The organism is Pleomorphomonas sp. PLEO (assembly GCF_041320595.1).
Lineage (GTDB): Bacteria > Pseudomonadota > Alphaproteobacteria > Rhizobiales > Pleomorphomonadaceae > Pleomorphomonas.
Genome location: NZ_CP166625.1, coordinates 1 through 720,000, shown reverse-complemented (window position 1 = coordinate 720,000; position 720,000 = coordinate 1). Strand labels below are relative to the sequence as shown.

At 62.9% G+C, this 720,000-nt stretch carries 604 protein-coding genes, 4 tRNA genes, 1 other RNA gene, 11 pseudogenes and 2 riboswitches (1 of these 622 only partly in view); of the genes and pseudogenes, 294 read left to right on the top strand and 326 right to left on the bottom strand.

Annotated features, from left to right (window positions below; genetic code table 11):
* Both AB6N07_RS03100 and AB6N07_RS03095 read right to left on the bottom strand, forming a co-directional pair.
* Positions 1-1,133, bottom strand: the 5' portion of a protein-coding gene (locus AB6N07_RS03100; RefSeq protein WP_370676357.1) for a CCA tRNA nucleotidyltransferase. It extends 55 nt beyond the left edge of the window; the window shows 1,133 of its 1,188 coding nt (coding positions 1-1,133); its start codon is at positions 1,131-1,133; its stop codon lies off the left edge, out of view.
* Entirely contained in the window at positions 1,130-1,762 is a 633-nt protein-coding gene (locus AB6N07_RS03095) for a CoA pyrophosphatase (RefSeq protein WP_370676356.1), read from the bottom strand. The genes AB6N07_RS03100 and AB6N07_RS03095 overlap by 4 nt, the downstream gene beginning before the upstream one ends.
* 273 nt (positions 1,763-2,035) lie before the next feature.
* On the opposite strand from AB6N07_RS03095, the gene AB6N07_RS03090 reads away from it, so the two are divergent.
* The 4 genes from AB6N07_RS03090 to AB6N07_RS03075 are packed head-to-tail and all read left to right on the top strand — an operon-like array spanning position 2,036 to position 8,776.
* Entirely contained in the window at positions 2,036-3,022 is a 987-nt protein-coding gene (locus AB6N07_RS03090) for an AAA family ATPase (protein ID WP_370676355.1), read from the top strand.
* 3 nt (positions 3,023-3,025) lie between these two features.
* Complete coding sequence (locus AB6N07_RS03085) at positions 3,026-3,913, top strand: DUF58 domain-containing protein (protein ID WP_370676354.1); 888 nt, start codon at positions 3,026-3,028, stop codon at positions 3,911-3,913.
* On the top strand, positions 3,910-6,687 hold the full coding sequence (locus AB6N07_RS03080; RefSeq protein ID WP_370676353.1) for a DUF4159 domain-containing protein: 2,778 nt from the start codon (positions 3,910-3,912) through the stop codon (positions 6,685-6,687). Before AB6N07_RS03085 ends, AB6N07_RS03080 begins: the two co-directional genes overlap by 4 nt.
* A gap of 7 nt (positions 6,688-6,694) precedes the next feature.
* On the top strand, positions 6,695-8,776 hold the full coding sequence (locus tag AB6N07_RS03075; protein ID WP_370676352.1) for a hypothetical protein: 2,082 nt from the start codon (positions 6,695-6,697) through the stop codon (positions 8,774-8,776).
* Between the two features lie 7 nt (positions 8,777-8,783).
* Here the strand turns inward: AB6N07_RS03075 and AB6N07_RS03070 are convergent, their stop codons facing one another.
* From AB6N07_RS03070 to AB6N07_RS03045, 6 genes are all read right to left on the bottom strand, one after another.
* Positions 8,784-9,368, bottom strand: coding sequence for a GNAT family N-acetyltransferase (locus AB6N07_RS03070; protein ID WP_370676351.1), 585 nt, complete (start codon positions 9,366-9,368; stop codon positions 8,784-8,786).
* A gap of 165 nt (positions 9,369-9,533) precedes the next feature.
* Positions 9,534-11,228: a thiol reductant ABC exporter subunit CydC gene (gene cydC, locus AB6N07_RS03065; RefSeq protein ID WP_370676350.1), complete on the bottom strand. Its 1,695-nt coding sequence runs from the start codon at positions 11,226-11,228 to the stop codon at positions 9,534-9,536.
* Positions 11,225-13,009, bottom strand: coding sequence for a thiol reductant ABC exporter subunit CydD (gene cydD, locus AB6N07_RS03060; protein WP_370676349.1), 1,785 nt, complete (start codon positions 13,007-13,009; stop codon positions 11,225-11,227). The genes cydC and cydD overlap by 4 nt, the downstream gene beginning before the upstream one ends.
* Positions 13,010-13,154: 145 nt before the next feature.
* Positions 13,155-13,265, bottom strand: coding sequence for a cytochrome bd-I oxidase subunit CydX (cydX, locus tag AB6N07_RS03055; RefSeq protein ID WP_026791399.1), 111 nt, complete (start codon positions 13,263-13,265; stop codon positions 13,155-13,157).
* A gap of 16 nt (positions 13,266-13,281) precedes the next feature.
* Positions 13,282-14,433: a cytochrome d ubiquinol oxidase subunit II gene (cydB, locus tag AB6N07_RS03050; protein WP_370676348.1), complete on the bottom strand. Its 1,152-nt coding sequence runs from the start codon at positions 14,431-14,433 to the stop codon at positions 13,282-13,284.
* Positions 14,434-14,443: 10 nt separating this feature from the next.
* Entirely contained in the window at positions 14,444-16,027 is a 1,584-nt protein-coding gene (locus tag AB6N07_RS03045; RefSeq protein WP_370676347.1) for a cytochrome ubiquinol oxidase subunit I, read from the bottom strand.
* 324 nt (positions 16,028-16,351) lie between these two features.
* Between AB6N07_RS03045 and AB6N07_RS03040 the strand changes: the two genes are divergently transcribed.
* Entirely contained in the window at positions 16,352-16,768 is a 417-nt protein-coding gene (locus tag AB6N07_RS03040; RefSeq protein ID WP_370676346.1) for an Rrf2 family transcriptional regulator, read from the top strand.
* A gap of 46 nt (positions 16,769-16,814) precedes the next feature.
* Here the strand turns inward: AB6N07_RS03040 and AB6N07_RS03035 are convergent, their stop codons facing one another.
* The 6 genes from AB6N07_RS03035 to urtA all read right to left on the bottom strand — a co-directional run bounded on the left by AB6N07_RS03035 (position 16,815) and on the right by urtA (position 23,238).
* The gene (locus tag AB6N07_RS03035; protein ID WP_370676345.1) at positions 16,815-17,309 is read right to left on the bottom strand and encodes an Rrf2 family transcriptional regulator; all 495 of its coding nucleotides are present in this window, start codon (positions 17,307-17,309) and stop codon (positions 16,815-16,817) included.
* A gap of 117 nt (positions 17,310-17,426) precedes the next feature.
* The gene (gene urtE, locus AB6N07_RS03030) at positions 17,427-18,122 is read right to left on the bottom strand and encodes an urea ABC transporter ATP-binding subunit UrtE (protein ID WP_370676344.1); all 696 of its coding nucleotides are present in this window, start codon (positions 18,120-18,122) and stop codon (positions 17,427-17,429) included.
* A 13-nt stretch (positions 18,123-18,135) separates the two neighbouring features.
* Positions 18,136-18,888, bottom strand: coding sequence for an urea ABC transporter ATP-binding protein UrtD (gene urtD, locus AB6N07_RS03025; RefSeq protein ID WP_370676343.1), 753 nt, complete (start codon positions 18,886-18,888; stop codon positions 18,136-18,138).
* On the bottom strand, positions 18,885-20,030 hold the full coding sequence (gene urtC / locus AB6N07_RS03020; RefSeq protein WP_370676342.1) for an urea ABC transporter permease subunit UrtC: 1,146 nt from the start codon (positions 20,028-20,030) through the stop codon (positions 18,885-18,887). Before urtC ends, urtD begins: the two co-directional genes overlap by 4 nt.
* On the bottom strand, positions 20,027-21,643 hold the full coding sequence (gene urtB, locus AB6N07_RS03015; RefSeq protein ID WP_370676341.1) for an urea ABC transporter permease subunit UrtB: 1,617 nt from the start codon (positions 21,641-21,643) through the stop codon (positions 20,027-20,029). The genes urtC and urtB overlap by 4 nt, the downstream gene beginning before the upstream one ends.
* A 302-nt stretch (positions 21,644-21,945) precedes the next feature.
* On the bottom strand, positions 21,946-23,238 hold the full coding sequence (gene urtA, locus AB6N07_RS03010) for an urea ABC transporter substrate-binding protein (protein WP_370676340.1): 1,293 nt from the start codon (positions 23,236-23,238) through the stop codon (positions 21,946-21,948).
* A 270-nt stretch (positions 23,239-23,508) separates the two neighbouring features.
* Here urtA and AB6N07_RS03005 point away from each other — a divergent pair, with 270 nt between their 5' ends.
* From AB6N07_RS03005 to AB6N07_RS02995, 3 genes are all read left to right on the top strand, one after another.
* Positions 23,509-26,868 carry an ATP-binding protein gene (locus AB6N07_RS03005; protein ID WP_370676339.1) on the top strand — a complete coding sequence of 1,120 codons (3,360 nt, stop codon included), beginning with the start codon at positions 23,509-23,511 and terminating at the stop codon, positions 26,866-26,868.
* Positions 26,865-27,731, top strand: a complete 867-nt coding sequence (locus AB6N07_RS03000; RefSeq protein ID WP_370676338.1) for a response regulator — start codon at positions 26,865-26,867, stop codon at positions 27,729-27,731. The genes AB6N07_RS03005 and AB6N07_RS03000 overlap by 4 nt, the downstream gene beginning before the upstream one ends.
* Positions 27,732-27,937: 206 nt before the next feature.
* Positions 27,938-29,284 (top strand): O-antigen ligase family protein, encoded by a 1,347-nt coding sequence (locus tag AB6N07_RS02995; protein ID WP_370676337.1) that lies wholly within the window; start codon positions 27,938-27,940, stop codon positions 29,282-29,284.
* 48 nt (positions 29,285-29,332) lie between these two features.
* Here AB6N07_RS02995 and AB6N07_RS02990 read toward each other — a convergent pair whose 3' ends face one another.
* The 5 genes from AB6N07_RS02990 to AB6N07_RS02970 form a co-directional block, all read right to left on the bottom strand.
* Positions 29,333-30,364, bottom strand: coding sequence for an aldo/keto reductase (locus AB6N07_RS02990; protein WP_370676336.1), 1,032 nt, complete (start codon positions 30,362-30,364; stop codon positions 29,333-29,335).
* Between the two features lie 243 nt (positions 30,365-30,607).
* A complete protein-coding gene (locus AB6N07_RS02985) occupies positions 30,608-33,742 on the bottom strand; it encodes an efflux RND transporter permease subunit (protein ID WP_370676335.1) in 3,135 nt (1,044 codons plus the stop codon).
* Positions 33,743-33,870: 128 nt separating this feature from the next.
* On the bottom strand, positions 33,871-35,148 hold the full coding sequence (locus AB6N07_RS02980; protein WP_370676334.1) for an efflux RND transporter periplasmic adaptor subunit: 1,278 nt from the start codon (positions 35,146-35,148) through the stop codon (positions 33,871-33,873).
* Positions 35,145-36,632, bottom strand: a complete 1,488-nt coding sequence (locus AB6N07_RS02975) for an efflux transporter outer membrane subunit (RefSeq protein WP_370676333.1) — start codon at positions 36,630-36,632, stop codon at positions 35,145-35,147. The genes AB6N07_RS02980 and AB6N07_RS02975 overlap by 4 nt, the downstream gene beginning before the upstream one ends.
* A gap of 300 nt (positions 36,633-36,932) precedes the next feature.
* On the bottom strand, positions 36,933-37,541 hold the full coding sequence (locus AB6N07_RS02970; RefSeq protein WP_370676332.1) for a TetR/AcrR family transcriptional regulator: 609 nt from the start codon (positions 37,539-37,541) through the stop codon (positions 36,933-36,935).
* A gap of 200 nt (positions 37,542-37,741) precedes the next feature.
* Here AB6N07_RS02970 and AB6N07_RS02965 point away from each other — a divergent pair, with 200 nt between their 5' ends.
* Together AB6N07_RS02965 and AB6N07_RS02960 are read left to right on the top strand one after the other, a co-directional pair.
* A complete protein-coding gene (locus tag AB6N07_RS02965; protein ID WP_370676331.1) occupies positions 37,742-39,082 on the top strand; it encodes a UDP-glucose/GDP-mannose dehydrogenase family protein in 1,341 nt (446 codons plus the stop codon).
* Positions 39,082-40,089, top strand: coding sequence for an NAD-dependent epimerase (locus tag AB6N07_RS02960; protein ID WP_370676330.1), 1,008 nt, complete (start codon positions 39,082-39,084; stop codon positions 40,087-40,089). Before AB6N07_RS02965 ends, AB6N07_RS02960 begins: the two co-directional genes overlap by 1 nt.
* A 94-nt stretch (positions 40,090-40,183) precedes the next feature.
* Here AB6N07_RS02960 and AB6N07_RS02955 read toward each other — a convergent pair whose 3' ends face one another.
* The 4 genes from AB6N07_RS02955 to menC all read right to left on the bottom strand — a co-directional run bounded on the left by AB6N07_RS02955 (position 40,184) and on the right by menC (position 45,018).
* On the bottom strand, positions 40,184-41,614 hold the full coding sequence (locus tag AB6N07_RS02955) for a mannose-1-phosphate guanylyltransferase/mannose-6-phosphate isomerase (protein ID WP_370676329.1): 1,431 nt from the start codon (positions 41,612-41,614) through the stop codon (positions 40,184-40,186).
* A gap of 8 nt (positions 41,615-41,622) precedes the next feature.
* Entirely contained in the window at positions 41,623-43,029 is a 1,407-nt protein-coding gene (locus AB6N07_RS02950; RefSeq protein WP_370676328.1) for a phosphomannomutase, read from the bottom strand.
* A gap of 133 nt (positions 43,030-43,162) precedes the next feature.
* Positions 43,163-43,903, bottom strand: coding sequence for a GNAT family N-acetyltransferase (locus tag AB6N07_RS02945; protein WP_370676327.1), 741 nt, complete (start codon positions 43,901-43,903; stop codon positions 43,163-43,165).
* Positions 43,900-45,018: an o-succinylbenzoate synthase gene (gene menC, locus AB6N07_RS02940; protein WP_370676326.1), complete on the bottom strand. Its 1,119-nt coding sequence runs from the start codon at positions 45,016-45,018 to the stop codon at positions 43,900-43,902. Before menC ends, AB6N07_RS02945 begins: the two co-directional genes overlap by 4 nt.
* A gap of 115 nt (positions 45,019-45,133) precedes the next feature.
* On the opposite strand from menC, the gene AB6N07_RS02935 reads away from it, so the two are divergent.
* On the top strand, positions 45,134-46,093 hold the full coding sequence (locus tag AB6N07_RS02935; protein ID WP_370676325.1) for a MurR/RpiR family transcriptional regulator: 960 nt from the start codon (positions 45,134-45,136) through the stop codon (positions 46,091-46,093).
* Positions 46,094-46,215: 122 nt separating this feature from the next.
* Here AB6N07_RS02935 and AB6N07_RS02930 read toward each other — a convergent pair whose 3' ends face one another.
* Entirely contained in the window at positions 46,216-46,359 is a 144-nt protein-coding gene (locus tag AB6N07_RS02930; RefSeq protein WP_370676324.1) for a hypothetical protein, read from the bottom strand.
* Between the two features lie 735 nt (positions 46,360-47,094).
* On the opposite strand from AB6N07_RS02930, the gene AB6N07_RS02925 reads away from it, so the two are divergent.
* From AB6N07_RS02925 to AB6N07_RS02905, 5 genes are all read left to right on the top strand, one after another.
* Entirely contained in the window at positions 47,095-47,883 is a 789-nt protein-coding gene (locus AB6N07_RS02925) for a potassium channel family protein (protein WP_370678183.1), read from the top strand.
* 153 nt (positions 47,884-48,036) lie between these two features.
* The gene (locus AB6N07_RS02920) at positions 48,037-49,575 is read left to right on the top strand and encodes a YjjI family glycine radical enzyme (RefSeq protein WP_370676323.1); all 1,539 of its coding nucleotides are present in this window, start codon (positions 48,037-48,039) and stop codon (positions 49,573-49,575) included.
* The gene (locus AB6N07_RS02915; protein WP_370676322.1) at positions 49,568-50,437 is read left to right on the top strand and encodes a YjjW family glycine radical enzyme activase; all 870 of its coding nucleotides are present in this window, start codon (positions 49,568-49,570) and stop codon (positions 50,435-50,437) included. The genes AB6N07_RS02920 and AB6N07_RS02915 overlap by 8 nt, the downstream gene beginning before the upstream one ends.
* 146 nt (positions 50,438-50,583) lie before the next feature.
* On the top strand, positions 50,584-52,101 hold the full coding sequence (locus tag AB6N07_RS02910; RefSeq protein ID WP_370676321.1) for a class I adenylate-forming enzyme family protein: 1,518 nt from the start codon (positions 50,584-50,586) through the stop codon (positions 52,099-52,101).
* A gap of 8 nt (positions 52,102-52,109) precedes the next feature.
* A complete protein-coding gene (locus tag AB6N07_RS02905; RefSeq protein ID WP_370678182.1) occupies positions 52,110-52,919 on the top strand; it encodes a creatininase family protein in 810 nt (269 codons plus the stop codon).
* A gap of 4 nt (positions 52,920-52,923) precedes the next feature.
* Here AB6N07_RS02905 and AB6N07_RS02900 read toward each other — a convergent pair whose 3' ends face one another.
* The 4 genes from AB6N07_RS02900 to AB6N07_RS02885 all read right to left on the bottom strand — a co-directional run bounded on the left by AB6N07_RS02900 (position 52,924) and on the right by AB6N07_RS02885 (position 56,842).
* Positions 52,924-53,709 carry an ABC transporter permease gene (locus AB6N07_RS02900; protein WP_370676320.1) on the bottom strand — a complete coding sequence of 262 codons (786 nt, stop codon included), beginning with the start codon at positions 53,707-53,709 and terminating at the stop codon, positions 52,924-52,926.
* On the bottom strand, positions 53,709-54,569 hold the full coding sequence (locus AB6N07_RS02895) for an ABC transporter permease (protein ID WP_370676319.1): 861 nt from the start codon (positions 54,567-54,569) through the stop codon (positions 53,709-53,711). Before AB6N07_RS02895 ends, AB6N07_RS02900 begins: the two co-directional genes overlap by 1 nt.
* On the bottom strand, positions 54,566-55,642 hold the full coding sequence (locus AB6N07_RS02890; RefSeq protein WP_370676318.1) for an ABC transporter ATP-binding protein: 1,077 nt from the start codon (positions 55,640-55,642) through the stop codon (positions 54,566-54,568). The genes AB6N07_RS02895 and AB6N07_RS02890 overlap by 4 nt, the downstream gene beginning before the upstream one ends.
* 117 nt (positions 55,643-55,759) lie before the next feature.
* Positions 55,760-56,842: a PotD/PotF family extracellular solute-binding protein gene (locus AB6N07_RS02885; protein ID WP_370676317.1), complete on the bottom strand. Its 1,083-nt coding sequence runs from the start codon at positions 56,840-56,842 to the stop codon at positions 55,760-55,762.
* 193 nt (positions 56,843-57,035) lie between these two features.
* On the opposite strand from AB6N07_RS02885, the gene AB6N07_RS02880 reads away from it, so the two are divergent.
* Positions 57,036-57,524 (top strand): nucleoside deaminase, encoded by a 489-nt coding sequence (locus AB6N07_RS02880; RefSeq protein ID WP_370676316.1) that lies wholly within the window; start codon positions 57,036-57,038, stop codon positions 57,522-57,524.
* Between the two features lie 172 nt (positions 57,525-57,696).
* Here AB6N07_RS02880 and AB6N07_RS02875 read toward each other — a convergent pair whose 3' ends face one another.
* The gene (locus AB6N07_RS02875; RefSeq protein WP_370676315.1) at positions 57,697-58,668 is read right to left on the bottom strand and encodes a LysR family transcriptional regulator; all 972 of its coding nucleotides are present in this window, start codon (positions 58,666-58,668) and stop codon (positions 57,697-57,699) included.
* A 643-nt stretch (positions 58,669-59,311) separates the two neighbouring features.
* Between AB6N07_RS02875 and AB6N07_RS02870 the strand changes: the two genes are divergently transcribed.
* Positions 59,312-60,928, top strand: coding sequence for a putative bifunctional diguanylate cyclase/phosphodiesterase (locus AB6N07_RS02870; RefSeq protein ID WP_370676314.1), 1,617 nt, complete (start codon positions 59,312-59,314; stop codon positions 60,926-60,928).
* 135 nt (positions 60,929-61,063) lie between these two features.
* Here AB6N07_RS02870 and AB6N07_RS02865 read toward each other — a convergent pair.
* Positions 61,064-61,153, bottom strand: a tRNA-Ser gene (locus AB6N07_RS02865).
* A 306-nt stretch (positions 61,154-61,459) separates the two neighbouring features.
* Here AB6N07_RS02865 and rplU point away from each other — a divergent pair.
* From rplU to AB6N07_RS02790, 15 genes are all read left to right on the top strand, one after another.
* Complete coding sequence (gene rplU / locus AB6N07_RS02860; RefSeq protein ID WP_245586652.1) at positions 61,460-61,780, top strand: 50S ribosomal protein L21; 321 nt, start codon at positions 61,460-61,462, stop codon at positions 61,778-61,780.
* Between the two features lie 113 nt (positions 61,781-61,893).
* Complete coding sequence (gene rpmA, locus AB6N07_RS02855) at positions 61,894-62,169, top strand: 50S ribosomal protein L27 (RefSeq protein ID WP_370676313.1); 276 nt, start codon at positions 61,894-61,896, stop codon at positions 62,167-62,169.
* Between the two features lie 129 nt (positions 62,170-62,298).
* Complete coding sequence (locus AB6N07_RS02850; protein ID WP_370676312.1) at positions 62,299-62,997, top strand: GNAT family N-acetyltransferase; 699 nt, start codon at positions 62,299-62,301, stop codon at positions 62,995-62,997.
* Positions 62,998-63,151: 154 nt separating this feature from the next.
* Entirely contained in the window at positions 63,152-63,754 is a 603-nt protein-coding gene (locus AB6N07_RS02845) for a GNAT family N-acetyltransferase (protein WP_370676311.1), read from the top strand.
* Positions 63,755-63,921: 167 nt separating this feature from the next.
* Positions 63,922-65,010 carry a GTPase ObgE gene (obgE, locus tag AB6N07_RS02840; protein WP_370676310.1) on the top strand — a complete coding sequence of 363 codons (1,089 nt, stop codon included), beginning with the start codon at positions 63,922-63,924 and terminating at the stop codon, positions 65,008-65,010.
* Entirely contained in the window at positions 64,997-66,145 is a 1,149-nt protein-coding gene (proB, locus tag AB6N07_RS02835; protein ID WP_370678181.1) for a glutamate 5-kinase, read from the top strand. The genes obgE and proB overlap by 14 nt, the downstream gene beginning before the upstream one ends.
* Positions 66,146-66,147: 2 nt before the next feature.
* A complete protein-coding gene (locus tag AB6N07_RS02830) occupies positions 66,148-67,425 on the top strand; it encodes a glutamate-5-semialdehyde dehydrogenase (protein ID WP_370676309.1) in 1,278 nt (425 codons plus the stop codon).
* A complete protein-coding gene (locus AB6N07_RS02825) occupies positions 67,422-68,036 on the top strand; it encodes a nicotinate-nucleotide adenylyltransferase (protein WP_370676308.1) in 615 nt (204 codons plus the stop codon). Before AB6N07_RS02830 ends, AB6N07_RS02825 begins: the two co-directional genes overlap by 4 nt.
* A 100-nt stretch (positions 68,037-68,136) precedes the next feature.
* Positions 68,137-68,556 carry a ribosome silencing factor gene (gene rsfS, locus AB6N07_RS02820; protein WP_370676307.1) on the top strand — a complete coding sequence of 140 codons (420 nt, stop codon included), beginning with the start codon at positions 68,137-68,139 and terminating at the stop codon, positions 68,554-68,556.
* 171 nt (positions 68,557-68,727) lie between these two features.
* Positions 68,728-69,210: a 23S rRNA (pseudouridine(1915)-N(3))-methyltransferase RlmH gene (gene rlmH, locus AB6N07_RS02815; protein ID WP_370676306.1), complete on the top strand. Its 483-nt coding sequence runs from the start codon at positions 68,728-68,730 to the stop codon at positions 69,208-69,210.
* 105 nt (positions 69,211-69,315) lie between these two features.
* Complete coding sequence (locus AB6N07_RS02810; RefSeq protein ID WP_370676305.1) at positions 69,316-70,671, top strand: murein hydrolase activator EnvC; 1,356 nt, start codon at positions 69,316-69,318, stop codon at positions 70,669-70,671.
* The gene (locus AB6N07_RS02805) at positions 70,668-71,999 is read left to right on the top strand and encodes a S41 family peptidase (RefSeq protein ID WP_370676304.1); all 1,332 of its coding nucleotides are present in this window, start codon (positions 70,668-70,670) and stop codon (positions 71,997-71,999) included. The genes AB6N07_RS02810 and AB6N07_RS02805 overlap by 4 nt, the downstream gene beginning before the upstream one ends.
* Before the next feature lie 141 nt (positions 72,000-72,140).
* Positions 72,141-73,262 carry a divergent polysaccharide deacetylase family protein gene (locus AB6N07_RS02800; protein WP_370676303.1) on the top strand — a complete coding sequence of 374 codons (1,122 nt, stop codon included), beginning with the start codon at positions 72,141-72,143 and terminating at the stop codon, positions 73,260-73,262.
* An 8-nt stretch (positions 73,263-73,270) separates the two neighbouring features.
* A complete protein-coding gene (locus AB6N07_RS02795) occupies positions 73,271-73,777 on the top strand; it encodes an RNA pyrophosphohydrolase (protein WP_370676302.1) in 507 nt (168 codons plus the stop codon).
* Positions 73,774-74,346 (top strand): RNA pyrophosphohydrolase, encoded by a 573-nt coding sequence (locus AB6N07_RS02790; protein WP_370676301.1) that lies wholly within the window; start codon positions 73,774-73,776, stop codon positions 74,344-74,346. The genes AB6N07_RS02795 and AB6N07_RS02790 overlap by 4 nt, the downstream gene beginning before the upstream one ends.
* A gap of 4 nt (positions 74,347-74,350) precedes the next feature.
* On the opposite strand, the gene holA is transcribed toward AB6N07_RS02790, so the two are convergent.
* The 10 genes from holA to AB6N07_RS02740 form a co-directional block, all read right to left on the bottom strand.
* A complete protein-coding gene (holA, locus tag AB6N07_RS02785; protein ID WP_370676300.1) occupies positions 74,351-75,397 on the bottom strand; it encodes a DNA polymerase III subunit delta in 1,047 nt (348 codons plus the stop codon).
* A 4-nt stretch (positions 75,398-75,401) separates the two neighbouring features.
* On the bottom strand, positions 75,402-75,935 hold the full coding sequence (gene lptE / locus AB6N07_RS02780) for an LPS assembly lipoprotein LptE (RefSeq protein ID WP_370676299.1): 534 nt from the start codon (positions 75,933-75,935) through the stop codon (positions 75,402-75,404).
* The gene (leuS, locus tag AB6N07_RS02775; protein WP_370676298.1) at positions 75,922-78,540 is read right to left on the bottom strand and encodes a leucine--tRNA ligase; all 2,619 of its coding nucleotides are present in this window, start codon (positions 78,538-78,540) and stop codon (positions 75,922-75,924) included. Before leuS ends, lptE begins: the two co-directional genes overlap by 14 nt.
* 182 nt (positions 78,541-78,722) lie before the next feature.
* Complete coding sequence (locus AB6N07_RS02770) at positions 78,723-79,565, bottom strand: NAD(P)H-binding protein (protein WP_370676297.1); 843 nt, start codon at positions 79,563-79,565, stop codon at positions 78,723-78,725.
* A 58-nt stretch (positions 79,566-79,623) separates the two neighbouring features.
* Positions 79,624-80,133, bottom strand: coding sequence for a DUF523 domain-containing protein (locus AB6N07_RS02765; RefSeq protein WP_370676296.1), 510 nt, complete (start codon positions 80,131-80,133; stop codon positions 79,624-79,626).
* Between the two features lie 78 nt (positions 80,134-80,211).
* Positions 80,212-83,046 carry a DNA translocase FtsK gene (locus tag AB6N07_RS02760; RefSeq protein WP_370676295.1) on the bottom strand — a complete coding sequence of 945 codons (2,835 nt, stop codon included), beginning with the start codon at positions 83,044-83,046 and terminating at the stop codon, positions 80,212-80,214.
* Between the two features lie 8 nt (positions 83,047-83,054).
* On the bottom strand, positions 83,055-84,251 hold the full coding sequence (locus AB6N07_RS02755; protein WP_370676294.1) for an aminotransferase class I/II-fold pyridoxal phosphate-dependent enzyme: 1,197 nt from the start codon (positions 84,249-84,251) through the stop codon (positions 83,055-83,057).
* Positions 84,252-84,378: 127 nt separating this feature from the next.
* Positions 84,379-84,717, bottom strand: coding sequence for a P-II family nitrogen regulator (locus AB6N07_RS02750; protein WP_370676293.1), 339 nt, complete (start codon positions 84,715-84,717; stop codon positions 84,379-84,381).
* Positions 84,718-84,964: 247 nt separating this feature from the next.
* Entirely contained in the window at positions 84,965-86,311 is a 1,347-nt protein-coding gene (locus AB6N07_RS02745; RefSeq protein WP_370676292.1) for an ammonium transporter, read from the bottom strand.
* Between the two features lie 104 nt (positions 86,312-86,415).
* Positions 86,416-86,754: a P-II family nitrogen regulator gene (locus tag AB6N07_RS02740; protein WP_026791442.1), complete on the bottom strand. Its 339-nt coding sequence runs from the start codon at positions 86,752-86,754 to the stop codon at positions 86,416-86,418.
* Between the two features lie 407 nt (positions 86,755-87,161).
* Here AB6N07_RS02740 and AB6N07_RS02735 point away from each other — a divergent pair, with 407 nt between their 5' ends.
* Positions 87,162-88,391: an FAD-dependent monooxygenase gene (locus AB6N07_RS02735; protein ID WP_370676291.1), complete on the top strand. Its 1,230-nt coding sequence runs from the start codon at positions 87,162-87,164 to the stop codon at positions 88,389-88,391.
* 11 nt (positions 88,392-88,402) lie between these two features.
* Here the strand turns inward: AB6N07_RS02735 and AB6N07_RS02730 are convergent, their stop codons facing one another.
* Positions 88,403-88,954 (bottom strand): L,D-transpeptidase, encoded by a 552-nt coding sequence (locus AB6N07_RS02730; protein WP_370676290.1) that lies wholly within the window; start codon positions 88,952-88,954, stop codon positions 88,403-88,405.
* 175 nt (positions 88,955-89,129) lie between these two features.
* Between AB6N07_RS02730 and AB6N07_RS02725 the strand changes: the two genes are divergently transcribed.
* Positions 89,130-89,813 carry a response regulator transcription factor gene (locus AB6N07_RS02725; RefSeq protein WP_134183427.1) on the top strand — a complete coding sequence of 228 codons (684 nt, stop codon included), beginning with the start codon at positions 89,130-89,132 and terminating at the stop codon, positions 89,811-89,813.
* Between the two features lie 165 nt (positions 89,814-89,978).
* Positions 89,979-90,440 carry a Crp/Fnr family transcriptional regulator gene (locus tag AB6N07_RS02720; protein WP_370676289.1) on the top strand — a complete coding sequence of 154 codons (462 nt, stop codon included), beginning with the start codon at positions 89,979-89,981 and terminating at the stop codon, positions 90,438-90,440.
* Here AB6N07_RS02720 and AB6N07_RS02715 read toward each other — a convergent pair whose 3' ends face one another.
* From AB6N07_RS02715 to ffh, 7 genes and pseudogenes are all read right to left on the bottom strand, one after another.
* Entirely contained in the window at positions 90,441-91,253 is an 813-nt protein-coding gene (locus tag AB6N07_RS02715) for an exodeoxyribonuclease III (RefSeq protein WP_370676288.1), read from the bottom strand. It lies immediately after the preceding gene.
* An 89-nt stretch (positions 91,254-91,342) separates the two neighbouring features.
* Positions 91,343-91,741 (bottom strand): annotated as a pseudogene (rplS, locus tag AB6N07_RS02710) (50S ribosomal protein L19); the annotation flags it as partial.
* Positions 91,742-91,910: 169 nt separating this feature from the next.
* Entirely contained in the window at positions 91,911-92,621 is a 711-nt protein-coding gene (gene trmD / locus AB6N07_RS02705) for a tRNA (guanosine(37)-N1)-methyltransferase TrmD (RefSeq protein WP_370676287.1), read from the bottom strand.
* Entirely contained in the window at positions 92,618-93,163 is a 546-nt protein-coding gene (gene rimM, locus AB6N07_RS02700; protein WP_370676286.1) for a ribosome maturation factor RimM, read from the bottom strand. Before rimM ends, trmD begins: the two co-directional genes overlap by 4 nt.
* Before the next feature lie 76 nt (positions 93,164-93,239).
* The gene (gene rpsP / locus AB6N07_RS02695; RefSeq protein ID WP_370676285.1) at positions 93,240-93,599 is read right to left on the bottom strand and encodes a 30S ribosomal protein S16; all 360 of its coding nucleotides are present in this window, start codon (positions 93,597-93,599) and stop codon (positions 93,240-93,242) included.
* 57 nt (positions 93,600-93,656) lie between these two features.
* Entirely contained in the window at positions 93,657-93,950 is a 294-nt protein-coding gene (locus AB6N07_RS02690; protein WP_026791451.1) for a chorismate mutase, read from the bottom strand.
* The gene (gene ffh / locus AB6N07_RS02685; RefSeq protein WP_370676284.1) at positions 93,947-95,521 is read right to left on the bottom strand and encodes a signal recognition particle protein; all 1,575 of its coding nucleotides are present in this window, start codon (positions 95,519-95,521) and stop codon (positions 93,947-93,949) included. The genes AB6N07_RS02690 and ffh overlap by 4 nt, the downstream gene beginning before the upstream one ends.
* Positions 95,522-95,831: 310 nt before the next feature.
* Between ffh and dapF the strand changes: the two genes are divergently transcribed.
* From dapF to AB6N07_RS02650, 7 genes are all read left to right on the top strand, one after another.
* Entirely contained in the window at positions 95,832-96,683 is an 852-nt protein-coding gene (dapF, locus tag AB6N07_RS02680; protein ID WP_370676283.1) for a diaminopimelate epimerase, read from the top strand.
* 27 nt (positions 96,684-96,710) lie between these two features.
* Positions 96,711-97,553 carry a class I SAM-dependent methyltransferase gene (locus tag AB6N07_RS02675; RefSeq protein WP_370676282.1) on the top strand — a complete coding sequence of 281 codons (843 nt, stop codon included), beginning with the start codon at positions 96,711-96,713 and terminating at the stop codon, positions 97,551-97,553.
* An 87-nt stretch (positions 97,554-97,640) separates the two neighbouring features.
* Positions 97,641-98,897 carry a tRNA (N(6)-L-threonylcarbamoyladenosine(37)-C(2))-methylthiotransferase MtaB gene (mtaB, locus tag AB6N07_RS02670; protein ID WP_370676281.1) on the top strand — a complete coding sequence of 419 codons (1,257 nt, stop codon included), beginning with the start codon at positions 97,641-97,643 and terminating at the stop codon, positions 98,895-98,897.
* A 17-nt stretch (positions 98,898-98,914) separates the two neighbouring features.
* Positions 98,915-99,952 carry a signal recognition particle-docking protein FtsY gene (ftsY, locus tag AB6N07_RS02665; protein ID WP_370676280.1) on the top strand — a complete coding sequence of 346 codons (1,038 nt, stop codon included), beginning with the start codon at positions 98,915-98,917 and terminating at the stop codon, positions 99,950-99,952.
* Between the two features lie 129 nt (positions 99,953-100,081).
* On the top strand, positions 100,082-100,810 hold the full coding sequence (locus AB6N07_RS02660; protein ID WP_370676279.1) for a heme ABC transporter permease: 729 nt from the start codon (positions 100,082-100,084) through the stop codon (positions 100,808-100,810).
* Positions 100,807-101,019: a heme exporter protein CcmD gene (gene ccmD / locus AB6N07_RS02655; RefSeq protein ID WP_370676278.1), complete on the top strand. Its 213-nt coding sequence runs from the start codon at positions 100,807-100,809 to the stop codon at positions 101,017-101,019. Before AB6N07_RS02660 ends, ccmD begins: the two co-directional genes overlap by 4 nt.
* Positions 101,016-101,597: a DsbE family thiol:disulfide interchange protein gene (locus AB6N07_RS02650; RefSeq protein ID WP_370676277.1), complete on the top strand. Its 582-nt coding sequence runs from the start codon at positions 101,016-101,018 to the stop codon at positions 101,595-101,597. The genes ccmD and AB6N07_RS02650 overlap by 4 nt, the downstream gene beginning before the upstream one ends.
* Here AB6N07_RS02650 and AB6N07_RS02645 read toward each other — a convergent pair.
* Positions 101,582-102,256 (bottom strand): YggS family pyridoxal phosphate-dependent enzyme, encoded by a 675-nt coding sequence (locus AB6N07_RS02645; RefSeq protein ID WP_370676276.1) that lies wholly within the window; start codon positions 102,254-102,256, stop codon positions 101,582-101,584. The genes AB6N07_RS02650 and AB6N07_RS02645 overlap by 16 nt on opposite strands.
* Before the next feature lie 230 nt (positions 102,257-102,486).
* Here AB6N07_RS02645 and AB6N07_RS02640 point away from each other — a divergent pair, with 230 nt between their 5' ends.
* The 4 genes from AB6N07_RS02640 to AB6N07_RS02625 all read left to right on the top strand — a co-directional run bounded on the left by AB6N07_RS02640 (position 102,487) and on the right by AB6N07_RS02625 (position 105,425).
* On the top strand, positions 102,487-103,158 hold the full coding sequence (locus tag AB6N07_RS02640) for an outer membrane lipoprotein carrier protein LolA (RefSeq protein WP_370676275.1): 672 nt from the start codon (positions 102,487-102,489) through the stop codon (positions 103,156-103,158).
* Between the two features lie 23 nt (positions 103,159-103,181).
* Entirely contained in the window at positions 103,182-103,778 is a 597-nt protein-coding gene (locus AB6N07_RS02635) for a septation protein A (RefSeq protein WP_370676274.1), read from the top strand.
* Positions 103,775-104,170 carry a VOC family protein gene (locus tag AB6N07_RS02630; RefSeq protein WP_370676273.1) on the top strand — a complete coding sequence of 132 codons (396 nt, stop codon included), beginning with the start codon at positions 103,775-103,777 and terminating at the stop codon, positions 104,168-104,170. Before AB6N07_RS02635 ends, AB6N07_RS02630 begins: the two co-directional genes overlap by 4 nt.
* 106 nt (positions 104,171-104,276) lie before the next feature.
* On the top strand, positions 104,277-105,425 hold the full coding sequence (locus AB6N07_RS02625; RefSeq protein WP_370676272.1) for a MalY/PatB family protein: 1,149 nt from the start codon (positions 104,277-104,279) through the stop codon (positions 105,423-105,425).
* A 179-nt stretch (positions 105,426-105,604) separates the two neighbouring features.
* Here the strand turns inward: AB6N07_RS02625 and AB6N07_RS02620 are convergent, their stop codons facing one another.
* The 8 genes from AB6N07_RS02620 to hemE all read right to left on the bottom strand — a co-directional run bounded on the left by AB6N07_RS02620 (position 105,605) and on the right by hemE (position 114,999).
* Entirely contained in the window at positions 105,605-106,489 is an 885-nt protein-coding gene (locus tag AB6N07_RS02620) for a ParB/RepB/Spo0J family partition protein (RefSeq protein WP_370676271.1), read from the bottom strand.
* A 106-nt stretch (positions 106,490-106,595) separates the two neighbouring features.
* Positions 106,596-107,423, bottom strand: a complete 828-nt coding sequence (locus tag AB6N07_RS02615; protein ID WP_370676270.1) for a ParA family protein — start codon at positions 107,421-107,423, stop codon at positions 106,596-106,598.
* Complete coding sequence (gene rsmG, locus AB6N07_RS02610) at positions 107,420-108,127, bottom strand: 16S rRNA (guanine(527)-N(7))-methyltransferase RsmG (protein WP_370676269.1); 708 nt, start codon at positions 108,125-108,127, stop codon at positions 107,420-107,422. The genes AB6N07_RS02615 and rsmG overlap by 4 nt, the downstream gene beginning before the upstream one ends.
* On the bottom strand, positions 108,127-110,010 hold the full coding sequence (gene mnmG, locus AB6N07_RS02605) for a tRNA uridine-5-carboxymethylaminomethyl(34) synthesis enzyme MnmG (RefSeq protein ID WP_370676268.1): 1,884 nt from the start codon (positions 110,008-110,010) through the stop codon (positions 108,127-108,129). The genes rsmG and mnmG overlap by 1 nt, the downstream gene beginning before the upstream one ends.
* Before the next feature lie 389 nt (positions 110,011-110,399).
* Positions 110,400-111,644 carry a tRNA uridine-5-carboxymethylaminomethyl(34) synthesis GTPase MnmE gene (gene mnmE, locus AB6N07_RS02600; RefSeq protein WP_370678180.1) on the bottom strand — a complete coding sequence of 415 codons (1,245 nt, stop codon included), beginning with the start codon at positions 111,642-111,644 and terminating at the stop codon, positions 110,400-110,402.
* 242 nt (positions 111,645-111,886) lie between these two features.
* Positions 111,887-113,152, bottom strand: a complete 1,266-nt coding sequence (gene rho / locus AB6N07_RS02595; RefSeq protein ID WP_026791468.1) for a transcription termination factor Rho — start codon at positions 113,150-113,152, stop codon at positions 111,887-111,889.
* Between the two features lie 252 nt (positions 113,153-113,404).
* Positions 113,405-113,839: a protoporphyrinogen oxidase HemJ gene (gene hemJ, locus AB6N07_RS02590; RefSeq protein WP_370676267.1), complete on the bottom strand. Its 435-nt coding sequence runs from the start codon at positions 113,837-113,839 to the stop codon at positions 113,405-113,407.
* Positions 113,839-114,999: a uroporphyrinogen decarboxylase gene (gene hemE, locus AB6N07_RS02585; protein ID WP_370676266.1), complete on the bottom strand. Its 1,161-nt coding sequence runs from the start codon at positions 114,997-114,999 to the stop codon at positions 113,839-113,841. The genes hemJ and hemE overlap by 1 nt, the downstream gene beginning before the upstream one ends.
* A gap of 421 nt (positions 115,000-115,420) precedes the next feature.
* On the opposite strand from hemE, the gene AB6N07_RS02580 reads away from it, so the two are divergent.
* The 6 genes from AB6N07_RS02580 (at position 115,421) to AB6N07_RS02555 (ending at position 119,742) form a co-directional block, all read left to right on the top strand.
* On the top strand, positions 115,421-116,278 hold the full coding sequence (locus AB6N07_RS02580) for a pyruvate, water dikinase regulatory protein (protein WP_370676265.1): 858 nt from the start codon (positions 115,421-115,423) through the stop codon (positions 116,276-116,278).
* A gap of 3 nt (positions 116,279-116,281) precedes the next feature.
* Positions 116,282-116,869 carry a Maf family protein gene (locus AB6N07_RS02575; RefSeq protein ID WP_370676264.1) on the top strand — a complete coding sequence of 196 codons (588 nt, stop codon included), beginning with the start codon at positions 116,282-116,284 and terminating at the stop codon, positions 116,867-116,869.
* The gene (locus tag AB6N07_RS02570; RefSeq protein ID WP_370676263.1) at positions 116,866-117,684 is read left to right on the top strand and encodes a shikimate dehydrogenase; all 819 of its coding nucleotides are present in this window, start codon (positions 116,866-116,868) and stop codon (positions 117,682-117,684) included. The genes AB6N07_RS02575 and AB6N07_RS02570 overlap by 4 nt, the downstream gene beginning before the upstream one ends.
* The gene (gene coaE / locus AB6N07_RS02565) at positions 117,681-118,262 is read left to right on the top strand and encodes a dephospho-CoA kinase (protein ID WP_370676262.1); all 582 of its coding nucleotides are present in this window, start codon (positions 117,681-117,683) and stop codon (positions 118,260-118,262) included. Before AB6N07_RS02570 ends, coaE begins: the two co-directional genes overlap by 4 nt.
* A gap of 68 nt (positions 118,263-118,330) precedes the next feature.
* Positions 118,331-119,050 (top strand): DNA polymerase III subunit epsilon, encoded by a 720-nt coding sequence (gene dnaQ, locus AB6N07_RS02560; protein ID WP_370676261.1) that lies wholly within the window; start codon positions 118,331-118,333, stop codon positions 119,048-119,050.
* 125 nt (positions 119,051-119,175) lie between these two features.
* Positions 119,176-119,742, top strand: a complete 567-nt coding sequence (locus AB6N07_RS02555) for an NUDIX hydrolase (RefSeq protein WP_370678179.1) — start codon at positions 119,176-119,178, stop codon at positions 119,740-119,742.
* Here AB6N07_RS02555 and cysK read toward each other — a convergent pair.
* The 10 genes from cysK to AB6N07_RS02505 form a co-directional block, all read right to left on the bottom strand.
* Entirely contained in the window at positions 119,706-120,671 is a 966-nt protein-coding gene (gene cysK, locus AB6N07_RS02550; RefSeq protein WP_370676260.1) for a cysteine synthase A, read from the bottom strand. The genes AB6N07_RS02555 and cysK overlap by 37 nt on opposite strands.
* A gap of 150 nt (positions 120,672-120,821) precedes the next feature.
* Positions 120,822-121,268, bottom strand: coding sequence for a dUTP diphosphatase (dut, locus tag AB6N07_RS02545; protein ID WP_370676259.1), 447 nt, complete (start codon positions 121,266-121,268; stop codon positions 120,822-120,824).
* Positions 121,269-121,314: 46 nt separating this feature from the next.
* On the bottom strand, positions 121,315-122,520 hold the full coding sequence (gene coaBC / locus AB6N07_RS02540) for a bifunctional phosphopantothenoylcysteine decarboxylase/phosphopantothenate--cysteine ligase CoaBC (protein ID WP_370676258.1): 1,206 nt from the start codon (positions 122,518-122,520) through the stop codon (positions 121,315-121,317).
* Between the two features lie 183 nt (positions 122,521-122,703).
* Positions 122,704-123,399 (bottom strand): phosphate regulon transcriptional regulator PhoB, encoded by a 696-nt coding sequence (gene phoB, locus AB6N07_RS02535; protein WP_370676257.1) that lies wholly within the window; start codon positions 123,397-123,399, stop codon positions 122,704-122,706.
* Between the two features lie 22 nt (positions 123,400-123,421).
* Complete coding sequence (phoU, locus tag AB6N07_RS02530) at positions 123,422-124,129, bottom strand: phosphate signaling complex protein PhoU (RefSeq protein WP_370676256.1); 708 nt, start codon at positions 124,127-124,129, stop codon at positions 123,422-123,424.
* Between the two features lie 22 nt (positions 124,130-124,151).
* Positions 124,152-124,970 (bottom strand): phosphate ABC transporter ATP-binding protein PstB, encoded by an 819-nt coding sequence (gene pstB / locus AB6N07_RS02525; RefSeq protein WP_370676255.1) that lies wholly within the window; start codon positions 124,968-124,970, stop codon positions 124,152-124,154.
* A gap of 21 nt (positions 124,971-124,991) precedes the next feature.
* On the bottom strand, positions 124,992-126,329 hold the full coding sequence (pstA, locus tag AB6N07_RS02520; RefSeq protein WP_370676254.1) for a phosphate ABC transporter permease PstA: 1,338 nt from the start codon (positions 126,327-126,329) through the stop codon (positions 124,992-124,994).
* On the bottom strand, positions 126,326-127,783 hold the full coding sequence (gene pstC / locus AB6N07_RS02515; protein WP_370676253.1) for a phosphate ABC transporter permease subunit PstC: 1,458 nt from the start codon (positions 127,781-127,783) through the stop codon (positions 126,326-126,328). The genes pstA and pstC overlap by 4 nt, the downstream gene beginning before the upstream one ends.
* An 89-nt stretch (positions 127,784-127,872) precedes the next feature.
* Positions 127,873-128,904 carry a substrate-binding domain-containing protein gene (locus AB6N07_RS02510; RefSeq protein ID WP_370676252.1) on the bottom strand — a complete coding sequence of 344 codons (1,032 nt, stop codon included), beginning with the start codon at positions 128,902-128,904 and terminating at the stop codon, positions 127,873-127,875.
* Between the two features lie 163 nt (positions 128,905-129,067).
* On the bottom strand, positions 129,068-130,450 hold the full coding sequence (locus AB6N07_RS02505; protein WP_370676251.1) for an ATP-binding protein: 1,383 nt from the start codon (positions 130,448-130,450) through the stop codon (positions 129,068-129,070).
* Between the two features lie 126 nt (positions 130,451-130,576).
* Between AB6N07_RS02505 and ppk2 the strand changes: the two genes are divergently transcribed.
* Positions 130,577-131,563: a polyphosphate kinase 2 gene (gene ppk2 / locus AB6N07_RS02500; protein WP_370676250.1), complete on the top strand. Its 987-nt coding sequence runs from the start codon at positions 130,577-130,579 to the stop codon at positions 131,561-131,563.
* Between the two features lie 85 nt (positions 131,564-131,648).
* On the opposite strand, the gene AB6N07_RS02495 is transcribed toward ppk2, so the two are convergent.
* From AB6N07_RS02495 to AB6N07_RS02475, 5 genes are all read right to left on the bottom strand, one after another.
* A complete protein-coding gene (locus AB6N07_RS02495) occupies positions 131,649-133,022 on the bottom strand; it encodes a glutamine synthetase family protein (RefSeq protein WP_370676249.1) in 1,374 nt (457 codons plus the stop codon).
* 142 nt (positions 133,023-133,164) lie between these two features.
* Positions 133,165-133,518, bottom strand: a complete 354-nt coding sequence (locus AB6N07_RS02490; RefSeq protein ID WP_370676247.1) for a helix-turn-helix domain-containing protein — start codon at positions 133,516-133,518, stop codon at positions 133,165-133,167.
* A gap of 2 nt (positions 133,519-133,520) precedes the next feature.
* Positions 133,521-134,081, bottom strand: coding sequence for a Smr/MutS family protein (locus tag AB6N07_RS02485; protein ID WP_370676246.1), 561 nt, complete (start codon positions 134,079-134,081; stop codon positions 133,521-133,523).
* 3 nt (positions 134,082-134,084) lie between these two features.
* The gene (locus tag AB6N07_RS02480; protein ID WP_370676245.1) at positions 134,085-135,200 is read right to left on the bottom strand and encodes a murein transglycosylase A; all 1,116 of its coding nucleotides are present in this window, start codon (positions 135,198-135,200) and stop codon (positions 134,085-134,087) included.
* Positions 135,187-135,888 (bottom strand): Tim44/TimA family putative adaptor protein, encoded by a 702-nt coding sequence (locus tag AB6N07_RS02475; protein WP_370676244.1) that lies wholly within the window; start codon positions 135,886-135,888, stop codon positions 135,187-135,189. The genes AB6N07_RS02480 and AB6N07_RS02475 overlap by 14 nt, the downstream gene beginning before the upstream one ends.
* Before the next feature lie 244 nt (positions 135,889-136,132).
* Between AB6N07_RS02475 and AB6N07_RS02470 the strand changes: the two genes are divergently transcribed.
* Together AB6N07_RS02470 and secB are read left to right on the top strand one after the other, a co-directional pair.
* Complete coding sequence (locus tag AB6N07_RS02470) at positions 136,133-136,639, top strand: FxsA family protein (protein ID WP_370676243.1); 507 nt, start codon at positions 136,133-136,135, stop codon at positions 136,637-136,639.
* 132 nt (positions 136,640-136,771) lie between these two features.
* Positions 136,772-137,260 (top strand): protein-export chaperone SecB, encoded by a 489-nt coding sequence (secB, locus tag AB6N07_RS02465; protein ID WP_370676242.1) that lies wholly within the window; start codon positions 136,772-136,774, stop codon positions 137,258-137,260.
* A gap of 91 nt (positions 137,261-137,351) precedes the next feature.
* Here secB and AB6N07_RS02460 read toward each other — a convergent pair whose 3' ends face one another.
* Complete coding sequence (locus AB6N07_RS02460; protein ID WP_370676241.1) at positions 137,352-138,122, bottom strand: carbon-nitrogen hydrolase family protein; 771 nt, start codon at positions 138,120-138,122, stop codon at positions 137,352-137,354.
* Between the two features lie 197 nt (positions 138,123-138,319).
* On the opposite strand from AB6N07_RS02460, the gene AB6N07_RS02455 reads away from it, so the two are divergent.
* A complete protein-coding gene (locus AB6N07_RS02455) occupies positions 138,320-139,648 on the top strand; it encodes an NAD(P)/FAD-dependent oxidoreductase (RefSeq protein WP_370676240.1) in 1,329 nt (442 codons plus the stop codon).
* A 98-nt stretch (positions 139,649-139,746) separates the two neighbouring features.
* Here the strand turns inward: AB6N07_RS02455 and hemW are convergent, their stop codons facing one another.
* Genes hemW through rph form a run of 3 tightly spaced genes read right to left on the bottom strand, consistent with a single transcriptional unit; the run spans position 139,747 to position 142,353 of the window.
* Positions 139,747-140,949, bottom strand: a complete 1,203-nt coding sequence (gene hemW, locus AB6N07_RS02450) for a radical SAM family heme chaperone HemW (RefSeq protein WP_370676239.1) — start codon at positions 140,947-140,949, stop codon at positions 139,747-139,749.
* A 4-nt stretch (positions 140,950-140,953) separates the two neighbouring features.
* Positions 140,954-141,619, bottom strand: coding sequence for a non-canonical purine NTP pyrophosphatase (locus tag AB6N07_RS02445; protein ID WP_370676238.1), 666 nt, complete (start codon positions 141,617-141,619; stop codon positions 140,954-140,956).
* An 11-nt stretch (positions 141,620-141,630) separates the two neighbouring features.
* Positions 141,631-142,353 carry a ribonuclease PH gene (rph, locus tag AB6N07_RS02440; protein ID WP_370676237.1) on the bottom strand — a complete coding sequence of 241 codons (723 nt, stop codon included), beginning with the start codon at positions 142,351-142,353 and terminating at the stop codon, positions 141,631-141,633.
* A gap of 262 nt (positions 142,354-142,615) precedes the next feature.
* On the opposite strand from rph, the gene AB6N07_RS02435 reads away from it, so the two are divergent.
* Positions 142,616-143,641, top strand: coding sequence for a class I SAM-dependent methyltransferase (locus AB6N07_RS02435; RefSeq protein WP_370676236.1), 1,026 nt, complete (start codon positions 142,616-142,618; stop codon positions 143,639-143,641).
* Between the two features lie 3 nt (positions 143,642-143,644).
* Positions 143,645-144,472, top strand: coding sequence for a TrmH family RNA methyltransferase (locus AB6N07_RS02430; protein ID WP_370676235.1), 828 nt, complete (start codon positions 143,645-143,647; stop codon positions 144,470-144,472).
* On the opposite strand, the gene AB6N07_RS02425 is transcribed toward AB6N07_RS02430, so the two are convergent.
* The 3 genes from AB6N07_RS02425 to AB6N07_RS02415 all read right to left on the bottom strand — a co-directional run bounded on the left by AB6N07_RS02425 (position 144,469) and on the right by AB6N07_RS02415 (position 146,999).
* Entirely contained in the window at positions 144,469-144,987 is a 519-nt protein-coding gene (locus tag AB6N07_RS02425) for a GNAT family N-acetyltransferase (RefSeq protein WP_370676234.1), read from the bottom strand. The two genes, AB6N07_RS02430 and AB6N07_RS02425, sit on opposite strands and share 4 nt — an antisense overlap.
* 1 nt (position 144,988) lies before the next feature.
* The gene (locus AB6N07_RS02420) at positions 144,989-145,555 is read right to left on the bottom strand and encodes a helix-turn-helix domain-containing protein (protein WP_370676233.1); all 567 of its coding nucleotides are present in this window, start codon (positions 145,553-145,555) and stop codon (positions 144,989-144,991) included.
* Positions 145,556-145,643: 88 nt separating this feature from the next.
* Positions 145,644-146,999, bottom strand: coding sequence for an MFS transporter (locus AB6N07_RS02415; protein WP_370676232.1), 1,356 nt, complete (start codon positions 146,997-146,999; stop codon positions 145,644-145,646).
* A 425-nt stretch (positions 147,000-147,424) separates the two neighbouring features.
* On the opposite strand from AB6N07_RS02415, the gene AB6N07_RS02410 reads away from it, so the two are divergent.
* Together AB6N07_RS02410 and AB6N07_RS02405 are read left to right on the top strand one after the other, a co-directional pair.
* Positions 147,425-148,960 carry a YifB family Mg chelatase-like AAA ATPase gene (locus AB6N07_RS02410; protein WP_370676231.1) on the top strand — a complete coding sequence of 512 codons (1,536 nt, stop codon included), beginning with the start codon at positions 147,425-147,427 and terminating at the stop codon, positions 148,958-148,960.
* 216 nt (positions 148,961-149,176) lie between these two features.
* On the top strand, positions 149,177-151,642 hold the full coding sequence (locus AB6N07_RS02405) for an ATP-binding protein (RefSeq protein ID WP_370676230.1): 2,466 nt from the start codon (positions 149,177-149,179) through the stop codon (positions 151,640-151,642).
* Between the two features lie 194 nt (positions 151,643-151,836).
* Here AB6N07_RS02405 and AB6N07_RS02400 read toward each other — a convergent pair whose 3' ends face one another.
* The 3 genes from AB6N07_RS02400 to AB6N07_RS02390 all read right to left on the bottom strand — a co-directional run bounded on the left by AB6N07_RS02400 (position 151,837) and on the right by AB6N07_RS02390 (position 155,531).
* The gene (locus AB6N07_RS02400) at positions 151,837-152,805 is read right to left on the bottom strand and encodes an ABC transporter permease (RefSeq protein ID WP_370676229.1); all 969 of its coding nucleotides are present in this window, start codon (positions 152,803-152,805) and stop codon (positions 151,837-151,839) included.
* 27 nt (positions 152,806-152,832) lie between these two features.
* A complete protein-coding gene (locus tag AB6N07_RS02395) occupies positions 152,833-154,338 on the bottom strand; it encodes a sugar ABC transporter ATP-binding protein (protein WP_370678178.1) in 1,506 nt (501 codons plus the stop codon).
* A gap of 206 nt (positions 154,339-154,544) precedes the next feature.
* Positions 154,545-155,531, bottom strand: coding sequence for an ABC transporter substrate-binding protein (locus tag AB6N07_RS02390; protein WP_370676228.1), 987 nt, complete (start codon positions 155,529-155,531; stop codon positions 154,545-154,547).
* Positions 155,532-156,330: 799 nt separating this feature from the next.
* Between AB6N07_RS02390 and AB6N07_RS02385 the strand changes: the two genes are divergently transcribed.
* Positions 156,331-157,242 (top strand): GntR family transcriptional regulator, encoded by a 912-nt coding sequence (locus AB6N07_RS02385; RefSeq protein WP_370676227.1) that lies wholly within the window; start codon positions 156,331-156,333, stop codon positions 157,240-157,242.
* On the opposite strand, the gene AB6N07_RS02380 is transcribed toward AB6N07_RS02385, so the two are convergent.
* The gene (locus tag AB6N07_RS02380) at positions 157,236-158,078 is read right to left on the bottom strand and encodes a fumarylacetoacetate hydrolase family protein (protein ID WP_370676226.1); all 843 of its coding nucleotides are present in this window, start codon (positions 158,076-158,078) and stop codon (positions 157,236-157,238) included. The two genes, AB6N07_RS02385 and AB6N07_RS02380, sit on opposite strands and share 7 nt — an antisense overlap.
* A gap of 92 nt (positions 158,079-158,170) precedes the next feature.
* Between AB6N07_RS02380 and AB6N07_RS02375 the strand changes: the two genes are divergently transcribed.
* Positions 158,171-159,121: an amidohydrolase gene (locus AB6N07_RS02375; RefSeq protein WP_370676225.1), complete on the top strand. Its 951-nt coding sequence runs from the start codon at positions 158,171-158,173 to the stop codon at positions 159,119-159,121.
* 47 nt (positions 159,122-159,168) lie between these two features.
* Complete coding sequence (locus AB6N07_RS02370) at positions 159,169-159,531, top strand: cupin domain-containing protein (RefSeq protein WP_370676224.1); 363 nt, start codon at positions 159,169-159,171, stop codon at positions 159,529-159,531.
* Between the two features lie 136 nt (positions 159,532-159,667).
* Here the strand turns inward: AB6N07_RS02370 and AB6N07_RS02365 are convergent, their stop codons facing one another.
* Positions 159,668-160,453, bottom strand: coding sequence for a cold-shock protein (locus AB6N07_RS02365; protein ID WP_370676223.1), 786 nt, complete (start codon positions 160,451-160,453; stop codon positions 159,668-159,670).
* Positions 160,454-160,988: 535 nt separating this feature from the next.
* On the opposite strand from AB6N07_RS02365, the gene AB6N07_RS02360 reads away from it, so the two are divergent.
* Positions 160,989-161,387, top strand: a complete 399-nt coding sequence (locus tag AB6N07_RS02360) for a DUF2852 domain-containing protein (RefSeq protein ID WP_370678177.1) — start codon at positions 160,989-160,991, stop codon at positions 161,385-161,387.
* Between the two features lie 95 nt (positions 161,388-161,482).
* Positions 161,483-162,232, top strand: coding sequence for a M48 family metallopeptidase (locus AB6N07_RS02355; RefSeq protein ID WP_370676222.1), 750 nt, complete (start codon positions 161,483-161,485; stop codon positions 162,230-162,232).
* A gap of 15 nt (positions 162,233-162,247) precedes the next feature.
* Here the strand turns inward: AB6N07_RS02355 and AB6N07_RS02350 are convergent, their stop codons facing one another.
* On the bottom strand, positions 162,248-164,476 hold the full coding sequence (locus AB6N07_RS02350; protein ID WP_370676221.1) for a transglycosylase domain-containing protein: 2,229 nt from the start codon (positions 164,474-164,476) through the stop codon (positions 162,248-162,250).
* A 132-nt stretch (positions 164,477-164,608) separates the two neighbouring features.
* A riboswitch (cobalamin riboswitch) is annotated at positions 164,609-164,812 on the top strand.
* An 89-nt stretch (positions 164,813-164,901) separates the two neighbouring features.
* On the opposite strand from AB6N07_RS02350, the gene AB6N07_RS02345 reads away from it, so the two are divergent.
* The 7 genes from AB6N07_RS02345 to cobJ are packed head-to-tail and all read left to right on the top strand — an operon-like array spanning position 164,902 to position 173,035.
* Entirely contained in the window at positions 164,902-165,267 is a 366-nt protein-coding gene (locus tag AB6N07_RS02345; RefSeq protein ID WP_370676220.1) for a DUF1636 family protein, read from the top strand.
* Positions 165,264-166,292, top strand: coding sequence for a cobalamin biosynthesis protein CobW (gene cobW, locus AB6N07_RS02340; protein ID WP_370676219.1), 1,029 nt, complete (start codon positions 165,264-165,266; stop codon positions 166,290-166,292). The genes AB6N07_RS02345 and cobW overlap by 4 nt, the downstream gene beginning before the upstream one ends.
* A gap of 21 nt (positions 166,293-166,313) precedes the next feature.
* Positions 166,314-169,640 (top strand): cobaltochelatase subunit CobN, encoded by a 3,327-nt coding sequence (cobN, locus tag AB6N07_RS02335; protein WP_370676218.1) that lies wholly within the window; start codon positions 166,314-166,316, stop codon positions 169,638-169,640.
* Positions 169,637-170,857 (top strand): precorrin-3B synthase, encoded by a 1,221-nt coding sequence (gene cobG, locus AB6N07_RS02330; RefSeq protein ID WP_370676217.1) that lies wholly within the window; start codon positions 169,637-169,639, stop codon positions 170,855-170,857. Before cobN ends, cobG begins: the two co-directional genes overlap by 4 nt.
* Complete coding sequence (locus AB6N07_RS02325) at positions 170,854-171,480, top strand: precorrin-8X methylmutase (protein WP_370676216.1); 627 nt, start codon at positions 170,854-170,856, stop codon at positions 171,478-171,480. Before cobG ends, AB6N07_RS02325 begins: the two co-directional genes overlap by 4 nt.
* Positions 171,477-172,217: a precorrin-2 C(20)-methyltransferase gene (locus tag AB6N07_RS02320; protein ID WP_370676215.1), complete on the top strand. Its 741-nt coding sequence runs from the start codon at positions 171,477-171,479 to the stop codon at positions 172,215-172,217. The genes AB6N07_RS02325 and AB6N07_RS02320 overlap by 4 nt, the downstream gene beginning before the upstream one ends.
* A complete protein-coding gene (gene cobJ / locus AB6N07_RS02315) occupies positions 172,214-173,035 on the top strand; it encodes a precorrin-3B C(17)-methyltransferase (RefSeq protein ID WP_370676214.1) in 822 nt (273 codons plus the stop codon). Before AB6N07_RS02320 ends, cobJ begins: the two co-directional genes overlap by 4 nt.
* Here the strand turns inward: cobJ and AB6N07_RS02310 are convergent.
* The gene (locus tag AB6N07_RS02310; protein WP_370676213.1) at positions 172,947-173,735 is read right to left on the bottom strand and encodes a cobalt-precorrin-6A reductase; all 789 of its coding nucleotides are present in this window, start codon (positions 173,733-173,735) and stop codon (positions 172,947-172,949) included. The genes cobJ and AB6N07_RS02310 overlap by 89 nt on opposite strands.
* Between AB6N07_RS02310 and cbiE the strand changes: the two genes are divergently transcribed.
* The 3 genes from cbiE to cobM are packed head-to-tail and all read left to right on the top strand — an operon-like array spanning position 173,734 to position 176,113.
* On the top strand, positions 173,734-174,954 hold the full coding sequence (gene cbiE, locus AB6N07_RS02305) for a precorrin-6y C5,15-methyltransferase (decarboxylating) subunit CbiE (RefSeq protein WP_370676212.1): 1,221 nt from the start codon (positions 173,734-173,736) through the stop codon (positions 174,952-174,954). The two genes, AB6N07_RS02310 and cbiE, sit on opposite strands and share 2 nt — an antisense overlap.
* Complete coding sequence (locus AB6N07_RS02300) at positions 174,951-175,334, top strand: cobalamin biosynthesis protein (RefSeq protein WP_370676211.1); 384 nt, start codon at positions 174,951-174,953, stop codon at positions 175,332-175,334. The genes cbiE and AB6N07_RS02300 overlap by 4 nt, the downstream gene beginning before the upstream one ends.
* Positions 175,331-176,113, top strand: coding sequence for a precorrin-4 C(11)-methyltransferase (cobM, locus tag AB6N07_RS02295; protein WP_370676210.1), 783 nt, complete (start codon positions 175,331-175,333; stop codon positions 176,111-176,113). The genes AB6N07_RS02300 and cobM overlap by 4 nt, the downstream gene beginning before the upstream one ends.
* On the opposite strand, the pseudogene AB6N07_RS02290 reads toward cobM, so the two are convergent.
* A pseudogene (locus AB6N07_RS02290) lies at positions 176,110-177,215 on the bottom strand (cobalt-precorrin-5B (C(1))-methyltransferase). The gene cobM and the pseudogene AB6N07_RS02290 overlap by 4 nt on opposite strands.
* Before the next feature lie 82 nt (positions 177,216-177,297).
* On the opposite strand from AB6N07_RS02290, the gene AB6N07_RS02285 reads away from it, so the two are divergent.
* Complete coding sequence (locus AB6N07_RS02285; protein WP_370676209.1) at positions 177,298-178,608, top strand: cobyrinate a,c-diamide synthase; 1,311 nt, start codon at positions 177,298-177,300, stop codon at positions 178,606-178,608.
* A 3-nt stretch (positions 178,609-178,611) separates the two neighbouring features.
* On the opposite strand, the gene AB6N07_RS02280 is transcribed toward AB6N07_RS02285, so the two are convergent.
* Together AB6N07_RS02280 and msrA are read right to left on the bottom strand one after the other, a co-directional pair.
* Positions 178,612-179,190: an NADPH-dependent FMN reductase gene (locus tag AB6N07_RS02280; RefSeq protein WP_370676208.1), complete on the bottom strand. Its 579-nt coding sequence runs from the start codon at positions 179,188-179,190 to the stop codon at positions 178,612-178,614.
* Positions 179,187-179,855 carry a peptide-methionine (S)-S-oxide reductase MsrA gene (gene msrA, locus AB6N07_RS02275; RefSeq protein WP_370676207.1) on the bottom strand — a complete coding sequence of 223 codons (669 nt, stop codon included), beginning with the start codon at positions 179,853-179,855 and terminating at the stop codon, positions 179,187-179,189. Before msrA ends, AB6N07_RS02280 begins: the two co-directional genes overlap by 4 nt.
* Positions 179,856-179,997: 142 nt before the next feature.
* On the opposite strand from msrA, the gene AB6N07_RS02270 reads away from it, so the two are divergent.
* A complete protein-coding gene (locus AB6N07_RS02270; protein ID WP_370676206.1) occupies positions 179,998-180,696 on the top strand; it encodes a Crp/Fnr family transcriptional regulator in 699 nt (232 codons plus the stop codon).
* 6 nt (positions 180,697-180,702) lie between these two features.
* Here the strand turns inward: AB6N07_RS02270 and ubiB are convergent, their stop codons facing one another.
* Together ubiB and ubiE are read right to left on the bottom strand one after the other, a co-directional pair.
* A complete protein-coding gene (gene ubiB / locus AB6N07_RS02265) occupies positions 180,703-182,235 on the bottom strand; it encodes a 2-polyprenylphenol 6-hydroxylase (RefSeq protein ID WP_370676205.1) in 1,533 nt (510 codons plus the stop codon).
* Positions 182,236-182,257: 22 nt separating this feature from the next.
* Positions 182,258-183,013 (bottom strand): bifunctional demethylmenaquinone methyltransferase/2-methoxy-6-polyprenyl-1,4-benzoquinol methylase UbiE, encoded by a 756-nt coding sequence (gene ubiE / locus AB6N07_RS02260; protein WP_370676204.1) that lies wholly within the window; start codon positions 183,011-183,013, stop codon positions 182,258-182,260.
* Between the two features lie 128 nt (positions 183,014-183,141).
* Here ubiE and mutM point away from each other — a divergent pair, with 128 nt between their 5' ends.
* The 7 genes from mutM (at position 183,142) to gyrB (ending at position 192,600) form a co-directional block, all read left to right on the top strand.
* Entirely contained in the window at positions 183,142-184,017 is an 876-nt protein-coding gene (gene mutM, locus AB6N07_RS02255) for a bifunctional DNA-formamidopyrimidine glycosylase/DNA-(apurinic or apyrimidinic site) lyase (protein ID WP_370676203.1), read from the top strand.
* Positions 184,018-184,182: 165 nt separating this feature from the next.
* Complete coding sequence (gene rpsT, locus AB6N07_RS02250) at positions 184,183-184,449, top strand: 30S ribosomal protein S20 (RefSeq protein ID WP_370676202.1); 267 nt, start codon at positions 184,183-184,185, stop codon at positions 184,447-184,449.
* A gap of 614 nt (positions 184,450-185,063) precedes the next feature.
* Positions 185,064-185,519 carry a rhodanese-like domain-containing protein gene (locus AB6N07_RS02245; RefSeq protein WP_370676201.1) on the top strand — a complete coding sequence of 152 codons (456 nt, stop codon included), beginning with the start codon at positions 185,064-185,066 and terminating at the stop codon, positions 185,517-185,519.
* 376 nt (positions 185,520-185,895) lie between these two features.
* Positions 185,896-187,359: a chromosomal replication initiator protein DnaA gene (dnaA, locus tag AB6N07_RS02240; RefSeq protein WP_370676200.1), complete on the top strand. Its 1,464-nt coding sequence runs from the start codon at positions 185,896-185,898 to the stop codon at positions 187,357-187,359.
* A 328-nt stretch (positions 187,360-187,687) separates the two neighbouring features.
* Positions 187,688-188,806, top strand: coding sequence for a DNA polymerase III subunit beta (gene dnaN, locus AB6N07_RS02235; RefSeq protein ID WP_370676199.1), 1,119 nt, complete (start codon positions 187,688-187,690; stop codon positions 188,804-188,806).
* Positions 188,807-188,825: 19 nt separating this feature from the next.
* Positions 188,826-189,977 carry a DNA replication/repair protein RecF gene (gene recF / locus AB6N07_RS02230; protein ID WP_370676198.1) on the top strand — a complete coding sequence of 384 codons (1,152 nt, stop codon included), beginning with the start codon at positions 188,826-188,828 and terminating at the stop codon, positions 189,975-189,977.
* Positions 189,978-190,170: 193 nt separating this feature from the next.
* On the top strand, positions 190,171-192,600 hold the full coding sequence (gyrB, locus tag AB6N07_RS02225; protein WP_370676197.1) for a DNA topoisomerase (ATP-hydrolyzing) subunit B: 2,430 nt from the start codon (positions 190,171-190,173) through the stop codon (positions 192,598-192,600).
* Positions 192,601-192,758: 158 nt separating this feature from the next.
* Here the strand turns inward: gyrB and AB6N07_RS02220 are convergent, their stop codons facing one another.
* Positions 192,759-193,553, bottom strand: a complete 795-nt coding sequence (locus tag AB6N07_RS02220; protein ID WP_370676196.1) for an IclR family transcriptional regulator — start codon at positions 193,551-193,553, stop codon at positions 192,759-192,761.
* Positions 193,554-193,893: 340 nt separating this feature from the next.
* On the opposite strand from AB6N07_RS02220, the gene AB6N07_RS02215 reads away from it, so the two are divergent.
* The 9 genes and pseudogenes from AB6N07_RS02215 (at position 193,894) to AB6N07_RS02175 (ending at position 203,404) form a co-directional block, all read left to right on the top strand.
* Complete coding sequence (locus AB6N07_RS02215) at positions 193,894-194,379, top strand: YhcH/YjgK/YiaL family protein (RefSeq protein WP_370676195.1); 486 nt, start codon at positions 193,894-193,896, stop codon at positions 194,377-194,379.
* Between the two features lie 35 nt (positions 194,380-194,414).
* Entirely contained in the window at positions 194,415-195,416 is a 1,002-nt protein-coding gene (gene yiaK, locus AB6N07_RS02210; protein WP_370676194.1) for a 3-dehydro-L-gulonate 2-dehydrogenase, read from the top strand.
* 54 nt (positions 195,417-195,470) lie between these two features.
* On the top strand, positions 195,471-197,012 hold the full coding sequence (locus AB6N07_RS02205; protein WP_370676193.1) for a sugar ABC transporter ATP-binding protein: 1,542 nt from the start codon (positions 195,471-195,473) through the stop codon (positions 197,010-197,012).
* Positions 197,013-197,081: 69 nt separating this feature from the next.
* Positions 197,082-198,133, top strand: a pseudogene (locus AB6N07_RS02200) (ABC transporter permease).
* 117 nt (positions 198,134-198,250) lie between these two features.
* Positions 198,251-199,357: a substrate-binding domain-containing protein gene (locus AB6N07_RS02195; protein ID WP_370676192.1), complete on the top strand. Its 1,107-nt coding sequence runs from the start codon at positions 198,251-198,253 to the stop codon at positions 199,355-199,357.
* An 82-nt stretch (positions 199,358-199,439) separates the two neighbouring features.
* Positions 199,440-200,369: an SMP-30/gluconolactonase/LRE family protein gene (locus AB6N07_RS02190; protein WP_370676191.1), complete on the top strand. Its 930-nt coding sequence runs from the start codon at positions 199,440-199,442 to the stop codon at positions 200,367-200,369.
* Positions 200,370-200,371: 2 nt separating this feature from the next.
* A complete protein-coding gene (locus AB6N07_RS02185) occupies positions 200,372-201,889 on the top strand; it encodes an FGGY-family carbohydrate kinase (protein ID WP_370676190.1) in 1,518 nt (505 codons plus the stop codon).
* Complete coding sequence (gene ulaD, locus AB6N07_RS02180; RefSeq protein WP_370676189.1) at positions 201,886-202,539, top strand: 3-keto-L-gulonate-6-phosphate decarboxylase UlaD; 654 nt, start codon at positions 201,886-201,888, stop codon at positions 202,537-202,539. The genes AB6N07_RS02185 and ulaD overlap by 4 nt, the downstream gene beginning before the upstream one ends.
* A 4-nt stretch (positions 202,540-202,543) precedes the next feature.
* On the top strand, positions 202,544-203,404 hold the full coding sequence (locus AB6N07_RS02175) for an L-ribulose-5-phosphate 3-epimerase (protein WP_370676188.1): 861 nt from the start codon (positions 202,544-202,546) through the stop codon (positions 203,402-203,404).
* An 88-nt stretch (positions 203,405-203,492) separates the two neighbouring features.
* On the opposite strand, the gene AB6N07_RS02170 is transcribed toward AB6N07_RS02175, so the two are convergent.
* Complete coding sequence (locus AB6N07_RS02170) at positions 203,493-204,110, bottom strand: TetR/AcrR family transcriptional regulator (RefSeq protein WP_370676187.1); 618 nt, start codon at positions 204,108-204,110, stop codon at positions 203,493-203,495.
* Positions 204,111-204,171: 61 nt separating this feature from the next.
* Between AB6N07_RS02170 and AB6N07_RS02165 the strand changes: the two genes are divergently transcribed.
* Complete coding sequence (locus tag AB6N07_RS02165; protein ID WP_370676186.1) at positions 204,172-204,633, top strand: nuclear transport factor 2 family protein; 462 nt, start codon at positions 204,172-204,174, stop codon at positions 204,631-204,633.
* Entirely contained in the window at positions 204,524-205,462 is a 939-nt protein-coding gene (locus tag AB6N07_RS02160; RefSeq protein WP_370676185.1) for an ergot alkaloid biosynthesis protein, read from the top strand. Before AB6N07_RS02165 ends, AB6N07_RS02160 begins: the two co-directional genes overlap by 110 nt.
* A 57-nt stretch (positions 205,463-205,519) precedes the next feature.
* On the opposite strand, the gene AB6N07_RS02155 is transcribed toward AB6N07_RS02160, so the two are convergent.
* Both AB6N07_RS02155 and AB6N07_RS02150 read right to left on the bottom strand, forming a co-directional pair.
* Complete coding sequence (locus AB6N07_RS02155) at positions 205,520-206,320, bottom strand: DUF429 domain-containing protein (protein WP_370676184.1); 801 nt, start codon at positions 206,318-206,320, stop codon at positions 205,520-205,522.
* Positions 206,301-206,633 carry a hypothetical protein gene (locus tag AB6N07_RS02150; RefSeq protein ID WP_370676183.1) on the bottom strand — a complete coding sequence of 111 codons (333 nt, stop codon included), beginning with the start codon at positions 206,631-206,633 and terminating at the stop codon, positions 206,301-206,303. The genes AB6N07_RS02155 and AB6N07_RS02150 overlap by 20 nt, the downstream gene beginning before the upstream one ends.
* A 153-nt stretch (positions 206,634-206,786) precedes the next feature.
* Between AB6N07_RS02150 and AB6N07_RS02145 the strand changes: the two genes are divergently transcribed.
* The 9 genes from AB6N07_RS02145 to lpdA all read left to right on the top strand — a co-directional run bounded on the left by AB6N07_RS02145 (position 206,787) and on the right by lpdA (position 218,569).
* A complete protein-coding gene (locus AB6N07_RS02145) occupies positions 206,787-207,356 on the top strand; it encodes an AprI/Inh family metalloprotease inhibitor (protein ID WP_370676182.1) in 570 nt (189 codons plus the stop codon).
* 8 nt (positions 207,357-207,364) lie between these two features.
* Complete coding sequence (gene zapE / locus AB6N07_RS02140) at positions 207,365-208,513, top strand: cell division protein ZapE (RefSeq protein WP_370676181.1); 1,149 nt, start codon at positions 207,365-207,367, stop codon at positions 208,511-208,513.
* A gap of 169 nt (positions 208,514-208,682) precedes the next feature.
* Positions 208,683-209,645 carry a malate dehydrogenase gene (mdh, locus tag AB6N07_RS02135; protein ID WP_370676180.1) on the top strand — a complete coding sequence of 321 codons (963 nt, stop codon included), beginning with the start codon at positions 208,683-208,685 and terminating at the stop codon, positions 209,643-209,645.
* A 119-nt stretch (positions 209,646-209,764) separates the two neighbouring features.
* A complete protein-coding gene (gene sucC, locus AB6N07_RS02130) occupies positions 209,765-210,961 on the top strand; it encodes an ADP-forming succinate--CoA ligase subunit beta (RefSeq protein ID WP_370676179.1) in 1,197 nt (398 codons plus the stop codon).
* Positions 210,962-210,965: 4 nt separating this feature from the next.
* Positions 210,966-211,880: a succinate--CoA ligase subunit alpha gene (gene sucD, locus AB6N07_RS02125; protein ID WP_370676178.1), complete on the top strand. Its 915-nt coding sequence runs from the start codon at positions 210,966-210,968 to the stop codon at positions 211,878-211,880.
* A gap of 234 nt (positions 211,881-212,114) precedes the next feature.
* A complete protein-coding gene (locus AB6N07_RS02120) occupies positions 212,115-215,084 on the top strand; it encodes a 2-oxoglutarate dehydrogenase E1 component (RefSeq protein ID WP_370678176.1) in 2,970 nt (989 codons plus the stop codon).
* 61 nt (positions 215,085-215,145) lie between these two features.
* Positions 215,146-216,375, top strand: a complete 1,230-nt coding sequence (gene odhB / locus AB6N07_RS02115) for a 2-oxoglutarate dehydrogenase complex dihydrolipoyllysine-residue succinyltransferase (RefSeq protein ID WP_370676177.1) — start codon at positions 215,146-215,148, stop codon at positions 216,373-216,375.
* A gap of 117 nt (positions 216,376-216,492) precedes the next feature.
* On the top strand, positions 216,493-217,128 hold the full coding sequence (locus AB6N07_RS02110; protein WP_370676176.1) for a LysE family translocator: 636 nt from the start codon (positions 216,493-216,495) through the stop codon (positions 217,126-217,128).
* Between the two features lie 52 nt (positions 217,129-217,180).
* On the top strand, positions 217,181-218,569 hold the full coding sequence (gene lpdA, locus AB6N07_RS02105; RefSeq protein WP_370676175.1) for a dihydrolipoyl dehydrogenase: 1,389 nt from the start codon (positions 217,181-217,183) through the stop codon (positions 218,567-218,569).
* 4 nt (positions 218,570-218,573) lie between these two features.
* On the opposite strand, the gene AB6N07_RS02100 is transcribed toward lpdA, so the two are convergent.
* The 5 genes from AB6N07_RS02100 to AB6N07_RS02080 all read right to left on the bottom strand — a co-directional run bounded on the left by AB6N07_RS02100 (position 218,574) and on the right by AB6N07_RS02080 (position 224,391).
* Positions 218,574-219,494 (bottom strand): DMT family transporter, encoded by a 921-nt coding sequence (locus AB6N07_RS02100; protein WP_370676174.1) that lies wholly within the window; start codon positions 219,492-219,494, stop codon positions 218,574-218,576.
* 99 nt (positions 219,495-219,593) lie between these two features.
* On the bottom strand, positions 219,594-220,538 hold the full coding sequence (locus AB6N07_RS02095) for a tyrosine recombinase XerC (RefSeq protein ID WP_370676173.1): 945 nt from the start codon (positions 220,536-220,538) through the stop codon (positions 219,594-219,596).
* Positions 220,539-221,070: 532 nt separating this feature from the next.
* Positions 221,071-222,558 (bottom strand): hypothetical protein, encoded by a 1,488-nt coding sequence (locus AB6N07_RS02090; protein WP_370676172.1) that lies wholly within the window; start codon positions 222,556-222,558, stop codon positions 221,071-221,073.
* On the bottom strand, positions 222,527-223,663 hold the full coding sequence (locus AB6N07_RS02085) for a LacI family DNA-binding transcriptional regulator (protein WP_370676171.1): 1,137 nt from the start codon (positions 223,661-223,663) through the stop codon (positions 222,527-222,529). Before AB6N07_RS02085 ends, AB6N07_RS02090 begins: the two co-directional genes overlap by 32 nt.
* A 224-nt stretch (positions 223,664-223,887) precedes the next feature.
* Positions 223,888-224,391 carry an L-2-amino-thiazoline-4-carboxylic acid hydrolase gene (locus AB6N07_RS02080; RefSeq protein WP_370676170.1) on the bottom strand — a complete coding sequence of 168 codons (504 nt, stop codon included), beginning with the start codon at positions 224,389-224,391 and terminating at the stop codon, positions 223,888-223,890.
* Positions 224,392-224,678: 287 nt separating this feature from the next.
* Here AB6N07_RS02080 and accD point away from each other — a divergent pair, with 287 nt between their 5' ends.
* On the top strand, positions 224,679-225,554 hold the full coding sequence (gene accD / locus AB6N07_RS02075) for an acetyl-CoA carboxylase, carboxyltransferase subunit beta (protein ID WP_370676169.1): 876 nt from the start codon (positions 224,679-224,681) through the stop codon (positions 225,552-225,554).
* A 90-nt stretch (positions 225,555-225,644) separates the two neighbouring features.
* Positions 225,645-226,967, top strand: a complete 1,323-nt coding sequence (locus AB6N07_RS02070; RefSeq protein WP_370676168.1) for a folylpolyglutamate synthase/dihydrofolate synthase family protein — start codon at positions 225,645-225,647, stop codon at positions 226,965-226,967.
* A gap of 11 nt (positions 226,968-226,978) precedes the next feature.
* On the opposite strand, the gene AB6N07_RS02065 is transcribed toward AB6N07_RS02070, so the two are convergent.
* Complete coding sequence (locus tag AB6N07_RS02065) at positions 226,979-227,647, bottom strand: sulfate transporter family protein (protein WP_370676167.1); 669 nt, start codon at positions 227,645-227,647, stop codon at positions 226,979-226,981.
* A gap of 116 nt (positions 227,648-227,763) precedes the next feature.
* Between AB6N07_RS02065 and AB6N07_RS02060 the strand changes: the two genes are divergently transcribed.
* Entirely contained in the window at positions 227,764-228,768 is a 1,005-nt protein-coding gene (locus AB6N07_RS02060; protein ID WP_370676166.1) for an adenosine kinase, read from the top strand.
* A gap of 53 nt (positions 228,769-228,821) precedes the next feature.
* Here AB6N07_RS02060 and AB6N07_RS02055 read toward each other — a convergent pair whose 3' ends face one another.
* Entirely contained in the window at positions 228,822-229,808 is a 987-nt protein-coding gene (locus AB6N07_RS02055) for a 2-hydroxyacid dehydrogenase (protein ID WP_370676165.1), read from the bottom strand.
* A gap of 198 nt (positions 229,809-230,006) precedes the next feature.
* On the opposite strand from AB6N07_RS02055, the gene AB6N07_RS02050 reads away from it, so the two are divergent.
* On the top strand, positions 230,007-230,543 hold the full coding sequence (locus AB6N07_RS02050) for an SH3 domain-containing protein (RefSeq protein ID WP_370676164.1): 537 nt from the start codon (positions 230,007-230,009) through the stop codon (positions 230,541-230,543).
* Between the two features lie 4 nt (positions 230,544-230,547).
* On the opposite strand, the gene gshB is transcribed toward AB6N07_RS02050, so the two are convergent.
* From gshB to AB6N07_RS02025, 5 genes are all read right to left on the bottom strand, one after another.
* Positions 230,548-231,486: a glutathione synthase gene (gene gshB / locus AB6N07_RS02045; protein ID WP_370676163.1), complete on the bottom strand. Its 939-nt coding sequence runs from the start codon at positions 231,484-231,486 to the stop codon at positions 230,548-230,550.
* Positions 231,487-231,561: 75 nt separating this feature from the next.
* The gene (locus AB6N07_RS02040; RefSeq protein WP_370676162.1) at positions 231,562-231,918 is read right to left on the bottom strand and encodes a YraN family protein; all 357 of its coding nucleotides are present in this window, start codon (positions 231,916-231,918) and stop codon (positions 231,562-231,564) included.
* Complete coding sequence (locus tag AB6N07_RS02035) at positions 231,918-232,544, bottom strand: LysE family translocator (protein ID WP_370676161.1); 627 nt, start codon at positions 232,542-232,544, stop codon at positions 231,918-231,920. Before AB6N07_RS02035 ends, AB6N07_RS02040 begins: the two co-directional genes overlap by 1 nt.
* Before the next feature lie 18 nt (positions 232,545-232,562).
* Positions 232,563-233,504: a 16S rRNA (cytidine(1402)-2'-O)-methyltransferase gene (gene rsmI, locus AB6N07_RS02030; protein WP_370676160.1), complete on the bottom strand. Its 942-nt coding sequence runs from the start codon at positions 233,502-233,504 to the stop codon at positions 232,563-232,565.
* Between the two features lie 5 nt (positions 233,505-233,509).
* Positions 233,510-233,806 carry a Dabb family protein gene (locus AB6N07_RS02025; RefSeq protein ID WP_370676159.1) on the bottom strand — a complete coding sequence of 99 codons (297 nt, stop codon included), beginning with the start codon at positions 233,804-233,806 and terminating at the stop codon, positions 233,510-233,512.
* A gap of 184 nt (positions 233,807-233,990) precedes the next feature.
* Here AB6N07_RS02025 and AB6N07_RS02020 point away from each other — a divergent pair, with 184 nt between their 5' ends.
* The 4 genes from AB6N07_RS02020 to trpA all read left to right on the top strand — a co-directional run bounded on the left by AB6N07_RS02020 (position 233,991) and on the right by trpA (position 238,027).
* The gene (locus AB6N07_RS02020) at positions 233,991-235,247 is read left to right on the top strand and encodes a penicillin-binding protein activator (protein WP_370676158.1); all 1,257 of its coding nucleotides are present in this window, start codon (positions 233,991-233,993) and stop codon (positions 235,245-235,247) included.
* 70 nt (positions 235,248-235,317) lie between these two features.
* Positions 235,318-235,974, top strand: coding sequence for a phosphoribosylanthranilate isomerase (locus AB6N07_RS02015; protein WP_370678175.1), 657 nt, complete (start codon positions 235,318-235,320; stop codon positions 235,972-235,974).
* Positions 235,971-237,194 carry a tryptophan synthase subunit beta gene (gene trpB / locus AB6N07_RS02010; protein ID WP_370676157.1) on the top strand — a complete coding sequence of 408 codons (1,224 nt, stop codon included), beginning with the start codon at positions 235,971-235,973 and terminating at the stop codon, positions 237,192-237,194. Before AB6N07_RS02015 ends, trpB begins: the two co-directional genes overlap by 4 nt.
* Complete coding sequence (trpA, locus tag AB6N07_RS02005) at positions 237,191-238,027, top strand: tryptophan synthase subunit alpha (protein WP_370676156.1); 837 nt, start codon at positions 237,191-237,193, stop codon at positions 238,025-238,027. The genes trpB and trpA overlap by 4 nt, the downstream gene beginning before the upstream one ends.
* Before the next feature lie 216 nt (positions 238,028-238,243).
* Here the strand turns inward: trpA and AB6N07_RS02000 are convergent, their stop codons facing one another.
* The gene (locus AB6N07_RS02000) at positions 238,244-239,281 is read right to left on the bottom strand and encodes a LacI family DNA-binding transcriptional regulator (RefSeq protein WP_370676155.1); all 1,038 of its coding nucleotides are present in this window, start codon (positions 239,279-239,281) and stop codon (positions 238,244-238,246) included.
* A gap of 310 nt (positions 239,282-239,591) precedes the next feature.
* On the opposite strand from AB6N07_RS02000, the gene AB6N07_RS01995 reads away from it, so the two are divergent.
* The 5 genes from AB6N07_RS01995 to AB6N07_RS01975 all read left to right on the top strand — a co-directional run bounded on the left by AB6N07_RS01995 (position 239,592) and on the right by AB6N07_RS01975 (position 245,836).
* The gene (locus AB6N07_RS01995) at positions 239,592-240,881 is read left to right on the top strand and encodes an ABC transporter substrate-binding protein (protein WP_370676154.1); all 1,290 of its coding nucleotides are present in this window, start codon (positions 239,592-239,594) and stop codon (positions 240,879-240,881) included.
* Positions 240,882-240,966: 85 nt separating this feature from the next.
* The gene (locus tag AB6N07_RS01990; protein ID WP_370676153.1) at positions 240,967-241,848 is read left to right on the top strand and encodes a carbohydrate ABC transporter permease; all 882 of its coding nucleotides are present in this window, start codon (positions 240,967-240,969) and stop codon (positions 241,846-241,848) included.
* A gap of 10 nt (positions 241,849-241,858) precedes the next feature.
* On the top strand, positions 241,859-242,698 hold the full coding sequence (locus AB6N07_RS01985; RefSeq protein ID WP_370676152.1) for a carbohydrate ABC transporter permease: 840 nt from the start codon (positions 241,859-241,861) through the stop codon (positions 242,696-242,698).
* 26 nt (positions 242,699-242,724) lie between these two features.
* Entirely contained in the window at positions 242,725-243,819 is a 1,095-nt protein-coding gene (locus AB6N07_RS01980; protein WP_370678174.1) for an ABC transporter ATP-binding protein, read from the top strand.
* Between the two features lie 76 nt (positions 243,820-243,895).
* The gene (locus tag AB6N07_RS01975) at positions 243,896-245,836 is read left to right on the top strand and encodes a heparinase II/III family protein (protein WP_370676151.1); all 1,941 of its coding nucleotides are present in this window, start codon (positions 243,896-243,898) and stop codon (positions 245,834-245,836) included.
* 315 nt (positions 245,837-246,151) lie between these two features.
* On the opposite strand, the gene AB6N07_RS01970 is transcribed toward AB6N07_RS01975, so the two are convergent.
* A tRNA-Ala gene (locus tag AB6N07_RS01970) sits at positions 246,152-246,227 on the bottom strand.
* 278 nt (positions 246,228-246,505) lie between these two features.
* Complete coding sequence (locus AB6N07_RS01965; protein ID WP_370676150.1) at positions 246,506-246,886, bottom strand: TIGR02300 family protein; 381 nt, start codon at positions 246,884-246,886, stop codon at positions 246,506-246,508.
* 342 nt (positions 246,887-247,228) lie between these two features.
* Here AB6N07_RS01965 and aroA point away from each other — a divergent pair, with 342 nt between their 5' ends.
* The 7 genes from aroA to AB6N07_RS01930 all read left to right on the top strand — a co-directional run bounded on the left by aroA (position 247,229) and on the right by AB6N07_RS01930 (position 253,784).
* Entirely contained in the window at positions 247,229-248,581 is a 1,353-nt protein-coding gene (gene aroA, locus AB6N07_RS01960) for a 3-phosphoshikimate 1-carboxyvinyltransferase (protein WP_370676149.1), read from the top strand.
* A gap of 1 nt (position 248,582) precedes the next feature.
* Positions 248,583-249,239, top strand: coding sequence for a (d)CMP kinase (gene cmk / locus AB6N07_RS01955; protein WP_370676148.1), 657 nt, complete (start codon positions 248,583-248,585; stop codon positions 249,237-249,239).
* A gap of 256 nt (positions 249,240-249,495) precedes the next feature.
* Complete coding sequence (rpsA, locus tag AB6N07_RS01950; RefSeq protein ID WP_370676147.1) at positions 249,496-251,190, top strand: 30S ribosomal protein S1; 1,695 nt, start codon at positions 249,496-249,498, stop codon at positions 251,188-251,190.
* A 409-nt stretch (positions 251,191-251,599) separates the two neighbouring features.
* A complete protein-coding gene (sppA, locus tag AB6N07_RS01945) occupies positions 251,600-252,538 on the top strand; it encodes a signal peptide peptidase SppA (RefSeq protein WP_370676146.1) in 939 nt (312 codons plus the stop codon).
* Positions 252,539-252,595: 57 nt separating this feature from the next.
* Entirely contained in the window at positions 252,596-252,886 is a 291-nt protein-coding gene (ihfB, locus tag AB6N07_RS01940; RefSeq protein WP_100081969.1) for an integration host factor subunit beta, read from the top strand.
* A gap of 26 nt (positions 252,887-252,912) precedes the next feature.
* Positions 252,913-253,251, top strand: a complete 339-nt coding sequence (locus tag AB6N07_RS01935) for a LapA family protein (protein ID WP_370676145.1) — start codon at positions 252,913-252,915, stop codon at positions 253,249-253,251.
* A gap of 50 nt (positions 253,252-253,301) precedes the next feature.
* Positions 253,302-253,784, top strand: a complete 483-nt coding sequence (locus AB6N07_RS01930; protein WP_370676144.1) for an NUDIX hydrolase — start codon at positions 253,302-253,304, stop codon at positions 253,782-253,784.
* A 21-nt stretch (positions 253,785-253,805) separates the two neighbouring features.
* Here the strand turns inward: AB6N07_RS01930 and AB6N07_RS01925 are convergent, their stop codons facing one another.
* Genes AB6N07_RS01925 through AB6N07_RS01915 form a run of 3 tightly spaced genes read right to left on the bottom strand, consistent with a single transcriptional unit; the run spans position 253,806 to position 256,977 of the window.
* The gene (locus AB6N07_RS01925; RefSeq protein WP_370676143.1) at positions 253,806-254,807 is read right to left on the bottom strand and encodes an Hsp33 family molecular chaperone; all 1,002 of its coding nucleotides are present in this window, start codon (positions 254,805-254,807) and stop codon (positions 253,806-253,808) included.
* Positions 254,807-255,736 (bottom strand): ornithine carbamoyltransferase, encoded by a 930-nt coding sequence (argF, locus tag AB6N07_RS01920; RefSeq protein WP_370676142.1) that lies wholly within the window; start codon positions 255,734-255,736, stop codon positions 254,807-254,809. Before argF ends, AB6N07_RS01925 begins: the two co-directional genes overlap by 1 nt.
* Before the next feature lie 14 nt (positions 255,737-255,750).
* On the bottom strand, positions 255,751-256,977 hold the full coding sequence (locus tag AB6N07_RS01915; RefSeq protein WP_370676141.1) for an aspartate aminotransferase family protein: 1,227 nt from the start codon (positions 256,975-256,977) through the stop codon (positions 255,751-255,753).
* Positions 256,978-257,453: 476 nt separating this feature from the next.
* On the opposite strand from AB6N07_RS01915, the gene AB6N07_RS01910 reads away from it, so the two are divergent.
* Positions 257,454-258,002, top strand: a complete 549-nt coding sequence (locus AB6N07_RS01910) for a GcrA family cell cycle regulator (RefSeq protein ID WP_370676140.1) — start codon at positions 257,454-257,456, stop codon at positions 258,000-258,002.
* A gap of 8 nt (positions 258,003-258,010) precedes the next feature.
* Complete coding sequence (locus tag AB6N07_RS01905) at positions 258,011-258,463, top strand: DUF1284 domain-containing protein (protein ID WP_370676139.1); 453 nt, start codon at positions 258,011-258,013, stop codon at positions 258,461-258,463.
* A 3-nt stretch (positions 258,464-258,466) separates the two neighbouring features.
* On the opposite strand, the gene AB6N07_RS01900 is transcribed toward AB6N07_RS01905, so the two are convergent.
* The 4 genes from AB6N07_RS01900 to AB6N07_RS01885 are packed head-to-tail and all read right to left on the bottom strand — an operon-like array spanning position 258,467 to position 264,248.
* Positions 258,467-260,101 carry an ABC transporter ATP-binding protein gene (locus tag AB6N07_RS01900; RefSeq protein WP_370676138.1) on the bottom strand — a complete coding sequence of 545 codons (1,635 nt, stop codon included), beginning with the start codon at positions 260,099-260,101 and terminating at the stop codon, positions 258,467-258,469.
* Positions 260,102-260,109: 8 nt separating this feature from the next.
* Entirely contained in the window at positions 260,110-261,240 is a 1,131-nt protein-coding gene (locus AB6N07_RS01895; protein ID WP_370676137.1) for an ABC transporter permease, read from the bottom strand.
* Positions 261,237-262,343, bottom strand: coding sequence for a microcin C ABC transporter permease YejB (locus AB6N07_RS01890; protein WP_370676136.1), 1,107 nt, complete (start codon positions 262,341-262,343; stop codon positions 261,237-261,239). Before AB6N07_RS01890 ends, AB6N07_RS01895 begins: the two co-directional genes overlap by 4 nt.
* A gap of 27 nt (positions 262,344-262,370) precedes the next feature.
* Positions 262,371-264,248: an extracellular solute-binding protein gene (locus AB6N07_RS01885; protein WP_370676135.1), complete on the bottom strand. Its 1,878-nt coding sequence runs from the start codon at positions 264,246-264,248 to the stop codon at positions 262,371-262,373.
* Between the two features lie 158 nt (positions 264,249-264,406).
* On the opposite strand from AB6N07_RS01885, the gene ffs reads away from it, so the two are divergent.
* The 5 genes from ffs (at position 264,407) to rnk (ending at position 268,108) form a co-directional block, all read left to right on the top strand.
* Positions 264,407-264,503: signal recognition particle sRNA small type (gene ffs / locus AB6N07_RS01880), an RNA gene on the top strand.
* A 24-nt stretch (positions 264,504-264,527) separates the two neighbouring features.
* Entirely contained in the window at positions 264,528-266,321 is a 1,794-nt protein-coding gene (locus AB6N07_RS01875) for a DNA polymerase III subunit gamma/tau (RefSeq protein ID WP_370676134.1), read from the top strand.
* A gap of 100 nt (positions 266,322-266,421) precedes the next feature.
* Positions 266,422-266,748, top strand: a complete 327-nt coding sequence (locus AB6N07_RS01870) for a YbaB/EbfC family nucleoid-associated protein (RefSeq protein WP_370676133.1) — start codon at positions 266,422-266,424, stop codon at positions 266,746-266,748.
* 72 nt (positions 266,749-266,820) lie between these two features.
* Positions 266,821-267,426 carry a recombination mediator RecR gene (recR, locus tag AB6N07_RS01865; protein WP_370676132.1) on the top strand — a complete coding sequence of 202 codons (606 nt, stop codon included), beginning with the start codon at positions 266,821-266,823 and terminating at the stop codon, positions 267,424-267,426.
* Positions 267,427-267,694: 268 nt separating this feature from the next.
* Entirely contained in the window at positions 267,695-268,108 is a 414-nt protein-coding gene (gene rnk / locus AB6N07_RS01860) for a nucleoside diphosphate kinase regulator (RefSeq protein WP_370676131.1), read from the top strand.
* Between the two features lie 5 nt (positions 268,109-268,113).
* Here the strand turns inward: rnk and AB6N07_RS01855 are convergent, their stop codons facing one another.
* Positions 268,114-269,178 carry a two-component system response regulator gene (locus AB6N07_RS01855; protein WP_370676130.1) on the bottom strand — a complete coding sequence of 355 codons (1,065 nt, stop codon included), beginning with the start codon at positions 269,176-269,178 and terminating at the stop codon, positions 268,114-268,116.
* Between the two features lie 275 nt (positions 269,179-269,453).
* Between AB6N07_RS01855 and galE the strand changes: the two genes are divergently transcribed.
* Both galE and kdsA read left to right on the top strand, forming a co-directional pair.
* On the top strand, positions 269,454-270,446 hold the full coding sequence (gene galE / locus AB6N07_RS01850) for a UDP-glucose 4-epimerase GalE (protein ID WP_370676129.1): 993 nt from the start codon (positions 269,454-269,456) through the stop codon (positions 270,444-270,446).
* A 60-nt stretch (positions 270,447-270,506) separates the two neighbouring features.
* Complete coding sequence (gene kdsA / locus AB6N07_RS01845) at positions 270,507-271,367, top strand: 3-deoxy-8-phosphooctulonate synthase (RefSeq protein ID WP_370676128.1); 861 nt, start codon at positions 270,507-270,509, stop codon at positions 271,365-271,367.
* Here kdsA and AB6N07_RS01840 read toward each other — a convergent pair.
* The 3 genes from AB6N07_RS01840 to AB6N07_RS01830 all read right to left on the bottom strand — a co-directional run bounded on the left by AB6N07_RS01840 (position 271,361) and on the right by AB6N07_RS01830 (position 277,919).
* Positions 271,361-273,856 carry an ATP-binding protein gene (locus AB6N07_RS01840; RefSeq protein WP_370676127.1) on the bottom strand — a complete coding sequence of 832 codons (2,496 nt, stop codon included), beginning with the start codon at positions 273,854-273,856 and terminating at the stop codon, positions 271,361-271,363. The genes kdsA and AB6N07_RS01840 overlap by 7 nt on opposite strands.
* A gap of 94 nt (positions 273,857-273,950) precedes the next feature.
* The gene (locus AB6N07_RS01835) at positions 273,951-275,000 is read right to left on the bottom strand and encodes an HD domain-containing phosphohydrolase (RefSeq protein ID WP_370676126.1); all 1,050 of its coding nucleotides are present in this window, start codon (positions 274,998-275,000) and stop codon (positions 273,951-273,953) included.
* Between the two features lie 441 nt (positions 275,001-275,441).
* A complete protein-coding gene (locus tag AB6N07_RS01830; protein ID WP_370676125.1) occupies positions 275,442-277,919 on the bottom strand; it encodes a beta-glucosidase in 2,478 nt (825 codons plus the stop codon).
* 176 nt (positions 277,920-278,095) lie between these two features.
* Here AB6N07_RS01830 and xylB point away from each other — a divergent pair, with 176 nt between their 5' ends.
* Positions 278,096-279,574, top strand: coding sequence for a xylulokinase (xylB, locus tag AB6N07_RS01825; protein WP_370676124.1), 1,479 nt, complete (start codon positions 278,096-278,098; stop codon positions 279,572-279,574).
* 5 nt (positions 279,575-279,579) lie between these two features.
* On the opposite strand, the gene rbsK (AB6N07_RS01820) is transcribed toward xylB, so the two are convergent.
* Together rbsK (AB6N07_RS01820) and AB6N07_RS01815 are read right to left on the bottom strand one after the other, a co-directional pair.
* Positions 279,580-280,512 (bottom strand): ribokinase, encoded by a 933-nt coding sequence (gene rbsK / locus AB6N07_RS01820; RefSeq protein ID WP_370676123.1) that lies wholly within the window; start codon positions 280,510-280,512, stop codon positions 279,580-279,582.
* A gap of 132 nt (positions 280,513-280,644) precedes the next feature.
* Positions 280,645-281,097 (bottom strand): RbsD/FucU family protein, encoded by a 453-nt coding sequence (locus AB6N07_RS01815; RefSeq protein WP_370676122.1) that lies wholly within the window; start codon positions 281,095-281,097, stop codon positions 280,645-280,647.
* A 285-nt stretch (positions 281,098-281,382) separates the two neighbouring features.
* On the opposite strand from AB6N07_RS01815, the gene AB6N07_RS01810 reads away from it, so the two are divergent.
* From AB6N07_RS01810 to AB6N07_RS01790, 5 genes are all read left to right on the top strand, one after another.
* On the top strand, positions 281,383-283,032 hold the full coding sequence (locus tag AB6N07_RS01810; protein WP_370676121.1) for a hypothetical protein: 1,650 nt from the start codon (positions 281,383-281,385) through the stop codon (positions 283,030-283,032).
* 73 nt (positions 283,033-283,105) lie between these two features.
* Positions 283,106-283,849, top strand: coding sequence for an RluA family pseudouridine synthase (locus tag AB6N07_RS01805; protein WP_370676120.1), 744 nt, complete (start codon positions 283,106-283,108; stop codon positions 283,847-283,849).
* 66 nt (positions 283,850-283,915) lie between these two features.
* Positions 283,916-285,370, top strand: coding sequence for an NAD-dependent succinate-semialdehyde dehydrogenase (locus AB6N07_RS01800; protein WP_370676119.1), 1,455 nt, complete (start codon positions 283,916-283,918; stop codon positions 285,368-285,370).
* A 312-nt stretch (positions 285,371-285,682) separates the two neighbouring features.
* Positions 285,683-286,552: a BadF/BadG/BcrA/BcrD ATPase family protein gene (locus AB6N07_RS01795; protein ID WP_370676118.1), complete on the top strand. Its 870-nt coding sequence runs from the start codon at positions 285,683-285,685 to the stop codon at positions 286,550-286,552.
* On the top strand, positions 286,549-287,334 hold the full coding sequence (locus tag AB6N07_RS01790; protein ID WP_370676117.1) for a GntR family transcriptional regulator: 786 nt from the start codon (positions 286,549-286,551) through the stop codon (positions 287,332-287,334). The genes AB6N07_RS01795 and AB6N07_RS01790 overlap by 4 nt, the downstream gene beginning before the upstream one ends.
* 38 nt (positions 287,335-287,372) lie before the next feature.
* Here the strand turns inward: AB6N07_RS01790 and irrA are convergent, their stop codons facing one another.
* Positions 287,373-287,783, bottom strand: coding sequence for an iron response transcriptional regulator IrrA (gene irrA, locus AB6N07_RS01785; RefSeq protein WP_370678173.1), 411 nt, complete (start codon positions 287,781-287,783; stop codon positions 287,373-287,375).
* Between the two features lie 324 nt (positions 287,784-288,107).
* On the opposite strand from irrA, the gene fabA reads away from it, so the two are divergent.
* The 3 genes from fabA to fabI are packed head-to-tail and all read left to right on the top strand — an operon-like array spanning position 288,108 to position 290,763.
* On the top strand, positions 288,108-288,617 hold the full coding sequence (gene fabA, locus AB6N07_RS01780; RefSeq protein WP_370676116.1) for a 3-hydroxyacyl-[acyl-carrier-protein] dehydratase FabA: 510 nt from the start codon (positions 288,108-288,110) through the stop codon (positions 288,615-288,617).
* A gap of 34 nt (positions 288,618-288,651) precedes the next feature.
* Positions 288,652-289,878, top strand: coding sequence for a beta-ketoacyl-ACP synthase I (gene fabB, locus AB6N07_RS01775; RefSeq protein WP_370676115.1), 1,227 nt, complete (start codon positions 288,652-288,654; stop codon positions 289,876-289,878).
* Positions 289,879-289,932: 54 nt separating this feature from the next.
* A complete protein-coding gene (gene fabI, locus AB6N07_RS01770) occupies positions 289,933-290,763 on the top strand; it encodes an enoyl-ACP reductase FabI (protein WP_370676114.1) in 831 nt (276 codons plus the stop codon).
* A 75-nt stretch (positions 290,764-290,838) separates the two neighbouring features.
* Here fabI and AB6N07_RS01765 read toward each other — a convergent pair whose 3' ends face one another.
* A complete protein-coding gene (locus AB6N07_RS01765; protein WP_370676113.1) occupies positions 290,839-291,837 on the bottom strand; it encodes a heparan-alpha-glucosaminide N-acetyltransferase in 999 nt (332 codons plus the stop codon).
* A 72-nt stretch (positions 291,838-291,909) separates the two neighbouring features.
* Here AB6N07_RS01765 and AB6N07_RS01760 point away from each other — a divergent pair, with 72 nt between their 5' ends.
* Complete coding sequence (locus tag AB6N07_RS01760) at positions 291,910-292,956, top strand: hypothetical protein (RefSeq protein ID WP_370676112.1); 1,047 nt, start codon at positions 291,910-291,912, stop codon at positions 292,954-292,956.
* 6 nt (positions 292,957-292,962) lie between these two features.
* Here AB6N07_RS01760 and AB6N07_RS01755 read toward each other — a convergent pair whose 3' ends face one another.
* The 13 genes from AB6N07_RS01755 to AB6N07_RS01695 form a co-directional block, all read right to left on the bottom strand.
* Complete coding sequence (locus AB6N07_RS01755; protein WP_370676111.1) at positions 292,963-293,238, bottom strand: DUF1150 family protein; 276 nt, start codon at positions 293,236-293,238, stop codon at positions 292,963-292,965.
* Between the two features lie 120 nt (positions 293,239-293,358).
* On the bottom strand, positions 293,359-293,787 hold the full coding sequence (locus AB6N07_RS01750; protein ID WP_370676110.1) for an Hsp20 family protein: 429 nt from the start codon (positions 293,785-293,787) through the stop codon (positions 293,359-293,361).
* Positions 293,788-293,851: 64 nt separating this feature from the next.
* Entirely contained in the window at positions 293,852-295,279 is a 1,428-nt protein-coding gene (locus tag AB6N07_RS01745) for a polyhydroxyalkanoate depolymerase (RefSeq protein ID WP_370676109.1), read from the bottom strand.
* Positions 295,280-295,466: 187 nt separating this feature from the next.
* Positions 295,467-295,967 (bottom strand): MmcB family DNA repair protein, encoded by a 501-nt coding sequence (locus AB6N07_RS01740; protein WP_370676108.1) that lies wholly within the window; start codon positions 295,965-295,967, stop codon positions 295,467-295,469.
* Positions 295,968-296,117: 150 nt separating this feature from the next.
* A complete protein-coding gene (ptsN, locus tag AB6N07_RS01735) occupies positions 296,118-296,582 on the bottom strand; it encodes a PTS IIA-like nitrogen regulatory protein PtsN (protein ID WP_370676107.1) in 465 nt (154 codons plus the stop codon).
* 93 nt (positions 296,583-296,675) lie between these two features.
* Complete coding sequence (gene hpf / locus AB6N07_RS01730) at positions 296,676-297,281, bottom strand: ribosome hibernation-promoting factor, HPF/YfiA family (protein ID WP_370676106.1); 606 nt, start codon at positions 297,279-297,281, stop codon at positions 296,676-296,678.
* 345 nt (positions 297,282-297,626) lie between these two features.
* The gene (rpoN, locus tag AB6N07_RS01725; RefSeq protein ID WP_370676105.1) at positions 297,627-299,144 is read right to left on the bottom strand and encodes an RNA polymerase factor sigma-54; all 1,518 of its coding nucleotides are present in this window, start codon (positions 299,142-299,144) and stop codon (positions 297,627-297,629) included.
* A gap of 104 nt (positions 299,145-299,248) precedes the next feature.
* Positions 299,249-300,025 carry an LPS export ABC transporter ATP-binding protein gene (lptB, locus tag AB6N07_RS01720; RefSeq protein ID WP_370676104.1) on the bottom strand — a complete coding sequence of 259 codons (777 nt, stop codon included), beginning with the start codon at positions 300,023-300,025 and terminating at the stop codon, positions 299,249-299,251.
* 28 nt (positions 300,026-300,053) lie between these two features.
* The gene (gene lptA, locus AB6N07_RS01715) at positions 300,054-300,620 is read right to left on the bottom strand and encodes a lipopolysaccharide transport periplasmic protein LptA (RefSeq protein ID WP_370676103.1); all 567 of its coding nucleotides are present in this window, start codon (positions 300,618-300,620) and stop codon (positions 300,054-300,056) included.
* Positions 300,621-300,698: 78 nt separating this feature from the next.
* On the bottom strand, positions 300,699-301,445 hold the full coding sequence (lptC, locus tag AB6N07_RS01710) for an LPS export ABC transporter periplasmic protein LptC (RefSeq protein ID WP_370676102.1): 747 nt from the start codon (positions 301,443-301,445) through the stop codon (positions 300,699-300,701).
* A gap of 266 nt (positions 301,446-301,711) precedes the next feature.
* Positions 301,712-302,326 (bottom strand): ribonuclease D, encoded by a 615-nt coding sequence (locus tag AB6N07_RS01705; protein WP_370676101.1) that lies wholly within the window; start codon positions 302,324-302,326, stop codon positions 301,712-301,714.
* Positions 302,327-302,505: 179 nt separating this feature from the next.
* The gene (locus tag AB6N07_RS01700; RefSeq protein ID WP_370676100.1) at positions 302,506-303,693 is read right to left on the bottom strand and encodes an FprA family A-type flavoprotein; all 1,188 of its coding nucleotides are present in this window, start codon (positions 303,691-303,693) and stop codon (positions 302,506-302,508) included.
* A gap of 240 nt (positions 303,694-303,933) precedes the next feature.
* Positions 303,934-304,018: transfer RNA gene (locus AB6N07_RS01695), tRNA-Leu, on the bottom strand.
* A gap of 232 nt (positions 304,019-304,250) precedes the next feature.
* Here AB6N07_RS01695 and AB6N07_RS01690 point away from each other — a divergent pair.
* On the top strand, positions 304,251-305,231 hold the full coding sequence (locus AB6N07_RS01690) for a complex I NDUFA9 subunit family protein (protein ID WP_370676099.1): 981 nt from the start codon (positions 304,251-304,253) through the stop codon (positions 305,229-305,231).
* A gap of 10 nt (positions 305,232-305,241) precedes the next feature.
* Here the strand turns inward: AB6N07_RS01690 and AB6N07_RS01685 are convergent, their stop codons facing one another.
* A complete protein-coding gene (locus tag AB6N07_RS01685; RefSeq protein ID WP_370676098.1) occupies positions 305,242-306,051 on the bottom strand; it encodes an undecaprenyl-diphosphate phosphatase in 810 nt (269 codons plus the stop codon).
* A gap of 205 nt (positions 306,052-306,256) precedes the next feature.
* Here AB6N07_RS01685 and AB6N07_RS01680 point away from each other — a divergent pair, with 205 nt between their 5' ends.
* On the top strand, positions 306,257-306,949 hold the full coding sequence (locus AB6N07_RS01680) for a glutathione S-transferase family protein (protein WP_370676097.1): 693 nt from the start codon (positions 306,257-306,259) through the stop codon (positions 306,947-306,949).
* Between the two features lie 24 nt (positions 306,950-306,973).
* Positions 306,974-308,017 carry a tRNA epoxyqueuosine(34) reductase QueG gene (gene queG / locus AB6N07_RS01675; RefSeq protein WP_370676096.1) on the top strand — a complete coding sequence of 348 codons (1,044 nt, stop codon included), beginning with the start codon at positions 306,974-306,976 and terminating at the stop codon, positions 308,015-308,017.
* On the opposite strand, the gene AB6N07_RS01670 is transcribed toward queG, so the two are convergent.
* Positions 307,995-309,419 (bottom strand): MFS transporter, encoded by a 1,425-nt coding sequence (locus AB6N07_RS01670; RefSeq protein ID WP_370676095.1) that lies wholly within the window; start codon positions 309,417-309,419, stop codon positions 307,995-307,997. The two genes, queG and AB6N07_RS01670, sit on opposite strands and share 23 nt — an antisense overlap.
* 277 nt (positions 309,420-309,696) lie before the next feature.
* On the opposite strand from AB6N07_RS01670, the gene hisB reads away from it, so the two are divergent.
* From hisB to AB6N07_RS01640, 6 genes are all read left to right on the top strand, one after another.
* Positions 309,697-310,290 carry an imidazoleglycerol-phosphate dehydratase HisB gene (gene hisB, locus AB6N07_RS01665; RefSeq protein ID WP_370676094.1) on the top strand — a complete coding sequence of 198 codons (594 nt, stop codon included), beginning with the start codon at positions 309,697-309,699 and terminating at the stop codon, positions 310,288-310,290.
* An 11-nt stretch (positions 310,291-310,301) separates the two neighbouring features.
* Positions 310,302-310,775 carry a DUF2628 domain-containing protein gene (locus tag AB6N07_RS01660; RefSeq protein WP_370676093.1) on the top strand — a complete coding sequence of 158 codons (474 nt, stop codon included), beginning with the start codon at positions 310,302-310,304 and terminating at the stop codon, positions 310,773-310,775.
* Positions 310,772-311,419 (top strand): imidazole glycerol phosphate synthase subunit HisH, encoded by a 648-nt coding sequence (gene hisH, locus AB6N07_RS01655; protein ID WP_370676092.1) that lies wholly within the window; start codon positions 310,772-310,774, stop codon positions 311,417-311,419. The genes AB6N07_RS01660 and hisH overlap by 4 nt, the downstream gene beginning before the upstream one ends.
* On the top strand, positions 311,416-312,150 hold the full coding sequence (gene hisA, locus AB6N07_RS01650; RefSeq protein WP_370676091.1) for a 1-(5-phosphoribosyl)-5-[(5-phosphoribosylamino)methylideneamino]imidazole-4-carboxamide isomerase: 735 nt from the start codon (positions 311,416-311,418) through the stop codon (positions 312,148-312,150). Before hisH ends, hisA begins: the two co-directional genes overlap by 4 nt.
* 130 nt (positions 312,151-312,280) lie before the next feature.
* On the top strand, positions 312,281-312,583 hold the full coding sequence (locus AB6N07_RS01645) for a hypothetical protein (protein WP_370676090.1): 303 nt from the start codon (positions 312,281-312,283) through the stop codon (positions 312,581-312,583).
* A 301-nt stretch (positions 312,584-312,884) separates the two neighbouring features.
* Positions 312,885-313,658, top strand: coding sequence for a ferredoxin--NADP reductase (locus AB6N07_RS01640; RefSeq protein WP_370678172.1), 774 nt, complete (start codon positions 312,885-312,887; stop codon positions 313,656-313,658).
* Between the two features lie 199 nt (positions 313,659-313,857).
* On the opposite strand, the gene AB6N07_RS01635 is transcribed toward AB6N07_RS01640, so the two are convergent.
* On the bottom strand, positions 313,858-318,486 hold the full coding sequence (locus AB6N07_RS01635) for a 2-oxoacid:acceptor oxidoreductase family protein (RefSeq protein ID WP_370676089.1): 4,629 nt from the start codon (positions 318,484-318,486) through the stop codon (positions 313,858-313,860).
* 821 nt (positions 318,487-319,307) lie between these two features.
* Between AB6N07_RS01635 and AB6N07_RS01630 the strand changes: the two genes are divergently transcribed.
* From AB6N07_RS01630 to AB6N07_RS01620, 3 genes are read left to right on the top strand one after another with little or no spacing between them, the layout of a single operon-like run.
* Entirely contained in the window at positions 319,308-319,541 is a 234-nt protein-coding gene (locus AB6N07_RS01630) for a ferrous iron transport protein A (RefSeq protein ID WP_370676088.1), read from the top strand.
* A complete protein-coding gene (gene feoB, locus AB6N07_RS01625) occupies positions 319,541-321,889 on the top strand; it encodes a Fe(2+) transporter permease subunit FeoB (RefSeq protein ID WP_370676087.1) in 2,349 nt (782 codons plus the stop codon). The genes AB6N07_RS01630 and feoB overlap by 1 nt, the downstream gene beginning before the upstream one ends.
* A gap of 5 nt (positions 321,890-321,894) precedes the next feature.
* Entirely contained in the window at positions 321,895-322,140 is a 246-nt protein-coding gene (locus AB6N07_RS01620) for a FeoC-like transcriptional regulator (RefSeq protein WP_370676086.1), read from the top strand.
* A 73-nt stretch (positions 322,141-322,213) separates the two neighbouring features.
* Here the strand turns inward: AB6N07_RS01620 and trxA are convergent, their stop codons facing one another.
* From trxA to ahcY, 7 genes are all read right to left on the bottom strand, one after another.
* Entirely contained in the window at positions 322,214-322,534 is a 321-nt protein-coding gene (gene trxA / locus AB6N07_RS01615; protein ID WP_370676085.1) for a thioredoxin TrxA, read from the bottom strand.
* A gap of 192 nt (positions 322,535-322,726) precedes the next feature.
* On the bottom strand, positions 322,727-326,224 hold the full coding sequence (addA, locus tag AB6N07_RS01610; protein ID WP_370676084.1) for a double-strand break repair helicase AddA: 3,498 nt from the start codon (positions 326,222-326,224) through the stop codon (positions 322,727-322,729).
* Positions 326,221-329,289, bottom strand: coding sequence for a double-strand break repair protein AddB (addB, locus tag AB6N07_RS01605; protein WP_370676083.1), 3,069 nt, complete (start codon positions 329,287-329,289; stop codon positions 326,221-326,223). Before addB ends, addA begins: the two co-directional genes overlap by 4 nt.
* Before the next feature lie 3 nt (positions 329,290-329,292).
* The gene (locus AB6N07_RS01600; RefSeq protein ID WP_370676082.1) at positions 329,293-330,036 is read right to left on the bottom strand and encodes a nucleotidyltransferase family protein; all 744 of its coding nucleotides are present in this window, start codon (positions 330,034-330,036) and stop codon (positions 329,293-329,295) included.
* A 37-nt stretch (positions 330,037-330,073) separates the two neighbouring features.
* Positions 330,074-331,585 (bottom strand): tRNA (adenosine(37)-N6)-threonylcarbamoyltransferase complex ATPase subunit type 1 TsaE, encoded by a 1,512-nt coding sequence (tsaE, locus tag AB6N07_RS01595; RefSeq protein WP_370676081.1) that lies wholly within the window; start codon positions 331,583-331,585, stop codon positions 330,074-330,076.
* Between the two features lie 11 nt (positions 331,586-331,596).
* Positions 331,597-334,089 (bottom strand): PAS-domain containing protein, encoded by a 2,493-nt coding sequence (locus AB6N07_RS01590; RefSeq protein ID WP_370676080.1) that lies wholly within the window; start codon positions 334,087-334,089, stop codon positions 331,597-331,599.
* 495 nt (positions 334,090-334,584) lie between these two features.
* Positions 334,585-335,982 (bottom strand): adenosylhomocysteinase, encoded by a 1,398-nt coding sequence (gene ahcY, locus AB6N07_RS01585; RefSeq protein WP_370676079.1) that lies wholly within the window; start codon positions 335,980-335,982, stop codon positions 334,585-334,587.
* A 341-nt stretch (positions 335,983-336,323) separates the two neighbouring features.
* Between ahcY and AB6N07_RS01580 the strand changes: the two genes are divergently transcribed.
* Positions 336,324-337,361, top strand: coding sequence for an NAD(P)-dependent alcohol dehydrogenase (locus AB6N07_RS01580; protein ID WP_370678171.1), 1,038 nt, complete (start codon positions 336,324-336,326; stop codon positions 337,359-337,361).
* Between the two features lie 139 nt (positions 337,362-337,500).
* Complete coding sequence (locus tag AB6N07_RS01575) at positions 337,501-338,403, top strand: helix-turn-helix domain-containing protein (RefSeq protein WP_370676078.1); 903 nt, start codon at positions 337,501-337,503, stop codon at positions 338,401-338,403.
* 13 nt (positions 338,404-338,416) lie between these two features.
* On the opposite strand, the gene AB6N07_RS01570 is transcribed toward AB6N07_RS01575, so the two are convergent.
* The 8 genes from AB6N07_RS01570 to AB6N07_RS01535 all read right to left on the bottom strand — a co-directional run bounded on the left by AB6N07_RS01570 (position 338,417) and on the right by AB6N07_RS01535 (position 347,608).
* Positions 338,417-339,457 (bottom strand): ABC transporter ATP-binding protein, encoded by a 1,041-nt coding sequence (locus AB6N07_RS01570; RefSeq protein WP_370676077.1) that lies wholly within the window; start codon positions 339,455-339,457, stop codon positions 338,417-338,419.
* Positions 339,458-339,479: 22 nt separating this feature from the next.
* Entirely contained in the window at positions 339,480-341,174 is a 1,695-nt protein-coding gene (locus AB6N07_RS01565; RefSeq protein ID WP_370676076.1) for a glycoside hydrolase family 32 protein, read from the bottom strand.
* 2 nt (positions 341,175-341,176) lie between these two features.
* Positions 341,177-342,055 (bottom strand): carbohydrate ABC transporter permease, encoded by an 879-nt coding sequence (locus tag AB6N07_RS01560; protein ID WP_370676075.1) that lies wholly within the window; start codon positions 342,053-342,055, stop codon positions 341,177-341,179.
* On the bottom strand, positions 342,048-342,983 hold the full coding sequence (locus AB6N07_RS01555) for a carbohydrate ABC transporter permease (protein ID WP_370676074.1): 936 nt from the start codon (positions 342,981-342,983) through the stop codon (positions 342,048-342,050). Before AB6N07_RS01555 ends, AB6N07_RS01560 begins: the two co-directional genes overlap by 8 nt.
* A 159-nt stretch (positions 342,984-343,142) precedes the next feature.
* Positions 343,143-344,432, bottom strand: coding sequence for a sugar ABC transporter substrate-binding protein (locus AB6N07_RS01550; RefSeq protein WP_370676073.1), 1,290 nt, complete (start codon positions 344,430-344,432; stop codon positions 343,143-343,145).
* Positions 344,433-344,469: 37 nt separating this feature from the next.
* Positions 344,470-345,468 carry a LacI family DNA-binding transcriptional regulator gene (locus AB6N07_RS01545; RefSeq protein ID WP_370676072.1) on the bottom strand — a complete coding sequence of 333 codons (999 nt, stop codon included), beginning with the start codon at positions 345,466-345,468 and terminating at the stop codon, positions 344,470-344,472.
* Between the two features lie 167 nt (positions 345,469-345,635).
* The gene (locus AB6N07_RS01540; RefSeq protein WP_370676071.1) at positions 345,636-346,580 is read right to left on the bottom strand and encodes an ROK family protein; all 945 of its coding nucleotides are present in this window, start codon (positions 346,578-346,580) and stop codon (positions 345,636-345,638) included.
* 29 nt (positions 346,581-346,609) lie between these two features.
* On the bottom strand, positions 346,610-347,608 hold the full coding sequence (locus AB6N07_RS01535; RefSeq protein WP_370676070.1) for an ABC transporter ATP-binding protein: 999 nt from the start codon (positions 347,606-347,608) through the stop codon (positions 346,610-346,612).
* A gap of 120 nt (positions 347,609-347,728) precedes the next feature.
* Here AB6N07_RS01535 and AB6N07_RS01530 point away from each other — a divergent pair, with 120 nt between their 5' ends.
* The 5 genes from AB6N07_RS01530 (at position 347,729) to AB6N07_RS01510 (ending at position 355,284) form a co-directional block, all read left to right on the top strand.
* Positions 347,729-349,024 carry an extracellular solute-binding protein gene (locus AB6N07_RS01530; protein ID WP_370676069.1) on the top strand — a complete coding sequence of 432 codons (1,296 nt, stop codon included), beginning with the start codon at positions 347,729-347,731 and terminating at the stop codon, positions 349,022-349,024.
* Between the two features lie 232 nt (positions 349,025-349,256).
* A complete protein-coding gene (locus tag AB6N07_RS01525; RefSeq protein ID WP_370678170.1) occupies positions 349,257-350,099 on the top strand; it encodes a carbohydrate ABC transporter permease in 843 nt (280 codons plus the stop codon).
* On the top strand, positions 350,096-350,938 hold the full coding sequence (locus AB6N07_RS01520) for a carbohydrate ABC transporter permease (RefSeq protein WP_370676068.1): 843 nt from the start codon (positions 350,096-350,098) through the stop codon (positions 350,936-350,938). The genes AB6N07_RS01525 and AB6N07_RS01520 overlap by 4 nt, the downstream gene beginning before the upstream one ends.
* A gap of 45 nt (positions 350,939-350,983) precedes the next feature.
* The gene (locus AB6N07_RS01515; RefSeq protein ID WP_370676067.1) at positions 350,984-354,004 is read left to right on the top strand and encodes an alpha-mannosidase; all 3,021 of its coding nucleotides are present in this window, start codon (positions 350,984-350,986) and stop codon (positions 354,002-354,004) included.
* 59 nt (positions 354,005-354,063) lie between these two features.
* Positions 354,064-355,284: an ROK family protein gene (locus tag AB6N07_RS01510; RefSeq protein WP_370676066.1), complete on the top strand. Its 1,221-nt coding sequence runs from the start codon at positions 354,064-354,066 to the stop codon at positions 355,282-355,284.
* Here AB6N07_RS01510 and AB6N07_RS01505 read toward each other — a convergent pair.
* The 9 genes from AB6N07_RS01505 to katG all read right to left on the bottom strand — a co-directional run bounded on the left by AB6N07_RS01505 (position 355,254) and on the right by katG (position 366,134).
* Entirely contained in the window at positions 355,254-356,372 is a 1,119-nt protein-coding gene (locus AB6N07_RS01505) for a MarR family transcriptional regulator (protein ID WP_370676065.1), read from the bottom strand. The genes AB6N07_RS01510 and AB6N07_RS01505 overlap by 31 nt on opposite strands.
* A gap of 299 nt (positions 356,373-356,671) precedes the next feature.
* A complete protein-coding gene (rpiB, locus tag AB6N07_RS01500) occupies positions 356,672-357,136 on the bottom strand; it encodes a ribose 5-phosphate isomerase B (RefSeq protein ID WP_370676064.1) in 465 nt (154 codons plus the stop codon).
* Complete coding sequence (alsK, locus tag AB6N07_RS01495) at positions 357,133-358,026, bottom strand: allose kinase (RefSeq protein WP_370676063.1); 894 nt, start codon at positions 358,024-358,026, stop codon at positions 357,133-357,135. Before alsK ends, rpiB begins: the two co-directional genes overlap by 4 nt.
* The gene (gene alsE, locus AB6N07_RS01490; protein WP_370676062.1) at positions 358,023-358,706 is read right to left on the bottom strand and encodes a D-allulose 6-phosphate 3-epimerase; all 684 of its coding nucleotides are present in this window, start codon (positions 358,704-358,706) and stop codon (positions 358,023-358,025) included. Before alsE ends, alsK begins: the two co-directional genes overlap by 4 nt.
* Positions 358,707-358,836: 130 nt before the next feature.
* The gene (gene alsC, locus AB6N07_RS01485; RefSeq protein ID WP_370676061.1) at positions 358,837-359,787 is read right to left on the bottom strand and encodes a D-allose ABC transporter permease; all 951 of its coding nucleotides are present in this window, start codon (positions 359,785-359,787) and stop codon (positions 358,837-358,839) included.
* The gene (locus AB6N07_RS01480) at positions 359,784-361,358 is read right to left on the bottom strand and encodes a sugar ABC transporter ATP-binding protein (protein WP_370676060.1); all 1,575 of its coding nucleotides are present in this window, start codon (positions 361,356-361,358) and stop codon (positions 359,784-359,786) included. Before AB6N07_RS01480 ends, alsC begins: the two co-directional genes overlap by 4 nt.
* A 234-nt stretch (positions 361,359-361,592) precedes the next feature.
* Complete coding sequence (gene alsB, locus AB6N07_RS01475) at positions 361,593-362,531, bottom strand: D-allose transporter substrate-binding protein (RefSeq protein WP_370676059.1); 939 nt, start codon at positions 362,529-362,531, stop codon at positions 361,593-361,595.
* A complete protein-coding gene (locus tag AB6N07_RS01470; protein WP_370676058.1) occupies positions 362,528-363,853 on the bottom strand; it encodes an SIS domain-containing protein in 1,326 nt (441 codons plus the stop codon). Before AB6N07_RS01470 ends, alsB begins: the two co-directional genes overlap by 4 nt.
* Positions 363,854-363,926: 73 nt before the next feature.
* Positions 363,927-366,134 carry a catalase/peroxidase HPI gene (katG, locus tag AB6N07_RS01465; RefSeq protein ID WP_370676057.1) on the bottom strand — a complete coding sequence of 736 codons (2,208 nt, stop codon included), beginning with the start codon at positions 366,132-366,134 and terminating at the stop codon, positions 363,927-363,929.
* 177 nt (positions 366,135-366,311) lie between these two features.
* Here katG and AB6N07_RS01460 point away from each other — a divergent pair, with 177 nt between their 5' ends.
* Positions 366,312-367,778 (top strand): phospholipase D-like domain-containing protein, encoded by a 1,467-nt coding sequence (locus AB6N07_RS01460; RefSeq protein WP_370676056.1) that lies wholly within the window; start codon positions 366,312-366,314, stop codon positions 367,776-367,778.
* Between the two features lie 52 nt (positions 367,779-367,830).
* On the opposite strand, the gene AB6N07_RS01455 is transcribed toward AB6N07_RS01460, so the two are convergent.
* Together AB6N07_RS01455 and AB6N07_RS01450 are read right to left on the bottom strand one after the other, a co-directional pair.
* Complete coding sequence (locus AB6N07_RS01455) at positions 367,831-369,351, bottom strand: amino acid ABC transporter permease/ATP-binding protein (RefSeq protein WP_370676055.1); 1,521 nt, start codon at positions 369,349-369,351, stop codon at positions 367,831-367,833.
* Between the two features lie 157 nt (positions 369,352-369,508).
* Positions 369,509-370,288: an ABC transporter substrate-binding protein gene (locus tag AB6N07_RS01450; protein WP_370678169.1), complete on the bottom strand. Its 780-nt coding sequence runs from the start codon at positions 370,286-370,288 to the stop codon at positions 369,509-369,511.
* A 408-nt stretch (positions 370,289-370,696) separates the two neighbouring features.
* Between AB6N07_RS01450 and AB6N07_RS01445 the strand changes: the two genes are divergently transcribed.
* Positions 370,697-371,785 (top strand): LacI family DNA-binding transcriptional regulator, encoded by a 1,089-nt coding sequence (locus tag AB6N07_RS01445; protein ID WP_370676054.1) that lies wholly within the window; start codon positions 370,697-370,699, stop codon positions 371,783-371,785.
* Between the two features lie 59 nt (positions 371,786-371,844).
* On the opposite strand, the gene AB6N07_RS01440 is transcribed toward AB6N07_RS01445, so the two are convergent.
* Both AB6N07_RS01440 and AB6N07_RS01435 read right to left on the bottom strand, forming a co-directional pair.
* Positions 371,845-372,690 carry a PfkB family carbohydrate kinase gene (locus tag AB6N07_RS01440; RefSeq protein ID WP_370676053.1) on the bottom strand — a complete coding sequence of 282 codons (846 nt, stop codon included), beginning with the start codon at positions 372,688-372,690 and terminating at the stop codon, positions 371,845-371,847.
* 83 nt (positions 372,691-372,773) lie between these two features.
* Complete coding sequence (locus AB6N07_RS01435) at positions 372,774-373,751, bottom strand: SIS domain-containing protein (protein WP_370676052.1); 978 nt, start codon at positions 373,749-373,751, stop codon at positions 372,774-372,776.
* Between the two features lie 228 nt (positions 373,752-373,979).
* Here AB6N07_RS01435 and AB6N07_RS01430 point away from each other — a divergent pair, with 228 nt between their 5' ends.
* Positions 373,980-374,717, top strand: a complete 738-nt coding sequence (locus AB6N07_RS01430) for a GntR family transcriptional regulator (RefSeq protein ID WP_370676051.1) — start codon at positions 373,980-373,982, stop codon at positions 374,715-374,717.
* 54 nt (positions 374,718-374,771) lie between these two features.
* Here AB6N07_RS01430 and AB6N07_RS01425 read toward each other — a convergent pair whose 3' ends face one another.
* The 3 genes from AB6N07_RS01425 to AB6N07_RS01415 are packed head-to-tail and all read right to left on the bottom strand — an operon-like array spanning position 374,772 to position 379,915.
* On the bottom strand, positions 374,772-377,855 hold the full coding sequence (locus tag AB6N07_RS01425; protein ID WP_370676050.1) for an alpha-mannosidase: 3,084 nt from the start codon (positions 377,853-377,855) through the stop codon (positions 374,772-374,774).
* Between the two features lie 48 nt (positions 377,856-377,903).
* Positions 377,904-378,893 (bottom strand): LacI family DNA-binding transcriptional regulator, encoded by a 990-nt coding sequence (locus tag AB6N07_RS01420; protein WP_370676049.1) that lies wholly within the window; start codon positions 378,891-378,893, stop codon positions 377,904-377,906.
* On the bottom strand, positions 378,890-379,915 hold the full coding sequence (locus AB6N07_RS01415) for a Gfo/Idh/MocA family protein (RefSeq protein ID WP_370676048.1): 1,026 nt from the start codon (positions 379,913-379,915) through the stop codon (positions 378,890-378,892). The genes AB6N07_RS01420 and AB6N07_RS01415 overlap by 4 nt, the downstream gene beginning before the upstream one ends.
* 203 nt (positions 379,916-380,118) lie before the next feature.
* On the opposite strand from AB6N07_RS01415, the gene AB6N07_RS01410 reads away from it, so the two are divergent.
* The 19 genes and pseudogenes from AB6N07_RS01410 to AB6N07_RS01320 all read left to right on the top strand — a co-directional run.
* Positions 380,119-381,411 (top strand): ABC transporter substrate-binding protein, encoded by a 1,293-nt coding sequence (locus AB6N07_RS01410; protein ID WP_370676047.1) that lies wholly within the window; start codon positions 380,119-380,121, stop codon positions 381,409-381,411.
* An 81-nt stretch (positions 381,412-381,492) separates the two neighbouring features.
* Positions 381,493-382,380, top strand: a complete 888-nt coding sequence (locus AB6N07_RS01405; protein ID WP_370676046.1) for a carbohydrate ABC transporter permease — start codon at positions 381,493-381,495, stop codon at positions 382,378-382,380.
* 1 nt (position 382,381) lies between these two features.
* Complete coding sequence (locus tag AB6N07_RS01400; protein WP_370676045.1) at positions 382,382-383,293, top strand: carbohydrate ABC transporter permease; 912 nt, start codon at positions 382,382-382,384, stop codon at positions 383,291-383,293.
* A gap of 22 nt (positions 383,294-383,315) precedes the next feature.
* On the top strand, positions 383,316-384,395 hold the full coding sequence (locus tag AB6N07_RS01395) for an ABC transporter ATP-binding protein (protein ID WP_370676044.1): 1,080 nt from the start codon (positions 383,316-383,318) through the stop codon (positions 384,393-384,395).
* 14 nt (positions 384,396-384,409) lie between these two features.
* A complete protein-coding gene (locus AB6N07_RS01390; protein WP_370676043.1) occupies positions 384,410-385,156 on the top strand; it encodes a ThuA domain-containing protein in 747 nt (248 codons plus the stop codon).
* A gap of 773 nt (positions 385,157-385,929) precedes the next feature.
* Positions 385,930-386,493, top strand: coding sequence for a transcription termination/antitermination protein NusG (locus AB6N07_RS01385; protein WP_370676042.1), 564 nt, complete (start codon positions 385,930-385,932; stop codon positions 386,491-386,493).
* Positions 386,494-386,802: 309 nt separating this feature from the next.
* Positions 386,803-387,870 carry a GDP-mannose 4,6-dehydratase gene (gene gmd, locus AB6N07_RS01380; RefSeq protein WP_370676041.1) on the top strand — a complete coding sequence of 356 codons (1,068 nt, stop codon included), beginning with the start codon at positions 386,803-386,805 and terminating at the stop codon, positions 387,868-387,870.
* Between the two features lies 1 nt (position 387,871).
* Positions 387,872-388,819, top strand: coding sequence for a GDP-L-fucose synthase family protein (locus AB6N07_RS01375; RefSeq protein ID WP_370676040.1), 948 nt, complete (start codon positions 387,872-387,874; stop codon positions 388,817-388,819).
* 160 nt (positions 388,820-388,979) lie between these two features.
* Positions 388,980-390,320, top strand: coding sequence for a UDP-glucose/GDP-mannose dehydrogenase family protein (locus AB6N07_RS01370; RefSeq protein WP_370676039.1), 1,341 nt, complete (start codon positions 388,980-388,982; stop codon positions 390,318-390,320).
* A complete protein-coding gene (locus AB6N07_RS01365; RefSeq protein WP_370676038.1) occupies positions 390,320-391,330 on the top strand; it encodes an NAD-dependent epimerase in 1,011 nt (336 codons plus the stop codon). The genes AB6N07_RS01370 and AB6N07_RS01365 overlap by 1 nt, the downstream gene beginning before the upstream one ends.
* Positions 391,331-391,414: 84 nt before the next feature.
* Positions 391,415-392,530 (top strand): glycosyltransferase, encoded by a 1,116-nt coding sequence (locus tag AB6N07_RS01360; protein ID WP_370676037.1) that lies wholly within the window; start codon positions 391,415-391,417, stop codon positions 392,528-392,530.
* Positions 392,531-392,740: 210 nt separating this feature from the next.
* Positions 392,741-393,910: a glycosyltransferase family 4 protein gene (locus AB6N07_RS01355; protein ID WP_370676036.1), complete on the top strand. Its 1,170-nt coding sequence runs from the start codon at positions 392,741-392,743 to the stop codon at positions 393,908-393,910.
* 189 nt (positions 393,911-394,099) lie between these two features.
* Positions 394,100-395,335, top strand: a complete 1,236-nt coding sequence (locus tag AB6N07_RS01350; RefSeq protein WP_370676035.1) for a lipopolysaccharide biosynthesis protein — start codon at positions 394,100-394,102, stop codon at positions 395,333-395,335.
* Positions 395,336-395,484: 149 nt separating this feature from the next.
* Positions 395,485-396,251 (top strand): IS5 family transposase gene (locus AB6N07_RS01345; RefSeq protein ID WP_370676031.1). Its coding sequence is split into 2 segments (ribosomal slippage): positions 395,485-395,800 and positions 395,800-396,251, totalling 768 coding nucleotides; the frame shifts between segments, so codons are not numbered across the junction.
* A 179-nt stretch (positions 396,252-396,430) separates the two neighbouring features.
* Entirely contained in the window at positions 396,431-396,967 is a 537-nt protein-coding gene (locus AB6N07_RS01340) for a serine O-acetyltransferase (protein ID WP_370676034.1), read from the top strand.
* Positions 396,968-397,337: 370 nt separating this feature from the next.
* Positions 397,338-398,762: an O-antigen polysaccharide polymerase Wzy gene (gene wzy, locus AB6N07_RS01335; protein WP_370676033.1), complete on the top strand. Its 1,425-nt coding sequence runs from the start codon at positions 397,338-397,340 to the stop codon at positions 398,760-398,762.
* 407 nt (positions 398,763-399,169) lie between these two features.
* Positions 399,170-400,426 carry a glycosyltransferase gene (locus AB6N07_RS01330; protein WP_370676032.1) on the top strand — a complete coding sequence of 419 codons (1,257 nt, stop codon included), beginning with the start codon at positions 399,170-399,172 and terminating at the stop codon, positions 400,424-400,426.
* Between the two features lie 198 nt (positions 400,427-400,624).
* Positions 400,625-401,146, top strand: a pseudogene (locus AB6N07_RS01325) (serine O-acetyltransferase); the annotation flags it as partial.
* Between the two features lie 86 nt (positions 401,147-401,232).
* A pseudogene (locus AB6N07_RS01320) lies at positions 401,233-401,475 on the top strand (IS630 family transposase); the annotation flags it as partial.
* A gap of 60 nt (positions 401,476-401,535) precedes the next feature.
* Here the strand turns inward: AB6N07_RS01320 and AB6N07_RS01315 are convergent.
* Positions 401,536-402,302 (bottom strand): IS5 family transposase gene (locus AB6N07_RS01315; RefSeq protein ID WP_370676031.1). Its coding sequence is split into 2 segments (ribosomal slippage): positions 401,536-401,987 and positions 401,987-402,302, totalling 768 coding nucleotides; the frame shifts between segments, so codons are not numbered across the junction.
* Positions 402,303-403,021: 719 nt separating this feature from the next.
* Here AB6N07_RS01315 and AB6N07_RS01310 point away from each other — a divergent pair.
* A pseudogene (locus tag AB6N07_RS01310) lies at positions 403,022-403,207 on the top strand (IS630 family transposase); the annotation flags it as partial.
* A 1-nt stretch (position 403,208) separates the two neighbouring features.
* On the opposite strand, the gene AB6N07_RS01305 reads toward AB6N07_RS01310, so the two are convergent.
* A complete protein-coding gene (locus AB6N07_RS01305; RefSeq protein WP_370676030.1) occupies positions 403,209-403,922 on the bottom strand; it encodes an SGNH/GDSL hydrolase family protein in 714 nt (237 codons plus the stop codon).
* A 344-nt stretch (positions 403,923-404,266) separates the two neighbouring features.
* Between AB6N07_RS01305 and AB6N07_RS01300 the strand changes: the two are divergent.
* Positions 404,267-404,537, top strand: a pseudogene (locus AB6N07_RS01300) (IS3 family transposase); the annotation flags it as partial.
* A 38-nt stretch (positions 404,538-404,575) separates the two neighbouring features.
* Here the strand turns inward: AB6N07_RS01300 and AB6N07_RS01295 are convergent.
* Genes AB6N07_RS01295 through tnpB form a run of 3 tightly spaced genes read right to left on the bottom strand, consistent with a single transcriptional unit; the run spans position 404,576 to position 407,233 of the window.
* Complete coding sequence (locus AB6N07_RS01295; protein WP_370674001.1) at positions 404,576-405,190, bottom strand: plasmid pRiA4b ORF-3 family protein; 615 nt, start codon at positions 405,188-405,190, stop codon at positions 404,576-404,578.
* Positions 405,187-406,839, bottom strand: a complete 1,653-nt coding sequence (locus AB6N07_RS01290) for an IS66 family transposase (protein WP_370676029.1) — start codon at positions 406,837-406,839, stop codon at positions 405,187-405,189. The genes AB6N07_RS01295 and AB6N07_RS01290 overlap by 4 nt, the downstream gene beginning before the upstream one ends.
* A 55-nt stretch (positions 406,840-406,894) precedes the next feature.
* Positions 406,895-407,233 (bottom strand): IS66 family insertion sequence element accessory protein TnpB, encoded by a 339-nt coding sequence (gene tnpB, locus AB6N07_RS01285; RefSeq protein WP_370678168.1) that lies wholly within the window; start codon positions 407,231-407,233, stop codon positions 406,895-406,897.
* Positions 407,234-407,725: 492 nt separating this feature from the next.
* On the opposite strand from tnpB, the pseudogene AB6N07_RS01280 reads away from it, so the two are divergent.
* Positions 407,726-407,958, top strand: a pseudogene (locus AB6N07_RS01280) (hypothetical protein); the annotation flags it as partial.
* A gap of 19 nt (positions 407,959-407,977) precedes the next feature.
* On the opposite strand, the pseudogene AB6N07_RS01275 reads toward AB6N07_RS01280, so the two are convergent.
* From AB6N07_RS01275 to AB6N07_RS01260, 4 genes and pseudogenes are all read right to left on the bottom strand, one after another.
* Positions 407,978-409,163: pseudogene (locus AB6N07_RS01275) on the bottom strand (IS3 family transposase).
* Between the two features lie 61 nt (positions 409,164-409,224).
* Positions 409,225-409,374, bottom strand: coding sequence for a transposase (locus AB6N07_RS01270; protein WP_370676028.1), 150 nt, complete (start codon positions 409,372-409,374; stop codon positions 409,225-409,227).
* A 221-nt stretch (positions 409,375-409,595) separates the two neighbouring features.
* Positions 409,596-412,478 (bottom strand): hypothetical protein, encoded by a 2,883-nt coding sequence (locus AB6N07_RS01265; protein ID WP_370676027.1) that lies wholly within the window; start codon positions 412,476-412,478, stop codon positions 409,596-409,598.
* Between the two features lie 512 nt (positions 412,479-412,990).
* Positions 412,991-413,971, bottom strand: a complete 981-nt coding sequence (locus AB6N07_RS01260; protein ID WP_370676026.1) for a tyrosine-type recombinase/integrase — start codon at positions 413,969-413,971, stop codon at positions 412,991-412,993.
* 494 nt (positions 413,972-414,465) lie between these two features.
* On the opposite strand from AB6N07_RS01260, the gene AB6N07_RS01255 reads away from it, so the two are divergent.
* Positions 414,466-415,283, top strand: a protein-coding gene (locus AB6N07_RS01255) for an IS5 family transposase (protein ID WP_370676025.1) whose coding sequence is annotated in 2 segments (ribosomal slippage) — positions 414,466-414,781 and positions 414,781-415,283 — 819 coding nt in all. Because the reading frame shifts where the segments join, the coding sequence is not laid out codon by codon here.
* Between the two features lie 555 nt (positions 415,284-415,838).
* Complete coding sequence (locus AB6N07_RS01250) at positions 415,839-416,981, top strand: transporter substrate-binding domain-containing protein (RefSeq protein ID WP_370676024.1); 1,143 nt, start codon at positions 415,839-415,841, stop codon at positions 416,979-416,981.
* Positions 416,982-417,017: 36 nt separating this feature from the next.
* Here the strand turns inward: AB6N07_RS01250 and AB6N07_RS01245 are convergent, their stop codons facing one another.
* Complete coding sequence (locus tag AB6N07_RS01245; protein WP_370676023.1) at positions 417,018-417,977, bottom strand: IS110 family transposase; 960 nt, start codon at positions 417,975-417,977, stop codon at positions 417,018-417,020.
* Between the two features lie 227 nt (positions 417,978-418,204).
* Between AB6N07_RS01245 and AB6N07_RS01240 the strand changes: the two genes are divergently transcribed.
* From AB6N07_RS01240 to AB6N07_RS01215, 6 genes are all read left to right on the top strand, one after another.
* Positions 418,205-418,774, top strand: coding sequence for an ANTAR domain-containing response regulator (locus tag AB6N07_RS01240; protein WP_370678167.1), 570 nt, complete (start codon positions 418,205-418,207; stop codon positions 418,772-418,774).
* On the top strand, positions 418,774-419,622 hold the full coding sequence (locus AB6N07_RS01235) for an ABC transporter permease (RefSeq protein WP_370676022.1): 849 nt from the start codon (positions 418,774-418,776) through the stop codon (positions 419,620-419,622). The genes AB6N07_RS01240 and AB6N07_RS01235 overlap by 1 nt, the downstream gene beginning before the upstream one ends.
* 1 nt (position 419,623) lies before the next feature.
* Positions 419,624-420,544: an ABC transporter permease gene (locus AB6N07_RS01230; RefSeq protein WP_370676021.1), complete on the top strand. Its 921-nt coding sequence runs from the start codon at positions 419,624-419,626 to the stop codon at positions 420,542-420,544.
* 101 nt (positions 420,545-420,645) lie between these two features.
* Positions 420,646-422,262, top strand: a complete 1,617-nt coding sequence (locus AB6N07_RS01225) for an ABC transporter substrate-binding protein (RefSeq protein ID WP_370676020.1) — start codon at positions 420,646-420,648, stop codon at positions 422,260-422,262.
* 82 nt (positions 422,263-422,344) lie between these two features.
* Complete coding sequence (locus AB6N07_RS01220; protein WP_370676019.1) at positions 422,345-423,289, top strand: acetamidase/formamidase family protein; 945 nt, start codon at positions 422,345-422,347, stop codon at positions 423,287-423,289.
* Complete coding sequence (locus AB6N07_RS01215; protein ID WP_370676018.1) at positions 423,286-424,992, top strand: ABC transporter ATP-binding protein; 1,707 nt, start codon at positions 423,286-423,288, stop codon at positions 424,990-424,992. Before AB6N07_RS01220 ends, AB6N07_RS01215 begins: the two co-directional genes overlap by 4 nt.
* 67 nt (positions 424,993-425,059) lie before the next feature.
* Here the strand turns inward: AB6N07_RS01215 and AB6N07_RS01210 are convergent, their stop codons facing one another.
* From AB6N07_RS01210 to AB6N07_RS01190, 5 genes are read right to left on the bottom strand one after another with little or no spacing between them, the layout of a single operon-like run.
* On the bottom strand, positions 425,060-425,992 hold the full coding sequence (locus AB6N07_RS01210; RefSeq protein ID WP_370676017.1) for an ABC transporter permease: 933 nt from the start codon (positions 425,990-425,992) through the stop codon (positions 425,060-425,062).
* Positions 425,985-427,052: an ABC transporter permease gene (locus AB6N07_RS01205; RefSeq protein ID WP_370676016.1), complete on the bottom strand. Its 1,068-nt coding sequence runs from the start codon at positions 427,050-427,052 to the stop codon at positions 425,985-425,987. The genes AB6N07_RS01210 and AB6N07_RS01205 overlap by 8 nt, the downstream gene beginning before the upstream one ends.
* Entirely contained in the window at positions 427,049-428,557 is a 1,509-nt protein-coding gene (locus AB6N07_RS01200; RefSeq protein ID WP_370676015.1) for an ABC transporter ATP-binding protein, read from the bottom strand. Before AB6N07_RS01200 ends, AB6N07_RS01205 begins: the two co-directional genes overlap by 4 nt.
* A 54-nt stretch (positions 428,558-428,611) precedes the next feature.
* Positions 428,612-429,625 carry a BMP family protein gene (locus AB6N07_RS01195; RefSeq protein WP_370676014.1) on the bottom strand — a complete coding sequence of 338 codons (1,014 nt, stop codon included), beginning with the start codon at positions 429,623-429,625 and terminating at the stop codon, positions 428,612-428,614.
* Positions 429,626-429,684: 59 nt separating this feature from the next.
* Positions 429,685-431,445, bottom strand: a complete 1,761-nt coding sequence (locus tag AB6N07_RS01190; RefSeq protein ID WP_370676013.1) for an adenine deaminase C-terminal domain-containing protein — start codon at positions 431,443-431,445, stop codon at positions 429,685-429,687.
* Positions 431,446-431,650: 205 nt separating this feature from the next.
* On the opposite strand from AB6N07_RS01190, the gene AB6N07_RS01185 reads away from it, so the two are divergent.
* The gene (locus AB6N07_RS01185) at positions 431,651-432,445 is read left to right on the top strand and encodes a helix-turn-helix domain-containing protein (RefSeq protein ID WP_370676012.1); all 795 of its coding nucleotides are present in this window, start codon (positions 431,651-431,653) and stop codon (positions 432,443-432,445) included.
* 315 nt (positions 432,446-432,760) lie between these two features.
* Positions 432,761-434,674, top strand: coding sequence for a putative bifunctional diguanylate cyclase/phosphodiesterase (locus tag AB6N07_RS01180; RefSeq protein WP_370676011.1), 1,914 nt, complete (start codon positions 432,761-432,763; stop codon positions 434,672-434,674).
* A gap of 73 nt (positions 434,675-434,747) precedes the next feature.
* On the opposite strand, the gene AB6N07_RS01175 is transcribed toward AB6N07_RS01180, so the two are convergent.
* The 8 genes from AB6N07_RS01175 to aspA form a co-directional block, all read right to left on the bottom strand.
* Positions 434,748-435,725: an ABC transporter permease gene (locus AB6N07_RS01175; protein WP_370678166.1), complete on the bottom strand. Its 978-nt coding sequence runs from the start codon at positions 435,723-435,725 to the stop codon at positions 434,748-434,750.
* A gap of 28 nt (positions 435,726-435,753) precedes the next feature.
* On the bottom strand, positions 435,754-437,322 hold the full coding sequence (locus AB6N07_RS01170) for a sugar ABC transporter ATP-binding protein (protein WP_370676010.1): 1,569 nt from the start codon (positions 437,320-437,322) through the stop codon (positions 435,754-435,756).
* 96 nt (positions 437,323-437,418) lie between these two features.
* Positions 437,419-438,399: a sugar ABC transporter substrate-binding protein gene (locus AB6N07_RS01165; RefSeq protein WP_370676009.1), complete on the bottom strand. Its 981-nt coding sequence runs from the start codon at positions 438,397-438,399 to the stop codon at positions 437,419-437,421.
* Positions 438,400-438,592: 193 nt separating this feature from the next.
* Positions 438,593-439,594 carry a LacI family DNA-binding transcriptional regulator gene (locus tag AB6N07_RS01160; RefSeq protein ID WP_370676008.1) on the bottom strand — a complete coding sequence of 334 codons (1,002 nt, stop codon included), beginning with the start codon at positions 439,592-439,594 and terminating at the stop codon, positions 438,593-438,595.
* Between the two features lie 84 nt (positions 439,595-439,678).
* Entirely contained in the window at positions 439,679-441,010 is a 1,332-nt protein-coding gene (locus AB6N07_RS01155) for a sigma-54-dependent transcriptional regulator (protein ID WP_370676007.1), read from the bottom strand.
* Entirely contained in the window at positions 441,003-442,817 is a 1,815-nt protein-coding gene (locus AB6N07_RS01150) for an ATP-binding protein (RefSeq protein ID WP_370676006.1), read from the bottom strand. Before AB6N07_RS01150 ends, AB6N07_RS01155 begins: the two co-directional genes overlap by 8 nt.
* Before the next feature lie 177 nt (positions 442,818-442,994).
* Positions 442,995-444,302, bottom strand: a complete 1,308-nt coding sequence (locus tag AB6N07_RS01145; RefSeq protein ID WP_370676005.1) for a dicarboxylate/amino acid:cation symporter — start codon at positions 444,300-444,302, stop codon at positions 442,995-442,997.
* A gap of 29 nt (positions 444,303-444,331) precedes the next feature.
* Complete coding sequence (gene aspA / locus AB6N07_RS01140) at positions 444,332-445,765, bottom strand: aspartate ammonia-lyase (protein WP_370676004.1); 1,434 nt, start codon at positions 445,763-445,765, stop codon at positions 444,332-444,334.
* A 465-nt stretch (positions 445,766-446,230) separates the two neighbouring features.
* Between aspA and AB6N07_RS01135 the strand changes: the two genes are divergently transcribed.
* Together AB6N07_RS01135 and AB6N07_RS01130 are read left to right on the top strand one after the other, a co-directional pair.
* Entirely contained in the window at positions 446,231-447,847 is a 1,617-nt protein-coding gene (locus tag AB6N07_RS01135; RefSeq protein ID WP_370676003.1) for a fumarate hydratase, read from the top strand.
* 456 nt (positions 447,848-448,303) lie between these two features.
* Positions 448,304-449,395 carry a type II asparaginase gene (locus AB6N07_RS01130; protein ID WP_370676002.1) on the top strand — a complete coding sequence of 364 codons (1,092 nt, stop codon included), beginning with the start codon at positions 448,304-448,306 and terminating at the stop codon, positions 449,393-449,395.
* 132 nt (positions 449,396-449,527) lie between these two features.
* Here AB6N07_RS01130 and AB6N07_RS01125 read toward each other — a convergent pair whose 3' ends face one another.
* From AB6N07_RS01125 to AB6N07_RS01065, 13 genes are all read right to left on the bottom strand, one after another.
* Positions 449,528-451,516: a methyl-accepting chemotaxis protein gene (locus tag AB6N07_RS01125; protein WP_370676001.1), complete on the bottom strand. Its 1,989-nt coding sequence runs from the start codon at positions 451,514-451,516 to the stop codon at positions 449,528-449,530.
* A 688-nt stretch (positions 451,517-452,204) separates the two neighbouring features.
* A tRNA-Ser gene (locus AB6N07_RS01120) sits at positions 452,205-452,294 on the bottom strand.
* A gap of 222 nt (positions 452,295-452,516) precedes the next feature.
* Positions 452,517-453,005: a hypothetical protein gene (locus AB6N07_RS01115; RefSeq protein WP_370676000.1), complete on the bottom strand. Its 489-nt coding sequence runs from the start codon at positions 453,003-453,005 to the stop codon at positions 452,517-452,519.
* 432 nt (positions 453,006-453,437) lie between these two features.
* A complete protein-coding gene (locus AB6N07_RS01110) occupies positions 453,438-453,593 on the bottom strand; it encodes a hypothetical protein (RefSeq protein ID WP_370675999.1) in 156 nt (51 codons plus the stop codon).
* Positions 453,594-453,771: 178 nt separating this feature from the next.
* Positions 453,772-454,551 carry a succinate dehydrogenase iron-sulfur subunit gene (locus tag AB6N07_RS01105; protein WP_370675998.1) on the bottom strand — a complete coding sequence of 260 codons (780 nt, stop codon included), beginning with the start codon at positions 454,549-454,551 and terminating at the stop codon, positions 453,772-453,774.
* A gap of 27 nt (positions 454,552-454,578) precedes the next feature.
* The gene (locus AB6N07_RS01100) at positions 454,579-455,004 is read right to left on the bottom strand and encodes a DUF3052 family protein (protein ID WP_370675997.1); all 426 of its coding nucleotides are present in this window, start codon (positions 455,002-455,004) and stop codon (positions 454,579-454,581) included.
* Positions 455,005-455,020: 16 nt separating this feature from the next.
* On the bottom strand, positions 455,021-456,862 hold the full coding sequence (gene sdhA, locus AB6N07_RS01095) for a succinate dehydrogenase flavoprotein subunit (RefSeq protein ID WP_370675996.1): 1,842 nt from the start codon (positions 456,860-456,862) through the stop codon (positions 455,021-455,023).
* A gap of 2 nt (positions 456,863-456,864) precedes the next feature.
* The gene (gene sdhD, locus AB6N07_RS01090) at positions 456,865-457,257 is read right to left on the bottom strand and encodes a succinate dehydrogenase, hydrophobic membrane anchor protein (RefSeq protein WP_370675995.1); all 393 of its coding nucleotides are present in this window, start codon (positions 457,255-457,257) and stop codon (positions 456,865-456,867) included.
* 8 nt (positions 457,258-457,265) lie between these two features.
* Positions 457,266-457,664, bottom strand: coding sequence for a succinate dehydrogenase, cytochrome b556 subunit (gene sdhC / locus AB6N07_RS01085; protein ID WP_370675994.1), 399 nt, complete (start codon positions 457,662-457,664; stop codon positions 457,266-457,268).
* Positions 457,665-457,884: 220 nt separating this feature from the next.
* Positions 457,885-458,691, bottom strand: a complete 807-nt coding sequence (locus tag AB6N07_RS01080; RefSeq protein ID WP_370675993.1) for an alpha/beta hydrolase — start codon at positions 458,689-458,691, stop codon at positions 457,885-457,887.
* On the bottom strand, positions 458,688-459,956 hold the full coding sequence (locus AB6N07_RS01075; protein ID WP_370675992.1) for a glucoamylase family protein: 1,269 nt from the start codon (positions 459,954-459,956) through the stop codon (positions 458,688-458,690). The genes AB6N07_RS01080 and AB6N07_RS01075 overlap by 4 nt, the downstream gene beginning before the upstream one ends.
* Positions 459,953-462,238 carry a beta-glucosidase BglX gene (bglX, locus tag AB6N07_RS01070; RefSeq protein ID WP_370675991.1) on the bottom strand — a complete coding sequence of 762 codons (2,286 nt, stop codon included), beginning with the start codon at positions 462,236-462,238 and terminating at the stop codon, positions 459,953-459,955. The genes AB6N07_RS01075 and bglX overlap by 4 nt, the downstream gene beginning before the upstream one ends.
* Positions 462,239-462,277: 39 nt before the next feature.
* A complete protein-coding gene (locus tag AB6N07_RS01065; RefSeq protein WP_370675990.1) occupies positions 462,278-464,152 on the bottom strand; it encodes an ABC transporter ATP-binding protein/permease in 1,875 nt (624 codons plus the stop codon).
* A gap of 240 nt (positions 464,153-464,392) precedes the next feature.
* Here AB6N07_RS01065 and AB6N07_RS01060 point away from each other — a divergent pair, with 240 nt between their 5' ends.
* On the top strand, positions 464,393-464,599 hold the full coding sequence (locus tag AB6N07_RS01060; RefSeq protein WP_370675989.1) for a DUF1737 domain-containing protein: 207 nt from the start codon (positions 464,393-464,395) through the stop codon (positions 464,597-464,599).
* Between the two features lies 1 nt (position 464,600).
* Positions 464,601-465,059, top strand: a complete 459-nt coding sequence (locus AB6N07_RS01055) for a YbaK/EbsC family protein (protein ID WP_370675988.1) — start codon at positions 464,601-464,603, stop codon at positions 465,057-465,059.
* Positions 465,060-465,169: 110 nt separating this feature from the next.
* Here AB6N07_RS01055 and AB6N07_RS01050 read toward each other — a convergent pair whose 3' ends face one another.
* Positions 465,170-467,305, bottom strand: coding sequence for a TonB-dependent siderophore receptor (locus AB6N07_RS01050; protein WP_370675987.1), 2,136 nt, complete (start codon positions 467,303-467,305; stop codon positions 465,170-465,172).
* A gap of 89 nt (positions 467,306-467,394) precedes the next feature.
* Complete coding sequence (locus AB6N07_RS01045) at positions 467,395-468,378, bottom strand: helix-turn-helix domain-containing protein (protein WP_370675986.1); 984 nt, start codon at positions 468,376-468,378, stop codon at positions 467,395-467,397.
* Between the two features lie 339 nt (positions 468,379-468,717).
* On the opposite strand from AB6N07_RS01045, the gene AB6N07_RS01040 reads away from it, so the two are divergent.
* From AB6N07_RS01040 to AB6N07_RS01000, 9 genes are all read left to right on the top strand, one after another.
* The gene (locus tag AB6N07_RS01040; RefSeq protein ID WP_370675985.1) at positions 468,718-469,146 is read left to right on the top strand and encodes a pseudoazurin; all 429 of its coding nucleotides are present in this window, start codon (positions 468,718-468,720) and stop codon (positions 469,144-469,146) included.
* 1 nt (position 469,147) lies between these two features.
* Positions 469,148-470,326, top strand: coding sequence for an NnrS family protein (locus AB6N07_RS01035; protein ID WP_370675984.1), 1,179 nt, complete (start codon positions 469,148-469,150; stop codon positions 470,324-470,326).
* A 97-nt stretch (positions 470,327-470,423) separates the two neighbouring features.
* Positions 470,424-472,670 (top strand): 4Fe-4S binding protein, encoded by a 2,247-nt coding sequence (locus AB6N07_RS01030; RefSeq protein WP_370675983.1) that lies wholly within the window; start codon positions 470,424-470,426, stop codon positions 472,668-472,670.
* Between the two features lie 22 nt (positions 472,671-472,692).
* Positions 472,693-474,606, top strand: coding sequence for a TAT-dependent nitrous-oxide reductase (gene nosZ, locus AB6N07_RS01025; protein ID WP_370675982.1), 1,914 nt, complete (start codon positions 472,693-472,695; stop codon positions 474,604-474,606).
* A gap of 9 nt (positions 474,607-474,615) precedes the next feature.
* Positions 474,616-475,938: a nitrous oxide reductase family maturation protein NosD gene (locus AB6N07_RS01020; protein ID WP_370675981.1), complete on the top strand. Its 1,323-nt coding sequence runs from the start codon at positions 474,616-474,618 to the stop codon at positions 475,936-475,938.
* 1 nt (position 475,939) lies between these two features.
* Positions 475,940-476,851 (top strand): ABC transporter ATP-binding protein, encoded by a 912-nt coding sequence (locus AB6N07_RS01015; protein WP_370675980.1) that lies wholly within the window; start codon positions 475,940-475,942, stop codon positions 476,849-476,851.
* Positions 476,848-477,684, top strand: a complete 837-nt coding sequence (locus AB6N07_RS01010; protein ID WP_370675979.1) for an ABC transporter permease — start codon at positions 476,848-476,850, stop codon at positions 477,682-477,684. Before AB6N07_RS01015 ends, AB6N07_RS01010 begins: the two co-directional genes overlap by 4 nt.
* Positions 477,681-478,223, top strand: coding sequence for a nitrous oxide reductase accessory protein NosL (locus tag AB6N07_RS01005; RefSeq protein WP_370675978.1), 543 nt, complete (start codon positions 477,681-477,683; stop codon positions 478,221-478,223). The genes AB6N07_RS01010 and AB6N07_RS01005 overlap by 4 nt, the downstream gene beginning before the upstream one ends.
* A gap of 8 nt (positions 478,224-478,231) precedes the next feature.
* Positions 478,232-479,194, top strand: a complete 963-nt coding sequence (locus AB6N07_RS01000) for an FAD:protein FMN transferase (protein ID WP_370675977.1) — start codon at positions 478,232-478,234, stop codon at positions 479,192-479,194.
* 14 nt (positions 479,195-479,208) lie between these two features.
* On the opposite strand, the gene AB6N07_RS00995 is transcribed toward AB6N07_RS01000, so the two are convergent.
* A complete protein-coding gene (locus AB6N07_RS00995) occupies positions 479,209-479,919 on the bottom strand; it encodes a class II aldolase/adducin family protein (RefSeq protein ID WP_370675976.1) in 711 nt (236 codons plus the stop codon).
* A 148-nt stretch (positions 479,920-480,067) separates the two neighbouring features.
* Here AB6N07_RS00995 and AB6N07_RS00990 point away from each other — a divergent pair, with 148 nt between their 5' ends.
* Positions 480,068-481,090, top strand: coding sequence for a sugar-binding transcriptional regulator (locus tag AB6N07_RS00990; RefSeq protein ID WP_370675975.1), 1,023 nt, complete (start codon positions 480,068-480,070; stop codon positions 481,088-481,090).
* Positions 481,091-481,218: 128 nt separating this feature from the next.
* Here the strand turns inward: AB6N07_RS00990 and mtnA are convergent, their stop codons facing one another.
* Positions 481,219-482,319: an S-methyl-5-thioribose-1-phosphate isomerase gene (gene mtnA, locus AB6N07_RS00985; RefSeq protein ID WP_370675974.1), complete on the bottom strand. Its 1,101-nt coding sequence runs from the start codon at positions 482,317-482,319 to the stop codon at positions 481,219-481,221.
* 103 nt (positions 482,320-482,422) lie between these two features.
* Positions 482,423-483,712, bottom strand: a complete 1,290-nt coding sequence (gene mtnK / locus AB6N07_RS00980; RefSeq protein WP_370675973.1) for an S-methyl-5-thioribose kinase — start codon at positions 483,710-483,712, stop codon at positions 482,423-482,425.
* A gap of 206 nt (positions 483,713-483,918) precedes the next feature.
* On the opposite strand from mtnK, the gene AB6N07_RS00975 reads away from it, so the two are divergent.
* From AB6N07_RS00975 to AB6N07_RS00965, 3 genes are all read left to right on the top strand, one after another.
* Positions 483,919-485,436 (top strand): sugar ABC transporter ATP-binding protein, encoded by a 1,518-nt coding sequence (locus AB6N07_RS00975; RefSeq protein WP_370675972.1) that lies wholly within the window; start codon positions 483,919-483,921, stop codon positions 485,434-485,436.
* A gap of 27 nt (positions 485,437-485,463) precedes the next feature.
* Entirely contained in the window at positions 485,464-486,528 is a 1,065-nt protein-coding gene (locus AB6N07_RS00970) for an ABC transporter permease (RefSeq protein ID WP_370675971.1), read from the top strand.
* A gap of 89 nt (positions 486,529-486,617) precedes the next feature.
* Positions 486,618-487,679, top strand: coding sequence for a substrate-binding domain-containing protein (locus AB6N07_RS00965; RefSeq protein WP_370675970.1), 1,062 nt, complete (start codon positions 486,618-486,620; stop codon positions 487,677-487,679).
* 120 nt (positions 487,680-487,799) lie between these two features.
* On the opposite strand, the gene AB6N07_RS00960 is transcribed toward AB6N07_RS00965, so the two are convergent.
* Complete coding sequence (locus tag AB6N07_RS00960) at positions 487,800-488,063, bottom strand: DUF3861 family protein (RefSeq protein ID WP_370675969.1); 264 nt, start codon at positions 488,061-488,063, stop codon at positions 487,800-487,802.
* A gap of 298 nt (positions 488,064-488,361) precedes the next feature.
* Here AB6N07_RS00960 and AB6N07_RS00955 point away from each other — a divergent pair, with 298 nt between their 5' ends.
* Positions 488,362-488,634 (top strand): metal/formaldehyde-sensitive transcriptional repressor, encoded by a 273-nt coding sequence (locus AB6N07_RS00955; protein WP_370675968.1) that lies wholly within the window; start codon positions 488,362-488,364, stop codon positions 488,632-488,634.
* A 9-nt stretch (positions 488,635-488,643) separates the two neighbouring features.
* Positions 488,644-489,585, top strand: a complete 942-nt coding sequence (dmeF, locus tag AB6N07_RS00950) for a CDF family Co(II)/Ni(II) efflux transporter DmeF (protein ID WP_370675967.1) — start codon at positions 488,644-488,646, stop codon at positions 489,583-489,585.
* Here the strand turns inward: dmeF and AB6N07_RS00945 are convergent.
* The 15 genes from AB6N07_RS00945 to AB6N07_RS00875 form a co-directional block, all read right to left on the bottom strand.
* Positions 489,567-491,276, bottom strand: a complete 1,710-nt coding sequence (locus AB6N07_RS00945; protein WP_370675966.1) for an ABC transporter ATP-binding protein — start codon at positions 491,274-491,276, stop codon at positions 489,567-489,569. The genes dmeF and AB6N07_RS00945 overlap by 19 nt on opposite strands.
* A 112-nt stretch (positions 491,277-491,388) precedes the next feature.
* The gene (locus AB6N07_RS00940; RefSeq protein WP_370675965.1) at positions 491,389-492,240 is read right to left on the bottom strand and encodes an aldo/keto reductase; all 852 of its coding nucleotides are present in this window, start codon (positions 492,238-492,240) and stop codon (positions 491,389-491,391) included.
* Positions 492,241-492,309: 69 nt separating this feature from the next.
* Entirely contained in the window at positions 492,310-493,239 is a 930-nt protein-coding gene (locus AB6N07_RS00935) for an aldo/keto reductase family oxidoreductase (protein WP_370675964.1), read from the bottom strand.
* A gap of 193 nt (positions 493,240-493,432) precedes the next feature.
* Positions 493,433-497,359, bottom strand: a complete 3,927-nt coding sequence (locus AB6N07_RS00930) for a translocation/assembly module TamB domain-containing protein (RefSeq protein WP_370675963.1) — start codon at positions 497,357-497,359, stop codon at positions 493,433-493,435.
* Positions 497,360-497,371: 12 nt separating this feature from the next.
* Positions 497,372-499,300, bottom strand: coding sequence for an autotransporter assembly complex family protein (locus AB6N07_RS00925; RefSeq protein ID WP_370675962.1), 1,929 nt, complete (start codon positions 499,298-499,300; stop codon positions 497,372-497,374).
* Between the two features lie 201 nt (positions 499,301-499,501).
* Positions 499,502-500,569 carry an ABC transporter ATP-binding protein gene (locus AB6N07_RS00920; protein ID WP_370675961.1) on the bottom strand — a complete coding sequence of 356 codons (1,068 nt, stop codon included), beginning with the start codon at positions 500,567-500,569 and terminating at the stop codon, positions 499,502-499,504.
* Positions 500,570-500,574: 5 nt separating this feature from the next.
* The gene (locus AB6N07_RS00915; RefSeq protein ID WP_370675960.1) at positions 500,575-502,542 is read right to left on the bottom strand and encodes a glycoside hydrolase family 127 protein; all 1,968 of its coding nucleotides are present in this window, start codon (positions 502,540-502,542) and stop codon (positions 500,575-500,577) included.
* Positions 502,543-502,568: 26 nt separating this feature from the next.
* On the bottom strand, positions 502,569-503,432 hold the full coding sequence (locus AB6N07_RS00910) for a carbohydrate ABC transporter permease (RefSeq protein ID WP_370675959.1): 864 nt from the start codon (positions 503,430-503,432) through the stop codon (positions 502,569-502,571).
* A complete protein-coding gene (locus AB6N07_RS00905) occupies positions 503,429-504,349 on the bottom strand; it encodes a carbohydrate ABC transporter permease (protein ID WP_370675958.1) in 921 nt (306 codons plus the stop codon). The genes AB6N07_RS00910 and AB6N07_RS00905 overlap by 4 nt, the downstream gene beginning before the upstream one ends.
* Positions 504,350-504,515: 166 nt before the next feature.
* Positions 504,516-505,757: a sugar ABC transporter substrate-binding protein gene (locus AB6N07_RS00900; protein ID WP_370675957.1), complete on the bottom strand. Its 1,242-nt coding sequence runs from the start codon at positions 505,755-505,757 to the stop codon at positions 504,516-504,518.
* Positions 505,758-505,804: 47 nt separating this feature from the next.
* A complete protein-coding gene (locus tag AB6N07_RS00895; protein ID WP_370675956.1) occupies positions 505,805-506,842 on the bottom strand; it encodes a LacI family DNA-binding transcriptional regulator in 1,038 nt (345 codons plus the stop codon).
* Positions 506,843-507,160: 318 nt separating this feature from the next.
* Entirely contained in the window at positions 507,161-508,627 is a 1,467-nt protein-coding gene (locus AB6N07_RS00890; RefSeq protein ID WP_370675955.1) for an FGGY family carbohydrate kinase, read from the bottom strand.
* Positions 508,627-509,583, bottom strand: coding sequence for a transketolase family protein (locus tag AB6N07_RS00885; RefSeq protein WP_370675954.1), 957 nt, complete (start codon positions 509,581-509,583; stop codon positions 508,627-508,629). Before AB6N07_RS00885 ends, AB6N07_RS00890 begins: the two co-directional genes overlap by 1 nt.
* Positions 509,583-510,431, bottom strand: coding sequence for a transketolase (locus AB6N07_RS00880; RefSeq protein ID WP_370675953.1), 849 nt, complete (start codon positions 510,429-510,431; stop codon positions 509,583-509,585). The genes AB6N07_RS00885 and AB6N07_RS00880 overlap by 1 nt, the downstream gene beginning before the upstream one ends.
* A 31-nt stretch (positions 510,432-510,462) precedes the next feature.
* A complete protein-coding gene (locus AB6N07_RS00875) occupies positions 510,463-511,929 on the bottom strand; it encodes an L-fucose/L-arabinose isomerase family protein (RefSeq protein ID WP_370675952.1) in 1,467 nt (488 codons plus the stop codon).
* A gap of 343 nt (positions 511,930-512,272) precedes the next feature.
* Here AB6N07_RS00875 and AB6N07_RS00870 point away from each other — a divergent pair, with 343 nt between their 5' ends.
* The 5 genes from AB6N07_RS00870 to AB6N07_RS00850 all read left to right on the top strand — a co-directional run bounded on the left by AB6N07_RS00870 (position 512,273) and on the right by AB6N07_RS00850 (position 517,837).
* A complete protein-coding gene (locus AB6N07_RS00870) occupies positions 512,273-513,016 on the top strand; it encodes a DeoR/GlpR family DNA-binding transcription regulator (RefSeq protein ID WP_370675951.1) in 744 nt (247 codons plus the stop codon).
* A gap of 418 nt (positions 513,017-513,434) precedes the next feature.
* A complete protein-coding gene (locus AB6N07_RS00865; protein WP_370675950.1) occupies positions 513,435-514,160 on the top strand; it encodes a DUF2291 family protein in 726 nt (241 codons plus the stop codon).
* A complete protein-coding gene (locus AB6N07_RS00860; RefSeq protein ID WP_370675949.1) occupies positions 514,157-515,722 on the top strand; it encodes a sugar ABC transporter ATP-binding protein in 1,566 nt (521 codons plus the stop codon). The genes AB6N07_RS00865 and AB6N07_RS00860 overlap by 4 nt, the downstream gene beginning before the upstream one ends.
* A gap of 2 nt (positions 515,723-515,724) precedes the next feature.
* Entirely contained in the window at positions 515,725-516,777 is a 1,053-nt protein-coding gene (locus AB6N07_RS00855) for an ABC transporter permease (RefSeq protein WP_370675948.1), read from the top strand.
* A 112-nt stretch (positions 516,778-516,889) separates the two neighbouring features.
* The gene (locus tag AB6N07_RS00850) at positions 516,890-517,837 is read left to right on the top strand and encodes a D-ribose ABC transporter substrate-binding protein (protein WP_370675947.1); all 948 of its coding nucleotides are present in this window, start codon (positions 516,890-516,892) and stop codon (positions 517,835-517,837) included.
* 119 nt (positions 517,838-517,956) lie between these two features.
* Here the strand turns inward: AB6N07_RS00850 and AB6N07_RS00845 are convergent, their stop codons facing one another.
* From AB6N07_RS00845 to AB6N07_RS00815, 7 genes are all read right to left on the bottom strand, one after another.
* A complete protein-coding gene (locus AB6N07_RS00845; protein WP_370675946.1) occupies positions 517,957-518,766 on the bottom strand; it encodes an ABC transporter ATP-binding protein in 810 nt (269 codons plus the stop codon).
* A complete protein-coding gene (locus tag AB6N07_RS00840; RefSeq protein WP_370675945.1) occupies positions 518,763-519,791 on the bottom strand; it encodes an ABC transporter ATP-binding protein in 1,029 nt (342 codons plus the stop codon). Before AB6N07_RS00840 ends, AB6N07_RS00845 begins: the two co-directional genes overlap by 4 nt.
* Before the next feature lie 4 nt (positions 519,792-519,795).
* The gene (locus AB6N07_RS00835; protein ID WP_370675944.1) at positions 519,796-520,653 is read right to left on the bottom strand and encodes an ABC transporter permease; all 858 of its coding nucleotides are present in this window, start codon (positions 520,651-520,653) and stop codon (positions 519,796-519,798) included.
* A gap of 4 nt (positions 520,654-520,657) precedes the next feature.
* Positions 520,658-521,662 carry an ABC transporter permease gene (locus AB6N07_RS00830; RefSeq protein WP_370675943.1) on the bottom strand — a complete coding sequence of 335 codons (1,005 nt, stop codon included), beginning with the start codon at positions 521,660-521,662 and terminating at the stop codon, positions 520,658-520,660.
* A 131-nt stretch (positions 521,663-521,793) separates the two neighbouring features.
* Positions 521,794-523,686, bottom strand: coding sequence for an ABC transporter substrate-binding protein (locus AB6N07_RS00825; RefSeq protein WP_370675942.1), 1,893 nt, complete (start codon positions 523,684-523,686; stop codon positions 521,794-521,796).
* Positions 523,687-523,861: 175 nt separating this feature from the next.
* Positions 523,862-525,370: an alpha-N-arabinofuranosidase gene (locus AB6N07_RS00820; RefSeq protein WP_370675941.1), complete on the bottom strand. Its 1,509-nt coding sequence runs from the start codon at positions 525,368-525,370 to the stop codon at positions 523,862-523,864.
* Between the two features lie 267 nt (positions 525,371-525,637).
* Positions 525,638-526,573: an ArsR/SmtB family transcription factor gene (locus tag AB6N07_RS00815; RefSeq protein ID WP_370675940.1), complete on the bottom strand. Its 936-nt coding sequence runs from the start codon at positions 526,571-526,573 to the stop codon at positions 525,638-525,640.
* A 248-nt stretch (positions 526,574-526,821) separates the two neighbouring features.
* Between AB6N07_RS00815 and AB6N07_RS00810 the strand changes: the two genes are divergently transcribed.
* From AB6N07_RS00810 to AB6N07_RS00770, 9 genes are all read left to right on the top strand, one after another.
* Positions 526,822-527,640, top strand: a complete 819-nt coding sequence (locus tag AB6N07_RS00810) for a pyridoxal phosphatase (protein ID WP_370675939.1) — start codon at positions 526,822-526,824, stop codon at positions 527,638-527,640.
* Between the two features lie 271 nt (positions 527,641-527,911).
* Complete coding sequence (locus AB6N07_RS00805) at positions 527,912-529,546, top strand: ABC transporter substrate-binding protein (protein WP_370678165.1); 1,635 nt, start codon at positions 527,912-527,914, stop codon at positions 529,544-529,546.
* An 87-nt stretch (positions 529,547-529,633) separates the two neighbouring features.
* Entirely contained in the window at positions 529,634-531,277 is a 1,644-nt protein-coding gene (locus AB6N07_RS00800; protein WP_370675938.1) for an ABC transporter substrate-binding protein, read from the top strand.
* Between the two features lie 6 nt (positions 531,278-531,283).
* On the top strand, positions 531,284-532,342 hold the full coding sequence (locus tag AB6N07_RS00795) for an ABC transporter permease (protein WP_370675937.1): 1,059 nt from the start codon (positions 531,284-531,286) through the stop codon (positions 532,340-532,342).
* Positions 532,342-533,274 carry an ABC transporter permease gene (locus AB6N07_RS00790; RefSeq protein WP_370675936.1) on the top strand — a complete coding sequence of 311 codons (933 nt, stop codon included), beginning with the start codon at positions 532,342-532,344 and terminating at the stop codon, positions 533,272-533,274. The genes AB6N07_RS00795 and AB6N07_RS00790 overlap by 1 nt, the downstream gene beginning before the upstream one ends.
* Positions 533,271-534,104 (top strand): ABC transporter ATP-binding protein, encoded by an 834-nt coding sequence (locus tag AB6N07_RS00785; RefSeq protein ID WP_370675935.1) that lies wholly within the window; start codon positions 533,271-533,273, stop codon positions 534,102-534,104. The genes AB6N07_RS00790 and AB6N07_RS00785 overlap by 4 nt, the downstream gene beginning before the upstream one ends.
* A complete protein-coding gene (locus AB6N07_RS00780; RefSeq protein WP_370675934.1) occupies positions 534,092-534,856 on the top strand; it encodes an ABC transporter ATP-binding protein in 765 nt (254 codons plus the stop codon). The genes AB6N07_RS00785 and AB6N07_RS00780 overlap by 13 nt, the downstream gene beginning before the upstream one ends.
* A gap of 74 nt (positions 534,857-534,930) precedes the next feature.
* A complete protein-coding gene (locus AB6N07_RS00775) occupies positions 534,931-535,608 on the top strand; it encodes a DUF2161 domain-containing phosphodiesterase (RefSeq protein WP_370675933.1) in 678 nt (225 codons plus the stop codon).
* 108 nt (positions 535,609-535,716) lie between these two features.
* Positions 535,717-536,724 (top strand): MBL fold metallo-hydrolase, encoded by a 1,008-nt coding sequence (locus tag AB6N07_RS00770; RefSeq protein WP_370675932.1) that lies wholly within the window; start codon positions 535,717-535,719, stop codon positions 536,722-536,724.
* On the opposite strand, the gene AB6N07_RS00765 is transcribed toward AB6N07_RS00770, so the two are convergent.
* Both AB6N07_RS00765 and AB6N07_RS00760 read right to left on the bottom strand, forming a co-directional pair.
* On the bottom strand, positions 536,725-537,906 hold the full coding sequence (locus tag AB6N07_RS00765; protein ID WP_370675931.1) for an aminotransferase: 1,182 nt from the start codon (positions 537,904-537,906) through the stop codon (positions 536,725-536,727). It lies immediately after the preceding gene.
* 25 nt (positions 537,907-537,931) lie between these two features.
* Positions 537,932-538,885, bottom strand: coding sequence for a LysR substrate-binding domain-containing protein (locus AB6N07_RS00760; RefSeq protein WP_370678164.1), 954 nt, complete (start codon positions 538,883-538,885; stop codon positions 537,932-537,934).
* A 224-nt stretch (positions 538,886-539,109) separates the two neighbouring features.
* Here AB6N07_RS00760 and speB point away from each other — a divergent pair, with 224 nt between their 5' ends.
* The 5 genes from speB (at position 539,110) to AB6N07_RS00735 (ending at position 544,066) form a co-directional block, all read left to right on the top strand.
* Positions 539,110-540,162 (top strand): agmatinase, encoded by a 1,053-nt coding sequence (gene speB / locus AB6N07_RS00755; RefSeq protein ID WP_370675930.1) that lies wholly within the window; start codon positions 539,110-539,112, stop codon positions 540,160-540,162.
* Between the two features lie 69 nt (positions 540,163-540,231).
* Positions 540,232-541,320, top strand: a complete 1,089-nt coding sequence (locus AB6N07_RS00750) for a PotD/PotF family extracellular solute-binding protein (RefSeq protein WP_370675929.1) — start codon at positions 540,232-540,234, stop codon at positions 541,318-541,320.
* Positions 541,321-541,387: 67 nt separating this feature from the next.
* Positions 541,388-542,419: an ABC transporter ATP-binding protein gene (locus tag AB6N07_RS00745; protein ID WP_370675928.1), complete on the top strand. Its 1,032-nt coding sequence runs from the start codon at positions 541,388-541,390 to the stop codon at positions 542,417-542,419.
* Positions 542,416-543,267 carry an ABC transporter permease gene (locus tag AB6N07_RS00740; protein WP_370675927.1) on the top strand — a complete coding sequence of 284 codons (852 nt, stop codon included), beginning with the start codon at positions 542,416-542,418 and terminating at the stop codon, positions 543,265-543,267. The genes AB6N07_RS00745 and AB6N07_RS00740 overlap by 4 nt, the downstream gene beginning before the upstream one ends.
* Position 543,268: 1 nt before the next feature.
* Positions 543,269-544,066 (top strand): ABC transporter permease, encoded by a 798-nt coding sequence (locus tag AB6N07_RS00735; RefSeq protein ID WP_370675926.1) that lies wholly within the window; start codon positions 543,269-543,271, stop codon positions 544,064-544,066.
* Positions 544,067-544,078: 12 nt separating this feature from the next.
* Here AB6N07_RS00735 and AB6N07_RS00730 read toward each other — a convergent pair whose 3' ends face one another.
* The 6 genes from AB6N07_RS00730 to AB6N07_RS00705 all read right to left on the bottom strand — a co-directional run bounded on the left by AB6N07_RS00730 (position 544,079) and on the right by AB6N07_RS00705 (position 551,115).
* A complete protein-coding gene (locus AB6N07_RS00730; RefSeq protein WP_370675925.1) occupies positions 544,079-545,464 on the bottom strand; it encodes an FAD-binding oxidoreductase in 1,386 nt (461 codons plus the stop codon).
* Positions 545,465-545,539: 75 nt separating this feature from the next.
* On the bottom strand, positions 545,540-546,418 hold the full coding sequence (locus AB6N07_RS00725) for an ABC transporter ATP-binding protein (protein ID WP_370675924.1): 879 nt from the start codon (positions 546,416-546,418) through the stop codon (positions 545,540-545,542).
* The gene (locus AB6N07_RS00720; protein WP_370675923.1) at positions 546,405-547,367 is read right to left on the bottom strand and encodes an ABC transporter ATP-binding protein; all 963 of its coding nucleotides are present in this window, start codon (positions 547,365-547,367) and stop codon (positions 546,405-546,407) included. Before AB6N07_RS00720 ends, AB6N07_RS00725 begins: the two co-directional genes overlap by 14 nt.
* A gap of 1 nt (position 547,368) precedes the next feature.
* Positions 547,369-548,259 (bottom strand): ABC transporter permease, encoded by an 891-nt coding sequence (locus tag AB6N07_RS00715; protein ID WP_370675922.1) that lies wholly within the window; start codon positions 548,257-548,259, stop codon positions 547,369-547,371.
* On the bottom strand, positions 548,256-549,248 hold the full coding sequence (locus AB6N07_RS00710) for an ABC transporter permease (protein ID WP_370675921.1): 993 nt from the start codon (positions 549,246-549,248) through the stop codon (positions 548,256-548,258). The genes AB6N07_RS00715 and AB6N07_RS00710 overlap by 4 nt, the downstream gene beginning before the upstream one ends.
* Before the next feature lie 148 nt (positions 549,249-549,396).
* Positions 549,397-551,115, bottom strand: coding sequence for an ABC transporter substrate-binding protein (locus tag AB6N07_RS00705; protein ID WP_370675920.1), 1,719 nt, complete (start codon positions 551,113-551,115; stop codon positions 549,397-549,399).
* Between the two features lie 446 nt (positions 551,116-551,561).
* Between AB6N07_RS00705 and AB6N07_RS00700 the strand changes: the two genes are divergently transcribed.
* Complete coding sequence (locus AB6N07_RS00700; RefSeq protein ID WP_370678163.1) at positions 551,562-552,638, top strand: LacI family transcriptional regulator; 1,077 nt, start codon at positions 551,562-551,564, stop codon at positions 552,636-552,638.
* A 105-nt stretch (positions 552,639-552,743) separates the two neighbouring features.
* Here the strand turns inward: AB6N07_RS00700 and AB6N07_RS00695 are convergent, their stop codons facing one another.
* Entirely contained in the window at positions 552,744-552,905 is a 162-nt protein-coding gene (locus tag AB6N07_RS00695) for a DUF3563 domain-containing protein (protein WP_370675919.1), read from the bottom strand.
* An 809-nt stretch (positions 552,906-553,714) separates the two neighbouring features.
* On the opposite strand from AB6N07_RS00695, the gene AB6N07_RS00690 reads away from it, so the two are divergent.
* Entirely contained in the window at positions 553,715-555,658 is a 1,944-nt protein-coding gene (locus AB6N07_RS00690) for an autotransporter domain-containing protein (protein ID WP_370675918.1), read from the top strand.
* A 191-nt stretch (positions 555,659-555,849) separates the two neighbouring features.
* On the opposite strand, the gene AB6N07_RS00685 is transcribed toward AB6N07_RS00690, so the two are convergent.
* The 3 genes from AB6N07_RS00685 to AB6N07_RS00675 form a co-directional block, all read right to left on the bottom strand.
* Complete coding sequence (locus AB6N07_RS00685) at positions 555,850-556,611, bottom strand: FadR/GntR family transcriptional regulator (protein WP_370675917.1); 762 nt, start codon at positions 556,609-556,611, stop codon at positions 555,850-555,852.
* Positions 556,612-556,765: 154 nt separating this feature from the next.
* Complete coding sequence (locus AB6N07_RS00680) at positions 556,766-557,542, bottom strand: SDR family NAD(P)-dependent oxidoreductase (RefSeq protein ID WP_370675916.1); 777 nt, start codon at positions 557,540-557,542, stop codon at positions 556,766-556,768.
* Positions 557,543-557,669: 127 nt separating this feature from the next.
* Complete coding sequence (locus AB6N07_RS00675) at positions 557,670-558,683, bottom strand: zinc-binding alcohol dehydrogenase family protein (RefSeq protein ID WP_370675915.1); 1,014 nt, start codon at positions 558,681-558,683, stop codon at positions 557,670-557,672.
* A gap of 100 nt (positions 558,684-558,783) precedes the next feature.
* Between AB6N07_RS00675 and AB6N07_RS00670 the strand changes: the two genes are divergently transcribed.
* Positions 558,784-559,230: a winged helix-turn-helix transcriptional regulator gene (locus AB6N07_RS00670; protein ID WP_370675914.1), complete on the top strand. Its 447-nt coding sequence runs from the start codon at positions 558,784-558,786 to the stop codon at positions 559,228-559,230.
* Between the two features lie 18 nt (positions 559,231-559,248).
* Here the strand turns inward: AB6N07_RS00670 and AB6N07_RS00665 are convergent, their stop codons facing one another.
* A complete protein-coding gene (locus tag AB6N07_RS00665; protein ID WP_370675913.1) occupies positions 559,249-560,544 on the bottom strand; it encodes a solute carrier family 23 protein in 1,296 nt (431 codons plus the stop codon).
* 283 nt (positions 560,545-560,827) lie between these two features.
* Positions 560,828-561,033, top strand: a riboswitch (cobalamin riboswitch).
* 29 nt (positions 561,034-561,062) lie between these two features.
* On the opposite strand from AB6N07_RS00665, the gene AB6N07_RS00660 reads away from it, so the two are divergent.
* The 5 genes from AB6N07_RS00660 to AB6N07_RS00640 all read left to right on the top strand — a co-directional run bounded on the left by AB6N07_RS00660 (position 561,063) and on the right by AB6N07_RS00640 (position 566,373).
* Positions 561,063-561,740, top strand: coding sequence for an energy-coupling factor ABC transporter permease (locus AB6N07_RS00660; RefSeq protein ID WP_370675912.1), 678 nt, complete (start codon positions 561,063-561,065; stop codon positions 561,738-561,740).
* 394 nt (positions 561,741-562,134) lie between these two features.
* Positions 562,135-563,364, top strand: coding sequence for a sugar ABC transporter substrate-binding protein (locus tag AB6N07_RS00655; protein WP_370675911.1), 1,230 nt, complete (start codon positions 562,135-562,137; stop codon positions 563,362-563,364).
* A 218-nt stretch (positions 563,365-563,582) separates the two neighbouring features.
* A complete protein-coding gene (locus tag AB6N07_RS00650) occupies positions 563,583-564,485 on the top strand; it encodes a carbohydrate ABC transporter permease (protein WP_370675910.1) in 903 nt (300 codons plus the stop codon).
* On the top strand, positions 564,482-565,309 hold the full coding sequence (locus AB6N07_RS00645) for a carbohydrate ABC transporter permease (RefSeq protein ID WP_370675909.1): 828 nt from the start codon (positions 564,482-564,484) through the stop codon (positions 565,307-565,309). Before AB6N07_RS00650 ends, AB6N07_RS00645 begins: the two co-directional genes overlap by 4 nt.
* Complete coding sequence (locus AB6N07_RS00640) at positions 565,306-566,373, top strand: ABC transporter ATP-binding protein (protein ID WP_370675908.1); 1,068 nt, start codon at positions 565,306-565,308, stop codon at positions 566,371-566,373. Before AB6N07_RS00645 ends, AB6N07_RS00640 begins: the two co-directional genes overlap by 4 nt.
* 101 nt (positions 566,374-566,474) lie before the next feature.
* Here the strand turns inward: AB6N07_RS00640 and yicI are convergent, their stop codons facing one another.
* On the bottom strand, positions 566,475-568,793 hold the full coding sequence (gene yicI, locus AB6N07_RS00635) for an alpha-xylosidase (RefSeq protein WP_370675907.1): 2,319 nt from the start codon (positions 568,791-568,793) through the stop codon (positions 566,475-566,477).
* 317 nt (positions 568,794-569,110) lie between these two features.
* On the opposite strand from yicI, the gene AB6N07_RS00630 reads away from it, so the two are divergent.
* From AB6N07_RS00630 to AB6N07_RS00600, 7 genes are all read left to right on the top strand, one after another.
* The gene (locus tag AB6N07_RS00630; RefSeq protein ID WP_370675906.1) at positions 569,111-570,142 is read left to right on the top strand and encodes a LacI family DNA-binding transcriptional regulator; all 1,032 of its coding nucleotides are present in this window, start codon (positions 569,111-569,113) and stop codon (positions 570,140-570,142) included.
* Between the two features lie 97 nt (positions 570,143-570,239).
* Entirely contained in the window at positions 570,240-572,645 is a 2,406-nt protein-coding gene (locus AB6N07_RS00625) for a hypothetical protein (RefSeq protein WP_370675905.1), read from the top strand.
* 156 nt (positions 572,646-572,801) lie between these two features.
* Positions 572,802-573,782 carry a BMP family protein gene (locus tag AB6N07_RS00620; RefSeq protein ID WP_370675904.1) on the top strand — a complete coding sequence of 327 codons (981 nt, stop codon included), beginning with the start codon at positions 572,802-572,804 and terminating at the stop codon, positions 573,780-573,782.
* Between the two features lie 8 nt (positions 573,783-573,790).
* A complete protein-coding gene (locus AB6N07_RS00615) occupies positions 573,791-575,206 on the top strand; it encodes an amidase (protein ID WP_370675903.1) in 1,416 nt (471 codons plus the stop codon).
* Positions 575,203-576,720: an ABC transporter ATP-binding protein gene (locus tag AB6N07_RS00610; RefSeq protein ID WP_370675902.1), complete on the top strand. Its 1,518-nt coding sequence runs from the start codon at positions 575,203-575,205 to the stop codon at positions 576,718-576,720. Before AB6N07_RS00615 ends, AB6N07_RS00610 begins: the two co-directional genes overlap by 4 nt.
* On the top strand, positions 576,720-577,769 hold the full coding sequence (locus tag AB6N07_RS00605) for an ABC transporter permease (protein WP_370675901.1): 1,050 nt from the start codon (positions 576,720-576,722) through the stop codon (positions 577,767-577,769). Before AB6N07_RS00610 ends, AB6N07_RS00605 begins: the two co-directional genes overlap by 1 nt.
* Complete coding sequence (locus AB6N07_RS00600) at positions 577,766-578,707, top strand: ABC transporter permease (protein ID WP_370675900.1); 942 nt, start codon at positions 577,766-577,768, stop codon at positions 578,705-578,707. The genes AB6N07_RS00605 and AB6N07_RS00600 overlap by 4 nt, the downstream gene beginning before the upstream one ends.
* A 9-nt stretch (positions 578,708-578,716) precedes the next feature.
* On the opposite strand, the gene AB6N07_RS00595 is transcribed toward AB6N07_RS00600, so the two are convergent.
* The 5 genes from AB6N07_RS00595 to truB all read right to left on the bottom strand — a co-directional run bounded on the left by AB6N07_RS00595 (position 578,717) and on the right by truB (position 583,696).
* Positions 578,717-579,040, bottom strand: a complete 324-nt coding sequence (locus AB6N07_RS00595; protein WP_370675899.1) for a hypothetical protein — start codon at positions 579,038-579,040, stop codon at positions 578,717-578,719.
* A gap of 295 nt (positions 579,041-579,335) precedes the next feature.
* Entirely contained in the window at positions 579,336-579,611 is a 276-nt protein-coding gene (locus tag AB6N07_RS00590) for a hypothetical protein (RefSeq protein WP_370675898.1), read from the bottom strand.
* A 250-nt stretch (positions 579,612-579,861) separates the two neighbouring features.
* Positions 579,862-581,994 (bottom strand): polyribonucleotide nucleotidyltransferase, encoded by a 2,133-nt coding sequence (gene pnp / locus AB6N07_RS00585; RefSeq protein WP_370675897.1) that lies wholly within the window; start codon positions 581,992-581,994, stop codon positions 579,862-579,864.
* A gap of 284 nt (positions 581,995-582,278) precedes the next feature.
* On the bottom strand, positions 582,279-582,548 hold the full coding sequence (rpsO, locus tag AB6N07_RS00580) for a 30S ribosomal protein S15 (protein ID WP_370675896.1): 270 nt from the start codon (positions 582,546-582,548) through the stop codon (positions 582,279-582,281).
* Positions 582,549-582,784: 236 nt separating this feature from the next.
* Positions 582,785-583,696, bottom strand: coding sequence for a tRNA pseudouridine(55) synthase TruB (gene truB, locus AB6N07_RS00575; RefSeq protein ID WP_370675895.1), 912 nt, complete (start codon positions 583,694-583,696; stop codon positions 582,785-582,787).
* Positions 583,697-583,881: 185 nt separating this feature from the next.
* Between truB and AB6N07_RS00570 the strand changes: the two genes are divergently transcribed.
* Positions 583,882-584,718, top strand: a complete 837-nt coding sequence (locus tag AB6N07_RS00570; RefSeq protein ID WP_370675894.1) for an EamA family transporter — start codon at positions 583,882-583,884, stop codon at positions 584,716-584,718.
* Between the two features lie 2 nt (positions 584,719-584,720).
* Here AB6N07_RS00570 and AB6N07_RS00565 read toward each other — a convergent pair whose 3' ends face one another.
* The 15 genes from AB6N07_RS00565 to miaB all read right to left on the bottom strand — a co-directional run bounded on the left by AB6N07_RS00565 (position 584,721) and on the right by miaB (position 600,906).
* Complete coding sequence (locus AB6N07_RS00565) at positions 584,721-584,942, bottom strand: glutathione S-transferase N-terminal domain-containing protein (RefSeq protein WP_370675893.1); 222 nt, start codon at positions 584,940-584,942, stop codon at positions 584,721-584,723.
* A 94-nt stretch (positions 584,943-585,036) separates the two neighbouring features.
* Positions 585,037-585,474, bottom strand: a complete 438-nt coding sequence (gene rbfA / locus AB6N07_RS00560) for a 30S ribosome-binding factor RbfA (protein WP_370675892.1) — start codon at positions 585,472-585,474, stop codon at positions 585,037-585,039.
* A gap of 126 nt (positions 585,475-585,600) precedes the next feature.
* Entirely contained in the window at positions 585,601-586,149 is a 549-nt protein-coding gene (locus AB6N07_RS00555; protein WP_370675891.1) for a hypothetical protein, read from the bottom strand.
* 53 nt (positions 586,150-586,202) lie between these two features.
* Positions 586,203-588,875, bottom strand: a complete 2,673-nt coding sequence (gene infB / locus AB6N07_RS00550) for a translation initiation factor IF-2 (RefSeq protein ID WP_370675890.1) — start codon at positions 588,873-588,875, stop codon at positions 586,203-586,205.
* Between the two features lie 73 nt (positions 588,876-588,948).
* Complete coding sequence (locus AB6N07_RS00545) at positions 588,949-589,647, bottom strand: RNA-binding protein (protein WP_370675889.1); 699 nt, start codon at positions 589,645-589,647, stop codon at positions 588,949-588,951.
* 48 nt (positions 589,648-589,695) lie between these two features.
* Positions 589,696-591,303 (bottom strand): transcription termination factor NusA, encoded by a 1,608-nt coding sequence (gene nusA, locus AB6N07_RS00540; protein ID WP_370675888.1) that lies wholly within the window; start codon positions 591,301-591,303, stop codon positions 589,696-589,698.
* 122 nt (positions 591,304-591,425) lie between these two features.
* Positions 591,426-591,986 (bottom strand): ribosome maturation factor RimP, encoded by a 561-nt coding sequence (gene rimP / locus AB6N07_RS00535; RefSeq protein ID WP_370675887.1) that lies wholly within the window; start codon positions 591,984-591,986, stop codon positions 591,426-591,428.
* Positions 591,987-592,191: 205 nt separating this feature from the next.
* A complete protein-coding gene (locus tag AB6N07_RS00530) occupies positions 592,192-592,923 on the bottom strand; it encodes a tRNA (guanosine(46)-N(7))-methyltransferase TrmB (RefSeq protein WP_370675886.1) in 732 nt (243 codons plus the stop codon).
* A gap of 133 nt (positions 592,924-593,056) precedes the next feature.
* The gene (gene metK / locus AB6N07_RS00525; RefSeq protein WP_370675885.1) at positions 593,057-594,232 is read right to left on the bottom strand and encodes a methionine adenosyltransferase; all 1,176 of its coding nucleotides are present in this window, start codon (positions 594,230-594,232) and stop codon (positions 593,057-593,059) included.
* A 313-nt stretch (positions 594,233-594,545) separates the two neighbouring features.
* Complete coding sequence (locus AB6N07_RS00520) at positions 594,546-594,959, bottom strand: helix-turn-helix domain-containing protein (protein WP_370675884.1); 414 nt, start codon at positions 594,957-594,959, stop codon at positions 594,546-594,548.
* A 148-nt stretch (positions 594,960-595,107) separates the two neighbouring features.
* Positions 595,108-596,682 carry an apolipoprotein N-acyltransferase gene (gene lnt / locus AB6N07_RS00515; protein WP_370675883.1) on the bottom strand — a complete coding sequence of 525 codons (1,575 nt, stop codon included), beginning with the start codon at positions 596,680-596,682 and terminating at the stop codon, positions 595,108-595,110.
* A gap of 135 nt (positions 596,683-596,817) precedes the next feature.
* Positions 596,818-597,756, bottom strand: a complete 939-nt coding sequence (locus tag AB6N07_RS00510; RefSeq protein ID WP_370675882.1) for a hemolysin family protein — start codon at positions 597,754-597,756, stop codon at positions 596,818-596,820.
* A 159-nt stretch (positions 597,757-597,915) separates the two neighbouring features.
* Entirely contained in the window at positions 597,916-598,416 is a 501-nt protein-coding gene (gene ybeY, locus AB6N07_RS00505; RefSeq protein ID WP_370675881.1) for an rRNA maturation RNase YbeY, read from the bottom strand.
* Entirely contained in the window at positions 598,413-599,429 is a 1,017-nt protein-coding gene (locus AB6N07_RS00500) for a PhoH family protein (RefSeq protein WP_370675880.1), read from the bottom strand. Before AB6N07_RS00500 ends, ybeY begins: the two co-directional genes overlap by 4 nt.
* A gap of 61 nt (positions 599,430-599,490) precedes the next feature.
* On the bottom strand, positions 599,491-600,906 hold the full coding sequence (gene miaB, locus AB6N07_RS00495; protein ID WP_370675879.1) for a tRNA (N6-isopentenyl adenosine(37)-C2)-methylthiotransferase MiaB: 1,416 nt from the start codon (positions 600,904-600,906) through the stop codon (positions 599,491-599,493).
* 246 nt (positions 600,907-601,152) lie between these two features.
* Between miaB and AB6N07_RS00490 the strand changes: the two genes are divergently transcribed.
* Complete coding sequence (locus tag AB6N07_RS00490; protein ID WP_370675878.1) at positions 601,153-601,686, top strand: gamma carbonic anhydrase family protein; 534 nt, start codon at positions 601,153-601,155, stop codon at positions 601,684-601,686.
* Between the two features lie 7 nt (positions 601,687-601,693).
* Here the strand turns inward: AB6N07_RS00490 and AB6N07_RS00485 are convergent, their stop codons facing one another.
* The 8 genes from AB6N07_RS00485 to AB6N07_RS00450 are packed head-to-tail and all read right to left on the bottom strand — an operon-like array spanning position 601,694 to position 610,596.
* Positions 601,694-602,767 (bottom strand): chemotaxis response regulator protein-glutamate methylesterase, encoded by a 1,074-nt coding sequence (locus AB6N07_RS00485; RefSeq protein ID WP_370675877.1) that lies wholly within the window; start codon positions 602,765-602,767, stop codon positions 601,694-601,696.
* A 9-nt stretch (positions 602,768-602,776) separates the two neighbouring features.
* Entirely contained in the window at positions 602,777-603,421 is a 645-nt protein-coding gene (locus tag AB6N07_RS00480) for a chemoreceptor glutamine deamidase CheD (protein ID WP_370675876.1), read from the bottom strand.
* Positions 603,422-603,423: 2 nt separating this feature from the next.
* Positions 603,424-604,329, bottom strand: a complete 906-nt coding sequence (locus tag AB6N07_RS00475; protein ID WP_370675875.1) for a protein-glutamate O-methyltransferase CheR — start codon at positions 604,327-604,329, stop codon at positions 603,424-603,426.
* A 5-nt stretch (positions 604,330-604,334) separates the two neighbouring features.
* Positions 604,335-607,301 (bottom strand): methyl-accepting chemotaxis protein, encoded by a 2,967-nt coding sequence (locus AB6N07_RS00470; protein ID WP_370675874.1) that lies wholly within the window; start codon positions 607,299-607,301, stop codon positions 604,335-604,337.
* A 24-nt stretch (positions 607,302-607,325) separates the two neighbouring features.
* Positions 607,326-607,826, bottom strand: a complete 501-nt coding sequence (locus AB6N07_RS00465; protein ID WP_370675873.1) for a chemotaxis protein CheW — start codon at positions 607,824-607,826, stop codon at positions 607,326-607,328.
* Between the two features lie 18 nt (positions 607,827-607,844).
* Complete coding sequence (locus tag AB6N07_RS00460) at positions 607,845-609,911, bottom strand: chemotaxis protein CheA (protein ID WP_370675872.1); 2,067 nt, start codon at positions 609,909-609,911, stop codon at positions 607,845-607,847.
* An 18-nt stretch (positions 609,912-609,929) separates the two neighbouring features.
* A complete protein-coding gene (locus AB6N07_RS00455) occupies positions 609,930-610,298 on the bottom strand; it encodes a response regulator (RefSeq protein WP_370675871.1) in 369 nt (122 codons plus the stop codon).
* Positions 610,273-610,596, bottom strand: a complete 324-nt coding sequence (locus AB6N07_RS00450; protein ID WP_370675870.1) for an STAS domain-containing protein — start codon at positions 610,594-610,596, stop codon at positions 610,273-610,275. The genes AB6N07_RS00455 and AB6N07_RS00450 overlap by 26 nt, the downstream gene beginning before the upstream one ends.
* Before the next feature lie 595 nt (positions 610,597-611,191).
* On the opposite strand from AB6N07_RS00450, the gene cbiB reads away from it, so the two are divergent.
* Positions 611,192-612,184, top strand: coding sequence for an adenosylcobinamide-phosphate synthase CbiB (gene cbiB, locus AB6N07_RS00445; protein ID WP_370675869.1), 993 nt, complete (start codon positions 611,192-611,194; stop codon positions 612,182-612,184).
* Here the strand turns inward: cbiB and AB6N07_RS00440 are convergent.
* From AB6N07_RS00440 to polA, 3 genes are all read right to left on the bottom strand, one after another.
* Positions 612,165-613,634 (bottom strand): cobyric acid synthase, encoded by a 1,470-nt coding sequence (locus tag AB6N07_RS00440; RefSeq protein WP_370675868.1) that lies wholly within the window; start codon positions 613,632-613,634, stop codon positions 612,165-612,167. The genes cbiB and AB6N07_RS00440 overlap by 20 nt on opposite strands.
* Complete coding sequence (gene cobO, locus AB6N07_RS00435) at positions 613,634-614,239, bottom strand: cob(I)yrinic acid a,c-diamide adenosyltransferase (RefSeq protein WP_370675867.1); 606 nt, start codon at positions 614,237-614,239, stop codon at positions 613,634-613,636. The genes AB6N07_RS00440 and cobO overlap by 1 nt, the downstream gene beginning before the upstream one ends.
* A gap of 192 nt (positions 614,240-614,431) precedes the next feature.
* A complete protein-coding gene (polA, locus tag AB6N07_RS00430; RefSeq protein ID WP_370675866.1) occupies positions 614,432-617,446 on the bottom strand; it encodes a DNA polymerase I in 3,015 nt (1,004 codons plus the stop codon).
* Between the two features lie 257 nt (positions 617,447-617,703).
* Here polA and AB6N07_RS00425 point away from each other — a divergent pair, with 257 nt between their 5' ends.
* Entirely contained in the window at positions 617,704-618,750 is a 1,047-nt protein-coding gene (locus AB6N07_RS00425; protein ID WP_370675865.1) for a MaoC family dehydratase, read from the top strand.
* On the opposite strand, the gene AB6N07_RS00420 is transcribed toward AB6N07_RS00425, so the two are convergent.
* The 4 genes from AB6N07_RS00420 to tsaB are packed head-to-tail and all read right to left on the bottom strand — an operon-like array spanning position 618,747 to position 621,212.
* The gene (locus AB6N07_RS00420; protein ID WP_370675864.1) at positions 618,747-619,544 is read right to left on the bottom strand and encodes a lysophospholipid acyltransferase family protein; all 798 of its coding nucleotides are present in this window, start codon (positions 619,542-619,544) and stop codon (positions 618,747-618,749) included. The genes AB6N07_RS00425 and AB6N07_RS00420 overlap by 4 nt on opposite strands.
* Positions 619,541-619,987 carry a Fur family transcriptional regulator gene (locus tag AB6N07_RS00415; RefSeq protein WP_370675863.1) on the bottom strand — a complete coding sequence of 149 codons (447 nt, stop codon included), beginning with the start codon at positions 619,985-619,987 and terminating at the stop codon, positions 619,541-619,543. The genes AB6N07_RS00420 and AB6N07_RS00415 overlap by 4 nt, the downstream gene beginning before the upstream one ends.
* Before the next feature lie 47 nt (positions 619,988-620,034).
* Positions 620,035-620,529, bottom strand: coding sequence for a ribosomal protein S18-alanine N-acetyltransferase (gene rimI / locus AB6N07_RS00410; RefSeq protein WP_370675862.1), 495 nt, complete (start codon positions 620,527-620,529; stop codon positions 620,035-620,037).
* Positions 620,526-621,212, bottom strand: a complete 687-nt coding sequence (gene tsaB, locus AB6N07_RS00405) for a tRNA (adenosine(37)-N6)-threonylcarbamoyltransferase complex dimerization subunit type 1 TsaB (protein WP_370675861.1) — start codon at positions 621,210-621,212, stop codon at positions 620,526-620,528. Before tsaB ends, rimI begins: the two co-directional genes overlap by 4 nt.
* Positions 621,213-621,360: 148 nt before the next feature.
* Here tsaB and hrcA point away from each other — a divergent pair, with 148 nt between their 5' ends.
* Complete coding sequence (gene hrcA / locus AB6N07_RS00400) at positions 621,361-622,425, top strand: heat-inducible transcriptional repressor HrcA (protein WP_370678327.1); 1,065 nt, start codon at positions 621,361-621,363, stop codon at positions 622,423-622,425.
* A gap of 106 nt (positions 622,426-622,531) precedes the next feature.
* A complete protein-coding gene (gene grpE / locus AB6N07_RS00395) occupies positions 622,532-623,152 on the top strand; it encodes a nucleotide exchange factor GrpE (RefSeq protein WP_370675860.1) in 621 nt (206 codons plus the stop codon).
* 269 nt (positions 623,153-623,421) lie between these two features.
* Here grpE and lepA read toward each other — a convergent pair whose 3' ends face one another.
* Positions 623,422-625,227, bottom strand: coding sequence for a translation elongation factor 4 (lepA, locus tag AB6N07_RS00390; RefSeq protein ID WP_370675859.1), 1,806 nt, complete (start codon positions 625,225-625,227; stop codon positions 623,422-623,424).
* Positions 625,228-625,465: 238 nt separating this feature from the next.
* Between lepA and AB6N07_RS00385 the strand changes: the two genes are divergently transcribed.
* Positions 625,466-625,996, top strand: coding sequence for a MarR family transcriptional regulator (locus AB6N07_RS00385; RefSeq protein WP_370675858.1), 531 nt, complete (start codon positions 625,466-625,468; stop codon positions 625,994-625,996).
* A gap of 9 nt (positions 625,997-626,005) precedes the next feature.
* On the opposite strand, the gene AB6N07_RS00380 is transcribed toward AB6N07_RS00385, so the two are convergent.
* From AB6N07_RS00380 to AB6N07_RS00360, 5 genes and pseudogenes are all read right to left on the bottom strand, one after another.
* Positions 626,006-626,623 (bottom strand): class I SAM-dependent methyltransferase, encoded by a 618-nt coding sequence (locus AB6N07_RS00380; protein WP_370675857.1) that lies wholly within the window; start codon positions 626,621-626,623, stop codon positions 626,006-626,008.
* Between the two features lie 76 nt (positions 626,624-626,699).
* Positions 626,700-627,829, bottom strand: a pseudogene (dnaJ, locus tag AB6N07_RS00375) (molecular chaperone DnaJ).
* Positions 627,830-627,937: 108 nt separating this feature from the next.
* Positions 627,938-629,839 (bottom strand): molecular chaperone DnaK, encoded by a 1,902-nt coding sequence (gene dnaK, locus AB6N07_RS00370; protein WP_370675856.1) that lies wholly within the window; start codon positions 629,837-629,839, stop codon positions 627,938-627,940.
* Positions 629,840-630,055: 216 nt separating this feature from the next.
* Positions 630,056-631,744: a hypothetical protein gene (locus tag AB6N07_RS00365; protein WP_370675855.1), complete on the bottom strand. Its 1,689-nt coding sequence runs from the start codon at positions 631,742-631,744 to the stop codon at positions 630,056-630,058.
* Positions 631,737-632,810, bottom strand: a complete 1,074-nt coding sequence (locus AB6N07_RS00360; RefSeq protein WP_370675854.1) for a glycosyltransferase family 2 protein — start codon at positions 632,808-632,810, stop codon at positions 631,737-631,739. Before AB6N07_RS00360 ends, AB6N07_RS00365 begins: the two co-directional genes overlap by 8 nt.
* A gap of 211 nt (positions 632,811-633,021) precedes the next feature.
* Here AB6N07_RS00360 and AB6N07_RS00355 point away from each other — a divergent pair, with 211 nt between their 5' ends.
* Positions 633,022-633,897 (top strand): GNAT family N-acetyltransferase, encoded by an 876-nt coding sequence (locus tag AB6N07_RS00355; protein WP_370675853.1) that lies wholly within the window; start codon positions 633,022-633,024, stop codon positions 633,895-633,897.
* Here the strand turns inward: AB6N07_RS00355 and AB6N07_RS00350 are convergent.
* Both AB6N07_RS00350 and AB6N07_RS00345 read right to left on the bottom strand, forming a co-directional pair.
* The gene (locus AB6N07_RS00350; RefSeq protein ID WP_370678326.1) at positions 633,885-634,250 is read right to left on the bottom strand and encodes a GtrA family protein; all 366 of its coding nucleotides are present in this window, start codon (positions 634,248-634,250) and stop codon (positions 633,885-633,887) included. The genes AB6N07_RS00355 and AB6N07_RS00350 overlap by 13 nt on opposite strands.
* Positions 634,251-634,288: 38 nt before the next feature.
* On the bottom strand, positions 634,289-635,353 hold the full coding sequence (locus AB6N07_RS00345; protein ID WP_370675852.1) for a glycosyltransferase: 1,065 nt from the start codon (positions 635,351-635,353) through the stop codon (positions 634,289-634,291).
* A 229-nt stretch (positions 635,354-635,582) separates the two neighbouring features.
* Here AB6N07_RS00345 and AB6N07_RS00340 point away from each other — a divergent pair, with 229 nt between their 5' ends.
* A complete protein-coding gene (locus AB6N07_RS00340; RefSeq protein WP_370675851.1) occupies positions 635,583-637,379 on the top strand; it encodes a hypothetical protein in 1,797 nt (598 codons plus the stop codon).
* A gap of 93 nt (positions 637,380-637,472) precedes the next feature.
* On the top strand, positions 637,473-638,327 hold the full coding sequence (gene mepA / locus AB6N07_RS00335; RefSeq protein WP_370675850.1) for a penicillin-insensitive murein endopeptidase: 855 nt from the start codon (positions 637,473-637,475) through the stop codon (positions 638,325-638,327).
* A gap of 105 nt (positions 638,328-638,432) precedes the next feature.
* On the opposite strand, the gene AB6N07_RS00330 is transcribed toward mepA, so the two are convergent.
* Together AB6N07_RS00330 and AB6N07_RS00325 are read right to left on the bottom strand one after the other, a co-directional pair.
* Complete coding sequence (locus AB6N07_RS00330; RefSeq protein ID WP_370675849.1) at positions 638,433-639,365, bottom strand: sugar phosphate isomerase/epimerase family protein; 933 nt, start codon at positions 639,363-639,365, stop codon at positions 638,433-638,435.
* A gap of 93 nt (positions 639,366-639,458) precedes the next feature.
* Entirely contained in the window at positions 639,459-640,541 is a 1,083-nt protein-coding gene (locus AB6N07_RS00325; RefSeq protein ID WP_370675848.1) for a LacI family DNA-binding transcriptional regulator, read from the bottom strand.
* Between the two features lie 235 nt (positions 640,542-640,776).
* Between AB6N07_RS00325 and AB6N07_RS00320 the strand changes: the two genes are divergently transcribed.
* From AB6N07_RS00320 to rbsK (AB6N07_RS00300), 5 genes are all read left to right on the top strand, one after another.
* Complete coding sequence (locus AB6N07_RS00320) at positions 640,777-641,766, top strand: substrate-binding domain-containing protein (protein WP_370675847.1); 990 nt, start codon at positions 640,777-640,779, stop codon at positions 641,764-641,766.
* 128 nt (positions 641,767-641,894) lie between these two features.
* Positions 641,895-643,397 (top strand): sugar ABC transporter ATP-binding protein, encoded by a 1,503-nt coding sequence (locus AB6N07_RS00315; protein ID WP_370675846.1) that lies wholly within the window; start codon positions 641,895-641,897, stop codon positions 643,395-643,397.
* Positions 643,390-644,385, top strand: coding sequence for an ABC transporter permease (locus tag AB6N07_RS00310; RefSeq protein ID WP_370675845.1), 996 nt, complete (start codon positions 643,390-643,392; stop codon positions 644,383-644,385). Before AB6N07_RS00315 ends, AB6N07_RS00310 begins: the two co-directional genes overlap by 8 nt.
* Positions 644,386-644,387: 2 nt before the next feature.
* The gene (locus tag AB6N07_RS00305) at positions 644,388-645,386 is read left to right on the top strand and encodes an ABC transporter permease (RefSeq protein ID WP_370675844.1); all 999 of its coding nucleotides are present in this window, start codon (positions 644,388-644,390) and stop codon (positions 645,384-645,386) included.
* Positions 645,387-645,405: 19 nt separating this feature from the next.
* Positions 645,406-646,326, top strand: coding sequence for a ribokinase (rbsK, locus tag AB6N07_RS00300; protein WP_370675843.1), 921 nt, complete (start codon positions 645,406-645,408; stop codon positions 646,324-646,326).
* A gap of 66 nt (positions 646,327-646,392) precedes the next feature.
* On the opposite strand, the gene pheT is transcribed toward rbsK (AB6N07_RS00300), so the two are convergent.
* The 5 genes from pheT to infC all read right to left on the bottom strand — a co-directional run bounded on the left by pheT (position 646,393) and on the right by infC (position 651,577).
* Entirely contained in the window at positions 646,393-648,807 is a 2,415-nt protein-coding gene (pheT, locus tag AB6N07_RS00295; protein ID WP_370675842.1) for a phenylalanine--tRNA ligase subunit beta, read from the bottom strand.
* 81 nt (positions 648,808-648,888) lie between these two features.
* Complete coding sequence (pheS, locus tag AB6N07_RS00290) at positions 648,889-649,971, bottom strand: phenylalanine--tRNA ligase subunit alpha (protein ID WP_370675841.1); 1,083 nt, start codon at positions 649,969-649,971, stop codon at positions 648,889-648,891.
* A gap of 152 nt (positions 649,972-650,123) precedes the next feature.
* Positions 650,124-650,486, bottom strand: coding sequence for a 50S ribosomal protein L20 (rplT, locus tag AB6N07_RS00285; protein WP_026789927.1), 363 nt, complete (start codon positions 650,484-650,486; stop codon positions 650,124-650,126).
* A 43-nt stretch (positions 650,487-650,529) separates the two neighbouring features.
* A complete protein-coding gene (rpmI, locus tag AB6N07_RS00280) occupies positions 650,530-650,730 on the bottom strand; it encodes a 50S ribosomal protein L35 (RefSeq protein WP_026789928.1) in 201 nt (66 codons plus the stop codon).
* A gap of 310 nt (positions 650,731-651,040) precedes the next feature.
* Positions 651,041-651,577: a translation initiation factor IF-3 gene (gene infC / locus AB6N07_RS00275; protein WP_370678325.1), complete on the bottom strand. Its 537-nt coding sequence runs from the start codon at positions 651,575-651,577 to the stop codon at positions 651,041-651,043.
* 323 nt (positions 651,578-651,900) lie between these two features.
* On the opposite strand from infC, the gene AB6N07_RS00270 reads away from it, so the two are divergent.
* From AB6N07_RS00270 to AB6N07_RS00260, 3 genes are all read left to right on the top strand, one after another.
* Complete coding sequence (locus tag AB6N07_RS00270; protein WP_370675840.1) at positions 651,901-652,656, top strand: alpha/beta hydrolase; 756 nt, start codon at positions 651,901-651,903, stop codon at positions 652,654-652,656.
* A gap of 140 nt (positions 652,657-652,796) precedes the next feature.
* Entirely contained in the window at positions 652,797-653,609 is an 813-nt protein-coding gene (gene dapB, locus AB6N07_RS00265; protein WP_370675839.1) for a 4-hydroxy-tetrahydrodipicolinate reductase, read from the top strand.
* A 108-nt stretch (positions 653,610-653,717) separates the two neighbouring features.
* Positions 653,718-654,338 (top strand): 2,3-bisphosphoglycerate-dependent phosphoglycerate mutase, encoded by a 621-nt coding sequence (locus tag AB6N07_RS00260; protein ID WP_370675838.1) that lies wholly within the window; start codon positions 653,718-653,720, stop codon positions 654,336-654,338.
* Between the two features lie 83 nt (positions 654,339-654,421).
* Here the strand turns inward: AB6N07_RS00260 and AB6N07_RS00255 are convergent, their stop codons facing one another.
* Positions 654,422-655,312 (bottom strand): methylated-DNA--[protein]-cysteine S-methyltransferase, encoded by an 891-nt coding sequence (locus AB6N07_RS00255; RefSeq protein WP_370678324.1) that lies wholly within the window; start codon positions 655,310-655,312, stop codon positions 654,422-654,424.
* Between the two features lie 312 nt (positions 655,313-655,624).
* Between AB6N07_RS00255 and nth the strand changes: the two genes are divergently transcribed.
* Positions 655,625-656,284, top strand: coding sequence for an endonuclease III (gene nth, locus AB6N07_RS00250; RefSeq protein ID WP_370678323.1), 660 nt, complete (start codon positions 655,625-655,627; stop codon positions 656,282-656,284).
* A 60-nt stretch (positions 656,285-656,344) separates the two neighbouring features.
* Here the strand turns inward: nth and AB6N07_RS00245 are convergent, their stop codons facing one another.
* The 8 genes and pseudogenes from AB6N07_RS00245 to AB6N07_RS00210 form a co-directional block, all read right to left on the bottom strand.
* Positions 656,345-656,938 (bottom strand): malonic semialdehyde reductase, encoded by a 594-nt coding sequence (locus AB6N07_RS00245; RefSeq protein ID WP_370675837.1) that lies wholly within the window; start codon positions 656,936-656,938, stop codon positions 656,345-656,347.
* Positions 656,939-657,175: 237 nt separating this feature from the next.
* Positions 657,176-657,730, bottom strand: a complete 555-nt coding sequence (locus AB6N07_RS00240; protein WP_370675836.1) for a NifU family protein — start codon at positions 657,728-657,730, stop codon at positions 657,176-657,178.
* A gap of 119 nt (positions 657,731-657,849) precedes the next feature.
* Positions 657,850-658,346: pseudogene (locus AB6N07_RS00235) on the bottom strand (universal stress protein).
* 70 nt (positions 658,347-658,416) lie between these two features.
* Positions 658,417-659,469 (bottom strand): tryptophan--tRNA ligase, encoded by a 1,053-nt coding sequence (trpS, locus tag AB6N07_RS00230; protein ID WP_370675835.1) that lies wholly within the window; start codon positions 659,467-659,469, stop codon positions 658,417-658,419.
* A gap of 100 nt (positions 659,470-659,569) precedes the next feature.
* Positions 659,570-661,135, bottom strand: a complete 1,566-nt coding sequence (gene murJ / locus AB6N07_RS00225) for a murein biosynthesis integral membrane protein MurJ (protein ID WP_370675834.1) — start codon at positions 661,133-661,135, stop codon at positions 659,570-659,572.
* 15 nt (positions 661,136-661,150) lie between these two features.
* Positions 661,151-663,922 carry a [protein-PII] uridylyltransferase gene (locus AB6N07_RS00220; protein ID WP_370675833.1) on the bottom strand — a complete coding sequence of 924 codons (2,772 nt, stop codon included), beginning with the start codon at positions 663,920-663,922 and terminating at the stop codon, positions 661,151-661,153.
* Between the two features lie 93 nt (positions 663,923-664,015).
* Positions 664,016-666,745: a DNA mismatch repair protein MutS gene (gene mutS / locus AB6N07_RS00215; protein ID WP_370675832.1), complete on the bottom strand. Its 2,730-nt coding sequence runs from the start codon at positions 666,743-666,745 to the stop codon at positions 664,016-664,018.
* A 73-nt stretch (positions 666,746-666,818) separates the two neighbouring features.
* Positions 666,819-667,637 carry an LOG family protein gene (locus AB6N07_RS00210; protein ID WP_370675831.1) on the bottom strand — a complete coding sequence of 273 codons (819 nt, stop codon included), beginning with the start codon at positions 667,635-667,637 and terminating at the stop codon, positions 666,819-666,821.
* A 197-nt stretch (positions 667,638-667,834) separates the two neighbouring features.
* On the opposite strand from AB6N07_RS00210, the gene AB6N07_RS00205 reads away from it, so the two are divergent.
* From AB6N07_RS00205 to AB6N07_RS00180, 6 genes are all read left to right on the top strand, one after another.
* Positions 667,835-671,704 (top strand): tetratricopeptide repeat protein, encoded by a 3,870-nt coding sequence (locus AB6N07_RS00205; protein WP_370675830.1) that lies wholly within the window; start codon positions 667,835-667,837, stop codon positions 671,702-671,704.
* Positions 671,701-673,152: a tetratricopeptide repeat protein gene (locus AB6N07_RS00200; RefSeq protein ID WP_370675829.1), complete on the top strand. Its 1,452-nt coding sequence runs from the start codon at positions 671,701-671,703 to the stop codon at positions 673,150-673,152. The genes AB6N07_RS00205 and AB6N07_RS00200 overlap by 4 nt, the downstream gene beginning before the upstream one ends.
* Before the next feature lie 246 nt (positions 673,153-673,398).
* Positions 673,399-674,418, top strand: coding sequence for a sulfate ABC transporter substrate-binding protein (locus AB6N07_RS00195; protein ID WP_370675828.1), 1,020 nt, complete (start codon positions 673,399-673,401; stop codon positions 674,416-674,418).
* Between the two features lie 161 nt (positions 674,419-674,579).
* Positions 674,580-675,422, top strand: a complete 843-nt coding sequence (cysT, locus tag AB6N07_RS00190) for a sulfate ABC transporter permease subunit CysT (protein ID WP_370675827.1) — start codon at positions 674,580-674,582, stop codon at positions 675,420-675,422.
* The gene (cysW, locus tag AB6N07_RS00185; RefSeq protein WP_370675826.1) at positions 675,415-676,335 is read left to right on the top strand and encodes a sulfate ABC transporter permease subunit CysW; all 921 of its coding nucleotides are present in this window, start codon (positions 675,415-675,417) and stop codon (positions 676,333-676,335) included. Before cysT ends, cysW begins: the two co-directional genes overlap by 8 nt.
* A gap of 11 nt (positions 676,336-676,346) precedes the next feature.
* The gene (locus tag AB6N07_RS00180) at positions 676,347-677,396 is read left to right on the top strand and encodes a sulfate/molybdate ABC transporter ATP-binding protein (RefSeq protein WP_370675825.1); all 1,050 of its coding nucleotides are present in this window, start codon (positions 676,347-676,349) and stop codon (positions 677,394-677,396) included.
* A 31-nt stretch (positions 677,397-677,427) separates the two neighbouring features.
* Here the strand turns inward: AB6N07_RS00180 and hrpB are convergent, their stop codons facing one another.
* The 3 genes from hrpB to AB6N07_RS00165 form a co-directional block, all read right to left on the bottom strand.
* Positions 677,428-679,902: an ATP-dependent helicase HrpB gene (hrpB, locus tag AB6N07_RS00175; protein WP_370675824.1), complete on the bottom strand. Its 2,475-nt coding sequence runs from the start codon at positions 679,900-679,902 to the stop codon at positions 677,428-677,430.
* The gene (locus AB6N07_RS00170) at positions 679,899-681,095 is read right to left on the bottom strand and encodes a lytic murein transglycosylase (RefSeq protein ID WP_370675823.1); all 1,197 of its coding nucleotides are present in this window, start codon (positions 681,093-681,095) and stop codon (positions 679,899-679,901) included. Before AB6N07_RS00170 ends, hrpB begins: the two co-directional genes overlap by 4 nt.
* A gap of 74 nt (positions 681,096-681,169) precedes the next feature.
* Complete coding sequence (locus tag AB6N07_RS00165; protein WP_370675822.1) at positions 681,170-682,075, bottom strand: DMT family transporter; 906 nt, start codon at positions 682,073-682,075, stop codon at positions 681,170-681,172.
* 165 nt (positions 682,076-682,240) lie between these two features.
* On the opposite strand from AB6N07_RS00165, the gene AB6N07_RS00160 reads away from it, so the two are divergent.
* Positions 682,241-683,302: a glycosyltransferase gene (locus AB6N07_RS00160; RefSeq protein ID WP_370675821.1), complete on the top strand. Its 1,062-nt coding sequence runs from the start codon at positions 682,241-682,243 to the stop codon at positions 683,300-683,302.
* Here AB6N07_RS00160 and AB6N07_RS00155 read toward each other — a convergent pair.
* From AB6N07_RS00155 to AB6N07_RS00145, 3 genes are all read right to left on the bottom strand, one after another.
* Positions 683,260-684,504 (bottom strand): glycosyltransferase, encoded by a 1,245-nt coding sequence (locus AB6N07_RS00155; protein ID WP_370675820.1) that lies wholly within the window; start codon positions 684,502-684,504, stop codon positions 683,260-683,262. The two genes, AB6N07_RS00160 and AB6N07_RS00155, sit on opposite strands and share 43 nt — an antisense overlap.
* Before the next feature lie 7 nt (positions 684,505-684,511).
* Entirely contained in the window at positions 684,512-685,378 is an 867-nt protein-coding gene (locus AB6N07_RS00150) for a WecB/TagA/CpsF family glycosyltransferase (RefSeq protein ID WP_370675819.1), read from the bottom strand.
* A 497-nt stretch (positions 685,379-685,875) separates the two neighbouring features.
* Entirely contained in the window at positions 685,876-688,116 is a 2,241-nt protein-coding gene (locus tag AB6N07_RS00145) for a GumC family protein (RefSeq protein WP_370675818.1), read from the bottom strand.
* 176 nt (positions 688,117-688,292) lie between these two features.
* Here AB6N07_RS00145 and AB6N07_RS00140 point away from each other — a divergent pair, with 176 nt between their 5' ends.
* The 5 genes from AB6N07_RS00140 to AB6N07_RS00120 all read left to right on the top strand — a co-directional run bounded on the left by AB6N07_RS00140 (position 688,293) and on the right by AB6N07_RS00120 (position 694,050).
* A complete protein-coding gene (locus AB6N07_RS00140; RefSeq protein WP_370675817.1) occupies positions 688,293-689,633 on the top strand; it encodes a VpsF family polysaccharide biosynthesis protein in 1,341 nt (446 codons plus the stop codon).
* Positions 689,627-691,075, top strand: coding sequence for a lipopolysaccharide biosynthesis protein (locus AB6N07_RS00135; protein WP_370675816.1), 1,449 nt, complete (start codon positions 689,627-689,629; stop codon positions 691,073-691,075). Before AB6N07_RS00140 ends, AB6N07_RS00135 begins: the two co-directional genes overlap by 7 nt.
* Positions 691,072-691,551 carry a heme-degrading domain-containing protein gene (locus tag AB6N07_RS00130; RefSeq protein WP_370675815.1) on the top strand — a complete coding sequence of 160 codons (480 nt, stop codon included), beginning with the start codon at positions 691,072-691,074 and terminating at the stop codon, positions 691,549-691,551. Before AB6N07_RS00135 ends, AB6N07_RS00130 begins: the two co-directional genes overlap by 4 nt.
* 253 nt (positions 691,552-691,804) lie before the next feature.
* Positions 691,805-692,722: a LysR family transcriptional regulator gene (locus AB6N07_RS00125; RefSeq protein ID WP_370675814.1), complete on the top strand. Its 918-nt coding sequence runs from the start codon at positions 691,805-691,807 to the stop codon at positions 692,720-692,722.
* A gap of 35 nt (positions 692,723-692,757) precedes the next feature.
* Positions 692,758-694,050 (top strand): amidohydrolase family protein, encoded by a 1,293-nt coding sequence (locus AB6N07_RS00120; RefSeq protein ID WP_370675813.1) that lies wholly within the window; start codon positions 692,758-692,760, stop codon positions 694,048-694,050.
* Between the two features lie 23 nt (positions 694,051-694,073).
* Here the strand turns inward: AB6N07_RS00120 and AB6N07_RS00115 are convergent, their stop codons facing one another.
* On the bottom strand, positions 694,074-694,523 hold the full coding sequence (locus tag AB6N07_RS00115; RefSeq protein ID WP_370675812.1) for a cupin domain-containing protein: 450 nt from the start codon (positions 694,521-694,523) through the stop codon (positions 694,074-694,076).
* A gap of 70 nt (positions 694,524-694,593) precedes the next feature.
* Positions 694,594-695,379 carry a tetratricopeptide repeat protein gene (locus tag AB6N07_RS00110; RefSeq protein ID WP_370675811.1) on the bottom strand — a complete coding sequence of 262 codons (786 nt, stop codon included), beginning with the start codon at positions 695,377-695,379 and terminating at the stop codon, positions 694,594-694,596.
* 167 nt (positions 695,380-695,546) lie between these two features.
* On the opposite strand from AB6N07_RS00110, the gene AB6N07_RS00105 reads away from it, so the two are divergent.
* The 3 genes from AB6N07_RS00105 to pta all read left to right on the top strand — a co-directional run bounded on the left by AB6N07_RS00105 (position 695,547) and on the right by pta (position 700,618).
* Entirely contained in the window at positions 695,547-696,923 is a 1,377-nt protein-coding gene (locus AB6N07_RS00105) for a M17 family metallopeptidase (RefSeq protein ID WP_370675810.1), read from the top strand.
* A 340-nt stretch (positions 696,924-697,263) separates the two neighbouring features.
* Positions 697,264-698,481, top strand: coding sequence for an acetate/propionate family kinase (locus AB6N07_RS00100; protein ID WP_370678322.1), 1,218 nt, complete (start codon positions 697,264-697,266; stop codon positions 698,479-698,481).
* Positions 698,482-698,500: 19 nt separating this feature from the next.
* On the top strand, positions 698,501-700,618 hold the full coding sequence (gene pta / locus AB6N07_RS00095; RefSeq protein WP_370675809.1) for a phosphate acetyltransferase: 2,118 nt from the start codon (positions 698,501-698,503) through the stop codon (positions 700,616-700,618).
* Positions 700,619-700,834: 216 nt separating this feature from the next.
* Here pta and AB6N07_RS00090 read toward each other — a convergent pair whose 3' ends face one another.
* The 5 genes from AB6N07_RS00090 to AB6N07_RS00070 form a co-directional block, all read right to left on the bottom strand.
* A complete protein-coding gene (locus AB6N07_RS00090; RefSeq protein WP_370675808.1) occupies positions 700,835-701,887 on the bottom strand; it encodes a Gfo/Idh/MocA family protein in 1,053 nt (350 codons plus the stop codon).
* A 76-nt stretch (positions 701,888-701,963) separates the two neighbouring features.
* Positions 701,964-702,749 carry a ThuA domain-containing protein gene (locus AB6N07_RS00085; protein WP_370675807.1) on the bottom strand — a complete coding sequence of 262 codons (786 nt, stop codon included), beginning with the start codon at positions 702,747-702,749 and terminating at the stop codon, positions 701,964-701,966.
* 455 nt (positions 702,750-703,204) lie between these two features.
* On the bottom strand, positions 703,205-705,061 hold the full coding sequence (ilvD, locus tag AB6N07_RS00080) for a dihydroxy-acid dehydratase (RefSeq protein ID WP_370675806.1): 1,857 nt from the start codon (positions 705,059-705,061) through the stop codon (positions 703,205-703,207).
* Between the two features lie 252 nt (positions 705,062-705,313).
* Positions 705,314-706,675 carry a protoglobin domain-containing protein gene (locus tag AB6N07_RS00075; protein WP_370675805.1) on the bottom strand — a complete coding sequence of 454 codons (1,362 nt, stop codon included), beginning with the start codon at positions 706,673-706,675 and terminating at the stop codon, positions 705,314-705,316.
* A gap of 207 nt (positions 706,676-706,882) precedes the next feature.
* On the bottom strand, positions 706,883-707,257 hold the full coding sequence (locus AB6N07_RS00070) for a cupin domain-containing protein (protein ID WP_370675804.1): 375 nt from the start codon (positions 707,255-707,257) through the stop codon (positions 706,883-706,885).
* 107 nt (positions 707,258-707,364) lie between these two features.
* Between AB6N07_RS00070 and AB6N07_RS00065 the strand changes: the two genes are divergently transcribed.
* The 4 genes from AB6N07_RS00065 (at position 707,365) to AB6N07_RS00050 (ending at position 712,267) form a co-directional block, all read left to right on the top strand.
* Positions 707,365-708,678 carry an amidohydrolase family protein gene (locus AB6N07_RS00065; protein WP_370675803.1) on the top strand — a complete coding sequence of 438 codons (1,314 nt, stop codon included), beginning with the start codon at positions 707,365-707,367 and terminating at the stop codon, positions 708,676-708,678.
* Between the two features lie 287 nt (positions 708,679-708,965).
* A complete protein-coding gene (locus AB6N07_RS00060; protein ID WP_370675802.1) occupies positions 708,966-709,247 on the top strand; it encodes a DUF2934 domain-containing protein in 282 nt (93 codons plus the stop codon).
* Positions 709,248-709,356: 109 nt separating this feature from the next.
* Positions 709,357-711,651 (top strand): Tex family protein, encoded by a 2,295-nt coding sequence (locus AB6N07_RS00055; RefSeq protein ID WP_370675801.1) that lies wholly within the window; start codon positions 709,357-709,359, stop codon positions 711,649-711,651.
* Positions 711,652-711,769: 118 nt separating this feature from the next.
* A complete protein-coding gene (locus tag AB6N07_RS00050) occupies positions 711,770-712,267 on the top strand; it encodes a cytochrome b (RefSeq protein WP_370675800.1) in 498 nt (165 codons plus the stop codon).
* 80 nt (positions 712,268-712,347) lie between these two features.
* On the opposite strand, the gene AB6N07_RS00045 is transcribed toward AB6N07_RS00050, so the two are convergent.
* Both AB6N07_RS00045 and mog read right to left on the bottom strand, forming a co-directional pair.
* A complete protein-coding gene (locus tag AB6N07_RS00045) occupies positions 712,348-712,557 on the bottom strand; it encodes a cold-shock protein (RefSeq protein ID WP_370675799.1) in 210 nt (69 codons plus the stop codon).
* Between the two features lie 200 nt (positions 712,558-712,757).
* A complete protein-coding gene (mog, locus tag AB6N07_RS00040; RefSeq protein WP_370675798.1) occupies positions 712,758-713,279 on the bottom strand; it encodes a molybdopterin adenylyltransferase in 522 nt (173 codons plus the stop codon).
* A 150-nt stretch (positions 713,280-713,429) separates the two neighbouring features.
* On the opposite strand from mog, the gene AB6N07_RS00035 reads away from it, so the two are divergent.
* From AB6N07_RS00035 to AB6N07_RS00025, 3 genes are all read left to right on the top strand, one after another.
* Positions 713,430-714,917 carry a helicase HerA domain-containing protein gene (locus AB6N07_RS00035; protein WP_370675797.1) on the top strand — a complete coding sequence of 496 codons (1,488 nt, stop codon included), beginning with the start codon at positions 713,430-713,432 and terminating at the stop codon, positions 714,915-714,917.
* Positions 714,918-715,041: 124 nt separating this feature from the next.
* The gene (locus tag AB6N07_RS00030) at positions 715,042-715,794 is read left to right on the top strand and encodes a DUF4432 family protein (RefSeq protein ID WP_370675796.1); all 753 of its coding nucleotides are present in this window, start codon (positions 715,042-715,044) and stop codon (positions 715,792-715,794) included.
* Between the two features lie 29 nt (positions 715,795-715,823).
* Positions 715,824-716,159, top strand: coding sequence for a hypothetical protein (locus tag AB6N07_RS00025; RefSeq protein WP_370675795.1), 336 nt, complete (start codon positions 715,824-715,826; stop codon positions 716,157-716,159).
* 16 nt (positions 716,160-716,175) lie between these two features.
* Here AB6N07_RS00025 and AB6N07_RS00020 read toward each other — a convergent pair whose 3' ends face one another.
* Positions 716,176-716,577 (bottom strand): flagellar basal body rod protein FlgC, encoded by a 402-nt coding sequence (locus AB6N07_RS00020; protein WP_370675794.1) that lies wholly within the window; start codon positions 716,575-716,577, stop codon positions 716,176-716,178.
* Positions 716,578-717,010: 433 nt separating this feature from the next.
* On the opposite strand from AB6N07_RS00020, the gene AB6N07_RS00015 reads away from it, so the two are divergent.
* On the top strand, positions 717,011-717,283 hold the full coding sequence (locus AB6N07_RS00015; protein ID WP_370675793.1) for a hypothetical protein: 273 nt from the start codon (positions 717,011-717,013) through the stop codon (positions 717,281-717,283).
* Between the two features lie 159 nt (positions 717,284-717,442).
* On the opposite strand, the gene AB6N07_RS00010 is transcribed toward AB6N07_RS00015, so the two are convergent.
* Positions 717,443-718,801, bottom strand: a complete 1,359-nt coding sequence (locus tag AB6N07_RS00010; protein WP_370675792.1) for a GH1 family beta-glucosidase — start codon at positions 718,799-718,801, stop codon at positions 717,443-717,445.
* A 129-nt stretch (positions 718,802-718,930) separates the two neighbouring features.
* Between AB6N07_RS00010 and AB6N07_RS00005 the strand changes: the two genes are divergently transcribed.
* Entirely contained in the window at positions 718,931-719,947 is a 1,017-nt protein-coding gene (locus tag AB6N07_RS00005; RefSeq protein ID WP_370675791.1) for an AI-2E family transporter, read from the top strand.
* The last annotated feature ends 53 nt before the right edge of the window (positions 719,948-720,000 follow it).

Genomic DNA, 720,000 nt, shown 5'->3' with positions numbered 1-720,000 from the left:
CGGCGCCGTAATTCGGCACCGAGCGCCGGTCCCGGGACATAGCCTTCGGCGATCAAACCGGCCGCGGTTACCGGCGATTTGGGGAGCTGAAGGTCGCGCGCAAGTAAAAGAAGATCAATGTCGAGATCATGCCCTGCCCGCGCCACCGCAAGGAGCAAGGCGGCGGACGCCACTTCGTTGCCGGCCCGAAACACGGCAAGGCGGACGGCCGCCTCGTCCATCCGGGTGGCGAGCGTGTCGGCCCACAGGACGATCGCCCCGATCCGCTTGTCCTCCCGGCGTGACAGGCGCAACGCCTCGGCAAGCGCCTGCCGATCAACGGCAAGCGCGGCAAGTCGTGTTTCAAGATCGATTGGCAGACCATGTCGAATCGACAGATCGATCAGGACAGACAAACGCGCCACGGCACCGCCGCCCGGAAGAATACGAGCCAGGATCCCCGTCTCGTCCATCAACGCGAGTGCGGGCACCACCCCATCCGCCGTCACCAGCTTGCGCATCTCCGCGCCGATCCGTTCGCGCGACAGCCGGTCGATTCCCTCTTGTAGAGCAACCGCCGCCGCAAGCCCCGCCGGATCGAGCGTGTCGCGGCCATAGCGGGCCTGGAAGCGAAAAAAGCGCAGGATGCGGAGATAGTCCTCTTTGATTCGTTCGGCGGGGTCGCCGATGAAGCGGACATGGCCGGCAAGCGCGTCGGCAATGCCGTCGACCGGATCGAATAATGCGCCATCGGCATCGGCGTAGACGGCGTTCATGGTGAAGTCGCGCCGCCGGGCATCCCCGACCCAGTCGCGGGTGAAAGCAACAACGGCATGCCGGCCGTCGGTCTCGACGTCGGCCCGGAGCGTCGTCACTTCAAACGGCCGTCCGGAGGAAACGACCGTCACCGTGCCATGGGCGATCCCGGTCGGCACCGCTTTGAGGCCGGCGGCCGCCACTCGGGCGGCAACCACTTCGGGTGGCGCCGTCGTCGCGATATCGACGTCATCGACGGGGACACCGATCAGCGTGTTGCGCACCGCGCCGCCGACCACACGCGCCCGATCGCCGTCCTGCTCGATCGCCATGATCACCCGCTGGAAAGCCGGATCGGCGAGAAAAGGCGCGCCTGTGATCGAGGCGGGCAGGATCATCGAAACACTTCCTCATAAAAGCGGCGCAGAATATTGCCAGTGACGCCCCAGATGCGGTGCCGGCCATATTGCAGTGAGAAATAGTGGCGGCGGCCGCTCGCGTGCTCGGAGAATTCCTCGCGATGATTGCCGGGATCGAGCACGAAATCGAGCGGCACCGAGAACACCTCGGCCACCTCACCGGGGTTGGCAACCAGAGCCGGCGCGCCGTCGACAAGACCGATCACCGGGAAGACCCGAAAGCCGGACGGCGTCGGATAGGGCGCGAGCAGGCCCACCGGTTGAACCGCCGAGGGATGCAGACCGACCTCCTCTTCCGCCTCGCGCAAGGCCGCCTCGACCGGCGAAGCATCCTCCGGTTCGATCTTGCCGCCGGGAAGCGCCACCTCGCCGGAATGGACGCGAAGGCCCTCGGTGCGTCGGATCATGATAAGATCGAGGCCGCTGGCATCCTGCCGCCCAACAAGGCCGATCAGCACGGCCGCGTCACGCAGTGGTTCGGTGGATGCCGCGAGGCTGGCTGCCACTCGCCCCTCTCCGGAATCGCGCAAGGCGCCGGCGGTCGACAGTGGCCGCATCCGGCCGGCTCTGGCGATGATTTCGGTCGGTCCCACTTCCTCAGCGATCACGCCCGCCTCCCGACCAACCGCGCCTGCCTTGATTTTGCTTGCCTCATGGGTTGAAACCAGATCCAGCATCCATCGCCGAAAGGTGATGCGCCGCGCGACGGGAGATGTCAAACTTGCCCGATGGGCGCAAGCGCACCGGCGGTTGAAGCGGAAACAAGAAGCCGCGAAAGCGGGTTCAGGCGCCAAGCGGCGCCACGCGAAGCGAAAGCCAAGGGCCGGAGGCCCGCTGGCGATTGAGGAAGAAAAGAGGAGCAATCCGCGATGGACGCAGACATGAAGATGGCTACAGACGCCGTCGCCGAAGCGGACGCCGCCTTCGCGCGGCTCTCGGCCGTGCGCGCCGCCATCGCCCGCGTCATCTTTGGGCAGGAGGCGGCCGTCGAAGCGGCACTGGTGACCCTGCTCTCCGGCGGTCACGGCTTGATTGTCGGCGTGCCGGGCCTTGCCAAGACCAAACTGGTCGAGACACTCGCCATCGTGCTCGGCCTCAGCGAGCGGCGCATTCAGTTTACGCCCGATCTGATGCCCTCCGATATTCTCGGCTCGGAGGTGCTCGATCAGGCGGCCGACGGCAGTCGTTCCTTCCGGTTCATCCGCGGCCCGGTGTTCGCTCAGCTGGTCATGGCCGACGAGATCAACCGCGCCTCTCCACGCACCCAGTCGGCACTCCTGCAGGCCATGCAGGAACACCATGTCACGGTCGCCGGCGTCCGCTACGATCTTCCGGCCCCCTTCCACGTTCTCGCGACGCAGAACCCGCTTGAGCAAGAGGGCACCTACCCGTTGCCTGAAGCCCAGCTCGACCGTTTTCTGCTCGAGATCGACCTCGACTATCCCGACCGCGACACCGAGCGCCGTATCCTGATCGAGACCACCGGGCGTGACGAGGCGACGGCGGAGCGACTGCTTGCCGACGGCGAGCTTCAGAACTTGCAGACGCTGGTCCGCCGGATGCCGGTCGGCGATCGTATCGTCGAGGCAATCCTCGATCTCGTGCGCGGCGCCCGTCCTGGCGCCGATCTCGCTCCGGATGCCGCCCGCGATATCGCCTGGGGGCCGGGTCCGCGTGCCGCCCAGTCGCTGATGCTGGCCGTGCGCGCCCGCGCGCTATTGACCGGCCGCTACGCACCGTCGCTGGATGATGTGGCCACCCTTGCGGTGCCCGTGCTGAAACACCGCATGGCGCTGACCTTCGAAGCGCGTGCCCGTCGCCGCGCCGTTGCCGAGGTGATCGGTCTCATCCTGCAAAAGGTCATCTGAGCCATGACCGGGCACGACGCCCTGACGCCGGAAGGCGTCGCCGCCGCGCGTGGCTTGGCCGCCGCCTTGCCCGACCTTCTCGTCGAGGCGCGGCGGGTCGCCGGCACGGTGGCCGCTGGCTGGCATGGCCGCCGCCGGGCCGGTCCCGGCGAGGATTTCTGGCAGTTTCGTCCTTTTCTCTCCGGCGAATCGATGCGCGGCATCGACTGGCGGCGGTCGGCGCGCGACGAGACACTGTATGTACGCGAGCGGGAGCGCGAGAACGCGCATACCGTATGGCTATGGGTCGATCTCTCGGCATCGATGGATTTCCGCTCCGAACTCGCCCTGACGAGCAAGCAGAATCTGGCCCTCACCTTCGCCCTGGCCTTGGCCGAACTGCTGTCGCGCGCTGGCGAACGGGTCGGTCTCGTTGGTGATGCCGAGCCGACCGCCCGGCGCGACGGCGCCGAAGTCATCGCCATGAAGCTCGCCCGGCTCGGCGCCGTTGATGCGAGCCAGGCGCCGATGGCCATGCGTCGCCGCGACGACGCGGTGTTCATCTCCGATTTCCTCGGACCACAGGTGGACCGCGATTCGCTCTTTGCCGAGCTCGCCACGCTCGAAAGCCGCGTCCACCTCCTGGAGATTGCCGACCCGGTCGAGGAGACCTTCCCCTTCGCGGGCCGCGTCGATTTCATCGATCCCGAAAACGGTGCCCGCCTCACGGCCGGTCGGGCCGAGGCCTGGCGCGAGACCTATCTCGCCAGCCGGAGCGGCCACCGAGAGCATCTCGTTTCCTCCTGTCGAGCAGGTTGGAGCCATACGCTCGCCCGTACCGACCGGCCGGCGACCGAAACGCTGATTGCCCTCTGCGGCCAGCTCTCGGCGCCGGAAGGGGGGGAAGCATGAGCGGTCTTTCCTTCGTCGCGCCGCTGGCTCTCATCGGCCTTTTGGCACTGCCGGCTATCTGGTGGCTCCTGAAAGCAACGCCGCCACGTCCGGTGACGCGCCTTTTTCCGCCGCTCGCCCTGATCGTCCGCCCCAAGCGGGACGAAGAGACGCCGATCCGCACACCTTGGTGGCTGATCGCCTTGCGGCTTCTGATCGCCGGCCTGATCGTTCTGGCGGTGGCCGGGCCGATTCTTCAGCCGTCCGAGCGGATCGTCCAGGGGGAAGGACCGCTGTGGCTCGTCGTCGATAACGGCGCCAGCGCCGCCCCCGACTGGCCGGAGCGCCGCGCCACCGCCGCCGCCATTCTGACGGAGGCCGGCGACACTGGACGGCCGGTGCTGCTGGTCGCCACCGCCGACGGGCCGGACGGCATTGGCGCGCAAACGACGGCCGCCGAGGCGGTCCGGCGTCTCAATGCCCTCAGCCCACGCGCTACCCTACCCGATCGGGTTCCGCTTCTGCCCGCCCTGGCGCGCCTGGCTGCGGAGACACCACCGGGCGAGATCATCGCCCTGCCGGAGCCCGGCGACAACGGCACGGCCCATGATTTCCTCTCCGGCCTCGCTCGGCTTTCCCCGACGGCGCCTGTGACGCTCGCCGTCTCGGGCCGACCGGCGCCCGTGGCGATTGATGGTGTCGAGCAGGACGGCGCCGCCGTTACCATCCATCTGCGACGACCGGTGGCCGGCACACAGGCAGAGGGCAGTCTCCGCCTCCTCGACCGCAAGGGAAGGCTCCTCGACGAACGTCCCTTCACCTTGGCGGCCGGCGACGCCCAAGCCGACGTTCGTTTCGAGCTGCCGCTCGAGATCCGCAATGACATCGCCCGCGCCGAAGTGACGAACGGTAACTCGGCACTCGGCGTTCACCTGCTCGATGACCGCTGGCGCCGTCGGTCGGTCGCCATCGTCACAGCGACCAGCAGTGACGCGGCGCGGCCGCTGATTGCGCCCGAATATTTCCTGGAAAAAGCGCTCGCTCCCTTTGCCGAGGTGACGGTCACCGGCCAGGGTGCGCTCTCGGACGCATTCAAGGCGGCGATCGAAGCGCGGCCGGCAGCTATTCTTGTTGCCGATGCCGGCCGCTTCAGCGCCGGCGAAGCGGCGCTCGCCCGTGCCTTCATGGAGAAAGGCGGCGTGCTCGTCCGATTTGCCGGGCCTCGACTTGCCGCCTCGGACGAGACCCAAGTGCCGACCCCGCTCCGGCGTGGCGACCGTGCCCTCGGAGGCTCGCTCTCATGGAGCAAGCCGCAAGCACTTGGCAGTTTCTCGGAAAACAGCCCCTACGCCGGTCTTGCTGTTCCCGGTGATGTGACGGTCAACCGACAGGTGTTGGCTGAACCCGGCGTCGACCTTGCCGACCGGACATGGGCCAGCCTGTCCGACGGCACGCCACTGGTCACCGCTGCCCGCACTGGCGCCGGTTGGCTGGTGCTGTTTCACGTCACAGCCGACACCCGCTGGTCCAACCTTCCCATCTCCGGAGCCTTCGTTGAGATGCTGCGCCGAACCGTCGCTCTCGGCTCCGCCGCCGGGAACGCGCGCGATGTCGGCGGCAACGCGATGTTGCCCCCGCTCTCGCTTCTCGACGGCTATGGTCGCCCGATGGCACCATCGGCTGGCGTTACTGGCATCCGTGAGGCGGATATCGCGACAATCAGGCCCTCACGCTCCACGCCCCCGGGTCTTTATGGCAGCGATGATGGTTTCCGCGCGCTCAATCCGCTGAGGCCGGACATGGCCTACCTGCCGTCCGACCTTTCCAATCTGCCGGGCAGCATCCATCGCACCGGTCTCGTCACCGAGGCGGCGACCGACCTGTCGCCCTTCGGCTTTGGCCTCGCCTTCCTGCTGCTCATCGCCGATGGCCTTGCCGTCACAGCGCTGGCTGGCGGGTTCAGACGGCGCCGGTCCGCCACGGCCGCCATGGTGATTGGCATTGGCCTCGCCCTCTTGTTGATGCCGCCCGTCGCCCGCGCCGCCGACGACGCGCGCCTTCTGGAAGCGCTGTCCGCCACACGACTCGCCTATGTCGAAACCGGCATCGCCGACATAGACGAAACCAGCCGCGCCGGCCTGTCGACACTTTCCCGCTTCATCGCCAATCACTCGTCGCTGGAGCCGGGCGAACCGATGGCCGTCGATCCGGAGCATGACGAACTTTCGGTGTTCCCGTTGATCTACTGGCCCATCGACGCGGCAGCACAGATGCCATCGGCCGCCGCCATGACCCACGTCGAGGCGTTCATGAAGGATGGTGGCACCGTCCTGTTCGACAGCCGCGACGACGCCGACTTCTCCGCCGCCTCGCCCAACACGGCACGCCTGCGCGACATGCTGGCGACGATCGATGTACCGCCGCTCGAGCCGGTGCCGTCTGACCACGTGCTCACCAAATCCTTCTATCTGCTCGGCGCCTTCGTCGGCCGAACCGAAGGATCGCCATTATGGGTTGAGGCGCCCGACAATGAGGGCAGCGAGGACACCGGAGAGGGGCGGCCAGTACGGGCCGCCGATGGCGTTTCTCCGCTTCTGATCACCGGCAACGATCTTGCCGGCGCCTGGGCGGCCGACGAGGGCGGCGCCTTCCTGCATCCACTGGTGCCCGGCTCGCCGCGCCAGCGCGAATTCGCCTTCCGGGCCGGTCTCAACATCGTCATGTACGTCCTGACCGGTAGCTACAAGGCCGATCAAGTGCACGTGCCCGCCCTCCTCGAACGGTTGGGGCAATGAGGCCATCATGATCTGGTCGATCGCCTTCGCACCGCTCCTGCCTGTCCCCGTCCTTTTGGGCGGCGGCATCTTGGCGCTCGCCCTTCTCGCCTTGATGGCCTTTCGTCGCCGGCGCGGTGTGCTCCTCAGGGCTCTCGCCCTGGCTCTCCTGCTTCTCGGCGCGGCGAGGCCGGAACTCGTCGCCGAGGATCGCAAGGCGCTGCCATCAGTGGTGGCGCTGGTCGCCGACCGCAGCGCCTCGCAATCGTTGGCCGGCAGGCCGGCCGACACCGATGCCGCCTATGCGGCGCTCAAGGATCGCCTCTCCCGTCTTTCCGGTGTGGAACTGCGCGAGGTGCCGGCCGCCGCGACCGACAACGCCGACGGCACGCGCCTTTTCGCCGACGTCGCCCGCGCCCTCTCCGACGTACCGGCCGACCGAATCGGCGGCGCCGTCATCGTCAGCGACGGCCGGATCCACGATGCGCCGAAAGATGTCGCAGGCCTCGGCTTTTCGGCGCCGGTACACGTACTCGTCACCGGCGACCCGAATGAATATGACCGCCGTATCGAGCTGACCTCCAGCCCGAAGTTCGCGCTTGTCCGCTCGACGCAGCGCCTCAGCTTCCGCCTCGTCGATGACGGCCGATCGCCGGATGGCGCGGCGGTGCCTGTGGTCATCCGCCGCGACGGCGAGCTCGTGGCGACTGTGACCATGGCGCCGGGCGAGGAGCGCTCCGTCGATATCGCTATCCCGCACGCCGGTAACAACATTGTCGAGGTCGAGGCGCCACCGCTTCCAGGCGAGCTCTCGCCACTCAACAACACCGAGGTCGCCGTCATCGACGGCGTGCGACAGGCGCTTCGCGTCCTGCTGGTTTCCGGAGAACCACACGCTGGCGAGCGTACCTGGCGCAATCTTCTGAAATCCGACGCCTCGGTCGATCTCGTCCATTTCACCATCTTACGGCCACCCGAAAAGCAGGATGGCACGCCGATCGACGAACTGTCGCTGATCGCCTTCCCAACACGAGAGCTGTTCGACGAGAAGATCAACGACTTCGACCTGATCATTTTCGACCGCTACGAAAAACGCGGCGTGCTGCCGCTTCTCTACTTCGACAACATTGCTCGTTACGTCGCCGACGGCGGCGCGTTGTTGATGGCCGCCGGCCCCGATCCGCTCAACGCCGACAGTGTCTACGACAGCCCGCTGGCGCCCCTTCTGCCGGCCATTCCCGATGGCAATGTCATCGAAGCACCGTTCCGGCCAACCGTGACGGCCCTTGGCGCCCGCCATCCGGTGACGGCCAATCTGCCCGGTGGCAACGTCGATCCGCCTCAATGGTCGCGCTGGTTCCGCCTCGTCGAAACCCGAGAAAATCGCGGCGACGCGCTGATGTCCGGACCAGACGGCAAGCCGCTGCTGGTGTTGTCTCGCGAGGGCAAGGGCCGCGTCGCCATGCTGCTCAGCGATCAGGTGTGGCTGTGGGCACGCGGCTTCGAAGGCGGCGGCCCGCATGCCGAACTGTTGCGCAACGTCGCCCACTGGCTGATGGGAGAGCCGGAACTCGAGGAGGAGGCACTCCGTCTTTCCGGCGAAAGCGGTCACCTCACCGTCGAGCGACGCACCCTCAAGGAAACAGCGGCGCCGGTAACCGTGACCTTCCCCGACAGCTCCGAGCACCGAATCGCCAACCTCGCGCCTCTCGGACCCGGTCGCTTCGGTACGACGCTCGCCGCGCCGCTGCCTGGCCTCTACAAGGCGAGCGATGGCACGCTCACCGCCCTCGCCCATATCGGCCCGGCCAATCCGCGCGAATTCCGAGCCCTCGTCTCGACCACCGAACCGGTCAAGCCGATCGCCGAGGCAACCGGCGGTACGGCAATGCGTCTCAGGGCGGAAGCGGGTGGATCGCTCGTCATTCCCACGGTGGCGATGCGCCGATCGGCGGCCGGCGCCTACTCAGGCGACGGCTGGATCGGCTTCAAGGCATCGGAGGCCTACGAGGTGGCAGGGGTCGAGACGGTCCCGGTCTACCTCGGACTTCTCGCCGCCGCGGCGCTGCTGCTGGCCGTCGGCGGTCTTTGGTGGCGGGAAAGCCGGTAATGCGAGTTTAGGTGGCCGGACCGGTCGCTCTCACCGGGCCGGCGACGGCTTCGGACGCACCCGGCGTCAATTCTGCCCACAACAGCCGAGCCGGATCGACCGGCCCCGGCATTTGCAGCCGGCTAGGCGGCACGACGCGGAAACCAAACGGCCAATAATAGGGAAGATCGCCGACCAGTACGATCAACCGGTGGTGCCGCTGACGCGCCGCTTCCATGGAGAGGCGCATCAATGCCTTGCCGACACCAAGGCTCTTGAGCGCCGGCAACACGGCGAGCGGGCCGAGCAGCAGTGCCGGCGTTTCGCCCGCCGCGATGGCGGTGAGTCGCACCGAGCCAATGATATTCCCCCGATAGACGGCGACGAGGCTGGTCGGGCCATTGGGCGCGTGGCCTTCACGCAAACGAAAGGCGGTGCGGCTGTAGCGGCCAGGGCCGAAGGTCACGTCGTGAATAACGTCGATGGCGGCGGCGTCACCAGCCATTTCCGGCCGGAAGACGACGTCCTCGAGCACAAAGGTGTCGATGGAACGGGCGAGTGAGAGATCGATGGCGGTCATGTCGAACCATGGAAAAGCGGGGTGCGGCGCCATCAAATCCGCGGACCCCAGGGGATCGGCTGATCAGGCGCGGGAAGACGCGAAAGCGCGCTTAAAAGCGCGTGCGTCGCGTCGTCGTCGCTGATCGTGGCCGAGGAGCATCCAACTCTCCGAAATGGTTCGCCGCCCCTTAGCATGACGACGGCGGCGGCACAAGCGCTAGACCCTTCGTGACGCGTCAGAGGGCGGACGATTCTCTATAATCTGGCCGCTGTCGAGCTCTACCACGCGATCCATACGGTGAAGCGCGGCACGGGCATGGGTAATCAGGATCACCGTCCGGCCGGCCATCCGATCGAGCACCCGATCGAGCACGGTGGCCTCGGTTTCCGGGTCGAGCCCTTCGCCCGGTTCATCAAGGATGAGGATGTCCGGGTCGAGCAGCAACAGGCGAGCGATGGCGACGCGACGTGCCTCCCCACCTGACAGCGTGGTGCCAGCGACGCCGACCGGCGTTGCAAGCCCTTGCGGCAACCGGGCGACGAAATCAGCGAGACTGGCCGCCTCGATAGCGGCGGCGAGTTCGTCGGCGGTCGCCGACGGACGGCCGAGGCGGAGATTTTCCTCAAGCGTCAAAGTGAAGAGATGCGGCTTCTGCGGCACCATCCCGACTGTCCGGCGGACATCGGCAAGCGCGAGATCGGTGAGTGCGACACCGCCGAGCCGTATTTCTCCGGCATTGGGGTCGCGCAGCCTGACAAGCAGAGCAGCGATCGACGATTTGCCGGCCCCGCTCTCGCCAACCAGCGCCACACGGCTACCGAAGGGAATATCGAGGCTGATGTCGCCAAGGGCCGGCCGGAGACCGCCGGGATAACGAAGCGTCACGCCATCGAGGCGAAGATCACGCCCCTCGGGCTGCGGTCTGGGATTCGCCGGCTCGGTGACTGGCGGCTGGCGATCGAGGATGGCAAACAGCCGCCGCGCCGAAGCGAGCGTCGAGGCAACGCCGAGAAAAGCCGCCGGCAGCCCCATGAAAACCTCGGCCGCCGACAGTGAAAGAAGCGCCGCCATGGCAAGGTCCGGGCCGGCCATTCGGCCGGCGGCAACCAGCGGCACGCCGACGGCAAGCGCCACGATCAAAGCCAAATCGCCGGAGAGCCGCCCAAGCGCTTGCCCGAACGCTGCCCGACGGGCGAGTTGGCGCTCGGTTTGGACGAGCGAGGACATCACCCCGACAAGCCGGTCGCGATGACCGGCAAAAGCGCCGGTGAGGATGAGCGGCATGAGGCCGGAGAGATCGTCGATGACCAACCGGCGAAGATCGGCCGAACGCGCTGTCAGCGCACGGCTGGGACCTGCCGCCGCCGCCGCGGCAAGCGCGGGCGCCAGAAGACCAAAGCCGATCAGAACCGCGAGTACACAGGCCGACAACAGCCCATCATGAAGAAAGAGCACCAAACCGACGGCGGCGAGCGTCAGCAGGGCAACGGCCAGTGGCGACAGAAGCCGCAGGAAGGTCAGCTCCAGTCGATCGATGTCGGCCTTGAGCCGAGCGAGCAAATCACCTGAGCGGAGGTCGTCGAGGGCGGCCGGAGCGAGCGGCACCATCCTGGCGAACAGATGGGCGCGCGTGTCGGCGAGAAGACGCAACGTTGCCTCGTGACCGACCACGCGATCGACATAGCGACCGCCGGTGCGCAGGATGGCCAGTCCCCGGATGACCGCCGCCGGCGTGAAGTAGTTCATGGTAACGCCGGCAAGGCCAGCCGCCGCCATGGCAGTGATGAACCAGCCGGACACCGCCATCAGCCCCACGTTGGCGAGCGTCGCCACCAGCGACACCAGCATCGACAGCGCGATCCAGCCGACATGCCGCCGGTAAAGACCGAGGAGACGGAGCAAATCTTTCACGCCGCGCCCTCGCCTTCCAACGTCGCCAACATCGAGGCAAACGCACCGCCGCGCGCCTTCAGCTCGGCCGGTGCCCCTTCCTCAACCAACCGGCCGCCGGCGAAAACCAGGACACGGTCGGCAGCTTCCACCGTGCGCAGACGGTGGGCGATGGTGAGGCGTGTACGGCCAATGGAAAGCGCGGCGATCGCTTCCCCGACAGCCGCCTCGGTGACGGCATCGAGATGGGCCGTGGGCTCGTCCATCAGCACGAGCGGCGCAGGAACCAGGAGAGCGCGGGCCAGCATCAGCCTCTGCGCCTCGCCACCTGAAAGGCCGGCACCACCTTCGCCGAGACGGCTTTCCACCCCGCCGGGAAGACGAGCAATGAAATCGTCAGCGCGGGCGGCCTTGAGTGCCGCCGCGACGTCGCCCGGCCTGTTCATGGCGACATTCTCGGCGATCGTGGCATCGAACAGGAAGGCGCGCTGGGGCAGAAAGGCGATGTGTCGCCTAACATCGTCGAGGTCAAGGGATTCGAGCGGCCGACCGTCGATCAGGATGGTGCCTGTTGAAGGCTCTAGAAATCCGGCGATCAGCGACAAGAGGGTCGACTTGCCGGCGCCGCTCTCGCCAACGATCGCAATCTGCTCTCCGGCGCGGACCTCAAAGCTGACGCCATCAAGGGCGAGGCGACCGTCGCCGTAGTCGGCCGAGACATTGTCGAAGCGGACCGATACCGCCGCTCCGGCAGAAAAGGATTCGCCGCCAGTTCGCCGGTGAGTTGGCCGGGCCAGAAAATCCGCGAGCCGCTCGGCAGCGGCCACCGCCTCCATGCGGGCGTGCCGCTCGGTACCGAGCGTCCGGAGCGGCGCATAGAACAATGGTGCGAGCAGCAGCACGGTGAGGCCATCGACGAAAGCGATCTCCCCCCAGAGCAGGCGGAACCCCACCAGAACCGCCGTCACGGCGATGGAAACGGTGGCGAAGAATTCCAGAACCAGCGCCGACAAGAAGGCGAGGCGCAACACTTTCATGGTCTCGCGCCGGTAGTCGTCGGCGGTCCGGGCCACCAATGCCACCTCGCGCTTGGCCGCGCCAAGCAGCACCAGATCGGCAAGGCCAGCGACGGCGTCGAGGAGATGGCCGCCAAGCCGCGCCATCGAGACCCATTGCCGCTGGTTGGCACGCTCGGCCGAGCGCCCAGCCAGCACCATGAACATCGGCAAAAGCGGCAGCGTCACCGCGAACACAATGGCCGAGCGCCAATCGACCGGCAGCACGGCAAGCAGGATGGCGACGGGCAGCACGGCGACGGTGGCGGTGGCCGGCAGCCATTGCCGCCAGTAGGGCTCGATGCCGGCTACGGCGTCGGTCAGGGTGGTAGCAAGATCGCCGGTCGCGGTGCCGGAAAGCCGTACCGGCCCGAGCGTCGCGACCTGATCGAGAAGGCGGGCGAACAAGCTCCGCCGCGCCCGCGCCGCCGCCTCGAAACCGAACTGAGAACCGGCGTAACCGATCATCGCCTTAAGAAAGGCAATGCCGAGAAGCTGCATGAGCCAAGGCAGGATGACGGCGAAGTCGGCGCCGCGAAAGACCACGGCATCGATAATGCGAGCAGTGACAAAGGCGGCGGCCACTCCCAGCAGCCCCTCGGCCACGGCGGCGGCAAGAAGCAGCGCCGTCTCCTTTCGCACATCAGCCGAAAGATCGTCGAGAAGGGTCTCGGGTTTATGCATGCGGAAATGGGCCGGTGATGAGGGGTGGCAAGCCGGATTGCCATGCGCCAACGGGAACCGCAAGGGCGGTCGCCTTCACTTGGACGCGATTAGAAAATGAGGCGGCCGGCACGGTGGGTGGGACGACCGTGCCAGCCACTCTGAGAGGCCGGCGGAAGACGGGGACCGGCCTTGAAAAGCGCGGCGGTCACCCGCCGCGCTGGATTGGTCATTTGGAGGCGTCGATATCGAGGCCGTCCTGGAATTCGAACCACATGACGTTGATCACACCAATCGCAGCCGCGGCTGTGACGCCAAGGATCCAGGCAAAATACCACATTGTCGGTTCTCCTCTGTCAGTAAGCCGAATGCGAGCGAGCGTCGATGTCTTCCGCCGTAACGCGACCCCACATCCGCCAGTAACACCAGACGGTATAGGCGAGCACGATCGGCAAGAAGATGATGACTGCCCAGAACATGACGTTGAGCGTCAGGTGACTGGACGTGGCGTCCCACATGGTCAGGCTGGAGTTGGGGTCGAGGCTCGATGGCATCACGAAGGGGAACATCGACAAACCGGCGGTACCGATGATACCGGCGATGCCGAGCGCCGACGTCACGAAGGCGATCCCGGGACGGCTGGCCTTCGCGAGAAGAGCAGTCAACAGCGGCCCGATGAGACCGATCGCCGGTGCCAGGATGGTGATCGGCATCTTCGCATAGATGTCGAACCAAGCCCCCGGCGCTACCACGACCTGCTTGCCAAGCGGGTTGGGCAGGGCATCGAGCGGTGGCTGCGACACGATGCGATAGCCGTCGATGCCGAGCCAGACCCAAACACCGGCCACGGCAAACAGCAGGGCGATCACCGGTGCCAGCCGAACGACCAATGCTTGCGACCGCGCCGCCACGACACCGGAGGCACGAAGCTGAAGCCAGACGGCCCCGTGCACGACCAGCATGCCGAGCGAAATGACACCCGCTAGAAGCGCGAAGGGGTTGAGCAGCGGCAGGAGGGCGAAGATGAACGAGCCCTGGTAGTGGGCGCGCAGGATCTCGTCGAGGTGGAAGGGTACGCCCTGCAAAAGGTTACCGAAAGCGACGCCGAAGATCAGCGCCGGGATGGCTCCGCCGGCAAACAAGGCCCAATCCCAGGTCGAACGCCACTTCGGATTGTCGAGCTTCGAGCGGTAGTCGAAGCCGACCGGCCGGAAGAACAGCGCAAACAGCACCAGGAGCATGGCCATGTAGAAGCCGGAGAAGGCAGCGGCATAGACCATCGGCCAAGCGGCGAACAGGGCGCCGCCAGCGGTGATCAGCCACACCTGATTGCCGTCCCAGTGCGGGCCGACGGTGTTGATGGCAATGCGCCGCTCGGCATCGGTCTTGGCGATAAAGGGCAGGAGCGAACCGACGCCCATGTCCATACCGTCAGTGATGGCGAAGCCTATCAGCAGCGCGCCGACGAGGATCCACCAGATAAACTTCAGCGTTTCATAGTCGAACATGGCGGTCTCCTCATTCTGCCGCCGAGACGCGGATCGATGTTGGGGTCTGCGTCTCGAAATGATAGCGGCCGGTACCGAGCGAACTCGGGCCGAGGCGGGCGAACTTGAACATCAGATAGGCCTCGACGATCAGCAGGCCGGTGTAGAGCACCAGGAAACCGGTCAGCGAGAAGATCAGGTCGGTCGTGGTGAGGCTGGACGTACCGAGGAAGGTCGGAAGCACCTCACCAATCGCCCAAGGCTGACGACCGAATTCGGCGACGAACCAGCCGAGTTCGCAGGCAAGCCATGGCAGCGGGATGGCAAACAGCGCCGCCCTGAGCAACCAGCGATTCTTCTCATGGCTGCGCCGCGCACTGACATAGAACGCCGAGCCGAAGATGATCAGCATGACGAAGCCGAAGCCGACCATGAAGCGGAAGGCCCAGAACAGCGGCCATACCTTGGGGATCGTGCTGTCGGCGGCGGCCTGAATCTGCTGTTCGGTGGCGGTGGCCGGGTCTTCGACGAACTGCTTGAGCAGAAGCCCGAAGCCGATGTCCTTGGAGTGGGCATCGAAGACGGTGCGCGTTTCCGGCGTGGTGTCGCCAGCGCGGATCTTCATCATCGCCGCGTAGCCCTCCTGACCGGAACGGATACGCGCAAGGTGCTCTTCGCGCAGGTCGTTAAGGCCATGCACAGGCTTGTCCAGCGACCGAGTGGCGATGAGGCCGAGAGCATAGGGGATCTCGATCGCCCCGCGGGTGACCTTCTCTTCCTGAGAGGGGAAACCGATCAGGTTGAAAGGAGCCGGAGCGGGCTGGGTTTCCCACTCGCCCTCAATGGCAGCGAGCTTGACCCTCTGCACATCGCCGAGTTCATAGCCGCTCTCATCACCGAGCACGATCACAGAAAGGCAAGCAGCGAGGCCGAAACCGGCGGCGACGGCGAACGAGCGCTTGGCGAAAGCAACGTCACGGCCCTTGAGGAGGTACCAAGAGGAAATGCCGAGCACGAACATCGACGCAGTGGTGTAGCCGGCGGCGACGGTGTGGACGAACTTCACTTGGGCGACTGGATTGAACAGCACCTCTGAAAAGGACTGCATCTCCATGCGCATCGTCTCGGGCGAAAACATGGAGCCGACCGGGTTCTGCATCCAGCCGTTGGCGACCAGAATCCAAAGAGCTGACAAGTTTGAGCCGAGCGCCGTCAGGAAGGTGACGCCCAGATGCTGGCGCCGGCTGAGCTTTTCCCAACCGAGGAAGAACAGACCGACGAACGTCGATTCGAGGAAGAAGGCCATCAGACCTTCAATGGCCAGCGGCGCTCCGAAAATATCGCCGACGTAATGCGAGTAATAAGACCAGTTGGTTCCGAACTGGAACTCCATGGTCAGGCCGGTCGTGACGCCGAGGGCGAAGTTGATACCAAACAACTTGCCCCAGAATTTCGTCATGTCCCGGTAGATTTCCTTGCCGGTCATCACATAGACGGTTTCCATGATGACAAGCAGCCAGGCGAGCCCCAGCGTCAGCGGCACGAAAATGAAGTGGTACATTGCCGTGGCGGCGAATTGCCAGCGCGACAACTCCACGAATGTCTGATCGAACATGATGGCCGACATCCTCTCAGCGAAGGCGGCCCGCGAACACCTGTCGCGTTCGAACCGCCACGTTCTTCCTCAAGCGCTCGCCGCGTCGCCGGCAGGCCGGCGGGAGGCAGAACTCATCGATTCGGAGGGCGGGCAGACAGAGTCAACCGTGCGCTTCCGGCGGCAACCACCGATAGCGACGGCATGAACGACCATCATCTTTGCAACCCCCGTGTCCGGCTTTGACACCGGCTGACCGCCGGCAGCTCCCCGCCCGGCAATCGACATGGACAGAACTATCGATATAAAGCTATACAGTCAATATACCTTTGGAGGAAGGTCGCCATGAAAATCAATGCTGTGACCCACGGCGCCCTTCGTATTTTGATGATATGCGTCGATGGCGAGGCGATAACATTGCCTGAAATGGCCAGCCGGCTCGGCATGCCCGAGGCACGCGTCATCCGATCCTGCAACGCGCTCGCTCGCGCCGGCCTGCTGGTTGGCCGTCGCGGGCGCGGCGGCGGCTATCGTCTCGGCCGGCCCGCCGCCAAAATTTCGGTGTTATCGGTCATCGACCTGTTCGAGCCCGAGGATGACATGCGCATCTGTGGGCGCGCCGATACGCGAGCCTGCGATAGCTGTCCGTTAGCCGGAGTTTGTGCCGATGCCTACCGGGCGATGCGGGATGAACTGGCGGCAATCTCCGTTGCCGACATCCTCATCGACCATGACCACGCGCAGGCGCTGAAATCCGCCTAGCAGCCAAGGCAAGCTTGCTGGCGAGTATACGCTCCGAAACAACCCTTCAGGCGCGGACAGCGAACGGCTCGGCCACACAACCAACCGCGGAAATAGGTCGGGCCTGATCGACCCCGTCGAGCAGCGCTCGGAACTCCGCCTCGTTGCCGGCAACATCGGCGAGCGTCAGCCGGTCAAGCACGTCGAGGAACGCGTCGGTAGCCCGCCGCAACACCTGACTCATCCGGCAGCGATCGGTCAGCGGACATGTGTTGGTTTCCGGATCGAGACATTCCACGATCGACAGACCATCCTCGGTCCGGCGAACGACTTCGCCGATCGACACCGATGCAGCCGATCGCTTGAGGCGGAAGCCACCTCGATTGCCGCGCACGGTTTCAAGATAGCCCCAGGTACCGAGCTGATGGACACACTTGACGAGGTGTGATTGTGGCAGATCGAAAGCCTCGGCCACCTCGCGGATGGTGGTCAGGCGCGGCGAACGGGCGGCGGCGGCCAGGAGCACACGCAGCGAATAGTTGGAATAGCTGGTCAGTCGCATACCGCCTCCCCGGCTTCCGCTTGCGTCGGGATATCCTGGGAGGAAATCGCACGCCTAAGGCAGTTTTTCAAGACCACCCACCCGAACGGACAGGATTGCTGCCACCGCGCCGGTCGTTCAGACGGCTATTTTGCCGCGGACGGCCTCTTCGTCCATGCTGTCACGACTGCCTGCCATCACCACCTCGCCGCGCTCCATGACGACAAAATCGTCGGCGAGGTCTTTGGCGAAGTCGAAATACTGTTCCACCAGAACAATGGCCATGTCGCCCTGCCGGCGCAGAAACGTGATGGCGTGGCCGATGTCCTTGATAATTGACGGCTGGATTCCCTCGGTCGGCTCATCAAGGACGAGGAGGCGCGGCCGCGTTACCAGCGCTCGGCCAATGGCGAGCTGCTGCTGCTGGCCACCGGAAAGATCGCCGCCACGCCGGCGCAGCATGTCCTTCAGGACCGGAAAGAGGTCGTAGACCATATCCGGCACATAGCGGTCGACACGCTTCAGCGTGGCAAAGCCGGTCTGGAGGTTCTCTTCGACTGTCAGCAAGGGAAAGATTTCACGCCCCTGCGGAACGATGGCGACACCGCGCCGTACCCGCTCGTAGGGTGAAAGGCCGACGAGATCATCGCCATCGAGGCGGATCGCCCCGTGTGAGATCGACTGCAGCCCGGCAATGGCCCGCATCAGGGAGGTCTTGCCGACGCCGTTGCGGCCGAGCACCGCGGTGACGCGCCCCGCGGTGGCGGACAACGACACTTTTCGCAGCGCCTGGGCAGCACCGTAGTGGAGATCGACGGCTTCAACGTTCAGCATAGTCTCCGTTCCTTCACCGCCCGAGGTAGACCTCGATCACCTTTGGGTTGGCCGACACGGCATCGAGCGAGCCCTCGGCCAGCACCGAGCCCTCGTGCAGAACCGTTACCTTGACGCCAAGCGCCCTAACAAAGGTCATGTCGTGTTCGACCACCACCACCGACTGCGTCTTGGCAATCTCCTTGAGAAGGATCGCCGTTTCCGCCGTCTCGGCGTCGGTCATGCCGGCAGCCGGCTCGTCGACCAGAAGAAGCCGAGGTTCCTGCGCGAGCAGCATGCCGATTTCCAGCCACTGTTTCTGGCCGTGCGACAGCCTAGCGGCGAGAAGATCGCGCTTGTCGGCGAGACGGATGGTGGCGAGCAGCGCGTCGATGCGCTCCTGCTCGGCGACCGAACGCCGGTGGAACAACGCTGCAAAGGCGCCTCGCCGACCCTTCAACGCCAATGCGATGTTGTCCTCGACGCTGTGACTTTCGAACACCGTCGGCTTTTGGAATTTACGACCGATGCCGAGGTTGGCAATGGCCGCCTCGTCAAGTCGCGTGAGGTCCACGGAACCATCGAACAGCACGTCGCCCGCATCGGGCCGCGTCTTGCCGGTGATGATATCCATCATCGTGGTCTTGCCGGCACCGTTGGGGCCGATGATAGCCCGCATTTCACCCGGCTCCAGCACCAGAGACAACCGATTGATCGCTCTGAAACCATCGAAGGATACCGAGACGTCGTCGAGATAGAGCAGCGAGCCCTCCGCCTTATCGGTCATGCTGCTTCTCCCGCCTGCCGTCCGGAACCATCCACTTCCTTGGCCGGCTTCTCCCGTCGAGTAACCAGCTTGTCCCACAGGCCGACGATGCCGCGCGGCAGGAACAGCGTCACCACCACGAACAGAGCGCCGAGCGCGTAGAGCCAAACCTCGGGCAGAACACCGGTGAACCAAGTCTTGCCGAAATTGACGGCCACGGCGCCGATCAGCGGACCGACCAGCGTACCCCGGCCGCCGACCGCCACCCAGATCACCGCTTCGATGGATGCGGCGGGATCGAATTCGGACGGATTGATGATGCCGACCTGCGGCACGTAGAGCGCGCCGGCGATGCCCGCCATCACGGCGGACAGCGTCCAGACGAACAGCTTGTAGTGCTCGACACGGTAACCGATGAATCGAGTACGGCTCTCGGCATCGCGAATGGCGACCAGCACCTTGCCGAGCTTGGAACGGACAACCGCCGATGCGACGATGAAGCCGAGCGCCAACATCAGTGCCGAAGCGGCGAACAGTACCGCGCGGGTGCCGGGCGCCTGGATCGGGAAGCCCAGGATGTCCTTGAAATCGGTAAGGCCATTATTGCCACCGAAGCCCATGTCGTTGCGGAAGAAGGCGAGCAGCAGCGCATAGGTGAGCGCCTGGGTGATGATGGACAGATAGACACCGGTGACCCGGCTCCGGAACGACAGCCAGCCGAACAGCAAGGCGATGATGCCCGGCACCAGGATCACCATCAGACAGGCGTACCAGGCCATGTCGAAGCCCTGCCAGAACCAGGGCAGCTCCTTCCAGTTGAGGAACACCATGAAATCGGGCAGCACCGGATCGGCATAGACGCCGCGTGTGCCGATCTGCCGCATCAGATACATGCCCATGGCATAGCCGCCGAGCGCGAAGAAGGCCCCGTGACCAAGCGATAGGATGCCGCAATAGCCCCAGACGAGATCGACGGACAGCGCCAGCAAGGCGTAGGTAAGATACTTGCCGCAAAGGGTGAGCTGGTAGGTCGACACGTGGAAGACATTTGCCTCCGGCACCAGAAGGTTGCCCGCCGGCACCAGCAAAGCGAGCGCCACGAGCAGGCCGACCACGATGCGTCCGCGCCGATCGAGGCTGTCGATGAGAAATGTGGTGATCATGCTTCCACCGCCCGACCCTTCAGAGCGAACAGGCCGCGCGGCCGTTTCTGGATGAACAGGATGATCGCGACCAACAGGATGATCTTGCCGAGAACGGCCCCGGCATAAGGCTCCAGCATCTTGTTGGCGACACCGAGCGTCAACGCGCCGACCAGCGTACCCCAGAGATTACCGACACCGCCGAACACCACCACCATGAAGCTGTCGATGATGTAGCCGCGCCCGAGGTTGGGCGACACATTGTCGATCTGGCTGAGCGCCACGCCGGCAAGACCGGCGATACCCGAGCCGAGGCCAAAGGTCAGCGCATCGACCAGTGGGGTTCGAATGCCGACAGCGGCGGCCATCTGCCGGTTCTGCGTCACCGCGCGCATCTCAAGACCAAGCCGGGTGCGTTTGAGAACGGCGATCAGCGCCAGAAATACGGCGATCGCAAACAGGATGATCCAGAGGCGTGTCCAAGTGATCTGGATGTCGCCCATGGAGAACGAGCCGGACATCCACGAGGGATTGCCGACCTCGCGATTATTGGCCCCATAAAGCGAGCGCACCGCCTGCTGCAGGATGAGGGATACGCCCCAAGTGGCAAGCAGCGTTTCGAGCGGCCGGCCATAAAGCCAGCGAATGACCAGCCGTTCGATCAGAATGCCGGCGAGAGCGGCCGTTAAAAAGGCAACCGGCAGGGCGATGAACAGCGAATAATCGAACAGATCAGGCCAAGAAGTCCGAATCACCTCCTGCACCGTGAAGGTGGCGTAGGCCCCCAGCATCACCATCTCGCCATGCGCCATGTTGATGACGCCCATCACCCCGAAGGTGATGGCAAGTCCGATGGCGGCGAGCAGCAGCACCGAGCCGAGCGACAGGCCGTACCAGAGGTTCTGGCCGACATCCCAAAGCATAAGCCGGCTTTGGATGACCGCCGCCGCCTTGCGCGCGGCATCGCCAACGGCGCCTTCGGTGGCCGTGTAGCCGGACAGGAAGCCGAGAGCATCGCGGCTGCCGAGATCGGCAATGGCGGCGATGGCAGTTACCTTGTCGGCCTCCGGCGCGTCGGATGCGAGCAGCGCCGTGGCGCGCGCCGCCACCATCGCGGCGCGGACATCGGCGACGGTCTCGGCGGCGATTGCCTGCTCCAACACGGGAAGGGCGGCAACGTCGGCCGATTTCATCACCGCCTCGGCGGCGGCGCGACGTACAGCCGGGTCGGGGTTCATCAGTGTCAATGCGCCCACCGCCGAAGCGATGGCGCGACGGATGCGATTGTTGACCTTCACCTTCTCGACGGTCGCCTTGGGCGCCAGCCCGGCATCGGCGCCGGTCGCCGGATCTGTGAGGCGAAAGTCGGTACCGGCTTTGTCGGCAAAGAACACCCGGCCATCGGCCTTGCGCACCGTCAATTCGCCGTTGCCGAGCCGATCGAGAATAGCCGGCACACGATCGTCGCCGGTGGCGGCAAGATTGGCGATGGCCTTCTCCAGATCGTCGAAGCTACCGGCACCGAGAGCCGTAACGCGGGACGAAAGGTCGGCGTCGGCGATGCGGCTGGCAAGTGCCGGCTGAAAACTGACGATCAGCGCGAATAGAATGGTGAAGAGGCGCAAGAAGCTCATGGCATGTCCGTTCCGGTCAGGGACCGCTGGAGCATTCGCTTGACGATCAGGTGAGTGCGATCTGATCAGCGGGTGTTCCAGTGGTTCGACTCCGACATTTGCGTCCGCCCAAATACTACGCCCGGAGCACATGTCGGAGCCTAGAGAACCACCAGTAATCTATTGTTTTCAATTGATTTTCTAAGCTTATATTTAATGCAAAGCCCATATATACGTGATTCAAATGCCGATTTACTCGGCTAGGCCTATCAATGCCCGTCCGGGGCCAGGGGTAGTCCCGGACGGAGGGTGCGCGGCGCGGGTCAGGAACCGCCGCCGCACTTGCCCGTGACGACGTTGAAGTTGCCGCAGGACATTGGCTTGCGCCAATCGGAGATCAGGTCCTTGGATCCTTCGAGGTAGTCCGACCATTCGTCGCCAACCACCGGTGCCGTCGTCGAGACGATATCGAACTGGCCATTGTCCTGGATCTCGCCGATCAGCACCGGCTTGGTGATGTGATGGTTCGGCATGATGGTGGCATAGCCGCCCGAGAGATTCGGCACGGTGGTGCCGACCAGTGTATCGATCACCGTATCGGTGTTTGTCGTGCCAGCCGCCTCAACCGCCTTCACCCAAGCATTGAAGCCGATATAGGTGGCTTCCATCGGATCGTTGGTGGTGCGCTTGTCGTTCTTGATGAACTTGTGCCAACCGTCGATGAAGGCGGTATTGGCTTCGCTGTCGACCGACTCGAAGTAGTTCCATGCAGCAAGATGGCCGACCAGCGGCTTGGTATCGATGCCGGCCAGTTCCTCTTCGCCCACCGAGAAGGCGACAACCGGAATATCCTCGGCCTTGATGCCCTGGTTGGCGAGCTCCTTGTAGAAGGGAACGTTGGCATCGCCATTGATGGTCGAGACGACGGCAGTCTTCTTGCCCGCCGAACCGAACTTCTTGATGTCAGCGACGATCGACTGCCAGTCGGAATGACCGAACGGCGTGTAGTTGATCATGATGTCGTCGGCGGACACACCCTTAGCCTTAAGGTAGGCCTCAAGGATCTTGTTGGTGGTCCGCGGGTAGACATAGTCGGTACCGGCAAGCACCCAGCGTTGCACGCCTTCTTGCTTCATCAGGTAGTCGACGGCGGGAATGGCCTGCTGGTTGGGGGCAGCGCCGGTGTAGAAGACGTTGCGCTCCGATTCCTCGCCCTCATACTGGACGGGATAGAACAGGATCGAGTTGAGCTCCTTGAACACCGGCAACACCGATTTGCGGCTGACCGACGTCCAGCAGCCGAACACTACCGATACCTTGTCCTGCGAGATCAGCTCCCGCGCCTTTTCGGCAAAGAGGGGCCAATTCGAAGCAGGGTCGACCACCACCGGTTCGAGTTTCTTGCCGAGCACGCCGCCTTTCTTGTTTTGCTCGTCGATCAGATAGAGAACAGTGTCTTTGAGGGTCGTCTCGGAAATGGCCATGGTACCCGACAGCGAGTGCAGCACGCCGACCTTAATGGTGTCGTCGGCGGCATAACCGGCCATCGTAGAGGCGAGAAGCGCGCCGAGAACGGCAGCAAGCGTCGTGCGACGCCGATCGAAGATCTGCGACATCTTTGGTTCCCCGTTTTTATCTGGAGGCCGAGGCCCCTTGCCCCGTCTGGTCCTCACTCCGACTTTCGACCAAGCCGGCCGGACGCCCTATACGTCGATTAACGTAAGCTTCCCTCCAAACCGGCATGAACCCTGCACATTGCCAGTGGTGGAGGCGGCCAATCCGTCGAGCCCGGCAGACGGGCTGTATGACCACGGTTCCGCCGATCGCACTGACGAAAAAAAAGGCAGCCTGCCGCATACGGGGGCGTCAAAAGAGGAACACGGCGCATGGCGGCGCGGCAGCGCATCATTCCTATCCGGCGCCAGTACAACCGCTGGGTCGCCGACGAAACGCTGGAAGACTACGCGCTGCGCTTCACAGCCAAGTCGGCGCGGCGCTGGTCGCAGGAGCGTGTCGCTCAAACGGCCATCGGCGCAATTTCCTTCCTGGCGCTGGAAGCGATCGGCGGCGCCATCACGCTGTCCTACGGTACGATAAACGCCGTCGCCGCCATCCTTGCAGCCAGTCTCACCATGCTCGTTGTGGGCTGGCCGATTGCCCGCACCGCTGCCCGCCATGGCGTCGACATCGATCTGCTGACCCGTGGCGCCGGCTTTGGGTACATCGGCTCGACGGTGACCTCCCTCATCTACGCAAGCTTCACCTTCATCCTGTTCGCCATCGAGGCGTCGATCATGTCGACCGCCCTGGAGATGGCCCTCGGCTTGCCGCTTTGGGTCGGCTACATCGTCTCGACGCTTCTGGTCATCCCGCTGGTCACCCATGGCATTGCTTGGATCAGCCGCTTCCAGATCCTGACGCAACCGATCTGGATCGTGCTCAATATCCTTCCCTTCATCTTCATTGCCTTCTCCGATGGCGCCAGTTTTTCCGACTGGGCGGCGTTTGCGGGGCGGGATGGAGTGACGGGCAGCGGCTTCCAGCTCGTCGCCTTTGGCGCGGCCAGCGCGGTGATCCTGGCACTCACCGCCCAGATTGGCGAACAGGTCGACTTCCTCCGTTTCCTCCCGGCACGGCTACCGGGCTCGGGTCGGCGGCGGCGTGTGGCTGTATTCCTCGCCGGTGCAGGATGGGTGGTGCTCGGCGTGCCCAAGATGATCGCCGGTTCCTTCCTCGCCGTGCTCGCGCTGTCGAGCGGCGTACCCATCGAGCACGCCGCCGAACCGGCGCGGATGTACGCCGTCGCCTTTGGCTACGTGTTGCCGGAAGGAATTTGGCTCTACCTGCTGACGGCCATCTTCGTCGTGGTGTCCCAGCTCAAGATCAACGTGATGAACGCCTATGCCGGCTCGCTCGCTTGGTCGAACTTTTTCTCGCGCCTCACTCACAGCCATCCCGGCCGCGTCGTCTGGCTGGTGTTCAACGTTTGCATCGCCCTGCTCCTGATGGAGATCGGCATCTACCAAGCGTTGGAACAAACGCTGGCGGTGTTCGCCATCGTCGCAGTCGCCTGGCTCTCCACCATTTCGGCCGACCTCCTGATCAACAAGCCCCTCGGTCTCAGCCCACCGGGCATCGAGTTTAAACGGGCGCACCTTTGGGACATCAATCCGGTCGGCGTCGGTGCAATGGCCGCGGCGGCTCTGATCGGTCTTCTTGCCCATGTTGGTCTCGCCGGCCCGGTCGCTGAAGCCTTTGCGCCCTTCGTGGCACTCATCGTCGCTTTCCTCACCGCGCCGCTGATTGCCTGGCGCACTGGAGGCCGCTTCTATTTGGCTCGCAAGCCCCGCCGAAGCTACGCACTGGCGCCGACGCTGACTTGCTCTATCTGCGAGCATGATTTCGAAGCGGAGGACATGTCCTATTGCCCGGCGTACCAAGCGCCGATCTGTTCGCTTTGCTGCTCGCTCGATGCCCGCTGCCACGACCGATGCAAGCCAAAGGCGCGGCTTGGGGCTCAGGTCCAGGCCCTATTCGGGCGCCTGTTGCCGCCGCCGCTCATCGCCGTCGGTGACACGCGGCTTGGCCGCTACCTTATGGAGCTTGGCTTCTGGGCTAGCCTGTCGGGCCTCATCATGTGGTTCGTCTACCGCCAGGTTGCCGTCGATCATCCGGGTGAAGCCGCGCTGATTGGAAGAACGCTCGCCGTGGTGTTCTTCGTGTTCTCGGTGGTGATCGGCATCGTCGTCTGGTTCTTCGTGTTGGCTCGTGATTCGCGCGCCGTCGCCGAGGAGGAAAGCGCCCGCCAGACCCAGGCGCTGTTCCAGGAAATCGCCGCTCACAAACGAACCGATGCCGAATTGCAAAAAGCCAAGGAAAAGGCCGAAGCGGCGAGCGACGCCAAGAGCCGCTACGTCATCGGCCTCAGTCACGAACTGCGCACCCCGCTCAATGCGGTGCTCGGCTATGCTCAGATTCTAGAGCGCGACCCGGCCATTGCCGATAAGCGGCGCAACGCCGTCGGCGTAATTCGCCGCTCGGCGGAGCATCTGTCCGGCCTGATCGACGGCCTTCTGGATATTTCCCGCATCGAGGCCGGCCGTTTCCGCATCCGGCTGGCCGATGTCCGCATCCACGACCTCCTCGATCAGGTCGAGGGCATGTTCGCCCTGCAAGCGGAGGCAAGCGGACTTGCCTTCCACGCCAGCCGCGCCACCGACCTTCCCGCCGTGGTCCGCACTGACGAGAAGCGCCTGCGCCAGGTTCTCGTCAATCTCCTCTCCAACGCCATCAAATTCACGCCGGAAGGCACCGTGACGCTCACCGTCGACTACCGAAATCAGGTGGCGCGCTTCACCGTCGCAGACACCGGCATCGGCATTCCCGAGGACGATCAGGGCCGCGTGTTCGAGCCCTTCGAGCGTGGTCGGCACGCGGCCTCCACAAACGTGCCTGGCCTTGGGCTCGGCCTCACCATCACCCGCCTGCTGGTCGAGACCATGGGCGGCGATATCGCCATCAACTCGACGCCGGGCACTGGCACAAGTTTCTGCGTCCGCCTGATGCTTGGAGCCGTAGTCGGCGCCGCCGTCATTGACGGGGCCCGGCCAGTGACCGGCTACATAGGCCCCCGCCGCATCATTCTAGTGGTCGATGACAACGCCGAGCATCGCGACATGATGACGGAGATGCTCGCTCCTCTGGGCTTCACGGTGTTGACGGCAGCCGGTGGCGAGGACTGCCTTGCGCTCATGGAAACGGCCCAGCCGGATATCCTCTTCGTCGACATCCGCATGCCCGGCATGACTGGCTGGCAACTCGTCAGCCGGTTAAGAGCGAGCGGTGTCAGGACACCGATCGTCATGCTGTCGGCCAACATCGGCGATGGCGCCATGCCGGCGAGCGACCTCGGTCACGATGACCTGCTGGCCAAACCCTTTTCGCTCGCCGACCTGCTCGATCGGCTCGGCCGCCATCTCGGTGTGACCTTCCTGGAAACGGGAACCGATGAGCCGATAACGACCAGCCCTCGACCAGTGGGACGACCAACCGCGTTTTCCGCGGCCGATATCGCAGAGCTGAAGTCGCTCGCGGCCATCGGCTACGTACGCGGACTTGAAGGCAAGCTCGCCGCGCTCACCGAATCGGATGCCGATCCGGCCGCCATCGCGGTGCTCAGCACCCATCTTGCCACCTTCGATCTCACTCGTTTCACCGCCACCCTCGAGGATATGACCTCGCCATGACCCAGAGCCGCGACACCGTCCTCGTCGTCGACGACAGTCCCGAGACGCTTGGCTTCCTCACCGAGGCCATGGAGGCCGAGGGGGTCACGGTGCTGGTCGCCACATCCGGCCGCCAGGCACTCGCCATCGCCCTTCGCGTGACCCCGGATGTTGTCCTGATGGATGCCGTGATGCCGGAAATGGACGGCTTCGATGCCTGTCGGTCGCTGAAGGCCATGCCGGCGCTCGCCCACGTGCCAGTTATTTTCATGACCGGATTGAGCGAAACCGAACATATCGTCCGTGGCCTTGCCTCCGGCGGCGTGGACTATCTTACCAAGCCGATCGACCTTGATGAACTCAAGGCGCGCATCCGCGTTCACCTCGCCAATGCCCGCGCCAATCTCTCGGCACAAACCGCGCTCGACGCGGCGGGACGGCACTTGGTAGCGCTCGACCCCGACGGCCGTATCGTCTGGGCGACACCCCAGGCGAGCCGTCTCATCGACGATCTAGGCATCGCCGGCGCAATCGAGGCGGCTGCCGCGAGTGGCGATGGACCGTTGGAGGTGGCGGTAGCGAACGCTTCGCCATTCCTCCTTGCCCCGGTGGGCACCGCTGGTCCGGGCGAGCGCCTTTACCGACTCGGGCGCAGCGAGGCGGGCGAAAGCGATCTTCTGAAATCCCGCTTCGGAATCACCACGCGCGAAGCGGAGGTTCTTCTGTGGATCGGCCGCGGCAAGACCAACAAGGACATCGGTGAGATCCTTGGCTTGTCGCCGCGCACCGTCAACAAACACCTCGAGCAGATCTACGCCAAGCTCGGCGTCGAAAACCGTGCCTCAGCGGCGCTGAGGGCAGCCGATGCTCTGAACGGTGGATGAAGCGCACCAGCGGCAAGCGGAACCGGCAGCGGGAACCAACGGCTTGTCTAACCTATTGTTTTGGCGGAAATGCTTCCCGTCGAAAAGCCAGCAACTTTCGAGATACATCCACTAGCTCGCCGCCAACGAAATCGCTAAAGTGCAGCCGTCATTGAGGAGGAACGCCAAGCGTGGCCAATCGTCAGCATAGGGCGCACCGGAGCAGCATGTCCCGCCGGTCGAAGGGCCACGACTATCTCGGATGGGCATTGGTAGCAACCGCGGTTCTGGCGCCGCTGCCCCTGGGCGGCATTCGGGCCTTCTTTTTCATGCTCTATGCGGTCGTCGTCGCCGTGATGGGCGTGTTTTACGCAGTCGGCCTCTATCGCGGCCATGTCCGACCACGCCTGCCGTTGTCTGCGTTCGCCATACCGGTCGTCCTGTTCGGTCTTGTGATCGTCTGGTTGCTTATAACGCTTCTGCCAATCGGCATCGGCGCAGCACCCGAGTGGGCGGCGCTGTCGCCGTTGGCGGATGTCACGGGACGAGTTTCCATAGGTCCGGGCGCGACCTTCGACATGCTGGTGCGTTACCTGACCTACGCATTGTTCTTCGTGCTGGCAGTGCAGGTGTCCGTCGAGAAACAGCGGGCGAAGACACTGTTTCGTCTGATTTACTGGGGTATCGCGGCTCACGCGCTGCTTGCTCTCGCCTCGTTGACTTATTTCGGTGACGTCCTGCTGTTCCTGCCTAAGGACGCCTATTTCGGCGACGCCACCGGCGTGTTCGTCAACCGCAACAGCTTCGCTACCTTTGCCGCTTTCGGCGCCATCATGGGTGTAGCTCTTGTCTTCGGAGATGACGAAGACGACGTCGCCCGCTCGCGACTGAGCCGCCTGCTGGTCCGGCTAGGCTTCAATGTGGCGCCGCTCGCTCTGATTGGCCTCGCGCTCGCCTTTTCGCACTCGCGCATGGGCATGTTCGTGGCCGCGCTGGGCACCGGCGTTGTGGCACTGATTGCCGTATTCCGATCCACCGGCGCGCGCCGTATCCTTGCCGGCGTGCTCATTGTCGTTGGCCTTGTCGCGGGTGCTGTACTCGCCAACACCGGTGGCGTCCTGTTCGAGCGCATGGCGACGGTCGACCGCGATGCCGATATCCGGCTCGCCGTCTACGAACAGACCCTTGACCTCATCGCGTCCCGACCATTGATCGGTTATGGCGGTGGCACCTATGAAGATGCCTTCCGAGCGGTCAAGGCCGATCCCATCAGCCCCGATGTGACCTTCGACGCCGCCCATGATCTCTATCTGGAGCTTGCCACCGAACTCGGCATCCCCGCAGCAATCGCCGTCGTGCTGTCGGTGTTGCTATTGGCTGGAACCACGGCCGTTGCCGCCATACGCCGCGAAAACTGGATGATTCCAGCCGCTTCGGCTGCTGCCGTGCTTGCCGGAGGCGTCCATTCGCTGGTCGACTTCAGCCTGCAAATTCCAGCCATCGTGCTGATGATGCTGCTGATCCTTGCCCTCGGCTTCGCCCAGAGCCGACCGATCCAGCTTTCGGGAGAGTGATCGCTTGAAAGATTGGCCGGGCTCGACGTCCGGCCATCTTTTCTAGTCCTATCGGCCGCCAGCAAGCTTGCGATGGCGTTGAGCGATTCCCTGTACGCCATAGGGATAATCAGGCGGCATCGGCGAACTAACGGCCGAAAGTCGGTCCATTTCGTCGTCAGCGAGCCTGAAATCCGCGGCACCAAGGTTGTCGGCAAGTTGCCCCGGGGTGCGGGCACCGAGGATAACCGAGGTAACGGCTGGCCGGGCGGCCAACCAGGCGAGAGCCACCTGTGCCATCGTTACACCGCGCGTTTTGGCTATCTCCTCGACAGCCTCGATGATTGCCCATGTGCGTGCCTCGGCGTTGCGAGGACCATAGGCTTCCATGCCGCGATTGGGGTTTTCGCCGAGCCGCGTGGTGCCCGCCGGCAGCTCATCGCGCTTGTACTTGCCTGAAAGCCAGCCGCCACCGAGCGGCGACCATGGCAACAGTCCCATTCCTGCATCGAGACAAGCGTCGACGATCTCCAGCTCAATATCGCGCACCAACAGGCTATACTGCGGCTGCAATGTCACTGGCCGACTGTAATTCCTCGCCTTGGCAATCTCCGAAGCCTTCGCAATATGCCAGCCGACGTAATTCGAAAACCCGTAATAGGCGATCTTACCGGCACTGACCGCGTCGTCCAGAAAGCGCAGCGTCTCTTCGATCGGCGTCAGGGCGTCCCAGGCGTGCATCTGGTAAAGATCGACGCGTTCAACACCGAGCCGCCGTAGCGAGGCGTCGAGAGCGTCGCCGAGATGGCGGCGAGAAAGACCAAGATCATTTGGCCCAGATCCCATCGGGAATCGTCCCTTGGTGGCGACGACCGCCTGTCTCGCCTCGGTCGGCCTCGCCTTAAGCCAGCGGCCAACGATCTCCTCCGACGCCCCAGCCGAGTAGACATCGGCTGTATCGACGAAATTGCCGCCCGCGGCGAAAAAAACATCCAGCAGACGAAACGACGTTGCTTCATCGGACTCCGCGCCGAAAGTCATGGTGCCGAGGCAATGGACCGAGACGATGGTGCCGCTCGGTCCGAGCTTGCGATATTGCATGGGGTTCCTCCGCCTTGTTTGGCTAGCCGGACGGCTGGGCTTTCATGGGAAAGCGATCCGGCCACCGCTATTTATCACACAAATTCGCGTGGCCGGAGCATGTCCTTCTCGCTGATGTGCATCGATCTGATCGGACCCTCTGAAAAAGAGCGCTTTTGGGCGCCCCAAGGCTGGGAGTCCTTCCGTGCCCCTCATATGGAAAAGCCCCGGAAAACCGGGGCTTCTCGTTCGTCTTGGTCTGTCTCAGATCTCGGCCGCGGCTTCGTCTTCCGGCGGCCGGCTGCTCCAACCGAGCCGCTCGCTCGCCCGCATGACGACGTAGAACAGGAGCGGCACGAAGAACAGGCCAACGGTGGTGGAAGCGATCATGCCGCCCATCACGCCGATACCAATGGCGTTCTGCGCCGCCGAGCCGGCACCCGTCGCTATGGCAAGCGGAGTGACGCCGAGAATGAAAGCGAGAGACGTCATGATGATCGGGCGGAGACGAATGCGAGCGGCGTGCAACGCTGCTTCGATCAACCCCTCGCCTTGCCGCTGCAGGTCGCGAGCGAACTCGACGATCAGGATCGCATTCTTGGCGGCGAGACCAATGGTCGTGAGCAGGCCGACCTTGAGATAGACGTCGTTGGATTGCCCAAACAGCTTGGCGGCGAGCAGCGTACCGAGCACCGAGATCGGCACCGACAGCATAACCGCGAACGGGATGGTCCAGCTCTCGTAAAGGGCGGCAAGGCACAGGAACACCACCAGGAAAGCCACCGCATACAGCATGTTGGCCTGCGCGCCAGACAGCCTCTCCTGATAAGAAAGACCAATCCAGCCTGTGGTATATCCACCGCTCTGTTTAGAGGCCAAGGCCTCCATTTCGTTCATCGCTTGGCCGGACGACGCACCGAAACCTGCGTTGCCCTGGATATTGATTGCCGACACGCCATTGAAGCGCGACAGTTTGGGCGGGCCGAAAGACCAATTGGTCTCCACGAAGGAAGAAAACGGCACCATCTCGCCCGATCCGTTGCGGGCATACCAACGATTGAAGTCGTCGGGCGTCATACGGAACGGCGCATCAGATTGCAGGTAGACGGGCTTGATCTCACCGCGATCGATGAAGTCGTTGACGTAGGAGCCGGCCCAGGCAGTTGTTATGATCGAGTTGATGTCGGCCAATTCGATCCCGAGAGCCGTCGCCTTCTCCTGATTGATGTTGACGTGCAGTTGCATCTGATTGGGCTGAGCGTTTTCGCGCACCGCCATCAGCAGGGGATTCTGGTTCGCCTGCATCAGGACCTGATCACGGGCCGCTTCCAGAGCGGCGCGACCATTACCGGCGGTGTCCTGCAGATACATGTCGAATCCGCCGGTGATGCCCATGCCGGGAATAGCCGGCGGCAACAGCGTGAAGATCATGGCATCCTTGATCTTCGAGGTCGCCATCATCGCACGGCCAACGACGGCCTGCGCCGATAGCCTTGGGTCGGTTCGCCCCTTGAAATCCTTAAGGCGCACAAAGGCAAAACCAGCATTCTGGCCGGAACCGGCAAAAGAGAAGCCGGTCACCGCCATGACGCTCTCCACCGCCTCCGTCTCATTCTTCAGAAAATAGTCGGCATACTCGTCGACCACCTGCTTGGTGCGTTCCGTCGTCGCCCCAGAGGGCAGCTGGATCATGGCGAGCAACACGCCTTGGTCCTCAGTCGGGATGAACGAGCTCGGCAGCTTGTCGAACATGAAAACAGCGCCGCCAACCAGCGCCAGGAACACCACCAACATGCGCACGGGACGACCGATAATGCCGCGCACCGTCCGCTGAAAAACCGACGAGGAATCGTCGAAGCGGCGATTGAACCAGCCAAAGAAGCCCCGATGCCCGCCATGACTCGGCTTCAACATAGTCGCGCAGAGCGCAGGTGTCAGGACGAGGGCCACGATAACCGACAGCAGCATGGCCGACACGATCGTGACCGAGAACTGTCGATAGATAATACCTGTGGCACCGCCCATGAACGCCATGGGTACAAACACCGCCGACAGAACCAGTGCGATGCCGATCAGCGCGCTGGTGATCTCGCGCATCGACTTCTGGGTCGCCGCCTTCGGATGCAGCTTCTCCTCGGTCATGATGCGTTCGACGTTTTCTACAACGACGATGGCGTCATCGACCAGCAGACCGATGGCCAGCACCATAGCAAACATGGTGAGTGTATTGATGGAATATCCCATCACCGCGAGAACGCCGAAGGTCCCGAGCAGCACGACCGGTACGGCAATAACCGGGATCAGCGTCGCCCTGAAATTCTGAAGGAACAGATACATCACCAGAAAAACAAGGACGACAGCTTCGATCAGCGTCTCGACCACCTTTTCGATCGAGAGCGTTACGAAGGGCGTCGTATCGTAAGCGTATACATATTCTACGTTTTGCGGCAGCGACGGCTTCAGTCGGTCGAGCGTGTTGCGAACATTCTGAGCGGTTTGAAGTGCGTTGGCGCCCGAGGAGAGATTGACGCCAAAACCCGCGGCCGGTTTACCGTTGTAATAGGCTTGCGTGGAGTAGCTTTCGGAGCCGATTTCAACTCTCGCCACATCACCGAGCCGGACGATCGAACCGTCCCGCTGCGTTTTCAGGATAATATTGCGGAATTGTTCGGGTGTCTGCAACTGGCTCTGGGCGGTTATGGTCGCGTTGAGCTGCACACCCTCGACCGCCGGCCGTCCACCGATCTGGCCGGCAGAAACCTGCGCGTTCTGCGCCTTAACCGCATTTGCCACGTCACTGGGAGTGAGCGTGAACTTGTTGAGTTGATCCGGATCGAGCCAAATGCGCATAGCATAGCTCGAACCGAACAGTTGCAGGTTGCCGACGCCTTGGACGCGGAGCAGTTGGTCTTTGAGACGTGTCGAAACGATATCGGCGAGATCCGTGCCGTTGAGCGTCCCATCGCTCGACACCAGTGCCACTGCCATGAGGAAAGAGTTCGTCGACTTGCTAACAGTGATGCCTTGATCGATCACCGCTTGGGGCAAAGTTGATTCGATGAGTTGCAGTTTGTTCTGCGCCTGCATCTGAGCGATGTCGCCGTTGCCCTTGTTGGAGAAGGTCAGTGTGATCGACGACGAACCATCGGAGGTCGACGACGACTCCATGTAGTCGAGATTGTCGAGCCCGTTCATGTTCTGCTCAATGACCTTGGTCACGGCATTTTCGACGGTTTCGGCACTGGCCCCGGGATAGGTAGCTGAGATGCGCACGGTGGGCGGCGCGATCTCGGGGTATTGCGAGATCGATAGTGTCGAGATGGCAAGAAGTCCCGCCAGCATAATGGTGATCGCGATCACCCAAGCGAAAACGGGACGATTGATGAAAAATTGAGCCATGCCTTGCCTCGACGAGGTCGGTCCGCCGGTTGGGGCGAATCCGGAAGCGAAAATCGGTCAGCGCACCGATGTGCGCCACGCGGTCGGGCCGAAGGCGGCGTGAGCCGCCGGCCGGCCTGTTGATTGGTTCAGGGCGCCTTAGCCGGCGCGGCAGCGGGAGCTGCCTGCTGCTTGACGAGACCGTCGGCGCCAAGCTCCACCTCGGCAGACTTCACTTCCATGCCAGGGCGGATCTTCTGCACACCCTCGATGATCAGCCGATCGCCGTCGGACACGCCCTTTTCGACCACCCAGCTGAAGCCGTGGGCGCGATCAGCGGCCAGCATACGCGCCTCAACCTTGTTATCGGGTGTGAGAAAATAGGCCGTCGCTTGGCCGGTCACGCTACGGCTCACAGCACGCTGCGGCAGCAGGAAAATATTCTCCTCGGTGCCAATCTCAACGGCGGCACGCATATACATGCCGGGTAAAAGACGAAGCTTCGGATTGGCGAAGCTTGACCGAAGGGTAACTGTGTCGGTGGTTTCGTCGACATTGGCTTCGGTCGAGATGATGCGGCCGACTTCCTCGTAGGTCGAGTTGTCGTCGAGCTTGATAGTTACTTTCGGACCTTCCTTGCCCGCGCTGACACCGTCGCCCTCGATCGCCTGTCGCATGCGATTCATGCTGGTGCTCGACGCGCTGAGGTCGACATAAATCGGGTCGATCTGACGAATGGTGGCGAGAGCCGTTGCCTGCCCTGCCGTGACCAGCGCGCCCTCGGTCACCGAGGAACGACCGATCAAACCAGAAATCGGCGCCTTCACCTCAGTGTAGCCAAGGTTGATTTCCGCCGTGCGGACGGATGAGGCCGCGGAAGCGACAGCAGCCTTGGCCTGCAGGAGTGCCGAGCGTGCCTCATCGATGTCCTGCTTGGAAACACCATTGACGTTGGCGAGCTCTTGGTAGCGATCGAACTTCGCCTGCGCACTCGGTACGCTCGCCTCAGCCCGCTCGAGATCGGCTTTGGTTGCGTCGAGCGTCGCCTGATAGGACCGAGCATCGATCCGATAAAGGACGTCGCCGGCATTGACCCGCGAACCTTCCTCGAACACTCGCTTTTCGATGATGCCGCCGACCTGCGGCCGAATCTCGGCCACTGCCGAAGCCGCCGTGCGTCCCGCGACTTCCTCAACGATCGGGGCCGAAGCGGGATGAACGACGATAAAGCCGACTTCCGGCGCCGGCATCTGCATGCCGCCGGGCGCCCCACCGCCGGGCGCGCCAGCCGGCGCCCCGCCACTCTTGGCACCCAGCATGTCGCCGGCCTTGTGCAACACCGCACCCACCTGTTCACAGCCGGAGACCAGCGGCAACGCAACGGCGAGCAACAATGCGCCGCCAGCCAGCTTCTTGAGATTCGTCACTTCTTCTCTCCGGATACGGACGGCATGGTTTTTTGGGGATCGGTATTGGCAAGAGCGGCTAGGTTATCCGGCCGGTTCCACCAGCCACCACCGAGAGCTTGGAACAGCGCCACCGCGTCCAGATAACGCGAAGCTTCGGCGGAAGCGCGGGAGAGCCTTGCTGACTGGTAGGTGGATTGTGCCGTTAGCACGTCGGTATAAGAAACCGTACCTGCCTTGAACAGTGTTTGGGACAGATCGAGGCTTTCCTTCGCTGCCTTTTCCGCAGCAAGATACCCGGCAAGCGCCTGACGGTCGTGCTGCAGCGCACGCAACGCGTTGGCGACATCCTTAAAGGCGGCGAGGACGGTTGAACGATAGTTGGCTAACGACGCCTCATAGGCCGCGTCGGCAGCGCGCTTGCTATGGAGCAGCGCACCACCCTTAAAGATCGGTTGGGTAAGACCGGCGGCGATGCTCCACCCGGTGGCACTGGAAGCGAACAAATCGCCAAGATCGGCCGCCGATGTCGGCAGAGAGGCAGAGAGGGTCACCTGCGGCAGCATATCGGAGATTGCGACACCGATCTCCGCCGAGGCTCGATGAAGCTGCGCTTCCGCCGAGCGGATGTCGGGACGCTGTTCGACGAGCGCCGACGGGACGCTGAGGGGGAGTGCATGCGGCAAAACGAGGCCGGAAATGCGGAATTTACGGGAAGCGTATTGATTTGGAAAATCGCCAACCAGCGCGGCAATAGTGTTCTGTTGCTGCGACAAAGCTTTTTGCAATGCCGGCAGAGACGCCTGCGCCTGGGCGAGCGCCGCCTGCTGCTGCAGAACGTTGGCGCGTGCCGCCGTACCAACGCTGACCTGGTTGTTGAGAACGCCAAGCAACTCCTGATAAGAGGCAATCACCTCCTGCGAGGCGGCAATCTGTTCGCGATAGGACGCTTCCTGAATGACGGCCTGGGCCAGACTGGAGGTAACTGTCAGATAGGTTGCCTCCGCCGTGAAAGCCTGTGCCTCGGCCGAGGCCTTTGAGGCCTCCACGGACCTGCGAGTACCGCCGAAAATATCAAGCGGATAGGATAGCGACGGCGTAACGCTATAGAGCGTGTAAAGGCCGACGTTGGTGCTGCCGGTCGAATCGGCGCGCGTCGCACTGCTCGAGAGCGACAGGCTCGGAAAAAGGCTGCCACCCGTCGCAAGAGCCGTCTCGTTGGCCTGCTTCAATGTCGCCCGTGCTGCATCGAGATCCGGATTTTTCTCGATCGCCTGCTTCATCAGCGCGTCGAGATCCTTGTTGCGGAACAGCTCCCACCAACGAGCCGGAACATCGGCGCCATACGCGATGTTCGTGCCTGTCGCCCGACCGGCGGTAGCATCACCGGAGCCGAGATAGCCCGCTCCAGGATCCAGAGCTGGCTTTTCAAAGTCCGGACCGACCGCGCAACCGGCGAGCATCGTCACCGACAGGAGAAGAGAAACAAGCCGAGCCGGCGTCATAAATGCCCCCACCCCAAAGAACCAAACACCCGACGGGATACTCCCCTGTACGGTCAAAGCACAATCAAAAGACGACCACATGACCGGCTACCCGGCTCATCGTGTCGAAAAGGCCACCCCATTGAAGCTGGCAACCAAAATTCTTGATCGTACGCAAAGTCAAAGAAGACGTTTGGCCTATCTCAAAGTCAATCTGCGAACGAGAGCCGGGCGACAAAGTGAACAAACAAACGGCCCAAACTTGTGTGCCGATTCGAGGAAACCGACAAAAAAGTACCATATTTTGCAAATGATCACTTTTCAAGCGCGCAGGCTGAGGCCCCGGATCACGAAATCGACGAGGTGATCACACTTCTTTGTCATCTCCTCCACTGTGAACAGACTGAGGCCGCGAAACACGGCAGCTGGATCAAGGATGGTAACCAGGCAGTCGCAAACGGCAGCAGCGGTAACTTCAACGTCGCAGGGTGCAAATTCCCCATCGGCGACTCCATCATCGATCAGCTTCTCGAGCCGTCGCAGCAGCCGATGGAAGAAAGCAAGAGCGCTCGGTGGGGGGGTGGAATCGAGACCAATCAGGATTGCCATGCGCACCGGCATCTTGTCGCGAGCGAGGTGTATTTCCAGAATAAGATGCGCCATAGCCCGCAAACGAAGGGACGCCGAAGGGATGTCCGCTGTCGTTTCGATAGCCGCGTCGATCTCCATCACCCAACGTAACGCCACAGCATCGATCAGGCCGGCCTTATTGCCAAAATTCTTGAAGATATTGGCAGGCGACATACCGAGTGCTTTAGCAATCGACCCGATGGTCATATTCGCATAGCCCAATGCCTGCAGCTGCAGCTCCGCCTCATCGATAATTTCCGCGCGCGTATCGGCGCTCTTGTGCCAGGATCTTCTTGCCATGACCGGTTTTCTACCGCGAACCGTTCACCTCAGCCATTGGCGTTTAGCTGGAGTCAGCTTTTCCGCCGGATGGGCGTGTCCGTGACGCCGCTGGCGACGAAATCCGCCGGCAAATCTCAAGCCCCTTGCTGGATTGGAATTTGAGCCAGCGTCAAAACCGAGCTAAAGGCTTCAGCAACGCCGATTGAGGGGAGCTTGCCATGAAGATCGTGATGATAGGATCTGGCTACGTTGGTCTTGTTTCGGGGACATGCTTTGCCGATTTCGGCCATGACGTTGTGTGCATGGACAAGGCGGTGGAGAAGATCGAGGCGCTGGAGCGCGGTGAGATCCCCATCTATGAGCCCGGTCTCGAGGCGCTGGTAGCCGCCAACGTTAAGGCGGGCCGTATCACCTTCACGACCGACCTCGCCGGTCCGGTGGCCGAGGCCGACGTGGTGTTCATCGCCGTCGGCACGCCGTCGCGGCGCGGCGATGGCCACGCCGATCTGTCCTACGTCTATGCCGCTGCCCGCGAGATCGCCGCGGCGGTGAAGGGCTTCACCGTGGTGGTCACCAAGTCGACGGTGCCGGTCGGCACCGGTGACGAGGTCGAGCGCATCATCCGCGAGACCAACCCGGCCGCCGACGTCGCCGTCGTCTCCAATCCCGAGTTCCTGCGCGAAGGCGCGGCGATCGATGACTTCAAGCGGCCCGACCGCATCGTCATCGGCTATGAGGACGAACGGGCCCGCGAGGTGATGACCGAGGTCTACCGGCCGCTCTATCTCAACCAGGCGCCGCTGCTGTTCACCAAGCGCCGCACCTCCGAGCTGATCAAGTATGCCGGTAACGCCTTCCTGGCCATGAAGATCACCTTCATCAACGAGATCGCCGATCTCTGCGAGAAGGTGGGCGCTGACGTGCAGCAGGTGGCGCGCGGCATCGGCCTCGACGGCCGCATCGGGGCGAAGTTCCTGCATGCCGGCCCTGGCTACGGTGGCTCCTGCTTCCCCAAGGATACGCTGGCGCTGGTCAAGACCGCTCAAGACTATGACAGCCCCGTGCGCCTGATCGAGACCACCGTCGCCGTCAACGACATCCGCAAGCGGGCGATGGCGAGGAAAGTCATTCAGGCGGTGGGCGGCGACGCCCGTGGCAAGACGGTGGCCGTGCTCGGCCTCACCTTCAAGCCGATGACCGACGACATGCGCGACAGTCCGGCGATCTCCATCATCCAAGCGCTGCAGGACGCCGGCGCCACGGTGCGCGGCTTCGATCCCGAGGGCATGGACAACGCCAAGAAGCTGATCGACAACATCGCCTATGTCGGCAGCGCCTATGAGGCGGCCAAGGATGCCGACGCGGTCTGCATCGTCACCGAGTGGAACGAGTTCCGGGCGCTGGACTTCCCCCGCCTCAAGGCCGTGATGAAGGCGCCGGTGCTGGTTGACCTCAGGAACATCTATCGTCCTGAAGAGATCGAGAAGCACGGCTTCAGCTATACCAGCGTCGGGCGCGGCTCACCGATCGCCGGTTCCGTAGCCCAGGCGGCCGAGTGATGCGCTTCCTGATCACCGGCACCGCCGGCTTCATCGGCTTCCATCTCGCCCGGCGTCTTCTCGACGCCGGCCACTTCGTGGTCGGCTTCGACGGCATGACGCCCTATTATGACGTCCGGCTCAAGGAGGCGCGGCACGCCCTCCTCGAACGGTCGAACGGCTTTCGGGCGGTGATCGGTCAACTGGAAGACGCTGAAGCGCTCAAGCAGGCGGCTGAGCTGGCCGAGCCCGAGGTGATCGTCCACCTCGCCGCCCAGGCCGGCGTTCGCTACAGCCTCGAGAACCCACGCGCCTATGTCGACGCCAACCTCGTCGGCAGTTGGAACGTGCTGGAGCTGGCCAAGGCGTGCGAAGTGAAGCACCTGATGCTCGCCTCGACGTCGTCGGTCTATGGTGCCAATGACAAGGTGCCGTTCGCCGAGGCCGACAAGACCGATGAGCCGCTGACGCTCTACGCCGCCACCAAGAAGGCGATGGAGGCGATGGGCCACTCCTACGCCCACCTGTGGAAGATCCCGACCACCGCTTTCCGCTTCTTCACCGTCTACGGTCCCTGGGGCCGGCCGGACATGGCGCTGTTCAAGTTCGTCGACGCCATCGAGAAGGGCGAGGCGATCGACGTCTACGGCGAAGGCAACATGCGGCGCGACTTCACCTATGTCGAAGACTTGGTGGAGGCGATCGTCCGGTTGGTGCCCGTCGCCCCGAGCGAAGACAACCGCGTCACCGCCGAGGGCGTGATCGACACACTGTCGAAACAGGCACCGTTCCGCATCGTCAACATCGGCGGTGGCCAGCCGGTCGGCCTCTTGGACTTCATCACAGCCATCGAACAGGCGCTCGGCAAGCCCGCCGCCCGCAACCTCTTGCCCATGCAGAAAGGCGACGTGCCGCAGACCTACGCCGCACCCGATCTTCTCAAGGCGCTCACCGGCTACGTGCCGGACACCGATGTGCCACACGGCGTCCAGAACTTCGTCGAATGGTACAGGACCTGGAAGGGCTGAAAGACAAACGGGCAAGCGACCCCAAAAGGCTCGCTTGCCCGCAATTTGAAAAGCATCCGCTCGACCGACCGATAGCGAGCTGAACAGTCTGCCCTCAGTTTCGCTGGTAGATATCCTCGATGCGCTCGATATCGTCGTCGCCGAGATAGGCACCCGACTGCACCTCGATCAGCTCCAGCGGGATTTTGCCCCGGTTGGAGAGGCGATGACGGGCGCCAAGCGGCACATAGGCCGACTGGTTGATGGTGAGAAGACGCGGCGCTTCACCCTCGATCTCGATGGTCGCCGTACCGTTCACCACCACCCAATGCTCGGCCCTATGTTGGTGACGCTGCAACGACAGCACCCCACCCGGATCGACCACGATATGCTTGACGGCAAAATGCGATCCGCCAACCAGCGCCTCAATGTAGCCCCAGGGACGGAAGTCGCGCCGATGCAGCGTCGCCTCGCCACGCCCGCGCTCCTTCAGAGTATCGACCAGCCCCTTGACGGCTTGCGCCTGTTCGCGTGGCACGACCATCACCGCATCCGGCGTCGCCACCACGACAAGCCCCTCGGCGCCGACAACCGTCGTCAGGATGCCCTGGCTGTGAACCAAGCAATCGTGTGAGGCGAGGATCACGCCGTCGCCGTGGATGGCGTTACCCTCCTCGTCGCGCTCGCTCACCTGCCAGATGGCATCCCAGGCACCGACGTCCGACCAGCGGAAGCGCCCCTTCACCACGGCGATCTCCGCCGTCTTCTCGATCACCGCGTAGTCGATCGATGTCTTGCGCGCTGCCAAAAAGGCGTCCGGATCAAGCCGGACGAAGCCAATGTCCTCGGACGCCTTGTCGACGGCTTCGGAAGCGGCGGCGACAATGTCGGGTGCAAACTTGCCGAACTCAGCCAGCATCTGGCTGGCCTTGAACAGGAAATTGCCCGAATTCCATAGATATCCCTGCCGGAGATACTCGAGCGCAGTTGCAGCGTCCGGCTTCTCGACGAAAGCGTCAACGAGGCAGAGATCGTCGTTGCCATTCAGCGCGGCACCGGGGCGGATGTAGCCGTAAGCGGTCTTCGGCTCGGTCGGGACCAGGCCGAACACCACGATCTTGCCGGCCTCGGCTGCTGTGAGACCAAGCCGGACGGCGTCGCGAAACACCTCGTCGTCGAGCACCACATGATCGGCGGCCAGCGCCAGCACCGCGCTGCCTGGGCGCGTCTTTTCGACAAAAGCCGCGGCGGCGGCAACGGCGGCGGCACTATCGCGGCGCGACGGCTCCAGCACAACGGTTACCTTGACACCAACATCGGCCGCTTGGCGGCGGGCGAAGAAGCGGAAGGTATCGGAGGTGATCACCACGGGGTCGTCGAACAGCGTGGGGTCAGCCACGCGCCGCAACGTTTCCTGGTAGGTCGAAAGCTCGCCCGTCAGCGGCTGGAACTGCTTGGGGAAGGAATCGCGCGAAGCCGGCCATAGACGGGTGCCGGAGCCGCCCGCCAAAATGACCGGAACGATCTTGGGAGATGCTTGGGACATAGGTTCTCTCAGGCGGCGAAATGGCGGTTGAGGGCGGCCAGCATGTCGGCGAGCAACGCGTCGGTCGCGGCTGCGCTGTCCGTCTCGACATAGCAGCGGAGCTCCGGCGCGTTACCGGACTGCCGGAAGTGGACGATCTCACCGTTCGACAATACCAGGCGAAGCCCGTCGGTGTGGTCGACGGCCACCGGCGCTGCGAGACGCGGATCGAGTGCAACGCGCGCCTCACGCGAGCCGTCGATGGCAAGCAGCAGCTTTGCCCCATCGGCGGGGGCGATCTTCTTGAGACGATCGGCCTTCATGACACGCGGCGGCAAGTCTGCGACCAACGCTGACAAAGGCCTCTTCGCCTCGGCGGCGGCAACAAGGGCGGCGACCATCGGCAAGATGGCATCGCGAGTAGGCAGACGCGCGAGCGAGCCACCGGAAAGCGCGATGTCACTTTCGGTCAGGAACCCACCGTTGGCCTCGAAGCCAACGACGGGTGCCGTTTTGGCAGCCGCCATACCGGCAACGACGTAAGGGGAACCGATGCGGGTACGGACGACAGTCTCGAACCAGCCGGTCATCTCGATAGCCGATGTCGAAGAGATCGGCGTCACCACGGTCTTGGCACCGAGCCGACGAGCCGTAAGGATGCCGAGCACATCGCCATTTACCTGGCGACCGGCCTCGTCAATCACCAGGGGACGGTCGCCGTCGCCGTCGGTTGAGACCACGGAATCCAGCCGGTGAGCGGCAATCTCGCCCTTGGCGCGGGAAAGATCTTCCGGATCAAGTGCTTCGGTATCCACTGCGATGAAGCGGTCAGAACGGCGGAACGGAAACACCTCGGCGCCCAGGCCCTCGAGAATGCGGCCCGTGAGATCACGGCCCACAGCCGAATGCAGGTCGAGCCCGACCCGTAGCCCCTTAAGTGGCCGACCAGCGAAGGCGTCGGTATAGCGGGCGACATAGGCTTCGGCGATGGCCGGATCAACAGGTGGCAGGTTACCGCCGCCAGCGGAAAGAGTCTCGGCAATCAGAGCTTCGGCGCGGTCGCGCACAGGCGCCTCATCTTCCTTCAGGAATTCGCCATCGGGGCGATAGAATTTGATGCCGTTATAGTCTTCGGGAATGTGGCTACCGGTCACCATGACGGCCGGCGACTGACGGGCCAACGCATATACAGCCAGCGCCGGGGTCGGCACGTTGCCGGCATAAACAGGCGTCCAACCGGCAGCGGAAATGGCGGCCGCGGCATAGCCGGCAATCTCTGGACTGGACGCCCTGAGATCGGCACCAAGGTAGACAGTCCGCGACGAAACGCCGGAACAAATTACTTCCAGAAAGGCTCGTACATAAGCGGCCGTGGTAGGGCCTGTGAAATCAATAGCCGGGCCACGAAGACCCGACGTTCCAAAGCTGACGGACATGATATCTCACAGTCAAGAAGGACGATGATCGGAAGAAGTTGGCGGAATCTATCGAAGGAACGAAAAACCCTTTTATAGAGCGTGTAATCTGACGAACTAACGGGTGCAATCTCGCTGCGCGGCGGCCGCGGAGCTATTCGATTGGTAAACGTTGCAGAAGATAGGCCGGTTCCCTGGCATCGACACCGGCGATGACGAACCCGGCAGCAAGAGAGGCCTCGATCTCCTCACGGACCCTAAGGCGCTCAGCGCTCGCCGCAGCCGGATCGGCTCTAAGCAATCCGGCGAAATCTGAAGGTAGGGCGATCCGGCGGGCAGTTGCGACCTGGCTGGCCGTCAGCGCGGCCTCCCCTGCCCGGCATCGGGCGTAGCGATCGCCGTCCAGTCTCCAATCGACGAGCAAGCGGTCGGATGCGGTACCTGCGTTGATGCCGCCCATTTTCCCGTAATAGTCGCGGTGATAGGTGCTTGATGTCGCGCCAAGACGACCGATGTTGAGGGCGGCGTTGGGAAGGCGCAGCGGATCGTAGGTCCAACGCACGTGCCGTATGCCTCGCTGGAGGCACCAGTCGGCCTGATAGAGCTTCAACTTCAGGCCGAGCCCCAAGCCACGCGCTTCGGCGCGCACGGCGAGACGATGCGAATGCTGCACGCCGGGCGTTGCCGTTGGGAAGGCGAAGACGTAGCCGATCAGGCGGTCCTTAACAAAGGCGCCGGCGGCTAGTCCCCCCTCGGCCTGAATGACCATCATCAGATCGCCAGGATCGGTCTTGTCGTCCGGACCCCACACGTCGCGTTGAAGATCCTCGGCGGCGTGGAACTCGACCATGCCCGAAAGATCGCGGATAACAGGCTGAGTATCTATGGAGCTCATGCGGAAAAGCCCCGAACCGACCGGGTGACGTTGTCGAGCGCATCGCGATCAAGGTGAACACCGATGCCCGGCCCCTCCGGTACAGGCATGCGACCGTCAACGGTCTCCAATTTCTCGACGATGATGTCGCGGTGGAAATAACGGCTCGCCGACGAAGTATCGCCGGGCTTACGGAAGTTGGGAAGCGTCGACAGATGGATGTTGTGAGCGCGGCCGATGCCCGATTCCAGCATGCCGCCGCACCAGACGGGAACGTCGAAGGCGGCGGCGATGTCGTGGATGCGGATCGCCTCGGCAAGCCCACCGACACGGCCGACCTTGATGTTAATCACGCGCGTTGCATCGGCCTGGAGCGCCCGCCGGGCGTGACCAGCACTGCGGATGCTTTCGTCGAGGCAAATGGGCGTCTTGAGCCGGCTCTGCAGCACCGCATGGTCGGCGATGTCGTCGTGGGCCAGCGGTTGCTCGACATATTCAAGGTGGAAATTATCGAGCTGGCCGAGCACCGCCCAATCGGACAGGCGGTAGGCACTGTTGGCGTCGACCGACAGCTTGATGTTGGGGAAGGCCCGGCGCACCGCTTCCAACAGTTCGACGTCATGGCCCGGCATGATCTTAAGCTTGATGCGCTTGTAGCCCTGCGCCACATGGCTCTCCACCAGCGACAGCGTACCGTCGATCGGACCGATACCGAGCGATACGCCGACGTCAACCGCCTCGCCCGAACCACCGATCAACGTCTTGAGTGGCAGGTCGAGCCATTTGGCCCACAGATCCCAAAACGCCATCTCGACGGTGGCGAGCGCCATCCGGTTGCCGCGCCATGGAGAGAGTAACCTTTCGACAGCGGCCGGGTTATCGAACGATTGCCCCATCATCGACGGCAGAATGGTCTCGCCGATCAGATCCATGGCACCGGCGATCGTCTCCTCGAGAAAGTCGGGTAGCGGATCCATCACCCCCTCGGCGTAGCCTTCCAAACCGCCGGCAGAAAGCGTCACCAGCGGAAAGACACGTTCGGTCATGGTGCCGGTGGAGATGGTGAAGGGGTTGACCAAGGGCAGCCGGACGAGCCTCAACTCGGCACGCTCGATTGGCGGAAGGGAACGGGTCATCGGCGGAACCTCCGGGAAAAGCCCGGGAACGGTAGGCTGCTGCAAGTTTCTTTGCAAGATTGACAGCCGGCAATTTCCCTGTCAGCGTTCCCGCGAATTCAGGTGGGAGCTTAGGGTGAAGGAACGGCGTGGCACAAAGGAAACGGCGGGATCAGGCGCCGACCTTAGGCGCCGCATCGAGGAAAGCCTTGCCGCCGCCACACGGACGGAAGCAGCCATCGCAGGCTTCTTTTTGAGCGATCTTTCCAGCCTGCCCTTCGAAACCGCCGGCTCGGTTGCCCGCCGGATTGGCGTGTCCGAAGCCTCTGTCGGCCGCTATTGTCGCGCTATCGGCTTCCGCCATTTCAAGGATCTTAAAACATCGCTCAGGAGTGACCTCGGCGATCGCGCCTTTCTGATTGGCGACCGATTGCGCGATTTCGCCGAACGCAACCGGACTGGAGACAGCCGAGCCCTCGAAAAGGAAATCGCGGCCATTGTGGCCAACCATGAGCTGGCCGCGAAACCTGCCTTCCGCGCCGTGGCGGCGCGGCTCGCCCGCGCCGATAAGGTCTTCGTTGCCGGCTTTCAGACCGAGCGCGGCCACGCCCAGTATCTCGCCCACGGTCTTTCCTACCTCCGGCCGAACGTGCATCTGATGGACGCCGCCGACGGAACCTTTGCCGAACTTTTGCTCGGTACGCCTTCGGAGACGGCTCTGGTGATCATCGACGGTCGCCGTTATTCGCGCCTCGCCCGCCATCTCGGCATTGCCGCCCGCAACGCGGGTACGCACGTGACGCTGATCACCGATCCCTATTGCACCTGGGGCAGCGAAGCAGCCGACGAGGTGTTCGCCGTCAGCACCGATTTCGATCAGTTTTGGGATGCAACGTCGGCGATGGCAAGCCTGATCGGCCTGATCGTCAACGCGGTATTTGCCGAGCTGGGACCGGAGGTGGAGGCGCGCCTCAATGCGGTATCGGCGCTTTACGGCGACTTTATCGGTCACACCGTCGTGGGCGGGCGAGACCGTCCGGCACAACGGCCGGCCGCTAATCGTCCTCGCCGCAAGACCGAAGCTGCAGGCAAATAAGACGGCTTGTCGCCCCGTGCGGAGCGGACCAACTCTGCTGTTGCGTTTTTTAAAAGCAAAACGCCCGACATCCTTGCGGATCGGGCGCTCGACCTGAACAACTCGGCTAGCAGCCACCTATGTCAGAGACCGGAGATCCGGCTGCCGCCAGCGCGGACATACTGACGCTCACGGAATTCCGAACCGAAGCCGCGCACATAGCTGGTGCCCCGCTCGACGGCGCGGGATTCGCGGAACGTCCTGTTGAGGGGAGCCTGGGCGAACATCTCGGTTTCCTTTCCATGTGCCGAACGACCTTGTTCGACGCCGCTGATATAGGCTTTCGATCACATATACGAAAGTCGTATTCGCTGAAGGCCGACCAAAGAAAATCTAAAAGCAGCGTTAGGTTCTCCTTTACCTTTATCGAGGGCCACCGCTCGATCAGGCCTTGAGTGTAAAGCGAATGGGGTCAAAGCCCTCGACGATTGCGACCGCCATCTCGCCCGACACAATGGCGTGGCCGCCGCCGAAGGCTCCGGTGGTCACCACCTCCCCCGCCCGAAGCGGAAGCGAGCGCGTTGGCAAGCCAACTCAGGGGATGGGCGGGGTCGCCTGAGGCGGTGTCCGCCTTTGTGGTCCGCGACGACACGTCCGCGAACCTCAAGTCGCACAGCCATGTTCGCATGCACGCGAGCGCGCCGGTTACAAGTTTCAGGAGCGCGCCTGAAAAGCGCAGAGAATAACGCCTGCCGTCGACGGCTGTTTAGAAGGTGTGCCGATAGACGCGGAACCCATCGCTTAGCCGATGGTTGCTGGTTGGATTGCCGGGAAACTGCCACATTCGGAGGCGGAGCGGACCGGCCTCCGTCTACTGCCATCCTCCCCATCCAAGGCGGTCATTCGTAAGGATATGATCCATTGTGACGACCAAGCCACCCGTCACGTCAGACACTCCAGGGGCGCGGACGTCGGACGGCCCTAGTGTCGAGACGCTTCTCGAATTCCAGCACCGGCACGCGGTGGCGCCGGAACAGGTGCCTCACCGGGCACATTGGCGGCGACGCCTGCGCCAGCTCTATGTTGGAACGGATCCCAAGGCGGTGCGCTTTCAGTGGGCGTTTGCCACAGTCGACCTGATCATCATCGCCTTCTTCATCTTGAGCCCGGTCCTGCAGGAGTGGCGGGCCTTCCTGTGGTTCGACTATGCCGTGGCTTGCCTGCTCGCCAGCGACCTGGCGGCAAGGGCTGTGGCTGCCATCAGCCTTCGGCGGTGGTTGCGACGACCATCCGTCTGGGTGGATTTCATCGTGCTGGCAACGCTGCTGGCCCCCCTCTGGGTTGCCAACCTCGGTTTCCTGCGTATCCTTCGCCTTTGGACCTTGTCACAGAAAGACGTCTTCTGGCGCTCGCTGCGTCGGCGAGGCTACTGGGAGTGGGAAGACGTTGGGCGGGCGGCGATCAATCTCATCACCTGTCTCTTCGTCATAACGGGCTTCGTCTACACCGCCTTCGCACGGCCCGGTTCGGGCATGGAGGGCTGGATAGACGCGCTTTATTTCACCGTCGCCACCGTTACCACCACCGGCTTCGGCGACATTACCCTTCCCGGAACGATCGGCAAGCTGACGTCCATCGTCACCATGATCGTTGGCATCTCTTTGTTCGTGCGTTTGGCGCAGGCGCTATTTCGCCCTTACAAGGTCGCGTTCCGCTGTCCGAAATGCGCGCTCATGCGGCACGAACCGGACGCCGTCCATTGCAAGGCCTGCGGTCACCTCCTGGCAATTCCCGACGAGGGGAACGGGTGAGTCGCGAAAATGGCACATCGGAGCCGCTGATCGGTAACCCTCCGTCTGGACAAGACGCTCTTTATCTCGCTTGATGCCGCCAAACCATGGCTGCGCCGCCGTCAGCGGCGTATCATGGAACACGACGCACGTGCCCGACAACGAGGAACCGCCATGACCGAAACGCTGAGCCAGCTGCGCAGGATCGCGCAGAACCCAACCCTGAGCTTCAAGCAGAAGGCACATGCGCTGGCGATCGAAGCCGAGAATATGCTGCCCTACGTGCTGCTCGACACCGAGACGCGCGCCGCGCTTGATGCCCGCATCATCTGCGACATGTACGAGGGACACGCGCCCTACAAGCCGCGCTACGTGCTGCCCGACTACGAGGTGGTACTACGGAACGGCTCCGAACATCTGGAGCTGCCGAAGCCGGAAACGCTTGACGAAGCAATCAGCACATTGCAGATCGCCTACCATCACGTACCCTCCGTAACCGGCATGCCGGTGTTTATCGGCCATCTTGACGCGCTGCTCCTGCCCTTCTGCGACGGCGTTTCCGACGACGACCTCTATCGCAAGATCAAGCTGTTCTGGCGCTACATCGACCGTGTGCTGCCGGACGCCTTCCTGCACGCCAACATCGGCCCCACCGACAACCGCGTCGCCCGCGCCATTCTCCGTGTCGACGCCGAGCTGAAGCAGGTAGCGCCCAACCTCACCTTTCTCTACGACCCCGAAGTCAGCGGCGAAGCCATGCTGCGGCTTTGCACCGACAACATCATCGCCTGCTCCAAGCCCCACATCGCCAACCACCCGATCCACCGCGAAGTGTTCGACGAGCCGGGCTACGCCATCGTCAGCTGCTACAACGCCCTGCCTCTCAGGGGCGGCGCCGCGTCGCTTGCCCGGATCAATCTCAAGAAGGTGGCCGAGGCAAGCGCCAGCGAGGCCGAATTTCTCGATGTCCAGCTGCCGCGCTACGTCAATCTCAACGCCCGCCTGATGCGCGCCCGCATCGACTATCTGTTCCGCCAGTCGGGCTTCTTCGACGGCAACTTCCTCGTCGAGGAAGGCTGGATCGACAAGGACCGCTTCACGGCGATGTTCGGCATCTTCGCCATGGCCGAGGCGGTCAATCAGTTGCAGGATATCGCCGGACGGCCTGGCCGCTACGGCCATGATGCCGCGGCCAACGCCCTTGGCCACCGCATTTCGGCCCGTCTCGCCGAGCTTGTCGCCCGCGAACCGATGGAGCACGTCTGGCGCGGGGTTGCCATGCTGCACGCCCAGGCCGGCCTCTCCAGCGACGCCGGCACCACCCCCGGCGTGCGCATTCCCTATGGCAGCGAGCCCGACCCGGTCAGCCACGTGCAGGCGCTCTTGCCGCACCACCAGCACTATCTTTCAGGCGTATCGGAGATCCTGACCCTCGACGAAACGGTGCGAGCCAACCCCGAAGCGGTGTTCCAGCTTGCCAAGGGTGCCCTGCAACTCGGCTTCCGTGAGTTCACCGCCAATGTCGCCGGCAACGATCTGGTGCGCGTCACCGGCTTCATGATTCGCCTCTCCGACGTCAAGCTTTACAACGCGGCGAAAGGATCGCGCGTCAATACGACAGCGCTTGGGGCTGAGGCGGCTGAAACGGTGCATATTCTCGCCCGTAAGCCTCGGGTTGTCGGGCTGGAGCTGATGGCAGGTTCGGGTGTCTAACGGCGTCGCCGCCGTCAGCAAATTCCTGACCTGGTCGGTAGTCGACGGGCCGGGAAATCGCTTCGTCCTGTTCCTGCAGGGCTGCAACTATCGTTGCATCACCTGTCACAACCCGCACACCATCGGCGTCTGCTGCGACTGCGGCGCCTGCGTTGCCGTTTGCCCGTCGGGCGCGCTGAACCGAACCGGTCGCAAGGTTGCCCACGACCCCGCTGTCTGCATTGCCTGCGATAGCTGCCTTGCGGCTTGCCCGACACGCGCCAACCCGATGGTAAAGCGCATGACGGTGGAGGACGTACTTGGCCTTCTCCGCCGCAATGCCCCCTTCCTCAACGGCCTCACCGTGTCAGGCGGTGAGGCGACGTTGCAGCTCGACTTCCTGATCGACCTGTTCACGGCCGTCAAGGCGGCGCCGGACCTCGCCCATCTGACGCTGTTCATCGACAGCAACGGCCATCTGCCGGCCGAAGGCTGGCAAAAGGTACTGCCGCTGACCGATGGCGTCATGCTCGACATCAAGGCTTTCGACACCGAGCGCCACCGCCGCCTCACCGGCACCGACAACGATCTGTCGCTCGCCTCGGCCAGACTGCTGGCCGACGCCGGCAAGCTCTACGAATTGCGCTTCCTGCTGATTCCCGGCGAGACCGACCATCCTGAGGAAATCGCAGCCCTCGCCACTCTGGCATGCGCACTCGGTTCGCAGACGCGCCTCCGCCTCAACGCCTTCCAACACCACGGGGTGCGCGGACCAGCCGCCAGTTGGCTGCCCATGCCGCGCGCTGGCGTCGAAGCTGCGGCCGCCACTCTAAGGGCCAACGGCGTTGCCGAGGTAGCGGTGCCGTCGGTCTGGTTACCCTGAAGCGGCGCGACAAACGTAAGGTTCGATCTGCGGGCGTCAATTGGCGACTTTCAATGAAGTCTATGTCGGGCATTGAATTTCCTTCGCCCGCCGGCGTGCCCATGTTCGGTGCATATGACGCCGCTCGCCAAGGAAGCCGCCACCCCATGCTGATGCACCACCTGCTCTATCGCGCCGCCGAGCGCGTCCCGGACGCTCCTGCCCTCAACTGGGTGGATCGCAACCTGGCGCTCACCGCCGAACAAGCGGTAGGCGGCATGGAGAGAATGGCCGGTGCCTTGGCTCACCTCGGCATCTCGCCCGGTGACCGGGTGCTGATCTTCGCCCATAACGGCATGGATTATCTCCTGGCCATGCTCGGGATTTGGCGACTCGGCGCCATCTCGGCCTTGGTGAACGTGAAATACGCCGACGATCTCGCCTATTACGTCGGCGATCACCGTCCCAAGGCGATCATCTATACCCACGACATGGAAGGACCGGTGAAGGCTGCCGCCGCGGCGATAGGTTGCGTCTCTCATCTCATCTGCATGGACGGTCCACAGGACGGCGCCCACGCGCTGCCGGAACTGATGGCGGCCAACTTTGCCCCACCGACCGACCCTGAAGACGCCACGGCGATCGCCCATCTTTCCTACACTTCTGGCACAACGGGCAAACCCAAAGGCGCCTGCCTCGCCCACGAGCCGACCGTTACTGCCGCCCGCTGCATTGGCGAACGACTGCGCATCCGCGCCGCCGACCGCTCCTTCGGCCCGACGGCCCTGTCGAGCTCCTATCAGCTGGTGGCCAACCTGCTGCCACCGATGGCGGCCGGTGCCATCGTCAATGTCATGGGAAAGTGGACGCAGGCGACCGGCTGGGACGCGCTCGAACGGACCGGAGCCACCGTGTTCGTCGGCAATCCGGTTGTGCTGACCGAACTTCTCGAGGAATCGCAGACGCGTGGCCGACTGCCATCACCGCTGCGCTTTGGGCTTTCAGGCGGAGGGCCGGTACCTCCTACCTTGCGAAAGGCCTTCCGCGACGTGTTGAAGCTGCCGTTGGTCGAAAGTTTTGGCCAAAGTGAAATCGGCGGTTTCTTCGCCCTCGGCTTTCCCGAACTCGAACGGGATGACGGCAAACTGGTTCGCGTCGGGCCGGGCACGCCGGACAAGGAGGTGGCGATCCTGACCACCTCCGGCACCCGAGCTCCCATTGGAACCGTGGGTGAGATCTGCCTGAGGGGTGGCTTCATGGCCGGCTACTGGGGCCGGCCAGAGAAAACAGCTGAAGCAACGCGGGGCGGCTGGCTGCATTCCGGCGATCTCGGCAGCATCGATGCCGATGGCTATGTGACCATGCGCGGCCGCGTTGCCGAACTCGTCACGGTAGATGGCGTAGATTGGTTCCCTCGGGACGTCGAGGAGGCGCTCGCGGCTCAACCGGGCGTACTGCTGGCCGCGCTGGTCGGCGTGCCCAATCCCGCTGGTGGGAGTACCCCAATCGCCTACATAACAGAGCGCCACGGGGAAACGGTCGATCTTGCCGCGCTCAAGGCGACCATCGCAGCGCTCGTACCCTACGACTTGACGCCGCTGATCATCCGCAAGGCGACGAGCCTTCCCATGACGCCAACCGGCAAAATCGCCAAGGCGACACTCGCCGCCGAAGCCGCAGCGTGAGCGACGACATGACATCCTTTTCCTGGTGGAATCTCTCGACCGCCGACTTCGCAGGCCGCGATCTTTCAAAGACGGTCGCGGTGCTGCCCGTCGGCGCGGTCGAGCAACACGGCCCCCACTTGCCGGTCAGTGTCGACGCGGCAATCAATGCCGGCGTATTGGCCGATGCGCTCGCCAAACTCGCCGCCGATACCGACGTTCTGGTGCTGCCTCCATTGCCCTACGGCAAGTCCGATGAGCACATCGCTTTTCCCGGAACGATTGCCGTTACGGGCGAAACGCTGGCACGCATCTGGTTTGAAATCGCCGAAAGCGTTCATCGCGCCGGCGTCCGCAAGCTGGTGTTCTTCAATGCTCATGGTGGTCAGATCGCCCTGATCGACATCGTTTGCCGCGATATCCGGGTGAAGCTCGGCATGCTGGCGGTTGCCTGCTCGTGGTTCCGCATCACGACAGTCGACGACATCATTCCAGCCGCCGAATCGGCGCATGGCATTCACGGCGGAGATCTCGAGACCAGCGTCATGCTGCATCTGCACGGCGATCTCGTTGCCATGGACAAAGCCGAGGATTTCGTTCCGCTGACGGTGGAGATCGAGGCTTCCGGCAGCCTGCTGACCGCAGAGGGCGCCGTCGGCTTCGGCTGGCAGGCGCAGGATCTTCACCCCAAGGGCGTTGCCGGCAATGCCAAGGTCGCCACTGCCGAAAAGGGACGGATCATCGTCGATCGCGCCGGGTCGGCTTTCGTTTCACTGTTGGGGGACGTTGCTGCCTTTGACCTTGATCGGCTGACCCCCAAAACGGCCTTCTCCGGCTGAGCGATCAAGCGCTTGCAGCGAGCCTGCGTAACCGGCGGCGGCGATACGCCTCGCTCAGGCCAACCAGCAGCGCCGTCAGGACGAGCACCACCACCTGCATGGCGTTGAGATCGGGCCTGAGTTCGCGCCGGAATTCCGAGGCGACCATCAGCGATAGCGGCTGGGTTCGGCCGGCGAGGAACATGGCGATGGTCAGATCGGCCAGCGACAGGATCACGCCAACCGAATAGGCACCCGACAGCGCCGGCCTGATTTGCGGCAACAGCACCCGCAGGAAGGCTTGCCAGGGCGTGGCGCCCAGATCGCGCGCCGCCTCTATGAGACGGGGATCCAGACGCACCATCACCGCCGAGATCAGCGCCGTAGCGAAGGGCAGCGCGACCAGCGACTGCGCCAGGATCAACGCTGTGGCCCCACGCTCGAAACCGACGCGGCTCATGATCATGGCCTGGGCGATCGACAGAACGCTCTTCGGCACCAGGAAGGGGATCAGCAGCAGGACGGCGAAAAGGCCGCGCCAGCGAAATCCCGGCGCCGTCAGGGCGAGCGAGGCCATCAGGCCGAACAGCATGGCGAGAATACCGACCGGCTGCGAAATCAGAAACGAGGTGACGAACCCCTTGAGGAAATTCTCGTTCTGCGCCAGCTCGCGATACCATTCGAAGGTGAAGCCGGACAGCGGAAAGGCCATCAATGCGGAATCGTTGAAGGAAAACACCGCGAGCACGACGAGCGGCAGATAGAGAAATCCGGCCGCGACGATCAGTACGGAAAGGCTGGCTCGTCCCATCATACCCTCCCCATCACGGCCCGCGCGCCCTTGAAGCGCAACAGCAATCCCGCCATGGCCGAGGCGACGAGGAACAGGGTTGCGAGCAGCGCCAGAGCCAATGCCGAAGCAAGTGGCCAATCGAACGCAGTACCGAACAGATTGTCGACCAGCGCCATGGCGGTGGACCCCGACGTCCCGCCAAGAAGGCTCGGCGTCAGCATCTCGCCGGCCGCCAAGGCAAAGACGGTGAGGCTGCCGGCAGCCAAACCCGGCGTGGTCAGCGGGAAAATGACGCGGAAGAAGGCGTCGATCGGCCGGGCACCGAGATCGCGCGCGGCCTCGATCAGCCGACGATCCACCATTTCGGCCGACACCCAGATGGCAAGCACCATATACGGCAGATTGTTGTAGGTGAGGACAAGACCGATGGTGAAGGGCGAAAACAGCAGGAATTTCAACGGCTGGTCGATCACTCCCAATCCCTGGAGCAGCGTGTTGACCAGCCCCTCGCCACCCAGAACGATCCGCCAGGCATAGATGCGAACGATCTCGCCGGTATAAAGCGGCGTTAGCAGCATAATGATGGCGAGCCCTTTCCCCGACGCGGCAAGCCGCGTCAGCGCCAGCGCCACCGGATAGCCGAGAAGGGCCGTGAACACGGTGGTTGAAAGCCCGGACAGAACGGCTTTGCCGATCAGGAACCAATCGGTCGAGGAAAAGGCAAGTTCCCCCCAGGCCCTGAACGAGAAGGCTGGAACCAGGTCGAAATCTTCCACCTCATAGAAACTGAAGGCAACGAGGACGGCGAGTGGTGCAAGACAACCCGCGACGATCGCCGCCGCGACCGGCAGCGCAAGATGGCGCTGGCGGAAAATCATGCGACGATCCTCGTGATGAAGCTGCGGTCTGCATCAAGCCAGAGAGCAACCGGCGTGCCAACGGAATAGGGTATTTCGGCAGCAAAGCGCAGAGATATCCCGGCGACTTCGGCCTGCATCATGCTCCGCTCGCCCTGGAAGACGCAGTTACTGACGTCGCCAGTAAAGGTCGCCTCCCCTTCCCCGCGCGTTGACAACAACTCGGGACGGATGACCAGCATGGCTAGGTCGCCGGCAGCGAGCCCCTCGGCAGCCGGCGCGGTAATCGCGCCAAGCGCGGTTTCAATCGTCGCCACCTCCCCACGGCGCTCGAGGACTCGCCCTTCGACCAGGGTCGAGTTGCCAATGAAATCGGCCACGAAGCTGTCGGCTGGGCGACTATAGATTGTCTGTGGGTCGGCTTTCTGAGCGATGCGCCCCTTGTTCATCACCACCACGATGTCGGATAGCGCGAAGGCTTCTTCCTGGTCATGCGTCACATAGACGAAAGCGATGCCGAGACGCCGTTGCAGGGCCTTCAGCTCGATCTGGAGATGACCACGCATCTTGCGGTCGAGGGCCGACAGAGGTTCATCAAGCAGCAAAAGGCGCGGCTCGGCGATGATCGATCGCGCCACCGCGACGCGTTGCTGCTGCCCACCGGAAAGCTGATGCGGATAACGCTCGCCAAAATCGGCCATATGGACGGCATCAAGCGCTCGCCGCACGCGCGCGGCAATATCGGCAACCCCACCCCGAAGCTTCAACGAGAAAGCGACGTTGTCATTGACGGTGAGATGAGGAAAGAGGGCATAGGATTGGAAGACCGTGTTAACGGGCCTCCGCTCGGGTGGCACGTCGGCAAGCGGCGTGTTGTCGAGACGCATTTCACCGGCATCCGGCGCCTCGAAACCGGCAATCATTCGGAGAACCGTCGTCTTGCCGCACCCCGACGGACCGAGCAATGTCAGGAATGCCCGTTCGGGTACGTCGAGGTCAATGCCGTCCACCGCGGTCGAGCGACCAAATGTCTTGACGATACCTCGCATGGCGAGAAGCAGCGGCGAGGCCGCCGGCTCCGTCCGCTTGTCCATTCCGCTTTCCACCAATGTAAATGCCTCGGTCATCGAGTTCGGGCGGTCTCCCCCAACCTCGCTCGACAAGCAAATCCCGCACCGTTCGGTTTCCGATCGAGCGGTGCGGACAGCGGATCAGGCAGCCTTGACCTCGTTCCAGACCTTCAGCCACTCCGAATAATTGTCCGGCGCCACCGGCCACATGAAGTTCTGCATGACCGAGAGGTCATCGACGAAGATTGCTTCCTGCTTTTCGTGGCTCAGCTTGTCGCGGATGATCGACGACGTGGTGGCGTAGTTGCCGATCTCGGCAATGGTGGAGGCGTAATCGGCGCCGAGCAGATAATCGGCGAACTTGTAGGCAATCTCCAGCTTCTCGTCCGGCAGGTTGGCCGGGATGCCGAAGCAGTCGCACCAGCCCATGATGCCGGCCTTCGGCTTGGCCATCGCCACCTTCATCTTGTCCTTCAGCGCGTCGTAGGGGACGCGCCAGGAGAAGGCAGCCGTCACTTCGCCGGTGGCGAATAGATTGGTGAGGTCGCCGATGGTTTGCCAGTAGGTCCGAAGCAATGGCTTCTGCGCGATCAGCGCCTTCTTGACCTCGGCGAGGTCGTCCGACGTCAGCAGGAAGGCGCGCTCACGCGGAATACCGATGTGCAAGGCGGCGATGGCGATCGATTCGAGGGCGTAGTCGCGCATGGCGAGCTGGCCCTTGAACTTGGGATCGAACAGCGTCGAGTAAGTTGGCTCTTCGGTGTGAATGTCCGACCGGTAGACGATCGGATTGAGGCCCCAGAGATAGGGAATGGCATAGGTGGCGCCATCTTCGCCCTTCACCTTGTCGGTCGCTTTGAACACGTCGTACATGTGCGCAAGGTTGGGAACCTTGGAAAGATCGAGCGGCTTCAGCACCTTGGCCTTGATGTAGCGCCAAGCGCCGTTCAGCGAGGGATTGACGATATCCCAGTCGGACGCCGAGCCGGTCTTGAGGGCGGCGAACTGCGCATCCTCGCTCGACAGGAAGGATAGCTTCACCTTGGTGCCCGTCGCCTTCTCGAAGGCTGCGACATATTCGGGATGGCCGTTGGAATCCCACGTTGCCCAGACGATCTCAGACACGGCGGCGGAAGCCCGACCCATCGGGCCAAGAAGCGAAAGCCCTGCGCCGGCCGCGAGCCCCCCTAGCATCTGGCGGCGGTTAAGTGTGAAGCGCTGCATGTGAAAACCCCTCTCGCTTGCGGAAAGACAGTCCTGTTCCCTTTATTTTGAGGAAGTTTGCATTGCCCCGCCGAGCAACGTCCATATGGCGGTCACAATAGACACTATAGGCACATGCCAAGATGGAGCGCCTTTGCCGGCGCGAAATCTCAGCTAAGATGACCGGTGATGCTATCGCTTGCTCCGGACCGCCATGCCGCTTCCCAACCTTGATCATGCTGCCTATCTCCGCCGGGCCTTTGCCGTCGCGGCGGAGGCGGTCGCCAACGGCAGCCATCCGTTTGGAGCCATCCTGGTTGGCAGCGACGGCGCCGTGCTGATGGAACAGGGCAATGCCTACCTTCCGGACCACGACATGACGGGTCACGCCGAACGGGTATTGGCAACGCGCGCCTCGCAACGCTTCCGTCCGGCCGAGCTTGTGGGCGCCACGCTCTACTCCTCGGCTGAGCCTTGCGCCATGTGCGCTGGGGCTGCCTATTGGGCAGGCATTGGCCGCATCGTCTACGGGCTTTCCGAAAATACGCTCGGACAGATTACCGGTAATCATCCCGAAAATCCGACACTCGACCTACCGTGCCGGACAGTGCTGGAAAGCGGCCAACGGACCGTCGAAGTGATCGGTCCGCTGCTCGAAGATGAGGCAGCCCAACTTCATCGGTCGTTCTGGGACAAGCGCTGAACTAGTAGTTCGACTCCGACATTTGCATCCGCTTGATATCGGCCTCGGAGCAAATGTCGGAGTCATAAGAACCACTAGCAAGTTATTGTTTCTAGTGGAGCTTTTGAATTTTACATTTGACCGCGAGCTTTATGTCAGGCGGGACTCAAATGTCAAATTCGCTCCACTAGCTTCACTCGGCTGCGACGCGCAGCATTTGCGATCCCGCGTCGGCCGAGCCCTTCAGATCGGCGACCGCGGCCTTAACCAAATGGCGGAACCAGATATGGGCTGGTGAGTGGTGCTTGCAGTCGTGCCAGAGCAGATAGAAATCCATGCAGCCGAACTCGACGGGAGCATCGATGACGGCGAAATTTCCCGTCTCGGCCATCTGCTCGGCAAAGGGTGCCCCCGTGGTGAAGATCAGGTCGGACCCGGCCAGCATATGCGGGACGATGGCATATTCCGGTACCGAAGCGGCGATATGCCTGTTGAGACCAAGTTCCATCAGCCGACCGTCGATCGGGCTATATTGCTTCATAACATCGGCCGACGGCGACAGATGCCGTTCGGCGAGATACCGATCCATGCTGAGAGGACCAATGGTGCCAGCGAGCCGATGATTGCCGGCGACGACACACCTGATCGGCGTTGAAAGCAGCGGTGCCAGGCGCAACTGCTCGGGTGGTCGCGGCCAGTTGCCGACGACGAGATCGAGCGAACCATCGGCGAGATGGGCCATCAGTTCGTCGTGTCCCGGAAGCGTCGCAACGTCGATGGACGCTTTCGGCGCCTCTTCGGCAAGCCGGGCGAAGATGCGAGGCAAGAAGGCCGAATCCAGGCAATTAGCGGCCGCGATACGGAAACGCCGCTTGGTATGCTCGGGATCGAAACTGGGTGGCGGCGCCAAAAGAGCATCTATGTCGACAAGCAGTCGCTGCAATGTCGCTCTGAGTTCAAGGCCACGCTCGGTGGGGACAAGCACACCGCCTGACCGCACCAAAATCGGATCGCCGATCAATTCGCGCAGTCGCTTCAGCGCCAAACTGACAGTCGGTTGCGTCTGGCCGAGTATTTCGGCGGTGCGCGACACGCTGCATTCGGTAACCAGCAGAAGCAGTGTCCGCATCAGGCGGACATCGAAGGCACCGTTGACGGGCTCCATGGAACAGCTCAATCCTTGAGAAGAGCAAAGCAGCTATGGCCATTGGAAAGCACCAAGCGTGCCAAGTTGATTCCATAGATACGTTATCTCGCAAAAGCGGCCTGAAGAGAGAACGGAACCAAGCGCGCAGGGTTTAACAACACTGAGTTGCGTTGGCGATCCGCGGAAAATGACGATCCGCAACCTCTAGCGACAGCACATAATCAGGTTTCGATCACATCGAGAGTGAAAAATATTCACTCTGTCGAAAGTATTATCAGAAAAGATCCCATGGCATTCGCCTTGGGGTCGGCTGGCCATGCGGGACACGGATACAACCTGTGACGCTGAAATCTATGCCAGTCAGGCACGCTCCTCTATCGAGGGCACACCGAACACCATAGGCGCGAATACAACGCTGACAGTTGCGCTGGTCGGCGTATTGCTGCCCGAAACAACGTCGCCCTGGGTTTTTGTCTGGCTAGCCGTATCGCTTTCGGTATCGGCGGCCCGGATATTTCACTACCGGCATATTCGGGCCGTGGGCATCGAGACGTACTCGCCCAGAAAAGCATTGCGTGATCTGAGGATCCTTTGCCTGATCGCAGGCTGCCTTTGGGGAGTCGCTCCACTTGCCGAAATCGGAAATGTCAGCGCGTCTACTTTGGCTTTCACGGCCTTCATTGTCGTCGGCACGACATCGACGGCGCTGACACAAAACTTTTCATATGCACCAGCCAATCTGATGTTCATGCTGCCGGCGTTGCCGCCGACGGCTGTTGCTCTGTTTGCGACTGAAAAATGGGCGGCCGGCATCATCGGCGCCGACATCTTGCTGCTGATCTGGTTGTTTGCCCGGCAAGCGTTCAGCAACGCCCGGGCATTCTGCGACAACGAGCGCCTTCGCCTGTCGGCCCTTTCGATGGCAAGTTCGCTTGCCGGTGCCAACCGGGAAATAACCGCGGCCAATGCGCGTCTCCACCAGTTGGCGACCCATGACGTTCTCACAGGGCTGCACAATCGTGCCGCTTTCAACGACGAACTCGAGCGACGCATTCGCGATTTGACAGGCGGCGAGGACGAGATGGCGCTGGCGATCGTCGACCTCGATAATTTCAAGGTCATCAACGACACCCAGGGACATGCCGCCGGGGATCAGGCCTTGCGCAACATCGCAGTCCGTTTCGGCACGTTGTGCCGGCCGGAGCAGTTCCTTGCCCGACTCGGCGGCGACGAGTTCGCGGTCATCGTTCCCGGACCGGATGCGCTTGGTGTTGCGACCGCTCTAGCCAACAGCTTGATCGCCCAGGTCGGAGAACCATTTGAAGTCGGGGGGCATCCCGTCGTCGGCGCTTCGGTTGGACTCGCGCTTTTTCCAAGGCATGCCCGCTCGCCGAACGAGCTGTTCGCCTCGGCCGATATCGCGCTCTACGACGCCAAGCGCCGAGGAAAGAACCGGGCGGCCCTTTTCGACAACGCGCTCAAGCAGGCGCTCGAACGGCAACAACGCATCGAAAGTGACATCGCCAACGCGATCGCGGACGAACAGCTCGGCGTCGTCTTCCAGCCTCAGGTCGACCTTCAAACCGGGCGGACGCTCGGCCATGAAGCCCTTGTTCGTTGGTCCCATCCAGAGCTTGGCAATGTGGCGCCACCGGAAATCGTCGCAGCGGCCCAAAACACCTACGTCGACGATCGCCTTACGGCTTACGTGCTCGGGCGGGCCTGCGATTTCGTTGACGGTCTGTCGGCTAAAGGCGACGGTACCACCGTTGTTGCGGTCAATGTTTCGCCCGTCGAATTCCGCCGCACCTCACCGGCCCGGACAATCATCGAAGCCCTTACGCTTCGCGGGATAGATCCCCGAAGGATCGAGATCGAAATAACCGAGGAAGCCATTCTGGACTTTGATCTCGCGGAGGCCGATCTTTCGCGCCTTGCCGATATCGGCGTGCGAATTGCACTCGATGATTTCGGAGCCGGGTATTTCTCGCTGGCGTCGGTGTCGGCGCTGCCCTTGCATCGGCTTAAGATCGACCGCTCTTTCATCACCGGCATCGATGGCAGCCCGCGCCATCAATTGGTGGTCGAAAATATCCTTGCCCTGGCGCGCAAACTGGGCGTCTGCGCTGTTGCCGAGGGAATAGAAACAGAAGCGGAGGCGCGCACGTTGCGCCACCTCGGATGCATGGAAGGCCAGGGCTATCTGTTCTGTCGCCCTCTGGACGCGGCCGCGGCTCTTGATCGGCTGGCCCCTCCAGACGCAATCGCGCCCGGTTGACAGGTCCCGCGACCAAAAAGATGCGAGCGGACCTGGATAAAAACTATTCCCAGATTCTTTTTGCTCAATGCCGTTTCCGGCGGTCGGGCCCCAGCATGCTCGGACCGAACACGAAGAACAATCCATTTGGGAAAATGGCGGAGAGGGAGGGATTTGAACCCCCGATACCCTTGCGAGTATGCCGCATTTCGAGTGCGGTGCAATCGACCACTCTGCCACCTCTCCGCGGTGCTTTTTTAGGATGTGATCCCGGTCGAAAGCGGCGCGGACCATAACCGCGACCAAAGCCTCTGGCAAGAGGGGCAAAACCGATGGAGCCGGTTTTTTGAAACGTACTGGGACATGAATGCCGCCTGCCTGCCGGCAACCGCCAGAAACGCTCCCTTCGGCGTTGACCGGTGAAGGCTTTCCGTGTAGGGAAAACGCGGCTGAATGGGCGCCCGGTCAATTGTCCGGGTGTTTTCGTTTTGTCAAACAGTCGCGCGCCCGAAAGGTGCGGCGCGGCCAAAAACCATCTGAAGAAGGACTGGCATGACCATGTTCGCAGTAATCAAGACCGGCGGCAAGCAGTACAAGGTTGCCGTTGACGACGTGTTCGACATTGAGAAGATCGAGCTTGAGGACGGCGCCGCCGTCACCTTCGAGGAAGTGCTGGCCGTCGGGTCCGACGCGGGCGTTACCCTCGGTGCTCCCACCGTTGCCGGTGCCACCGTCGTCGCCGAAGTTGTCGAGCAGACCCGCGGCCCCAAGGTGATCTCCTTCAAGAAGCGTCGCCGCCAGAATTCCAAGCGCAAGCGCGGTCATCGGCAGCTTCTGACCACGGTGAAGATCACCGCGATCAACGCCGCCTGACGAAATTCCTTTTCCGGCACGCTGCTGCCGGAACCTGACCAGATAACCGTCCATCAAGGTGTAGAGCGCCGAACCGCTCCGCCGGAGGACGATACGACAGACAGGAGACTGAAATGGCTCATAAAAAAGCAGGCGGCTCGTCCCGCAACGGTCGTGATACGGCCGGCCGACGCCTTGGCGTAAAGAAGTTCGGCGGCGAAGCCGTCATTCCCGGCAATATCATTATCCGCCAGCGCGGTACCCAATGGCACCCAGGCGCCAACGTCGGCCTCGGCGTTGATCATACGATCTTCGCCCTTACCGAAGGCAACGTGTCCTTCGCTACCAAGAGCAACGGCCGAGTCTACGTCTCGGTCGTCCCGACGACGACGGCGGCAGCAGCCGAGTAAGCCGGATGGAGCTCACGCGGCCCGCCGGTGTCCCACGGACCCAGGCGGATCGCGATCCAAGCGCGCGATGTGACAGGGGAAGTGGGACACCACTTCCCCTGATTTCATTTGGAGCGCTAGGAGAGCCCCATGTCCGAACTAAGCGAGATCGAGGAACCTGACAGTCCCTGCGGCTGGCCGTTGATGGCGGCGGTGAGGCCGGCCATCGAGACGCGACGGCTGATTCTTAGGCCGCCGGTCGATGACGACGCCGAAGCCATCGCCCGGCTCGCCAATTCAGCCACCGTCGCCCGCAACCTCGTGGGCATGCCCCATCCCTACCGCATCGAGCACGCACGCGTTTGGCTTGCCGAGTCGATCGACCCGCGCGGTCAGCGTCACCTGATCTGCCGTAAGGGCTTCGACGCGGCGCCGACCCCGATCGGGGTTCTTACGCTCGATATGCGTGGGCGGGTCGGGCCTGGCTGGATCGGCTGCTGGCTCGGGGAGCACCATTGGGGACAAGGCTTCGCAACTGAGGCCTGCCACGCCGCGATTGATTATGCCTTTCTTCACCAGAGGCATGACAGATTACTGTTTGCCTGCCGGGTGACAAACTCGACCGGGCGACGGGTGATCGAGAAGTGCGGGTTCCAGATGGTGGCGCAGGAGCTGGCCTCGGTGGTTGGCAGCGGCGCGGCGGTGGCCATCGACCGCTTTCGCATAGATCGCAGCACCTGGGAGAGTATCAGAGCCTGGGAGCCCTTGCGCGTCCACGACCATGAAGCTGAAAGAGCGGAATGGGAAGAGCGGCGCGCAGAGCTTCAGGCTCCGGTGGAGCGAATTTGAACTTGAATCCGGACAGCCTTGGTGTTGCCATTCAAATGTCAAATCCTTCCGCCGGAAACAGTGAGTACTAGTGGTTTTGTTTCTATGTCTGTTCAGGCGGTTCTTTTCGCCGATATGGATGGTAGAGCCAGGCCACTAGAGAGGTGAGTACGGAATGAAGTTACTTTCCGGTGCCTTCGGCTCATGGCAACCGCGCACGGTCCTCTCCCCGCGCATAGAGACCGGTCGTCTCGTTCTTCGGCCGCTTGAGCAAGACGATGCCGAAGCGCTGGCGGTCTATCTCGGTGATATCGAGGTAGCGCGCTGGCTGGTGCGCGTGCCGCACCCGTTCACAGTTGAAGATGCGAGCGATTTCATCGGCCAGTGCTGTATGACCGCCAGCCTCGGCACGGCAACGACGTTGGGTCTTGTGGTGCGCGGCGACGATCGCGCCATCGTACGCGGTATTGTGGCACTGCATAGTCTGGACACTCGACCGGAAGTCGGCTTCTGGCTCGGCCGTCCCTTCTGGGGTCATGGACTGATGAGTGAAGCGGTCGACGCCACGCTCACCTGGGCCTATGCCAACCTCGATATCGACGCCATCATCGCTGGCGCTTTTCACGGCAACATCGCCTCGCTCACCATTCAGGCACGCCAAGGCTTCGAGGTCATCGGCATGAGCCGACGGCCGTCGTTGATCGAAGAACGGCTACTCGACCACGTCGATACGCGCCTGACGCGAGCACGCCACGCCGCCCGACCATGGCGACCGTGACCCTCAGCTCCGCGAAATCCTAAAAATCCGTTCATTTTCGCCGCGCGATGCTCTAAAGGGCAAGCTGTGGCCCGCGTCAGAACGGTAGGCGGCACGGCCGTCATCCGAAATCTCAGGCTACCAGCAGCGCAAAGCGCCGCCTCGGTCGCCATTCCAGGAAAGCCCCGATGAAATTCCTCGATCAAGCCAAGGTCTTTGTCCGATCCGGTGACGGCGGTGCCGGTGCCGTGTCGTTCAGGCGGGAAAAGTTCATCGAATTCGGCGGACCGGACGGCGGCGACGGTGGCCGCGGCGGCGACGTCTGGGCCGAGTGCGTCGGCGGTCTCAACACGCTGATCGACTACCGCTATCAACAGCATTTCAAGGCGAAGACCGGCGGGCATGGCATGGGGCGTGACCGTCACGGCGCCAAGGGTGGCGACATCGTCTTGAAGGTGCCGGTGGGCACCCAGATCATCGAGGACGACGGCGAAACCCTTCTCGCCGACATGGTGGAGATCGGCCAGCGCGTGCTGATCGCCAAAGGCGGCAATGGCGGCTTCGGCAACGCCTATTTCAAGACGTCGACCAACCAGGCGCCGCGACGGGCCAATCCGGGTCTGCCCGGAGAGGAAAAGTGGCTGTGGCTGCGCTTGAAGCTGATCGCCGACGCTGGCCTCGTCGGTCTGCCCAACGCCGGCAAGTCGACCTTCCTTGCCCGCACCACTGCTGCCAAACCGAAAATCGCCGACTATCCTTTCACCACGCTGCACCCCGGCCTCGGCGTTGTCCGCATCGATGCCCGCGAGTTCGTTTTGGCCGACATTCCCGGCCTGATCGAGGGGGCGCATGAAGGCGTCGGCCTTGGCGACCGCTTCCTTGGTCATGTCGAGCGCTGCGGCGTTTTGCTGCATCTCGTCGATGCCAGCCAGGAAGACGTGGTCGGTGCTTGGCGCACGGTTCGGGCGGAGCTTGGCGCTTACGACGAAGCGCTCGGCGAGAAACCCGAGGTCATCGCCTTGTCCAAGTGCGAGCTGGTGCCGGAGGACGAACTCTCCGCCAAGGCGAAGAAGCTGAAGCGAGCCGCCAAGGCGACGCCCATTCTCCTGTCCGCCATCACAGGCACAGGCGTCGAGGCGGTGCTGCGCGCCATGGCAACAGCGGTCGAAGCCGGCCGCGCCGACAATGAGGAATCGCGACCGGCCACCGCCACGCGCATTTGGCAGCCCCTTTCCCGCGATAGCGATGACGACAGAGACGATGATGACGACTATTGAGGCTTTCACCGGACCGCTCTCCGGTTACCGCAGCGTCGTCATCAAGATCGGCTCGGCACTGCTCGTCGAGGGCCGCTCCGGCACGCTGAAGCGCGGCTGGATGGAGAGCGTCGCCGCCGATGTCGCCCGTCTCAGGGCCGGTGGCGCCAGCGTGCTTCTGGTTTCTTCAGGCGCCATCGCTATGGGTCGCGGCGTCTTGAAGTTGCCGAAGGGCAAGCTGAAACTCGAGGACAGCCAGGCCGCCGCCGCTGTCGGACAGATTGCGCTGGCGAAAGCCTGGGCCGAAGTGCTCGGCGATTACGGCATTACCGCCGGCCAGATTCTGTTGACCCTGGGCGATACCGAGGAGCGACGCCGCTATCTCAACGGCCGTGCCACCCTCGGCAAGCTCTTGAAGCTCGGCGCCGTGCCGGTCATCAATGAAAACGACACGGTAGCCACCACCGAGATCCGCTATGGCGACAATGATCGGCTAGCCGCCCGTGTCGCCGCCATGATGGGCGCTGATCTCTTGGTGCTTTTGTCCGACATCGATGGTCTCTATACGGCGCCGCCTCAGGTCGACCCCAACGCTTCTCTGATCCCTGTGATCGACCGCATCACACCGGAGATCGAAGCCATGGCCGGCGGCGCGGCTTCCGAATTGTCGCGCGGTGGAATGAAGACCAAGATCGACGCCGGCAAGATCGCCACAGTCGCCGGCACGGCTATGATCATTGCCTCCGGCAAAGTGGCGGCGCCGCTCTCCCGTGTCGACGCCGGTGGGCCACACTCGCTATTCCGAGCCGAAGCCAACCCGGTCACCGCCCGCAAGGCCTGGATCGTCGGTCACATCGACGCGCCCGGCGTTCTGACGATCGACGCCGGCGCCGTCCGGGCGCTGAAACAGGGGCGCAGCCTGCTGCCACCCGGCGTGACCCGGGTCGATGGAGATTTCCATCGCGGCGACACGGTGATCGTTGTCGATGAAGCCGGTGTCGAGCTGGCCCGTGGCCTCGTCGCTTATGATGCCGTCGATGCACGGCGCATTCGCGGCCAGAACTCGACGGTAATCGAAGATATCCTCGGCGCACCCGGCCGCAGCGAAATGATCCATCGCGACGACCTCGTGCTAAAGGGCGACCTCGGAGACTGACCATGACTGCATTGACCGACGTTTCCGTTCACGACCTGATGGCCGATATTGGCCGGCGCGCGCGCGTCGCCGCCCGTCGCCTTGCCCGCGCCTCAACACAAGAAAAGGCGGCGGCGCTGACCGCTATGGCCATAGAGGTTCGTGCCCGCGAAGCCGACATCCTCAAGGCCAACGCCATCGATGTCGCGGCCATGAAGGAAAATGGCGTTGCCGCCTCCTTCCTTGATCGCGGCACGCTGGATCCCGCTCGCGTCGAGGCCATCGCCAAGGCGCTGGAGGAAATCGCTGCCCTGCCCGATCCGGTCGGCCGTGTGCTCGCCGCCTGGACGCGGCCGAACGGCCTCGCCATTGAGCGCGTTGCAACGCCGCTCGGCGTCATCGGGATCATTTTCGAAAGCCGGCCCAACGTCACCGCCGACGCCGGCGCCCTCTGCCTGATGGCCGGCAACGCCGCCATCCTGCGCTGCGGCTCCGATTCGCTTCGCTCGTCGCAGGCGATCCTTGTCGCGCTCGTCGCCGGTCTCCGGACGGCCGGCCTGCCCGAGGATGCCATCCAGTTGGTGCCGATCAAGGACCGCGCCGCCGTGGGCGAGATGCTGACCGGCCTCAGCGGGTCGATCGACGTCATCGTTCCGCGTGGCGGCAAGAGCCTGGTCGCCCGCGTCCAGGCCGAAGCGCGGGTGCCGGTGTTCGCCCATCTCGAGGGCATCTGCCATATCTATGTCGATCGGGCCGCCGACCTCGACATGGCCGTCACCGTGACCGTCAACGCCAAGCTTCGGCGCGTCGGCGTCTGCGGCTCGGCCGAGACTCTGCTCGTCGACCGCGCTGTGGCTGATACGCACCTCCTGCCAATTCTCAAGGCGCTTCACGAGCGCGGCTGCGAAATCCGGGCAACTGAGGAAATTCGCGCCCGCTTCCCGGCAGCCGTGCCGGTAACCGAAGCCGATTGGTCGACGGAATATCTGGCGCCGATCATTTCGGTGGCACTGGTCGACGGCATCGACGCCGCCATCGAGCACATCGAAACCTACGGCTCGCATCACACCGACAGCATCATCACGGCTGACGAAACGGCGGCCGCCCGCTTCTTTGCCCGTGTCGACTCAGCCATCGTGCTGCACAACGCTTCGACGCAGTTCGCCGACGGTGGCGAATTCGGTATGGGCGCCGAGATTGGCATTGCCACCGGAAAGATGCACGCCCGTGGCCCGGTCGGCGTCGAGCAGTTGACCTCGTTCAAGTACCGCGTGCGCGGCAGCGGCCAGACGCGACCGTGACGACACCCCGCCTCCCCGTCACATTCCCGGGCATGCGCATTGGCCTGTATGGTGGTTCCTTCAATCCGCCACACCGAGGCCATGCCCACGTGGCGCGGCTGGCACTTCAAAGACTTGGGCTCGATCGCATCTGGTGGCTGGTCAGCCCTGGCAACCCCTTGAAGTCGATGGACGGCCTACCGGATGTCGGCCAACGGCTGGCAGCCGTGCGGCGGGTCGCCAACCACCCGCGCGCGGTCGTCACCGACCTCGAGGCGCGACTCGGAACGCGCTATACAGTCGACCTCATCCGGCGGCTGAAAGCGCTCAGACCAGATGTTCGTTTCGTGCTGGTCATCGGTGCCGACAACTGGGCGACGTTCCACCGCTGGGGCGGCTGGCGCGAGATCGCCCAAACGGTGCCGATCGCGGTCATCGACCGCCCCGGAGCCACCTTCGCGGCGCTGGCCTCACCGGCCGCCCGTACTTTTGCCGGCGCGCGCGTCGCCGAGTGTGACGGCCTCTTGCTGCCAAGCCTTGCCCCCCCCGCCTGGATATTCATCGCCGGCGTCAAGGTGCCGCTGTCATCGACCGCCCTGCGCCAAACCAGCTTAGCCATTGGTCCAGCCTGATCTTGAAAACGTCACCGTCAAGGTTCATCCTTTCAATCATCGGCGGTTGTCGGCATGGGGCCGGCTGTCGCGGACCATTTCACGAGGTGCACCCCTGAGCATGCCTTTCACCGAGGGCGCCTTCAGCGCCAACTCCTTTGCCGACGTCGCTGCGTTCTCCGGCGATGCCACTCCTCTTCCGCGATCCCTGCTCGATACGATTCTCGCCAGCCTTGACGACGCCAAGGCCGAGGCCGTCGTTGATATCGACGTTGCCGCCAAGACGCCGATCGCCGATCACATGGTGATCTGCACGGGTCGCTCCACTCGCCATGTCGGCGCCATCGCCGACCATTTGGCCAAGGACCTGAAGGATGCCGGCTTCGGCGCCGTCGCCATCGAGGGTCAGCCGGCCTGCGACTGGGTATTGATTGACGCGGACTCGGTCATCGTCCACGTCTTCCGCCCGGAAGTGCGCGAGTTCTATCATCTTGAGAAGATTTGGGCGCCCGACCCGGAGCCCGCTACCGGCCGCCGTTGAGGTATCCACCCAGAAAAGTGGATACCCGAGCTGGAACGATCCGCTTGGAAAGCTGTAGACTTTTCGAAGGCGCGGATAGTCCGGAAATGGCTCGGAAGCTTCTCATGACCCCGACGCGCGGGGCCGCTGGCCCCGCCGGTACGGCGCGTGCGCCCGACTAAGAAGAGACTTATGCGCATCGCCATTCACGCTGTTGGAAAACTGAAGGCCGGCCCTGAGCGCGAGCTTGCCGACCGCTATCTCGATCGTGCTGACAAAGCCGGTCGAGCCATCGGCTTTTCTTCTGTCACCGCCCGAGAAATCGTCGAGAGCCGCGCACGCGAGGCCTTGCAGCGCAAAGAGGAGGAAGCACGCGAGCTTCTCGCCGATTTGCCGCCGGGAGCCTTGCTCATCGCCCTCGACGAGCGAGGCGATTCGCCGACCTCGGAGCGATTCGCCGAAATGCTGGGCGAGGCACGCGACCGCGGCACACCGAACACCATTCTGCTGATCGGCGGACCGGATGGCCACGGACAGGAGCTCCTGTCGCGCGCTGGCCACCGCATTTCATTTGGCCGGCTGACTTGGCCGCATCAAATCGTCCGCATTCTCGCCGCAGAGCAGATCTATCGTGCCGTAACCATCCTGAGCGGCCATCCCTATCATCGGCCCTGATCCGTCCCGCATCTCGTCATCATCGCCCTTTGGTTGACGAAGCGTTAATGGAAAGACCGATAGGTTCGGCCGCTCGACCGCACCGTACCGGACAGCTCATCGTCCATGCCGCCCGAAACGCGACGTCCCGGAGTCCGCCGCCTCACCATCGCTGCGATAATCGCGGCGATGCCTTGCTATGTCGCCGCGCAGGAGGGCTTGCCACCCGAGGCGACTGCCTTTGCCCCGGCGACGAGCGCTGTTCGGCCAGCCTCCGTATCCGACAGCGCCGTCGACGCCGACCACATCGCGGCCGAACGCGCGCTAAAAGATCAGGAACTGGCCAAGCTTCGCAGCTCCATGGAGCTTTCGGCGGAAAAGCAGGCGGAGATAGCAGCCGAAATTGCCGGCCTCTCGCGTGATCAGCAGGCGCTCAGCGATCAGCTCGTCACCTCGGCTGCCCGTGTTCAGGCGTTGGAGCAATCAATCACCGATAGCGAGGAACGCCTCGCTCGCGGCGCCGACAACGAATCGCGCATCCGCGCCTCGTTATCGGCCCGACGCGACGTATTGATCGCCGTGCTCTCCACCGCGCAGCGCATAGGCCGCCAGCCACCTCCAGCGCTTGTCGTCAGCCCAGAAGACGCCCTTAAAGCCGTGCGCTCGGCGGTCATCGTCGGTGCCGTACTCCCAGAGATCCGTCTTGAGGCGGAAGCGCTGCAATCCGATCTCGATGCCCTGGTGGCAGAAAGAACGCGCGCCGCCGCCGAACGTGACCGCCTCAGGGCTGATGCCGCCGCCATTGCCGAGGAACGGCAGCGCTTGGCATTACTCATCGACAAGAAAAAAACGGAAAGCGAAGCACGCTCTGTCGACTTGGCGACCGAGAAGGCGAGAGCTGAGGAATTGGCGAAAAACGCCCGCAGCCTGGAAGAGCTGATCTCCGGCATGAAGAAGGCGCTGCCAGCAGCCCACACCGAATCGCCACCTTCCACGGCATCGGCGCCGAGCGTTGGTGGCCGCCTCGGGCCGGCCATCGCCTTCGCAGACGCCAAGGGACGAGTGATCCTGCCCGTACGCGGCGTCAACCTGCAGTCCTTTGGCGACGACAATGGCCTTGGTGGTGCCTCGCAGGGCCAATCGATCGCCACCCGGGCCGGTGCCCGCGTGGTGTCGCCGGCCGACGGCCGCGTCGTTTATGCCGGACCGTTTCGCTCTTACGGACAGCTCTTGATACTTGATGCAGGCGACGACTATCATATCGTGCTTGCCGGCATGGAACGGATCGACGTCCAGCTGGACCAATTTGTTTTGACGGGCGAGCCCGTCGGTGTCATGGGAAACCAGAGGCTGGCCAGCGCCGCCGCTTTGGATGCCAGCGTCACGCAGCCCGTGCTTTACGTCGAATTTCGCAAAGGTGGAACTTCGGTCGATCCCTCCCCCTGGTGGGTCGCATCGCAGGATCGGAAGGTCAGCGGATGATCAGAAAACTGTCGCTACTCGCAGCGGGCGCCGTACTTGGCGCCGGCGTTACTACCCTGACCCTCGAGCACCGTCTGCCCGGCTTCGGGTCGGCCGTAGCTGCCGGCGTCGATACCTATCGCCAGCTAAACCTGTTTGGCGACGTGTTCGAGCGTATCCGCTCCGACTATGTCGAGGAACCTGACGAACCGGCCCTGATTGAGGCCGCGATCAACGGCATGCTGACGTCGCTCGACCCACATTCGAGCTACATGAATGCCAAGAGCTATCAGGACATGCAGGTTCAGACCAAGGGCGAGTTCGGCGGACTCGGCATCGAGGTCACCATGGAAGATGGCGTCGTCAAGGTGGTGACGCCGATCGACGATACGCCCGCCACCAAGGCAGGTATCCGTGCCGGTGATTTGATCACCGCCATCGATGGCACTGACGTGAAGGGCCTTACCCTCAACGACGCCGTCGACAAGATGCGTGGGCCGATCAACTCGTCGATCACCCTCACCGTGGTGCGCGGCACCGACAAGCCTTTCGACGTCAAGATCGTTCGCGACGTCATCAAGATGCAGTCGGTACGCTACGAGGTGAAGGACGATGTCGGCTATGTCCGCATCTCCCAGTTCACGGCCCAGACCTTCGACGGCCTCAAGACCGCCATCGACAAGATTGACGCCGCCATCCCCGCCGACAAGCTCAAGGGTTATGTGCTCGATCTGCGCAACGACCCAGGTGGCCTGCTCGATCAGGCGATCGCCGTCTCCGACGCCTTCCTCGACAAGGGTGAGATCGTCTCCACGCGCGGCCGCCACGATGGCGATACGCGCCGCTATGCCGCCAAGGCTGGCGAGCTGGTCGGTGACAAGCCGCTGATCGTGCTGATCAACGGCGGCTCCGCTTCGGCATCGGAAATCGTCGCCGGCGCGCTTCAGGACCATCGCCGGGCGACAATCCTCGGCACGCGGTCCTTCGGCAAGGGGTCGGTCCAGACTATTATCCCGCTGGGCTCGAATGGCGCTATCCGCCTGACCACGGCGCGCTACTACACGCCGTCGGGCAACTCGATCCAGGCCAAGGGTATCCACCCTGACATTGAGGTGCTGCAGGATCTGCCGGAGGATCTCAAGGATCAAGTGACCGAGACCAAGGGCGAGGCGTCGCTGAAGGGACATCTCAAGAGCGAGACCGAGGGCACCGAGGCGTCCGGCAGTCAAGCCTACGTGCCGCCCGACCCCAAGAACGACAAGCAGCTCAATCTGGCGCTCGACCTGCTGCGCGGGTTGCAGGCCAACGCCGCCTTCCCGCCTAAGGGCGACGACCCCGTCGCCAACTGAGCGGGCAAATAGCCGAAAGATGCCGGGCCGGAGTTCATCTCCGGCCCGTTACGTTTCAGTGGCATACCGCAACGCCACGGATTGAACTAAGCTCGCGAGGACCGAATCAGGGCGGTCGCCAGTAGCCGGATGCCACGTGCCATGAACGACCTGACCAATCCCCTCGGCTTCGGCGGTACCGGAGGCCGAAGGTTTCGTGTGCCGGTCGGCGCCATCGCCGCGGTCATCACGGCGTGCCTCTTTGCCGGGCTCACCGTCTGGCTGATGGTCGTCAACGACCCGCTTGGTGGCGAGCCCTATGCGCGGACCAAAATCGAAACCTCCGACACCGCGTATGCTCGCGCCGACATCGCCACGGTAGGTGTGAAGTCAGGCACCGGCGAGCTGTTGCCGCCGCCGTCCGAGAGCAAGCCCGAGGCCGGAGCGGCCGTCGAGAGCCCCTCCGCTACACAAACGCATATGGCCCTACCCGTCGAGGCCGATGCCGCTCTCACCGAGACATCACCTTTCGGTCCGCTGCCGCGCGTCGCCGCCGACGGTCGCAAGCCTGTCGACGCCTATGCCCGCCCCGTACCCAGCGTCGTCGGCGCCTCTCCGAAAATTGCAATCGTCGTCGGTGATCTTGGCCTCAGCCAAACCGGAACGCAGGATGCCCTCGCCAAGCTGCCGCCCGAGGTTACGCTGGGCTTCGCTCCCTATGGCGCCAGCCTCGACCGCTGGACCGCCAAGGCACGGCAGGACGGCCACGAACTCCTGCTGCAAGTACCGCTGGAGCCTTTCGATTATCCTGATAACGACCCCGGCGAAAATACGCTGCTCGTCAGCAAGGATGCGCGTCAGAACATCGAGAACCTGCATCGGGTAATGGGGCGTCTCACGACCTATGTCGGCGTGGTCAATTACATGGGTGCCCGCTTCACGTCCGAAGCCGACGCCCTCGACCCGGTGATGCAGGAGATCGCGCTACGCGGGCTGCTCTATCTTGATGACGGCAGCTCGCCGCGCAGCGTTGCCGAACAGTCGGCCGGCAAATTCAAGACCACCTTTGCCCGAGCCGACCTGGTCATCGACGCCGTGCCGACGCCGAACGAGATCACCAGCCGTCTCGCACAGCTCGAGCAGATCGCTCGCACACGCGGCCTCGCCGTCGGTGTCGCCAGCGCCCGGCCAGCGACGCTGAAGGCGCTTGTCAGCTGGACAAGCGGTCTCGATGGGCGCGGCATTACGCTGGTACCGATCACTGCCGTTCCCCACCAGAATTGAGACAATTCATGACCTCCCGAGCCGACCTTCCCTACCGCCCCTGTGCCGGAGCCGTATTGATCAACCGCGCAGGCCTGGTCTTCGTGGGCCATCGCGCCGACCTTGAAGGTGCGTCCGACTCAGCCCCCTGGCAAATGCCTCAGGGTGGCATAGACGACGGCGAAACGCCGCTCGACGCCGCCCGCCGGGAACTTTGGGAAGAGACCTCGGTAAACTCGGTCGAGCTCTTGGGTGAGGCGCCGGAGTGGTATCGCTACGACGTTCCCGATGAACTGGCCACGGGGCGCTTTCAACGAAAGTGGCGAGGCCAGACACAGAAGTGGTTCGCCTTCCGCTTTCTCGGCGATGACGGCGAAATTGACATCGACAGACCGGGAGGCGGCGCGCATCCGGCTGAGTTCTCTCGCTGGGGCTGGAAGCCGCTGTCCGAGGTGCCAGGCCTCGTCGTTGCCTTCAAGCGGCCGATCTACGAGAAGGTTGCCGCAGCCTTCGCCGGTCTGGCGGTGCCTTCATGAGCGCCCGTATCCCCGCCGCCCTAACCCCGCCGGACCCGTCCGAGCGCGATCCGCTTTCGCCGGACCTTCCCTATCGACCGAATGTCGGCATTTGCTTATTCAATGCCGAAGGGCTGGTGTTCGCCGGCAGAGCCTACTCCAATCCCTTCGGCTGGCCGGATCCGGAGATTTTCACCGAAGGCGCCGATTGGTCGCTGCCGCAGGGCGGAATAGACCCCGGCGAGGATATCATCGCGGCGGCACGCCGTGAACTTTGGGAAGAGACCGGCGTCAAGAACGCAGACCTTATAGCCGTGACCGACGAATGGTGGAGCTACGACTTCCCCGTTCGCGGCGCCAAAATTCACAAGCTCCACCCCTTCCGTGGCCAGCGTCAGCGTTGGGCGGCCTTCCGCTTTACCGGCAAAGACGACGAGATCACGGTCATGGCGGCCCACACCGACGAGCCGCCGGAATTTCTCGAGTGGCGCTGGCGACCACTCGACGAGTTGCCGGCCGTGGCCCCACTGCACCGGCGGCGGCAATACATGCGCGTCGTGGACGTTTTCGGAGATGTCGGTCCGGCTTGAGGCTTTATCGGCGCCGCCGGCCGGCGGCTTGATCGGCGGCGCGCGCCAGCGTCAACAGTGTCTCGCCGACAATATCGGCGGCAAGCGACGCATTGAGACGAGCGTCGCGCGCCGCTTCGCCCAGAACGATAACCGCCCTGGCGAGCCGAGCCGGCGGCCACAGGCCAAGCGCGGCCTCCACCTTGCCCTTGCGCTTGAAGAACACCGGCGGCCGGGCGCCATTGACCGCATCGGCCGGGGCCACGCCGGAATCGACGGCGGCGCGTAATTCGTCGAGCAGCATGAAATGGCGAAGCGCCGCGCCGACGATCTGGCCGGCATCGATACCCTCGGCCCGCGCCTTGGCCAACCCTTCGACCAGCACCGTCAGAGCGCCACCAGCCGCGGCGTCAATCACCTCGTCAATGGCGAAGGTTGAGCTGTCGCCGATCAAGGCCTCGACATCGGAAAGAGTAATAGTGCCGGTTCCATGAGCGTGCAGGCAGAGCTTCTGAATCTCGCCACGCGTCATCAACCGATCGCCGCCTAGAAGCGAGACCAGAAGCGCCCGAGCCTCCGACGCGATGGAAAGGCCGGCCGCTCTTGCCTCTTCATCGATCAGCGCCCCGATCGACCGTTCGTCATCGGCAAAACAGGGGATCGCATACGCCCGGCTTTCCTGCTCGAACAGAACCCTGAGTGGGCTGGATTTCTTGAGATCGCCCGCCTCGACGACGATCGCAGTATCAGGCGGGGGCTGCTTGAACAGCGCCCGGAAGCGGCTGGCGAGATCCGCGCGTCCTCCACCGTCACGCAAAAGGATTGCCCGTCGGCTCGAGAACATCGACACCGCATAGGCCTCGTCGGCGAGCCGCGTCGGGTTGGCCGTCAGTTCGGAGGCTTCGATGCGAACCAAGGCGAAGGGATCGCTGGGGTCCGAAAAGGCAGCGGCGATGGTTCTGGCGCGCTCGGAAACAAGCCCGGTATCCGGCCCATAGACCAGATAGAACACAACATCCTGCGGCGGCCGCGCAACGAGGCGATCGGCCTCCTGAGCGCGCGCCGCCACCATTGCCTCAGCCCTTGCCGATCAGCGCCGACGACAAACGCAAGCGAATGTCGGCCGCCGCTGCCCGCGCCGCTCGCTCCTCGGCATCCTGCTGTGCTCGAACGTTGGCATAACGCTGCGATGTGACGTCGAAGGGAGAGGTGGTGTAGATATTGTCCGATGTAACCACCCGGCCAGTAGCGATCTCGGTCAGCGTGTAAGTCGTCGTAAGCGACACCAGTTTGGCCACCGCGATATCTTCGCTGGCACGAATGGCGAGCTCCGAGACGCCTGTCGTCAGGACGAGATGCAGGCGATACTTGGGTGCCACCAGCGCGCTGCCGCCACGCAGCTGGAAGATTAGCTCATTCATCAGAGCCTGCGGCACGCGATCGGTCTGCGTGTCGATGGCAATCGAAGCGAGTTCCGTCACCATTGCCGGTTTACCACCCGCCGCGGGCGAGCCGATCGGCGCGTAAACGGGGCGCACCTGACAGGCAGCGAGAAGAGCGCCGGCCGCTAATACTAGGGCGCCGCGGCGAAGGAGATCAGACGACCACATTGACGATCCTCTGGGCGACGACGATGACCTTCTTCGGGCTCTTGCCGTCGAGCGCCTTTATCACGGCTTCGAGCTTCAACACCTCGGCTTCCACCTCGGCGGGCGTGGCAGTGCGTGCCACGGTAATGTCGGCGCGCTTCTTGCCGTTGACCTGCACCGGCAGCGTCACCTCGTCCTCGACCAGCAGAGCTTGGTCGACGGTCGGCCAATCGGCAAGCGCCACCAATCCGTCGTGGCCGAGCGCTGCCCAGCTTTCCTCGGCAAGATGCGGTGTCATCGGTGCCATCATGCGGACGAGCAGACCGGTTGCCTCGACCAAAGCGGTCGCGGCGGCGCCATCGGTGGCCAGCAGCGCCTTATCATTGGTAAGCGCTCCGGCCAACGTGTTGACCAACTCGTAGATCTTGGCCAACGCAACGTTGAAGCGCAGACCCTCGACATTCTCCTCAACGGCGGCCAGAGCTTTGTGCGCCGCCTTGCGCAGAGACAGCGCCAACCTGTCGCCGCCTTCGGCCCGCTCGGCGATCGGGACCAGTTCGGAGGCCTCGGATACGATGCGCCAGACGCGCTGCAGGAAGCGGGCGGTGCCCTGAGCCCCAGCCTCGGTCCACTCGACATCGCGCTCCGGCGGGCTGTCGGACAACATGAACCAGCGGGCGGTATCGGCACCGAAGCTGTCGATGATATCGGTGGGGTCGACAGTATTCTTCTTCGACTTCGACATCTTCTCGATCGGGCCGATCTTGACCGGCGCACCCGAGCCGATCAGTCGCGCCTTGCGGGCGCTAGCCTCCTCGACGATTTCGATATCAGCCGGCGACAGCCATTCGCCGCTTTCCGACTGATAGGTCTCATGCACCACCATTCCCTGGGTAAACAGGCCACGGAAGGGCTCGTCGAACCCGACGTGACCGCACTTCTTCATCGCGCGGGTGAAGAAGCGCGAATAAAGCAGATGCAGAATGGCGTGTTCGATGCCGCCAATATACTGGTCGACCGGCAGCCAGGAATTGACCACTTCCGGCACGGTCGGCGTCTGAGCGCGCGGCTCGGTGAACCGGCTGTAATACCAGGACGAGTCAACGAAGGTGTCCATGGTATCGGTCTCGCGCCGAGCCGGCTTGCCGCACTCGGGACAGACGCATTTGGTAAAGGTCGGATGCCGGTCGAGTGGATTGCCGGGACGGTCGAACTCGACATCCTCCGGCAAGCGAACCGGCAGATCCTTGGCCGGCACAGGCACCACACCGCAGTCCTCGCAGTGGATGACCGGGATGGGGCAGCCCCAATAGCGCTGGCGCGAAATACCCCAGTCACGCAAGCGATAGTTCACCTGCCGCTTGGCCGAAGGCGCACCATGCAGCGTCGTCGCTTCGAGTTTACTCGCCACCAGGTTCTTGGCCGCTTCCACGTCCATGCCATCAAGGAAGTCGGAGTTGAACAGTTTGCCATCGTCGGTATAGGCGACGTCGCCCACCGCGAAAGCGGCGGGGTCGGCACCTTCGGGCAGAACAACGGGCGTAACGGTCAAGCCGTATTTGCGAGCGAAATCAAGGTCGCGCTGATCGTGGGCCGGACAGCCGAAGATGGCGCCGGTGCCGTAATCCATCAGCACGAAATTGGCGATGTACACCGGGTAGCTCTGACCGTTGAAGGGGTGCTTCACGGACAGGCCGGTTGCAAGGCCCTTTTTCTCGGCCGTCTCGAGCGCCGCCGCCGAGGTGCCGATACGCAGGCACTCCTCACAGAAAGCGGCAACCGCCGGATCCTTGTCGGCAAACGCTTTCGCCACCGGATGATCGGCGGAAAGAGCCAGGAAGCTCATGCCGAACAGCGTGTCGGGACGCGTGGTGAACACCTCGATGGTCGACTCGTCGGCGACCGCCGGACCGTCGATCTCGAACCGAACCCTCAAGCCTTCCGACCGGCCAATCCAGTTCTTCTGCATGGTCCGGACTTTTTCCGGCCAGCGGTCGAGCGAGTCGAGAGCCGACAGCAGCTCATCGGAATAGTCGGAGATCTTCAGGAACCACTGCGTCAGCTCACGCTGTTCGACCAAAGCGCCGGAACGCCAGCCACGCCCGTCGATCACCTGCTCGTTGGCGAGCACAGTCATGTCGACAGGGTCCCAGTTGACCTTGGACTTCTTACGGTCGACGAGGTCGGCCTTCATGAAGTCGAGGAACAGCTTTTGCTGCTGCGTATAGTAATCCTCGTCGCAGGTCGCGAACTCGCGACTCCAGTCGAGCGACAGGCCCATGCTTTTCAACTGGCCACGCATGGTGGCGATGTTCTCGTACGTCCATGTCTTGGGATGAATATGGCCCTTCATCGCCGCATTTTCGGCAGGCATGCCAAAGGCGTCCCAACCCATGGGATGCAGGACGTTGAAACCCTTGGCCCGTTTGTAGCGAGCGACCACGTCACCCATGGTGTAGTTGCGCACGTGCCCCATGTGGATGCGGCCGGACGGATAGGGGAACATCTCGAGCACGTAATACTTGGGACGCGAATCGTCGTTCTTCGCCTCGAACACCCTGGCCTCGGTCCAGGCCTTCTGCCAGCGCGTTTCCGCTTCGCGCGCATTGTATCGCTCGGTCGCCATCGTCTCGTCTTCTGTTCAGATCCACGCCTGTCGCGGGTCAACGGTGCCAAGAGCACGCGACCGCGCGAAAAACTTACGGCATGACCATCATCAGAAACGGTCCCTAGGGTCAATGCTTTGGAATGCCGAGGCCGGCGTTTTCCGTCAGACCGCGACAGGATCGATGAAATCCCACAACAAGATCAGACACCAACGAAGTCGGTCGCGTGATCCTTGACGAAGGTTTCAAAGAAGCGAGGCGGACGGCCGGTCATCTTCTCGATGGCAGGGCTAACGATCGATGCCTTACCGTCGCGGATCGTATCGAACTCGGCGACCCGCTCGGCAATTTGCTGTTCGGGAATCTCCTCCGCCACTAGGCGCGCTTCGTAATCAGCGATGGAGATCGGCCGGAAGGTGACACGCCGGCCCGTAACGTGGCTCATGACTTCCGCCGCGCGCGACAACGGAAGAGCCGCGGGACCGGTGAGGACCAGCGTCTGACCATCGAAGTCTGAACTGGTCAGCGCAGCGGCAGCGGCGGCGGCCACGTCACGACCATCGACAAAGCTGATCAGCCCCTCGTCGGTCGGCAGCGCCAGTTCGCCCTTGCTGACATCGTCCTTCCAGACAGTCCGGAAGTTGTCGGCGAACCAGTTGGCCCGAAGGATGACGAAAGGAAGACCGGAGTTTTCCAGAACCAATTCGAGACGGCGATAGGGATTGTCCTCGGAAACATCGGCGGCGATGGTGGACAGCAGAACCGCCTTGATTTTACGGTCGACCACGTGCCGCATCACCGGCATCAACGCGGCGATAACGTCGAGCGGTGCCGACGGCATCAGAACAAAGACGCGGTCGACCCCCTCGAATAGCGGAGCGATGCTGGACGGATCACGAAAATCGAACCGCAGGACCTCAGCTTCCGGGTGCGTTTGCCCGTCCAGGGAGGCCGCCTTGACGATTTCGCCTTTTGCCACCAATTCGGACACGACCAACTGGCCGATGGTGCCGGTGGCGCCGAGAACGAGGATGCTGTCTGCCATGGGGGTCTCCGTCAGGAAGTCCGATCCGGCCGTACGGCCGGCGGAAGAGACAACGCCCTCACCCCGCGTCGGGTTCCCTCAACAAGCCGACGTCGACGATCTTGGCAAGACGATCGATGTCGTGATCGGCGAAAACGCCGATGCCGTGTGCCGCGAGAAGCGCGGCGGTGACACCGGCTCCCTCCAGTCGCCGGCCTGAGAAGCTGCCGTCATAGATACTGAGACTGCCACAGGACGGGCTGCGGTCGATGAGGAGCGCATAAACGCAGCCACTGCGACGGGCGTACTCGAGCGCCGCCTCAGCACCGGCAACGAAGGCGGCCGTAACATCCTCTCCCGTGACAGTTACGACGCGAGCCCGTCCCGCCAGCACATCCGCGCCGGAGCCGCCGACGATTTCCGCCGCCGGCCGGGGCACCGAAAGATCACCCATCAGCTCGGGGCAAACCGGCACCAGCCGCCCTTCGGCCTGCCAACGCTCGAGGCGCGGATCGTCGAGCCGTTTGCCGGCGCCGTCATAACGGACTGGCCGGCCGAGCAGGCAGGCGGAGATCAGAATGCGGTCCATCGGCACCACCGAACACATGAAAAAGGGCGTCTTCCCGCGCAAGGAAGACGCCCTTTGTCTCGTTCCGGATGGTCGCCGTCAATCTTCCTCGGCGCGCATCAGGATCTCGCGCTTGCCCGCATGGTTGGGGGGACCGACCAACCCTTCCTTTTCCATCCGCTCGATGAGCGAGGCGGCACGGTTGTAGCCAATGCCGAGCCGGCGCTGGATGTAGCTCGTGGTGGCGCGCTTGTCGCGCAACACCAGCGCCACCGCCTGATCGTAGAGATCGGCGTTTTCATCGACCGGAGCAACGTCACCGCCGCCGCTGTCTTCCTCGTCATCGGCCGTGATGGCCTCGAGGTAATCGGGCGTTCCTTGCGTCTTGAGATGAGCGACGATCGCCTCCACCTCGCCGTCGGAGACGAACGGGCCATGGACACGCTGAATGCGTCCGCCGCCCTGCATGTACAGCATGTCGCCCTGGCCAAGCAGCTGTTCGGCGCCCTGCTCGCCAAGGATGGTGCGACTGTCGATCTTCGACGTCACTTGGAAGGAGATGCGCGTCGGGAAGTTAGCCTTGATGGTGCCGGTGATGACGTCCACCGAGGGGCGCTGCGTCGCCATGATCACGTGAATGCCGGCAGCGCGGGCCATCTGGGCGAGCCGTTGCACCGCCCCTTCGATTTCCTTGCCGGCCACCATCATCAAGTCTGCCATCTCGTCGATGATCACGACGATGAACGGCAGCGGCTTGAGCTCCATTTCCTCGGTTTCGAAGATGGGCTCGCCCGTCTCCTTGTCGAAGCCAGTCTGGACGGTGCGATTGATGCTCTCGCCACGCTCGATCGCCTGCGCCACCCGGGCATTGAAGCCCTCGATGTTGCGCACGCCCACCTTGGACATCTTCTTGTAGCGGTCCTCCATCTCCCGGACCGTCCATTTCAGCGCGACGATTGCCTTGCGTGGATCGGTGACCACCGGCGTCAGCAGGTGCGGAATGCCGTCGTAAACGGAGAGTTCCAGCATTTTCGGGTCGATCATGATCAGCCGACATTCCTCTGGCGTCATCCGATAGAGAAGGCTGAGGATCATGGTGTTGATCGACACCGACTTGCCCGAACCGGTCGTGCCGGCCACCAGCATGTGCGGGGTGCGGGCAAGATCGATGATCACCGGCTCGCCGCCGATGGTCTTGCCGAGGCCGAGCGCCAGTCGCCCCTTGAATTTTTCGAAGTCCTGGCTGGCAATCAACTCGCGCAGGTAGACCATCTCGCGCCGCTGGTTGGGTAGCTCGATGCCGATGGCATTCTTGCCCGGAATGACCGCGACGCGAGCCGCGATGGCACTCATCGATCGGGCGATGTCGTCGGCGAGGCCGATGACGCGGGAGGACTTGATGCCCGGCGCCGGCTCCAGTTCATAGAGCGTCACCACCGGACCGGGACGAACGTTGAAGATCTCGCCCTTGATGCCGAAATCCTCAAGCACGCCCTCAAGCAGCCCGGCATTCTGTTCGAGGCTGTCGGGCGTATACTGGACACCGTTGCCCACCTTGGGCTCAGCAAGCAGTTCGATGGCCGGAAACTCGAAACCGCGTTCGTCGAGCAGGGAGAGTTGCGCGCCCCCCTTGGCTCGCTTGCCGGGCTGCATCGGCGGCGCCGGCGCCTTGACGCGCGCTGCCGCCTTCTCAGGCTGCGCGGCGGCCTTGCCGATTCGCGAGGCGGGACCGCGCAACGGTGTCGGACGCGGTTCAAAGGTGCGCGGTGCCGGCGCCACGGCGACCGGCTGCGGCGGCGCGATCATCTCGGTCTCGTCATAGTCGGACAAACGGTCGCCCATGGTGAAGGGCGGCGTATCATCCTCCTCGTCGTCGTCTTCCAGAACCGGCTCCGGGGCGACCGCGCGCGGCCGCTCCACCGGCGCGAAAGACGGTTCCACCCGGCCGCCCCGGCGTTCGGCCACCGGCGGCTGATAGTCGTCCTCATCCTCGTCGTCGACGGCGGGCGGTGCGGCGGGACGCGGGCGCGCGGCAAGCGTCGGCTCGGCGCGACGGGCAACCGGCGGCTCATAGTCATCCTCGTCGTCATATTCCTCGCCCGGGTAGGCGAAGGCCCGACGACGGAACAGGCGGCGGGACAGGCCGGCGCGGAGCGTCAGCCACCAGTGGCCAGCCACACCAATCAGAGCACCCAGGCGGCTTTCGCTGGATTCTTCGTCCTCGTCATCCTCGTCGTCTTCAACAATCGCGGCCTTGGCGCCGATGCGATGCCCTGGCACACCTGAGGCGTAAATCATGGCGGCGAGCGCCAAGGGGCCAGTCACGATCAAAATGATGAGGCGCAGCGTATCGGTAAGCACACCATTGTTGAAAGCTGCCGGCAGTTGAAGGACGAGGTCGCCGATGGCGCCTCCAAGGCCGGTCGGCAGCGGCCAGCCCGTGGTTGGCGGCAGCGCCCCCATGAAGGCGGCCCCGATGAGGGTGCCGATGAGCCAGCCAATGAGCCTGTTGCGAGCCACATGCGGGATGCGACCTATGGTGAGCTGCCAGCCCCAGATCACCACTGGCGCCAGGAACAGCGCGGCGTTGAGACCGATGAGCTGCATGATCAGATCGGCGGTCACCGCGCCAACCGACCCCATGACATTGCGGGTTGGTCCGTCGGCGATGTGGCTCCAGCTCGGATCGTCCACCGACCAGGTGGCAAGAGCCGCCGACAGTGCTGCGACGCCAGCGATCAGCAACAGGCCGGAGGCGCCGGCGATATTACGCAGCATCGCTTGCCGCAGGCGATCCTCACGACTTGGTGCGGCACGCCGCATCCGCTGGTCGAGGTCTTTGAGATTGGCAGCTCGGCGAGCATTGACCGGGCGCGGCTCATAGGGTCCATCGAGCCGGCCACCGGCCTCGCGAAGGCGGGGACTAGTCCTCATCTCTGCTCTCATGACAGAACCTCCGAGAGACGGCTCAAGGCCTCGCGACTCGTCTCGAGGCTTTCGACCATGGCGATGCGAATGAAATTTTGACCCGGATTGACGCCGTCGGCGTCGGTCGCCGACAGATAACCGCCGGGGACCACCTTGACGCCCATCTCCTTCCAGAGCCGGGCCGTCACGTTCTCCCCGCCGCCCCAGTGGCCGACATCGAGCCACAGGAAGAAGCCGCCAGGCGGTACGAGATCGGGGAATCGGTCACTTAAGATCTCCTCAGCGACAGCGTATTTCAGGTCGTAAAGGCGGCGGTTTTCAGCGACATGCGCTTCATCGGCCAGCGCAGCGACAGCCACTGCCTGGATCGGCATCGGCACCTGTGGCGCCGTCACGTTGCGCAGGGCCGCCCAGGCCTTCAGGAAGGCAGGATCACCGATGGCGAAGCCGCAACGAGCACCTGCCAGATTCGAGCGCTTGGAAAGCGAGTTGAAGGCGACGACGCCGGTGAGATTACCGCCGGCACCAAGCGCCGCGGAGAGCACGCCGGCGGGCGCTTGGCCACGCCAGATCTCTGAGTAGCATTCGTCCGAGAATAGAAGAAAGCCGTAGTGGCGAGCCAACCGGACGAGCCCCTCGAGCCTGCCCAGATCGGCCACCGCCCCCTGCGGATTGGCGGGGCTGGCATGAAAAGCGGCAACGGTACGAGCCAGGAGATCGACCGGCAGTCTTTCAAACCGTGGCAGAAAGCCATCCTCGCGACTGGCGGCAACCAGCACCGGCTCAGCGCCGGCCGCTTCGGCAGCGGCGGCGTAGACGGCATAAAAGGGATTGGGCAGCAGGATAGCCGGGCGTGCGCCCTTGGTGGTTCCGGCAAGGCGCACGGCGGTGAGCGTCGCGTGGAATAACCCTTCGCGCGACCCATTGAGCGGCAGCACACCGTCATCGCGGTCGATCGTGCCGTCGGGAAGTTCGAATCGCCTCTCCGCCCACCCCGCGACGGCGGCTCGGAAGGCTGGCGTGCCCTTGATCGGTGGATAGCGGACGAAATCGGCCAGCGCGGCGGAGAGGACCGGGCCAACGAAACCAGGCACCGGGTGGCGAGGCTCGCCCACCGACACATCAATCGGCAGGCGACCTGGCTCGACGCCGGCAATCAGCCGGCCGAGACGCTGGAAAGGAGAAAGAGGGAGCGACACGCAGGACGACATGAACACCAGAGCTCAGGCAACGGGTGATTCGGCCCGCTGCCCAGAAGGCAGCCAGACCTTTTCATTCTGCCGGCCACTCTAGGCACCCATGGTTAAACGCGCTTTAACCTTGCCGCCGTCTTCGCCCTCAGAGTGCCTCCTCGTCCTGTTCACCGGTGCGAATGCGCAGGGCGTGCTCGATGGCATAGACGAAAATCTTGCCGTCGCCGATCTGGCCGGTTTTGGCCGCGGCTGCGATGGTTTCAACCACTTTTTCCGCCTCTACGGCGGGTACCGCCACTTCGATCTTCAGCTTGGGCAGGAAGCTGACGGCATATTCGGCACCGCGATAGATTTCGGTATGGCCTTTCTGGCGACCGTAACCCTTGACCTCGGTAACCGTCAGGCCGTGAACGCCGAGCGAGGTCAGTGCGTCTCGAACCTCGTCGAGCTTGAAGGGCTTGATGATGGCCGTCACGATCTTCATGGGGCACCTCTTTTCCGGTCTGTCTCAAGATTACACGCGGCGGCATGTCGCCTCCGGTCGATACGACGACCATAGCGTGATGAGCGCATGCGCCAAGAGGGAAATAGGGCGAAAGCCATTCTACCTGCGAACTTCCGTGGCGATTGCGTCCAAAGGATTATTCCCGCCGCCGGACGAACAAAATGCCGACGGGCGGACTCCGTTTGGAATCCGCCCGTCGCATATCGCTAGAAAACCTGGATCAGGCTCAGTTGTAGGCGCGCTCGCCATGGGTCGTGACGTCGAGGCCTTCGCGCTCGGCCGTCTCGGTAACCCTGAGACCGATGATTGCCTTGACGATGGTGAGAGCGATCACCGACACGATGCCAGACACCAGAATGCAGACGATAACCGCCACGATCTGCGCCGTAACCTGGGTACCAAAACCAGGATAGCTGGCATAGATGCCGCCGAGCGACGGGTTGGCGAATACGCCCGTCAGGATGGCACCAACGATACCGCCAACGCCGTGCACGCCGAACACGTCCAGGGCGTCGTCGTAACCGAACTTGGACTTGACCCAAGTCGCCGACCAGAAGCAGATTGCGCCGGCGGCGAGACCGATGATCACGGCACCGAACGGGCCAGCAGTACCGCAGGCCGGTGTGATGGCGACGAGACCGGCGACGACACCCGAGGCGCCACCGAGCAGCGAGGCATGACCACGGGTCAGCCATTCGGCGAACGGCCAGGCGATGGCGGCGGCGGCGGTCGCGACAATGGTGTTGACGAGCGCATAACCGGCGACACCGTCGGCGGCGAGTTCAGAGCCGGCGTTGAAGCCGAACCAGCCGACCCACAGCAGCATGGCACCGATATAGGTCAGAACCAGATTGTGCGGAGCGAAGTTGTCGCGGCCGAGACCGATGCGCTTGCCGCCCATGATGGCAATGACGAGACCAGCGATACCGGCGTTGATATGCACCACGGTGCCACCGGCGAAGTCGAGGGCGCCCCAGACGCTGCCAAGATAGGAGCCTGCGCCACCCCAGACCATGTGGGCCATCGGCAGATAGGCGAAGGTGAACCACAGGATCAGGAAGAAGATCACCGCCGAGAACTTAACGCGCTCGGCCGAGGCGCCGATGATCAGCGCCGGCGTGATGCAGGCGAAGGTCATCTGGAAGGCCACGAAGACGATTTCCGGAATGGTGCCGGACAACGAAGCGGGCGTGATGCCGGCCAGCATGACCTTGTCGAGCGTGCCGACGAACGGCGACAGGGCGGTCGCTGTGCCCGGCATGGTGAAGGCAACGGAGTAACCGTAGGTGATCCACAGAATGGCCATTACGGCAAAGCCGATAAGGCACTGCATGAGGATCGACAGCACGTTCTTGGAGCGCACGAGACCGCCGTAGAACAGCGCCAGAGCCGGCACCGTCATCATGACGACCAGCACGGTGGAAACCAGCATCCAGGCGGTATTGCCGGGATCGGCGGTGGGCACCGGCGCAGCGGCAACAGCGGCCGGCGTGGCGGCATCCTGAGCGAAAGCCGCGACGGCCGAAAGCGCCAGTATCGGCGCAGCCGCGAGAAGTGGCTTGAGATATTTCATCGAAATCCTCTTGGATCGGTTATCGACTGTCCGCCCGGCCTTTGCCCTTCGAGGCAAAAACACAAGCGGCGTGCGTCGGAAGCCCGGTCGGGCCTCCCAGATGGTCAGAGCGCTTCGCCGTCGGTTTCGCCGGTACGGATGCGAACGGCGTGTTCGATGGAGGTGACAAAGATCTTGCCGTCGCCGATCTGGCCGGTCTTGGCGGCCGACGAAATGGCCTCGACGACCTTGTCGACCTGATCGGTGGCAACCGCCACCTCGACCTTCAGCTTGGGCAGAAAGCTGACGGCATATTCGGCACCGCGATAGATTTCGGTATGGCCCTTCTGGCGGCCATAACCCTTGACTTCCGTCACCGTGAGCCCGTGCACGCCGAGCGCATTGAGCGCATCGCGCACCTCGTCGAGCTTGAAGGGCTTGATAATGGCCATGACGATTTTCATGGGGTTCCTTCCATCGATTGGTCCCCCGGACCGAACGCGCACCCCCGCGATGCGCCCCGTCGCGGAACTCGATGCCGACAATAGAATCAATCTTTGTGCCAAGCCGACCGCTGATGCAGCAGATTCTGCTTTCTCTTAACCAAACGCCTTGTTTTCGCCGGTTTTGGTGGCGGTCGAGCGATGTCATATGACCAATTCCCCAGCAAAAATCGGAATGTGCCCATCTTGAAATCAGGAATTCAGTCCAGACATGCCTATTTACTGGGCAGTAATTGCCCGTATGGCGCGCCCTTGACGGCCTGCGCCCTTTAGCCACGCTTATAAACTCGCCAGCCGGTCCTTGCCGGTATCCGCAATCCCACTATGCTGTCTCCGTCGTCCGTGGCCACAAGGGAAGGGAAGACAAGATGACCGATACAGTCGACAAAGTGGACGTGCTGGTCGCAGGCGGAGGCTATGTCGGCCTTTCCGCAGCGCTGGCTATCGCTGCTTCGGTGCCCGGCGCTCGCGTGGCGCTCGTCGATCCCCGGCCCTGGCGCGATGCATCGGGTGACCTACGCGCCTTTGCGGTAGCAGCGGCCGGTCGCCGCATGCTGATGGCTCTCGGCATCTGGGACAAGCTCGTCGAAGAGGCCGAGCCGGTCCGTGAGATGATCGTCACCGACTCTGGTCTCGATGATCTGATCCGGCCGGTCTTTCTTACTTTCGACCGACAGGAAGATGGCGATCCCCTCGCCCATATGCTGCCGAACGGCCCACTGGTCACCGCTCTCGGCGCCGCCGCCGAGGCAGCCGGCGTCCGCTTCCTGACACCGGACAGCGTTTTGGCTACCGAGCCGGTACCTGGCGGGCGCCGAGTGACCCTTACCTCTGGCAAAACGTTTCTCGCCTCCTTGGTGGTGGCCGCCGACGGAGCTCACTCGCGCCTACGCGCGGAAGCCGGAATCGGAACGAATTCCTGGAGCTATGGTCAATCGGGGATCGTCGCCACCATTGAGCATGATCGACCGCACGAGGGGCGCGCCGAAGAACATTTCCTGCCGGCCGGACCGTTCGCGATACTGCCTCTCAAGGGTGGTCACCGTTCATCGTTGGTCTGGAGCGAACGAACCGACATTGCAGAGCGCCTCGTTTCCGGTGCGCCCTTTCTGTTTGACGCCGAGCTTATCCGTCGCATTGGCCACCGACTCGGCGAACTACGGGTCATTGGCAGACGACAGGCTTTCCCGCTCGGCCTGACGCTGGCCCGTCGTTTTACGGCCGATCGCCTGGCATTGATCGGTGACGCGGCGCACGCCATCCATCCGATCGCCGGCCAAGGCCTAAACCTCGGCTTCAAGGACGCGGCCGCACTGGCGGAGGTGGTCGCTCTTGCCCTGCGAGCCGGCCGCGACCCCGGGACCACCGACGTGCTGGACGAGTATCAACGCTGGCGCGGTTTTGACACGTTGCGCATGGCGGCAATGACCGACGGACTGAACCGGCTTTTTTCCAACGACTTGATGCCGTTAAGGCTGGTCCGAGACTTCGGCCTCGGCCTCGTCGACCGGATGCCGCCGGTCAAGCGACTCTTTGCCAATGCCGCTGCTGGCGCGCCAGGACCATCGCCCCGCCTTGTCGCCGGCGAGCCGATTTGACGGGCGTGCGGTCAGCCGAAGACGATATAAGTCCGCGTGGACAGCCGCGGCAGGAGCTTCAGCATGTCGACGCGGCTTAATGCCAGACAACCGGCCGTCGGTCGAAAGTCAGGCCGCGCGAGATGAAAGAAGATGGCGCTACCACCACTCCGGATGCGCGGCCTGAGGTTGAAGTCGAGTATCAGCACCACGTCATAGACATGATCGCTCCGCCACATCGCCTCGTGGCTCCTCGGATAGGGACAGCGGACCAGGCGATTGTAGTTGCGGTCGGCGGGGTCGTCGCACCATCCGTCGTCTGGCCGGAGTGGAACAAGCGGCAGGCCGGCGCTCGGCCGCGTCCTGAAGCGATCCGGCCGATAAAAGCCACCGACGATGCGAAACCGGCCACGTGGGCTTGCACCATCGCCCTCCCGTTTCAGGGCCGTCAGCCCCGACCGGCCGATAGCCGCCTTCATCTCGACACCACCGCCGACAAGCTGTCCGCGCGTAGCGTGCGGCGACCTCACGCGAACGTGAAGGCGCGTGATTGCCGGACCCTTCGGTTTCAACTTGCCGTGCATATTTTGCACCTTGCTTGACAGACGGTCGCGAAGGACCGACAGACGGTATAATTTTGTGAAGTATCCGGCCCGCCGTGATAATCTGGCAGAGATCGGATGAATCGCCAAGCTGGCACAGTGCACCTCGAAGGCGAGGGGCGGGCTTCCGATGGCGATTATCTTTGACGGGGATAACATGACCGCTCGAAAAATTCTGATCGTCGACGACGACCCCGACCTCCGCGAGGCGCTGCTCGAACAGCTGTCGCTGTTCGACGAATTCGAGCCGATCGAGGCGGAAACCGCCACCAAAGGCATGCAGCTTGCGCGCACCGCTCACGTCGACCTCGTGCTGATGGACGTCGGGCTGCCTGACATGGACGGCCGCGAAGCCGTGAAGATCCTGAGGAAAGGTGGCTTCGCCGCGCCGGTGATCATGCTGACCGGCCACGACACCGACAGCGATCAGATCCTTGGTCTTGAGGCCGGCGCCAACGACTATGTTGCCAAGCCTTTCAAGTTCGCCGTTCTCCTGGCCCGCGTGCGCGCCCAACTGCGCCAGCACGAGCAGTCGGAAGAGGCGGTGTTCACCATCGGTCCCTATACCTTCCGTCCGTCGGCCAAGCTTTTGGTCGACGCCAAAGGCGGCAAGGTGCGTCTCACCGAAAAAGAGACCTCAATCTTGAAGTTTCTCTATCGCGCCGGCGACAAGGTGATCACCCGCGACGTGCTGCTGCACGAAGTCTGGGGTTATAACGCCGGAATCACCACCCATACGCTCGAGACGCATATCTATCGGCTGCGCCAGAAGATCGAGAAGGATCCGGCAAACGCTCAGCTGCTCATAACCGAAGGCGGCGGCTACAAGCTGGTGCCGTAAACAGAGCCGTTCGGGGTGGAAAACCCGGCCTGCGTCCGTGGGCCGGGGATTGGGCGGTTAACCTTCGGCGAGCGGCATGCTAGGGAATCTGCGTCATGCGTCGCGTGGGCGGCGCGTGAGGTATAGGTTCAGCCGCCCATTTGACCCGCCCGCGCCAGGCCATCCATGAGTCTTGAGACCGATATCAAACTGCTCGGCACGGTGTCCATGCTCTCCGATTTCACGGAGGACAAACTGCGCCTGCTCGCCTTCTCGGCCGAGAGTCGCGAGTTCCGGGATGGGCAACGCCTTTATTCGGCAGGCGATCGCGCCGACTGTGCGCACGTGGTGTCCTCGGGAGACGTGGCGCTGTTTCCGCCTGGAGAGGCGGAGTTGGCCGCGGAAGTCGTGGGCCGAGGCGCCCTTCTTGGTGGCTTATCCTTGATCGTCGATGGCGAACGAACGATGACGGCCGTGGCACGCGGCCGCGTCGAGACCATTTTGATTCGCCGACCGCTGTTCCGCCGTATGCTGGACGAGTTTCCGGAGATCGCCGCCGGCTTGCACCGGCGCCTATCGGCAAACGTTCGCGACACGACCTCGCGGTTGATGACGGTGCGCGACCGCCTCGACCGTCTCGGGAACTAATCAGACCGCGATACTGACCATCACTGGTGCATGGTCGGACGGACGATCCCAATCGCGCGCGTCCTTCAGAATTTGGAAATCGCTCACACGCTCGGCCATGTCAGGGTGGACCCAGATGTGATCGAGACGCCGCCCCTTGTCGGCCGCGCGCCAATCCTTGGCGCGATAGCTCCACCAGGAATAGAGCTTCTCCTCGAGAGGCACGAACCGCCGGGCGATATCGACATAGCCGACCGCGGCCCGGACCGCTTCCAGCTTCTCGCATTCGATCGGCGTGTGGCTGACGATCTTGAGAAGGGCCTTGTGCGACCAGACGTCATGCTCATAGGGAGCAACGTTGAGATCGCCCACCACCACATCGGGCAGCCCGTCCGCCCCCGTCGGCAGGAAGTCCTTCATCTCATCCAGGAAGCGCAGCTTGTGAACGAACTTCGGGTTGATAGTGATGTCCGGCTCATCGCCGCCGGCCGGCACGTAGAAATTATGGACCCGAAAGGCTGAGTTACCCTCGCCTATCACCGCCGAAATATGGCGCGGATCGCCGACCTTTTCGCAGAACTCGCGGACGCGGACATCGCCGAGCGGCAGGCGCGACACGATGCCGACGCCATGGTAACCGCCACGCCCTCCGTTCAGGGCAATGTGCTCGTAGCCGAGCTTGCGGAAGTCAGCCGCCGGGAACTGCCCATCCTGGCACTTGGTCTCCTGCAGGAAGAGCACATCGGGCGCCGCCTCGTTGAGCAAACGCTCGACGATAAGCCGACGCATGCGGACGGAATTGATATTCCAGGTGGCGATCTTGACCTGTCGCATGGGCTTTCGGGATCTCCGGACGTGAAAAGGCCCGCGAGCGGAAGCACGCGGGCCCGGATCGATCAGTCAGCCTTGGGCTGAACTCATTTGGCGGCCTTGGCAGCGTCGTTGAGCTTGCGGGCGCGGGAGTTGGTCGCCTCGAAGATACGAGCCGCCTTGCCGCGCAGATCGCGCAGATAGTAGAGCTTGGCCCGGCGGACCCTACCGCGGCGCACCACATCGAGCGAATCAATCATCGGCGAGTAGAGCGGGAAGACGCGCTCGACGCCCTCGCCGTAGGAAATCTTGCGGACGGTGAAGCTCTCGTTGAGACCGCCACCCTTGCGGGCGATGCAGACGCCCTCGTAGGCCTGCACGCGGGTGCGGGTGCCTTCGGTGACCTTCACGTTGACGCGAACGGTGTCGCCTGGGGAGAACTCGGGCAGCTCGCGCTGGGCCTTTACGACGGCCATCTGCTCGGCCTCGAGCTCCTGGATGATCTTGCTCATCTTTGGATTCCTTCTTTTTCCTGAGCCGACCAGAGCGCCCGAAACATCGTTACATCGAACGAAGGGGCGATACGTCAATCAACTATATGGGCGGGGTTCCTACACGAGCTGGATTGGTTTGTCGACCACTCGCGCCCAGATTCTTTGCCAAAAAGCCTCATCAAAGCGCTCATTTCCGGCCTTCGCGCGGCCCATGCGCAGCCCAGAGGTCGGGTCGGCGCTCGCGTGTCACCCTTTGGGCGTCGGCGCGGCGCCAGGCATCCACTTTCGCATGGTCGCCAGAGAGCAGCACCTGCGGGATCGCCTCGTCCTCAAAGACCGGCGGACGGGTGTATTGGGCGTGTTCGAGGAGTCCTTCCTCGAAGCTTTCTGTGAAGCCGGAGAGCTCGTTCCCCATCACGCCGGGCAGCAGCCGCACCACGGCATCAAGAAGCACGATGGCCGCTACCTCTCCGCCCGATAGAACATAGTCGCCAATAGACACCTCTTCGAGCTGACGGCGGCCAATGACCCGCTCGTCGACCCCCTCGAAGCGGCCGCAGACAATAACCACGCCGGGACCGGCGGCCAGTTCTCGCACACGCGCCTGTTTGAGCGGTGCCCCGCGCGGTGTCATCAGCAGGCGTGGGCGAAGATCGTCCAGCGGGGACACCGCATCGACGGCGCGGGCGAGCACATCGGCACGCATCACCATGCCGGGGCCGCCGCCAGCTGGGGTGTCATCGACATTGCGGTGGCGGCCTTCGGCGAAGTCACGGATCTGCGTCGCCGTCAGCGACCATCCCCCTTCGACAAGCGCCCTGCCGGCAAGGCTGACGCCCAGCGGTCCGGGAAACATCTCGGGATAAAGCGTCAGCACATCGGCCGCGAAGCCGGTCACGGCGTCCCCTCCCCGTCCGGTTCGCGAGCGTCTTCAAGAAGACCCTCCGGAGGCTCGATGATGGCCTTCCCGGCGACAAAATCGAGGGTGGGCACGACGGCGCGAGTGAACGGCACATAGACGGAGGCGCCATCCGGGCGGCGTACATCGAGGAGATCGTCAGCCCCGAAGTTGGCCACCGCCACCACGGTGCCAACCGGCTCGCCGGCCGTCGTCTCGACAGCAAGACCCACGAGGTCGGCGTGATAAAACTCGTCTTCCTCCGGCGGCGGCAGCGCCGAACGATCGATATAAAGCTTGGTGCGAGTGAGCTTTTCGGCAGCGGTGCGGTCGGCCACGCCCTCGAAAGCCACGACCAGCATGTCATCCTTCAAATGCCTCAGCGACTTCACGCGGAAGACGCCGCCCCGACTGTCATTCAGAGGACCGTAATCGGCGATGCCCAACGGATCGGCGGTATACGCCTTGACGCGAACCTCGCCGCGCACGCCATGCGCGGCACCGATCTCGGCAATCAGGATGGACTTTTGCGGCTCGGCCACTGTGGGGGTCTCCGGCAACGAAAAGGACCGCCCCGCTGGGCGGGACGGTCCCTTATAGGATGATGTCAGGCCGAGATCACTCGGTCGGAGCTTCGGCGGCGGCGGCCTTTTCGGCGCGCTCGGTGGCGCGTTCCTTGGCCCGCTCGCCCGGCTCGGCCTTGTTCGGGTTATTGCGGGCGGGACGGTTGGCGAGACCGGCCTTGTCGAGGAAGCGCAGCACGCGATCGGTCGGCTGAGCGCCCTGGTCGAGCCAGTACTTGGCACGGTCGGTGTCGAGCACGACGCGGTTCTCGACGTCGTCGGCCAGCATCGGATCGAAGGTGCCGATCTTTTCGATGAAGCGGCCGTCGCGCGGCGAACGGGCGTCGGCGATGACGATCGAGTAGTGCGGACGCTTCTTGGCGCCACCACGGGCGAGACGGATCTTGAGGGACATCGGGTTACTCCAGCTTGTTCTTGAGGTTGACTGTCTTGGTTTAGGGAGAGGCACCGCCTATCGGCGAAGAGCCTCGTGGTGCCTGATCACTTCCGTGATGATGAAGTTCAGGAATTTCTCAGCAAAATCAGGATCGAGCCGAGCATCGGCGGCAAGCGCCCTTAGTCGTTCGATCTGAACTTTTTCTCGCGAGGGATCGGCCGGCGGCAGGCTGTGCTCGGCTTTGAGCCGACCTACCTTCTGCGTGCACTTGAAGCGCTCCGCAAGAAGGTGAACCAGCGCCGCGTCGATGTTGTCGATCGAGCCGCGCAGTTCCAGGAGCTCGGCCATCACCGGATCGAGCGTCGTCATTTCTTTGGCCCCTTCGGCAGGCCGGGAAGACCCGGCAACCCCGGCAGGCGACCGCCGGGCAGACCTGGCAGACCTGGCAGACCAGAGAGGCCCGGCGGCAGCGCCCCTGGCAACCCCGGCGGGAGACCACCCTTGCCGCCGAGCGCACCGCCCATTCCCATGTCGCGAGCCATCTTCTCGAGCTGGGCCGGATCCATCTTGGACGGGTCGGGCATACCGCCGCCGCCCATCATGGCACCGAGCTTGCCAAGGCCACCGAACAGGCCGCCCTTCTGCTTGCCCATAGCCTTCATCATGTCGGCCATCTGCCGGTGCATCTTCAGCACCTTATTGACGTCGGACACGTCAGTGCCGGAACCGGCGGCGATCCGCTTGCGGCGCTTGGCATCGATGACGGCAGGCTTGGCGCGCTCTTTCTTGTTCATCGACTGGATGACGGCGAGCTGGCGCTTCAGGAGGTGATCGTCGAAACCGGCCGCGGCGAGCTGGTTCTTCATCTTGCCCATGCCAGGCATCAGGCCGAGGATACCGCTCATGCCACCGAGCTTCTGCATCTGCCCGAGCTGATCGGCGAGATCGTTCATATCGAACTCGCCCTTGCCCATCTTGGCGGCCATCCGGGCCGCCTTCTCGGCGTCGATGTTGGCAGCGGCCTTCTCGACCAGCGCCACGATGTCGCCCATGCCGAGAATGCGGTCGGCCACCCGCTGCGGGTGGAAATCCTCGAGGGCATCGGCCTTTTCGCCGACGCCCATCAACTTGATCGGTTTGCCGGTGACGGCGCGCATGGAGAGCGCCGCGCCACCGCGACCATCGCCGTCGACGCGCGTCAGCACGATGCCGGTAATGCCAATCTGTCCGTCGAAGGCCCGCGCCGTGTTGACGGCGTCCTGACCGGTCAACGCGTCGGCAACCAGCAGCACTTCGTGCGGCTGGGCGATGCGCTTGACGTCGGCCGCCTCGTTCATCAGCGCGTCGTCAACAGTGACGCGACCAGCGGTGTCGAGCAGCACCACGTCATAGCCGCCGAGCCGGGCGGCCATCATCGCCCGCGCCGCGATCTCCTGCGCCGATTGCCCGCCGACGATCGGCAGCGTGTCGATACCGTTCTGCTCGCCGAGAATCTTCAACTGTTCCATGGCAGCCGGACGCCGGGTGTCCAGGGACGCCATCAGCACCTTCTTGCGCTGACGCTCAGTGAGACGCCGCGCAATCTTGGCCGTCGTCGTCGTCTTGCCCGAGCCCTGCAAACCAACCATCAGGATGGCCACCGGAGCCGGTGCCTCGAGGTCGATCGGTTGGGCATCCGAGCCGAGCATCTCCACGAGCTGGTCGTGGACGATCTTGACTACCATCTGGCCAGGCGTGACCGACTTGACCACGTCGACGCCAACGGCGCGGTTCTTCACCTTGTCAGTAAAGGACTTGACGACGTCGAGCGCCACATCGGCCTCAAGGAGGGCCCGCCGCACCTCACGCATGGCTTCCGCGACGTCGGCCTCCGACAGCGCACCGCGACGGGTGAGCTTGTCGAAAATGCCGGCAAGGCGATCGGAAAGGCTTTCAAACATCGGCGGTCCTCGTCGAACGGTCTCTCGAACCGCTCATATGGCCTCGACCCCCACGAAACCCAAGCACCGCTTGCATCCGCGGGCGCAACGCGCTGGCGGATGTTGACCTCCGGGATCGTGCCCCGGTCGGCGGCTCGGCTGTCGCAACAGGACGAGAATGGAGGGCCATTAGCGGCAAGGCGGCGCCAAGTCAAGGAAAACCAGGTTTTGGCAGCGACATCCGCCGTATTCGTGGCTTCGCGTGCATCACCAGCCGCTTCCGCTGTCGCCGCCAATCGTCTAAGAATGGCAGAGAAATGAGAGAGCGGCGATGAGTATTCCCTACGTCAAGATGAACGGCATCGGCAACGAGATCGTCGTGCTCGATCTGCGCGGCCGCCCGGAGAGCGTGACGGCCGACGCCGCCCGCGCCATCGGCGCACAGGAACCCTTCGACCAGTTGATGGTGCTCTATGCCCCGCGCCGGCCGGACACGCTTGCTTTCATGCGCATCTTCAACATCGACGGTTCGGAGAGCTTTGCCTGTGGCAACGGCACCCGCTGCGTCGGCACGCGTCTCTTCGAGGCCGGCGCGCCCTCGCCCGTCTTTGTTGAGTCGCGCGCCGGCATCCTGTGCATCGCCCAGGCTGAGGGCGGCCTCGTCACCGTCGATATGGGCGAGCCACGCTTTGCCTGGAACGACATCCCGCTCGCCGAACCCTTCGCCGACACCCGCGCCATCGAACTGCAGATCGGACCGATCGACGCACCTATCCTGCATTCGCCCTCGGTCGCCAACATAGGCAATCCCCACGCCATTTTCTGGGTCGACGACGTCGAAGCCTACGATCTGGCCGCCATTGGCCCCATGCTGGAAAATCACCCGATATTTCCCGAACGCGCCAACATCTCGCTCGCCCACGTCACGGCGTCCGACGCGCTGACGCTGAAGGTGTGGGAGCGCGGCGCCGGCTTGACACGCGCCTGCGGCTCCGCCGCCTGCGCCGCCGCTGTGTCGGCCGCCCGCACCCGGCGCACCGGACGCACGGTGCGCGTGACGCTTCCCGGCGGCGACCTTGTCATCGACTGGACGGCCGAGAACCGCATTCTGATGACCGGCGCCACCGAGTTCGAACATGGTGGCCTACTGTCGGACGATATCTTCGCACCAGCTGCCGCCTGACGCGGTTCAGTTTATGGAGGCGGTTACATGGAACACCGCACTGCCAGCAACACAGCCCTGGTCGTCGCTGCCCTGCGGGCCGCGCATCAGACACAAGATGATGGCCGGGTATTCCGCGACCCGTTCGCCGAGGATATGCTTGGACCTGAGGGCGCCCCGCTGATGATGGGTCTTCCTATCGTGCCCGGCTATCGGACAATGCGCTTCCTCATGGCTGCCCGCAGCCGGTATGCCGACGACGCGCTGGCAGAGGCGGTAACGCGCGGCTGTCGCCAAGTGGTGATACTGGGCGCCGGCCTCGATACCCTCGGCCTTCGCAATCCCTACCGCGCGGCCGGCCTCCGGATCTTCGAAGTCGATCATCCGGCAACCCAGGCCGACAAGCATCGTCGGCTGTTGCGCTTCGGGCCCAGGCTGCCGGCCGGCCTTTCGCTGGTGCCGACGATATTCGGCGAGGATGACGTTGCCTCAACCCTTGCCGCGGCTGGCTGGCGCGCTGATGAGCCGACCTTCTTCCAAATGCTCGGCGTTGTCATTTATCTTCCGGCGGAAACGCGACAGGCGCTTTTCGGCTTCATTGCCGGCCTCCCCGCTTCAGAAGTCGTCTTTGACTATTCGACGCCTCCGGAAGACCAGGCCCCGAAGGGGCGCGCCGTCACAGAGGCGTTGATGGCCAAAGCGGCCAGTACCGGCGAACCCTGGCTTGGCCTCGCCACGCCAAACATACTCGTCAACGAACTCACTGCTCTTGGTCTTTCAGATGTCGAGGATCTCGATCTTCAGGAGCTTCGTGAACGCTATCTGGGTGAACCCCCAACCGGCGATGGTGATTTCGGCCTGCATGTCCTGCGTGCCCGGCGGCCGTCCTGAGTCAGTTTGCGATGCGGTTTCCGCTCTGGCAATTTCCGCGCCTTTCCGCCATATAGCCGGTCTGAACACAAGCATCGGAACGAAAGCATGGCGATCGAGGTGATCACCTTCGGCTGCCGCCTCAACACGGCGGAATCGGAAGTGATGCGGCAGAAGGCGGCCGAAGCGGGCCTTTCGGAGGCCGTGCTGGTCAACACCTGCGCCGTAACCGGCGAGGCGGTGCGGCAGGCAAAGCAGGCGATCCGCCGCGCCCGACGCGCCAACCCCGACGCTCGCATCGTCGTCACCGGTTGCGCCGCCCAGACCTCGCCCGAGCTGTTCGCCGGCATGGCAGAGGTCGATCTGGTGGTCGGCAATGCCGACAAGCTCACCGAAGCAGCTTATCAGGCGATCCCCGATTTCGGCGTATCCGCCGAGGAAAAGACCCGCGTCAACGACATCATGAGCGTGCGCGAAACGGCGCTGCATCTCGTCGATGGCTTCGAGGGCCGCACCCGTGCCTTTGTCCAGGTGCAGAACGGCTGCGACCACCGTTGCACCTTCTGTATTATTCCCTTCGGCCGCGGTAATTCGCGCTCGGTGCCGATGGGCGATGTGGTTGCCCAGGTGCGCCGGCTCGTCGAGAACGGCTATGCCGAGGTGGTGCTGACGGGCGTCGACCTTACCTCATATGGCGATGACCTGCCCGGCAACCCTCGCCTCGGTCGCCTCACCCGTTCCATCCTCAAGGAAGTGCCGGAACTGTCTCGCCTCCGCATCTCCTCCATCGACTCAATTGAGGCCGATCCGGACCTGATGGCGGCGATCGCCGAGGAGGAGCGGCTGATGCCACATATGCATCTATCGCTCCAGCATGGCGACGACCTGATCCTGAAGCGGATGAAGCGCCGCCATCTCCGGGCCGATGCCATCCGCTTCTGCGATGAAGCCCGGCGACTTCGTCCCGACATGGTGTTCGGCGCCGACATCATCGCCGGCTTCCCGACTGAAACCGAGGCGATGTTCCAGAACTCACTTGCCATCGTCGATGATTGCGGCCTCACGCATCTGCACGTCTTCCCCTATTCACCGCGCCCCGGCACGCCCGCCGCGCGAATGACACAAGTTGAGCGAGCCGAAATAAAGATACGCGCCTCTAGGTTGCGAGAGAAGGGTGATGCCGCTTTTCGTGCCCACCTCGACGGCGAGGCCGGTCACCATCACGCGGTGCTCGTCGAGAAAAACGGACTCGGCCGCACTGAACAGTTTACGCTCACCGAGATCGACCGGGGCGCGCCCGGCGAAATCGTGCCGGCCATCGTCACCGGCCGCACCGACCGTGCCCTCATTTCCAAGGCTGCCTGAGGCGAAGGACCAACGACATGTCGGACGACAAGAAGCCGGGTCTCATCGGCCGCTGGTTCGGTGGCGGGCGGGAAACGCCCGATCCACGTGAATCACTGAATGAGCCTGTTGTTGCCGCACCGGCCGTTGCTGATCGACCGTCCTGGTTTCATCGACTTACGAGTGGCATGTCGCGCTCCTCGCAGGCGCTCAGCGGCGGCATCGTCTCGATTTTCACCAAGCGCAAGCTCGATGCCGACACGCTTGAAGAACTGGAAGACGTGCTGATTCAGGCCGACCTCGGCGTCGCCGTTGCGTCGGCCATCGCCGAGCGGCTATCGGCCGAGCGCTATGGCAAAGACATCACCGACGAGGAAGTGAAAACGATCCTTGCCGCCGAGGTGGAGAAGGTGCTCGCCCCGGTCGCCGTGCCCTTCACGCTGAAGACGGATAAGGCGCCCCATGTAGTGCTCGTGGTCGGCGTCAATGGTTCCGGCAAAACCACCACGATCGGCAAGCTCGCCTCGAAGTTCGTTGCCGAGGACAAAAAAGTCATGATGGCCGCCGGTGACACCTTTCGCGCCGCCGCCATCGATCAGCTGAAAGTATGGGCCGAACGGGCGAATGTGCCGATCGTTGCCCGCGAAGTCGGCGCTGATTCGGCCGGTCTCGCCTTCGACGCACTGACTCGGGCGAAAGCCGAAGGCATCGACATCCTGATGATCGACACCGCCGGTCGCTTGCAGAACAAGGCGGAGCTGATGGCCGAACTTGAGAAGGTCGTCCGCGTTCTCCGCAAGATCGATCCCACGGCACCACACGACGTATTGCTGGTCCTCGATGCCACCACCGGCCAGAATGCCGTTTCCCAAGTGGAAGCCTTCGGTCGCACCGCCGGCGTCACCGGCTTGGTCATGACCAAGCTCGACGGTACGGCGCGCGGCGGTATTCTCGTTGCCATCGCCGAGAAATTCGGCCTGCCAGTGCACTTCATCGGAGTTGGCGAGGGCATCGACGATCTCGAGCCCTTCGCCGCCCGCGATTTCGCCCGCGCCATTGCCGGGCTCGGTGACTGACCGTATCCCTGAACCGACGTTTGTTCCTCGGACAGCCCCGGATTGCCGGCCGCCCACGAAATCGCTATGTGTGCAGCCTGGAATACGTCGAAGCCGCGACTGGCGCCTATCGCCCACCCCGAGGCAAGCATGTCCCTCGCCGACCTGGCCAATCCTACCCGTTTTCTGGCGTTTGCCGGCCGCCTGATTCCCTGGCTGGCCGGACTGACTGTTGTTCTGTTCGTCGGAGGCCTTGCGCTGGTAGCTCGCTCACCAGCCGACTACCTCCAGGGTGAAACGGTCAGGATCATGTACATTCACGTGCCGGCCGCCTGGCTCTCCATGCTGACCTATTCGATCATGGCCGTCTCGGCGCTCGGCACACTGGTCTGGCGGCACCCGCTCTCCGACGTCGCCGCTCGCGCCGCCGCGCCGATCGGCGCCACGTTTACGGCCCTCGCGCTGGTCACCGGTTCGCTGTGGGGCCGGCCGATGTGGGGCACCTATTGGGAGTGGGACGCGCGCCTGACCTCCGTGCTGGTGCTGTTCATCATGTATCTCGGTCTCATCGCCCTCTGGCGCACGATTGAGGATCCAACCCGAGGCGCCCGCGCCGCTGCGATCCTGATCCTCGTCGGCTCGGTCAACCTGCCGATCATCAAGTTCTCTGTCGACTGGTGGAACACGCTGCACCAACCCGCTTCGGTGTTCCGCATCGGCGGCCCGACCATCGATGCCACCATGCTGGTGCCACTCGCGGCCATGGCGCTGGCCTTTACGTGTCTTCTCGTCACCCTGCATCTGGCCGCCATGCGCAACGAGATCCTGCGTCGGCGCATCCGTGCCCTCGGCCTGACAGCCGCCGGAGCTATCAGATGATCGCTCTCCTCGGTCCCTACGCCGGTTTCATTCTCCTGAGCTATGGGGCGGCGGCGCTCGCCGCTTTGGGCCTGACGGTTTGGATCATCCTCGATCACTGGCGGCTCAAAAGCACGCTCGCCGCGCTCGAGGCGCGTGGCCTGACCCGACGCTCGGCGCGCGCCGCCGCCCGCCTGGCACCCGAGACGCCCCTGGAGACGCAGGCGTGAGCAAGCCATCACGCCGCATCGGATTTCTCGCGCTCGTCCCGCTCGCCTTGTTTCTGGCGCTTGCCGTCTTGTTCTATTCAAGGCTTGGCGCTGGCGATCCGTCGGAAGTCCCATCAGCGCTGATCGGCAAGCCAGTACCCGATTTCCGCCTTGAAGGCGTTGCCGGTCTGACGCGGAATGGTGTGCCGGTTTCCGGTCTCTCAAACGACGATCTCGCCAAAGGCGTTTTCGTCGTCAATGTCTTCGCCAGTTGGTGCGCGCCCTGCCGAGCTGAACATCCGCTCCTGACCGACCTTACAAAAGACCAGCGGATCCGCCTTTACGGCCTCAACTACAAGGATGCCGACGATCAGGCACTGCGTTTCCTCAACGGTCTGGGCAATCCCTACACTGCCATCGGCGCCGACCGAAACGGCCGCGTCGGTATCGACTGGGGTGTCTACGGCGTACCGGAAACCTTCGTGGTGGCGAATGGCCGCATCGCCGCCAAGCTGGTCGGGCCGCTCACGCGGGAGCGGATTTCGACCGAATTGATGCCGGCGATCGAAAAGGCGCTCGCCACTCAGGCAGCGCCGTAATCTCGATAGCCGAAGATGGCGCTACCGACGCGTACATGCGTCGCGCCTTGGCCGATCGCCGTTTCGTAATCCGACGACATGCCCATCGAGCGGAAAGCAACACCGGCGCGCCGCGCCAGTTCGTCCAGCAGCGCGAAATGCGGTGCCGGCGGATCGCCGACCGGCGGAATGCACATCAGCCCGGCAATGGTGAGGCCGTGCACCTCGCGGCAACGTTTCACGAAATCTACCGTTTCACGCGGTGCGACGCCGGCCTTCTGCGGCTCCTCCCCGGTATTGACCTGAACGAGCAGCTTGGGAAAACGGCTTTGCGCCTGCATTTCCTTGGCAAGCGCGGCGGCGATCTTCTCGCGATCGACACTGTGGATGACATCGAATAGGGCAACCGCCTCGTGTGCCTTGTTCGACTGCAGCGGTCCGATCAGATGCAGCTCTATGGCTGGAAAGTCCGCCTTCACGGCTGGAAACTTGGTTGCCGCCTCTTGAACCCGATTTTCGCCGAAAACCAGCTGCCCGGCGGCGATAGCCATACGGACATCCGCCTCTGGAAAGGTTTTGGAGACGGCAATCAGCGTCACTGACCCGGCCGGCCGGTCGGCTTCCGCCTCGGCGCCTTCGATCGCTGCCCGCACCCGTCCAAGTGCTTCGGAAATGGTCATGTTCTCCTCCATTCTCCGCCGAGATCGCCAAGGCCGGTAGCAAGGGTCAGTCAGGCAACGGTCTCCATCGCGCCGACCTGTCGTGCCTGTCTTTGGCGTCACCGGCCGTATTGTCAAGATGATGGAAGAAGCTCCACCTTGTTTCGCCATCATCTGGTCTTTAAGTGAAGAGAATCGTTTGCCGAAACGTCCCGCACCGGCGCGGGAGGCGACAAAGGAGAGGGTCCGCGATGTTTCAAACCTTGAGGATGGGGCGCCGCGCGTTCCTGAATGGCGTAGGCGCCGCTGGCCTGACACTGGCGCTCACGGCAGCGGCGATCCCCGTTTCGGTAACGGGTGCACTTGCCAAACCCAACCTCGCCAACCTCTCGCCCGAACAGCTTACCACCGTGCAGGCGGTCAACCGCTATTTCAACGCGATCACAAGCTTCGAAGGCAAGTTCCTGCAGACGGCGCCCGATGGCAGCGAAACCACCGGCTATTTCGTCATCGACCGCCCGGGTAAGATGCGCTTCCGCTACTATCCACCGGCGCAACTCGACATCACGGTCGATGGCCGGACGGTAGCGGTCGACGACAAGGCCATGCAGTCGCAGACGCTTTACCTTCTGTCGGAGACGCCGTTGCGTTTCCTGCTCGACAAGAACATCGATCTTCTTGAAGAAGCGGTCGTGCAATCAGTCAGCGCCGATTCCGATTTCATCGTTATCCGCCTTCAGGACCCTGGTACCTTTGTCACCAACCATCTGACGCTTTATTTCGACGCCAAGACCACCGAGTTGAAGCAGTGGACCGTGACGGACGATCAGGGGCTCGACACCACTGTCGCAATCTACGAGACCAAGATCGGTACGCCAACGAATCCCGAGTGGTTCCAGATCAACTATTCCAAGTACAAGTGATGGCTGCTCGCCAGGAGTGATCGATGACTGATGTGCCCGCTGCTGCCCGCAAAACCGAGAACCCCTGGCTCAAACTCGGGCTGGAACTTGGACCGCTTCTCGTCTTCTTTTTTGCCAACGGCCGCTTCGGTATCTTTGCCGCCACCGGCGCCTTCATGGCAGCGATGGCAGTAGCGCTGGTCGCATCCTGGATGATCAATCGGCGCCTCGCCATCATGCCGCTGGTCACGGGCATCGTCGTCGCCATCTTCGGCACGCTGACCTTGGTGCTGCATGACGACACCTTCATCAAGATGAAGCCGACCATCGTCAACTGCCTGTTCGGCGGTGCGCTGCTGGGCGGCCTCCTCTTTGGAAAGACGCTGCTCGGTTACGTTTTCGACGGTGCCTTCCATCTTGACGATGCTGGCTGGCGCAAGCTGACGATCCGCTGGGGTCTGTTCTTTTTCCTGCTTGCGATCCTCAACGAGCTGGTCTGGCGCACCCAGACGACAGAATTCTGGGTCGCTTTCAAGGTCTGGGGCATCATGCCGCTAACTTTGGTGTTCTCGATCGCCCAGCTGCCGCTTCTGTCGCGCCATGCCATCGAGCAGCCGGCCCCTCCCAAGGAGGCCGCATGAATCGGACCATTGCCAGTTTGGCGCTACTGGTCGCCGATTATGATGAGGCGATCTCTTTTTACGTCGGTAAGCTGGGCTTCTTGCTGCTCGAGGACACACCGCTCGGCGATGACAAGCGCTGGGTGCGGGTCGGTCCGGCCAAGGGCGGCACCGCGCTGTTGCTCGCCCGTGCCGATGGACCGCAACAGGCGGCGCACATCGGCGACCAGACAGGTGGCCGCGTCTTCCTGTTCCTTGAAACCGACGATTTCGCCCGCGACCACGCTCTGTTCCTAAGCCTAGGCGTTCGCTTCCTGGAAGAGCCACGCTTTGAAGCCTATGGCGCCGTCGCCGTCTTTGAGGATCTTTACGGCAATCGTTGGGATCTCATCGAACCCAAGCGAGCCGGCTGACCGACTGCCTTAGCATCGTCTCTTGCGGAGCCTGAAGGGCTGGATCAGCTCCCGCCTTTGGGTCTAGTGTTGTCCGATCCGCTTCTACGAAAAGGACATTTCCTCCATGGCTGCCCACGACTTCGATACCGTCCTCGACCGACGGCAGGTACCCACCTCGAAATGGGACCGTTATCCGGAGGGTGTGCTGCCAATGTGGGTGGCCGATATGGACTTCCCGGTTGCCGAACCCATAGCCGCTGCGTTGCGCGATCGGCTCGCTCATCCGATATTTGGCTACGGTGGCCCTGGCCCCGCGACGCTCCGCGACGTGATCGCCGCCGACATGCAAGACCTCTACGGTTGGTCCATATCGCCGGCCGACGTTGTGTTCCTGCCCGGTGTAGTGCCCGGCTTCAACCAGGCCCTGAAGGCGTTCACACAGACAGGTGACCGGTTGGTGGTAGAGACGCCCGTCTATCCGCCAATTCTCGCCGCTGCTAGCAACTGGGGGCTCACCCGCGTCGACGTGCCGGTTCTGCCAGTCTCTGAAGGCTCGGCGATCGATATCGGCCAGCTAACCACCGCGCTGACCGAGGCAAAAGCGTTCCTGCTGTGCAATCCGCACAATCCAACCGGCAAAGTGCGGACGCGAACCGAGCTTGAGGCCATCGCCGAAGCCTGCCTCACATCCGGCGCCGTGATCATTTCGGATGAGATTCATTGCGACATCGTCTACGGCGGCAAGAAACACGTGCCGATCGCCGCGCTGTCGCAGGAGATCGCCCACCGCACCATCACGTTGATGGCTGCCAGCAAGACCTACAACATCGCTGGTCTCAAGACGGCCTACGCCATTATTCCAGATGCCGAGCTGCGTCGTCGATTTACCGCTGCCAGCCTAGGCATGAGCGAAGGCGCCAATGTTCTCGGCCTCGTTGCCACGGAAGCCGCGCTCCGGCACGGCCGGCCGTGGAAAGACGCCCTTCTCTCCTATCTCGAGGCCAATCGAGACCATCTGATCGGTCGTCTCGGGAGGGAAATCTCTGAAATCCGCATCAACGCTCCTGAGGCGACGTATCTCGCCTGGCTCGATTGCTCGGCCCTTGAGCTTGGCGACGCTTACCGCTTCTTCCTCGACAAGGCCAAGGTTGCCTTCAATCCCGGCCCGAGCTTCGGCGGCGATGACCAGCATGTTCGCCTTAACTTCGGTTGCCCACGCGCCTTGCTCGACGAAGGCATCGATCGCATGGTCAGGGCATTATCGCAGCGCTGACGATCTGTTTCATAAGGCGCGCGTCGTCGTTCGTTTCAAATCCGCTATCCAAATGATCTTCAAAGAGAATTCGTAATCTATGAAAATCGGATACGGATCCGAAATGACAACGCCCCGGCGGGTGACCGTCGGGGCGTTTCGTTAGCGAATCTTTCGGGTACGAATCGAATTCGTAAGTCTCAGGCTTCAAGCCGGCGGACAATATCGTCGAGCTGATCGAGACTGCCGTAACGCAGCCGCACTTCGCCGGAGCCGTCAGGCTTGTGACGGATCTCCACGGAAAATCCCAATACGTCCGACAATCGCTTCTCGAGCGCGCGGGTATCGGCATCCTTATCGGGTTTTGCCGTCTTTGCCCGGCCATGTGGCTCGGAAATGGTAGCCTGCGCCAGCGTCTCGGCCGAACGCACCGTCAAGCCTTCCTCGACGATGCGCTTGGCCAGCGCCGCCGGGTCGGGCGCGGCGATTAGCGCGCGGGCGTGGCCAGCAGTCATCGCACCATCGTTGAGATACTGCTTCACCGATTCCGGCAGCTTGAGGAGACGCAGCGTGTTGGCGACATGGCTGCGACTCTTGCCGATCACCGCGGCAAGGTCATTCTGCGTATATTCGAATTCCTGGATCAGCTGATCGTAGCCCATCGCCTCTTCCAGCGGATTGAGATCCTGCCGCTGAACGTTTTCAATGATGGCGATCTCCATCGCCTCGCGGTCAGTAACATCCTGGATAACGACGGGGATCTCGTGCAGGCCGGCCTTCTGCGCCGCCCGCCAGCGCCGCTCGCCGGCGATCAGTTCGAAACCGTTGCCGCCACCCGGCGCCGGTCGCACCACCACCGGCTGGATCATGCCATGCTGATGGATCGAGCCAGCCAGTTCGTCGAGTTCCGCCTCCTTGAACAGCCGGCGCGGGTTTTTGGGATTGGCCCGGATGAGATCAATCGCCACCTTGCGAAGACCACGTACCCGCTCCACCACTTCGAACTCCGAGCTGGCGTCGCCAATCAGCGCCGCAAGCCCCCGGCCGAGCCGTCGACGTCCGCTCTCGTCGCTGACGCTGCTCATGACTTCCCCTTCGCTTTCATCGACCTCTGAAATCCAGCTGGAAACAGGGTCTTGTAGTCTGATGCCCCGCACCCTGCGGTAGATTTAATTTCGGATCAGAAACGCTTCAGGCGGCGACGGCGCGGAAACGCCGCTCACGCTGGATGATCTCGGAGGCCAGCTTCAGATAGGCCTGACTGCCGCTGCACTTGAGATCGTAAAGCAGCGCCGGCTTCCCATAAGAGGGCGCTTCGGAAACCCGAACGTTGCGTGGAATGATCGTCTCGTAAACGGCATCCCCCATGTTGGTGCGAACGTCCTGCACTACCTGGGCACTCAGGTTGTTGCGACCATCGTACATGGTGAGCACGATTCCGTGGATGCCAAGCTCGGGATTGAGGCTGCGCTTAACCTGCTCGACGGTGGACAAAAGCTGCGAAAGCCCCTCCAGCGCGAAAAACTCGCACTGCAATGGCACCAGGATGGAATGCGATGCCGACAGGGCGTTGATGGTGAGAAGATTGAGCGACGGCGGACAGTCGATCAACACATAGGTGAAGTGCTTTTCTCCACCGGCCTCCACCGCCTCGACATGCCGGGCGATCGCCTTTCTGAGGCGGTAAGCACGGTCCCCGGAACTGGCGATCTCCAGCTCGACACCAAGATTGTCCAGCGTTGATGGCGCCACGGTGAGGCGCGGGACCGCCGTCGGCACCAATGCTTCCCGAAGCTCCGCTTCGCCGATCAGCACATCGTAGGTCGACACCTTGCGCGACTTACGATCGATGCCGAGGCCGGTTGACGCATTGCCCTGCGGGTCGAGGTCGATGATCAACACTTCCTCGCCGATGGCGGCGAGCGCCGTACCAAGGTTGATGGCCGTCGTGGTTTTGCCGACTCCACCTTTTTGGTTGGCCAACGATAACACGCGGGGACTCAAGGGAAGGCGGTTCATCGGCGGGCATCCTGCTTTGGAAGGCCGGCGGTTAACAGCCGGCGGACGTGATCGACGAGGACTATGCGACTGTCGGGCTCGATCCGGCTCTGCTGTTCTACCAGATCGAAACTCCACGCGAGAGCGGCTTGCCGGCGCTCCGCGTCAAAATCCTGGCCCTTGTGGAAAACGCCGGTCGCTCCAGTCGTCAACCAGGGCTCGGCATAGGCCAGAAGTTTGTCGAGCGAGGCGAGCGCGCGCGCCGAAACGGCATCGAATCGATTGTCCGGATCCGCTAATCGTTCCGGTATCGACTCGATGCGATCGGAAACGACCCTGGCCGGCAATTTCAACTCTCTGGCCACCGCCTGCAAAAAGGCTGCCTTGCGCCCATTGGACTCTACCAAGGTTACTGAGCCACCCTCGATGTCGGCAAGCAGAATGGCTGTTACGAGGCCTGGGAAACCTGCGCCAGATCCGAGATCGAGCCATCGTTTCGCTGCCGGAAGCGCGGCAAAAGCCTGCGCACCATCGGCAACGTGCCGGCGCCAAATATCAGGCAGCGTCGACGGCGCTACCAGGTTCTTGACCGGCTGCCATTTCCGGACGAGTTCGACATAGGCCGTAAAGCGCGCTTCCATCGCAGCATCAAGCGGCAAGATGGCACGCACAGCGTCGAGGCCGTCGCTATCGCCTGCCATGGTCTTGTTTGCCTTGCCGACCATCAGGCCACCGCCCCTTTCGGCTGCGCTGCGAGCTTGCGTAAATGGGCGAGAAGCAGCGTCAGGCTGGCCGGCGTCACACCATCGATACGACCAGCCTGCCCGAGTGTCGCTGGGCGCACCGCTTCGAGCCTCTGTCGCACTTCGTTGGAGAGACCCGTCACGGCTCCGTATTCGAGATCGACCGGCAACGCGCGCGCCTCATCGCGCCGGAAAGCGGCAATATCGGCATCCTGACGATTGAGGTAGACCGCATAAAGCGCCTCGGTTTCCAGCGCCCCGGTCGTGACCCCATCAAAACGCCCCAGATCTGGCCAAATGGCGGCAAGACGGGCAAGGGACATATCCGGATAGGACAAGAGTTCGTAGGCGGTCCGCCGAACGCCATCCTGATTGAGCGCAAGACCGTGGCCTTCCGCCTCGCGGGGACTGAGAGAAAGCGAACGAGCCAATTGCCGGGCAGCTTCAAGCGCCACAACCTTTGCCGAGAAGGCTTCAGCGCGCGTCGATCCGACGACGCCAAGGGCGAGCCCTCGATTGGTCAAGCGCTGGTCGGCATTATCGGCTCTGAGGGAAAGCCGATACTCGGCACGTGAGGTGAACATGCGATAGGGCTCGCTCACGCCTTTGGTGACGAGGTCGTCGATCATCACGCCAAGATAGGCCTCGGCCCGGTCGAAGGTGACGCCTTCGGCCCCACTAGCCCGCCGCGCGGCATTAAGGCCGGCAACCAAACCCTGCGCCGCCGCCTCTTCATAACCGGTGGTGCCGTTGATTTGGCCAGCCAGGAACAAGCCAGTCAACTTCTTGGCTTCAAGGGTCGGCTGCAGCTCGCGAGGATCGATATGGTCGTATTCGATGGCATAGCCATACTGAACGATACGCGCATGCTCTAGACCGGGAATGGAGGCGATAATGGCGTCTTGCACATCCTCCGGCAGGGAAGTCGAAATACCGTTCGGGTAGACGAGGTCGCTGTCCAGCCCCTCCGGCTCCAGGAAAATCTGGTGGCCATCGCGATCGCCGAAGCGAACGATCTTGTCCTCGATCGACGGACAATAGCGAGGACCGCGACTACCGATCTGCCCGGAATACATCGGCGAGCGATGGACGTTGTCGCGGATGACTCGGTGGGTAGCCTCACCTGTCCGGGTGATGTGACAGGCCACCTGTGGCTGAGTGATGGCGGCGGTCAACGTCGAGAAAGGCTCAGGATCGTCGTCGCCCGGCTGGGATTCAAGGGCCGTATAATCAATGGAATGGCGGTCAAGACGAGGCGGCGTGCCGGTTTTGAGGCGCCCTAGCCGCAAACCAAGCCGCGACAGCGTCCGAGACAAGCCCAAGGCCGGCTTTTCTCCAATACGGCCGGCGGGTGTTGTTTTGGGTCCGAGATGAATAAGTCCCGACAGAAAAGTCCCGGTGGTCAACACGACGGCGCCACAGGTCAGCCGACGCCCGTCAGCCATAACAACGGCTCCGACGCGACCGTTTGAAACCACGATATCGTCGGCTTCGCCTTCGACAACCGTCAAATTGGCCGCCGATGCGATCTCTGCCTGCATCGCGGCCTTGTAGAGCTTACGATCGGCTTGGGCACGAGGGCCGCGCACGGCCGGGCCCTTGCGCCGGTTGAGCAAGCGAAACTGTATACCCGCTGCATCGGCGACTCGGCCCATCAACCCGTCGAGAGCATCGACCTCACGGACCAAGTGCCCCTTACCCAGACCGCCGATCGCCGGATTGCAGGACATGGCGCCGACCGTTGAAAAGTCATGCGTAACCAGTGCTGTCTTGGCACCGCTGCGCGACGCGGCATGCGCCGCCTCGGCGCCCGCGTGGCCACCACCGATAACAATGACGTCGAAGCGTTCCAGATCGCTCACCATCGCTCCTGATGTTGCAAGTTAGCAAACTTTGCAAAAAACGGCCGAGGTGCCCATTATTGCCGGGCCATCCACACCTGATCCCCACGTCACAGACGCCAGCCCTTAAAGCTTGGGGATGCCTTAATAGGTCAGAATTGCCCCAAAGGTCAAAGCCGAAAGCGCTGATTTCTGCGCTTTTCAAGCTAGCTCTTGGAGGAAAGAGCCGGTTTTCCGGAATCGGTTCGGTAGCGAATCCGAATAGTTTTCCACAAGCTGTGGAGTGTTTCACGTGAAACACCGTTAATATTTTGGAAGCTTGCCAGAAATGCGCCCCACTTCCCAGGTGCGGGCGAGCGATACGACGGCGTGGTCCGCGGCAACTTCGGATAATCGTTTCGGATTGGAATCGATTATTTGCCGATGCAGAACGTCGAGAATATCGAGCCAAGTACCTCTTCAACGTCAATGCGGCCGGTCAGTCGACCGAGCGCCTCGCCAGTTTGACGCAGTCGATCGGCCACGATCTCAGCTGGAAGTCCCGAAACTTCTATATCCCTGAGTGCGCTGACTGCTTGTTCCAAACACTGTCGTTGGCGTGCCCGGCTCACCAGCGGCGCCTCACCTCCGAGACGCCCAGCCGCTTCCTGAGACAATCGATGAAGGAGTCGATCAACTGAAGCTCGGTCGTGAATGGAGATCGTCAGCCCTTCGCGATTAGAAGAATTGAGATCGGCCTTGGTCTGCACACTCAGAACCTTCCCTCCCAGCGTCGTGATGTCCTGAGGAGGATCGCCGCCGTTCTCGTCAAGCCAGAGGATCAGGTCAGCGGACTGTGCCCGCGCCCTGCCCCGTCGCATACCCTCAACCTCGATCACATCGCCACCGTCCCGCAGGCCTGCCGTATCCACCAACGTAACAGCGTAGCCACCGAGATCGAGATGGACCTCCAGGAGATCGCGGGTCGTGCCGGGAATGTCGGTAACAATGGCGACTTCACGCTCGGACAGCGCATTGACCAGACTGGACTTGCCGGCATTGGGTGGACCAAGCACCACCACTTCAAAGCCATCGCGGATACGCTCGCCACGTTGGCCAGCCGATAGTTCACGCTCCATCTCCGCCCGCAAGGCACCAATCCCAGTGCCGACGGCGCTGGAAATATCTTCCGGCACATCCTCCTCGTCGGAAAAATCGAGGTCCGCCTCGACGTAGGCCCGCAAATCGATCAGGCGCCGCCGCCAGTCCTCGGCCCTTGTCCGGAAGGCGCCACCAGCGAGACGCACGGCTTGACGCCGTTGGGCTTCTGTATCGGCAACGATGAGGTCCGCGAGGCCTTCCGCTTCCGTGAGATCGAGCCGACCATTGTCGAAGGCACGACGGGTAAACTCACCAGCCTCGGCGAGCCTCGTTCCCGGAAGACTTCCAAGAAAGGCGACAAAAGCCGCAACGACCGCCCTGCCACCATGCAAATGGAACTCGGCAATGTCCTCACCGGTAAAACTGCCTGGAGCCGGAAAGAACAACACCACCCCACGATCGATGACCTCACCCCCGACGCCACGGAAGGTTTTCAAGGTCGCGTGGCGAGGTGCTGGCAACTGGCCAACGGTTGTTTCGAGTACGAATCGGACGTCAGGTCCGGAGACTCGGACCATCGCGACGCCACTTGGCAGAGCCCCGGACGACAAGGCGAAGATCGTATCGGACACGACTCAATCCTTTGGTTTGATCATTCGTTCAAGATGCCGAGCCGGGCGAGTTCCCTTGGCCAATATGAGAATGGCCGAGCCGCACAAATGGCAAAGGGCCCGATGGGCCCTTTGTATGTCGCGCAGGAACTGGAACGGCGACGAATCGATATCCGCCGATGATTCACGTGAAACACACGAGCCGGATGTCAAGTGTTCATGGAATCGAAGAAGTCGCCGTTGGTCCGCGTCTGCCGGAGCTTGTCCAGCAGGAACTCGGTCGCGTCCGTTGTCCCCATCGGATTGAGAATACGACGGAGAACAAAGGTCTTCTTGAGCTTGTCGGGGACCACCAGCAGGTCTTCCTTGCGGGTACCGGAACGCTGGATATCGATGGCCGGGAACACGCGTTTGTCCGAGATCTTGCGATCCAGGATGATTTCCGAGTTACCAGTGCCCTTGAACTCTTCGAAGATAACCTCGTCCATACGGCTGCCCGTATCGATCAACGCGGTGGCAATGATGGTCAAGGACCCGCCCTGTTCGATATTTCGAGCCGCGCCGAAGAAGCGCTTCGGCCGCTGCAGCGCGTTGGCATCGACACCACCTGTCAGCACCTTGCCGGAAGACGGCACCACCGTGTTGTAAGCGCGACCGAGGCGGGTGATCGAATCAAGTAAAATGACCACGTCGCGGCCATGCTCGACCAGACGCTTGGCCTTTTCGATGACCATTTCCGCTACTTGAACGTGGCGTGTCGCCGGTTCGTCAAAAGTCGAGGAAACCACCTCGCCCCGTACCGAACGCTGCATGTCGGTCACTTCTTCCGGGCGCTCGTCAATCAGAAGAACGATCAGGTAGCATTCCGGGTGGTTGGTGGTGATCGAGTGGGCGATGTTCTGCAACAGAACGGTCTTGCCGGTACGCGGCGGCGCGACGATCAGCGCGCGCTGGCCCTTGCCGAGCGGTGCCACGATATCGATGACACGGGCCGAGAAATCCTTCGACGGGACGCCTTCGACTTCCATGCGGAAGCGCTCATCCGGATAGAGCGGCGTCAGGTTGTCGAAGTGCACCTTGTGGCGCGCCTTCTCGGGGTCTTCGAAATTGACGGTGTTGACCTTGAGCAGCGCGAAATAGCGCTCGCCCTCCTTGGGGCTACGAATCTGCCCTTCGACGGTATCACCGGTCCTGAGCGAGAAGCGGCGAATTTGCGCCGGCGAAATGTAGATGTCGTCAGGACCCGGCAGATAGTTGGCGTCAGGCGAACGCAGGAAGCCAAAGCCGTCCTGGAGCACTTCGACAACGCCCTCGCCGATGATATCGACTTCTTGCTCGGCGAGCTGCTTCAAAATGGCAAACAGCAATTCCTGCTTGCGCATGGTCGAGGCATTTTCCACCTCGACCTCTTCCGCAACGGCCAGAAGTTCGGTGGGGGTCTTCTTCTTGAGATCCTGGAGTTTCATCTCCGACATGGACAAGGCATCTCTTGGCTGGAAAAAGGAATCGAAGTCGAAAACAAAAAATTCCCCTGCTTGGGGATACGCATCGACGATCTTTTCCGAAGGACGCGGGCTGGCAGCAACGGTGGGGAACCGCCGCGGGGGGAAACTCTCCAGACCTTCTCGGCCTGGATACGCCTGTCCGCGAAGTGAGGGACGATTTCGCTATACCCTGTTCCGTCCGGCGCGGCAAGACTCAGGGACTACGAGGTCTCGTACTGGCTTTTAGAACGGCTTCAGTACGACCAGCACAAGAATGGCGAAGAGGATCAGCGTCGGCAGCTCGTTCATCATGCGGAAGAAGCGCGCGGCATGCTGATTCGCATCCCGTTCGAAGGCCTTGCGCCAAGCATCGAGCTGATAATGATAGACGGTCAGGCCGAGCACGAAGAGGAGTTTCAACCACAGCCAGGACGCCGTGGAAAACCATGCTCCCTTTACTCCAAGCCAAAGACCAAAAACCCAAGTGGCATACATCGCCGGCCGCATGATGCCCTTCAGCAATCGGCGTTCCATCACCTTGAAGGTTTCGGACTGAACTGAGCCGGTCTCAGCATCGGCGTGATACACAAAAAGACGCGGCAAATAGAAGATACCGGCCATCCAGGCGATCACCGAAAACAGGTGGCCGATCTTGATCCAGTCATAGCCGAGACCCATTATCGTCCCCCAACACCACGCACTCGTGCCAGCATGCGCGCGACATTGTCGATCGAGCCGTCCGGCGTGATGCCATGGCCGAGGTTGAAGATCAGCCTACCCTCACCCAACCGGGCAAGGATTCGATCAACAGCGGCATCCAGCATATCCCCACCCGTGACGAGATGCAGCGGGTCGAGGTTGCCTTGAACGGCGACGAGCGGCTGCACATCGTCACGAACAAAATCAAGCGAAGCCTGCCAATCGACGCCAACGGCATCGACCCCGGTCTCCCGCACATAAATCGGAAGATGGCCGCCCGCCCCTTTTGGAAAGCCGATCACCCGCGCGCCAGGTATCTCAGCGCGCAAGCCTTCGACGATGCGGCGCGTGGGCTCGATCACAAAACGCTGGAAACCAGCATCATCCAGCACGCCGGCCCAGGTATCGAAAATCTGCACCGCATCGGCGCCTGCCCTCAGCTGAGCGGCGAGGTAGGTGATCGAAGCGTCCACAAGGATATCGACCAGCCGATCGATACCGATCGGGTCGCTCAGCGCCGCCCGCCGTGCCGGCATCTGGTCGGGGGTGCCACGTCCCGCGATCATGTAGGTGATCAGCGTCCAGGGCGCACCGCAGAAGCCAAGGAAGGCCGTCTCGTCGGGAAGCTCCGCACGGATGGATGACACCGCCTCGATGACTGGCTCAAGCCGCGTGAGCAGACGATCCGGTTCCAGAACAAGGTGAGCCAGATCGACCCGCTCAAGCCTCGGGCCTTCGCCTTCGACGAACCAAACCTTCTGACCAAGGGCGTGTGGAACGACCAAAATGTCGGAAAACAAAATTGCCGCATCGAAGCCGAAGCGACGGATCGGTTGCAGGGTCACCTCGGTAGCCAGAGCAGGTGCATAGCAGAGATCGAGGAAGGATCCAGCTCTGGCTCTCGTCGCCCGATATTCGGGAAGGTAGCGTCCGGCTTGACGCATCATCCAAACCGGCGGTGGCCACATCCGCTCGCCATCGAGGACTCTGAGAAGGCGACGCTCACTCGCTGCCCTATCGGTCTTTTCAGTGATCGCTCCGATGGCCGTTTCCAAGGTAAGAATCCTATTTAAAGATACTTTCTTTTTCTTATTGGCGAGGGATAGCAGGGATTGTTGTTCCTCCACAATCGGAACCATGCGAAGCGTCTCTGCTCGACAGCGGTAGCGTCATTTGAACCGGTGGCCTGTGGCTTTTGTGGAAAACTGTAGCGGATGGCGGAATGCCGCAATTCTTAACGAATGGTTAATGGGGATGACCGCCGAACAGTTAATGAACCATTAAGCATCAGCGCCGCTTTTGCACAGCACCCACAGACACCGTCAAGACAGTGCCCATTGGCCTGTCCTGTTGACGGTTTGGCGGCTTACCCACAGGGGTCGATCCGGCACCCAAGGAAAGGCTGTTTTTGTCCACGCTCATCCCCACGATGGGTGTCCCTCTGTGGACAGCGGACCAGCCAGCGTAGCCAAACCATTGATCGTAATTGGCAAAAAAGAACTCGCCAAGCACTGCGCCATCTGAGATGCTGCGTCGCCGTTCTTTCGGAGCACGCCGGCTATGAAGCGGGGCCAGACCTATTTCCATATCCATCTCGTCTCCGATTCCACCGGCGAGACGCTGCTTGCCGTTGGCCGGGCGGCCACCGCTCAATATGAATCGATGGTGGCGATCGAGCACATCTATCCGCTGGTTCGGTCAGTGCGGCACATCGAACGCGTCATTGCCGATATCGAGGCGGCGCCTGGCATCGTTCTTTACACCCTGGTGCAACAGGACCTTGCGATACGACTCGAGGAGGCCTGTCAGGCCGCCGCCATTCCCTGCATCGACGTGTTGCGGCCGGTGTTTGACGTGTTCCGTTCCTTCTTCAAGGTACAGGCCATCGGTAAGGCCGGTGCGCAGCACGCGATGGATGCCGACTATTTCAAGCGCATCGACGCGCTGAATTTCACGTTGGCCCACGACGACGGCGCCCTGCCCGATGACATAGAGGAGACCGACGTCATCCTGATCGGCATCAGTCGCACCTCGAAGACGCCAACGTCGATTTATCTCGCCAATCGTGGCATCCGCACGGCCAACGTGCCGCTGGTGCCCGGCATTCCCATTACCGATAAGGTGATCTCTGCTCGGCGGCCGCTCGTTGTTTGCTTGATCGCCACGGCCGAGCGCATCATGCATGTTCGTCAGAACCGACTTTTGGCTCTGGCCGACCAGAATCAGAATTCAACCTATGTGGACAAGGCGTCGATCGCTCAGGAGATTCTCTACTCCAAGCGCCTCTGCACCGAGCATGGCTGGCCGATGATCGACGTTACCCGCCGGTCGATCGAGGAAACCGCCGCCGCCATTCTCGCCCTCTGGGATCAACATCGCTATGGCAAAATGCTCGATCCCTTTTCAGACGCCGGGTGACCGATGAGCCTTGTCCTTGCCTCGGCCAGCGCCGCCCGCGCCGCCCTCCTAACCGGTGCCGGTCTTATCTTCAAAAGAGTGCCGGCCGATGTCGACGAGCGTCTCATCGAGGAAGATCTCGTTGGGCTTTCCGCGGCCGACGTAGCGCAGGCACTCGCCGATGTGAAGGCGGTGGAGGTATCGCTACGTCGACCGGGTGACCTGGTTATCGGAGCCGATCAGACGCTGTCGCTTGGCGAGGAGCGTTTTCACAAGCCAAGGGATCGCGAGGAAGCCGGCCGACAGCTTTCCCGTCTCTCCGGTCGCACCCACGAACTTCATTCCGCCTTGTCGCTCGCCCGGAACGGCGAGGTTCTTCATCGTGCCGTCGATGATGCGAAGTTGACGATGCGGCCGTTGTCGACGCGCTTCATAAGTCATTATCTCGCGGTTGTCGGTGAGGCGATATTGGGCTCGGTCGGCGCCTATCAGCTCGAAGGCTACGGCGTTCAACTGTTCGAGGAAATCGAAGGCAATCATTTCACAATTCTTGGCCTGCCGCTGTTGCCGCTGCTCGAGTTTCTGCGTGAGGAAAGGATAATCGAACAATGATCCGCGCTGCCGTCATTGGCTGGCCGGTGAGCCAGTCGCGCTCGCCGCTGATCCACAGTCACTGGCTTGAGCACTTCGGCATCGATGGCGATTATCGACGCCTCGCGATCGAACCCGACCGAATCGACAGCTTTTTTGCCCGCTTTGCCGACAGTGGCCTCGCCGGTTGCAACGTGACCATTCCCTATAAGGAAATTGCTGCCCGCGCGGCAGGTCATCGGCAGCCGATCGTCGAACGTATCGGTGCTGCCAATACGCTCTGGATGGAAAATGGCGAGCTCTGTGCCGACAACACCGATGGTGTCGGCTTTGTCGCCAATCTCGACGAACGCGCTCCCGGCTGGGCCAAGATACCCGGCGAGGCATTGGTGCTCGGTGCCGGTGGCGCCGCCGCCGCCGTGGTGGATGCCCTTGTCGAACGCGGCTTCATGGTACGTATCGTCAACCGTACACTGTCGCGGGCCGAGGCACTGGCCGAGCGTTATCCTGGGCGGGCGTCGGCGGACGTCCTTTCGGCTGCGAATCGATACGCGGTAACAGCCGGTTTTATCGTCAATACCACCTCACTCGGCATGAAGGGTGATGGGGCCATAGATCTCGACATGAGCGTTGTGCCGAGCGATGCGGTGATCACCGATATTGTCTACGTGCCGCTCGTCACGCCATTTCTCCAAGCCGCCACTGATCGTGGTCTTCGTATCGCCGACGGCCTCGGCATGCTGCTGCATCAGGCGGTGCCTGGATTTGCTCGCTGGTTCGAACGCCGGCCGGCGGTGACCCCCGAACTCCGCGCGTTGATCGAGGCAGACCTTTGATCGTCATCGGCCTCACCGGTTCGATTGGCATGGGCAAGACCACCACCGCCGATCTGTTCCGGCAAGCGGGTCTGCCGGTATTTGACGCCGACGCCGCCGTTCATGCTCTTTATGATGGACCGCTGGCCAAAGAAATCGAATCGGTGTTCCCCGGAACCACGATCGATGGGCGAGTTGATCGCGCCAAACTTGCCGAACGACTTTCGGCAGAAGCCGATGCTTTCCGTCGATTGGAAGCCATTGTCCATCCGGCAGTACGCCGGGTGGAAGCCGATTTCCTTGATCGAGCCCGAGCCGATGGCGTGCCGGCGGTGGTACTCGACATCCCCTTGCTCTTCGAAACTGGCCGTCATCACGACGTTGATAAAGTTGTCGTAGTCTCGGCGCCGGCGGAGGTGCAGCGCGCCCGGGTACTGGCGCGCCCTGGAATGACGGCGGAAAAATTTGAGGCGCTTCTCGCTCGCCAGATGCCCGACACCGAGAAGAAGGCGCGAGCCGATTTCGTGGTACCGTCTGGCGACGGCTTCGGCGCGGCCAGGGATGCCGTCGCGATATTTCTTCGCCAACTGCTTGCCTGAGCAATTGGCGGGGGACAAGCAGGCCGGATTTCCTTGAAATCCTCGCCTTCGACGGGCAGGATTCGACTATGCGCGAAATCGTCTTCGATACCGAAACCACTGGACTGGATCCCAAGACCGGCGACCGCCTCGTCGAGATTGGCTGCGTCGAGGTGGTCAACCGCTTCCCGACCGGACGCAACTTTCACGTCTACATCAATCCGGGCCGATCGGTGCCCAAGGAAGCCTTCGACGTTCACGGTCTGTCAGACGAGTTTCTGGCCGACAAGCCACGTTTCGACGATGTGGCGGACGCCTTCCTTGCCTTTGTTGACGACGCCCAACTGGTTGCCCACAACGCCAGCTTCGATATGGGCTTCATCAATTTCGAGCTGAAGGCGTCGGGTCGCTCGACCTATGGCACCGACCGCGTCGTCGATACGCTGATGATGGCCCGCCGCAAGCACCCCGGCGCGCCGGCCAGTCTTGATGCGCTTTGTAATCGCTACGGTATTGATCGATCCCGGCGTGTCAAACATGGCGCTCTGCTGGACGCCGAACTTCTGGCCGAGGTTTACCTCGAGCTCACCGGTGGGCGACAGGCCGGCCTCGATCTCAGCGTTTCTGCGCAAACGACGTCGTCCGGACAAACCGGCGGTCGCGTTGCCCTGCGACCGCGTCCTATTGCGTTGCCCTCCCATATCACTGCGGCCGAGACGGAAGCGCACATCGCGTTTATCGCCACAATCGGTGAAAAAGCTCTTTGGAATATCTATTTGAATGATGGTGAGCAGGCAGAAACGGCCTGATCGCTGCCAGCAGGATATGCGGGATTCTCCCAGCCGGTCTGGCTAGGGTGTTATTAGCCGGCAAATTATGTCATAGAGCGCAACCGCGCTCTTTCCTGTCCGTTCCGGCAGTGGGGGTGCGCTTGGTGATCAAGTCTCCAAAGGGGTTGGTTGTGGCAAAGGCGACGCTCGAAAAGTTCCGGCAAGTCGCCGCCCTGCCCTACCGCCTGACGGCGCACGGTTATGAGGTGGTGATGATCACCACCAGAGACAGTGGTCGCTGGATATTGCCCAAGGGTTGGCCGATCAAAGGCCTCAAGCGGCATGAAGCCGCGGAAACCGAGGCCATGGAAGAAGCCGGTCTGATCGGTAGTGCCGAGCTCAAGCCCTTTGGCCGCTTCACCTACATCAAGCAGTTTCCCAAGCGTCAGGAAAAAGTGTTGGTTGATGTTTTTCCGCTGGCCGTCGAGAAGCAGCTTGATGACTGGCAGGAAAAGGGTCAGCGCGAGGTGCGTTTCTTCAACCCGGTGGACGCGGCGGCTTTGGTTTCGGATGCTGGCGTCGGCGACCTGATCCTTGCTTTTTTCGTTGACCTTGCCAAAAGAAAAGCGGCCGGCACCCTGAAGGTACCCGCCGCCGATAATGCGCCCGTAATGTCCGGCGAGCCGGATGGGGGTCAGGCTAGCCCCTCGAAGAGCGCGGTCGACAAGTAGCGCTCGGCAAACGACGGCACGATCACCACAATGGTCTTGCCGGCGTTTTCCGGTCGCTGTCCAAGCTTGACCGCCGCCGCTAAGGCAGCGCCCGAGGAAATGCCGACCGGCACGCCTTCCAATCTCGCCACTTGGCGAGCGGTGGCGAGCGCTTCTTCCGAGGGCACGGGCAGGATTTCGTCATAGACCTTGGTGTCGAGAACCAAAGGCACAAAACCGGCACCGATGCCCTGGATCTTGTGCGGCCCCGGATTACCGCCCGACAACACTGGACTCTCGCTCGGTTCGACGGCAACCACTTTTACGTCGGGCTTGCGTTCCTTCAGAAGGCGGCCAACACCGGTAATCGTGCCACCGGTGCCGATGCCGGCAACGAAGATGTCGACCTTACCCTCGGTATCGTTCCAGATCTCCTCAGCGGTGCTGATGCGGTGAACTTCCGGGTTGGCCGGGTTTTCGAACTGCTGGGGGATAACGGCACCGGGAATGCTGGCGGCCAGCTCTCCTGCCTTGGCAATGGCGCCCTTCATACCCTTGGCCGCTTCGGTCAGCTCAAGTTCCGCACCGAGCAACTTCAGCATCTTGCGCCGTTCGATGGACATCGATTCCGGCATGACCAGGATAAGCCGGTAACCCTTGGCCGCCGCGACGAAAGCGAGTGCGATACCGGTGTTGCCCGAGGTCGGCTCGATCAGGGTGGATTCGCCAGGCTTGATCTTTCCCTGAGCCTCGAGCGCCTCGATCATCGCCACACCGATGCGGTCCTTGACCGACGCAATCGGGTTGAAGAACTCCAGCTTGCCGAGAATGGTCGCTTTGACACCATTTTCCTTGGCGAGCTTGTCGAAGCGCACAAGCGGAGTGTCGCCGATGGTATCGGTGATGGAGGCGTAGATCTTGCCGCGACCGCGGCGGGAAAGATCGCTCATGAGAAGTCCTCGTTGCTGCGAACCCTATGGAATTGGCACCATTCTATCGACGGCGGCAGAAGGCCACCAGTCAACCGAGGTCGTAACGAACGAGTGGATTGGAAAATGATACCTAATAACGGCTAATTGGTAGGAATAATTACTCTCTCTTCACGAGCGTCCCGTCGATCCAAAGCCGCCGGTTCCGCGGACCGTGGCGTCGAGCGCTTCCGTTTCGGCAAAGCGGACGCGGCTCACCGGCGCGATCACCATCTGCGCGATACGTTCGCCCCGGACAATGGTGAAAGGTGTGTCTGAGAGATTGATCAGGATTACCTTCACCTCGCCACGGTAGTCGGCATCAACAGTACCGGGCGAATTGAGAACGGTGACGCCGTGCTTGGCGGCCAGGCCTGAACGCGGTCGCACCTGCGCCTCGTAGCCTGAGGGTAGCGCCATGGCGAGACCTGTTGGCACCAAAGCCCGGCCGAGCGGTGACAACGTCAGCGGCTGTTCGACGGCGGCGACCAGATCGACGCCGGCGGCGTCCTCGCTCTGATAGGCCGGCAGCGGCAGGTCCTGGGCGTGCGGCAGGCGCATAAGGGCGACATCGACCATTGGAAAACCTCGAAACTACGGTTCGTTGCGGATGCGAATCGAAAACTCAGCCGAGTTGCTCGGCGATCAGCGCGATCAGCCGTTCAGCGACCTCATCTTTGGAAAGTGTTGGCCAGGTACTGACGCCGGCCGCCGACAGGATGTGTACGTTGTTGCGGTCGCCGCCAAATACGCCGCTGTCCGGGGATACGTCGTTGGCAACGATATAGTCGGCTCCCTTGGCAGCAAGCTTGCGGGCAGCATTTGCCTCGACATCAGTCGTTTCGGCGGCGAATCCAACTACCAATTTCGGCCTTTGTCTGTCGTGGCCCAGCATTGCCAGAATGTCTGGGTTTTCAACGAAAGACAGCGGCGGCGGATCACCTGCCGCCTTCTTGATCTTTTCAGCTGCGACTTCCGACGGCCGCCAATCGGAAACGGCGGCGGCCATCACAGCCACGTCGGCCGGCAGAGCGGCGAACACCGCGTCGAGCATTTCACGCGCCGTTTCGACACGGACGATACTGACGCCCAGCGGGTCGGGGATGGAGACGGGACCGGATATGAGCGTTACTCGGGCGCCGGCTCGCGCGGCGGCGGCGGCAATGGCATGCCCCTGCTTGCCCGAGGAACGGTTGGTGATGAAGCGCACCGGGTCAATCGGCTCGATGGTCGGGCCGGATGTGACGAGCACATGCCTGCCGGCGAGCAGCTTTGCCCGCTCGCCTTCGGCAAAAAAGGCCTCCACGCTGGCGACGATCTCCATCGGCTCGGACAGACGGCCAACCCCGGCTTCGCCACGCTCGGCCATTCGCCCTTCGGCCGGGCCGATGAAACGAACACCGTCGGCGGCAAGCTGCGCCGCATTCCGTTGGGTTGCCGGATGCGCCCACATGCGTTGGTTCATGGCCGGGCAGATGATGATCGGCGCAGCGGCGGCAAGCAGGCTTGCCGTGGCAAGCTCGTCGGCAATGCCGTTCGCCATGCGGGCGATGAGATTGGCGGTAGCTGGCGCCACCAGGACCAGGTCGGTGTCGCGAGACAGCACGATGTGGCCGATATCCTGCTCTTCGGTGGGGTCGAACAGGTCGCTGAACACCTTCTGGCCGGAGAGTGCGCCCACCGTCATCGGCGTCACGAATTCCTTGCCCGAGCGCGTCAGGATCACCCGGACCTCGGCGCCGCGTTCTTTGAGGCGCCGAATGACTTCAAGCACCTTGTAGGCGGCGATACCGCCACCAATGACGATCAGAATGCGCTTGCCCGCCAGCATGTCAGGCCCTCTCCTGCATAATCGGAGGGGAACCTAGACCATCAGGACGCGGAAGGTAAGCGACAAGAAGCCGCCTGAGCAGGCTTCGAAAGCCAACCGCCAAAGCCCTCAACACCATTTGAGGCAAAGACGCCTTGAAGCCGATCTGGCGAGCGGAGGGCAGACCGCCCGCTCGCCAAACCTTCAACTGGTCGCGAATTTCTCGTCGAAGGAATAGCCGGAACCGCGCACCGTGCGGATAGGGTCACGGACGCGACCGCGGTTGATCGACTTTCTGAGGCGGCCGACATGGACATCGACGGTTCGCTCATCGACGTAAACGTCATGACCCCAAACACCGTTGAGAAGCTGCTCACGCGAAAACACCCGGCCCGGCGACTGCATCAGGAATTCCAGCAGGCGGAATTCCGTCGGTCCGAGATGAATTTCGCGCGCCGAGCGACGAACACGCCGAGTCTCCCGATCCAGCTCGATGTCACCGGCCATCAGAAGGTTCGATACCGTCTCCGGTTTGGCGCGCCTCAGCATCGCCTTGACGCGGGCAATCAACTCCGGAACCGAGAAGGGCTTTACGACATAATCGTCGGCGCCGGTGGCAAGGCCGCGCACCCGTTCCGATTCCTCGCCACGCGCCGTCAGCATGATCACCGGCAGCCGCTCGGTCTCTGGTCGTGCCCTGAGGCGACGGCAAAGCTCGATACCCGAAAGGCCCGGCAGCATCCAGTCGAGCAGCAACAGATCAGGAGTGATCTCCTTGAGGCGAATGTCGGCCTCGTCGCCGCGAAACGCCTGCTCGACCTCGAAGCCCTCGGCCTCAAGGTTGTAGCGCAGCATCAACGACACCGCCTCTTCGTCCTCGACGATCATCACCTTGGCCATGGTCGTTTTCAGCTCCCGCAGCTCAGGATCCGGCGATGGTACTGGCGATCGAGGTGTCGGCTTTCGGCCGCTCATCCTCGTAAGACCGGCCCGTCACCACATAGTGCACCGATTCGGCAATGTTCGTTGCGTGGTCGCCGATACGCTCGATGTTCTTGGCACAGAACAAGAGGTGGATGCAGAACGTGAGGTTTCGCGGATCCTCCATCATATAGGTGAGGAGTTCGCGGAACAGTGAAGTGTAGAGCGCGTCGATCTCGTTGTCGCGTTGACGGACGGCGTTGGCCGCCTGGTCATCCTGGCTGGCATAGGCGTCCAGCACCTTTTTGAGCTGCTGCAGCGCGATCTCGCAAAGATGCTCGACACCGGTGATCAGCTGCTTGTGCGGGAAGACGCCGTTGATGGCGACGACGCGCTTGGCAATGTTCTTGGCAAGATCGCCGACGCGTTCGATATCGTTGGCGATGCGCATGGCGCCGACGATTTCTCGGAGGTCGCTGGCCATCGGCTGACGACGGGCAATCACCAGGATCGACTTGTCCTCAATCTCGCGCTGAAGCCGGTCGAGTTCCTTGTCGTTGGCGATCACGCGTTGCGCGAGGCCAATGTCGAGGCGCGTCAGCGATTCGACAGCGTCACCAACCGCGCGCTCTGCGAGGCCGCCGATCTCGGTGACCATGCGTGCGATTGCCTTGAGGTCGTCGTCGTAGGCGGAAACCGTATGTTCCATGGAAATCTCCTGCCGTTTCCGGTCAGCCGAAGCGGCCCGTAATGTAGTCTTGCGTCCGCTGCTCGAGCGGGTTGGTGAAGACGTGGTCGGTGGGGCCTTCTTCAATCAGATGCCCGAGATGGAAAAAGGCGGTGCGTTGCGACACGCGCGCGGCCTGCTGCATCGAGTGCGTCACGATGACGATCGTGAAGTTGGCGCGAAGTTCGTCGATCAGCTCCTCCACCTTGGCGGTGGCGATCGGGTCGAGTGCCGAACAGGGCTCGTCCATCAAGATGACTTCCGGCGATACGGCGATGGCGCGCGCAATGCAAAGCCGCTGCTGCTGACCGCCGGACAGGCCGGTTCCAGGCTCGTTGAGGCGATCTTTCACTTCGTTGAAAAGCGACGCCTTCTGAAGCGAGGTGACGACGATTTCCTCAAGATCGGCCTTGGAGCGGGCGAGACCGTGGATGCGCGGCCCGTAGGCAACATTGTCGAAGATCGATTTCGGGAACGGATTCGGCTTCTGGAACACCATGCCAACACGTGCTCTGAGCTCGACCACGTCGAGGTCTGGATCATAGATATTGCGATCGTCGAGGGTAATGGTGCCCTCGACGCGGGCCCCGGCGATGGTGTCGTTCATGCGGTTGATGCAACGCAGGAAGGTGGACTTGCCACAGCCCGAGGGCCCGATGAAAGCGGTGACTGCCTTCTCGGCGATATCGATGGAAACCCCGTGCAGGGCTTCCTTCTGACCATAGGTTACCCTGACGGTCGCCGCGTGGATCTTGATCGGCCGGCTGGCTGGATCTGGGGTGCGAACGGTCTCGAAAGGCGTCGCGGTCTGAACTGCGGACATGGCGAAACTCCGAGGATACGGTTACCAGCGGCGCTCGAAGGCGCGGCGGAGAATGATGGCTATGCTGTTCATGGCGAGCAGGAAGGCGAGCAATATGATGATCGCCGCCGAGGTGCGTTCGCTGAAGGCGCGCTCGGGCTCTGTCGCCCACATGTAAATCTGGGTAGGTAGCGCCGTCGCCGGGTCGAAGGGCGTGCCCGGATATTCGACGATGAAAGCCTTCATGCCGATCATCAGCAAGGGTGCGGTTTCGCCCAGCGCGTGAGCCAGGCCAATGATCGTGCCTGTCAGCACGCCCGGCATGGCGAGGGGCAACACGTGATGGAAGACGGTCTGCATCTTCGAGGCACCGACTCCCAGGCCGGCCTCGCGGATCGACGGTGGCACAGCCTTCAGCGCGGCGCGCGTGGTGATGATGATGGTCGGCAGCGTGGTCAGCGTCAGCACCAAACCACCGACAAGGCTCGCCGAGCGTGGCAGGTGTGCGAAGTTGATGAACACCGCGAGGCCAAGCAGACCGTAAACGATTGACGGCACGGCGGCCAAGTTATTGATGTTGACCTCGATCACGTCGGTCCAGCGGTTCTTGGGTGCGAATTCCTCAAGATAGATCGAGCCGGCAACGCCGAGCGGCAACGACAGTACAAGAACAACCAGCATCATGTAGAGCGAACCGACGAGTGCTACGCCGACACCGGCCGTTTCCGGGCGTGTCGAAGCGCCGTTGGTGAAGAGGCCGGTATTGAAGGCGAGACGCAGTGCCCCTTCGCTCTTCAGTTTGTCGATGAGGACGATGTGCTTGTCCTTGATGAGGCGCTGGCTTTCAGGAACATCGGCGCGAATTGTGCCCTTTATGAAGGCGTCCACGTCGCCGGTGGCATAGAACTCAACGGTTCTCTTTGTCCCGATCAATGAGGGATCGTTGGCGATCATCGACCTCAGCATCGGCCCCGAGCCCTTGGAGAGAAGGTCGAGAGCGTCGTAAAGGCCATCCTCGTCGCTGGGGTCGATTTCCAGCGTCTTTTGAAGAGCAGCGGCGATCAGATCGTCGAAGCGGAAGGAATTGCCCGACATGACGGCGGCGGGCGAACGATCCCCGTCCGGCGCGATGATGCTTGGTTCGAAGTCGACCATCATCGTGATGCGCGTCTGCTGGAAAGCCGTATAGCCCTTACCAACGATCGAGCCGAACAGCACAAGCAGGAAGCAGATGGCGATGGAGACGGCTGCGACACCGTAGGCCCGGAAGCGCCGTTCGGCAGCATAGCGGCGACGGAGACCGAGATCGGTCTTGGTGACAGTCCGGACGTCCGGACCGCCGAGCCGCGAAGCGGGAAGGCGGGAGGCGGCTTCGGTCATTCGTACTGCTCCCGGTATTTGCGAACGATGGTCAACGCCAGAACGTTGAGGCCAAGCGTGATGATGAACAGCGTAATGCCCAGTGCGAAGGCGACCAGCGTCTGCGGACTGGTGAATTCGAGGTCGCCGGTCAGTTGGTTGACGATCTTCACTGTAATGGTGGTCATCTCTGCGAACGGATTGAGCGTCGCGTTGGCGGCAACACCGGCGGCCAGCACGACGATCATCGTCTCGCCGATGGCGCGCGACATCGCGAGCAACACGGCGCCGACGACGCCCGGCAACGCCGCCGGCATGATCACCTGTCGCATTGTCTCCGAACGAGTTGCCCCGAGCGCCAACGAACCGTCACGGAGCGAGCGGGGCACGGCGGTGATGATGTCGTCGGAAAGCGAGGAGACGTAGGGAATGATCATGATGCCCATCACCAGACCGGCAGTGATCACGTTGTTGCCGGAGGTCCCGAGGCCGAGCGGCACGGCGACAAAGTCGCGGATGAGTGGGCCGACGGTGGTCAGAGCGAAGAAGCCGTAAACGATGGTCGGGATGCCGGCCAGAATTTCAATCAGCGGCTTGGCCACCGAGCGCACCTTCGAGGTCGCGTATTCTGCCATGTAGATGGCCGAGAAGAGACCGATCGGTACGGCGACCAGCATGGCGAAGAAAGAAATGTAGATCGTGCCCCAGAAGAGCGGCAGGAAACCGAACTGGCCGCTCTCCGTCGAACCGGCGGCCGCGAAGCGCGGGTCCCACACGGTGCCGAAGTAGAAATTGATCGGCGACACCATCGAGAAGAATTGGAGGGCCTGGAATAGCAGGCTGAGAACAATGCCGATGGTGGTGAGGACGGCGACGGAGGATGCGGCAATCAGCAGCGCAAGAATGGTATTCTCGACGAGATTGCGTGCCCTTAGCCGAGGCTTGACCCGCACAAAGGCGAAGATCAGTCCGAAGGCGAGAGCAGCGACGACCGCTATATCGACGGCGGTATCGAGACCATCCGAAACAAGATTCAACGCGCTGGCGGCTATCAGTTGATAGGGCCTCACGTCCTCACCAAGCGGCAACCCGTGACCGGCGAACACCGAACGCGCCGTCACGACGCCGATTCGGATGTTCTCGAGTTCCTCGGGAGTTGCGATCTTCAGGCCGGCGGCTACCTGTTGCACGCCGGAAACCTCGAGCGACAGCTGGGTAGGGTTGTCCAGCACTTGCTGAGGCAGGTTGGCGCGTACCGTATGTTCGACAAGAAGCGGCCTGGCAATGGACAGCGCGACCAGGATGAGAAGAGCCGGCAATGCCGTCCAGATCAGCACATAAGCGCCGTAGTAGCCGGGTCGGGCGGCAAGCGTGCTGCGCCCCTTTCCCGACAGGACGACCGACTTCCAGTGCCCTAGAACAAAGCCGAAGAACGAAAGACCCGCGATCAGTGCGAGTAGCCAGAGCGGACCCATGCGGCCTCCCGATGTTTCGTCCGCCCATCGGGGCGGCCCAAGAAGGAAGGGCCTCCGGTAAGAGGCCCTTCCTGTTTGTGATCAGTCGATCAGAGAGTCTTGCCGGACTGGAAGTCGGCAAGCGCCTTCTGACGCTCGCTCTTCGGCGCCGGCACGAGGCCCTTGGCGACGGTCGGCGAACGCGGGCCGATCATCTGGTCGGCCAGGAAGAATTCGACGTAGTCCTTGAGGCCCGGAACGACGCCGAGATGGGCCTTCTTCACATAGAAGAACAGCGGACGCGACACCGGGTAATCGCCCTTGGCGATGGTGTCGACCGTCGGAGCAATGCCGGAGACCGTGGCGACCTTCAGCTTGTCCTTGTTGTTCTGGTAGAAGTCGAGGCCGAACACGCCGATACCGGTCTTGTTCGAGTCGATGCGGGCGAGCGTTTCGTTGTACTCGCCGTCGATATCGACCGCCTTGCCGTCCTTGCGCACCTTGACGCAGGCCTTCTCGGCGTCGGCCTTGGCGAGACCGGAAGCGACGAAGGCGTCATAAGCCTTGCTGTCCTTGCAGCCGGCGAGCAGCAGCTTCTGCTCGAATACTTCGCGCGTGCCGTGCTTTTCGCCGGGGATGTAGGCGGCGATGTCCCAGTCCGGGAAGCCGGCCTTGACGTCCGACCACTTGGCATTGGGATTGTCGACGAGCTGGCCATCCTTCAGTACCTTGGCACCGATGGCATTGAACCAGTCAGCCGGCACGAAGGTGAAATCGGGGCCCTTGATGTCGGACGCGAAGACGATGCCGTCGTAGCCGATGCGGATTTCCTGCACCTCGGTCACGCCGGCCGCCTTGCAGGCGTCGAGTTCTTCGGCCTTGATCGGCCGGGAAGCATTGGCGATGTCAATGGTGTCATCGCCCACGCCCTTGCAGAATTCCTTGAGGCCGGCGCCAGTGCCACCGCCTTCGACGATCGGCGCCTTGAAGTTCGAGTTGGCTTCACCGAAAGCCTCGGCGACGATGGTCGCATAGGGCAGAACGGTGGAAGAGCCGGCGATGTGGATCTGCTCGGCGGCGAAGGCGGTGCCGGTGGCGGAGAGGCCGAGCACGATGGCGCTGGCGGCGGTGGAGAATTTCACGGGAGCACTCCTAACGGTTTAGGATCTTGACGGTCGGAGTCTTTAAAGCCGTTGGCTGTCTCGTACCCGTCACGCCGCGGACCCTAACGGTCTGGCACTACTCTTCTATGACGGATTAGCTACACTATTGTGACAATGTAAATATCTGAAAATAAAACGAAAATCAGCCTTCAAAATGTTCAGGTACGAACATTTCCGCTTCTTTCGTCATCTCGGCGTCCGATAGCTGGAGTCGACGGGGCAGCCAGACGTTGACGGTCGTGCCCGAGCCGACCTCCGAGCGGATGACAAGGCGCCCCTGGTGGCGGTTGACGATATGCTTGACGATGGCAAGGCCAAGGCCCGTCCCGCGCTGCTCGCGGCTTCGCGCCGCGTCCACTCGGTAAAAGCGCTCGGTAAGGCGCGGCAGATGTTCCGCCGCAATGCCAGGACCGTCGTCGGTCACGCTGATGCGAAAGCCGGGCCGGCCGTCGTCCCCCTCCTCCTCTGCGAGCCCCAGCGCAATGCAGCCAGCATTACGACCGTACTTCACGGCATTCTCGACCAGATTGGCAAAGACCTGCGTCAGTTCGTCGCGGTCGCCGGCGATCGAGGCATGGGGGAGACTCTCCGCTACGACGATTGTCGCCTGCCGGGCTGTGGCCACGGGTGCCAACATGTCGACGACTGCCGGTAGCACCTCGGCGAGGTCGACATCGCCGGTCGGACGAACGTGCGCTTTCATCTCCAGACGCGACAGGGACATCAAGTCGTCGATCAATCGCCCCATGCGTCGGGCCTGTTCCAGCATGATGGCCAGGAAGCGCTCACGGTTGGCTTCGTCGCGCCGAGCCGGGCCGAGAAGGGTCTCGATAAAGCCGGTCAGCGAAGCGAGCGGTGTCCTGAGTTCGTGGCTGGCGTTGGCGATGAAATCGCTGCGCATGCGGTCAAGCCGAACAGCTTCGCTCTCGTCTCTGAACCGCAGCAGTACAAAATCCGGCCGCCGCCGGGGCTCGGGGCGCGGCAGGCGTAGAGGCGAGCAGCGCGCCACGAAGTGCCGCTCATTGGAACCGCGCTCGGCGAACCGCACTGGCGGCAGGCTTTCGCCGTTTCCTGCGCGCTGGACCGCATCGAGGATTTCCGGCACGCGCAATCGAAAAGCCAGCGGATCGCCCATGCGGGCAGGGCCGAATTCGGCGGCGGCGGCGGCATTCTGGTAGCGCAGAGTGCCTTCGGCGTCAGTGAGAAAGGCCGGCTCTTCCATGCCGTCGAGCAACAGCTTCATGCCGGTGTCCGGCCAGCGCCTGGGTGGGAGCCGGTCGGTCGCCCTCGGAGCCATCACCTTTCCGCCGGCCGGCAGGGCAAGAAGTACGGCGGCGACGATGGCGAGGAAACCCAACAGCGCCACGGCTGGCGAAAGGTCGGCGGCAAACAGCATGACTACCCAGAAGACGGCCGCCGCGATGAGCACTGTCCGAGGACGTCCCTCGGCGATTACCTCGCCAAAGCGGCCCCGTTCCTCCCGCACCGCGTCGTTACTCTCCGGCCTGTCCGGCATAGGGCTCATGGTATTCATCTGTCCTTAAGCGAAAACGCGGATTCTGTCATATTGATAAACGTCTTTTGTGACGCTTGTAGCGCGGTTCGCCGTGCCCGCGGGGCTGGCAGGCACGCGGATTCTGGGGGAAAGCCGATGGGAAAGAAAGATAAATCGACGAACGATATGACGCGCCGTTTCGTATCGAACGTCGAGCGGATCGCCGCCCGCGAAGGCGCCGCCGTGCTGGCGACACAGGCACCCGACGCGCCACCGATCACGCTCGGCAAGCTCACCTTCGATCTCGATAACCCATATCTCCCTGAAGAGATCGAGATGGAGGCCCTCGGCTCCGGTGGCTATCCTTACAAGGAGAGCCTCAAGGACAAGGCTTATCTCGAAGAGCTGCGCGTGCTGCAGATCGAACTGGTGAAGTTGCAGAAATGGGCCAACGACACCGGTCAGCGCATCGTCCTGCTGCTGGAGGGCCGCGATGCCGCAGGCAAGGGCGGCACCATCGCCACCTTCCTGGAATACATGAACCCGCGATCCGCCCGCCATGTAGCGTTGACCAAGCCCTCCGACGTTGAGCGGGGCCAGTGGTATTTCCAGCGCTACGCCAAGGAACTGCCAACCCGCGGCGAGATCGTGTTCTTTGACCGTTCCTGGTACAACCGCGCGGTTGTCGAGCCAGTGATGGGCTTCTGCACGGCCGAGGAGTCGCAACTCTTCCTCGAGGAAGTGCCGCATTTCGAGCGCATGCTGATCCACGACGGCATCGTGCTGATCAAGATATGGCTCGACATCGGGCGCGAGATGCAACTCAAGCGGTTCCACGACCGCCGCCACGATCCGTTGCGCATCTGGAAGCTATCGCCGGTTGATCTCAAGGCGCTCGCCATGTGGGATGAATATACCGCCGCGCGCGATCGCATGCTGAAGGCCAGTCATTCCGATCTCAGCCCGTGGATTGTCGTTCGTTCCAACGATAAGAAGCGGGCTCGCCTCAACGCCATCCGCTATCTGCTTTCGAAGATCGATTATGACCGCAAGAATCTGGCCGCCATTGGCGAGATCGACGACAAGATCCTTGGCAAGGGACCGAAGTTCCTGAAGACCAAGGACGACAAGAACAAGGCCTGAAGGCCCCCGGCTTTCCGAAAGCGGTCCTCGAATTCAGCTCACGAATTTCTCGCGCCATCGCGGTGGCCGAGAAATTCGTGACGCCTCAGGCCAGCCTCAGATACCAATGAATGTCGCGGTCGCTCACTTCGGCAAAGAAGCGGTCGCACTCCGCCTCCTTGATGGTGAGGTAAATGTCGGTAAAGCGTGCGCCGAGCCGCCGCTTCAGGAAATCCGAAGCGCGCGCCTTCCTGAGGGCGTCCGGCCAGAATCGCGGCAGCGATGGCGCCACTTGGGCATATCCATTGCCGACGATCGGTTCGGAAGGCTCTCGCTTGTTCTCGATGCCCTCGATCATACCGGCGATGACCGTGGCCAACGCGAGGTAGGGGTTGGCGTCCGCCCCGGCGACGCGCTGCTCGAGATGGCGCGTTTGTGGTGGACCGCCGGTGACGCGGATCGGCACCGAGCGATTGTCGATCGACCAGGCTGGGCCGAGTGGCGCGTAGGAATTGGGCTTGAAACGCCTGAAGCTGTTGGCGTTGGGGGCAAAAATCGCCATGCTCTCGGCCATGGTGGCTTCGAGGCCGGCGATCGCATGCCGGAGAAGCGTGTTGCCTTCGGGCTCACTCCCCGCGAAGAGGTTATTGCCCGCTTCATCGCAGAGACTGACGTGGAAGTGGGCGCCGGAGCCGGCAAACTCGGCGTAGGGCTTGGCCATGAAGGTGGCGGCGAAGCCATAACGTTCGGCGACACCCTTGACGAGCCGCTTCCAAACAATGGCGTCGTCGGCGGCGCGAAGCGCGTCGTCGCGATGTTCCAGTACGATTTCGAATTGGCCGGGCGAATATTCCGAGATCAACGTGCGGGCCGGCAAGCCGGCGGCTTCGGCGGCGGCATAGACCGCCTCCAGGAAATCGGAAAAGTCAGAAAGGTCCTGGACGAGATAGGCTTGGAGGTCCGTTTGGCGGAAGCCGTTGGGCGCCGCCGGTGGTGTCAGCCTCCCCTCGGCGGCGGCCCGGCCGTCCAAGAGGTAGAATTCCAGTTCGACGGCGGCGACTGGCCGGAAGCCGAGGGCTAGAGCCTCATCAACCACGCGAGCGAGCGCGTGGCGCGGATCGCTGGCCGAGCCGGTTCCGTCGCTCTCGAAAGACGTGATGAGGAACTGGGCGGTCGGCGTTTGCCGCCAGGACGAGCGTACGAGGGTGCCTGCGACTGGCCGACACATGCGGTCGGCGTCGCCTATCTCCCAGAGAAGGCCGGTTTCCTCGACGTCGGCCCCCTTGATGTCGAGCGACAGTACCGAGCAAGGCAGTGGCCGCCCCGTGCGGTAGGCGCCGAGCAGTTCGGAGCGGCGCAGCAGCTTTCCTCGCTGCACGCCCGAGCAATCGGTCAGGAAGCATTCGAACTGGCTGACATCCGGATTGGCGGCGAGGAAGGCCTCGGCCTCCGCGACATCGGCGATCTTGACGGCGGACATGGTGATGGTCCCGGCATGTCGGCGCCCGGCACGAACCGTAGGCGACAGAATGGAAAATCCCTTTTGTCATGGCATTTCCCGCCAGCCGTTGTCCAGCGCGGCGGCGCCTCAGATCCGGCTGGCGATATGATCCTGCGTCGGTTCAGCGCTTGCCGATGAGATCGATCAGCCGGTCAAGTGCCCCCTCGTCGAGGCTGCCGATGCGTTCTGCGAGGCGGTTGGCAAGTTCGGTCGCCTTTGGTGACAGGCCCTCGGTGTCGATGACGATGCGCGGGTGCGACAGGTCGGCTAGCCGTTCCAGCTCCTCAGCCTCATCCCAGATGATGTTGAGGTGACCGATGATCCGCTGCAGAAGGTCCCAGGTCGGTCGGCCGCGCCGGCCGTGTTCGAGCGCCGACAGATAGGCCGGCGATACGCCGATCGCCGCCGCCATCGACTTCAAGGTCATGCCGCGCGCCTCGCGGATTTCGCGCAAGCGGGCGCCAAACGGGGTCATGGCTATTTCCTCTTGCGAATACGCACGTATAGGGCGCCATCGCCGCCGTGGACCGGGCCGGCATCCTCGTAGCCGAGCACGACGCGTCGAAATTCCGGCAGGCTCAGCCAGAGTGGCACGACGCGCCTCAGCACGCCACGCTCATGATCGTGCAGGCTCTGGAAATCGCCTCCTGGGCGACCTTTACCGGTGATCACCAACACCACTTTCCAACCCACGGCTTGCGCATGGGAGAGAAAACCCGAAAGACGAGCATGCGCTTCGTCCTGACGGTAGCCGTGCAGATCCAGCCGCCCATCGATGGCCGTCCGGCCGCGATTGACAGCCTGGCGCTCCCGCTTGCCTAGGGGATGCAGCTTTGGCAGGGCCGGCTTGGTGGTGGGAGCAACTGAAGTCGCCGGTGGCAGGTGAACCAGAGGCCGCTGCGGCTCGGGCTCGGCGGCGGCAATCGCCGCCGGTGGCGCAACGATCTTTTCCGGGCGGAGCGGCGTCACGGTCTTCCTCACCGCCCGCCAGAGTTCTTCCTCCTCTGGGGCGAGTGGCCGGCTTTTGCGGCGGGACATCGGTCAGTCCTCCCGCGGCACGAGCAGGGTGAAACGGGCCGGGTCGCGGACCCGCGCCGCCAGCGCGAAGGCCTCGTCACCCGAACCGAAGAAGATATCGCCACGCGCCGGTCCAATGATTGCGGAGCCGGTGTCCTGGGCCACCATCAGGTGGCGAAACGGCCCGGCCGCAAGGTCGGCCTCGACGAACACCGGCGCGTGGAAGGTGATGAGCGAGCGATCGACGGCCAAGGACCGGCTCGGCGTCAGCGGCACGCCAGCAGCGGCTATCGGGCCAAGTGCAGGATCGGCGACAGGTGCTTGGCGAAAGAAAATGTAAGAGCGGTTGCGAGCAAGCGCCGCCCGCCGTTCCTGCGGCGCGAGACCATCGAGCCAGGCGCGCAGCACATCCGCGGTGGCTTCGGCGGGGCTGGCCACGACTCCGCGTTCGAGCATCAGGCGCGCTACGGAAAAATAGGGGTGCCCGCTTTTGGCCGCGAAGGTGACGCGCATGAGCTGGCCGTCCGGCAGTCGGAGCCTCGCCGCACCCTGCACGTGGATGAAAAAAGCTTCGACGGCGCTTTTCACGAAAGCGATCGGTCGCGCACGCCCATCGAGCGCACCGGCCATGATCGCTCCCCGCTCAGGGCAGGCGGCGAGGCGGCCATGTTCGTCTTCCATGGCCCAGGTCAGCGTCGGATCGAGATTGCGTCGGTCGTCATCGCTCCCGATTTCGCGCAGGCCTTCGGGAGGCGCAAGCAGGGGGACCGGGAAAGCAAGCGAGGCGCGAAGCCGCGCTTCCACCTCTGGCTCGAAGAAACCGGTGACGAAACCTTCTCCGGAGACGGGCGCGATGCGGAACGGTTTGAAATGCGCTTCGAAGAAGGCACGGGCGGCAACGGAATCCACCCGCTCGCCGAGCGCGATGGCCAACTGCCCCTTTTGGGCCAGCGCCGTACCATCCGGCCCAAGGGTCTTGGCGGTCGGAACTTTGTCGATAAGTCGGGCTGCCGAACGCCGGAAGGCTGCGAAGGCGGCAGCATGGTCGTCTTCGGCCCATCCGGGGAGGTCAGTGAAGGCGACCGCCAAGAGGTTGGCGGCAGGAAGCGCGTCGGCCAAGATGCTGTCAGCCCCCGGCATCCGTGGCGACCAGCTTCCAATTTGGATCCGATGACCTGATCTCGCGGGCGAACGTCCAGACGTCGGTCACCTCGGCCACTTTCTGCGGGTCGCCCTCGACGACCGAACCGTCGCGGCCGCGGGTCACCGAGATGAGTTGCGAGGAAAAGCGCACCGTCACCTGCGCTACTCCTTCCTCGATCCCCGCGTCGGCAACGTCCGCCTTGTCGATGCCGACAAAGGTGAAGTCTATTTTTTCGCCGCGTCCCTCGCGTTCGGTGATCACGCCGGAAAATCCGTCGAACACTTCGCGCGACAGCAGCGGCTTAAGCGCCGCCCGATCACCGGCGGCAAAAGCCGAAACGATCATCTCGTAGGCGGCACTGGCGCCGGCCATGAACCCATCAAGATCGAAGTTTCGGTCAGCCGAAGCGATCGCCCTGAGACCAGTGTTAGTGGCTCCGGCGGGGATTGCCTCATCGATGCGGGCGAATATCGCTTCGCGCGGATCGGGACGACCTTCGCGCGGCAGCGTCACCACATTATCGCCTGCCGGCGGTGGCTCGATGTCCGCCTTGCGGCCGGCGAACGGATCGAAAGGTGGCTTCTCGTTACCGGTGCGCGTACCCAGCACGCTCCTGAGGCGCCAGAAAATGACAACGGCAATCACGAGGAAGATGAGGCTGGTGAGATCGAGGAAGGCGTTCATCCGAGCATCGTTTCCCTCAGTTGGCGCCGGGAGGGCGCAGCATCGCGTTTCTGTCGTCTGCCTATGTAGGCGACGGCAGCGGCGAGGGAAAGACGGACATGCGGTGAATCTTGAGCGATTTCGAAGACAAGGCCGTCGCTTGCCTCCCGCTATCGCTCCGACCATATGGTACGGCAGTGACCCTTGCGCCCCGCTGACCGGGCGGCGCATCATGTCAAAACACGCCAAATGAACCGGAACCGCCATGCGTCTTTCGCCTTACCTGCCGCTTCTTCTCATCGCCTGGCCGATCGCCGAGATCGCCACGCTCGTTTGGGTGGGCGGTCACCTCGGCGTCATCAATACCGTCGGGTTGGTGCTACTCGCCGCATTCGGTGGCTTGGCGCTGTTCCGCTATGTCGGCTTCGGCCTGCTACGCCGGGTGCAAGTGGAGCTTTCCGGGGGACGGATGCCGACAGGTGCGCTGCTCGAGGGCTTTGTGGTGCTCGTCGCTGGCGTCTTGCTGATTCTGCCGGGCTTCTTGTCCGATGTTCTAGCCTTCCTGTTGCTATTCTCCCCGATACGGCGGTTGATCATCGCGTCGATCGCAGCACGCCTTACGGTGTCGACTATGTCTTCGAGCCGCCAGTCACCGGATGACGGTGTCGTCGACCTTGATGAGGATCAGTGGGAAAGGCGCGGCGGTGGCAGTTCGCCATGGTCGGATCGCCCTTCATTCCCTCCATCCGACCGTGACGGCGATCGGCCTTGATCTCATTCGTCAAGCCTGATAGCGCTCGGACCTGCGGAAAAATCGAGAAACGGCCTTCTGCTGCCGGTTCCACCAAAACACAGGGTCACCCTTGCGGGCGTGGTCGCCCCGGCTGGCCGGAGGAGTTCGAGAATGAGTTCGGTTCAGCCCGAAAACGGCGCAGCTGAAGCCCAGCCGTCGATGAGCGTCGTTGCCCAGTATGTCAAGGATCTGTCCTTCGAGAACCCGAAGGCGCCCGATAGCTTGCGGGCTCGCGAAGCGGCGCCGCAGATTTCCATCGGCGTCAACGTCAACTCTCGCCAGCGCAGCCAGAGCGAATACGAGATCGATCTTCATCTCGAAGCCAAGGCGGCGATCGGTGAGGAAGTGTTCTTCAATGTCGAGCTGACCTACGGCGGTCTCGTCACCGTGCAGAACGTGCCGGCCCAGCATCTGCACCCCTTCGTCAACATCGAGGGCCCGCGCCTTCTCTTCCCCTTCGCGCGCCAGATCATCGCCGATGCCGTCATTCGCGGTGGCTTCCCGCCGCTGCTGATCGATCCGATCGATTTCGTCGCACTCTACCAGCAGTATCTCTCCCGCCTGCAGCAGATGCAGCAGCAGCAGGGAGCTGCCAACTGAGGCACACGCCTCGAACCGACACGAACGGCGCGCCTCCGGAAGGGGGCGCGCCGTTTGTCTTTTCGCAGGATTGCTGCGCTATGGCCGCGGTTCAGGTCCTGAGATCGGCAAGATAGGTGTTCTCGGCACGGGAGCGGGCGTAGGCTTCCGGTTCTATCCGGGCAAAAAGCAGAGCCTCGTCCCGGGCGCTCGGCGCGGCAAGGATGGTGCCGTCGGGGGCTGCGATACGGGAAAGGCCCGCATAGGCAAAGTCACCATCACGGCCACAGTTGTCGACATAGGCGACGAAGATCTGGTTTTCAAAGGCGCGCACGGCGATCATGTGGGCGGCGATGAAATCGGCCGACCCGCTCATCGGCAAGGCCGTCGGCACCAGTATCGCGTCGACGCCGGCGCGGGCGAGACGGCGAACGTTCTCGGGGAATTCCACGTCATAGCAAATCAATAGACCCAGGCTCAGCCCATCCTGGCGAACGATGATCGTCGAGGGCGCCGCCGCGCGAAACCAGTGCCTCTCATAAGGGCCATAGAGATGGCTCTTGCGGTAGACCGCCCGGTTATCGCCTGAAACCCACAGCGCGCTGTTGTAGAGCGCGTCACCGTCGCGCTCGGCAAAGCCGGCGACGATGCCTAGGGAATGTCGGCGGGCGATCGCAGCGACGTTGGCAGCAAGCGGGCCGTCGGCCGGCTCCGCCAGAAGCGGCAGATCGGGGCCGGCGCCATAACCGACGAGGCCGAGCTCCGGCGTTACCAGGAGGCGGGCGCCGCTGGCCGCCGCTTCGGCTGCTGCCCGCTCCAACAGATCGAGATTGGCGGCGACGTCTGACGGGCGGGATTGCATCTGCAAGGCGGCAAGCAGCATCGGCGGCTCCACGGGAAGAGGCGAGATCGAAAGGCATACAGGCCAGGAAAGCACCACTCAGGCGGTTGGCGCTAGTGCTACAAATGCCCGTTTTATAGGCTTGCTTGGGAGCCTGCCGGACTGGATCGGCCGAGGTTTTGGCTTAAAAAGGGAGCAACGCTGCCGGTGATACCGGTATCTTTTGAGGAGCTTGAGTGATGGGTCCGCAGGTCGATCCCGTTTCGTCCGATATGGTCGTGCCGAAGGAAGCCGATGTCGTCATTGTCGGCGGTGGCATCATTGGCACCAGTTCGGCGCTTTATCTGGCCGAGCGGGGCCTCAAGGTGGTGCTGCTCGAAAAGGGCCATGTCGGCGGCGAGCAGTCGAGCCGCAACTGGGGCTGGGTTCGCCAAGCCGATCGTGATCCGCGCGAATTCGACCTTATCAGGGAAGCGCTGCGGCTCTGGCGGGAAATGGGCGCCCACGGCGTTGGCGAGACCGGCTTCCGCGAGACCGGCATTTTCTTTGCCGCCCGCAAGGCACGTGATGTCGATGGCTACCGCGCCTGGGTCAAAGCGGCCGCCGATCGTGGCATTGGCGCCGAGGTGATCGAGGGTGAAGCCGTTCGAGCCATCATGAAGGACGACCTCTCGCCGCCGCCGGCCGGCCTGTGGTGCCCGAGCGACGGCTGCGCCGAGCCCCAGAAAGCCGCGCCGGCGATCGCCCTCGCCGCTCGTGCCAAGGGTGCCGTTATCCTGACCGATTGTGCGGTACGTGGCCTTGAAACAGCCTGCGGTGAGATCGTGTCGGTGGTCACCGAGCGCGGCAGCATCAAGACGAAGCGCGTCGTGCTCGCCGCCGGTGCTTGGTCGCGCCGTTTCCTGAAGGATCTTGGCGTCACGCTGCCACAGCTCAAGATGCGGTCGACGGTATCGCGTACCGGTCCGGTGATGGGTGGTCCCGACGCCGGCATCTGGGATGATGTCATTGGCATTCGCAAGCGCGCCGACGGTGGCCTGACGATTGCGAACGGCGTTGCCAACGTCGCCGATCTTACGCCCGACCATGTCCGCTTCACTTTGGATTTCCTGCCGGCGCTCATGGCTGACTGGAAACATGTGTCGCTGTCTTTCGGCTCGCGTTTTTTCCGCGAGATCGATGACTGGCCGACAAGGCCGCTCGACAAGATGTCGCCCTACGAGAAGACCCGCGTTCTCGATCCGAAACCCGATCTTCGTTTCCTGCGGCGGACCATGACCGAGCTGAAGCGCCGCTTTCCGTCCTTCCAGGATGTCCGTATCGTCCAGGCCTGGGCCGGTTTCATCGACGTGACGCCTGACGTGGTGCCGGTGATTTCCGAAGTGGACGGACTTTCCGGTCTCGTTGTCGCCACGGGCTTTTCAGGTCATGGTTTCGGCATTGGGCCGGGCGCGGGCTGGCTGGTCGGCGACCTCGTCACGGGAACGACGCCCTTCGTCGACCCGACGCATTTCCGCCTGTCACGTTTTTCCGACGGCTCGAAGCCGCAACCGGCGTCGCGGCTTTAGAGCAGTTTCAGCGAAAGTGGGAACCGAAATTGCGCCTGAACAGTGAGATAGTGCATTTCTGGTGAACCTGTTTTCACCAGAAATGCTTCTAACAAGCCTCAGGCGGCGAGATCGGCCACGACGGCGTCCAGCACGAAGGCGCCGGCCGGTGTGGTGCGGATGCGGCCGTCGGGCAGCACCTCCACCATGCCGTGGGTGACAAGGTCAGAAATCCGTTCTGGATCGAAGCCGCGGCCAGCAAGCCGTCGGTAGCGGGCAACGTCGATGCCCTCGACGAGACGGAGGCCCATCAGCAGCATTTCGTCGCCGGCCGTCTCACCGAAGATTTCCTCGGTTTCGATCACGCCATTGCCCGTCTCTGCGACACGCTTCATCCAGGCTTCCGGATTGCGCTCGGCAATCGTGGCAAGGCGACCACGGTCGTCGCCATTGACGATGCGGCCGTGGGCGCCGGGGCCGAGGCCGAGATATTCGCCATAACGCCAGTAGAGAAGGTTGTGTCGGCTCTCGCCGCCCGGCGTGGCGTGATTGGAGATCTCGTAGGCTGGCAGACCGGCCGCGCCCGCGATCGTTTGAGTCAGCTCGTAGAGGTCGGCGGCGGCGTCGGCGTCCGGCACCACCAACTTGCCGGCGGCATAGAGCTTCTCGAAGGCGGTGTCCGGCTCGATGGTGAGCTGGTAGAGCGAAAGATGGTCAGCGGCAAAGCCTATGGCGCGCCGAAGTTCGGCCTCCCAGGCTTCGAGGGTCTGGTCGGGACGGGCATAGATGAGATCGAAGGAAAGGCGCGGGAAGATCTCACGCGCCAACTCAAGCGCGCGGAGCGCCTCGTCGACATTATGCAACCGGCCGAGGAATTTGAGGTCGGCATCGTTCAGCGCTTGCACGCCGAGCGACAGGCGGTTGACGCCGGCGGCCCGATAGCCGCGGAAACGCTCGGCTTCCACTGATGAAGGATTGGCCTCCAAAGTGATCTCGGCATCGGCCGACACTTGCCAATGATGACCGACCAGATCGAGGAGACGGCCAACACTCTCTGGCTTCATCAGCGATGGCGTGCCGCCACCGAGGAAGACAGAGGTCACCGTGCGGCCGGGAGTCAGGCGCGCATGGGCGGCGATCTCTCGCTCCATGGCATCGAGATAGCCGGCCTCGTCGATGCCTTTCGGCCGGACGTGACTGTTGAAGTCGCAATAGGGACACTTGCGAGCGCAGAACGGCCAATGGATGTAGACGCCGAAACCGATGTCCGGCGTGCCCTCAGCCGTGGCTTCCACCTCCGAAAGAAGATCCCGCTCGCTCATCGGTTCACCCACGCGGTCCGAAGCCGACGGGGAAAGCGCCCTCGACAAGCAGCTTCAACGACCGCGACCGGTGCGACAGCGGACCTGGCGCTTCCCAGATCGAGCCATGCTTTTCCGCCTCGGTCATCTCGCCAAAGGTCTTGCTCTCGCCCTCCGGCATGAAGACGGGGTCGTAGCCGTGGCCGAAATCGGCCGAACGCGGCGGCCAGACCAGCGTGCCGTCACGCGTGCCGAGATATTCCTGCGTATGTCCATCCGGCCAGGCAAGGCAGAGGAGCGACAAGAAGGTTGCCCGCCGCTTATCCGGTGTCGCCGCGCCGGCCTTGTAGAGTTCTTCCTCCACGAGGCGCATGGCCATCGACCAATCGCGGTTCGGCCCCGCCCAGTCGGCGGTATGAACGCCCGGGCGGCCGTCAAGGGCTTCGACGCAAAGGCCCGAATCGTCGGCAAGCGCCACCTCACCGGCGGCGCGAGCGGCTGCCAGAGCCTTGATGCGGGCGTTGTCGACGAAGGTTTCGCCGTCCTCGACCGGCACTGGCAGGCCGAGGTCGCCGGCTGAGACGAGCTCGATGGAAAGACCGCCCAACAGGAAATAAAACTCCCGGAGCTTGCCGTTGTTGTGCGTTGCGACAATCAGGCGCTTGCCGTCGATGCGGCGCTGTTCGGTCATGTCCAACCCTTTCAGGATGCGATGGCCGCTTTCTGCAGCTCGATCAGCTTGGCGATGCCGCCCTTGGCGAGCGTGAGCAGCTGTTGCAGCTCGGCTTCGGAGAAGGGCGCGCCCTCGGCGGTGCCCTGGATTTCGACGAGACCGCCGGAGCCGGTGATCACGAAGTTGGCGTCGGTTTCGGCCGAGGAATCCTCGATATAGTCGAGGTCGAGCACCGGCAAGCCGTCGGAAATGCCACAGGAGACGGCGGCGACATGGTCGCGCAATACCTTGGCCTGAGCAGGAACCAGGTTACGCCGGCGCATCCACTCGATGGCGTCATAGAGCGCTACGAAGGCGCCGGTGATCGAAGCGGTGCGGGTGCCGCCATCAGCCTGGATGACGTCGCAATCGATGACGATCTGGCGCTCGCCGAGGGCGATCAGGTCGACGACGGCACGCAACGAACGGCCGATCAACCGCTGGATTTCCTGCGTGCGGCCCGATTGCTTGCCGGCAGCCGCCTCGCGCTTCATGCGCTCGCCTGTGGCGCGCGGCAGCATGCCGTATTCGGCGGTCACCCAACCCTTGCCACCACCCCTCAGCCACGGCGGCACCTTTTCGTCGACCGAGGCGGTGACGAGCACATGGGTATCACCGAACTTCACGAGGCAGGAACCTTCGGCATGGCGTGACACGCCGCGCTCAAGGCTGACGGTACGCAACTCGTCGGGGGCACGGCGGGACGGGCGCATGGTTTCTCCAACATATCGGGTGCGGAGCAATAGGCTTCGCAAGGTCGCGCCCTTGTAGCCCTGTCGGGGAAGTCCCGTAAAGGGCGCGATCGACAAACAGGCGGGAAAGCGGCGCTTCATTCCGGCTGGAGGCCGTGTATAAGGGGCCGAACACCGTTTTCTACCTGGACGATCCACCTTGCCCAAGCCGCCCTCCCCTGTCACACCCGCTTCTCGCCCCGGTGGCCGCCCTTTCTCCCGCAAGCCGGAGAGATCCGCGGATATGGCGAAAGAAACGGTGCGCCCAGAGATACGCAGCCACGAACCTCGCGGCCCGGCCCGCCCGTCTGCCGCCGCCGCCCTCAAACGGCCGATGCCGGCCGTGCTTGGGCCGCGCTTGGCAACCGAAGAGGTCGGATCGCTGCTCATCACCGAGGGGTGGGACGACTATCGCCTTCTCGACATGGGCGAGGGTGAAAAGCTCGAGCGCTATGGCGCGCTGACTGTCATACGACCGGAGCCTCAGGCCATGGGACCGCGACGTCTCGCGCCATCGGTCTGGGCGGCGGCCGGGGCCGCCTTTACGGGCGATATCGAGGAAGATGGCCCAGGCCGTTGGCGGACCGAGCCCGGCATTGGCACGGCCTGGGAAATGCGGGTCATGGATCTCCCGGTCGTCTGCCAACTGACAGCCTTCCGCCACGTCGGCATCTTTGCCGAACAAATTGCGCACTGGACGTGGATGGCTGAGCGCCTCAAAGCGCATCGCGGGCCTGAGAAGCCGAAGCTCCTTAATCTTTTCGGTTACACGGGTATCGCCTCGTTGATTGCCGCCGAGGCTGGCGCTGAGGTAACCCATGTCGATGCTTCCAAGAAGTCGGTGGCCTGGGGGCGGGAAAACCAAGCGCTTGCCGGCCTTGATGCCGCGCCGATCCGCTGGATCGTCGACGATGCCGTCAAGTTCGCCGAACGCGAGGTGCGGCGGGGCAAGCGCTACGACGGTATCCTGCTGGATCCGCCGCGCTTCGGTCGTGGCCCGGACGGCGAGGTCTGGTCGCTCGAAGCCGACCTGCCCTATCTTCTCGATCTGACGCGCCAGATCCTGGCGCCGGGGCCGGCCTTCGCGGTGCTGACGGCCTATGCCATCCGCGCTTCCTTCTTGTCCATCCACGAGATCACAGCCGACCTCCTCGGCCATAGGCCTGGCGTCCTGTCATCCGGCGAGCTCGTCGTTCGCGAGACCGGCGATCCGACGCGACCGGGCCGGCTGCTCGCCACCTCGATGTTTTCACGTTTTCTCGGAGCCTGAGCCATGGCCGACAGGGAAGGGGCGCCCGGCGCCGTCCGGCAGATCACTTCGCTCACCAATCCGCTCGTCAAGGACATCCGGGCGCTCGCCATGAAAAAGGTGCGCGAGGAAACGGGGCGCTTCCTCGGCGAGGGACTGAAGCTGGTCACCGACGCGCTGGAGGAAAATTGGCCGATCGCCGCCATTGCCTACGCGCCGGCCGTGCGCGATCAGCCGCACGTCGCCAAGGCCGCCGCCGCGGTACGAGCACGGGGCGGCGATGTGCTGGAAATGGGCGAAGCGGTGCTCGCCAAGATCACACATCGCGACAATCCGCAGATGGTGGTGGGCGTCTTTGGCCAGCGGCTGAAACCACTCGCCGACGTCAAGGTGGGTGAGGGCGAGGTTTGGGTGGCCTTGGAACAAGTGCGCGACCCCGGCAATCTCGGCACCATCATTCGTACGGTGGATTCGGTTGGCGCCAAGGGCGTCGTCCTGATCGGCGACACCTGTGATCCCTTCTCCTTCGAGACGGTACGCGCCACCATGGGATCCCTATTCCACGTGCCTCTGGTGAAGGCCCATCGCGACGCCTTTATCTCCTGGGCGAGAACGACGGGCGTCCGTCTCGTCGGCACCCATCTCAAGGCGACCCACGACTATCGCCAAGTCGAGAGCCACGCACCGACGATGCTGGTGATGGGCAACGAGCAGGCCGGCATGACCGAGGAAATGACGGCGGCCTGCGACGTCCGCGTCAAGATCCCGATGGCCGGTCAGGCTGACAGCCTCAATCTGGCGGTGGCGACCGGCGTCATGCTCTATGAGTTGAGGCGCGGCCAGCTGAGCTAAGCCAGTTCCTTGTAATAGTAGAGCGTGCCGGTGTAGCCGCCGTGTGGCTTCAGCGCGTAATTTGGGACCTCACCGGCAAGGCGGAAGCCGCGGCGCTCGTAAAGCGGACCGGCACCGCCATCGCTTGCCGTGTCGAGTACGATCAACGTTCGTCCCTTGGCGCGGGCAACCTGTTCGGCTGCGCCGATCAGCGCGGTGGCAATGCCACGGCCACGGTGGCTCGGGCGCGTCATCATCTTGGCGAACTCTGCCCGATGCGGCTGATTGGGAGGGCAGTCGAGGAGCAGCGTCAGTGTACCCACAAGTGCGTCACCGTCGAAGGCGCCGAGCACAACGCGCCGGCCCTCGTCGGCAGTGGCTAGTGAGCCCCGCCAAAAAATGCGGGCGTCTTCCACGGAAAGCGGGTGCATGAAGCTGACCGAGCCGCCGCCGGCCACGATGTCGACGATCAGCGCGGCAAGCGCATCGACGGTGGGCGAGTTAAGGCCGAGCGGATGGATGGTGATGTCCGGCATGTCAGCTCCTCGTAAGCGCCACCACGTAGCGGGCCGGCGCCTCACTCTCGTTTGAAATGGTAACGTCGGCTGGCGGTCCGAAGCCGAGGCAGTCACCGGCTGCCAGCACATGTCGACCGTCGGAGTCGATGACCACGAGTTCACCCTCGGTCAGCCAGACCACTTGCCGGATGAAGGCGTAGGAGGCAGCCGGCAGCAGGGCACTTTTCCCGGGCGGCATGGTGACCTCGACGATCTCAAGCGGATGGTCGGGACGGAGGAAGACCTGCCGCCTGAGATAACCGGTGTCCGGATCGCGCCAGACGGCTTGGTCGGCGACGGGGACCAGCCGGTCGGCGCCGGCTTCGGCCCGCACCAGCAGGCTTGCCAGCGTCAGGTCGAAGGCGGCCGCGAGGCGGACCAATATGCCCGCCGTCGGCGAGGCGTCGCCACGCTCGATCTTGGAGATGGTTGCCTTGCCGACGCCGGAACGTACCGCAAGGTCAGCTAGCGACCAGCCGCGCCCCTCGCGTTCGAGGCGGATGCGAGCAGCAAGCCGTGCACTGGTTTCGTCTTCAAAAGTGCTCATTCGTCTCTTATAAGAGACGTAAAACATGAATAGCAACAAAAAAGCGGCCGCCTAAGGCGACCGCTTCTCACATTGTTTAAGATGCCGTTCAGGCGTCGATGTCGACGTCGCTGGTCTCTTTTCCAAGAGCAAGCGCCGTGAAGGTAAGTCCGGCCATGACCGTCAGGTAGACGCCGACCCAGAATGGGCTGCCGGCGCCATAGGTCCAGAGCGCCACGGCGATGAACGGTGCCACGGCGGCGCCGAGGATCGACGAGACGTTGTAGGAGATACCCGATCCAGTGTAGCGGACGTTGGCTGGGAACAGCTCGGGCAGCAGGGCTCCCATCGGGCCGAAGGTCATGCCCATCAGCGTGAATCCGATGATCAGGAAAGCCATCACGCCGAAGCCGCCGAACGACAGGATCGGCACCCAGAGAAGGCCGAACAGCATGATGGCCGCGGTAACCCACAGCAGCGTCCGCCGGCGGCCCCAGCGATCGGCCCAGGGGCCGGACGCCATGGTGAAAATGCCGAAGAACACCACACCGACGATCATCATCATCACGAAGGTACGGTAGTCGTAGCCGAGGCCCGGCACCGGGGCCGTGGTGGCGGCGCGACCATAGCTCAGCGAGAACGTGGTCATCAGGTAGAACAGCACGTAGGTCGCCAGCATGTAGAACGTGCCGAGGATCAGCGCCCGCCAGTGGTGGCGTACGGCGTCGGCCATCGGTAGCTTGCGCACCTTGCCGGCCTTGACCGTATTCTCGAAGGCGGCGCTTTCAACCAGGCTGAAGCGCACCCAAAGGCCAACGATGACCATGACCGACGAGAACAGGAAGGGGATGCGCCAGCCCCAATCGAGGAAGGCCAGCGACGGTCGCGTCGGATCGTCGGACGGCAGCGCTGCCGAGATGATCAGGAACAAGCCATTGGCGATGATGAAACCGATTGGCGCCCCGAGCTGCGGGAACGTGCCGTAGAAGGCGCGCTTTCCCTTTGGCGCATTCTCGGTGGCCACCAGCGCCGCGCCACTCCACTCGCCGCCAATGGCAAAGCCCTGCGTGAGGCGCATCAGGACCAGCAGAAGAGGCGCAAACCAGCCGACGGAAGCATAGGTCGGCAAGCAGCCGATCAGGAAGGTCGCAATGCCCATGGTCAAAAGGGCGGCCACCAGCGTTACCTTGCGACCGCGCTTGTCGCCAAGGTGCCCGAAGAACACCGCCCCGAGCGGCCGGGCAACCATGGCGGCGCCGAAGATGGCGAAGGAGGAGAGCAGCGCCGTCGTGTCGTTGCCGGCGGGAAAGAACAGGTGCGGAAACACCAGCACCGCGGCCGTGGCATAGACGTAAAAATCGTAGAATTCGACTGTGGTGCCGACGAGACTGGCGAGAATGACGCGCGCGCGCGAATTGCCGGCGCGGACGGCGCCGGGCGGGCCGGCAAGAGTGGTACTGGACATGGCTTTCCGTTCGTCAGAGGCATCCATCCGAAAGGTTGCGACCCTTCGGCGAAAGCGGATGCGAAACAAGGGCGCGGAGCAAAAGCCCTTTCGGGCAGGTTGGTTTGTGCTCCGGTTCTTTGCAGCGTCCGGCATGGCCGATAGGCCAAAGGGACGCCATCGAAAGCGTTGCTATTAGACGAACGTCGTAGTCATGTTAAGCGACAGCGAACGTTTTCCGAAATTTTGTTGCGCATGGCTGCCATGTTCGGACCGAACCGTTCGTCGCAGCTTCGAATCTTGAAAGAAAGCAAATAACAGCTGCCAAATGGCGCTCCCGCGGCCGGTGGAATTAGGCGGAACAGACGGCCTCTGTTTGTTCCCTCCTCGTTCTTGACAGGCGACCGACGCTCCGCTTAGGTTGTAGCGGCTGAGGGGAACGAACAATGGTCGCGCATGTCAGGACCGTTTGCTTTCAAGGTGTCGAGGCGACGCCCGTCGACGTCCAGGTCCACATGGGACCGGGCAGGGTCTTGTTCAATATTGTCGGTCTCGGCGACAAGGCGGTTACTGAAAGCCGTGAGCGGGTTCGCGCCGCGCTGGCTGCCTCCGGCCTTGCCCTGCCGGCCAAACGCATCACTGTCAATCTGGCGCCTGCCGATCTACCCAAGGAGGGCAGCCATTACGACTTGCCCATAGCGCTTGCCTTGATGGCAGCCATGGGAGCGCTGCCTACCGACGCGCTTGCCGAATATGTTGTGCTCGGCGAGCTTTCTCTCGATGGTACCATCGCGCCGGTGGCAGGCGTATTGCCGGCGGCAATCGCCGCCAACTCTGAAGGGCTGGGGCTGATGTGCCCGCGCGCCTCGGGCGCGGAAGCCGCCTGGGCCGACGCCGAAATGCCGATCCTGGCACCCATTAGCCTGATCGCCATCGTCAACCATTTCAAGGGCACGCAAGTGCTGTCACGGCCTGAACCGAAGATAGCCGACGCCATCGTGTCGCTGCCGGATCTCGCCGACGTTAAGGGCCAGGAGAGTGCTCGCCGAGCGCTCGAGGTAACGGCGGCTGGTGGCCATAACCTCTTGATGATAGGTCCTCCCGGCTCCGGCAAATCGATGCTGGCGAGCCGCCTGCCCTCTATCCTGCCGGCGCTGACCCCGCAGGAACTGCTCGAAATCTCGATGATCGCTTCGGTGGCCGGCACCCTCGCCGATGGCCGGCTTTCTGATCGGCGGCCGTTCCGGGCGCCACACCATTCGGCATCAATGGCCGCACTGGTGGGCGGTGGCGTACGGGCAAAGCCCGGCGAGATCTCTCTGGCCCATCGCGGTGTGCTGTTCCTGGACGAGCTGCCGGAATTCAACCCGGCGGTGCTCGACAGCCTGCGCCAGCCGCTTGAAACCGGCGACATTGTGATCGCCCGCGCCAACAACCGCGTCACCTATCCGGCCCGATTCCAGCTTATCGCCGCGATGAACCCCTGCCGCTGCGGCCTCGCCGGCACGCCGGGCCACACCTGCCGACGCGGTCCGGCGTGCGCCTCCGAATATCAGGAGCGCATCTCCGGGCCATTGCTCGACCGCTTCGACCTCACCATCGAAGTGCCGGCCGTATCGGCGTCGGATCTGATCGGCGCGCGGCGAAGCGGTGAGCCGTCTTCGGCGGTCGCAGCCCGCGTCGCAACGGCACGAGCCATCCAGTCCGAGCGCTACGCCGCGCTTGGCCTCGACACCTCGGTTACCAACGCGACGGCGCCAGCGGCGGTGATCGATGGTGTCTCCGAGCCCGACAGCGCCGGCTTGGCGTTGCTGAGGCAGGCAGCCGAACGGTTGTCGTTGTCCGCGCGCGGCTATCACCGTGTGCTGAAGGTGGCCCGCACGCTCGCCGATCTCGACGGTTCGGAGGGGGTTGGTCGTCTGCATATCGGCGAGGCTCTCGCCTACCGCACCGGTCCCGATCGGCGGGCGCGGGCAGCGTGATGGACACATGACAACGAGGCCGGAACGATTGAGCATCCGAGCGTAGGCACAGGCCCGGCTTTATAGCTTGTGGCGGAAATTTCGGAATTTCACCGGACCATCAACTGATTGGCAACCTTGCCGGCCTAGCCTGCGCATGCCCTGTCGAGCGCGGCGGGGCTGGCGCATTCCTCGCTGGGAGCGTCGCTATGACCGCGCCGCACCTTCGGGACGGATATGACCGGCCAACAGCACACTCCGCCCGACGACGCTTCGTCGCCACGCCTGTCTGCCGAGCGGTTGCGGCAGCCGCACCCAGGCTGGCGTCGTGCCCTGTTCCTGACCACAGCTGGGCTTGCACTCACCGCTGCCACCATCACTGTTGTCGCCTCGCTCCTCGCCTCGCCGCCGCTTCTTGCCGGCATTCTCGCGCTTGCCCTTGGCGGCGTGCTGTTCGAGGCCGGCCGCCGTTCCGCCCGCCGTGATTTGGGCCGTCTCTACGATGCCGCTGTCGGCTCGGGTGACGAGGGCGATGGCCTTGGCGATATCGTCATCCGCCGCGACACTGCTGGCCGGATAGTGTCGACCAGCACGGCCACAACCGCGCAGCTCGGCCAACCACCGGGCGCCTTCATCGGCCTCGATTTTTCGACTTTCGCCACCGACCTCGCTGCTGGTGAGCTGTTTGCCGCGTCCGATGTCGTGGCAAACAATGCTCGAACGCCGCGAGCCGACCCCTGGCAGCAGTTGCGCCGCCGCTTGACGACGCTCGCCGCCCTGTCCGGCCAAGGTCTCGTCAAGCAGGGTCCCAGCCACTTATCGGGCGATATCCGTATCGACACGGTCGATGGTCCCCGATGGTTTTCCTTTTCGGAAGCGCCGATCGTCGAGGATGGCAGGGTGACGGGTACCCGCACGCTTGGCCGCGACATCACCGAGCGCAAAGCGATCGAGGCAGCGCTCGAAAAGACGCGCGATGAGGCCGAGGCGGCGAGCGCCGCCAAGAGCCGCTTTCTCGCCGTGGTCAGCCACGAGATCCGTACGCCGCTCAATGGCATTCTCGGCATGACGGCGCTGATGCAGAAAACGACGCTGTCGGCTGAACAGCGCACGTATGCTCGGGCCATCGAAACCTCCGGCGAAGCCCTCCTCACGTTGATTGAAGATCTTCTCGATTTCTCCAAGATCGAAGCCGGGCGGTTGACCCTGCAGACCGAGCCGACCTCGCTGGCGGCCGTTGTCGAGGACCTCGTCGAACTCATGGCGCCGCGTGCCGAGATGAAGGGCATCGAACTTGCCGCCTATATCGATCCGCGGCTTGATCGTCTCGTCCATGCCGATCCAACGCGCGTTCGACAGGTCCTTTTCAATCTCGCCGGCAATGGCATCAAGTTCACCGCGGAGGGTGGCGTCGCCATCGAACTGCAAATGGCGGACGAGGGCGAGGGCAGCATTGGGGTGGCCTTCCTGGTGCGCGACACCGGCATCGGCATTGCCGAGGCTGACCAGCAGCGCATCTTCGGCGAGTTCGAGCAGGCTGATCCCGGTCCGGCCCGCGCCCACGGCGGCACCGGTCTCGGCCTCGCCATTGCTCGCGAGCTGACACGGCTGATGGGGGGCGACATCCGTCTGGTATCGGCCCCCGGCGAAGGGGCGAGCTTCAGCTTCGCCCTGCGCTTCCCGCTGGCCGAGGCGGGAGCGCCGGCCAAGTCTACAATGTCACCACCCATTGCATCCGCCGAAGTGGCAACCGATGCGGAGGATCAGTCTCCGAACGATGCCGTAGGGGCTCGCGCGGCCTTCGCACTTCTCGCGGCGAGTTTTGCGACCAAGGATAGCGCGACGATCCCGGCCCCCACGGCGGCTCCGCCAACCGATCGTCGGTTCGCTGGTCGCCGTATCCTGGTGGTGTCGCATGCCCTTATCGAAGGACCATTCCTGATCCGTCGACTTTTCGATGCCGGTGCCGACGTGACGTTGGCCACCCAGAAGGATATCGAACAGGAAGTGGTCGGCTCCTGGCAACCGGATGCCGTTCTCATCGATGCGGCCGCCGGTGATCCGCTCGCCGTCATCGAACGCATCCGCGCTTTTTCGACGACGCCGGTCGGCGTGTTGATCACCGCGTCCGAGCGGCCGATGCTGCCCGAGCTGCAAGCCGCCGGCTACGGCGCCTATCTGGTCAAACCAGTCAGGGCGCGTTCGCTCTCCGCCGTCATAGAGACGCTGCTCGGTCATGGCCAGTTCGCGGCCGCGGCGGAGCCGATTCAGGACGAACAGGTGGCACCAGCCCATCGGCTGTCGGTCCTGCTTTGCGACGACAACGAGATCAATCTTTTGCTCGGTCGGGCCTTGGTCGAGCGGGCTGGCCATTCCGTCACGCTCGGGGCCGACGGCCAAAAAGCACTGACGGCCACGGCAACCATGCTATCTTCCGGCGGCAGCTTTGACGTGGTGCTGATGGACCTGCACATGCCCGAGATGGACGGCATCGAGGCGGCGCGGCGCATGCGGGCGATGATCGCCGATCGCGGCGGCCGCCAACCGGTGATCGCCGCGTTGACCGCCGATGCGTTGCCGGAAACGCGGGCCCGTTGCGAAGAAGGCCTGTTCGACGCCTGGCTTTCAAAGCCGCTGAGGCCGGCCGACCTCGAGACACTGCTCGAGGCGAGCGCCAGCGGCAATATCGCCCACGCCTCCTGAAAAGAGATCGGGTGACTCGAAAGAAAAAGGAGACGGAACCGTCAGGCTCTGTCTCCTTAAAGCGCTGTTCGATCTGATTGGATCAGATCGGCGCTCCAGTTTCTTGTTTTGGAAGCATCATCTTGCCGATCCTCGTTTCACTCCGGTCCGATGATGCTTGCTATTTCAGGCAACTGTCCGTTTGCGCGCAGGCCTCAACCGCGACGGCGGCGCAACTGATCAGAGTAGACGATCAGGATGATCAGCAGACCGGTGATGATGCGCTGCCAGAACGAATTGACGTTCAGGAGGTTGGCGCCGTTGTTGATGGTGGCGAGAATGAAAGCGCCGATCAGCGGGCCATGCACCGAACCGACGGCGCCGAACAGCGACGTGCCACCGATCACCGACGAAGCGATGGCCTGCAGCTCCCAGCCATCGGCCTGCATGGCATTGCCGACGCCAATACGGGCAGCGAGCAGCAGGCCGACAAAGGCGGCGCAGGTCGAAGACAATGTGTAGGCCAGGTAGACGGTCAGCTTGACGTTAACGCCGGAAAGGCGCGACGCCTCCATGTTGGAGCCGACGGCGAAGATGTAGCGGCCATAGCGGCTGTGGTGGAGGAAAATGTAGGCTGGTATGCCAACCAGGAGAACCATCCAGAACAGGTTCGGCAGCCCGACGAAGTCGTTGCGTGAGAACTCCGTGAAGGTATCGTTGACGATGTTGATGGTGGCGCCGTTGGTAACCAGCAGGCCAATGCCACGCAACGAGGTGAGGGTCGCCAACGTGATGATGAAGGGCGGCAGTCCCATCTGCACGATGCCAAAACCATGGAACATGCCGATGGCAACACCGACGGCCAGCGTGATGATCACCGTCGTCATGATGGAGAAGTCGTGGGTCAGCAGCCAAGCGGCGATGACGGTACAAAAACCCACCACGGCGCCGACGGAGAGGTCGATACCGGTCGTGATGATCACGAAAGTTTCGCCGACGGCCAGAATGGCTATCATCGAACCCTGACGCATCAGGTTCATGATGTTGGCTTCCGTCATGAAGCTCTTGGTCGTCAGGCTGAGGACGATGCACATGCCGAGCAGCAGCCCGATCAGTGTCAGGCCGAACAGCCAGTTGGCGCTGCTTTTGCGGACGACCGCCGCCGTCTTGGTATCCGTGGACATGAATTTCTCCCTGTGAACGCTCCCCGTTCACACACCGATCGCTTCGGACAGAATTTCTTCGTGGCTCGCCGAATGGTAGGCGTGCCGGGCGACGTCTTCACCGCGTCGGAAGACATGCAGCTCGTCGGCGAGCTCGTAGACTTCCGGCAGATAGGACGAGATCAGAATGATTCCGGCTCCTTCGGCGAGCAGGCGGGCAAGCAGACGGTAGATCTCCGCTTTGGTGCCGACATCGACGCCGACGGTTGGTTCGTCGAAAATGAACAGCCGAGCGCCATGATTGAGCCACTTGCCGATGACGATCTTCTGCTGATTGCCACCCGACAGTGACGATACCAATGCCCCGCGGCCGGAAGTCTTGACCTGGAGATCGGCGATCTGCCGGTCGGCCCTTTGGCGATCTGCTGAGAACGGCACCAGACCGGCCATTGTGATGTGGGAAAAGATCGGCAGATTGAGATTGAAGCCGACGGGCAAGTTGATGCAGAGCCCTTGATCGCGACGGCTTTCCGGGGCGAGCGCTATGCCGAGATCCATCGCCTGGCGTTCGGAGCGGATGTCCACTTCCTTGCCCTGCCAGAGGACGCTGCCACCGGTCTTGCGATGGCGACCGAACAACGACATCACGAATTCCGAACGGCCAGCGCCGATCAGCCCATACAGGCCGACGATTTGCCCGGCACGGACACTGAGCGACACATCATGGAAGCCTGGACCGCTGAGGTTTTTGGCCTCTATCAGCAGATCGCCAGCCGGAAAGAACTCCTTATGATAGATCTGCTCCAGCGAACGGTTGATCATCAATGAGATCAGCTCGGTTTCGTTGGTCTCGGAGGTGATGCGGGTGCCCACCAGCGTGCCGTCGCGCAGGATGGATACGCGATCCGATAGTTCGAACACTTCCTCCAGGCGATGACTGATGTAGACGATGGTAACGCCACGCTCCTTGAGGCGACCGATCAGCGCAAAGAGCTGGGCCGCTTCGGTGCGGGTGAGGTAGGCGGTTGGTTCGTCGAAGATCAAAAAGCGGGTGCCGCGGATGGCGGCGCGGGCAGTGGCAATCAGTTGCTGCTGGCCAATGGTAAGATCGCCGAGCAGCACATGCGCCGGTAGATCGAAACCGAGGTCGTCGAGGATAGCCTGCGCCCTTCGGGTCATCTCGCTCTTGCGCAGGAGGCCAAAGCCGACGTCCTCGTCTCCGAGGAACATGTTGGCTGCGACCGTCAAGTGGCGGCAAAGCACCACCTCCTGGTGGACGGCATTGATGCCAAACTCGATGGCTTCATGCGGCGTGGCGAGTCCAACAGGCTGGCCTTCCCAGAACACCTCGCCTGAGGTGCGCGTTATGACGCCGGTCAGGAGTTTGATGAGTGTTGATTTGCCGGCACCATTTTCACCGACGATGGCGTGAACTTCACCTCGGGCAAAGCTGAGATCGGCGGGTTTCAGCGCGTGGGTGGCGCCATAGCGCTTCTCAAGGCCGCGCAGTTCGAGAATGGGAATGCTGGCGGCGGTGATGGCGGCTTCTGCCATCTGCCCGTGGAGATTGGTTTCGATCATGATCGACCCGCCTCAGTTGGAAATGCAAGGCATGCGCCGCCAAGGTTCCCGGACTAACCGGCAACACTGGCGCGGGCCACGGCCTGGCTCGCATGAGAAGATGCCGAGTTTAAAATCCGGCTCAATATCTCCGAACGCCCGGAGATCCCTAGCGGGACGTCCGGGCGCTGGAGCCTTGCTCACTTCACTTTCGGATACAGCAGCTCCTGGGCGCGCGGCTCATTCATGTTGGCCGTGGTCACCAGGTTGGCGCCAGTGTCGACGAAGGCTTCGACCTTCTCCTTCTTGACGGCGGAAAGCGCCGTCTTGATGCCGTCGTAGCCCATACGATACGGGTCCTGTACGACGAGCGCATCGATCACGCCGTCCTTCAGGAAGCCGACCAGCTTGTCGTCGTTGTCGAAGCCGATCAACCCGACTTTATCGCCCAGCTTGTTCTCGGCGATGGCCTGACCAGCGCCCTGGGCGGCGATCAGGTTGGAGGCAAACACGCCCTTGAGGTCAGGATTGGCGGTCAAGAGGTCGGTCATGATGTTGAGGGCGGTGGTCGCCTGACCGTCGCCAACCTTGTCGGCCACCAGCTTGAGGCCGGGATACTTGGCAGCCAACTCTTCCTTGAAGCCCTTCGCGCGCTGCTCGAGCGAGCCGGCGCCCGGCAGGTTGGTAATGAGGGCCACGTCACCTTCCACCTTGCCACCATTGGCGGCGCCGATGGCGGCGGCGAGACCGTCAGCGGCAATACGGCCGCCCTGGACGTTGTCGGTGGTCAGGAAGGAGGTGAAGGCCTTGGAATCGGCGGCCGAGTCGATACCGATGATAGGCACCGACTTGGCGGCTTCATCGATCGGCTTGCCAAGCGCCTTGAATTCCGTCGGCGCTACGACGAGAGCATTGGCTCCGGAGGAGACGGCATTCTCGATAATCGAAATCTGGCCGTTGATGTCGGCTTCGGACTGGGCACCGAGTTCTGGCACGTTCACGCCGAGATCCGCGCCAGCCTTGCGGGCGCCGGCCAGCACGATCTGCCAGTAGAAAGACGTGGTGTCCTTGACGATAATCGGAATCGTATAGGTTTCGGCTTGCGCAGCAACCGGGGCGATAGCCGACAGCGCGACGGCGCCGGCCAGTGCGACAAGCGTACGACGTGTAATGCCAATAGCTTTCATGGTGCGATCCTCCCGAGATCAAGGTCGCTTCCGACAAAGCCCGATCCAAGCTCCTCAGCTATCGGACTTTATCGATAAAAAACAGCGACAGACGACAATTATCCGAAACTCCCCACCGGTGCAAGGCCTGCGGACTGGGGGGACACCGACCCTTTGGTCGACACCGACCGCATTCGCTAGGATCACCGATAAACCAGCTGGACGACCGCTTCTTACCTCATTTCATGTAAAAATGAAACGAACTTGTTTCGATGTCCAGACCATCTTCGGTATTTTCCAATTATCAGAATATATCATATCGTTTCAATACAAACCAAATCGTTATAAATCAACGTCTTAAATGGACACATCGACTTTTGGCCAATATGTCGCGTGAAATATTTATTCTCTGATTATTTTAATAAGATATAGTAATTCCAGAAACGAGGTTTGCCCGCCAGTTTCCTAAATCTAACGTACGCCCACCCGAAGCTTCAGCCGCCCCAAAGGGTTATTTGACTAGATTCAGAGCCATGCAATCGATTGTGGCCCTGGCCTTTGGTCGTTCCGCAGATCGGTTGCAAAAGACCAATTTCGCTTCGTGTTCTTTGTCGATAAAGTGCAACACAATTCTCCGCAGCCGTCCAGGCAGCGGCTACTTGGTGCTCGGTCTGGAGCGCGGGTCCTTAAGTGTTATGGCCCGAAAGTTGCGGACTTTTCTGTCGAGCGGCGAGGTGAATGCAAATGTCGGGGCGGACGGCGCGTCCGACCGGGCTTCGCTCTTCCCGAATCGGTGGGGGCGGCCGGAGATGAGGTGAACATGCCGAAGCAGAATACTGTCTTCAAGGATGCTTATAACAGGTGCTTGCGGCTACTGGTGGTGGGTGAGAGCTTACCCTCCGAGCCAGAACTCTGCATTCTACTCGGTGTATCCCGGACGACGGTACGCTCCATTCTTTCGCAAATGGTCGAGGCGGGCCTGATCGAATGGAACAAGCGCTCGAAGGCGGTGCAGCGGTCGCCGGCCAAGACCGACTTTTTCCCCGAACATGAGACCAACTCACTGGCGGAAGTGATCGAGCGCACGTTCATGAAGCGCATCCTGATGGGAGACGCTCAACCGGGCATGCAGATCAATGAATTGGAACTCGCCCGCGAAATCGGTGTCGGCACCACCTCCGTACGCGAATTTCTGATCCGTTTCAGTCGCTTCGGCCTCATCGAGAAGCGGCCGAACAGTCACTGGATACTGAAGGGATTTACCCGACAGTTCGCCGAGGAACTGATTGACGTCCGCGAAATGTTCGAGCTGAAATCAGCCGCTGCCTTCGTTAACCTGCCGGTCGAGGATCCCGCCTGGATCGAACTTGAAGCCCTGCGCCGCGCCCATGTCGAGGTGCTCGCTGATATCGACAGCCGCTATCTCGAATTTTCAGAACTTGATGACCGTCTGCACCGGTTGATCCAGCAGGCCTCGAGCAATCGCTTCATCGTCGACTTCTACGATATCATCGCCATCGTCTTCCACTACCACTACCAGTGGAACAAGGCGAATGCCCGCGAACGCAACGGCAAGGCGATCCTTGAGCATCTCGACTATATCGAGGCCCTCAAGACGCGCCGACCGGAAGCCGTCGAGGCCGCCTGCCGGATCCATCTCTCATCGGCGCGCCTGTCGCTGATGCAGTCGCTGTCGCCGGCCGCTCTAGCGGCACCCGACATCGCTCAATAGGCGGCTATCGTCTGGCGCTGCTCGCCAAGTCCTTCGACGGACAGACGCATCACGTCGCCCGCCTTGAGGAATTCCGGCGGCTTGCGACCCATGCCGACGCCCGGCGGGGTGCCGGTGGTGATGACGTCACCCGGATCGAGACGGACGAAGCGCGACACGTAAGACACCAGCGTCCGAACGCCGAACACCATGGTGGCCGTGTTGCCGCGCTGGCGCGGCGCGCCGTTGAGGTCGAGCTCCATGGCGAGCGCCTGTACGTCGGCGATCTCGTCCGGCGTGACCAGCCACGGACCAAGCGGTCCGAAAGTCGGGGCACTCTTGCCCTTGAGCCACTGGCCTGTCCCCTCCATCTGGAAGGCGCGCTCGGAGACGTCGTTGCATAGCACGAAGCCGGCAATGTGATCGAAGGCGTTGGTCTCCTCGACCTGCCAGGCGGTCTCACCGATGACGATCGCGAGTTCAACTTCCCAGTCGAGCTTGGTGGCGCCCGGCGGGATCAGAACGTTGTCATTGGGGCCGACGATGCAATTAGGCGCCTTGCTGAAAAGGAGCGGCTCGCGCGGCACGGTGCCGCCCGTTTCGGCGGCGTGGTCGGCATAGTTCATGCCAACGGCAATGAAGTTGCGTGTGCCGGCCACAGGCGCGCCAAGACGCGTACCTTCCGGCACCAGTGGCAGGCTCTCCGGGCTGATGGCGGAAATTGAGGCTAGCGAGGCCTTCGACAGCGCCGCGCCGGCAAGGTCGGCAACGTGGGCTGAGAGATCGCGGTGGCGACCGGAGGCATCGACGAGGCCTGGCTTTTCGGCGCCGACGGCGCCATGGCGGATCAGTTTCATGTGAGGGGCGTCCCGGAGAAATCGGCAGTCTCCGCTTCTACCGCAGGACGACAGCGCCGGGAAGGCGGCAAACGACCGCTCGCCGTGGCATCTTGTGGTCTCTTGCAACCTTAGTCGGGCTCCTGACCCCGCCTTTTTCCTTTACTGTTCCGCGGGAACCACCCTGTGTCCGCCCGAGGCTTATAATGAGCGTTCCGACGCGTCTGATCGATACGCATTTGCATCTTATCTATCGAGAGAGGCTGACCTATGCGTGGCTTGGCAGCGAGCCGATGCTCTCCGCGCATGATTGGACCTACGAACGCTATGCCGCCGAGGCCCATCCGCTCGGCGTCACCGACTGCCTTCACATGGAGGTCGACGTTGCCGAGGACGACATCGATCGCGAAACCGAGTTCATTCGCGGCCTTGCTGGGAATCCTGCCCGTAATATTCGTGCCGCCATCGTGAACGCCAGGCCGGAGAATGCCGATTTCGCCGCTCAAGTCGATCGTGCCCGCGCGGATTCGTTCATTCGAGGCTTTCGGCGTATTCTGCACGTGATGCCGGATGACCTCTCGCGGGCGCCGACATTCCGTGAAAACGTCAAGCGTCTCGCCAACACCGGCCTCACGTTCGACATCTGTGTGCGCGCCGACCAGCTCGGCATCGCCGCCGAACTTGTCGATGCCTGTCCCGGCGTCGCCTTCGTGCTCGATCATTGCGGTGGCGGCTCAGCGTCAAGGCCGGATCTATTTGCAGCCTGGAAAATGGCACTCTTCGAGTTCGCCCGTCGCCCTGGCGTCGTCGCAAAGATTTCTGGCGTCATCGGCACGGTTGGTGAAGGCTGGACTTTGGATGATCTCAGGCCGGTGGTTGAAACCACCATTGAAGCCTTCGGTTGGGATCGCGTGGTGTGGGGAAGCGATTGGCCTTGGTCAGCGCAGCGCGCTTCTCTTAGGGATTGGATCGAAACCACGCATCGCCTTGTTGAGGGCGCAAGTGAGATCGAGCGAGAGAAACTGTTCCACCGCAATGCCACACGTATCTACGGGATCGGCTGAAAAGCTTACGATCTGTGGTAATTGCCGACAAAAAGGGGAGGTTCGCCATGGATGACGATGCACTGTTCCTCGGCTTCGATCTCACCTCCGTCGAGCCGGAGGATGGCGGCCCCGATCCCGATCGGATCATCAAAGGCAATCCGAGGAGTCGGACGTGGCTTGTCGAGGAACGCGACGCTGAAAAACTGTATGCCGGCGTCTGGGAATCGACACCGGGCGCTTGGCGCGTCGTCTATGACGAGTGGGAGTTCTGCTCCATCCTCTCGGGGATCTCCATCGTACACGAGACCGGTAAGGAAACGCCGCGCGTGCTGAGAACCGGCGACAGCTTCATCCTGCGACCTGGATTCTCCGGCATCTGGGAAGTGGTGGAGACGACCCGAAAGCTATTCGTCGTGCGCATGCCGTAAGAGCGGCTTCATCCGCCAAAGCTGCCGACGAATGCAGTTTAGTCTCGTCCAGAGGTGTGACGGTCACCCCAAAAAACTTTCGGGCGGCGACAATCTGTCGCCGCCCGAAAACTTTGATTGCTGTTATGCGGGTCGATCAGTCGAGCAGGCTGATCTCGACCGCCTCACGCCCCTTCGGGGTTTCGACGATCTTCATGGCGACGCGCTGACCATCGGTCAACGGTCCCATGCCGGCCGACTGCAAGACGGAGATATGGACGAACACGTCCTTGCCACCGTCTTCGCCGGCCACGAAGCCGAACCCCTTCTCGGGATTGAACCACTTGACGGTACCGTCAAGCGGAATTGCCGAGGAGGTATCAACCGACCGACGCAGCGGACGCGGAGCGCCGAAGCCGCCGCGATCACCGCCACCGCCGAAGCCGCCACGGTCACCGCCGCCGAAGCCACCCGGACGCGGGCCGCCACGATCGCCGCCGAAACCGCCACGGTCGCCGCCGCCGAAGCCGCCACGGTCACCGAAGCCACCCGGACGCGGGCCGCGCGGCGCCTGCGGCGTCGCGGTCGTTTCATCGACCTCGAGCACCTTGACGACCTGCTTACCCTTGGCGCCCTGGGCCACTTGGACCTTCAGCGTGGCGCCCGGTGGTACGCTGTCGCGACCAAGCGCCTGCAGTTGGCCGATGTGCAAGAAGGCATCGCCCGAACCGTCAGTGAGGGCCGTGAAGCCAAAGCCCTTCTCCGGGTTGAACCAGGATACCGTCGCCTCGACCACTGGGCCGGTCGGCGGAGCGCTATCGTACGGCGAAGGACCGCCGAAACTGCGCGCCGGTCGCTCGGGACGAATGTCGAACGACGGCATTATGTCGTCATCAAATCCGCCACGCCGCCGCGGCGGGCGGAAATCCTTACCCTTACCCATTCTGTCTTCTCGTCTCCGCCAAAACATAGCTCCAGACCGATGCCCGCGGAGAGCTGCATCGAGCCAGTTTGTTTCAAGAGAGCTATTCCACCGCCGAATTCGTCTTTGTACCCGGCACATCGCACCATTGCTTTGGCAATGACACGCCAGACCGCCCGCCTTCAGAACCGCTCCACCCCTAGTCTTATCACAGATGTTAGCGTTTCTGCTGCTTGAAAATCGCGCCGAGGATGGTCCACGGGTCACTTTTTGCGTTTTTTTACGTGCTTGACGCACCTTGTGCGCCGACCAAAGGCGATGACGACAGCGAATCGCCGATGTCAGTTCGAGCGATGGACGGGAGATGGCGGATCAACTCGCCGCCGACCAGCCGAATCGTCTTCCGCTCGGCGCGTTTCTGTCCGCAAGATCAGAACAGCTCCATCAAAAACAGCGCCGGGTTCAATTCCAAAAAAGTCCTCATCTGCTCTTGAAGGCGGCTTTGACCGGGGCCACTTCGGTATCGTTGTTCGGAATGCTCCGAAAGGGAAGAAAAATGAGAAGCTGCGTGATGAGACCCGGCTTTCATCCGCTATCCATCGCGGCAATGATTGTCGGTTTCGTGATCTTCTGGCCGATCGGCCTGGCAGTACTTGCCTATATACTTTGGGGGGATCGCATGCGTGCTCGCTGGAACGATCTTCGCCCTGATCTTGAGCGCGCTGCCCGTCGGGCCGGCTTTCAGCGGGGCGGATTCAATACCTATCGCGCTGCCTCGACTGGCAACAGCGCTTTCGATTCCTACCGCGACGCTGAACTGAAGCGTCTCGAAGAAGAGCGCGCATCCCTTGATCGGATGCGCGACGAGTTCGACGAGTTCCTTGCCAACCTGCGCCGCGCCAAGGATCAGGAAGAGTTCGATCGCTTCAAGGCAAGCCGCAACCCAACGGCCTGATCCGGGTCCCTCCACGACCGGTAAGCCGAAAGCCCTCGCACCGATCCCAGGTGCGGGGGCTTTGTCGTGAGAGACGGCACCGCTACACTCCCGTGATGCCGATTCGTCTGCCTTTCCTCCAAAAGCCTGAAAACAAGCGTTCGGCCCCCGCGAGCTTTCCGATCCTCGCTGGCGAGAGCCTGGTCGAAGTAACGGTGCGGCGGAATGCCCGGGCGCGCCGCTATACGCTGAGGCTCGATCGCCGGGGCGATGGCGCGATCGTCACCATCCCCAAGCGTGGATCGCTCACGGAAGCCAAGGCCTTTGTGACCCGCCATGCCGATTGGATCGCCGCGCGACTCGCAGCCCGGCCCGATATGCCGGAAGTGCCGGTCGCCGTTCCAATTCGGGGCGTCGTCCACCGCGTCGTCTCCACAGGCTCGCCGCGTGGCCGCGTCTGCCTCGTCGCCCTTGATGATGGCCCAGCGATCGAGGTGCCCGGTGAGACGCCGCATGTCCGTCGCCGCCTCACCGATCACCTCAGGAAAGAGGCGAGAGCCGACCTTGCCGCCGCCGTGGCGCGCCATGCCGAGACGCTTGGCGTCCACCCCCAGGCGATCCGCCTCAAGGACACCACCTCGCGCTGGGGATCGGCATCGGCACGCGACGTACTCGCCTTCTCCTGGCGGCTCGTCATGGCGCCGCCTTTCGTTCTGGATTATGTCGCCGCCCATGAAGTTGCTCATCTCAAGGAGATGAACCACTCCGATCGCTTCTGGACGATCTGCGAAAGGCTTTGCCCGGCGACGGACGCGGCCAAGACTTGGCTGAACAAGAATGGCGCTGGTTTGCACCGACTGCCGTGACGACCTGTGGCCCGCTCAGTTACCGAACAGGCGCTGCAACAACCCTTTTTCCTCGGGACTGGGCTGGGAGACCGGCACGTTCAGCGGTGGTGCGGGTTGGGCGCTCGGCGTCTGCGGCCCTTGCACCGGCAAGCCATCCGTCGTCGCAAATGTGACGCCCACGTTGGTAGGCGGCGGTACCAGCTCGACGCCCGGCAGCGGCCGGACGGGCAATTCGCGGACCGCCTCCGTCATGAAGCGATTCCAGAGCAGCGCGGTCAACGCGCCGCCGGTTGCTTTCTTCGTCGGCGTATTGTCGTCGTTGCCCAGCCAGACCCCCGCCGTGAGGCCATTGGTGTAGCCGATGAACCAAGCGTCGCGGAAATCCTGGCTGGTGCCGGTCTTGCCGGCCACCGGACGATCGGACAGGAGCGCCTTCTGTCCGGTGCCATCGGTGATAACGGCCGACAGCATGCGGTTCATGGTGCCGACGGCGACATCGGAGATCACCCGGCCGGGGCCGTCGCCCTGGCGATGGAACAGGACCTTGCCTTCCTTGGTACGGATATCCTCGACGAGATAGGGGATGATGCCCCAGCCGCCGTTGGCAAAGGGCACGTAGGCGGCGGTGATCTCAAGTGGCGTCACCTCGCCCGTACCGAGGGCGATCGACGGATTGTCGTGAAGTTGACTGACGATGCCGACGCGGCGAGCGGTCTGCACGACGTTATCCGGTCCAAGTGTGGCGGTGAGACGGGCGGCCACCGTATTGAGCGAGCGGGCTAGCGCCGTCGTCAGCGTCACCGGACCGAGATACTCATTTTCATAGTTTTTCGGCGACCAGCCATTGATGGAGACCGGTTCGTCGACAACGATGGAATCGGGCGAATAGCCGTGCTCGATGGCGGTAAGATAGACGAAGGGCTTGAAAGCCGAACCTGGCTGGCGCCGCGCCTCGATGGCCCGATCGAACTGGCTTGCCGCATAATCCTTGCCGCCGACCAGCGCCTTGACGGCACCGTCATTGTCGACGGCAACCAGAGCGCCCTGGCTCGCCTTGTATTTGACGCCCTCCTTGTCGAGCGTCGTGCGGACGGCACTTTCCGCCGCCGCCTGCATGCGGGCATCAATGGTGGTGGTCACCACGATGTCGCTTCGATAGCGCGCGACGTAGCCCGGCAAAAGATCCATCACCCAATCGGCGACATAGTTGGCGGCCGAACCACTCTTGGCCGGGGAGGATGGTGCGCCTACAGCCGTCGCCCGCGCCGCGTCGTCACGACTGACATAGCCTTCGTCGACCATGGCGGCGAGCACGACCTTGGCGCGTGTCGCGGCCAGCTCCGGCGAATTGGTCGGCGCGTAGCGCGACGGTGCCTTGAGGAGGCCGGCGATGGTGGCGGCTTCGGCCAAGTTGAGATCGCGGGCCGACTTGCCGAAGTAGCGCTGCGCCGCCGCGTCGACACCGTAGGCGCCGGCGCCGAGATAGACGCGATTGAGATACATCTCCAGGATTTGCTGCTTGGAGAACCGCCACTCCAGCCATAGGGCGAGCACTGCTTCTTGCAGCTTGCGTTCCAACGTGCGGTCGGGCTGCAGGAAAAGGTTCTTGGCAAGCTGTTGGGTCAGTGTCGAGCCACCCTGCACGACCGAATGCGCGAAGAGGTTGGTGACCAAAGCGCGGGAAAGGCCGATCGGGTCGACACCAAAGTGATGGTAAAAGCGTCGATCCTCGATGGCCACCACCGCTTCGGGCAGGAACGGCGACATTTCGGACAGCTTCATTTCCTCGCCGCCGGTGTCGCCACGATTGGCGATGATCGTGCCCGAGGCATCGACGATTTCCACGTTAGGCGGTCGGGGCGGCACCTTCCAATCGTCGATCTGCGGCATGGTTGCGACGGTGTAGCCGATGACGCCGGCAACCCCGATCAGCCCCCAGATGCAAAGAACGACACCCCAGTAGATGAGACGGCCGAAAAGTCCCATACCGGACCGCCGGCTCCGCTTTGCCTTGCGCTGGGAGGACTTGCGACGACGCGGCTGCTGTTCGGACATCTCCGCCTCCTCGCTGTCGTAGTTCTCGCCATCAAAGCTGGGTTCGATCCGCTCGGATCTCGATGATCGGCCGCTGCGGGAATTGGGCAGGCTTTTGGGCGGCGTGAAGCGATCACCCTCGCGGGCGGAAAAATCGTCCTCGCGGGACGGTGCCTCGAACGTCGGCTCGGCCCGCTCGCGTCGGATGTTCCGTCTGTCGCTCCGCATCGTTCGCCGCAACTCCTTCCATCAGGGCTACATAGCCCGTGGAGCATCCGATTTACCCTAAATGAGGCGGTTTAAGGGGGCGTAAAGGATGGCAGCTCCGCCGCTCGGTTGACTTTGCCTCGCAACAAGCCCCAAATGGCCGGGCGTGACGGTCCCTCCTCCCGGAGGAGGGCGAAAGAGGGAATGCGGAATCGGAAAACTCCGAAAGCCGCAGCTGCCCCCGCAACTGTGAGCGGCGAGCCGGATGCTTAGCGTGCCACTGGTCGAAAGACTGGGAAGGCCGTATCCGGCAACGAACCGCGAGCCAGGAGACCTGCCGCCGCGCATGGATGTCGAGACCGCCGGTGGGGCGGGAAAGGACCTATCATGACGCGTGCCTCGGCGGTTTTCGACCGCCGTCTATTGACGTTTCCGGAGTGCCGGCCATGACGGCATACCCGGTCACCCTACACGTCTGTCTCAGCTGCCGCGCGGCAGGAGATGACGACGCCTGCCGAGCTGGCGCCCGTCTTCATGCCGCTCTTGCCAGCCGTCTCGAGGGACAAAGCGATATTCTGCTTTCCGGCGTCGATTGCCTGTCGGTCTGCAAACGGCCGGTCACCGTCGCGTTGGCAGCGCCGGACAGGTGGACCTATGTCGCCGCCGACGCGGCCGATCCCGACGAAGTGATCGCCGCCGCCGAGCGTTACGCTGCGAGCGACGATGGCCGCGTGCCCTGGCGTGAGCGACCGCCTCTTTTGAAATCGGGCCTCGTTGCCCGCATCCCGCCGCAGCCGGAGACCCGCCGATGAACGTCCAGTCGAAAATCCCCGTCACCATCGTCACCGGCTTTCTCGGTTCGGGCAAGACGACGCTGATCCGCCACGTCATCGAGCGCGCCGGTGGCCGTCGTCTTGCGCTCATCGTCAACGAGTTCGGCGATGTCGGCGTCGACGGTGACATCCTCAAATCCTGCGGCGCCACCGACTGTCCGGAGGATGCGATCGTCGAACTCGCCAACGGCTGTCTCTGCTGCACCGTTGCCGACGACTTCCTGCCGGCCATCGAGGCGCTGACCCGTGGGCCGCGCCGGCCCGATCACATCATCGTCGAGACCTCCGGCCTTGCGCTGCCGAAGCCGCTGATCAAGGCCTTTGACTGGCCGGATGTGCGCGCTCGCCTCACGGTCGACGGCGTCATTGCCGTGGTGGATGCCGCCGCCGTGGCGGCCGGCCGGTTCGCCGACGATCCCGAGGCCGTGCTCGCCCAACGGCAGGATGACCCATCGGTCGATCACGACAATCCACTTGAAGAGGTCTACGAGGATCAGCTTCTCGCTGCCGACCTCGTGGTGCTCAACAAGACCGACCTGCTCTCGTCCGAGGAATTGGCTCGCGTCATACAGGACATCGCAGCTTCGCTGCCGAAGGCGGTGCGTGTCGTGCCGACTTCCGAAGGCGAGATTGCGCCGGAAATCCTGCTCGGCCTGGCTTCCGCCGCCGAGGACGATCTGGCCAACCGGCCAAGCCATCACGACGGTCTCGGCGACCATGATCACGATGACTTCTCGACCTTTGCCGTCGAGGTCGGCGCAGTCAGCGATCCGGAAAGCCTGATGGCCCGGCTGAAGGCAGTGGCCGAGGCGCATGACGTCCTGCGCATCAAGGGCTTCGTCGAAATTGCAGGCAAGCCGATGCGTCTCTTGGTGCAAGGCGTCGGCGGCCGCTTCCGCCATGCCTTCGACAAGCCCTGGCCGTCCGGGCCGCGCCGCAGCGCGTTGGTGGTGATTGGCGAAAGGGGCATCGACGAGACGGCCATCCGCGCCGCCCTCGCCTGACCCAAACGGAAAGGGCGCGCCTTGCACATTCTGGCCGAACAGATTCGCTCCCTCGACGATAGCGTCGCGGCGGTCGATCTTGGCCAGACGCCGGCCGAGATCGTCGTGCTGTCGTTTTCCGACAGCGACCTCGGCATCGTCGCCGCTGTGCACGGCAGGCTCGGTCCCGACGCGCCGAGCCTTCGGCTGGCTTCGCTCGCCGCCTTGCGCCACCCCTATTCCGTCGATCTCTATCTTGAAAAGGTGGCATCGAAGGCCCGCTTCGTGCTGGTGCGTTTGCTCGGCGGCGCCGACTATTGGCGCTACGGTGTTGACGAACTCTCCATGCTGGCGCGATCGAAGGGCATAGAGCTTGCGCTGATTCCGGGAGACGACCGGCCAGATCCCCGGCTTGCCCAGGCGTCGACGTTGCCGGCGGAAAATCTTGATCTCCTGGAGCGCTGGTTCAGCTTCGGCGGTCCCGACAATGTCGCCGCCGCGCTCGCCTTCATTGCTGCTCGTTTGGGACGCAACACGGCATGGGCCGAACCGGCACCGCAGCCGGCCTTTGGCCTCTTTCCTAGGCTTGGTGACATTGGCAACCGACGGGTGCTTGTCGTTGGCTATCGGGCGCTGGTCAATGCCGGCGATGCCGCGCCGATCGAGGCGGCGACGCAAGCGCTGGCAGCAGCCGGGTTCACGGTGCAGCCTGTCTGGGTCACCTCGCTCAAGGATCCGGACGTTGCCGGTCCACTCCGCGAGGCCATCGCCACCTTCAAGCCGGACGCCATCGTCAATTGCACCGCCTTCTCCGCGCGCCGCACCGATGGCACGACCCTTCTCGACGCTGCCGACGTGCCCGTGATCCAGGCTCCGCTTTCCACCTTGTCGCGCGAGGCATGGACGGCTTCCTCACGCGGTTTGTCGGCCACCGATCTTGCCATCAGCGTCGTCTTGCCGGAGGTCGACGGTCGCCTGGACGGTCCAGTCATCAGCTTCAAGGCGCCAAGCGACCGTGCCGAGGCGCTCGAATACACACCGATCCGCCACCGACCGGATTCGGGCGGCATCGCTCGCCTGGTTCGGCTCGTCGATGGCTGGACACGATTGAGGCGAACGCCGCGTGCTGATCGCCGCATCGGTCTCATTCTTTCGAACTATTCCGGCAAGGGCGGTCGCACAGCCTATGCCGTCGGACTTGACGGGCCGGCTTCGCTCATCGCCGTCGCCGACGATCTCCGCGCTGCCGGCTACGATGTCGGAGTGCTGCCAGACGAGAAGGCGTTGATCACGGCGCTGGAAGGCAGGCAGGCGACGATCGATATCCCGCTCGCTGATTACCACCACTGGCTTTCTGAGCTACCGGAGGCGCTGCGTGCATCGATGCGGGCCACCTGGGGCACGCCGGAGGCCGATCCATCGGTCGGCGGGGGTGCTTTCCGCTTGGCGGCGATCGTTGCCGGCAATCTCGTCATTGCCGTACAGCCCGATCGTGGTCGACCCGATCGTCGCGCGGCCGACCATCACGATCCCAACTTGCCACCGCGCCACGCCTACGCCGCCTTCTACCTCTGGCTCAGGTACGGCTTCGACGCCCACGCCATGATCCATCTCGGCACCCACGGCACGCTCGAATGGCTGCCGGGCAAGGCGGCGGGTTTGTCCGCCGACTGTGCGCCGACGGTACTGACAGACGGCCTGCCGGTCGTTTACCCCTTTATTGTCAACAATCCCGGCGAGGCAGCACAGGCCAAGCGCCGCATCGCCGCCATAACCCTCGGCCACCTGACGCCGCCCTTGACCCGCGCCGGCGCGTACGGCGACATCGCCGAAATCGAGATGCTGGTCGATGAATTTGCCAATGCCCAGGCGCTCGATCCACGGCGGGCCAAGCATCTTGCCGCCGTGCTGATCGACAAGGCCGAAACAGCCGGTATCGCCGAAGCGGCCGGCCTGTCCATCGATCTCGACCCGGCCGACAAGCTGGCGCGGCTCGATGCCTGGATTTGCGACGTCAAGGACATGCGCATCACCGACGGCTTGCACGTATTCGGCCGGGCGCCGGATGAGGCCCGCGTCGCCACTCATCTGGAGGCTCTCGGTGGTGATCTTTCGGCGACCGACGCTTTCCTCGCCTCGGCCGGTGCCGAGCGGGAAGGTCTGCTGACCGCGCTTGATGGCCGGCGCGTGGCGCCCGGTCCATCGGGTGCGCCCGGACCAAGACGACTCGACGTGCTGCCCACCGGGCGCAACCTCTATGCTATCGACCCGCGCGGCGTGCCGACGCGTACCGCCATGGAAATCGGCGCCCGCACCGCCGAGGAGGTGGTTGCCCGTTACGCAGAAGACCATGGCGACTGGCCGAAATCCATCGTGCTTGACGTCTGGGCCTCGGCCTCAATGCGCACCGGCGGCGACGACATCGCCCAAGCACTGGCTCTGCTGGGCGTGCGGCCAACCTGGGATGCTTCCTCTGGCCGCGTCTCCGGGTTTACGGTGCTCGCTCCCGCCCGGCTCGGCCGGCCGCGTGTCGATGTGACGCTGCGCGTCTCCGGTCTTTTCCGCGACGTTTTCCCCGGACAGATCGCGCTGTTCGACCAAGCGGTAAAGGCGGTGGCGGCGCTGGACGAGGACGCGGAGACCAATCCGCTTGTGGCCAGTGGCGACGCAGCGCCGGCGCGCATCTACGGTGCAGCCCCAGGCGCATTCGGCAGCGGCCTTGGCGAGATGACGCCGGACGATCTTGGCGCCGATCGGACCGTGCTCGCCGATGCCTATCTCGCCGCCTCGGGCCACGCTTACACAGGCGATGGCGACGCCGCTGACGCCACAGGTTTCGCGGCGCGCGTCGCCGCCGCCGATGCTTTCGTCCACGTGCAGGATCTCGATGGTCAGGACGTTCTTTCCAACGACGCCTTTCCTGCTCACGAGGGCGGCTTCGCGGCGGCGGCGCAGGCGCTTGGCGGTCGGGCGGCGCTCTATCATGTCGACGCCACCGGCGATGCGCCGAAGGTCCGCGCGCTCAGCGAGGAAATCGGTCGCGTCATCCATGGCCGCGCTGCCAATCCGCGCTGGATCGCCGGCCAGATGCGTCATGGCCATCGCGGCGCCGCCGAGATCTGCGAAGCGGTCGCCAATCTCTGCGCCTTCGCGGCATTGTCAGATGCCGTCGACGGGCGGCATTTCGACCGGCTGTTCGACGCCACCTTCGGCGACGACCACGTGCGGGATTTTCTGCTCGATGCCAACCCGGCGGCGGCTCGTGACACGCTTCTTCGACTTCGAAAGGTGATCGATCGCGGCGCCTGGGTTGTTCGGCGCAATTCGGTGGCCGCCCGCCTTGCCGACACGGAGGCGCGCCTCGGATGAACGCTCCCCTCGTTCGTGGTTGGTGCCCCGGTGCGCGTCGTCCCATGCGGAGCGGCGATGGCCTGATCCTGCGCCTGCGTGTTACGGGGGGGCGTCTTGCATCCGAAACGGCGCGTGCGATTGCCGATGTTGCTTCCCGCTATGGGAATGGCGAGCTCGACCTCGGTCGACGCGGCGGTTTGCAGCTTCGCGGCATTCGCGATAGCGATTTCGCCGCCGTGGAGACTGAACTCGCCGCCCTCGGTCTTCTTGACGAAGACGTCGGCGCCGAGGCCGTCCGCAACGTTGCTGCTTCCCCTCTGTCTGATCTCGACGAGACGGCCGAGGGTGATGCCTTCGCGCTGGCCAAAGAGCTAGAGGCGGCGATCGTCGCTGACAATTTCCTTCGCGCGCTGCCCGGCAAGTTCGGATTTTCGGTTGATGATGGGGGGCGTTTCGGCCTCACTGAGGTGCCGGCCGATGTGCGCTTGCGGTTTGTGCGCGACGGCGTGGCAGTCTCGCTCGACGGCGATGGTCGGGCGATAAGGGTTCAACCTGAGGAGGCGGTGGCGGTTGCCCTCCGCCTCGCAGGTGCATTTCTCGATCTTGTATCGCGTATCGATCCGCCGCCGCGCCGTATGGCGGCACTGGTTGCCCAGACTGGCGCCGAAGCCATTTTCGCCGCCGCCGGGCTTGTCCCGGAAAGCCTTGCGCCGGTCCGCGGTTCTGGCTCGGCTCAGATGATCGGCGCTTTTTCAACTCATGTCGGCGTTGGCTTGACCTTTGGTCGGCTGATCGCCGATCAACTTCTTATCCTCGCCGACATCGCCTCCTCCGACCTCCGACTGACGCCTTTCCGCGCCGTCCTGTTGCCAGGCGTACCGGCAGATGCTCTGCCGCGTCTTGCTGAAGCCGGCTTCGTCACCCGGCCTAGTGATCCGCTCCTTGCGGTGACCGCCTGCCCCGGTGCGCCTGCTTGCGGCTCGGCGAGCGTCGAGACGCGAGAGCTCGCTCGCCGCCTCGCGATGCTGAAGCCGCACGCCCAAGGCACGTGGCTGCATGTCTCCGGTTGCGAAAAGAGTTGCGCGAGTTCAGCGCCCCACGCCGTAACATTGGTCGGCCGTGACGGCGGCCTCGACCTCGTGCTAGACGGCAGGCCAACCGACCCAGCCCGTCTCACCGGCTTTTCGCCTGAGGCAGCTGAGGCACTTCTTCGTTCCGGGATGATTGAGATATGACCCACGACTACATTCGCGACGGCGCGGAAATCTACCGTCGCTCCTTCGCTATCATCCGCGCCGAGGCCGACCTTGCCCGCTTCCCGCCCGAAGAGGAAAAGGTCGCCGTGCGCGTCATCCATGCCGCCGGCATGGTGGAAGTGGCCGCCGATCTCGCCTTCGGCCCCGGCGCTGTGGCAGCTGCGAAGGCGGCGCTTGAGGCCGGCGCGCCGGTGATCTGCGATTCCCGCATGGTGGCCAATGGCATCACCCGCGCTCGCCTGCCGGCCAGCAATGACGTGATCTGCACTCTCGATGATCCGAGCGTCCCGACGCTGGCGCTCACCATCGGCAACACGCGTACGGCGGCGGCCATGATGCTGTGGGGCGATCGCCTGAAGGGCGCCGTTGTCGTCATTGGCAACGCCCCGACCGCCCTCTTCCACCTTTTTGAGATGCTCGACGCCGGTGCTCCCCGTCCGGCGGTGGTGATCGGCATGCCAGTCGGTTTCGTTGGCGCGGCCGAGTCCAAAGAAGCGCTGATGGCCTGGGGACAGGTGCCCTATATCGTGGTGCGTGGGCGCAAGGGTGGCTCGGCCATGGCCGCTGCCACCGTCAACGCGCTGTCGAGCGATCGCGAATGACGACAATGGTTTCTCCCGGCACGCTCCATGGCGTTGGGGTCGGCCCCGGCGATCCTGAGTTTGTCACTGTCCGGGCGGCGCGGCTGATCGGATCGGCACCGGTCCTCGCCTACTTCGCCAAGAAGGGTCGGCGCGGCCACGCCCGCACCATCGTCGAGCCTTACGTGCGGCCGGGGACCGAGGAACTGCCGCTTAACTACCCGCTCACCACCGAGATGAGCTTTTCCGATCCTCTCTATGTGCGGGAAGTCGGTGGCTTTTATGCCGAGGCGGCCGAGGCGCTGGCAACACATCTGGCCGCTGGTCGCGATGTGGTTTTGATCGCCGAGGGCGACCCGCTATTTTATGGTTCCTTCATGCACCTCTATGTGCGCCTCAGGGACCGTTTTCCCGTGCGGATCACCCCCGGTGTCACCGGCTTCTCCGGCTGCGCCTCGGCGGCGGGGCTGCCGATGACATGGGGCGACGATGTGCTCGCAGTGCTGCCGGGCACGCTTGATGAAGACGATCTTGCCGCCCGCCTCGCAGGCGCCGACGCGGCGGTGATCATGAAGCTCGGTTCCAACTTCCCGAAGGTCAGGCGAGCGATCACCCGAGCCGGCCTTGCTCAGCGCGCCATCTACATTGAGCGCGGCTCGATGGACGGCGAAGTGGTCCTACCGCTCGTTGATAAAGCGGACGACGCCTCGCCCTATTTCTCCCTGATCCTGATTGGCGGCGAGGGGCGGCGACCATGAGCCAAACGGGCGAGATCCTGGTGGTCGGCCTCGGCCCGGGCCCTGAGCACTGGCGAACGCCGGAAGTGAGCGCCGCGCTCGAACGGGCAACCGATCTCGTCGGCTACGAGCCCTATCTCGCCCGCTGCCCGGAACGTTCGGGCCAGACGCGGCATGGCAGCGACAATCGTGTCGAACTTGAACGGGCCCGCTTTGCCATCGATCTTGCCCGCGCCGGCCGCATCGTCGCCGTGGTCTCGGGCGGCGACCCGGGCGTCTTCGCCATGGCGGCGGCTGTTGTCGAGGCGGTGGAGGTTGACGAAGCCGCCCGCCACCTGTCCGTCACGGTCATGCCTGGTGTTTCCGCCATGCAGGCGGCGGCGGCTCGGCTGGGCGCACCGCTCGGCCACGATTTCTGTGCGATTTCGCTGTCCGACAACCTGAAGCCTTGGTCTCTTGTCGAAAGGCGATTGCGCGCCGCTGCCGACGGCGATTTCGTCATCGCCCTCTACAATCCCGCCTCGAAAGCGCGACCGACCCGCATTTTCGAGGCCTTCGATCTCCTGAAAAATCTGAAGACCGGTTCGACGCCGGTCGCTTTTGCCCGCGCCGTCGGCCGGCCGGACGAACGAATCGTCGTGACGACGCTTGCCGAGGCCGACCCTTCCATTGTCGACATGGCGACGCTGGTCATCATCGGCTCGTCGGAAAGCCGGCTGATCGACCGGCCAGGCGGACGACCTTGGATTCTCAGCCCGCGTCAGGCGCGGGGGGGGCGGTATGAGCAAGTCGCGCCCCGATGTCGGCCATCACATCGTCAAGCTCGTGATAGGTGGTGACGGTGACCGGCTCGGGCGGCGCCACCATGATCACCGGAAGGCCCAGTCGGCGGGCCGCCGCGACTTTGCCGTAGGTGGCGTCGCCGCCGGCGTTCTTGGTGACCATGATTTCTACCCGCTCGGCCTGCATCAGCCGGGCTTGCGATTCCTCGTCGAACGGTCCCCGTTCGAGCAGAAGCCGATAGTCCGGCAAGTTCAATTCATGCGGCGGGTCGATGGATCGGACGACATAGTGGTGCTGCGGCGCCGCTTCGAAGGCGGACAGGCCCAGCCGGCCGACGGTGAGGAAGACGCATTTCGGCTCGGGGCCAAGCGCCGCGCAGGCGGTGTCGAGATCGGGTACCTCGAGCCAGTTGTCGCCCGGCACCGGCTTCCACGGCTCGCGCGTGTAGCGGACGAGCGGCACACCAGTCATCTCGCTGGCCGCCACCGCGTTGGCCGAAATGCGGGCTGCGAAGGGATGAGTGGCGTCGATCAGCAGGTCGATCCGCTGGTCGCGAAGAAAGGCTGCAAGCCCCTCGATCCCGCCGAAGCCACCGACACGGGTGTTGAGCGCCTGGGCGGCTGGCTCATGCGTACGGCCGGCCAGCGACAGCAGCGCCCAGATATCCTGGCGTTTTTGCAGCCGTTCGGAGAGGCGCGAGGCCTCGGTGGTTCCACCCAGGACGAGAATGCGCATCGGTATCGCGGAGTCCCCCATGGCTGAAACCTCCCTTTCACCCTGGCTGACGATCGTCGGCCTCGGAGAGGACGGTCTCGACGGCCTCTCTCCTGCGGCAGTTTCGGCAATCGCACAAGCGGGTTTCATCGTAGGTGGCCGTCGCCATCTTGATCTCATCGAGGCCGATCCGGCGATCTCGCTTGTCTGGCCGTCGCCGCTCCGGGACGCTTTTCCGGCCATTCTCGCCCGGCGTGGCAGCCCGGTGGCGGTACTCGCCTCGGGTGATCCCTTCTTTTACGGCGTCGGCTCGCTCCTCGCCGAGATCGTCGATCCCAGGGAAATGACCGTGCTGCCGGCGCCCTCCGCTTTTGCGCTGGCAGCCGCCCGGCTCGGCTGGCCGGGACAGGACGTCGTTCGCGTCAGCCTGCACGGCAGGGCGCTCGAGCGTGTCCTGCCACATGTCCAGCCGGGTGCCCGCCTGCTCGCTCTGTCCTGGGATGATACGACGCCAGCAAGGCTCGCGGCGCTTTTGACGGCGCGGGGGCTTGGTAAGAGCCGCCTCACCGTGCTCGAAGCAATGGGTGGCCTCAGGGAGCGCCGCCGCTCGGCCAGCGCAGACACGTTCAATCTCGAAAACATCGATCCACTCAATCTCATCGCGGTCGAGGTAGAGGGCAAATCGGACGCCCGCGTCATTCCCTTCACGCCCGGTCTCCCCGATGATTGGTTCGAGCATGACGGCCAAATCTCCAAGCGCGAGGTCAGGGCGCTCACCGTCGCCGCGCTCAAGCCGACACGCGGCGAAACCCTATGGGACATCGGCGCTGGCTCGGGTTCGGTTGCCATTGAGTGGATGCTCTGCGATCCCTCGTTACGTGCCTTTGCCGTCGAGGAAAACACGACACGCGCCGCCCGTATCGGACGCAACGCGCTGGCGTTTGGCGTGCCCGATCTTAAGGTGGTCGAAACCAAAGCGCCGGCCGGCCTCGGCGGTCTTCCCGATCCGCAGGCTATTTTCATCGGCGGTGGTTCGGGCGATATCGGCGTCGTCGATGCCTGTCTCGGGCGGCTCAAATCTGGCGGCCGCCTGGTGATCAACGCCGTGACGGTGGAAACGACGGCCGAGGTCTTCGCGCTGCAAGCTCGGCTCGGAGGCGAACTCACCCAGATCGCAATATCGCGACTCGACAGCATCGGGGCTTTCCACGCACTACGGCCGGCGCTGCCGGTGGTTCAGTGGATCTGGGTGAAGCCGTGAGCGGCCGGCTGGCTATCGGCATCGGTTGTCGCAAGGGCACATCGGCCGAGGCGATCCTTCGGCTGGTCGTCGGGGTGGCGACGCCCGACCTTCCACACGCCGTCGGTCTTTTCACCATCGAGGACAAGCGTGGCGAGGCAGGGCTGAATGAAGCGGCCGAAAGCCTCTGCTTGCCGCTTGTCTTTCTTTCCCGCGGCGCACTCGCTGCTATGGCCGATCGCATCGCCACGCCGTCGCCGGCCGCGCTCGCCCGGTTTGGTGTCCCATCGGTGGCGGAAGCCGCCGCGCTCGCTGCTTTCGCCGGCCGCGCGCGTTTGATCGTTACGCGCCGCGCCGAGGAGGGCGTCAGCGTCGCCGTGGCCGAGGAGATTTTAGAATGACCGTGCATTTCATCGGCGCCGGCCCTGGTGCGCCCGACCTGCTGACATTGCGCGGCCGCGATTTAATTGCCGCCTGCCCCGTCTGCCTTTATGCGGGCTCCCTGATTCCGCTGGCCATTCTCGACCATTGCCCAGGGAACGCACGCATCGTCGACACGGCGCCGCTGTCGCTCGAAGAGATCGAGGCGGAATATCTCAGGGCAGAGCGGGAAGGCCAGGACGTTGCGCGGCTTCACTCGGGTGATCTTTCGGTGTGGAGCGCCCTCGGCGAGCAGATTCGTTTGCTGGAAAAGCACGGTATCCGCTACACGGTGACGCCCGGCGTGCCGGCCTTCGCAGCGGCGGCGGCGGCGCTCGGCCGCGAACTGACGCTGCCGGAAGTCGCTCAGTCGCTGGTGCTGACGCGCACGTCCGGCCGCGCCTCCGCCATGCCGGAAAAGGAAAAGCTCTCGGCATTTGCCGCCACCGGCGCCACGCTCGCGCTCCACCTGTCTATCCACGTCATTGAGCGCATCGTCGAGGAACTCATTCCTCACTATGGCGCCGATTGTCCGGTCGCCGTCGCCTACCGGGTAAGCTGGCCGGATGAACGCATCGTCAAGGGAACGCTGTCGACCATTCTCGGCGAGCTCCAGAACGCGCCGATGGAACGGACCGCGTTGATTCTGGTGGGGCGAGTGCTCGGCGCTGAGGACTTCCGGGCGAGCGCTCTTTATTCGGTCGACTACCAGCGCCGGTTCCGGGGCCGCGATTCCCGAGCCGGGGAGGGCGAGGTCTAGACTTTTCGGAAGCCCGTGCCGGCGAGCGGCCCGCCGTTCCGGTCGAACAGCACGACTTCCAGCTCCGTGCCGCTGCCGGCAATGACCGCGGCAGCCGTCGCAAAGCCGCGCTCGGCCACCGCTTCGGCAATCGGCACTCCGGCGGCATGACAAAGCGTCAGCGCTTCGAGGGCGGTGTTGGCAGTGGTGACCGCCTGAACGAGATCGGGGGGGCGCCGAGGTCGGTGGCGATGGCCGAAAGCGCCGCAAGGTCGACCGATCCGCGCTTGGAATGAAGGTCGAGAAGACCTTGGCCGAGCTTTACTCCCTTGGCAAAGCCGAGCGCCAACGTCACACGCGCCACCGGCGCCTTCCTGAGGTATTTCAGCGTTCCGCCGACGAAGTCGCCCATGTCGATCAACTGGACGTCGTCGAGATCATAGAGAGCCTTTGCCGCCTGCTCGGAGGTGTTGCCGGTCGACGCGGCAACATGGGTAAAGCCCGAGGCACGGGCCACGTCGATGCCGCGCTGGATGGAAGCGATCCAGGCGGCGCAGGAAAAGGGAATCACGATACCTGTGGTGCCGAGAATGGAGAGACCGCCGACGATGCCGAGCCGCCCGTTGAGCGTCCTCTCGGCCAGCTTCTCGCCGTTTTCGACCGAGATCTCTACTTCGACGTCCGAGGGGCCGCCAACGGCGGCGCGCGCCTCGTCGAGCGTCCGCGCGATCATGGTACGGGGCACCGGATTGATCGCCGGCTCGCCGACGGCGAGCGGCAGGCCGGGGCGGGTGACGGTGCCGACTCCGGGACCGGCGCGGAATACGAGACCCGCGCCCGAAGCCGCCAGCCGGACCGTCGCGACAATGAGGGCGCCATGGGTGACGTCGGGATCGTCGCCGGCATCCTTGACCACGCCGGCTCGTGTCCAGCCATCCCCGACGGCGGTGGTCGCCAACGCGAAAGCCGGCGTCTGGCCGCCCGGCAAAGTCACGGCGACCGGGTCGGGAAAGTGACCACTGACGAGGCCTTCGAAAGCGGCGCGTGTCGCGGCTGTGGCGCAGCTGCCGGTGGTCCAGCCGCGTCTCAGGTGCGGCGTTTCGCCGTCCGCTTGCTTGTCCATGTCCGCCATCGAAACGACCGATCCTTTCGGGCGACAAGGTCGACGCTGTCTGCTATCGGGTCAAGGGGAAAGGTGAGGCGCGATGAAGGGCTTTCTGATCGCATCGGTGCGCTCCGGCGCCGGCAAGACGACGCTGTCGCTGGGGTTGATGGCAGCGCTTGCCCGGCGTGGCCGGAAGGTCGCCCCGGTCAAATGCGGGCCGGATTACATCGATCCGGCTTTTCACGCCGCCGCCGCCGGTCGACCAAGCGTCAACCTCGACAGTTGGGCGATGACAACCGAGCAGGTGGCCGGCCTTGCCTCTCGCCAGATCGAGGGCGCCGATCTGCTGGTGGCCGAAGGGCTGATGGGCCTTTTCGACGGCGTCGGTCATGTGGCTGGCCATACGGGATCGTCGGCCGACATTGCCGCCACTCTCGGCCTCAAGGTGCTGCTGGTGCTAGACGTGACGGGGCAGTCGACATCGGCCGCCGCCGTGGCGCTCGGCGCCAAGCTTCTTGATCCCAGATTGACGATCCTTGGTGTCGTGCTCAACCGCGTCGGCTCAGAGCGCCATCGCCGGCTTTGTACCGAGGCCATCGAGGCGCTTGGTCTCCCCGTAATCGGCGCGCTGCCGCGCGAGACGACGATCGAGCTCCCCGAACGGCATCTCGGCCTTGTCCAGGCCGAGGAGACAAGCGATCTCCGTCAACGCCTCGACGGTCTCGCCGATTTCGTTGAGCGGCACATCGATATTGATCGCCTGATTGATCTTTGCAGCGACGTTGCGCTCTCGACGAGGACCACCGACGCGCCGCTGCCGCCGCCAGGCCAGCGCATTGCGCTCGCCCGCGACGCCGCTTTCAGCTTCGTCTATCCGCATCATCTCACCGCCTGGCGGGCGGCCGGTGCCGAGATCCTGCCGTTTTCACCACTGGCGAACGAGGCGCCCGACCGCACGGCCGACGTCTGCTGGCTGCCGGGTGGCTATCCCGAACTCCAGGCCGGCGCTCTCTCGGCGGCGGACGGTTTCCTTGCCGGGCTGAGGGCGTTCGCGGCGGACAGGCCGGTGCATGGCGAATGCGGTGGCTACATGGTGCTGGGGATGGGGCTCGTCGACGCGGCCGGAACTCGTCATGCGATGGCCGGCTTGCTCGGCCTCGAAACGAGCTATGAAAAGCGACGGCTACATCTTGGCTACCGCCGGGCGAAACTGCTCTCCGACGGACCGCTGGGGCCGGCTGGCGCCGTGCTCACCGGTCATGAGTTCCACTATGCCTCGATCGTGACGATCGGTAACGACGCTCCGCTTGCCGAAGTTGCCGACGCCCACGGTAGCGCGCCGACACCGGACGGGTCGCGGCGTGGTTCTGTGAGCGGCAGCTTCTTTCATGTGATCGCGCGGGTGGATTGAGATTTAAGTAAACCGCCCCGCCTCTGCGATCAGGGAGGCAACGACTCGCTCAAGCTGTCCCGCCGCTTTCTCGTTGGTAAGGTTGCCTCGCTCATCGAAGGCTTTGTCGGCATAGGGCACCGCCACTTGCTGGGTGAGCACCCGGGCACCAAGGGAATTTTCGAGGATCTGCCGGAGGTGCATCAGCGAGCGGATGCCGGCAAAATGACCGGGCGAGGCCGCTCCGAGGGCAAAGACGCGGTCCGTCCATAAACCGCGGTAGCGATCGTCCCGGATGCGACTCAGCCAGTCGATGGTGTTTTTGAGAAGCGGCGTCACCGACTGATTGTATTCCGGTGACGCAATGAACACGCCATCCGAGGCGAGCATGAGTTCTGCGAGCTTCAGAGCCGGCTCCGGCACGCCGCGCGTCCCCTCAAGATCGCCATCGTAGAGGGGCAGCGGATAGTCGGCGAGCGATAAAAGCCGCACGTCGGCGTCGCGCAATGCCAGTTCCCGCGCCGTGAACGCCGCGAGGCGGCCGTTGTAGCTGCCGCCGCGCGTCGAACCGGATAGCACCAGCAAGTCTGGCCGCCCCCTCAAGATAGCGCTCCGGCGCCGGGCATTGGACAGCTGACGCCGGTACCGCCGAGCCCGCAGTAGCCGCCCGGGTTCTTGGCAAGATACTGTTGGTGATACTCCTCGGCGAAATAATAAGGCCCGGCCGGTTCGATCGTCGTGGTGATCGCTGCCGGTCGTCCGGCTTTGGCGAGGGCCTGAGTGTAGGTTTCCTGAACTGCCTCGGCCACGGCGCGCTGCGCCTCGTCATGCACGAAGATCACCGAGCGGTATTGAGTGCCAACGTCATTGCCCTGGCGCATACCCTGTGTCGGATCGTGGCTCTCGAAGAACAGGCGAACGAGATCGGCGTAGGAGACAGCGTTCGGATCGAACACCACCTCCACGGCTTCGGCATGACCAGTGCGGCCCGAGCAGACCTCCTCGTAGGTCGGGTTTTCGCTGACGCCACCGGCATAGCCGACCGACGTCAGGTAGACGCCCGGCAGGCGCCAGAACAGACGCTCGGCGCCCCAGAAGCACCCAAGGGCGAAGGTGGCGACGGCATATCCCTCGGGCACCGGACCCTTCAGCGGCCGGCCGTTTACGAAATGGGTTTCAGCGGTGGCAATCGGCCGGGCACGGCCCGACAGCGCCGTCTCAGGCGTCGGCAGGACGGCTGGCTTCCGGAACGTCTCGAAAAAGGCCATGGCTCTTCCTTGTCTCCCCGTAGCGGTTCGTCCCCGGAACCGGGTTCCCAAGATGGGACCGTTGCAATCGCTTTGCAAGACGGGCTGGCTGGCACTCGATGGCGGCTTTGCTATAACGGACGGCAAGAGGAGATATTCACCGATGGCGTCCCGCAAGCTCGACCGATCATTGATCCGTGGCTTCGACCTGTTCCGTGACATGACGGAAGAGAACCTCGACGCCGTGCTGGCCACCGTGCAGGTGCGCACCGTCGAGCCCGGCGAACCGGTGTTCAGCCAGGGAGCGCCGGCCGACGAGTTCTTCCTGTTGCTGCATGGCCACCTCAAGGTGCTCCAGATTACGCCGGCGGGCGAGCAGGTCGTGGTTCGGCACGTGTTGCCTGGCGAAGTGTTCGGCATCGCCAAGGCCATCCGTCGCACCGATTATCCTGCGACCGCCGAGGCGGTCACCGAGAGCATCGTCCTGGTTTGGATGTCCTCGCAATGGCAGGATTTCGTGGTGCTCAATCCGGTGCTCGCCTTCAACGCTCTCGAGGCGGTGGGCGAGCGGCTGCAGGAGGCCCACACCCGCATCCGCGAGCTATCGACCGAAGAGGTTGAGCGCCGGGTCGCTCATGCGCTGCAACGCCTTGTTCAGCGAGCCGGTCGGAAGGAGCCGGACGGGAGTATCCTCATCGACTTCCCGCTGACCCGTCAGGACGTCGCCGAAATGACGGGCACGACGCTGCACACGGTGAGCCGACTGCTGAGTGCGTGGGAGGGGCAGGGCGTCGTCCGAAGCGCCCGCCGCCGTATCGCCGTCACCGATGAGAATCGGCTCGCCGCGCTCGCCCGCGGTTAGCTCGTCTCAGATCCAACCGAGGCTCGAAGCGGCAATCACCGCGAGCGACAGCGCCCCGAGCCAGAGCGGCAGGGCGAGCGAGCGCCACCAATGCCGGCTGTTGTCGGTCGCTTCGGTCCGGGCGGCGAGTGTCTCGATGGCGTCGAAAAGGCGCGGCAGGCGCGGAGCGAGGGCAAGAAGATCACCGGCCGCCGACACCGCTGTCTCGATCCGGCCGAGCGGACCGAGATTGCGCGCAATCCAGGCGCTCACCACCGGCTCGGACACCTTCCACATGTCGAGCTCCGGATCGAGGCTGCGGGCAACACCCTCGACCACCACCATCGTCTTTTGCAGTAGGATCAGCTCAGGCCGCGTCTGCATGGCAAACAGTTCGGTGGTCTCGAACAGCTGGTTGAGCAGCCGCGACATGGCGATCTCCGACGCCGGTACGCCGTGCAGCGGTTCGCCGACCGCCCGAAGCGCCTGCGCGAAAGTTTCCAGTTCCTGCTCGGCCGGTACGTAGCCGGCCTCGAAATGCACTTCGGCAACGCGTCGATAATTGCGGGTGATGAAGCCGTGCAGGATTTCGGCAAGGAAGCGACGCTCGCGCGGACCTAGGCGGCCGACAATGCCGAAATCGACGGCGACGATCCGTCCGGCCGAGTCCACGAACAGGTTGCCCTGGTGCATGTCGGCATGAAAGAAGCCGTCGCGCAGGGCGTGCCTCAGGAAGGATTGCATGAGCGTGGCGGCGAGCTTGCGGAGATCGTGGCCGGCAGCACGGATGGCGGCGACATCCGACAGCTTGATGCCGTCGATCCACTCCATGGTGAGCACCGAACGGCTTGTGCGTCGCCAGTCAACGGTCGGCACGCGGAAATCCTCGTCACCAGCCGTGTTCTGTTCCATTTCCGATAACGCGGCGGCTTCGAGGCGCAAGTCCATTTCCAGCGTCAGCGAGCGGGCGAGCGTGTCGACGACGGCGACCGGCCGGAGGCGGCGAACGCGCGGCGCCACCGCTTCGATCAGTCGGGCGGCAAGGTAAAAGCCGGCGAGGTCGGAAGCGATGCGTCGGTCGATGCCAGGCCGGAGGACCTTGACCGCCACATCGCGGCTAACACCATCCCGACCGGTCACCGCTGCCTTGTGAACCTGGGCGATCGAGGCCGCGGCGATCGGCGCGCCGAGTTCGGGGAATAGACGGTCCGCCTCGGGGCCGAAGCTCTCGCCAATGACCGTCCGGGCGCCCGAAAGCCCAAAGTCCGGCATGGCGTCCTGTAGCTGGGCGAGGTCGCTGGCAAGTGCTGCGCCGACCACGTCCGGCCGCGTGGCGAGGAACTGACCGAGCTTGACGTAGGAAGGACCGAGACGGGAAAAAGCGATGGAGAGTCGCTCGGCCCGGCTGGCAATGCCACGCCGACGGATCGTTCTGGCAAGGAGCAATGCCGAGGATACGGCGAAGGGACGCGGCTCGGGTAGAGGCAGCGCGTTGATCACCCCCTCGCGAGCGAGCACCCAAGCGGCGCGGACGAGGCGGGCGAGGTCGACGGGGAGCATCAGGCAGTTTCCTCGCTGGACGTCAAATCTTGACGCCGACGTGGAGCGCCACGACGCCGAGCGTCATGTTGGTGTAGCCGACGCGGGAGAAGCCGGCCGCCTCGATCATCGCCTTGAAGCGTTCCTGGTCGGGGAAGCGGCGGATCGATTCGACGAGATAGCGGTAGCTTTCCTCGTCCTTGGCGACCACTCGACCGATCTTCGGCACCAGATGAAAGGAATAAAGATCATAGGCCTTGTCAGCGACCGGCGCATCGACACGCGAGAATTCCAGGCAGAGAAAGCGACCGCCGGGCTTCAGTACGCGGAAGGCCTCGGAAAGCGCCTTGTCGATTTTCGGCACATTGCGGATGCCGAAGGCAATCGTATAGGCGTCGAAAGTGGCATCCGCCCAAGGTAGTTCTTCGGCATTGGCTTCCACGAATTCCAGCTTGTCGAAGCCGCGCTTCCGGGCGCGTTCGTGCCCAACCTCAAGCATCGAGGAATTGATGTCGGCGACGGTAATATCGGCGGTACGGTTCGAGCGCTCGGCAATGCGGAAGGCAATGTCGCCGGTGCCACCCGCCATGTCGAGTACTTTGAACGGCCGCCGCCCGGAGCGCGGCGGGGCAAGGCGGGAGACCATGGCGTCCTTCCAGAGCCGGTGCAGACCACCCGACATCAGGTCGTTCATCAGGTCGTAGCGACCGGCCACCGAATGGAAGACGCTATCGACCAGACCCTGCTTTTCGCTCGCGTTGACCTCACGAAAGCCGAAGGAAGTGCTGTTGTCCGTCATCGTCCGTCCCGTCCTGCCGTGAACCTTGCGCCATCGGCGCTCGGGCGAGCATAGCCGAAGAGAACGGCGGGCGCTATGTTGCGCAAGCGACGAACGAAACCGGCTCGCCCCAAGGAGACCAACCGCCAATGCCTGAACTGCCGGAAGTGGAAACGGTACGCCGCGGTCTTCAGCCGGTGCTGGAGGGCGCAACGATTCTGAGCGTCACGCTGGCACGCTTGGCCCTTCGCTATCCCTTCCCGGAGCGCTTTGCCAACCGGCTCGCCGGCCGGCGGATCCTTGGTCTCAACCGCCGGTCGAAATATCTTCTCTGGGACATCGAGGGGGACGACGTGCTGCTCGCCCATCTCGGCATGTCCGGCTCCTTCAGGATCGAAACCCCCGAAGCGGCGTCCGCCACCGGTTCCGTGCCCGGCGCCTTCGCGCTCGCTCGCTCGCGCGACACGCGTCACGACCATGTCCGCTTCGAACTTCAGGGCGGAACGGCGATTATCTATAATGATCCCAGGCGCTTTGGCTTCATGGACCTCTTGCCGCGCGCCGAGATGGAACGGCACCCGCGCCTTGTTGGTCTGGGCATCGAGCCGACATCCAACCTGTTCTCCGCCGGCACCCTCGCCGCGCTGGCCGGCCGGCGAACGCCGCTGAAAGCAGCGCTCCTCGATCAGGGGATTGTCACGGGACTCGGCAATATCTACGTCTGCGAAGCGCTTTGGCGGGCAGAGCTCGATCCACGCCGGCCCGCGTCCGCGCTCGCCGATCCGGCGCTCGCCGAGACGCTCGCTCTGGCGATCCGCACCGTTATCGCCGAGGCGATCGAGGCCGGCGGCTCGACGTTGCGCGACCATATGCAAGCCGACGGTACTCTGGGTTATTTCCAGCATCGCTTCGCCGTTTATGATCGCGAGGGCGAGCCCTGTCGGCGTCCGGGCTGCGGCGGAACGGTGACGCGGATCAGACAGGCGGGGCGCTCGACTTTCTTTTGTCCGTCCTGTCAGCGCTGATGGCGTTGACGGCGGCCGTTCCAGCGTCTATAAGCCCGCCCCAAGGACGGTGGCCGATGGTCGTCGGCCGCCTGAAAGTTTTATGTCGTCCGTGTGGCCGGGTCCGGCAGCCGCGGCGGCTCAACAACAAGTCCCGGTATCGCCGGGAGAGAGAAAGGCTTTAGTATGGCCAATACGTCGTCGGCCAAGAAGGCGACCCGCAAGATCGCGGCCCGCACCGAAGTGAACAAGACTCGTCGCAGCCGTATGCGGTCCTTCGTTCGCAAGTTCGATGAAGCTGTCGCTTCTGGCGACAAGACCGCCGCTACCGAAGCCTTCAAGGCTGTCGAGCCGGAGATCATGCGCGCGGCGATCAAGGGTATCGTTCACAAGAACACGGCTTCGCGCAAAGTGTCGCGCTTGGCTGCTCGCCTGAAGTCCATCGACGCCTGATACCTAACGCCTGACGGCGTCGGTAACAGTTCTTATTCGTGAAAACGAGTCTATTAGGGCCTGGCTTTTAGCTAGGCCCTTTTGCTTTTCCGGCTCGCGCCGGCTGGTCTATCGGCCCTGATCATCGTGGACTCGGGTGTCAAAAATATTGTTTTGAAAACAAACGCTTAGTCATACGTCGTTTCCAGACGGCGAGGAATCCGCGGCGACGGAAACAAAAATGCGGCTAATGAATAGTAGGCTGGCCGGCTTACGACCAAATAGGGTTTGGCCGTATCAGAAGGCGCAAATCTTTGAATCCCCTAGGGTTCGCCGGTCACCTTTTGGGAAGCGTCCTCTCCGGTAAAAACCGGGTTAACGACATAGGAAGATTCGGCTCTTGCTCCCCCCTTGGGGCCTGTGTATGGTCAGCCCAGTTGAAGCGAGCGAGCCAAGCAATCGCTTGTGAAAGTAAACTAAAGCAGGGGGCTAGCCGTCGGTAATTCTTTAGGTGCGATGGCCGAGGCAGGTAGCCAACTCAATCCAGGAAAGGCAAATCGAGAATATATGCGCTTTTTGCGCATGGTTTTGTTTTGTCTTTTCTGTTTGATGAATTTTGGGGTGGTGGGGCAATCTTGGGTGCGGGATCATTCAACGAAGATCCGGGCTATGCTGGCGACGTCGGCGTGCGCGAGACTTGGGAGGCGCTTGCCGCTGATCCCTCGGCCGTGCTGATCGATGTTCGGACGGTGGCTGAATGGAACTTTGTCGGTCTTCCTGACCTTGGGAGCATTGGCAAGCGAGTGCTGCTCGTCGAGTGGCAGCGCTTTCCAGATATGGCCGTCAACCCGGCCTTCGCCGACGAGCTGGGAGAGGCCCTTGCCGATCTTGGCGTTGGTGCGGACGCCCCGCTTTATTTCATTTGCCGGTCGGGAGCGCGCAGTCGATCTGCGGCGACCCTGGCAACGGCCGGCGGATTTACGCGGGCTTTTAATGTGGCAGGCGGTTTCGAGGGAGCGCTCGGTCCGGATCGGCACAGGGGTTGTGTCGATGGCTGGAAGGCGAGCGGTTTGCCCTGGATCCAGAGTTGAACCGATGCGTTGGGCAGACCGGCCATGTGGCCGGCAAGGTGCGCGCAGATCGGGAGACCTGTCACACTGACCACAATCTGAGTTCCGGAGGTTGACCCTCCGGCCAATGACGGGCTCCGGTCCGTCATGAGTATTGATGTCGGCTTTTCGGCCGGCATTATTTAATGGGCGCCTCCCCTGAGGTCAGGCGCTTTGTCCCCGCAACCCGGGGGCTACTGGCATCACGGGGCTTCGAGAAGTCGTCGCCCCATGGTTGGCAAGTACGAGATGGTTAGCCCGGACACGGCGTTCGGATGACCGGTGGAGAGTGCTCCCGGCGGAAGCGCTCTGCGAATGGAAGACTGGTGAGTAGACTTTTTTGGATGGAGGCCGAGATATGTTGGAAGCGGAAGCCTGCGGCGTCGCCGGAGCGGCAGTTGATCATGCCGATGCGTGGGCGCGCGTTCGTGGCCGCCTCAAAGCCGATCTCGGCGAAGAGGTATTCTCCTGCTGGTTTGCCGGCATGAATGTCGAGCAAATCGAGGGGGGCACCGTTTGGCTCTCGGTGCCGAGTCGCTTCCTGAAAACCTGGATTTCCACCCACTATCGCGACAAGCTCGCCGGGCTCTGGCAGGCCGAGGGGCCCGCTTACCGCAAGGTTGAGGTGTCTGTCCGTTCGGCCATGCGGGCCAAGATTGAGTCGCCTGCCCGTTTTGCCGCACCGGAAGCTTCTCGCCCGGCGGGCGCACCAGCGTTGCGCGTCGCCGCTCCGATCCGTCCTGCCGCCGATTCCGCTTCCGCTCGGCTGTTCGATGATATTTCGTCGCCGCTCGACCCGCGCTACATCTTTGACAATTTTGTCGAAGGCGCCTCGAACCGTTTGGCGCTGGCAGCCGCTCGCCAGGTTGCCGACGGTCCGGCCTCCGGGGTCAAGTTCAATCCGCTCTACATCCACTCCTCGGTCGGCCAGGGCAAGACGCATCTTCTGCAAGCGCTCACCCATCACCTCAAGGCCGAGCATCCGGAAATGCGCGTGCTCTATCTGACGGCCGAGCATTTCATGTATCGCTTCGTGCAGTCGCTGCAGACCCAGTCGGCACTCGCCTTCAAGGAAGCGCTGCGAACCATCGATCTCCTGGTGATCGACGACATGCAGTTTCTGCACGGCAAGCAGATCCAGCAGGAATTCTGCCACACGGTGAATACCCTGATCGATGGCGCACGCCAGGTCATCGTTGCTGCCGACCGACCTCCTGTCGAACTCGAAACCATGGATGAACGCGTCCGTTCACGCCTCTCCGGTGGCCTTCTGATCGAGATCGGCGCTCCCGACGCTGCGTTGCGTCGGTCGATTGTCGAGCGTCGTATCGCCATCACCGCCCAGCATATGCCGGGCTTCTCCGTTCCCGACGACGTCATCGATTTCATCGTTCGCAACGTCACCACGTCGGGGCGCGACCTTGAGGGGGCGGTGACGCGCCTTGCCGGACACAACCAGCTGACCGGCCTGACGCTGTCGCTCGCCATGGCCGAGACGACGCTGAAGGACCTCATCCGCGTCACCGACACGCGCCGCATCAAGATCGAGGATATTCAGCGCGTCGTTTCCAAGCACTACAACGTCTCCAAGCAGGACCTCCTGTCGTCGCGCCGGACCCGGTCGATCGTTTGGCCGCGCCAAATCGCCATGTATCTGGCGAAATCGTTGACGCTGCGCTCGCTTCCTGAGATCGGCCGGCGCTTCGGTGGCCGCGATCACACCACCGTCCTGCACGCGGTGCGCAAGGTCGAAGAGCTGGTCAGTTCCGACGAAGCGCTGACGCAGGAGATCGAAGTCTTGAAGCGCATGCTCGAGGCCTGATTCAAAACCGGAAACGAAAAACGCCGACGAAAACCACGTTGGCTGCTAGCCTGCCGGCTTGCGGAAATTGGCAGTTGCCGTAATGTGCTCTTCCCCGTGGTCACCTTCAGGCGACGACGGGGAAATCGGTCCAGAGCGAACGCTAGGCCTGATTGCAACATCGGGTCGACAGGTGAGCGCTTCGGATTGTTTACGGGAGCATCCGGTTTTCGATGAGGCAGATTCTGCCTGATTGGCGGCTGCTCAACGCCAGATTTTCCGGTGGCCGCGCCGGTCGCGCTCAGTGCGGCCGACCAGGGCGTGGCAGCCACGACAGACGGGTTTTTCCATGCGCGTTACGCTGGAGCGGTCGCACCTCCTTGCCTCCCTCACCCACGTCCACCGCGTTGTCGAGCGTCGGAACACCATTCCGATTCTCTCCAACGTGCTGCTTCGGACCGACGACGGTCAGCTCAAGCTGAAGGCAACCGACCTCGATCTCGAGGCGCAGGAAACGGTCCCGGCCGTTGTCGAGCGCCCCGGTGCGACCACGGTGCCGGCGCACATGTTCTATGACATCGTGCGCAAGCTGCCCGAGGGGTCGCAGGTCTCGCTTGAGGGATCGGCTGATGGCGCCACTCTTACCATCTCTTCCGGCCGTTCGCGCTTTTCCCTGCAGATGCTGCCGGAGAGCGACTTTCCCGACATCACCGTCGGCGAACTCAGCCACGCCTTCTCGCTGGAAGCTGGCGATCTCAAGCGGCTGATCGACCGGACGCAATTTGCCATTTCCAATGAAGAGATACGTTATTATTTGAACGGCATCTTCCTGCACACCGTCGACGGTCCCGACGGTCCGCTGTTCCGCGCTGTCGCCACCGACGGCCATCGGCTTGCCCGCGCCGACATCACCGCGCCGAAGGGTTCCGAAGGCATGCCGGGCATCATCGTGCCTCGCAAGACGGTGGGTGAGATTCAGCGCCTCATCGAAGACCCAAAGGCCGAGCTCAAGGTTGAATTGTCGGATGCCAAGATTCGCCTCACGGTCGGTAACGTGGTGCTGACATCCAAGCTGATCGACGGCACCTTCCCCGACTATGGCCGAGTGATTCCCCAGGGCAACGACAAGGAACTTCGGGTCGACAAGGCCGAGTTCGCCGAGGCTGTCGATCGCGTTTCCACCATCTCGTCCGAGCGTGGTCGCGCAGTGAAGTTGACGCTCGCCGAGGGGCGCTTGGTGCTCACCGTGGTCAATCCGGATTCGGGCACCGCCACCGAGGAGGTGATGGTCGACTACACCGACTCACCGCTCGAGATCGGCTTTAATGCCCGCTATCTCCTCGATATTGCCGGCCAGCTCACGTCGGAGACGGCGCTGTTCCATCTCGCCGACGCCGGTTCGCCGACGCTGATCCAGGATGCCGGCGACGTTGCGACGCTTTATGTGCTGATGCCGATGCGGGTGTGACCGCCGCCGCTGGAACGCCATGACAGAATCCCGTCCCGAGGCGAAGGTGCGCGTCAGCCACCTTCGCCTCAGCGATTTTCGCAACCATGCCGACCTCGCGCTCGATTTCACGGGCCGATCGGTAGTGCTCACCGGCCAGAATGGCGTTGGCAAGACCAACGTGCTCGAGGCGTTGTCCTTGCTCGCCCCCGGCCGTGGCTTCCGCCGGGCGACGCTCGCGGAGATGGTCCGGCTCGATGGCTCCGGTGGCTTTTCCGTACTGGCCGACATCGAGGGTGCCTACGGGGCCGTACGGATCGGCACCGGTGCGGTTCCCGGCGAGCCCGGTCGGCGGCTCCTGGTTGATGGCGAGCCGCAGAAGGGCAGCGAGCGGCTTTCCGATCATTTGCGCCTCATCTGGCTCGTCCCGGCCATGGATGGCTTGTTCGTCGGTCCGGCCAGCGATCGCAGGCGCTTCCTCGACCGCTTGGTGCTGGCGGTCGATCCCTCGCACGGCCGGCGCGTTTCGGGCTACGAGCAGGCGGTTGCCGCTCGCAATCGCCTTTTGGAGGCGCGCGAGGCCGACGTAGCTTGGCTCGATGCGATCGAAACGGAAATTGCCGCCACCGGTGTCGCCGTCGCCGCCGCCCGCCGCGAGACCGTGCACTGCCTCGCCCGGCTGATCGAGATGCGTCCCGATGGCGACCGTGCTTTCCCGCGCGCGACGGTCCAGCTGACCGGTGACGTCGACACGGCACTCGACGGCGCGGCCGCGGCCGATGTCGAGGACTGGCTGAGGACCGATCTCCGGGCTGGTCGCTCGCGCGATCGGGCGGCCGGTCGGACGCTCGTCGGTCCTCATCGCTCCGACCTGTCGGTTCGCCATGCCGAAAAGGACATGCCAGCCTCGGCCTCCTCGACCGGCGAGCAGAAGGCACTGCTCACTGGTCTGGTGCTGGCCCAGGCGGCGCTGGTGACCGAGCTGACCGGCAGCCCGCCCGTTCTGCTGCTCGACGAGGTGGCCGCACACCTCGACGCTCGGCGGCGAAGGGCGCTGGTCGACCTCATTGCCGCGCTCGGCGTCCAGGCCTTCATGACCGGCACCGACGCCGCTCCCTTCGAGGACTTTTTGGGCGAGGCGGAAATCATCGCGATTCCGGATATTCCTGCGCCGGATTCCGGGGAATTCTGAGGTTGATTCGCCGCATTTCCACCCGATTGCGGGGCCATGGTGCGGCCACTGCTGTTCTACTGGAATAAATCCCCAGTAAGGCCATTGAAAAATAACGACTTTCGGCCCTCTGCCGAGGGTGGTTGAAGCAGTTCCCGCCAGCCTTTATGAGAAATATGGCGGGATGTTCCCGAGACGAGAAACGAAGGCCTCCATGACCGACACCACAGCCTACGACCCCGACGAATATGGCGCCGAATCCATCAAGGTGCTGAAGGGGCTCGACGCGGTGCGCAAGCGCCCCGGCATGTACATCGGCGACACCGACGACGGTTCGGGCCTGCACCATATGGTCTACGAGGTGGTGGACAACGCCATCGACGAGGCGCTGGCCGGCCACGCCGATAAGGTGACGGTGCGCCTCAATGCCGACGGCTCCTGCACGGTACGCGACAACGGCCGCGGCATCCCCACCGATATCCACAAGGAAGAGGGTGTGTCGGCGGCCGAGGTCATCATGACGCAGCTGCACGCCGGCGGAAAGTTCGATCAGAATTCCTACAAGGTGTCAGGTGGTCTGCACGGCGTCGGTGTGTCGGTGGTCAATGCGCTGTCGGTTTGGCTGAAGCTCAAGGTCTGGCGGCATGACCTGTTGCACGAGATGAGCTTCTCGGATGGCGTGCCCGATGCTCCGCTCGCCGTGACTGGAACCTCCGTTGGCGAGAAGGGCACCGAAGTGACCTTCATGCCAAGCCACGAAACGTTCAAGGGCATCACCGATTTCGATTTTGCGACGCTGGAACGGCGCCTGCGCGAACTGGCCTTCCTCAATTCCGGCGTTCGCATCTTCCTCGAGGATAATCGAGGGGTCGAGCCGCGCATCGAGGAGCTGCATTACGAGGGCGGACTTGAAGCTTTCGTGCGCTATCTTGACCGCTCGAAGAAGCCGGCGCTGTCAAAGCCGATCATGGTGTCGACCGAGAAGGACGGCATCACCGTCGAAGTCGCGCTTTGGTGGAATGATAGTTACCACGAAAACGTGCTCTGCTTCACCAACAACATCCCTCAGCGCGACGGTGGTACCCATCTTGCCGGTTTCCGCGGCGCGCTGACCCGCCAAGTGATCAGTTACGCCGAAAGCACCGGTATCTCCAAGCGCGAGAAGGTCACGATGACCGGCGACGACTGCCGCGAGGGTCTGACCTGCGTCCTGTCGGTGAAAGTGCCTGATCCGAAATTCTCCAGCCAGACCAAGGACAAGCTGGTGTCGTCGGAAGTGCGGCCGGTTGTCGAGGGGGCTCTCAATGAGGCCTTCTCCACCTGGTTCGAGGAGCATCCGGCCGAGGCGCGCACCGTGATTGGCAAGGTCGTCGAGGCCGCCGCCGCTCGTGAAGCGGCTCGCAAGGCGCGTGAGCTGACCCGCCGCAAGGGCGCGCTCGACATGGCGTCGCTTCCCGGCAAGCTCGCCGAATGCCAGGATCGCGACCCTGTCAACACCGAACTGTTCCTCGTCGAGGGCGATTCGGCAGGTGGCTCGGCCAAGCAGGGCCGCAACCGCGAGTTCCAAGCGGTGTTGCCTCTCAGGGGCAAGATCCTCAACGTGGAGCGGGCGCGCTTCGACAAGATGCTGTCGTCGGCCGAGATCGGCACGCTGATCACCGCCCTTGGCACCTCGATCGGTACGGACGAGTTTGACGCTAACAAACTTCGCTACCACAAGATCATCATCATGACCGACGCCGACGTCGACGGCGCCCACATTCGGACTCTGCTGCTCACGTTCTTCTTCCGGCAGATGCCGGCGCTTCTGGAGCGTGGCCATATCTACATCGCCCAGCCGCCTCTCTACAAAGTGACGCGCGGCAAGTCCGAGCAATACCTGAAGGACGAGCGGGCGCTCGAAGACTTCCTGGTAACCCAAGGCCTTGACGAGGCGGTATTTAAGCTCGCCGATGGCGAGGCGCGGGCAGGGCAGGATCTTCGGGCCATCGTCGACAGGGCGCGCGCCGTGCGCAATCTCATTGACGGATTGCATCATCGCTACAGCCATGACGTCGTCGAACAGGCCGCGATCGCCGGTGCCCTCGACGCTCGTCTTCTCGAAAATCACGAGGCAGCGCAGAATGCCGCCGACAGAGTGGCCGCCCGGCTCGATGTGATCGCCGACGAGTTCGAGAAGGGCTGGACCGGCGAAGCGATGCCGGATGGCGGCTTGGCCTTTCATCGCGTTGTGCGCGGCGTCACCGAGACGAGCATCATCGACACGGCGCTGCTGTCGTCAGCCGACGCGCGCAAACTCTCCGGTCATCGCGAGCATCTGTCCGCGGTCTATGGCGCGGCGGCGGCGCTCCGGCGTCGCGACAGCGAGGTCGTGGTCCATGGTCCGCGTACGCTGCTTGACGCCGTCTACGCCGCGGGGCGCAAGGGCATTGCCATGCAGCGTTACAAGGGCCTCGGCGAAATGAATGCCGAACAGCTCTGGGAGACGACTCTCGACCCCAACGCCCGCTCGTTGCTGCGGGTTCAGGTGAACGAGGCGGTCGAGGCCGACGACATCTTCGATCGCCTGATGGGCGACGAGGTTGAGCCGCGCCGTGAGTTCATCCAGGCCAACGCGCTGTCGGTCGCCAACCTCGACGTCTGACATCTCGCCCGGTCCGTTGGCGCGGGCCGGGCAGCCCGTCTTTGGCTAGACATTGAAGTTCGTTTTCAGCGGGCCAGATCGGGACGGCTCTGAATGGCATGGCGGCAAGCAAAGTCGCGGCTGATGCCATCGACCCAGTCCTTTCAAAGCCTTAGCGCTCAAATCGTCGCGCCAAGTTCGCTGGAGATGCGCCGTGAAGCCTGCCTTACGTGGTCGACGAGGTTGTCGACGCCGATTTGGGCGAGGCGCGCCGTCGATAGCGAGATCGACACCGCGTAGGGCACGTGGCCCTGTATGTCGAACACCGGGGCCGCCACGCAGGAGACGCCGAGTTCATTTTCCTCGCGATCGAGCGAGTAGCCGTCGGCGCGGATGGCGGCGAATTCGGCTAGCATGTCGGCGTGGTCGACAATTGTATTGGCCGTCAGCTTGATGATGCTGCTCTGGTGTCCCTGCCAATAGGTCTCAAAGTTGGCGAGTTTGTCGTGGGCGAGAAAGATCTTGCCCATGGCCGAGCAGAACAATGGCAAATGCTGTCCGATATAAGCGCGGGTGCGGATCATTCCCACCGTCGGCTCCAGCTTGTAGATCATGATGGCGTGGTCATCCTCGCGTGTCGAGAAGTTGACCGTCTCGCCGACATCTAGGTTGAGTGCCTCGAGATGCGGCGCTGCCACATGGATGATGTTGAGCGACGACAGCGTCTTCTGGCCGATGGCAACGAACTTGGTCGTCAGTCGGTAGCTGCCGGGCGAGGGCGCCCGCGTCACGTAATTGACGCTTTCAAGCCCCTGAAGCAGTCGATGTGTCGTGCTCTTGGTGAGCCCGGCCAGCTCTGAAAGCTTGGCGAGCGGGCAGCCATTCGGAAAATTGCTGAGAATCTCGATGATTTGCAGTCCGCGCAGCAAACTTTGACTGCCGGCCGGCGGCTCCTGGTCCGGCACATTGTCCATCTCGAAATCCTCCTCTGTTTAGTTTTTGAGCGCCACCATCGGGTTGCGCTGCTCAACCTTACCACCGCGCCGATGGATTAGTCCCGCTCGGTGGTGGCGTCAAATGCCCATCGCTCGTCAGAAGCCTCGGGCGTGATTCCAAAGCATATTACACGGGCGACTGTACTCACCTGAGATAAAAATATGAGTGAGAACAGGGAACTAAGTTGGGTTGAGCCACTCCGAAAGGCCTCTTTCCGCTTTGAGGAAACTACTGCATTGACAAGTTCGAGGAGCGAATATACCAACATGCAGAACGACGTTTTGAAATACAGAACGTTCGGCGCGACGGGAGGACGGCGTGCTCAAGGGTTCGATAGATGACACTGCCTGGCGGGAGGGGCTGCCACAGGTCCTGCGGGAGATGCTCGCCCGGCTTGCTGATCCAGCGCTGCGCCACGCCGCCGCAGGCCGCCACGACATCGACGGCGAAGCCTTCTTTGTGATCAACGACTATGAAACGCAGCCAGCCGCGGACCTCCGCGCTGAAAGTCATCGCCGCTATTGCGACGTACAGGTGATGCTTGCGGGTGCCGAGCAGGTTGGCTGCGCCAAGCTGGCAAGCGATCCGGGTGCCGCTTACGACACAACGCGCGACGTCGCCTATTACGCCCAAGGTCTGGCGCTTGATTGGCACGCCTTCAGCACCGGCACCGTGTTCGTCTTTACTCCAGATGACATCCACCTGCCCGGCGTGGCGCTTGGCCAGCCCACCAGCATCCGAAAGGTGGTCGGCAAGCTGCCCTGGGCCAAACTCGCCGGCGATTGGCCGTCGTCTGCCACCTGAACATTCGACAAAAAGCATTTCCGGGAAGGAACGCCATGCCACATCTCACCCATCAGGACCTTCAGGCCGAATTCCGGCGCGTCCTTCTCAAATGCGGCCTGACGCCGGCAAAAGCTGACGCCTGCGCCAAGCTGTTCGCCGATACGACCGAGACCGGTGTCTACTCGCATGGCGTCAATCGCTTTCCCCGTTTCGTCCAGCAGATCCGCGCCGGCCATGTCCATGTCGATGCCGAGCCGAAGAAGCTTCTCTCGCTTGGCGCCATCGAACAGTGGGACGCCTGCCGGGCGATCGGCAATCTGACGGCCACCGCCATGATGGACCGGGCCATCGCGCTCGCCGCCGAACACGGCATCGGTCTTGTTGCCCTTCGCAATGCCAATCACTGGATGCGCGGCGGATCCTACGGTTATCAGGCGGCTGAACAGGGCTATGTCGGCATCTGCTGGACGAACTCCATTGCCGTCATGCCGCCTTGGGGTTCCAAGGAATGCCGCATTGGCACCAATCCGTTGATCATTGCTGTGCCCGGCAATCCCGTGACCATGGTCGACATGTCCATGTCGATGTTTTCTTACGGCATGCTCGAGGTGAACAGGCTCGCCGGCCGGCAACTGCCAGTCGATGGTGGCTTCGACGATGACGGCAAACTGACCCGTGACCCGGCTGTCGTCGAGAAGAACCGCCGTATTCTGCCGATGGGCTATTGGAAGGGCTCGGGTCTTTCCATCGTTCTCGACATGATCGCCACGCTTCTATCCGGCGGCCTGTCGGTCGCCGAGGTCAGCGAGGAGATGGACGACGAGTACAACGTCTCGCAGATATTCGTTGCCATCGAGGTGGATCGGCTGATCGACAAGGGCACGCGTGATGAGAAGCTGCGTCGTATCTGTGATTATGTGCTGACCGCTGAACGCTCCGATCCCTCTCAGGCTATCCGTCTGCCGGGCCATGAGTTCCCGCAGATGAAGGCTCAGAACAAGGAAAAGGGCATTCCGGTCGACGAGCGGGTTTGGGAGAAAATCCTCGCCCTTTGAGCTTAGAGCTGCCGCTTACGATAAATGCGAAGCGCCTCGGGGAGGAGGACGCTCATGACATCACCCACCACTACGCCCGATGCGCCGCTGCTTTCGATGGTCGACATCGTCAAGACCTTCGGCCGCGTCGCCGCCGTCGATCACGTCAGCATTGATGTTAGGCCCGGCAAGATTCTGGCTCTGCTTGGCGAGAACGGGGCCGGCAAGTCAACGCTCATCAAGATCCTCGCAGGGGTCTACAAGCGCGATTCCGGTTCGATCCTGTTTCGTGGCGAGGAAATCGTTTCGGCAAGTGCCGTCGGGCGGCGTGGACGCCAGCCGATTGCCTTCATTCACCAGGATCTCGGTCTTGTCGAGTGGATGACCGTGGCGGAAAACATGGCCTTCACCATGGGTTTCCCCCGCCGCCTCGGTCTCGTGGACTGGGCGGAAGTGCGTCGGCGGGCGGTCGCGGCGCTCGAGGCCGTCGGCACCGATATCGATCCCGACGCTCGGGTGTTCGAGTTGTCGCGCACCGAAAAATCGTTGCTGGCCATAGCGCGTGCCGTTGCCGTCGATGCCGAGGTGCTGGTGCTTGACGAACCGACGGCCTCGCTGCCGGCCGACGACGTCAAACATCTTTTCGATGTGCTGGAACGCCTGCGCCAACGGCGAGTCGGCATGATCTACGTCACCCATCGCCTGGACGAGGTTGTCGAGATCGCCGACGAGGTTTGCGTCATGCGCGATGGCCGCTGGGTGGCGGGTGGAGCGACTAGCCAATATGAGCTCCGGGACTTGGTGCGCTTGATCGTCGGCGAAGAAAAGCGCGGCGACAAGCGTCGGCCGTTGCCCATCAATGCTCCGGCCATGCTGGAAGTCGATGGCTTGATGGTGGGTGACACCGGCCCGGTTTCCTTCACGCTGCGACGCGGCGAGATGGTTGCGCTGGTTGGTCTGCGCGGCGCCGGGCAGGAGGAGATCGGTCGTTGCCTGTTCGGCAAGCGAAGCGCCGCCGCCGGAAGTATTCAAATGGAAGGGCGGGTCATCGCGCCGCGCTCACCTACCGAGGCAATCGCCGCTGGTATCTCGCTGGTCGCTGGCGACCGCATCAACGAGAGCGTGGTGATGACCATGTCGGTTCGGGAAAACTTGTTCCTGAACCCCTGCAATCTCGGGCTTCGGTCGATCTCGCCCTATGGCGCTGAGACGGAAGCCAAGCACGCCTGGGCCGAGGTCGAGCGCTTCGACGTACGTCCGCGACTCATCGATATCGATGTCAGCGCGCTGTCGGGTGGTAACCAGCAGAAGGTGGTCATGGCCCGCTGGATGAAACTGGGCACGCCAGTTCTCATTCTGGAGGATCCCACGGCCGGCGTGGATGTCGGAGCCCGCGCCGAGATCTACGACTTGCTCAACGCGGCGCTCGCCAAGGGTATCGCCGTTCTGGTGATCTCCATGGACTTCGAGGAGATCGCCCACATCTGCAACCGCGCCTTGGTGTTCAACCGCGGCAAGGTGGTCGACGAACTGATCAACGAAGACGTGACCTTCGCCAACTTGCTGCAGCGGGCCTGTGGTGGCGAGGAGATCGCGGCTTCGGCTGCCGTTGCCTGACGAGATTTCGCCGAGCGCCCCAGTTGGCGCGTCCGTACTAGCGAGACAATTTTTCTGGGAGAACTAGAGGTGGCCAGCTCATCCGTAAAGTCCACCGCGCTGGAGGAGCGCGTAAGCCTGAGCCGGGATGGCTTCGTGCCGGTACTGACCCAGGCCGGCACCCGCTACGGGCTGCTGATCCTGTGCGTCCTGCTCATCATCCTCTTCTCGGTGGCGACTCCGTCATTTGCTTCCCTCCTGACCGTGCAGGCGATCTTCGCTTCCAAGTCCAAGGTGGCACTCCTGGCGCTCGCGGCGACCATTCCGATGATCGTCGGCAAGATCGACCTCAACGTGGGCTTCGGCATTGTGCTTTGGCACATTCTGGCCATCAGTCTGCAGGTCACCTACGGCTTCAGCTGGCCTATGGCCGTGCTGATCGTTCTGCTGCTGTCGGTGGTCTACGGTCTCATCAACGGCATTCTGGTGGCCGTCGCCGATATCGACGCATTCGTCGCCACGCTCGGTACCGGCACCACGCTTTATGCCATCGCTCTTTGGCACTCCGGTGGACGCCAGATCGTTGGCGACCTTCCTGATAGCTTCTTGATGCTTCACCACACCGAAATCTTCGGGATCCCGATCGGCGGCTTCTACGTGCTGGCGCTTGCCGTGGTGCTCTGGCTGGTCACCGAGCACACCCCCTCGGCCGATGCATGTACGCCGTCGGTGGCAATCCCAACGCGGCCAGCCTCAACGGCATTCCCGTCACTCGGTATGTCATCGGCGCCTTCATCGCGTCCTCGGTAATCACCGGCTTCTCCGGTGTGCTGGTGGCCGCCGAACAGGGCGTCGGCCAGGCGAGCGTCGGCATGGACTACATGCTGCCCGCCCTTGTGGGTGCTTTCCTCGGGTCGACCACCATCCGCCCAGGTCGCGTCAATGTCTGGGGCACGGTGATCGGCGTCTCTATCCTGGCGATCGGCATTGCCGGCATTCAGCAGTTCGGTGGCGCCTTCTGGGTGGAGCCGCTGTTCAACGGCACGACCCTTCTCCTGTCGATTACCCTGGCCGGCTACGCCCAGCGGCGGCGCCTGCTCAACCAGAAAGCCGTGCAGCGCGGCTCGGCAAAAAAGACATGACCGCCGACTGTTAACCGGCGAAGCCACAACCACTGTGACCAATGACAAGAAAGCCGCCGTGTCTCCGGGAGGATTGGAATCGGGGACATGGTTGGAAAAAGTGAAGGAGAAAACGCTATGACAAGGATTGGCTTACTGCTTTCAACCACGCTCGCCGCCGCCGTGATCGCCACGCTGCCCGCTCGCGCCGATGCCTTCCTCGACGAGGCGAAGGCGCTGGTCGCCAAGGCTACCGCTCCGGCTTCCTCTTGGGACGGCCCGACCGCCGGTCCCGCCATCGCCAAGGGCAAGTCGATCATCTACATCGCCTCCGACATGAAGAACGGCGGCGTGCTCGGTGTCGAAGAGGGCGTGGCGGAAGCCGCCAAGGTAGCCGGCTGGCAGCTTGACGTTCTTGATGGAGCCGGGTCGGTGAAGGATCAGCTCGCCGCCCTCAATCAGGCCATCGCCAAGAAGCCGGACGGTATCGTCATCGGTGGCTGGAACCCCAACGTCGCCAAGATGGCCCTAAAGAAGGCCGTCCAGGAGAAGATCGTTCTGGTCGGTTGGCACGCGGTCCCCAAGCCCGGTCCGGTCCCCGAGTACAACGTCTTCTACAACGTCACCTCCGACAGTGACGATGTCGCCAAGACGGCGGCCATGTACGCCGTCGCCAAGTCTGAAGGCACCGCCAAGGCCCTCATCTTCACCGACTCGCTTTATCAGATCGCCCTCGACAAGGCGAACGCCATGAAGGCGGTGATCGAGAAGTGCGCCGGCTGTAAGGTTGTCGAGTTCATCGACACGCCACTGGCCGACACGTCGAACCGTATGCCGCAGATGACATTCTCGCTGATCCAGAAGTATGGCGAAGATTACCAGTATTCGCTGGCCATCAACGATCTCTACTTCGACTTCATGGCCTCCTCGTTGCAGACGGCCGGCAAGAATGGCCTTGGCGCCCCCTTCAACATCTCGGCGGGCGATGGCTCGGAAAGCGCCTACCAGCGCATCCGCTCCGGCAATCACCAGACGGCCACCGTTCCTGAACCCCTGAAACTGCACGGCTGGCAGATCGTCGACGAGTTCAATCGCGCCTTCGCTGGCGAGAAGCCGTCGGGCTATGTCACGCCGGTCCACCTCGTCACCAAGGACAACATCGCCTTCGACGGCGGCGACAAGAACGTCTACGACCCGCAGAACGGCTATCAGGACCACTACAAGGCCATCTGGGGCGCCAAGTAACCTCATCGCTTCAACCGCACGTCATCCAGCGCGGAGAGCTTAGGCTCCCCGCGAAGGGACCCTTGCGTCCGGGAAGATCAATATGTCGGCCTTTCTCTCCTCCACCGGCGATACCCCCGCCGGCCTCACCCGACACGATAGCGTCCTGACATGCCTCGCCTCGCCCGCAGTCTGGGCCGAGGGGCCGGTCTGGTTGCCGGCCGAGGACGCGGTCATCTTCTCGGACGTCAAGGGCAACCGCATGTTTCGCTGGTCGCGCGACGGCAGCGTCACGCTCTACCGCGATCCGTCCAACTTCGCCAATGGCAACGCTCTCGATCGTCAGGGGCGTCTTGTCTCCTGCGAGCACGGCCGCCGCGGCATCTCTCGCACCGAGCCGGATGGTCGCGTTCATATGCTGGTCGACCGGTTCGATGGCCGCCGCTTCAATTCGCCCAACGACCTGACCGTCAAGTCGGATGGCAGCATCTGGTTCACCGATCCGCCCTACGGCATCACCGGCGACGCCGAAGGCTTCAAGTCGGAAAGTCAGGTCATCGGCTGTTGGGTCTATCGTTTCGATCCGGCCACCGGCGACATCGACGTCGTCGCCACCGATGTACAGCGGCCGAACGGCATCGCCTTCTCTCCCGATGAGAGCCGGCTCTATCTCGCCGACATGTCGGTGGTCGACTTCCCCACCAAGGGGCATCGCCATCTCGTTGCCTACGACGTTGTCGAGGGCTGTCGTCTTAAAGACCCGCGCGTCCTTGCCGTCATCGAGCCCGGCATACCGGATGGTTTCACGGTCGATGCGGCCGGCAACATTTACTGCAGTTTCGAGCAGGGGATCATGGTCCTCGCGCCCGATGGCAGCCGCCTCGGCACCATCCCGGTCCCCGAGCGCGTGTCGAATTGTACGTTCGGCGGTCCGAACCAGGACGAACTGTTCATCACCGCAGCGACGTCGCTCTACCATATCCGCCTCGCGACGCGCGGCGTGCAATACGACCACCTTCTGGGAGTGCGCTGAGCATGCCGATCTGGCTGGGCATCGATTGCGGCGGTACTTTCCTGAAGGCCGGTCTTTACGACGAAACGGGCCGGCTGCTTGGTCTTGCTCGGAGCGGTCTGCCGGTGCTCTCCGACGAGCCGGGCTGGGCCGAGCGTGACATGGAGGCGCTCTGGCAAGCCACATGCCGAGTGATCGCCGACGTGCTCGCTCGAAGCGGCGTCGCGTCGGCGACCATCAGCGGCATCGGTATTTCGGCTCAAGGCAAGGGTCTGTTCCTGCTGGATCGCGAGCAACGGCCGCTCGGTCGGGCCATGCTGTCCTCGGATCAGCGAGCACTCGACAAGGTACGCGCATGGCAGCGCGAAGGGCTACCCGAGAAGCTCTATCCGCGCACGTTGCAGACGCTCTGGACCGGTCATCCGGTGTCGCTTCTGCGCTGGCTGAAGGACGAGCGGCCGGCTGTCTACGAGCGCATCGGCAGCATCATGATGGCGCACGACTATTTGCGCTTTCGGCTGACCGGCACGCTGGGCGCCGAGATCACCAATATTTCCGAGAGCAATCTCTACGATATGCGCGCCGGTCGTTACGACGCGGCGCTCGCTGGTCTTTGCGGCATCGACGAGATCATGGAGGCGCTCCCCTCTCCGGTCGGTTCGGCCGAGATCGTGGGCGGGGTCACCATCCAGGCGGCGGCAGACACGGGCCTTGCCGTCGGCACGCCGGTGGTCGGCGGCTTGTTCGACGTCGTTGCCACCAGCCTTGCCGCCGGTATCGGTGACGAGCGGCGGCTCAACGCCGTACTCGGCACTTGGTCGGTGGCAACCGGCGTTACCGATCATGTGGCAGACGGTCTTTCCATTCCGTTCGTCTATGGCCACCACGCCGAGGCCGGGCTTTATATTGTTCATGACGCCAGCCCCACCTCGGCGGCAAATCTCGAATGGCTGGCGGCCCAGTTCGCCGACCGCGACTATGCCGCTATGGACAAGGCGGTGGCGGCGCTTCCCCCCGCCGCGAGCGACGTAATATTCCTGCCTTTCCTTTATGGCTCAAACGCCGGCCTCGGCATGAAGGCTGGCTTTTACGGGTTGCAGGCCCTGCACGGACGCGCCCACCTGCTTCAGGCGGTCTACGAAGGCGTCGTATTCAGCTTCCTGCAGCATCTTGACCGGTTGCGGCAGCGCTTTCCCGACGCAGAAACGTTGCGGGTGACCGGCGGTCCGGCCCGTTCCGAGGTGTGGATGCAGATGCTGGCCGACACGGCCGGCCTGCCGCTTGAATTGCCGGCCGTCGAGGAGACCGGATGTCTTGGCGCTGCCATGGCGGCGGCGGTCGGCACCGGCACCTATCGCGATTTCCGCGCCGCCATGGCCGCCTTCGAGCCGCCGATCACCCGGGTCGAGCCGGTCCCTTCCCGTTTTGCCCCTTACGCCCGAAAGCGCACTGCCTACCGCGAGTTGATCGCAGCCCTCGCCGGCTACGAGGAACGCCTCGCGACGCTCCGCTCCGCGCCATCCCAAGGAACCGCCCCATGACCCGTCCTGCCCTGCAAGTTGCCCTTGATTTCATCGAACTCGACCCCGCGCTCGCCGCTGCAGAGCAGCTGGCCGGCAGCGTCGACATCCTCGAAGCGGGCACGCTCCTTTGCCTTGCCTGTGGCATGGATTCAGTGCGAGCGTTGCGCCGCAATCACCCCGATCACCTGTTGGTGGCTGACTTCAAGGCGGCTGATGCCGGCGAGACGCTCGCTGAGCTGGCTTTCGACGCCGGCGCCAACTGGATGACCGTCGTTTGCGCCGCGCCGTTGCCGACCATGGAGCGGGCACTCGCCGTGGCCGAGGCGCGTGGTGGCGATGTTCAGATCGAGCTGTTCGGTAACTGGACGTTCAAGGATGCCCGTGACTGGCGCCGGCTGGGCATTCGTCAGGCGATCTTCCATCGTGGGCGCGACGCTCAGGCAGCGGGCCAGACTTGGAGCCAGGACGATCTCGACCGTCTGAAGGCGCTCTCCGACATCGGCCTTGAAATGTCGGTGACGGGCGGCATAGCCGCCGCCGACCTGCCGCTCTTCCGCAATATCGCCGCCAAGGTGTTCATTGCCGGGCGCGCTCTTTACGGGGCGACCGATCCTGTCGCCGCCGCCGCCGGCTTCCAACAGGCCATCTCCGATATCTGGGGAGCTTGAGGCCATGCGTCGCCATCCGCTGGGAATCTACGAAAAGGCATTGCCGCCAGGGCTTTCCTGGCCGGAACGGCTGGCACTCGCCAAGGCTTGCGGCTTCGATTTCGTCGAGATGTCCGTCGACGAGAGCGACGCCCGACTTGCTCGCCTGGACTGGAGCGCCGAAGAGCGACTGGCTTTGGTGCGCGCGACGGTCGAGACCGGCATTTCCGTGCCGTCGATGTGCCTGTCCGGTCATCGCCGTTTTCCTTTCGGTAGCCATGATCCAGTCGTTGTCGAGCGCGCGAAAGAGATCATGGAGAAGGCGATCCGCCTTGCCCGCGACTGCGGCATCCGCACGATCCAACTCGCCGGCTACGACGTTTATTACGAAGAGCAGGACGCGGGCACGCTCGCCCGCTTCGAGGCCGGCCTGCAATGGGCGGTGGAAAGGGCGGCGGCGGCGCAGGTGATGCTCGCCGTCGAGATCATGGACACGCCGTTCATCAACTCGATCAGCAAATGGAAGGACTGGGAGGCGCGCATCCGCTCCCCCTGGTTCACTGTTTATCCGGATGTCGGCAATCTCAGCGCCTGGCGCAATGACGTAGCCTCCGAGCTTGAGCTCGGAATCGACCGTATCGCCGCCATTCACCTGAAGGATACGCGGCCGGTGACGGCCGATCATCCCGGCTCGTTCCGAGACGTCCCCTTCGGCGAAGGCTGCGTCGACTTCAGCGGGGTATTCGGCTGGCTCAAGACCTTCGGCTACCGCGGTGCCTTCCTAGTGGAGATGTGGACAGAAAAAGCCGAAGAACCGGTGGCCGAGCTCATTGCCGCCCGACGCTTCATCGAGGCACGCATGCGGGATGCTGGGTTCGCGGCCTGAGGCGTTTCGGGGCGGAAGACACTTGCGCCACGCGGCGCTCACCTCGTTGATGCGGCATTTCTGTGTAGTCGGGTTCGTGGCGCTTTTCTCAAGTTTTGCGGAACGCCTTGACGACGAGTGCGGTCAGCATTCGGAGGTAGGCTTGGTCGACTCTTGCATTGGTTACGATCACGCGCCAGTAAATCATGCTGCCCACCAGGTCGCTGAATAGCTCCGGATCTGCGTCCTGATCGACCTCGCCACGCTCTTTTGCACGGTTGAAGATGTCTGCGGCGCGGCGCCTCCGCTCCGTCTGCAAGCGGCCCCTCACGGCGTGCGCAAGTTCAACATTCCTCAACATCTCCGCGTGAAGGTCCGGCAATATTCGCCGCACAAGCGGGTGCCTTAGCAACCGGCGTAAACTCCGTAGCAGCGTAAGCGTATCCGCCTCGAAAGACCCTGCGTCAACGTAAGCCGTCGCTGGGATTCCCACTGCTTCCAACCGTTCAGTGGCAAGGGCGAGTTTAGAGGGCCAACGGCGGTAGAGCGCGGCCTTGCCCACACCCGCTCTCGCCGCGACCGCCTCCAGACTGAGGGCCCCATATCCGGATCGGGCCCATTCTTCGAAGAAGGCGCGGGTCAGCGCGCGGGTGACCTCTTCCTGCATTACGGCGGCGCCACTGGGCTTCTTTTTTATCGCCTCATGGTCGGAACGCTTGCGTTCCATCGTAGGAACTCCCATTTATCAGAACGGAACGATATCGTTCCATCCAAATGAGGAGTCGTCAATGACCTTGTCCCCTGATGTGCTACCCACCTTTTCCGCCATGTTGCGATCGGCCATTGGCGACCTGCTGGAGCCTTCGGCTGGAAGCTTTTTGGAAATGTTCGCCGAGGACGGCGTGATGGAGTTTCCCTATGCGCCACCAGGTAGCGTGAAAGTTCTACATGGCCGGTCCGCCCTTGCCGATCATCTCAAGAGATTTCCAGAGATCCTGAGCATCGATGGATTTTCCGTTCCGCAGGTCTGGCGTACGGACACTCCGGGGACGGTCATCCTCGAGATGGAGTGTAAAGGGCGTGGTATTAGGACGGGCGAACCTTACGACCAGACCTACATTTCCGTCGTCACCACGAAAGATGGCCGAATCCAGCGATATAAGGACTACTGGAATCCGCTCGTCGTTCTACGTGCCATCGGTGGCTCTGACGCTCTCAAGCAGGTCATGGGAGAGTCCAATCATGCCTAACCCTGCTATCCTGGTCACAGGGGCAACCGGCAAGACGGGGCGTCGTGTCGTGGAATGTCTTGTCCGCATGAAACTGCCGGCAAGGGCAGGTTCGCGCAATCCCGCTCCTGATGGTGTCCACTTCGACTGGAGCCAGTCGGAAACTTGGTCGGCCGCCCTCGACGGTGTCCGAGCGGTTTATCTAGTCGCCCCCTCCGGGGTCACCGATGTCCTTGGCGCAATGAAGCCATTTATCGACCAAGCTGTCGAGGTTGGTGTCGATCGCTTCGTGCTATTGAGCGCATCGAGTTTGCCGGAAGGCGGGCCAATGATGGGTGCGGTTCACGCTTACCTGCGGCAGGCGGCGCCACATTGGACGGTGCTCCGGCCCAGTTGGTTCATGCAGAATTTTTCCGAGCTGCAGCACCAGTCGACAATAAAGGACGAGCGGCGCATTTATTCGGCGACTGCGGATGGGCGTGTCGGATTCATTGAGGTCGGGGACATTGCCTCGGTAGCCGCGCATGCGCTCGCCGATCCAGCGTTCCCCGACGCGGAGTACATTCTCACCGGCCCCGAGACCATGTCTTACAGCGAGGTAGCCGCCGTCATCGGAAAGGTCATCGGAGCCGATGTGCGTTACATTCGCCTGTTGGAGGCGGAGGTTGCCGATCGCTTCCGCTCTATTGGGATTCCCGATGAATATGCCAAACTCTTGGCAGCGATGGATTCAACCATCGCCGACGGCGCGGAGAATCGTGTGACGACCAAGGTCGCGGACATCACAGGACAGCCGCCTCGATCGTTTGAGGCGTTTGCGGCATCCGCTGCCGCGGCGTGGTACCCATAGAGCCGATATCGAGCGATGGTCGGCGCTTTTTGGCCATTCACCTTGTCGAGTTGTGACTCAACTCCGTGCATGCCGTGAGGTCAGTGGCACCCAAACGGCAGATGTCGCGTCGCCATAAGGCCGCGCTTGGCCATCGAGTGCCATGGCGCCGGCATGCGCGGCAACCACCGCATCGAGGCGGTCTTCGAAAGCTTTGAGAGTGCGGCCCCGAGCATCGGCTGGAGGTAAGGCAAGGAAGTCTGAACTGCCGGCAAGCGCACCGTCGAGAGCCACGATGATGGTCGCCCATACCTCGAAAAGTCTGAGACGCCGCTCGGCGAGCGGCAGTCCGCGCCAATACTTGCCGGTGTTGCCAGCCTTGTAGGGCAGGCGATAGGTCGCTCCCAGAAGCTCGATCAGTGCCGGGTGTGGATAGATTTCGATGCGGCAAGGCGGCTGGATAGCGAGGGTTGCGAGCGGATAGCCCGCGGCTAAAAGGCCGGCCTCAAGTGCCTGGCCGACGGCGCCGGGACGGCTGATCGTTGGCGAATGGGTACCAGCGCCTCGGCCCGAATAGGCACGATTGATGGCGTTGTCGGCGGCCCGGCGCGCGAGAATGGGCGCATCCATCATCGGCATGTCCACGGCGACGAGGTCGGGTGCCCGACTGGCGAGGCGGGTAGCGGCAGCGACCAGCGCTGCCGGACCTGATCCCATGCCGTCGCCTGCAAGACCTATGAATTCTTTGAAGGAGGCGGCAACGGCGACCACGCGCCAGACGCCATTGGTTTTGCTCACCACCGCCACGCCGCTCGGATTGGCTGCCGTCCATGCGGCGTCGATACCGAGCACAACCTTCTCAGGTGATGAAGCCGGCATGGTGTCTCACCGGGCGCGGCGAACGACGGGCTCCCGCAAGCATCAGAAAGATGCCTAAAATACTCGCGACGGCGAGGGTCGGCCAAGCGAGCACGGCCAAGCCCCACTCGGTCCAGGCCGCTTCGCCGATCAGCGGCTTCAACACGGCCTCGATGCGATCTACGAAATCGGGGGCAATGAGGGTCAGGCTTCCCGACAGCGGCGTCATCACCACCGTGTCGGCGGCAATCGAAGAGATGCCATCGGAAATCAACGCCACCATGCCGATGGCGAACAGCACCAGCCCCAACACACGCGCAACAAAGGACAGCATAGGACGCGCTCCCCCGACCGATACAAAGCCATCTTGCGGCCTTCGCGTGTTCCGTGCAACGTCAACGATGAGCATTTGTCATGATTTTTTCAGGCTTCGGTTTCACTCCGGGACCGAGGCAGCTATCATCTCAAGCAACGCTTGGAGAGAATCATGCCGGGAGCCACGGCGCCCTCTCTTCGCCTTCTGGGAGCCTACCTGATGCGCATCATCGCCACCGCCTCCGTTATGTCCGTCCTCGCGCTTGCTGCCTGCAGCAGCTACGCGCCGCCGCCACCGCGCATCGCTCCGTTGGCGCCTCAGCCGGTCAACCCCGTGGCAAGCCAGGCGTTGCCGGCTCCGGTGGCCCCTGTCATGTCGCAGCCGACGACCGATATGGCCATGGGCCAGCCGACGGGTCCAGGAGTTGCGCCGGTTAATCCGGCCGTCGCGGCGGATGTCCGCAAGGCCGACCTGATCGGTGGTTGGACGCTCGCTTCGGCCGGCGAGACGTGCCAGCTGTCGATGAATCTTACCACCTGGAGTGGCGGCTATCGCGCATCGACGCGGGGCTGTGTTTCCGACGAGATGAAGGCGATTGGCGCCTGGGACGTCGCTGGCAAGGAAATTCTGCTGAAGGATGCCTCCGGCGCCGTGGTTGCCCGCCTGTATGCCGCGGCTCCCAACCGCTATTCCGGCCAGACCGACGTCAGCAAGCGCGGCGTGCAGTTCTTCCGCGGCTGATAATCGGCATGAACGCCGAGGCCCCGGCCGGCGAGATTGCGCTCTGGTTCGACGGCGAGGTCGCCGGCGGCCGGCTGACGGTCGATGCTGCCCAGCGGCAGGCGGCCATGGCCTTGGATCGGCTGCTCAAAAGGCTTGCTTCTCCGCCTCCACGGCGTCGTCTTCTCGGCCTCATTCCGGTGGGGCCGACCCCGGCGACGCGTGGTCTTTATCTCTGGGGCGGCGTCGGGCGCGGCAAGACACTGCTGATGGACCGGTTCCATGCGGTGGCGCCGGTCGACAAGAAGCGTCGGCAGCATTTTCATGCGTTCATGGCCGACATGCACGAGGCCATTGCTTCGGCGCGCCGGGCAATGGCGGCCGGCGACCCGCGCGATCCCGTTGAAATAGTGGCGCGGACGCTCGCCGATGAGGTAAGCCTTCTTTGCTTCGATGAGTTTTCGGTGACCGACATCGCCGACGCCATGCTGCTCGGCCGCCTGTTTGGGCGCCTGTTCGACCTCGGCCTGACGCTTGTCGCCACCTCGAACGTCAACCCGGATCGTCTTTATTGGAATGGGCTCAACAGGGCGAGCTTCCTGCCTTTCGTTGGCCTCCTGAAGGAACGTTGCGAGATCCTTCATCTCAAGGATGGCGCCGACCATCGGCTTGAGGGGCTTTCGGCGGCCGACGTTTATCTTTCCCCACTTGGTCCGGCCACTGAAGCGGCCGCCGAGCGGCTGTGGGCCGCCCTTTCCACTGGTGGCGAGGATGTTTGCGATCTCCGCGTCAAGGGGCGGCTCGTCCATGTATCGCGCGCGGCCGGCCGGCGCGCCCGGTTCACCTTCGACGAACTCTGCGGCCAGCCGCTTGGTGCAGCCGACTACCGGGCGATCGCCCGCCATTTCGACCTGCTGATGGTGACGGGCGTGCCACGTCTCGTCGATGGCGAGCGGAATCGGGCCAAGCGTTTTATCACCTTGGTCGACGTGCTCTACGACAGCGGCCGAGGATTGGTTCTGACAGCGGATGGCGAGCCGGCCGATCTCTATAGCGCCCCGGAGGGCAACGAGGCCTTCGAGTTCGCCCGGACAGCGTCACGACTTATCGAGATGCGTACGGAGGCCTGGTTGCACCGGGTTGCTCATTGTCCCGACCAGCAACAATCGACTGCATGACGTGCGCGTCAATCACCATATGAAGAAGTAACTCTGTAAAGCGGTCCCATCTTCGTGAAAAGTTGACTTTCCCCGATAGTCTCCCTTGCACGCGACTTGCGATCATTGTAATTCCATGCCGATCGATTTCGATCTAACTAACCTTTACGTAAACGGAAGGTAATAATCAATGGCGCGGAAAAAGATCGCACTCGTTGGCGCTGGCCAGATCGGCGGCACCCTGGCTCTGCTGGCCGGACAGAAGGAACTCGGCGACGTCGTCCTGTTCGACATCATGGATGGCGTGCCTCAGGGCAAGGCTCTGGATCTCGCGGAAACCGCCCCGGTCGAAGGCTTCAATGCCAAGCTTTCCGGCACCAACAGCTATGAGGCGCTCGAAGGCGCCGACGTGGTGATCGTTACCGCCGGCGTGCCGCGCAAGCCCGGCATGAGCCGCGACGACCTCCTCGGCATCAACCTCAAGGTCATGGAGCAGGTCGGCGCTGGCATTGCCAAGTACGCCCCCAAGGCTTTCGTGATCTGCATCACCAATCCGCTCGACGCCATGGTCTGGGCGCTGCAGAAGTTCTCGGGTCTGCCGGCCCATATGGTCGTCGGCATGGCCGGCGTGCTGGATTCGGCTCGTTTCCGCTATTTCCTGTCGGATGAGTTCGGCGTTTCGGTCGAAGACGTCCATGCCATGACCCTCGGTGGCCACGGCGACGACATGGTTCCGCTCATCCGCTATTCGACGGTCGGCGGCGTGCCGCTGCCCGAGCTGGTGAAGATGGGCTGGACCACCCAGGAGAAGCTCGATGCGATCGTCGAGCGTACCCGCAAGGGCGGTGGTGAGATCGTTGCTCTGTTGAAGACCGGTTCGGCCTTCTATGCTCCGGCCGCGTCCGCCATCTCCATGGCGGAGTCCTATCTCAAGGACAAGAAGCGCATTCTGCCGGTAGCTTCCTACCTCAAGGGCGAATACGGCGTCAGCGACACTTACGTCGGCGTGCCCGCCATGATTGGCGCCGGTGGCGTCGAGAAGATCGTCGACCTGGAGCTGTCGGCTGAAGAGAAGGCCGGCTTCGAGAAGTCGGTTGCCTCGGTCAAGGGTCTGATCGAAGCCTGTAAGACCATCGCTCCGGCGCTGGCCTGATCATCTGAAAATATGGCCGGGCCGCCAAACGGCGACCCGGCCTTTTCGTCTCTGGCGAATCCATCCGCATTTTCACTCAGTCCGCCTCTCTTCCCCACTCCCAAGCCAAGGACTTCCGGATGAACATCCACGAATACCAGGCAAAGGCCCTGCTCAAGGGGTTCGGCGCGCCTGTCGCCGCTGGTGTGCCCGTCTTTTCCGCCGACGAGGCCGAGGCGGCTGCAAGGTCTCTCCCCGGACCGCTCTGGGTCGTGAAAAGTCAGATCCATGCTGGTGGTCGTGGCAAGGGTCGGTTCAAGGAAGCCTCCGCTGGCGACAAGGGTGGCGTTCGCCTTGCCCGTTCCGTGGATGAGGTTGTGGAATTCGCGCGCCAGATGCTGGGTGCGACTCTGGTCACCAAACAGACCGGCCCGGCCGGCAAGCAGGTGAACCGCCTCTATATCGAGGACGGCGCCGATATCGCCCGCGAGCTTTACTGTTCGCTGCTGGTCGATCGCGCGGTCGGTCGTGTCGCCTTCGTCGTCTCCACCGAAGGCGGTATGGACATTGAGACGGTCGCCCACGATACGCCGGAGAAGATCATCACTGTCGCCATCGATCCCGAGGCCGGTGTTGTTGCCTCCGATGTCGCGGCCATCGTTTCCGCGCTGAAGTTGGATGGCGCCGCGGCCAAGGACGCCGAAACCTTGTTCCCGCTGCTTTATCGGGCCTTCGTCGACAAGGACATCAGCCTCCTCGAGATCAATCCGTTGATCGTCTTGAAGGACGGCCATCTGCGCGTTCTCGACGCCAAGGTGTCCTTCGATGGCAACGCGCTCTTCCGCCACTCGGATGTCGAGGCGCTACGCGACCTCACCGAGGAGGATGAGAAGGAAATCGAGGCGCACAAGCACGACCTCGCCTACGTTGCGCTCGCCGGCAATATCGGCTGCATGGTCAACGGCGCCGGCCTTGCCATGGCCACCATGGACATCATCAAGCTCTATGGCGCCGAACCGGCCAATTTTCTCGATGTTGGCGGTGGCGCGTCCCGTGAGAAGGTGACCGCGGCCTTCAAGATCATCACCGCCGACCCCGCCGTGAAGGGCATTCTGATCAACATCTTCGGCGGCATCATGAAGTGTGATGTCATCGCCGAGGGCGTCATCGCCGCCGTGCGCGAGGTTGGCCTCAAGGTCCCCTTGGTCGTTCGTCTCGAGGGCACCAACGTTGCCCTCGGCAAGAAGATCATCGCCGACAGCGGCCTCGATGTTATCGCCGCTGACGATCTAGACGATGCCGCCCGTAAGATTGTCGCCGCCGTGAAGGGAGCCTGACGCGATGTCCATTCTCGTCAATAAGGACACCAAGGTCATCGTCCAGGGTCTGACCGGCAAGACCGGTACGTTCCACACCGAGCAGGCCCTCGGCTACTACGGCACGCAGATGGTCGCCGGCGTCACCCCTGGCAAGGGCGGGTCCACCTGGGAGGGTACGCTGCCCGACGGCCGCAAGGCGGTTCTGCCGGTGTTCGACACCGTCGCCGAAGCGCGCGAGAAGACCGGCGCCAACGCCTCCGTCGTTTACGTGCCGCCCAAGGCCGCCGGCGCTTCGATCATCGAGGCGATCGACGCCGAGATGCCGCTGATCGTCACCATCACCGAGGGCATTCCCGTGCTCGACATGGTGAAGGTGAAGGCCCGGCTCGACCGTTCGGGATCGCGTCTGCTCGGCCCCAACTGTCCCGGCGTGCTGACGCCCGGCGAATGCAAGATCGGCATCATGCCCGGCTCCATCTTCCGCAGGGGTTCGGTCGGTATCGTATCGCGTTCGGGAACTCTGACCTACGAAGCGGTGTTCCAGACGACCAACGAAGGCCTCGGCCAGACTACCGCCGTCGGAATCGGCGGTGATCCTGTGAAGGGTACCGAGTTCATCGATGTGCTGGAACTGTTCCTGGCCGACCCCGAGACGAAGTCGATCGTCATGATCGGCGAGATCGGCGGCTCGGCCGAGGAAGCTGCCGCGCAGTTCCTCAAGGACGAGGCCAAGCGCGGCCGCATGAAGCCGATGGTCGGCTTCATTGCCGGTCGTACGGCGCCGCCGGGCCGCACCATGGGTCACGCCGGTGCGGTGATCTCCGGTGGCAAGGGAGGGGCCGAAGACAAGATCGACGCCATGCAGGCGGCCGGTATCGTCGTATCGCCGTCGCCGGCTCAGCTCGGTCGGACCCTTAGCGAGCGGTTGAAGGGCTAAGGCAGTCGCCTTTCCATCTGTGGCCATGACTTGAAGCCGCGAACGCGACTTCCGGCCCCAGCAAAGCCCGTGAGAGAAGCGCCAAAGCCAGGGCCGGCGATCCGCCGGTACCTGAGACAAACAACAGAGGCCAAGCATTCGCCGGAATGCGGTTGCTTGGTCATCGATATCCACGGCGAAGCGATCCTGCTGTCGCCGGAACGCGAGGACGGAGCGGACGGCTCCGAAACGCACATGGCACGGCAGAACGACAACGACGCTTTCGCCGGAACCTCGTTCCTCTACGGTGGCAACGCCACCTATATCGAGGCGCTTGAGGCCCGCTACCTCGCCGACCCCGCCTCGGTCGATCCCGAATGGCGGGAGTTTTTCGACGCTTTGTCCGAGCCGGCGGTGGCGCGCGGAGCGCGGAGCGCAAGCTGGACCCGTTCGGACTGGCCGCCTAAGGTCAACGGCGAGCTGGTCTCCGCTCTCGATGGCAACTGGCCGGAGGCCAGCAAGATCCTCGAGAAGAAGATCGAGGCAAAGGCCCAGCCAGCCGGCATCAGTGCTCAGGAACTCAGGCAGGCGACGCTCGATTCGGTGCGCGCCATCATGATGATCCGCGCCTACCGCATGCGCGGCCATCTCCACGCCGACCTCGATCCGATCGGCGTTGCCAAGAAGCTCGACCACGAGGAACTGCACCCGACGAGCTACGGCTTCACCGAGGCCGATATGGACCGGCCAATCTTCATCGACCACGTGCTTGGCCTCGAATACGCCACCGTGCGGCAGATGATCGATATTCTTAAGCGGACCTACTGCGGCACCATCGGTTACGAGTTCATGCATATCTCCTCGCCCGAGGAGAAGGCGTGGGTCCAGGAGCGCATCGAAGGGCCGGACAAGCAGATCGAATTCACCGATAACGGCAAGAAGGCCATTCTCAACAAGCTGGTGGAGGCCGAGGGCTTCGAGAAGTTCCTCGACGTCAAGTATACCGGCACCAAGCGGTTCGGTCTCGATGGTGGCGAGAGTCTCATTCCGGCGCTCGAACAGATCATCAAGCGGGGCGGCAATCTCGGCGTCAAGGAAATCGTTCTTGGCATGCCCCACCGTGGCCGCCTCAACGTGCTGACGCAGGTGATGGCCAAGCCGCACCGGGCGCTGTTCCACGAATTCAAGGGGGGCTCCTACGCCCCTGACGACGTCGAGGGCTCCGGCGACGTCAAGTACCACCTTGGTGCCTCCTCGGATCGCGAGTTCGACGGCAACAAGGTGCACCTCAGCCTGACGCCCAACCCGTCGCACCTTGAGATCGTCAACCCGGTTGTGCTCGGCAAAGTACGCGCCAAGCAGGATGTATCGGCCACCGTTTGGGAAGGCGACATCATTCCGCTGCGCGAGCGCGTCAAGGTGCTGCCGCTGCTCCTGCACGGCGACGCTGCCTTCGCCGGCCAGGGCGTCATCGCCGAGTGCTTCGGCCTCAGCCAGTTGCGCGGTCACCGTGTGGGCGGTTCGATCCACTTCATCGTCAACAACCAGATCGGTTTTACCACCAACCCCCACTTCTCGCGTTCGTCGCCCTATCCCTCCGACGTTGCCAAGATGGTCGAGGCGCCGATCCTGCACGTCAACGGCGACGATCCCGAGGCGGTGGTCTATGCCGCCAAGGTGGCCATCGACTATCGGCAGAAATTCCAGAAGCCCGTCGTGGTCGACATGATCTGCTATCGCCGGTACGGCCACAACGAGGGCGACGAACCGGGCTTTACCCAGCCGCTCATGTATTCGAAGATTCGCGGCCATGCGACGACGCTGCAGATCTACGCCAAGAAGTTGATCGACGAGGGGGTGATCACCCAAGACGAAGTGATCGGCATGCAGGCTGCCTTCCGACAGAAGCTCGATCAGGAATACGAGGCGGGCCAAGCCTACAAGCCGAACAAAGCCGATTGGCTCGACGGTGCCTGGGCCGGCCTCAAGGTCGCCGACAGCTTCGACGAACAACGGCGCGGCCAATCAGGCGTCAACATCGAGACGCTCAAGGAGATCGGCCTCAAGATCAACACGGTGCCGGCGACCTTCAACGTCCATCGGACCATCCAGCGCTTCCTCGATGCCCGCAAGAAGGCGATCGATACAGGCGAGGGCATCGACTGGGCGTTGGGCGAATCGCTGGCCTTTGGCTCGCTTGCTCTCGGTGGCCACAAGATCCGCCTTTCGGGTCAGGACTGCGAGCGCGGCACCTTCAGCCAGCGTCATAGCGTGCTCTATGACCAGGAGACGGAAGCGCGCTACATCCCGCTTGCCAACCTGTCACCGGAGCAGGCGCCTTTCGAGGTCGTCAATTCCATGCTCTCGGAAGAGGCGGTTCTCGGTTTTGAGTATGGCTATTCGCTAGCCCGCCCCAACGCACTCATCCTCTGGGAGGCGCAGTTCGGCGACTTCGCCAATGGCGCCCAGGTCGTGTTCGACCAGTTCATCTCCGGTGGCGAACGCAAGTGGCTGAGGATGTCGGGTCTCGTCTGCCTGCTGCCGCACGGCTACGAAGGGCAGGGGCCCGAGCATTCGTCTGCTCGCCTTGAGCGCTGGCTGCAGCTCTGCGCCGAGGACAACATGCAGGTCGCCAACTGCACGACGCCGGCCAACTATTTCCACATTCTCCGGCGCCAGCTGACACGCGATTTCCGCAAGCCGCTGATCCTGATGACGCCGAAGTCGCTGCTGCGCCACAAGCGGGCAGTGTCCAAGCTCGCCGACATGGGGGCCGAAACCTCGTTCCACCGGTTGCTTTGGGATCACGCCGAATCGGATCCGGAGACGGTAACGGTGCGCCTCAAGCCCGACGCGGAAATCCGACGCGTCGTGATGTGTACCGGCAAGGTCTACTACGACCTTCTCGAGGAGCGCGAGAAGCGCGGCATCGATGACGTTTATCTCTTGCGCGTCGAGCAGCTCTATCCCTTCCCAGCCAAGGCACTGGTCAACGAGCTTTCGCGCTTCCCCAACGCCGAGCACGTTTGGTGTCAGGAAGAGCCCAAGAACATGGGTGCCTGGACCTTCGCCGACCCTTATCTCGAATGGGTCCTGAAACAGATCGGCGCCAAGATTCCGCGTGCCCGCTATGCCGGCCGGGCGCCGTCGGCAGCTACCGCCACTGGCCTGATGTCCAAACATCTCGCCCAGCTCGCCGCCTTCCTCGACGAGGCGCTCGGCTAACCGGCTTTCGAGGCGGCCATCCGGCCGCCTCCATCCCCTTCGCATCTGGAGAGAAGCTCAAATGGGCAACGAGATCCGCGTCCCGACGCTCGGCGAATCGGTGACAGAGGCGACCATCGGCCGCTGGTTCAAGAAAATTGGCGATGCCGTTAAGGCCGACGAGCCTCTGGTCGAGCTTGAGACCGACAAGGTGACCATCGAGGTGCCGGCGTCGGCCGACGGCACGCTTTCCGAAATTTTGGTCGAAGCTGGCGAGACCGTCGGCGTCGGTGCCCTGCTGGGTTCGCTTGGCGCCGCGTCCGAGGCCGCCCAGCCGTCGAAGGCGGCCGAACCGGTCAAGCCGGCAAAGGCAGCGGAATCCGCTGCTCCTGCCAAGGCGGCCGAGCCGGTCAAGGCAGTCGCACCGGTGCCGCCGTCACCGGCCGCCGCCCGCGTCATGGCCGAAACCGGTACGAGCGTGGAGAGCGGTTCCGGTAAACGCGGCCAGGTGTTGAAGGAAGACGTGCTGGCGGCCGCTGCTGCCATTCGCACCGCCGCTCCAGCGCCCGCCGCTCCGTCGGCGCCCCGCGCTCCGGTTGGCGCCGCTGACGCCAGCCGCGAAGAGCGGGTCCGGATGAGCAAGCTGCGCCAGACCATCGCCCGTCGCCTCAAGGAAGCGCAGAACGCCGCTGCCATGCTCACCACCTTCAATGAGGTGGACATGACCGGCGTGATGGCGCTGCGGTCATCCTACAAGGACCTTTTCGAGAAGAAGCACGGCGTCAAGCTCGGCTTCATGGGCTTCTTTGTGAAGGCCGTGGTGCAGGCGCTGAAGGAAATCCCGGCGGTCAACGCCGAGATCGACGGCGAGGATCTTGTCTACAAGAACTACTACCACGTCGGTGTCGCCGTCGGCACGGACAAGGGCCTCGTCGTACCGGTGGTGCGTGACGCTGACCAGCTTTCCATCGCCGGCATCGAGAAGAAGATCGGCGAATATGGCAAGCGCGCCCGCGATGGCCTCCTGCGCATCGAAGAGATGCAGGGTGGCACCTTCACCATCTCCAACGGTGGCGTCTATGGCTCGCTGATGTCGACCCCGATCCTCAACGCGCCGCAGTCGGGTATTCTCGGCATGCACAAGATCCAGGAGCGGCCGATGGTCGTCGGCGGCAAGATTGAGATCCGGCCGATGATGTATCTGGCGCTGTCCTACGATCACCGCGTCATCGACGGCAAGGAGGCGGTAACCTTCCTCGTCCGGGTCAAGGAGAATCTCGAGGAGCCGCAGCGGCTCGTTCTCGATCTCTAGCTCCCGCAGCGGGGTACACTTGACCGACCCTCCCTCCCAGGCGGAGGGAGGCGGTCTGTCAGCCACCACTATCGTGGCCTTCCGAAGAGTGCGTTCGCGGTCATCGAAAGGAAGCCGATGTCTCCTTATCTCGGGGAACTTGCCAGCCTCATGGCGGTCTTCTCCTTTGCCATCGTGGCGCCCGGAGCAGACACTGCCATGGTGATGCGGCAAAGCCTCATGCACGGGAGGCGAGCCGGCATTCTGACCGCCTTCGGTGTCGGTACGTCTCTGTTGTTTCACCTGACCTATACGATCCTGGGGTTGGGGCTGATCGTTTCGCAGTCCCTGCTGCTGTTCTCCGTGGTCAAGTGGGCAGGCGCCGCCTATCTGACCTACATGGGGGTGATGGCACTCAGGGCACCGGCCCCGACATTGCCCGAGGCCGGCACCAACGAGGTGATCGCGCCGATGAGCGACGCCCGTGCCTTTGGGCTGGGCTTCGTGACCAATGCCCTCAATCCCAAGCCGATATTGTTTTTCCTGTCCCTGTTCTCGGCGCTGGTCAGCCACGAAACACCGGCGTTGGTGAAGGGGGCCTATGGGCTGGTGATGGCCACCTGCCTGATTCTCTGGTTCTCTGCCGTTTCCTGTTTCTTGACCATGCCCAAGGTGAGGAGCGCCTTTGCGCGCGCCGGCCTTTGGATCAACCGCGTGACCGGTGCCGTCTTTATCGCTTTTGGCGTCCGTCTGGCCCTGTCGCGGGCCGAGTGATTGATGGCGCGTAACTGAATACAGGCCGCCGCAGCCTCAAAGGAGTGCTTCCATGTCCTTCGATCTCGTTGTCATCGGTACCGGTCCCGGCGGCTATGTGGCAGCCATTCGCGCCGCCCAACTCGGCATGAACGTCGCCGTGGTTGAGAAACGGGCGAGCCACGGCGGCACCTGCCTCAACGTTGGCTGCATTCCCTCCAAGGCGCTCTTGTACGCCTCCGAGATGTTTCATGAGGCCGGCCACGTGTTCGCCAAGCTCGGTGTGAAGGTCGGGGCACCCGAACTCGATCTTCCGGCGATGATGGGCCACAAGGACGCCACCGTGCGGGGCAATGTCCAGGGCATCGATTTCCTGTTCAAGAAGAATAAGATCACCGTCCATCGCGGCACCGGCCGCATCGTCGCGACCGGCAAGGTGGAGGTTACCGCCGAAGGCGGCGAGACGACGGTCATCGAGACGAGGAGCATTCTGATTGCCACCGGCTCTGATGTGGCAGGCCTGCCCGGCATCACCGTCGATGAGAAGACCGTGGTATCCTCGACCGGTGCGCTGTCGCTCGAAAAGGTACCCGAGCATCTGGTGGTGATCGGTGCCGGCGTCATTGGCCTGGAGCTCGGCTCGGTGTGGCAGCGTCTGGGGGCTCGCGTCACGGTCATCGAATATCTCGACCGCATCCTTCCGGGGATCGATGGTGAGGTTGCCAAGGCTTTTCAGAGGCTGCTTGAGCGTCAGGGCTTCGCTTTCAAACTCGGGCGTAAGGTGACCGGTGTCGACGGCGGCACGGTGAGCTTTGAGCCAGCAGCCGGCGGCGAGACCGAAACGGTTACCGCCGACGTGGTGCTGGTCGCAGTTGGCCGCAAACCCTTTACCGAAGGTCTTGGTCTCACTGAGATCGGCGTGAAGCTGGACGCAAAGGGGCGCGTCGAGATCGATGGCCATTACGCCACGAACGTGCCGGGCATCTACGCTATCGGCGACGTGATTGCCGGGCCGATGCTTGCCCATAAGGCTGAGGACGAAGGCATCGCGGTCGCCGAGCTCTTGGCCGGCAAGGCGGGGCACGTCAATTACGATGTCATTCCGGCGGTGGTCTACACCTCTCCGGAAGTCGCCGCCATCGGCCGGACTGAGGAAGACCTGAAGGCCGCCGGGGTACCCTACAAGGTCGGCAAGTTCAGCTTCCTTGCCAATGGCCGCGCCAAGTCGATTCTGAAGACCGATGGCTTCGTCAAGATACTGGCACATGCCGATACCGATCGGGTTCTCGGTGTCCATATCATTGGGCCGGGCGCTGGCGAGGCGATCGCCGAGGCGGCGGTGCTGATGGAGTTCTCCGGTTCGGCCGAAGATCTCGCTCGGACCTGCCACGCCCATCCGACATTGTCGGAAGCGATGAAAGAAGCGGCGCTGGCCGTCGACAAGCGGGCGATCCACGCCTGAAGGATCAGCGACGGCGCCGGTCGACCACCGTGAACAGACCGACGCCGCCAACCACCAGCGCCGTACCGAGGAGGTCGACGCTGCGCAACGGTTCGCCGAGGATCAGTACGGCGAGAAACAGCGTCACCACTGGCGATAGCGTGCCAATTGTGGAGTTGGCGGCGGCCGAAATGCGCGACAGCGCCGCGCTCATCAGGAAGCTCGGCAGCACCGTCGCGCCGATGGCCAGCGTCACCGCGAGCGCAAAGGCTCGCCCGGACACCAAGAGCGCCGACAGCGGGTGGGTCGCCAGAAACATCAAAAGCACCACCGCCGCCGCGCCAGTCATCGCGACGGAGGTGAAAAGCGGCGCCCCCAGGATGGCGATGCTGCCGCCAGCGAGCAGTTGGTAGAGCGCAAAGGAGACGGCAGCGGCCAGCACCCAGAGGGTGCCGACGACGATATCGCCACCGCTTGTCTCAAAATCGGCAAGAAAAACGACGGCGAGACCAAGATAGGCGATGCCGAAGGCTGTGATCGGCTTCCAGCGCAACGGCACGCGGAACAAGACCGCGCCGAGCAGCAATACGAACAGCGGATACGTGAAAAGAATCAGGCGTTCGAATTGCGGTGTCAGGGTTTCGAGGCCCTTGAAGTCCGCATAGGACGAGAACCAATAGCCGATCATCCCGATCAGCAGCGCCTTGATATAGGCAGGCATTGGAACCGCTATTTGGCGCTTTCGGGTATAGGCGATGAAGCCGACGGCGACGTAGATGGGCACGGAAAGGCCCATCCGGAGAGCGAGCAGCGTCACCGTATCCACGCCCTCGGCGAAGGCGAGCTTGATAAGGATACCTTTGGCGGCAAAGAGCACGGCGCCTAGGGCAGCAAATCCATAGCCGATCCAGAGCGGACTGGCTGAGGGAGCGGAAGAGGTTTTCAAGAGGCAGCGGCCCGGAGGGCTCCCGGCAGATTGGTGAGGCGGCAAGCCTTAAGCCATTCGGCAGAGCGAGGAAAGCCAGCTGACGAAACGATCACGGTCTCAGGCGCGCGGATGCGCCCCCTTCCAGGCGGCCACCAGCCGTTCAGCATCGACAGATGTATAAACCTGGGTCGTCGACAGATTGGCATGGCCAAGGAGCTCCTGAATGGTGCGGAGGTCGCCGCCGGAGCCCAGAAGATGTGTAGCGAAGGAATGTCGAAGCGCGTGCGGCGTCGCCGTCTCGGGGAGACCAAGTGCGCCACGTAGCCGCTGAAGGGCAAGCTGGATGATGCGGGGCGACAGCGGTCCGCCCTTTACACCACGGAACAGGGGCTCGTCCGGCGCAAGGCGGAAAGGCGCCAGCCGAACATAGGCGGCGACTGCGCGCCCGACCGCCGGCAACACTGGCACAAGACGCGTCTTGCCGCCCTTGCCGGTAACACGCAGGGCTCCGCCTGCCTCGGATGGCGCCTCGGCGGCAGTCAGCGCCAGAGCCTCGGAAATGCGCAGACCGGCGCCATAGAGCAGAGCCAGCACCGCGCTGTCTCGGGCAGCGACCCAGGGCTCCTCAGCGAGAGTGCCGGCGTCGGCTACGACCGATAGGGCATCGGCGATGCCAAGCGGCCTTGGCAGGCGGCGTGGTGCCTTCGGCGCCCCGACGGCGGCGACAGCGGCGCTGGTCGTCTCCCCTCGCTTTTCAAGGAAGCGAATCAGCGAGCGGATGCCTGAGAGGCTGCGAGCAAGGCTTGGCGCCGCGAGGCCATCGCGTCGCCTGCGAGCGAGAAAGGCGCGATAGTCGGCTGGCGAAAGCCGGCTGAGGTCGGCAATGGTTGGTGGCGCGCCGAGGTGGCCGGTCAGAAAGCGGACGAAGTCATCCACGTCACGGCCGTACGCCTCGTCGGTCCGTGGACTGAGACGTCGAAGGTCGGCCAGTCCGCGCCGCCACTCAGTGACGGCGGCGGCGAGGTCGGGCGCCATGATGATGAGAGGAGCGGCTTCTGTCATCGGTCCATGCTTTCGGCTCGAACTGTCGGCCGAAAAGCTGAATGGCCGATGAACGCCGACCTCAGGGTCGGTTCAAGGGACTGAGTGTAGAAAGGTCCTCATGATAGCCCGACGGCGGAAAAATCGGCGGGTTCGCGCTCCAAGGAGGGCCGCGTCATGCTTCACAGGCGTCTTCTCACTACCCTTGCCGCCTCTCTCGCGGTGGCACTGATCGCCGCAGCCGGCCTGGCCGGTAGCGCATCGAACGCGGCAGCCGACGGCTTCTACTTTGGCTATAACGACGGTCCGCGCATGCCGCCTCCGCCCCCGCGCTGGGGTTGGGGCCCGCCGCCCCCGCCCCCCGGACCGGCCTGGGGCGCGCCTGCATGGGGACCTCCGGGACGTGGCTGGGGACCACCCCCGCCGATGTGCCGGCCGCGTTGGGTCGATAGACCGATTGTCGATCCCTGGGGTCGTGTCGTCCGCTATCAGCGCGTGCAGGTCATGGATTGCGGTCCACGCCACCACCGCTGGTGATGGCTGGCGGCTGATTTTACGGCGTGACGATGGCCGCATCGCCGTCGGATATGACGTCGATTACCTCGAACCCGCCACCCCGATTATAGGTGTGAAGACCTGAGAGGGGTGGCGCTGGCCGCAGCGCCATCAGCTTCGTTTCGGCATAGCCGCCGGCGTCGAGCCGGTCGACGCGGGCAAAGCCGAGGCCGGCACCATAGCCGCCGACGCTATCCTGGAAGGGACGAACGACGCTGGTTCCCAATGAGAACATCCGGCCGGCCGGTCTTGCCGAGGAGACGTCCACTTTGGCCGGCCCGGAGAACAGGGGGGCCCACTGCCCGGTCAGGTGCTCGGCAGCAAATATGGCCAGGCCGTCCCAGCTTGAGCCCCAGTGCGGACGCACAGTGCCAAAAAGATAACAGCGGCCATCTGCTCGGAAAAGCGTGGCATCGCCGAGATCGATGTCGTCGATCAGTACCGCCGCCCTTTCCCAATGGTCAGGGAAATTGACGGCGCGCCACAGTTCGACCTTGCGGCGGCCGGAACTCTCCGGAATCATGTAAAGAGCCCCGTCTTCTTCGAAGACGAAAGGATAGGACAGATGGCAGTCCGTCTCGATCACCGGCCGAGGCGTACCTACAGGGCCATTGGCTCCAAGCTCGACCGCCGAGATGAGGCCCTTTTCGGTGGCAAAGGGAAATTCTTCTACGAAAAGAACGGTTCGGCCGCCGTAGCGCACCACGAAAGGGTCGGCGTAAAAGCGTCCTCCATCGTCGCTTAGCCGTCGCCAACGGCGACCGGCAATTGCCGGTAGCGCGCCGTCGCCCGTTTCATCGGTTCTCCAAGCCACCGCCCAGTTGGGTGGCGTGCGCACGAGACGCTCAAGGCGGGCGGCAAGAGAGCGCGCGAAGGCAGCCGCGGCGAAGAGTGCCGGCTGACCACGTCGGTGCGGCGATGGCTCGGCTTCGACGCGCGGCAACGTCAGGCTACCGAGCGTGGCGCCAGCTGCCAGCCGACCGGCGGCCAACGTCAACATCTCGATGGCTCGACCGGCGGCGATCGTCATGCCTGAGCCGAGCTGCCGCCGGTCCTCGACAGCGACGTGCCAACGGCCGGCCAGGCGTTGTTCACCATTCACGACGGCGATCAGATCAATGAACGGTTCCTCACCGGCCATGATGGCGTTCGCGGCGCCGGCGGCAACGCCGAATCCACCCACGGTAATCAGCAGTCGGTCGCCGGTGGTCTCCGCCGAGGCCGCCAGATCTATGACGATATCAGCATCCGCGGTGCCGATTGGCAGGTTGAGTGCGGAGAGCGACAACCGGTCAAGCGGTCCACTGCGCGGTCGCCGGAAGGCGAGGGCCTCGAAGGCAAGGCAAAGATCGAGAAGGCCAGCCGGCGGGGGGCCGGCCACCATGGCAATCGCGCCACTGGCACCCGAGGCAGTCAGAACGTCGGCGATAGCCTTAGCTTGCCAGCGCCGGAAATCAGTGGAATCGATCAGAAACGAGACGCGCATGCGGCCCTCCCCCGCCGATGCTGCCACGACGATATCTTCTGCCGCGCGTCCGCGCCGCGCCGCCACCCCGATCTGACAGAAGCTGGCCAGGCGGCGGCCCGACGGTGGCGCCGGTGATCAATTCGGCGCCAAACTCCACCAGGATGCAGGACCGCACCGGCTTTGGAATCATCAGCCGCGATTCCATAATCGCCAGGGCCGACTTGGCGAGGTGTTCATAGCCGACATTGATCGTTGCCAGATCGGTGGGCCGCATCTCCCGGATGCCGTCGCAGCCGATCACCGACACGTCGTCCGGTACCTTGAGGCCGGCTGCCAATAGCGCCTTTAACGCGCCCTCGGCCAACGGGTCGGAGAGGCAGAAAATAGCCGTCGCACCATCGAGGCCAATAGATTCACGGAGTCGCGACGCAACCGCCGCCTCGCCTGCCTCAACTCCATCTTCACCTGCGATAATTGCCTCCGCCGCGGTGAGGCCCAGAATATCGATCGTTTCGACGAATCCGGCGCGCCGGATTGTCAGATGGTCGCGGCCGGCCGTGCCCAGCACCAGCATGCGGTTATGTCCCGCCGCGACGAGATGCCGCACCGCCATGCTGGCAGCAAAAGCATTGGCTGGCACCACGGCGTCGGCTCGGCGCAATTGTTCCTCACCATTCATAATGACCAGCGACAGACCGGTCTTGACGAGTTCGCTGAGGTCGAGCCTACCACTGCTGCTCATCACGACGACACCACTGGCCTTTTCGGCTCTGGCGATCTTTTCAATGTCATGAACGTCGATGCCATTACCGTCGGAAACGGATGTGGCGATCTTCAGCGACCGGCGCTCGCATTCCTTCTCAAAGCCTTGGTAAAGAGCTCGGTTGCGGAAGGCAGCATCCCCCGACATCATGAACCCACTGTCGAAGGCCACCACCACGCGCTCCATGGTCGCGATGGTCGCCTTGGCCCGCCGTTGGTCGAGATAGCCAAGCTCGCGGGCGACGGCCAGCACGCGGTCGCGCACCTCGCGGCTGATCGAGGCGGTTCCATTGAGGACATGCGACACGGTGCTGACGGCAACGCCCGCTTCCCTGGCGATATCGCGAACCCCGACTTTCATCGAACTCTTTCCGCGCCGCCCGTGTGACATCGGTCGGGCGATCCAAAGCCAAAAAACAATGCCGGCAAAGGCCGGCAAGGGCCTTTGTGACCAGACATTTTTGTAACTTTCGTTTCTGACAGCTCTTTCATCAACCGATTTGGCCGGCAGATGCAAGACCAGCAGCGGCGGATGGTGGCAATTTCACCAAACGGTCGTTTTCGAGGTAAACGCCTTGATGCAAATCACTCCGATTCACCTTTTCCAGTGACGGGGGCCGGTCCCCCCGCCTTTTCGAGGCGATAGCGGAAGTCGCAGCGATGGCCGCCCTCCATGATCGTCTCGGTGCGATCAAGACGCATGGCCGGATTGTAACCCTCGCAGAAGGCGGCATCGCGATTGCACGAGAGCAGCGCGCCGATCTCGGCCAGCCCCATTTCCTTGTAGGTTTCGGCATAGCGGCAGCGGGTGACATCGTAGGAGAACCGGTCAGGTCCGACCTCTCTCACCTCGATCGTCAGAGCATCTTCCGCCGTCCAGGCGGGCAGGATGGCCTCGAAGTCGGTGAAATCCGGCATGTGGCCAAGCTCAGCGCGGCATTTTTCGCCGTGGGCGATCGCCGCCTTTCGGATGGCGGCATCGATGGCCTCGCGCGCCGGGCCTGTGCCGAAGCGGGTCGTGAGTTCGCGAAAGAGGTGACCGACGATCTCCGCCTCAATGCGGCGACGTTCGATGATGGGCATCGTCATGGCGTGTCTCCTATGCGGTCCAAGGCTAACCCGATCGACGATCATCGAAAAGCGATGTCTTGCCAGTCAGAAAGGGAAACGGAAAGCAGAAGCCGCGGCGAGGAAGCCAAAGCCGAGGACCTGTTAGCGATCATGGCGGAAAACTGGAAGGGCTTTGGTCCTCGGGAAGGCTGTGCTATGAGAGCCCGACGAAGGACCGGCGGTGCCCTCAAGCTTGGCTGCGGCCGGTTCCGCGCCGGAAACGGCATGGCCGACCGGCGTTCCGCGAGCAAAGGTCGAAACTCCCCGTGAACTGGATCAACAACGTCGTCCGCCCGAAAATCCGCTCCCTCTGGTCCGCCAAGCGCGACGTGCCCGAGAATCTTTGGGTAAAGTGCCCGGAGACCGGCGAGATGGTTTTCCATCGCGACCTCGAAGCCAATCAGTGGGTGATCCCCAACTCCGGCTATCACATGCGCATGCCGCCGAAGGAACGCTTCGTGCAGCTGTTCGATGGCGGCGAGTACGAGGCGATTCCGACGCCGAGCGTGACGCAGGATCCTCTCAAGTTCCGCGATGAGAAGCGCTACGTCGATCGCTTGCGCGATTCGCGCGCCAAGACCGGTAACGATGATGCCATATTGGTCGGAGCTGGTCGGGTCGAGGGTAACGCCGTGGTTGCCGCCGTGCAGGATTTCGACTTCATGGGCGGCTCGCTCGGGACCGCGGCCGGTGAGGCGATCATCCGTGGTGTCGAGGAGGCCGTGGCCCGTTCGGCTGCCTTCGTCATGTTCACCGCTTCCGGCGGCGCCCGCATGCAGGAGGGTATCCTGTCGCTAATGCAGATGCCGCGCACCACGGTGGCCGTCGAGATGCTGCGGGAGGCGGGCCTGCCCTATATCGTCGTGCTCACCAATCCGACGCTTGGCGGTGTCACGGCCTCCTATGCCATGTTGGGCGACGTTCACATCGCCGAGCCGGGCGCGCTGATCGGTTTTGCCGGCCCGCGCGTCATCGAGCAGACCATTCGTGAGAAGCTGCCGGAGGGCTTCCAGCGCGCCGAATATCTTCACGAGCATGGCATGGTCGACCTTGTGGTACACCGCCATCAGATGCGCGCCACTATCGGCCGCTTCGTCCGCCTGCTCACCCATTCCAAGGGTACGGCGCTCATTTCGGCCTGACGGGCGACGACGTCGATATCACGATCCCCCGCGCCGCCATTACGGCGGCGCGTTCCATTTGGGCGCCTTGCCCGCAGCCGGACGTCTGCCATGGAAACGCCGCTCGACATCATCGACCGCCTTGGCGCGCGTTGGCCGAAGGGCTTTGATCTTTCGCTCGGCCGTATCCGCCGCCTGCTCGACGCGCTCGGCAACCCCGAACGCCGTCTGCCGCCCGTCTTCCACGTCGCCGGCACCAACGGTAAGGGATCGACTGTGGCCTTTCTTCGGGCGATCCTGGAAGCCGACGGGCTACGGGTGCACGCCGACACATCGCCGCATCTCGTTCGCTACAACGAGCGTTTCCGCCTCGCCGATAGTTCCGGCGCCTCGAGCTTCGTCGGTGACGATGCCCTGGCTGATGCGCTTTCCCGCACAGAGAAAGCCAACGGCGACGAGGCAATTACTTTGTTCGAGTTGCTCACCGCAGCTGGTTTTCTTCTGTTCGCCGAGCGGCCGGCCGACGCTTTGTTGCTGGAGGTTGGCCTTGGTGGCCGGTTCGATTCCACCAACGTCGTCGATCATCCGGCAGTCTCGATCATCACCTCGATTTCGCTGGATCATCAGGCCCATCTCGGAGACACAGTCGAGAAGATCGCCTTCGAGAAGGCCGGCATCATCAAAGCCGGCGCGCCGGTGGTGTTGTCGCCCAATCCGGACGGTGTCGTCGCCGTGATCGAACGTGTGGCCTCGGAAGTTCGCGCCGGTTCGATGATGATCGGCGGTCAGGAGTGGACGGCCTTCGAAGAGCACGGTCGCCTGGTGTTCCAGGATGTCGACGGTCTGCTCGATTTGCCGCGGCCGCGCCTTCCCGGCCGTCACCAGATCGCCAACGCCGGTGCGGCCATTGCCGCTGTGCGGGCGGCCGGCTTTCGAGTGGGGCATGATGCCTTCGAGCGCGGCATGGAACGCGTGGAGTGGCCGGCGCGACTGCAACGACTGACCACCGGCGCCATTGTCGACGCCGCCCCGGAAGGCTCGGAGATCTGGCTCGACGGTGGACACAATCCCGGCGCCGGCGAGGTGATCGCTTCGGCAATGGCAGATCTCGAGGAGCGCGTTGCCCGGCCGCTGGTGCTCGTTGCCGGCATGCTCGTGACCAAGGATCCGGCTGGCTTCTTCGAGGCTTTCGCCGGCCTTGCTCGCCGCGTTTATACGGTGCCTATCCGTGGATCGGACTCGGCGCGCGACCCCCAGGCGCTTGCCGCCGAGGCGCGCGGGGCTGGCGTTACAGCCATGGCGACCAGCGGGGTTACCGCCGCCCTTTCCCATCTCCGCGAAACGTGGTCGGGACCAGCCCCGCGCATCCTGATCTGCGGCTCGCTTTATCTCGCCGGTGAAGTGCTGGCCGACAACGGCACACCGCCAACCTGATGACGGGATGATCAAACCCGTTCCTGTCGCTCGGCAAGCTTCACGATGTGCACCATGAGCGCCGTGGCGTAGAGGGGCGTCAGGATATTAACGATGGGTATGGCAAGCAGCAGCGCTATTGAAAGGCCGCCCAGCATAACCTTGCCGGAATGGACGCCTCGGAGCGCGCGCGCTGCCTCCGGCGAGCGAAAGCGCATCGCGACCTGTTCGAAATATTCTCTTCCCAGCAGATAGGCATTAACGACCAGGAAGACGGGTACGTTGAGGCCTGGCAGGAAGAGCAGCGGCAGCATCGCGATGTTGACCAGCACCACCAAGGCGGTAAACCGTAACGCCAAGATGAGGCTGGTCATCAGCGGCTGCGATACGCCCGGCCGGTCGGCAGGATAGCGCGTCCGTTCTACGACTTCCGCCACCTCGTCGGCGTAAAGACCGGCGAACAGTGCCGCCACCGGAGCGACCAGAAACCCGAGGCCGACGAACAGAACAAGGCCAACCAGCCAATCGACTGCTGTCCGCCAGTCTTCCGGCAGTGCTGTTGCAAAGTGTTCGGCCGCCGCGAAGGTACCGATCCAGACCACGGCGAGCAATGCGAGCGTTAAGCCAATGGACTTCAAAAGCACGGCCCGGAAGGGCGGTGTAGGTATGTCGCGCAGGGCGAACAAGACGGCATTCAACATTCTGCGAATTTCTCCTTCAAATGCCGTATTGGCGCGGCTTGTCGGTCAGTTGGGAATGGTCTACGCCAAATGGAAGAGCTGTCCGCGTCGACGCAGGACCAAGGAGACTTTTTCAGATGAGCCTCGACTTCGATGTGCTGACTATCGGCAATGCCATCGTCGACATTCTCTCTCCCGCTGAAGAAGACATGTTGGTGAGGCTTGGTGTCACCAAAAGCATGATGCGGTTGATCGACGCTGAGGAGGCCGAGCGTATCTACGACATGATGGGCCCTGCGGTCGAGGCGTCCGGCGGCTCGGCGGCCAACACGGCGGCCGGCGTTGCCTCCTTCGGTGGGCGCGCCGCCTATATCGGCAAGGTGGCGACCGACGCCTTCGGCGAAGTTTTCACCCACGATATCCGCTCGCAGGGCGTGCATTTCGAGACGCGGCCGCTTTTTGACGGCGCCCCCACTGCTCGCTGCATGATTTTGATCACGCCCGACAGTGAGCGGACCATGAACACCTATCTCGGCGCGTGTCATCATCTCACCGTCGATGACATCGAAGAAAAGATAGTGGCCGCTGCCCGCTATACCTATCTCGAGGGCTTCCTGTGGGATCCGCCGGAAGCCAAGAAGGCCTTCCGCAAGGCGGCGGCCATTGCGCATGCTCATGGCCGTCTTGCCTCCATCAGCTTGTCGGACAGCTTCTGTGTCGATCGTTTTCGCGCCGAATTCCTCGAGCTGATGCGTTCTGGCACCGTGGATCTCGTCTTCGCCAATAAGGAAGAGGCCAAGGCGCTTTACGAAACGCATGACCTTGATACCGCGGTCGCCTGCCTCCGGCGCGACTGCAAGGCAGCGGCGGTGACGCTGGGTGCCGACGGCGCGCTGGCCTTCGACGGCGATGAGTTGGTGTCGGCGCCTGCGTCGCAGGTGGATGAGTTGGTGGATATGACCGGTGCCGGCGATCAATTCGCCGCCGGCTTCCTCTACGCGCGTTCCCGCAACCTGCCACTCGTCGAAGCGACCCGGTTGGGTTGCCTTGCTGGTAGCGAGTGCGTCGGCCATATCGGTCCACGCCCGGCCGTCAGTCTTGCCCAGCTTGCTCGCGACAATGGTCTGAAATTGCCGGTCTGAATTCAATGAAGTTGAAGCCGCGTCAGCGGCTTCCGGTACCTGAGGCAAAAGTCTCACAACATCGACGGCAACACGCGGTCGGGCAGGTGATGCTCGTCCATGAAGGCGCGGATGTTGACGATCACCTTTTCCCCCATCTCGATGCGGCTCTCGATGGTAGCCGAACCCATGTGGGGCAGCAGCAGCGCACGACCGCATTTGACGAGCTTCGGACTGATCGCCGGCTCCTGCTCGTAGACGTCGAGGCCGGCGCCAGCCAGCTCGCCAGCGATCAGCATGCGCGTCAGGGCCGCCTCGTCGACGATCTCGCCACGAGCGGTGTTGATGAGATAGGCATCCGAGCGCATCAGCTTCAGTCGACGCGCCGACAGAAGATGGTAGGTCGCCGGCGTGTGCGGGCAATGGACGGTCACGATGTCCATGCGATTCAGCATTTGGTCGAGGCTTTCGCACCAGGTGGCTGCGAGCTTGTCCTCGATCTCCGGCGGCAGGCGATGGCGGTTGTGGTAGAAGACCGACAGGCCGAAGGCTTCGGCGCGGCGAGCGACGGCCTGACCGATGCGCCCCATGCCGACGATACCGAGCTTCTTGCCCCGCAGACGGTTACCGAGCATGCCGGTGGGCGACCAGCCCTGCCATTCGCCAGCCTGAAGCGCTCGCATGCCATCGGCCATGTGACGCGGCACGGCGAGGATCAGCGCCATGGTCATGTCGGCGGTGTCCTCGGTGAGCACGCCGGGTGTGTTGGTCACGGCAATGCCGCGCTCTGTCGCCTTGATCACGTCGATGTTGTCGACGCCATTGCCGAAATTGGCAATCAGCTTCAAGCCCTGGCCGGCCTGCCCGATGACGCCGCTATCGACGCGATCGGTAACGGTCGGCACCAGCACGTCGGCGATTCGGCTCGCCTCGACCAGTTCGGCCTGGGTCATCGGTCGATCGGTCGGATTGAGGCGGACGTTGAACAGCTCGCCCATGCGCGCCTCGACGACGTCGGGCAGCTTGCGCGTCACCACCACCAAAGGCTTTTTGCCGACCATATTGGTTTTCGTCCTTCCTCAAGGCTGCCGACGGGCAACAGCCTGTCGCGGCAAGTGTCGGCCAGCCGCTTCCGGGCGTCAATCCGGCGGAGGTCCGATCCGCGATCATTCCTTGCGCGGCGGCGTTGACGCAACGTTAACTTCGACCGGCAACCATTGTAGCGAGTGCCGCTTTTGTCAGCGGCGGGTGTTTTAGGCATGGAAGGTGGGGCAACGATGGGGGCGGCGAGGCTAAAGGCGGCGATCATTCTGGCCGCGGGGCTGCTGCTTGCGAGTCCCTCGCTGGCTCAAAACATGACCGTCGGCAGCTCTGGCCTGCCAGTGCCGCGTTTCGTCAGCCTGAAATCGGACTCCGTCAACGTCCGCCAGGGACCATCACGAGACCAGGCGGTGGTATGGCGCTATGTGCGCGCCGGCATGCCAGTGGAGATCACCCAGGAATTCGAGAACTGGCGGCGCATTCGTGATTTCGAAGGTGGCGAGGGTTGGGTGTTCCATTCGCTCCTGTCGGGCACGCGCACGGCCATCGTTGCACCCTGGGCCGCCGACAAGACGCTGATCGACCTGCATGCCAGTCCCGACGATGCAAGCCGGGTGACCGCGCACGTCGAGCCGAAGGTGCAGGCGCCGGTCGAGAAATGCGACGGCACCTGGTGTCGGCTCGACGGCAAAGGCTTTTCCGGCTGGATCGCCCAGGGGTCTCTCTGGGGCGTCTATCCGGATGAGAAGTTCTGATTCCCTAAAAATGTGATTCGATGGCGTCCCACACCAGAGCCGCCACATCGGGGCCGCCCAGCCGTCGAATCGCTCGTATGCCTGTCGGCGACGTCACGTTGATCTCGGTCAGCTTGTCACCGATGACATCGATGCCGACGAAGATCAGTCCGCGATCGCTGAGTTCCGCCCCGATCGCTTCGCAGATCTCGAGGTCGCGCTTGCTCACCTCGGTGGTGGCCGCCGCTCCACCCCGCACCATGTTGGAGCGAAGGTCGCCCTCGGCAGGCACGCGGTTGACCAGACCAGCGAACTTGCCGTCGACGAGGATGATGCGCTTGTCGCCAGCGCGGACGGCCGGCAGGTAGCGTTGGGCGATGAACGGATCGCGCGACTGCGTCAGGAATAGCTCGAGGAAGGCACTGAAATTGTCGTCGTCGGGCTTCACGTGGTAGACGCCCTGGCCGCCGGCGCCGTAGAGCGGCTTCAGCACGATATCGCCGAACTCGGCGCGGAAGGCCCTGATCTCGTCCGGATCACGCGTGATGATCGTCTCCGGCATCAGCTCGGGATAGTTCATCACCAATAGCTTTTCAGGCGCGTCGCGCACCTCTGCCGGGTCGTTGACCACCAGCGTCGAGGGATGGATGCGCTCTAGCAGGTAGGTCGTGGAAAGGTAGGCCATATCGAAGGGCGGATCCTGGCGGAGCAGCACCACATCGAGCGTCGACAGGTCGGTCTTTTCCGGCGAACCCAGCGTGAAGTGATTGCCAGGCTCGTCACGCACCACCACCGGCTCGATCGGCGCTGTGACCTGACCCGAACGCAGCGTCAGCTTGTCGGGCGTGTAGTGGAAGAGACTATGCCCCCGCTTCTGCGCCTCCAGCATCAGCGCGAAGGTGGAATCGCCAGCGAGGCGGATCGAGGCGATATGGTCCATCTGGACGGCGACGGAAAGGCTCATGGCAACAACTCGTCTTCGGGAAGGGACGCTGCCGTTTATGGGCGGCTTCCGGCTGCCGCGCAACGGGAAAGCACTTCACGAAAAAGCGTTTTCGATATGGTGCGGCCAGCGGTGGGGGCGCACCACGACGAGGTCGAAGCGCAGCGTGAAATTGATGAACTGTGGATGCCGAGACAGATAAAGATCGGCCGCCGCCTCGATGCGGCGATAGCCTTCGGCGGCGATCGCCTCAAGACCAGCCTCGAGAGATGGGCGCGCCTTCACTTCGACGAAGGCCAGGACGTCTCCCCGTCGCGCGACGATGTCGATCTCGCCGATCGGTGTCCGGTAGCGCGTCGCCAGCACGCGGTAGCCTTTGAGGCGCAACATCCAGGCAGCCATGCCTTCCGCCACCAGGCCACGGGCGTGTCCGGCCCGGCGATCGGCGTTCATCAGCTCCTCTCGAGCGCAAGACGCGCGCCGAGGCCGATGAGAAGCGATCCAGCCGCCCGCCGCAGCCATGGACCGAGCGATGGCGAGGCGCGAAGGCTGGACAGAATGCCGCTGGCACCGACGACGGCGACGACATCGGCGACCGAGAACATCACATTGGTGATCGCTCCCAAAACGAGGAACTGCAGCCACAGCGGCGTACCGGCGTCGGCGCTGACGAACTGCGGCAGGAAGGCGAGGAAGAAAATCGCGGTCTTGGGATTGAGCAACTCAACGAAGATGCTCTGGATGAAAGCGTATCGGGGCTCGCGCAAGTTGGTGTCCCCTTCAGATTCGGCGGCGCGACCGACTACGAGGCGCCATCCCATGAGGACGAGATAAGCGGCGCCGACCAGCTTCACCATCGTGTAGAGGAGGGGAACCGCGTGAAACAGCACCGACAAGCCCATTGTCGCCGCCAGTACGTGGGCATAGCCACCGACGTGCACACCGAGGGCAGCCATCAGGCCTGCTCTCCGACCACCGGCCAGCGTCCGTGCGGCGGCATAAAGCATCGCCGGTCCGGGAACGAAGGCAAACAACGCCGTCGACACGAAAAAGGTGATTAAGAGATCGATCGGTGGCATCGAAAATCTCCGGTTGGATCAGGTATCCGAGTCGGCATCGTCCGAATCGCCACCGGCGTCGATGACTGCCTTCAGCTTCAAAGCCAAAGCGTAAACGTCCCTACGAGGCCGGCCGGTGGCCTTCGCCACCTCGGCGGCGGCCTGGCCGGCGCCCTTGGTTTCGAGCGCGGCGGAAAGCAGCGCCTCGATATCCGCTTCACCTGCCTCCTCGCCCAGCGGCGCACCGACCACCAGCACGATCTCGCCGCGTGGTGGATCGGACTCGGCGCTGGCCGCAAGCTCCGACAGCGTACCGCGCCGCACCTCTTCGAAGCGCTTGGTCAGTTCACGGCAGAGCGCCGCCGGCCGGTCGCCGCCCAGCACCTCGGCCATATCGGTAAGCGTCTCGGCCGCCCGATGTGGCGATTCGTAGACGACGAGCGTCGCCGGCACGGAGCGAAATTCACCGAGCCGATTGCGGCGGGCACCCGCCTTGTGCGGCAGGAAGCCTAGGAACAGGAACGTGTCTGTTGGCAGACCGGCGGCCACCAGGGCTGACAGGATGGCCGAGGCGCCAGGGATTGGGATCACCCGGATACCCTCGGCAATCGCCTCCTCAACCAGCTTGTAGCCGGGGTCGGAGATCAACGGGGTTCCGGCGTCGGAGACCAGCGCGAGACGCATTCCGCCGCGGAGCATGGCGAGAAGGCGCGGACGCTCGCGAACGGCGTTATGCTCGTGATAAATGGCGAGCGGCTTGCGAATGCCGTAGCGGTCGAGGAGAACGGCGGTGACGCGGCTATCCTCGCAAACGATCAGGTCGGCGCCGCCCAGCACGTCGAGTGCCCGCAGCGACATGTCCGAAAGATTGCCGATCGGTGTCGCCACCGGATAAAGGCCTGGCTCGATCGGTTTGCCGGCGAAGACGGTGCCGTCAATTGCGTAGCCCGTTGTGCTGGCCTTGTCGCCCGCCTCAGTCATGATGATTACCGTTTCTCTTTCGCCACGAAATCGGCGGCGATGCGCAGGTCGCGGATCGGCCGCACCGCGGCAATCGACGCCTCGTAGCTCGGATGCGCCTTGAAGGCGTCGAGCGCGTCGGCGTCGGTGAATTCGCCGTAGACCACAAAATCGACTTCGTTGCCGAGGCTGTCGAGCTTCAGGTTCTCGCCGACCTCGAGAAGGAGGGCGTGTGGATTGGCTTCGAGCAGGCGGAGACCGCCCAGCACGCGCTCCCGATCGGCGGCCGAACGGACGGAAAAGTAGACGATGTGTCTGATCATGGAATTTCCTTGCCGGCGCCCCAAAGTCATATTTTCTAGCTCCCAAAACCACACTTCGGCGGGAAAATCGAGCCACCCTGGCCGATTCCTGGCCTCTCCACCGGTAAATGGTACGTAAGGAGTTGCATCTATGGCCGTTTGTCATTGAAATGGCGCGGATGCTTTTGCGGCGGAAGGTAAGACGATGACCCGTGACGATGGCTGGGTTGCGAATGACGCGGCCGATATGGCCGTGTCCCCGGAGACGAGTGACCAATGCGTGGGAACGACGGTCGGTCTGAGCCGGCGTTTCGCGCTGCTTCTGTTGGGGGGCGCGGCGCTCGCTGCCTGCTCGCCGACGAGCCGGCCGAGTGGTGGCGATACGCTTCTGCCGCCTCCGACCGGACCGGCCGTGTCGGGTGAAGTGCTCGGTAGCGGCACGGTGCGCGTGGCGCTGCTCCTGCCTAAGACGGCACCTGGCAATGGTGCCGCGCTGGCGGTCGCCATGCAGAATGCCGCCACGCTTGGCCTCAATGACTTTTCCGGCAATGACCTCACCATATTGGTAAAGGACACCGGCGGCACCGCGGAGGGAGCCGCGGAGGCGGCACGCCAGGCAATCTCCGAGGGCGCCGAGCTGATCATCGGCCCGATCTTCGCCGCTGAGGTGGGAGGCGTCGGCCCTGTGGCGCGCGCGGCCAACGTGCCGGTGATGGCCTTTTCTTCCGATCCGTCCGTGGCAGCGGCCGGCGTGTATATCCTCGGCCTTCTGGTCGATGGTCAGGTGCGCCGCGTCGTTGCCGAGGCGGCCAAGTCTGGTCGCAAATCGATCGCTGCCATCATGTCGCAGAGCGCTTTCGGCAACCTCGCCGAGGCGGCGTTGCGCCAGGAGGCTGGTCGCTATGGTATGCGCGTCGTCGCCGTCCAACGATTTCCCGCTGGCGGAGAGGCGCAGGCGGCCGCGGCGATCGTCGCCATTGCCTCCCAGATCGACTGCATTCTGCTGCCCGAAGGTGCTGGCGTGGCGCCAACCATCGCCCGGTCGCTGCGGACGGCCGGCGTCGATCTCGCCCGCATCAAGTTGCTGGGAACCGGCGTCTGGAACGATCCCACCGTCTACAATGACCCGTCGCTCACCGGCGGCTGGTTTCCCTCGCCGGAGGTGTCCGGCTTCTCGGCTTTCGCCAGCCACTACCGTTCGACCTATGGCAACGAGCCGCCATTTACGGCCTCGCTCGCCTATGACGCGGTGGTACTGGCCGCCAGCCTCGTCAAGACCGCCGGTACCCAGCGCTTCCAGCTCTCGGTCATCACCAATCCCGAGGGGTTCCTATCGTCGATCAACGGTCTGTTCCGCTTCAACGCCGTTGGCACCAACGACCGTGGCCTCGCCGTCTACGAAGTGACGGGTTCGACACCGTCGCTGGTTTCCGCCGCTCCGCGCGCCTTCACGGGTGCCTGACGGCAAGTCCTCCTTTCCGACAGGGGCAAGCGGCGGCTTCGGCCGCCGTCCTCGTTAGGTTGTTGGCATGATGTCCCCATTCCTTATCAAGATCTGCGGTCTCTCCACGCCGGAAAGTCTGGAATGGGCGCTATCCGCTGGCGCCGATCTGGTCGGCTTCGTCCATTTTGAGAAGAGCCCGCGTCATCTCTCGGTGGAGTCCGCCGCCGCGCTGGCCCGTCGGGTTGATGGTCGAGCGAAGACTGTCGTGCTGACGGTCAACGCCGACGATGACCTCCTTGGTCATCTCGTTGCGACGATTGCACCGGACTTCGTTCAGCTGCATGGCCGCGAAAGCCCGGAGCGGGTTGCCGAGGTGCGCAAGCGCTTCGGCCGACCGGTGATCAAAGCTCTTGGCATCGGTGCCGCCGAAGACGTCGCTGCTGCCCTTGCGTATGCCGATGTCGCCGATCTCCTCCTCTACGACGCCAAGCCGCCGAAGGACGCGAGCCGGCCCGGCGGGCTGGGGGTGACTTTCGACTGGTCGCTGTTGGAGGGAGCGCCGACGCCCTTCTTGCTTTCCGGCGGGCTTGACCCTACCAACGTTGGCGATGCGGTAGGCCGAGTGCGGCCCCCGGGGGTCGACGTATCTTCGGGTGTCGAGAGCGCACCGGGCCAAAAAGACGAAGCCCGCATCCGTGCCTTTGTGGCGGCGGCGCGCGCAGCGAGTGAAGAGGGACAACGATGAGCGAGGCGACGACGCCGAATTCCTTCCGCACCGGTCCGGACGAGCGCGGCCATTTCGGCATTTTCGGCGGCCGCTACGTCGCCGAGACGTTGATGCCGCTGATCCTGGAGCTCGACCAGGCCTATGAGGCAGCCAAGGCCGATCCGGCCTTTCATGCCGAACTTGAGGGGCTGAACGCTACCTATACCGGCCGACCCAGCCCGCTTTATTTCGCCGAACGGCTTTCCGCCCACCTCGGCGGCGCCAAGATCTATCTGAAGCGCGAAGAGCTCAACCACACGGGCAGTCACAAGATCAATAACTGCCTCGGTCAGATCCTGCTTGCCCGCCGCATGGGCAAGACCCGGATCATCGCCGAGACCGGCGCTGGCCAGCATGGCGTCGCGTCGGCCACAGTTTGCGCCCGCTTCGGCTACCCGTGCGAGGTCTACATGGGGGCTACCGACGTCGAGCGGCAGAAGCCCAACGTCTTCCGCATGGAGCTTCTGGGCGCGCAGGTGCATCCGGTCACCGCCGGCAACGGCACGCTGAAAGACGCCATGAACGAAGCGTTGCGCGACTGGGTGACCAACGTCGAGACGACCTACTACATGATCGGCACCGCCGCCGGCCCGCATCCCTATCCGACGATGGTGCGTGATTTTCAGTCGGTCATCGGCAACGAGACCCGCGAGCAAATCCTCGCCGTTGAAGGCCGCCTGCCCGACCTCATCATCGCGGCTGTGGGTGGCGGTTCCAACGCCATCGGCATCTTCCATCCCTTCCTCGACGATCCGGACGTCCGCATCGTCGGCGTTGAGGCGGGTGGTCACGGCATGAACGTCTACAACGGCCATGCCGCTTCGTTGAATGGTGGCAAGCCCGGCGTGCTGCACGGCAACCGCACCTATCTCCTGCAAGACGACGACGGCCAGATCCTCGAGGGACACTCGATATCGGCCGGCCTTGATTATCCCGGCATCGGCCCTGAGCATTCCTGGCTGAACGACACGGGACGCGTCACCTACGTGCCCGCCACCGACCAGGAGGCGCTCGACGCCTTCCAGACGCTGACCAAGGTCGAGGGCATCATCCCGGCTCTGGAAAGTGCCCACGCCGTTGCCGAGGCGATCAAGCGCGCGCCGAAGATGGGCAAGGACGAGATTATCGTCGTCAACCTTTCCGGCCGAGGCGACAAGGACGTCTTTACCGTCGGCAAGATCCTGGGAGTCGACCTGTGAGTTCCCTTCCCGTTACCCGTATCGACGTCCGCCTCGCAAAGCTCAGGGACGAGGGCCGGGCGGCGCTGGTCACCTTCGTTACCGCCGGCGACCCCGATCCCGAGACTTCGCTGTCCATCTTGAAGGCGCTGCCCGGTGCCGGCGCCGACATCATCGAGTTCGGCATGCCCTTCTCCGACCCGATGGCTGAGGGGCCGCCGATCCAGGCGGCCGACATACGAGCGCTCGCCGCCGGCCAGACCATGGTGAAGACGCTCGAGCAGGTGCGTGCTTTTCGGCAGGGTGACGGCGAAACGCCCGTCGTGCTGATGGGGTACTACAATCCCATTTACATTTACGGCGTCGAACGCTTCGTCTCCGACGCCAAGGCGGCCGGCGTCGATGGTCTGATCGTCGTCGACCTGCCGCCGGAAGAGGACGAGGAACTGTGCCTGCCGGCGATCAAGGCCGGTATCAGTTTCATCCGCCTGGCGACGCCGACGTCGGATGACAGGCGCCTGCCGGTGTTGATGAGGAATTCCTCGGGCTTTGTCTATTACGTCTCGGTGCTTGGCGTCACCGGCGTCAAATCGGCCGCGGCCGGCGATGTCGCCACGGCGGTTGCCCGTATCAAGGCGCATACGCCGCTGCCGGTGATGGTCGGCTTCGGCGTCAAGACGGGTGAGCAGGCGGCGGCCATTGCCGCTCACGCCGATGGCGTGGTGGTCGGCTCCGCATTGGTCAACGCGGTGCGCGATTCGCTCAAGGACGGCAAGGCGACGACCGCCACGGTCAGCGCCATCACCGATCTCGTTGCCGATCTGGCGGCCGGCGTGCGGCGCGGGCGGGCGTAGTCATCGGCGGGCATGGCCCCGCAATGGCGGCATAGGGGACGGGCGGCTGTCCGTCGTCTCTTGGTTTGAAGCTGGGAAGGGCGAGCGACAGCCCATCGAGATACCGTTGGCGCTAGTCGACAGGGGATAGGGTGTCATCTGGCGAGACCAGAGTCGGCCGGCCCAATGTCGCCGGAAGGATACTGTTCTCCCCTCCCGACCCCTCGAATGAGCAGATCAGGAAGGTTGCGACGGATCACGGTGAGACGGCGTCCTGACGTCCGCCATGCCTCTTGCCGAATCGCGAACGACCAGAAGGGGTTCCAGCTTGAGGTCGCTAGCGGGAGGATGTCCTTCGATCATCGACATGATCTGTTTCAGGACGACCTCGCCGGTCGCTTCGCTGCAGACGTCGACAGTCGTCAACGACGGCCAGACATAGCGGCTGGTTGGAATGTTGTCGATGCCGGCAAAGGCTACGTCTTCAGGAATGCGGAATCCCAGCGCCCGTGCTTCGGCCATCAATCCGATGGCGACAAGATCGTTGCAGCCGATGACCGCCTGAGGCCGATCCGCCCTGAGTAGGATCCGTGCGGCCACTCGTTCGCCTGCTTCGCTCGTCGGCTCCTCGGCATCAAACTCCATGAGTTGGACACCGGCTGCGTCAAAGACGCGATGCAAGCCAAGCAGGCGCTCCGCGTTCCAGGCGGCGCGCGGGTAGCCCACATAGCCAACGCGGGTGAAGCCCTGCTGGACGATGTAGCCGGCGAGCAGCGATGCAACTTCAATGCTGTCCATGCCGACCGTCACGACGTCGCTGCGCTCCGGCTGTCCGAGAAAGGCTACCGGCTTGTCGAGCTCGGCCAACCAGTCGACCACGTCTTTGGGAATGCGCGAGCTGACGATCAGCCCGTCGGTGCGCAGCACCAACGCTTCGAGCCGCTGGCGCGCCCAGGCAATGCTCTCCTCCATGTCGACCACAAGGAGATTGTAACCATTGGCTAGCGCCACGCGGTTGGCCCCCTTCACGACGTTGGCGTAGTGGGGGTTCGAAATGTCCATGACCGCCAAACCGATGGCGGCGGTCCGACCGGTGACCATGCTGCGCGCCGCCGGATTCTGGCTATAGCCAAGCGCTTCGATGGCCAGACGCAGTTTTTCCTCGACGGGCCGGGTAAAGGACTGCTGGCCGTTGACGTATTTCGAAACGGTAGCAATCGACACGCCCGCCGCTGCTGCAACATCCCGGATCGTGGCTTTCTTTCGCAGTGTCATTTGAAGGTAAACGGTTTCTCTCTAGCCACATCTTTTTACACTGCACGGCTCTTCCGCGCAACAGTCGATACATGCCATTCCACGCCTTCCCGATTGAATAGGCGGAAACAGATCGAGAAAGCGGCGGTTTGGTCAACTCCGACGCTGACACACGGCAGGGAAACCACGTTCAAAATCGAGTTAAACGTTTACTTGAAATCCCAAAAAGGCCGACATATAGTCCTCCCGCCCATCCAGGAGGCCCATCGACATGGCGTAGCGGTAATTGCCATGCGACGCGGAGCGGGATGGCGGAATTTGGAGGAGACCAATGAAGACGATCTATCGGGTTGCATCCGCGGCCCTGATGAGTGCGACCTTCGCCTCGGCGGCCCATTCTGCTGAAGCGCTCAAGGTCTGGATGCGCTACGGCGACAACGAGAAGCTCGTGCTGGAGGAGATCACCAAGGACTTCACCAGCAAAACGGGCATTCCCGTTGATCTGTTTCTGGCCAACACCGATTTCGAGACTCGCCTTGCGCGCGCCGCCGTCGGCGGGACGTTGCCCGATTTGATCGTCAATGATGCGACCATGATGGGCCAGCTGCTCGACATGGGCATCGCCAAGGAGATTGATCGCGCCGCTCTCAAGGGTGGCGACGAACTCTACGATGTGGCCTGGCAGAGCGTGCAGGCGCCGGATGGCAAATATTACGGCGTTCCGACGTCGGCGCAGGCGTTCGCCGTCTATATCCGCAAGGATTGGCGTGAGAAACTCGGCTATGACGTTCCCAAGACCTGGGAAGATCTGTTCAAGCTCGCCAAGGCCTTCACCGAGGATGATCCGGACGGTGACGGCAAGGCGGACACTTACGGCTATGTCATGCCGCTGTCGGGGACGCGTGGCTACGCGACCTGGTTCCTGTCCGATCTGATCTGGCAGGCGGGCGGCGATTTCATGAAAAAGCAAGGCGAAGGCTACGTCTCGTCACTTGGCACGCCCGAAGTTGCCAAGGCTGTATCGTTTGCCCGCGACTTCGTTTGCAAGGGCTATGCCCAGCCGTCGGCCATCACGGCCACAACGGGCGACGCCACGCCGGTGTTCGCGTCCGGTCAGGCCGGTATCTATCGTTCCGGTCCCTATCATCTGGCACCCTTTAGCAAGGAGCCCGGCCGCGACGTGATCGAAGTCGTCCCTCCGCCGGCTGGCCCGGCCGGACAGGTCGAGCTGGCCGAAGGCGAAGCCGCCTTCATCATGGCCTCCACCACGCAGGAAGATGCCGCCAAGGCGTTCATCGAGTATCTGATCTCCCAGGAAGGCCAGAAGACCGGCATGGCGGTCGGTATTCAGTCCAGCCCGATCGTTCGTCTTTCGATCAACAAGAATGTCGATGTTACCAAGGTCCAGCCGGATGCCGCCTGGGGCACCTTCTCCCAGCTCTATGCCTCCAGTGGACGCTATTTCCCGCGCGTTCCCAACTGGAAGCCGATCCGCCAGATGACCGCCGACGGATTCAACACGATCCTGTCGGACTGCGCCTCTGACATTCCATCCGGGCTGTCCGCCATTGATGTGGCGGTCAACGAGGAGCTTGGAAAGCAGGGCGTACTCGCCAAGTAACATCCGGCCAGCGCATTGGCCGCTTCTGCTGGCATTGTCCCGCCGGACGATGCCAGCAGATTTCGAACGGCATGAGGATGATGACATGACCCTTGATTCGAAGCGCTGGAGATGGACCGTTCCATGGCTGTTTCTAGCGCCCGCGCTGCTGTTCTTCACTTGGTTCAAGTTCGTCCCGATCATCCGCGGCCTCTACATGAGCTTCTTCAAGGTGAAGTTCACGGGGGCGGACCAATGGGTGGGATTGGCCAATTTCCAACACGCGGTATCCGACACCGCCCTGCACGCCGCCACCATGCACACGTTGATCTATGTGGTGTCGACGACGATCATCGGCGGACTGCTGGCTTTTGCCGTGGCTCTGATGCTGCAGAGCCAGGCGCTGCATGTCCGAATCATCCGAACGGCGATCTTCTTTCCTGCCGTCACCTCGGTCGCCATCCTCGCCGAGATTTGGCGCATTCTCTTCTATCCGGCGTCCACCGGCGTCGTGAACAGCATTCTGGGCCTGTTCGGCGCCGGCCCGGAAGGCTTCATGTCCGATCCCAACCAGGCCCTGTTCGTGGTGGTCCTGCTCCAGGTCTGGAAAAATGTGCCCTACAACATGGTGATTTTCATCGCCGGGCTCGCTGGCATCAATCGTGAGCTCTACGACGCGGCCGACGTCGACGGCGCCAGTGCCATGCGCAAGCTCTGGCACGTGACCGTGCCTGGCCTCGTGCCGGCCTTCTCCGTCGTCATCATGCTATCGCTCATCCGGGGCTTTCGGGTGTTCACCGAGGTGTACACGACCACTGGCGGCGGCCCCGCCGGTGCCACCGAGACGATCATGACCAACATCTTCAAGACCGGTTTCGAACGGCTCGACTATGGCTATGCCGCTGCCGTTTCGTTCCTGCTCTTCGCCTTCACGGTGTTCCTGACGATCGCGCACCTGTTCATCAAGAACCGCTTTGTCCGCACCTAGGGAGGGGCCGATGAAAACCACCTTCGTGCAGAAGCTTGCCCGTGGCGTTATCTACGCCCTTCTGGTCATCGTCTTCTGCGGTCCGTTCTGGGGCATTCTCGCCACCGCCTTCAACAAGGCCACGGTGCAGCCCGGCGAACTCGTGCTATGGCCGAGCCAAGCAACGCTGGAACACTTCATCTACGCCTGGGTGAAGGTAAAGGCCTGGCTCTATCTGTTCAACTCTTTGGTCGTGGTCATCATCGGGACTGTTTTGCAGACACTGGTGAGTGCGCTAGCCGCCTACGCGCTTGCGCGCAAGAAATTTCGCGGCGCGGTCCTCGTCAATCTCGCCATTCTCTCGACGATGATGTTGCCCGACGAGGTGATCTCGATCCCGCTTTACCTTATTTTGCATGCGAAGATCCCGATTATCGGTGTTTCCATTTACAACACCTACGCGGCGATGATCCTGCCGATCGTCGGCTGGGCCTTCTCGGTATTCCTCCTGACCGAATTCATGCGCGAGGTACCGCGTGATCTGGAGGATGCGGCTCGGGTGGACGGTGCCAATGAACTGCAGATCTTCTGGCGGGTGATCCTGCCATTAGTGAAGCCGGCGCTGGGCACGACGACGATCTTCAGCTTCCTGATGATCTGGGACCAGTATCTCCTACCGCTGATCGCCGTCGACAACAGGGATCTCTACACGATTCCGGTCGTATTACGCTCACTACGCGTCGACGAAATCATGCAGCAGAATATTTTCATCGCTGTGACCGTGATCGCAACGGTGCCCTGCATTGTCGTTTACCTTCTGCTTCAGAAGCAATTCAATCGCGGCCTCATGTCCGGTGCCGTCAAAGGCTGAAACGCAAGAAGATTCGGGTGAAAACCATGGGTTCGGTAAGCCTTAAGAATGTCGGCAAGTCCTTCGGTGCGGTGCAGGTCATTCATGACGTGTCGCTGGAGATCGAAGAAGGGGAGTTCTGCGTCCTGATCGGTCCCAGCGGATCGGGAAAATCCACCTTGCTCAGGATCATCGCCGGTCTGGAGGAGGTGACGGCTGGAAGCGTCCACATCGGTGGCAACAACGTCACCGACCTTCCCCCCAAGCTTCGCGATATCGCGATGGTGTTCCAGACCTACGCGCTCTATCCGCAAATGACGGTGCGCGAAAACATGGGCTTTGCCCTGAAGCTTGCCGGGATGCCGAAGGCCGAGATCGCCGCCAAGGTCGGCGCGACGGCGCGGATGCTTGAGCTAGAGCCGCTGCTTGATCGCCTGCCGAAGGCGCTATCCGGTGGCCAGCGCCAGCGCGTATCGATGGGGCGGGCGATCGTGCGCAATCCGGCCGTCTTTCTGTTCGACGAGCCGCTGTCCAACCTCGACGCAAAATTGCGTGTGCAGGTGCGCGGTGAGATCGCCGACCTGCATCGACGGCTGCAAACGACCTCTGTCTATGTAACTCACGATCAGGTTGAAGCCATGACGCTCGGCCAGAAGATCGTCGTTCTAAGAGACGGCCGCGTTGAACAGGCTGGTCCGCCGCTCCAGCTCTACGACGATCCGGTCAATACCTTCGTTGCCAGCTTCCTCGGCACACCTTCGATCAACCTGCTCGAAGCCAACGTCGTGGCTGGCGACGGCCAAGCGAACGCGCGTCTCAAGGACGGAACCATTGTGCCCCTCGGTAGCGGCCACAGCCTCACCGACGGGCAAGCGATCCTCTACGGCATCCGTCCCGAGCACGTCCGTTTTGGGGCTGAAGCCCAGGCGGGCGGCATCAACGCGACCATCCACGCGGTGGAGAACACCGGGTCGGACATGGTGATCCTGAGCGACGCCGCTGGTTTCAGGGTCACGGCGGCCTTCAAGGAGCAGCTGAAGCTCAAGCCGGGCCAGCCGATCACGATCATTCCCGACCGGCAGAAGGTGCGCGTGTTCGATGCCGCGTCCGGGCAGCGAATTCGGCGGGCCGAAGACGCCTGAAGCGCCATAGGGGCAAAATCCTTGACCGCCGCTGGCCTGAGGTCAGCGGCGCCCGCTTCCACATGGAAAAACGCACATGTTTGAGAACGCCAAGGTCGAACAGCTTTGGAGCGGCCTGACTGACAGGGACGATTGGAAGCCCTTTGCCGGAATCGAAGATCGCGCCCGCTGGGACGAAGTGGCGCACGATCCGCGCCTCGCCCTGTCGGTCAAAGCCATTCTAGCTTATGCCGACGAACTGCTGGAGGCGGAAGTCGACCCGCTCACCGGTGCCATGTACATGGAATTCATGAGGAGCGGCGATCGGATCGTCTATGAGGAAAACTATTTCCGCCGTCGCTTCGAATTGTCGCATCTGGTCATCGCCGAATGCCTGACGGCGAATGGCACCTATCTCGACCAGATCATCAATTATATCTGGGCCATTCTGGGTGAAGTCAGTTGGTGCATTCCGGCCCATAATTTCGCCGGCCAGCACGAGATGGTGATGTTCAAGGAGGGCAATCCGTGGAAGGCGGACGATCCTCTGCCGGTTCCGGGCGACGATTATCTCGACTTGTTCAGTTGCGAGACGGCGGGGATCCTGGCCGAAGCCTGCTACCTTCTTCGCGCCGTACTGTTGGAACGGGTGCCGTCGCTCTATCACCGCGTCCACTCGGAAATTGAGCGGCGCACGCTCGCCGTTCTCGAGGGGCCCAAGCTGTTCGGCTGGTATCTCGGCCGCAATAACTGGACGGCTTGGTGCGCTCACAATCTGCTTCTGGCTGCCTGTTACGTGGTTGAGGATAAGGCGCGGCTCACCTCGATCGCCAGCAAGCTGATGGTCGGGATGCAGCGCTTCTATGACACGATCGAGGATAGCGGCAGCTGCATCGAAGGGCCGAGCTACTGGGTGGTGAGTGCCGGTCGGCTCGCCGCCTTTATCGACCTCGTGGAAACGCGCTTCCATATCGACCTCGGTTTTGAGAAAAGCCAGAAATTCCGCAACTTCGGCGCACATATCGTGCCGCTCAACGTCGGCGGTAATCGCTTCATCAATTTTGCCGATGGTGGATCGAAGATCGATCTCGATCACGGCCTACTGAGCCGTTATGCCAGCAAGATCCAGTCGGGCCCGCTCGCCAGCCTGATCTGGGAGGACGTCGACCGCGTCGCCCGGCGCAAGCTGTCCCGCTCGGTACGGACGCGCGGCCACAACGAGTATGCCCGGCATTTTCTCGTTCACCTGACGCGGCTTTTGTTCTGGACGCCGGAAATGACGGCACCGTCCCCTTGGACCTGCGCGAAAAGCGTGTGGCTTGCCGACATGCAGGTGATGATCGCCCGCGACCGTAGCGAGCCTGGCCAAGGGGTGGTTCTGAGCGCGATCGCCGGCAGCAACGACCCCCACGTCAACCATCACTCCCACAATGATGTCGGCCAGTTCAGCGTCTATTTGGACGGTGAACCAGTTATCATAGACCTGGGGCAAGGCGCCTATTCCAAGGCGACTTTCACCGAAACGCGTTACGACATGTGGCACATCAGTTCGAAGGGCCACAACGTGCCGCGGATCAACGGGCTGTTGCAGTACGCCGGCCCGGGCGCGCAGGCCCGTGACGTCCGATGTGTCCATGACGACCAAAGCAGCTGCTTAAGCCTCGACGCGAGTCCGGCCTACTTTTCCACGCCAGGGACGAACCGCATGTTGCGGGATATCGTCTTTCATCATGCAACGGGCGAAATCGAGGTTCGCGATGAGGTGGCGCTGGATACCCCTCTCACGCGCTTCGAACTGCCGCTGCATGTATCCGACTGCGTTATCTCGATCGATGAGGGCGGGGCTTGCCGCGTCCAGGCGAAAGACAGGGCGCTGATCATAAAGCCCTCCAACCTCGTCATAGCCGAAGTCGAGCCAATCGAAATCACCGACCCGCGTCATCTGGACACCTGGGGGCCGCGGATTTTCCGGATTCGGTTTGTTGCCCAAGACCTGACGGCGGCGCGCTTCTCGCTGTCGATTCGGCCGGAAGGCTGATTTTGCTTCCGAAATTTGGACTTTCTGTCGGGATGAGGCTGCCGCCGCTGCAGGCCGATCAGCGCGGCATCAAGGCTGATCGATGATGGCGTAGCCGCCCTTTGACCGACGTGGTTCGGGAAGGGCCCTGTGATAGGAAAGAAAGCGTCAGGGGACGCCTCTGACGCTCATCCGCATGAACCTGTCAGGGGCGCTCTTACCGGGGCGGGAAAGGAGGAGTGACCTCGGCCCGTCAGGCACCAAGTGCGCATACTCGAACCACACGCAGACCATCTCATTGATTTGCTGAAGGATATTCCCTTGTCTCAAGGGAATTGGTGGAGCTAAGCGGGATCGAACCGCTGACCTCCTGCATGCCATGCAGGCGCTCTCCCAGCTGAGCTATAGCCCCATCAGACGTCGTTTCCGGTTTCGGAAGAAGCCTTCCAGCTTTCGCTTTCGGGCAGTGCCAGTGTGGGTTCCGGCTCGACGAGGCGGGATATACTCAGCATTCCCTCGCCGATCAAGAGGTTTTTCGGACTATGTCGATTTTTCAGTCATCTTTTTGAAAAAATGGCGGATTTCCAAGATTTTTGAAGGGCTTGTCCTGACCGGTGTCGCTTTGCCTCAAAAAGAAAGGCCGGCTGGGACGCCAGCCGGCCGTAATTGTTCCGGGACGGGGTAGGGCGCTTAGTGCTCTTCCTCGTCGCCAACGTCGCCGATGATGTCGGACATGTCGCCGCCATCCTCGTCCTCTTCTTCAAGGAAAACGTCGTCTTCCGGCGTTTCGTCCTCGATCTCGGGATCCTCGATGTCGGGCACGTCATCGCCGTCGGCGTCCTCGGCATCCTCGAGGCTGACGAACTCCGGAGTGAGCGCACCCACCTCGGTGACCTCCTCCTCGGTGTCCTCTTCGTCCTCAACGGCGGTCGCTGGACGCGCGCGCGCCGCCAGTCCGGCGTCGAATTGGGCGCCGCATTTCGGGCAAAGAATCGGGGAACGGTTGAGATCGTAATACTTCGCGCCACAGCTGGGGCAAAGACGCTTCAGCCCAAGTTCAGATTTCGCCACGGTCGGCCTCGCGTTTATTAAGGAAATCGGGCAGGCTCATATAGGCAAACTGGGGGGCATGTCAAAGGTGAATTGGTGGCGGCGGCAAGTAATCCGGGCGGATCGCCCGTATCTGCCGCCATGCCGGGCGAGTGACGCGGCTGCCGGGCTGTGCTAGAGCGGCCACAATGCCCGTGGCGGCTCGCCGGGGCGAGAGGTGCCGTACCGGAAGGCATTGACAAATGCACGCCGGTATTTCGTTGGTGAATTTCTCATGCCGTTGAGGTGAATGAGAAATCCATGATTAGCTCAACGAGCGGATGCGTCAGCATCTTCGCGAGTTCGTATCAGGTGTCACGTTCTATGGATTCCCACGCGACCGCCCGTCCGCTGACTGCCTTGAAATCCGGCCCGCTTCAGGGACGCGTCCGCGTTCCCGGCGACAAGTCGATCTCGCACCGCGCATTGATGCTCGGCGCGCTCGCCGTTGGCGAGACCGTCATCACCGGTCTCCTAGAGGCCGAGGATGTGATGAATACGGCGACGGCCATGCGGGCCTTTGGTGCCACGGTGATCCGTGGCGACGACGGTGCCTGGCGGGTGCGCGGTCTCGGCGTCGGCGGCCTGCTGGAGCCGGCCGGTATCGTCGACTTCGGTAACGCCGGTACCGGCGTGCGCCTCACAATGGGCCTTGCCGCCGCCCAGCCGATCGCGGTGACCTTCACCGGCGACGCGTCTCTCATCAAGCGGCCGATGGGCCGGGTACTGGAACCGCTATCGGAGATGGGCGTCGAGGTGATCGCTCGCTCCGGCGGTCGCCTGCCGCTCACCATGCGCGGGCCGCGCCTGCCGCTGCCAATTATCTATCGGTTGCCGGTGCCCTCGGCGCAGGTCAAGTCGGCGGTGCTGCTGGCCGGTCTCGGCACGCCGGGCGTTACCACGGTGATCGAACCGGTGTTTACCCGCGATCATACCGAGCGCATGCTGAAAGGCTTCGGCGCCGATATCGAGATTTCCGGCGAGCCGGGCGGTGGCCGCCGTATCGCTCTCGCCGGCCGGCCTGAGCTGAAGCCGCAGGCGATCGACGTGCCGTCCGACCCGTCATCGGCCGCCTTCCCGATCGTAGCGGCAACGCTGGTAGAAGGCTCCGACATCACCGTCGAGGGCGTGCTGATGAATCCGGCCCGCATAGGCCTCATCGATACGCTTCTGGAAATGGGTGCCGACATCGAGGTGATAGCTGAACGGACCACCGGCGGCGAACGCCTCGCCGATCTCCGGGTGCGCCACGCCGAACTCAAGGGCGTTACGGTGCCGGCCGAGCGGGCGCCATCGATGATCGACGAGTATCCCATCCTCGCGGTCGCCGCGGCTGCGGCCAGTGGCGAGACGCGCATGCCCGGCATCGGTGAGATGCGCGTCAAGGAATCCGACCGTCTCGCCGCCGTTGCCGCCGGCCTCAGGGCCAATGGCGTTACCTGCTCCGAAGGCCCCGACTGGCTCTCGGTGCGCGGCGGCAGGATTACCGGTGGCGGCAGGGTCATCACTCATCTCGACCACCGCATCGCCATGAGCTTTTTGGTGCTTGGCATGGTGGCCGGCAATCCGGTTAGCGTCGATGATGCATCGATGATCGCCACCTCCTTTCCGACCTTTGAAGCGCTGATGACCCGCCTGGGTGCCTCCTTCGAGGTCGCAGGGGAGGTCGCCGTTTGAGATGTCTGAAGTTTCGTTGAAAAGGCCGCTTCTTATCGCCATCGACGGCCCGGCGGCAGCCGGCAAGGGTACTCTGGCCCAGAGCCTTGCTGGTCGGCTCGACCTGCCCTATCTCGATACCGGGCTTCTCTATCGGTCCATCGGCAAGCTGATGCGGATTGCCGGGCTGGATCTCGACGATGCCCAGGCGGCGACCATCATTGCCGAGAAACTGACGCCGGACGACCTTCAGCGCACCGACCTCCGGGGGCGTGAGGCTGGGGAACTCGCCTCACGCGTAGCCGTCCATCCGGGCGTCCGCGCCGCTCTCATCGCTTTCCAGCGCGATTTCGCCCATGGGCCGCGCGGTGCCGTGCTCGACGGCCGCGACATTGGCACTGTCATCTGCCCCGACGCCGACGTGAAGCTCTACGTCACCGCGAGCGCCGAGGTGCGTGCCCGCCGTCGTACCGACGAACTCCTAGCCAAGGGTAGGTTGGTCGATTACGAGGCGATTCTCGCCGAAGTGAAGGCCCGCGACGCTCGTGACAGCGGTCGCGCCGAGGCGCCTCTCCGTCCGGCGGCCGACGCGATCGTCATTGATACATCGGTGCTGGGCCCGGCCGAGGTGCTGGCGATGGCGATGTCCGTTGTCGAGAATTGGCAAAAGATGCATTGAGGTTTGTCGAAGGTAACAAAAACGCGCGAAATTCCGCCTTTTTGTGCCTTGATGCCGGCCGCAACCTCCGCTATAGAAACCCGACTTTCGGGTGGAGCCATCGGCCCCGCCCGTGAAGTCGTTCATCCTCGTCCGTCCGGTCGAAGTCGCGTCGGCACCCGCCTTTGGCGTGGGTCAGGTGGTTCACCGGGTCGGAGGGACGGGGCAACTCTTACCCGCCGACGCCGCCGGCCTTGCCGGCACCCCAGGAGTTTCAATGTCTCAACTCAATCCCACCCGCGAGGACTTCGCCGCTCTGCTCGCCGAGAGCCTCACCGCTTCGGACGTGGCCGAGGGTACTGTCGTCAAGGGCACCATTGTCGCCATCGAGAAGGACCTTGCCGTCATCGACGTCGGCCTGAAGGTCGAGGGGCGCGTGCCGCTCAAGGAATTTGGCGCCCGGGCTCGCGACGGCGAGCTGAAGGTTGGCGATACGGTGGAAGTCTACCTGGAGCGCGTCGAGAATGCGCTCGGTGAAGCTGTTCTGTCGCGCGACAAGGCTCGCCGCGAAGAGAGCTGGGTCCGTCTCGAGGTCGCCTTCGAGAAGAACGAGAAGGTGGTCGGCCAGATCTCCAACCAGGTCAAGGGTGGCTTCACCGTCGATCTCGACGGCGCCATGGCCTTCCTGCCCCGCTCGCAGGTCGACATCCGCCCGGTGCGCGATGTTGCCCCGCTGATGCATACGCCGCAGCCCTTCCAGATTCTGAAGATGGACAAGCGTCGCGGCAACATCGTCGTGTCGCGCCGCGTCGTCCTCGAAGAGACCCGCGCCGAGCAGCGTTCGGAGCTGGTGTCGAGCCTCGAGGAAGGCCAGATCGTCGACGGCGTCGTCAAGAACATCACCGATTACGGTGCGTTCGTTGACCTCGGCGGCATCGACGGCCTGCTGCACGTCACCGATATCGCCTGGCGCCGTATCAATCACCCGTCCGAGGTGCTGTCGATCGGCCAGCAGGTCAAGGTGCAGATCGTCCGCGTCAATCAGGAGACGCACCGTATCAGCCTTGGCATGAAGCAGCTCGAGAACGATCCTTGGGATGCCATCGAGGCCAAGTACCCGGTCAACGCCAAGTTCACCGGCCGCGTCACCAACATCACGGACTACGGCGCCTTCGTGGAGCTGGAGCCGGGCATCGAAGGCCTGATCCACGTTTCCGAGATGAGCTGGACCAAGAAGAACGTCCATCCCGGCAAGATCGTCTCGACCAGCCAGGAAGTGGAAGTCATGGTTCTTGAGGTGGATTCGGTCAAGCGCCGCATCTCCCTCGGCCTCAAGCAGACGCTGCAGAACCCCTGGGAAGCCTTCGTCGAGAAGTATCCCATCGGTTCGGTGGTCGAAGGCGAAGTCAAGAACAAGACCGAGTTCGGTCTGTTCATCGGCCTCGACGGCGATGTGGACGGCATGGTCCATCTCTCCGATCTCGACTGGAACCGTCCGGGCGAGCAGGTCATCGAGGAATTCGGCAAGGGTGACGTCGTCAAGGCGGTTGTCCTCGATGTCGACGTCGAGAAGGAGCGCATCAGCCTCGGCATGAAGCAGCTCGGCGGTGATCCGATGGAGTCGGCTGGCGAGATCCGCCGCAACTCCGTGGTCACCTGCGAGGTGGTCGAGGTCAAGGAAGCCGGACTTGAAGTGCGGATCGTCGACACCGACATCACCGCCTTCATTCGCCGTGGCGACCTGGCGCGCGACCGCAACGACCAGCGCGCCGAGCGCTTCGCCGTCGGCGAGAAGTTCGATGCTCGCGTCACCCAGTTCGACAAGAAGACCCGCAAGGTCGGCCTGTCGATCAAGGCCCTGGAGATCTTCGAGGAGAAGGAAGCCGTCGCTCAGTTCGGCTCTTCCGACTCGGGTGCCTCGCTCGGCGACATCCTCGGCGCCGCCCTCAAGGCCCGCCAGGACGGCGAGTGAGAGCTGACGCAAAACGTCGTTTTCCGACAATGAGAAAGGCCCGCCCCGCGCGGGCCTTTTTTCTTTCTACGAATTCTTACCATTGCTCCCAAGGTATCCTTGACGCGGACAAGCATTGGGACAATATTAGTAGCTGTCCACTCGATCCGAGTCCGGACGTTAAGACGGGCCTCAACCTTCGAGGCTTGCCGACCTCAAACGATGCTTGGCATCGCAAGGTCAGAACGAGGGCGTCGCTGAACACGACGCCCTTTTCCATTTTTTAACTTTACTTGAAGCCAATTAGACTTCATGCCACCTTTCGATGGCCCCGTCTGGGCTGCCGAAGCCGGCCGTGGGTTTGTCTTGCCGGCTGGCCGTCGTGCTGCTACCTCAGGTCCATAGGAACCGGCAAGCGGGGAAGCGCCTCATGACCCTTGAAGCGGATGCCATTGTCGAGCGGCGGCAGTTGAGGCGCCGGCTCTATTTCTGGCGGGGCATTACCCTTTTGCTCGCCGTTGGGCTCGTGGTCGCCGGTGGGCTTTATGTCGGTGGCGACATGTCCAGCAAGAGTGGCCCCCACATTGCTCGCGTCACGGTTTCCGGCATGATTCTTTCCGACGCCGGGCAGCGGAAGATGCTGAAGGACCTTGCATCCTCCGATGCCGTCAAGGCGGTGATCGTCGCAATCGATAGCCCCGGCGGCACCACCGTCGGGGGTGAGGAACTCTACGACGGCCTGCGCAGCCTTGCCGAGAAGAAGCCGGTGGTGGCCACTATGGGGACGCTCGCCACCTCGGCCGGCTACATGACGGCGATCGCCACAGACCGGATTTTCGCCGAGCGGACATCCATCACCGGTTCGATCGGCGTGTTGTTCCAATATGGCAGTGTCGGCGCGCTGATGCAGAAGATCGGCATCGAGGTGAAGACGGTGAAATCGGCGCCGCTCAAGGCCGAGCCTTCACCCTTCACCTATCCCGAGCAGCCTGGAGCCGCCGCCATGATCCAGCGCCTTGTCGATGACACCTATGCCTGGTTCGTCGATATCGTCGCCGAACGACGTGGTCTGGCTCGAACCGATGCCCTGAGGCTCGCCGATGGCTCCATCTACTCCGGTCGGCAGGCGCTCGACCTCAAGCTCGTTGACGAGATCGGTGGAGAGGACGCGGCGGTCGCTTGGCTGGCAAGCGCCAAGGGCATCGATAAGGATCTCAAGGTCGTCGATTGGGCGCCTGAGCGGCCCTATGCCGGCTTCGGGATTGCCGATCGCGCCATGGCGACGGTCAGCCACTTGATCGGCATCGATCTTTTGGCATGGAACAGCGAAGGTCGGCTTGACGGGCTCGTGTCAGTTTGGCACCCTTAAGGTTCGAACCTTCAATGGCTTTTTTCGTTCGCTCAGCCGGCAGGGAGCTATTCGCCCATGATCAAGTCTGAACTGGTTGCGCGTATCGCGGCGCAGAATCCGCACCTCTACCAGCGCGACATCGAGAACATCGTCAATACGATCCTCGGTACCGTGGTCGACGCCATGAAGAGCGGCGACCGCGTGGAACTCCGTGGTTTTGGCGCTTTCTCGGTGAAAAGCCGGCCGGCTCGTACCGGGCGCAATCCGCGTACCGGCGAGAAGGTACCGGTTTCCGAAAAGTTCGTGCCCTTCTTCAAGACGGGCAAGGAAATGCGTGAGCGCCTCAACGACGGCAAGGTGAGCTGACGTTCTGTCGGCAGGAGTGACGCCGCGTGAAGACTTTTCTCCGGATCGTCGTTCTCGGCCCGCTGGCCATCGTGGTCGTGGCGCTCGCGGTCGTCAACAACCAGACCGTGACCCTGGTGCTCGACCCATTCAACCCGGCAGCGCCGTTCTTCTCGCTGGCGGTGCCGCTCTACGTCGTATTCTTCGCCACGTTGGCGGTCGGCGTGCTGATCGGTGGCGTCGGCTCATGGTTCGGCCAGGGGCACGTCCGCCGCGCCGCCCGACAGAGCCGGCGCGAGGCGACCCGTCTCAAGGCCGAGATGGAGCGCCAACGCGTTGGCGACCGGTCTGATACGCTCAGTATCGGCGGTCCGAACGCCGCCTGACCTGACAGGTGGCCTAGGCCTTGGCTCGGTGGGCCAGAGGAATAAGCTTCGTGATCACTTGCAGGTTTGAAAACGGCCACGGGGCAGCGTTGCGCCATGTTGTGACGGACAATATCGTCCTGCGTGGCGGCGAGGTGTTGCTGGTCAGGCGCAGCCGGCATTTGCTCGAAGGCGGCAAGTGGGCACTGGTTGGAGGCTTCGTCGAGCGCGATGAGACTCTACCGCAAGCCGCTGCGCGCGAGATTGTCGAAGAGACCGGCTATCAGGTTACTGACCTCACTTTGCTGCGGGTCATCGACCGTCCGGACCGACCAGGCGAAGATCGCCAAAACATCAGCTTTGTTCACTTCTGCGCCGCCGGCGAAAAGGTTGGCGCAGCTGACGATGAAAGCGAAGAGCAGCGCTGGTTCTCGCTTGACGATCTGCCGCCAGCTCTCGAGATCGCCTTCGATCATTTCGAGAGTCTGGAAATTTTCATCGCCTATCGCCGCAAGCCGTTTAGCCTGCCACTTTATGGAAGCCGGCGGCGCTGAAGCCCGGCAAGCGGTGCCGCTTCACGCCTCGTCCGTCTCGAATTCCCGCGGGTCGAAATCGTAGTGGGTCGAGCAGAACTCGCACGTCACGCCGATGCGGCCGTTCTCCACCATGTCGATGCGTTCGGCCGGCGAAAAGGAGGCGATCATCGCGCTGACGGCATCGCGAGAGCAGCGGCAGCGCTCGACGAGCGGCTGGGGCTCGAACACACGAGCGCCGCGCTCATGGAATAGCCGATAGAGAAGTGTTTCAGCGCTGACCGCGGGATCGATCAGTTCAGCGTCTTCCACAGTACCGGCGAGGCTCTGCGCCTCCACCCAGGCATCATCCTCTTCCACGGTCGCCGACGCTCCTTCGGGGGCATCGCCGGGGTGCAAATCGCGTTGACCGACGCGCTCGGAGGACTCGGGCAGGAATTGCAGGAAAAGGCCACCGGCTCGCCAGGCGCGATGCGGCTCGCGGCCGGGATCGCGCGTCAATACCTCGGCAACGGCGAGGCGGACACGCGTCGGAATCTGCTCGGACTGTAGGAAATAGCCATGCGCCGCCTCTTCCAACGAGCGACCGTCGAGCTCGACGATGCCCTGATAGCGGCTCATGTGGGCGCCCTGGTCGACGGTCATGGCAAGATGGCCCTGGCCGAGGAGATCCTCGGGCCGGTCGCGCCCGGCAGTGACGGCGGCCGCCACGGCGTCGGCATCGAAGCGGGCACAGGCGCGCAGGGCATCAGGTGAGTCGAAGTCCACCACCAACATGCTCACCGGGCCGTCCGACTGCGTCTGCAGAATGAACCGGCCCTCGAACTTCATCGAGGTGCCGATCAGTGCCGTCAGTGCCACCGCCTCGGCAAGAAGCCGCGACACGGCGGGCGGATAGTCATGACGGCTGAGGATGGTGTCGATCGCCGGTCCGAGCCGCACGACGCGGCCGCGCAGGTCGAGGGCCTCGACGGCGAACGGCAGCACGGCGTCGTCGCCGGCAGGTGCGCCAGCGGGTGTGGAGGGGCGATCGACAGTGCTCATCAGTCCTCCATGGCGCCAAAGCACCAGGCCAGGATGCCTTTGTGGGCGTGCAGGCGGTTTTCCGCCTCGTCGAAGACGATCGAGCGCGGCCCGTCCATCACCGATGAGGTGACCTCATCACCGCGATGGGCCGGCAGGCAGTGCATGAACACGGCGTCCTTGTCGGCGGCGGCCATCAGACGGTCGTTCACCTGATACGGCGTCAGCAGGTTATGCCGCCGCCGCTCGCCTTCCTCATCGCCCATCGACACCCAAGTATCGGTGAAGATGGCATCGGCGCCATCGACGGCCTCGAAGGGATCGTTGGTCACCTCGATGCGCCCGCCGTTGGCGCGCGCCCAGTCGATCGGTCCCTGCGCCGGAGCGAGTTCCTTGGGCGTAGCGATGCGCATGGTGTAGCCAAAGCGGGCGGCTGCGTGCACCAGCGAGTTCAGCACGTTGTTGCCGTCGCCGGTCCAGGCAAGGGTTTTGCCCTTAACCGAGCCGCGATGCTCCTCGTAGGTCATGATGTCGGCCATCACCTGCGTCGGGTGGCTGACCTTGGTAAGGCCGTTGATCACCGGCACGCTGGCGTATTCGGCCAGCTCATGCAGCGCGTTGACGTCGAGGATGCGGATCATCATGGCGTCGACGTAGCGCGACATCACGCGGGCCGTGTCGGCGATGGTCTCGCCGCGGCCGATCTGCATCTCCGCGCCGGTCAGCATGACGGTTTCGCCGCCGAGCTGCCGCATACCGACGTCGAAGGAGACGCGTGTGCGGGTCGAAGGACGCTCGAAGATCATCGCCAGTACCTTGCCGGCGAGCGGGCCGACGCCGGGGCGGCAGCCATTTACTTTCGACTTGAGGTCACGGGCGCGGGTGAGAATGGCGCGGAGATCGTCTCCGGAGAGATCGGTGAGGTCGAGAAAATGCTTGAGGTCGGTCATATCTGTCGTCTCGTTCAGGCCGACTTGGCGGCGGCCGCTGCTGGAGCGGCGGAAGATGCGGAAAGGGCGGTGGCAGCGGTATCGATGCGCTTGACCGCTTCGAGGATTTCCTCATCGCTGACGATCAGCGGCGGCAGAAGGCGGACGACGCCGTCGCCGGCAGCGATGGTCAGCAGGTGCTGATCGCGGAAAGCGGCATTCATTTCCGCTACCGGACGTTTGCACTTGAGGCCGATGAGTAAACCCTCGCCGCGAATCTCCTCGAAGAGGTCGGGATGGCGATCGACGATGCCGGCTAGCGACTGCTTGAAGCGCAGGCTGGCGGCGCGCACTCGCTCCAGGAAGCCATCGGCCAGCACGACGTCAAGAACGGCGTTGCCGACCGCCATGGCCAGCGGATTGCCGCCGTAGGTGGTGCCATGCACGCCGGCCTTCATCGCCGCCGCCGCTGCCTCGGTGGCAAGGCAGGCGCCGAGCGGGAAGCCGCCGCCGATGCCCTTAGCCACCGCCATCACGTCCGGCGTCACGCCGGACCATTCGTAAGCGAAAAAGCGGCCACTGCGACCATAGCCGCACTGAACCTCGTCGAAGATCAGCAGCAGGCCGTGGTCGTCGCAGATCTGACGCAGCGCCCGAAGGGTCTCGGGCGGAATGACGCGCACGCCGCCCTCGCCCTGGATCGGCTCGACCAGAATGCCGGCGGTCTCCGCCGTCACCGCCGCCTTGACGGCCGCGATATCGTTGAAGGGTACCTGGTCGAAGCCGTCGACCTTCGGCCCGAAGCCCTCAAGATACTTCTCTTGCCCACCTGCGGCGATGGTCGCCAGCGTCCGGCCATGGAAGGCACCTTCCATGGTGATGATGCGGAAGCGCTCGGGCTGGCCGTTTGCCCAATGGTAGCGGCGCACCGTCTTGAAGGCGCATTCCAGCGCCTCAGCACCCGAATTGGTGAAGAAGCAGCGGTCAGCGAATGTATTGGCAACGAGACGTTCGGCCAGCCGCTCCTGATCGGGGATGCGGAAGGCATTGGAGACGTGCCAAACCTTTTCGGCCTGTGCCTTCAGCGTCGAGACGAGGTGCGGGTGGGCGTGCCCGAGGGCATTGACGGCAATGCCGGAACCGAAATCGAGCCAGCGCTCTCCTCGGCTGTCAATGAGCCAGGCCCCTTCGCCTCGTTCGAAGGCCACGTCCGCGCGCGAGAACGTCGCATAGAGCGGAGAAGTGGAACCAGGGGCGGTCATGACAGTTTCCTTTTCAGTGATACGGGTTTCCTGCGGGTACCGGTGCCGCTGCCGCGAGGCCGGCGGAATGAAAAAAGCAGGCCGCGCCCCCGGCTTCTCGGGCGGCGCGGCCTCTCGCAACGCGGCTCTATACCATGAGAAAAGCCGGAACTGTCAAGGTTTTTGAACTCTTACCGCCGGAAATTGCGGCATTTAGACAAGCACTTCCCGCCTTTGCGAATCAGTTCGGACAGTGGTGGTTGAACCGATGCGGTTGCGCCACGATATTTGTTGAAAAGTCGTAAAGGGTTGCAAGGCGTGACTCAGTGGTCATTGCGCCAGTGAGAGCGCCCATTGTAGCCTAGAAGTCGTCGCCACGAGATATCGTGGTGAGATGCTCCAGCGATACAATCGCATGTGTTTTGCGTTGCCGGACCTACATATGGACCGGGCGGGTCTTAAGGGATTCCCCGGAGCGGCGAAGAGAGGGTGACAAGATGTCCTGGACCGACGAACGCGTCGAGCGCCTAAAGACGCTCTGGTCTGACGGGTTGAGCGCCAGCCAGATTGCGGCCGAGCTCGGCGCCGTGACCCGCAACGCGGTGATCGGCAAAGTGCACCGGCTTGGATTGTCGGGCCGATCGAAGCCGCAGGTGCAGCCGGTTCGGCCGACGGTCGCCGCGCCGCCACGCGTCAAGACGGCCAGCCGTCCGGTAGCGCAGACCCAGTCGACCAATCGCCCGGCCGCGCCGGCCCGGCCGATCAGCATCGGCGCCACGGCCCTTAAGGCCGACGCCCAGGCTGAAGCATCGCTGGCGGTCGCTCCTGTTACCGAGATCGAGCCGCCAGTATTCGAGAAGGTGACCATCCTGTCGCTGACGGAGAGCACCTGCAAATGGCCGGTCGGCGATCCCGGCAAGCCGGATTTCTTCTTCTGCGGCCGCAAGTCGGATGTCGGCATCCCCTACTGCGCCTTCCATGCCCGTATTGCCTATCAGCCGTCGGCGGAACGTCGTCGCGAGCGCGATCGCAAGGCGGTCGGCTGATCTAGGTCGTGGCAGATACTGAAATAGTGAGGCTGAGGGGGCACCACCTCCTTTGCCTGCTTACCTACAAGGGCATCGGCTACTCGCCGGAGTTCGTCTCCGGCATGACGGTGATTGCCGACAGACTTGTCGCGGGCGCAACGGCCGAAATCGTCGAGGGTCCTGACGACATCTGCGCGCCTCTTTGCCGCCTCGAAGAAAACCCCCATTGCCACGAGCTGACGGTGCCGGAACGCGACCGGCGGGCACTTTCCCTTGTCGCTGGCGTACTCGGCCGGTCCCTTGGGGACGGCGATCGTCTCGTTCTCGACGAAAAGATCCGCGTTCGTTTGCGCAATGCCTATCGGAACGGTGCTTTTGAAGCTGCCTGCGCGCTCTGCGAGTGGCAGCCGCTCTGTCGTGACATTGCCGCCGGCGGCTATGCGAGCACGCTGTTCCGCTCAACGGATGAACCGACGTAAGCGTCAGCTGGCGACGCCGCCGATGCTCTCCAGGCGGAAGGCCGCGGCCATCAGCGCCCGCGTATAGGGCTCCTTCGGCGCCGCGAATATCTCGACGGCCGGCCCCGCTTCCACCACTTTGCCCGCCCTCATAACGATCACTTCGTTGGCGAGTGCCTTCACCACCTTGAGGTCGTGGGAAATGAACATGTAGGCAAGGCCGTGCCGGGCCTGCAGGTCACGCAATAGATCCACCACTTGCGCCTGCACGCTCATGTCGAGAGCCGAGGTCGGTTCATCGAGCATGACGAATTTCGGCTTCAGCACCATGGCGCGGGCAATGGCCATGCGCTGGCGCTGGCCGCCTGAGAATTCGTGCGGATAGCGGTGGCGCGTCTCCGGATCAAGTCCCACCTCGCCAAGCGCTTCGACGACACGGGTGTCGCGAGCGTCGGCGCCGAGGCCGGGTTCGTGCACGGAGAGGCCTTCACCGACGATGTCGGCCACCGTCATGCGCGGGGAAAGCGAGCCGTAGGGATCCTGGAATACGGCCTGCACGTCGCGCCTCAGCGGTCGCATGGCGCTGGAGTCCAACCCATCGATACGACGGTCGAGCACGACGATCGGTCCCTCCGAGGAAATGAGGCGCAAAAGCGCAAGGCCGAGCGTCGTCTTGCCCGAGCCGCTCTCGCCGACCACGCCCAGCGTCTGGCCGGCTCGAAGCTGCAGACTGACGCCGTCGACGGCCTTGATATGGCCGATCGTGCGCCGAAAGAAACCCGCTTTGATTGGGAACCAGATACGGAGATCCTCGGCCGAGACGACGACCGGCGCGTCGAGCGCGGCCACCGGTGGCTCGCCTTTTGGTGCCGCCGCCATCAGGTGGCGGGTGTAGGCATGTTGGGGCGCTGAGAATACCTTGGCGGTCGGGCCGGACTCCACCACCTCACCCTTCGTCATGACCACCACGTCGTCGGCGAAGCGCTCGACGATGCCGAGGTCATGGGTGATGAACAGGATGGCCATGCCATACCGCGCCTGCAGCGCCTTCAAGAGCGTCAGGATTTGCGCCTGCACCGTGACGTCGAGGGCGGTGGTCGGCTCGTCGGCGATCAACAGGTCGGGCGCATTGGCGAGCGCCATGGCGATCATCACCCGCTGCCGCTGACCACCGGAAAGCTGGTGCGGATAGGCCGAAAGTCGGCTTTCGGGATCGGGAATGCCGACCTCGGTTAGAAGCTCGATCACCTTTCGGCGGACAGCCGCCTCGCCGCTGGCGCCGTGCAGCTTCAGGATCTCGCCAATCTGCCGCTCGATCGAATGCAGCGGATTGAGCGAGGTCATCGGCTCCTGAAATACCATGGTGATCTCGGCGCCACGGATCTTCCTGAGCTCCCCTTCGTCGGCTTTCAGAAGGTCGCGTCCCTTGAACAGGATCTCGCCGGATGGATGCCGGGCCGCCGGATAGGGCAGCAAACGGACGACCGATAGCGCCGTCACCGACTTGCCCGAGCCGCTTTCGCCGACGACAGCCAGCGTGCGACCTTTCTGAAGATCGAACGAAACGCCGGAGGCCGCGAGTGTTTCGCCCCCCTCATTGCGGAAGGCGACGGAGAGATTGCGGACGGAGAGAAGCGCGCCGCCGGTGGTGTCTGTCATGGCGGGCCTCACTGGAATGTCTTGCGCGGGTCGAAGGCATCACGCACCGCCTCGCCGATGAAAATCAGCAAGCTCAGCATGACGGCCACCACCATGAAGCCGGTGATCCCCAGCCAAGGTGCAAAGACGTTGGTCTTGCCTTGTCTGAGCAGCTCACCCAGCGACGGGTAGCCGGCCGGCAGGCCGAAGCCGAGATAGTCGAGCGAGGTTAGCGTAGTGATCGAGCCGTTGAGGATGAAGGGCAGGAAGGTCAACGTCGCCACCATGGCGTTGGGCAAGAGGTGCCGCCGCATGATGGTGAGATTGCCGACGCCGAGCGCCCGCGCCGCCCGCACGAATTCGAAGTTGCGCGCCCTCAGAAATTCGGCGCGCACGACCCCGACGAGGTGCGTCCAGGAGAAGGCGAGCAGGATGAGGAGCAAAACCAGGAAGGAGGGTGCGATCACCGACGAGACGATAATGAGGAGATAGAGCGTGGGAACGGCATTCCAGATCTCGATGAAGCGCTGCATCAGGAGATCGGTCAGGCCGCCGTAATAGCCCTGCACAGCACCGATGGCGACGCCGATGATCGACGAGATGACAGCAAGCGTCAGGCCGAACAGCACGGAGATCCGAAAGCCGTAAAGCGCCCGGGCGACGACATCGCGGCCTTGGTCGTCGGTTCCGAGCCAGTTCATGTTGCCGAACAAGCAGTCTTTGTCATTCACGCCTTCGGCGTAAGCGGCGCATCTCTGGGCGGGTGTCAGCAGGAAGGCGGGGGGTGAGGGGGCCGGCGTCGGCGCCTCGGTGTTGGGCGTATCGAAGGAATAACGGATGGGCGGCCAGATCATCCAACCGTTGTTCTCGATCTCGTCGCGATTGTAGGGATCGCGGTAATTGGTGATGGCCAGGAAGCCGCCGAATTTGTCTTCCGGATAATCGACCAGAACGGGGAACAGGATCTCGCCCTTGTAGGAGACGACAAGCGGTCGGTCGTTGGCGATGACGTTGGAGAGAAGCGTCGCCACAAACAGCACGAGGAAGATCCAGAACGACCACCAGCCACGCCGGTTGGCCTTGAAGTTCTGCCATCGACGGCGGTTGACGGGCGACAGCCAGGGGCGCTTCGCGGCGGGAAGGGCTGCCATGGTCGTCATACCTCCCGGCTCTCGAAATCGATGCGCGGATCGATCCACATGTAGGTGAGGTCGGACAGAATATTGATGACGAGGCCCATCAGCGAGAAGACGTAAAGGGTGGCAAACACCACCGCGTAGTCGCGATTGATTACCGATTCAAAGGACAAAAGCCCGAGGCCATCGAGCGAGAAGATTGTCTCGATCAGCAACGATCCGGCGAAGAAGGAGGCGATGAAGGCGCCGGGGAAGCCGGCAATGACGATCAGCATGGCGTTACGGAACACGTGTCCGTACAGGACTTTGTGCTCGGAAAGTCCCTTCATGCGGGCGGTCAGCACATACTGCTTGCGGATCTCGTCGAGGAAAGAATTCTTGACCAGCAGGGTCGTGGTGGCAAAAGCGTGCGTCGCCATGGCAAGAAGCGGCAGTGCCATGTGCCAGAAATAATCGGCGATGCGCTCGGGCCAGCCCATGGCCGCCCAGCCGTCGGAGGTCAGGCCCCGCAGCGGGAAGATCGACCAGAAGGAACCGCCGGCAAACAGCACGATCAGCAGGATGCCGAACAGGAAGCTCGGCACCGCGTAGCCGACGGCGATGACGAACGAGGTCCAGACATCGAAGCGGGAGCCGTCGCGCACCGCCTTGGCAATGCCGAGCGGTATGGAAATGCCGTAGGCGAGCAGCGTCATCCACAGGCCCAGCGAGATGGAGACGGGCAGTTTTTCCTTGATCAGGTCGATGACCGAAATCGAGCGGAAATAGCTCTGCCCGAAGTCGAAGCGGGCATAATTCCACAGCATCAGGCCGAAGCGTTCGAGCGGTGGCTTGTCGAAGCCGAATTCCTTCTCAAGCTTCTTGATGAATTCTGGGTCGAGCCCCTGCGCGCCACGATATTTGGACGTGACGGCCTCGCCGCCCATCTGATCGGGCGCCTGTCTGCCCACGTCGGCGCCGGCGCCGGTAAAGCGATCGGTGGCACCGATGTCGGTTCCCTGCAGCTTGGCAAGCACCTTCTCCACCGGGCCGCCGGGCGCGAACTGCACCACCGCGAAATTGATGGCCATGATGCCGATCAGCGTCGGGATCATCAGGAGGAGGCGGCGAAGGATGTAACCTGCCATGAACCAGAAACCCTCGTCTTGATGCGATCAGCGGGAAAGGCCGGACGCCGCCGCGCCGGCTGCGTCGTACCACCAGACATCGGGGAAGCCGACGGAATATTTCGGCAACGCCTCCGGGTGGCCGAAGCGGTTCCAGTAGGCGTAGAAGCTGTCCTTGGAATAGAACAGCGGAATGAGATAGTTGCCGGCCAGCAGCGCCCGATCGAGCGCGTGCGTCGCGGTGATCAGTGTCGTTCGATCGCCGGCGTAGACGACCTTGTCAATCAGCGCATCAATGGCGGCATCCCTGATGCCTGCCGTATTACGCGAGCCGGGCCGGTCAGCCGCTTTCGATCCCCAGAACTCACGCTGCTCGTTACCCGGCGACAGGGTCTCGCCCCAAACATCGACGGTCATGTCGAAATCAAAGCTCCGCACGCGGTTCTGGTATTGCGCGTCATCAACGAGGCGATAATCGAGATCGATGCCGATGCGGGCGAGCGATTTGGCGTAGGGGGCGATATAGCGCTCGTCGAGCTGGCTGAAGGTAAGGTATTCGATGCGGAAGGGTTCGCCCTTGGCGTTCCGCATCTTGCCGTTCTGGATGGTCCACCCCGCTTCGGCAAACAGGGTGACTGCCTGGTGGAGATTTTCGCGCACCGCCTCGGAGGTGCCGCCAACCGGATTTGCATAGGGCGCGGTGAACACGGCGGAAGGCAGTTTGTCTCGTAGCGACTCCAGAAGAACTAGTTCCTCAGGACCGGGCTGGCCCTTGGCCGCCAGTTCGGTGCCGAAGAAATAGCTGTCGATGCGGTCATAGAGATCAAAGAACACCGTCCGCTTCAGCGTCTCGTAGTCGAAGGCGAGATTGAGCGCCCGCCGGACACGCGCGTCCTGGTATTTCGGCAGGCGAAGGTTGGGCACCAGCGCCTGCATCACGCCGGAGGCGTTGCGCGGAAAGGTCATTGTCACCACCTTGCCTTCCGTCCTGGCAGGGAAGTCGTAGCCGGTCGCCCACATCTTCGCCGAACGTTCAGCTCGGAAGTCGTATTTGTCGGCCTTGAAGGCTTCCATCATCACGGTGGGGTCGAGATAATACTCGTAGCTCAACCGATCGAAGTTGTTGGTGCCAATGGACACCGGCAGCTTGGCGCCCCAGTAGTCCGGATCGCGGGTGAGGGTGACGCGTCGGCCGGGATCGACGGCTGTCACCTTGTAAGGGCCAGAACCGAGCGGTGGCTCCAGCGTCGTCTCGCGGATGTTGCGCGGCTTTCCGGAGGCGTCCGTGCCCTGCCACCAGTGTTTTGGCAGCACGTAGAGCTGGCCGAGAATGCTCGGCAGCTCGCGGTTGCCCGGAGCGTCGAAGGTAAAGCGAACAACACGATCGCCAGCCGGCTCCGCCTTGGTGACATGAATGTAATAACTGCTGAAAAGCGGATAGATTTCCTTCAGCGTATCAAAGGACCAGACGACATCGTCGACCGTTACCGGCTGGCCGTCCTGCCAGTGGGCAGTTGGGTTGAGCCGGAATTCAGCCCAGGTGAAATCCTTTGGATAACGCACCGCCTCGGCCAACTGAGGGTAGGCGGCGGAGATGTTGATTTCGTCAAGCGAGGGGGTGAACAGCGTTTCATAGGCGGGCGCCACGGCGGCGGTCGGTGTTCCCTTGGTGCCAAGGAACACATTGGTGCTGTCGAAGCCGCCCTCGACGCCGAAGCGAGCCTCGCCCCCTTTGGGGGCATCCGGGTTGACGTAGTCGAAATGGGCAAACCCGGCTGGATAGCGCGGCTCGCCATTGAGCGCAGTTGCTGTTCGCCACTCCGGCTCCTCGGCCTTCGCCGGCACACCGGCCAGAAGCGGCAGGAGAGCGGCAAGGGCGGCGATGAAGAGCCGGCTCGGAAGGCTCTGGACGATAGGTCGAATCATCGGACGTCCCCGCACATTGGTTTTCCTTCTGAAATTTCCATTATTGTGGCGCGAAGGCAATGGTTTCACGTCAATACGGCTTCCTAAGGCATCTCGGAGGGCGCGGCACGAAAAACCGCCTCTTGCATTTTGCCGGCAACATCGCGATATGTGGCGCGGGAGGTTGGCAGTGGACGAACCACTCGCCAACCGGGTCAGGTCCGGAAGGAAGCAGCCCCAACGAGCCTCGGCTCGGGTCACTCGTCGGCCTCCCACCCTCCATTTTCCTGGGTTGCGAGAATGCCGGACACTCTGACGCCTGCCGATCAGACGGCCGCCTCGCCTTATCGGGTTCTTGCCCGCAAGTATCGTCCGCAGAGTTTCGCCGACCTGATCGGCCATGGCGCCATGGTGCGCACGCTCGAGAACGCGTTCGATACCGGTCGCATCGCGCAAGGGTGGATGCTGACCGGCGTGCGCGGCGTCGGCAAGACCACCACCGCCCGTATCCTTGCCCGTGCCCTCAACTACGAGATTCCCGGCGAGATCGAACGCCCCACCGTCCACATGGATCGCGAGGGCACTCACTGCCGTGCCATCATGGAAGGGCGGCACGTCGATGTCATCGAGATGGACGCCGCCTCGCATACCGGCGTCGATGATGTGCGCGATATCATCGAAGCGGCTCGCTACAAGCCGGTGTCGGCCCGCTACAAGGTCTACATCATCGACGAAGTGCACATGCTGTCGACGCAGGCCTTCAACGCGCTCCTGAAGACGTTGGAAGAGCCACCCGAGCATGTGAAGTTCGTTTTTGCCACCACTGAAATCCGCAAGGTGCCGATCACGGTGCTGTCGCGCTGCCAGCGCTTCGATCTGCGCCGTGTGCCGACGGGTGAGCTCGCCGCCCACCTCGACCGCATCATCGCTTCCGAGAAGGTCACCGCCGATCCGGAGGCGGTGGCGTTGATCGCGCGCGCCGCCGAAGGCTCGGTGCGCGATAGCCTCACCATTCTCGATCAAGCGATCGCCCATGGCGGTGGTCATGTCTCGGCCGACGCGGTGCGTAGCATGCTCGGTCTTGCCGATCGGGTCCGCGTCGTCGACCTGTTCGAAGCCGTGATGAAGGGCGACGTTGCCAACGCACTCGCCATCCTGGCCGATCAATATGACACCGGTGCCGATCCGGCGGCTGTGTTGTCCGACCTCGCTGCCTTCGTGCATCTGGTGACGCGGCTCAAGCATTTGCCGGACGGGGCGACCGACCTGTCGCTCACCGAGGCGGAGCGGACGCGTGGCCGCGATTTTGCAGAGAAACTTTCCGTACGCATCCTCTCCCGTGCCTGGCAGCTGCTGCTCAAGGGCATTCAGGAAGTGCAGACCGCGCCGCGCCCGCTGCCGGCGGCCGAAATGGTGCTGGTGCGCCTCGCTTATGCCGCCGACCTGCCGACGCCCGACGAGGCGTTGAGGATGTTGAAGGACGGTACATTTCCGGGCCTGACTCCGCCGGCTGCCGGTGGCCCGGGTGGTGGTGACGGCCCGCGCGCCCGTGCCGCAAACGGCTTTACCGGGATCGCCGCTCGCCGTGCCGAGCCGGAGGCCGCCGCCGGTCCGCGCCTCGACAGTTTCGAGGCCGTGGTGGCGCTGGCCGAGAGCAATCGAGACATCGGCCTCAAATTCGCGCTTGAGCGGCATGTCCGGCTCGTCCGCTTCGAAGATGGCCGCATTGAATTCTCGCCCGTCGAGGGGGCCAACCCCGGTCTTGCCGGCGAGATGGGCCGCAAACTGTCCGGATGGACCGGCCGCCGCTGGATCGTTGCCATCTCACGGGAAGAAGGTCGCCCGACGATTGCCGAGACGCGCGAGGTGCGCCGGCGCGAAGCTGTGGATGACGCGCTCGCCGATCCGGTCGTCGCCACCATCTTCCGCCTGTTCCCCGGTGCCGAGATTGTCGACGTCAAGTTCGACGACGAGCCGGAGAAATTGCCGGCGGGACCGACCAGCGATGACGCCACATTCGAGGATACCGGCGATTGGACCGGGGGTTTTATCGATGAGATGCCCGATCCCGGTCTTGGCGACTTCGACGATTGAGATCGCTTGAGGTGGCCGAGCGGCTTCCGGCGCCAAGCGGTGCCGTGTGGAGCGAAGGCCCGTCGGCAACTGCGGTCAAAAATAAAAAAGGAGAACAACCATGTTTGGCGACATCGGCAAGATGATGAAGGAAGCGCAGGCGCTTCAGGGTCGCATGGCCGAGGCCCAGGAAGAGATTGCCAAGATCGAAGCGACCGGCACCTCCGGCGGTGGTCTTGTCTCGGTGACCCTCACCGGCAAGGGCGAGATGAAGGGGCTCCGGATCGATCCCTCGCTCCTCAAGCCGGATGAGGCGGAGATCGTTGAGGATCTGATCGTCGCTGCCTTCGCGGACGCCCGAGTCCACGTTGATGGACTTGTTGCCGAGCGTATGCAGGCGGTAACCGGAAACTTGCCGCTGCCGCCGGGCTTCAAGCTGCCCTTCTGAAGGGGTAGGGTTGCGCAATCGTGTAAGGAAGGTCGTTGATCTTTCAAGGCCACGCTTGGAGCGGAGATCACTTTGGCCCGTCGTGTGACAGGACCGGAAATCGAGCGGCTGATCCAGCTTTTGGCCCGCCTGCCCGGCCTTGGGCCGCGCTCGGCTCGTCGGGCGGCGTTGCAACTCGTCAAACGGCGCGACCAACTGCTCGCCCCGCTCACCGATGCCATGCGAACCGTCCATGACCGTGTGCGTGTTTGTTCTGTATGTGGCAACGTCGACACCGCCGATCCCTGTGCCGTTTGCACCGACCCGACGCGCGACGGTTCGGTGATCGTCGTGGTAGAAGATGTAGCCGACCTCTGGGCATTGGAACGGGCCGCTGCCGTCAATGCTCGCTATCACGTGCTCGGCGGTGTGCTGTCGCCGCTCTCCGGCATCGGACCTGACGATCTCGACATTTCCGGCCTTGTCGAGCGGGCATCCGACCCGGTGGTCAAGGAAGTGATCCTCGCCGTCAACGCTACCGTCGACGGCCAGACCACCGCCCATTACGTCACGGATCGCCTCGAGGGGCTCAGCGTCAAGGTGACTCGCCTGGCCCATGGCGTTCCGGTGGGTGGCGAACTCGATTATCTCGACGAAGGCACGCTCACCGCCGCAATCCGATCGCGAACGCCGTTCTGAGCCGTTAACCGCTTGCCGGCTTGACTTTGGCTGAGCAAATACCGATCTTTCCGGATATGGAACCGCGGACCAACCATCTCCGAATGTTTTGCAGGATCTATCCTCTCACGGGATACTGATCTCACGGTTCCGCCTTGTCGCGCGCAGGCCGTGAGGCCGTGAAGCGGTTTTTTCCGAATCCGTCAGCGTTGCGCGACAACTCTTCCAGCTTTTTCTGAGATCTACTCCGCCCGAGGGCGGGGCCTCCCCTTTTTCAAGGACAATGAATATGACCACTGCTTCGCGCCGCCGGCGCCTGCCGACTATCACGCTCGCCCGTTCCGACCATGAGCGCCTCGCCAATCTCGCCGACGCTCTTGCCGAGCGCGATTCTCTGACCTCTGACCAACTGGCGGCCGAACTCGAGCGCGCACGCGTTGTTGCCGACGATCGTCTTGCCCCGGGAACGGTCCGCATGGGCGCCGTCGTGCGCTTCAGCTTGGATGACGCCGAGCCACGGACCGTTCGCCTCGTCTACCCGGGGGAAGCCGACATCGAAAAGGGCTGCATTTCCGTGCTAACGCCGGTTGGCGCTGCGCTGATCGGTCTCACGGCCGGCCAAAGCATAGATTGGACCGGCAGCGACAATCGACAACGCCACCTCCATGTTCTGGAGGTGACGGCCGTTTCTGTCGATGCCTGACGAGATTAGCCGAGTCGAAGGGAAAGGCGCAGCGGCACGTCGAGGATATGTCCGTCCTTGGCCGAAAAGGCGACAGTGCCGCCGCAGGCCCTTGCCAGACCTTCGATCACCAGGCGCCGCTCGGCCGCGGCTGCCCGCGCCTCTGCGTCGCCAGCGACTGTCTCTCCACCCAAGGGGTGAACCCTTGCGATGAGCCGACCGGCCGCCGCTCTGAGCGACACGGTGGCAACGCCGCCGCTGGCCGCCGCATCGCCGGCTTCTGCGAGGAATCCCTCGACGAGATCGGCATAAAGCGTCGGGCTGGTCTCAATGGGCAGCGGCAACGATGGGGCAAGAAAATGTATGGCCCCCCCCGCTTCCGCCCTGAGATCCTGCTTCTTTAGAGCGTCGATGAAGAAGGGAATGGCGTCGAAGCGCTGGACGCCAGCGCCAAATCGACTGGCGGCCTCAAGATCGGCGATCGAGCGGGCAAGCGCTATGCGCCTGGCCGCCTGATCGGCGGGCTGCTCGCCTCCGCGCTCTGGACGGAGCGCAAGGCCAACGGCATAGAGGTCGGACATCAGGGCCCTGAGCATCGACGCCGCATCGCGGCGTGGTGCAGGACGACGCGGCAATAGCGTCGAAAACACCCGATCGAGCGTCGCTACCGCAAGGTCGCTCTTGGTCAGCAGCCCATCGGCTCCAGCCCTGCGGCCGATCAGTTCGATATCGTCGTTATCGAGCGCGGACGTCAGGATAACCGGCACGTCGGCAACCGCCTTGATCTCATCGATCAGCGCCATGGTGGTTTGACCGGCCATCCAGAATTCACACAGCACAATGTCGCAGCGTTGCCGAGACAGCGCGGACAAAACCGCCTCGCGCGTACCTGCCGCGACGAAGGTGGCCGAAAAGCTCGGCAGCGCGGCCACAAGTTGGCCGATCAGAAATATATCCTCCGGCGTGTCGCCGACGTGGAGAACGGTAATCGTTCGCCGCGCCACAGCCGCGTCGGTTGCGCCGACGACACGAAGACGCCGTGTTGACGTGTCCTCGATGGCTGGAATGAACGGCCCCGACAGTTGAGCCATGAACGATCCTCTTCCCTCTCCGGCCCCGGCTATCGAATCGCATCTTCACCGCGGACATTGAAAAATATGCAGGAAACTGCGAAAAAAGTAGTTAATGACTCGTTAATTTCCCCTACGGACTGAAAATGTGCACATGAATTTCGCTTGCCGCGGTCGATGACGGACAATTGGGCCCCACGGCATCGTCCTACTGGAAAAGCGCCGCCAAACGGGCGATAGAGAAGTCTCGCCTCTGGCGCCTCGTTAGGCGCAGACGGGATCCGAGGAGTTTTTTTATGTCCATTCTGGTGACTGGTGGCGCCGGCTATATTGGCAGCCATATGGTGCATGCCCTCGTCGACCGCGGTGAAAGTGTTGTCGTGCTCGACAACCTCTCGACTGGCTATGACGCCGTCATTCCGGGCGCGGCGACGCTGGTCGTCGGCGACATCGGTGATGGAGACTTGGTTGACAAGCTGATCGCCGATCATGGCATCACCGCCATCGCCCATTTCGCCGGCTCGATCGTGGTGCCGGATTCGGTGACCGATCCGCTCTCCTATTATGAGAACAACACGGTGAAGTCGCGCTCGCTGATGGCGGCGGCGGTGCGCGGCAAGGTCAAGGCCTTCCTGTTCTCCTCGACGGCTGCCGTCTACGGCGAACCGGGTGTCGACCTCATCGACGAGACGGTGCCGCTTGGCCCGGTGTCGCCCTACGGTTCGTCCAAGTGGATGACCGAGATCATGCTGCGCGACAGCGCCTACGCCTACGGCTTCCGTTATGCGGCGCTACGCTATTTCAACGTCGCCGGCGCCGATCCGAAAGGTCGCACGGGCCAGTCGAGCAAGCGGGCCACTCATCTCATCAAGATCGCCGCCCAGGCCGCCCTCGGCCAGCGCGACGGCATGGACGTGTTCGGCACCGACTATCCGACCCCGGACGGCACCTGCCTCAGGGACTATATCCATGTCTCCGATCTCATCGAAGCGCACGTGCTGGCGCTAAAGCACCTGATGGCCGGTGGTGACACGTTCGTCGCCAATGCCGGCTATGGCCACGGCTTCTCGGTGCTTGAGGTCATCGACGCGGTGAAGCGCGTCTCCGGCGTCAATTTCCCGGTTCGCATGGCGCCTCGCCGTGCCGGCGATCCGCCGTCGCTGGTCGCCGATTCGAGCCGGCTGCGCTCCATCACCGGCTGGCAGCCGAAGCTCGATGACCTCGACACCATCGTCGGCCATGCCCTGGCCTGGGAGAAGTCGCTGGCCGTTCGTAACGCCCAGCGCTGAAAACATCTTGCGCCCGGTCGGATATGGCCGGGCGCCCTCCTTCTGAAAAGGTCTCCGCTCATGGCCGTTGCCACGCCGCAGAAAGCCGTTACCGTCGGCTCCGTTACCTTCGACAACACCGCCCCTTTCGTGCTGATCGCGGGGCCCTGCCAGATCGAGAGCCGGGAACACGCGCTGAAGATTGCGACCTTTCTGGCCGAAACCGCCAAGGCGGCCGGTGTGCCTTTTGTCTTCAAGGCGTCTTATGACAAGGCCAATCGCACGTCGCTGAAGGGCACGCGCGGCGTCGGCATCGAAGCCGGCCTTTCAATTCTTGCCGAGGTTCGCGATCGCCTGGGGTGCCCCGTGCTCACCGATGTCCACGACATCGAACAGACGCGCCGGGCGGGCGAGGTTGTCGATGTCCTGCAAATTCCGGCATTCCTCTGCCGCCAGACCGACCTGCTGATTGCCGCTGGCGAGACCGGCAAGGCCGTCAACGTCAAGAAGGGGCAGTTTTTAGCTCCGTGGGACATGCAGAACGTTGCCGATAAAGTGGCATCGACCGGTAACGAGCGTATTCTCCTGACCGACCGGGGCAGTTGCTTTGGTTACGGTGCGTTGATCAACGATTTCCGTGGGCTGCCGACCATGGCCGAAACGGGCTATCCGGTGGTGTTGGATGCCACCCATTCTGTGCAGGAACCCGGCGGGCGTGGCACATCGTCCGGCGGAAAGCGCGTTTTCGCGCCGGTACTGGCTCGGGCCGCCATAGCGGTCGGCTGCGCGGCCGTGTTCATCGAGGCCCATGATGATCCCGACAATTCCAATTCGTCGGATGGGCCGAACATGCTGCCGCTGCCGTGGATCGCGCCGCTCCTCTCCGACCTGAAGGCACTCGATGCCATCGCCAAGAGCCGGACGCTTACCGAGGCCTACTGAGCCGCCGCTGTCGGGCGAACTTGAGATGATGTCGTTGCGAATTCCGACTTGAGACCGGCGACGACGCTGCCGGCGCTGGCGATGGTCATCATCAGCTTGCCGAGGGCGCTGACGTCCGGGTCGGGCAGCCCTGCCATCAGCGCTCCCGCCTGCTGCGACAGATCGTCGAAGCCGACGTTGGCCGACGCCCCCTTCAGGGTGTGGAGGCTACGCTTTGCGAGTTCGGCGTCGCCACGTTCGAGCGCCGCCGACAGGTCGGCGAGGAGGCCCGCCACGTCGGTGGCGAAGGAGTCGAGCAGGAAGGCCGTGTCTTCCGGCCCGAGTTCGCGCAGGAGAGCGTCGACCCGGCGGCGGTTGACCGATTCGCCGCGCGCCGCGTCAACGGCGGGAGCGGACCGCGTCGCCGGCATCTTGCCTTCCGGCAGCGCGGCGAGAACCGACAGGAGATCCTCCCGTTCCACAGGCTTGGGCAGGAAGGCGTTCATGCCGGCTTTGCGACAAGCCTCGCGATCGGCGGCAAACGCGTTGGCGGTCATGGCGACAATCGGTACGTTACGACCGCGCCCACTCGATCGACGGATGGCGCGCGTTGCCTCGAGACCGTCCATCACCGGCATCTGCATGTCCATGAAGACGATGTCGAAGTCGCGGGCGTTGACCATGGCCAGCGCTTCGGCCCCATTCTCGGCCAAGCTCGCCTCAATGCCAAGGCGGGAGAGCAGGCGGAGAGCCACCTGTTGGTTGATGCGATTGTCTTCGACCACCAGCACCTTCAGCCCCTTCGGCACACACGCCTCTTCTCCTGATGTCAGGCGCTTATCCTCGATCTCAAGAGTCCCGGCGATGGAGGCGGCAACGATGGAGGGGGTCAGCGTATTGGCCGGACGGGCGACTTTTCCGGCGGTGCGTGGCGCCGTCTGCGAGAAGGCAATGTCGACCCGCGCGCGTTGATGGTCGGGGGGCAGAGACGTGACTGTCGCGGTGATGTCGGCCTCGTCCCTGGTTTCGGCAATTCCGGCGCCGAAATAGGCAAAGGTGGCGGTAATCGCAGCGGTCTCGGCGGTCGTGCGACCTGTTACTGAAACGCGGGCGCCATTGAGCGGAGCGGGATCGAGATCGGCGGTGGCGGCTCGATCGAGCGGCAATTCAAAGAAAAAGGTCGAGCCACGTCCTTCGCGGCTTTTTACGCCGATTGTGCCCCCAAGTCCCTCGACGATGCGCCGGCTGATGGCGAGTCCCAGGCCGGTACCACCAAAACGACGGGTGATCGAGGCATCGACCTGCGAAAATTCCTTGAACAGCCGTTTCTGCCCGTCCTCGGAAATACCGGTACCGGTGTCTTCCACCTCGAAGCGCAGAACGGCTCGGTCGCCGCCCTCGATCTCACGAATGCGCACGGCAATCAGGCCGCTCTCAGTGAATTTGACGGCGTTGGAAAGGAAGTTGATCAGCACCTGACGAACGCGCGTTGGATCGCCTGAGTAACGGGCGCTCATGGCGATTTCCGGTGCCAGCACGGCGACGAGCCCCTTCTCGCGCACCGAGGCCTCCACCATGGAGATCGCCGCCTCGGCGGTCGCCACTGGATCGAACACCACGCGATCGACGTCGAAGGAGCCGGCCTCGAGTTTGGAAAAATCGAGGATGTCGTTGACGAGCGCAATCAGGCTGCGGCCGCAAGTCTCGATGTTGGTGGCAAATCCGCGCTGCTCGGCATCCAGCGACGTATCCTTGAGCAGATGGGCCATGCCGAGCACGCCATTGATCGGTGTCCGGATCTCATGACTCATGGTCGCAAGGAAAGCCGATTTCGCCTGGTTGGCCGATTCCGCTGCCGCCACTGCCTCTTTGAGTTCCACGGCCATGGCTTCGAGGCGCACGCGCGAACTCCAGATCTCTCGGATCTGTCGGATCAGGCTGACAATGAAGATTCCCATCGATAGCGTCAGAGCGCCAACCAGCACGGCGAGTACGCGATAGAGCTTTTCGCGGAGCATTCGCGCGTCGGAGCGGGCGGCCATCTCCGTCACCTCGGCGAGATTGGCGAGACGGGAGGTGATCACAGGGAGTTCGCTGAGGCGGCTTTCGAGGGCGGCGAGGGCTTGCCCGTCATTTGTCGGTGCGCCCGAGACACGATCGACGACCTGCCGCGTTTCGGCAATGGTCCGCATGATCGTCCCCAGGTCGGGACTGCTCGGTGCTGTTGCCGCGAGGTCGCGCGCCGCGGCGTCGAATAGAACGAAGCGGGCGGCAACGGTCTGCCCGGCGGCTTCCGAGGGGACCCTTTGCGCCGTCTCGACCGACCGCAACAGTTTCTCCGCCGCTCTGTCGAGTCGATAGGTCGCCGTCAGTGCGCGCGTCTCATCAATATCCGCGGTATCCGCCTGCTGGCGGATCAGGATCGTGAAAACCGCGATGGCGGAGACAAGGAACAGAAAGCCGACAACGACATAGAGCAGCGTGCCCCTGAGTGGGCGGTCTTGGCCCATGGTCTTCCCAGCGCGCATTCCTGCGCCAAGTCCGGTAGAAAGGGGAGTGGTGGTGGTCACGGGGCGGGTCCAGGCAAGAGGCGGCAAACGGGCGTCAGGCGGCAAAGCCGAACGATGTTCCGGCCTGTTCCTTGATCTTCAGGATGCGGAAGTAGCGTAGCGAGAACGCCCTTGCGACCTCCGGATCGAATTGCTGGCCGGCATTATCGGCAATGTAGCGAGCAGCCTCTTCGGCGGGCCAAGCGGCCTTGTATGGCCGTTCCGACGTCAGCGCATCGAACACGTCGGCGACTGAGACAATCCGACCTGCGAGCGGGATCGCCGCTTCTTTGAGGCCGCGCGGATAGCCCGTGCCGTTCCAGAATTCGTGGTGGGTCTCGGCGATTTCGGCGGCAAGGCGGATAACACGCGACCTCGACCCTTCGAGAATTTCCCCTCCGATTAACGTATGCGCCTGCATCCGGCGGCGTTCATCCGCCGTGTACGGCCCGGTTTTGTAAAGGAGATCGTCGGAAAGACCGAGCTTGCCGATGTCGTGCATCAGCGATGCGATATAGAGATCTTGGCAGTACGGCTCACCCTGCCCGAGTTCTTCGGCGAGTTCGCGGGCGGTGCGGGCAACGCGGACCAAGTGGCTTCCGATCGAGGGGTCGCGGCGTTCGACGGCGCGCGCCAGGCGCAAAATGATCTCCTCTTCAAGGCCCAGCCGGTCATGGGTGGCCTTCTGCACCTCGGTTTGCAGCCAGTCGGCGCGATCCCGGAGCTTGTTCTGCATTTCGCGCAGCATGGCGAGGTTGCGGAGACGCGCCTTTGCCTCGGCCATGTCGACTGGCTTGGTGAGGAAGTCGGTGGCACCTGCCTCGAGCGCGGCATAGCAGATCTCCCGCTGGTCGACGGTGGTGACCATGACGATCGGCACGTCGACGTAATCGGGAAGGCTGCGCACTTCACGGATGAGGGTCAGCCCATCCATCCCCGGCATCATGTAGTCGACGATGATCAGATCGAAGCGGCTCCGGCGGGCCTCTTCGAGCGCCTGCAACGGATCTCGAAACGACTGCACGTCGGCGATACCGGAGCTCTGCGCCAGCTTGCCGAGCATGAACAGATTACTGGGATTGTCGTCGACCAGGAGGAGCTTCATGACAGTTTCCATTGGGAATGTTTCCATGAAAACTTACGCGGGAAACATGAAGCTTCAGAAAATGAGCATGAGAAACACGACGTGAACTGTCTCTCGATCTATTTGAACGAAAATATATAGAAAAAATTATCCAAGACATCTGTCCGGAGCTGAAATTTAGGCAAATTGCGGAGGGTAAGCTTGATAGCACCTAACGAGCATCGTCAAAAATGACAAGGGGCTGCGAGTCTCGTTCACGACTTGTCAAGACTCGGCGTCGACGCGGCGATTGTCGCTGGCGCGCCGTCGGTGACCCCGGCATAACATCTCCATCGAGCCGACGGAAACCCAGCTCACTTTCCGAAAGCACGCCTCTCGGTTGCTGCGACTGAAAAGTCGCAGACTTACCCACCCGGACATGGCTAGGCCACGTCCGGGTTTTCTTTTGCTTGCGCCGAAGCCTCAGTGGCTGAAGCGGGCGCGTGCCGCCTCTACAACCTCGCGCGTGAGATCGATGTCGATACCGCCGCGTAACACCGCCGACGAGGCCGCGGTGATCACCCGATAACGTCCCTTCTCTCCGATAAAGGCATTCCTCTCCGCATCGAAATAGGAGAAGGCGCGGGCTGAAAGCACCATCGTTGCCTCAGCGGTTTCACCGGGTGCCAGATGCAGCTTGGCAAAGCCTCTCAGTTCTTTGGTCGGCCGTTCGACGCGCGAGGCGGGCGGCGCGATGTAGAGCTGGACGACCTCCGAGCCGGGCCGTGTGCCGCTGTTGGTTACTTTGACACGGATGGTGACGAGGCCCTCGCCATCGAAGGTCGGCCTGTCCACCATTGGTGTGCCCCAGTCGAAGGTGGTGTAGCTGAGGCCGTGGCCGAACGGGAACAACGGTTCGATGCCGGCTTTCTCATAATGTCGATAGCCAACGAACACGCCTTCGCGATAGGCGATGTGGCCGTCACTGCCGGGATAGGTCAGCGGATCGTCGGTTTCGACCGGCGTGTCCGCGAGGCGCCGGGGAAAAGTTTGGGCGAGGCGCCCCCCTGGCTCGGCGGCGCCGGTCAGCACGTCAGCGATGGCGTTGCCGGCTTCCTGTCCCGGATACCAGGCTTCGACCACCGCGCGGACCTTGTCGAGCCAGGGCATGGCCACCGGGCCGCCGGTCTGCAGCACGACGATGGTATTTGCATTGGCCGCCGCGACGGCGGCAATCAGCTCGTCCTGACGGCCAGGCAGTGCGATGCCGGGCAGGTCATTACCCTCGGTGTCCCACTCGCCTGAACGGCCGGCATAGACGATGGCAAGCTCGGATGAACGGGCGAGTTCGACGGCCTCCGCGAAGGCCTTGTCGTCGAGCGGTACGGTGACCCCGACGCGGATGGCCTTCAGATTGAGGGCTATGGCCTGCACGAAGCGATACTCTACGACGACCTCGACCGTGTGTCCGGCCTCGAGCGCGAGTCGCCCGCGTGCTTCGCGATTGCCGCATTCGAAATAGTTGTCCCCCGGCACCCAGTCTTCCCGGAGGTCGACCACCGTCCGACCGTCGACGATAAGGCGGCTCGGCCCGATGCTGACGAGGCCGAACACATGCTCTGCCGTCTCGGAGGGCGTGAAGCGGGTGGTGGCCCTGAGCGAGAAGTCGGCATCGGCGACGCCAGGGGCTACGGTGTTGAACCACATTATCTCGCCAAGCGGATGGCGCTGATGTTCGACGACGGGACCGGTGAAATCGGGCCGGCCATAGACATCCACCTCGAACGGCCCGGCAATCAGCGGCATCAGCCGGTTGGCGGCGACGCCGGGGGCGGTCCGAAGCTGATTTTCTGAAGTGAGAGCGCGGAGACCATCGGCTGGAGAGACAGCGTAGTGCGGATTGAGCTGGGCGCTGCCGCCCCCCATGATCTGCGCCGTTTCGGCATTGGGGCCGATGGCAGCAATGGTCCGCCCCGTCAGGTCGAGCGGCAGAATTCCATCGTTCTTGAGCAGTACGATGGCATCAGCGCCGGCTCGGCGGATGAGCGCCCGATGCGCCGGCTTGTCGATCGCCTGTTCCGGCGGGATATTGTCTGCCTTAAAGCCGCCGACACGCTCGATCAGGGTCAAAATGCGCCGAGCGGCATCGCGCACCTGTTCTGCCTTTACTTCGCCAGATTGGACCGCCGCGACCAGCTTGTCGCCGCGATCGCGCGTTGGACCTGGCATTTCGAGATCGAGACCAGCTTCAACGGTCGGTACCGTCGAATGCGAGCCGAACCAGTCGGACATGACGATGCCCGAAAAGCCCCACTCGTCCTTGAGAAGATCGGTAAGGAGCGTCTTGTGTTCGGAGGTGAATGTGCCGTTCAGGCGGTTATAGGAACTCATCACCGCGTAGGTGCCGGCCGTCTTTACCGCCGCCTCGAACGGCGGCAAGTAGATTTCGCGTAACGCCCGGTCGCCGATATCCGAGCTCATGGTGGTGCGCTGGATTTCCGACTCGTTGCCGACGAAATGCTTGACGGTAGCGCCCACCCCACCCTTCTGCAGACCGGTCACATAGGCTGTGGCGAGGGTCGCGGTGACGTGAGGATCTTCCGAGTAACACTCGAAATTGCGGCCATTGACGGTGGAACGCTGAATATTGACAGTGGGAGCGAGCAGGATTGAGGCGCCCTTGGAGCGCGCTTCTTCGGCGAGTGCTCCGCCAATTTCCTCGACCAGATCCGGGTTCCAGCTGGCGCCCAGGGCGATGCCGACCGGGAAGCTCGCCGCCTTGACGCCACCAATCAGCGAACCGCCGCCGCGCGCCCCGTTCGGCCCGTCCGATACCTTGATCGCCGGGATGCCGAGCCGCGGTATCGGCACTGTTGTCCAGAAATCGGCACCGGCGAGCAACGAGACCTGTTCCTCCAGCGTCATTGCATCGAGAATCGCCTCGATCTCCATTTTTGCCATCTAAATCTCCCACCACGTGAAACGATACAATCGGCCTTTTCATAGCATGACTCCAATGGCGTCGCGAGCGATGCGGCCGCTGATTGTGGTCGCCTCGACCAAGGGCGAAGGCATCGAGACTGGCGAGGTTCTGCATGACGGGCTAGATCTGACGTCATAGGGATGGGGAGGGGATTGTGGCGGAAGACGCGTATTTCCTGGGAGTCGACATCGGTACGTCGGCGGTAAAGGCCTTGGTGGTCGACGGTCACGAACGGCCGATAGCCGGCGCCGAGGTGGCGCTCGCCACCGACAGGCCGGCACCGGGTTGGTCGGAACAGCATCCCGACCTCTGGTGGCAAGCCGTGCGGCAAGCGCTTGCCCAGATGGCCGCCGACACGCCGGGGGTGCTCGGGCAGGTTACCGCTATCGGCCTCTCCGGCCAGATGCATGGCGCGGTGCTGATCGGCGGGGACGACCGGCCTCTCCGCCCGGCCATCCTGTGGAATGACGGCCGGGCAGCGGCGGAAGCAATGGCTCTCAATGCTGCGCTGCCTGGCCTCGGCCAGATCGCCGGGGTACCGGCCATGGCCGGCTTTCTCGCCCCGAAGATAGCATGGCTTCGCACCCACGAGCCGGACACGCTCGCTGTGACCAAGCGAGTACTCCTGCCCAAGGATTGGGTACGCTTTCTGATGACCGGCGAGTTTGCCACAGATATGTGCGACGCCGCCGGCAGCCTTTTGCTGGACGAAGCGCGGCGACAATGGTCACCAGCCCTCATCGAGGCCGTAGGGCTCCAGCTGGAGCAGTTGCCACGTCTCCTGGAAGGGCCAAATATTTCGGGTCGCATCACGGCGGCCGCCGCCGCCATCACCGGCCTTCGTGAGGGCATTCCGGTCGTCGCCGGCGCCGGCGATGCGGCAGCGGCCGGCATCGGTATCGGCGCTGTGGACGATGGCGACGCCTTTATCTCTCTCGGCACGTCAAGCCAGCTGTTCCTGACCACCGCGGACTATCGGCCTAATCCGGTGGCCATGGTGCATGCCTTCGCTCATGCGCTGCCGGGCCGCTGGTTCCAGATGGCAGCTATGCTGAATGGCGCCTCCGTCATGGCCTGGACAGCCGGCGTTACCGGCGCGCCCGACCTTGGCGCGGCGCTCGACGCCACGGCGGCGCGCGGGCGCACCATCTCGCCGGTGACCTTCCTGCCTTATCTTCAAGGAGAGCGGACGCCGCACGACGATCCGGCGGCGCGCGGCGTGTTCTTTGGCATGGATGGAGGCACCGACGGCCTCGACCTCCTGCAGGCAGCCGTCGAAGGGATGGCTTTCACGCTGGTCGACGCGGTAGCGGCGCTCGAAACCGCGGGTCCTGTACCGGCAACGCTTGCCGCCGTCGGTGGCGGCAGTCGTGGCCGTTTTGTGATGGAGGTGGTTGCGAGCGCCCTTGGTCGGCCGATCCGGCGTTACGCTGGCGGCGAGCGCGGTCCGGCTTTCGGCGTTGCTCGTCTCGCGCGGTTGGCCGTTACAGGTGAAACTGTGGCCGATGTCTGCGTCAAGCCGGAATTGCGGGACGTCATTCTGCCCGACGCCGGCAGGCAGGCGGCGCTCGCTGCCCGCCTGCCGCTGTATCGTGATCTCTATCGCGCTCTGAAACCGATGTTTCGGCGATAAGACTCTCAGGTCCGAAGGAAAGCTTCGATCTCGGCTGCTGTCGGCATCGAGGCGGCGGCACCCCGGCGCGTCACCGAAATGCCGGCCGTCGCCGAGCCGTAGCGCGCTGCCTCGACCGGATCGAGCCCCTTGGAAAGCGCCGCCGAAAACCCGCCGAGGAAGGCATCGCCGGCGCCTGTGGTGTCGATCACCTCGCCGGCTGCCCGCGCCGGCAGGTGCACCGACTGCGTGGCGTTGTGCAGCAGCACGCCGTTGCCGCCGAGCGTGATCAGCGCGTTCTTTGCTCCTTTGGCTAGAAGCGCGTCGCCGGCCTTGCGGGCGTCGTCCACCGTGCCCGGCGCAATGCCGGTCAGCATGGCAGCTTCCGTCTCGTTGGGGGCGATGTAGTCGGAGAGCCGATAGACCTCATCGGGAAAGGCTGTGGCCGGCGCCGGGTTGAAAACGGTGATCGTGCCGGCGGCGCGGGCGATCTGAAGGCCACGCAGGGCGGCGTCGACTGGTTGCTCGAGCTGGGTCACGAATACCTTTGATGCGGCGATCGTTTCCTTTTCCATGTCGAGATCAGCCGGCGACAGGGTGCCGGAAGCACCGGCATAGACGATGATGGCATTCTGGCCGTTGGCGTCGTTGACAAAGATGAATGCCGAGCCGGTCGGATGGCTGTCGATCCGCTGTACGCGGGCGGTGGCGCCGGCCTCGGCCCAAGTCTTGAGGCCAATATCGCCGAAGGCGTCCTTGCCGATCTTGGTGATGAAGCGAACGTCCCCGCCGGCACGCGCCGCCGCGACGGCCTGGTTGGAGCCCTTTCCGCCCGGGCCCATGACGAAACCGGAGCCGGCCAGTGTTTCGCCAATGGCCGGCAGGCGGGGGGCCAGGAAGGTGACATCGACGGCGAAGATGCCGAGGATGGCGACGCCGGATTTCTGAGTATCGGTCATAGTGTTTGTCTCTTGTCGACTGGCGAGGATGCTGACGCCTCCGCGTCGAGACACTCAGGCATTTCCCGCTTGCATCGGAAAAGCGGGAAATGCGTGAAAGGAGCGCCGCGGTTCATTTTCAGCGCCCGGATATCAGGCCTTTGGCGGGATCACACCCTTGGTGAGCAGGAAGCAGCCATAAAGGCGGCCCTCACCGGTCTGCAGCACCGCGAAGGACTTCTTGGCCGCCTCATAGAAGGCGAAACGCTCGATGCCGCCCAGCTTGAAGGTCGGGCCTTCGGCGTCGAAGACTTCCTTCTGAAATTCGTGCTGCACGTCGGTCCACTTTTCCGGCTCGCCGACAACTTCCATACGGAAGGCGGCGGTGGGGATGAAGGTATCGAGCGGCAGTACCGAGAGTACGGCTCGTGCCGCGCGCGGGGCCGACACGCCATCGAGGCGCAGCGGCTGACCGTAAACGGTCTCTTGGGCGACCGAGTGGATGGGGAAATTACTGTCGACGATGGCGATGGTGTCGCCGTGGCCCATGGAGGCCAGCACGTAGAGTAGATCGGGATTGAGTAGCGGGTCGATGGCCTTGAGCATGATTCCTCCTGACGCAGCCATCTGAGAAGCCACCGCTTTTCAGATTGAGCGGATGCGTGACAACAAATTGTTGGCGGTCCTCTTTTGCTGCGGGACACGCCGTTCCGGACTCGTTGATGGGCGCCATTGGCACCTTGTCATCCATAGGCCGTTGGGGACGTTTTGTCAGGTCCGCAAGGGTACCGTCCGACAGAAAACTTCAATTGGCTATTGGTTTCTTTCGCGAATTAACCGCTCGGAAGACAATTCAGGCAATAGTCCAACGGCCTCTTCGCATTGGTTCCCATGGATTTGTTGTTCCGATCGGTCTTCTCCTTCTTCCGCTCGTTTACGGTGCCGGTTGTAATCGGTCTCGCGGCCGGTGGCGTGTTGCTCATCGTTTTGTCCTTCCTCGCGACTACCGACTGGCTGCGACTGTCGGCGACCCGGCGTCTCGCGGGCGAAGCCGCCGCGGCAGCGGCATTGGCTGTGACAAAGAGTCCCGAGACCGCGGATATTGCCGCTTTCGCCGCCGCGCGTGCGGTGACAGGAGGTGGCGAGGTTGCCGTCATGGCCGAGCGAGGCAGTGCGCGCCCGGGCCCCTCCGGCCTCGTTTTCACTGTGGGCCCGGGTGAAGTCACCCGCGTTACGATCTCGATGACCACTCGCAGTCTGCTCGGGACACCGATCGGCTTGGGACAGCGATCCGTGACGACCTCGGCGATGGCGGTGCGGACCGGCGTTGCCGCGCTTACTGAACGAACAACGGCGGTGCCTGATTTACCGGCTGTGCCGGCTGCTATCGAAACGCAGCTGTTTGGATCCGCCGGCGCCCTCGCGCCCGGTGAGCGTTCCATGCTTGGTCAGAGCACATTTCGCGTCGCCGACCTCGTGGCTGAGCTCGCCCGTACTCTTTCCGCTCGTGACGGCAGCACCGAAACAGGGGTCTCCGCCGTTGCTGGCGCTTCATTCAAGACGAGCGAACTCCTGTTGGCGCTCGGCTCGCTTTATCGAGACAATGCCAGAAGCTCGACCGAGGCCGCGGGCATGCTGGCGATCATCAACCGGCTTGCCAGGAGTGTCGGCGCGGGCGAGGAAATGGCAGTGCCATTCATCAGTGTGATTAGCCTAGCTGGATCTGAGGCAGATCTGACGCTCGCCGCTCCCATCCGGCCGCTGGAGTTTGTCCAGTCTGTGATGCGCGCGCGTTTGGCCTTGGGCGCCACCACCATCGAATTGAAATCACCTGTTACAGGCATTGATGCTGTCGCGCTGACGCTGAAGTCCGATAGTGCCGCGGCGGCGGTTTTGATTGGCGGCGAGGACGGTGTTGTCGGCATTCCCCCCATTCGTATCAACGCCCGTTTCATCATCAGCGGTCTCGCCATTCCCGGGGCCGACGCGATCGAGCTACCGCTCGAGGTGACACTCAGTTCCGGTGACGCACGCATCCGGCGTATCTCCTGCAGTTCGGCAGATCCCGAGATTACCGTTATCGGCCGCCCGGTACGCGCTAGTGTGGTGTTTGCCGCCAATGAAGCGACATCACCGTCCCATGCCTCGGATTATGTGCGTCTGGTCGCCGTCGATGGACTGACGGCGTGGGCCAAGGGGCGATCATCTTTTGCCGACGATCCGCCGGTCGAACTGGTGTTCCGGCCCGGTACTGGCGATACCGTCGCCAGCCTGCGATCGCCGATTGATTTCAGCAATCGGCTGGAGCGACTGGCCGCCGAGACGCAAGTGCTCGTGTCGCTCGAAGGCGCGGCACGGGGCGTTATGTCGGAAGGTGGGGTCCGCGACGAAATATCCCGACTGATTGTCGGCAGCGTCAAGCCCGTCGACGCGGTACTGTCTAGCGTCTTTGCCACTTTTGGCATTGTCCCGGGTAAGATGGACGTGGTTGCCGCCGGTGCGTCCTGCAACAGGGCAACGCTGCTCGGCGAGGCGAAATGACTTCGCTTCGGGCTTGCTTCGGGCTATGAGAAGCCCGGTACGGCCCAGTGTTGCCGTGATACCGGGACTTGTCATGACCGACGATGAGTTGATTGCCCGCATTCTTTATCGTGATGGCTCCCTCCTCATCATCGACAAGCCGGCGGGCATTCCAGTGCATGCAGGCTTTGGCGGCGGCGAGACGCTTGATCAGCATTTTCCGGCGCTGCAGTTCGGCCTGCCCAATCCACCGCAGCTCGGTCATCGGCTGGACAAGGACACCTCAGGCTGCCTGGCGCTCGGCCGCCACCGGCGCGCGATCCGGGAACTCGGCGAGATTTTCGCGGGCCAGAAGGCGCAGAAAACCTACCTTGCCGTGGTGCTCGGCGCCTTGCCTGACGACGAGGGGCGCATCGACGCGCCGCTTGCCAAGGTTACCCACGAGAAGCGCTCTTGGTGGATGAAGGTCGATCCTGCCGGTCAACCTTCCGTCACCGATTATCGGGTCGTCGCGCGGGGAGATCGCCTGACGGTGGTCGATCTGATGCCTCGCACCGGCCGCACGCATCAGCTGCGCGTTCATATGGCATATCTCGGCTATCCCATTATCGGCGACGGTGTTTATGGCGGCGACCCCGCGCGCGCGGTCGACCGAAACCTGCATCTCCATGCCCGTGAGCTGGAGCTTCCTTTCTACCGGAAGAAACCGTCTATCCTGGCACGAGCGCCTGTGCCGCCCCATATGTTACGCCTGCTCGGTCGTCTCGGTGCCGTTGACGACGACGGCGCCCTTGTTCATGTCTCGCCCGTCGCGACGACCGACGGCGTCGCTTCCTGAAGCCGTTCCCACAAGTTGGGCGACGCCAGAGCCTTCATACGAGACCCAGCACGAAAGGCCGCTGCCATGACGCTACAGCTCAAGGATCCCTCGCTTCTGGTGGAAGCTTGCCTGATCGACGGCGAATTTGTCGGTATGCCCGCTCTCGACGTGACAGATCCCTCTACGGGCGCCGTCGTTGGGCGTGTCCCGCTGACAGAAGCGGATGGCACGACACGGGCCGTCGAGGCGGCCGAGCGCGCTTTGCCAGCCTGGAAGCGGCTTCTTGCCAAAGAGCGATCGCGTCTTCTGCGCCGCTGGTACGAACTGATGATCGAGAACCGCGATGATCTCGCGCTCATCATGACTGCCGAGCAGGGCAAGCCGCTTGCCGAGGCTTTGGGCGAGATCGACTATGCCGCCGGTTACGTCGAGTTCTACGCCGAGGAAGCCAAGCGTATCGCGGGCGAAACGCTGCCTTCGCCGAGGAACGGTGCCCGCGTGCTGGTGACCCGTGAGGCAGCCGGCGTCGTTGCCGCCATTACGCCATGGAATTTCCCGGCCGCGATGATCACCCGCAAGGTGGCGCCGGCGCTTGCCGCCGGCTGCACGGCGGTGGTCAAGCCCGCATCTGAGACGCCGCTCACCGCCCTGGCGCTTGCCCGTCTTGCGGTGCGCGCGGGGCTGCCGAAGGGCGTTCTCAATGTCGTCACCGGCAAGTCGTCGGTGGTGGGCGACGTCTTGACGAGCCACCCGGCTGTGCGTGTCGTCTCCTTTACCGGCTCGACCGAAGTCGGCAAGAAGCTGATTGTCCAGTGCGCGGGCACGGTGAAGAAGATCTACACCGAACTCGGCGGCAATGCCCCCTTCATCGTCTTCGACGACGCCGACCTCGACGCTGCCGTCGAGGGGGTGATGATCTCGAAGTTCCGCAACATGGGCCAGACCTGCGTTTGCGCCAATCGCATCTACGCCCAGTCCGGCATCCACGATGCCTTTGTGCAAAAGCTTACCGCTGCGGTCAACGCGCTGAAACTCGGTGACGGGCGGACACCGGGCGTGACGCAGGGGCCGCTTGTCAATGCGAAGGCCGTGGAGAAAGTCGAGGCGCACGTCGCCGATGCGCTCGCCAAGGGGGCGAAGGTTGTGACCGGCGGTGTCCGGTCGCCGCTTGGCGGCAGTTTCTTCGAGCCGACGGTAATGACCGGCGTGACGGCTACCATGACGGTCGCGCGCGAGGAGACCTTCGGTCCGCTCGCCCCAGTTTTCCGTTTCGAGACTGAGGAGGAAGCGATCCGGCTCGCCAACGATACGGAGTTCGGTCTCGCGTCTTATTTCTACGCCCGGGACGTCGGCCGCATCTTCCGCGTTGCCGAAGGGCTCCAGGCCGGCATGGTCGGTATCAATTCCGGCGCCATCTCTTCCGAACTGGTGCCGTTCGGTGGCGTCAAGGAAAGTGGCAATGGTCGCGAGGGATCGCACCATGGCATCGACGAATATGTTGAGAAAAAATATCTACTAATCGCCGGCCTCGACCGCTAACCTGCCGGACATGAGAGGGTTTAGCGGGACGACGCAATCCTAGCCGGACTCTCGCAACAGAGCCCAGCCATGACTCCGGACTCCTATCCGGACTCCGTTTTGGACTCTCATTCGGACTCATGGCCTGGACTCAGAGCCCGGCTTGGACCGACCAAAACATCTGGTAATCAGCCGGAAATACCGGTCTATTCGGGCAGCCCGCCGAGATAGTCGTTGATACCGCCGTGATGCCAGTTGCCAGGGGGCCGGCGACGAGCTTTGCTCATTTGCGAGGCGAGCGAACGCCTTGGGGTGAGGCGGTAGCTGAACATCATGGGGCGTTTTTTTCTCGGCATGGACGGTGGCGGAAGCAGTGCTCGTGCCCGTCTTGCCGACTATTCCGGCCATTGGCTCGGCGAGGGCGTTGGCGGCCCGGCAAACGCTGGCAATGATCTGGAGGGAGCCGCGGCAGCGCTCGAGGCGGCGACGAACATGGCGCTATCCGTCGCCGGCCTTTCCCGTCATGACCGAGCCGACATCGTGGCGGTCATCGGCGCCGCTGGCGCGGGGGACCCTAAAGTGGCCGCTAAGCTTGCCGCCGCGCCTTTCGGTTTCCGCGATCTCCGCGTCGTCACCGACGCCGAGATCGCTCTCGAGGGCGCTCTGGCCGGTGGCGACGGCGGCATCCTGATCATCGGGACTGGCAGCCAAGGTTACGGGCGCGTGGGCGAGCGGCGCTTTCGGGTCGGTGGCTGGGGACCGTCTCTTTCCGATGGCGGTTCGGGCGCGGTGATCGGCCGGCGCGCGGCGCGCCGGGCGCTCGAAGCGCATGAGGGGCTAGCAGCCTCCTCCCCGATGACGGCTGCCATTTTTGAGCGATTGGGCGGGTCGGCGGCAACGCTGTCAGCCTTCGGCAAGACGGCACGACCGGCCGACTGGGCGGCACTGGCGCCAGTCGTATTCAGCCATGCCGAGGCCGACGATCCGGTGGCCAAGGCGATTGTGATGGCTGGGACGGCGGAGATCGAAGCATTGATCGGCCGTCTCGTCACTGAGGGAATAGGACGTGTGGCCCTGATGGGCGGCTTAGCGGCCAGTTACCGGCCGCGCCTAGGGCACCGCTTCGCCGGCCTTCTTGCCGATCCCGTTGGCGATGCCCTTGATGGCGCGCTCAGCCTAGCAAGGAAGGACGTTGCCCCATGATGGAGCCCTTTACCCGCGTGGTTGGCCAAGATTGGCGCGGACGGGGCGGGGACGCGCCGCTCTGTCGTCGCCTCGAAGTCGCACTGCGGGCCGCCATCGCTGATGGACGACTTTCAACCGGTGCGCCATTACCCTCCGAACGAGCGATCGCCGCCGGTCTTTCCATTTCACGCATCACGGTGCGGCAGGCGCTGGCACCGCTCGTCGCCGATGGCCTGGTGGCCACACGGCCGGGAGGCGGCTCTAGTGTGGCCGACACCAAATCTGCCCAGACAAGTGATGATCGGCCATCCGAAGCGGTCAGCCGCCGACGGACCCTGTTGCGTTCGCACGCCGATGAACTGGCCGAAAAGGGCGAACCGGTGGAGACTCGCCTCGTCGACCGGTTGACCGGACCGCCGTCGGCTCCGGAAGCGATGACGCTTGGCCTCGGCCCTGGCGAGCGGGTGCTGAGGCTCTATCGCCTTCATTGCGTAGCGGACCGCCCGCGCATCCTGGAGCTGACGACGCTGCCGGCCGCAACGATTGATGCCGAAGCGGCCACTGTGTCACCAGCCGAGGCGCTCGCCGGCGTGGGACTGGCGGCAGCGCGCGCGGTGGAGCGTTTTCGTGCGGTGGCACTCGGCGCGGTCGAGGCGGGGCTCATGGAGTTGCCGGAAGGAACCCCTGCGATGCGTGTGGAGCGGGTGAGCTACACCGCGGGTGGCCGCGCGGTAGAGATCAGCCGCGCCTTCTGCCGCGGCGACGGCTACGAGGTAGTGGCAGCGCTGTCGGCCGAATAGGCCCCGGATAAAGCCGAGGCTCTGTCTGGCAATTGACGTCAGCGCTTGGTGCGCAGCCGAACGACCACGTCGACGCGGACGATCTCCATACCGGCGGGCGCCGGCGGCAGGTCGCCAATTTCCACGTGCGGACCAGGAATATCGAACACCCGATTCTCGTCCTCGACGTAGAAATGATGGTGGTCGTCGGTATTGGTGTCAAAATAGGTACGCGTGCCCTCGACGGCCACTTCACGCAGAAGACCGGCTTCGGTGAACTGATTGAGCGTGTTGTAGACCGTGGCGAGCGACACCGGCACCTTGGCGGTCAGTGCCTCGGCGTGCAAATCCTCGGCGGAGACATGGCGATGGCCATGCGAGAACAGGATCTCGGCAAGTGCGACGCGCTGGCGGGTGGGCCTGAGGCCCGAATCCCGGAGGCGAGTCCGCACCGGAGTCTTGCCAATCATGGGCGCGCCGGGCGTCGGCTGAGCGCCGGTACGGCGTACCGTGTCCGTCGCGGCGATCGACGGGCTGAAAGGAAGCGGGCGGTCCATGATCTTGTTATCCTGGGTGGTCGGCGACAGCCGGACGGCTTTTTCGATTGCGACATATTAGCAAAGTGGGTGCAGACTGCAAGAACGCGCCAAAAAGGCCAGTGTCGCGTTTGCGGCAAGGCTTTCGAGGACGCTTTGCCTGTGTTAGAGATCGACCGATCACGTGAACACCGTCCTGACGGACGGCGATTGGCGCTGCTTGTAGCGCGCCCGAAGGGACAAGGTACGGACAACAGCATGAGTCTTCGCAAGAACAGCTACGAGTATGAGGATCTCCTTTCCTGCGGACGTGGGGAGTTGTTCGGGCCGGGCAATGCCCAGTTGCCCTTGCCGCCGATGCTGATGTTCGATCGCATCGCCGAGATTGCCGAGGTGGGCGGCGAGTTTGGCAAGGGCCTCATCCGTGCCACGTTGGCTGTCCGGCCTGACCTCTGGTTCTTTCCCTGTCATTTCAAGGGCGACCCGGTGATGCCCGGCTGCCTCGGCCTTGATGCTCTTTGGCAGATGCTCGGCTTCTTCCTTGGCTGGTCGGGTTCGCCCGGCAAGGGGCGGGCGCTTTCGGTCGGCGAAGTAAAGTTCTCCGGCATGGTGACCCCCGCCGTCAAGCTGGTCGAATACGGCGTCGACCTCAAGCGTGTGTTGCGCGGCAAGCTGGTGCTCGGCATTGGCGACGGCTGGCTAAAGGCCGACGGCGAGACCATTTACAAGGCGACGGATCTCCGCGTCGGCCTGTTCAAGGCTGCCTGAGCGCCGCCCGCACCAAAAACAAGGAAAGACAGCCATGAGACGTGTCGTCGTCACCGGCATGGGCATCGTGTCCTCAATCGGCAACAATACGCAGGAGGTGCTGGCGTCCTTGCATGATGCTCGTTCGGGCATCACTTCCGCCCCCAGCTTTGCCGAGCACGGCTTCCGCTGCCAGGTCTATGGCGTGCCGACTCTCGACCCCGCGACGGTGGTCGACCGGCGGGCGATGCGCTTCCACGGCGGCGGTACCGCTTGGAACCACGTGGCCATGGATCAGGCTATTCTCGACGCAGGTCTCGAGGCTGGAGACATTTCCAGCGAGCGTACCGGCATCATCATGGGTTCAGGCGGCGCCTCGACGCGTACCATTGTCGAATCGGCTCTGAAGACCATCGAGAGCGGTTCCTCCAAGAAAGTAGGCCCCTTCGCCGTTCCCAAAGCGATGAGTTCCACGGCTTCGGCCACGCTCGCCACTTGGTTCAAGATCAAGGGGGTCAACTATTCGATCTCTTCAGCTTGCGCTACGTCGAACCATTGCATCGGCAACGCCTACGAGATGATCCAGTACGGCAAGCAGGACATGATGTTTGCCGGTGGCTGCGAAGAGCTCGACTGGACGCTTTCTGTGTTGTTCGACGCCATGGGGGCTATGGCCTCCAAGTATAACGACACGCCGGCCACGGCTTCACGCGCCTATGACCGGAATCGCGATGGCTTCGTCATCGCCGGTGGCGCCGGTGTGCTCGTTCTCGAGGAACTGGAGCATGCCAAGGCGCGCGGCGCCAAGATCTATGGCGAGATCGTCGGCTACGGTGCTACCTCCGACGGCTACGATATGGTTGCGCCGTCGGGCGAGGGGGCGGTGCGCTGCATGCGTCAGGCGCTCTCCACCGTGAAAGAGAAGATCGACTACATCAACCCGCACGCCACCTCGACGCCGGCCGGCGACGCGCCGGAGATCGAAGCGATCCGCACGGTGTTCGGGGGCGCCGACAACTGCCCGCCGATTTCCGCCACCAAGTCGCTGACCGGCCATTCTCTCGGCGCTACCGGCGTGCAGGAGGCGATCTATTCGTTGCTGATGATGAACAACCGTTTCATCGTCAAGAGCGCGCATATCCAGGAAATCGATCCGGCTTTCGCCGACATGCCGATTGTCCGCGACCGTATCGACGACGCCAAGATCGACACCGTGCTCTCCAACAGCTTTGGCTTCGGCGGCACCAACGCTACGCTGGTGTTCCAGCGCTATGCCGCCTGATCCATCCGCCCGGCGCTCCGACCGGGCGGTTTCTTCTTCACGGGACGTCATATTATGAATGGACTCATGGCCGGCAAGCGCGGCCTCATTATGGGCGTCGCCAACGACCATTCCATTGCCTGGGGTATCGCCAAGGCACTTTCCGCCGCCGGTGCCGAACTGGCCTTCACCTATCAGGGCGATGCCTTCGGTCGGCGTGTCAGGCCGCTGGCCGAAGAGGTCGGGGCGAAGTTGCTCCTGCCTTGCGACGTCGAGGATGAGGCGTCGGTCGACGCGGTGTTCGATGCCCTGAAGGCCGAGTGGGGACGGCTTGATTTCGTGGTGCACGCCATCGGCTTTTCCGACAAGAACGAGCTCAAGGGACGCTACGCGGACACCACGCGCGCCAATTTCTCGCGGACGATGGTCATCTCGGTGTTTTCCTTCACCGAAGTGGCGCGCAAGGCCGCCGCGCTGATGACCGAAGGCGGCGCTCTACTGACCCTGACTTACGGCGGTTCGACGCGCGTCATGCCCAACTACAACGTCATGGGCGTTGCCAAGGCGGCGCTTGAGAGTTCGGTGCGCTATCTTGCCGCTGATTTTGGCGCTGACGGCATCCGCGTCAATGCCATCTCGGCCGGTCCGGTCCGGACGCTGGCTGGCTCCGGCGTGACCGACGCTCGCCTGATGTTCAATTTCCAAAAGAAGAACGCGCCGCTGAGGCGTACCGTTTCGATCGACGAGGTCGGCCGTTCGGCCCTCTACCTGCTGTCTGATCTGTCGTCGGGCGTCACTGGCGAAGTCCACTTCGTCGATTCCGGCTATTCGATTATGTCGATGCCGCGGATCGAGGAGCTGAAGGAACAGGATCGCCGCGAATCCGCCGAAGAGCCGGCCGGTTGACCCGAAGCGCCAGCGAGAGTGATTGAAGCCGGCGGGCGTTGTCTGCCGGTTTTTTCGTTATCCCAGACAGCGCCGTCAGTCGTCGCTCTCGGGGGCCTCCGGGTCGGAAATATCGCCGGACGGAAGTGCCTGGCAGGCTTGGACGGCGGTCGCAAGCAGGGGCTCGAAGGTTGTGTCGGCATCGCGGTTCGCCCAGATGCCGGTCTCGTCCACCGATGTGGCAACGCAGCCGCAGAAGCGCTCCGACATCTCAGGCGTAGCGCCATGGCGCTGATATTCGGCCCGACAATCGGCGACGAAGCTCGACCGCTGCACCGCCGGATCGACGGGAATCAGCGCGGCGAGGCCGGCTGCAAAGCCATAGAGCAATGGCTGATGCAAGAGATAGAAGGCCAGGGAATGGCGACCGATCCAGGCGAGCCAATGCGAGCCGCGCGGTAGCTGCCTTGTCTGCCGCTCGGTGAGGCGCGCCAGCGGGCCACCGATGGCGAGGCCGATGACGTAGGGTGCGATCCACGGAAACAAGGGCACTAGGTCGTTCGAGACCGGAGGTGTCTCGGCGAGGCCGAGGAAGCCCCAGCCGATACCATCGAAAGCAGATGATCGCCACACGTGCGGCAACACGAGCGCTATCGCCGCAAACAGGATCAGCACTGCGCCGGGCAGCCGGACGAGTAAAGGCGCTAGAAGACTAGCCAGCAGCATCATGTGCAGGATGCCGAAAAAGATCCAGGCATTGGGGAAGACAAAATAGGTGCCGATCGACACAGCAGCAGCGGCGAGGGCGAGGCGGACAAGGCGAGTACCGTAGCGGAACAGGTCGAAGCCACCTCGCTCGGCAAGGCGAAAGGAAAGGCCGGACAGCAGCAGGAAGCTAGCGGCGATCGCCACCGCATAGCCGCGCCACAGTGGATCGACGGCGACGCCCCAGCTCACCAGTCGGACGTTGGCGAGGTCCCAGGAAAAATGATAGGAGGCCATAGCCAGGAGCAGAATGCCGCGCAGCAGGTCAATCAGCGGCAGGCGCCGCGGACGGGCTCCGGCGCACTCTCTCTGGGGTAACGAATCAGCCATGTCCCGTCTCTCCACCATCGCCAAAGGGTGTGCGGCAGCGGCACGGCCATGGCAACCGGCGGTTTTCCGAAAATGATAGCTTCCCTCTCCGAAGGTGAGGCAGATGGCCTCGTGCACCGTTTCCGATTGGGAAGCGACACGCTGGTTGTCGTCTTCAGCCAAGTGCGAGTTCCGGCTGGAAAGTTTGGCCTCGAACGCCTGTTCGCTGGCACGACGCACAGCCTGCTTCTTTTCAACGAACCGGCAAACAATTGGTATAGAGGTCGCGAGGCCGCCATAGATGGGGTGATCGGCGCAGCGGCTGTGGCGGCAAAAGCGAGCCGCCTCGTTTTCTATGGCAGTTCGATGGGTGCTTTCGGCGCCGCCGCAGCGGCAGCTCGACATCCGGAGGCTGAGCTTTACGCCTTTGCGCCCGACTTTCGGATCGGCGAGCCGGGTAGTCAGTCGGCAGCGGCCAGCCTCGTTGCCCGACCGGACGAAGCCGGCCTCGATGGCTTGCTCGGTTCGCCACGCTACGGCGCCGCGCGGATCGTCATTCCACTTTACGATGCTTATGACGCCGGCGTTGGCGCCCGTCTTGCCGATCGGCGATTGCCGGATGGGCTGACGCTGGTGCCACTCCGCTCGAGCCACGAGGTGCATGACCACCTCTACAGCCTCAACATCATCCGCAAGGTCACCGCGACGTTCCGCCGCGACATCGCCGTGGAAGCGGCGACACGCGGACTGCTGGTGCAATCGGTCGACTGGCCAGCCTACGCACGGTTTTCCGAAGCCCGCGCCGCTTTCGATGACGGCGCCAACCTTGATCTCAAGGCTTTGCTCGGACTGATGCCGGACGTCAATCCCGGCCTTGTGGTGCTCGCGGCGGAGGTGGCAGAGCGGATGGGGGACATCGACCGAGCAGCGACGCTGCTCGCTGAGCTCGACGCGGCGATTGCTTGCGACGTCGTCCTGTCTGGTCTTGCCAAGCGGTATCTGAAGGACATTCCGCGCCGGCGTATCCGACTGCTCAAGGACGCGGGGGAAGTCGCCGCGTCACATCGTGTCGCGGTCGAGGCCGCCGCGCGCTTTCCGACAGACGAGGGTTTTGCCGCCCTCGCCGCGGGGCCGGATTAGGTTCGATCAGTGGACCATCATCGGCGTCAGGTCGGCCTCGGCGGCATTGGCGATTGCTGCCTCACGGCTGTCCGTCAGCATGATTGGCTGCCCGTCAGCCGAATGCAGAGCCCACAACTTCATGCCCGGTCTGAGGTCGAGATATCCAGGATGGGCTGCCAGCACGTCATCGGACGAGACGCGACGCAGATAAGCCACCCTGCCACCACCGAGCTGCCTGAAGGCGGCTTCGGGCATGATCTTGTCATCGTCGGCGGAAGTGTTCTTGGTGAAAGCACCCATCGCATTACTCCTTTCCCCCCGCGCCGGCCGAGCCGAACAGGGAGAAGACGCCGCCCGCCTGCGATGGCGGTCGGGCATGAAACACACTCTAGTAGGAAAAGATGACCGGCGCGTTTATCGTCAGTCCTCGGCATTGATCTCGATCCGCCGGATCACTCGCTCCAGCGGTGGGCGCACCAAGTCGATTGATAGCAAGCCATTCCGGAGATCGGCGCCAAGGATTTCAATACCCTCGGCTAACACGAACGTGCGCTGGAATTGCCGTGCCGCGATGCCGCGGTGAAGATAGAGGCGAGACTTGTCGTCTGCCTGGCGGCCGCGGATCACCAACTGGTTCTCCTCAACGGAAACCTCGAGCTGTTCGCGCGTGAAACCGGCGACGGCCAGCGTGATGCGAAGCACGTCTCCCTCTGGGGCATCACGTTCGATACGCTCGATGTTATACGGAGGGTAGCCGTCGTTCGCGGCCTTAGACACACGGTCGAGCGCCCGCTCGATCTCGTCAAAGCCCAAAAGGAACGGGCTCGAGAAGCCTGCCAATCTCGTCATCTTTCAAAGTCCTCGCAAGGAAGCGACCTTGACCAGGCCCCTGAGGCACCCGGTGATCAGCGTTCTATATGGCCTTACCATCTCTGCGGTTCAAGACCGCCCCAGTCCCGGCCAGATGGCGGCGTGCCTGGTGGCTGACTTGGGCGACAATCGGCTGCGTTGCGATCCCCAGTCGCCGATCTAGCTGGACGGCGGCGGCTTCGTCGAGCCTTGCGAGTTGGCGCACGAAATAGAAGCCCTCGCGATTGAGCCGGGCGGCGAATGCCGGAGTCAGGCCGGAAAGTGTCAGAAGATCCTCGGCCAGCGCCGTGCAAGATGGCTCCTCCTGGCTAGTGTGGCTGGCAATGAAGTCGGCGACGCGCGGAAACACCGAGGCGCGCCAGCGGGCGCCGCTGAATAGGGCGAAACGGCCGACGTCCTCCTCTGTATGTCGGCAACCTTCGCTCGGTGTAGAGGTCATCATGTGGGCGGCATGGGTCTGCCCGCCGCCGCCGAAGGCATCCATTCCCGCCTCCACCGTCATCAGCGGTATGCCTGCTAGCGGTGGTGTTGCGTGCGGATGACCGGTTTGGCTGGCAGCTGCCGTAAAGGGACGGTTGATCAGCACCGTCTCGATCCATTGCAGCATGAACTCCGCCGGCACATCCATCACCGCCAGGAATTCATCGAAGAAGCCTCGGCGGCCATCAGCATCGTCGCCATCGCCGGTGATAAGGCTGAGAAACAGTTCTTTTGGGTCGGTGAGTGACCGATCGAAGCCATACGTCGGAAACCCGGTGAGGGTAAAGAACCCAGGAAAAACTTCACGATATGCACCTTCGAAAGGCGGAGGCACTGGCGCGATCATCGCCTGCAGGAACCAGTCGACCCCGCGCGCGGTGGCGCCGGCGGCAAGCCCGGCGTTGTCGGCGCGGCAGTCGATCGGGCCTCCGATGAGTGTCAGCGTGGCAGGCGGACGGCCGCGCCCAGCGAGCAGAGCGGCCGCGGCGACACCGATGATACCCGCCTCGGTCACGGCGACCAGATGCACCCTCCCGCCGATCTCGATGACCATGTCGGCGATCGCTTCTATCGCTTCGTCGAGCCCGAAAGCGCCAGCCGACAGCGGCACCTGCCGGGCGTCGGCCCAGCCGGCGACGTATACGGCGTGGCCGGGCATGAAGGTTGCGATCGTGTCGCGCACGAGTGTTGGGCAGTGTCCGGCATATGGCGGCAGCACCAGGACGGAAGGACTGTCGACGTCGGGATTGATTGACGCGCGATCGAAGGCGGTCAACGTCCAGAACGGTGTGGCACGCACTACGCGTTCGAAGACCGGACCACGGACGCCCGATACGAAAGTGGTACCGAGATTGAACGTCGGATGACAATAACGGCGCGCAACGCGGGCATAGAGGTCGGCAGAAAAACCCGACGCCGCCGGTGGCCGATGAGCGGGCAGCAGTGGGGCTCTGGCCGATTGGGATCCGGAATAACTATGATAATACGGCACGCCGTCCTCCAAGCGGTCAGTATCGCTCCCCGCCGGCCTCCTCCGCCGCCTGATTGTTGGTCATGGAAAGGATAGCGTGCGCCTGTGTGGCGGCAAGCGGCGACACCCCCGCTCTTAGTCGCGGCTGAGCCGTTTAAGAGGTCTTTTCGGCATAGACTTCCGTCTGTCCGCCTTTCGAACAAGGCGCTCAGAAGGCGCCCATGTCCGGTAACTGCGGGTCGATCAGCTGTTGAATCCGTCTTGCTGCCACGTGGGCGAAGCGCAGTGTCATCGCCCGCCGGGTCGCCGCGGCAAGCCGATGATCAGGCGCTTCCCTGAGAATGGCGCCGCCGTAGCCATCGGCAACGATCAGGCCGGCGTCTTCTGGGAAGATCTCAGCTGGCACGCCGGCATGCGTGGCGAAGAATAAACGGTCGCAATGGAGCCGATAGTCGGGCCACTTGCGGTCGGCGCGGAAATCTTCGACCGACGATTTAATCTCGACGATGAAGATGTCTCCGTTCGTACCGAGCGCGGCCACGTCTGCCCGCCGGCCTGATGCGAGGGGCAGCTCGTAAAGAATGGAGAAGCCGTGCCCTGCCAGCAGGCGGCCGACACCGCGCTGCACGAGGCGTGCGTTTTCCGATTGACGGCCGTCGTTGACGAAGTTTTCAATCGGGGAAGAAAAGGCGGCGGTCGGAACGGGCATTGTCTGTCTCCGCCCGTATTGTTCATGATTTGTTTCTAAAAATCAACAACCGCATAATACCGCATGCCGCCACTCAAAGCTGCCTTGGCGAAAACGACCGAAGGTAGCCGATGAATCGGAGCGAAGAAGAGTTGACGCTGTGGAACGCCTTCAGGCGGCGTCGGAGCGAGCGTTCTCGGTGAGCAGCGCGTACATCGCCGTCGCATCGTCGGCCGCTCTGAGTTTGGCCGCCGTCTCGTCATCCCGCAGGACACGGGCAATGCGGGCAAGTGCTTTGAGGTGATCGGCGCCGGCGCTTTCCGGTGCGAGCAACAGGAACATCACGTCGACAGACTCGCCATCCAGCGAATCGAAATCGATCGGCCGGTCGAGCAGGGCGAAGACTCCCACCAACCGATCAAGGCCGGCAAGCTTGCCGTGCGGGATCGCCACACCGTGGCCCACGCCGGTCGAACCGAGCTTCTCACGCTGCATCAGCGTTTCGAAGATGTCACGCTCATCACGTCCGGTGAGAGCCGCGGCCTTGGCGGCCATCTCCTGAAGGGCCTGCTTCTTGTTGGCGGACTTGAGCCGCGGCAGGATTGCGTCGATCACCAGGAGGTCGCTGAGATCCATGGTCTTGTTCCAGGTTTGTCAGAGGGCCGGGTAACCCCGACCCTCGCCTTCATATAGGTCTAGATGACGAAAGGACAGATGGGATGAGCCCCGTCAGCCGGCGATTTCGTTGAGCGAGGGGTCTATCCAGCCGATATTTCCGTCATTGCGCCGGTAGACGACGTTTACACCGCCATTACCGGCGTTGCGGAACATCACCAGCGGCGCACCGGTGAAGTCGAGCTCACTGACGGCGGTGCCGACGCTCATGGTGCGTATTTTCTGGGTGGTTTCCGCCACCACGGTCGGAGCGAAGTCGTCGCCGAGTTCCTCGTCCTCGAAGGCAGCGAACACCGTTGACTGGGCGTCGATGTCATCCCAGGACCTGCCGCCCGGCGTCTGATCGCCGGCCGCCGATTCGCCACCCTTGAAGTTCTTTAGCTTGCGCTTGTGGCGCCGCATCCGTTTGCCGATTCGCTCTACTGCCTTCTCGGCCGCCGGATAGACCTCGAAATCCTCGCCCCGCGATTGCAGCGTCGTGCCGGAGGCAAGCTGGATCGAGCAGTCGATGATATAGGCCTTGCCCTCCTTCTGAACCACCACATGGCCGGTGAAGGCCTCGTCGTAATATTTGCCGAGTTCCTCTGTGGTGCGGGTGGTGATGTGTTCGCGAAGTGCCTGGCCGATGTCGACGTTCTTTCCGGTAATACGAAGCGGCATCAGAGTCCTCGTTTCTCGCGCTTTTTGAACAGGCTGGGTACTGGCAGAAAACTCTGCTCGGTACCCGCGTCTCCGGCTACCCGCCTAGGCGGGTACTGGCCGGCGCCGGCGAACGGGGGCGCGGCATTCCGTCTCGCCGGTGGATGGAGTTGTCGCTTCACCCTTTTGCCCTGCCGTTGTCGGCTGGGCAGGCGTCGATCGGGTCGTGAAGCGGAAAGCTGAAGAACCTCCCCTGAGCTGGCGCTGCCGGGCGACGCACCCGCCTACTTGAGATGTGGCGTCGACCGGAGACGATATCAATCCGCCTTCCGGATGAGCCCCGATTTAGGAAAGGTTACAGTGATTTCACGCCCCGGCAAGCTGCTTGAGGCGCCGACGCTGCACCGAGGAGGGAATGCGTAGCGCTTCCCGGTACTTGGCCACCGTACGACGGGCGATGTCCATGCCGTCGTCGCGCAACATTTTGACGAGTGTGTCGTCCGAAAGCACGTCGTCGGCGGTTTCCGCGTCGATCAACTGCCGGATACGATGGCGCACCGATTCCGCTGAATGAGCGTCGCCGCCCTCGGACGAGGCGATCGATGAGGTGAAGAAATACTTGAGTTCGAAAATACCGCGTGTCGTGGCCATGTATTTGTTCGACGTGACGCGCGACACGGTTGACTCGTGCATACCGATGGCATCGGCGATCATGCGAAGATTCAGAGGCCTGAGATGCGCGACGCCATTGGTCAGGAAGCCATCTTGCTGGCGAACGATCTCCGTCGCCACTTTCATGATGGTTTTGGCGCGCTGGTCGAGGCTCTTGGTCAACCAGTTGGCCGACTGGAAGCATTCACCCAGATAGGTCTTTTCCTCTTCGCGAGCCGTCTTCGACACTTCCGCATAATAGGTCTGATTGACCAAAACCTTCGGCAGAGTGTCGGTATTGAGTTCAACCGTCCAACCGCCATCGGCGGCCGGCTGGACCATGACATCCGGCACGACCGTATGGACTTGTGTCGAGCCAAAGGCGTGACCCGGTTTAGGATCAAGGGCCAGGATTTCCTTGATCATGTCGCCGAGATCTTCATCGTCGACGCCACAGAGACGCCTGAGAGAGGGTAGGTCACGCCGGGCAAGAAGGTCTAGGTGCTCGATCAGCTTCTGCATCGCCGGGTCGAGTCGGTCCTTCTCGGCAAGCTGCAACGCCAAGCATTCTGCAAGATTGCGGGCACAAATCCCGGTTGGTTCGAAAGTCTGGAGCACGCCGAGCACTTTCTCGACGTCGGAAAGCGAGGCGCCCAGCCGCTCAGCGGTGGCTACGAGGTCGGCCCGGAGATAGCCCGCCTCGTCCACCTGATCGATGAGGTCGTGGCCGATGAGACGCAAGGCTGGATCGGTGATGGTGACGGCCAGTTGCTCGGCGAGATGGTCGGTAAGACTGATCTCACCGGCGACGAAGCTCTCGAGGCTGTAGTCTTCGCCTGTGCCGCCGCGGCCGACCGACGACCAGTCGCCGCCAGCAAGCGCGCCGACGTCCAGCGCCGGCCGTTCCGGCTGACCGGTATCGTCCGGATAGACATTGCCGATGTCTGTATCGAGCGCGTTGGACACCTGCTCGGAACTCGGTGCGCCCTCGGTCTCGAACCAGTCCGACGTATCGGCCCGTTCCGGTATGTCGGCATCGACCGGTTCAGCGATCGGCGCGTCACCCTCGCCGTCGTCGGCGCGCTCGAGCAGCGGATTACGTTCGAGCTCCTGCTCCACATAGGTGATGAGATCCATGTTGGAGAGCTGAAGCAGCTTGATGGCTTGCATCAGCTGCGGCGTCATCACCAGCGACTGGCTGTGCCTGAGTTCGAGCCGCGCCGACAGCGCCATCGAGCAACCCCCGTCCATCCCGCGCCGAAGCGGAAGCCATGAAAGTCATTGAGGCGGCCGAAGGTGGTCCGCTTCTTGCTTCATAACCTAGGCGGGGGGCGGCATCAAAGGGTAAATTGCTCGCCGAGGTAAACGCGCCGTGCATCGGCGTCGGAGATGATGTCGTCGGGAGTACCCTCAACCAGCAACATGCCGGAATGCAGGATGTAAGCGCGGTCGATGAGGCCAAGCGTCTCACGCACGTTATGGTCGGTAATCAACACGCCGATGCCGCGCGCGGTGAGATGGCGCACCAGTGCCTGAATGTCGCCGACCGCAATCGGATCGACGCCGGCGAAGGGCTCGTCGAGCAACATGAAGATCGGTCGGCTGGCCAGCGCTCGTGCGATTTCGGCACGGCGCCGCTCGCCGCCGGAAAGAGCGATCGCCGGCTGGTGGCGCAAGTGAGCAAGATGGAATTCGTCGAGCAGCGCGTCGAGTTCGGCCTCGCGTATATCACGGTTCGGCTCGACCAGTTCCAACACGGCGCGGATGTTGTTCTCGACTGTGAGGCCGCGAAAAATGGAAGCTTCCTGTGGCAGATAGCCGATACCGAGCCGAGCACGGCGAAACATCGGATATCCGGTAATGTCGTGGCCATCGAGGAAAATGCTGCCACCATTGGCCGGGATCAACCCGGTGATCATGTAGAACAGCGTCGTCTTGCCGGCACCGTTTGGGCCTAGGAGGCCGACTGCCTCGCCACGCCGCACTTGCATCGACACGCCACGCACCACCGGCCGCTGGCCGAAGGTCTTGACGAGATTGAAGACGGCGAGGTCGGATGTGTCGGCAGCCTGGGGCGGCGGCAGGCTCTCGGTCTGGGCGAAGTGCTTCAGCAAGGCTATCCAATCCGGCGAATAAGAGGGGTCAGCGCTTGGTGTCGAGCGACTTCGGCGCGATCAGCATCTGTACCCGGCCGCTGCCGCCGAGCATTTTGGCCTGGCTGGTGTTGATGTCGATCAGAAGCTTCGGGCCGCGAATGACATTGTCGCCTTGGGTGAGCACGACGTTGTCGGTGAGCAGGATCGTGTTGGCAGCGGTATCGAAGGTGCCATTGTCGCCGCTTGCCGTCTGGTTGGGCGAAGTGACGAGCACATTGCCCTTTGCTTCTAGGCGGCTGACCTGTTGCGGCCCTTCGCCAGCCGGTGACCCCTGGTAGAATACCGTGAGGCGATCGGTCTTCAGCACGGTCGTCCCCTGCCGGACGATGACGTGGCCGGTGAACACCGCCGTCTTGTCCTGATCGTGCACTTCAAGCTGTTCCGACTCGAACTGGATCGGTTGGTCGGAGGACATGCCTAGCCCTTGATACGTCGTTGCCGGCAGCTTGGCCGTTTGTTCCGCGGCAAATGCTGGGGCGAAAGCAAGCGTGGTGAGCAGGCCGGCTACGGCGGCCCGGCGGAGGAGGCTGGAGCGGGGCATGCGGACCGTCATCTTCAGTTGCCTTCTGCCTCGTCGAGGCGGCTAGAACTGTTTGGCTCGGGCCGGTGCGCTCCGAGCCATCCGGTATACTTAAGGGGTTGAAACTGGCGTTTTTTCTTTTTGATCAGCCGGTTTGGGCTGACCGGGCGTTGTTTTGCTGGCGCCGCTCTGACGAGCGGTCGGATCGACGGTCATGTGGACGCCGCCGGAGAAGGTCACGGTTCCCGCCTTCTTCTCCACACCCATCTTCTCGGCGTTGATCTTACCGAGGTTGGAGGAAAACGCGACGGGGCTGTCCGAGGTTAGAGAACCGGTGTTGAGGTCGATCGCGGCGCGGCTCAGTGTGCCGCCAGAGCCATCGGAATTGGCCAGCCGGATGTTTTCCTTGAGCACCAGCGTCTGAGCCGCGGAATCATAGATGCCACTGTCGGCCAGGAGCTTGCCCCGGCTGCCATCGGTCTGGATCACGCTCGCTTCGATGTCTTTGAGGCGGATTATCCGAGTGTCTTTAAGATCCTGCACGGCGCTTTTCGCATTCACCGTGTAGGTCCGCCCTTTGCCATCGCTGCCTGACAGATGGGGCGCGTCCATAGCGAGCCCATCGGTGGTTATCTTCAGATCGCCAATGCTGAGGCTGATGGAGATGCGGGTGATAACCGTTGCCCCAACCACCAACGCAAAAAGTAGCGCGCCGAGAGCTGGCAGCCAAAAGCGTAGACGACGAACCCGCCGACTCTCTCGCGCCGCCGTTGCAAACAGCCGCACACGCACGGCGGATCCGTCAAACGGTTCCATGCCGCCGCTACCGAAAGCACGGTTTGCCGCGATGCCAGTCATCTTTCGTACCCGTTTGCAGACGGAACCTCCGTCTTCAACTCAGTGAAGCCTATCGGTGCTGCTTCGCGCGCAGCCAGTTTCCTGTTTTACTAGGCAGACTCTAGGCGCAAAAGATAAACTAACGCTTGCCGCGCCGCGAGTGGGCTGCGATCACATTAAGGCAATCGCTGGAAGGCATTTGTTCCGCTCTCTTTTACTCCAAACGCTGGCGATCTCTCTGCCCGCGCCGTGCCCTTGGCACAGAAAGCCACCTCCGCGGCTTGAAATCAGCTATGCGCGAAGATGTCCTCTTCGCCCCAGCCGGCAAGATCAAGATCGGCGCGTGTCGGCAGGAAGCGGAAACAGGCCTCGGCCATATCCAGACGACCTTCGCGCTCGAGCATGGCCAGAAGCCGCTGACGGAGAGCGTGGAGATTGAGCACGTCGGAGGCGGCATATTCGAGCTGCGCATGGCTGAGCGTCGTGGCACCCCAGTCCGATGACTGCTGCGCCTTGGAGATGTCGATGCCCAGGAGTTCCTTGGTGACGTCTTTCAGGCCATGCCGGTCGGTATAGGTGCGGGTGAGCCGCGAGGCGATCTTGGTGCAGAACAGGGGCGTGACGGTTATGCCGAAAGTCCGCTTCAAGACGGCGATATCGAAGCGAGCAAAGTGGAAAACCTTGATGCGCCGGGGGTCGGTGAGCAGCCGGACAAGATTGGGCGCGGCCGTCTGGCCCTTGGCGATCTGCACGACGTCCGCCGAGCCGTCGCCCGGCGACAGCTGCACGACGCAGAGCCGGTCTCGATGCGGGTTGAGGCCGAGAGTCTCGGTGTCGATGGCGATGACGTCGCCGTAAGCATCGAGGTCGGGAAGATCGCCGGTATGGAGGCGGATGGTCATGGCGAAACTCTGCAAGCTGGCACGTCCGTCCGAAAAGGTGTTCGACCTTCCGAAGGAACGGATACGCGCAAAAAAGACCGGCGGCGCGGCCGCCGGTCCAGGAAACATCCGCCGTATATGCGAACGGCAGGCGACACAGTGCAAGGAAATTATGTCGTGGCCGCCTAACGTTCGCGCGATCAGGCCGCAGCCGCTTCAGCGATGCTGAGCCCCGCGATGTCGTCGGCGAGTCGGGCGATTTCTTCGAGTGTTTCTTCGCGCGGCAAGCCTTTGGTCATGACGGGCGCCAAAACCTCCGCCTTGAGACGAGGCAGCAGGGCAATCACCTGATCAGGCAAGTTGCCCTCCCAGCCGAAGGAGCCCATCACCGCCACCTTGCGCGTCTTGGGAGCCAGTGCATTGATCAGAATGGCCGCCGCGGCAAGACTGGGATGCGGACCGGATAGCACGGTCGGGGACGCGAAGACGATGGTGGAGGCGTCGATCACGCTCATGGCAAGCGCGCCACTGTCGAGGTCGACGACGCTGATCGGCTGCGCGGCGACGCCACGCTCCGTGAGACGGTCGACCAACAGGGCCACCATCTTTGCCGTGCTCTCGTACATAGACACATAAGGAATGACCACCAGCGGCTTGACCTTGTCGCATGTCCAGCCGCGATAGAGATCGAAGATGAAAGCCGGGCGGTCATGCACCGGGCCATGGCTGGGTGCCACAAACAACGGACCAAGCGCCTCGACCTTTTGGAGCGCCTCGGCCGAGAAGCCGCGGTAGGGCATCATGATCTCGGCGTAATAGCGCTTGGCGGATATGGCGACTTGGGCCTCGTCATGGGCGAACAGCTCGGTGGTGGCGAGGTGGGCGCCGAGGAAGTCGCAGGTGAAAGCGATTCGATCTTCGACAGCGAAGGTCACCATGGTGTCCGGCCAATGCACCCAAGGCGTCAGATGGAACGAGAGCGTCTTGCCGCCGAGATCGAGGCTGTCGCCGTCCCGCACGGTGACGAAGGCGTCGCGATCGACTGGAAGCGTGTCGAGGATGAAGCGCTTGCACTTGGCATTCGTTACGACTTTCGCCTCGGGGAAGAGGTCGAGGAGCGCCGGAATCGAGCCGGTGTGGTCCTGCTCGGCGTGGTTGGCGACGATATAATCCAGTCGGTCGACGCCTGTTGCCTTCAATGCGGCGATCAGTTCCTCGGCCTTGGGCGGATAAACGGTATCGATCAGCGCAGTCTTGTCCCGGCCACGGACGAGGTAGGAATTGTAAGTCGTTCCCTCAGGCAGCGGCACCAGCTCGTCGAACAGCTTGCGATCCCAATCGATGGCACGAAGCGAATGGATGTCGTCGGTAATGCGCTGGGCAATCATTGAATACTGTCCTCGGGTAAGGCCTTCGTCGCGGCTCCAAACCGCGCCGACGCTTGTCGATCTACCCGTAAGGGACTAGTCAAATTCACGATTTTCGACAAGTCTGGAACGGTTCTAAAACGATACGCTGCAAGGCTGTCCCGCGATGGGCGCAGACATGAAAAAACCTGCCGGATGGCAGGTTGCTCATTGGATCCAGAAATAAGAAACCAGACGTTCGCCAATCTCAGAGATCGACGATGGTGCCCAGGAAAGGACTCGAACCTTCACGCCTCGCGGCACACGGACCTGAACCGTGCGCGTCTACCAATTCCGCCACCTGGGCACAGGGGTCGTCGGCTGGCGGCTGAATACGGGGTCGACGCCGTGTTGTCAACCGCCATTTCGATCCTCATCGACAAATTGCGCCGGTTACGGAATGCTACGCTGTCCGGTCTGTACAGGGCGCAGCATCCTGCCGTAATAACTTGGTTTTACTGGCTCGGCCCGCTGCGCCGCGGCCGGCACCCCGGAGGTCCGGGATCGTCCGTTGCAACAATACGCAGGAAGGGATCGTCATGCCCCTCGTTCGAGAAGAACCGCCGGTCGTTACCGTCTTCGGCGCCTCCGGCTTCATCGGCCGTCACGTGGTGCGGGCGCTGGCCGCGCGCGGTTGGCGCATTCGCGCGGCCTGTCGGCGGCCGGACCTCGCCGCGCATCTGCAGCCACTGGGCGGTGTCGGCCAGATCATGCCGATGCAGGCTAATCTGCGCTACCGCGCCTCGGTGGACCGGGCGGTCAGCGGCTCCGACGCCGTCGTCAACCTCGTTGGCATCCTTTCCGCTTCCGGCCGCCAAACCTACGCCGCCGTGCAGGCCTTCGGCGCCCGCGCCGTCGCCGAGGCGTCGGCCGCCGCCGGTATCACCCGTCTCGTCCATGTTTCGGCCATCGGCGCCGATGCTGCCTCCCGTTCGGTCTATGCACGGACCAAGGCGGCCGGCGAAGCAGCGGTGCTCGATGTCGTGAAGGACGCGGTGGTGTTGAGGCCGTCGGTAGTCTTCGGACCCGAGGACCATTTCATCAATATGTTCGGCGGGCTTTCCGCGCGGAGCCCGGTGATGCCGCTGATCGGTGGCGGCTTGACGCGCCTGCAGCCTGTATTCGTCGGTGACGTGGCCGAGGCAGTTGCGCGCGCTGTCGAAGGACATGTAGCGGGGGGGCGCATTTATGAATTGGGCGGACCCGAGGTGCTCACCTTCCGCGCCATTATCGAACGTTTGCTCGCCGAAACCGGTCGCCAGCCGCATCTGCTGACGATTCCCTTCGGTCTCGCGACGCTGGCTGCCCGTCTTTCGGCCTGGCTGCCCGGCGCACCTTTGACGCCGGACCAGGTCGAGCTCCTGAAGGTGGGAAGCGTGGTGTCGGCCGCCGCCATCGGCGAGGGCCGCACACTCGAAGCCTTAGGCATCGCACCGACATCGCTCGGTGCCGTATTGCCTGAATATGCCGTTCGTTTCCGCCCGCACGGTCAATACGACCGAGATGGTCTTCCGGCCTGAAGCCAGCGGGTCAGTTGACCCAGCCGGTCAGGATCAGAGCGAACAGCAGCCCACCGAACAACACGCGGTAGACGGCAAAGGCGGTGAAGCGGTTGGTCTGGATGTAACCCAGCAGCCACTTCACCGAGACGAAGGCGGTGATCGCCGAGGCGATAAAGGCAATGGCGAGAGCGAGCCAATTCTCACCGGCCGTCGCGGCGCCGTCCTTCAGCGTGGCGATGATCTCGAAAGCGCTCGCCGCGTACATGGTGGGAATGCCGACCAGGAAAGCGAACTCGGTGGCCGCTGCCCGGTTGCCGGTGCCGAGCAGCATGGCTGCGAAGATGGTCGCAGCCGAGCGCGACGTGCCGGGAAAAACGCCGGCCACCACCTGCGCGATGCCGACCACCACGGCGGTTGTCCAGCTGATGTGGCGGCTTTCCGGCCGTTTGGCGGCATAATGCTCGGCGAGTATCATCCAGAAGCCACCAATCACCAGCGCCCAGGCGATCGGCACCACGGTTTCCGGCAGCTTGAAGCCGAGTTTCTTGGCAATAAGACCCAGCACGGACGTGACGAGAAAAGCGACGATCAGTTTGCCGAGATAAAGCCTCGTTTCTGGGTCACGCCAGCCGGTCAGAAACCCGAGGAGCCGCTGCCAGTAGATCACCGTTACCGCCAATATGGCACCGGCCTGGATGACGATGTTGAACATATCGGAACGCGCGCCGAGCCATTGTTCGGCGATAATGAGATGGCCGGTGCTGGAAATCGGCAGGAACTCGGTGATACCTTCAATGATACCGAGGAGAAGCGCTTGAATGAGGCCCGTCAGATCCATGTCGCGAAGCTTTCGGTCAAAAATGGGTGGAGCGAATGGTTGAGTTGATAACCAGTTGTTCATACATGGCGTCGGTTCTATAGGCCAGCCTCGCGGCTCCGCTGCCGGTCCGAATCGGAAAGGCGCGGGGCGACGCTGGATAACCCTGGCGCTCCATTACCACCCTCTGTCTTGACGTCGGCACCGCCGACGACCTGGGTTCACGATGCTCAAGCTTTATCATCATCCATTTTCTACCACCTCGCGCTTTGTGCGGCTGATGCTGGCCGAACACGACGCCAAGGTGGAACTCGTCGTCGAGAAGACGTGGGAACGGCGGCCGGAATTTCTTGAGCTCAATCCCGCCGGCGGCGTGCCTGTTCTGGTCGAGAACGACGGCCCCCCGATCATCGGTCCTGGCCCGATCATGGAATATGTCGACGAAACGCGGGGCTATGCCCTTGGTGACCGTCGCCTGATGCCCAACCATCCAGAGGCGCGCGCCGAAATGCGCCGCCTGGTCGACTGGTTTCTGCACAAGACGCACGAAGAAGCGGTGCAGTATTTCCAGCACGAAAAGATCATGAAGCTGGAGCTGCCACGGGAGTTGGGTGGTGGTTCGCCCGACAATCAGGTGCTGAGGGTTGCCCGCGTCAACATCAAGCATCACCTTCACTACATCGGCTGGCTGTCCGGTTCGCGCAACTGGCTGTCCGGCGAGCAGCTCACCTTTGCCGACCTCGCCGCCGCCGCCGAATTTTCGGTGGTGGACTACGTCGGCGACGTTCCCTGGGACGAGGATCTCAATGCCAAGTATTGGTATGCCCGGATCAAGTCGCGCCCAACCTTCCGGACGTTGCTGGCCGATCGCCTGGCTGGCTTGCCGGCCGCGCCGATCTACACCAATCTCGATTTCTGAGTCTGCTTGCCAGGGAGCGCTCTCGTGAACTGGCGAGCCCGCGCTCGCGATCTCGGGTTCTCGGCGATCGGTGTTGCGCCGGTCGATCGGCTCGGAGACGCCGCGCGCCGATTGCGCTCGTTTGTTGACCTCGGTCGCCATGGCTCGATGGCTTGGATGGAAGAGACCATCGAACGGCGGTCTGACCCGCGCGTCCTATGGCCGGAGGCACGATCAGCCGTCGTGCTTGCAATGAATTATGGCCCGGATGGCGATCCGTTGGACAATCTTGCAAGGCCCAGCGTTGGCAACATTTCCGTCTATGCCCGCCATCGCGACTATCATGACGTCCTGAAGGGGCGCCTCAAGGAAGTGGCGGGCCTCATCGCCCGCGATACAAGCGCCGACGTCAAGGTCTTCGTTGATACCGCGCCCTTGATGGAAAAGCCGCTTGCCGCGCTGGCGGGGATGGGCTGGCAGGGCAAGCACACCAACCTCGTCTCGCGCGACTTTGGCTCCTGGCTGTTTCTCGGGGTGATCCTGTCGGCCGCCGATCTGCCGCCGAACGAGCCGTCCGCGGACCATTGCGGCGCCTGCCGCCGCTGCCTTGACGCCTGTCCGACGGGTGCTCTGCCTGCGCCCTATCAGATCGACGCGCGGCGCTGCGTCTCCTATCTCACCATCGAGCACGCTGGCCCCATTCCGGAGGAGTTGAGACCGCTGATTGGGAATCGCATCTATGGCTGCGATGATTGCCTGGCCGTCTGTCCCTGGAACAAGTTTGCGAGCGAAGCTGCCGAGATGAAGCTGAGACCGCGCCCGGAGCTGACGGCGCCGTCGCTCGCCGCTCTCGCGGCACTGGATGACGCGGCCTTCCGTGCATTGTTCGCCGGATCGCCGGTAAAGCGCATCGGCCGGAATCGCTTCGTCCGCAATGTCGCGATCGCCATCGGCAACTCCGGCGACCCGGCGCTGATTCCGGCGTTGGCGCCACTTGTCGAAGATCTCGATCCGATTGTCGCTGAGGCTGCAAGATGGGCGCAGGATCGCCTTCTCCCGCTGGACGCTAGCGATCGCCGGCTCCGCTGACCTCTCGGCCGAAAGCGTCGGGTACTCGAAGCGCTGTGAGGGTGCCGACCAGCGCCAGCGCCGCCATGATCCAGAACGTGCCCTGAAGTTCGCGGAGGCCTATTTCCTCACTACCCATGGCGGCTTGCAGGGCCGATAGGCTGAACGCGGCAACCGCGACACCGGCGGCTTGCGTCGCCTGTTGCATCATGGCGATCAGGTTGGAGGCATTGCCGCGCTCGGCACCGGGTACGTCGGCGAAAGCCAATGCCGTCAGCGTGGTCAGTTGCACCGAGCGAACGCTGCCGGCAAACAGCAGGATCAGCACCACCAAGAAAGGCTGGTCAAGCGAGCCGACCAGGGCGCAGGCCACCATCGACAGAGCCACCAGTACGCCGTCGCCGATGAGCAATCGGCGGAAGCCGAACCGCCGCATCAGCGGCGTGGTAATGAACTTGATGCCGAGATTGCCGACGAAATAAACCAGCACCCATAGTCCGGCCGATGCCGGCGATAGTCCGAAGCCAAGCTGGAACCACAAGGGAAGCAGGAACGGTGCCGCCGAGAACAGTACGCGATAAAGACCACCGGGATGAAAGGCATAGCTGAGGCTGGGCCGCGACAGCGCGGCAAGCGACAGCAGCGGTTCCGGATGGCGCCTCAGATGGCGGATGGCAGCGATACCGAGGAGAGCGCCGACGCCGATCATCGTCAGCGCTATGGTCCGCTCGCTTCCAGTCTCTGCCGAGCGCTGGAAGCCGGACAGCAGCGCCGTCAGGCTAGTAGCGCACAGAAGGAAGCCGACGACATCGAGCCGCCGGGGGCTCGTCTCGCGCTCGTTCGGTACCAGACGGAGAATTGCCAGCATCCCGCAGACGCCAAGGGGTAGATTGAGCCAGAAGTTCCAACGCCAGCTCAGATGCTCGGTGATGAAGCCGCCGAGCACCGGCCCCACGATCGGCGCCATCAGGGCTGGCCAGACCATCAGTGCCGTGGCGCGCACGAAGTCCGCCCTGGCGGCTCGACGCATCACCACCGCCGTGCCGACTGGCAGCAACAGGGCGCCGCCGACCCCTTGCACCACCCGTGCGAAGATCAGTTCCGGCAATGTTTGACAGAGCGCGCACCACACTGATGACAGCGTGAAGGCCACCAGCGCCGCCACCAGTACGTCGCGCGCTCCAAACCGGTCCGACAGCCAGTTGGCGAGGGGCGAAGCGGCGGCTGCCGCCAGCACGTAAGCGGTAACCGCCAGCGATAAATCGATCGTCGTTACGCCAAAGGCGTGCGCCATCGTCGGGAGTGACGTGTTGATGATGGCGCTATCGAGGATCTGCATGAAGCCGATCGCCGCCATGGTAAGCGCGATCGCCGGCGAATAACGGGTGAGAGCTACAGCGGGAAGGACAGGCGTATCAGTCATCGGAAAGGGCAAACGAAAAGGCGGACGATGAAGCCAACCGCCACCGGACGTCCGCTGTCCAGGCGGTTGCCGCGCGTAGCGGCATCGGCACTTCTCATGCGGCATCGAGTGCTAAAAGGACAGGCCGGATCCGGCATGTCCTATTCACTGTTCGGTGAAATGCAACCTGGGCTCTTGTTAGGAGGGCACGGTCCCCCAAGGGCGGCATTTCCCGTTTTCATTTCTTCCTGCCCCTGATAGAAGCCCATTATTCCCGCCGCAGGAGTGACAGCGAGCCATGCGCACGGCCAGCCTCAGCCGCTCGACCCGCGAAACCGAGATCTCCGTCCGCCTCGACCTTGACGGTCGCGGCGAGGCTGACATCTCGACCGGTGTCGGCTTCTTCGACCACATGCTGACGCAGATCGCCCGCCATGGTCTGATCGATCTTGAAATCAAGGCGAAGGGCGACCTTCACATCGATGATCACCACACCGTCGAGGATGTCGGCATCGCACTCGGCCAATGTTTTCGCAAGGCACTGGGCGACAAGGCGGGCATCAGCCGCTATGCCGATGTGACGGTGCCGCTCGACGAAGCATTGTCCCGCGTGGTTGTCGATATCTCCGGCCGACCGTATCTGGTCTTCCGCACTGTCTTCCACGCGCCGAAAATCGGCAGCTTCGACACACAGCTCGTCGAGGAATGGTTTCGCGCCTTCGCCATGCAGGCTGGCCTGACGTTGCACGTCGAGACCTTCTACGGATCGAACGATCACCATATTGCTGAAAGCTGCTTCAAGGCACTGGCCCGCGCTCTGCGCCTCGCCGTTGCCGTCGATCCGGCTCAGGGCGGTCGTGTACCGTCCACCAAGGGTGTGCTCGAAGCCTGACGGAGGCATTGATGGCCATCTACAGTGTTCACCTGCCGCGCAACGCCGCGCCGGACGTCGCAGCCGACCGCTCCATCTTCGTGCGCGATGGCTTTGCCTTCTGGGCTCTGCTGCTTGGACCTCTGTGGTTCCTCAGATATCGCGAATGGCTCGGCCTTGTTGGCTGGCTGGTGCTCGCCACGCTGATTACCGTTTCCGAACGCTGGCTCGGGCCGGTGACCAGCGGTGGTTTCGAGCTGATCCTGGCGCTTGCCACCGGCGTCGCCGCCAATGACATCCGCCGTCTGACACTGGCGTTGCGCGGGTTCCGGGAAAGCGTCGTTGTCGAAGGGCCGAACCGTGAGGCGGCCGAACGACGCTTCTTCGATACTTGGCTTGCCCAGCCTCGTCCGACTTCGCCGCCGGTACCGCCCGTTCTTCATCCTGCGAGGAGTGTCCCACCGGGCGTCCTCGGCCTCTTCCCCGAAAGCGGAGCGCGGCCATGAGTGTTGCCATTATCGATTATGGGTCAGGCAATTTGCGGTCGGCTGCCAAGGCTTTCGAGCGGGCTGCCCGTGACGCCAATGACGCGACGATTGTGGTCACGGCCGATCCTCATGCCGTTCGCACCGCCGACCGCGTCGTGTTGCCGGGTGTCGGGGCCTTTGCCGATTGCAAGGCAGGTCTCGCCGCCGTTCCAGGCATGATCGAAGCGTTGACCGAGACGATCATCGAAAAAGGGCGGCCGTTCCTTGGCATTTGCGTCGGCATGCAGCTGATGGCGCGACGCGGCCTCGAGAAGACGGTGACCGAGGGTCTCGGCTGGATCGATGGCGACGTTGAACCTATTAGACCGGCCGATCCGGCGCTCAAGGTGCCGCACATGGGCTGGAACACCATCGATCTCATTCGGCCCCATGCTCTGCTGGAGGGGCTGCCGACCGGCGAGAAAGGCCTCCATGCCTATTTCGTTCACAGCTACCACATGACGTTGCGCGAAGCCGACGCCCTGGTTGCCGTTGCCGACTACGGCGGTCCGGTTACCGCCATGGTTGGTCGCGACAACATCGTCGGTACTCAGTTTCATCCCGAAAAGAGCCAGACGCTCGGCCTCGGCCTTATTGCCAACTTCCTGAGGTGGCGCCCGTGATCCTTTACCCCGCCATCGATCTCAAGGACGGCGCCTGCGTTCGGCTGAAGCTTGGCGATATGAACGCCGCCACCGTCTACAACGCCGATCCGGCCGCCCAAGCTCGTGCCTTCCGCGATATCGGCTTTCCGTGGCTGCATGTCGTCGATCTCAACGGCGCCTTTGCCGGTCGTTCGGTCAATGGTGAGGCCGTCGATGCCATTCTCGCGGCCGTGGCATCCGGCATGCGCGTCCAGCTTGGTGGCGGCATTCGTGATATGGCGGCCATCGAGACATGGCTGAGCAAGGGCATTTCCCGCGTCATTCTTGGAACGGTGGCCTTGCGCGATCCGGAGCTGGTGAAGACCGCCGCGAAAGCCTTTCCAGGCCGCGTTGTGGTCGGCATCGACGCCCGAGGTGGCAAGGTGGCTGTGGAAGGGTGGGCGGAAAGTGCTGAGCTCACCGCTGTTGAACTGGCCGGCCGCTTCGAGGATGCCGGGGTGGCCGCCATCGTCTACACCGACATCGATCGCGATGGCGTGCTGAAAGGGCTCAACCTTCCCGCGACGCTGGCACTCGCCCGTGCCGTGTCGATTCCTGTGATCGCCTCAGGCGGTCTCGCCTCGATGGCGGACATCGAGGCGCTCTGTCAGCCGGAGGCCGCGGTCCTCAACGGTGCCATCACCGGCCGAGCGCTTTATGACGGTCGCCTCGACCCGCGCGCTGCTCTTGCACGCCTGGCCGAAGTTTAGTCTGCCGTGACATCATAGCTTCGTGACAACAGCTCGCGGCAAATTCAATCAAAATTGAGCTATTGTTGTAAGCTGGTCCTAAGCGCGAGCTGCCATAATCCGGGTATTGGGCTTTGTCCGGAGTATGGCCATGCTGTTCATTATCGCGATGTCGGGTTTGGTAGGGTTTGTCGCCGGTGTGAGAGTGCGCCTGGTCCCACTTATCTTCCTGGCAGCGGTCGTGGCCTGTGGCGCAGCAGTGGGTGCCACCACGCTGGCGTTGCCCGGATGGCAGATCGCTCTTTCGATCGTGCTTGCCGTAACCGCATTCGAGCTTGCCGCTTTCGCCGCCTTGTCGGTACGGGTCGGCCTGTCGCGTTCCGTCACCGAGCCGCAAAAGGCGAGCGCCAAGTCGGCTCGGCCGGCTCGGGCCGGTGCAACAGCCGCCCACTGAGTGGCGTGCGAGCTAAGTTGGAAGGGGGTAACGCCCCGTTGCCAGTCTTCAGTCGCCTGGGACGCAATCCTGCCATGCAGTCCGGTCGGCAGCTTTCGGCGGTTTTTTCCTTGGAATGACTGGAATTTGCAACTCGTTTGCTTCATCTAGAAAGGCAGAGGGTGTTATCACCTGCACGCGGTGAGGCCTATCGATGCGGACTCGTGTCGGTTGGCTGCATATGCACTGGCAGAGGAAGCCGATTTTGAACGCCTATACCTCCACCGTTGCGACCGGCGCCGAAGGCGCGCAGGCCTTCCCAATTCCCGACAACGTCTATGCCGAAACGGTGACAGAGGTTCGCCATTACACTGAGCGGCTGTTCCGGTTCCGCACGACGCGCCCGGCCAGTTTCCGCTTCCGTTCCGGCGAGTTCGTGATGATCGGCCTGCCAAATGCCGAACGCCCGGTATTTCGGGCCTATTCGGTTGCCAGCCCCGCCTGGGACGATGAGCTTGAGTTTTTCTCCATCAAGGTGCCGGGCGGTCCGCTCACCGAATATCTGCAGAAGATCAAGGTTGGCGACACCATCCTGATGCGCAAGAAGCCGACGGGAACGCTGGTGATCGATGCGCTGTTGCCCGGCAAACGGCTCTATCTTCTGTCGACCGGCACCGGTCTTGCTCCCTTCGCCAGCCTCATCCGTGATCCCGAGGTCTACGAGAAGTTTGATGAGGTCATCCTCGTCCAGACTTGCCGCGAGGTTGCCGAGCTCGCCTATGCGCGTGAGCTCCAGGACGAGGTGGTCAATCACGAATTCCTTGGCGAACTCGCCGCGGGCAAGCTCCGCCTCTATGATGCGGCGACGCGCGAGCCGTATCCGCGCGAAGGTCGCATTACCGATCTCATCGATTCCGGCAAGCTATTCTCCGACCTCGGCGTCACCCCCTTCGATCCGTCAACCGACCGCGCGATGATTTGCGGCTCGATGGCGATGATCAAGGACACCAAGGACCGGCTGGAGCATTTCGGCCTTGTCGAAGGGGCCAACAACGCTCCCAACACCTTCGTCGTCGAGCGTGCCTTCGTCGGTTGAGTGTTGGCTTCGAGCAATAAGCGTAACAAAAAGGGGCGTCCCTCGCGGGCGCCCTTTTCATTTGTCATGTTGAGGGCTTAGGCGGACTTCAGCGTGGCGATGAAGCCGGCGACATTCTGCTTCAACCACAGACCATCCCAGAAATAAAAAAGGGCCGCCGGTTGCCCGGCGGCCCGATTAGCTTGGATCCAGAGGCCGATTACTCGGCAGCGCTGGTGGCCGAGCCCTTCAGCGTCTCGATCTCAGCGAGAGCTTCGTCGTAGCGGCTCTGCAGGGTATCGAGTTCGGCCTGATGGGCTTCGTCGAGCTTGGCAGCGTCGATACCGGCGAGGTTTTGCAGCGTGCGCCAGAAGCGGCGGCGCCCTTCGACCAGGAGAACGATCTGGGCCGGCACCGGGAAGCGGATCAGCTTGCCCTTCTTGACTTCCCAGATGAACGGGATCTTGCCGACCCGCTCTTCGTCGCTGAGGTCGATGTAGTCCTCGATCGACACGGCGTTGTTGACGTCATCGGCAAGCGGCTTGCCGGTGAACTGCTTCTTGAAGCGGCCTTCCTGGTGAGCGAAGTGAGCCGGGGTAAGCGGCACTTCCTTCGTCTGCTCGTTGCCGTCGGCGTCCTTGTAGGTGAGGACGAGGGTCGTCCAATCCTGCTCGACGTCGGGGTTACCATCCACCGAGAAGCGTTCCTTCAGCACCGACCCACCGTCCGGATTATGGACGTAGACCGGGCTGACGCGGCTCTCTACGGCGAGGCGCGCATGCTCGCTCGACACGTCGTCACCAATGCCCTGCTCGCCCTGACAGGGCGTATAGACGTCGATGACGGCTGGCGAGGTCGTCCGCGAAAGGGCGGAGAGGACGTTTTTCAGGAAGTGCCCCTGGATGGAAGTGGCGGTCTGCACCACCATCACCGACGGGTGGAAGGCAGCGATCAGGCCGAGTTCCTTGCGGTTGTCGGTCTTGCCGGCATGCGCCGCGCCATAGCGGGCAAGGTCGGAGTCCTGACCGATCAGCGAGGAGGTCGAGGCCTGGCCGCCGGTGTTGGAGTAAACACCGGTGTTAACCACGACCACCTTGATCGGCGTCTTGGTCGACAGGAGCCGCGACAGCGCGCCGAAGCCAATGTCGTAGGTGGCGCCGTCACCACCGATGGAGAACACGGTCGGCAGACGGCCGAGCTCGGTCTCGGAGAACTGCTCCCAACCGAAGGTGCGGAACATCTTGTCGTGCACCGCCGGGTCATACTTGTCGTCGAGTTCCAGCTCGGCGATACGCATGGCCTTGAAGTTCACCAGCACGTCCGCTGCGATGCCTTCGTAAATGCCCTTGGCGAGCGCGGGGGCATCCTGGAACAGGCTGTTCACCCACGGATCACGGTAGGGGTTGAAGGGGAAGGTCGACGAGTAGACGCTCGAGCAACCGGTCGAGTTGGCAACCACCGCGGCGGCCGGGCCTTCGCCCGTCGGACCGCTCTCCAGCAGGAAGAGGTGGTGATTGATCGTCTCGAGCGACGACTTGATGCGCGTGGTGCGCGCCTCGTCGGTCACTGTGGCGAGCTTGGCTTCAAGCTTGCCGATCAGCGCGTCCACTTCGGCGATGTGCTCCTTACGAGCACGGCCCTGGAGAGCATTGTTCGCCGCCATGATCAGGCGGAGAGCGGTGACCTCGCCACAGCCACGGCAACCGCCGTGACCACCGGTCATGGCATAGTAATTGTCGCGGTCGAGGATGAGGCGCTTGGCGTTGGCGCCAGTGAGCTGCTCAGTGAAGCGAGACGGCGTGTTTGCCGTCTTGGTCAGGAACTCGAAGCGAGCCTGAAGCGTCTCGAGCAACGCGTCGTCCTGCTCGGTCTGAACCAGGGCGTCGGAGCCGCAGACGGTGGTGCACTCGAGACAGCCCGAGCACTTCCATGGGTCGAGGCCGACGGAGTAGAGGGCACCGGAACCCGGCACCTTCTTCTCGGCCTGATCGAAGAACAGGCGGGTACGCGCCACCGGGAAGTTGGCGAGGAGCGTCGTCATCTTGCCGAAGTCGAGGGCAAGCGACGCGTCGCCAGCCGCAACGCCCGGTGCTACCTGGGCGAAGATCTCATGGAAGGCGCGGGCCTTCGGCTGAGCCTTGTAGACTTCGCGGATGGCAGTGGCGATCGCCGGCACCTTGCCGGTGATCTCGGCGCGGCGGGCTTCCGAGACATCGATCTGGCGAGCGGCGGTGGCGACGAGATCGTCGATCTCGTGCACCGTCGATGGCATGGCGGCGTCGGGGCAGACCAGCGTGCATTCAAGGCAGGCCGTGCACTTTTCGGCGTCGAATATCGGCACCTGCCGGCGGAACAGGCCCTTGTCCTTCATGGCGGCGGAGCCGGCCGGCATGAACATGCCGGTGCCCGGCAGGACCGGCGATTCGCCGATGGTGCCGTCTTTGAACGGACCAGCCAGCACGTCCTCGTAATACTCGTTGTCGAAGATGCCGGACGGCGAGCTGGTGTCGAGGCCGCAGATCGAAGCCGAGATAGACACCGAGCGGGCCTGGGTCACCGGGGCGTTGGCCTCGGCAGCCTTGAAGGCTTCGTCGTTATAGGAGATCGCGTGGGTCGCTTCGGCACCCTCGGCAATCACTGCCATGTTGCCGGCAACGACGGCGTCACCCTTGGCGCCGAACTTCTTGGCGATCTGCTGACGCACCTTTTCCAGGATGGCGGCGCGATCGGCACCGGCCGTGATGCGCTTCTCGTGGCCGCAGAGCGCGCCGATGAAGGCGATGCCCATCATGCGGGTGGCCAGTTCCGGCGACGGGGCGTGCTTGGTGGCGACGGCGAAAGCGTCGATCACCAGGAACTTGATCTCCTTGTCGCGGATTGTCTTGCGAGCCGAAGCCGGCAAGTCGAGCCAGGCGTTGATCGGCGACATCGAGGTCTGCAGGATGAAGGTGCCGCCCTTGATGAGGCCGCGCAGCGGGTTGGAATGCGCGAAGACCTTGTGGTCCGGCGAGATGACGATCTCGACGTCCTCGATCTCGGCATTGGTGATCTTCACCGGCTCCGGCGACAACGTGATGTAATAGTTGGTCGGTGCGCCGGACTTTTCAGAGCCGTACTTGGGGGCGGCCTTGGAATAGAGACCGAGGGCGCCGGCCAGGATGTCGGTCAGGAGCTTGCCTGTAGCGATGGTGCCGTAGCCGCCCACTGAGTGGAAGCGGACGCGGAAAGCATCTTCCGGCAGCAGGCGCGGGTTCTCGCCGGTCTCGAGCGCCATGAACTCGGTCTGCGGATAGGCAGCCTTGAGCTTGGCCTGGACTTCGCTCATGCGGGCATTCGGGTTCTTCGAGAAGAACTGCGAGCCGAGGTAGACGAACGGGTTGTTCCGGGTCGCTTCCATGTTGTCGAACGCAGCGACGAGATGGCGCGACTGCAGGTCATGACCACCGAGGCCGAAAATAGCCGTGGTGACCTTGGGCAGCTTGTCGATGGCAGGGATGCCCTCGTGACGGCCGCCGTCGGCGTTCTCGCGGGCCTTGAACAGCGCCTGCGTGACGAAGCTGGTGAGCGCCGTGTCGTCCGAGCGCTCGAGCACCGTGACGGCTTTCTTGCCGGCGATGGCGGCGATCAGTTCGGCGGCCGGGAAGGGCTGCAGCAGCTTGATGGCGATCGAGCCGACCTTGCGGCCCGTGGAGCGCAGGTAGTCGACCACAGCTTCGACGTCGTCGGTAACCGAGCCCAGGCCGATCATGACGTAGTCGGCATCCTCGGTCTTGTAGCACTGCACCGGCGAATAGTGACGGCCGGTCAGTTCGCCGTACTCGTCCATCGCCTGCTTGACGAACTTCGGCACGTCCACGACGAAGTGGGTGCGATGGTCGGCAGCGCCGGACTGGAAGTCGGGCTGGTTCTGCACGCCACCGGTCAGGCCGGGATTGTGAATGTCGACCAGCGCCGGGACGAGCTGACGGGTGCCCTTCTCCCAGGCGTTCAACCACTGGCGCTTGAACTGACCCTTGAGTTCGGCCGGAACCCACTTGGCGGCGGCGTCGATCAGCTTGCCTTCGTTGTCGGCTTCGATCGCGTCTTCGTTGGCGTCAACGTAGGCCTTGAGCGCGGTCGCGTCGGCGGCGGTGAAGGTGTCCTTCTTGCGCACCAGCCACTGGCGCAGCTGATAGGAGCGGCCCTTGGCGCCGAACAGGATTTCCTGGGCAACGGTCGGGCACTTGATGCGGCCAGTGGGATCGCCGAGGAATTCCTTCAGCAGAGCCGGCTCCGGAATCTTGGCTTCCGACAGCATGTGCGAGGTAGCGAAGCCGTCCATGGCGTTGGCGACCGGCACGAGCGACAGCGCGGACACCTTGTAGGAGATGGCGGCGAGGTCGGCTGCTTCCTGCGGGTTGGCGCCGAACAGGATGGTGTAGCCGGTCGGCAGCAGCGAGTAGACGTCGTCATGGCCGGCCATGACGTTGAGCGAATGCTTGGACACCACGCGGGCGGCAACCTGCAGCACGAAGCCGCCTGCCTTCTTGCCGACGGTCACATAGTGCGACTCGAGACCGTAGAGGATGCCCTGCGAGGACGAGGCGTTGGAGATGAACTTGCCACCGGTCAGCGCCGCGCCGAGGGCGCCCGACTGGGCCGAATGCTCACCTTCCGGCTCGTAGAAGAAGGGGTGGCGGCCCCAGACGTTGCAACCACCGCCAGCGCGGAAGCTCTCATAGATTTCGGAAATTTCGGTCGAGGGCGTGATCGGGTAACCGATGACGCCGCCGCATACGTGACCCATAACATGGGCAACGGCGCCGTTACCGTTGATGACCGTGGAAAGACCTGGATATTTCGCGCTCATTTGCTGCATCCGTCCTGCTGCATCTGGTGTTCCTGCCCGCCCCGTCCGATCAGTCACTGGCGGAGGTTTGGACAATGATATGCCGATGTTCAGCTGCCGATGGAGTTTTGACCTTGATTTCAGTCAAAACTATACGAAACTTACTTGGGCTTCGGTGTTGTTACCGATGGACCCTTCTGCCGTTATAGAAGCACGGCGGAAGTTTGTCGTAAGTACTCAACCGGGGACTACGTGGAACTGCGAAGGTTTTACTGCTATGCGTTTTTTGCAGGGCACCGTCCCCAAAGCATCGCTGTTCTCTTCGGCTGCCATTTCGTGCAACCCGCTGCTCCTAATGTGAGAATTCCGACCAACCGGTATCGCGGGCGGCTTCTGTCGGTCGATCTGGTCTGGCGTCCGGCAATTTTTGTTGCCATACACCAGACAGTATTCATCGACAGATTAATCGGTTTATCTATGCGGTATTGTTCAGCCGGGATGCGTTCCTCGGCCTGGAAAATAAAAGTCCACCTCGCTGGGAAAGTTTAATCCGGTCGGTTTGCGTTTTCCAGTGAGGATTCGACATCGTTCCGCCTTCCGATGGCGGCGTCGGATAGTCTCCCCGCCTATCGAGAACGGTTTGTACTGCTGCTTTTTTAATGGCTTACCCGCAGAATTCCCGCCGGCTATCCAGCGTTTTCATTGGCGTTTATTAAGCCTAAGGTCGAATACGAATTGAGAGGCATCTGCAGTCGGGCCTATACAGTTGAGACTGAGTTGCAGTTTCGATGCAGCCGGTCCGGCCGCCTGGCTGGGCGTGTCGCTTGCTGGAGTGCGCGAGAATGAGTCTTTCGATCGAGACGATGAAGCCGGGCGACAGCGCCCGCGTCATCGGCCTGGTGGCCGGCGATCGGGGCTACCGCCAGCGTCTTCTTGCCATGGGGCTCACCCCAGGGGCGGTGTTTCAAGTGCGGCGCAAGGCACCGCTTGGCGATCCGATCGAGATCTCCATTCGCAACTTCACACTGACCCTACGCAAATCCGAAGCGGCCATTCTCGAGCTGGAGGCCGTGTAATGGCCGCTGAGCAGCCTCTCGTCGTCGCCGTTGTCGGCAATCCCAACTGTGGCAAATCCACCCTGTTCAACGCGTTGACCGGTGCGACGCAAAGGGTCGGCAACTGGCCGGGCGTCACCGTCGAAAAGCGTGTTGGCCGCTTCGTGCATGCCGGTCGGACAGTTGATCTCGTCGATCTGCCCGGCGTGTACCTGATCGGCAGCGCCGACGCCGGCTCGCAAGATGAGCGTGTCGCCCGCGATTTTACCTTGTCCGGCGAGGCCGACCTCGTCCTCAACATCGTCGATGCCTCCAACCTCGAGCGCAACCTCTACCTCACCACCCAGCTCATCGAGCTCGGCGTGCCGATGCTGATCGTCCTCAACATGATGGACATGGCAAAGGTGGCCGGCACCGAGATTGATGTGACGGCGCTGTCTGAGCGCCTCGGTTGCCCGGTGGTGTCGACGGTAGCCAGTCGTGCTTCCGGCCGTGAGGCGGTCAAAGCGGCGATCCTCGAAGCTGCCGCTCTGAAGCGGGCGCCTGTTGCCCGTCCCGTGCAGCACCCAGCAGTTGCCGCCGCCGTGGCCAAGCTGGCTCCCCACCTTGCCGACGCCGCCCGTGCCGCCAAGGCCGATCCAAACTGGCTTGCCCTGAAGCTGATCGAGGGCGATACGATGGCCGAGAGCCTCGCCGGTCCAGGGCTCGTGGCCGACGTTATTTCTGCCCGCCGGGCAATCGAGGAAGCTGCCGGTGAAGAAGCCGACATCGTCATCGCCGATGGCCGCTACATCTTCGTCGGCGAGCTGATGGCCGGCATCTGCCACCAGACCAAACGGTTGTCCGCGCCGCTGTCGCAGATAATCGACCGCGTCGTGCTCAACCGAGTGCTGGGCGTGCCGATCTTTCTGTTCGCCATGTACCTGATGTTCCTGTTCACCATCTCGGTGGGCGGGGCTTTCATCGATTTCTTCGATCAAGCTTTCGGCGCCGTCTTCGTCGATGGTCTCGGACAGGTGCTCTCCGCCGTCGGCACACCGCCGATCATCGAAGCGGCGGTGGTTGGCTTCGGCTCGGGCATCCAGACGGTGTCGACCTTCGTGCCGATCATCGCCTGCCTGTTTCTGTTCCTGTCCTTCCTCGAGGACTCCGGCTATATGGCCCGCGCCGCCTTCGTTATGGATCGTGCCATGCGGGCGATCGGCCTACCGGGCAAGTCCTTCGTGCCTCTGATCGTCGGCTTCGGCTGCAACGTTCCGGCCATCATGGCGACGCGCACCCTCGAAAGCCGCCGCGACCGCATCATGACCTCGCTGATGGCGCCGTTCATGTCCTGCGGTGCCCGCTTGCCGGTGTTTGCCCTGTTCGCGGCCGCCTTTTTCCCGGTGAGTGGCCAGAACATCATCTTCGGCCTTTATATTATCGGTCTCGCCTTCGCCGTGCTGACCGGTCTTGTCCTGAAGTCGACGCTTCTCGATGGCGAGCCGACGCGCTTCGTCATGGAGCTGCCGCCCTACCACATTCCGACCATCCGTTCGGTTGTCGTCCAAGCCTGGCAGCGCCTCCGCGAGTTCATTCTGCGCGCCGGCCAGGTGATCGTGCCGATCGTCATGGCGCTGTCCTTCCTGTCGGCCATCGGCACCGACGGCAGCATCGGCCGCGATAATACCCGCGACAGCGTGCTGGCGGTGGTGAGCCAGGAATTGGTGCCGGTGTTCGAGCCGATGGGCGTCACCCACGACAACTGGCCGGCCGCCGTCGGCCTGTTCACCGGTATCTTTGCCAAGGAGGCGGTGATCGGCACGCTCAATGCCCTCTACGAGCAGGTGAGCCAGGACACGACGGCGCCAGCCGTCGGAACGGCCAGCCCTGTCGAGGAGGAAGTCGGCCTCGGCAGCAAGCTGCTTGGGGCGCTCGCCACGATCCCGAAGAACCTCAGCGCTATCGGCGGCAGCCTCGCTGATCCCTTGGGGCTCAATGTCGGCTATGTCGACGACAGCACCGCCGCCGCCCAGGAGCTGGAAGTCGATGGTTCGGTGTTCGGCGCTATGCAGTCGCATTTCGGCGGGGTCGCCGCGGCGTTCTCCTACATGCTGCTGATCCTGCTCTACACGCCCTGCGTCGCCGCTCTGGGCGCCATGCGCCATGAGATTGGTGGTAAGTGGACGGCGTTCGCAGCCGTGTGGACGACTGTCATTGGCTATCTCGCCGCCGTCTCGTTCTATCAGGCAGCGACCTTTGCGGCCCATCCGGCCAGCTCCACTCGCTGGCTGGTGACAGCCGCTGTTATTTTCGCAGGCGGTATCGCCGCCATGTGGATGGCCGGCCGGGCGCGGGGGCGTTCGCTCGCCGCGCAGCCGGCGGAGTAATGCCCATGATGACGCCGTCAACCGTTCGCGATTATCTGAGGGAACGCGGCAGAGCTCCTCTGACCGATGTTGCGCTGCACTTCGATGCCGGCGAGGATGCCGTCCGCGCCGCTCTCGGTCTCTGGATTGCCAAGGGTAAGGTGCGTGCCTTAGCGGCCGGCGCCGGCTGCTCGAAGGCCGGCACATGCGGCTGCGCGTGCAAGGTCGAGGAGATCTTCGAGTGGGTCGGAGAAAGACAGTTGGCGAGCTGAAGAGTGCCTTCCATACAAAAAACCCCGGTTCCGCAACGCGAAGCCGGGGTTTTCTTTTCTGAAGGCAAATCTGTCAGATAGCGGCCTTGATCCAGGCTGCGAGGTCGCTCTTCGGGGCAGCGCCCACCTTCATGGCGGCGGGTTCGCCATCCTTGAAGATGATCAGCGTCGGAATCGAACGAACGCCGTATTTCATGGCCGTATTGCCGTTCTCGTCGACATTGAGCTTGGCGATGGTGATCTTGCCATTCAGCTCGCCGGCGATCTCGTCAAGCGCCGGGGCGATCATGCGGCAGGGGCCGCACCATTCGGCCCAGAAGTCGACGAGGACGGGGGTCGACGAGGCAAGCACGTCGGTGGGAAACGACTGGTCGGTGACTTTCATGGTCGACATGGCGGACCTCTCGAGATGAGCAACGCGGCACCGACTCATGGCCGGGCCGCGCCTGTTGCCCGAAAGCTAAGGAGCGGACCCTTCAGCGTCAAGCATGGCTGAAGCATGGGCACAGCGTGCCATCGATCCTCGCCGATAGGCGGTTATTGATAAAACAATAGGTTAGATCAAAAGCTCCAACGGATTTTTGCTTTAGGATCGATTGTCGATTTCGCTTTCGTGATCGGCCGAAATGGCGCCGGCATCCACGGCCTCAAGGTAGGCGGCGAGCGCCATATCCAGAGCCGCCGGACTTACCTCGTCAAACCTCGCCGTCGCCGTCCACAGGATCGCCGCGTGCACTGGCCGGTCCGGCCAGAGCCGACCGAGCACCGCCCGGTAGAGGGCGAGCTGCAGAACGTATCTCCGCGGCACCACATGCGATGGGCGCGCCGCCGTCTTGTAATCGACGATCGTCACCAATTCTGGTTCGACCAACAGCCGGTCGACGCTGCCGGTGACGGCAATGAGCCGACCGGTGGGCGTTACGACGCTGCCAGCAATCGCGGCTTCGGCACGGGCGGCGGGGGAGAACAGAAGCGCCTGGTCCGGCCGGGCCATGAGGGCGACGATGTCGTCGGAGAGGGCTAACCTGTCGCCCTCCGGAAGATTGGGAAGAAGGCGAGCCAGGTAGTTATTTGCTGCCAGAGCGCGGGTTGCCGGTTCCAAGTCCGGCAATAGTTCGAAGAGGCGGTGCAGCACGGTGCCCTGGGTCGCCGCTTCCTGGTCGAACGCGGTTGCCGGCGCACCGGGTTTATCGAACGTCGCAGCCCGCGATGGTGTCACGCTGGCAGGCCCTGAGCCTGTGCCGGCCACCTTGCGAGTCAGCCAGTCGGGCAACGGCTCCGCCTCGCCCGCGGGGAGGCGGCCTGGCAGCGCCGGCGCCGGCGGATCTTCGTTCTTTGCGGTCCAGCGCCAGGCGACGACGGTGCCGTCGGCATCCTTCACCGTCTCGGCATCGGTGCCGAGCGCCGCCTCGACGAGACCATGCCAGCGGCGGTCAGCCCCCTCATCGGCGCCCTTGAGGCCGGCGACGATCAGCCGATCGCGGGCACGCGTCAGCCCGACATAGAGCAGGCGCCGGTATTCCTCTTCCTGCGCGGCGATAAAGGCCGCCGCCGCGGTCTCGACGGGTGCCGGGCGGAAGGCGCCGCCCTGCCGCCAGACGATCGGAGGATGCGGACCGTCGCCGACCGCCAGCAGATCGGGCAGGTTCTTCTCGCTGGCTGGCTTGTCGCCGGGGTCGATCAGGAACACGATCGGCGCCTCAAGGCCCTTCGAGCCATGGACCGTCATCACCCGGACTTCGTCCCGCTCGGCGTCGAGCTCGCGCCGGATCAGTTCGCCGCCCTTGGCGAGCCGGTCGATAAAGCCGTTGAGTCCAGCCGTCTCTTCGCCCTCATAGGTGAGTGCCAGCGTCAAAAGTTCGTCGATCACTTCGTCGGCTTCGCGGCCGAAGCGGGCGCGATAGGCGGCCCGCCCACCGTCCGGTCCAATGAGGTGCGACAGGAAGGCAAAGGGCTCGCCTCGATCGGCGCGGCTCATCCACAGCGCGACGGTGGCGCGCAGAGTCTCGGCATCGCCGTCACCCTCGGCTGCCCGGTGCTTGACGGCATCCCAAAGGCGGCCCGGCCGGCCATGGGCGAGACGGAACAGTGCCTCTTCCGAGAGACCGACGAGAGGAGACTTGGCGACGGTGGCGAGCGCAAGGTCATCCTCGGGCAACAGCGCGACGCGGGCGGCGGACAGCAGATCCTGAGTAACGATATGGCCCACCACGTCGAGTCTGTCGGCGCCGGCCACGGCCACGCCGCGTTGCTTCAGGGCGCGGTTGACCGCCTCAACGAAAGCGCCGCGCTTGCGAACGAGCACCAGCACGTTGCCGGGCCGGATCGGCGCTCCGGTGGCGGCGATGCGCGCACCCGAGCGCAACCATCCGGCGACCTCGTCGGCAAGGCGGCCTGCAAGCCGAACGGCCGGACTGGCGATGGCGGTGGCGTCGACCGGATCCTCCCAGTTGCCAGGCGGCGGTGCTGGCAGTTTTTCGACCGCCGGCCATAGCTCGACATGACCAGGTTCGCGGCCGCGTACCGTCTCGTGCACGGTGGGGCCGGCGTCGGTGGAAAGGCCGGCATGGGCCGCCGGGTTCCGGAATACGGCATCGACGGCGCCGACAACCGCCGCCGTCGAGCGGAAGGACAGGGTAAGGCGGAGATCGTGAACCGGCAGGCCGGCCCCGGCGAGGCGTCGTCCCAGCGTCTGACGGGTCAGGCCGAACAGGTGCGGTGCCGCCCCCTGGAACGAATAGATCGACTGCTTCTCGTCGCCCACCGCGAAGACGGTCCGCCGACGCCCGGCTCGTGCCCCTTCGCCGGCTGAGAACTCGCCGGTCAGCGCCTCGACGATCTGCCATTGACGCGGCGAGGTGTCCTGCGCCTCGTCGACCAGCACATGATCGAGGCCCTCGTCGAGTTTGTATTGTACCCACTCGGCGGCGTCCGAACGCGACAGAAGCGCGGCGGCTCGTTCGATCAGGTCATCGAAGTCGAGGAGGCCGCGCCTGGCTTTCCTTGCCTCGATCAGGCCGATCAGCCGATCGGCGAGGCGAAGAAGAGCAGCGCTCCGCGTCCCCCAGAGTGTCGCCGACAACGCGCGCTCGAGGGTGAGAAGCCGCTGAGCCTCCCGCTCGAAGCGTTCATTCGCTTCCGGCAGCGCGTCGATGACATCCTTGGTGAAGGGGCGCTTGCGCGGTTCGCCCTTGCCTGTCAGGAACAGGCCACGCCACAGTGGCCGGCGCATCTCGGCGCTGGAGGCGGCGAGCGCCGCGCGGAAGCCGTCGGCGAGCACCGGCATCGACTTGGATTTCGAGGTATCGAGCTTATCGATAAGCCGACTCAGGAACGGGCCTGAAAAATCGGGTGAGGCAGCGATTTCCTCAAGAAGGCTTTCCCGGCTTGTTCCAACCGGCGCGCCGAGCGCTTGGGGCAGGGCAGCGAGCGCCAGATCGATCGATGGACTGCCGGCGAAAAAAGCGGCGAGATCGTCGCGGGCAGCGACAACGGCGCGAAGCGCCCGGTCGAGGGCTTCATCACCGGCAATCGCCACCAGATCCGAAAGCGCTTGTCCCTCCGGACTGTCGGGGTGGGCCGCGCAGGCGGATAGAAGTTCGGCCCGCGCCTCGGCATAGAGATCTGCGGCGCGGGTATCGTCGAGCACCCGGAAGCGGCCATCGAGACCGGCCTCAAGTGGAAAGCGCTGCAAGAGCGCCTCGGCAAAGGCATGGATCGTCTGGATCTTCAGGCCGCCCGGTGTCTCGATGGCGCGCGCGAACAGCCGTCGGGCCGGCGCCAGACGGTCGGACGGCACCGGTTTTCCTTCGAGGTCGGAGAGAACGCGGGCCAGTCCCTCATCGGTCAGTCCAGCCCAGCGGCCGAGTTCGTCGAAGATGCGACCCGACATTTCGGCCGCCGCCGCTTTGGTGAAGGTAAGGCAGAGGATGCGACCGGGATCGACGCCGTCGAGCAGCAGGCGGATCACCCGCCGCGTCAATACCCATGTCTTGCCCGAGCCGGCATTGGCCGAAACGAAGGCGGAAGCCCTGGGATCGGTGGCGAGGAGCTGGGTCTGGCGGGTGGCGGCTGGAATCTTCATTCCTCACCTCCATCGTCCTCGATGCTCCACTCGCTCACCCGTGCAAGGTGATCGTAGTCGCCGTGGTCGATCTTACGGAAAGGCCGCGCGCGCGAAAGGTAGCCGCGATTTGGATCGGCGTAGGCCCGCACCAAGCCGCGCAGGCGGGCTTCCGCCTCGGCGATCGTCTGCTCCAGCGTCACCGGATCGCTGCCGCGCGGCTCGTGGCCGGTATAGCTCTCGATCTCGTCGCGGCCTTCCAGGCCGCGCAGCACCACATGCACCAGCTCGGCCGCCTCCCGCGGCCCCGACAGGCGCGAAAAACCACCGTGACGGGCGATCACCGCCTCGAGCGGTAACTGTGGCGTCAGCTGGGCGGCGATCTGCGCCGCCGTCGGTGCCCGCCCCGTCTTGAAGTCGATGACCGTGACGCGGCCGTCTTTTTCGACGTCGATGCGGTCGGCGCGGCCGGTCAGTGTGAAGCGATCCGTCAACTCGAGGCTGCCTTCGATTTCCGTATGCCGGGCAAGCGGCGCGCGTTTGGCCTCGAACTCGAGCACGATGAAACGGGCGAGCGCCTGAAAGCGCGGCCACCAGAGCGCGTGCACTTCCGGATGGGCGGCGAGTGCCTCGGAAAAGCGCCCCCGGCCGAATTCGGTCAACGCAACGACGGCCGTCTCGTCCCAAGGTCCGGTCCAGGTCGCCGCGAAATTGGCAAGGACGTCATGAACGAGTGTGCCCCGCGTGCCGAAGTCGGGTGTCTCGCCGAAGCTGTCGAGTGGCCTCAGCCTCAGAACGCGCTTGGCGTAGATGGCGTAGGGATCGCGGATCAGCGTTTCGATATCGGTGACCGGCAGCATGCGTGGCCGCGCCGACAGCGGTGGCGCCGGATTGGGGCGGGCGACGCGCGGCAAGGCCGGTCGGTCGTCGAGCCGGCGCGCCCAGTCGAGGAAGCGGCCGCCGCGCGCCTCCATCGCTTCCGTTCGGGTCGGGCCGATTAGGCTTGTCAGGCGCTGCAGAAAGCGGGTCGGCACGGTCGGCGCGCCGCCGCGGCGCGCCGCGCGGATCAGCACCGTATCAGGAGCGCAGAGGGCGGCGGAAAAGTCATGCGCGGAAAGGCCGATGCGCACCTCGGGCGGGCTGAGGCCAAGGCCGGCACGCATCGGTCGCGATAGCCAGGCGCCGGTGTCGGTAACCGGCGGAAAGACGGTCTCATCAAGGCCGACCAGTACCAGGCGATCGGTTGGCAGAAGGCGCGCTTCGATCGGGCCGGTGGCCATGACACGGGCTTGGCGGCTTGGCGTCAACACCAGCACGTTGCCGATCAGCGCCCTCAGCACCGGGGCGAAATCGCCGCCAGTGAGGGAAAAACCGGCATCGGGCGCAGCGGTGTGGTCGTCAAGAATCGATAAAAGCTGCCGCTCCGCCTGGGTCGGCTCGTCCTCGTCCTCCTGGGAGCGGCGGGTGACGTGGCTCAGAGTCTCGCGCAACGCGCCGAGAAAATCGGCAAGCGTCGGTGTCGGCAAGGCCGCCGCTACGACGAGCGGCGCCATGGCCTCGCCGAAGGCATTCGCCAGAGCCTCCGCGTCCGAAAGGATGGCGTCCGCACCGTCGTCCCTCGTCTCGGTCTGCCTTTTCAGAGCACGCAAGGCGTCCGAGATCGCGGCGACGCCGCCGGCAAGGCGTGGCCCGCGCAGGACCTTGCGGGAAATCAACCGGCCGGCTGGCCGGACACGCGCCGGACTCCAGCCAAAACGCGTCTCGGGATGTCCGAGGATGGCCGCTACTTTTACCGGAGGAAAATCCTCAGTCGCCGCTTCGACGAGGAGCAGAGCGAGCTGACCGTAGGGTGTTTGCGGCAGCGGCTGGCCGGCGGTATCTTCCACCTCGATGCCGAAACGATCGAGTTCGGCGACGACGCGGCGAATGATGGTTCGGTCGGGCGTGACGAGGATCGCCCTCGCCTCGGAGTTTTCCAGGCACTCTCGGAGGGCGATGGCGGCGGCGAGCGCCTCCTCAGCCTCGCTGGCGGCGACGGTGAGGGAAACGCCGGCAAGCGCCGCCTCCGTAGCGGCGGTATCGGCATCAAGGACGGCGGCATGTTGGGGCCATTGATCGGTGACGGCGGCCGGCACCAGCGCCCGTCGGACGATGTCGGCACGAGTGGCCAGTGCCGGCTTTGGCGCCCCCAGCTCTTCGATCTCTTCCCGTTCGACGCCAAGCCGCTCCACAAGGCGGTTCATGGTGTGCTCGGGGTGCGCGCAATCGAAAACACTCGCGGCGATCGTATCGCCCGGCGCGGTTATGTCGAGGCCCGGCAGCACCACGGCGCCCTCGGGCAGGGCTAACACGGCCGCCATCAGATCGGCGGTACTTGGAACCGAGCCCGTCGAGCCGGCGATGATGACCGGTCCTGGCGGCGGACGGGTCTGCCAGCGGGCAATGGTGGCCTCGACCATCGCCCGGTGGAAGGCCCCGGCGCCGATCTGACCGCGCTCGGCAATGGCGGCCGGAAGCGCCTCGGTGGCGATCCTGAGGAAATTGAGCGACAGCTGCCACCAGGCGGCATAGTCGTCGGGCACCAGGGCGTCGAGTTTCTTCCAGTCGACGCTTTCGAGTTCGGCCTGGTCAAGGAGAGCCAGCAGGTCGGCGGAAAGATTGAGTGCTTCGGCCGGCGAGCCCGGTACGGCCACCGGTTGGCCGGAGGGTGTCAGCAGCCGGTCGCTCGTCACGCGTTCGCGCCAGCGGCTGACGAGGCGTGCCAGCATCAGCCGCCGCTCAGCGGCGGCGATTACCGGCGGCAGATCGAGCGCTTCCGGTGCCAGCAAGTCGTCTTGGGCTTCCAAAACGTCGGATATGGCGAGGATGCGCGGCAGCATCGCCGCCCCGCCGCCGAAAGCGTCACGAAAGGCCCGTCTTAGGGACGCGCCAGCTCGACGGGTCGGCAGGTAGATGCTGACGTCCGCAAGGTCGAGCGGCTGATCGCGATAGCCGCTGCCGGCGATCAGGCGACCGTCGAGCAAGGCTTCGGCCAGCGTGGCAAGGAAGGGCGCTCCGGGATGGATGGTAAAGACGCGCCCGGTCATTGCCTACTCCGCCGATAACCGGATGGTCCGCTCCGCCTGTCCGATCGCTTCGGGCGTACCAACATGCAGCCAGGTGCCCTCGAGCCGAACACCGTGTAGGCGGCCCTTGCCGATCAGTTCATCGAAGATGCGGTTGAGGGAAAAAGGCGCAAGCGGGCGGTCGGCAAAGATGTCCGGCTTGAAGATGGCGACGCCGGCATAGACGAAGGGAGCGACGGTGCGTTCACGCCGCCGGATCAGGCGGCCGTCGCCGGCCATTTCGAAGTCGCCGACGCCCGAATAGCCAACCGAGCCGACCGTGGGGGCAAGCAGCAGCAGGCCATCCATGCGTTCGCCATCCCAGGTCCGGGCCAGCGACGGCAGGTTGGCAGAGACACCCTCGATCCAGATGGAATCGGAGTTGAGGTGATAGAACGGATCGCTGCCGAGATGCGGCAGCGCCTTGACGACGCCGCCTCCGGTATCGAGCAACTTGTCGCGTTCGTCGGAAACGATGACCGAAAGATCGCGCCGCTTGCTGACATGCACCTCGACGAGATCGGCGAGGTAGTGAACGTTGACGATCGCCGTCTCGACACTGGCCTCGGCCAGGCGGTCGAACACCCGGTCGATCAGACTGCGACCAAGCACTTCCACCAGCGGCTTCGGCGTGGTTGCCGTGATCGGGCGCATACGCTTGCCGCGACCGGCGGCCAGCACCATGGCCCGGCGAGGGCGAAAGGCGGAGAGAAAAGCAGCATCAGTCATCTTGGAACGATCGGGATCTCGGCGGTCGGAAAAGGGTTCACGGCCGGGAGGCCGGCGGCGCGAGCCGTTCATACCAGAGCTTGACCCCGGCGAAAACCTTGTCGTCCAGCGCTTTTTCGAAGTTGCGACGAATGCGCGGCAAGAAGCGGAGATGATGAGTGCGGCCGGTGAGCTTGGCATAGCGCACGAAGCGGCCGAGAATCTTGGCGTTGCGCTGGGCACCGATGACGACGACCGCTTCACGGAAGCTCGCCTCGTCGAACGGTCCGGCCACCTTGCGCCGATGAAGGCAATAAGCGTCGAGCATCGCCACGGCGAGATCATCGGCAATATCGACACGCGCGTCAGTGATGAGCGAGGCGAGGTCGTAGGCGGCGGGGCCGAGAAGGGCATCCTGATAGTCGATGAGACCGATCGGGTCGCCGCTCTCCTGCCAGAGGATGTTGGGCGAGTGATAGTCCTTCAGCACCCAGGCTGAGCGGTCGTCATCGAAGCGGGCGAGCAAGCCATCCCACAGAGCCAGCCATTCGGCCGCCTCGGTCTCACTGAGCGGCCGACCAATAATGTCTGGTGCATACCAGCTCGCGAACAGTTCCACCTCGGTCAGCAGCGCTCGCCGGTCGTAGGCGGGCAACGGGAAGGTGCGACCATCGTCGGCAGTCGCCACCTCGGGCCAGGCGATGGCTGCCATGTCGGCGAGCCGGCGGGCGGCGGCAAGATAGCGTTCGGAATCCGCGATGCCGCCCGGCGCAATGCTTCCGGCACCGAGATCCTCGATCAGCATCAGCCGGCGTGGTTCGTCGATGGCGATGAGGCGAGGCGTTCGGAAGCCGCGCTGGCGGAGCGTGTCGCCGATGGCGAGAAACGCATCGAGACGATCGGTGGCATGCACCAGCGCCTCGTAGGAGAGGCCGTCGGCGTGAACCGGCAGCGTGCCGAACGATGGCCAGTGCATCAGAATGACGCTGCCGCTCGCGCCTGTCGCCCGTTCGAAACGACGGGTCGAGGCGTCACCCTGAACATGGGCACGGGTCGCATCGGCAAGGCCGGCCCGCTTCAGAACGTCGCGGGCCGCAAAGGTTTCATCGAGCCGCTCGGCCCAGCCGTCTCCGCGGGCCTCCAGCAAGAAGCGGCGACCGTTGAGGCCGTCGCCTTCGCAGATGACGAGGTCAAGCCGCTCGGCCGGCAGCTCGTTGCCCGCCCGATCGGGCCACTCGATCAACGAGAGGCCTTCGCCGACGGCCTCGGCGAAGCCGATCTCGATCAGTTCGTCCGGGTCGGCGAGGCGATAGAGATCAAAATGATGGACGGGAAAGCGAGCTGTTTCGTAGCTTTGCAGCAGCGTGAAGGTGGGGCTCGGCACTTCGAGATCCGGATTGCCGGCAAGGCGCCGGACGACGGCTCGCGCAAAAGCGCTCTTGCCCATGCCGAGATCGCCGTGAAGGGCGATGACGTCACCCGCCCGAGCGATGGCGGCGATGTCGTCGGCGAGACGGAACGTGCCGGCTTCGTCGGCAACGCTGACCGTGCGGCGGAAGGGGAGGCTCATCGCGGTGCCGCTCACTCGGCCGCTTGAGCGATGCTAGGGTTTATCGGCAGCCTGCAGACGACCCGCGTACCGACGCCGATCTCGGAGGTGATTTCGACGCTGCCCTTGTGCAGCTCGACGAAGCTCTTGACGATGGAAAGGCCGAGACCTGGGCCACGTCGGCGGGCGCCGTTGGTGCGGCTTTCGAAGCGCTCGAAGACCGCCTGGAGATATTCGTCGGGGATGCCGCGCCCGTGATCCTCAACGGTAAACGAGATTTCCTCGTCCGTTCGCCGACAGGAAAGCGACACGATGCTCCCGTCGTCCGAGAAGGCGATCGCGTTGGACAGGAGATTGAACAGCACCTGACGAATGCGCTTCTCGTCGGCGACGAAGGAGCCGATATCGCTGGGCACATCGAGCTTCAGGTTGATGTGCGCCTCGGCGATGCGATCGCGAAGGCCAGTGGTCGCCGCCCCTACTGTCGATGGAATATCCACTTCGCCGAGGTCGAGTTCCATGATGCCGGCATCGACGGTGGCGAGATCGAGAATATCGTTGATGATGGCGAGCAGCGCCGTCGACGAATCCATGATGTAGCCGGTGTATTCCCGCTGCTTGATATTGAGCGGGCCGGCGTTGTCGTCGGCGAGCAGTTGCGCAAAGCCGAGGATGTTGGTCAGTGGCGAGCGCAGCTCGTAGGAAACATGCTGGATGAAGGCGTTCTTCAGCTGATCGGCTTCTTCGAGCGCCTCGTTTTTCTCCGTGAGCGCTCGTTCGACATTCACCGAGTCGGTGACGTTGACGAAGGTAATCAGGGTCGCGCCGTCCGGCAGCGGCACGGTGGTGAAGTCGATGACGCCCCCATCGCGGCGGTCGAGCCGGCCGGTAAGCCGGTTGCGGCTGTCGGCGAGACCGGCGACGGCAAGGCGGACCTGATCCCAGGCATCTCTGTTGCCATGGGCGGCCATGCAATGGCTAACGACCTCGTTGATATGCGGCCGGCTGGCCAGCGTATCTTCGGACAGTTTCCACAGGCTGCCGAAAGCCGGGTTGAAGAGGCGGAGCCGGCCGTCGGAGCCAAACACCGCGACGCCTTCGGAGAGATGGTCGAGCGTCTCACCCTGCACGCGTGTCAACGCATTGTAGCGGCTCTTGAGTTCGATCTGCTCGGTGACGTTCTCGTAGACGTAGGTGACGCCCCCCTGAGGATGTGGGTTGGCGATGACGCGTAGCGTCTGTCCGGTGGGCAGGTGCCACCAGCTTTCACGGGCCTCCATCGCCTGATAGGCGGCAAGCTGCTCCTGTTTCCAGCTGCGGAAGTCGGCCTGCTCGGGCAGCTTGCGGGAAACGCGCAGCTGATCGAGGATGCCGGCGTCGTCCGGACTGGTCTCGAGGAAAGCGGTATCGAGGTCGAACAGGGCGCGATAGGCGGCGTTGTAAAACTTGAGCCGCTTGTCGGCGCCGAAAATGGCGACGGCGGTGGCAAGCTGGTCGAGTGTGCGGGCGTGGCTTTCGATGGTGCGGCGCAATTCCACCTGGGCCTGCTCGAGTTCAGAAACGTCGGTGGCAATGCCGGCGCTGCCGGAGGCCGTCTCGACATCGATAACATCGAAAACCCGACGGGCGCCGCCCACCACCAGCGACAGGCGTCCTTCGAACACAGGCGCCTGCTGCCGGCTGTCGGCAATCGCCTTGCGAGCGGCGGTATCGAGAAACTCGACGCCGACGGCGACAGCCTGTGTGGCACTTGCCACCTCTACGGCGCGCGCATAGGCCGCATTGACCCACACGAGCCGGCCGGTCTTGTCGCGCGTCCAGGCTGGCATTGGCGCTTTGTCGATCAGCACCTCGAAGGTCTCAACCAGGGTGCGTTGCCGTTCGAAGCGCTCGGCGAGTTCGGCATACTGCTGCCGCTCTCGCGTCAGGTTGCGGAAGCGGATGAAGCATCGCGAGCCGTTGACCCGGCCAGCCGCCTCGATGTGGACGCCGCTGGTGGTGGTCAGGACGTCGAGGAAAGCCTCGCCCTCGGCGCGCAAGGCGCGGGTGCGGGCCTCCAGAAGCTGGGCCGATGCCGGCTCCAGCCATTGGCCGAAGGCAAGGAATCCGACCTGGCTGCGCGGTACGCCCGAAGCTTCCGGCAGCGATCCCATCACCTTCGGCGCTTCGTCACGAGAGCCCCAGATGACGGTACGCTGATCATCGGCATTGAGAGCGGCTTCGGTGCGATCGGCGGCAAGCTTCAGGTCGGCATTTTCGCGCAGCAAGCGTTCGCGGTCATCCTCGGCCATGCGGCGCGCCCGGATCAGAGCGGCGGCCGACACGACGGCGATGCAGATGGCCGATATGAAGGCGGACAGCGCGGCGACCTGAAGCGGCTCGAAATAGACCGAACCGTCAGAGCCGAACTTGATGGCCTGGGCAAACGCCGGGCTGACACCGACCGGTGACAGGATGGTCGAGAGCAGGGCGATCTTCCCGACGTGCCCAGCAAACGGCAATCGTGTCCGGTTCAACCCCGGCATGTATTTGTCCCCTTTCGGCCGCATTCAGAAATGGCGACCGCTTCCTTGAGGAGAGGTTCGCCCCGGACCGACGCGTGCCCCACCGCCGTTCCGAATCACCCCAAAATACTGCCTTTCAGGGGGTGCAAAAAGAGTCGAGGCAGCCTCCTTCGGCTCATCTGAGATAAGCGTGCCCCGTCAGTCGTCATGTTCACGGAACGTTCAGTGATCCGGAGTGACCGAGGTATCCTGTGGGCGGAGTCGATAACTATCGGCAGGGGGTGGCCAGAGGGTTGACCGGACTCGTCTTATGCGGTTCGGCCGCCTTCCCTTTCCCGCTCCCTCGCACAGAGCAGCAATGTTCCCCGGAAAAATCCGCATATGTGGAACACCTGTGGATAAGGCTTTGCCGGCAAGAAAAAACCGCCCGCGCTCAGCTTGGAGCGTGGGCGGTTCCGAAAACGCCGTGGGCGACTTCCGACGCAAAGCACGGCGGAAGCCGAAGACCGAAACGGGTCAGTAGCGATACATCGCCGACTTGAACGGGCCGTTCGACTTAACGCCGATATAGTCGGCCTGCTCAGGCGTCAGCTTGGAGAGCTTGGCGCCGAGCTTGGCAAGATGCAGCTGGGCCACCTTCTCGTCGAGATGCTTGGGCAGCACGTGCACCTTCTTCTCGTACTTGTCGCCGCGAGTCCAAAGTTCGATCTGGGCCAGCGTCTGGTTGGAGAAGGAGGCGCTCATCACGAAGCTCGGGTGCCCCGTTGCGTTGCCGAGGTTGACGAGCCGGCCTTCGGAGAGGAGGACGATCTTCTTGCCGTCGGGGAACTCGACGAGGTCGACCTGTGGCTTGACGTTCTTCCACTTGAAGTTCCGGAGCCCGGCGACGTCGATCTCATTGTCGAAATGGCCGATGTTGCAGACGATGGCCATGTTCTTGAGTTTGCGCAGATCGTCGACGGTGACGACGTGAAGGTTGCCAGTGCACGTGACGATGATGTCTGCGCGATGGATGTCGTCCTCCAGCGTGACCACCTCAAAGCCGTCCATAGCGGCTTGCAGGGCGCAGATCGGATCGACTTCGGTGACCAGAACGCGGGCGCCAGCGCCGTGCAGCGACTGGGCCGAACCCTTGCCGACGTCGCCGTAACCGCAGACGATGGCCACCTTGCCGGCCATCATCACGTCGGTGCCGCGACGGATGGCGTCGACCAGGCTTTCACGGCAGCCGTACTTGTTGTCGAACTTCGACTTGGTGACGCTGTCGTTGACGTTGAAGGCCGGCCACGGGAGTTCGCCGCGCGTTTCCATCTGGTAGAGGCGCATCACGCCCGTCGTCGTCTCCTCGGAGACACCGCGGATGTTGGCCTTGGCGCGCGAATAGAAGGTCGCGTCCTTGGCAAGGCGCGCCTTGATGGTGGCGTAGAGCTCTTCCTCTTCCTCGGACTTGGGATCGGCGAGCACCGAAGGATCCTTCTCGGCCGTGGCGCCGAGCGTCACCAAGAGCGTCGCGTCGCCACCATCGTCGAGGATCATGTTGGCCGTCTCACCGTTGCCCCAGTCGAGGATGCGATCGGTATAGGTCCAGTAGTCCTTGAGGGTCTCGCCCTTCACCGCGAATACAGGAATGCCGGCGGCGGCAATGGCGGCGGCGGCGTGATCCTGCGTCGAGAAGATGTTGCAGGAGGCCCAACGCACGTCGGCGCCGAGTGCCTTCAGCGTCTCGATCAGCACCGCGGTCTGGATGGTCATGTGCAGCGAGCCGGCGATGCGGGCGCCCTTGAGCGGCTGGGCAGCGGCATATTCGGCGCGCACCGACATCAGGCCGGGCATCTCGATCTCGGCCATGTCGAGTTCGGTGCGGCCCCAGTCGGCGAGCGAGATGTCCTTGACGATGTATTCCTTGGCGACCATTTGCGGATCTCCGGGTGCGGGGGATGAGGGTACGCTGGTTTTGAAAGCCAACAGAGGACGGCAAACGGCCGCCGGTGAGCGCCTTATAGGAGAAGTCGGCTTTCGGTGCAATCACGACATAAAGAGATCCTTATATCATGATGAAGGCAATATGCTTGCCGAAAGACGGGTGAGAATGGCTGCCGACAGTGTGGCCGTATAGACCGATGTAAAATTATGCATAAACATTGGCCTCCTGTGCTTTGTCCCGGACGGTGGGAGCAGGCATGCTTTCGGGCACTACCGGATGGGAGATCCGGTCGACCCGCGCCAAGCCGGCGTGGAGGAGGAAAAGCATGAAAATCAAAGCAGTCGTTCTGGAAAGCGTCAACAACATCGCGCTTCGCGATATCGAGGTTCCCGGCACTTTGAAGCCGGCGGCCGATGAGGTTCGGGTCGCCATCAAGGCGGTCGGCATCTGCGGCAGCGATGTCCACTATTACAAGCACGGCCGCATCGGCGATTTCATCGTCAATGAACCAATGGTGCTCGGCCACGAGGCGTCGGGCGTGGTGACGGCGATCGGTGCCAAGGTGGTCCACCTCAAGGTCGGCGATCGCGTCTGCATGGAGCCCGGCATTCCCGATTTCGGTTCGCGCCAGACGCTGGAAGGCCACTATAACCTCGATCCGGCCGTGCGCTTCTGGGCGACGCCGCCGATCCACGGCTGCCTGACGCCAGAGGTGGTGCATCCGGCGGCGCTGACCTACAAGCTGCCCGACAGCGTATCGTTTGCCGAAGGCGCTATGGTCGAGCCGCTGGCGATCGGCGTCTACGCCGCCGCCAAGGGCGCTATCCGCCCCGGTGACATCGCCGTGGTAGCCGGTGCCGGCACCATCGGCATGATGGTCGCCTTCGCAGCATTGGCCTCCGGCTGCTCGGAAGTGATCGTCAGCGACGTCGCCAAGGCCAAGCTCGACATCATCGCCAATGTGCCCGGCGTCATCGCCGTCGATCTGACGAAGCAGAAGCTCGCCGACGTCGTGGCGGCGCGGACGGCCGGCAAGGGCGTCGACCTGTTCTTCGAGGCGAGCGGCAGCCCCAAGGCATTCGACGACATGCTGGACGTGGTCACCCAGGGTGGCCGTGTGGTTCTGGTCGGCATGCCGCAGGATCGGGTCCCGCTCGACGTTGTGGCGCTGGAAGTCAAAGAGATCAGCCTCACCGGCATCTTCCGCTACGCCAATGTCTGGGATCGCACGCTGGCGCTCCTGGGCTCGGGCAAGATCGATCTGAAGCCGCTGATCTCGGCAAGCTACCCGTTCGACAAGTCGATCGAGGCTTTCGAACGAGCCTCCCAGCAGAACCCCTCGGACGTCAAGGTTCAAATCACGTTCTGAGGACAGGACCATGCTGGAAGCCGCTCTGAGCGGCTTCCAGCGCCTGAGGCCTGGGAAAACCAATCTCGGTGTTTCCGGCCAGGTCTGGTAAGGTTGGCTGGCTACGAGCGGTCCCGCTATCCACCAAAGGGAGGCGAAGGTGGGTCAGACAAAGCCCGTTTTGGAAGTGATCGAGGCGCCGCTCGAGCGCACGTTCCGCGTCTACTCGCACGACTACCCCTTCGCTTATTCGGGCTGGCATCACCACCCGGAATACGAGTTGCATTTGATCCGTCGAAGTTCAGGTCAGTTCTATGTCGGCACCTATGCCGGCGAGTTCGGCCCCGGCAATCTCGTCATGACCGGCCCCAACCTGCCCCATATGTGGGTGTCGGACGGTATCGACCGCGATGGGGATGGCCGCATTCGAGACCGTGATCTGGTGCTTCAAATGGGCGCCGGCTTCGCCGAGCGCTGCATGGCCGAGTTTTCCGACTGCGCCAACCTTTCCTCTTTGTTGGACGCGACGCGGGCGGGCATCGAATTTTCCCCCTCCGCCGCGGCCGAGGCCGCCAGCCTTATGGAAGGCCTGCTCGGCGCCGATGGATTCGAGCGGATAGCCCTGTTCTTCAAGCTGATGCGCGTATTGGAGCAGGATGCCGAGCGCCGGTCGCTATCACTGAAGGGTATGGAACACCAATGCGCCCAGCCGCGCCGACTGGAGCGGATGCTCGCCTATATCGCTGCCAATTTCAACCGGCCTGGCCTTACCTGTGGCGAGGTGGCGGCAACCGAAGGGATGGGCTTGCCGGCCTTTTCGCGCCTCTTCGAGCGGCACCTGCGCTGCTCCTGTGCCGAGTATATCAACCACCTCAGGATCTATAAGGCTTGCCAGCTGCTTACGGAGACCGAGGATATGGTGACCTCAATTGCCATGGACGTTGGCTATGAGACGCTATCGACCTTCAACCGCAATTTCCTGCGTTTGATTGGTCGCACGCCTTCCGCCTTCCGGGCCGAGCGACGAGCGGGCGGACGCGGCAAGACGCGCGCCGCCGCTTGAAACACATCGGAGACTAGAGCCGCCGGCCGTCCTCACCGAACAGATGGACGGCTGAGAGGGTCGGCTTGAGGCCAATGTTGTCGCCGGGGTTGAGTTCGACCCGCTCGCGCAATACGGCGACCAGCGTCTGCCCGCCGCAACGGGCGAGTACCTGCGTTTCGGCGCCGGTGGGTTCGACCACCACCACCTCGGCGCGGAAGCCGGCTTCGTCGAGCGTCAGATGTTCGGGGCGGACGCCATAGGTGACAGCGCCGGCAACGGCCTCGGTGGGCAGAGGCAGCACAACGCCGCCTTCGGTGACGAAGCCGCCGTTTCCTGGCTTGCCCTTGATGAGGTTCATGGCCGGCGAGCCGATGAAGGTGGCGACGAACAGGTTGACAGGTCGGTCATAGAGTTCGAGCGGCCGGCCGATCTGTTCGACCACGCCGCTTTTCATCACCACGATGCGGTCGGCCATGGTCATCGCCTCGATCTGGTCGTGGGTGACATAGACGGTGGTGGTGCCCAGGCGCTGATGCAGATCCTTGATCTCGGCGCGCATCTGCACGCGCAGCTTGGCGTCGAGATTGGAAAGCGGCTCGTCGAACAGGAACACCTGTGGACTGCGCACGATCGCCCGGCCCATGGCGACGCGCTGGCGCTGGCCGCCCGACAGCTGCTTGGGCAGTCGGTCGAGATAGGGTTCAAGCGCCAGGACGGCCGCCGCTTCCTTGACGCGGGCGTCGATGGCGGCGCGGCTTTCGCCTTTCAGCTTCAGGGCAAAGCCCATGTTCTGCGCCACGGTCATATGCGGATAGAGCGCATAGTTCTGGAACACCATGGCGATGTCCCGCTCCTTCGGTGGCACGTCGTTGACGAGACGGTCGCCGATGCGGATGTCGCCGTCCGAGATTTCCTCAAGGCCGGCGATCATCCTGAGCAGCGTCGATTTGCCGCAGCCCGACGGACCAACCAGCGTCACGAACTCGCCGTCGGCGATGTCGATATCGATGCCGTGGATGACCTGGTGACCGCCATAGAACTTGGCGACGTTGTCGATGGAAACGCTTGCCATGGTGTTCCTCCCTTGATCGAGTTCAGAGGCCGAGCCGCCAGACGCGCGCGGAGGCGATGCGTCCTTGCGGGGCTTCGAGGCGGATGGCGGTAATCGGGGCGGGGTCGGCGAGCCGTTTGGTGCCGGCGTAACGGCCGTCGTCGGCGAATACTTCGATCGATCCCCGGTCGAGGAAGACGCGGATGGAACGTACCTGCGCGCTGGCGGCGAGATAGTGCGGCAAAGCCGACGGGCCATTGCCGGTTTCATGGATAATCGCGAGACCGTCCGAACCGGCGGTGATGGCAAGCTTCAGCGTCGGATGCGACAGCGTGAGTTCAAACGGAGCTCCTGTCTCATCGAACTCGATAATGATTTCAGCCGCACCGTTATCAAGTCTGACCGTTTCGCCGCTGGCGAGGCGATGGTCGTCGACGAGCGCTTGCCGGAGCGTGGTGGCCGCCTCGATCGGCGGCGTCAGCAGCGCGCCGTCCCTCAGGAGCAACCGGCGCGGCAGCGTCATCGCTGTCGGCCAGTCGACGGTCTTGACGATGTCCGTCCAGTTGGCGAGCCAGGCGATGCCGACCGGACCACTCTGATCCACAAAAGCCTGGAAGCCGTAGGCATCGGTGCCGAAATCGAGTTCCTGCCGAAATTCCGGCGTGAACGTCCGGCCATCGAAGCGGCCGACGATGCCGAAGGTAAGGTTGCGCCGCCGTGTCGCCGGTTCCCGGCTGAGCAGCAAACCGACAATCAGCAGCCAGCGGGTATTGGGATCTTCCGCCGGACCGTCAAGCGGCAGCATGGCAGGGCATTCGCCGACGGTACGGCCATACTCACGCTCGCGGTGGACAAGACCGACGAAGCGCCAACCGGATACCCCGGTCGGGTCGTCCGTCTCGTTGAGCATGACAACGCCGCCCTCGGCATCGCGACCACCGAGCAGCATCTTCAGGCGCCCGTCTGGCCCACGGAAGACGTAGGGGTCGCGGTTGTCCTCACCGAGGCCGAACCCTTCGGGCCTGCCCGCGAGCACCACCTTCGGGGCGTCGACCGTGAAGCCGTCAGTGCTTTTCGCCGTGCATTGCACTTCCATCTCCGGCTCACGACCTTCGATATGGTCGGTGAAGAAGGCACGAAAGCCAGCTTCCCCCCGTATGGAAATCGCTGAGCCGGAGAAGATGCCGCCGGCACCATTTGCCGCGAACACCGCATCCCCCGGTTCGAGCAAGACGGGCAGGTGACGCCAGCGCAGGAGGTCGTCGGAGACGGCGTGACCCCAGTGCATGGCGTGCCAGCGAAGACTGTGCGGATAGTGCTGGTAGCAGAGGTGAGCACGGCCATCGAAGCGGCCGAAGCCATTGGGGTCGTTCATCCAGCCGAACGGCGGCCGAAAATGGTACCCGGTCAGCTCAGGCGGTGTCGGCGCAGGCCCGGCGTGCAGCACACGGATGCCGGTGTCGAGCACGGTGGCTGGGTCATAAGCGTAGACAGCTGACAGGGTCGTGACAGCGGGGTCATAGCTAAGGTGATCAACCGGTGCCGCAGCAACAAGACAGTGCCGGTCGAATGAATCGGTGCGCCGGGTGGTCAGCTCACCAGCGCCAGGCAGTGCGACGACGGCCGGCTCTGGGCCGTTGGCCATCAGGAACAGCTCGATGGTCTCGCCGGTGGCCACCGGGGCAAAGGATATCGTTTTCCGGCCCGACTGACCGGCCGAAGATAAGGCTTGGGACATGGTCAACCTTTCACCGCCGAGCCGACAAAGGAGCTGATGAACCAGCGTTGGAAGGCGAGATAGAAAATCAGGATCGGGATCATCATCAGCACCGAGGCGGCCATGGCCCGGTCCCAGAAGATGCTGTCCTGACCGAAGAAAGTGGCGATCGCCACCGAGATCGGCCGGGCATAGTCGGTCTGGGTGATCAGGATCGGCCAGAGATATTGGTTCCAGGCCTCGATACCCATCAGGATGGAGACGGTGGCGAGCGCCGGCAGGCTGAGTGGCATGAAGATCGACCACCAGGTGCGGAAGATCGATGCGCCGTCGATGGAAGCGGCCTCGTAGAGCTCTTTCGGCAACTGCGCAAAGAACTGGTAGAACAGGAAGGTGTAAAGGGGGCTCGCCACGAAGGGCAGGATCTGGGCGGTGAAGGTATCGGAGAGTCCGGCACGCGACACGATGATCAGGAGCGGCATGATGATGCTCTCCTGCGGGATCACATAGAGCGCGATGATCAGCGACAGGATCAGCGCCCGCCCCGGCAGGCTGCCCCAGGCGAGGATGAAACCGGCCATCGAGTTGATGATCAGGCCGAAACTGACCGTCGAGAACAGGATCAACAGCGAATTGCCGAGATAGCGGCCGAAGGCCAGTTCGCCGGCGAAGTTGCCGACCTCGCGGAAGTTATTGAGGGTGGGATTGTCCACCCAGAAGGCCCGGAACGAGCCCATGTCCGCGAGGATCTGAAAGCGATCGTCCTTCAGCGAGGCGATGAACAGCATGAACAGCGGCGAGATGATTACCAGCGCGATGACGAACACCGAGATCGACTGGACGACGCGGTAGCCATTCAGCGAGGTCGTCGGCTTGCGGGGGGAAAGGGCGAGATCAGACATCGAAGCGCCTCATGAGCCTGCGCTGGATGAGCGCGATGACCAGGACGATCAGGAAAAGGATCACCGACACCGCGGAGGCATAGCCAAGCTTCTGCTCCTCAAAGCCGGCGCGCACCATGTAGTGGACGACGGTCTCGGTCGACGATTTCGGCCCACCCTGTGTCAGGATCGCCACCTGCGTGTAGAGCTTGAAGGCCTGGATGGTGGTGATGACCAGCACGAAGACATGAGTTGGTCTGAGGCCAGGCATGGTGACATGCCAGAAGCGGCCCCAAGGACCAGCGCCGTCGATGCGGGCCGCGTCGTAAAGCTCGTCGGCAATGCCCTGCATGCCGGCGAGGTAGATAATCATCTGGAAGCCGTAGGCCTGCCAGGCCGACAGCAACACGATCGAGAACATCGCCCAGTTCGGATCGCCCAGCCAGTCGATCGGCTGGATGTATCCGCCCGATAGCGACACCACGATCTGGTTGAGGGGGCCGGTCGGATACTGGAACAGCGTGCCCCAGATGACGCAGACCACTACCATCGATGTGATGGCCGGCAGGAAGAACATGCCGCGGAAGACGTTCCGGAACGGTATTTTCTGGTTCAGGATCAATGCCGTGACAAAGGCTAGCCCGCACTGCGCTGGCAGGATCCAGATTGTGAAGCGCGTCACATTCCAGAGCGATGTCCAGAACAGGTCATCGCTGAGGATGCGCATGAAATTGTTGAGGCCGACGAAGCGCACCGGCGTCGGCCGGGGCACCAAAGGCTGGTTGGTCATCGCCGTCCAGAACGATAGGAGAAAGGGCGTGATCAGGAAGGCGGTCATCAGCAGGACCGCCGGTGCCAGCATGCCGATTTCCTGCAGGAAACGTGACCAGCCGATACGGGCAATGACGGAACGACGTCGCCGCTTGGGAACGGTTGTGAGTGCGGACATGGGCCCCTCGCCGGGCAATGGAGGGCGGAAGGGGCGCGCACCCGAAGGGAGGGCGGGCGCGCGCCGACAGGCCGTGCCGGCAAACGCGGGGGAGCGTTGTCAGCATTCCGGCCGGAGGCTTCTCATTTCCGGGGAAACGGGAAACCTAACGGGAAGACATCAGTTGCCGCCGAACGGCGGATAGCCGTCGTTGTCGGCAATGTCCTCGTCGATCTTCTGAGCGGCGGCCGTCAGTGTCTTCTTGGTGTCCTCGCCGTTGAAGATCTGGTCGACGGCCTGCATGAAGGCGGAGGTGATGGTCGGGTAAGCCGGATGCGGCGGGCGTGGCACGGCAACCTTCGACGCCTGCTCGAAGGCGACGGCCATAGGCCCGCCCTCGGCATAAAGCGGCGACTGAGCGGCAAAGCTCTTCAGGCCCGGGTAGGCGCTCTGGCTCACCGCGAAATCTCGGTACTCCTTGTCCTTCAGCAGGAAGCTCAGGAACTTGCCGGCGATATCGGGGTGCTCGGACTGGCTGGTGATTGCCCAGATCCAGGTGCCGTCGGGGCTGACGCTCTTGTCGCCGAACTTCGGCAGCGGCATCACCACGACGTCGTCCTTCATCTTGGCGGCGGCCTCGGCGTAGAACCAGTGGCCGCCCCAGGCAAGCGCAGCCGGCTCTCCCTCCGCGTAAAACTGGTTGGTGCCCGACGACATCGGCACGACCCAGCCGTTCTTCACCCACGTCTGCATCATGGTGAGGGCGTCGACGCATGCTTGGCTGTCCAGCGTGCCCTCGGCCTTCCAGGTCTTGCGGTCGATCAGGTCGCAGCCGAAGGAATTGAGGATCGGCTGGTAGGCATAGGTCACCCATTCGGTCTTGATGCCGTAGCCGCGGAAGGTATCGATCGGCCACTTGACGCCGTCCACCTTGGCCAGTTTGCCGAGATAGTCCTCGAACTCGGCGCGCGTCCAGGCATCATCCACCGACTTCGGAATGCGGGCACCGATCTTCTCAAGGTACTTCTTGTTGCCGTAGAGCACCACCGAGCTGTCGGTCAGGCCGATGGCATAGAGCTCCTTGTCGATCGGGTAGGTACCTTGCGCGATGTTGGACGCCGTCATGTCGTCCAAAAGATCCTGATCGACATAGCTCTTGAGCGGCTTGAGGTAGCCCGACCAGACGTAGTTGGCGAGGAAGGGCGCATCGAGCTCCATGATATCAGGCAGTTGCTTGGACATCACCGCCGACGAGAATTTCTCGTTATAGGCGTCGTGCGGCGCATAGATCAGCTCGATGTCGACATCCGGATTGGCTGCCTCGAAGCGTTCGGCGACCTTGCCATAGAGCGCCACCCAACCTGGATCGCCCTGATGCATCATGCGCACGACGGTCTTGGCGTCGGCGGCGGAGGCGACCACCACCAGCGCGGTAGTGGCGACAAGAGCCCTAAGTAAACGATTACCCATTTTGAAAATCTCCTCCACTCGTTGGTTCCTCACCAGCTCAGACGGAAGCTCGCTCCACGAGCTGGAATGGGAGCAGTTTCAGCCCCCTCTCCGGCGGTTCAGCCGCCTGAAGTATCTCCGCCGCCATTCGGCCCATTGCCCGGTGAGGCAGGGCCATGGTGGTGAGCGGCGGGTCGAGTCGCGTGGCAATATCGATCTGGTTGTCGAAGCCCGCCACTGCGACGTCGTCTGGAATGCCGGCGCCAACCTTGCGGAGCGCCGCATAGACCTCCATGGCAACGCGATCGTTGCCACAGAGGATGGCATCCGGCCGGTTGGGACCGGCCATCAGATCGGTAACGTGTTGGACCACAAGGCTGCGAGCCCGGTCGGCATAGAGGGCGCGTTTTACCGCCGGCAGCACGGCAACCGGTTCAAGCCCAGCCTCGTCGAGCGCGGTACGAAAGCCGCGTTCGCGCAACTCGCCGGCCAGAAGACCCGGCAGGTTGATGAAGGCAATCCTGCGCCGGCCGGCGTCGATCAAATGGCTGGCGATGGTGTGTCCGGCCGTCTCCTCGTCGGGCACCAGTGACGTCACCCGCCCGGCGGAATCGCGGCAGTTGATCATCACCCCGATGCGGTCGATGAGTTCCGCAGGAAGGGTAACTTCCTTGTGGTACATCGCCGCGTAACCGATGGCGCGCGGCCGAAAGCGACTGACGTCGTCGTAGACCTTGGCGATATCGCGGTCGCCGCCGATGGTGGTGAAGAACACCGAGAGGTCGGCCTTGCGGGCGGAATTGTCGAGGCCGCGGATGATTTCGGTGGCAAATGGCGAGGTGAGCAATTCGTCGCCGATGATGGCGATCAGCGGCATCCAACCTTGCCGCATGCTGCGGGCGGCGAAATTGGTAACATAGCCGAGCTCTTCTGCGATCTTGCGGATCCGGTCGCGGGTCTCGTCGGCCATGCGCGCCGAGCCGCCATGCAGCGCACCGGAGACGGTCTTGACCGACACCTTGGCGATGCTGGCGATATCGTGCAGCGAAACGGTCACGAGCAGTTCCCCTCCCAGGGCCGGACGCTTTCCGAAAGACGGCTTCCTCGACCGCTTTAGCTTGCGTCCGTGAGTTATCGATTACCCAGTGCCATTGCTGCGAATTCTTGTCAAGACATTAATGCTGTGTCTTGGAAGGTGTGCGCGTCGCACGATTTCAGCGTCGCTCACTCTTTCCAGAGGAAGGCAGCGCCCCGGACGCCGGAGCTGTCACCGTGTTTGGCCTTGCGGATCGGCGTCGCCACGGAGTCGGAGAACACCAGCCGACCATCGCCCGATCCGGCCGCTTCGCCGTCCCAAAGATTGGTCCGCGTCGACAGGTGCTTCGGCACATCGTCATAGAGTTCATCGACATTGCTCATGCCACCGCCCAGCACGAAGACGTCGGGGTCGACGAGGTCGATGATCAGCGCCAGCGACCGGGCGAGGCGATCGACGTAGCGGCCGTAGACCGCCGAGGCCACCGGATCGCCGGATCGCTTGAGGTCGATCACCTCCGACGCCTTGCGGGAAACGCCGGTCGTCGTCCGGTAGTCGAGCTCGAAGCCAGTGCCCGAGCAGAACATCTCCAGGCAGCCATGCCGGCCACACCAGCACTTGGGGCCGGGATACTCACCCTCTTTCGGCCAGGGCAGCGAATAATGGCCGATCTCGCCGGCGAGGCCCTGGAAGCCGGCGTGGCTCTTGCCCTTGAGCGCGATACCGCCGCCATGGCCGGTGCCGAGGATGATGCCGACCACCACGTCGAGACCGGCGCCGGCGCCATCGACCGCCTCGGAAACGGCGAGGCAGTTGCCGTCGTTGGCGAGCCGGACCGGCCGACCGAGGGCAGCCTCAAGGTCGCGGCCGAGCGGCTTGCCGTTCAGCCAGAAGGCGTTGGAGTTGCGGATGAGGCCGGTCAGCGGGTTGGGGCTGCCGGGCAGGCCAATGCCGACACTGCCGCTCTCGCCGGTCGCCGTCTCGACATGGTCCACCAGTTCCAGGACCGCCCGGATCGAGGCGTCATAGTCCTCGCGCGGCGTCGGTATGCGATGGCAGCAGAGTTCGACGCCTAGGGCATCGAGCCCCACCACTTCCATCTTCGTGCCGCCCCAGTCGATCCCGATATACATCCTGCCGTCTCCTCGTCGGTCCGGTGAGTTCAGAGGGCTTTGCCGTCGGCGCCGAAGCGATGCAAGTGTCCCTGGGCCGGCGTCAATACGACGTCGTCGCCCGCTGCGACCGGCATGTCGCCGACGGTACGGGCGGTGAGACGGCCGGTCTCCGCGACCTCGACATGGACGAAAGTATCACTGCCGAGATGCTCGGCGGAGATCACCCGACCGTGCCAGCCGTCGCCGTCGCGGCTGACGGCAAGATGCTCCGGACGGACGCCGATGGTGTCGGCGCCAACCTTTCGGGCGAGATCGCCGGTGATGAGATTCATCTGTGGCGAGCCGATGAAGCCGGCGACGAACAGGTTGGCCGGCGAGCGGTAGAGGTCCAGTGGTGCGCCGACCTGCTCAAGGCGGCCGGCGTTGAGCACGGCGATCTTGTCGGCCATGGTCATGGCCTCGGTCTGGTCGTGCGTCACGTAAATGGTCGTCGTGCCAAGCCGTTGCTGCAGCTCGCGGATCTCGGCGCGCATCTGCACCCGCAGCTTGGCGTCGAGGTTGGAGAGCGGCTCGTCGAACAGGAAAACCTTGGGATCGCGAACGATGGCCCGCCCCATGGCGACGCGCTGGCGTTGGCCGCCGGATAGTGCCACCGGCTTGCGGGCAAGCTGGCGTGTGAGATCGAGAATGGCGGCTGCCTTGCCGACGCGATCTTCGATCTCGACTTTGGAGCGCCCGGACAGCTTCAGGGCAAAGCCCATGTTGGCGGCCACATTCATATGCGGATAGAGCGCATAATTCTGGAACACCATAGCGATGTCCCGATCCTTCGGGGCGAGGTCGTTGACGATCCTGCCGTCGATGTAGATATCGCCACCATTAATGGTCTCAAGGCCGGCGATAGACCGCAACAGCGTCGATTTGCCGCAGCCGGAAGGGCCGACAAGGGCGACGAACTCACCGTCGGCGATGTCGATGGAAATGCCGTGCAGCACGTCGAGCGCGCCATAGGCCTTGCGCAGATTCTTGATTTCGACGGTGGCCATACGAACCTCCCAGACACCGGCTTGACAACAAAACAAAGTGATTTAATCTAATTGGCGTTGGTTTGGGAAGCCGAATTTTTTGCAACAAACGGCTTCCGCTTATCCTGGGAGGAGAAAGCGATGAAGAAATCCCTGCTGGCGGCGCTTGCCGCCGCGACGGCGCTCGGCTGTCTGCCTGTCGCCGCTGAGAGCCTGATCACCAGCGATCGCGTCGGCCCGTCAGACGCGCCGAAGAAGATGGTGTTCCGGATGACCGGCGACGGTCCGTCCAGCACCGACCCGACTTGGGCGGCTGGCTATACCAAGCTTTATACCGATTTCATCAACAACCATCCTGGCTGGCAGCTTGAGCTGCAGATGATGACCGGCGACATCAGCCAGGAACAGGCTCGCATGCTGGAGCAGGCCAAGGCTGGCCATGCCCCTGACTGCGCCGCCATCGACAGCTTCGTGCTGCCGCTGTTCAAGCAGGCCGGCGTGCTGAAGTCGCTGTCGCCCTATTTCAAGAAGGAAGAGATCGACCAGCTCTTCCCATTCGTTCGTGACGGTATTACCGCCAAGGACGGCCAGATCTATGCATGGTGGTGGTCGACCGATTTGCGTGTGCTCTATCGCAACAAGGAGATCGTCCCGACCGCACCGGAAACCTGGGCTGACGCCAAGGAAGCCGCGCTCGCGTCGGTGAAGGCCGGCATGGAAGGCATGCTGTTCAACGGCAGTCGCTACGAGGGCACGGCCTTCGACTGGTTGGGCAATTTCTGGGGTCAGGGCGGCAAGCTGGTTGACGACGCCGGCAAGCCGATCTTCGCCGACGCTGCCAATCGCGACAAGTTCATCAAGGCCGTCAACTACTACCGCGATCTCGTCGAATCCGGCGCTGCCCCCAAGCGCGTCGCCACCATCGGCAACTACGACGACTTCAATGCCGCCGCCGCCGCCGGCACCACGGCGATGTTCGTCGGTGGCAACTGGCAGTATCGCCAGCTGCAGAACTCGATGGAGCCTGAAGAGTTCGCCAAGTGGACCTTCTCGATGCTGCCCGGCATCACCGCCGATCAGCGGTCGACCGGCACCGGCGGTTGGACGGTTGCCGCCTTCTCCGCGGAGCCGGAAAAGGTCGAGATGTGCGCCGCGCTCGCCCGCGAGGTCTACATGGGCCCGGCCAACGCCCTGCAGGAGCAGTTGCCCACCCGCGCTGACCTCTACGACAAGTATGACGTCTTCAAGAGCGAGGCCAACCAGACCTTCGCCAAGGCGCTGAAAGTCGGTCAGGCTCGCCCGGGCGTGCTGGTCTATCCGGAGATCTCCAACCAGATCCAGATCATGATGGGCAAGGTGCTGACCGGCGCCGCGACCACTGATGCCGCTGTCGACGAGGCCTTCAAGGCCACGCTGGACGCCTACGGCCGGCTCTGAAATCTATCCGCCCGTCGTTCCTCCCGACGGGCGGCTTCCGGCAGGATCTTGGCTCCGATAAACCATGCGGAGTCGTCCCGCCGCGGGCGGCCGCCCGATGTGGCGGCCGCTTTCGCTTCGCTGAACCACTGATACCGAGGTGCCCATGTCTGCACGCGCCGTGACGTCGAAACTGCCCTTTTTCGGGGCGGCAGGCCGGCACAACCGCGTTCCGTCCCCCTATCCCTGGCTGATGCCGGTGATCCTGGTGATGGGGCTGTTCTATCTCTATCCGGTGGTTGACGTTTTCCGTTACGCCTTTACCGACCTGACGCTGTTGGGTGGCGAGGGCCATTACACGCTCTCGACCTTCGCCAATGTTCTGACGCGGCCCGAGCTGCTGCAGATCCTCTGGGTGACTTTCATCTTCACCGCCGGTTCGGTGATCGGCCAACAGGTAATCGGCCTTGCCATGGCACTGGTCGTGGTCCGCTCCGAGAAGCGGCACCTGTTCGGTACCACCATTTTGCGGACCACGGCGCTGATCGCCTGGGTGGTGCCGGGCATTGCCGGCGGCATCATCTGGAAGATGCTGTTCAACGAGGCGCCCTTTGGTGGCCTCAACTCGCTGCTGCGCCTCACGGGCATGGCGCCGGTTCAATGGCTGTCGGATCCCGACGTCGTCATGTGGTCGGTGGTGCTGTCCAACATCTGGCGCGGTACGGCCTTTTCGATGGTCGTGATGTACGCGGCTCTGAAGGCGATCGACCCCTCGCTTTACGAGGCGGCCGAGGTCGATGGCGCCAGTGCGCGACAGAAGCTGTTCTTCGTGACGTTGCCGCAGCTCCGCCCGGCGATCCTGGTCAATATGATCCTCGTCACCATCCAGACGCTCAACACCTTCGATGCCATCATCTCGCTGACCGGCGGCGGTCCCGGTCGGGCCACCGAGGTGTTGTCGCTCTACACCTTCAACGTGGTGTTCAGGAACTATGACCTCGCGGCCGGCAGCGTGCTGTCGATCCTGATGCTGGCCATCAGCCTGGGGCTGGCACTCATCTACGCGGCCTTCCTGCCGAAGGAAGAAAAGGCATGAAACTCAGCACCCGCGATCGTCTCGGCGACATCCTCAGCTACGCCTTCATGGCGCTGATGTTCGTCTTCTTCTCATGGCCGTTGATCTGGCTTCTGTCCATGGCGCTGCGCACCCGCAAGGAGGTGTTCCTTGGCGTTGCCCGGCTGATCCCCAAATACCCGACGCTCGACAATTTCGTGGCGGTGCTGACCTCCAGCCAGTTCCCGGTCTACCTGATCAATGCGTTGAAGCTGTCCTGCCTGTCCGCCGTCGGCTGCCTGATCATCGCCGCGCCGGCCTCCTATGCTTTCTCCCGCTTCGAGTTCAAGGGCAAGGGTGCTTGGATGCTCGGCATTCTCGCCTTTCAAATGATATCGCCGCTAGTCATCATGGTGCCGCTCTATCGTTACATGAGCCGGCTTGGCCTGATCGACAGCCACTTCGGCACCGTCATGGTCTACATCGCCCTCGGCGTGCCCATGGTTACCTGGCTGCTGAAGGGATTCATGGACGGCATCCCCAAGAGCCTCGACGAGGCGGCGCTGATCGATGGCTGCAACCGGCTTTCGGTGTTCATCCGCATCATCCTGCCGCTGTCGACGCCGGGCGTCGCCTCGGCCTTCATCATCACCGTGATCGCCGGCTGGTCGCAATTCCTGGTGCCCTTCCTTCTGATCACCAAGGATTCGCTGGTTCCCATTGGCGTCGGCATTTTCCAATACGCCGGCACGCAGAACGACAGTTCGATCCAGATCCTCGCCGCCGCCTGCCTGATCTCGGTGGTGCCGGCCATCGTCGCCTTCCTTGCCCTGCAGCGGCTCATCCTGAGCGCCATGACGGCCGGCGCCGTCAAGGGTTAGGCGCACTAGATTCGCCCCGTTCCCAATTTGAATCGGATGTTTCCCATGTCCCTGACTCTTGCCCAACGTCTCGATCGCCTCAAGGTACGTGTCGCCGAGTTGGAATTCTGGAAGGTACGCGAGACGGCGCCGCTTTCCGCCATCGCCTTCGAGGGCACGACCATTGAAATTGGTGCTCCCTGGCCGCGTAAGGACGGTGTCGTCCGCTTCGCGCTCGAAGGACATGTTCCTGCTGGCTGGCCGCTTGCCGAGACTTCCCTCAGCCTCGATCTCGGCGGTGAAAGCCTGATCGCCATTGCCTGCGATGGCGGTGAGCCGGTTTCCTACGGTCTCGATCCCTACCACCAGAGCTTCCCCCTCACTGGCCGCGCCTTCACGGTCACGACCGAAACCGTCGCCCGTCTGCCGTTCGGCGAACCGGTGCGGCGGCCGCACGTCAACCGTGCCGAGCTCCGGCTGTCCGAGCCGTCCGTCGAGGCGCTGTGGCTGCTGGTCACCCAGGTCATCGAGGCGGTGAGTGTGCTCGAGGGCCACGATGTGGTGCCGCATCTAATCGCCGCTGCCGAAGACACGTTGCGCGGTCTCGACTGGCCATCCTCAACGGCTGACTATGTTGCCCGTACCGCCGTGAGCGAGAGCCAGCAGAAGATCTGGCAGTTGCCAGAACTGACCGAGGCGCCCGCCGCCCTCAACCAGGCCGAACGGGCAACGATCGAAGCGGCCTATGATGCACTGATCGCCCGCCTGGAAGCCTTGCAGCAGCGCTTCCCGCCGGAAGGCGAGATTGGCCTGACCGGCCACGCCCACATCGATCTTGCCTGGCTGTGGCCCTATGGCGAGACGCGCCGCAAAACACGCCGCACCTTCTCGACGGTCGTGTCGCTGATGGAAGATTCGAAGGATTTCCGCTTCAACCAGTCGACGGCTCATTATTACGCCCAGGTGGCCGAGGACGACCCGGCGCTGTTCGAGAAGATCGCCGCGCGGGTCCGGTCCGGCGAATGGGAAACGCTCGGCGGCAGCTGGGTGGAACCCGACACCAACATGCCCACCGGCGAGAGTCTGACGCGCCAATATCTCTATGGCCAGCGCTTCTTCCAGAAGACCTTCGGCATCCGTCATGACATCTGTTGGCAACCGGATTGCTTCGGCTTTACCGGTGCCCTGCCACAGCTCTTGAAGCAGGCGGGTATTCGCAGCTTTTTCACCATCAAAGTCAATTGGTCGGAGACCAACCACATCCCGTCCGACCTGTTCTGGTGGGAAGGTCTCGACGGCAGCCGCGTGCTGGCTCATACCTTCGACAATCCCATGCAGGGCTATAACGGCTTCGTCCGTCCGGATTGCCATGTGCCGACTTGGCGGAATTTCCGCGAGAAGGCGCTTCATCCGGAAACGCTGCTCTGCGTTGGCTACGGCGATGGCGGTGGCGGACCGACGCCGGAAATGGTGACGCGCGAGAAGCAGCTACGCGTCTTCCCGACGCTACCCAAGGCTCGATGGACGCGCGTCAAGGATTTCTTCGAGCGCGCCCATCAGTCGGCAAAGGACAAGAAGCTGTCAGTCTGGCAGGGCGAGATCTATCTCGAGCTGCATCGCGGCACGCTGACCAGCCAGAGCGTCGTCAAGCGCCTGCACCGCAAGGCCGAGCGCGCGCTGATTACCGCCGAGACGGCCGCCTCGCTGGCCCATCTCCTCGGCGCGCCGAAACCCGAAAGCCTGGAACCTGCCTGGCGGACCGTGCTGAAGAACGAGTTCCACGACATCCTGCCGGGTTCGTCGATCCATGAGGTTTACGAGGACGCCGCTGAGGAACTGGGGGGCGTGATCGATACCGGCTTCAAGGCGCAGGCGGCCGCGCTCGATGCCATCGCCGGGGTATTGCCTAAGGCAGCCGGTGAGCGTCTGCTCGTCGTTAATCCATCGCTCGATGTTCGGCCAATCCATCTGACGCTGGCAAATGGCGCCGTCATCTCTTTGGCGGAGACGCTACCGCCGCTCGCAGCGGCCGTCATCGACACCGGCGATTTGAAGCCGGCCGGCACGCTGTCGGTCAGCCGGACGCATCTCGAAAACGATGTGCTGCGCGTGACGCTTGCCGCCGACGGCTCCATCGCCTCGATCCTGCATAAGCCGACCGGCCGCGAAGCGCTCGACGGCTACGGCAACCGGCTGATGGCCTACCCGGTCGACAAGCCGCGCAACTGGGACGCCTGGGACATCGAGGGCGACTATGCGGAGCGCGGCGAGGAGATCACCGGTCTCGAAAGCCTGGAGGTGGTCGAAGAAGGGGTGCACCGCGTCGCCATCAAGCTGGTTCGCCGCTTCCGCTCGTCGACCATTACGCAAGTGCTGAGCCTTGCCGCCGGTGCCCGCCGTCTCGACATCAACACCACGCTCGACTGGCATGACCGCCGCGTCTTCTTGAGGACGCTCACCGCCGTAAACGCCCGAACCCGCAACGCCACGGCCGAATGCGCGTACGGCGTGGTCACCCGCCCGACCCACACCAACACCTCCTGGGACGCGGCGATGTTCGAGGCGGCAGCTCATCGCTTCCTCGATCTGTCCGAGCCGGACTTCGGCGTCGCTCTGCTCAATGACGCCAAGTACGGGCATAGCGTCCACGAGAACGTCCTGGGTCTCAGCCTGCTACGCTCGCCGGTCTATCCCGACCCGTTGGCCGACGAAGGAGAGCAGACCTTCACCTATGCCCTGGTGCCGCACGCCGGTCCCTGGCACGACGGTGGCGTCCGCGAGGAAGCCGACGATCTCAACCAGCCGCTGCTCGTTCGGTCGGTGAGCGGACTTGCGGCCGGCGTCTTCCAGCCAGTCGTCGCCGAGGGCATTCCGGCGGCGCTGTCGGTCCTCAAGCCAGCCGAGGAGGGCGATGGCCTGATCCTGCGCGTTTGGGAACCAGCCGGCCGGCGCGGCGATTTCGGACTGTCGCTGAAGGATGGCTGGACCATCGACCAGCCCGTCACCATTCTCGAGGAACCGATGGATGTGCCGGCACGCGGTCTGACGCCCTTCGAGGTGAAAAGCTGGCGGCTTTGCAAGGCGTGAGGCCCCGAGCTAATCTCTTGCCATCCGCCGGTCTTCCGGCGGATGGGGAGGGAGCGCCCGTGAGTTTTCTCGGATCGAACGCCGAACAGGCTGCCGCGAAGAATCGCCAGCTGGTATTGGCGACCATTCATCGCGGTGCGCCGATCTCGCGCACCGAGCTTGCCGAGCGCTGCGGCCTGACCAAGCAGGCCATCGCCCGGATCGTCGATCGTCTGGTCGATGAAGGCTTGGTGATGGAAGCGCGCCGCCGGCATGGTCTCCGGGGGCAGCCGGCCATCGAGCTGGAGATTGACCCAGAAGGCATGTTCTCGGTCGGTGCCAATATCGACCGCGACCATCTCACGGTGGTGGTGGTCGATGCCACCGGCACGGTGCGCGGCCGCGTCCATCACGAGAAGAGCTTTTTCCTGCCCGATGAATTCATCGCGTTGTTTTCCGACGCACTGTCGACGTTCCGTCGCCGCAAGCTGGTGGACGAGGGGCGCCTTGCCGGCGTCGGCCTCGCCGTTCCCGATTGGCTCGGCGAGATTGATGTCATTGGCCGACCGGACGCCTATGCCGCTTGGACCGACTTCGATCTGCGTGGTGCCGTCGAGGCGATAACCCCGCATCCCGTCTTTATCGACAACGACGCCAACGCCGCCGCGCTCGGCGAGATCGACTACGGCCTCGGCACGGAAATCGGCAGCTTCTTTTATATCCTCGCCAACGCTTGTGTCGGCGGCGCCCTCGTCATCGACGGCGTCCGCCACAAGGGGGCGGGCGGTATCAATGGCGAGATCGGCTGCCTGCCGGTGCGGGAATTCGATACGAACGGCGCCGGGCGCATTCGGCAACTCGGCGAGCTTTTCTCTATGTTCCTGCTCTACGACCATCTGCGCGCCCACGGCATCGTCGTTCGTACGCCGGCCGAACTCGCCGCTCTGGATGGACGTGGCCGGGCGCTGGTGTCTGATTGGGTTGCCCGAGCCGCCGGCTGGCTGGCCGAGGCAGTGTCGCATATTGCCTTGATCGCTGATCCAGAGGCGGTGCTGGTTGGTGGCCGTATGCCGGTGCGCCTTATCGACGAATTGATTGCTCAGGCGCAGAAGGAATTTTTGCGCGCGGGCCTGCCATCAGTGACGTTGCACCGCGCCGTCTGTTCTGAGGACGCGGCCGCTCTCGGCGCGGCGGCCATGCCGCTAGCTCACCGACTGGGCCTTCCATCGGCCGATGCGGGGCAGTTGAAGCGCGTACCTCTTCGAAGCGATCACACCCGCGCCGCCGCTCCCTCGGTTTGAACCGGCGTTTCCCGCAGTGGTCTGGGATCCGGCAGCAGGAATTCGACGATCGGCAGGAGCGCTGCGCCGAGGGCGACACCGCCAGCCGGCAATTGTGAGCGGCAGAGCGGCGGCATCCACGAGGTAGTTGTCGGCCGACCGCCGATCGCTACCGGCGCCGCCAGAATCTCGGCAACCACTGCGTCGATGGCTACATCCGGCAGGTCACCGCCGATGACGATGAGACCAGGCACCACCACGCCGGAAATTGCCACCACGGCGTCGAGCAAGTGATCGGCTGCCTCGCGCGCCCATTCGACGATGGCCGCCTCGTGGTTGGCGCTGGCAGCAATTGCCGCGTCGAGCCGGTCAGGCGACAGGCCTTCGGCCAGCGGTGCGCGATCCTGTCCGGTGCGCATGGCCCCAATGCCACCGGCAAATCCATGCATGCCGTGAAAAGGCCGGCCGCCAATCGATAGCCCCGCCCGCACGCCCGAGCGCGTAACCAGGATGCTGACGAAGCCGCCATCCCGGTCTCCGGCCCCAATCAGCCGCTCGGCTGTGGCCGCGGTGGCATTATCGGCGTTGGCCAGCACGGTGAGCGGCGCGAAAGCCTCTCGCACCGCCTCGACGCTGACCCCGTCATCGGGTGACAGGGCGACGCCGACGCCCAAAACTTCCGCTTCGGTAGGCTTCAGGTCGAGCAGTGCCTTGCCGACAGCGATCAATTCATCCGGAAGCACGTCCCGCCGCTCGGCAATCACATTTCCGGCCACATCGATCAGCACGGCCGCCGCCGCCCGACGCGCTAGCCTCAGGCCGAGCGCCATGCCCCCCTGTGGCCTGATCATGAACTCGGTAACCGGATAGCGGCTTGCACCGGCTTGCCTCCGCGAGGTGACGAGGCCACGTCCCTCAAGGCGCCTGAGGATGCCGGTGATCGCCGGCTCGGTGAGTCCGAGCCGTTGCGACAAGTCGCGCCGCGTGAGAGCTCCGAACACACGCAGAAGCTCCAGCACAATGCGGGAGTTGTGATCTGCAATGTCGCCGTGGTTGATGCCCGGACCGTCCTTGGGGGACGACGGTGTTCTCCGAAGGCGCGTCGTCATCGGCCTGGGATTTCCCACCATCGCCTTGTCCTCGGTCCTCGCTTTCCACCGGTTCGAAACACCGCTTTCCGGATGGAACCCTAGCGATACAACGATGCCGGCCGAAAGCTCAAGAAGTCAGACGCTTTTCCAGAGCGTTTCGATGGCAGCACCTTCATGGCAATCGATCCAGTTCCTTGCCGAGACACAGTTACGAGCGCAAACCGCAATTCACTATTGCTGGATTTGCCATAGAAAAAGCCGTGCGTCCTGATGGGCGCACGGCTTGGCTTGCTGCGGACAATCAAATGGGATTGCTATCAGTCGGCGCCTTCGCGCGTTTCGATTTCGCCGATCATCTCGACACGACGCGCATGACGGCCGCCCTCGAATTCGGCGGTGAAAAACTCATCGACGATCATCAGCGCCAGATCCTGTCCAACCACCCGGGCGCCGAAGGCCAGCATGTTGGCATTGTTGTGCTGGCGTGACAGGCGGGCCGTGTAGGGCTCCGAGCAGACGACGCAGCGGATGCCCTTGAGCTTATTGGCGGCGAGCGAGATACCAAAGCCGGTACCGCAGATGACGACGCCGAAATCGGCATCGCCGGCTTGAACGATGCGGGCAGCCTTCTCGCCCCACTTGGGGTAGTCGGTCCGCTCGGCCGTAACAGGACCAACGTCTTCCACGCTGTGGCCTTGCGCCGCGAGATGGGCGGCCACGGTTTTGCGCAGATCGATGCCGACATGGTCGGACGAGATGACGATCTTGAGTTTACCGGTCATTGGACGGTTCCGAATTTGCCGGCGACATAAAGGCAGGCGCCGCGCGCGCCGCTATCGCCAAGATTGGAGGCAAGCCGCACCTCGAGCACATCGCGCGGGAAGGGCGCGCGGGTATGGGCGAGAAGCCGCGTTTTCAGGGTATCGAAGGGAAAACCGGGCATTTCCAGCACGCCGCCGCCCAGGAAGACCAGCTCGGGATCGATGATGTTGACGGCGGTGGCGACGCTCATCGCCGCCGTCTCGACAAAGCTGCGGATATCCGGATGATCGCCATGGCAGGCGAAGATCTGGGCAATTGGCGTATCCGGCGCGTTCCGCTCCTGCCAGCCCTTCAGCCAGCGGCCGCAGCACACCGTTTCAAGGCAACCGACCTTGCCACAGCCACAAATGCCGGTCGCACCGGGCACCGGGATATGGCCGAGTTCAGCCGCCGAGCCGTGGGCGCCGGTATAGAAGCCGTTGATCCACACCGCATTGCCGACGCCGGTGCCGATGTAGACGCCGAGGGCGACTTTGGGTGTCCGCCCGCTGGCCTTCATGTCGTGGAAAAACTGGAAATTGACGTCCCGCTCGGCCGTCACCGGCACCCCAAAGGCACCTTCCAGAAGCGACACCACGTCGAGGCCGTCGAGACCATCGACGTTGGGGGCCGACAGGACGACACGGCGGTCGGCGTCCAGCGTTGCCGGCAAACCGATACCCAACGCCTGCGGCTTGAGGCCGGCACGACTGACGACCTCTTGATAGCGCGGAATGACACCGGCAAGCTTTGGCCCGGCTGCCATCAGGTCGGCGGTCACATATTTCTCCGACAGCACGAACGCACCGTCCGCCATCACGGCGAAACGGGTATGCGTGCCGCCGAGGTCAATGCCGGCAAACACGCTCATGCCGCCGCTCCGAGTGCCGCCTCGATATCGGCTGTCATGATCTTCCAGGCCTCGGCGATGTCTTCGTGGTTATGGAAGAGGCCCGAGGTGCCGACGATGAACACGTCGGCGCCGGCGGCGGCAAGGCGTGCATAGGTGCGCTTGTTGCACGAGCCATCGATCTCGATCAGGAAGTTGAGGCCGCGCTCGTCGCGCAGACGCTTGGCTTCGGCGATCTTGTCCAACATTTCCTCGATGAACGGCTGGCCGGCATAGCCGGGATCGACCGTCATGATGGTGATCTTGTCGATCAGGTGAATGTAGTGGCGCAGGGTATCGAGCGGGGTCGACGGGTTGAGCACGATGCCGGGCTTGCAGCCGAGTTCACGAATCTTGGCGATGATGCGGAAAGCGATGGCATTGATGGTCTCGGCCTGTGGCGAGATGTAGCCGGCGCCCGCCTTGGCCATGATCGGCACCCACATCCACGGATCCGTGGTCATCAGGTGGCAATCCATCGGCAGCTTGGAGACCTTGGCGACGTTCTCCATGAAGAAGGGTGACAGCGTGAGGTTCGGCACGTAGTGGCCGTCCATGATGTCGATGTGCAGGAAGTCGGCATGGCTGTCGAGGAAGGTGAGCTGCTCCTTGAAGCGCAGGAGGTCCATGCACATCAGGGAGGGGGAGATCTTGATCTTCATCGGGTCGTCCTGGTCTGGGCCGGTGCGGTCCGGCAAGCCCCCCACCGTGGGAGGAGCGGCGGGGGTGGGCCGCCCCGCCGGGGAGGGCGGCGGGACGGGGCTCTTCATATGTTATCCATCAAGCGCTGCGTCAGCGCATGCGGCCGATCAGGCGATCGAGCGCCACGGCCGAGATGATCAGTCCGCCCATTACCACGAGCTGGTAGAAGGTGGGAACGCGCAGGATGTTGAGGCCGTTGTTGATGGTGCCGATGATCAGCCCGCCGATCACCACCGAGGGGATGCGTCCCTTGCCGCCGAAGAAGCTGGTGCCGCCGATGATCACCGCCGCGATGGCATAGGTCTCGAAGCCGGTACCGGCCGCCGGCTCGGCGGCGCCGAGACGGGCGATGGAGAGCACGCCGGCAAGGCCCGCGCAGAGGCCGGAGATCATGAAGACGATCAGCGTGTGCAGCTTGACGTCGATGCCCGAATAGAAGGCCGACTCCTTGTTGCCGCCGACGGCATAGATGTTGCGGCCGAGGCGCGTCTTGGCGGTGAAGAACCAGAGCACGACGGCGAACGACAGCGCGAAGATCACCGGCACCGGCACGAAGCCGACAAAACCGGTCACCGTGTTGACGAAGTCGTAGGAGAAGCCGAACACCGGGCTCGCCCCCGATATGATCATCGTGACGCCGCGGAAGATGGCATTGGTGCCGAGCGTGATGATGAAGGGGTGCAGGCCAGTAAAGTTGACCAGCAGACCGTTGATCGCGCCGAGCACCAGGCCGCCGCCCACGCCACCGAGCAGCACGGCGAGCGTCGGATCGAAGCCGGCCACCATCAACTGGGCGGTGATCATGCCGGTGAGCGCCAGCACGGCGCCGACCGACAGGTCGATGCCGGCAATCAAAATCGGGAAGAACTCGCCGAGCGCGATCAGGATGGTGATCGAACTCTGCAGGAAGATCTGCACGATGTTCTCGGGACGGGTGAAATAGGTAGGCGACAGGGCGCTGAACAGCACCACGATCACGAGCAGGATGCAGAGCGTCCCGTAGATGTCCCAGAGTTTGCCAAGTTTCACGCGCTGGCTCATTTGCCGTCCCTCATTGCGACGCTCAGAATGGACTCCTCGGTTGCCGTGGCACCGTCGAGGACGTCCATGATGCGGCCGTTGCGGAACACGGCGACGCGGTCGCAGACGGCCAGGATTTCGGGGAGTTCGGACGACACCATGATCACAGCCTTGCCGGCGTTGGCGAGCGTCCGGATGATTTCGTGGATCTGCGACTTGGCGCCGACATCGATGCCACGCGTCGGTTCGTCGAAGATGATGACCGAGGGAGTGATCGACATCCACTTGCCGACCAGCACCTTCTGCTGATTGCCCCCAGAGAGTTCGAGAATGCTCTGGTCGATGCCGGCGCAGCGGATGGAAAGCTGGCGTCGCTGCTCTTCGGCGACGGTGCGCTCGGCCTTACGGTCGACGAGCCCCCAGATGCCACGCAGCGGTGCGTCCTTCACCGACTTGGTGACGGCGATGTTGCCTTCGATGGTGAAATTGGGTGTGAAACCGGTCTGGCGGCGGTTCTCGGTGAGATAGGCCATGCCAGACTTCACCGCCTCGACGGGGCTTTTCGGCGTGATGTCGGCACCGTTGAGGATGATCTTGCCGGCAGCGCGCGGTTCGGCGCCGAACAGGCAGTTCATCAGGTCGGTCCGGCCGGAGCCGACGAGGCCAGCAAAGCCCAACACTTCGCCATGGTGCACTTCAAAGCTGACGTCGCGAACGCGCTTGCGGTCGGCACTGGTCACGTTCTCGACCTTCAGCACCGGCATCGACGTGCGGTCGATCGTCCCCTCCGCCAGGAAACGCTGCTTGACCACGCGCCCGACCATCATCCTCACGAGGTCATCGTTGGTGAAGTCGGCGATGCGGCCGTGGCCGGTGGAGACACCGTCCTTCAGCACCGAGAAGGTGTCGCCGATTTCACGCACTTCATCGAGCTTGTGGGAAATGAACAGGATGGCCGTGCCCTCGGCCTTGAGCTGGCGGACGAGGGCGAACAGCCGCTCGGTTTCCACCGAAGTCAGCGAAGACGTCGGCTCGTCCATGACGAGCACACGGACGTTCTTCATCAGCGACTTGGCGATCTCGATGATCTGACGGTGGGCGATCGGCATTTCGCCGACCGGCTTGTGAAGATCCAAGCCGCCAAGGCCGAGCCGTCCGATGATCGACCTTGCTTCCGCTTCCATCAGCTTCCAGTCGACGATCGGCACGCCGAGGCGACGCTTCACCGGCAGGCGGCCGACGAACAGATTCTCGAGCGCCGACAGCTCGTTGATGACGGAGAGTTCCTGATAGATGATCGAAATGCCGGCATCGCTCGCTTGGCGCGGCGTCACCAGCGAATGCGACACGCCGTCAATCGCGATCTCTCCGCCGGTCGGTTCGTGGATGCCGGTCAGGATTTTCATCAGCGTCGATTTGCCGGCGCCATTCTCGCCAAGCAGGACATGGACTTCGCCGGCGTGGATGTCGAGGTTGACGCCCTTGAGGACAGCGACGTTGTTGAAGTGCTTTTCGATGCCGACCATGCGGACGATCGGGGCGGCCGCTTCGGTGCCGGCTGAACCGGCGGTGTTCGGAGCCAGGTTTGACATGTCGATCTCGCTTAGGTCGTCCGATCGGTTGGCTGTCCAGAGCATCCGCCCGAACGCTTGCAAGCTTTTCGGAATCAGACGGGTGCGTGAAAGCAGGGGATGAAGCAAAAGCCCGTTTCAGATTGATCGGCTCTTGCTCAAGAAATCGTCCGGCGCGCCGGGGGAGTGACACGCCGGACGGAGGAGAAGGGAGGCGGCCGCATGCGCAACGGCTGCCTCACCTCAGCTAAGCCATCACTTGGTGACGAGGACCGAATCCACCGCGATCTGCTTGGGCTCGGCGCCGACAGCGGTCAGCTTGCCGGCCTTGACGGCTTCAACCAGCAGCTCGAGGCTGGTGGCGCCGATCTTGGCCGGGTCCTGGGCGACGGTGGCGGTCAGGCGGCCGGCGGCCACCATCTCGCGGGCTTCCGGAGCGCCGTCGGTGCCGACCACCAGCACCTTGCCGGCCTTGCCGGCATTCTGCACCGCCTGCATGACGCCGAGCGCCATGGTGTCGTTGGCGCAGTAGAAGGCCTTGAGGTCGGGCGACGACTGCAGGATATTCGTGGCGACGTCGAGCGCCTTCAGGCGATCCCAGTCAGCCGGCTGGCTGGCGACGAGCTTGACGTTCGAGGTCGCGTCGAAGGCGGCCTTGGCGCCATCATGACGGGCGAGACCCGAAGCGTTACCTGCTTTGCCCTCGACGATGGCGACTTCACCGCCCTCGGCGCCGAGCTTCTCGATGATGAACTTGGCACCCTTTTCGCCGACCTTGACGTTGTCGGTGGTGACGAAGGCTTCGACGTTGGCGCCGGCGGCCTCAAGGGCCTTCATGTCGACCTTCTCGTCGATGTTGATGATCGGCTTACCCTTCTTGTAGGCGGCGGCGGCCGGGTTGACGAGGTTGACCGGCGACAGCGGCGCGAACGCAAAGCCCTTGTAGTCGCGGTTCAGCATGTCTTCGAACAGCTGCAACTGGGCCTGGAAGTCCTCCTCCGACGGCGAGGCGACGATGTCGACTTCGACGCCCAGTTCCTTGGCCTTGGCCTCAATGCCATCCTTCATCTGCACCCAGAATGGGTTGGACAGCGTCTTGAGGACGACGGCGTAGTCGGCGGCCATGGCGCTGGCGGAAAAGCCCAGCATGCCGGCGGCGGCGACGGTAGCGATGAGCAAGCCTCTGATTTTCATAACTCCACCCTTTTCCTTGCGGTTTCCTTCGCCGGCTGGACGCCGTCCGGCGAGTTTTTGTCTGCGCGGGGCGTGCCGCGTCTTTCGGTCCGGCCGCGGTCGTTCGTCGAATAGACGGCGACCGAGGTCAGCACCTTGTTCAGGTTCCGCTCGGCGGTTTCATAGTCCTCGCGCGCCAGGCAGATGAACATCGTGTCGAGGATGGCGAGCTGGGCGATACGGGCGGCGGCATTCTGCCCCATCAAGGGAGATTCCTTGGCCGGTGCGCACAGCACGACGTCCGAGTTGCGGGCCAGCGTCGAAGCGATCGAGTTGGTGATGGTGATCACCTTGGCGCCGGCGGCGCGGGCAACCTCCGCGCCGAGAATCACATCCTTGGATTCGCCCGAATGCGACACCACCAGCGCCGCGTCGCCTTCTTCCAGAAGGCTCGCCGACATAGCGATCAGATGGGCGTCGGAAAAGACGCTTGAACGTATGCCAATCCTCAGGAACTTGTGGGAGGCATCGGCGCAAACGGTAGCCGAGCCACCTACGCCGTAGAGATCGCGATGACGCGCCTTGATGAAGACGCGCGCTGCCTCCGCAATGGCGTCGATATCGAGGATACTCTCAACCTCTTCCAGCGCCGAGCGCTCGGCGGCGAAAACCTTGCGAACGATCTGAGAGACCGAATCCTCGCGTGACAGCTCTTCGTCGATCTCCACGCGAAGGTTGGCGTAATAGGCCATGAGGTCGGCGCGCAGCTCCTTGAAGCCGCCGTATCCCAGCCGGCGCGACACCTTGACAACCATGGCTTCCGAAATGCCCAGCGCGGCGGAAACTTCACCGATCTTTGGGTTATTCGTCAAATTTCCGCGTTCCAACAACCAGAGGGCAACATTCTGCTCCCCTTGGGATAGCGCAGGTAGCAACATACGAATATGTGCCGCAGCTGCCGTATGGTCACGAGTTCCAGCATCTTTGTGGTGGCCAGGGCGCTCTCTGCTAGTCATACTGTCGCAACCTCGCCCGCTCGCCGTCACCGTGCGTGATGGCGAAACTTTACGAAAGTGATGTTGAGATGTAAAGTGTAAACCAGCAGCTCCCTTTTGATTAAGTATTTTTACCAAGGGTGATTGATGCGCGGCAAAGCTTCGGTGCTGGCCAGTTTTTGGCCGCATCCGCGGAGGATCGGTTCCTCGATCGTTGGTGAGTGATCGTCCCGCCAGATGATGTCTGGCCTGCCTTCTGGCGATGGCTCGGGCCTGTTCAGGCGTGCGCACTGCCTCTTGCCGTTCGCCTGCGCCCAGTTGCCAGGTAACGGCTCCTGCACGCGTCATCGCAGTCGGGCCGCTGAAGGCAAATCATGGCAGCCGACCCCGGGGCGTTTCACCTCGGGGCCGGCTTTCGTCCTTAACGGAGATCGAAGCGATCGGCGTTCATCACCTTGGTCCAGGCCTTGGCGAAATCGCGCGCGAACTTCTCCCCGGCGTCGTCCTGGGCGTAAGTCTCGGCCAGCGCCCTGAGCTGGGAATTGGCACCGAATACGAGATCGACGCGGGTCGCGGTCCACTTTGTTGCGCCGGTCGCCCGATCACGCCCTTCGAACAGCGTCTCCTCTCCCTCGGAGACCGGCCGCCATTCGGTGCCCATGTCCACGAGATGGATGAAGAAGTCGTTGCTGAGTACGCCAGGCCGCTCGGTGAATACGCCGTGCTGCGTCCCGCCCCAGTTGGTACCGAGCATGCGCAAGCCGCCGACCAGGACGGTCATCTCCGGCGCCGTCAAGGTCAGGAGCTGCGCTCGATCGACCATCAGTTCTTCGATGGCTACCGGACGTCCGGCCTTGGCATAATTGCGGAAAGCATCGGCGCTCGGTTCCATCACGACGAAGGAGGGAACGTCCGTCTGTTCCTGGGTCGCGTCGGTACGGCCAGGCGAGAAGGGTACGTCGACAGTGTAGCCGCCTTTCTTCGCCGCTTCCTCCACGGCCGCGGTGCCGGCGAGAACGATCAGGTCGGCCAGCGATATCGGCCGAGGTGCCGAAGCGTTGAAGGCCAGCCGAATGCCTTCCAGCACCGACAACGCGCGGGCGAGCCGTGCCGGCTCGTTCACTTCCCAGTCCTTCTGTGGCGCGAGACGAATGCGGGCGCCATTGGCGCCACCGCGCTTGTCGGACCCCCGGAATGTGGAAGCGGACGCCCAAGCGGTCGAGACAAGTTCGGAGATGGTGAGGCCCGAGGCGAGTACTTTCGTCTTCAGCGCGGCAACATCGCCGGCGTCGACCAGCTCATGATCGACAGGTGGTACCGGATCCTGCCAGACAAGGTTCTCGGCCGGCACTTCCTGTCCGAGATAACGCACCTTCGGCCCCATGTCGCGATGGGTCAGCTTGAACCAGGCACGCGCGAAGGCGTCGGCGAAGGCGGCCGGATCGTCGCGGAACCGTTGGGCGATCGGCCCATAGATCGGATCGAAGCGCAGCGACAGGTCGGCGGTGGTCATCATCGGCCGATGCTTGAGGGAGGGGTCATGGGCGTCGGGGATCAAGTCCTCCTCGGCGACGTCCCTAGCCAGCCACTGGTGGGCACCGGCCGGGCTTTTCACGAGTTCCCATTCGTAGCCGAACAACGTGTTCAGATAGCCCATGTCCCACTTCGTGGGGTTCTTCTTCCAGGCGCCCTCGATCCCGCTGCCGGTGGTGTGCACGCCCTTGCCGGAGCCGAACGTGTTCTTCCAGCCAAGTCCCATCGCCTCGAGCGGCGCCGCCTCTGGCTCCGGGCCGACCAGCGTCGGATCGCCGGCGCCATGGCACTTGCCGAAAGTATGGCCGCCCGCGACGAGCGCCACCGTCTCCTCGTCGTTCATGGCCATGCGGGCAAAGGTCTCGCGCACGTCGCGGCCTGAGGCGACAGGATCGGGATTGCCGTTTGGCCCCTCGGGATTGACGTAGATGAGACCCATCTGCACGGCCGCCAAAGGGTTCTCGAGGTCGCGGTCGCCACTGTAGCGCTTGTCGCCCAGCCACTCGGTTTCGGCGCCCCAGTAGACGTCCTCCTCAGGCTCCCAGATGTCGGCACGGCCGCCACCAAAGCCGAAGGTCTTGAAGCCCATCGATTCGAGAGCGCAGTTGCCGGTTAGAATGATCAGGTCGGCCCAGGACAGGCTGTTGCCGTACTTGCGTTTGATCGGCCACAGCAGCCGGCGCGCCTTGTCGAGGTTGACATTGTCCGGCCAGCTGTTGAGCGGAGCAAACCGCTGGTTGCCGGAGCCGCCGCCGCCTCGGCCGTCCATGAGCCGATAGGTGCCGGCGCTATGCCAAGCCATGCGGATGAACAGCGGCCCGTAATGGCCCCAGTCAGCCGGCCACCAATCCTGGCTGTCGGTCATCAGCGCATAAAGGTCGGCTTTGACCGCCTTGAGATCCAACTTTTTGAATGCATTCGCGTAATCGAAGTCCGGCCCCATTGGGTCCGAAAGGCTTGAATGCTGATGGAGAATGCGAAGATTGAGCTGATTCGGCCACCAGTCCCGATTGGACCGACCAGCGGAAATCGCGTTAGGACTGACCCCATGCATGACCGGGCATTTGCCGGTGCCGTTTTGATCAACCTTGTCCATGCCGTCCTCCGTCTTTGTGAGCCGCTTCGGCGCCCCCGTGGATCGCTCGTCGTTGGGGGCCTTCGCAACCGGTCCGATCATAGGCGGCCCGTCTCCATTCACCAATCCGCTTTGAGGCGCAACGGACAGCGGAATTCCGCCTTTTATGGCTGCCACTTGTTCGGTTGCGACGACGACATGCCGGCACTGGATAAGCGCCGCCATTTCGGCCATAGAGAGAGGATCGGACCGGCGGAGGGCGTGTGGTTGGTTTGGACCGAACATCTGGCGCTCATCTACCTGCTTGTCGAATGGTCGATCAGGCTCGTCATGCTGGTGGTCGTCCCTCTGCGACGCCCGCCGGAGGCGGCCCGCAGTTGGCTGCTTCTGGTGTTTTTTCTGCCGGTACCGGCACTCGTGCTCTATCGGCTGATTGGCCGATCGCGCTTTCCCGCCTGGCGGCAACAGCGGTTCGCAGAGGCGGCCACTCTTCGCCGCGGCGTGGCAACGTCCCTGCCGCGGCCCGAGCGGCAGGCGCCAGGCATTGCCGAGCTTGCCGAACGGTTGGGTGAGTTTCCTGTGACCGGCGCCTCCGGCCTCTCTCTGATGTCGGATTACGAGGTGTCGATCGACAGTCTCGCGTCGGACATCGACGAGGCTGAGACCAGCGTCTACCTCCTGACCTATATCTTCGCAGACGATACCACCGGCCAGAAGGTGGCGGCCGCGCTGGGTCGAGCCGCTCGTCGCGGCGTTGATGTCCGCGTGCTGATCGACGCCGTCGGTTCGCGCCCATGGGTGCGAGGAACGCTTGCCCTGCTCGCTGCTGAAAGCGTGCCGTGCAAATTGGCCCTGCCTGTGCGCTGGTGGACGACGGTGCGACGAGCCCGTGCCGATCTGCGCAATCATCGCAAGATCGCCGTCATTGACGGCCGCCTCGCCTACGTCGGCTCGCAGAACATCGTCGACCGAAATTTTCGTCGCCGTGTCGTCAATGATGAGTTGGTCGCCCGTGTCGAGGGGCCGGTCGCGGCCGCGGTGGCTGCCGTCTTCGCCAGCGACTGGTATCTTGAGACACGCGAAGCGCTTTCCCTGGCGCCGATGCCCGCGGCCGCCGTTGCCCCGGTCCAGGTGATGCCTAGCGGCCCGGACTACGGCGTACCGGGCTTCGAGCGTCTTCTCGTTGCCCTTATCCACGCCGCCAAGACGCAGGTGACTCTGGTCAGCCCCTATCTCATTCCCGACGAGGCACTGCTTGCCGCCCTTCAGACGGCGGCCTATCGGGGCGTCACCATCGACCTCATCGTTTCCCGGGTGGTTGATCAGAGATTGGTACGCCTCGCCCAGCGCTCCTTCTACGATGAGTTGATGTCGATGGGCGTGCGTATCCACCGCTATCGCAGCCATCTCCTGCATGCCAAGCATGTGTCCGTCGATGGCAGGGTGGGCGTCATCGGCTCGGGCAATGCCGACCTCAGATCCTTCATGCTCAATGCCGAGATCAGCTTGCTGCTTTATGAGCCGGCGCAAGTCGCGGAATTGGTCGCCCAGCAGGCCAAGTGCATGGCCTTGAGCGACCGTCTCGATCTCCAGCATTGGCGGCGCCGGCCCATGGCGATGAGGCTTGCCGAAAATCTCGCGCGGCTGGTGGGGCCGCTACTCTAACCGTTCGACGGATCTCGAACCCCACCGCTTTCGCAATCTCACCCAGATGGTCCTACAGCACTTCGTTGAGGAAGCGCTTGAGACGTGGGCTGTTCGGTCGATCGAAAATGTCGTCGGGCGTGCCGGACTCGACGATGCGTCCCTCGTCCATGAAGACGACCTGATCGGCGACCTTGCGGGCAAAGCCCATCTCATGGGTCACCACCACCATGGTCATACCACGGCGGCCGAGGTCGGACATCAGGTTGAGGACACCCTTGACCAGCTCCGGGTCGAGGGCGCTGGTCACCTCGTCGAACAGGATAACCTCCGGTGCCATGGCCAGTGCTCTTGCAATGGCAACGCGTTGCTGCTGGCCGCCTGAAAGGCTGCTGGGCCGGTGATCCATGCGGCTCGCCAGCCCGACGTCGAAGAGACGCGCCTCGGCGATGCGCCGGGCTTCGGCCAGTGGCATCTTCTTCACCTTGGTGAGCGCCAGCACGACGTTCTCGAGAGCGGTGTGGTCGGGGAACAGATTGAACTGCTGGAACACCATGCCGACGCGCCGACGCAACGTCTCTGGCTTCATGGTCAGGATCGACGTTCCATCGATCTTGACGTCGCCGGTTTTCAATTCCACCAATCGGTTGAGACAGCGCAGGAGCGTCGACTTGCCGGAACCCGACGGACCGATGACGCAGGTCACGGTGCCGGCCTTCACATCGAGATCGATGTCTTTCAGGACCTCAAGGTCGCCATAGGCCATGCCGAGGCCACGCACCGTGAGGCTTCCGCCCTTGAAGGTTGGGAGCTTCTCGGCAGCTTTGGCCGTCCCGATGCTACCCTGCAGTTCGCCGACCTCCTCAAGACCTGAGACCAGCGCCGTCGGTCGCCGGCCGGTTCGGAGCCGGTTATCGACGTAGTTGACGAGATGGGTGAGAGGTACGGTGATGACGAGGTAGAAGATGCCGGCAAGCAACAGCGGCGACAGGTTGCCCGTCACCACCGCCTGATCCTGGCCAACACGGAAGATCTCGCGCTCGGAGGCGAGCAGGCCGAGGAAATAGACGAGGCTCGAGTCTTTGACGTTGCCTATGAACTGGTTGACCATCGCCGGCAGCACGCGGCGGATGCCCTGGGGAATGACGATGAGGCGCATCCCCTGTCCGTAGCTCATGGATAGCGCGCGACAGGCTTCCATCTGACCGCGCTCGACACTCTGAATGCCGGAGCGGAAGATCTCGCCGATATAGGCTCCGGCGATGAGGCTAAGAGCCATGATGCCGAGCGGATAAGGGGATGGCCCGAAAATCTCACGGCCGATGCGGGCAAAACCCTGGCCGATGATCAGAATGGTCAGGATGGCCGGCAGACCGCGGAAAACGTCTGTGTAGAGGCGGGCCGGTAGCCGTGCCCAGGCCGATCGGGAAATGCCGCTCACCGCGAGAACGATACCGACCAGCACGCCGAGGATCGTCGAGGCAAAGGCTAGAATGAGCGTATTCTTAAGGCCGATGAACAGCATGTTCGGCAACACGGCCGCCATCGCATCGAAGTCCAGAAAGCTGCGACGAACGTTCTCGAACCATTCCATTGGGAAAGACTTTCCAAGTCGGCTGAGCGCTACAAAAAGAAACCGGGCACGCGATGGAGCGTCCCGGTCAAGGGGACCGTCCGGCAGGAGTGCCCAGACGGCTTTCTCGGGGACCGGTCGCCGCGCCCGGAGCGATGCCCAGGCGCGGATGGCCGTCTTACTTCTTGGACGGCAGATACTGGTCGGGCATCGGCGAGCCCGGGAACCACTTTTGATAGAGCTTCTGCCACGTACCGTCTTCCATCGCGGCGTGCAGGTTTTCATTGAGCGCCTTGCGGAAGGCGTCATTGCCCTTGCGGACGACGAAGCCAGCCGGCGCGTCGAAGGAGGGAATATTCACGGCGAGCTTCAGCGCCGGATAGGTCTCGCCATACTGCTTGGCAGCCTCGTAGTCGAGGAAGTGAGCGTCCACCGTGCCGTTATTGAGGCCGGAAACCGCCGAGTTGTTGTCGGGGAACTTGACGATATCCGAGCTGGCGAAGTTCTTCTCGGCATAGATCTCCTGCAGCGTGCCCTGTACGACACCGAGACGCTTGCCCTTGAGACCTTCGGGGGTGGTGATCGATGCGTCGGGTGTCAGCACCGTCAGATAGCCGGCGAGATAGCCGTCCGAGAAATCAACGTTCTTCTTGCGGGCTTCGGTGGTGCCGATGGCGGCGACGGCCACGTCGAAGCGGCCGTTGGCCACCGACGGCATCAGGGCTGAGAAGTCCTGGCCGGTGAAGGTGACGTGATCCTTGTCGAAGCCCATGCGCGAGACGACGTTGAGGAAGAACTCGATATCGAAGCCGCTGAACTGGCCGTTGGCGTCGACGAAAGCGTAGGGCTTGGAGTCCCCCATGGTGCCGACACTGATGGTCGCGGGGTCAATCAGATCATAGGGATTATTGCTGGCGGCCACCGCGGCCGAAGCGCCGGTGCCGGCAAGAACGGCCATCAGACCGATGGTGCGGATGTGACGGCCCAACCCTTTAAGTGCCCTGCTGATCATGTGCTGTTCTCCTTGTTTTTAGTCTTCTGTCATCTGCTTTTGCCGCGCCCTTTGTTGGTGGCGGCAACCATTGTTCCGAACGGACATCCCACTGGGCCCCTGTCCGGATTTCTTCGAATGGCGAAGTAAAAAGAACTCACCTTCGCGCAAACAAGCTTCCATTCGCGCCGTATCCCTGCGACGCGGTGATAGAACCTATGATTGTCCATCATCGGCGAGCGATGTTGGTTGTGCCATGTGCAGCACGCTTATTATCAACATTGATGCCGGTTCAGATGTAGTGTGAGACCGGTCTCAATTCGGAGGTTATTGCGACATTGACGTGACGTCAATCGCTATGTAGTGCTACAGCCTATGGATAGGAAAACTTCTCCCTTTCGCCCGGTGACGGTGGCCGACGTGGCGCGGCGCGCCGAGGTCTCCAAGGCGACCGCCGCCCGCGTGCTCGGCGGTTATGGCCCGGTCAGCGAAGAGGTGAAGTTGCGCGTCCAGGCAGCCGCCAAGGCGCTCGATTACCGGCCCAACGAACTGGCGCGCTCGATGAGCACCGGCAAGTCCGGCACCATCGGTATCGTGGTCGGCGACATCGAGAATGCCTTTTTCGGCATTGCGGTGCGGAGCATTTCCGACACTGCCCATCGGCATGGCTTCAATGTCATTCTGGCCAATTCGGGCGAAGAAGTGGAGGCGGAGAGGGCGGCGCTCAAGGTGCTGGTTGGCAAGCGGGTCGATGGCCTGATTGTCACGCCGGCCGACAACCGCAACGTGGCTCATCTCCGGGATATCGTCCGATCGCGGCGCCCGCTGGTCCTGTTCGATCGGCCGATCGAAGGCCTTGCTGCCGATGTGGTGGCCAGCGACGATCGCGACGCGGCTTTCGCTGCCACGATGCGCCTTATCGAGGCCGGTCACCGACGTCTTACCTACGTCACGGCGCTCAATGCCGAGCCACCGGTCTTCACCGGCCCGGAGCAGCTCTACACATCCTCGGTCAAGGCGCGCATCGACGGCTTTCTCGCCGCTTGTCGCACCGCCGGCATCGAGGAGCCCGAGTGCGGCGTTTGTCTGGCCGGAGGCGCCGTTGGCGGTCAGCAGCGAGCATCGGTCGAACGCTTGCTGCTTGCCAGCGCGCCGCCGACCGCCATCCTGGCCTCGGACAGTCTGGTCGCCTTCGAGATCTTCAAGGTAATGCAGGCGCGGGGCCTGCGCATTCCCGACGAGCTGTCGCTGGTGTCCTTCTACGACGCGGAATGGACGTCTGTGACGACGCCGCCGATCAGCGTCATCGACCAGCCGGTCTATGACATGGGCACCCAGGCCGCCGAACTCTTGATCGCCCGCATTAACGGTGACTCGCCACCCGCCCGCCAGTGCATCCTGCCCACGCGCTTCATCGAGCGGGGCTCGATCGGCGCGCCACGCCGCATGATGGCCACCACCTGACCGCTGCCGGTTCGCTGCCGGGTGTGTTGGGTGGGGCGTCCTGGCGGGCACGGTGGGCCTCAGTCGCTGGCGGGGTGGGGGTAACCGAAAGCACCGAAATAGGCGCAGGTGGCAGCGGCGCATTCGGCCGCGAAATCGAGGGCGGCTTCGATCGGCCGGCCGGTCAGCACACCGGTGAGATAGCCGGCAAGGAAGGAGTCGCCCGCGCCAAGCGTATCCACCACTTCCACCGGCTTGATGCCCTGGCGGTAGCGCCGGCCGTTGGCCAGCCAGAAGGCGCCATCGCTGCCGCGTGTTACGCCGACCGTCGTGACTCCGAAACCGGAGATATAGCCGATGAGGTCGTCGATGTCGGTGTCGGAAAGGCCCGATCCGGACACGAACGCACCTGTGATATGCGGTGCGACCGACGCGATGTAGTCAGCGTCGCGGTGGGTCGAGAAATCGAAAGTCAGTGTTTGGGCATGCGCTCGGATCTTCGGTAGTTCGGGTTCGATATAGCTGAACACCGACGTGTGGACGTTGCCGAAGCTCTCGATGGCCTCGATATCCTCGGCATCCATCCGCAGGGCAAGCGCCCGCTGGATGCCACCCTTGTTGGAGCCCAGGAAGACGCGGTCGCCTTTTTCGTCGAGCGACACGACGGCCTTGCCGTTCGGGCCGAACGCCTGCCGGAGCCGGTCGATCCAGATACCCTCGCGCGTCAGGCTGTCGCGAACATGGGCACCCTCGGCGTCGTTGCCGATCAGACCGATGTAGCCGGCGCGGGCAAGGCCATCGCGCTTGGCCAGCACAGGCACATTGACGGCGTTGCCACCGGGAAAGAACTCGCCGCGGTCCTTATAGAAGTCCACCACATTGTCGCCGATGCCGAGCAGGGCCGACGAGGACACCGAAGCAACCATCACTCATCCTTTCGGCCGTCGCTGCACGGCCAACGCCACACGGAAGGTGGGTAGGGCGGCGTTCCGCCCCACCCTTCAAGCAATCAATATTCCATGCGCCACATGTAGCGGCGAACGGTCAACGGATGGCCGCGGCTATCGGCAAGCGCCACGGCATAGGCGCGCAGCAGCGCCGTGAACAGCATTGGTGTCAGATACTCGGCCGCATCGCCAGCCTGCGCCTCGAGGCCGAATTCGGCGGCATCGAGCACGAGAAGGCGCTTGGAGTATTTTTCGGTGAAGGCAAGGGCTCGCTCGTCCATCTTGCGGGCGTTGCCAAGGCCTTTCAGGATGATGAAGGGCACGTCGAAGTCGGCGACCTCGAAGGGACCATGAAAATACTCGCCGGCATGGATGGCCGCCGAATGCACCCACTGCATCTCCTGCAGGATGCAGATAGCGAAGGAATAGGCCGACCCCCAGTTGGCGCCCGAACCCATGGTGTAGATCACCGGCTCGCGCTTGTAGCTTTCGGCCCAGGCGGCGATCGATGACTTATGGTGAGCAATGACGCTCTCGATGGTCTTCGACATGCCAGCCAGCGCCTTCTCGACCTTGGCAAGCTTGCCGTTACCCTCGCGGGCGGCAAGGATGCCGAAGACGAGGCGCATCAGCATGGGCGCTGCGTGATCCTCGGAAACGGCCAGCGGATTGTACTGGTAGAGAATGACCGCCTCTGACGCCTGGTCGAGGGGCGAGTTCTCGACGTTTGTGAACGAGATGGTCAGTGCACCGGCTTCGCGAGAATACTTGGCGGCGGCCACCGTCTCCGGCGTGTTGCCTGAGTGCGAGCACAGGATGACGATCGAGTTCTTGCCAAGGCGCTTCGGCGCCCGCGCCAGGAACTCGGCGGCGGTATAGGAGAAACCGGCGATTTTCTCGGCCTCGCGTTCGACCGCGTAATGGCCGGACATGAGCAGCGCGTTGGAGCCGCCGCAGGCTACGAAGAAGATGTCCGTCACCGCTGCGCGCGCGGCCGCTGCCTTCACCGCCGACTCGACGTTCTTCACCACTTCCGTCATGATTGATTCCTTGATAACGTCCTATGACGTCATATACGCTAGTATGGCTGGTCTCGGTCTGTCAACGCCATTCTCGAGGCAAAGCTAAACAGGCCCCGACCTGCGCCAACGGCCTATGCAAAGCCGGTTGCACCGACGGCTGCAACGGTGACTTGGCGGACGTTCTGTGGCACGGTCACTATCAAATTCGAATGGCGCTTCCATCCGGAACCGAGGAGAAAAGTCGTCTTGTCCCAGTCCACCGACAGCCTCACGAGACAGGACGCTTCGCCGCTGTATCTCCAGCTCAAGAACAGCCTGACCGAGGCGATTCGGAGCGGACGCTACGCACCCGGCGAACCGGTGCCGACCGAAACGCAGCTCTGTGAGCAATATGCGGTAAGCCGCATCACCGTGCGGCGGGCGATCAGCGAGCTGCAAGAGGAGGGGCTATTGGAGAAGCGGCATGGCAAGGGCACCTTCGTGTCCTTCCGCCGCATGGAAACCAGCCTCGTCGATCTTGCCGGCTTCTCGGAGACCTATTCTCTGCAAGGCTACAAGGTGAGCAAGGTACTGCTGGGGGTCGCCGAAGGCACGGCTGACGGCGCCCTTGCCCAGAAGCTCGCCATTGCCAAAGGTGCGCCGATCCTGACCATCAGACGGCTGATCATGGCCGCCGATGCGCCAATGACCATTGAAATCTCTGACTTTCCGCTGTCCCTGTTCCCCGATCTCGCGGCCGAGATCGCCGGTGCTAGCTCGATTTATCAATTGCTGAAGACCCGATATGGCCGCGAAGTTCGTCATGCGCGCCGGGTGATCAACGTGCGGCTCGCCGGCCCCGACGAACGCGACCGGCTCAACTGCCGCAGCGGTGAGCCACTGTTCGAAGTCGAAAAGACGGTGTTCGACCAGTCGGGTACGCCGCTGCAACGCTCACTGCTCTTGACGCCCAGCAACCGGGTCAACTTCGTCATTCAAGTCTAGACGCCGGCACTGCCATGAAGTTTCACCGCGCCGGCGTACATGCATCGTCTGGGATCAGAAGCGATAGCTAGCGAGGCCAAAGGGGCGGCCGAGGGCGGCTTCTTCCTCCTGTGCGCGTTCGAGGGCGTCCACCGGCGTCGCGATCTTTCCCTCAGGCAAGGCGAGAGAGAAAGGCCCGCGTCGTCCAGCCGCCTCCGACAGGCGAACCACATAGCCATCGCCGTTTTCGGCCGGCTTCAGGGCGTGCAGGCGCACCTGCTGCCCGGTAATGCCGATCGGTGCGATGTCGTAGTCGGCCTCGCCGCTTGCGTTGACGAAGGTCGGTGGCGTGGCGAGTTGATCGGCCTCGGCCTGCACCGCTTCGCTCCACCAGCGACCATCGTATGGCAAAAGGGCATAGACGAAGTGGTGTTGTCCCTCGTCGGCCAGCATGTCGGGATACATCGGCCCGCGAATGAGGCTCAGCGTCAGCCGGTTGCCTTTGGCCGAGAAGCCGTATTTGTCGGCCGATAGCAGCGCCGCGCCCCAGTCGGTCTCCGACAGCGAGGCAAAGCGGTGGCCACAGGCTTCGAACTGGGCGCGCTGCCAGGTGGTGTTATTGTGGGTTGGACGGCGAGTGACGCCGATGGCCTGATCGAACACTGCTTCCTCGGCCAGTACGGTCACCGGGAACAAGGCGCGCAAGTAGGTGCGGCGGTCGTGCCAGTCGAGATCGGTGACGATCTCAAGACGTGGGCTGTTGGCCCACAGGCGCAGCTTCTGGCGGATGGTGCTGGCCGAATGGCGGCGGACGATCTCGACTTCGGCGAGATGCGGCCCTTCCGCCGTCACGTGGCGGCTCTCGACCGACAGCCATTCCTCCTCGCCGAGTTCGAAGCCGGCCTCGATATCCCAAGCGTCATACTGTCGTGGCAAGTCGTTGCGGTAGAGCATCAGCCGGTTGCCAGGGCCATCGAGCAATTCGCGGCCACAGCGCTTGTCGAAGAGGCTGGCAAGGCGACCGAATTCGTCGAGCGTTGCCCGGACGAAGTCATTCTCCAGGACGGTGCCGTCGGTCGCGACGGTTCGGGTGCTTGCCGACCCGACGAACGCCAGCGACAGCGGCGCGACAGGGCGGTCGATAGTCGCGACATAGCCACCGTCGATCCGCTGCGGCTTGAGCGCAGCCGGCAGTGGATCGCGGCTTTCGAGCTGGAGCGCTGTCTTCGCCGATCCCGAGATGTTGGCGACGAGCACACCCTTATGCGGGCCTGTCCGCCGGGCAGCGATGGCGGCGAGGCGTTGTCCGCTGAGGGAAGAAGCGTGGTCGACGACACCAGAAAGCTCCTTCTCGGTCTGCTCATAGACCTCGCGCACCGAAGAGCCTGGCAGGATGTCGTGGAACTGATTGCGCAAAAGCAGTGTCCAGTCGGCGGCAAGATCGGACATCTCGGACGATCCGCCGTCGAGCGCATCGAGCACCGACAGCGCCTCGGCAGCGACGAGGCCTGCTTCGGCACGCCGGTTGAGCTGCTTGACGCGTGCCTGCGTCGTCAGCGTGGCCCGATGATACTCGAGGTAGAGTTCACCCTGCCAGACTGGCAGCGCGGCGTTTTCCAGGTTTTTAGCCAGATTGAGCACATGTGGTTCAAGCGCGCCGTGACTGACGGAGGGAATGGCTGGCATGGCATTGAGGAACGGCAAGGATTCGATCTGGTCGGGATCGGGGCCGCCGCCGCCGTCGCCCCAGCCGTAGGAGGCGATCACCGTATCGGAAAGATCCTTGCCACCGTGGTTGCGCCAGACCTCCAAGAGGGCAGGCGGCGAGATGGTCATGTTGTAACCTTCGTGCTCCGACGCATCGAAGGTATGCACGAACACCTGCGATCCGTCGTTGCCCTGCCAGCGGAACAGGTTGTCGGTCAGGCGATTGGTCTCGTTCCACGTCACCTTGATGGTCACCAGCGCCTCAATGCCAGCGTGCCGCATGATCTGCGGCATAGCGCCGGTGAAGCCAAAGGTATCCGGCAACCAGGCCACTTGGCTGATGCGCCCGAAATGCTTCAGGAAATAGCTTTGCCCCAGCACGAACTGGCGCAGAAAAGCCTCGGCCGAGGGCATGTTAGTGTCGCATTCGATCAGCATGCCGCCGATCGGCTCCCAGCGTCCTTCGGCGACCCAGCGACGAATCTCCTCGAACAGCGCAGGGTCTTCCTCTTCGACATGGGCGTAGAAGATCGACGACGACTGCAGAAAACGGAAGTCCGGATGACGCTTCATCAGCGAATTGACGCTCGAGAAGGTGCGGACGATCTTGCGCACCGTTTCCGGCTGCGGCCACAGCCAGGCATAGTCGATGTGGGCATGGCCACTGACCAGAACATTGCCCTGCTTGGGATAGGCGGCGCGCAACTCGGCAATGAGGTCGTCGAAACGACGACTCGCTTCCACCACCGAAGCGATGGCATCCTCCGGCAGGGATGCCGGCTGCGCCGACGGCTCGAAACTGCGCTCCCAGATGTCACGCGCCCAGGCTCGGTCGGCGAGCCGTGGCCCGATCTCGCTGGTCACCGTTGGCAGGCGCAAGCCGGAGACGACGATCGATGCCGCCTCGAACAGCGACCGCGCCAGCTCCTTGTCGGCGACCGCATCGGCTGTCTCTTTGAGCGTCGCCAGTTGCCGCCGCAAATGGCGAACTTCCGGGTAATACTCGTAGATCTCGGCCATGCTGAGCCGTGGCTCGCGGTTGGGGATGCCGAACAGCGTGCGGGCAGCCGCCTCGACCACGATGCGGAAGGGAACGCCGCGTGGCGCTTCGAAGCGGCGATGGCGCGGATTGGCCGAGAAGCTGTCGATGAGCGCTCCGTCAGTCCCGATAAGGCGCACCAGCGATTCGCCACCAAAATCAAAGCGCAGCTCCACGCCCGACCCTTCAGGCAGCGTCACCGGCTCGTCGAGCTCGAAGCTGTGGATGCCGTGACGGTCGCCCCAGCCTTCGCCGAGATCGATCTGTCGCCGCGCTCCATCGGGACCGGTTTCCACAAAAGGCCCCAAATGCCGCCGGACCCGCAGTTCGAAAGCCTCCAGCTCATCCACCCAGGTTTCAACGTGGCGGGAGAGCTGCTCCAGGGTTCTCTGGCGGTCGCGATAGGGGCGCATATCTGAATTCCAGTCGGTATGGCAGGGGATTAGGTCGGCCCGGGTGCGTCAGGCGGTGGCGCCCCATCGGGTCGAGCACGTCAGGGTAATGGTGTCGGGCTTGTCGTCGCCGGCCTCATGCCGTTCGATGAGCTCGACGACGGCGTTAATGAAGGCGACGTGGTCGAGGCTGAGTGTGGTGAGGTCGTTGCAGTCCCAACTGGCCATGGCGATGCCATCCTGGCCGACGATGGCGACGTCCTCGGGTGCCGATTTGCCCAGCACCCGCTTGACCGCGTCGCGAGCCCCGATCGCCATCACGTCGTTGCCGCAAATGATCGCGTCGGCCTTGGAACGATGAACCAGCGGCACGGCTTCCTTGAAGCCGCTATCATAGGAATAGGTGCCGGTGGCTTCGGCCACGAAGGCGAGACCGCGCCTGGCGAGCGCGTCGGCGAACCACTTGCGCCGGAGCTTGTCGATCCAGCTCGAACTGGTGCCGGAGAGATAAGTAAAGCGGCTCTTGCCATTGGCGACCAGCCTGTCGACGATTTCGTCGGCCGCCGCCGAACCATCGATACGGATGGTCGACACGTCCTCGTTCTCGAGCGGCTCGAAGGAAACGATGATCGGCTTGGTGGTCGGGAAGATGTCAACGGCATCGCGCAACGACACCATGTCGGAGAAGATCACGACATGATCGACCTGATAGGTCGCGGCAAGACGCATTAGTTGCAGCCGGTCGCTATGATCGCCGCAGCACAGGATGATTGGAAGCAGTTGCCGTGCTTGCAGCGCGTGGACGAGCAACTGCTGTTCTTCCGCCTCGCAAGGGTTGCCGATGGCGTTGACGACAACGGCGACAAGGCGTGATCTCTGGTTGTTGAGCGAGCGAGCGATGGCATTCGGCTGATAGCCGTATTTGCGCGCCGCCGCCAAAATCCGGCTGCGCGTCTCTTCGCCGATGCGGGCATCCGGCGAAAAGGCCCGCGAAATGGTTGCCGACGAAACACCGACCAGTTCGGCAAGCTCTTTCGAGGTAATGCGCTTCCTGCTCATCGACCTATCCGCCCCTCGGCTTTACCGATATGCGCCGGGGCGCCGTTCGCTGCCGCCGATGCCTTGATGGCATCCCAAAGCCGGGCAAACCTCAACCCCATCTCCACCGAGGCGGTGTTCTCCATGGTACCGGCCCGGATGGCAAGAAAGCTTTTGAGCGGATTGTCGAGGATTTCAGCCGTCTCGCGGGGCTGAGCTACCCCGTCCAGGATAAGTTCGCGCCAACCGCCCCAGGCATCGATGCGGACGATCGCCTTGGTGAAGAACAGCGAGATGAACGAAGCGCAGCCTTTCGGTCCTTCACCGGCTGCTGTGAGCGTCGCCAGCGCACCGTTGGCGAGACGGGCGGAAACGGCGGTGACGATGTCGACCGGAGCGCCACGGTTGTCCATATAGGCGCCGACGCTGGCAAAATCGGAATTGGCCAGCAGGCAGACGGTGTTCATCAGGTGGGCGCCGGTGTCGAACATGAAACCGCCACCGGAAATCTCCGGCTTCTGTTTCCAGTGACCGGCATAATTGGTGGCCCAGCTTTCCCAGATCATGCCGGAGATGGCGACGAGATCGCCGAACTCGCCACCCAGCGATCGCTGGCGCGTGTCGAGCACCAGAGGAGACAGTCCGCCCTGGAAGGCGGTGACGATGGTGCCCTTGCCGCGTTTTTGCGCGGCGGTCAGCGCTTCGGCCTCGGCCACCGTCGTCACCATCGGCTTTTCAAGGAACATGTCGATGCCGCGCTCGGCAACGGCGATGGCCTGTTCGGCGTGGAAGGCGTGGGGTGTCGAAACGTAGACGATATCGAGCTTGTCGCCGCAGGTAGCGAGCATGTCGCGATAGTCGACAAAGCATTGCGGGCGCGATGCGCCAGCCTTCGTGCAAATGTCGGCAAGTCTATTGAGCGAGGTCTGCGACGTGTCGCTGAGCGCCACGAATTCCACTTCCGGCATCGCCACCCAGCTCGCTGCGTATTCGGCGGCCTTCAAGCCGGCACCGATAACTCCCAGCCTCAACCGCGCGACCATTTGTGTAACTCCTATCCTCCATTGTGCAAACGTGTACACAGTCGCGTTTTTCCTGACAAGCCATTTTTAAACTGTATTTTTCAGAGTGTTGCGCGGCATATGAGACGAAAGGATAGGGTGACTTGCCGAGGTTGCGAAAACGTGTACACTTCTCACGGCCGGCGCTGGAGGGCGCCAGGCATCCATTATGGGAGGGTTGTCCGTTGAAGAAGACGGTGTTTGGTGGCCTATGCGCCATCCTGCTTGGCTGCGCGTCCACGTTCGCGCAGGCTGAGACGCTTCGTCTGGCCAATCACGGCCAGGCCGGTATCGACGCGATGAAGTCGACGGTCGAGCGCATCGAGAAGAAGCTCGGGGTCAAGGTCGAGGTGGTCGAATACCCCGCCCCCGACAAGGATTATCTTTCCAAGCTCCTGACCGAGCTCGGCGCCGGCAATGGCCCCGATCTGTTCTCCATGCCATCAACAGCCGCCGTGGCCGATATGGTGGAGGCCGGCTATCTCGCGCCTGTAACCACCGAGATCAATGCCTGGGACGGCTACAAGAACTTCTACGATGTGGCCAAGAAGCTGGCGGTCAGCCCGGACGGCGAAACCTACGTCATGCCCTACATGCTGGGTATCCAGGAGATCTATTATCGCAAGGATGTGCTGGAAAAGGCCGGTATTTCCACCGAGCAGCCGAAGACCTGGGATGACCTGATCGCCCGCGCCGAGGAGATCAAGGCCAAGACCGGCGCCTACGGCCTTCTTTTCCCTGCCGGCATCAGCTGGGGTTCGGGCGCGTTCGACGAAGGCTTTCAGCACCTGATCGTTGGCTCCAAGACGCCGCAGATCGTCACAGACGACGGCAAGCTCGATCTCAACGGCGAGGGCGTCAAGGATGTCTTCAACGTCTACAAGACATTGATCGACAAGGATCTGATGCCGGTGCAGCCGCTGCTCGGGCCGGAGCCCTGGGTTATTCCCAAGTACGAACTGTTCCCGGCCGGCAAGCTCGTCGCCACGACTTGCGGCTCCTGGTGCTACATTTTCGACTGGGGCCGCGAGAGCAAGACCCCCATCCCGGATGTGACCAAGGTGGTCGGTACCTGGACTGTCCCCGGACAAACCAGCGGTCAGTTCGTGCTCGCCAACCTTGCTGCGCCCTGGGCGGTCAACGCCAAGTCGGCCAATGTCGAGCTCGCCAAGAAGGCGCTTCTCGAGATCGGCTCTGTTGAAACGCAGGTGTCCTACGCTGCCCGCATCGGCAACATTCCGGCCAGCAAGGATGCCGCAAGCAATCCCGAGTTCCAGAAACTCACCGAGCTGGTCCCGATTCACGCCGCCGCTGGAAACGGCACGTTCCTGAAGCAGGCCGCCGGTTTTGGCACCGTCGCCGAAGGTGTTGCCCGCGCCACTGACGCTCTGCTGCGCAAGGAAGTTGATGCCGCCGGTGCCCAGAAGATCCTCGTCGACTACGTCAAGGAAACGCTCGGCGAAGAGGCGGTGAAGTAATCCCGGGTTAGCGCCGATGAATAGGGGGACGTGGGGCTTGCCTTACGTCCCCTCGGTCTTCGATCCATTGATGTGAGCCCCATGGCCAAAACGCTCCAGGAACGGCGCGCCGAACGGCAGCTGATGATCGTGCTCCTGCCGTCGCTGCTGCTGCTTCTCGCCTTCGTCATCTACCCGGCCATCTATTCGGTCTATCTGTCGTTTACCAACGAGGCGTTGACCGGCGCTGCTGCACGCGCGCCCCGCTTCGTCGGCTGGCGCAACTACACACGCCTCTTCAACGACACCAAGTTCTGGAACGCCCTGTTCGTCACCTTCGTCTTCGTGCTCGGGTCGGCGATCATCGGCCAGTTTGTGCTCGGCCTTGTCTCGGCGATAGCGCTCCGCCGTCGCCTCGTCTTCCGCACCCTGTTCTCGTCGATCATCCTGCTGCCCAACGCGGCGCCGGAGGTTGTGGCTGGCTTCATGTGGATTTCGATGCTGGCCGGCGGCGATCACGCCACGCTGAGCCGCATCGTTTCCTTCTTCGGCCTGCCGACCGCCGACTGGCTGCAGGTGTTTCCTCTGGCGATGATCATCGTCGTCAACACTTGGCGAGGCATCGCCACGGCGATGATTTTGCTGACCGCCGGCCTAAGCACCATTCCCCAGGAAATCTACGAGGCGGCTCGGATGGACGGAGCCACGCCGGCACAAATGTTCCGCCGCATCACCTTGCCGCTGATGATGCCGACCATTCTTCTCTACATGCTGATCTCGACCGTCTCGACCATAGCCGTGTTCGGTCTCGTCTATGCACTGACCCGCGGCGGTCCCGGTGGCGCCACCGAGCTGATCAGCATCTACATCTACAACCAGTCGTTCACGGCCTACCAGCTCGGCTATGGCGCGGCGGTGGCGGTGATCGCCCTGCTGGTGTCGCTGGTGCTCGGGATTGCCTACGTTCGCGCCGCCAAGGTGGAGATCTGACATGTCCGTGGTCCCTCCCGGCGAATCCGCCAACCGCCTGCGTGGCGACCTGATGGCCTATGCGAGCCTGTCTCTGATCTCGATCTTCTGCGCCGTTCCATTCTTCTGGTTGCTGCTCGCTTCCTTCGACGGCAACGCCCAGCTGTTTCTGCGGTGGCCCGAGACCTGGACCTTTGCCAACTACATGCGCGTCTTCGCCAAGGAGGATGGTGCCAAGTGGCTGTTCAACTCGTTGTTTGTCGTGGGATCCGCCACCTTCCTGGTGATGGTGCTGTCCGGCCTCGGTGGCTATGCCCTGTCGCGGACCCGAGCGTGGTGGAAGCTGCCCTTTCTCTACGCCATCCTGCTCATCCGCGTGCTGCCATCGACCGCGCTGATTGTGCCGCTCTACAAGTTCCTGTTGACGCTGAACAACGTCGAAGGCGCCCTCCTCAGGCCGATCTTCGGCAGCGCAACGCGCGACATCATGCGCTGGACCGGCTTCATCGACGGTTATCTCGGCCTGATCCTGGTGCTGGCCACCATGCAGCTGCCGCTATCGCTGTGGATCATGAAGACTTTCTTCGACGGCCTGCCGCGCGATTATGAGGAAGCCGCCCTGATGGACGGCGCCACCATGATCCAGCGCATCCGTCGCGTGCTGGTGCCGTTGGCTTTGCCTGGCCTCGCCGCGTCCGGCCTGTTTGCCTTCATGTCGGCTTGGGGCGACTTCCTCCTGCCGCTGATCCTGCTGTCGTCGCCGGAATTGCAGACGCTGCCGCTCGGCCTTTTCCGCGCCTTCCTGCGCATCAACGAGATCGACTACGGCCTGCTGACCGCCCTCGCCTTCATTTACCTGGTTCCTGCCGTCGTCGCCTTCGGCTTCGCGCGCCGCTTCCTCGTCCAGACCTTCTCGGGCGGCGTGAAGGGGTGAGATAAAACAAGAGTTCGAGCCAATGATTCACCTCAATAACGTCCGCAAGTTCTACGGCGCGCTGGAAGTCATCAAGGGCGTCGACGTCACCGTCGAAGATGGCGAGTTCGCCGTCTTCGTGGGGCCATCGGGCTGCGGCAAGTCGACCTTGCTCAGAATGATCGCCGGCCTCGAAGGCATCGACAGTGGCGATCTCGTGCTCAACGGCACGCGCATCAACGATGTGCCGCCGGACAAGCGCGGCATCGCCATGGTTTTCCAGTCCTACGCACTCTATCCGCATATGACGGTGGCCGAGAACATCGGTTTCTCGCTCAGCCTCAAGAAGGTGGCGCCGGCCGATATCCGCCGTCAGGTCGAAGAGGTGGCAGAGATACTGCAGTTGCGCGAGTTGCTCGACCGCCGACCTGGGGCTCTGTCCGGCGGCCAGCGCCAGCGGGTCGCCATAGGCCGCGCCATCATCAAGAAGCCGGCGCTGATCCTGTTCGACGAGCCGCTGTCCAATCTCGATAGCGCGTTGCGTGTGCAGATGCGCGCCGAATTGCAGCGGCTTCATCGCGAACTCTCAGCCACCGTCGTCTACGTGACGCACGACCAAGTCGAGGCCATGACCATGGCCGACAAGATAGTCGTGCTCAACCAGGGTACCGTCGCTCAGGTCGGTCCGCCGATGGACCTCTATCACCGGCCTGACAACGAGTTCGTCGCCACCTTCATAGGCTCGCCGAAGATGAACATCCTGCCGGTTGCGGTAACGCGAGAGAGCGCCGACCGCGCCCATATCGCCGGCCCGCTCGGCCTGACCTTCACGCTTGCCGATACTTCGCTTGCCGAAGGTGCCGCTCGGCTGGGCGTACGGCCCGAACATATCAAGGTCGTCGATATCCAAGCCGCCCACTTTGTTGCCGAGGTGGCGATCGTCGAGCGACTGGGTGTCGAGACCTATCTCACCGTCGGTTCGATCGAGCAGCCAATCGTCGTCCGCGTCGAGGGCGACGTCACCTTTCGCCCGGGCGACCGGGTGCCGTTCGCCGCAGAGACCGCTGCCTGTCACATCTTCAGCCCAGATGGGCGGATTCTCCGTTCCGCCAAGGCTGTCTGACGCACGAGGAATACATGCCCATCAAGGTAACCATTTGGAACGAGGGCCGCCACGAGCAGCTCCACAAAGCGGTGAGCGACATCTATCCCGACCGCATCGATGGCGCGATCGCCAAGGGCATCGCGCACGCCGACTTCGAGATCCGTCGTGGTACGCTCGATGATCCCAATGAGGGGCTGCCGCAGAGCCTGCTGGACGACACCGATGTGCTGCTCTGGTGGGGGCATATGGCCCATGACGATGTCAGCGACGGCCTGATCGATCGTGTCCAGCAGCGCGTACTCAGGGGCATGGGCCTCGTCGTGCTGCATTCGGGCCATCACTCCAAACTGTTCAAGCGGCTAATGGGGACCAACTGCAATCTGTCCTGGCGCGAAATGCCGGACGGTGATCTCGAGCGCGTCTGGGTGGTCAATCCATCGCATCCGATCGCCGAGGGCCTGCCGCCCTATTTCGAAGTGGCGGCCTCGGAAATGTATGGCGAGCCTTTTGATATCCCGCAGCCCGACGAGATCGTCTTCATGTCCTGGTATTCAGGCGGTGAGGTGTTCCGTTCCGGTTGCACCTTCCAGCGCGGGCGTGGCCGTATTTTCTACTTCAGCCCCGGCCACGAGACGTTCCCGATCTATCATGATCCGATGGTGCACAAGGTGATCTCCAACGGTATTCGCTGGGTGAAGCAGGCCCACACCGACGGCCGCATCCTCGAAAACTGGCACCGAGCCGAACCGCTGCATCGCCGTCCGGCAGTGAAGGGCTGAGCATAAACATCTGGCCAGCCGGCTCTGGCGGAAGCCAGAGTCTCGGGGCTTTGCGGGACTTCCACAAACGGCCAAGCCCCGCTAGACCGGCTGTCCATCAAAACGGGCTTTGCGCTTGGTGTTGGGACTGGCAGTAAAAGAGTACGGCCGCCGCTGCCCATAAAAGCGGCAGAAACGGCAGCGTCGCAGGAGCCGCGAACGCCTCCTCAGTGTCGCTATTTGCGACAGCATCGAGATGCAGTCGCAATGGCTGCCGTAGAGCGGAGCCTCCGGCGCGCCTGTCTTTGGTGCTCAATTGCCAAGCTGTTTCGTTCTTTCTCCGTCCATCCTTCGACTGGCGCTAACGCCAGGGACGGCGTCCCTGGCGATGCAGATTTACCATTGGATGGATTTGAAACTCTCTTCCCGCAAGGCGGTGGTTGACAGCCTCACTCAATCGAAAGTACCGTTGACTAATGGATTTTGCGGATGGTTAGGGGTGTTCGCTCCATCCAGATTACGAGTTGAGTTTTGATTTTTCTAAGCTTCAAGGCTGTTGGATTTGTAATTAGGTTGTTGTTTTAAAAGGGGTGCCGCGATTTCTCGTCGCGTTGAGTGGGGTGCTTGCCGAACGTCACGCTTTCGTCGCCGGGGCCGATTAGGCTGGTTATGTTGTGTGGGTGTATAAACTGGCAGGATAATTGCAGCTCAACGATGAGATGTGCTGTGGCTCTCGGGGTGTGTTGACGGACTGATTTCGAGACGGGGCTGTGTTGGGCGTAAGAAGGGGCCTTATGGAAAGTTTGTTTTCCCAAAAGGCTGCTGGGGTGTCTGAGGTCATATTCGAGGGGCCTCAAGATGGTGAGCGCTGGTTCGCTGCCATGACACAGCCGCAGCGTGAAGGTGTCGCGGTCGATAACCTCCGCCGTCAGGGCTTTTTTACGTTTTCTCCGCTTGAAAAGGTGGTGCGTCGTCACGCTCGCAAGACGATAGCTACGACGGCACCCGTTTTTCGCGGCTATGTTTTTGTGCGCCTAGATCCGGCGCAGGCGCGTTGGCGGTCGATCAACGGAACGCGGGGGGTGCGATCGCTGGTGACTAACGGCGATGCTCCCGTCGCGATCAAGCGCGGTATCGTTGAGACGTTGGTAGCGTCGACCGGTGCCGACGGAATTCTTGAGTTCGTCGATCCACTGCAGCCCGGCATGACGGTGCGCCTCAGAGCGGGGCCGTTTGCCGAGCAGCTCGGCGTGATCGAGCGGCTTGATGGGCGTAATCGTCTGGTTCTATTGATGAGCTTGATGGGTAGTCAGGTGCGGGCGGGCGTTTCCCGCGATATGATTCTCCAGGTGGCGTGATCGCCGCTTGGGTGTGAGGTATGGGTGCGTTGATAGCCTCCGGTTGAGGCGTGAGGGCGGTCTTTGGCTGTTCATTCGCGACGGTGGTGCCGTTTGGTCTGTGGTGAGTGATTTCACCCGGAGTGCGGTAGCTTTTGTCTAGCGGGGAGTTTGGTCCCGTCTAGTGACTGACGTGCTTGAGATGTGGCTTTATCGAACTTGATGTAAGTTGACTGTCAGTGCTTATCGAGGACGGATCTCGATCGTTGCCAGTCCGGCCATAGCTGAGCCCCATGTTGCTCGCTTCGGCTGTTTTTATAGGTGGTTTTGGTGTCTTCAGGAAAAACGGCTCTCGTTACGGGTATCACCGGTCAGGATGGCGCCTATCTCGCTCAGCTTTTGTTGGACAAGGGCTACACCGTCCACGGTGTCAAGCGGCGGTCATCATCCTTCAATACCGGTCGCATCGAAAGCATCTACCAGGACCCGCATGTCGAAAATGCCCGTTTTCACCTGCACTATGGTGACATGACGGATTCGACCAACCTGATCCGCATCGTCCAGGAAACTAAGCCGGACGAAATTTATAATCTTGCCGCGCAGTCGCACGTTCAAGTGTCCTTCGAGACGCCTGAATACACCGCCCAGGCCGACGGTATCGGGACCCTTAGGCTTCTAGAGGCGATCCGCATCCTCGGGATGGAAAAGAAGACGCGCTTCTATCAGGCATCAACCTCCGAGCTTTATGGTCTGGTGCAAGAAGTTCCGCAGCGAGAGACGACGCCCTTCTATCCGCGTTCGCCTTACGCCGCTGCCAAGCTTTATGCCTACTGGATTGTGGTGAACTACCGCGAAGCCTACGGTCTTCATGCTTCGAACGGCATCCTGTTCAATCACGAAAGTCCGTTGAGAGGCGAGACCTTCGTTACGCGCAAGATCAGCCGCGCCGCCGCCGCCATCCGGCTCGGCAAACAGGAGAAGCTCTATCTCGGCAACCTGAGTGCCAAGCGCGACTGGGGGCACGCCCGGGAATATGTGCGCGGCATGTGGTTGATGCTGCAGCAAGATCAGCCGGACGATTACGTGCTTGCCACCGGGGAGACCACCGAAGTCCGTCAGTTCGTCACCTGGGCCTTCGAGGATGTCGGCATTCACCTTGAGTGGCAGGGCGAAGGGATCGAGGAAAAGGGCATCGACAGCCTCACGGGTAAGGTGATCGTCGAGGTCGATCCGCGTTACTTCCGCCCCACCGAGGTCGAGCTCCTGATTGGCGACCCGACCAAGGCGCAAACCAAACTCGGCTGGAAACATGAGACGAGCGTGCGCGAACTCTGCCGCGAGATGGTCAACGAAGATCTCAAGGTGATGCAGACCGCGACCGTGATGAAGGAGGCCTGAGATGGCTTCCTACGATCTCAAGGGCAAGAAGGTCTGGGTGGCCGGACACCGTGGCATGGTCGGCTCAGCCATCGCCCGCCGGCTAGCCTCCGAGGGCTGCGAAATCCTGACCGCCGATCGTAGCGAGCTTGACCTCAAGGATCAGGCAGCGGTCCGCACCTGGGTCAGCCAGCAAAAGCCCGATGCAGTGTTCGTGGCCGCCGCCAAAGTGGGCGGCATCCTCGCCAACGACACCTATCCGGCGGATTTCCTCTACGACAACCTGATCATCGAGGCCAACGTTATCGAGGCATCCTTCCGAGCCGGCGTCGAGAAACTCTGCTTCCTAGGGTCGTCCTGCATCTATCCGAAGTTCGCGGCCCAGCCGATCGTCGAAAGCGCGCTGCTCACTGGCGAACTGGAGCCGACCAACGAGTGGTACGCGATCGCCAAGATCGCAGGCATCAAGCTCTGCCAGGCCTACCGCAAGCAGCACGGTGCCGACTTCATCTCGGCCATGCCAACCAACCTCTACGGCCCCGGCGACAACTTCGATCTCAATTCCAGCCACGTGATGCCGGCGTTGATCCGCAAGGCGCACGAGGCGAAGCTTCGGGGCGATAAGGAAATCACCGTCTGGGGCACAGGCAAGCCGCTCCGCGAGTTTCTGCATGTCGACGACTGCGCCGACGCTTGCGTGCACCTAATGAAGGTCTATTCGGACTTCGAACACGTCAACGTCGGCTCGGGTGAGGATATCTCCATCCTCGACCTCACCAAGCTTGTCTGTAAGGTTGTCGGCTTCAAGGGCAAGATTGTCCACGACCTCACCAAGCCCGACGGCACGCCGCGCAAGCTGATGGGCGCCGACAAGATCCGGTCACTTGGATGGAAGCCAATCATCCGCCTCGAGGATGGCATCGCCTCAGCATACAAGGCCTTTGTAGTTGCGAATAGTGTCGCTTTTTGAGCCCAGTCGCCAAGGGTGAGAAGTTATCACTTCTCGGCTGGCCAAGTTGATTGCTCTCTATTAGCTCTCCGGACAGTAATGGACCGCTGCATGCTATTGTCGAGTGTTGAAGTAGATTTGAAGAACCTTTGAAAACCACCTTAATTTTGGAGCACCGATTTTGAAGATCGTGATGATAGGATCTGGCTACGTTGGCCTTGTTTCGGGGACATGTTTCGCCGATTTCGGCCATGACGTTGTGTGCATGGACAAGGCGGTGGAGAAGATCGAGGCGCTGGAGCGCGGCGAGATCCCCATCTACGAGCCCGGGCTCGACGCACTGGTCGCCGCCAACGTGAAGTCAGGCCGCCTGACCTTTTCGACCGACCTCGCCGGTCCGGTGTCCGAAGCCGACGTGGTGTTCATCGCCGTCGGCACGCCGTCGCGGCGCGGTGACGGCCATGCCGATCTGTCTTATGTCTACGCGGCCGCCCGCGAGATCGCCGCGGCGGTGAAGGGCTTCACCGTGGTGGTCACCAAGTCGACGGTGCCGGTCGGCACCGGTGACGAGGTCGAGCGCATCATCCGCGAGACCAACCCGGCCGCCGACGTCGCCGTCGTCTCCAATCCCGAGTTCCTGCGCGAAGGCGCGGCGATCGATGACTTCAAGCGGCCCGACCGCATCGTCATCGGCTATGAGGACGAACGGGCCCGCGAGGTGATGACCGAGGTCTACCGGCCGCTCTATCTCAACCAGGCGCCGCTGCTGTTCACCAAGCGCCGCACCTCCGAGCTGATCAAGTACGCCGGCAACGCCTTCCTGGCGATGAAGATCACCTTCATCAACGAGATCGCCGATCTCTGCGAGAAGGTGGGTGCCGACGTACAGCAGGTGGCGCGCGGCATCGGTCTCGACGGCCGCATCGGGGCGAAGTTCCTGCATGCCGGCCCCGGTTACGGCGGCTCGTGCTTCCCCAAGGATACGCTGGCTCTGGTCAAGACCGCTCAGGACTATGACAGCCCGGTGCGCCTGATCGAGACCACCGTTGCCGTCAACGACATCCGCAAGCGGGCGATGGCGAGGAAAGTCATTCAGGCGGTGGGCGGCGACGCCCGTGGCAAGACGGTGGCCGTGCTCGGCCTCACCTTCAAGCCGATGACCGACGACATGCGCGACAGTCCGGCGATTTCCATCATCCAGGCGCTGCAGGACGCCGGCGCCACGGTGCGCGGCTTCGATCCCGAGGGCATGGACAACGCCAGGAAGCTGATCGACAACATCGATTATGTCGGCAGTGCCTACGAGGCGGCCAAGGACGCCGACGCGGTCTGCATCGTCACCGAGTGGAACGAGTTCCGGGCGCTGGACTTCCCCCGCCTCAAGGCCGTGATGAAGGCGCCGGTGCTGGTTGACCTCAGGAACATCTACCGGCCCGAGGAAGTGGAGAAGCACGGCTTCAGCTATACCAGCGTCGGGCGCGGCTCGCCGATCGCCGGTTCCGTAGCCCAGGCGGCCGAGTGATGCGCTTCCTGATCACCGGCACCGCCGGCTTCATCGGCTTCCATCTCGCCCGGCGTCTTCTCGACGCCGGCCACTTCGTGGTCGGCTTCGACGGCATGACGCCCTATTATGACGTCCGCCTCAAGGAGGCGCGGCACGCTCTCCTCGAGCGATCGAACGGCTTTCGGGCGGTGATCGGTCAACTGGAAGACGCTGAAGCGCTCAAGCAGGCGGCTGAGCTGGCCGAGCCCGAGGTGATCATCCACCTCGCCGCCCAGGCCGGCGTCCGCTACAGCCTCGAGAACCCACGCGCCTATGTCGACGCCAACCTCGTCGGCAGTTGGAACGTGCTGGAGCTGGCCAAGGCGTGCGAAGTGAAGCACCTGATGCTGGCCTCGACGTCGTCGGTCTATGGTGCCAATGACAAGGTTCCCTTCGCAGAAGCCGACAAGACCGATGAGCCGCTGACGCTTTACGCCGCCACCAAGAAGGCGATGGAGGCGATGGGCCACTCCTACGCCCACCTATGGAAGATCCCGACCACCGCCTTCCGCTTCTTCACCGTCTACGGTCCCTGGGGCCGGCCGGACATGGCGCTGTTCAAGTTCGTTGACGCCATCGAAAAGGGCGAGGCGATCGACGTCTACGGCGAAGGCAACATGCGGCGCGACTTCACTTACGTGGAGGATCTCGTCGAGGCGATCGTCCGGCTCGTTCCGGTCGCACCGAGCGAGGACAACCGCGTCACCGCCGAGGGCGTGATCGATACACTGTCCAAACAGGCGCCGTTCCGCATCGTCAACATCGGCGGTGGCCAGCCGGTCGGCCTCTTGGACTTCATCACAGCCATCGAACAGGCGCTCGGCAAGCCTGCCACCCGCAACCTGCTGCCCATGCAAAAGGGCGACGTGCCCCAGACCTTCGCCGCACCCGATCTCCTCAAAGCCCTCACCGGATATGTTCCGGATACCGACGTGCCACACGGCGTCAAAAACTTCGTCGAATGGTACAGGACCTGGAATAATGCGTGAGGAAAGAAGCGGCCATTCGTGGCCAGAGGTATTTAATTCCGAAAATATGAACAGTAAAATTAAATAATTTGTCTTGAGCTAAAAATGAAAAATTCGGCGAAAGCAATGAGAGAATTAAAAGTACTCCATTTTGCTGAGACCCTTCAGGGAGGTGTGGCGTCATTCCTCAATGAAATATTCGAGTATCAGGTCCAGAGCTGCGGCGAGGTCACAATCATCTGCCCCAGGAACCAGGTGGATCTGATAAAGGTCGAGGGAGTCAGGGTTATCCCCGTTGACTACAACTCTCGAAGCCTAGGCAGCGTCGCAAGATTGTTCCTCGACTACAGTCGCATCAAGAAGACGGTGCCTCATAATGTTCTCCACCTGCACAGCACGTTTGCCGGCCTCGTCGGTAGAGTCGGGAGAAGCGGCAAGGCTGTTGCATGTGTATACTGCGCGCATGGTTGGTCTTTCTCGATGAGTATCTCGAAATACAAGAAGAAGGTATACGAGCTGATCGAGTCCGTTCTCGCGATGAGAAGCGATGTTGTCGTCAATATCTCCAACCATGAACAGAGTATCGCCATTGAGGCCGGCATAAGCGAGACAAAGTGCCGGATGATATACAATGGTGTCAAAGACAAGGACTGGATGCCGCTGCCTGAGGCTACCCGACCGAAAAAGCTGCTGTTTGTCGGACGCTACGACAAGCAGAAGGGGCTGGACATCCTGATCGAAGCGATGAAGGAGCTCGAAAAACGGGGATATGAGTTGGATATCGTCGGTGGCCATGTGGTTGATGGAGGAGGGTCGGCTGAGCTCCTAGACTATATCAAGGACTGGGGTTGGCAGGATTCGGCTTTTGTTGCGAAGGCGATGGCGAGCGCTGATGTGGTGGTGATGCCGTCCCGTTGGGAAGGGTTTGGCCTGGTTGCGATCGAAGCCATGCGCGCAGGGCGTCCCGTGCTGGCCTCAGGCGTTGGCGGGTTGTCCGAGATCGTCGTTGATGGCGTGACCGGGATTCTTTTCGAGCCTAACAGCCCCACAGCGATTGTCGCGGCGTTCGACAGGCTGTCTCGCGTCGATGTGCGAGACATGGGGATCAAGGCGAGGCTTCGCTTCGAAGAGCAGTTCACTTCGTTGAAAATGAACGAGAGAACTTGCGACATGTATGTTGAGGCGCGTGAGCGTAAGCGTAGCTCGGGCCGGACCGCATGAAGACGTCCTTTGGTGCGCGCGCCGGAATACCCCTTGGTTCACCGCAAGATGAAAAGTCCCTAGCGGCTAACTGATCCGGTACCCAAGTGCCTTAGACTAAGCAAGGATCAAAGGCATATGCGTGCAGAATTATAAAGGGGGCTTCAGCCCTAAATTGATCAAGTAATCTGGGAAAGCAGACGCATATTACAATTGAAAAGGCTTCGTATAATGAAGAGGGTGCATGTTATTCTGGATGGGTACTTTGGGCGTTTGGATGGACAACCGGCGTCAAACCATCTCAGCTATGAAAATTTCTGGTCGCGCTACGCCGAGATGTTCGATGAAGTCGTTGTCGTCACCCGAGTAGGCGACTGGGAGGCGAGAAACGGCTACAAGCTCGCCGGACCGAACGTGAGGGTACTGGAACTCCCCAACATCAGAAAGCTGTCGCAGATGGTGGTTTATCTGCCCCAGCTGCTAGGAATATTCTTCAGATTTCCGCGGAAATCGTCCTATATACTCCGCATCCCTGGGTTCATCGCGACCATTGCTTGGATGATCCTTCGTCTCCGTGGAATCCCCTTTGGTATCGAGGTCGTGGCCGACCCACTTGACAACCTGCAGAAGGGCGCGGGCACGCTGCCGCTTAGGTCCGTTTTGAAGGTCTTCCAGGTCTGGGCAACCAAGTCGCAGTGCCTGTCAGCCGCTGTCAGCTCCTATGTGACGGAGTCCGCGCTTCAAAGGCGTTATCCGCCCGGGAAAGGCAAGCCGACCTACCACTACACGTCCTTGAACCTGGAAAATGTCGACTTTGTTGATTCGCCCAAAATCTTCGACAAGAGGCCCGGCGAGCCTACGAAGCTCGTGACGGTGGGAATGATGCACCAGAACATCAAGGGGCAGGACGTTCTTCTGAAGTCGATCAGCCGGCTGACCGAGAAGGGCGTCAAACTAAAGCTGGTGATGGTTGGAGACGGTGACAACCGTCAAGAGTTCGAGAATCAGGCGCGCTCACTAAACCTGACGGGCGTCGTCGAGTTCGCCGGCCTCCTGCCGAAGGGAAAGGCAATTCACCAGGCGTTGGATGACGCGGATCTGTTTGTGTTGCCCTCGCGTCAGGAAGGTCTGCCGCGCGCGCTTCTTGAGGCAATGGCCCGAGGTCTGCCGAGCATTGCCTCCGATGTTGGCGGCGTCGGCGAGTTGTTGCCGCTGTCTGAGATGGTGACCTCCGGCGATGAACATGATCTGGCTGAAAAGATCGAGAAGCTGGTCGCTGATCCGGAGAGAATGAACAGGCTGTCGATTACCAATCTTGAAATTGCCCGCGACTATCACAAGGACAAAGTCAGTGCTCGCCGACGGCAGATGTATGCTGATCTGATCGCCGCCGGTGAATGACCCTTCCGTTGCCCATATAGGCCGCTTGCCCAGGCAAAAGGGCGCGCTCTCCTTCCCGCCGGAGCCGGAAGCAGGTTGCTCGGCACCGATATTCCTTCCGAACGACAAGAGAGTCAAAAGCGAACCGACTTGTAACTAAACGGGGCAAGCAGCGAGCACAGCCGGCGCGAATGGTGAAAGAAGTTTGGAATGAGTGATAGTCAGGTAAAAAAGGGCGGGCTGAAGCGAAATGCAATCTGGATGGTATTTGGCAACTCGATTTACGCCGCCTGCCAGTGGGTGGTTCTAATCAGCATAGCAAGGCTCAAGGGGCCTGAGGCAGTCGGCGACTTCACGCTTGCTCTGGCTGTGACCGCGCCGATCATCATGTTCTTCAACTGTGGCATCAGAACCATCATCGCCACGGACCACACCTCGACATTCGACGTGAAGACGCTTTTGTACATCAAGCTTGCTTTGTCGATATTTTCATTTGCAGTGTGCATCGGCGCGTCATTCATTTTCAGGGCTGAAGTTCGCGATATCATTTGGATCGTGGCTGCCTCCAAGGTCATCGAATCGTTTTCCGATTTTTGCTATGGTTACGCACAAAAATCCGGAGAACTAAACAGTATATCGTTATCTTTGTTCGTGAGGGGCGTGATAAGTACGCTCACAATTGTCATCTTTCTCTTTTTAGATTTAACAATGCAAATAACTCTGCTCGCATATACGGTGACGTGGTTTGCTGTTTTGGTGTTTTACGACGTGCGAAATGTAGAGCATTTTGACGTGAACGGAGTGGTGCGATCAGAAAAGGTCATGAGGTTTTTGAGGTCAGGAATACCGTTGGGTATTACAACGCTGTTTAGCTTGCTTGGGCCGAACATACCAAGATATGTTTTAGAAAAATACTATGGACCACTTGATCTAGGTCTATACTCTAGCATGGCATACTTTGTTGCTCTTGGAAATATTTTCATCATGTCTATAGGGCAGGCATTAATTCCTATCCTATCAAGGCAGCATGCAGCCAAAAGACATAGAGAGTTTTTTACACTTACGCTGTCCATTTTGGCTGTTGTTATTGTTGCCGGCGGCATTTGCACTCTGATCGCATACGCCTATGGTGGACAGTTGATCAGGCTTCTATATGGAGAGCGTTTCGCGGGCAAGGCGGACGTGTTTCCGGTCATTGTTGTTGCTGCGATCATCGGGTATGTAGGTAATGTGCTTGGCGTTGCGGTGACGTCGGCCAAGATATTCGCTGGGCAGGCGCCGGCCTTTGGCTTGGCCGCCTTGATAGGTCTGGTTGCTGCCTTGGTCTATGTTCCTCAGTATGGAGTACTGGGTGCTGCTTACTCACTGGTTGTAGCCTCGGCTATGTCGGTGCTGGCGCCGTTAGTGCTACTGTTTATCTATCGAAGAAATTTCCGCGGTCGCTGAATAAAACATAAGCCCAGAGCTTTAGCGGCTCTTAGGTTATCGAATTGGTGTGTCGGTGCCTTGATCCATCATGCTAGGCCGTAAACTCATAAATTCGCTTGGCGTTTGTGGGGTCGCATGATTCAAGGCTTCCGAAAGGGGAAGCCTTGATGACGCGTCGCCGGTACGAACTCACCGACCATGAATGGTCGATCCTGTCGCCGTTATTGCCCAACAAGCCGCGTGGCGTTCCTCGCGTCGATGATCGTCGTGTGATGAACGGCATCCTTTGGCGCTTCCGGACAGGATCGCCTTGGGCGGAAGTCCCCGAGCGCTACGGCCCGCCGACCACTTGCTACAATCGCTTCGTTCGCTGGCGGAAGGCCGGCGTCTGGGATCGGCTTCTTGAAGCGGTTTCCTCCGCCTACGACGGCGACATCGTCATGATCGACTCGACCTGTGTCCGCGTTCACCAGCACGCCGCCACGGGAAAAAGGGGGATGGATACGATGGCGGCATGGGCGGAGCAGACAAAGGTTCCGGCGATCTGCAAGATCGCTGGAATGGCTGCGTAGGGCGTTCCCGCGGTGGACTTACGAGCAAAATCCACGCGCTCGTCGACGCTGAAGGTCGCCCCGTCACCCTCCGTCTGACGGGCGGACAGGTTGCCGACTGCACCGAAGCCGACGCCCTCACCGATGACCTCGGCGAAGGCGACATCCTACTGGCCGACAAGGGGTATGACAGCAATGCCATTCGGGCCAAAGCGGCTGAACGGAAGGCCTGGGCCAACATTCCGCCGAAGACCAATCGCAAGGGCACCTTCTCGTTCTCGCGTTGGGTCTACCGGCAGCGAAACCTCGTGGAGCGGTTCTTCAATCGGATCAAACAGTTCCGGGGCATCGCAACGCGCTACGACAAGCGGCCAGAAAACTAGCTCGCCGCTGTTAAACTCGTCGCAGCGAAGATCTGGTGCCAGAGCTTATGAGTCTACGCCCTAGGCGTGTGTGCCGGGTTAGGTGGGTGTGTATTTCTTGAGGCGGCGACGAACTTTCCTGTGGGCGTCGCAGCGAGAGATGGCAAAGGTAAAAGCGTATTCACGTGAGAGCTGTGACAATGTTTGGTAGCATGGATGAAGACTGGCTTGCTGACAAAGCGAGAGTGCCCGGAAGGTGGGCTTTCTTCCGCGAGCAGTCGTTGTGGGCAATTTGGGTTTACAGATTCGGGCAACGAGTCCGCAAGAGACGTAGCGGAGTTGTTAAAAGAATAAAATATATTATCTACAAGATACTTTCGACGATGGTGGAGACTTCGACCGGCATTAGGCTTCCGATTGAGTGCAAGATCGGTAAAGGCTTGCGGATTTGGCATTTTGGCGGAATATTCGTTAATATAAATGCTGTATTGGGTGAAAACTGCACTCTGAGACAAGGCGTTACTATCGGAAATCGATATAACGACCAAGTCGCGCCGGTTATAGGTGATAACGTGGAGATCGGGGCATACGCGCAAGTGCTTGGCGGCATAACGATCGGAGACAACTGCAAGATTGGTGCGTTAACCGTCGTGCTTGACAGTATGCCGGAGGGATCCACGGCTATCGGGCAGCGTGCAAGGATAATAGTGAAAAAGGCCGAAGAGCAGATAGCTTGATCCTGAGGGGCGCGGCAATGTGTTTCTCCCCGACGTGGTTGTAATGCGTTGGAGCTGGCTTGAGAGCATGATCCGAGCCACTCTCGCTGACCGCCCGAGGCGGTCTCAAGATGACGGTGGGGTGTTGGTCGGGTTGGATTGGGGTCTGTTAGCTGACCATCGCCTGCGTCTCTGGGTCGGTGCCGGATTACCCCAAACGGGTCTCTGTGCTTATGTCCACATACAATAGAGTTCGCTAGTATCGAGACGCGACTTGGATGTTACTGTTGGTGCGGCGTTGTCGGTGGCTGTCTGACGTCAAGCCGAAAAAATGAAGATTGCAGGTCAAGCGGATGCGGAGTGCATTTGCTTTTAAGATAGTAGTGGGGATATGCGGATTTTCTATATAGTGTCAATGGCACTGTGTGTAATATACGGGGTGTATGTGGTGAACCTCGGCGATATCTCATCGCCAGAGACGACATATTACCTGTCGCTTCTGTGCATATTTGTGCAGCTGGCGTCGTTTATGGTTTGGGGGGCTCATACAAAAAGCTATTTTGATATTTTGACCCTGTTTCTGCTGTCACAGGCGTTGTTTTTGGCCGGGCACCAGATGCTTTATGTATTTGGTGGCATCGAGGCGGTGGGGGGTATGGTCAACGGTTTGGTAAACCTTGATGTCGCCAACATGGCCATCTTTATGATCCTGATTTCTTTGGTGACATTCGGTCTAGGTATGGTTCTGGCGATGCACTCGGCCAGTGGGAAGGCGGATCCAGCAAACGTCGATTTCGGACGTGTGGAGAGAGAGGCAAAAGCTCTTGTTCACGTTGGCTATATTTTGCTGGCCATATCGATTGTGCCGTTTATCAACAGCCTCTCCTGGTATTCCAGCGTGGTTGGTGATGGAGGTTACGCCGCCATATATGAACCCGGAAACATCCAGTCAACGACGGTTCGTATTTCCTTCATTCTGATGGAACTGATTGTTCCCGCGGCGATTTTCCTGATCGCTAGTGGCCGAAGGAAGCCCGCATATGTAGGTGCGCTCATAACGTTAATGTATGCAGGCCTCAACTTCTATGTGGGGACGCGAGGGCACGCGATTATGCCGATTTTGGCGGTTGCCTGGACCTGGCATCGAAGAGTATCTCCAATCCCGAAAGTGTGGGCGGCTACCTCAGGTCTGATCGTCTTGTTCGTCGTGTTCCCGATTATCGCCGCGACGCGAGAGTCAAACTCAGCCGACAGATACTCAGTAGAATCTTTGCTTACGGCGTTTAACAGTATTAATAACCCCGCGATCCAGATACTTGACGAAATGGGGAGGTCGGGAATCCGGATCGTCTCCTGGGTCTATCAAATCGTGCCCGAGGCGCGACCGTTTGATTTAGGCAAGAGTTACGCCATTGCACTGTCTATTCTGGTGCCGCATCTCGGTGGCGGTGAAAATCTGGCGGACGCGAGCAAACTCTCGCTATGGATCACCACGATGATCAGGCCGGAGTGGGCTGTTACTGGAGGAGGCTTCGGCTTTTCCTACGTTGGAGAAGCCTACTTGAATTTCTCGTGGGTCGGCGTCGTCATTGTCAGTGCTATCCTGGGATATGCGTTGGCCCGGGGCGCGATCAAGGTAAAAAACAATCATTTTCCGATCGCCTTTGCCTATTGGGCCTGTATATGTGCAATTATAACCTTCTACCCGCGTTCAGAGCTGCAGCAGATTATCAGAAATATTGTGTGGTATGGCGTGGGCCCGCTCGTAATGGTAAAAATGTACTATCGGTTCGTGTTGAAAACGAAAAAGACATGATGGTCGGAACGCTCCGGCCTGCGGATGGACAACGGCGGTATGAGGCATGACAATCCCGCCTGCCGGGCACAGCCTGACAAATGCTTGACATAGGGCTGCGGGCCGAGGCCGAGAGTTTTGAGAGAACAAGTATCACCTCGGTGCCGATGCGGCGTTTCGCGCCTTGCCGAGAAGACCAAGGCCAGGCCGAGTTGCCTTCGCGATCCGAATTAGCGTTTCTCAGCGCGAGTGCTGCTCGGCAGGTCCCAGTGACGGGGCGGCACCGGCGGCTCTCCGCAGCCAAGGCGCTCTCGCCGATGGTGCGCGGATGCGCGGCCCTGAACCTTAAATTGTCAGAGGTCGGTGCGCGCGGGCGGGTGACACGAAGCAAGCTGGCCACTTGAAGTGGTCCGAACCGACAGTCGATCTTGCCGGAAGAATACCGCCGTCTCGGTGGCATAGGCTTCGCTAAAAATTCTGGTCGGGTCGAACTTAATATTTTAAGTAAACAGGTTTTCAAATTTCGAGATTCACACCAATTGCAACGGGTAGCTCTTATGGCTGGTGGGAAAGTACTGCATGTCGTCGCATCCATGGGCTACGGCGGAATCCAGACATGGTTGATCGACCTGATCAAGATTGCGAATAAGAGAGGCGTCCAAATGGACATTCTTACTTATGATGCAGTCGAACAGCCGCTCGCGAAGGTAGCCAGAGATTGCGGCTCCAACGTGTATTATGTCAGATCGCACAGGAGTATATTTAGCCTTCTGTCCGCTCTGGCCAGGGTGAATCGCGCGGGCGGTGGCTATAAATCTATTCACGCCCATAACTCCTTCCAGAATGGCCTAGTTATGCTGATCGGCCTATTTCTCCGCGTGCCTGTCAGAATCAGCCACAGTCACAACGCGCCTGTCATGAAAGAAGAGAGCCTGCCGAGAGCAGCCTACAACGCCACCATGAGGTGCATTTTACCAGTTTTCAGCACCCACCTCTTCGCGGTCAGCAACGTTGCTGGCGAGGTGGTGTATGGAAAGCACTGGAAAAAAAGCAAGAAGAGTTCGCTTGCTTATTGTGGAAGAGATTTTGAGGCTTACAAATACATTCCAGAGCGCGCGGCAAGCATGCGCGAGTTTCTCGGGCTGGCTCCATCCGCGCAGATCGTTGGTCACGTCGGAAGATTTCATCCGCAGAAGAATCACGCCTTTCTGATCGACGTATTTGAGCGAGTGTCGATGACCGTTCCCGAGGCCTACCTTGTCCTGGTTGGCGGAGGCGACGACCAGCGGCAAAGAGAGCTCGAGGATTATGTGGTGCACAAGGGGCTGTCGGATCGGGTGAAGTTCCTTGGGGCGCGGTCTGACGCCAATATTCTGCTGCAGACTTTCGACCTGTTCATTTTGCCTTCGCTTTATGAAGGGCTGCCTTTGGTTGTTCTCGAGGCGCTCTCTTCGGGGAGAAAGTGCCTACTGTCGAACAGCATAACGCACGAAGTGGATGCCATCCCCGAGCTGGTCACACGGCTGGAGCTGAGCGACGGCATTGAAGCCTGGGCTGGGGAGATAGTGCGTCTGATCGAGAGTGATTACCCCGTGACACCTGCCGAGGCCTATGACCGGATTACCGAGAGCGGATTTTCAATTGAGAAATCATTTGAAACGCTAAACAAAACTTACTCGAAGTAAGTAATTTTTCAATCTTAATATCAAAAAAGATGGTAATAAATTCACGTATACATAAAATACAATACAAATACGTAAATATTATTGCAGAAATAGAATTACAGAAAATATCTGTGTTTGAGTCGCATTGAAAATGGTTGTTTCGAGTTATTGTGCGTTATTAAAATATATTGTTTCTCTCAACAAGAGGGTCCAGAGAAGATGAATGGGTCTTTCCGAAGTGACGTATGTTCTGATATTGGGAGATATTCTGTTAAGCGGCGTTATATATTGTTATTTGTTGGGATATTTATCTATCCAGGTTTCCTTGCTGCGCTCTTCTACAGGATATCAAGTGGGGCGTTAAAATATGGGATTCTAGGAAAAATGGTATCGAAATTATTCTGGCGGGCGAATGTTCTACTAAATTCGTGTGATATATCTCCCCACGCGGTAATCGGCCCAGGTCTCTATATGCCGCACCCTGCAGGGATTGTCATTGGGGCAGCTAGGGTTGGGAGAGGGGCGACTATACTTCAAAATGCAACAATCGGTAAAAAATATACATCTCAGGCTAACGAAATTGGCAATTTTGCCGTCTTGGGTGATGGGGTTATTGTATCTTCGGGTGCCGTTATTCTCGGGCCTGTGCAAATCGGAAGTGGAGCTATCGTAGGCGCCAATGCAGTCGTGCTATCAGCGGTTCCACCGGGGCATGTTGCAGTAGGTGTCCCCGCCAAAATTCTACCGGCGCCCCCGGCAATGGGCGCAGACTGAGGGAGATGAATGACGCTGCACGCCGGTATCGATCGGTAGAAATTGAGACGCGGACGTTCCACTTCACGCCGACCTCCAGCTCATGGCTGAACGCTGTCGAAGGCTTCTTTGCCATCCTGACGCGCCGTCGGTTGCAAAACGGCGTCTTCAGATCGGTTGTCGATCTCCAGACCGCGATCAACCGGTTCATCGACGAACACAACCAAGCACCCAAGCCATTCGTCTGGCGAGCCTACCCACAGGCAATCATCGCAGCCAGAAACCGAGGGTTCCAAGCGTTGGAGTCAATCCACTAGGGCGTAGACTCATAAGCTCTGGCACCAGATCTTCGCTGCGACGAGCTTAACAGCGGCGAGCTAGTTTTCTGGCCGCTTGTCGTAGCGCGTTGCGATGCCCCGGAACTGTTTGATCCGATTGAAGAACCGCTCTACGAGGTTCCGCTGCCGGTAGACCCAACGCGAGAACGAGAAGGTGCCCTTGCGATTGGTCTTCGGCGGAATGTTGGCCCAGGCCTTCCGCTCAGCCGCTTTGGCCCGAATGGCATTGCTGTCATACCCCTTGTCGGCCAGTAGGATGTCGCCTTCGCCGAGGTCATCGGTGAGGGCGTCGGCTTCGGTGCAGTCGGCAACCTGTCCGCCCGTCAGACGGAGGGTGACGGGGCGACCTTCAGCGTCGACGAGCGCGTGGATTTTGCTCGTAAGTCCACCGCGGGAACGCCCTACGCAGCCATTCCAGCGATCTTGCAGATCGCCGGAACCTTTGTCTGCTCCGCCCATGCCGCCATCGTATCCATCCCCCTTTTTCCCGTGGCGGCGTGCTGGTGAACGCGGACACAGGTCGAGTCGATCATGACGATGTCGCCGTCGTAGGCGGAGGAAACCGCTTCAAGAAGCCGATCCCAGACGCCGGCCTTCCGCCAGCGAACGAAGCGATTGTAGCAAGTGGTCGGCGGGCCGTAGCGCTCGGGGACTTCCGCCCAAGGCGATCCTGTCCGGAAGCGCCAAAGGATGCCGTTCATCACACGACGATCATCGACGCGAGGAACGCCACGCGGCTTGTTGGGCAATAACGGCGACAGGATCGACCATTCATGGTCGGTGAGTTCGTACCGGCGACGCGTCATCAAGGCTTCCCCTTTCGGAAGCCTTGAATCATGCGATCCAACAAACGCCAAGCGAATTTATGAGTTTACGGCCTAGTCGTTCACTGGCGTCTTCGCCAGTCGTGATCTTCGCAAGGCCGAGGTATTCAGCGGGATCTCGGCTCGATTATCGTTTCGACCGTTCGTGGTTAACGGCAAAACCCTTGCGCGGACGCGGCGCCCGCGTGGGCTTGTCGGAACTTGCCTTGATCTCCTCGAACACCAAGTTCTGTTGCCCGCCTGCGTCTCTGGCCCAAGCTTCTCGGGCTGTTTGCCGTAGCGGGCTCGCTCTAGAGACTTCAGGAGCGCGACGTCAGCCGAGCGAGCCCGCCTTGACAGCTATGTTCAGGGTTTTGAGCGCGGTGATTTCTACTTCGAGACTATCAACCTGGGCCACCTCTTCTGCCATTGCCAGGGCGAACGCCTTGAGCGCTTCAAGATCATCGAGAGGGGGGCGACGGATCGCTTATTACCGAAATCACACTATAGGGCAGACAAAAATACACGTCTTTCCAATGGATTGAGCGGCATCTTTGGCCTCTTGGGTCGTCGGACATCGAGTCGATGAACGCGCCCCCAGTTGAGGCCATCATCTGCTAAGCGCTCTATGGGGCCCGTCTGGCTATTTGCCGTGGCCAGAAAAACGCGGACGTATCCAGGCGCTTGGCGTAGAGATACGCGCGGCTGCCGTACCACCACGCGATCTTGATCCGGCCCGTCAGGTCTTTATCAACGAGGCTGGGCTTTGGACGAAGATGTCGCGCCTTCACATATGGTCTCTGCGCGGTGAGCGCAGCCGGGCGACACCCCATGGTTATTGGAGGACCGGCACCTTGCGGCTGAGCGGCATGACCGCACCGCTGGTTCTCGATTGCGCCGAATCAGGACTCACCACCCGCGCGACGTGATTTCGCTCTGAACAAGCGCGCCAACCTTGGCGTATCCCCGATCATTCAGATGGATATTGTCTCTATAGTCATCGCACGCTAGCACAGTGCGAACGTCGAGCACCGCATTTGGGAAGGCCGAGCGTAGATCATTATTGATCTGGTCTATGTCCTGACCAATTTTTCCTTTTTGTTCGCTCATACGCAGGCCCTTAAGTACGCCTAAAACTAGAACCTTTTTAGATTCAAATTTTTGGCTGATCTGCTTCACATCTTCAACAATCTTTTCGCGTTGCGAAACATTGTTTCTTCCTACCCAAATCACCCCAATATCATAAGCGCCAACGGTTTCTTTTGAGAACACATCTGCAATGGCGGTCGACGTCTTGCCGCCAGCGGCGTATACAACAAATTTCCTCGGTTTATCTAGCGCTTCAATGGCGCGCTTGGGATAAGATGTTTCCTTTGAGGTTGCACCATCGCCTTGCGTTAGGCTGTCCCCAACGAAAATAATACCCGGTTCGTTTCCAACGCCTTGCATTGTGAAAAAGTTGAAATCCGTTGAGGTCCTTGACTGGCCGTTAGATGCCACCATCGGATCGGTCGAAGGCTTCTTAACCGCGAGCGGTTCAGGGAATTGTGGACAGATCTCCTGCGCAAATACATGTCCGCTGGTGAATGAAAAAAACGCCAATGCGACAAAGGTGCGCTTCAATGTATCTCTCCATTTTCGGCCAGTTATCGCCATGAATTGTTCATCGTCGCCATTATTTCATATATTGCTCGCCAACTCAACTCTAGGCCGACATTAGCCTGAATCCAGATGCTTCGGGCAGTCGCGGCTCTTACGTTGCCGTCAATCATTCGCTACTTGATATAGTCAACAAAGGGTTGGTCAACGTCGACATTATAAACGTTGCGCGTGCATTCGGCTACATCGGTGTGGACTCTTGCTGCCAAATTACGATCCGCTGCTTTGAATCGCTCTCCGACTTTGGTCCAGCGATAGCTGGAATTTCAGGGAGTTGGGGCTCAGGTCGTCGAGGATGCCGATGAGCCATTCCACAGCGGATCAAGGAGATCTGCGAAACCCGTGTCCGCTACCTCTACCGGCGTGTTCACGTGCTTTTGCGGCGTGACGGCTGGGCGTTCAATCCCAAGCAGGTCTGTGATTTTTACAAGGAGTTGGGGCAGCGGTTGGGCAATCCTCGGTACCGAAGCGGCAGGTCAAGGTAAAACTGCGCGAGGACCGTTTCCACCGACGCGTGGCAACCGGCCCCGGGCGATGGACTTTGTCCACGACCAACTGGAGGTGTGGCGCAAAATCCGTAACCCTCCGCCGAAGGCCGCAGAGGCGATTGTTCGCGCTTATTTCGGGGCTCTTCGCCTTGGTGTCCATCGTTTGGCGAGTTTTTCGAGGGACGCTTCAATGGCTGGGATGTCCACGGCGGCTGGGTCGTAGGTTTCGATGCCCCACCATTCGCGGATTTCCTGATGGCGCTCGTGGTTAGGATCGGCAAGTGCTTGTCGCGCTTCCATGAATCCCCATGGACCGCCACTGTCCTCGGGCGGGCAGGCTCCTGAGGCTTCGATCAGGCAAGGATAGGAGACGCCATCGATCGCCGGCATGATCTTCTCGATCTTGATCGAGTGCTCCCAGCCATCGCCGAAGTCGTAGAGATATTTGAACGACTTGGCGCCGGTATCCTCAACGATGTCGATGAGCCTCGCCTTGCGGGCATCCATTGGACCGTCGCCCCAGCCGTCGTCGGGAAGGCCGAAGCCGACACCTTTGAAGACCAGTTCGTAGAGATGGCTGTTGGACCAGCCGATGGCGGCCTGCAGCGCCTCGTGCAGCCGATCGAGGCGAATGTTGAGCGGCACATCCAGCCGCCGCATGACTTGAGGCTCGACGTCGTCGAGCACAACCTTCAATCTTGCAACGGAAGTGGCCGTGCCTGTCGATCTCGGTGAGCGCGTCATGCTGCCAGGGGCTCCTCGGTGGAGGCTTTCCAATTCCACGGCAGAAGCTCGCCGATATGGCCCTGCGGCAGTTCGGCAATCCGGGCAAGGACATCGGCGAGCCAAGCTTGTGGATCGATGTCGTTCATCTTGGCGGTCACGATGAGACTGGTCATCATGGCAGCACGGGTCCCGCCTCGGTCGGAACCTGCGAACAGCCACGACTTCCTGCCAAGGGCGAGGCCACGCAACGCGCGTTCGGCGGCGTTATTGCTGAGGCAAACCCGGCCATCGGAGAGAAAGCGCGTGAAGGCAGGCCAGCGCTTGAGCACGTAGTCGATGGCTTTGGCAACTTCGCTGCCGCGCGAGAGCTTGGCGCGCTCCGCCGCCATGTAGTCATGGAGATCGTCGACAAGCGGTCGGCTCAGTTGCTGGCGAGCTGACAGTCGTTCCTCGGCTGGCTTGCCATTGATATCCCGCTCGATGGCAAATAGGGCATCGATCCGCCTGATGACTTCGAGAGCGATCGGCGAGACAACCGGCGCCACCCGGCCTTTGGACTGGACCTTCCGGCGCGCCGCCGCCTCGATGTCGGCCATCAGGAAGAACGGACGTCGTGCATGAACCCAGCAGGCCGCCTCCAGCAACGGGCCTGGTTTACGGTCTGGAGCATAGAGCCCGGCATACCCACCATAGGCATCCGCCTGGAATAGGCCGCTATAGCCTGCAAGATGCGCCTCCGGATGCTCCCCGGCACGATCCCGCGAGTAATAGAACACGGCTGCCGGCGGTTCGGGACCGCCGAAGGGGCGATCATCCCGCACGTAGGTCCACATCCGCCCGGTGATCGTCTTGCCCTTGGCCAGAACAGGCACCGTGGTGTCATCGCCATGCAGTCGCTCGGCAGTGAACACATGGGATTCCAACCGCTCGAACAAGGGCTTCAGAACGAAGGCCGCCGCTCCGACATGATCGGCCAACGTCGACAGGCTGAGAGCGACACCCTCGCGGGCGTAACGCTCGCTCTGCCGGTTGAGCGGCTGATGCTGACCGAACTTCTCGAACAGGATCATCGCCAGCAGGTTCGGCCCGACATGCCCGCGCGGGATGACATGAAACGGCGCCGGCGCCTGACTGATGGCTTCGCAGTCGCGGCAGGTGAACTTCTCGCGGACCGTCTCGACCACTTTCCACTGACGGGGGATGACCTCCAGCGTCTGGGTGATGTCTTCGCCCAGCTTGCGCAGCCGATTGCTACCACAACAGGAACAGTTCGTCGGACCGGGCACGATGACACGCTCGCGCGGCAAATGGGCAGGGAACGGCCGGTGCGAGGGCCGCTGGCGTGCAAAGGACGACACCGTCGTCGTGCGCCTGGCACTCGCTTCGGCTGCCAGTTCGTCTTCCGTCGCCGCAGCCTCAAGATCAGCCAGTTGCAGTTCCAACTGATCGAGAAGGCGGACAGTCCGCTCCGAATGGGGGCCGTACTTGTCGTGCTTAAGCTTCTCGATGGTCAGTTTGAGATGGGCGATCAGGGCCTGATCTTCGCTCCGCCGGGCTCGTTCGGCGGCGAGTTCCGCAGCCGCATGCTCGGCTTCAGCCCGTGCAATACGGAGCGCCGCCTTCAGCGCGTCGATGTCATCCCCGGGCGTGGCCAAGTCGTCTTCCATGGCCAGATTGAATCACAAAAACAGTGCGTTGACCAATAATTTTAGCCCCATCCGCTTACCCGGCCCGGCTGGGCCGCCACACCTTCTGCGGGTTCCGCCAGTCGATGCCTTCGAGAAGATAGCCGAGTTGGCCAACGCTGATCGTCACCACGCCATCGGCGACGGACGGCCACAGAAACCGCCCTTGTTCCAGACGCTTCATGAACAGGCAGGCCCCTTGGCCATCATGCCAGAGCACCTTCAGACGATCGCCCCGACGTCCACGGAACACGAATACGTGGCCGCTAAACGGATCGAGGCGCAGGATCTCCTGAACCTGGAGCGACAGCCCGGCAAACCCTTTGCGCATATCCGTATGGCCCGTCGCCAGCCACACCTTCACGCCGGCCGGCATCGGGATCACAACCGGCACCCCATCAGGCCGGCCACGACCTGTACCAGGAAGTCCGCGTTCGAACTGGACGTCAGCCTGATGACCAGCCTGTCCCCGACCGCAATCTCCACCCGTTCACCCAATCCGCTGCCGGAACCCATCTGACAATCGGCCGGCTCTTCGGACGGCACACCATCCGGAGCCGGAAGGGCCAAACTGTCTGAGGCAAGCGAAACAGCCACGAACTCTGCAGCGTCTCTTGCGCTCGCAAGCCGATCCCGCCAGCAGTAGATTTGCTGGGCTTGGATGCCGTGTTGCTTTGCTACCCCAAGCACGTTGCCCGTCGACATAGCCTACGCGACAACGGCCCGCTTCTCGTCCCACGTCCCACGTCCCACGTCCCACGTCCAGCGTCGGCGCCGGGTGAAAACCTCATCTCCAACCACAACAGCCTCTCCAGCATTAATGCCGGCGCTACTGCCGGATCAAAACAGCCGGAGATTCTTCGCAACAATCCAAACTCACAAGGCGGCCTTCTCCGGAGGGGTACGAGCGCTGAGCGACGATTTTGCGATCACGTGCTTTGCAGGCTTCGACATCAGAAGGGCTTTCTGCTCGTCAGGCGGCCGCGCGGTTCGGGTTCGGCGTATCGACTGCGATCCGCTAGATCGGCCGGGCGGAAGCTGGGCGAGTGGTCAGCAAGAGCGCAGGGCTGGCGTCGTGGCTCTCGTCTCGACCCACATGAGGTGACGTTGCCCCCAAGTTTTATCCAGTTCTGAGTTCGTTTCCGGCGTTGGCTTTGTCCTGACGGACGGTGGTGTCGGGCGTCGGCGCGGAGCTGTCATTTGGCGGAGCGCCAGAGCCCGACGGGATGGGAAGGTAGCCGCAAACTCGGACGGCGTACACCAGTCGATCTGGGAATGCGGGCGAGACGTGTTGTAATCGGCCCTCCAATTCGCCAGCGCAGCTTTTGCGTGGGCCAGCGAGGAGAACAGTGTCTCGTTTAGCAACTCGTCGCGAAGGCGGCCGTTGAAGCTCTCGGTGAAGCGGTTCTGCATCGGCTTGCCCGGCGCAATGTAGTGCCATTCGACGCCAGCGCCTTCTGCCCATGTGAGGATGGCGTTGCTGGTGAACTCGGTGCCGTTGTCGGAGACGATCATCTTCGGCTTGCCGCGTTCGGCGATCAGCCGATCGAGCTCGCGAGCCACACGGACACCCGACAGTGAGGTGTCCGCCAACAGCCTCAGGCATTCCCGCGTGCAGTCGTCGACAACCGTGAGGATGCGGAATCGCCGTCCATCGGTGAACTGGTCCGAGACAAAATCGAGACTCCAGCGTTCGTTGGGGGCGAGCGGCAACAGCATCGGTGCCCGTGTGCCGATCGCCCGCTTCCGGCCACCACGCCGCCGCACCTTCAGCTTCCCCTCCCGATAAAGGCGGAACAACTTCTTGTAGTTGACCTCATAGCCCTCCCGGCGCAGCAACACGTGCAGGCGTCGGTAGCCGAAGGGACGCCGCTCGTGGGCAAGCGCGATCATACGCTCCCGGAGGTCCCGGTCGTCGGGTCGGGTAGAGAGGTATCTCACCGTCATGCGGCTACAGCCGATGGCTTTACACGCCCGCCGTTCGCTCATCCCGTGGTGCTCCACCAGGTGAGCGACAGCCTTCCGCTCGGCAGCGGGCGCTACCATTTCTTTTCCAGAAGATCTTTCAGTGCGACATTGTCGAGCATGGCCTCGGCCAGCATTCGCTTCAGCTTGGCGTTCTCGTCCTCAAGTGCCTTCAACCGCTTGGCCTCGCTGACATCCATGCCGCCGTACTTGGCTTTCCATTTGTAAATGCTGGCGTCGCTGACGCCGTGCCTGTGGCAGAGCTGTGCCGCAAGCACGCCGCTCTCGTGCTCCTTCAGGATGCCGATGATCTGCTCTTCGGTGAAACGACTGCGTCTCATGTCCTGGTCCTCTCAATGGGCCAGAACGAACTTCAAACTGGATTAGGCGCAAGGGGCAATGTCACCAGGCATAAATCTGAGGTGCCAGGATATCGTGGCGCCGGGCGATCTCGGCGACCATCCCCTCGCCGGACGCCACTTCCGAAAGGATCGCCAGCTTCTCCTCGCTCGACCAGGAGCGGCGGCGCTCCCGCCCCGTCAAAATCTCCACCCGCGTCATCTCTCACCCAAGTTACAGAATTAATTACCTATTTAATTCCGTAACTAAGCCGAGAAATCCGAAATCACAAAGGCTCCCCCACCGGACGGTTACATGAGGCCTTCGTTTTGGAGATGATCGAAGCGCTGCACCATCGATAAGTATAGCAGAAGATTATCGCGCGGACCAAGCCATGGCGTGTCTCATTCATGCTGTGTTAGATTGTTGCGACTTCACATACCTGTGGCTCGAATTGAAAGGACGCGAACGGCCCCATTGCTTAAGGGCCCCAGTCGGCAGCGATCACCCGCCGGACCCTGGTCGCAAAGAGCAGCCAAGGATTTAATAGTCGCCGACGTAAGAAGGCCGTTGAGGGGGCCGTTATATAGCCCGCCTGATTTCATCTTAGCCTGAAGCACGTAGACGAAGGCGTTTTCATTAGTCCAACGCATGCCATTAAGGAGTCCAGACTGCATTGATACTGGTGCATCCCACACCAGCTTCGCTAGTTTGATGTAGTCCTTCGGTCCCGTGGCGGTCGCCGCCTCGATTAGCAGCTTTTCCTGCAATAGGCTGTTCGGATCATAGAGAGCCGAGTAACGGTCTAGCAAGTGAGCCGCAGTAGTGGGAGATTTCCGAATCAGGTCGCCGCGACCGGTCCTATAAATAGCGACAAGGGTCCGAGCTGCTTGGCGGTTTCCACTCTCCGCCGCATCCGTCAGGATTTTAATGCCCTTCTTGGGCGCTTTGGCAAGTCCGCCTTGGCCGTAGATATAAACGTTAGCAAGAGCTGGCGCGGCTCCATCGACCTTGAGCGCTAGCGCCTTATCGAGTGCTGCGAGACCCAGCTTGGCGTTCGACAAGGAACCGAACCGCTTGTTGATATGCCCATCTGCCAGTGCCAAAAGGCTCTGTGCGTGGCCGGCATCGGCGTTCTGCTGCAGCAGGCTAATGGCTTGCTTGGAATTGCTGGGAATGCCCCTGCCGCCATCGCGGTAGATCATGGCAAGCTGATACCGCGCCGCGGTATTTCCCTGGTCGGTGGCTTGCCGATAGAGCTGCACGGCTCGTTCTGGATCTGTCTTGACGTACTCGCCATTGTAGAGAACGTCGGCAAGCTTAAGGATCGAGCCGGTATCTCCCTGCGAAATACCTTCCTCCAGGAGAGCCACGGCCTTGTCGGCATCACGCGGTTGGCCGATACCTTGAAAGGCCGCATCGGCGAGGCTCACAAAGGATGCCTTTGATCCTGCGTCGGCGGCCTTCTGGAACAACTCGGCTGCCTTGGCACCATCGGCGGCCACCACGGTACCGTCGCGATAAAGTTCGCCCAGGCGAACATAGGCCGCTGCGTTGCCGGCGTCCGCCGACTTCTGCAGGAGCTCGACTGCCTTCGTTCCGTCTACGGGAATTGCACCGCCACGGGTGTAGAGATCGCCGAGCTGATAGAGCGCACCGGCGTTGCCGCTGTCGGCAACCTCTTGAACGAGGGCAAGTCCCTTCTCGGCATCGGCGGGAATGCCTTGTCCCTTGGCCATCATAAGGCCAAGACTGAGCTTTCCTGAGGAAATACCCGCATCAGCCGCCTTCTGGAACAATTCGGCAGCTTTGGCACTGTCGGCGGCCACCACGGTACCGTCGCGATAAAGTTCGCCCAGGCGAACATAGGCAGAGGCATTGCCGGCGTCTGCCGACTTCTGCAGGAGCTCGACTGCCTTCGTTCCGTCTACGGGAATTGCACCGCCACGGGTATAGAGATCGCCGAGCTGATAGAGCGCACCTGCGTTGCCGCTGTCGGCAACCTCTTGAACGAGGGCCAGCCCCTTCTCGATGTCGGCGGGAATGCCTTGTCCCTTGGCCATCATAAGGCCAAGACTGAGCTTTCCTGAGGAAATACTCGCATCAGCCGCCTTCTGGAACAATTCGGCAGCTTTGGCACTGTCGGCGGCCACCACGGTACCGTCGCGATAAAGTTCGCCCAGGCGAACATAGGCAGAGGCATTGCCGGCGTCTGCCGACTTCTGCAGGAGCTCGACTGCCTTCGTTCCGTCTACGGGAATTGCACCGCCACGGGTGTAGAGATCGCCGAGCTGATAAAGCGCACCGGCGTTGCCGCTGTCGGCAACCTCTTGAACGAGGGCCAGTCCCTTCTCGATGTCGGCGGGAATGCCTTGTCCCTTGGCTAGCATAAGGCCAAGACTGAGCTTTCCTGAGGAAATACCCGCATCAGCCGCCTTCTGGAACAATTCGGCAGCTTTGGCACTGTCGGCGGCCACCACGGTACCGTCGCGATAAAGTTCGCCCAGGCGAACATAGGCCGCTGCGTTGCCGGCGTCCGCCGACTTCTGCAGGAGCTCGACTGCCTTAGCTCCATCCACGGGAACTGAACCGCCACGGGTATAGAGATCGCCGAGCTGATAAAGCGCACCTGCGTTGCCGCTGTCGGCAACCTCTTGAACGAGGGCCAGCCCCTTCTCGATGTCGGCGGGAATGCCTTGTCCCTTGGCTAGCATAAGGCCAAGACTGAGCTTTCCTGAGGAAATGCCCGCATCAGCCGCCTTCTGGAACAATTCGGCAGCTTTGGCACTGTCGGCGGCCACCACGGTACCGTCGCGATAAAGTTCGCCCAGGCGAACATAGGCCGCTGCGTTGCCGGCGTCCGCCGACTTCTGCAGGAGCTCGACTGCCTTCGTTCCGTCTACGGGAATTGCACCGCCACGGGTGTAGAGATCGCCGAGCTGATAGAGCGCACCGGCGTTGCCGCTGTCGGCAACCTCTTGAACGAGGGCAAGTCCCTTCTCGGCATCGGCGGGAATGCCTTGTCCCTTGGCCATCATAAGGCCAAGACTGAGCTTTCCTGAGGAAATACCCGCATCAGCCGCCTTCTGGAACAATTCGGCAGCTTTGGCACTGTCGGCGGCCACCACGGTACCGTCGCGATAAAGTTCGCCCAGGCGAACATAGGCAGAGGCATTGCCGGCGTCTGCCGACTTCTGCAGGAGCTCGACTGCCTTCGTTCCGTCTACGGGAATTGCACCGCCACGGGTATAGAGATCGCCGAGCTGATAGAGCGCGCTAGCGTTGCCGCTGTCTGCGGCTTGCTGAAGCTGTTCCATTGCAGCCTTTGCATCTGGCGACGCAGGGGACGACTTGATTGTGTCGGTCAGCGCCTTGATATCAATTTGGGATATCCCAGCGGTGCTCTGTTGCGCAAACCCGTTTGCAGCGAAAACTAGGGCTGATGACGCAAGGAGAATTCCAAGGGTGCGCATGACGCCTCCAATTTTGAATTACATATGCAATTCGGCCGAAACGGCCGCAAATTAAAATCTCCCAGTAAGGTAAAGCCCTGATCGTAGATTGGCAACCCGCGAAAGGTCGCGCCCGTCCCGAAGCTTGAAGCTGAACAGTTAGGAGAGCCAAAGCTATCAATGATATATGCCAAGGCAAAGAATTGAAATAGCTAGGAAATGTCACCTCTTCACCAGCGCACGCATCGACGATAGCTTTTGCGGCAGGCTGACTCCTTCAGGAATTCACCGCTTCTTGATGGCTACTTCACTGCAATACGTTCGAGCTTTCACGCAGGTGTTTGTGTCGAGCAAGCTCGAACGGCAACGCCTCTCGGTCACTGTCGCCAACTAGCGAGCTTCGCCAGTTCCACGCTCTGTACATATCGTGCGACCACGTTAATCGACTTCCAGCCACCGCTTCGCATGATCGGCAGGATATCTGCACCGTTCGCCACCATGTCCTGCGCGGCGCCAACACGCATCGAATGCCCGGAGAGGCGACTGACGATTTCGGCCGGAAGGCCTGCGGCGACCGCCCTCTGCTTCAAAATGCGGCCGATCGAATGTGGGTGAAGGGCGTCCAGCCCAGCCCATCCGGGATTCACGCGTCGAAACAGCCACCCCTCTGAAATGTTCGCCGCTTCAAGCCATGTTTTGAGCGCCTCGGCAGCAGCTGCCGATACGAAGCCGTCACGTCCGTCGCCGAATGGGTCGTTCTTGGCTCGCCGGATCAACGCCAGCATGCTCCCGTCATCAAGCGGGGTCAGGTCTTCGACCCGCAAGGCGGCGAGTTCCGATCGGCGACACATGGTGTCATAGCCGACCATGATGAGCGCTCGGTCGCGAAGACCGGCGAGGTCATCGCCAGAGGCAGCGACGAGCTGGTCTCTGAGCTCCTTGGTAAGGCCGAGTGCTTGGCGAGGGCGGCGCTTCTTGCTCCGGAGCGCTCGGCGCATAGCAATCAACACTTCCTCGTCGTCAGCGGGATTCTGTAGGTGGAACAAACGATGAACTTTGCGTATGCCAGCCAAGCGGCGGCGTAATGTGTTGGCTGCAAGCTCGGGCGCTTGGGCCGCGATGAAAGCGGCAAGCGTGCTAGGTGAAGCTGGCAATGAGCAAAGGTTGTTGGCAATGCACCAACTGTCGAAGATCGTGAAATCAGCGCGATAGCTTCGAAGTGTGTGTTCAGAGTATGCTCCTTCGAGGCGGTCTATGGCTTCGCGCCAAGTGAGCGCATTCGAGGTGGCGACTCGGTTAGTGGCAGATAAATGATCCATTTGGTTTCTATAGTGGTACCAAATGTACCAATGAGTCAAGTTCAATGATCACCGGGGCTCAAATCAGAGCGGCCCGCGCAGCGCTTAGGATGTCTTCTGCTGAGCTGGCTCGTGTGGCCGGCGTGGGACAGCAGACCATCAAGCGTTTTGAGCTCGTCGATGGCATCCCGCCAAGTCGATCCGCGACGCTCGCGGCGGTCCGAGCTGCGCTTGAAGATGCGGGGGTAGAGTTTGTTGGCTCCGCGGAAGACAGGCCAGGTATTCGCATGCGGGAGGCTGCCGATAGGTCATAACTGCGCCGATGCGACCCGTTGGCCTGTGTATGTACGGTGAGTAGGCGGCTGGAGGGTGCTGATCTCCCTCAGGTGCAATTGGCAAAGACTTTCAGCCGCCCAGTCCAAGCATGTACACCTAGGGCGCTTTGCGCGATACTGCCATTGGAAGCGCGATGACAGTCTTAGGCCGTAAACTCATAAATTCGCTTGGCGTTTGTTGGATCGCATGATTCAAGGCTTCCGAAAGGGGAAGCCTTGATGACGCGTCGCCGGTACGAACTCACCGACCATGAATGGTCGATCCTGTCGCCGTTATTGCCCAACAAGCCGCGTGGCGTTCCTCGCGTCGATGATCGTCGTGTGATGAACGGCATCCTTTGGCGCTTCCGGACAGGATCGCCTTGGGCGGAAGTCCCCGAGCGCTACGGCCCGCCGACCACTTGCTACAATCGCTTCGTTCGCTGGCGGAAGGCCGGCGTCTGGGATCGGCTTCTTGAAGCGGTTTCCTCCGCCTACGACGGCGACATCGTCATGATCGACTCGACCTGTGTCCGCGTTCACCAGCACGCCGCCACGGGAAAAAGGGGGATGGATACGATGGCGGCATGGGCGGAGCAGACAAAGGTTCCGGCGATCTGCAAGATCGCTGGAATGGCTGCGTAGGGCGTTCCCGCGGTGGACTTACGAGCAAAATCCACGCGCTCGTCGACGCTGAAGGTCGCCCCGTCACCCTCCGTCTGACGGGCGGACAGGTTGCCGACTGCACCGAAGCCGACGCCCTCACCGATGACCTCGGCGAAGGCGACATCCTACTGGCCGACAAGGGGTATGACAGCAATGCCATTCGGGCCAAAGCGGCTGAACGGAAGGCCTGGGCCAACATTCCGCCGAAGACCAATCGCAAGGGCACCTTCTCGTTCTCGCGTTGGGTCTACCGGCAGCGAAACCTCGTGGAGCGGTTCTTCAATCGGATCAAACAGTTCCGGGGCATCGCAACGCGTTACGACAAGCGGCCAGAAAACTACCTCGCTGCCGTAAAGCTTGTCGCAGCGAAGATCTGGTGCCAGAGCTTATGAGTCTACGCCCTAGCGAAAGGTGCGGCGGGAGGGCGCTGATCTCCCTCAGTGGCGATGGCACAGACTTCTACCGCCGCGCGGACAAAATGTCCCCTGGCTGCGTATTCTGCAACTGCTTTCAATAGCCGGAATGTTTGGGGCAAATTTTCCCTATCGATTTAGGTAGCGGCTGTGCCAAGCGATCTTCATCGCTCTATCCCGCCAAATCCCGGACAATCCCGCTTAATCCCGCTTAATCCCGGCAAACGACATGTGATCTCACACGTTCGCTAACTGCGTTTATCGAACGAGTGGGCCTGTGTGGCTGGCGAAAAAAGCGGCGATGATTCCTCCCTTGGCGCCCTCCTGCCTCACCTCCCGCCTTGACAGGCGCGAAAAAGCTCAGATAACATTCATGCCTAATAAGTGAGCCGCAGGATAATATCCCTTGGCTCGCTAACATGGCTCTTCCAGAGCGACGGGCAGCATGGCCCCATGACCTTCCGGTGATCGCGCGATCGATCCGGACTGCGTCGTGGGGCTTTTTGCATTTCGCCCGCAGTGTTGAGGTTTGCGATGGCCGACACCGTCAAGGTCGGGATTCTGTTTTCCTGTACCGGTCCCTACGCCGCCATAGGGCGCGACTGTCGTGACGGGGCGGCTCTTGCCTTTGATGAAGTCGCCCAAAAGTCCGGCGACGCGATATCCTTCGAGCCTGTCTATGCCGATCCGGAGGGAGAACCGCGCGCCTATCTGGAACAGGCGCGTGCCATGCTGCGCGATGCGGGCTGCCGGCATATCATCGGCACCATCACTTCGCTCGCCCGCAAGGAAGTCATCCCGCTTATCGAAAAGCATGACGGTCTGCTCTGGTACATCTGCCCTTACGAGGGCTTCGAGGCCAACGAGAACGTCATCTACACCGGCACCTGTCCCAACCAGCACTTGATGCCGCTGTTCGAGCATCTGCTGCCGCGCCAGGGGCGGCGGGTCTATCTTCTCGGCGCCAACTACGTTTGGGGCTGGGAAATGAACCGCATCGCCCGCGACCTTCTGCGCGAGGCTGGCGGCGAGGTGGTGGGCGAGCGCTATCTGCCCATCGAGGAAACCGACGTCGACCGGCTGATCGCCGACATCCGGAGCCGTCGACCCGACTTCATCCTCAACAATCTGATCGGCCCTTCAAGCCACGCCTTCCTGCGTGCCTACAAGGCGCTCGGCGATGCCGATCCCGCTTTTCGGCCGGAGGTGCGGCCGGTGGTCAGCTGCGATCTCACCGAGGCGGAGATCGGTGAGATCGGCCTTGGTCTCTCCACCGGTCACCTGTCGGTGGCAAGCTACTTCGGCACGCTGGCAACGCCAGAGAACGAGCGCTTCCGCGCCCGCGCCGCCGCCGCGTTCGGACCAGCCCGCCGGCTCTCTTCCTTCGTCGAGGGCGCCTATGTTGCCGTCCACATGCTGATGGACGCGGTCCGCTCTGCCGGCTCCGACGAGCCGGCGGCGGTGCGCTCGGCGATCCATGCCAGCCTGTTCGAAACACCGCACGGCTCGATGCGCATCGATCCGCGCACCAATCATGCCGCGTTGCCGTTCCACCTTGGCCGTATCCGCGACGACGGCGACTTCGACATCATCGCCAGCCGCCCCGCCATCGCTGCCGATCCCTACATGACGGCCTCACGCGATGGCGGCCGTTCCAGCCTGAGGGTGGTGTCATGACGGCGATCCCCGACCTCGTCGGCCGCCGGGCCGTCATCAACTCTGTTGGGCATTGAGGTCTCTCAGTCTTGCATTGAGGATGACGATGATCTTGCGCATGAGGGCTCCGATGGCGACGATTGGCTTCTTTCCGTTTTGAACAAGGCGTTGATAGACCTCACGTAATGGTCCCTTTGCGTGGCTTGCGGCCAGGGCTGCCATGAAGAGGAGACGACGCACCTCAGAGCGTCCACCGCGCATCGTCCTGTGTCCCTTGAACAGACCGCTGTCATTGGCGTGTGGGGCCACGCCGGCCAGCGAGGCCGCCTGCCTTCGCTGCAGGCTGCCCAGCTCTGGCATGTGGGCGAGAAGAGCGATCGCGGTCAGCGACCCGACACCGGGCAAGCTCTGCATTTCCCGGAAGGCAGCCTTGAGCTGCGGGGTTCTGTCGATCAGCGCCTTCGTCTCCGCCTCAATGGCTTTGATCTGGCGGACGATGGCCCGCAGGATGGCGTCACAGGACGCCTTGATCACCTTGCTGGCCGGCGCTCTTGCCCGGTTCTGCTCGGCCACCTTGAGGGCAACCAGGTCCTCGCGCCGGGCAACCAGATCGGTCAAGATCTTCTGGTCGGCCTCTTTCGGCAGGAAGAGGGAAAGCCGATCCCAGCGATCCTGCCCGTAGCGGGCCAGCGCTTCGGCATCGAGAGCGTCCGTCTTGGCCAGGGTGCCGAAGGAGCGGATAAAAGCCTTTACCTTCAAGGCATCCACCCGGTGGCAGGCAATGCCTGCGGCCATCAGTTCGGCCACAAGGACATGCTCATGGCCACCGGTCGGCTCGCAGACCGCAAGGTCTATCCGCTCAAGACTCTTCAGAAAGCGGCGGATGGCGGCGGCGGTATTGTCGATGACGCAAGGCTTCGGACAGGCAGACGAGGAAAGGGCTTGGAAGACCGTCAGCGTGTCCTGGGAGACATCGAAGCCCAGAACGATCTCGGGAGCCTTCTGCAAAAAGGTCATGATGTGCTATCCTTCCCAAGTTAGGCCACCATGAGCTTCGGATTGTTCTCGGGCGTGGGTCTGATCGGCAAGGGTCAGCCCCCAGAGACCCCATCAACTCTCCAAGCGAATGATGGAAGATGGCAGGGAGCCTTGATGACAACGGGTGAAAACCCGATCCTCCGCACGGTCGCCTGCCACCGGCCTCTCCGGGGTCGTCAAACCAACCGGCCGGAGAGGCCGCCTTCATCTTAAGACAACGCAGACGAACAATCCTCCACCGTCCCGACGAGAACACGCAGCGTCTCGTCCGTCAGCTCGGGCTGCTTGGTCTCGACGCTCATGTGCAGTGGGCTTCGCTAGACCTTGAGGAGACGCCGGCCGAGTTCGTGCTGGTCGATGCCGATCAGGGCTGGTCGGGGCTGCTACCTTGGTCGGGCGAGCCGGCACCAGTCCCGCTGGTGGCGCTGCTGCAGTCAGAAGCGCCAGGGCGCGTGGCCTGGGCGATCTCGGAAGGCGCGCTCGCTATCCTGCCCAAACCGGTGGTGCCGGCGGCGGTTTACCCGGCACTGGTGCTTGCCGTCACCGCCCATACTCGCGCTACCGAGGTGGCTGTCCGCATCGAACGCCTCGAAGAGCGGCTTCGCATGCGGCCTCTGGTGCATGCCGCCGTTCGGGCCATCGAGATGGCCGTGCGCTGTGACGAGGAGGCTGCCTACGCCGTCCTGCGCCGGGCGGCCATGAAGCGCCGCATCACCATCGAACAGACCGCAGCCGAGATGCTGGCCGGCGTCATTCCCCTGTCGGAGGCCGGCTGATGCGCATCGCCCGCGAATTCCTGCGCCGTCCCACAGCCGTCTTCGGCGTTGTTGTGGTGCTGCTGGTCGTGATCGGCGCTTTGGTGGCGCCTCTGATCGCGCCTTATGCGCCTGATGACCAGTTGTTCGACGGCCTCACGCTCGAAGGCGCGCCGATCGGCCCCAATGCCGCCTTCCTGCTGGGCACCGACACGCTGGGCCGCGATCTTCTGACCCGACTCCTGTTCGGCGCCCGCACGTCGCTGATCATCGGCGTTGTCGCCAACGGCACCGCCGTCGTCATTGGCCTTGGCGTCGGCATGCTGGCCGGCTACCTACGCGGCCCCATGGGCAATGCGCTGATGCGCTTCACCGATCTGATGATGGCTTTCCCGGCGTTGTTGCTCGCCATCGTGCTGGCGGCGCTGTTCCACCCCAGCCTTTGGATCGTCGCCATGGTGATTGCAATGGTCAACTGGGTGCAGGTGGCGCGCATCGTCTACACGGAGACCCGTGGCCTCGTGGAGCGTGACTTCATCCTGGCCGAACGCTCGCTGGGGGCGGGGCACGGTCGCATCATCTTCCGCCATATCCTGCCGCACTTGATGCCGACGGCCATCGTCTGGGGCACGCTCGGCATCGCCACCACGGTGTTGCTCGAGGCGACACTCTCCTTCCTCGGCGTCGGCGTGCAGCCACCGGAGCCCTCCTGGGGCAACATCATCTTCGAAAGCCAGAGCTTCTTCACTTCGGCACCCTGGCTGGTGGTGTTTCCCGGCATCGCCATCCTGCTGACGGCTCTCTCCTTCAACCTGGTCGGCGACGCGTTGCGTGACATCCTCGACCCCACCCAGCGCGGAAGGATGTGAGATGATCGAGCTGATCCTGCGCCGGCTCGGCGGCGCGTTGATGATCCTGTTTGGCGTCGCGGCCATCACCTTCGTGCTGCTCTACGCGCTGCCGGCCGACCCGGCGGTACAGCTCGCCGGCCGCTCCGCCACCGCCCAGACCGTCGCCAACATCCGTCATCAGCTCGGCCTCGACCAGCCGCTGCTTCTGCAATTCGTCCGTTATCTCGGCAACCTCGTCCAGGGCGACTTCGGCCGTTCCTACACCCAGAAAACCGAGGTGATGGCGCTGATCCTCGCCCGCCTGCCGGCGACGCTGATCCTAATGGTGGCCGGCATCGTGATCGAGGTGGCGATCGGCTTGACGCTCGGTACCATCGCCGCGCTCAGTCGGGGTGGTTTCGTCGACCGGCTGGTAATGACGGTCTCCTTTATCGGGGTGTCGGCACCGCAGTTCGTCGTGGCGCTGCTGCTGCTCTACGTTTTCGCGGCGACGCTGCAATGGTTCCCGATGTCCGGTTTCGGAACGATTCGCCATGTCGTGCTGCCGGCGCTGACGCTCGGTGTCTTGGGGGCTGGCTGGTACGCACGTATGGTGCGCTCGGCCATGATCGACGTACTCAATCAGGACTACGTCCGCACGGCCCGCGCCAAGGGTGTCTCGGAGCGCTCTGTCGTGCTGCGCCACGCCGTGCCCAACGCTCTCCTGCCGATCGTCGCCATGATTGGCATCGACATCGGTCAGTTCATGGGTGGCGTGGTGGTGGTGGAGGCCGTCTACGGTTGGCCGGGCATCGGTCAACTCGCCTGGCAGGCCATCCAGCAGGTCGACATCCCCATCATCATGGGCGTCACGCTGATCTCCTCGCTCGCCATCGTGATCGGCAATTTGGTCGCCGATCTCGTGGCACCGCTGATCGATCCCAGAATTCGGGCCCGTTAGGGCCTGGGAAAAAGTATTCGGGCCCGTTGATAGCCCCGATGACGCCAGGCCACGGCCCGGCCAACGATAACAAGAACCGCTCCAACAAAAAGGGGAACCGCATGACCCATTGGCTGCAAAGAACCGCGCTGGCCAGCCTGATTACGCTGATGCCGCTCGCCGCGCTGGCCGAGGAGACGCCCGTCAAGGGCGCCACCATCACCGTCACCTACAAAGACGATATCGCCACCCTCGACCCGGCCATCGGCTACGACTGGCAGAATTGGTCGATGATCAAGAGCCTGTTTTCCCGCCTGATGGAGTACACCCCCGGCACCGCCGATCTGGTGCCGTCGCTGGCCGAGAGCTTCACCGTTTCGCCCGATGGTCTCACCTATACGTTCAAGCTGCGGCAAGGCGTGAAGTTCTCCAACGGCCGGGAGGTGGTGGCCTCCGACGTCAAGTACTCGATCTCGCGCGCCGTCAATCCGAAGACGCAAGGGCCAGGCGCAGGCTTCTTTGGCGCCATCGCCGGCTTCGACGATGTCTCCGGTGGCAAAGCAGAAGAACTCTCCGGCATTGAGACGCCGGACGAGCACACGGTGGTCTTCAAGCTCAGCCGCCCCGACGCTACCTTCCTGCACGTGCTTGCCATCAACTTCTCCTCGATCGTGCCGAAGGAGGTCGTTGAAGCGGAAGGCCAGGATTTCGGCAAGAAGCCGGTCGGCTCCGGTGCCTTCGTCCTGAAAGACTGGGTGATCGGCCAGAAGCTGGTGTTCGAGAAGAACCCGAATTTCTACGTCAAGGATACGCCGAAGATCGACGGCTTCACTGTTGAGGTCGGCCAGGAGCCGCTGGTGGCGCTGCTGCGCTTGCAGCAAGGCGAAGTGGATATCGCCGGTGATGGCATTCCGCCGGCCAAGTTCCTTGAGATCAAGAATGGTCCGGACGCCGCCGACATCATCGTCGATGGCGAGCAACTGCAGACCGGCTATGTCGCGCTCAACACCCGCGTCAAGCCGCTCGACAACGTCAAGGTGCGCCAGGCCCTCAACATGGGCGTCAACAAGGAGCGCATCACCCGCATCGTCAACGGCCGCGCCACGCCGGCCAACCAGCCGCTGCCGCCGCTGATGCCGGGCTATGACAAAAACTTCAAGGGCTATGCCTACGATATTGAGAAGGCCAAGGCGCTGCTTGCCGAAGCCGGCTTCCCCAACGGCTTCGAGACGGCGCTCTACGCCTCGTCGACCGATCCCAACCCGCGTATCGCCCAGGCGCTGCAGCAGGACTTTGCCGCCATCGGCGTCAAGGCGGAGATCAAGGCGCTGGCCAACGCCAACGTCATCGCTGCCGGTGGTACCGAGGGCGAGGCGCCAATGATCTGGTCTGGTGGCATGGCCTGGATCGCCGATTTCCCCGATCCCTCCAACTTCTACGGCCCCATTCTCGGCTGCGCCGGGGCGGTGCAGGGCGGCTGGAACTGGTCCTGGTACTGCAACAAGGACCTCGATGCTCGCGCCATCGCGGCGGATTCAATGTCCGATCCCGCCAAGAAGGACGAGCGCGCCAAGCTCTGGGGCTCGGTGTTCACCGACCTGATGGCCGACGCGCCGTGGATCCCGGTGTTCAACGAGCGCCGCGTGGTCGCCAAGTCGAAGCGCATGGGCGGGCCGGGCAACTTCTACATCGACCCGACGCGCGTCATCAACTACGACGCCATCTATGTGAAGCAATAACAAGGACTTGACCGTAAGTCCGCGCCAAGGCGGGGGAGGAGAGATTCTCCCCCGCCGATCGGCCCCAGGGAGATGAACCGCCATGTGCCTTGCCTGCGACTACACCATCCATCGCCGCGACCACCATTATGGCTGGAGCCGGGACTTCACGCCGGCCGTCTTGGCAAAATCCGGCTCGACCATCCACTTCGAATGCCTCGATAGCTCCGGCGGCCAGCTTGGTATCGGTTCGACGGCGGCCGATGTGGTCAACCTCGATTTCGCCAAGGTCAACCCGGTGACCGGTCCGGTCTATGTGGAAGGCGCCGAACCCGGCGATGTGCTGAAAGTCGAGATCCGCGAATTCATTCCGTCGGGTATCGGCTGGACGGCGGTGATTCCCGGCTTCGGCCTGCTCGCCGATCAGTTCACCGATCCGGCGCTGCATATCTGGACATACGATCCCGGCACGCTTGCGCCTTCGCTGTTCGGTCCGGGCGGTAGCGTGCCGCTGAAGCCATTTGCCGGCACCATCGGCGTCGCGCCGGCCGAGCCGGGCGTCCACTCGGTCGTCCCGCCGCGTCGGGTCGGTGGCAACCTCGACATCCGCGACCTCTCGGCCGGTGTGACGCTCTACCTGCCGGTCGAGGTGGAAGGTGCCTTGTTCTCGGTCGGTGATACTCACGCCGCCCAGGGCGACGGCGAAGTCTGCGGCACCGCCATCGAAAGCGCCATGAACGTAACGCTGACGCTGGACGTGCTGAAGGGGCGCAAGCTCGAAAGCCCGCGCTTCACCACCCCCGGTCCGGTCACGCGCCATCTCGACGCCGCCGGCTATGAGGTGACCACCGGTGTCGGCCCCGATCTCATGACAGCGGCGCGCGAGTCGCTCAGCCGGATGATCGACCTCCTCGCTGCCGAACACGGCTACACACCGGCCGATGCCTATATGCTCTGCTCGGTCGCAGGCGATCTCCGAATCTCCGAGATCGTCGACATGCCCAACGTCGTGGTGAGCTTCTATTTCCCGAGGATCGTGCTGTCGTGACCGATGCGAGCGGAGATTTCAGGGAGGCGGATGCACCGGTTCTCAGCGTCGACGGGCTCACCGTCGATGCATTGACCGAACGCGGTGCGAAGCGAGTGCTCGACGCCATCAGCTTCGACCTCGGTCTCGGGGAGACGCTCTGCCTTGCCGGAGAAAGCGGATCAGGCAAATCGGTGACGTCACTGTCGATCATGCGCCTTCTGCCGCGCGCCTCGCTGCGCATCGTCTCCGGTTCGATCCGGCTTGGCGATCGCGACCTCACCGGTCTCGGCGAGCGAGCGATGCGGGAAGTGCGCGGCCGCGACATTGCCATGATCTTCCAGGAGCCGATGACGTCGCTCAACCCGGTGATGACTATCGGCAAGCAACTGTTGGAGCCCATTCTGATCCATCAGGGCGGCGATGAAGCCTCGGCGCGGGCGCAAGCGCTCCGCATGCTGCAGGCGGTGCAGATCACCGAGCCCGCCCGCCGTCTCAGCCAATATCCGCATGAATTGTCCGGCGGCATGCGTCAGCGCGTCATGATCGCCATGGCTCTCTCTTGCCAGCCGAAAGTGCTGATCGCCGACGAGCCGACCACCGCCCTCGATGTCACTGTGCAGGCCCAGATCCTGAAGCTGATGCGTGAGTTGAAGGGTGAATTCGGCACGTCGATCATCCTGATCACCCATGACATGGGTGTCGTCGCCGAGATGGCCGACCGCGTGGCGATCATGAAGGACGGCCGTCTCGTCGAGATAGGGCCGACGGTCGATGTGTTCGAGCGGCCAACGCAGACGTACACGCGAGAGCTGATCGCCGCCGTGCCGCGCATCGGCGCCCGCGCCGGTACTGACGGGCCGCCCGCCGTCACGGCAGCGGCGAAAGCCGCGCCACCAGCCGAAAAATCGCTGGAGCCGGTCCTCGCGGTTCAGAATCTCAAAGTCACTTATGGTGCCCGCGCTGGTCTGTTCGGCCGCAAGGTCGGGCAGACGGCGGTTAACGGCGTGTCGTTCGAGCTGAGAGCCGGCCGTACCCTCGGCCTCGTCGGGGAGAGCGGTTCGGGCAAATCGACCACCGGCAAGGCAGTGCTCGGCCTTATTCCCTATGAGGGCTATGTCGCCATCGGTGGCGAGGAACTGATGGATTTTTCCGTCAAGGCCATGCGGCCGGTGAGGCGCCTTGCCCAGATGATCTTCCAGGATCCCTATGCCTCCCTCGACAGCCGCATGACGGTGGGCGCCGCCATTGCCGAACCGATGGCGATCCACGGCATCGGCGACCGGTCGGATCGCACCGACCGCGTGGCGGAGCTGCTACGCCGCGTCGGCATGACGCCGGATGTGGCGAGCCGCTACCCGCATGAGTTCTCCGGCGGCCAGCGACAGCGCATCTGCATCGCCCGCGCCCTGTCGCTGAAGCCTAAACTGATCGTCGCCGACGAAAGCGTCGCCGCGCTCGACGTATCTGTCCGGGCCAAAGTGCTCGATCTGATGCTGGAGTTGCAGGAGACCGAAGGGCTCGCCTATCTGTTCATCTCGCACGACATGGCGGTCATCGAGCGTATGTCGCATGACGTGGCGGTGATGAACGCGGGCAGGATCGTCGAGCACGGATCGCGGCGTGCCGTCTTCGAAAATCCCGAGCAGGACTATACCCGGCGCCTGATCGCCGCCGTGCCGATCCCCGATCCGTCTCAGCGACGCCTTGCCATGGCGTGTTGATAGAGATCGCCGGCAAGGTTAGCCCAAGCTCCTCACAAAGGGACTTCGGCCTTGCGACCCCGGTTGTTTAGCGTCTCAGGAAGGGAATGCCGAGCCGTGCCGGCTGGCCGGAGCGCGTGCGCAACACTGCGAGTAGCAGGATCGAGGCAGCGTAGGGAAGCATCAGGAAGAACTGATAGGGGATGGCGACGCCCACCCCCTGCGCGTGGATGGCGAGGCTGTCGAGCACGGCGAAGACGATGACAGCGATCATTGTTCGGAGCGGTCGCCAATTGCCGGCGATCACCGCGACGATGGCGAGCCAGCCGCGCCCGCCCGAGATGTCGGGTCGGAATTCGGTGGCGAAGGCCAGCATCATGAAGCCGCCGCCAAGCGCCGTCAGCGCCGATCCGACCAGCAACGCGCCATATTGTCGCTTTGCCACCGAGATGCCTTTGGCTTCCAGAAACTCCGGGTTCTCGCCGGCGGCGCGACACTCAAGTCCCGGCCGAGTCCGGGACAGGAAGATCGACACCAGCGGCACCAGGAGGAAGGCGGCATAGGTCAGAAGATGCTGGTTGAACAGGATTGGGCCGATGCCGGGGATTTCGGAGAGGAAGGGTATGGGCCAGCGGTCGATCGTGCCGTAGCCGGCCGGCTTGCCACCGGCGGTGTAGCTGCGGAACAGGAACAGCGTCAGCCCGCTTGCCAGCAAGTTGAAGCCGAGGCCTGTGACGAAATGGTCGACTTTCAGGCTCACGGTGAGGAGCCCTATGACCAGTCCTGCCGCTACGCCGGCCAGCATCGCGGCCCCCGCTGCCGCAACCGGTGAGCCCGTCTCGCACATGGCGACATAAGCGGCCAGGCAACCGCAGAGCATGGTGCCTTCGACGCCCATGTTCCAGATGCCGGCCCGTTCGGTGAGGAGTTCGCCGAGCGCCGCCAGCAGGATGATGGTGGCCGCGCCGACAGACGCGCTCAGGATCGACAAGAGGATGGCCGGGGTGAGAAGCTCAGCCATGGCGACCTTCCTTGCGACCGAAGCGAAGCCGGTATCTCGTGAGTACGGTTGCTCCCAGCACGAACAGCAACAGAATGCCCTGCATGGCCGGCACAAGTGCCGACGGGACGTCGGTCAGCACGCTCATGTAAAGCGCCCCGTTGGCCATGGCGCCAAAGGCGAGGGCAGCAACGAGTGTTCCCCAAGGGTTGAGCGCACCGATCATGCCGACGATGATGCCGGTATAGCCGAGGCCGTTCAGTACTTCGGCTCGCAGGCGAAAGTTGATCCCGAACACCTCCGAAACACCGGCCATGGCCGACAGAGCGCCTGAGATTGCCATGGCCATGATGATGGTCGTTGCGACCCGAACGCCCTTGTAACGCATGGCGATCGGATTGAAGCCGAGCCCGCGCAATTCGAAGCCGAGTGGCGTGCGCGCGATAACGAACGCCACCGCTGCCGTTGCCAGCAGCGCCAGCGGAGCGCCGAGGTGCAGGCCATAGAGTTCCGGCAGGTGAAAGTTGTCGGCGATCAGTGGCGTCTGGTGGTAGGCGGTCGAACCGGCTTCGATCCATGGCCCGCCCGCCAGGAGATAGGACAGGAGATAGACGACGATGTAGTTCAGCATCATCGTCGAGATGATTTCGTTGACCTCGAAACGCGTCTTGAGCACGGCGCAAGCGGCGGCGACGGCCGCGCCGCCGACGATGGCCGCGATCACGACGGCCGGCACGGCGACAATCGCCGGTGCACCTTGAAGTTGCATTGACATCCAGTAGCCGGCCATGGCGCCGGCAAAGACCTGCCCCTCCTGGCCGATATTCCAGATGCCGGCCCGGAAGGCGACGACGGTGGCCAGGCCGGTGAACACCAACGGAATGGCCGCCACCAGGCTTTGGCCGACTGCCTCGGCATCGCCGAACGCCCCCTGCCAGAGCGCGCCCAGGCCTTCGGCAACGTCGGCACCGGCGATCATGATCAGCAATACCGACGCGATAAGGCCGGCCACGATGGCCAGGACATAGGCTACGCTCTGCGCGACCCAGCCGGCGCTCTCGCGGCGTTCGAAGGCGATCATGCCGCCTCCCGCTTTTGGCCGGCCATCATCAGGCCGATCTCTTCGATGCTGGTAGCATGGGCATCGACGATGCCCATCAGACGGCCCTGGAACATCACACCGATACGGTCACAGAGGTTGAGAAGATCTTCGAGCTCGGACGAGGCGAGGATCACGGCGCAGCGGGCGGCCCGCTTTTCGACGAGACGAGCGTGGATATATTCGATCACGCCGACGTCGAGCCCACGAGTCGGCTGGTTGGCCAGAAGCACTCGGCTCGCTGCCGCCAGTTCGCGGGCGAGCACGACGCGTTGGGCATTGCCGCCAGACAGCGCTCGGGCGCGCGTTTCGGCGGAAGGCGCGGCGATCTGATAATCGGCAATCGCTGCCGTGGCGGCGGCCCGGATGGCGCCACGATTGAGGAAGTGTCCGCTGGCAAAAACATCCCGATGGCTGCCGAGCGCGATGTTTTCAGCGATCGAGAAGTCGCCCACCAGTCCCTCGCTCAGGCGATCCTCTGGAATATGGCCGACGCCGAGTTTCTGGATGCCGTGAACATCGAGATCGGCCAAAAGCTCGCCGTCGATCAGAATGCGACCGGACGAAAGTGGCAGGACACCGGCGATAGCCTCCATCAACGGCTTCTGGCCATTGCCGGCAACCCCGGCAAGACCGAAGATTTCGCCCTCGGCGACGGAAAAGCTGACCTCGTCGAGGATCGGCGTGCCGCCAGAACGGCGGATGGTGACGCGTTCGACATCAAGACAGGGGCGCCCCGGACGGGAGCTGTCGCGGCGTTTGCGCTCCACTTCCCTGCCGATCATCAGCCGCGTCAGTTCCTGCGGCGTGGTGCCCGACGTGGCTCGCTCGCCGACGACCCGACCCTGCCGAAGCACAATGACGCGGTCGGACTGCATCACTTCGTTGAGCGAATGCGAGATGAGGATGACGGCGACCCCAGCTGCCTTCAGCTCGTCGATGATGCGGAACAGCTTGCGCGATTCCCTGAGGTCGAGCGTCGCGGTTGGCTCGTCAAGAATGAGCACGACGGCTTCGTGGTAGAGCGCCTTCAGCAGCTCGACCCACTGGCACTCGCCCACCGTGAGATCGCCGACCCGTGCATTCGGCTGAACGGAAATATCATAGCGCCGGCAAAGAGCTTGTAGCTTCTTCTCAGCTGTTCGGTAGTTCACGAAAAGGCCGCGCTCGTGGCCAAGGACGATGTTTTCCAGAACCGTGAAATCGTCGACCAGCACGAAATGCTGGTGCACCAGCGCGATGCCGGCGCCGATGGCATCGGCGGCCGTTGAAAAGCGAACCGGCTTGCCGTTGAGCACGATTTCGCCGCCGTCGGGCGCATGGAGGCCGGCGAGACAGGCCGACAGCGTCGACTTTCCGGCCCCGTTTTCACCGAACAGACAGACGAGTTCGCCGGCTGCGACGTCGAAGCTGACCGCGTCGTTGGCGCGGACCGGGCCGAAAGCCTTGGTAAGGCCGCGAACCGAGAGCACGGGCTGGCGTTGCATCGTCATGTCCTGATGGATGGGTGCCCGGCGCTGGCTCGCCGGGCACTTCCCGCGTCAGTCCGAAGTGGGAACCGCGAGGTCGACGGGGATAACCAGCTCCTTGGAGTTGATCTTGGCCTCGAGCCCCTTCACTTCAGTTTTCACTTCGGCCGGGATCTTGTCATCATAGGCGTGGTAGCCGGAAAGGCTGCTGCCGCCTTCGGCCTGCGAGAACCAGCGCTCCTTGACGTTGCCCTCATAGGGCTTGCCGTTGGCGGCATGATCGTACCAGGCGTCGATCACCCATTTGAGGTCGGGTTCCCAGGAGATCAGCGAGGAGGCGACCACCGAGGCCGGCGCCCGTTCGCCCTGGTCGACATAGTTGCCGAAGCACTTGATGTTGGCCTTCTCGCAGGTCTCGAAACTGCCAGCGAGCTGGAAGATCAGGTCGGCACCGGCCGAGATCTGCGCGTTGGTGAACTGCTCAGCCTTGGCCGGATCGTACCAGCTCTCGATGAAGGCCACCTTCCGCTTGACGTCGGGATTGACCGACTTGGCGCCGGCGAAGAAGGAGTTGATCTGATCGTTGACGTCCTCGGAGGGAAACTGCCCGACCACGCCGACGGTATCCGACTTGGTCAGCCGGCCGGCCAGCACACCGAGCAGGTACGACGGTTCGTGCACCCGCTTGTAGTCATAATAGACGTTGCCACCGAGTCCCTCGTTGCCCGAGCCGACCACCACGAACAGCACGTCCGGATATTTGTCCTTCAGCGCCTTCACCTGATCGGAATAGGAGCTATGCGCCCAGATCACCTGGTACTTGCCCGACTTGGCGAGCAGTTCCATGGCGTCCTTGGCCTTCTCGCCCTCGACGCCGTCAACGTGTTTGGTCGTAATCTTGAGGCCGTGCGGGGCCTCCTTGGTAACAGTATCGATGTCGCGCAGCAGCGTGGCGTCCCAGTCGGCTTCGGGGCCGGTGGCGAGGATCATGCCGATGCCGAGCTTGGTCGGCGCTCCGGCCTGCGCGGCTCCGCTGATAAGACTCAGTGAGGCGAGGGCAGCCGCCCCCAGGAAGGCGAGTTTCATGGTTCCGTTCCCCTTTTTTGCCGTCCCGGACTTGGTACCGGCACCCACGGCGGTTCCGCTCAGATGTTTTCAAGTATCGGGTCGAACACCTTGAGGCCGACGCAATCAATGGCGCCGATATCGGTAATCGCATATTCGGGAATGGCGGTGATCGACAGCACGAACATGTTCATGAACGGCCATTCGAGCGTGCAGCCGGCAGCGCGGGCCGCCGCGTCAAGCGCGTCTTCCTTCACCGCCATCTCCTCGGGATCGATGTCCGAGACGATGCCGCCGATCGGCAGCTCCAGGCCCACCGTCACCTTGCCATCCTCGACAAAGGCCTGACCGCCGCCCTTCTCGATGATCCAGTTGATGGCCACCGCCATGTCGGCGGCGTTGGTGCCGATGCAGACGATGTTGTTGTCATCGGGCGCCGTCGAGGTCGCCATGGCGCCGCGCTTGAGGCCGAACCCCGATACGAAGGCAACCGGCCTGTTGGTGGTCTTGCCGTAGCGCTCGACCACCGTGACGTAGAGAACATCTTGGGCGACATCCGGCGCGACGATCCCGCCGCTGACCTTCAGCACCGCGTCGCGCCGGTTGCGCACGAAGGGCACGTCGAGCGACATGTTCATGGCCAGCACCTTGACGGCACCGGCGTCGGACCGAACCTCGAGATCGGCGGCCGACACCGGCTTGGCCTTGATGGTATCGGTCAGGAAAGCCGGGCGAAGCGGTGGGACGAGCGTCTTCACCATCTTGCCGCCGCGCGCCACCAGCTCGCCCTTGGCGATCACCTCTTTGACATGGAAGCTTTCGGGGCTGTCGACGATGAGAATGTCGGCTTGGCGCCCCGGCGCGATCAGGCCGACCTTATGGTCGATGCGATAGGCGACGGCCGAATTGATGGTTGCCATCTGGATCGCTTCGATCGGCGGCACGCCTTCGGCGATCGCCATGCGAACCATATTGTCGACGTGGCCGCGCTTCAGAACGTCGGTGGCCACCACATCGTCGGTGCAGAAGCTGACGCGATGGGACGCTTTGGGCGCCAGCTTGGTCGCGACCTGAATGTTCTCCTTGAGGAAATGGCTGATCGAGCTCTCGCGAATGACCACGAACATGCCGTTGCGCAGCTTCTCCAGCGTTTCCTCGACGGTGTAGCTTTCGTGATCGAGCCGAATGCCGGCGCTGGCATAAGCAGCCAGCTTGTGGCCGCGGCACATCGGCGCGCAGCCGAAGACCGGCAGCTTGTTCTTCTGCGCGATTTCCAGGGCTTCGAGGACGTCGGCGTCCTCTTCCTGGATGAATTCGCGCACCGTTTCCCAAACACCAACGCACTCCGGCCACTCTTGAGCGACGCGGTGGTCGGCCGGGCTGAAATAATGGCCGACGGTGGAGCGTGGCATGGTGTAGGGCGTCTTGCAGGGGGCACCCCAGTGAATGGTCAGCGGGCTGGCGTTGGCCTCATCGAGAAAATGCCGCGATCCTTCAAGGCCGGCAACCACCAGAATCTGGTCGAGGCCCGAGACGATCGAGGTTGTGCCCAAGGGAACCACCAGCTTGGCAAAGCTGGTGACCGATAGCTTGGAACACTCGACGTGGAGATGGCCGTCGATAAGACCGGGGGCAAGATAGCGTCCGCTGGCATCGTGGATGACTGTATTGGGCCCAATACAATGGCTGACATCACCGATTGCGACGATATGCCCGTCCTTAATGGCGACGTCGGCCGGATAGATCTCGGCCGAGGCAACGTTGATAAGCTTGCCGTTGGCAATCACCAAGTCCGACTTAACGCTGCCATGCCCGGCACGGATCAGTTGCTTGAGGCTCACGCTGCCCTCCCGATTTTCTTGCAGAATGCCGCAAGAGAGGCACGCGGCTCAAGGCAGCAAACTTGTCTTCAAAGTGAATACTTGTCCCAAATGAACCATGCTGATTGAGTGGGCAGGCGTAGGGGACGGAAATTGCCTAATTTTTGGCTGATTTTGGCTTTTCTGGATTGCTTCAGCATGGCCTAGCCTAACAAAGGTATCTGGAATGAAATTATTCCCTGATGAACTCAGGTTTGTTTTCGGCCAGAGCCGCTATATGGATCGGGAGCGATTTGGCCCGCTACACGGCAGCCAGATCGAGATGGTCCACCTTCGCACGGGACAAGTCGAGGTCATTGCCGATGGCGTATCCCACGACATCGTTGCGCCGGCCATCTTTTTCGTCGCCGTTGGGCGACAGCTCGAATACCGCTATGGGGGCGATGATATCTGCGACGTGTTCTGGTGTCAGTGCCTAGGACCGTCGATTGGTGAGGCGCTGGTCCAGCGCCTGAGCGTCCACAATGGCGTGATAGCGGTGTCAGAGGCGGCTTCGACGCTGTTTCGGCTCGGTGCCGAGCTGCCACTCCGCGTCAGCGACGGCATGCTTGATTTTGTCGCAAGTCTCGCTGAGACATTGGCGCAGGAGATTGTTGGTCGCCGCGCGGCCGGTGATCGTGCGCCGAAAGGCGAGAGTCGTGTCACCGTGATCGGCCGCTATCTCGAAGACAATCTCGAGCAGGCTCTCGGCATGCGCGAACTCAGCGAAGCCTTTGCCTTGACGCCACAGCACATCAACCGGCTGTTTCGCGCCGCCTATGGCGTCAATGCGCTCGACTATTTGTGGAATCTCCGGGTGCGGCGCGGCGCCTTCATGCTGAGGCACACCGGCATGCCGATCAGCCAGGTCGCCTATCGCAACGGCTTCAAGACGCCGAACCATTTCTCCAGGTTGATCCTGCGACAATACGGCCTGTCCCCCCGCAAGCTGCGCATGCGCGACTGGCTCGGAGAGGGCTGAGGTTGTTTTGAAGTTTGGCTCTGCGGCGACACGGCTTTGATGGTGCGTCTGAAATGTGCCCTCGCATGCGAGCCGGATCCGCTTTCGCGCCGCTCACCAGCCTGTTGGCAATGAGACGGGCTTTCGCGAGCAGAGGCGCCGACGATCGATGGACCATTCGTCGATCAAGAGATCCGACAATAGGACCATTGCGCTACTTGAGAGATGGGCGATGTTTCATCAGCATACGGACCAGCCGTTGAAAGCCTTAAGCGGATGCACGCGATATAAATAGGTACGACCATAGAGTCGCGCAGGCGTGGTGCTTTCTGATCAATGCGCTCGGGAGCGAGGTCTATGAAGTGTCCTCCAATATTGCCGACGGAAGTGGAGAGACTGAAGGCGCTATCAGAATACGGGCTGGCCGATGAACAGCCGCTACCCAGTCTGGACTCCGTGGTTCGGATTGCGGCGCGCATGTTCGGCATGCCTGTCTCTGCCGTGAACATGATCGGCAGCGATCATGTGTTCTTCGCTGCGAGTACCGGTATTGGCGAAGTCGACATGAGCCGTGACGCGTCGTTTTGTGCGCACGCCATCGCTCAGGACGATGTGATGGTCATTCCGGATGCAGCCGTCGACGAGCGGTTCCACGATAACCCGCTGGTAACAGGCTCGGCCGGGCTCCGGTTCTATGCCGGCGTTCCGCTTCTCTCTCCCAATGGCTTGGCGCTCGGCGCCCTCTGCGTGATCGATAGCAAGCCACACGCGGATTTCTCTCCGGAGGATCAGAGCCGCCTTCGCGAGCTGGCAAATATGGCTTCCGACAGGCTTGAGTTGCGTCGCATCGAGGTATCTGCCGAACATGCCGTCCGGTTGGGTACGCCTGGGTACGCCGCGGCCTATCAAGGCGATGCCAAGGAGCTTTACAAGCTAGCCAACTTCGACATTCTCACCGGCCTTGCCAATCGCGGCAGGTTCTTCCGGCAGGTGGAGGAGGCCCTGACGTGGCCCCTCGACGTCGCAGTCGTGATGATCGATCTCGATGGCTTCAAGGATGTCAACGATACCTTGGGCCACGCGGTTGGCGACCACATTCTCCAGGAAGTCGCTCAGCGGCTTGAGACCTATGTCGGAGATACGGGAACAGCGGCCAGGATCGGTGGAGACGAGTTTGCCTTGTTGCTGAATGAGGTCACCGACCCGCAGCGGGCGTTGGAATTTTCCAACGAGGTGAATGACGCCATCGCCAAGCCGATCATCATTGATGGGCAGGAGATTCGCATCGCGGCAAGTTGCGGTGTCGCGCTGGCCCCTCTTCACACGAACAATCCTGTGGAGCTGCTTGGTAACGCCGATCTTGCCCTGTTCAGAGCGAAGACGAACCGGCGCGGCAGGTCGCTTGTTTTCGAACCATCACTTCGCATGGAGGCCGCGGCGCGGCGCCTCTACGGCATGGAAATCCACAGGGCAGTCAAGGAAGGCGAATTCCTGTTGGTTTATCAGCCGCAAATTCGCTTGAGCGACGGGGCGCTTACCGGCGCGGAAGCCTTGATCCGCTGGCGGCATCCAATACGCGGGCTTCTGGCACCCGCCGCCTTTTTGCCGGCGCTTGAGCGCGGTCCCCTGGCTGCGACCGTCGGGTCATGGGTTCTCGACGAAGCCTGCGCTCAGGCGGCTCTTTGGCGGCGCAATGGCATGAAAGCCTTCCGCATGGGGGTCAACCTGTTCGGCGCGCAGTTCCGAAGTAGTGATTTTGCCAAGGAAGTCATCGACACCCTTGAAAAGCATGGGTTGCCTCCCGGTTCCCTTGAGCTCGAAATCACCGAAAACATCGTACTGGATCACGATGATGTCGTGCTGGAAAAGCTGCGAGACCTCAGGGCCTATGGCGTCGGAATTGCGTTTGACGATTTCGGAACCGGTTATGCGTCGCTCAGCTTGCTGAAGCGCTATCCGCTTACGCGCATCAAGATCGACCGTTCCTTTGTCGATGGCATGCTCACCTCCAAGAAAGACGCCTCGGTGGTTCGGGCTATTTTGGATATGGCGAGAGCCTTTGATCTGGAGACGATCGCCGAGGGCATCGAAAGGGAGCCGGAGCGCGACAGTCTTTTGCGCCAAGGGTGCAACGAAGGTCAGGGTTACCTTTTAGGAAAGCCGATGTTGTCGTCCTACTTTGCCGAGGCCTTCAATATCGTTCCGCCTCCCTTGGTGGGGTCCATGAGACAGGCGATTATGACTGGCTGAGCCAATGACGACGTCGCGAGTTGACGGCCAGGGCGTAAACCTGCTCCCATTTCAGACGGGAGCAGGCCACCAGTCAGCGCGCTTCAAGATTACGAAGCAGGCGGTTGCGGTAGGTGTCGAGCACCACGGCGAGCACGATCACCGTGCCGATGACGATCGGTTTGACGTTGTCCTCGGCACCGAGCAGTTGCAGGCCTGTCGCCAGCACTTGAAGAATGCAGGCGCCAACCATCGTGCCGATGATCGAGCCTTTGCCGCCCGATAGCGATGTGCCGCCGATGATCACCGCCGCGATGGCGTTGAGTTCATAGCCGATGCCGGCAATCGGGCTGCCGACGTTGAGGCGCAGCAGGAACACCATGGCGGCAATGCCGGCGGTCAGCCCGCTGATCGTGAATACGGCGATCTTGAAGACGCGCGGATTGTGGCCAGAGAGGCGCACTGCCTCCTCGTTGGTGCCGATGGCAAAGATGAAGCGGCCGAATACGGTGAAGCGCAGGATGAACCAGCCGATCAGGATGACGACGATCGCAATCAGGAAAATCGAGGGCAGGACGCCGAAATAGATCTGGTTGCCGAAGTCGACGAAGGGCTGCGGCAGGCCGGTGATGGTGGAGTTATCGGACACCACGCGGGCGAGGCCGCTCGCCACGTTGAGCATGCCGAGCGTCACGATGAACGACGGCAATTTCCATTTCTCGCAGACCCAGCCGTTGATGGCGCCGCAGGCCGCGCCTGTGGCCATGCAGGCAAGGAGTGCCAACGGGATCGACGCCCAGGGCGACAGGTCCTCGCGAACCATGATGGTGGCGCCCACCACCGTGCACAGCGCCAATACCGAGCCGACCGACAGGTCGATGCCGCCGGTCAGGATGACGAAGGTCATGCCGGCTGCCAGCACGGTGTTGATGGCAATTTGCACGAAGATCTTCAGGAAGTTCTCAGGCGTCGCGAAATAGGGCGCGGTCGCCGAGAAAAACACAACAATGATCACCAGCGCTATGGCAACGCCCGCCTCGCGCATCGAGATGCGCAGGAAGTTGTCCCACATGGTAGCCGTCTTGCGCTCGCCGGCGCTTTCAGTTCCCTCGGGCACGTCCATACTCCTCATAGGCAAGCGAGAGAATGCGGTTCTGGTCGAACTCGGCGCGCGGCACCTCGCCGGCGATGCGCCCATTGGAGAAGACCAGGATGCGATGGCAGATGGACATCAGCTCCGGCAGATCAGAGGACACCACGAGGATGCCCTTGCCGTCGGCGGCGAGACGCCCCATCAATTCGTAGATTTCGGCCTTGGCGCCCACGTCGATACCGCGCGTCGGCTCGTCGCAGATCAGCGCGCTTGAGCCACGATAGAGCCATTTGGCAATCACCACCTTCTGCTGGTTGCCGCCCGAGAAAGTGCCGACCTTGTGGAAGATGGTCGGTGTCTTGACGCGTAAGCTCGCAACCAGCTTTTCGGAGGCAACGTTCTCGGCGGCGCGGTCGAGCAGCCCCCGGCGCGACAAGCGCTTCAGATCGGTAATGGTAATGTTCTCGGCGCAGCTCATATCGAGCAGCAGGCCCTGCTGCTTGCGATCCTCGGTCATCAGGCAGATGCCGGCGGCGACGGCGTCCTTTGGCGAGGCGATGGTGACGGGGCGGCCTCCGACGCGAATGGTGCCGGCTGCCTTGGGGTCGGCACCGAAGATGGCGCGCACCGCCTCGGTCCGGCCGCTGCCGACCAGGCCGGCAATGCCGACGATTTCGCCCTTGCGCACTGAAAAGCTGATCGGCGGGCTCGTCTCGGTCAAACGAAGGTTGTCGACGGCAAGCGCTTCGCCCGAGGGCTGGATGTCCTCGCGGAACACGCCTTGATCCTCAACGGTACGGCCAACCATCAGACGCACGATGTCGGGGATACCGAGGCCTTGAAGCGGACGTGTCGTCACGTGCTGGCCGTCACGCAGCACGGTGACACGGTCGCCTACCTCGTAAATCTCTTGCAGACGGTGCGAAATGTAGAGCGTGGTGACCTTGCGTTTCTTGAGGCGATGCAGGATCTCGAACAGGCGGTCGACCTCCTTGGAGGTCAGTGTCGCCGTCGGCTCGTCCAGCACCAGCAACTTGCTTTCGTGGGCGAGCGCCTTGGCGATCTCCACCAGTTGCATCTGCGCGACGCCAAGCCGGCTCACCACCGTCGAAGGCGAAATGTCGAGGCCAACTTCTGCCAGAAGTTCGGCGGCACGCCGGTTCATTTCGCGGAAATTGACCAGACCGCGCCGGCTCGGCAGTTGCTCGAACAGCAGGTTTTCGGCCACAGTCAAGTTGGAGAGGAGATTGAGTTCCTGGTGAACGACGCGGATGCCTTTGGAAAACGCTTCGAGCGGCGAGGCCGGACGATAGGGCGCGCCGTTGAACCAGATACTTCCTTCATCAGGCGGGAAGAGACCGCCGAGCAGATTAATGAGCGTCGATTTGCCGGCGCCGTTTTCGCCGAGCAGCACGTGGCCCTCGCCGCGCTCTATCTCAAACGTGACGTTGCGCAAGGCGACCACGCCCGGAAAGCGCTTACCGACGCCCTGAAGCCTCAGGATCGGTCCGGCCTCATCGGTCTGATCGCGCTGCGCAATTGCGACCGGCGCCGTTTCCTTGAAGTCTGTGGTCATGGGAGAAGGTACCCTGAATGCTGTGGCGCGGCAGGGGCAGAGGATCCGGCACAGGTTACCCCGTGCCGGATCTGAGGATGAAGCAACGTCGACCGATCAGAGATCGGCGGCGGTGATCAGCTTGATGTCGGTCTTCACCCAGCCGGTGAACGTCTCGCCGGCCATTTCGCGCAGACCATAGTCGACGCCCATAGCGGCCATCTTGGCGCCATACTGCTCGACAGTGGCCAGCATCTTGCCGCCCTTGATCAGCGGTTGCACGGCCGGGATGTTGTCGAAGCCGACCACCAGGATCTTTCCGGCGAGACCGGCGGCGTCCAGCGCCTTGACGACGCCAAGCGCCATGGAGTCGTTAGCGGCCATCACGCCCTGGATGTCCTGATGCTGGGTGAGGAAGTTGGTCATCAGCGTGTTGGCCTCCTCGGTTTCCCAATGGGCTGTCTTGCTGTCGAGCAGGTTGAGCTTGCCCTCGCCGATCGAATCCATGAAGCCAGCCTTGCGCTGCTGGGCGTTGTCAGCTTCCGGGTTGCCCTCGAGGATGACCACCTTGCCGCCAGCACCCAGCGCTTTGGCCAGCGCATCGCCGGCGAGCTTGGCGCCGCCGCGATTGTCCGGACCGAAGAAGGCCAGATCGATGCCCGCGCTTTTCTTTGCACCGGCGTCGAGTTCCACGTCGATGTTGATGACCTTGACGCCGGCTTTCAGTGCCTTGGCGAGCGGGGTGACCATGGCCTTGGAATCGGCCGGAGCAACGACGATGATGTCATACTTCTGCGTGACGAAATTCTCGACCGCGTCGACCTGGGCGGCGAAATCACGCTCGTCCTTCATGCCAACGGCTTTGAAGTCGAACTTGTCTTTGTTTTCCGCCGCGTATTTTTCGGCGCCGGCCTGCATCTGCTTGAAGAACTCGTTGGCAAGCGACTTCATGACCAGGCCGACCTTGGGCTTCTTACCCGCGGCCAGCACAGGAAGGCCACCCGAAACCAGGACCAGCGAACCGGCGGCGCCAGCCAACAGCAATTGGCGACGGCTTACGCCAGATAGAGTCCGCCCGTCCGAAGAAAATGAAGTCATTTTACCCTCCCAAGCGAACGTTTTCGTTGAGCCGGACCCAATGTACCGGCCCGATGAAACGTTTCCAAATGACGCTATCAGTATAGCATAGCGGCATCAAGGCGAGAGACAGCAATACGACCAAAGGACGAGGTGGGGCGAGATAAGCAAGTATTATCAGTGGCTTGTCAGGCCCGCTGGCACGGTTCGCCGCCTAGAGCAGCGGCGCGCAAGTTTCGCGCAGTACCATCGCACAAGGAAAGATGTGACTGGCGGCGCCATCGAGTTGTTTCCCACCGATCAACAGGTCGGTGGCGCAGTTGGCGATCAAGGCAAGAGGTTGGGCGGCCGTTGTCAGGCGTGGCGCCACCAGGTCCGAGATCAGGATGCCATCGAAGCCAACGACCGAAAGCTGGTCCGGTATGGCGAGGCGCCGGTCGAAGGCGGCGCGCAACACGCCGATAGCCTGCTGGTCCGAGCAGGCGAATACCGCCGTCGGCTTCAGGCCTTCCTCGGCGAGTAGCGTTTCTGCCGCTTGACGCCCGCCTTCGTAATCGAAGGGCGCGGAGATGACGCAAGAGGTGGGGTCAAGTCCGATTTCGGTGAAGCGGGCGGCCATGACGTCCATGAAGCCGGCGAGACGCTCGCGGGCGACAAAGGAATTCTCTGGTCCCGATATGCAGGCGATGCGCCGGTGACCGAGCGACACCAGATATTTCGCCGCCATCCTCGCTCCGGCCCTGTGGTCGGCGCCGACAAAGGGGTGACCGGCAATCCTGCGGTCGACAATAACGAGGCGCACGCCATCGGGATTGGCGATCGTCTCGGCGCGATTGCTTGGCACCACGACCACGCCTTCGACCTTGCGGCGTGCAAGGTTGGCGATCAGCTCTGCCTCGCTATCGGCCTGCTCGTCGGAACTGGCGAACAATACGCTATAACCGCTCTCCTTGGCCCTCAGTTCGATGCGCTGCATGAGCTCGGCAAAGAAAGGGTTGCGCAGGTCGGGGATGATCACGCCGAGCGTGCGGTTGGTGCCTCGCCTCAGGCTTTGCGCGGCGGCGTCCGGCTGGAAGCCCAGTTCGGCGATAACTTGCAGGACGATGCGCTTCTTGGCTTCGGTGACCGATGGATGGCCGTTGACGACCCGCGAAACCGTTCCAACGGACACGCCGGCTTTGCTGGCAACATCACGGATTGTCGTGCGCGGCTTCACGTTGGGCTCGGGGGTTCAATTGCGCCGCTTATGCATAGCCCGGTCACCGGTGATTTCAATGATGTTTTTCGCAAGAGGACCGCGTCAGCGCACCGAGAGTTTGTATTTCTTGATACGGTCGTGCAGCGTGGTCTTGGCCATTTTCAGATCCTCGGCGGCGCGGGACAGGGACATGCCGTTGCGGCGGAGCGCTTCGGAAATCAGCCGCCGCTCGAACACCTCCAGCGTTTCCGTCAGCGACCTGCGGTTTTCGCCGTCCGGATCGTCGAGTGGGAAGCCTTCGACGTCGCCGAGCACCCAGCGATCAGCGGCGTTCTTCAGTTCGCGCACATTGCCTGGCCATTGGTAGGCCATCAGCGCCTGCAGCTTCTCGCTGTCGACGCGAGGGACTGGCCGTCCGTAGCGTGCCGCTGCCTGATGGGCGAAATGCTCGAAGAGCAGGCCGATATCGTCGCGCCGTTCGCGCAATGGCGGCAGGCGTAGGGTTGCAACATTGAGGCGGTAGTAGAGGTCGGGGCGGAAGCGCCCCTGGTCGGAAAGCTCGCGCAGGTCCGCCTTGGCGGCGGCAATCACCCGACAGTTGATCTCTATGATCTGATTGGAGCCCAGTCGTTCGATTGTCCGCTCCTGAAGCACGCGCAGCAGCTTGATCTGCATGGCCATCGGCATGCTCTCGATCTCGTCGAGAAACAGCGTACCGCCATTGGCGTGCTCGATCTTGCCGATGCGCTTCTTGGCGGCACCGGTAAAGGCACCGACCTCGTGGCCGAAGATCTCGCTATCGATCAGGTTCTCCGGCATCCCGCCGCAGTTGAGCGCTACGAAGTTGCCGTTCCGGCGCGGACTGGAATCGTGCAGGCATTGGGCAACAAGTTCCTTGCCCGTTCCAGTTTCGCCGGTGATCAGCACGTCGGCGGAGGCCTGGCCGAGATCAATGATGCGTCGCCGCACCATCTGGATCTGCGGAGACTTGCCGATGATTCGGGTCTCCAGGTTCTGACCATTCTTGAGCTGGTTGCGCAGTTCCCGGACTTCGTGCACCAGACGCCGTTTCTCAAGCGCGCGGCGCGTGACCTCAACGAGATGGATCGAAGAGAACGGCTTCTCGATGAAGTCCTGCGCTCCTTCTTTCATGGCCTGCACGGCAAGCGAGATGTCACCATGCCCGGTCATCAGTACAACCGGAAGGTCGGCATCGAAGGCGCGGATGCGCGCCATCAACGCCATGCCGTCCATGCCGGGCAGGCGAATATCGGAAATCACCACCGCCGGCGCGTTGTCGGCGATGTAGCGCCAGGCATTCTCGGCGCTATCGACGGCATCGGCGACAATCCCCTCCAGCACCAGCGCCTGCTGGCAACCGCGCCTGACATTGGGGTCGTCCTCGACGATCAAGACCTTGAACGTGTCAGGCATCGATGATCTCCGAAGCGGCCGCATACGGCAGGTCGAGCACAAAAAGCGCGCCGCCATGGTCGAGGTTGACGGCCGACAGCGAGCCACCGAAGTCTCTGGCAATACCGGCGGAGATGGCAAGCCCCAGCCCGAGGCCTCCCCCCGAATCCTTGGTCGTGAAGAAGGGTTCGAACAGCCGGGTGCGCACGCTCTCGCTAAATCCTGGTCCGTTGTCGCGCACTTCGATGCGTACCCGATCGCCGTCGCGGCGGGCCGAAAGACTAAGGCGCGGCGCCTCGACCCCATCGACCGCATCGATGGCGTTGGCGAGGACGTTGACCAGGATCTGCTCGAGCCGATTGGGATCGGCGAGGACGGCAAGATCGCCGGAATCGATGTCGATCTCTGGTCGGATGGAGCGCTGTGACAGGCGGCGGTCAAGGAAGAACAGGGCGTTCTCCAGTGAGGGCCGGACCTCGACGGGGCGCGGCGCGCCGGTCGATTTGCGCGCGAACGACTTGAGCTGACTGGTCAGCGTGCCCATGTGGGTCACGAGTTCGGAGATCAGCGTGAGATTGCTCTCCGCCTCTTCAAGAAGACCGCGCTGCATGAATTTCACGGTATTGTCGGACAGCGTGTGCAAAGCGGCGAGCGGCTGGTTGAGCTCGTGGGCAAGGCCCGCCGACATTTGGCCGATGACCGCGAGTTTCCCGGCATGCACCAGTTCGTCCTGCGCCTCCTTTAGCGTACGCGTACGCTCCTCGACCTTGCGCTCCAATTCGTCATGGGCTCGCTGCAAAGCCTCGCGGGCGCGCAACCTTTCCCATAGGCGGACGCGTCGCAGATAGAGGGCGATCACGGCGATGCACAGGATGACGCCGGCGGCCGCGGCGAGCGCGGCATTCAGCCATGCCATGGTGCGCAGGTCGCCGAACGGCGAGAGCACGGTCAGGCGCCAGTCGGTACCTCGGAGCGGCTCCGACTGCGACAGGAACAGGCCGGAGACAGGGAAGGTCTGCGAAGCTTCGATATCAGGTCGGACGAGCTGAACGATCTCGGCCTTGTCAAACTCGACAGCGCCCTGCGACCGCAGGCCGAGCGGCGGCAACGGACGAGCGTTGTAATGCAGGGACTGCGCAAGTTCCCCGCGTCGCTCTTGGGTGAGTGGCACCAGCGTCGTAAACTTCCAGGAGGGGACCGAGGCGAGAATGACGACGCCGTTCTCGTCGGTGACCAGCACCGGCGCTTCGACGGTCGACCAGGACTGCTCGAGCTGCTCGAGACTCACCTTGACGACCGCCACCCCCACCGAGTGGTCGTCGACGAATATCGGCGAGGATAGATAATAACCCGGTTCGCCACGCGTCGTGCCGATGCCGAAGAAGCGCCCCGTCCGCTTGACCATGGCATCATGGAAATACGGCCGGTAGGACAGATCCTCGCCGATGAAGCTGTCCGGTTGGTCCCAATTGCTGGTAGCGATGACGTGTCCGCGCGAATCGAGCACATAGATGGATAGCGAGCCGGCGCGCTTGTTGAGTTCGGCGAGATAGCGGTTGATCCGCTGCGTCAGTTCTTCGCCGCCGTTGACGAGCAGGTCGACGACATCGCGCTCAAGGCCGAGCGTTGCCGGGAAGAAGGCATATTTGTCGATCTCCCGCTCCAGGCTGGTCTCGTAGAGGTCGAGGCGCTGACGCCCGCGTTCCACAAGATGGTCAATGCTCGTGCCCTCGCTGACCTTGAAGCCGACAAAGCTCAGTGCCAGCGCCAGTGCGAGGATGGCGGGCAGCACGAGGGCGAGCGATCGCTGCGCGTGGCGTTGGGTCATGGGCCGCAAGGCCTCCGGCCGGCTCCGTCTGAGCGACGATCTCTGCTTGGCACCCGCCAGCCCGCTTGTCCAGATGCGCCGACGAAGGACCCGCATCGCCTAAAGCGATCCGGCTCGGCGCCGGCGCTTGTCGGCGGAATGCGCCGCCCGCCTTGCGACAGGCGGCGCATCGGTGCGTCAGGCGGCTTCCGGGGCGGTATCCGCCTCGATTTCCACACCGCTGTCCTGCTCGTCGTAGGCATTCTCCCACTTGGCGATGACGGCCGTGGCGATCGAATTGCCGAGCACGTTGGTGGCGGTGCGGCCCATGTCGAGGAACACGTCGATGCCCATGATCAAGAGCACGCCGGCTTCCGGCAGATTGAACATCGGCATCACCGCGGCAACGACGACGAGCGCCGAACGCGGTACGCCGGCGATGCCCTTCGACGACACCATGAGCACCAGAAGCATGGTGATCTGGGTGCCGAGATCCATCGGGATGTTATAGGCCTGCGCCACGAACAGGGCGGCGAAGGTGGTGTAGATCATCGAGCCGTCGAGGTTGAACGAATAGCCGAGCGGTAGCACGAAGCCGATGACGCGCTCGGAAATGCCAAGCCGCCGCAGCGCTTCCATGACGCGCGGATAGGCAGCCTCGCTGGACGCGGTCGAGAACCCGAGGATCATCGGGTCGCGAACGGCGCTGAGCAGCGGGAACACCTTGTTCTTCAGCACCATGTAGGCAAGGCCGATCAGCACCGCCCAAAGGACCAACAGCGCGAAGTAGAAGCCGCCCATGACCTTGCCATAGACCATCAGCACGCCGAGGCCCTGTGTGGTGACGACATTGGCGATGGCCGCGAACACGCCGATCGGGGCAAACAGCATGACGTAGCCGGTTACCTTGAGCATCACCGGCACGGCGCCTTCGATGGTGGTGGCCAGCGTGTCGGCCGCCTTGATGTGGCGAACGTTGCCGAGCGCCAGGCCGAAGAACACCGAGAACACGACGATCTGCAGGATCTCGTTACCCGCCATCGCCTCGAAGATGTTGCGCGGGAAGACGTGGGTCAGGAAGTCCTTGAGGTTCAACGACGACGTCTTGAGGTCGACGGCGGCGTTGACGTCGGGTAGCGGAATGCTGAGGCTACCGCCCGGCTGAAGAACGTTGGCAAGGATGAGGCCGATGGTGAGCGATAGCAGCGAAGCCATCAGGAACCAGCCGATGGCCCGTCCGCCAATACGGCCGACGGTCTTTGCGTCGCCCATGTTGACGAGACCGGACACCAGCGTCGAGAAGATCAGCGGTGCGATGATCATCTTGATGAGGCGCAGGAAGATATCGGTCATCATCGCAAAATAGCTGGCGACCGACTTGGCTTCGTCCGGGGTTGCCGCTGTCTTGTTGCAAATGTAGCCGGCGAGAATGCCGAGGAGCATGGCGACGAGAATGTAAGTCGACTGGCGCGACTTCTTCTGCGGTGTCGTATTGATTGCGTGCATTTGTTTGTACCTTGGGTTCCCGACTTTGTTTATTTTGCAAAGGCTTCAGACTTGGCCTTGAAGAGACGAGGATGGGTCAGAACATCGGGACGGAGCACGTCGGCGAGTTCCTCCTCGCTCATCAGCCCGCGTTCCAGCACCAATTCGGCGACGCCGCGTCCCGTGCGGTGGGCTTCCACCGCGACTTCCGTGGCGTTGGCGTAGCCGATGAACGGGTTGAGAGCGGTGGCGATGCCGATCGAGTCGCGAACGATGGCTTCAAGGCGGTCACGGTTGGCCGTGATGCCATCGACGCATTTGTCGGCGAGGATGGTGCAACCCTGCCTCAAGTGCGTGATCGACTTGAAGAGGCTGTGGGCGATGATCGGCTCGAAGGCGTTGAGCTGCAGCTGGCCGGCTTCGGCGGCAAGCGACACGGTCATGTCGTTGCCGATCACCTCGAAGGCGATCTGGTTGACCACTTCCGGAATCACCGGGTTGACCTTGCCCGGCATGATCGACGAGCCAGCCTGACGGGCCGGCAGGTTGATCTCGCCGAAGCCGGCGCGCGGGCCGGACGACAAGAGACGCAGGTCGTTGCACACCTTTGATAGCTTGACGGCGACGCGCTTCAGCACCCCCGACAGCTGCACGAACGAACCGCAATCCTGCGTCGCCTCGATGAGGTTGGGCGCGGTCACCACGGGAATGCCTGAGACCTCGGCGAGGTGGCGACAGACCAGCGCCGCGTAACCGGGATGGGCGTTGATGCCGGTGCCGATGGCGGTGGCACCGAGGTTGATCTCGCGGATCAACTGAGCAGCCTCCTTGAGCCGATCCTCATCCTCTTCGAGCATCACCGCATAAGTGGCGAACTCCTGGCCGAGCGTCATCGGCACGGCGTCCTGGAGCTGGGTGCGGCCCATCTTCAGAACGTCGCGGAATTCGTCGGCCTTGCGTTGGAACGCCGCCCGAAGATAGGCCATGGCATCGACCAGCCGATAGATTCCGGCGTAGGTCGCCACCTTCAGCGCCGTCGGATAGACGTCATTGGTGGACTGGCTCATGTTGACATGTTCGTTGGGGTGCAGGCGCTTGTACTCGCCGCGCTTGGCTCCCATGATTTCGAGCGCCCGGTTGGCGATCACCTCATTGGCGTTCATGTTGGTCGACGTGCCGGCGCCTCCCTGGATCACGTCAACCACGAACTGTTCGTTGAGCCGGCCATCCCGGATTTCGCGGCAGGCGGCGACGATCGCGTCGGCGATCGGCGGCGGCAGCAGCCCGAGTTCGGCGTTGGCGCGCGCAGCCGCCTGCTTGATCATGGCCAGCGCTTTGACCAGGTCTGGATAATGCGAAATCGGCGTGCCGGTGACGGGGAAGTTTTCGACGGCGCGCAGGGTATGAACCCCGTAGTAGACGCTGTCGGGAACCTCCAGGTCACCCAGCAGATCGTGTTCGATCCTTATTTTATCAGTGGGCATCACTCTCTCCCAGTTTTCAGCCCCCTTAGCCCAGGAGGGCGGAGCTATATCGGCAAGAGGCGTGCCATGCGTGGTGAAAGGGTTGCCTAGATAAGCGTTTGATTTAAAACGATAATTTGTGACGATATTGGAGAGTTGTTCGGAAATCCGAACGATGTGGCCGTATTGTGGCCTTGGGGTTGGTTAGGCAGCGCAGTTACTTGCGACCTGTTCCTATGTGCATATAGATAGATCATTGTAATCAATGACTATTTTATCGACAGGCTGTCGTTCGTTCGGAAATCCGAACGGAGAGATTGGCGCGTTCGACGTCGCGAACGGCGGCAAAAACGTGGCCAGCTTCGATCATCCCATTGGACGAGGCGCTCGGTATTGGCCCCGCTGCGACGTCGCGCTAGAGAGGCCGCCACCTACTTCCCGGCGGTGATATTGCGCCAGCCGATTCCTCAGGTGGAGGATGATCCAATGTCCGATGACAACAGCGGCCTGTTCCCCCTCGCCGAAGACAATGCGCCTTATCGGAGACTGACCGGCGATCTGGTGAGCAGGGCTTCGTTCGAGGGCGAAGCCATCCTGAAGGTCGAGCCTGAGGCACTGCGGCTTCTTGCCGCGACCGCGTTTGACGATATCAACCATCTGCTGCGGCCGGCCCATCTTGCTCAGCTCGCCGGGATCCTCGACGATCCCGAGGCGACCGACAACGATCGCTTCGTCGCCTATGATCTCTTGAAGAACGCCTGCATCTCGGCCGGCGGCGTGCTGCCCATGTGCCAGGATACCGGTACGGCCATCATCTCGGCCAAGAAGGGGCGCCGCGTCTGGACACCCGGCGGCGATCACGCGGCGCTTGGTCAGGGTGTGCGCGATGCCTACGCCACCAAGAACCTGCGCTACTCGCAGCTCGCACCGCTGACCCTGTTCGACGAGGTCAACACGGGTGACAACCTGCCGGCCCAGATCGACATCTACGCCGAGGGGGAGGATGCCTATAAATTCCTATTCGTCGCCAAGGGCGGCGGCTCGGCCAACAAGACCTTCCTTTTCCAGGGCACGCCATCGCTGCTGACCCACGATCGCATGCTGGCGTTCATCAAGGAAAAGATCCTGACGCTCGGGACCGCCGCCTGCCCGCCGTATCATTTGGCTATCGTGATTGGTGGGACATCGGCCGAGATGAACCTCAAGACCGTGAAGCTCGCCTCCACCAAGGCGCTCGACGGACTGCCGACCTCCGGCTCGCCAGCCGGCCACGCCTTCCGCGACCTTGCCTTCGAGGCTGAGGTATTCAAGGCGACGCAGGCGATCGGGGTCGGTGCCCAGTTCGGCGGCAAATATTTCTGTCACGACGTGCGCGTCATTCGCCTGCCGCGCCATGGTGCCTCGTTGCCGATCGGTATCGGCGTTTCCTGCTCGGCCGACCGGCAGGCGCTCGGCAAGATCACCCGTGACGGCGTGTTCCTTGAGGAACTTGAGCGCAACCCGGCTCGCTTCCTGCCCGACATCGACGCACGCAGCCTCGGCGGACCGGTAGTGGAGATCGACCTTAACCAGCCGATGGCCGAGATTCTCAAGGCGCTGTCCCGCCATCCGATCCGCACCCGCCTCAGCCTCAGTGGCCCGATGATCGTTGCAAGGGATCTCGCTCACGCCAGACTGCGCGAACGATTGGAGCGGGGCGAGCCGCTGCCCGACTATTTCAAGAACCATCCGATCTATTATGCCGGTCCGGCCAAGACGCCGCGGAACTATGCCTCCGGTTCGTTCGGGCCCACCACTGCCGGTCGCATGGATTCCTACGTCGATCAGTTCCAGAGTTTTGGCGGTTCGATGGTCATGCTGGCCAAGGGGAACCGTTCGCGTGCGGTGCGCGATGCCTGCGCCCGGCATGGCGGCTTTTACCTCGGTTCGATCGGCGGGCCGGCCGCGCGACTCGCCCTTGACTGCATCAAGAAGGTGGAACTCCTAGAGTTTCCAGAGCTCGGCATGGAGGCAGTCTGGAAGATCGACGTTGTCGATTTCCCGGCCTTCATCGTTATCGACGACAAGGGCAACGATTTCTTCGCCGAACTCAACCTCGGCTGAGCAGTCGCTCGCGGCGCATCCACGCAGGCGCGGGCCATTCGGAAAGCCGAACGCTGTCGGCTTCCAAGCCAATGTCGGCGCTAAACGGCTGTTCCAGTCCCCTAAAACACACCTCATCGACGCCTTTCAGGCGGCGCCCGTCACTGCGCCCGATGGAAATGCGCGTCATTCCGCCGCGATGCATGCCCGGACGGCATAAGCGCCTCGAATTCTCCGCGGGTAGATATCCTGTCGCATCCGGCTTCTCGAACACCCAAAAGCGGTTGTTCGGAGATCCGAACGCCATACAAGTCTCGGTCGTTCAGAAAGAAGCATTATTTCAGGGACTTAGATTGCCTGTGGCACATGATCCGCGCTGGCATATGGCTTGCTCAATCCATTTTGCGTCGGGCTGCCAAGGAGGACGGACCGACGCCGAGAGATCTCGGAATTGATAAAGCATAAGCGGAGGAACGCATGACCAAGATTGAGTTCATGACGAGGTTTGCCGTCGCGCCGGTATTTGCGCTGTCGCTGGCCTGGTCTGGCTATGCCACGGAGGCCGCCGAACCCGGTCACTTGCCGAACATAACGATTCTCGCCACCGGCGGCACCATTGCCGGCACCGGCGCCACCAGCACCACCACGGTCGGCTACACCGCCGCCAAGGTCGGGGTCGAGGCGTTGATCGACGCCGTCCCGGAAATCAAGAAGGTTGCCAACGTCAGGGGAGAGCAGATTTTCCAGATCGCCAGCGAAAGCATGACCAACGACCATTGGCTTAAGCTGGCAAAACGCGTCAACGCTCTGCTGGCCCAGCCGGATATTGACGGCATCGTCATCACGCACGGCACCGATACGCTCGAAGAAACCGCCTATTTTCTCGACCTGACGGTGAAGTCCGAAAAGCCGGTGGTGATGGTTGGCGCCATGCGTCCATCGACGGCAATTTCGGCCGATGGCCCTGTTAACATCTATAATGCCGTCGTGCTGGCCGGCTCCAAGGACGCCGAGGGCAAGGGTGTCATGATCGCCATGAACGACGAGATCAGCGCTGCCCGTGACGTCACCAAGACCAACACATCGCTGACCAGCACGTTCCGCACGCCGGAGCTCGGCGTCATCGGCTACATGCAGAACAACACCCCGCATTTCTATCGGGAGTCCTTGCGCAAGCACACCACCGAGGCCGAGTTCGACGTCGGCAACCTCGAGCAGCTGCCAGCGGTGGACATCGTCTATGGCTATGCCAACGTCAACCCGATCGCCCTCAACGCCTTTGTCGGCGCCGGCGACAAGGGTGTCGTCTACGCGGCTGTCGGCGACGGAAGCTTGGGCGCCAGCATCAAGCCCGACCTCATCGAAGCGCGCAAGAAGGGTGTCGTCGTGGTCCGCTCCTCGCGCGTCGGCAATGGCATTGTGGCGCGTAATGGCGAGGCCAATGACGACGAGCTTGATTTCGTGGTGTCCGACACGCTCAACCCGCAGAAGGCCCGCATCCTTCTCATGCTGGCGCTGACCAAGACCACCGATACCAAGGCGATCCAGACCATGTACTACGAATACTGATCGAGAGGCGCCATTCGGCTATCGAGCGCGCGGATATCGGCGCGAGATGCCTGGACGGGCGTGGAACGGCTTTTTAGGAAAGACAAGGGATCGACCACAGGCCGATCCCTTGTTGTTTCACCGCATGCCCTGTCAGGCGGCCGCCAACTGTTCGGCGAAGGCTTTGACTTCGTGGTTCAGCTCTTCAGCGCGGTGGGCGAGATCATGCGCGAGATTGGTCAGCCGGCCGGCCGACGTGCCCGTCAGATCGACCGCCGCCGCGACCTCGCCGATATTCTCGGTGACGGCACCGGCGCCTGTGGCTGCGCGTTGGCAGTTGACGGCGATCTCGCGCGTGGCAGCCCCCTGCTCCTCGACAGCGGCGGAGATGGTCTGGGTGATTTCGCCCAGCGAACGGACGGTGCCGACGATGCGGGCGATCGCCTCGACAGAGGTCGAGGTCTGCGTCTGGATCTCGACGATCTTCTGCGAGATGTCGGACGTGGCCTTGGCGGTCTGGGAGGCGAGCTGCTTCACTTCCGAAGCCACCACGGCAAAGCCACGACCGGCCTCGCCGGCCCGTGCCGCCTCGATGGTCGCATTGAGTGCCAAGAGATTGGTCTGCTCGGCGATCGCTGAAATCAGGCTGACGACGTCGCCGATCTTCTCTGCGGCCGACGACAGCTCACCGATGCTCTGTTCGGACAGGGTTGCGTCATCCACGGCAGTCGCCGCCACGTCGGCCGATTTGCGAACCTGACCGGCGATCTCGCCGATCGACGCCGCCAGTTCCTCCGTAGCCGAAGCGACGGTGTTGACGTTGACCGAGGCTTCCTCGGCGGCGGTGTTGACCACGTCGGTGCGGTCGGCCGAATGTCGGGCATTGGCCGACAGGCCGTCGGCGGCGGTGTTCACTTCGCCCGACGAGGCGGTGAAAGCGCTGGCCAGCGCCGTCATCCGGTCCGTGAAGGATGCGACCAGCTGCATGCGACGACCAGCGGCGCGGACCGCCTCGGCGCCTTGATCTTCTCGGTCGAGCCGCATGCGTTCGGCTTCGGCGAGGCCATCGCGGAAAACCGCGAAGCTCTTCGCCATGGTACCGATCTCGTTCCCGAGGTTGGCATAGGGGATGTCGACGTCGAGCCGGCCGGTCTCGATATCGCCAAGCACGCCGGTAAGGCGTGTGAGCTGCCGGGAGATGGAGCGTGTGACGATATAGGCGAGCACGCCAGCGATCGTCAGGATCACGGCGATGATGGCAAGGTTGCTGTAGATGGCCCAACTGAGGCTGCCGAGACGATTGCCGAGCAGGGCGTCCACCTCGTCGGCCGTCTGATGCCAGAGCGCCAGAGTCTCGGTGCGCAAGGCGCTCTTGGCGTCGGTGACACCGGCGTTGAGATCCTGAGGGAACTTACCAGTCGCCAGTACCTTCACGGACGGCCTGAGCTTATCGGCGAACCCAGTGGCCGTCTTGGTGAGATTCGCCACCTTGGCCTTGAGGTCGGCGGCATTGCCGTCGGTGACATTGGCCAAGCCGATTTCGAAGTCATAGGTGAGGGCAGCGGCACTTCGGTCGATGTCGTGCAGGGCGCCGACGATGTCGACGCGCTGCTGCGGCGTGATGAAGCCCTTGGTGCGGTCGGCGAGATCGAAGAGATCGCCTAGATTGCTCGATGCCATCAACAGCGTCGGCATCTGCGACGTCGCTGCATCGATCAGATAATAGCTGGCTGCCTTTGGATCGAGCGTCAGTTCGGACGCGTTCCGCACCACGTTGAGCAGGTCCAGGCCCTTGACCTTGGCTTCGTTGCCACGACCAACTTCGGCGGCTGAGATGAAATCCTTCGAGAGCTTGTCTGTGCCGTGCAGCCCGTCATAGGCGGCCGTCCTCTCGGCGTAGACTTTGCGGTTATCGGCCACCGGCTGCGACATGGCGGCCCCTGGCGCCCGCTCTTCGACGAGCAGGGCTTCCCACAGGGCGAAGCCAAGCCGGTAATGCTCCATGCCCTTCATCTCGGAGGTCGTCTGCCGTGTCTGTTCCTGCGACTGTTGAAAGAAAATCGTTCCGAAAGTGAGGACCGGAATGATCATGACGCCACAGATCAGGGCAATACGGGAAATGATGCGTAGACGATCGAACATGAGGCCTCCAGCCATGGCTTCCGGGGCGCGGACTCCTCCGCCCATCACCAGCGCAAGAACGATACGACAGCACAACCGGCGCTGCCGAACCGTCCGTTATGGCAAGTAGTCAAGCTGAACTATAATCCCTGTCGTTTAGTTAAGCGTGCTTCAGCGCTCTTTTTGTTTTTTACGATTTCGTTCAATACATTTTTTTGACAGAAAAGAATGTCTATTGGCGGAAATGCCGTCCGCAATTATCCAGATTTACTACAGGCGCCGCAGAGTGATGGTTCGTCGGGCGCTGATGCTCCCGCATCGGGAAGCAACGGTCAGCTGCCCATGCTAACCGAGAGCTTTGACAGGCAGTTCGGCTTTATAGCGTGATGCCCGGAGGTCTGCTCAGGCCCTGCCGACGCTCTGGATGATCACATCCAGGAATGCCCTGAGCCTGAGCAGGCGGCGCTGATCCCGATGATAGCCGAACCAAGTCTCTCGGCTTGACGGGCATGTCGGCGGATCGAGCCGTTTCAGACCATTTAGGCTGTTGCCGAGTGCTCGCGGCAACACCATGGCGGTGGCGGAAGAAGAAATCGGAGGAGGGGTTGAATTCAGCCGCGCAGTCGGCCCGTCGGAGTATCCGACGAATCACAAACCATGCATGTCCATTGCCTGGGGTGGCGTCGTTGCTAGGGCGGTTTGCGGTTTATGGCGGAGAAGGAGGGATTCGAACCCTCGATAGGGTTGCCCCTATACACGCGTTCCAGGCGTGCGCCTTAAACCACTCGGCCACCTCTCCACACGGCCGGCGCCCCGGCTCGTGGCCGCGCAATATAGCGATGTTCGTTGGGAGCGCAAGAGGGTGATACGGCTCAGAGAAAAAGTCTGTCAAATAACATCCGGATCGCGTGCCAACTTTTTGTTTTTATGACGTTACTCGCGCCAGAAAAATCTCAACAACGCCGCCGACAATGGTTGTCGGCGGGTGTGGCACAGCACGGATGTCCGTACAGCCGCGCTTTTAGGCCCAAAGTTTGGAAGCCGGCGGATGCTCGCCATCAATGGCCTGACGCACACTGTCGATACGCCGCATCAACTCTCCGGAGATGCGAGTCTCCAGCGCGTTGAGGACGATCTCGGTGACGGCGCGGCGGTCTGCCTTGCGCTCGACCAGCGCCGGATCTCGCAACGGCCAGCGCAGCGTCGCATATTCGGCTAGACGGGCGCAGTCGGGCTCGGTCCAGGTGACGGTGGCGAGGTCAACGACGATGTGCGGCCTCAGCCCCCCCGGTAAGGCGAATATGGTCCAGGACTTCGGCTCCAGACCATCGGTGGCAATGACGCGCTGGCTGAGTGCCTGCGCGGCTTCCGGCAGCAGGGCGGAGGCTGGTCGGTTGCCTGCGCTGAAGGCGCGGATGCGCGTGTCGCCGCGTTGGTTGAGCAACGCCTCGGCCATTAAGCTGGTCGCGCTGTTGGTTTCGCAAAGAAACAGCACATCGACGGTCTGCATCGTGAACAAGCCCCTGACGCTCGGAGGTGTCGCCAAAACCATTGTCCTGCCTCTCTTCGTCATGCTCTGGCGCCGCCGCTCATTCGAGTGGTGGTGCCGCGAGCACTCCTCTGCGCCTCGCCGATGGAGTCTCCATGACGTTTCCTAGACAGGCTGATGACGCGCCTCTCGGAAAACGCAAATGCATAAAGCGCGCCATCAAGCCCCACTTTTCGGATAAGCCACCTAGACAAAAGTCTAAGCTATTAATCTTTAAAGCGGAATCGACACAACACTAACCAACGGATGGCGAGGTATAGTCTCTGGAGGGTATCTTCAAGCCCGCCGAAGGGCGAAGCGAGTCTATTGCTTCGCCAGATTAGGCGGCGCCATCGACCGCCTGCTGCTGCTACCGTTGATGGCTTTCTGGGCATCGTGCAGCCACAAATGCGATCAGGAGACCGGCGCTTCCGAAGCGGCGACCATAGTTCCGACCGTGGTGGTCGCGGCTGCGCTTTCCACAACGGCGTGCTCGGCAAGGGCAGCGAGAGCCTCGGCGAAAACGGCGGCGAACACGAGGCTGACGAGTAATTTCTGGACGAACATCATCTTAGCTTCCAGGGGCACCGGACAACCCGGCAATGATGGCATTAGACCCTGGGAAGCGGCCGGCATTGCGGAGGAAAGGCGACGGAAGCGGGTCGCGGACAAGGTGTTGTCGCGGCAACGACAAAAGGCGGCACCGTGCAAGCCGGGCCGCCTTTGGGTTGAAAAGATGAAGAAAAGGTCAGATTTGCCGCTCGACCAGCATCTTTTTGATCTCGGCGATGGCCTTCGCCGGATTGAGACCTTTCGGGCAGGTCTGGGTGCAGTTCATGATGGTGTGGCAGCGATAAAGGCGGAACGGATCCTCGAGATTGTCGAGCCGTTCGCCGGTTGCCTCGTCGCGGCTGTCGATCAGCCAGCGATAGGCCTGCAACAGGATGGCGGGGCCGAGATAGCGGTCGCCGTTCCACCAATAGCTCGGGCAGGAGGTGGAACAGCAAGCGCAGAGGATGCACTCGTAGAGGCCATCGAGCTTCTGCCGGTCGTCGTGGCCTTGCAGCCATTCGGTCTCCGGCGTCGGCGACGACGTGTGCAGCCACGGCTCGATCGATTTGTGCTGTGCATAGAAATGGGTGAGGTCGGGTACGAGGTCCTTCACCACGTTCATGTGCGGCAGCGGGTAGACCTTGATGGGACCGGAGATCTCGTCCATGCCCTTGGTGCAGGCAAGGGTGTTCATGCCGTCGATATTCATGGCGCAGGAGCCGCAGATGCCTTCGCGGCAGGAGCGGCGCAGCGCTAGCGTCGGATCGACCTTGTTCTTGATCCACAAGAGCGCGTCGAGCACCATCGGCCCGCAGTCGTCGAGATCGACGAAGAAGGTGTCGAGCCTCGGGTTGCGTCCGTCCTCCGGGTCCCAGCGATAGATGCGGAACTCGCGAACATGCGTCGCACCTTCCGGCTTCGGCCAGACCTTGCCAGCCTTGATCTTCGAGTTCTTCGGCAGCGTGAGCTGAACCATGTCGCCTCTTCCTTCGCCGCAGTCGCTTCAGCGCAGCTCGCGCCGAACCATCAGTTTCAATCCCGACCAGACCTCATCGATAGCACAGACCTTGACGTCGACAAGGCCGATCGGCAGTGCCAGTTCGCGCACGACGTCCTCGGTAACGTCGGTCACCACCTTCGATGCCTTCTTCGGCCATGACACCCAGATCATGCCGTCCGGCGTGATCGAGTTCATGAGGTCCTGCAGCCCGTCTTCGAGCGATGACCGCCGCGCCGTGAACAGGTGGATCACGTCCAGCGGCCGCGCCGGGCCGAATCCGTCGACGCCCGACTCCAGCGCCACCTCCGCAAACCCCGCCGCCGACGTCAGCCACCCGAGGTCCGAGGGCAGCCCGATGAAGGCGACGCGCTGGCCGTCCCTCAGTCCCAGTTTCCGCGATAGCGGCGTTCCGGAATAGCCTGCCGGCATCGCCACCTCCCGTTTCTCAGTACACCCGCGCCTTCGGCTTGATGTATTCGATCTCGGAGGTCATCGTGTAGGCATGCACCGGCCGGTAATCGAGGCCGACGGTCCGCGCGCTGGTATCGATCGAGGCCAGCGTGTGCTTCATCCATTCGCCGTCGTCGCGGTTGGGATAGTCCTCGCGGGCATGCGCCCCACGGCTTTCCTTGCGGTTGAACGCGCCTTCCATGGTGACGACGGCCTGCACGATTAGGTTCTCGTATTCGAGAGCCTCGGTGAGGTCGGTGTTCCAGATCAGTGAGCGGTCGGTGGTCTTGAGATTGTCACCGGCTGCCCAGCAGCTGTGGATCAGCTTGACGCCCTCTTCCAGCACCTCGCCGGTGCGGAACACAGCGCAGTTCGACTGCATCGTCTTCTGCATGGACAGCCTGAGCTCGGCAGTCGGTGTCGAGCCGGAAGCATGGCGCACGCGGTCTAGCCGCTCGAGGGAGTTGAGGCCGGCATCCTTCGGCAGGTCGGCAATGCGGCCGCCCTTGTCGATGGTCTCGGCACAGCGGTGGCCGACGGCGCGGCCGAACACCACGAGGTCGATCAGCGAATTGGAGCCGAGGCGATTGGCGCCATGCACCGACACGCAGGCCGCCTCGCCGACGGCCATCAGGCCTGGCACGGTCCGGTCGGGATCGCCATCGATCTTGGCCAGCACCTCGCCATGATAATTGGTTGGTATGCCGCCCATGTTGTAGTGGACGGTCGGCAGAACCGGGATCGGCTCGCGCGTCACATCAACCCCGGCGAAAATCTTGGCGCTCTCCGAGATGCCCGGCAGGCGCTCGGCCAGGATCGCCGGGTCGAGATGGTCAAGATGCAGGTAGATGTGGTCCTTGAGCCTGCCGACGCCGCGTCCCTCGCGGATTTCCATGGTCATGGAGCGGGAGACGACGTCGCGACTGGCAAGATCCTTGGCCGACGGCGCATAGCGCTCCATGAAGCGCTCGCCCTCGGAGTTGGTGAGATAGCCGCCTTCGCCACGCGAGCCCTCGGTGATCAGGCAGCCGGCACCATAGATGCCGGTCGGGTGGAACTGCACGAATTCCATGTCCTGCAGCGCCAAGCCGGCGCGGAGCACCATGGCGTTGCCGTCGCCGGTGCAGGTGTGGGCCGAGGTGCAGGAGAAATAGGCGCGGCCATAGCCGCCGGTCGCCAGTACCGTCTTGTGGGCGCGGAAACGGTGGATCGTGCCGGTTTCCATGTCGAGGGCGACCACGCCGCGACAGGCGCCGTTCTCCATGATCAGATCGATGGCAAAATATTCGATGAAGAACTCGGCCGAATGCCGTAGCGCCTGACCGTACATGGTGTGCAGCATGGCATGGCCGGTACGATCGGCGGCGGCGCAGGTGCGCTGGGCGATGCCCTCGCCGAAGTTGGTGGTCATGCCGCCGAACGGACGCTGGTAGATCTTGCCTTCCTCGGTGCGGGAGAAGGGCACGCCCCAGTGCTCCAGCTCGTAGACGGCGGCCGGCGCGTTGCGCACCAGATATTCAATGGCGTCCTGATCACCCAGCCAGTCGGACCCCTTGACGGTGTCGTACATGTGCCAGCGCCAGTCGTCCGGCCCCATGTTGCCGAGCGAGGCGGCAACGCCACCCTGGGCCGCCACGGTATGCGAGCGGGTGGGGAACACCTTGGTGATGCAGGCGGTCGTCAGGCCGGCTTCCGAGGCGCCAACGACGGCCCTGAGGCCGGCACCGCCAGCGCCCACCACCACAACGTCGAAGGTGTGGTCGATGAACTGATAGGCATGGCCGCCGACATTGAAGGCGGTCTGTTTACCGCCGGTGGTCTCTGAGGCAACGGCCATGGTCAGGCTCCGAAGGTAATCTTGATGAGCGCCACGGCCGATGCGATGCCGACCAGCGCCGAGAAGAAGGAATTGGCCATCAGCGCCAGCATCCGGAGCAGCGGCTGATTGACGTAGTCCTCAATGATGACCTGCATGCCGATCTTCATGTGCCAGACGCTGACACCCAGGAAGGCGAGCATCAGCACGGCGACGAAGGGATTGCCGAGCGTGGCGATCACCGCTCCATAGTCGTCGCCCTGCAGCTTGATCAGCAGCACGACGTAGACCAGCGACAGAAGCAGCGCGGCGACGCCGGTCACCCGCTGTTGCCAAAAATGTCCGGTGCCGGATTTGCCGGAACCGAAGCCGCGGGCGTGCTTCAGCGATGTCTGGAAGCGAAAGGACTTGCTCATGGCGGACCTCAGGCAAAGACGAAGGCGGCAATGGCGACGACACCCGTCAGCACCACGCCGGCCACCAGATTGAACAGGGCCATGCGATCGGCGGTCTTCTTGTCGAAGCCGTAGCCGAGGTCCCAGATGAAATGGCGGACGCCACCGATGGCGTGATGGATCAGAGACCAGACGAGACCGAGGAGGATCAAGCGACCGATCCAGCTCTGGTAGACGCCGTCGACACGGGCGAACCATTCCGGGCCGCTCGCCGCCGCTATCAGCCAGACGGCAACGAACACCGTTCCGACGTAGAGGAAGCCGCCGGTCATGCGGTGAACGATCGACATCGCCATGGTCAGGATGAAGCGGAAGACCTGGAGATGCGGCGAGAGCGGGCGGGAAGCCGCCAGGCGGGCGTCGGCCATCGAATGATGTTCCCTCATGAGGTGGGAGACGAACGCTCCCTTGGCGCGATCTGTTGACGTTGACGTTAACGTCAACATGCAGCAAAAGCCTGAGTCGTAAGTACCTTCTCGGAGGTGGGTCGTCAAAGACAAAACACTCAATGGGTGATGCGAAACGATAAAGTGTAGGGGAAAATACGACTATATGCTTAGCATGTGAGGCGGTTGATCTGAAGCTTCGTCAAGCCTCAGAAGGGATTACGCGTGCAATGCAGGGGGGGCGAGCGGCCGCATCGAGCCGGTCGATGGCGTCGAGGAGTTCGACCTGATAATCGCCCCCCTCAAGGCAATGCGAGGCCTCCGGCAACAGCCAATACAACGGTGGCGACGGTAGCCGCGTCACCAATTCGGCGACATTTTCGGGCGGCGCCACGATGTCCTTGCCGCCGGCGAATACAGCCACCGGCATCGTCAACCGATCGCTCACCGCGAAGATGTCATGGCGAGGCCATTCGTCGAGGGCGCGCGGCACGTCACGCTGGAGATTGGCAATGCCGTCCGGATGGTATTTTGCGCGCGCTTCGATTTGGCGGACGCCAGAAGTGAAGGGAGAAACCAGCAGTAGGTGAGCGATCTGGCCGGCATAGTCGCTGGCGGCGAGCCGGGCAACGGCATAAGCGCCCATGGAATGGCCACAGAGGGCAAGGTGGGCACCGCTCCAGCCCAGGGAGGCAGCATTGGCAATGGCCCACTCGACGGTACGGCGCACATCCCGCACATGATTTTCCAAAAGGAAATCCGCTTCGTTGCCGGCGCTGTCATTCCAAGCCGAGGCGCAGCAATCAGGGGATACGACGACATAATCTCGAGCGCGATAGGCGTCGATCAGCTTTTGCATGTGCGGGGCCCGCGCCGCGCCGTTGCGCCCGTGAGCGGTGATCGCAAGGCGAGGAGAGGGCGCGTTGGTCCGCCACAGCTCGACGCTCATGCGGGCGTCGTCGGCGTCCGGATCGGCCGACACGCCGAGCGGCACGATTTCGGGTATCATGCGACGGCGGCCTTGGTGAGATGCGGACTCGACAAGCCGAGCTTTGTCAGACCATCCAAAACGTCTTGGGCCGACATGAACAGCGTCCAGAGGAGCGACGACCGGTGGTTCTCGATCATCACGACGATCGGTCCCTGGTCGATGGCAAGATGGCTTGATGCCACCCAGTTCCGTCCCGGCGAAAAGGCGTCGGCAAATCCGCGCGGCCCGAACAGCCGCCCGTCCAAAGTCGTCAGGAAGCCACGAAGCGCCTCCATTGCCTCCTTGGGCACGTAAGGCATCGAAGCGAGGGCCGCCGTCGGGGTGATGACGCCGGTGTCATTGGTCGGTGAGTGGGCATTGTAACCGTCGAAGGTGTCCGATGCCGTCAATCCCCAACAGTCCGCGCCGTAGCCATCGAAGTTGCCGCGATTGGTGAGGCAGTGGGCGCGGTTGACCAGCGCATGTGCCGTATTCTGGGCAAAATAGTCGGCATAGGAGTCGGACAGGCCGCGCGGATCGAGCCCCATGAAGGAATAGTGGGCAAAGAACAGCGGTCCGCCGTAGTCGGGCCCAAGTGGCAGCGTCACGCCGCCGTAGTTGCGACCGTTCAGGAAATCACGACCCTTGGCCCATGACTGATGGTAGGTCGAGACCGGCACTGCATGCGTTGGCGAGGCGGCGGCTAGCACATGGGTGATCAGGCATTCGTTCCAGCCAGTGATGGCATGGTTCATGGCAAAGCCGTGGGTTGGGCTCCAGTGCCACAACAGGGCGCCGTCGGCCCTGAGATGATGGCTCCACTCGACTTCGCGCCACAGCCGATCGATGCGGGCGGCGAGGTCCGGCCGTGTCGGGATGAGCCACTGGCGTACGGTCAGCAGGCCGGCCATCAGGAAGGAGGTCTCGACGAGATCGCCGCCATCGTCCTTTTCGCCAAACGGAATGACCTTGCCGGTCTCTCCGTTCATGAAATGCGGGAAGACGCCGTGGAAGTGATCCGCCGTTTCCAGAAAATTGGTAATTTTGACGATGCGCTCGACGACCTCGTCGCGGGGAAGAAAGCCGCGCTCGACGCCGGCAATCAACGCCATCACGCCGAAGCCTGTGCCGCCGGTGGTCACCGTGTTGTCGGGGGAGTAGCCGAAGGCGTCGTTATCTCGTTCGCGCGCCATGCCGCTCACTGGATGGCCGTAGTCCCAGAAATAGCTCAGCGTCGCCTGCTGTACGAGGTCCATCAGCGCGTCGTCACTCATCGCCGCGACGGCGGCGGGCGAGAAAGTCATGACCGTTTCCCTTCAGACTGAGGGTCGTTCCAGATTACGCGCACCGCCTGGGTATCGCGGGAGTTTGGACCAACATGGATATCGAAGGCGCCGCTCTCCGAGAGACGGCGTGTGTCGGTGATCGTCTCCGCCACCGAGAAATCCAGATCGGTGGCGGTGACGATGAAGCTGACCGTCTCGGTGGCGCGGGCACCAAGCGCCACTTTTCGGAAGCCCTTGAGCTCCTTCACCGGCCGGCTGACGCTCGCCACGGGGTCGCCGATATAGAGCTGCGCGGTCTCGTTCGTGGGGCGATCGCCGAGGTTGGTGACAGTGAGCGTCACTTCGAGCCGATCGTCGCCGGTCAGTTTTGTCTTGTCAGCGCGTGGCGGGCCGTAGGCCACCTTGCCATAGCCGAGACCGAAGCCGAACGGATAGAGACCGTTGTTCTGCGTCACGTCGTCGGGCAGGTCGACGTAGCCGGAGGTAAATTTCTGGAAGCGGCCGGGCGTCGGCCGGCCGGTTGGCCGGTGGGCGTAGGTCACCGGCACCTGGCCGACACTATAGGGGAACGTCGCCGGCAGGCGACCGGATGGCTCGGCCTTGCCGAACAACACATCTGCGAGACCATGGCCGATCTCGGTGCCGCCGAACCAGGCGATCAGCAACGCATCGGCGAGCAGCGATTCCTCGGCAAGCGCCAGCGGGCGGCCGGTCATGATAACGACGATGAGCGGCTTGCCCGTCGCCTTCAGGGCGCGAAGCAGCTTCTTCTGGGATTCGGGGATGGAAAGGTCGGTACGCGATGAGGATTCGCCGGAATACTCGCGCGCTTCGCCCACCACGGCCACCGTGATGTCGGCAGCGGTAGCGACAGCGACTGCCTCGGCAATCATCGCCTCTGGCGACCGCACGTCGATGACGACGGAGAGATCCTTCCAGTCGTGGACATTGAGGCGTGTGGCAAGCCATGGCTCGTCGACGATATTGGCGCCCTTGGCGGTGATGATGCCCAATGCGTTGCCCGCCGCTTCACGCAGCCCATCGGCGATGGGAACGACGGTGGATGGCGAGCCGGCTACCGCCCAGGTGCCGTTCATGTTGACGCGGTCCTCCACGAAGGGACCGATGAGAGCTATGGTTCCGATCTTGCCGCTGTCGGGCGCCGGCAAGGGCAGAAGGCCACCGTCATTTTTGAGGACAACCGTCGCGGCCGCCACTGCCTGCCGGGCAAGCTGCCGATTGGCGGCGGTCAGGATGGGCTGCGCTGCGCGGCCCCAGTCGAGCCGATGGTAGGGATCGTCGAACAGGCCAAGCTTCAGCTTGGCTTCCAGTACGCGGCGGCAGGCGGCCGTTATCTCGGCCTCGCCGACAAGGCCGGCTTTGACACTCTCCTCGAGCGTTTCGAGATAGGTCTCCGACACCATGTCCAGGTCGACGCCGGCCGTCAGACCGAGGCGGGCGGCCTCGGCTCGGTCGGACGCGACACCATGGGAGATGAGTTCGAGGATGCCAGTGTAGTCGGCAACGACAAGACCGTCATAGCCGAGCTTTTCTCGGAACAACTCGGTGATGACGGCGCGATTGGCGTGCATCGGCACACCATTCAGCGTGTTGAAGGACGCCATGATTGAGCCGGCGCCAGCCCGAATGCCGGCGACGAAGGGCGGCAACACCACGTCGTGCAGCGTGGCGGGCGACAGATCGACCGCGTCATAGTCGCGGCCGCCCATGCCGCCACCATAGCCGCAGAAGTGCTTGAGGCAGGCCATCACCGCGTCGGGGTTGGAAAGATCTCCGCCCTGATAGCCCTCGACCATCGCCTCGGCAAAGCGGCTGGCGAGGAGTGGATCCTCACCGGGGCTCTCGGCGATCCGCCCCCAGCGGGGATCGCGGCAGACGTCGACCATGGGCGAGTAGACCTGGTCGATGCCAATCGATGCCGCCTCCTGGGCGGCAACGCGGGCGGTGGCGCGGACGAGGTCCATATCCCAACTGGCGGCGAGCGCTAGCGGCAGCGGGAAGATAGTCTTCTGGCCGTGGATGACGTCCTCGGCGAACATCAACGGGATCTTCAGGCGCGTTTCCTGGGCGAGGTCCTGGAAGACGCGCACCGCCTCAGCTGATTTCACACCGAAGATACCGCCGATGCGGCCCGTCCTGATCTTCTCGGCAACGTCGGTATTGACGACGGTGCCAGTCAGCGTCTCGCCGCCAGGGGTGACGAGATTGAGCTGGCCGATCTTCTCCGAAAGGGTCATCCGGCCGAGTAGCCCGTCGATGAAATCCTTGTCCTTCTTCATGTCCGGATGTCCGCGTTTGGTTCCCCCGCTTCTTCGGGGTCAGGGAAGATGGCGCATCACCGACAGCATGGAGCGGAGGCCGCCGCGCATGTCGCGGGGTGGTGGTGGTGCCGGTATGACCACCGGTTCGAGGCCGGCGCGTCCGTTTTCGATGTTGAGGATGGAATGATAAAACGGACGGCCGAGGCTGTCGGCAGGTGGTGTCTGCTCGTGCATCACCGAAAGCACGGTTGCCTTCGGGCAATACTGGCGGATGAGGCGATGGAACTCGGTGCGCGCCTCGGGGTCGAGCGCAGCGGTCGCTTCGTCGAGGAACAGCACGTCCGGTGTATGCAGCAGGATGCGGGCAAGCACCACCTTCTGTTTCTGGCCGCCGGACAGCACGTCGTCCCAGCGCCGGCCGCGATAATAGGGATTGCCCATCGACGGAATGAAGTCGCTGAGGCCGACCGCGCTCATGATGGCTGCCACCTCGAGGTCGCGGTGCTCATGCTCATCCTCGGGCATGGCGATCAGTTGCTTGAGACTGGCCTGCGGCAGGCGGGTATCCTGGCAGGCATAGAGCGCCTTCATCCCCTCGGGCATAGTCACCCGGCCGCGCCCATAAGGCCAAAGGCCATTCAGCGCCTTGATGAGGCAGGACTTTCCTGAGCCAGACGGGCCGCGCACGAACACCCATTGCCCCGGCTTGATCGACAGACGGGCGACACGCAGGAAGGGTTGCGCTTCCTTGCCGGCAAACATCAGTTCGAGGCCTTGGACGGAGAGGCCTCGCTCCGGCGGCTGCTGATCGTAGCGGAACTCCGAGACGCCGCTCTCGCGATAGAAGGCTTGCGCGTCCTGCACCCGTTCGATGGCGTCGGCAAGCTCGACCACCCGATTGACGTTGGCGCGAAGGTTGGCGATGTCCGGCATCACCTGGATGACCCAGGAGCAGTCGCTGATCAGCTCACTGACCAGCTCCGAACCGGTAATGTAGGTGCGGAAGGTCATGCCGCCCTGCATATAGGCGGGCATGTTCGGCAAATAGGCCACGACCTTCTGGGTGATGTAGGTATAGGCGCCGTTGAATGCGAGGAAGATGGCCGAAATCTTGTTCTGAACGCCCCAGGTACGATCAATCGATTGATATTGCCGGCGATGGATGGACGCCTGCACGTTCTCGCCCTGGGCGGCGGCGATCGGCAGCACGCGGCGCACCAGCATCGACAGCTCGGCGCGGTAGCTGCCCTCGTAGCGCAGCATGGCCATGTTGAGCGTCTCGATGGCGCGACCGATCCTGAGGGCGATCGCCGTCGATATCGGCACATAGGTGACGGCGAGGGCGAACACCAAAACGGCGCTGGCATAAGATCCCAGGAAATCAAGGCCGTGAATGGCGACCGAGGTCGAGAGCAGCATTTCACCGACGAAATAGACCGACGTCACCACCGAGATGAGACCCATGGCCATGCCGAGCGCATTGCCGGTCATCGCTTTGATCGACTCCTGGATGCGCTGGTCGATATTGTCGGGGATGTTCGATCCCTCGTCGGCGGAGCCCATCACCAGAAGATGATAATAGGGCCGACGGTCGGACAGCAGCGCCGCATTGAAACGACCGTCGAGCCACTGGCGCCATCTGCGGTGCAGCGTGCTCGAGAAATAGTGCCGGAAACCGAGAAACACCGCGAATTTCAGAAGGGCGAGCCCAACCAGAACGCTGGCCGCCGTCAGTACGTCGGTGATGGCCGAGACACCGAGGTCGTGAAAGGATGCGATGGTGGCGATGAAAGTGCCGGAAGCCTGCGCCAGCCAGACGCCGCTTTTGCTGGCCGCCGCCGACAGAAGCGCCACCGCGATCGTCAGCGCCCAGGCCTCGCGCCACCTGTCCGAGACCCAATAGGCCTTGAGCAGCCCCCAGAAGCTACGCATGGAGGAAACAGGGGTAGCCAGCGCATTCACTCCCGCGTCGGCCGCCGAGGCGGACCGGACAATCCGATAATCAAAGCCTGCCCCTCAAACTTTAACGCTCCTTTAAGCCTGTCGGCCAGCGCGATCACCAAAAGGAATGAGCGGCATAGCGTACTCCGGCGGCGGCGCCTTGCCTTGACAAGCTTATGACGGGCGGACCTATTTCCTGCAATCCAACCCGTTCCGTGAGGATAATATCTGATGAAGCTCTACCGTTTCTTGACCGGTCCCGACGACGCGGCCTTCTGCCATCGCGTCACCCAGGCACTCAACAAGGGTTGGCAGCTCGCCGGCTCGCCGGCGCTCACCTTCGATCCCGTACAGGGACGTGTGATTTGTGGCCAGCCGGTGGTCAAGGAAGTCGAGGGTGTCGACTACACGCCGGATATCAAGCTGGGCGAGTGGTGAGATGAGCCTCGAAAGCGTCAAGGCCTTCTTCGCCGAGAAGGCGCCCGATATCGCAGTGATCGAGACGGAAGCGTCATCGGCCACCGTTGCCGACGCCGCTGCCGCCCATGGTGTCGATCCGGCGGAAATCGCCAAGACCATCTGCCTCAGGGTCGGCGAGCAGGCCATGCTGCTGGTGGCCGGTGGTACCAGCCGGCTCGACAACCGCAAGGCCCGGGAAGCTTTCGGTGGCAAGGCGCGCATGCTCGGTCTCGATGAGGTAGTCGAGCTGACGGGCCATCCGATTGGTGGTGTCTGTCCCTTCGGCTTGAAATCGCCGTTGCCGATCTACTGCGATCTGTCGCTGCGCCGCTTTCCCGAAGTTCTGCCGGCGGCTGGCGCCACCAACGCGGCGGTGCGCATCGGCACCGAGCGCTTGGCCGAACTCGTCGGCGCCACCTGGGTCGACGTCTGTCAATAGGCGGCGCCCCTTGTCCGGCCGGGGTAAGTCAGGTCCCGTTACGCGCGCCGTCAGCGATCTCGGCAGGCCGAGATTCGCGGATGGCTATTGGAGGTCTTTCGGATATCCGATCACCAGCTGAAGTGGCCGGTCAGCTTGACCACCCGTCCTTCGCCATAGCCACAGGAATAGGCGGTCTGGCAGGACGCGACATACTCGGTGTCGAAGATATTGTTGGCGTTGAGATCGACGCCCCAGTTGCCGCGGTTGTAGCCGATCCTGGCATCGGCCAGCAGCACGTCGGGCACTTTCAGCGTATTCTCATTGTCGGCCCACGATGAGCCGACGTAACGCAGGCCACCGCCCACCGTGAAGCCCTCGAACGCGCCGGTGGAGAAGGCATAGTCCAGCCAGACCGATGCCATCGTCTCAGGGATGACGTAGGGCGTATTGCCGATGAGCGCGGCGTCGGCATCCTCGGTGATGTCGACGTCCATGACGGCGGCCGAGGCGGTGAGCTTCCAGTTTTCGGTCAGGTTGACCTTGGCCTCCAGCTCGACACCCTTCGAGTTGACTTCGCCGATTTGCGACTGGGCGTACCAAGGGCCGGTCAGCACATTCTGCTTGGTCAGGTCGAAGAGGGAGAGGGTGAAGAGACCGTCGACCCAATCGGGCCTGTACTTGAGGCCGGCCTCGTATTGGTAGCCGGTCTCCGGCAGGAACACGCCGCTGCCGTTGGCGCCGAGCACTGGGTTGAAGAAAGTGGAAAGGCTGGCATAGGGCGTCAGGCCGTTGTCGAATTCGTAGGCAAGGCCGGCACGACCGCTCCATTCTCCTTCGTCTCCCGAATAGGCGGGGGTCCCGACGGCATCGGTCCAGACATGGTCATAGCGGCCATTCAGCGTGGCAAGCCAGCCGCCGCCAAAGGCGATCTGGTCCTGAGCGTAGAAGCCCAACTGATGCTGGCGTAGCGTCTGGTCGATGTAAGCGACCGGCGTGGACTGGGCCGATCCGTAGATCGGATTGGTTGCCGAGATGTCGGTGCCGCTGGATGACGCTTGCATCTGGTCGAGGTCATACAGGCGGTAGTCGATGCCGAGGAGCAACTTGTGCTCGAGCGGGCCGGTGTCCACCGTGCCTTCGACGCGATTATCCGTGTTGATGGCGAAGGTCTTGCTGTGGTGGGCAAAGTTGATGCGGGCGAGCGTGTCGGTGCCGGCCGCCGGAGAGGCGGAATAGCCGCTGTAACCGTAAGGATAGAGCATGGACTCCTCGACGTCGCTGTAGGCGACCCGCATCGCCTGCGTCGCCTTCCAGCCGTCACCGAAATTGTGCTTCAGCTCGTAGCCAAGCGCTCCCTGCTCACGGTCATAATCATCAACGTCGGGCTCGGTGAAGTTGGCGTCCCGGTCGATCGTGCCGAACGGTGCCGCCACCACCGTGCCGACATAGGGCAGAAAGGCGTTGCCGTTGTGCACGCCGTCAAGGTGGGTGTAGTTGGCAAGGACCGTCAGTTGCGTCGTATCGCTGAGGTCGACCTTGAGCGATGGCGACACCGTGCCACGGAAATTTTCCTCGAAATCGGTATAGCCGTTGCCACCGGCGATACGACCGCTGACGCGGGCCGCGACCGTATCGTTGAGCTTGTCGCCGATATCGAAGCCGAGCGAGGCATAACCATTATTGTCGATGCTGGTCTCGATCTTGCGGATGCGCTCGCCGGTCGGCTGCTTGGAGACCATGTTGACCAGGCCGCCGGGATTGCTGCCACCGTAGAGAACGGAGGAGGCTCCGCGCAGCGTCTCGATGCGTTCCAGGTCGTGGCTGTCGACCAGGAAACCACCGAAGGCGTAGCTGTAGTTCTGCAGCCCGTCGAGGTAGATGCCGCTTTGAGTTGCCTGGAAGCCACGGATGTACAGCCAGTCTGTATCACTGTCCGCTCCGAACGGCTGGGTGAAGACGCCAGGGGTGTAGCGCAGTGCCTCGTCGACCTTGTCGGCAGCGCGGGCATCGATCTCCTCGCGCCCCATGACCGACACCGACTGCGGGATTTTTTCGATCGGCAGGTCGGTCTTGGCTCCGGCCGTGGTGGCCTTGGCAACATAGCCTTTCACCGGTGCGGTGCCGGCTCCACCTTCGCCTTGGACGACGATCTCATCCAGTTCGACCGTCGTTGTCGTCGATTGGCCATGGGCCGCGCCGACAAGCGGCAAGGTGGCGAGCGTCAGCGCCAAGGCGCGGGTAAAGGCGTTGCGGTCGGACGGCATCGATCGGTTCTCCGGTGACGTCGACCGCGGCGCGTGCATAGCCGGTCCGGCATAAGGCGCCACGGTCGTTCCTGAGCCGACTCGATAGGTCAAGTCGTGATCTGCCGATTGAACGAAGCCGGGGTGCTTGGAATGAAAGCGGGATGAAGTTCGGTTCTTTCCACCGAGGTCGCCTGCGCGAGGGAATGCTGGATGCGTTGCTCGCGCCGCCAGAGAGCCGGTGTCTGGCCGGTCAGCCGGCGGAACACGCGCGTGAAATGCGCTTGGTCGGAAAAGCCGGTGTCGATGGCAATCGCCGACAGGCTGGCCTCTTCCCGCACCAATATGTCCTTCGCCGCTTCGACGCGGCAATAGAGCAGGAATTGATGCGGCGTCTTGCCGACCGCCATCCGGAACGCGACCCCAAAATGATCCGGCGACAGTCCCACCAGCGCCGCCAGCTCGGCCAGCGATACGTTGCGAGCGACGTTGGCTCGCATATGGTCGATCACGCGGTTCATCTGCCAGCGCGACAGGCCGGTGTCAGGCTGCGGCCCGGCGACCTGACGCAGGTCGAGGAGATCGGCCAGCATCGCCAGCACGAGGCTTTCCCCGTAGAGATCGTCGCGCCGGCTCTCGGCGCAGTCGCTGGCAATCAGCGAAGCGAGAGCGGAAAGGCTTGGCGCCGAAAAGCCGATCCGGGGGGAAAGGAACTGGCAGGGGTGAATGCGACCTCCGGACTGCGCGGCCAGCGCCCCGATGTCGAAATGCAGATCGAGGTGTCTGAGTTCGTCGAGCCGGTCGATGAAACCCTCGATCGGGTAGCCGGCCGGCACGAAGCAGAAACGCCGCTCATCGTCGAGCCGGTGTTGCCTTCCTACGGCGTCTCGAATGTCGATGCCGCCGTCGCCAATCTCGCCGAGCAGCACGAACAGGCGTGGTGCTTGCGATACATAGGTGCCTGAGGCTCCGGCCTCGCATCTGACGTCCCAGAGGTCGGCGACGCAGCCGCTCCAGGCGCGCCATCGCAGATCGTTGCGTATGGTAATGCCGGAAATGCTGCTGACCATCTGTGGCCGAAAGTCGGTCGCCATCGCCTCTTTCCCATCCGATTATCGCCTATCAATCGGAGGCTAAAAAAGTTGAATAAATAAATCAAGTTTATAAGCTTGATTACCTATGTATGCGAATGTTTCTGGCATTGAGAGGCGTTTGCAATAGACAGGACCCCGCAAGGTTGTCTTTGAGGCAGATCAATCGGTGCACTGCACTCGGTGGCTTAAGATTGCATCGTCGAGCAAGCGACACCGACTACCCCCAGACATGCCCTGTCCGGAAATCGGAAACTCGGAACAGAAGTTTGCGTTTTCGCAACGTCCGAGACGCGGCGCTCTTTATATTGAACCTCAGAATCCACATAACGAGGCTGAAACATGAAAACGATCCTCCTCGCCGCTGCTGCCCTCGCGGTTGCCATCCTTCCCGCCACTGCCGCCGATTATCAGGTCAAGATGCTCAACAAGGGCGCCAAGGGCATGATGGTCTTCGAGCCGGATCTCGTGAAGGTCCAGCCGGGCGATACCGTCACCTTCGTTGCGACCGACCCCGGTCATGACGCCATGAGCGTGCCCGGCATGTTGCCGGATGGTGTCCAGCCCTTCGAAGGCAAGATCGGCAAAGACCTCACGGTGACCTTCACCCAACCGGGTGTCTATGGCGTCAAGTGCAAGCCGCACTACGTCATGGGAATGGTGGCTGCCGTGGTGGTCGGCGACCCTGCCGTCAACCTCGAGGCAGCCAAGGCGGCGAAGAATCCCGGCAAGGCCGGCAAGGTGTTCGCCGAACTTCTTGGCGGCCTCTGATATGGCAGATACCGCGCGGTGGGGGCGCCTGTTTTCAGGCGCCTTCCGGCCGTTCTTCCTGCTGGCCGCGTTATGGATGGCAGGCTCGATACTCGTCTGGGTGCCCCTCTACATGGGACACGCCGCGCTGCCTACCGCCTTTGCTCCGCGCGATTGGCATATTCACGCCATGCTGTTCGGCGGCATACCGGCGATCATCGCCGGCTTCACGCTGACCGCCGTATCCAGTTGGACCGGCCGACCCACCATGACCGGCCGGCCGCTGGCGCTTCTGGTCCTGATCTGGGTCGCCGGCCGGATTGCCGTTTCCGTCTCGGCACTGATCGGGCCCTTCGCGGCAGCCCTCATTGATCTTGCTTTCCCCCTCGCGCTCGCAGCGGTGCTCGGCCGTGAAGTGATCCTGGCCGGCAACTGGCGCAATCTGCGCGTCGTCGGTCTCGTCCTCCTTCTGGCCCTCGCCGATGCCGGGTTCCACGCCGAGGCGATGGGACGCGGCCTTGCCGACCTGTCCGTCAGAGCGGCGCTGTCGGCGGTGCTGATGCTCATTCTGCTGATGGGAGGGCGTATCATACCCGCCTTTACCCGTAACTGGCTGAAGATGCGTGGCGAAAGCCGACTACCGGCACCCTTCGATCGTTTCGATGCCTCAGCAATGGTCGTCTCTGGACTCGCCTTCGTTGCATGGACCGTGGCGCCCGCCTGGGTCGGCACGGTTGTCCTTCTTGGGCTCGCCGGCTTGGCAACGGCCGCTCGCCTCACGCGCTGGCGCGGCCTGGCTACCCGAAGCGAACCACTCCTTCTCGTCCTGCATGTTGCCATCGCAACGATCGCTATCGGCTTCATCGTCGAAGCGCTGTCCATCCTTTGGCCAGAAATCGTCGACCCGACGGCGGCGCTGCATCTCTGGACGGCCGGCAGCGTCGGACTCACCGTGCTCGGCGTCATGACGCGGGTGAGCCGTGGCCACACCGGCCGGCCGCTCGCCGCCGGACGGCTCGAGATTGCCATCTACGCCTTGGTGTCGGCCGGGGCTCTTCTGCGCATGGCGGCACCCTACTCAGGCGACGCCTATTTCCACGTCCTCGCCTGCGCCGGCGTTCTGTGGGCGGCGGCCTTCCTCACCTTCGCCGTGGGCTATGCCGGCATCCTTACCGGACCGCGCGCCAACGGACGGGACTGACCTAAGTCAAGCCGAGTTTGTGCCAACGCAACGTCCGCCTCTGCATCTCGTGAAAACATGAAAACATAATTCATGTTGAACGGATCCGGAGGGGCGGATGAAACCGGCAGGAAAAACGGCAAACGGCCTTATCAGGGTGATGGCAGCATTTTGCCTGGCAATCGCCTTGGTTCTCGCCGCGACGCCGTCCAAGGCGGCCAGCCTCACCGATTTTCTCGGCAAAGTCGCTCCTTCGGATCTGGTGCCTGGAGCCGACGCCTACGGCGCCATTCGCTCCGATATGCCCGCTGCGCCGGCCCTCAAGGCGGGCACTCGCGTCGGTTGGGTGTTCCTCAACACTGATTTCGTGCCGACGACCGGCTATTCCGGCAAGCCGATCAACGTTGTGATTGGTGTTGACGACAAGGCGGTGATCACCGGTGCTCGCCTCGTCAAGCACTCCGAACCCATCGTGCTGGTCGGTATTCCCGAAGCTAAGATCAGGGCGGTGATCGAGAAATACACCGGACTCGATCTCAAGCGGGAAGCAGCCGGCTCCGCCCACGATCTCGACATCGTTTCCGGCGCCACCGTCACCATCATGGTGATCGACGATTCGATCCGCCGGTCCGGCATCAAGGCCGCGCGCGCCCTGGGGCTTGAAGGCTTTTCCGCCGGATCCGGTCCGGTCGCCGACCTGAAGGTGGTGGATCGCAGCAAGGATGCGGTGGCGGACTGGACGAAACTCACCGGCGATGGTTCGGTACGGCGGTTCAGCCTGTCGGTGGCTGAGATCAACGCCGCTTTTGGCAAGCTAGCCGACCCGCGTGCCGCCGACCATCGCGAGGCGGGCGCCGACACCGATCCCTACATCGACATTTACGTCGGCTTGGTCAGCCAGCCGTCGATCGGCCGCACTCTGCTTGGCGACGCCGCCTATGCCAATCTGAAGAGCCGGCTCGGCGAGGGCGACGAGGCAATCTTCGTGGCCAGCACTGGCCGCTGGTCCTTCAAAGGCTCGGGCTACGTGCGCGGCGGCATTTTCGATCGCATCACCTTGCTGCAGGGCGAGAGCACGATTCGTTTCCGCGACAAGGATCACTTGCGCGTTGTCCGAATGGCGCCTGCTGATGCGCCGACCTTCAGCGAGATGGACCTCTTCGTCATCCCCAAGGCATCGGTTTTCGACGCGGCCGCGCCTTGGCGACTACAGCTGCTGGTGTCTCGAGCCGTCGGCGCCATCGACAAACTGTTCCTGACCTACGACGTCGATTATACGCTGCCGCCGCCCTATCTCGCCGCTGCTCCACGGTCGGCGCTCGCTGTGGTTGCGCCCACATCGATGCCAGCCCAGGATGCCTCTGCCGACGACGCGGCCCCGGCTCGTGACCGCCTGTGGCTTCGCATTTGGCAGTCCAAACGCACCGAGGTCGCCATTCTCGTCACCGCGCTGGCGGTGTTGTCCGGCATCTTCTTCTTCCAGACCTTTGCGACGAAGAACGAGCGGGTGTTCCGGATCATCCGTCTTTCTTACTTGGCCTTCACGCTGGTGTTCATCGGCTGGTACGCCAACGCGCAGCTTTCGGTGGTGAACCTGCTCGCCGTGCTGTCGGCTCTGGTCAGCGATTTCCGTTGGGAAACCTTCCTGATGGATCCGTTAATCTTCATCCTATGGTTTTCGGTGGCGGTGGCGCTGCTGTTCTGGGCGCGCGGTGCCTACTGCGGCTGGCTGTGTCCGTTCGGCGCGCTGCAGGAGTGGTCGAACCAGATCGCCCGCTGGCTTCGCGTGCCACAGATCCGCCTGCCTTGGGGACTGCACGAACGCCTCTGGCCGATCAAGTACATGATCTTCCTGGGGCTCCTCGGCATGTCCTTCTACTCGCTCGACATGGCCGAACATTACGCGGAGATCGAGCCGTTCAAGACGGCGATCATCCTGAAATTCGATCGTCCTTGGCCTTACATACTGATCGCGCTCGCCGCGCTGACGCCGGGCCTGTTCATCGAGCGCTTCTACTGCCGCTATGTCTGTCCGCTCGGTGGTGGCCTTGCCATCCCCGCCCGGCTGCACATGTTCCGCTGGCTGAAGCGCTACCGCGAATGCGGCAATCCCTGCCAGACCTGCGCCCACGAATGTCCGGTGCAGGCGATCCACCCGTCGGGTGAGATCAATCCCAACGAATGCGTCTCCTGCCTGCATTGCCAGGTGCTCTACCAGAGCACGGCTCGCTGTCCGGTCGTGATCAGCAAGCTGCGCAAGCGGGAGCGTTTCGAACGCCAGAACGGTCTCGTCCAGACGGGGGCAGCGGCATCCGCGGGCATGAATGCCTTGCGGAGCGACGTGGATGGTTCAGCGCAAGCCTGAAAAAACAACCGAGGAGAGCAATATGACTGATGAGACCCACAATCTGTCCCGCCGGTCGCTTTTAGGCGGCACGGCCAAGACCGCGATGTTTGCCGGCGTTGCCGCAACCGCCGTTGGCGGCTTGATGGCCACCAGCGCCAGCAAGGCAGCCGAACCGGCCAACAAGGCCGAAGTGAAGCCAGGCGAACTTGACGAATACTATGGCTTCTGGTCATCGGGCCAGAGCGGCGAGATGCGCATTCTCGGCGTGCCGTCGATGCGCGAGCTGATGCGCGTGCCGGTGTTCAACCGCTGCTCGGCCACCGGCTGGGGCATGACCAACGAAAGCCTGAAGGTCCTGACCGAAGGCCTGATGCCGACGACCAAGGAATTCCTCGCCAAGCGCGGCATGAAGACCTACCAGAACGGCGACCTGCACCACCCGCACATGTCGTTCACCGAGGGCACCTACGACGGCCGCTATCTGTTCATGAATGACAAGGCCAACACGCGTATCGCCCGTGTTCGCTGCGACGTCATGAAGTGCGACAAGATCATCGAGATTCCCAACGCCTCCGACATCCACGGCATGCGCCCGCAGAAGTATCCGCGCACCGGCTACATCTTCGCCAATGGCGAGCACGAGGCGCCGCTGGTCAACGATGGCAAGATCCTCGACGATCCCAAGCAGTATGTGAACATCTTCACCGCCGTCGATGGCGACAAGATGGAAGTGTCCTGGCAGGTCATCGTCTCGGGCAACCTCGACAACACCAACACCGACTACAAGGGCAATTACGCCTTCTCCACCTCCTATAACTCGGAGATGGGCGTCAATCTCGCCGAGATGACCGCCAACGAGGTCGATCATGTCGTCATCTTCGACATCAAGGCGATCGAGGCGGGCGTTGCCGCCGGCGATTATCAGGAGCTGAACGGCGTCAAGGTGCTGGACGGCCGCAAGGGCAAGAACTCCAAGTACACCCGCTACGTGCCGATTCCCAACAGCCCGCATGGCGTCAACGCCTCGCCGGACGGCAAGTACATCATGATCAACGGCAAGCTGTCGCCGACGGTATCGATCATCGACGTCGACAAGGTGGCGCCGCTGTTCACAGACAACGCCGATCCGCGCTCTTGCGTCGTCGGCGAACCGGAACTCGGCCTCGGGCCGCTCCACACCGCCTTCGATAACCGTGGCAATGCCTATACGACGCTGTTCCTCGACAGCCAGATCGTCAAGTGGGATATCGACAAGGCGATCCGCGCCTATAAGGGCGAAAAGGTCGATCCGATCGTTCAGAAGATCGACGTCGCTTATCAACCCGGCCACAACTCGACCTCCATGGGCGAAACCAAGGAAGCCGACGGCAAGTGGCTGATATCGATGAACAAGTTCTCCAAGGACCGTTTTCTCAACGTCGGTCCGCTCAAGCCGGAGAACGAGCAGCTGATCGATATCTCCGGCGACGAAATGAAGCTGGTGCACGACAGCCCGACCTTCGCCGAGCCGCATGACAGCATTGTGGTGCGGGCCGACATCGTCAACCCGCTGTCGGTGTGGAAGCGCGACGACCCGTTCTTCGCCGATGCGGTCAAGCAGGCCAAGGCCGACGGCGTCGACATCGAGGGTGACAGCACAGTCATCCGCGACGGCAACAAGGTGCGCGTCTACATGACGTCGGTGGCGCCGGCCTTCGGCCTCGAAAGCTTCGAGGTCAACCAGGGCGACGAGGTCACCGTCTATGTCACCAACCTCGACGACGTCGATGACCTGACCCACGGCTTCACCATCTCCAACTACGGCGTTGCGATGGAAGTGGCGCCGCAGGCAACGGCGTCGGTGACCTTCACCGCCGATCGTCCGGGCGTGCATTGGTACTACTGCCAGTGGTTCTGCCACGCCCTCCACATGGAGATGCGCGGCCGCATGCTGGTGAAGCCCAAGTCCGCCTGAGGATATGACATGACGAGCGCGCTCCGTCTTCTTGTTGCTGTCTTTCTCAGCTGCTCCGGCACCGCCGGCGCGGCCGAGATCGCTGTGGGCAATGGACCGGATGCGCTCCGCAAGGCTATCGAAGCCGCCGCGCCGGGGGATGTCCTCCGGCTCGGCGAAACCCGCTATGATGGTTCGATCGTCATCGATAAGCCTCTGACGCTGGTCGGGGGCCGCGACAGCCAGATTATTGGCAGTGGCGAGGGTACCGTCATCTCGGTTCAGGCCGACGATGTGACGGTCAAGGATCTCTACATTACCGGTTCCGGCCGTCGGCTCGACAAGCTCGACAGCGGCGTTGCGCTCGCTAAGGGCACGCGCCGCGCCCGCGTCGAGGGCAACCGCATCGTCATGAATTTGATCGGCGTCGACGTCCAGGGGGCGATTGATGCCACGGTCAGCGGCAACACCATCGTTGGCCGTACCGATCTTCACCGGGCTGAAATGGGCTCCGGTATCTATGTCTGGAACGCGCCGGGCCTGGTTGTCGAACACAATGACATCCGCAGGGGCCGGGACGGCATCTTCGTCACGACATCGATGCACGCGCGCTACCGCTTCAACCGGATGCGGGAGCTGCGTTTCGCCTTTCACTCGATGTATGCCAACGACATTGTACTGGAGCACAACGTATCGCGCGGCAACACGCTCGGCTTCGCCTTCATGTTCTCCCGCAACGTGACCGCCACCGACAACCTTTCGGAGGGGGATGCCACGCATGGCCTGTTCCTCAATTCGGTCAACGACTCGCGCCTCATCCATAACGAAGTGCGCGACGGCGGTGAGAAATGCCTGTTCGTCTACGGCGCGACGCGCAATCGGTTCGAGGGCAACCGTCTCGAGGGGTGTGGCATCGGCGTCCATCTGACGGGTGGCGCGGCCGAGAACGTCTTCACCGGCAATGCCGTCATCGGCAACCGCACGCAGGTGAAATACGTCGGCACCCGCTGGCTCGAATGGAGCGGCGTTCCGGAAGCGGCCGAGAACACTAAAGTCCCGCTTGGCAATTTCTGGTCCGACCACGTCGCCTTCGACATCGATGGCGACGGCATGGCCGACAGTCCCTACCGGCCCAATGACACGGTGGACTTGCTGACCTGGAGCCAACCGATGACCCGGCTTCTGTTGGGTGCGCCGGCGGTACAGCTTATCCGCTGGGCGCAGTCGCGCTTCCCAGGCCTTTTGCCTGGGGGCGTCGTCGATAGTCACCCGCTGATGTCGCCCGAGGGTACCGGCCCGCGCCCGCTGGACACCCCTGCGACGGTCGGCTTCATTCCCGCCGAGGAGAACTGACATGACGGACGCCATCCTCACGGTCGAGGACCTCACGATCCGCTTCGGCGCTGTGACGGCGCTCGACGGGGTTAGCCTTTCCGTCGCACCCGGCGAACGGGTGGCGCTGCTCGGTCACAACGGCGCCGGCAAGTCGACCCTGTTCAAGACGGTCCTCGGTTTTCTCCAGCCGGCTGGCGGCCGGGTCTCCATCGTTGATGCCGCTCCTGGTTCCAACGCCGCGCGCCGCGCCGTCAGCTACCTACCGGAGCAGGTGGTATTTCCGAAAGCCCTGACCGGAGCCGAAGTGCTCATCTATTTTGCCCGCCTCAAGGGCGTAGCGCCGAAGGCGGCGCTGCCGCTCCTGGAAACCGTTGGCATCGCTGATGCCGCCAATCGGACTGTCGGCACCTATTCCAAGGGCATGCGCCAGCGCCTCGGTCTTGCCCAGGCGCTGATCGGAACGCCACGCTTGCTGCTGCTCGACGAGCCGACGTCGGGTCTCGATCCGGTCTCCCGGCGAGAATTCTATTCTGTCCTCGAGGCTTCCGCTCGGGCCGGTACGGCCGTCCTCCTCTCCTCGCATTCCCTGTCGGAAATCGAGAATCGCATCGACCGCATCGCCATTTTGGCCAAGGGGCAACTGCGCGCCGAGGGGGCGCTCGCCGATCTGTCGCGCCGGGCCGGCCTGCCGATCCGCATTCACGTCGAAGCGGCGGAAGGTCGGGTCGATGCCTTGCATGCTCATCTCGGCGGCGAGCGCGTCAACGGTCGGTCCGTCGTTCTCACCTGTCGCGCTGAGGATAAGGTGGGTGCGCTCGCCAGCCTCGCCGCGCTCGGCTCCGACGTCACCGACATCAACATCGCTCTGCCGGACCTCGATGACGTCTACCGCCACTATTCCGTGGCAAGCGTGGAAGGAGTCGCCCAATGAACGGCATGGACCGCATGGCGGCGGTGGCCGCAACCGAGTTCCGTCTCGCCTTCCGCAACCGCTGGGTCCTGCTGTCGACGTTGGCCTTCACGCTGTTCGCGCTGGCGCTCGCCTTCCTCGGTTCTGGCCCGAGCGGTGCGCTCAAAGCCGACGCGCTGACGCTGACGGCGGCGAGCCTGTCGACGCTGACCGTCTACCTCGTGCCGCTGATGGCGTTGCTTGTCTCCTACGACAGCATCGCCGGCGAAATCGAGCGCGGAACGCTGGCACTGGTGCTGGCAACGCCGCTGAAGCGCGGCGAACTGGTCCTGGCGAAGTTCCTTGGTCATCTTGCCGTACTGGCGATGGCCATTGCCATTGGTTACGGCATCGCCGGCGCGGTGATCGCCGGCGTTCATGGCGCTGATGATGCCGGCCTGATCGCCTGGGGCCGGCTCGTCGTCACCGCGATTCTGCTGGGTGCCGTCTTCATCGCCTTGGGCATGGCATTGTCCAGCTTGCCGCGCCAGACCGGTACCGCCGCGGCGCTCGCCATCGGCGCCTGGCTGGTATTGGTGGTGCTCTACGACCTCGCCCTGCTCGGCGCCGTGATTGTCGACCAAGGTGGCGCGTTCACCAAGACGGTGTTTCCAGCGCTCGTCCTCGCCAATCCTGGTGACGCCTTCCGCCTCTACAATCTGGCGCTGATCGAAGCGAATGCACCGATCGCTGGCCTCGATGGCCTCGCCCGGACCCTTCCTTTCCCGGTTTCCAGTGCGCTCGTCGTGCTCGTCCTGTGGCTTGTCGCAGGCCTTGCCATCGCCTGGGCCCTCACCCGGAGAATCCGCCCATGATGATCAACCGTCTCCTCTCCGCCCTGGTGATCTCCGCTGCCCTGGCCTTGCCGCTTGCCGCGTGCAAGGAAGAAGCGGCCATCAAGCCGGCTGCCGTCACCATGACCGACGAGGCGCTTGGCTATTACTGTCAGATGTACCTTGCCGACCACGGAGGCCCCAAGGCGCAGATCCATGAAAAGGGGCAGGAGCATCCCCTATGGTTCTCGCAGGTGAGCGACGCCGTCACCTATCTGCGTGGTGGCGAGAAGCGCGGTGATGTCACCGCTGTCTACGTTTCCGACATGGAAAAGGCGCCGAGCTGGGCCGAGCCCGGCCGCGACAACTGGATCGACGCCGACGCGGCTCTGTTCGTGATCGGCAGCCGTCAGGCCGGCGCGATGGGCATGCCCGAGGCAATCCCCTTCGGCAGCCGTAAGGCCGCCGACGACTTCGTCGCTCGTGAAGGCGGCGCGATCGTCAGCCTCGCCGACATCCCTGACAAATATCTCGGTCCGGCCAGTGCCGACCCATCAAGTCATTCCGACATGCAGATGTGAGGCCCGCCATGCCAGATCTTCTCGTTCGGCCGATTGCTCGGCGCCGCTTCATCCGCATTGGCGCGGCGCTCGCCGCCATGGCCTTCGTCCCCGCCACTCTTGCAGCGGCGCCCGTTCGCCGCTGGTTCGGCAATGCGCTCGGCGCCCATGCCTCGATCGAACTCGTCGGCGCCGATGCCACGCTTGCGACCGCGACCTTCGCCGCGGTGGAGCAAGAGATCGCTCGCCTTGAGTCCCTGTTCAGCCTCTATCGTACCGACAGCGCGCTATCCCGCCTGAACGCCAACGGCCGCCTCGACGCACCGGAGGCCGACATCCTGCGCCTTTTGGCGTTGGTACGCAGCGTACACGCTGAAACGGGCGGCCTGTTCGATCCCACGGTGCAGCCGGTATTTGCCGCCTACGCCGCTCATTTCGCGGGCGGACGGACCGATGCGCTGCCCGCTGCCGAACTCGGAGACAGTCTGGTACGCGTTGGTTTCGATCAGGTCATGTTCGACGAAGAGGTCGTGCGTTTTTCCAAACCGGGCATGGCGATGACGTTGAACGGGATTGCTCAGGGCTACATCACCGACCGCGTCGCCGATCTTTTGCGGGCACGCGGTTTCGATAACGTGTTGCTCGACATCGGCGAGATCCAGGCCCTCGGCGGCGGTCGCGACGGCGGCGGCTGGAAGGTCGGTCTTGCCGCCGGCCCGAATGGCGACGCATTGGCAACGACACTGCGTCTCAAGGACCGAGCGGTTGCCACCTCGATGATGGACGGCACTCTTCTCAACGCTGCCGGCCGTATTGGCCACATACTGCACCCTCGGAAGGGCGCCGTTGCCTCCGCTTTCTCGGCCGTCAGCATCGTGGCGGGGCAAGCCGCGCTTGCGGATGCCCTGTCGACGGCGGCCGTCTTGATGACGCCGGACGAACTGTCCAGACTCAACTCCGCCGGCGTCGAGGTGCACGCGACGCCGGTCTGACGCTGTCGTCAACCTCAGGCGGCTGGCGCTGCCAAACCACCGCAGCGGAGATCGGAATCGGCCGCGTCCTGTCGGCCGTAAACCTTGAACATGGCGAAGACGTTCTGCATCTCGGCATTGTCGAGGATCACCGGCGCGCCGATGGCAAGCGCCCGCCAATATTGGGCGGCAATGGTCTCGACCTCGACCAGCAGGGAATAGGCTTTCTTGAGATTGGCGCCGAGCACGATCAGCCCGTGGTTGGCGAGCAGGCAGGCAAGACGGCCTTCCAGAGCTTTCAGCGCGTGGTCCGAGAGCGCTTGCGAGCCGAAGGTGGCATACTCGGCGCAGCGGATGTTTTCACCGCCCGCGGCGGCCACCATGTAATGAACGGCCGGAATGTCGCGGCGCAGGCAGGAAATCACCGTCGAGAACATCGAGTGGGTATGGATCACCGTGTCGATGTCCGGCCGATGAAGCAGGATATCGCGGTGGAAACGCCACTCGCTCGTCGGCCGGCAGGGACCATAATAGGTGCCGTCGAAGGTCATCTCGACGATCTGGTCCTCGGTCATGCCGGCGTAAGGAATACCCGTGGGCGTTACCAGGAATCGTCCCTCTCCGATGCGCACGCTGACATTGCCCGACGTGCCCTGGTTGACGCCCGAGGCATTCATTTCGCGGCAGGTGGCGATGATCTCGGTCCGGAGGGCGAGATGGGAGAGGGCGGAAAGGCTGGCAGGCATTCTGATGTCCTCGATGAGGGGTCGGGTAGGGCGTGTTCGACACGCCAGACGAGCAATGGCACTTGGCGCGAATGGGTGCTTATGTTAACTCAGATTGTCAATTGTCGATCCGGGATGACAGGACTCGGGCGACGGGGTTGGGAAGATCATGGCGCCACGCTCAAGGACGAAGGACAAGGCTGACCGATCGACGGCCGCCGATGGGGACAACCGGGCGCCACTGCCGCGGCCAGGGGAATACCTCGCCGATCCGCTCCTTTGGGCGTCCTGGCTTTACCATCACGACGAAATGACGCAGAGCCAGATCGCCGACCTGATGGGCGTGTCGCGAGCGACGGTGGTGAACTACCTTCAGCAGGCGCGTGACCTGCATTACATCAAGGTGGTTGTGCGACCGGAGCTTCTGAACTCGATCGACCTTGCCCAGCAGATCAAGCACGCCTTCGGCCTTACCGAATGCATGGTCATTCCCTTTGACGGCGGCATGCGGCCTCCGAGCGAGCGTATCGGCCGGGCCGGCGCCCAGTATCTCGATCAGATCCTGATGAACGGCGACGTTCTGGGCGTTGCCTGGGGCCGCACGGTGCTGTCGCTGGCCGAGAACTTGCCGGAAAAGGCCATGCCGGACAGTTGCGTCGTGCAGGTGATCGGCAGCCAGCGCTCCGCCTATGACGGCTTCACGGCCGAGGAATGCGTCGCCTTCATCGCCCGTCGGCTGCATGCCCGTTCGATCAACCTGCACGCGCCGGCTGCCCTGTCCAACGCGGCACTGCGCGACGCGCTGATGCGCGAACCGACCATTCAGGAACAGTTCGCCCGCATTCGCTCCTGCAACAAGCTGCTGTTCGGCGTCTGCACGGTCAAGGCCAACAGCCTGGTGTTCGCCTCCGGCCTGATTTCCGTCGACGAGAGCAAATATTACATCTCCAACGGTGCCGTCGGCGTCATCGCCGGTCGCTTCTACGACATCGAAGGCAACTGGCTGCGCGGCACCATGGACGACCGCATGATCGGCATCACCCTCGACGACGTGCGAAGCGTGCCGACTCGCATCGCCGCGGCTGGCGGAACGGACAAGACGGACGCCATTCTTGGCGCCCTGCGCGGTGGCTACGTCACCGCGTTGATCACCGACGAACCGACCGCTCGCAATATTCTCGGGCGACTCTAGGTCGCCAACCCACGGAGCGGGCGGCTTTCGGCTCTGAGCGAATGCGAAAGAAGGAAGCGCCGGTTGGGGGGAACCGGCGCGTGCCCCTGCGCCGGCTCGGGCGACCGATGCTGGGCAGGGGCAGTTTGTCATTTGGCCTTCTGCTCCGGATAGAGCTTGAGGAGACCGTCGCGGCTGGCAGCGGCGACGCCGCGCTCGGTGATCAGGCCGGTGACAAGGCGGGCTGGCGTCACATCGAAGCCGTAGTTGAGCGCCGAGCTGCCCTTGGGAAGAATATCCACCGTCTCCAGGCGACCGTCGGCTGTGCGGCCAGTGATGTGGCTGAGTTCGCGGGCGTCGCGCTCCTCGATCGGGATCTCGCGGACGCCGTCTTCCAGCGTCCAGTCGATGGTGGTGAACGGTAGGCCGACGTAGAAGGGCACGCCGTTGTCGTGGGCGGCCAGAGCCTTCAGGTAGGTGCCGATCTTGTTGCAGACGTCGCCGGTAGCCGTGGTGCGGTCGGTGCCGACGATCGCCATGTCGACGAGACCATGCTGCATCAGATGGCCACCCTGGTTATCGGCGATCACCGTGTGATCGACGCCATGCTGACCGAGCTCGAAGGCCGTGAGGCTGGCGCCCTGATTGCGCGGCCGCGTCTCATCGACCCAGACATGGATGGGAATGCCCGCTTCGAAGGCCATGTAGATGGGAGCCAGCGCCGTGCCCCAGTCGATGCAGGCGAGCCAGCCAGCGTTGCAGTGGGTGAGGACGTTGAAGCGCGACGGCTTGCCCTTCTTCTCCCAAAGGTCGCGGATAATGGCAAAGCCATGCCGGCCGATCGCCTTGCAGGTCTCGACGTCTTCGTCGCAGATCTCGGCGGCGCGACGGTAGGCAAGGCCCATGCGCTCGGACGGAGCGACCTTGATGAGGCGGCCCTTGAGGTCGTCGAGGCCCCAACGGAGGTTGACCGCGGTGGGACGGGTGGCGAGCAGGGCGGTATAGGCGCGCTCGAGGTTTTCATCCGAGGAATCCTCGCGCATGGCGAGCGCTAGGCCATAAGCGCCGGTGGCGCCGATCAGCGGCGCGCCGCGCACCACCATGTCACGGATGGCTGTCGCCGCTTCCTGCCAGGAGCGAAGCGTCCGGGTCTTGACCTCGAAGGGCAGCTTGGTCTGGTCGATGATTTCGACCCCCCAGCTGTCGTCCGAAACCCAGATCGTCCGCATGGATTTGCCGTAGATTTTCATGAAAGGCCTCCGGTCGCCGTCGCGCCAAAGGCGCAACGGTCGGTCCATTTATGGCGGGCGGTCTGGCCGCCCTCGGGGTCAGTCGAATGCGGCCGGATGGCCGTCAGCGGGTGGTGTCGGCGGCAACCACGGCAGCGGCCACAGCCTCTATGCTGGCAAAGCGCGTGCGATTGACCACAAGGTCGCGACCGAGCCGTAGGGCTCGCCGCTCGCCCTTGGAGCGCACGTCCTTGTCGGCGATGCTCTCGAAATCGGCGACATGGGCGAGACCGAGGATGCGGCGGATCATCTTGCAGCCGGCAAATCCAAGCATGTCCTCGAACAGCGAGCGCATATAGCGGGCCTGCTCCTCAGCCAGCGCCGCCCGGCTCGCCGCGTCGGTAAACAGCTCGGCGGTAAAGGCGTCGCCCTTGCCCTCGGTCGACCATAGTTCGACGAAGCGCGCCGAGAACAGCGTCCAAACGTCGACGATCTGCTTCTTGATCCAGGCACGGTAGGCGTCGCGTCCGCCCTTCTCGTCCTCGTGGCCGATCTGGCTGAGGTAGGCGAGGATCAGGTTGCCGATCAGCGCGCCGACGTCAAACCCCATCGGTCCGAAGAAGGCGAACTCCGGATCGATGACGCGGACGTCGGTGCTAGTGGCCATGATCGAGCCGGAATGCAGGTCGCCGTGCACCAGCGCCTCGGCGTGGCTGAGGAACTTGAGCTTCATCGCCTGGGCCGCCGCCTTGAGCGGTCCGTCGGCGCGGAATTCAAGGGCGATGTCGTCGAGCTGAGGCGAGGTCCAGTGATTGAGTTTGGCCGCCCTGTAGGGATCGGTGAACACCAGATCCTCGGTAATCCGGCAAAGTTCGGTGTTGGCGCAGAAGACCGCCATCTGCTTCTTCTTCTCGGCGGCCGGCAGGTAGAGATCGGAGGTCTTGAACAGCGACTGCGCCATGAATTCCGACAGCGTCGCCGCGAAGCGGAGGAACTCAACGCCGTCGATCAAGCCCTTGCGCATGATGATGTGCGGGGTGAGGAACTCCATGATCACCAGCGCCTGCATGGCGTCGAACAGCACGACCTTCGGCACCAGCCCTGGCGCGGCGGCGCCCTCGGTCATCAGCGCCTGGCTTTCGAAGAAGGAGCGGTCGAGCGGCAATGGCCAGGAGTCGCCGACGAGGCGCACATAGGGAAGAGCCTGCTTGACGATCAACGCTCCCTTCGGGCCACGCACGATGAACACCAGGTTGAGATTGCCGTCGCCAACTTCGGTGACTTTCCAATCCTTCGTTTCACCGCCAAGAATCGCGGCGACTTCCGAAAAGCCGGCGAGATAGGGCGCCAGCGTGCTCTCGGTCAGCGGCCGATAGTCGGCGCCGCCGGTGCGGGCGCTCCGAACGTCTGTCATGGGGTCTTCTCCATCCCTCGCTTATTCCGCCTCCACCACGACGATGCGTCGCTCCTCGATGCTGGCAGAGGTCGCTGGAAGCGGAAGTTGTTCCGGTTTTTGTCATTTGTCAAGATCGATTGACAATTGATGTTTGGGTGACTAGGTTGGCCGCCATCGGGTCGGAGGAGACCCTCTGCCAAACATCCGTGGAGGCGGTTTTCGGCATGACAGAACCAGGGAGGGAGGTGATCCGCATCCGTGGGCTGAACAAGCGTTTCGGCAGCACGCATGCGGTCATCGATGTCGATCTCGACATTCGACGTGGCGAGGTGCTGGCGCTGATGGGCGCCAATGGCGCCGGCAAGTCGACGCTGATCAAGATTCTCTGCGGTGTGCATCCCGCTGATTCCGGAACGATGGAAATCGATGGCGAGACGGTGACTTTCCGCTCGCCGCTTGAGGCCTGCGCCGCCGGCATCCACACCGTTCACCAGATCATCAACGACGGCGTCGTGCAACAGCTCACCGTTGCCGAGAATCTGGCGCTCGATGAGATCTGCCGGCCCGAGGGGCCGATGCTTCTGAGCCGGGCGGTCATCACGGCCCGAGCGCGCGAGATCCAGGCGATCCTTGGCCTCGATCTGCCGCTCGGCAAGGCGATGAGCGAACTTGGTCAGGCCGAGCGACAGCTCGTCGCCATCGCCCGCGCTCTGTCGCACGATCCCAAGGTACTGATTCTCGACGAGCCAACCTCCTCTTTGTCGGAAGCGGAAGCAGCTCGGCTGTTCGCGCTGATCGAGGACCTGAGGGCACGTGGCGTCGCCATCATCTACATCAGCCATCGCATGTCCGACATCCGTCGCCTCGCCGACCGGGCGGTCGTCATGCGCGACGGCCGCACCCGCGCCGAATTTGTCCGTCCGCTCGATTTCGATGGCATCGTCCACGCCATGGTCGGTCATCGCCTCCGCGAAGGTGCCTACAGCGCCGTCGCTGGCGGCCGAACGGTGGTCGAGATTCGCGATTTTGCCCTCACGCCAACCTCTGCGCCATTCGACCTCGATCTTCGGGAAGGCGAGGTGGTGGTGCTGACCGGTCTGATCGGTGCAGGCAAGACCGAGTTCGCCGAGTGCCTGTTCGGCACGGCCACCGCTCACACCGGTTCGGTGACGATCGATGGCAAGCCGCTTCGCGCCACTTCGCCACAGGAGGCGATCGCTGGCGGCGTGTTCATGGCGCACGAGGACCGTGGCAATTCGTCGCTGGTCTCCGAGTTTTCCGTTCTGCACAACATGACACTGCCTTTCCTGAGGCATTTTTCCAAGCTCGCTCTGGTCGTGCCGGACCAGGAACGGCGAGCGGCCACCGGACAGGTCGCCAACCTCGCCATCAAATGCGCGTCCATCGACGTACCGATCGGTTCACTGTCGGGTGGCAACCAGCAAAAGGTCGTGCTTGGACGTTGGCTGATCCAGCCCTGTCGTCTGCTTATCCTCGATGAGCCGTTCCAAGGCGTCGATATCGGCGCCCGCCAGGATATCGGCCGACGGCTGCGTGAAACGGCTGCTGGCCGGGCAACGCTGGTCATCTGCGCCGATCTTGAGGAGGCGACCGAAATCGCCGACCGAATCATCGTCATGCGCGATTTCTCGGTGGTCGGTGGCCATTCGGTCGACGGGCTGTCGCTTGACGCTCTGGTCGCCGAGATCAGCGGCGCCGGTACCCACGCAACTTTCGCCTGACGCTTGAAAAGACAAAAGGCTTCCATCATGAGCACCCCATCCCCGAATCCGGCTCCCACTCCGGCCGCGCCGACGGCCGCCGCGCAAGCTGGCGCGTCAAAGTCCGTCTTCTCGTTCAAGGACTTCGTCATCAAGTTCGGCCTTCTGATCATTCTGGCCATCATGGTCATCGTCTTCTGGCGTCTTGAGCCGGCCTTCGCCAACGCCCGCAATATGTTCTCCATCCTGCAGGCCGTGTCGGTGACGGCGCTTCTGGCGCTTGGGGTTACCGTCACGCTCGCCATCGCCGGCTTTGACCTATCCATCGGTTCGACGGCGGCCATGTCGCTGATGGCGTCGAGCTACGTGATGGTGATCCTCAACCAGGGCACCTTCCTCGCGGTCGTCGTCTGCCTGCTGCTCGGGGCCTTCATCGGCTTCCTCAACGGCGTTTTGATCGTCAAGGGCCGCATTCCCGATCTTCTGGCGACGCTCGGCATGATGTTCTTGCTGCTCGGCTTGCAGCTCATCCCGACCGGTGGCCGCTCGATCGCCAAGGGTATGACGCTGTCGGACGGCTCGGCGGCGACCGGCACCTTCACTGACGCCTTCCTGGCGCTCGGCCGCTACCGGCTGTTCGACCTGATCCCGCTGCCGGTGATCATCATGCTGGTGGCCGCCATCATCCTCTGGGTGTTCATGGAGCGCTCGCGTTATGGCCGCGTGCTCTACGCCATCGGCGGCAATGAGAAGGCCACCCGTCTCGCCGGCGCACCGGTCGAGCGTTACAAGATCGCCGCCTACATGATCTCCGGCCTGTTCGCCTCGATCGGCGGCATCCTGCTCGCCGCCCGCGTCGGCCGTGGCGATGTCACCTCCGGATCGTCGCTGCTGCTCGATTCGGTGGCCGCCGCGCTGATCGGCTACGCGGTGCTTGGCGCCAAGAAGCCCAACGTATTCGGTACGGCCATCGGTGCGCTGTTCGTCGGTACGCTGCTCAACGGCCTCACCATGCTCAACGCCCCTTATTACGCGCAGGACTTCGTCAAGGGCCTCGTCCTTGTGTTCGCCCTGCTGTTCACCTTCGGCTTCGCCTCCTCGCAGCGTCGCTGAGCCGGCTCCGGCCCCACTTGGAAAACGCGGCGCGCGGAGGAGGCGCGCCCGGGAAAGATCAACGGAAACGTCATTTGAGGAGTGAGAAAATGACAACGATCGACAGACGGACATTTCTTGCCGGCCTTGCCACCGCATCGGTTGCCAGTGCCCTGCCGCTGCGCGCCGCCTTCGCCGAAGGCATTGCCGGCGCCCCCGGCATCGTCGGTGAGCGCAAGATCAAGATCGCGCTGGTACGCTATCTCTCCACCGGCGACTTCTTCCAGTTCTATCTGGCCGGTGTGACGCGCCAGGCCGAGGCGCTCGGGTTTGACCTGCACGTGCTCGATTCCCGCCAGGACGCGGCGCTGCAGGCGGAAATGCTGCAGCAGGCGATGAACCTCGGCGTCGACGGCATCATCCTGCAGCACGGCCTGACCGAGACGCTGAAGGATCCGGCCGCCCAGGCCGTGCAGGAAGGCTTCAAGGTCGTCGCCTTCGACGTCAACTGCGAGAACGAGGCGATTCCGCAGATCGAGCAGAACGATCGCGAGCTTGCTCGCCTCGCCCTTGAACAGGCGATCGCTGACAACGGCGAAAGCTTTACGGCCGGTTACGTCTACGTGCCGGGCATCGCGCCGCTCGACCGTCGCGACGAGACCTGGCAGGCCTTCAAGAAGAAGTATCCCGGCATCAAGGAAGTGGCGCATTGGGGCACCATGAACAACCCCATCGCCAACTCGGTGGCCGATCAGACGGCGGCGGTGCTGCGCGCCAACCCCGACATCTCCGTCATCTTCGCCCCCTATGACGAATTCGCCAAGGGTGCCAAGACCGCCGTCGACGAGGCCGGCCTCAACGAGAAAATCAAGATCTACTCGGCCGACATCTCGACCCCGGATATCTCGGCCATGGTCGAAGATAAGAGCGCTTGGGCAGCCTCGGCGGCCACATCGTCCGCAGTGGTCGGCGAAGTCTGCGTGCGCACGCTGGCCCTGCAGCTCGCTGGTGTCGAAACCGGTAAGCAGGTGGTGGTGCCGCCGACGCTGATCACCCAGAAGATGCTCCTTGAGAAGGGCATCAAGAACATGGACGACCTCGCGGCCAAGCTGCCGCAGTTCTCCAAGGCCGACGTGTCGATGGCGCCCTGGATCGCCGAGCCGAAGCGCTGATCGACCCTCGGATATAAAAGCGACAGACCGCTCCTCCGCCGACAACCGACCCGGAACCGGGTCGGTCCATACAAGAAGAAAGCCGGCATCCCCGCAGGGTGCCGGCTTTTTCATTGGGCCCTAGGTCCTCTGTCCCTTGATCGATTTCATCAGCTCGCCGAAATGCGGCCGGAAATCCTTGAGAAGCGGATCGTCCTTGCGGGCAAGCAGCGCCTCCCCGAACATCTTGAGGCCGACAAAGAACAGAAGGTCTTCATCGCCGGTTTTGCCTAGGCGGTTGGCCAGGCCAATCAGGTCGTCATGGCTACCGAACTCGAAGGTCAGCGGCTGGCCTGGGGTCTCGGAAATGGCGTCGACTGTGATGCGGAAGCGATGCTTGGCCAATATGGTCTCCTCGGAGAGCGGCTATGGATCAGCTACCTATAATAGGAGACGCGCCGCTCTCTTAATCACGAACACGGCAGCATCGGATACCGTCGGGCCTTCCGCCTCTCGAGAATCAGGCACTGGACACGGCGCATCTTGGCTGTGCTGGTTCGCGGTCATAGATTTCCAAGGTTTTGCCTTGAACCGCATTGGTGGACTGTTTTCATTGGACCGTGAAGGCGGACCAATTACGATGGCCGACTAAACGGTCCTTGCCACAGACACTCTTTCATATAGGATAGGGGGGTATCCTATCATGCACACCACCACAAACAAAAAACCCTTGCTCGCACGCGTCCGGCGCATCGCCGGGCAGATGGCCGCCATCGAGAAAGCCCTTGAGGACGAGACGGACTGTGCGGTCGTCCTGCATCAGGTGGCCGGCGTCCGTGGTGCCGTGCTCGGCTTGATGGACGAACTGATCGAGGGGCACCTGCGCGAGCACGTGGCCCGTCCTGGCATTGACGACGCCGCACGGTCGGCGGCGGCCGACGAGTTGATGGCCGCTATTCGTCGGTACGGAAAGTGAGGATTGGCAATGCAGCAGTCAGGCGCCGACGACCTGGTCCATGACCATGTTTTCCTCGGGCACGACCATGATCGCAATACGCGTCGCGTATTGTGGGTCGTCGTCCTGACGCTGGGCATGATGGTCGGCGAGATCGTGGCCGGCTTGCTGTTCAACTCGATGGCCTTGCTCGCGGACGGCTTCCACATGGCCACCCATGCCGGCGCGCTGACGGTGGCAGCAAGCGCCTATCTTCTGGCTCGGCGCTATGCCGGCGAGCGACGGTTCACTTTCGGAACTGGCAAGATAGGCGACCTCGCCGGCTTTGCGTCGGCGCTGGTGCTTGGCCTGGTTGCGCTGGGCATCGCAGTTGAGTCCCTTCTGCGGTTCTTCAACCCGCAGCCGGTGGCCTTTGATCAGGCAACGGCGATCGCCGTGCTCGGCCTCGTGGTCAACCTCGTGAGCGCGGCGCTTCTTGGTCCTGATCACCACCACGACCATCATCATCACGATCACGGCGACCACCACCACGAAGCGGCCGACCATCGCCATGACAACAATCTGCGCTCCGCCTACGTCCATGTGCTGGCCGATGCGCTGACCTCGGTTTTGGCGATTGCCGCGCTGCTTGGTGGTCGCTTCCTCGGCTGGACCTGGCTCGACCCCGCGATGGGACTCGTCGGCGCCGCCGTCATTGCCGTCTGGTCATGGTCGCTGATGCGCGCCGCGTCGGCGGTACTGCTCGACATGACCGACCCCCATGTAGAGGCCGAGATCCGTGAACTGGTCGAAGAGGATGCGGATACCCGCGTCGTCGACCTTCATCTGTGGCGTATCGGTCCGGCCGGTCATGCCGCCATCGTCTCGGTCGTTGGCGACGACGCCGATGATGTCCGCCGCCGCCTTCGGTCCGTGCATGAGATCGTCCACCTGACGGTGGAGGCGAGGGCTGCTCAGCCGCCGGCCGCGTAAAGCCGAGCGTAGCCGCCGCCCCGTTTGAGAAGGTCGTCGTGGCTGCCTTGTTCGGCGATGCCATCGGTGTCGACCACGACAATGCGGTCGGCGTTGCGGATGGTGCTGAGCCGGTGGGCAATGACCAGCGACGTTCTTCCCTTGGCGAGCTCGGCGAGCGAGGTCTGGATTTCGCGTTCGGTTGCCGTATCCAGCGCCGAGGTCGCCTCGTCGAGGATCAGGATCGGCGGATCCTTGAGGAACATGCGGGCGATGGCGATGCGCTGCTTCTGTCCGCCGGAAAGCTTGACGCCGCGCTCACCGACGATGGTGTCGAGCCCGTCTGGCAGTTCCGACAGGAAGTCGCCCAGCTGAGCCCGCGCGGCGGCGGCGGCGATGTCCGCCTCCGAAGCGTCGAGCTTGCCATAGGCGATGTTCTCTCTGATGGTGCCGCCGAACAGGAACACGTCCTGCTGGACGATGCCGATCTGCCGCCTCAGTGAGGCGACGGTCATGTCGCGAATATCCATGCCATCGATGGAGATGGCGCCTTCCGTCACCTCATAGAAGCGCGGCAGCAGCGAGCAGAGGGTCGTCTTGCCGACGCCGGATGGGCCGACGAAGGCAATCGTTTCGCCAGCCGCGATATCGAGGTTGATGCCCGAAAACAGCGATCGGTCACCACCATAGCTGAAGCCGACGCCCGAAAAGCGCACATGGCCCCGGAAGGGCGGCGCGGCAACGGCGCCCGGCCGGTCGGCGATATCCGGCTCGGTGGAAAGGAAACCGAGATAACGGCGGAAGCCCGCGATGCCCTTCGGATAGGTCTCGATGACCGCGTTGATCTTTTCGACCGGACGGAAGAACACGCCGACCAGCAACAGGAAACCGACGAAGCCGCCGGCCGTCAGCTCGCCCATCAGCACCAGCCGGCTGCCGGCGATCAGCACCACCAGTTGCACGAGCCGCATCGACAGGAAGGATAGCGCGTTGGTGGCGGCCATCAGCCTGTAAGCGGCGAGCTTGGTGGTGCGGTAGGCGGAATTGTCGACGGCGAACAGCCGTCGCTCGTAGTCTTCGTTGGCAAACGCTTGCACGACGCGCATGCCGCCCACGTTCTCCTCAATACGCACATTGAAGCCGGCGACGCGCCCATAGAGCTGATGCCAGTTCTCGGTCATGCGGCCACCGTAGCGGGCAGTGATGAAGGCGACGGCCGGCACGATAGCGGCGGTGATCAGTGCCAGCTCCACATTGACCGACAGCATCAGCAGGAAAGCGCCGAAAAAGGTCATCACGGCGATGAATATGTCTTCCGGCCCGTGATGGGCAATCTCGCCGATTTCCTCGAGATCCTTGGTCAGCCGGGCAACCAGGTGGCCCGATTTCTGATTGTCGAAATAGCGGAACGAGAGTTTTTGCAGATGGTCGAAACTGCGCCGCCTTAGCTCGGTCTCGATGTTGATGCCGAGCATGTGGCCGAAATAGACGACGATGGCGTTGAGGCCGGCGCTAAGAAGATAAATGGCCAGCAGAGCCACGGCCGCGACGACGATCAGTGTCCAGTTGGAGGACGGCAGCAGCCTATCGATGTAGACCTTGACCGCAAGCGGGAAGCCGAGTTCCAGCAGGCCGGCAATGACGGCGCAGCCGAAGTCGAGCAGGAATAGCGCGCGGTAGGGGCGATAGTAGGAAAAGAAAGTTTTGAGCATGGCGGGGAGAATGCCCCATCCGACCCCGAAGAGGAAGGGTTGGTGGCCGCTCACCTGATGACGGCGGCGATTTGTGTCGCCGCCGCATCGGTCACGTATATCAATGCGCTTTTTACGCGGCGTCGAGTTCGGCGATCTCCGCGGCGGTGAGCGTGAGGCCGGCCGCGGCCACGTTCTCCTCGAGATGGGCGATGCTTGACGTACCGGGGATCGGCAGCATCACCGGGCTGCGTTGGAGCAGCCAGGCAAGCGCCACCTGCCCGGCCGTGGCGCCGTGCGCCTTGGCGATGCGATCGACGAGGCCACCCGGCCCGGCCAGCTTGCCGGCCGCCAGCGGGAACCAGGGAATGAAGCCGATGCCGTTGGCCTCGCAATAGGCGAGGACATCCTGACTAGCGCGATCGGTGAGGTTGTAGCGGTTCTGCACGGTCGCGACAGGGAATACCTTCCGCGCCGTCTCGATCTCGGCGACCGACACCTCGGACAAGCCGGCATGGCCGATGATGCCCTCGTCGAGGAGGCGGCGTACCGCGCCGAACTGCTCATCGCGCGGCACCTTCGGATCGATGCGGTGCAACTGCCAGAGATCGATCCGCTCGACGCCGAGTTTGGCAAGGCTCTTCTTGGCTTGGCCAATCAGATAGTCCGGCCGGCCGTTCGGCGTCCATTGGTCGGGGCCGCCACGGGTGAGGCCGCCTTTGGTGGCGACCAGCAAGCCCTTGTAGGGAGAGAGGGCCTCGCGGATCAGCTCCTCGGAAACGTCGGGGCCGTAGCTGTCGGCGGTGTCGATGAAGTTGACGCCAATCTCCGGCAGCCGCCTGAGCGTTGCGAGCGCCGCCGTGCGATTGGCGGGTGGCCCCCAGATGCCCTTCCCAGTGATGCGCATGGCACCGAAGCCGAGGCGATTGACTCTGAGGTCACCGATTTTGAATTGGCCGGACAGTCCGGCATCGATCGTGCTCATCTTCTTGTCCTCTTCGCTGGTGAAAGGTGGACGGCGGAAAGAGACCTTCCCGCCGTCCATCAAAGGCAATCAGGGAACGATGTAGCCGGCGGCCGTGAACAACCGGTACCACTCCTCGCGCGACAAGGTCACGCCGGCGCCGGCCACACATTCCCTAACGCGGTCGGGGCGTGTCGTACCGAGCACCACCTGCATTTTCGCCGGATGGCGGGTGATCCAGGCGACGGCGATGCCGGTCGGCGTCACGCCATGGGCGGCGGCGATCTCGTCGAGCGCATCGTTGAGAGCGGCGCAGTTTTCACGGTCGCCGATGAACGGGCCGTCGAAGAAGCCCCGCTGGAACGGCGACCAGGCCTGCAGCGTCATCCCTTCCTTGCGCGAATAGTCGAGGAGGCCGAGATTGCGATCGACCGACTGCTCGAGACCGGCCATGTTGATGGCAACGCCCTGGGCGATCAGCGGCGCGTGGGTAATCGACAGCTGCACCTGATTGACGAGGAGCGGCTGCTTCACTGCCGTCTTCAAGAGCTCGATCTGACCGGGGGTCTGGTTGGAGACACCGAAGTTCCGTACCTTGCCGGACGACTGCAATTTGTCGAAAGCGGCGGCGACTTCCTCCGGCTCGACCAACGCGTCGGGGCGGTGCAGCAGCAACACGTCGAGATAGTCGGTCTTGAGCGCCTTCAGCGAGCCGTCGACCGCATCGAGGAGATGCGCCTCGGAAAAGTCGAAGAAACCCTTGCGGATACCGGCCTTGCTCTGGATGACGATCTTCTCGCGCTGAGCTGGCGTGAGGTTCATCGCCTCGCCGAAACGCTTCTCGCAAAGGTGCAGCTCGCCGCCATAGATGTCGGCGTGGTCCATCATGTTGATGCCGGCCTCGATGGCCGTGTTGACCAGCGTCCGTATTTCGGTGTCGCTCATCTTGGGGATGCGCATCAAGCCGAGGATGACGGAAGAGACCGACAGGTCGCTCTTGGGAATCTGGTAGGTTTGCATGCTTTGCCTTCGCTATCGGGCGTCGCCCGCGAGCCAGTTGCGACAACCGGGCCGGCGACAAAAAAGAACGGGGCGAAAAATGCGCGGCCGCCGACCATCCGTCCAACAGATTACAGAGATACAATTGATCTTTGCAACAAATGAGATGGGTCGCCGGCAAAGCTCCGGCTCACCCCACCGATGCCGCTAGAGATCAGTATTCCTTTTCGAAGTAGACGCCGACTTTTGATTGCTCTTGCGTCGCCTCGGCCCTGGCCTTGACGTCGTTGGTGATATCGAGGTTGACCGATACGCCGGTTCGCCCGCCCTCGCCGGCGGTAACACCGAGATAGACCTTCTTGCTGATATAGCGACCGGCAGTTACCGCTGAATTGCCTTTGGCATCGGTGTTCACGTCGAGATCGTCGAGACCGGTCCCGGCGCGCAGGCGGTCGAGAATGCCGTTGCCACTGCCGCCGCCGGCCAACTGGGTGACCGCCTCGGCCAATTGGGCAATCTGTATGGCCGACAGGTCGGAGACCGAACGCTTGAACAGGAAACGGGCGAGGATCTCATCCTGCGGTAGATCCGGCGTCGAAGAGAGCACGATGCTGGGATTGTCGGCGTAGCCCTCGACAGCGGCCGTGACAGTCACCGAATCCGATGTGCTGGTCGCCGACAGGGACAGATAGGGATTGAGATCGCCCTGAAGCGTCACGGTGCCTTCGTTGAGGGTGATACGCTGCCCGATGACCGAAACGCGGCCACGGATCAGGGTGAAACTCCCCACCGGTTGCACGTCGGCAAGTGTGCCGCGCACCGTGAGGTGGCCTCCGAGTTCGGCGTCGATGCCGCGACCGCGCACGAACAGCTGGCGCGGCGCGTTGACGACGACATCGAGGCCAACCGATGGTCCGCCGCTGCCCGATTTCGTCCGGCCACCGCCGGCCGCCTTGTTGATCCGCTTCAGCGTCGCGTTCACGTCATCAGGCGTGTTCTTGTGCTTGACGTCGATCAGAACCGGCGCGCCGCCGCCGCCCTCGGGCACGGTAATCTCGGCGCGGGCGACGTCCACCTTGCCGGACACCGTGAGCCCGTTGATCATCGAGCCGGAGACTGAGAGCGCCGCGCCGAGGTCGGCGGTGACGATCCGGCCGTCAGTGAAGCGGGCCTTGGTCGCACTGATGCGAATATCCACCGGCAGGCCGCTGGAAAGGCCGACGCTGCCGTTGGCCGACAGGCGACCGCCGCCCTTGACGGTGGCGCTTGCTTTTTCGATGCGGACACTGTCGCCGGTCAGCTGCAGCGCCAGGTCGATGGCGTCGAGCCGCATGGTGGTGAGCGGATCGGTGACCGAGGCGCCGCTCACCGTCACTCGCCCTGAGAACGCCGGCGATGCCAGGCTGCCGGTCGCTTTCAGCGTTGCCTTCGCGGTACCGGTAACACGGGTACCACGCGTAGCGACAAAGGATTGGGCCAGCGCCAGAGGCAGATCGGCGTTGGCGTCGACAGCGAGGCCTCCGCCCGACAGTGGGATGACGCCCTTCGCTTCGGCACTGAAACCGGTGGGGCCTGTCATCTTGGCCGAAGTGAGATTTATCTTATTGCCCTCGAACCGACCCGAGGCGGTGGCGCCAAAGCCGGTGAGACCGGCGGCGGTCAACTGCGGCGCGGCAATGCCGTCGGCCTTGACGGTGAAAGCAGTCGCCGTGCCATCGCTCTTGGCCGTGCCGTCAAGGCTGGTAACGCTGGCGGCGGGCGTCGCGAGGCCCTTTGCCGTAAAGCGACCGTCGATCTTCGGCGCGCCGAGGAGATCGGCAATGGCCGCGTCGACGTCGGCGGAGGCAATGTGATTGCCGGCGACTGTAAGGTCGGTCGCCGTGATTTTGGCTTTGGCCGACTGCCGGCTGCCATCGGGGGCAAGGCTCACATCGGCGTTGAGGCGGCCGCCAAGATCGACCAGCAGCAGCGGCGCCAGCGCAGAGAGGTCGGGCGAATCTACCACAAGCCGGCCGGTCATCAGCCCCTGGCTACCCAGCACCACATCGCCGGTCACCCGACTGTCGGCAACGGAGAGAGCGAGGCCATCGAGACGGCGAGTACCGTCGGCGGCACTCGACAGGCCGGCCGACAGCGTCAGCGGCTTGCCCTTCACTCGGCCCGTTCCTTGGAGGTTGCCATCGAACGCAGCCCCGTCAAGCTTGCCGGAAAGGTCTACACCCAGTGCTTCCAAGGTATTGCCGGAAAGCGTCAGACGATCGGAAGAAAGCCGCGCCTTCAGATCCAGCGGCCCACGACCACCCCGCAGGGACAGTGTGACGCCGGCCGCCCCCTTGGCCTGTGGCTCGACGCGACCAACGTCGGGTAGCGTCAGCGTCGCCGTGAGATCGGTACGATCGAGAGCACGGTCGCCATCGGCGGTCAGAGTCAGCGCCGGGTTGGCGATCCTGAAGGCCTCGAGCTTGAGACCCGACGTGTCGCGAGCAACGCGACCGGTCAGCTTCGTCTCACCGGACAGCAAGCCGTCGAGGCGGGCAATGTCCGTCGAAAGCGCGACGGCGTTGCCGTCAAGCGTTAGGTCGAAGGCACCGGTCGTCGGGACGAGCGTACCATTGCCCGAGAGCTCGACGCTGCCTTGAAGAGGTCGGCCGGCAAGCGCCGAGAAGGGGGCAAGCGAGGCAGCCGACAGCGTCTGCCGGCCTTCGATGCGACCCTCTTCCACCTTGCCGGCGAATGATGCCTCGGCGGTGGGGGTTGCAAGCTTCAGAAGGTCGATAGCGAGCGGTGTATCCGTGGCCCAGCGGCCGTTGCCGGAAAACGACAGTTCGCCACCCACCGCCGTACCGACGGCGGCGTCGGTAAAGCTGAGACCGCGCGAGCCACCGCTGAGCGTAAAGTCGACGCGGCGCTTTGCGGTGTCGGCAAGATCGGTCGCGGCGCCATGACCGCTGATCTCCAGCGCGCCGGCACTGACGCTCGGCGTCGAAAGGCCCTCGGCGGCAAGATCGAGGCTCCAGGCGCCGCCGTGACCGAAGGAAAAGCGGAGCCGGCCTTCACCGAGCCGCGTCGTAGCGCTGGCGCCGCCGAGCGGCAGCGCACCGTCTTTACCGGCAATGCGACCATCGATGTCGATCGCTGTCGGGAAATGATCCGCGGCAAACGCCGCCGAGCCCTGCAAGGTCAGTACGGGACCGGTGAGCGCCAGCTTGTCGATGCTGATCGGACCGGCATCGTCGAAGCGGCCCGAAATCTCCAACGCTGATTGGCCGGCAAGATAGAGCGCATAGTCGGGCTGCGCCAATGCCCCGAGATCGCCAGCCAGCGCTGAGCCGAAGCGGTAGCCATTGCCGTCACGGGCGATGGTGGTGCGCCCGGTGAGGCGATTGATGCCATCGGTGGTAAGCGCGAAGTCGGCGGCAAATTCGTCGAGCGGGCCGGTACCTTTCAGCGTCAGGCCGACCGAGGGGCGGCCTGGCAGGTTGAGGAGGCCGGCCATGACACCCCCGGCCGGCTCTTCGGCCTTGAGGTCGAGATCGAGCGCCTTGCCTTGCGCGGCATAGGCGACCTTGAGGGTTACCTCGCCCGGTTTACTGTCCGTACGGCGGATGGCAAGGTCGGTATCGAGCGAGCCGTCGGCGAGATTGGCTGACGCGGTGACGGCAAGACGGGCTTCCTCGCCGAGAACGGAGGCGTCAAGAACGACGTTGGGTGCCGAAAGACGGCCGACTTTCACCGAGACCGGCAGGTCTGGCATACTGAAACCTTCACCTGCCGCCGGGTCGACGGTTTCCGCGGGCAACGGCTTGCGGAGGATCTCGATCTTATCGGCGTCGAGGCTTTCGATATCGAGGTTGCCGCGAAGAAGCGCCAGGCGGCTCCAGACGAGGTGTACACCCTCGATCCTGAGCCAAGCTCCCTCGCGATCGGACACGCTGATCGAAGCCAGGCGCACATCCGAAGACAGCGCCCCATTGATGGCGCCAATCTCGATCTTGCGGTCGGGCGTTGAAATCTTGTCCTCGACGAAGCGGACGAAAGCGCCCTTCTCGGCGCTGTCATCCTCCTGGGCGCCTGCCAGCGTCAGCGCCAGGGGCGCCGCGACAAGGACGGAGAGGACGAGGAAGGCGGCTCTGATCTTCATATGGTCGCCTCCTTAAAAGCTTTGGCCGAGGCCGATGTAGACACCGAGGGTCGAGTCGCCTCGCTCGCGGTTGAGCGGCAACGCCACATCAAGTCGCACCGGTCCGAGGCCGGTGTAGTAGCGGATGCCGGCGCCGGCAGCGAAGCGCAGACTCTCGGAGAGATCCGGATAGCTTGAGGCGAAGGCATTGCCGGCATCGAGGAAACCGACGACGCCGAAGCTTTCAGTCACCTTGGCCCGCAGCTCGACCGAGCCGTCGAGATGCGACAACCCGCCGGTCACCACGCCATTTTCCTTGGGACCGAGGCTGCGATAGGCGTAGCCCCGCACCGACGAGCCACCACCGGCGTAATAGAGGCGGCCGTTGGGCATCTCATCGATCGGCGCGCCAAGGATCGACCCGACGGCAAGCCGGCCGGCGATGACGAAACGGCCCTCGCGATCAACAGGCAGGTAGGAAGCGATGGACGCATCGGCGATGACGCCGGCATTGCCGAAGTTCGCCTCGTAGAACGGTTCGGCACTGACCTTGGCGTTGAAGCCGCTATGCGGGTCGGTCTTGTCGTCGCGGCTGTCGTAGGTCAGACCGAGCGGCAGGCCCGAGAGCAGGAACTTGTCGGTCCCCTGGGCATCCTTGTCGCGGGAGGCGGTCACGCCGAGGCCGAGCGAGGCAGAAAGTTGTTCGGTGATGGCGTGGCTGAGCCCAGCCTTCGCGGTGATTGCCGTCTCGGTATAGGTGTCGGGCGTTTCTCGCTTCGCCTCAAGCACGGCGGTGAAGTCCGTGAATGGCGTTATGACGCCCGGCCGGCTGAAGGTCGCCGAAAGATCGTAATTGAAATCCTTGGGGTCGACACCGGCGATGCCATTCACCGCGCCCGACAGCTTCAGGGATTCAGCGTGTCCGAACAGATTACGGTGCTGCCAGTAGGCTTCGACGCCGGCGCCATCCTCGGTGGCATAGCTGACGCCGCCGCCGAACACGTGCAGCGGCCGCTCGGCGACATTGAGGGTGAGCGGCAGCTGGCCGTTCGGGCCGAGCGTCTTGGCTTCCTCTATGCGCTGACTGGAGAACACCTGTAGCCGCCGGAGGTTTTTCTGCCCACGCTCGATGACGGCGGGACTATAAGGCTGGCCTGCTTCGACGCCGGTCATCCAGGCGGTATACGCGGGATCCATGCGGTTGGTTCCGGTCACCGCGAGCGGTCCGAACGTCGCGGCCGGGCCAGGGTCGACGGTGATCGCCACATCGAGCGTCGACGTGTCGTGTTGGGCAACGGTGTCACGCTTGACGATGCTGGCCAGCGGATGGCCGCGCCGTCGCCAGTCGTCGATCAGCAGCTTTTCCGACCCTGTGACCGCACCGGCCAGTGCCGGCTCACCGACGGCAAGGCCGATCTCGGCTGGCGTCGACTTCTTGAAGTCCACGTCCTCCGGCCCAAGCTGCGGAGCGCCGACGATCTCCACCTTGCCAAAGCGAAAGAGCGGACCAGGCGTAACGCGCATCGCCACCTTCACCGGTTGCGGCAGGACGGCATCCGGCGCAATGGCGTCGGGATCTTGGCCATCTACGGTGATCTCGACCGTGCCACCATAGTGTCCTTCGCGGTAAAGGGTGGCAGTGATGCGCCCGTATTCGGCGCTCACTCGAGACAGGAAGGCGGCGGTCGAGGGCGGTGGCGTGTCGTCGCGGCCGGTCCAGAGAGCCGAAGCGGCGAGCACGGCTGCGTGCAGTCCGTTGTCCGCCCCAACCGTGTCGATGGCCACGGTGTAGCGCTGTGCATCAGGAGATATATCCGGATCGGGTGCCGCTTCGAAGAAACGGTGACCGAAAAGCTCAAAGGCGGCAGCCTGTTGAGGAAGAAGCGATGTCGAGAACAGCGATGCCGCGACGGCGACGAAGCGGACGGTCCCTGGGGGCGGCTTCTTCCCTTTGGCCCACATGAAACGTCCCTTCCCACTCACACGACGGACGGCGACCGGCTTGGCGCTGGTACCCCTTTTAAGGAAGATTAGAATAAATTGAGGTTACCGAACAGAAAAGATCCTAATGGCCGGCAATTCGTACCGCTGGCGGTGGGGACGAGAAAAGGCCCGCGTGGGGGAAACGCGGGCCGAGGTGCCTCATGAAGTTTGGAGGAGAGGTCAGCGGATGCGCTGTCCGCCTTCGTTGAATATGTAGCGCCGCTCCGATGGGCAGCCGAGCGTGATGGTGTCGCCGGAGCGGACGTCCGGCCCATCCCGGTATTCGACGATAAGCGGCTGGCCATCGGTGAGCTGGCAATAGAGGTAGCGGGTGCCGCCAAGATATTCGAGTACGTCGACGCGCGCTTGGATGCCGCCCGCCGCGCCGACAATGAGATGCTCTGGCCTCAGGCCGAAGGTCACCTTCTCACCTGGCACAAGGCCAGTACCGACGATCGGCGCGGCTTCCGTCTTTCCGGCAATCTCCACCTTGCCATCGCCGCGCCAGATAGCGTCGAGGAGGTTCATGCGCGGCGAGCCGATGAAGCCGGCGACGAAGGCGTTATCGGGATCCTCGTAGACGGTGCGGGGTGAGCCCGACTGCTCGATGCGGCCGTCTCGCAGTACGACAATCACGTCGGCGAGCGTCATCGCCTCGGTCTGGTCGTGCGTCACGTAGATCATGGTGTTGCCGAGTTCGCGGTGTAGCCGGGCGATCTCGACGCGCATGGATACGCGCAATTCGGCGTCGAGGTTGCTGAGCGGCTCGTCGAACAGGAATACCTCCGGCTTGCGCACGATGGCCCTGCCGATGGCCACGCGCTGCCGCTGTCCACCGGACAGTTGGCCCGGCCGCCGGTCCATCAGCGGTTCGATCTTCAGGATTGCCGCGGCTGCCGCCACGCGCTCATCGATCACCGCTTTGTCGGTGCGTTGCATCTTCAGCCCGAAGGCCAGATTGTCGCGCACCGTCATATGCGGGTAGAGCGCGTAACTCTGGAACACCATGGCGATGCCGCGTTGAGATGGGTCGACGTCGGTCACCTCGCGGCCCTTGATGGCAATCTCACCGTCAGTCACCTCTTCAAGGCCGGCGATCATGCGCAACAATGTCGATTTGCCGCAGCCAGATGGCCCGACGAACACCACGAAGGCGCCGTCGGGAACCGAGAGGTTGACGCCATGGATCACTTCCATCGAGCCAAAGCTCTTGCGCACTTCGGTCAGCTGAACTCCGCTGTCGGACATGGCCGTCACGCTCCAGTCTTCTTCGGGCCGCCGCGCATCCAGACGAGCATTTCGCCGGGCGCGCGGTTGTCCCAGAGGTGATAGGGCACGAAGCGTGCTTTGGCAGGCTCCGTCGCTGGTGGGGCCTCGCGGTAGAGCGAGCCTTCAAAACCAGTACTCACATCGCGCCTCGCCTCGATGTCGAGGGCGACGGCGCCGCCGAGCGCCGCGATCTCGATTTCGTTGGCGCGAGACGGATCGCCGGTGACGGTGAGTGCGTTGAGCCCTTCACCATTGTCGACGCCCTCGGCGCAGTAGACCAACGGCCCGCGCATCAGCGCGAAGCGGCCGGTGTCCTGACGAACGCGCGGATCGGCCCAGAGAGCACGCGGGATCAGCGGCAATTCGAGGTCGATGACTTCGCTGCCGGTCCATTCGTGTTCGATGCGCGCGTAGCCATTCACCATAACCGAGACGAGATCCACTGCCCCGCCATCGATGGAAAGCTTGGCGCCTTTCGCCCAGCCGGGGATGCGAAGCGAGATGGCAAAGCGTGTCGGCTTCTCCACCTTCAGCGTCAGCCGCACGGCCCCATGCCAAGGATAGCGGGTGGCTTGTGCGAGTTCCACCTTCGTACCGGCAATCTCGGCCTTCACCGAGCTTTCGCCATACAGATGCACGGCGATCTCATCGTCGGCGACGGCATACATGTAGGAGCCGACCGACGCGACGAGGCGAGCGATGTTAGGCGGGCAGCAGGGGCAACGGTGCCAAATCCAGCGATGGTGCTTGCCTGCACTTTCGAGCGGGTTTTCGTAGAAGAAAGTCTTGCCGTCGAGCGACAGGCCGGAAAGCGAGCCGTTATAGAGCGCGATCTCCATGATGTCGGCAAAGCGGCGGTTGGGGCCGCGTCCGAGCATACGGTTCGCCCAGAATACCAGGCCGACCGACGCGCAGGTCTCGGCATAGGCGCTTTCGTTTGGCAGGTCGTAGTAGTCGGTGAATCCCTCATTCGCCGCCGCCGGCCCTATGCCGCCGGTGATATACATCTGCTTGGTGATGAGGTCGTCCCACAGCGTCTCAAGGGCGGTGGTCAGCGTATCGTCACTATACTCGGTGGCGATATCGGCCATGCCCGAATAGAGGTACATGGCACGCACCGCGTGGCCCACCACCTTTTTCTGCTCGCGTACTGGCTGGTGCGACTGGTTGTACTGGTAGGACCCCATCACGAAGTTCTTGGGATCGCGCCCGTCTCGACGCGCCTCGATGTCGAAATAATGCGGCTCAGTGCCACGCTCGTCGATGAAATATTTGGAGAGGTCCATGTACTTCTGCTGGCCGGTGGCGCGGGCCAGCTTGACGAGCGCCAGCTCGATCTCTTCGTGGCCGCAGTAACCGGCAATCTTGCCGGGGCCATGGCCGAACTTGTCGATGATATGGTCGACATAGCGGCTCATGATGTCCATCAGCTTGCGCTTGCCTGTGGCCTGGTAATAGGCGACGGCGCCTTCGATCAGGTGCCCGGCGCAATAGAGTTCGTGCGTGTCGCGGAGGTTGGCCCACTCGCGGCCCGGCACCACGCGCAGATACCAGGCATTGAGGTAGCCATCGGCTCGTTGCAGCTTGGCGTAGAGGTCGACAATAGCGTCGACGCGCGCTTCGAGCTTCGGATTGGGCTTGCGGTAAAGCGAATAGGCCACCGTCTCGATCGACTTGCCAAGGTCGCTGTCCCAGAACATCTGGGTGGAAACCATAGCCTTGTGCTCGGTCGCCGGCACGGTGGGGCTCATCGAATGATAGGGGATGACGACCCCTGGGCTCGGCTGTTCGACATCGATCGCTTTCAACATGCCGGCATCGACGCAGCGGTCGAGCAGCGTTTCGGCGGTGGCCTCGCAAACGGCGTCCTGGCGAGCGCCGAACAGACCGCCAAGCACGACGGATGGCACAGGGACGGGGCGGAACTGACGGTCTTTCTTGGTCTTGGTCATGATCGGATTTCCAGTGAGGGAAAGTGTCACTTCACGGCGCCGGCCATCAGGCCGCGCATGTAGTAGCGTTGCAGAAGCAGGAAGACGAAGAGGCAGGGCACGCTCATCACGGTGACGCCCGCCTGGACGGCACCCCAGTCGATAGCGCCGAGCCGACCGCCGCGCACCGCCGAAATCAGGATCGGCAGCGTGAACTTGGAATTGTCCGACAGGAGCACCAGGGCGGCCAGGAATTCGTTCCAGGAATTGAGGAAGGCGAAGATCGCTACGGTGACGATGCCCGGCAGCACCAGCGGCAGCAGCACGCGGACGAGCAGCTTCAAGTCGCGAGCCCCGTCGATGCGAGCTGCCTCCTCAATCTCCTTCGGCACCGCGTCGAAGGCATTCCGCATCATGAACACCGAGAAGGGAAGCTGCAGCGTCACGTAGACCAGCGTCAGGCCGATCAACGAGTTGTTGAGCCCCAATTTGGCGAGGATGATGAACAGCGGCGTCAGGATCGACTGAAACGGGATCATCAGCGTGGCGATGATCAGCACGAACAGCGCATTCTTGAACTTGAAGCGATAGCGCGAGAAGCCGTAGCCAGCGAGCAGGCTCACCACCACGGTGAGAAACGCCGTTCCAATCGCCACCGCCGCCGAGTTCAGCGTGTGCTGCCAGATGCCAGCTCCGAAACTGTCGAGGCTGCGGTAGGCATCGAGACTGAAGCCGGTGGTTGGCCACGGCGGGATCGGCGGCAGTCGTGCTTCCGTGCCGTGGCGGAAGGACGAGAGGATAGCGATAGCGAATGGCGCCAGGAAGAAGACGGCGAGCAGGATGCCGGTGCCGTGGTAGCCCCCGGCTGAAAAGAACGCCCGGCGGACACGAGCTTCTTTCTTGCTTGTCATGGCCTGTCCTCCCCGACGCGAAGCAGCCAAAGCTGGAAGATGCTGATCAGCACCAGAATGGCCAGCAGCACCAGCGACATGGCCGCTCCGTAGCCAAGGTTGAACGACACGAAGGACTGATTGAAAATGTAGTAGACCACCGTGATCATCTTGTTCTGCGGCCCACCGGCCGTCATGATGTAGAACTGGTCGAAGGCGAGGATCGAGCCGGTCACTGACAGGATCAACGACAGCGCCATCGTCTTGCGCATCAGTGGCAGCGTGACGTAGATGAAGCGCTTCCAGCGGTTGGCACCATCAATGCGCGCCGCTTCACCGAGCTCGGTTGGGATTGCCTGCAGGCCGGTAAGCAGGATGATCATCGTGAAACCGGCCACCTTCCAAACCACCATCAGACAGATGATGAAGAAGGCACTGTCGAAACTCGCAAAGAAGTTGGTCTTGAGGTCGACGAGCCCTAGCCAGGCCAGAAGCGGGTTCAAAAAGCCGCTGTCGACGTTGGCGAACCACACCCAGAGGAGCGAAGCCGAAGCGAGGCCGACCACCACCGGCATGAAGATCGCGGTCCGATAGACCCCGACCATCCGGCGTTGCCGCTCGACGAAGATGGCGAGCGGGAAGGCCACAGCAAAGATGGCGATGGTGATGATCACCGTGTAGTAGGCAGTAAATCCTAGCGCCGAATAGAAGCGCGCATCGGAAAGCATCCGGATGTAGTTGCCTAGGCCGATGAACTTGGTAGCGCCGATCAATGGCCACTTGTTCAAGCTCATCCAGAAGGTGAACAGCACTGGCAGAATAAAGAACACGATCACCAGCGCCATGGCGGGCGCAATATAAAGAAGGCCCTTCCATTGTGACCGCCCCTTAGGGCGACGTCTGCGGGAGGGGGTGGAGATACTATCGACGAGAGTCATCGCTGCCGTTCTTCTGGGGCACCCGCCCGCGGGTCAAGGACACTGCGGAGCGGCGGATGCGAAAACCTAGGGGGCGGGCGAAATAACGGACCGGGCTGGCCGGTGCCGTCCGAGGGGGAGGCTGGCCGGAAGGCAGTTCTTCCGGCCAGTCGATCGTGGATAGCGCTTACTGGGCGTTATCGATGATGCCCTGCATTTCTTCCTGAGCCTTGGCGAAGGCACCGTCGACGTCGTCACCAAAGATGGCGGCATTGGTGAACGAAGCCCAAGGACCGTTGGCGCTGTTGATCAGGTCGTTGAACTGCAGCGTGTAGGGCGTTTTGGCGACGGCGATGGCGTCGACGCCGACCTTCATGCGCGGATCGAGATCCTTCAGCACCTCGGCCGCGATATCCGACCGGGTCGGCAGGCTGCCGTATTTCGCCATCACTTTCTGGCCGTCCAGCGAATAGGCATATTCGAGGAAGTTCTTGGCAAGTGCAGCGTGCGGCGAGCCCTTGGTGATGACGAAATTGTCGCCGCCAGCAAACGACGAGGTCTTGCCATCGACGCTCGGGATCAGCGACACGCCGAAGTGGATGTCGGGATGCTCGGTGACCAGCGTGCCGATGGCGAACGCGCCAAGGTTCTGCTGGCCGATCTTGCCGTTGGTGATCGACAGGAAGTTGGTGCCGGTATCCGAAGCCGCGCCCGGCGGTACGACGCCCGCCTTGACCATGTCACGATAATAGCCGACCGCCTTGTGCATCTGAGGCGTGTCGAGCGTTGCCTTCTTGCCGTCCTCAGACAGGATGTCGGCACCAGCGCCCCAGGTGAGCGGGGTGAAGGTGAAGATCATGCAGCCGCCACAGCCGCCGCCGGAGAAATAGAAGCCGTAGATGTCATCGCCGAGCGCACGAATCTTCTTGGCGTTGGCTGAAATCTCCTCCCAGGTGGTCGGGGCCTTATCTGGATCTAGACCGGCTTTCTTGTAGAGATCCTTGTTCCAAGCAAAGACCGAGGTCTCGACCGACATCGGCAGGCCATAGATCTTGTCCTCAAAGGTGCCGAGCTTGACGTGGCTCGGTGACAGCGACGAGAAGTATGGCAGGGCCTTGGCCCAATCGGTCAGATCCTCGAGCTGGCCGGCTGCCGCGAAGGCAGGATTGTAGATGAGGTCCATCGACAGCGCGTCCGGCGCCTGGCCACCGGCGATGGCGGTGGCATATTTCTGGACCAACTCGGTCTGCGGGACCTCGGTGAGCGCAACCTTATCCGGGTGGCTGTCGTTGTAGGCCTTCACCAGGCTGGTGAACGACGCGCCGATGCCGCTACGCACCCACATTTGCAGCGTATCGGCCTGCGCCGCGCCGGCGGCGAAGCAGAACGTAATGAGGCTGGCCGCGGCCAGCAGCTTGTTGACTTTCATTTCTCTCTCCTCCTAAGCGGGTTCCTCTTCCCGCGAAATCCATGGCTTCAAGCCGGGGCTTCCGTACCCCGGCAAGACTGACGGACCACCAGCGAGCACGGCAGTTTGCGGATGCCGGCCTGCACTTCGCGGCCCTCCGACATCGCCATCACCAACCGGCCGGCCTCCCTGCCGAGTGTTCTGAGATTCATGTCCACAGTCGTCAGCGGCGGGCGCGTCTGCGCCGCCATGATTTCCCAATTGTCAAAACCAACCACGGCCACATCCTCAGGTACCCGGACGCCACGCTCGCGCAGGCCGTCGATGACGCCGCGCGCGATCTGATCGTTGCCGCAGAAGAGGCCATCGGGCTTCTCCCCACCGCGTTCCCAGAGCCGAGCCACTGCGACATGCCCCCAGGCTTCTGACCAGATTCCGTGAAGCACCTCCGCCGGCCCATTGATGGCGGCGCGATAGGCATCGGCGCGTTCGCCAACCGACAGGAAGCTCTGCGGCCCGGTGATGTGAACAATTCGCCGACAACCGGCGTCGATCAGGCACTGGACAGCCAGTCGGGCTCCCTGTTCGTCGTCGGAGCGCAGTGTCACGCCATCGGCGGGACCTTGCGAGAAGGCGTAGACCACCGGCAGCGAGAGGTGGGTAAGGTCTACCGGCAGCTGCCGATCGAAGCGTTTGCCGGACGCGATGATGCCGTCGACGCTCTTGTCGAGCATGGCGTCGACGTGGACACGTGCCCGCTCGGGATCGTCTTCAATGGCACATAGGAACACCGATACGCCGTGTCCCACCAACTCTTCCGATACGCCGGCCATCACTGGCAGGGTGAAGCGGCCGTAGGTGTCGTTGGTCAGCAGGCCGATGGTGAAGCTGCGCTTGGTGATCAATCCCCTTGCCAGCGCGTTCGGTCGAAAGCCGACCTCCAGCGCCACTTTCTTCACCCGCTCCCGCGTTTCAGCGCTCATCCGCCCGCTGCCGTTGAGCGCTTTGGAGGCGGTCGAGATCGACACGCCGGCCAGTGCTGCCACGGTGTGGATGGTGAGGCGTCCACGCTTGCCGCCGGTGATGTCCAGTTTTCCCTCCCTCATTCTTGTGATGAAAAAACCTTTTCTCTTAACCGAAGTCAATATGAGAAAACATTTTCTCAGACCAAAGCCTGGAGGGATGCATTCCTGAGCCGGATGGCGGCCATGTGCTTGGTGATGCTGGATTTCACTTAGCTTGGTCGTCTCGTCGAGACGGAGACCGCGATGAGAATGCCTCGACGACTAGACTAAAAGCTGACGCCAGAGGTCCCCTTCGGTTTCCCCTGGCGAGCGGCGGCGGCCAACAAAAAAAGGTGGCGGAGCGATCCATAGAGATCGCTCCGCCACCCTGTCGATCATCGGCTCGGAAGCCGCCGTTCGTCAGTCCAAGAGATGACCGACGGCTTTGCGCCAGCCGGCGAGATGCATCTCGCGCGCCTCGGTCGGCATGACCGGTGTGAACAGCGTCTGTCCTTCCTCGCCGCCGGTCATGGCGAGACCAAGGCCGTGGAAAGCGACCGAGGCGGCGCCAAGGGCGCTGACTTCGGGGAACTTGCCGCGGCGAAGCGGTCGGCCGAGAATGTCGGCTTGGAACTGCATCAGGAAATCGTTGCGCGAAGCGCCGCCGTCGACCGAAAGACCGGAAAGTGGGGCTCCGATGTCTGCCTCCATTGCAGCGAACACGTCGGCCACCTGGAAAGCCACCGCCTCGACGGCGGCGCGTGCCAGATGCGCCGGTTGCGTACCAAGCGACAGGCCGGAGATTTCCCCCCGCACATCGTTGCGCCAATGTGGCGCGCCAAGGCCGACCAGGGCTGGCACGAAGGCGACGCCGTTGCTCGATGGCACCGTCATGGCGAGGTCGGCGAGCGCGCCGGCATCCTTCAGGCCGAGTAGCGAGGCCATGAAGGCGACGGTCTGGCCCGACACCGAGATGTTGCCTTCTAGGGCGTGCCAAATTTTTCCGCCGAGGCTCCAGGCAATGGTGCCGGAAAGCCCATGGCGCGAGCGAACGCGCTGCGGTACCAGCGACATCAGCGACGTGCCGGTGCCGTAGGTTGCCTTGACGGTTCCCGGTTCGCGCACGCCATGGCCGAACAGCGCGGCGTGGGAATCGCCCATCATCCCATGTATGGGAATGCCGGCGGGCAGGGCTGTTACGCTGGCGACCGTCTCACCGAACCGACTATCGGAAGATTTGACTTCGGCCAGCATCGTCTTTGGCACGCCGAACAGGGCGCAGAGCTCGTCACTCCAGACGAGCGCCTCGGTGTCGAAGAGCTGGGTACGGCTGGCGTTCGAATGATCGGTCGCGTGCGTCTTGCCGCCGGTGAAGTTCCACAGCAGCCAGCTGTCGATGGTACCGGCCCGAATGGTACCGGCTGCCGCTCGCGCCCGCCCGTCGGGAATGCGGTCGAGAATCCAGGCGATCTTGCTCGCCGGGAATAGCGGGTTGATGCCAAGGCCGGTTCGCGCCTCGACAAAGTCGCCGTGACCGGCGGCAATTAGCGCCTCGCAGGCCCCCGCGGTACGGCGGCACTGCCAGATGACGCAGGGCGCCAGCGGCCGTCCGGTCGCCGCATCCCAGACAACGATCGACTCGCGCTGGTTGGAGACGGCAAGCGCTGCGATATCGACTGCCCGAGGATTGGTGGCCAGTTCATCGACCACCGCTCTGACCGCCGCCCAGATGTCATCGGCCGACTGTTCCGCCCAGCCGGGTTCCGGGTAGTCAACTGTCATCGGCCTGGAGGCGGCGGCGATGACTGCCCCCGACCGATCGACGAGCAGCGCCTTGGTGTTGGTCGTTCCCTGGTCGATGGCCAGGACGAGAGCCTTGTCCATCATCACCCCTTGCGGCTGATTGCTTTCAACGCGGCGGAGGATATGCCAGCGGCGCTCAGCCCGAAATGATCGAACAGGAAGTCAACGGTGCCGGTGGGCGCAAAGCCGGGGAAGCCAAGCATTTCCATCGGTACTGGCCGGTGGAGCGCCAGCGTTTCGGCCACCGCGCCGCCGAGACCCCCACGCACGCTGGCCTCCTCGACGGTGACGACGGCGCCGGTTCCGGCAGCGTCGACGATCGCCTCGATGTCGAGCGGATTCATCCAGGCCATGTTGACGACGCGCGCCGACACGCCCTGTTCCGCCAGCACGTCCGCGGCCTGAAGCGCCTTGTGCAGCATGACGCCGTTGGCGAGGATGGCGACGTCATCGCCGTCGCGCATCACCTCGGCCTTGCCCGGCTCGATGCGATCGAGCTTGTGGTCGAGCGCCGGTACCGGATAACGGCTGACGCGGATGAATATCGGTCCCTCATAGGCGGCGGCGAAGCGGATGGCCTCGGCGGTCTCCCAGGGGTCGGATGGCACGATGGTGAGGAGATTGGCCAGTGGCCGGAGCCAGGCGAGGTCCTCAATCGAATGGTGCGTCGGGCCGAGCTCACCATAGCCGATGCCGGGCGACTGGCCGCACAGCTTGACGTTGGTATTGGAATAGGCGACGTCCGCTTTGATTTGTTCCAGCGCCCGCCCGGTCAGGAAGCAGGAAGCGCAGGAGACGAAGGGGATGCGGCCGCCGTTGGCCAGGCCTGCCCCGACGCCGACCATATTCTGCTCGGCGATGCCGACGTTGACGAGGCGTTCCGGCCAACGTTTCTTGAAGCCGCCGAGCTTGGACGAGCCGACGCTGTCGTTGACGACGGCGACCACCCGGTCGTCTGCCTCGGCCAGCGCCTCGAGCGTCTTCGAGAAGGCGTCGCGGCAGTCGTAAAGGCCCTCGTTGGACTTAGTGGCGGCCGACATCAGATAAGCTCCTTCATCGCCTGGGCGAACTGTTCGGCATTGGGAACGCCGTGATGCCAGGAGACGTTGTCCTCCATGAAGGAAACGCCCTTGCCCTTGATGGTGTTGGCGATCACGCAAAGCGGTTTGTCGCGGCCCGTGGGGTCGGCGCCGAGCACGTCGAGCAGGGCGCCATGGTCGTGGCCGTCGATCATTTCGACGTGGAAGCCGAAGGCGCGCCACTTGTCGTCGAGTGGGTCGAGACCGTTGGTGGCCTCGGTACGGTCGCCCTGCTGCAGGCGGTTGCGGTCGACGATGACGGTGAGACGATTGAGCTTGCGATTGCCAGCTGCCATGGCCGCTTCCCAGTTGGAGCCTTCCTGCAACTCGCCGTCGCCGGTCAGCACGAAGGTGCGATAGTCCTTGGCCGAAAGCTGTCCGGCGATGGCGATGCCAACGGCGACCGGCAGGCCATGGCCGAGTGGCCCGGTATTGGTTTCGATGCCCGGCAGATAATTGCGGTTGGGGTGGCCGTTCAACATGGAGAGCGGCTGCATGTAGGTCTTGAGGTCGGCCTCCGGAAAGAAACCGGCCTGTGCCAGCACCGAATAGAAGGCGCCGGTGCAGTGGCCCTTGCTCATGATGAAACGGTCGCGGTCCGGATGGCGCGGTTGTTTGGCGTCATAGCGCATGATGGCGAAATACAGGCTCGCCAGAATGTCGGCTGCCGAAAAATCGCCGCCGGGATGACCGAGCCCGGCATCGTGGACCATCGTGAAGGCGCTGCGACGGATGGCGAGCGCCCGCGCACGGACCATGTTGATCCTGTCGGCGCCGGAAACCGGCGCCGGGGCGGTTGAAAGGAACATTTCGCGTTCTCCAGGTTGCGGCCGATAGCCGTCAACAGAAGGCCTTGAGACCGAGCGTCGGCGCGGCCTCGCCGTTGTGGTGGTAGATGGGCAGCTTCAGGTAGCGGCTGACCGCTTCCTCGACGATGCCGGCCACCTGGCCGCGCACCATGGCTACGTGATGCTCGAAGCCGTTCTGCGTCACGACTTTCAGGAGCTGCCGGAGCTTTTCGACCTGGATTACGGCGATGCCGCCATCCATGCCGTAGGGGTCGTCGGTAAAGGCGCCGTCGCCGACATAGGCCTTGATGGTGGCGTTGAGGTCATCGGAGGAGAAGCGCAGGAAGCTCATCGGCCCTGCTTTCACCTTGCCCTTGACGGCGCCGAAGCACTTGTCGCGGCCGATGGTCTCGCCCAGCACGTCGAGTTCACCGATGTTGGGGGTGTCACCGAAGAAGCTCTTCGGATAGTTGCCGCAGTGGGTGCCCACACACTTGTCGGGGTCGTAGCCGTAGTTGTTGTTCCAGTCGAGAATGGCGGCCGGCTGGCCGGCGGCCAGCGTCAGCGCATACATGGAGAGCGTGCCGAGCACGTCCACCTCGCAGGCGCTCGGCATCAGCTTCTCGCCCATCATGCTCATGGAGAGGCAGGTCGCGCAGCCGTAGTTGTCCTGCAGCGACCGCCAGCATTGGATTGCCGAGGCATCGCAATCGTTCTCGGCCATCCATTCGTCGATGGCGATACCCCACTTGGCCTGCTTCAGCACCTGCTCCGGCCGGATATGGGCGTCGATCTTGCCGTAGCCGCCAATGGCCGTCAGCTTGTCTTTCACGCTGGCGGCGTCGTCGCCGATCGCCTTGGCGCGACCGATGATCTCCGAGAGGTCGACCGGCACCACTGTAACGCCCATGGCCTGCAGCAATTTCTCCGAGTAGCGCATGGTCTGGAACGGAGCGGTGCGGGCGCCGATGGCGCCGATGCGGGCATGGTGGAGGCCACGCACAGTGCGGCAGACGCGAGCAAAGGCGTCGAGATCGCTGCCGAATTCCTCGCCATCAAGATCGGAGGTATGGCTGGTCGTCTCGGTGAATGGGATGCCGTAGTTATAAAAGTTATTGGCCACCGAGATCTTGCCGCAGAAGGCGTCGCGACGGCTTTTCACGTCGACCTTGTCGAACTCGTCGTTGCAGGCCTGCAAGAGGATCGGCACACCGAGACTGGCGGCCATCACCATTTCGACGATGGCGATCTCATCGCCGAAGTTGGCGAGCGAGATGACCAGGCCATCTATCTCATCCTTATGGGCGGCGAAGAAACGGCCATAGAGCTTGGCGTCGTCGCGCGACTGCACCGCGCCGTTCACCGTAGCATCGACCGGCGGCACAAGTGTACGGATGCCAAGGCGCGCCGCCTGCGCCTCAAGGTCATTGCGCGCCTTGATGCAGGGGGCGCCGTTGAAAAACTGCCGGCTGCCCACGACCAGGCCCAAGGTCACTTCGCGCTTGAATTTGTCCGCCATGTCTGTCCTCCCGTCGGTCGAAGTTTCGCCGACATGAATTCAGTTTTCGATTTTTATCGCTTTCTTTCGTTTGATGATGTTTTTTGAGGGGCATTTTGTCAATAGGGTTTTTGCCTCGCTTCAGCGTCGGCGCGCGTTGATCCTGCCTCGGATGGACATCATTGCCAAAAAGGCATGGCCGCCGGTTGCAAATCGGAGCTATAAGGATCGCAAGAAAGCGAAGGTTCCAATGGCGATAGAATCATCGAATGGTAGCGGAACGGACACGGCCCCCGCCGGCAAGCGTGGTTCCGCTACGGCTGAAGCTCCCGCTTTCACCGGTCTGCTCGCCGAACCTCGACGGATGAAGATCCTCGAATGGTTGCAGGAGGAAGGGAGCGCCCGCGTGCGCGAACTCTCTCAAGCCTTCAAAGTGTCGGAAGCCACCATCCGGCAGGATCTCGAGCGGCTCGAACAGGAAGGTTTCATCCTGCGCGAGCATGGTGGCGCCTATCTGAAAACGGTGCAGCAGCAGGTCGGCACCATGTCGCTGCAGCACATCGAGAACATGGATAGCAAGCGCAAGATCGGCGCCAAGGCGGCATCACTGGTGCGCAACAACGAGACCATTATCCTCGACGCTGGCTCCACCACCACCGAGATCGCCCAGCGGCTGACGACGCGCGAAAATCTGACAATCATCACCAACGCACTGAACATAGCCATCATTCTGGGCGCCGTGCCGGGCTACGCGGTGCACATGCCCGGCGGCCAGTTCAAGGCGCCGACCTTGTCGCTATCCGGCGATAAGTCCGTTGAGTATTTTCGCAACATCTTTGCCTCGAAGCTGTTTCTCGCGACCGCCGGCGTATCGATCGACGCCGGTCTTACCTATCCGAGCTTCGCTGACCTGCAACTCAAGGAAGCAATGATCAAGGCCGCATCCCACGTCTATCTCGTGGCCGATTCCTCCAAGATCAATCGCACCTCCTTCACGCGGCTTGGCAATCTCGACGTCATCCATTCCTTCGTGACGGATGACGGCATCGCCGACAGCGATGCCAAGGAGTTCGAGCGTCGTGGCATCGAACTGATTGTCGCCACCTGAAACTGAATTGCCAGAATCCATTTTTCTCCGGTTGGTGTTCTGAGCGGGCACCTTCCGGCTTGTGCCTGTCGGTTGGCGACATTTGCGCCGGATCGAGGCATCTGGTCGCCCATTGGTGCTCTTTCGCGTCTGCCGCGAAACTAGAGCGGCTTACTACCTTTCGAATGCTATCGACTTTTGTCTAATAGCTAGGGACCGGGCGATGAGGTTTGCCCACTTAATCGTCAGCAACAAAGCGTTTGGCCACTTTTCGCCGTAAAAGGTGGCGTGAAACGGCCGAAACTTCAGGCGGCTTGGGCACGCTCCTGCCTGACGCGAGTTGAATGACGCGAATGATCCGTTGACAAACGATAGAAAACGAAAATAATCGAAACACGAGGTCCGGGCGGAGATCCTGACGACCCTAGGGAGGATGAGCATGCCAGATCATGCTAAGTCGCGTCGGCTTTTGGCCAGCGCGGCCGATAATCAGCCATTCGCCGCCGCTGGCGGTCGAAATGGCGCAAGACTTTCGCGGCGTCTCGTCGTTGTCGGCCTGCTGGCCGTCGCCGTGGCTGGCTGCAAGATCCTGCCGATCCAGAGCGAGAGTGAGGCGGCGGCGCAGAAGTTCAACGGCGCCGACTACGTGACAAAGCTCTGGGACACCGAGGTCATCCCGGTGGTTCGTGATAAGGCCTTCCCGATCGAGACAGTAATCGCTGCTGTCGAGGGCGGCCTCGACAAGGCCGGTCCGGAATTCGGCCATCGCCCAGCCGAGGAGGGAAGTCCCTGGAGCTTCGTCGTCAAGGGTACGGCGGTGATCAAGGAAAAGAACACCGCCTCGCGCGCCGGGACCGTGCTGATCGACGTGGCGACGCCAAGTGGCCCCGTCCCGGTGACCATCCAGATCGGGCCGGTCATCAAGGGCAACTCGCTACGCGACGCCATGCCCTTCATCAACTTCCAGAATTTCACCAACCAGCTTGAGTTTGCCGAGGTCGGTCGCGCCTTCAATGGCCACGTCGGCGACGAACTCAAGATAGTTGTCGATAAGCTGGCTCCGGGGCAGACAATTTCCTATTCCGGAACCTTCTCGCTCAATTCGGCTACCGACAAGATTCTGCTGACGCCAGTGCTGATCGGCCCGGCGGGAGGCGCCCAATGAGTGCGCTCGAACAGGCCGACGCGCCGGCAGTGGTCCTTCGCGCCGAGAAGATGACCCGCGTCTTCCCCGGCACCATTGCCCTCGAGAATGTCGACTTCGACGTCTATGAGCGCTCGGTCAACGTACTGATCGGCGAGAACGGGGCCGGCAAGTCGACGCTAATGCGCATCCTCGCCGGTGTCGATCAGGCGACCTCCGGCCGCATCATGATGGGCGGCGAGGAAGTGCGGTTCTCCTCGGTGCTGGATGCCGCGCAGAAGGGCATCGGCATCGTCTTCCAAGAGCTCAACCTCTGCCCCAACCTCAGCGTTACCGAGAATATCTTCCTCGGTCGCGACATGACCAAGGGCGGCGTTCACATCGACATGCCGCGCCAGCGCGAACGGGCGAAGCAATTGCTCGCCCGCCTCGAGCACAATATCGACCCCGACACGCTGGTCGATGACCTCAGGATCGGCGAGCAGCAGATCGTCGAGATCGCCAAGGCGCTGGCCGACGACGCCCGGGTGCTGATCATGGACGAGCCGACGTCGGCGCTGTCGTCCTCCGAGGTGGAGGTGCTGTTCCGCGTCATCGCCGAGCTGAAAAAGTCAGGCGTCGCCATCATCTACATCTCGCATCGCCTCGAAGAACTGGTTCGAATCGGTGACTACTTCACCGTGCTGCGCGACGGCCACTTCCAGGCAAGCGCGCCCAAGGGCGAGGCGACGATCCCCTGGATCATCCGCCAGATGCTCGGAACCTCCGAATTCGCCAAGCGTCAGCAGCGCGACGTGAAGGTCGGCGAACCCGTGCTATCGGTCCAAAACCTGAAGTTGCCGCGCGTCGGCGGCGGCTATCTTGTCGACGACGTCAGCGTCGATTTCCGGGCCGGCGAGATCGTCGGCATCTATGGCCTGCTGGGCGCCGGTCGCTCGGAACTGTTCGAGAGCCTGTTCGGCCTCAGGGCCGACGCGCGTGGCGTGGTCACCATCAACGGTCGAGCGGTCGATCAACTGCCGGTATCCCGGCGTATCGCCGCCGGCTTGTTCCTGGTACCCGAAGATCGCCAGCGCGACGGCCTTGTGCAAAATCTGACCGTCGGCAAGAACCTGTCGCTCGCCAGTCTCGCCAAGGTGACGAAGCTGTTCACCGTGCAGAATGGCGCCGAGCGCAAGGCGGTCGACGCACTGTTCCGCTCGTTGCGCATCAAGGCGCCATCGCCGGAAACGCCCATCACCTCGCTGTCGGGCGGCAACCAGCAGAAGGTGGTCATCGGCAAGAGCTTGATGACCGAACCCAAGGTGCTGCTGCTCGACGAACCCACGCGCGGTATCGACATCGGCGCCAAGGAAGAGGTGTTCCGCACCATGCGCGAATTGGCCGACCAAGGCCTCGCGGTTGTATTCGCGACTTCCGATCTCAAGGAGGTGCACGCCGTGTCCGACCGCGTGCTGGTGATGTCGCAGGGCCGGATCACCGCCGACCTGCCCGACCACGAGGCGACCGACGAGGTCATCGTCCGCGCCTCTACCAAGGGCCACGCCGCCCCCGCTCACGACCACCCGGCTCAGGATCAGTGACCATGACCAACACAGTTGCAACCCCGGCGGCCGAAGCGCCCAAAGGACAGTCGACACCGCTCCTTTTGCTCCTGAAGCTCAGGACCTTCATCGCGCTGATCGCCGTCGTCATCTTCTTCAGCCTGATGGCGCCGAACTTCGTCACTGTCGCCAACGTGGTGATCGTCTCCAAGCACGTGGCGATCAACGCCTTCCTCGCCATCGGCATGACCTTCGTCATTCTGACCGGCGGCATCGACCTGTCGGTCGGCGCCATCGTCGGCTTGGTCGGCATGGTAGCCGGCGCGCTGGTGCTCTACGGCATTCCGATCGAGATGCTCGGCGTGGTGATCTATCCCAATGTCTGGGAAGTGATCGGCATCGCCCTGCTGGTCGGCACCTTCGTGGGCCTCGTCAACGGCCTGCTGATTACCCGAATGCAGGTGGCGCCATTCATCGCCACGCTCGGCATGCTCTACGTCGCACGCGGCACGGCACTCCTGATGTCGGGCGGCTCCACCTTCCCGAACCTGATCGGCAAGCCGGAGTTCGGCAACCAAGGTTTCCCGGTGCTCGGCTCCGGCACCATATTCGGCATCCCCCTGTCGATCTGGCTGCTGCTTGTCGTCGCTTGCATCGCCGCCTATGTCGCCCTCAAGACGCCGTTCGGCCGACAGATCTACGCCGTTGGCGGCAATGAGCGCGCCGCCACGCTCAGCGGTGTCAACGTCAATCGCGTCAAGCTGACCGTCTACATGATTTCCGGCTTCTGCGCCGCCATCGCCGGCCTCGTCGTCGCTTCACAGCTCGTCGCCTCGCATCCGGCCTCCGGTGAGACCTTCGAGATGAACGCCATCGCGGCGGCCGTGCTCGGCGGCACCTCACTGTCGGGCGGTCGCGGCACCATCGGCGGCACCATTGTCGGTGCCTTCGTCATCGGCGTGCTCTCCGACGGCCTCGTCATGATGGGCGTCTCGGAGTTCTGGCAGATGGTTATCAAGGGCGTCGTCATCGTCGGCGCGGTTATCCTCGACCAGATGCAGCGGCGCATCGCCCGCAACGCCCGCTTGGGCTGAAATTTCGGCGCCGGCCGACCCCGACCGGCGTCAACGAATGCGGCCGTCGACACACGACGTGAGCCGCGCCCCGCTGAGAGGAATGCAGCGGACTTTAGTGGAGGAGAAAGACATGTCGCTTCGCAAGACTCTGAAGACGGTTTCCCTCGGCCTGCTGGCCGGTATCGCGCTGACCGCCTCGGCCCTCGCCGCCGATGGCAAGCTGATCGTCATCATTACCCCGAGCCATGACAACCCCTTCTTCAAGCAGGAAGCGGTGGGTGCCCAGGCCAAGGCCAAGGAACTCGGCTATGAGGCGGCGATCTACAGCCATGATGACGACGCCAACAAGCAGAATGACCTGATCGACTCGGCCATCGCCCAGAAGGCCGCCGCGATCATCCTCGACAACGCCGGCGCCGATGCCACTGTCGCCGCCGTGCAGAAGGCCAAGGACGCCGGCGTGCCGTCCTTCCTGATCGACCGCGAGATCAACGCCACTGGCATCGCCGTCACCCAGATCGTCTCCAACAACTATCAGGGCGCCACCCTGGTCGCCGAAAGCTTCGTCGAAGCCATGGGCGAGAAGGGCAACTTCGTCGAGCTGGTCGGCAAGGAATCCGACACCAACGCCGGCGTGCGTTCCAAGGGCTATCATGACGTGATCGATCAGTATCCCGACATGAAGATGGTCGCCCAGCAGAGCGCCAACTGGAGCCAGACCGAAGCCTTCTCGAAGATGGAATCGATCCTCCAGGCCAATCCGGACGTCAAGGGCGTGATCTCCGGCAACGACACCATGGCCATGGGCGCCATGGCTGCTCTTGAGGCTGCTGGCCGCAAGGACGTTCTGGTCGCCGGCTTCGACGGCTCCAACGACGTGCGCGACGCCATCATCGCTGGCAAGATCCACGCGACCGGCCTGCAGCCGGCCTTCCGTCAGGCCCAGTATGCGGTCGAACTGGCCGACAAGTTCCTGAAAGAAGGCAAGACCGGCCAGCCGGAGAAGATCTCCATGGACTGCGTGCTGATCACCAAGGACAACGCCGCCAAGCTCGATAACTTCGCGCTCAAGGATTGATCCCCTAGATGCGAAAAGCCCGGCGGGTTCACCGCCGGGTACCTCCGAAGAGAATGAGATGGAACAGGCAGACGTCCCTCGGCGTCTGCCTGTTTCGTTCTTTACATGCGCGCCTTCGATCAAGCGAAGTCGGGTGTCAGGACGGCGTTCTTGAGGGCGATCGAATAGGGATGCTGAGGATTGTCGAGCACCGCCCGCGCGTTGCCCTGCTCCACCACCTCGCCCTTCTTCATGATGATGATGCGATCGGAGATATAATAGGCGGTGGCAAGGTCGTGGGTGATGTAGATGATTGACAGGCCGAGCCGGTCGCGCAGCGACCCGAACAGGTTGACGATCGACATCCGGAGCGAGGCATCGACCATCGACACCGGCTCGTCGGCCACGAGCAGGCGCGGGTCGGGGATCAGCGCGCGGGCAATCGCCGTACGCTGCAACTGGCCTCCGGAAAGCTCGTGCGGGAAGCGTCCACGCACCTCGGCCAGCGTCAGTCCGACCTCGACCAGTGCCCGATCGACTCGCGCCTCGATTTCCTGGCGCGTCGGCTTGCCCGTGGCCGTCATGAAATTGGTGGCGGTGGCGAACAGATAGCGATCGACACGCTTCAACGGATTGAAGGCTTCGAATGGGTTTTGCAGCACCGGCTGCACCTTGGCCATGAAAGCGCGTCGGTCGGCCCGGCTGCGAATGTCGGCGATGTCGATGCCGTCGAACAGCACGTGGCCACGTGTCGGCAGCTGCTGGCCGAGCACCATGGCGGCCAAGGTCGATTTGCCGGAGCCGGATTCACCGACCACCGATAGGATTTCCGGCCGCTCGGCTTCGATCTGCAACGAGATGTCTTTCACCGCCTCGACACGGCGCCGCGACAGGAGACCACCCTGTAGGAAGGTCTTGCCGACGTGATCGATGTTGAGAAGGAGACTCATGGTGTAGCTCCGGTGACGGCAAAGCAGGCGACGCGGTGGCGCGGCGTCAGGCTGGTCATGACCGGGACTTGCCTAGAGCAGATGTCCATGGCCAGCGGACAGCGCGGATGGAAGCGACAGCCAGACGGCGGGTCGGCGAGGCTCGGTGGCCGACCAGCCAGCGAGGCGCGCCGGGTGGTGTCGCCGATCTTCGGCAGCGAGGCGACCAGATGCTGTGTGTAGGGGTGTCGAGCGCTGCGAAACAGCGTCGGCGTATCAGCTTCCTCGACGAGGCGACCGGCATAGACGATGCCCACCCGGTCCGACACCGTGGCATGCACGCTCATGTCGTGTGTCACGAACAGGAAGGACGACCCCAGATCGCGCTGAATGTCGCGGAGCATGGTGAGAACGTCGCGCTGCACAATGACATCGAGCGCCGTCGTCGGTTCATCGGCGACGATGAACTCCGGCGTGCAAACGGTGGCCAGAGCGATGGTCGTTCGTTGACGCATGCCGCCGGACAGCTGATGCGGATAGCTGTCGAGCACACCGGGATCAAGATCGAGTTTCCTCAGATGGTCGCGCACCTTGTTCCAGAAGCTGGCGCGGTCGAGCCTCATGTGGGCAAAGGCGAAGTCATAGAAGGAGTGCTTGATCCGGCGCACCGGGTTCAGCACGTTCATCGAGCCTTGCATGATGTAGGACAGGTGCCGCCAGCGGATGGCCTGCAACTCGTTGGGCTTCAGATCGTAGATGTCGTAGGTCTGTCCGCCGAAGTTGAAGCGGACGGTCCCGGCGACCACGTGGAGCGGCGGTCGGATCGCGCCGACGATGGTCTTGATCAGCGATGTCTTGCCGGAGGATGACTCTCCGGCGACGCCATAAATCTCTCCCTTGGCGATGGTGAGGCTGATGTCGTCGACGGCTCGGATGTCGCGGTCGATGCCGAAGGCCTTGGTCGTGTAATAGGCCTTCAGGTTTTCGACCGTCAGAATGGGCTCGGACGTTGTGTCTGGCCTATGGAGGAGCGCTTCGGATTGCATCGGATCAGTTCCCCATCCGGTTCAGACGACTGCGCGGATCGATGTATTCGTTCATCGACATGGAGAGCAGGAACAGGCCGATGAACAGGATCACGATGGCGCCCACCGGCGCGGCCACCCACCACCAGATGCCGGAAATCAGGGCCGAGTGAGAGTTGGCCCAGTAGATCATCTGCCCCATGGTCGGGGTATCGACGTCGGTGAAACCGAGCACCGACAGGGTGATTTCCATACCGATCGACCAGATCATGTTGTTCATGGTGGTGGCGAAGACGATCGGCATCACGTAGGGCAAGTGCTCCTCGACGAGGATCTTGCGCATGCTCATGCCCGAGTAGACGCTCTGGGTGGTAAAGGGGCGCGTCCTCAGGCTCATGGCCACAGAACGGATGAGGCGGGCATCGTAGGACCAGCCGAGCGCCGACAGGATCAGCACAAGCATCAGCCAGTTCATGTCGTCTTTCAGCACGAAATAGAACAGCACCAGGATCGGGAACTGGGGGATGACCATGATGGAGTCGTTGATCGCCATCAGCACGCGGTCGGTGCGGCCACCGGCATAGCCGGCCGTGAGTCCAACCACCAGTGACAGGATGCGCGACAGGAAGGCGACACCGATGCCGAAGCCGAGCGTGTTCCTGAGGCCGATCATCAGCTGCCAGAAAGTGTCCTGGCCGCGCGATGTGGTTCCCAACCAGAATTCGGCGTCGGGCGGCATGTCCGGCGGCACGACGTAGATGTCGGAGGGTGGATAGGGCGAGAAGAAGGACAACACGACGGCGCCGATCAAGAGCAGCAGAATGACGAGGCCGATGGCGAATTCGATGTTGTAGCGAATGAGGTCGCGAACGATCGTGAACATGGCCTCACTCCGCCTTGATGCGTGGGTCGAGCAATGGGCTGAGGATGTCGATCAGGAACACCGCGATGGCGACGCCGACGATCGACAGCGAAGCGAGCCCCAGCACTAGGCTGTAGTCGCCGGCATGCACGGCATTGATCAGTAGTGTGCCGATACCCGGATAGCCGAAGACGATTTCGGTGATCACCGTGCCATTGAAGATGGCGCCGAGCGACATGGCGAGGCCGGTGAGCTGCGGCACCATGGCATTGCGCACCACGTAAGAGCGCAAGATGCGGGTTGAACCGACGCCGCCGAGTTCCGCGAACGTCACGTAATCCTCGGTGACGATGTTGGAGGTGAGCGCCCGCATGCCGGTCAGCCAGGATCCGGCGCCGACCAGGACCAACGCCAGAGCCGGCAGGATCGAGTGACGGATGATGTCGAGGACGAGCGCAAAGGACAGGTCGAGATCGGCGTTCATCTCGTAGCCGCCGGTGATGGGCAGTATCGGCCAGACGAAGCCGAACAGAATGAGCAGGATGAACGCGAGAATGTAATAGGGGATCGGTTGCAGGCCGATCAGTCCCAGACTGATGATCTTCAGGATCCGGCTCTTGCGGTAGTAGCCGGCAAGAGCGCCGAGCGCATTTCCAAGCACGAAGGAGATCAGCGTCGCCGATATCATCAAGCCGACGGTCCATGGCAGGGCGCGGAAGATGATCTGGGAAACGGGCGTCGGGAAGGCCGACAGCGACGGCCCGAGATCGCCTTGAATGAGCCGCGACCAGAAGGTCACATATTGTTCGAAGACGTTTCCCTGCAGCCCGTAAAGTTCGGTCAGCGTCTTGCGCATCAGATCGATGGCTTCGGGATCGGACTTGCCGAAGTTGGTAATGACCGAGATTGTCTCGGCCACCGGGTCGACCGGCGTCATGTGGGTGATGAAGAAAGTCGCCGAAATCCCTAGAAAAACCACCAGCAACAACTGGCCAAATCGGCGCGCGACGAAAATCATGTAGCCTGTCACGGGATCGCTTGCTCCATTCTCAAGGCCGGCCGAGCCGGCGATCTTGATCCACCCGACCCGTGCGGGCCGCAAAGCCCGCACGGGTCTCTTGGAGAGGCGCATCTGGAGGAGGGAGGATGCGCCTGCCGTGATCAGGGCTGCGCTGGCTTCAGCTTGATCATCATCAGCCGGGAATTGCCCCAGTTCGGAACCGGATCGGTGTAGGGATCATCCGGGAAGCTTGGGTAGCCAGTCCAGTAAGTCGTGTCCATCGAGGCGAACACGTTGTAGGACATCATCGGAATGGTGGGCATTTCCTTTACCACCAGCTTCAGATAGTCCATGCCGTAGTCCACGCCCTTGGGGTCGTCGAAACTGATCCCGCGGATACCTTCGATGATCTTGTCGAGGTCTGGGTTCGACCAGCGCTGCCAGTTGCGCGCAGGCTGGACTTCTCCAGGCTTGGCCACAAAGCTCGAGTGCCAACTGTCGAGGAAGAACGACATGTCGGCATCGCCACCCCAGGTTTCGACACTCCAGGCAATAGCCGTGTCGAAGTCGCCGGCCTGCATGGGCTGCCAGGGATTGGTGGTCGGCTGCGCCTTGGCGTCGATACCGAACTGCTTCCATTGTTGGGCAATCAGCGTGCCGGCGCGGGTGAACACCGAGCGGCTGTCGCCCTCGACGGTCAGACGAACCCGGAACGGCTGGCCGTCCGGTTGCATCCACTGATCTCCAACCTTTTTGAAGCCGGCCTTTTCAAGCAGTTCACCGGCCGCTTTCGGGTTGGGCTTCCACCAGCCGTAACCGAACTGGTTGGCGATGGCCGTCGGATCGGTCGGGATCTGGTCCTTGAACTTCGGCTGCTTGCGCAGCATGTCGGCGATCTGGGTCGGAATCGTCGGGTCGTAGGGCTTGATCTTCTCCTTGCCCGTATCGAGCTCGAAGGATTTGAGCCATTCTTGCATCGGTGCTTGATAGGTCGTCATGGCGACGCCAGTGGGCGGCACGCCAATAGCAGACAGTGTTGCCGCGCCGCGATAGCTGGCGAGGTCGACGGCCTTCATGTCGATCAGCAACGCCAACGCCCAACGCACATCCGCCTTGTCGAAGGGGGCCTTCTGCGTGTTGAAGATCACGGCCGGCAGGGTCGGATCGGGGTGGGCGTAGGGGAAGCCCTTGAACCAGGTGGCGAGCGATTTCGACTGATCCACAAGCGTAAACATACCTTCCGGCGTGTTGTCGTGGATGATGTCGAGCTCATGCTTCAATTGGGCAATGGTCTTTTTGTCCGGCGGTCCGCCATCGACATAGGCGGCATATTTCGGACCAGGCTCGCCAAGCAGACCGAGCGGGGTACGCTGCCAGTCGTCGCGCTTCTCCCAGATGTACCATTTGCCTTGCGGGTCGTAGTTCTTGAGCTTGTAGGCGCTGATCGAGATCGGATTGGCAAAGTCGAACTTGACCGGGTCTGCCACCTTCTCGAAAACGTGCTTGGGCATGACCCAGATGGCGTTCCAGCGCACCGTGAACAGGGCGTGGAAGCGTGAGTTCGGCTTCTTCAGCTTGAAGACGACGGTATAGGGATCGGTGGCCTTGACACTGTCGACGCTGACGGACAAGAGCGCGCTCGATAACATGCCCGGATGATCGATATTCGTCTGCACGGTATAAACGAGGTCATCGGCGGTGAACTCGACCCCATCGCTCCAGTACATGCCTTTCCTGAGTTTCACCGTCATTTCGGTGAAGTCGGCATTGTATATCGGCTTGTCGGCTGCAAGTGAGTTGTACCAAGCGCCGTTGATGCCCTGATCAGGGTCGATGTACCAAAGGGTATCCATCGTCAGCTGTTGCAGGCCTGTCGACAGACCGCCGCCGCCGTTCACCCAGATATTGAACCAGCCGGGGTTTTTGACTGTTCCTTCCGGGTTTTCAATGATCACGGTTTCCTTGCGCGGCAGGTTCGAAATATCCTGCGCCTGCGCTGTACTCGCCAAAACCGCAAGCGCGGCTCCAGCAAGAAACTTTCTCCAAAGTTTCATCACGTATCCTCCCTCAAGAGTGTCCACGTTGCACGGCACGCCAGATGGGCGGCATGCCGTGTCCTCCAGACCTATGGGATTCCGATACCCTCCTTCAGTTGTCCGGCGAGCGAGCGGCAACGCCGAATTTGAAGACCATGGCCAGCCTCTTTTCCTCCCAAAGCGACCGGCCGGTTCAAACCGAAAGACGTATGACGTTGTAGGACAGCGGCGGCAGCTTGCCGCGGAGCGTGCCCTCCTCGACACTCGTACCTCCGACCGTCTTGGGCACCACATTGTCGGGGTGGGCGGCTGAGTTGACGGCCCTGAGATCGGGGTGCGTCATCTGAATATGCTCGATGACACGCGCTGTTGGGAAACCATTGAGCGCCGCCGCCAAGTCGAGTGTTTCGGTAAGGTGGCGGTTCACCACGAAGAAGGTGAGGGCGCTCTCGGCTGTTGACCGAACCACCGAGACGTCGAGATACGGCACATCGTCAGCGATGTCGGCGTCATAGGTCGGCCCGTCGACCACCGCGCGCAGCGAGGTGCCACGACCGTAAAGCGAAGCGAACAGGAACGGATAATAGATGGTCTGCTTCCAGGCCGGGCCACCCGTCTCGGTCATGATCGGCGCGATGACGTTGACCAGTTGGGCGATGCAGGCGATCTTCACCCGGTCGGCGCGGCGGATGAAGGTGTTGAGGACGCCGCCGACCTGCAGCACATCCTCGAAGTTGTAAATGTCCTCCAGAAGGTGCGGCGCGTCCGGCCAATCGTCGCCTTCCAGGATTTTCTTGTCCTCTTCGCGGCTGTGGTACCAGACGTTCCACTCGTCGAAGGAGATCGTGACGTCCTTCTTGGACCGCTTCTTCGCCTTGATATAGTCGATAACGCCGGCGACCGAGGTGATATAGCGGTCGAGCTTCTCGGACTTGGCGAGATAGCTCAGTGTGTCATGCTCTTTGTTGGCGAAATACATGTGCAGCGACAGGTGGTCGATCACGTCATAGGTGTGGTCGAGAACGGTCGCCTCCCAGTCCGGGAAGGTCGGCATGTCGGCGCTGGAAGACCCGCAAACGACCAGTTCCAGGGACTTGTCGAACAGGCGCATTGCCTTGGCTGTCTCGTTGGCGAGCCTGCCATATTCGTCCGCCGACTTGTGGCCAACCTGCCAGGGGCCATCCATCTCGTTGCCGAGACACCAGAGCTTGACGTTATGCGGATCCTTCCAGCCGTGCTGGCGGCGCAGGTCGCTCCAGTAAGAGCCGCCTGGGTGGTTGCAGTATTCGATGAAGTTGCGCGCTGCGTCGAGCCCACGCGAACCGAGGTTGACGGCCAGCATCGGCTTGGTATTGGCCTTTTTGCACCAGTCGATGAATTCGTTGACGCCGATATGGTTGTTGTCACGGGTGCGCCAAGCGAGGTCGAGGCGCGTCGGGCGTTCGCCCCGTGGCCCGATGCCATCTTCCCAATTATAGGCCGAGACGAAATTGCCGCCGGGGTAACGGACGTAAGGTGTGTTGAGCGCGCGAACCAGTTCGATGACATCGCCTCGAAAACCGTCGGCGTCCGCGGTGGGATGGCCGGGCTCATAAATGCCGGTGTAGATGGCCCGCCCCAGGTGTTCCAGGAAAGAGCTGTAGAGCCGGTCATCGACAGGAGAAATGGTGAAATCCCTGTGGATCGTCACGTTCGCTTTCACGGTGGCCTCGCTGCACGTTTCCGTTTATATCTGATGATATGATATATAACGAAGATTATGGTGCGTACCTAATAGTGTGTCAACGGTACAAAGCAGAGGTCGCCGAAAGGCGGATGCGGGAGTTTTTCCCTCGATCAAATATAGAATATCCTTCGATAAAATGACGGATTGAAAGTTATTAAAAATAAATATGGATGGCAATCTCGCCAAAATTGGAGAAAAAATCGAGTTATTTAAAAAATAATACATTATATTTTAAATATGAAATTAGGATTCATTCGGTCTGTATAGGCGCATAATGATATCTTGGTCGTAATTACCGAATCCTCGTCCAAATATATTGATGCCACCTGGACGTTTTGCTTGTTCGGCAATGCCTATCCGCATCCGGATTGAATGGTGGTTGTCGAGATCCAAGTCCGCCAGTTTCACATCGGAAATTTTGATACCGTCAATGAATGTACCATTTTTTGAGACGGTCCAGGTCTTGAGCTTGCCATATTGCGACCCCTCGAGCTTCCACCATCGCGGTGTGTAGACCCCTCGTTTGTCGCCATAGTCGCCTGGTGAGGTCCAGGTGCCGACATCGACATTGTTGATCCAAAGCGTAATGTCCGACGGCCAGTTCGTGTTGGTTCCCGGAACCTCGGATGACAGCTCCATCGAGAACTCGACAGCGCTGATTTCCTCATTCAATATCTTGGCATTATTAGGGAATTTATATTCGACATAGCCGCGCCCGAACCAAAGGAGTCCCGCCTGCATGCGGTTGGGATCGAGAAAGAAATTGGGTACGTCGAGGAGGCCGATGACGCCTTCGCCCGAGCAGAGACCGCAGGGCGCGCGCACATCGCAGCTGGTGTAGAGGCCGATCGGCATCGACACTTCGATCGTCTCATCGCGCGGCAACGCGCCCGCATCATCAAAACGGATAATGATTTCGTCGTAGCGCGCCGAGCAGATCTTTTGATGCCCCTTCTTGGCCTTCACCGTCTTAGTGTCGATCAGTTCGGCCTCTTCCAAGGCCTGCACCGACGTGGCGACGGTTGATTGTGGCAACGACAGCGCGGCGCTGACTTCATTCACATTCATGGGCCCTTTGGCGTGCAGCAGGCGCAGAATGTCCAGGCGGGTGGCTGAGGATATGCCTTTGAGCGCGGCGTAGCTGTCGGCGGCGTTCAGCGTGAGGAAGTTTCGGTTCAACGGAGGTACTCAAGGCGGTGATGCGTTTGCATATTCATATCATAAATGTTGATAGGGTCCATGGATAAACGATATATGGCATACTCTTGAGTGGATACGGACGGGGCGGTTGGAGCGCTGGCTCGTTGTGACGCGATTACGGATCGACAGGGCCTGATCCTTGGGTTAGGTCGGCGAGCAAAAGCCTGTATTGCGTGACGTGTTGACGCGGGTGGGCCATTGGCCACCCGGTGTGACCGGAGAGAGACATGCCCTTTCGGATGATCGCCCTCGACCTTGATGGAACGATTCTCGATCCAGAAGGGCGCATCCGCCCGCGCACCATCGCCGCGCTGGATTTCGCCAGGGCGCGCGGTCTTGAGGTCACGCTGGTGACCGGCCGGCACCACTCGGTTACCCGGCCCTATTACGAGGAGCTTGGGCTATCCGGTCCAGCCATCTGCTGTAACGGCACCTATGTCTATGATTTTTTGGCTGGGCGCGTTCTGAGCGGCGAGCCTTTTGATCACGGCGATGCCCGGCGCCTCGTTGCCTCCTGCCGCCAGCACGGCGTCGATATGCTGGTCTACCTCGACGACGTCATGCTCTACGAGGTGCTGACGCCCCACCTTCAAAAGCTTGGTGCGTGGATCGATGGTCTGTCCACCCGGCCGAAGCCTGAGCTCCGGCAGGTCGCCTCGGTGGAGGTGGTGCTGGACGCCGCTCCCAATGTCTGGAAGTTCGTCGTCACCCATTCCGACGCCGGTCGCCTCGCCGCATGGTACGCGGCCGCGGAGGCCATGCCCGCTTATAGCGCCGAATACTCCTGGCATGATCGTATCGACGTCATGCCGGCTGGCCGCAGTAAGGGCAGCCGCCTTCTGTCCTGGGCCGAGGGACGCGGGATTGCTCCCTCGGAGATTGTCGCTTTCGGCGATAACTTCAACGATTTGGGCATGCTGACCAGCGTTGGCCTTGGCATCGCCATGGGCAATGCCCCCGACGGTGTCAAAGCCAAGGTCGGTGAGGTCATCGGTGGCAACGACACTGATGCCATCGCCGAACGCATCGAGAGCCTGCTTGCCTAACTATCCGCTCGCCGGTGCGTGAGTATTGAGCATGCCTGCCTATTGACCACCCTTCGGCGAGCCATTACGACTTTCCCTTCAGAAACAACGCCTCCGGTCCCTCACGACGACCGGTTACCTCGCTGGCGACGTCAGCCGACACTCGCGCTCAGGCGCCGTCGAGGATATGGTAAACAGGCGAAAGGCTCCATCGCCCCATAGTGCGACGGCGCCGAACGACCAAAGGTGGAGAAACCACCGGGTAAATGAAAAGGGGAATCCATAAATGACCATGCCAATTCTGGTGAAGCATCTTCGATATTTGTCGGCCAGCGCTGCGTTGGCGGCTGTCGTGGCCTGCACCGGCCCGGCTTTTGCTGCCACGCCGGCCGACACGCTCGTCGAGGGCTTCGCCATCGACGACATCATTACTCTCGACCCAGGCGAGGCTTTCGAGCTGTCGACGGCCGAGGTCACTGCCAACAGCTATTCGCTGCTCGTCCGCCTCGATCTCGACGACACGACAAAGGTAAAGGGCGATCTGGCCGACAGCTGGACCGTCTCAGATGATGGCCTCACCTATACGTTCAAGCTGAAGCCCGGACTGAAGTTTGCCTCCGGCAATCCAGTGACCGCCGACGATGTCGCCTTCTCGGCCGAGCGCCTGATCAAGATGGACAAGAGTCCGGCTTTCCTGTTCGGTCAGTTTGGCTTCACCGGCGATAATGTGACGGAGAAGGTCAAGGCGATCGATCCGCTCACCGTCTCCTTCACCGTCGACAAGCCATATGCGACCTCCTTCGTGCTCAACGTGCTTTCGTCGACGGCCGGTTCGGTGCTCGACAAGAAGCTGGTCATGGAGCACGCCAAGGCGGTGACCCCGTCCACTGAGTACAAATGGGACACCGATTTCGGAAATGATTGGCTGAAGACCAATTCGGCTGGCTCCGGGCCTTTCAAAATCGTGACCTGGAAGGCCAACGAGGCAGTCGTTCTTGAGCGCAACGACAACTATTTTGGCGAGCCGGCCAAGCTGAAGCGCGTGATCTATCGTCATATGAAGGAAAGTTCCGGCCAACGCCTGGCGCTTGAGAACGGCGACATCGACATCGCCCGCAACCTTGAGCCGGGTGATCTCGGCGCGGCGACGGCCAATAAGGACCTCGCCACCATTTCGGCGCCAAAGGGCACTGTCTACTATATCTCGCTCAACCAGAAGAACCCCAACCTCGCCAAGCCAGAGGTCATCCAGGCTTTCAAGTATCTGGTCGACTACGATGCCATTGGCGCGACCCTGATCAAGGGCATAGGCGAGATCCACCAGTCCTTCTTGCCGAAGGGCCAGTTGGGCGCCATCAACGACAATCCCTACAAGTTCGACGTCGCGAAAGCCAAGGAGCTGCTCGCCAAGGCCGGCCTTGGTGATGGTTTCACCGTCACCATGGACACCCGCAACACCGAGCCGGTGACCGGCATCGCCGAGAGCTTCCAGCAGACGCTGGGGCAGGCGGGTGTCAAACTCGAAATCATCCCGGGCGACGGCAAGCAGACCCTGACCAAATACCGCGCCCGTCAGCAAGACATGTATATTGGCCAGTGGGGCTCGGACTATTTCGATCCCAACTCCAATGCCGACACGTTTACCTCCAACCCGGACAATTCCGACGAGGGCAAGACCAAGACGCTCGCCTGGCGTAACGCTTGGGATCCGAAGGAGCTCGATGCCAAAACCAAGGCGGCGCTGCTCGAAAAGGATACGGCCAAGCGCGCTGCCATCTACGAGGATCTACAGCGGAAGGTGCTGGAAAGCGGCCCGTTCGTCGTGATCTTCCAGCAGATCGAGGTGGCAGCCTATTCAGCCAAACTGCAGGGCTTCAAGCTCGGTCCGTCCTACGACACCAACCTGGTCGCTTCCATTTCGAAATGACCACCTGATGTTGCTCACGCCGCTCGCCTCTATGGCGAGCGGCGTGAGTCTCTTTTTTGAAACAACCAAAAGCACGAGTATCTGGAAATGAAAGCGCCGCTTCGGGCCCAAGCCTTCCGCGAATTCTCCGCCGGTGTCGCACTGGCTGCAATGATGACCTTCGGCGCTCCGACTTATGCCGCAACGCCCGCCGACACCCTGGTCGAGGGCTTTGCCATTGACGATCTGATGACCCTCGATCCGGCGGAGGCCTTCGAATTTTCGGCCGCCGAGTTCATCGCCAACAGCTACAACAAGCTGGTCAATCTCGATCTCCAGGACACTTCGAAGATCGTTGGCGAGCTGGCGGACAGCTGGACGATATCGGATGACAGTCTGACCTATACATTCAAGCTCAAGCCCGGGCTGAAATTCGCCTCCGGCAATCCGATTACCGCTGCCGACGTTGCCTATTCCTTCGAACGGGTGGTCAAGCTCGACAAGGCTCCCGGCTTCCTGATCACCCAGTTCGGCATCACCGGCGACAATGTCGCGGAAAAGGCGAAGGCGCTCGATCCGCTGACCTTCCAGCTCACCGTCGACAAGGCCTACGCGCCAAGCTTCGTGCTCAATGTCCTGACGTCGATGACCGCCTCGGTGATCGACAAGGAGGTGGTACTGCAGCACGTCAAGCCGGTGACGCCGAGCGACGAGTTCAAGTATGACAACGACTTCGGCAACGATTGGCTGAAGTCGGCCTACGCCGGCTCCGGTCCGTTTAAGCTGGTCGTCTGGAAGGCCAACGAGGCGCTGGTACTGGAGCGCAATGACAATGCGACTATCCATCAGGCCGCGCTGAAGCGCGTCATCTATCGCCACATGAAGGAAAGCTCCGGCCAGCGGCTAGCCCTTGAGAACGGCGATATCGATATCGCCCGTAACCTTGAGCCTGGCGACGCCGATGCCATCGCCGCCAAGGAAGGCTATGCCGTCACTTCGGCGCCGAAGGGCACGCTGTTCCTGCTCGGCCTCAACCAGAAGAACCAGTATCTGGCCAAGCCGCAGGTTCGACAGGCCATCAAGTATCTGGTCGACTACGACGCCATCGCCTCGACCCTGATCAAGGGGATTGGCCAAGTTCACCAAACCTTCCTGCCCTCCGGCCAGCTCGGCGCCCTGGAAGACAAGCCGTTTTCGCTGGACGTTGGCAAAGCCAAGGCCTTGCTCGCCGAGGCCGGTCTGCCCGATGGCTTTACCGTGACGCTCGACGTGCGCAATACGCAGCCGGTATCCGGCATTGCCGAAAGCCTGCAGCAGACCTTTGCCCAGGCCGGCATCAAGCTGGAGCTGATCGCCGGCGACGGCAAGCAGGTGCTGACCAAGTGCCGGGCTCGGCAGCACGACATGTGCTTCAGCCAATGGGGTTCGGACTATTTCGACCCCAATTCCAATGCCGAGACCTTCACCGTCAACGCCGACAACTCGGACGCCAGCAAGAACAAGACCCTCGCTTGGCGCAACGCCTGGGATCCGGGCGAACTCAATGAAGTGACCCACGCCGCCCTGCTCGAAAAGGATGCCGCCAAGCGCGCCGCCATGTATCAGGAGCTGGAGCGCAAAGTCATCGATACCGGCCCCTATGCCTTCATCTACCAGCAGATTGAGGTTGCCGGTTATTTGTCCAAGGTGAAGGACTTCAAGCTCGGTCCCAGCTTCGACACCAACTATGTCTTCCCCATCTCGAAGGACTGATGGACGATGACGGCGATCGAAGCCTCGAAGCCGGCCCGACGACGGCGTAGCCGCCGTCTGGCGGTTAATTTCGGTCGGTTTGCCATCATGTTGGCGACCACCTTCCTCGGCCTCCTCGCCGTCACCTTCTTCATCGGACGTGTGGTGCCGATCGATCCAGTGCTGGCAATCGTCGGCGATCGCGCGCCGGCGGCCGTCGTCGAGCGCGTCCGCGAGCAGATGGGGTTCAACCTGCCGCTCTGGGAGCAGTTCTTCATCTACCTGCGGCAGGCATTGACAGGTGACTTTGGCGTCTCGGTGCTGACGACCAATCCGGTGTTTGACGACATTCTCAGGGTGTTTCCGGCGACGCTGGAGCTTGCCACCGTCGGTACGCTGATCGGTGCCGGCCTGGGCGTGCCGCTCGGCGTCATCGCCGCTGTCCGGCGCGGCTCTTTCGTCGACCAGATCGTCCGCATCGTTGGCCTTATCGGCTATTCGGTGCCGATCTTCTGGCTAGGATTGCTGTCGCTGTTGTTATTCTACGCGCGTCTCAAGTGGGTGGCCTATCCTGGCCGCCTCGACGTCGCCTACGAATATACGTTCACGCCGATCACCGGCCTCTATCTCGTCGACGCCGCCTGGACGCGGCAATGGGATATCCTCTGGGACGCCTTCCGCCACATCATTCTTCCCGGTTCGTTGCTCGGCTATTTCTCGCTCGCCTACATCAGCCGCATGACACGCTCCTTCATGCTGAACGAGCTGGGCCAGGAATACATCGTCGCTGCCCGCGCCAAGGGCCTCAGCGAGCGTCGGATCGTCTGGTTCCACGCGCTCCGCAACGCCGCCGTCCCCCTCGTCACCGTCATTGCGCTGTCCTACGCCGGCCTCCTTGAAGGGTCGGTCCTGACCGAGACGGTGTTCTCCTGGCCCGGCATCGGCCTCTACATCACCAACTCGCTGCAGAATGCCGACATGAACGCCGTGCTCGGCGGCACCATCATGATCGGCTCGGTGTTCATTGCCATCAATCTGTTCTCCGACCTTCTCTATCGGCTGCTCGATCCGAGGACGCGCATGTGATGACCGACTCCTCGCCCTCCGCACCCGAAAGCTGGCGTGACTGGCTGCTCACCGCCGAGCCGCACTCCCGCCACCAGGCCCGGCTCGGCCGCGCCTATGTCACCTGGCGGCGCTTCTCCGAAAACCGCCTCGCGGTCACTGGCCTCGTGATCATTCTGGCGCTGGTGTTCATCGCCATCTTTGCCGATCTTGTGGCGCCTCATTCGGCCACGGTCGGCAACCTTGCCGGCGCCCGTCTGTTGCCGCCGGGCTCGCCCGGCTTCTTGCTCGGCAGTGACGATCAGGGCCGCGACATCTTGTCCCGCCTGATCGTCGGCTCGCGCATCACCCTCGCCGTGGTGGCGCTGGTGGCCATTATCGCCGCGCCGGTCGGCCTGTTGATCGGCACCGTCGCGGGCTTTGCCGGCGGCTATATCGATGCGGTGCTGATGCGCATCACCGACATTTTTCTCGCCTTCCCGAAGCTGATCCTGGCGCTGGCCTTCGTGGCGGCACTGGGCCCGGGCATCGAGAACGCGATCATTGCCATCGCGCTCACCTCTTGGCCGCCCTACGCTCGTCTCGCCCGAGCCGAGACGCTGGGTGTGCGAAATTCCGACTATATCGCCGCCGTTCGCCTGATGGGTGCTTCACCGACCCGCATCGTTGTCCGCCACATCATGCCGATGTGCCTCTCCTCGCTGATCGTCCGCGTCACGCTCGACATGGCCGGCATCATCCTGACGGCGGCCGGCCTCGGCTTCCTCGGCCTTGGCGCCCAGCCGCCAATGCCGGAGTGGGGAACGATGATTGCTTCGGGCCGCCGTTTCATCCTCGATCAGTGGTGGGTCGCAACCATGCCCGGCCTTGCCATCCTGGTCGTCAGTCTTGGATTCAATCTTCTCGGCGACGGCTTGCGCGACGCTCTGGACCCCAGGGAGTCTGGCCGATGAAGCCGCTCCTTACCGTTAGCAACCTGTCGGTCACCTATCCCACCCGTACCGGCGTCGTTGAAGCCGTGCGCGGCATCTCTTTCGAGCTTGGCCGCGAGCGGCTCGGCATTGTTGGTGAGAGTGGCTCAGGCAAGTCGCAGACTGGCCGTGCCATCATGGGTCTGACGCCGCCACCTGGCATCGTCCGAGCCGACGCACTGTCATTTTCCGGCGTCGATCTCCTCAAAACGGGCTCCGCCACGTGGCGTGACATGCGCGGCAGCCGCATGGCGATGATCCTTCAGGACCCCAAGTTTTCGCTCAACCCGGTGATGACCATCGGTCGCCAGATCACCGAGACGCTGCGTCGCCACGAGAATGTCACCAAGCGCGAGGCGCGGCGTCGCGCCCTCGAGATGCTGGAGGCGGTGCAGATCACCGATCCCGAGCGGGTGTTCGGCCTCTATCCCTATGAGGTGTCGGGCGGTATGGGCCAGCGGGCGATGATCGCCATGATGCTGGTCTGCGGTCCGGAATTGCTCATCGCCGACGAGCCCACCTCGGCGCTTGATGTTACCGTCCAGCTCGAGGTGCTCGGTATCCTCGATCGTCTGGTGCGGGACAACGGCATGGGCCTCATCTTCATCAGCCATGACCTGCGTCTCGTCTCGTCTTTCTGCGACCGGGTGCTGGTGATGTACGCCGGCCGCATCGTTGAAGAACTCGCCACGGCCGATCTCAGCAAAGCGACGCATCCCTATACGCGCGGCCTTCTCGACTGCACGCCCAAGATCGGTGAGAGCCGGCATCCGCTGCCCGTGCTCGAACGACGGAAGGAGTGGGCGGCGTGAGCATCCGCATTGAAAACCTGTCTGTGACCTTCGACGGCTTCCAGGCGCTGAAGTCGGTAAGCATCGCCGTCGACAAGGGCGAATCCTTCGGCCTCGTCGGCGAGAGCGGCTCGGGCAAGTCGACGTTGCTGCGCGCAGTGGCCGGCCTGGCGCCGGTCAGCGGTGGCACCATTGAGGTGAACGGCGAAAAGTTGTCCGGTATCCGGCGCAGCCGCGCCTTCCGCCGCGCCGTGCAGATGGTATTCCAGGATCCCTACGCCTCGCTGCATCCGCGCCAGACCGTCGATCGGCAGCTCTTGGAGCCGTTGGCCATTCACGGTATCGGCGAGGGTGAACGACGGATCCTCAAGGCACTCGACGAGGTCGGCCTCGGCCCGTCTTTCCGCTTCCGCTATCCCCATCAGCTCTCGGGCGGCCAACGGCAGCGTGTTGCCATCGCCCGCGCCCTGATCGTCGAACCCGAAATCCTGTTGCTCGACGAGCCGACCTCGGCGCTCGATGCTTCAGTGCAGGCCGAGGTGCTGAATTTGTTGGAGGACGTGCGCGGCCGCCACGGCCTCACCTATGTCATGGTCAGCCATGATCTGGGCGTGGTCACCCACATGTGCAGCCGTCTCGCGGTGATGAAAGGCGGCGAAGTGGTGGAGACGCTGGCGGCCGCCGATCTTGCCGGTAACCGGGTCGTGTCCGATTATACCCGGCGGTTGATGGTGGCGAGCAAAGGCTTTTCGCGCGAGGCAGTGCCCGGCTGAAGCCCACGCTTTCTTTACCGGTCGCGGGCGAGGCTTTACCATTATTGAGTCGCCCCGATCGGAATGTCCTCCCCGTGGAAACCGACCTCTATTTGCCCGTCAAGCGCCACCTCGAAAGCCTCGGCCTGACCGTCAAGGGCGAGGTGAAGGGCTGCGATCTCGTCGGTCTGTCGGATGGCGAGCCCGAACTCGTCGTGATCGGCGAACTCAAACGCGCCTTTACGCTGGAGCTGGTGCTGCAGGCGGTTGACCGCACGGCGGCGGCCGATGAGGTATGGCTCGCCGTTGCCGCCTCAAAGCGCGGGCGTGGCCGCGAGGGTGATCCGCGCGTCAAAAAACTCTGCCGTTTTCTCGGCTTCGGCTTGATCGCCGTAACGCCTACCGGGCTGATCGAGGTCATCGTCGAGCCGGCGCCCTGGAAACCGCGTCGCGATGCTCGCCGTCGTTCGCGCATCGTGGAGGAATTCCGCCGCCGGCGAGGAGATCCGATCCTCGGCGGCTCGACGCGGCTGCCGCAGATGACGGCTTACCGCCAGCAGGCGCTGGTCGTTGCCCATACATTGCGTGACGGACCGCTGCGTCCGCGCGATCTCAAGCCAGTTGCTCCCGATGCAGCGAAGATTCTGCAAGCCGACGTCTATGGCTGGTTCGAACGGGTGGAGCGCGGCATCTACCGACTGACCGATCGCGGTCGCGCCGCGCTGATCACCTGGACGGACTATCTGCCGGCTGAAGAGCCGGCCGCCGCGTGACGCTCACATCATCGTGTGACGCCAAGTCCCCGGCGCATATGGCAATTCTCCTTGGTGACGCCATATTGCCAAAACCCACGTGTCAGAGCACCGGAGCGACCTTTCTGCATGAATCCCTATTACGATCCCGCCAAGACCCACCATACGCCGGACGGATTTCGTGATCCGGATGTGGAAGCCGGTCGCGCCACCCTCCGCGACATCTGGGACTGGAAGCGGGAAGCCCGTCGCGAGGGCAAGCCGCATCCGCCGGGCAGTCCGACACCCGTGGTTGAGCCTGATCTCACCCGCATTGTGGGCAAGGAAACGTCGGCCACCTTCATCGGTCACTCCACCGTGCTGCTCCGGATCGGTGGCTTATCTGTCCTCACCGATCCCATCTTCAGCGAGCGCGCCTCGCCGTTCAGCTTCCTGGGTCCGAAACGTGTCGTAGCGCCCGGCATTGCGTTGGAGCGGTTACCACCGATCGATGTGGTGCTCATTTCGCATGGCCATTACGATCATCTCGACCGAGCCTCGGTGCGGCGCCTTCATCGCCGATTTGGCGATCGGACGTTATTCGTAGCGCCGCTTGGCGTCGGCGCGTTGCTGCGGCGCTGGGGCATTACCAATGTCGTCGAGCTCGACTGGTGGCAGAGCCACGCCTATCGCGGCCTCGACATGACGCTGACGCCGGCCCGCCATTGGTCGGCGCGCAGCTTCAACGACCGCAATCGCATGCTATGGGGCGCCTTCGCCATTTTTGCCGACGGCTTTTCCTGCTATTTCGCCGGCGACAGCGGCTATGGATCGCACTTTCGCGAAACGCGCGATCGCTTGGCGTCGCGCGAACGGAACGGCGCGCTGTTCGACCTGGCGCTGATGCCGATCGGCGCCTATGACCCGCGACGGATCATGAAAGAGCACCACATGAACCCCGAGGAGGCAGTGGCAGCCCATGGCGAGATCGGGGCGCGGCGAAGCGTTGCCATCCACTGGGGCTGCTTCCAGCTCACCGACGAAGCGCTCGACGAGCCGCCAATGAGGCTGGCCGGTGCACGCACCGCGGCCGGTCTCGCCGACACGGACTTCGTGGCCCTGCCTGTCGGCGGTTCCTGGTGGCGGCCACAGGCCTGATCAGTCGCCGATTTCCAAACCAAGCAGCCGAAGTCGTGGCGGCAGCAGGCCAATGGTCTCCGCTGTGGCGTTGGCGAAGGCAAAGCGCAGATAGTCTTCCTGCCCGGGCCCGAAATAGCTGCCGGGAACGGTGACCACACCGGCTCGTCGCGCCAGTTCCTCTGCGACCCGGGCTGATGCTAGCCCGGCAAAGGGATGGCGCACGAAGGCGAAGTAGGCCCCGACGGCGCCGATCTCCCAACCGTCTACTTCGGCGATCGCCGCCTTCAACGCCGTGGCGCGGAGGGTGATCTCGGCCCGGTTCGCCTCGCGCCAAGCGTTCAGTTTCGGCAGCGCCTCCGCGATGGCGATCTGCCCGACGCGTGGCGCGCAGATCTGCAGATTATCCATGATCTTGGCGATCTCGGCGACGACAGCCGGGCTCGCCGTCACGGCACCGAGCCGGTAGCCGGGAACGCAGAAGCTCTTCGAAAAAGAATAAAGCGAGATCAGCCCGTCGCTCCAGCCGGAGCGGAGGAACAGGTCATGCGGCCGCTTCGCCTCAGCCGGCAGGAAGTCACGGTAGGTCTCGTCGAGGATCAGCCAGATACCGCGCCGACGACAGAGCTCGAGCAGGCTGGCGAGCAGGGCGGGCGCATAGACGGCACCGGTCGGGTTGTTCGGCGAGACGATGGCGAAAGCGCGAACATCGGGTGTGATTGCCGCTTCGAGTGCTTCAAGGCTTGGCAGAAAGCCGCTTTCCGCCGGGCAGTCGACGATGCCGACGCCGATGCCGAGCATGCGCAGCGACGTCTCGTGATTGAAATAGAAGGGGTTGGAAAGCAGCACTCGGCTACCCGGCTCGGCGACAGCCAGCGCGGCGCAGATAAAGGCCTGATTGCAGCCGGCGGTGATGTGGATGTTGTCCGCGGCAATCGCCGCGCCATAAAGCGCGCTCTCGTCGGCGGCAAGCGCCTCGCGCAGTGCGCGATCGCCTTCGATCGGGCCATAGGCGGCCGTCGACGGATCGGCTGCCGCCGCCATCAGCTGGGCGATCAGCTCCGGATGCGGCGGGTAACCCGGTACGGCCTGCGACAGGTCGACGGTTGGACCGAAGGCGCCGTCGTAGGCACGTGCCCAAGCCTGAACGGACGGGATGGGCGGCGGGGCGAGATCGGCAACGAGCGGATTGAGGCGCGGCATGTCGGGTATCCTGTGGCGGCGCGGTTCATAGATCGGGTGAAGACGGTACAGGCTGGCGCGATGGCGAACGCGGCGACAGCTTGGGTTCGGGAAGGGCGTCGGCGTCGAGCGTGGCGAACAGCCAGTCGACGAAGGCCTTGACGATGGGTGCCGAGCGCATCTCGCTCCGGCAGGCCACGAAGAAACTGTCATTGGCCGCGACGGAGAGGTCGAAGGGTACCACGAGATCGCCATCGGCAATCAGCCGGGCGGCCGTGATGGTATCGCCCACCGCTACGCCTTGACCATGCACGGCGGCTTCGGTGGAAAGGCGGGCATCGCCGAGAAAATGCTGGCGGCCGCGTGGCAGGTCGGCGGCATCGGCCGCGCTCAGCCACGTCGTCCACTCGTCGCCGCGATCTCCGTGCAACAGCGTGTGGTGGCGGAGGTCGCGCACCGAGCGCAACGGTCGGCTGGCGATCAGGCTGGGTGAGACCACCGGGAACAGGCGGAGGGGGCTCCAGAGGCGGCTCCAGCTCCCGCCGACGCTGCCGCGCCCATAGAGAATGACAAGGTCGACCTCCGGATCGCCGACGCGTGCCGGATCGTTGCCGGCCGACAGATCGAGCGTGATGCCGGGATAGGCGTCGGTGAAACCGTGAAGGCGCGGCAGCAGCCAGAAGGACAACAGGCCGGCAACGCACATGACGGTGAGCGTGCCGCTTGCCTCCGGTCGCTGCAGGCGAGCGGTTGCCGCTGCGATATCGCCGAACGCCTGAGCGACGGCCGGCAGCAGCAAAGCGCCTTGGGCGGTGAGTTTCATTCGCCGGCTGCCGCGCTCGAATAGGGATGAGCCGAGCGCCTCCTCAAGCGCCCTGATCTGGTGGCTGACGGCGCCATGTGTGACACCGAGTTCGCGCGCCGCCGCCGAAACCGAGCCGCGACGGGCGGTTGCTTCGAAGGCGCGCAGCGAGTTGAGCGGCGGCAGTCTGCTGGGAATCACCGGTTCGCCCATGGGACCTCAAGTGTGAGAAAAATTCACGTGTTTGGATAAATCAATGTGAGTTGCATTTCAAATGGATTTGCCTTTTGATTGGGCAAACAGGGAGCGGTTATCGCTTCAGGGAACAGTTGACGCCACCCGACAGAGCCATCGTCGGCGAGATTTCAGCCATCGCTGGCGCGGGAAACTAAGGCGTGGCACGTCGAGGAGACCAATAGATCATGGTCTGGGATGCCGAGCGGCTGAACGCCCTGCGTGAAAAATACACCGGTAAGCCAGGTGAGACCTACGATCCCCGCTATGCGCGCGTCGCCGCGCGCATCTTCAAGGGCGGAACGCGTGCTGCTCCGTTTGCGGGCATGCCTACTTTACTGTCGGCTCCGGCCCGTTCCATTGATTGGAGTGCCCCTGATTTCGTTGACCTCGACGTTGCTCTCCTCGGCATGCCGATGGATCTTGGCGTGACCAATCGTCCCGGCTCGCGCTTCGGACCGCGTGCTCTGCGCGCCATCGAGCGCATTGGGCCCTATAACGAGGTGCTCGACACGGCACCCGTCCATGACATTTCTGTTGCCGATATCGGCGACGTGCCGTTTCGCGGCCGTTTCCGCCTCGAACAGAGCCATGAGGATATCGAGCGGACAGTGGCCGCCATTGTGGCCGCCGGCGTGTTGCCGCTGTCGGTCGGCGGCGATCATTCGATCACCCATCCGATCCTGCGCGCAGTCGGCGCCAAAGCGCCGGTCGGCCTCATCCACATCGATGCCCATGCCGATACCGGCGCACCGTTCGATGACACCAAGTTTCACCATGGCGGTCCGTTCCGCAACGCCGTGCTCGACGGCGTGCTCGACCCCACCCGCACCATCCAGATCGGCATCCGCGGCTCGTCCGAGTATCTTTGGGAATTCTCGCGCGACAGCGGCATGACGGTGATCGACGCCAAGGACATCTCCGGCCTTGGCATTCCCGCCATCATCGACGAGGCGCGACAGGTGGTGGGCGACGGCCCGACCTATCTTTCCTTCGATATCGACAGCCTCGACCCGGCTTTTGCGCCGGGCACCGGTACGCCGGAAGTTGGCGGCCTTACCAGCCGCGAGGCGCTGGCACTGGTCAGGGGATTGAAGGGGCTCAACCTCGTCGGCGGCGATGTCGTTGAGGTCGCTCCTCAATATGACGCGACCAGCAATACCGCCCAGATCGGCGCTCAGATGCTCTTCGAGATCCTGAGCCTGATGGTGTTCAGCCCGGCGCTGAAAAAGAGTAAATAGATCGTAAACAGGGGAACCGGCCGCGCACGCCGAACACGGCGGCGGCCAGTAAAAAAGGGGACCAACCAGATGACCAAGCTCACCGATATGTCTATCAGCCGCCGCGCCTTGCTTGCCGCAGGCGCCACCGGCGCCGCCATGCTCGCCATGCCCAACGTGCTGCGCGCTCAGGATCGCTCGCTCAAGGTTGGCGCTTATGGCGGCTACTTCAAGGATTCCTTCGACAAGAACGTGTTCCCCGAATTCACCAAGGCCACCGGCATTGCCGTGGAATCGGTGGCCGAGCCGACCGGCGAAGCCTGGCTCGTCCAGCTCCAGCAAGCAGCCAACGCTGGCGAGGCGCCGGCCGACGTGTCGATGATCTCGCAGACGTCGATGCTCAAGGGGCAGGCGACCGAGCTGTGGGCACCGCTCGATGCGGCCAAGATCAAGAACATTGACGGCCTTATCCCGACCTTCATCAACAAGTATCCCGATGGGCGCATCGCCGGCATCGGTGCCGTCGCCTGGTATGTGACCCTGGTTTCCAACACCGACGCCTACAAGGAAGCGCCGACGTCCTGGGCCTTCCTGTGGGATGCCTCCAACGCCGACAAGCTTGGCCTGATGGCGCTGGTCTCCAACTCCTTCCTGTTGGAAGTGACGGCCAAGACCTTCTTCGGCGGCACCAACGCGCTCGATACCGAGGAGGGCATCCTCAAGGTGTTTGCCAAGCTGGCTGAGCTCAAGGGCAACGTTCGACTGTGGTATCGCGACGAGGCGCAGTTCGAGCAGGCGTTGAAGTCGGGCGAAATCCCGATGGGTCAGTATTATCATGACGTGACCGGCCTCGCGATTGCCGACGGCTTCCACGTCCGTTCCACCTTCCCCAAGGAAGGCGGCATCCTCGACTCCGGCTGCTGGGCGCTGTCGAAGGCGTCGAAGAAGGTCGAGGAAGCCCATCTCTTCATCGACTACATGAGCCAACCGTCGATCCAGGCGCTGGTGACGCGCAAGGTTGGCACCGCTCCGACCGTCAAGCGCTCGCTGACCGATCTGACGGATGCCGAGTTCGCCGCCGCTTCGTCGGAAATCGAGCCGATCATTCCGCGCTACGATATTCAGGTGCAGAAGGCCGACTGGCTGAGCGAGAAGTGGACCGAGCTGATCGTCGGTTGATCGGCATCGCCATATCCGGCGCTTCGCGACGACGCGAGGCGCCTCTTTTCTCGCGACGGAAACTCTCATGTCGGGACTGGTACTCAAGGGCGTCAGCCGTGACTTCGGCACGGTCAAGGCGGTGAACGATGTTGACCTCGAGGTGCCAACCGGCCGCTTCGTCTGCCTGCTTGGTCCGTCCGGCTGCGGCAAGACGACGCTGCTCCGGATGATCGCCGGCCTCGATCTGCCAACCACCGGTACCATCTCGATCGACGGCGAGGACATCACCCGCCTGCCGACCCACAAGCGTAACCTCGGCATGGTGTTCCAGTCGCTTGCGCTGTTTCCACACCTGACCGTCGGCGGCAACATCGCTTACGCGCTCAGGATCCGTGGACTTTCGAAGGAAGAGCAGGCGCGGCGCGTCGAGGAATTGCTCGCCCTCGTCCATCTGCCGGGCTATGGCGACCGTGCCGTTGCCAAGCTATCTGGCGGGCAGCGCCAGCGCGTCGCCATTGCCCGTGCGCTGGCCGTCAGTCCGCGCCTGTTCCTGCTCGACGAGCCGCTGTCGGCGCTCGACGCCAAGCTGCGCGAGGCGATGCAGGTCGAGCTGCGCCAATTGCAGCAGCAACTCGGCATCACCACCATCGTCGTCACCCATGACCAGCGCGAAGCGATGACCATGGCCGATACGGTGATCGTCATGCAGGGCGGCGAGATCCGTCAGGCGGCGTCGCCGGTCGAGATCTACCGGAAACCCGCCGACACCTTTGTGGCTGATTTCATCGGTTCGACCAATCTGATCGACATCGTGCGCGACGGCGACCGTGCCGTGCTGCTCGGCCGCCCAACCGAGATCGGGATGCCCTACGGCGTTTCAAAGGCGACGCTGTCGGTCCGGCCGGAGGATGTCGAGCTGACGGCACCGTCCTCGGACCTGCCGGAAGCGCGCGTTACCTTCGTGCGCGATCTCGGCGGCGCCATCGAGTTCTTCCTCGACGCCGGCGGCACCCAGGTGGTCGCCGTTACCAGTCCACGCGCCAGGCCCGAGGTGACGGTTGGCGATCGCGTCGGTCTTCGCCTCGACCCCACTCGTTCCGTGGTGCTCACCCGATGAGACGCGAACCTGCCCGCGGCCTCGTCCAGCATTTGCCGGTGATCTTTCCTGGCCTGATGCTGATCGTCTTCTTCATCGTGCCCTTCGGTACCATGGTCGCCGTGAGCTTCTTCCGCCGTCAGCAGGGCGGCTTCTATGTGCCGGATTTCGTGCTGGCCAACTATGCCCGCTTCCTGACGCCCTTCTTCGGCAACGTCCTCCTCTTCTCGCTCTATCTGGCCATCGCCGTGGCGGTGGTGGCTCTCGTCATCGCCGTGCCCTTCACCTACCTGATCGCCCGTTCTCCGCGACGGACGCAGGTGATCTGGCTGGTGGCGCTTCTATCCATCCTGTCGCTGTCGGAAGTGATCATCGGCTTTGCCTGGTCGACGCTTCTGTCGCGCACCGCCGGCATCACCAACCTTCTCGTCTGGCTCGGCCTGATGCAGGCTCCCCAGGCATTGGTGCCGGGCTTTGGCGCCGTGCTCACCGGCATGGTCTATCAGGCGATGCCTTACGCCGTGCTGGTGCTCTATCCGTCGATGGTGCGGCTCGACCCGACGCTGACCGAGGCGGCGCGTACGCTGGGCGCCTCGCCGCTCAAGGCCTTCTTTACCGTCGTGTTGCCAGCGCTCCGGACGACGCTGATCGCCACGCTGATCATGGCCTTCATCTTCGCGCTCGGCTCCTACCTCCTACCGCAGATCTTGGGACGGCCGAGCCACTGGACGCTGTCGGTGCTGATCACCGATCAGGCGCTCTACCAATCCAACATGCCGTTCGCGGCCGCCATGGCGGTCTTCCTGGTGCTGGTATCGCTGGCGCTCGTGTCGCTGACGATGTTCGCCGGCAAGAAGCTGGAGGCTTGAGATGGAGCGTTTCCTGTCCCGCCTCTATCTCGCGCTGGTTGGCATATTCCTCGCCGCGCCCATCGTCGTGGTCACCGGCGTTTCTTTCAACGAGAAGCAGAACCTTGCCTTCCCGCCGCAGGGTTTCTCATTTCACTGGTTCGCCCAGATATTCACCGATCCCGAGTGGTTGCGGGCGCTGATCGCCTCGGTACTGCTCGCCGTCACCTCGGCGGCGCTCGCCGTGATCATCGCCCTGCCGCTCGCCTGGTTCCTGTGGCGGCGTGTCGCCCCCTGGGCCCAGGTGTTTCAACTGCTCGGCGTTGCGCCCTTCACCCTGCCGCCGGTGATCACCGCGCTTGGCTTCCTGACCTTCTGGGCAACGTCCGGCTTCTACGGTCAACTGTGGACGGCGGTGATTGCCCACGCCATCTTCTTCGTGACCTTGCCACTCGTCACGCTGACACTCGGCTTCTCATCGATCGATCGCTCGCTGACCGAGGCGGCTGCCACCATGGGCGCCGATGACCGAACGGTGTTCCGCACGGTCGTGCTGCCGCTGATCCTGCCCTACGTGGTCTCCGGTTACGCCTTCGCCTTTGTGCTGTCGCTCAACGAATACATCGTCGCCTACATGACCATCGGCTTCGTGCGCGAGACGCTGCCGATCAAGGTGTTCAACGCGTTGCGCTACGGCTACACGCCGACCATGGCGGCGGTGTCGGTGCTGTTCGTGGCGGTGACGGCGGCGGTGTTCGGCCTGATCACCCGCTTCGGTGATCTGCCAAAACTGATGGGCGCCATGTCCTCGAAGGACTAACCGCCGCGCTGGTCAGATCACCTTGCCGGGATTGAGGATGCCAAGTGGGTCGAGCGCTACCTTGAGGCGCTCCATCAACGCGATCTCGGCCGTGGAACGGCTGTGTCCCAGCCAGTCGCGCTTGAGCGCGCCGATGCCGTGTTCGGCGGACACTGATCCCGAGAAGGTTCGTGTCACGCCATAAACCACGCTTTCCACGGCATGGTGGCCGGCCGGCCCGGGCTCGGGCACTGACGCCATGACGTGAATGTTGCCATCGGCGGCATGCCCGAAGAATACGACCCTGCTTGTTGGCAGCGCCTGCGCGAGCGCCGATCGGCAGGCCTCGACAAAGCGGCCGACCTCGCCGGGTGGCAGGCCGACATCGAAACTTTCGTGTTCGCCGAGCACGGGTTCGATCTCGGCCGACGCATCGCGGATGGACCAAAAGGCTTCCATGTCGGCGAGCGACTGCGCCAACATGGCGTCCTCGACAAGGCCGGCTTCGAAGATACTCTCAAGAAAGGCCTCGAAGGCCGGGCCGTCGCGTGCTGCGTCACGACCGTGCCCTTCGATGAGCAGATAAAGGCCGTGCTTGTCGGCGAAAGGATCGCGGCGAACGGGAACGTTGTCGGTCACCATCGCCCAATAGTCCGGCCACATCACCTCGAAGGCCGAAAGCATGGGGCCGAGATCGGCGCGAGCACTGGAAAGGATATCGGCAGCCGCTTCGAAATCCCGAACGGCGACCAGCGCAAGTCCGGTCCAGCGAGGCAGTGGCTGAAGCGCGAAGACCACCCGAGTCACCACGCCGAACAGGCCTTCCGAGCCGGCGAACAACTGCTTGAGATCGGGGCCGGCATTGTTCTTCAGCATCTTGTTGAGCGAGCCGATCACCGTGCCATCGGCCAGAACCGTCTCAAGGCCGAGCACGGAGGCGCGCGTCATTCCATAGCGCAGCACCCGGTTGCCACCGGCATTGGTCGACACGATGCCGCCGGCCGTCGCCGTGCCACGCGCACCAAAGTCGATCGGAAACAGCAAGCCTTCGGCCTCGGCGGCCCGCTGCATCGCTTCGAGTGGTGTGCCGGCTCGCGCCGTCAGCGTCATGGCGCGACCGTCGATCTCCTCGATGCCGACCATCCGTTCAAGCGATAGGGCCAGAGTGCCGGGCGCCGGTGTCGCGCCGCCACAAAGGCCGGTGAGGCCGCCTTGGGTCGTGACGCTGAGGCGGTGACGGGATGCGATGGCCAGCACAGCCGACACTTCCTCCGTCGAAGCGGGCCTCAGTACGGCGAGCGGCTTCCGCGGCGGCTGCACCGACGAATCGGCGTGATTGCGGGCAGGGATGTCGTCATCTGCAAGAAAGCCAGCCGAGCCGAGCGCTGCCCGCAGTTCCGAAAATGCCTGTTCGCTCATTCTGCCGCCCCGTCGTTCGATGAGGGCCGGCATAACATGTACGCCGACCACAGCGACAGGCGGATCGGAACTCGATCAGGAATAAACGCGGACGAAATGCTCCGGCTGATGTTCGATCAGACGGCCACCGAACCGCACTGTGTCTTTGACGAGGCCGAGGTCCTTGAGTTCCGCGTCGCTCCAGCGTTCGTGCAGGTGCGGAACGGCATCAAGAAGAGAGCGGGTATAGGGGTGCTGCGGGTCGCCGAACACCCGGTCCGTCACCCCCATTTCGACGATCGCTCCCTTCTGCAGGATAATGATCCGGTCGGAGATGTAATTGCCCAGGGCGAGATCGTGGGTGACGAAGATGATCGACAGGCCCTTCCGCTTGAGGTCGCCGAGGAGGTTGAGCACGTCGATGCGCGTCGAGGCATCGAGCATCGAGATGATCTCGTCGGCGATGAGCAGGCGGATGTCGAGGACGAGCGCCCGCGCGATCAGCATGCGCTGCAGCTGACCACCGCTCATCTGGTGCGGAAACTTGTCGAGCGCGGCGTGCTCGAGACCGACAGCATTGAGCGCGCCAGTAAGCCGCTCCTCCCAGCTTGCCGCATCGAGGTCGGACAGAAACTCTCGGCGGATGGTACGGAAGACGCGGCCGACCTTGAAGATGGGATTGAACGAGCTGAAGGGATCCTGGAACACGCCCTGCACGCGGCGATAATAGGACTTCAGGCCGGCCCCTTTCAGCGCCGAGATATCTTCGCCATCGAAGGTGATGCGGCCCTCGCTCACCGAAGTGAGGCGCAGGATCATCCGCCCAACGGTGGTCTTGCCGGAACCGCTCTCGCCGATCAGCGACACCACCTCGCCGGGCTTCACCTCGAAGTCGAGGTCGTGGATCACCTTGGCCTTCTTGCCGCCGAAGGCGCCGGAGCGGAACACCTTGGATACGTTCTCAACCTTGAGCATGGGCGTCCGCCTTCCAGCAAGCGACCTGATGGCCGGGGGCGATCTCGATGAAGGGCGGCTCCTCGACGCACTTGCCGAAGGCCAAAGGGCAGCGATCGCGGAAGCGACAGCCCACCGGCGGCGACAGGAGAGAGGGCGGCCGGCCCTTGATGCCCGGTAGCCGCTTTTCCTCGAAACGTATGCCCACCTCCGGCAGCGAGCCGAGCAACAGGCGCGTATAGGGGTGCACCGGAGCCTCGACGATGGTGCGCGTTGGTGCCTTCTCGGCCAGCTTGCCGGCGTACATGATGAGAATGCTGTCGGCGATCTGGGCGAGAATGGCGAGGTCGTGGGTGACGACGATCATCGACTTGACGTAGCCGCGGTCGCGGAACTCGACCAGCGCGCCGGCCACCTTCTTCTGCGACGCGACGTCGAGCGCTGAGGTTACCTCGTCGGCGATCAGCAGCGACGGATCGAGCAGCGTCGACAGCACCATGACGACGCGCTGCTTCATGCCGCCGGATAGTTCGATCGGATACATGCCGAGCACGTCGGGTGTGAGTCCGAGGACCGCGAGACGCCGCTCAAGTTCAGGGCGAAGCGTTGCCCCCTTGAGGCCGCGTGATGCAAGCAGCTCGTCTATCATTCGTCCGATGCGGCGCGTCGGATTGAGCGCGCTCATGGCGTATTGCGGAACGATAGACACCTTGCGGAAGCGATAGGGATTCATCGCCCGATCGTCGGCGATCGGCAGTGTCTCACCGTCAAGTGCTACTTGCCCACCGACATACTGCATGCGCTCTTCGAGACGGATCAGCGCCTTGCCGAGCGTCGACTTGCCGCAGCCCGACTCCCCGGCCAGGCCCATGATTTCACCGTCGGCAACGGAGAAGCTCACACCGTCGAGGGCTTTGACGCTGCCGGCCAGCGTTCGATAGTGGATCTTGAGATCGGATACCGCCAGCATCTCAGAGCGCCCTCAGCTTGGGATTGAACACCTCGTCGAGTCCGACGTTCATCACGTAGAGCGAGCCGACGACGGCGGTGATGGCGAGGCCCGGCGGCACGAACCACCACCACATGCCGAGCTGCAGCGCGGCGTTCATCACCGAATAGTTCATCATCAGGCCAAGCGAGATGGAATCGGTCGGCCCGAGTCCGATGAAGTCCAGCGTCGCGGCGGTGAGGATGGCGCCGCCAAACAGCAGGATGAAGGTCATCACCAGGTAGGAACTCATGTTCGGCGCGATCTCGCCGAAAATGATTCGCAAGGTGCTTTCGCCGTTGAGCCGGGCCATGCCGACGAAGTCGCGCGACGTCAGCGAGAAGGTCTGGGCGCGGATGGCGCGCGCCGCCCATGGCCAGGAGGTGAGGCCGATGAACATCGCTTCCGTGCCGAGGCCACGCACGCTGAGATAGGCGGCCACCACCAGCAGTACCGCGAAAGTGGGGATCACCAGCACGACGTTGGTCAGCATGTTCAGAACCTCGTCGACGAGGCCGCCCCGATAACCGGCGAAGAAGCCGACGAACATGCCGATGATGGCCGCCGTGAACCCGGCGAGCGTGCCGACGATGAAGCTGGAGCGCAGGCCATTGACGAACTGCGAGAACACGTCCTGGCCGAATAACGTCGTGCCGAACCAGTAGTCGGCCGATGGCGGCATGCCCGGCGGCGCGTCGAATGTCAGCGGCTCGTGGGTCGCCAGCATCGGCCCGAAAATCGCGCCCAACAGGAAAACGGCGAAAACGAAGGCGCCGATCAGCAGCTTGGTATTGCGAAGCGCGAAGTAGAGGACCTCGTTGCGGCCGGCATTGCCGGCGGGAGAGGCGGGGGCGGAACCGGTGGTGCTGGTCATGCCGCGTCTCCTTGCAGTCCGACGCGCGTGCGCGGGTCGACGACGACATAGACGATGTCGACGATCAGATTGGCGAGCAGCACGCCGACGATGATGAACAGGAACACGCCTTGGATCACGAAATAGTCCTGGTTCTGGATGCCCGACAGCACCAGCCAGCCGAGGCCGGGATAGGAGAAGACGATTTCGGTGACCAGCGCTCCGCCGATCACGGCGCCGAGTTGCAGTGCGAGGCCGGTGATCTGCGGCAGCATGGCGTTGCGGAAGGCATATTTGCGGACCAACCGATGCGGGGCGCCGAGCGCCATCAGATAGTTGGCATAGTCGCTTTCAAGCTCGTAGATGATCATGTTGCGCATGCCGATCGCCCAGCCGCCCAGGGCCACCATGAACAGCGAGGCAAACGGCAGAACCCAGTGGTAGAGCAGGCTGCCGGCAAACTGCCAGGACCACTCGACCCTCAGCGATTGATCGTAGCCGAACGCCAGAGGGAACCAGCCGAGCGTCGAGCCCAGCACCCAGGCGAGCAGGATGCCGAGCCACATATAGGGCGTGGCGGTGAGCAGGTAGCCGAGCGGCAGCACGGTGTTGTCCAGCAGCTTGCGCCGTGCCGCCAGCGCGCCGACGACATTGCCGACATACCAGGAGAGCAGGATCGAAGGCAGCAGGAGGCCGAGCGTGTAGGGCACGGCGCGGCCGATCAGCGTCGTCACCGGTGTCGGGAACAGCATGATCGAGCGGCCGAGATCGCCGTGAAACAGCGCCGACCAGAAGTTGAGATACTGCTGCCATAGCGGCTGGTCGAGGTTGAAGGCCGCCATGAAATAGGAGGTCAGCGCCGCGTTGGCGTCCGGCATCAGCGCGATGCGCGACACCAGCGCGTCGATCGGGTTACCCGGCATGAAGCGGGGAATAGCCCAGTCGATGGTCACTGCGACGACGAACGTCAGGAGATAGACGAATAACTTCCGGGCGAGGTAGCGCAGCACGATCGGGGCTCCGGAATGGGGAACAACGGACCACCTCGGGCGGGTCCCGAACGGCGACGGGCGTCGTCCGGGTTCTGCGCGAGCAAGTGGGTTGTTCAGTCGGGAGGGGCATCCCGGTAGCTAGCCACCGGGATGCGGATGCGGCGACTTATTGGCCGGCCGGTTCGAGATGGGTGATGGTGTCGAGGCCGGTCATCTGAAGCCAGCCGCGCCACGAGATCGGGATGAACTGGCGATCGGTGCCGTCGGCCGGCCAGTTCTTCCAGGTCGTGGTGCTCATCTGCGCCCAAGCACCGTTGTACCACAGCGGGATCATCGGCAGCTCATCCATGAAGGTGACCTGCAGCTTGGCCGTGATTTCCTTCATCTTGTCGATGTCGGTGCGCGGCGTCTTGGCGAGCGCCACGGTAAGATCCCAAGCCTTCTTGTCCTCGAAGCGCGCAAAATTGTAATTGGTCTGCGAACTCAGGATCGGCAGCTGGTAGAGGTAGCGGTAGTAGGTATAGGGCGTGTCGCTAAGCGGCTGGGAATTTTCGATCATCAGATCGAAATTGCCGGTGTTGCGCTGCGACTGGTAGGTGTTGAAGTCTGGATACTTCGGCGTGATCTTGATGCCCACCGCCTTGGCGTCGGCCGAGATCATCTGCACCGCCTGCATCCAGTCCGACCAGCCCGAGGGAACCTCGATCTTGAGGTCGATCGGCTCGCCCTTCGGCGTCTGGTAGAAGCCGTCGGCACCCTTCTTGTATCCGGCCTTGTCGAGGATTTCGGCCGCCTTCTTCGGGTCGTAGCTGAAGCCGTGCTGCTTAACCGCTTCCTTGTCGATATACTTGTCCCAAACCGGCAGGAGGCCGGTCGGGCTGGCAGGCAGGACGACGTTGCCGTAGTCGACCTTGGCAATCTGGTCGGTGTTGATGGAGAAGGCCAGCGCCCGGCGGAAAGCCGCGTCGTCGAGCGGCGCCTTCTTGGTGTTGGGCAACAGCCAGGACGTGACGGCCGGCAGCATGTAGGGCGGCTTGTCGTAATAGGTGTGCAGGCCATAGCCGCCGCTGATCAGCGTCGCCACGCCCGGCAGGAAGTTGTTGTTGAGGTCCTGCTTGCCGGAAAGCAGCAGCCCGAGCGCCACGTTGTTCGACGAGTTGACGATGTCGATGATGTACTTGGGCTTCGGATCAGGCGAGATGCCGGCCTTCGAGGCCCACCAGCCATCCGGCGTCTTGGTCCAGACGACGCGGGTGGTCGGGTCATAGCCGGCCTTGTCGAACACATAGGGTCCGGTGCCGATCGGTGCGTCGGGCGTCCATGAGGTAATTTCGGTTTCGTTAGCGTGATCCTTCCACTGGGAAGGCTTCATCATCGGGATGTTCCAGATGGCATTCGACCAAGCTTGGTAGTTGGGCGTGCCATCGAACGTGACGGTGATCGTATTGCCGGCCACGTCGACGCTCTTGATGCTCTTGTAGAGGTCGGTCCACCAGATGGTCGGCAGCTTGCCGAGTTCGATGTTCCACTTCACGTCATCGGCCGTGAAATCGCCGCCGTCACTCCACTTGATACCGGAGCGGATGGTCAGCTTGTAGACGGTTGGGCTCGTCCATTCGCCCTTCTCGGCCAGCCAGTCGATATACTTGTCGGCGATCGGGTCGTAGCGGAACAGCGTCTCGTTGACGAGGCCGATCAGGCCGTTGGCAAAGTTGCCGAAATAGGGGTTGAAGCCGACGATGTTGCCCCACTGAGCGCCGCTCATGTAGAGCGTCTCATTGCGGGGATATTCGCCCGACTGCGCGAGCGCCGAGCCGGCAACCGTCGCCATCAGGGCGGCAGCTGACAAGACCGTAAAGGTGCGACGATTGATACCAAACGACATCTCGTTCCTCCCTTTCCTTGAGCGGCGAACCTCCCCGCCGCGACCAAAACGCTCCCCGGATCGGCCTCAGCCTTGGGTTGCATAACTTACGAGAGGGTCATGGACAGTGACGGTCAGGAAAAGGGAATTACCCAAACGATCCGACCGAACGGCCGATGACGGAACAGTGGTGACTGCTGGTTCCTCTCGCTCCACCCGAAACGACAAGTCACTGGAATATCGCGAAAATCTCCTCAGCTTCCCGCGAAGTAACAGCCGGTGACCTATCGGTGCGCCTTCCGCGGTCGCCCGCAGGGTTCACACCTGTAACGTTACAGTAGGCTTACCTAAACGCGCAACGAGACGCAAGCCTCAGTTCTGTTTCTCACCCAAAGGATGTAGGGTGAGCTACTGGGAGGAGCGGCGCTGCCGGGGGGGACCGGAAATTTGCGTTGCGCAACAATAAGATGTCCCACGACGAGACGCGCATAGAAAGCGCGGCGGAACAGCCGCGATCATCGGTTCGACCGACGCTCAAGACCATTGCCCGTCTTGCCGGCCTTGGCGTGACGACGGTGTCGCGCGCCCTGCATGATGCGCCCGACATCGGCGAGGAAACCAAGGCGCGTGTCCGCCAATTGGCCCAAAGCCTGGGCTACCAGCCGAACAGGGCTGGCGTGCGCCTTCGGACCGGGCGCAGCCACGTCATTGCTCTGGTGCTAGCCACCGAATCCGAGGAGCTAGGCATCAATTCGCAGCTCATCTATGGCATTTCCGAGGTGCTGACGGCCACCAGCTACCAATTGGTGGTCATGCTGCACGACCCAGCTGCCGATCCGCTTGGACCAATCCGCAACATTGTCGAGGCTGGCGCCGCCGATGGCATTCTGTTCGCTCGCATCGAGCCGCGGGACGCTCGGGTTCGCTTCCTCACCGAACACGGCGTGCCGTTTGTAACCCACGGTCGCACCGATATGAGTATCGAACATCCCTATTTCGACTTCGACAACGACGCCTATGCGGAAAGTGCCGTGCGCCGTCTTGCAAGCCTCGGTCGACGCCGCCTAGCGCTGCTCGCGCCGCCGCTCCATCTGACTTACGCTTTGCATATGACGGCGGGCTTCCATCGCGGCATCGTCGCTTTGGGGCTCGAGCGAATCTCCGTGGATACGATCGATACCGATAGTCCTCATGAACTTATCCAGGCCGATGTGTTCCGCCTGATCGAAAGCGGGACGCGGCCGGACGGCTTCGTCTGCGGCAGTGCCGTGGCGGCGCTGGCGGTGACCGCCGGTGCCGAGGCGGCAGGCCTTGTACTCGGCTGCGACTTCGATGTGGTGGTGAAAGAGTCCTCGAACCTGTTCCGTAAGTTTCGGCCGGCCATCGAGACGGCCCACGAGGATTTCCGTGCCGCCGGGCGTTGGTTGGCCAAGACGATAGTTGACCGCATCGAGGGCACCGCTGACGCGAGCGTCCACTTTCTCGACGTACCACGGCTGGCCGTTCCTGAGCAGAGGGAGACGGTGGTCGCCGGCGGCGCTTGATTGGGGGCTATCGCCGATACGGCAAAGCGCCCGATCCGGTCAGGGAAATCGAGCGCTCGGCGTCGGCCGGGGGTGGGCGGCCTGAGTTCGATAGGTTTGGTCCACTCAGCAGCTGAAGGCTCGCTCGCCGCGGAGGTTGCCGGCGACCTGACGCTGGCGGGCATCGAAGTCATAGCGATCGGTGCCCACTGTGACGTAGATGAATTCGCGCTTGGCGGCGGCGGGGGCGCGGAAGGTCTTGGTGAGGTGCTTCAGGGTGCCAAACATGATCTTGTTCCTTTTTCCGTTCCGGGCGGATCCCGGAACCCATTTGATTTCTCTTCTTTGCACCCTGAATATAGCGCCCCCACCGTCTTTCTCCAATGGCTGGAAGCCGCCGCGGTGAATCGTATTTTCTTTGGGGATGCTTCAGTTTTCCTGAGTTTCCTAGAGCCGGACTCAAACGGTTACCTGCGGGCCACCTCCTCGGGCTCGTGGAGCATGTGGTAGTCAATTGCCTATTATCGGTTTCACGTCCGTCTGATCTCTGCTCCGTCCCCTGGCCGGCAGACAATCTCCTCGGGTGCCCACTCTCCTCGGGCGCCAAGAGCTTTCAGACGGACGGCGGCCGGTCACTTGGGCTGGCCTGAAGCTACGCAGGCCCGATGCGGCCTTGCAGTCAGGAGCCGCCATGAAGGCTACATTTTCTCTCTGATAGTCTGATTGCCCTTGGCTACGTCAACTGCGCGGCAGCGCTGTTCGCCCGTCTTCATCGCTTCCCCGCAGGCCCTGCGGGTATTAGTATGAATAATAATATTATTGTCACGCCCGCGTCATTCAGCCCCGCTAATGAGCCTTTAGGGCAAAACAGGGGGCGGAAGATGAAGTCGGATTAGGTGAGTGACAGGCTTCTCGGCCGTGGGCTCATCGAGCGTCAAATTGGAAGCGCTCCAGCAATCACTTGGCCGAGGTCCCGAATAGCCACCGGGAACGGAACCTCAGGAATCCCGAGCCATCAGCGACTGGTCGTCTTTGAGCACGGCCGGCGGTGCCGGGCTGCGATCACAATTTTTCTTCAGATCTTATGAGACACCGACATGTTCCACTCGATCTTCGACTATCGGCAGACCCGGCAGCGCGCCGCGGGCATGACCGCCTGCACGGGGAAAGCCGTCGGCCGGCACGCCGCGCTGATCATCTCGGCTGCGAAAATCCAGCTGATGTGTTTTGGCTTGATTACCCTGACGGCTCCGGTGGCTTTCGCCCAGGAGCCCTGGATCATGGTTGAGCGAAACTTCTTCGCTGGTAACGATGCTGATGCGGCGCGTGGGCAGGGCGTAACCACCGACGGCAGCCGCTGGTATTTCTCGGGCACCCACTCGCTCGAAATCGCCGACGACACCTTCAACACGATCACGATCGACAAGAACGCCATCGCCTCACAGTTGCAGATCCCTTCCGAGCTGTCGCGGGTCGGCCTTAACCATATCGGTGACATCGATTACGCCAATGGTTTGCTCTACATTTCTCTCGATTCCAGCAACCGCGATCCGGTGACCGGCAACAAATACAGCAATCCGGTTTTCGCCATCTATGATGCGGAGACTCTGAGCTTCACCGGCAAGGCCTATGCGCTCAATCCGCCGCATGGCGTTCATGATATCGCCAGTTGGGTCGCCATCGATGCCGAGAAGGGCCTTGCCTATGGCATCGCCTACGACAATGCCACCGAACTCACGGTCTATAATCTCGCCGATTTCAGCTTCAATAAATATATCCCGCTTTCCGCGGTGGTCGACCAGGCACAGGGCGGCAAGATCCTCGATGGTTGGATGTATTTCGCCACCGACAATGATGACAAGAAACTGATGCGGGCCAATCTTTTGACAGGTGAGGTCGAGACCATAGGCAACCTCAAGCTCGATGCCGAGCAGGAGGTCGAAGGCCTTTCAATTCGGTATACGAAGGATGGCTGGTCGCTCAACGTTCTTAATCGCGAGGAGAGTGTGCCGGGCAATGGACAGGGAGGCGTGGCCTTCTACAAATATCTCCGCCCCTATGGAAACGTGCTTTCGGGCGAAATACATAGCGATATCGCTGGCGCACTTCAGGAAGACAGTCGTTTCCTGCGTGAGGCGACCAATCGTCGCCTCCAGTCCGCCTTCGATGCTACCGAGCTTCCCTCCGTCAAGGACGGGCAGAGCGCTCAAGATGCCGGTGGCCCCGCCTTCTGGAGCGAGGCGTTGGCCTCGACAAGCAAGCACGGCAACACCGGCGATGCCGCTGACTTCGATCGCTCGCTGCACGGCCTCATCGCTGGCGTCGATGTGCCGATCGACAGGTGGCGTCTCGGCTTCGTCGGCAGCTATAGCCGTGGCAGCTTCGATGTCGGCCAACGCCGCTCTTCCGGCGATAGCGACAATTACGAGATCGGCACCTATGCCGGCACGCGGCTCGGTGATTTCGGCCTGCGCTTCGGTGCGGCCTATGGCCGCCATCAGATCTCGACCAAGCGAGATGTCGTCTTCCCCGCTTTTGCCGAGCATTTGACGGCAGAGTATGATGCGATGACCGCCCAAGCCTTTGGCGAGGTCGACTATCGGATAAAGCTCGACCGCCTGGACCTCTCGCCCTTTGCAGGCTTGGCCTATGTCCATCTGAAGACGGATGGCTTCTCGGAGGATGGCGGTAGCGTGGCGGCGCTGTCGAGCGATGATCAAAGCTGGAACAACAGCTTCTCCACCGTTGGCCTGCGCGCATCGGTGCCGATCCAGTTGGACGCGGTGGAAGGGCATGTCCGTGGCATGATTGGCTGGCAGCACGCCTTTGGCGACACTGCGACCGAGAAGCAGCTCACGTTCAAGTCCGGCGCCGACTTCACCAGTACCGGCGTCCCCATTGCCAAGGACGCGCTGGGGCTCAATTTCGGCATGGATCTGGCACTAACCAAGCAGACGCTACTGAGCGCCGATTATTCCGGCCAGTTTGCCGACAATGAACAAAGCCACGCTGTGAAAGTGAACTTCAAGGTCGAGTTCTGATCAGGATAAGCGGATCTGCCTTTTCTCAAGGGCAGATCCATCCTGCCTTGAGGGGCGCGATGGTATGGCGACGCTGGAAAAGATAAGGCCCTTTGTAAAGCTGCGATCGTGGGATGGCGCGAGGGGCCTTGTAGTGTCTCGCGCCGATCCATGCCACACAGCATCCGCAACTGCGTCCGCGTGGCACTGCTTCAAGGTGCGCGCGATCTTTCAGCTTCGCGCTCACGACGTGCCGACAGCGAGCGATTGACATCAGCCTCCGAGAGGTCGATCAGCTCGATCAAACGGCTGCTTGCGGCTTCGGCATCGCGTTGGGCGATCGCCTCGTAGACCCCCAAATGCAAGGGGAGTGAAGGGCGCTGGCCATAAGGATTGTCATCTGACAGTCTGAAGCTGATCAGCAAGGCTGTGGCGATCAGGCTCGCCAGGGAGCCGAACAGTTCGTTGCCGGTCATATGCAGAATGTTCTGGTGAAATGCGAGATCCGCCTCGGTGAACCGCTCGTTGTCGTCGACGAACCGCTCCATCCTCTCATAGCTCTCTTTGAGAGCTGCGATCTGCTCCTCACTGGCGCGCCGGGCTGCAATCGCGCCGGCGCTCGGCTCGATGGCACGGCGCAATTCGAAAAGCGCCCGGGCCTCCTCGAAGGTTGACTGAGGGCCGTAACGCCAGGCGAGAATATCGGGATCAAGGAAATTCCAGTCAGCACGCGCCCGGATACGCGTCCCTGTCTTCGGCCGCGCTTCGACCATACCTTTGCCGGCCAGCACCTTGATGACCTCGCGAAGCGCCGTGCGGCTGACGCCATGCGCCGCGCTCCAATCGTCGGCGTTGGGCAGTGGGTCGCCCGGCAGAAGCTCGCCGCGCACGATGCTGCGTCCAAGCAGATTGAGTAGCTTCGCGTGCACGCTAACACTCGCCGATCCCTGCGGGCTCGAACTGTTGAAAAGCATGTTCTATCGCCCCCTACAGGATATCATCATATTGATATTATTATTCTACATGAAACTCGTCAACTATTGGTAGGTAACAAGATATATCCTGTTCGATGTGTGCCACTTGGTCGCTGCACCGTCCTGACGAATTCGTTGCCAGAATAGCTTCCCCCTAAACCCACCCGGCATCCACGATGAACTGCTGGCTGGTGCACATGCGGCTGTCATCGGAGGCGAGAAACAGTGCCATGCGGGCGATATCGTCAGTCTGCAGTCGACCCGGCAGGCATTGCCTCTGGTCGATCTGCGCCTCGGCCTCGGGCGTCAGCCACAGCTCGATTTGCCGTTTGGTCATCACCCAGCCGGGAACGAGGCAGTTCACACGGATATTATAGGGGCCGAATTCGCGGGCGAGCGCCCGCGTCATCCCCGTTATTGCGGCCTTGGCCGTCACATAGGCGCAGCAATCGGGATCGCCCACCATCCAGGTGATGGAGCCGAAGTTGATCACGGATCCACCACCGAGCGCCCGCATCTGCGGAATGACGGCTTGGGCAGCAAAGAACTGGTGGCGGAGATTGACGGCCATGCGATCGTCCCAATAACCCACATCGACATCCTCAACGCGATGGTGATCGTCATTTCCGGCATTGTTGCACAAGACGCTGATCGGTCCGATCTCGGCGCTCGCCTGGGCAATGGCTGCCTTCAGCGCTTCGATATCGCGTAGGTCGCAGGGGAGGAATAGAGGCGGCGTGTTTCCCTCGGTCCCGATCGCCTCTGCCAGTGCTCTCCCAGCCTCCTCGGCAATATCGACGAAGGCGACACGGCTGCCCTGGGAGCTGAAATGCCGGACGAGGCTTTCCCCGATGCCGCTGGCGCCGCCGGTGATGAATATGCTGCGCTCCTTGAGGCTGGGATAGCTGGCATATGTAGTCTGGCTGGTCATCGGCTATCGCTCCCCTGTCGCTTGCGCGGCCGCCTCAACCGTTGGCGGCTTATCGCGACCTGCTAAGCGACAAAGAAGACAACCGCGTAACAATTCACCGAGACCAATGACCCTTTGGATCAAGCTATTAGAATCCTTCCAGCACGATCTTGCCGCGCGCCCGACCGCTCTCGATGGTCGCGTGGGCGCGGCGGAGGTTATCGGCGTTGATTGGCCGCAGCACCTCAGTGAGCGTCGTGCGCAACTGTCCGGCATCGACGAGACGAGCGACTTCGCTGAGCAGCTTGCCTTGTTCTTCCATGTCCGGCGTTTCGAATAGCGCGCGCGTGAACATCAGCTCCCAGTGCACCGATACGGCCTTGCGCTTGAAGCCGGTGATGTCGAGCACCTCCGGATCGTCGATCAGACCGAAGCGTCCCTGCGGCGCGATAAGCTTGGCGATCTCGCCGAGGTGGTGATGCGTTTGGGTGGTCGAGAAAACGAAGGCTGGCGCGCCGATCCCGAGAGCGGCCACTTCCTCGGCCAGCGGGCGCGCGTGATCGACAACGTGGTGGGCGCCGAGTTCGCTCACCCAAGCCGCCGTCTCGGGGCGTGACGCCGTGGCGATGACGGTGAGATCGGTCAGCGCTCGGGCGAGCTGAACGGCGATCGAGCCGACACCGCCAGCCCCGCCAATGATGAGAATGGCGTTGGCTGCGCCAGTAACCTTGCGTTGCACATCGAGCCGGTCGAACAGCATCTCCCACGCGGTGATGGCTGTCAGCGGCAGAGCCGCGGCCTCGGCGTTGCTGAGCGATTTTGGCTTGCGGCCGACGAGGCGCTCGTCAACCAGATGGAACTGACTGTTGGCGCCGGGGCGGGCGATCGAACCGGCATACCAAACCTCGTCGCCGGGCTGAAAACCGGTTGTCTGGTTACCAATAGAGACGACGCGGCCGACGGCGTCCCAGCCGAGCACCTTGAAAGAGTCTGGTGCTGGGGCGGAGCTGGCGCGCACCTTGGTGTCGACGGGATTGACCGAGACGGCGGCGACCTCAACGAGCAGATCGCGCCCGGTAGGCGTCGGTGTAGGCAGCTCGACATCGAGAAGCGAGTCCGAACGGTCGATAGGGCCAGCTTGGCGATAGGCGACGGCTTTCATGGCTACTTCCTCTGCTATGGATATGAGCGATTGTTGCGCCTATGATCGCTAATAGCCAATACGCACAAAAAGCGCAGATACTGCGGAAAAGGATAGTGTCATGGCCAAGGTCCGGCATTCACGCTTTGACTGTGCGCCCGGCTGTTCGGTTGAGGCGGCCATTGGCCTCATCGACGGCAAATGGAAGTCGGTGATCCTGTTTCACCTGCTGGAGCGGACACTGCGCTTTGGCGAGCTGAGTCGCATCCTCGCATCGGTCACGCCGCGCATGCTGACCAACCAGTTGCGCGAGCTTGAGGAGGATGGATTGGTGGTGCGCACCGTCTATCCGCAGGTGCCGCCCAAGGTGGAATATTCATTGTCGCCACTCGGTCGCTCAATGGAGCCGGTCCTGATGGCGCTGAAAGCCTGGGGCGATGCCAATATCGGCCGCTTCGGTAAGCCCAAGGGCGTCGATTCGCGTGAAAAGCAAAACCCACCGGCGCCGACCGGCCAGACGACCGGAGGGCACCAGTGGGCGAAGTTCGATCCGGCCCCGATCGAGTGATCGGAGCCGTTTTCCCAACTAGGCCCGCTTCGGGCCGCGATCGAGCAGCGCGTAGAGCAGGATGGCGCCGAAGGTTGCGGTGCCGATGCCGCCCAGCGTGAAGCCGCCGATGTTGAGGGTGAGATCGCCAGCGCCGGCAATCACCGCCGCCGCCGTGGTGATCAGGTTCTTGGTCTCGGAGAAGTCGACCTTGTTCTCCACCCAGATCCGGCCGGCGGTGGCCGTGATCAGGCCGAAGATGACGATGGACAGGCCACCGATCACCGGGCCGGGGATGGTGCCGATCAGCGCGCCGAACTTCGGCGAGAAGCCGAGCAGGATGGCGATCACCGCCGCCACCACGAAGATCAGCGTCGAGTAGATCTTCGTCACCGCCATCACGCCCATGTTTTCAGCGTAAGTGGTGACGCCGGTGCCGCCGAAAGCGCCCGACAGCATGGTGGCGAGGCCATCACCGAGGAAGGCGCGGCCCATGTAGGGGTCGAGGCTGCGGCCGGTCATGGCGCCGATCGCCTTGATATGTCCAAGGTTCTCGGCAACCAGGATGACCGCCACAGGTGCGATCAGCGCCATGGCGCTGGTCGAGAAGGTCGGGGCGGTGAAGGTCGGCAGGCCAAACCAGGGCGCGGCGTCGAGCTTGGTGAAGTCTATCGGTGCGTCGCCGAAAGAGGCGGCCCCCAGCCAATAGACGATATAGCCGACGAGGCCGCCGATCAGCACCGGGATACGACGCAGCATGCCCGGTAAGTAGACAGCGGCGACACCGACGGCGACGATGGTGATAAGGCCGACGCTCCGGTCGAAGCCAGTGGCCGAGATACCCTTGACGGCGATCGGTGCCAGGTTGAGGCCAATGGCGGCGACGATGCCGCCGGTAACGACCGGTGGCATCAGCTTCTCGATCCAGCCATAGCCGATCTTGATGACGACAAGGCCGATCAGCGCGTAGACGGCGCCGGCCGCGATGATGCCGCCGAGCGCCACCGAGATGTTGGTGTTGGGGCCGGTGCCGGAATAGCCGGAGGCGGCCATCACCACGGCGATGAAGGCGAAGCTCGAGCCGAGATAGGATGGCACGCGGCCACCGATCACCAGGAAAAAGATCAGTGTGCCGATGCCGGAGAACAGCACGGCGACATTCGGGTCGAAGCCCATGATGATCGGCGCCAGCACCGTCGAGCCGAACATGGCGACCACGTGCTGGAAGCCGGCGATCAATGTCTGCGGCCAGGGCAGGCGTTCATCCGGCGCGACACGATCGGCGGCGGTCAGTTTCCAGCGCGGAAACCAGCCTTCGGTTGGGCTTTTTGTCATGATTGTCTCGTCTGTTGTCCCAGGTCCGTCCCCCGTGGGCGGTCGCATGGGAAAGGCGAGATGGTCACTATCTCCAGGAGCGGCGAAGGCGAAAGAGCGGCCTTCTGCGACCGTTGTCAGCAGCTCAATGGAGGGAACACTGTTTCTGAACGCGAAAACGCGTATTTTTACCAGATGGTCAGAATTCAACCCATTGGTAATCCACAGAAAAATCGGTGGAATCGGCCCTATGGTCGAAGGGGCGGCGCACCCGAATCGTCTTGACAGGGGCGGTGGATTGCCGAAAGTTGGCCCCGTGCAAGGTGTTCCGGCGGCATGCGGCCGCCGGGATGAAACGGGAATGGGGAAGGATCACGATCCGAAGCCCCGGCCGCCCCCGCGACTGTGCGTGGTGAGCTTCCGTCCAAAATGCCACTGGGAATCCCGGGAAGGCGGACGGCAGGCAGCGATCCACGAGCCAGGAGACCGGCCATGCACAGAATCGGATTCCGTCGGGTGAGACGGAAAAGGAGACTGATATGCATATCGAACCGGGCCTGGTGGCCGACGGTAAACTATGGCTCAGCTATCTGACGGCAGCGGGCGCGGCGGGCTACTGCGTTAAGCTCGCCTGGCAGGCGGTGCGCGAGAGCGGTGCCATTTCGCTTGGCCTGCGCAGTGCCGCCACGACGGCTCTCGTTTTTTCCTTCTTTGAGGTATTGCCGCACTATCCGGTCGGTGTCTCGGAGGTGCATCTCATCCTCGGCTCGACGCTGTTCCTGATCTTCGGCACGGCGCCCGCGGCCATTGGTCTCGCACTGGGGCTCCTGGTCCAGGGGTTGTTCTTCGCTCCTTTCGATCTGCCGCAATACGGCATGAACGTCACAACGCTCCTGGTGCCGCTGTTCGGACTTATGGCGCTTGCTCGCGGCATCATCGCGCCGGCTACGCCTTATGTTGATCTGAAGTACCGGCAGGCCCTGGCCCTCTCCACCGCCTATCAGGCGGGCATCGTAGCCTGGGTTGGCTTCTGGGCTTTCTATGGACAGGGCTTCACCGTCGGCAACTTTGCCGCCATCAGTTCGTTCGGTGGCGCCTACATGCTGGTGATCATCGTCGAGCCGCTGGTCGATCTCGCGGTGCTCGCCGGCGCCAAGCTTCTCAATGGCCTGCGCGGCAGCTTCCTCGTCGAACGCCGCCTCTACGACGCCGCCTGACGGCCGTGCGTTGATCGCATCCTTGCCGCGCCGCTCCGATAACCCGGAGCGGCGCGGTTTGCATTTGTAGGTCGCTGTGCTGATGGACGTTCTTGTGGCCGGATGAGGCATGGATCGGTCATCGTATGCGTTGGCCGACGTCTGGCGGTCTTGACAGTTGCGAGCCTTTCCGCATAACGTCGTAAACGTTTACGGAAGCGAGCAGGCAGGGAGGAAAATCCTGTCCCGACTGGAGAGCCCCGGACGTCATTGTCATGTCGGTAGGCATGGATGGCGAACGGTAGGTTATGGCTCTTCGAGATCAGGACAATCTGCCGGATCGCCGTTCACCGTTCTCGGTCCCGCCGGTCATCATCGAGCCGGAACCGGTCGGCCAACTGGAGGAGTAGGGAGCATGAAGACATCGGCAATCCTGGGAGCGGTGCTCTACGCCGGCGCCGCGACGCTTGGCATGGCGGCATATGCCGCCGATCCCGTCACCATTACCATCTGGTGCCAGGACAGCGAGACGCAGCCGGGCCTCAACCTCGCCAAGGAGTTCGGCGAGAAGAACCCCGACATCAAGGTCGTCTATCGCCAGATCCATTTCGACGACGTGACGTCGGAGGCGATGCGCGCCTATTCGACGGGCCAGGCGCCCGACATCATCGCCATCGATAATCCCGAGCACGCGCTCTTCGCCTCGCACGGCGTCTTCCTCGACCTCACCGACCGCATCGCCAAGTCGGCTGTGATTCACAAGGAAGACTATTTCCCCGGTCCGCTGGCTTCCGTTACCTGGGACAGCAAGCTCTACGGCGTGCCGAAGGCCACCAACACCATCGCCCTCTACTACAACGCCGACATGTTCAAGGCGAAGGGCCTCGACCCCGACAAGCCGCCGCAGACTTGGGACGAGATGGTCGACGCCGCCCGCAAGCTCAACGATCCCGCCAAGAACGTCTATGGCATCGCCTTCTCGGCCAAGGCTTCGGAGGAAGGCACCTTCCAGTTCCTGCCCTGGGCGCAGATGACCGGCGGCGGCTATGACAAGATCAACACCGATGGAGCTGTCCGCGCGCTGACCATCTGGAAGACGCTGCTCGATGAGAAGCTCGCCTCGCCCGACACATTGACCCGTGGCCAGTGGGATTCCACCGGCACCTTCAATTCCGGCAATGCAGCCATGGTCATCTCTGGGCCATGGGAACTCAACCGCATGTCGCAGGAAGCGAAATTCGATTGGCGCGTGACGCTCATGCCAGTTCCCGAGGTTGGGGCACCCCGCTCGTCGGCCATGGGCGACTTCAACTGGGCCATCTTCAAGAGCTCCAAGCATCCGGACGAAGCCTTCAAGGCGCTTGAGTATTTCGTGTCGCAGGATCCGCGCGTCTTCCCCGACTGGGGCCAGCTCGCCGCCCGCGCCAACATCGAAATACCGCCGACCGGCGACGCCAAGAAAGACGCAGCCGTCAAGGTATTCATGGAGCAGCTGAAATACGCTCAGCCGCGCGGTCCGCATCCCGAATGGATGAAGATCTCCAAGGCCATCCAGGACGCCATCCAGTCGGCTCTGACCGGCCAGGCGAGCCCCAAGGATGCACTCGATCAGGCCGCCACGACCATCAAGGGCATTCTCGGCTGATCTCTTTGAAAGGCGCTCCGGCCCAAAGCATCGGACCGAAAAGTGGAATCCGATTTTCGGACCATCCGGTGCGATAGCAAGAGACTAGATCGTCGTGCGTCCATCAGGACCCGCGGCGATCTAGGCCGGGGCGCCACCACATTCTGTTGACCGCACCGCCTGGCAGGGGCGATGCTCCGTGCTGGCGGCCTGCCGTGGCGCGGATGCGGGGAGGACCGATGCGACGCCTTTATTCCAGTCTCGTCGATGGCCGAGGATTTGACCTCTGCCTGATCGGCATCCCACTGGCCTTTCTCATCGTGCTGTCGGGCGTGCCGCTCGTCTACAACGTGGTGATGAGCTTCCAGGCCGTGGACATGTTCAGCCTTGGCAGCTTCATTCGCCCGTGGGTCGGCTTTGACAACTATCGCCAGTTGATCGCCCAGCCAGAATTCTGGCCCATCATGGGCCACACGGCGACCTTCCTCGCCGCTTCGATTGCCGGCCAATTTCTGCTCGGCTTCGCCCTAGCGCTGTTCTTCTGGTTGAATTTTCCCGGCGCCTCCTGGCTGCGCGGCTTGTTTCTGGTGTCCTGGGTGATGCCTGGCCTGGTGGTCGGCGCCGTCTGGAACTGGCTGCTGTCGGGCGACTTCGGCGTCTTCAACTTCGTACTGCACCAGCTGCACATCATCTCCGGCAATGTCTTCTGGCGCTCCGACCCGGCCTTCGCCCTGTGGAGCGTGATCATTGCCAATATCTGGCTCGGCACGTCCTTCAACATGATCATGTTGTCGGTCGGCCTGTCGTCGATCCCCGCCGATCTCTACGAGGCGGCCGAACTCGACGGTGCCGGCGCGCTCACCCGCTTCTGGACCATCACCTTGCCAATGATGCGCTCAAGCATCGGCGCGCTGATCTCGCTGGGCCTCATCTTCACACTGCAGCAGTTCGACTTGTTCGCCGCCATCACCGCCGGTGGACCGAACAACTCTTCCAACGTCGCCCAATACTGGGCTTGGGACCTCTCGTTCAAACAGTACGACTTCGCCAAGGGCGCGGCCATTTCGGTCATCATGATCGTCGTGGTGATGCTGGCCTCCGTCTACTACGTCCGGTCGACCCGCCATGAGGTAAGAGGATGAGCGAGACCACCAAGAACCGGCTGCTGCTCGTCTTCGCGCTGCTGCTCGCCGCCGTTTATCTCTTCCCCCTCTACTGGATGTACATCACCGCGCTGAAGACCGGCTCGGAGATGTTTGCGACGCCGCCCTCCTTCTGGCCGGACGATCCCCAGTGGTCGATCTTCCCCTTCGTTTTCCAGCTGAAGGGCATGAGCCAGTTCCTCTGGAACTCGACGGTGATCGCCTTCGGCTCGGTGGCGCTGATCGCCGTCCTCGGCACTGGCGCCTCCTATGTGCTGGCGCGCTATCGCAACGTCTGGATCGATGTCGGCCTGTTCCTCGTCCTGATGCTGCAGGTGTTGCCAGCCTCGCTGATGATCACGCCGATCTTCGTCTTGTTCACGCTGACCGGCATTCTCGATTTTCCGCGCACGGCAGTAATCCTGGCCATCGCGGCGAAGAGCATGCCCTTCTTCATCGTTCTGGTGCGCGCCACCTTCATGAGTGTGCCGATGGAACTCGAGGAGGCGGCGCTGGTCGACGGCAATTCGCGCGCTGGGGCCTTCTGGTCGATCGTGCTGCCGCTCGCCCGCAACGGCATCCTGGTTGCCGCTATTCTTATCTTCATGCAGGCCTTTGGCGAGTTCGTCTATTCGAAGTCGCTGATCCAGGAGATCGAGCTGCAGCCCAGCTCGGTTGGCCTCAACGCATTCATGGGCCCGAACACCAACGAATGGAACCGGATCATGGCCTTCGCCTCGATCTACGTGACGCCCATTCTGGCGACCTTCGTGCTGCTGCAGCGGCGCATCGTCTCTGGCCTGACCTCCGGAGCCCTGAAATGACCAAGCAGATCGAATTCTCCAACGTCAACAAGCACTACGGCGCCTATCACGCCCTGAAAGACATCGATCTATCGATCGACAAGGGCAGCTTCGTCGCTTTGGTTGGCCCGTCCGGCTGCGGCAAGTCGACGCTACTGCGCTCGCTGGCCGGCCTCGAAAAGATCACCGGCGGCGACATATCGATCGCCGGCGAAGTGGTGACGGCCCTGCCGCCGCGCAAGCGCGACGTCGCCATGGTGTTCCAGTCCTACGCCCTCTACCCGCACATGACCGTGGAAGAGAACCTCACCTATTCGCTGAGGGTACATGGCGTTTCGAAGGCTGAACGGAAGAAGGCCGCCGCCGAGGTGGCGGTCACCACTGGCCTCACCGGCCTCCTCGATCGCTATCCGCGGGAGCTGTCCGGCGGCCAGCGCCAGCGCGTGGCCATGAGCCGGGCGATCATCCGCAATCCCAAGGCTTTCCTGTTCGACGAGCCCCTTTCCAATCTTGATGCCGCCCTGCGCGTTCATATGCGCAAGGAAATTCGCGCTCTGCACGATCGGCTCGGCGCCACCTCGGTCTATGTCACCCATGACCAGATCGAGGCGATGACCATGGCCGACCACGTCGTTGTGCTCAAAGCCGGCATTATCGAGCAGCAGGGACGGCCGCTCGACCTCTACGACAAGCCGGCAAACAAATTCGTCGCCGGCTTTATAGGTTCGCCGGCCATGAATTTCCTGCCGGCGATCGTCGTCGAGGGCGGCTCGGTCGCGATCGACCTCAGCAATGGGCCCTTCTCTCTGGCGATCCCGGTTGCCGCGCCGGTTGGCGCCAAGGTGCTGATCGGCGTTCGGCCCGAACACCTGACCTTGACGGCTCCGGGAGAGGGGCGTTTTGACGCATCCGTTGCCTTCGCCGAGTCGACGGGATCGACCACCTTCGTTTCCACGGCGACGACGCCGGAGCTGATGGTGGTGGAAACCGGCCGCCGGATGGTTGCTAGTGGCGACCGTGCCGGCTTGGCGTTTTCGGACGCGAGCGTGCACGTCTTCGACGCGGAGACGGAACGGCGGCTCTGAAGGACAACCTCACCAGTATCGCTATCCCAAAGAAAAACCCCGGAAGCCGCGCTTCCGGGGTTTCTGCTTCGGATCGTCGCCATGGAGACGGCATAACCGTCTCAGGCTGGTGGGAGGGTGATCCGAAGCGGGCCGGCGGCGCGGAGGGTAACGCCGCCGGAACGCTGGTCGAAGTCGTCGCTGCCGTCGACGGCGGCAACGTGCCCGATGCCGGAGAGGCGAAGGGCGTAGGGAAGCTCGCAGTCGGGCTTCGCGGTGAGAACGTCACCGTCGCGACGCACCGTCAACGTCAGGGCCGGCGCACCGGTGCGATAATCCGGCACCGTTGCCGTGGCACTGGCGCCGTCGGCAAGTTCATAGAGAACAAAGGTGACGCCGTCCGTGTAGTCGTAGTCGGGCCGTTGGTTATTGCTGCCAAAGGCGATGAGGCTACCCGGCCGCACATAGAGCGGCAGGCTCATGACGCCGTGCGTCTCGCGCCGCCAGGCCGGCCCCTGCACCACTTCGCCGGTGAGCAACTGCGTCCAGCGCCCCGCCGGCAGGTAGACCGCGACCTCGCCATCCTTATCGAACACCGGCGCGACGAGCAGTGACGATCCCAGCATGAACTGGCGGTCGAGCGTCTCGGCTGCCGGATCGTCGGGGAATTCCAGCAGCATGGCCCGAAGCACAGGAACGCCTGTAACCGACGCCTCGACGGCGGCGGCATAGAGATAGGGCATCAGCGAACACTTCAGCCGTGCAAAGTCGCGGAGCACCGCCTCCGCTTCCTGGTCGAACAGCCAAGGCACCCGGTAGGACTTCGAGCCATGCAGACGGCTATGGCTGGACAGCAGGCCGAACGCACACCAGCGCTTGTAGACGTCGGCCTCGGCGGTGTTCTCGAAGCCGCCGATGTCATGGCTCCAGAAGCCGAAGCCCGAAAGACCCAAGGAAAGGCCACCGCGCAGCGTCTCCGCCATGGCCGGATAGTCGGAATAGCAGTCGCCACCCCAGTGCACCGGGAAGCGCTGGCCGCCGACGGTGGCCGAGCGGGCGAACAGCACGCTTTCGCCGCAGGCTTCGATCAACGCGTCGTGCACCACCTTGTTGTAAAGGAATGGATAGTAGTTGTGCATCTTCACGGGGTCCGAACCGTCGTGCCAGACGACGTCGGTCGGGATGCGCTCACCAAAGTCGGTCTTGAAGGCATCGACGCCCATGGCTGCGAGGCGCTTCAGATGTCCGGCGTACCAGGCGACAGCCTCGGGGTTGGTGAAGTCGACGATGCCCTGGCCGGCCTGCCAGAGATCCCACTGCCAGACGCTGCCGTCTGGCCGCTTTAGGAGATAACCCTTGTCGGCCGCTTCATTGAACAGCTTCGAGGCCTGCGCAATATAGGGGTTGATCCAAAGACAGATCTTCAGCCCTTTTTCCCTGAGGCGATTCAGCATGCCCTGGGGATCGGGGAACACCTCTGGGTCCCATTCGAAATCACACCAATGGACGCCGCGCATCCAGAAGCAGTCGAAGTGGAAGACGTGCAGGGGAATGTCGCGCTGGAACATGCCGTCGACGAAGGAATTGACGGTGCCCTCGTCATAGTCGGTGGTGAACGACGTCGTCAGCCACAGACCGAACGACCAGGCCGGTGGCAGCGACGGCCGGCCAGTGAGGCGCGTGTAGCGCTCCAGCACCGCCTTAGGCGTCGGGCCGTCGATCAGGTAATATTCGAGCGCCTCGCCCTCGACGGCGAACTGCACTTTCGACACCTTTTCCGATGCCACTTCGAAGCCGACACGGCCGGGGTCGTTGACCAGCACACCCCAACCGCGATTGGTCAGGAAGAAGGGGATATTCTTGTAGGCCTGCGTGGTGGAGGTGCCGCCGTCTTCGTTCCAGATGTCGATGCTCTGGCCGTTCTTGACGAAGGGGGAGAAGCGCTCGCCAAGGCCGTAGACCAGCGTGCCGACCTCAAGATCGAGTCGCTCGAACACATGCGGCGGCTCGCCAGCGACGCTGGCGTGGCCGGTCTCCCGGAGGCCGGTGCCGGTGAGACGTTTGCCGCCACGCGTCACCTCGGTTCGCCAGTCGCCATCCTTGGAAATGGTTAGCGTCAGCCCGCCGGAGGTGAAGGTGAGCGTGGTCTCGCCATCGACGATGGTCGGCTGGAAAGTCTCGTCGGGAAACAGCTCGAAAGCCGGGCCGCGCTTCGCGGTCCCCTTGTGATGCTCGATGCGCACACCGATGACGCCTTCCATCGGCGCGCTGAGCGTCAGCGTCAGGGTCGGCGCGTTGATCTGGTCGGCGCGGCCCCGACCGCGTACGGCGAGTGCCAGGATTTCCGCCCTGCGAGCATCAATCCTCACCGCATGCACGTGGTGCGGATTGAGGATGCTCATCCCTGCCGGCAGCAACCAGTTGCCGTCGCTGAACTTCATTGTCTTCCTCCCAGGATGCTCCGCCGAGGGGGAGCTACGCACTTGCCGTCCGCCATCAAGACCTTCGTGGGGCTTGCGATTCTACGGCCTTCCTCTATTCCGTAAACGTTTACGACGATAACGGCGCGGGTGCCTTCTGTCAAAGGGCTTTTGTATCGGGGGATACTCGCCGCCACGGCCGGTGGCGGGAGAGATTTCCTCGACGACACCGGGTGTTCCGCCTATTGATCGCCTACCGGATTTCTGCTGAAAGACGGGGGCGACAGGTGGTTGGCCCCTCTGGAAGGTGGCCGGCGCTGGATGCGGAGGATGAGAGATTGGGCATCAAGGAACTGGCGCGCCATCTCAACATTTCCATCGGTACGGTATCGCGAGCGCTCAACGGTCATCCGGAGGTCAACGCCGAGACGCGCAAGCGCGTGCTTGAGGCAGCCGCCGAGCTTGGCTATGCGCCTGACCAAGCCGGGCGCAGCCTGCGGCAAGGCACTCTCAATGTCGTGGCGCTGCTGCTCTCCACCGATCTCACCTCCAAGACCGACACCATGTTCTTCATGGAGCTGTCGCGCGGTATTCAAGACCAGTTTGCCGAGCACGGCCTCGACCTCGTCATCCACTTGAACAAGCCCGACCTCGACATGCTCGACCGCGTCAAACGCATCGTCGAGCGCCGGCAGGCCGATGCACTGATCCTTGCCGAGACGCGCGACGACGATCCGCGCCTCGACTATCTGGCCGGCCGCGGCTTTCCCTTCGCCACCATGGGCCGGTCGTGGTCGGGCGGCACCCATCCCTGGATGGACCTTGACTTCGATTTTGCCATGCGCGCCGCCATCGACCGTCTCGTCGGCTTCGGTCATCGCCGCGTCGCCTTGGTGACCGGCGATCCCGGCTACCGGCTCGACAGCATGCTCCAGGACGCCTTCCGGCGTGAACTTGCCGGCCACGGCCTCGTTGTCGACGAAGCTCTGATGATCAAGACGGACACGCACGAGGAAGGTGGTTACAAGGCGATGACCGATTTTCTCGCCATGGCCGAGCCGCCGACGGCGGTGATCTTCCCACATTATCGAGCCGTGGTTGGCGCCTATTCCTACCTCTCCGAAACCGGCCGACAGCCAGGTCATGACGTGGCCATCCTCAGTTGCTCGGCCGACACTGCCATCGCCCAGTTCATGGCGCCGCCGCTCACCTGCTTCCGGATTGATCTCTATGGCCTTGGCCGGCGCCTCGCTCAGGCCTTGCTTGCCTCGATGCCGCGCTTTGCCGAAGGTTATGGCAACGCGTTGATCCAGGAGATCTGGCCGTGGGAGTTGGTCGGACGCGACAGCGATGGTTTCCACGTCGGCTGACGCCGGCAAGCGCGACCGCCGTTCCGGATGGCGACGGACAGGCGTAGATCTTGGTAAAGGGCGTCGGCAGCCGATTCGCCCGCTTCCGGAGACGACCATGCGCGAGGAAAGTCTGTCCTTTCCGCCCTATCCGACCGAGCCCTCCGGGCGCGATGAAACGGTCGAGGTCAGGATTGGCGCGTTCAATGGCAATCGCGTGTTCGAACTGACCACGACGGCCGCTCGACGCGACAACCCGTCGCGGTCCAGGCGGATCGAGGAACGGCCCGCCGACCCGAGGACGATGACGGGCTCGCCGTTGTTCGATGCGCTCTTTGCCCAGGCGGTCGACGATGCCCGGCTCAACGCCGTCTCATCGATCCGCGACGGTGCCTATCGCCATGGCGAGCCCATCCCCTGCGAATGCTTTCAGACCGGCGAGAAGTGGACCTATGTCTGGACGCGCGACGTGTCCTACGCCACCCATCTCGGTCTTGCCGCGCTCGACCCTGATCGGGCTGCCACCACGCTTCTCTACAAGGTGAGCCCGTTTCGCGACGGTCTCGCCCTGCCGGAGGGACTTCCGGCCGGCAGCCTGCAGATCGTTCAGGATACCGGTTCTGGTGGCAGCTGGCCAGTCAGCACCGATCGCGTCTCCTGGGCCTTCGGGGCCGAGGCGCTGCTCAATACCCTTCACGGCGATGGCCGCGCCAACTTTGCCGACACCGCCTTCCGCGCGCTGTCGGGAACCATTGAGGCCGATCGTCTCGCCGCCTTCGATCCCGCCGACGGTCTTTATCGTGGCGAGCAGTCTTTCCTCGACTGGCGCGACCAGACTTACGCCCCCTGGGCGATCGGCGACCTCACCACCATCGCCAAGTCCAAGGCGCTCTCCACCAACGTTTGTCACTTCAAGGCACTCGATCTCGCCGCCCATCTTGCCGCCGAGCGCGGCGATCAGGCGATAGCGGACCGCTACGCCGTCTGGGCCGCCGATCTCAGGGCGGCCATCAATCGCGGCTTCTGGGTCGAAGCGAAGGGGCTCTACGCTTCGATCACCACGCCCGACAGTCCGGCGCAGCCGGTTGAAAAGTTCGACATGCTGGGCCTGTCCCTGGCGATCCTGACCGGCGTCGCCGATCACGGCCGAGCGCGACGGATCCTCTCGACCTATCCGCACGTTCCCTTCGGCGTGCCGGTTTATTACCCGGCTCAGCCGGATATCTTCTGCTACCACAACCGCGCCATCTGGCCGTTCGTCACGGCTTACGAACTCCAGGCCGCCGTCGAGGTGGAAGCCGTCGCTGCTTTCGACCATGCCTTCGATTCGCTGGTGCGAGCCGCCGCGCTCAATCTCGACAATGTCGAGAACCAGGAATGGCTGACCGGCCGCACATGGTTCGATGACGGTCCGTGCATCTCCTCGGCGCGTCAGCTCTGGTCGGTCGGCGGCTATCTCGGCATGGCGATGACGGCCATCTTCGGCTATCGGCCGGAGGCAGGCGGTTTTCGCCTCGTGCCCTTCCTCTCGGCCCACGTCCGCGATCGGCTCGGCGATGATAGGGCCGAACTTCAAGGCCTCGTGCACCATGGTCGGCGGATCGCCATCGCGCTCAACTTGCCGCCGCGCGCCGCCGGGCAGGGGTATTACGCCTTGCGCGAAGTGCGCCTTAACGGCGCGCCGATATCGGGTCTCATCGACGACGCTCAGTTGCGGGACGACAATCTTGTCGAAGTGGTCTTTGGCGATTTGGTTGCCGATGACGCCGGCCTTTCAATGATTCCCGTCGTCGAAGCCGTCACGCATGACGATCCGCGTATCTTCTCGCCCCGCGAGCCGGTGATCACCGATCTCGTCATTGAGGATGGGCGGGTACGGCTCAATTTCGAGGGGCAGCTCCCGCGCTCCGGCCGGCGTGATGCTCTCCTCTTCACCGTGCTGCGGGACGGAGTGGCGGCGGCGACCGATCTCGCCGATCAGATCTGGCATGACCCCGTTCCGCTTCACCCTGGCATCCGTCGCGCCTATCGCGTCGTCGCGCGCTTTGCCGAAAGTGGCAATGCTTCGCACCCGTCACGGGAAGCGGCGATCGAGGCAGGCGCGGTCCTGACCATCGGGATCGATAGCGCCAATGTCGAGCGGCGGGATGATCGCATCGTCTTTCCCGAATTGGCCGTGCGTGAGGCTGGCGACTATCGACTTGCGCTCCTTTATCGAAACCATAGCTTTCACATCCAGACCGGCGTGACCAACGCCGTGAAGAGGATAAAAGTACTCGATGCCGAGGGGCAGCTCGTCGCCTCGGGCATCGTCCAGATGCCGCACATGACGCCGGTCAATCCGCTCCGCCGCTCGACGGCGCTGTCGATACGCCTTCCGGCCGGCCGCTATCGCGTCGAGATCGATGATTTTTTCAACATGAGTTATCTTGCGTCAAACGCAACCTACATCAGCCCCGGCGGCATGAGCGGGGCGCGGAATGAGGCTGATATTCGTGCTCTCGATCTCATCCGTGTCGGGTGAGTCCTGGCGCGTATTTTAGATGCCTCACATCCAGAGGTAATACTCCTCGGCACCGGCTGTTTCTTGTGCCCAATTTTGTGTCTTGCGGTAACTTGACAAAATTTTGGGCACTGGTACGCCTTTCAAAACACAATCAAAAAGCCAGAGGGGACCACCATGGACTATCGTCTTTCCCGCCGCGCCGTGCTGGCGTCGGGCCTTGCGCTCGGCGTCGGTGGCTTCATCCTGCCGGTACGCGCCGCTACGCCGCTGAAGGTCGCCGGCATCCACGCCTCGCCGGTGGAGAACGCCTGGAACTCCTGCCTGCACAAGGCATTGCAGGACGCCGCCGCTGAGGGCGCCATTGAATACACCTTCTCCGAGGGCGTCTCCGGAACCGACTATGCGCGCGCCATGCGCGAATATGCCGAAGCCGGCAACAAGCTGATCATCGGCGAGGCCTACGCGGTCGAGAAGGAAGCACGCCAAGTGGCTGCCGACTATCCCGATACGGCGTTGGTGCTCGGCTCGTCGGGCGCGGCGGCCGGCGGTAATTTCGGCGTCTTCGGCACCTGGAACCATGACGGCGCCTATCTCGCCGGCATGCTGGCCGGCAAGATGACCAAGTCCAACGTCGTCGGCTCGGTCGGCGCCATGCCGATCCCCGAAGTCAACATGCTGATCAACGCCTTCGCGGCCGGCGTCAAAGCCGTCAATCCTCAGGCGAAGCACCTCGTCAGCTTCATCGGCACCTTCTTTGACCCGCCGAAGGCGCGCGAGGCCGGCCTTGCCCAGATCGATGCCGGCGCCGACATCCTGTTCGGCGAGCGCATCGGCACGGCGGACGCCGCCAAGGAGCGTGGCATCAAGGCGGTAGGTTCGCTGATCGACTACACACCGCGCTATCCCGACACGGTGTTTGCCAATGCCTTGTGGGGCTTCCGGCCGATCCTGAACGCGGCCATTGCCGACGCGGCCGCTGGCAAGCCGGTGGGCAAGGACTACACCGCCTTCGGCCTGATGAAGGAAGGCGGCAGCGATATCGCCTATGTGAAGGGTGTGGCGCCGGCCGATGCCGAGGCGGCCATGGAAGAGGTGCGGGCGAAGATCAAGTCCGGCGCCTTCGAGGTGCCGCGCGACACCGCTGAGCCGAAGTAAGCCGGCTCATGAAAGGCGACGCGACAGCGCTGGCCGAGGCGATCCGCACTGGGCGTCTCACGGCAAGCGAGGCCATGGCGGCCTCACTTGCCGCTGCCGCATCGCGCTCCGATCTCGGTGCGCTTTGCCATATCGACGCCGACCTTGGTCGACGCGAAGCGGCGGCGGCCGATGAAGAGCACCGAACCGATCCCGACCGGTTTTCTAGCAGGCCATTCGGCGGTGTGCCGACGCTTGCCAAGGACCTTGGCGGTCCGTTTGCCGGGCTGCCGGTGGTCGCCGGCTCGCGGCTGTTCGCTCGTCATCGGCCCGACGCCGCCGATTCCGATCTCGGAGGCCGCTTCCGTGTCGCCGGTCTGCTGCCGTTCGGCCTGACGACGGCACCGGAATTTGGTCTGTCTCTGGCAAGCGAGCCGGAGATTGGTCCGCTCGCCCGCAATCCGCTCGATTCCATGCGCACACCCGGCGGCTCGTCGGGTGGCGCGGCGGCGGCCGTTGCTGCGGGCATCGTCGCCATTGCGCACGCGACCGATGCCGGCGGCTCCATCCGTGTGCCGGCTGCCTGTTGCGGCCTCGTCGGGCTGAAGCCCAGCCGAGGTGTCATGCCGGCCGGCCCCGCCTTCGGCAACCATCTCGGCGGTATAGCTTCTGAACTCTGCGTGTCGCGTAGCGTGAGAGACAGCGCGAGCCTGCTTTCGGTCGTTGCCGGCAAAACAAGGGGACCGTTCGCGGATGTATCCCTTGCCGAGCCGAAGGCTGGTCCTCTGAAGATTGCCCTTCTTTCGGAGACAGGACCAGATTTCCCGACGACTCCCGAGCGGTCCGTCGCCATCGAGGCGGCTGGCCGGTTTCTCGAAGCCTCTGGTCATCGGCTGGTTCCAATCGCCTGGTCAGATGTTGCGACCATGGCTTCGGCTTCGGCGCGCCTCTTCTACGACCTCGTGGCCACCAATCTGGCGGCTCTCTCGGAAACCGATGGCATCGACATCTCGCTGACGGAGCCTATGACACAGGCCTTCGCAAAGCGGGGAAGGGCCCTTTCCGCGGCCGCGTTCTGGCGTTCACAGACGGCCGGCGTTCTGGTGTCGCGCAATCTCTGGCGGTTGTTCGACCGGGTCGACGTTTTGCTCGCGCCGATGCTGGCCACGGCGCCACCGCCGATCGCCTCTTTCCCCTCAGATCATGACGATACCGATCTTCATCTCAACCGCATGATCTCCCTGGCGCCACTTGCGACACTCGGCAACATCTCCGGCTTCCCGGCGCTGACCATGCCTTTCGGCGCCGATGCCGACGGCTTACCATTGCCCGTGCAGATGTTCGCCCCGCTGGGAGCCGACCGTCAGCTGCTTTCGCTGGCGGCGATGCTCGAACAGGACGATCGCTGGCAACATCGCTTCCCCGTCGCGGGATTGCCGTCATGACCGAAACGGTTCTGGAGATCGATCGCGTCAGCAAGAGTTTCGGCGACAACAAGGCCAACGACGCCATCTCGATGACCCTTGCGCGGGGTGAGATCGTTGCCCTGCTCGGCGAGAACGGCGCCGGCAAAACCACGCTGATGAGCATCCTGTTCGGCCACTACATGCCCGATGAAGGGCATATCCGTGTCGAGGGTGCCGATCTGCCGCCCGGCAAGCCGCGTGCCGCCATCCACGCCGGTATCGGCATGGTGCACCAGCACTTCTCGTTGGCACCCAATCTGACGGTGCTCGAAAACGTCATGACCGGCACCGAGAGGCTGTGGTCCATCCGCTCGGAGACCGGGCGGGCCAGGACGAAGCTGAAATCACTCGCCGAGCGTTTTGGTCTCGTTGTCGATCCCGACGCTCGGCTCGGCGATCTGTCGGTCGGCGAGCAACAGCGCGTCGAGATCTTGAAGGCGCTCTACAACGACGCCCACATCCTGATCCTCGACGAACCGACGGCGGTGCTGACCAACCTCGAAGCCGAGACGTTGTTTGCCACACTGAAGGAAATGGCCCGCCAAGGCCTGTCGCTGATCTTCATCTCGCACAAGCTCGACGAGGTGATGGCTACCGCCGATCGCGTCGTCGTGCTGCGCGGCGGCAAGGTCGTCGCCGAGCGTCGGTCGGCCGACACTTCGAAGGCCGAACTGGCTGAACTGATGGTTGGCCATAGGGTTGCCCGCCCGGTGCGCGAGGCGCACCAGCGCGGTGAGGCGGTCCTCGAAGCCGCGGCCGTTTCAGTGCGCATCGACGGCGTCGATCGCTTGAAAGAGGTCAGCTTCCGCCTGCATGCCGGCGAGGTGCTCGGTATCATCGGTGTTTCAGGCAACGGCCAGACGGTGCTTGCCCGTCTGCTGTCCGGAACGCTTGCCCGCAGTTCGGGCGACATCCTGCTCTATGGCGAGGCGATCGGCGATCTATCGGTCGCAGATACCGTTGCCGTCGGCATTGGCCGTATTCCGGAGGATCGTACCCACGAAGGGGCAATCGGCGAGATGACCGTCTGGGAAAACGCCGTCCTGGAACGCATCGACGAGCCACGCTTTTCCCGCCGTGGCCTTGTGGATCGCAGGGCCGCCGTTGCCTTTGCCGATAGGATCGTTCGCGATTTCGACGTGCGCGGTGGTGGCCCGCTCACGCGCACGCGTCTTCTGTCGGGCGGTAACATGCAGAAGCTGATCCTCGGCAGGAATCTGGCCGAGCGGCCACCCATCCTGATTGCCGCCCAGCCGGCGCGTGGCCTCGACGAGGGTGCCGTTGCCGCCGTTCATGCCCGCATCCTCGACGCCAGAAAGGCGGGAACTGCCGTGCTGCTGATTTCCGAAGACCTCGATGAGGTGATCGGCCTTGCCGATCGCATCCAGGCCATCGTTGGCGGGCGTCTGTCGCCACCGGTGTCGGCTGATGAGGTGGATGCGCGCGCCCTCGGTTTGATGATGGCCGGTGCCTGGAAGAAAGAGGCGGCCTGATGCGCTTCGAACGCCGCGAACACCGGCCACTCGCTCTGATCATTGTCACGCCGCTTCTCGCCGTCGCAGCCGCTTTGGCGCTGTCGGGCATCTTGATTGCCGCCGCCGGGGCACCGGTGCTGGAGGCCTATTGGCGCATTCTGGTTGGCGCCTTCGGTTCGCGTCTCTCCGCCACCGAGACGCTGACACGGGCGACACCCTTGATGCTGACCGGCCTTGCCGCCGCCGTTGCCTTCCGCGCCCGCGTTTGGAACATCGGCGGCGAGGGCCAATTCTACTTCGGCGCCATTGCCGTTGCCGCCGTCGGCTCGAAGCTCTTGGGCAACGCCCCCGGCTATTTGTCGATCCCGCTGCTGCTGATCACTGGCGCCTTCGCCGGCATGATTCTGCTGATCATTCCCTTATGGCTGCGGCTGCGGTTTTCGGTCGACGAAGTGGTGACCAGCCTGCTGCTCAACTTCGTCGCCGTGCTCGTCGTCTCCATGTTGATCGACGGACCACTGAAAGATCCCCTGGCGTTCGGCTGGCCGCAGAGCCAGTCCGTACCGGACGTCGCGATGTTGCCGAAGCTGGTGTTCCGGTCTCGCTTGCACTGGGGCTTTGGCATTGCCCTCATCCTCGCCTTTGTCGTCCATTTCGTGCAGAGCCGAACCGTGTTCGGCTTGAAGTCGCGCGCCGCCGGTCTCAGCCCCGAGGGCGCCGTGTTTGCCGGGGTACCGCTCGCCCGGACGCTGCTTCTTGTCGCTTGCGTTTCCGGCGGCCTTGCCGGTCTGGCCGGTGCTGTCGAGGTGATGGGCGTCAAGGGTTACGTCACCACCGATCTTTCGCCGGGCTTTGGCTATTCCGGCATCGTCGTCGCGATGCTGGCCGGCCTTCATCCGCTGGGCGTCGTGCTGGCGGCGCTGTTCACCGCCACCATGTTCGTCGGTGCCGATGGCATGAGCCGTGCGCTGAAGATCCCCAGTTACATCGCCGATGTCACCGTCGCCTTGTCGCTGATTACCATGCTGGTGGCGGTGTTCTTCGCCCAGTACAGGATACGCCGATGAGCACTGTCCTCGACATCGTCGCTTCGGCCGGTCTCTGGGGAGCGGTACTCCGGATCGCCACGCCGCTGATCTTCGGGACCCTCGGGGCCCTGCTTTCAGAGCGGGCCGGCGTTCTCAACCTCGGCATTGAAGGCATCATGACCTTTGGCGCCATGAGTGGCTGGCTAGCCGTCTACCACGGTGCCGATCTATGGACGGGCCTTCTTGTCGCGGCGCTTGCCGGCGCCACCTTCGGCCTGCTGCACGCCGCGCTCACCGTGACGCTCGGTCTCTCGCAGCACGTCTCCGGCTTGGGCGTCACGCTGTTCGCTTCGAGCTTGAGTTATTATCTCTTCCGCCTGATTGTACCGCTGGCCAGTTCGCCGCCGACCATAGTGCCGTTTCAGCCGATCGCCATTCCCGGCCTCACGGACCTCGCCTTTGTCGGCCCGGCTCTCTTTGCCCAGACGCCGCCGACTTATCTGGCGATATTGCTCGCCCTGCTGCTCGCTTATGTGGTGTTCCGCACGCCGCTCGGCCTCGCCATTCGCATGACCGGCGAAAATCCGCACGCCGCCGAAGCTCAGGGCGTCAATCCCATGGCGGTGCGCTACGGCGCGGTGATCGTCGGCTCGGCGCTGATGGCGGTTGGTGGCGCCTTCCTGACGCTGTCGGCCTTCAACAGCTTCTTCCCGACCATGGTACAGGGGCGCGGCTGGATCTGCATTGCCCTCGTCGTCTTCGCTTCATGGCGACCGGGACGGGCGCTGTTCGGGGCGCTGCTGTTCGCCTTCTTCGATGCCTTCCAGTTGCGATTGCAGACGGCAGTGGACGGCGTTCCCTATCAGGTCTTCCTGATGACGCCCTACATCCTCTCCATCGTCGCACTCTGCGTCATGGCGCGGCGCGCCCACGTGCCGCAGGCGCTGATGCAGCCTTATCGTCGTGGCGAGCGTTGAGCTCTCGCCTCACGCGGCGTATCGATGGATGGAAAGGGTGCGCCTGGGGAGCAGATAAGTCCAAGCGAGAGCGCCGAACAGGCTTGCCCGCCGCTTTCCCTTCCTGAACTGGGGATAGCTCGCGAAGCTGTAGCTTGAGTTCAGGCGCCCGGTGCGCGACAGCCAGTCTTCAAAATCGTTGAGGATGAGCCCGCGCGCTACGTCATGGTCGCCTTTGGCTAGGCCGAGCGCCACGGTGGCTATCTCGTCGAGGCCATCCACCGGACATTGTGCTGTCTGGCTCCGAACAAGGCTAGCGTCCACTCGAGCGATGAGTTCACGTGGAAATTTCATCGTTCTCTCCTTCCGCAACGCCACACTACATCCCTGGAAATATCATGATTTTGCGTTGTGACAACGTGGACATTTGATTGATTCGACCAAAGCGCAGCTTTGGGTAAGCGAATGGTTGCCGACATAGTCGGAACTGCTACTCCCAAAGGGTCATCCATCGACTTGAGTAAAACTAATCGTCATGCGTGTACTGGAAAGAACGTAAGCCCGTCGTCCGCTCCGGTATCGCAGGGTAAACGACAAAAAGCGCGGCAACCGCCACGCCCGTCGTCAGGACCATGTGCTGTGGTAAGGATCAGAAGCTGCCGCTGTCGCGTAGGGAATGCTCAACGCGCAGGATGCGGCGGGTCAGCGTCGCCGACAGCACCAGGCCGGGAACGGACATCACGCCGACGAAAATCAGGATCGGCGTCTCGCCGAAGCCGAGCATGCTGCCGACCGCCCAGGCAAAGGCGACGATGGCACCCAACATCTCAGAGACGATCAAGAGCGTCGCGCCGACCGCCGAGATGACGGCGTCGGTCTTGGTATAGCGAACCTCGTGGGGCAGATCGTCGGTCTTGACCAGCATGTAGTTGCGTCCTGGATGCGGCCGTCTTCGCGGCGCGTTCGTCGGCGCGCATCAAGAGCCAGCGACGGCCCGCTGTCAAGTGCGGACGGCTCCAAACTGACGATCGTCACACGCTGCGAACGGCTTCCGGTGCCCGCAAAGCGCGGAAGCTAGGCACCGGTAAGCTCGCCGGCGACTGAGGTCACAAATAAAAACGGCCGGCGCGGGATGTCCTGCGCCGGCCGGCAAAATCTTTGGTTGAGACCAGAGGTTACTCGGCCTTGGGCTCAGCTTCCTGCTTGATTTCCTGGCCGGTGGCCTGATCGACCACCTTCATCGACAGGCGGACCTTGCCGCGCTCGTCGAAGCCCATCAGCTTGACCCACACCTTGTCGCCTTCCTTGACGACGTCCTTGACATTCTGGACGCGCTGCGCAGCGAGCTGGGAGACGTGGACGAGGCCATCGCGGGTGCCGAAGAAGTTGACGAAGGCGCCGAAGTCGACGCACTTCACCACGGTGCCTTCGTAGACGGCACCGATTTCCGGCTCAGCGGCAATACCCTTCACCCAATTCATGGCGGCCTGGATCGCCTTGAGGTCGGAAGAGGCGAACTTGACGGTGCCATCGTCCTGGATGTCGATCTTGGCGCCGGTCTTCTCGACGATCTCGCGGATGACCTTGCCGCCCGAACCGATCACTTCGCGGATCTTGTCGGGGTTGATCTTCATCACTTCGATGCGCGGCGCATGCTCGCCGATCGACGAGCGGGCGCCGGTCAGTGCCTTGGACATCTCGCCGAGGATATGCTCGCGGCCACCCTTGGCCTGGGCGAGAGCGACCTTCATGATCTCCTCGGTGATGCCGGTGATCTTGATGTCCATCTGCAGCGAGGTGATACCCGCCGCCGTACCGGCAACCTTGAAGTCCATGTCGCCGAGGTGGTCCTCGTCACCAAGGATGTCGGACAGCACCGCGAAGCGCTCACCTTCCTTGATGAGGCCCATGGCGATGCCGGCGGTCGGCGCCTTCAGCGGCACGCCGGCGTCCATCAGCGCCAGCGACGAGCCACAGACGGTGGCCATCGACGACGAGCCGTTCGACTCGGTGATCTCCGACACCACACGGATGGTGTAGGGGAACTCGTGATGAGCAGGTAGCTCCGGATGAATGGCGCGCCAGGCAAGCTTGCCATGGCCGATTTCGCGGCGGCCAGGCGAACCCATGCGGCCGGTCTCACCAACGGAGAAGGGCGGGAAGTTGTAGTGGAGCAGGAAGCGTTCCTTGCGGGTGCCTTCCAGCGTTTCGATATACTGCTCGTCCTCGCCGGTGCCGAGCGTGGCAACCACGAGGGCTTGCGTCTCGCCGCGGGTGAACAGCGCCGAACCGTGAGCGCGCGGCAGAACGCCGACTTCGGCCACGATCGGGCGAACCGTCTTGAGGTCGCGACCGTCAATGCGCAGGCCGGTATCGAGCACGTTCCAACGGACGATCTTGGCCTGCAGGTCGTGGAAAACGTTGGCAACCTTTTCCTTGTCGAACTTCGGCTCCACGCCCTCGGGGAACAGCTCGCCCATCACCTTGGCGCGGGCGGCGTCAACGGCGACATAGCGCTCCTGCTTGGCGGTAATCTTGTAGGCAGCGCGGAGGTCGCTCTCGACGATGGCGAGAACGGCAGCCTCGATCTCCGAAACGTCGGGGGCGGCGAACTCACGCGGCTCCTTGGCGGCGCGCTCGGCAAGTCGGATGATGGCGTCGATCACCGGCTGGAAGCCGCGGTGGCCGAACATCACGGCGCCGAGCATGGTGTCTTCGTCGAGCTCCTGAGCCTCGGACTCAACCATCAGCACGGCATCACCGGTACCGGCGACGACGAGGTCGAGCTTGCTGTCGACCATCTTGTCAACAGGAGGATTGAGCACGTAGGCGCCTTCGATCAGGCCAACGCGGGCAGCGCCAACCGGACCCATGAAAGGAACGCCCGAGATGGTCAGCGCAGCCGAAGCGGCGACCAGAGCGAGGACGTCAGGCGCGTTCTCCATGTCATGGCTGAGCACGGTGACAATCACCTGAGTGTCGCACTTGTAGCCATCAGGGAACAGAGGGCGAATCGGACGATCGATCAGGCGCGAGGTGAGCACTTCGTGCTCGGCTGGACGGCCTTCGCGCTTGAAATAGCCGCCGGGGATCTTGCCGGCAGCGAAGGCCTTTTCTTCATAATTGACGGTCAGCGGAAAGAAGTCCTGGCCGGCCTTCGGCTGCTTGGCAGAGACGACGGTGGCGAGGACCGACGTTTCGCCGAGCGTCGCGAGCACCGCGCCATCGGCTTGGCGAGCGACACGGCCCGTCTCGAGGGTCAGCTTCTGGCCGGCCCAGTCGATCTCGACTTTCTGGATATCGAACATGCGTTTATTCCGTTCTTGTCTGTTCCGGCGCGCGGCCCACGGGCAAGACGACGAGAAGCTCCTCCCGGATTTCGGGGCGAGCGTCTGGCAATCCTGCCCCAGGGTGCGGAACACGCCGGAGCGGCGCTCGCCCCGGCGGGGCGACGGCGCCTGTCGTTCTTGCCCGCTTCTGCGGGCGGACCCCACGCTCCCGTCTCAGGGCGGGGGGAAACTGGTGCCACCCCGGCGGGCCGGAGCGGCGAAAGGGGGAGGGCAGCGAACCGCCCGTCCCCCGGAAAGGTCCGTCAGCGGCGCAGGCCGAGGCGGCCGATCAGCGCGGTATAACGCCCGGCTTCCTTGCGCTTCAGGTAGTCGAGAAGCTGGCGACGCTGGCTCACCAGCTTCAGAAGACCACGGCGGGAATGGTTATCCTTGACGTGGCTCTTGAAATGCTCGGTGAGGTTGGCGATGCGCTCCGAAAGGATCGCCACCTGGACTTCCGGCGAACCGGTGTCGCCCTCGAGGGTGGCGTATTCCTTGATGAGAGCGGCTTTGCGCTCGGCAGTGATCGACATCGGGAACTCCTTGTCGTTGGATAACAAAAATGGCCCGGCCGGGATGTCGTCCAGCCGGGTCGGTACAACCTGTGTCATCAGGTTGCGGCCTCTTTACAGGAAAATGTGTTCAAAAGCCAGCGACAATCCGAAGCCGGCCAAGCGGCTCGATATTGGGGGGCGTTGGAAACGCCTCCCATATTCCGATTGGCGGTTTGTCCTGCCACCAAGGCAGGCAGGAAATTTGCGACTTGATATCAGTCGAGTAGAATCAGGCGCACCGGCTTCAGCTCGCCGTGCTCCACCTTGGCGAGGGCGATCAGCCGGCCGCGCTCGAACACGCCGACCGCCTCCTCTTCGACCGGCGCGTCGCGTCCGCGCAGCAGCACCGGGTTGCCGTTTCTGAGCCGGATTGCTTGGTCGGAGGTAACGTCGAGTTGCGGCAGATCGGCCAGGGCGGCTTCGATTGGGGTCAACAGGGTCAGCGCGTCGCCGTCCGCCTCGAGCGCTGCCTGCAGTGCCTCGAGGCTTACCATGTCCTGCTCGCCGAATGGACCGACGATGAGCCGTCGAAGCTCGATGACATGGCCGGCGGTGCCGAGCCGACGCCCCATGTCGCGGGCGATTGCACGCACGTAGGTGCCCTTGCCGCACTCGGCCTCGAAGATGGCGGTGTCGGCATCCGGGCAGTCGATCAGGTCGAGCCGGTGTACCGTCACCGGTCGCGCTTCGAGTTCAACGATCTCGCCGGCGCGGGCCAGATCATAGGCGCGTTCTCCATCCACCTTGATCGCCGAGAAGGATGGCGGCGTCTGCAGGATTTCGCCCTCGAACTCGCCGAGCACGGCTTGGATTTCTTCGGCGGTCGGCCGGTGGTCGGAAACGCGAGACACCTCACCCTCGGCGTCGTCGGTCGTCGTCTCCTCGCCCCAACGCACGGTGAAGCGATAGAGCTTGTCGCCATCCATCACGTAGGGGACGGTCTTGGTCGCTTCCCCCAGGGCGATCGGTAGCATACCCGAGGCGAGCGGATCCAGCGTGCCGGCATGCCCCGCCTTGGGCGTGCCGAAGATACGCTTCATGGCGCCGACCGCCTGCGTCGAGGTCATGCCAAAGGGCTTGTCGAGCACCACCCAGCCGTGGACCGTGCCTTTTTTCTTGCGTGCCATACTTGAATCCTGCCTGCGCCGACCGGGGATAGAACCCGACGCGGCGAAAATGCGGCGGACAATGCGTCCGGAAGGCGCGCTCGTACACCGGCGACCAGAGGAAGGCAAGGCCTGGACGATTGCGGCAGCCATACCGGTATGGAAAGGTGGAGCCGCCGCTTCCCGGCGAATCTCCTGGAGTTCATATGTCTTTCGGCGTCTTTGCCGCCGTCCTTGCGGCCGCCCTCGTCCATGCTGGCTGGAACGTTCTCGTCAAGGGTGCCGCCGACAAACTCGCCATGACGATATCAGTGGCCATCGGTGCCGGGCTCGTCGCGGCGATGGTCCTGCCGTTTCTGCCGCTACCGGCTCCTCAAAGCTGGCCCTTCGTCGGTGCTTCGGTACTGCTTCAGAGCGTTTATTACCTGTTGATCGCCCGTGCCTATCGCGTGGCCGACATGAGCCTTGTCTATCCGCTGATGCGCGGTGCGGCGCCGGTGGTCGTGGCACTTGCCGGAGCTAGCCTCTTCGGTGAGGTACTGGTTGGTGGACAATGGCTGGCGGTCGGTCTTATTTCGAGCGGTGTCGTGGCGCTCGCCCTCGGCGCTTTCCGGCAGCAGCCTCTAGCCACCACCGGCGTCATCGCCGCCCTTTGCAACGCCATGGTCATTGCCGCCTATACACTCGTCGATGCCAGTGGTGTGCGCCTTTCCGGATCCCCCATCGCCTACGCACTGCTGCTCGCCGTGCTGACCGGCGTGGTCACTGTCGCGCTGGCGCTTGCCGGCGGCGCTCGCCCGCGCCTCAATGCGCGTACGCTTGGTCTCGGTTTGGTGGGGGGTGCTGCGACCACGCTCTCTTATGGCGTGGCGCTCTGGGCCATGACGCGCGCGCCGGTGGCACCAGTTGCCGCCCTGCGTGAGACATCGATCGTGTTTGCTCTGATATTGTCACGCCTGGTGTTCGGCGAGAAGGTTGGCGGGCGACGCTTCGCCGCCGCCTGTCTTGTCATGGCTGGCGTTGCGGCCCTCCGCCTTTTCTGACGTCAGCTCGCGGCGGCCTGCTCGGTTACCACAACGCCACGGTGGCTGATGGCTGGCACCTTGCCCATCGGGTTGTTGGCAAGATAGTCCGGCTTCAGTTGGTCGCCGGTTCGAATATCCAGAGCGTGAAGATCAGAGGGCACGCCGAGCTCTTCCAGAAGGAAGCGGGTGCCAAAGGCGCGGCTCTGAGGCGCATAATGGAACGTGATGCGGTCGTCGGTCATGAAACCCTCCTTACGGCCGCGCCAGTGGCGCGTCGATGGGAGCTTCGACTGGAAAGCTGTCAGGATCTGGCAGCTGCGCTTCTGACGGGATCCGTCACTCGTCCTTGCCGTCGACTTCGCTGGAATCGGCTGGTGCCTCGAGGTCGCGCGCGACGTCGGGCGAATGCAGCAATGCGTCGATATGGGCGGTCTCGTCAAAGCGATCATCGTAGCGGAAGACGAGCTCGGGGGCGAATTTCAGGTTGACGCGATGCGCCACCTGGCCGCGTAGCCAGCGAGAATTGCGCGTCATTGCCTTCTCGGCCAGCTTTGGGTCGCCGCCGCCAAGCGGCGTAATGTAGACGGTAGCGTTGCGAAGGTCGGGACTGACGCGGACCTCCGGTACGGTGACCATCATTCGCGTCACTTCGTCGTCAATGAGTTCGCCGCGTGCAAGAATCTCGGCGAGCACGTGACGGACCAATTCGCCGACGCGAAGCTGGCGCTGGGAGGGGGCGCGGGGTTGCCCCTGGCTTTGGCCGTGCTGGACCATAATCAGAACCTCGGTTGGAGCATCTCCTGAACAGATGGACCCATCTGATCAAAAAGGGAATGCTTTGCATTTCTCAGGACGCGCGTGGCGTTGGTGACGGAGCATAGTCCCGTGGTTCGGATTGCTTCAATCCGAAGCGGACAAGCTACCGGGACGCCGGCTGGCTTCTTTGAATGACGCCGCGAAGGCAATCAGATCAGCCCTGCCGGCAAAGGCGGAAAGTGGCAGGACCAGCGCCGGGCGGTTGTCGGCGAGGATGTAAAGATGCCCTGCATCCATCTCGACACGAACGCCTTCCACTGCTGGAATGGCAATTGCCACCCCGCCGATCGCGCCTTCGAACCGACCATTGGTAAAGTCGACTTGTCCCGCCCCGATCGGATGCTGCCGAGCTGCCCGCGCTTTCTCGGCCTTGAGGACGAAACGAGCGCCCTGCCAAGCCACAAGCCCGATCAGGCCAAAGGAAGCGAACCACACCGGCCAATCGGCGTTCCGAGTGAACCAGGAGACGACGATGAGCGGTGGCAGAGCGAAGGCGTAACCGAGAAGCGACCGCCAACTCCGGTCCGCCGGCTTTAGCACCGCTTCCAGCGCCAACGCGTCAGCCGCCCCCGTCGTGAAAACGAAGCGGCGCGGCGCCGGCATGGAGGGAAAGGATTCGGCGGCGTCGGTCATGGCATACCGTCGAAAAGGGCGTCCGGCATCCCATGGGGACGCCGGACAAACCATTACAGCGTACGGGCGATCTCTTCGACGCGGAAGCACTCGATGACGTCACCGGAGCGCATATCCTGGTACGCCTCGAAGTTCATGCCGCATTCCTGGCCGGCATGCACTTCCTTGACGTCGTCCTTGAAGCGCTTGAGCGTGCCAAGCTTGCCTTCGTGGATCACCACGTTGTCGCGGATGAGGCGCACCGAAGCACCGCGCTCCACCATGCCCTCGGTCACGCGGCAACCCGCCACCTTGCCGATCTTGGAGATGTTGAACACTTCCAGGATCTCGGCATTGCCGAGGAAGGTCTCGCGCCGCTCGGGGGTGAGCATGCCGCTCATCGCCGCCTTCACGTCATCAACGAGGTTGTAGATGATGTTGTAATAGCGGATCTCGATGCCGTCGCGATCGGCCGCGTCACGGGCCTGCTTGTTGGCACGAACGTTGAAGCCGATGATCGCCGCGTCGGAGGCCGAGGCCAGCGTGACATCGGATTCGGTAACGCCACCGACACCGCCATGGATGACGCGCGCCGCCACTTCCTCGTTGCCGAGCTTTTCGAGCGAGGCGACGATGGCTTCGAGAGAACCCTGCACGTCGGTCTTGACGACCAGCGGGAACTCCTTCTTGCCGGCGGTCTGCAGCTTGGTCATCATCTGCTCGAGAGAGCCGCGCGAACCGGAGGCCCGCTTGGCGACGTTCTCGCGCTTCTGACGGACGCGGTATTCTGTGATCTCGCGGGCACGGGCCTCGTTCTCGACCACGGCGACGCGGTCGCCGGCGTCGGGCGTACCCTGGAAGCCGAGCACTTCGACCGGCATGGCAGGGCTGGCGGCGTTGACGTTGGCACCCCGGTCGTCGAGGAGCGCGCGCACGCGGCCCCACTCGGAGCCAGCCACCACGATGTCGCCCACCTTGAGCGTGCCGCGATCGACCAGCACGGTGGCCACCGGACCGCGCCCCTTGTCGAGCTTGGCTTCGATGACGATACCTTCGGCGGCGCGATCGGGATTGGCCCTAAGCTCCAGAACTTCCGACTGCAGCAGGATCATCTCGAGCAGTTTGTCGAGGTTGGTCTTGGTCTTCGCCGAGACTTCCACCTCGAGCGTGTCGCCGCCCATCGATTCCACTTGAATTTCATGACGCAGCAGTTCGGTGCGCACGCGCTCGGGGTTGGCGTCGGGCTTGTCGATCTTGTTGATGGCGACGATGATCGGAACGCCGGCAGCCTTGGCGTGGCTGATCGCCTCCACCGTCTGCGGCATGACGCCGTCGTCGGCCGCCACCACGAGGATGACGATATCGGTCACCTTGGCACCACGGGCACGCATCGCCGAGAAGGCGGCATGGCCCGGAGTGTCGATGAAGGTGATCTTCTGGCCGTTCTGCTCGACCTGGTAGGCGCCGATGTGCTGGGTGATGCCACCGGCTTCGCCGGCCACCACGTTGGCGTGGCGCAAAGCGTCCAGCAGCGAGGTCTTGCCGTGGTCGACGTGGCCCATGATGGTGACCACAGGCGGACGCGGCTGCGTATCCACCGCGTCGTCGGGGACATCGAACAGACCCTCTTCAACGTCGGATTCGGAGACGCGCTTCACCGTATGCCCCATCTCGGTGGCAATCAGTTCGGCGGTGTCGGCGTCGATCACGTCGTTGATCTTCAGCATCTGCCCCTGCTTCATCAGCAGGCGGATGACGTCGACGGCGCGCTCGGCCATACGGTTGGCCAGCTCCTGGATGGTGATCGCCTCGGGCAGGATCACTTCGCGGAGCACCTTCTCGCGCGGACCGGTTTGTTGGCCGCGACGTTCCTTCTCGCGCTTGCGCTTCAGCGCAGCGAGCGAACGAGAGCGCTCGCCCTCATCATCGGAGAGGGCTGCGGAAATGGTCAGGCGACCCTTGCGGCGATCGTCTTCGCCGGCCTTCTTGACCGGCGCCGGCACTGGCACGCGCGCCTTCTTGGCAGCGAGCAGCTTGCCGCGCGGATTCTCTTCTTCTTCGTCGCCAGCAAGTTTGCCGCGCGGGGTCGCCTCGGCGGCGGGACGCGGCGTGCCAGTCGGCGCAGGCTTCTTCTCGGCCACCGGAGCTTTCGGCGCAACGACCGGCTCGGCGGGCTTCTGCGGTGCGGCCTCTGTGGGATTCGCCTTGACGCGAGCTTCCTCTTCAGCCTTGAGGCGGGCTTCCTCGATGGCGCGAGCGGCGGCCTCTTCGGCCTCGATCTTGGCGCGCGCCTCTTCCTCGATCTTGCGGCGGGCCTCTTCCTCGGCGCGGCGCTTTGCCTCTTCTTCGGCACGCTTGCGCGCCTCAGCCTCGCGGGCGATGGCCTCTGCGAGGGCGGCTTGGCGGGCCTCGATCTCATCCTGGCTGAGCGTGCGGAGCACCATGCCGCCTGGCGCCGGCCGGCGCTGCTCACGCGGGGCAGCTGGCGGGGCATCGCGGCGAGCAGGCTTCAGGCTCTCTGAGATCGACTTCTGAAGCTGCGCGGTCTGCGTCGCCTGCGGGGTTTCGAGCGGCCCGCCTTCGCCGTGCTTGCGCGACTTCTTGGTCTCCACCACGACGGCCTTCGTCCGGCCATGGCTGAAGCTCTGCTTGACCGTTCCCTGCTCTACGGTGCGCCGGGAAAGGGTCAGCGTCTTCTTGGGCGCCATGGACGTGCTATTGTCGTCGGTGTTCTTCGTATCGCTCATGCCGTACTCTATCCTCGCGGGCCGCAGCGGCGCCCCGGACGGGCGGCGCAATGGCCAATCGTATTCGCGAACCTCATGAAAGGTCCGCTGTCCAGTCCGTGTCCGGCGCTTCGCCCCTGTAACGGGCCAGCGCTGCAGCGCATTTCAGGAAGCTGGTGCTCGCCCCACCGGCAAGCAGAGCAGCATGTATCACATTTGCGCCGCCCAATGCCAAATCCATTTCGCTCGACGCGAAGATTCCGGCGATGACCTTCGGTCCGGAATGCGGCGGTTGTTGCCATAATGCCGCATTTCCGGGCATTTCATCTTCGTTTCCGCCGCTCCCGATGGCACGAAGACGCCGCCTGATCACCTGTCCAACCTTGCGCCGACCGTCGTCAGCCGCCTCTCGGGCATGCAAAACGGCGATCACGCCACCTTTGCCGACCGCCTCGCCAACCTGCCCGAAGCCGGTCACCACAAGGCCCGCCTTGCGCGCCATCGACAACGCCGACAGTGCCGCTTTCAAAAGCAACGCCTCGACCAGATCCGGCAAATCATCGCCGGCTTTAGCCTCAGCCTTGAGCCCACGCGAAAACGCTCGTTTGCGTACCGCCTCGGCAACCACGTCGCGGCGACAGGTCACCCAGACGCCACGGCCCGGCAAGTTGCCACGAACGTCCGGCACCACCGTACCATCGGGTCCGCAGACGAAGCGGACGAGGCCCTCGGGCGGCTGCGCGACGCGTGTCACGATGCAACTGCGTTCCGCCGTCTCAGACCTCGGTGCCATCGTCCTCTTTCCGGTTGGGAGGCCGCCACGCGGCCTCCGTCACTGTCTTCAGTTCGCTTCTTCGACGATCTCTTCGACCTCGTCTTCAACGACTTCCTCTTCCTCGGCCGGAGCCTCGATCCAGCCTACGGCAACGCGCGCCGCCATGACGATCGCCTCGGCGTCGGCACGGCTAAGGTCGAGATCGGAGAGGCTGCCCTTGTTGCGCACGGTCTCGCCGTTCTTGCGTTCCGTCCAGCCGACGAGGTCGTCGGTGGCACAGCCGGCGAGATCTTCCACCGTCTTCACGCCATCCTTGCCGAGGGCGACCATCATGGCAGTGGTGATTCCGGGGATCTCGCGCAGGGCGTCGTCAACGCCGAGCTTGATCCGCTCCTCGTCGAGTTCGCGTTCCTTGGCGTCGAGGAAGTCCTGAGCGCGCGCCTGAATTTCCTCGGCGGTCTCCTCGTCGAAGCCCTCGATGGCGGCGAGCTCGTCGCGCTCCACCGCGGTGAGTTCCTCGACGGTCGAGAAGCCCTCGGTGGCGAGCAACTGGCCCACAACTTCGTCGACGTTGAGCGCGTTCATGAACAGCTCGGTGCGCTCGTTGAATTCCTTCTGGCGCCGCTCGCTCTCTTCCTGCTCGGTCAGGATGTCGATCGCCCAGCCGGTCAGCTGACTGGCGAGGCGCACGTTCTGGCCGCGGCGGCCGATGGCCAGCGACAGCTGATCGTCGGGCACCACCACCTCGATACGCTCGGCGTCCTCGTCGAGCACCACCTTGGCCACTTCGGCCGGCTGCAGCGCGTTGACGATGAAGGTGGCCGGATCGCCCGACCAGGGAATGATGTCGATCTTCTCGCCCTGCAGTTCCTGCACGACGGCTTGCACGCGGCTGCCACGCATACCGACGCAGGCGCCAACCGGATCGATCGACGAATCCTTGGAAATGACGGCGATCTTGGCGCGCGAGCCGGGGTCGCGGGCGACCGACTTCACTTCGATGATGCCATCATAGATTTCCGGTACTTCCGAGGCGAACAATTTGGCCATGAAGAGCGGATGGGTGCGCGACAGAAAGACCTGGGGTCCCCGCTGCTCGCGGCGCACGTCGTGAATGATGGCGCGAATACGATCGCCATAGCGGAAGCTCTCGCGCGGGATCAGTTCGTCACGGCGGCAGATTGCCTCGCCACGTCCGAGGTCGACAATGACGTTGCCGTATTCGACACGCTTGACGACGCCGTTCACCACTTCGCCGGTGCGGTCCTTGAATTCGTCGAACTGCCGGTCGCGTTCGGCTTCGCGCACCTTCTGCACGATGACCTGCTTGGCCGACTGGGCGGCGATACGGCCGAAATCGATCGGCGGCAACGGCTCGGAAATGAAGTCGCCGACGAGGGCGGCCGGGTTGCGGCGCTGAGCCTCGACAAGGTCGACTTCCGTCGAAAAGTTCTCGACGCTTTCGACGACTTGCAGGAGGCGCTGCAGTTTGATTTCGCCAGTGCGCGGGTTGATCTCGGCGCGGACGTCGGTTTCAGAACCGTAGCGCGAACGGGCTGCCTTCTGGATGGCGTCCTCCATCGCAGCGATGACGATTTGCCGGTCGATCGACTTCTCGCGGGCCACCGCGTCGGCGATCTGCAAGAGTTCCAAACGGTTCGCACTGACGGCCATTATCTTCGTCTCCTACCCTCGATGGGGTTCCTATTCCGTCCTTCGGGGGTGTCCCCGGCTTTCTTCAGGCGGCACTGCCGCCCATCGTTCTCAGCTCTTGCCCGCCTTGAGCGCTTCGCGGATCAGGGCTTCGTTGAGCACGAGGCGCGCCTCCGACACGGTATCGAGCGGAAACTCGATCTCCTTGGTGCCGTCCTCCAACGCCTGCAGGAGGCGCAGCCCCCCTTGTCGTCCTTGACGCCCGTGAGCCAGCCACGAAAACGCTTGCGACCCAGCAGTGGAACAGCGAGCTCCAGCTTGGTCTCGAAGCCTGACCAACGGACAAAATCCGATCGCCGCACCAAGATCCGATCCATGCCGGGCGACGACATCTCAAGGCTGTAGGCCTTGCCGATCGGATCGTCGACATCGAGCAGCGGCGAGATCACGTTGCTTGCGGCCTCGCAATCTTCAACGCTCATTGTGCCGTCGGCCTTCTCGGCGAAGATCTGCAGGGTCACGCCGTTCAGACCGCTCATGCGCACGCGAACGAGGCGAAAGCCGAGATCGATCAGTGCCGGCTCGATGATGGCGGCAACCCGCGCCTCAACGCCAGTCTCTGTCACCAGACGCGGCTCGTCGAGCGTCGTTTCGACACTCTGGCCGCCGAGCGGCGGAAGGGGCGGCTGGTCCTCGGACGTCATCGGTCGGCAGTATCCTTCGCGGCGCGCCGTCACAGGCAATAAAAAAGAGCGGGACCTTTCGGACCCACCCCCAACCCGCTTTGTGAAGCGCATCAGAACTGATGAACCCCATATAGGCCGCTTTTGCGCGAAAATCAATGGCGAGCGCAACTGTCATCTACAAGGCTGCCGTTGCGACTGCGCCGATTGCAGAAACGACAAGAATTTACCGCGCGCGCGGCAGCCGGCGGAAGGTAAGATAGGCCGAACCGCGTCCTTCGCGGCGTGCTTTGGCCTCATAGCGTGTCCCTGGCCAGCCTTCCCACGGTTGCCGCCAATCATCGGGGGCCGAGGCCGTCCAGACGAAAGCCGGATTGGCGCGAACGTAGCGGAGCGTCCAGTCGACATAGGTGTCGATGTCTGAGGCAAACCAGAATTCGCCGTCATCCTTCAGCACGCGGGCGAAGCGGGCGACGGTGTCGGATCCGACGAAACGGCGTTTCCAATGGCGCTTCTTCGGCCAGGGATCGGGATAAAGCAACAGCACGCGGTCAAGCGAAGCCTCAGGCAACCAGTCCAGAACCTTGACCCCATCCTCACCGCTGAGGCGGATATTGGTGGAGCCCTCGGCAGCGATGCGACCAAGGGCTTTGGTCATGCCGTTGACGAAGGGTTCGACGCCAATAAAGCCGACATCCGGCCGCTCAAGAGCCCGGTGGACCAGGTGCTCGCCACCGCCGAAGCCAATTTCCAGTCGAATCTCGGACAGCTGCGAAGGGAAAAGCGCGGCAAGTTTGTCGGGGGCGGGCATTGCCAGATCGAGCGACAGCTTGGGCAGGTCGACCTCGAGCCGCTCGGCTTGGCCTTTCCTCAGGGTCTTGCCTTTGCGGCGGCCGAAGAAGGCGCTCTCTCGGGGCTCGTCGGGCCTGTGCTCCGCTCTATGGTCGTCGTCGCTCATCGTCGTCCGTTGCATGAAAAACCCTGGCAGCAGAGCGCTCAGGGAAACAAAAAGCCGGTCGCCGAGCTGCCCAGGGTAATAAAAAGCCCCGGCAGCTTGGCTACCGGGGCGGTGTCTAGCTTAATTCTCTGCCTCAGGCGAGGGCAGACTTCAGGGCATCGACGAGGTCGAGCGCTTCCCAGGAGAAGCCGCCGTCCGCCTCGGCCGCCCGGCCGAAATGACCATAGGCCGAGGTGCGGGCATAGATCGGCTTGTTGAGGCCAAGCCGCTCGCGGATGCCGCGCGGGGAGAGGCGAATGAAGTCACGGTCCCCAAGCACCGTCTCGATCTTGGCCGGGTCGACGTTGCCGGTGTCGTGCAGATCGACATAGATCGACAGCGGGTCGCTGACGCCGATGGCGTAGCTGAGCTGGATGGTGGCACGGTCGGCGAAGCCGGCGGCCACGATGTTCTTGGCGAGCCAACGGGCCGCGTAAGCAGCCGAACGGTCGACCTTGGTCGGATCCTTGCCGGAGAACGCGCCGCCGCCATGCGGCGCCGCGCCGCCGTAGGTGTCGACGATGATCTTGCGGCCGGTAAGGCCGGCGTCGCCGTCGGGACCGCCGATCACGAATTTGCCGGTCGGATTGACGTGCCAGATGGTGTTCTCATCGACCCAGCCGGTCGGCAGGGCTGCGACGATATACGGCTCGACGATGCGGCGCACGTCGGCCGAGGTGAGGCCGTCGGCGTGCTGGGTGGAGAGAACGATCTGCGGCGCGCGCACCGCCTTGCCGCCCTCATAGGCAACGGTCACCTGGCTCTTGGCGTCGGGCCTCAGCAAGGGCTCCTGGCCGGACTTGCGGGCTGTCGCGAGATCGCGAAGGATCTTGTGGGCATAGTAGATTGGCGCCGGCATAAGCTCTGGCGTCTCTCGGCAGGCGTAGCCGAACATGATGCCCTGATCGCCGGCACCTTCGTCCTTGTTGCCGGCCGCGTCGACGCCTTGGGCGATGTCCGACGACTGTTCGTGCAACAGGATATCGATCTTGGCGGTTTCCCAGTGGAAACCATCCTGTTCGTAGCCGATGTCGCGGATGGCTTCGCGCGTCAGCTTCTCGATCAACGCATTGTCGATGGACTTCGGGCCGCGCGTCTCGCCGGCGATGACGACACGGTTGGTGGTGGCGAGCGTCTCAGCCGCCACGCGCGCCTGCGGTTCGGCGGCGAGGAAAGCGTCGACGATGGTGTCGGAAATACGGTCGCAGACTTTATCGGGATGTCCCTCCGAGACGGACTCGGAAGTAAAGAGGTAGTTCTGGCGAGACATAGGGTTGACCCCTCAAAGAAGACGTCGACGTGGTCGACGGAAGACTGGTCTGTCGCGGTGGCAGTCCGTCGCGGCGCCTTCTTTTCGCAAGCCGCCACGAAAAGCGCAAGCTCCCCTCGCCAGCCCACGCGCGTTTGAAAAGCGCTGTGCATTCGGCGCCACGGCGATGGCAAATTTATCTTGCGGAAAAGATTAAAACGGAAAACTTCTTCCTGTGGGGAGAGATTCGGAAGACGTCGTAAGTGCAACAAAAATAAAACGGATCGGTCGACCTCGGTCGACACGATCCGCTATGGCTTCAAGCTCTTTCCGCTCAGGCTTCGCCATCCTCGGCGGCCAGCGTCTGGACGAGGTCGACGATGCGCCGGCGGACGCGAGCATCCTTGATGCGCACGAAAGACTTGTTGAGAGACAGCCCCTCGGTCGACGACAGGAAGTCCACGACATAGGAATGACTTGGGCTTTCAGCGAATCCCGCGGCCTCCTCAGGTGTGCCGGGCGCATCCTCGAAGAAGAAGGACACGGGCACCTTGAGAACGGTGGCGATATGCTGAAGACGGCTGGCGCCGACTCGATTGGTGCCCTTCTCGTATTTCTGAATCTGTTGGAAGGTAATGCCGAGTGCTTCGCCCAGCTTTTCCTGGCTCATGCCGAGCATCATGCGACGAAGCCTGACGCGGCTTCCAACATGGATATCGATGGGATTGGGGGACTTCTTGCTGGCCATTTGGGTCTCGTCTGCGGATTGAACCCGCGGTTACCGATGAGGCTCGCAAGGCGCGGTCGTTGTTTGTTGTCTTGCGGCCCATTTCTTGGCATACGAACCAAAATGGGCTCGTTGCGCGCTTGGATTGTTGTCTTCGAACGAGAAGTTGTCAACTCCTGGTTCTACGTTTTCTCTTTCCAAGTAGTGCCAACAAGATAAAGAAGACATTGAAAGCCAAGAGAAAAGTTGACCCGCCGTGTTGAAAGAAAGTCATTGGGCGTTCGGACGGCACAAAACCGTCGAGCACGCCGTCTTCGCCGAGCGGTAAACTTGCAACTGTCCTGCCATAAGCGTCGATGATTGCGGATATGCCCGTGTTGGCCGCTCTCACCACAGGCAGGCCTTCCTCGATCGCCCGCATCCGAGCGGCATCCAGATGCTGATGGGGGCCGGTGCTGCGTCCAAACCAGCCGTCGTTGGTGATGTTGACGAGGTAGTCTGGGCGCCCGCTTTCCGGCAGAACCTCACCTGGGAAGATCGCCTCATAGCAGATCAGCACAGAGAAGGACGGATGACCGGCGATGGCGATCAGCTTGCGTCGCGGACCTGATGAAAAGCCGCCGATACCACGAAACAGTTCGCCGACACCGAGCCGGTGCAAAAGCGCGCTCAATGGCATGTATTCGCCAAAGGGAACAAGATGCACCTTGTCATAGGCGGCGAGGATGGCGCCGGCGTCGTCGATGGCGAATAGTGAATTGTAGTAGCGGCGCCCTCCATCGGCCACATCATCGGTTGGCTCGACACGCGGCGCACCGGTGAGCAGGATCGTCCCGGGCGACAACAGGTCGGCGATACGCGCAAGCGCCTCCGGCTCTTCGGTCAAGAAAAAGGGGAGTGCTGTCTCCGGCCAGATAATCTCCGAGAAGGATATGGCCCCGAGCGTCTGAGGATCCGTCTTGCGATCAGAGAGGGACACCAGTTTGTCGAGCGCTTCCTGCTTTTTTTCGGGCGACCATTTGGCGGCCTGATCGATATTGGGCTGCACAATTCGGATGCGGGCATCGGCCAGTACCGCTTCGCCGGTCGGCGCGGCGGTGGCAAGCCGATGGATGCCCCAGCTAATGTCGGCGACAACCAAGGCCAGCACTAGCGCGATGCTCAGCCGGCGCAACCACGGATAATGGCCCTGTTCATCGGCAAGAAGCACCGGGGCGGCGAATACGGCTATGCCGGCGAACGTCAGGCCGTAGATGCCGACGACGCTCGCCCCTTGCGCGGTAAGGTCTGTAAAGGCCACCGCCTGTCCGAGCAAATTCCACGGGAACCCGGTCAGCACATGGCCGCGCAACCACTCTGAAGCGCCGAGTCCCACAGCCAGAGCGAAGATACGAGTTGGGCCATCACTCCACAGCAAACGGGCGATCAGAGCGCCGAAGGCGGTGAAAAGGGCCAGGCCGGCGGCCAGGCCGGCGACGGCAAAAGGCATCAGCGGAACAAGTTCCGACCGTCCCTCGGCCAGGAAGGCCATTCCCACCCAATGGAGGCCGGCGAGGAAATAGCCGAAACCGAACCACCAGCCGGTGACAGCGGCCGGTCTCAACCGGCGGACGCCACGCGGCCCGGCAACCACCGCGCCATCGATCAGCAGCACCAGGGCCGGCAGTGTCAGAAACAGGATCGGCCCGGCGTATATCGGCGACAGGGCAAGAGCGGAGAGGGCGCCAGCGGCAAAGGCTGTCAAACGCCGCGGCCATCCCCAGAGGAGCAGGAGCCGCTGGGCACAAGTTTTTAACATGGCACCTTTCCCCTGGGCGGCGAATCGATCGTTGCTGCTCGAAGCAATAGCCGGTCGCCGCCGGGGAGGAAATGGCTGTCCTTAAGCTCCGATTTCGGAGGCTTCGACCGTCTCGGACGGCTCGGCTGCCCGAGCAACGAGCCGCACCGTCTTGATGCGGCGCGGATCGGCGTCGAGCACTTCGACCTCCCAGCCTGGGAGATCGTCGGAAGCGATCACCTCACCGCGGACCGGAATGCGGCCGAGGGCGGCAAATAGCAGGCCACCCAGCGTGTCTACGTCCTCGTCGTAGTCCGCAAACGAGAAGCTCGGCCCGATGGCAGCTCGCACCTCATCGAGATCGGCGCGAGCGTCGGCGAGGTAGACGCCGTCCTGCACCGTCTTGACCAGCGGCCCATCCTCGTCGTCGTGCTCGTCATCGATCTCGCCGACAATGGTCTCGACCACGTCCTCGATGGAGACGATACCGTCGGTGCCGCCGTACTCGTCGATGACCAACGCCATCTGGATATGCGTCGCCTGCATCTTCTGCAAAAGGTCGGTGGCCGGCATGGACGGCGGTACGAACAGAACGGCGCGCACCAGCTTGGCCGCTTCGAGCGTTATATCGAGGTCCACCTGGCCGACGTCGAGACGTCCCTCGTCCTCCTCGGCCGCGGCATCGATGCGTGCCTTGCCGGTAATGTGGGTGATGAGGTCCTTGATGTGGACCATGCCGATGGCATCGTCCAGCGTCTCCCGATAAACCGGCATGCGTGAATGGCCGGAGGCCTCGAACAGCTCGAGCAGCTCGGCGAGCGTCGTGTCGGCGTCGACGGCGGCGATGTCGGCGCGCGGCACCATCACGTCGGCGACACGCGTTTCCCTGAGGCGGAGGATATTGCGGATCAGCGTCCGTTCCTCGGGCGAAAAGGCAGCATCGAGCGCATCTTCCTGGCTGAGCGCTTCCTCGAGATTCTGCCGGAGTGTCGCCGAAGTCTTGAAGCCGAAGGCCTCGCGCAACCGCGCGAGCCAGCTCAATCCGGAACCTGGTCCACCCTCGGCCGAGGCTCCTTGCTGGGCTACTGAGGTCGTATTTTGACTGCTTATACTGTGACTGTCGCTGTCGCTCATCGTCCTTCTTCCGCGCCGCCGGCTAGCCCTCCCGGCCGCTGACGGACGCCCCGGTAATGCCGTCCCTCAGTGGCCGGCGCCGCCCATCGGCGCGTCGGCATAGGGGTTGGCGATTCCAAGCCGGGCGAGGATGGCTGTCTCAAGCCCCTCCATCTCCTCGGCTTCGTCGTCGTTCATGTGATCATACCCGACGAGATGCAGGAATCCATGCACGATCATGTGCAGGAAATGCTCTCGAAAGGAAATGCCTTCCTCAACCGCTTCCCGCGCCACAGTCTCGTGCGCGACCACAATATCGCCGAGGAGCGGCCCGTAGGCATCGGCGTCCGGATCGTCCTGTGGGAACGACAGGACGTTGGTCGGCTTGTCGAGGCGGCGATGATCGCGGTTGAGCAAACGGATCGCCGCGTCGTCGGTGAGCAGCAGCGACAATTCCGCATCGTCGGCAATCTCGGCATCGGCCGCCGCCGCCGCCATGGCGACGGCGGTCTCGACATCATCGCGCCAGTCCTCCGCCTCGCCCCAAAGGGGGCTTTCCGCGAGGATATCGACGGCGATCACGCTCATGCCTTCCCTCCGCGGGCGGCGGCAAGTCGTTCGCGGCTGTCGTCGTCGTAGGCCTTGACGATGCGCGCCACCAGTTCGTGGCGAACCACGTCCTCGTGGGTGAAACGCACCTGAACGATACCGGGGGCGTCGGCCAGAATACGGCTGGCCTCGACCAGGCCGGACACCTGCCCGGCCGGCAGGTCGATCTGACTGGGGTCGCCGGTGACGATCATCTTTGAGCCATCGCCGAGGCGGGTGAGAAACATCTTCATCTGCATCGACGTGGTGTTTTGCGCCTCATCGAGGATGACGGCGGCGTTGGCCAGCGTGCGACCGCGCATGAAGGCCAGCGGCGCAATCTCGATGGCGCCAGAAGTCAGCGCCCGCTCCACCCGCTCGGGTGGCATCATGTCGTAAAGTGCGTCGTAGAGTGGCCTGAGGTAGGGGTCGATCTTCTCGCGCATGTCGCCCGGCAGAAATCCGAGCCGCTCGCCGGCTTCCACGGCCGGCCGGGACAGCACGAGGCGCGCTACTTCTCCGCGCTCGAGCAGCGCCGCTGCGTGCGCCACGGCGAGATAGGTCTTGCCGGTGCCGGCCGGCCCCAGTCCGAACACCAGGGTCGAGCGCTCCATGGCGCGAATATAAGCGTCCTGTGCCGGGTTGCGGGCGATCACGGTCTTGCGTCGCGTGGATATGGCGGCGAGCTGCAACCGGGAGCCGGCGTCGATCGCAGGCAGCGGTAACTGATCACCGACCGCCAATGACATGCGAATCGCCCCCTCCACATCGGCCGAGGTAATCGCCTGGCCGGCCTGCAAGCGACCATAGAGCGCTTCAAGTACATCACGTGCTCGGGCGGCGGCGTCATGAGATCCACGAATGGTCACCTGATTGCCGCGCGCCGTGGCATCGACACCGAGCTTCTGCTCGATCAGCGCCAAATGCTGATCGAACTGACCGTAAAGCGGGCCGATCAGCCGGTTATCCTCGAAAACGAGCACCAGATGAGTGAGGTCGGACGCATAATTCATGGCGTTCCCCGGATAGGTCGCAGTGTTGGCGACGGCATGGTCGGTGCGTGTCGTGGCAGGCTCATGCCGACCGCCGGGCCGGTACGGGCTCGCCTTGGAGCCGACCGATCAGGCTATGGCCGCCGATCGCCTCGATGGTAACCTCGACGATTTCACCGATCAGCGACGACGGTGCCGTGACAGCCACTGGCTGCAAGTAGGGCGAGCGCCCGACGATCTGGCCGGAAAGACGACCGGGTTTTTCTAAAAGCACAGGCAGGGTGCGGCCGACAAGGCGCTCGGCGAAAGCTTTCAGCTGTGCTTCGAGCAGCACTTGCAGGCGCTGCAGCCGCTCGCTTTTCACCGCTTCAGGGATCTGATCGGCCAGACCCGCCGCCGGCGTGCCCGGACGTGGCGAATATTTGAACGAGTAACAGGCCGCATAATCGATGGTGCGGACGAGGTCCATGGTGGCCGCGAAGTCTTCCTCGGTTTCGCCGGGGAAGCCAACGATAAAATCGCCAGAGATCGCCATGTCCGGCCGCACCGTTCGCATGCGGTTGACGAGGGCGATATATTCGGCCGCGGTATGGCGGCGATTCATGGCTGCGAGAATGCGGTCGGAGCCAGACTGCACGGGCAGATGCAGATAGGGCATCAGCTTGGGATTGCCGGCGTGCGCGGCGATCAGAGTATCGTCGAGATCTCGCGGATGACTGGTAGTGTAGCGGATACGGGCAAGGCGCGGCAGCTCGGAAAGGCGGGCCAAGAGACCGGCGAGGCCGACCGTCCGACCTTCATGATCCACGCCATGGTAGGCATTGACGTTCTGGCCGAGGAGCGTGATCTCGCGCACACCGGCGGCCACCAGGGTCTCTGCTTCCTCGACGATCTTCTCGACCGGCCGCGAGGCTTCCGAGCCGCGCGTGTAGGGGACGACGCAGAAGGTACAGAACTTGTCGCAACCTTCTTGCACCGTGAGGAAGGCCGTCACGCCACGAGACCTGACCGCCGTCTCGGAGGGGGCGACGAGGTGATCGAACTTGTCTTCGGCCGGAAACTCGGTCTCCACGACCTTTTGCCGGACCGGCGCCTTGCCTTCGGTGGCGGTCGGTCTTTCGCCCAAGCGTACCCGCTCGATCAGTTCGGGCAGGCGGTGGTAGGTCTGCGGTCCAAATACCATGTCGACGACCGGCGCTCGGGCGATGATCTCTTCGCCTTCCGCCTGGGCGACGCAGCCAGCGACGGCGACCAGTGTCTCTCGCCCCTCGGCGGCCCGCGCCGCCTTCAGCACGCGCAGACGCCCCAGTTCGGAATAGACCTTCTCGGCCGCCTTCTCGCGGATATGGCAGGTATTGAGGATGACGAGGTCGGCGTTCTCGGGGTTGTCGACGGCGGTATACCCAAGCGGGGTCAGTGTGTCCGACATGCGGTCGCTGTCGTAGACATTCATCTGACAGCCGTAGGTCTTGATGAAGACAGACTTCTTATCCGTCACCGTCGCTCGCTTTCCCTCGTGGGACCGGCCCACTTGGACCGTCCCGGCAAAGATAACGGCATCTAGTGCATTTTGGGGAGCGGCGAAAGGCGGTTTTCCAACAAATTCGCGCGATGATCGCACGCTGGCCTTTTCAACTGCTGGAACGATTAGCCGTCGCTGATGGTGCTCGCCGTCTTGATCGTCGGCAACGGAGCCTTACAAGGAACGGCTGTCCGACCTTTTGCCGCTCTGGAGAATTCTGCCATGCCGATCTACGAACTCGATGGAATCGCACCCGAACTGCCTGATGACGGCGACTATTGGGTCGCTCCGGATGCCCATGTAATCGGCCGGGTGAAGCTCGGTTCGCAGGTGGGCGTGTGGTTTGGCGCGGTGATCCGTGGCGACAACGAGCCGATCGTCGTCGGCGCCCGCACCAACATTCAGGAGGGAGCGACGCTGCACACCGACCCCGGCTTTCCGCTGATCATCGGCGAGGGGTGCACCATCGGCCATCAGGCGATCGTCCATTCCTGCGAGATTGGCGATAACGTGTTGGTCGGCATGGGCGCCACCATTCTGAACGGCGCCAAGATCGGCAACAACAGTCTTGTCGGCGCCAACGCGCTGGTCACCGAAGGCAAGGTGTTCCCGGAGGGATCGCTGATCGTCGGCGCACCGGCGCGGGCCGTGCGGGCGCTCGATGAAGCGACCATCGAAAAGCTGCGCCAGTCGGCGGAGAACTATGCCGCCAACTTCAAGCGGTTCAAGACGGGCTGCCGCAAGATCGCCGACTGAACGTCGGTCATGCCCGGGCCTTCTCGGCCATCTCAGGCGAAAAGGCGGAGGTAAGATAAGGGGCGATGCTTTGAAGCGGCAGTTGGCGCTCCACCGCGCCAATCTCGAAGGCGGCGCGTGGCATGCCGTAGACGATGGACGTTGCTTCGTTCTGACCAATCGTGTGGCCGCCGCCAAGTCGGATATCGAGAAGGCCCGAGGCGCCGTCACGGCCCATGCCGGTCAGGATGACGCCAAGACTGTTGATCGGACAGATGCGCGCCATCGATCGGAACAGTACGTCGACCGATGGGGCATGGCCGGAGATCCGTTCCTCGCTCCCAATGCGGCAGGTCAGGCTGGGCCCGGCATGACCGAGCTCGAACTGACGCCCTCCCGGAGCCAAATAAGCCGTGCCGGGCCGCAGGGGCTCCCCATCTTCGGCTTCCTTTATATGCAAAGCGCAGAGACCGTCGAGCCGGCTGGCAAACGAACCGGTAAACTGGCCCGGCATGTGTTGGACGATCAGGATGGGCGGCATGCTGGCCGGGAGCTCGGTAAGCACGGCGCGGATGGCTTCGACGCCGCCGGTTGACGCACCAATGCCAATCACGGCGCCGGTGCGCGAGCAGCCGATCGGTTGCGGCGGCGCGGAGATCTTGAGCGGCTTGCCTTCCGGCGCGACGCGGCGAGCACCGATATTGGCACTGGCCGCGACCTTGATCTTGTCGATCAGCTCGGTGGCGATTCTGTCGAGATCGGTGGCTCTTGCCGGCTTGCCGACCACGTCGACGGCCCCGATCTCCAAGGCGCGGATGGTGGTGTAAGCGCCTGCCTGGGTCAGCGTCGAGACCATCACCACCGGCATTGGCCGGAGCGCCATCAGCTTTTCCAGAAATGAGATGCCGTTCATGCCGGGCATTTCAACGTCGAGCGTCAGCACGTCCGGATTGAGACGTTTGATCGCTTCGCGCGCGGCGAACGGATCGGCGGCGGTGCCGACCACCTCGATATCGGGGTCATGGGCGAGAACGCCGGTCAGCATGTCCCGCATCAAGGCGCTGTCGTCGACGATGAGGACGCGGATGGGCCTTCCAGACATGGTCGTCCCTCAGAAGAGATCGACCTCGCCCTCGACTTTCGTCTTGGCGAGCCGGTCCTTGAAAGAATGTTCCTCCTCGACGAAGGCGGGGTGAACCGAAGTGCCCAGCAGGAGCCTGTGCACCACGCCGGTCGAGGGGGTGTAGTGAATGCGGCGACCATAGCCACCGCCGAGATCGGCCGAGGCGATGGCTAGATTTTCCGCCTTGAGGTAGTCGAGCACGAACGAAACGTTGGATGACCCGATCAAGGTCGTTCCGTCCGTAAGATCGGCGCCGCCGAACAGCTTGATCTCAAGGTCGCGGCGCCGGCAGCCGGACTTCAGCACTTCGTTGATCAGCACTTCCATGGCGTAATTGCCGTAGCGCAACGCGGCACTGGCGCCGTTCCATATTCCGGAGTCGCTTTCGGGCAGCATGAAATGGTTGAGCCCGCCGAATCCCGTCGCCGGGTTGCGAACGCAGGCGGCGACACAGGAGCCCAACACGGTGACGATCATTTCGTCGGTGTGCCCCGTTACATAGGCCTCGCCAGGAAGCACGCGCACGGCTTGCGTGCCGCGCCGCAAATTGTAGGCATGCCCGGCAGTCTGCCGGCACGGGCCGGCGTCGCTTTCGGGAAGCTCTGTCGGTTTCGTCTGGCCGGCACCGCGCATGCTCAGGTCCCCTTTTGGTAGATGGTCGGCCCGCGCAGGCGGAAAACCGTCTTCTGGTCGAGAATGGTCTCGGAATGGCCGATATAGAGCCAACCGCCGGGTGCCAAGAGATCGGCGAAGCGCTGCACCAATCGGGCCTTGGTCGGATTGTCGAAATAGATCATGACGTTGCGGCAGAAGATGGCGTCGAATGGCCCCTTCATCGGCCATGAATCCAGAAGATTGAGCTGCTTGAAGGCGATGATTCGTCTGAGCTCCGGCCGGACCTGCCATTCGCTGCCGCTGGTTGCGGTAAAATGTCGGTAGCGCCTGCCCTTACCAAGCTCTGCCACCGACTGCGCCGCATAGCGACCGGCGCCGCCGCGCGCTACCACCGCGCTATCTATGTCGGTCGCCAGGATCCTGGTGTCGCAGTGTACGCGTGCCGACGCCGTCTCAAGATAGGTCATGGCGATCGAATAGGGCTCTTCACCTGTCGAGCAGCCGGCTGACCAGATGCGCAGACGCGTCCGGCCGTTGACGCCATCGGTGGAGAGATCCGACAACAGGTTTTCGGCGAGGTGATCGAAGTGGTGCTTCTCCCGAAAGAACCGGGTGAGATTGGTGGTAAGCGCGTTGATGAGATATTCGATCTCGTCTTCGCCCTCGGGGCTCGAATAGTAGTCGCAGTATTCGGAAAAGGCCGAGAAGCCGAGTTCCCTCAGACGCCGCGTCAGCCGCGAATAGACCATATTGATCTTATGGTCGGGCAGAGTGATTCCCGTACGGCCGTGGATGAAAGCGGCAAGCCGACGGTATTCCTTCAGGGTGAAGGGAAATTCGCGATGCTCCGGGGTGGTGCTGAGGGCGGCCATGGCTACTCCGGGAGACTGGGCCGCGGCGAGATCGCCGCGGCTCGTTTTTTTCATCGCGCTCAGAATTCCTTCCAGTCGGCGTCGCTTTCGAAAGCGGCGTGCAGGTCGGACTGCAGACGCTGGGCGTTACGGCCACCAGCCGCTGCCACCTTCTTGGGCTGAGCCGGGCGAGGCGCTGTCTTGCCAGCGGGGCGGGTGTCGCGCCGGTCACCGGCTACGGCCGCCCGGACGGGCTGGGCAGTATCGTCGAGCCGGAAGGCCGACATGCGACCATGCATCGCCTCGGCCTGCTCCTGCAGCATGCGCGTCGCCGAAGCGTTTTCCTCGACCAGCGCCGAGTTCTGCTGGGTCATCTCGTCCATCTGGGTGACGGCCTTGTTGATCTCCTCGACGCCGGCCGACTGTTCGCGGCTGGCCGCGGCGATATCGGAGACGATGTCGGCCACCTTCTTGATCGAGCCGACAATATCGGTCAGCGCCGTGCCGGCATCGTTGACCAGCTTGACGCCGTCCTTGACCTGGGCGCCGCTCTCGACGATCAGCGCCTTGATATCCTTGGCTGCACCCGACGAACGCTGAGCGAGGGAGCGTACTTCAGAAGCAACCACGGCAAACCCCTTGCCGGCGTCTCCGGCCCGCGCCGCTTCGACAGCCGCGTTGAGGGCCAGCAGATTGGTCTGGAAGGCGATTTCGTCGATCACCGAAATGATGTCGGAAATCTTCTGCGAAGAGGTCTCGATGCGGCTCATGGCGCCGACCGCCTTGCCGACCACCTCGCCACCGTCGGTCGCCGTACTGCGAGCCGAAGCTGCGAGCTGATTGGCCTGCTGGGCATTGTCGGCGTTTTGCTTGACCGTCGCTGCCATTTCTTCCATCGAAGCAGCGGTTTCCTCAAGGTTCGAGGCCTGCTGCTCGGTCCGCTGCGAGAGGTCGGTGGTCCCCGACGATATCTCGGCGACGGCGTTGGAAATGGTGGTCGCGGCCTCCATCATATCGGCGACGACGGTCGACATGGTGTCGAGCAGCGTGTTGATGCCCTCGCAGAGGTTGGCAATTTCACCAGTCTTGCCTTCGAGGGGCACACGACGGGTGAGGTCGTTGCCGCGCGCCGCCTCGATCACTTCCTTGGATTCGCGCACGGCTGCCTGGAGGGCGTCGGCGGACCGCACCTGCTCGGTAATGTCGGTGGCGTATTTCACCACCTTGAAGGGCTTGCCGTTCATGTCGAGAATTGGGTTGTAGGAAGCCTGGATCCAGACCTCCCGGCCGCCCTTGCCGATGCGCTTGTACTGATTGGCGTCATACTCGCCACGGCCGAGCTTCTCCCAGAACATGCGATAGTCGACCGATGCGCGATAGGTCGGATCCACGAAGATCGAATGATGCTGGCCTTTGATCTCGGCCAGCGTGTAGCCGAGCGTGTTGAGGAAGTTCTCGTTGGCGTCGACCACCTTGCCGTCAAGGGAAAATTCGATCACGGCCTGCGCCTTGGAGATGGCCGAGATCTGTCCTTCGAAGTCGGCGGACTGCAGGCGCCGGGCTGTAATATCGGTGGCAATCTGCACGATCTTGAACGGCTTGCCGTCAAGGCCGATGATGGGATTGAACGATACTTCGAGCCATACCTCACGGCCGCCCTTGCCAATGCGTTTGTATTGGCCTGCCACGTGCTCTCCACGCTGCAACCCATCCCACATCAGTTTGTATTCGGCACTTTCACGCGAAGCGGCGTCGGCAAACATCGCGGCTGGCTTGCCGCGTATTTCGTCGATCGTATAGCCGAAGATCTTGCAGAAGATGTCGTTGGCGTCGGTTACGGTCCCATCGAGCGCCAGTTCCAGTACCGACTGCGACAAACGGATAGCGTCAGCCTGTCCCTTGTAGTTGGCGGTTAGCTCGGCAATCTGTTTGCCGTTTTTCTGGAAGATGGAAACAGCACCGGCGATGGTGCCTATTTCATCCTGCCTGTCGGTGCCGTCGACCTCGAACTCATAATCGCCCTCGGTGATCCGCCGCATGTAGTTGATCATTCGGCCCACGCCGCGCGTGATCTGCAGGGAGAAGAAGATGCTGGCGGCGAGCGCGATGGCCATGGCCAGGAGTACGACGCCAAGCGTTGTGAACAGCGCACTGCGCAAGCCAGACGCGTGATCTGCGAGCATGGTGACAAGAGTGTCGGCGCCACCGTGCCAGAGAGCCTGGCTCGCCTGCGACTGTGCCTTGGTTGCCTCCATAAAGCGGGTGATGTCCACGCTTTGTGGCGAGGCAGCCGTCTCGAAGGCGGTGGTAACGGCCTCCGCTTCTCCCACCAAACGAGGAACGGCGTCGGCAAAAGCGGAAATCTGGGCACTGAGAGCATCGATACGACCATCGGTGCTGTGCGCCTTCGCGACCTGGAGCACATCAAGGGCTCCGCCCGATGCTTCCTGGAACAAGGCGATCTGCGACTTCAGCAATCCCAGATCCGCTACCGATACGGAGGCCGCCCGTGACATTTCACGGATCTTGCCGGTGATTGCGACGCGATACCAAAGAACGCGCGGAATGCGGCTCATCAGCGCCTGGCCGAGATAATTGTGGTCTACCTCGGTGTCGACGGCGATGCCGGCGCCATCGGAAATGGCGGCCATCAGTCCGAGCCCGGCGTTGACCGACTGGGTCAACCGTGCGTCGAACGGCACGTGACTGCGCGGCCAATCGTAACTTGTCAGAACATCGCTGAAAGCTTTCGCCGCTTGGGTCGTGCCGAAGTCGGCATCGTGTTCGCGGCCGAGGCCGGCGAGGTCGGGAATGGTGGGAAGTACGGTGGCCGGCGTCGCCGTATCGTCGAGGGCGGAGACGGCGAGGCCGCGGATGGTTTCCCAAACGGCGACCGAATAGGCGACGCCGCCGGCCTCCTTGTGAGCCGTGGCCACGCCCTCCTCGCTCTTGCTGACGTAGAGCCAGCCGAGGATGACGATCGGCAGGCTCATGAGCGCGACGATCAGGCCGATCTTGGTACGAAGTTTCAGCGAGGTGAGTGACATGATGTCAGTTCCTGGAGGGGCCGCTCAGGCGGCGACGGCGTCGTTCGCCGGGCCATGATTGGCAAAGAGGTTTTCGAGGCTGAGGAGGACGACCATGCTGTCGCCAACAGGGATGATTCCGGCGAGGAAGGCATTGTCGATCGGCTGATCGACGTCGGGCACCGGTCGGATATCGGCGACGTTGATGGTCAGAATGTCGGAGACGGCGTCGACCAGAAGGCCGAGAAGGCGGCCGCCGATCGCAACGATGATCACGACGTGGCTGCTTGTCGTCGTGGTGAGGCCGAGGCGGAAGCGGCAACGCAGGTCGAAAATCGGGACGATGGTGCCGCGGAGGTTAAGCACGCCGAGCATGTAGTCCTGCTGATTCGGCAGGACGGTCGTCTCGGTCCAGCCCTTGATCTCGCGGACCGCCATGATGTCGATTGCGAATTCGTCGTCACCGACGCGGAAGGAAACGAACTGCCGAGTCTGCGCGGTGGTGGCGTCGAGGCCGGTGCTGGAAAGGTCTTGCGGTTCTGCCATGGAGTGAGCTCCGTCAGGTCAGGCGCTTGCAGCGATCGGCCGCGCCGTGTCGGCGGTGCGGGCATTCCGGTCGTGTAGGCGTGTGAGTTCTTCGATGTCGACAATGAGCGCGACGCGGCCATTGCCGAGAATGGTGGCGCCGGAAATGCCCGGAACCGGATCGTAATTGTCCTGTAGCGACTTGATCACCACCTGCTGCTGGCCAAGCAGTTCGTCAACGACGATGCCGAGCTTGCTGCCGTTGGCAAGTTCGATCAGCACGACGAGGCCCTGGCACGGATCGGCGATGGCCTCCGTGACACCGAACACACGGGCGAGATGGATCAGGCGGACGAATTCACCTCGAATGGACACGACCTCTCCGCCGCCGGGAATGAAGCGGATCTGGCCGCGCCCTGGGCGGAAGGACTCGATGATCGAGGTGAGCGGCAGGATGTATTTTTCCCAGCCGACCGCCACCACCATGCCGTCGAGGACGGCGAGCGTCAGCGGGATCACCAGCGTGAACCGCGTGCCTTTGCCTGGCGTCGATGTGACTTGTACGCGACCACCGAGTGCCAGCACGTTGCGCCGAACAACATCCATGCCGACGCCACGGCCCGACACGTCGGTTACGGCGGCGGCCGTCGAGAAGCCCGGTGCGAAGATCAGTTCGTCGATTTCCTCCCCGGAGAGCTTAAGGCCAGCCGGTACGATCCCCTTCTCGATGGCCTTGGCGAGGAGGCGGTCACGGTCAAAACCGGCCCCGTCGTCTTCAACATGGATAAGGATGTTGGAGCCGGCATGCTGGGCCGACAGGCGAATGACGCCCTCAGCGGGTTTGCCGGCCGCAAGACGCGTCGCCGCGTCCTCTATTCCGTGGTCGACTGCGTTACGGATCATATGGGTGAGCGGATCGGCCAGTTCCTCGATCACCGTCTTGTCGACTTCGGTTTGCTCGCCGGCCATCTCGAGCCGAACGTCCTTGCCTGTCTTGTGTCCTACGTCACGGACGAGACGCGGCATGCGCGAGAACACCGATTTGACCGGCTGCATGCGGATGGCCATCACGCACTCCTGCAGCTCGCGCGTCAGACCCGCGAGGTGCTCGAAGCCCTGATGAGCCGCGGGGTCGTCGTTGTCTCGGCTTTCCGTGAACTGTTGGGCCAGCATGGCCTGGGCGATGACCAGTTCGCCAACCATGTTGACCAGGCGATCGACGCGGAAAAGATCAACCCGGATCGAAGAGATCGAGCCGGTTTTACTCTCTGGCTTGTTGCCGATGGGGGACGGCGCGACGGCTGGTATCGGTGTCGCAGGTGCCGCGACGATGGGGGCGCTCTCGTCGGGCTTGATCGAGACGGTGGGAGCTTCCTCGATGGTTAGCTCGCATTCGTCATCGACGAATTCGAATACCTCAGCGATAGCCGCTGGCGAGCAGTCGGCATGAAGCGTCATTGTCCAGCCTAGGTAGGCGTCATCGACGTTGAAAGCCTCGAAGGAGGGGAGCCGTGTAAGGTCGCAGTCGACCGTGAGCGTGCCGAGTGTCTTGAGTTCCCGGATCAAGTAGAGCGGCTCGTTGGCGTGGCGGAACAGCTCGGCGTTGGGGCGGAAAACAATCTTGTAGGTCTTTTCCGCCGCCGGTGGCGCCTCTTCCGCGGTGCTTTCAACTGCTTTGGCGGCCGAATGGATTGGCGTTTCGCCATCGAGCAGGGCGCTGAGCTCCTCGGCGACATCGGCGCCGAAGTCGTCGGCTGGCATCTCCCCCTGACGTGCGAGGTCGATGAGGGCCGAAAATACGTCGGCGGCGGCGACAAGTGAGACGAGTGTGCGCTCATCAAGCTCAGCCTTACCGTCGCGCAGTCGGTCGAGCAGCGCCTCGAAGCGATGAGCGAAGCCGACAAGCACGGTGTAGCCGAAGGCCCCAGCCCCGGCTTTCACCGAGTGGACGGCACGGAAGATGGCGTTGAGGCTCTCGACATCACTGGAAAATGCAACGAGGGCTCCGAGACGCTCCTCGAGGTCCGCGAGCAGTTCCGTGCATTCCTCGAAGAATGTTCTGCGAAATTGGGCGAGTTCGTCAGAGCCGAAGGTCGGAGTTGACATGGCGGCTGTCCGTTATGGTCAGGCAGGGCAGACCTTGTTGACGACGGAGAGTAATTTCTCCGGTGCGAAGGGCTTGACGATCCAGCCCGTGGCGCCGGCCGCTTTGCCACTGGCTTTCCTTTCATCACCTGATTCGGTCGTGAGGATCAGAATGGGCGTCGACGCATGTGCTCCTCCGGCGCGTACGCGCTTCACCAGCGTTACGCCGTCCATGTTGGGCATGTTGATGTCGGTGATGATCAGGTCGACGCGGGTGGTGGCGAGGACGCCAAGCGCCTTCAGCCCATCTTCAGCTTCCAAGACTTCGAAGCCGGCCCCTTTCAACGTGTAGGAGACCATGTCACGCATGGTCCTGGAATCGTCAACCGTGAGTATCTTTCTCGGCATTTAGGGGGCTCCGGGCGCCGAGTTCAGCGGTAAGGCCGAGGTCGGCATAGGCTTCGCGAAAGGTTGGCGTGGTATTCACGATCGCGAGCCGGCCACCGTTCATTTCGAGCGCGCGGGCGGTTGCAACAAATAGCTGGACGGCTTGTGTGCCGAGGCGTTCGACGGCCGCGGCATTCAGCGTCAGAAGTGTGGTCTCTGAAACGAGAGGTTCGATCCGCGCATAGAGTTCATGGATACTGGACGCGTCGAGGACAGCGGCCAGATCGTAAGAAATCTTGCTTTGTTCGAATGGTGGCACCTTCGACTCACTTCAATCTATGGCGGTTGGCGCTACAGCTGTCCGGAGACCTCTGGCGACGCAATACACGCATGGATTGGTTACCGAAAACTGAAGTGGATTCTGGCTCCGATTTGCAATTCAGCTGGGTTGGTAGTCTGGGATACCGGATTTTATGAGTCTTCATTGTCAAATGCTGAATCAAACGCTGCCAAGGAAAAGTCGTTTGAAATGAAGTTGCTTAGACAAAACTGGCGGCGCCTTCGCTGCCTCTGGTAATAGAGTCTTGAAATGAATCGCTGTTTCCGTTTCAACCGTCGATGAGGTGGCGATAAGGCGGACTCGTGAACTGATATTGGTTCCATCTCGTCAACCATTGATGGAATTTATCTGTAAGTATTTAGCAGTACGTGCTTATTGGTGGCACTTGATCTGTCTCTTGGGGGAAGAAAGCACGCGAATCATCCCGCGTGACCTTGCTGCCGGGCGCGCGTCGTTGAGTTGCTCAACGGACGTTGGATCCAGAGGTCGCGGGGCTTTCCGGACGGCGGGATGCGTGACAGAAAGACCGGCGTGCGCTTTTGCTGTCGATCGGCGCTCCGCAAGAGATTCTGATATGGCTCCGCTTGAGTTCCTCCTCGTCGCCCTCTTGTCTCTCGGCCTGGAAGCGCTGATTGGTTATCCCGATCTTCTCTTTCGGCGGATCGGGCATCCAGTCACCTGGATGGGAGCGTTGATTGGCCTTCTCGATCGCACGCTCAACCGCGATGAACTCGATGCGGACCGCCGCCGGCTGAACGGTGTCCTCGCCGCCATCATCAATGTGATGGCGAGTGCCCTCGTCGCCGCGGCGGTGGGTTCGATATCCGGCCTGACTGGTCCCATCGCCGGACCTTGCCTTGCCGCTGTGTTCGGCTCGACGTTACTGGCCGCCCGCAGCCTGCATGTCCATGTCGCCGCCGTTGCCGACGCCATGCGTCGGGGCGGACTCGATGCCGGACGGCTTGCCGTGGGCAGGATCGTCGGCCGCAATCCAGCCCATCTCGACGCTGCCGGCGTCTGCCGTGCCGCCATTGAAAGTCTGGCCGAGAGCTTTTCCGACGGTGTCACGGCGCCCTTGTTCTGGATGGCGGTTTTGGGTTTACCGGGAGCAGCCGCTTACAAGGCGATCAACACAGCCGATTCGATGATCGGCCACAAGACGCCCCGTCATCTCGCTTTCGGTTGGGCGTCGGCCAAGCTCGACGATCTCGTTAACCTCCCCGCCTCGCGCCTGACCGCCTGGGCCATCGTGGCGGCGGCGCTTGCCGACGACGGCGCCTCAGCGGCGGAGGCCTTACGGGCGATCGATCGTGACGCTCGTCGCCACAAGTCGCCCAATGCCGGCTGGCCGGAAGCGGCGATGGCCGGTGCCCTCGGCTTGCGCCTCAATGGACCCAAAGTTTACGGAGACACGCGGGTCGAGGATGCCTGGATGGGCGACGGACGCGCCGAGGTGACCGCCTACGACATCGACCGGGCGCTGAGGCTCTATCGACGGGCACTGCTGTTGATTGCCGCGGTGCTGGGGCTTGTCTGGCTCGGCCTTGTCATCCTCGCCTTTGGCTGAGATCGAGGAGGCCGTCGGCGTCTAGATGGGCTGCGAGATGATCGGCGAGGCCGTCCAGCACCCGCTCGATTTCCACTTCGTAAGCGAGTGTGGAGGGAGCGGCACCGATCCAGCCAAGCAGCCTTTTCCGCTGCCAGTCGTCTGCGAACAGGCCGTGGCAATAGCTGCCGACAACATTACCATCCCGCGAAATCGCTCCCTCGTCGCCACCGTCCGAAAGGCGGGCAAACGGCCTGCAACGGTCGGGCCCCACGGTCGCCCCAACATGCATTTCGTAGCCGGAAAACGGCGTGCCGTCGGGCAGCGATACGCCGCTTACCGGCCGAAGATGCTTGTCGCCGGTCATGGTGGTCTCGACGTCGAGCAGGCCGAGGCCGCCGATCGCTTCGACTTCGCTTTCGATCCGGTCCGGGTCGCGCAATACTTGGCCGAGCATCTGGTAGCCGCCGCAGAGGCCAAGCACCTTGCCGCCCTGCCGGACATGGGCACGAATATCGATGTCCCAGCCTTCCGCCTTCAGCGCGAGCAGGTCGGGGATGGTCGCTTTCGAACCGGGCAGCAGCACGAGATCCGCCGGCGGCAGCGGTCGCCCGGCTTCGGCGAGGATTACCTCGACACCCGCCTCCTGTCTTAGAGGGTCGAGGTCGTCGAAGTTTGCGATGCGAGGCAACACTGGCACGACAATGCGCTTGCGCCCCTCGCCTTCACCTGCATCGTGGCGACTTCTGAGCCCGAGGCCATCCTCGGCCGGCAGCCGGGTCGCGCCGGGAAAATGCGGCACCACCCCGAACGAACGCCAATGGGTGTGGCGGGTAATCTCGGCGAGACCGGCATCGAACAGGGAAATGTCGCCGCGAAAGCGGTTGACGAGATAGCCGACGACCAGGGCCGCATCCTCCTCTTCCATCACCGCCTTGGTGCCGACGATCGACGCGATGACACCCCCTCGGTCGATGTCGCCGATCAGCACCACGGGCGTATCGGTGGCACGGGCAAATCCCATGTTGGCGATATCGCCGGCCCGGAGGTTGACCTCCGCCGGTGATCCTGCCCCTTCGACCAGTATCAGATCGGCATCCGCCGACAGCTGCTCGAAGCTGTCGAGCACCGCCGGCATCAGTCTGGGCTTCATCGCCTGATAGTCACGGGCTTTGGCATTGCCGACGACGCGACCCTGCACCACGACCTGCGAACCGATCTCCGACTGTGGCTTCAGCAGCACCGGGTTCATGTGGACCGATAGCGGCACGCCGGCAGCCCGGGCCTGCAGCGCTTGCGCGCGGCCGATCTCGCCACCGTCCGCCGTCGCCGCTGCGTTGTTCGACATGTTCTGCGGTTTGAACGGCCGTACCCTGAGGCCGCGTCGGGCATAGAGACGGCAAAGGCCGGCGACGATCAGCGACTTGCCGACGTCCGAGCCAGTCCCCTGGAACATCAGCCGGCTGACCATCAGAATTCGATCCCCGCCTGCGCTTTCACGCCGGCCGCGAAATGATGCTTCACCGCGATCATCTCGGTGACGCAGTCGGCCGCCTCGATCAACTCAGGCTTGGCATTGCGGCCCGTGACGACGACCGTGAGATCGCCCCGCCGTGCCTTGAGCCGTTCGACCACGTCTGTAAGCGGCAGGTGCTCGTATCGGAGCGCGATGTTGAGTTCGTCGAGGACGAGCAGACGGACCTCGGGGTCGTCCATGAGCGCTTGCGCTTTCGTCCAGGCGCTTTCCGCCGCGGCGACGTCGCGCGCCCGATCCTGCGTTTCCCAGGTGAATCCCTCGCCGAGCGTATGCCAGAATACGCCCGGAAAGCCTTCAAGCACGCGTCGCTCGCCGCTATCCCAGCCACCCTTGCCGAACTGCACGACGCCAACCTTCCAGTCATGGCCGAGAGCGCGGACGACAAGACCGAAAGAGGCGGTCGACTTGCCTTTGCCGGGGCCGGTGTTGACGATCAGAAGTCCCTTCTCGGCGATCGTCTTCGAGGCCACCTCGGCGTCTTGCACCGCCTTGCGCTTCGCCATCTTCAGCCGGTGGCGTTCGGCATCCACGTCGGTCATGTCGGCGCCTCCAGATCTAACGGCGCTCTAGTGGTTCGACTCCGACATTTGCATCCGTCTGATATCGGCCTCGGAGCAAATGTCGGAGTCATAAGAACCACTAGCAAGTTATTGTTTCTCGTGGAGTTTTTGAATTTGACATTTGACCGCGCGCCTTATGTCAGGCGGGACTCAAATGTCAAATTCGCTCCACTAGTGCGCTTCGTCCCAGTTTTGGGCGGCACGGGCATCGACGACAAGTGGCACGGCAAGCTTTATGGCCGGTTCGGCCGCGCTCTCCATGACGGCGCGCACCACTGGGATCGTCGCCGCCACTTCGTCATCCGGCACCTCGAAGATCAGTTCGTCGTGCACCTGCAGCAGCATCAGCGCCGACAGTCTCGCGTCGGCAAGCGCCGCCTCCATCCGAGCCATGGCGCGGCGGATAATGTCGGCGGCCGAACCTTGGATCGGCGCATTGATGGCTGCCCGCTCCATGAAAGCGCGCATCGACGGATTGGGCGAGCCAATCTCCGGATAATGCGCCTTGCGACCGAAAATGGTGGTGACGTAACCGTTCTCGCGCGCCTGTCGCTTGGTGGCTTCCATGTAGTCGCGGATGCCTGGAAACCGCTGGAAATAGCGCTTGATGTAGTCACCCGCCTCGTCGCGCCGTATGGAAAGCTGATTGGCGAGGCCGAAGGCTGAAATGCCGTAGATGATGCCGAAGTTGATCGCTTTGGCCCGGCGCCGGACCATCGGGTCCATACCCTCGACCGGCACGCCGAACATCTCGGAGGCGGTCATGGCGTGGATGTCGATGCCCTCGGCGAAGGCCTTTTTCAGCGCCGGAATGTCTGCGACATGGGCGAGCACGCGCAGTTCGATCTGGCTATAATCGGCCGACACAAGTTTGCGGCCGGGCGGCGCCACGAAGGCGCGACGGATCTTGCGGCCTTCCTCGGTCCGAACCGGAATGTTCTGGAGATTGGGCTCCGACGAGGCAAGGCGGCCGGTGGTGGTGGCGGCCAATGAGTAGCTGGTGTGGACCCGCTTGGTCTCCGGGTGGATGTAGCCTGGCAGCGCGTCGGTATAGGTCGACTTCAGTTTGGAAAGCTGGCGCCAGTCGAGGATGCGGCGCGGCAGTTCATGGCCCTCGGCGGCGAGGTCTTCCAGTACGTCGGCACCGGTCGCCCAGGCACCCGTCTTGGTCTTCTTGGCGCCAGCAAGGCCGAGCTTGCCGAACAGGATGTCGCCGATCTGCTTGGGCGATCCGATGTTGAAGCTCTCGCCGGCCACCTCGAAGATGCCGGCTTCCATCGCCGCCATCGACTGTGCGAACTCGCCCGATAGCCGCGACAGGATCTGCCGGTCGACGGAAATGCCCCGCATCTCCATGCGGGCGATGACGTCGATCAGAGGCCGCTCGGCCGTCTCGTAGAGGGCGGTCATGCCCTCAGCCGGCAGGCGTGGCTTCAGCACCTGCCAGAGGCGGAGTGTGATATCAGCGTCCTCCGCGGCGTAATGCGTGGCGCGATCAAGTGGCACCCGGTCGAACGTGATCATCGACTTGCCCGAGCCACAGACGTCCTTGAAGGCGATCGGCTTGTGGCCGAGCAGCACCTCGGAAAGCTCGTCCATGCCGTGCCCCATCCGGCCGGCATCGAGAGCGTAGGACATCAGCATGGTGTCGTCGCAAGGGGCCACGGTAATGCCGAGCCGCTTTAGGATGACCCAGTCATATTTGGCGTTCTGCCCGATCTTCAGGACCGAGGGATCCTCGAGAAGCGGCTTCACGACGCGCACGAAGTCACGAATGGCGATCTGGCCGGATACCAGGCCACCGCCCAGGAGGTCGCCGGCGCCGGAGACATGGGCGAGGGGGATATAGCAGGCGCGGCCAGGTGTAACGGCCAGCGACGCGCCGACTATATCCACCTGCATGGGATCGAGGCCGGAGGTTTCGGTATCGAAAGCCACACGGCCGGCCTCGAAGGCTTCAGCCACCCAGGCTTCCAGGCGGGCAAGGTCGGTGACCGTCTCGTAGGCCGAATAGTCAATGGGGATCGCCTGCATCTGGGCGCGCGCCTCGGCGGCCCGGCCAGCCGGCGTGAAAGCCCCCGCTAACGTAGATTCGCCATCCTCCCCCTCGCTTCCGGTCGGAGAGTTTGAAGGATCGAGCGCCAAGCCTGCGGTTGCCGTTTCGGCCGTTTCGGCCAGAGGAAGGGACGAGGCCTCACCCTCCGGCGGCCAATGCGTCACCGGCACTACGGCCGGCACCACCTTCGATGGCTCGACGCCAGTCGCCTCAGCAACACGGCGAATGATCGTCGAAAACTCCATCGCCTTGGCATAGGCGATCAACCGCTCGCCGATGATCGGCCTTACGCCGAGCATGTCGATCGGGTGCTCCAGCGGCACATCACGTTTCAGCGTTACCAGGCGATGCGAGATGCGGGCTTGCTCGGCGAAGGCAATCAGGTTCTCCCGCCGCTTCTGCTGCTTGATGCCGGCCGCGTTGGCGAGCAGGGATTCGAGATCGCCATATTCGAGGACGAGCTGAGCCGCCGTTTTCAGGCCGATGCCGGGAACACCCGGCACATTGTCGACCGAATCGCCGGCAAGGGACTGCACTTCGACCACCTTGTCGGGTGTCACGCCGAACTTCTCGATCACTTCCGGCACGCCGATCCGCCGGTCCTTCATCGTGTCGAGCAAGACGACGCGCTCGCCCACCAGCTGCATCAGATCCTTGTCGGAGGAAACGATGGTGACATCGGCGCCCACAGCCGCCGCCGCATCGGCATAGGTGGCGATCAGATCGTCGGCCTCAAAGCCCAGCTGTTCGACGCAGGCCACGTTGAAGGCGCGGACGGCCTCGCGAATCAGTCCGAACTGCGGTCTGAGGTCGGCAGGCGGCTCCGGCCGCTGTGCCTTGTAGAGCGGATAGATCTCGTTGCGGAACGTGACCGAGGAAGCGTCGAAGATCACGGCCAGATGCGTCGGCTTGACGCCTATGGCGGTCTGTTCGGTTTCCTTTAAAAGCCGCCACAACATGTTGCAAAAGCCGGAGACAGCGCCAACCGGCACGCCGTCCGACTTCCGTGTGAGTGGCGGCAGCGCATGGTAGGCGCGGAAGATGTAGCCCGATCCGTCGATCAGGAACACATGGTCACCGGCCCTGACCGGACGCGAGGCTGGGCTCGTGGGGGATTCTGCATTCGACATGATCAGACTATGCCCGCCTGCCCGCCGGAAGTGAAGACGCGCCGTCGCTGCCTATCGCCACTGCTGACGCTTTCCGGCCGATGTCCACCAGGGCTTTCATTTTTGAACCCATGAGCGCGGCGTCCTGCGTTCAAAACCGAAATTTCTTCGGCGTTCAATTCGAAAAGCAACGGCGGAGCGATCCCCGACCAAGGGCGGGGATGACACCCCGACGCCGCGGGGCATCATGGTCGGCGATTCGCGGGGCGGGAGCAGCCATGAAGAGTAGCGGCGGCCGGCATTTCGAGGACTTCCGGGTAGGGCAGGTGTTTCGCCATGCCAGCCCACGCACGGTCACCGATGGCGATGTTGCCTTCTACCGGGCGCTGACCGGCAGTCGCTTCGCGTTGCAGTCTTCGGACGACTTCGCGCACGCTGTCGGTCATCCGATGGCTCCGATCGATGACTTTCTCATCTTCAACATCGTGTTCGCCCAGTCGGTGCCGGATGTCGGCATCAACGCCGTCGCCAACCTCGGCTATGCGGGTTGCCGGTTCCTTGCACCGGTCTATCCCGGCGAAACGATCTCGACGGTGACCGAGGTTATTGGCCTCCGCGACACCGGCGGCCGCACAGGCGTCGTCTATCTGCGCACCACCGGCCACAAGAACGGCAGCGTGGAAGTGTTGGATTTTGCCCGCTGGCAGACCGTGCGCAAGGCGGAAGACAGCGTGTCGCCATTCTCCGAACAACTCGTGCCGCCGCTGCCGGCAGCGGTGCCCGCCGATTCTCTAGGCGCGTTTCTTCCGGTGCTCGACCTTTCTGCCTGGGATACGGGCCTCTCCGGCAGTCGGTTCCGTTGGGGCGACTATGAACTCGGTGAGAAAATCGATCACATCGATGGCATGCTGATTGACGAGGGCACCGCCATGCTGGCCGCTCGGTTCTTCGGAAACCCCGCCCGGCAGCATCCTCTGCCTTTTTCCGACGAACGGTCGCGCGGCCGCTGGCTGGTGCCCGGTGGCCTCGTCATGGCCGTTGCGCGCGCGCTGACCTTCAACGGTCTCGGCAACGCCGTCCACGTCGCGGCGATCAACGGCGGTCGCTATGTTGGACCAGTGTTCACTGGCTCAACGGTGCATGCCTGGTCGACCATCCTTGGCAAAGAGTTGATTGATGGTCGCGATGATCTGGGTGCCATGCGTGTCCGCCTCGTCGGAACTCGAGACCAGCCAACAGCTGATTTTCCCGATCGGGACGAGAGCGGCGCTTATCTGCCGTCCGTAGTCCTGGATCTCGACCTTTGGCTGCTGATGCCGCGTTAAACGCGGCCACCCCGAAGCTCAGCTGCCAGCAGGCGGCGCACCGCGGCTTCCGCTTCGAGTGATACTTTCTTCCGATCGGCGCTCCGGTCGAACCGGATAGGTTCACCGAATATGATGCTGACGTCGAAGTCGGAGGCGGCGAACATCTCTTTGGCGTGCGGCGCCAGATCCTGGTCGCCGACCCAGGAGACGATCGACCGCCCCGACCGGCCGAGCGGCAGGCCGAGCATATGAGTGTAAGCGATGGCAACCGGCTGCACGAACACCACGTCGATGCCTGTTTCCTCAAGGGCGGTACGAGCGGACCCGAACAGCGCTGAGCGGAACGGCAGAACCTGATTGCCATCCGAGGTGGTCCCCTCGGGGAACAGCATGATGACATCGCCATTTGCCAAACGACGGCCGATGCTATCCGCCTGATCGGCGGTGGCTCCGCGTCGGGTACGATCGATGAATACCGAGCGTTGCAAGCGAGCGAAGAAACCGAGCAGCGGCCATGCTCCGACTTCGCGTTTGGCAACGAACGATAGCGGCATCACCGCGCTATAGGCGGAAATGTCGATCCACGAGGCGTGGTTGGCAGCGAGAAGCAGCGGTCGCTCAGCAGTTGGACGACCATGGACGTGAAGCCTGATGCCCAGCGTCCATAGAACCAGCCGGTGAAAGGCCATTTGAAGAGAGCCGGCAAAACGCCAGCCAAAGCGCCGGGCCGGAAGATAAACAAGGACAAGGATGAAAGCGGCCACGGAAAACAGTGGCAGCGTCAATGCTGCCCTGACGTGGCCAGGTTTCACGCCTTATCCCCCTTGTTGGTCTCATCGAGCGGTACGCCGTAGAGTTCGAGCCGATGGTCAATCAGCTTATAGCCCAGCTTGCGGGCGACCTCGCGCTGCAGCGCTTCGATTTCGTCGCTGTGGAACTCGACCACCGCTCCGGTGCGGAAGTCGATCAGGTGGTCGTGGTGCTCATCGGGCAGTGGCTCGTAGCGCGAGCGGCCGTCGCGAAAGTCCAGACGGGCGATCATGCCGGCGTCGTCGAACAGCTTGACGGTGCGATAGACGGTGGAGATCGAAATATTGCTGTCGATCGCCGAAGCACGGCGGTAGACCTCCTCGACGTCGGGATGATCGACCGCCTGTTCCAGTACGCGAGCGATAATTCGCCGCTGCTCGGTCATGCGCATGCCGCGCGCCGCGCAGGCTTCTTCCAAAGAGAGCGGAGTGGATTCCTCGGTCATCGCGGATACCCTCGAACAGATGGCCACCGTCATCGGCCAATTATGGGTTATTTGAGATCAGCTCGCATGACAAGGGCGTTCGCAGTGCCGCCGGCATAGTAGTTAGCGCGATGGCCGACCTCCCGGAAACCGAGGTGCCGGTAGAGAGCGAGTGCTGGGCCATTTCCCTCATCCACCTCGAGAAACAACGAAGCGACGCGCATGAAATAGAGACGGCGGATCGTCTCGTCCATCAACAGTCGGCCGATGCCGCGACCGCGTCGCGTCGGCGCGACGGCGACGGTCAAGATTTCCGCCTCGTCGGCGGCGGCGCGTACCATGACGAAACCAACAGGTCGGCGAGTAAACGGTGTTCGTCCTTCCCGAGCCACGATCGTCGTCACCGTCGGATCGGCGATCATTGCCTCCATTTCAGTGGCCGGCCATCCGTGTCGGAAGGCACGGGCGTGAAGGGCGGCGAGATCGTCGGCGTCGGCGATGCGTCCAGGCTCGCAGACTGGCCGTGGAGGGGCGAAGAGGCGTGTCAGATCACAAAGCTTCATGGCGTCGGGGCTTGTGCGAGAAGTCCGGCTACGGGTGGCTGTGGTTTGGCGTCGGGCGCCCTGAGATAGAGCGGACGGGGCAATGCGCTCGCTGGATCGGCGAGGCTGCCCAGCCGGGCAAGTGCCAGGGGGTCGGTGGCCGTCATGACGTCGACCGGTGGTACTCTCCGGCCGGAGAGGACGGCCTGATGGGCGAGAATCGCCGCGCCTGAGCCGGCGAGGACGGTGGCGCGGTTGCCGATGCGGGTGAGCACGGTTTCCGCGTCGGCGGCAAACGGCGCCTCCAGCACGTCCCCCTTCGGTCCATAGAGGGCGGCGTAGACCTCGCCGCGTCGAGCATCGATGGCAGAAAGTATCGGCCCATCCGCGGGTTCGTCGAGCGAAGCCGCGATGAGACAAAGGGCGTCGATGCCGACGACGGGAATTCCCAGTGCGAGTCCGAGGCCGCGCGCCGCTGCTACGGCAATGCGGATGCCGGTGAAGCTGCCAGGGCCGACATTCACTGCGATGCGCGCGACGCGTTCGATCTCGATATCCGCCGCCGCGAACACCTCGTCGATCAGCGGGAACAGCCGTTCGGCATGGCCGCGGGAAATTGATTCCGAGCGCGCAATCGCCTGACCCTCGCCTGCAAGGGCGATGGCGATCCGGTCATTGGCGGTGTCGAGCGCAAGCGTCAGCATTGGCCCCCTTTATCCCGACCGGTGACCGCTGTCGAGAACCCAGGCCGCGCCGTCCACTCTTGGCAAGCTGCAGAGCTTTCAGGACTTGCGCCGCCGGGCCGGCGCGGCCAGATTAGCCAAGACGGAAGGGAGTTTTGGCATTGTGGCGATGACTGGTGGACAGGGAGGCTTGCGGGAGCTCGACGCGCGGTCGCGAGATATTTTTCGCCGCATCGTCGAGGCCTATCTCGACACGGGCGATCCCGTGGGCAGCCGCAACATAGCGCGCCTGCTTGCCGCGCCGCTTTCGCCGGCCTCGGTGCGCAATGTCATGTCCGATCTGGAGGCGGCGGGCCTTCTTTATGCACCGCACACGTCGGCTGGAAGATTGCCGACCGACCTCGGTCTGCGCTTCTTCGTCGATGCCATGCTGGAGATCGGCGATCTCGCCGAGGGGGATCGGTCAGCGATCGAGGGACGCCTCAAGGCGTCGGGTACCGGCAAGAGCGTCGAAGATGTCCTGACGGAAGCCTCGCAGACGCTGTCCGGACTGACGCGCGGCGCCGGCGTGGTTCTGACGCAGAAGGCCGACCCGCGCCTCCGCCACATTGAATTCGTCCGCATCGAACCGACGCGCGGCATCGTCGTGCTGGTTGGCGATAACGGAACGGTGGAGAATCGGCTGATCGACCTGCCGCCAGACCTGCCGGCATCGGCTCTGCAGGAGGCGGCTGCCTATCTTAACGCCCATATCCGTGGCCGAACTCTCAACGAGACGCGCACGGAAATCGAGCGTCAGCGCGCCGCCCGTAAGCTCGAGCTGGATACCTTGACCGCTCGCCTTGTCGACGCCGGACTGGCGTCCTGGTCAGAGGCTGCAGGCGGCCGGCCGCAGTCTCTGATCGTGCGTGGCCGTGCCAACCTTCTTGATGACGTGCGGGCCGCCGAGGACCTCGAGCGCATCCGGGCCCTTTTCGATGAGCTTGAGAGTTCCCAGGATTTGATCGAGCTTTTGGGTCTTGCAGATGCCGGCGAGGGAGTGCGCATCTTCATCGGCTCTGAAAACAAGCTATTTGGCCTATCCGGGTCGTCGCTGGTGGTATCCCCTTACCGAGATGCGGAGGCGCGGGTGATCGGCGTCGTCGGCGTCATCGGCCCGACCCGGCTCAATTACGCTCGCGTTGTGCCCATGGTTGACTACACGGCCCGCATCGTTGGCCGCATCCTTGGCTGACACAGGTAATGAAACAGCGGCGAAGGGTTGATTTTCGCTCCCGAAACCATCAAATCCGGGGCACGTTTGGCGGCGGTCGCCGCCACCGAGAGAATATGAGGACAAGATGGCAGACGAGACAGCACAGACTCCCGAACCGACCATTCCCGAACTTGATCCAGTGGTTGACCAGGGACTTCAGCGTATCGCCGCCCTCGAGAAGGAGGCGAGCGATCTCAAGGATCAACTGCTTCGTACCCTCGCCGACATGGAGAACCTCCGCCGCCGCACCGAGCGTGAGATTGCCGATGCCCGCACTTATGCGGTGACCAATTTCGCGCGCGACATCGTCGGCGCCGCCGATAACCTGACCCGAGCGGTCGCCGCCGTCGACGCCGAGGCGCGAGCCAACGGTGGTGAAGCGCTGATCTCGCTGGTCGAGGGCGTCGAACTGACCGAGCGCGAGCTGGTGAAGGCGCTTGAGAAGCACGGCGTCAGCCGCGTCGATCCGGCAGGCGAGAAGTTTGATCCCAACTTCCATCAGGCGATGTTCGAAGTGCCAGATCAGAGCGTGCCGAGCGGCACGGTGGTGCAGGTGATGCAGGTCGGCTTCAAGATCGGCGAGCGCGTCCTGCGGCCAGCGCTCGTTGGCGTTGGTCGGGGCGGCCCGAAGGCGGCGCCGGCCGAAGAGGCTGCCCAGCCGGAAACGCCACCCGAAAGTGGCCACCGGGTCGACAAGACGGTGTAGGCGGGGAGACCGCCGAAAAAAAGGGCGTCCCAAGTGGTCGCCCTTTTTCATTTCTTAAGACTATTTCCGCCAACAACGCGCCCCCTACGCGATTTCACGTAAATGGGACTGGAGTTCGCACCTATTCGCGTTTAGCGTCGAAGGTAGGCCCCAGGAGGGGATAGTCGCCCTCGGGCGGCAATGTCGGAACGGCCCCGCCAAAGGCGGGGGACATTGCCGGCCCGGCGGCAGACGCGTCAAGCGCGCGACGTTGCCTCAAAAGCCGCTGTTCAATCGTCCATTTTCAGCGCTGCGATGAAGGCTTCCTGCGGAATCTCCACCTTGCCGAACTGGCGAAGGCGCTTCTTGCCTTCCTTCTGCTTGTCCAAGAGCTTGCGTTTGCGCGTCACGTCGCCGCCGTAGCACTTGGCAAGCACATCCTTGCGGAGCGCCCGAATGGTCTCGCGAGCGATGATCTTGCCGCCGATCGCCGCCTGGATCGGGATCTGGAACATGTGCTGCGGAATGAGGTCCTTCAGCTTTTCGCACATCGCCCGGCCCCGACGATCCGCCTGGCTGCGGTGGACGAGCACGGAAAGCGCGTCGACCGGCTCGGCGTTGACGAGGATTTGCATCCGGACGAGGTCGCCCTCGCGATATTCGCTGAGGTGGTAGTCGAACGAGGCATAGCCTTTGGAGATCGACTTCAGCCGGTCGTAAAAATCGAACACCACCTCGTTGAGCGGCAGATCGTATTGCACGATGGCGCGGCTGCCGACGTAGGAGAGGTCGACCTGCAGGCCGCGTCGATCCTGGCAGAGCTTCAGAATGGCGCCGAGATAGTCGTCCGGCGTCATGATCGAGGCGCGAATCCATGGCTCGGCGATCTCGACGATGCGCGTCACCTCCGGCATGTCGGCAGGGTTGTGCAGCTCGATATCCGTGCCGTCGGTAAGGCGCATCTTGTAGATGACTGATGGCGCCGTGGCGATCAGGTCGAGGTTGAACTCGCGCTCGAGCCGCTCTTGGATGATTTCGAGATGCAGGAGGCCGAGGAAGCCGCAGCGGAAGCCGAAGCCGAGGGCGGCCGAGGTTTCCATCTCGAAGGAGAAGCTGGCGTCGTTGAGGCGCAGCTTGCCGACGGCGGCGCGCAAGTCTTCGAAGTTGGCCGCATCGACCGGGAACAGGCCGCAGAACACCACCGGCTGTGCCGGGCGGAAGCCGGGCAACGGTTCGGCGGTCTGCCGCCGCTCGTCGGTGATCGTGTCGCCGACGGCGGTATCGGCCACCTCTTTGATCGAAGCGGTGATGACGCCGATTTCGCCGGCCTCCAGCCTGTCGCAGAGTGCGAGCTTCGGCGTCATGTAGCCGACGCGCTCTACTTCGTAGACGGCACCGGCGCGCATCATCCGCACTTTCATGCCCTTCTGGAGCACGCCGTCGATGATGCGAACCAGCACGATGACGCCGAGGTAGGCGTCATACCAGCTATCCACCAGCAGCGCTTTCAGCGGCGCGTCCGGATCGCCCTTGGGCGGTGGCAGGCGTTGGACGATCGCCTCCAGCACGCCTTCGATATTGAGACCAGTCTTGGCCGAGATCTCCACGGCATTCGAAGCGTCGAGCCCGATCACGTCCTCGATCTGGCTTTTGACGCGCTCGGGCTCGGCGGCCGGCAAGTCAACCTTGTTGAGGATCGGCACGATCTCATGGTTGTTGTCGATTGCCTGATAGACGTTGGCGAGCGTTTGCGCCTCGACGCCCTGGCTGGCGTCCACGACGAGCAGCGACCCTTCGCAGGCGGCGAGCGAGCGACTGACCTCGTAGGCGAAGTCGACGTGGCCTGGCGTGTCCATCAGATTGAGCGTGTAGGTCTCGCCATCCTTCGCCTTATAGGCGAGGCGGACGGTCTGCGCCTTGATGGTGATGCCGCGCTCGCGCTCGATATCCATCGAATCGAGGATCTGTTCCTTCATGTCGCGCTGGGCGACGGTGCCCGTCGTCTGGATCAGGCGGTCGGCGAGCGTCGACTTACCGTGATCGATGTGGGCGATGATGGCGAAGTTGCGGATATGGGAGAGCAGCTGTGTCGTCATGGGCGGCTAATACCACTCCCCTGGGCCACCGCCAAGCACCCGCCATCTCCCGAACGCAAGGTTTTCCGCCTCCCGGCGGTAATGATGGTGACCCGCCGGCATATGTCATTACCGCGATAAGTGTTTTTAGGAGCGGTGTACGCTGTCGCGTTCGTTTATCAATGAGAAGCGGATCGAGTTTCGAGATGCAAGCGTCGCCTGGAGACGGGGACGAATATCAGGAAGGGCGGGGGAATACGTGGACATCCATTTGCCAAACAAGTTCGCTGCCCTGTCGCTAGCCGTCACAGATGTTACGCTTTCCGCAGATGACGACCTTGCGCCGACGGCCGTCGCCGCGCTGATCTCCGCCGCCAACAATCCCCCAGCGAGCATTGGCGAGATAGCCGCTATCGTCGGCCTCACCCATTCGGCGACCGTCCGCCTCATTGATCGGCTGGAGACGGATGGCCTGCTGCATCGGCGCCGCCGGGTTGGCCGCGAGGTGCTGGTCGAAATTACGCCGGCTGGCCGGCGACGGGCGGACGGGCTTCAGGACCGCCGTCTCGCCGTAAGCAGCGGCTTTCTGGCCAGTCTCTCAGCCGAGGAGCAAGTTCTGCTGGACCGGCTTGTTGACCGGATGATGCGTGACCACACGGCGCGTGGATATGATCGCCGCCGTCTTTGCCGAATGTGCGCTCGGACTCAGTGCAATTGCTGTTTTGAGGCAGCCTGCCCGGCAGATCGAGAGACGTCCGCGACCGAATCGGTTACGCGTGAAGAGGCCTGATTGACCGTTTCACGCCTTGCGGTAGGTCCACACGCGGGCTGGTGGCAGATTGCGGACGATCCAACCACTGACGTCGAGCGTCCAATTCCCGGCGTCGGCGGGAACCGGCGGTACCAGCGCGTAGGAAAACTGAATGAATGGCCGACCGGGTTCCAGCACGGCCATAGCCTGCTCGATGAGATGCCTGCGGCGAAGCGGCGGCTGGGTAAACAGCGGCAATGACGACACGACGGCGGCCACCTTGGTGATGCCGGCATATCTCAGCGTGTCGGCAAACTCATAAGCATCGCCAACCGTCACGCGGAGGCCTGGAAAGCGGCCACGGATGTGCTCGGCGAAGTCGGGATTATACTCCACGGCGAGGAGACGCTCTGGAGCGACACCGCGCTTGAGAAGCGCGGCGGTAACCGCTCCGGTGCCCGGCCCCAGTTCGACCACTGTTCCTTCCCAAGCGAGATCCACCGGCGCCGCCATGGCGCGGGCAAGCCAGCGTCCCGACGGACTTACCGCGCCGGTGGTGAGCGGCTTCGTCGCCCAGGTCTTCAGAAATTTCAGCTCTTCCGAACAGTGGTAGCGCACGCGACGCGCCTCGGTCATCGCCTCATCCCGCAGTCGGTGCACGAACATCCCAATCTCCACTTCGACAGCAAAACCGTCTGGCGCGCACTTTTCCGCGCCCTGTCGAGATTTTGGCGGCGGCGGCTCAACTGCCTAGATTATCGAAGAAATCGCGAACGCGCGCGAAGAAACCGGCAGATTCGGGATTATTCTCCCCCGACGATTCGCGCTCGAACTCCTCGAGGAGCTCGCGCTGCCGCCGCGTCAGGCGTTGCGGCGTCTCAACCATGACGTTGATGTACATGTCGCCAACGTCACGGGATCGCAGAACGGGCATTCCCTTCGATTTCAGACGGAACTGCTTACCGGTTTGCGTACCCTCTGGCACGCGCACCTTGGTCTTGCTGCCATCGATCGTTGGTACCTCGAATTCTCCGCCGAGTGTTGCCGTTGTCATGGAGATCGGCACACGGCAGTGGAGATCGGCGCCATCACGCTGGAAGAAGGCGTGCGGCCGGAGCGAAATGAAGATGTAGAGATCGCCGGGCGGTCCCCCCTGAGGCCGGCCTCCCCCTCGCCGGAGAGACGAATACGCGTGCCATCCTCAATGCCAGCGGGAACGTTCACCGAGAGCGTCCGCTCCTGCGTGGTGCGTCCAGTCCCCGAGCAGGCATCGCACGGGCTGGCAATGGTCTCGCCACGGCCCTGGCAGGTGGGGCAGGTCCGCTCGATGGTGAAGAAGCCCTGGCTCGCCCTGACCTTGCCTATGCCGCCACAGGTGCGGCAAGTCTGTGGGCTGGTACCTGGTTTGGCGCCGGTGCCTGAACACTTGACGCAGGTAATCGACGTGGGAACGTGGATCTCGACGGTCTTGCCGGCGAAAGCCTCTTCCAAAGTGATATCGAGATTGTAGCGAAGGTCGGCACCGCGCTCGCGGCCGTTGGGTCGGCTACGTCGGCCACCGCCCATGAACTCGCCGAAAATATCGTCAAAAATGTCGGCCATTGAGGAGCCAAAGCCGGCGTCCGCGCCGCGTCCGCCCATGCCATTCTCAAAAGCGGCGTGCCCGAAGCGGTCGTAGGCGGCCTTCTTTTGCGGGTCCTTTAGGACCTCGTAGGCCTCATTGGCTTCCTTGAAGCGGGCCTCGGCGGTGGCATCTCCCGGATTCTTGTCCGGATGCAGCTGCATGGCGAGCTTACGGAAGGCGCTTTTCAGCGTCTTCTCGTCGGCGTCGCGGGGAATGCCCAGCACGTCGTAATAGTCGCGTTTGGCCATCGTTTGTCCCGAGGTGCGCGGGAACGGACGGCGCCTTCCGTCCATTCTGAACAGGGAATGGCTCCCCGATTACTCAACCGGGGAGCCGGATGCGCAAGAAGCCCGGCCTTAGCCGTTCTTCTTGTCGTCCTTGACTTCCTCGAAGTCGGCGTCGAGGACATCGTCGCCCTCGGTGCTCGGCTTCTCCTCGGCGGCGCCCGGCTGCTGGGCGGCATACATCGCCTCGCCGAGCTTCATGGCCGCCTGGGCGAGGGCGGTGGTTTTGGCCTTGATATCCTCGGCGTCGTTGGAATCGATCACTGCCTTGAGGTCGACGATGGCGTTTTCGATAATCGACTTGTCGGAGGAAGAGACCTTGTCGCCATAGTCGGCCAGCGACTTCTCGGTCGAGTGGACCAGCGCTTCGGCGTGGTTCCTTGCCTCGACCGCCTCGCGGCGCGCCTTGTCGGCGGAGGCGTTGGCCTCGGCGTCCTTCACCATCTTGTCGATGTCAGAGTCCGAAAGGCCACCGGAGGCCTGGATGCGGATCTGCTGCTCCTTGCCGGTGCCCTTGTCCTTGGCTGACACCTGCACGATGCCGTTGGCGTCGATATCGAAGGTCACCTCGATCTGCGGTACGCCACGCGGCGCCGGCGGCAGGCCGACCAGGTCGAACTGACCGAGCATCTTGTTATCGGCCGCCATTTCACGCTCGCCCTGGAAGACGCGGATGGTCACCGCGCTCTGGCTGTCCTCGGCGGTCGAGAACACCTGGCTCTTCTTGGTGGGGATGGTGGTGTTGCGGTCGATAAGGCGTGTGAAGACACCGCCCAGCGTCTCGATGCCGAGCGACAGCGGCGTCACGTCGAGCAGCAGCACGTCCTTGACTTCACCAGCCAGAACACCGGCCTGAATGGCGGCGCCGATGGCGACCACCTCGTCCGGATTGACGCCCTTGTGCGGCTCGCGGCCAAAGAACTGCTTCACCGTCTCCTGGACCTTGGGCATGCGCGTCATGCCACCGACCAGCACCACCTCGTCGATCTGGCCAGCGCTGAGGCCGGCATCCTTCAGGGCCGCCTTGCAAGGCTCGACGGTCTTCTGGATGAGGTCATCGACCAGCGCTTCGAACTTGGCGCGGGTCAGCTTCAGCGTCAGGTGCTTGGGCCCCTTGGCGTCGGCGGTGATGAATGGCAGGTTGATCTCGGTCTGGGCTGACGAGGACAGCTCGATCTTGGCCTTTTCGGCGGCTTCCTTCAGGCGCTGCAGCGCCAGCTTGTCGCCGCGCAGGTCGATGCCCTGTTCCTTCTTGAACTCGTCGGCGAGATAGTTGACGAGCCGCATGTCGAAGTCTTCGCCACCGAGGAAGGTGTCGCCGTTGGTCGACTTAACTTCGAACACGCCGTCGCCGATCTCGAGGACCGAGATGTCGAAGGTGCCGCCGCCGAGGTCGTAGACGGCGATGGTCTTGGAATGCTCGGACTTGTCGAGGCCGTAGGCCAGCGCCGCAGCAGTCGGCTCGTTGATGATGCGCAGCACTTCCAGGCCGGCGATCTTGCCGGCGTCCTTGGTGGCCTGACGCTGAGCGTCATTGAAATAGGCGGGAACGGTGATGACGGCCTGCGTCACGCTCGTGCCGAGATAAGCCTCGGCCGTTTCCTTCATCTTGGCGAGCGTCATGGCCGAAATCTGCGAGGGCGAATACTTCTTGCCGTCGGCGTTCACCCAGGCGTCACCGTTGTCGCCCTTGACGATGGTATAGGGGACAAGGTCCTTGTCTTTGCCGACCATTGGGTCTTCGAACCGCCGACCGATCAGACGTTTCACCGCGAAGATGGTGTTCTCTGGATTGGTGACCGCCTGCCGCTTGGCCGGCTGGCCGACCAGACGCTCGCCACCGTCGGCGAAGGCGACGATCGACGGCGTGGTGCGCGCACCTTCCGAGTTCTCGATTACCTTGGCGTTCTTGCCATCCATGATGGCGACGCAGGAATTGGTCGTTCCGAGGTCGATGCCGATAACCTTGCCCATTTCGTCACTCCGTTCAGGCAGACCGTCCGAACCCCCTTGCGAGGCATTCGGCGTGACGCCGGATCCCCGGCCGGTCCCCGTTTTTCATGTTGAATGCTGACCGGGGAACTCCCCGAATTCGGCCGGTATATAGGTTGCCGGCGAAGGCGACGCAAGAAGCTGGAGGGGCTTGCAGAGCGGTTGCCGCGAGAAAAGGAGGCTTCTTCAGCGAGTCGGTCACTTGTCGTTGCTAGGCTGGGGGGCAGGGCACTGCGCCTTCTGTGCGAACCGGGGATGTGTATCCGTTTTGTCTATCGCGTAGAGAGCGGCAAAACCGGCATCGGCAATTTTGACCAGACCATCCGGCAGGTTCGAGCCGACATACATGTCCGGGAGATCCGCATTGACGACCAAAACATAATCGAAGCGTCGCCTCCAGTTCGCGAGGTAGGGTGTGAAAGGCAAATAAGAACTCCACAAGCTTTCGCAAAATAGAGCCCCCACGGACACAAGATTGCCCTCGGGCACGGAAATATCGCGGAAGCCGCCCATCACCATCAAAGGCTGCTTGCCGACAGCCGTGAATAGGGTGGGCACAAAGGCACCTGCGTCGGATGTTGCAAGCGTCGGCAAATGGCGGATGGTGTCCTGGCCCCAGAAGAAATAACGGCTGGCATGACGCCAGCCTGCCCATTGTTCGGGAAAATGGCCAACGGGAAGAACATTGCGGTGCGGCGGCAAGACGGCGAGGACGCGTTGCACGGCCGTGGCATCTTGGGCGCCTTGCCACCAAACCAGAGCAATGACGATGGTCCTGACAAAGACCGCTGCGGCTGCCCCCGCGATGAACCATCTGCGCGTAGGTCCGGTAGCATCTGGAAATGGGCGGATGGCGGCTGCGCCAGCGAGCAGAGTCATGATCGGAAAGCGCCAGCTTATCCAGCCGGTGCCCATCGCGTGGCGTGGCGCGACCATCGACAAAACGAGAAGAAAGGCAACCGAAACAAGGAGCCCGGCATGAAAGCGAATCTTCCGACGGCTACGCGCTTCTACGATGATAACGACAATCGGAACGAACAGGAAAACGTCCGCAGGCGTGAAATAGGATGTGATGGCACTGAGGAAATTTGAGAGCGCAAGAAGCGGTGTGTTCCAGTTAAAAACGTTGCCCTGATCATCACCCGGCAATCCGCTGGCACTGAGAACGAGACCGGCGATCGGGACAAGACCCGCCGCCGCGGCGAGGGTGATTCTCTTAGCTGAGGCTCGGAGGAGGCGGCGGTCGGTGAAATCGTGAAACTGTGCCGGCAACTCAAGACCTGCCGATAGCACCAGATAGAAGCCTGCGGCGAAGATGTGGTCGAGCGTCAGCAGGAAGCAGGCGACCATGCGCCAAAGGTTGATGAGGATGAGGCGATGCCGCCCGATCTGAAGATCAACGAGGGCAAACAGAAGAGCAAGACCGAGGCCAATCTGGAAGTTTATGAAGCCGCCGATCAGTGTGGTCGACCAGGCCAGGAATAGAATCGCTACGTGAAATGGATGCTCTCCGCCGAAGATGCGGCGGTTGAGAGCGATGGCGCCGATCGGAGGTAAGACAATAGCCAAGAAAAGAAGGGAGCGAGCCAACAGTTCCAGTCCAATCAGTGGACCGATCCAATAGGCCAGCAGATCTATTCCGATGTTGGTGCGGGCCCGGCTCCAATCAAGCGCATAGGCATCGTGAAAGAATGGCTGCTCGATGCCGCCTGAAATCAGGAAGATGCGCTCGAAATGGTTGGGGAAATCGAGAATCGGCGGAATACGAACGGCGACGACGAGCAATGCCGACGTCAAAACGAAAATCGCAACGTACAGTGCGGGGCGCAGGATAAAGGGAACGGATTCGCACAGCGCCCGAGTCGGGGCGTACCGATCATCAATCATGCATGGCAGTCCGAGCAATCGGCGCATTGGGGTCGGCTTCACCCACGAATGCCCGTTCCACAGCAGCTCGCCGCTCCGAGGGATGCATACTGGGGGTTAGCAGATCCAGCGGCCGGCTGACACCGCCGCGGCTGATGCAATCGACCATGAACATCGGCCGCTGCTTTGCCTCCTCCACGAGGCGGCTGAGATATTCGCCCATGATGCCCATGCCGATAAACTGGATCGAAAAGAATCCGGCAACTGTCGCCATTAGGCTGGACCAGCCGGCGACTGTATTGCCGGCAAACCATTGAATCAGCGTATAGACCACGAGAGCGACCGCAATCGCGGCGGAAATGAAGCCAACCCAAGTGGCGGCCCGCAGCGGCGCGGTTGAGAAGCTGGTGATCGCATCCAGAGCGAAGCGGACCATTTTGCGTAAGGGATATTTTGTTTCGCCGGCAAAGCGGGCGTCTCGCTCATAGGGCAGCGCCACTTGACGGCCGCCGACCCAGCTGACCATGCCGCGAATGAAGCGATCACGCTCCGGCATCGCGAGCAGAATATCGACGACCCGTCGGCTCATTAGCCGAAAGTCGCCAGTGTCACGTGGAATGGGCACGGAGGCCAGGCGGCCAAGAAGGCGATAGAATATGGCTGCGGTCACCAGCTTGAAACGTGTTTCGCCGGCCCGGCGGCTGCGTTGGCCATAGACGACGTCGGCGCCTCGATCCATGGTGGGCATCATCATGAGCAAAAGCTCGGGCGGGTCCTGGAGGTCGGCGTCGATCAACAACACGCGCTCACCCCGAGCAACCGAAAGGCCGGCAGTGGCTGCGATCTGATGCCCATGGTTGCGCATCAAGCGCACGCCAACGAGATTGGGCAGGTCTCGCGATCGGGCGGAAATGATGTCCCAAGTGGCATCGGTTGAGCCGTCGTCGACAGCGATAATCTCGAAATTCTGCCCGGCCACGGCTGTTGCCGCGAGCAGTGCGCGCCGTAGAAACTCATCGATTCCACTCTCCTCGTTGAAGCAGGGAACGACGATTGACAAAAGGGGCGAGACAAGGCGGTCGGTCATGATGGCCTGGAGGTCGAGCGCACGGGAATTTTTGTTTTAGCAGCGACTTCTCAATCGTTGATTAAGTATCCGCCGTTGAGCGGCGATACCGCCGGAAGAGCTGTGCCCACAATCAAACGATGAACAAAATGTCACATGACCGTCGGCGAATTGTCACTATCCTCGCGGCAAGGATGGGATGGTGGCTATGCATTTTGGCGGAGGGCTCACGATGTTCGGACTTCCTGGCACTTTCCCTGCGACTTACGGGAAGCAAACGACCGATGGGGTGGGGGCGCCGCTCGGCCGTATCGGTGCCCTCGAAGTGCGGCTCGCGCGCTCTGCCGCCGAAGTGCGCGCCGCCCAGGCGTTGCGCTACCGCGTGTTCTACGGCGAGATGCAGGCGACGGCCGATCCGCGCACCTTTCTCCGCCGCCGCGACGTCGATGCCTTCGACCGCTATTGCGACCATCTGCTCGTCGTCGATCACGACGATGTCGAGATCCGGCCGTTCCGCAAGGCGCGGCCGCGCATCGTCGGCACCTACCGTCTCCTGCGCCAGAAGGTTGCCGAGCGTCATCGTGGCTTCTACACGGCAGGCGAATTTTCCATCGAGCCACTGCTCGCTCGGCATGCCGGCCTGGAGTTTCTGGAACTCGGCCGTTCCTGTGTCATGAAGCCTTATCGCAGCAAGCGCACCGTCGAGCTGCTGTGGCAGGGCATCTGGGCCTATGTGCTCAATCACGGCATCGACGCCATGATCGGCTGCGCCTCCTTTGAGGGCACCGATCCCGAGGCGCTCGCCTTGCCGCTATCCTTCCTGCACCATCATGCATCGGCCGACACCGACTGGCTGGTGGAAGCGCGGCCCGAGCGGGCCGTTGCCATGAACCGGCTGCCGATCGAGGCGGTGGACATGCGCTCGGCGCTCGCCGGGATGCCGCCGCTGATCAAGGGCTATCTCCGGCTCGGCGCCATGGTCGGCCGCGGCGCCGTCGTCGACCGTCCGTTCGGCACCACCGATGTGATGATCGTGCTGCCGGTCGACCGTATTTCCGAGCGCTATGTTCGTTATTACGGCGCTGGCGCCAGTCGCTACGCCGCCTGATCTTTGCCGTCTCTGAAGACCAGACGCGAATAGCCGACGAAATTCATCACCATGCCGACACCCGTGCCGGCTGCCACCGCGATGACCGGTCGAAGGCCGGATATGACCGCGAGGGCGGCCGCGAAGGTCAAGTAGTTGACGACAATCGAGGCGAGCGAGACCGCGACGTAGCGCGTCCGGCGCCCTGGCACGGGAGCGCGTCGCTCTCTCCATGTGAAGTTGTGGTTGATCGTGTAGGTGACGGCAATGGCGACGGCCACCGCGAACACGCGGCCGATATAGGGGCTGACGCCGAAACCGGCGAGCGCCTCGGTCAGTCCGGCGTCGACGAAGAAGCCACTGAAGCCGGCCAGCGCGAAGCCGACGAGTCGCCTGGGGGGGGAAGACCATGTCAGCCGGCCTTGCGACGGTCGGACTGCGCGCCAAGCTGGCGCAGGAGTTCGCGGAGAGCCGCGAGATTTGCTTTCGTTTCCACCCTGGCCGCTTCCTCCGGGCGTTTCAGCGCCGGAATGGAGAGATAGAGGATGCGTTTCTGCTCGACCCGCGCTCGCGCGAGACTGTCGAGGACAAGGCCGGCCGTGGCGAGCAATGCCGCCAGGATCATAAGACCGGTTGACAGCACCGCCGTAGGCAAGCGCGGGACCAGACCGGTCTCGACATAGGTCGCAAAAATAGGCACGGCGAGGACGATCGAGGTTGCGGCGAACAGGCCGGAGAACACACCGAAGAACAGGCTCGGTCGCGTTTCCTTCACCAGCATAGCGAACATCATCAGAATGCGGAAGCCATCGCGGAAGGTTCGTAGCTTGGACGGCGCACCCTCGACGCGGCGGCCATAATCGAGCGGCAGCTCGACAGTGGGAATGTGGAGCTGCCCGGCGTGCACGGCCATTTCCGTCTCGATCTCGAAGCCGTGCGATACGGCGGGGAAGCTCTTGACGAAGCGCCGTGTGAACGCGCGGTAGCCGGAGAACACGTCGGTGAAGTCGGGGCCGAACAGACGCCGATAGAGGCCGTTGAACAGACGATTTCCAAAGGCGTGGCCGGAGCGACCGGCATCGACGGTGACGTTGCGACGAACGCCGACCGCCATGTCGGCCCGCTCGGTGACCAGCGCGCGCACGAGATCGACGGCGTCGCGCGGATCATAGGTACCGTCGCCGTCGGCCATGACGTAGATGTCGGCGTCGATGTCGGCAAACATGCGCCGGACCACATGGCCCTTGCCCTGCCGGCCCTCGCGGATCACCTCGGCACCGGCAATGCGCGCCTCAATGGCGGTACGGTCGGAGGAGTTGTTGTCGAAGACGCAGATTCGCGCCTGGGGCAGCGCCGCGCGAAAGTCGCGGACGACGGCGCCGACCGTCGCCCCTTCGTTGTAACAGGGCAGCACAACGGCGATGTCGAGGTCCGCAAAAGCGGGGGCGACGTCGGTTGCGGTCTCGCTTGCGGTCATTAAGGCCATCCGAAGGGGGGCAGGCCGCGGTTGGCGGCGTGCCACCTTTACCTTTTATCCATCGTGTTAAGGCAAAGCTAACGACGCTCCGTGGGTGCCGGTCTTTCCCACTTCCTGTCGTCGGTTTTGGTCAATGAATTCCAAACAAGGCGTCTTTCGCGCCCCGCTCGTTTTCTCTGGATTAGGCTCGCGCGCTCGCCTCCTCTTCGCCATAGCGTTGGGATTGCTTGTGGCCGGGCTTATCGTCGTCAACCGGCTGGCTGATCTTGGGCCTGGTTGGAGCGATCCCGATTCCATGATGCGCCTTGTCGAAGTGCGCGACCTGCTCGCCGGCCAGGGCTGGTTCGATCTGACCCAGTATCGCCTTGACCCTCCGGCTGGCGTGCTGATGCACTGGTCGCGCCTGGTCGACCTGCCGATCGCAACGATAATTCTCGCGGCAAGCCCATTTGTGGGCCGCGCAGGTGCCGAGCTGTTCGCCGCCAATCTCTGGCCTGTGTTGCTAGTGATTCCCTTCGCCTTTGCCTTGGCCTCGGCGGCTGGTCGCTTCGGTGGCGACATAGCTCGCCTCGTCACGCTGCTGATGATCTTCCTGTCGCCACAGGTAAAAGGCGTCTTCGAGCCGGGCGACCTCGATCATCACAACATTCAGGCCGTACTGATCGCCTCGATGCTGATGGGGCTGGTGCGTGCCGATGGCCCCCGCCGCTGGCCGCTTGCCGCCGGCGCCGCGGCGGCCTTCAGTCTTGCGGTGGGCATGGAGACATTGCTCGCCGTTCTCCTGGCGATCTTGGGCCTCTCAATCGCCTGGATCATCGACGCCGATCGCTGGCGGCGTGGCCTTGTTCTGTTCACCGGCGCGCTGATGGCCGGCACATTGTTCGCCGTCGTCGCGACTATTCCACCGTCACGCTGGTTGGTGCCAGCCTGTGATGCGCTTTCTTTCGCTTATTTGACCCCGGTTTTCATTGGCGGCGGCGCCGTAATTGCCCTGGCTGCGATGGTGCGGGGCCACAACGATGGCGTACCCGGTCTGCTGATGCGTGGCGGTGCACTGATTGCCGTTGCCTGCATCCTGGTGGCGATTGGCGCCGTGTTGTTCCCGACCTGCCTCGCCGGACCGTATGGCGGGGTCGATCCCGCGATCCGGTCGATCTGGCTCGATCGTGTCTCCGAGGCGCAGGGCCTTCTCGCCACGCTTAAGGGGCGACCGGAGTTGGTGCCGCCGCTCTACATCGCACCATTTGCCGCCTTCGTGCTTGGTCTGCTGGCGCTTCGCCGCATGCCGTCCGTTGATCGTCCGGCCTTTGCCGTCGTGCTGTCCATCCTCGGGGGATCCGTATTGCTTGGGGCGCTGCAGTTGCGGGCCCTTGTCGGTGCGCAGATCGTTGCCTCGGCGGCGGTCGGCGTTATCGCCTCCTTGGCCGTCAAGGCGACCGCCGGACAGGATGATGCACGTTCGGTGGCCCGGCGCTGGGCTTGGCTCTTCGCAGTGCCGATGGTGTGGGCGCTTCTGGTCATGGCGACCGGCCGCTTCACCGCCCGCCCTGATACAAGCGCCGCCGAAGAGGCAAACATGACCGACTGCCGCGCCTTTTTCGGCAAAGTGCTTGGGGCTCGCGTACCGGGTCTCGTTGTTGCAACCTCGAACTTCGGGTCCTTCTTGCTCAAGGCGACGCCGCACACCGTGCTGGCAGCGCCCTATCATCGCGACGCTCACGGCATTCTCGCGGTTGACGCCGTCTTCACCGCAGCCGATCCGGAGGCCGCCTTCCAGGCAACGGGAGCTACCTATCTGGCCACCTGTACCGGCGATGCCGAGCTTCAGCAGATGGCCGCCCGGGCCCCGCAGGGGCTCGCCGCCCGTCTGATCGAGGGCGTGCGCCCCCCTGGCTCGCCGAAGTCGCTTCGGGTTCCGCAGGCATGGTCTTTTCGGCGAAACCATCTGGTCTCGATATCACCGGTTCGCTGCCGGTGTTGCGGCTGCGACCTTCGATCCCCGATTAGGGCGCGGTGCCGATCCTGAGAACATCGCCAATGCGCTCTGCTCGTGCTGGTTAATCTCCGGTTAATCCGGCAGGGCGCAGCATGAGCGGGTGATTGATCCCGGAATGGTCCTATGTCCTGTCGCCTCGCCGTCCTCTTCCTTCTCGCCGCGGTGCTGCCAGCCGCCGCCGAAACGCCGGCCAAGCAGCTATTCGGTGCCGTGGCCGATCCCGCGCCGCTCAGCGCCCGCTCGATCGGGGCCTACGCGCGCGGCTGTCTTGCCGGCGCGGCGCTCCTACCGGTCAACGGCCCAACGTGGCAGGTGATGCGCCTGTCGCGCAATCGCAACTGGGGCAATCCAGCGCTGGTTTCTTTTCTCGAACACCTGGCTGCCAAGGCGCCGGCGGCTGGCTGGAACGGCCTTCTCGTCGGCGACATGTCCCAGCCACGCGGCGGTCCCATGGCGTCGGGGCATGCCAGCCACCAGATCGGGCTCGATGCCGATATTTGGCTGACACCGATGCCGAAGCGCGAATTTTCCTACGATGAACGCGAGCGGGTCAGCGCCGTGTCGATGCTGGCTCCCAACACGCTCACCGTCGACCCGAAAAAATTCTCGGACCGGCAATTCAACATCATTCGCCTGACGGCCAAGCAGCCGGAGGTGGAGCGTATCTTCGTCAACCGCGCCATCAAGAAAGCGCTTTGCGAACAGGCGACAGGCGACCGCCGCTGGCTCTCAAAGGTACGCCCGTGGTGGGGGCACGATTACCACTTCCACGTCCGCATCGCCTGCCCTCGTAACTCGCCAACCTGCAAGCCCCAGACCGAACCACCGTCTGGCGACGGTTGTGGAGCCGAACTCCAGAGCTGGTATGCGCCGCCGCCTCCCAAACCGACAAAGCCTTCAAAGCCCAAGCCACCGCCACCCGAGATCACCTTGAAGGATCTGCCGCCGGAGTGTTCTCAGGTGCTGGTGGCGAAGTAACGGCAAAGGCCACGGTCTCCCGTGGCCTCATGCCAGCGTCGGATCAAACGGGCGGCAGGGTGGCGCGCTTGCAGGTGCTTGCCGCCACGGCATGTCATAACCCGGCTAGGACAATTCAGTTCTATCGCGGGCGCGCCGGTCATCTACCCGATGATGAAATGGAGCAGGTGACGGTATGAGGCCGTGCTGCCGGGCCAATGCCTTCAGGAAAGGCACCCCCTTTTCCAGCACGTCGAGCCGGCTTGGTACTCCGCCCTGCCAGATATTGAGGGCGGCGGCGATGGTCGGCGTTGACGGTGCGAATATCTCGCCGATGAGATAACCGGAAAAGCCCGCCTCGGCCATGGAGCGGAAGAGGTCGCCCCAGTCGAGATTGCCAGACCCGGGCAGGCCACGGTCGCTTTCGGACAGATGCACATACTGAAAGCGTTCGCCGGCTGCGCGCACGCCGGCACCGAGACCATGTTCCTCGACATGCATGTGATAGCTGTCGAGGTGAATGAAAACGTTGGGCTCGTCGAGACGGTCGATCAGGGCGGCGGCCTGGGCGCCGGTGTTCAGAAGGTGGGTTTCGTAGCGGTTGCACGGCTCCAGGCCGACCAGCATGTCCCATTCCCTGGCCTTGCGGGCCACTGGCTTCAGCGCCCTTACGATATTGGCGTATTCCATCTCCGTCGGTAGCGCCCCGGAACGCCAGTTGAGCGTGGTGTAGGTCACACCGGTCAGAATCCTGCTTCCCAGCGCATGAGCGGTTTCGAGCGCGCGCAGCAGCACCGCGCTAGCCCGGTCGGGATGGAGCGCCGCGGCCGCCCCTTCGGGCAAGCAGAGCGAGGCCGTAGGTTCGATGCCATGGCGCTCGCAGAGTGCTCGGGTATGGGGGGCGTCGATGCGCTCCACCTCACCGATCGGGATCTCCAGTACCTCGATCGCGTAGTCGGCCGCTTCCGGCAATACCCGTTCGGCGGCCTCCCGGGTCCAGTCAAAGGTCCAAAGCCCGGCATGCAGGCCAAAGCGGCAGCGGGGATGTTGATCGTTCATGGCTCTCCTCCTGATTTGCCACCCCGGTTTTCCTCCCCACCAGGGCGAATTGCGATTGTCTCCGGGCTCCCTCCCAAGCCCCCGCCCGCCGAGTTACAAGGCGCCTTCGCGCGGATCGTCGCTGGGGAAGTCCAGTTCGTCGAGCGGACCGGTCAGGGCGGTCCGTGGCGGCACGAGTTGCGGCGGAATGACAAAAACGTTCGGGGCCTCGTGCGGCCGGTCCAGAAGCTCGAACGCTTTGGCGACCATGCGCTCGGCATCCTGGCGAATCATGATGACCGGAAAGGACAGGAAGCTCGCGAACGGAACGTAGTCGAAGCAACCGATCACCTGTCCTGAGAAGTCATCGCCGCGGTGATCGGTCAGAAAGCGCAGGAAGCCTTCGAAATTGATTGCCGAATTGATGAACACGGCGCGCGGCAGGCGGCCGCGCTCTTGAAAGTGCCGCTCGAAAGCAATCTTGGCGTTGCGAGCCGAATAACCGATGAGATCGACGGCTTGGGTCGCGGAATCGCCGAATCTGGTCGCCCTGACGTCGTGAAAGGCACGTATACGCGCACGCGTTGCGTCATCTTCACGGCCGCCGATCAGGATCAATTCATCCGCCGTCAGAGGCGCGTCGGCCGGAAAGGCGTTGATCAGCGCTTCAGTCAGCACCCGTGCGCCGCCGTAGTTGTCGGAAACTACCGACGGAGCGAGCGTGCCAGGCAGATCGAGATTGATGTGCCGTACACCGGAAGCCTTGCACACCTCGTGGACGCCATCCGGATCGGCGGCACCGCAAACAAACAGCGCATCGATAGAGTAGGAGATGAGATGCTCGGCGCTCGCCCGCTCCTCGGCCGGATCGCGGTGGGTAGATACGACGACGGGGCAGAGACCGCGTCGACGGGCTCTGAGTTCGAACGCTTGGGCTATCGATGAGAAGTGGTGAAAATCGTAGATTGGCAACAGGAGGCCGATCAGCCCCGAGAGTGAATTTCTGAGGCCGCGTGCCTGACGATTGGCGCTGTATTGGTTTTCCTCCGCCAGCTTCTTGATGAGCTCGGCAGTGGCTTCCTTGATGCGCCTTTGTCGCCAGGTGCCGTTGAGAACGGCACTGACGGTCGATGGCGACGAGCCCGACAATTTCGACAGATCATAGATCGTCGTCTTCTTCCCTGGAGCCGGCGGCAAGGCATCCTCCTTAAGTCCGGGTCAGCCCAAACATGCTTGACGAGGCAAATATTTTCATCAATAGTCCGTGCACCATCGATTGCGCAACATAAATCATCAGACGTTGTGCATCGTTGGTGTCGCGGCAGGAAGGCTGCGGCACGGAGGAAATGTTCCGTCCGATCACTGCGTCCCGGGGAGGGGACGGGATACGGACGTGCGGCGCTGCTGCCGCGGTTTTGGAGGAGATAGATCCATGAAACGGCTTATGGCCGCCGCTGTCGCGGCGTCGTTCGTGCTTGCCTCTTCGTTTGCCGCTTTGGCGGCCGATGCCCCCAAGGTCGGCGTCGTCGTCAAGATCGGCGGCATCCCCTGGTTCAACGCCATGGAGGCCGGCATCAAGGAGCAGAGCGCCAAGCTTGGTGTCGACGGCTTCATGATTGGGCCGACCAGCGCCGATCCGGCGCTTCAGGTGCGCGCCATCGAGGACCTCATCGCTCAGAACGTCAAGGTGATCGGCGTCGTCCCCAATGACGCCAAGGTGCTGGAGCCGGTGCTCAACAAGGCCCGCGAAAAGGGCATCATCGTCATCACCCACGAGTCGCCCAGCCAGAAGGGTGCCGACTGGGACTTCGAATTGGCCTCGGCCAAGGGCTTCGGCGAAGCTTACGGCAAGCAGTTAGGGGAGCTGCTGGGTGGCAAGGGCGGCTACGCGGTGTTCGTCGGCTCGTTGACCGTGCCGCTGCACAACGCCTGGGCCGATGCCGCCATCGCCTACATCAAGGCGCATTATCCCGACATGAAGCTGATCGGCGACCGTTACGGTGTTGCCGAGGATGTCGACAAGAGCCGCAGCACCGCCCTCGATTTGATGGCCGCCAACCCCGACCTCAAAGGCTTCCTCGGCTTCGGCAGCCAGGGTCCTATCGGTGCCGCCCGTGCCGTTGAGGAGCGTCGCCTGATCGGCAAGGTCACGGTGCTCGGGCCGTTCTCGCCCGGACAGGGCCAGAAACTGCTCAAGGCTGGCGCCCTTTCCGGCGGCTTCATGTGGAACCCCAACCTGGCCGGAGAGGTGTTCATCACCCTCGCCGACAAGCTCATCAAGGGTGAGAAAATCGCCGACGGCGAGACCATCGAAGGGCTTGGCGTCGTCCACCCGGACTACGAAAACCACAACATCATCGTCGACCAACTGGTTTCCATCAACAAGGATACGGTCGCCGATCTCGTGGCCTTGGGGCTCTGACCTCACGGGTGGTGTTCTCCTGGCCAAACAGGCCGATGGGACGCGCCCGGAAGTGACATACAAACACCGGGCTGGCAGCAACGCCAGCCCGGTTCTTAACTCCGCTGACCGGCAAAGAGAACCGAGCCATGGACGAGACTGTCGGCGACAAGCCGCTGTTGTCGCTTCGCAACATCAACATCACCTTTGGTGGCGTCCGTGCTCTGCGCGACGTGTCCTTCGAGCTCAAAGCCGGTGAGGTCCATTGCATCGCCGGTGAAAATGGCTCGGGCAAAAGCACGCTGATCAAGATCATCACCGGCGTCTACCGCCCAGCCGACGGCGCCGAGATCGAATTCGACGGCAAGCGCTATACCCACATGTCGCCGGTGCTGGCCCACGCCCATGGCATCAAGGTGATCTGGCAGGATCTGGCCTTGTTTCCCGAAATGACGGTTGCCGAGAACATCGCCTTTTCCGAGGTGATGGGAAACGGTGTCAGGCTGGTTGATTACGGTCGTATGCGGACCATCGCCCTTGATGCGCTGCGACGGCTGGGCGTCAGCCTTGATGTCGATGTGCCCCTCAAGGAGTTTCCCATCGCCCAGCGCCAGATCGTTGCCATCGCCAGGGCGCTGGTCGGTGAGGCGCGCGTCGTCTTCATGGACGAGCCGACAGCCTCTCTCACCCAGTCGGAGACCGACCACCTGTTGTCCATCGTCCGCAATCTGGCGGCGACCGGCGTCGCGGTGGTATTCGTCAGTCATCGCTTGGCTGAGGTGCTGGAGATATCGAGCCGGATCACGGTACTCCGCGACGGTCGGCTTGTCGGCGTCTATCCGGCGGAGGGTATGACGCAATCGCGGATTACCGAACTGATGACCGGCCGCACATTCGATGCCCAGGTACGGGCGGCCCCACGTGCCGATCGCCCTGTCGTTGCCGGCGTAGACGGTCTCTGCCGACCCGGTCAGTTCTCCGACATATCCTTTGAAGTGCGCCAAGGCGAAACCCTCGGCATCACCGGCCTTCTCGGTTCCGGCCGCACCGAACTGGCCATGACGCTGTTCGGTATGCTGAAACCAACATCCGGCAGTATTCGTCTCGACGGGCGGGAAGTGCATTTCTCGTCCAATCGCGACGCCATCAAGGCCGGCGTCGCCTATCTGTCGGAAGACAGGCTGTCGCTCGGTCTCATCCAGGCCCAGTCGATTGCCGACAATCTGGTCATTTCCTCGCTCGGTAAAATCTTGTCGGGCAACCTGATCTCCCCGGCGAAGAAGAAAAATCTGGTCGCCAAATGGATCGCCGATCTCGGGGTCAAGATTGGCAAGCCCGAGGACGCCATATCCACGCTGTCTGGCGGTAACCAGCAGCGCGTCGCGATTGCCAAGTGGCTGGCCACCGACCCGCGCCTGCTCATTCTCGATGCGCCAACAGTGGGGGTCGACGTCGGCGCCCGCGCCGGCATCTTCGACATCGTGGCACGGCTAGCGGAAAGCGGCCTTGCCATCATCCTGATCTCCGATGAGGTGCCGGAAGTCTACTTCAACGCCGACCGGATCCTGCATATGGCGCAGGGGCGTATCGTCGGCTGCTACGATCCGCGCGCCTATTCGCTCCACGACATCGAGGCCGCCGTCTATGGTTAAATTCTTCCGCACCCACGGAACCGAAAGCGCGCTGCTGGTGGTGATCGCCGTCATCAGCCTCGTCCTGTCGCTAGCCACCGACCGCTATTTCACCGTCGGCAACGCCTTCGATCTTCTCAATACCTCGTCGGTCAACATCATCTTCGCCGTCGGCCTTCTGGTGGTGCTGATCTCCGGCGGCATAGACATTTCCTTCGCCGTCGCCGCTTCGGTGGCGCAATATGGAACGGCTCTGTTCGTCGCCTGGATCGGCGGCGGCGACTGGGCCATTGGCCTGATCGTCGCCGGCTTGATCGGCATCGGCCTCGGGTGCCTCAACGCCGCGCTGATCCAAGGCTTCGGCATTCCATCGATCGTCGTGTCGATCTCCACCTTCAACGTCTTCTTCGGCCTGTTGATGTTTTTCACCAAGGGCGTGTCGATCTATGACCTGCCGGACTGGCTTACCGAGCACATCGCTCTCTACGAGCGCCAGATGTCCGACGGTAGCTGGGTCGAAATATCGCTGCCGGTCCTGGTCATGGTGATCTGCGTCGTCGCCACCTGGACGCTGGTGACGCGCACCACCATCGGTCGGCAGCTCTACGCCTTTGGCGACAATCCGGAGGGTGCGCGCCGCTTCGGCATCAACATTGCCGCCATGCGCTTCATCGCCTTCGGCTGGCTCGGTCTGATGGCGGGTATCGCCGGTCTCGTCCAGGCCCATTACGCACAGGAAGTGGTGCCGAACGCGCTCTACGGGCGCGAAATGGATGTGCTGGCCGCCGTGGTGCTCGGTGGCGCCCGTCTCGGCGGCGGCAAGGGCACGGTGCTGGGCTGCGTGCTCGGCGTCATGCTGACCCAGATCACCCAGAATGGGCTCAATCTGATGGGCGTGTCGCCGTTCGCCTTCAAGATGATCGTCGGTGCGATCATTCTCATCGCCATCACCCTGTCCAACTCGCGCATCGAGCGCCTCCTTCCGTTCCTGCGTCGCCAAGGAGTTTGACGATGAGCGCCCTTTTCCAGCGCCTGAATGCGCCATTCGTCCGCGACATGGCCGGCCCCGGTTTCGCTTTCCTGGCGGTCCTGATCGTCTTCTCGCTAGCCTCCCCACAGTTTCTGAGTGGCGCCACCTTCGGCTCGGTGGCTTTTCAACTGCCCGAACTCGGCCTGCTCACGCTCGCCATGCTGATGCCGATCATCACCGGTGGCTTCAATCTGGCCGTCACCTTCACCGCCAACATGGCCGGCCTTACGGTTGCCTGGATTCTTGGCGCCAACGGCGGCGTCGATGCGAGCCCCGAGGTCTTCGCCCTGGCGGTCGTGGCCGCCCTAGGTGTCGGCGCGCTGGCCGGCTTCGTCATGGGGCTGGTCATCGCTTTCACCCGCGCCCATCCCATCCTAGTGTCGCTGTCGATGATGATCTTCCTGCGTGGTCTTGGCGAGTTTCTGACCCGTGGCGGCGACGTCTCGGGTTTCCCCGATTTCGTTCACCCCATCGGCCATGGCTCGGTGTTGGGCATTCCTGTGCCGATGCTCGTGCTGCTGCTGTGCGTTGCCATCTGGCACATCGTGCTGACCCGCTCCCGGCTAGGGTTCGGCACTTACATGATCGGCTCCAATATCGAAGCGACCCGCTATTCCGGCATCAATACCCGCCGCGTGGTGATCCTGGTCTATACGCTGTCCGGCATCATGTGTGCCGTCGCCGGAATCATCATGATGGCTCGCTTCAATTCGGTGCGCGTTGGCCATGGCGAGTCCTACGTGCTGATCACCGTGCTGGCCTGCTTTCTTGGCGGCGTCCATCCCGATGGCGGCTTCGGCAAGGCCTTGCCGGTATTCGTGGCGCTCATCGACTTGCAGATGCTGTCGTCCGGTCTCAACATCCTCGGCGCCAATCAGCACCTCGCGACTGCCGTCTGGGGGCTTTTGCTCATCACCGTGATGATCTGTCGCTGGCTGGTCGTCCGCGCCCGCACCACCTTCGCCCACAGCCGAAAATAGCGTTCTCCTGGAGTTCAATGTGACCGTCATCGTCATCGGGTCCGTCAACGTCGATATCGTCACCTATGCCGACCGCGCCCCACGGCCGGGCGAATCGCTGACCGGCCGCAGTTACCAGATGGTTCCTGGCGGCAAGGGCGCCAACCAGGCCGTCGCGGTGGCAAGACAGGGGCAGGCGGTGAGCTTCATAGGCCGCATCGGCGCCGATTCCTTCGGAGATTTCATCAAGTCTCGGCTCGGCGGCCTCGGGGTTGACCTCACCCATCTGGTGGTCGATGCCGCTCTACCCACCGGCATCGCCGTTATCGGCATCGACGACACGGGCGAAAATGCCATCACCGTCATTCCCGGCGCCAACACCGGCGTTTCGGAAGAGCAGGTCGTAGCCGCAGCGTCGCGCTTTAAGGGAATCAAGGTGTTGCTCGCCCAGCTCGAGCACCCATTTCCGGCAACGCTCAAAGCTGTCGAGCTGGCAAGGCAGGCCGGCGCAAGGGTGATTCTCGATCCGGCACCGATCCCGACCTTCCCCTTTCCATCCGAGACCATCCGTCTGTTCGATGCTCTGACGCCCAACGAAATCGAGACCGAGGCGCTGACTGGTATTGCCCCGGTCGATCTCGAGGCCGCCGCCGCCGCTGCGTCACGGCTGTCGCAAACCGGCCTTCCCATCGCCGTCGTCAAGCTGGGCGCACGCGGCGTTTACGTCGACAGCGCAGACTTCCGAGGCCACGTGCCGCCTTTCAAGGTCAAGGCTATCGATACGGTCGCAGCCGGTGACTGCTTTAATGCCGGCTTTGCGGTGGCGCTCTCCGAAGGCATGCCCGTCGAGCGAGCGATCCGCTTCGCCGCCGCTTCGGGCGCACTCGCTTGCACCAAGGCCGGTTCATCGGATGCCGCGCCGACGCGCGCCGAGGTCGAAGCGTTGCTCGCCGGAGGCTGAGCTGCTCCACACCCCAAATGATAAAGGCCACGGTCTCCCGTGGCCTTTGGCGTCTCTACTGAGCCTTCACTCGCGCAGGGTTGCTCCGGTCGCTTTCTGAACGGAGGCAACGATCGCCTTGGACACCTTTTCGATGTCCTCGTCGGTCAGCGTGCGGTCGCTTGGCGCCAGCGTGACGGCAATGGCCACCGACTTCTGTCCGGCGGCCACATGCTCGCCGCGATAGACGTCGAACACATCCACACTGCCGATCAACTTCTTGTCGGCACCCTGGACCGCCTTGACGATCTTCGCCACTTCCACGCTGTCATCGACGACGAAGGCGAAGTCGCGGCTGACTGGCATGAAGGCGGAAATCGCAAGTGCCGGCTTGCTGCGTCCGGCCTTTGCCTTGGCGACAGGGATGCGGTCGAGGATGACCTCGGCGGCAACGATCGGCCCCTCGGCGTCAAGCGCTTCGATAACCGCCGGATGCAGCTCGCCGAAGTGAGCGAGTACGGTCTGCGGCCCAAGCTGGATGCTGCCCGAACGACCGGGATGGAACCAGTTCGGCGCCGAACGGGCGATCTGGACGCGCGAAATATCGACACCGAGGGCGTCGAGAAGCGCCAGCGCGTCGGCCTTGGCATCGAAGGCGGTCACGGCGGGCGCCGAACCAGCCCAGTGACGGCCGGCGCCGGCGAACCCGGCACTGCCCTCCCGCACGGCGGTTGCCGCGATGCTCTGATCTTCGGGCCGATCGCCGGCGAATATCTGGCCCACCTCGAACAGCGAGACGTCGGCGAGGCCGCGGTCGGCATTGCGTTTCACCGCGGCGATCAAACCGGGGATCAAGCTCGGTCGCATGTCGCTCATGTCGGCGGAAATCGGGTTGGCGAGTTCAAGCTCGGGCGCGCCGCCACCGAACAGCACGGCAACCGGCTTGGCGAGGAACGACCAAGTCACCGCCTCGACGAAGCCACGCGCCGCCAGCGCCCGCTTGGCACGGCGGGTACGAATCTGCAGCGGCGTCAGCACTTTCTGCGACACCGAGGCGAGGCGCGGTAGCGCCGTGGCCTTGACCTGGTCAAGGCCGACGATGCGCACCACTTCCTCAACGAGGTCAGCCTTGCCGTAAACGTCCGGCCGCCAGGACGGTACGGCGACCGACCGGCTATCCCCACTTCCCTTTGTCGAGAAGCCGAGCTTTTCAAGCGTACCGGTTATGGTGTCGGCTGGGAGATCGAGGCCGGAAAGGCGCTTCACCTCGGAAAGCGGGAGGTCGACGACCTTGTTCGGGAGCGGTTCCTTACCGGCGACCACCATCTCGGAGGCTTCGCCGCCGCAGAGGTCGAGGACCATGCGCGTCGCCAACTCCAGGCCGGCAATGACGAACGCTGGGTCGATACCCCGCTCGAAGCGGAAACGAGCGTCGGAGTTCAGGCCAAGGCGGCGACCAGTGCGAGCGGTCCGGCCGGGATCGAAATAGGCGCTTTCGATGAAGACGGAGGTGGTCGCTTCGGTCGAGCCGGTGGTCTCGCCGCCCATGACTCCGCCGAGACCGAGCACGGCGGCATCGTCGGCGATGACGCACATGCTGTCGTCGACAGCGTAGGTCTTGCCATCCAGCGCCAGCAGGCTTTCACCCGCTTTGCCCAACCGGGCTGAAATGGTGCCGGTCAGCTTGTCGGCATCGTAGACGTGCAGCGGCCGGCCCCGGTCGAAGGTCAGGTAGTTGGTGATGTCGACCAGCGCCGAGATCGGCCTGAGACCGATCGCCTTGAGCCGGTCCTGCAGCCATTTCGGTGACGGTCCGTTTTTGAGGCCTCGCACCACACGGCCGGCGAACACCGGGCAGGGCGTATCGTCGCCGTCGAACTTCAATGCGATCGGTACGGGCGAGGGGAAGACGCCGGGAACGGGCGCCAGCGGATCGGGCTTCAGCTTGCCGAGGCCGCGCGCCGCCAGATCGCGGGCAATGCCGCGCACGCCGAGGCAGTCGGGCCTGTTGGGGGTGATGGAAATGTCGATCACCGGGTCGGCGCCGCCGCGATAGTCGGCGAACGAAACGCCGACCGGCGCGTCGTCCGGCAGCTCGATGATGCCGTTGTGCTCGTCGGACAGGCCGAGTTCGCGCTCCGAACACATCATGCCACGGCTCTCGACGCCGCGAATGGTGCCCACTTCCAGCACGGCACCGGTGGCCGGGATGACGACGCCGGGCAGCGCGAACACGCCCTTGAGGCCGGCCCGCGCGTTGGGCGCGCCGCACACCACTTGCACCGGCCCCTTGCCGGCGTCGACGGACAGCAGCTTCAGCTTGTCGGCGTTGGGGTGCTTGTCGGCGGTGACGATCTTCGCCACGACGAATGGCTTGAGCGGTGCCGATGGATCGGAAACCTCTTCCACCTCGAGGCCCACCATGGTGAGCGCCTCGACGACCTCGTTGAGCGAGGCGTCGGTGTCGAGATGATCTTTCAGCCAGCTGAGGGTGAACTTCATTTTGGCAAATCCGTTATCGGAAACTCTGAATAGCTTGGCCCGGCATGCGGACGGGGAACATCGTGGCAAGCGCCGCCGACATCACCCGGTCAGTCCGCCGTAGAGGCTCGGCAGGTCGAGCGGCCGGAAGCCATAGTGCTTCAGCCAGCGGGCATCGGCGTCGAAGAAGGCGCGCAGGTCGGGCATGCCGTATTTCAGCATGGCGATACGGTCGATGCCCATGCCGAAGGCAAAGCCCTGATAGACGTCGGGGTCGAGGCCGGCGGCGCGGATCACGTTGGGATGCACCATGCCGCAGCCGAGAATCTCCAGCCAGTCGTCGCCTTCGCCGATGCGGATCTCCGAACCCGACCGCCGGCAACCGACATCGACTTCCATCGACGGCTCGGTGAACGGGAAGAAAGACGGACGGAAACGCGTCTTGACCTCATCCACTTCGAAGAAGGCCTTCAGGAACTCCTCCAGCACCCATTTGAGATGGCCGAAGTGGGTCGTCTCGTCGATCACGAGGCCCTCCACCTGATGGAACATCGGGGTGTGGGTGGCGTCGCTGTCGCAGCGGTAGGTGCGGCCGGGCGCGATGATGCGGATCGGCGGCTTCTGCTTCTCCATGGTGCGGACCTGCACCGGCGAGGTGTGGGTCCTGAGCAGCAGACGCGAACCATCCTCCTTCGGCTTCAGGAAGAACGTATCGTGCATCTCGCGCGCCGGATGGTCCGGTGGGAAATTGAGTGCCGTGAAATTATAGTGGTCGGTCTCGATGTCCGGCCCCTCGGCCACCGCAAATCCCATGTCGGTGAAGATGGCGGTGATCTCGTCGATGACCTGGCTTACCGGGTGGATGCGTCCCTCGGCGAGTGGCCCCGGACGAACCGGCAGCGAGATGTCGACGGTTTCGCGGGCGAGGCGAGCGTCGAGGGCGGAGGCCTTCAGGACCGCCTTGCGGTCGGCGATGGCGAGCCCCACCCGGTCCTTCAAGGCGTTGATCGTCGCACCGCGCGTCCGCCGTTCATCGGGGCTCATGGCACCCAGCGTCTTGAGCAAGGCGGACACCGAACCCTGCTTGCCGAGGGTGGTGACGCGTACGCCCTCAAGGGCGGCTTCGTCGACGGCGGCGTGGATGTCGTCGAGAATGGAGGCTTCGAGCTGTTCGATGTCGGTCATGACGGATGTCCTGGCGGATCTGATGGCAGGCTTCTAGCCGGTCTTACCGGCGATTGCACCCCTGGAAACAAAAAGAGCGGCGCACCAATCGGCACGCCGCTCTCGTAATGTCGGGGGCGGCCGATCAGCGATCGGCCCCGCGCTGTCGCCAATTAGGCGGCAGCCTGGGCCTTCTCGACGATGGCCTTAAACGACGCCGGCTCGCTGATGGCGAGGTCGGATAGCACCTTGCGGTCGATGGCGATCCCGGCCTTGGCCATGAGATCGATGAAGCGAGCGTAGGTCAGCTCGCCACCGGTCACGTCACGGACAGCGGCGTTGATGCGCTGGATCCAAAGAGCGCGGAAGTTGCGCTTCTTGGCCCGGCGGTCACGCGTCGCATATTGCATCGCGCGATCGACGGCCGCCTTGGCGGTCTTGATGGTATTCTTGCGGCGGCCCCGGAAGCCCTTAGCGGCCTCTAGAACCTTCTTGTGCTTGGCATGGGACGTAACGCCCCGCTTGACGCGCGCCATAATTCAGTCTCCTCGAGTGTGAGTGCCGTATGATCGCGCGGGATCAGGCGTAGGGCAGGAAGTTCTTCTTGATGATGATCTCGTCCGGCTTGGACAGCACGGTCGTGCCGCGAGCCTTACGGATGAACTTTGTGGTCCGCTTGATCATGCCATGGCGCTTGCCGGCCTGAGCAGACTTGATGTGGCCACTGGCCGTCACCTTGAAGCGCTTCTTTGCGCCCGACTTCGTCTTCATCTTGGGCATTTTGCTCGTTTCCGAGTGTTAGGAGATCCCTTTCGGGCTCTCGCTGGCCTGTCAGTTCCGGAAAACCCACGATCCGTCGCGGGAGACCCGCGACCCTGGACCGCGCTGTCCGGGGGTTTGAGCTTCGACAGTCGCCACGGCATGCCCATGGACACGGAAAACCGTTTCCACGCCGGGCGACCTGAAGTGGCTGGGCTTCTAGCCGAAAAGGGCGGGAAACGCAAGGCGCATCAACACTACCCCGGCGGCCAGTCAAACCAAAGGCTCCGGCATGGGGTTCCGGAGCCTTTGGTCAATCTGTCTTGGAGGATCAACGTGGGGAAAGCAGCATCACCATCTGGCGGCCTTCGAGGCGCGGCTCGCTCTCGACCTTGGCGACCGCGACGGTCTCTTCTTTCACCTGCTGCAGAAGCTTGAAGCCGAGATCCTGGTGCGCCATCTCGCGACCGCGGAAGCGGAGCGTCACCTTGACCTTATCGCCTTCCTCGAAGAAGCGCATCATGCTCTTCATCTTCACGGTATAGTCGTTCGTGTCGATGTTGGGTCTGAGCTTAACTTCCTTGATTTCGACGATCTTCTGATTCTTGCGGGCTTCCGACGCCTTTTTCTGAGCTTCGAACTTGTATTTGCCGAAGTCCAGGATCTTGCAGACGGGAGGTGTCGAATTCGGGGAAATCTCGACAAGGTCGAGGCCGGCCTCGGAGGCGGCGGCCAAGGCATCAGCGATCGCGACAACGCCGAGGTTGTCACCATCCTCGCCGATCAACTGGACCTGAGGGACCCGGATTTCGCGATTGATGCGCGGACCTTCCTTGACGGGAGCGGTGGCTCGGAACGGGCGACGAATGGCTGTCAACTCCTCTGAAGTTCTCGGAAACGGTCACCGCCCGGATATGTCGACGCTCGACCATGTCAAGGAATTGATCTTCGAACTGATCGCATCTTTGAAACGGAGCGCCATCCAAGGGTGGCCGGCTGTCCTCATAGCGAACCGCTTCTTCCTGAGAAGCATGGACCCGCAAACTGGACAACGGCCTGAAAATCGTTGGAGACTACTAAAAAGTCAAGGTCGCAGACGGCAATCGGCAGGGAAATGGGCTAAAGAGGCGGCATATTGCCTCGGATGCCGCCAACTGGCCGTGCGCTGACGGCCATAGGGAGCGGAGTGCCATGTCGGATCGGTCCATCAGCATCACCATGCCGGACGATGGCCGGATCATTCGTGGCCGGATTCTCGATGGCGCCGGCCCGGCGATTGTCTGGCTCGGCGGCTTCCGCTCCGACATGACCGGCACAAAAGCCGAAGCGGTGGCGGCCTGGGGCCGTCAGCATGGCCGCAAGGTGGTGCGCTTCGATTATTCCGGACATGGCGAGTCGGGCGGCGCGTTCGAAGACGGCGGCATCGGCCGATGGTTCACTGAGGCAAAGGCGGTGATCGCCGCCGAGGCCGGGCAGGACTTCGTCGCCGTCGGCTCATCGATGGGTGGCTGGATGGCTCTGCTCCTGGCGCGCGAGCATCCTGTCGGGCTTAAGGGGGCGGTGCTTGTCGCGCCGGCGCCCGACTTTACCGAGAAGCTGTTCTATCCGGCGCTGCCGCCGAAGGCGCGCGCTCGTGTTGATGCCGGCGAGACAATCGAGGTGCCGGGCGAATACGGCGGTCCGGCCTATCGCCTCACCGCCGATTTCTTCCGTGACGGTGCGCGGCACAATCTTCTCGACGCGCCGCTCCGCCTCGGGGTTCCTGTGATCATCATTCAGGGCATGGCCGACACTTCGGTGCCCTACGCGCATGCGCAATGCATCGTCGATCGGCTGGTTGACGACGACGTGGTGTTGACGCTGGTGAAAGACGGCGATCACCGGCTGTCGCGACCGTCGGATATTGCGCTCATTCTCGATGCTATCGGCCGTGTGACCGAGCAATGAGACCACAAATCCTCGCCAATACGCGTTTATTCCAGCGTGATCCCGAGGGATTTTTGCGACTAAAGGATTACCTTGCGGTCCTCGCATGTTAGAAGGCCGCCATGGCAACGGTGTTCTCCCCTGAACCGGCGAGGTCGAACATGTCGGACATGAAGCTCGTAGTCGTTGGCGCCGGCGGACGCATGGGACGCACGCTGGTGCGCACCATCTCCGAAACGGCGGGTGTAACAGTGCATGCCGCCATCGAGCGCGCGGGCAGCGCACTGATCGGCGAGGATGCCGGCGTGCTGGCCGGCATCGGTGAAATTGGCGTGCCGCTGACGACCGATGCGCTGGCGGCCGTGGTTGGTGCCGAGGGTATCCTCGATTTCACCACGCCATCGGCTACCCTGGAATTTGCCGAATTGGCCGCTCAGGCGCGTATCGCCCACGTCATCGGCACCACCGGCTGCACCGCTGAAGACGAGGCAAAGATCGACGCCGCCGCCCGCCACGCAACCATCGTCAAGTCCGGCAACATGAGCGTTGGCGTCAACCTCCTGGCCTTGCTGGTCGAGCGGGCCGCCAAGGTGCTTGGGCCGGAATTCGACGTCGAGATCCTGGAGATGCATCATCGCCACAAGGTGGACGCACCCTCCGGGACCGCGCTCTTGCTCGGTGAGGCCGCGGCGCGCGGCCGCGATATCAAGCTCGATGATTACGCGGTTCGCTCCCGCGACGGCTACACCGGTCCCCGCCCGCAGGGCGCCATTGGCTTTGCCACGCTGCGCGGCGGGTCGGTGGTTGGCGAACACACTGTCTATCTTGCGGGAGCCGGTGAACGGCTGGAACTGAGGCATGTCGCGGAAGACCGGGCGCAGTTTGCCAAGGGAGCGGTCCGCGCCGCGCTCTGGGCACGCGGCCGCAAGCCGGGACGCTATGACATGGCCGACGTGCTCGGCCTCAAGGATTGAGGAAATTCCGGCCAAGCCCCGAACCGGGGGTGGTGGCCGGCCGCTGAATGCTCCGGAGCCGATGGTCGGTTCCGGCCCGCAACAAAACGATCAACTGGAGAAAAGCCTATGAGCCGCATTCTGGTCCTCGTCCGCCACGGCCAGTCCGAGTGGAACCTGCTCAACCTGTTCACCGGCTGGAAGGATCCCGACCTGACCCCGCTGGGTGTCAAGGAAGCGACCGCCGCCGGCACGCGCCTCAAGGCGCTCGGCTACAAGTATGACATTGCCTACACCTCGGTTCTGACGCGCGCCCAGCACACGCTGAACCTCATCCTGGGCGAAGTCGGCCAGCCGAACCTTGAGACCATCAAGGACCAGGCCCTCAACGAGCGCGACTATGGCGAACTGACCGGCCTCAACAAGGACGACGCTCGCGCCAAGTGGGGCGAGGAGCAGGTGCACATTTGGCGCCGTTCGTTCGACGTTCCGCCTCCGGGCGGCGAGAGCCTGAAGAACACTGCCGAGCGCACGCTGCCCTATTTCAATGCCGAGATCCTGCCGCGCGTCCTCAAGGGCGAGAACGTGCTGGTCGCCGCCCACGGCAACTCGCTGCGCTCGATCATCATGGACCTCGAGAAGCTGACCGGCGACGAGATCGTCGCTCGCGAGCTCAACACTGGCGAGCCGATCGTCTACGAGCTCAACGAGGATGGCTCGATCAAGTCGAAGAAGGTCCTGGCGGCCTGATTGCCGACAGCCTTTTGAAATGACAAACGCCGCGATGGTCTCCCGTCGCGGCGCTTTCGTTTCCGGAAGGAAAAACTTGGGGCTCAGCCTCTCTCCACCTCGGCGCCGCCGAGTCGGCGGGCAAGACCGGTTTCCCATCCGAGAATGGCCTTCTTGCGGGTGAGGCCCCAGTGGTAGCCGCAAAGATCGCCTTCGCGACCGAGCACGCGGTGGCAGGGCACGACGAAGGACAGGGGGTTTCGGCCGACCGCCGAGCCGACGGCCCGCGCTGCGTTGGGGTTGCCGATATGGCGGGCGATGTCGGAATAGGTCGTCGCCTTGCCGAGCGGAATGCGGAGCAGCGTCTCCCACACGCGGACTTCGAAGTCGGAGCCGATGAACACCAGCCGGATTGGCCGGTCCTGCGACCATACCGTCGGGTCGAACACCTGCCGCGCGTAGGGCGCCGTCACCACTTCGTCCTGAACATAGGTGGCGGCCGGCCAGCGGGCCGACATGTCCTGGAACGCCTTCTGCTCCTCGCCGGGGTCGGCAAAAGCGATGCCGGCAAGTCCTCGGTCTGTCGCCATCACCAGTGCCGTTCCGAAGGGCGAAGAGTGGAACCCATAGGCGACTGTAACGCCCGCCCCACGTGCCTTGTAGGCGCCTGGGCTCATGGCCTCGTGCGTGACGAAGAGATCGTGCAGTCGGCCTGGTCCGGACAGTCCGACCTCGTAAGCCGTGTCGAGAATCGACGACGACTGATCGAGCATTCGTCGCGCCTCGTCCAGGGTCAATGCCTGCACGAAAGCCTTTGGCGTCAGGCCAGCCCAACGGGTGAACAGACGATGCAGGTGCCCGGCGTCGGTGCCGACGGCGGCGGCAATGGTTTCAAGCTCGGGCTGGTCGCGCCAGCGCTCCGAGATGAAACGAATGGTGTCGCGCACGAGAACATAGTCGCTATGGTCGCGATCGAGCGTTACTTCGCCTGCCATGCGCAGTCCCTCGTGCAGCCAGCTCGCCGACATCGGCGGCGTGGTGAGGTTGTCTATCAGCGTAATGGCGTCCATCGCGTCCTCCATCAAGGGTGCGATGCGAAGTTAGGGAGCGTCGGGCGATCCAACCACCCGATTTTCGCACACGGCGAGAAAAAGCGCAAAAAAAGCGATGACGATCGCTGGAAAGCGACGCTGCTGACGCAGTCGGGCGGCAAACCCGGCTATAGAATGTGCCATTGCGCCTTGTCCGGAGTATGCCCCGTGCCGAGAAAGCCTGCCGTCGTCGCATCCGAGGATATCGATCAACCCATTCCGCCGACCCGGCCGATGGGCGCCGCGGAGATCGAGGAATTGTTCGCTACTTTCAAGGCGGCCAATCCGGAGCCGCGCGGCGAACTCCATGCCGTCAACCCGTATACGCTCCTGGTCGCCGTGACATTGTCGGCCCAGACCACTGATGCCGGCGTCAACAGGGCGACGCGACCACTGTTCGAGGCCGTCGATACGCCTCAAAAGATGCTGGCGCTCGGCGAAGACCGTCTGCGGGAGGCCATCAAGACCATCGGCCTTTACCGCAACAAGGCAAAGAACGTCATTGCGCTCTCGGATATTCTGGTGCGCGAGCATGGTGGCGAGGTGCCGCACGACAGGGAGGCCTTGGAGGCGCTGCCGGGCGTCGGCCGCAAGACGGCCAACGTTGTCCTCAACATTGCCTTCGGCGAGCCGACCATTGCCGTCGATACCCACGTCTTCCGCGTCGCCAACCGGCTAGGGCTTGCGCCCGGCCGGACGCCGATCGCTGTTGAACTCGGCTTGGAAAAGGTGGTGCCGAAAGCCTACCTTCAGCACGCCCATCATTGGCTCATCCTGCACGGCCGCTACGTCTGCAAGGCCCGGCGACCGGAATGCGAGCGGTGTATTGTCGCCGATCTCTGCCGGAGCCCGGAAAAACGGTTCCCGATGGCGTAATGCAAAAAAAAAGCCCCGCCGTTTTGCCGGCGGAGCTTCGTCGCGCTGATCCGGACGTGATCAGACAATGCGGGCGTATTCGTCGAAGGAAAGGCGCGGCAGGCGCGGGAATAGCGACGCCTTGTCGCCATAGCCGAGATTGACCACCAGGAAGGTTCGGACGCGGCTGTTGGGGAAGAAGGCGGCGTCGAGGGTGGCGGCATCGAAGCCAGCCATTGGGCCTACGTCGAGGCCCAGAGCCCGTGCCGCCGTGGTGAGGTAGCCAGCCTGCAGCGACGCCGAGCGCAACGCCGAGAACTGCAACCGCTCATCCGGCGAGCCGGCGTACCAGGAGCGCGCATCGGCGTGCGGGAAGGTCTTTGGCAGGTTCTCGTAGAAATCGAGGTCATAGCCGACAATCACCGAGACCGGCGCGGTCTTCGTCTTGGCCTGGTTGCCCGGCGCCATGGCAGCGAGCAACTTTTCCTTGGCCTCGGGCGATTTCACGAACACGAAGCGACCGGGCAGGGTGTTGGCCTCGGTGGGGCCGAGGATTACCAGTTCGGCGAGCGTCTTCAGCGTCTCGTCGGTAACCACCTTATCGAGGAAGCCGTTGAAAGAGCGGCCGTCGCGAAACAGGCGGTCGAGCGTGTCATCGGCAAGAAGAGCGGACATTGAAAAGCCTTTCGGGAGGAAGAAGAAAACTCTTCATCCGACCTAGGCTCCGCCTTTTGGCTCGCATAGTCCGCGATTGGCTGACAGATTGTTCGATAAAAGTGACCGACAAGGCGAATGCGCGGCTTATTGCCGGACGTTCACGGCCCTCTCACGGTATCTTGATAGCTTGTAGCTGGAAATGACAACGCCGCCGGCTGGGCCGACGGCGTGTGAAACGGGTGAGGACGTGAGGAATCAGGCCACGGCCCGCACTTCGCGCACATCCGGCAGGAAGTGGCGCAGCAGATTCTGAATGCCGTTCCTGAGCGTCGCCGTCGAGGACGGGCAACCGGCACAGGCGCCGCGCATATTGAGATAGACGACGCCGTCCTTGAAAGCGCGGAAAGTGATGTCTCCGCCGTCAGCCGCCACGGCCGGACGGACGCGCGTATCGAGCAGCTCCTTGATCGACGAAACCGTCTCGGCGTCGGCCGGATCGAAGTCCTCGGCACCGGCCGTCGTCTCGACGGTTGTCAGAATCGGCGCACCGGACATGAAGTGCTCCATGATGACACCGAGCACTGCGGGCTTCAGATGCGCCCAATCGCCATCCTTGCTGGTCACCGTGATGAAATCGGCACCGAAGAATACGCCGGTCACCTCGGAAATTTCGAACAGAGCGCCGGCGAGAGGTGACACAGTCGCTTGTTCGGGTGTCAGGAATTCGCGCGGGCTGCCTTCGAGGACGACCCGCCCGGGCAGGAATTTCAACGTGGCCGGATTGGGTGTGGACTCGGTCTGGATAAACATCGTATCGGGCTCCTCAGGCTCGCCTGATTGGAACAAATCTAAACTTGATCTTTAGAGGATAGTTCCGACTTTGCAAATGAACAATCGGTGAACCTGCGGACATAAGTCGTTTGGGCAGGTCAGGCGACGGCGGTGATGTCCTCATCGCTCATATCGCCGGGCACGATAGTCACTGGAATTGGGAAGGGGGGGCCGAGCGGGCGGCGACCGACGTGACAAGAGGCCCTGGACCCTCGGTGCCTGTTCCGGCTGCCAGCACGAGAATGGCGATGTCGCGATCTTCCTCGATCAGGCGATGGATCGCTTCGGCCGCTTGCCCCTCGCGGATGACCAGTTCCGCTTCGATTTCAGCGGCGAAGGCGTGCACGCGCTCGGCGGTGGCGGCAAGGCGCTGCCTTGCCTCGTCCATCGCCTCGGCCCGCATCATTTCCTCGACGCCGCGCCAGTGCTGAAAGTCGCCGGGCGGGATGACATAGAGCAGCACCAGACCGCCGACGGTATGCCGGGCGCGCGTTGCCGCGTAGACCACCGCCCGGTCGCATTCGGGCGTGTCGTCGATGACGCAGAGGAACTTGCGGCGGTGGCCCTCTTCACGGGCGAGACGACGTGAAACCATGCCGCCAGAGTAGCAGAAGGCCGGCCGCGGACAAGCCGCGCCGGCCCTCAAGTTTTGCCTGCGGGGTCTGTCAGCGCCGCTTGCGGCTCTGAATGAAGCCGACGATGTCGCGGACCTCGTCCATCACCTTGCCGGCGATGGCACCGGCCCGCTCCGAACCATCGGCCAGGATGGCGTCGATATGGTCGGGCTCGGCCATCAGCGCCTTCATCCTGTCGTTGATCGGCGACAGGACCGACACGGCAAGATCAGCGAGCGCCGGCTTGAAGGCGGAGAACTGCGACCCACCATGGTCTGCCAGCACCGCTTCCCGCGTCATACCCGCCAGCGCGGCGTAGATGGTGACGAGGTTGTCGGCGTCGGGGCGCTCCTTGAGACCATCGATCTCCGAAGGCAGCGGCTCTGGATCGGTGCGGGCCTTGCGGATCTTCGTGGCGATGGCGTCGCGGTCGTCGGTGAGGTTGATGCGCGAATAGTCCGAGGGATCGGATTTCGACATCTTCTTGGTGCCGTCGCGCAGGCTCATGACGCGCGGTGCCGGGCCTTGCGTCAGCGGCTCAGGCAGCGGGAAATAGCCATCCTCGGCACTGTGGCCCTGGGCGACGATCGACGCGGAGAAGTCGTTGTTGAACTTCGTGGCAATGTCGCGGGTGAGCTCGAGGTGCTGCTTCTGGTCTTCGCCGACCGGAACATGCGTCGCTCGGTAGACGAGGATGTCGGCGGCCATCAGGCTCGGATAGGCGAACAGGCCCACCGACACGTTCTCACGGTCCTTGCCTGCCTTTTCCTTGAACTGCGTCATGCGGTTGAGCCAGCCCATGCGGGCGACGCAATTGAACACCCAGGCGAGTTCGGCATGCTCCGGCACCTGGCTCTGATTGAAGACGATATGCGTCTTCGGATCGATGCCGGCGGCGAGGAAGGCGGCCGTCACTTCGCGGATTTGGCGGCGGAGCTCGAACGGATCCTGCCAGACGGTGATGGCGTGCTCGTCGACCACGCAGTAGATGCAGTCGTGGGTCGCCTGCATTTCCACGAAGCGCTTGATGGCGCCGAGATAATTGCCGAGATGAAGATTGCCGGTCGGTTGCACGCCGGAGAAGACAAGAGGCTTGAAAGGCATCGGTTTGGACCCGAGGATAGAGTTTCACGCGCGCCGGTGGTGAGACCGGGCGGGCGGACTTATGGACCCGGCGCGCAGTGACCGCAAGGCGGAAAGGCGCTCAGCGCCGGCCGCGATCGAGCACAGCGCGCGCGTAGCGGCGAACATCGACGGCGCCGGTCAGCACGGTGGCGAGCCCGTAGACCGCCATGCCGAACATGCAAAGGCCGAGCAGCCAGAAGCCTTGGACGAACTGACGGCCACCATGGAGATGGGCGTCGACAAGGTTTTCGCCGAGGATCAGCGCCACTCCCATCAGCAGGCTGGCAATGGCCAGCAGCACAAGGCGTCGAACCAGCAGCGCATCGGCGCGGAAATGGCCGCGACGGTGGAGTTCGATCACCAGCATCAGCGCGTTGACCCAGGCGGCAAGCGACGTCGCCGCGGCGATGCCGACGTGGCCGATGAAGGGAAACAGCGCCAGCGAGGCGACGACATTGACGGCCACGGAGATGCCGCCCTGCACGGTCGGCGTACGGGTGTCCTCGCGGGCGTAGAAGGATGGCTGGAATACCTTGATGGCGACGAAGGCCGGCAGGCCGACTGTAAAGGCGATCAGGGCGTTGGCGGTGGCGAGCGTATCGGCGGCGGTGAAGGCGCCACGTTCGAACAGCACGCGCATGATGGTGTAGGGAATGGCGAGAAGCGCCACCGTGGCAGGCAGCGTCAGCGCCATGGCGAATTCCAGCGCCCGGTTTTGGGTGTGGAAAATGCTTTCCGCCGTTTCGGTGCGAACGCGGCGGGTAAGATCCGGTAACAGCACGATGCCGATGGCGACGCCGATCACCCCGAGCGGCAGCTGGTAGATGCGGTCAGCGAAGTAGAGCCAGGACACCGCGCTCGCCTGCATCGAGGCGATAATGGTGCCGACCACGATGTTGATCTGGGTAATACCACCGGAGATCACCCCGGGAATGCCGAGGCGGACGAAGCGGCGGACGTTGTCGTTGTAACGCGGCCGCGTCAGCGACACCGGAAAGCCGATCCACAACAGCGAGCCCGCCACGGCGATCAGTTGAGCGACGCCCGAAAGGCAGACCGCCCAGGAGAGCGTATAGGCGGCTTCCGGCGTGCCGGCCCAGTTCTCCCACCAGATGAGGATCAGGGCTGCCACCAGAATGACGTTGAGCAGGGACGGCGCGAAGGCCGCGACCGCGAAACGCCCGAAGGATTGCAGCATGCCCGCCGCCATGGCGGTCAGCGACATGCAGGCGAGATACGGAAACATCACGCGTGTCATGAATTCGGCGGCGGCGAATTTCTGCGGGTCGTCGATGAAGCCCGGCGCCAGCACGCCGACCAGCCAGGGCGCTCCCACTTCGGCCAGGGCAGTTACCACGACCAGCACCAGCAGGAAGATGGCGAGAATGTCCTCGGCAAGGGCTCGCGCCGCCGTCTTGCCGCCCTCGGTGAGCGCCCGGGCGAACAGCGGCACGAAGGCCGAGGAGAAGGCGCCCTCGGCGAACAGGCGGCGGAACAGGTTGGGCAGACGGAACGCGACGAAAAAGGCGTCGGCGATCGGTCCCGAACCAAGCATGTTGGCCATGAACACGTCGCGCACGAAACCGAGCAGGCGAGAGGACAGCGTGGCGCCACCCACCGTCACGAAGTTTTTGACCAGACTCATGGACGGTTGCCTTCCTCAGGCTGCCTTCTTGGGCGGATGTGGCTCCTCGCCCACGACGGCGGCGAGGATGCGCCTGCGTATCGCGGCCTGCTTGGCGCCGGACTGGATCTTCAGCTTGGTGAGGTCTGTGACATAGAACACGTCGACGACCCGTTCGCCGAAGGTGGCGATATGCGCCGAGGCGATGTTGAGGTTGAGATCGCTCATCGCCGTCGTCACGTCATAGAGAAGCCCCGGACGATCGAGGCAGGAAACTTCCAGCACGGAGAGGGTTTCCGACAACGCATTGTCGAACTTGATGTCGGTCGGCACGCGGAAAGCTTTGCTCGGCTTGCGCTGGCCGACGCGGCGAGCAACGATTTCCGGCACCTTCTCGCGACCTTCCAGCGCCGCCTCGATCACCTTCAGCACGCGGTCGGCGCGGCGGAACTCGTCGGCGTCATCGGGGAATTCGCGGTTGATCAGAATGGTGTCGAGGGCGAGACCATCGTTGGTGGTGTAGATCTGGGCATCGGCGATATTGACGCCGGCTGCCGCGCAAGCCCCGGTAATGGTCGACAGAAGCCGTGGGTGGTCAGGCGCCACCACGACAAGCTCGGTGATCGCCTCGAACTTCTTGGTCGAATAGGCGGTGGCAAGCCGCCGGCCGGTACCCTCCATCGACTTCAGGAGGCGCGCGTGCATCACCTTCTCCGGCAGGTCGACGCGCAGCCAGTAGGGCGGGAAGTGGCGGCGGCCATAGTCTGACAGATCCGCTTCGCTCCAGTCGGTGAGTTCGGCGGCGAGTTCCGCCTTGGCAGCGGCGACACGCTGGTCGCGCGACAGCTTGGAGTGGCCGCCCAGGAGGTAGGGCTCGGTCTCGTAATAGAGCGTCCGGAGGAGTTGCCCCTTCCAGCCGTTCCAGACGCCGGGGCCAACCGCCTTGATGTCGGCGATGGTCAGCATCAGCAGCATTCGCAGCCGTTCCACCGTCTGCACCACGGCGGCGAAGTCGCGAATGGTTTGGCGGTCGGAAAGGTCGCGCGACTGGGCGATCATCGACATCACCAGATGATTCTCGACCAGCCAGGCCAACTGATCGGTTTCGGCTGGCGAAAAGCCAAAGCGCGGCCCGAGGCGACGGGCGATCTTGGCGCCGGCAATCGAATGGTCCTCCACGCGTCCCTTGGCAATGTCGTGCAGGAACAGCGCGAGATAGAGCACGTTGCGGTTGGCGATCACCGGGAACAGCTCGGTTGCGAGCGGATGCTCGCCCTGGTCCTCGCCGCGCTCGATCTGGGTCAAAAGACCGATAGCCCTGAGAGTGTGCTCGTCGACGGTATAGTGATGATACATGTTGAACTGCATCATCGCCACGACGCGGCCGAACTCGTTGACGAAACGACCGAGCACGCCGGTCTCGTTCATCGCCCTGAGCACGGTCTCCGCGTGCTTCTTGGAGGCGAGCACGTCGAGGAAGATCCGGTTGGCTTCCTCGTTTTCGCGGAGGTCGGCGTCGATCAAGCGCAACGAGCGTGTGATCAGCTTCAAGACGTCCGGTTGGAAGTCGAGGTCGTTGCGAGCGGCGACCGCGAAGATCCTGAGAAGGTTGACTGGATCGCGCTCAAACACGCCATCGTCGATCACCGACAGGCGGTCGTTGTCGATGATGAACTGCGGCGTTCCGGGCAGCGACTTCTTGCGCCGCCGGAACGTATGATGCAGCACCCGGTCGAGCATCGGCTTCGGCTTGGCGTGCATCTCTTCAAGGGCGGCGCAGAAAATGCGCGTGAGGTCGCCGACGTCTTTTGCCACCAGGAAGTAGTGCTTCATGAAACGCTCGACCGGCTCAAGGCCGGGATGGAGCTGATAGCCAAGAAGCTCGGCGATTTCCCGTTGGTTATCGAAGCCCAGCCGGTCGTCGGCCCGGTTGGTAACGAAGTGGAGGTTGCAGCGCACGGCCCATAGAAACTCCTCGCACTTGCGGAAGCGGTTAAGCTCCTTGCGTGCGAAGATGCCCTGTTTGACCAATTCGTCGGCGGTCGAGGCGCGATAGAAGTATTTGGCGATCCAGAACAGCGTATGCAGATCGCGAAGCCCACCCTTGCCGTCCTTGACGTTGGGCTCGACGAGATAGCGCGAGGTTCCAGCCCGCCGGTGCCGCTCGTCGCGCTCGGCGAGCTTGGCCTGGATGAACTCGGTGCCTGTGCCTTTGACCACCTCGTTGTCGAAGCGGGTAGTCATCTCGGCGTAGAGGCCCTTGTCGCCGAGGATCCAGCGCGCCTCGAGCAGCGCCGTGCGGATGGTCATGTCGGCGCGGCCGAGCTTGATGCAGTCGTCGACGCGCCGCGTCGAATGACCGACCTTGAAGCCGACATCCCAGAGAAAATAAAGGATGTGCTCCAGCACCTTGTCGGCAAGCGGCTGCGATTTCGGCGGCAACAGGAAAAGAAGATCGACGTCGGACGATGGCGCCAGCGTCGCGCGGCCATAGCCACCGACAGCGATGATGGCGATCTTCTCCTCCCGCCCTCCGGGGAACACGCTGCTCACCGTGTACTCGTAGAGGACACGGATCAACGAATCCACGAGCGCCGACAGGCGGCGCGCGCAACCGACGCCATCGCGGTCGCGGATGAGAATATCGCGGGCAACCGCACGTCCATCCAGGTTCGCCTGCTTCAGGGCGGCGAGCAATTCCGGTCGTGGGTCGGAACCGGCTGCTGCTGCCCGGCCGGCGATTGCGGCCATTTCTTCACCGAGCGCCTTCTCGTTGATCAAAGAGGCGGTTTCCGGGAGCTTGGTCATCGTCGGCAATCACCTTCGGAGGAGGCAGGCGCGGCAGGGATGCTCGAAAGCGCAGCCGGCAATAAAATCGAATAGTCGGCGCCAACCGAACAATCAACCATGCGCTCGTCCGATTCCCGCCCGGAGGGCTTTCAAGCGATAAATCGCCTCGAGCGCTTCGCGGGGGCTGAGTTCGTCTGGCGCCAGCCCGTCGAGCGCCGCGAGGAGTTCCGCTTCCGCCGGGTCGGCAGCCGCCTCGATCGGCGCTGGCACGGCCGGATGGCGGGCTTGGGAGAACAGGGGCAGGTCGTCGAGCATCGACGCGGCATTGTTACCGCCGGATTTCTCGAGTTCGGCGAGCACGGAACGCGCCCGCTCGATCACCGGTCGCGGTAAGCCGGCCAGCTTGGCCACCTGGATGCCATAGGAGCGGTCGGCCGATCCGGGCACGATCTCGTGCAGGAACACCACGTCGCCGCGCCATTCCTTCACCTTGACGGTGGCGTTGACGACGCGCGGCAGCCGCTCCGACAGAGCGGTCAGCTCGTGATAGTGCGTCGCGAACAGTGTGCGACAGCGGTTGGCCTCATGCAGGTGCTCGATGGTCGCCCAGGCAATGGACAGGCCGTCATAGGTGGCGGTGCCACGGCCGATCTCATCGAGAATGACGAAGGAGCGCGGCCCCGCCTGGTTGAGGATGGCCGCCGTCTCGATCATCTCCACCATGAAGGTGGAGCGACCGCGTGCCAGGTCGTCGGCGGCGCCGACGCGCGAGAACAGCCGGTCGACAACGCCGATGTGCGCCGACTTGGCGGGTACGAAGGAACCGATCTGGGCCAGCACGGCGATCAGCGCGTTCTGCCGGAGGAAGGTCGACTTACCTGCCATGTTGGGGCCGGTGACCAGCCACAGCTTGCCAGCGGTTTCGCCGCCGACATCGCAGCCGTTGGCAACGAAGGAGCCGCCTTCCTCGCGCAGCATCTGCTCGACCACCGGATGGCGGCCGCCGTCGATGCGGAACGTGAGGCTGTCGTCGACACGCGGCCGAACGTAACCCTCGGCGGCGGCGAGTTCGGCGAGCGCGGTAGCGACGTCAAGGGCCGCCAGCATGTCGGCCGCCCGTTTGATGGCGGTGCCAGCCTCCATGGTCGCCCGTGCCAGCTCGGCAAAGACGGACAGTTCGATGGCGAGCGCTCGCTCGGCTGCCGAGGCGATGCGGCCTTCGAGTTCGGAGAGTTCGGTCGTCGAAAAGCGCATGGCGCCAGCCAGCGTCTGCCGATGGATGAACAGCCGGTTCAACGGTTCGCTGGTCATCGCCTGGGCGTAATTCGGCGCCACCTCGATGAAATAGCCGAGCACGCCGTTATGCTTCACCTTCAGCGACTTGATGCCGCTGGTTTCGGCGTAAGTCTGTTGAAGAGCGGCAATGACCTGCCGGCTCTGGTCGCGCAAGGCGCGCGCTTCATCGAGGCCGGAACGGAAGCCTTGGCGCACGAAGCCACCGTCGCGTTTCAGGAGCGGTAGCTCATCGTCAAGCGCGGCGGCGAGCCGGTCGGCAAGATCGGCGGGCGCCGCTTCGAGCCCAAGGGCGATGCGGTCGATCTCGGAACCCGCGCCGCCGGCATCTCGGAGGTCGTTGGCCAGCTGAGCCGCGGCCCTGAGCCCGCCGGCAATGGCGGCGAGATCACGCGGGCCGCCGCGATCGAGACTGATGCGGGTCAGCGCGCGGGCCATGTCGGGAACGCCGGCCAGATCCCGGCGCAGCCGCGCCCTGAGCGTCGTCTCGGCGAGGAAGAAGTCGACGGCATCGAGCCGGTCGCGGATGGCGTCGGGATCGGCGAGCGGCGCGGCGAGCCGGTCGGCGAGAAGGCGAGCCCCGGCGCCTGACACCGTGCGGTCGATGGCGTGCAGCAGCGAACCGCGCCGCTCGCCGGACAGCGTGCGAGAGAGCTCGAGGTTCGCTCGGCTCGCCGCGTCGATGGCCAGCGCGCCGCCAAGGCTTTCGCGGGCTGGCGGGTCGAGCGGCGGACGATTGCCGATCTGCGTCTTATCGACATAGGCGACGATGGCGGCGGCGGCGATCAGCTCCAGCCGGGTGAAGCTGCCGAACGCATCGAGCGAAGCGACGGAGAAGAAGTCGGCAAGTCGGTGCTCGGCGGTGGCGGCGTCGAAGAAGGCGCGCGGCAGCGGCACCACGGCCGGGCTCGCTGCCTTGAAGGTACGCCTTAGCTCGTCATCGTCGAACAGGCCATCGGCGGCGACCAGCTCGCGCGGCTCGATGCGGGCGAGCAGCGCCGGCAGGGCGGCGGCGCTGGTCTCGGCCAAGCGAAAGGCGCCGGTCGACATGTCGGCCCAGGCGACGGCGAAGCTATCGGCGGTGCTGTCCGTTCCCTTCTGGCGGGCGACGGCGGCGAGGTAATTGGAACGGCGGGCGTCGAGGAGGTTGTCCTCGGTGAGCGTGCCGGGCGTGACGAGCCGGACGACATCGCGCCGCACCACCGACTTCGAACCGCGCTTCTTGGCCTCCGCCGGATCCTCCATCTGCTCGCAGACGGCGACGCGAATGCCAAGGGCGATGAGGCGCTGGAGGTAGTCGTCGGCGGCATGCACCGGTACGCCGCAGAGCGGGATGTCCTCGCCGCGATATTTGCCGCGCTTGGTCAGAGTGATGCCTAGGGCGCGGGAGGCGACCTCGGCATCTTCGAAGAACATCTCGTAGAAGTCGCCCATCCGGTAGAATAGGAGACAATCGGGGTTGGCCGCCTTGATCTCGATGAACTGCGCCATGGCGGGCGTCGCCACGTCGTTGGTCCGGTCGTCGGGGAGAGCTTGCGCGTCGGTCATGGGGGCGGAAGCTAACAAAGCCCGCGCCGCTTTTCACGCGGCAATTGTCCGATCGGCGCGGTTATCCAGCTCGTCATTCCGGCACGGGGGAAGGGCGGGTCAGCACGCCCTCACCATATCGGGCCTTGTCGCGGTTGCGGTGCGATCCGAGGTTTTCGGAGGCGAGATAGCCCCAGATTTCCTCGGCCGTCTCGGCGAAGTGAACGAGACCGATGTCCTCGCGGTTGATCATGCCGTAATCGGCCAAGGCGTCGAAGTTGATGACCTTGTGCCAATATTCGCCGTCGACTAGCACGACCGGGATGCGGGTGCCTTTGTGCGTCTGGGTCAGAGTGAGGAGTTCGAACAGTTCGTCGAAGGTGCCGAAGCCGCCGGGGAAAACCACCAGGGCATTGGCGCGCATCGCAAGGTGCATCTTGCGCATGGCAAAGTAGTGGAACCGGAAAGTGAGCTGCGGCGTCGTATAGGCGTTGGGTTCCTGCTCGTGCGGCAAGGTAATGTTGAAGCCGATGGTGGGCGCACCGGCGTCGCGGGCGCCACGATTGGCAGCCTCCATGATGCCTGGGCCGCCGCCGGTCGCGATGACATTGTCGAAGAAGCCGTCGGTGCGATTGACGGCGCCGCCGCGCTCGGAGGCAATGCGGCCGAATTCGCGTGCCGTCCCATACCAGCGATTATGCAAAGGATCGCCGTTTTCATGGACGCGGGCCGAACCGAATACCACGAGCGTCGAACGAATGCCCCAAGCCTTCAGGGTCTGCTCTGCTTTGGAATACTCCAGCATGAAGCGGACGCCGCGCATCGAGTCCGACAGGAGATAATCGCTGTCGACGGCGGGCAGGACGAAGGCCTTCGAGGTCTTCTGGGCGGTATTATCAGCGATGTCGGTCATTGGGTCAGTCCTGGATTCCAGCCGTCCGGCCGGAAAAAGGCGGGAAGGTGAGCATAGGGATCGGCTTGTTAAGGAACGTTGAAACGAGGCCGTACTGTGGCACGAACGCGTCGGCTGGTGTCGTCACTGCCGTCTGGGGACGGGCGGGAGCGGATATAATGTTCCCCGAATCAGGCTGTTCGCTCCATGGAGAGGGCTTGAACCAACGGCGGTGGCATCTGGAGCTTAAACTGGACGAAGACCTGACGATCGATGAGGACCGCCAGACACGGGCACTGGATGCCGCGACATCCTCTCGCCTGGACGCGGCGCGGCTTGCGCTCGCCGATGGGAACTGGGCGGAAGGTTTCGCCGATTTTGAGCGCCGCCCCTTGTTAGCACCATCCGACCGGCCGCGCTGGAACGGCGCGCGATCGCCAGCGGCTCGCGTCGTCGTGCTCGCCGAGGAGGACGAGTGCGACACGCTCGCCTTTGCCCGTTTCTTGCCGAAACTTGCCGCTCGCGTATTGTCGCTGACGCTGGCGGTTCCCGCTGAGCAACTGGAATGGCTTTCGCCCTTCGCCCCCGCTTTTGGCGGCGTGCCACTCGTCGGTGTTGCCTCGCTGCCGCCGCATGATCTCATCTTGCCGCTTGCCTCCGCGCCATGTGTGCTTGGCCTTTCGCCGGACGACGTGCCGCCGCCCATCTTGTTGCCGTTGCAACACAAAGGGATGGCTATTGGGCTCGCCTTGGGCGCGTCGCCATGGGGCAGGGGGACCGAGATGACAGCGGAGAGCGTCATACCGGTGCTTCGCCAAGCCTTTCCCGCCTTCCGCCTGGTGGCACTTGATCAGGCGGCGGCCAGGAAGCTCGGCGGCCAGGTGGTCGAGTTCAATCCCGCCACACTCGCCGGCCTCGACCTCGTTGTGGCAACCGATGGTCCGGTGGCCCATGCCGCTGGCGTTGCCGGTGCGCCATTGTGGCTGCTGCTCGACGATGCGCCGCATTGGATGTGGGGATGCCAAGGTCAGTTCAGTCGCTGGTATCCTGGCGCGCGCCTGTTTCGCGCTGAAGGAGCGGACTGGCTGGGTGTCGCTAATGCATTGACATCGGAGGCAAAGGCGCTCGCCACGCCGGGGTTATCCGTCGTCGCTGCCCTCAACCGGCTCGCCGCCGCCGCCGAGGGGGTCGATGGCGCCGCCGCCGCCCGTGCCGCTCTGCCATTTGCCGCGCGCCTGGTGGCGCTCGCCCCGGCGGTCCCGGAGGCTTGGGCGCGGCTTGCTGGGCTATTGTTCCGCGTTGGCGAGGTGGCCGATGCCAATCGAGTGCTTGACGCCGGGCTTTCCATCGGCTCGCGCCATGCTCCGCTGCTGCTCCTTGCCGCCCGCCGCGACCTCGAGCGGGGCAACCCCGCCTCGGCGCTCCAGCACGCCGAGCAGGCATCCAGCATTGATCCGTCCTCCATTGATGCGCTGATGGCACGCGCCGCCGCTCTCATCGAACTCGGTGACCAGCCCAGAGCGGAGTTTGCCCTCCGACAGGCGGTAAAGACGGCGCCCCACCGGACCGATCTGCTTGTGGCTTGGGGAGAGGCACTGAGGAAGCTTGGCGATACCCGCGCCGCTGCCCGCGCTTTCGAACGGGCTGTCATTGTTCAAGATGGCGCCGACGCCCGCCTCGGTCTCGGGCGTCTCGCGGCAACGGCCGGCGAGACTGGGCTTGCCCTGCATTTCCTTGGGTCTGCCGTGGCCCGCGACGGTAGTCACACCGAAGCGGCAATGGAATTTGCTCGCGCCCTCGCCACAGTCGGCCGCACCCGTGAGGCGATCGACGTCCTGCGTCGTCTCGTTGCTCGCCGCTCGTCCCCAGCCACCCGCGCCTTTCTCGGCGAACTGCTGTTGGCCTCTGGCGACTTTGCCACCGGCCTTGTCGAATTTGAGTGCCGGCATGGCGAAGCGCGGGCTCTTCCAGCCCTCGCCGACCTCGCCGGTCGAGATGTGATCCTTGCTGCCGAAGGCGACGCGGGGGTGCTGTTACGTTTCCTGCGCTTTGCTCCCATGCTCAAGGCGGCGGGCGCGACAACCGTTCGCGTCGATGGCGCGGACGAACTGGCGCCTTTGCTGGCCTACGCCGACGGGATCGACGGCATGGGCAAGGCGCAGGGTAGTGACTTCGCCCTCCGCGTGATGAGCCTGCCGGCTCTGTTTGGCCTCACCATGGATGGGTTGCCGGCGCCGCGCCGCTATCTCGCATCCGATCCGGTTGCCGTGACTAACGTGGCACGGACATTCGCCCATCTCGAAGGTTTCCGTGTCGGCTTGGCGCTCGACGGTCTGGCTACTTCGGTCGATATGGCGCTGCTCGCCGCGCTGCCCGGGGTCACCTTCGTCGCCCTCGACGCTGGGGCCACAGCGCGCCTGCCAAATGCATGGCCGCTTGCCATCGGTCAGTCGGAGCTCGACAAGATTGCCGCCGCCCTTCCGAATATTGACGCCGTAGTCGCGCTCGCGGGTAGCCCAATCGCCGTATTGGCCGGCGCCCTCGGTCGCCCCGCCTTTGTCATCGGCCCGGACCGCGATGATTGGCTCTGGCTGGAAAAAGACGGTCGAACGCCCTGGTTCCCGGCCACGCGCCTTTTTCGCCACCGTCCCGGGGAGGGAGAATCCGACCGACTTTCCCGCCTCGTCGTGGCACTTGCCGCCTTCGCGGCCGGCGACCGTGCCGTTCCTTTCCGTGCCGACCCAGCGCCGGCCATCGACGCTTCTTTAGAAGGCGATGAGTTCTTCCCGCGGCCGGTGGCGGCGCTCGCGCGCGCCGGTCTCGCCGCGCTCGCCAGCCGCGACGATCATCGCGCCGTCCTGCTGCTGGGCGACGCCATTGCCGCCGGGACCGCCGAGCCGGAACTGCGGGAGAAACTCGCCTCGGCCCTTCTGCGGATCGGCGAACGCGAGCGAGCTGGAAGCCTTCTTGCCGCGCTGGTGGCCGAGGCGCCGACCGCCGAGCGGCTCGTCGAACTCTCGGATGCCGAACGGCTCGATGGTCGCCTCGAAGAGGCGCTTGCCCATGCCGAGCGGGCAGTCGAACTCCGGCCCGACCTCGCTCGTGCCCATCGTACTGTTGGCAAGGCTCTGGTGGCGCTTGGTCGCACGGTTGAGGCTCTCGGTTGTTATGGTCGCGCCGTGGCGCTGGCGCCGACCGACCCCGAGCTCTTGATGGACGAAGCGGAGGCGCTGCTGATGGCCGGCGACTACCAGCGTGGCTTTGCTCGCTCGGAGATACGCTGGCAAGCTGCCGAACTATTGCCGCGACGTTTTTCAGCAGCTCGCTGGACTGGCGAGGATATTCGCGATCGAACGCTGCTCGTTCATGGCGAACGCGATCTTGGGCTGGACATCGCCTTTGCCCGCTTCCTGCCGCAGTTCATGGCGAATGGGCCTCGGCTCGTTCTTGAGGTGCGCCCGGCTCTTACCGATCTGTTCCGCCGGCTTGATCTTGGCGGTCAGGTCACGGTGGTCGAGCAGGGGCGGCGTCTGCCGCCCTACGATCTGGAGGTGCCGCTTCGAAGCCTGCCGCATGTGTTCGGCACCGAACGGACAAGCCTGCCGCCACCCGCCCTTTTCCGGCCAGATCCCTTGCGAATTGATGCTTGGCGGCAATTCTTCGGCGGCGACGGCCGGACTGCTATCGGCCTTTATTGGCGGAACGCCGCGGACGCCTCGCTTCTCGCCCCGCTTGCCGACCTCCAGGGCATCCGCCTGTTCGCCCTTGATCGCCGCGCTGGCCGGGCTTCGCTCGCCGTGCTGCCGAATGGACTCGTTGTCGAACCGCTGGGCGATCGGCTTGGCGGCTTCGTCGAAATGGCGGCGGCGATGGCGGCGCTCGATGCGGTGATTGCTCCCGTCTCGGCTACCGCCCATCTTGCCGCCACCCTTGGCCGGCCGACAGTCGTGATCGATCCATCCTCGGCCGACTGGCTTTGGGCGGGGGAGGGCGGTACGCTCTGGTATCCCGAAGCCCGCTTCGTGCAACGGGGTGGCGACCTCGTCGGTGTCCTGCGCGGTCTCCTTCCCGAAAGGCCGGCGTCGTGACAGAAACGGTCGTTGATCAACTGCTGGCCCGTGCCGCCGCTGCCGAAGCCACTCACAAATGGATCGAGGCGGTCGCCCTCTATGAGGTGGCTCTCGTGCGGGCGCCGGACCATGTGCCGGCCATGCTGGGGGCCGCCACCGCCGCCCGTGCCAATGGCGATCATGCGCGCGCCGTCATATTCCTGACGCGTGCCGATCGCACCGAGCCCGGCCGCGCCGATATCGCCGCCGCGCTTGGCGAGGCGCTTGCCGCGACCTCTCGCTTGCCGGAAGCCGCGGCTGCCTTCGAACGAGCCCGTGCCGCCAAACCGCTCGACGCGCGCCTCGCCGCCCGCCTCGGCGTGGCGCGCCTTGCCGCCGGCGATGCCGACGGCGCGGTTTCGGCTTTCGATGCGGCGTTGCGGCTTGACCCGGCCGAGCCGCATGCCCTGAGCGGCCTCGGTTCGGCCCTGGTCGCTGCCGGTCGCCCGCTGGCGGCGGTCGAGGCTTTCCGGCGGACAGGCGAATCTCGTCCGCATGCCGACCGAGCGGCGGCGCTCTTGTCGCTCGGTGACATGGCCGGCGGCTTTGCCGACCTTGATGGGGTGGCCACTTGTCCGCCCTGGGCGGCCCGGCTGCCGGTGTGGGATGGGGCTCCGCTTGATCGTCCGCTCCTCGTTTGGACCGGCCCCGATCCGCTTGACCTCATCACCTTCGCGTCCGTGTTGCCGCTTGCCCGGTCATTGGCCGCCTACCTCGTGCTGGTGGCGCCGAAGCCTTTCGTTCGCCTCGCTTCGTCGATCGAGGGCGTCGGCCACGTCGTTGCTGACAACGATGATGTCGGCGATTGGGTTAGGGCCGCTGGCGCCGCTGCGCCGCTCGTCGGCCTGCCACATCGCCTTGGGCTCACCGCCGGCAGCTTCGTCCCAACCGGCTCACTGCTCGCCGCCGAGCCAATGCTCGCGGACCGCTGGAGCGCGCGGCTGGACCTCGGCCGTGGCAAGCCGGCCATTGGCCTTGTCTGGGGCGGCGGTCTTCGGCTCGACGATCTCGCGCCGCTCGCCGGTATCGGTGACCTGCGCTTTGTCGCTCTCGAGCGGGTGCCATCGACCATGCTTGCCCGCTCGTCAACGCCGTCCGGCTGGGAGGTCGCCGATCCACCGGTCCGCATCGAGCATCCCGGCCCCGATTTCGAGGCCGGCGTCGACGCTCGGGTCGACTGCGCCGCTCTGATCAGCCGGATCGATGCCATTATCGCCATCGACGGTCTGTCGCTTCGCCTGGCTGGCGCGCTCGGACGGCCGGGCGTTGCACTGCTTCCCGCCGCGGCCAGTTGGGTCTGGCGGCTGGAGGGGGAAAAGACGCCTCGCTATCCGTCGCTGTCTTTGCTGAGACAGCAGCCGGAGAAGCCGCTTGCTGCTTTGCTCGCGGAGGTCATCCATCGCGTCCGCGACTTGGTTCGCCGCTGATGGCAAAGGAAAATCCCACCGCAAAGCCATGGCTTCTCGGAAGCATGTTGCCTCGAGTCGCGTAATCGGCGACAATAATGAAATGAAATTTTACAAATCGACCATTTCGGAGGGAATGGTATCTCTTGCCAATTGAAGCTGTCCTTTTAGGATTTCAGCCTGTCGGGAGGCCTTAGGGGCCAACAGCTGCCGAAGCTCCCGGATAGGCGCGATGAACATCATCGCTTAAGGCTGGAGACTGGACGCATGAGAGGCTCGAAACTTCTGGGACTGTTCGCCGCCGTGGTCGCGGCACCGCTCGTCCTCGCCGCTCCCGCCATGGCGGTGACGCTGACCAACGTTTCATACGATCCGACGCGCGAGTTCTACGAGGCCTACAATGCGGCCTTCGCGGCGCATTGGAAGGCCGAGACGGGCGAGGATATCGCCATTCGCGCCTCTCACGGCGGCTCGGGCAAACAGGCGCGCGCCGTCATCGATGGGCTGCCGGCCGATGTGGTGACGCTGGCGCTCGAAAGCGACATCAACGCCATCGTCGAGAAGACAGGCAAAATCCCGGCCGATTGGCGTGGCAAGCTGCCGCACAATTCCGCCCCGTACACTTCGACCATCGTCTTCCTGGTTCGCAAGGGGAACCCCAAGGGCATCCATGACTGGGGTGACCTCGTCAAGGACGGCATCGAAGTGATCACCCCCAACCCGAAGACCTCGGGAGGAGCGCGCTGGAACTACCTTGCCGCCTGGGCCTGGGCCGCTGGCCAGTATGGCGGTGACGAGGCGAAGATTCGCGATTACGTCGCGACCCTCTACAAGCATGTGCCGGTGCTCGACACTGGTGCGCGTGGATCGACCGTTACTTTTGCACAGCGCGAGTTGGGCGATGTGCTGCTCGCCTGGGAGAACGAGGCTTTCCTGGCGCTCGACGAATTCGGCGCCGACAAATTCGACATCGTGATACCCCCGCAGTCGATCCTGGCAGAGCCGCCGGTCGCCGTTGTCGAGGGCAACGCCAAGACCAACGGCACCGAGAAGGAGGCGCGCGCCTATCTCGAGTATCTCTACTCGGCCGAGGGGCAGACGCTCGCTGCCAAGTATCACTATCGCCCGTCCGAGCCGAACCTGGTCGATCCCGCGCTTCTGAAGTCGATCCCTCAGCTGAAGCTGGTCAGCATCGATGATCCGCTGTTCGGCGGCTGGGCCAAGGCGCAGCCCTATCATTTCGGCGATGGCGGCGTGTTTGACCAGATCTACAAGCCTGCACAATGACCGACATTGCCGGCCGTTCTCGCCGGTGCCGATGAGTGGAGGGATTGCCATGTGGATTGCAACGGCGCCGCCTGGATTTCTCTTTCCTTTGACAGAACGAGACCTTGCCGCCGGCGGACCGGGTACCCCCCGTCCGCCGGCTTCCTCCGAAAGCGAGGCCGATGACCCCGAACGTGCTCTTCGTCAAGCCGAGCGTCCTGCCGGGCTTTCGCCTGACCATCACCTTCACGATCCTGTATCTGTCGGTGATCGTGCTCCTTCCACTTGGCGCCCTGCTTTTCCGGGCTTCTTCGCTGGGGGCACATGAGATAATTGCCTTGGCGCTCGACGGCCGCACGCTGTCGGCGCTGAGGCTGTCTTTCGTGACCAGCTTCGCGGCGGCGGCCTTCAACGTGCCCTTCGGTCTGCTGATCGCATGGGTGCTGGTGCGCTACGACTTCCCAGGTCGCCGCTTCTTCGATGCCATCATCGATCTGCCCTTCGCCTTGCCGACGGCGGTGGCCGGTATCGCCTTGACCGCGCTTTATGCCCCGAAAGGCTGGATCGGCTCCATCGCGGCCATTGTCGGTCTCAAGATCGCCTTCACGCCATTCGGTATCTTTCTGGCGCTGGTCTTCGTCGGTCTGCCGTTCATCGTCCGCACGGTGCAACCGGTGCTCGCCGAGGTTGATCGCGAACTTGAAGAGGCCGCCGCGACGCTTGGCGCCGGTCGGCTCAGAACCATCGCCTCGGTGGTGCTGCCGGTGTTAAGTCCGGCCATTCTGACCGGTTTCGCGCTGGCCTTCGCCCGGGCGGTCGGTGAATATGGATCGGTGATCTTCATCGCCGGCAATATTCCCTATGTCTCGGAAATCGCGCCGCTGCTCATCATCATCAAGCTTGAAGAGTTCAACTATGCCGGCGCCACGGCCGTTGCCGCCATCATGCTGACGGTCAGTTTCGCAACCCTTCTCGTCATCAATTTGATCCAAGCCCGGGCGCGCGCGAGGTATGGTCATGTCTGACAGTTCCGTCGCGCTCGCCGCATCGCTTGAAGAAACGGCCGTCGCCGGATCGGTGGTTGCCAGTCCGCCGCGCCGCCGATTGCCGACCGAGGAGGCGCCGTGGGTCAGGCGCCTGCTGATCGCGCTGGCGGTGGGCTTTCTCGGCCTGTTCCTGCTGTTGCCGCTCATCACGGTTTTCATGGAGGCTTTCCGGAAAGGGACCGGTGCCTTTCTTCAGGCATTCGCCGATCCGGCCGCCTTCGACGCCATCATCCTGACGCTGGTGGTGGCCGTCATCGCCGTGCCGGCCAATCTCGTCTTTGGCGTTTCCGCTGCCTGGGCGATCGCCAAGTTCGATTTTCGCGGCAAGACCTTTTTGGTGACGCTGATCGACCTGCCCTTTTCTGTGTCGCCGGTGGTTGCCGGCCTCGTCTACGTGCTGCTCTATGCCAGCCACGGCCTCTTTGGCGGCCTGCTGCAGTCAGCCGGCATTCAGATCATTTTCGCCCTGCCGGGCATTGTCATGGCGACGATCTTTGTCACCTTTCCCTTCATCGCCCGCGAGCTGATCCCGCTGATGGAGGAACTGGGCAATACCGACGAAGAGGCGGCGCTGACGTTAGGCGCCTCCGGCTTCCGCATGTTCTGGACGGTGACGCTGCCCAACGTCAAATGGGCGCTGCTTTATGGCGTGCTGCTCTGTAACGCCCGCGCCATGGGTGAGTTCGGGGCAGTATCCGTGGTCTCTGGGCACATCCGCGGCTACACCAACACCATGCCGTTGCACATAGAGATCCTCTACAACGAGTATCAGTTCGTCGCCGCCTTCGCCGTTGCCTCGCTGCTCGCCGCCCTGGCGCTGGTGACGCTCGGCATCAAGTCCTGGCTGGAGCATCGCTATGCCAGCGATCTCGCCGCTGGTCACCGCCACTGACGGAGCCTCCGATGGAACTCGACATTCGCAACCTCACGAAGACCTTCGGCACGACGGCGGCTCTGCACGGCGTCGATCTCAAGGTCGCCTCCGGTGAACTTCTGGCGTTGCTCGGCCCGTCCGGCTCGGGAAAGACGACGCTGCTGCGTTGCGTCGCCGGGCTCGAGATTCCATCGGGCGGACAGGTCTTGTTCGGCGGTGAGGACGCTAGCTTCAAAAGCGTCCAGGAACGGCAGATCGGCTTCGTCTTCCAGCACTATGCGCTCTTCAAGCATCTCACCATCGCCGACAATATCTCCTATGGCTTGAGGGTGCGGCCACGCCGGACGCGGCCAACGGCGGCGGCCATCCGGGCCAAGGTCGAGGAACTGCTCGCGCTGATTCAGTTGCCAAATTACGGCGGCCGTTATCCGAGCCAGCTGTCCGGCGGCCAGCGCCAGCGGGTGGCGCTGGCCCGGGCGCTCGCGGTTGAGCCGCGCGTTCTCCTGCTCGATGAACCGTTCGGGGCCTTGGACGCCAAGGTCCGCAAGGAACTGCGCCTGTGGCTGAGGGAATTCCACGACCGTACCGGTCACACCACGCTGTTCGTGACCCATGACCAGGAAGAAGCGCTCGATCTCGCCGACCGCGTCGTCGTCATGAGCGCGGGCGGGATCGAGCAGGAAGGTACGCCCGAGGACGTCTATGACCGGCCGGCGACGCCCTTTGTCTTCGACTTCATCGGCGAATCGGTCCGCCTCGATATCCACATCACCAAAGGCCGTCCCTATGTCGGCCAGCAGGAAGTGACTATTCCCAAGCTGCCACCGCTTCTGTTCGACGGACCGGCCAAGCTCTACGTTCGGCCCGAGCATGTCGCCTTCCGCCGCGATGGCGACGGCCTCTGGGCAACGGTGGTATCGTTGCACCGCTCCGGCTCGTCGCGTCGTGTCGGTTTCCGCGCCGACGGGACCGACACGGTCATTGAAGCTCTGACCCCGGCCGATCGTGAGCCACCCCGCATCGGTGATCGCGCCGCGCTGGAGATCCGGGCGGCCGGCTTGTTCTCTGGTGCCGCCTGAGGATGTCGACGGCACGCTGGATGTGCGTTCGTCAGGTGCCACGTGGCTTGGCGCGGCGGGTCGGTTCGGCAGCAAGCGGATCGTCCGGCCAAGGGTGTTTCGGATAGCGCCCCCGAAGGTCCTTCGCCACGTCTTTCCACGAGCCACGCCAGAAGCCGGGCAGGTCCTTGGTCGTCTGAATCGGCCGGTGGGCCGGTGAGGTCAGCACCAGCGTCAGCGGCACTCGACCACCGGCAATCGCGGGGTGACGGTCGAGACCGAACAGTTCCTGTACCCGGATCTCGATGGCCGGCCCGCCGTCGGCGCCATAGTCGACGGGCACGCGGCTGCCGGTCGGCGCTTCGAAATGGCTGGGCATCAGCCGATCCATTTCCTGCCGAAGCCCGAAGGGAAGAAGCCGGTCGATGGCCGCGCCGAGCAGCGCTGCGTCGATCTCGTCGAGTCGCGTCAGACCGTCGACGAACGGCCCGAGCCAATCATTGAGCCTGTCGGCCAGGGCGGCATCTGTGAGATCCGGCCATGGCTCACCCACCGTTCGGTTGAGAAATCCAGCCCGCTCCCTGAGCCGCCGCTGCTCTTTCGACCAGCCGAGGCGGTCGACGCCGGTCCGGCTGACGCCAGCCAGGAGCGCGGCACTCGTCTCTGGGCCGGTCGGCGCGGCAATTGGCTCCTCGGCGAGTTTCACCGCTCCGAGCCGCCGGACGCGGCGGGCGCGGACAGCGCGTGCCGTGGAATCGAACAGGACGGAAGTTTCAGCGACTATCCGCTCGGCAAAAAGCGTCTCGACCTCGTCGCGGGAAATGGCGGCCGCGAGCCGGATACGCGCCCGCTCGGCTTTGCCCGAGAGATCGGCGACGACGATATAGTCTTCCTTCGCCAGTCGATCGTAGTCTTCGACCAAGCCACCACGGCCGCTCGCCAGGCGAAAGGCGCCGCGCTGACCGCGTGCCTCGGCGATCCGGTCGGGATAGGCGAGGGCAAGGATGGCGCCGGGTGACGGCGACGGCGCTTCGGCGATAGCGCTTCCTGCCGCCAGCTTGGCCCATCTTGCTGCCATCGCCCGCGCGTCGGTAGCCCGTTGACCGCGATCGGCGCGGAAACGCATCAGGCGGTCGGCGAGATCGGTGGACTCGCCGCCGAGTCCCTGTTCTGTCAGGATTACGGCAATGTCCGCGGCGAGCCGCGTCGCGCCGAAGTCCGCTGCGCGGTGGATCATATGGGCAAGGCGCGGCGGCAGCGGCAGGCGGGCGAGCGCCTTGCCCTCGGCGGTGATGCGTCCCGCGTCATCGATCGCCTCAAGCTCACGGAGCAATTCCACGGCTTCGTTCCACGCCGGCTTGGGAGGTGGATCGAGAAAGGCGAGAGTGGCCGTATCGCGAATGCCAACGGCCGCAAGGTCGAGCACGAGTTGGCTGAGGTCGGCTTCCAGGATCTCCGGTGTCGAATAAGGCTGAAGCGCCGCCGTCTGTCCTTCGCTCCAAAGGCGCCAGCAAACACCGGGCTCGGTGCGGCCGGCACGACCGCGCCTCTGATCGGCCGACGCGCGAGAGACGCGCACTGTTTCGAGCCGTGTCAGGCCGGTGTCCGGTTCGTATTTGGGTACGCGGGCAAGGCCGCCGTCGATGACGAGGCGCACGCCGTCGATGGTCAGCGACGTCTCGGCGATGGCCGTGGCAAGCACGACCTTGCGCTCCGGAGACCTGCAGGGTCGGATGGCGAAATCCTGTTCGCCACTCGTCAAAGCGCCGTAGAGCGGGGCGAGGCGAACGCCTGCTGGCAGACGTCCGTCGAGCCGCTCGGCGACACGGCGAATTTCCGCCTGCCCTGGCAGGAAGACCAGCGCGGACCCTTCTTCCTCGCGGAGTGCCTGGAGCGCCACCTCCGCCATCTGGTCCTCGAAGCGCGCGAGGGGATCGCGGTCGACGTGCCGCGTCTCTACCGGAAAGGCGCGGCCGGCACTTTCGATGACCGGCGCGCCGCCCAGAAGGCTCGCTACACGACCACCATCGAGCGTGGCGCTCATCACGACGATTCGCAGGTCCTCCCTCAGTGTCGCGCCGTCGAGGGCGAGCGCGAGACCAAGGTCGCCATCCAGCGAGCGTTCGTGGAACTCGTCGAAAAGGACTGCCGACACCCCATCGAGCAGTGGATCCTCGACCACCATCCGCGTGAACACGCCCTCGGTGATCACCTCGATCACCGTCTTCGCCGATACTTTCGAATCCATACGAACCCGGTAGCCGACCGTCTGCCCGACGTCTTCGTCGAGGCTGGCGGCCATGCGCGCCGCCGCGGCGCGAGCGGCGAGGCGGCGGGGCTCGACGACCAGCAACTTACGCCGCCGCCACGGAGCTCCGAGAAGGGCAAGGGGCACCCGCGTCGTCTTGCCGGCGCCTGGGGCGGCGACAAGAACGAGGCGCGGGTTGCCGTCGAGCGATGCTTGGATATCGTCAAGCACCGCGTCGATGGGAAGCGGCGACGACCAGCGCACTGGTATCGACGTCACCTGAGCGCCTGGAGCAAAGCCGAATCCGGCCAGCCGTCGACCGGCAGACCGGCTTTCTGTTGGAAGGCTCGCACCGCTTCGCGCGTCTGCTGGCCGAGCTTGCCATCCTTGGGGCCGGCGTCGAAGCCCTGAGCCGTGAGCGCGCCCTGAATGAAGGCGATGTCGGAGGCACCGAGCGCTTCAACATTGCCGTTGCCGGCACCGACCGGGGGCGCGCCGGCAAGTCTGGTTGCGAAATAGGCGGCGGTCGTCGAGTAGACCAGCGACTCGTTCCAGCCGAGATAGACGTCGAAGTTATGGTAGGCGAGGAAGGCCGGCCCGAAGCGGCCCATCGGCAGGTAGAGCGCTGCCAATCCGTCGGGAATGGAGCCGTTCGCAGCCCGAACACCCATTGCCTGCCATTCGCCGACCGGCTTCTTGATCGGCAGATCGGCCTGATCCCACGGCAAGCTGGAGGGAATGTTGACCTCGACAAGCCAAGGCTGCCCAGGCAGCCAACCGAGCGAATGGAGGTAGTTGGCTGTCGAACCCAGTACGTCCGGTGCGCTCTTGATGAGGTTGCGGCGGCCGTCGCCGTCGAAGTCGACGGCGTAGCGAAGGTAATTGGAGGGCAGGAACTGCGTCTGGCCAAGCTCGCCCGCCCAGGCGCCCTTCATTTCCGAGGGCGCAAGATCCCCGCGCGCCACGATCTGGAGGGCGTCTAGCAACTCGTTCTGGAACATGACGGGGCGGCGGCAGTCATAGGCCAAGGTCGCCAGCGACTGCAGGGTCGGGAAATCGCCGGTATTGGCGCCAAAGTCGCTCTCGAGTCCCCAAACCGCGACGATCACCTCGGCCGGCACTCCGAATTGCGCCTGGATACGAGCGAACAGGTCGGCATTGGTCTTGATCTTCTGAGCACCAACCGTCAGGCGATTCTTATTGACCATGCGGCCGGCAAACTCGGTGAAGGTCTGCGAGAAGACGCCCTGTCCCCGATCCTTCTTGATCACTGCCGGATCGAAGGCGATGCCGGCGAGGGCCGATTGCACCGTATCAGTGGGAAGACCGGCGTCGACCAGTGTCTTCGAATAGCCGGCGAGCCATGTGCCGAAGCCGTCGCCCTTGGCGCTGCAATCCGCAGCAAGGCCGGGGGTGGCGAGAACCGGCAGCCCGACAACCAACGCTGTTAGGACGGGAACCGAAAACCGCATGAAGACAACCTCCTGAAACATCTGAACACATCTGAAGCGAATCATAGCGACATTCGGCGAAGATCGACAGGGTTTCAGTCACGACCTTCTGTTGTGGCGTTACGGTTGCCACGTCCGCCCACCACCATCAGGCCGGCGATGACGATGACAGCGGCGCCAACCAGCATTGATGGCCGCGGTCGATCACCGAACACCAGCCATCCGAATAAAATGGCCCACAGCAGCAGCGAATACTGAATTGGCGCGACCACGGCAGCCGGCGCCAGCTTGACCGAGCGGGCTATGCAGAGGTGGGCGGTCATCGAGATGATGCCGAGAGCAGCCAGCATGACGAGGTCTACAAGGTTCGGCATGACCCAGTCGAAGGGCGCCAGGACGGCGCCGACCGCAAGCGCGCCGACAGTCTGCCAGAACACCAGCACCCGGTCGGGCGTGCCCCGAAGCTGGCGGCTTTGCACCACCATCATGGCGTAGCAAAGCGAGCCGGCAATGGAGATGAGCGAGGCGAGCGATAGGCTGCCCGCGCCCGGGCGCAGCACGAAGATGACCCCGGCAAACCCGATGGCGATGGCCAACCATTGGCGCTTGCTCACCTGCTCGCCGAGCAGCCACGGCGATACCGCGGCAACATAGATCGGCCCGGCGAGATAGAACGTCATGACGTCGGCGAGCGGCAGGAAGCGGATGGCCATATAGAAAAACACGATCTCGGCTGTGGCCAGCGCCACACGTGACACCTGTATTCCTGGCCGCTCGAGCCGAACGAGTTCCGGTGCGCCGCCTTTCAGAAGAAGCGGAGCGAGCACCAGGAGCGCGGCGAGCGATCGCACCAAGACGATTTGTCCGGCCGAAAAGGTTCCAGCCAACCACTTGCCCATGACGTCATTGACGGCGAACATGAAGTCGCCGAAGAACATCATGAAGATGCCGAGGCCGACGGTGGAACCGGCGGCGCGGTGGGCGAGAGACTTAGCGGACAAACGGAGCTCCAGCGGGATCGACGAAAGTCGCATCTCGATAGCCGATCCCGGCCATCTTGGCGAGGACGGCGGGACGGTTCTGGGGAGCCGACACTCATTTCCCGCTTGGTCCTAGGAGTGTTCCAAGGCTACCTTCATGCAGGCTCCCGCCGCTCTGGAGGCGAAATGCGCAAGCTCCATGTTCTTCTCTATACCCGCGCCTCCGGCGGCGGTGGCGCCGAGCGAGTCTGGGCTATCCTTGCTAGCGGTCTAGCGGCACGCGGCCACCATGTTACCTTCGCTTTCGACGAGAAAGTGGCCGACGACGGTGTCGATCCAGCCGTTTCCACAATCGAAGTCGGCAAAGGTCATATAGGCGCCGTGTTGCAGCTCGCCCGCCTGCTGCGCGGCCACTCCTTCGATGTGATCGCCGGGGCCGTTTCAGTCAACTGCGTCAAGCTGGCTCTCGCCAAAATCCTTGCCCTGTCACGGACACCGCTTGTCTTCTCCTATCATGGGTTCGAGGAATACAAGACCGGCCGCCTGTCGGCTGTCGGCTTCTATGCCTTGCCTTTGTTTGTGCCTCTGACCCGGCGGTTCGTCGGTGTGTCCGACGGTATTGTGCGGGCGCTCGTCGACCGCTGGCATGCGCCTGCGGCCAAGACGGAGCGCATCTATAATCCAGTGCCATTGATAGCCGCCGCGACAACCGAGGAGATTGCCGCTAGGCCGCCCCTAGTTGGTGCCGTTGGCCGCCTGTCGCGGGAAAAAGGCACAGACGTGCTGATCGATGCCTTCGCCCGCCTGACGACGCCCGAGGCCCGCCTCATTATTGGCGGCGACGGGCCGGAGCGGCAGCGGCTCGTCCAGCAGACGGTAGATCTCGGCATCAGCGATCGCGTGCGCTTCCTTGGGCGCGTTTCGTCGGCGGCTGAGGTCTACGGCCTTGCACGCGTCGCGGCTGTGCCGTCGCGCACCGAGGCCTTCGGCATGACAACCGTCGAAGCGCTCTCAGCTGGGCTTCGGGTGGTTGCCACCGACTGCGATGGGTCGCGGGAAATCCTAGCCGGACCATATGGCCAATTGGTTCCGGTCGAAGATGCCGCTGCGCTGGCAGCGGCACTTGACCGGGCATTGGCAATGCAACCAGATCCAGGGCCGGGCGTCGCCAGAGCCCAAGAGTTCTCGGCCGAGGCTGGTATCGATCAGTGGGAGCGGCTATTCGCCGGACTGGCGACGGCGGGTTGATGAGGTCGAGAGCGGCCGCAGCCAAGCGCGATGTGACGCTCAAACAGCTTCGGCATCTGCACTGCCACCGAATAGGGCGTCACCTTGGCGCGGATGGCTTCAGGATTGAGCCGACCGGCAGCGATGTCTGCGGCTAGCTGTACGAAGTGATCGGCCATCACCTCAGCGGCTATCTCACGGTCATCAGGTCGCTCGACGAGGAAGCCGGACACGCCCGCCTCGATCAGCGGATCATATTGCGACAGCCGGATGGCCCCCATCGGTCTGCCGCTCGAAAGGACTTCCAGCAGGTAACAGGGCATGCCCTCGAAAAAGGACGTGAGGATACCGGCGTGACAGTTACGCATGATGGCCGACACGCCATCGCCAGTCTGGAATCCGTGGCGGATGGTGAATGGCTCGATGGCCGCGAATTCCTTGTCGCGATGTGGGTCGGACGTACCGATGTAATGAAATTCAAACTTGCCGCCGAGCTTGGCATGAAGACGCCGTAGCGTCTCGAACATCAAGGGCGGATCCTTGAAGGCGTCGAGCCGGCCGGCGAACACAACGCGGAACACGTCGTCTGTCGGAAAGGGCGCAGCGGGAAAGCGCTCGGTGTCGACCGACACCGTCATGAATTCGGATTTGCGAGCGATCCTCGGCATCTCCCGCTCATAGCGGGCGATGATGTTGGGATTGACGCCCACGACGCGCGCGGCGAGGGTGAGGGCAATCTTTTCGTTGAGGCGATGAATCCACCAGTAGCGGCCGATGAGACTGTCCATCTTGTCGCCCTTGGTCTCCTCGTTGTGCACGAGTTGCACCACAGGGTTGCCGATCAGCCGGGCTGGAATTGCCTGCTCGAAGCGCTCGATCTCGGTTGAGGCGGAATCACCTGCCGAGAGACGGCGAATGGTGAACAGATAACGCATAATTCCGAGGGTGAAGTGCAGCGTTACCGACTGGCTGATTTTCTTGGCCGCGGCGCGCATGGTTTCGCCGGGAATATGAATCACGGGCAGGAAGTCTATCTGACGGCCGTCGAACTCAACCTTGACCGGCTTGCCAATCTCGAGATCGCCGCGCTCGTCGATGCCGACCAGCAGCACCGATACGGTATCGGGATAACGTGACAGCAGCAGTCGGATATGCGTCTCGATGCCGCCCACCTTGCCGCCGCGCGGATCGATGGAGTGAAGAACGGTGATGCGATGAACCATCGTCTGATCATTCCTCGCGGGTAGCATTGTCGGAAGCGGCGAGCCGGCGCCGTCTCGGCAGTCGACCAGCCAGTTGGCGGACGTTGTATCGCATGAGGTACATCGCCGACAGCACATAGCGTTTGGCGAGGCGACGTGGGTCGTGGATGAGCCGCCACAGCCACTCGAGGCCTGCTTCCCGAAGAAATTCTGGCGCGCGCTTCTGACTGCCGCCAATGAAATCGAGCGCGGCGCCGATACAAACAAAGGTAACACCGGGTGCCCAGCGCCTGGCAAATTCTGCGAAAACCTCCTGCTTGGGCGCGCCGAGCGCCACAAAACAGATGCGGGCACCACTTGACGCCACACGTTCAGCCGCGGCGCGGGCTTCAATGCCAAACGGACTGAAACCAAAGGGGGGGCTTTCGATACCAGCGACGATCAGGCGCGGAAACTCGCAACGCAATACGGCCTCGGTCGTGACGAGAGTCTCCGGGGTCGTGCCGAAGAAATGCACGGGAATCCGGGCCAGCGCGGCGGCTCCGCAGAGTGGCCGCACCAAGTCGGCGCCGGTAACGCGCACGAGATTGGCCCCCTGTCGCCGTGCCATGGCCACCACCGGTGCGCCGTCCGCCGATACATAGGTTGCTTGATCGTAGGCTGCCCGAAAAGCCGGATCGTGCTCCAGCTTGACGAGGTGGTCGAGGTTCAGCGTGAAAACGGTACCACCGCGGCCAGTCAGCGCGTCGAAAGTGACAAGGTGGACGAGGTCGGCCTGCTTGCCGATGTTGACGCGCGTTGCATCGATCACCGCGATCGGTTGAGGGGTATGAACGGCTTCAGTCGCATTGACTGCCTCGGTCGTAACCGACCGATCGTGGAACAGACCTGACATTGGCGACTCTCCGGCGCGTCAAGCGCCATCCCGACGCCGGAGGCGCGCGACGGACCATAAAGATCCCATCTCCGCCTCCCAGCGAATTGCAACGTCTGGGAAGAGCCGTGCCGATGGCATATCTCTCCCCTTCGCTGTCACCTTAGTCCGGCCGCGGTTCAGCCCCGATTTATCGGATCCTTCAAATTGTAATGAAATGCCGATTTGTTTTGGGTGGAAGGAAGCGATCGTTTCGATCCTCCGTCCTGGGGCGCACTGAGGGTTTACTGAATATTGCCGAGCACCGTGGCCTCAAAGATCAGCCTCGGCGGCCCGTCAGTCAGGTCGCGCCACCTGCCACACCAGCCTGTCGTCCAGCCAAGCGCGACCTTGGCGAGCTTTCGTCCGCTGGTTCGCTATCTGTCAGGTACAGACTGCGAATTGATGCTGCTGCCGGACTGGCGTTTCGCGAGGTTGGAGCCGGTACGCCGCCAAACTTCCGTGTTATGCGGCCTCGTTCAGGCTCGCTCGGCCAGGATGACGCGTTCGTGGCGTTCCTTCACCAGCACGAGCCCTGTGAAGGCGGGCAGGGCACCGAGGAGATCACGCACCATCGCCGCCGCTTCGTCGTCGTCTTCAACGATGGCATCGGCGACGATCAGTACGGCGTCGACGCGATGGAGGAGAGCCTCCAGCAGGTCAGGTGAGTGTCGGTGTCCGAAATGCAGGATGACGCGGCCGAAGTCGTGCGAAAGTTTGCCGACAAAGTCGGCGACACGATCGACATTGGTGGCAATTTGGGCCGCGGCTTCCGGCCCGCCGACTCCGATGAGCGTGATGTCGGCCCCGCCTTCGCAGATGGCGACGCTCGCCGCATCGGCAGTACCCGCGATCACATCGATCGCCCCGGGCATCGTTTCGTCGACGTAAGCGCGATGGAGCGGCAGATCATCCCAGGAGGCATCGACGAGGAGAACGCCATCCTTGGTCGGCACGTGCGCGAGGCCGAAGGCGACAGCCGCCGTCGCCGGACCGTCGTTGGCACCCAGCACCAGGATCAGTTGCGACGCGCCTGTCGCCGTCGAGATCTTGCCGACGAGTTCCCGGAAGGTCTCGGCAGCGGTCGGCAAGGGCGATCCATCGTGATCGGTGATCGAGCTGGTCAGAATCGTGCGCGCGGTCCTGGAGGCTGACCGTCCACGCCAGTCGCGGGCGACGGCACGAGTGTCAACCGACAGCTCGGCGAGAACCGATGGCGCTGCCGGCACGGCGTCGACAATCTCGGCCTGGTCTATCCCGTCTTGGACCGCGCCCAGCGGCGGTGTTTCATGGGAATCATCTTCCTCGATTGTCGTCTCCGCGACGTCGAAGACCGGTTCCAGCGGAGTATCCTCGGCGGCGGCCGGCTCCTCCTCATCAATGAAATCGGCGGAACTCGTCTCTTCAAGCCACTGGTATTCCGGCAGGTAGCGACGGCCGCGATAAACGGCGATGGTAAGCGCCAGTCCAAGGCCGGCGATGCCGGCAAGAGCCAGGATGATGGTTCGACGCGGGGCGTAGGGAGAAAGGGGGATATTGGCCGGGGCAATGACGCGCGCATCCGACACTTGCGTGTTGGCTTGCAGCGTAATTTCAGCGGTGCGCGCGACATAGTTCTTATACATGTCGGCGCGAAGCGACGCCTCGTTCTCAAGTTCGCGCAGCTCGATGGTCCGCTCGCCGGTATCGGTGACCACTGCGCTAGCATCGTCAAGCGCTTTGCGGGCCGAAGCCTCCGCGGCAGCCGCCACTTGGTATTCGGTGTCGGCGCTCGACGATAGCGTCTTGAGCTCGCCGTCGATCTGGGCGTCGGCGCGTTCAAGATCGCCGCGGGCTGCCAGCATACGCGGGTGGCTGGGGCCGAGATCCTGAGCGAGTTCGCCGACCGTACGAGCGGCGAGCGCCCGCTCTATCTTGAGGCGGCTCAGAACCGTGGAGTCGATGCCGCTGAGCGCAGTGTCCAGACCACCGGCGCGGGCGGCGGCGATTTTGTCTCGGCGCGCTTTGGCATCCTGTGTGCGCAGGCGGGCGGCGACATAGCCGTCGTTGAGCTGGCGCAGCGTGTCCTCGTCCACCGAACGGCCGTTGGCGGTCAGGAGGCCATGCTCGCGCCGGTAGGTTTCAAGGGTCTCCTGAGCGGCGCGTGCCTTGGCTCGGAGGTCCTCAAGCTGGTGGTTGATGAGACTGCTGGCCTCGCGGACCGCGGCCTCTTTCACCTCGACCTGGTTGGCAACGAAGGACTCGGCGAGTTCCTGAGCGATACGGGCCGAGCGATCGGCCGAGCCGCTTCGAACCGATATGTCGAGCACATAGGTCTGGTCGGCGCGCGCCACTGAGATGGCCCTGACGAGCGCCCTCAGCGTCTCGTCGCGGGTCCCGCCGAATTCCGGGTCGCGCTCGAGGCCGAGTGTGTCGATGACCGTCGACAGAATGGCAGCGGAGGTGACGATGTTGGCCTGCGTGTCGATCCAGACGGCGTCTACGTTCTGCATTGGTTGGGAGAGGCCAGGACCGGCCACCTGTTTGTCACGCGGGTCGAGCAATACCCGCGCCGTCGATTCCCACACCCTTGGGGCGAGCATGGCGTACGTGAAACCTACGCCGACGAACAGCCCGGTGATCGCTAAAATCAGCAGCCATTGACGGAAGATAATGGATAAGAGCAGGCCGATATCGACCTCGCCCGGACGACGCGTTTCGTCACCGGTCGGTCTCGCCATATCCCTATTCCGGTATTCGGGGAGACTGTTCAACTTGCTTTCCGCCCGCGTTTTCAGCTTGTTAACCATAAGCTGGCGCGCTTAAGGAAACGTGAACGCTGTCGGCCGAAATAGAAGGGTCCGCCCTCTCTGCGAAGACCGTCGGTTAACCATGCGGACACGACGATTCCTTCAGGATGAATGGGATTTGCATTGGGGTCGACATCGGCATGGCGGCGCGGGCGTTTCAGCTTCCTGTTTCCTACCGCTCGGTAGCCAACGGCGTCGTCATCGACGTCCGGCCTTTTGCCGTTGGTCTGACGTTTCTCTCCGTTCTCGCTCTCTTTCTGCTGTCGGGTCAGACGCTCAATCTGATCGGTATTCCCTACGACGCGACCGGCGGCAGCCCGCTCCTCAAGATCCACCCGGCGACCTATCTGGCGATGCTGGCACTCGCGGCCTGGATCGTGACCGACGGAGGTCTCAGTGGCTTCCTGAACCGAGTTTGGCGTCAAAGTCCTGGCCTGCTCGTCCTCTTTCTTGCGACCGGCTTCCTTACCTTCCAGGTCCTCTTCGTACAGAAGACGCCGATCTCCCAGGTAACCGACAATTTTGTGCTAACCGCTTGCCTGTTTGCCGCTCTTATCCGCCTCGGGCCTGGCGAGATGAGGCTCTTTGCGCTTGTCGTGCAGGCCATTCTCGTTATCAACAGCTTGCTCGGCTATGCCGAGGTGCTCGGTGGATTCCGTCTGACGCCGCTTTATGTCAATGGAGCAGTGCTCGATTGGGACTGGCGGGCGACAGCGCTGCTCGGCCATCCGCTGATGAATGCCATGACAACGGCGGTTTGCCTGGTGTCATTGGCCCTCGGCGCTGGTCCCTTTGGGCGGGGACCACGTTTGGCGCTCGTGATGTTTCACTTCGGCGCTCTGTTCTTTTTCGGAGGCCGCACCGCCATCGTACTGTCGGCCGCCGCGCTGATCGCCATAGCGGCTTTTTTGGGTGCTCACCTGGTACTTGGACGCCGCTTTCCGTTGATCGCTTCGGCGGCTGCCATTCTGGCGGCCACTTTACTGATGATCGGCGTCATTCTCGTTGTTGATGGCGGGCTGATCGATCGTATTATCGGTCGTTTTCTGGATGACGAGGGCAGCGCCATGGCGCGTGTCGCCATGCTGTCCATTTTCCGCGACATGTCTTGGCAGGAGATCGTGTTTGGGCCGAATGTCGCCGCCGTGAAGGCGATGCTGCCGAAGATTGGAACGCCGCTCGCCATCGAGAGCGCTTACATTGGCTTCGTTGCCTATTATGGCGGCTTCGTCACGCTGTTCTTCCTGATGGGGCTCGCCGCCTTCTTTGCCGAGTTCGTTCGCCGCTTCGGTTCTCCCGTCCTCATACCACTCGGCATGTATTTCCTGATTTCGACGGCCGTTTCCTCCTTTTCCACCAAGTCTTTGGAGCTGGCTCTTCTGACCACTCTCATCATCACGGCCTTCGCTTGCCGTCGGCAACACGTCGAAAGGCCTCGGCCATGCTGATCCGCCAGACCATCCTCTACCTACCGGCGCAGTTCCTGTCGCCAGTGGCGCAGTTCCTATCGATGATGATCTGGACCTGGTGGCTGTCGCCTACCGAGATGTCCACCTTCGTCCTCGTCACTTCGACGCAGGAGCTCGCCTATATGCTGAGCCGCTCCTGGTTCTCCTTCTACACGCTGCGTTTCCTGCCCCCGGCCGAGGATGCCGCCGGACGCCATCGTTATCTCGAAACCGAAACGACGCTGATCGGACTTCTGACGCTTCCCGAACTTGCCGCAGCGGCCCTCTCGATACATTTCTTCGACGGGCGCGGCGATCCGCTCACCGTCTTCATGATCATCGCCGCCTATTATGTGACGCGTGGTCTCAATAACCATTTTGGCGAGCGTGCACGGGCACAGGACAAGATCCTCGCCTACACGCTCCTTCTGACGTCAGGCCCAGTCGGAGGGCTAGTTGCCGGTGTTCTCACCACCCGGCTCTTCGGTGCCTCGGCCGGCGACCTGCTGCTCGCCTATGCGGCGATGCAGGCTGTCGGCACCGCCATTGCTCTTCCGATGATCGGGGCCAGTTTTCGAACGGCTCGCCTCGACATCGCCATTCTGAAGGACGCCATCCTGAACGGCGGCCCAATGCTGGCCATTAACGGTATTGGCTGGTTCGGGGAGAACGGCATTCGTTACGTGGTCGATCACATTGGTGGCTCGGCGGCCTTCGGTTTGATGGCGGTTGGCTGGGGACTTGGCCGCCGGTCGGCCTCCGTTGCCTCAATGTTGGTTGCCGTCGCCGCCTTCCCGATTGCCGCGCGGCTCATCAACGCCGGCGATCGCGAGACGGCGCTCGATCAACTCAAGACCAATGCCGCTCTGCTCACCGCCGTTTTGCTGCCGTCAGTGGTCGGACTCTGGCTCGTGACGGATATCCTCGTCGATCTCGCGGTGGCCGAAACCTATCGCGACGTGACGCGGTCCATTCTTGGCCTCGCCGCTTTCGGCGGCATGGTTCGCGCTTATCATGCCCATGCTACCGGGCAGATGCTGACGCTAGACCGCCGCTACGGTTTGCTCGTTGTCATCGGTTTGTTTGAAATCGTCGCCACCACCGGTCTTGCCACCGTCGGATTTTACATGAACTACTTGGTGGGTGTCGTTTTGGGCGCGCTCATCGCTTCCAGTCTGACGCTGGCGCTCTCTGCCACCATCGCCATCCGGCTTTGCGGCTTCCGATTTCCAGTTGCCGACACCGCCCGGATCGCGGTTGCGACGCTCGTCATGGGGCTTGCCGTTCACGCGGTTAACTGGCCGCATACCGCCCTTGGTCTTGTGGGTGCCATGCTGATTGGCGGCCTTTCCTATGTCGCGGCGCTCGCAGCCGTCTATTATAGGCACCTGCCGCCGCTGGTCGGCCTCATCACTGGAAAATTCGCGGGGACGCGACCATGACTTTCATTTCACAGGAATTTCTCGACGACCTCTTGGCGCAAGAGGAGCGCTTGCAGTTTCCGGCATTCGATAACGACACCGCCATCGCGCTCGGTCTTCATCTTCTGGAGCTCGGCCGTGCCCGCAGCCTGCCCATCACCGTCGACGTGACCCGCGCCGGACAGCAACTGTTCCACGCAGCGCTTCCTGGCACCAGCGCCGACAACGATGAATGGGTGATCCGCAAGAATGCCGTCGTCATGCGCTTCGGCCATTCCTCCTATTATATGGGACGACGGGCTGCGTTGAAGGATGTGCCGTTCCACGAGGCCATGTTGGTCGATCCACGCGAATACGCCGCCCACGGCGGCGCTTTCCCGATCCAGGTGATCGGCACCGGTCTCGTCGGCACCGTCACCGTCTCGGGGCTGCCGCAGCACGAGGACCATGCCCTTGCCGTCGAGGCAATCGAGAGCTTCCTCGCCAAACAGGGCTGAGGTTATTCCTCACGATGACACCAATCGCATCGCAGGCGCGCCAAGCGGCTGGGGTGCCATTGGCATTGGGTGACGCGAAAACAAGGCGGCCGAGGGTCGCCGGCAGGAGATACAAGGCAATCCTTTTCAAGCGATTGCGTGGGCGGCGGGGCTCGACTTTGCCACCCGTCTGCGTACATAACGGGCGTGACCTTTTTCCGGGCGCGCCGTCGCGCGCGCGAGGCCATGGAGCCTCGAGCGGGAGTGCCGATCTGTGGAAATCAAGTGGCTCGAGGATTTCGTGAGCCTCGCCAACACGCGTAGTTTTTCGCGCTCGGCTGTGGAGCGCCGCGTCACGCAATCCGCCTTCAGTCGCCGTATCCAGCAGCTTGAGCAATGGCTCGGGGTGCCGTTGGTCGATCGGTCCACTTATCCGACGACGCTGACAGCCGAAGGACGCCGTTTCCGCGAGACCGCCGAGGAAGTTTTGCGCCTGATTCTGATCGAGCGCGCCGAACTGCGCTCCGGTCGGGCGCAAGGCCAGGGTATCCTGACCTTTTCGACGCTGCATTCGCTGTCGATCTCTTTCTTTCCTTGGTGGCTGAAGGATGTTGAGACCGGCTTCGGACCGATCCACGCCCGGCTGATCACTGAAAATTTTCACGACAGCATTCGCATGTTCGCCGAAGGCGACTGTGACTTCCTGCTCACCTACGAGCATCCGCGCGTGCCGGTACTGCTGGATCCCGAGCGCTTTCCCTCGCTCGACCTCGGCAGTGACCGGGTCATGCCGGTGTCGGCACCCGATGAGGCGGGGATGCCTCTGTTCGCGTTACCGGGCGGCTCTGACAAGCCCGTCCCCTACCTTGCCTACGCGCCGGAGACTTTCCTTGGCCGGCTGGTCTCCGTGTTGCTTGCCGAACGCGGCGAGGTGCTTAACCTCGCCAAGATTTACGAGAACCCGATGGCCGAGGCGATCAAGACCATGGCACTCACGGGCCGCGGCATGGCTTGGCTGCCCGCCAATACCATCCGTGCGGAGATCGAGACTGGCAAGCTTCTGGTCGTCGACCCTGAGGCGGTGATCGACATGCGCATCCGCATCTATCGCAATATGGACAAGGTGCGCGCCCGCGTCGAGCGGTTGTGGACCTATCTCAAGGATCACACCGACGCGGCCCCCACGGCCTGAGCTTCCGCCTGAACCCTACACGACCGAGGTTGCCCATGCTCGACCTGCTCATTGAGAATGCCAATCTCGCCGATGGCCGCACCGGCGTCGACATTGCCGTCAATGACGGCCGCATCGTCGATATCCGGCCGGCCATCGGTGGCCCTGCCCATACGACCATCGACGCGACCGGACGGCTGGTAACAGCGCCCTTCGTCGACCCGCATTTCCACATGGACGCAACGCTATCGCTCGGTCTGCCACGCATGAACCGATCTGGCACGCTTTTGGAAGGTATAGCCCTCTGGGGCGAATTGAAGCCGCTTCTCACCCAGGAAGCGGTGGTCGAGCGGGCGCTTCGCTATTGCGACCTCGCGGTCAGCCAGGGGCTTCTGGCCATTCGCAGTCACGTTGACGTCTGCGACGATCGTCTGCTGGCCGTCGAGGCCCTCTTGGAAGTGAAGAGGCGTGTCGCCTCCTACATCGACCTGCAGCTCGTCGCCTTCCCGCAGGACGGCTTCTATCGGTCACCGACCGCCGAACGCAATCTTCTCAAGGCGCTCGACATGGGTGTCGATGTCGTCGGCGGCATTCCGCATTTCGAGCGGACCATGACGGACGGAGCCGCCTCGGTGCGCCGCCTCTGCGAGATCGCCGCCGAGCGCGGCCTGATGGTCGATCTGCATTGTGACGAGAGCGACGATCCGCTGTCTCGCCATATCGAGACGCTGGCCGCCGAGACGATCCGAACCGGATTGCAGGGCAGGGTGGTCGGCAGCCACCTCACCTCGATGCATTCCATGGATAATTACTACGTTTCCAAGCTGATTCCGCTGATGCGGGAAGCTGGTGTGCACGCCGTCGCCAATCCACTGATCAATATCACGCTGCAGGGACGCCACGACACTTATCCCAAGCGGCGTGGCATGACGCGCGTTCCGGAGCTCCTCAAGGCCGGCGTCAATGTCGCCTTCGGCCACGACTGCGTGATGGATCCTTGGTATTCCATGGGGTCAGGCGACATGCTGGAAGTGGCGTCGATGGCCGTCCACGTCGGTCAGATGACGGCGCTCGATGCTATCGATACCGCCTTCCACTGTGTCACCGACCGGGCTGCGAAGGCCATCGGTCTTGCAGACTACGGCCTTGAAGTGGGCAAGGCGGCGAGCTTCGTGGTGCTGCAAGCCCGCGACACGGTGGAGGCGATCCGCTTGAAGCCGACGCGCCTCGCCGTGGTCCGGAATGGCAAGGTGGTATCGCAGACGGCACCGCGCCTTGCTCGACTGGACTTGCCGGGCCGCCCCGGAACCGTCGATCCGGCAGCTTACGCACCGCCGCGCGGCGAGTGAATGATCGGCCCCTCCATGGGCCGTCAGTCTTCACCGTCCCAATAATCGAGGCTGGTCTCGCGCCGGCCGATGAAGCGGAAGGGTTCGCTTCGAGTGCCGTCGCCGGCCGGCAGATGGCCCTTGACCAGGAACTTGCCCGAGTCCGGGTAGTCGATGACATCGGGCTCTACCATCGTCGAGATGGCGAAATATCGAAGCGGTTTGTCGGAGGTGTTTTCGATCTGGTGTGCGGTTTCCGGGCCGCCGGGCGGGCAGGCGATGATGTCGCCAGTTCGGACGGGGTATCGCTCGGAACCGATGCGGAGGACGCCTTCCCCGTCGAGGATCAGGAACATTTCCTCGTTGCAGCGGTGGTTGTGCATCGGCGAGGCGCGGCACCCTGGCTTGGTCTCGACCACGGAATAGCCGAGCATTTGGGCGCCGAGCCGCTGGCCGACCGCGGCGAACCGAGCCGCGTAGCCTTCGGGTGCCACCCGGTCGAGTTCGTCTTCAGGGTCGAAGCTGACGTCGTCGAGGTTGATAATTCTCAGAAAAGCCTCCCCTTCAGCCCTGTTTGCGAGCTTCCTTCCAGGTATTGGTTTGGCTCAGCATCGACTTGAGATAGGCGACGTTGGCCTCTGCCTGCACCGGATCGAGTTCCTGCCGGGCGACGGCGTCGGCCTCTTTGAACTTGCCTTGCAGTCCGAGAGCCAGCGCCAGATTTTGGCGGATACGACTGGTGGCACCTGGGAGTGCGATCGCTTGCCGCAGCGTCTTCTCGGCGTTGGTGATGTCGCCGGCCAAGAGATAGGATAGGGCGAGGTTGTTATAGATCGACGCCTCGCCGGGGGCGATTTGCAGCGCTTTCTGGTAGGCGCTGCGCGCCTCGGCGGGATTGCCCTGTTGATCGAGGATGGCGCCTTCGGCCGAGTAGAGTTTCCAGTCTGGTTGGTCCGGCCGTTGAGTCTGACGGATGACTCTGAGCGCCTGGTCGAAGTTGCCGTTGGCCGCCAGCGCCTTGCCGTAGGCCGCGCTCATTTCGGGATCGTTCTGAGAGGCGACCATGCCCTTTTCAAGGACGGCCACCGCCTGATCGGTGCGGCCGCTCAGGCGGAGGGCGGCAGCGTAATTCAGGATATTGGCTCGACTCTTGGGGTCGGCGTTGTAGCGCTGGCCCCATGCCGACGCGGCGGACGCAATCTGTGCATCGGTCATCCGGTCGACCGAGCCTGTTACCGAGACGTCGCCACGGGTGGTGAGCACCGGCTGATTGTTCGCGCATCCTGCGGCGGCGAACGACAGCGGCAGCAGCAAGGCGAGAAGCGTGGAACGTCGGATGGAAAGCAACATCAATCCCACCGTGATGAGGGGCGGCGTGGCCGCCTCGAATGCATTCCTTGGTAATCTGTTAACCCTAACGGCCGGTTAACCCGGCCTTACCTGTAAGTTATCCTCGCCTTGCCGCCACCCGTCCGCCTCTCTACATTCGGGAAGAGTACCAACTGGAGTTTGCCGCCTTGCTGTCCGTTTTCGCCGCTGCCGATGAAGTTGCCATTCCCGTCCATGCCGTCACGGTCGAGGGGCTGGAATCCAAGCTCACTGAGCTTGGCGCTGCCGCTTGGGCGAAGGCCAACGCCTTCTCCGCCGACGAGGGGACAGTTCTGTTGTTGCCCAACGCCGAGGGCGAGGTAGCGACGGTGCTGTTCGGCCTTGGTCGCGAGGGGAGCAACCGACCGCCACTGCTTGCCGGCAAACTGGCCACCGCGTTGCCTGCTGGTACCTATCGTCTCGAAGGCTGGCCGGGAGGCTTCGGCGAGGCAGCGCTTGCCTTCGCGCTCGGTGCCTATCGCTTCGAGCGTTATCTGAAGCCCAAGACCAACACGCCTCGTCTTGTCCTGCCGGAGGGCGAGGAAGGCGCCGAGGCCGAGCGGATCGCCGCTGCCGTCTTCATGGTGCGAGATCTCGTCAATACGCCGGCTAATGATCTTGGCCCCGCCGAACTAGCCGCTGCCGCTCGCGAACTGGCGACGGCCCACGGCGCGGTATTTGAGGAATATATCGGTGAGGATCTGCTTGCCCGCGAGTTTCCTCTCATCGAGGCCGTGGGGCGCGGTTCACCTCGGCAGGCGCGCCTGATTACCTTCACCTGGGGACGGGTCGACGCGCCAAAGGTGTCGCTGGTCGGCAAGGGGGTGGTTTTCGATACCGGCGGCCTCGACATCAAGGGCGGCAGCTACATGCTGCTGATGAAGAAGGATATGGGCGGCGCGGCCAACGTGCTCGGTCTGGCCCGCCTGATCATGGAAGCTGACCTCGACTTGCGTCTACGCGTCGTGTTGCCGATTGTCGAGAATGCCGTGTCCGGCACCAGCTTCCGGCCAGGCGACGTCTTCCCATCGCGCAAGGGCCTCACCGTTCAGATTGGCGATACCGACGCCGAAGGCCGCCTGATCCTGGCCGACGCGCTGGCCTTTGCCGATGATGAGGCTCCGGACCTCCTCGTCGATCTCGCCACGCTCACCGGTGCCGCCCGCGTCGCACTGGGGCCGGATATTCCACCCTTCTACACCCGCGATGACGCCTTCGCCGCCGATCTGTCGGCGGCCAGCCTCGCCGCTGGCGACCCGCTCTGGCGACTACCTTTGTGGGCTCCCTATGAGGAAGGACTGAAGTCAAAGATCGCCGACCTCAACAACGTGGCGCCCGGTGGCTTTGCCGGCTCAATCACCGCCGCCCTTTTCCTTGGCCGTTTCGTCGACAAGGCGAAGACCTGGATGCACGGCGACATCTTTGCCTGGGTGCCGGCGGCGCGGCCCGGCCAACCGGAGGGCGGTGAGGCGCAAGCTATCCGTGCCCTTTATCGCTATCTGAAGGATCGCTTCGGCCGCGCCTGAGCGGCGAGTGTCACACCCGCGATATGAAAAAGCTGTTCGGTGGCGCGCACTTATGCCGCTGCCGGGCGGCTCGTCTGCGTCTTGCGCATTGCTCTCGGTCGAGCCATTCCGCGAATGCGGGCGACAGTTTTTGTTAAAGTCATGAAAAGAAAATATAAATCGGTTCGCGCTAGGGTCGACGGCGTGTCCTTCACATTCGGGCCCATTATCTCGGTACGGGGTGGGCCGCATACCAAATCCTCCCGATCTCGGATATTCGGCGCAAATCCACGAGATTTGGTATGACGGGGGCGCCGCCGCTCGCCGTATCCTCGGTCAATCCAACGAGAATCGATAGAGTATCGCTGATGTCGACATCCTCCCCCTGATCCTGGTCATCAACAGCGGCTCCTCGTCGCTGAAGTTCGCCATCTACCCGGTCGGCGAACGCCAGCCGCTGGCCTCGGGTCTTGCCGAGCGTCTCGGCCAGAGCGATGCCTCGATCCGTTTCGACGTCGACGGCGCCAAGAACAAGGCGGCGCTGGCTTCCACCGACCACCAGGGCGCGGTCGATGCGCTGATGGCCTTCCTCAAGGAGCGCGGCTGGTTTGAGCGCGTGGCGGCGGTCGGCCACCGCGTGGTCAACGGCGGCGAGCGCTTCACCGAAAGCCGCATCCTGACCGACGATGCCATGATTGAGGAAATCGGCACCTGTCCCTTTGCCCCGCTGCATAACCCGGCGCACGCCGTCGGTATGCGCGCTGCCGTCCACGCCTTCCCGACGCTGACGCAGGTGGCGGTGTTCGACACTGCCTTCCACCAGACGATGAAGCCGGAGGCCTTCCTCTACGCTCTGCCGCGCAAGTACTACCGCGACCTCGGCGTCCGCCGCTACGGCGCCCATGGTACCTCGCACCGCTATGTTTCCGGCGAGACCATCCGTCTGCTCGGCCTCGATCCGAACGATAGCGGCGTCGTCGTCTGCCACCTTGGCAACGGCTCGTCTGCCACCGCCGTCTTGAACGGCAAGTGCGTCGATACCTCGATGGGCCTCACCCCGCTTGAGGGCCTGGTCATGGGCACCCGCACGGGCGACGTCGACTATGGCGCGCTTGCCTACATCGCCAAGAAGACGGGTCTCGATGTCGACGGACTTGAGAAGATGGTCAATCGCGAGAGCGGCCTTCTCGGCCTGTCGGAACTCTCCAACGACTGCCGCACACTGACCGAGGCGGCCCAGGCTGGCAACCATCAGGCCGAGGAGACGCTCGACGTCTTCGTCTTCCGTCTCTGCCGCTATATCGGCGCCCTGACGGCCGCCTTGCCGCGCCTTGACGCCGTCGCCTTCACCGGTGGCATCGGCGAAAACTCCGCCTATATCCGGGCCAAGACGCTGAAGCGCCTGTCGGCTCTCGGCCTCGATCTCGACGAAGAAGCCAATGCCACCATCTTCGGCGGCAAGAGCGGCATCGTCTCGCGGTCGAAGAAGCCAGTGGCCATCGTCGTACCGACCGATGAAGAGCGTGTAATCGCCGAGGACACAGCCCTCCTCGCCGGTCTTATGCCTGCCAAAGCCTGATGCGAAAGGGACGACGACTATGACTCCGAAACCCTCTTACCGCACGTTCTTCCTGGCGCCGACCTCCAGCCAACAGGGCATTTCCTCTGTGGCGCTCGGCCTCGTCCGCGCCTTCCAGCGTGAAGGCTACGACGTCGGCTTTGCCAAGCCGGTGGCCGATCCCGAGGCCTATCCTGACGGGCTCGACCGGTCGGTGCATTTCGCCCGTACGCTGCTCGGCCTCAATACGCCCGATCCGATCCCCGCCGAGCGCGCTGAGGAGATGATCCGCACCGGCAATCTCTTCACCCTGCTCGAGGAGATCGTCGAGCTGGTCGAAGAGGCACGCGGTGGTCGCTCCATGGTGATCGTCGAAGGTCTGCTGCCGTCGACGACGCATCCGCTGACCATCGATCTCGATATCGCCATGGGCCGGTCGCTATCGGCTGAGATCATTCCGGTGGTTCCCGGTCTCGATGCCACTGTGAAGTCGATCGTCGGCGATCTCGCCGACGCTCATCACCGGTTCCTCGCCGAGGGTCGTCCCTTTGCCGGTCTGATCGTTGGCCGCGCCCGCGGTGGCGACGGCAAAGCGGAGGAATTCGCCCAGGCGCTCGAGGCGGCGAAGATTGGCGTGCCGGTGCTCGCCGTCACCTCCGACGAGCCGGCGCTCAATGCACCGCGCCTCATCGACGTCGCCTCTGATCTTGGCTTCGGCATCCTTCGTCCGGGCGACATCAAGAAAGCGCGTGTCGGTGAGATCGTCATCGGCGCCCGCGGCCCGGACAAGGTGGTGAAGGCGCTGAAGGCCGGCACGCTGGTGGTCACCCCCGGCGACCGGTCCGATATCATCATCACCACGACGCTGGCTCGCTCTTCCGGTCTGCCGATTGCCGGCCTGCTTCTCACCTGCGACGAGCCAATGGCTCCCTCGATGGCCGAGTTCCTAGCGCCGCGCTTTGGCGACCTGCCAGTGCTGACCACCGAACTCCAGACTTACGACGTCGCTGTCCGCCTCAACTCGATGGACCGCCGTGTCCGCCACGAGGATTCCGAGCGGATGGAGAAGCTGCTCGAGCATGTGGCCGATCACATCAACCTTGCTCCGCTCGCCCCGGCGACGGCGCGTTCCAACGGCGGTCTGATGACGCCGCCGATGTTCCGCCACCGGATGATCCAGGAGGCGCGCGCGGCAAACCGTCGTATCGTGCTGCCGGAGGGCGACGAGCCGCGCACCATCAAGGCCGCCGTCATCTGCACCGAGAAGCGCATTGCTCGCTGCGTGCTGGTCGGTGACCCCAAGGCGATCAAGGATGTCGCCGACAGCCACGGCATCGATCTGCCGCCCGAGCTGGAAATCCTCGATCCGGCCAAGGTGCGCGGCAGCTACGTGGCGCCGATGGTCGAACTTCGCAAGTCGAAGGGGCTGACCCCGCCGCAGGCGGAAGCCCAGCTTGAGGACAACGTGGTGCTTGCCACCATGATGCTGGCCTTGGGCCACGTGGATGGCCTCGTGTCCGGTGCCGTGCATACCACCGCCTCGACGGTGCGCCCGGCGCTACAGCTCATCAAGACCGCTCCGGGCAACTCCATCGTCTCAAGCGTGTTCTTCATGTTGATGCCCGATCAGGTGCTGGTCTATGGCGACTGCGCCATTAACCCGGACCCGTCGGCGGACGAACTGGCCGAAATCGCCTGCCAGTCGGCCGACAGCGCTCGCTCCTTCGGCATCGATCCGCGCATTGCCATGATCTCCTACTCGACCGGGACCTCTGGCACGGGTAGCGATGTCGACAAGGTGCGCGCGGCAACGCTCAAGGTGATGGAACTTCGCCCCGACCTTCTGGTCGACGGCCCGATCCAGTATGACGCGGCTTCCGTTGAAAGCGTCGGCAAGCAGAAGGCGCCGGGCTCGCCGCTTGCCGGACATGCCAACGTCTTCATCTTCCCCGATCTCAACACCGGCAACACCACCTACAAGGCGGTGCAGCGCTCGGCCAATGTCGTTTCGGTCGGTCCCATGCTGCAGGGCCTTCGTAAGCCGGTGAACGATCTGTCGCGCGGCGCGCTGGTCGACGACATCGTCTATACCATCGCGCTGACCGCCATCCAGGTTGGCCAGAGCCACCAGCCGGCGCAAGCGGTCGCTGCCGAGTAAAAGCTCCGGCGTATGGGTTGAACAACAACGGCCGGCGGCCTGGTCGCCGGCCTTTTTATTATCGCAGTACCTAGTTGGCATTGATGGAGGTGTACGCCATCAAAAAATAAGCCGACTAAATACGGTATCGCTAATCGTCCGCTGCCGGTCATGATGAAACGAAAAAAAAGCCGCCGGAACAACCCGGCGGCTCAAATCATTTTCGCCTAGACCATCTCAGCCGGCGACGGCCAGCTCCCCTCTGAGCCTCTCCGTTTCAAAGGAGGCATCGAGGATGCGCTGCAGTTCGGCAGCCCGACGGAAGCTCGGCTCCATGGTCTTGCCAGCCTTCACCGCGTCGACGAAGCGCTTGTAGTTCATCGGCACCGGTTTGGCCGTGACCGGACGCCAGGTCTGGCTGTTGATGTCCTTGGTGCCCTTGCAGACGCGCAGCCATGTGCCGTCGGAGCCATTCTGGATCTCGAGCCCGCCCTTGTCGCCGAAGACGCGGACGCGCAGCGTATTGGCGTAACCGGTGGCGAAGCGTGACGCGTGGATGACACCGATGGCGCCGTTGTCGAATTCCAACGTCCCGGCGAAGCTGTCATTGGCGTCGAGCGTGTATTCGCCGATCTTGTCGTCAGGTGCCTTATGGAAGGTCTTGAGGCGGCCGAACAGTCGCGTCACGTCGGTGCCGGCGCCGAAGGAGGCGAAGTCGAGAATGTGAATGCCGACGTCGCCGATGACACCCTTCGAGCCATGATTTTCCGACAGGCGCCACAGCCAGCGGCTCTCGGTTCGCCAGTCGCCCCAATGCGTGCCGGTCAACCAGCTCTGAAGATAGCTCGCTTCCACATGCTTGACGTCGCCGATGACACCAGAGGTGACCATCTGGTGCATCTTGTGGATCTCAGGAACGTTGCGATAACTGAGGTTCACCATACCGACGAGGCCAGCTTTTTCGGCGGCCTCGGTCATCTCCAGCGCATGGGCGTAGTTGGTGGCCAATGGCTTTTCGCAAAGCACATGCTTGCCAGCGGTGAGCAGAGCCATCGTGGTCGGGTAGTGTGCAAGGTCGGTGGTGACGTTCGACGCCGAATCGAACTTGCCCCAGACGATGGCATCCTCCACCGTGGGGAACGTCCGGGGAATGTTGAATTCCTTGGCGAAGGCGGTGGCAAATTCCGGGAAAATGTCGACGCAGCCGACGATTTTGACGCCGCGGATCTGGGCGAAATGCTTGGCATGATGGCGGGCCATACTGCCGGTGCCGACAATGATGAGGCGCATGTTGGGGTCCATGGGGAAGGGGGGCTGACATAGAGCAGCGGCCGGCGGGGAGACCACCGGCCGCTTGGGAGGTCGCTCAGCGAAGGCCGGGAGCACCCTTGGCGTGGATGGTCAAGCCACGCGCTTCGATCGGTTCCAGCGCCTTGTCGACCGGCACGTTCGGCGCATCGGTAACCGCCGTCCAGGCTGGGCCGGGGTTGTAGGCCCATTTCACAGCGTTGCGCAGCACGGTCAGAACATTTTCGTCGTGATAGGTGGGATAGGCCTCATGGCCAGGGCGGAAGTAGAAGATCTTGCCAGCGCCGCGCTTGTAGCAGAGACCGGAGCGAAATACTTCGCCGCCCTGGAACCAGGAGATGAACACGGTTTCATCCGGCTCGGGGACCGAGAAAGGCTCGCCGTACATCTCTTCCATGTCGAGTTCGATCTTCTCGGGCAGCCCGGCGGCGATCGGGTGGTTGCGGTTGATCACCCAGAGACGTTCGCGCTCGCCCGCCTCGCGCCATTTGAGCGCGCAGGGGGTCCCCATCAACCGCTTGAAGATCTTTGAGAAATGGCCGGAGTGGAGAACGAGGAGGCCCATGCCCTCCCAGACGCGCTTGGCGACGCGCTCGACGATCTCGTCTTTGACTTCGCCGTGGGCGGCGTGCCCCCACCAGACGAGAACGTCGGTCGCGGCGAGCTTTTCGGTCGTCAAGCCATGCTCTGCCATCTGCAGCGTCACCCAGCTCGCCTTGATGGCGGGATCGGCGTTGAGGGCATCGGCGATGGTGGAATGCATACCGTTAGGGTAGAGGTCACGAACGACTTGGCTGGTCTGCTCATGAACGTTTTCGCCAAAGACGGTGGCGCGTATGGTCATGGAATCCTCCCGAGGATGAGCGGTCCGGCATGGCTGACTTATGCTTTGCAGAACCCGCGGCAAGGTCCAGTCCGTCAGCTCTCCTGGCGCATCGGGACGAGACGCGGCATCTTGCTTCCCGACCATTCAAAGCGCTTTTAAAGCGGCTTGTCAAGAGTTGGCGAGGACTGCCCACTGCCTCGGCAATTGATTGTTCCGTCGGCGATATTTTGGGCGATAGAGTAATAAAAGCGCTTTGGTTGAATCGAAATAATTAGGCGTCATCCAATGATTGGCAGGCAGGATTTTGCCCTATTTCAGATTGGCCTGGTGAACGGCGACATACCGCTGAATAACGCTTGAAGCGCCGAAGTGTTCCAAGGCGAACAGGCACCCAGAGGAAACCGTGCCGAAAACCGGCCGGTTTGACTATGGCTCAGGAGAGAAGGGCGGACGTGCCGCCCTTCCCATGGTTCTCAGTGTTCGATCTGGCTCACGTCGCGCACGGCACCCTTGGCGGCTGAGGTGGCCATGGCAGCGTAGGCCCGCAATGCCGCCGACACCTTGCGTGAACGCGGGGCTTCAGGCTTCCAGGCGGCCTTGCCTTTGGCTTCCATGACGGCACGGCGAGACGCCAGAACGTCATCGGAGACCAGGAGGTCGATGGTGCGCTTGGGAATGTCGATACGGATACGATCGCCCGCTTCGACGAGGCCGATGGCGCCACCCTCGGCGGCTTCCGGCGAGGCATGACCAATCGAAAGGCCCGATGTTCCGCCGGAAAAACGACCATCGGTCAACAGCGCGCAGGACTTGCCGAGGCCCTTGGACTTCAGATAACTCGTCGGGTAGAGCATTTCCTGCATGCCGGGGCCGCCTTTGGGACCTTCGTAGCGGATCACCACCACGTCGCCGGCCTTGACGTCGCCGCCAAGAATGCCCTTCACTGCGCCTTCCTGGCTCTCGTAGATCTTCACCTCGCCCTCGAAGACGAGGACGGAGTCGTCGACGCCGGCCGTCTTTACGATGCAACCGTCCTGCGCGATATTCCCGAACAGCACGGCGAGGCCGCCGTCCTTGGAGTAGGCGTGCTCCACCGAGCGGATCACGCCCTTCTTGCGGTCGACATCGAGTTCATCCCATCGCCGATCCTGGCTGAAAGCCTCGAGCGAAGGGACGCCGCCGGGAGCCGCCGCGAAGAAGGTGCGGACGGCGATCGAGTTGGACTGCACGATGTCCCACTCGGTGATCGCCGCCTTGAGCGTCGGCGCATGCACGGTGGGCAGATCGGTGTTGAGAAGACCACCACGGTCCAGCTCGCCGAGCAGTCCGAAGATACCGCCGGCCCGGTGCACGTCTTCCATGTGGATGTCGGCGACAGCCGGCGCCACCTTGGAAAGGCAGGGCACGCGGCGGCTGAGGCGGTCGATGTCGGCCATGGTGAAATCGACACCGGCTTCTTGAGCGGCGGCCAGCAGGTGCAGGACAGTGTTGGTCGAGCCACCCATGGAGATGTCGAGCGTCATGGCATTTTCGAAGGCCGCGAAGGAAGCGATCGAGCGTGGCAGCACACTCCCGTCGTTACCTTCGTAATAGCGCTTGCAGAGATCGACGATCAGCTGACCGGCTTTCAGGAACAGCGCCTTGCGGTCGGCGTGCGTCGCCAGCATCGAGCCATTACCCGGCAGGCTGAGGCCGAGCGCCTCGGTAAGGCAGTTCATCGAGTTGGCAGTGAACATGCCCGAGCAGGAGCCGCAGGTCGGGCAGGCCGACCGCTCGTAGGAGCGAACATCGGCATCCGACACTTTCTCGTCGGCAGCGGCCACCATGGCATCGATCAGATCGACCGACTTGGTGACGCCCGTCGACAGCAACACTTTGCCCGCTTCCATCGGGCCGCCGGACACGAAAACGGCGGGGATGTTGAGACGCAGTGCCGCCAGCAGCATGCCGGGGGTGATCTTGTCGCAGTTGGAGATGCAGACCATGGCATCGGCGCAATGGGCGTTGACCATATACTCGACACTGTCGGCGATGAGATCGCGCGACGGCAGCGAATAGAGCATGCCGTCGTGCCCCATGGCGATGCCGTCGTCGACGGCGATGGTATTGAATTCCTTGGCAAGACCACCCGACTTCTCGATTTCGCGGGCGACCAACTGGCCGAGGTCTTTGAGGTGCACGTGGCCCGGCACGAACTGGGTGAAGGAGTTGACCACGGCGATGATCGGCTTGCCGAAATCGCTTTCCTTGACGCCGGTGGCGCGCCACAGGCCGCGGGCACCGGCCATGTTGCGGCCGTGAGTGGAGGTGCGGGAACGATAAGCGGGCATGGTTCGATCCATCTCAGGGAAAGATATATTGCCTGACGGATGGGACCGTTTTGCCGAAAAAGCAAGGGCGGCGGCGGCGCAAAGCGTTCGCCAGCCGGCAACGTCCGCAAGTGGGGGAGGGCGAGGGCGCCGCCAGGCGATCCCTCCTTGGCAAAAGGATGTGCCCAAAGAGAGGCCTATGGATAAAGATCAGGACAGCCGCGTTCAGGCGACCGTCCTGATTTCACCGTTATCACAATGTCAGGCGGCGCCTTAGGCTGCGCGCACTTTCGTCAGAAAGCCCTTGATCTCGGAGCGAAGGCGGGCGCAGCTGTCGTCGAGTTCGGCGGTGCCGGTTTTCATGCGTTCGGTAGCAGCGACGGCCGCCGCATTGGCCTTGGACACGCCGTCGATATGTTCGGTCACCTCGGCGGTACTGGTCGATGCCAAGTTGAGGCTGCGTGAAATATCGAGTGTGGCCGTGCCCTGCTCTTCCACGGAGGCGGCGATGACACTGGCGATATCGCTCAGGCGGCCGATCACGCCGGAGATGGCGTTGATCGCCGCCACCGACTGCTCGGTCGAAGCCTGAATGCCGTTGATCTGGTCGGCGATGGTCGAAGTCGCCTTGGCGGTCTGGTCGGCCAGCTGCTTGACCTCTGCGGCCACCACCGCGAAGCCCTTGCCGGCCTCGCCGGCCCGTGCCGCCTCGATGGTGGCATTGAGTGCAAGGAGGTTGGTCTGAGAAGCGATGTTGTCGATGAGGTCGACGACATCGCCAATCTTCTTGGCAGCTTCGGAGAGTTCCTTGATCTGCCTCGAGGTGCGGAGGGCGTCAGCGGCCGCTTCGGCGGCGACGCGGCTCGATTCCGCGACTTGTCGGGTAATTTCGGCAACGGAGCCGGTCAGCTCCTCGGTGGCGGCGGCAACGGTGGCGACGTTGGCGGAGGCCGTTTCGGCGCCATGTGTCACGCTTTGCGCCCGCTCGGCGGCGCGGTCGGTCGCCTGATCGAGGGCGTGCGTCAGCGTCGCCATATCCTTGGCGGAGGCCAGGACCTTGTCGGCGATGGCGCCGACCGATGACTCAAATTCCTGGGTGACGCGATCGATCAGGCTATGGCGCGCCGCGCGTTCGGCGTCGATGTAGACCGAAATGGCGAAATCCATGTCGACCATCACCGCCTTGCTGAGGGCCTGCAGTAGCTTGAGCCGCGTTTCATCTTGGCCGCCTTTGAACAAGCCGCCGGAATAATCCTTGTTGATGCGACCGATCAGCGCTGTCAGCAGAAAATCGTAGCCACCGATATACCAGGTCGGCGACAGACCGATCCGGTAGTGCGTCTCGCCGATCTTGTACACGGACTGGAAATAGGTCTCGTCGAAGCGAGCCTCCAGCACATGTTCCCAATGCTTGATTTGCGCCGCTTTGGCATGGGCCATGTGATCGGCCGAACGGAAAAAGCGCTTGGTTTCGGGGAATTGGGAGACATGCCGATAGAAGGCGTCGATACCCTCGGCAAGAATACTGGAAATATAAGGGCGATGTTCGCGAAGTGTGGTGGTGACGCTGTCGTCGACAGCGTGAAAGCCGAGACGCTGACGCATGTCAGAGACAAGATTCGAGACAGCGGACATGCCTGTTCCTTATGGTGCGGGTCGATGCAACGAGTGCATCCGACGTCAGTATATGTCGCGCGAAATCCGTTACCTGTCCGTAAAGGAATCAAGGAAACTATCGGTATTTTAGGAAACTGAAAGCCAAAAATGCGAGGTATTGCCAGCACTTATACGTAGGGATGCGAATTACGAGTCTCGATCTGTCCTGCCGCGACACACCTGTGCTTAGGTGCGCGGCGATTCAAGACTTACGTAGCCCTCGGCGCGGAAGCGTGGCCGGCACAGGCAGAGAAAAACGAGATCGACGGCGCCATCGTTGTCGATGCGCTGGGATGTTCCCTCGGGAATGCGGACGCTGTCGCCCGGTCGGACACGGAAGCGATCGCCGCCGACCTCAATCATACCGCCTCCCGCCTCGATCACGTAGGTCTCCTCCACGTCGAGAGCGTGCAATTCGGTGGTGACGCCGGGCAGGACGCGTGCTCGTGCCAGAGATACATCCGGCCGTGACGAATGGTTGAGAAGCTCAGTGATGAAGCAGCGCTCCGAAGTGGCGAATTCCTGCAGGCCTCTGCTGGGCGCGAGAAGCGGGTGGGTCATACTTGCCTCGTGGGTCGCAAGGGCGATTGTGGGGCATTGGCCCCTACCAGCCATCGCCCTTTACGAAGTTTGGTTCATCGGCGATGAATGCACAACCTGGAGAGAACATGTCCTGTTCCGATCTTGTCGTTCGCGCTGCTCATCTCGTCACCTGCGATGAGGCGATGACTGTGATCTCGGATGGCGCCATCGCCATCCGCGACGGCCGTATCGCCGCCGTCGGGCCCGCGTCGACCATTCCCCTGGATGGCGCCGAACTGGTGGAGGTGGGAGACCGCATTCTGATGCCCGGCCTGATCAACACGCACTGCCACGCCGGCGACAGCCTGTTTCGCGGCCTCGTTGAGAACCTGCCGCTCGAACCTTGGCTGCAGACGGTATGGAAGGCCGAACGGGCGATCCTCGATCCGGCGACCTGCCGGCTTGGTGCCGAACTCGGTCTTGCCGAGCTGCTGCTCTCCGGTGTCACCTCCGTCATGGACATGTTCTGGTTCCCTGAGGAGACGGTACGGGCAGCCAAAGCGCTCGGGATCCGCGTCGCCACAGGCGGCATTTTCTTCGATCCTCCCGGCATGGACGGCCATCTTGCCGACCGTCGGCTCGCCGACGCCACGGCATTCTTCGACGCTGTCGAGGACGATCCCTTCGTTTTCCCCGGCTGCCTGCCGCATGGCACTTACACGGTGTCGCCGGAGCACCTTCAGAACGCTGCCCGTCTCTCCCGCTCGCGCGGCGGGTTCTGGTGTACCCACGCGGCCGAAACGGCGGCCGAGCAGGCAACGGTGACCGAGCGTTATGGCCGCCGCGTCATCGCTCATCTTGCCGATCTGGGCCTGCTTGGCTCCGATGTGGTGCTGGCCCATTGCGTTCACCTCGACGCGGCGGAGATCGATCTGCTCGCCGCTTCCGGCACGCACGTCGTGCATAATCCGATGTCCAATATGAAGCTCGCCTCGGGCTTCGCGCCGGTTCCGGCGCTTCTCAAGGCTGGCGTCAACGTGACGCTCGGGACCGACGGCGCCATCTCCGGCAACGACTTGGACATGTGGCTCGCCATGCGCCTGGCCGCCACGCTGCACAAGGCAACCACCGGCGATGCCGCCGCCGTCACCACGGGTGAGGCTTTGGCCATGGCGACGCGAAATGGCGCGCGCGCCCTGGGGGCGGGCGACCGGCTGGGATCGATCGAAGTCGGCAAGGAGGCCGATTTCATCTTGGTCGACATTGGCCGGCTGCATGCCGCGCCGCTGTTCGATCCCGTTACCCACCTCGTTTATTCCACCGGACGGGGCGACGTCACCGATGTCTTCGTCGCAGGACGACGCGTGGTCGAAGCCGGGCGCCTTCTCACCGCCGATGTAGGCTCGCTGATCGCCGCGGCGGGCGCGCTACGGCCGGCTATCGCGGCCTCCATCGCCTGACCCATGGGGTTGATTCGGTGGCCCGGAAAGGCTGACCTCGTTCCAGCCGGCTTGCCGCCAAAAAAAGCGCTCTCCCCCGGCGGTGCAGGGCAAAACTCTTTGCGATCGCGCCATTTTGAGCCGGCCGCTGCCTTCTCAGACCGCGAGTGCTGCGCTACATTATTCCCGTTACGGTTTCGCCTAGGAAGCCGTTGGGTCGAAGGGTCCAGTTTATTGTCCCGAACGCCCCTGAGGGGATGTCGTACCGGCATCCGCTGGCTGGGTTCCGAACAAGAGAGGATTTCGACATGTCCGATATCGAAGCCAAGATCAGGGCCAAGGCACGCGAACTTTGGCTGGCTGAAGGGCAGCCAGAAGGCCGGGCCGATCAACACTGGCTGGAAGCCGAGGCGATCGTCCGCGCCGAGGCGGAAGCCCAGCCCAAGGCGCCTCGCAAGCCGCGCGCCGCGGCTGCCAAGAAGGAACCAGCTGAAGCCAAGGCGCCGGCCGCCAAGAAACCCGCCGCAAAGAAAGAAGCTGCAAAGAAGGAAGTCGCCAAAAAGCCTTCGCTCAAGGTGGTTTCGGGCTGATATCGTCGGCCTGAAGCACGTGACGGGCTGTTGACAAGACGGGCCGGCGCCGTTGCGCCGCCCGAGTGGGATGCCTAATGTCGCGACCTTCTTGTTAGGGAGCCGTGACATGACCCTTTCCGCAGCCGTCGAAGCCCGCATTGTCGGGGACATTGCCAGCGAAATCGGCTGCCGTCCGGCCCAAGCGGCGGCGGCGGTCGGCCTTCTCGATGAGGGGGCGACGGTGCCTTTTGTCGCCCGCTACCGAAAGGAAGTGACTGGCGGGCTCGATGACACCCAACTCCGCAAGCTCGAAGAACGGCTCGCCTACCGGCGTGAACTCGAGACCCGTCGCGCGGCCGTTCTGGCGGCCATTGACGGGCAGGGCAAGCTGACGCCCGATCTTTCCGGAAAGATCGCCGCTGCTGTCACCAAGGCCGAGATCGAGGATCTCTACGCGCCCTTCAAGCCGAAGCGCCGCACCAAAGGCGAAATCGCCAAGGAGAAAGGGCTCGGACCGCTTGCCGACGCGCTGTTCGCCGACCGAACGCTGGAGCCGGCGGCGGTCGCTGCTGCCTACGTCACGGAGGCGGTGCCCGACATCAAGGCGGCGCTCGACGGCGCACGCGATATCCTGGCCGAGCGCTTCGCCGAAACACCGGAATTGGTTGGCCGCCTGCGCACCTACCTGCGAGATCGCGCCGTGCTGCGCTCGGCGGTCATTGCCGGCAAGGAGACGGCCGGCGAGAAGTTTTCCGACTATTTCGATCATCGCGAGCGCTGGGCGACGGCACCGAGCCATCGGGCGCTCGCCATGCTGCGTGGTCGCAACGAGGAGATACTGGCTCTCGAGTTGGAGATCGACGCCGACGACCCAACCCCGGTCAAGCCGGTTGAGCGGATGGTGGCGGAAGCTTTCTCGATCAGTGTTCCGGCGCGACTGCCGGCCGAAGGGTTTCTGTTTGACGTCTGTCGTTGGACCTGGCGGGTGAAATTGCAGCTTTCCCTCTCCCTCGATCTGATGGGCACGCTGAGGGAAAAGGCCGAGGCAGAGGCGATCCGGGTCTTCGCCGACAATCTCAAGGACCTGCTGCTCGCCGCTCCCGCGGGTGCCCGTACCACCATGGGCCTTGATCCCGGTATCCGTACCGGCGTCAAGGTTGCCGTGGTCGACGCCACAGGCAAGCTCCTCGACACCGCCACCGTCTATCCCTTCCAACCGAGGAACGACGTGACCGGTGCGCTCGCCGCGCTGTCGGCGCTGGTGCGCAAGCACAAGGTGGATCTGATCGCCATCGGCAATGGTACGGCAAGCCGAGAGACCGATCGCCTTGCCGCCGCGCTGATCGCCGCTGCGCCGGCACCGAAGCCGACCAAGGTGGTAGTGAGCGAAGCCGGCGCTTCTGTCTATTCGGCCTCGGAATTGGCAGCCCGCGAGTTTCCCGGCCTCGACGTTTCGTTGCGCGGTGCCGTTTCCATCGCCCGCCGTCTTCAGGATCCTTTGGCCGAGCTGGTCAAGATCGAGCCGAAGTCGATCGGTGTCGGGCAGTATCAGCACGATGTCGATCAGGGGCACCTGGCCAAGGCGCTCGACGCTGTCGTCGAGGATGCCGTGAACGCGGTCGGCGTCGACCTCAACATGGCCTCGGCGCCGCTTCTCTCCCGTGTCTCCGGTCTTGGCCCGGCGCTTGCCGAGGCGATCGTCGCCCATCGCGACGCGTCGGGCGCCTTCCGCAGTCGCAAGGCACTGATGGAGGTGCCGCGCCTCGGCGCCAAGACCTTCGAACAGGCCGCCGGCTTCCTGCGTATTCGCGATGGCGATGAGCCGCTCGATGCGTCCTCGGTGCATCCGGAGGCCTATGGTGTCGCTCGCCGTATCGTCGCCGCCTGCGGCCGCGATATCCGACAGCTGATGGGCGACAGCGCCGCGTTGAAGGCGCTCAGTCCGGCCAAGTTCGTGGATGAGCGCTTCGGTCTGCCGACAGTGCGCGACATTCTGGCCGAGCTGGAAAAGCCAGGTCGCGATCCGCGTCCGGAGTTCCGGACGGCGAATTTCGCGGAAGGGGTCGAGGACATTGCCGATCTCAAGCCCGGCATGATCCTTGAGGGCACGGTGACCAACGTTGCCGCCTTTGGCGCCTTTGTCGACATCGGCGTCCATCAGGACGGCCTCGTCCACGTCAGTCAGTTGGCCGATCGGTTCGTGAAGGATCCCCGTGACGTTGTGAAGGCTGGCGACGTGGTGAAGGTCCGCGTCGTCGAGGTTGACGCAAAGCGCAAGCGTATCGCCTTGTCGATGCGCAAGGATGACGATGGAGCGCCGAAAGGAGCCGGTAGCGGTCGTCCGGATCGTCGCGACCCGCCGCCGGCCACCGGTAACAGTGCGATGGCCGCTGCGTTGGCTGCTGCCATGAAAAGGCGCTGATCGGCTGGGCACATAGGGCTCGGCATTACAATTTTGGAGCGATAGCTGCGATCTTCACGGTTGGTGGCTGCTGGATTTGGTGTAAGCTCGGCGGCGTTAACCATCGTGAGGGCCCACCATGGCCAAGCATTCTACCGGTTACACCGCTTTCCAGCTTTCACTCCATTGGCTGATTGTGCTTCTCGTGTTTTTCCAGCTGATTTTCGGCGAAGACATGGGGCGCTATAACTATATTCTGCGTTCCGGACAGGACGCCGCGCCGCTCCTGACCGCCTATTATCTGCATATCGGCGTGGGTATTGCAGTTCTTGTGCTTACGCTGGTTCGCCTCGGTCTTCGTCTTGCCCTCGGCGTGCCGGCATCTGTTCCCGGCCCCGCCCTGCAGGTGCGGGCCGGCGAGGCGCTCCACTATATCTTCTATTTGATGCTGATCGTCACGCCGATCACCGGGCTGTTGGCGCAGTTTGTCGACATGCGCGCCTTTGGCGAGATTCACGAGGTCAACAAGCCGATATTCGTGGTTCTGATCCTGATCCATGCGGCAGCGGCGCTTTACCACCACTTCATCCTGAAGGATTCTACCCTGCGCCGCATGATGGTGCCGGGTACCAACTGACAGGCTCTCTTATTGCAAACAAAAACCCCGCGAGAGAGGGCTCTCGCGGGGCTTTTATTTATTGCGTGCCGATCCTGCGATCAGGCAGCCGACAGGTTATCGGCCGAGGACTTGCCGGAACGGCGGTCCTGAACGACTTCGAAGTTCACCTTCTGGCCGTCGTTAAGCGAGCCAAGGCCCGAGCGCTCGACAGCGGAGATGTGGACGAAAACGTCCGGTCCACCAGCGTCCGGAGCGATGAAGCCGTAACCCTTGGTGGCGTTGAACCACTTAACGGTACCTACAGCCATGACGAGATCCTTTCCTCAGAAAGTCTACTTGAAGAAAGCCACGCGACTGAGCGCGCGACTGGGTTGGTTTACCGAGTTTGGAAAGGTCGTCACGTCGCGGAGGAATAATCCCAGGCGTTCAGGGCCGATGGTCTGGCCAAAATCGATGGTCTCTCATACTACGAGCGGTGTCTTACTGCAAGCAACTTGCCTCTGCCGGCTTACGCTGGCCGAAAAGCATGGCAGATGGCGGGGTCGGTATCTATGCGGCCGGCTCCAATCAGATCAAGGCAGTAGGGGATCGCAGGGAAGACCGCGTTCAGGCAAACGGCGATCGACGCCGGCTTGCCGGGCAAGTTGACGATCAGCGTCGTGCCGCGCGTGCCGGCCGTTTGACGCGACAGGATAGCCGTCGGTACAGTCTCGAGGCTGATGCGCCGCATCAGCTCACCAAAGCCCGGCAGTTCTTTTTCCAAAACGACCTTCATCGCTTCTGGCGTAAGATCGCGAGGACTGGGACCGGTACCGCCGGTGGTCAGGATGAGATCGACCCGCTCTTCATCGCAGAGCCGAACCAGTTCTCCTCCAACGCTGTCCACTCCATCGGGGACCACCTGTGTCAGGAGCTCGTAGGGTGAAGTGACGGCGCGGCCGAGCCAGGCGGCGATCGCCGGCCCCGACAGGTCTTCATACTCGCCGCGTGCGGCGCGATCGGAGACGGTTAAAATCGCGATGCGGACCATTATCGAGGCTCCAGCCTGTGAATCACGGGAGAAGACAGCGTTAGCACCTTGCTTCGCCCTTGGCCAAGGCAACCGAATCGGTCGACAGAAGGAGGGCACCTTCGAAAGACGCGTTCTGTACAATCGGTGGCGTGGGACAAAGACCTCGGGATGACCTTCAGCGTGGACATTGGCAACAGGACGAACGGCGCGCGCGCTGCCTTCGACCTCGAGGAACTGCTTGCCACCCGTCTGCTGGTCCAGGGAAATTCCGGCTCGGGAAAATCGCATCTCTTGCGCCGTCTGCTTGAGCAGAGCGCCGAATGGGTCCAGCAGGCCATCATCGATCCCGAAGGCGACTTCGTGACCCTGGCCGACCGCTTTGGTCATGTGGTGGTCGACGCCAACTGTTCCGAACGCGATCTGGCCTTGATCGCCGCGCGCGTCCGCAAACACCGCGTGTCCGTCGTACTCAATCTTGAAGGGCTCGACGTTGACGGTCAGGTGCGGGCTGCAGCCGCTTTTCTGAACGGCCTGTTCGATGCCGAGCGCGACAACTGGTATCCGATGCTGGTGGTGGTCGACGAAGCACAATTGTTCGCGCCCGCCGCGTCCGGTGAAGCCGACGGTGAGGCGCGTCGCCTCTCGCTCGTTGCCATGACCAATCTGATGTGCCGTGGCCGCAAACGCGGTCTTGCCGGCGTCATCGCCACCCAGCGGCTCGCCAAGCTCGCCAAGAACGTTGCCGCCGAGGCGTCCAACTTTCTGATGGGCCGCACCTTCCTTGATATCGACATGGCCCGCGCCGCCGACCTTCTGGGCATGGAGCGCCGGCAGGCCGAGATGTTCCGCAATCTTCAGCGGGGTGAGTTCGTTTCGCTCGGCCCAGCCATCGGTCGCCGGCCGGAGCCGGTCAGGATCGGGCCGGTGGAAACCACCGGACGTGGCGGCGGCCCCAAGCTGACGCCGCTGCCCGAGCAGGGCGGCGAGGCGGCCCGCGAGTTGATCTTCCGGTCGACGGCCGGCGAGGAAATGCCGCGCACTACCGCCGCGCCGGTATCCACCGCCGATATCCTCTCCGAACTGTCGCGTTCGCGCGCCGCATTGGCGCCGGCTCCGGAGGACAACCCTCCCCAGGCCGATCTGCTCGGCCGTCTTGCCCGCGACGAAGCCATCGAAGAAATCCTGGCCGAGATGATGGCCGAGCCCGACGCCGCTTTCCAGGCGGTGTCGATGCTCTATCAGGATTTCCTGGTTCGCTGCCGCATCAAGCGGGTAACCGGCGACAGCCTCGACCTGCAGTCCTTCCGACAGCGCCTATCGCTGGCTCGTGCCGGCGTCGAGACGGAAACGGTCGATGAAGATGCCTGGCAGCAAGCCACGCTGATCGCCGCCTCGCTGCCCGAGGATATGCGGGGCGTCTTCCTGCTGGTCGCCAAGGCGGCGCTTCAGAAAGCGCCATGCCCATCGGATGCGGAGATTGCGCGCGCTTACGGCACCCGCTCGCCATCGCGTGCGCGGCGGCTGCTCGCCTATATGGAAGAGCGTGGTTTTCTCGTCACCGCGTCCGATCTGCGTGGTCAGCGGATGATCCAGCTGCCCGATCTCGGCTGGCAAACGGCACCGGGTTCGGCGACCGCGGCGGCCGCTGCCGAATAAGGTTCTTTCATTAAGCTCTATTGCTGTGCTGCGCCCCCTTGGAGCTGAGGGGAAAACGCGACAGACTGTCCTCCGGCGACCGTCGACTCGGGAGGAGCGCAGCCGCCTGTTGCGGGAGGACGGTATGGTAGTGTCGAGTTTGGGCGAAGCGGCAATGGCGTCCGTCGACCTTCGCGGTGTCGCGTTTTCGGAAGCCGAGCGGGTGATTTTTCGCGCGGGCGCGCTTACGGCGGCGGCCTTCCGCTTTGCCTCCGGTGTCGACGCCATCAGGGTGTCGAATGGCGCCGACGAGGTGGTGGTACTACCCTTCCAGGGGCAGCACGTCTGGTCGGCCCGCCTCGGTGGTCGCGACGTCGGCATGAAGTCGATGTTCGACATGCCTCGCTCAACGCAGAGGTTTTTCGAGACCTATGGCGGCTACTTCCAGCATGCCGGCATCACGGCGATCGGCGCCCCTGGCCCCATGGAGCGCCGCGAGCAGCACGGAGAATTGCCGAACGCCCCCTACCGCGACGCCGCTCTCTTGCTTGGTGAGGATGAAAACGGCAGGTACATCGCCGTCACCGGCCGCTACAATCACACCGTCGCCTTTGCCGTCAACTACGAGGCCGTGCCGATCCTGAAGCTCTACGAGGGGCGGGCGCGCATCACCATAGGCATCACGGTTACCAATCTGAAATCGACGCCCTTGGCCGTGCATTATCTCGGCCATCTCAACTGGCGCGCTCGCGAGGGGGGCGGCTGGTCGGCACGCTGCACGAAACAGCCGAGGGATTACGCGTCCGGCAGGAAATCCCGCCGCACATCCAGCCGGGGCCGGGCTATGTCGCGTGGATCGCCGAACTCGCCAAGGATCCCAGCCGCGCCGCCACGCTGACCTCGGACAAGATTTTCGCGCCGGAGGTGGTGTTCGCTTTCGATCCGCTGACCGACGACGAGGGGTGGTCGCACTTCATGCAGATTCACCCGGACGGGACGGCCGACTATACCTCCTTCATGCCCGAGAATACCGGCGCCGCCGCTCGCTGGATCTGCCGTACCGGTGATCAAGAAGCGGTCGGCATGGCATTCCCGGTCAGGTCTCCTGACGAAGCGTCCCGCGTAAACGGGCGACCGGTCACTCACGCACCGCTCGGCAAAGGGGAATGCTTCAAGAATGAGATCGTCGCGGCGGTGTTCACGCCGGCCGAAGCCGAGGCCATGGTCCGTCATATCGAGACGGTGAAGCGTCAGCGCGCGTGAACGGAATAAAGGTCCGTCAGCTGAAGGCGTCGAGCGTCGTCTTCATCATGTCGTTTGACGCCTTCATCGTCTTGGCCGAAGCCTCATAGCTGATGCGGGCCGTCATGACGTTGACGAGTTCGCTGGCCATGTCGACGTTCGGCATGGCAACCTGGCCGTCGGTGTTGGCGTCCGGCGAAGACGCATCGTAACTGGTGACATAAGGGTCGGCGGCGTTGGTGATCCGCGCGGAGACGCCGCCACCTCTGACGTCGGATTGCGTCACCGTCACCGGCGCATAGGCCGTGGTGGCGCCAGACGCATCGGGTAGCGATCCCGACGATGAGGCGTTGGCAATATTGGAGGCCGACGCCTCAAGGCGTGTCGTGGCAGCCTGCATCCCCGACAAGGAAATCGACGATACGGATGAAAGGGACATCGGGTGGCTCCGAGGACATGACGATCCGATATTGTCGGCCTGACATGCTAAATCCGCCTTGCTCCGACGGTGCAAATTTGAATCTTTTGCCGTTCGGAACGCCGTCTGGGCGATTTATCTCCATTTCTCGCAATATTTGGACGACGGTTCCTCGAAGAACTGCCCCGTTCGATGCCACATAAAAGGGCATCCGGAGACGGGTGCGGCGGGATTTGACTTGTAGCTTGCGACCGCCGGATCAAACGCTAAAGCGCCATGCCCAGCATGGTGGTGCCCTTCCACGATAGGAGGCGACCATGACCTTCAAAGACCTGACCACGCCTCGCACCGATCTCCGCCAGTACTGTCGGCGCTTTTTTGAACGTGCGCTGAAACTAAATGCTCTCAAGCGGGTTTGAAGATCGGTCGGTGCGTGCCGGCCCTGGAGGCTAAAATGGACAGTGGGTATATCGTTGAGCTGGCCGGCGAGGCAGTCGGCGTGCTGGTCGGCGCGGGCAGCGCCTATGAGTTCCACGCGGTTGATACGCGCTTTCGTTCACTTGAAGGGGCGAGCTTCGACAATGGCTTTGCTGCCGAGCGGGCCGTACGGCGTCTCGCACGGCATGGCGCCGGCAAATCGACGCAGCGCGGTCGCCGCCAGTATTCGCTCTTCCGCGACGGCCTCGGCCTGACCGGCCGGACCGCGGCCGAAGCTTTCAGCACCTAATTCTACTCGATAAGTTGTTTAGTGCCTTTTCTTTAGTCCTCTGTTTCACCTGATGTATTGCCTTGGTTGTCCTTCTCGGCCCGTTTCCCTTCCAGGCGTGCCGATCAACTTCCCCGGGAGCCAATGCTCCCGGGATTTTTTTGTTCTTGGCAAGGCGCACTAGACAGATGCCGCCTGGGCCCGGCCGGCAATCAGGTCGCGATACCAGATCGCCGAGGATTTAGGGATGCGCGCTTGTGTCTCGTAGTCGACATAGACCACGCCAAAGCGCTTGGCGTAGCCGTGCGACCATTCGAAATTGTCCATCAGCGACCAGACGAAATAGCCGTCGATCTGGATACCCTTGTCTCGGGCATCGGCGAGCACGGTGAGGTGCTTTTCAAGATAGTCGACACGGCCGGGATCGTCGCACTTGCCATCGACCAACTCGTCATATTGGGCGCAGCCATTTTCGGCGATGTAGATCGGCGGCAGATCGTAACGGTCATTGAGGTCGGTGAGCAGACGGTCGAGGGCGGGAGCATGGATCTCCCAGCCCATGGCCGTGCGCGGTACGTTCTCCGCCTGCACCGAGCGGGCGCGCGGATAGGGCAGGGCGGGATCGGCGACGATCCGTTCCGGCGCGTAGAAATTGAGGCCTAGGAAATCGATCGGCGTCGAGATGATCTTGAGGTCGTCGGGCTCGATCTTCGGCATGATGGGACCGAAGGCGTCCAGCACGTCGGCCGGATAGTGGCCAAGAAACACCGGGTCCATGAAAACGCCGTCGTGGAAGGCGCGGTAGCGCTCGGTAGCGGCAATATCCGCCGGACGGTCGGTGAAAGGATAAAGTGCTTTTGCGTTGTAGACGATGCCGGCCGGCAGATCGGCGCGGCGCGCCTTGATCGCCTGCATGGCGAGGCCATGCGCGAGGTTCAGCGTGTGGATGGCGGCAAGCGCCGCGGCGAGATTGCGTTCGCCGGGCGCGTGCTCTCCAATGAGATAGGAAAGGTGACCCGAGCACCAGGGCTCGTTGAGCGTCATGATGCCGGAAAGACGGTCGCCGAGGCGCGCCATCACCACGTCGGTATAATCGGCGAAGGCATAGGCCGTATCGCGAGCGCACCAGCCACCACGGCCGTGCTGTTCGATCGGCAGATCCCAATGGTAGAGGGTGGCATAAGGCTTGATCTCGGCCTTCAGCAACTCGTCGATCAGCCGATCGTAGAAGTCGATGCCTTTTTCGTTGACCGGGCCACGACCGTCGGGGATGACGCGTGGCCAAGCGATCGAGAAACGATAGGCATCCGCCGACAGCGACTTCAGCAGCCGCACATCCTCGGGCATGCGATGATAGTGGTCGCAGGCAATATCGCCACTATCACCGTCCCTGACGCGGCCGGGAATGCGCGAGAAGGCGTCCCAAATGCTTGGCTTGCGGCCGTCTTCGTCGTGGGCGCCTTCGATCTGATAGGCAGCGGTCGCATAGCCGAAGACAAAGTCGCGGGGAAAACGTTTCGAAAGCGCGATGCTGGACATGAAGTTCCTCCTCTTCGACCAGAAGGCATTGCCATGAATCGGTTCACGTCGGAAGCCCTCGTGGTTTCTTTTTGCGTTCATCCGGAATGGGCTGTATTGGGGCATCACTGATGGAGATGACCACGGCCGATGGACAAGCTGGCTTCCTACAACTGGGTAAAGATTGCGTCCTATCTGATCGTTGGTGTCGCTCTCTTGCTCTGCCTTGAGATGGGCCTGCTCGCCGGCCTTCTGGCAGGCCTGCTCGTCCATGAAACGGCGATCAGTGCCGCGCCTTGGCTGCGCAACCGCACCGGATGGACGCAGCAAATGGGCAAGGCGGTGGCGCTCATCGTCATCGTTGCGGCCATCTCGCTCGGCATTACCGGCGCGATCATCGCCGCCAGTTCGCTATTCACCAACGGTTCGGAGGGGTTGTTCGCCCTCATTCACAAGATGGCCCAGGTGTTGGAAACCGGCCGCACCTATCTGCCGCCATGGATCGGGGACTATATTCCCGTCAACACCGACGAGCTCCGCCGGCAAGCGGTGAAGTTTCTGCAGGACAACGCCTGGGAGCTCCAGCGTTTCGGCCAGGATGTTGGGCGTATCCTCGTCTATATCCTGTTCGGCATCATCATCGGCTCGCTGGTGCTGTTCCGCAAGCCGCCGGAAAAGCCGCATGGCCCTCTAGCCGTCGAATTGATCGAGCGCGTTCGTCGGCTGACGCTGTCCTTCCGTCGTGTCGTCTTTGCCCAGTTCCGAATCTCGCTGCTCAACACGACGCTGACCGCCCTGTTTCTGTTCGGCCTCGACCCGCTGATCGGAGTCCAGCTGCCGTTTCTGAAGACTATGGTAGCGGTGACCTTTATCGTCGGCCTCCTGCCGGTGGTCGGCAACGTCATCTCCAACACGGTAATCTTCATCGTCAGCTTGGGTGTTTCGGCGCCAGCGGCGATCGCCGCGCTGATGTTTTTGATCGCCATCCACAAGCTGGAATATTTCGTCAACGCCCGCATCATCGGCACACAGATCAACTCGCGTGCGTGGGAGATGCTGACGGTGATGTTGGCTATGGAAGCGACCTTCGGCGTGCCTGGACTGGTGGCCGCGCCGATCTTTTACGCCTACGTCAAGGAAGAATTGCTGGCCAACGACTTGATCTAAGGTTTGCCGCTCTCCCAGCCCTTGAACCGGCTCGGGGATCGTTATAGCGTCAA

Coding starts and splice junctions, on each gene's coding strand:
- AB6N07_RS01620 (WP_370676086.1), top strand. CDS start 321,895: ATGATGACGCCGTCAACCGTTCGCGATTATCTGAGGGAACGCGGCAGA.
- trpB (WP_370676157.1), top strand. CDS start 235,971: ATGAGCGAGGCGACGACGCCGAATTCCTTCCGCACCGGTCCGGACGAG.
- AB6N07_RS02080 (WP_370676170.1), bottom strand. CDS start 224,391: ATGACGATGCCCATCATCGAACGTCGCCGCATTGAGGCGGAGATCGTC.
- AB6N07_RS00910 (WP_370675959.1), bottom strand. CDS start 503,432: ATGACAAGCAAGAAAGAAGCTCGTGTCCGCCGGGCGTTCTTTTCAGCC.
- AB6N07_RS02990 (WP_370676336.1), bottom strand. CDS start 30,364: ATGCAATATCGCAAGCTCGGACCGAGCGGCACCATCGTCTCGGTCCAT.
- AB6N07_RS03035 (WP_370676345.1), bottom strand. CDS start 17,309: ATGCGACTGACCAGCTATTCCAACTATTCGCTGCGTGTGCTCCTGGCC.
- lptA (WP_370676103.1), bottom strand. CDS start 300,620: ATGACGGTCCGCATGCCCCGCTCCAGCCTCCTCCGCCGGGCCGCCGTA.
- mtaB (WP_370676281.1), top strand. CDS start 97,641: ATGGCGATCGAGGTGATCACCTTCGGCTGCCGCCTCAACACGGCGGAA.
- AB6N07_RS01220 (WP_370676019.1), top strand. CDS start 422,345: ATGTGCCTTGCCTGCGACTACACCATCCATCGCCGCGACCACCATTAT.
- AB6N07_RS02745 (WP_370676292.1), bottom strand. CDS start 86,311: ATGAAATATCTCAAGCCACTTCTCGCGGCTGCGCCGATACTGGCGCTT.
- AB6N07_RS00060 (WP_370675802.1), top strand. CDS start 708,966: ATGTCCGATATCGAAGCCAAGATCAGGGCCAAGGCACGCGAACTTTGG.
- AB6N07_RS02460 (WP_370676241.1), bottom strand. CDS start 138,122: ATGCTGCTTGCCGCCTTGCAGATGCAATCCCGCCCGTCAGACGTCGCC.
- polA (WP_370675866.1), bottom strand. CDS start 617,446: ATGTCGAATGCAGAATCCCCCACGAGCCCAGCCTCGCGTCCGGTCAGG.
- AB6N07_RS00520 (WP_370675884.1), bottom strand. CDS start 594,959: ATGGCCAGCAAGAAGTCCCCCAATCCCATCGATATCCATGTTGGAAGC.
- urtB (WP_370676341.1), bottom strand. CDS start 21,643: ATGAGCTTCTTGCGCCTCTTCACCATTCTATTCGCGCTGATCGTCAGT.
- AB6N07_RS02725 (WP_134183427.1), top strand. CDS start 89,130: ATGACCGCTCGAAAAATTCTGATCGTCGACGACGACCCCGACCTCCGC.
- AB6N07_RS00310 (WP_370675845.1), top strand. CDS start 643,390: ATGGTTAAATTCTTCCGCACCCACGGAACCGAAAGCGCGCTGCTGGTG.
- coaBC (WP_370676258.1), bottom strand. CDS start 122,520: ATGCTGGCGGGCAAGCGCATTCTGATCGTCATTGGTGGCGGTATCGCC.
- AB6N07_RS01795 (WP_370676118.1), top strand. CDS start 285,683: ATGGGGCGTTTTTTTCTCGGCATGGACGGTGGCGGAAGCAGTGCTCGT.
- alsE (WP_370676062.1), bottom strand. CDS start 358,706: ATGAAGATCAAGATCTCCCCCTCCCTGATGTGCATGGACCTCCTGCGC.
- mtnK (WP_370675973.1), bottom strand. CDS start 483,712: ATGACAGACGTTCGGAGCGCCCGCACCGGCGGCGCCGACTATCGGCCG.
- AB6N07_RS02455 (WP_370676240.1), top strand. CDS start 138,320: ATGGGTCCGCAGGTCGATCCCGTTTCGTCCGATATGGTCGTGCCGAAG.
- AB6N07_RS01230 (WP_370676021.1), top strand. CDS start 419,624: ATGATCGAGCTGATCCTGCGCCGGCTCGGCGGCGCGTTGATGATCCTG.
- AB6N07_RS00825 (WP_370675942.1), bottom strand. CDS start 523,686: ATGAAACTTTGGAGAAAGTTTCTTGCTGGAGCCGCGCTTGCGGTTTTG.
- zapE (WP_370676181.1), top strand. CDS start 207,365: ATGAACGCCGAGGCCCCGGCCGGCGAGATTGCGCTCTGGTTCGACGGC.
- AB6N07_RS00030 (WP_370675796.1), top strand. CDS start 715,042: ATGGTAGTGTCGAGTTTGGGCGAAGCGGCAATGGCGTCCGTCGACCTT.
- AB6N07_RS01910 (WP_370676140.1), top strand. CDS start 257,454: ATGTCCTGGACCGACGAACGCGTCGAGCGCCTAAAGACGCTCTGGTCT.
- AB6N07_RS00210 (WP_370675831.1), bottom strand. CDS start 667,637: ATGACCGACATCGCTGATAATACCGCCCAGAAGACCTCGAAGGCCTTC.
- AB6N07_RS01175 (WP_370678166.1), bottom strand. CDS start 435,725: ATGTGGGACAACTTCCTGCGCATCTCGATGCGCGAGGCGGGCGTTGCC.
- dnaK (WP_370675856.1), bottom strand. CDS start 629,839: ATGGGCAAGGTTATCGGCATCGACCTCGGAACGACCAATTCCTGCGTC.
- AB6N07_RS00240 (WP_370675836.1), bottom strand. CDS start 657,730: ATGTTTATCCAGACCGAGTCCACACCCAATCCGGCCACGTTGAAATTC.
- alsC (WP_370676061.1), bottom strand. CDS start 359,787: ATGAGCCAGCGCGTGAAACTTGGCAAACTCTGGGACATCTACGGGACG.
- AB6N07_RS00330 (WP_370675849.1), bottom strand. CDS start 639,365: ATGAACGATCAACATCCCCGCTGCCGCTTTGGCCTGCATGCCGGGCTT.
- AB6N07_RS03040 (WP_370676346.1), top strand. CDS start 16,352: ATGAAAATCAATGCTGTGACCCACGGCGCCCTTCGTATTTTGATGATA.
- AB6N07_RS01995 (WP_370676154.1), top strand. CDS start 239,592: ATGAAGACGATCTATCGGGTTGCATCCGCGGCCCTGATGAGTGCGACC.
- AB6N07_RS02625 (WP_370676272.1), top strand. CDS start 104,277: ATGGCTGCCCACGACTTCGATACCGTCCTCGACCGACGGCAGGTACCC.
- AB6N07_RS02505 (WP_370676251.1), bottom strand. CDS start 130,450: ATGAGCCCTATGCCGGACAGGCCGGAGAGTAACGACGCGGTGCGGGAG.
- AB6N07_RS02945 (WP_370676327.1), bottom strand. CDS start 43,903: ATGAGCTCCATAGATACTCAGCCTGTTATCCGCGATCTTTCGGGCATG.
- AB6N07_RS03000 (WP_370676338.1), top strand. CDS start 26,865: ATGACCCAGAGCCGCGACACCGTCCTCGTCGTCGACGACAGTCCCGAG.
- AB6N07_RS01075 (WP_370675992.1), bottom strand. CDS start 459,956: ATGACTTTCTCGCCCGCCGCCGTCGCGGCGATGAGTGACGACGCGCTG.
- dnaQ (WP_370676261.1), top strand. CDS start 118,331: ATGCGCGAAATCGTCTTCGATACCGAAACCACTGGACTGGATCCCAAG.
- AB6N07_RS00180 (WP_370675825.1), top strand. CDS start 676,347: ATGGAACTCGACATTCGCAACCTCACGAAGACCTTCGGCACGACGGCG.
- ftsY (WP_370676280.1), top strand. CDS start 98,915: ATGTCGGACGACAAGAAGCCGGGTCTCATCGGCCGCTGGTTCGGTGGC.
- AB6N07_RS01855 (WP_370676130.1), bottom strand. CDS start 269,178: ATGGCTCAACTGTCGGGGCCGTTCATTCCAGCCATCGAGGACACGTCA.
- AB6N07_RS02110 (WP_370676176.1), top strand. CDS start 216,493: ATGTCTCCTTATCTCGGGGAACTTGCCAGCCTCATGGCGGTCTTCTCC.
- AB6N07_RS01295 (WP_370674001.1), bottom strand. CDS start 405,190: ATGACGCGCTCACCGAGATCGACAGGCACGGCCACTTCCGTTGCAAGA.
- AB6N07_RS00865 (WP_370675950.1), top strand. CDS start 513,435: ATGCCAGATCATGCTAAGTCGCGTCGGCTTTTGGCCAGCGCGGCCGAT.
- pheS (WP_370675841.1), bottom strand. CDS start 649,971: ATGACCGACATCGAACAGCTCGAAGCCTCCATTCTCGACGACATCCAC.
- AB6N07_RS01405 (WP_370676046.1), top strand. CDS start 381,493: ATGGCCAAAACGCTCCAGGAACGGCGCGCCGAACGGCAGCTGATGATC.
- AB6N07_RS01250 (WP_370676024.1), top strand. CDS start 415,839: ATGGCCGACACCGTCAAGGTCGGGATTCTGTTTTCCTGTACCGGTCCC.
- AB6N07_RS00545 (WP_370675889.1), bottom strand. CDS start 589,647: ATGGCACCGAGGTCTGAGACGGCGGAACGCAGTTGCATCGTGACACGC.
- sucD (WP_370676178.1), top strand. CDS start 210,966: ATGTCCATTCTCGTCAATAAGGACACCAAGGTCATCGTCCAGGGTCTG.
- AB6N07_RS02975 (WP_370676333.1), bottom strand. CDS start 36,632: ATGACGCCGGCTCGGCTTGTTTCTCTTCTCCTGTCGGTGACGATGCTC.
- AB6N07_RS02310 (WP_370676213.1), bottom strand. CDS start 173,735: ATGGGGGACTCCGCGATACCGATGCGCATTCTCGTCCTGGGTGGAACC.
- rbsK (WP_370676123.1), bottom strand. CDS start 280,512: ATGACCGATACTCAGAAATCCGGCGTCGCCATCCTCGGCATCTTCGCC.
- AB6N07_RS02615 (WP_370676270.1), bottom strand. CDS start 107,423: ATGAACCGCCTTCCCTTGAGTCCCCGCGTGTTATCGTTGGCCAACCAA.
- AB6N07_RS02445 (WP_370676238.1), bottom strand. CDS start 141,619: ATGACCGAACAGCGCCGCATCGACGGCAAGCGCCTGATTGTCGCAACG.
- AB6N07_RS01080 (WP_370675993.1), bottom strand. CDS start 458,691: ATGATACCCGAAATCGTGCCGCTCGGCGTGTCGGCCGATCCGGACGCC.
- AB6N07_RS00805 (WP_370678165.1), top strand. CDS start 527,912: ATGCCAATTCTGGTGAAGCATCTTCGATATTTGTCGGCCAGCGCTGCG.
- bglX (WP_370675991.1), bottom strand. CDS start 462,238: ATGAAGAAGGACAAGGATTTCATCGACGGGCTACTCGGCCGGATGACC.
- AB6N07_RS01055 (WP_370675988.1), top strand. CDS start 464,601: ATGAGCCTCGAAAGCGTCAAGGCCTTCTTCGCCGAGAAGGCGCCCGAT.
- menC (WP_370676326.1), bottom strand. CDS start 45,018: ATGACCCGTTCCCTTCCGCCAATCGAGCGTGCCGAGTTGAGGCTCGTC.
- AB6N07_RS01210 (WP_370676017.1), bottom strand. CDS start 425,992: ATGGCTGAGCTTCTCACCCCGGCCATCCTCTTGTCGATCCTGAGCGCG.
- AB6N07_RS00975 (WP_370675972.1), top strand. CDS start 483,919: ATGACAGAACCAGGGAGGGAGGTGATCCGCATCCGTGGGCTGAACAAG.
- pta (WP_370675809.1), top strand. CDS start 698,501: ATGACTCCGAAACCCTCTTACCGCACGTTCTTCCTGGCGCCGACCTCC.
- AB6N07_RS01360 (WP_370676037.1), top strand. CDS start 391,415: ATGAAAAATTCGGCGAAAGCAATGAGAGAATTAAAAGTACTCCATTTT.
- AB6N07_RS00075 (WP_370675805.1), bottom strand. CDS start 706,675: ATGTCCGCTGTCTCGAATCTTGTCTCTGACATGCGTCAGCGTCTCGGC.
- rpmA (WP_370676313.1), top strand. CDS start 61,894: ATGGCTCATAAAAAAGCAGGCGGCTCGTCCCGCAACGGTCGTGATACG.
- AB6N07_RS01375 (WP_370676040.1), top strand. CDS start 387,872: ATGGCTTCCTACGATCTCAAGGGCAAGAAGGTCTGGGTGGCCGGACAC.
- rimI (WP_370675862.1), bottom strand. CDS start 620,529: ATGAAGCTTTGTGATCTGACACGCCTCTTCGCCCCTCCACGGCCAGTC.
- AB6N07_RS01130 (WP_370676002.1), top strand. CDS start 448,304: ATGACCAAGATTGAGTTCATGACGAGGTTTGCCGTCGCGCCGGTATTT.
- AB6N07_RS00085 (WP_370675807.1), bottom strand. CDS start 702,749: ATGACCATACGCGCCACCGTCTTTGGCGAAAACGTTCATGAGCAGACC.
- AB6N07_RS02575 (WP_370676264.1), top strand. CDS start 116,282: ATGAGCCTTGTCCTTGCCTCGGCCAGCGCCGCCCGCGCCGCCCTCCTA.
- hemE (WP_370676266.1), bottom strand. CDS start 114,999: ATGGTTCCGATTGTGGAGGAACAACAATCCCTGCTATCCCTCGCCAAT.
- dnaA (WP_370676200.1), top strand. CDS start 185,896: ATGTTGGAAGCGGAAGCCTGCGGCGTCGCCGGAGCGGCAGTTGATCAT.
- mnmE (WP_370678180.1), bottom strand. CDS start 111,644: ATGGTCCGAGTCTCCGGACCTGACGTCCGATTCGTACTCGAAACAACC.
- AB6N07_RS02730 (WP_370676290.1), bottom strand. CDS start 88,954: ATGCACGGCAAGTTGAAACCGAAGGGTCCGGCAATCACGCGCCTTCAC.
- cobG (WP_370676217.1), top strand. CDS start 169,637: ATGAACGCTCCCCTCGTTCGTGGTTGGTGCCCCGGTGCGCGTCGTCCC.
- urtC (WP_370676342.1), bottom strand. CDS start 20,030: ATGATCACCACATTTCTCATCGACAGCCTCGATCGGCGCGGACGCATC.
- cydX (WP_026791399.1), bottom strand. CDS start 13,265: ATGTGGTATTTTGCCTGGATCCTTGGCGTCACAGCCGCGGCTGCGATT.
- AB6N07_RS01680 (WP_370676097.1), top strand. CDS start 306,257: ATGCTCAAGCTTTATCATCATCCATTTTCTACCACCTCGCGCTTTGTG.
- AB6N07_RS01150 (WP_370676006.1), bottom strand. CDS start 442,817: ATGACCCAACGCCACGCGCAGCGATCGCTCGCCCTCGTGCTGCCCGCC.
- AB6N07_RS00915 (WP_370675960.1), bottom strand. CDS start 502,542: ATGACCAAGACCAAGAAAGACCGTCAGTTCCGCCCCGTCCCTGTGCCA.
- hisH (WP_370676092.1), top strand. CDS start 310,772: ATGAGTGTTGCCATTATCGATTATGGGTCAGGCAATTTGCGGTCGGCT.
- AB6N07_RS02365 (WP_370676223.1), bottom strand. CDS start 160,453: ATGGGTAAGGGTAAGGATTTCCGCCCGCCGCGGCGGCGTGGCGGATTT.
- AB6N07_RS00305 (WP_370675844.1), top strand. CDS start 644,388: ATGAGCGCCCTTTTCCAGCGCCTGAATGCGCCATTCGTCCGCGACATG.
- AB6N07_RS00460 (WP_370675872.1), bottom strand. CDS start 609,911: ATGTCAACTCCGACCTTCGGCTCTGACGAACTCGCCCAATTTCGCAGA.
- AB6N07_RS02905 (WP_370678182.1), top strand. CDS start 52,110: ATGACATCCTTTTCCTGGTGGAATCTCTCGACCGCCGACTTCGCAGGC.
- truB (WP_370675895.1), bottom strand. CDS start 583,696: ATGGCACGCAAGAAAAAAGGCACGGTCCACGGCTGGGTGGTGCTCGAC.
- AB6N07_RS00990 (WP_370675975.1), top strand. CDS start 480,068: ATGGCGCCACGCTCAAGGACGAAGGACAAGGCTGACCGATCGACGGCC.
- AB6N07_RS01005 (WP_370675978.1), top strand. CDS start 477,681: ATGATGATCAACCGTCTCCTCTCCGCCCTGGTGATCTCCGCTGCCCTG.
- dapF (WP_370676283.1), top strand. CDS start 95,832: ATGAGTATTCCCTACGTCAAGATGAACGGCATCGGCAACGAGATCGTC.
- AB6N07_RS01570 (WP_370676077.1), bottom strand. CDS start 339,457: ATGGCAAGCGTTTCCATCGACAACGTCGCCAAGTTCTATGGCGGTCAC.
- AB6N07_RS01890 (WP_370676136.1), bottom strand. CDS start 262,343: ATGGCAGGTTACATCCTTCGCCGCCTCCTCCTGATGATCCCGACGCTG.
- yicI (WP_370675907.1), bottom strand. CDS start 568,793: ATGAAGTTCAGCGACGGCAACTGGTTGCTGCCGGCAGGGATGAGCATC.
- AB6N07_RS02185 (WP_370676190.1), top strand. CDS start 200,372: ATGCCGATCTGGCTGGGCATCGATTGCGGCGGTACTTTCCTGAAGGCC.
- fabI (WP_370676114.1), top strand. CDS start 289,933: ATGAATGGACTCATGGCCGGCAAGCGCGGCCTCATTATGGGCGTCGCC.
- AB6N07_RS01840 (WP_370676127.1), bottom strand. CDS start 273,856: ATGGGCCAAGACCGCCCACTCAGGGGCACGCTGCTCTATGTCGTTGTC.
- AB6N07_RS02155 (WP_370676184.1), bottom strand. CDS start 206,320: ATGCCGGCTTCATCACCTGAGAAGGTTGTGCTCGGTATCGACGCCGCA.
- AB6N07_RS00700 (WP_370678163.1), top strand. CDS start 551,562: ATGTCCCACGACGAGACGCGCATAGAAAGCGCGGCGGAACAGCCGCGA.
- AB6N07_RS02400 (WP_370676229.1), bottom strand. CDS start 152,805: ATGTCCACGGATACCAAGACGGCGGCGGTCGTCCGCAAAAGCAGCGCC.
- AB6N07_RS00610 (WP_370675902.1), top strand. CDS start 575,203: ATGACCGAAACGGTTCTGGAGATCGATCGCGTCAGCAAGAGTTTCGGC.
- AB6N07_RS00010 (WP_370675792.1), bottom strand. CDS start 718,801: ATGTCCAGCATCGCGCTTTCGAAACGTTTTCCCCGCGACTTTGTCTTC.
- AB6N07_RS01830 (WP_370676125.1), bottom strand. CDS start 277,919: ATGGCAAAAATGGAGATCGAGGCGATTCTCGATGCAATGACGCTGGAG.
- AB6N07_RS00260 (WP_370675838.1), top strand. CDS start 653,718: ATGAGCCGCATTCTGGTCCTCGTCCGCCACGGCCAGTCCGAGTGGAAC.
- AB6N07_RS00655 (WP_370675911.1), top strand. CDS start 562,135: ATGAAGACATCGGCAATCCTGGGAGCGGTGCTCTACGCCGGCGCCGCG.
- AB6N07_RS01065 (WP_370675990.1), bottom strand. CDS start 464,152: ATGCGTAGCTTCTGGGGGCTGCTCAAGGCCTATTGGGTCTCGGACAGG.
- AB6N07_RS00800 (WP_370675938.1), top strand. CDS start 529,634: ATGAAAGCGCCGCTTCGGGCCCAAGCCTTCCGCGAATTCTCCGCCGGT.
- dut (WP_370676259.1), bottom strand. CDS start 121,268: ATGGTCGATGTCGCCCTTATGCGCCTGCCGCACGCCCAGGACCTGCCG.
- AB6N07_RS02050 (WP_370676164.1), top strand. CDS start 230,007: ATGGAAGGTGGGGCAACGATGGGGGCGGCGAGGCTAAAGGCGGCGATC.
- ppk2 (WP_370676250.1), top strand. CDS start 130,577: ATGGGAAAGAAAGATAAATCGACGAACGATATGACGCGCCGTTTCGTA.
- AB6N07_RS01180 (WP_370676011.1), top strand. CDS start 432,761: ATGCGCTCGGGAGCGAGGTCTATGAAGTGTCCTCCAATATTGCCGACG.
- AB6N07_RS00015 (WP_370675793.1), top strand. CDS start 717,011: ATGGACAGTGGGTATATCGTTGAGCTGGCCGGCGAGGCAGTCGGCGTG.
- AB6N07_RS02755 (WP_370676294.1), bottom strand. CDS start 84,251: ATGTCGTCCTGCGTGTCGCTCCCTCTTTCTCCTTTCCAGCGTCTCGGC.
- addA (WP_370676084.1), bottom strand. CDS start 326,224: ATGAAGATTCCAGCCGCCACCCGCCAGACCCAGCTCCTCGCCACCGAT.
- AB6N07_RS03005 (WP_370676339.1), top strand. CDS start 23,509: ATGGCGGCGCGGCAGCGCATCATTCCTATCCGGCGCCAGTACAACCGC.
- AB6N07_RS01515 (WP_370676067.1), top strand. CDS start 350,984: ATGTCCCTGACTCTTGCCCAACGTCTCGATCGCCTCAAGGTACGTGTC.
- AB6N07_RS00555 (WP_370675891.1), bottom strand. CDS start 586,149: ATGACCGACGCCGCCGAATCCTTTCCCTCCATGCCGGCGCCGCGCCGC.
- AB6N07_RS00885 (WP_370675954.1), bottom strand. CDS start 509,583: ATGTCGGCCGCCACTAAGTCCAACGAGGGCCTTTACGACTGCCGCGAC.
- AB6N07_RS02645 (WP_370676276.1), bottom strand. CDS start 102,256: ATGACCATTTCCGAAGCACTTGGACGGGTGCGGGCAGCGATCGAAGGC.
- AB6N07_RS00665 (WP_370675913.1), bottom strand. CDS start 560,544: ATGACAAAAAGCCCAACCGAAGGCTGGTTTCCGCGCTGGAAACTGACC.
- AB6N07_RS01645 (WP_370676090.1), top strand. CDS start 312,281: ATGCTGTTCATTATCGCGATGTCGGGTTTGGTAGGGTTTGTCGCCGGT.
- AB6N07_RS02845 (WP_370676311.1), top strand. CDS start 63,152: ATGAAGTTACTTTCCGGTGCCTTCGGCTCATGGCAACCGCGCACGGTC.
- AB6N07_RS00590 (WP_370675898.1), bottom strand. CDS start 579,611: ATGCTGGTCAAGACCGACGATCTGCCCCACGAGGTTCGCTATACCAAG.
- AB6N07_RS01455 (WP_370676055.1), bottom strand. CDS start 369,351: ATGGAATGGTTCGAGAACGTTCGTCGCAGCTTTCTGGACTTCGATGCG.
- AB6N07_RS01505 (WP_370676065.1), bottom strand. CDS start 356,372: ATGACGACGCGCCTTCGGAGAACACCGTCGTCCCCCAAGGACGGTCCG.
- AB6N07_RS02145 (WP_370676182.1), top strand. CDS start 206,787: ATGCCGGGAGCCACGGCGCCCTCTCTTCGCCTTCTGGGAGCCTACCTG.
- rho (WP_026791468.1), bottom strand. CDS start 113,152: ATGTCGGAGATGAAACTCCAGGATCTCAAGAAGAAGACCCCCACCGAA.
- AB6N07_RS00620 (WP_370675904.1), top strand. CDS start 572,802: ATGGACTATCGTCTTTCCCGCCGCGCCGTGCTGGCGTCGGGCCTTGCG.
- urtE (WP_370676344.1), bottom strand. CDS start 18,122: ATGCTGAACGTTGAAGCCGTCGATCTCCACTACGGTGCTGCCCAGGCG.
- AB6N07_RS02890 (WP_370676318.1), bottom strand. CDS start 55,642: ATGGACAAGCGGACGGAGCCGGCGGCCTCGCCGCTGCTTCTCGCCATG.
- AB6N07_RS00660 (WP_370675912.1), top strand. CDS start 561,063: ATGCATATCGAACCGGGCCTGGTGGCCGACGGTAAACTATGGCTCAGC.
- leuS (WP_370676298.1), bottom strand. CDS start 78,540: ATGGCGACCGAGCGATACAATGCGCGCGAAGCGGAAACGCGCTGGCAG.
- AB6N07_RS00150 (WP_370675819.1), bottom strand. CDS start 685,378: ATGTCAGGTCTGTTCCACGATCGGTCGGTTACGACCGAGGCAGTCAAT.
- ilvD (WP_370675806.1), bottom strand. CDS start 705,061: ATGCCCGCTTATCGTTCCCGCACCTCCACTCACGGCCGCAACATGGCC.
- AB6N07_RS00850 (WP_370675947.1), top strand. CDS start 516,890: ATGTCGCTTCGCAAGACTCTGAAGACGGTTTCCCTCGGCCTGCTGGCC.
- holA (WP_370676300.1), bottom strand. CDS start 75,397: ATGGTGGCGGCGCGCGCTCAGGAGGCCGATCGCCTCGTTGCGCGGCCG.
- AB6N07_RS00270 (WP_370675840.1), top strand. CDS start 651,901: ATGTCGGATCGGTCCATCAGCATCACCATGCCGGACGATGGCCGGATC.
- AB6N07_RS00625 (WP_370675905.1), top strand. CDS start 570,240: ATGCGCGAGGAAAGTCTGTCCTTTCCGCCCTATCCGACCGAGCCCTCC.
- AB6N07_RS02735 (WP_370676291.1), top strand. CDS start 87,162: ATGACCGATACAGTCGACAAAGTGGACGTGCTGGTCGCAGGCGGAGGC.
- murJ (WP_370675834.1), bottom strand. CDS start 661,135: ATGAGTCTGGTCAAAAACTTCGTGACGGTGGGTGGCGCCACGCTGTCC.
- AB6N07_RS01185 (WP_370676012.1), top strand. CDS start 431,651: ATGAAATTATTCCCTGATGAACTCAGGTTTGTTTTCGGCCAGAGCCGC.
- dapB (WP_370675839.1), top strand. CDS start 652,797: ATGTCGGACATGAAGCTCGTAGTCGTTGGCGCCGGCGGACGCATGGGA.
- AB6N07_RS02160 (WP_370676185.1), top strand. CDS start 204,524: ATGGCCGAATCCAGCGATATAAGGACTACTGGAATCCGCTCGTCGTTC.
- AB6N07_RS00140 (WP_370675817.1), top strand. CDS start 688,293: ATGAATGGGATTTGCATTGGGGTCGACATCGGCATGGCGGCGCGGGCG.
- AB6N07_RS02750 (WP_370676293.1), bottom strand. CDS start 84,717: ATGAAGATCGTGACGGCCATCATCAAGCCCTTCAAGCTCGACGAGGTT.
- AB6N07_RS01635 (WP_370676089.1), bottom strand. CDS start 318,486: ATGAGCGCGAAATATCCAGGTCTTTCCACGGTCATCAACGGTAACGGC.
- AB6N07_RS01395 (WP_370676044.1), top strand. CDS start 383,316: ATGATTCACCTCAATAACGTCCGCAAGTTCTACGGCGCGCTGGAAGTC.
- dnaN (WP_370676199.1), top strand. CDS start 187,688: ATGCGCGTTACGCTGGAGCGGTCGCACCTCCTTGCCTCCCTCACCCAC.
- AB6N07_RS00050 (WP_370675800.1), top strand. CDS start 711,770: ATGGCCAAGCATTCTACCGGTTACACCGCTTTCCAGCTTTCACTCCAT.
- AB6N07_RS02580 (WP_370676265.1), top strand. CDS start 115,421: ATGAAGCGGGGCCAGACCTATTTCCATATCCATCTCGTCTCCGATTCC.
- AB6N07_RS00415 (WP_370675863.1), bottom strand. CDS start 619,987: ATGACCGAGGAATCCACTCCGCTCTCTTTGGAAGAAGCCTGCGCGGCG.
- AB6N07_RS02850 (WP_370676312.1), top strand. CDS start 62,299: ATGTCCGAACTAAGCGAGATCGAGGAACCTGACAGTCCCTGCGGCTGG.
- AB6N07_RS02690 (WP_026791451.1), bottom strand. CDS start 93,950: ATGACGACGCTCGATCCGGTGATGGCCGAGCTCCTGGAACTGCGCGGC.
- AB6N07_RS00745 (WP_370675928.1), top strand. CDS start 541,388: ATGTCGGGACTGGTACTCAAGGGCGTCAGCCGTGACTTCGGCACGGTC.
- AB6N07_RS00195 (WP_370675828.1), top strand. CDS start 673,399: ATGAGAGGCTCGAAACTTCTGGGACTGTTCGCCGCCGTGGTCGCGGCA.
- gyrB (WP_370676197.1), top strand. CDS start 190,171: ATGACCGACACCACAGCCTACGACCCCGACGAATATGGCGCCGAATCC.
- AB6N07_RS01790 (WP_370676117.1), top strand. CDS start 286,549: ATGATGGAGCCCTTTACCCGCGTGGTTGGCCAAGATTGGCGCGGACGG.
- AB6N07_RS01690 (WP_370676099.1), top strand. CDS start 304,251: ATGCCCCTCGTTCGAGAAGAACCGCCGGTCGTTACCGTCTTCGGCGCC.
- AB6N07_RS01565 (WP_370676076.1), bottom strand. CDS start 341,174: ATGTCCCAAGCCTTATCTTCGGCCGGTCAGTCGGGCCGGAAAACGATA.
- AB6N07_RS02880 (WP_370676316.1), top strand. CDS start 57,036: ATGCCGCTTCCCAACCTTGATCATGCTGCCTATCTCCGCCGGGCCTTT.
- AB6N07_RS01470 (WP_370676058.1), bottom strand. CDS start 363,853: ATGACGCGTGCAGGAGCCGTTACCTGGCAACTGGGCGCAGGCGAACGG.
- AB6N07_RS00695 (WP_370675919.1), bottom strand. CDS start 552,905: ATGTTTGGCACCCTGAAGCACCTCACCAAGACCTTCCGCGCCCCCGCC.
- AB6N07_RS00645 (WP_370675909.1), top strand. CDS start 564,482: ATGAGCGAGACCACCAAGAACCGGCTGCTGCTCGTCTTCGCGCTGCTG.
- AB6N07_RS00750 (WP_370675929.1), top strand. CDS start 540,232: ATGACCAAGCTCACCGATATGTCTATCAGCCGCCGCGCCTTGCTTGCC.
- cbiE (WP_370676212.1), top strand. CDS start 173,734: ATGGCTGAAACCTCCCTTTCACCCTGGCTGACGATCGTCGGCCTCGGA.
- AB6N07_RS01400 (WP_370676045.1), top strand. CDS start 382,382: ATGTCCGTGGTCCCTCCCGGCGAATCCGCCAACCGCCTGCGTGGCGAC.
- lepA (WP_370675859.1), bottom strand. CDS start 625,227: ATGACGACACAGCTGCTCTCCCATATCCGCAACTTCGCCATCATCGCC.
- AB6N07_RS00485 (WP_370675877.1), bottom strand. CDS start 602,767: ATGTCTGGAAGGCCCATCCGCGTCCTCATCGTCGACGACAGCGCCTTG.
- AB6N07_RS01975 (WP_370676151.1), top strand. CDS start 243,896: ATGTTTGAGAACGCCAAGGTCGAACAGCTTTGGAGCGGCCTGACTGAC.
- AB6N07_RS02325 (WP_370676216.1), top strand. CDS start 170,854: ATGACCCACGACTACATTCGCGACGGCGCGGAAATCTACCGTCGCTCC.
- AB6N07_RS02715 (WP_370676288.1), bottom strand. CDS start 91,253: ATGCGACAGGTCAAGATCGCCACCTGGAATATCAATTCCGTCCGCATG.
- ahcY (WP_370676079.1), bottom strand. CDS start 335,982: ATGGTCGCCAAGGAATACATCGTCAAGGACATCTCGCTCGCCGACTGG.
- AB6N07_RS03045 (WP_370676347.1), bottom strand. CDS start 16,027: ATGTTCGATCAGACATTCGTGGAGTTGTCGCGCTGGCAATTCGCCGCC.
- AB6N07_RS02425 (WP_370676234.1), bottom strand. CDS start 144,987: ATGCCGGACATCACCATCCATCCGCTCGGCCTTAACTCGCCCACCGTC.
- AB6N07_RS02285 (WP_370676209.1), top strand. CDS start 177,298: ATGAAGGGCTTTCTGATCGCATCGGTGCGCTCCGGCGCCGGCAAGACG.
- AB6N07_RS02720 (WP_370676289.1), top strand. CDS start 89,979: ATGAGTCTTGAGACCGATATCAAACTGCTCGGCACGGTGTCCATGCTC.
- AB6N07_RS02970 (WP_370676332.1), bottom strand. CDS start 37,541: ATGGCAAGAAGATCCTGGCACAAGAGCGCCGATACGCGCGCGGAAATT.
- rplU (WP_245586652.1), top strand. CDS start 61,460: ATGACCATGTTCGCAGTAATCAAGACCGGCGGCAAGCAGTACAAGGTT.
- mdh (WP_370676180.1), top strand. CDS start 208,683: ATGGCGCGGAAAAAGATCGCACTCGTTGGCGCTGGCCAGATCGGCGGC.
- katG (WP_370676057.1), bottom strand. CDS start 366,134: ATGGACAAGGTTGATCAAAACGGCACCGGCAAATGCCCGGTCATGCAT.
- AB6N07_RS02415 (WP_370676232.1), bottom strand. CDS start 146,999: ATGTCCAGTACCACTCTTGCCGGCCCGCCCGGCGCCGTCCGCGCCGGC.
- AB6N07_RS00685 (WP_370675917.1), bottom strand. CDS start 556,611: ATGCTTTTCAACAGTTCGAGCCCGCAGGGATCGGCGAGTGTTAGCGTG.
- pnp (WP_370675897.1), bottom strand. CDS start 581,994: ATGTTCGATATCCAGAAAGTCGAGATCGACTGGGCCGGCCAGAAGCTG.
- AB6N07_RS01415 (WP_370676048.1), bottom strand. CDS start 379,915: ATGGTCGCGCGGTTGAGGCTGGGAGTTATCGGTGCCGGCTTGAAGGCC.
- AB6N07_RS00970 (WP_370675971.1), top strand. CDS start 485,464: ATGAGCACCCCATCCCCGAATCCGGCTCCCACTCCGGCCGCGCCGACG.
- AB6N07_RS02395 (WP_370678178.1), bottom strand. CDS start 154,338: ATGGCAGAAGCCGCCATCACCGCCGCCAGCATTCCCATTCTCGAACTG.
- AB6N07_RS02490 (WP_370676247.1), bottom strand. CDS start 133,518: ATGACCCCGTTTGGCGCCCGCTTGCGCGAAATCCGCGAGGCGCGCGGC.
- sdhC (WP_370675994.1), bottom strand. CDS start 457,664: ATGGCCGACGCCCGCCTGGCGGCTTCCCGCCCGCTCTCGCCGCATCTC.
- ubiB (WP_370676205.1), bottom strand. CDS start 182,235: ATGCTCCCCGTCGACCTCGCCCGCCTCGTCCGCGCCGCTTGGGTGCTC.
- AB6N07_RS01115 (WP_370676000.1), bottom strand. CDS start 453,005: ATGCAGACCGTCGATGTGCTGTTTCTTTGCGAAACCAACAGCGCGACC.
- irrA (WP_370678173.1), bottom strand. CDS start 287,783: ATGATTGGCAAGACTCCGGTGCGGACTCGCCTCCGGGATTCGGGCCTC.
- AB6N07_RS03085 (WP_370676354.1), top strand. CDS start 3,026: ATGACCGGGCACGACGCCCTGACGCCGGAAGGCGTCGCCGCCGCGCGT.
- mepA (WP_370675850.1), top strand. CDS start 637,473: ATGTCCTGTCGCCTCGCCGTCCTCTTCCTTCTCGCCGCGGTGCTGCCA.
- cobM (WP_370676210.1), top strand. CDS start 175,331: ATGACCGTGCATTTCATCGGCGCCGGCCCTGGTGCGCCCGACCTGCTG.
- AB6N07_RS01540 (WP_370676071.1), bottom strand. CDS start 346,580: ATGTATATCGGGATCGACTGGGGCGGCACGAAGATGGAAGTGGTGGGG.
- ptsN (WP_370676107.1), bottom strand. CDS start 296,582: ATGGATCTCAGCGACCTCCTGGTGATCGACGCAATCCTGCCGCGGCTC.
- sppA (WP_370676146.1), top strand. CDS start 251,600: ATGACCCTTGAAGCGGATGCCATTGTCGAGCGGCGGCAGTTGAGGCGC.
- alsB (WP_370676059.1), bottom strand. CDS start 362,531: ATGAAAATCAGAGGCTTGCTCATCGCTACCGTCGCCGCCGCCGGCATG.
- AB6N07_RS01755 (WP_370676111.1), bottom strand. CDS start 293,238: ATGGGTGCTTTCACCAAGAACACTTCCGCCGACGATGACAAGATCATG.
- AB6N07_RS02175 (WP_370676188.1), top strand. CDS start 202,544: ATGCGTCGCCATCCGCTGGGAATCTACGAAAAGGCATTGCCGCCAGGG.
- AB6N07_RS00465 (WP_370675873.1), bottom strand. CDS start 607,826: ATGGCAGAACCGCAAGACCTTTCCAGCACCGGCCTCGACGCCACCACC.
- AB6N07_RS01000 (WP_370675977.1), top strand. CDS start 478,232: ATGCCAGATCTTCTCGTTCGGCCGATTGCTCGGCGCCGCTTCATCCGC.
- AB6N07_RS02360 (WP_370678177.1), top strand. CDS start 160,989: ATGAGAAGCTGCGTGATGAGACCCGGCTTTCATCCGCTATCCATCGCG.
- rpsA (WP_370676147.1), top strand. CDS start 249,496: ATGTCTCAACTCAATCCCACCCGCGAGGACTTCGCCGCTCTGCTCGCC.
- AB6N07_RS00345 (WP_370675852.1), bottom strand. CDS start 635,353: ATGACCGCAAGCGAGACCGCAACCGACGTCGCCCCCGCTTTTGCGGAC.
- AB6N07_RS00600 (WP_370675900.1), top strand. CDS start 577,766: ATGAGCACTGTCCTCGACATCGTCGCTTCGGCCGGTCTCTGGGGAGCG.
- AB6N07_RS01355 (WP_370676036.1), top strand. CDS start 392,741: ATGAAGAGGGTGCATGTTATTCTGGATGGGTACTTTGGGCGTTTGGAT.
- AB6N07_RS00995 (WP_370675976.1), bottom strand. CDS start 479,919: ATGCCTGCCAGCCTTTCCGCCCTCTCCCATCTCGCCCTCCGGACCGAG.
- AB6N07_RS00020 (WP_370675794.1), bottom strand. CDS start 716,577: ATGTCCCTTTCATCCGTATCGTCGATTTCCTTGTCGGGGATGCAGGCT.
- AB6N07_RS01660 (WP_370676093.1), top strand. CDS start 310,302: ATGGCCATCTACAGTGTTCACCTGCCGCGCAACGCCGCGCCGGACGTC.
- AB6N07_RS02830 (WP_370676309.1), top strand. CDS start 66,148: ATGACTGCATTGACCGACGTTTCCGTTCACGACCTGATGGCCGATATT.
- AB6N07_RS02370 (WP_370676224.1), top strand. CDS start 159,169: ATGGATGACGATGCACTGTTCCTCGGCTTCGATCTCACCTCCGTCGAG.
- AB6N07_RS00730 (WP_370675925.1), bottom strand. CDS start 545,464: ATGAGCGAACAGGCATTTTCGGAACTGCGGGCAGCGCTCGGCTCGGCT.
- AB6N07_RS02065 (WP_370676167.1), bottom strand. CDS start 227,647: ATGTTGAATGCCGTCTTGTTCGCCCTGCGCGACATACCTACACCGCCC.
- ybeY (WP_370675881.1), bottom strand. CDS start 598,416: ATGAGCGTGATCGCCGTCGATATCCTCGCGGAAAGCCCCCTTTGGGGC.
- sucC (WP_370676179.1), top strand. CDS start 209,765: ATGAACATCCACGAATACCAGGCAAAGGCCCTGCTCAAGGGGTTCGGC.
- AB6N07_RS02960 (WP_370676330.1), top strand. CDS start 39,082: ATGCGCTTCCTGATCACCGGCACCGCCGGCTTCATCGGCTTCCATCTC.
- AB6N07_RS00715 (WP_370675922.1), bottom strand. CDS start 548,259: ATGACCAGCACCACCGGTTCCGCCCCCGCCTCTCCCGCCGGCAATGCC.
- cobJ (WP_370676214.1), top strand. CDS start 172,214: ATGAGCCAAACGGGCGAGATCCTGGTGGTCGGCCTCGGCCCGGGCCCT.
- AB6N07_RS02995 (WP_370676337.1), top strand. CDS start 27,938: ATGTCCCGCCGGTCGAAGGGCCACGACTATCTCGGATGGGCATTGGTA.
- AB6N07_RS00035 (WP_370675797.1), top strand. CDS start 713,430: ATGACCTTCAGCGTGGACATTGGCAACAGGACGAACGGCGCGCGCGCT.
- AB6N07_RS00895 (WP_370675956.1), bottom strand. CDS start 506,842: ATGAGGGAGGGAAAACTGGACATCACCGGCGGCAAGCGTGGACGCCTC.
- trpS (WP_370675835.1), bottom strand. CDS start 659,469: ATGCCTTTCAAGCCTCTTGTCTTCTCCGGCGTGCAACCGACCGGCAAT.
- rplT (WP_026789927.1), bottom strand. CDS start 650,486: ATGGCGCGCGTCAAGCGGGGCGTTACGTCCCATGCCAAGCACAAGAAG.
- AB6N07_RS00320 (WP_370675847.1), top strand. CDS start 640,777: ATGAAACGGCTTATGGCCGCCGCTGTCGCGGCGTCGTTCGTGCTTGCC.
- obgE (WP_370676310.1), top strand. CDS start 63,922: ATGAAATTCCTCGATCAAGCCAAGGTCTTTGTCCGATCCGGTGACGGC.
- AB6N07_RS00255 (WP_370678324.1), bottom strand. CDS start 655,312: ATGGCAGGCGAAGTAACGCTCGATCGCGACCATAGCGACTATGTTCTC.
- AB6N07_RS02965 (WP_370676331.1), top strand. CDS start 37,742: ATGAAGATCGTGATGATAGGATCTGGCTACGTTGGTCTTGTTTCGGGG.
- AB6N07_RS01365 (WP_370676038.1), top strand. CDS start 390,320: ATGCGCTTCCTGATCACCGGCACCGCCGGCTTCATCGGCTTCCATCTC.
- AB6N07_RS02805 (WP_370676304.1), top strand. CDS start 70,668: ATGATCAGAAAACTGTCGCTACTCGCAGCGGGCGCCGTACTTGGCGCC.
- mutS (WP_370675832.1), bottom strand. CDS start 666,745: ATGACCGACGCGCAAGCTCTCCCCGACGACCGGACCAACGACGTGGCG.
- AB6N07_RS01350 (WP_370676035.1), top strand. CDS start 394,100: ATGAGTGATAGTCAGGTAAAAAAGGGCGGGCTGAAGCGAAATGCAATC.
- AB6N07_RS02895 (WP_370676319.1), bottom strand. CDS start 54,569: ATGATTTTCCGCCAGCGCCATCTTGCGCTGCCGGTCGCGGCGGCGATC.
- AB6N07_RS01420 (WP_370676049.1), bottom strand. CDS start 378,893: ATGAGCAGGAAGCGCATTACCTCGAAAGAGCTTGCCGAACTGGTCGGT.
- AB6N07_RS02950 (WP_370676328.1), bottom strand. CDS start 43,029: ATGTCCGTCAGCTTTGGAACGTCGGGTCTTCGTGGCCCGGCTATTGAT.
- AB6N07_RS02060 (WP_370676166.1), top strand. CDS start 227,764: ATGAGCCTCGACTTCGATGTGCTGACTATCGGCAATGCCATCGTCGAC.
- pstA (WP_370676254.1), bottom strand. CDS start 126,329: ATGACCGAAGCCGCCTCCCGCCTTCCCGCTTCGCGGCTCGGCGGTCCG.
- infB (WP_370675890.1), bottom strand. CDS start 588,875: ATGAGCGATACGAAGAACACCGACGACAATAGCACGTCCATGGCGCCC.
- AB6N07_RS00365 (WP_370675855.1), bottom strand. CDS start 631,744: ATGATTGATGATCGGTACGCCCCGACTCGGGCGCTGTGCGAATCCGTT.
- ulaD (WP_370676189.1), top strand. CDS start 201,886: ATGACCCGTCCTGCCCTGCAAGTTGCCCTTGATTTCATCGAACTCGAC.
- AB6N07_RS01135 (WP_370676003.1), top strand. CDS start 446,231: ATGTCCGATGACAACAGCGGCCTGTTCCCCCTCGCCGAAGACAATGCG.
- AB6N07_RS00795 (WP_370675937.1), top strand. CDS start 531,284: ATGACGGCGATCGAAGCCTCGAAGCCGGCCCGACGACGGCGTAGCCGC.
- rpsT (WP_370676202.1), top strand. CDS start 184,183: ATGGCCAATACGTCGTCGGCCAAGAAGGCGACCCGCAAGATCGCGGCC.
- AB6N07_RS00855 (WP_370675948.1), top strand. CDS start 515,725: ATGACCAACACAGTTGCAACCCCGGCGGCCGAAGCGCCCAAAGGACAG.
- AB6N07_RS02485 (WP_370676246.1), bottom strand. CDS start 134,081: ATGTCCCGCCGCAAAAGCCGGCCACTCGCCCCAGAGGAGGAAGAACTC.
- AB6N07_RS02165 (WP_370676186.1), top strand. CDS start 204,172: ATGACCTTGTCCCCTGATGTGCTACCCACCTTTTCCGCCATGTTGCGA.
- AB6N07_RS01985 (WP_370676152.1), top strand. CDS start 241,859: ATGAAAACCACCTTCGTGCAGAAGCTTGCCCGTGGCGTTATCTACGCC.
- AB6N07_RS00220 (WP_370675833.1), bottom strand. CDS start 663,922: ATGACCAAGCTCCCGGAAACCGCCTCTTTGATCAACGAGAAGGCGCTC.
- AB6N07_RS00425 (WP_370675865.1), top strand. CDS start 617,704: ATGAAGAGTAGCGGCGGCCGGCATTTCGAGGACTTCCGGGTAGGGCAG.
- feoB (WP_370676087.1), top strand. CDS start 319,541: ATGGCCGCTGAGCAGCCTCTCGTCGTCGCCGTTGTCGGCAATCCCAAC.
- tsaB (WP_370675861.1), bottom strand. CDS start 621,212: ATGCTGACGCTTGCGCTCGACACCGCCAATGACCGGATCGCCATCGCC.
- AB6N07_RS00360 (WP_370675854.1), bottom strand. CDS start 632,810: ATGACCGACCGCCTTGTCTCGCCCCTTTTGTCAATCGTCGTTCCCTGC.
- ffh (WP_370676284.1), bottom strand. CDS start 95,521: ATGTTTGAAAGCCTTTCCGATCGCCTTGCCGGCATTTTCGACAAGCTC.
- AB6N07_RS01460 (WP_370676056.1), top strand. CDS start 366,312: ATGCCGGCACTGGATAAGCGCCGCCATTTCGGCCATAGAGAGAGGATC.
- AB6N07_RS00145 (WP_370675818.1), bottom strand. CDS start 688,116: ATGGCGAGACCGACCGGTGACGAAACGCGTCGTCCGGGCGAGGTCGAT.
- AB6N07_RS00735 (WP_370675926.1), top strand. CDS start 543,269: ATGGAGCGTTTCCTGTCCCGCCTCTATCTCGCGCTGGTTGGCATATTC.
- AB6N07_RS02320 (WP_370676215.1), top strand. CDS start 171,477: ATGACGACAATGGTTTCTCCCGGCACGCTCCATGGCGTTGGGGTCGGC.
- AB6N07_RS00005 (WP_370675791.1), top strand. CDS start 718,931: ATGGACAAGCTGGCTTCCTACAACTGGGTAAAGATTGCGTCCTATCTG.
- speB (WP_370675930.1), top strand. CDS start 539,110: ATGGTCTGGGATGCCGAGCGGCTGAACGCCCTGCGTGAAAAATACACC.
- AB6N07_RS00455 (WP_370675871.1), bottom strand. CDS start 610,298: ATGCCGAGAAAGATACTCACGGTTGACGATTCCAGGACCATGCGTGAC.
- AB6N07_RS01205 (WP_370676016.1), bottom strand. CDS start 427,052: ATGATCGCCTTCGAACGCCGCGAGAGCGCCGGCTGGGTCGCGCAGAGC.
- AB6N07_RS02495 (WP_370676249.1), bottom strand. CDS start 133,022: ATGTCCGCCGTCAAGATCGCCGATGTCGCGGAGGCCGAGGCCTTCCTC.
- AB6N07_RS02090 (WP_370676172.1), bottom strand. CDS start 222,558: ATGCGCGTCTCGTTTCTGATCGATTCCACTGATTTCCGGCGCTGGCAA.
- msrA (WP_370676207.1), bottom strand. CDS start 179,855: ATGGCCTTTTTCGAGACGTTCCGGAAGCCAGCCGTCCTGCCGACGCCT.
- AB6N07_RS02790 (WP_370676301.1), top strand. CDS start 73,774: ATGAGCGCCCGTATCCCCGCCGCCCTAACCCCGCCGGACCCGTCCGAG.
- rsmG (WP_370676269.1), bottom strand. CDS start 108,127: ATGGTCGGCAAGGCAAACAAGACCATGGCAGGCGATAGCGACGGCCTC.
- AB6N07_RS01530 (WP_370676069.1), top strand. CDS start 347,729: ATGAAGAAATCCCTGCTGGCGGCGCTTGCCGCCGCGACGGCGCTCGGC.
- kdsA (WP_370676128.1), top strand. CDS start 270,507: ATGGCCGTTGCCACGCCGCAGAAAGCCGTTACCGTCGGCTCCGTTACC.
- AB6N07_RS00440 (WP_370675868.1), bottom strand. CDS start 613,634: ATGGTCAGCCGGCTGATGTTCCAGGGGACTGGCTCGGACGTCGGCAAG.
- AB6N07_RS02000 (WP_370676155.1), bottom strand. CDS start 239,281: ATGACACTGCGAAAGAAAGCCACGATCCGGGATGTTGCAGCAGCGGCG.
- AB6N07_RS02190 (WP_370676191.1), top strand. CDS start 199,440: ATGTCGGCCTTTCTCTCCTCCACCGGCGATACCCCCGCCGGCCTCACC.
- AB6N07_RS01110 (WP_370675999.1), bottom strand. CDS start 453,593: ATGATGTTCGTCCAGAAATTACTCGTCAGCCTCGTGTTCGCCGCCGTT.
- AB6N07_RS00530 (WP_370675886.1), bottom strand. CDS start 592,923: ATGAGCGACGACGACCATAGAGCGGAGCACAGGCCCGACGAGCCCCGA.
- AB6N07_RS02195 (WP_370676192.1), top strand. CDS start 198,251: ATGACAAGGATTGGCTTACTGCTTTCAACCACGCTCGCCGCCGCCGTG.
- AB6N07_RS02675 (WP_370676282.1), top strand. CDS start 96,711: ATGGAACACCGCACTGCCAGCAACACAGCCCTGGTCGTCGCTGCCCTG.
- AB6N07_RS02885 (WP_370676317.1), bottom strand. CDS start 56,842: ATGCAGCGCTTCACACTTAACCGCCGCCAGATGCTAGGGGGGCTCGCG.
- AB6N07_RS02035 (WP_370676161.1), bottom strand. CDS start 232,544: ATGCCACCGATCGATCTCTTAATCACCTTTTTCGTGTCGACGGCGTTG.
- proB (WP_370678181.1), top strand. CDS start 64,997: ATGACGACTATTGAGGCTTTCACCGGACCGCTCTCCGGTTACCGCAGC.
- AB6N07_RS02405 (WP_370676230.1), top strand. CDS start 149,177: ATGACCGGCCAACAGCACACTCCGCCCGACGACGCTTCGTCGCCACGC.
- AB6N07_RS00705 (WP_370675920.1), bottom strand. CDS start 551,115: ATGTCGTTTGGTATCAATCGTCGCACCTTTACGGTCTTGTCAGCTGCC.
- alsK (WP_370676063.1), bottom strand. CDS start 358,026: ATGAGCGTGTTTGCCGGCATTGACCTCGGCGGCACGCATACCCGTTTC.
- AB6N07_RS01015 (WP_370675980.1), top strand. CDS start 475,940: ATGACGGACGCCATCCTCACGGTCGAGGACCTCACGATCCGCTTCGGC.
- AB6N07_RS00355 (WP_370675853.1), top strand. CDS start 633,022: ATGTTCGGACTTCCTGGCACTTTCCCTGCGACTTACGGGAAGCAAACG.
- cobW (WP_370676219.1), top strand. CDS start 165,264: ATGAACGTCCAGTCGAAAATCCCCGTCACCATCGTCACCGGCTTTCTC.
- AB6N07_RS02150 (WP_370676183.1), bottom strand. CDS start 206,633: ATGCTGTCCTTTGTTGCGCGTGTGTTGGGGCTGGTGCTGTTCGCCATC.
- AB6N07_RS01525 (WP_370678170.1), top strand. CDS start 349,257: ATGCCGGTGATCCTGGTGATGGGGCTGTTCTATCTCTATCCGGTGGTT.
- secB (WP_370676242.1), top strand. CDS start 136,772: ATGAGTTCGGTTCAGCCCGAAAACGGCGCAGCTGAAGCCCAGCCGTCG.
- AB6N07_RS00790 (WP_370675936.1), top strand. CDS start 532,342: ATGACCGACTCCTCGCCCTCCGCACCCGAAAGCTGGCGTGACTGGCTG.
- AB6N07_RS01445 (WP_370676054.1), top strand. CDS start 370,697: ATGGATAGGAAAACTTCTCCCTTTCGCCCGGTGACGGTGGCCGACGTG.
- AB6N07_RS02930 (WP_370676324.1), bottom strand. CDS start 46,359: ATGTTCGCCCAGGCTCCCCTCAACAGGACGTTCCGCGAATCCCGCGCC.
- AB6N07_RS02760 (WP_370676295.1), bottom strand. CDS start 83,046: ATGAGGACTAGTCCCCGCCTTCGCGAGGCCGGTGGCCGGCTCGATGGA.
- AB6N07_RS02795 (WP_370676302.1), top strand. CDS start 73,271: ATGACCTCCCGAGCCGACCTTCCCTACCGCCCCTGTGCCGGAGCCGTA.
- AB6N07_RS01800 (WP_370676119.1), top strand. CDS start 283,916: ATGACGCTACAGCTCAAGGATCCCTCGCTTCTGGTGGAAGCTTGCCTG.
- AB6N07_RS02770 (WP_370676297.1), bottom strand. CDS start 79,565: ATGGCAGACAGCATCCTCGTTCTCGGCGCCACCGGCACCATCGGCCAG.
- AB6N07_RS00890 (WP_370675955.1), bottom strand. CDS start 508,627: ATGATGGACAAGGCTCTCGTCCTGGCCATCGACCAGGGAACGACCAAC.
- AB6N07_RS01685 (WP_370676098.1), bottom strand. CDS start 306,051: ATGGATCTGACGGGCCTCATTCAAGCGCTTCTCCTCGGTATCATTGAA.
- AB6N07_RS01045 (WP_370675986.1), bottom strand. CDS start 468,378: ATGGCGACCGACTTTCGGCCACAGATGGTCAGCAGCATTTCCGGCATT.
- AB6N07_RS01125 (WP_370676001.1), bottom strand. CDS start 451,516: ATGTTCGATCGTCTACGCATCATTTCCCGTATTGCCCTGATCTGTGGC.
- AB6N07_RS00945 (WP_370675966.1), bottom strand. CDS start 491,276: ATGCTCAAAACTTTCTTTTCCTACTATCGCCCCTACCGCGCGCTATTC.
- AB6N07_RS02055 (WP_370676165.1), bottom strand. CDS start 229,808: ATGGTCGGCAAAAAGCCTTTGGTGGTGGTGACGCGCAAGCTGCCCGAC.
- AB6N07_RS02345 (WP_370676220.1), top strand. CDS start 164,902: ATGACGGCATACCCGGTCACCCTACACGTCTGTCTCAGCTGCCGCGCG.
- urtD (WP_370676343.1), bottom strand. CDS start 18,888: ATGACCGATAAGGCGGAGGGCTCGCTGCTCTATCTCGACGACGTCTCG.
- AB6N07_RS01555 (WP_370676074.1), bottom strand. CDS start 342,983: ATGTCCGCACTCACAACCGTTCCCAAGCGGCGACGTCGTTCCGTCATT.
- AB6N07_RS00835 (WP_370675944.1), bottom strand. CDS start 520,653: ATGTTCACGATCGTTCGCGACCTCATTCGCTACAACATCGAATTCGCC.
- AB6N07_RS02475 (WP_370676244.1), bottom strand. CDS start 135,888: ATGAACGCCTTCCTCGATCTCACCAGCCTCATCTTCCTCGTGATTGCC.
- AB6N07_RS00845 (WP_370675946.1), bottom strand. CDS start 518,766: ATGAGTCTCCTTCTCAACATCGATCACGTCGGCAAGACCTTCCTACAG.
- aroA (WP_370676149.1), top strand. CDS start 247,229: ATGGATTCCCACGCGACCGCCCGTCCGCTGACTGCCTTGAAATCCGGC.
- AB6N07_RS00615 (WP_370675903.1), top strand. CDS start 573,791: ATGAAAGGCGACGCGACAGCGCTGGCCGAGGCGATCCGCACTGGGCGT.
- AB6N07_RS03075 (WP_370676352.1), top strand. CDS start 6,695: ATGATCTGGTCGATCGCCTTCGCACCGCTCCTGCCTGTCCCCGTCCTT.
- AB6N07_RS02120 (WP_370678176.1), top strand. CDS start 212,115: ATGGCACGGCAGAACGACAACGACGCTTTCGCCGGAACCTCGTTCCTC.
- metK (WP_370675885.1), bottom strand. CDS start 594,232: ATGTCTCGCCAGAACTACCTCTTTACTTCCGAGTCCGTCTCGGAGGGA.
- AB6N07_RS01440 (WP_370676053.1), bottom strand. CDS start 372,690: ATGGTTGCTTCGGTGTCCTCGTCGGCCCTGCTCGGCATCGGCGACAAT.
- AB6N07_RS02985 (WP_370676335.1), bottom strand. CDS start 33,742: ATGGCTCAATTTTTCATCAATCGTCCCGTTTTCGCTTGGGTGATCGCG.
- addB (WP_370676083.1), bottom strand. CDS start 329,289: ATGACCGGGCGCGTCTTTACCATCCATCCCGGAGCGCCCTTCCTTGCC.
- AB6N07_RS01805 (WP_370676120.1), top strand. CDS start 283,106: ATGACCGACGATGAGTTGATTGCCCGCATTCTTTATCGTGATGGCTCC.
- lptE (WP_370676299.1), bottom strand. CDS start 75,935: ATGTGGTCGTCTGATCTCCTTCGCCGCGGCGCCCTAGTATTAGCGGCC.
- AB6N07_RS02765 (WP_370676296.1), bottom strand. CDS start 80,133: ATGGACCGCATTCTGATCTCCGCCTGCCTGCTCGGCCGGCCAGTCCGT.
- AB6N07_RS01245 (WP_370676023.1), bottom strand. CDS start 417,977: ATGACCTTTTTGCAGAAGGCTCCCGAGATCGTTCTGGGCTTCGATGTC.
- AB6N07_RS00680 (WP_370675916.1), bottom strand. CDS start 557,542: ATGACCAGCCAGACTACATATGCCAGCTATCCCAGCCTCAAGGAGCGC.
- AB6N07_RS00070 (WP_370675804.1), bottom strand. CDS start 707,257: ATGACCCACCCGCTTCTCGCGCCCAGCAGAGGCCTGCAGGAATTCGCC.
- AB6N07_RS02205 (WP_370676193.1), top strand. CDS start 195,471: ATGACATCACCCACCACTACGCCCGATGCGCCGCTGCTTTCGATGGTC.
- AB6N07_RS01040 (WP_370675985.1), top strand. CDS start 468,718: ATGAAAACGATCCTCCTCGCCGCTGCTGCCCTCGCGGTTGCCATCCTT.
- AB6N07_RS02810 (WP_370676305.1), top strand. CDS start 69,316: ATGCCGCCCGAAACGCGACGTCCCGGAGTCCGCCGCCTCACCATCGCT.
- cobO (WP_370675867.1), bottom strand. CDS start 614,239: ATGACCGACGTGGATGCCGAACGCCACCGGCTGAAGATGGCGAAGCGC.
- AB6N07_RS01265 (WP_370676027.1), bottom strand. CDS start 412,478: ATGGAACAGCTTCAGCAAGCCGCAGACAGCGGCAACGCTAGCGCGCTC.
- trxA (WP_370676085.1), bottom strand. CDS start 322,534: ATGTCGACCATGAAAGTCACCGACCAGTCGTTTCCCACCGACGTGCTT.
- AB6N07_RS01740 (WP_370676108.1), bottom strand. CDS start 295,967: ATGCCCGTTCCGACCGCCGCCTTTTCTTCCCCGATTGAAAACTTCGTC.
- pheT (WP_370675842.1), bottom strand. CDS start 648,807: ATGAAGTTCACCCTCAGCTGGCTGAAAGATCATCTCGACACCGACGCC.
- AB6N07_RS01550 (WP_370676073.1), bottom strand. CDS start 344,432: ATGGGTAATCGTTTACTTAGGGCTCTTGTCGCCACTACCGCGCTGGTG.
- AB6N07_RS00925 (WP_370675962.1), bottom strand. CDS start 499,300: ATGTGGGCCAAAGGGAAGAAGCCGCCCCCAGGGACCGTCCGCTTCGTC.
- AB6N07_RS00880 (WP_370675953.1), bottom strand. CDS start 510,431: ATGTTCCTTTCAACCGCCCCGGCGCCGGTTTCCGGCGCCGACAGGATC.
- AB6N07_RS01520 (WP_370676068.1), top strand. CDS start 350,096: ATGAAACTCAGCACCCGCGATCGTCTCGGCGACATCCTCAGCTACGCC.
- AB6N07_RS02955 (WP_370676329.1), bottom strand. CDS start 41,614: ATGTCCCAAGCATCTCCCAAGATCGTTCCGGTCATTTTGGCGGGCGGC.
- AB6N07_RS01340 (WP_370676034.1), top strand. CDS start 396,431: ATGTTTGGTAGCATGGATGAAGACTGGCTTGCTGACAAAGCGAGAGTG.
- AB6N07_RS02875 (WP_370676315.1), bottom strand. CDS start 58,668: ATGGAGCCCGTCAACGGTGCCTTCGATGTCCGCCTGATGCGGACACTG.
- AB6N07_RS01630 (WP_370676088.1), top strand. CDS start 319,308: ATGAGTCTTTCGATCGAGACGATGAAGCCGGGCGACAGCGCCCGCGTC.
- ihfB (WP_100081969.1), top strand. CDS start 252,596: ATGATCAAGTCTGAACTGGTTGCGCGTATCGCGGCGCAGAATCCGCAC.
- cysW (WP_370675826.1), top strand. CDS start 675,415: ATGTCTGACAGTTCCGTCGCGCTCGCCGCATCGCTTGAAGAAACGGCC.
- AB6N07_RS00785 (WP_370675935.1), top strand. CDS start 533,271: ATGAAGCCGCTCCTTACCGTTAGCAACCTGTCGGTCACCTATCCCACC.
- AB6N07_RS01765 (WP_370676113.1), bottom strand. CDS start 291,837: ATGGCTGATTCGTTACCCCAGAGAGAGTGCGCCGGAGCCCGTCCGCGG.
- AB6N07_RS00120 (WP_370675813.1), top strand. CDS start 692,758: ATGCTCGACCTGCTCATTGAGAATGCCAATCTCGCCGATGGCCGCACC.
- AB6N07_RS00675 (WP_370675915.1), bottom strand. CDS start 558,683: ATGAAAGCCGTCGCCTATCGCCAAGCTGGCCCTATCGACCGTTCGGAC.
- AB6N07_RS02025 (WP_370676159.1), bottom strand. CDS start 233,806: ATGATCAGACACATCGTCTACTTTTCCGTCCGTTCGGCCGCCGATCGG.
- AB6N07_RS01590 (WP_370676080.1), bottom strand. CDS start 334,089: ATGCCGGGGTTGAACCGGACACGATTGCCGTTTGCTGGGCACGTCGGG.
- AB6N07_RS00670 (WP_370675914.1), top strand. CDS start 558,784: ATGGCCAAGGTCCGGCATTCACGCTTTGACTGTGCGCCCGGCTGTTCG.
- AB6N07_RS01100 (WP_370675997.1), bottom strand. CDS start 455,004: ATGCCGGCAGGCTATTCCGGAACGCCGCTATCGCGGAAACTGGGACTG.
- AB6N07_RS00870 (WP_370675951.1), top strand. CDS start 512,273: ATGAAGATCCTCGAATGGTTGCAGGAGGAAGGGAGCGCCCGCGTGCGC.
- AB6N07_RS02350 (WP_370676221.1), bottom strand. CDS start 164,476: ATGCGGAGCGACAGACGGAACATCCGACGCGAGCGGGCCGAGCCGACG.
- AB6N07_RS02740 (WP_026791442.1), bottom strand. CDS start 86,754: ATGAAAATCGTCATGGCCATTATCAAGCCCTTCAAGCTCGACGAGGTG.
- AB6N07_RS01435 (WP_370676052.1), bottom strand. CDS start 373,751: ATGACGGAAGTGGTGAAGAACGTCGAGTCGGCGGTGAAGGCAGCGGCC.
- AB6N07_RS00770 (WP_370675932.1), top strand. CDS start 535,717: ATGAATCCCTATTACGATCCCGCCAAGACCCACCATACGCCGGACGGA.
- pstB (WP_370676255.1), bottom strand. CDS start 124,970: ATGTCCGCAGTTCAGACCGCGACGCCTTTCGAGACCGTTCGCACCCCA.
- AB6N07_RS01030 (WP_370675983.1), top strand. CDS start 470,424: ATGAAACCGGCAGGAAAAACGGCAAACGGCCTTATCAGGGTGATGGCA.
- tsaE (WP_370676081.1), bottom strand. CDS start 331,585: ATGAGCCTCCCCTTCCGCCGCACGGTCAGCGTTGCCGACGAAGCCGGC.
- fabA (WP_370676116.1), top strand. CDS start 288,108: ATGAGTCTTCGCAAGAACAGCTACGAGTATGAGGATCTCCTTTCCTGC.
- AB6N07_RS00725 (WP_370675924.1), bottom strand. CDS start 546,418: ATGCTCAAGGTTGAGAACGTATCCAAGGTGTTCCGCTCCGGCGCCTTC.
- AB6N07_RS00860 (WP_370675949.1), top strand. CDS start 514,157: ATGAGTGCGCTCGAACAGGCCGACGCGCCGGCAGTGGTCCTTCGCGCC.
- AB6N07_RS02630 (WP_370676273.1), top strand. CDS start 103,775: ATGAATCGGACCATTGCCAGTTTGGCGCTACTGGTCGCCGATTATGAT.
- AB6N07_RS01290 (WP_370676029.1), bottom strand. CDS start 406,839: ATGGAAGACGACTTGGCCACGCCCGGGGATGACATCGACGCGCTGAAG.
- AB6N07_RS02800 (WP_370676303.1), top strand. CDS start 72,141: ATGAACGACCTGACCAATCCCCTCGGCTTCGGCGGTACCGGAGGCCGA.
- AB6N07_RS02410 (WP_370676231.1), top strand. CDS start 147,425: ATGGTCGCGCATGTCAGGACCGTTTGCTTTCAAGGTGTCGAGGCGACG.
- rbfA (WP_370675892.1), bottom strand. CDS start 585,474: ATGGTCCAGCACGGCCAAAGCCAGGGGCAACCCCGCGCCCCCTCCCAG.
- AB6N07_RS02660 (WP_370676279.1), top strand. CDS start 100,082: ATGTCCCTCGCCGACCTGGCCAATCCTACCCGTTTTCTGGCGTTTGCC.
- sdhD (WP_370675995.1), bottom strand. CDS start 457,257: ATGAGCAAGTCCTTTCGCTTCCAGACATCGCTGAAGCACGCCCGCGGC.
- AB6N07_RS01600 (WP_370676082.1), bottom strand. CDS start 330,036: ATGACTGATGCTGCTTTTCTCTCCGCCTTTCGCCCTCGCCGGGCCATG.
- AB6N07_RS01480 (WP_370676060.1), bottom strand. CDS start 361,358: ATGTCAAACCTGGCTCCGAACACCGCCGGTTCAGCCGGCACCGAAGCG.
- AB6N07_RS00935 (WP_370675964.1), bottom strand. CDS start 493,239: ATGCAAACCTACCAGATTCCCAAGAGCGACCTGTCGGTCTCTTCCGTC.
- AB6N07_RS01020 (WP_370675981.1), top strand. CDS start 474,616: ATGACGAGCGCGCTCCGTCTTCTTGTTGCTGTCTTTCTCAGCTGCTCC.
- rsfS (WP_370676307.1), top strand. CDS start 68,137: ATGCCTTTCACCGAGGGCGCCTTCAGCGCCAACTCCTTTGCCGACGTC.
- AB6N07_RS01990 (WP_370676153.1), top strand. CDS start 240,967: ATGACCCTTGATTCGAAGCGCTGGAGATGGACCGTTCCATGGCTGTTT.
- lptC (WP_370676102.1), bottom strand. CDS start 301,445: ATGACTGGCATCGCGGCAAACCGTGCTTTCGGTAGCGGCGGCATGGAA.
- AB6N07_RS01750 (WP_370676110.1), bottom strand. CDS start 293,787: ATGACGAGATTGGCAGGCTTCTCGAGCCCGTTCCTTTTGGGCTTTGAC.
- AB6N07_RS01980 (WP_370678174.1), top strand. CDS start 242,725: ATGGGTTCGGTAAGCCTTAAGAATGTCGGCAAGTCCTTCGGTGCGGTG.
- AB6N07_RS02380 (WP_370676226.1), bottom strand. CDS start 158,078: ATGAAACTGATCCGCCATGGCGCCGTCGGCGCCGAAAAGCCAGGCCTC.
- AB6N07_RS00470 (WP_370675874.1), bottom strand. CDS start 607,301: ATGTCACTCACCTCGCTGAAACTTCGTACCAAGATCGGCCTGATCGTC.
- recF (WP_370676198.1), top strand. CDS start 188,826: ATGACAGAATCCCGTCCCGAGGCGAAGGTGCGCGTCAGCCACCTTCGC.
- fabB (WP_370676115.1), top strand. CDS start 288,652: ATGAGACGTGTCGTCGTCACCGGCATGGGCATCGTGTCCTCAATCGGC.
- mutM (WP_370676203.1), top strand. CDS start 183,142: ATGCCTGAACTGCCGGAAGTGGAAACGGTACGCCGCGGTCTTCAGCCG.
- cydB (WP_370676348.1), bottom strand. CDS start 14,433: ATGTTCGACTATGAAACGCTGAAGTTTATCTGGTGGATCCTCGTCGGC.
- nosZ (WP_370675982.1), top strand. CDS start 472,693: ATGACTGATGAGACCCACAATCTGTCCCGCCGGTCGCTTTTAGGCGGC.
- AB6N07_RS02910 (WP_370676321.1), top strand. CDS start 50,584: ATGCTGATGCACCACCTGCTCTATCGCGCCGCCGAGCGCGTCCCGGAC.
- AB6N07_RS02095 (WP_370676173.1), bottom strand. CDS start 220,538: ATGACAGAAGCCGCTCCTCTCATCATCATGGCGCCCGACCTCGCCGCC.
- AB6N07_RS02920 (WP_370676323.1), top strand. CDS start 48,037: ATGACCGAAACGCTGAGCCAGCTGCGCAGGATCGCGCAGAACCCAACC.
- AB6N07_RS00930 (WP_370675963.1), bottom strand. CDS start 497,359: ATGAAGATCAGAGCCGCCTTCCTCGTCCTCTCCGTCCTTGTCGCGGCG.
- AB6N07_RS01835 (WP_370676126.1), bottom strand. CDS start 275,000: ATGAAGCTCCTCCTGGTCGACGACAATCCCAGTAATCTGTTCATGCTC.
- hpf (WP_370676106.1), bottom strand. CDS start 297,281: ATGCCGCTTCGTATTACCGGAAAGAACGTCGACATCGGCCAGGCACTT.
- AB6N07_RS02170 (WP_370676187.1), bottom strand. CDS start 204,110: ATGGAACGCAAGCGTTCCGACCATGAGGCGATAAAAAAGAAGCCCAGT.
- cmk (WP_370676148.1), top strand. CDS start 248,583: ATGTCTGAAGTTTCGTTGAAAAGGCCGCTTCTTATCGCCATCGACGGC.
- argF (WP_370676142.1), bottom strand. CDS start 255,736: ATGACCGACCTCAAGCATTTTCTCGACCTCACCGATCTCTCCGGAGAC.
- AB6N07_RS02635 (WP_370676274.1), top strand. CDS start 103,182: ATGACTGATGTGCCCGCTGCTGCCCGCAAAACCGAGAACCCCTGGCTC.
- AB6N07_RS01870 (WP_370676133.1), top strand. CDS start 266,422: ATGTTTGGCGACATCGGCAAGATGATGAAGGAAGCGCAGGCGCTTCAG.
- AB6N07_RS01105 (WP_370675998.1), bottom strand. CDS start 454,551: ATGGTTCAGCTCACGCTGCCGAAGAACTCGAAGATCAAGGCTGGCAAG.
- AB6N07_RS00720 (WP_370675923.1), bottom strand. CDS start 547,367: ATGCTGGCGGTATCCGATCTCAAGATCCACTATCGAACGCTGGCCGGC.
- AB6N07_RS02270 (WP_370676206.1), top strand. CDS start 179,998: ATGGCGTCCCGCAAGCTCGACCGATCATTGATCCGTGGCTTCGACCTG.
- pstC (WP_370676253.1), bottom strand. CDS start 127,783: ATGGGTCCGCTCTGGCTACTCGCACTGATCGCGGGTCTTTCGTTCTTC.
- AB6N07_RS02620 (WP_370676271.1), bottom strand. CDS start 106,489: ATGAGCAGCGTCAGCGACGAGAGCGGACGTCGACGGCTCGGCCGGGGG.
- mog (WP_370675798.1), bottom strand. CDS start 713,279: ATGGTCCGCATCGCGATTTTAACCGTCTCCGATCGCGCCGCACGCGGC.
- AB6N07_RS00500 (WP_370675880.1), bottom strand. CDS start 599,429: ATGAATTATGCGTCCGACCTCACTCATCTGGTGCTCGTTTTCGAGGAT.
- aspA (WP_370676004.1), bottom strand. CDS start 445,765: ATGCCCACTGATAAAATAAGGATCGAACACGATCTGCTGGGTGACCTG.
- rpoN (WP_370676105.1), bottom strand. CDS start 299,144: ATGGCGCTGTCGGCGCGGCTCGAACTCAGGCACAGCCAGTCGCTGGTG.
- AB6N07_RS02070 (WP_370676168.1), top strand. CDS start 225,645: ATGGAAACGCCGCTCGACATCATCGACCGCCTTGGCGCGCGTTGGCCG.
- AB6N07_RS01535 (WP_370676070.1), bottom strand. CDS start 347,608: ATGGCCACCGTCGAAATCAAGAATCTGCGCAAGGCCTATGGCGCGCTC.
- AB6N07_RS02390 (WP_370676228.1), bottom strand. CDS start 155,531: ATGAAAGCTATTGGCATTACACGTCGTACGCTTGTCGCACTGGCCGGC.
- AB6N07_RS01670 (WP_370676095.1), bottom strand. CDS start 309,419: ATGACTGATACGCCTGTCCTTCCCGCTGTAGCTCTCACCCGTTATTCG.
- AB6N07_RS00135 (WP_370675816.1), top strand. CDS start 689,627: ATGCTGATCCGCCAGACCATCCTCTACCTACCGGCGCAGTTCCTGTCG.
- AB6N07_RS00875 (WP_370675952.1), bottom strand. CDS start 511,929: ATGGCGGACAAATTCAAGCGCGAAGTGACCTTGGGCCTGGTCGTGGGC.
- AB6N07_RS01875 (WP_370676134.1), top strand. CDS start 264,528: ATGCCGGACACTCTGACGCCTGCCGATCAGACGGCCGCCTCGCCTTAT.
- AB6N07_RS00765 (WP_370675931.1), bottom strand. CDS start 537,906: ATGCCGCGCCTCAATCCGCTCGTTGCCGATCTCGCCCCGCCGCCCATC.
- rpmI (WP_026789928.1), bottom strand. CDS start 650,730: ATGCCCAAGATGAAGACGAAGTCGGGCGCAAAGAAGCGCTTCAAGGTG.
- urtA (WP_370676340.1), bottom strand. CDS start 23,238: ATGTCGCAGATCTTCGATCGGCGTCGCACGACGCTTGCTGCCGTTCTC.
- AB6N07_RS01885 (WP_370676135.1), bottom strand. CDS start 264,248: ATGATTCGACCTATCGTCCAGAGCCTTCCGAGCCGGCTCTTCATCGCC.
- hemJ (WP_370676267.1), bottom strand. CDS start 113,839: ATGGGTCTCGGCTATGACTGGATCAAGATCGGCCACCTGTTTTCGGTG.
- phoB (WP_370676257.1), bottom strand. CDS start 123,399: ATGGCCAAGGTGATGATCGTCGAGGACGAAGAGGCGGTGTCGTTGATG.
- yiaK (WP_370676194.1), top strand. CDS start 194,415: ATGCCACATCTCACCCATCAGGACCTTCAGGCCGAATTCCGGCGCGTC.
- hemW (WP_370676239.1), bottom strand. CDS start 140,949: ATGAGCGAGCGGGATCTTCTTTCGGAGGTGGAAGCCACGGCTGAGGGC.
- AB6N07_RS01195 (WP_370676014.1), bottom strand. CDS start 429,625: ATGAAACTCGCCTTCCTGGGGGCGGCTGCCCTCGCCTCACTGAGTCTT.
- AB6N07_RS00570 (WP_370675894.1), top strand. CDS start 583,882: ATGTCTTTCGGCGTCTTTGCCGCCGTCCTTGCGGCCGCCCTCGTCCAT.
- dmeF (WP_370675967.1), top strand. CDS start 488,644: ATGCAGCAGTCAGGCGCCGACGACCTGGTCCATGACCATGTTTTCCTC.
- AB6N07_RS02430 (WP_370676235.1), top strand. CDS start 143,645: ATGGCCGACAGGGAAGGGGCGCCCGGCGCCGTCCGGCAGATCACTTCG.
- AB6N07_RS00565 (WP_370675893.1), bottom strand. CDS start 584,942: ATGACCGACGACCGCATCACGTTCCATTATGCGCCTCAGAGCCGCGCC.
- AB6N07_RS01915 (WP_370676141.1), bottom strand. CDS start 256,977: ATGACCGCCCCTGGTTCCACTTCTCCGCTCTATGCGACGTTCTCGCGC.
- AB6N07_RS02435 (WP_370676236.1), top strand. CDS start 142,616: ATGGCGAAAGAAACGGTGCGCCCAGAGATACGCAGCCACGAACCTCGC.
- galE (WP_370676129.1), top strand. CDS start 269,454: ATGTCCATTCTGGTGACTGGTGGCGCCGGCTATATTGGCAGCCATATG.
- ubiE (WP_370676204.1), bottom strand. CDS start 183,013: ATGACGGACAACAGCACTTCCTTCGGCTTTCGTGAGGTCAACGCGAGC.
- AB6N07_RS00905 (WP_370675958.1), bottom strand. CDS start 504,349: ATGACTCTCGTCGATAGTATCTCCACCCCCTCCCGCAGACGTCGCCCT.
- nusA (WP_370675888.1), bottom strand. CDS start 591,303: ATGGCCGTCAGTGCGAACCGTTTGGAACTCTTGCAGATCGCCGACGCG.
- rph (WP_370676237.1), bottom strand. CDS start 142,353: ATGCGCCCGTCCCGCCGTGCCCCCGACGAGTTGCGTACCGTCAGCCTT.
- AB6N07_RS01700 (WP_370676100.1), bottom strand. CDS start 303,693: ATGATTGCCCAGCGCATTACCGACGACATCCATTCGCTTCGTGCCATC.
- grpE (WP_370675860.1), top strand. CDS start 622,532: ATGGCAGACGAGACAGCACAGACTCCCGAACCGACCATTCCCGAACTT.
- lpdA (WP_370676175.1), top strand. CDS start 217,181: ATGTCCTTCGATCTCGTTGTCATCGGTACCGGTCCCGGCGGCTATGTG.
- AB6N07_RS00315 (WP_370675846.1), top strand. CDS start 641,895: ATGGACGAGACTGTCGGCGACAAGCCGCTGTTGTCGCTTCGCAACATC.
- gshB (WP_370676163.1), bottom strand. CDS start 231,486: ATGAGCCTTTCCGTCGCCGTCCAGATGGACCATATCGCCTCGATCCGC.
- AB6N07_RS03080 (WP_370676353.1), top strand. CDS start 3,910: ATGAGCGGTCTTTCCTTCGTCGCGCCGCTGGCTCTCATCGGCCTTTTG.
- AB6N07_RS00605 (WP_370675901.1), top strand. CDS start 576,720: ATGCGCTTCGAACGCCGCGAACACCGGCCACTCGCTCTGATCATTGTC.
- AB6N07_RS02420 (WP_370676233.1), bottom strand. CDS start 145,555: ATGAGCACTTTTGAAGACGAAACCAGTGCACGGCTTGCTGCTCGCATC.
- AB6N07_RS00965 (WP_370675970.1), top strand. CDS start 486,618: ATGACAACGATCGACAGACGGACATTTCTTGCCGGCCTTGCCACCGCA.
- rlmH (WP_370676306.1), top strand. CDS start 68,728: ATGCGCATCGCCATTCACGCTGTTGGAAAACTGAAGGCCGGCCCTGAG.
- rpsP (WP_370676285.1), bottom strand. CDS start 93,599: ATGTCCCTCAAGATCCGTCTCGCCCGTGGTGGCGCCAAGAAGCGTCCG.
- mnmG (WP_370676268.1), bottom strand. CDS start 110,010: ATGGTGAGCGATCTGGAACGCTTCGACGTCATTGTTATCGGTGGTGGC.
- tnpB (WP_370678168.1), bottom strand. CDS start 407,233: ATGCCGGCCGGCGTGAAGGTGTGGCTGGCGACGGGCCATACGGATATG.
- AB6N07_RS00640 (WP_370675908.1), top strand. CDS start 565,306: ATGACCAAGCAGATCGAATTCTCCAACGTCAACAAGCACTACGGCGCC.
- AB6N07_RS01390 (WP_370676043.1), top strand. CDS start 384,410: ATGCCCATCAAGGTAACCATTTGGAACGAGGGCCGCCACGAGCAGCTC.
- AB6N07_RS00940 (WP_370675965.1), bottom strand. CDS start 492,240: ATGAGCACGATCGATGCCGGACTGTCCGGCCAATTCAAAATCGGTGAC.
- AB6N07_RS00920 (WP_370675961.1), bottom strand. CDS start 500,569: ATGTCCGACAGCGGAGTTCAGCTGACCGAAGTGCGCAAGAGCTTTGGC.
- AB6N07_RS00380 (WP_370675857.1), bottom strand. CDS start 626,623: ATGTTCGTGCACCGACTGCGGGATGAGGCGATGACCGAGGCGCGTCGC.
- AB6N07_RS02040 (WP_370676162.1), bottom strand. CDS start 231,918: ATGAACGCCGATCGCCGGGCCGGACACGCCCGTGGCCTGGTGGCGGAA.
- AB6N07_RS02570 (WP_370676263.1), top strand. CDS start 116,866: ATGATCCGCGCTGCCGTCATTGGCTGGCCGGTGAGCCAGTCGCGCTCG.
- AB6N07_RS01705 (WP_370676101.1), bottom strand. CDS start 302,326: ATGACCATCCGCCTCCATACCGGCGATCTTCCCGACCTCGATGCTTAC.
- AB6N07_RS00170 (WP_370675823.1), bottom strand. CDS start 681,095: ATGCGGTTTTCGGTTCCCGTCCTAACAGCGTTGGTTGTCGGGCTGCCG.
- AB6N07_RS00130 (WP_370675815.1), top strand. CDS start 691,072: ATGACTTTCATTTCACAGGAATTTCTCGACGACCTCTTGGCGCAAGAG.
- AB6N07_RS00045 (WP_370675799.1), bottom strand. CDS start 712,557: ATGGCTGTAGGTACCGTTAAGTGGTTCAACGCCACCAAGGGTTACGGC.
- cbiB (WP_370675869.1), top strand. CDS start 611,192: ATGGCTCCGCTTGAGTTCCTCCTCGTCGCCCTCTTGTCTCTCGGCCTG.
- AB6N07_RS00155 (WP_370675820.1), bottom strand. CDS start 684,504: ATGGTTCATCGCATCACCGTTCTTCACTCCATCGATCCGCGCGGCGGC.
- AB6N07_RS01900 (WP_370676138.1), bottom strand. CDS start 260,101: ATGACAGACACCACCGGCGGCGCGCTTCTCTCCGTCCGCAATCTCTCC.
- AB6N07_RS00090 (WP_370675808.1), bottom strand. CDS start 701,887: ATGCGCCTCATCATTGTCGGCACCGGCAGTATGGCCCGCCATCATGCC.
- AB6N07_RS00650 (WP_370675910.1), top strand. CDS start 563,583: ATGCGACGCCTTTATTCCAGTCTCGTCGATGGCCGAGGATTTGACCTC.
- AB6N07_RS02020 (WP_370676158.1), top strand. CDS start 233,991: ATGACCCGTGACGATGGCTGGGTTGCGAATGACGCGGCCGATATGGCC.
- AB6N07_RS00690 (WP_370675918.1), top strand. CDS start 553,715: ATGTTCCACTCGATCTTCGACTATCGGCAGACCCGGCAGCGCGCCGCG.
- AB6N07_RS03070 (WP_370676351.1), bottom strand. CDS start 9,368: ATGGCGCCGCACCCCGCTTTTCCATGGTTCGACATGACCGCCATCGAT.
- AB6N07_RS01200 (WP_370676015.1), bottom strand. CDS start 428,557: ATGCAACGCCAGCCCGTGCTCTCGGTTCGCGGCCTTACCAAGGCTTTC.
- AB6N07_RS01165 (WP_370676009.1), bottom strand. CDS start 438,399: ATGACTTCATTTTCTTCGGACGGGCGGACTCTATCTGGCGTAAGCCGT.
- rpsO (WP_370675896.1), bottom strand. CDS start 582,548: ATGTCGATCACTGCCGAGCGCAAAGCCGCTCTCATCAAGGAATACGCC.
- AB6N07_RS00065 (WP_370675803.1), top strand. CDS start 707,365: ATGTCCTGTTCCGATCTTGTCGTTCGCGCTGCTCATCTCGTCACCTGC.
- AB6N07_RS02015 (WP_370678175.1), top strand. CDS start 235,318: ATGTCCCCATTCCTTATCAAGATCTGCGGTCTCTCCACGCCGGAAAGT.
- hrcA (WP_370678327.1), top strand. CDS start 621,361: ATGACTGGTGGACAGGGAGGCTTGCGGGAGCTCGACGCGCGGTCGCGA.
- AB6N07_RS01145 (WP_370676005.1), bottom strand. CDS start 444,302: ATGCACGCAATCAATACGACACCGCAGAAGAAGTCGCGCCAGTCGACT.
- AB6N07_RS00110 (WP_370675811.1), bottom strand. CDS start 695,379: ATGTTGCTTTCCATCCGACGTTCCACGCTTCTCGCCTTGCTGCTGCCG.
- AB6N07_RS01450 (WP_370678169.1), bottom strand. CDS start 370,288: ATGGCCGTTCTTGCCGGCACCGGCGCTTCGGCCGCGGTGGCCGCCAGC.
- rimP (WP_370675887.1), bottom strand. CDS start 591,986: ATGACGTCCGAGGACCAGCCGCCCCTTCCGCCGCTCGGCGGCCAGAGT.
- cysK (WP_370676260.1), bottom strand. CDS start 120,671: ATGAGCGATCTTTCCCGCCGCGGTCGCGGCAAGATCTACGCCTCCATC.
- odhB (WP_370676177.1), top strand. CDS start 215,146: ATGGGCAACGAGATCCGCGTCCCGACGCTCGGCGAATCGGTGACAGAG.
- AB6N07_RS00490 (WP_370675878.1), top strand. CDS start 601,153: ATGCCGATCTACGAACTCGATGGAATCGCACCCGAACTGCCTGATGAC.
- AB6N07_RS01385 (WP_370676042.1), top strand. CDS start 385,930: ATGGAAAGTTTGTTTTCCCAAAAGGCTGCTGGGGTGTCTGAGGTCATA.
- AB6N07_RS01235 (WP_370676022.1), top strand. CDS start 418,774: ATGCGCATCGCCCGCGAATTCCTGCGCCGTCCCACAGCCGTCTTCGGC.
- AB6N07_RS02480 (WP_370676245.1), bottom strand. CDS start 135,200: ATGCCGGGGGCTGACAGCATCTTGGCCGACGCGCTTCCTGCCGCCAAC.
- AB6N07_RS01010 (WP_370675979.1), top strand. CDS start 476,848: ATGAACGGCATGGACCGCATGGCGGCGGTGGCCGCAACCGAGTTCCGT.
- AB6N07_RS02085 (WP_370676171.1), bottom strand. CDS start 223,663: ATGAAAGTCGGGGTTCGCGATATCGCCAGGGAAGCGGGCGTTGCCGTC.
- ccmD (WP_370676278.1), top strand. CDS start 100,807: ATGATCGCTCTCCTCGGTCCCTACGCCGGTTTCATTCTCCTGAGCTAT.
- AB6N07_RS00840 (WP_370675945.1), bottom strand. CDS start 519,791: ATGCAATCCGAAGCGCTCCTCCATAGGCCAGACACAACGTCCGAGCCC.
- AB6N07_RS01170 (WP_370676010.1), bottom strand. CDS start 437,322: ATGACCACAGACTTCAAGGAAACGGCGCCGGTCGCAATTGCGCAGCGC.
- AB6N07_RS01815 (WP_370676122.1), bottom strand. CDS start 281,097: ATGCTCAAGGCCATCGACCCGCTACTCAATCCCGATCTACTCTACGTG.
- AB6N07_RS01810 (WP_370676121.1), top strand. CDS start 281,383: ATGGATTTGTTGTTCCGATCGGTCTTCTCCTTCTTCCGCTCGTTTACG.
- rpiB (WP_370676064.1), bottom strand. CDS start 357,136: ATGACCGGTAAACTCAAGATCGTCATCTCGTCCGACCATGTCGGCATC.
- AB6N07_RS01425 (WP_370676050.1), bottom strand. CDS start 377,855: ATGCGCCCCTATCGCGACCGCCAGAGAACCCTGGAGCAGCTCTCCCGC.
- sdhA (WP_370675996.1), bottom strand. CDS start 456,862: ATGGCCGTTGCCTCAGAGACCACCGGCGGTAAACAGACCGCCTTCAAT.
- AB6N07_RS00900 (WP_370675957.1), bottom strand. CDS start 505,757: ATGAAAGTCAACAAGCTGCTGGCCGCGGCCAGCCTCATTACGTTCTGC.
- AB6N07_RS01060 (WP_370675989.1), top strand. CDS start 464,393: ATGAAGCTCTACCGTTTCTTGACCGGTCCCGACGACGCGGCCTTCTGC.
- AB6N07_RS01035 (WP_370675984.1), top strand. CDS start 469,148: ATGGCAGATACCGCGCGGTGGGGGCGCCTGTTTTCAGGCGCCTTCCGG.
- rsmI (WP_370676160.1), bottom strand. CDS start 233,504: ATGACTGAGGCGGGCGACAAGGCCAGCACAACGGGCTACGCAATTGAC.
- AB6N07_RS00810 (WP_370675939.1), top strand. CDS start 526,822: ATGCCCTTTCGGATGATCGCCCTCGACCTTGATGGAACGATTCTCGAT.
- AB6N07_RS02470 (WP_370676243.1), top strand. CDS start 136,133: ATGCGTCTTTCGCCTTACCTGCCGCTTCTTCTCATCGCCTGGCCGATC.
- AB6N07_RS01225 (WP_370676020.1), top strand. CDS start 420,646: ATGACCCATTGGCTGCAAAGAACCGCGCTGGCCAGCCTGATTACGCTG.
- AB6N07_RS00480 (WP_370675876.1), bottom strand. CDS start 603,421: ATGCGCGGTGCCGGCCAGACGAAACCGACAGAGCTTCCCGAAAGCGAC.
- phoU (WP_370676256.1), bottom strand. CDS start 124,129: ATGGAACATACGGTTTCCGCCTACGACGACGACCTCAAGGCAATCGCA.
- AB6N07_RS01050 (WP_370675987.1), bottom strand. CDS start 467,305: ATGCCGTCCGACCGCAACGCCTTTACCCGCGCCTTGGCGCTGACGCTC.
- AB6N07_RS02220 (WP_370676196.1), bottom strand. CDS start 193,553: ATGGACAATGTGCCGGACCAGGAGCCGCCGGCCGGCAGTCAAAGTTTG.
- AB6N07_RS00475 (WP_370675875.1), bottom strand. CDS start 604,329: ATGAAAAAAACGAGCCGCGGCGATCTCGCCGCGGCCCAGTCTCCCGGA.
- AB6N07_RS02385 (WP_370676227.1), top strand. CDS start 156,331: ATGCCGAAGCAGAATACTGTCTTCAAGGATGCTTATAACAGGTGCTTG.
- AB6N07_RS00595 (WP_370675899.1), bottom strand. CDS start 579,040: ATGAAATTTCCACGTGAACTCATCGCTCGAGTGGACGCTAGCCTTGTT.
- cysT (WP_370675827.1), top strand. CDS start 674,580: ATGACCCCGAACGTGCTCTTCGTCAAGCCGAGCGTCCTGCCGGGCTTT.
- AB6N07_RS00245 (WP_370675837.1), bottom strand. CDS start 656,938: ATGTCCGCTCTTCTTGCCGATGACACGCTCGACCGCCTGTTTCGCGAC.
- hisB (WP_370676094.1), top strand. CDS start 309,697: ATGCGCACGGCCAGCCTCAGCCGCTCGACCCGCGAAACCGAGATCTCC.
- wzy (WP_370676033.1), top strand. CDS start 397,338: ATGCGGATTTTCTATATAGTGTCAATGGCACTGTGTGTAATATACGGG.
- AB6N07_RS03090 (WP_370676355.1), top strand. CDS start 2,036: ATGAAGATGGCTACAGACGCCGTCGCCGAAGCGGACGCCGCCTTCGCG.
- AB6N07_RS00955 (WP_370675968.1), top strand. CDS start 488,362: ATGCACACCACCACAAACAAAAAACCCTTGCTCGCACGCGTCCGGCGC.
- mtnA (WP_370675974.1), bottom strand. CDS start 482,319: ATGAAAATCTACGGCAAATCCATGCGGACGATCTGGGTTTCGGACGAC.
- AB6N07_RS02355 (WP_370676222.1), top strand. CDS start 161,483: ATGCCGATTCGTCTGCCTTTCCTCCAAAAGCCTGAAAACAAGCGTTCG.
- AB6N07_RS00055 (WP_370675801.1), top strand. CDS start 709,357: ATGACCCTTTCCGCAGCCGTCGAAGCCCGCATTGTCGGGGACATTGCC.
- AB6N07_RS02900 (WP_370676320.1), bottom strand. CDS start 53,709: ATGGGACGAGCCAGCCTTTCCGTACTGATCGTCGCGGCCGGATTTCTC.
- AB6N07_RS00740 (WP_370675927.1), top strand. CDS start 542,416: ATGAGACGCGAACCTGCCCGCGGCCTCGTCCAGCATTTGCCGGTGATC.
- AB6N07_RS01560 (WP_370676075.1), bottom strand. CDS start 342,055: ATGTCTGATCTCGCCCTTTCCCCCCGCAAGCCGACGACCTCGCTGAAT.
- rnk (WP_370676131.1), top strand. CDS start 267,695: ATGACCACTGCTTCGCGCCGCCGGCGCCTGCCGACTATCACGCTCGCC.
- AB6N07_RS01760 (WP_370676112.1), top strand. CDS start 291,910: ATGATAGCTTCCCTCTCCGAAGGTGAGGCAGATGGCCTCGTGCACCGT.
- AB6N07_RS02640 (WP_370676275.1), top strand. CDS start 102,487: ATGTTTCAAACCTTGAGGATGGGGCGCCGCGCGTTCCTGAATGGCGTA.
- AB6N07_RS01925 (WP_370676143.1), bottom strand. CDS start 254,807: ATGAGCACTGTCGATCGCCCCTCCACACCCGCTGGCGCACCTGCCGGC.
- AB6N07_RS01155 (WP_370676007.1), bottom strand. CDS start 441,010: ATGCCTGACACGTTCAAGGTCTTGATCGTCGAGGACGACCCCAATGTC.
- AB6N07_RS01895 (WP_370676137.1), bottom strand. CDS start 261,240: ATGACGACCATGGCAGCCCTTCCCGCCGCGAAGCGCCCCTGGCTGTCG.
- AB6N07_RS00160 (WP_370675821.1), top strand. CDS start 682,241: ATGCGCAAGCTCCATGTTCTTCTCTATACCCGCGCCTCCGGCGGCGGT.